This is a genomic window from Micrococcus sp. iso_239, from assembly GCF_056173395.1.
In genome coordinates this window covers 170,305-1,074,199 of sequence record NZ_CM149672.1, presented here as the reverse complement: position 1 = coordinate 1,074,199, position 903,895 = coordinate 170,305, and the positions used below count along the sequence as shown (strand labels likewise).

Genomic DNA, 903,895 nt, shown 5'->3' with positions numbered 1-903,895 from the left:
CACCAGGAACAGCACCGTGCCGCCCACCGGCACCATCCGCTCCACCAGCTTCAGCGACGTGAACGTCTTGCCCGTACCGCACGCCATGATCAGGCGGCCACGGTCCTTGGTCTCGAACCCGGCCACGACGTCGTCGATCGCCTCCCGCTGGTAGCGACGGGGCTCCTTGCGTGGGCGCTGAGTCAGCTCCTCCGGACGCTCGAACGTGAAGTCGGACCAGTCGATGGCCGAGTCCACCAGCGTCTGGATCCCCACCCTGGTGACGTCCTTGGACTGGCCCGCTCGCGCGGCTTCCGCCGACGAGGACCACTCGAGCGCCGTGTCAATCACCATGCCGTGGGCGAAGTCCACCTTGCCCAGCTCGGTGAAGAATGAGTCAATGCTGCCCTTCTGCAGCTTCTTCTCCGGATCGAAGAACTTCACCTGGACGCCGGTGAGTTCACCGGTGTAGCGATCCTTCGCGACGATGTCGATACCGTTGTCTGGCCTATTCGCCCGGCCGGGCCATTCGTTCCACAGCCACACTTCCGAGAACTGGTCCGCGAACTTCGGCTCCACCTCAAGGAAGCGCTTGGCCAGCCGCTCGAAGCGACGGCCCTGTTCCTGGCGGGAGAGCTCCGAGAGCCAGAGACGATCAAGCACCTCGTCGAAACCGACGCGGGACTCACTCCCAGGGTCCGCCTGGTCCATGGCGGAGGGGTCTGTCGAGGATGCGGCGTCCGGCGTCGAGATGGTCATGCGGACCATTGTGACCCGGGGCCGCCGGGGAGTGGAATGCGGCTCGCGGGGGTGCCTCACAGGGCGGCCGGCGTATCCGCGGCTCAGCGGCGCCAGCCCTCCGGCTGCGCGGCCAGGCCGACGATCATGTCCCACGGCAAGACGGCGCGGATCTTGCCGCACCGACGTCGGTGGTCAGACTCCGCTGCGGCCGCGGCGGCGGCTTCCCTCACGGTGGCCTCGTCTGCCCCGAGGGCCTCGGCGGTCCAGAGGATCGCCTCGCTGCACAGGAGCCGGTTGTACGCGCGCCGCGCGGAGGTGTTGGGCGTCCCACGGGTGTACGCGCCGGATCCGTTGGTCGACTGCGTGCTGAACCACCGGACCATGTGCTGCCGCTGCGACGAGTACCAGACGTTCCGTCGCTGCCCGTGACGATCCTCGTAGTCCTGCGCGATCGGCGTGCGCTCCGTGAGGGTGCCGAGAATGGTGGCGAAGGCTCGGGTCGTGAAGTCGCCGGGCGCGACGTCATCATCCGTTGCATGCTGTGCCCCGCGCTTCCGGCGGGCCCAGGACTGTGTTGGACTGCTCATGATCACCATTCTGGCCTGCACCGGACCCTGAGCGCCGAGCCTCCCGTCAGTTCGTGCGCTTGAGGCCGCGGCGCAGCCAGGGGTCGGCCCAGCGGGTGAGGGCGGGCAGCACGAGGTAGACCATGAACGGCATCACCAGCACGACGTTCGCGAGCACCCGCAGCGGCAGGGGCACGTCTGCCGGCAGGACGTGGGACAGCAGCCACTGGCCGAGCAGGCTCATAGGGAAGAACCCGGAGAAGATCACGATCATCTGCTTCCACCGGGGCGGGGTGACGGGGTCGGCGAGCTCCGCCGGGTCGAACCAGCCCTCGAGCCCGGTCCGCGCACTGACCTGCTCGGACACCACCTGGCCGGCCATCTGCGCCGCCCAGGCCGCCCGCTCAGGCGACTCCTCCCACGCGCGGCACGTGGCGTCGTCGGCGAACCGGTACACCATGTGCCACACGTGCGAGTCCCGCTCCAGGCGCACCAGCCCGGAGCCGAGGTAGCCGTCGAAGCCGAGCATGACGTCCTGCCCCGCGCGCACCCAGTCGCGGATCCGCGGAGCGGCCCCGGGCGCCATGTGCCGGGCGATCTGCTTGGTCACCGTGCTCATGCCAGGAGGATACGGGGCGGGGGCCGCCCAGGCCTGCCCGCCCTCCCCGACCAGGCGCGCCGCCCCACTTCGAGGCGGGAAATCGAGCGCACCCGCGCTCAGAAGCGCGGAATACGCGGGATTTCCCGCCTCGAAGGGTTGGCTGTCAGAGCATGCAGCTGACGCAGCCCTCGACCTCGGTGCCCTCCAGCGCGAGCTGGCGCAGGCGGATGTAGTAGATCGTCTTGATGCCCTTCGTCCACGCGTAGATCTGCGCGCGGTTCAGGTCACGGGTGGTGGCCGTGTCCTTGAAGAACAGCGTCAGGGACAGACCCTGGTCCACGTGCTGCGTCGCCGCGGCGTACGTGTCGATGATCTTCTCGTAGCCGATCTCGTACGCGTCCTCGTAGTACTCGAGGTTCTCGTTGGTGAGGTACGGCGCCGGGTAGTAGACGCGGCCGAGCTTGCCCTCCTTGCGGATCTCGATCTTCGAGGCCACCGGGTGGATCGAGGAGGTCGAGTTGTTGATGTAGGAGATCGAGCCCGTGGGCGGGACGGCCTGCAGGTTGCGGTTGAAGATGCCGTGCTCCATGACGGAGGCCTTCAGCTCACGCCAGTCGTCCTGCGTGGGCAGGGCGATGCCGGCCTCGGCGAACAGCTCGGCGACGCGCTCGGTGGCGGGCGCCCACTCCTGATCCGTGTACTTGTCGAAGAACTCTCCGGAGGCGTACTTCGAGTCCTCGAACCCGCCGAACCGCTGGCCGGTCTCGATGGCGATCCGGTTCGAGGCCCGCAGCGCGTGGAACAGCACCGCGTAGAAGTACATGTTCGTGAAGTCGATGCCCTCCTCCGAGCCGTAGTGGACGCGCTCGCGCGCCAGGTAGCCGTGGAGGTTCATCTGCCCCAGGCCGATGGCGTGGGAGGCGGCGTTGCCCTTGGCGATGGACGGCACCGACTGGATGTCGGACATGACCGACACGGCCGTCAGCGCACGGATCGCGGTCTCCACGGACCGGCCGAAGTCCGGCGAGTCCATGGTCTTGGCGATGTTCATCGAGCCGAGGTTGCAGGAGATGTCCTGGCCCACGTGGGCGTAGCTCAGGTCCTCGTTGTACTCGGAGGCCTCGGAGACCTGCAGGATCTCGGAGCACAGGTTGGACATGGTGATGCGGCCCTTGATCGGGTTCGCGGCGTTCACGGTGTCCTCGAACACGACGTACGGGTAGCCGGACTCGAACTGGATCTCGGCGATGGTCTGGAAGAACTCGCGCGCGTTGATCTTGGTCTTCTTGATCCGCGCGTCGTCGACCATCTCGTAGTACTTCTCGGTCACGGAGATCTCGGAGAACGGCACCCCGTAGACGCGCTCGACGTCGTACGGCGAGAACAGGTACATGTCCTCGTTCTTCTTCGCCAGCTGGAACGTGATGTCCGGGATCACGACGCCGAGGGAGAGGGTCTTGATGCGGATCTTCTCGTCCGCGTTCTCGCGCTTGGTGTCGAGGAAGCGGTGGATGTCCGGGTGGTGCGCGTTGAGGTACACCGCGCCGGCGCCCTGGCGCGCGCCGAGCTGGTTGGCGTAGGAGAAGGAGTCCTCGAGGAGCTTCATCACGGGGATGACGCCGGAGGACTGGTTCTCGATCTGCTTGATGGGCGCGCCGTGCTCGCGGATGTTGGTCAGCGAGAGGGCCACCCCGCCGCCGCGCTTGGACAGCTGCAGGGCGGAGTTGATGCCGCGGGCGATCGACTCCATGTTGTCCTCGATGCGCAGCAGGAAGCAGGAGACGAGCTCGCCGCGCTGCTTCTTGCCCGAGTTGAGGAACGTGGGGGTGGCTGGCTGGAAGCGGCCGGCGATCATCTCGTCCACCAGATGGGTGGCCAGCTCCTGGTCGCCCCGGGCCAGGTGGAGGGCGACGACGGCGACGCGGTCCTCGTAGCGCTCGAGGTAGCGCTTGCCGTCGAAGGTCTTCAGGGCGTACGAGGTGTAGAACTTGAACGCGCCGAGGAAGGTCGGGAAGCGGAACTTGGCCTTGTAGGCACGATCGAACAGGCCCCGGATGAACTCGAAGGGGTACTGCTCGAACGTCTCGGTCTCGTAGTAGTCGTTCTTCTGCAGGTAGTCGAGCTTCTCCTCCAGGTCGTGGAAGAACACCGTGTTGGTGTTGACGTGCTGCAGGAAGTACTGGCGCGCGGCCGCGTGGTCGGCCTCGAACTGGATGCGACCGTCGGCGCCGTAGAGGTTCAGCATGGCGTTGAGCTCGTGGTAGCCGAGGTTCTGCCACTCGGCGGGCATGTTCTTCGCCTGGCGGATGAGGTCCGCCTCGGTGGGTGCGGTGGTGGTCATGTCCACAGTCCTTCCAGGCCGCCGCGGACGCGTTCGACGTCGTCGGGCGTGCCCATCAGCTCGAATTTGTACATGAGGGGCACCTGGCACTTGCGGGAGATGATGTAGCCGGCCAGGCAGTAGCCCTCATGGAAGTTGGTGTTCCCGGACGCGATCACACCCCGAATCCAGTGACGGTTCTCCGGGACGTTGAGGAACTTGATCACCTGCTTCGGGACCGCGCCCGGCCCGCTGCCCCCGCCGTAGGTGGGGGTCATCAGGACGTACGGGGCGGTGGCCCCGAGGGTGGGCTCCCGGGTGATCAACGGCAGTCGAGCCACCCGGTCCTCGGGCAGCTCGAGCTTCTCGACGAAGCGGTGCGTGTAGTTGGAGGCGGAGGAGAAGTAGATCAGTCCCGCGTCGGTGGGGACGAGCCCCTGCGCCTCGGCCGAGCGGATGTGGCTCGGGTCCGCGGCGACGGTCATGTCGACTCCGGTCAGGCCACCGATGCCGCGGCGGACTCGGCGAGCTCGGCGATCTTGTCCGGGCGGAAGCCGGACCAGGAGTCGGTCTCGGTGACGACGACGGGGGCCTGCATGAAGCCGAGGGCACGGACGCGCTCGAGGGCGGCGGGGTCCTGGGACATGTCCACGACCTCGTAGGCGATGCCCTTCTTGTCCAGTGCACGGTAGGTGGCGTTGCACTGCACGCAGGCCGGCTTGGTGTACACGGTGACGGTCATGGCGATCCCTGTTCCTTCGTGGTCTCTGGTGGTCTGCGGGTGTCGGCGCGGCGCCCGCGAGGTGAATCACGGGGCGTGCCGAACATCTGCGTCGATACTACATCTAGTGATCACAGCCGGGAACCATCCCTACATGTAGTAGTCACACCGCTGTAGTTACGTATCCCCACCCTCTGCCCATCCTGTCCACACCCTGCTGTGCGAGACGATCCGCGCGGACATGCGGGACACGCCGGGACCGAGGTCGACTGTCCACAGCCGGTGGAGATCTCGGGGCCGGGTTCCCACAGCCGGAAAGTCGGGTTCGCCACGTCCGCGAGCGGCGTGTCCGGCCCCCGCGGACCACTACATGTAGGAGCCCGCCGCCGGCCGGCGTCGGAATACCCCGTGACCACCGGGGGTTGCCCCGGCATGAGCACCTCCCCCACCGTCACCCGCAATGACGCCGAGTCCCGCTACGAGCTCCACGACGGCGGCACACTGCTCGCCGTCCTCGACTTCCGGGACAACGGCGCGGCCGTCTCCCTGAACCGCGCGTTCACCATCCCGGTGCACCGCGGCCGGGGCCACGCCGCCGCGCTGACCGCGGGCGCCGTCGAGGACATCGCGACGAACGGCGGCCCCGCAGGGGGCCGCCGCATCGTGCCGATGTGCTGGTACGTCGCCCAGTGGTTCGACGAGCACCCGGAGAAGAGCGCGCTGCTCGCGCCCCACTGACCGGCGCGGTCAGGCCGCGACGCGGTGCCGGCGCACCACGGCCAGGACGCCCGCGGCCAGCACCGCGACGGCGACGGGCCACGCCGCCGGACCACGCCCGGTCTCGACCGTGTCCGGCACCGTGTGCTCGCCGTCGGCCGGATCCGCAGGGGTCTCGGGCTCCGCCGGCGAGGTGGGAGTGTCGGGATCGGCCGGCTGGCCCGGAGCGTCGTCGAACGGGCCGGCCACGGGGAAGGTCACGAACCCCGGGATCCGCCCGTTCTCCCAGTCGTAGAGGTCCACGCGGGGATCGCCGAACCGCACGGTCACCGTCCGCGTCGTCGTCACGCCGTCCCTCGTGGCCCGCAGGGTGACGGTGTCGGATCCGGTGAAGCCCTCGGGCGCCTGGTACACGTAGCCGCCCGGCCCGCCGGTCTCCTCCTCCGTCACCTCGACGACCCGACCCTCGGCCGGGCCCGCGACGAGCGTCAGCGGCGCCGCCTCATCGCCCGTGTACGAGGAGATGAACACGTGTCGCTCCCCCGGCGCCGCGAGCAGGGTGGTGTCCCAGGCGGTGGGGAGCATGTGGAAGCCGAGCTCATGACGCTGGTCGGCGCGCAGCGGCTCGCCCGGGTCAGCGTCGGTGAGGTCGGCGTCCGGACCGTAGGTGAGGGCGGCCACCTCGCCGCCCAGGACGTAGAGGGTGTAGACGACGGGACCGGTCCCCGACTCGCCCAGGCTCCGCCGGGCCGCGGCGACGTCGAAGTCACCGCGCTCCAACTCGTCGTCGTACGTGAACGGGACCTCGGTCTCGGCGCCGCGGGCCTCCCCCTCCAGCACCGGAGCCACCGTCAGGCGGACGTCGGACTCGTCCACCTCGAACTCGGTGCCGAAGGAGGCACCGGTCTCACCCTCCGCGCCGGCCACGAGGAAGGATCCGCCGGGCAGGCCGTGCTCGGCGGTCCATCCAGCGGGGTGGGCGGGTGAGGCGAGGGCAGGGGTCGCCCCCAGGCCGGTGAGAAGGACGCCGGCGCCCAGGGCGGCGGCAAGGCGGGTCGGTCGGGCGGTGCGCATCGTGCTCCTCCAGGGGTGCGGTGCTGCGACGGGCCGAAGGGTTCTCCGGCGCGGACGCCCGAGGTCGACCGGATGCCGCACTCGCCGCGTCGGCACGAATCTACGCCGCACGGACGTGAGGCGGGTCACCATCCGGTGACGAAGCGCTATCGACTCGGTCACGGCGACGCGCGATGCGGATCGGGCCGCCCGGCCGGCCGGTGTGTCAGCGGGATGCGCTGGGCGAGGGGCTTGCCCCGGAGGAGGGGCGCGGGGTGGCCTGCGCCGTGTCGGCCGGGCTGGGCGACGGGCTCGCCGATGCGGTGTCCCGCCCCCGCTGGTCCTCGGCGTCCCGGCCGGACGCGCTGGCGGAGCCCGACGCGCTGGAGGAACTGGGCGAGCTCGACGACGGCAGCACCGGCTTCTGGGTGGCGCGGAAGTTGCGCACCCGCTGCAGCGGCTCCGGGACGAAGTCCGAGGGGACGGAGCCGCCGTCGGCGCCGGTGCCCTCGATCTTGATGGGGCCGGTGAACCCGGACGGTTCCGCCGTGCGCGCCCCGCTCGACCCGATCACGCCCATCTCCGCGAGCGTCGCGGCCAAGCTCTCCAGCTCCTTGCGGTGGCCCTCGACCACGCTGGAGGCCAGCTCCTTCGCCGCGTCGTCCGAGCCGTCCTCCGCCTCCGTGGCGGAGATCGTCAGCGCGCCCTGATAGAGGCGGCGCATCTGGAGCAGGTAGATCCGTCCTGCCTCCTCCGGCTCGGCGGCGGCCAGCACGTTCTTCTCCCGGTCGGACAGGAGTCCGGCGCGCAGCTCGTCGCCCACGATCTCCGCCGGCTCCGCGTCCTCCGTGGACTCGGGCTGCGCAGACGGGGTCGCCTCGGCACCCGCACCGCGCACGTCATCCGAGGGGACGCCCCAGCCCTCGAGCATCGACTCGAGCCGGCCCGCCCGCTCCTCGTGCTCGGACTTCATCCGTTCGGCGGTGGCCCGGATCTCCTGGTCCACGCCGTCCTTGCCCAGCACCTGATCGGACTGCTGGATCGCGTCGCGGTGGTTGCGCAGCAGCAGACCCGCGAACTGGATGTCCGCCGCGAGCGGGTCGGCGGACGTCTGGCTGGGGCTGGCCAGCACGCCCTCCAGGTAGGTGTTCCCCGCCTCCGTGTCACCGGTCTGTCCGGGCTCCTCGACGACGCTGCAGCCGCCGGTGGCCAGGGTGATGCTCAGGAGCGCCCCTCCGACGGCCACGCTCCAGCGGCGGGGGTGCACGCGGGCGGGGGCGATGTCGGCTCGGCTCATGGGCGCAGGTCCTCTCGGCGGTCGTCACCCGGTCACGGGGTCAAGGGCGGTCCGACGCGGTCGGCCGCCCCGGCCTCCCCAGGGTACCCCTCCGGCCTCCCGGCCCCGGGGTCGCCGCGGCCTCAGGCGACGCGGGTGGCCTGCACCACCCAGTTGTTGAAGGCGTTCCCGGCCATCCCGGTGCCCGGCACGAGGTCGCACGTGATCAGCGTGACCTTCGCGTCGTCGCCCCCGGGCTCCCATGCCCAGCGGTGCGACGGATCCTGGGTGAGCGCCTCCTTCTCCACCGAGACCGCGTCCGCGTCCGCCTCGAAGGCGGCCTGCGTGCCGTCGTCGTATGTCACCACGACGACGGCACCCGCGCGCACGTCGCCCAGGTTCCAGAACACGTCCCGCACGCCGTGGTAGACGACGTGCCCGGCCAGGACCCCCGCGTACCGGGACCGCTCCCCCGGCGTGGTGCCCCACTGCGGCGGGCCGTACCAGCCGACCGTCTGTGGCTCCGGGTCCAGGTCGCCGCCCTCATCCAACTGCGTGAGGTCGATCCCCGCTCCGACGATCTGCTCGCCGTCCTGGTGGACGTCCACGTGCACGGGCGTCGCCGTGACCTCGTCCCACGGGGCGGCGGGGCCGGAGAGGTGGGCGGCCGCGGCGGGGGTCGGCTCCTCGGACGGTGCCGGCTCCTCGGTGGGGGTCGGCTCCTCGGACGGCGTGGGTGTGCCGGCGAGCTCCTGGGTCTCGACGGGAACCGCCGCCTCCCGCGTGGTTGCCGCAGAGGACGGGCTCACGGACGCCGTGGCGCTGAGGGTGGGGGCAGCGCTGATCGGCACGGCGCCGACCGCCAGCACCCCGCGCAGCGCGAGGAACACGAGGCTCAGGCACAGCAGCAACAGGACCACCCACAGGGCGCGTCGGACGGTGGTGTTCATCCGGGTTCTCCCCTCGTGTGCATCGACGCGGCCCGCCCGGGGCCGCGTCCGACGACGGCATGGTCTCACGCGCTCCGGCCTCAGCGCGGCGCGTCATCCCCGGGCTCGGCATAGCGGTCCCGGACGAAGGCCTGCAGCCGACGGGCGATCTTCTCCAGCGTCGCGGTGGCGAAGTGGTCCTCCCGCCACGCCGCGTGCAGTCGCACCGCGAGCGCCCGCCCCTGCGCGATGACCCGCACCGGCGTCAACCCGAAGGCCGGGTCCTCGGTGACGACGGCGACGCCCGCCCCCGTCGCGACCAGGGCCTGGGCCACCCGCCCGGAGTTCGCCTCGACGAGGGCCGGCGGCGTGAGGCCCGCCACGGCCACGGCGCCGTCGAGGACGCGCCGCGCCATGAAGGTGCGGGCGGGTGCGACGACCGGCTGGGCCACGAGGTCGTCGAGGGACACCCGCGTCCGGCCCGCCCAGGGGTGGCCCGGGGCGACGTACGCCCAGACCGGCAGGTCCATCAGCGGCAGCGACGCGACGGAGGGCGGCGGCACCGTCGGCATCACCACGAGGTCGTGCCGCGCGACGGCGTCGAGCAGCGAGTCGTCCAGCTGGGTCTCCGCGACGCGCGGGCGCGGGTCCTCCTCCCCGAAGGTGGCCACGAACGGCAGCACGACGTCGATGAGGGTGGTGCCCGGTGCGGCCACGGCCACGTCCGTGAGCCGACCGGAGGCGAGCGTGCGGGCCGCCTGCTCCGCCCGGCGATGGGCGACGAGGACCTCGCGCGCCACCGGGAGGAACGCCTCGCCGGCCGTCGTCAGCTCGAGCCGGCCGCCGACCCGGGCGAACAGTGGCAGGCGCAGCTCACGCTGAAGCCGCTGCAGCTGCCGACTGAGCGCGGACTGCACGAGATCCAGGCGGATCGCGGCCCCCGAGACCGTGCCGACCTCGGCCACCGTGACGAAGGCCCTGAGCAGTTTCTCCTCCATGCCGGATGAGCATAGCCGCCATGCCAGATCATCACTGGACGGCATGGACCCGACGCCCCACCATGGGAGGACGCGGCCCGACGCGTCGTCGTCGTGCCCACCCGTCGTCCCCGCTCCCCGTGAGCCGTTCCCAGGAGGCATCCCCATGACCGCCACCCCCGACCTCGAGCAGACCCGCCATCTGGTCACCGAGCTGCCCGGCCCTCGCTCCCGTGAGCTCGCCGAGCGCCAGAAGCGCGCCGTCCCGGCCGGAGTGGCCACCACGATGCCGGTGTACGCGGCCCGCGCCGCGGGCGGCATCCTCGAGGACGTGGACGGCAACCGCCTGATCGATCTGGCCTCCGGCATCGCCGTCACCTCCGTGGGCGCCTCCCACCCGCGCGTCGTGGCCGCCGTCCAGGAGCAGGTCGCGCAGTTCACCCACACCTCGTTCATGATCACGCCCTACGAGGGCTACGTGGCCGTGGCAGAGCAGCTGGACCGCACCTGCCCGATCCCCGGCGAGACCCGCACCGCCCTGTTCAACTCCGGCGCCGAGGCCGTGGAGAACGCCGTCAAGGTGGCCCGCGCCTACACCGGCAGGCAGGCCGTGGCCGCGTTCGACCACGCCTATCACGGCCGCACCACCCTGACGATGGCGCTGACCGCCAAGTCCATGCCCTACAAGCACAGCTTCGGACCGTTCGCCCCCGAGGTCTACCGCGTGCCCGGCTCCTACCCGCTGCGGGACGGCCTGTCCGGCGCCGAGGCCGCGCAGCGCGCCATCTCCGCGCTGGAGAAGCAGATCGGTGCCGACAACCTGGCCGCCGTGATCATGGAGCCGATCCAGGGCGAGGGCGGCTTCATCGTCCCGGCCGAGGGCTTCCTGCCGGCCGTGGTCGAGTGGTGCAAGGCCAACGACGTCCTGTTCATCGCGGACGAGGTCCAGTCCGGCATCGCCCGCACCGGCGCCTGGTTCGCCTCCGAGACCGAGGGCATCGAGCCGGACCTGATGGCGACCGCCAAGGGCATCGCCGGCGGCATGCCGCTCTCCGGCGTCACCGGCCGCGCCGAGGTGATGGACTCCGTGCACCCGGGCGGCCTCGGGGGCACCTACGGCGGCAACCCCGTCGCCACGGCGGCGGCGCTCGCCGTGTTCGAGGCCGTCGAGGAGGACGGTCTCCTGGAGAAGGCCCGCCGGATCGAGCAGGTCATCCGCGAGCACTTCGAGCAGAACGCCGACGACCGCATCGCCGAGGTCCGCGGCCGCGGCGCGATGATGGCGATCGAGTTCGTGGGCCCCGCCACCGGCGAGCCGGACGCGACGCTGACCGCCACCGTGGCCGCGGCCGTGCGCGCCACCGGCGTCATCCTGCTCACCTGCGGCACCTACGGCAACGTCGTACGCTTCCTGCCGCCGCTGACCATCGGTGAGGACCTCCTCAAGGAGGGCCTGAGCGAGGTCACGAAGGCGCTGCAGTCCGCCTGAGCGCCCGCCACCGGCGGACCGACGACGACGGCCCCGCATCCCTGCCCGGGATGCGGGGCCGTGCGCCTGTCGGCGGAGGACTCAGATGTCGTCCTCGTACGCGGGGCCGCCTTCGTTCTCCAGGACCTCGAGGCGCCGGGACTTCTCGGCGGTGAAGATCCGGCGGACCCCCGCGCCGCCGAACTCGTCCTCCGGGACCAGCCCGACGCCGTACTTGCGCAGGGCCTTCTCCAGACGCAGACGCTCGTCCACCCGCAGGTCGGCCAGCCCCTTCTCGAAGCGGCGCAGCTGCTCCTTCTCGAGGCCGGCCGCGGTGGCCAGGGTGCGGACACTGACCTGGGCGAGAGCGCGGCCGGCGCGCGCCACGTCAAAGGTCATCGGGGTGGGGTACATCAGGCATCTCGATTCTGCAGTTCTCGACGGGGATCCGGTCCATGATGGCCGCGCCCCGGTTGAAGGGGCAAGGGCGCGCCAGCCTAGAACCCGCTGTGCGACATGCGCGTCGCTGACCCATCGCTCCCGCCACGCCGGCGGGACGCGGACGGGCCCGCCTCCGGTCACCGGAGGCGGGCCCGTCGTCGTCGTGGGATGTCAGTCCTGGACGAAGTACATCTGCTTGTTGACGAACTCGTCCATGCCGAGCGGGCCGAGCTCGCGGCCGAAGCCGGAGCGTTTGACGCCGCCGAACGGGATCTCCGCCCCCTCGCCCGCCGGCGTGTTGACGTTGGCCATGCCGACCTCGAGCTGCCGGGCGATCCGCTCGGCCTGGGCCTCGTCCTGGGAGAACACGGCGCCGCCCAGGCCGTACTGGGAGTCGTTGGCGAGGGCGAGCGCCTCGTCCGCGGACTCCACCTTGTAGACGACGGCGACGGGGCCGAAGAGCTCCTCGCGGTAGGCGTCCATCTCGGAGGTGACGCCCGTGATCACGGCCGGGGCGAAGCGGGCGCCCGCCTCGTCCGTGACGGTCCCGCCGACGTGGACGGTCGCGCCCTGCTGACGGGCCCGCTCCACCTGCTCGGCCAGGCCCTCGGCGGCACCGCGCGAGGACAGCGGGGTGAACACCGTCGGGTCCTCGTCGGCGGCCTCCCCGGGCTTCATGGCGTCGGCCAGGGACACCAGCTCGGCCACGAAGGCGTCATGGATGTCCGCCGAGACGATCATGCGCTTGTTGGAGTTGCAGGCCTGGCCCATGTTGTACATGCGGGTCGCCCACGCGGTGCGGGCGGCCTCGGCCGGATCCTCGGCGTCGAGCACGATGTACGGGTCCGACCCGCCGAGCTCGAGGACGGCCTTCTTGAGGTGCTGGCCCGCGAGCGCGCCGATCACGGAGCCGGCCCGCTCGGAGCCGGTCAGGGAGACGCCGGCCACGCGCGGGTCGGCGATGAACTCGGCGATCTGGTCGTGCGTGGCGAACACGTTGGTGTACACGCCGGCCGGCACGCCGGCGTCGTCCATGATCTGCTGCACGGCCAGGGCCGAGCGCGGGCAGATCTCGGCGTGCTTGAGCACGATCGCGTTGCCGAGCATGAGGTTCGGCGCGGCGAAACGGGCGATCTGGTAGTACGGGAAGTTCCACGGCATGACGCCCAGCAGCACACCCAGGGGCAGGTGGCGGATCATGGCGCGGCCGCCCCCGTAGGTCTCGATGGGGCGGTCCGCGGCGAGGGTGGGGCCCTTGTCCGCGAAGTAGCCGAAGATGGCCGAGCTGAACTCCGCCTCCTCGACGCCCTCGGTCACGCGCTTGCCCATCTCGGTGGCGATGATCTGCGCGAGCTCGTCTTTGCGCTCCTCGAAGAGGTCCGCGACCTTCTGCACGATGGTGGCGCGTTCCTCGATGGGGCGGGCGGCCCATGCGCGCTGGGCGGTCTCGGCGGCGGCCAGCACCTGGTCGACCTCACCGTCGGCGAGGGCGGGGAAGGTCTCCACGACCTGGTCGGTGCTGGGGTCCTGCACGCGATAGCCGGTGGGGGTGCTCATGAGTGGGTCCTCTCGTTGGGGTCCCGGACCACGGCAGTGCCGTCGTCGTCCGGACGGATGATCGGGATGGGTCGGGTCGAGTCCGTCTGCGGCAGGGTCTCGCCACGGAAGTAGGCCGGGTGGCGCAGCCGCGTCCACATCATCAGTACCACGCCGATGGCCAGCACGCCCATGCCCAGGATGAACACGGTGCCGACACCGAACACGGAGGAGCCGGAGCCGTAGTCGGGGTCGGTGGAGTCCATCGCGGTCACGCAGAACATCACCAGCAGCACGAGGCCGCCGATCAGCGGGAACAGGAAGGTGGTGAGGGCGTTGCCCACCGAGGTGAACCACTCGCGGCGGAAGTACCAGACGCAGGCCAGGGCGGTGATGCCGTAGTAGAAGCAGATCATCAGGCCCAGAGCGGTGATGGTGTCCCACAGGGCGTTCTCGGAGAGCAGCCGCGTGACGACGTAGAAGAGGCCGGCGAAGCCCGCGCACACCCAGGTCGCGAAGGCCGGGCTGTTGAACCGGGGGCTCAGCTCGGCGAAGCGCGCGGGCACGGCCCGGTAGAAGCCCATCGCCAGCAGGGTGCGGGCCGGGGAGACCATGGTGGACTGCAGGGAGGCCAGGGAGCTGACGAGGATCGCGCTGGACATGATCACGGCAAAGGGGCCCAGGATCGGGCCGGCGAGGACCGCGAAGATCGACTCCTGGTTGTCCGGGTTGCCCGCGCCCAGGCCCTCGGAGCCGATGCCCGCCCAGGAGATCACGGCCAGGGCGGACAGGATGTAGACGGCGATGATGACGAACACGGTGACGGCGGCGGCCCGGCCGGGGGTGCGCTCGGGGTCCTTGGTCTCCTCGTTCATCGTGAGGGTCACGTCCCAGCCCCAGAACAGGAAGATGGACAGGGAGACGCCGGCCGCGACCACACTGAAGTCGCCCGCGGTGAACGGGTTGAACCAGTCCAGCTGCACCGGGGTGGGGTCGAAGCCCGCGCCACGGGAGGACTGCGTCAGGGCGGCGACCGCGAACGCACCGAGGGCCAGGATCTGGAAGGCCACCAGGATGTACTGCAGGTGCTTGGTGGTCTCCATGCCGCGGTGCGAGATCCATCCGGCCAGGGCCAGGTACACCAGGGTCAGGGGGATGTTGACCCACAGGTTGCCGGCCAGGTCCGCGATGGCCTGGCTCCCGGTGATCTGGGCGAGCAGCAGGAACGTGAAGTCGACGGCGACGGCCGCCAGGTTGGACAGCACGATCACGGAGGCGGCGATGAGCCCCCAGCCGCCCATCCACCCGACATACGGCCCGAAGGCGTGCGTGGCCCAGGTGAACGACGTGCCGGAGTCCGGCACCCGCGTGTTCAGCGCCCGGTAGCCGAGGGCCACCAGGAGCATCGGGATGAAGCCGAGCAGCAGGATCGCGGGCACGTGGGTGCCGACGGTGCTGATGGTCGGCCCGAGGCCCGAGGTCAACGTGTAGGCGGGGGCGACGACGGAGACGCCGATCACCACCGCCCCGAGCAGGCCGACCTTGCCGGCCTGGAGCCCCTTGTTGCTCACCCCGCCCGGGTTGAGCAGGTTGACCTGCTCGATGGCGGAGGTGGTCGGGTACACGTGCTCGTGTCCCTCATTGTCGACGACGCGGCGTCGTGGGGTGGATGCGCTCATGAGGATGTCCTTGTCCGTCGGGCCGGTCAGCCGGTGGGCTGCCCCGCGTCGGTGGCTTCCCGCTCGGCGATGGCCAGGGCGGCGGCCTCGCCCATGCGGATCGCGCCGTCCACGTGCTGGTAGCCCTCGGCTGCGATGTCCGAGCACGCGTAGTGGATGGGACCGGTCGGGCGGTTCTGGAGGTGGCCCCAGCGGGAGAGCCCGCCGAGGTCGTAGCTGGTGGCGTAGGCGCCTCGGGTCCACTCCTCGGCGGCCATGTCCGAGAGGAAGAACGCGATCGGCTCGAGGGTCCGGGGGCCGAGGTACTCGGCCATGGCGCCGAGGATCGCGGCCTTGCGCTCCTCCTCCGGCAGGGCCCACATCTGCTCCGCGTACACGTCGGACACGAAGCCGACGAGGGTGCCGTGCGGGTCCTCCTCGCCCGGGGCGCCACCGGCCAGGTTCTCGCCGCGGTTGGTGTTGTCATAGATCTCCTGGACGAGACGGCCCCCACCGAAGCACGTGCCGGACAGGCCCTCCTCGCGCCAGAACGGGGTCTCGTACACGGCGTGCACCTTGATGACCAGGCCCATGGAGATGTGCTGGTGCGCGATCTGCTGCTCGCGCGGCATCGGCGGCTCGAAGGAGATGCGGCTGTAGAGGTTCGGCGGGACGGCCAGGACCGCGTAGCGGGCGTGCACCTCGTAGTCGTCAGTGAGCGCCACGACGTCGCCGGCGGCGCCGTCGTGCGCCACGCCGTTGCGCACGTCTGCGGCCACACCGTTCTTCTCGTCCGCGGTGGACGGGTCCGGCTCGGCCCAGCGCAGGGTGCGCACCGGCTGGCCGAGGACGACGTCGTCGCCCAGCTCGGCGGCCATGGCCAGGGACACGGACTGCATGCCGCCCTCGACGCGCTTGTCCAGGATGAAGTCCTCGTCCACCAGGTTGCGGAACGACCCCGCCGAGGCGGACATGAGCAGCGCCTGGAGCAGGGAGAAGGTGTGGGAGGGCTTGGTCAGCATGCCGGAGGCGATGTAGATGGAGACGTTGTCGATGGCCTCCGGGTCGTCGGACTGCTGCTCCAGCCAGTGCCGGAAGGAGATCTTGTCCAGCTCGGCGGCCCGCGGGTGCTCCCACGGGGCGGCGGCGTCGATCTCGGCGGTCAGTTCGTCGATCTTGGCGATCAGGCGATCCATCTCCCGGTCCGTCTTCTCGGCCACCGGGAAGTCGAGGCCGTCGTAGACGTGGCGTTCTCCGCGCGGGTCCACGTAGACGTTGCGACCGTCGCGGAAGCGGGAGAACGTCGGCAGGCCGAGCTCCTCCACCAGGGAGATGAGGCGGGTCTGGTCCGGGGAGATCCACTGGCCGCCGATCTCGATGAAGTGGTCCTTGCCGTCGGCGCCCTCGACCAGGCCGTTCCAGGTGCGGCCGCCGACGCGCCGGCGAGCCTCCAGGACGGTGACGGACAGGCCCTGGGCCTTCGCGGTGCGGGCGGCCATGAGGCCGGCCGGGCCGGCGCCGATCACGACGACGTCGCTCGTCCGGCGCTCGCGGCCGGCGGTGGCGGGGGCGGTGGTCATGGGGTGCTCCTCTGGCGGGGACGGGGCATCGGGCGGGGCCCGGGTGAATGCCGTTCATTTAGAGTGTCGGCGCTCACTGTACGGGCCGCGCGCCGGGAAGGGAAGGCTGGTCCGTAGCCGGCCTGACACCTCCTGCCCGTCCGACGGGTCAGAATGGCCGGATGGACGAGACCACTGAACCGCCCCGGGCGCGCCGCCACCGCGGACGACCTCTCTCCCCCGCTCTGAGCCGCGAAGCGATCGCGGACGCGGCGCTCGCGGTCGCCCGCACCGAGGGATACGAAGGGCTCACCATGGCGGCGGTCGGCCGTCGCCTGGGCGTGGCGCCGAGCGCGCTCTACAACCACATCAGCGGCAAGCATGAGCTGCTCGTCCTGCTGCAGGACGCCGTGATGGGCGAGGTCTCGCTCGTCGAGCTGGAGGCCGCGATCCGGGGCGAGGTGCCCGTCGTCGCCGCCCTGCGGGCGTGGGCGCGCTCCTACCGCGACGTCTTCGCGGCCCATCCGCCGCTGATCCCGCTCATCGCGACCCTGCCGATCGAGGGAGCCCCGTCGACGCAGCGGGTCTACGAGACGGTGTGCGCGGTGCTGGCCCGGACCGGTCTGGCGCCGGAGCAGGTGCTGGCCCGGGTGATCGCGCTCGAGTCGTTCATCTACGGGTCTGCGTACGACGTCGACGCTCCGGCCGACATCTTCGAGGTGGCGGGGGCGCAGGAGCGCCTGCCCGCGCTTGGCGCGGCCGCCGAGGCCTTCCGGGCGGGCGGGGGCACGCGCGCGACGGGGGCGCGGAACCCCTATGCGGACGCACCCTTCGAGGAGGGACTGGACCTGCTGCTGGCGGGCCTCGGCGACTGACGCGCGGGCTGCCGGCCGCGTGTCATGCCGGCACGGACGCGCCGCCCCTGAGCGTAAGAGGGGCGGCGCGTCGAAGGATCTGTGCGCGGCGGGCTGTCAGTCGGTCAGGCCCAGACGACGGCGGGCCGCGACCTGCACTCCCGCGGCGGCGGCGCCGAGGCCGGCCAGCCACCAGCCGGTGGACTGCCCCGTCTCGACGGTGTCCGGGGTCGTGTGCTGCTCGTCGGCGTCGGCGTCGTCCTCCGGAGCCGGAGCGGGCTGTTCCTCCCCGTCCTCCGGAGCCGGAGCGGGCTGTTCCTCCCCGTCCTCCGGAGCCGGGGCGGCCTCGTCGGCCCGGAACGCGGCGAGCGCCGCGGCGGTGTCCGGGTCGGTCAGGTCGAGCGGCTTCCCGTTGAGGACGCCGTCCTCGGCATCGAGGAAGCCGTCGTACGCGGCGGGGATCTCCTCGCCGACGTGCACGGTGACGGTCTGGACATGGGCGACGTGCTCGCTGTGGAAGTCGACGGTGAAGGTGTCCGTGCCGACGAAGCCCTCGTCGGGGATGTACCAGGCACGGAGCTGGGAGTGCTCCGAGTCACGGAACGCGAAGACCTCACCGTGGGCCGGCTCGGCCACGACCGCCGCGTAGGTGTTCTCCATCGTCGGCGCGGCGACCAGGTGGACGATCTCGGCGCCCTCCACCCCGGGTGCCAGCTGCATGGCCGAGTCCCAGGCCAGGGGCCGGTCCCCGAGGTGGGCCATCTGCGGGCCGTCGACGGAGTGCACGGCCGCCCCCTGATCGTCGGCGAGGTCGGCGTCCGCCTGGAGCGTGATGCCCATGTTCAGCATCTGCCCGTCGGCCACGACGTCGTACCGCACCAGGCCTGCACCGGCCGCGCCGAGCGCGCGGCGGGTCTCGAGGACGTCCACCGCACCACCGTCGATGACGTCCAGGGCGGTGAACTCGACCTCCTGGCCGCCCTCCAGGCGGGTGCCGTCCTCGGCCACCGGGGTGAGCGTGAGCGTGAGGTCCTCCGGGTCGTAGCCGTCGTAGGTCTGGAAGAAGGCGGTGGTGACGTTCTCGTGGTCGACGGCCTGGAAGTAGCCGGCCTGGGGGCCGTGGGCGTCGTCCCAGGCGGCGGCGGGGCCGGCGAGGGCGACGGTGGTGATGAGGCCGGCGGCGGCGACGGCGGCGGGCAGGTGACGGAGGGAGGGACGACGGGTGCGGATGACGGACATGGCAGCTCCTCACTGAGTCGGCCGGACAGGGGTGGCGGTCCCCGCCTCTGCAGCGCCGGTGTTCCGGGCTCCACGGGTGGGGACGCCTCGAGTCTGTCCGCCGAGAGCCTGCCGTGAAAGGGCTGTGCGACGTCGATGCGTGATCGACGCTGGACCGCAACCCGGTCGTGACCGGCGGGTCTCGACGGCGAGCTGGCCGTTACGACGACGAAGGCCCGGTCCGTATGGACCGGGCCTTCTGCCTGGTGGAGGTAAGGGGATTCGAACCCCTGACCTTCTGCATGCCATGCAGACGCGCTACCAACTGCGCCATACCCCCAGGTGGGTGGTGACTCCGGTTCCGGTGGACCGGCCGGAGCACCTGAATAGAATATCCGGCCTGCAGGGACCGCGCAAACCGGCCGGGCGGCGTCGATGGACCGCCGCGGTCCCACGGCCTAGCGTGCAGGGGACGCTCCCATGCCCGCCGCCAGCCCAGGAGGTCCTGCATGTCCCCCACCGACGCACCGATCCGCACCGCGCTGATCGGCTACGGGTTCGCCGGGAAGACGTTCCACGTCCCCCTGCTCCACGCCACGGAGGGACTCGCTCTCACCCATGTCGTCTCGAGCCGCCCGGACGCGGTGCACGCGGACCTGCCGGACGTCGTCGTGGTGCCTGACGTGGACGCGCTCCTGGCGTGCCACGACGTGGACCTCGTGGTGATCGCCGCCCCGAACGACCAACACGCGCCGCTCGCGCGCACGGCCCTGAGGGCGGGTAGGCACGTGGTGGTGGACAAGCCGTTCACGCTGAGTCTCGCCGAGGCGCGGGAGCTGCGCGACCTCGCGGCCGAGACGGGGCGGGTGCTGCGGGTGTTCCAGAACCGCCGCTTCGACAGCGACTTCCTGGGCATCGCCGAGCTGGTCCGCTCCGGCCGGCTCGGGGACGTCGTCCACCTCGAGTCCCGGATCGACCGTTTCCGCCCGACCGTCCGGGACCGCTGGCGGGAAGCCGCGGTGCCCGGGGGCGGCATCTGGTTCGACCTCGGCCCGCACCTGGTCGACCAGGCGCTCCTGCTCTTCGGTGTCCCCGATCGCGTGGACGCCAACCTCGCGGTCCTGCGTCCGGGCGCCCCGGTCGAGGACTGGGCGCACTGCGTGCTGCAGTACCCGGGCCGGCGCGTCGTCCTGCAGGCGTCGATGCTCGTGGCCGGCGGCAGCCCGCGCTTCGCGGTCCACGGGACGCGCGGCTCCGCGGTGAAGGAACTGCCGGATCAGCAGGAGGCGCAGCTGCGCGCGGGTCTGCTCCCCGGCGCCGAGGGCTGGGGCGTCGACCCGGACCCGATCCTCCTGCACGACGTGGAGGGGAACATCGAGCGCGTCCCTGCGCCGACCGGAGCCCAGCAGCGGTCCTACACGGGCGTGCGCAACGCGATCCTGGGCCGCCCGGGCAGCGACGCCGCCACCCCCGACCAGGCCGTCGCCGTGATGGCGGTGCTCGAGGCCGCCGTCGCCTCGGCGCGGGAGGGCCGTGCGGTGGAACCCGCACTCACGGCGGTGGAGCGCGCCGCGTTCCCGGGCGTGTCCCCCGCACCGACCGCGGCGGAGCGACATCACCGCAGTGCAGAACCGCGGTGATGTCGCGGGGCGGCGGTCGCCTCCCGGCCCCGCACGGGAGCCCGACGACGACGAAGGCCCGGTCCGTACGGACCGGGCCTCCTGACTGGTGGAGGTAAGGGGATTCGAACCCCTGACCTTCTGCATGCCATGCAGACGCGCTACCAACTGCGCCATACCCCCAGATGTGTGCGTCACCCGCGATGTTCACGCGCCGTTTCCGGGCCGTTCGCCTCGCTGGCAACTCGACCAGCGTACACGGTCCCCGCGCGGGCGCCAAATCGGCGTCCGGGCCGAGGCGCGCTCAGATGCCGTAGCCCTCGAGGGTCCAGTCGCCCCAGCCCTCGGCCCCGGTGTCGGCAGTGAACGCGCCCTGCAACACGGCGGCGCGGGCGTTGCCGATCCGCGCCATCGCCGCGAAGGCCTCGCCCTCGTGACGCAGGAGCAACCCCGTGGCCGCGCGGATCAGCGCACCGTGGGCCACGGCGAGCAGAGTCTGGGCGCCACCGTCGCGCGGGGTGTCTCCCCAGTGCGGGGGCACGTGCCCGCGCAACGCACGCAGGGCCCGCTCGCCGCCCCCGCGCAGGGTCTCCCCGCCGACGGGACCGGCGTCGAGCACCGGCTCGGCCCGCCAGAGGCGGTGCTCGTCCGGCCAGCGTTCCGCGATGGCACTGAGCTCCAGGCCCTCCCACTGTCCCCCGGCCAGCTCCATCAGCTCCGGGTCGACGGCCACGGACGCCGCGCCCACCCGGGCCTGGAGGACGATCTCGGCCGTGCACCGCGCCCGGGCCAGCGGGGAGCACACGACCACGAGCTCCTCCGCGTCCTCGAGCAGATCGCCCACGGGCCCGCCGGCGGCGCGGCGCGCCTGACGCTCCCCCTCGGCGTTCAGCTCGATGTCCGTGTGCCCCTGGTAGCGGTCCAGGGCGTTCCAGTCGGTCTCGCCGTGACGCAGCAGGATCAGGCGCATCTCGCGGCCCCGCTCAGGAGGCGTGCGAGGCGGAGGCGCCGTCGTCCTGGGCGGCCGCGTCCGGGCGGGTGCTCTCCTCCGGCAGGCCGAGGTCGATCGCCGGGGTGTCCTTCCACAGGCGGTCCAGCGCGTAGAACTCGCGGTCCTCGCGATGCTGGACGTGCACCACGAAGTGCCCGTAGTCGAGCAGCACCCAGTGGCCGTCGGACCGGCCCTCGCGACGCAGCGGCTTGAGCTGCTCGTCCTTCAGCAGCGCCTCCTCGACGCCGTCGACGATCGCGTTGACCTGACGCTCCGAGGCGCCGGAGGCGATCAGGAAGGCGTCGGTCAGGCCGAGCCGCTCGGCGACGTCGAACGCGACGATGTGCGTGCCGAGCTTGTCCGCGGCGGCGGCCGCGGCGGTGGTGAGGGCGTCCAGGGTGGTCTGGGGAACGGTCACGAGGTCTCCTCTTCCGAGACGTAGAGGTGGTGCTTGGCGATGTATTGGACGACGCCGTCCGGGACGAGATACCAGACGGGCCGGCCCCGGCGGACGCGCTCCCGGCAGTCCGTGGAGGAGATCGCCATGGCGGGGATCTCCATCAGGGACACGTCATCCCCCAGGCCCATGTCCGAGAGGTCGTGGCCGGGACGGGTGACACCGACGAAGTGCGCCAGGCCCCAGAGCTCGTCCACGTCCTTCCACGTGAGGATCTGGCCCATGGCGTCCGCGCCGGTGATGAAGAACAGCTCGGCGTCCGGGTGCAGTCGGTGCAGGTCCCGCAGCGTGTCCACGGTGTAGGTGGCGCCGGGGCGGTCGATGTCCACGCGGGAGACGGTGAACCGGGGGTTGGAGGCGGTCGCCACCACGGTCATGAGGTAGCGGTCCTCGGCCGGGGAGACCTGCCGGTCCGACTTCTGCCACGGCTGGCCCGTGGGGACGAAGACGACCTCGTCCAGCTCGAACTCGGCGGCCACCTCTGAGGCGGCCACGAGGTGCCCGTGGTGGATCGGGTCGAAGGTGCCGCCCATGATGCCGAGGCGCGGACGGCGGGCGCGCCCGGCGGTGGGCGCGGTGACGGGGGTGCGGGAGGCGACGGTCATGCGCTCAGGAGACGAACGGACGGCCCGCCGCGTCGCCCCCGGCGGAGGAGGCGACGACGCGGCGGGCCGGTGAGACGTCAGTGACCGGAGGTGTGCGAGCCGCGGCCGGTGCCGTGGTGCTGGACCGCGGTGGTGGGCTCGGGCAGGCGCAGCGCACGGGAGCGCATGGACATGGTGGCGGCCAGGGCGACCATCAGCAGCGCGAAGACGAGCAGGCCGTACCAGATGGGGTCCATCGGCAGCTCGTTGACGACGTGGTGGCCCTCGGCGGCGGCCAGGATCAGGGAGGTGTTCAGCATGGATGCTCCTCGGTGCAGCGGGTCAGACGGCCGGGCCGGGGCCGGGCCGAAGGGGTCCTGGTGTCCATCGTAGCCCGGCTCAGCGGCGGATCTGCCCGTCGCCGCGCAGGATCCACTTGGTGGTCGTGAGCTCCTCCAGGCCCATGGGCCCGCGGGCGTGCATCTTCTGGGTGGAGATGCCCACTTCGGCGCCGAGGCCGAGCTCGCCGCCGTCGGTGAAGCGGGTGGACGCGTTCACGATGACGGCCGCGGCGTCCACCTCGGTGATGAACTGCTCGGCCGCGGCCAGGTCGTTCGTGACGATGGCCTCGGTGTGGCCCGTGGACCACCGGCCGATGTGCTCGATCGCCTGGTCGAGGGAGTCCACGACCCGCACGGCCATCTCCATGTCCAGGTACTCGGTGCCCCAGTCCTCCTCGGTGGCGTCCACGGCGTCCCGGGCGTGGTCGCCGCGGTCGGCGAGCGTGGGCAGCCAGGCCCGCGCGGCCTCGTCCACGTGCAGCAGCACGCCGGCACGGGTGAGGGCGCGCAGCACTTCTCGGCCCGTCTCCTCCGCGTCCCGGTGGAGCAGCAGGGTCTCGGCCGCATTGCACACGGAGGTGCGGTGGGTCTTCGAGTTGAGCGCGATGTCCACCGCCATCTGCTTGGGTGCGGAGGCGTCCACGTACAGATGCACGTTGCCCTCACCCGTCTCGATCACGGGCACCCGGGCCTCGCGGACCACGCGCTGGATCAGCTCACGGCCGCCGCGCGGGACGAGGACGTCCACCGCGCCACGGGCGGCCATCAGCGCGGCGACGCCGGGACGTCCGAGATCGTCGATGCCCTGGATGATGTTGGGGTCGAAGCCCTGGTCCACGAGCGCCTCGCGCAGCACCTGGATCAGGACCGTGTTGGTGGACTCCGCGGCCGAGCCGCCGCGCAGGATCACGCCGTTGCCCGACTTCAGGGCGATGCCGGCGATGTCCACCGTGACGTTCGGACGGGCCTCGTACACGGCGCCCACGACGCCCAGGGGCACCCGCACCTGGCTCATCCGCACGCCGTTGGGCAACGGACCGCCGCGGACCACGGTGCCCACGGGGTCCGGCAGTCCGGCCAGGGTCTCCAGGGCGAGGGCCAGCGCCTCGACGCGCGCCTCGTCCAGCTTGAGGCGGTCCAGCAGGGCCGCCGAGGTGCCGGCCTCGCGGCCGCGGCCGCGGTCCTCGCGGTTGGCCGTGATGATCGCGGCCGCGTTGGCGCGCAGGGCCTCGGCCATGTGGCGCAGGACGGCGTCCTTGCGGGCGCGGCCGGCGGTGGCCAGCTCGGGCACGGCCTGACGCGCCCACTCGGCCCGCTGGCGGACGGCCTCCTCGACCTCGGGCGTCGGCGCCTCGGCGTCCTGGCGGCCGGACTGATCCTGGGGTGCGGTGCTCTCGGTGGTCTGCATGCCGCCAGCCTATCGAGCGCCCCGGACGAGGCACGAGGCCCCGGTCCGTCGACTCGGCCGGAGCCCGTGCCGGTCAGCGCTGCGGCGGAGCCAGGCGCACCCAGTCGTCGGCGTGCACGACGACGCCGTCGTAGCCCGCGCCGAGGTCCTCGCGAAGGTCGGCGGTCGTCCGCCCGAGCATGGCGGGCAGCTGCGACGAGGAGTACTGCACGAGGCCGCGCGCCCGCACCCGGCCGTGCGCGTCCACGATCTCGACGACGTCGCCCGGCGTGAAGTCGCCCGTGCAGCCGGTGATGCCCGCGGCCAGCAGGGAGCGGCCGCGGTCGATCGCCCCGGCCACCGCGCCGTCGTCGATGACGAGCCGACCCCGGACCTCCGCCGTGAGGCCGAGCCACGCCGCGCGGGCGGACCGGCGGCGGCCGGTGGCGGAGAACCACGTGCCCACGTCCTCCCCCGCGAAGGCGGCGCCCGCATTGGCGGCCGAGGTCAGCAGGGTCGGGATGCCGGTGGTGGCCGCGATGCCGGCCGCGTCCACCTTGGTCACCATGCCGCCGGTGCCCACACCGGCAGAGCCGGGCACGCGCACGTCGACGCCGGACAGGTCGTCGTCGGAGGTCACCTCGGGGATGCGCCGCGCGTCCGGGTGGGAGGGATGGCCCGTGTAGAGGGCGTCCACGTCGGAGAGCAGGACCAGCAGGTCCGCCTTGCAAAGGTTGGCGGTGAGGGCCGCGAGGCGGTCGTTGTCACCGAAGCGGATCTCGCGCGTGGCCACGGCGTCGTTCTCGTTGACGATCGGCATCACGTCGAGCGTGAGCAGCCGCGCGAGGGCGCGGTGCGCGTTCGTGTACTGGGTGCGCCGCATGAGCTCCTCGGCGGTGAGGAGCACCTGCGCCACCTCCGTGTCGTGCCGGCCGAAGCTCGTGGTGTAGTGCGCCATGAGCTTGCTCTGGCCGACCGCCGCCGAGGCCTGCTGGGTGGCGGTGTCCTTGGGGCGGCGGCTCAGCCCGAGGTGCGGGAAGCCGGCCGCGATGGCACCGGAGGACACGAGCACCACCTGGGTGCCCTTCTGCCGCTCGGCGGCGAGGACGTCCACGAGCCGGTCGATGGCCGCCACGTCCAGGCCGTCCGGGGTGGTCAGCGAGGACGAGCCGATCTTCACGACAACGCGACGTGCGGCGCCCATCGTCTCCCGCGAGGTCACGGGGTTGGCCCGCGGGTCCTCGGAGCCGCGCGTGGCGGGGGTCGGATAGCGGGTGACGACGGTGCGCCGCACGGACATGGATCATCCCTCTCGATCGTCGGTGTCGGTCCACAGGCCGGAGCGTCGCTCGGCCTCCATCTCGGCCCGGGTCGCCGCACGGGCGGCCCGGCGGGCATCCTGCTCGGCGCGCTTCTCCGCGCGGGTCGCGCGGGTGCGCTCGTCGAGCCGCAGGTCGGTGCCACGGGGCCCGGCGAGCAGCTCGGCTCCCGCGGACAGCGTGGGCTCCCAGTCGAAGACCACGCCCGTGACGTCGTCGCCGATCACCACGGCGTCGCCCGGCCTCGCACCGGCCTTGAACAGGCCGTCCTCGACGCCGGCCCGCTGGAGCCGGTCCGCAAGGTAGCCGATCGCCTCGTCGTTCTGGAAGTCCGTCTGGGCCACCCACCGCTCGGGCTTCTCGCCGCGCACGCGGAACAGAGGCTCGAGGTTGCGCTCCTCGCGGCGGATCGTGAATTCGGCCCGCTCGCCGCGGCGGCGATGCCGGCGCGGCACCTCGACGGGCGCGGCCAGCACGGGCTCGACCACCCGGGAACGGGCCTCCGCCACGAGCTCGGCCATGGCGTACTTGAGGGCGTCCAGGCCCTCGCGGGCCAGCGCGGAGATGTCGAAGACCCGCAGGCCACGGCCCTCGAGCTCGTCGCGGACCATGTCCGCCATCGCGGCGCCGTCGGGCAGGTCGGTCTTGTTCAGGGCGATGAGGCGGGGCCGCTCGTTCAGCGGTACGACGCCCTCCCCGCCCTGGGAGAAGACGGGCTCCACCGCGTAGGCCTCGAGCTCGGCCTCGATGGCCTCGAAGTCGGCGATCGGGTCGCGGTCGGACTCGAGGCTGCCGCAGTCGAGGACGTGCACGAGCGCGGCGCAGCGCTCGACGTGGCGCAGGAACTCCAGGCCGAGGCCGCGGCCCTCCGAGGCACCGGGGATCAGGCCCGGGACGTCGGCCACGGTGAAGCGCACGTCGCCGGCCTGCACGACCCCGAGGTTGGGCACGAGCGTGGTGAACGGGTAGTCCGCGATCTTGGGACGGGCCGCAGACAGGGCAGCGATGAGGGAGGACTTGCCGGCCGAGGGGAAGCCCACGAGCGCGACGTCCGCCACGGTCTTGATCTCGAGCGTCAGGTCCCGGCTCTCCCCCGGCAGGCCGAGCAGCGCGAAGCCGGGCGCCTTGCGCTTCACGGAGGCCAGAGCCGCGTTGCCGAGGCCGCCCTGACCGCCGGCGGCGGCGACGTAGGTCGCGCCCTCCCCCACGAGATCGGCCACGATGTTGCCCTGCTCATCCTTGACCACCGTGCCGTCCGGCACGGGCAGCACGAGCGACTGGCCGTTCTTGCCCTCGCGGTGGTCGCCCATGCCCGGCTGGCCGTTCTCAGCGGACCGGTGCGGGGCGTGGTGGTAGTCCAGCAGCGTGGTGGTCTGCGAGTCCACCACGAGGGTGATGTCGCCGCCGTCGCCCCCGTCGCCGCCGTCGGGGCCACCCAGGGGCTTGAACTTCTCGCGATGCACGGAGACGCACCCGTGCCCGCCGTTGCCGGCGGTGAGGTGGAGGACCACGCGGTCCACGAAGGCTGCCATGGGAGTGCTCCTAGGGGCTGGAGGGATCGGACTCAGACGGCCCAGGGGCCGGAGACGCCGACGGCGGGGGCGGGTCCGGTGGATGCCGGGCCCGCCCCCGCCGGGGCGTCAGGGGGTGCGGGTGTCCTCGCCGGGCGAGGGTCCGCACGCAGACCGCACGAGTGTCAGATCACTCCGCGGCGGGGACGATGTCCACGACCTTGCGGCCGCGGCGCTGGCCGAAGGCCACGGAGCCCGCGGACAGCGCGAAGAGGGTGTCGTCCTTGCCGCGGCCGACGTTGCGGCCCGGGTGGAACTTGGTGCCACGCTGGCGGACGATGATCTCGCCGGCGTTGACGTCCTCGCCGCCGTAGCGCTTGACGCCGAGGTACTGCGGGTTCGAATCGCGGCCGTTCTTCGAGGAACTGCCGGCCTTCTTATGTGCCATTGCTGTTGCCTAACCTCTCGGATGCTCGGTTTCGCCGGTGCCGGTGACGGCTCAGGCGATCCCGGTGATCTTGACCGTGGACAGCTCAGAGCGGTGGCCCTGGCGCTTCTTGTAGCCGGTCTTGTTCTTGTACTTCATGATGACGACCTTCTTGCCACGGGAGTGGGAGACGACCTCGGCGGTCACCTTCACACCGGCGGCATCGGCGCCAGCCTTGACCTCGTCCCCGTCCACCAGCATCAGAGCGGGCAGCTCGACGGAGCCACCGGTCTCAGCGGGAACGCGGTCAAGGGTAACGAGGTCTCCGACGGAAACCTTCTCCTGGCGGCCGCCAGCGCGGACAATCGCGTACACCACTTGGGACTCACTTCTCTCGACGTTTCAACGGATCAGATCGGGTTCTGCTCGCCCGCACCTCGACCGCGGCTGCGTCCGGGTCCGGCGGTCCCTCACCGGGACATGCGGGAGCGTGCGGGCGGTGAACACCGATGGTCCAGCATACTCGCTGCCGGGCATCCGGACCAAACAGAGGCGTGTCGGCGCGTCGCCGCCGCCCGGGGCAGGCCCGGGGCGGCGGCACCGACGACGGTCAGCGGCCGCGACGGGCCAGGTCGGCGGCCTTCACTCCGACGCCGAGCATCACCGGGGCGGCACCCTGCGGCTCGGCGGGGGTGGACGCCTCGGCCACGGCCGCGGTGAAGCGGCCGCCCTGGGCGCCGCCGGGCGCGGCCTGGACCTGGACGTGGACGCCGTCGGACGACACGGCGCGACGCGAGCGCCGGCGCGGCGATCCGGGCACCGGGGCGGTCGGAGCCGCCTGGGCCTCGGTCGGGGCGTCCGCGGCGGACGCCTGGTCCGCGTCCGCCGTGGGCTCCGCCGTCGGCTCGGTCGCCGCAGGCTCCACCATCACGGCCTCCTCGACGGCGGCCGGGGCGGCGGGCTGCTCGTGGACCTCGGTGGCGTCCGTGGACTCCTCGGGCGAGGGCTCGGTGGCCTCCACCGGAGCCGCGTCCGTGCGGTCGGCCGTCCGCTCGGCGGACGCGTCCGCACCGGCGGCCGGACGGACGACGCCGTCGCTCGAGGCCCGGCGGGACCGGCGGCGCCGGGGCGCCGGGGCATCCTCGGCGGGCACGGGCGCCGGGGCATCCTCGGCAGGCACAGGCTCCGATGCGACCTCGGAGGACACGGCCACCGAGGAGTCGGCGTCCGCGGCCTCGTGCCGCGACGGCGTCGCGCGCTCCGCACCGTGGTCCTCGGCGTCGGCGTCGGCCTCGGTCGAGGCCGCCTCGCCGCCTCGGCGAGACCGCCCGCGGCCACCCCGGCGACGCCGGGACCGGCGGGGACGGTCGTCCTGCTCAGCCGCGTCTTCCGGGGACTCGGCCTCGGCGTCGGCCTCCGCCTCCGCGACGGCGGCCACGGCCTCCTCGGCCTGCACGACCGGGTCCTGGTGCTCGGGGGCCGCGGCGGCGGCCGGCTCGGCCGCCTCCTCCTCGGTCTGACGGGTCTGACCGGCGGACTCGGCGGGGCCGTCGTCGTGCGACCGCGCGGCATCCTCGGAGCCGGCATCCTCGGCGCCGGTGTCCCCCGACTCCTCAGCGCGGCCCCGGCTGCGCCGGCGGCCCCGACGGCGCCGGCGACGCGGCGTCTCCTCCTCGTCCGCCGCGGCCGGCTCCCCGGCCTCCGCGGGCCCGGTCGACGCGGCCTCGACGGCCTCGACCACTGAGTCCTCGGCGGCGTCCGCCGCCTGCTCGGCGGGGGCGGGCTCCTGCGCGGGGGTCTCGTCCTCGGCCACCTTGCCGGAGGCCTTCGCGATCGAGTGCAGGGCGACCCGGGCGGCCTCGGCCCGCTCACGGCGCTGCCGCTCGTCCTCGGAGTCGGCGTGCTCGGCGCCCGTCGTCGTGGCCGCGGCGGCGTGGGCGTGCTCGCCCTCGCCGTTGCCCCGGCGCCGGCGACGACGGCGGCCCTCCGCCTCGCCGCGCTGCTCACCGCCGGAGCGGCCCCGCTCGACGGGGGTGTCCTTGATGATGATGCCGCGGCCGGCGCAGTGCTCGCAGGTCTCCGAGAACACCTCCACGAGCCCGGTGCCCATGCGCTTGCGCGTCATCTGGACCAGGCCGAGCGAGGTCACCTCGGCGACCTGGTGCTTCGTGCGGTCCCGGCCCAGGCACTCCACGAGACGCCGCAGCACGAGGTCGCGGTTGGCCTCGAGCACCATGTCGATGAAGTCGATGACGATGATGCCGCCGATGTCCCGCAGGCGCAGCTGCCGGACGATCTCCTCGGCGGCCTCGAGGTTGTTCTTGGTGACGGTCTCCTCGAGGTTGCCGCCGGAGCCCGTGAACTTGCCGGTGTTCACGTCCACCACGGTCATGGCCTCGGTGCGGTCGATCACGAGCGAGCCGCCGGAGGGCAGGTACACCTTGCGCTCGAGCGCCTTGTGGAGCTGCTCGTCCACGCGGTGGGTGGCGTACAGGTCCTCGCCGTCGTGGTCCTCCGGCACCCAGTGGTGCAACCGGTCCAGCAGGTGCGGGGCCACGTAGGTCACGTAGGCCTCGATGTTGTCCCACGTGGCCTCGCCCTGCACGAGCATGGCGGAGAAGTCCTCGTTGAAGACGTCGCGGACCGTCTTGATGGTCAGGTCCGGCTCGGCGTAGAGCAGCTCGGGGGCGAGCACCTTGGTGCCGGACGCCTTCTCCTGGATGCCCTCCCACTGGGCGCGCAGACGGTTGATGTCGTTCTGCAGCTCCTGCTCGGAGGTGCCCTCGGCCGCGGTGCGCACGATCACGCCGGCGTCCTGCGGCAGGTGGTCCTTGAGGATCTTCTTCAGACGCGAGCGCTCCACGTCCGGCAGCTTGCGGGAGATGCCGGTCATCGAGCCTCCCGGCACGTACACGAGGTAGCGGCCGGGCAGGGAGACCTGGCTGGTCAGACGGGCGCCCTTGTGGCCCACCGGGTCCTTGGTGACCTGGACGAGCACGGTGTCGCCGGACTTGAGCGCGTTCTCGATCTTCCTCGGCTTGCCGTCCAGCTGGGCGGCGTCCCAGTTGACCTCGCCCGCGTAGAGCACGGCGTTGCGTCCGCGGCCGATGTCCACGAACGCGGCCTCCATGGACGGCAGCACGTTCTGGACCTTGCCCAGATACACGTTGCCGATCATCGAGTCCTGCGTGGTGTGCGAGACGAAGTGCTCGGCCAGCACGCCGTCCTCGAGCACGGCGATCTGGATGCGCTGGTCGCGCTGGCGCACCAGCATCTTGCGGTCCACGGCCTCGCGGCGGGCCAGGAACTCGGCCTCGGTGATCACGGTGCGGCGACGCCCGCCCGAGCGGGAGTCGCGGCGGCGCTGGCGCTTCGCCTCGAGCCGGGTGGAGCCCTTGACGCTCTGGACGGTGTCCGAGGCGGTGCCGACGGCCTGGCGCGGCGCGCGCACGCGGGTGACGGTGTGCTCGGGATCGCCGGCCTCGCCGCCGTCGAGCTCCATGTCCACCTCGCCGCGGCGGCGTCGGCGGCGCCGCCGGGAGACCACGGCGCCCTCGGCCCGGTCCTCGGACTCTCCGGCGTCCTCGTCCTCGGAGCGCTGCCGGGACGTGGTCTCGGTGCGCAGGACCTCGATCAGGTTCGCCGGCACGGCGAACGGGTCGGTCGGGTCGACCTGCAGCGTCGGCGCGCTCGGCTCCTCGGCCGGGTCCGCGGCGGCGGTGTCCGCCGCGGTCTGCGTCACGGCCTGCCCGGCCGTCTCCTCCGCGCGTTCGTCTGCGCGGGTCGTGTCCTCGTTGTTGGCCGCCATGGCAGCACCTCCCGCCGACCGACGACGCCACACTCGCCGCCGCCCGGCGTGTCCGCGTCCGCCGCCGGCCGCGTTGCCCCGGGCGCCGTGCGCCACGGGTGCGCCGGGAGGCGGACTCCGAGAAGTCATCGGGTGGACCGCGTCGACCGTCAGGGGCCGGCGCGGAACCGCTGCGCCCTCGAGATCGGGGCCTGGGCGTCACGTGCCGTCCGCCGGCCGGCGCACGGACGCACACGGGCGGGGCCCGGCGTCCACCTCCCGCACGATGCTCGACGCGGGGGCGCCTCGGCGGCGGCCCGACGTCGGGCGCGCAGCGGGCTGCCCCGCGGTGTGGCCACGGGACGGCCAGGGCCGATTGTCTCACATCCGCCCCGGGCGCGCGCCTAGAATCGTGTCCATGCCTGCGACCCCGCTGACGGACGACGTCCGCCTCTCCCCTGCCGACGACGTCCCCGCCGAGGAGGCCCGGCTCACCTGGTACGCCCGGCCCGCGGGCACGGCGGCGCTGCTCCTGATCACCTCGCTCGTGGCGCTGACGGCCACGATCATCATCATCGTCGAGCGCGCCCTCCTCACCGCTGACCCGACGCACCGCACGTCCTGCGACCTCAACCCGTGGGTGTCCTGCGGCCAGGTGATGCAGTCGTGGCAGGCCCACACCTTCGGCTTCCCGAACACGTACATCGGCGTGGTCGCGTTCTCCGTGCTCATCACCGTGGCGGTGTCCCTGCTCGCCGGCGCCCGCTTCGCCCGCTGGTACTGGCTGCTGATGAACGCGGGGATCCTGGCGGGCTTCGCATTCTGCGTGTGGCTCTGGTACTCGGCCGTCTACAGCATCGGCACGCTCTGCCTCTACTGCATGATCGTGTGGGCCATGGTCATCGCCCAGCTCGTGCTCGTGACGTCCCGGAACCTGCAGACCGGCACGCTGCCGGCCCCGGCCGGCCTCGTCCGACTCGCCCGGGAGCTGGCCTGGCCCGTGATCGTGCTCCTCTACGTCCTGGTGTTCGCCTCGATCCTGCTGGAACTGGGCCTCGGGGTCATCGGGATCGACTGAGCCCGCGCTCCCCCACCGGACGCGACGACGGCGGCCGGTCACCCCACCAGGGTGACCGGCCGCCGTCGTGCGGGCCCGGAACGGGCTCAGCCGAACCAGATCGCGAGCTCGCGCTCGGCCGAGAGGGTCGAGTCCGAACCGTGGACGAGGTTCTTCTGGACGGCCTCGCCCCAGTCCCGGCCCAGGTCGCCGCGGATGGTGCCCGGGGCGGCCACGGTGGGATCGGTCTTGCCGGCCAGCGAGCGGAAGCCCTCGATCACCGAATCGCCCGTGACGCGCGCGGCCACCACGGGGCCGGAGGCCATGAACGCGACCAGCGGCTCGAAGAACGGCTTGCCCTGGTGCTCCTCGTAGTGGCGCTCCAGCATGGCGCGGGTGGGCGTGAGCATCTTCAGATCGGCGATCACGTAGCCCTTGCGCTCGATGCGCGCGAGGATCTCGCCGACCAGGTTGCGGGCCACCCCGTCCGGCTTGATGAGGACGAGGGTCTCTTCGGTGTGGTGCGTCATGGGGTGTGCTCCTAGCGTCGTCGGACGGCCGCGAGCGCGGTCCGGTTCCCGCCCCACCCTAGTGGGGCCCGGGTCTCAGCGTCCGTGCTCGGCCTCCCAGGCGGCCTCGAGGCGGTCCCGGTGTGCGTTCTCGACGTCCATGGCACCGCCCTTGATCACGGCGTACGCCCACGTCAGCGCGAAGAGGGCCCCCACCACGAACATCGAGTACTCCCAGAAGCCGGAGGCCAGCAGGACGGCCTGGATCGCCCAGCCGATCGCGATGCCGACGGGCTTGCGCACCAGGGCGCAGGTCAGCACCGCGACGACGGCCAGCGCGGAGTAGCCCGCCACGAACCACCAGGCGCCCGGCTCGTCCCGGTGCATGCCGAACAGCATGAGCCCGAGGAAGAAGATGAGCACCGCCTCGAGCATGAGGATCGTGGAGGTGAACAGGGCGCGCACGGAGCGGCGGCGCCGACGAGTGCCGGGGCGCCACTGCCGCTGGGCTCGCGTCTCACGCGCGGGGCGCCAGGACTCGTCGCCGAAGCGCCCCTGCTCCGTGGCGCCTCCGGTCTCCGGCTGGTCGGGGGTCATCGGTCCTCCTCCGGCCGGCGGCGGGCGCCGGCGTCGTCGCGGTCCTCGAGCAGCTCGAGGATCTCCGGGTCCAGGTCGTCCTCGTCGGCGTCCGCCAGCCCGACGGCGTCGAGCAGGTCGGCGGGGTCGAGGCCGCGGGCGGCCACGGTGACGGGGCCGGCGTGGCGGGGCTCGCCCACGAGGGTGCGGACCTCCGCGGCCAGGGTGATCGAGCCGAGCACGAGCACGCCGCCGCCGGTGCCGGAGGCCAGTTCGTCCGCGCTCGTCTCCAGGGCCTCCGCGCGGCCGACCGCCCACTCCAGGGCGTCCGGCACGGACTCGGTGGCGTACACGTCATCCTCGGGCCAGCCGGCGTCGACGGCCATGCGGGCCAGCTCCCCGGCCGGGATGGCGCGGGCCGAGGAGGACTGCGTCACCGCGAGGTCCTCCACGTCGTCGCCGAACGCCCGGTAGAGCGCCGCGAGCATGCCCGGCGCGTCCTTCTCCTGGAGGATCCCGACGACCAGCGAGAGGCGGGTGAAGCCGAACGCCTCCTGCACCGCGCGGGCCGTGGCCCGCACGCCGTCCGGGTTGTGGGCGGCGTCCACGATGAGCGTGGGGGCGGTGCGCAGCACCTCGAGCCGGCCGGGCGAGGTGACCTGGGACAGCCCCTCGCGCAGCAGCTCCTCGTCCAGCGGCCGCTCGCCGCCGCCCAGGAACATCTCCAGGGCCGCCACGGCGACCGCGAGGTTCTGCGCCTGGTGCTCCCCGAGCAGCGGCAGGAACAGGTCCCGGTACTCGGCCGCGAGGCCACGCACGGACACCTGCTGGCCGCCCACGGCCAGGGAGCGCTCGAGCACGCCGAACTCGACGCCCTCGAAGCGGAACGGCACGTCGGCCGCCTGCGCCGCCTCGAGCAGCACCTGGGCGGCGTCGCGCTCCTGGGCGGCGGAGACGAGGGCGCCGCCGGGCTTGATGATGCCGGCCTTCTCCTCGGCGATCTCGGCCTCGGTCTCCCCCAGCAGGTCCGTGTGGTCCAGGGAGATGGGGGTGACCACGGAGACGACGGCGTCCGCGACGTTGGTCGCGTCCGTCACGCCCCCGAGGCCCACCTCGAGGACGACGACCTCCACGGGCTCGTCCGCGAACACCGCGAAGCCCAGCGTGGTGACCGCCTCGAAGTACGTCAGCGGGACCTCGCCCGCGGCCTCGAGCTCCGCGTCCACGGTCTGCACGATCGGGAGGATCTCCCCCCACACGCGCACGAAGGTCTCGTCGGCCACCGGGGCGCCGTCGATGCTGATCCGCTCCGTGACGCGCTGCAGGTGCGGCGAGGTGTAGCGCCCGGTGCGCAGCCCGTAGGCGCGCAGGACGGCCTCGACCATCCGCGCCGTGGACGTCTTGCCGTTGGTGCCGGTCAGGTGGATCACGGGGGCCGCGTGCTGCGGGTCGCCGAGCAGCGCGAGCACGCGCCGCATCGGCTCGAGCCGCGGCTGCATCGTGTTCTCCGGGGCGCGGGCGAGCAGGTCCCGGTAGACCTCCTCGACCGTGCCCGGGGCGTCCCCGCGCATCACGCGTCCGCCTTCGCGACGGTGACTGCCACGGTCTTCATGGCGTCGTCGGCCGGGTCCTTGCGCGGGTCGGCCGCACCGGAGTCCACGAGCTCCAGGTCCACCGTGAGGGTCTCCTCCGCGACGAGGCCGCGGTGGGCCTCGAGCGCCGCCACGACGGCGGTGGGGCCCTCGATCCGCGTGCGCACGCGGTCGGAGACGTCCAGGCCGGCGTCCTTGCGGGCCGCCTGGACGGCGCGGACCACGTCCCGGGCGGTGCCCTCGGCGGCCAGCTCCGCGGAGACCTCGGTGTCCAGCACGAGGAAGCCGGCGGTGCCGGGCAGCACGCCCACCGCGGTCCCCTCGGGGGCACCGGTGGAGACGGTGCGCAGCTCGTAGAGCGCGGGGGCCAGGGTCACGGTCTCGCCGTCGGCGAGCGTGACCGCCAGGCCCTCGGCCGTCTCCTCGTACGCGCCGGCGTCGACCGCCTGCTTCACGAGCGGCACCTGCCGGCCGAACGCCTTGCCGAGCTCGCGGAAGTTCAGCTTCAGCTCCGTGCCGATGCCGTAGCGGGCGATCGCCTCCTCCGAGAGCTCGGTGAGCTCGACGTCCTTGAGGTTCAGCTCGTCCGCCACGATGCGGGCGTAGGTGCCCTCGAGGCCCGCCGCGTCCGGGACGACGACGGACAGGCGGGGCAGGGGCAGGCGCACCCGGCGCCCGGCCCCCTTGCGCAGGGCCGAGCCGGCCGAGCTGATGCGGCGCACGGCATCCATGCGGGCCACGAGGGAGTCCGCCTCGGGCCCGTGGGGGAACAGGTCGGCGTCCGGGTAGTCGGTCAGGTGGACCGAGCGGCCGCCGGTGAGGCCGCGCCAGATCTCCTCGGCGATCAGCGGCATCAGTGGTGCGGCGGCCCGGGTGAAGGCCTCCAGGACGGTGTAGAGGACGTCGAAGGCGACGGTGTCCTCGTCGAAGAACCGCTCACGGGACCGGCGGATGTACCAGTTGGTCAGGGTGTCCATGAAGCCGCGCAGCGCGTCCGTGGCGTCCGAGACCTCGTAGGCGTCCAGGCCGGTCTTGACCTGCCGCAGCATGCGGCCCGTGGCGGCCAGGATGTACTGGTCCAGGGGGTCCTCGGCGGTGTGCCGCTCCTGCGCGCGGTACCCCTCGGGGCGGGCGCCGCCGTCGTGCGCGGTGTTCGCGTACAGGGTGAAGAAGTGGTAGGCGTTCCACGCCGGCAGCAGCACCTGGCGGACGCCCTCGCGGATGCCGTCCTCGGTGACGATCAGGTTGCCGCCGCGCAGGATGGGGCTGGCCATGAGGAACCAGCGCATGGCGTCCGCGCCGTCGCGGTCCAGGACCTCCGTGACGTCCGGGTAGTTGCGCAGCGACTTGGACATCTTCTGCCCGTCCGAGCCGAGCACGATGCCGTGCGCGATCACGTGGGAGAACGCCGGCCGGTCGAACAGGGCGGTCGCCAGGATGTGCATGGTGTAGAACCAGCCGCGCGTCTGGCCGATGTACTCCACGATGAAGTCCGCCGGGTTGTGCGTGGGGAACCAGTCCGCGCGTTCGAACGGGTAGTGCACCTGGGCGTACGGCATGGAGCCGGAGTCGAACCAGACGTCCAGCACGTCCTCGACGCGGCGCATGACCGCGCCGGCCGCGGCGGCCTCGGGGTCCGGGTGGGGGCGGGTGAGGTCGTCCACCCACGGGCGGTGCAGGTCCACCTCGCCCTGGGCGTTGCGCGGCAGGCGGCCGAAGGCCTCCTCGATCTCCGCGAGCGAGCCGTAGACCTCCTGGCGGGGGAAGTCGGGGTGGTCGGACTCCCACACCGGGATGGGCGAGCCCCAGTACCGGTTGCGGGAGATGGACCAGTCGCGCGCGTTGGCGACCCACGTGCCGAACTGCCCGTGCTTCACGTTGCCGGGGATCCAGGTGATCTCCTCGTTCAGCTCGAGCATGCGCTCCTTGATCTGGGTGACCTTGACGTACCAGGACGTCACCGCGCGGTAGATCAGGGGCGTGCGGCAGCGCCAGCAGTGCGGGTAGGAGTGCTCGTAGGAAGCTTCGCGGGCCACGCGGCCCAGGGCGCGCAGGGCGCGGATGATCGTGCGGTTGGCCTCGAAGACCTGGACGCCGGCGATCTCGCGCAGGTCGCCGCGCCCGACGTCCTCGCGGGCGAACAGCGGCAGGAACCGGGCTCCGGAGTCCACGGAGAGCAGCACGGGGATGCCGTTGGCCTCGCACACGCGCTGATCGTCCTCACCGTAGGCCGGCGCCTGGTGGACCACGCCGGTGCCGTCCTCGGTGGAGACGTAGTCGTCCACGAGGATGCGGTGGGCGCCCTCGACGCCGAGGTCACGGCCGTTGACGGTGAAGGTCTCCCCGCGGTGGGCGTCGAACACGTCCGTGAACAGCGGCGCGTAGGCCAGGCCGCCGAGGCGGGCGCCGGGGATCGTCTCGGTGACCGCGGCGCGGGCGGCGTCGGCGTCGGCGTAGCCGAGCTCCTTGGCGTGGGCGCCCACGAGGTCCACGGCCAGGAGGAAGCGGTCCCCGTCCGCGGTCGCGCCCTCGGGGCCGGCCGGCACCACGGCGTACTGGATCTGGGGGCCGACGGCGAGGGCCGCGTTGGTCGGCAGCGTCCAGGGCGTGGTGGTCCAGGCCAGGACGTGGACGCCGGCCAGGTGCGCGGCGAGCGCCGCGTCGGCGCCGCCGTCGGGCACGAGGGCGGGGTCCGCCGGGAGGCCGGTGATCGGGAACGTGACGGTGACCGAGGGGTCCTGGCGCATCTTGTAGACGTCGTCGTCCATGCGCAGCTCGTGGTTGGACAGCGGGGTCTCGTCGTTCCAGCAGTAGGGCAGGACGCGGAAGCCGCGGTAGGTCAGGCCCTTGCGGTGCAGCTCGGAGAAGGCCCAGATCACGGACTCCATGAAGTCCGGGGTGAGGGTCTTGTAGTCGTTCTCGAAGTCGACCCAGCGGGCCTGGCGGGTCACGTAGTCCTGCCACTGGTCCGTGTACTTCAGGACCGAGGAGCGGCAGGCGTCGTTGAACGTGTCGATGCCCATGGCCTCGATCTCGGACTTGTCCGTCATGCCCAGCTGCTTCATCGCCTCGAGCTCGGCGGGCAGGCCGTGGGTGTCCCAGCCGAAGCGGCGCTCCACGCGGCGGCCCTGCTGCGTCTGGTAGCGGGCCACGAGGTCCTTGACGTACCCGGTGAGCAGGTGGCCGTAGTGCGGCAGGCCGTTGGCGAAGGGCGGGCCGTCGTAGAAGACGAACTCGTTCTGCGAGCCGTCCTCGTTCCGGGTGGGACGCTGGTCGATCGAGGCCTGGAAGGTGCCGTCCTCGTCCCAGTACGCCAGGATGCGGCGCTCGATCTCCGGGAAGCGCGGGGAGGCGGGGGTGCGGCCGTCAGGGGCGGAGGAGGCGAGGGGGTACACGGGGGTCCTTTGCGTCCGGGGCGTCGGTTCCGTGCAAGGACGCCCGAGGGCCCGACCCTCCGGCCGGCCGCGGACGCGGTACCACCTTGCTTGCCGGCGTCGGGAGGTCCCCGGGGTGCTGGCCGCTTGATGACTGCTGTGACGGGCTTACCCGTCCGGTTCTACTGGGGCCGTGCGGCCCGTTCTTCCGGAGGCTCGCCGGTGATGGCCGGGTCGACGCCTGTGCCCGCCAGTGTAGTGGACGCTGCGCCGGCCCGTGGCCGCGGGGCCGGAGCGCGTCAGAGGGCGGTGCGCACGGCCGCCGACGCGTCGCCGTCGATCTCCACGTGGGCGGCGTCCCGGCCCGAGGCCCAGAGGAGGAGCTCCCCGACCTCGCCGGTCACCGTGACGGGCGCCCGCAGCGCCACGGCCCCACGGGTGACGGTGACCGGGGCGCGACCCGGGCCCTGGAGGACCACCGGCGCCGTGGACGTGCGCAGGAACAGCGGGGCCATGCGACGCAGCGAGCGGTAGAGGGCGTCCTCCTCGTCCGGGGAGAACGGGCGCGGGGCGGGCAGCGAGCCGCCGGTCGCGGACTCGCCGCGCCGGACGTCCTCGAGGTGGATGAAGTGCTCGGCCGCGTTCACGTGCCTGTCCGCCGCCCGCATGGGGTTCAGCGCCGACGGGCCCGCGGCCCACTCCCGCACGACCTCGGCGTAGTCGCGGCGCTTGGTGTCCGCGGTCAGGCGGTCGAGGTGGCGGGACAGCGGCGGGATGAACAGGGCGGCGAAGGCGTCGGGCCGGCTCTCCCGCAGCCAGAGGTGGGCGGCGAGGTCGCGGGTGCTCCAGCCGCCGCACAGGGTGGGCGCGTGGGGGCCCTTCTCGAGCAGGAGGTCAGCGAGACGGGCGCGTTCGGCTGCGGCGAAGGTGGTCATGGGCACCACGGTAGGGAGCGGGCCGCGGCGCGGGCGAGGGGTGGGCCGCGCCGCGGCCGCGAATCCGCCCGACGGGAGGACTCAGCCTCCGGCGCCGAGGAGGACGCTCTCCCGGGAGATGCGGGTCATCTCCTCCCGGTCCACGACCTTCACCCGCTCCCGCGCCACCGGCCCGGCCTGCGTGGCCTGCGCACCCAGGGACTTCTCGTGGTCATCCAGAGCATGCCAACCGGCCCACGTCGTGTACGGGACGCCGCGGGACTCGAGCAGCTCGATCACCGGCTCCTCCGAGGGCTCCTGAGCCCTCCACAACCCCGGCTCGTCCTCGATCAGATGCTTGATCGTCTCCAGAGAGTCACCCTTGGTGTGCCCGATCAACCCCACCGGGCCCCGCTTGATCCACCCCGAGGCATACAGACCCGGCACCGGGGCACCGTCCGCGTCCAGCACACGACCCTCCGCGTTCGGGATCACCCCGCGCACCTCATCGAACTCCACCCCCTCCACCGGGGACCCGAAATAGCCCACCGCCCGGTACACCGCCTGCACCGGGTAGTCCACGGTCTCCCCCGTCGGACGGACCCCACCGGAGCCGTCCAGCTCCATCCGGCGCATCCGCAGACCGTCCACCCGGCCGTCCCCGTCCTCGTCCAGGAACTCCTCCGGGGCCTGCAGGAAATGCAGGTGCAGCCGACGCGAGGCGCTCTGCTGACGGTCCTCCTGCTCCATGAGCCAGTTCGTCAACGTCCCCACCATCGTGCGGACCTGGTTGTTCTCCTCGATCGCCTTCTCCGAGGCCGCATCGAAGTCGAAGTCCTCCTCGTACAGCACGATGTCCACATCCCGGGAATGCGCCAGCTCCCGCAGCTCCAACGGGGTGAACTTCACCTGCGCCGGCCCGCGCCGGCCGAACACGTGCACGTCCGTGACCGGGGAGGCGGCCAGGTCCCGGTACACGTTGTCCGGGATCTCGGTGGGCAACAGGTCCTCGGCATGCTTGGACAGGATCCGGGCCACATCCAGGGCCACGTTCCCGTTGCCGATCACCGCCACCTGCGTGGCCTCCAACGGCCAGTGCCGCGACACATCCGGGTGCCCGTCGTACCAGGACGCGAAATCCGCGCCACCGAACGAGCCGGCCAACTCCACCCCCGGCACGTCCAGGGCCGCGTCCCGCACGGCACCGGTGGAGAACACGATCGCGTCGTAATGCCGACGCAGATCCGCCAGGCTCAGGTCCGTGCCGTAGTCCACGTTCCCCAGGAAACGGATGTCCCCGCGGTCCATGACCTTGTGCAGCGCGGTCACGATGCCCTTGATGCGCGGGTGGTCCGGGGCCACCCCGTAGCGGATCAGGCCGAACGGGGCCGGGTACCGGTCGAACAGGTCGATGCTGACACGGAAGTCCCGTTCCTCCTTGGTCAGGATGTCCGCCGTGTACACCCCGGCGGGTCCGGCACCGATGATGGCGATGCGCAACGGGCGGTCAGGCCTCGAGGACGAGGGGGTCGGGGTCATGCTCGTGCTCCTTCGGAGGTCGGGTTCAGGGTCGAGATCGGGGCAGGGATGCCGGCCGCCGGCGCGCCGGTGGCGTAAGAGCTCAGGCGCACGACGTCGCCCACGACGATCACGGCGGGGTTCTCCACACCGACGGCGGCCGCCTGCGCGGCGATGGTCTCCACCGTGCCCACGGTGACCCGCTGGTCCGGCATCCAGCCGCGCTCGATGATCGCCACGGGCGTCGCGCCGTCGAGGCCGCGCTCCGTCAGTCGGCGCGCGGTGTCCGCGAGCCGGCGCACGCCCATCAGCAGGACGAGCGTGTGGTCGGCCCGGGTGGGCACTTCGGCCAGCTCTTCGTGGCCGGTCACCAGCGTGAAGCCGGTGGCGACGCCGCGATGCGTGACCGGGATCCCCGCGGCGGCGGGCACCGAGACGGCGCTCGTGACACCGGGGACCACCTCGACGTCGACGCCGTGGGCGCGGCAGTGCGCCGCCTCCTCGCCGCCGCGGCCGAGCACGTACGGGTCGCCGCCCTTGAGCCGGACGACGAGGCGGCCGGCCCGGGCCTCCCGGACCAGGACGGCGTTGATCTCGTCCTGCGTGGCCAGGTGGTTCCCGGGGGCCTTGCCGACCTCGATCACGGGCACCGCCGGGTCCAGCTCGGCCAGGAGGGCGCGCGGGCCCAGCCGGTCGGCGACCACCACATCGGCCTCCGCGAGCAGCTGTCGGCCGCGCACGGTGATGAGCCCGGAGTCGCCGGGGCCGCCGCCGACGAGGGCCACGCGACCGGGCTCGGAGGACGCGCGCCGCCGGCGCAGCGGCAGCCGCCCCGTGGACAGGGCGAGGGCGATCGCGTCCTTCAGGGCGCGGGCGCGGCGAGGGTCTCCCCCGGCGTTGACGGCCACGGTCACGTCCCCGGCCCGGACGACGGCAGGCGTCCAGGCGGCGGAGGACTCGGCGTCGGAGGCGTCGACGCACCAGACGCGGCGGGCCTCGGCGTCGGAGGCCACGGCCCCGTCCACGGCCCGGTCGCCGGTGGCGGTCTGGGCGAACCAGACCCCGTCGAGGTCGGACGGGCGGTAGGGGCGGCGGTGCAGGGTGAGCAGGCCGGCCGCCGCGAGCCGCTCCACCTCCTCCCCCGGCTCCGGGGCCACCACGCTGACGAGCGCGCCGGCGTCGAGGAGGGCGCCCACGCGGCGCCCGGCCACCCGGCCGCCGCCCACGATCAGGACGGGACGGCCGAGCAGACGCAGGGAGGTGGGGTACAGATCGGACGCGGTCATCGCGTGCTCCCTTCCAGCAGCCCCCGGCGGCGCAGCATGCGCCGCTCGGCGGGGCCGAATGCGGTCAGTTCGACGAGGACGCCGACGGCCAGGATGGCCAGGACGGCGCAGAGGACGACGGCGAGGTCGGACTCGGCCCGTCCCTCGTGGAGCAGGGTCCCGAGTCCCACGCCCATGGGCCCGCCGACGGCGATGATCTCGGCGGCCATGAGGCCTCGCCACGCGAAGGCCCAGCCCTGGCGCAGGCCGGAGACGAAGGCGGGCAGGGCGGCCGGGAGGACCACCAGCAGGGCGGTCTCGAGACGCGAGGCGCCCAGCACCCGGGCCGCGCGACGCAGCTGCGGCGGCACCTGGTCCGTGCCGGTGGTGAGGCCGGCGACCACGGCGGGGACGGCGCCGGTGAGCATCACGAAGTACGCGGTGGCGTCGCTGAGGCCGAACCACAGCACCGCGAGCGGCACCCAGGCCACGTTGGGCAGCACCATCAGGGCCGTGAGCAGCGGGCCGAACGCCCGCCGCAGGACGCTGACCTGTCCGAGCAGCAGGCCCAGCCCGACGCCGACGACCACGGCGAGTGCGAAGCCGACGACGGCGCGGCCCACCGACGTCGCCACTGCCTGCTGGACGAGACCCTGGGCCCACAGCGTCCCGAAGGCCCCGAGGACGTCGCCGGGACCGGTGATCGGCTCGCCGCGCGCACCGGCCAGCCACGCGAAGGCCTGCCAGATCGCCACGAGCAGGACGACGGCGGCCACCGGGAGCAGGACCCGGCTCCAGTCCCACCCGGCCAGACCCGTCCGACGGGTCGAGTCGACGGCCTGGAGCGCGTCGAGGCCGCTGTCGAGCTCGCGCAGCTCGTCGTCGGTGGCGGCCCCCGGCGCGCGGCCGGGGGCGTCGAGGGTGGGGGTGTCAGTGCGCATGGCGACGGATCTCCTGACCGAGTCGGGCGGTGATGGCGGCCGTGAGGGCGGCCGCGGCGGGCGCGTCGTGGCGGGCGGCTGCGGGCACGTCCCATTCGGCGACGACGCGACCCGGACGTGAGGACAGCAGCAGCACCCGCTGGCCGAGGCGGACGGCCTCGGCCACGTTGTGGGTGACGAACACGACCGTCCGGCCGGTCTGCCGCCACACGCGCTCGAGCTCCCCATGCAGCAGGTCGCGGGTGATCGCGTCCAAGGCCGCGAACGGCTCGTCCATGAGCAGCAGGGGGCGGTCCTGGGCGAGGGCCCGGGCCAGGGCGACGCGCTGGCGCATGCCGCCGGAGAGCTGGTGGGGTCGCAGGTCGGCGGCGTCGTCCAGGTGGACGAGGCGCAGCAGCTCCCCGGCACGCTCCCGACGCTCCCCCGCGGCCACACCGGCGAAGCGGAGGGCGAGCTCGATGTTGCCGCGGGCGGTGAGCCACGGGAAGAGGGCGGCGTCCTGGAACATGAACGCGGCCCCCTCCCGGGGGGTCTTGACGACGCCCGCGGTGGGCGCCTCGAGCCGGGCGATGATGTTCAGCAGGGTGGACTTGCCGCATCCGGACGCGCCGAGCAGGCAGACGAACTCGCCCGGCTCGATCCGCACGGAGACGTCCTCCAGCACGGGCGTGGGCCCGCCGAAGCTCTTGCCCACGTCCTCCATCACCACTGTCATGACCGCTCCCGTCGCCCCGTCGTCATCCGGATCAGGCCTCGTCGCCGCCGCGCACCATGCCGGCGGCGAGCGTGGCCCCGTCCTGGGGGTCGATCACGAGGAACGCCCCGGTGCGCCGATGCACGGCGTAGGGCTCCACGGGCAGCGGCGCGGCCAGGTGCAGGCGCACCTGTCCGATGTCGTTGAGCCCGAGGGTCTCGGCCGGGTCGAGCCGCAGGGTGTCGAGGTCGAGCCGACCGGCCACCTCCTGGACGAGCGCCCGGACGACGGCGGTGCCGTGCTTGACGAGGACCTGCTGCCCGACGCGCAGCGGTGCGGCGGAGAGCCAACACAGCGCGGCGGCCACCTCCGTGGTGGGGCGCGGGGCGGTGTCCGCGGCGGCGATCGTGTCCCCGCGGGCCACGTCCACCTCGTCGGCCAGGCGCAGGACCACCGACTGTGGGGAGGAGGCCTCCTCAAGGGATTCCCCGGCGGCGTCCACGCCCACCACGGTCGTGGTGCGCGCCGGCTGCCCCGGGCTGAGGACGGCGACGGCGTCCCCGGGCCGGACGGTGCCCGCCACGACCTGCCCGGCGTAGCCGCGGTAGTCGCGGAACACCTCGGGGTCGAGGCCGGGGGCCAGGGCGCCCTGGGGGCGCACCACGAGCTGCACCGGGAAGCGGAAGGAGGCGGCGGCGTCGTCCTCGGCGTCCGCCCCGGGCAGGGACTCGAGCAGCTCCATGAGCGTGGGGCCGGTGTACCAGTCCGTCCGCTCGGAGCGGGTGACCACGTTGTCGCCCTGGAGGGCGGACACCGGGACGCTCACCGCGTCGGAGAGGCCGAGCTCCCGGGCCACGCGCCGGACGTCCTCGGCGATCGCGGTGAAGACCTCCTCGGAGTAGTCCACGAGATCGATCTTGTTGACGGCGACGATCACGTGCGGCACCCGCAGCAGGGCCACCACGCTGAGGTGGCGTCGGGTCTGCTCCACCACGCCCTTGCGGGCGTCCACGAGCAGCACGACGGCGTCGGCCGTCGAGGCGCCCGTGACGGTGTTGCGGGTGTACTGCACGTGCCCGGGGCAGTCGGCCAGCACGAAGGTGCGCCGGTCCGTGGCGAAGTACCGGTACGCGACGTCGATCGTGATCCCCTGCTCCCGCTCGGCGCGCAGGCCGTCGGTCAGCAGCGCCAGGTCCAGCCCGCCCTCGGCGCCGCCGAAGCCGCGCTCGGCGGAGGTGCGGGCCACGGCCTCGAGCTGGTCGGCCAGGACGGCCTTGGAGTCGTGCAGGAGGCGGCCCACGAGGGTGGACTTGCCGTCGTCGACCGAGCCGGCCGTGGCCAGGCGGAACAGGGTCCCGGCGGGGGCGTGCCGGTCCAGCAGTGCGGTGCTCATCAGAAGTACCCGTCCTTCTTGCGATCTTCCATGGCCGCCTCGGAGATGCGGTCGTCGGCGCGGGTGGCCCCGCGTTCGGTCAGGGTGGAGGCGGCGACCTCGAGCACGACGTCCTCGACGGTGGCGGCGTCCGAGAGGACGGCGCCGGTGCAGGACATGTCGCCCACCGTGCGGTAGCGCACCGTCCGCGTGGTGACCTCCTCGCCCTCGGTCGGGCGGGAGTGCTCCCCCACGGCGCGCCACATGCCGTCGCGGCGGAAGACCTCCCGCTCGTGCGCGTAGTAGATGGGGGGCAGCTCGATGCCCTCGCGGGCGATGTACCGCCACACGTCCAGTTCGGTCCAGTTGCTGATGGGGAACGCGCGGACGTGCTGGCCGGGGGTGTGACGGCCGTTGTAGAGGTTCCACAGCTCGGGGCGCTGGTTGCGCGGGTCCCACTGCCCGAACGCGTCGCGCAGGCTGATGATCCGCTCCTTGGACCGCGCCTTGTCCTCGTCACGGCGGCCTCCCCCGAAGACGGCGTCGAACCGGTTGGTCCGGATCGTGTCCAGCAGGGGGGTGGTCTGCAGGGTGTTGCGGGTGCCGTCGGCGCGCTCACGCAGCTCGCCGCGGTCGATGTACTCCTGCACGGAGCCCACCACGAGCCGCAGGCCGAGCCGCTCCACCGTGCGGTCGCGGAACTCGAGGACCTCGGGGAAGTTGTGGCCGGTGTCCACGTGGACCACCGGGAAGGGGATCCTGCCCGGCCAGAAGGCCTTCGCGGCCAGGTGGAGCATCACCACCGAGTCCTTGCCGCCCGAGAAGAGCATGGCGGGGCGCTCGAACTCGGCCACCACCTCGCGGATGATGTGGATCGCCTCGGCCTCCAGGGCGTCCTGGACGTCGGGCCCGGCGGGGCTCACGGTCCCCGGGTCGGGGGCATGGGTGAGGGTCATCGTGTCTCCTTGGTCTGTCTCGGGTGCGGCGCTCAGACGTGGATGCCGCACTCGGTCTTCGCGGTCCCGGCCCAGCGCCCGGCTCGGGGGTCCTCCCCGGGGGCGACGGGGCGGGTGCAGGGACGGCAGCCGATCGACGGGTAGCCGTTCTGCAGGAGCAGGTTCACGGGCACGTCGTGGTCCGTGGCGTAGCCGACCAGGTCGTCGAAGCTCCACGGGGCGACGGGGTTGACCTTGACCATGCCGTGGGCCTCGTCCCAGCCCACCAGCGGGGTGTTCGTGCGCGTCGGCGCCTCGTCCCGGCGGACGCCGGTGAACCACAGGTCGTATCCGGCCAGCGCCCGGTTGAGGGGCTCGACCTTGCGCATCGCGCAGCACAGCCCCGGGTCACGGGCGAACAGGTCCTTGCCGTGGCGCTCGTCCTGCTCGGCCACGGTCAGCTCCGGGAGCACGTCCACCACGGTGACGTCGAGGCGGCGGGCCACCTCGTCGCGCGTCGCGAGGGTCTCGGTGAAGTGATAGCCGGTCTCCAGGAAGAGGACGTCCACGCCGGGCATCCGCTGCGCCACCAGGTGCGGCAGGACGGCGTCGGCCATGGAGCAGGCGACGGCGGCCCGGCGGAGGTCCACATGGCGGGCGGCCCAGTCGACCACCGCCGCGGCGGGGGCGTCCCAGCCGAGCTCGGCGGCGCCGGACTCCGCGAGTGCCTGCAGGCGCTCGAGGTCCTCGGTCGGACGGGTGGGGGGAACGGTGCTCATCGGAGGGCCTCCTCGTCGACTCGGTGCGCCCACCGGGCGAAGGTCTCGCCCGGCTCGCGCTGCTCGTCGTACCGGCGGACGAGGCGCTCGACGTAGTCGACCAGCCCGTCCGCGCGGACCTTCAGGCCGCGGACGCTGCGTCCGAGGCCGGCCTCGGCGCGGTCCACGGAGGCCAGCCCGCCGCCCAGGTGCACCTGGAAGCCGGGCGTCTGGCCGCCGTCGTCGTCCGGGAGCAGCTGCCCCTTCAGACCGATGTCCGCGGTCTGGATGCGGGCGCAGGAGTTGGGGCAGCCGTTCACATGCAGGCTCAGCCGCTCGGGGAGGCGGTCGGCGAGGTCGGCCAGGCGCTCCTCCAGCTGGGCGATCGCGGCGGTGGCGGTGTCCTTCGTGTCCACGATGGCGAGCTTGCAGAACTCCAGGCCCGTGCAGGCGATGGTGGAGCGGCGGAACACGGACGGCTCCGGGTCCAGTCCCAGCTCCTTCAAACCGGCCACGACGGCGTCCACCCGGTCCCGCTCCACGTCCAGCACCACGATCTTCTGGTGGGGGGTGGTCCGCAGCCGCGTGGAGCCGTGGGCCTCGAGCAGGTCCGCGAGGGCGGTGAGGGTGGTGCCGCTGGAGCGGCCGACGACGGGGGCGGCACCGATGTAGAAGCGGCCGTCCTTCTGCTCGTGGACCCCCACGTGGTCGCCGGGGCGGGTGGGCGGGGCCGGGGCGGGGCCGTCGGGCAGGGCGTAGCCGAGGTACTCCTCCTCCAGCACGGTGCGGAACCTCGCCGGCCCCCAGTCCTCGAGCAGGTACTTCATGCGGGCCTTGTTGCGCAGGCGCCGGTAGCCGTAGTCGCGGAAGATGCTCACGACGGCGTGCCACACCTCGGGGGCGCGCTCGGCCGAGACGAACGCACCGATCCGGTCGGCCAGGCGGGCCTTCGTGGACAGGCCGCCACCGACCCACAGGTCGTAGCCGGGGCCCAGCTCGGGGTGCACCACGCCGATCAGGGAGATGTCGTTGATCTCGTGGACCACGTCCTGGGAGGGATGGCCGGTGATGGCGGTCTTGAACTTGCGGGGCAGGTTGGAGACCTCGAGGTCGCCGATCCAGCGGTCCGCGATCTCCCGGATCACGGGCGTGGGGTCGATGATCTCGTCCGCGGCGATCCCGGCCACCGGTGAGCCGAGGATCACGCGCGGCACGTCGCCGCAGGCCTCGGTGGTGGACAGGCCCACGGACTCCAGGCGCCGCCAGATCTCGGGGACGTCCTCGACGCGGATCCAGTGCAGCTGGACGTTCTGCCGGTCGGTGATGTCCGCGGTGTCACGGCCGAAGTCGGTGGAGATCCCGCCGATCACGCGCAGCTGCTCGGTGGTGAGGTCACCGCCGTCGATGCGCACGCGCAGCATGAAGTAGCGGTCCTCGAGTTCGTGGGGCTCCAGGGTGGCGGTCTTGCCGCCGTCGATCCCCTGCCGGCGCTGGGTGTACAGGCCCCACCAGCGGAAGCGGCCGTGCAGGTCGTCCGAGGGGATCGAGTCGAAGCCCTCGTGGGCGTAGACCTGCTCGATGCGCTCGCGGACGTTCAGGCCGTCGTCCTGCTGCTTGAACTCCTCGTTGTGGTTCAGGGGGGCGGTCCCGTCCACCTTCCACTGGCCGTGCGGCTTGGCGGAGGGACGGCGCGGAGTGCGCGCCGGCCTCGACGTCTCGTTCACCTGGGTCATGGCCGCCACGCTAGGAACCCGGCATGCCAGCCCCCAAGATCGTCGACGCGGTTCGTCACGTTCCCGGGGCCGGGCCGCGGTCGGTGCCCGGCCCGGCCCCGGTCGTGTGACGAACGGCTCAGCGGCCTCCGGCGGCTCCCCTCGGGGCCTCAGCGAGGGCGGACCGCAGCCGGTCCAGGGCGATCCGCGCCACCAGCGGATGCGGCAGCAGGGGGTCGGTGACCGCGTCCGCGCCGGCCTCGCCGAGTCGGTCGTGGAAGTACCCGGGGGCCAGCAGGTGGGCGGCCACCACGGCGCGACGGCCGGCGGCGCGCACCCGGGAGACGGCGTCGGGCACCCGGGGGGTGGCCGCCGCCCCGAACGCCGCGGTCACGGGCAGTCCCGTGGCCCGGGCCAGGGCCCCGGCCAGGGCGTGCACCTGGGCCTGGCCGTCCGCGGCGCGAGTGCCGGCCGCCGCCAGGATGATGTCCGATGTCGCGGCCTCACCGGCCGGCACCGCCTGGGCCACCCGTTCGGCCAGAACGGTCACCAGGCGCGGCTCGACGTCGTCCCCGACCCCGGCCAGCGGTGCGGCGGCGATCGTGTCGGGCCGGGCGGCCGCGGCGTGGTGGATGTCGTGGTGGACGTGATGGCCCAGGGACAGCAGCAGCGGCACGATCACGGCCGACTCCCCCGGGGGCAGGTCCGCCACGACCTCGTCAAGGGAGGGGCTCTGCACGTCCACGTAGGCCTCGTGGACCTGGGCGCCCGGCCCCTCGGCGTCCAGGAGGGCCGCCAGGTCGGCACGGAGGCCGTCGATCACGACGCGGCCGGCCGCGTCGTGCGTGCCGTGGGCGCAGGCGATCACGTGCAGCACGGGCGCGCTCATGCCGAGCCCACCGCGTCGGCCCACACGTTCTGCGGCCCGCCGCTCACCGGCGGATCACCTTGTGCTGGGCGGCCTGGGCGACCGGCCGCATCACGATCTGATCCAGGTTCACGTGGTGGGGCAGCTCGACGGCGTGGACGCACACCTCGGCGACGTCCTCGGCGGTGAGCGGCTTCTCCACGCCCGCATACACGGCGTCCGCGGCGGACTGGTCGCCGCCCAGGCGGTTGCGGGAGAACTCCTCGGTGTGGACCATGCCCGGGAGCACCTCGATCACCCGCACGTTGTGCTCGGCCTCCTCCAGGCGCAGCGCGCCGGTGAGCCCGTGCTGGCCCATCTTCGCGGCGTTGTAGCCGGCGCCGCCCTCGTAGGCGGTGACGGCGGCGGTCGAGGTCAGGTTGAGCACGGTGCCCTCGCCGTGGGCGCGGAGCATGGGCAGGAACGCCTGGCACATCGTCAGGGTGCCGAGCACGTTGACGCGGTACATCCACTCCCAGTCGGCGCGGTCGCCCACGCCCACCGCGTCCGTGCCGAGCGCGCCGCCGGCGATGTTGACGAGGGTGTCGGCGCCGCCGTCGGCCTCGACGCGCGAGGCCAGCGCGGCGACGGCGGCCTCGTCCGTGACGTCCAGGGCGGCGGGGACGACGTCGCCGCTCACGCCCTCGGCCCGGGCGTCGGCAGCGAGGGTCTCGAGGCGCTCGGCCCGGCGGCCGACGGCGTACACGCGCCAGCCGCGGCGGGCGAGCTCGAGGGCCGTGGCGCGGCCGATGCCGCTCGTGGCCCCCGTCACGACGGCGGCGCGGGCGGGGTTCTTCGCAGGTTCATGGGTGTGGCTCACGCCTCCGACCGTAGCCGAGCCGTGCCGTTCGGAGCACCGCCCGGATCACCTCCGCCAGGTCGAGCGGCTGAAAGGGCGGGACGTCCCGGGCGTCGTCGCAGGCCCGGCCCGCCGCCCCGGTCATGGGAGGATGGCGGGCATGGCTGAGAACACGCAGGGCACAGACACGCCCATCGACGCATCGACCCCGTCCACCCCCGCCGCCGGCGCCGTGGCCGTGCCGGACAAGCCGGCCCTCGAGGGCCTCGAGGAGAAGCTGACCGCCCGCTGGGCCGACGAGCGCACGTACGCGTTCGACACGCAGACCACCCGCGAGCAGGTCTACTCGATCGACACTCCCCCGCCGACCGCCTCCGGCTCCCTGCATGTGGGCCACGTCTTCTCCTACACGCAGACCGACGTGCTCGCCCGGTACCAGCGCATGAACGGCAAGAACGTGTTCTACCCGATGGGCTGGGACGACAACGGCCTGCCCACCGAGCGCCGTGTGCAGAACTACTACGGCGTCCGCTGCGACCCCGCCAAGCCGTACGTGGAGGGCTACCGCCCGCCGGAGAAGCCGGCGAAGAACCAGCGCGACTGGGACGTGATCTCCCGCAAGAACTTCATCGAGCTCTGCGAGGAGCTCGCCGTCGAGGACGAGAAGGTCTTCGAGGACCTCTTCACCCGCCTCGGCCTGTCCGTCGACTGGGACATGACCTACCGGACCATCGACGACGTCTCCCGCGCCGTCTCCCAGCGCGCCTTCCTGGCCGGCATCGCCTCGGGCGACGCCTACCTGGCCGAGGCCCCCACCATGTGGGACGTGACCTTCCGCACCGCCGTGGCCCAGGCCGAGCTCGAGGACCGCGAGGTCCCCGGCGCCTACCACCGCTACGCCTTCACCGCTGCGGACGGCGAGCAGGTCTTCATCGAGACCACCCGCCCCGAGCTGCTGGCCTCCTGCTCCGGCCTGGTCGCCCACCCGGACGACGAGCGCTACCAGCACCTGTTCGGCACGACCGTCACCTCCCCGCTGTACGGCGTGGAGGTCGAGGTCTTCCCGCACCCGCTGGCCAAGCCGGACAAGGGCTCCGGCATCGCCATGGTCTGCACCTTCGGCGACCTCAACGACGTCACCTGGTGGCGCGAGCTGCAGCTGCCGACCCGCACCCTGATCGGCCGTGACGGCCGCTTCGCCGCCGACACCCCCGAGTGGATCACCACGGACGCCGGCCGACAGGCCTATGCGGACACCGTGGCCGGCAAGACCGTGTTCTCCGCCAAGCAGGGTGTGGTGGACGCCCTCACCGCGGCCGGCCTGCTGGACGGAGAGCCGAAGAAGATCATGCACGCCGTGAACTTCTACGAGAAGGGCGACAAGCCGCTCGAGGTCGTCACCTCCCGCCAGTGGTACATCCGCAACGGCGGCCGCGACGCCGACCGCCGCGCGGAGCTGATCGAGCGCGGCCGCGAGCTCTCCTGGCACCCGGAGCACATGCGCCACCGCTACGAGAACTGGGTCGAGGGCCTCAACGGTGACTGGCTCGTCTCCCGCCAGCGCTTCTTCGGGGTGCCGATCCCGGTCTGGTACCCGCTGGACGCGGAGGGTGAGCCCGACTATGAGAACCCGATCCTCCCGGCCGACGAGCAGCTCCCCGTGGACCCGGCCGCCGAGGCCGCCCCGGGCTACTCCGAGGACCAGCGCGACGTCCCCGGCGGCTTCACCGGCGACCCGGACGTCCTGGACACCTGGGCCACCTCCTCGCTGACCCCGCAGATCGTGGGCCGCTGGTCCCGTGACGAGGCGTTCTTCAACAACGTCTTCCCGTTCGATCTGCGCCCGCAGGGCCACGACATCATCCGCACCTGGCTGTTCTCCACCGTGGTGCGCGCCCACGCCCTCAACGGCTCCGTGCCGTGGACGGACACCGCGCTCTCCGGCTGGATCCTCGACCCGGACCGCAAGAAGATGTCCAAGTCCAAGGGCAACGTGGTGGTCCCGACCGACATCCTGGACCAGTTCGGCTCGGACGCCGTCCGCTACTGGGCCGCCTCGGCCCGCCTCGGCGCGGACACCGCCTACGAGGTGGCGCAGATGAAGATCGGCCGCCGCCTGGCCATCAAGCTGCTCAACGCCGCCAAGTTCGTGCTGAACCTGGGCGCCACGCAGGACGCCGTCATCCGTACGGCCGACGACGCCGCGGCCGTCACCAACCCGCTGGACGCCTCCCTGCTGACGCGCCTCGCGGCCACCGTGGAGCAGGCGACCCGCGCGTTCGAGGCCTACGACTACGCACGTGCCCTCAACGTGACCGAGCAGTTCTTCTGGGCCTTCACGGACGACTACGTGGAGCTCGTGAAGGACCGTGCCTACGGTGGCCACGGCGAGGCCGAGCAGGCCTCGGTGGTGACCACGCTGGCCACCACCCTGGACGCCCTGCTGCGTCTGCTGGCCCCGTTCCAGCCGTTCGCCACCGAGGAGGTGTGGAGCTGGTGGCGCGCCGGCTCCGTGCACACCGCCGCGTGGCCGGGCGCCGCGGACGAGGTGGCGTCCCTGTCCTTCGCCGCCTCCGCCGGCGACGCCGAGGTCCTGCCCACCGTGGCGCAGGTCCTGGGCGGCATCCGCAAGGCGAAGTCCGAGGCCAAGGTGAAGCAGCGGACCGAGGTGCGCTCCGCCGTGGTGACCGGACCGGCCGACTGGCTCGAGAAGCTGCGCGGCGGCCTGGCGGACCTCAAGGCGGCCGGCAACATCGCGGACCTGTCCCTCACGCAGGGCGAGGCCGGCGAGTCCGCGCCCCTGACCGTCTCCGACGTGCAGCTCGCACCGGTCGACGACGACTGACCCGCGCCGCGCGTTCCCGGACGGTGTCTCGGGAGCGCACGCGGCACGACGACGGCCCCGTCGCCCATCACGGGCGGCGGGGCCGTCGTCGCGCCCGTGCTGCAAACCCGAGTCTGCCGTCAGCGTGGGATGTTCGTGGCCCGGATCCGGTAGGGCACAGCACGCGTCGGACAGTCCGCCGCCGGATCGGAGTTCGTCGGGAGGCGGCCCTCCCGGGGGTGTCGTGGTGCACCTCCCGGTCGTGCTCCTGCCGCATGTCGCAGTGCGGTCACCGCGGCGGGGGTGGACACTGAGAGGATGAGACCGACACCCGATCCCGCCCCGGCCGGCCGCCGCGCCTGCGACTCCTCCGCCCGGCGGATGTCCGCCGCCCTCGCCGCCATGGGCGTGCTCCACTTCGTCCGACCTGAGCCCTTCGACGGGCTGATCCCGCCGTTCCTGCCCGGCTCGGCCCGCGCGTGGACCCACGGCTCCGGCGTGGCCGAGCTGGCCGTGGCGGGTCTGCTGGCCGTCCCGCGCACCCGGCGCGCGGGCGGACGCGCCGCGCAGGCGCTCTTCCTCGGCGTGTGGCCCGGCAATGCGTGGATGGCCTGGCGGTGGCGACGCCGGCCCTGGCCGGCGCAACTGGTCTCCCTCGGGCGGCTGCCCCTGCAGGTCCCCCTGATCCGCGCGGCCGGCAGAGTGGCGCGCAGCTGACCCCCGCCGCCCCGCACCCCGACGACGCCGGCCCCACACCTTCGCGCTGAAGGTGTGGGGCCGGTCTCGTGCGAGCCGGGGGCTCAGTCGAACTGCGGATCCGTGGTGCGGGCCCGCTTGATCTCGTAGAAGTACGGGAAGTCGGCCAGGGCGACGGCGCCGTCGAAGATGCGGCCCGCCTCCTCGCCGCGCGGGATGCGGGTCATCACGGGACCGAAGAAGGCCGTGCCGTTGAACGCCACGACGGGCGTGCCGACGTCGTTGCCCACGAGGTCCTCCGCCTCCTTCTGGCTGGCGCGCAGCTGCTCGTCGGCCACGTCGGTGCGGGCGGCGTCCAGGATGTCCGCGTCGTGGCCCAGCTCCTCGAGGGCCTCGGCCACCACGGCCTCGTAGTCCGTGCGGCCCTGCTCGTGGATGCGGGTGCCGACCGCGGTGTACCACGGGCCGAGCGCCTCGGCACCGTGCCGCTCGCGCACCTGCACGGCGGCGCGGGCCGGCAGCCAGGCCTTCTCGAGGCGGGCCAGGTAGTCGGGGTCCAGGTCGCGGCCCTCGTTCAGGACGGCGAGCGACATGATCTTGAAGACCACCCGCACGTCGCGCACCTTCTGGACCTCCAGGATCCACCGGGAGGTGATCCAGGCGAACGGGCACGTGGCGTCGAAGTAGAAGTCGACGGTGGGCTGCTGCGTGGTGTCGGTCATGCTGTGCTCCTTGCGGTCAGGGAGCCGTCTCGGCTCCGGTCGGTCCTGCTGGGCGACGGCGGTCAGGCGCTCCGGCCGCGTCGACGTCGTTCCACCTCGGCCGGGATGAGCGTGGGCTCGGCCTCGCCGCGCACCACGTCCCCGGAGATGACGACCGTGCCCACATCCGAACGGGAGGGCAGCTCGAACATCACGGGCTTGAGGACGTTCTCCATGATGGAGCGCAGGCCGCGGGCGCCGGTGCCGCGGGCCTCGGCCTGGGCGACGACGGCGTCCAGGGCGTCCTGCTCGAACTCGAGCTCCACGCCGTCCATGAGGAACATCTTCTGGTACTGCTTGAGCAGGGCGTTCCTCGGTTCGGTCAGCACCCGCACGAGCTGTTCGTGCGTGAGGTCCTCGACAGTGGTGATCACGGGCAGGCGGCCGATGAACTCGGGGATGAGGCCGAACTTCAGCAGGTCCTCCGGCCGCACGTCCGCGTAGGTGACGTCCCCCGCGCCCAGGTGGTTCAGGGGCGCGCCGAACCCGATGCCCTTGCGTCCGGCACGGGAACCGATGATCTCGTCCAGGCCCGCGAACGCGCCCGCCACGATGAACAGCACGTTGGACGTGTCGATCTGCAGGAACTCCTGGTGGGGGTGCTTGCGCCCGCCCTGCGGCGGCACCGACGCCACCGTGCCCTCGAGGATCTTCAGCAGGGCCTGCTGCACCCCCTCGCCGGAGACGTCCCGGGTGATGGAGGGGTTCTCGGACTTCCGCGAGATCTTGTCGATCTCGTCGATGTAGATGATGCCCTGCTCGGCCTTCTTCACGTCGTAGTCCGCGGCCTGGATGAGCTTGAGGAGGATGTTCTCCACGTCCTCGCCCACATAGCCGGCCTCGGTGAGGCTGGTGGCGTCCGCGACCGCGAACGGGACGTTGAGCCGCCGGGCGAGGGTCTGCGCGAGATACGTCTTGCCGGAGCCGGTGGGGCCGACCATGAGGATGTTCGACTTGCCGACCTCGACGTCCGCGAGGTCGTCCCGCTCGGTGAGGCGGTCGGCCAGGTCACCGCCCCGCGCCTGCGGCCCACGCACGCGCTTGTAGTGGTTGTACACGGCGACGGCGAGGGAACGCTTGGCCGCCTCCTGACCGATCACGAAGCTCTCGAGGTGGTCGAAGATCTCCTGCGGGGTGGGCAGGACGGTCTCGTCCGCCTCCGCCGCCTCGCCGAGCTCCTCCTCGATGATCTCGTTGCACAGCTCGATGCACTCGTCGCAGATGTAGACACCCGGGCCGGCGATGAGCTTGCGCACCTGCTTCTGGCTCTTCCCGCAGAACGAGCATTTCAGCAGGTCAGCGCTCTCTCCGATACGCGCCATGGTGGTACTCCTCGAAGGCCGGGCGGAGACGTCCGCCCCGCGCGGGCGTCGTCGCTGTCAGATTCCGTCCAGCATACGGCCGTGGACGGACACGTTAAGGGACCGGGTCCCCGGTCGGCGCCGAGGGGCCCGGCCGCGCGGCCGGACCCCTCGGCGGGCGTCGTCGGTCAGGCAGACGGGCGGGTGATCTTGCGGGAGGCGAGGACCTCGTCCACGAGGCCGTACTCGAGGGCCTGCTCGGCCGAGAGGAACTTGTCCCGGTCGATGTCCTGCGAGACCTCCTCGGGCGTGCGGTTGGTGAGGGAGGCCAGCGTCTCCTCCATCCACACGCGCATCCGGTTGATCTCCTGGGCGTGGATCTGCAGGTCCGTGGCGGTGCCGCGGTCGCCCTGCATCGCCGGCTGGTGGATCAGCACGCGCGCGTTGGGCAGCGCCAGACGCTTGCCGGGGGCGCCCGCGGCCAGCAGCACGGCCGCGGCGGAGGCGGCCTGGCCCAGGCACACGGTCTGCACCTCGGGGCGGATGAACTGCATGGTGTCGTAGATCGCCGTCATGGCCGTGAACGAGCCGCCCGGCGAGTTGATGTACAGGGTGATGTCACGTTCGGAGTCCATCGCCTCGAGCACGAGCAGCTGGGCCATCACGTCGTCGGCCGACGCGTCGTCCACCTGCGCGCCGAGGAAGACGATGCGGTCCTCGAAGAGCTTGGCGTAGGGGTCCTGACGCTTGAAGCCGTAGGGGGTGCGCTCCTCGAACTGCGGGAGGATGTAGCGCGCGTCCGGCGTGGGCAGGGAGGGCATCCCGGTGGGGAGCCCGGCGGGGAACTGGGTCATTCTTGGTCTCCTGGAGAGGGTCGGGACGGTCCGGGCCGGGCTCAGCCCCGGACGCCGCCGCCGCCGGTCACGGACGCGGCACGGTCGGCGATGTGGTCGATGAAGCCGTACTCGAGGGCCTCCTGCGCGGTGAACCACTTGTCACGCGCGTTGTCCTCGAGGATGGTCTCCACGGACTGGCCGGTCTGCTCGGCGGTCAGCTCCGCCATCACCTGCTTCATGTGCAGGATCAGCTGGGCCTGGATGCGGATGTCCGACTCGGTGCCGCCGATGCCGCCGGAGGGCTGGTGCATCAGCACGCGGGCGTGGGGGGTGGCGTAGCGCTTGCCCTTGGTGCCGGAGGCGAGCAGGAACTGGCCCATGGACGCGGCGAGGCCGGTGGCCACCGTCACGACGTCGTTGGGGATGTACTGCATCGTGTCGTAGATCGCCATGCCCGCGGTGACGGAGCCGCCCGGGGAGTTGATGTACAGGTAGATGTCCTTCTCCGGGTCCTCGGCCGAGAGCAGGAGCAGCTGGGAGCAGATCGCGTTGGCGTTGTCGTCACGGACGTCCTCGCCCAGCCAGACGATGCGCGACTTCAGCAGCTGGGTGTAGAGGAAATCCTCGCGCTGCGCCGGGTCCACCGAACGCATGCTGGGGGTGATGTCGGTCATCACTTCCGCCTTCCTGTCGAGATGTCCACGGGCCTCCCGAACGGCGGCCGCTCGCGCGGACGGACGGGTCCCTGATCGAGTCCGACACTAGCCGGGCGTCCGGGCCAGCGCGCGGGACGCCGTCGGCGTTTCGCTGTTGGCGCAGGTTGTCGCGGACCCCGCCCGGGGCCGCCCACCGGGGCCCCGGGACGACGACGGCGCCCCCACCGGCGTGGGCGGGGGCGCCGTCGTCGTGGCTCGGCGGGGGTGCGTCCCCACCGGCCGGGATCAGGCCTGCTCGGCCGCCGCGGCGTCGTCGGCCTCGGCCTCGGCGTCGAGGGCCTCCTGGCCGCCCGGGGTCACGAACGCCGTCAGGTCGACGGCCTTGCCGTCGGTGTCGGTGACCTCGGCGTACTCGAGGACCTTGGCCAGGGCCTTGCGGCGGCGGACCTCGCCCATGATCATCGGGATCTGCCCGCCCTGGTCGAGCATCATGGCGAACTGGTTCGGGTCCATGCCGTACTCGGAGGAGGTGGCGATGATGTACTCGATCAGCTCACCCTGGTCGACCGTGACCTCCTCGGCCTCGGCGACCTCGTCCAGGATGACCTCGTTGGCGAACGCCTCGCGGGTGTTCTGCTCGAGCTCGGCACGGTGCTCGGCGGTGTCGTGGTCGTCGCCCGCGGTGTGGCCGCCGGCGGAGAAGTGCTGCTCGACCTGCTCGGCGATGACGCCGTCCGGCACCGGGACCTCGACGAGCTTGGCCAGCTCCTCGAGGACCTTGTCGCGGGCCTCGACGCCCTGGCGGTTCACGGCCTCCTCGGCGGCCTGCTTCTTCAGGTCCTCCTTGAGCTCGGCGATGGTGTCGAACTCGGAGGCCAGCTGGGCGAACTCGTCGTCGGCCTCGGGCAGCTCGCGCTCCTTGACGGCCGTCAGCTCCAGCTTGACCACGGCGGTCTCGCCGTCGTGCTCGCCGCCGTTGAGCGTGGTCTCGAAGGTGGCGTCCTCGCCGGCGGACAGGCCGTCGAGGGCCTCGTCGATGCCCTCGAGCATGGTGCCGGCGCCCACCTGGTAGGACAGGCCCTCGGCCTGGTCGACCTGCTCGCCGTCGACCGTGGCGGTCAGGTTCATCGTGACGAAGTCGTCCTGGGCGGCCGGGCGGTCCACATCCTTGAGGGAGCCGAAGCGCGAGCGCAGGGCGTCGAGGGCCTTCTGCTCGTCCTCCTCGGTGGCCTGGGCGGGCTCCACCGTCACCTTGAGGCCCTTGTAGTCGGGCAGCTCGATGGTCGGGCGCACGTCGAACTCGGCGGTGAAGGCCACCGGGCCCTCGGCGTTCTCCGCGTCCGGGGTGGCGGTCACGTCGACCTCGGGGCGGGAGATCGGCGTGACCTCGGCCTCGGCGATGGCGGCGGAGAACCAGGTGTTCAGGCCCTCGTTGACGGCCTGGTCCACGACGATCTCGCGGCCGAAGCGCTGCTCGATCAGGCGCGCCGGGATCTTGCCCTTGCGGAAGCCCGGGATCTGGACCTGGTTGGCGATGTCCTTGAACGCCTTGTCCAGGGCGGGCTTCACCTCCTCGAACGGCACCTCGACGGTCAGCTTGACGCGGGTCGGGCTGAGGTTCTCTGCGGTGGACTTGACCACGGATGACTCCTGTTGGTGGTGGTGGATGGTCTTGACGTCGAGTCGGGGTGACAGGATTTGAACCTGCGGCCTCACGCTCCCAAAGCGCGCGCTCTACCAAGCTGAGCTACACCCCGCCGTCGTCCCCGACGCCGGCGGGCTCACGCGGTGGAGGCTCGCCGGACACCCGAGGGACTGCCCGAGGGCAGACTGTGGAATCCTAGCGCGCCGTCTCGCGCCCCGCGAAAAGCCGCGACCGCCGGCCCGTGAAGCCGTCCATCGTGGCGTTGACCCCGAGGACGTCCATCGCGCGGTCGAAGACGGGCGCCGGCAGGGCGCGCAGGGGCGCGATCAGACCGACGGCGCGCGGCAGCAGCAGGCGGGTGCGGCCGGCCTCGACGGCGTCCAGCACCTCCTGCGCCACGTGGCGCGGATCCAGCACGGGCAGCAGCCAGGGCACCCGGCTGCGCACGCCCGCGAACATCCCGGTGTCGATGTAGAAGGGGCAGACGGCGAGGGAGGTGACGCGGCTGCCGTCCTTGCGCAGCTCCGCGGCGAGGGACTCGGCGAAGCCGACCGCGGCGTGCTTGGTGGCGGAATAGTCCGTCTGGCGCGCGACGCCGACCAACCCCGCGGCCGAGGCCACCGTGACCACGGCCCCGCGGTCCCGGGCCCGCATTCCGGGCAGGACCGCCCGGGTCAGCCAGTACGGCGCGAGTGCGTTCACCTCGAAGGTGCGGCGGATGCCCTCCTCCGTGGCGTCCTCGAGGCGCACGCCCGTCACGACGCCCGCGTTGTTCACGGCGACGTCCACCTCTCCGGCGCGGGCGGCGGCGGCCTCGACGGCGGCCGCGTCCGTCACGTCCACGCGCTCGGCCTGGGCGTCCGCGCCCTGAGACCGGATCTCGGCGGCGACGGCCTCAGCCCCCTGCAGGTCGAGGTCCCAGACGACGACGCGGCCCGCGCCGCGGCGGGCGGCCCCCAGGGCGATCAGTCGACCGATGCCGGACGCGCCGCCCGTCACGAGGACGGTGGCGCCGCGCAGGGACAGGGGACGACGGCCGGCGAGGGCGGACGCGGCCCTGCGGAGGGCGGGACGGGAGCCGTGCATCATGCCTCTTCCCCCACGGCCGACGCGGGCCCGCCGTGATACGGTGTCAGCCGCTGGTCCGCGCCGAGCGCGGCCCCGCGGGGATGTAGCTCAATGGTAGAGCCCCAGTCTTCCAAACTGGCTACGCGGGTTCGATTCCCGTCATCCCCTCCGGACCTCATGAGCCGGGTCATCGTGTGCACACGATGGCCCGGCTCATGGCTTTCTCGGGTGCGTCGTCGTCCGCGCCGGTGCCTTGACCGCTGTGCCCGGTCGGGCCTGCTACAGGCCCCTCAGCTCTGACAGGTGAGGCACCGGTAGAGCTTCCGGGCCGCCATCTCCTCCACCACGATCGTCTCGCGCCCGCACACGAGGCAGGCCAGGCCCTGCCGCTGGTACACGTAGTTCGCGTGCTCGGGCCAGGCCGATTCGGCAGGGATCCCCGGCCGGTGCTCGGGCCGCGTGGTGACGATCCGCCCGAGCCGCACGCCCTCCCGCATGAGCGCGGCGTTGTCCGCCCAGAGGAATGCCAGGTCCGACGCGGAGACCTCCCGGGCCGGCCGCCACGGGTCGATGCCGGCGCGGAACAGCGCCTCGGCCCGGAAGATGTTGCCGATCCCGCTGACGGCCGCCTGGTCCATCAGCACGACGCCGATCGGCCGCCGTGTCCGCCGGGCGAGGTCGTAGAACGGCGCGGGATCGTCGTCGCTCAGCGGATCCGGGCCCAGGCCGGCGACGACGTCGGCAGCCTCGGCCGGAGTGAGCGCGCGGCACCGGCTCGCGCCGATCAGGTCGGCCCAGCCGTGCTCGGCGCGCAGTCGCAGCCGGACCGTGGCGGCCGGCGGCGGGGGCTGGACCCAGCCGTTGGCGTCGCGAGCGGGCTCGGCGGCCGGGGCGCCGTCGTCGTGGACCTCCCGCTCGCCGATCCGGCGGGGTGCGCCGATCGAGGACGCGGCCGCGAAGTCCTGATCCCCGCCGAAGGTCCACGCCCCGTACATGCCCAGGTGGACGTGGAGCACGTGGCCGCCGGAGACGTCGGCGAAGAAGTGCTTGCCGTGGGCCCGGGCGCGCTTCAGGACCTGGCCGTCGAGCAGGGCGGCCCCCTCGGCGAAGCGGCCCTGCGGACTCGTGGCGCGGATCCGGCGGCCGCCGAAGACGTCGGTGAACTGGCGCGCGAGACGGTGGACGGAGTGGCCCTCAGGCACTCACATCAGCACCTCTCCGGTGGTCTCGTAGTGCGCGATCTTCCCGATGCGGCGCACGTGGCGCTCGTCCTGGGAGAACGGTTCGGCCAGGAACGCCTCGATGAGCTCGGTGGCCTCCTCGAGCGAGTGCTGTCGACCGCCGACGGCCACGACGTTCGCGTCGTTGTGCGCGCGGGCCAGCCGCGCCGTGTCCAGGTTCCAGGCCAGGGCGGCTCGGACGCCGGCCACCTTGTTGGCGGCGATCTGCTCGCCGTTGCCGGAGCCGCCCAGCACGATGCCGAGCGAGTCCAGTCCCTGCTCGCGGTCGGCGACGACGGCGCGGGCGGCGTTGATGCAGAAGCCCGGGTAGTCGTCCTGCGCGTCGTACTCGGTGGGTCCGTGGTCCACCATCTCGTAGCCAGCGGCGGTGAGGTGCTCCACCAGGTGGGCGGACAGCTCCATGCCGGCGTGGTCGGTGGCGATGTGGACGCGCATGCGCAGACTCCTCCAGAAGGACGACGGTCGGGTGGGGTCAGTCTACTGACGGCCCCACCCGACCCCCTGCCCCGGGGCGGGCCGGCTCAGATCAGCGCGACCGATCGCTCGGGCTCGCGCACCGGCATGGGCTCGGGCTCCCCACTCGCCGAGGAGAGGAAGCCCTCCCCGGTGAAGTGGCCGTTGCGGGCGCGGAAGTCGTAGGCGTAGTCGGGCCAGATCAGCGTCAACTTGCCCGAGCGGGGGTCGACGTACCAGGAGTGGCAGCCGCCGTCCACGAGCCACACCGAGGTGGCGGCCCGCTCCTGGAGACGGTCCACGTACTCCTCCTGGGCGAGTGTCTCGGGGACCATCGTCCTAATTCCCTCGTGCTCCACCCGGTCCAGGGCCTCCAAGATGTACGCGATCTGCGACTCGATGATGTAGACGATCGAGTTGTGCCCCAGCGAGGTGTTCGGCCCGTTGATGGCGAACAGATTCGGGAATCCCGCCACGGCCGTGGAGTCGAACGCCGCCATGCCGCTGCTCCAGTGATCGGCCAGGGAACGGCCCTCACCGTCGTGGACGCGCTCGGCGAACGGCGGCTGGGCCGCCTCGAAGCCGGTGCAGAGGACGACGACGTCGACCTCGTACCCGTGACCGCTCACGCCGAACAGCCGGCTCCCCTCGACGCGGTCCAGCGCGCTGTCCTCCAGGGTGACGTTGTCCCGGGCCATGGCCGGGTAGTAGTCGTTGGAGACGAGCACACGCTTGCAGCCCGGCAGGTACCGCGGCGTGAGGCGCTCGCGGAGCTCGGGGTCAGAGACCGCGGCGGCCAGGTGCCCGAGGGCCTGGGCCCGGACCTGGTCCAGTGCGGCCGGCACACCGCGGCGCTGGGCATAGTTCGACTCGGCGAACCAGAAGATGTCGTCGCGCTCGCGCTGCATGGTGTGCGGGGCGCGCTCGAACATGCGGCGCACGGCCGCGGAGTACGGCTTGACCACGCGCGGGGTGACCCACGCGGGGGTGCGCTGGAAGACGACGAGCTCGGCCGCCGTCGCCGCCAGCTCGGGGATGACCTGGATCGCGGAGGCGCCGGTGCCGACGACGGCGACACGCTTGCCCTTCAGGTCCACCGTGTGGTCCCAGCGGGCGGAATGGATGACCTCGCCCTCGAAGGCGTCGAGACCCGGGACGTCCGGCAGGCGGGGGTCGGCGAGGTGCCCGGTGCCCATGATGAGCCAGCGTCCCGTGTAGGTCCCGCGCGGCGTCCGCACCGTCCACCGCTCCGTCTCGGGGTCCCAGTGCGCTTCGAGCATGTCCGCCCCGAGACGCAGGTGCGGGGTGAGGCCCTCGTCCTCGGAGAAGCGCACGAGGTAGTCCTGGATCTCCGGACCCGGTGTGTAGAAGCCCGACCACTGCGGGTTCGGCGCGAAGGAGAAGCTGTAGAGGTGGCTCGGGACGTCGCACGCGGCACCCGGGTAGGTGTTGTCCCTCCAGGTCCCGCCGACCTGCTGGGCGCGGTCCAGGATGAGGAAGTCCTCGCGGCCGTGACGCCGCAGCTGGGCGCCCATGCCGAGGCCGGCGAATCCGGAGCCGATGATGAGGATCTCGGCGGACTCGTCGCGCGGTGCGGGGCGCACGTCGGTGGTGGTGGTCATGGCGGTGGTCATGGCTGGCCCCTCTCTCAGGCGTGGGTCTCGGGGATGATCGCGCCGGCCGGGTGGCGGTCGGGCTCGCGCAGGTACAGGTCGACGATCTGCATGAGTTCGGCCGGGCGCTCGAGGAAGAAGGCGTGGCCGCTCGTCATGGTCGTCAGCCGCGCGTCGTCGATGATGCCGAGCAGCTCGTACTGGTGATGGGGCGGGACCATGATGTCCTCGGCACAGGAGACGATCAGTGTCCGCGCGGTGACGGCGGAGAGACGGTCGGCGACGTCCACGCGGGCGTTCAGGTCCATCTGCCGGGCGGTGAACTCGTCCGCGGTCAGGGAGGCGAGCGCCCCGTCGAGCATGGCCGGGGTCAGGGAGCGCAGGGCCAGCGGGGACAGGCCGCAGAAGGCCGTGTAACGGGCCAGGGCATCAGGGCTCGTGGCGTACAGGTGCCGCCAGACCTCGTTGCGCAGGCGCTGGTGGACATCCGTCGTCGCCCAGCCGGCCACGAGCACGAGGTTCTCCACACGGCGACCGAGGTCGGCGGCCAGCTGCCCGGCCACGACGGCGCCGAGTGAGTAGCCCAGCAGGTCGAACGCGGCGTCGGGGCCGAGGAGCTCGTCGACGACAGCCCGCACCTGGCCGACCAGCAGGTCGACGGTCAGGTCTGCGGCGGGGTCGGCCGTCGGCGCCCAGTCCACGGCGATGACGCGCGTCCGCGTGGCCATCATCGGGAACAGGTGGCCGAAGTGCGAGGCGGTCGTCCCGCCCGTGCCGTGGACCAGCACGAGAGGCCGGTCGAGCTCCCCGGGTGTCACCGAGTCGTGGCAGGTGACGGAGGCACCGTCCACGCTGACGGTGCGCGTGACGGTCGATGCGGTCAGTGGCATGAGGCTCCTCCTGGAAACCGATATGTGGACTATGGGGCCCGACACCTGCGATGTGACGCGCCCTACATTTCCCAGCATGGCGCTATCAGGCCCAGCAATGCAAGCAGGGGGCTAGGTCGCTCAGTCCATCTAATGGAACTAGCTCTGACGCCGGAGCTGCGGCACGATGGACCGGTGACCCCTTTGCCCCCGCCCACCGGCGTCCTGCCCCGTGCCGCCCTCGTGATGCGTCTGCTGCACGAGGCCGGACCCGCCGGCCTGCGGCTGAGCCAGCTCGTCCAGCGGACGGGTCTGCCCCAGCCCACCGCCCATCGGCTGCTGGCCGACCTGGCGGAGCAGGGTGCTGTGACCCGGCGCGGGGCCGCCTATGCACTCGGTGATCGGTGGGGCCCGGTCGGGTTCGAACCGGTGACGCCGCGGTGCCTGATCGAACGCGAGGCCAGCCGGGCCGTGGTCCAGGCCGCCGCGGACGAGCTGGGGGACACGGTCTACCTGGCGGCACGGGCTGCGGGCGGAGTGGCCTACCTCCTGCGATGCGACGGCGACTCCCCCGTGCGCGTCTTCACCGTGGAGGTCGGCGAGGTCAAGCGGCTTGCCGCCGGGTACGCCGGCATCGCGCTCCTGGCCGCCCTGCCGCCCGAGCGCCGGCGAGCGGAGGTGGACGCGGTCGTCGCCCGGCCTCCCCGCCGCTGGAACCTGACGGATGACGGGGCCCTGCACGACCTGCTGAACACCCTGCTGCGTCAGATGGACGAGCAGGGGTGGTGCGGCGGTGTGCCGGTCGTGCCCGGGGTGGCCGGAGTCGCCTGTGGCGTTCCGGCGCGGACGGGAAGCATCCCCCAGGTGTCCCTCACGGCCTCGGCGGCCGAGCAGCGGATGCCACCGGCACGCGTGCCCGAGGTGGCTGAGGTGCTGCGTGCGGCGGCGACCCGACTGGCCGAGATCGGGGGCTGAGCACGCCGGCTGGCCCGCCCTTCCGCGGCCGTCCACGACGCCCGGGCCAGGTGGCACACTGGGGAGCACCGTGCCATGGCCCCCATCACAGGCGCCCGGCCGTGCCGCATCCACCCGACCCCAGGAGGAGTCCGACCGTGACCACCGCCGCCGCCATGAACATCACCCGTGAAGAGGCCGCCGCGCGCGCGGCCGCCCTCACCGTGGACGCGTACGAGGTGAGCCTGGACCTCACCCGCGGAGCGGAGCACTTCCGCACGGCCACCACCGTGACGTTCGCGGCCACGCAGGACGCGGTGGGCACCCACACGTGGATCGACTTCGTGGCGGAGCAGGCTCCCACGGTGACCCTCAACGGCGAGGCGCTGGACGTGGCGGACTTCGACGGCGCCCGACTGCGGATCGGCCCGCTGGCGGCGCAGAACACCCTCGTGGTCGACGGGCTCGGAGACTACAGCAACACCGGCGAGGGCCTGCACCGGTTCGTGGACCCCGTGGACCAGGAGGTCTACCTCTACACCCAGTTCGAGGTGCCGGACTCCCGCCGCATGTTCGCGGTGTTCGAGCAGCCCGACCTCAAGGCCGCCTTCCGCTTCACGGTGACCGCGCCGGCGCACTGGGCCGTGGTGTCCAACCAGCCGGAGGCCTCCCGCCGCACCCTCGGCGTCGTGGCGACCGAGGAGAACCCGCAGGGCGTGGATGCCGCGGTCTGGGAGTTCACCCCCACCCCGCGCATCTCCTCCTACATCACCGCGCTCGTCGCCGGCCCGTACGCCTCCGTGCACTCGGAGCTGACCAGCGCCGACGGCCGCACGATCCCCCTCGGCGTCTACTGCCGCGCGTCGCTGGTGGAGCACCTGGACGCGGAGAACGTCTTCGAGCTCACCCGCCAGGGCTTCGAGTTCTTCGAGGCCCAGTACGGCCACGCCTACCCGTTCGAGAAGTACGACCAGCTGTTCGTGCCCGAGTTCAACGCCGGCGCCATGGAGAACGCCGGCTGCGTGACCTTCCTCGAGTCGTACGTCTTCCGCGGGACCGTGCCGGAGGCGCTGATCGAGCGCCGCGCCATCACGATCCTCCACGAGCTCGCCCACATGTGGTTCGGCGACCTGGTCACCATGCGCTGGTGGAACGACCTGTGGCTCAACGAGTCCTTCGCCGAGTTCATGTCCACGCTCGCCGCCGCCGAGAACACGCAGTACACCGGCGCCTGGACCACCTTCTCCTCCATGGAGAAGAACTGGGCCTACCGTCAGGACCAGCTCTCCTCCACGCACCCCATCAAGGCCCGGATCCGCGACCTCGACGACGTGCTCGTCAACTTCGACGGCATCACCTACGCCAAGGGCGCCTCCGTGCTCCGCCAGCTCGTGGCCTGGGTGGGCCAGGAGAACTTCATGGCCGGCGTCCGCGCGTACATCGCCCAGCACGCGTGGGGCAACACCGAGCTGCCGGACCTCATGTCCGAGCTCGAGGCCGCGTCCGGCCGAGACCTGTCCGAGTGGACCCGCCTGTGGCTCGAGACCTCGGGCGTGAACACGCTGCGCACGGAGGTGGAGACGGATGAGGCCGGCACCATCACCGCGCTGCGCCTGCGCCAGAGCGCCCCGGACGGCTCGCCGTCGGCGCCCGGCGACGACGTGCTCCGCCCCCACCGCCTGGCCGTGGGCTTCTACGACGTGGACGAGGCCACGGGCCGCCTGACCCGCACCGAGCGCTTCGAGCTCGACGTGGCCGGGGAGGTGACCGAGGTCGCCGAGGCCGCCGGCCGCCGTCGTCCCGCCGTGATCCTGCCCAACGACGACGACCTGGCCTACGCCAAGCTGCGCCTCGACGACGCCTCGTGGGAGGCCGCGTCCACCCGTCTGAAGGATGTGGACGGCTCGCTGGCGCGCACGCTGCTGTGGGGGGCGGCCTGGGACACCGTGCGCGACGGCGAGGCCTCCGCCGCCTGGTTCGTCGACCTCGTCCTCGCCAACGTCGGCCACGAGCGGGACTCGTCCGTGGTGCAGACGCTGCTGCGCCAGCTCGCGACGGCGATCGGCCTGTACCTGCCCGAGGACCAGGCCGAGGCCGTGCGGGTCGCGGCGGCCGACCGTCTGTGGGGCCTCGTCGCGGAGGCCGAGGACGGCTCGGACAACCAGCTGCAGTTCGTCAAGGCGTTCGCCCTGCACGCGCGCACCACGGCGCAGCTGGACCGCCTGGCGGCCCTCGTGGACGGCACCCGCACCGTGCCCGGGCTGGACCTCACCACGGACCTGCGCTGGGAGCTGCTCACTGCGCTGGTGGCGGCCAGCCGTGCCGGGGAGGCCGAGATCGCCGAGGCCGAGCGCGCCGACGCGACCGCCACGGGCGCGCTCGCCGCGATCCAGGCCCGGGCCGCCGTGCCGACGGCCGAGGCCAAGCGCGCGGCCTGGGACCGAGTGATGGCCGGCGAGCTGTCCAACACGGAGCAGCGCCAGGCCCTGATCGGGTTCGCGCGGGTCCACGACGCCGCGCTGATCGCGCCCTTCGCGGACTCCTATTTCGAAGGCGTCGAGGCGATGTGGGACTCCCGTTCTCACGAGATGGCCGAGACCGCCGCGACGCTGGGCTACCCGACCGCCCAGGTCACCCGGGAGATCGCCGACCGCGCCACCGCCCTGTCCGAGCGGCTGGCCGGCACCCGCGCGGGGCTGTCCCGCGTCCTCGCCGAGGGCCGGGACGAGACCGTCCGCGCCCTGGCCGCGCGCGAGCACGCGACGGCGCACGTGCATCAGGTCCACGCCGGGGCCTGAGCCGGACGGCGGCGGCAGCCGCGGCTGACGCCTCTGCTGGCGCCTGCGGGGCGGTGCTGGTGGGCATTCCACGGAAGATGCCCTCCAGCACCGCCCCGGCCGCCGTCGAGGCGCGGGCTGGCTAGGCTGGAACCCATGAAGCACACCTTCTCCCTGCGCACCGAGTGGACGGGCGACCGCGGCTCGGGCACCTCCGGCGTCCGCGACTACGACCGCTCCGTGGTGATCCAGGACGCCGCCGTCGGCGAGATCCAGGCCTCGGCCGCCCGCCCCTTCCGCGGCGACGACTCGAAGTGGAACCCGGAGACCCTCCTGCTCGGCGCGCTCGCCGAGTGCCACGTGCTCTCGTACCTCCATGTCGCGGCGACCTCCGGGGTCGTGGTCACGGGGATGACGTGCGGGGTCGAGGGCGAGCTCGAGGTGGACGGCGACGGCGCCGGGCGGTTCATCGCGATCACGCTGCGGCCCGAGGTCACGCTGCAGGACGAGGCCGACCGGGAGCGGGCCGAGGCCCTCCACGCCGAGGCGCACCGGCTGTGCTTCATCGCGAACTCGCTCTCGGCCCCGGTCACCGTCGAGCCGGTCCGCCCCGAGGCCCTGCCCACCGGCACGCCGACGCTGCCGGACCACTCCGCGCGCCTGGGCGCCCCCCTGGCGGTGCTGCGGCCGCGCGTCGCCAAGGGCCCGTCCCGTGTGACGGGCCTGGCGGAGCGGCCCACCGAGGTCGAGCCGGTGATGCAGGAGGGCACGCCCGCCCCGGTGGAGCAGGTGCGCGCCCGCGACGCCGCGGCGGGCCCCGCCGGTGCGACCCCGGGGACCCCGGCCGCGCCCGGTCAGGCCACCAGCTTCTACGACGCCGTCGGCGGCCGCCCGACCTTCGACCGGCTGACCGCCGAGTTCTACGCCCGCGTGCGCGAAGACGAGATCCTCGCCCCGATGTATCCGCAGGACGACTTCGAGGGCGCCCAGCGCCGGCTGCTGATGTTCCTGGAGCAGTACTGGGGCGGACCGCGGACGTACTCCGAGGAGCGCGGCCACCCCCGCCTGCGCATGCGCCACGCCTCGTATCGGATCGACCCGGCCGCGCGCGACGCGTGGCTGCGGCACATGCGCGCCGCCGTGGACACGCTGGAGCTGTCACCGCTGCACGAGGCCGAACTCTGGGACTACCTGGAGCGGGCCGCCCACTCCCTGCAGAACTCGGCCTGACCGGCCCGCGGTCCGCGCCCCGACATGGGGCGCGGGCTCACACCGCCATGGCGGGGCGGCCCAGTACGAAGCCGCCGGGGGCGTCCAGGCGCGTCCATGGCCCCGCCGTGCTGAGCCGGGCGCGGCCGCCGGGCCGCAGGAAGCCCAGCGCGTGCGCGCCGAAGGCCATGCCGGCCGGGAACTGCAGAGCGTCGCCCCCGAGCAGGGGTCCCCACATCTGCGCCCGGATCTTGCGGACCAGCGCCTCCCCCGGGTTCTCGGGCAGGGCGTCCCGCACGGCGTCGGCGCCGCGCGTGGCCACTTCGGCCAGCTCCTCGTCGGCGACCTCGGCCACGGGCGTCCAGCCGCCGCGGGGCGGGGTCAGCGCGGTCCAGGTGACGTGCTCGCGGCCCGGCGGCACGGCGAACGCCAGGTCGACGGGGTCCTGGCCGCGCATCCGGGCGGTGCGCTCGGTGACGGAGCCCAGGGCGACGACGGCGTCCAGGTCCGCCACGCCGTCGGCGGTCGCCAGGGGCACGGTGCGCAGCCCCAGGACGACGGGCACCCCGTCTCCGAGCCCGGCCGGCTGCAGCACGGAGACCCACTGGGCGAGCATCGGGGTGCGGGAGCGCCCTGCCTCAGGCACGACGTGCAGGCGCATCCCCGTGTCGGCGACGCGACGGGCGCGGGTGGCCAGCTGCTCGAGGTCCCGCACAGCGCGGTCGTCGACGAAGCGGAGGACTGGTGCGGCGGCGGAGTGCTCGGTCATGCAAGCATTGTCCCAGGTCCGTCGCGTCCCGGGCCGCCCCGCCGTCGCGGGGTCCATCCACGTCGAAGGAGCCGTTCGTGCCGCAGCGCCATCCCCGTCCCCGCCCCAGTCGCGCACCGGGCCGTCCGGCCTCGGCCCCGAAGGACCCCACCGACGTGCTGCGCGGGATCCTGGAGCTGACGCCGGCCGCGCCGGACCCGGTGACGGGTCAGGTCCGCTTCACGGGCACGACTCCCCGGCAGACGCGCGGCCGGGTGTTCGGCGGCCAGGTGCTCGCCCAGTCGCTGGCGGCCGCCTCCCGCACGGTGCCGGGCGCCCGCCCCGCCCACTCGCTCCACGGCTACTTCATCCGCCCCGGGGACGCGCTGCAGCCCATCACGTTCACCGTCGAGACGCTGCGGGACGGCCGCTCCTTCTCCGTCCGCCGGGTGCTGGCCTCCCAGAACGAGAAGGCCATCCTCGCCCTGACCTGCTCCTTCCAGGAGCCCGCCGGCAGCGCGCTGGACCACCAGGTGGCCATGCCGGAGGGAGTGCCCCGGCCCGAGGACCTGCCCACGACGGCGGACGTGCTGGGCGGCATCAACCACCCCGTGGCCCAGGAGTGGGCGTGGGCCCGGCCGTTCGACATCCGTCACGTCACCCCGGCCCTCTACGTGGACCCGGCCCCGGAGACCGAGAACCGCAACATGGTGTGGATGAAGACGTTCACGCCGCTGGCCGACGACCCCGCGCTGCACCGGGCGGCGCTCACCTACGCCTCGGACTACACGCTTCTCGAGCCGATCCTGCGGCAGCACGGCGTCGCCTGGATCCAGCCCGGCATGTCCGTGGCGTCCCTGGACCACGCGATGTGGTTCCACCGGCCCGCCCGCGTCGACCAGTGGCTGCTCTACGTCCAGGACTCCCCCAGCGCCCAGGGCGCGCGCGGCCTCGGCACGGGCGCCGTGTTCACCGAGGACGGGACGCTCGTGGCCACGGTCGCCCAGGAGGGCATGATCCGCCTGCCCGAGGGGGCCGCCGCCCGGCGGGCGCGCGTGCGTGGCGCGGCCCAGCGCATGGCCCTGCGGACGGTGCTGCGCCGCAGCTGGCGGCGCTGACCCCGCCCCGGCGCGACGACGGCCCGTCGCGATCACGTGATCGCGGCGGGCCGTCGTCGGCGCGGCGCCCGGGGGCGCGTCGGCTCAGTCGCGCGTGAGCTTGCGGTGCGTCATCCGGTGCGGGCGGGCGGCCTCGGGGCCGAGCCGATCGACCTTGTTGGCCTCGTAGGACTCGAAGTTGCCCTCGTACCAGTACCAGTTGGCCGGGTCCTCCGCGGTGCCCTCGTAGGCCAGCATGTGGGTGGCCACGCGGTCCAGGAACCAGCGGTCGTGCGAGACGACGACGGCGCAGCCCGGGAACTCGAGCAGCGCGTTCTCGAGGGAGGTCAGGGTCTCCACGTCGAGGTCGTTGGTGGGCTCGTCGAGGAGCAGCAGGTTGCCGCCCTCCTTGAGGGTCAGGGCCAGGTTCAGGCGGTTGCGCTCACCGCCGGAGAGCACGCCGGCCTTCTTCTGCTGGTCCGGGCCCTTGAAGCCGAACGCGGACACGTAGGCGCGCGAGGGCATCTCGACGTTGCCGACCTTGATGTAGTCCAGGCCGTCCGAGACGACCTCCCACAGCGACTTCTCGGGGTCGATGTTGGAGCGGGACTGGTCCACGTACGAGATCTTCACGGTCTCGCCGATCTTCAGCTCGCCGCCGTCCAGGGGCTCGAGACCGACGATGGTCTTGAACAGGGTGGTCTTGCCGACGCCGTTCGGGCCGATCACGCCGACGATGCCGTTGCGGGGCAGGGAGAAGGACAGGCCGTCGATGAGGACGCGGTCCCCGAAGCCCTTCTTCAGGTCCTTGGCCTCGATCACGACGGTGCCCAGGCGCGGGCCCGGCGGGATCTGGATCTCCTCGAAGTCCAGCTTGCGGGTCTTCTCGGCCTCGGCCGCCATCTCCTCGTAGCGGGCCAGGCGGGCCTTGGACTTCGCCTGGCGGCCCTTCGTGTTGGAGCGGACCCAGTCGAGCTCATCGGCCAGGCGCTTGGCGAGCTTGGCGTCCTTCTTGCCCTGCACCTCGAGGCGGGCGCGCTTGGTCTCCAGGTAGGTGGAGTAGTTGCCCTCGTACGGGTAGAGGCGGCCGCGGTCGACCTCCGCGATCCACTCCGCGACGTGGTCGAGGAAGTACCGGTCGTGGGTGACGGCGATGACGGCGCCCGGGTAGGAGGCCAGGTGCTGCTCGAGCCACAGCACGGACTCGGCGTCCAGGTGGTTGGTGGGCTCGTCGAGCAGGAGGAGGTCCGGCTTCTCCAACAGCAGCTTGCACAGCGCGACGCGGCGCTTCTCGCCACCGGAGAGGTTTGTGACCGGCTCGTCCCCCGGGGGCGTGCGCAGGGCGTCCATCGCCTGCTCGAGCTGGGAGTCGATGTCCCACGCGTCCGCGGCGTCGATGGCGGACTGCAGTTCGCCCATCTCCTCCATGAGGGCGTCGAAGTCCGCGTCCGGGTTCGCCATCTCCTCGGAGATCTGGTTGTAGCGCTGGATCTTGCCGTAGATCTCGCCGACGCCCTCCTGGACGTTCTCGAGCACGGTCTTGGACTCGTCCAGCTTGGGCTCCTGCATCAGGATGCCCACCGAGTAGCCGGGAGAGAGCCGCGCCTCGCCGTTCGAGGGCTCGTCCAGCCCGGCCATGATCTTCAGGATCGTCGACTTGCCGGCGCCGTTGGGGCCGACCATGCCGATCTTCGCCCCGGGGTAGAACGACATGGTGACGTCGTCCAGGATCAGTTTGTCGCCCACCTTCTTGCGGGCCTTGACCATCGTGTAGATGAATTCCGCCATGCGGCCCAGGCTAGTCGGTGGCCGCGGGATTCCACTCATCGTGCCGATCCCGCGACCACCGAGCCCGCTCCCCCTCCGTGCCGCCCCGTGGTCAGGCGACGCCGGCCGCCGCCGGCTCGCGCTCGGGGGCGCCCGCGTCCGACTCGTCCGGGCCGGGCGAGGCCGGGGCGTCGCCACCCTGGAACCCGTCCGGCAGGCCCGCGCTGAACCCGTCGCCGACCGCGCCGGCCCGTCCGCCCGACGCGTCGTCGCGCGGGGCCGACTCGGGGCGCGGCACGGCCGCGCGCTGGCTGCGCTGGAACGCCGCCGAGCCGAAGCCCAGGTCCAGCCCGACGGCGTCCGCCACCACGTCCACGGACGTGCCGGAGCGATCGCCCGAGGACCAGTCGCGGACCCGGAGTCGACCGGTGACGATCACGGGGTTGCCCTTCTTCACGGACTGGGCGGTGTTCGAGCCGAGCTGGCCGAACGCCGAGATGCTGTACCAGTTGGTGTGGGCGTCCACCCACTCGGCGGTCTCGCGGTCGAAGCGCCGCTCGGTGGTGGCCAGGCGGAAGCCGGTCACGGCGGCCCCCGATGCGGTGTGGCGGGTGGCGGGGTCCGTGGCCACGAAGCCGCGCACGGTGATGAGGTCCTGCATGGTGTGCCTCCTGGGCTGGGCCCCGGTGGGCGCCGGGGCGGGTCGTCGGCGCATCGGCTGATCCGCCATGGCCAGACAACCCCACCGCGGGGCACCCCGGCAGGATCGGGGCCGGTCTGGGGACGCGCGGAGGTCCCCGGGCGACTGTGCAGGAGCCGACGGCGCCGCGGCCGGCGGCCGTTAGACTGACACGGCCCAGCCCCAGTAGCTCAGCTGGACAGAGCAGCGGCCTTCTAATCCGCCGGTCGGGGGTTCGAATCCCTCCTGGGGCACCCAGACCAGGGGCGGAGCCGTCCGAGCACGCCCGACGACCGCCCGAAGGAGACCGTCCTGGACCGTCTGCGCTCCTGGCTCCGCGCCCCGCGACCCGCCGTCCCCGAGGTCCGTGTGACCCGTCGCGAGGGCGTCCAGCTGGCCGCCCTGCTCGTCGCGGCCGCGGCCCTGTACGTGACGCACTCCTTCCTGCGGTACGCCACCTACGAGGCCAAGGGCTACGACCTGGGCATCTTCGACCAGGTGGTGCGGCAGTACGCGCTGTTCAACGCCCCCCTCAGCTCCGTCAAGGGCGTGGACTTCCACATCCTCGGCGATCACTTCCACCCGATCCTCGCGCTGCTGGCCCCCTTCTACTGGGTGTGGCCGGACCCCCGCATGCTCGGCGTGGTCATGGCGCTGGCCCTCGCCGCGTCCGCCGTGCCGGTGTACCTGTTCGCCCGTCGTCGCACGGGACACGGGGTGGCCCTGGCCGCCGTCGCCGCCCTGCTGCTCTCCTGGCCCTTCCAGGCGATGGTGAACTGGGACTTCCACGAGGTCACCCTCGGCGTGCCGATCCTCGCCTGGCTCGTGTGGGCCCTGGACGGGCAGCGGGCGTGGCTCGCCACCGGCCTGGCGGCGCTGCTGCTCACGGTCCGAGAGGACATGGGCGTGACCCTGCTGGCCGTGGCCCTGGTGATGGCGATCCGGCGCTTCTGGCCGCAGGCCGCGGTCACCGCCGTGCTGGGTGTGCTCGGCTACTGGTTCGCCACGTCCGTGGTGATCCCCCACTACTCCCCCACCGGGGCGTTCGGCTACTGGCAGTTCACCGCCCTGGGCCCGGACATGCGCAGTTCGGTCCTGTTCCTGCTGACCCAACCGTGGAACGCCGTCGCGGTGCTGTTCGACCACCCGCTGAAGGTGGCCCTCTGGCTCCTGCACTTCGTCCCGCTGCTGTTCCTGCCGGTCCTGAGCCCGCTCACGCTGATGGCCCTGCCGATCCTGCTCTCGCGGCTGTTCAACGACCGCCTCAACGTGTGGGCCCCCGTGTACCAGTACGACGCGATCCTCGCCCCGCTGCTGCTCATGGCCGCGCTCGAGGCGGCCCACCGGCTGGCCGGACGCCGGGACACGCTGCGCCGGCTGCCCGCCGTCCTCGTCTCCGCGGCACTGGCCGCCGGTCTGATCGGCACCGCGTTCTTCCCGCAGGTGTACCCGCTGCACCGCACGATCGCCGGCGACATGACGATGACGCAGCACGCCCGCGACCTCGACCACGCGGTCGGGCTGATCCCGGACGGGGTGTGCGTCGAGGCCGCCGACAACGCCGTGCCGCACCTGACGGCCCGCACCCACGTCGGGCTGCACGGGGACATCGGCGACGAGCTGGCCACGTGGATGATCGTGGACACCTCGGTGCCCGAGCTCGGCGGCTGGGACCCCCTCACCCCGGAGCAGGCGCTGGCCCGCGCCGAGCGGCTCGGCTTCGAGCGGGTCTGGTCCGCGGGCGACGTCGTCGTCCTGCACCACCCGGACCGCGCGGTCTCGCCCACCTGCACGACGTACCTCGAGCACCGCTGAGCGGAACCCCACGGCGCCGGCGGACCCGCTCCGCCGTCAGCGGCCCGCGGACTCGCCGAGTGGCTGCAGGCCGAGTCCGGCCGGGGGCAGGAGCAGTCGGTCACGGGCACCGGTGAAGACGCCGGCGTGCGGGTCCTCGGCCACCCCCGGGGCGATCTCGGGGGCCCCCTGGTCGAGTGCGGTGCGGCGCACCGGGTCGCGGACGGGGTCCAGGATGTCCTTGACCACCGTGGTCATGAGCCACACGAGGGCGACGATGTGCGCCACGATCCCCGAGGCATACCAGGCGGTGATCCACCAGGCGCCGCCGGCGAACGCCCCGTCGGAGGTGATGCGCGCCGACTCCATCCACACCCCGCCCCAGTGGTAGACCTCCACGGCCTGCCAGATCCAGAACGCGCGCCACCGCGGCGTCGCGAGGACCACGAGCGGGATCAGCCACATCACGAACTGCGGCGAGTACACCTTCCCCCACAGGATGAAGGACGCCACGATCAGGAAGCACAGCTGGGCCATGCGCGGACGGTGCCGCGCCGCGAGGGCGAGGTAGGCGATCCCCACGCAGCACACCAGGAACAGGCCGTTCTGAAGCGTCGTGAACGTCTCCCCGGACCATCCTGTCCAGGCCAGCGCCAGCCAGGTCGAGGAGAAGGAGACCGCGCGGTCCCCCGAGAACGTGTAGAAGCGCGACCACTGGTCGAACGCCGTCAGCATGAACGGGAGGTTCACCGCGAGCCAGGCCGCGGCCCCGGCCAGGGCCGCCTTCACGAACCCGGCCCAGCGGCCCGTGCGCAGCGCCAGCACGAAGATCGCGCCGAAGAAGAACAGCGGGTAGAGCTTCGTGGCGGTGCCGAGCCCGATGAGCAGGCCGGCGAGGGTCGGACGGCCCGCCGTCCACGCCCACAGGGCCAGGGCGGCCAGCATCACGGCCCACAGGTCCCAGTTGAGCATCGAGGTCAGGATGATCCCCGGGGCCAGGGCCACGAGCAGGGCGTCCCGGGAGCGACCGCGCGCGGTGTACGCGGTCGCGACGACCAGCACGATCCAGCACAGCACCACGCCGATCGCGTTCACGTCGAAGTAGGTCACGGTGCGCTCGTGCAGGTCGCCGGAGGCGGGCACGAGCCACATGGTCACACCCGCGACCACGGCCAGCAACGCCGGGTACTCCATCCACTGCTCGGGCGGCAGCGGCGTGTAGAAGGGGAAGTGGCCGTCCGAGAGGCCCCGCGTGGGGAACAGCTGGGCGAAGTCCGAATAGCACATGTGCGCGTGCACGCCGGGGGCCGCCCAGCCGTTCACGCGGCACCACTGCTTGGTCAGCACGCCGACGGCGGCGGCCACCACGGTCAGGCCGACGAGCAGGCCGACCCAGCGGCCGCTCGGACGGGACGGGGCGGGACTGCGGGGGTGGGAGGTCACGGTCTCTCCTGGGGGATGCGGGTGGACGAGGAGGCGGGGTGCGCGGCGGTCGACGGCGGCCCGTCGGGCGGCGCGTCCGGCGGCACGCCCGCCTCCGGAGGCGTCGGCGACGCCGCCGCGGCCCGCGGCTCGACCACCTCCAGGGGAGGACGCCGCCGCCCGGGGAACAGGGGCGCGGTGACGGGATCGCGGTGGATGATCCATCCGATCCCCGCGAGCATCAGGACCAGGGTGAACACGCGGACGGCCAGGACCGGCAGCCACTGCGCCACGGAGAGCTGGTCCACCACGCCGACGCCGGTGAGCAACAGGACCGCGAGCGCGGTGACCCACCCGAGCCAGCGGGGATGGTCGGCGCCCCACGGCAGCGGGCGGAGGGCGCACGCCAGCAGCGGCAGGACCCAGAGCAGGTACCACGGCTGGACGATCGGGGCGGTGGCGACGGCCACCACGAGCACGGCCGCCGCGCTGAACACCGGGTCCAGGGGCCGGCGGCGCAGGGCCAGCCAGGCCGTGAAGCCGAGGGCCGACACCGTCATCGCGGTGTAGAAGGCCGCGGCCACGTCGCGCGCCCCCAGGGGCGTCACGGCTTCGACGACCGCGCCGAGCAGCAGGCCGAGCAGGCCCACGGGGGCATACGGGAACGCCGCGTCCCCGCTCGTGAGCATGGCCGGGACCCAGCCGAACCAGAGGCCGGAGCCGGCGCCGAGGATCGTGAGGACGGCCAGGGAGATCACCGCCGTCGTGAACCACGGGCCGAGCCGGTCCCGCCGGCGCAGGCGCGGATCGGCCGCGCGGAACCGGGCCCAGCCGGTGGGCAGGAGCAGGGCCACGAAGGGCAGCACCAAAGCTGTCAGGGGCTTGATCGCAACGGACAGGGCGATCAGCACGATCCCCCACAGCGCATGCACGCGGCGGCGGGGCGGGCGGACCATGAGCAGGATGCCCGCGAGCATCAGCCCCGACATCAGCGCGTCGTTGTGGGCGCCGGCGATCATGTAGAGCAGGAACAGTGGGTTCGCCACGGCCACCCACGTGGCCCACACCCCGCATCGGCCCGCGACGGCGGCCAGCCGCGGCACCGCCCACAGGCACAGCGCCAGGCCCGCGAGCGCCAGGAGCCGGAACGCCGTGACGGAGAGCTCGATGTTGCCGCCCGTGGCCCGCCACGTCGTCTCGGCGAACAGCAGGAACAGCGGCCCGTAGGGGGACGGGGACTCGGCCCAGATGGAGTCCGCTCCCTGCATGAACCAGCCGGGCAGGGCGGACACGCCCTGGGAATACGGGTCGAGACCCGACGCGAGGAGCCGGCCCTGCTGGAGGTAGGAGAACACATCGCGGGAGAAGATCGGCAGCGCGAGCATCAGCGGGGCGGACCACCACCAGGCGGCCCGGGCCACCAGGCGGCCGTGCTCCTCCCAGCGGCCCCGCAGCGCGCGCCCCAGCTCGAGCCAGGATCGGACGAGGAGCAGCGAGCCGGCGGCCAGCAGCACGGTGCTGAGCAGCACGCCGGGAAGGTAGACCCGCAGCGGGTTGAGCAGGGTGGTGCCGGAGAACACCGAGTCGGGCGTCATCGGCAGCCACCCCACGCCCCAGGAGCCCACCGTGATGAGCACGGACGCCCACGTGCCCCGGCGGACGGCCGCCTCCGGCTCGGGCTGCGCCGTCACGCGGCTCGGACGGGGCCCTCGGGCGCCGGTCGTCGCGGAGGCGGCGGGCCTCACTCCGCCGGCTCCGCGGGTCGAGGGGCGCCACGGAGCCGGGCCAGGCCGGCGCGTACGGCGGGGCGCACGTGCCAGTGGTCCTTCACGAACCGGCTGGTGCGGCGGTCCACGACGAGGATCCACAGCAGACACACGGCGGAGACGATCAGGGACACGGCCTTGACCTGGTCCGCGATGTCCAGGAACTGCCAGGTGAAGAGCTGGTCCGCGGCGCCGAACGCCAGGAAGTAGCCGACCGTGAACACGACCCACTTGATCTGCCAGTTGTCCCGGATGCCGAGCACGGCGAAGAACGGCAGCAGCCACAGCAGGTACCAGGGCTGGATGATGGGCGAGAGGATCACCAGCGCGGTGAACGCCCAGGTCATGCGCGTCATCACGCGGTCCTGGCGGCCGAGGAACATCAGGGCCAGCACGATGAGCACCGAGAGCGCGCGTCCGGCGGTCTTGTACACGCCCTCGACGGCCTGCACGTCCGCCCCCTGTCCGAAGAGCTCGCTCGCCCCCACCGTGATGAGGGACAGCATGCCGATCGGCCCCCACGGCACGGTGCCCGTGCCCGTGCCGACCATGACGGCCACCCAGCCGAAGCCGAAGCCGTTGAGCACCCCCACCAGGGCCATGAGGCCGAAGGAGATCCCGGCGGTGAGGGCCCAGAAGGCGAACCGGCGCGGCCATCGGGCCGTCGGGCCGGCCCACAGCAGGCCGATGAACGGGAGCAGCACGAGCGTGATGGGCTTGATGCCCAGGGACAGGGTGACCAGCACGACGCCGGCCACCCCCCACGCGACGGACTGCCCGGGCCGCTGGGGGCGGAGCGGATGCCCGGCGCGCAGCGCGCACCACGTGCCGGCCAGGGCGAGGCCGACCATGAGGGCGTCGTTGTGCCCGGACGCGACGAAGCTGATGGTGAAGAGCGGGTTGGCGACGCTGATCCACTGCGCCCACGCACCGTTGACGCCCAGCCGGCGGGCCAGCAACGGCACGAAGACCATGATCAGCGCGACGCCGGCCACCGCCACCAGGCGGAACAGGAAGATCGCCAGGTCCGGGTTCATGTCCCCCGAGATCGCGACGACGGCCTGCTCGATCCAGAGGAAGATCGGACCGTACGGGGTCTCGGAGTCCGCCCAGGTGGCGTCCGCTCCGAGCTGGAACCAGTTGGACAGCGAGGAGATCGTGTCCACGTAGGGGTCCTGCCCCGCCTCCATGAGACGGCCCTGTCCCACGTAGGCGAAGATGTCCCGGCTGAAGATCGGCAGGGCCACGACCTGGGGCAGGCACCACAGGACGGTGGCGAGGTTGACCGTGCGCAGGGCGCCGCGACCGAAGGGGCGGATCGTCTGGCCCAGGCGCAGCCAGGCCCAGAACATCACCCAGCAGCCGAGGGTGAGGAGCGCTGTGCCGGCGAGCACGCCGGTCTCCTGGGTGCGCCACGGGATCAGCCACTGCCAGCGGTTGATCGGGGAGGCCGAGGCCAGCCAGCCGACGGAGTACGAGCCCACCACCAGGAGGAGGGAGCCGAGGGTCCCCACCAGGATGGGCCACCAGTCCGCGCCGGCGACCTGGGGGTCCGCGCGGAGGCCGCCGACGCCGACGTACTCCGGCCGGTGGGCCGTGGACCCGGACGGACGCGGGGTCGACACGCTCATGCGACGGGTCCTTCCGTGCGGTCCTGCGAGGGCGCGCGAGGGCGCGGCTCGCTCGAATCTACCATCGTGACACGCGAGTAGCCTGGGGGCATGAGCGAGACGAGCACCCCCGCGCCGGAGAGCGCCCCCCTGGTCTGGATCGACTGCGAGATGACCGGCCTGCACCCCCAGGTCGACGAGCTCGTCGAGGTGGCGGTGCTCATCACGGACGCCGAGCTGAACATCCTGGACGAGGGCATCGACCTGGTGATCCGTCCCTCCGCGGCGGCCCTCGAGCAGATGGACCCGTTCGTCCGGGACATGCACACCACCTCCGGCCTGCTGCCGGAGCTGGCGGAGGGCCTCGAGCTCGACGACGCCGCAGCGCGCGTCCTCGAGTACATCGCGGCCCGCGTGCCGGCCGGCAAGGGCCTGCTGGCCGGCAACACGGTGGGCCAGGACAAGCTGTTCCTCGCCCGCTACATGCCCGCCGTCGTCGACCATCTGCACTACCGGATCGTGGACGTGTCCACCGTGAAGGAGCTGGCCCGGCGCTGGTACCCGCGCGCCTACTACCAGGCCCCCGCCAAGACCGGGGGCCACCGCGCTCTCGGGGACATCAAGGACTCCATCACCGAGCTGCGCTACTACCGGGCCGCCGTCATGGCCCCCGCCCCCGGCCCCACCACGGAGGAGGCCCGCGCCATTGCGGAGGTGGTGTCCGGGGCGCAGGCCTGAGCCGGCACCCCGGCCTCGCCGCCCCGATTCGGCGCTGCGCGGGATCTCGTGTACTGTGGACCCCGCTGCGCCGCGCGGATCCGTCCGTGTGGAGCAGGCATGGTGGGCGTAGCTCAGTCGGCAGAGCGTCTGGTTGTGGTCCAGAAGGTCGCGGGTTCAATCCCCGTCGCTCACCCTACTCGAAGCCCCCGGAATCATGCAGATTCCGGGGGCTTTCTCGTTCCCTAAGCGTGTCCGTGGTTGCGTCCATGGTTGTGTTCGGCACCCCGCGGGGCCGGATCGGCCTCCGCGTGAGCGACGGGATCGAGGAGAGCGAGTCATGGCAACCATCAGCACGCGCACGTCGAAGAAGGGCGTGACCACCTTCCGGGTGGGTTACTACGAGGGCGGACGCTTCCGGCAGATGCCTGCCATGCTCTCCGAGACGGGGGCGCGCCGCATCAAGGCGATCATCGAGGACCCCGCCCAGGGCCCGGACGTCGCCCGCCGCCTGCTCGAGGCCCACGCCGACGGCGCCGAGGACGTGCCCACGCTCGCGCAATGCCTGGACCGCTACGTCGAGGCCCGCGCCGTGCGCTGCAGCGAGGGCACCCTGGCCGGCTACCGCCGCGAGGCCGCCCGCACCTTCCTCCCCCGCCTCGGGCAGCTGCCCGTCACCGCGATCGACCGGCCCGCCGTCCAGGACTGGATCCGCTGGCAGATGACCCAGCCCACCGCGCGCTCGCGGGCCGCGGCCGAGCGCGCCGCGGTGGACGCGATCGGCTGGCGGCCCGCCCCCGGCGCCTCACCCCCTAGCACAGCGAGAGGCCCCGTCCAGCTGACTACTGGCCGGGGCCTCTCTTGCGCTTCCCTTCGCGAGGTCCACGCTCCCCGAGGGGGGCGGTCACGTTAAGCGGCCGTCGCGGTCACGGTCCCGTGACGACGGCGTCGCACTCCACCGAGGGCAGGTCGCCGGCCTCGCTGGTCTCTCGGTCCAGGGGTGTGCGCGCGTTCAGCACGGTCAGGCTGCAGGCCACCCGGCCCTCGCCTAGAGCATCGTCGGCATACGCCGCCACCTGCACCCGGTCTCCCAGCTTTACCTGCGGCACGTCCAGGATCAGCCACTGGCCAGGCCCGGCATGGTTGGACGGGATCCGATCATTCGGCGGCGTGGTCATGGTGGCGAGCTCGCCGTTGACTGCAATGCTCGCGCGGACCCTGATCGACCGCGTCACGCTCGGGTCGTCGGGCACCCACTGCAGGAGTGCAGAGACTGACACGGGGCCCAGCGAACGCGTGGGCTCAGCGGCTTCCGCGGCGCGCGAGGTGGATGGGGCAGGGCTGGCCGAGGTGGCCGCTGCACTGGTCGTGGGGCCGGGGGTGGTGGGAACATCAGCTCCGCATCCCGTGAGCGCGAGGCCGAGTGCGACGCACAGGGCGGCCGCGCGGCTGCGGATGGAGGACATGGACGGCCCCTTCGTTAGGTGAGAGTGCTCACAGCGTAGATCAACCTTCGGAGGCCACCGGCGCCCGCATCGCGCGCTCGCGGGTCTGCCGAGCCTCCCGGGCTCGCCGCGTGATCACCGGGTAGGTGGCGATGGCCACCGGGTCCTCGGCCAGCACCGCCACGCGCATCGTCAGCGCCGTTCCCCGCAGCCCGAGCAGATGCTCAGCTGCCCGGTCACACGCGGCCTCGTGCCGCCACCGCGGCCCCCACAGCTGCAGCACCATGTGGTCACGCACGGACAGGTGGCCCGCGCTCGCGGGCGCCTGGGTGGTGGTGGTCATGTCGGGACGGTACGTCCGGGGACGGGCAGGCTAGACGGTCTCGCGGTGCTCGGGGATCTGGGCGGCGAGGTGCTCGCGCTCGGTCCGGGTGAGTCCGGCGAGTTGGTCGGTGAGCACGAGCAGGGTCCCCCACAGTTCGTCGGCGAGCTCGTCCAGGCTCATGGACCAGGGCAGGGCGTCGGCGAGCTGCTCGAGCGTGATGAGCTGCCGGGCCGCGGCTGCGCGCACCGCTTACTCGATGGTCGGAGGCTGGCAAGCGCGGTGGCCGTGCTCGAGGCGCACGAGCGCGTGGGTGAGCGCGCACCGCCGCTCGGCCTGCCTCATGCGTGGGTCGAGCCAGATTATCGTCGCACCATCGGTCGCGGCCGGCGCCGTCGGGTGCGGGCAGGCCCAGACCATGACGACGTGCGTCAGCGCGCAGCGCCCTCCAGGGGTGGAACATGCCGACATGGTCAACGTGGCGGCGGGCACGTTAGGTCACCGCCCGACAAAGCACCCGCCTGCCGTGTGCGACTATGGCAAGCATGCGTGAACAGGTGTGGATCATGGGCCATGGCTACGAGGGGCGCACGATCGACGAGTACATCGGCGACCTGTACGCCTGGCACGCCGACGTGGTCGTTGACGTCCGCCTCAACGCCATATCCCGCAAGAAGGGCTTCTCCAAGACCGCTCTGCGCGCCGCGCTCGCGGACGCTGGGATCCGCTACGAGCACCGCCCGGAGCTCGGAAATCCCAAGGACAACCGAGGCGGCTTCTGGGAGCCAGGGACTCCCGCCCACGGCGACGCACTGGTTCGATTCGAGGAGATGTTGCACGGAGCCGCTGCTGCAGAGGCGGTGCGCGACGTAGCGGAGATGGCACGTACGGAACGCGTCGTCCTGCTGTGCTTCGAGGCGTCCGAGCGGTGCTGCCACCGTCAGGTAGTCCTAGAGCGTGTGCGAAAGCTCACAGCGCGCCAACTGGTGACGTCCGTCTAACCGAGGGACCGATAGACGCCCAGAACGGTGAATCCGCGCGGCGCCTGGTGCTGATTGCCTACGAAAAAGAGCGGCCCGCGCGCCGAGTCCGCCATCTCGTCGAAGAATCGGGTCCTCAACGCCGCGGCGGCGACCGCATCTGAGTCGTTCGCGTGCCAGCGTCGCACCAGCTCCGCGGCCTCCCAGTCGATGAGGCTCTGCTTGTGCCCGGCGCAACCCGGCTCGTCACACACGTAGTGATAGTGGGCGGTGAAGCGCGGGGCTTGGAGGGGGGTTGGCTGCCCCGCCCTATCGTCGAAAAGATCGAGTTGGTTCGCGGCTCGGTCGATCTTCCGCTGCTGGTCCGCTGTCCATCCCGGGTGGGGCGTGACAACGAGATCATCTACGCGCCGGGGACGCACCACCGCGAGACTGGGGTAAGCCTGCTTGGCGCGAGCCGTGGCGAGGATCCGGCACATGGTCCACTGGTCGGTAAGGGGGCGCACGTACTCGTGCCGCGGCTTCCACGGGGGAAGATGGTCGACGACAACCAGAGACCCACGGTCGGGCCGATAGCTCTCGGAGCGGTAATCATCCGCCGCAGGGGTAACCCGGACGTCCACGACGTCGTACTTCTTGAAGCGTTCGAGCTCTGCCATCGACCGGAAGGGGATGGGGTAGAGCCGGATCCACTCCGGTCCTGAGCCCTCGCGCATGCGGATGCCAGCGACGCAAACCGTGTCCCCGTACTTCTCGGACGGCTGCGGCGCCGCCTTTACCGTGATGAGCACACGCGCAACCTCGGGCCGATGGCCGCGTTCCTTCTCATACAGAGCCCGCCCCTCCCCGGTAAGCGGGAGCACGTCGAATCCACTCACGCGCCCTCCCCGCCCATGTCCAGGTTCTCTTCCCCGACGTCGCCCCACTCCCGGGCCTGCCGGTCGCGGGCCGGCTCGAGGTCGGCGTGTGCTGCCAGATCGAAGTCGGCCGGCGCGCCGGCCGCGGCGGTCTTCTGTTCAGCGCCAGCGTCACCGCAGCGCGCTGCCCCGCGCTCGGCCGTGCCGCGCTCGCGGTCCTGGTGCTGGTCTGCGTGGACATGCTCATCATGGTGGTACGTCCTACGTCGGTCGAGCATGACCTGGAGGACTGCGGTGAGCAGCTCCTGGTCATACGTCGATAGGTCAGGGGATTCCTGAACGTCGTCGAGGACCGACGGGTGAAGAGCCGAGTCGAGCTCCACCCCCATGGACTCCAGCGCTGCGGTGGCCACGTGGGCCACGGGAACCTTCAGCACGAGCGCGAGCATCGTGATGTTCTCGCCCTTGATCGAGGTGACCGGGGTGGACTTGAGCCGCGCGAAGCTGGTGTGGCTCATGTCGTACCCTGCGCGGTCGGCGCGGGCGGCGAGGTCGCGGAGGGACCAGCCGTTCCGCTCCTGGGCTGAGGCGATCAGTCGGCCCAGCGAGTGCATGTCGTTCATGGCGACCAATCTGCGGTGCGATGCCAAAGGGAGCAACCGACCTCGGACACCCGCTGTTGCGTGGAAGTGGACACCGAAACGGTAGCAACAAAGGGGGTGTTGTGCCGCAGGGCGGCGCGGATACGGGGCGATCAGCGCGGACCCGGTGAGGAAGAGCCGCTTGCGACCCCATCGGTCCGCGAGGTTGCCGGTGGAGAGCAACAGGGCGGCCAGCAGCACGGCATAGAGGCTGTTCACCCACTGCGCGTCAGTGAGGTCCAAGTGCAGGTCGCCGATGATGGCGAGCGGGACCGCCCGAGGTCCCACGGCGGCCGGTCCCACGGCTCCAACTTCGCAGGGACGACGCCGCCGGGCCTCAACCGATCGACGGACTCCCGGTCCGCAGCCGGGCGTAGAGTCGGCCGGTGAGGGCGTCGACCCGACGCCGCACCCCCGCCGACGAGGAGGCCTCCCCGTGTCCGTCGTGAAGATCAACGCCATCAGCGTCCCCGAGGGCGCCGGCCCGGAGCTCGAGAAGCGGTTCGCCGCCCGCAAGCACGCGGTGGACCAGGAGCCGGGATTCGAGGGCTTCCAGCTGCTCCGGCCCACCGCGGGCGAGGACCGCTACTTCGTGGTCACGACGTGGGCGTCGGAGGAGGACTTCCGGCGCTGGCGGGACGGGCGCATGCCCGCCGCTCACGCCGCCGAGCAGGGCGGCCGCCCGGCGCCGGTCGCCACGGGCGCCGACCTGCTCGAATTCGAGGTCGTGGACCTGGGCTAATCGCGGCGCCGCAGCAGGCGCATCGCGTTCACGATGACCAGCAGCACGGACGCCTCGTGCACGAGCATGCCGACGGCCATCGTGACGCCGCCGGTGAAGACGCCGGCCAGCAGGGCCGCGACGGTGACGAGGGAGATCGCGATGTTCTGCCGCATCACCCGCACCGTGCGCCGGGCCAGATCGAGCGCCTGCGGCAGCCGCTCGAGCCGGTCGCCCATCAGGGCGATGTCCGCGGTCTCGATGGCCACGCCGGAGCCGGCCGCGCCCATGGCCACGCCGATGTCCGCCGTCGCCAAGGCCGGGGCGTCGTTGACACCGTCACCGACCATCGCGACGACGCGGCCCTCGGCCTGCAGGGCCTCGATCGCCTCGAGCTTGTCCTGGGGCAGCAGGCCCGCCCGCACGTGGTCGACGCCCACCTGCCGGGCCACGGCCTGCGCGACGCCGGGCTGGTCGCCGGTCAGCATCACGACCTCGCGGACGCCGATCCCGTGCAGCGCCCGGATCATGCCCGCGGCCTCGGGCCGGAGGGTGTCTGCGATGGCGAGGACGCCGAGCGGGATGCCGTCGACGACGACCGCCGCCGGGGTCCGGCCCGCCTCCGCGAGCTCGGCCGCGACGGTCTCGACCCGGTCGGTCGCGGCCGGATCCACGCCGCGCTCGCGCAGCATCGCCACGTTGCCCACGGCGACGACGCGGCCGTCCACCTCTCCGGTGAGCCCGCGGCCGAGGACGACGTCCACATCCGTGGCCAGCGGGCCGTCCAGCAGGCCGCGGTCCCGGCCCGCCGCGACGACCGGCGCGGCCAGCGGGTGGTCCGAGGCCGCCTCGAGCCGTGCGGCCCAGCGCAGCACCTCGTCCTCGGCCCCGGGCTCGAACGCGACGACGTCTGTCAGCTCGGGGGTGCCCGACGTGAGGGTGCCGGTCTTGTCGACGGCGACGGCGTCGACCTTCGCGGAGCGCTCAAGGAACTCCCCTCCCTTGATGAGCACGCCGTCCTTGGCGCCGCGGCCGATCCCTGCCACGATCGCGACCGGGATGGAGATCACGAGGGCGCCCGGGCAGCCGATGACCAGCAGGGTCAGGGCCAGGGGGACGTCCCGCGTGATCAGGCCTGTCGCGAAGGCCAGCACCATGATCGCCGGGGTGTACCAGCGGGAGAAGCGGTCCATGAACTGCTGGGTCCGCGCACGGGCCTCCTGCGCCGCCTCGACGCGGTGGATGATGCGCGCCAGCGTGGTGTCGGCGCCGACGCCCCGGGCCTGCACCTGCAGCAGGCCGGCCGTGGCGACGGTGCCCGCGTACATGGCGTCACCGTCGGTCTTCTCCGCCGGGATGGACTCGCCCGTGATGGATGCCTCGTCCACGGCGCCGACCCCGGTGAGCACCACGCCGTCCACCGGCACCCGAGCGCCGGCCTTGACGAGGACGGTCGCGCCGGGGGCCACCTCGTGGGCAGGCACGGTGCGCTGGGTCCCGTCTGCGTCCACGACGACGGCGGTCTCGGGCGCCGTGGAGACGAGGTCCGCGAGCGCCGAGCGAGTCTGAGACAGGGTCGCGTCCTCGAGGGCGTGGCCGAGGGCGAAGAGGAAGGTCACGGCGGCGGCCTCCCAGAAATTGCCGAGCAGTGACGCGCCGATCGCGGCGGTGGCGACGAGCAGGTCGATGCCGACGGTCTTCACCCGCAGGGCGGCGATCGCGTCGCGCGCGATCGGCAGGCCGGCCACGACGGCGGCGGCGAGCATCAGGCCCGCCGCCACGAGGTGTCCGGTCCCGTGGGCCAGCTGCTCGGGCGCCAGCACGAGCGAGACGGCGATCAGCAGGCCGGCCACCACGGGGCGCCGCCAGCGGCGGGACAACGTGAACCGGGCACGAGGGCGGCCCGGACGTGTGACGGCGGGGGTGGACATGGCGGACTCCGTTCGTCGGGGGAGGGCGGGGTCAGAAGGCCGACGGCCGGGCGGTGTAGCCGACCTTGGCGACGGCCTCGACGAGGTCCTGGGCAGTGGTGGTCTGCGGGTCGTGGTCGACCTCGATGCGCTGGGTCTCGAAGTGGACCTGCGCGCCGGTCACGCCGGGCAGGGCGTCGAGGGCCTTCTCGATCTTCCGGACGCACGAGGGGCAGCTGAAGCCCTCGGCGCGGAGCAGGGTGTGCGTGGTGGGGGTCATGGTCACTCCAGTCGGTCGTCACCGGCGCGGCCGCCGGTGAGGCTGAGCAGACGGGGCGGGCGCCCGGTCCGATCCCCGTCCTCCGGGGATGTCACTGACGCTACGAAGGGGACGGCGGGTACGCCTTGACCGCGGTCAAGCCGCCGTGTGGGAGGCTGATGGCGTGCGTATCGACCTGCCCCTCATCCCCGTGGATGAACCAGAGCCGTGCGCGGCCCGGGTCCCGCTGTTCACCGGGCTGGATCTGGAGCAGCTGCGCCGGGTCTCCGCCCTGGCGCGGCCGCTCGTGCTCGAGGCCGGCGATGCCCTGCACCTGGCCGGTGACCGCACGGACCGCCTGTGCGTCGTGCACAGCGGCCGCCTGGCGCTGACGCTCGGCTCAGCGACCGGCCGGGAACGCGTGGTGCGGATGGTCGAGCCGGGGGACTCCGTGGGCGAGCACGAGTTCCTCACGGGCGAGCCGGCCCGGCATGGGGCGCGCGCCGTGGCCGCGACCCGCCTGTGCACCTTCTCCCACGCCGAGGTCGCCCGACTCCTGGCCGAGCATCCGGGCATCGGGGGACGCGTGATGCGGACGCTGGCCGTCCGCCTGGCCGAGGCGGAACAACGGCTGGCCCGGGAGCATCAGCCTGTCACCGCACGGATCGCCGGACATCTGCTCGGCCTGCCGGCCCTCCGGGACGAGGCCGACCTCGTCGTGGTGCTGGCCGCGCCGAAGAAGGACGTCGCCTCGCTGCTGGGCACCACCCCCGAGGCGTTCAGCCGCGGGCTGCGCCGCCTCGCCGACGACGGGCTGATCGCCATGGCGGGCCCGCGGGTGGCGCTGCTGGACCCGGATGCGCTGGAGGCCCTCGCCGCGGAATGACGGCCGTCGTCGTGGTGTCCCCGGCGGTAGGCTGGGGACTCCCCCGTCCCCCCACCCACGCAGGCCCGCAGCCCGGGCCGGGAAGCGCAGTGCCATGGCCTCCATCCGTCCCATCACCGTCTACGGCGAGCCCGTGCTGCACCGGCGCGCGGCCGAGGTGGAGGTGATCGACGACGAGATCCGCGAGCTGATCGAGGACATGTACGTCACGCAGGACGCCGCGCACGGCGTGGGCCTGGCCGCCCCGCAGGTCGGGGTCGGGCTGCGGATCTTCACGTGGACGTTCCCGGACTCCGGCGACGCGCCGAACGTGGGCCACGTGATCAACCCGGTGCTGACGCACCTGGACAAGGCGCCGCGGGAGGAGCCTCACCCGGACGAGCACACCGAGGGCTGCCTCTCGGTGCCCGGGCTCGGCTTCCCCCTGCAGCGCCCGACCCGCGTGCGCCTGTCCGGCCAGCGCGTGGACGGCGAGATGTTCGAGTTCGAGGCCGAGGGCTGGTTCGCGCGCATCATGCAGCACGAGTACGACCACCTCAACGGCACCCTCTACGTGAACCGGCTCGAGGGCAAATGGCAGCGGCGCTGGAAGCGCGCGCAGCGGGCCGAGCGTCTGAACGTGCCCGGTGTGACGTGGCTGCCCGGCACGGACGAGGACCCCTTCGGCCACGACGCCGACGACCACGAAGACCACGAGCACGGCCCCGACGGCGACCACGGGGACGACGAGGCCTGAGCCTCGGCTCCACGTCCGACCCGGTCGGCACACGACGACGGCCCGTCCCCTCCGCGGGGACGGGCCATCGGTCATCGGCGGGTCAGGCCTGCGGGAAGGCGGGGACCTGCTGGCCCGCCATCTTCTCCACCACGCGGATCACCTGGTGCGAGTAGCCGTACTCGTTGTCGTACCAGACGTAGAGGATCGCGTTCTTGCCGTCGTTGTTCACGAGGGTCGCCAGGCCGTCCACGACGCCGGCGCGGTCCGAGCCGACGAAGTCGGTGGACACGACCTCCGGGGAGTCCACGTAGCCGACCTGGCCGCGCAGGGGGCCGGTGAGGGACTCCTGCTTCAGGCGGGCGTTCAGCTCCTCCACCGAGGTGGGCTTGGTCAGCTCGAGATTCAGGATGGCCATGGACACGTCCGGGGTGGGGACGCGGATGGCGTTGCCGGAGAGCTTGCCCTTGAGCTCGGGCAGGGCCTTGGCCACGGCCTTGGCGGCACCGGTCTCGGTGAGCACCATGTTCATGCCGGCGGCACGGCCACGACGGGCGCCCTTGTGGAAGTTGTCCACGAGGTTCTGGTCATTGGTGTAGGCGTGCACGGTCTCCACGTGGCCGTGGTCGATGCCGTAGTCGTCCTGGATGACCTTGAGCACCGGGGTGATGCCGTTGGTGGTGCAGGAGGCCGCCGAGACGATCGTGTCCTGGGGCGTGATGTCGTCCGAGTTCACGCCGAACACGATGTTCTTCATCTCGCCCTTGCCCGGGGCGGTCAGCAGGACCTTCGCGGCGCCCTTGGCCTGCAGGTGCTGGGACAGGCCCTCGTCGTCGCGCCAGCGACCGGTGTTGTCGACGACCAGCGCGTCCTTGATGCCGTAGGAGGTGTAGTCCACCGTGGTCGGATCGTTTGAGTAGATGACCTGGATCTCGGTGCCGTTGGCGGTGATCACGTCGCGGTCCTCGTCCACCACGATCGTCCCGTCGAACGGGCCGTGGATCGAGTCGCGGCGCAGCAGGGAGGCGCGCTTGATCAGGTCGTCCTCCGAGTTCTTGCGCACGACGACGGCACGCAGGCGCAGCTTGGAGCCACCGCCGGCGTGGTCGAGGAGGATGCGGGCCAGCAGGCGGCCGATGCGACCGAAGCCGTAGAGCACGACGTCCTGGGTCTCGCCCAGGCCCTCACCGGCCTTGCCCTTGACCTCGGCGAGCTCGGCGTCCAGGAAGGCCTGGACGTCCTGCCCCGAGGCCTTCTGCTTGGCGGCCAGCTCGGCCAGGTCGATGGTGGCGGCGCCCAGGTCCATCGCAGCCATGGCCTCGACCAGGGGGTAGGTGGACTCGACGCTCAGCGGGGCCTCCTGCACGCGGCGGGCGTAGCGGTGGGCCTTGATGATGTCGATCACGCCGCGGTTCACGAGGGAGCGCCCGTAGATCGAGGTGACCACGTTGTGCTCGCGGTACAGGGTGCCCAGCAGGGGGACCATCTTCTCCGCGAGCTTCTGCTGCGTGTTCCACTCAGGGGTCTGGGTCGAGGCGGTGTCTGCCACGGGAGTCCTTCCTTGAAACCTGGCGGGGCCGTCCTGGGCAGGCCCCATCCCCCGACCTCGTTGTCGGCGGGCGCCTCCATTCTAGGTGAGGACACGTCCGGAGCGGCCCCGCGGTCTCGGCGGGGCGTAGACTGGTGGGTCGGGACGGATCGGCGGACGGCCGCGTGCCCCTGCGGGGGTGCGAGGAAAGTCCGGGCACCGCAGAGCAGGATGGTGGACAACATCCACCCGGGGCGACCCGCGGGCCAGTGCCACAGAGAGAAGACCGCCTCCGCGCCGTGTGCGCGGCGGTAAGGGTGAAAGGGTGGTGTAAGAGACCACCAGCGGCCCCGGTGACGGGGCCGGCTCGGTAAACCCCATCCGGTGCAAGGCCGAACAGGACGCGTCACGAGGGCTGCTCGCCCCAGCGTCCGGGTTGGCCGCTCGAGCCCGTCAGCGATGGCGGGCCCAGATGGATGGCCGTCACCTCGCGCGGGGCAACGCGCGCGAGGCACAGAACCCGGCTTACAGCCGGTCCGTCCCACCTCACGGCCCCCGGCTGGGGTCAGAACCCCTCGTCGTCGAGGATCCGTTCGAACTCGAGCTCCACCACGTGCTCGCGCTCCCGCTTGTCCAGCAGGCGGTACCCGTACGACTCGCCGATCGAGACGACCTTCGCCAGGCTCGGGCGTCGCCGGTCCCGCGGCCATTCCAGCGTCACGCGGTCCTGCCCCGTGAAGGTGTGCTCCCGCAGGCGCTGCTCCAGAGCGGAGGCGTGCGTGCGCTCCCGCCCGCTGGAGCGGATCCCGAGCCACACGGCGGCCGCGATCACGAGCAGGACGAACGGGTACACCACACCGAACACGTTCATGGCGGTCATCGGGCGACTCCTGGGATGCGGGGCGGCTGTGCGGACCCCACCACTGTGCCAGGTCCGGACGACGACGTCGGCCCGGCCCGTCCGCGCGTCGGTCCGGGGGCGCCTGGCTAGGTGTTGTGGGTCATGAGGTTCTTGACATGGGTACCGGGCTGAGATGAGACGAGTGGGCCCCGCCCCGCAGGATGGAAGTTCCTCAACAACCCACCTGCCAGAAGAGACCCACTCATGACTCACGCTAACGCACCCCTGACCCCCACTGGCCGTCTCAGGATGGTCCACCGCCACCTGCACGACGGGATCCCGCAGGCACACGTGGCAGCCGAGTTCCGGGTGAGCCGGCCCACGGTGGCCACCTGGGTCGCCCGCTACCGCGCCCAGGGAGAAGCCGGCCTTCAGGACCTGCCCAGCCGGCCGCACCGTTCACCTGCCCAGCTCGATCCGGTCCTGGTCGCCCAGATCCACGCCCTGCGGCGGGAGCGCAAGTGGTCCGCACGGCGCATCCATCACCACCTCGTCTCCGAGGGCCACCGGGTGTGTCTTCGTACCGTGGGACGGTGGCTGCACCGGGCCGGGATCTCCCGCCTACGGGACCTGACCCCGGCCGGAGAAGACCTGCGCCAACGACCCCAGAAGATCACCGCGAGAGGGCCGGGGCACATGGTGCACCTGGACGTGAAGAAGATCGGGAAGATCCCTGACGGGGGCGGCTGGCGTGCTCACGGACGTGACAGTGAAGCAGGCCGTGCTTCCAAGCGTGGTGCAGGCCGGCGGGTCGGCTACACCTATCTGCACTCGGCGATCGACGGGTTCACCCGGCTGGCCTACACCGAAGCGTTGGAGGACGAGCGGGCGGCCACGACCGTGAGCTTCTACTGCCGGGCGCGGGCGTTCTTCGCCGCCCACGGCATCACCGTGGACCGGGTGATCACGGACAACGGAAACAACTACCGGGCCGTGGACTTCACCGGGAAGGTGGTCTCGCTCGGGGGCCGGCACCACCGGATCCGCCCCTACACCCCGCGCCATAACGGGAAGGTCGAACGGTACAACCGGCTGATGGTCGATGAGGTCCTCTACGCCCGCCCGTACTCCTCAGAGCAAGCTCGGCGTGAGGCCCTGCAGGTGTGGGTGAACCACTACAACTACCATCGGCCTCATACCTCCTGCGGAGACGCTCGGGACTGCCGCACGAATAGGTGACACCTGATCTGGCTTGCCCGCAGGGCGGCCTGGAAGGATGTTGCTGTGCCTGCTCCCTATCCCCAAGAGTTCCGTGACGACGTCGTGCGCGTGGCCCGCAGCCGCGAAGAGGGTGTGACGCTCGCGCAGATCGCCAAGGACTTTGGCATCCATGAGATGACCCTGTCGAAGTGGATGCGCCAGGCCGACGTCGAGGACGGCGCGAAGCCTGGGACAACCAAAGCCGAGTCGGCCGAGAACCGTGAGCTGAAGAAGCGGATCCGCCTGCTCGAGCAGGAGAACGAGGTCCTACGACGGGCGGCGGCCTACCTGTCCCAGGCGAACCTGCCGGGAAAAGGCTCTACCCGCTCGTGAAGGAGCTCGCCGCCGTCGGGATCCCCGTCGCGGTGACGTGCCGGGTGCTCAAGCTCTCCCGCCAGCCCTACTACCGCTGGCTGGCGGACCCTGTCACCGACGCCGAGCTGGCCGAGGCGTACCGGGCGAACGCGTTGTTCGACGCCCATCAGGACGATCCGGAGTTCGGCTACCGCTTCCTGGTCGATGAGGCCAAGGAAGCCGGCGAGGTGATGTGTGAGCGCAGCGCGTGGCGGATCTGCCGGGACAACGGCTGGTGGTCGGTGTTCGGGAAGAAGCGCGGCAAGAACGGGAAGAAGCCGGGTCCGCCGGTGCACGATGACCTGGTGGAGCGGGACTTCACTGCTGGCGGTTCAAACCAGCTGTGGTTGACCGACGTCACCGAGCACAGGACCGCCGAGGGCAAGCTCTACATGTGCGCGATCAAAGACGTCTTCTCCGGGCGGATCGTCGGCTACTCCATCGACTCGCGAATGAAAGCCCGGCTGGCCGTCCAGGCACTGCAGAACGCCGTTGCTCGGCGCGGGGATGTGGCCGGTTGCATCGTTCATTCGGACCGCGGGTCGCAATTTCGATCCCGGAAATTCGTCCATGCCCTCAACCGGCACGGCTTGGTCGGCTCGATGGGCAAAGTGGGTGCGGCCGGGGACAACGCCGCCATGGAGAGCTTCTTCGCCCTGCTGCAGAAGAACGTCCTCGACAGGCGGTCCTGGACGACCCGGGATGAGCTACGGATCGCGATCGTCACCTGGACCGAGCGCACCTATCACCGGCGCCGTCGACAAGCCCGTCTCGGGCGGTTGACCCCCATCGAGTACGAGACCATGATGAAGCCCGCCGTGACCCTCCCGGCATAAGACCCCACCTGTCACCTATCGGTGCGGCAGTCCCCTCCTCCGGCCTCACTGGCACCGACCCGAGTCAACAACGTCATGCCCTCCTACAGCTAGGCTGGCCCGGTGCTGATCCTGCTGCCGCCCTCCGAGGGCAAGACCGCGCCCCGCTCCGGGGCCCCGCTCGACCTCGATGCCCTCGCGTTGGCCGATGACGCCGCGGTGACGGGCGCCCGCGCGGACCTGCTCACGCGGCTCGCCGCGGTCTCGGCCGCCCCGGATGCCCTGGCGGCTCTCGGCGTCGGGGCGTCGCTCACCGGCGAGGTCGAGGCGAACACGCGCCTGGCCTCGGCCCCTGCCGCGCCCGGTCACCGGGTGTTCACGGGCGTGCTCTTCGATGCGCTCGACCACGTCTCCCTGTCCGCGGCGGCGAAGCGCCGCGCCCGCGCGTCCGTGCTGGTCTTCTCCGCGCTGTTCGGCGCCACCGCGCTGGCGGACCGGATCCCCGCCTTCCGGCTGCCCGTCGGCGCGAGGCTGCCGGGGCTGCCCGGGCTGGCCGCGCACTGGCGCCCCGTGATGACCCCCGCCCTCGACGCGCTCGCCGCGCGGGACGGCGGGCCCGTCGTCGACTGCCGCTCCGGCGGCTACGCGGCCCAGTGGCGGGCACCGGCGGAGCGGACCCTCGCGGTCGACGTGTTCCAGCTGCGCGATGGCGAGCGGACCGTCGTCTCGCACTTCGCCAAGCACACCCGCGGCCTCGTGGCCCGCGCGCTCCTGGAGGCGGGGGCGCGGGAGACCTCGACGCTGGACCGCGTGGCGGACGTGGTCGCACGGGCCGGGGACGGCCCCGGCTGGGAGGTCGAGCTGGCCCGGCCGTCCGCCGCGAAGCCCGGCACGCTGCGGGTGATCCTGCCCGAGGGGTGATCCCGGACGAGGCGCGCCCTGCCCGGACGCAGCCTCAGTCCTCGACGGCCACCAGCTCCACCTCGAAGCCGTCCGCGGTCTCGAGGTAGGCGGCGTAGTGGTCCGCTCCCCCGGCGTGCGGGTGGCGGTCCTCGAAGAGCAGGCGGAACCCCCGGCCGCGCGCGGCGGCGGTGAGCTCGTCCACGCGGGAGCGCGACCCGGCCCGGAAGGCCAGGTGGTTCAGGCCCGGGCGGGTGCGCTCGTGGGCGCCCGCGGCGACGTCGGGCCCGGCCTCGAGCACGAGGTATTCCCCCGCGCCCTGGTACGTCCGGCCCTCGGCCCACCCCTCGCCCGGCACGTAGCCGAGCTCGCCGAACAGCCAGCCGAGGCTGGCCTCGGCTGCCGCGAGGTCGGCGACCCAGATCTCCACGTGGTGCAGCCAACCCGTGGGCGCGGGCGCCGGGGTCGCATCCCCCGGCGACGCGACGGCCTCGGGCCCGTCCGCCTCCACGGCCCGGACGTCCGCGTCGGCCTCGAGGCCGGACTCGGCCACCGCCGACGCGGAGGTCGTGGACGCCTTCGCGGGAGCCGCAACGGGCACCTCTGAGGCGCCGGCGTCCCACTGCCCGCCCCGCGCGCCGGCGTCCATGGCCTCGTTGGAGAGGCGGTCGGCGTCCTTGTTCCGGTTGCGCGGGATCCACTCGTAGCTGACGCGCTCGGGGGGCAGCACGGACCGGGCCTCGGCCGCGAGGCGCCGCATGTCGTCGTGCTTGATCTTCCACCGCCCGGACATCTGCTCCACCACGAGCTTGGAGTCCATCAGCACGTGCACCCGGGCCTCCGGGTCGAGGTCCCGGGCCATCCGCAGCCCGGCCACGAGCCCGGAGTACTCGGCCACGTTGTTGGACGCCTTCCCCAGCGGGGCGGCGTCGGTCCGGAGGATCTCGCCTGTGGCCGGGTCGCGCACCAGGGCGCCGTAGCCGGCGACGCCGGGGTTGCCCCGCGACCCGCCGTCGGCCTCCACCTGCAGGACTCGTCCGCTCACCGTGCGCCTCCTCGTGTCCGTGGTCGCGCCGTCCGACGCGGCCCCCCCCACTCTACTGATCGCGCCGGGGGCGGGGCCCGGGGTCAGTCCCGGATGAGGATGGCGCCGGACTCGGGGCAGCGGGCGACGGCGGCCGGCGGGAGGGCCCGGATGCGCGCGACCTCCGCGGGCGACAGCTCCGTGCCCGCGGCCGCGGACCGGTTCCCGACGAGCCGGGCCGCGCCGATGCCGCCGTTGCGCTCCCGCGCCTGCTCGTACAGGGCCAGCAACGACGCGGGGAACTCCGCGGCCAACGCCGCCCGGCGCTGGGTGAGGTCCCGGCCACGCTGGGTCACGGCCTGCCCCTCGCGGCGCACCTCCGCCGCGCGGGCCTCGACCTCGGCCCGCGCCCGCTCCAGGGCGGCGTGGCCCTTCGCGAGCCGGGACTCGGCGGCGTCGGCGGCCTCCATGGCCTCGAGGGCCGCGGCCTCGTGGTCGTCGAGCAGTGCGGTGAGCGTGTCGTCCTCGTGCTGCATGGCCTGCAGCTCCTTGGGCCCGCCCTGGCCCGTTTCGAGCCGCTCCCGGGTCCGGTCCCGACGGGCGCGGGTGGCGGCGGCCTTCTCGGTGGCCTCGGCTCCCGCCCGGTCGGCGGTGCGGGCGGCGTCCTGCAGGCCGGGCAGCGCCTCCTCGAGTTCCAGCGCGCGGGCGCGCAGCCGGGCGTGCTCCGGGTCTGCCTTGAGCCGACGGACGGCGGCGCGGGCCTGGTCCAGGGCCGTGTCGAGCTCCTGGAGCTCCAGCAGCCGGGCCTGGACGGCCGGCGGTGCGGTGACCTCACTCATGCGTGACTCCCCTCGTCGGCCCGCTCTCCCCCGACCAGGAAGTCCCAGGGGTCGCTGCGGTGATCTGAGAACAGGGTGGTGACGCCCAGTCCCCGCTCCGCCAGGGCGGCCTCCAGGGCGCGGGCGCCGTGCTCGAGCCATAGGGACTCGCTCGCCCAGTGCGAGACGTCCACGAGCGCGGGACGTCCACCCCCCGGCGCGGCCGTCTCCCGGGCCTCCGAGGCCGGGTGGTGGCGCAGATCGGCGGTGACGTAGACGTCCGCGCCGGACGCGCGGACCGCGTCGAAGAGGCTGTCTCCGGCACCGCCGCACACGGCGACGCGGCGGATGCGCTGGGCGGGGTCGCCCGCCACGCGCACGCCGCCGGCCGTGGCGGGCAGCGCCGCGTGCACGGCCCGGGCGAAGGCGGCCAGGTCGGTCTCCTCGGGCAGGTCGCCCACCCGGCCGATGCCTTCGGCCCCGGTGCCGGCGGCGGAGGCCGTCAGGGGCGAGAGCGCTCCGGTGACGCCGACGGCACGGGCCAGCACGTCCGAGACGCCGTCCACGACGGCGTCGGCGTTGGTGTGCGCGGCGAGCAGGGCGATGCGGTGCTCGATCAGGGTGTGCAGCAGGCGGCCCTTGGCGGCGGCGGCGTGTCCGACGGCGGCGACGGACGAGGTCCCGCGCAGCAGGAGCGGGTGGTGGGTGACCACGAGGTCGGCCCCACGGGCGACGGCCTCGTCGGCCACGGCCTGCACGGGGTCCAGCGCCCACAGGACGGTCCGCACCGGCGCCTCCGGGCGCCCGGCCACCGGCCCGACGGCGTCCCACGGCTCCGCCAGCTCCCGCGGCCACAGCCCCTGGACGACCTCGAGGACCTGCCCGAGCGTCGGCGGGGCCAGGGCATGCTCCGGCGAGGTGGGGACGGCGGGACGGGACACGGTCATACCGGCCATGATGGCCCACCCGGCCCGGGCACGCACGACCCGGCGGCCCTGGGTGACGGCACGGGGCGGCGTCGTCGGGAATGAAAAGCGCGGGCCGCGTTGCTGTGCCTGCCATGACCGACTTCCCCCGTACCGAGCCCCTCGGCGCCTCCGGCGCGCCCGCCGACGTCCGCGAGCTGACGCTCGCCGGCGGCTGCTTCTGGTGCCTCGACGCCGTCTACCGTCGCGTGCGGGGCGTGCTCGCCGTCGAGTCCGGCTACACCGGAGGCGACGACCCCGCCCCGAGCTACGAGTCCGTGTGCACCGGGACCACCGGCCATGCCGAAGCGGTCCGTGTGCGCTTCGACGCCGCCGTCGTGCCGCCCGAGGTGATCATGGACCTGTTCTTCACCGGCCACGACCCCACGTCGTTGAACCGCCAGGGGGCCGACGTCGGCACCCAGTACCGCTCGGCCGTCTTCGCCCACGACGAGGCCGAGGCCCGGTTCTTCGCGGACGAGATCGCCCGGGCGCAGGCGAACTATGACAGCCCCATCGTCACACGCGTCGAGCCGGCGTCCGCGTGGCACCCGGCCGAGGACATTCACCAGGACTTCTATGCGCGGCGCCGTTCCAACGGATACTGCCGTGTGGTCATCGATCCGAAGCTCGCGAAGGTGCGCCGGAACTACTCCGCGTGGCTCGTGGACGCCTGAGCGGCGCCGCGGCTCGATAGCCTGACGCAGGAACACCCACTAGATCGCCCGCGCCCCGAGGCGCACCACCACCGGAGGTATCACCATGGCCCGCATCCTTGACGACATCACCCAGGCGGTCGGCAACACGCCCCTGGTCCGGCTGAACCGCCTCGCGCAGGACCTGCCCGGCGACGTCGCCGTGAAGGTTGAGTTCTACAACCCGGCCAACTCGGTGAAGGACCGCATCGGCACCGCCATCGTCGACGCCGCGGAGGCGGCCGGCGAGCTGACCCCCGGCGGCACCATCGTGGAGGGCACCTCCGGCAACACCGGCATCGCCCTGGCCATGGTCGGCGCGGCGCGCGGCTACCGCGTGATCCTGACCATGCCTGAGACCATGTCCACCGAGCGCCGCGTGATGCTCAAGGCGTTCGGCGCCGAGATCGTGCTGACCCCCGGTGCAGACGGCATGCGCGGCGCCCTCGAGCGCGCCCAGGAGATCGTCCGCAGCACCCCGAACTCCATCTGGGCCCAGCAGTTCGCGAACCAGGCCAACGTCCAGGCCCACTACAGGGGCACCGGCCCGGAGATCTGGGACGCGTCCGAGGGCGCCGTGGATGTGTTCATCGCCGGCGTCGGCACCGGCGGCACCATCACGGGCGCGGGCCGGTACCTGCGCGAGCAGAAGCCGGACGTGAAGCTCATCGCCGTCGAGCCGGCCGACTCCCCCATCCTCTCCGGTGGCCAGGCCGGCCCCCACAAGATCCAGGGCATCGGCGCGAACTTCGTGCCGGAGATCCTCGACACCGACCTCTACGACGAGGTCTACCCGGCCACCTTCGAGGAGTCCATCGAGACCGCCCGCCGGCTCGGGACCGAGGAGGGCATCCTCGGCGGCATCTCCACCGGCGCGATCATCTCGGCCGCCCTCAAGGAGGCCGCCAAGCCCGAGTCCGAGGGCAAGCTGATCGTCGCCGTCGTGTGTGACTTCGGCGAGCGCTACATCTCCACCGCCCTCTTCGAGGACATCCGCGGCTGACCGCCGCCCGCTCACCGACCGCACCGACCCGAAGGGGCCGCCCGTGGGACTGTTCTCCCGCATCAAGGAAGACATCGCGACCGTCCGCAGCCATGACCCGGCGGCGCGAGGTGACCTCGAGGTGGCCCTCGTCTACTCGGGTCTGCACGCCGTGTGGGCGCACCGCGTCGCGCACCGGATGTGGCGGCACGACCGGCTGAAGATGCCCGCCCGCGTGCTCTCGCAGGTCACGCGCGCGGCCACGGGCATCGAGATCCACCCCGGCGCCTCGATCGGTCGCCGGTTCTTCATCGACCACGGCATGGGCGTCGTGATCGGCGAGACCGCGGAGATCGGCGACGACGTGATGCTGTACCACGGGGTCACCCTCGGCGGCCGCTCCCTGGCCAAGGTGAAGCGGCACCCCACGCTGCGCGACGGCGTCGTGGTGGGGGCCGGCGCCAAGATCCTCGGACCCGTCGAGATCGGGGAGGGGACGGCGGTGGGCGCCAACGCCGTCGTCGTGAAGGACACCCCCGCCGACGCGATCGCCACCGGCGTGCCGGCCACCGTCCGCCCGCGCAAGGGCCCGGCCGAGGGCAAGCCGCTCGTGGACCCCGCGGAGTACGTGGACCCGGCCCTCTGGATCTGAGGGCCGGGCCCCCGCCGGGTCAGTCCTGCGTGGGGTCGCCCTCGGTCGGCTGCGGCATGACCACGGGCACGCCCTCGCCGTCGACCTCGGTGCGGTCACCGGACCACAGCGTGTGGAACGAGCCCTCGCGGTCGACGCGCAGGTAGGTGTGGGCGCCGAAGTAGTCGCGCTGGCCCTGCACGAGGGCGGCCGGCAGGCGGTCGGCCCGCAGGCCGTCGTAGTACGCCAGGGCCGAGGAGAACACCGGGACCGGCACGCCCGCGGCGACGGCGGTGCCCACCACGCGGCGCCAGGCCGGCAGGGCCTCAGCGATCGCCTGGGCGAACTCGGGGGCGAAGAGCAGGTTGAGCGGCTGGCCGGGGGCGCGGGTGCCCGGCGCCGGGTGGCGGGAGGTGTCGCGGCCGCCGAAGGCCTGCATGATCACGTCGAGCAGGTCGGCGCGGATGATGCAGCCGTCCCGCCACAGCGAGGCGATGGTCCCCAGGTCCAGCGACCAGCCGTACTCCTCGGCGGCGGCGGCGAGCATGTCCATGCCCTGCGCGTAGGCCACGAGCTTGGAGGCGAACAGCGCCTGGCGCACGTCCTCCACGAACGCGTCCGTGTCCTGCGGGGCGCGCTGCGCGTCCTCGTCGACGCCGGCCGCGAGGGTCTCACGGGCGGCCTCGCGCACCGCGCGCTGGGAGGACAGCGAGCGGGCGAAGACGGACTCGGCGATCGCGGCCACCGGGGAGCCGACGTCGAGACCCGAGATCGCGGTCCAGCGGCCGGTGCCCTTCTGCCCGGCCTCGTCCACGATCACGTCCACGAGCGGGCGGCCCGTGGCCGCGTCCACCTGGGCGAGCACCTCGGCCGTGATCTCGATGAGGTAGGAGGCCAGGTCGGTCTGGTTCCACGCCGTGAACACCTCGGCCTGCTCGGCGGGCTCGAGGCCGCCCACGCGGCGCAGCAGGTCGTAGGCCTCGCCGATGACCTGCATGTCCGCGTACTCGATGCCGTTGTGGACCATCTTCACGTAGTGGCCGGCGCCGTCCGTGCCGACCCAGGCGCAGCACGGCTCCCCCTCGAACTGCGCGGAGATCTTCTCGAGCATCGGGCCGAGGGCCTCGTAGGACTTCTCCGGACCGCCGGGCATGATCGCCGGGCCGTGCAGGGCACCCTCCTCGCCGCCGGAGACGCCGACGCCCACAAAGTGCAGGCCCTTCTCGGCGAGGGCCGCCTCGCGGCGGCGGGTGTCCTCGTAATGGGAGTTGCCGGCGTCGATGACGATGTCGCCCTCGTCCAGCAGGGGGACGAGCTGGTCGATGACGGCGTCCACGGGGGCGCCCGCCTTGACCATGATGAGCACCCGGCGCGGCACGGCGAGGGACTGCACGAGCTCGGCGAGCGTCTCCGTCGCCACGAACGCGCCCTCGTCGCCGTGCTCGGCCACGAGCTGGTCCGTGCGCGCCCGGCTGCGGTTGTGCAGGGCCACCGTGTAGCCGTGGCGGGCGAAGTTGCGGGCGAGGTTCGCGCCCATCACCGCCAGGCCCGTGACGCCGATGTCGGCGGCGCCGACGGGGACGGTGGTGGTCTGCTCGGTCATCGCGGGTGGCCTCCTGTGGCTCGGACGGTGGGACGGGGCCGTGCCGGACACGGACCCGCCCCCCAGCCTACGTCGACCGCGGTCAGTCCCCCACGGCGTCGCGGCCGCGGCGGACGATCAGCGGGTCCGGGGTGCCGACGACCTCGTGGTCCTTGCCCTCGTACTCGAACTGGGACAGGAAGTAGCGCATCGCGTTGAGGCGGGCCCGCTTCTTGTCGTTGGAGCGGATGGAGATCCACGGGGCGTGGTCCGTGTCCGTGTGGAGGAACATGGCCTCCTTGGCCTCCGTGTACGCCTCCCAGCGGTCCAGGGACTCGAGGTCCATGGGCGAGAGCTTCCACTGGCGGACCGGGTCGATCTGGCGGATCGCGAAGCGCGTGCGCTGCTCGGTCTGCGTGACGGAGAACCAGAACTTGGTGAGGTGGATGCCGTCGTCCACGAGCATCTTCTCGAACAGCGGCACCTGGTTCATGAAGCGGCGGTACTGCTCGTCCGTGGCGAAGCCCATGACCCGCTCGACGCCGGCGCGGTTGTACCACGAGCGGTCGAACAGCACGATCTCGCCCGCCGTGGGGAAGTGCTGGATGTAGCGCTGGAAGTACCACTGGCCGAGCTCGCGGTCCGAGGGCTTGTTGAGGGCCACGACGCGGGCGGTGCGGGGGTTCATGTGCTCGGTGAAGCGCTTGATGGTGCCGCCCTTGCCGGCGGCGTCGCGGCCCTCGAAGACGATGATGTGGCGCTGGCCGGTGTCCTCGCCCCAGTACTGCAGCTTGAGCAGTTCGATCTGCAGGCGGTACTTCTCCAGCTCGTACTCCTCGCGCGTCATGCGCGTCTCGTACGGGTAGTCCTCCTTCCACGTCTCCACGGCGCGGCCCTGCGGATCGATCAGGTCGGGATCGTTGGTGTGACCGTCCGAGACGGTGTAGCCGCCGTCGCGCAGCTTGTCGATGAACTCGCGGAGGTTCTCGCGGGGGGCGTCGGGCTGCAGCAGCTCCATGGACCGTCTCCTTCACTGGGTGCGTCACCGTGCCCGCCCGTCCCCTCCTCGGTACGACGGCGGCGGGCCGCGGCCTGTGCTCTGTCCATCATTATGGGCGGGCGGCGGACGAGGAAGCCGGGCCCGGCGGCGCAGCCGGGTGAACAGCAGGTGAACCCTGGGAGGCGAACGGTCGCGGCCCCGGGCCGGTGAGGACCGGCCGGCTCAGCCGCGCGGGCCGACGCCCAGCAGCTCGTCGATCGCCGCGACGGCGGCCCGCGCCGCGTCGACGTCGGCGAACTGGGCGACGGCGTCGTCGTACCGGCGGTGCCCGGGAAGCTTGAGGCCGACGGAGGCGCCGTCCGTGGCCGGGAGGATCCAGATCCGGCCGCGCGGCTCGACGTCGCGCTGCTCGGCCACGTCGGCCTCCTCGAACTCGCGGTCGTAGCCGGCCCACTCGACACCGGGCCGCGGGGTGTCGGAGCCGTCGAGGACGTCACGGCCGCCCATGCGCAGACAGGTGACGGACTGCAGGAGCGCGTCCAGGGTGCGGGCGGCGGCCTTGCCGGCCAGCTCGTCCTGGAAGAGGGCGAGGATGGACCACTGCCCGTCCTGGAGGAAGAGCATGGTCTGCTGCGCCTCTCCCCCGGTGATGACGGCGAGGTGACGGGCGGCGCCGTCGGGGCGTGCGGGCAGCTTCCAGAAGCCGAGGGGGGTCGCGGACATGCGCTCCACCCTAGTGCGCCCGGACGCTGACGATGCGCCGCCGCCCGGCCCCTGCCCCGCATCCCGGGTTGAGTTGTCGCGGGTGCGCGGGCCCGTCACCCGCGACAACTCAACCCGCGTTGCGGGAGGGTGGGCCGATGGGCCTGCTCCGCGACCTCCTCACCCGCCGCTCCGCCCGCGACCGCTCGTCCGACCCGACGGCGACGCTCGGCCGGCACCTCGACAACGCCGCGACGATCGTGGCCGCCGCACGCCGGGCGGACGTGCCCCTCCCGGTGGCGGCGGCCCTGGCCGAGCTCGAGTCCGGTGGCCGGAACGTCTTCGGCCACGACGCCGGCGGCGTGCACAGCGCCCCGCGCGGGACGGACGTCCCCGTGACCCGGGAGCGCTACGAGGAGCTCGTGGCCCGGGTGGCGCAGGGGGAGACGTCCAACGGCGTGGGGCCCGCGCAGATCACGTGGCCGCCGTACTTCGCGCAGGCAGCCGAGCGCGGGTTTCGTCTGTGGGAGCCGGAGGACAACCTGGCCTTCGGGTTGGAGATCCTGCGCGGGCACCTGCGCGGCGACCTCTCCGCGGAGGGGATCGCCCGGGCGGGGACGCTCTACAACGCCGGGACGCTCACCCACGGGGTCACCGCCTACGGCCGCCGCCTCGCCGCGGCGACCCGCGCGTGGGCCGAACGCCTGGGCGAACCCGCCCCGCCGCCGGTCAGGCCAGGTTGACCAACAGCACGTAGGCCAGCGTGCCGGCGGCGATCGAGACCAGGGTCCGCCGCCCGGCCAGCAGATGCACGACGACTGTCACCGCCGCCGCGATCAGCGCGTGGGCCACCCGCGCCCCGTCCACGGGCTCTCCGGGGGCCAGCGCCGCGGCGTCGAGCAGCATCACCAGGGCCAGGATGGTCAGCACGCCGGCGGGCATCCACACCGCCAGCCGCGCGGCGAGCACGGACTCCCGCAACGGCTGCAGCAGGGCGAACGGCAACGCGCGCAGGCAGAAGGTCACGAGGCCCGCGACGACGGCCGCGGCCACCAGGTACGCGGCGCCGGTCATCGGGGGTCCTCCCCGGCGCCGGGCTCGGCATCCGTGCCGGCCCGCTCCCCCGTCGCGGCGACGACGGGAACCGGTCCGGTGACGGGCACGGGCTCGGGCAGCGGCAGGGCGGTCCCGCGTGCGGCGAGCACGTGGAACGCGATCAGCACCGCGGCGTAGAAGGCGAAGGCGACGACGAGCACCTGCGCCGGCGCCAGCAGCAGGGCCACCCCGACGGCGACCGCGGCCGCCAGCACGAGGGGCAGCTGGGCCCGCGTGCGGGCGGCGTCCATGGCGAGCACGATGAAGAGGGCGACGAGCGCGAACTCCAGGCCCTCCACCGGTCCGGGCAGCAGCCAGGCCACGGCCACCCCGGCGAGGCCCCCGAGCACCCAGTACGCATGCAGCGCGACCTGCATGGCGACCAGTCGGGGGCCGGTCCAGCCGCGAGGCCGGGCGGCGGCGATGGCGTAGGCCTCGTCGATCAGGGCGCCCATCGAGTAGATCCGCGCGAAGCGCCCCCGGACCACGCGCAGCGGGAAGCTGAACGCATAGAACACGTGGCGGAAGTTCACCAGGAACACCGTCACGGCGATCGTGAGCAGCGGGGTGCCCGCCACCACCAGCGAGACGAGCAGCAGCTCGACGGACCCGGCGAACACGACCACGGAGAACAGGGGTGCGACCCACGCGGGCAGCCCGGCCTGGACCACGAGCATCCCGAAGGCCATGCCCAGCGGGAACAGGCCGAGGCCGGCGCCCAGCGTCACGGCGACGCCGGAGCGCACCTCGGCCCACCGCGAGGGCGGAACGGGGGCGCGCAAGGACTCTGGCGAGGAGCTCATGATGGTGAGCATGGTCTCACACGCGCTCGGCGGGCCAGCGACATGACGGGTCAGGTCGTCACGCCATGTCACGGCCCCGCGATCGGTGCACCCGGAGGGACTCGAACCCCCGACCCTCTCGGTGTAAACGAGATGCTCTGACCAACTGAGCTACAGGTGCCGGTGTCCGTCCAGGCTACCGGTCCGCGAGCAGGTCGCGCGTCGCCGTCTCGTGCTCGCCCCGGGTCCGTGGCTGCCCCGGGGCGGCGACCACGCGCGCGGCCTCGACCCCGTCCGCGTTGAGCAGCACGGAGACGCGGCGGGGCCGCCCGGTCTCCGCGTCGAAGACGTCGAGGGCACGGCAGGCCGCGCCGTGGGGCCAGAAATCGGAGAGCAGGGTGAGCGGCTCCGGCAGTGCCAGCTCCTCGCGGACGCGGCGCAGCACGGGGGCGGCGTCACAGGAGACCACGCGGACAGTCACCTCGTGGACCGCCACGTCCTCGGCGAGCGCCCCGATCCAGCCGAGCTCGTCCGTGCACACCGGCGTGAACGCCCCGGGCAGGAAGACGAGCCACGTGCCCCGCGGCCCGGCGGCGTCCTCGGGCCCGCGCGTCGGCGGCCACGGCCACGTCTGGCCGTGGTCGTCGCGCAGCGCGGGGACGTCGTCGGCGCCCCGCGTCCCGCCGGACGGAGCCTCAGCCACCGCGCTTCTGGACGAGCTTCTGAGCGGCCCAGTCCTCGGAGGCGCCGGCCCCGGTGGTGGCGTGCAGGCCCGCGGTGGAGGCGGCCTCGGCGACGTCCGCCGGGCTGACGTGGCCGGCGCGACCCTTGCGGGGGGTCATGATCCAGACGGGGCCGGCATCGAGGGAGCGCTGGGCGTCCACGAGGGCGTCCGCGAGATCCATAACGTCGCCGTCGTCCGCGCGCCACCAGAAGAGGACGGCGTCCGCCGGCTCCTGATCCTCCTCGGTCAGCAGCTCCTCGCCGAGCGCGTCCTCGAGCGCGTCACGGAAGGTGACGTCGACGTCGTCGTCGTACCCCCACTCCTGCACCAGGTCGCCCCTCGAGAGGGCGAGCTCCGCCAGCAGGGCGCTGTCCGTCGAGGTCGGCGTCGACCCAGCCTGCATAGTGTCCGGTCCTCCTTGATGGTGGCGGGCACTGCGGCCCGCGCCGTCGAGCGGGTGATGATGACCACCATACGCCGTGGACGCCGCCGTTCCGGGGCCTCCGGCCGGGCGGACGCGGCGGCTCCGGTCTACTCTGGGGAGGAACAGACGCACTCTCCGGGCGACGCGCCCGGCTCGGCGTCGCGGGCCCGGACCGGATCGTCTGCCCGCAGCCCACCGCGGAGCACCCCTCCGCACGAGAACCAGGAGGCACCGTGAGCGCAGCCGAAGAGAGCTCGCAGATCCGCAGCGGTCTGACCGACCAGCTCCCGGACAAGGATCCCCAGGAGACGTCGGAGTGGATCGAGTCCCTCGACGGACTCATCGAGGAGCGCGGCACGGAGCGGGCGCAGTACATCATGCGCTCCCTCATGCAGCGCGCGAGCGCCCAGTCCGTCGCCCTGCCCTACGTGACCACCACGGACTACGTGAACACGATCCCGGCGGACCAGGAGCCGGAGTACCCGGGCGACGAGGAGCTCGAGCGCCGCTACCGCAACTACCTGCGGTGGAACGCCATGGCCCTCGTGCAGCGCGCCCAGCGCGACGGCGTCGGCGTCGGCGGTCACATCTCCTCCTACGCGGGCCAGGCGACCCTCTACGAGGTGGGCCTGAACCACTTCTTCCGCGGTCAGGACCACCCGGGCGGCGGCGACCACATCTTCTTCCAGGGACACTCCTCGCCCGGCAACTACGCCCGCGCGTTCCTCGAGGGCCGCCTGACCGAGCAGGACCTCGACGGCTTCCGCCAGGAGAAGTCCCGCCAGGGCCACGCCCTGCCCTCCTACCCGCACCCGCGGATGATGCCGCACTTCTGGCAGTACCCCACCGTGTCCATGGGTCTGGGGCCGATGAACGCCATCTTCCAGGCGCAGACCAACCGGTACCTGCACAACAACGGCATCAAGGACACCTCCGACCAGCACGTGTGGGCCTTCCTCGGCGACGGCGAGATGGACGAACCGGAGTCGCGCGGCCAGCTGCACATCGCGGCCAACGACAAGCTCGACAACCTCACCTTCGTCATCAACTGCAACCTGCAGCGTCTCGACGGGCCGGTGCGCGGCAACGGCAAGATCGTCCAGGAGCTGGAGTCCTACTTCCGGGGCGCCGGCTGGAACGTCATCAAGGTCCTGTGGGGCCGCGAGTGGGATCCGCTGCTCGAGGCCGACGACGAGGGCGAGCTCGTGCGCATCATGAACGAGACGCTCGACGGCGACTACCAGACCTACAAGGCCGAGTCCGGCGGCTTCGTGCGCGACCACTTCTTCGGCCGGTCCTCCGTCACCAAGGAGATGGTGGCGGACATGACCGACGACGAGATCTGGGGCCTCAAGCGTGGCGGCCACGACTACAAGAAGGTGTACGCCGCCTACAAGGCCGCCATGGAGCACAAGGGCCAGCCCACCGTGATCCTGGCCCACACCATCAAGGGCTACGGCCTGGGCAAGTCCTTCGAGGGTCGCAACGCCACGCACCAGATGAAGAAGCTGACGGTGGACGACCTCAAGGTGTTCCGGGACCGCCACCGCATCCCGATCTCGGACGAGCAGATCGAGAAGGACCCGTACGACATCCCGTACTACCACCCGGGCGCCGACGCTCCGGAGATCACGTACATGATGGAGCGGCGCAAGGAGCTGGGCGGCTTCGTGCCGGAGCGGCGCAGCGACTACCACGCGATCCCGCTGCCTCCGGAGTCCGCGTACAAGCAGGCTCGCAAGGGATCGGGCAAGCAGCAGGCCGCCACGACCATGGCGTTCGTGCGCCTGCTCAAGGACCTGATGCGGGACAAGAACATGGGACCGCGCTTCGTGCCGATCATCCCGGACGAGGCCCGCACCTTCGGCATGGACTCGTTCTTCCCGACCGCGAAGATCTACAACCCCAAGGGCCAGAACTACCTGTCCGTGGACCGGGATCTGTTCCTGTCCTACAAGGAGTCCCCGCAGGGGAAGATCTACCACGTCGGCATCAACGAGGACGGCGCCACCGCGGCGTTCAACGCGATCGGCACGGCGTACTCCACGCACGGCGAGCCGATGATCCCGGTGTACATCTTCTACTCGATGTTCGGCTTCCAGCGGACCGCGGACAACATCTGGGCCGCAGGCGACCAGCTCGCGCGCGGCTTCATGATCGGCGCCACCGCCGGGCGCACCACCCTCGCCGGCGAGGGCACGCAGCACATGGACGGTCACTCCCCCGTCCTGGCGTCCACGAACCCGGCCGTGAAGCACTACGACCCGGCGTACTCGTACGAGATCGCCCACATCGTGCGCCAGGGCCTGGAGGACATGTACGGCGACCACGACCGCGGGGACGACGTCCGCAACGTCATCTACTACCTCACGGTGTACAACGAGCCGATCACCCACATCGAGGAGCCCGAGGGCCTCGACGTGGAGGGCCTGCTCAAGGGCATCTACCGTCTCTCCGAGGGCCAGGGCGACGGCCCGAAGGTCCAGCTCCTGGGCTCCGGCGTCTCCGTGCCGTGGGCGCTCGACGCCCAGCGGATCCTCTCCGAGGAGTGGGGCGTGAACGCCTCCGTGTGGTCGGTGACCTCCTACAACGAGCTGTACCGCGACGCCGTCGCGGCGGAGAAGGACGCCCTGAAGGACCCGTCCGCCACCCCGCGCGTGCCCTACGTGACGCAGGCGCTGCAGGGGGCCGAGGGCCCGATCGTGGCCACCTCGGACTACTCCACCTCGTGGACGAACCAGATCCGCCCGTTCGTGCCGAACCGCTTCTCGGCGCTCGGCGCCGACGAGTTCGGCTTCGCGGACACCCGCGCCGCCGCCCGTCGGTACTTCCTCATCGACACCCACTCGATGGTGGTCCGCGCGCTGCAGCTCCTCGAGGAGGAGGGCGAGGTCGAGCGGGGCACGGCCGCGAAGGCGCACGAGAAGTACCGCCTGGACGACGTCAACGCCGGCACCACCGGCATCGCGGGCGGCGACGCCTGACCCGCACGCCGCGGGGAGGCCGACGCCCTCCCGACCCGACGCCGGCCGCCCGCCTCCGCCACGGAGGCGGGCGGCCGGCGTCGTCGCTGTAGGAACCCCACAACACGCGCCTAGGATGGAGCGCATGCCCGAGCCCCGCCCCGCCGCCCCTCGCCCCGTGAGCACCGACGGGCTGGCCCGCCTCCGGAGCCACCTGGGGGCACTGAACACGGCGGTGCTGCAGCGGCTGGACGCCACCCTGCCCTGGTACCGCCGACTCACCCCGGACGAGCGCAGCGCCCTCGGGCTCGTGGCCCAGCGCGCCCTGCAGGGCTTCCTCACGTGGTTCGAGCGGCCCACCTCCACGGGCCACGTCCTGCAGGACGTCTTCGGGCCCGCGCCCACCGATCTCACCCGGGCGATCTCGCTGCAGCGGGCCCTCCAGCTCATCCGGACGATGGTGGACGTCGTCGAGACGCGGGTGCCGGAGCTGCTGGCCGAGCGCGACCAGGCGCCCGTCCGCGAACACATCCTCCACTACTCGCGCGAGGTCGCGTTCGCGCTCGCAGACGTGTACGCCCGGGCCGCGGAGATGCGCGGCGCGATGGACTCGCGGCTCGAGTCGGTCCTGCTGGACGCGGTGCTGCGCGGGCAGGACCCGGACGAGATCCGGCACCGGGCCACCGCGCTGGGCTGGCGTGGGGACCACGACGTGATGGTCATGGCGGGTCTCGCCCCGGGGCAGGACAAGCCCGCGTTCATCCCGGACCTGCGGCGGGCCGCGGCGAGGCTCGACTGCGACCTGCTCGTGGGCGTGCAGTCCGAACGGCTCGTCCTCGTGGTCGGCTCGGTGCGGGACGCGCGGGCGGTGGGCGAGGCGCTCGCGCCCTGGTTCGCGCCGGGACCGGTGATCGTGGGACCCGTCGTGGACTCGCTGGTCTCGGCGCACGTCTCGGCGCGGCACACCCTCGCCGGGCTCAGCGCCGCGGCCGCCCACCCCCGGGCGAGCCGGCCCACCCCGGCGGAGGACCTGCTGCCCGAGCGGGCGCTGCTGGGCGACCCCACGGCCCGGGAGGCCCTCGTGGACGGGGTGTTCACGCCCCTGGCCGACGCTGGCACCTCCCTGCTGGAGACCGTGGACGCGTACGGCGCGCTGGGCCACTCGCTCGAGGGTACGGCCCGCGAGCTGTTCGTCCACGCGAACACCGTGCGGTACCGCCTCAAGCGGGTGGCCGAGGTGACCGGCTGGGACCCGCTGGTCCCCCGCGACGCGTACGTCCTGCAGACCGCGATCACCCTGGGCCGGCTCGCGGGGGCGCGGCAGACGACCGGGGACGGGTCGGACTGAGCCGGGGCGGCGCACGCCCCCGCTTGTAGAAACCCTCCAAACCGACTCGCCGTGCTTCGTGGCGCGATCTGCCCGGATCGGAGGCCGATCCTGACACGATGGAGGAATGCTTGCCATCGTGTGCCCCGGACAGGGGTCCCAGACGCCCGGCTTCCTCGCCCCCTGGCTCGAGCTGGACGGGATCCGCGACCTGCTCGCATCCCTCTCCGACGCCGCGGGCGTGGACCTGATCCGCCACGGCACTGAGTCGGACGAGGAGACCATCAAGGACACCGCCGTCGCCCAGCCGCTGATCGTGGCGGCCGGCCTCGTGGCCGCCGCGGCCCTCGAGGCGGACGCCGCCGCACCGAAGTCGACCGTCGTGGCCGGCCACTCCGTGGGCGAGGTCACCGCGGCCGCCGTCACCGGCGTGCTGTCCCCCGCCGAGGCCCTCTCCCTGGTGCGCGTGCGCGCCACCGGCATGGCCCGGGCCGCCGCGGCCACGCCCACGGGCATGGCCGCCGTCGTGGGTGGGGACCAGGACGAGGTCCTCGCGGCCATCGACGCGGCGGGCCTGACGCCCGCCAATGTCAACGGCGCCGGCCAGATCGTCGCCGCCGGCACCGCGGAGGCCCTCGGCGCGCTCGCCGAGTCCGCCCCCGCCCGCGCCCGCGTGATCCCGCTCAAGGTGGCCGGCGCGTTCCACACGGAGCACATGCGCCCCGCCGTGGACGACCTCGCGGCCCACGTCGCCGACCTCTCCCCCTCGGACCCGCGCCTGCCCCTGCTGTCCAACCGGGACGGCGAGGCCGTCGAGTCCGGCACGGACGTGCTCGCCCGGATCGTGGACCAGGTCACCCGCCCGGTCCGCTGGGACCTGTGCATGGCGACCATGGCCACGCGGCAGGTCACGGGCGTCCTGGAGCTGCTGCCCGGTGGCACACTGACCGGACTGGCCAAGCGCGGTCTCAAGGGCACCGCGCAGCTCGCCGTGAAGACCCCCGAGGACCTGGACGCCGCGCGGGCGTTCCTGGCCGAGCACTCGGCCTGAATCCCGCGCACCGCCCGGCAGAGAGAGGCACCATGACCGTCACCCTGAAGCAGCACGAGCGCCCCGCGGCCAGCCGCATCGTGGCCGTGGGCGCCTACCGCCCGGCGAACCTGGTCCCCAACGAGGACCTCGTCGGCCCCATCGACTCGTCGGACGAGTGGATCCGCCAGCGCACCGGCATCGTCACGCGCCAGCGCGCCACGGCGGAGGAGACCGTGCCCGTCATGGCCGTGGGCGCCGCCCGGGAGGCCCTCGAGCGGGCCGGCCTGCAGGGCTCGGACCTGGACGCCATGATCGTCTCGACCGTCACCTTCCCGCACGCCACCCCCTCGGCCGCGGCCCTCGTGGCACACGAGATCGGGGCCACCCCGGCGCCCGCCTACGACGTCTCCGCCGCGTGCGCCGGCTACTGCTACGGCGTCGCGCAGGCCGACGCGCTCGTGCGCTCCGGCACCGCGCGGCACGTGCTCGTGGTCGGCGTCGAGCGCCTGTCCGACGTCGTGGATCCCACGGACCGCTCCATCTCCTTCCTCCTGGGCGACGGCGCGGGCGCCGTGATCGTGTCGGCCGCGGACGAGCCGGGCATCTCCCCCTCGGTGTGGGGTTCGGACGGGGAGCGCTGGTCCACGATCTCCATGACGCACTCGCAGCTGGAGCTGCGCGATGCCGTGGAGCACGCCCGCACCACGGGCGACGCCTCGGCGATCACCGGCGCGGAGGGGATGCTCTGGCCCACGCTGCGCCAGGACGGGCCCTCCGTCTTCCGCTGGGCCGTGTGGTCGATGGCGAAGGTGGCCCGCGAGGCCCTCGACGCCGCGGGCGTGGAGCCCGGGGACCTCGCCGCGTTCATCCCGCACCAGGCCAACATGCGGATCATCGACGAGTTCGCCAAGCAGCTGAAGCTGCCGGAGTCCGTCGTCGTGGCCCGGGACATCGCGGACGCCGGCAACACGTCGGCCGCGTCCATCCCGCTGGCCATGCACCGTCTGCTGGAGGAGAACCCCGAGCTCTCCGGCGGCCTGGCCCTGCAGATCGGCTTCGGCGCCGGGCTGGTCTACGGCGCCCAGGTGGTCCGCCTCCCCTGAGGCGGCGCCGTCTGATTCACTGTCCACGTACACCCCACACCCCTACCGAAGGAGACGCCCCATGGCTTCCAAGGAAGAGATCCTCGCCGGCCTCGCCGAGATCGTGAACGAGGAGACCGGCCTCGACACCGCCGAGGTGCAGCCGGAGAAGTCCTTCACGGACGATCTGGACATCGACTCGATCTCGATGATGACCATCGTGGTCAACGCCGAGGACAAGTTCGGCGTGAAGATCCCGGACGAGGAGGTCAAGAACCTCAAGACCGTCCAGGACGCCGTCGACTTCATCGACGGCGCCCAGGCCTGATCGGCCCACGACGGCGGCGGGCCCGGCCCGCCCCGTCCCCTCGGTGAGCGCCGGGGGCGCGTGAGCGCCCCCGGCCCCCGACACCCTCGACTTCCGGCACCCCGGCGAGCGCCGCGCATCGTGCCGACGACACCCCTCCGCCCGATCCCCACTCGAGACCCAGAGGCAGCAGACCCATGACCCGCACCGCAGTGATCACCGGCCTCGGCGCCACCACGCCCATCGGCGGCGACGTGCCCACCTTCTGGTCCCACGCCCTGCAGGGCGTCTCCGGTGCGCGCACCATGGAGCACGACTGGGTGGAGAAGTACGAGCTGCCCGTCACCTTCGCGGCCGAGCTGGCCGTGCCCACCTCAGAGGTCCTGTCCAAGGTGGAGCAGAAGCGCCAGGACCCGGCCACCCAGATGGCGACCGTCGCCGCGCGCGAGGCCTGGAAGGACGCCGGCCTCGAGGGCGCGGAGGTCGACGGGGACCGGCTCGCCGTGGCCTTCGGCACCGGCATCGGCGGCGTGTGGACCCTCCTGGACGGCTGGGACACCCTGCGCGAGCGCGGCCCGCGCCGCGTGCTGCCCATGACCGTCCCGATGCTCATGCCCAACGGCGCCGCCGGCGCGCTCTCCCTCGAGTTCGGCGCCCGCGCCGGCGCCCGCACCGTGGTGTCCGCGTGCGCCGCCGGCACCGAGGCGCTCGAGACCGCGCTGCTGCTCGTCCGCTCCGGCCAGGCCGACGTCGTGATCTGCGGCGCCGCCGAGGCCGCCGTGCACCCGCTGCCGATGGCCGCGTTCGCCGCGATGCAGGCGCTGTCCAAGCGCAACGACGACCCGCAGGCCGCGTCCCGCCCCTACGACGTGGACCGCGACGGCTTCGTCCTCGGTGAGGGCGCCGGCGTCATGGTGATCGAGTCGGAGGAGCACGCGAAGGCCCGCGGCGCGCGCGTGTACGCCGAGCTGGCCGGCGCGGGCGTCAGCTCCGACTCCCACCACATCACCGCGCCCGAGCCCGAGGGCCTGGGCGCGACCCGTGCGATGCGCGCCGCTCTGAGGTCGGCCGACATCGCCCCCGAGGACGTGTGCCACGTGAACGCCCACGCGACCTCCACGCCCAAGGGCGACGCCCCGGAGTACCTGGCCATGCGGGCCGTGTTCGGCGACCACCTGGACCAGGTGCAGGTCTCGGCCACGAAGTCCCAGACCGGCCACCTGCTGGGCGCCTCGGGCGCGATCGAGTCGATCCTGTCCGTGCTCGCCGTGCACCACGGCCAGGCGCCCGTGACCATCAACCTGGACCACCAGGACCCGGAGATCCCGCTGAACGTGGTCACCGGCTCCCCCGCTCGCCTGCCCGAGGGGCCGCGCGTGGCCGTGAAGAACTCGTTCGGGTTCGGCGGCCACAACGCGGTGGCCGTGTTCCGCAGCGTCTGAGCCGGAGCGCCGCCCGCGTCGGCCGGGCGAAGGCTCAGACGGCGCGGTGCAGCCAGCGCACGTTGGCGTGGGCGGCGGCCAGCCGGAACGGCTCGAGCTCATCGTCCCAGGCCTCGCCGAGCGCGAGGGAGAGTTCGTGCATCAGCACGCTGGGGTCGCCCGCGCCGGCCTCGTAGGCGTATCGGATGCGGTCCTCGGAGACCATGATGTTGCCGGAGACGTCCGTGGTGGCGTGGAAGATGCCGAGGTCCGGGGTGTGGGACCAGCGCGAGCCGTCGACCCCGGCGGACGGCTCCTCCGTGATCTCGAAGCGCAGGTGCGGCCAGCCACGCAGAGCGGAGGCCAGACGCGCGCCGGTGCCGGCGGGCGCCGTCCAGTGCACCTCGGCGCGGTGCTGGCCGGGCGCGACCGGCTGACCCTCCCACTCCACCGAGGTCGCGGGGCCGAGCACGGAGCTCAGCGCCCACTCGACGTGGGGGCAGAGGGCGGTGGGGGCGGAGAGGATGTGGACCACGCCGCGGGTATGGGTGCTGGTCATGGATGCCTCCGAGGGTGCGATGCGGTGCGTCTTCCCCTACGACCACGTCGCGGCTCCGGTGGATCCTGGGGCCATTGTGCACCAGGGATGCTGGGCCGGCAACGAGGCGGCGCGGCGCCCTGCGTGTCGCGGTGGCGCAGTGGAGGGGCCGGGGGCGCTCCGGGGAGGCGTCAGGCGCGTGGGTGGGCCTGCCGGTAGCCCTCGCGGAGGCGATCGATCGAGACGTGTGTGTAGACCTGCGTGGTGCGCAGGGACGCATGGCCCAGCAGCTCCTGCACGCTGCGCAGGTCGGCGCCGCCGTCGAGGAGGTGGGTCGCGGCCGTGTGGCGCAGCGCGTGCGGCCCGCGCGCCGCGGTGTCCCCCAGGCCCTCGAGTGCCCGGTCGACGACGGTGCGCGCTTGGCGCACCCCCAGCCGGCCGCCGCGCGCGCCGAGGAAGAGGGCGGGACCGGAGTCCGGACGGGCCAGGCGGGGACGACCGAGCCGCTGCCACGCTTGGAGGGCGCGGCCCGCGGGTGCGCCGTAGGGGACGGTGCGCTGCCGGTCTCCCTTGCCGGTCAGCCGGACGACGCCGCGGCCGGCCTCGAGGTCGTCCACGTCCAGGGCGGAGAGTTCGGCCACCCGGGCGCCGGTGGCGTAGAGCAGCTCGAGCAGGGCGGCGTCCCGCAGGGCCAGCGCGTGGGCGGCGGGGTCGTCCCCCGCGGCGGCGGCGTCCACCCGGTCCTGGGCCGCCGCGAGGAGCCGGGTCGCCTGCTGCTCCTGGAGCACGTGGGGCAGCGTCCCCTCGGGCCGGGGCGAGCGCAGCCGCAGGGCGGGGTCGTCCGAGCGCAGGCCCTCGCGGCGCAGCCAGGCCGTGAAGGTGCGGACGGCGGCCACCCGTCGGGCCAGGGTCGCGCGGGCGAGGCCGGCCCCGCTCATGGCCGCCAGCCAGCCACGCAGGTCCTCGATGTCCAGCTCGGCGAGGACGTCCGGTGCGCTGGGCACGTGGCGGGCGGGGGCGTCGTCGTCCGCGGCGGGCGACCCCGAGGTGCCCGCTGTGCCGGCGACGTGGTCGATGAGGGCGCGCAGATCGGCGAGGTACGCGCGCACGGTCTGGGGGCTGCGGTTTCGCTCGTGGCGCAGGTGCTCCTCGAACGCCTCGAGCCAGGCCGTGTCCCGGGGCGAGGGGGCGCGCGGGGCCGGGGCGGGACGGGCGGAGGACGACGGGGCCATCCCCCCACTCTGCCATCCGCGCCCCGGGCGACGGGGCCCGGGAGCACGCGACCGGTGGTCATCCCCGCCGCCATCGGTCCTCGACCCGTTCGGCCAGGCCCGCCCGCTGCAGCCGGGACAGACAGGCCAGGACGGTGGGCAGCGCGAGCCCGGCGCTGACGGTGATCCGGTCGGCGGGCACCGCCTGGCGCAGGGGCAGCGCCTCGTGGACGAGGGCCTCCTCCATCGTGAGCCCGTCGGTGGGCCTTGTGGCGGGCTCGGGAGCCGCCCGGGTGGAGGCCCGCCCGCCCGCGCCGCCGCTCCGGGCGGGCGCCTGACCGAGCAGGGCGAGGGCCTCCTGCTCGGTGGTCACGAGACGGGCGGGGCTCTCCTGCAGCAGACGGTGGCAGCCGGCGGAGCTGGGCGAGGTCACGGGGCCGGGGACGACGCCCACCTCGCGGCCGAGGCCGAACGCGTGGCCCGCCGTGTTCTGCGCTCCCGAACGCCAGCGCGCCTCGACCACCAGCACGGCCCCCGCGAGCGCGGCGATGACCCGGTTGCGCTGCAGGAACCGGTAGCGCGTGGGACTCGCACCGGGCGGCATCTCGGACACGAGCAGCCCGGCGGCCATCACCGCGCGAAGCAGGTCCTCGTGGCCGGCCGGGTAGAACCGGTCGAGGCCGCCGGCCAGCACCGCCACCGTGGGCGGGACGCCGTCGCGATCCGCCGCGTCTTCCGGTGCGGCGGGCGCCTGCAGCGCGGCCCGGTGGGCGGCGCCGTCGATGCCGTACGCACCGCCGGAGATCACGCACGCGCCCTGCTGGACGGCGTGGGCGGCGCAGCGGGCGGTCACGGTCCGTCCGTACGCGGTCGCCTCCCGGCTGCCGACGACGGCGAGCATCCGGTCCGCGGGAGGCAGCGTTCCGGAGCCGCGGAACCACAGGCCCAGGGGCGCCTCCTCGCCCAGGTCCGCCAGGGCGGCGGGCCAGGCGTCGTCCTCGGGGATCAGCAGGCCTCCCCCGAGCCGGTGCAGAGTCACGAGGTCACGCTCCGGCTCCAGCCGGGCGGCCCGGGGCGCCCAGCGGGCCAGCCCCGCGGCCCAGCGCCGGGGCAGCGTGTCGGGCGCGCCGGCGCGATCGGCGAGCAGATCGCGCTCGGCGGGCTGGATCGTCTCCCGGCCCGTGAGCAGGGCGAGCGCCCGCTCCGGCCCCAGCGCCGTGACGGTCTGCACCGCGAGCGCGTCCCCGGGCTCGACCAGCCGGGTCAGGGCGGCGCGGGCGAGCCGGGCGGCGTCCGGCCGGCGCGGCCCGGCGACGTGGTCTGCCGCCGGGGTGACGTAGGTGGTCATGCGTCCTCCTCGTTCTGGTGGCGCAGCGTGAGTGCCACGTCGGTGTCCTCGGGTGCGGGCCGTTCGGCGCCGCGCAGGTCTGCCAGGGTCCAGGCGAGGCGCAGGACGCGGGCGTGGCCGCGCGCGCTCAGCAGGCCCTGGTCGACGGCGTCGTCCGCGGGCCGGCGGGCCGCCCGGGGCACGGCGTACGGGCCGTGCCGCAGCACCCCGGCGGGGACGTGCGCGTTGCGGCGCAGCCCGGACGGGACGAGCCCGCGCTCGGCGGCGGCGGCCCAGCGCCGAGCCTGCCGGTCGGCGGCCGCGGCGACCCGGGCGGCCACCTGCGACGTGGTCTCGGAGGCGGGCGCCCCCGTGAGCTGCCGCGCGTCGACGGGCCGTACGGTGACCTGCAGGTCGACGCGATCCAGCAGCGGCCCGGAGAGCCGCTGGGCGTAGCGCCGGCGTTCGGGCACGCTGCACCGGCATTCGACGCCCGTGCCGCCGCCCTTGCCGCACGGGCAGGGGTTGGCGGCCAGCACCAGCTGGAACCGGGCCGGGTAGACGACGGCGCCGAGGGCCCGGTGCAGCAGCACCTCCCCGGACTCGAGGGGCTGGCGCAGCGCCTCGAGGGTGCGCCGTTCGAACTCGGGGGCCTCGTCCAGGAACAGCACGCCGCCGTGGGCGAGGGAGGCCGCTCCCGGCCGGGCGAGGCCGCTGCCGCCGCCCACGAGGGCCGAGCGGGACGCCGAGTGGTGGGGTGCCTCGAACGGCGGGGTCCGGTCGATGTCACCGTCGAACCCCTGGGCCGTCCCGCCCCTGCGCCGGACACGGGCGTCGCCGCCGCGGAGGGAGCGCAGGGCGGCGCACTCGAGCGCGGTGCGCCGGTCCAGGGGAGGCAGGATTCCGGGCAGGCGCTCGGCGAGCATGGTCTTGCCCGCCCCCGGGGCGCCCATGAGCAGCAGGTGGTGGGCGCCGGCGGCTGCGACCTCGAGCGCGAACCGGGCCTCGGCCTGTCCGGCGACCTCGGCGAGGTCGGGCACCGCACGGGCCGGCTCCGGTTCCGGGGCTGTCACCTGCCGTCGGGCCGGGCGGTGGGGCGGCTCTCCGTCCGGTTCCCCGCCGAAGGCGCGGATGACGTCGTGCAGATGGGCGAAGCCGCGGACCTCGGCGCCGGGGACCAGTCGGGCCTCGGCCTCCGCATCCTCGGCGACGACCACCTCGGAGCACCCCGCGTCGACGGCGGCCATCACCATCGCCACGGTCTCCGGCGAGCGGTGCAGGGCGCCGTCGAGGCCGAGCTCGGCCAGGAACACGGGCCCCTCGACGTTCCGCACCCGCCCGTCCGCGGCGTAGGCCGCCAGGACGATCGCCAGGTCGTGGCACGCACCCCGCTTGTGCACCCCCGCCGGCAGCAGGTTCACGGTCAGGTGCCGCCGGGTCAGGGGCAGTCCGGCGTTGCGCGCGGCGGAGCGGATGCGGTCCCGGCTCTCCTGCAGCGCCTGGTCCGGCAGGCCGAGGAGGGTGAACCCGGGCAGGGACTGGGCGATGTCCGCCTCGACGTGCACGACCTCCCCGCGCAGACCCGCCAGCGTGATGGAGCGGGTGCGTCCGATGCCGCTCACGGCCGCACGTCCTGCAGCAGGTCGAAGCGGATCCCTCCCGTGCGCGGCACCAGCACGGCGACGGCGTCGACGCGCCAGGGCGTGCCCCGGCGGTCCGCGGCGTGGGCCCGCACCCACGCCGCGGTGAGGCGGTGCAGCCGGGTGAGCTTGCGCCGGTCGATCGACTCGAACGGGTCGCCGAAGGCCAGGCCCGAGCGGGTCTTCACCTCGACGCCCACCCACCAGCCGGCGTGGTGGGCCACGATGTCCAGCTCTCCGGCCTCGCCCCGCCAGTTGCGGTCGGCGATCACGTAGCCGCGCTCGGCGAGCCAGCGCGCGGCGGCGTCCTCACCGAACCGGCCCAGCGCCGTGTGCGCGCGGCTGGCGCGCCTCTCTCCGGGCGGCTGCGCCCCGATCTGTTCCGCGGTCCCCGTCATCCCGACCACCTCCTGGGCACCAGGGTGGTCCCGGGCGAGGCCGCGGGGTGGGCGGCGGCGGGGATTGTGCGGGGCCGGACGCCTGTGCAGGAGTGGACGTCTGCGTCCCGTCCTCTGGACCGCTCAGGGGTGGGTCAGCTCGGCAGCTGGCCGTCCGGCGGGACCGTCAGGTCCTCGGTGGGCAGCTCCTCGATGTTCACGTCCTTGAAGGTCAGCACCTTCACGCGCTTGATGAACCGCTGCGTGCGGTACACGTCCCACACCCAGGCGTCCTCGAGCAGGATCTCGAAGAACACGTCCCCGTCCGCCTGGCGGGGCGTCAGCCGCACGTCGTTGGCGAGGTAGAAGCGCCGCTCGGTCTCCACGACGTAGCGGAACAGGCCCACCACGTCCCGGTATTCGCGGTAGAGCAGCAGCTCGGCCTCGGCCTCGAAGTCCTCGACGTCGTCTGCGCTCATGACATGCCTCCTCAGTGTTCGCCGCGCACCCGCGACAGTCCGGGCACGCACGGCCTCCATCCTCCCCCGTCCGGGGGTCGCACGTCGAACGGGCGGCCTCGCCCGGCCCCGGGGGCTCAGTCGAACAGCGTGGGCGGCGCCTGCGCGGGCGCGCCCGGCAGCCCGAGGTTCCAGCTGCGCCGGTGCTGCTCGCTCGCCCCGCGCTCGGCCAGGGCGGCCCGGTGCGCGGCTGAGCCGTACCCCTTGTTCCCGGCCCATCCGTACCCCGGGTGCGCCGCGTCGAGGGCGATCATGACGTCGTCGCGGGCCACCTTCGCGGCGATCGACGCGGCCGCCACCGTCGCGCACCGGTCCTCGGCCCGCACCAGCATCGTGGGCTCGGGCGGCAGCGGGCGCGGCGCGGGCGCGGGGCCGGCGTCGGGATCGGAGCGGCTCAGCCAGTCGTCCCGGCCGTCGAGCACGAGGGCGACCGGCTCCTGCCCCACCGCGGCGCACAGCGCCGCCCACGCCCGTCGCCCGGCGAGGCCGAGGGCCGCCGAGATCCCCAGCGCGTCGATCTCCGCGGGGCCGGCCTCGCCCAGCGCCACCCCGGCCGCCCAGTCCTCGATCTGCGGGACCAGGGCGCGCCGGCGTCGGTCCGTGAGCGCCTTGGAGTCGCGCACCGGAGGGATCTGCCCCGCGGCGGGCAGCCACGCGGCGCACACCCCGACGACGACGGGCCCGGCCAGCGCGCCCCGGCCCACCTCGTCCATGCCCGCCACCAGCACCCGGTCCGCTCCCCGCGCGGCGAGGGCCGGCGCGGCCAGCCCCGCCTCGACGTCCAGGCCGGCGCGCACCGTCGGCCGGCCACCGCCCCGGCGGGCGGTCACGTGCGAGCCTCCGGCGCGGGCGCGTCCGGCACGGTGGCGAACGCGTCGGGGTCGGTGCCGGCGCCGCCGATCCGGTCCAGCGGCCAGACCACGAACCGGGCGCGGCCCACCACGTCGTCGAGGGCCACGAACCCGCCCCCGGGCCCGGCGCGGTGCGCGCGGGAGTCCGCCGACGCCGAGCGATGGTCACCGAGCACCCACAGTCGCCCCGCAGGCACGGTCACCTCGAACGCCTCCTGCGCGGGCGTCTCCCCCGGCGCGAGGTACGGCTCCTCCACGGGCACCCCGTTCACGCGCAGCGTCTCCTCGCCGGGTGTCCAGGAGACGATGTCCCCCGGCAGCCCGACGGCCCGCTTGATCACGTGGCCGCCCCCGGGCAGCCAGCCCTTCGTGTCTTCGAACACCACCACGTCACCGCGGCGCACCGGGAACGGATCCGGGGTGAGCAGCGTGGCGACCACGCGGTCGCCGGCCCGCAGCCCGGGCTCCATGGACGAGGACGGGATGGCGTACATGCGCGCCAGGAAGGCCCACGCCAGCACGCAGGCGAGTACGGTCACGGCGGCCGCGATCAGCGCGGTGCGGCGCCCCGTCACGGCGTGTCCCCGGAGGGGGCGTCCATGGTCCCGCGGCGGGACAGGGGCCACACGATCTCCGCGGCCCGGCCCTCGACCCGCTCGAGCGGGATCAGCCCGCCGCCGGGGGCGCCCAGCAGTGCGCGGGAGTCCCGGGAGGCGGCGCGGTGGTCGCCCAGGACGACCATGCGCCCGTCGGGCACCTCGAAGGACCAGGTCCCCGCCGCGGCCGGCTCGTCTGCGGTCACGGGCCTGCCGAGATACGGCTCGTCCAGCGGCTCGCCGTTGCGCAGCAGCCGGCCGTCCGGGGCGCAGCACTCGAGGCGGTCCCCCGGCAGGGCCAGCACGCGCTTGACGAAGACGTCCTCGGCCGCGCCGACGCCCCACCACCGGGCGACGTCCTCGAGGCCGCGCTCGAGCGATCCGGCCGAACGGTACGGCGCCAGGCTGCCGGCGCCGTCGAACACCACCACGTCGCCGTGGTGCAGGCCCTGCCCGCCGGCCGCGGCGGCGTCCACCCGCACGCGGTCGCCGGGCTGCAGGGTCGGCTCCATCGACCCGGAGGGGATGAGGTAGACGGGGCCGGTGAGGGCTCGCAGCACCGCGGCCACCACGACGGCGGCCACCACGGTCAGGCCGAGCCACGCCCACCAGCGGCTCGTGCCGGAGGCGGGGGCCGCCGTCGGGCCCGAGGAGGAGCCGGCCCCGGACGCGACGGAGCCCCGTGACCGGCGGGGGTCACGGGGCTCCGAGGTGCGCATGGGTCGATCACCGGTCGGCGGGGCCGACCGGGATGATCACTTGGCGTCGGCGCGCTTCTCGCGGATGCGGGCGGCCTTGCCGTGGCGGTCGCGCATGTAGTACAGCTTCGCGCGGCGCACGTCGCCCTTGGTGACGACCTCGATCTTGTCGATGACCGGGGAGTGCACCGGGAACACGCGCTCCACGCCGATGCCGAAGGACACCTTGCGGACGCGGAAGGTCTCGCGCACGCCGTAGCCCTGACGGCCCATGACGTAGCCCTGGAACACCTGGACGCGGGCAGTCTTGCCCTCGATGATGTTCACGTGCACCTTGACGGTGTCGCCGGGGGCGAACTCCGGGATGTCGTCGCGCAGCGTCTTCTTGTCGAACGAGTCGAGAATGTGCATGTCGTCTCTCCTGGCGGATGCCACAGGTCAACCGCGTGGTATGCGGGCGCACGGCCCGTCCACGTCCGCATGACGAGGGGGCCGGGTCCCGAGCCGAGGGCCGGGCTCCGCACGTGGGGTGCGGTCCCGGGGTCCGATCCGTTGACGCGCGCCCCCTGTGGCAGGTCGGGCGTCCGGCGGACACGAGGATCCATTATGCCACAGCCGATGACGCCGCGACGCCCCTCCGGCCCGTCGGGCGCGGCGGGTCAGTCCTCGGAGTCGTACGCCGCCCACAGGTCCGGTCGCCGCTCGCGCGTGCGCTCCTCCTGCTGGGCCCGACGCCAGGCCGCGACCTTGCCGTGGTCGCCCGAGAGCAGCACGGGCGGCACCGCACGGCCCCGCCAGTCCGCGGGCTTGGTGTAGACCGGGTACTCCAGCAGGCCGTCCTCGTGGGACTCCTCGACGAGCGAGGCCGGGTTGCCCACGACGCCCGGCACGAGGCGGCCGACGGCCTCGATCATCGCCAGCGCCGCGACCTCGCCGCCGTTGAGCACGTAGTCGCCCAGCGAGACCAGCCGCACCTCGAAGAGCTCCTCGGCCCAGCCGAAGACGCGCTCGTCGATCCCCTCGTAGCGGCCGCACGCGATCGCCACGTGCTCCCGGCCCGCCAGTTCCCGGGCGAACCGCTGGGTGAAGCGCTCCCCCGAGGGCGTCGGCACGAGCAGCACGGGGCGGTCCCCCGGCTCCGCCGACGACGACTCGGCGGGGGCCGGTGACACGGGCCCCTGGGCCGCCACGTGCTCGAGCGCGAGCGCCCACGGCTCCGGTTTCATCACCATGCCGGCGCCGCCGCCGTAGGGCGTGTCGTCCACGGTGCGGTGCCGGTCGACGGTGAAGTCGCGCAGGTCGTGGACGTGCACGTCCACGAGGCCCTCGCGGCGGGCACGGCCCAGCAGCGAGACGTCGAGCACCGCGAGGTACTCGGGGAAGATCGTGACGACGTCGAAGCGCACCGCTCAGTCCTCCGCATCCGCATCGGCGGGCCCGTCTACGGCGCCCTCGTCCTCGCCGGTGGCGAGCTCGAGCAGCCCCGGCGGCGGGGTCAGCACGAGCACGCCGGCCTCGGAGTCGATCTCCGGGACGATCTCCTCGACGAAGGGCACCAGGGCCTCCTCCTCGACGCCGTCCAACGCGACGTGCAGCAGATCCTGGACCGCCCCGGTGGTCAGGGCCGTGACGACGCCGACGCGCTCGCCCTCGACCCGCACCTCGAGGTCCACGAGGTCCTCCTCGTACCACTCGTCGGACTCCTCGGGCACGGCCGGAACGGCGAACAGCTGGGCGCCGCGCAGGGTCTCGGCGACGTTGCGGTCCGGCGACTCCGCGAAGCCGACCACGAGGATCTGCTTGTTCCACCGGGCGCGGGTGACGGTGAGCTCCGCCGGCAGGCCCGGGGCGCCGTCGCGCACCACGAGTCGCTCGCCGGGGGCGAAGCGGGCGTCCGGGTCGTCGGTGAAGACCTGCACGGTCACCTCACCGCGGATGCCGTGCGGCTTGCCGATGCGGGCGACGCGGACGAGGTCGTCCTGGGCTGCGGGACTCATGGGCTCTCCTGGGTGGGACGGTCGGTGGCGGGAGGGGGCGGGGCCGCAGACGACGACGGCCCGCCGGCCCGGTGAGGGGCGGGCGGGCCGTGCGTCACGGGCCGTCAGGAGCGGCGGTCGGTCTCCACCACGTCCACGCGGACGGGGTGGCCGGCCAGGCCGTCCAGCACGGTGCGCAGCGCGGTGGCGGTGCGACCCTGGCGGCCGATCACGCGACCCAGGTCCTCGGGGGCCACGCGGACCTCCAGCATGTCGCCGCGCCGCTGGGAGCGGGCGTCCACGCGGACCGCCTCGGGCGTGTCCACGATGCCGCGCACCAGGTGCTCGAGGGCCTCGGTCAGCATGGTCACTCGGACTTCTCGGCGTCCTCGGCCGGAGCCTCAGCGGCCTCCTCGGCCGGAGCCTCGGCGGCCTGCTCGGACTCGGCCGGGGCCTCCTCCTGCTTCGGCTCCTCCGGCAGGATGACCGAGCCCTTCTCGGGGGCCACGAAGGCCTCCTTCTCGGACTTGGACTTCAGGGTGCCCTCGGCGCCCGACTCGCCCTTGAACTTCTGCCAGTCACCGGTGACCTTCAGCAGCGCGGCGACCTGCTCGGTCGGCTGGGCGCCGACGGAGAGCCAGTACTGGGCGCGCTCCGAGTCGATCTCGATGAACGAGGGCTCCTCGGTGGGGTGGTACTTGCCGATCTCCTCGATGGCACGGCCATCGCGGCGGGTGCGCGAGTCCATGACGACGACGCGGTAGAACGGGGCGCGGATCTTGCCGAACCGCTTCAGACGAATCTTGACAGCCACGAGTGTGGTTCTCCTTCAGTGGATCTGGGGGGCCGGGGCACGACGCCGCGTGGGGGCAGCGGGCGTCGACGACCTGGCACACGGAACGGAGCGCAGCGGAGGATAGAGGGTCGTCCGGGCTCACGCTCAGTACCGTGTCATTCTGCCAGATCGGGCGGGCCGGTGCACACCCGGCGCGCCGCGACCGGGCAGCGGGCGACTCAGCGGTCCTTGAGGTACTTCTCGAAGCCCGCCGGCAGGTTGAGGGTGGACGGGTCGAAGCCGTCCGTCCCCGCGCCGTCGCGGCCGAACACGGCCCCGGCCTGTGCCTGGGCGGCGCGGGCGCGCCGCTCCTCGATCGCCTTGCGCTCGGCCGCGGCCTTGGCGGGGTTGCCGGACTTCACGCGATCGCGCTTGGCGTTCTTGCCCTTGCCCTTCGCCTTGCGGGAGGCGCCGCCCGGCATACCGGGCATGCCGGGGATGCCACCGCCGGCGGCCATGCGCTTCATCATCTTCTGCGCCTCGGCGAAGCGCTCGAGCAGGCCGTTGACCTCGGACACGCTCACACCCGAGCCGCGGGCGATGCGGGCACGGCGCGAGCCGTTGATGATCTTGGGGGCCACGCGCTCGTGCGGGGTCATCGAGTGGATGATCGCCTCGACGCGGCCGATCGACGACTCGTCGAACTGCTCGAGCTGCTGCCGCATGCCCTGGGCGCCCGGCATCATCATGAGCATCTTCTTCAGCGAGCCCATCTTCTTGAGCTGCTGCATCTGGGTGAGGAAGTCGTCGAGGGTGAAGTCCTCCTGGTCCGCGAACTTGCGGGCCATCTTCTCGGCCTCGCTGCGGTCCCAGTTCTGCTCGGCCTGCTCGATCAGGGAGAGCACGTCGCCCATGTCGAGGATGCGCGAGGCCATGCGGTCCGGGTGGAAGACCTCGAAGTCCTTCAGGCCCTCGCCCGTGGAGGCGAACATGATCGGCTTGCCGGTCACGTGGCGGACGGACAGCGCGGCGCCGCCGCGCGCGTCGCCGTCGAGCTTGGTGAGCACGACGCCGGTGAAGCCGACGCCCTCGTTGAACGCCTGGGCCGTGGCCACGGCGTCCTGGCCGATCATCGCGTCGATGACGAAGAGCACCTCGTCCGGGTCCACGGCGGCGCGGATGTCCGCGGCCTGCTGCATGAGCTCGGCGTCCACACCGAGGCGGCCCGCGGTGTCGATGATGACCACGTCGTGGTACTTCGTGTTGGCCTCGGCGACGCCGTCGCGGGCCACCTGCACCGGGTCGCCGGTGGCGGCCTCGAACTCGGAGGAGACGCCGGGGTGCGGCGCGTAGACCGGGACGCCGGCGCGCTCGCCGCCGACCTGCAGCTGCTTCACGGCGTTCGGGCGCTGGAGGTCGCAGGCCACGAGCAGCGGGGTGTGGCCCTGGGACTTGAGCAGGTGGGCGAGCTTGCCGGCGAGGGTCGTCTTGCCGGCGCCCTGCAGGCCCACGAGCATGATGACGGTGGTGCCCGTCTTGGCGTGCTGGATGCGCCGGGTCTCGCCGCCGAGGATGCCCACGAGCTCCTCGTTGACGATCTTCACGACCTGCTGGCCCGGGTTCAGGGCCTGGGCGACCTCGGCGCTGAGGGCGCGCTCCTTGATCTGCGCGATGAACTGGCGGACCACGGGCACGGCGACGTCGGCGTCCAGGAGGGCGCGGCGGATCTCGCGTGCGGTGGCGTCGATGTCCGCCTCGCTCAGCCGCCCCTTGCCCTTGAGGCTGCGGAAGGTGGCTGTGAGGCGGTCGGACAGGGAGTTGAACACGGCGGGTGTGATCCTTCGAAGCGGGGTCGACTGATCCGGACGCGGTCGGTCGCGGGCGCCGCGGCATCCACTGCGGCGCCCGCCAAGCCTAGCAACCGACCGGCCTCACCCGTCCGCGGCGGCTCACCGCGCCTCCGCGGGGACGGGCACCCCGCCGAAGCCGACGTCGTAGGCCGACTCGTCGTGCAGGGTCAGATCGACGCCCCGCTCCTCGTCCTCCTTGCTCACCCGCAGGCCCATGGTCCCGCGCAGGACCAGGGCGATGACCGTGGTCACCACGGCGGTGAAGACCACGGCGACGAGCACGGCCACCGTCTGGGCCACCAGGAGACCGGCGTCTCCGCCGTAGAACAGGCCCGCCCGGCCCTCGTCCGGCAGGGCGAAGAAGCCGATCAGCACGGTGCCCAGGATGCCGGCGGTGAGGTGCACGCCGACGACGTCGAGCGAATCGTCGAAGCCGAGGCGGTACTTGAGGTTGACCGCGAGCGCGCTGGCCGCACCGGAGACCAGGCCGATCACCACGGCCCCCAGGGGGCTTACATAGGCGCACGCGGGCGTGATGGCGACCAGGCCCGAGACGATCCCGGAGGCGGTGCCGATCGAGGTCGGCCGACCGCGGCGCAGCCACTCCACGAACACCCAGCCGAGCATGCCGGCGGCGCCGGCGGCGAGGGTGTCCACCCAGATCAGTCCGAGCTCGTCGACACCGCCCGCAGCGCCCCCGTTGAACCCGAACCAGCCGAACCACAGCAGGGCCGCGCCGAGCATGGTGAACGGGACGTTGTGCGGCCGGTGGCCGGGGTCCACGCCGAAGCCGTGGCGCTTGCCCAGCATCAGCGCGAGCACGAGGGCGGCCACGCCGGCGCTGATGTGCACCACGAGCCCGCCGGCGAAGTCGAGGGCCTCCCCCAGGCGGGCGCCGATGGCGCCGTCCTCGGAGAGGAGCCCGCCGCCCCACACCATGTAGGCCAGCGGGGCGTAGACGACGGTGGTCCAGACGGGCACGAAGACGCACCACGTGACGAACTTGAAGCGGTCGGCCACCGCGCCGGAGATGAGGGCGACCGCGATGATCGCGAAGGTGGCGCCGTAGGCCGCCGCGACGAGCCCGCCCTCGGCCATCGTGCCGGTCAGCCCGAGGTCACCGGCGGGGCTCCCCACCACCCCGGCCCACCCGTCGCCGCCGGTCATCCCGTGGACCCACAGGACCCAGACGACGCCGACCAGGCCCATCGAGACGAAGGACATCATGATCATGTTGAGCGAGGACTTCGCGCGGGTCATGCCGCCGTAGAAGATGGCCAGTCCGGGTGTCATGAGCAGGACCATCGCCGCGCTCGTCACCATCCACACTGTCCCTGCGTCCAGGACGTTCGACTCCTCCATGGGGGTCTCCTTCGGTCCGGGCCGCGAGCCGGGGGCGAACGCCCGTCCCGCGGCGTCGCTGCCCGGCCCCGATCGGGGCCGATGCAAGGAAGATACCGGAGGCGTGGGCCGCGCCACACGTCGATGACGTCTCCGTGACTGAACAGGGCCCCTCCCGACGTCGTCGGGAGGGGCCCTGGACCGGGGTGCGGGACGTCAGTCGGCCAGCAGCGCGTCCACGAAGCCCTCGGCGGTGAACGGTGCGAGGTCGTCGGGGCCCTCGCCGAGGCCGATCAGCTTGACGGGCACGCCGAGCTGGCGCTGGATGGCGATCACGATGCCGCCCTTGGCGGTGCCGTCCAGCTTGGTCAGCACGATGCCGGTGACGTCCACGACCTCGGCGAACACCTTCGCCTGGGTCAGGCCGTTCTGGCCCGTGGTGGCGTCGAGGACGAGCAGGACCTCGTCCACCTCGGCCTGCTTCTCGATGACGCGCTTGATCTTGCCGAGCTCGTCCATGAGGTTGGCCTTGTTCTGCAGACGGCCCGCGGTGTCCACGAGCACGACGTCGACGCCCTCGGCGATGCCGTGCTCCACGGCCTCGAAGGCGACGGACGCCGGGTCGGCGCCCTCCTTCTCGGAGCGGACGGTCTCGACGCCCACGCGGGCACCCCACGTGGCGAGCTGCTCGGCGGCGGCGGCGCGGAAGGTGTCCGCGGCGCCGAGCACGACGGTGCGGTCCTCCGCCACGAGCACACGGGCCAGCTTGCCCACGGTGGTGGTCTTGCCGACGCCGTTGACGCCCACGACCATGGTCACGGCGGGGCGGTCGCCCCTGCGGGTCGCGGCGAGACGGCGATCCATCGAGGGGTCCACCATCGCCACGAGCTCCTCGCGCAGCAGGGTGCGCACCTGCTCGGGGTCACGCGTGCCCTCGACCGTGACGCGGGCCTTGAGGCGGTCGACGAGCTCCAGGGTGGGCTCGGTGCCGAGGTCCGCCATCAGCAGCGTCTCCTCGATCTCGTCCCACACGTCGTCGTCGATGCGGTCCTGGGACAGCAGCGCCAGCAGGCCCTTGCCGAAGACGTTGTTGGACTTGAGCAGGCGGGCCCGCAGGCGGGCCAGGCGCGAGCCGGCGGCCTCGGGCCGCTCGTACTCGGGCTTCGCCGGGGCGGGCTCCACCTCCTCGACGACGGCGGGCTCCGGCTCGGCGACGACGGCCGGCGCCTCGTCGACCTCGGGGCGCTCCAGGACGGCGGTGGACCCCGACGGGGCCGCGTGCCGCGGACTCGGGCGCGGGTCGTCCGCGTCCCGCACTCCCTGGTACGAGCCCTTCGGCGGGGCGGGGCGCCGATCCAGCAGGCCGACGAGCACGCCGCCCAGCAGCAGGGCGGCCACGACTGAGACTATGAGCACGATTTCCACGGGCCCAGTCTGTCACACGGGCCGTCGCCCGCCCCGGGCCGCACACCCGGCGCCGTGCGAAGATGGCGGTCATGCCGTCGTCGTCCGCCCGCTCCTCGCGGGTCCCCCTGCCCCGTGAGATCAAGGTCCTCGTCGCCGCCGCGTTCATCATCGCGATCGGCTTCGGCATCATCGCCCCGCTGCTGCCGCAGTACGCGGCGACGTTCGACGCGTCCGCCGTCGGGGTGGCCGCCGTCGTGTCCGCGTTCGGGCTGACCCGCCTCCTGTTCGCCCCGGTCTCCGGCAAGCTGACGAACCGGCTCGGCGAGACGCCCGTGTACATGACGGGCGTGCTGATCGTGGCCGCGTCCATGTTCCTGGTGGCCTTCGCGCAGACCTTCCCGCAGCTGCTCCTCTTCCGGGCGCTCGGCGGCGTCGGCTCCACCCTCTTCACCGTGTCCGCCATGGCGTTCCTGGCCCGCAAGTCCCCGCCCACGATGCGCGGCCGGATCTCGGGCGCCTACGCGTCCGCGTTCCTGATCGGCAACATCGTGGGTCCGATCGTGGGCTCCGCCCTGTCCGTGTTCGGGTACCGGGCCCCGTTCCTCATCTACGGCAGCTCCCTGGTGGTGGCGGCGGCCCTCGTGTTCTTCCTGCTCAAGGACACCCGGCTCGCGGACCGCGCCGTCCGCGACGTCCGCCCCGCCATGCCGGTCCGGGAGGCCCTGTCCAACCCGTCCTACCGGGCCGCGCTGGTCTCCTTCTTCGCCAACGGCTGGGCGACGTTCGGGGTGCGCAACTCGGTGATGCCCCTGTTCGCGGCCACCGCGTTCGCCGGCACGGGCCTGCTCGGCTGGCAGGTGGACGGGGCGATGATGGCGGGCCTGGCCCTGTCCGTGTTCGCGCTGGGCAACGTGGTGGCCGTGTCGTTCAGCTCCCGGCTCTCCGACGTGCACGGACGCAAGCCCCTGATCCTCACGGGTCTGCTCGTGATGGCCGTGACCACGGGCGCCATCGGCTGGGTCGGCACTCCGTCGCTGTTCCTGATCGCCTGCTTGGTCTCCGGCGCGGGCACGGGCATCCTGAACGCCCCGCAGCAGGCGGCGATCGCCGACGTCGTGGGCCAGGACCGGCGCTCCGGCTCGGTCATGTCCTCGGCTCAGATGTCCGCCGACCTGGGCGCCATCTCCGGCCCGCTGCTGGCCGGCCTCGTGGTGGACACCGCCGGCTACGGGTGGGCGTTCGTGCTCACCGGCGGCGTCATCCTGCTCGGCGCGCTCGCGTGGTGGCGCGCCCCGGAGACCAACCTGCCGATCGTGCCCGGCGGACCCCGCACCGGGTCCCTGCCGCTGGTCCGCCCGGAGGACGCCCGGGTGACCCCGCGCGAGGACGGGTGAAGTCGGAGGCACGCACGAGGCCGCCGTCCCCGCGGGGCGGCGGCCTCGTGGCCTCGACGGGGTGTCCCCGTCCGGGGGTGCGGTGCGGCTCAGGCGCCGTCGAAGGCCGGCAGCCGCTCGCCCACGCCGAGCAGCTCGGCGATCGCGGAGACGGTGCGCTCTGCCGCGCGGCCGTCGCCGTAGGGGTTCACCGCCTGGGACATCGCGCTGTACGCGGCCTCGTCCGTCAGCAGGCGGGTGACCTCGGTGACCACGACCTCCTCGTCCGTGCCGATCAGACGCACGGTGCCGGCGGTCACGGCCTCGGGACGCTCGGTGTTCTCGCGCATCACGAGGACGGGCTTGCCCAGCGACGGGGCCTCCTCCTGGACGCCGCCGGAGTCCGTCAGCACGACGGTGGCCACCGACAGCAGGTGGGTGAACTCGCCGTAGGCCAGGGGCTCGGTCACGAGCACGTTCTCGCGGCCCTCGATCTCCGGCAGGATCGCCTCGCGCACCACCGGGTTGCGATGCGCCGGCAGGACGAAGGTGACCTCCGGGTGGTCCGCGGCCAGGCGGGCCAGGGCGCGCCCGACGCCGCGCATCGCGTCGCCCTGGTTCTCGCGCCGGTGGGTGGTCACCAGGACGACGCGACGGCCGGACGCCTCCAGCCCGGCCAGACGCTCGTCCTCGAACGGCACCTGGTGGCTGACGGCCTCCAGCAGCGCGTCGATCACGGTGTTGCCCGTGACGTAGACGTCCTCCGGGGCCACGGCCTCACGCAGCAGGTTGTCCCGGCTCACGGTGGTCGGGGGCAGGTGCAGCGCCGAGATCTGGCTGGTGATCTTGCGGTTGGCCTCCTCCGGGAACGGGGAGAGGATGTCGAAGCTGCGCAGGCCCGCCTCGGCGTGGACCACGGGGATGCCGCGGTTGAAGGCGGCGACGGCGCCCGCCGTCGAGGTCGTGGTGTCGCCCTGGACGACGACGGCGTCCGGCCGCTCCTGCTCGAGGACGGCGTCGAGCCCGTCGAGGGTGCGGGCGAACACCCCGTTGAGGGTCTGGCGGGGCTGGATGATGTTCAGGTCGTGGTCCGGGACAATGCCGAACAGCTCATTGACCTGGTCCAGCATCTCGCGGTGCTGCCCCGTGACGGTCACCACGCACTCGAACCGCTCGTCAGCCTGCAGCGCCTTGACGATGGGGGCCACCTTGATGGCCTCCGGGCGGGTTCCGTAGATGGGCATGATTTTCTTCACGGTGTTCCTCGCTGCATCGACGACGGCTCAAAGGGGAGGAGATCAAGTCCAAGCGGCGGGACCTCCAGACGGCTTCACCATAGTCGAAGCCAACAATCCGACCCCCTCAGCAGCCGCGTTCCCGCGCCGCCGTCTCCTACACTAAGGAGGCGGTCGACGCGCCTCCCGCGCGCGGCATCGCCGTCGTGGGGCACCGTCAAGAGAAGTCCCGCATCGACGGCCGGTCCCCCACTCGGGTGGCCCACGCTCAGAAAGGCAGGCGCGAACCGATGACCACACGGCGACCAAGACGACCCTCCGAACCCGTCGCCAGCGCGTTCCGCGCCGCGGCCGTCCAGGCTTATGGTGACGCTTCGCACCTCTCACCTGTCACAGGTCGCCCTGCCCCTCGCCGCTATCTGGTGGAGCTCTGGCAACGCCGACACTTCATCTGGTGGCAGTCCCGAGGACGGCTCGTCACAGGAAACGACGACAGTCGTCTCGGGTCGGTATGGCTCATCCTTCGCCCAATGCTCGACGCGATCTTCTACTGGCTGATCTTCGGTTTGCTTTTGCGTTTCGACCACGGAATGGACAATTTCGTCGCCTTCGTCATCGTGGGTGTGTTCATGTTCCAGATGACCAGCGCCGCATTGACATCTGGCACGCGGACCATCGCGTCGAACCTGTCCTTGACCCGCGCCTTCCGGTTCCCACGCATGGCGCTGCCCTTGGCCGATCTCGTGTACGACGTGCTCCAGCGACTACCGGCGATCGCAGTGATGTTCATCCTCGTCATAGCGATCCCCCCGCATGAGACACCTGAGTGGTCCTGGCTGGTCTTCCCGGGTGTCCTGGGGCTGCACGTGATCCTAAACTTCGGCATCATGCTCCTGCTGGCGCGGCTCAGCACCCTCCTTCCGGATGTGAGCCGCATGGTGCCGTTCGTGTCCCGTCTCCTGATGTACGGCTCCGGAGTCATCTTCCCGATAACGCGTTTCACGGACAACCACCCCGCCCTCCATGCGATCATCCAACTCAACCCGTTGTATGTACTGATCACGATGTACCGTCAGGTCATCATCGAGGGGGTGACGCCGCCGGCGTCGAGCTGGGCGATGCTCGCCGCGTATGCAGTGTGCCTGACGATTGTCGGCGGCATTGTCTTCTGGCTCGGAGAGGAGTCGTACGGCCGTGACCAGTACCGCTAACCAGGACCATGCGCAGCCGCCGGAAGCGTTCGAGGGGGGGCACCTAGCTTCGTCTGGCGGCCTCAACCTGCTCGCTACGGACATCATCCTCGATTACCCCGTGAGGATCGCTCGGGACGAGAAATCTCGCGGGCTCTTTTCTCGGGGCGGTGAACTGGACGTCGTCCATGCTGTGAGGGGGGTGTCCTTGGCCGCACGGAAGGGCGAATTCATCGGACTCGTCGGACGCAATGGGTCCGGCAAGAGTGCCCTGCTCCGCGTCCTGGCAGGCGTTGAGGCGCCAACATCTGGGGAGGTCTTTGCCGCTTCTGCGCCCCAATTGATGGGTGTGGGGGCAGCGCTCATGCCCAACCTCACCGGTCTAGACAACATTCGTATCGGTCTACTCGCGATGGGCTTGACCCCAGCCGAGGTCCACGACCGAATCCCACAAGTCGCTGAGTTGGCCGACATCGGAAAATCCATTCGCATGCCCATGCGTACATACTCCTCCGGCATGCGGGCCCGCCTGCGCTTCGCGATCTCAGTAGCGTCGCAACCCGACATCATCATGATTGACGAAGCACTTGCGACCGGCGACGACGCTTTCCGGGAGCGGTCCAATCAAGCAATGCGAGACCTGATCGCCCGGTCTGGCACAGGCTTCCTCGTCAACCATTCCGCCGGAGTGATCCGAGAGATGTGCACCCGCGTCGTCTGGATGGATGAGGGCGCAATCATCGAAGACGGAGACACCCTCGATGTCATGCAGCATTACAGCTATTTCATGAGCGCCCTACGCAAGCACGGGGAAGAGAAAGCGCTCGAAGTCCGGGCACGGTACGAGACGACCGAGGCAGAACGCATCGTTGCTCTCAAGGGCACCACGGGTCATTAAAAGAAGGGGACCGTCTCACACGAGAGACGGTCCCCTTCTTTCTCCGGCGCTACGTCACCGCCGACCCTCTACCACGGCCAGGATCTGGGCACCGATCTCCTCGGGCGAGAAACGCTCCCGCATGAATGCTTGGGCCCGCTCAGACTCCTCGAGGAAGAGGGCCGGGTCTGAAGAGTACCTGCGGATCCGGTCGGCCGCGTCGCGGACGCCCTCGACGACCCATCGATCGTCGTAAACGGCCTCAGCCCCCGCCCACGGGAAGATCACCGGCACACAGCCCGCTGCACCACCTTCCGCGATCGCCTGATGCGTTCCTTCGTGGTCGCTCGTGGACAAGATGATGCCTGGCTTGGCGCGGTACCACTCCGCGATGTCATAGGAGTGTCCGCCGAACCGGACGGCTTCGCGGAGCACCGCAGACGATTCAATCCGCAAATACTGCGCCTCAAAATAACTCCGCTCAGCAGTTCGCTTCATGAGCCACGCGTACTCGTGGTACTCCTTACCCATGACGTCGAGACGGTAAGTCGGGTCGTGCGACGCCAGCAGTTCGGTCACGTCGAGCGCGAGGTCCAGACGCTTCGAATGTGGCACGGAGCCAACAAGACCGAGGGCATGCGGATCCGGTGCGTTCCGAGGCGCCGCAAATCGCTCGAAGTCGAAGGTGTTGCCGATGACCACGGACCGATCCACCGGCACTCCGAAGAGCAACTGCGCCCGCCGCATGCCGACGGGTGACACGAACACGAAGGTGTCCACGGCGGACAGGTCGGCGTCCTTGAGGTAGCGAGTGCGAAGTTCCTGGGCGTGGAGGCGCACCACAAGCCGCTGGTCGTCCTGCTTGTGGTGGCTGTACCACTTCACGTTCCCGAGCGCCCACTCACAGAAGATGACATCCGCTTCGGCGAGGAGTCGGAGGCTGCGTTCCTCGTCGTGGATATCGTGCCCGTCCCACTGGTCGACGATGACACGGTGACCCGCGGCTTCGAGCTGCGCCATGATCTGCGGCAGGAACTTCAGGTCATGGCCAGCGACGAGGACGTTGAGAGGCACCGTCTGAGTCTCCCCTACGGGTGGCCCCGCCTCTCCAGACGCAACGGGCGGAAGGGGGTCTGCCTCCTCGTGGACGACCGCGGTGTCGATCGGGACAGCCGTCGAGTCCGTGTAGGTCACCTTGCCGACGTGTTCGACGACGTGCTGCCAGGCAAAGACCTCGTCATCGGCTAGGGCAGGTCGCTCCCCGAGAACAGAGCCGGCGTAGACGTCGGCGTCCACCAGTACAGTGCCCTCATCGATGTCCGCCGTCAGGGCAGCGATTCGCACGTGTGCGTCGCCCGGCGACCATTCGACGGTGCGAGTGCCCACGGCCTTCCAAGGTCCGAAATGCAGAGCGAGCGAGAAGTCCTCCACGAGGTGCTCGTCCAGAACAGGGTCGCCCTCACGGTGGATGACGACGTTCCGGATGCCGGCCTCTTGCAGCTTTGCCACCCTCTCCGGAAGAGCGGCGAGGACGACGGGACTGGCGGCATCAACGCCCTCGGTTGTGTCGGTCACCAGGTACAAGGCAGGACGCATGGTCTGGGCCTCGAACAACGGTACGTCTGCGGCGGCGCACTCGACTGCGATCGGCGCGGCCTGCGGACTGCGGACTCGGAACCCAGCGACGCGCATCATGTACACCAAACGGTGAGCACACGTGTGCGTCTCGTAGACGTGGCGGAACGCCTCCCAAAGGCCGGCGTGCCGACGCTGCTCAGACGACTTCCAGCCCTCCAGATAGGCCGCAGCCTCATCGGGGGTGGTCACGGTCGGGACGGTGCCCGCCAACGTCTCGTCTACGCCACGGCCCGCAGAGCTGAGTACCGTCGACCCAGACGCGGTGATCTCCACGACCCGGCGAGAGAACATGCTCGGCGAGTCCACCACCGAATTGCCGTTCAGGTGGATCGGGTGGGCCTTATAGGCCTGGCACATCTCGGGATAGCTCAGGCTTCCTCGGGCGTACCGGCGGAAACGGTCCGGCAGGCGGTACGGCGAGTTGGGATCGTTGTGCACCCGCTCGTAGATCGCCAAGCCGTGTGGGGCAGACTCATAGAACAGGAAATCCAGCCCCTGTTTACGGGTCGCATACTTGTCCCCGTAGTAGGTCCCGCCATACGCGATAGCTTCGTCTTGTGCCCGGGTGCTGGGTAGCGGGTTGTGCAACAGAGGCTGCGCCGCGAACGGGGCCGAGGCGACGGTCGTGATCTGGTTGTCCGGAAGCGCGTTGTAATCAACAATGGTGCGCGCGTCCGTCGTGAACACGTAGTCGCACAGGGCTGCGGTGCGCTTGAACCGGTTGAAATGGACCGGATCCTCCTTGTTCCAGAACATCACGGGGATTCCGTGAAGCCTGCAATGCGCGATCAGCTCGACCACCGGCGCGTGAGTCTCGTCATCGTAATACCCAATGATCCCGGTCCAGGCGCTGTCGTTGCCTCGCCAAGCGGACTCAATGAACAGCGCATCCACGCGGTGGTCTTCGAAGGTCTCGCGCCAGTCCTCAGGCCGCACACGCAAGGCGGTCAACTCGGGGACGAAGGTGTCCGTCGTGAATTCGTCGCCGATGAAGGCGACTGTGTAATCGGTGAGCGGGCGTTCTGCGTCGTCCAGTGAGGCCCGGAACTCCTCGGCCAAGGCCATTAGTGAAGCGGCGATGCGCTCGCCCGTGACTGGCCAGCGCCGATTCTCCTTGACCCAGCGTCGAGCACGAACCCCCATGGCGCGAGCAGCATCTGGGGCGGCGAGAGTTTCGCGCAGACGCTCGACGAGGCTCGCCAGGTCGTCCTTCTGGAAACTGACCGCAGTGTCTCCATCAGGCCCGCAGAACACCTTGTGCGGCGAGACATCGGAGAGGACCACCGCCCCGCCGACCGCCATCGCCTCCAGCGGCTTCAATGGCGAAACGAGCTCGGTCACCGGCAAGGACTTCCGGGCCAGGGGGAACACATCGATGCTCGAGAGGTACGCTGGCATGTCTGCGTTCGGAACGTTCGTGACGAACCGCGTCTCAGGATCAAGACCGCGTGTGGCGATCCTCGCCTTCAACGTATCGAGATATGCGCCCCCGCCGATGATGAGGAAGTTGAACCGGACTCCCTCTGCCTTGAGTGTCGCGAGCGCGTCGGTGACGAGATCGAGGCCTTCGTAATCGGTGACGCTGCCCGCGAAACCCACGACCGGAGCCTCCGTATCGGTGAATCCCAGGCCGCGCAAGAGCGCGTGATCCTTGCCAAGAGGGGCGAACACCTCTGGGTCAACGCAGTTGGGCGCGACGGTGACCTTGTCCGCATCGATGCCGCGGGCAGCAAGGTCTTCACGCATCTCATCCGTGATGACGACCACTCGGTCGGCTTCGCGGGCGACGAGGTCTTCATAGCGGCGGTCAAGCCGATACTGGTCCGACTGCTCCCAGCCCGGCCGGACGGATGCCGCAGACACTTCCCAGAATCCGCGCATCTCATACACGAACGGCACCCCGAGCCGACGGGCTGCGATCAGGGCGGGCAGAGCGGACAGATAGTTCGAGGCGGCCAGGATGAACTCGGGCTTCTCGATCATGGCTTCGCGGACGTACGCATCGGCAGCCACCTGGAAGAAGACGTCGAGATCGCCCTCCCATGCAGGGAGACCAGGGTTGTGCACGTGGCGTACGCCGTCGATCTCCGACACATCACGACGCTGCTTGACAGGCACTCGCCGCCCGGGGACGACCGACTTCTTGTCCCAAGGCTTGCCTGGCAGGGGCGCTACGACCACGTCCAGCCCTTGGGCCACGAGCCCTGCGGCGACGCCCTTGGTCCGGGACGTGTAGCCATTGGTCACAGACACGGGTGACATGCCCACGGCGTAGAGCACCCGGCCTCGCACGGGGAGGTAATTGCAGGTGCGGTGACGTGCGGGAAGCGGGTAGTCCGCTTCAAGAAGGCGGTTGAGAGAGTCGACGCGACGAACGAAGTTCTCTTCAGAGTCGGTCAGGCCCGACTTTCCACGAAGCTGATCCAGCACCTCCCGCGCGCCACTGAGGTCCCCGCGTTCCTGGATGAGTTTGCGCGCCAGCGGCAGGCCCGCGGCGACGGTCCTCCGGCGGGCGAAAGCGGCCTGGAGCGAGTCGAGCGACTCTTGCGTCGATATTCGACGCCCCGTGGCGGGCCGCGTACCCCCGCGGCCCGCCACAGCGGAAGACCCCATGCGTGCAGCACGGGCGGTGCGGGTGATCCTTGCGTTGAGACGGCGGTGATACATGATCATTACGAACACCGCAGCGCACAACATCCAGAACAGCGCGACGATGAGGATCGCGTGGTCCACCAGGAAGGCGAGTACCGAACCCACGACAGCGAGCAGAATAAAAAGCCCCATGACGAGTTGCTGGCGTCGTGAGAAGCGAAGAAAGAGTTGGATCATGGGTGCGATTCCTCGGGTGCTGTAATCGGCGGGGCAGGTCTGGCGTCTCTGCGACGAGCAGTCAGGTGACGAGCCGGGGCGGGAAGTCGATGACGGACGTGACAATGTCATCGCGCGTATAACGTGCTACCCATCCGAGTTCCTTCTCAATGAGCGAGACGTTGGCTGTCAAGGCCCCCGGGTCACCCGGGCGGCGGGGCTGGATGTCGTAATCAAGATCCACGCCGGGGCGGCGGCGGAAGGCATCTACGACTTCGAGAACGCTGCTTCCGCTTCCGGTGCCCACGTTGTAGATCCGGGTCGCTGGGTCGGTGCTGCCCTGGACCGCCGGCAGGGCCGCCAGGTGCGCCTCGGCCAGGTCGACGACGTGGACGTAATCGCGTACACATGTGCCGTCGACGGTGGGGTAATCGTCGCCGAAGACCGAGAGACGCTGGCCGCGAGTGATGACATCACGGATCGCCGGCATGAGGTTCGTCGTCGTGGTATCGGCCAGAATGGCGTCTTCCGCGCCGGCGACATTGAAGTAGCGCAATGCCACCGCCCGGAGACCCCAGGCGCGGGAAGCGTTCGCGAGAGCTAGCTCACTCACGAGCTTGGACTGGCCGTACGGATTGATCGGCACCGTCGGGGTGTCCTCGAACACGATCGACGAGTCCGGCTCACCATAGACCGCTGCCGACGAGGAGAAGATCATCGACGCGGCTCCCGCAGCTCTCATGGCAGCCAGCACGTTTACAGTTGCACCGACGTTCGACCGAAAATAATCCTCCGGCTGCACGACGGAGTCCGCGACGACCTTCTTCGCGGCGAAGTGAACGACGACGTCAATCGACTCTTCTTTAAGGAGAGTGGTCAGCGCAGCTACGGCCGCGTCGCTCGCGAGGTCGATCGTGTACACGGGGACATCGGCCGGAACGCGCTGTCTGAGGCCTGTCGAGAAGTCGTCAACGACGACGATGTCGGCCCGGCCCTGTTGCCGTGCTACGGAGACGAAGTGAGACCCGATGTATCCGGCGCCGCCGGTCACGAGCAGGCGCATGTTGTCCTCCTTGGTCGTGGTACTGCCCGTCTGGGACATACGGGGCGGGGCAGCCGTCACCGACCGCCCCGCCACAGGTGCCGAGTTCGTGTCAGCGCCACTGGCCGCGCGTGTCGATGACCTTCTTGCCCTCGGTGGTGGCACCGAGGCTGGCGAACGCATCGTGGTCCACCAGTAGCAGGACGACGTCCGCCTCCCGAATGCCGTCCTCGGCCGGGACCAACTCCACGTTGTCACGGCCGGCCAGCGCAGCGGGCAGCTCCTCCACGTGCGGCTCCACGACGAGGATGCGCGAACCGGTGAACTGCTGCGCCACCTCGATCGCGATGTTCAGGGCAGGCGATTCACGCAGATCGTCGATGTTCGGCTTGAATGCCAGACCGAGGACGGCCACCACGGGGGCACGGCCGGTGGCCTGCTGCACGTCGAACGCGGCGGCCTTGGCCTGGTCCACGACCCACTTCGGCTTGCCGTCGTTGATCTCGCGGGCCGCACGGATGATGCGGGCCGTCTGCGGTGCGGCGTCGACGATGAACCACGGGTCCACAGCGATGCAGTGGCCGCCCACGCCGGGGCCCGGCTGGAGGATGTTGACACGGGGGTGGTGGTTGGCAAGCTCGATGAGCTCCCACACGTCGATCCCCAGGTCGGAGCAGATCAGGGACAGCTCGTTCGCGAAGGCGATGTTCACATCACGGAACGAATTCTCGACCAGCTTGGCCATCTCCGCGGTGACGCAGTCCGTCACGAGGATCTCCCCCTGACAGAACGCCTCATACAGCTGCTTGGCGCGCTGCGCGGCCTCCGGCGTGGACCCGCCCACGATGCGGTCGTTCGTGACGAGCTCGATCATGACCCGGCCGGGCAGCACCCGCTCCGGGCAGTGGGCGAAGTCCAGGGTGACGCCGTCCAGGTCCGGCCGTGCCTCGCGGATGACGGCGGCCATGTGCTCGGTGGCGCCGGGGGGCGAGGTGGACTCCAGGATCACGAGCTCGCCGCCGCGCAGCTGCGGGGCGAGACCGCGGGCCGCAGCCTCGATGTAGCCGAGGTCCGGCGAATGGCCGTCCTTGAAGGGCGTCGGGACCGCGACGATGTACGCGTCGGCCTGCGGCGTCTTCAGGGACGCGGACAGTCGACCGGCCTTGACGTTGCGCTCCACGAAGTCCGCCAGGTCCGGCTCCACGAAGGGCACGGTGCCTGCGTTGACCGCGTCCACGGTGCGCTGGCTGACGTCCACGCCGTGCACACGCACGCCGTTCTCGGCCAGGATGGCAGCTGTCGGCAGCCCGATGTAGCCCAGGCCGATCACGGCCACGTCCTTGATCTGCGTCGTCATCTAGAGGTCCTCGTTCGTCTAAGCGGTGGCAAGGGCAGAATCCGGCGCGGGCCGGACTCCCCGTGATGCTCTGTCGAGTATAAGGATTAGTTCAGGCAGACGGCGCCGTCACGCCCAGGCGCCGGTAGAGGGCGTCATAGCGCCGGGCGTTCGCCGCCCAGGTCCGATGCCCGAGCACCCACTCCCGCGCCCTGGCTCCAAGGCCGCGGGCCGCGGCGGGGTCGTCGAGTAGCGCCGCCAGGGCGGCGGCCCACGCCTCCGGTTCCTCGGCCGGCAGCACCCGTCCGGTCACGCCGTCCTCGACGATCTCGCTCAGCGCGGGCAGGTCCGAGACGAGGACGGGCCGGGACGTGGCCATGGCCTCCAGCGGCTTCATGGGCGTCACCGCCCGGGTCACGCCCGTGTCCTTGCGAGGCACGCAGAAGACGTCGAGGGCCTGGTGCCACACGGGAGCCAGGGAACGGTCCACCCGTCCCGGCGCGAGCAGCCGATCCTCGATCCCCAGGTCGGCCGCAAGCCGGCGCAGGGCCGGCAGGGCAACGCCGTCCCCCACCACGGCCAGCCGCAGGCGCGGCCTCTCGTCGACGAGCGCGGCGACGGCACGCACAAGGTCGTCGAGTCCCTCGTACGGCACCACGGAGGAGACGGTGCCGACGATCTCGTCGTCCATGGACAGCCCGAGACGGCGGCGAGCATCCTCGCGTGGGGCGGGCTCCTCCAGGAAGGCGCCCCCCACCCCGTTAGGGCTGAGCACGACGGCGTCCCGGTCCATGCCGGCCGCGGCGATGCGGCGGGCCATCTGCTCACCGAGCGTCACGACGCCGTCGGCAGAACGCACGGCGTCGTCCTCGCGGGCCGTGAACAGGGCGTAGCGGTCGGAGCGCAGCGCCTCGGGTCCGCGCGTCGAGGCCCAGGTGTCCGCCAGCTGCCCGCGCACCTCGTACACCCACGGGACGCCCACGGCCTCCGCGACCGCGCGGGTCACCACGGCGTTGACCCAGTGGGTGGTGGTGTGCAGGACCGCCGGGCGGCGCTCGAGGACCAGATCGAGGAGCATCCGCGCGTGCTGAGCCAGCCGTCCGTCGAATCCCCGGGCCAGGCTCGAGGGCAGGAGGCGGTGGTACACGATGCCGTCCACCATGTCGCGTCGGGCGGCGGTGAGCACGCCGGTCTGGACCGGCCAACCGAGCCGGGTGACGGCCTCTACGTGCCAGCCCTCGTCCCGCAGCGCGCACGCGAGGCTGTGGCTGCGTTGCGCGTATCCGGAACCGGTGTGGGGCAGGGAGTTGGTCAGGACGAACAGTGCCGAGCCCGGGCGGGGCCGATATCCAACGGCCCGGTCCCGGTCTGCCCGCGGCAACGGCAGGGCGCCCCCGCGCAGAGCACGCACCTCGGAGGCGAACCGGGCTCGCACGACACCGTCCCGGCCGGTGCCGCCGAGCAGGGAGATGGCCGCCTCGACGTCACCGCGGTGCCAGGCCACGCGGGCCCTTGCGGCGGCCAAGCCCGGCGTGTCGACGGGCACGGCGTCGAGGACGGCTTGGGCCCGGTCAGGCTCCTGCGCGGCCGTGAGCACGTCCGCCAGTCGCACCCGATCTGGCGCGCCGGCGGACGGCAGGACCGCCTCGACGTGCTCGAGGAGGTCCACGTGCCGGCCGGCGGCCGCGAGACCCACGGCGCCTAAGACCACGCCGGGGCGTGCGGGCAGGGACTCTGCCAGGCGCCCCAGGCCCACGCGTGCCGCGAGCGGCAGGCGACGGCTGATCTGCAGGCCCAGGACCGCCGGGTCGTCCCGCAGGTGGTCGACCACCGTCCGCAGGACGAGTGGCGCGTGGCCGAGTGCGCGGACGGAATCGAGGAGGATGGAGGTCATGCGTGTCTCCTGTAGTCGGGGACGAGCTGCCCCAGCAGCCGGACGTAACGCCGGGCGACGCTCGGCAGGTCCGCGTGCCGTCGGACCCACGGGCGGCCGCCCTCCCCCACGTCAGTGCGAGCCGGATCGTCGGCGAGCGCGGTCAGATGCGCGACGAGGTCAGCTACCCGTGGGCCGATGACGTCGGCTCCCCCGGCGTCCTCGAGGGTGCGGGCCGCCTCGCCGGTGACCATCCCGGTGACGTGCCGGCCGACGGCGAGCACCTCGTAGGTCTTCGACGGCACCGTGTGGCGGAAGCTGGGCCAGTCGGGCCGCAGCGCCACGACGAGTGTGTCCGCCCAGGCGTACTGGGCCGCCGCATCCTCGCCGTAGCAGGCAGGAAGGATCTCGGCCGGGGAGCCGAGCTCCGCGTTACGCGCCTCGAGCTCGCCGCGCCGAGTGCCGGCGCCGACGAGCCGGACCCGCACCCCTGGCCGGCTCTGGCGGAGTTCGGCCGCCGCCTCCACGAGCCGTTCGAGCCCCTGGCTCTCACCCATGTTGCCGAGGTAGAGGACGTGCAGGTCCCCGGGCTCGCGCCTCCGAGCAGGTGCCCACGCCAGGCCTGCGAGTTCGACGCCGTTGCACAAGGTCTCGGCACGCTCGACCCCCCGCCCGCGCAGCGTCTCCGCGAAGCCGTCCGTGACGGTCACCACGAGCCGGGCCGCGCGCTGGCCGCCGGTCACGACGCGCTCCATCGCGACGCCCAGCAGGCCCTGGTGGACCCCGGCCTCGTGGGCGAGATCCGGCCAGGCGTCGCGCATCTCCAGCACGAGCGGACGGCGCCAGAGGCGGGAGAGCACGACGCCGGGCACCACCACGGGCAGCGCGGGCACGGTGGCCACCACCACGTCCGGGCGTCGGGTGGCCATCCCACGGGGGATGGCGAGCAGCGCGTGCACCACCGCCTCGGCGAAGCGGCCGTTGCGGCCGGCCTCCCCCAGGGGCAGGCGAGGCGTGGGCAGGACACGTTCGCCGTCGGGCCCGGCGAAGGGGCGCACACCCCCGGGCGCGACGACGTCGACGTCCCAGCCCGCCGACCGCAGCGCCGCCACGACCGCGCCCCAGCGACGCGCGGGCGGGGTGCGCTCGGGCCGGTAGGAGTGGGAGACCAGCAGGAGGCGGGGGCGGCGCGGCTCAGTCGTCACAGGGGTCCTCCCCGAGGGCGGGTGCGGGCGTGGTGCCGGTCAGCAGGGTCAGCACGGGGGCGGGCCCGCCGGCGGCCTGGGCCTTCTTCTCCTTCTGGGGCTCGTGCTCGTCGACATAGCGCTGGACGTCGTCGTCGGCGAGGGCGGAGCGCAGGTCCGCCAGCTTGTCCTCGTCGAGCTCGACGATGGCGTCGCCGTTCGGCCCCTCCGCGAAGCCCTTGCGAGGCACCGTGAACATCTCGACGTCCTCGCCGCGGACGTCGCGCAGCTGCCACGCGAGCGAGGCGATCACGCCGGACGTGAGCCCCTCGTCCACACCGAGGTGGTCGGAGAACGTGGCGACGACCTCGGTGGTGCGGGCGGGATTGCCCAGGATCTGCGGGCTGAGGAAGCGGTCCATCGCCCCGGCCAGGTAACGCTGCTGGTTCTTCACGCGGGTGACGTCGCCGTCGTCGAAGGCGTGCCGTTCGCGCACGTAGCGCAGGGCGGCGGTGTCCTGCAGCAGGATGTGTCCGCGCGGGTAGTACGAGGGGTTGGCCTGACCGGAGGAGAAGGCCTGCGGGTTGCAGACCTCGACGCCGCCCAGCGCGTTCGTCACGCCCCGGAAGCCCTGGAAGTCGACCTCGAGGACGTGGTGGATCGGCACTCCCAGCAGCAGCTCCACCGTGTCCACGGCGAGCGCGTAGCCGCCCGTGTCGAAGGCCGAGTTGATCTTCGCCTCGCCGTGGCCGGGCACGGTGACCCACGAATCCCGCAGCACGGACATGACGTAGACCTGGCGTCGGTCCGCGGGGATGTGCACGAGCATCATGGTGTCCGAGCGCTGGCCCATGTCCTGCTCGCCCTCGCCCTCGCGGGAGTCGGAGCCCAGGACGAGCACGTTCAGCGGGCCGTCCCCGGCCGCCTGCTCGAGCGCCCCCACGTCCACCGTCTGCCGGTGGTCGTCGAAGGTGCGCCCGAGCGAGCTCGTGTACCAGGCGCCCAGGCCGAGCAGCGCCGCGAGCAGGACGGCGAGCAGGCCGACGACCCACGGCCAGCGTCGGCGGCGCCGCGCGACCGGCGGCGCGTCGTCGCGCGGAGACGCGGGGCGCGGCAGAGGCTCGGGCGTCCTGGACGCGGCCGGGGGATGGCTCACTCGGGTCTCCTGCTCGAGGTCGGGGGTCAGCCCAGTCTACGGACGCCTCATCAGGCGTCGGCCACCGCGGCCCGGCGACGGCGCGGCCTGGGCTGGCAGCGCGGGCACAGGTGGCTCGCACGGTTCATGAACGGCTCGCGCACGATGCGGGAGTCAATCCCCTCGGCGGCGCAGCGGCGACACGGCTGCCCGGTGCGCCCGTAGGCCGCCAGGGAGCGGGCGAAGTAGCCCGATCGCCCGTCCACGTTGACGTAGAGCGCGTCGAAGCTCGTGCCCCCCACCTCCAGGGCCCGGCGCATCACGTCCTGGACGGCCGCCAGGAGGCGCAGCGTGTCCGCCCGGCGCATGCGCTCGGTCGGGCGCTCGGGGTGCAGGCGGGCGCCCCAGAGGGCCTCGTCCGCGTAGATGTTGCCGATCCCGGAGACCAGCGACTGGTCCAGCAACGCGCGCTTGAGGGTGGAGCGGCGCCGTGCCAGGCGCGCGTGCACGGCCGCGGGGTCGAACAGCGGGTGCAGCGGGTCCAGGGCGATGTGGGCGGCCGTGGTGGGGATCCGCTCGCCGCCGGCGGCGTCGTCGGGCCGCAGCGCGTCGAGCCACCAGCCGCCGAAGATCCGCTGGTCCACGAACCGCAGCTCGCGGGCGGAGCCGTCCACGGCGGTGACGGGCAGGCGCAGGCGCAGGTGACGCTGGTCGGCGGCCCCCGGTTCGTCCACGAGGATCTGCCCGCTCATGCCCAGGTGCACTACGACCGCGTCGTCGCCCTCGGCCAGGGGCAGCCAGAGGAACTTGCCGCGGCGAGCCGGCTCGGCCAGCCGGGCGCCGCGCAGCCGCTCCCGGAGGGCGTCCGCACCGCCGGGGCTGCGACGCAGCGAGCGGGGGTCGAGGACCTCGAGCTCCGCGGCGACGGCGTCCGTGGCCCACCGGGCCAGGCCGCGCCGGACGACCTCGGCCTCGGGCAGCTCCGGCACGGGCTCAGCGCCCCGCGGCCGGCAGATCCGCCTCGAGGGCGGGCCAGGAGGCGGCCGCGGCGTCCCGCTCGGCCTGCTTCTTGGAGCTGGCGACGGCGGAGCCGTACTCGCGCTCGCCGACGACGAGGGTGGCCCGGTAGCGGGGGTCGTGCGCGGGGCCCTGACCCTCGATCGCGTAGCGGACGGCGCCGAGACCGTGCCGGCTGGCGGCCTCGGCCACGACCGTCTTCCAGTCGGTGCTCTCGCGCAGCAGGTCCGGCTCGTCCAGCAGCGGCACCACGTGGCGGTGCACGAGTGCGGCCGCGGCCACGGCACCGTGGTCCACGTAGACGGCGCCGATGAGCGCCTCGAGGGTGTCGGCGAGGATCGAGTCCTTGTCCGCCCCGCCGGTGCGGCGCTCCCCCGTGCCCAGGCGCACGAACGGGCCGATGCCGATCCGGCGCGCCACCTTCGCCAGGGCACGCGTGGACACGACGGCGGCCCGGCGGCGCGCGAGGTCGCCCTCGGCCAGGTCCGGGTACACCGTGAAGATGTGGTCGGTGACCACGTAGCCCAGCACCGAGTCCCCGAGGAACTCGAGGCGCTCGTTGGTGGGCAGCCCGCCCTGCTCGTAGGCGAACGAGCGGTGCGTCAGAGCGCGTTCGAGCGTCCCGGCGGTGATGTGCACGCCGAGACGCTCGAACAGCTCTTCTGGCTCGGGCGCGGGCTCAGGCCCGCGGCGAGCCGATGGGGACGCCATCTCAGGCGTCGGCGACCTTGCGGCCCTTGTACTCGAAGAACAGGGGGGTGCCGGCGGCGTCGGTCTTCAGCTCGGCCTGGTGGGGCAGGCGGTACGAGACGCGACCGTTCTCGACGGACTTCACCAGGGCGGGCGCGGTGGCCTTCCACTGCGACCGGCGGGCACGGGTGTTGGCACGGGACATCTTCCGCTTCGGGACTGCCACGACTATCTCTCTTCTGTCTCGGTGATGGAGGTCTCTGAGGTGCCCGCGAGGTGGGCCAGGGCGGCCCAGCGCGGGTCCACGCGCTCGTGGGCGTGCCCCTCGGGCGCGTCCTCGAGGCGGATGCCGCAGTCGGCGCACAGGCCCTCGCAGTCCGGCCGGCACAGCGGCTGGAACGGGAGGGCGATGACCACGGCGTCCCGGAACACGGGTTCCAGGTCCACGGTCTCGCGCACCACGAGCGGCTGCTCGCCGGCGTCGTCCTCGGACGTGCCGGTGAGGTACAGCTCCTGCAGGTCCACGGTGATCCCCTCGTGCAGCGGGCGCAGGCAACGGCCGCACTCGCCCTTCAGGGTCGCGTCCGCGGTGCCGGTGACGAGGACGCCCTCGTGCACCGACTCCAGACGCAGGTCCAGTTCGACGGGGTCCCCCTCGGGGATCCCCAGCAGCGGCGTGGAGACGCCCGCGGGGGCGGGCCACTCGGCCGTCAGCTCGCGCTGGACTCCGGCCCCGCGCGTCAGATCGCGCACGGGGATCACCCACGGCGAGTCGGCGCCGTGGTGCTGGATGCTGTCCATGGTCGCTCCTCTCGGCGGGTGGGACGGCGGGGGTACACGGCCCGTCCGCACGCCCTCTGCGGGGGTGCGATGCGGCCTGGACACGGGTCCAGCCACGACGGACCGACAGCCCATCCTACCGGGTGGGTCCGCCTCGGCCAAAGCCGGCGGCGTCCCGCGCGTCGCCGGCCCGGCTCAGAGCCCGGCGGTGAACTCCTGGAGCCAGGCGCGCAGGTCGGCCCCGAGGTCCTCGTGCCGCGTCCCGAACTCGATGACCGCCTGGAGGTAGCCGAGCTTGTCCCCCGTGTCGTAGCGGCGGCCGTCGAAGACGACGGCGTGCACGCCGCGACCCTCACCGTCCTCCGTGGCCAGCCTCTGCAACGCGTCGGTGAGCTGGATCTCCCCGCCGCGGCCGGGCGGGGTCTCGTCCAGCACGTCGAACACCTGCGGGGCCAGCACGTAGCGGCCGATGATCGCGAGGGTGGAGGGGGCGTCCTCGCGGGCCGGCTTCTCCACGAGGTCGGTGACGCGGACGACGTCGTCGCCCTCCCCCGGCACGGCCTCCACCGCGGCCACGCCGTAGGCCGAGACGGCCTCCTCCGGCACCTCCATGAGGGCGATCACGGAGCCGCCGAGGCGCTGCTGCACGTCGATCATGCGCTCGAGCAGCGCCTCGCCGTCGCCGATGATGTCATCGCCCAGCAGGACCGCGAACGGCTCCTCGCCGACGTGGCGGCGTGCGCAGTTCACCGCGTGGCCGAGCCCGAGGGCCTCGCCCTGACGGACGTAGTGGATGTCCCCCACCAGGTCCGACTCGTGGATCTGCGCGAGCCGCTTGGCGTCGCCCTTGTGCTCCAGCGCGGCCTCCAGCGCGGGATGGCGGTCGAAGTGGTCCTCGAGGGCCCGCTTGTTCCGGCCCGTGATCATCAGCACGTCCGCCAGGCCCGCACGCCGGGCCTCCGTCACCACGTACTCGATGGCCGGCCGGTCCACCACCGGCAGCATCTCCTTCGGCATGGCCTTGGTGGCCGGCAGGAAGCGGGTGCCCAGGCCGGCGGCCGGGATGACGGCCTTGCGGGTGCGGGGGCGGGAGGGGGGCGGGACGGTCATCGGCGGTTCTCCTGCGGTTGATGCGGTGGGACGAGCGGAGGGGTGGCCCGCGGGCGGGCCGGGTGGGGTCAGGCCCCGCCGTCGAGGCCGCGCAGGACCGCGGCCGGGACGAACTCGGCGACGTCGCCGCCGAGTCCATGGACCTCCTTGATGAGCGAGGAGGACACGTGGGTGTACCGGGCGTCGGCCGGGAGGTAGACCGTCTCGACCCCGGTGAGGTGGCGGTTCATCGCGGCCATCGGGGCCTCGAACTCGAGGTCGGCGCCGCCGCGCAGCCCCTTGACGATCGCGTCCGCGCCGATCTGCCGACAGAACTCGGCCAGCAGGCCCGGGCCCATGGGCCGGACCGCGACACCGGCGAGGGAGGACACCGTCGCCTCGATCATGGCGATGCGCTCGTCCACGCTGAAGCGGTACGTCTTGGCCGGGTTGGCGGACACGGCGACCACCACCTCCTCGAAGAGGTTCGCGGCTCGCGCGATCACCTCGACGTGCCCCATGTGGAGGGGATCGAACGAACCAGGGCAGACGGCACGACGCATGGGTGCCAGCCTAGCGGGGGCCGCACCGAGCGGCGACGGACGCCCGTCCGGTCCGGCTCCGGCGCGTCGCGGTCGTGACGGACGCGGCATGCGCCGCCGTGTGCGGTCCGCGGCGATGGGTACAGTGCGGCCATGGACGGAACCCAGCCCACCCCCGGATCGGCACGGCACGACGTCGACGTGGACGCGCCGTGGCGTCGCACGGCGGCGGCCGCGGGCCTGCTCGGTGACGTCGGCCCCGTGCCCACCGTGTTCGAGACGATGACGGGCCTCGCCGTCGAGCACGGGGCCGTGAACCTCGGCCAGGGCTTCCCCGACGCCGACGGCCCCGACGCGCTGCTGCGGCTGGCGGCCGACGCCGTGCTGGCGGGCCCCAACCAGTACGCCCCCGGCACGGGCGACCCCGCGCTGCGGCAGGCCGTCGCGGAGCACCGCCGGCGCCACTGGGGCGTGACGGAGGACCCCGCCACGCAGGTCATGATCACCACGGGTGCCACCGAGGGCATCGCCGCGGCGGTCCTGGCGTTCGTGCGCCCGGGCGACGAGGTCGTCACGGTCGAGCCGTTCTACGACTCGCACGCCGCCACGATCGCCCTGGCCGGCGCCCGGCACGTGAGCGTGCCGGTGGAGGCGCCGGACTTCCTTCCGGACCCGGCGCGGGTGGCCGCGGCGATGACCGACCGCACGCGCCTGCTCATCGTGAACACGCCGCACAACCCCACGGGTGCGGTCTATCCGCGGGAGCTGCTCGAGGAGCTCGTGGCCCTGTGCCGGTCCCGGGGCGTGCTGATCCTCTCGGACGAGGTCTACGACCACCTCGTCTACGAGGGCGAGCACGTCAGCCTGCGCTCGGTCGCGGGCGCCGAGGACATCGCCCTGACGGTCTCCAGCGCGGGCAAGGCGTTCGCCGTCACCGGGTGGAAGGTCGGCTGGCTGACCGGCCCGGCCGAGCTCGTCGGGGCCGCGCGCGCCGTCAAGCAGTTCCTCACCTACTCCTCCGGCCCCGCCTTCCAGCGCGCGCTGGGTGCCTACCTGCCCACCGACGACGCCGAGCGGCACCTCGCCGGCCAGCGCGAGCGGTACCGCGACGCCCGGGATCGGCTCGTGGCGGGCCTGCGCGAGGCGGGCCTGGACCCGGTCGTCCCGGCGGCGGGCTACTTCGTCGTCGTGGACCTCGCCCCGTGGGGTGTGACGGACGCGGCCGAGGCCGCGGTGCGGTGGACGCGTGAGGCCGGCGTCACGGGCATCCCCGTGGGCGCGCTCTGCCGCCCGGACGGGGGCCACCTGCGGTCCTGGCTGCGGCTGGCGTTCTGCAAGTCCCCCGATGCGATCGACGAGGCGATGCGCCGCCTGGCCGATGCGGCCCCACGGCTGCGCGCGCCCTGACCCCCGACGCTTTCGTTGACGAAACGGCGGTCCCCAGAGCATTTTCGTTCGGGAAACGGCGGTCCCCGGAGCACTTGCGTTCGGGAAACGGCGGCCGCCGTGCTCGCGGTTCGGTGCTGAGCACAGTCCGTTCCGCCCTCTCGTCGCCCCAATGAGAACGGGACGAGACGCCGCCGTTTCCCGAACGAAAACGGGCCGAGACGCCGCCGTTTCCCGAACGAAAGCGGGTGGGCGGGGTCAGCGCTCGTCCTGCCAGAGGTACAGGGCGGTCTCGCCGTAGACGCGCACCTCGACCTCCTCGAGGCCGCGCGGCCGGCGCGGCGCCGCGTCCCGGGCCGCCCGCTCGAGCACGAGCAGCCCGCCCGGGGCGAGCCGCTCGGCCGCCGCCTCCACCACGGCCTCGAGCGGGGGGCCGGCCACCGGGTACGGCGGGTCGGCCAGGATCAGGTCCACGGGCGCGGCCTCCGCCGCGAGCGCCTGCTCCACGCTCCCGGCGCGCACGCGCACGACGTCGGCCCCGCGCGCCCGGTTGACCAGCGCGGCGTTCGCGCGGCACGTGGTCACGGCCCTCCGGTCCCGCTCGACCAGCAGCACCGATGCCGCTCCGCGGCTGGCGGCCTCGCACCCCAGGGCGCCGGAGCCGGCGTAGAGGTCGAGCACGGCCGTCCCGTCCAGCCAGTCGCGGGCCTCGAGCCAGGAGAACAGGGCCTCCTTGGTGCGGTCCGTGGTGGGGCGCGTGCCGGTGCCGGGGACGGCGGTCAGGGGCCGCCCGGCGGCCGCGCCGGCGATGATGCGGGACATGGCTCAGCCCTTCTCGAGGTAGTCGGCGGCGGTGAGGTGCTCGGCCTCCCAGCGGGCCACCTCGGCGGCGAGCGCCGGGTGGGCGGAGAGCCCCGGGCCGGCCGCCATGACCTGCGCGACGGCGTCGGCGGCCACGGCGATCAGCGGGGCGTCGGCAATGACGTCCACATGGTGCAACCCCGAGGCCAGCCCGGACTGGGCGGCGCCGAGCACGTCGCCGACGCCGCGCTGGGCGAGGTCCTCCTGCGCGATGCGCATGCCGTCCTGCTCCTGGGCCAGGACCTCGAGCCGGCGCAGCGACGGGTGCCCGTCCGGCAGGCGCGTGGCCAGCAGGCAGACCGCCGCCCCGGGCCCGCGGCCCACGCGGCCGCGCAGCTGGTGCAGGGTGGACAGGCCGAAGTCGTCGGCGTCGAGGATCGCCATGACCGTCGCGTTGGGCACGTCCACGCCCACCTCCACGACGGTGGTCGCCACCAGCACGTCCGTCTCCCCGCGCGCGAAGGCCTGCATCGCCGCGTCCTGCTCGGCCTGGTCCATGCGCCCGTGCACGGCGTCGATCCGCAGCCCCGCCAGCGCCGGGAGACCCCGCAGCCGGGGTGTCATCTCCTCCACGTTGGCGTGACCCGGGTCGGCGTCGTCGGGGTCGATGCGCGGGCACACCACGAACGCCTGGTGGCCGGCCGCCACGTGCTCGGCGATCAGCTCCCACACCCGGCCGATCACGCGCGGGCCGTGGGCCATCCGCGCCACGTGCGTGGTGACCGGCTGACGCCCGGACGGCAGCCCCTCGAGCACCGAGAGGTCCAGGTCGCCGAACACCGTCATCGCCACGGAGCGCGGGATGGGCGTGGCGGACATGACGAGCAGGTGCGTGCCGGGGTTGGCCCGCCGCAGGGCCTCGCGCTGGTCCACGCCGAAGCGGTGCTGCTCGTCGACGACGGCCAGGGCCAGCTCGGCGAAGCCCACCTTCTCGGAGAGCAGGGCGTGCGTCCCCACGGCGATCCCGGCCTCGCCGGAGGCCAGGGCCAGCAGCGCCTCGCGGCGTGCGGCGGTCTTGAGCGAGCCGGTGACCAGCGCGACCCTCGTGGCCGGGCCGTCGCCGGCCCCGAGGGTGCCGGCCTCGGCGAGGGGGCCCATCAGGCGCAGCAGGGCGCGGTGGTGCTGCGCGGCGAGCACCTCGGTGGGCGCCACCAGGGCAGCCTGGCCGCCGGCGTCCACGACCTGCAGCATCGCCCGCAGGGCGACGAGCGTCTTGCCCGCGCCCACGTCCCCCTGCAGCAGCCGGCTCATCGGGGCGTCCCGGGCCAGCTCGGCGGACAGCTGCTCCCCCACCGCCACCTGGCCGGGCGTCAGCGCGAACGGCAGACGGGCGTCGAGGGCCTCGAGCAGGCCCCCGGGCCGCGGCGGGCGGGGCACGGCGGGCACCGCCCGCTCCCGGTCCCGGCGCCAGGCGAGCGCGGCCTGGACGAGCAGCGCCTCACGCAGGGCGAGCGCGGTCCGCGCCGGGCCGGTGGCGGCGACGTCGTGCGGGGCGTGCAGGTCCCGGTACGCCTGGGCGGTGCCCGGCAGCGGCGCGTCCAGGTCGAGCGCCGCGGCGGCCTCCGCGCGGATCCGCTCGGTGAGCAGCTCGGGGATCCGTCCCAGGTCGACCGTCTCGAGCACCCGGGCGACGGCGGAGCGGACCGTCCACGACGGCAGCTTCCCCGTGGCCCGGTAGAGCGGGACCGGTCGCACGTCCACCTCCCCCGGGGCGACGTCGTCGTCCAGAAGGGCGAAGTCCGGGTTGTTCAGCGTGATCCGGCCGCGGTACTCGGTGGTGCGGCCCTGGAACATGGCGGTCATCCCGGGGGCGAGGCGGCGGCGGGCGTCGTGGCCGTTGAAGAAGGCCATGGACAGGCTCGCCCCCGGCACGCCGGCCACGGACGGGTCCGCGACGGTGACGTCCACGATGAACCCGGGCCGGCTGTGCATGCGCCGTGTGGTCACCGACTCCACGACGGCGACGACGGTCACCTCGGCGTCGTAGGGCAACGCGGCGATGGGAGTGAGCTCGCCGCGCTCGATCCAGCGGCGCGGCACGTGGTCCAGCAGGTCCCCGACCGTGGTCAGCCCGAGCTCCTTCTCGAGGCGGGCGGGCAGCTTCCCGCCCAGCACCTCGGACAGGGGCAGGTCGGTGACGGGGGCCTCAGCGGCCATGGCACCCGTCCGGTGCGGCGTCTGCCTGCGACGGCTCGGCCAGGTCGGTGACGGCCAGGCCCTCGACGTCGCCGGCGGCCCGCAGGGGGCCGATCGCGTCCTCGGCGCGGGGCACGTGCACGTGGACCCGCCACGGCACCCGGCCGTGCGCGTCACGGGCGGTCCCGACGGGGGCCAGGATCACGGCGTCCCCCACCTCCGTCAGCCGTCGGCGCAGCTCGGCCGCGGCGAGCGGGGTGAGGGCCAGGGTGCCCATCACCTCGACGGCCCCCTCGGCCGACGCCTCCGCCGCGGCGGCGGGCTCGGCCTCCGCGGCGTGGGCGCCCTCGACGTAGCCGGGGAGGGCGGTGGCCAGCTCCTCGTCCACGGGCGTGCCCGTCACGACGGAGCGCAGCGCCTCGAACACCCAGAGCAGCCCGACGGCACCGGCGTCCACGACGTGCGCCCGGGTCAGCGGGGCGAGCAACGACTCGGTCTCCTCCACGGCCTGCACGCAGTCGGCCAGCATGACGGTCACGGCCGGGCCGAGGCGCACGGCCGGGTCCGCGTCCCCGGCCACCGCGGGCGTGTCGGGAGCCTGGGTGGACGAGCGCGCGAGGCTGCGGGCGGCCGCGGAGAGCACCGTGAGGATCGTCCCCTCGCGCGGATCCGACAGGGCCTGCCGGGCGGCCCGGTCGGCGGCTCCGAACGCCGCCGCCAGGGCGAACGCGTCGACACGCTCCCGGCCGCGCAGGGGCTCGGCCATCCCCGCCAGGCTGACCGCGAGCAGCATGCCCGAGTTGCCCCGGGCCGAGTCCAGCGCGGCCGCGCCCGCGTGCGCGAGCACGGCGCCGACGTCGTCCTGTGCGGGGCAGGCGTCGGCCGCGGTGCGGGCCGCCGTCAGCGTAGCGAGCATGTTCGTGCCCGTGTCCGCGTCCGGGACCGGGAAGAGGTTCAGGGCGTCGAGTCGCGGCGCGGCCCGGCCCACGAGCTCCTCCGCGAGCGCGAGCCAGTGCCGTACCAGTGACGGCCGGGACGGCGTGCTCACTGCGCGACGGCCTCCCCCAGGGTGCCGGTGCGGATGCCCTCGCCCAGGCGGGCGATCGCCGCCCAGTCCGGCCACACGACGTCCTCGCCGGTGTCCGTATAACCCACGCCCACGGACGGCACCGTGCTGGTCACGATCGGGGCGTCGCGCGCGTCGCGCAGGGACCACGCCAGGTTCGCGAGGGTGCCGGAGTCGAGGTCGTCGTCGAGGGTCAGGAAGGGGGCGAACTCCTCGACGGCGGCCTGCACGCGGCTCGGGTCCGAGAGGGTGTCGCGGGAGAGGAACGCGGCCACGATGGCCTTGACCAGGCGCTGCTGGTTCTCCACGCGGTCGAAGTCGCTGCGCGGCAGGTTGTACCGTTCCCGCGCGTAGGCCAGGGCCTTGTCCCCGTCCATCTGCACGGTGCCCGCGGGGAAGTCGATGCCGCCGGTCGAGACGAAGGCGGCAGGGTTGTCCACGCTGACGCCGCCCAGGGCGTCCACGAGGCCCTTGAAGCCGGCGAGGTCCACGGCGATCACGTGGTCCACGCGTGCCTGGAACATGTTCTCCGCGGTGGCCACCGTCAGCGGGATGCCGCCGTACTGGTAGGCGGCGTTGACCTTGTGGTCCCCGTGCCCCGGGATCGGCACCCACATGTCACGCATGATGGACATGACCTGGATCTCGCTGCGGTCCCCGGGCACGTGGACCCACATGAGGGTGTCCGATCGGCCGGCGGAGTCACGGCCCTCCGCGCCCGCGTCCTCGCCGACGAGCAGCACGTCGAGGGCCTGCTCGTCCGCCTTCTCGTCCGCGCCCGGGGCGACGGGGCCCCGGGCGCCCTCGGCGGCCTGTTCCGCGTCCATGCCGGGCGGCGGCGCGGTGGGCTGCTGGGCGGACGCCCCCGCGGCGCCCGGGCGGCCCGACTCGGCGGGGAACGCGCCGCCGTCGAAGCGCTGGGTGTCCTGGTCGATGGTCCGGGCGATCCCGCCGACGTACACCGCCGCCGCGATGCCCACGGCCAGCAGTGCCACGAGCACGACCGCCAGGGCGATCAGCCACGGGCGGCGACGACGGCGGCGCCGCCCGACGGCGACGTCCTCCTGCGGGGGGCGGGGGCGGGGGTCCGCGGTGCTGCTCACGTGGGCTCCTGAGGCGGGGAGGGGAACGGTCTCGCCCATGCTAGGGCACGGGCCCCCGCGGGTCCCGGCGCCGCGCGTATCCTGGGCGGATGGAATCCCGCCGTCTGCGTCGTCTCGTGCCCCTCCTGACCGCGATCGCCCTCGGCGCCACGGCCTGCACCGGACGGGTGGCCACGGTGGAGGCCGCGCCCCACGCCGCTGACCCGGCGTGTGCCCCGGCCATGGTGGCCATGCCCGACGCCCTGGGCGACCTCGACCTGCGCCCCACCGACAGCCAGGCGACGGCCGTGTGGGGTGACCCGGCCGCCGTCGTCCTGCGCTGCGGCGCCGAGGTCCCCGGCCCCACCACGGACCGCTGCATCTCCGTGGACGGGATCGACTGGGTCGTCCGGGACGAGGACGAGAACTGGCGGATCACCACCTACGGCCGTGACCCGGCCGTGGAGGTGCTGTTCGGCAAGGACCAGGCCAGCTCGGACACCGTGATGGTGGGCCTGTCCTCGGCGGTCGCGCAGATCGAGCCCAGCGGCGGCTGCGTCGGCGTGCAGGACGCCACACCCGTCGGCTGAGACCGACGCGGGCCGGCCGCGAGCCGCGTCAGTGCAGGCCGACGCCCCGCTCGAGGGCGAGGTCCAGCAGCTCCGAGATCAGATCGTCGTAGGACAGGCCCGTCCGCTCCCACATGGCCGGGTACATGCTGATGGGCGTGAAGCCCGGCATGGTGTTGATCTCGTTGACCACCCACCGCCCGTCCGGGGTGAAGAAGAAGTCGCAGCGGCCCAGGCCGGATCCGTCCACGGCCTCGAAGGCGCGGATCGCCAGGGCGCGCAGCCGCTCGATCTCCTCCTCCGGCAGCTCGGCCGGGCAGGACAGCTGGGTGGTGCCGGTGTCCTGGTACTTCGACTCGAAGTCGTAGAACTGCGTCTCGCCCTCGTCGTGGGCCACGACGATCTCCCCCGGCAGCGAGGCGCGCGGGGCGGCGGCGCCGTGCCCGTCGAGGACGGCGCACTCGATCTCGCGGCCGACGATGCCCGCCTCCACCACGACCTTGGGGTCGAAGCGCCGGGCCTCCTCGACGGCGGCGCGCAGACCCGCGGGCTCGGTGACGCGGGTGATGCCGAAGGACGAGCCGGCGCGGGCGGGCTTGACGAACAGCGGGTAGGCGAGCGCCCCGGCGCGGGCGAGGGCTGCCTCCGGATCGCGCGCCCAGTCGCGGGCGGTGATGGTCTCCCACGGGCCGACCTCGAGGCCGGCGGCCTGGAAGGCGACCTTCATGAAGTGCTTGTCCATGCCGACCGCGGAGGCGAGCACGCCGCAGCCCACGTAGGGCAGACCCAGCGACTCGAACATGCCCTGGAGAGTGCCGTCCTCACCCCAGGGGCCGTGCAGCAGCGGGAACACGACGTCCACCGGGCCCAGCGAGGAGCCGTCGGCCGCGGTCAGCTCGACGGTGCCGTCCGGCAGGGCGCGCAGGCTCACCGGGGCCTCGGGCTCCGGCACCTCCGGCAGGGCGTCGCCGTCCAGGCGGAACGAGGCCACGTCCAGCTCGTCGTGCGACCACAGGCCGGAGCGGGCCACACCCACCGGCACGACGTCCCAGCGCTGACGGTCGGCCGCGTGCAGCACGCCCGCCGCGGTCACGCAGCTGATGGGGTGCTCGCTCGAGCGCCCGCCGAAGAGCAGGAGCACGCGGGGACGCGCGTCGGCGGCGGCCTCCGGGGCGGGGGTGGCGGTCATGCGGTGCGTCCTTCCGACTTCAGGTCACGGGCGAGCAGCAGCTCGGCGAGGCGGTCCACGGCCACGTCCCCGGCGACCACCCGGTCCATCAGCTCGCTGATGGGCATCTCCACACCGTGGGCGCGGGCGGCGTGCACGATGGCGGAGACGGACTTGATGCCCTCGGCCGTCTGGCTCATGGCGGCCACCGCCTCCTCCGCGCTGAGGCCGGTGCCGATGTGGCGGCCGGCCGTGCGGTTGCGGGAGAGGGGCGAGGCGCACGTGGCCACGAGGTCGCCCAGGCCGGCGAGCCCGGCCATGGTGGCCGGGTCGCCGCCGAGCGCGACGGCCAGCCGGGTGGTCTCGGCCAGGCCCCGGGTGATGACGGAGGCCTTGGAGTTGTCCCCCAGCCCCTGCCCGTCGCAGATGCCCACGGCGAGCGCGATGACGTTCTTCACCACGCCGCCGATCTCCACGCCCACGACGTCCGTGTTCGTGTAAGGCCGGAAGGTCCGGCCGGCCGTGAGGGCGGCGATGCGCTCCGCCGTCGCGCGCGAGGCCGAGGCGACCACCGTGGCGGTGGGCTCGCCGCGCGCGATCTCGAGGGCGAGGTTGGGTCCGGAGACCACCGCGAACCGGTCCGGGCTGAGGCCCAGCTCCTCCGCGCAGACCTGCGACATCCGCGCGTCGGTGCCGCGCTCGAGGCCCTTGACGAGGGAGACCACGACGGCGTCCGGGGCCAGGTCGGCGCGCACGGTGCGCAGCGTCTCGCGCACGTGCTGCGCGGGCACGGCCACCACCACGACGCCGGCGCCCCGGACCGCCTCGGCGGCGTCGGTGACGGCGCGCACGCAGGTGGGCAGGGTGATGCCGGGCAGGTACTCGGGGTTCTCGTGTCGCTCGGTGATGGCCTCGGCGACCTCGGCCCGCCGGGACCACATCACGATCTCGGACGCGCGGGCGGACTCGGGGCTGGTGCTCAGGCCCAGGACGCGGGCGAAGGCCGACCCCCAGCTGCCGGCCCCGAGGACGGCGACGGTGCGCGGATCGCTCATGCCCCGGTCACCCGCGCTCCGGTCGTGGGATCCCAGCGGCCCTCCGGGGCCGGTTCTCCGCGCAGCTCGGCGACCAGGTCGGTGATCGCGGCCATCATGCGGCCGGTGCCCTCGCGCAGGGTCGCCGCCGTCACGGGGCGGTCCCGCAGGTCCGCGAGGTCGACGGGCGCGCCGACCCGGATCCGGGCGGTCTTGCGCGGGAGGACGCGGAGGGAGCGGCCGCCGTACGGCAGCAGCTTTTGGATGCCCCACTGACCGACGGGGATGAGCGGGGCGCCGGTCTGCAGGGCGAGGCGCACGGCCCCGTTGCGCCCGGCCATGGGCCAGCCGTCGGGATCGCGGGTGACGGTGCCCTCCGGGTAGACGATGATCGCCCGGCCCGTGGCGACGGCCTCGCGGGCGGCGGCGAGCGAGCGGCCGCCGTCGCGGGTGCGCTCGACCGGGATCATGCGGGTGGCCTCGAGGACCTGCTTGAGCACGGGCACCTTCCAGAGCTCGGCCTTGGCGAGGAAGGTCGGCAGCAGGCCCTGGTTGTAGACCATGTGGGCCACGGAGAGCGGGTCCACCTCCGAGATGTGGTTGACGGCGAGGATCGCGCCGGTCTCGGGCAGGTGCTCGGTCCCCTCCCACACCTGGCGGACGAGGGCCCGCATCGCCGGTCGCACGATCACCCCCGGGATCACGTAGGGGGCCCGCGCGGCACGCGTCGGACGACCCCCCGCGGCGGCAGGGCTCTGCGCGTCCACGCCGCTCACCGGTCGCGTTCGGTCAGCTCGACGTCGGCGCCGAGGCCCTCGAGCTTCGCCATGAAGTGCTCGTAGCCGCGGTTGATGATCTCCAGGCCCGTCGCCGTGGAGGTGCCCTCGGCGGTGAGGGCGGCGATCAGGTGGGAGAAGCCGCCGCGCAGGTCCGGGATGTCGAACTCGACGCCGTGCAGCGGCGTCGGGCCGGAGATCACGGCCGAGTGCAGGAAGTTGCGCTGGCCGAAGCGGCACGGCACGGAGCCGAGGCACTCGCGGTGCAGCTGGATGGAGGCGCCCATCCGCACGAGGGCGTCGGTGAAGCCGAAGCGGTTCTCGTACACGGTCTCGTGCACGATGGAGACCCCCTTGGCCTGGGTCAGCGCCACCACGAGGGGCTGCTGCCAGTCGGTCATGAAGCCGGGGTGCACGTCCGTCTCGAGCACGAGCGGGTTGAGATCGCCGCCGGCGTGCCAGAACCGGATGCCGTCGTCGACGACGTCGAACTCGCCGCCGATCTTGCGGTAGGTGTTCAGGAACGCCGTCAGGTCGCGCTGCTCGGCGCCGCGGACGTAGATGTCCCCGCGGGTGGCCAGGGCGGCGGAGGCCCACGAGGCGGACTCGTTGCGGTCGGGCAGCGCGATGTGGTTGTAGCCGCGCATCTCGCTCACGCCCTCGATGCGGATGGTGCGGTCCGTCTGCACGGTGATGATCGCGCCCATCTTCTGCAGGACGGCGATGAGGTCGTGGATCTCCGGCTCGACGGCGGCGCCCTTGAGCTCGGTGATGCCCTCGGCCTTCACGGCGGTCAGCAGCACCTGCTCGGTGGCGCCGACGGAGGGGTACGGCAGCTCGAGCTTGGCGCCGTGCAGGCCCTTGGGGGCGGAGATGGAGATGCCGCCCGGGCGCTTGTCCACGACGGCGCCGAAGTTGCGCAGCACGGCCAGGTGGTAGTCGATCGGGCGGTCGCCGATCTTGCAGCCGCCGAGGTCGGGGATGAAGGCCTCCCCGATCGCGTGCATGAGCGGGCCGCAGAAGAGGATCGGGATGCGCGAGTCGCCGGCGTGGGCGTCGATCTCGGCGGTCAGGGCCGACTTCACCCCGGCCGGGTCCATCGTGATCCGCCCGGTCTCCTTGTCCCACTCCACGGACACGCCGTGGATCTCGAGGAGGGAGCTGACGACGTCCACGTCCTTGATCTCGGGGATGTTCCGGAGCACGGACGGCGAGTTGCCGAGCAGGGCGGCCACCATGGCCTTGGGCACCAGGTTCTTGGCGCCGCGCACGGTCACCTCACCGGTCAGCGGCTTGCCGCCATGGATGGTCAAGAGCTTCGCCATGCGCGTCCTTCCTCAGCGCGGCCGCAGGGCCACGGTCTCGGCCACTCCGCCGGAGCGGGGAGGTCTCTGAACGGGACCGCCCGCCGTGTGCGGCGGGCGGTCCCGGAATCGCCTCCCAGCATAGGGCGTCGCCGGGCACGCGCGGCAATGGTGCGCCCCCGGCGGTGGCCGGTCAGCCGGCCGTGCGGGCCGGCAGGGTGGTGGGCTTGTACGCGGGGCGGTCCGCCTCGTAGGCGTCGATCTCGGCCTGGTGCCCCAGGGTGACGGCGATGTCGTCCAGGCCCTCGAGCAGCCGGTGACGGGTGTCGTCGTCGATCTGGAACGGGGCGGTCACATCCCCGCACTCGACGGTGCGTGTGACGAGGTCCACGGTGACCGGGGTCCCGGGACGGTTCTCCAGCTCCTTCCAGATGCGCTCGACGTCCTCCTGCTCCACCTGGGCCGCGACGAGCCCCTGCTTGGCGGAGTTGCCGCGGAAGATGTCCGCGAAGCGCGGGGAGATCACGGCGCGGAAGCCGTAGTCCTTGAGCGCCCACACGGCGTGTTCGCGCGAGGAGCCGGTGCCGAAGTCCGAGCCCGCCACGAGCACGGTGCCCCCGCTGAACGGCTCGGTGTTCAGGATGAAGTCGGGGTCCTGGCGCCAGCCGGCGAACAGGGCGTCCTCGAAGCCCGTGCGGGAGATCCGCTTGAGGTACACGGCCGGGATGATCTGGTCCGTGTCCACGTTCGAGGCGCGCAGCGGCACGCCGACGCCGGTGTGGGTGGTGAACTTCTCCATGGCTCAGGCCTCCTGGGGGGTGAGGGCGGGCAGGTCGGACGGGCTGGCGAGGCGGCCCAGCACGGCGGTGGCCGCGGCGACCACCGGGGACACCAGGTGGGTGCGCCCGCCCTTGCCCTGCCGGCCCTCGAAGTTGCGGTTCGAGGTGGACGCACAGCGCTCCCCCGGGGAGAGCTGGTCCGGGTTCATGCCCAGGCACATGGAGCAGCCGGCGAACCGCCACTCGGCCCCGAAGTCCTCGAACACCCTGTCCAGGCCCTCGTCCATGGCCTGCAGACGCACGCGCGCCGAGCCCGGCACGACCATGACGCGCAGCCCCTCGGCCTTGCGCCGGCCCCGGACGACCTCGGCGAACGCCCGCAGGTCCTCGATGCGGGAGTTGGTGCACGAGCCCATGAACACGGTGTCGACCTCGACCTGCTTCATCGGGGTCCCGGGGGCCAGGTCCATGTAGGACAGCGCCTTGCGGGCCGCCTCCTGGGCCACCGGGTCGGCGAAGTCCTCGGGCGCGGGGACGGTGTCGTTCAGGCTCACGCCCTGCCCCGGGTTGGTGCCCCACGTGACGAACGGCTCCAGCGTGTCCGCGTCGATGACCACCTCGGCGTCGAACTCCGCCCCCTCGTCCGTGGCGAGGGTGCGCCAGTGCTCGACGGCGGCGTCCCAGTCGGCGCCCTCGGGGGCATGGGGCCGTCCCTTCAGGTAGGCGAAGGTGGTCTCGTCCGGGGCGACCATGCCGGCGCGGGCGCCGGCCTCGATGGACATGTTGCAGATGGTCATCCGGCCCTCCATGGAGAGGTTCCGGATGGCCTCACCGCGGTACTCGAGCACGAAGCCCTGGCCCCCGCCCGTGCCGATCTTCGCGATGACCGCGAGGATGATGTCCTTGGCCGTCACACCCGGGCGCAGCGTGCCGTCCACGGTGACCGCCATGGTCTTGAAGGGCTTCAGCGGCAGGGTCTGGGTGGCCAGGACGTGCTCGACCTCGGACGTGCCGATGCCGAACGCCAGGGCGCCGAACGCACCGTGGGTGGAGGTGTGGGAGTCGCCGCAGACCACGGTGAGGCCGGGCTGGGTCAGGCCCAGCTGGGGGCCGACGACGTGGACGATGCCCTGCTCGGCGTCGCCCAACGGGTGCAGGCGCACACCGAACTCGGCGCAGTTGGCCCGCAGGGTCTCGATCTGGGTGCGCGAGGTGGGATCCGCGATCGGCTGGTCGATGTCCAGCGTCGGGGTGTTGTGGTCCTCCGTGGCGATGGTCAGGTCGGGCCGACGCACCGGACGCCCGGCCAGACGCAGCCCCTCGAAGGCCTGCGGGCTCGTCACCTCGTGCACGAGGTGCAGGTCGATGTAGAGCAGGTCGGGGGTGCGGGAGGCGCCCTCGCCCTCGCCACGCACCACCACGTGCTCGTCCCAGACCTTCTCGGCCAGCGTCCTGGGCCGCGTCGTCGCCGTCGTCATATGCCGCACCTTCCTGCTCACGCACCTGTCGGTCGTCGCCCGGCGCGGGGCGCCGGTGCTCACGGACCACTGTGGGGCGCGGCGCGGCCGTTCTCGACCACGCGGCGCGATATTCCATATCGTGAGATTTCGTCTCATATGCCGGACCCGGCGCTGGCCGGCGCGGTCACATGCGACGCACACCGACAGCCCCGGTCCGTCCGAGCAGTGAGACGACTACGATCACCCCATGACCACCGAGCCCGTGCGCCCGCCCACCGAGGACGACCTCATCGGCCCCTCGCTCCACCGGCATCCCAGCGGTGTCGGCGTGGTGGACAAGTCGGTGGCGATCCTTGACGCGCTCGAGTCCGGCCCGGCCACGCTCGCCCAGCTCGTCATCGCCACCGGGATCGCGCGGCCCACGCTGCACCGGCTCGCGGCCGCCCTCACGCACCACCGCATGGTGGGCAAGGACCTGCAGGGCCGCTACGTGCTGGGCACCCGCCTCGCCGAGCTCGCCTCCGCCGCCGGCGAGGACCGGCTCACCACGGCCTCCGGCCCGGTGCTGCTGTGGCTGCGCGACGCCACGGGCGAGAGCGCCCAGGTGTTCCGTCGGCAGGCGGACTCCCGCGTGTGCGTGGCCAGCGCGGAACGGCCCTGGGGCCTGCGCGACACCATCCCCGTGGGCGCTCGCATGTCCATGAAGGCCGGCTCCGCCGCGCAGGTGCTCCTGGCCTGGGAGGACCACGAGCGGCTCGTCGAGGGGCTGGCCGGCGCCGTGTTCACACCCACCGTCCTCGCGGCGGTGCGGCGGCGCGGCTGGGCCCAGTCCCTGGCCGAGCGCGAGCCCGGGGTCGCCTCGGTGTCGGCGCCGGTGCGCGGTCCCAGCGGCCGCGTCATCGCGGCGGTCTCGATCTCCGGCCCCCTCGAGCGGCTCTCCCGACAGCCGGGCCGGCTGCACGCGGACGCCGTCGTCTCCGCCGCGACGCGGCTCACCGAGCTCATCCGCGCCGGCGAGGCCTGAGGCCCGCCCGCGCCACCGACGGGACGCGCCGCCGAGACACCCCGTTCTTCCCGCGTTCACCCGCGGGGCCTAGCGTCAGCCAGGTCCCCGACCGCCGCCCCCGCACCACCGAGGAGTCCGCCGTGACCGAGACGACCGCGCCCGCCGCCCCCGCCGAGCAGGAGGCCGCGCCGCGGCTGTCCGTGATCGGCACGGGCTATCTGGGCGCCACGCACGCCGCGTGCATGGCCGAGCTGGGCTTCGAGGTCCTCGGCGTGGACGTGGACCCGGCCAAGATCGAGCGCCTGGCCCGCGGCGAGGTGCCCTTCCACGAACCCGGCCTGCCCGAGCTGCTGCGCACCCACGTCGCCTCCGGGCGGCTGCGCTTCACCACCGACGTCGCGGAGGCGGCCCGCTGGGCGGACGTCCACTTCATCGGCGTCGGCACCCCGCAGAAGGTGGGCGAGACCGCGGCGGACCTGAGCTATGTGGACGCCGCCGTCGCCTCCCTCGCCGCGGCGATCGACCGCGACGCGCTGATCGTCGGCAAGTCGACCGTGCCCGTGGGCACCGCGCGCCGCCTGGCCGAGCTCGTGCGCACCGTGCGCGCGGAGGCCGGGCTGCCGGGCGAGGTCGAGCTCGCCTGGAACCCCGAGTTCCTCCGGGAGGGCTTCGCCGTGAGGGACACGCTCACCCCGGACCGCCTCGTCATCGGCACGCACGGGCCCCGCGCCGAGGGCATCCTGCGCCGCGTCTACGCGCGGCAGCTCGCGGCCGACACCCCGTGGATCAGCACGGACCTCGAGACCGCCGAGCTGGTGAAGGTGGCCGCGAACGCCTTCCTGGCCACGAAGATCTCGTTCATCAACGCGTTCTCGGAGATCACCGAGAACGTGGGCGGGGACATCGGCACCCTCGCGGACGCGATCGGCCACGACGCGCGGATCGGACGCCGGTTCCTCAACGCGGGCGTGGGCTTCGGGGGCGGCTGCCTGCCCAAGGACATCCGCGCGCTCCAGGCCCGCGTCTCCGAGCTGGGCCTGGACCGGACCATGCGGTTCCTGGCGGAGGTGGACGACATCAACCTGCGCCGCCGTGACCGCGTGGTGGACCTGGCCGTGCAGGTGCTCTCCGCGGCTCGCGACGGCCGCATCCGCCGGGCCGAGGCCTCCGGGACCGCCCCCACCCCCGCGAGCGTGCAGGTGCTCAACGGCACACGGATCGCCGTGCTGGGCGTCACGTTCAAGCCGGACTCCGACGACGTCCGGGACTCCCCCGCCCTCGACGTCGCCAACCGTCTCTACACGGCCGGCGCCGACGTCCGCGTGTACGACCCGGAGGGCAACGCCAACGCGGCCGCCCGCTTCCCGCGGCTCGACTACGTGGACTCGCTCGAGGCGGCCGTGGACGGCGCCGAGCTGACCCTGCTGCTGACCGAGTGGCGCCAGTTCCGACAGATGGATCCGGCCGCCGTGGGCGCACGCGTGGCCTCCCGCCTGCTGATCGACGGGCGCAACGTCCTGGACGTCGCCGCGTGGCGCGAGCATGGGTGGGACGTCATCGGCCTCGGCCACCGCTTCGACCCGGAGCGACTCCTCCACTCGGCCTGACCCGCCCGCGGCTCCCGGCCGGAGTCGCTCAGCCGCCGAACGGATCCCAGCCGGACTCGGGCAGGGGCCGGTGCCCGGCCGGCGCCCGGGCCCCGGCCGGCACGAGCCGGCCGATCCGAGTGAACCCCCGGGGCAGCTCGGTCTCGGGCCACGCCAGCCCCAGGAGGCCGTAGTCCTCGCCCCCGCCGGTCACGAGCGCCTCCGGGCTGGTCCCGGCCAGGGTGGCCACGCGGCGCAGGGGTGCGGCGGCCTCCGCCAGCCAGGCCTCGTCCAGCCACGGTGCCGGCGCGGGACCGGTCCCGCCGGTGGCGGCCGCCATGCGGTGCGCGTCCTTGCCCAGGCCGTCGGAGACGTCCATGAGGGTGAGCAGGCCGGCCGCCACCGCGGCGGGCCCCAGGGCCAGCGGCGGGCGGGGTCGCAGCTGGGCGCGGACGGCGCGGGCGAGCTCCCGCGGTGACGGCCGGTCGGCGGCGGGGAGGGCGTCCGCCCGCCGCTCCAGCTCCGCGCGGTCGGTGAGCAGCACGGCGAGCCCGGCGGCGGCCCACCCCGGCCCCGGGGGCGCGGCGGCCCGGGGACCGTCCGGCACCGCCTGGGCATGGACGAGGTCGGCGCCCTCGGCGAGCACGCGGTCCCGGTCCGCCGCGGCCGGCGTGCGGCACAGCACTCCGCCGGGGTGCGGGTCCCCGAGCACCGTCACCGCGGCGTGGACCCGTCCGCCGGTGCCCAGGTCGCCCCCGGCCACCCGGCAGTCCGGCGCGCCGAGGTGACGCACCGCGCCCACGATGCCCGCGGCGAACGACCGAACCCAGGCGACCGGCGTCGTCGGCGGCAGGGTGAGGGCGGTGACGAGCGCGGAGGCGCTCCCGCCCATCGCGTTGACGTCCGAGAGGTTCTGGGCGACGGCCTTCCAGCCGGCGTCGTGGCCGCGGGTGCGGGGGCCGGCCGGCCAGCGGTGCAGGAAGTCCGTGCCCTCCCCCATCGCGTCCGTGGAGATGAGCGTCCCGCCGCGGGGCGCGGGCACGAGGGCGGCGTCGTCGCCCGGGGCGACGGTGCCGGCGGGCCAGTGGCCGTCCCGGACGGCGGGAGCGAGCCCGGTCAGGACGACCTCCAGCAGCTCGGCCTCCGTGAGGTCGCCGACGGTCGCCCCCGCCGCGGCCGCGGGGTCGCGCACCGTCATCGGCGGCCCCGCCGGACCGGGGCGCCGGAGGCCCGGGCGAGGGCGTCGCGGAAGGCGCGGAAGCGGTCCACCTCGGCGCGCACCGGGTCGACGACGAGCCGCCGGCCGACGTCGGTGGTCGCCTCCTCGAGGCGGCGGCGCGCGCGGCGTCCCCGCGCCGCGGCGGTCCACCGGGTCAGGGGGATCGCCAGCAGGGCCAGCAGCACGCCGAGCGCGAGGCCGCCGACGAGCAGCAGCGTCGGGAGGGGGAAGCCCTCGACCGTGGGCGCTGGCGGCAGGGGGAACTGCAGGTACCCGGCCAGGGCGAGGACGCCCAGCCAGCCGGCACCGACGACGGCGGTGAGGAGGGCGAGCCACTGCAGCACGTCGAGCACGGGGTGCCACCAGCTGCCCCGACCGGCCCCGAGGTCGGTGGCGGCGATCGCCCGGTCCACGGCGCCGGGGAGCTCCTCGGCGTGCTCCCGGCCCGCGCGGCGGATGGCGGCGGCCCACGGCTCGGAGGCTCCCGCGCCGGCCGCGGCGGCCAGCGTGCGGACCGCGCCGTCGACGACGGCCCGCTGGGTGCCCGAGCGCTCGGGCAGGGAGGTGCGGTGCAGCGCGGGGTCGCGGGCGACCTCGTCCCGGTCGCGGCGGGGGGCGGTGCGCTCGGGCATCAGGTGCAGGCGCCGCAGGGGGTCTGCGCGGAAGGAGTGCATCCAGCGCAGCACGGGCCAGCTGGTGCGCTTGGCCGAGCGCAGCCGGTACGAGCCCTCGACCGCCCGGACGACGGCCGGCACGCCGCCGGCCACGGCCAGCTCGCGCCCGAGCCGCTGCTCGTCCCCGGGCCCGACGCCGGCCGGCTCGCCCTCGCCCGAGGCGGCGGCGAGGTCCGCGGCACGGGCCGCGACGTCCGCACCCAGGCGTTCGGCGGCCGCGCCGCGCTGGGCGACGATCGCCGCGACCTGCCGGCCGACCTCCTCGAGGCCCTCCCCCGTGCGCGCGGACACGGGCAGCACCCGGACGTCGCCGAGGCCGTGGCCGGAGAGCATGCGGCGCAGCGAGGCCAGCACGACGTCCCGGTCCCGCACCGAGAGCCGGTCCACCTGGTTGAGCAGCACGAGGGTCACGGCCGCGTGCGAGCCCATGGTCGCCAGGAACTCGCGGTGCAGCACGGCGTCCGCGTACTTCTCCGGGTCCACGACCCACACCAGCACGTCCACGTGGCCGGCCAGCCGGGAGGTGATCTCGCGGTTGCCCCGCTCGACCGAGTCGATGTCCGGCAGGTCCAGCAGGACCAGGCCGGTGGCGTCGGCGCCGTCACGGCGGCCGAGGCCGAGGAAGCCGGGGCGGCCGTCGTCGAGCACGGGCGCCTCGTCCAGCAGGTGGCGGCGGCGCACGCCGAGCCAGTCGAGCAGGGCGGCCGCGCCGCCGCCCTCGCCGGTGCCGTCGCCGTGCTCCGCGTCCGGGTCCAGCCCCTGTCCCCGGCCCACGCCCCAGACCGCGGCGAGCGGCTCGGACGTGGTGGGCCGGGTGGCGGCCACGCGGGCCAGGTCGCGGCCGGTGAGCGCGTTGAACAGGGAGGACTTGCCGGAGCCCGTCGCCCCGAAGAACCCGACCACGGTGTGCTCCGCGGAGAGTGCCTGGCGCTCCCCGGCCGCGCGCACGACGGCGTCGGCCCCGGCCACGACGTCCTCGGGCAGGCGGCCCGCGGCCAACTCGGCGGCCTCGCCGAGTGCGTCCAGGCGGGGGGCCAGGGCGGGGGTGTCGCGGCGGCTCATCGGGGCTCCTCCCCCGCCTCGGCCGCGGACGGGGCGTGCTCGGGCCCGGTCGGGCCGTCGACGCCGGCGGCCACCCCGCGGCGCAGCACCGGCACGAGGGCGCGCAGCTCCTCGGTGGCCTGCGGCTCGCGCCCGAGGTGGAGCAGCGGCAGGAAGCGGTCCGCCAGCACGGTCTCGAGGAAGGCCCGCACACGGCGCTCGAGCAGCTCATCGGCCCGCCGGGCCATGCGGCGCACGGCGTCCTCGCCGAAGATCGACTCGAGCAGCTTCTGCCCGACGACGGCGGCGCCGCCGGCGATGCCGACCTCGATGCCCGCGAGTCCGCCGGTGGAGGCGAACGAGATCACCATGAGGGCCACGGCCGCGCCGTTCACGCCGGTGGCCGCCAGGCGGGCGCGCGTGCGCTTGCCCGCGCCCTCCTCCTGGACCAGTGCCAAGACGTCCGACTGCCAGTCCCGCACGACGTCGGCCGCCCGCGCCGACGCGTCCGGCGCCAGGGCGCCCAGGTCGCGCCCGGCCACGAGGGCCCGGCCCGCCGGCTCGGACGCCCAGCGCCGCTCGATCTGCTCGGCGGCCGCGGCGGCCGCCTCGACCATCACGGCGTGCAGGCCGGTCTCCAGTGCGGTCTCGACCTCCTCGGGCGCTGCCGGGCGCCCGCGCACCAGGGCGCCGAGGCGGTCCCGCAGCCGGCCGATCGTGGTCTCGACGCCGCGGAAGAACTCCCCCGTGCCGACGAAGTCCTGCCAGCGGGAGAGCACCTCGCCGCGCAGCAGCGTGCCGTCCGAGGTGGCCTCGCGGACCCGGCCGACGGCCTGGTCCGTGGAGTCCCCCACGATCCGGGCGAGCAGGTCCGCGGCGTGCCGCTGCTCCTCCTCGGCGCGGGCCAGGTCGGCGACGCGGGCGGCCAGCTGGCCCAGCACGCCGTCCACGGTCCGGCGGGCGACGGCGCCGCGCGCCTGGGCGTCGGCGGCGAGAGTCTCGAGCCAGGCGCGCAGGCCCGCGACGTGCTCCTGCGGGAGCAGGCCGCGCTCGTCGAAGCGGGTCTCGGGGATCACGTGGATCCGGGCGTCGGCGAGGCCGCGCTCGGTGAGCATGCGCCGCAGGTCCGGGGTGATGTCCTCCTCCGCGCCCTCGGGCACGCGGCCGAGCACGACGGCCACGGTGATGTCGCGGGCGGCGGCCTCGTCCAGCAGCTGCCAGGGCACGGCGTCGGCGTAGCGGTGCGCCGTCGTCGTGAAGATCCACAGGTCGGCGGCTTCGAGGAGCTGCCGGGCCAGCGCGCGGTTCTGGTCCGCCACGGAGTCGATGTCCGGGGCGTCCACGAGGGCGATGCCCGAGGGCAGTGCGGGCTCGGCCACGAGCGCGACCGTGTCCATCGCGGACTGGTCGGGTTCGACGGGGCCGGCGGCCGCGTCGCGGTGCACGCTGACGCGGGCGAGGTCGGGCAGCACCCGCGGGCCCGTGAACCAGTGGGCGTCGGCGGGGTTGTGCAGCAGCAGAGGTTGCCGCGTGGTGGGCCGCAGGGCGGAGGAGCGGGAGACCTCGTGGCCGACGAGCGCGTTCACCAGCGTGGACTTGCCCGCACCGGTGGAGCCGCCGACGACGGCCAGCAGCGGCGCGTCGAGCGACTCGAGGCGGGGCAGCACGTAGTCGTCGATCTGGTGCAGGGTGCGCTCGCGCTCGGCGCGGTCCTGCCCCGCGGTGGCGGTCTCGAAGGGCAGCTCGAGCGCGGCGAGGTGCTGGCGCACGCGGCGGACGGCCGTGTCGACACCGAGGTCTGGGACGTTCTGATCCGTGTGTGGCACGTGGGCCATCGTCTCACGGCGCGCGCCGACCGCCCATCCCGCCGGCCCGGCGGACGGAGACGACGGAAGCCCGGTCCGCAGGGACCGGGCTTCCTGTCACTCGGGTGACCCCAGCGGGATTTGAACCCGCGTTACCGCCGTGAGAGGGCGGCGTACTAGGCCGCTATACGATGGGGCCGAGCGCGCTGTCCGCGTGTGCGGAAGCGATGCCGTGGAGACCTTCTTCTGCGCCTGTGTCTCCTGTTCAGGCGACGGATGCGTTCATCCGCCCGTGCCGTTCCGGTCCGAGGACCGGGCGGCGACTGCGTGACCCCAGCGGGATTTGAACCCGCGTTACCGCCGTGAGAGGGCGGCGTACTAGGCCGCTATACGATGGGGCCGTGCGCCACGTCCGAGCGTCTCCGCCCGTGCGCGTTCACTGAGTCCGAAGACTCGCTGGGGTACCAGGACTCGAACCTAGAATGACGGTACCAGAAACCGTTGTGTTGCCAATTACACCATACCCCACTGTCGGTCAAGCACGCCTGGCCGATGTGCATCATATTCATGAGCCCGGTGTTCCCGGATCTCTCCGGCAACGAGAAAGAACTCTACACCCTCCGGGCGGCGCGTGCAAAATCGGCGGGTCAGGCCGCCAGCCAGGTCCGCAGCCCGCCGATCGCCCGCATCCGCCAGCACGCGTGCTCCTCGTCCCAGAGCGGCTCCGCCACCCCGCCGTGGGCGGGGGCGTCGGGGCTCATCCACACCGGAACGAGCCCCGCCGACCGGGCCCCCTCGACGTCGTGACGCAGACTGTCCCCCACCATGAGGGTGCGTCCCGGGTCCGTGCCCAGGCGGGAGCAGCCGGCCAGGAAGGGGGCCGGGTCCGGCTTCGGGGCCCCGGCCGTGTCCGAGCCGATCAGCACCTCGACCCACTCCAGGCCGAGGGCGTCGGCCTTGCCGCGCTGGTAGGTCTCCACGTTGTTCGTGACGATCCCCACGCCACGGCCTGTTCCCCGCACCTCGGCGAGCACGTCGGCGGTCGCGGGGAACAGCGCCCAGTGCCCGCGCACGACCTCTTCGTAGTCGGTGGTCCACAGGCCGTCGAGCGGAGTCGCCGCATCCTCGGGCACGCCGAGCGTGCGCAGGGCGTCGGCCACGCGGGCCAGCCGCTGCTCCTCGAACGTCAGCTCCCCGGACACGTAGCGCCCGTAGTGGCCGCCGGTGTCGGACGCGAAGGCCTCGGTGGCCTCGGCCAGCACCGCCGGGTCGACGTCGGCGGCCCCGGCCCACTGCCGGCGCACCGTCGCGTCGAACGCGGCGTGCTGGGCGGAGCGCAGATCCAGCAGCGTGTCGTCCAGGTCGAAGAGGACGGCGTCCCAGGCCGGCGGCGCGGGCGCGCCCGCGGACCCGCCGGCCGGCGTCGTGCTCACGCCCCGGCTCATGCGTCGGTGGGCTGGTCCTGGTCCAGGCCCTGCTCCGCGGCGAAGCGGTCCAGGCGCGCGAGCGCGGAGTCCCGGCCCAGGATCTCGAGCGACTCGAAGAGCGGCGGGGACACCTTGCGGCCGGTCACCGCGACGCGCACCGGGCCGAACGCCTGGCGCGGCTTGAGGCCCAGGCCGTCGATGAGGGCCGCCCGCAGCGCCGCCTCGATGCGCTCGGTGGTGAACTCGTCTTCGGGCAGGGCGGCGAGCGCCTCCCGGGCCGCGGCGACGGCGGCCCCCAGGTCCGCCGGCATGCCCTTGAGGGCGCCCTCGGCCGTCCGGACGTCCCGGTCCGCCGTGAAGAGGAAGGCGAGCATCTCGACGGCCTCGCCGAGCAGCTGCACGCGCTCCTGCACGAGCGGGGCCGCGGCGGTGAGGATCTGCATCTCCCGATCCGTGAGGTGCTCGCCCACGAGGCCGGCCGCGTGCAGGTAGGGCACGAGACGGTCGCGGAAGTCGGCCACGTCGAGCATGCGCACGTGCGTGCCGTTGATCGCGATCGCCTTCTTCTCGTCGAAGCGGGCGGGGTTGGCCAGCACCTTGTGCACGTCGAAGTGCTCCACGAACTGCTGCGGGGTGAAGATGTCCTCGTCCGCGGAGAGGGACCAGCCCAGCAGGCCGAGGTAGTTCAGCAGGCCCTCTGGGATGAAGCCGTTGTCCCGGTGCAGGAACAGGTTGGCCTGCGGGTCGCGCTTGGAGAGCTTCTTGTTGCCCTCGCCCATCACGTAGGGCAGGTGGCCGAACACCGGCATGTACCGGGCGACGCCGATCGCGTGCAGGGCGCGGTAGAGGGCGATCTGGCGCGGAGTGGAGGAGAGCAGGTCCTCGCCGCGCAGCACGTGGGTGATGCCCATGAGCGCGTCGTCCACCGGGTTCACGAGGGTGTACAGCGGCGAGCCGTCCGCGCGCACCACCACGAAGTCCGGCACGGAGCCGGCCTTGAAGGTGATCTCCCCGCGCACCAGGTCGGTGAAGGTGATGTCCTCGTCCGGCATGCGCAGCCGCCAGACCGGCGCGCGGCCCTCGGCCTCGAAGGCGGCGATCTGCTCGTCCGTGAGGTCGCGGTCGTGCCCGTCGTAGCCGAGCTTGGGGTCGCGGCCGGCGGCCCGGTGACGGGCCTCGGTCTCCTCGGGGCTCGAGTAGGACGGGTAGATGTATCCGCCGGCCTTGAGCTTCTCGATCACGTCCGCGTAGATCTGCCCGCGCTGGGACTGACGGTACGGCTCGTGCGGGCCGCCGACCTCGACGCCCTCGTCCCAGTCGATCCCGAGCCAGCGCATCGCCTCGAGCAGCTGCTGGTAGGACTCCTCCGAGTCGCGCTTGGCGTCCGTGTCCTCGATGCGGAACACGAGGGTGCCGCCGGTGTGCCGCGCCCAGCCCCAGTTGAACAGGACGGTGCGGATCAGCCCCACGTGGGGGGTGCCGGTGGGCGAGGGGGCGAAGCGCACGCGCACGGGGGTCTCGGCGTCCACCTGGGGGACGTCGGCGAAGGGGGCGGGGGCGTTCTCGGACACGGGAGCGGTGGCGTCAGTCATGATGTCCCGAGTCTACGCGGGGGCCCGGACGCCGTCGTCGGGCGCCCGCGTCAGCGGCGGAAGACGGTGGCGAGGACGCCGATGCCCTCGACCTCGGCCTCGACGCGCTGGCCCTCCTGGACCGTCCCGACCCCGCCCGGGGTTCCGGTCAGGATCACGTCGCCGGGCAGGAGGGTGAACATCTCCGAGGCCGCGGCCACGAGCTCGCGGACGCCGAAGACCATGTCCGTGGTCGTGCCGTCCTGGCGGGTCTCACCGTCGAGGCGGGACGTGATGCGCAGGCCGCCGGTCGGCTCCACGTCCAGCTCGGTCTCGATCCACGGACCCAGCGGGCAGGCGCCGTCGAAGCCCTTGGCGCGGGCCCACTGCAGGTCGGTGCGCTGGGCGTCGCGGGCGGTGAGGTCGTTGCCCACGGTGTAGCCGAACACGACGTCGTCCACGCGGCTCACCGGCACGTCCTTGCAGATGGTGCCGATCACGACGGCGAGCTCGGCCTCGTAGGAGACCTCCTCCGACCAGCTGGGCAGGGTGACCGGCTCGTTCGGACCCACCACGGAGGTGTTCGGCTTGAGGAAGAACTGCGGGGACGTGGGCACCTCGTTGCCGAGCTCCTTGGCGTGGTCCGCCCAGTTGCGGCCCACGCCCACGATCTTGGAGCGCGGGATGATCGGCGCGACCAGCCGCACGTCCTCGAGGCGGTGGGTCGTGCCGGTCGGCTGGATCCCATGGAAGAACGGGTCCCCCTGCAGGGCGGTGATGCTCAGCTCGGCGGGGTCGGCGTCGGCCGGGCCCTCCACGATGCCGTAGGTCGGTTCGGCCTGGTCCACGAAACGGGCGATGCGCATGGCCGCCAGCCTAGTGGGTGAGCAGCGGGCGCCGTCGCTGGACACCCCACCCGATGCCGACCCCGCTGACGCCGCGAGCCAGACGATTCGGCCGCGGCGGACGGCCCGGGGCGACCGATTCGTCTGGCTCGCGGGCGGATTCGTCTGGCTCAGCGGGGTGCGGCGCGGGGTGCCGGGCGGAGCGGGTCGAGACCGCTCAGCAGCAGCGGCTGCCGGGGTTCGCCTGCTGGCGGGCGTATTCGGCCCGCCAGAATTCCCGCTCGGTCATCGGTGCCCGCCCCGGGTGGTGGGCCCGGTGATGGGCCACGTAGGCGTCGTACTTCCCCTCACCGGAGAGCTGGCGGACCCACCAGCGCGCCCGGGCCCACACCCCGGGCCGTGACGGGCCGGCCGAGCCCTCCGCGGTGGAGGGCCCGGCCGGCGTCGCGCGCGGATCGGCCACGTCAGTGACCCCGCACCGGCTGCCGGTCCGCCGGCAGGGCGTCCCACTGCCGCTGCAGCTCCTTCTCCTCGGCCGTGGCGAACAGCCCGGCCGGGGCGAAGCGCTGCGAGGGCACGTACGGGTCCTGGTGGTCGATGACCTCGGTGCCGCGGAAGGCGCGCACCGTGGCGAGCACCGACGTCGTGATGACGATCAGCGCCAACACCAGGAAGACGACGGAGAGCGTGCCCTGGATGAAGGTGTTGCGGACCACGGCCTCCATGGCCGGCACGGACTTCGCGGCGCCGAAGCTCGTCTTCCCCGCCGCCAGCGCGTCCTGGAACGCGCGATGCTGCGCCCAGTAGCCCACCGCCGGGATGGAGGAGAAGATCTTCTGGAACGACGCCACGGTGGTGACCACGGTGATGAACGCCAGCGGCAGCGCCACGATCCACAGGCCCCGGAAGTCCCGGCGGCGCGCGACGATCGTCAGGACGACGGCGAGCGCGATCGCCGCGAGCAGCTGGTTGGCGATGCCGAACAGCGGGAACAGCGTGTTGATGCCGCCCAGCGGATCGGTGACGCCCATGATCAGCACGGCGCCCCAGGCGGCCACCATGATGGCCGTGCAGACCCACGCGCCCACGCGCCACGAGGTGTCCTTGAAGCGCGGGACCACGTTGCCCAGGGAGTCCTGCAGCATGAACCGGGCCACGCGGGTGCCGGCGTCCACGGCGGTGAGGATGAACAGCGCCTCGAACATGATGGCGAAGTGGTACCAGAAGCCCATGAGGGCCTCGCCGCCGATCAGCTGGCCCATGATGATCGAGAGCCCGACGGCGAGCGTCGGGGCGCCACCCGTGCGGGAGACGACCGTGTCCTCGCCCACGAGGTTCGCCAGCGCGGTGAGCTGCTCGGGCGTGACGTCCACGCCGGCCAGGCCCAGGCTCATCACCCAGGCGGCCGCCGTCTCGGGGGTGCCGCCGGTGAGCGCGGCGGGGGCGTTCATGGCGAAGTAGATGCCGCGGTCGATGGACACGGCCGCCACGAGCGCCATGACCGCCACGAAGGCCTCCATGAGCATGCCGCCGTAGCCGATGAAGCGGGTCTGGCGCTCCTTCTCCACCATCTTCGGGGTGGTGCCCGAGGCGATCAGCGCGTGGAAGCCGGACAGGGCGCCGCACGCGATGGTCACGAACAGGAACGGGAACAGGGAGCCCGGCCACACCGGACCGGTCTGGCCCGAGGCGAACTCGGAGATCGCCGGGGCGGTGATCTGCGGCTGCACGATCACGATGGCCACGGCGAGGCCGGCGATCACGCCGATCTTCATGAAGGTGGAGAGGTAGTCGCGGGGGGCGAGCAGCAGCCACACGGGCAGCACGGCGGCCACGAAGCCGTAGATGATGATGCCCCACGCGATGGTCACGCGGTCCAGGGTGAACAGGGCCACGCCCCAGTCGGTCTCGGCGACCCAGCCGCCGCCGATGATGGCGGCCATGAGCAGCACGAAGCCGATGATCGAGACCTCGGTGATCCGGCCCGGGCGCAGGTAGCGCAGGTACAGGCCCATGAAGATCGCGATCGGGATGGTCAGGGCCACGGAGAACACGCCCCACGGGGACTCGCCGAGGGCGTTGACCACCACGAGCGCGAGGATCGCGGTGATGATCACCATGATCAGCAGGGTGGCCACGATCGCGGCGGTGCCGCCGATGCGGCCGAGCTCGTCGCGGGCCATCTGGCCGAGCGAGCGGCCGCCGCGGCGCATGGAGAAGAACAGGACCAGGTAGTCCTGGACGGCGCCGGCGAGGATCACGCCGACGATGATCCAGATGGTGCCGGGCAGGTAGCCCATCTGCGCGGCGAGCACGGGGCCCACGAGCGGGCCGGCGCCGGCGATGGCGGCGAAGTGGTGGCCGTAGAGGACGCGGCGGTCGGTGGCCACGTAGTCGCGGCCGTCCGCCCGGTACTCGGCGGGGGTGGCGCGGGTGTCGTCCGGGCGGACGATCATGCGCTCCACGTACTTCGAGTAGAAGCGGTAGCCGATCGCGAAGGTGGCGACGGCGGCGAACACGAACCAGATCGCGTTGATGGACTCGCCGCGATGCAGGGCGAGCATGGTCCAGGCGACGCCGCCGACGAGGGCGACGACCACCCAGACGGCGATCTTCACGGGCGTCCAGCGGGGCCGGCCGGCGGCCTCGGTGGGCGGGAGGTCTTCCGGCGTCGTGGCCGGGCGTGGGGCGCCTTCGGCGGGCGCGGAGGAGCGGTGCGAGCTCACGGGGGTCTCCGTTCGTGGGGTGGGGTCAGACGAGGCGGTGCAGCCAGCCGTGGCGGTCCTCGACGCGCCCGGTCTGGATGCCCTCGAGCTCGGCGCGGATCTTCAGGGCCACGTCGGTCCCGCCGGCGGACTCGATCACGTCGTCGCCGTCGAGCAGGCGCCCGATCGGGGTGACGACGGCGGCGGTGCCGCACGCGAACACCTCGCGGATGGCGCCGGAGCGCACGCCCTCGGCCCACTCGGCCAGGGTGATGCGGCGCTCCTCCACGGTCAGGCCCATGTCCCGGCCCAGCTGCAGGATCGAGGAGCGGGTGACGCCCTCGAGGATCGTGCCGGTGAGCTCCGGGGTGACGAGGCGGCCGTCGTCGAACACGAAGAAGACGTTCATGCCGCCGAGCTCCTCGATGGAGTCGTCGTGGTACTGGTCCAGGAACACGACCTGGTCGGCGCCCTTGGAGGCGGCCTCGAGCTGCGGCAGCAGCGAGGCGGCGTAGTTGCCGCCGGTCTTCGCGGCGCCCATGCCGCCGCGGCCCGCGCGGGCGTACTCGCGGGAGACCCAGATGGTCACCGGCTTGAGCTCGCCGCCGAAGTAGTTGCCGGCCGGGGAGGCGATCACCATGTACCGCACCTCCTTGGCCGGGCGCACGCCCAGGAACGCCTCGGTGGCGAACATGAACGGGCGCAGGTACAGGGACTGCCCCTCGCCGGTGGGGACCCAGTCCCGGTCGGCCTCGAGCTGGGCCTTGAGGGAGCCGAGGAACATCTCCTCGGGCAGCTCGGGCAGCGCGAGGCGACGGGCGGAGCGGTTCAGGCGCGCGGCGTTGGCCTCGGGGCGGAACGTCCACACGGACCCGTCCTCGTGGCGGTAGGCCTTGAGGCCCTCGAAGATCTCCTGGCCGTAGTGCAGCACGGAGGCGGAGGGGTCCAGGGAGAGCGGGCCGTAGGGCTCCACGCGGGCGTCGTGCCAGGCGCCGCCGTCCTCGCTCCAGGTCCAGTCGATGGAGACCATGTGGTCCGTGAAGACGTTGCCGAAACCGGGGTCCTGGAGGATCTCGACGCGCTGCTGATCGGACATCGGGGACAGATGCGGTTGCCGCGTGAACACGGTCTCGGACACGGTGGGATCACTCCTCGTGACGGGTGACGGATGGGGACGGCTCCGGTGCCGGGCACGACGCGCGGGGGCCACGGCGCCGGGCGTGGCACACGCCACAGGCCGTCGCCCCATCCTAGACCCGGCGTCGACGCTCCGGGCCCGCGCGTCAGACCCGCGCGACGACGTCGGCGCCCACCTCGGCGGTGGTGCCCCGCGCGCCCTCCACCCGGTCCTTCAGGTGCGCCCACACGGCGGTGCGCACGCGCGCCGCCGCACCGGCCTCGCCCACGTGCTCGAGCAGCAGGGCGGCGGAGAGGATGGCGGCCACGGGGTCGGCGACCCCCTGGCCCGCGATGTCCGGAGCGGAGCCGTGGACCGGCTCGAACATCGACGGCGCCGTGCCCTCGACGTTGATGTTGCCGGAGGCGGCGAGCCCGATGCCGCCGGTCACGGCCGCGGCGAGGTCCGTGATGATGTCCCCGAACAGGTTGTCCGTCACGATCACGTCGAAGCGGGCCGGGTCCGTCGCCAGGAAGATCGTGGCGGCGTCGACGTGCATGTAGTCCCAGGTGACCGCGGGGAAGTCGGCCGCCACGGACTCCACGGTGCGGCGCCACAGGTGGCCGGCGTGGACCAGGACGTTGTGCTTGTGCACGAGCGTGAGGCGCTTGCGCTCGCCCGCGTCGGCGCGACGGAAGGCGTCCTCGACGACGCGGCGCACGCCGAACGCCGTGTTCACGGAGACCTCGGTGGCGATCTCGAGCGGGGTGTCCACGCGGATCGCGCCGCCGTTGCCCACGTACGGCCCCTCCGTGCCCTCGCGCACCACGGTGAAGTCGATCTCGCCGGGCGCGGCCAGGGGGCTGACGGCGCCGGGCAGCAGGGTGGCCGGGCGCAGGTTCACGCCGTGGTCCAGCGCGAAGCGCAGCTTGAGCAGCATGCCGCGCTCGATCAGCCCGGACGGGATGCGCTCGTCCCCGGGCGCGGCGCCGACGGCCCCGAACAGGATCGCGTCGTGGCGGCGCAGGGACTCGAGGACCTCGTCCGTGAGCGCCTCGCCGGTCTCGAGCCAGTGCTCCGCACCCAGCGGATACGGGGTGAGCCGGGCCTCCGGACGCCCCTCGGCACGCAACGCCGCCTGCAGGACGGCGGCGGCCTGGTCGGTGACCTCGGGGCCGATGCCGTCGCCGCCGATGACGGCGATGTCCAAGGGGTCTGCGGAGCTGCGTGTGGTCTCGGTCATGGCCCTCAGGCTACGCGGGGCACGCGTGAGGACCACATCGTGTGACACCCGGTCTCACCCTCCGGACGGGCTCAGTCCTCGGCGGGCTCCTCGTGGCGCGGGAAGACCGGCTGCGGGGCGGGCAGCGGCGTGCCGGGGACCAGGTCCTCGTGGAACGCGGCGAAGGACCGCGGGCCGGTGCCGGACGCGCCGGTGCGGCCGGCGTCGCCCTCGGCGGGGACGCCGAGCAGGTCCAGCAGCCGCGACGCCGAGTCGGGCATCACCGGCTGCGCGAGCAGGGCCACCCGGCGCACGGCCTGCAGCGTCACGTACAGCACCGTGCGCATGCGCGGCTCGTCCGTCTTGCGCAGCACCCACGGGGCCTGGTCCGCGAAGTAGGCGTTGACCTCGCCGAGCACGCGCCAGGTCTCCTCGAGCGCGTCGTGGAAGTCCTGCACCGCGTACGCGGACCGGGAGCGCTCCAGCAGGGCGTCGACCTGGGCCAGGACGGCGCGGTCCGCCTCGGTGAACTCGCCCGGCTCGGGCACGGCGGCGCCGCAGTTCTTGGCCACCATGGACAGCGAGCGCTGGGCGAGGTTGCCGAGGTTGTTGGCCAGGTCCGCGTTCTTGCGGCTCACCACGGCCTCGTGGCTGTAGGAGCCGTCCGCGCCGAACGGGAACTCGCGCAGCAGGAAGAAGCGGATGGCGTCCAGGCCGTACCGGGCCACCCATTCCCGCGGGTGCACCACGTTGCCCAGGGACTTGGACATCTTGGCCCCGTTGTTGTTCAGGAAGCCGTGGATCATGACGCGGCGCGGCAGCTCGAGGCCGGCCGACATGAGGAACGCGGGCCAGAAGATGCAGTGGAACCGGGAGATGTCCTTGCCGATCACGTGCAGGTCCGCGGGCCAGTAGCGCGCGAACGCCTCCGGGTCCTCCGCCGGCCAGCCCGCGCCGGTGAGGTAGTTCGTCAACGCGTCGACCCAGACGTAGGTGACGTGGTCGGCGCGCCGGTCGGCGTCGGCGGCGTCGGGGTCCGCGGGCGCCGGCAGGTCGATGCCCCACTGGAAGGAGGTCCGGGAGATGGACAGGTCCTCGAGCCCGGCCTCCACGAAGCGGATGACCTCGTTGAAGCGGTACCGGGGGGCGGCGAAGTCCGGGTGCTCGCGGTAGTGGTCCAGCAGCGGCTGCTGGTACTTGGACAGGCGGAAGAAATAGGACTCCTCCTCCGTCCACGTCACCTCGGTGCCGGTCTCGACGGCGCGGCGCACCCCGTCCTGACCCACCTCGGTCTCGTCCTCGCCGAAGTAGCGTTCGTCCCGCACGGAGTACCAGCCGGCGTAGGAGCCGAGGTAGATGTCCCCGTTGGCCTCCATCCGCCGCCAGATCTCGCGGACGGCCTCGGCGTGGTCCGTGTCCGTGGTGCGGATGAAGCGGTCGTAGGAGATGTCCAGGACGTCGTCGTCCATCTCCTTGAAGACGGCGGCGTTGCGCGTGGCCAGCTCGAGGGCGCTCACGCCCTGCTGCTGCGCCGTCTGCTCCATCTTCTGGCCGTGCTCGTCCGTGCCGGTCAGGAAGCGCACGTCCCGCCCGTCGAGCCGCTGGAAGCGGGCCATCGCGTCCGAGGCGATGTACTCGTAGGCGTGGCCGATGTGCGGCTCGCCGTTCGGGTAGGAGATGGCCGTGGTCAGGTAGTACGGGGCGCGGGCGTCAGTCACAGTCGTCGAGTCTAGCGGCGGGCCCGGGGCCCGCGCCGAGGACGACGTCGTCCGCGCCGACGTCCGGGACGCCGTCGGCGGTCACCTGCAGATGGCCCGGCGCAGGCCGCAGGTGGAGGTGGGCCCACGGGGCCACCACGAGCACGGACGCCCCGATCATCTCGGTCAGCTCCTCCGCGTGCGTCGCCACGTGGTAGGCCAGGGTGCTGCGCCCGATCCCGAAGACGAGCGGCACCGCCTCGAGGACGATCGCGCCGAAGAAGAACACCGCGCCGCCCGCCACCGTCAGCGCTCGGGTCCGGCGGGGCAGGGCGACGGTGCACAGCGCGAGCAGCCCGAGGACGACGATCGCGGCCGGCGCGCCGAGGATCAGCCACTGGAACGCGGGCAGCGGGTTCTCCCCCGCGAACGGCAGGACCTCCCACAGCTGGCCGGCCTGCTCGTGGAGCTGCGTCGATTCGTCCAGGCTCATGGTCGCCAGCAGGGCCGCGGGGGTCAACCACGCGAGCAGGCTCCGCCGCCGGTCCGCCCCCAGCGCGCGACGCACGAGACCCACCGTGGTGAAGCCCGCGGCCCCCAGCAGGAGCAGGCCCGAGCTCCACCACGCCGTGAGGTTGGCCTCGTGGTTCACGTCGAAGACCTCGCGCCACCACGGCACCTGCCGCGGGCCCAGCCCGAACACGAAGGGGAGGGCGAACGACCAGGTGGCGAGCAGGACGCTGACGCCGATCAGCCCGCCCGCCGCGCGCCGGGCCCAGCGGCCCTGCACGCCCGGAGGCGTGGCGGGGCGGGCCGCTGCGGCGCGCGCGGTCGGGGCGGGCCGCTGCGGCGCGCGCGGTCGGGGCGGGTGCGGGGCGGGGCTCGGCTGGACGCGACATGGACACCATCTCAACACAGGGCGACGCGCGCCGGCCCCGCGGTGCCCGCCGGGCGTGGACGGGTCAGACGGAGAGGTCCACCTCGGCCGCACGGGCCGCGCCGATGGCCGCGGCCAGCGTGGCCGCGGTGTCCCCGGAGAGGGCCCCGTCCAGGGTCAGCACGGCCAGGGCGGCGCCCTCGTCGTCGCGCGAGACGTCCATGCCGGCGATGTTCACGCCCTGCACCCCGAGGGCCTGGCCCAGGACGCCGATCACGCCCGGGCGGTCCTGATAGGCGAACACGAGCAGGTGGTCGGCCAGCGGCACCTCGAGCTCGTGCCGGTCCACGCCCACGAGCTTCTGCACCTGGCGCGGGCCGGTGAGCGTGCCGGTGACGGCCGTCTGGGAGCCCTGCGCGGTCGCGGCGCGCACCGTGACGGTGTTGCGGTAGGACTCGGACACCGCGGTGGTGGTGAGGCGGCACTCGACGCCGCGCTGCTCGGCCAGCACGGGGGCGTTCACGTAGGAGACCTGGTCCGAGACGATGTCCGTGAACACGCCCTTCAGGGCGGCCAGGCGCATCGCGGAGACGTCGTGCTCGGCGATCTCACCGGCGATCTCCACCTCGACGGCCGTGATGGACTGCTCGCCCACCAGCGCGGTGAGCACGCGGCCCAGCTTCTCGGCCAGCGGCAGGCCGGGGCGCACGTCCTCGTGGATCGCGCCGCCGGCCACGTTCACGGCGTCCGGCACGAGCTCGCCGGAGAGGGCCAGGCGCACGGAGCCGGCGACGGCGACGCCCGCCTTCTCCTGGGCCTCGGCGGTCGAGGCGCCCAGGTGGGGGGTGACCACGGCGGAGTCGTGGGCGAAGAACGCCAGGTCGGTGGCCGGCTCGGAGCTGAAGACGTCGATGCCGGCGCCCCCGATGGTCCCGGTCTCGAGCGCGCGGGCGAGGGCGTCCTCGTCCACGAGGCCGCCGCGGGCCACGTTCACGATGATCGCGGTGTCCTTCATGCGGGCGAACTGCTCATCGCCGATCATGCCGACCGTCTCGGGGGTCTTGGGCATGTGGATCGTGACCACGTCGGCGCGCTCGAGCAGCTCGTCCAGCTCCACGAGGCTCGCGCCGAGCTGCTGCGCCCGGGCGGTGGTCACGTAGGGGTCGTAGGCGAGGATCTCCATGCCGAACGCCTTCATGCGCTCGGCCACGAGCGCGCCGATGCGGCCCAGGCCGATCACGCCCAGCCGCTTGCCGTACAGCTCGACGCCCGTGTACTTCGACCGCTTCCACTCCCCCGCCTTCAGCGAGCCGTTGGCGGCCGCGATGTTGCGGGCGGCGGCCAGGATGTGGCCGCAGGTGAGCTCGGCGGCGGAGATGATGTTCGACGTCGGCGCGTTGACGACCATGACGCCGGCCTCGGTGGCGGCGGGCACGTCCACGTTGTCCAGTCCGACGCCGGCGCGCGCGATGACCTTCAGCTGCGGCGCGGCGGCGATCGCCTCGGCGTCCATCTGGGTGGCCGAGCGGATCAGCACCGCGTCGACGTCGCGCAGGTCCTCGAGGAGGCGGGCGCGGTCGGCGCCGTCCGTGCGGCGGATCTCGAAGTCGGGGCCGAGGGCCTCGACGGTGGCGGGCGAGAGTTCCTCGGCGATCAGGACGACGGGCTGGGCTGCGCTCACGGGTGCTCCTGGAGGTGTGGTGCGGTGGGATGGAAGGCGGGCCGGCCCGCGCTCCGGTCCGAGCCTAGACGCGTGACCGGGCCGTGGCCGGAATGCGACGCCGGCCCCGGAGCGCGATGCCCGGGGCCGGCGTCGGGGGCTCGGGCGGCTCAGCGGGCCGCCGTGCCCTCGGTGTAGTCGTCGTCCGCGTCCTTGAGCCAGGAGAACATCTGGCGCAGCTCGCGGCCGGTCTTCTCGATCGGGTGGGCCTCGCCCCGGGCGCGCAGCTCCTTGAACTCGGGCGCACCGGCCTTCTGGTCGTCCATGAAGCGCTTCGCGAAGGCGCCGGACTGGATGTCGGCGAGGACCGCCTTCATGTTCTCCTTCACGTCGGGGGTGATGACGCGGGGGCCGGAGACGTAGTCGCCGTACTCCGCGGTGTCGGAGATGGACCAGCGCTGCTTGGCGATGCCGCCCTCGACCATGAGGTCGACGATGAGCTTCAGCTCGTGCAGCACCTCGAAGTAGGCGATCTCGGGCTGGTAGCCGGCCTCGGTGAGGGTCTCGAAGCCGTACTGCACGAGCTGGGAGGCGCCGCCGCAGAGCACGGCCTGCTCGCCGAACAGGTCGGTCTCGGTCTCCTCGGTGAAGGTCGTCTCGATGACGCCGGCGCGGGTGCCGCCCACGGCCTTGGCGTAGGACAGGGCGAGGGCGTGGGCCTGGCCGGAGGCGTCCTTCTCGACGGCGATCAGCGCGGGCACGCCGCGGCCGGCCTCGAACTCGCGGCGCACCACGTGGCCCGGTCCCTTGGGGGCGACCAGGGCGACGTCGACGCCCTCGGGGGCCTGGATGTAGCCGAAGCGCACGTTGAAGCCGTGCGCGAAGAACAGGGCGTCGCCCTCCTGCAGGTTGCCGGCGATGTGCTGGTCGTACACGTCGGCCTGGACCTGGTCCGGGGTGAGGATCATGATCAGGTCGGCCTCGGCGGCGGCGGTGGCGACGTCGACGACGCGCAGGCCCTCGGCCTCGGCCTTGGCGCGGGACCTGGAGCCCTCGGCGAGGCCGATGCGCACGTCCACGCCGGAGTCGCGCAGCGACAGGGCGTGGGCGTGGCCCTGGGAGCCGTAGCCGATGACGGCCACGGTGCGGCCCTGGATGATCGACAGGTCGGCGTCGTCGTCGTAGAACTTCTTCACGGTCATGCTGTTCTCCTCACGGGATGGGTGGATCGGGACGGGTCAGCGGGCCAGGGCGCGGTCGGTCATGGACCGCGGCCCCCGGGCGAGGGCGAGGGTGCCCGAGCGGACGAGCTCACGCACGCCGTAGGGCTCCATCATCTCGAGGAAGGCCTCGAGCTTGTCACGGGTGCCGGTGGCCTCGAGGGTCAGGGACTCCGGGGCCACGTCGACGACGTGGGCGCGGAACAGGTCGGCCGCCTGGACGACCTGACCGCGGGTGGCGGCATCGGCGCGCACCTTGACGAGCAGGTGGTCGCGCTGAACGGAGGAGTCGGGCGTGAGCTCGACGACCTTGATCACGTTGATCAGCTTGTTCAGCTGCTTGGTGACCTGCTCGAGCAGGTCCGTGTCGGCGTCGACGACCACGGTGATCCGGGACAGGCCCTCGACCTCCGTGACGCCCACGGCCAGCGAGTGGATGTTGAACGCGCGCCGGGCGAAGAGGCCGGCCACGCGGGTCAGGGTGCCGGGCACGTCCTCGACGAGCACGGACAGGGTGTGGCGTTCCATCGGTTGCCCTCCTCAGTCTTCCTGGTCCCAGTCGGGCGTCATGCCCCGGGCCACCTGGATCGCGTCGTTGCTGACCCCCGCGGGGACCATCGGCCAGACCATGGCGTCACGGGAGACCACGAAGTCCACGATCACGGGGCGGTCGTCGATGGCGAGGGCCTGCCGGATGGTGTCGTCCAGGTCCTCCCGGCGGTCGCAGCGCAGGCCCGCGGCGCCGTAGGCGTCGGCGAGCTTGACGAAGTCCGGCACCCGGGCGGTGTCGTGGCCCGTGTTCAGGTCCGTGTTCGAGTAGCGCCCGTCGTAGAAGAGGGTCTGCCACTGACGCACCATGCCCAGCGAGGAGTTGTTGATCACCGCGATCTTGATGGGGATGCGGTTGATCACGCACGTGGCGAGCTCCTGGTTGGTCATCTGGAAGCAGCCGTCGCCGTCGATGGCCCAGACCACGCGGTCGGGCTCGCCCACCTGCGCCCCCATCGCGGCGGGGACGGCGAAGCCCATCGTCCCGAGGCCGGCCGAGTTGAGCCACTGGCGCGGGCGCTCGTAGGCGACGAACTGGCTGGCCCACATCTGGTGCTGGCCGACGCCGGCCACGTAGGTGGCCTCGGTGCCGGACAGGGCCGACAGACGCGAGATCACCTCCTGGGGCGCGAGGAGGCCGTCCTCGGTCTCGGTCCAGCCCATCGGGTAGGTCTCCTGCAGGCGCCGCAGCACCGCCCACCAGTCGGCGAGGTCGGGCAGCGCCTCGGTGTCCGTCGCGAGCTCGGCCACCAGGTCCGGGATGATCTCCTTGACGTGGCCGACGATCGGCACGTCCGCGGTGCGGTTCTTGGAGATCTCGGCCGGGTCGATGTCCGCGTGGATCACGCGGGCGCCGGGGGCGAACGAGGGCAGGTGACCGGTCACGCGGTCGTCGAAGCGGGCGCCGAGCGTGATCAGCAGGTCGGCCTGCTGGAGCGCGGCCACGGCGGGGACGCCGCCGTGCATGCCCGGCATGCCCAGGTGCTGGGGGTGCGAGTCGGGGAAGACGCCGCGGGCGGTGAGGGTGGTGACCATCGGGGCGCCCGTGAGCTCGGCGAGGGCGCGCAGCTCCTCATGGGCCTCGCCGCGGGCCACGCCGCCGCCCACGTACAGCACGGGGCGCCGGGCCTCGCGGACCAGCCGGGCGGCCTCGCGGATCTGCCGGGGGTGGCCGCGCAGGACGGGGCGGTAGCCGGGCAGGTCGATCCGGGGCGGCCACGCGAACTCGAACTCGCCCTGCTGGGCGTCCTTGGTGACGTCCACGAGCACGGGCCCGGGCCGGCCCGTGGCGGCGATGTGGAACGCCTCGGCGAGGGCCTGGGGGACGTCCTCGGGCCGGGTCACGAGCCGGGAGTGCTTGGTGATGGGCATCGTGATGCCCACGATGTCCGCCTCCTGGAAGGCGTCCGTGCCGATCGCGGCGGAGGAGACCTGGCCGGTGATGAACACGACCGCCTGGGAGTCCATGTGGGCGTCCGCGATGGCGGTCACCAGGTTGGTGGCGCCGGGACCGGAGGTGGCGATGGCCACGCCGACCTTGCCGGTGGCCAGGTGGTAGCCCTGCGCCGCGTGACCGGCACCCTGCTCGTGGCGCACCAGGATGTGGCGGATCCGATCGGAGTCCATGAGCGGGTCGTAGGTCGGCAGGATGGCGCCGCCGGGCAGCCCGAACACGTCCGTGACCCCCAGCTCCTCCAGGGAGCGGATGATGCCCTCGGAACCGGTCATCCGGGTCGGCTCGACGCGGGAGCCCTCGCCGGGCACCCGCGGCTCGACGATCTCGGGCCGAGGGGCCGGACGGCGCTCCTGGACCCGGGCCGTCTCCGTCGGGCGGGAGGCCGGCGTCGGGACCTGCGGGACCGCCGCGCGGGCGTCGCGGGGGGTCGTGCTCATGGGGTCACCTCACTGCGTTCGTCGCTGCGTGTCCGTCGCGGGGGCGTCGGACGGTCGTCGTTCGGATCCGTCGGGCGTCGGGGACCGTGGCCGCGTCGATGACGGATCGGGCCGGCGTGGCGGAGTCTGAGGTGGGGACACGGGCCGCCGGGTCCTTCGGGGTGGTCTCAGTATCGACAGCCGTGCGCCCCGTCCGCCATCGACCACCCGCCTGTCTCGCAATGTGAGATAAAGCGTCACATCGTGAGACGACCGGGCGGTCGGGGTCGAATCCCGGGCCTGAGCCCACCCTAGTCAGCCGCCGCGGTGGCGGCCGCCTTCACCCACGTTCCGTGACGGAGCACCCCGCGCACCTCGAGCTCCGGGCCGAGGACGACGGCGTCCGCTCGGCTCCCGACTCGGAGCCGGCCGACGTCGGGAAGCCCCAGGGCATCCGCGGGCGCGGCCGTCGCCGCCCGCAGCGCGGCGTCGAGGTCGACCCCGGCGGCGACGGCGGAGCGCACCGAGCCGGCGACCGTGGCCGTGGACCCGGCGATGGCCCCGGCTGCGCCATCCGCGCCGACCACCCGCGCGACGCCGTCGTGGACCCGGACCCGCAGCGGCCCGAGGGGGAACTCGCCGTCGCCGCAGCCGGCGGCGGCCATCGCGTCCGAGACGAGGATCCACCGCTCCCCGGCCTCCCGGGCGACCCGCCGCACCGTGGCCGGATGCAGGTGGACGCCGTCCACGATGGTCTCGATCCCCACGCGGGGGTCCTCCAGCAGGGCGACGGCGGGCCCGGGCTCGCGGTGGTGGGCGGGCCGGCACGCGTTGTGCAGGTGGGTGGCCATCCGCGCGCCCGCCTCGATCGCCGCGCGCGTGACCTCGTAGGACGCGTCGGTGTGGCCGATCGCGACGAGGACGCCCGCCTCCGCCAGCCGGCCCACCGCGTCGAGGGCGCCCGGCAGCTCGGGGGCCAGCGTCACCATCGCGAGGCTGCCCGCGCCGGCCTCGACGAGGCGCGCGACGTCGTCGGGGGCCGGGGCGCGCAGGGACGCGGCCCGGTGCGCGCCGCAGTGCAGGGGCGAGAGCCAGGGACCCTCGAGGTGCACGCCGGCCAGCACCCCCTCTGCGCGCAGGGGCGTCAGGGCCGTCAGCTGCGCCGCGAGCGCGTCGACCTCGTCCGTGACGAGGGAGGCCACGACCGTGGTCGTGCCCGCGCGGGCGTGGGCCGCGGCCGCCGCGCGTGCCGCGGCCGCGCCGGACTCGACGGCGTGTCCGCCGCCGCCGTGGCAGTGCACGTCCACGCAGCCGGGAGCGAGGAGGGCGTCGCCGAGGTCATGGACGGGGCCGTGGGTGCGCGGCGGGTCCCCGGTCCCGACGGCCACCACCCGGCCCTCGGCCAGGGCGATCCAGCCGGGGCCGCCGAGGCGCTCGCCGTCATGGACGCGGTCCGCGCGCAGCACCGACGGGGACGCGGCGGCCTGCGGCGCCTGCTCGGCGCGCGGCCGGTGAGGGACCGAGGCGGACACGGATGCACCTTCCGGGGTGGGCGGGTCGATGGACGAGGGGCGCTCAGAATCCCTGCCAGGACGGCTTGGCCTCCCACATGTGGCGGTACTCCCCCGCGAGCTCGAGTCGCCCGGCGGCGGCCTCGTCCACGAGGACGGTCACATGCGGGTGCAGCTGCAGGGCCGTGACCGGCCAGCGCGCGCTCACGGGGCCCTCCACGAGCTGCCGCACCGCCTCGGCCTTGCCCTCGCCCCGGGCCAGCAGGACCAGGTGTCGGGCGTCGAGGATCGTGCCCACGCCCTGGGTGAGGCAGTGGGTCGGGACCTGGTCGAGGTCGCCGTCGAAGAAGCGGGCGTTGTCCCGCCGGGTCTGCTCGGCGAGCACCTTGATGCGCGTGCGGGAGGCGAGGGAGGAGCCGGGCTCGTTGAACGCGATGTGCCCGTCCGTGCCCACGCCGAGCAGCTGCACGTCCACGCCGCCGGCCTCGCGCAGCGCCTCCTCGTAGGCGGCGCAGGCGCCCGGGACGTCCGCCGCCCCGCCGTCCGGACCGTGCACGGCCTCCGGGGCGATGTCCGTGCGCGCGACGAACTCCCGCTCGATCACGGTGCGGTAGGACTCGGGGTGTCCCGCGGGCAGGCCGACGTACTCGTCCAGCAGGAACGCGCGGCAGGAGCGCAGGGACAGCTCCCCGTCCCGGACCCGGCGGGCGAGCTCGTCGTAGACGGGCAGGGGCGAGGAGCCGGTGGCCAGCCCCAGGACGGCCTCGGGACGGGCCGCCACGTGGGCGGCCACCGCGTCCGCGCCGTGCCGGCCCAGGGCGGCGGCGTCGGGCAGGATGACGACCTCCATCAGCGCGCCTCCCGCCCGGGACGAGGCGCGGGTCCCCCGACCCGGGCGTCGGTCTCGTGCATGCTCATCCTCTGCTCGTCTCGGCGTGCGGGCCGACCGGGCCTCAGCCCAGGTAGGCGCCCTCGGCGGCGGAGTGCACCAGCTTGGCGTACTTGCCCAGCACGCCCGTGGTGAACTTCGGCTCCACCGGCTCCCAGGACTCGCGGCGGGCGGCGAGCTCGGCCTCGTCCACGAGCAGGTCCATGGTGCGTCCGGCGATGTCCACGCGGATGCGGTCGCCGTCCTGCACCAGGCCGATCGGCCCTCCCTCGGCGGCCTCGGGAGCGATGTGGCCGATGCACAGGCCGGTGGTGCCGCCGGAGAAGCGCCCGTCGGTGATCAGCAGGACGTCCTTGCCCAGGCCCGCGCCCTTGATGGCGCCGGTGATCGCGAGCATCTCGCGCATGCCCGGGCCGCCCTTCGGGCCCTCATAGCGGATGACCACGACGTCGCCGGCGGCGATGGTCCCGTCCTCGAGGGCGTCCATGGCGGCGCGCTCCCGGTCGAAGACGCGCGCGGTGCCCTCGAAGACGTCCGCATCGAAGCCGGCGGACTTCACGACGGCGCCCTCCGGGGCCAGCGAGCCGTGGAGGATCGCGATGCCGCCGTTGGGGTGCATCGCGTCGTCCATGGTGCGGATGACCTTGCCGTCCACCGGGTCCGGATCGAGCGCGGCCAGGTTCTCGGCGAGCGTCTTGCCGGTGACGGTGAGGGTGTCCCCGTGCAGCAGGCCCTCGTCCAGCAGGGCCTTCATGACCACCGGGACGCCGCCGATGCGGTCCACGTCCGTCATGACGTACTGGCCGAACGGCTTGAGGTCGGCGATGTGCGGAGTGCGGTCGGCGATGCGGTTGAAGTCGGACAGCTGCAGGTCCACGCCCGCCTCCCGGGCGATGGCGAGCAGGTGCAGCACGGCGTTGGTGGAGCCGCCGAACGCCATGGTCACGGCGATCGCGTTCTCGAACGCGGGCTTGGTCATGATGTCCCGGGCCGTGATGCCCTGGCGGAGCATGTTCACCACGGCCTCGCCGGAGCGGCGCGCGAAGGCGTCGCGGCGGCGGTCCGCGGAGGGGGCGGCGGCGGAACCGGGCAGGGACATGCCGAGGGCCTCACCGATGGAGGCCATGGTGTTGGCGGTGTACATGCCGCCGCAGGCGCCCTCGCCCGGGGCGATGGACTTCTCGATGCGGAGCAGGTCCTCCTCGGACATGAGACCGCGGGCGCAGGCGCCGACCGCCTCGAAGGCGTCGATGATGGTCACCTGCCTCTCGGTGCCGTCGGTCAGGCGGGCCACGCCCGGCATGATCGAGCCGGCGTAGACGAACACGGAGGCCAGGTCCAGGCGGGCGGCGGCCATGAGCATGCCCGGGAGCGACTTGTCGCAGCCGGCGAGCAGGACGGAGCCGTCCAGGCGCTCGGCCATCATCACGGTCTCCACCGAGTCGGCGATCACCTCGCGGGAGACGAGGGAGAAGTGCATGCCCTCGTGGCCCATGGAGATGCCGTCCGAGACGGAGACCGTGCCGAACTCCAGCGGATATCCGCCGGCGGCGTGGACGCCGTCCTTCGAGGCCTGGGCGAGGCGGTCCAGGGAGAGGTTGCAGGGGGTGATCTCGTTCCAGGACGAGGCGATGCCGATCTGCGGCTTGCCGAAGTCCTCGTCCCCCATGCCGACCGCGCGGAGCATGCCGCGGGCGGCGGTGCGCTCCATCCCGTCGGTGACGTCGCGCGAGCGCGGCTTGATGTCGGGAGCGGCGGACGGGGTGCTGGGAGTCGACGCGGCGGAGTCCATGCCGCGGAGTCTAGTGAGCACGGCGCCACCGGGCCGACGCGACGTCCCCGTGTGACGGGTGCCGCGGCATGACACGTGCGGACGGGTCCGCGTACGTTGGGGCCATGGACACGCCCACCCTGCACAGACGGCTGCGCCGCGTCTTCGATGCGCGCGTGTTCAACCACGGCGACTACAACGTCGTCTACGGCCAGCCCTCGGGCTCTTCCTTTCCCCTCGTGATCGGCTACCGCCACCAGCCGCTCGAGATGCTGCTGTGCCCGTTCGACCCCACCTCCACCCCGGACGACCACGACCGCCGCGCGCCGGGCGTGGCCGAGGACGATCCGCACGGCCCGGTGACCGAGGCCTCCGCGGACCGCGCCGACGTCGTCGAGGTGGGGCTGGCCAACGTGGCCACCGTGGCGGACACGGGCAGCGGCTATCAGGTGGAGACCGTCACGGGCTTCCGGACGTGGTTCGACGTCCCGGAGCACACGCGGGTGCCGGTGGGCGACCTCACGGAGGACGGCACCGCGGAGCTCGACCAGGCCGAGGACGCCACCGACTTCCACGCCTTCATGACCGCCTTCATGGACGAGCTGGACCGCCTCTACGCGACCCCGGAGACGGACGCGACGGACGTCACGCCCCCCGATTTGCACGGCGTCTGAAACCCCTGGTAGGGTTTCACCTCGTTGCACGGCGCACCGGAGAGATCCGAGAGGCGGTGCGGCATCTGCACCTCTAGCTCAACCGGTAGAGCATCTGACTCTTAATCAGCAGGTTCCGGGTTCGAGTCCCGGGGGGTGCACCCACCGGAGCGAAGGCCCCGTCTCCACGGAGACGGGGCCTTCGTCGTCCCCGCTCCCCGTCCGGGCCCACCGTAGGCTGGGGCCCATGACCGACACGACCCAGCACCGCCTCCAGCCCGGCGACACGGCGCCCGCGTTCACCCTCCAGGACCAGGAGGGCCGGCCCGTCTCGCTGCGCGACAGCGCGGGCAAGCACACGATCGTCTACTTCTACCCGGCCGCGTCCACGCCCGGCTGCACCACGCAGGCCTGCGACTTCCGGGACAGCCTCGCCTCCCTGACCGCGGCCGGCTACGTCGTCCTGGGGATCTCCCCCGACCCGATCGGCAGGATCATCCGGTTCGCCGAGCAGGAGGGCCTGACGTTCCCCCTGCTCTCGGACGAGGACCACGCGGTGGCCGAGGCCTACGGCGCCTGGGGTGAGAAGAAGAACTACGGGCGGACCTTCGAGGGTCTGATCCGCTCCACGATCGTCGTCGGCCCGGACGGGAAGGTCACCCACGCGCAGTACAACGTGAAGGCGACCGGCCACGTGGCCCGACTGCGCCGCACCCTCGGCCTCGACGAGGCCTGATCCGCGCCCGCCGCGCCCGGGCGCCGCACGGTAGGATCGGGGCTCGCCCCGCCCGCGCGGGGTGTGCGCGGGCGTGGCGGAACTGGTAGACGCGCTGGATTTAGGTTCCAGTGTCCTGGACGTGGGGGTTCGAGTCCCCCCGCCCGCACTCCCCGGACCCGCCCGACCCCGACGTCACCCGCCAGAGGAGGCCGCCATGCAGCCCACTCGCCGCGCCTTCCTCGGCGGGGGCCTGGGCCTGCTCGGCCTGGGCGTGGCCGGCTGCGCGACGTCGCCCGCGGCGCCGTCCTCCGCCGCCCCGAGCTCCTCGGGCCCGGGCCGGCTGCTCGTGGTCGGCGCCCCGGCGCGGGCGCTGACGCGGGACCCGGCCCGCGCGCTGGACGTCGAGTCCTTCCGTCTGGTCCGCCAGGTCTTCGAGACGCTGCTCGGCGTGGACGCGGACACCGGCGCCCCCACGCCCCGCCTCGCCGAGCGGCATGAGGAGTCCGACGGCGGCCGCCTCCACACGTTCCACCTGGTCTCCGGGGTGGTGTTCGACGACGGCGAGCCGTGCGACGCCGCCGCCGTGGTCGCGAACATCGAGCGGTGGGCCGCCGCCCCCGCGCCCGTGGACGGGACCGTCGCCCCGCCCTCCTCGTTCGTCTCGGCCTTCGGCGGATACGCCGGCGACGCGGACTCCGCCTTCGCCGGCGTCGAGGCCCACGGCGAGCTCGAGGTGCGGCTGCGCCTGCACTCCCCCCGCCGTCACCTCGCGGCCGCCCTGGCCTCGCCGGCCTTCGCGATCTCCTCGCCGGCCTCGTGGGACCGCACGGTCGACGTGGACGGCTCCGAGGTCACCACCCCCGCCGGCACCGGCCCCTACCGCTGGGCCGACGCCGCGGAGACCGCCGAGCTCACGCGCGCCCACCCGGGCGCCTCGGGCGCGACGATCCTGGTCCCCAGCGCCGGCCACCGCGGCTCCGATCCGGCGGCGTACCCGGTGGCCGTGCAGGCGTGGGGTCGGGCCTCCGTGCGCCTGCGGGAGCTGCGGCGCGGCACGGCGGACGTGATCGACGTCGTCGCCCCCGGCCAGCTGCGCCCCCTCGTCGAGGCCGGCACCCAGGTGCTGCCCCGGGACCCCCTGGGCGTGCTCTACGTGGGCATGAACCTGGACCACCCGAGCGTGCGCTCGCAGTACCTGCGCCAGGCGATCGCGTACGCGGTGGACCGCCCGCGCATCGCCGGCAGCGACGTCTTCCTCGAGGGCACCCGCCTGGCCCACGACCTCGTCCCCCCCTCCCTCGGCGTCGGCGACGAGGAGGCGCGGCGCTACGACGTCAACCCGGGCCGGGCCCGCGAGTTCCTCGGCCTGGCGGGATACGACGGGGAGCCGTTGGAGTTCCTCTACCCGGCCGGCACGGCCCGCCCCTCCCTGCCCGAGCCGGAGCGGGTCTACGCGATGGTCGCCCACGACCTCGGCGCGGTGGGGATGCACATCGTGCCCGTGCCCGTGCCGGAGGACCAGGACTACCTGCACGCCGTCGTCTCCCGGCCCACCCGAGCCCTGCACCTGATGGGCCGCACCGGCGACTACCGCGACCCGCACGCGTTCCTCGAGCCCTTCGCGCGCTCGGGCCGCGCCGAGACCGGCTACCGCAACCCGCGCGTCGTCGAGGACGTGGACGCGGCGGCGGCCGAGAACGACGACGACGCGCGCCGCGGCCTGTTCCGCCGTGTCGTCCGGGCCATGGCCCTCGACCTGCCGGCGCTGCCGCTGGTCTACCCGATCTCCGCCCTGGCCACCGGCCCGCGCGTGGCCTCCTACCCGACGTCGCCGCAGCTGGACGAGCCCTTCTCGCGCGTCAGGCTGACCGAAGGCTGAACCCACCGGTAGTACAGTGGGAGATCACGGCGCTCGGCCCGACCGCCTCTGCTCGGCCCGGTTCCACTGCGCCCACCCGCCGTCGTTCTGCTTCAGGAGTTGACCGTGCCCACCACCTCGTCCACCGCCACCCACGACGTCGTCCTGATCGGCGGCGGCATCATGAGCGCCACCCTGGGCGTGCTGCTGCAGAAGCTCGAGCCCACCTGGTCCATCGCCCTGTACGAGAGCCTCGACCAGGCCGGCCTGGAGTCCTCCGACCCGTGGAACAACGCGGGCACCGGCCACGCCGCCCTCTGCGAGCTGAACTACTCGCCCATGGACAAGAACGGCCGGGTGGACGTCACCAAGGCGCTGGGCATCAACGAGCAGTTCTGGACCACCCGCCAGTTCTGGTCCTCCCTGGTGGCGGACGGCACGCTCAAGGACCCCAAGTCCTTCATCAACCCGCTGCCGCACATGTCCTTCGTGTGGGGTGACGACCACGCGGACTACCTCCGCGCCCGCTACGAGGCCATGTCCGCCCAGCCGCTGTTCGCCGGCATGGAGCACAGCGAGGACCCGGAGCAGATCCGCGCCTGGGCCCCGCTGCTGATCGAGGGCCGTGAGCCGGGCCAGCGCCTGGCGGCGTCCCGCAACACCGGCGGCACCGACGTGGACTTCGGCTCCCTCACCCGCCAGCTCATCACGGCCATGGCCGGCGCCGGCGCCGAGGTGCGCTTCGGTCACAAGGTCACCGGCCTCACCCGCGGCACGGACGGCCGCTGGGAGGTCAAGGTCAAGAACAAGGCCGCCGGCTCCGAGCTCGTGGACCGCGCCCGCTTCGTCTTCGTCGGTGCCGGCGGCGGCGCCCTGCCCCTGCTGCAGAAGTCCGGCATCCCCGAGGCCAAGGGCTTCGGCGGCTTCCCCGTCTCCGGCCAGTTCCTGCGCTGCACGGACGAGTCCGTGGTCAACCAGCACATGGCCAAGGTGTACGGCCAGGCCGCCGTCGGCGCCCCGCCGATGTCCGTGCCCCACCTGGACACCCGCTTCGTGAACGGCAAGCGGTCCCTGCTGTTCGGCCCCTACGCCGGGTTCTCCACGAACTTCCTCAAGACCGGTTCCTACCTGGACCTGCCGCTGTCCGTGCGCCCGCACAACCTCAGCACGATGCTGGACGTGGCCAAGGACAACATGGACCTGACCAAGTACCTCGTGACCGAGGTGCTGAAGTCCCGGGACAAGAAGATCGACGCGCTGCACGAGTTCTACCCGGAGGCCGACGGCGGCGAGTGGGAGCTGATCACCGCGGGCCAGCGCGTGCAGGTGATGAAGCGCAAGGGCCGCTTCGGCGGCGTCCTGCAGTTCGGCACCGAGGTCGTCACGCACGCGGACGGCTCGCTCGGCGGCCTGCTCGGCGCCTCCCCGGGCGCCTCCACCGCGGCCCCCATCATGGTGAAGCTGCTCGAGCGCTGCTTCCCCGCGAAGATGGCCGGCTGGGACGGCACGCTCAAGGAGCTCATCCCGTCCCTGGGCCACACGCTCAACGACGACCCGGCGCTGCTGGACGAGGTCCGCACCGTCACCGACGCCGCACTGAAGCTGGCCTGACGCCGCGATGGGAGCGCTCGCACGGTTCTCACTCGGCCGGCGGGCGCTCGTGGCGCTCGTCACCGTGTTCATCGCGGTGTTCGGCGTCCTCTCCGCCGGGCAGCTCAAGCGGGAGCTGATCCCCCCGCTCGAGCTGCCCGTCATCTCCGTGTCGACGCTCTACCCGGGGGCGTCCCCCGAGGTCGTGGACGCGCAGGTGGGAGAGCCCCTCGAGACGGCCCTGCAGGCCGTGGAGGGGCTCGAATCCTCGCGGTCCACGTCGCAGTCCGGCTTCAACGCGGTCCAGCTGGAGTTCGCCTACGGCACAGACCTGAACCGGGCCCGGTCCCAGGTGGACCGGGTGGTCGCCAACCTCGGGCCGCAGCTGCCGGAGGAGGCGGAGACCTCGTCCTTCGCGGGCTCCGTCTCCGACTTCCCGGTGGTCTTCCTCGCCCTGTCCGGGGACGAGGACCTCAACACCCTGCGCCGCCGCGCCGAGGACGTCCTGGCCCCGCGGCTGCAGAAGATCGACGGCGTCCGCGGCGCCGACGTGCTCGGCGGCACGGACGAGAACGTCTCCGTGGTCCCGGACCCGGCCGCGCTCGCCGCCGCCGGGCTGACCACCTCCGACATCACCGACGCGCTCGAGGAGAACGCCGGCCTCTTCCCCGTCGGCCAGGTCACCGAGGGCGCGACCACCTATCCCGTCCAGGCGGGCGCCGCCGTCGAGGACCTCGAGGGCCTGCGCGGGATCGTCGTCGCTCCCTCCGGCGACGGCGAACCGCGCACCCTGGACGAGGTCGCCGACGTCACCCTCGTGGCCGCGGCCCCCACCTCCCTGACCCGCACCGACGGGGTGCCGACGCTGTCCGTCTCCGTGACCGCGACCCCGGACGCCGACCTCGTGGCGGTCTCTCAGGCCGTGCGCGACGCCCTGCCGGAGCTGGCGTCCCTGGTGGGCGGCGGCGCGGACCTGACCGTGGTGTTCGACCAGGCCCCGTTCATCCAGCAGTCCATCGACACGCTGTTCCAGGAGGGCCTGCTGGGCCTGGCGTTCGCCGTGCTGGTGATCGCCGTGTTCCTGCTCTCGGTGCGCTCCACCCTCGTCACCGCCGTGTCCATTCCGCTGTCCCTGCTGGCCGCCCTCATCGGGGTGGCGGCCTTCGGCTACTCCCTCAACACGCTGACGCTCGGGGCGCTGACGATCTCGATCGGCCGGGTCGTGGACGACGCGATCGTGGTGGTGGAGAACATCCGCCGGCACCTCGGCCTGGGCGCCGACCGGCGCTCCGCGATCCTGGACGGCACGCGCGAGGTCGCCACCGCGATCACCGCCTCCACCCTGGTCTCCGTGGCCGTGTTCCTGCCCATCGCCTTCGTGGGCGGCCTGGCCGGCGAGCTGTTCCGGCCCTTCGCCGTGACCGCCACGGTCGCCCTGCTGGCCTCCCTCGTCGTCGCCCTGACGATCGTGCCGGTGCTGTGCTGGTGGTTCCTGCGCGCCCCGCGGCGCGGGGCCGAGACCACGGCCGCGCCCGCCGTCCCCGGCGACCGGCCCGTGGCGGCCGGCGGATGGCTCACCCGGGCCTACCGCCCGGTGCTGCGCTGGACGCAGCGGCACACCGTGGTCACCCTCGCTGCCGCCCTGGCGCTGCTGGCCGGCACGGCCGCGCTGGTCCCGCTGATCCCCACGAACCTCCTGGGCGACTCGGGACAGAACTCGTTCGTCGTCACGGCGGAGCAGGAGCCGGGGACGTCGCTGGAGACCACGGCCGCCGCCGCCGAGCGCATCGAGCGGGTGCTGCTGGACACCGACGGCGTCGAGACGGTCCAGTGGACGGCCGGCACCGCCGCCGGTCCGATGGGGGCCTTCGGCGGCTCCTCGGCGGACCGGGCGCGGTTCACGGTGGTGACCGACCCGGATGCGGACCAGGTGGCCCTTCAGGACGGGGTGCGCGCCGAGCTCACCGGTCTCGACGGCGTGGGCGACGTGTCCGTCTCCACGCAGCAGGGGCCGAGCGGCGGCCAGGACATCGAGGTGTCCGTCTCCGCCCCCGACCCGCAGGCCCTCACCGCGGCCGCCGATCAGGTCGCCGAGGCGCTGCGGCCCGTCGAGGGTGCCCGCGAGGTGACGACGCCGGCCTCGGACCTGCGCCCGACGTTCCAGGTGGACGTGGACACCGTCGCCGCCGCCCGGCTCGGCCTGACCGAGGAGGCGGTGGCCGGCCAGGCCGCCGCCGCCCTGCAGGCCGTGCCCGTGGGCGACGTCCGCTTCGGGTTCGAGAGCTTCGCGGTGCAGCTGGGTGACCCGGAGCCGGTCGAGTCCCTCGACGCCCTGCGCCAGGTGCCCGTGGAGACGGCCGAGGGGCCCGTGCCGCTGGGGGACCTCGCCGAGGTCTCGCGAGTGCCGGTGCCCGCCCGGGTGACGTCCTCGAACGGCGAGCGGACCGCCGTCGTCACGGTGACCCCGGACGACGAGGACCTCGGGGCCGTCTCGCGCCGGGTCACGCAGGCCGTGGCGGAGCTGGACCTGCCCGAGGGCGTCACCGCGGCCGTGGGCGGCGCGGCGGAGCAGCAGGCGCAGACGTTCCGGGACCTCGGACTGGCGCTGCTGGCCGCCGTGGCGACCGTGTACGTCGTGATGGTGGCGACGTTCAACTCGCTGCGCCAGCCGCTCGTGCTGCTCGTGTCGATCCCCTTCGCCGCCACGGGCGTGTTCCTGGCGCTGCTGGCCACCGGCACGCCGCTGGGACTGTCCACGATGATCGGGCTGCTCATGCTGGTGGGCATCGTGGTGACGAACGCGATCGTGCTGATCGACCTGATCAACCAGTACCGCCGCGACCGCGGCATGACCCTGGACGAGGCGATCGAGGTGGGCGCGCTCAACCGCGTGCGCCCGGTGGTGATGACGGCCCTGGCCACCGTCCTGGCCATGACCCCGATGGCCCTGGGCATCACGGGGCACGCGGGGTTCATCTCCCAGCCCCTCGCGGTGGCCGTGGTGGGCGGCCTGGTGTCCTCCACCCTGCTCACGCTCGTGCTCGTGCCCGTGCTGTACCGGCTCACCGAGGTCCGCGGGGAGCGCCGCCTGCAGGAGGAGCGCCGTGTCGCGGCCGAGCGGGAGGCGCAGCGCGTCGCGGCCGAGCGCGCGGCCGAGCAGGCGCGCCGGGCTGAGGAGCGTTGGGCGGCCCCGTCCGAGCTCGACGCCGGACGCCTCGGCCGACTCCGGCAGCGCCTCCGCCGGCGGTGGCACCGGGCCTGACCTCACGCGTGACGCGGGCCGGGGCGGCGGGGCGCACCCCCGCCGCTCAGGCGCCGTCGTGCACCGCGAGGCTCGAGCCGCGCCGGTCCTTGCGCACCTCGAGGCGCACACCGATCTCCTGCCTCATCCGTTCGACGTGGGAGACGAGGCCCACGGTCCGGCCACCGGTCCGCAGGGTGTCCACGACATCCAGGACGTCGTCGAGGGTGTCCGCGTCGAGCGAGCCGAAGCCCTCGTCCACGAAGAGCGTGTCCAGTTCGATGCCGCCGGCTTCGGCCTGCACGGTGTCCGCGAGCCCCAGGGCGAGGGCGAGGGAGGCCATGAAGGTCTCGCCGCCCGAGAGCGTGGCCGGGTGGCGCGTCTCGTCCACGTAGTGGTCCCGGATGACGAGTTCGAGGCCCTTGTTCCCGCGCCCGCCCACGGCGTCCGAGTACTCGATCGAATACCGCTGGTCCGTCATGGCGAGCAGACGCTCGGTGGCCGCGGCGGCGACCTCCTCGAGCCGCCCGGCGAGGACGTAGCTCGTCAGCGGCATCTTGAGCAGGTTCTCCCCGCCGCCGCGGACGAGGTCGAGCAGCCCCCGCACCCGCGTGTGCTCGGCGATGAGCCCGGCAGACCGCTCCAGGACCTCGGTCAGGGCAGCTGACTGTCGGCGCACCGTGGCGACCAGTGAATCGAGTCGACCGACCGCCGTCGCCCGGGACGAGCTCGCGGCCTCGGCCGCGGCGAGCGCCTCGGCGGCGGCGCGGGTCTGCTCCTCGGTCGGCGGCTCGACGCCGGCCTCGGCGAGGGCGCGGCCCCGGCGGACGGGCTCGCTCGCCTCGAGCTCGGCGAGGCGGGCCCGTTCGGCATCCCACTCCTGCACGGCGGCCGTGCGGGCGGCGGCGTCCGTCTCCTCGAGGCGGGCCGCGCGCGCCGCGTCGACGTCGTCGAAGTGCTGTTCGGCCAGCGTGGCGGCGAGCGCCTGGCCGGTCTCGTCGGCGACCGCCCGGGCGCGCGCGTCCTCGTCCTGCGCCGCAGCGAGGGCGGCCAGGACCCGGCGTGCGGCGGTGACCTGGTCGCCGCGGGCGTCGAGGCTCTCGGCGTCGCCGCGGGCGGCCTCGACGGCGTCCCGCAGCTCGCTCAGTCGGGCGGCGCGGTGGGCGGCGGCCTCGGCGAGCCGGCCGTCCTCGGCCGCGAGCGCGGCGGCGGTCTCGTCGGCCCCGGCGTGCTCCTTCTCGGCGGCGGTCAGCCGGCGGCGGTCCGCGGCGAGGTCCTTCGCCGCCTGGTCCAGCGCGGCCCGTTCGGCCTCGGCGCGCTCGAGCGCCTCTCGCGCGGCCTCGGGTGCGAGCCCGGCGGCGGCCTCGCGCGCCGTGCGGAGGGTCTGCTCGGCGGCGCGCAGGGTGGTCTCGGCGTCGGTCACGGCCCGGTCGGCCGCGGTGCGGGCCTGCTCGGCGTCCCGCACGTCCGCCTCGGTCACCGTGGTGTCCGCGGTGGCGGCCGGGGCCGGGTGCTCGGGCGAGCCGCACACGGCGCACGGCTCGCCGGGCACGAGCCGCTCCGCCAGTTCGGAGGCGGCCTGCTCGTACCGGGCACGCAGCAGACCGACGTGTCGTTCGGCGGCCTCACTCCGCCGCTCCTGTGCCTCTCGGTGGGCCCGGGCCGCGGTCTCGACCTCGACGGCGCGGGCGGCCGCGGCCTCGGCGGCCGTGCGGCGCGCGGCGGCCTCGGACACGGCGCGGTCCACGGCCTCCCGGACACCGAGACGCTCGGTGCCGCGTTCGACGGCCGAGCGGAGTGCCGCGACGGCCGCCTCACGCTCGGGGCGGGACTCGACCAGGGCGGCACGGTCGCGGTCGATCTCGGCCCGCCGCTCCGCCGCGGCGGCCGCCTCCTGCTCCAGCTCGCGCATCCGGTCACGGTCCCGAACCGCGCGCGCCACCGCCTCCGCGGCGCGCTCGGCCTCCCCCAGCGCCTGGCGGGAGGCGGGCGTGTCGGCGGCCCCGTCCGCCCGGGCGGCGGCGAGCCACGCCGCCGCGGTCGGCTCGTCCTCGACGTGCGCCAGGGCCTGCGTCACCGCCTCCGACGCGGTGCCGGCGGCGTCCGCCGCCGCGGTGGCCCGCTGCGCGGCGGTGAGCACCCGCCCGGCGCGCTCATGGGCGTCGACGGCGCGGCGCCGCGCGGCGGCGGTCTCAGCCTCGGCGTCGTGGTCGCGTCGACGGCGCCCCCACGCCTCGGCCGCGGCCAGGTCCCGCCCGCGGGTCTCCAGCTCACGCGCCGTCACCCGAGCCTGCTGCTCGGCGGCGCGGGCCGTGGCGAGGCCGGCCCGTGCGTCCTCGTGCGCGCGACCCGCGCGCTCAGCGGCGAGGGCGAGCAGCCGCTCGTCCGTGTCCGGTGACGGCTCCGGCGCATGCCAGTCCGGGCCGAGCGCCTCGTGGAGCGCCTCGGCCAGCTGCGCCCGCGCAGTCCGGGCCACGTCCGCGTCCACGGCCACCGCGGTGTCCAGCCGGGCCGTCTCGCCGCGCAGGTGCTCCTCGACGCCGTCGAAGCGCTGCGTGCCGAAGAGCCGCCGCAGCAGGACGCGGCGCTCATCCGACTTCGCGGTGAGGAACTGGGCGAACTGCCCCTGGGGCAGCAGGACCACCTGCATGAACTGCTCGGCGTCCAGGTGCAGGACGGCCGCGATCTGCTGGCCGACCTCGTCCGCCCGGGTGAGCGGCGCCGTCCATTCCCCGGCCACGCGTTCCCGCAGGGAGACCGTGGCCGGCGTGGTGACGGTGGCGCCTCCCGCCGCGCTGCGTCGTCGGCGGGGCCGCTCGTGCTTGGGCGAGCGGACCACCTCGAAGCGCCGGCCCTGCACGGTGAACTCGACCTGCACCTCGGGGATCACCGCGCCGGGCTCGCGCAGCGTGGTCACGAGCGACTCGGCCGACCGTCCGCCCGGCACGGTCCCGTAGAGGGCGAAGCACAGCGCGGCCAGCACCGTGGACTTGCCCGCGCCGGTGGGCCCGTCCAGCAGGAACAGGCCGGACGCGTTGAGCCGGTCGAAGTCGACGTCCTGCGCCTGGGCGTAGGGCCCGAGCCCCTCCAGGCGCATCCGGTGGATCCTCATGCGCGCACCTCCGCCGCGCGGGCGGCCTCGAGGGCCTCCCGCAGCAGGTCCCGCTCGGCCTCGCTGGCCGGCCGCTGCCGGACGTGGTCCACGAAACCGACCGCGAGCGCGTGGTCCGAGGGCGCCTGCCGCAGGACCTGGGCGTAGGTCCGCTCCCGGGCCCGCCTCCCGCCGGCCGGTTCGTGGCGGAAGACGAGCACGAAGGGGAACCGCGTCTTGAGACGCTCCAGGGCCCGCTCGGGGCGGTCGCCGTCGGTGACGGTGACCTGCACCCAGCACTGCTCCGCCCACGCGAACTCCGGGGACTCCAGCAGGTCCTCGATCCGCCCGGACAGCACCGCCAGGCGCCGCCCGGCGCCCCAGTCCACGGCCTCGACGTCGGTGACGGCCCCGCCCGTGACGTGGACGAGCCAGCCGCCCTTGCGGTGGCCCGCCTCGGCGAAGGAGTACGGCAGCGGAGAGCCGGAGTACCGCACGTGCTCGGCCAGCCGCTGCCGGCCGTGCAGGTGGCCCAGGGCCGCGTAGTCGAGCCCGTCGAACACGGAGACCGGCACCTGCCCCAGCGTGCCCACCAGCATCTCGGGCGGGGCGTCCGGCTCGACGTGCTCCCCCTCGCCGATGTCCCGTTCGGACTCGGAGCCGTGGCCCCCGGCCGCGAACAGGTGGGCCAGCACGACGCCGGCCACCGGCTCCGGCGCCTCGGCGCGGCGGGCGGCCAGATCGGCGTGGACACGGCGGACCGCCTCCGTCAGCACGGCCGTGTGGTGGGGCGCCACGCCCCAGGCAGGTCCCTGGTGACGCGGTTCGAGGTAGGGGATGCCGTAGACGGCCACGGTCTGGCCTGCGCCGCCGTCGATCCCGGGCTCGGTGAGCAGCACCGGGCGGTCCAGGTCCGCGGCGTCCGCGCGCACGTGCACGCCCGCGGCCGCCAGGAGTCCGCCGCCGAAGCCGAGGCGCACCGCCGAGTCGTGGTTGCCGCTCGTGAGCACCACCTGGGCGCCGGCCGCGTGCAGCCGGGAGAGCGTCCGGTCCAGCAGCCGGACGGCGTCCGCCGGCGGCAGCGCGCGGTCGTACACGTCCCCGGCCAGCAGGACGGCGTCCACGCCGCGCTCCGTCACGGTCGCGACCAGGGCGTCCAGGACCTCCTCCTGGGCCTCGAGCAGCCCGGTGCCGTGGAACGACCGGCCCAGATGCCAGTCCGAGGTGTGCAGCAGGATCATGCGGCCCACTCTAGGGAGGGTGCGGACGGGATAAGCACGACGCCGCACGGCTCATACGATGGCGGCATGTCCGCCACCGCGCCCGAGCCCCCCGCCTCCTCGTCCACGCCCCTGCCCGGCCCCGAGCACGCCGACCGGGTCCTGGCCCTCCTCGCGGCCGGCGCCGCCGGGGACGCGCTGGGCGGCGTCGTCGAGTTCACCCCCGCGTCGGGGATCGCGGCCGTGCACGGCCCCGCCGGCGTCACCGACGCCGCGGACCTGCTCGCCCAGGAGGGCGCCCACGCCCTGCCGATCACCGACGACACGCAGCTGACGCTGTACGTGCTCGACGGCCTGCTCGAGTGGATCGAGTGGCAGAACGACGGCGTCCCGGCCGATCCCGCCGCGTGCGTGTGGCTCGCGTGCCTGCGCTGGTTCGCCACGCAGGACGGCGCGCTGCCCGAGGGCGCTCCCCCGGCCCCGCCCCGCTGGATCGACGCGCACGCGGAGCTGAAGGTGCGCCGCGCGCCGGGCACCGCGTGCCTGAGCGGGCTCGCCGAACCGGGGATGGGCCTGCCGGGCGACCCGCACAACCCGGGCTCGAAGGGCTGCGGGACGGTCATGCGCTCGGCCCCGTACGGGATGGTGCCGGGGCTCGAGGACCCGCACGTCGTGTCCCTCGCCCGCCAGGGGGCCGTCCTCACGCACGGCCACCCCACCGCGTGGGTCGCGGCAGCCGCGTATGCCCTCGTCATCGCTGCTCTGCTGCGCGGCCTGGACCTGGCCGCCGCGGTCGCGCACGCCCGCGCGTGGCTCGACAGCCTGGGCGAGGAGGCCGAGGAGACCCGCGTCGCCGTCGCCGCGGCGATCGACCTGGCCGGCACCGTCGACGCCGACCCCGGCGCCCCCGGCGCCCTCCCCACCGCGCTCGGCGAGGGCTGGGTCGCGGAGGAGGCCCTGGCCATCGCACTGTATGCCGCGCTCACCGCGCAGGCGGCGCACCCGGCCGATCCGGCGGCGGCGCTCGCCCTGGCGCTGCGGATCGGCGTGAACCACGACGGCGACTCCGACTCCACGGCCTCGCTGGCCGGGCAGGTGCTCGGCGCCGCGCACGGCACCGCCGTGTTCGGCGCGCACGACCCCGAGGACCGCGCCGCGGCCGAGGCCTCTGTCCCGGGGTGGATTGCCGAGCGCGAGGTCGTCCTGGAGGCCGCCCGGCGCTGGAGCGCCGCGACCACCTGAGCGGTTCAGCGCGCGGCGTCCGGCCAGTTCCCGTCGAGCATCTGCAGGAACTCCCCCTCGGAGACCAGGGCGATGGCCTGCCCACGGTCCCGCCGGCGCAGGGCGTCCCGCGTCTTGCGGTGCGCCAGCGCCGTGGTCACGGCCTGCGGCGCCCCGTCCTCGGCGCGCGGGCGGTGCAGGTCCGCGGCCTCGAAGCCGTCCCCGACGACGAGCATCGTGGTGGCCGCGCCCACCCGGTTCGCGGTCTGCGCGCCGTGCGAGGCCGCGCGCGTCTTGGCACTCTGACGTGACATGCCGATGCCGCCCGTGAACACCACGGTCTGGCCGAACAGGGGGTGGCCCGGGTCGGCGGTCGGGTTCGGGAGCGGATTGACGCCCTCGTCCGGCCAGCGCATGAAGTCGGGCATGGCGCGTTCGTCCCGCAGCGGGACCCGCGCGTCGAAGACGCCCTCGGTGCGCCGGGCCTGGCGAGTGGCCTTCGACTCGGCGCCCGATCCCGCCGCCCGGGGGGCGAGGACGCTGACGCTCAGCCCCTGGGCCCGCATCAGGCGGTCGACGCCGCGGCCGGCCGGCGCGTCGGTCAGACCCGGCAGAACGTCCGCGTCGGCCGGCGGCGCTCCCAGCACGCGCCGGCCGATGTCCACGAGGATGGCCGCGCAGGCCTCGGCGTCGGCCAGTGCGTCGTGGTGGCGTCCCGGGGTGAAGCCGGCCTCGCGCGCCGCGGAGGGCAGGGCGTACGAGGGCAGGTCGTAGACGCGGCGCGCCAGCACCAGGGTGCACACGAACTCCAGGCCCGGCACGTCCCGGCCGGAGACCTCGAGGCCGGACTCGATGACGCCGACGTCGAAGCCCGCGTTGTGCGCCGCGAGCACGTCCGTCCCCACGAAGTCCGCGAGCTCGTCGTACACCTGCGCGAACCGGGGGGCGTCCAGGACGCGGTCCTCGGTGATGCCGTGGATGCGCACGTTGCGGGGATCGAACCGGTCGAAGCCGACGGGCGGACGGATCAGCCACTCGGCACGGTCCACCATGACCCCGTCCCGCACCCGGACGGCGCCCACGGCGCACGGGGAGCCGCGGAAGCCGTTGGCGGTCTCGAAGTCGATCGCGGTGAAGTCCAGCCCCGGCACGGGGACGCGCCCGCCGCTCACGGGCGCGCGTCGAGCGCGTCCACCAGGTAGGGCAGCAGGGCGCGGAAGGCGTGCCCCCGGTGGCTGATCGCGTTCTTGTCCTCGGGGCTCAGCTGCGCGGTGGACACGTCCCGGCCCTCGGGCCGCAGGATCGGGTCGTAGCCGAAGCCGCCGTCCCCCACGGGCTCGCACAGCAGCGTGCCGGGCAGGCGGCCGTGCTCGACGTGCTCGACGTGGATGGCCCGGGCGCCCGCGGCGTCCGGGCCGCTGGGGACCGCGAGCGCGGCGGCGCACACGAACTGGGCACCCCGATGCTCGTCCGGCACGTCGGCCAGCTGGGCCAGCAGCAGCTCGAGGTTGGCACGGTCGTCCCCGTGGCGCCCGGCCCAGCGGGCCGAGAAGATCCCGGGGGCGCCGTGCAGCACGTCCACGGCCAGACCGGAGTCGTCCGCGACGGCGATCAGCCCGGTGTGCGCGGCCACGGCGCGGGCCTTCTTCAGCGCGTTCTGGGCGAACGTGACGCCGTCCTCGACGACGTCCGGGGCGCCCACGGCGCCCGCGTCCACCACCGCGGCCTCCACGTCGAGGCCGGGCACGGCGCCGGCGAGCAGCTGCCGCAGCTCGCGCACCTTGCCCGCGTTGTGCGTGGCGAGCACGATGCGGGCGCCCTCCGGCAGGCCCGCCGACGAGGAGGCGGGCGCGCTCACGCCCGGTCCTCCGTGGCGGCGGCCAGGGTCTCGGCCTGGATGCGGGCCAGCTCACCCGTGCCGATCAGGGCCAGGTCCAGCAGGGTGTCCAGCTCGGCGCGGGTGAACGGCGCGCCCTCGGCGGTGCCCTGCACCTCCACGAACTCCCCGGCCCCGGTGACGACCACGTTCATGTCCGTCTCCGCCTTCACGTCCTCCACGTACGGCAGGTCGAGGACGGGCACCCCGTCCACGATGCCCACGGACACCGCGGCGACGGAGTCCTTGAGGACGGCGGCGCCCTTGGCGAGGATCCCCTCGCGCCGCGCCCAGGCCACCGCCTCGGCGAGGGCGACGTAGGCGCCCGTGATGGCGGCGGTGCGGGTGCCGCCGTCGGCGTCGAGGACGTCGCAGTCCAGGACGATGGTGTTCTCCCCCAGGGCGGACAGGTCGATGACGGCGCGCAGGGACCGGCCGATCAGGCGGGAGATCTCGTGGGTGCGCCCGCCGATCCGGCCCTTGACGGACTCGCGCTGGCTGCGCTCGTTGGTGGCCCGCGGGAGCATCGCGTACTCGGCGGTGACCCAGCCGGTCCCCTCGCCCTTGAGCCAGCGCGGCACGCCCTCGGTGAAGGAGGCGGTGCACAGCACGCGGGTGTTCCCGAACTCGATCAGGGCCGAGCCCTCCGCCTGCCGGGACCAGCCCCGGGTGATGGTGATGGGGCGCAGCTCGTCGACGGCGCGGCCGTCCGGGCGGGGGGCGGTGGGGGCGGGAGAGCTCATGGCCTCCAGTCTAGGCACGCCCTCAGACGCCGTAGCTCAGCCCCGAGACGGCGACGGCCAGCGGGCCGTCGTACACCGCGCGGGCCTCCTGGACGGCGCGCTGCGGATCGTTCCACACCGGCAGGTGTGTGAGCAGCAGCTTCCGGGCCCCGGCCTGCGCCGCCGTCTCGCCGGCCCGTCGGCCGGTCAGGTGGACGCCGTCGATGCCGTCGTCCCGGCCCTCGTGGAAGGCGGCCTCGCACAGGAACACGTCCGCGTCCCGCGCGGCCTCGACGAGCCCCTCACACGCGTCGGTGTCCCCGGAGTAGGTGAGCACGCGGGTGGTGACGTCGCCGTCGTCGTCGACGCGGTCCACCTCGACCCGGATCGCGTAGGCCTCGTCGATGGGATGGCGCACGGGGACCGGGGTGAACCGGAACGGACCGAGCCGCTCGGTGCGGCCGGCGGCCCAGCACCGGAACTCGAAGTCCTGGTGCATCCCCGGCTCGGGGTCCATCCCGTACGCCTCGGCGATGCGGTCGGCGGTGCCGGCGGGTCCGTAGACGGGCAGCCGGCCGCGGTCCCAGCCGGCCGGGTTCCAGCGGATGGCCACGTGCATCCCGCACAGGTCCATGAAGTGGTCCGGGTGCAGGTGGGAGAGCAGGATGCCGTCCAGGTCCTCGAGCTCGACGTAGCGCTGCAGCACGCCGAGGGCGCCGTTGCCGAGGTCCAGCAGGATCCGCCATGTGCGCGGGGTGACGCCGTCCTCGGCCACGCCCTCGGCGGTGAGGAGGTAGCACGAGGCGGGTGAGCCCGGGCCGGGGAAGGACCCGGAGGCCCCGATGATGGTCAGCTTCACGTCACACCCTCCTGCTCGGCGCCCAGCCGCACGAAGGCCGTCGAGCGCGTCGGGACCGGCGCGGCCGCGGGGCGGGGCGCGCCGATCGTCTCCAGGCGGCGCACGGACTCGACCTCGGGTCCGAGGAAGCGGCGCGCGAGGGCCTGGAAGTGGTCGGGGTCGCCGGTGGCGGCGAAGCGGTGGCGGGTGGCCTGGCCGGAGCCCGCGGCCGAGTGGGGGTGCTCGAGGCCGAGGCGGACCAGTTCCCGGTAGAGGTCCTTGGCGGTCTCCTCCGCGGAGGAGACGAGCGTGACGTCCTCCCCCATCACGAGCGAGAGGGCGCCGGTCAGCAGCGGGTAGTGGGTGCATCCCAGCACGAGGGTGTCCACGCCCGCCGCGCGCAGCGGGGCCGTGTACTCCCGGGCGGTCTCCAGCAGTTCGGGGCCGGTGGTGATGCCGGCCTCCACGAACTCCACGAACCGCGGGCACGCGACCGAGGTGATCTCGAGGTGCGGGGCGGCCGAGAACGAGTCCTCGTAGGCGCGGGACCCGACGGTCGCCTCGGTGCCGATCACGCCGATTCGGCCCGTGCGGGTGGCGGCCACGGCGCGGCGCACGGCGGGCTGGATCACCTCGATCACGGGGATGCCGTGGCCTCCCGTGTAGCGCTCGCGGGCGTCGCGCAGCACGGCGGCCGACGCGGAGTTGCACGCGATCACGAGCGCCTTGACGCCGCGCGCGACGAGCTCGTCCATGATCGCCAGGGCGAGGGCCCGTACCTCGGCGATGGGCCGCGGGCCGTACGGCGAGTGCTCCGTGTCGCCCACGTAGAGGATGGACTCGTGGGGCAGCTGGTCCATGATCGCCCGGGCCACGGTCAGCCCGCCCACGCCCGAGTCGAACACGCCGATCGGCGCGGCGGCGTCCACGGCGGCGCGCTGGCCGCTCACTGCTCGTCCTCCGCGTCCCCGGCGCCCGGCGCGGACTCGTCCGCGCCCTCGGGCAGCTCGCTGAGCATCTCCGTCATGAGCGTCTCCAGCAGCCACGAGGTGAAGTTGTAGAGCAGGGCCATGGTGGACTCGACGTCCTCCGCGCTGCGCCAGTCGTCCACGGCGTGCACGCGGGCGGCGTCCTCCTCGGTCTCGACGCCCAGGCGGGCGGCCAGGACGAGGCGCACGTCGTTGAGCGCGCGGCCGAAGGCCGGCGCCTGGTCGTGCGGCACCTCCACGCGCGTCGAGCGCAGCAGCTCGAGGGCCAGGCGCGCGTCCGCGAGCTTCCCCTCCGACAGGGCGTCCTCGGTCAGGGCCCGGTGGGCGCCCTGTTCGGCGGCGCCGGCCTGGGGCATCGCATCCGGCAGGAGGCGTGCGACGGCCGGGTCGGTGGGGGCCGAGCGCTGCGGCTCCGGGTCCTGGCTCAGGTGCAGGCCGGAGACCAGCCCCCAGAACGCGGCGTCGGACGCGTCCAGCCCGGCCACGGGGCCCGCGTCCTGCGCGGCGGACACGGACGGCGGCGCCGCCGGGGGATCTTCGGGCGTGTCGACGCCGTCCTCGGCGGCCGGGGCCTCGGCGGGGTCCGCCTCGGCGGGGCGCACGTCCGCGCGTCGGCCCTCGAGCAGGGCGACGACGTCCCTGACCAGCCCGCGCAGCAGGCGCACCTCCGGCAGCTCCAGCTGCGCCGTGTACCCCCGCCGCGTCCAGCGGAACCGTTCTGCCATGCCCCTCCTCAGTCCTCCGCCTGCTCCAGCGTGGCCCACAGACCGTAGCCGTGCATCGCGCCCACGTGCAGCTCGGCCTTCTCCTTGGTGCCCGTCGCCACCACGGACCGGCCCCGCTCGTGGACCTCGAGCATGAGCCGCTGCGCCTTGGCGGCGGAGTAGCCGAAGTGGGTGCGGAACACGTAGGCGACGTAGCTCATCAGGTTCACCGGGTCGTTCCACACCACGACGTTCCACGGCCGGTCCCGGGCTGTGTCCTCGTGAGGCCGCTCCAGCAGGGCGGTGTCGGTGGCGCCGGCGGGGACGGACTCACCCGGCGCCGGACGCACGGCGCGCGGCGCGGACGGATCGTGGCGGGTCAGCACGGACATGCGCCCCAGTGTACGAGGCGGGCGGGCCAGGACCGGCCCCGCCACGGTCCACTAGGGTGGGCGCGTGAGCCAGAACCCCGTGCCCAGCGCCCCGCGGACCGCCGACGACTGGCAGATCCCCACGGCGCTGATGACCGACCACTACGAGCTGACCATGCTCCAGGCCGCGCTGAAGGCCGGCACCGCGCACCGCCGCTCCCGCTTCGAGCTGTTCACCCGACGCCTGCCCAGCGGCCGCCGCTACGGCGTGGTGGCCGGCGTGGGCCGCGCGCTGGAGGGCCTGTCCCGCTTCCGGTTCGACACGCCCGAGCTCGACTTCCTCGCGGACACCACCGCCCTCGACGACGCCACGCTGGCCTGGCTCGCCGACTACGAGTTCAGGGGTGACATCGTGGGCTACGCCGAGGGCGAGGCCTACTTCCCGCACTCCCCCCTCCTGCAGGTGGAGTCGACGTTCGCCGAGGCGTGCATCCTGGAGACCTACCTGCTCTCCATCTACAACTACGACTCCGCCGTGGCCTCCGCAGCCTCCCGCATGACGGCCGTCGCGGACGGCCGCCCGTGCGCCGAGATGGGCTCGCGCCGCACGCACGAGGAGTCCGCCGTGGCCGCCGCCCGCGCCGCGGCCATCGCGGGCTTCACCGCCACCTCGAACCTCGAGGCGGGCCGCCGGTACGGCATCCCGACCGTCGGCACCGCCGCCCACTCCTTCACCCTGCTGCACGATTCGGAGCGCGCCGCCTTCGAGGCCCAGGTCGCCGCGCTCGGGGCGGACACCACCCTCCTCGTGGACACGTATGACGTGGAGCAGGGCGTGCGCACCGCGGTCGAGGTGGCCGGCCCGGCCCTGCGGAACGTCCGGGTCGACTCCGGCGACCTCGTGATCCAGGCCCACCGCGTGCGCGAGCTGCTCGACGAGCTGGGCAACACCGAGACCGGGATCATGGTCACCTCGGACCTGGACGAGTACGCGATCGCCGCCCTGCGCTCCGCCCCCGTCAGCTCGTACGGCGTGGGCACGCGCCTGGTCACCGGGTCCGGCGCGCCCACCGCCTCCATGGTCTACAAGCTCGTGGCCCGCCAGGACGACGACGGCACGTGGGTGGACGTGGCCAAGGCCAGTTCCGGCAAGGCCAGCCGGGGCGGCCGCAAGGAGGCCGCGCGCCGCCGCGACCCGCGGGGCCGGGCCACCGCCGAGGTGATCGGCGTCAACCGCAGCGCCGCGCCCGACGCCGACGACCGTCCCCTGCTGCACCGTTTCGTGCACGCCGGCGAGCTGGCCGAGGGCTGGACCGGCCCCGAGGCCGTCACCCGCGCCGCCGAGCGGCACGCCGCCTCCCTGCGCGAGCTGCCCGCCTCGGTGGGCCGCCTGCAGCCGGGCGACCCCGCCATCCCGACCATCTTCCTGGAGGACTGACCCATGGAGAACCTGAACCGCGCCCTGGTGATCGTGGACGTGCAGAACGACTTCTGCGAGGGCGGCGCCCTCGGCGTGGCCGGCGGCGCCGCCGTCGCGGCCGGGGTCAGCGAGCACCTGGCCGAGCACGCGGACGCCTACGCGGCCGTGGCCGCCACGCGCGACTGGCACGTCGACCCGGGCACGCACTTCGCCGCGGCCACCGGCGCCGAGCCGGATTTCCGCACCACCTGGCCGGTGCACTGTGTGGCCGGCACCGCCGGCGCCGAGCTGCATCCCGACCTGGACGCCGAGCACCTCGACGCCGAGTTCCTCAAGGGCCTGCACACGGACGCCTACTCCGGCTTCGACGGCGCCCTCGGCGAGCCCGACGCCGTCCCGACCGGGGCCGCGGGCGAGCGCCCCTCCGGGACCGTCGGCCCGTACGGGGCCACCGCCGTGGCCGCGGCCGCCGTCGAGTCCGGCGCCCCCGGCCTCGACGAGTGGCTCCGCGAGCAGGGCGTGGACGCGATCACCGTGGTGGGCATCGCCACGGACCACTGCGTGCGCGCCACCGTGCTCGACGCCCTCGACGCCGGCTACGAGGTCACCGTGCTGACCGACCTGGTGGCCGGCGTCGACGAGGCGGCCGCCCAGGCCGCGCTCCACGAGATGGAGGCCGCCGGGGCCATCCTGGCGACCTCGTGAGCGGGTTCGGCCCCGGCGGGCGTGCCGGAGCCGGTGCCCGACGCAGACGAGGAGAGCAGCCATGACCGACTCCCCCATCGCCGCAGACCGGGACGGCATCCGCTACCTCTCCGGAGCGATCCCGGCCGCCGACGACGTCCGCGCCCTCTACGACGCCGTGGGCTGGTCCGCCTCCACGGCGGACATGGCACGCTCATGGGCGGGCTGCAGGGTTCGGCCACCGTGGTGACCGCCTTCGACGGCGGCCGACTGGTCGGCCTGGCCCGCGTGGTCTCCGACGGACACACCATCGCCTACCTGCAGGACATCCTCGTGGATCCGGGGCACCAGCGCCGCGGCATCGCCTCCGAGCTGCTGCGCCACGTCTTCGCCGGTACGGCCATGTCCGTCAGCACGTGCTGCTCACGGACACCGAGGAGCGCCAGCGCGCCTTCTACGAGACCCATGGCTTCCGCGAGTCCCGTGACGTGGAGGGCGACGAGCTGCGGGCCTTCGTGCGCGTCCAGTCCCGGGACGGCTGAACCCGGCGCTCAGGTCGGCACGGCCCGCGGGCGCCCCCGCGCTCCCGGCGGACCTCAGGTCCGGCCGACGAACCACCCGCGCAGGGTGCTCAGCCGTTTCTCCAGCTGCTCGCGGGAGGCCTGGGCCACGGCGGGGCCGCCGGAGATCTCCCGCAGGCGGTTGTGGATCACCCCGTGCGGCTGGCCGGAACGGGCCGCCCAGGCGGACACCGTCTTGGACAGCTCGGAGCGCAGCTCCTTCATCCGCCGGTGGTCCACGACGTCGGCGGGCTCGGCCGCCTGCGCACGCGGCCGGCGCTGGATCTGCTCGGCCTGCCGCTGCCGCAGCAGGGCGGAGACCTGCTCGGCGTCCAGCAGGCCCGGGATGCCGAGGAAGTCCTGCTCCTCCTCCGAGCCGACGGCGCCGCCGAGGCCGAACTCGCCGCCGTCGAAGAGCACCTTGTCGAAGCTCGCCCGGGACTCGAGGGCCTCGAACTTCTCCCGCGTCAGCGCGTCCGAGCCGCTCTCGGCCCGGTTGGCCTCCGCGATGAGGTCCTCCTCGGGGGCGTCCTCGAGGTCCTCGACCTCGACGGCGCCCTCCTTGCGGTCCAGCGCGTGGTCCCGCTCGAGCTCCATCTCGTTTGCCAGCAGCATGAGCGCGGGCACGGACGGCAGGAACACCGAGGCGGTCTCCCCACGCCGGCGGGAGCGCACGAAGCGGCCCACGGCCTGGGCGAAGAACAGGGGCGTGGACGTGGACGTGGCGTACACGCCCACGCACAGGCGGGGCACGTCCACGCCCTCGGACACCATGCGCACCGCCACCATCCACCGCTCGTCCGACGCGGCGAACTCCTCGATGCGATCCGAGGCGCCCTTGTCGTCCGAGAGGATCACGGCCGGCCGCTGGCCGGTCAGCGCCTCGAGCTGCGCGGCGTACGCGCGCGCGTCCTGGTGGTCCGAGGCGATCACGAGGCCGCCGGCGTCGGGCACGTTGCGGCGCACCTCGCTGAGCCGCTGGTCGGCCGCGCGCAGCACGGACGGGATCCACTCGCCCGCCGGGTCCAGCGCGGTGCGCCAGGCGGAGGCGGTGATGTCCTTCGTGGCGGCCTCGCCGAGCTGAGCCTCCATGACCTCGCCGGTGGAGGTCTTCCAGCGCATCTGCCCGGAGTAGGCCATGAAGATCACCGGGCGCACCACGTGGTCCCGCAGCGCCGGGCCGTAGCCGTACGTGTAGTCCGCCTTCGACCGCTCGATGCCGTCCGCACCGAGTTCGTAGCGGACGAAGGGGATGGAGGCGGTGTCCGAGCGGAACGGGGTGCCGGTCAGGGACAGACGCCGCGTGGCCGGCTCGAACGCCTCACGGATGCCCTCGCCCCAGCTCAGTGCGTCGCCACCGTGGTGGATCTCGTCCAGGATCACCAGCGTCTTGGCGGCCTCGGTGCGGTTGCGGTGCAGGACGGGCTTGTTCGCCACCTGGGCGTACGTCAGCGCCACCCCGCGGTACTCGGCGCCGTGCCGCCCGTCGGCGTTCTTGAAGTTCGGGTCGATGGCGATGCCGACGCGCGCGGCGTTGTCCGCCCACTGGCGCTTGAGGTGGTCCGTGGGCGCGACGACGGTCAGCCGTTGCACGACGCCGGAGTCCAGGAGGATCTTGGCCACGCGCAGCGCGAACGTCGTCTTGCCCGCGCCGGGGGTCGCGACCGCCAGGAAGTCCTGCGGGGCGGTCTGGAGGTAGCGCTCCAGCGCCTCCTGCTGCCACTGGCGCAGCTTGGGGGCCGTCCCCCACGCCGCGCGCTCGGGCATGGCGGGGGGAAGGTCCTCGCCGATGTGGAACAGGTCGTGCTGGACGCTGCCGTCCGGGGTGCCGCTCGTCAGGGAGCGGCCGTCAGCCACGGCCGCGGCCTCCGAACCAGCCACCGCGCTTGCCGCCGCCGTCGCCGTCGCCGCCGTCCTGCGGCTCGCGCAGGCCCTCGTAGATCTCCTTGCACGTGGGGCACACGGGGAACTTGTTCGGGTCCCGGCCCGGCACCCACACCTTGCCGCACAGGGCGATCACGGGGGCGCCGGTGACGGCGGACTCCGTGATCTTCTCCTTGCGGACGTAGTGGGCGAAGCGCTCGTGGTCGCCGGGCTCGATCTCCTGGCGCAGCTCCTCGCGCTCGAGGACGGGCGTGCCGCCGCCGGCGGGCGCGAAGGGGTCGTTCAGGTCGGGTTCGCCGGTCACACTCATGCGGGCCAGTCTAGCCGCGCCCCTCAGAAGGCGGCCACGGCCTGGTAGGTCTCGGCCTGCGCGCGGTCGTACCAACGCGCCCCCAGGCGCACGCCCAGCCACAGCGCGACGGCGCCCCACGCGAGCCCGAGGGCCACCGTCACCCAGCCCCACACGGCGTCCCCGGTGACGAGCCGGACGACGAAGGGCACCAGGAACGGCACCGCGAGCGCCAAGCTGACCAGCATCGCGGCGCCCTGGACGAGCATCGTGCGCATGGCCGCGCCCTGCGGCGTCGCGAACGGGCTGTCCCCTGGCTTCGGGACCGGGTAGACGAAGCGGGCGGAGACGAACGCGGACAGCCCGGCGGTCGTCCCGAACAGGCCGAGGGCCAGGCCCAGCATCGGCGCCAGCAGGGACCAGTCACCCGCCGCCGCCACCGTCGCCGTCGTCACGAGCAGGATCATCGGCACGCCCCAGCCCGCCAGGCCCAGGACCCGGCCCCAGCGGTCGTCCACGCCCCGCACGCCCGAGACGACGTGCAGGTGGAACGCCGTGTGGTCGTAGGCGATGTCCGCGGAGATCGAGTAGGCCAGGGACCAGGCGGTGATCGGCCCGAGGACCAGCAGCAGGCCCAGTCCGGGACCCCCCTCCCCGGCCATGCCCCCGGTGAACCACAGCAGGACGGCCATGAGCGGGATGATGATGAGCCCGGCCGCGTACCGCGGGTCGGCCAGCCAGTAGCGCTGGGCGCGGGCCGCGATCGCGGTGCGCGGGCCCGTGGCCGGTCGGCCCAGCCAGCGCAGCGGCGTCGGGTCCGCTCCCGCGGCGACGCGGCGGGACCGACCGCCGCCCACGGCCACCGGCTCCACGGTGCGGCGCACGGCCAGGTGCCACAGGGCCAGGGCGGCCAGGCACCAGGCGGCCGCCACCGCGAGGTGGAGCGCGACGGCGGCGCCGCGGCCCTCGGCGACCGCCCACGCCGCGGCGGGGCCCGCCCCGAACGGGGTCCACGCCGCGCCGCGGGCGATCTGGGGCGCGATCGCCAGGAAGTCCTCGAACGACGCGATGGCCCGCGAGAGGGCGAGGCCGCCGAGCATGAGCGGGATGAACAGCAGGACGGAGACGACGTCCCGCACCCGACGCCGGCTCGCGTAGGCGGCCAGGAGGCCGGCGAGACCGGAGCCGATCGCCACGGCGGTCACCGCGGTGAGCGCGCCCCCGACCAGGCCCACCGCCAGCGCGGCCGGCCGGTCCCACCAGCTGGCCCCCAGGCCCACCAGCACGGCCAGCGTGGCGAGCCCGACCGGCGTCGTGAAGGCGCTCAGGACCAGCCCGGCGATGAGGGTGCGGGCCGGGACGGGGAAGAGCACGAAGCTGTGCGGGTCGAGCGTGGCGTCGACGCCCGTGACGAACGGCGGGATGACGAGCCAGGCGAGCACCACGACGGCGGCGGCCAGCACGGTCGTGGCGCCGCGGGCCTCGTCCGGCAGGGCGGGCAGGCCCGTGACGAGCAGCGTCACCGCCACGGCGGCCATGCCGAGCACGTACAGCGCGCCGAGCACGCTCATCACCAGGGTGAACGGGGACCGGCGCCACTGGTTCAGGGTCAGCGTCCAGCGCAGTCGGACGAGCGTCAGAGCCATGCCAGCCCCTCCGAGCCGTGGCGGCCGCCGACGAGGTCCACGAAGCGGTCCTCGAGGTCGCGCCCGTCCCGGACCTCCTCGAGCGTGCCGGCGGCCCGCAGCGTCCCGGCCGCGATCACGGCGACGTGGGTGCACATGCGCTGGACGAGGTCCATCACGTGGCTCGAGACGATCACGGTGCCGCCCCGCTCCACGTACGAGTGCAGGATGTCCCGGATGTTCGCGGCGGAGACCGGGTCCACGGCCTCGAACGGCTCGTCCAGGACGAGCAGGTCCGGGGCGTGGACCATGGCGGCCGCCAGGGACACCTTCTTGGTCATGCCGGCGGAGTAGTCGGCGACGAGCTTGCGGCCGGCGTCCTCCAGGTCCATCACCCGCAGCAGGTCCGCGGTCCGCTCGGCCACGGTGTCCGCGTCGAGCCCGTGCAGCAGCCCGGCGTAGGTCACGAGCTGCGCGCCCGTGAGTCGGTCGAAGGTCCGCACGCCGTCGGCGAGCACACCGACCCGTCGCTTGGCCTCGAGGGGCTGCTCCCACACGTCGACGCCGTGGATCCAGGCGCGGCCGTGGTCCGGGCGCAGCAGCCCGGTGGCCATCGACAGGGCGGTGGTCTTGCCCGCCCCGTTGGGCCCGACCACCCCGAAGAACGATCCGGCCGGGACGTCCAGGTCCAGCGCGTCGAGCGCCAGCTTGTCCCCGAACCGCTGGGTCAGCCCGCGCGTGACGAGGGCCAGGTCCGGGTCGGGGGCGTCCACCGCGCGCCGACGGGCGGCGGCCGCCAGGTGGGTGGGGGCAGGCTCGGACGCATGCGGAGACATGCCTGGGACGTTACCCACCGTCAGGCGGACACGGCGTCCTCCTCAGGGATGAACTGAGGGTCCCTCAGAACAGCGCTGCGGCCAGCCGGCGCCGCGAGGCCTGCACGCGGGGGTCGTCCGTGCCGACCACGGTGTAGAGGTCCACGAGGTGGGCGCGCGCCGTCTCCCGGTCGTCGCCGGGGTGGAGGGCGATGAACCGCACGAGTCGGGCGAAGGCGTCCTCCACGTGGCCACCGAGCACGTCCAGGTCGGCGACGGCGAGCTGGGCGGCGACGTCGTCCGGGCCGTCCGCGGCGGCCGCGCGCACCGCCGCAGCGTCGGCGTCACGGGTGCGCAGCATGAGGCGGGCCGCGGACAGGCCCTGCTGGGCCACGGCGTCCGCGGGGCTGTCGGCCAGCGCCGCCTCCCACGCCGAGACGGCCCCGGGCAGGTCGTCGGCGGCGAGGGCCTCATGGGCGGCCCGGTGCAGCGGCGGCACGGGCGGGGCGTCCGCGGCCGCGGCGCCGGCGTCCTGGCGCGCCGGGGCGACCGCGGGCACGGTGCCGGCGACGCCGTTCTGACGGGCCACCTCGAGGATCTCCCCCATGAGCTGGCGCAGCGTCTCCTCCGGCACCTCCTGATTGACCAGCGGCACCGGCTGCCCCGCCACCACGGCCATGACCGCGGGGCCGGCCCCCAGGCCCAGCGCCTGCAGCACGGCGGGCTCCTTCGCCACGTCCAGACGCGCGAGCACGAGCCGTCCCGCCTGGGCGTCGACCGCGTCCGCGAACTGCCGGTAGAGCGCCTCGCTCGCCGCGTCCCCGGGCACGTGCAGGTGCAGCAGCACCGGCACCTGGGCGGAGAGCTGGACCAGCTGCTGCAGCAGACCCTGGTCGGCGTCCGCGATCACCCACGAGCCGCCGCCGGCGCCGGCGTCGGCCCCCGGCGCGGTGCGCCCGGCCGGGGCCGGGGTGCCGAGCGAGGACAGGTCGACGGCGCCGCGCAGGTGGGACGGGGCGTCGGAGGGGGGCTGGGCGGTCACGTCGGTCACGATCCTTCCGGTCCGGGTCCGCCCCGTCACCGGGGCGAGGGGCGTTGTCACTTGGCCCCACGGTAGCCTCCCCGGCGCGGCGCGGTCAGGCCGGGGCCCTGACGTACGCTGAGCGCGTGGAGGAGAAGGAGACCGCATCCGGCCCGGACGCCGCCGGCGTCGCCGACGTCCGCGCCCCGGCCGAGCCCGAGGGCACCGAGCAGCCGCCCGTGGCCGGCGTCCCCGTGGAGCCGGTCGGGGTGGCCGCCGCGCCGCCGTCGCACGGGCCGACGCCCGCCGGGCGTCGTCGACTGCCCCGCCTGGGCTCCGTCCTGCGGCGGCGCCGACCCTTCCTCGAGGAGGACCGGGTGGACCCCGAGTCGGTCCCCGCCGACGGCGCCGAGGATCCGGCGGTCGCGGCCGTGGCTGTCGAGTCCCCCGTGCTGACCGGCTTCCTGCTCGCGGTCGGCGTGGCCCTGGCCATCGGCGTCGTCTCGGTGCTGCGCACGAACGGGCAGCTGATCGTGTGGATCGCCGCGGCCCTGTTCATCGCCCTGGGCCTGGATCCGCTGGTGCGCCGGGTCGAGTCCTGGGGCGCGCCCCGCTGGGTCGGCGTGCTCACGGCCGCACTCGGCCTGGCCGCCGTGGCCGGGGCGTTCGTCGCCCTCCTGGTCCCCACGGTGATCGAGCAGTCCACGCAGCTGGTCCAGGACCTGCCGGCCATCATCGACGGGGTGATGGGGGCCGAGTGGTTCGTGCAGCTCGACGAGGAGTTCCACCTCCAGGAGGCCGTTCGCGCCCAGACCGAGCGCCTCGCCGCCGACGGCGTCGCCGTCACCGACCTGTTCGGCGGGCTCCTCGGCTTCGGCCAGACCGTGCTGAACGCCGTCTTCTCGGTGCTCGTGGTGGTCGTGCTGACGCTGTACTTCCTCTCCTCCCTGCCGCACATGAAGTACTGGGCCTACCGGCTCGCACCGCGTTCGCGCCGGCCCCGGATCGAGGCGCTGTCCGAGCAGATCACCTCCTCGGTCGGCCACTACGTGATGGGCCAGTCCTTCGTGGCCGCCCTCAACGGCGCGGTGGCGTTCACGGCGCTGGCCATCGCCGGCGCCCCCTTCGCCGTCCTGCTCGCCGCGATCGCCGCCTTCATGGCGTTCATCCCGCTGGTGGGCGCCGCGATCGGCGGCACGCTGCTGACCCTCGTGAGCCTGCTGACCTCATGGCAGACCGCCGCCGTGTTCGCGGCCATCTACTTCGTCTATCTGCAGATCGAGGCCTACGTCATCTCGCCGCGCGTCATGGCGCGCGCGGTGTCCGTGTCGGCGGCCGTGGCCGTGATCGCGGTGATCGCCGGAGGCGCGCTGCTCGGCGTCCTCGGCGCCCTCATGGCGATCCCGCTCGCCGCCGCGCTGCTGCTGCTGGTCCGCGAGGTCTTCATCCCCCGCCAGGACGCCCGGTAGGCCCACGACGGCGGCGCGGCCCGGACCGCCGCGGTCAGCGGCCCGGTCGGGTGCGCCAGCACACCGGGTGCCAGTGCCGCCGGTCCGCCCCCGCGTCCTCGTCCCCCATGATCCAGTCCGCGCGCCAGGCCACGAGGTGCGCCTGGCCCTGCCGGATCACCCGGCCGCAGCCGGGGCACGTGTAGTCCTTCACCGCGCGCCACGCGGGGATCTGCCGGACGTGCCATCCGCCGTCGGACCCGGACTGGCGCGAGTAGCCCGCGTCCAGGCCGAGGAGCTCCTCGAGCGGGTCGGCGCGCCCCGGCGACGGCCGGGACCGCCGGGAGGCGCCGGAGGCCCCGCGATCGCTCCGCCGAGGCGCGGACGAGCGGCGGGGGCGGTTCGAACGGGGCATGCCCCCATGCTGGCACACGAGCGGGTGGGCGCGGTCCGCCTAGGATGGACCGGTGCGACTCGTCATTGCCCGCTGCTCCGTGACCTATGAGGGCCGCCTGAACGCCCACCTGCCCACCGCCACCCGCCTGCTCATGGTGAAGGCGGACGGCTCGGTGCTGGTGCACTCCGACGGCGGTTCCTACAAGCCCCTCAACTGGATGTCGCCGCCCGCGACCCTGCACGTGGAGGAGCCCTCCCCCGATCAGGCCGACCAGGGGGTGACGCAGGTCTGGCGCGTGCAGGCCAAGAAGTCCGACGACCGGCTCGTCGTGCTCATCGAGGAGGTCCTGGCGGACGACTCCCACGAGCTCGGCGTGGACCCCGGCCTCGTCAAGGACGGCGTGGAGGCGGATCTGCAGCGTCTGCTGGCCGAGCAGATCAGCCTGCTCGGCGACGGCCACACCCTCGTGCGCCGCGAGTACATGACGGCGATCGGCCCCGTGGACATCCTGGCCCGCGACGCCGACGGCGGCACCGTGGCGGTCGAGCTCAAGCGCCGCGGGGACATCGACGGGGTCGAGCAGCTCACCCGCTACCTCGAGCTGATGAACCGGGACCCGCTCCTGGCGCCCGTGCGCGGCGTGTTCGCGGCCCAGCAGATCAAGCCCCAGGCCCGCACCCTCGCCGAGGACCGCGGCATCCGCTGCGTCACCCTCGACTACGACGCGATGCGCGGCGTGGACGACGCCGAGTCCCGCCTGTTCTGAGGCGCCGGGCGGGCTCAGCGACGCCAGAAGGACGACGCCGCGGACGGCCCCGCCTCGCTCCAGGCGCGCAGGGCGCCGGCGTCGTCGGGGTCGACGACGACGCGCACCGGACGTGCGCCGGCGCTCAGCTCCAGGATGGCCCGGCCGGCCTCGTCCGCCGGGAGGCGGTCGATCTGCAGGCGGCTCCGGTCCGCGCTCCAGCGCTCTCGCGAGAGGCGCCAGCCCCCGGTGAGGCGCAGGCGGGACTCGTCGTAGACGCCGATCACGCGCTCACGCCCCGGGCCCTCCCGCTCCAGGACCGCCGGGAAGGCGGCCGTGACACGGGCGAGGGCCCGGCGCCGCATCACCAGGGCGAGTGCCGACAGCACGATGACTGCCACCACGGTCGCCGAGGCGATGAGCACCGGGCCCTCCACCGTCAGGTCCTGCCGCGCCGCGTCAGGCCGCCGCGGCGTCGCCCAGCCGGGCGGACGTCGCGGCGATCACGACACGGTCGTGGTCCACGGAGAAGAAGCCGCCGCGGGCCTGCGCGGTGACGGTGCCGCCGTCCGTGGTCCGCACCACGACCTCGCCGTCGCCGAGGACGGCCAGCATCGGGGTGTGGCCCGGGAGGATGCCGATCTCACCGTTGACGGTGCGCGCCGACACGGCCGACGCGGCGCCCGACCAGATGGACCGCTCCTCGGAGACGATCTCGACGTTGAGCTCAGCCATGATCGATCAGCCCTCGGCCTGGATCTTGGCCCACTCGCGCTCGACGTCGTCCAGGCCGCCCACGTTGTAGAAGGCCTGCTCCGCGACGTGGTCCAGGTCGCCGTCGGCGATGGCCTTGAAGCCCTCGACGGTGTCCTTGACCGGCACGGTGGAGCCCTCGACGCCGGTGAACTGCTTGGCGGTGTAGGTGTTCTGCGAGAGGAACTGCTCGATCTTGCGGGCGCGGCCCACGGTGATCTTGTCCTCCTCGGAGAGCTCGTCCACACCGAGGATCGCGATGATGTCCTGCAGCTCCTTGTTCTTCTGCAGGATCTGCTTCACGCGGATGGCCACGTCGTAGTGGTCCTGGCCCACGTACTGCGGGTCGAGGATGCGCGAGGTCGAGGCCAGCGGGTCCACGGCCGGGTACAGGCCACGGGACGCGAGGTCACGGGTCAGGTTGGTGGTCGCGTCCAGGTGCGCGAACACGTTGGCCGGGGCCGGGTCGGTGTAGTCGTCCGCGGGGACGTACACGGCCTGCATCGAGGTGATGGAGTGGCCGCGGGTCGAGGTGATGCGCTCCTGGAGCACGCCCATCTCGTCCGCCAGGTTCGGCTGGTAGCCCACGGCGGAGGGCATGCGGCCCAGCAGCGTGGAGACCTCGGAGCCGGCCTGCGAGAAGCGGAAGATGTTGTCGATGAACAGCAGCACGTCCTGGTTCTGCACATCGCGGAAGTACTCCGCCATGGTCAGCGCGGACAGGGCCACGCGCAGACGCGTGCCCGGCGGCTCGTCCATCTGGCCGAACACGAGGGCGGTGTCTTTGAGGACGTCCGCCTCCTCCATCTCGACCCAGAGGTCGTTGCCCTCACGGGTGCGCTCGCCGACGCCGGCGAACACGGAGGTGCCGCCGAAGTTGCGGGCCACACGGGTGATCATCTCCTGGATGAGCACGGTCTTGCCCACGCCGGCGCCGCCGAACAGGCCGATCTTGCCGCCCTTGATGTAGGGGGTCAGCAGGTCGATGACCTTGATGCCGGTCTCCAGCATCTCGGTGGAGCCCTCGAGGGACGCGAAGTTCGGGGCCGGGCGGTGGATCGGCCAGCGGTCCTCGGCCTGCAGCTGCGAGGCGGGCATGTCCAGGGTCTCGCCGAGCACGTTGAAGATGTGGCCCTTGACGGCGTCACCGACCGGCACCGAGATGGGGGCGCCGGTGTCCACGACGTCGGTGCCGCGCACCAGGCCGTCGGTGGACTGCAGGGAGATGGCGCGGACCATGTTGTCGCCGAGGTGCTGGGCGACCTCGAAGGTGACCGTGCGGCGCTGGCCGTTGAGGTCGATCTCGGTGGTCAGCGCGTTGTAGATCTCCGGCATCGCGTTGGCCGGGAACTCGGCGTCGATCACGGGGCCGATGACGCGGGACACGCGTCCGGTGGCACCGCCGGTGGGGGTCCCGGTGCCCTGGTCAGTGATGGTGGCAGTCATCTCTCTCACTTCTATCGTGTGTGGATGGCGAGTCTGGTGAGTCCCGAACGGGCTCAGGAGTTGTTGAGCGCGTCCGCGCCCGCGATGAGCTCGGTGAGCTCCTGGGTGATCTCGGCCTGACGGGCGTTGTTCATCAGGAGGGTGTAGTCCTTGATGAGGCTCGTGGCGTTGTCGCCCGCCGACTTCATGGCGCGCTGACGGTTGGCGAGCTCCGAGGCCGCCGACTGCAGCATCGCGTTGAAGATGCGCGACTCGATGTACTTGGGCAGCAGCGCGTCGAGGACCTCCTCCGCGTCCGGCTCGTACTCGTAGAGCGGCAGCACGTCCTCGGCGGTGGCGGCCTCCTCCTCGACGACCTCGAGGGGCAGCAGGCGCACCACGTGGGGGTTCTGCTTCACGAGCGAGACGAACTCGGTGAACACGACGTGGATCTCGTCCACGCCGCCGTCCGCCGTGTCCGTGAGGAACGCGTCCACGAGCACCTCGCCGATCTCGGCGGCGCGCTCGGCGACGGGGGCGTCCGTCTGACCGGTCCACAGCTTCTTGTAGCCGCGGCCGCGGAAGTCGAAGTACGTCTGCGCCTTGCGGCCGACGACGTACACGTCCACGTCCTTGCCCTCCTCGCCGAGGCGGGTGAGGAGCTGCTCGGCCTTGCGCAGCACGTTCGCGGAGTACGCGCCGGCGAGGCCGCGGTCCGAGGACATGATGAGCACGGCCGCCCGGGTCGGGTTCTCGGGCTCCGTGGTGAGGACATGATCGATGTCGTGCTGGCTCGACACGGCCGAGACGGCGCGGGTGATCGCGTTCGCGTAGGGCAGCGACGCGCTGACGCGCTCACGTGCCTTGGTGATGCGAGACGTGGCGATCAGCTCCATCGCCTTGAAGATCTTCTTCATCGACGACGTCGACGCGATCTTCTGACGGTAGACCCGGATCTGGGCTCCCATGGTGGTCCTTTCCCTGGCGGGAGGGCGGCCCGGCGTCGTCCCCGTGGGGTCCGACGCCGGACCGCTCCCTCACCGACCGGCGGTCAGCGCTTCTGCTTGGTGATCTGCTCCTGCGCGACCTGGTCCTGCTCGATCGCGCGGTGCTCCTCGTGGCCGGCCTGCACGCCGCCGTCCTCGGAGGACTGGAAGCCCTTGGAGAACTCGGCGACGGCCGACTCGAGCGCGGACACGGTGCCGTCCTCGAGCTTGCCGGTGGAGGCGATGTCGGTCAGGACGGAGGTGTGGCGACGCAGGTGGTCGATGAACTCGCGCTCGAAGCGCAGCACGTCCTGCACCGGCACCTCGTCGAGGTGGCCCTTGGAGCCGGCCCAGATGGACACGACCTGCTCCTCGACCGGGTAGGGCGAGTACTGCGGCTGCTTGAGCAGCTCCATGAGGCGCTCACCGCGGGCGAGCTGGCGGCGGGTGGCCGGGTCCAGGTCGGAGGCGAACATGGAGAACGCCTGCTGGTCGCGGTACTGCGCCAGGTCCAGCTTCAGCGTGCCGGAGACCTTCTTCATGGCCTTGACCTGGGCGGCGCCGCCCACGCGGGACACCGAGATGCCCACGTCCACGGCGGGACGCTGGTTGGCGTTGAACAGGTCCGACTGCAGGAAGATCTGGCCGTCGGTGATGGAGATGACGTTGGTCGGGATGTAGGCCGACACGTCGTTCGCCTTGGTCTCGATGATCGGCAGGCCGGTCATCGAGCCCGCGCCCATCTCGTCCGAGAGCTTGGCGCAGCGCTCGAGGAGCCGGGAGTGCAGGTAGAAGACGTCACCCGGGTAGGCCTCGCGGCCCGGCGGGCGGCGCAGCAGCAGGGAGACGGCGCGGTAGGCCTCGGCCTGCTTCGACAGGTCGTCGAAGATGATCAGCACGTGCTTGCCGCCGTACATCCAGTGCTGGCCGATGGCCGAGCCGGCGTAGGGGGCGAGGTACTTGAAGCCGGCCGGGTCGGACGCCGGGGAGGCCACGATGGTGGTGTACTCCAGAGCGCCGTGCTCCTCCAGCGTGGCGCGGACGCCGGCGATGGTGGAGGCCTTCTGGCCCACGGCCACGTAGACGCAGCGGACCTGCTTCTCGACGTCGCCCGACTCCCAGTTGGCCTTCTGGTTGAGGATCGTGTCGACGGCGATCGCGGTCTTGCCGGTCTGGCGGTCACCGATGATCAGCTGACGCTGGCCACGGCCGATCGGGATCATGGCGTCGATGGCCTTCATGCCGGTCTGCAGCGGCTCGTGGACCGACTTGCGCTCGGTCACGGTCGGCGCCTGCAGCTCGAGGGCACGGCGGCCCTCGGCCTCGATCGGGCCCAGGTCGTCGATGGGCTGGCCCAGCGGGTCCACCACACGGCCCAGGAAGGCGTCGCCCACCGGGACGGAGAGGATCTCGCCGGTGCGCTGCACCTCCATGCCCTCGCGGATCTCCTGGAACTCGCCGAGGACGACGACACCGATCTCGCGGGTGTCGAGGTTCTGGGCCAGGCCCTGGATGCCGTTCTCGAAGCGCAGCAGCTCGTTCGCCATGACGGAGGGCAGACCCTCCACACGAGCGATGCCGTCCGCCGCGGAGATGACACGGCCGACCTCGGTGCGATCGGTGCCCGACGGTTCGTACGATGCCGCGAAATCGTTCAAGGCATTGCGGACATCGTCAGCGTTGATGGTCAATTCGGCCATCTGCAGTCCCTGCTCTCTGTGCTTGGTGATCATCGACGTGACGATGATGCTTACGTTCGTGGGTGTTCCGGATGCGGGCGGGAGCCGGCGTCAGCCGGCCATCCGCCGCTGGAGGTCGTGGAGGCGCGAGGCCATGGACCCGTCGACGACGTCGTCGCCGACCTGGACGCGGATGCCGCCCACCACGTGGGGGTCCACCGTCACGTCCATGACGAGATCGCGGCCGAAGGCGCGGCGCAGGCCCAGGGCCAGCCGCTCCTGCTGCTCGGCCTCGAGCGGCCGGGCCACGGTCACCTCGGCGATCCACTGGCGCTGCCGCTCGGCGACGACGTCCGCGGCCTTGCGGACCGCGGCCGACGGCTTCAGGCCGCGCGGGGCCGAGACGGCGCGCTCGACCAGCAGTCGGCCGGCCGGGCTGGCCGACTCGCCCAGGAGACGACCGGCCAGAGCGGCCCGTGCCTCGAGGGGTGCGTGCTGATCGGTGAGCGCCCGCTGCACCTCGTGCGAGTCCTCCACCGTGCGGTTGAAGGCCAGCAGCTCGCCCGAGAGGGCGGCCAGGCCCGCGTGTCCGCCGCGTGCGGCCTCCGCGGCGGCCGCGTGCGCGGCCACCGTCTCGAGGGCGTCCCCGAGATCGCGCTCCGCCGACCAGCGGCGGCCGGCCAGGTCCTTGAGGACCTGCAGTGCACCGGGGGTCACCCGGGCGCCGAACAGCGAGTCGACGAGGCCGTGACGGCGCTCGGTGGTCCAGGCGGGGTCGGTCAGGGCGCGGCGCAGGGCGCCGTGCTCGTCCACCACGTCCAGCGCGCCGAACAGCTCGCGTGCCAGGGCCACGCCGCCCTCGTCCAGCACCGGACCGACGGCCTCCAGGGAGGCGGCCAGGGAGTCCCTCGATGCGCCCGTCATCATTCGGCGACACCTGCGCTCTGGTGACGGTCCAGGTCAGCCAGGAAGCGGTCGACCACGCGCTGCGAGCGGGCGTCGTCCTCGAGGGACTCGCCCACGATCTTGCCGGCCAGGGTCGTGGCCAGCGAGCCGACCTCGCCCTTGAGCTGCGCGGCGGCCTGCTGACGCTCGGCGGCGATCTGCGCCTGCGCCTGCTCGGAGATGCGCGTCGCCTCGGCGGTCGCGCGCTCGCGCGCCTCGGCCACGATCTCGGCGGCCTCGGTGCGGGCATCCTCGCGGATGCGGTTCGCCTCGGTGCGGGCGTCCGCCAGCTGCGACTCGTAGTCCGCCATCATCGCGTTCGCCTCGGCCTGGGCCTTCTCAGCCTTGGCCAGACCGCCTTCGATCGCCTCGACACGGTCCTGGTAGGACTTCTCGAGGGTCGGGACGATGAACTTGATGACGATGAACATGAGCAGGGCGAAGCCCACCACGACGACGAGGATCTCCCACGGGTTGGGGATCAGGGGGTTGGCCCCCTCAGCCGCCGCGAGGATCAGTCCGTTGCTGATCATGTTTCAACCATCCTTCGGTCAAGAGTCCTGTGGAGAGGGAGCACCGACGGTCTCACCGTGCGGGCGCTCCGTGGACGCGGCGCGTCAGGCGCCGATGACGAAGGCGAAGACGAGGCCCAGGATGGCGAGGGCCTCGGCGAGCGCGAAGCCCAGGAGGGCGATCGGCTGCAGGATGCGCTGGGCCTCCGGCTGACGGGCGACGCCGTTGATGTAGGCGGCGAAGATCAGGCCCACGCCGATGGCGGAGCCGATGGCGGCGAGGCCGTAGCCGATCATGTTGAGCGAACCGTGCAGTTCCATGGTGTTCCTTTCACGAGGCCGAGGTGTCCGGCCGGGTTGTGGAGGGTCGGCCTCCCGGGTGGTCCTCCTGCGGAGGGCCGGGAAGACTGGTGGCGGGTTCTCCCGCCGTACCGCAGCCGCCTGGGTCGTGCCCGAGGCGGCCCCGGAAGATCAGTGGTCGTTCGCGTCGATCGCGCCCTGGATGTAGATCGCGGTCAGCAGCGTGAAGACGAAGGCCTGCAGGTACATGATCAGCAGCTCGAGGAAGTACAGGGCCACCGAGCCGAGGATGACCAGGATGCCGGTGCCCTGCAGGGCCAGGCTGCCGGTCTGCGTGATCAGGTAGGCGGCGCCGGCGCCGGCGAGCATCACGATCATGTGGCCGGAGAGCATGGTGGCCATCAGACGCAGGGAGTGGGTCAGCGGGCGCACGATGAAGTTGGAGATGATCTCCAGCGGCACGAGCAGCGGCAGGATCCAGCCGGGCACACCCGAGGGCACGACGGCCAGCTTCAGGTAGCGCACGCCGTGGCGCTTGATGCCGACGCCGATCCAGATCGCGTAGACGATGAGGGCCAGGCCGTAGGCGGCGCCCGCGTGGGAGAAGGTCGGCAGCTGCAGCACCGGGATGGCGCCGAACAGGTTGTTCAGCAGCACGAAGAAGAAGATGGAGAAGAGCAGCGGGACCCACTGCTTGAAGTTCTTCTCGCCCAGGATGTCCTTCGCGATGTCGTTCCGGACGAAGGAGTAGCCGGACTCGGCGAGCCACTGGGCCTTGCCGGGCACGAGCCGGGGACGGCGCATGGCCCACGCGAAGAAGGCGGTGATGAGCACCACGGAGAGCAGGACGAGCAGCATCTGCTTGCCGAAGCCGGTGCCGTACTCCGCACCCCAGGGGAAGATCTCCGGGAGGTGACCATCAGAGATGGTGGGGGGCACGAATGATGCGTTGGCCAGCACGAGGGTCAGCACGCGGTTCCTCTCCGAAGTGATGCAGTCGACGGGACCGCAGCCTCGTCCCCGGACCACAGGCGGGCGCCGCGACATTGCGGGGGTACCGGTGCGATGCGAGACACGGATGGCGGCAGGTGGGCGCCGTCGAAGTGTTCGCCGCCAACGATACCAAACGGTGACCCGTGCTCCGTACCGCAGACGGGGCCCACGACATGGCCCCCGGCTCGGTGTCTTCGCCCCTCGGGCGGGTCAGTCGGCGTAGATCCCGCGGCGGGTCCGCGCGAAGACGAGGACCTCCGCGGCCTGCCAGACGAGGATCGTCACGAGGGCGGCGATCGCCGCCGCGTCCGCCCGGACCCAGCCGGGGCGGGGCAGGACCCCCAGCAGCACCGCGAACACCGCGATCTTGAGCACGAACAGCCCCACGCTGACCGGCAGCGCCGCCTCGCGCGCCCGGTCCCACACGAGTGCCGTCGTCGCCCCGGTGAGCGCCGAGAGCGCAAGCACCGCGCCGCCGCCCAGCAGGGCGCTCCCGGCCGCCTCCCCGCCGGCGGAGAGCAGCCACGCGGCGCACGTGATCGCCAGGGCAGCCCCCGCCGCGGCCAGGGACCACCCGAGGATCCCCCACCAGCCACGGCGGTTCTCCCAGCGGCGCCGGCGTCGGCGACCTCCCGCCCCGGTCACGCGTCCCCCCGCTCGTCCGGGTGGGCCGCGGCGTCGTTCCGGACCGCGCGACGGCGCTCCACGATCGGATGCAGGGTGAGGTAGCCGGCTCCGGCCAGGGCCACGGCGAGCACGGGCAGGACGATCATGGGGTCCACGAAGTTCAGGGACACCGCACCCCATGCCACGAGGAACGCCCAGAGCCAGAGCAGCGCGACGGCCTGCGCCTGGGTGTAGCCGCCGTCCACGAGCTTGTGGTGCAGGTGCCCGCGGTCCGCCGAGAAGGGGCTGGTGCCCTTGGCCGTCCGTCGCAGCACGGCCAGGGCGAGGTCCGCGAGCGGCAGGGCGAGGACGGCGACGGGCAGCAGGATCGGCATGTAGGCGGGGACGTTGCGGAAGCGCATCCCGTCCAGGGCGTTGACGTCGGCGGTCACGGCGACCGCGGCCGCGGCCATCAGCAGGCCGATGAGCATGGCCCCCACCTCGCCCATGAAGATGCGGGCCGGGGCCAGGTTCCACGGCAGGAAGCCCACGCACGCGCCGACGAGCAGGGCCATGAGCAGGGTGGCGAGGTTGGCGTAGTCGAACTGGTTGATGGTCCGCGTCAGCAGATACGAGTAGACGAAGAAGGCCGAGCCGCCGATCAGCGCGACGCCCGCCGCCAGGCCGTCCAGGCCGTCCACGAAGTTGATCGCGTTCATCGTCAGCACCACGGCGAACACCGTGAGGATGACCTGCGTGGTCTCGTTCCCCACCGGGATCCAGCCCACCGGCATCGCCTCGATGCGGATCCCGCCCAGGGCCACCGCGAGTCCGGCCAGCACCTGGCCGGCCATCTTCACCCACCAGCGCAGGTCCCACATGTCGTCGGCGATGCCCACGACGAGCACGACGGCGACGGCGACCAGGAGCCCGCGCATCGCGGCGTCGTCCGCGTAGATCCCCTGGAGGAACGGCACGATGCCCCCGACGGCGAATCCCACCAGCACGGCCGCGGCCATGGCCACGCCGCCCAGCTTCGGCACGGGGTGCCGGTGCACGTCCCGCTGGCGCAGCGGGGTGAACACGCGCGCGCGCAGCCCCAGCCGGCGCATGAGGGGCGTCAGGGCCCCGCAGGCGACGGCCGTGACCATGACCAGGACGAGATACGCGCGCATGGGGGCCGGTCAGGCCTCCCGGTCGGCGGGACGCGCCGCGGCGGCGTCGTCGGCGGCCGCGATCCGCTCGGCGGCGACCGGCGGCTCCTCGCCCTCGGCGAGCAGGTCCGGCACCACCGCGCGCAGCTCCTCCAGGGGCACGGAGCCCTGCCGGGCCACGCGGAACGGGGTGACGGTGCAGTCCACGATCGTCGAGGGATCCCGGCTCTCGCGGGGGCCGGCGTCGAGGTAGAGGGCCACGGACTCCCCCAGCATCGAGCGGGCGGCGTCGGCGGTGGTGGCGGCGTCCATGCCGGTGCGGTTCGCGCTGGAGACGGCCATGGGGCCGACGGCGTAGAGCAGCTCGCGGGCCACCGCGTCGTCGGGCACGCGCAGGGCGACGGTGCCGCGGGTCTCGCCGAGGTCCCAGGTCAGCGTGGGCTGGGACTTGAGGATGAGCGTGAGCGCGCCGGGCCAGAAGCGCTCGGCGAGGGCCTCGGCCTCCTCCGGCACGTCGTACGCGAGGCCCGCCATGACGCGGCGGTCCGCGATGAGCACGGGCGGCGGCATGGTGCGGCCACGGCCCTTGGCAGCCAGCAGCACGGCCACGGCCAGGGGGGAGAACGCGTCCGCCCCGATGCCGTAGACGGTGTCCGTGGGCAGGACCACGCAGCCGCGGTCCGCGAGGACCTCGCGGGCGCGGGCCACGGCATCCTCGAGGGCGGCCGGATCCGAGACGTCGATGAAGTCACTCACGTGGGTCATTCTTCCACCTCCGCGCCCGCCGCGGCTTCGCAGGACCGGCGCGCCGTCAGGAACCGGTCCCGTCCGGTGAGGTCCTGGTGGACTCGGACGCCCGTGAACCGGGGGTCCGCACCGAGGGCGGCCAGGAGGGCCGGGCCCTGCGTCTCGTGGTGCTCCATGGCGAACAGGCCGCCCGGGGCGAGCAGGCCCGCCGCCCGGTGCGCGATGGCCCGCGGGATCCGCAGCCCGGGCGCGTCCCCGCCGTAGAGCGCCCGCGCCGGGTCCAGTCGCGCCTCCGGTTGGACGGGCACCTCGGCCTCGGGCACGTAGGGCGGGTTGCTCACGACGACGTCCACGCGGCCCTCGAGGTCGGGGCACGCGACAAGGGCATCACCTTGTCGCAGGTCGACCCCGCGCGGGGCGAGGTTCCGCCGGGCCCAGTCGGCCGCCGCCGGGTCGAGCTCGACGGCGGTGACGGCGAGCGCGCGGCCCCGCGCCTCGCCCCACGCCGCGACGGCCGCAGCGATCGCGCCGGAGCCGGTGCACAGGTCCACCACGACGCCCGCCGCCGGCCGCGCGGCCAGGTCGGCCACGACGGTCTCCACGAGCAGCTCGGTCTCCGGCCGCGGGATGAAGACGCCCGGGCCGACCGCCAGGTCGAGCCCGTGGAAGTGCGCGACGCCGGTCAGGTGCTGGACGGGCTCGCGGGCGGCGCGGCGTCCGACGAGCGCCTCGAACGCCGCCGCCTGCGCGGGCTCGGCCACGGCACCGGCGAACACCCGGGCCAGCAGCGCGCCGCGGTCGAGGCCGAGCACGTGGGCCAGCAGCAGCTCGGCGTCCACGCGCGGCGAGTCGATGCCCACCGCGGTCAGGCGGGCGGCGGCGTCGCGCAGCAGCGCGGACCAGGCCGGTGCGCTCACGCGTCCCCGCCCAGCGCGGCGAGCCGCCGCTCCTCGTCGAGGGCGAGGCAGGAGGCGATCACGGCCTCGAGGTCGCCGTCGAGGACCGCGTCGAGGTTGTGCGCCTTGTAGCCGGTGCGGTGGTCCGCGATCCGGTTCTCCGGGAAGTTGTAGGTGCGGATGCGTTCCGAGCGGTCCATGGTGCGCACCTGCGCGGCGCGCGCCGCGGAGTCCTCGGCGTCCTGCTCCGCCCGCTGCCGCTCGAGCAGCCGCGACCGCAGCACGCGCAGCGCGGCCTCGCGGTTCTGGATCTGGGACTTCTCGTTCTGCATGGAGACGACGATCCCCGTGGGCAGGTGCGTCAGGCGCACCGCGGAGTCGGTCGTGTTGACGGACTGGCCGCCCGGCCCGGAGGAGCGGAAGACGTCCACCTTGAGGTCGTTCGGATCGAGGTGGACCTCGTCCGGGGCGTCCACCTCGGGCAGCACGAGCACGCCGGCGGCGGAGGTGTGGATGCGGCCCTGGGACTCGGTGACGGGCACGCGCTGCACGCGGTGCACGCCGCCCTCGAACTTGAGCCGGGCGTAGACGCCGTCGGCCGGGTCGGCCGCGCTCCCCCGCACCGCCACGTGGACGTCCTTGTAGCCGCCCAGGTCGGAGTGCGTGGCGGAGAGGACCTCCGTCTTCCAGCCCCGGGACTCGGCGTAGCGCAGGTACATGCGCAGCAGGTCGCCGGCGAACAGGGCCGCCTCCTCGCCGCCCTCGCCGCCCTTGATCTCGAGGATCACGTCGCGCGCGTCGTCGGGGTCGCGCGGGATCAGCAGCCGGCGCAGCCGTTCGGCGGCCTCCGCCTCGGCCGCCTCCAGACCGGGCACCTCGGCCGCGAAGGCCGCCGCGTCGTCGTCGCCGGCCGCGGCCAGCTCCCGCGCGTCGGCCAGCTCCTCCGCGGCCGCCGACCAGGCGCGGTGGGCCGTCACCACGGCGCCGAGCTCGGCGAACCGCCGGTTCAGCCGCCGGGCGAGTGCCGGGTCCTGGTGCACCGCCGGGTCGGACAGGCGCGCCGTCAGCTCGCGATGCTCCGCCAGGAGCCGATCCACGGCCTCGCGCCGCTGGTCCGAATCGAACACGTGCGTGCCTCTCCTCCTCCGGCCTCAACGGGCCGGGCTGTCCGACGCGGACGGCCCCGCCCCGTCCGGCGGAGACGAGCTCCCCCGGGCGGGACGGGGCCGTGCGACGGGACGGTCAGTCGTCGCCCTTGGACCCCAGCGTGGTCTTGGAGACCAGCATGAGGAACTCGGCGTTGGACGCGGTGTCCTTGATCTTGTTGGTGAGCAGGTCGAGGGCCTGCTGCTGCTCGAGGCCGGAGAGCACCCGGCGCAGCTTCCACATGATCTTGACCTCCTCCTGCGAGAGCAGGGCCTCCTCGCGGCGGGTGCCGGACGCGTTGACGTCCACCGCCGGGAAGATGCGGCGCTCCGCGAGGTGGCGGGACAGGCGCAGCTCCATGTTGCCGGTGCCCTTGAACTCCTCGAAGATCACCTCGTCCATGCGCGAGCCGGTCTCGACCAGCGCGGTGGCCAGGATGGTCAGCGAGCCGCCGTTCTCGATGTTGCGGGCGGCGCCGAAGAACTTCTTCGGCGGGTACAGCGCCGAGGAGTCCACACCGCCGGAGAGGATGCGGCCCGAGGCCGGGGCGGCCAGGTTGTAGGCGCGGCCCAGGCGGGTCATGGAGTCGAGCAGCACGACGACGTCGCGGCCCATCTCCACGAGGCGCTTGGCGCGCTCGATGGCCAGCTCGGCGAGAGTGGTGTGGTCGTCCGCCGGGCGGTCGAACGTGGAGGCGATGACCTCGCCGTCCACCGACCGCTGCATGTCGGTGACCTCCTCGGGGCGCTCGTCGACGAGCACCATCATGAGGTGGACCTCGGGGTTGTTCGTCTTGATCGCGTTGGCGATCGACTGCAGGATCATCGTCTTGCCGGCCTTGGGCGGGGAGACGATGAGGCCGCGCTGGCCCTTGCCGATGGGGCTGACCAGATCGATCACGCGGGGGCCGATCAGCTTGGGATCGGTCTCCAGGCGCAGGCGCTCCTGCGGGTACAGGGGCACGAGCTTGCCGAACTCCACGCGCTGCGGGTGCTCGACGGCGGGCTGACCGTTGACCGAGGAGATCTTCACCAGGGCGTTGAACTTCTGGCGGTTGGAGCCGCCACCGTGGTGCTGCTGCTTCTCGCCGTCGCGCGGGGCGCGGATCGCGCCGACGACGGCGTCGCCCTTGCGCAGACCGTACTTCTTCACCATGGCCAGGGAGACGTAGACGTCGTTCGGGCCCGGCAGGTAGCCGGAGGTGCGGACGAACGCGTAGTTGTCCAGCACGTCGAGGATGCCGGCCACGGGCTGCAGGACGTCGTCCTCGGTCAGCTCGGTCTCGTCGACCTCGGGGCCGCCGCGGCCACGGCGGTTGCGGCCGCGCTCGTTGCGGTTGCGGCGGTTGCGACGGTTGCGGCCGCCCTCGTCGTCGCGGTCGTCGCGGCGGCTGCGGTCCCCGCGTCCGCCGTCGCCCCGGCCGCCGTCCTCGGACTTGTCGCCGCGCTGCTCGCGGGAGCCGTCACGGCCGTTCTCGCGGTCGCGGCCGTTGTCGCGGTCGCGGCCGTTGTCGCGGTCCCGCCCGTTGCGGCCGTTGCGGCCGCGGCCGTTCTCGCGCCCGTTGTCATCACGGTCCTCCCGGTCGCCGCGGCGGTCCGCGTCGGCGCCGTCCTCGCCCTGGGCGCCGTCGGAGCGACGGTCCTGACCCTGCTGGGCGTCGTCGTCGCCGGCGCGGCGGCGGCCGCGGGAACGGCGCTCGGACTGCGGGCGGTCCTCGCCCTCGTCGCGGGTCTCGGACCCCCCGGACCGATCCTGGTCCGAGGCGGTCTCCCGGGGGCCCTGCTCGGTCTGGGCCTCGCGGGCCTCGGCCTGGGGCTGCCCGTCCTGGGCGACGGCGGCCGGAGCGGAGGTGTCGGCGTCGGCGCGGCGCGAGCGGCGGCGGGCCGGGCGCTCGGCGGCCGGGGCGGCGTCCTGAGAGGACGCGGCCGCCGGGACGGCCTCGGCGGCGGGGGCCGCGGGGGCCTGGGCCGCGCGCTCGGCGGCGTCGCGGTCCGCCACGGAGCCGCCGCGCTGGTGGTCGGAGATCGCGGTCACCAGGTCGGCCTTGCGCATGCGCGAGCCGCCGGCGATGCCGAGCTGGGAGGCCAGGGCCTGGAGCTGGGCGAGCTTGAGCGAGGCCAGGCCACCGCCGTTCGTCGGCGTGGTCTGTTCCGTGGATTCGGTCACGAAGGTTCCTTCTCCCTCGAATGCGGCCCGGCGGCGCGTGGCGCGTCGGGCTGCGGTGTGCATCCGGTCGGGCCGCGCAGCGGCGCCCCAGAAAACCGGGTTTCATGGTGTGAACTCAGCAGTGGCGCCTCCCCTGATCGTGCGCAGTCGCTGCGTGACGGGGCGGAGGCGTCCGGACTCGACCGAGCCGGAGCGGATCCCGCACGCCGGCCGTGCGCAGCACGGGATGGATCGCGGCGGGGTTCCGGCCGACGGCGCACGGTGCGTCCGGCCGTCACAGGCCCGGGCACCGGAGACCCGGGCCGCGCGAGGCGGTGGGGTCAGCCGTGGTGGAGTGATTCCACCCTAACACCGTCCACGGCCACGCACGGCACCAGCACGCGCCAGGCGGCCGCCCCGTCCGCCGTCAGAGCACGCGCCGCCTCCGCGGCGTGCTCGGCCGCCTGGACGCCGTCGCACAGCGCGAGCACCGTGGGACCCGCGCCGGAGACGACGGCGGCGTGGCCGCGCTCGCGCAGCCCCGCGACCAGTGCGGCGCTGGCCGGCATGGCCACGGCGCGCGGCTCCTGGTGCAGCCAGTCCCGCGTGGCGGCCGGCAGCAGCGCGGGGTCCTCCGCCAGCGCGTGGACGAGCAGCGCGGCACGGCCGGCCTGGGCCGCCGCCACGGCGTGGGGCACCTCGGCGGGCAGCACGCCCCGGGCGACGTGGGTGGACAGCTCGGTGTCCGGGATCGCGACCACCGGCACCACGCGCTCGTGCAGCCGCAGCCGCGCCGTGGCCGGGCCGGGGACGTCGTCACGGGTCCAGGAGACGGTGGCCCCGCCCACGAGCGCGGGGGCGACGTTGTCCGGGTGCCCCTCGAAGCGGGTGGCCGCCTCGAGCAGGTCCGCGGGCGCCCGGCGCAGCGCGGCCGGCAGCAGGGCCTCGGCCGCGGCGTAGGCCGCGACGACGGCGGCCGCGGACGAGCCGAGCCCGCGGGCGTGCGGGATCCGGTTCACGGCGCGCAGGTGCAGCCCCGGCGCGGTGAACCCGCGGTCCCGCAGGTGCTCGTGCGCCAGGCGCAGGATCAGGTGCGCGCCGTCCCGCGGCAGGGTGGCCTCCCCCTCCCCCACGACCTCCGCGACGTCGGGGCCCGCCACGACCGTGAGCGTCACCTCGTCGCGCAGCTCCAGGGCCAGGCCCATCGAGTCGAAGCCGGGGCCGAGGTTGGCGGAGGTGGCGGGGACGGAGACGGACGCGGCGGTCCCGGGCGCCAGCGGCTGCGGTGCGGCCATGGCTCAGCTCAGGCCGAGGGCCTGGGCGACGGTGACCACGTCGAACGGCACCGAGCGCGGGGTCACGTCGGCGCCGTCGGCGCCGCGCAGGGCCCACTGCGGGTCCTTGAGGCCGTGGCCGGTGACGGTGATGACCCAGCTCTTGCCGGCCGGCACGTTCCCGGCGGCGTGGTGCTTGAGCAGCCCGGCGACGCCGGCGGCGGAGGCGGGCTCGACGAACACGCCCTCCTTCGCGGAGAGCCAGCGGTGGGCCTCGAGGATCTCCTCGTCCGTGACGGAGTCGATCATGCCGCCGGACTCGTCGCGGGCGGCCTCGGCCTGCTCCCACGAGGCCGGGTTGCCGATCCGGATGGCGGTGGCGATCGTGTCCGGGTCGGTCACGGGGTGGCCCTGGACGATCGGGGCGGCGCCTGCGGCCTGGAAGCCCCACATCACGGGGGTCTTCGTGGCCACCGCGGGCAGCTCGGCGTCCGAGGCGCCCTCGTGCGGGTTCACGTAGGGGGCGGCGTACTCGCGGTAGCCCTTCCAGTACGCGGTGATGTTGCCCGCGTTGCCCACGGGCAGCAGGTGGTAGTCCGGGGCGTCGCCGAGGGTGTCCACGACCTCGAACGCACCGGTCTTCTGCCCCTCGATGCGGGCCGGGTTGACGGAGTTCACGAGGAACACGGGGTAGTTCTCGGCCAGCTTGCGGGCCACCTCGAGGCAGTCGTCGAAGTTGCCCTGCACCTGGAGGATCTCCGCGCCGTGGGCCACGGCCTGGGACATCTTGCCCATCGAGATCTTCCCCTCGGGCACGAGCACGGCGCACGTGATCCCGGCCTGCGCGGCGTAGGCCGCCGCCGAGGCGGAGGTGTTGCCGGTGGACGCGCAGACGACGGCCTTCGCGCCGTCCGCGACGGCGGCGGTGATCGCCATGGTCATGCCGCGGTCCTTGAAGGAGCCGGTCGGGTTCATGCCCTCGAACTTCACGTGCACGGTGCCCTGCACCAGCTCGGAGAGGTGGGGGGCGTGGATGAGCGGGGTGCCGCCCTCGCCGAGGGTGATCACGCGCGTGTCCTCGGTGACGGGCAGGCGGTCGGCGTACTCGCGGACGACGCCGCGCCACTGGTGGGCCATGGGTCAGTTCCCTTCGACTCGGAGGACGGACGCGACCTCGTGGACGACGTCCAGGGCGGCGAGCGCCCCGACGGTGGCGTCGAGGTCGCGCTGCCGCGCACGGTGGGTGATCAGCCGCAGGGACGCGCCGGGGGCGTCCTCGCGCTCAGATGGGACCTGACGCAGCGTCTCGATGGAGACGCCGTGCTCCTCGAACACCCCGGCGACGCGGCGCAGCACACCGGGCTGGTCCGCCGCGCGCAGCACGACCATGAAGGAGGTGTGGGCCTCGGCCGGGTCCAGGGCGGGCAGGGCGGTGACGGGGGTGCGCAGGCGCGCCGGGCCGCCGCGCACGATGCGCTGGGCGATCGAGACGACGTCGCCCATCACCGCGGAGGCGGTGGGGGCGCCGCCGGCGCCGGGACCGTAGAACATGAGCTCGCCGGCGTTGTCGGCCTCCACGAAGACGGCGTTGAACGCCCCGCGCACGGAGGCCAGCGGGTGCTCCCGCGGCAGCAGGGTGGGGTGCACGCGCAGGACCGCGCCCTCGGCGCCGTCGGCGGCGCGGCCGCGCTCGGCGATCGCCAGCAGCTTGATGACGTAGCCCGCCTCCGCGGCGGCGGCGTTGTCCTCGGCCGTGATCGCGGTGATGCCCGCGACGGCCACCTGGTCCAGTGTGTACGGCGCCCCGAACGCGATGGTCGCCAGGATCGCGGCCTTCGCGGCGGCGTCGTGGCCCTCGACGTCGGCGGTCGGGTCGGCCTCGGCGTAGCCGAGCCGCTGGGCCTCGGCGAGGGCGTCGTCGAAGTCCGCCCCCTCGGAGTCCATCCGGTCGAGGATGAAGTTGGTGGTGCCGTTGGCGATGCCCATCACGCGGGTGACGCGGTCGCCGCCCAGGGAGTCGCGCAGCGGGCGCAGGATCGGGATGGCGCCGGCGACGGCGGCCTCGAAGCTGAGCTGCGCGCCGGTGGCGGCGGCCGCGGCGTACAGCTCCTCGCCGTGCTGGGCCAGCAGCGCCTTGTTGCCCGTCACCACGGACGTGCCGGCGGCCAGGGCGCGCAGGATCAGGGTGCGGGCCGGCTCGATGCCGCCCATCAGCTCGATGACGACGTCCGCGCCGTCCACGAGCGCCTCGGCGTCGGTCGTGTAGAGCGCCGGGTCCGCTTGCCAGTCGCGCGTCGCGCCCGTGTCCCGCACCGCGATGCCCGTGAGCTCGAGGTCGGCGCCCACGCGGTCCCGCAGGATGTCGGCGTCCTCGGTGAGGATCCGGGCGGTCTGGGACCCCACGGTCCCGCCGCCCAGCAGGGCGACCTTGAGTGCGGTGGGGGCGTCGGTGTGCTGGGGCATGGTCCTCCGTGATCCAGGGTGGGTCGGGCCCGCGCGACCGCGCGGCCCGGCTGGCCTCGAATCTAGCGCGGCGCCCCGGCCCGTCCCACCGCGCGACACTCGGTGTCCGCAGAGCGGGACGGACCCACCCGGGCTCGAGGCCGGCGGCCGGGTGCGCCGCGCCCGCGTCCTCAGCGGGCGAGGCGCGGATCGGCCTCGCGGGCGAACAGGTCCTCCTGCGTCTCGCGACGGATGATCACCCGCGCCTGCCCGCCGGAGACCGCGACGACGGCCGGGCGGGCCAGCGCGTTGTAGTTCGAGGACATCACGTGCGTGTACGCGCCCGTGGCCGGCACGGCCAGCAGGTCGCCGCGGCCCAGGTCGGCCGGCAGGTACACGTCGCGGACGAGGATGTCGCCGGACTCGCAGTGCTTGCCCACCACGCGGGAGAGCACCGGCTCGGCCTCCGAGGTGCGGCGCGCGGAGACGGCGGTGTAGTCGGCGTCGTAGAGGACGGGACGCGGGTTGTCGGACATGCCGCCGTCCACGGCGACGTAGCGGCGGGCCGCGGTGCCGCCGTCGGGGGCGTCCGCGTCCACGGTCTTGGTCACCCCGACCGTGTAGAGGGTCAGGCCCGCGGGGCCTGAGATGGCCCGCCCCGGCTCGAGCGAGACCCGCGGGCACCTCAGGCCGAGGCGCTCGACGGTCTTCTGGACGTCGTCGGCGAGGGCGTCGGCGATCTCCGCGGCCGGGCGCGGCTCGTCCACGGCCGTGTAGGCGATGCCGTGGCCGCCACCGAGGTCGAGCTCGGCCAGCTCCACCCCGTGCTCGGCCTTGACCTCGGCGAGGAACTCGAGCACGCGTCCGGCCGCCAGCCCGAAGCCCTCGGCCTCGAAGATCTGGGACCCGATGTGGCAGTGCACGCCCAGCAGGTCGATCGACTCGGCCGCCAGGGCCGCGGCCACGGCGACGGCGGCCGGCGAGCGGCCGGCCACGTTGCCGTCCCGGTCGCTGGACGCCGGGGCCAGGGAGAGGCCGAACTTCTGGTCCTCGTGCGCGGTGGCGATGAAGTCGTGGGTGTGCGCGTGCACGCCCGGGGTCAGCCGGAGCATCACGGGGGCGCGGCGGCCGGCCTCGGCCGCGAGCGCGGCCAGGTGGGTGAGCTCGTCGAGCGAGTCCACGATGATCCGGCCCACGCCCGCCTCGAGGGCGGTGCGCAGCTCGGCGTCCGACTTGTTGTTGCCGTGCAGGCCGATGTGGGCCGGGTCGACGCCGGCGGCCAGCGCGATCGCCAGCTCGCCGCCGGAGGCGGTGTCCACGCGCAGGCCCTCCTCGGCCGCCCAGCGGGCGGTGGAGAGGGTGAGCATGGACTTGCCGGCGTAGTAGACGTCCGCTCCCCCGCACAGGTCGGCGAACGCGGCGTCGAAGCCCTCGCGGAACGCGCGGGCGCGGGCGCGGAAGTCGTCCTCGTCCACCACGAGCAGCGGCGTGCCGAACTCCGCGGCGAGCGCGCTCGCGCGCAGGCCCTGGACGGTGAGCTCGCCGTCGGCGGCGCGGTCCACGCCGGCGGCCCACAGGCCGGGCACGAGCGCGTCCGGGTCCCCCGGCGCGGGGAGCCAGGCGGGGGCGAGCGGGGAGGCGGGGGCGGGCTGCGGCGTCGTCATCCGGGCGCTCACATCTTCTCCGGGGCGGTCACGCCGAGCAGGCCGAGGCCGTTGGCCAGCACCTGGGCGGTGGCGTCGTTGAGCCACAGGCGGGTGCGGTTGAGGGTCTCGACGGGACGCGGCGTCCCGTCGTCGGTGGGCATGGGCACGATGCGGCAGGCGGCGTACCACGAGTGGTAGGCCCCGGCGATCACCTCGAGGTGTCGGGCCACGCGGTGGGGCTCGCGCAGGCGCGCCGCCGCGCCGACGACGGCCGGGAACTCCGCCAGCTGGGCCAGCAGCTCCGACTCGGTGGCGTGGGTGAGCAGGGCGGCGTCGAACTCGGAGCGGTCCACGCCGTGGGCCTGCGCGGTGCGCGCCGCGCCGGAGGCGCGGGCGTGGGCGTACTGCACGTAGTAGACGGGGTTGTCGTTCGTGGTGGAGCGCAGCAGCTCGGGGTCGATCGTCAGGGGCGAGTCCGCGGGGTAGCGGGCCAGGTCGTAGCGCAGGGCGTCGCGGCCGAGCCACTCCACGAGGTCCTTGAGCTCGATGATGTTGCCGGCGCGCTTGGAGAGCTTCGCGCCGTTGACCGAGATGAGCTGGCCGATGAGGATCTCGATGTTCGTCGCCGGGTCGTCGCCGGCGGCGGCGGCGATCGCCTTGAGGCGGTTCACGTAGCCGTGGTGGTCGGCGCCGAGCAGGTACACCTTCTCCTCGAAGCCGCGGTCGCGCTTGTGGAGGTAGTACGCGGCGTCGGCGGCGAAGTAGGTGGGCTCGCCGTTGGCGCGGATGAGCACGCGGTCCTTGTCGTCGCCGAAGTCCGTGGTCTTGAGCCACACCGCGCCCTCGCGGTCCTCGACGTGGCCCTGCGCGCGCAGCCGCTGCACGGCCTGCTCGATCGCGCCGGAGTCGTGGAGCGTCTGCTCCGAGGTGAACACGTCGAAGTGCACGTCGAAGGCGGCGAGCGTGTTTTTAATGTCCTGCATCTGGAGCCGGTACGCGGCCTCGCGGACCACCGGGCGGGCGGCCTCGTCCGTCAGCTCGCGCACGTCCGGGTGCTCGAGGGCGACGGCGTCGGCCAGCTCCTGCACGTACGCGCCCGGGTAGCCGCCCGCGGGGACGTCGCGGCCGTGCAGGCGGGCGAGGACCGAGTCGGCGAACACGTTCATCTGGTTGCCGGCGTCGTTGACGTAGTACTCGGCGGTGACGTCCGCGCCGGAGGCGCGCAGGAGGCGGGCGATCGCGTCGCCCAGCGCGGCCCAGCGGGTGTGTCCGATGTGCAGCGGGCCGGTGGGGTTGGCGGAGACGAACTCCATGTTCACGGTGTGCCCGGCCAGGGCGTCGTTGCGGCCGTACTCCGGGCCGGCCTCGACGATCTCGCGGGCCAGGGCGCCGGCCGAGGCCGCGTCCAGGGTGACGTTGAGAAAGCCGGGGCCGGCGACGTCGACGGCGGCGATGCCCGGCTTGTCGGTCAGGCGCTCGGCTACGAGCCCGGCGAGGTCGCGCGGGGCCATCCCGGCCTTCTTGCCCAGCTGGAGGGCGACGTTGGTGGCCCAGTCGCCGTGCTCGCGGCTGCGGGGTCGCTCCACCTTCACGCGCGCGGGGGTGATCTCCTCCCGCAGCGCGGCGGGGAGGTCACCGGCATCGACGGCGTCGGTGAGGACAGCGGACAGCAGGGCGGAGAGGTCTTCGGGCTTCACCCGCGCAAGTCTACGGAAGGGCCGCCGCGCCCGTGCGCGTGCGAACGAACCCTGCGAGATGGCCCCTCCGGCCCGCGGTGGGGGCCATCTCGCAGGGTTCGTCGGGGTGGGGGGGTCAGGCGGGCCAGGCGGCGAGGCCGCCGGCGAGGGACAGGACGCGCCCGCCGGCGCTCGGGTCGGCCCCGACGACGGCGTCCCGCGCCCGGGCCGAGCGGGCTCCGGCGGCGCAGTAGACCACCAGGACGCGGTCCTGCCCGGGCGCGTGGGCCGCCGGCTCCGCGAGGACGGCCTCGAGCGGGACGTGTCGATTGGCCACCGCCGCGGGGGCCTCGACGCGGCGCAGGCGGCGCTCCCAGTCCTCGCGGACGTCGAGCAGGGTGAGGGACGCGGCCCGGGCGGGGTCGGCGAGCAGGGCGGCCAGCGCGGCGGGGGCGATCTCCCCGCCCGCGGCGCCGCACGCCTCCGCCGAGCCGGGGGCGCCGGCGTCGTCCGGGCGGGGGGCCTGGTCCGCGTGGGCGGACAGGTCCGTCACGGGGGTCCGCTCGGGGTCGGGCACGAGCCGCAGCTCACGGAAGCGCATCGTCAGGGCGTCCACGGAGAGCAGCCGCCCGACCAGGGGCTCGCCCACCCCGGAGAGCAGCTTGATCGCCTCGGCCGCCATGAGGGAGCCGATGATCCCGGGCAGCACCCCGAGCACCCCGGCCTGCGCGCACGAGGGCACCTCGCCGGGTTCGGGACGCTCCGGGAACACGTCCCGGTACAGCGGCCCGCCCGGGGCGAACACGCTCACCTGCCCCGCGAACCGCAGGATCGCGCCCCACACCACGGGCACGCCGGCGATCTCGCACGCGTCGGCCACGAGGTAGCGGGTCGCGTAGTTGTCCGTGCCGTCGAGCACGAGGTCCACGGCGCCGACCCGCTCGAGCGCGTTGGCCGCGGTCAGGCGTTCGCGGTGCTCGACCACGCGCACCTCGGGGTGCAGGCCGCGCATCGTCGCGGCGGCGGAGGCGGTCTTGGGGCGGCCGAGGTCCGCCTCGGCGTGGATCACCTGGCGGTGCAGGTTGGAACGGTCCACCACGTCGTCGTCGATCACGTGGACCTCCCCCACGCCCGCGGCGGCGAGGTAGGTCAGCACGGGCGCCCCGAGGCCGCCGGCGCCGACCACGAGGACGCGGGAGCGCAGCAGCGCCAGCTGGGCCTCTGGGCCGAAGCCGTCCAGGCTCAGGTGGCGGGCGAAGCGCTCCAGCTGGGTGTCGGACAGCGCGGTGAGGTCGCGGGGCTCGCGGGCGGCGGGGTCCAGGGCGGCGGTCACCGCTCGTCCTCCTCGGCCGTGACCCGCCCGGCCATCGGCGAGGAGGCCAGGGCGTGCTCGCGGCGCGGGATGCGCCCGGCACGGCGGGCGTGGAAGCCCGCCTCGAGCGCGAGCCGGCACGCGTGGGCCATGCGGGCGGGCTCGGCGGCGCGCGTGATCGCCGAGGCGGCGAGCACGGCGTCGCAGCCGGCCTCCATCGCCAGGGCGACGTCCGAGGCGGTGCCCACGCCGGCGTCGAGCACGATCGGCACGGAGGCGCGGGAGACGATCAGCTCCAGGTGTGCGCGGTTGAGGATGCCCAGCCCCGAGCCGATCGGCGAGCCCAGCGGCATGACGGCGGCGGCGCCGGCCTGCTCGAGGCGCAGCGCCATGGCGGGGTCGTCCGAGGTGTAGGCCAGGACGGTGAAGCCGTCGGCGGCGAGCCGCTCGGTGGCCTCGAGGGTCTCGACGACGTCGGGCAGCAGGGTGCGCTCATCGGCGATGACCTCGACCTTCACGAGGTCGGTCTCGAGCGCCTCCCGGCCGAGCCGGGCGGTGAGCACGGCGTCCCGGGCGGTGTAGCAGCCGGCGGTGTTGGGCAGCACGTCGATGCCGAGGCGGTCCAGCAGCGCGACCAGGCCGTCACGGGTGTCCGCGGACCAGCGGCGCAGCGCCACGGTGGTGAGCGTGGTGCCGGAGGCGACGAGGGCGCCCTCGAGGGCGGTCAGGTCGGTGATGCCGCCCGTGCCCATGATGAGCCGGGAGGCCAGGTCGTAGCCGCCGATCCGCAGCGGCGGGATCGCGGGGGCGGCGGGCGGGGTGCGGTGCTCGGCCATCGCTCAGCCCCCCTGCACCGCGGTGACGACGTCGACCTCGTCCCCGGCGGCCAGCTCCCGGGTGGCCCAGGCCGACCGGGGCACGACCTCGCCGCCGACCGCCACGGCCACGCCGAGCCGCCGCCCATCCGCGGCGGCGCCGTCCTCGCCGATCGCGCGCCCGGTGACGTGCGCGACGACGTCGCGGACGGTGGCCACGGCCAGCTCGGCGGGCTCTCCGTTGAGGGTCAGGGTGAGGGTGCTCATGCGATCTCCTTCAGGCGGGCGTGCAGCAGCTCGAGGATCCGCCCGGCCGCCCAGGGGGCGAGCAGGATCCCGTGACGGTGGAAGCCGGTGGCGACGACGGCGCCCGGGGCCTCGGGCACGGTAAGCACGCGCGGGGCGTCGTCGGGGGTGCCGGGGCGGGCGGCGGTGGTGATCTCGACCAGCTCGCACTCGCGGACGGCGGGCAGGATCGCGGCGGCGTCGGCGAGCAGGTCCAGCACGGCCCCGGCGGAGGTGCCGGCCAGGCCGTCCTCGCGGGCCGAGGCGCCGACCACGAGGGTGCCGTCCGCGCGGGGCACGAGGTAGACCTGGCGCCCGTGGACGAGGCCGCGGACGGTGCGGGTGATCAGGTGCGACTCCCCCGGCAGCAGCTGCTCGGGGCGCACCCGCAGACGCAGCACGTCGCCGTGGACGGGGCGCAGCGGGACCTCGACGGCGGTGGCCGCGCCGCCGATCCCGCGGTGGCCCAGGCCCGCGGCGAGGACCGCGCCGTTGGCGGTGAGGACGCCCCCGTTGGCCAGCGTGAGGCGCACCCCCTCGCCCTCCGGGCCGGCGGCGGTGACGCGTCCGGCCACGAACCGGGCGGCGGGTCCGGCGCCGACCGGGAGCGGGCCGCCGTCGGGTCCGGTCTCGGCGCGCAGGGCGGCGACGCAGGCGGCGGCGAGCCGTCGCGGGTCCACCTGATGGTCGTCCGGGGCGTCGAAGCCGGCGGCCAGGCCCGGGGCCAGGGCGGGCTCGGCGCGGCGCAGCGCGCGGACGGAGACGGGCTCGACCCGGCGACCGAGGATCGAGGCGTGCTCGAGCACGTGGTCCCAGGCGCGGGCGTCCGAGGGGTCCGCGGCCACGATCCAGGCGCCCTGTGCGAGGAAGCCCGTCTCCACATCGGTGAAGGCGGCGAGCAGGTCCACGAGGGCCGGGTAGGCCTCCCAGCCGGCCTGCAGCAGCGGGGCGAGGTCGTCCTGGCTGAACTGGGTCTCGGCGAGCGGCGCGAGCATCCCCGCCGCGGCGTGGGTGGCCCCGGCCACGGCGTGTGGGCGCCCGGCGGCGTCCAGCTCGGGGGCGATCAGGGTGACGGCGTGGCCTGCGGCGCGCAGACGCACGGCGGCGGTGAGGCCGATGATCCCGGCACCGACGACGGCCACGTGCACGGACCGGTCCTCCTCACGGCGGCATGACCCGCATCGAGTGGTGATGGTCGGCCGCGCCGGCGCGGTGCGCCCCTGCGGCCCTCTCAGCCCGGCGTGTGCGGCCCGGGCTCCCATGGAACAGCGGCCAGTCTGCCACAGTGGGCGCATGCACTCCCCCGATCCGCTCCTGATGACCGCGGCCGGCCGCGACGACGGCGACACCGGCCCCGGCGCGCGCCGCCGCGCCCGCCTCGCCGTCTCCCGGCTGTACGTCTGCACCGACCTGCAGCGGTTCCTGCGCCCGGACGACACGCTCGACACGGCCGCGTTCGCTCACTTCTGCGCGGCGGCGTTCCGCGGCGGAGTGGACCTGATCCAGGTGCGGGACAAGGCCGTGGACGTGGCGGTCGAGCTGGCCGCGTTCGCCGTGCTCGTCCCGCTGGCCCGGGAGCACGGGGCGCTCTCGGCCGCCAACGACCGCGCCGACGTCGCCGCCCTGGCCGGGGTGGACGTGTTCCACACGGGCCAGACCGACCTGACCACCGCGCAGTGCCGCGCCCTGCTGGGCCCGGACGTGGTGCTCGGCCGCTCGTGCCACACCGGGGCGCAGGTGCGCACCGCCCGCGCGGAGGACGGCCTGGACTACTTCTGCACGGGGCCGGTGTGGGCGACGCCCACGAAGCCGGGCCGGGCCGCCGTCGGACTGGAACTGCCGACCCTCGCCGCACGCCTGGACGCGGAGGACCCGGCGGGGGCGCGGCCGTGGTTCGCCATCGGCGGCGTCGACGCGGACCGGCTGCCCGAGGTCCGCGCGGCCGGGGCGGAACGGATCGTGGTGGTCCGCGCCGTGACGCAGGCCGAGGACCCCGAGGCCGCGGCCCGGACCCTGCGCGCGGGCCTGCCCGGCTGACGCGCCCCGCGGGGAGGTCACGGACGGGCCGTCCTGATGGTGTAGAGTCGACGAGTCCGCAACGCGCTCGACGCGTCGCGACCCCCGCCTCCGTAGCTCAGGGGATAGAGCGTCTGCCTCCGGAGCAGAAGGCCGCAGGTTCGAATCCTGCCGGGGGCACGAGCGAACAGAGCCGGACCCCCGTGGCGACACGGTGGTCCGGCTCTTCTGCGTTCTGCGGACCCGGACGCTCGAGCGGAGCGGGAGGTCCGGGTCACCGGCATTCGAGGCGGGAAATCGACCTCATAGGACGTCCCGAGGTGCGTATTCGCCGGATTTCCCGCCTCGAACGTGTCGAAGCCCGGAGGTCCCGCCCTCAGCCCCGCTGCGCATGACCGTGGTCGACGGGCCCGTGCCACGTCGGCCGCGAGGCGTCCCCGACCGCGAGCGCCTCCCCCGCCCGCATCGCGTCGGCCAGCCACGGCTTGGCCCGCTCGAGTGCGTCGTCCCAGCTCAGGCCCGCCCCGGCCAGCGTGGCCAGGGCCGAGGAGAGGGTGCAGCCGGTGCCGTGCGAGGCGCGGGTCGTCACGCGCGGGCCGCGCACCTCGTGCACGGCCCCGCCCACGCGCACGACGGCGTCCGGCACCTCCGCCGCTGCGGCCTCGGGCGCCTCGGTCTCGTCCAGGTGCCCGCCCTTGAGCAGCACCGTCACCCCGTGCTCGGCGGCCAGGCCCCGCGCCGCGTCGAGGGCGGCGTCCCAGTCCGTCGCGTCCCGCCCGGTCAGCCGGGCCAGCTCGGGCAGGTTGGGTGTCACCAGGTGCGCCACCCGCAGCAGCCGGGCCCACGCGGCGCGCCCGTCGTCGTCGCCGACCGCGGTGAGGGCGTCCCCGCTCGAGGCCACCATGACCGGGTCCAGCACGACGACGGCGGGCCGGGTCTCCTCGAGCCAGCCGGCGACGGCCCGCATGAGCTCCACCGTGCCGAGCATGCCGATCTTCACGGCGTCCACGGCGATGTCGGCGGCGACCGAGTCGAGCTGGGCGCGCACCACGTCCACCGGCAGCGGGTGGACGGCCTGCACGCCCTGCGTGTTCTGGGCGGTGATCGCGGTGATCGCGGTCATCCCGTAGCCGCCCCACGCGGCGATGGTCTTCAGGTCGGCCTGGACACCGGCGCCGCCGCCGGAGTCGGAGCCGGCGATGCTGAGCACACGGGGGACGGCGGAGGTCATGCGGGGGCTCCTTCGGGTCGGGGCGGATCGGCCGCCCGGGCCGGGCCGATCCCGCCCATGAGAATGTAGTCGCATGTCCCACGTCACAGAGAGCTCTCCCGCGCACCCCGGCCGAGCCGAGGAGTCGGCGCCGCTGCGGCCGACCTCCCCGCTCGGGATCGCCGCCACGTTCATCGGCACCACCATCGGCGCCGGGTACGCCTCGGGCAACGAGATCCTGCAGTACTTCGTGAGCTTCGGCCTCTGGGGCGGCACGGGGGCGCTCGTGATCGCCGGCGCGCTGTTCTTCCTGCTCGCGGTGATCGTGCTGCGGCTGGCGCAGAAGCTGCGGACCACGGACATCCACCGGATCGTGAACCCCACGACGTCGCGCGTGCCCACCTGGTTCGCGGACCTGTCCATCACCACGTCCCTGCTGGGGACGCTGGTGATCATGCTGGCCGGGGCCGGGGCGGCGGTGCACACCGCGTTCGGGCTGCCCTCGCTCGTGGGCTCGCTGGTGATGGCCACCGTCTGCGTGGTCTCGGTGCTGGCCGGCATCACGGGCCTCGTGCGCGTCCAGGCCGTGGTGGTCCCCCTGATCATCGTGGTCGCCGTCGGCGTCGCGGTGTGGGGGTTGGCGAACCCGGGGGCCGCGGTGGACGACGTCGCCGCGCTCGTGACCTCGTCCCCGCTGATCAACCAGTGGTGGCTCTCGGGCGTGCTGTACGTGGCCTTCAACATCCAGCTGGCCTACGCGGTGCTCGCCCCGATCGGCGAGGAGAGCTCCTCGTCGGGCCGCTCCCTCGTCGCCGGGGCCGGGCTCGGGGCCCTGGGCCTCGTGGTGATGGCCGGCGCGGTGATGGCCGCGATGACCGCCCACGCCCAGCTGATCGGCCGCGCCGAGCTGCCCATGGTCGAGCTGGCCGCGATGATCGGCGGCTGGGCCGCCCTGCTGTACACGGTCGTCCTGCTGCTGGCGCAGTTCACGACGGCGGTCTCGTGCCTGTACGGCGGGGTGGAGCGCATCGCCCTGCTGTCCTCGATGCGCCGCGTGCCGGGCTGGGTCATCGCCGTCGTCACGGCCCTGGCCGCCACCCTGCTCTCGAGCGTCGGCTTCTCCGACCTCGTGGGCACCGTCTACCCCGTCCTCGGCTACGCCGGCCTCGTCATCATCGTGATGCTGGTCGTGACGTGGATCGTCGAGCGCTCCACGGTACGCCGCCGGGCGGCCCGCGCGGCGCGCGCCTGAGCGCCCGGCCGCATGGCCGGACGGCGGACGGTGAGGCGCCGCGGGGGACGTGCTAGGGTCGCTCGCATCCCACGGGAGCCCCACGGCACGGGGCTGAGACCGGGCTGACGCCGCCCGGAGACCGTCTGAACCTGTCCGGGTCATTCCGGCGAAGGAAGAAGGAGCAGCGGCCATGTCCGTTTCCGAGCGCACCCCCCTGCCCGCAGCCGAGTCGACGGCCGAGGTCGTCGCCGAGGAGAACTACCCCACGCACCGTCTGGGATGGCTCGAGGACGCCGAGCACGGCATCCGCGTGCCCGTCACCGAGGTCCACCAGGACGACTCCCCCGACGGCACGCCCAACGCGCCCCTGACCGTCTACCGCACCATGGGCCCGGGCTCCGTGCCCGAGCGCGGCCTGCCGGCCCAGCGCGCCGAGTGGATCCGCGCCCGCGGCGACGTCGAGGAGTACGAGGGCCGCGAGCGCGACCTGCTCGACGACGGCCGCTCGGCCGTGCGCCGCGGCGCCGCCTCACAGGAGTGGGCCGGCGAGCGCCGCCCCCCGCTGCGCGCCAAGGAGGGCGCGCGCGTCACCCAGATGCACTACGCCCGGCGCGGCGAGATCACCCCGGAGATGCGCTACGTCGCCCTGCGCGAGGGCGTGGACGTGGAGCTGGTGCGCTCCGAGGTCGCGGCCGGCCGCGCCATCATCCCGGCGAACGTGAACCACCCCGAGTCGGAGCCGATGATCATCGGCAAGGCGTTCGCCGTGAAGGTCAACGCGAACATCGGCAACTCGGCGGTGACGTCGTCGATCGCCGAGGAGGTCTCGAAGCTGCAGTGGGCCACCCGCTGGGGCGCGGACACCGTGATGGACCTGTCCACGGGCGACGACATCCACACCACCCGCGAGTGGATCCTGCGCAACTCCCCCGTGCCGATCGGCACCGTGCCGATCTACCAGGCCCTCGAGAAGGTCGGCGGCGACCACCAGGCCCTGACCTGGGAGATCTTCCGCGACACCGTGATCGAGCAGTGCGAGCAGGGCGTGGACTACATGACCGTGCACGCCGGCGTGCTGCTGCGCCACGTGCCGCTGTCCGCGGACCGCGTGACCGGCATCGTCTCCCGCGGCGGCTCGATCATGGCCGGCTGGTGCCTGGGCCACCACAAGGAGAACTTCCTCTACGAGAACTACGACGAGCTCTGCGAGATCTTCGCGCGCTACGACGTCGCGTTCTCCCTGGGCGACGGCCTGCGGCCGGGCTCCGTGGCCGACGCCAACGACGCCGCCCAGTTCGCCGAGCTCGACACGCTGGCCGAGCTGACGGAGCGGGCGTGGGCGTACGACGTCCAGGTCATGGTGGAGGGCCCCGGCCATATCCCGCTGCACCTGGTGCGGGAGAACGTGGAGCGCCAGCAGGAGCTGTGCAAGGGCGCCCCGTTCTACACGCTCGGCCCCCTCGTCACGGACATCGCCCCGGCGTACGACCACATCACCTCGGCCATCGGCGCCACCGAGATCGCCCGCTACGGCACCGCGATGCTCTGCTACGTCACGCCCAAGGAGCACCTGGGCCTGCCGAACCGGGACGACGTGAAGACGGGTGTGATCACCTACAAGATCGCCGCGCACGCCGCCGACGTCGCCAAGGGCCACCCCGGCGCCCGCGACCGCGACGACGCCCTGTCCAAGGCGCGCTTCGAGTTCCGCTGGCGCGACCAGTTCGGCCTCGGCCTGGACCCGCAGCTCGCCGAGGAGTACCACGACGAGACGCTGCCGGCCGAGCCCGCCAAGACCGCCCACTTCTGCTCGATGTGCGGGCCGAAGTTCTGCTCCATGCGCATCAGCCAGGACATCCGCAGCGAATTCGGCGGCGCGTCCGAGCAGGCGCGGATCGCCGAGGCCGGCATGGCCGCCAAGTCCGCGGAGTTCCGGGCCGCCGGCGGGTCCGTGTACCTGCCCGAGCCGAGTCTGCGCCGGCCCGAGGGGGACGCGGTGCTCGCGAGGGACTGAGCGGCCCGTGCCGCGGCGCGGGGGCCAGGGTGCCGGCCTTGAGCACCTCCCCCGCGCGCGGCGCGAGCCTGCCCTCGCCGGTCGGCCTGCCCTGGGCGCGCTCCCGGCTGGCGTGGCCCCGACCGCGGTCGCCCCCAGCATCTCCCCCCCTCGCCGCACGTGCCGCTGCGGGCCGGGCGGCTCGAGTGACGAGGTCCGGCCGCGCCTCCTGCACAGGTGTCCGCAGACGGCGTTGCGTCCCCGGGCGTCGCGTTCCGGCTCCGGATGTCCGGGGCCGCTCTTAGGCTCGGGTGCATGAGCGCGCACCACGCCGACGACGGCCTCCCCGCCCCCGTCTCCACCCTCGCCGAGGATCCACCGGCCGACGGGCGACAGGCGCCGCCGAGTGGCGTCGTCGTGGGTGAGGACGGGCGGGCCCGCCCGCCGTGGGCGGCACGGGATCCGCTGCTGCGGGAGTACTACGACACGGAGTGGGGCCTGCCCGTCACGGACGAGCGGGGCCTGTTCGAGCGCCTCGTGCTCGAGGCGTTCCAGTCGGGCCTGAGCTGGCGGACCGTCCTGGCCAAGCGGCCGCGGTTCCGGGAGGTGTTCGCGGGCTTCGACCCGGACGCCGTCGCGGCGTTCGGGGACGCGGAGGTCGAGGCACTGCTGGCGGACCCCGGCATCATCCGGAACCGGCGCAAGATCGAGGCCGCGGTCGCGAACGCACAAGCCGTCGTCGGGATGCGCGGCGAGCGGTTCGCCCCGCTGCACCCGGGCTCCCCCGGCGCGGGCCCCGCCTGGCACGGCGACGGCGACCGTCCCGCCACCGGCCTGCCGGGGCTGGTCTGGGCTCACCAGCCTGCCGCGACCCCACGGCCGGAGACGGTGGCGCAGGTCCCCTCGACCTCGGACGAGTCGCGCGCGCTCGCGAGGGCGCTGAAGGCGCATGGCTGCCGATTCGTGGGGCCGACCACTTGCTTCGCCCTGCTGGAGGCCGCCGGGATCGTGGACACCCACCTTCTCGGCTCGTGGCGAAGAGGGGCGTCCGGGATCTGGGAGTGAGCGGGGGCCTCCGGCAGGATGGGGAACTCAACGCAGGACGTCCACACGAAAGGGTGACGACTGATGACCACCACCTCCGCCTCTCAGGGCTACCGCACAATCAACCCGGCCACCGGGGAGCTGCTGAAGTCCTTCGACAACGCCACGGATCAGCAGATCGCCGACGCCCTCGACGCCTCGCAGGCCGCCTACGAGCAGTGGTCCCGGAAGTCGGTGGCCGAGCGCGCCGCCGTCGTGAAGCGGATCTCCGAGCTGCTGGCCGAGCGGTCCAAGGACATCGCCGCGGTGATCACCACGGAGATGGGCAAGTCCCTCGGCGCGGCGGTCGGCGAGGTGCGCTACAGCGCCCAGATCTTCGGGTACTACGCGGACGAGGCCGAGGAGCTGCTCGCGGACCAGCCGATCAAGCAGTTCTCCGGGCAGGAGGCGTTCGTCCAGCGGCTGCCGATCGGCCCGCTGCTGGGGATCATGCCGTGGAACTTCCCGGTGTACCAGGTGGCCCGTTTCGTGGCGCCGAACCTCATGCTCGGCAACACCATCCTGCTCAAGCACGCCGAGATCAACCCCCAGGTGGCGCAGCTGCTGGAAGAGCTCTTCACCGAGGCCGGACTGCCGGAGGGCGTGTACCAGAACGTGTTCGCCACCCACGACCAGATCTCCACGATCATCGCCGATCCGCGCGTGCAGGGCGTGTCCCTCACCGGTTCGGAGCGGGCCGGCGCCGCCGTCGCCGAGCAGGCCGGCCGGCACCTCAAGAAGGTCGTCCTCGAGCTCGGCGGCTCCGATCCGTACATCGTGCTCTCCGCGCCGGACGCCCGCGCCGCCGCCCGCGACGCACTGGCCACCCGGATGGGCAACTGGGGCCAGGCCTGCAACTCGAACAAGCGCATGATCGTCATGGAGGACCTCTACGACGACTTCGTGGACGAGCTGGTCCAGCGCTCCTCGGCGATGAAGCCCGGTGACCCGACCTCGCGTGACGCCGACGTCTACGGCCCGCTGTCCTCCGAGTCCGCGGCCGACGGGCTCGCCGAGCAGATCGCCGCGGCCAAGGAGGCCGGCGCCACCGTCCACGTGGGCGGCGAGCGCGTCTCCGGCCCCGAGGGCGAGGGCTTCTACGTCTCCCCGGCCGTGATCACGGACGTGGACCAGGAGAACCCCGCCTACACGCAGGAGCTGTTCGGCATGGCCGCCGTGGTGTACAAGGTGTCCTCGGCCGAGGAGGCCGTGGCCCTGGCCAACGACTCCCAGTACGGTCTCGGCGGCGCCGTCTTCTCCACGGACCTGGACGAGGCCAAGCGCGTGGCCGACCAGCTCGAGGTGGGCATGGCGAACGTGAACCTCGCCTCCGCCGCCGGCGCGAACCTGCCCTTCGGCGGCGTGAAGCGCTCGGGCTTCGGCCGCGAGCTCGGCCCCATGGCCGTGGACGAGTTCGCCAACAAGCGCCTGTACGCGGTGCAGGGCCCGCTGGAGGGCTGACCCGGGGCCGGGTCGGCCCGGCGGGTCTCCCGCTCCGGCCGGCCCGTCGGCCCCTCAGCCGCGCAGCGGGACGGTCGCCAGCACCTCGTGCAGCGGCCCGCCGGACCGGCCCTCGCCGAGCCGGGACGCCACGACCTCGACCTCGTCGGCGGTCCACTCCGGCCCGCGGTACACGGCGAGCGCGCGCACGGCCTCGGCCAGCAGGACGGTGGCCGGCGCCGGCGGACGGGGCTCGCCCCGCCTCCGACCCCGAGGTCGGAGCGCGGCCCCCGAGACCGGCGCCACGGTGAGGTGGGCGCGCCGGCGGTCCCGGCCGTCGTCGTCGGCGAGCCAGGGCTCCGCCAGGAGCGCGCCGAGCTCCCGGACCTGCCCACCCACCCCCACCCAGAGCGTGCGGTGCGAGAACTCCCCCGCTCCGGCCAGGTGCAGGTCCAGCGGGCCATGTCCCGCCGCGATGCGGCCGGCGACGGCGACGACGTCGTCCACGGCGCCGGCGGGCACCTCCGGGTGGAACGCCAGCGTCAGGTGCCGCTGCTCCGGCTCGGTCCAGCACAGCGCGCGTCCGGCCCGGTCCCGGACGCCGTCGAGGGCCGGCTCGAGGTGGTCGAGCGCGGCCCTCGGCGGACGGATCGCGAGGAAGAGCCTCACGCCTGCGCGCGCGGATCCGCGGCGGCTGCGGTCGAGCCCCCGGCGGCGTCGCGCGTCATGGCGGCCGGGGCCACGTCCGGGTCCGGCTCGCGGCCGGCCACGATGTCGATCGCGCCGGTGAACTCGGCGTCGATCCGCCGCTGCACCCGGCGCGAGCGCTGGGTCACGAGGGACACCACCACACCCACCACGAAGGCGGCGACGAAGCCCGGCAGCAGCTCGTACAGGCCGAACCACTCCCACGTCTCGGCACTGGCCTCGGACCACACCCAGGCGACGGCGGCGCCGGTGACCATGGCGGCCATCGCCCCCCACGAGGTGAACCGCGGCCAGTACAGGGCGAGCAGGATCACAGGGCCGAAGGCGGCGCCGAAGCCGGCCCACGCGAAGGAGACGAGCTCGAGCACGGAGGAGTCCGGGTCGAGGGCGAGCAGCCCCGCCACGAGCGCCACCACCAGCACGCCGATGCGGCCGAGCCACAGGGTGAACGTCGGGGAACCGGTGCGCCCGCGCAGCATGTAGAGGTCCTCCACCAGGGCGGAGGAGCACACGATCAGCTGCGAGGAGAGCGTGGACATGATCGCGGCGAGGACGGCGGCCAGCACCAGGCCGGCCACGAACGGGTGGAACATGATCGAGGCCAGCACCAGGAACACGGTCTCCGGGTCCTCGAGCGTGGTGCCGGGGTTGGCCTGGAAGTAGGCGATGCCCACGAGGGCCACCATCACGGCACCGAACACGGACAGCGCCATCCAGCCGATGCCGACGCGCCGGGCGACGGCCGCGTCGTGCGGGGTGCGCAGAGCCATGAAGCGGACGATGATGTGCGGCTGGCCGAAGTAGCCCAGGCCCCAGGCGAGGGAGGACAGGACGCCGATCAGCGTTGCGTTCTCGAACATCGAGAAGTGGTTCACTCCGCCGCCGGCGGCGTCGGCGGCGCGGATGCCCTCGACGACGGCGTCCCAGCCGCCCATGGTCAGGATCACGACGATGGGGACGGCCAGCAGGGAGAGGAACATGAGGATGCCCTGGGCCACGTCCGTCAGCGAGGCGCCGAGGAAGCCGCCGAACAGGGTGTAGAGCACCGTGATGCCCGCGACCACGAGCATGCCGGTGAGGTAGTTGATGCTGATGCCCTGGGCGTAGAAGGAGTCGGGGCCGAAGGTGGACTCGACGAACTTGCCGCCGGCCACCATGCCCGAGGACACGTAGAAGGTGAAGAACACGAGGATGATCAGGCCGGCCACGATCCGCAGGATGTGCGTGCGGTCCTTGAATCGGTTCTCGAGGAAGGACGGGATCGTGATCGAGTTCCCGGCCACCTCGGTGTAGGAGCGCAGGCGGGGGGCGACCACGCGCCAGTTCACCCACGCGCCCACGGTCAGGCCGACCGCCATCCAGCCCTCGACCAGGCCCGCGGCGTAGATCGCGCCGGGCAGGCCCATCAGGAGCCAGCCGGACATGTCGGACGCACCCGCGGAGAGCGCCGCGACGGACGGCTTCATGTCGCGTCCTGCGAGCATGTAGTCGTCGAGGTCGGTGTTCTTGCGGGAGGCGTACAGGCCGATCGCGATCATCGCGAGGAAATAGAGGCCGATCGCCGCCAACAGGAAGACGGTGTTCGTGTCCATGGGCTCCAGAGAATCACATCCGGACTCTCAGCCCCAGTCCCAGGTCCGTCCCGGATTCGCCCCGTCCGGGTCGGCCCGGGCCCCCGCGCGCCTAGGATGGAGGCCGTCATGACGCAGACTCCCCCGCCCTCCACGCCCGCCGCGCAGCCGTCGGCGACGCCCCACGACGCCGTCGCGATCACGTTCCCCGAACACCTGCCGGTGGCGGAGCGCCGTGAGGAGATCATGGCCGCGATCCGCGACCACCAGGTGGTGATCGTCGCGGGCGAGACCGGCTCGGGCAAGACCACGCAGCTGCCGAAGATGTGCCTGGCCCTCGGGCTCGGGGAGGCCGGCTCGATCGGCCACACCCAGCCCCGGCGCATCGCCGCCCGCTCGGTGGCCGAGCGCATCGCGCAGGAGCTGGGCGAGGAGATCGGGCAGACGGTCGGCTACCAGGTCCGCTTCACGACGCAGACCTCGAAGGCCACCCGGGTCAAGGTCATGACGGACGGCATCCTGCTGGCCGAGATCCCCCACGACCCGCAGCTGCGCCGCTACTCCGTGATCATCGTGGACGAGGCCCACGAGCGCAGCCTCAACATCGACTTCCTCCTGGGCTACCTGCGCAACCTGCTGCCCCAGCGCCCGGACCTGAAGGTGATCATCACCTCGGCCACCATCGACCCGGAGCGCTTCGCCCGGCACTTCGGCCGGCCGCTGGCCGCGGGCGAGGACCATGCGGACGCGGTGGAGGCCGACGACGGCGGCCGCGTGGTCCCGGCGCCGATCATCGAGGTCTCGGGGCGCACCTACCCCGTCGAGATCCGCTACCGGCCGCTGACCGACGAGCCCTCCCCCGACGACCCCGAGGACGATGCGGACGACGCCGCCGAGACCCGCGACCCCCTCGACGCGATCGGCGACGCCGTCCTCGAGCTGGCCGCCGAGCCGCCGGGTGACATCCTCGTGTTCCTGCCGGGCGAGCGGGAGATCCGCGAGGCCGCGGACCACCTGACCGGCGTCGTCGCCGGCACCACGCGCCTGGCCGGCACGGAGATCCTGCCGCTGTTCGGCCGCCTGTCCATGGCGGAGCAGCACCGCGTGTTCGGCCGCGCCGGGGCCGGGGTGCGCCGGCGGATCGTGCTGGCCACGAACGTCGCCGAGACCTCCCTGACCGTGCCGGGCATCAAGTACGTGATCGACACGGGCACCGCGCGCATCTCGCGGTACTCGCACCGCACCAAGGTGCAGCGCCTGCCGATCGAGCGTGTCTCCCAGGCCAGCGCGAACCAGCGCGCGGGCCGGTCCGGCCGCACCTCGGACGGCATCGCGATCCGCCTGTACTCGGAGGAGGACTACCTCTCCCGCCCCGAGTTCACGGACCCGGAGATCCTGCGCACCTCCCTGGCCTCGGTGATCCTGCAGATGCTGTCCCTCGGTGTGGCCCGCACCCCGGGCGACGTCAAGGAGTTCCCCTTCGTCCAGCCCCCGGACGGCCGACAGGTCACCGACGGCGCCACCACGCTCACCGAGCTCGGCGCGCTCGAGGCCGGCGGCGCCCGCGCCGGCACCATCACCCGGGTCGGACGCCGCCTGGCCCGTCTGCCCGTTGACCCGCGGCTGGGCCGCATGATCCTCGAGGCCGGTGAACGCGGCTGCGTCCGGGAGGTCATGGTGATCGCCGCGGCCCTGACCATCCAGGACCCCCGCGAGCGCCCCACGGAGCAGCGCGAGGCCGCGGACGAGCTGCACCGCCGGTTCGCGGACGAGAACTCGGACTTCTCCGCGATCCTGAACCTCTGGGCCTACCTGCACGAGCGGCAGAAGGAGCTCTCCGGCTCCCAGTTCCGGAAGCTGTGCCGCCGTGAGCACATCAACTGGCTGCGCGTGCAGGAGTGGCAGGACCTGGTGCGCCAGCTGCGCCAGCTCGCCAAGGACGTGGGCCTCACCGTCGAGGCCGGACCCGTGGACCCGGTGGGCCGGCACGAGGCGGTGCACAAGTCCCTGCTCACCGGCCTGCTCGCGCAGATCGGCGCCTACGACGAGCGCCGTCGCGAGTACGCGGGCGCCCGCGGCACCCGCTTCGCCGTGTTCCCCGGCTCCGCCCTGTTCAAGAAGCGCCACCCGTTCGTCATGGCCGCCGAGCTCGTGGAGACCTCACGGCTGTGGGCGCGCACGGTGGCCCGGATCGAGCCGGAGTGGGCCGAGGAGGTCGCCGGCCACCTCGTCAAGCGGGCCTACAACGAGCCGCACTGGTCGCGGCGGGCGGGCTCCGTCGTCGCGCGCGAGAAGGTGACGCTGTTCGGCGTCACCCTGATCCCGGACCGCTCGGTCCGGTACGGCCGCATCGACCCGGAGCTCTCCCGCGAGCTGTTCATCCGGCACGCCCTCGTGGAGGGCGACTGGCGCACGCGCCACCGGTTCTTCGCCCGCAACCGCGCCGCGCTCGAGGAGGTCGACGCCCTCGAGACGCGCCTGCGCCGCCGCGACCTGCGGATCGGGGACGAGGACCTGTTCGCCTTCTACGACGCGCGGATCCCGGGAAACGTCGTCTCCGAGCGGCACTTCGACGCGTGGTGGAAGAAGGCGCGCCAGGATCAGCCGGACCTGCTGGACCTCGACGTCGCCGCCCTGCTCACCGCCGACGCCGAGGACCTGGACACCGACGCGTTCCCCACCACGTTCACGTATCCGATGCCCGGCGGCGACGTGGAGCTCGACCTCGAGTACACGTACGACCCGACCGGCGCGGCCGGCACCGACGGCGTGACCGTGGCCGTGCCGATCCTGCTGCTCAACCAGGTCTCCCCCGGCCCCTTCGCGTGGCTGGTCCCCGGCCTGCGGGTCGAGCTCGTCACCGCCCTCATCAAGGCGTTGCCCAAGGCCGTGCGCAAGAACCTCGTGCCCGCCCCGGACGTGGCCCAGCAGCTCGTCGCGGACCTCGAGGCCCACGCCGACCCGCTGCGGGACGAGCTGCCGGACGCGCTGTCCGCGGCCGTGCGCCGGGTGCGCGGCGTGGTGGTGGAGCCCGGACTGTGGGCCCCGGACGCGGTGCCCCTGCACCTGCGGATGGACTACCGCGTCGTGGACGCCCGCGGCGCCGTGATGGGCGCCGGCCAGGACCTGCCCGCGCTGCAGGCCCGGCTCGCGCAGGCCAACCGCTCCGCGATCGCCGCCCGGCTCGCCGGCACCGACGACCCCGCCTCGGCCCGGCCGGGGCCGCGCGGCACGGGCCGCGGCGGCCGGGCCCAGGCCGACGGGCGGGCCGGGGCCGAGGGACGCCGTCGCCCGGAGGGCCCCGGGCGGTCCGGCGCGACGCCGGCCTTCGAGGAGCGGCACGGGCTGACCTCATGGAGCATCGGCACGGTGCCGAAGACCGTCTCCACCGCGGCCGGGGCGCGCGGCCCCGCCATCACGGGCTACCCGAGCCTGGTGCCCGAGACCACGCCCGACGGCGGCCCCGCGGCCGGCCTGACCGTGGCCCGGTCCGCGGAGGACCAGGCGGCCTGGCACCGGGCCGGGGTGATCCGGCTGCTGCTGGCCACCCTGCCCAGCCCCCAGCGCTACGTGCTGGACCACCTGGACAACAGGGAGAAGCTCACCTTCACCCAGAATCCGCACGGCTCGGTGGACTCCCTCGTCGCGGACTGCACGCAGGCCGCCGTCGACCGTCTCGTCGGGGACGAGCTGCCGTTCGACGAGGCCGCGTTCCGCGCCCTGTTCGACCGGGTGCGGGCCGACCTGATCGACACGGTCTTCGCCGTCACGTCCCTGGTGGAGCAGGTGCTCTCCCGGGCCGCGCAGGTGCGACGCCGGCTCAAGGGCTCGGTCTCGCTCGCCCTCGCGCCGGCGCTGTCGGACGTGAAGGCACACCTCGAGCAGCTCGTGTTCCCCGGCTTCGTGGCCACCACGGGCTGGGAGCGGCTGCAGCACCTGCCGCGCTACCTGCAGGGCATGCTGACGCGCCTGGACCGGTTGGACGCCGGCGGCCACCTGCAGCGCGACGGGCAGCACATGGCGGTGGTGCAGGGGCTCGAGGACGAGTTCGACGCCGCCGTCGCGGCCCACCGCGCCCGGTTCGCGGGCACGCCCGTGCCCGCGGAGCTGGAGCGGGTGCGCTGGCTCATCGAGGAGCTGCGCGTCTCGTTCTTCGCCCAGGAGCTGGGCACGGCGGTCTCGGTCTCCGAGAAGCGGGTGCGTCAGGCGCTCGCCCGGGCCACGCGCGCCTGAGTCGGGCCCGGGCGGCGCGGGCCGTCAGTCCTGCGGGACGACCTCGCCGTGGCCCAGGTCCCGCAGGGCCGCGCGGAGGCGGGCGGCGGCGTCGTCCAGGTCCGCCGGATCGGGGGCGTTGTCCACGCGAGCCAGGTCGAAGTCGGCGAGCGAGGTGGAGGGCCACACATGCACGTGCAGGTGCGGGATCTCATAGCCGGCGATCATGAGCCCGGCCCGGCGGGCGGAGAACGCCGCCACCTGCGCCTTGCCGATCTGCTGGGCGACCGTCGTCAGGTGCGTGACCAGCGCCGGGTCGACCTCCACCCATTCGTCCACCTCCTCACGGGGCACCACGAGCGTGTGCCCCGGCTGGAGCGGCGCGGCGGACAGGAACGCGACGCACGTCGGGTCCTGCCACACGAAGCGGGCGGGCAGCTCGCCGGCGATGATCCTGCTGAAGACGGTGGCCATGGGGGGTCCTCCTGGGGGTCGGCGGGGCGGGGCCCCGGGGCTCGTCAGTCCCGGCCGGACGCGCCGTAGGGCTCGGGGCCGACCGCGACGGCGTTGGACGGGTCCTGGACCCATGCTGACCACGAACCCGGGTAGAGCGCCACTCCGGGTCGCCCCGCGACGGCCAGGGTGAGCACGGCGTGCGCCGCGGTGATGCCCGAGCCGCAGTACACGGCCACGGGAGTGGCGTCGTCCACGCCGACGGCGTCGAACCGCTCCGCCAGCTCTGCGGCGGGCCGCAGGCGGCCGTCCTCGGCGATGCTCTCCGCCGTGGGCACGTTCCGCGCCCCGGGGATGTGCCCGGCCACGGGGTCGAAGGGCTCGACCTCCCCGCGGTAGCGTTCGGCCGCCCGCGCGTCGAGGAGCAGACCGCCGGAGGCCATCGCCTCGGCGCCGGCCGTGTCCACGACGGGCATGCGGCCCCACGACGGCCGGGCGGTGCCGGGCACCGGGATGACCTCACCGGGCTGCAGGGGCAGGCCCGCGGCGCGCCACGCCTCGAGGCCGCCGTCCAGGAGCACGGAGTCCCGCAGCCCCGCGTGGCGCAGCAGCCACCAGGCGCGCGCGGCGGACAGGCCGTGGTCGTCGTCGTAGACCACGATGGTGTCCCCCTCGTCGATCCCCCACATCCGCACGGTCTCCGCGAACTGGCGCGCGTCCGGCAGGGGGTGGCGCCCCGCCGCCGGACCGGCGTGGCCGGCGAGCTGGCTGGGCAGGGAGACGTAGACGGCGCCGGGCAGATGGCCCTGGAGATAGGCGGCGTGGTCCGGCCCGCCCCCCGTGGCCCGGAACCGGACGTCGAGCAGGATCACCCGGTTCGGGCGGCATCGGCCCGGCTGGGCGTAGGCCGGGCCCCCGGGCACCGGCGGCAGGTCCTCGACGGGGGCCAGGCCGAGCCAGCCGGCCAGCACGTCCACCGTCACCAGGGTGGGCGGCTCGGCGGCCTCAGGGTCGACGCCGTCGATGTCCGCGTCCGGGTCGCCGCCGGCGTCATGGGACGAGGACGGGGCCGCCGTGGGCGCCGGGACCACGCGGCCCTGCCCCTCGTCGACGACGATCAGCGGGTCGGGTCGATCGGGGGCGGCGCCGTCGCGGTCCGGGACAGGGGATGGGTCCGGGCTCTCGCTGTGCACCCGGACACCCTACTCCACGCCCCATTCGGCGCCGCTGATAACCTGGAGGATGGCCCGCGCGGACCTGTTCCGGACCGCGCGGAGGAGGCGGCAGCCGCCGCAGAAGGAGTCGTGAGCACCGTGAGCGCCCCCCAGCCCAGCCCCCGGGCCGCCCGTCCCCGGGCGACCCGGCAGAAGGCCGCCGTCGACCGAGCCCTGGACCGCATCCCGGACTTCGTGAGCGCGCAGGAGCTCCATGCCCGCCTCCAGGACCAGGGCGAACGCGTCTCGCTGGCCACCGTGTACCGGACCCTGCAGCAGCAGCTCGACGACGGCCTCGTGGACATGCTCCGCCGCGACGACGGCGAGACCGTGTACCGCCGGTGCGAGGACGAGGGCCACCATCACCACCTGGTGTGCCGGATCTGCTGGACCACCGTCGAGGTCACCGCCCCCCACGTCGAGGCGTGGGCCACCGCCGTCGCCGCGGAGCACGGCTTCACGGACGCGGACCACACGGTGGAGATCACCGGCGTCTGTGCCCGCTGCCGGGCCGAGGGGCGCACCCGCGCGGCCTGACCCCGGGGCCGGGCCCCGGTCAGTGGCGGATGCCGCCCGCGGGGTCGTCCAGGAAGTCCGCCGGGTCCTCGACTGCCTTGGAGGGCCCGTGCAGGGCGCCCCGGCCGTAGGCGATGTCCAGGTTCTCGACCGTGAGCACGTTCCGCGGCGGGCCGGAGGCCACGACACGCCCGCCCATCAGGACCACATGGTCCGCCTCCGCAGCCTCGTCGAGATCGTGGGTCGTGTAGACCACGGACACCCCGCGCGTCGGCTCCTCGTGGAGGAGGTCGTCGATCGTGCGGGCGGAGACGATGTCGAGGCCCGTCATCGGCTCGTCGAGCAGCAGCACGTCGTGGTCCTGGGCGAGGCCCTGGGCCACGTAGGCGCGCTGGCGCTGGCCGCCGGAGAGCTGGTCGAGGTGCCGCCGCGCCAGGTCCGCGACCTGCATGCGCTCCATGGCGGCCCGCACGATGTCCCGGTCCTGCTTCCGGAACGGGCGGAACCACCCGAGCGTGGGGTACCGGCCCATCCCGACGACGTCGCGCACCGTCACCGGCACTCCCTGGGGCACGCCGATGGACTGCATCACGAAGGAGGTGCGCTGCGAGCGCCGCCGCGGGTTCTCGCCGAGCACCTCCAGCGCACCGGAGGCCGGGTCGCTCAGGCCCGCCAGGGCGGTCAGCAGCGTGGACTTGCCGGAGCCGTTGGGCCCGATCACCGCGATCAGCCGCCGGGCCGGCAGGGTGAAGTCGGAGGGCCGGACGGCCACGTGCGAGCCGTGGCGCAGTTCGAGCGCCCGGGCGACCGCGAGGGGAGGCGTGGCCGCCGCGGCGCCCGCGGGGAAGGACGCGTTCATCGGGCGACCTCCGCTCCGGGCAGGGCCACGACCGGCGTCTCCTGCTCACGCTGCGCGCGCGAGCGCACGTGCCGGCCCAGGAGCGCCAGCACGGCGGCGCGGACGGCGAGCACCACGAAGAACAGCAGGATCGGCATGAGCGCCATGGTGGCCGAACCCGCCGTGCCCAGCCGGTAGCTGAGGGTGAGCCCGGTGACGACGCACGCCGCGCCGATCACGACGGAGACGAGCATCATCTGGGGGACGCTGCGCGTCAGCAGCGCCGCCGTCGCGGGCGGTCCCACGAGGAGACCGAACACGAGCACCGTGCCCACCGCCTGGAACGAACCGATCACGGCCGCGCCGATCATCACCAGCAGCAGCGTGTGCGTCAGCCCCGGTCGCATGCCCAGCGAGCGCGCCTTGACCTCGGAGAAGCTCAGCGCCAGCAGGGGCCGGTAGAGCAGCAGGGCCAGGGCGATCACCACGACGGCGATGACCGCCTGGGTCACGATGCCGTCCACGCTGACACCCAGCACATCGCCGAACAGGATCGACGTGAGCGAACCCGTGTAGGAGTCCGACTTGGAGATGATCACCACGCCCAGGGCCATCATCCCCACGAAGAGCAGGCCGATGGCCGTGTCCTCCTTGAGGGTGGTGGCCCGGTGCACCAGTGAGATGCCCGCCATCATGACGACGGCGGCCACCGCCGCACCGAGGTGGGGGCTGCCGCCGGTGACGACCGCCAGGGCGATGCCCGGCAGGACACCGTGCACGAACGCGTCCCCGAAGAAGCTCATCCCGCGCAGCACCAGCCACGTGCCCACGACCGAGCACATCACCACCGCGATGAGTCCGCCGACGAGGGCGCGCTGTTGGAAGCCCATCTGGAAGGGTTCGAGCAGCCAGTCCATCCTCAGCCCTCCAGCGCGTCGGCGAGGGTGCGGGCGTTGGCGAGCATGGCCTCGGCGTAGTCCGCCTCCGGGGTGTCCTTCGGGCCGACGCCGCTCTCGTAGACCTCGATGACCGGCAGGTTGCCGGCCTCCTCGGCCACGGTGTCCACGAGGCTGTTGCGCGCGCCCACGGACGTGATCACGGCGTCCGCGCCGCCGTCACGGATGGACCGGGCGAGCTCGGCGATCTCCTGAGAGGAGGGCTCGCCGTCGGTGGAGCCGCCCGGGACGACGACGCCGGACACGGTGAAGTCGTAGGCGTCGCTGAAGTAGCCGTAGGCGTCGTGGTCCGTGACCAGCGTGCGGCGGTCCTCCGGGACCCCGGCGAGGATCTCCCGGACCTGCGTGTCCGTCTGCTCGAGTTCCCCGCGGACGGTCGCGCCGCACTCGGCGAACCTCTCGTCACCCCGCTCCTGGGCGAGCGTGTCGCCCATCAGCTCGGCGGCCCTCGCCATGCGGGCGACGTCCATCCAGACGTGCGGATCCTCGGACCCGTGGTCGTGGCCCTCGTGGCCCGCCCCCTCCTCGGCGTGGTCATGGCCGCCGAAGGGCAGCGGATCCAGCTGGGGCGCCACCTCGACGACGGTCGCGCCGTCCGCCTCCGCGTTCGCGAGGGCGGACTCCATGCCGCCCTCGAGGCCGAGGCCGTTGGAGAACACGAGGCCGGAGGAGACCATGTCCTTCACCTGCGCGGACGAGGCGGAGAAGTCGTGCGGGTCGTCGCCGGGGCCCATCACCGTGGCGCTGCGGGCGTCGGCGCACGCGACCACGCGGTCGAGCACGGAGCCGAGCTGCGTCGTCGTGGCGACGGCCACGGGCGCGCCCGCGGCCGAGCCAGACCCGGCGGCAGCAGCCTGCGCACCCGAGGAGTCGCCGCTGGTCCCGCCACACGCGGCCAGGCTCAGGGTGAGCGCGGCGAGGGCCCCGGTCAGGGCGGGCAGACGACGGCGGCGGAGCATGGGGCGACCTCGTTCGTGTCGGGGACGGTGCATGAAATCGGTTCTCAACAGTAGCACCGCGCCACCCGCGACGCTCACGCGGGCCGGAACCGACGTGGCGACTGCGTCACGTCGTTGATCTCCCCGACGAGCTCCTCGAGCACGTCCTCGAGGAAGAGGATCCCCGCGGTCTCACCCTCGGGCGTGATCACCCGGGCCAGGTGGGAGCCCGTGCGCTGCATGAGCGCCAGGGCGTCCTCGACCTCGTCCTCGAGCCGCACGTTGGCCAGCGACCGCACGCGCGTGAGCGGGATCGGCTCGTCGTACCCCGACGGCCCCACGGTGAGGACGTCCTTCAGGTGCAGGTAGCCGGTGTAACCGCCATCGGGGTCCTCGACCACGAACCGGGAGAAGCCCACGCGGCCCACGGTCCACTCGAAGTCGTGCGGCGTGATCCCCTCGGGGACGGTGACGACCCGTTCACGCGGCACCATCACGTCCCCGGCCCGGCGGTCCGAGAACTCGAGGGCCGAGTGCAGCACGCCGGACTCGTCCTCCAGGGTGCCCGAGCGGGTGGACTCGGCCACGATCGACTGCACCTCCTCGAGCGTGTAGGAGGAGGCCACCTCGTCCTTCGGCTCGATGCGCAGGGCGCGCAGCACGAGGTTGGCCGTCCAGTTCAGCGCGGCCACGACCGGATGCAGCAGCTTCGAGAGCCACACGAGCGGCGGGGCCAGCAGCATCACGGCGCGGTCCGCGAACGAGACGGCGGCGTTCTTGGGCACCATCTCGCCCAGGGTCACGTGCAGGAAGGTGACCACCAGCAGCGCGAGCACGAAGGCGGTGACGTCCGCCGCCGCGGCCGGCACCCCGAGGGCGGCCATCGGGACGACGAGCAGGTGGTGCAGCGCCGGCTCGGACACGTTGAGGATGAGCAGGGAGCACACCGTGATGCCGAGCTGGCAGACGGCCAGCATCTGGGAGACGTGCTCCATCGCGTAGAGCGCCACCTGGGCCTGGCGGGAGCCGGCCTCGGCCCTCGGCTCGATCTGCGCCCGACGGGCGCCCATGACGGCGAACTCGCCCGCCACGAAGAAGGCGTTGGCGGCCAACAGGACCACCAGCCACAGCAGTCCGACGACGTCCCCGTTCATGCGCGCGTCTCCTCGTCCTCAGCGGCCGGGTCGAAGCGCACGCGCTCGATGCGGCGGCCGTCCATCCGCTCGACCGTCAGGGTGCCGCCGTCCACGTCCACCACGTCCCCGACCTCCGCCAGGCGCCCCAGTCGGGCCAGGATGTACCCGCCGACGGTCTCGTAGGCCCCGTCCTCCGGCACCACGAGGGCCGGGATCTGGGTCCGCACCTCGTCGGGCCGCAGCTCCGCCGGGAAGTACCAGCGGCCGGAGGCCGTCTGGAGGACCCCCGGGGTGACGCGGTCGTGCTCGTCCGCGACCTCGCCGACGATCTCCTCCACCACGTCCTCGAGCGTGACCACCCCTGCGGTGCCCCCGTACTCGTCCACGACGACGGCCATCTGCAGGTTCGCGTCGCGCAGCTCGGCCAGCAGCTGGTCCAGGTGCACGGTCTCCGGCACGCGGATGACCTCCGTCATCAGTGCACCGGCCTCGAGGTCGGCGCGGCGCTCCCGCGGCACGGCCACGACCTTCTTCACGTGCACCACGCCGCGGATGTCGTCCGAGGAGTCGCCGATCACGGGGAACCGCGAGTAGCCGGTGCTGCGGGCCAGGTCCAGGACCTCGGGCAGAGCCTGGTCCTCCCTCACCGTCTCCACGCGGATGCGCGGGGTCATCACGTCCGCGGCGGTGCGGTCCGCGAAGCGCAGCGTCCGGTCCAGGAACGTGGCGGTCTGCGCGTCGAGCGTGCCCAGCTGGGCCGAGCGGCGGACCAGCGAGGAGAGCTCCTCGGGGCTGCGGGCGCCGGAGATCTCCTCCTTGGCCTCGATGCCCACGCGGGCCAGCACGCCGTTGGAGAACCCGTTCAGGACCAGGATCGCCGGCTTGAACACGGTGCTGAACACGAGCTGGGGCCGGGCGAGTGCGCGGCCGATCGCCATGGGCTCGGCGATGGACATGTTCTTGGGGATCAGCTCGCCGAGGAGCATCGAGAGCAGGGTCGCCACGACCATCGCGACGACGAGCGAGACGGTGCCCACCACGCCGGCCGGCAGCCCCACCTGGAGCAGCAGCGGGTCGATGAGCCGGCTGATCGCCGGGTCCATCACGTAGCCGGTGAGCAGTGTGGTCAGAGTGATGCCCAGCTGGCACGCGGAGAGCTGGGTCGAGAGTGACTTGAGACAGCGCAGCAGGGGCTCGGCGCCGCGGTCACCCGCGTCCACCATGCGCTGCACGGTGGGCACGTCGATCGCGATCATGGCGAACTCGACGGCCACGAAGAACCCGGTGCCCACGATCAGGGCCAGGCCGAGGATCAGCAGGAGCCACTCCACCCGACCTCACCCCCTCGACGGCGGGCCGGGCGGCGGTGCGGGGCACCGGGACTGGAAGGCTCCGATCCGGCCGCGTCCGCGTGGGCGGACGAGCGGTCTGGCACACAGGTGTCAGGGTGATCCATAGTCCGCCCAGTATAGGGGCGTCAGGCCCCGGCGGAACGAGCAGGGGCATGCGGCCGCCTCACCACGACGAGGCGACCGGCCGGCCCTCCTCGTAGCCCGCCGCGGACTGCAGGCCGACGACGGCGCGCTCACGGAACTCCGCCAGGTCGTGGGCGCCGGCGTAGGTCAGCGACGAGCGCACACCGGACGTGATGGTGTCCAGCAGGTCCTCCACCGAGGGGCGGCGCGGGTCCACGTACATGCGCGAGGAGGAGATGCCCTCCTCGAACATCGCCTTGCGGGCCTTGGTGAAGGCGTCCTCGTGGCGGGTGCGGTGCTGGACCGCGCGGGCCGAGGCCATGCCGAAGCTCTCCTTGTACCGCCGACCGTCCGGACCGTGCACGAGGTCGCCCGGAGACTCGAGCGTCCCCGCGAACCACGAGCCGATCATCACCGAGCTGGCTCCGGCGGCCAGCGCGAGCGCCACGTCCCGCGGGTGCTTCACCCCGCCGTCCGCCCACACGCGTGCCCCGAGCTCGCGGGCCGCGGCGGCGCACTCCAGGACCGCCGAGAACTGGGGCCGGCCCACCGCGGTCTGCATGCGCGTGGTGCACATCGCGCCCGGTCCCACGCCCACCTTGACGATGTCCGCGCCGGCCGCGACCAGGTCCCGGACGCCGTCGCCGGAGACGACGTTGCCGGCCACCACGGGCACGCCGGGGTCGAGGGCCCGCACGGCGGCGAGCGCGTCCAGCATGGTCCGCTGATGACCGTGCGCGGTGTCCACGACGAGCACGTCGACGCCGGCCTCGACCAGGGCGGTGGCCTTCTCCCCCACCGCCCCGTTGATGCCGACGGCGGCGCCGACCCGGAGCCGTCCGCCGTCGTCGAGACCGGGCGTGAACAAGGACGAGCGCAGCAGGCCCGCCGCGGTGACGACCCCGCGCAGCACGGGGGCGGCGGTGCCCACTGCCGGGTCCACGACGGGGGCCATCTCCTGGTGCGCGGCGTGCAGGCGCTCGAAGGCCGCCCGCAGCGCGTCCTTGTCCGGGGCGCCGTCCGTGCCGCCGAGCTCGGCGAGCGTGAGGGTCACCACCGGAGGGTGCATGACGGAGGCGGCCGAGGTGAAGCGGTCCACGTCCTCGCAGTCCTGGGGGCGGACCACGCCGAGCAGCCCGCCGTGCGCGTCCACCACGCAGACGGCCCCGTGGTTGCGGCGGTCCACGAGGTGGAGCAGGTCCAGCACCGTGTCCTGCGGGCCGACGGTCAGGGCGGTGTCCGCCACGGGGTGGGCCGCCTTCACCCGACGCACGACGTCCCGGATCACGTCCGCCGGGATGTCCTGCGGCAGGATCCCGAGACCGCCGCGCCGGGCCATGGTCTCGACCATCCGGCGCCCGGTGACGGCGGTCATGTTGGCGGAGACCAGGGGGATGGTGGCGCCCGTGCCGTCATCCGGGGCGATGTCCACGTCCATGCGACTGGCGACGTCCGAGTGTGAGGGCACGAGGAAGACGTCGTTGTACGTCAGGTCGACGGCCGGGTCGGTGAGGAAGCGCATGGCGTCAGTCTCCCAGACGAGGCGGACGCCGTGAGGCCCCCGCGCGTCCGCCGGGAGCGGAGTCGAGCCGAGGCCGCGGCATTCCGACCGGGGGCGTCGAAGAACTATGATGTCTCGAGGCGTTCCCGGCCCCACGCGCGCCGCGCGGGTGGCCCGGCGCAGCACATCGCATCCCAAGGCTCAGGAAGAGGCGTTACACAGTGCCAGAACTCACGTCGGACCGGCTCGCACAGGAGTTCCCGGGGAACGAACGGCTGGTGGCCGAGATCTACCGGAAGTACCGCGAGGACTCCGGTTCCGTGGACCGGCAGTGGGCACAGATCTTCGCCCGTCTCGAGGCCAGCGCCCCCGCCGCCGAGGCCGAGCCGAAGGCCGCCGCCAAGACCGAGCCGAAGACCGCCGCCAAGGCCGAGCCGAAGGCCACCGCCAAGGTGACCGAGCCGAAGGCGGCGACCGCCCCGGCCCGGGGTGCGCAGCCCAAGGAGACCTCGGTCAGCACCGGCCCCAAGCCCAAGAAGACCCCGGCGGCCCAGGCCGTGCCCTCCGAGCCCGCCGACACCGCCACCACCACCGCGGACGAGAAGCAGGAGAAGGCCACCGTCCTCAAAGGCATGGCCAAGGCCGTGGCCACGAACATGGACGCCTCCCTATCCGTGCCCACCGCCACCACCGTGCGCGACCTGCCGGCCAAGGTGCTGATCGACAACCGCGTGGTCATCAACAGCCACCTGGCCCGCACCCGCGGCGGCAAGGTCTCCTTCACCCACCTCATCGGCTACGCCGTGGTCCGCGCGCTCGCGGCCATGCCCTCGATGAACGTGACCTACGAGGAGCGCGACGGCAAGCCCACCATGGTGGAGCCGGCCCACGTGAACTTCGGCCTGGCCATCGACCTGCCCCGCCCGGACGGCACCCGCGCGCTCGTGGTCCCGAACGTGAAGGCCGCCGAGACCCTCGACTTCCGCGGCTTCTGGAAGGCGTACGACGACCTCGTCCAGCGCGCCCGCAAGAACAAGCTGACGATGGACGACTACGCCGGCACCACGGTCTCCCTGACCAACCCGGGCGGCATCGGCACCGTGCACTCGGTGCCCCGCCTGTCCCAGGGCCAGGCCGCCATCATCGGCGTCGGCGCGCTGACCTATCCGGCCGCCTTCCAGGGCGCCGCCGAGTCCACGCTGCACGACCTGGCGATCTCCAAGACGATCACCCTCACCTCCACGTACGACCACCGCGTGATCCAGGGCGCCGGCTCGGGCGAGTTCCTGAAGATCGTGCACGGCCTCCTGCTGGGCGAGGACGGCTTCTACGACGAGGTCTTCCACTCCCTGCGCATCCCCTACGAGCCCGTCCGCTGGGCCCAGGACGTGCAGGTGAACCCGGAGGAGCAGGTCGGCAAGGTCGCCCGCATCCAGCAGCTCATCCACGCCTACCGGGACCGCGGCCACCTGCTGGCCAACGTGGACCCGCTCGAGTACTCGATGGCCTACCACCCGGACCTCGACATCCGCGAGCACGGGCTCACCCTGTGGGACCTGGACCGCGAGTGGCCCACCGGCGGCTTCGGCGGGGCGAGCAGCCTGACCCTGCGCAAGATCCTCGGCGTGCTGCGTGACGCGTACTGCCGCGCCATCGGCGTCGAGTACATGCACATCCAGGACCCGGCCGAGCGCGCCTGGTTGCAGGAGAAGCTCGAGCAGCCGTACGCCAAGCCCACCCGCGAGGAGCAGCTGCGCATCCTGGGCCGCCTCAACGCCGCGGAGGCGTTCGAGACGTTCCTGCAGACCAAGTACATCGGCCAGAAGCGCTTCTCCCTGGAGGGCGGCGAGTCCCTCATCCCGCTGCTGGACGGCATCCTCGGCGACGCCGCCGACGCCGGACTGGACGAGGTCGCCATCGGCATGGCGCACCGCGGTCGCCTGAACGTGCTCACCAACATCGCCGGCAAGACCTACAGCCAGGTCTTCCGCGAGTTCGAGGGGGCCACCCCGGGCGGCGCCTCGGGCTCGGGCGACGTGAAGTACCACATGGGCACCGAGGGCACCTTCGTGTCCGACGCCGGCAACAGCACCCGCGTGTATCTCGCCGCGAACCCCTCGCATCTGGAGGCTGTGGACCCGGTCCTCGAGGGCGTCGTGCGCGCCAAGCAGGACCGCCTCGATCTGGGTGGCCAGCGCCCGGACTCCTTCTCCGTGCTGCCGATCCTCGTGCACGGCGACGCGGCCTTCGCGGGCCAGGGCGTCGTGACCGAGGTCCTGCAGCTCTCGCAGCTGCCCGGCTACCGCACCGGCGGCACGATCCACGTGGTCGTGAACAACCAGGTGGGCTTCACCACGCCGCCGACCCAGGCGCGCTCCGCGGTGTACTCCACCGACGTGGCCAAGACCATCCAGGCCCCGATCTTCCACGTCAACGGCGACGAGCCGGAGTCCGTGGTGCACGTGGCCCAGCTCGCCTTCGAGTACCGCCAGCGGTTCAACAAGGACGTCGTCATCGACCTCGTCTGCTACCGCCGCCGCGGCCACAACGAGGGCGACGACCCGTCGATGACGCAGCCGCGCATGTACAACCTCATCGAGCAGAAGCGCTCCACCCGCAAGCTGTACGTCGAGTCCCTCGTGGGCCGCGGCGACATCACGCAGGAGGAGGCGGACAGCGCCCTGAAGGACTACCAGCAGCAGCTGGAGCGGGTCTTCGCGGAGACCCACGAGGACGCGCCCGCCTCCGGCGGGGAGGGCCTCCGCCCGGCCGAGGACCGGGACGCGGCCCCGGAGGCGCCGGCGTCCACGGCCATCTCGGCCGAGACGCTGCGGGCCATCGGGCAGGCGCACATCGACGTGCCCGAGGGCTTTACGGTCCACCCCAAGCTCGCGGCCCTGCTCGAGCGCCGCGCCAAGATGGCCGTCGACGGCGGCATCGACTGGGGCTTCGCCGAGCTGGCGGCCTTCGGCTCGCTGCTCATGGAGGGCGTGCCGGTCCGCCTGGCGGGCCAGGACTCCCAGCGCGGCACCTTCACGCAGCGCCACTCGGTGTTCCACGACCGGATCACCGGCGACACGTGGGCGCCGCTGAGGCACCTCTCCGAGGACCAGGCGAAGTTCTGGGTCTACAACTCGCTGCTGTCCGAGTACGCCGCCCTCGGCTTCGAGTACGGCTACTCCGTGGAGCGCTCCGACGCCCTCGTGCTGTGGGAGGCCCAGTTCGGCGACTTCGTGAACGGCGCGCAGACGATCATCGACGAGTTCATCTCCTCGGCCGATCAGAAGTGGTCGCAGACCTCGTCCGTGGTCCTGCTCCTCCCCCACGGCTACGAGGGACAGGGGCCGGACCACTCCTCCGCCCGCATCGAGCGCTTCCTGCAGATGTGCGCCGAGGACAACATGCGCGTGGTCAACCCCTCCACGGGCGCGAACCACTTCCACCTGCTGCGCGAGCACGCCTACGCCCGCCCGCGTCGGCCCCTCATCGTGTTCACCCCGAAGCAGCTGCTGCGCCTCAAGGCCGCCGCGAACTCGGTGGAGGACTTCACCGAGGGCGGCTTCCAGCCGGTCATCCCGGACGCCGGGGTGGACGCCAAGGACGTCACGCGCGTGGTGCTGGTCTCCGGCCGGCTGTACTACGACCTGCTCGCCCGCCGCGAGAAGTCCGGTGACACGTCCACCGCGATCGTGCGGGTGGAGCAGCTCTACCCGCTGCCGCTCGACGAGATCCGCAAGGCGCTCCGCGCCTACCCGGTCGCCGACGTCACCTGGGTGCAGGACGAGCCCGCGAACCAGGGCCCGTGGCCGTTCATGGCACTGAACCTCGTGCCGCAGCTCGACGGCCCCGTGACCCTCGTGTCCCGCCCGGCCTCGGCCGCGACCTCCGCGGGCACCAAGGGCCGCCACGACCAGGAGCTCAGCACGCTGCTGGACGCCGCCTTCGGCCGCTGACCCGGACCGACCCTGCGCCGCCGCCGCACCCTCCGGTGCGGCGGCGGCGCCGGATCGGCCGACGAAAGGACACACTGTGCACAACCGCCGGATCCGGATCGCCGCCGTCGGCGACCAGCTGCTGGCCGGTGCGGGCGACGGCCGCGCCATCGGCTGGTGGGGCCGCGTGCTCGCCCGCACCCAGGCCCCCGACGTGGAGCTGGAGAACTACGTGCTGGCCGTGCCGCACGAGACCACCGAGGACCTCAACGAGCGCTGGTGGGGCGAGGCCTCGCGGCGCTTCTCCGAGGAGACGGAGAACCGCCTCGTCGTGGCCCTGTCCGACGCGGACCTGGACCTGGAGGCCACCTCGACCGCCCGCTCGCGGCTGAACCTGGCCAACGTCCTGGACACCGCCTCGCAGCGGAACATCCCGGTGCTCGTGGTGGGCCCCACGCCCACCCTGGACGAGCAGCGCAACGCCCGGCTCGCCGAGCTCAACGCCGCCTACCTGGATGTGGCCGACCGGCGCAACCACGTGTACGTGGACACGTTCACCCCGCTGGTGGGACACGAGCAGTGGCGCGCGGACCTCGCCTCCGGCCAGGGCCGGCCGGGCCAGGCGGGCCACGGGCTCATCGCGTGGCTCGTGCTGCACCGGGGCTGGTACCAGTGGCTCGGTCTGCCTGAGCCCACGGCCTGATGTGACAGAATGGACCACCGACCGACTCGTTGAAGGGAGACGTCATGAGCAAGCGTGCACGCAAGCGTCGCGACCGCCGCAAGAACGGCGCCAACCACGGCAAGCGTCCCAACGCCTGATCCGCTGATCGGCGTCGCGGACCGGCCGGGTGCCACCCGGCGACCGCAGACCACGAAGGGCCGTCCCCTCAGGGGACGGCCCTTCGTCATCGTCGGGGCGCCCGATCGGGTGCCCACGGGTCCGCATGTCGCGGTGTCAGCCCCAGGTGACGGTCGTCATCGGGGTCTGGGTGATGCGGGTCATGATGGTGGCCCGCAGCTGCGCGGGCGCCTTCTCCTGGCAGCACCGACGCACCGCCGAGCGGATGAGCTCCTCGAGCTCCTTCTGGTGTCGGCAGTCCGGACAGTCCGCCACGTGGGCGCGCACCTGCTCGATGTCCTCGGGCGTCAGGGCGCCGTCCAGGTACTGGTACAGCCGCTCCAGGGAGGCGTCCTGGGCGTCGCGGCACTCATGGCCGTGCTGGTCCACAGTCATCGCGTGGCCTCCTTCGTGCTCGTCTCGGTCTGCTTCGTTCCGCCGCGCCCGGTCTTCTTCTTCGGCTGGGCCTTGATGCCGCGCGCCGCCGCGTAGTCCGCGAGGCGCTCGCGCAGTTGCTTGCGGCCCCGGTGCAGCCGCGACATGACGGTGCCGATCGGCACGTCGAGGATCTCGGCGATCTCCTTGTATGCGAAGCCCTCCACGTCCGCGAAGTACACGGCGAGCCGGAACTCCTCCGGGATCGCCTGCAGGGCGTCCTTCACCTGGGAGTCGGGGAGCCGGTCGAGGGCCTCCGTCTCGGCTGAGCGCAGGCCACCGGAGGTGTGCTCGGCGGCCCGGGCCATCTGCCAGTCCTCCACCTCAGGGTTGTCCGCCTCGAGGGGCTGGCGCTGCCGCTTGCGGTAGAGGTTGATGTACGTGTTCGTGAGGATCCGGTAGAGCCAGGCCTTGAGATTGGTGCCGGGCCGGTACTGGTGGAACGAAGAGTAGGCCTTCGTGTACGCCTCCTGGACCAGGTCCTCGGCGTCCTGCGGGTTGCGCGTCATACGCAGCGCAGCGGAGTACAACTGGTCCACGAACTCGAGGGCGTCGCGCTCGAACCGGGCACGGCGCTGCTGTTCGGACTCGGCGGCGACGTCGATGTCGGCGCGGTCGTGCTCGGGGGCGTCCTCGGGCCGGGCGAATTCCGGCCGGCTGTTGTCAGTGCTCATCGCGGGCCAGTCTACGGTCCGGGAGGCATGCGTCAGCAGGGCGGCGCTCATGCGGGGCTCCTCTCCGGCTGCGGCCCTCGGCAAGCGGGACCGGTCCGCCGACACGGGTACGGGGTCGTCCAAGTGGAGCGCCAGCAGCGTTCCAGGTATTCCCCCGAGACAGGCCGACCCCGGCCGACAGACGCCGGATAGGCTGGTCCGGTGACCCGCCCCACGCGTGCCGCCACGCACTCCCCCGCCCCCCGTCCCGACGCCGCCGAGACCTGGCCCGCGCCCATGGCGCGCGGCCCGGTGCGCGGAGACGTGCGGCTGCCGGGATCGAAGTCGCTGACGAACCGGCACCTCGTGCTCGCCGCCCTCGCCGACGGCCCGTGCATCCTGCACGGCGTCCTCGAGTCGCGGGACACGGCGCTGATGCGCACGGCGCTCACCGCGCTCGGGGCCCGGTTCGAGCCCCTGTCCGACGGTGGACTGCGCGTGCATCCGATGCCGGTCGGCGAGCCGCTGGCCGGGGATGTCACCGTGGACTGCGGACTGGCGGGGACGGTCATGCGCTTCGTCCCGTTCGTCGCCGCGCTCCGGCCCGGCCGGGTCCGCTTCGACGGCGACGCCGGCGCGCGCCTGCGCCCGATGGCCCCGGTCCTGGACGCGCTGCGCCAGCTCGGGGTGGCCGTCGTCGAGGAGGGTGAGCCCGGTCGCCTGCCCTTCACGACGACGACCCGCGCGGACGCGGCCACGGTGGCCCCCGACGGCGACGTGCCGGAGGTCGCGGTCGACGCCGCCGGCTCCTCCCAGTTCCTGTCCGCCGCGCTGCTGGCGGCCGCGGGGATGCCGCGCGGTCTCCGGCTACGGCACACCGGGGAGGCCGTGCCGAGTCCGGAGCACGTCGCGATGACCGTCGGGGTGCTGCGCGCGCTCGAGGTGGACGTCGCCGAGACGGGTCCCGGGGCGTGGACCGTGGCCCCGGGGCGCATCCCGGCACACGAGGCGACCGTCGAGCCGGACCTGTCCAACGCGGGGCCTTTCCTGGCCGCCGCCGTGGCCACGGGCGGCTCCGTGACGGTGCCGGACTGGCCGACCCGCACGACGCAGATCGGCGACCGCTGGCGGCGGATCCTGCCGCAGTTCGGGGCGAGCGTGGCCCTCACGGTCGACCGCACGGACCGCTCCCGCGGCCGCCTCACGGTGACCGGGGCGGTCCACGACGACGGCGCGCCCCGCATCACCGGCGCCGGTGAGATCGCGGACACGGCCGAGCTCGCCCCCACCGCGGCCGCGCTCGCCCTGCTGGCCTCCGGGCCCACCCGCCTGACGGGGATCGGCCATCTGCGGGGCCATGAGACGGACCGGCTCGCCGCGCTCACCGCCGAGGCCGCCCGCCTGGGGATCACCGTGGACGAGGACGAGACGTCGCTCGGCTTCCCGGGCACGGACGCGTCCGGACCGCTGTCGCCCGCCGCCCTCGAGACCTACCACGACCACCGGATGGCGACCTTCGCCGCCGTCGTCGGCCTGCGCGTGCCGGGGACCGGCATCGTGGACGTGGCGACCACCGCGAAGACGATGCCGGACTTCCCCGCACTGTGGACCGCGCTCGTGGCACCCGGCGACGCGGCCGAGGAGGCCCGCTGATGGCCCGGCGCCTCGATCCCTCGGCATGGGACGAGTCCGATGTCCGGGTGCGCCCGTCCAAGCGCGGCACCCGCCCGCGCACCAAGGAGCGGCCCAAGCACGAGGACGCCGAGATCGGCATGGTGACCACGGTGGACCGGGGCCGGTACGCCGTGGTGCTGCCCGATCGCCTGGACGAGCGGATCACGGCGATGCGCGCCCGCGAGCTGCGCCGCACGCCGATCGCCACGGGCGACCGGGTGGCCGTCGTCGGGGACCTCTCCGGGGACGAGGGCACGCTCGCGCGCATCGTCCGTGTCGAGGAGCGCAGCACGGTCCTGCGCCGGTCGGCGGACGACTCGGACGAGGTCGAGCGGGTGGTGGTGGCCAACGCCGACCTGCTGGTGATCATGGTGGCCGCGGCCAATCCGGAGCCCCGGACCGGCTTCATCGACCGCGCCCTCGTCGCCTGCTACGACGCCGGCATCCACCCGGTGCTCCTCATCACGAAGACCGACCTGCGTGATCCGGCCGCGCTGGTGGCGCACTACGAGGCGTTGGACCTGGAGGTGATGACCTCCGGTGCGGCGACCTTCGAGGCCGAGACCGGGGACACCGCCCTGGACGCCTCGCTCGTGGCCCGGGTGGCCGAGCGGCTGATCGGACACACCAGCGCGTTCGTGGGGCCCTCCGGCGTCGGCAAGTCCACGCTGCTGAACGCGCTCACCGGCGCGGAACGGGCCACCGGCCACGTCAACGCCGTCACCGGCCGGGGCCGGCACACCTCCTCGTCCGCGCTCGCACTGCCGCTGACGGGCGACGACGGCGCCCCCCTGCCGGACACCTGGGTGGTGGACACCCCCGGCATCCGGTCCTTCGGGCTGGGCTGGGTCGAGCCGGACCGCGTGGTGGAGGCGTTCGACGACCTCGCCGGCGGACTGGCGGACTGCCCGCGCGGCTGCACCCACACCGCCGACTCCCCCGGCTGCGGCCTGGACGCATGGGTGGCCGCGGGCCACGCCGGCCCCTCGGGAGCGGCACGCCTGGCCTCGCTGCGCCGTCTGCTCGGCAACCGCCTGGCCCCCTCGGGGGCGGAGGACGCGGCGTCGTCCGAGGACTGAGGCGGCCCGCGCGGTATAGCGTGGGCGGCATGGAGCGACCTGAGAACTCTGCGACCCGCGGCCGCGACCTCACGGAGGACCTGCGGCTGGCCCACATGCTGGCGGACAACGTGGACTCGATCACGATGTCCCGGTTCAAGGCCCAGGACCTCGAGGTCAGCACCAAGCCGGATCTCACCCCTGTCACGGATGCGGACCGCGCCGCGGAGGAGTCCATCCGCTCCACCCTGTCCCGTGCCCGGGCGCGCGACGGCATCGTGGGTGAGGAGTTCGGCGGATCTCTGAGCCGCTCCGGCCGGCAGTGGGTGGTCGACCCCATCGACGGCACCAAGAACTTCGTGCGCGGCGTGCCCGTGTGGGCCACCCTCATCGCGCTGCTGATCGACGGCGAGCCCGTCGTCGGCGTCGTCTCCGCCCCCGCCCTGCACCGGCGCTGGTGGGCCGCGGCCGGCCAGGGCGCCTTCGCGGGCACCTCGCTCACGCGTGCTCAGCGGATCACCGTGTCCGGCGTGGATCGGGTCGAGGACGCGTCGCTGTCCTTCTCCTCGATCGAGGGCTGGCGCGAACGCGGCTCGATCCGCGCGTTCCTGCAGCTCACCTCGGACGTGTGGCGCGTGCGCGGCTTCGGCGACTTCTGGTCCTACATGCTCGTCGCCGAGGGCGCCGTGGACATCGCGGCCGAGCCCGAGCTCGAGCTGCATGACATGGCCGCTCTGGTGCCGATCGTGCGCGAGGCCGGCGGCCGCTTCACCTCGCTGGACGGCGAGGACGGCCCGTTCGGCGGGCACGCGCTGGCCACGAACGGCCTGCTCCACGACGACGTCCTCGCCCGCCTCCGCGCGGGTGACGAGACCGAGGGCGGCGCCTGATAGCAGTGCGGGGGGAGACGACGGCCGACCGGAGGGGCGGGCGCGGGACAGATCGCCGGCCCGGCACTGCGGGTGCGGTGGCCCTCGGCGGTGCCGCGGGCGTGCTGTGCGGTGCGGGGGTGATGAACGCGGTGACCGCGCTGGCCGGGGCGCCCAACTTCCGCGGCACGTCCGGCGCCGCGTTCGGGGCGGTCGACGTGCTGGTCCAGGCCCTGCCGCTGTTCGTGGTGAACGTGCTCGGCTCGTTCCTGCTCGGCCTGCTGTGGGCGGCCTCGCGACGCCGCGGGCCGGACTGGCGTCCACGCCTGGTGGCGGGGCTGGGAACCGGCTTCCTCGGTGCGTTCACCACCATCTCCAGCGCCGTCGCCCTGGTGCTGTGGCCGGTGCGGCTGGGCGCCGCGGCGTCCGGGGCGGGTGGCGTCCTCGCCGCGGCGGTAGCGGTGCTGCTGGTGCTCGCGCTGATGGCTGCACTCTCGACGGCGGCGGCCGTGCTCGGCCTGCGCGCCGGTGGCGCCCCGGGGTCGCGCGCGGTCGGGACGGATCGTTCGGCGGAGGACGCATGAGCGGCGCGGGATACGAGGTCTTCGCTCTCCTCCAGGTGGCCCTCCTGGCCTGCCTCGCGGCGGGCGGGGCGCTCGGCGCCCTGGTGCGCCGGCGCCTGACCGACCGGCTCGGCCCCCGGGGTCTGCTCACCGCCAACACGACGGCGGCCCTGCTCCTCGGCGTCACCGTCGGCCTGGCCGTGCCGGAGCTGGTGTACGCCTCCGAGAGCTGGGGCGACGGGCAGGGGCTCGTGCTCGTCGCGGCGGTGTCCGCCGTGGTGTCCGGGTTCTGCCTCGCCCTGGGGACGTGGTCCACCGTGGCCGCTGAGGCGGCTGACGCCGCGCTCGCCCGTCGATGGGGCACAGCCGCCCGCCTGTGGACCGCGCATCTGGGGCTGGGGCTGGTGGCCGTCGTCGTCGGCTGGGGCGCCGGCCTGGGCCTGCACGCCGTCCTGGCCGGCTGAGGGGCGGGCCGCCGCACACCGGCATGGACACGACGAAGGCCCCGGAATCGGGGTGATTCCGGGGCCTTCCCGTGGTGGTGAGTGGAGCCGGCGGGAATTGAACCCGCGTCCGATGAGGTGTTGCCAGGTCTTCTCCGGGCGCAGTCTGCTGTGGGTGTTGCTCGGTCCTGGCCGTCCCGCAGACGGGCGGCCAACCCGGACCCAGCCGGATTGATGTCGGCGTCACGACCCCCGGCGAGGGTGACGCCCAGTGGCTATCTAGCTGACGCCACGATCCGAGGCGACAGCGACCTCGGGGTGACGGACTCGATCACTGATCAGGCAGCGAGAGCGAAGTCAGTGCGCTTGGATTCGGCACTTATTGGTTTGCAGAGAGCGTTTGACGAGATGACTCTGCATCCTCGGCCCGCTTCTCCCGACGCGACACACACCGTCGAAACCGATCGGCCCCATGGGGGCGACTCCTCTATGAGGTTGTCAATCACCACTGCAGGCGGAGGGCGCGGAGCCCGCCGGTCCTGAAACCGGCCCTGCGAGAGATACAACGTAGCACGCCCCCGAGGCATTCCCAAGGGGTCCACCGCGCTCAGGCCACGCCGGCGCGCCGGTTGCGCATCCGCATGGCCCGCTGGGCCTCGCGGTTGTCCTGCTGCTCGCGCAGCTTGTGCCGCTTGTCGTATTCGCGGTTGCCGCGCGCGACGCCGATCTCCACCTTCACGCGCCCGTTCAGGAAGTACAGGGACAGCGGCACGATGGTCAGGCCCGGATCCTGGATCTGGCGGGAGATCTTCGTCAGCTCGGCGCGGTGCAGCAGCAGCTTGCGGCGGCGGCGGGCGGCGTGGTTGGTCCACGAGCCGTTGAGGTACTCCGGGATGTAGACCTGCTCGAGCCACAGCTCGTCCCGGTAGAAGACCGCGAAGCCGTCCACGAGCGAGGCCTTGCCCTCGCGCAGCGACTTCACCTCGGTGCCGGTGAGCACCATGCCGGCCTCGTACGTGTCGAGGATGGTGTAGTCGTGGCGCGCCTTCTTGTTGTTGGCGATCACCTGGCGCTCGCCGGGGGCCGGCTGCTTGGCGGCCTTGCCCTTGCTGTTCTTGCCCATGGCCTCACGTCCTTCCAGCGTCCACGGCGACGGCCGCGCCCCGATCAGGGCGCGGCCGTCCAGTCTATCCCGTGCCGGCCCGATGCCCGCCGAGGCGGTGCGCCGGGGCCGCGGGGCGGCGTCGTCGGCTCAGTCCAGCGGCGCGCCGGTGAGCGCGCGGACCTGCTCCTCGGTGACGCCGGGCGCGGTCTCCACGAGCGCCAGGCGGGGCTGTTCCGGGGTGCCAACGACGTCGATCACGGCCAGGTCCGTGATGATGCGGTCGACGATGGCGCGGCCGGCCAGGGGCAGGGTGCACTGGTCGACGATCTTGGGGGTCCCGTCCTTGGACACGTGGTCCATCATGACGATCACGCGGCCGGCGCCGTGGACGAGGTCCATCGCACCGCCCATGCCCTTGACCATCTTGCCGGGCACCATCCAGTTGGCCAGGTCGCCCGCGGCGGAGACCTCCATGCCGCCCAGGACGGCGACGTCGATCTTGCCGCCGCGGATCATGCCGAAGCTCAGCGCGGAGTCGAAGAAGGACGCCCCCGGGTTCACGGTGACGGTCTCCTTGCCCGCGTTGATCAGGTCCGGGTCCACGGCGTCCTCCGTGGGGTACGGGCCCGTGCCGAGGATGCCGTTCTCGGACTGCAGCACCACGGACCGCCCGGCGGGGATGTGGTTGGGGATCAGCGTGGGCATGCCGATGCCGAGGTTGACGTAGGCGCCGTCCGGCAGCTCCTGCGCGGCGCGGGCCGCCATCTGGTCACGACTCAGGCCCTGGGGACGCTCAGTGGTCTGCTCGCTCATGCCTGCTCCTCCCCCGATGCGCGCACGGTGCGCTTCTCGATCCGCTTCTCGATGTCCGTGCCGACCTCCACGATCCGGTGCACGAAGACACCGGGCAGGTGCACGTCATCCGGGTCGATCTCGCCGGGCTCGACGAGCTCCTCCACCTGCGCGATGCACACGCGGCCGGCCATGGCCGCGGGCGGGCCGAACTGGCGGGTGGCCTTGCGGAACACGAGGTTGCCGTGGCGGTCGCCCTTCCACGCGTGCACGAGGGAGAAGTCGGTGACGATGGAGCGTTCGAGCACATAGGTCTCGGGCTCGTCCGGGGTCTGGCTGAGGTAGCCCTCGCCGAGCACGAACGTGTCCGTGGGCTTGGCCTGCGAGGACTTCACCACGGTGCCGTCCGCGTCGTAGCGCATGGGCAGGCCGCCTTCGGCCACCTGGGTGCCGACGCCGGAGCGGGTGTAGAACGCCGGGATGCCGGCGCCGCCGGCGCGGAGCTTCTCCGCGAGGGTGCCCTGCGGGACGAGCTCCACCTCGAGCTCGCCCTTGAGGTACTGGCGGGCGAACTCCTTGTTCTCCCCCACATAGGAGGAGGTCATCTTCCGCAGCCGGCGCGCGCCGAGCAGGATGCCCAGGCCCCAGCCGTCCACGCCGCAGTTGTTGGAGACGACGGACAGGTCCGTGGCGCCCTGCTCGAGCAGGGCCTCGATGAGCTGCACGGGGTTGCCGGAGAGCCCGAAGCCGCCGACGGCCAGGGACGCGCCGTCCGGCACGTCCGCCACCGCCTCGGCGGGCGTGGCCACGGTCTTGTCGAGAGCCATGTCCGGGGTCCTTTCTGTCAGGGGCGGTCTGTCAGCGGAAGAGGATCAGGGCCTCGCCCTGGCCGCCGCCGCCGCAGAGCGAGACGGCCGCGCGGCCGCCGTCGCGCCGGTCGAGCTCGAGGGCGGCGTGCAGGGCCAGCCGGGCGCCGGAGGCGCCGATCGGGTGGCCCAGGGCGATGGCGCCGCCGTGGATGTTGGTCTTCTCGTGCGGGTAGCCGAGGTCGCGCAGGGACTGCACGGCCACCGCGCCGAACGCCTCGTTGATCTCGATGAAGTCAAGGTCGGCCACGTCCCAGCCCTGCTTCCGCACCGCCGCGGCGATCGCGTCCGAAGGCTGCGAGTGCAGCTGCGAGCTGTCCGGGCCGGCGGTCTGGCCGGGTGCGCCCACCGTGGCGAGGATCGTCAGGCCCTTCTCCTCGGCGAAGGCCCGCGAGGTCACCACGAGGGCGGCGGCGCCGTCGGACAGGGGCGAGGAGTTGCCGGCCGTGATGGTGCCGTCCTTCGCGAACGCCGGGCGCAGGGCGCCCAGCGACTCGGCGGTCGTGTCCGGGCGGACCCCTTCGTCCTGGGAGACGACCAGCGGGTCGCCCTTGCGCTGCGGGATCTCCACCGGGGCGATCTCGCCCTCGAAGACGCCCTCGGACTGGGCCCGGGCGGCCCGCTGGTGCGAGGCCGCGGCGACCTCGTCCTGCTCGGCGCGGGCGATGTTCCGCTCGCCGTTGCCGGACTCGGTCAGCTCGCCCATGGCCTCGTGGCTCAGGGAGTCGGTGAGGCCGTCCCACGCGACGGCGTCGAGCATGGTGGCCGGGCCGTACTTGAAGCCCTTGCGCGCGCCGGGCAGCAGGTGCGGGGCGTTGGTCATGGACTCCTGACCGCCGGCCACCACCACGTCCGCCTCGCCGAGGCGGATGAGACGGGCGGCGTCGATCACGGCGGTGAGGCCGGACAGGCACACCTTGTTGATCGTCATGGCCGGGACGTTCCACGGGATGCCCGCGGCGAGCGCGGACTGGCGGGCCGGGTTCTGGCCCGCGCCGGCCTGCACGACCTGGCCCATGTAGACCATGTCCACGTCCTCGGGGGCCACGCCGGCGCGCTCGAGCGCGTGCGTGATCGCGTGGGCGCCCAGGTCCACGGCGCGCAGGTCGGCCTGCTGCGAGAGCAGCCGGGTGAAGGGCGTGCGGGCACCGCCCACGATCACGGCATCGGTGGGCTGAGGCTGGGGCAGCTCGGCGGTCATGCGGTCCTCCTGGGACGTTCAACTCGGTTCATCACGATTCACTCAAATGCAGTCTATGACCCCGGTCACAGGCGCGCCAGGGAGCGACGCGTCTGTGACGGCGCGCCGCGGCACAGGGACCACGACGGCCCGCACCCGCGGCGCGCGGGTGCGGGCCGTCGTCGGGACGTCCGGGGATCGGGCCGGAGCCTCAGAGGCCCTGGCCGGTGGGCGAGACGAGGATCTTCACGGCCGTCTCGTTGTGGTGGATGAGGGTCTCGAAGCCCTGGTCGACCAGGTCGTCGAGGCCGATCTTGCCGGTGATGAACGGCGCGAGGTCCACGGCGCCGTCCTCGACCATGCGGATGGTGTCCGCGTGGTCGTTCGCGTACGCGATGGTGCCGCGCAGGTCGATCTCCTTCATCACCAGCTTGTGCAGGGCCACGGCGGGCTCGTGGCCCCAGATGGACTCGTTGACGATCACCCCGCCGGGACGCACCGCGTCCAGCAGCATGTCCAGCACCACGTCCACCGAGGTGCACTCGAAGCCCACGTCCGCGCCCTGGCCGTCGTGCAGCTCGCGGATCTTCGCGGGCACGTCCACCTCGCGGGGGTCGAATGCCTCGTCTACCACGCCGGCCTCGAGCACCTTCTGGCGGCGCAGCTCCGAGAGCTCGGAGACGTACACCGTCAGGCCCTTGCCCTTGAGCACGGCCGCCGTGAGCGCGCCGATGGGGCCGGCGCCACCGATCACGGCCACGCCCGACGTCGGAGAGCCGGCCCGCACCCACGCGTGGTGGGCCACGGAGAGCGGCTCGATGAGCGCGGCCTGGTCGAGAGGCACGGAGTCGGCCACGGGGTGGACCCAGCGGCGCCGCACCGCGATCTGCTCGGCCAGGCCGCCGCCGTCGCCGCCCAGGCCGATGAAGTTCATGTCCGGCGCGAGGTTGTAGTCCGGTCGGTCCTGGTCCTCCTCGCGCACGATGTACGGCTCCACGACGACCTTCTGGCCGACCTCGAGGTCCGTGACGCCCTCGCCCAGGGCGGCGACGGTGCCGGACATCTCGTGGCCGAGCGTGACGGGGGCGGCGTCACCGGAGATCGGGTGCGGGTGCCCGGCCGGCGGGATGAAGATCGGGCCCTCGAGGTACTCGTGCAGGTCCGTGCCGCAGATGCCGCACCACGCGACGTCCACGAGGACCTGCCCCGGGCCGGCCGTGGGCGAGTCGATCTCCTCGATGCGGATGTCCTTCTTGCCGTGCCAACGGGCGGCGCGCATGGTCATGCTGGTCGACCTCCTGGGTGGGAATGGAGTCTGGTGCCGGACCGGCGCGCGGGGGCGCCTGCCCGGTGCTTCGAGCATCCCACCGGGCCGGTCTCCCGGGCCAGGCCCGAGGCCCCTGCGGGGGCTTGAACGGCGACGCCGGCCCGCGCCTCGCTGCGGAGGTGCGGGCCGGCGTCGTGGTGGCCTGGGCGGCGGGGCCGCGCCGTGGGGCTCAGTCCTCCTGGGCGGCCTTGACCTGCTCGGCGCGCCAGCGGATCCCGGCGTCCACGAAATCGTCGATGTGGCCGTCGAACACGGAGGAGGGGTTGCCCTCCTCGTGGCCCGTGCGCAGGTCCTTGACCATCTGGTACGGGTTCAGCACGTAGGACCGCATCTGGTCGCCCCAGGACGCCTTGACGTCACCGGCCATCTCCTTCTTCTTCGCGTCCTCCTCGGCCTTGCGCAGCAGCAGCAGGCGGGACTGGAGCACACGCAGGGCGGCGGCACGGTTCTGGATCTGCGACTTCTCGTTCTGCATGGACACGACGATGCCGGTGGGCAGGTGCGTCATGCGGACGGCGGAGTCCGTGGTGTTCACGGACTGGCCGCCGGGGCCCGAGGAGCGGAACACGTCCACCTTGATCTCGGACTCGGGGATCTCGATGGAGTCGTCCGACTCGATCAGCGGCACCACCTCGACCGCCGCGAAGGACGTCTGGCGGCGGCCCTGGTTGTCGAAGGGGCTGATGCGCACGAGGCGGTGCGTGCCGGCCTCCACGGAGAGGGTGCCGAACGCGTAGGGCGCGTTGACCTCGAAGGTGACGGACTTCAGGCCGGCCTCCTCCGCGTAGGAGGTGTCCATGACCTTGGTGGACCAGCCGCGCTGCTCGGCCCAGCGCAGGTACATGCGCATGAGGGTCTCGGCGAAGTCGGCCGCGTCCACGCCGCCGGCGCCCGCGCGGATGGTCACGACGGCGTCGCGCTGGTCGTACTCGCCGCTGAGCAGCGTGACGACCTCGAGTTCCTCCAGGGCCTTGCGGATGGAGGTCAGCTCCTGGTTCGCGTCGTCGAGGAGGGAGGGCTCGTCCTCCTCCGCGGCGAGCTCGACCATGGTCTCCAGGTCCTCGATGCGGCTCTCCAGGGAGGTGATGCGCTTGAGGTCCGTCTGACGGTGGGAGAGCTTGGAGGTGACCTTCTGGGCCTCCTCCGGGTCGTCCCAGAGGTCCGGTGCGGAGGCCTGCTGCTCCAGTTCGGCGATGTCCGCCTTGATGCGGTCGAGGTCCGAGACCTGCTCGATGGAGGCCAGGGTGTGGCGCAGGGAGTCGATCTCCGCGGAGAAGTCAGTGTCAGCCATGATTCGGCCAGCCTACCGCGTGGGGTGGACGCCGGTCGTGTGCCAGCGGCGGATCGCCGCCGCGACGGCCTCGGGCTCCGTGACGTGCGGCCAGTGGCCCGGGCCGACGTCGACGACGGTGGCGTGCTGAGTGACCGCGTCCAGGTCCCGTTGGTGGACGTCCCGGGTGCTGCGCACGTACAGCGTCGGGACGGTGATGCCGGCCCAGAGGGCACGGGTGTCCGCGGCGAGGACGGCGGCCCAGAGCTCGCGCATCGGATGGTCCGGCGTGGCGTCCAGGTCGGCCAGCATCCGCTCGTGCCACGGCTCCGGGACGAGGAGGTCCCGCGCGAGCGAGGCGCGGAGCACGCTCCGCCAGTCCGAGCGGGCGGCGAGGCGGGCCTTGTCCGCCCGGGCGGCCAGGGCGGTGTCCGTCACCGGGACGTTCGAGTCGATGACCACGAGGGCGCGGGGTCGCACCAGCCCGTCGGCGACGGCGCGCAGCGCGATGACCCCGCCCGTGCTGTGGCCGATCAGCAGCCCCGGCACGGGGCCGGCCTGCGCCGCCCAGGTGCGGGCAGCGTCGAGGACGGGGTCCGCATCGATCGCCGGCCGTGCGGCCCGGGGGCGGCCCTGACCGCCGGCGTCCGTGCCCGGGTGGCCGGGCAGGGCGGGCGAGGCGGCGAGGTCGGCCGCGGCGCCGAGTGCGGCGGCGAGAGGCTCGAAGTGGGCGGGTCGGCCACCGATGCCGTGGAGGAAGCGGTTCACCGGGCCAGGCTAGTGCGACTGCTGCCCGTCGCCTCGAGGGGGACCGACAGGGGCAGTGTCCCCGCGAACGGGCCGGTCATGGCGAACAGATCGGCCCGGGCGTCGAGGGTGACGACGACGGTGCTGCCGTCCTCGGCCACGCGGGCGGTCATCCCGCCGAGCCCGGGCACGGCCTCCTGAGCACCGACGGCCGCGAGGTGTGCGCTGGCGGAGGCGGCGACGTCGTCGTCGGAGAGCACGACGCCCGGGTCCTCCCCCAGCCGGAAGCCGAGCTCCTCTGCCCCGGCGATGGCCGCCGAGTCCGCGAGCGACTGAAGGCGGCGGTGCTGCAACTGCACGGTGGTGACCGCGAGCATGACCAGCATGAGGGCCACGAGCACGGCGCACAGGCCGACGGTGAGGACGGTGGTCTGCCCGTCGTCGTGACCCAGGCGAGCGGTGAGGCGGCGGCGCATCAGAACCTCGGCACCGTCTGCCGGGCGTCGGAACCCACCGTCACGGGGGTCAGCGACCACGCTGCCGGCGTGAGGGGGACGGTCACCGCCACGTCCACCCGCACGGCGACGACCTCCCCCGGTTCGAGCGTGCCACAGCCGCCCTGGTCGCAGCCGACGGTCAGGTCGTACTGGCCGGCGCCCACGCCGTAGTCGGCGAGCGTGAGCTCGACGGTGGCGTGGGCGGCGCCTGCGCTGGGGTGATCGGCCTCGGCGACCACGGCCTTGACGGCCTGGTCAGCGGCAGCGACCGAGGCGAACGCCGCGGCCTGGACCTGGGAGACGTAGATCATCAGGTACACCACGGGGATCAGCAGGACGAGGGTGAGGCCCAGGAATTCGACCGTGGCCGCTCCCCGCTCGTCGCGGACGTCATTGACGGAACGCATGACCGCTCACCTCCACGGGGATCGGGCCCGGCAGGAACCCCAGGCCGGGCAGCGAGCTCGAGACCGTGACGCGCAGGACCGGGACCCCGTCCTGGCTGGTGAGCTCCGCGGCGACGTCGGCCCCGGACTGGCCGGGCACGCCGGAGGAGAGCAGCTCTCGAGCCCGCTGGACGCCGTCCTCGGGACTCCGGTCCGCGAGCGCCCCGTACCGGGCGCCGGCGGAGGCGGCGTCGATCATCACGTTGCGCGTGTGGATCACGACGCCGGCCTGGAGCAGCGCCGCGAAGAGCAGGACGACCAGGGTCATCACCATGGTGGACTCGGCCACCGCGGCGCCCCGGTCGTCCCGCCAGCGGACGCCCATGTGGACGCCACGGGGCACCGGCACGGCGTGGACAGCACCCCGGGGCATGCTCAGCCGCCCTGGGACACCTGGGAGATGGCCTGGTTGAACAGTCCCTGGAGCGCCGGCAGGGCGAGGGCCAGCAGGCCGGCCACGAGCACGGCGGACATGAGGGTGATCATCACCCAGCCGGGGACGTCGCCGCGCTCGTCGCGGACGTCGTCGTGGATGAGGGCGCGCAGGGCGGCCAGGACGGTGATGGCGTGGTGGTGGAGCATGGTCCCCTCCTCGGGTGGCCGGCCGCCCGTGCGGCCGGAGTGGATGGTGATCGTGGGTGGATGGATGGACTATTCAGTTGTGGGTCTTCAGAACCCCAGGCGCATCAGGGAGATGCCGGGGAAGACGGCGAAGATCACCGTGAGCGGGAGGATGCCGAACACGAGGGGGACCATCATCTGGATCTCCTTCCGGCCGGCGGCCTCCATGAGCTCGCGGCGACCCATCTCACGCACGTCCTGGGCCTGCGCGCGCAGGACGTCGGCGAGGGGCGTGCCGCGGTCGAGCGCGATGAGCACGCCCCCGATGAACCGTTCGACGGGGGCCAGCTGCACGCGCCGTCCCATGGCCTTGAGCGCCGCGGACAGCGACGCCCCGGCACGCATGTCGGCGAGCGTGGTGCGGAACTCGCCGGCCAGCTCCCCGCGCGCCGTCCCCGCGATGCGTTCGAGCGCTCCGGCGGCGCTCTCCCCCGCGCCCACCGAGAGCGCGAACAGCTCGGCCACGGACGGGAACTCGGAGAGGATGGCCTCGCGCCGCCGTCGCACCCGCAGGGAGAGCAGCTGCTCCCGGAGCAGGAACCCGGCCATGCCGCCGGCGATCACGAGGGCGACCCCCGTGATCACCGGCACGCGGCCCGTGACGGTGAGGCTGAGCGCGAGGACGGCCGCCACGGCGGCCCCCGCGGCCGCGCTCAGGACCTGCTGGGCACGGAAGTCCGTCGACGTGACCGCGAGCCCCGCGGCGGCCAGTTTGCGGTCGAGCGCCGCCCCGCCCGGGGAGATGCGCTGGACCCAGCCGACTCCGGCCTGCACCACGGGATCGAGGATGCGTCCCCACGTTCCCCAGGGCGAGGCGCCCGCACGTTCCTCCTCGAGGAGGCGGGAGGCCGGGATGTGGTGGCGCAGCTGCGGTTCGACCCGTTGCTCGAGGCTGGGGCGCCAGCCCACCGGCTGGGTGACCAGGATGAGGAGCAGTCCCGCCCCGAGGGTGAGGCCCAGGAGCGCAGCCCAGATCAGCGCGGACGTCATGCGAACACCCGCTTCTCCCGGGGCAGCGCGCCGATGCGGAGCATGACGCGGTAGCAGACGACGGAGGCCACCATGCCGGCGAGGAGCACGGCCCCGCCGGCGGCGGACCGATAGGCCGCGACCGCGGCGGGCTGGGTCCCCAGCAGCAGGAGCACGAGCCACGGGGCGCACACCGCCAACCGGGCCGCGTTCACGGTCCACGACTGCCGGGCCTCGAGCTCGGCGCGGATGCGGGCGTCCTGCCGGAGGAACTCGGAGAGGGTCTGCAGCAGACGGCCGATGTCGGCGCCGCCGACCTCGCGGGTCAGGCGCAGCGAGACCACCAGGCGGTCCGCGACGGGGTCGGCCATCCGGGCCTTGAGCCGGTCCAGTGCGTCCACGAAGCGGGCTCCGGCCCGGTAGTCCCGGGCGAACTGCTGGAACGGCTCGCGCAGCCCCTCCGGCCCGGTCTCCCCGAGCTGGATGAGCGCCTCCGGGAGAGTCAGGCCCGCGCGGATGGCCGACCGGGCGTGGTCGATCGCGTCCGGCCACAGCTCGCGCAGTGCCGTGGACCGCCGGCGGGCCTGCCAGGACAGCAGCAGCCAGGGCACGGCCGCGCCGAAGACGGCGAAGCACGCGGCGATGGTCCACGTACTGGTCAGCGACAGGACGAGCAGCCCGACCACGAGACCGCCGACGGCCATGGCGGACACGACGCCGGCCGGGCTGAGACGCTGGATGCCGGACTGGGCGATCAGCACACGCAGGCGCGAGTCGGGGCGGGCGGCCCCGGGTTTCTCCGTGGGAGGGGACCAGAGGGACCACCACAGCAGGAACAGGCCGCAGCCGAGCGCGAGCCCCAGCAGCGCGGCCATCAGCGCAGCCCCACCAGCTCGTGGACGTCCACGCCGCGACGGGCGAGCGCCTCGAACTCCAGGTTCGCACCCTCGTTGAGGCGCAGGTCGCCCTCGGCGTCACGCTGGAAGAGCGCCGACGTCTCGATGACCCCGCCCTCCACCCGTGAGCCGACGGTGAGGATCTCCCGCACCCGCCGGCGGCCCTGACGGTCGCGCTCGCAGTGCACGACGACGTCGATGCACGTGGCGACCGTCGGGACGACGAAGTCCCGGGAGATGTTCTCCCCGGCCAGCAGCGGCAGCGTGCAGAGCTTCGTGAGCGCGTCCGCGGCCGAGTTCGCGTGGATCGTGCACATGCCGGCCAGGCCGGAGTTCAGAGCGACGAGCATGTCCAGCGCCTCGGCCTCGCGCACCTCGCCGACGATCAGGCGGTCCGGGCGCATCCGCAGCGCCTCCTTGACGAGGCGACGCAGCGGGATCTCGCCGTGGCCCTCCAGGTTCGGCTGGCGGCACTGCAGCCCGACGACGTCGCGCACCGGGATCTGCAGCTCGAAGATCTCCTCCACGGTGATCACCCGCTCCCGCGGGCCGATGGCCGAAGCCAGGCAGTTGAGCAGGGTGGTCTTGCCCGCCTGGGTGGCCCCGCTGACGAGGATGTTCATGCCCGCGTCCACGGCCGCGTCCAGGAAGCGGGCCGCCGTCGGAGTGAGGGAACCGCCCCGGACGAGGTCGTCCAGCCGGCGCGCCCGGGCGATGAACTTCCGGATGTTCACGGCCCAGTGCCGCCGCGTGATGTCGGGGATGGCCACGTGCAGGCGCGAACCGTCTGGCAGGGCCGCGTCGACGAACGGCATCGACAGGTCCAGCCGCCGGCCCGAGGACTTCAACATGACTTCGACGAGGTCCTGCACCTCCTCCTCGGTCAGGACGATGCCCGTCAGCTCGGAGCGGCCGGACCGCGCGCAGTAGACGGCGTCCGGCGCGTTCAGCCAGATCTCCTCCACGGAGGGATCGTCCATGAGCCGCTGGAGCGGCCCGAGGCCCGCGATGCGGTCGAACAGGTCCTGCCGCGCCGCCACGGGATCCTCCAGGTCCGGCAGCGAGCTGACCATCGCGCGGGACTCGTAGTCCGCGGCCGCGTCCTGGATGAGCGTCAGGACCCGGGCGTGCTCACGCTGCGGGTCGATGCCCTGCCGCCGGACGATCTCCCGGATCTCGTCCTCGAGAATGCGCACCGCATCCATGTGTCCCTCCTGTGCCCGATTCGGCGCCATCCCCAGCGCCGCACATGTCTCGATCAGGAAGATACCCCGTTCCGTCGATGCGTGTGGTCCAGGACACCATGACTGTGGACAACGTGGCGGCGGTCCCGTTCGACGGGGAGTTGTCCACAGGCCGCCCGAACCGCCATCAGGCCGTGGCAGGGTCGTCCCCAGGCGGCCGGACGGGCCGGTCGCCGGTCTCAGGAGGGAGGGGCGGGGATGGCCTGGAGCGTGCGGATCCTGGGCGGGGCCGCTCCCGAGACATGGCGGGTGGAGCACTTCCCCGCCGACGCGGACGAGCAGGACCGGGCGGTGCGGGAACGTTTTCCCGCCCGGTCGCTGCACCGGTGCGCTGCCGGGCCGCGCAGCGTGACGTACGCGGAACGGGTCGGGAGTGCACCGGCCCGGGGGCCGGAGCTCGCGGTGGTCACCGAGCACGGACCCGACGCCGGCCGCCTCGTCCCTCTGGGGGAGGGCGGGTTGAGCACGGGACGCGGTGGGGCGCGGCTGCTGCTGGACGACCCCTCTGCCCCGTCGCGGCCGATGCGTCTGCGGCTCGCGCCCACCGGGCTGCACGTCCACGACGGTCCTCGGGACACCGGACGCCTGTGGGACGGCCGCAGCCCGCTCCCTGTGGGCCGGACCGCCCTGGGCCTGGTCCGCGGGCCCGGGGCCGCCCTGCCGCGGCCGGTCACGCCGGAGCCGCCCGCCGTCGACCTCGGATCCCCACCGGCCCGGCAGTCCGTCGTGATCCCGCTGGTGGCGGCCCTGGGCCCGCTGGTGCTCGGGGTCGCCCTGGTCCTGATGATGGGCAACCCGGTGTTCCTGCTGTTCGGTGTGCTGTCCGTGACGGTGGCGCTGGTCATGCTGGCGATGCAGCGCCGTACCCGGCTGCGGCATGCGCGGCTGCTCGCCGCCCGCGCGGACGCGCTCGTGCGCCGGCGGGCTCAGGCGGCACTGAGCCCCGGTGCGGTGGCCCGCGCCGTCCGCTCCGGCGCGACGGACCGCTTCGGGCTGACGTCGGGGGCCGACGAGGCCGTGGCGGTCTCGTGGGGTTCCGGCGTCGGGGCGCTGTCCCTGTCGCGGGACGACCCGGACGAGGCATGGGTGGAGGCCGTCACGTCGCGGCGCACCGTGATGACGACGTCACCGCCGGAGTCGCGCGTCGTCGTGCTCGGGCCGCCGCGCGATGTGGCCGGGGCCTGCCGGTGGGCGGTGTTCCAGCTCCTGCGGCACGCGGTGGCCGCCGACGGCGCGTTCGTGGTGGAGGCCGGTGGAGTCCGCCGCACCTGGTGGTCGGGCGGGTCCGGCCCGCGGCTGCTGGTGTCGGCTCCTGAGGACGCGGCACTGGATCCGGCGTGGCGAGCGTGGCGGGCCGCCATCGGCGGCGACGCGGGGACGACGCCCACGGCCCGGGCGGATCTGCCCTGGACGCGGTACGACTTCACCGGGCCGTCGCCTGCGCCGGGGGACGCCGTCGTCGACCTGCGCGGGCGCACCGTCGTGGTCCCGGCCGAACAACAGCGCTTCGAGGACGTGACCGCCGACGGCCTCGCCGACGGCACCCTGGTCGCCTGGCTGACCGAGCTGGCCGACGACGTCGTGGACCTCGGCCTGCTGCCCGCCGACGACGGCGACGGCACGCTCACACCACCGGGGCAGGTGGGCGCCCGCGATGCCGTCGACGGGCTCACCGTGACCCTCGCCCGTAGCGGCGACGAGACGGGCGTCGTCGAGATGGACCTGGCCGCCGACGGGCCGCACCTGCTCATCGCGGGCACCACGGGATCCGGGAAGTCGGATCTCCTGCTGTCCCTCCTGCTGGGGGCCGCGGCGCACCACCCGCCGGCCGAGGTCGCGTTCCTGCTGCTGGACTTCAAGGGCGGTGCGTCGTTCGGTCCGCTGGGCGCGCTCCCCCACACGATGAGCCTGGAGACCAACCACGTGGGAACGGCCTCGTTGCGGGCGCTGAGCGCCATCCGGGCGGAGCTGCATCGCCGCGAGGCCCTCTTCGCGGAGGCCGGGGTCAGCGACTATCCCGGCTTCCGCCGCCGCCATCCGGACGCGGCGCTGCCTCGGCTCGTCGTGGCGATCGACGAACTGCGCGTGCTCGTGGACGACCACCCGGACGCAGCCGCCGTCCTGCAGCGTCTGGCCGCCACGGGCCGTTCCCTCGGCTTCCACCTCATCCTGGCCACGCAGCGGGCCACGGGTGCGGTGGGCTCGGACCTGCGCTCGAACCTGGGCAGCACGATCGCCCTGCGCACCGCGACGGAGCAGGAGTCGTGGGACCTCGTGGGCACGGCCGCCGCGGCCCGGCTCGACCCGCGTCGCCCCGGCTCCGCGATCCTCTCGACGGCGGGGCGCCCGACGGTCTCGTTCCGCGCATCCCAGTGGACGGTCGACGGCGGCACGCCCGTGTGGCGGCGGCTGGGCGAGGCCGCGGCCGCCCCGGCCGTCGCCCCCTGGGAGGCCGTCGTCTCGGTCCTGGTGGAGAACTACGCGGCGGGTGACTGGCCCACACCCCCGCCCGTGGTCACCCCCGCCCTGCCGGAGCGCTGGGTGCCGGACCGCGCTCGCCGGGCCGAGGCCACGGCCCTGGCCCTGCTCGACGACGCGGCCCACGGCCGGCACCGTCCCTGGCGGTGGCCGACCGGCGCGGAGGGACGCACGGCATGGATCGTCGAGGCCGCGGGCGGTCGCGCGGAGACGCTGGCCGCCGTCGTCGAGGTGGCGCTGCGCAGCGGCCGGCCGGTGGCCGTGCTGGACGGCACCGGGGAGGCCGCGACGGCCGCGCGGTCCGGGACGCCGGTGCTGACCCCGGACGCCGAGGGGGCCGGTGAGGCCGTCCTGGCCCGCCTGCGCGAGCTCGCGGCCGCGGGCGGCACGGCGGTGATCACGGGCTGGAACGCGTGGTCCGGCCTGCGCGTCGGGGACACCTACCGCACGGTCGAGGAGGACGTGCACGACTGGCTCGGCCGTCCGGCGGCCGCCGGGCTGCGGTTGGCGGTGTTCGGCGGCCGAGAGCTGGCGACGGGCCGGCTGCTGCTGCACCTGCCCCACCGCTTCTTCGTGCCGGCCGGGACGAACGCCGAGCACCGGCTCATCTGGCCCCGGCTGACCGAGGTCGAGCCCCTGCCGGGGCGGGCCGTGCACATCAGTCCCGCCGTCCCCGAACCCGGCATGCCCTGCCAGCTCGCGTCTCCCGCCCCGGCGTGACCGCACTGACGGCGATTCCCGTGTGACCGCAGCGGAACGGTGGACTCAGCTCCGACGTCCACCCGGCGAGACGTTCTCCCGTCCTCCGTCGAACGTGGATGCCGTGGTCGAGGTCGCCAGGAGCAGTCGGACAGGGCGCCCCTTCGTCGCCGTACGTCCGAAGCGGCCGCGGCATCGTCCGGCGAAGACGTCCCGAAGGTCGCAGGACGGATGAGGCCAGGAGGCCGCTGGCCGCTCCTGCCTCGAGCAGCCCCGTGACCGATCGCACGAGTGCCTCGGCACTCATGCAGAAGATTCCTCGCCGCTCGCTCGCGCAGTCTCCGACCGCGCGACGTGAAGACTGAGACGGTGCTGTCCTGGGGCCGCCGAGACGAGAACCCAGGGCACCAGTCGGGGAAGCACTGCGCTTGCCCTCCACGCAATGAGCGCCAACTCACCCGTGGCGACAGACGCGAGCCACCTCACGTCTTCGCCCCCGCTCACACACCCCCACGATGGGGCAGCCGCTCACCGCGGTCTACGCTCTGACCCATGGCGCAGATCATCCTCTTCCACCACGCCCTCGGTCTCACGGACGGCGTGCGCGCGCTCGCCGACCAGATCGCCGCCGGCGGTCACACGGTCCACACCCCTGACCTCTACGACGGCCGCACCTTCGCCACCGTGGACGAGGGTGTCGCCCACGCCCAACAGATCGGCTTCGAGGAGATCGGCCGGCGCGGCATGCGGGCGTGTGCCCAGCACCAGGAGGCCTCCGTCGTCGCGGGCATCAGCATGGGTGTGATGCCCGCCTGGCGTGCCGCCCAGGTGGTCCCCGGCTTCCGCGCGTGCATCGCCATGGCCGGCGCCGAGGCCCTCGACGCCTACGCCCCGCTCTGGCAGCCCCACACCGCCCTGCAGATCCACCTCGGCACCCGCGACCCCTGGGCCCTCGAGGGCGACCTCGAGACCGCCCGCTCCTACGCGGCCACCGCCGAGCACCCGGACCGCCCCGCCGACCTCTTCGAGTACGACACGGAGCGGCACCTGTTCATGGACTCCTCCACCGCGGACTTCGACGCGGACCTCACCGCCGTGCTGGTCCGCCGCATCCACGAGCTCCTGGCCTGATGCGCGGAGCAGGCCCAGCTCAGGCGGAGCGCCGCCCGCGCGCCACCGTCGCCAGGGCGGCCAGCAGCACGAGCACGAAGCCCGCGGCCGCCGCGAACACGTAGCCCGCGGACGGGGCCATGCCGTCGATGAACACGCCGGCCAGCGGGGCGCCCATGGCGGCGCCGGCGGTCATGGCCGAGCCGTAGAAGCCCATCGCCTCGCCACGCCGCTCCTCCACCACGAGGTGCGAGAGCCGGGACGAGGCCGAGGCCAGGGTCGGCGCCGTCAGCAGGCCCGAGGGGATCGAGGCCAGCGCGAGCGCCCACACCCCGTCCACGAGCGCGAGCGGCACCGTCGCCACGGCGAACAGCGCCATCAGCAGGTACGGGTGCACCTGGCGGCCCCAGGCCCCGTAGAACAGCCCGCCCACGGCGGAGGCGCCGCACCAGAACGCGTACACCAGACCCACCGACGCCGCGGCGCCCTGCGACTCCAGCTCGGCCACCATCGAGACCTCGGTGCCGACCATGACGATCCCGGCCGCCATCGACACCACGAGCACGCCGAGCACCTCCGACCCAACCCAGGAGAAGTGGCTCCGCCGCCACTGCCGCAGCCGCTCGGCCCGGGCCCGGCGCGGCGCCGTCGTCGGCCCGGAGCCGTCCGCGGCGATGACGGGCAGCGACCCGGTGACGAGGGGGATGGCCTCCGTAATGGCCGGCAGCGCGCCGGTGGCCAGGCTGGGGGCGGCCATCTCCACGTGCATGGGCGCGGCGGTCACCGCCTGGGCGATCGCCTCCTGACGGTCCTGCTCCTCGGTGTAGGGATCCTCGGTCGCCGGTCCGACGACGGCCAGCTGACTCGACCGTGTCGGCGGGTTGAACCACATCAGCAGGATGCCGCCCAGCGCGCTGGAGAGGCCGACGATGGTCAGGCCGAGGGCACTCGACCACGTGGCCGCGACGACGGCGCCCAGCGCCGGGCCCATCATGAAGATCGTCTCCGTGACGATGGAGTCCAGGGCAAACGCCGTCTGCCGGTCCTTGCCGTGGGTGAGCACGCCGAGTCCCTGCCGGACGACGGAGAAGATCGGCAGTGAGAACACGCCGCCCAGGAACACGGCCAGGAGCATCGGCCAGAACGGCAGCCACGGGACGATCGGCCAGATCACCGCCTCCGCGATCACGGAAGGCAACAGTGCACGGCGCAGCCCCTTCGCGTCCACCACGCGGCCCCGCCACGGCGAGCCCACCGCGATGCCCAGCGTCATCGCCGCCCCGGCCAGGCCGGCCTGGCCGTAGCCCAGGCCCAGCGTGAGAGCCACGTGGAGGGTGAGGATCACCCCGGCCGCGGTGTGCGGGAAGCGGGCGATGAACCCCACCGCCAGCAGATGGCGGATCCGAGGGTCCTGCAACAGCCGTCCGTACGCTCCGAAGTCCACCGTCGAATCCTACGGGAGGGGTCAAGGCACGCCCCGGAGGCGCCGTCGAGACGGCCGCGCGCTCGGCGGACTCAGCCGTTGCTGCGCCGTTCCTTGGCCCGGATCAGGTCGAGGGCGATGGCCGTGCCGAGCACGGCGCAGCGCACCACGGGCGGCATGCCGGGGTCCAGGCGCATCTCGTACCGCGAGCGCCCGGCCAGGGCGTTCATGACGCCTCCGAACCGCGCGGTCACGCGGGCGATCGGCTGCTGGCCCACGGTCATGGCGTAGTCGTGGTCCCACAGGTCGCCGGTCACCGCGAAGCACGTGCCGTCCACGACCTCGACGTTCACGGACGTCCGCAGGAACGCGAACTGGCGGACGAGGTGGGCCAGGGGCAGCCCGTCGGCGTCCAGGATCGCGAAGCGGTCGCGGCCGAACGTGGCCGGGTCGGCGAGGCGGAAGAGCACGCGGCCGTCGTCACCGTCGACCACGTCGAAGCTGCGGTTCCCCATCAGCATTCGGCCCAGGCCCCCGCCCGTAGTGACCACCGAGACGACGGTGCGCCCGTCCGGGTCCGTCACCTGGATGTCGTTGGACAGGAAGCTCGTCACCTGCTGCAGGATGAGGACGTCCGTGTGGGCGAGGCGACCGGCGTCGAAGGCGGGGCTCATGGGACCAGTCTGCCGTGTCGGGCCCTGCGGAATATTCAGGACGGGGCGGCTCGTTGTGCGGTATAGTTCATTTTTGAAGAACACGGCGACGGCGCGGCCGGCACCGTGAGACCCGCCCCCGGGCACACTGAGGAGCACACCATGCAGTTCGGCGTCTTCACGATCGGCGACATCACCGCCGATCCGACGAACGGGACCGCCCCCACCGAGCATCAGCGGATCAAGGACACCGTCAAGATCGCCCGCCACGCCGAGCAGGCGGGCTTCGAGGTGTTCGCGACCGGCCAGCACCACAACCCGCCCTTCGTGGCCCCGGGCAACCCGCCCACGCTGCTGGCCTACCTGGCCGCGCAGACCGAGACCCTCCAGCTCTCCACGGCGACGACCCTGATCACCACCATGGACCCGGTGCGTCTGGCCGAGGACTACGCGTACCTGCAGCACCTCGCCGACGGTCGCGTGGACCTGACGATGGGCCGCGGCAACACCGGCCCCGTGTACCCGTGGTTCGGCAAGGACATCCGCCAGGGCATCCAACTCGCCGTGGAGAACTACAACCTCCTCTACCGCCTGTGGCATGAGGAGACCGTGGACTGGAGCGGCAACCACCGCACCCCGCTGCAGGACTTCACCCTCACCCCGCAGCCCCTGGACGGCGTCGCCCCCTTCGTGTGGCACGGCTCCATCCGCTCCCCCGAGATCGCCGAGCAGGCCGCCTACTACGGCGACGGCTACTTCCACAACAACATCTTCTGGAACAAGGAGCACGTCATCCAGATGGTGCGCCTGTACCGCCAGCGCTACGAGTACTACGGCCACGGCAAGGCCCATCAGGCGTACGTGGCCCTGGGCGGCCAGGCCTACATGGCGAAGAACTCGCAGGACGCCGTGGCGGAGTTCCGCCCCTACTTCGACAACGCGCCGGTCTACGGCCACGGCCCGTCCCTCGAGGACTTCTCGAGGATGACGCCCCTGACGGTCGGCTCGCCGCAGCAGGTCATCGAGCGCACGCTCACGTTCCGCGACTGGGTGGGCGACTACCAGCGTCAGATGTTCCTCATCGACCACGCCGGCCTGCCCACGGACACCGTCCTGCGGCAGATCGACCTCTTCGGCGAGGAGGTCCTGCCCGTGCTGCGCAAGGAGTTCGACGCTCTGAAGCCGGACGACGTCCCGGCGGCCCCGACCCACGAGTTCCTCGTGGCACGCGCCCGCCGCGGCGAGGCTCCCGTGCCCGGCGGCAAGGAGGGATCGCAGGCCCAGCTCGACCGCGCGGCGGCCGCCGAGCAGCGCGCCACCGCCGATGCCGCGAAGGGCGGTGCCGCGCAGTGACCACCCCCGGCGCCCCCGATGCCTCCGCCCCGTTCACGCCGCAGGCCCGGCACCTCGCCGTGGTCTCCGGCGGGTCCGGGGACCCGTCCCAGACCCGCATGCTCGCCGAACGCATGGCGGAGTCCGCCTCGGCGGCGCTCTCCGAGCACGGCGTGGTCCCGCAGATCCACCTGATCACGCTGCGGGAGCTCGCCGTGGACATCGCGCAGGCCCTGGTGACCTTCGCCATCTCCCCGGCCCTGCGCGCCGCCCTGGACGAGGTCGCCCAGGCCGACGCCGTCATCGCGGTCTCGCCCACGTACAAGGCCTCCTACTCGGGCCTGTTCAAGTCCTTCTGGGACCTCGCGGAGCCCACGTCCGTCGTCGGGGTGCCCGTGCTCCTCGGCGCCACCGGCGGCACCGCCCGCCACTCGCTCATGATCGACACCGCCATGCGGCCGCTGTTCGCCTACCTCAAGGCCCGCATCGTGCCGACCGCGGTCTTCGCGGCCTCGGACGACTGGGGCGAGGCGGCCGGCGTGCAGGCCTCGATGCGGACCGACCCGCTGCAGTCCCGCATCCGGGCCGCCGGACGCGACCTGGCCGAGATCACCCTGAGCCGCCCCCCGCGGGCACGCGCCGCCGCGCCCGCGGACATCGACCTGGAGGTGACCCCCTTTGAGCAGCTCCTCAACCCCGGCCCCTGAGCCCGCCGCGCAGGACGCGGCGCCGGCGGAGCCCGACGGCGGCTGGTTCGGCTCCGCATCGGAGGCGCACCGCCCGGTGGACCCGCCCAAGCGCGCCTGGCGCGCCTACTTCGAGGCCACCCAGATGCTCACGGAGGTGGTGGAGCGCCGCCTGAAGCAGGACTGCGGCATGTCGCTGGCCGACTACAACCTGCTGCTGCTCCTCTACGAGTCCCCCGAGGGCCGGCTCCGGCTGGGAGAGCTGGCGTCCCGGATGGTCTTCTCCCCGTCGCGCATCACCTACCAGGTGAAGACGCTCGTGGCCCGCGGCCTGATCGACCGCCGCCCGGTGGCCTGTGACCGGCGGGGCTTCGAGGCCGTCCTCACCGACGAGGGCCGGTCCGCCTTCCGGCGCGCCGCGATCGAGCACGCCCGGCAGGTGGACGAGCTCTTCCTCGGCGACCTGGCGCCGGGCGAGGCGGAGTCCCTCACCCGGATCTTCTCCCGCCTGGGGCGGCGGCTCGAGGGGCTGTGCTGACCACGTCCCCACCTGGCCGGGGTCGCCCCGGCCCCGGGACATGACGAGGCCCGGTGATCCGTGCGGGATCACCGGGCCCCGTCGTGTCGTTCGGGGCGGAATCGATCAGCCGACCAGCTGACCGCCCAGGGTCACGGTGGCGTCCGTGGCGGCACCGGCCGCGTCGACCACGGTCACCACCACGGAGCCGCCCGCGGGCACCTCGGCCGGCACGGGCAGCCAGGCGCGGTACTCGCCGGTGAGGTCCAGGCCGTCCTGGCCGAGGACCGTGCCGTCGGCGTCGTAGGCCGTGACGGTGACGGAGGCGAAGCCGCCCTGATCCGTCTGCGCGACCACCTGGGTGCCGTAGGCGACACCCTCGGCGGGCGCGGCCACGACGTCGGTCACGCCCGGCGCAGCGGCCTCGGCGACCGGGGCCTCAGCAGCGGGGGCCGCCTCGGCGGCCTCCTCCTCCGCGGCGGCCTCGGCGCGGGCCTTGAGCTCGGCCGCGATGGCCTCCTCCTCAGCCGGCGTGAACTCGGTCAGCTCGGACTCGTCCACGGCGGGCTCGCCGCCGGTGGGCAGGTCCTCGTCGGCCACGGGGCCCGCGACGTCGGCGATCGCCGGGGCGGTCTCGGCGGCCGGAGCGGTCTCCGCGGCCGCGGCGGTCTCGGCGGCGGGCGCCGCGGAGGCGTCCAGCGCGTCGAGGGACTCGACCGGGACCATGATCGAGGACATCGCCTGGGCGTCGCAGCCCACCACGTTGCCCTCGGCGTCGAAGGTCACCGGGGCGATGCCCGAGATGACCCCGACCACCCGCTGCTGGGCGTCATAGACGGCCCCGCCCGAGTCGCCGGCGTAGGTCGAGGCGGTGTCGAGGGCAACCTGATCCGCGTACGCGTCGTCGCAGACCGTGGCGGCCTCGAAGGTCTGCGTGTGGGACACGGTGTTCGGCGCGCCCAGCGGCACGGACGAGCCGTGGGTGTAGACGGTCTCGCCCACACCGATGGACGAGGCCGGCCGCGTGGACCAGTCGCCCACGACGTCGACGTCGTCGGCCAGGGCCACGCGGACCGCGTCCACGCCCGAATCGCCGGGCAGTGCCGAGACGGTGCCGATCGCGGTGCCGTCGACGTCGCGGACGGTCGAGCCGATCTGCCATTGGCCCGCACCACAGTGGGCCGCGGTGTAGGCGGTGGCGTCGTCGACGATGGTCAGACTGCACGCCCCGGCCGGCGCGGTGATCGCCGAGCCCTGGGTGAGCGTGGTCTGCGCGAGGGCGGGGCCGGCACCGGCCACCACCACCGCGCCCAGCGCCGCGGTGGCGACGCCGGTCAAGGTTCTGGTTCTCATGGGTACTCCTCGGAGGATGGGAGGCATGGGGCCGGCGCGCGGCGCACGGCCTCCAGGATGGGGTGGGGCCACCACGGGCCCTCCCCTCCCCCTCAACGGTACCGGACAGGCCGGGCGACCGATCAGGGTCGGCGGACCGTGATCTCCACGGAGTCGGCCCGCTCGGCCAGCAGCGGCAGGTCTGCCAGGAGGGTCTTGAGCGTGGCCGTCATCAGGCGCACCCCGGCCGCGTCGGCGTCCCGGGTGGGCATCGCGACGATCTGCAGCTCGGGCCCGGCCCCGCCTCCGTTCATCACCGCGCCGGAGCCCGTGTGCGTGGCCACCCCCGACCCGGGTGCGAGGCCCAGGTTGAGCAGGTTCGGGACCAGGTCGGCGACCTCGGCGATCTCGTCCGCGATCTCCTGGTCCCGATAGGCGGGGGTCCACTCCCTCTGCTGGGCGAGCGACCACACGGCCGGGCGTCGCACCACGTACGTGTGCTCGGCGCCGGCGTCGATGACGACGAGCTCACAGCCCTCGTCCACGGCGGACAGGCAGGCACGCGGCAGCCACACGGCCACGGGTCGGGCGACCGGGTTCCACGCCGTCAGCGCGGGCACGTTCGTGAACACCGGCAGCGCCTGCCGGCCGTCCGGCGCGCGCATGGTCACGAGGGCCACGTCCGCGGCCTTGTCCCCGTGCGCCGCGACGTCGTGCTCGTGACCGGTGTGGTCGGCGTGGTCGTGGACGTCGTCCTCGTCCCCGGCGAGGGTGGGCACGACGGCGGCGAACACGCGGATGCGCGCGAGCACCTCCGTCACCTCCCGCTCACCGGCGGAGCCGTCCGTCAGGGCCGACATGACGGCGGTCCACTCGGCCGGGCTGGTGCCGTCGTCCTCGTCGAACACGTGCAACGGGTTCGCGGAGCCGTCCACGCCGGGGCCGGAGAGGTCACGGCCCTGCCACGGGACGCCCGCGGTGTCCGCGGTGTTCTCGCCCGCGGTCTTCTCCCGCATGCGGTCGAGTGCGGCCCGGATGTGCCCCGGCAGCTCCCGGGCCGCCGGATGCGGCACCGCGACCGTCTCGTCGATCGGACCGAGCCCGTCGTCGCGGGCCAGGCCGCCGTCGTCGTGCGAGCCCGTCACGGGGCGACCGGGCCGGGCTGCTCGGAGCGCGCCTGCTCCACCGTGGCGCCGCCGGCGACGGCCAGCGCCTGCTCCAGGCTGAAGCGGCCGGCGTACAGCGCCTTGCCCATGATCGCGCCCTCGACGCCCTGGCCGGTCATGGCCGCGAGCGCGGCAACGTCCTCGAGGGAGGAGATGCCGCCCGAGGCGACGACCGGCTTCGCGGTCTTCGCGCAGACCTGGGCGAGCAGCTCCGTGTTCGGCCCCTTGAGCGTGCCGTCCTTCGTGACGTCGGTGACCACGTAGCGGGCGCAGCCGGCATCCTCGAGGCGGGCGAGCACCTCCCAGAGGTCGCCGCCCTCCTTGGTCCAGCCGCGGGCGGCGAGCGTGGTGCCGCGCACGTCGAGGCCCACGGCCACCCGGTCGCCGAAGCGCTCGATGACGCGCGCGGTCCAGTCCGGGTCCTCGAGGGCGGCGGTGCCCAGGTTCACGCGCGCCGCACCCATCTCGAGGGCGTTCTCGAGCGAGGCGTCGTCGCGGATGCCGCCGGACAGCTCGATCTTCACGCCGATCTCCTCCACCACACGGCGCATGACCTCGCGGTTGTCACCGCGACCGAAGGCCGCGTCCAGGTCCACGAGGTGGATCCACTCCGCGCCGGCGCGCTGCCAGTCCAGGGCGGCGGTGACCGGGTCGCCGTACGAGGTGGCGCTGCCGGCCTCGCCCTGGACGAGGCGGACGGCCTGGCCGTCCTGGACGTCGACGGCGGGCAGCAGCTCGAGGGCGGGGGCGTTCGGGGTCATGGGGTTCCTCTCGGGTGGGGCGGCCGGCGCGGTCAGGCGCCGACGGTCAGGAAGGAGGCGGCGATGGCCATGCCGGCCAGCACGAGGACGATCACGATGGCCCACAGCGGCGCCTTCTGCGTGCGCATGGACCAGGCGGCGCCGAGCAGCAGCCCGCCGAGGGCGAGGTAGAGGACGGACCAGTAGGGCATCAGAGGGTCTCCAGCCAGTTGCGCAGCAGCTGCAGCCCGGCGTCCCCGGACTTCTCGGGGTGGAACTGCGTGGCCGACAGGGGGCCGTTCTCCACGGCGGCGATGAAGTCCGCGCCGTGGTGCGCCCAGGTGACCTGGGGCGGACGCATGGCGGAGATCGTCTGGTCGAACTCCCATTCGAGCACGCCGTAGGAGTGGACGAAGTAGAACCGCTCGTCCTCGATGCCCGCGAAGAGGGCGCTGCCCTCGGGCGGCCGGACGGTGTTCCAGCCCATGTGGGGCAGGACCTCGGCGGGCAGCTCGGCGACGACACCCGGCCACTCCCCCATGCCTGCGGTGCGCTCGCCGTGCTCGACGCCGGCGTCGAAGAGGATCTGGTGGCCCACGCAGATGCCGAGGACGGGTCGGCCCCCGGCCACGCGGCGGCCGATCCAGCGGGTGCCGCCGACCTCGGTCAGTGCCCGCATCACGGACGCGTACGCCCCGACGCCGGGCACGAGCAGCCCGTCGGCCTCCTGCACGGCCTGCGGATCGCGCGTGAGCTCGACCTCCGCGCCGGCCCGCTCCACGGCACGCAGCGCCGAGTGCACGTTGCCCGAGCCGTAGTCCAGGACGGCGACGCGCGGCCGCACGCCGGGGACGGTGGTGGGGCGGGCCATCAGAGGGCGCCCTTGGTGGAGGGCACGCCGGTCATGCGGGGGTCGTCCTCGACGGCGGCGCGCAGGGCGCGGGCGAAGGCCTTGAACTGCGCCTCGACGATGTGGTGCGGATCCCGGCCTCGCACGACGTCCATGTGGAGGCAGATCGCCGCGTGGTACGTGATCGACTCGAACACATGGCGGGTCATGGAACCGGTGAAGTGCCCGCCGATGAGGTGGTACTGCTGGCCCTCGGGCTCGCCCTCGTGCACGAGGTACGGCCGGCCGGAGACGTCGACGACGGCGCGCGCCAGCGCCTCGTCCAGCGGCACGGACGCCTCGCCGAAGCGGCGGATGCCGGACTTGTCCCCGAGCGCGGTCTTGAGCACCTCGCCCAGGGTGATGGCGACGTCCTCGACCGTGTGGTGCACGTCGATGTGCGTGTCCCCGGTGGCACGGACCGTCAGGTCGATCTGGGAGTGCCGGGACAGCGCGGTGAGCATGTGGTCGTAGAACGGCACGGTGGTGGAGATCTCAGCGCGGCCGGTGCCGTCCAGATCCATCTCGACGTACACGTCCGACTCGCTCGTGGTGCGCGTCATGCGCGCACGGCGTCCGGAGATCAACTCGGCTGCCACGGGTCCTCCTCGGGCTGGGTCCGCACCGGTCCGGGACGGGTGCGGGGGGATGCGGGTGCGCGCGGCCGGTGCCGGCGGGCCGGGGCGCCGCGCGCGCTGTCCCTATCCTAGGGAGCCGGGCGGACGCCGAGACTCCGGTGACGCCTCAGGACCGGTCCCCGGTCTCGCCGAGGACCTCCGCGAGAGCGGTGAGGAACGCCGTCGTCTCCGCCTCGGTGCCGGCGGTGACGCGCAGGTGGTGCGGGATGCCGACGTCCCGCACGAGGACGCCGCGGTCGAGCAGGCGGCGCCACACGTCGGACGCGTCCTCGAGGTGACCGAAGAAGACGAAGTTCGAGTCGGACACCGAGGGCCTCAGTCCCAGGCCGCGCAGGGTGGAGACGATGCGGTCGCGCTGGGCCTTGATGTCCTCCACGGTGCGCAGCAGCGCGTCCACGTGATCGAGGGCGGCCTCCGCCGTGGCCTGCGTGACCGCGGAGAGGTGGTACGGCAGGCGCACCAGGCGCAGGGCGTCGGCGACGGCGGGGTCCGCGGCCAGGTAGCCCAGGCGCGCGCCGGCCAGGGCGAACGCCTTGGACATGGTGCGCGTGACGATCAGCCGCTCACGGCCGGGCAGGAGGGTGAGGGCGGAGCGGGTGCCGGCGAGGGCGAACTCCGCGTAGGCCTCGTCCACGACGACCATGGCGCCGGGCCCGCCGGCGGCCTCGTTCTGCGCCTGCGCGGCGTACACGGCCTCGATGGTCGCCAGGTCCAGGGCGGTGCCCGTCGGGTTGTTGGGCGAGGCCAGGAAGACGACGTGCGGACGGTGCTCCCGCACCATGGCCGCCGCGTGCTCGGCGCTGAGGGTGTGGTCTTCGGCACGGCCGCCGTCCACGAACACGGTGTCCGTGCCGCCGGCCAGCAGCGGGTACATGGAGTACGAGGGCAGGAAGCTCAGCAGTGTCCGCCCGGGGCCGCCGAAGGCCTGGAGGATCTGCTGCAGGATCTCGTTGGAGCCGTTTCCGGCCCACACGTGGTCCGCCGTGAGGCCGTGGCCGAGGTAGCCGGCGAGCGCACGTCGCAGCCCCGTGAACTCGCGGTCCGGGTAGCGGTTCAGCCCCCCGGCGACGGCCGCGACCCGCTCGGCGATGGCGGTGGCGACCTCCTCCGGCACCGGATGCGTGTTCTCGTTGGTGTTGAGCATGTACGGCACGTCCAGCTGGGGGGCGCCGTAGGGGCTCAGGCCGCGGAGGTTCTCACGCAGGGGCAGAGAGCTGAGGTCGGTCATGGCCGCCAGTCTAGGAAGCGTGGAGGGCGAGGCCCGCCGTGCGTCACCGCGTGGCCGGGACGAACAGCTCCTCGCCCGGCGCGGGGGCCCGGCCCTCGAGCCCGTTGAGCTCGTCGATCGTGGCGATCACCTCGTAGACGTCCGCCTCCGGAGCCACCGTGGTGGCGATGGTCCACAGGCTGTCCCCGGGCATGACCGTGACGGACTGGGTGGCGGGCCCCGCGGTGTCCGCGGACACCGCGGCGGGCGACAGCAGCACACCCAGGAAGAAGGCGGCCGCCAGCGTGGCGGCCACGGCCGCGGCGATCACGGGGATCCCCCGCAGCACGAGGCGGCCGCGGCGGGTCAGACGGATGGTGGCCGGACGCGGCCGCGCCGTCGCGGGCGAGCCGGCGAACTGGGCGGTGGTGAGCGTCATGGTGTCCTCCTCCGGGGCGGATGCCCTCCAGGTGATCGAACATGTGTTCGAATCCGTTCGAATGCCTTTCTAGCACAGGTGTTCGAGACATGCCACGACGAGATCGAACATATCTTTGAAGGAGAGGCGGCTCTCCTCTAGGCTCGAGGCCATGCACGGACGCCCCGGAACGCCCCGGGACCGCCAAGACACAGGCAACCAGCGGGGGCGGACACGGTAAGCGTCCGGACGGCAGCCGGACGCCGGAACACGAGTCCGGCCACCATCACCCCGGGAGAACGGACGGCAGCCATGAGCACCACCGACGATCAGCCGGCGGCGCGCGCGCCGCTCACCGACCGCCAGCGGCGGATCGTGCAGACCATCCGGGACGCGATCGCCGACCACGGCTACCCGCCCTCCATGCGCGAGATCGGCGACGCCGCGGGCCTGGCCTCGCTCTCCTCCGTCACGCACCAGCTGGGCCGTCTCGAGCGGCACGGCTACATCCGGCGCGACCCCGGACGCCCGCGTGCCCTCGAGGTGCTGCTCGACGTGGACGGCACCCCGCTGGGCGAGGCCGCCTCCCCCACCGCTGCGCCGTCGTCGCGGGTCTCCGCGATCCCCGCGTGGCACACCGGCGCAGACGAGGCGGACAGCGTGCCGGTCCCCTGGGTCGGCCGCATCGCGGCGGGCGGCCCGGTCCTGGCTGAGCAGCAGGTCGAGGACGTCATGGCGATCCCGCGACGCCTCACGGGCGAGGGCGAGCTGTTCATGCTGCGCGTCACGGGCGACTCGATGGTGGACGCCGCGATCTGCGACGGCGACTGGGTGGTGGTGCGCCGGCAGGACACGGCGGAGAATGGCGACATCGTCGCGGCCCTCCTCGACGACGAGGCCACCGTGAAGACCTTCCGCCGCCGCGACGGGCACACCTGGCTCCTCCCCCAGAACACGGCCTACGAGCCCATCCTCGGCGATCACGCCACCGTGATGGGGCGGGTCGTCACGGTCCTGCGTTCGCTCTGACCCGCTCCCTCCGGCCGGGCCGACGGCCCGAGGCCGAGCGAGGTCAATCGCCCGAGGCGAGCCGTGCCAGCACCCCGCGGACGACGTCGCGGTCCGTGGTGCGCCAGAAGTCCGGCAGGGCGCTCGTGATGTAGCCGCCGTACCGCTCGGTGGCCAGGCGGGGGTCCAGCACGGCCACCACGCCGCGGTCCGTCACGGAGCGCACGAGGCGCCCGGCGCCCTGGGCCATGCGCACGGCCGCATGCGTGGCGGAGATCCGCATGAACCCGTTGCCGCCGTGCCGGGCGACGTCCCGGGTGCGGGCCTGGGAGAGCGGGTCGTCCGGCCGCGGGAACGGGATGCGGTCGATCACCACGAGCCGCAGCGAGTTCCCCGGCACGTCCACGCCCTGCCACAGGCTCATGGTCCCGAACAGGGACGTGTCCGGCTCCTCGGAGAACTGGCGCACGAGGGCGGAGAGGGTCGCGTCCCCCTGGCACAGGATCGTGGTCTTCGGCCCGAGCCGACGGCGCATCTCGGCGGCGGCGTCCTCGGCCGCCCGGCGCGAGGAGAACAGGCCGAGGGCCCCGCCCCGCGACGCCCTCAGGAGCGCCTCGAGCTCATCCAGGGACTCCGGCGAGGCCGTCCTGCCGGGCCGGGGCAGGTGCCGGGCCACGTAGAGCACCCCCTGACGCGGGTAGTCGAAGGGGCTGCCGACGTCGAGGGCCTCGAACTTCGGGGCGTCCGGACCGGCCAGGCCCACGTCGCCGGCCACCGAGTCGAACCGGCGCTCCCCCGAGCCCACGGTGAGCGTGGCGGAGGTGAGCACCGTCGTCGCCTTGCCGAACAGGCCCTCCCGCAGCTTGCCGGCCACCGAGAGCGGGGCCACGTAGAGCTGGGGCGGGTCGGTCTCGTCCCCCGGCTGCCAGCCCACGCCGGGCTCGAAGTGGCCGGGGCGGGTGGCCCACAGCACCTCGGGGAAGTCGGCCTCGGGCCGGGCGGCGAGCATGCGCTCCACCACCTCGAGGACCTCGAGGATCCGCGAGCGCGCCATCTGCCGTCCGCCGTCGGCGTCGGCCTCCTTGTCCTTGTCCTGGCCGAGGTCGGACAGGCACTGGCGCGCGGCCGTGAGGACGCCGGTGAGGGCCTGCTCCTGCACCTCGTCCGGGCCGGCGGCGATCAGGCCGGACGGGGTGTCCGTGAACGCGCGGTCCAGGGCCGCCCCGGCTTCGATCAGGTCCTCCACGGCCACGGTGGTGTGACGGCGCAGCGAGGTGGCGGCGCCGTGCACGATCGACCCAGACAGCTGCCCGGTGACCGCACCGGTCACCCGGTCCTGCAGCTCGTGGGCCTCGTCCACGACGACGGCCGAGTACGCCGGCAGCACCGCGAGCCCCTCGAAGGCGCTGATGGCGAGCATCGCGTGGTTGGTGACCACGACGTCCGCGTCCGCCGCGTCCGCGCGGGCCCGCTCGGAGAAGCACTCCTCGGCCTGGGGGCAGCGGGACGCGCCGAGGCAGTCGACTGCGGAGACGGAGACCTGCCGCCACGCGCGGTCGGTGACGGGGACCTCGAGGTCGTCGCGGTCACCGGTCTCGGTCTGGTCCGCCCACGCCCGCAGGTACATCACCTCCTTGCCCAACAGGGAGGAGGGCCCGGCGGCGCCGTCCGTGGCGGAGCCGATCATCCCGCCGTCGTCGGCGACCGTGAAGAGGGCCTCCTCGCCCTCGTCCCCGGGGTAGCCGCCGTCCACCTTGTGCCGGCACAGGTAGTTGGAGCGGCCCTTGACCAGGGCGACGACGGGCTCGCGAGGCAGCTCGTCCTTGAGCGCCTCGACCAGCCGGGGGGCGTCCCGCTTCATGATCTGGGCCTGCAGCGCGAGCGTGGCCGTGGCGACGACGACGGGGTCCTCCTGCGTCATCGCGTGCTGGATCGCGGGGATCAGGTAGGCCAGGGACTTGCCGGTGCCGGTGCCGGCCTGCACGAGCAGGTGGCGGCGCGACTCGAGGGCGCGCGCCACCTGCAGCACCATCTCCCGCTGTCCCGCGCGGTGCTGGCCGCCGGTGGCCTGGACCGCGGCATCCAGCAGGCGCAGCGCCTCGCGCTCGTGCTCCGTGCGCGGCTGCGCGCCGCCCGCCCCGGCCTCCTGCTCCTCCTCGCTCACGACGCGTCCGCCTCCACGACGAACTCGGCGAAGTCCGGCGCGATGTCCTCACGGACCAGCACGGACAGGCGGGTGCCGCCCTCCTCGTAACCCTCGGCCAGGATCTCCGCGTCCGCCGAGTGGAGGCGGGAGACCAGCTCACCCCGGGTGAACGGGATCAGCAGTTCGAGCCGCACGTCCGGCCGCGGGATGGTGGCCGCGATGGCGCGCTCGAGCTCGTCGATGCCCTCGCCGGTGCGCGCGGAGACCACCACGGCGTGGGGCTCCTTGGACCGGATCCGGGCGACGACGGCCGGGTCCGCGGCGTCCGCCTTGTTCAGCACGATGATCTCGGGGATCCGGTGCGCGTCCACCTCCGCGAACACGGAGCGCACCGCGGCGATCTGGCCCTCGGGATCCGGGTGCGAGCCGTCCACGACGTGCAGGATGACGTCCGCGTCCGCGACCTCCTCGAGGGTGGAGCGGAACGCCTCGACCAGCTGCGTGGGCAGGTTCCGCACGAAGCCGACCGTGTCCGAGAGGGTGTAGCCGATGCCGTCCGGCGTCATGGCCTTGCGCACGGTGGGGTCCAGCGTGGCGAACAGGGCGTTCTCCACGAGCACCCCGGCGTGGGTGAGGCGGTTGAGCAGGGACGACTTCCCGGCGTTGGTGTACCCGGCGATCGCCACGGACGGCACCCGGTTGCGACGACGGTTGGCGCGCTTGGCCTCCCGGGCCGGCTTCATCCCGGCGATGTCCCGGCGCAGCTTCGCCATGCGGGTGCGGATGCGGCGGCGGTCCAGCTCGATCTTGGTCTCACCGGGTCCACGGGAGCCGATGCCCTCGCCGGCGGCGGCACGGCCGCCGGCCTGCCGGGACATGGACTCGCCCCAGCCGCGCAGGCGCGGCAGCAGGTACTCGAGCTGCGCGAGCTCGACCTGGGCGCGGCCCTCACGCGAGCTCGCGTGCTGGGCGAAGATGTCCAGGATCAGCGCGGTCCGGTCGATCACCTTCACCCGCACCACGTCCTCCAGCGCGCGACGCTGAGACGGGGCGAGCTCGGAGTCCACCACCACGGTGTCCGCACCGGAGAGCGCCACGATCTCGGCGAGCTCCTGCGCCTTGCCCTTGCCGAGGAACGTGGCCGGGTCCGGGGTGGCGCGGCGCTGGATGACGCCGTCGAGCACCTCCGAGCCCGCGGTCTCGGCGAGCGCGGCGAGCTCCCGCAGGGAGTTCTCCGCATCCTCCGCGGAGCCCTCGGTCCAGACGCCCGCCAGCACCACGCGCTCCAGGCGCAGCTGGCGGTACTCGACCTCGGTCATGTCCTCGAGCTCGGTGGACAGACCCTGCACGCGCTTGAGGGAGTGGCGCGCGGCGAGCTCGTCCTGGTCACCGTCGGCGTCCGTGTGCCCGTCCTCGCCCTCGTCCAGGGCGAGTGCACGGCCCGCGAGCGCGCCGGAGCGGTCCGGGGTGCCGGCGTCGGGGGCGTCCTCGTGGTCCGCGACCACACTGTCCGCGGAGCCGCGCCCGGTCGCCTCGCGCTCGGAGGCGCGGCGAGCGTCATCGGCGGCCAGGATGCGGTCGATCACGGCCTGGATCTCGTCCTCGGAGCCGTGGGCGCCCTGGGGGCCGGGGGTGTGCTGGTTCTTCTCAGTCATGGTCTCCTCTGGGCCGCCGCGGTCGGGCGACCCGATCGTCTCAGGGTAGAGGGGTCGGCGGACGCGTTAGGCGGCTGTCCGCAGGGGGCGGACGTGGCGGGTGACGCGCACGGCCGGTTAGGCGGAGGTCGGCGCCGCGCTGCGACGATCTCGCGGCGGCTCCGTCGGCATGGGGAAGGTGAGCACGCGGCACCGCAGCCACGAGGTCTCGTCGGCGGGCGTGCAGGGACGGACCACATCGTTCATGGTGGGATCTCCATCAGGTGCCGGGGCGCGCTCGACGGCCTCATCCGAGGCGGGCGCGCGAGGGGGCGGGGGCGGGCAGTGACGCGGGGGCGTCAGCGCAGGAAGATCCACATGGGCGTCGAGTGTACCGGGCGGCGCGTGTGGGCGACAGGGGCCCCGGCGCCCGGTCCGCTGACGACGCGCACGTATCCTGCGGGCATGACCGCGTCCCCCTCCCCCGCCCCGCCGCGGCCCGGCCGGACGGGCCGGGCGACCGTCGTCGTGATCGGCGCGGGCCAGGCGGGGCTGTCCGCCGCCTACCACCTGCGCCGCCGCGGTTTCGTGGGGCTGGGTCCGAACGACGACGGCGCCGCCGGCGTCCCCGACGACGCCCCCGGCACGTTCGTGGTGCTCGACGCGGAGACCGCCCCGGGCGGCGCGTGGCAGCACCGCTGGGACTCGCTCACGATGGCCACCGTCAACCACATCCACGAGCTGCCCGGCGACCCGGTGCCGCCGGCCGACCCGGCCGCGCACGCCAACACCCTGCTGCCGGCCTACTTCGCCGATTACGAGGCACGGTTCGCCCTGCCGATCCGGCGGCCCGTGCGTGTGAGGCGCGTCGAGCGGATCGGCGAGCCGGGACGTGCGCGCGGGTTCTTCGTCCGCACGGACGGGGCGCCGGGCACGTGGCGGGCGGACTTCGTGGTCAACGCGACCGGCACCTGGACGTCCCCACGGTGGCCCTCGGTGCCCGGGATGCGCTCGTTCCGCGGCCGGCAGCTGCACACCCGTGACTACGTGTCCAAGGACGAGTTCGCCGGGCAGCGGGTGGTGATCGTGGGCATGGGCGTCTCGGCGACGCAGCTGCTGGCCGAGATCTCCACGGTCGCGGACACCCTGTGGGTGACCCGCCGCGAGCCGCAGTGGCAGGACTCGGCCGCGCCCGGCGCCCTGGCCGAGTCGGTGCGCGGGGTGGACGAACGGACCCGTGCGGGCCTGCCGCCGGGCTCCGTGGTCGGGGCGACCGGGATGCACCGCTCGTCCTGGGTACGCGAGGCCGAGACGCGAGGCGTGCTGGTGCGCCACCCCATGTTCATGGCCGTCGAGCCGGACGGGGTGCGGATGCCCGACGGCTCGTTCGAACCGGCGGACGTGATCCTCTGGGCCACCGGCTTCCGGCCGGCGATCCGGCACCTCGCTCCGCTGCGGCTGCGCACGCCCGCCGGCGGCATCCGCGTGGCGGGCGGGCGCGCCCTGGACGAGCCGCGCCTGTTCCTCCTCGGCTACGGGCCCTCCCAGTCCACGGTCGGGGCCAACCGCGCCGGGCGCGACGCCGTGCGCGCGATCCTCGCGGACCTGGCCGGGCCGGCGTCGGGCTGAGGGCCGCGACGACCTGCTGGCTACCATGGTCGCCGTGAGCTCCGCATCCCACTACTTCGACGCCGACCCCTCCGCGCCCGAGCGGCGCCGCACCCTGCGGACCCGCCTGGCCGGCCGCGACGTCGAGGTCCAGACGGCCAACGGGATCTTCTCCCCGGACGGTCTGGACAAGGGCACCGCGGCCCTGTTCTCGGCCGTGCCCGCGCCGCCGGCGACGGGCCGGTTCCTCGACGTCGGCGCGGGCTGGGGACCGATCGCCCTCACGCTGGCGCTGCGGTCGCCCGAGGCGGAGGTGACCGCCGTCGAGGTCAACGACCGCTCCCTGCAGCTGACCCGCGACAACGCCGCGGCACTGGGCCTCGACAACGTCGTGGCACTGCGGCCGGAGGACGTCCCCGAGGACGCGGAGTTCGACCTCATCTGGTCCAACCCGCCCATCCGGATCGGCAAGCCGGCACTGCACGCCCTGCTGGAGCGGTGGCTGCCACGCCTGGCCCCCGGCGGCGAGGCCTGGCTGGTGGTGCAGAAGAACCTCGGGGCGGACTCGCTGCTGCCGTGGATCGGCCGGATGCTCGAGGAGCGCGCGCCCGGCCGGTTCACCGCGGAGCGGGCGGACAGCGTCAAGGGCTTCCGGATCCTGCGGGTGGTGCGGGCGCGCTGAGGCGCCGTTTCCCGAACGACAGCGGTTCGTGGCCCGCCGTTTCCCGAACGACAGCGGTCAGGCGGTGAGTTCGCCGTCGAAGACCAGCTCGGCCGGGCCGGAGAGGACCACGTGCTCGGTCCCCTCCGGACCCGGCACGACATCCACGGCCAGCACGCCACCGGGCACCTCGACGAGCCACGAGTCCGAGCCCTGGTCGCCCGACCACGCGCGCATCGCCACAGCCGCCGCGCACGCGCCCGTCCCACAGGACTGGGTCTCGCCCACCCCGCGCTCGTGCACGCGCATCCGCACGCGCCCGACGCCCTCGCGCACGAGCGGCTCGTGCGCGGCCACGAACTCGACGTTCGTGCCGTGCGGCGGGGCGGGGTCCACCTCGGGGGCGCGGCCCAGGTCCAGGCCCTGCAGGTCGGCGAAGGAGGCCAGCGGGACCACGGTGTGGGGGTTGCCCATCGAGATGCTCAGCGCCGGACGCGGATCGGTGAGGCCGTGGGCGAGGACCATCGAGTCCGACGCCGCCTCCTCCGCCAGCTCGGGGTCGAGGTACGACCAGGGGCCCATGTCGATCGCGTAGCCGTGCTCGAGCCGGGTCACGGCCTTCACACCGGCGCGCGTGCCGATGGTGATCGCCCGGCCGGGGGCCAGGTCCACGAGGCCCTTCTCGACCAGGAAGTGCACGAAGACGCGCACCCCGTTGCCGCACATCTCGGCGATCGAGCCGTCGCCGTTGCGGTAGTCCATGAACCACTCGGCCTCGGGGTGCTCGGCGAGCAGCGCCTCACCCTCCGGCAGACGCGCGGACCGCACGGCGCGGATGACGCCGTCGGCGCCGATCCCCCGGTGCCGGTCAGCCAGCCGTGCGACGCGCTGGGCGTCGAGCTGCGTGTTGCCGTCCGGGTCGGCGATCAGCACGAAGTCGTTGCCCGTGCCATGGCCCTTCGTGAACGGCACGCGTGGCGCGCTCGCGTGGAGGGGGTCCTGGGCGGCGGGCGCCGCGGGCTGCTCGGTCATGGGCCCAGTCTAGGTGGCGTCCCCGGCGACGACGGCGAGCGCCTCCGCCACGATGTCCTCGCCCTGCGCGTCGAGCCAGACGACGCGTGGGTCGGCCCGGAACCAGGTCTCCTGGCGTCGGGCGAACCGGCGCGTGGCCACGACGGTCTGCTCGGCCGCCTCCGCCTCGGTGAGCTCGCCGTCGAGGACGGCGAGCATCTGGGCGTAGCCGATCGCGCGGGACGCGGTCGGCCCCTGCCGCAGCCCCTCCGACCCGGGGACGTCGAGGCGGCGGACCTCGTCCAGCAGGCCCCCGGCCAGCATGCGCTCCACCCGGGCCGCGATCCGCTGGTGCAGCTCGGCCCGGTCCAGGCGCAGGCCGAGCTGCACCACGGGGGCGACCTCCGGGGCGTACGTGCGCTCCGGCATGAACGCGGAGAACGGACGGCCCGTCAGCCGGCACACCTCCAGCGCGCGCACGATGCGGCGGGCGTCCTGCAGCCGCTCCGCCGAGACCGGGTCCAGGGCGGCCAGCTCGGCCCTCAGCCCGGCCAGGCCCTCCCGCTGCGCGCGCGCCTCCAGCTCGGTCCGCAGCGCCGGGTCCGTGGGCGGGAAGTCGAGCACGTCCAGCGCCGCCCGCACGTACAGCCCGGAGCCGCCCACGAGGATCGGGGTCCGACCCCGCGCGCGGATCTGGTCGAACAGGTCGCGGGCCGCGGACTGGAAGGCCGCCACCGAGGCCTCCTGGCCGACGTCGAGCACGTCCAGCAGATGGTGCGGGACGCCCTCGCGTTCAGCCGGGGTGACCTTCGCCGTGCCCACGTCCATCCCCCGGTAGAACTGCAGGGCGTCCCCGTTGACCACCTCGCCGTCCAGCGCGTGCGCCAGGGCGACGGCGAGGGCGGACTTGCCCGTCGCCGTCGCCCCGACGACGGCGACGACGGGCGGCCGGGCCGCGGCGGCGGGCATCAGGACCGCGGGCGCAGGGTCGGCATGCCGAGGCTCGTGGCACCGGAGCCGCCCGCCGTGCCGGGGGCCGGCGCGCCGCACGATTCGGCCTGGGCGCGGTCCCACGCATCGCCGGCGCGGGAGCGGCGCAGGACGTAGTCCTGTGCGGTCGGGTCGGCGACGGCGAAGAACGGGTGGGCCTCGGTGACCGTCACGGTGACGAAGTCGCCGGGGCGGGGGGTCTCGGCGCCGGCGGGCACGGAGAAGTGCACGAGCCGGTTGTCGGGTGCGCGCCCGGACAGGCGGCCGCGCTCGGCGGCCTTGGAGCCGGAGTCGGCGGTGACGAGCAGCTCCTGGCGGGTGCCGACGAGCGTGGCCATCTCCTCGGCCGAGATCCGGTCCTGCAGGGCCACGAGGCGCTCGAAGCGCTCCTGGACGACGGCCTTGGGCACCTGGTGGTCCATCTCCCCGGCGGGGGTCCCGGGGCGGATGGAGTACTGGAAGGTGAACGCGGAGGAGAAGCGGGAGGCCTCGACCACGCGCATCGTCTCGGCGAAGTCCTCCTCGGTCTCCCCGGGGAAGCCGACGATGATGTCCGTGGTGATGGCGGCGTGCGGGATGCGCTCGCGCACCTTCTCCAGGATCCGCAGGAACTTCGCGGACCGGTAGGAGCGGCGCATGTCCTTGAGCACCTTGTCCGAGCCCGACTGCAGGGGCATGTGCAGCTGCGGCATGACGTTGGGGGTCTCGGCCATCGCGTCGATGACGTCGTCCGTGAACGCGGCCGGGTGGGGGCTGGTGAAGCGGACGCGTTCGAGTCCCTCGATCTCCCCGCACGCGCGCAGCAGCTTGGCGAACGCGCCGCGGTCGCCGAACTCGACGCCGTAGGTGTTCACGTTCTGGCCCAGCAGCGTGACCTCGACGGCGCCGGCATCGACGAGCGCCTGCACCTCGGCGAGGATCTCCCCGGGGCGGCGGTCCTTCTCCTTGCCGCGCAGCGACGGGACGATGCAGAACGTGCACGTGTTGTTGCAGCCCACGGAGATGGACACCCAGCCGGAGTGCGTGGAGTCCCGCTTGGTGGGCAGGGTGGAGGGGAACACCTCGAGCGACTCGAGGATCTCGATCTCGGCCTCGGCGTTGTGGCGGGAGCGCTCCAGCAGCACGGGCAGGGAGCCGATGTTGTGGGTGCCGAAGACGACGTCCACCCACGGGGCCCTGCGCTGGATGGCGGCCTGGTCCTTCTGGGCGAGGCACCCGCCGACGGCGATCTGCATGCCCGGGTGCGCGTCCTTCACCGCACGCAGGTTGCCGAGGTTGCCGTACAGGCGGTTGTCCGCGTTCTCGCGGACCGCGCACGTGTTGAAGACCACGAGGTCGGCCTGGGCGTCCTCGGCGACCGGGGCGTAGCCGGTGGACTCGAGCAGGCCGGAGATGCGCTCGGAGTCGTGCACGTTCATCTGGCAGCCGAAGGTGCGGACCTCATAGGTCAGGCCCTCGTGCGGGCGCGCGGCGGCGCCGTCCTGCGCGAGCGGGGTGGTGCGGGGGGTGGGGTCCGTCAGAGTCACCGCACCATTCTAGGAACTCCGGGCGCGGCCCGGGTCCGCTCACTCCTCGTGCTCGGCGAGGACCTCCTTCACGACGGCGAACGCGAGGCCGCCGCCGTAGCCCTTGCGTCCCAGCATGCCGACGAGGCGGCGGGTCACCTTGTCCCGCTCGGCCCGGGCCTCCGGCGAGGCACCGCCGGGGACGGTGCGGCCCCGCAGCCGTCGGCGCACGAGGTCGAGGGCGGCGGCCCGTTCGTCCTCGCCGTCGATGGCCTCGAGCGCCTCGGCGGCGATCTCCCGGTCCACGCCCTTCTGCTGGAGCTCGTGCCCGAGGGCACGGCGCGCCAGGCCCTTGCTTCGGTGACGGCTGCGGACCCAGACCTCGGCGAAGGCGGCGTCGTCCACGAGGCGCACCTCCTCGAAGCGGTCGAGGACGCGCTCGATCAGCTCGGGCTCGGCCTGGCGCTCGGCGAGCTTGCGTTCGAGCTGGCCGCGGGAGCGGGGGCCCAGGGCGAGCTGGCGCAGGACGACCTCGCGTGCGGCCTCCTCGCGCTCACGCGGTGCGGTGGGCAGGGGCGCCGGGCCGGGGCGACGTCGGGGGCGGTCGGTCTCGACGGCGGGGCGGGGATCCACGGCCGGGCGTCCCTCGTCGCGAGGACGGCCACGCCGCGGGGGCGTGGTGGCCCGCTTCCGGCCCCGGCGCTCGATGTCCGCCCGGGTGTCCTCGCGCCCGGACCAGGGCAGCGCACGGGGCCCGGCGCCGGGCGCGGGACTGGGCAGGTCGCTCGCGCGAGTCAGCAGGGCCCCGAGATCCGGTGCCGCGCCGGGGGCGGGGTCCGGGACGTCCCCCGCGGGGGTTCCGGCGTCGCGCGCGGGCACGGCGTCCCGCGCGGCGTCCGCGTCGGACGACGTCGGCTCCGGTGCGCCGGCCAGGTCGAGCCACATCCGGCCCACGTCCGAGTCCCGGGCGTCGTCGAACGCGGACGCACCGGAGGCGGAGCCGCTCCGGCCGGTCGTCTCCGACCGGTGGGCGGCCCCGCCTCCGACGTTCCTGCGCGATCGGGTCATCCGGCCGCGGTGTCCCCCGGAACCGCGGTCAGGGCCGGGGCCTCGTCGTCCTCGGCCTCCGGGGCCACGCCGATGCCGAGCTTCGTGAGGATGCGCTCCTCGATCTCGTTGGCGAGGTCCGGGTTGTCCCGGAGGAAGCGACGGGCGTTCTCCTTGCCCTGCCCGAGCTGGTCCCCGTCATAGGTGAACCACGCGCCGGACTTCTTGACGATGCCCTCCTCGACACCCATGTCGATCAGGCCGCCCTCGCGGGAGATGCCGACCCCGTAGAGGATGTCGAACTCGGCCTGCTTGAAGGGCGGGGCCATCTTGTTCTTGACGATCTTCACGCGGGTGCGGTTGCCGACGGGGTTGCCGGCCTCCTTGAGGGTCTCGATGCGGCGGACGTCGATGCGCACGGACGCATAGAACTTGAGCGCCTTGCCGCCCGTGGTGGTCTCCGGGGAGCCGAAGAACACGCCGATCTTCTCGCGCAGCTGGTTGATGAAGATGGCCGTGGTCTTGGTCTGGTGCAGGCGGCCGGTCACCTTGCGCAGCGCCTGGGACATGAGGCGGGCCTGCAGGCCGACGTGGGAGTCGCCCATCTCGCCCTCGATCTCGGCGCGCGGGGTCAGCGCGGCCACGGAGTCGATGACGACGATGTCCAGGGTGCCCGAGGAGACGAGCATGTCCATGATCTCCAGGGCCTGCTCGCCGGTGTCCGGCTGGCTGACCAGCAGGGCGTCCGTGTCCACCCCGAGCTGGCGGGCGTAGACCGGGTCCAGGGCGTGCTCCGCGTCGATGAAGGCCGCGATGCCGCCGTTGCGCTGCGCGTTGGCCACCGCGTGCAGGGCCAGGGTGGTCTTGCCCGAGGACTCCGGGCCGTAGATCTCCACCACGCGGCCGCGCGGCAGGCCGCCGATGCCCAGGGCCACGTCCATGGCCACCGAGCCCGTGGGGATGACCTCGACGGGTGCCTGGGTCTGGTCCCCCAGCCGCATGACGGAACCCTTGCCGAACTGCTTGTCGATCTGGGCGAGAGCGGCCTCGAGGGCCTTCTCGCGATCCGTCACCTTGCTCATCCTTCACCCCTAGCTCTGGTGGTGCTGCCGCGGACGCTGGAGCGCCCGCCTCGGTCATGTCCGTGAATCTACGGGGGGCGGCGGACACGATAAGCGTGGCCGGCCCCGCCTGTGCACGAGATCACCCCGTCGCACTGCTGTGCAGGACTCTACCGCATTCTTCGAACACGTGTTCGAACAGGGGCAGTGCCCCGCCAGCGCGTCGCGGCGTCAGCGTTTCGGCGGCACGTCCCGACCGAGACGCCGCTCCTGGGGGATCTCATGCAGGTCGCAGACCGCCAGCCAGACCCGCCGCGGGTCCACGCCGGCGGCGAGCGCCGCCGTCGCGGTGGTGTCCAGGCCGGGCAGGTGCAGGGAGTCGGCCACGAGGCCGGCCCGGGCGGGGCCGAACTCCTCGTCCATCAGCCGGCGGAACTCGCTCTCGCGCACGGGCGGTCCTCTCTGTGGTCGGTCGCGGGGTCAGGGACGGGGACGCAGACGGCGCGGGCGCCCCGAGACGGGGCGCCCGCGCCGTGGGTGTGGCGGGGTCAGCGGCCGGCCAGCGAGCCCAGGCTGGGGTCCGTGAGGTCGTCCGGCAGGGTGTCCGGGACGACCATGCCCTCCTGCTCCACGAGCCGGTCCGAGACCTCCCGCAGCAGGTAGGACAGCGGGATGTCCAGCGCCTGGCAGATCGAGGCCAGCAGCTCGGAGGAGGCCTCCTTCTGGCCGCGCTCCACCTCCGACAGGTAGCCGAGCGAGACACGGGCGTCGTGCGAGACCTCGCGCAGGGTGCGGCCCTGGAGCTGCCGGACGTCGCGCAGGACGTCGCCGATCTCGTGGCGGAGGAGGGGCATGCTGCGCTCCTTGATGTCGGGGGCGGCCGCGCGGGGACGGGGCTGGTCATCGACCCAGCGCGTGATTCCGTGGGAATGGACGGGATGTCGCATCATGTCTATCGCCTGCTCCTGGACTTTTCCTGAAGGGCGCCGGGCCGCGGGCCTGATCCCGCCGGGGCACTCTTCTTGACTCGTTACATTCAACGTCGGGCGGGGTCGCGTTCATTCCCGAGACATGGTCTCCTCCGCCGTCGGGCCCTCGGCGGCCCCGTCGCCCTCGTGCCGCTCCGAGCGCCGATGTCGTTCCCGCAGGGAGTACGTGGCGTTCCGGATGCGGTCGGAGTCGTCCAGGCTCGAGCCGACGGCCCCGGCCATCGTGCCCATCGACGCCGCGAGCCACACGAGCCGCACGTAGTCGCGCACGCCGCCGGGCTGGTCGAGCTCCTCCTCCAGATACTCCACGGGGATGATCATGAGCGCGACCAGCAGCAGCGTGACGAAGAGCAGCACGTAGACGACGGTGCAGGCCAGACCGACGGTGAGCACGGTGGAGAGGTTGTCCAGCCGCGAGCTGTGCCGGTGGGTCGCACCGTGCGTCCACAGGCCGTTCGTGGTGACCAGCCACGCCACCAGCAGCACCACGGACAGCACGCTGACCGCCGCGAGCCGCACCGGGGACATCACGCTGGAGAGCACCCAGATGGAGCCGAAGAACACGCCGTAGGCACCGGCCGCGCTGGCCGAGGCGATCGTGAACGTCATGTCCCGCGGCATGAGCAGCGGCCGGTTGGCCATCACCATCCCGGCCAGCAGACGCAGCGTGCCCGTCCAGCCCTTCACGTACACCGTGGACGTGCGCCGGGACCCGCCGCCCATCCGGGTGGTCGTGGTCACGTCCGCGTCGACGTCGACCAGGGGGGCGATGCCCCGCAGTGCGGCCGTGTCGGGCTCGGGGGGCTCGTCCGTCGGGGACGGGCCGTCGTCCTCCTCCACCTCGCCGGACTCGTCGGAGGACTGCACGTCCAGCTCCCCGTCCGGCGGGTCCACGTGGGGGGCGGTGTCGATGTGCTCGACGATCCGCAGCACCGTCTCCCGCAGCCGGCGGGCCGGGGTGATGACCCCCAGCGCCGGGACGCACACGACGCCGACCCGCAGCTGCGGCACGACGTCCGCCACCACGCCGCGCCGGTCGTCGAACCGGGGCAGGTCGACGACGGCGACCACCGTGTCCCATCCCTGCCCGTCTGCGAGGGAGCGGACCGGCTCCTCCAGGACCATGCCCCCGGTCGCACCGACCGGCAGCGACTCCTGCCGCGTCTCGACCCGCCAGCCGCCGGGCTGCGGCAGGCGTTCGTCGAGCCGGTCCTCGACGTCCCCGGCGATGCGGCGCACGAGAGCCCACGGGGTGCCCGGGTCGGCCACGAGGCCGATGACGCGGGGGCCCGGGGCGTCGTCGCCGTCCTGCGGTGCATGCTCGGGCGGGGTGGGAGGCGATGCGGTCTCCATCGCGCCGAACCTACGCGGCGGGGCGGGCCGGCACCAGGGACGGGGCGCCGAGGCGGGTCGGTCGGCGCCCCCATGCAGCCTCAGTGGCCGGGGCCGGCGAGCAGGTGCGTCAGGGCCTGCAGCGCCGCGGCGACGGTGGCCTCCCGGATCGCGGCCCGGTCGCCGTCGAGCCGGAGGAGGATCGCGGTGGCCGCGCCGTCGCGCTCGCCGCCGAGCACGTCCAACGCGTTCGCGTCCGCGTCGGGCACGGCCAGGCCGAGCCACACGGTGCCCACCGGCCGGCCCTGGTGGGGCTCGGGCCCGGCGACGCCCGTGGTGGCCACGCCGACGTCGGCGCCCAGGGCCGCCCGGGCGCCGAGGGCCATCCGTCGGGCCACGTCCGCGTCCACCGCCCCGACCCGCGTGAGCAGGTCCTCGGGCACACCCAGCAGGCCGGTCTTCACGGCGTTCTGGTAGGCCACCACGCCACCGTGCAGCACGGCCGACGCCCCGGGGACGTCGGCCAGGCGCGCGGCCAGCAGGCCGGCGGTGAGGGACTCCCCCGTCGCCACCGTGCGGCCCGCGTGCGCGAGCGCGTGCACCACGTCCTGGGCGCCTGCCATGGTCATCGCCTCAGGCCCCCCGCTGGGCGGCGAGGGCGTCCCGCCGCAGGACCCACGCGTCCTTGACGTACTCCAGGCCGGTCAGCACCGTCAGCACGGTGGCGGCCCCGATGACCACCCAGCCGGCCCACGGCCACCAGCCGCCCACGACCGGGGCCAAGGGCAGGAGCAGCAGGCCGATGCCCACGGTCTGCAGCACGGTCTTGAGCTTGCCGCCGCGGCCGGCCGGCATCACGCCGTAGCGGATCACCACGAAGCGCATCAGGGTGATGCCCCATTCGCGCACCAGGATCACGATGGTCACCCACCACCACAGCTCCCCCAGCAGGGAGAACAGCACGAGGGCCGTGCCCGTGAGCAGCTTGTCCGCGATGGGGTCCGCGATCTTGCCGAAGTCGGTGATCAACCCGCGGGCGCGGGCGATGTCCCCGTCGAGCTTGTCGGTGTACATGGCCGCCGCGAACAGCGCCAGCGCGAGCCACCGGGCGACGAGCGAGTCACCGCCCCACGGCCCGCCGACCCACAGCGCCCAGGCGAAGAAGGGCACCATCAGGATGCGCACCGAGGTCAGGATGTTCGGCAGGTTCCAGGCGGACACGCGCTGCGCCCCGCCCGCCGCGCTCATCTGCCCGTCAGCTGCCACGCGTCCTCCGATCCCTCGTCGTCGTCCTCGTCGTTCCAGTCCACGGCGGCCGGGCGCGAGTCCAGGTCCTCCTGCACCAGGTCGCGCGGAGCGGCCGACGCCGAGGCGTCGCCGTCGCCGGTTCCGGCCGAGGCGTCGCCGTCGCCGGAGGTGGCCGAGGGCGGGGTGTCTCCGGAGATGGTGGCGAGCACGTCCGCGAGGTCGTCGGGCTTGACCAGCACGTCGCGGGCCTTGGAGCCCTCGGAGGGGCCCACGACGCCGCGGGACTCCATGAGGTCCATGAGGCGGCCGGCCTTCGCGAAGCCCACCCGCAGCTTGCGCTGCAGCATGGACGTGGAGCCGAACTGCGTGGTGACCACGAGTTCGACGGCCTGCAGGAGCAGGTCCAGGTCGTCGCCGATGTCCTCGTCGATGACCTTCTCGGTCTTCTCGGGGATCACGTCCGCGCGGTACTGGACCTGCATCTGCGACTTCACGTGCTCCACGACGGCGTGGATCTCGGACTCGTTGACCCACGCCCCCTGCACGCGCATGGGCTTGGACTTGCCCATCGGCAGGAACAGGGCGTCGCCCTGGCCGAGCAGCTTCTCCGCGCCGGGCTGGTCCAGGACCACGCGCGAGTCCGTGACCGACGACGTCGCGAACGCCATGCGCGAGGGCACGTTGGCCTTGATCAGGCCCGTGACCACGTCCACGGACGGCCGCTGCGTGGCGAGCACGAGGTGGATGCCGGCCGCACGGGCCAGCTGGGTGATGCGCACGATCGCGTCCTCGACGTCGCGCGGGGCGACCATCATCAGGTCCGCGAGCTCATCCACGATGACCAGCAGGTACGGGTACGGGCGCAGCACGCGCTTGGAGTCCGGCGGCAGCTTCACCTGGCCGGCCCGGACGGCCTTGTTGAAGTCGTCCACGTGCTTGTAGCCGAACGCCGCGAGGTCGTCGTAGCGGGTGTCCATCTCCTTGACGACCCACTGCAGCGCCTCGGCCGCCTTCTTCGGGCTCGTGATGATCGGGGTGACCAGGTGGGGCACGCCCTCGTACGCGGTGAGCTCGACGCGCTTGGGGTCCACCATCACCATGCGCACCTCGTCCGGGGTGGAGCGCATGAGGATCGAGGTGATCATCGAATTCACGAACGAGGACTTGCCGGCGCCGGTGGCGCCCGCCACGAGCATGTGGGGCATCTTCGCGAGGTTGGCCACCACGTAGCCGCCCTCCACGTCCTTGCCGACGCCCATCACCATCGGGTGGTCGGTGCGCTGGGCGGCCTGCGAGCGCAGGACGTCGCCGAGGGCCACGACCTCCTTGTCCGTGTTGGGGATCTCGATGCCGATCGCGCGCTTGCCCGGGATGGGGCTGAGGATCCGCACGTCCGAGGAGGCCACCGCGTACGCGATGTTCTTCTCCAGCGCCGTCACCTTCTCCACCTTGGTGCCGGGGGCGACCTCGACCTCGTAGCGCGTCACCGTCGGCCCGCGGGAGAACCCGGTGACCTGGGCGTCCACCTTGAACTCGGTGAACGTGGTGGTCAGCGCGGCGACGACCCGGTCGTTGGCCTCGGAGCGCTCCTTCGGCTGGGGCCCGGCCGGGAGCAGGGCCGACTGCGGCAGCGTGTAGGACACGTCCCCGCCCAGCTCGGACTGGGTGCCGCGGGCCGGCTCGGCGGTCACCGGCGGCACCGGCGCGGGGGTGCTGGCGGGCACGGCGGAGGACGACGACGGCGCGGCGGCCCCGGAGCCCTGACCCGGGGCGTCGTCCAGGGCGAACGGGGTGTCCTCCCCCGCGTCCCCCTCCTGGCGCGCGGCGGCCGGGGCGGCGGACTCGCGCTGGGCGCGGGCATGCTCGCGGACCTGCTCGAGGGCACGGTCCGCGGCCGTGGGCCGGCGCACTCCGGCGGGCGGCTGCGGCTCGGCGTCCGCGTCCTCGGGCGCGTCGTCCTCGTCCACCCACGGGTCGAAGTCGTCCGAGGCGTCCCGGCCCGCGTCCCGCGCGTCCGCGGCGGCCTGCTCGGCGTCGAACACGCCCTGCTCCCCGCGAGCGGCTCGCCGGGGGGCGGGCCGGGGCAGGACCTGGGTGGTCTCCGCCTCGGGGGCGGCGTGGGAGCCGGCCTCGGCCTCGTGGATCACCGGGGAGTCGTAGGCGGTGCTGGCGGTGTGCTCCGGGGCGGCGTCGGCGGCCTGCTCCTCGCGTGCCCGGCGCCCGCCGAACAGGCGCGCGAACAGGCCGGGGCGGGAGGCCCCGGCGGCGTGGGCGCCGGCGGCCGGGCCGTCCAGGTAGGACTGGTCGTGGTCCGGGTGGGTGCGCCCGGTCTCCGCATCCACGGAGAGCGGGGTGGCGAGGTCCTCGGCCTCGCGGCGCTCCTCCCGGGCCCGGCGCCGCTCGGCACGGCGGGCGGCCCGCTGCTCGGAGGCACCCTCGGGGTCCTGGCCCGTGAGCCAGTCGTAGCCGCCCGCGATCCGCTGCGGGATCGAGCCGACGGGCGTCGCGGTGAGCACGAGCACCGAGAAGAAAGCCAGCAGGATCATGAGGACCCAGACGGGCACGGGTGTCAGCAGGGAGGCCAACGGCGCCGTCGCGAGGTAGCCGACCATGCCCCCGGCGCCGAGCATGTCCTCGAAGGCGTCGGCGGCCGAGGGCACGCCGCCCACGAGGTGGGCGATGCCGGAGCCCGCGACGGTGGCCATGAGCAGGCCGATGATGATGCGTCCGTTGGCGCGATGGTCCGTGGCGTGGCGGAAGCAGCGCACGGCCACGACGAGCAGGGCGATCGGCACCAGGAGGGCGAACCACCCGACGGTGCCGCCCACCACCCCGTGCACCACGCGGCCGACGGCGGTGCCGCGCAGGCCCCACCACTCCACGGCCGCGATCAGCGCGGCGAGCAGCAGCAGGACCAGGCCGGTGCCGTCACGGCGTTCCTCGCGGTCGATGCGCACGTCCGGGCCGAGCTTGCGGAAGCCCGCGCCGACCGGTGTGGCCAACCCCATCCACAGGGTGTGCAGGGCGCGCAGGGGCGCGGCGGGCCGGTCGGCCTCGGGGACGGTCGCGGTCGACCCCTTCCGTCCGGAGCCTCGGCGTCCGGCGGAGCCGGAGCGGGACGTGGCGGAGGAGGAGGACGACGAACGCGTGGGGGAAGTACGGGTCGCCATGCCCACCAAACTACCGCGAACCGCGGACACGGCAGGCATGGCGACCCGGAGGGGTCAGGCCTCCAGGACCACCGGGATGATCATCGGGCGCCGGCGCAGCTTGCGGTTGACCCACGTGCCGACGGTCCGGCGGACCACCTGCTGGAGCTGGTGGGCGGTGTGGTCCTTGCTGGACTGCACGGCCTCCTCGAGCGCCCGGACGATCTTCGGCTTGATCTCCTCGAACACCTTCTCGTCCTCGGCGACGCCGCGGGCGTGGACGTCCGGACCGGACACGATCGTGCCCGTCTGCCGGTTGACCACGGTGATGATCGAGATGAAGCCCTCCTCGCCCAGGACACGGCGGTCCTTGAGGTCCGAGTCGGAGATCTCACCCACGGAGGAGCCGTCCACGTACACGTAGCCGCACTCCACCTCGCCGACGACCTTCACGAGGCCGTCGGTCATGTCCACCACGGTGCCGTTGCCGGCCAGGATGACGTTCTCGGCCGGCACGCCGGTCTTCTCCGCGATCCGGCCGTTGGCGATCAGGTGGCGGGTCTCGCCGTGCACCGGCATCACGAACTCGGGCTCGACGATGTTGTAGCAGTACAGCAGCTCGCCCTCGGAGGCGTGGCCGGAGACGTGCACCTTGGCCATGCCCTTGTGCACCACGGTCGCGCCGAGCTTCATGAGCCCGTTGATCACGCGGAACACGGAGTTCTCGTTGCCCGGGATCAGGGAGGAGGCCAGCACGACGAGGTCGCCCTCCTCCAGCTGCACCTGGTGGTCCCCGTTGGCCATGCGGGACAGGGCCGCCATCGGCTCGCCCTGGGAGCCGGTGACCATGAGCACGATCTCGTCGTCTCGGTACTTGTCCACCTTGCGGATGTCCACGAGGATCCCGTTCGGCACGTTGAGGTAGCCGAGCTTCGCCGCGATGGTCATGTTGCGGATCATGGAGCGCCCGCCGAAGGCCACCTTGCGACCGTGCTTGTGGGCGGCGTCGAGGACCTGCTGGACGCGGTGCACGTGGGAGGAGAACGAGGCCACCACGATGCGGCGCTTCGCCGTGGCGAAGTAGCGCTCGAGGGTGGGGCCGATCTCCGCCTCCGTGGTGGTGAACCCCGGGACCTCGGCGTTCGTGGAGTCGGTCATGAACAGGTCCACGCCCTCCTCGCCGAGACGGGCGAAGGCGCGCAGGTCCGTGATGCGGCCGTCGAGCGGCAGCTGGTCCATCTTGAAGTCGCCGGTGTGCAGGATGGTGCCGGCGTCCGTGTGGATGGCGACGGCGAGCGCGTCCGGGATCGAGTGGTTCACGGCCACGAACTCGCACTCGAACGGGCCGAACTCGACGATGTCGTCTTCCTTGACCACGCGGGTGCGCGGCTTGATCCGGTGCTCCTCGAGCTTGGCCTCGATCAGGGCGAGGGTCAGCTTGGAGCCGATCACGGGGATGTCGTCGCGCAGGCGCAGCAGGTACGGCACGGCGCCGATGTGGTCCTCGTGGCCGTGGGTCAGGACGATGCCGACGACGTCGTCCACGCGGTCCCGGATGTAGTCGAAGTCCGGCAGGATCAGGTCGACGCCGGGCTGGTGCTCCTCGGGGAAGAGGACGCCGCAGTCGACGATGAGGATCTTGCCGTCGATCTCGAAGGTGACCATGTTGCGGCCGACCTCCTCGAGGCCGCCCAGCTGGACGATGCGGCAGGTGCCCCGCTTGAGCTTGGGCGGGGTGGACAGGCGGGTGCCTGCGGTCATGGAACGGGTCCCTTCTAGAAGGTGATGCCGGCCTCCGCGAGGTCGGCTCGGATGACGGAGAGCTCGTCCGGCGTGGCCTGGACGAGGGGCAGCCGCACGGCTGCGGACGGGATGACGCCCTGGGCGGCGAGGACGGCCTTCGCGGCCACCGCGCCCTGGACGTGGGTCATGATGCCGCGCTGGACGGGGTCCAGCGCGAAGTGGTGATCACGGGCACCGGCCAGGTCGCCGGCGTGGACGGCGTCCACGAGCTGGCGGTACAGCTCGGGGGCCGCGTGCGCGGCCACCGAGACGACCCCGACGGCGCCGAGCGCCATGAGCGGCAGGGTCGCACCGTCGTCGCCGGAGTAGAGGTCGAGGTCTGTGTGCGCCAGGACGGTGGTGGTGGACTGCAGGTCCCCCTTCGCGTCCTTGAGCGCACGGATGTTGGGGTGCTGCGCGAGCGCGATGATCGTCTCGGGCTCGATCGGCATCACGGAGCGGCCCGGGATGTCGTAGAGCATGATCGGCAGGTCCACGCCGTCGGCCACGGCCTCGAAGTGCGCGCGGATGCCGGCCTGGTTGGGCTTGTTGTAGTACGGGGTGACGAGCAGCAGCCCGTCCACGCCCGTCTCGGCCGCGCGGCGGGACAGCTCGAGGGTGTGCGCCGTGTCGTTGGTGCCGGTGCCGGCCACGACCCTGGCGCGGTCCCCCACGGCCTCGACGACGGTGCGGAACATCGCCACGTTCTCGTCGTCCGTGAGCGTGGAGGTCTCGCCGGTGGTGCCGGTGACCACGAGGCCGTCGGCCCCGCGGTCCACCAGGTGCTCGGCCAGCGCGGCGGCCACCTCGAGGTCCACGGCGCCCTCGTCCGTCATGGGGGTGACCATGGCGGGCACGACCGTGCCGAAGAGCAGCTCGGAGGGGATGACGGCGGGACGGACGGCACTCATGGGCCCCACCCTACCTGCGAGACTGGGGGCCCGCGCCGTCCGTGGCCCCTCCGCGACGCGCGGCGACCCGAGAGGAGCCCGCCCTGCGTCCCGCCCCGCCCCCCGCCGCCGTCCGCCCGGACCGGCCCGCACGTCGCCGGCTGCCCGGCGTCGACGCGGCCCGCGGGATCGCCCTGCTCGGCATGATCACCGTCCACGTCGTCGACCCGGCGACGGCGGACGGGGCGCCGCACCCGGCGTTCCTGTGGTTCGCCGGACGCGCCTCGGTGCTGTTCGTCCTGCTGGCCGGCGTCGGGCTGGCCCTGTCCACGGGGGGCGCGACGCCGGCCACGGGGGTCCGGCGCGCGGCGCTGCGCCGCCGGATCGCCCGACGCGCGGGCCTGCTGTTCGTACTCGGGCTCGCGTGCGGGACGCTCGGCGTCCCCGTGGCCGTCATCCTGTGCCACTACGCCCTGCTCTTCCTGCTCGCGCTGCCCCTGCTGGGCCTGCGCGCCCGCGCCCTGGGCCTGATCGCGGGGGCGTGGCTCGTGCTCGGGCCGGTGCTGGTGTTCGCGGTGGTCGCGGCCGCGCAGGCCGCCGTGGGGCGCCAGGAGTTCTTCCTGGGCGGGCGGCTCTGGCTCTCCCCCGGCCCCGCGGACCTGCTGCGTCCCGGGCTGCTGCTGGCCGATCTGACGCTCACGGGCTACTACCCCGTCCTGTCCTGGGGCGCGTTCCTCGTGCTGGGGCTGGCCCTGGGGCGGCTGCCGCTGGACCGGCCCCGCGTGGCCGCCGGGATCCTCGGCGGCGGGGCCGCGGCGTGGGCGGCGGCCGGCGTCGTCGGTGCGGCGGTGCTGCGGGCTCCGGGCACGGTCGGGCGGGTCGCCGCGGCGATCGGCACGGACCCGGCCGAGACGGCGCTCACGCTGCGCACGGGCGAGCCGCGGCTCGCGCTGCTGATCCCGGATCCGCTGTGGCTCGCCCTGCCGACCCCGCACTCCGGGTCCGTGGTGGCCGCCGTGCTCGCGGCGGGCTGGGCCTGCGCCGTGCTGGGCGCCTGCCTGCTGGCCCGGCCGCTGGTCGGGCACGCCGCGCTGCGCCCGCTCGTGGGTGCGGGGCGCATCCCGCTCACGCTCTACGTGGGGCACCTCGTGGTGCTCGCGCTCGTGGACGCGACCGGACTCGATCCGGCCGACGGGGCGCTGCTCACCGCCCTCGTCGTGCTGAGCCTCGCGGCCGGGCTGGCCGCCGAGCTCAGCGGCCGACGGGGTCCGCTCGAAGCCGTGATGGCCCGGCTCTCCCGGACGGGTGGGGAACGGGCCGTCGGAGGGCGCTGAGCGACGCGTGGGCCGCGTCAGCCGGCGCGGTGCAGGCGGACGGCCTCCCGGGCCGCCTCGCGGGCGCGGCGGCGGTCGCCCGAGGCGTCGTAGGCCAGGGCGAGGCGGTAGCGGGCGCGCCAGTCGCGCGGTGCGGCCTCGGCCTCCACGCGGTACAGCTCGAACTGGGCGTCGGCGGCCTCCCGGTCGATCCGGCCGCCGGGCGAGCGCGGCAGGTCGTCCTCCGGCAGCCCGCCCTCGGCCTCGAGCTGGTCGGCCAGGCGTTCGGTCTGGCGCCCGAACCACACCTCGCGGGCCAGGACGGCCACGGTCACCAGCACCACGAGGATGACGCCCGCGCCGATCGCCTTGGCCAGTGGCTGCGGGGCGCGCACCAGCGCGACGGACGCGTTGAGGGCGAACCCGGCGAACAGCAGCACGAGCAGGCACACGAAGCCGACCCACACCTTGCTCATCACGGTCGAGCGGCGGGCACGGACGGCGGGCGCGGGCGGGCCCACGGCGCCGTCGTCGGGGGTGCGGGAGGGCTCAGCCAAGGTCCAGGTATCCGTCCAGTCCATAGGTCAGACCCGGGCGGGAGGCCACGGTCCGCAGGCCGAGGACGACGCCGGGCATGTAGGCCCCGCGGTCGAACGCGTCGTGCCGGACCACGAGCTGCTCGCCCGGCCCGCCCAGCAGCACCTCCTGGTGCGCCTCCAGGCCGCGCAGGCGCACCGCGTGCACGTGCACGCCGTGGACGACGGCGCCGCGCGCGCCGTCCGGGTCGTGCTCGGTGGCGTCCGGGGAGACGGGCACGCCGGCCGCGTCCCGGGCCGCGCCGATGAGCTCGGCGGTCCGCACGGCCGTGCCCGACGGGGCATCCACCTTGTCCGGGTGGTGCAGCTCGACGAGCTCGACGGACTCGAAGTACCGCGCCGCCTGCGCGGCGAACGCCGAGGCCAGCACCGAGCCGACCGAGAAGTTCGGGGCGATCAGCACGCCCACCCCCGGGTGCTCAGCCAGCTGCGCCTCGAGGCGCTCGCGGCGCTCGGGCACCCAGCCCGACGTGCCGACGACCGTGTGCAGCCCGTGCTCCACGGCGAAGGCCACGTTCTCGGGCGAGGCGTCCGGGACCGTGAGGTCCAGGACGTGGGTGGCGCCGGCGTCGAGCACCGCGTCCAGGCGGTCCTGCGAGCCGAGCTCGGCCACGAGCTCCAGCCCCTCGGCCGCTCGCACCGCGGGCACCGCGTGGCGGCCCATGCGGCCACGGGCGCCCAGGATCGCGACGCGCGGGACGTCGTCGGGAGCGGACACGGCGGAGGGGGTGCGGGTCTCGGTCATGGCCTCCAGCCTACGCGGCCCGCCCCGGCGGCCGTGGCCGAGGTCAGGCCGGGGCGACGACGACGCGCGCCCGGTCCCCCGCGGCCAGGCGCGCGGCCACGGCCCGGACCTGGCCGGCGTCGACCTCGCGGACCCGGGCGAGGGAGGCCGCCAGGTCCACGTACTCCCCCGTGACCAGCTCGGCCCGTCCCAGCCGGGACATGCGGGCGCCCGTGGACTCCATGCCCAGCACGGTGCCGCCGCAGATCTGCCCGTGGGCGCGCGCGAGCTCCTCCCCGGTGACGTCGGCCTCGGCCATCCGGTCCAGCTCGGCCTCCATCAGCGCGGCCACCTCGTCCACCCGGTCCGGCTGGCAGCCCGCGTACAGGCCCCAGTAGCCGGCGTCGGAGTACCCGGCGGAGAACGAGTAGGTGTTGTAGGCCAGGCCGCGGCGCTCGCGGATCTCCTGGAACAGCCGCGAGGACATGCCCCCGCCCAGGACGGACTGCATGACGCCCAGGGCGAAGCGGTCCGGGTCCGTGGTGGACAGCGAGCGGCCGCCGACGAGGACGTTGGCCTGCTCGACCGCCTTGGTGACGGTGTGCGTGCCGGTCCGCACCCGCGAGGCCGCGGCCCCGGCGGTGTCCACGGCACGACGCGGGGCGGGCAGGGCCCCCTGGGTGAGCTCCCAGCCCGAGGCGCGCAGGGCGGCGAGGACGAGGCGGCAGACCTCGTCGTGGTCGAGGTGGCCGGCGGCGGTGACGACGAGCTCGTCCGGGCGGTACCAGTGCGTGTAGTGCCCCACCACATGGTCGCGGGTGACGGCCCGGATCGTCTCGGGCGTGCCGCCGATCGGCCGGCCGAGGGGGTGGCCGTCCAGCATGACCTCGGCGAGCTTCTCGTGGGCCACGTCCACGGGGTCGTCCGCGTCCATGGCGAGCTCCTCGAGGATCACGCCGCGCTCGGTCTCGAGCTCGTCCGGGTCGATCAGGGAGGAGGTGAGCATGTCCGTGAGGACCTCCACGGCCATCGGCAGGTCCTCGTCCAGCACGCGGGCGTGGTAGACGGTGGACTCCTTGGCCGTGCCGGCGTTGGACTCCCCGCCCACGCGGTCGAAGGCGGCCGCGATGTCCATCGCGGTGCGCGTGGGAGTGCCCTTGAAGAGCAGGTGCTCGAGGAAGTGCGTGGCGCCGTAGCCCTCGGGCGACTCGTCACGGGACCCGACGGCCACCCAGTAGCCGATGGTCACCGAGCGCTGGTCCGGCATGGCCTCGGTGAGCACGCGGACGCCGCCGGGCAGCACGGAGCGGCGCACCACGGAACCGTTGCCCTCGTCCGCCAGCACGCCGTCGAAGTCCAGGGGGATCTCACGGTGAACACTCATGACGGCCATTCTCGCCCATGCGCGACGACGGCGCCGCACCACTCGCGGGGAGGGTGCGGCGCCGTCGTGGTCACCGGGCCGGGCGGGGCGGATCAGGCCTCGATCTGCGAGGACTCGATCGCGTCCGCGGTCTCGGCCAGGGCGTCGGACTCCGCCACCACCGGGGAGAGGGACAGCTTGCCGCGGTCGTCGATCTTGGTGATCTCGACCTGGACCTTCTGGCCCACGCCGAGCACGTCCTCGACGTCGTCCACGCGCTTGCCCTCGTTGAGCTTGCGCAGCTCGGAGATGTGCAACAGGCCGTCCTTGCCCGGGGTGAGCGAGACGAACCCGCCGAACGTGGTCAGCTTCACCACGGTGCCGAGGTAGCGCTCACCGACCTCGGGGACCTGCGGGTTGGCGATCGCGTTCACCGCGGAGCGCGCGGCCTCGGCCGAGGCGCCGTCGGTGGCGCCGATCAGCACGGTGCCGTCGTCCTCGATGGTGATGTCCGCGCCCGTGTCGTCCTGGATCTGGTTGATCATGGCGCCCTTGGGGCCGATGACCGCGCCGATCTTGTCCACCGGGATGCGCACGGAGATGATCCGCGGGGCGGTGGGGGCCATCTCGTCCGGGGCGTCGATGGCGGCGTTCAGCACGGACAGGATGTGCAGGCGCGCCTCGCGGGCCTGCGTCAGGGCGGCGGCCAGCACGGAGGCCGGGATGCCGTCCAGCTTGGTGTCCAGCTGGATCGCGGTGACGAACTCCGCGGTGCCGGCCACCTTGAAGTCCATGTCGCCGAACGCGTCCTCGGCGCCGAGGATGTCGGTCAGGGCCGCGTACTGGGTCTGGCCGTCCACCTCGGCGGAGACCAGGCCCATGGCGATGCCGGCCACGGGCGCACGCAGCGGCACGCCCGCGTTCAGCAGGGACAGGGTGGAGGCGCAGACGGAGCCCATCGACGTCGAGCCGTTGGAGCCGAGGGCCTCGGAGACCTGGCGGATCGCGTAGGGGAACTCCTCGCGGGCCGGCAGCACGGGCACGAGGGCGCGCTCGGCGAGGGCGCCGTGGCCGATCTCGCGGCGCTTCGGGGAGCCCACGCGGCCGGTCTCGCCGGTGGAGTACGGCGGGAAGTTGTAGTGGTGCATGTACCGCTTGGCCGTCTCCGGCGCCAACGAGTCGATCTGCTGCTCCATCTTGAGCATGTTCAGCGTGGTGACGCCCATGATCTGGGTCTCGCCGCGCTCGAAGATGGCGGAGCCGTGCACGCGGGGCAGGACCTCCACCTCCGCGGTCAGCTTGCGGATGTCCGTCAGGCCGCGGCCGTCGATGCGCACCTGGTCGGTGAGGATGCGGCGGCGCACGATCTGCTTGGTGAGGGAGCCGTAGGCCTTGGCGATCTCGCCCTTGCGCTCGGCGAAGTCCTTGCCCTCGCCGGCGAGCTCCTCGAGCACCTCGAGCAGGTAGGCGTCCGAGGCCGACTCGCGCTCCTGCTTGTCGCCGATGGAGAAGATCTCGGTCAGGCGGTCCGTGGCGAGCTTCTCGACGGCGGCGTAGGCGTCGTCCTGGTAGTCCTGGAACACGGGGACGTCCACCGGGTCCTTGCCGGCGCGCTTGACCAGGTCGGCCTGGGCCTCGCACAGGGCGCGGATGAAGGGCTTGGCGGCCTCGAGTCCCTCGGCCACGATCTCCTCGGTGGGCGCCTGCGCGCCGCGCTCCTTGACCAGGGTCCAGGAGTCCGGGGTCGCCTCGGCCTCGACCATCATGATGGCGACGTCGTCGCCCACCACACGGCCGGCCACGGCCATGTTGAACACGGCGCCCTCGAGCTGGGAGTGCTTCGGGAACGCGACCCACTGGCGCGTGCCGGAGCCGTCGTCCATGAGGGCCATGCGCACGCCGCCGATGGGACCGGAGAACGGCAGGCCGGACAGCTGCGTGGACAGGGAGGCGGCGTTGATGGCCACCGTGTCGTAGATCTCGTCCGGGGCGATCGAGGTGACGGTCACGACGACCTGGACCTCGTTGCGGATGCCCTTGACGAACGCCGGGCGCAGCGGGCGGTCGATCAGGCGGCAGGTGAGGATCGCGTCCGTGGACGGGCGGCCCTCGCGGCGGAAGAACGAGCCGGGGATGCGGCCCGCGGCGTACATGCGCTCCTCGACGTCCACGGTCAGCGGGAAGAAGTCGAAGCCCTCGCGGGGCGACTTGCCGACGGTGGTGGCGGACAGCATCGACGTCTCCTCGTCGATGTAGACCATGGCGGCGCCGGCGGCCTGCTGGGCGAGGCGCCCGGTCTCGAAGCGGACGGTGCGCTTGCCGTACGAGCCGTTGTCGATGACGGCCTCGGCGAAGGTGATCTCAGGACCCTCCATGAGGGCCTCCTTTCAGGTGGACGGCGCCGCAGGCGTCCCTGTCCCCCTGGTCTTCGATCGAGGCCCTCGGCATCCCGCCGTGCGGCGGGGTCCGGGAGCCACTGTCGAGGACCGCGAGCGATGGGCGCGGAGCCGTCGGGTGTGTCGATGATGCGGGGATGCGCGCCATGGCGCGCCGGAGTGCCGCAGGCTGCGGCGATCTCTCCCCCGGGACACACTACGTGCGTCCGGGGGCAGACGAAAGGCGGCGCCGGCGCTCGCGGGTCTCCCGCGGGCTCCGGCGCCGCCTCCTCAGGTCACTTGCGCAGGCCGAGGCGCTCGATCAGCGCGCGGTAGCGCTCGATGTCGACCTTCTGCAGGTAGCCGAGCATGCGACGACGGCGACCGACCAGGGCCATCAGGCCGCGACGGGTGTGGTGGTCGTGCTTGTGCTCCTTGAGGTGCTCGGTCAGGTCCTTGATGCGGCGGGACAGGACCGCGATCTGCACCTCGGGGGAACCGGTGTCGCCCTCGTGGGTGGCGTACTCCTTGATGATCTGCTGCTTGACAGCGGGATCCAGGGCCATGGTGGGCCTCCTTCACTTCGGTACCGCGAACACGGGCCGCGCCCCGCCGGGGCGGACGACGCGGGGCCCACCCCACCGCGGACTGCAGGGAGGCCGAGGGTCGAGTCTACCGCATCGCCTACCCTGGCCCGGTGAGCACCCCACCGGTCCCCCACTCCCCGGCCCCGTCGTCGTTCCCCCTCCGGCCGCCCGCGCCGCCCCTGGATCTGCCGCTGATCGGCCACGGCTACCCCGCGCTGCTGCGCACGCCGCGGGCCCGATGGTGGAACCCGCTCGCGTCCTTCGGCCTCGTGCTGGCCGGCCTGGTGGGCCTCCTCGTGCTCGGGGGCGTGCTGGGCGCTCTCGCCCTGATCGCCACGTCCGGGCCCGCGCTGCTCGGCGCGGCCGACCCGACGGACGTGACCGACCTCGACCTGTACTCCGCGCCCATGGTGCTGCTGAACAACCTCCTGCTCGCCGCGCTGATCGGGGTCGCGCTGCTGGCCGTGGCGCTGGGCCACCCCGTCGCCGCCCGCTTCGTCCACTCGGTCGAGGGCCGCGTGCGCTGGCGCTGGCTGGCGCGCTGCGTCGTCGTGCTGACGCCGCTGTTCCTCGCCTACGTGCTGGGCGCGTGGGCCCTCGACGGCGCCCCCACGGCCCCGCGCGCGCAGGACTGGGTCTGGCTGCTCGTCATGGCGTTCGTGCTCACCCCGTTCCAGGCCGCGGGCGAGGAGTACCTGTTCCGCGGGTGGCTGCTGCTGGCCGTCGGCACGTGGATCCGCCGGCCGGTCGTGGCCGCCGCGGTCACCGCGGTGCTCTCGGCGGCGACCTTCTCGCTCGCCCACGGCTCGCTCGACCCGTGGATCCTGCTGGACCTCGCCGCGTTCGCCGTCGCCGCCGTCCTGCTCACGTGGCGCACGGGCGGGCTCGAGGCCGCCGTCGCCCTCCACGTGGTCAACAACGTGGTGATCATCGCCGTCGGCACGCTCGTGGGCACCGTCGAGGACAGCTACGTGGGCGCGGAGACCGCCGGCTCCCCGGCGGCCACGCTGCTCTCGGTGGCGGTGGTCGCGGTGGCCACGGCGCTGCTGCTCTGGCAGGCGCGGCGGGCCGGGATCGCCCGGACGGTCCCGGTCACCGTGGGCGCCCGCCCCTGACCGGCGCCGCCCACCAGGCCACCGTCACGTAGGGCACCTGCAGGACCGCGTCCGCCGCATGGCCCAGGTGCTCGTGCAGGTACCAGTCGAGGTTGGCCGTCATCCGGGACCGGATCCGCTCGTCCGCGCGCAGCCAGTACGAGCGCGAGGCCATGAGCCCGTGCAGCCCCGCCGCGGTCATGGGCTGCGTCCACGCCCAGCGCGCGTGCTCCTCCGCCCCGAACGGGGCGGCGAACCGGCGCTGCTCCGGCCGGGCGGCGTGCACGTCCCCGGCGTGCATGATCCGGGTGAGACGGTGCACCCACGGCACCGCCGTGTCGAGCTGGTTCCACACCGCGGCCAGGCGCCCGCCCGGGCGCAGCACCCGTGCGGCCTCCGCGCTCGCCGCGGCCGGGTCCATCCAGTGCCATGCCTGGGCCGCCACCACGACGTCGGCGCTCGCCGCCGGCAGGCCCGTGGCCTCGCCCGTGCCCGGCACGGCGCGCACCCGCCCGCCCGTGCCGGCCGCGACCTCGCGTTCCAGGACGGCGCGCATCGACGCCGACGGCTCGAGGGCCGTCACCGTCCGCACCCGGTCCGCCGGGCGGGCCGCGAGCAGCCGGGTGAACAGTCCCGTCCCGGCCCCGAGCTCCACCACGTCCGCGCCGTCGGCGGTGCCCGCCAGGACGCGGTCCACCGCGGCGGCCGGGTAGGAGGGGCGGACGGCGTCGTAGTGCTCCCCGCCGGTCTCGAAGGGGTTGGGCCCGGCCCGACGGGCCCGGGCCGGGCGCCCCGGCAGGTTCGGCACAGCGGGGGGAGCGCCCGGCTCCGGGGCGCTCACCGGTCGGAGGGGGTCGTGGCCAGGATCGCCCGGGCCTCGTCCACGTCCTGCGTGATCTGCGCCACGAGCTTCTCGACGCCCTCGTAGGCGACCATCCCGCGCAGCCGGGCCACGAACTCCACCTCGATGTGCTGGCCGTACAGGTCGAAGTCCTCCACCCGCTCGTCGTGGCGGTCGATCACGTGTGCCTCCACCACGCGGGAGACGTCCTCGAACGTGGGGTTCGAGCCGATGGAGATCGCGGCCGGCCACACCCCGCCGTGCGCGTCGTGCACCCAGCCGGCGTAGACGCCGTCGGCCGGGATCATGCCCTGCACATCCGTCTCGAGGTTCGCCGTGGGGAAGCCGAGCTCGCGGCCGCGCGCGAACCCGTGCACCACCTCGCCGGCGAGCACGTGGTGCCGGCCGAGCACGGCCGCGGCCTGGGCGACGTCGCCCGCGGCCAGGGCCTCCCGCACCCAGGTCGAGGAGCAGCGGCGCTCCGGCTCGGCCCCGTGTTCGGCGGGGAACTCCTCGACGGCCTCGACCTCGAAGCCGTAGCGGGCCCCCAGGCGCACCATCTCCGCGACGTCGCCGGTGTTGCCCCGGCCGAAGCGCACGTCGTGCCCCACGACCACGACGGCGGCGTGCAGCCCGTGCACGAGCATGCCGCGGACGAACTCCTCCGGGGACTGGTCCGCGAACTCGAGGGTGTAGCGCTGCAGGAGCACCGCGTCCAGACCCGCCTCGTCCAGGAGGACGACCCGCTGCTCGGGGCTGATGATGTCCACGTGGGGCACCTCGGGATGGTGCACGGCGCGCGGGTGCGGGGTGAAGGTCACGGCCACGGCCAGGGCGTCGCGGGCCCGCGCCAGCTCGACGACCCGGCGCAGCACCTCCCGGTGGCCGCGGTGCACGCCGTCGAAGTTGCCCAGGGTGACCACGGTGCGCGGCAGGTCCGTGGGGACCTCGTCCAGGCTGTTCCAGACCCGCATCAGAGCGCCCCCGCCTCGGCCGGGCGGGCGGGGCGGTGCGTCAGCAGCCAGATCAGGCCGACCACCGGCAGCACGAGCGGCACGTAGCCGTAGCCCGCGCCGAACCGGGACCACACGGTGTCGTGGGCGAACATCCCCGGATCCAGGACGGTCCACAGGCCCACGCCCACCACGCCGGCCAGCTCCACGAGCACGGCGCCCAGCGCCACGGCCCAGGCGCGCGCGCCGGAGCGGGCGAGCGCGAACGTCGCCACGATGTACACGACCGCCGCGACCGCGGAGAGCGTGTACGCCACGGGGGCGGCGTCGAACTGCGTGAGGATCTGGAAGAGGCTGCGCGCGCTCGCCGAGAGGGCGAACACCGCGTAGACCATGACGATGATCCGGCCGAGACCCTGGTTGCGCGCGGGGGCGCCGTCGCTGGGTGCCATGTCCATCCTCCTCACCACTGCCCGAACCAGATGACCTGCATGCGGTGCAGCATCACGGCGATCGTGGGCCCGACCACGGCCAGCACGAGGTTGGACCACCGGGTCTTGTCCGTGACGGCCCAGCCCACGGCGATCACCGGCACGATCAGGGCGGTGAGGATGTAGCCCCAGAACTCCCAGCCGGGGCCGTTCAGGGTGTCCCCGCCGAGCTGGCGGACGGCGGCGGCCGCCGCATAGACGAGCGTGAACAGCTCGACGGCGGCCACCGAGAGGATCGAGGCGTCCGCGGGGTGGCGGCGGATCGCCGTCATCACCACGCAGACGACGAACGAGACGGCACCGATCACCAGTCCCGTCCAGAACCAGGCGTCGAGGATCATGCGGTCCTTCCCTGTCCCGGCCCCTCGGCCGGGGCGAACACGAGCTGGGGCTTGGCGACGTCGGCGCCGCGGCGGCGCACGTCGGAGACGAGGGCGATGACGCGGCCGTCCGGCGCGCGCCCGGCGACGAGCGTCTCACCCGTGCCGGTGGGCGCCACGACCCGCCCGAAGGCGAGCTCGTGGGCCTCGTGCTCCGTCAGCTCGCGCACCGGGAAGAGCCCGGCGGCGGCCTCGGAGAGCTCGGTCATCGCGAACCGCTCCGCGAGGGCCTCGAGCGAGAGCGCGTCGGCCACGTCGAACGGGCCGACGGCGGTGCGGCGCAGCGCCGTGAGGTGCCCGCCGGTCTCGAGGGCCTCGCCCAGGTCGCGGGCGAGCGCCCGGATGTAGGTCCCGGACGAGCAGCGCACGGTGACGTCGAGGTCGACCAGCCGGCCGCCGTCGAGCCGGCGCAGCTCGTGCACCGTGAACTCGTGCACGGTGACGGGGCGGGCGTCGAGGGTGACGTCCTCTCCCGCGCGGACGCGATCGTAGGCGCGCCGGCCCGCCACCTTGACGGCGGAGACGGCCGAGGGCGCCTGCAGGATCTCGCCCGTGAGGGCGGCGACCTGCTCGGCCACGCGCTCGGGCGTGACGGCGTTGGCCAGCCGGGTCTGCACGACCTCGCCCTCCGCGTCGTCCGTGACGGTCGACTGCCCGAGCCGGATCGTGGCCGTGTACGTCTTGTCCGTGCCCGTGATGGCGGTCAGCAGGCGCGTGGCCTTGTTGACGCCGACCACGAGCAGGCCCGTGGCCATGGGGTCCAGGGTGCCGGCGTGGCCCACCTTGCGGGTGCCCGCCAGCCGGCGGACCCGCCCGACGACGTCGTGCGAGGTCCACCCCTGCGGCTTGTCCACGAGGACGACCCCCGACGCCTCCGTTCCCGGCGCGTCGGGGGCCTGTCCCCCGGTGCTGCGTGCGCTCACCGTGCCGCGGGCCTCAGGCGCGCGGGGCGTCGTCGGCGTCGGCGTCCGGCTCCGCGGTGCGGTACGGGTCCGCGTCACCGGCGTACGACGCGCCCTCGCGCGCCTTCGCCAGCTCGGCGTCCCGCTCCTTGGCCGCGCGGAGGACGTCCTCCAGGTGTGCGGCCGCCTCGGGGACGGTGTCCGCCACGAACTCGAGGGTGGGCACCAGGCGGATGGTGAGCCCGCGGCCCACCTCGCGGCGCAGGATGCCGCGGTTGTCCTGGATGCCCTCGTGGGCGGCGGCCACCGTGGCCTCGTCGCCCAGGACGGTGTAGTAGACGGTGGCGTGCTGCAGGTCGTTGGTCACGCGGACCTCCGTCACGGTGACGGGCTCCACGCGATCGTCCTTGACGCCGCGGCGCAGCGCCTCGGCCACGAGGACCTTGATGCGCTGGGCCAGGCGGCCGGCGCGTGCCGGATCGGCCATGGTGCGGTTCCTTCCGGTGGTGATGGTTCAGAGGGTGGGACGCGGAAGGCGGGGGCCCGTGCGGGCCCCCGCCCCGGCCGTCAGACGCGCGGCTTCTCCTGCATCTCGAAGGTCTCGATCACGTCGCCCTCCTTGATGTCGTTGAAGCTGCCCAGGCCGATGCCGCACTCGTAGCCCTCGCGGACCTCCGTGGCGTCGTCTTTGAAGCGGCGCAGCGACTCGATCTTGAGGTGATCGGAGACCACCACGCCGTCGCGCACCAGGCGGGCCTGGGCGTTGCGGCGGATGAGGCCCGAGCGCACGAGCGAACCGGCGATGTTGCCCCACTTGGAGGAGCGGAACACCTCGCGGACCTCGGCCGAGCCGAGCTCGACCTCCTCGTACTCCGGCTTCAGCATGCCCTTGAGCGCGTTCTCGATGTCGTCGATCGCGTCGTAGATCACGCTGTAGAAGCGCATGTCCACGCCCTCGCGGTCGGCCAGGTCGGCGACCCGCTCGGCGGGGCGCACGTTGAAGCCGATGATGATGGCGTTGTCCACGGTCGCCAGGTTCACGTCATTCTGCGTGATGGCGCCGACGCCGCGGTGGATGACGCGCAGCTGCACCTCGTCCTCGCCGACCTCGATCTTGAGCAGCGAGTCCTCGAGCGCCTCGACGGCACCGGACGCGTCGCCCTTGATGATGAGGTTGAGCGTGTCCAGCTTGCCCTCGGCCACGGCCTGGTCGAAGTCCTCCAGGGTGATGCGCTTGCGGCGCTTGGCCAGCTGGGCGTTGCGGTCCGCGGCCTCGCGCTTCTCCGCGATCTGGCGGGCGGTGCGCTCGTCGTCGGTGACGAGGAACGAGTCGCCGGCACGCGGCACCGTGGACAGGCCGAGCACCTGGACGGGACGCGACGGATCGGCCGCCTCCACGGCGTTGCCGTTCTCGTCGAACATGGCGCGCACACGGCCGTGGGCGGAGCCCACCACCATGGTGTCGCCCACGCGCAGCGTGCCGGTCTGCACCAGCACGGTGACGACGGCGCCGCGGCCCTTGTCGAGGTTGGCCTCGATGGCCACGCCGCGGGCGGCCTTGTGCGGGTTCGCCGTGAGCTCGAGGGCGGCGTCCGCGGTGAGCAGGATCGCCTCGAGCAGCTGGTCGATGTTGATGTTGTTGCGCGCGGAGACGTCCACGAACATCGTGTCGCCGCCGTACTCCTCGGGCACGAGGCCGTACTCGGTGAGCTGACCGCGGATCTTGTCCGGGGCGGCGGTGTCCTTGTCGATCTTGTTGACCGCCACCACGATCGGCACGCCGGCCGACTGGGCGTGGTTGAGCGCCTCGACGGTCTGCGGCATGACGCCGTCGTCGGCCGCCACCACCAGCACGGCGATGTCGGTGACCTTCGCACCGCGGGCACGCATGGCGGTGAACGCCTCGTGACCCGGGGTGTCGATGAAGGTGAGGCGACGCTGCTCGCCCTCGTGCTCCACGGGCACCTGGTAGGCGCCGATGTGCTGCGTGATGCCGCCGGCCTCGCCCTCGATGACGTTCGAGGAGCGGATGGCGTCCAGCAGACGCGTCTTGCCGTGGTCCACGTGGCCCATGACGGTGACGACCGCGGGGCGCGGCTCGAGGTCGGCCTCGTCCTCGTTGGCCGCCTCGGCCTCGAGGTCGATGTCGAAGGCCTCCAGCAGCTCCTTGTCCTCGTCCTCCGGGGACACGATCTGGACCTTGTAGCCCAGCTCGTCGCCGAGCAGCTGGAAGGTCTCCTCGTCGAGGGACTGGTTGGCCGAGGCCATCTCGCCGAGGGTGAAGAGCACCTTCACCAGGTCGGCGACGTCGGCGCGGATCTTCTCGGCGAAGTCGGCCAGGGACGCGCCGCGGCGCAGGCGCAGAACGGTGGTGCCGTCACCCTTGGGGACCTTGACGCCGCCGATCTCACGCGTGTGCTGCTGCTCGAACTCCTGGCGCTTCGCGCGCTTCGACTTGCGTCCCTTGCGCGGGCCGCCGCCGCGCCCGAAGGCGCCCTGGGCGTTGCCGCGACCGCCACGGCCGCCCGGGCCGCCGGGACGACCCGGGCCGCCACCGGGGCCGCCGCCCGGACGGCCACGGCCGCGGGCCGGCTGCGGGGCCGGGGTGATCTGCTTGGGCATCATGCCCGGGTTCGGACGCGGCCCACCGGGGCGGGGACCGCCGGCGCCCGCGGCCGGGCGCGGACCGCCCGGACGGGGACCGCCGGCACCGGCCGGCGGACGGGGGCCGCCCGGACGAGGCGCGCGGTCCTCACGACCGGAGCGCATGCCCTGCGAGGGGGCGAACGGGTTGTTGCCCGGACGCGGAGCACCGCCACGGCCGCCCGGGCGGGCGCCCGGGCGAGGCCCGGCGGAGCCGCCCTTGGGGCTGAACGGGTTGTTGCCGGGACGCGGGGCGCCCGGCTTGGGCGCGGAGGCACCCGGCTTGGGCGCGGCGGCGCCCGGCTTCGGCGCGGCCGACCCCGGCGTGGCCGGCGGCTGCGGGGCCTTCGGCTCGGCCGGGGCGGCCGGCGTCGGTGCGGCGGGGCCGGGGGTCGGGGCGGCGCCCGGCTTGGGCGCGGCGGTGCGGCCCGCGGCGGGACCGGGCGCCGGGGCGCCGACATTCGACGTGGGGGCCGCGGCGCGCGGCGACGGGGCGGCCGCCGGCTTCGGCGCGGCGGAACGGCCCGGGGCGGCGGGCGTGGAACCGGGCTTGGCGGCGGACTTGCCGGCACCCGGGTAGGCGTTGCGCAGCTTCTTGACCACCGGGGGCTCGATGGTGGACGAAGCCGAGCTGACGAACTCGCCGAGGTCCTTGAGCGTGCTCAAGGCCTCCTTCGAGGTGATGCCGAGCTCCTTGGCGAGCTCATGGACGCGGACCTTGGCCACGGTTCTCCTGTTCTGGCCCCACGGGCCGGAACGGAGCCGCTCGGGCTGTCCGTCTCAGCGCGTCCTGGGACCGTTGACGTTGCTCCAGGCCGTCGCGCGCGCCACCAGGGCACGCGCACCACGGCCTGCCTGATAGCAGGGGGTGAAGTTCATCGCTGGGCACTCATGCTTCAGTGCTCATCGGGTACGCATCAGATCTCTGACCCGCCTTCATCTGTCGGTCTGTCAGCCGGTGCCTCCGCGGTGCGGCCCAGCGCGTCGGCGTCGACGGCGGACCGGAAGGCCCGCCCGAACGCGCGGCGGCGCAGGGCGAGGAGGAGGCAGTCCTCGCCGGGATGCAGCCACGCACCCCGGCCGGGACGGCGTCGTTCCGGGTCCCAGACGACGGATGGGGGTTCCGTCGAGGAGTCCAGGGCGACGCGCACCAGCTCTTGCTGGTCCGCCCTCGATCGGCATCCGATGCAGGTGCGCACGACCGTCCGAGACGTCATGCGTTCACCCCTCACGGGCGTCGGATCGAGAAAGGACCTCATCCATCCTAGCGCGTCCGGGCCCGGATCTGTTCCCGGGGACGGTCAGCGGCCCGGGGCGGAGGTGGTGACCCCGTCGCCGACGATGTCGATCCGCCAGCCCGTGAGCTTGGCCGCGAGGCGGGCGTTCTGGCCCTCCTTGCCGATGGCCAGGGACAGCTGGTACTCCGGCACCACGGCGCGGGCCGAGTGCTGGTCCGCGTCGAGGATCTCCACCGAGACGGTCGTGGCGGGCGAGAGGGCGTTGGCGATCATCGCGGCGGGGTCGTCCACGTGGTCGACGATGTCGATCTTCTCGTCGTTGAGCTCCGTCATGACGGCGCGCACGCGGCTGCCCATCTCCCCGATGGAGGCGCCCTTGGCGTTCACCCCGGGGCGGGTGGCGCGCACGGCCATCTTGGTGCGGTGGCCGGCCTCGCGGGCCAGCGCCGTGATCTCGACCGAGCCGTCCGCGATCTCTGGGACCTCGAGCTCGAAGAGCTTGCGCACGAGGCCGGGGTGCGAGCGGGACACCGTGACGGACGGGCCCTTGGCGCCGCGCGTCGCGGAGACCACGTAGGCGCGGATCCGGCGGCCGTGGGCGTAGTCCTCGCCGGGCACCTGCTCGGGCGGCGGGAGGACGGCCTCGAGGGTGCCGAGGTTCACCTGGACCATGTGGCGGTTCAGGCCCTGCTGGATGACGCCGGAGACGAGCTCGCCCTCCTTGTCCTTGAACTCGCCGAGGACCTTGTCGTCGTCCTCCTCGCGCATGCGCTGGATCATCACCTGGCGCGCCGTGGAGGCGGCCACCCGGCCGAAGCCGTTCGGGGTGTCGTCGAACTCGCCGATGGGCGTGTCGTCCTCGTCCAGCTCCGTGGCCCACACGGTGACGTGGCCGGTCGCGCGGTCGATCTCCACGCGGGCGCGCTTCAGGGCCCCCGGGGTGCGGTGGTACGCCATGAGCAGGGCCTGCTCGATGGTGGGGATGAGGCGGTCCATCGGGATCTCCCGCTCCGCCTCCAGCATGCGCAGCGCGCTCATGTCGATGTCCAACTCATGCCTCCGTGTGCTCGGCCGTGTCCTCGCCCGCGGCGGCGTCGGCGTCGCCGGCCTGCTGAGCGGGGCTCCACTCTACCTGCACGATCGCCGGACCGAGGCGGTCGAGGGCGACCCGCTCGGCGGGCAGCTCCTTGGCCTTCATGCCCTTCTTCGCGGGCGGGCGCACCACGGCCAGCTCGACGTCGTCGTCCGTCACGTCCTTCAGGCGGGCGGTCACGGGCGCGGCGCCGTCGACCGAGACCTCGACGAGACGGCCGACGTTGCGGGCGAAGTGGCGGGGCTCGGTGAGCGGGCGGTCCACGCCCGCGGTGGTGACCTCCAGCAGGTACTCCCCCGCACCGACGCCGGGCACGTGGTCGCCCAGGGCGTCGAGGGCGGCGGAGACCCGGCCGGAGAGGCGGGCGACGTCGTCCAGGCTCAGGCCCTGGGTGCCCGAGGCGCGGTCGAGGACCACCTCGACGGTGCGGTGCTCGGCGGTGCCCGTGGCGCGCACCTGCTCCACCACCACGTCGTCGGCCGCCAGGGCCTCCTCGACGCGGGTGCGCAGCTCGGCGAGGTCGTCGCGGCGGTCGGTGCTGTCCATGGGGTGCCTCACTCGTCGGGTCGGGGCCGCCGCGCCACGCGGGCGGGGGCCGGGGTCGGGATCCGGGGCCGAGCCTACCGGCGGCCCACGGCGGGGCCGAGTGCTCCCGACCGGGTCGGACGGGGCGGGCTCAGCGCAGCAGCGGGGCGAGGGTGTCCGCGCCGACCTTGACGATGAGCGCGGCCACCACCATGAGGTACACCACGCGGATGAAGCCGGTGCCGCGGGCGATCGCCATGCGGGCCCCCACGTAGCCGCCCACGAGGTTGGCCGCGCCGAGCAGCAGCCCCAGGCCCAGCACCGCGTGCCCCGAGGGCACGAAGTACGAGAGCGCGCCGAGGTTGGTCGCGAGGTTGACCACCTTCGCCTGTGCCGAGGCGTGCAGGAAGTCGAACTTGAGCAGCAGCACCAGCCCCAGGATGAGGAACGTGCCCGTGCCGGGGCCGAGGACGCCGTCGTAGAAGCCCACCGCCGCGCCGAGCGCCACGGCCCGGGCCAGCGCGGTGCTCCGCCGCGGTCCCACGCCGGCGACCTGTCCGAGGCCCGGGCGCACGGCCGTGAACACGGCGACGGCGATCAGCGCCACCAGGATCACGGGCCGGATCACGCCGGCCGGCAGATGCGCGGCGACCACGGCCCCGCCCAGGGCCGCCGCGAAGGCGACGGCGGCCATCGGCAGTGCGGTGGACAGGTCCTGCCGCAGGCGCCGCCGGTAGGTGAGCGCCGACGTCGCCGTGCCGAACACCGAGCCGAGCTTGTTGGTGGCCAACGCCTGGATCGGGCTCAGCCCGGGCACGAGCAGCAGGGCCGGCAGCTGCAGGAGCCCGCCCCCGCCCACGACGGCGTCGATCCAGCCCGCCGCGAAGCCCGCGGCGAGCACGAGGACGAGCAGTCCGGCGGTCAGCTCGACGGCGCCGAACCACTCAGCGCCCGTGGCGCACCTCCGCGAGCACCGCCGCGACGGCCCCGTCCACGGGCACGGGGCGCGCCTCACCGGTGGCCCGGTCCTTGAGCTCGAGCTCACCGTCGGCCAGGCCGCGGCCGATCACCACGGTGGTGGGCACGCCGATGAGCTCGGCGTCCTTGAACTTCACGCCGGGGCTGACCTTCGGACGGTCGTCCACGAGCACGGTCAGGCCCTCGGCCTCGAGGCCCGCGGCGAGGGTCTCGGCGGCGGCGAGGCCGTCCTCGCCCTTCGTGGCGACGACGACGTGCACGTCCGCCGGGGCCACCGCGCGCGGCCACGCCAGGCCCTTGTCGTCGTGGTAGCGCTCGGCGATCGCGGCGACGGCGCGCGTGATGCCGATGCCGTAGGAGCCCATGGTCACCACGACCTGCTTGCCGTGGACGTCGAGGACCTTCAGGTCGAGGGCCTCGGCGTACTTGCGGCCGAGCTGGAAGATGTGGCCCATCTCCATGCCGCGGCGGGTGTGCAGCGGGCCGGAGCCGTCGGGGGCCTGGTCGCCCTCGCGCACCGCGGTGGCCTCGAGCACGCCGTCCCACATGAAGTCGCGGCCGGCCACGAGGCCGAACACGTGGCGCTGGTCCGCGTTCGCGCCGGTGATCCACGCGGTGCCGGGGGCGATGCGCGGGTCCACGAAGAAGGGCAGGCCCGAGACGGAGCCCTCCGCGCCGAGCACCGGGGTGCCCTCGACCGCATCGGCCGCCGCGGGGCCGATGTAGCCCTTGACCAGGGCGGGGTGCGCGGCCAGGTCCGCGGCGGTCGCGGCCTCGAGCGTGGGCTCGCCGACCACGCCGAGCGCCGGGCCCACGGAGGCCTCGAGACGCTTGAGGTCCACCTCACGGTCGCCGGGCACGCCCACGACGAACGGGCGACGCTCACCGCCGTCCACCACCGCGGTGACCACGACGCACTTGAGCGTGTCCGCGGCGGTCCACGGCTCGCCGTCGCGCGGGGCCAGCCGGTTGGCGACGTCCACGAGCGCGGCGATGGTGGTGGAGACCGGGGTGTCCTTGACCTCGGCGGCGGGCAGGGCCGCCATGGCCGCCTCGTCCAGCGGGGCGGGGGCCACTGTGGTGACGGCCTCGACGTTGGCGCGGTAGCCGCCGTCGGACTCGACGAAGGTGTCCTCGCCCACCTCGGTGGGGTGCAGGAACTCCTCGGAGCGGGAGCCGCCCATCGCACCGGAGGTGGCCCGCACCGGCACGACCTCGAGGCCGAGACGGTCGAAGATCCGCAGGTAGGCGGCCCGATGGGCCTCGTACGCGGCGTCCAGGCCGGCGTCGTCCACCGTGAAGGAGTAGGAGTCCTTCATGATGAACTCGCGCCCGCGCAGCAGGCCGGCGCGCGGGCGGGCCTCGTCCCGGTACTTGGTCTGGATCTGGTACAGGTACGCGGGCAGGTCCTTGTACGAGGAGTACAGGTCCTTCACCAGGAGCGTGAACATCTCCTCGTGCGTGGGGGCCAGGAGGTAGTCGTTGCCCCGGCGGTCCTGCAGGCGGAACAGCCCGTCGCCGTACTCCTCCCAGCGGCCCGTGGCCTCGTAGGGCTCCCGCGGCAGCAGCGCCGGGAAGTGCACCTCCTGGGCGCCGATCGCGTCCATCTCCTCGCGCACGATCCGCTCCACCTTGGCCAGCACCTTCAGGCCCAGCGGCAGCCACGAGTAGATGCCCGGGGCCGCGCGACGGATGTAGCCGGCACGGACGAGGAGCCTGTGGCTCGCCACCTCGGCCTCCGCCGGGTCGTCGCGCAGGGTGCGCAGGAACAGGGTGGACATGCGCAGGGGCATGACGGGGCCTCCTCGGACGGGCTCGCGCGGTCGGGGGCGGCGCGCGGGACGGGACGACGCCGGCACGGGGGTGCCCGGCGTCCTGACCGCCGATCCTATCGCCCGCGCAGGGTCCGCCGGGTCAGTACAGGACGGTCGCGAACGTGCCGCGCCGCTCGAACCCCACGCGTTCATAGGTGCGCAGCGCGGGGGTGTTGTACGCATTGACGTAGAGGCTCACCACGGGCGCCTGGAGGCGCACGTAGCCCACGACGGCGGCCATCGCCGACGCCGCCAGCCCTCGGCCCCGCGCGGCGGGGGCCATCCACACGCCCTGGATCTGGGCGCACCGGGAGGAGAGCAGCCCGATGTCCGCCTTGAAGCGCAGCGGGCCGCCCGCGTCGCGCGGGCCCGGGTCGATGAAGACGCGCCCGGCCTGGATCAGCCGCTCGACGCGGTCCCGGTACTGGGCCGCGCCGCCGGCGAACGGGGAGAAGCCGAGCTCCTCCTCGAACATCGCCGCGCTGGCCGGCAGGACGCGCGCGAAGTCGCGTGGCTGCGCCTGCACCACGGACGGGTTCGGGTCGATCCCCCCGGCCGTGCCCAGCACGAGCAGCGGCTGGTCGGGGCGCACGGACCGGGACCGGTGGCCCGCGGCGGCGAGGGCCTGACCGGCGGCCAGCACGGGACCGGCCGGGCCGTAGATCGACCCGTACCGGCGGCGCAGCGCGGCGGCCGCCGCGCCGAGCGCCTCCGCGTCGCCCGGCGCCCATCCCGCGTCCGGGGCCTCGGACGCGGCGACCGGCACCACGTTCGAGCCGATCCAGACGGCCGCGCGCAGCCTCCCGGCGCCCGGGGCGTCGTCGTCGATCCCGAGGAACAGGGTGCCCGCCGCTCCCCCGCGCGGGCCGGCCAGGCGGCCCGCCTCCAGCAGGGAGTCCACGAACACGTTGGACACGGGGGCGCGGGCGGACAGGGCCGCGAGCGCGGCAGTGTCCGCGTCGGTCAGCAGGCGGACGCGGTCTCCCGTGGCGGCCCGGACCTCCCGGTCAGTGGACGGAGACCACCGGGGCACCGGCGGCAGCCTGGTCACCGCCGTCCTCCCCCAGGTCCATCTCACCGGCGATCCGGTTGGCCTCCTCGATGAGGGTCTCCACGATCTGATCCTCGGGCACGGTGCGGATGACCTCGCCCTTGACGAAGATCTGGCCCTTGCCGTTGCCGGAGGCGACGCCGAGGTCGGCCTCGCGGGCCTCGCCCGGCCCGTTGACGACGCAGCCCATGACGGCCACCCGCAGCGGGACCTCGAGGTCCTGGAGGCCCTCGGTGACCTGCTCGGCCAGCGTGTACACGTCCACCTGGGCGCGGCCGCACGAGGGGCAGGAGACGATCTCGAGCTTGCGCTCACGCAGATTCAGGGACTGCAGGATCTGCAGGCCCACCTTGACCTCCTCGACCGGCGGCGCGGAGAGGGAGACGCGGATGGTGTCACCGATGCCCTGGCCGAGCAGGTAGCCGAAGGCGGTGGCGGACTTGATGGTGCCCTGGAAGGCCGGGCCGGCCTCGGTGACGCCGAGGTGCAGCGGCCAGTCACCCTGCTCGGCGAGCAGCTCGTAGGCGCGGGCCATGATCACCGGGTCGTTGTGCTTGACGGAGATCTTGAAGTCCTTGAAGCCGTGCTCCTCGAAGAGGGAGGCCTCCCAGACGGCGGACTCGACGAGGGCCTCCGGGGTGGCCTTGCCGTACTTCTGCAGCAGGCGCGGGTCCAGGGAGCCGGCGTTGACGCCGATGCGGAGGGAGGTGCCGTGGTCCGAGGCGGCCTGCGCGATCTCCTTGACCTTGTCGTCGAACTTCTTGATGTTGCCCGGGTTCACGCGCACGGCGCCGCAGCCGGCCTCGATCGCCGCGAACACGTACTTCGGCTGGAAGTGGATGTCCGCGATCACGGGGATGGTGGACTGCTGGGCGATGACCTTGAGGGCCTCGGCGTCCTTGTCCGTGGGGCAGGCCACGCGGACGATGTCGCAGCCGGCGGCCGTGAGCTCGGCGATCTGCTGCAGGGTCGCGCCGATGTCGTGCGTCTTGGTGGTGGTCATCGACTGCACCGAGACGGGGTGCTGCGAGCCGACGCCCACCGAGCCCACCTGGATCTGCCGGGTGGTGCGGCGCGGGGCCAGCACGGGCGGCGGGGCGGACGGCATTCCAAGGCTGACGGGCACGGGGGCGCTCCTCATGGGTTCTCGGGGTCGACGGCGCGGGGCCGCCGGGTTCTCCGGTCCATCCTAGGCGCGCGGGCGCCCCGGGGCGCGGGGCGACCGCCCACGGCGAACGGCCCGGACTCAGAACAGCCGGACGGGCTCCACGATGTCCGCCACGATCAGGATGACGCCCATGAGGAGCATCGCCGCGCCCACCGCGTAGGTCAGCGGCAGCATGCGGGCCAGGTCGAACGGCCCCGGGTCGGGGCGACCCGTGATCCGGGCCCAGCCGCGGCGCACCGCCTCCCACAGGGCGCCGGCCACGTGGCCGCCGTCGAGCGGGAGCAGCGGGATGAGGTTGAACACCATGAGCGCCACGTTCACGCCCGCCAGCAGGGACAGCAGCAGGGCGGCCTTGTCCGTCAGCGTGGCCTGCTCGAGCGCCGCCGCCTCCCCGGCGATCCGGCCGACCCCCACCACGGACATCGGTCCGTCCGGGTCGCGCTCGGCCGGGGTCACCACGGCGACGGCGGTGTCCCACAGCCGCTGCGGCAGCACGAGGACGACGTCGACGACGCCCCGCACCTGCTGGGCGACGAGCGGGCCGGCGTCGAGCGGGGTGCCGCGAACCGTCTCGAGCTGCGCGCCCATGCCGATGAACCCGACCTCGTGGGTCGCGACGGTCCCGTCCGGGGCCCGCTCGGGCCGCCCCAGCGCGTCCGTCACGGGCCGTTCCGTCAGGCGCGGGGTCAGGGTGGCGCTCATCCGCTCGCCGTCGCGCTCCCATTCGATCCGGGTGGGCTGTCCGGCGCGGTCCCGGATCGCGGCGGAGAGGGCGTCCCAGTCGGAGACCGGCCGCCCGTCGAAGGCGAGCACGGTGTCCCCGGGGCGCAGTCCCGCCTCGTGGGCGGGCCCGGCGGGATCGCCCGGGCGGCAGTCCTCGGTCCCGCCCGAGGCGGCGCGAGCCTGCTGCTCCTGCGTCGTGACCACGCACCGGTAGACCTCGGCGACGGTGGTGCTCGGCTGCGAGGTGCCCACCGTCGTGACCAGCAGGGCGGTGACGCCCAGCGCGATGAGCAGGTTCATGAACGGCCCGCCGAGCATGATCACCACGCGCTTCCACACCGGCAGGGCGAGGAAGCGGCGGTGCTCGTCGCCGGGGCGGACCTCTTCGGCGGCCTGGGCTCGCGCGTCGTCGGCCATGCGGCCCAGCTGCTGGACGAAGCCCGTGGACGCCGTGCGGGGCGTCTGCCCGGGCCGCGGCGGGGGCAGCATCCCGATCATCGCGACGTAGCCGCCCAGCGGGACGGCCTTGAACCCGTACTCCGTCTCGCCGCGGCGCCACGAGACGAGCGTCGGGCCGAAGCCGATCATGTACTGCGTGACGCGCACGCCGAAGAGCTTGGCCGGGACGAGGTGGCCGACCTCGTGCAGGGCGATCGAGACCGCCAAGCCCAGTGCGACCGCGAGGACGCCCGCGACGTACCAGAGGATCTCCACGACGGTCACCAGCGGGCCCGCGCCGCACGGCGCGCCCAGGCCTCGGCGGCGAGCACGGCGTCCACGGTGAGCGCGGCGGGCGCGGGGTCGTGGCCGGCCGCGGCGAGCACGTGCTCGGGGGCGTAGTCGGCGACGACGGCGCGGACCGTGTCCACGATCCCGTCGAAGGGCAGGGCGCCGGCGTGGAAGGCGTCCACCGCCTCCTCGTTGGCGGCGTTGAACACGGCCATGTGGGTGGGCGAGGCGGCCGCCGCCTCCTTCGCGGCCCGCACGGCGGGGAAGGCCTCCTCGTCGAGGGGCTCGAAGGTCCAGGTGGCCGCCCGCGTCCAGTCGCAGGCCGGGGCCGCGCCCGGGACCCGGCGCGGCCAGCACAGCCCCAGGGCGATGGGCAGACGCATGTCCGGCGGGGAGGCCTGGGCGAGCGTGGACCCGTCGACGAACTCGACCATCGAATGGACCACGGACTGCGGGTGGACCACGACGTCGATCCGGTCCAGGGGCACGTCGAACAGCAGGTGGGCCTCGATCACCTCGAGGGCCTTGTTCACGAGGGAGGCGGAGTTGGTGGTGACGACGCGGCCCATGTCCCACGTGGGGTGGGCGAGGGCCTGGGCGGGCGTGACGGCGTGCAGGGCGGCGCGGTCCAGGCCGCGGAACGGCCCGCCCGAGGCCGTGAGCACGAGGCGGCGGACCTCGTTCGCCGTCCCGCCGCGCAGCGCCTGCGCGAGCGCGGAGTGCTCGGAGTCCACCGGCACGAGCTGGCCCGGCGCCGCGGCCGCCTTCACGAGGGCCCCGCCGACGATGAGCGACTCCTTGTTGGCCAGGGCCAGGCGGTGGCCGGCGTGCAGCGCGGCGAGGGTGGGCCGCAGGCCGATCGAGCCCGTGATCCCGTTGAGCACGGTGTCGGCGCCGGGCCACGCCGCGATCTGCTCGGCGGCGCGTGGCCCGGTGAACAGCACGGGTCGGGGGGCCGGGCGCCCGAGGCGGGCGGCGGCGTCGGCGAGGGCGGCGCGCAGCTCCTCCTCCCCCGCCGCGGCGGAGCCCACCGCCTCGACCGCGAAGCGCACGGCCTGCTCGGCCAGCAGGGTCGTGTTCGCCCCGCCCGCGAGCGCGACGGCCCGGAGCCGGGCGGGGTCGTGGGCGATCACGTCGAGGCCCTGGGTGCCGATCGAGCCCGTGGAGCCGATCAGGGCGACGGCGCGCGGGGCGCCGTCGTCGTCCGCCGGGGCGGGGGCGGGCAGCGTGTAGTCGGTGAGGGATCCGTGCGTCACCCCGCCATGATGCCAGCCGGGCCTGGACACGGACGGGGGGCCGACCGGACGGACGCCGCACCGCGACGTCCCGCCCCGCCGACCCCCGTGGGACCGGGTCAGCCGCGGATCAGTGCTGCACCGGCTTCTCGGCGCCGATGCCGGTGAGGGAGCGGACCTCCATCTCGGCCTGCTTGTCGGGGTCCTCGGCGCGCGACGAGGTCACCGAGCCGAGCCAGCCGAGGAAGAAGGCCAGCGGGATGGAGACGATGCCCGGGTTCTTCAGCGGGAACACCGCGAAGTCCGCGCCCGGGATCATCGAGGTCGGCGTCCCGGACATCACCGGGGACAGGACGATCAGGATGATCGCGGAGAGCAGTCCGCCGTACATCGACCACACCGCGCCGCGGGTGGTGAAGCGCCGCCAGAACAGGGAGTAGAGGATGGTCGGCAGGTTCGCCGAGGCCGCCACCGCGAAGGCGAGCGCCACGAGGAACGCCACGTTCTGGCCCTGGGCGGCGATGCCGCCGACGATCGCCAGGACGCCGATCACCACCACGGTGATCTTGCCGATCCGCACCTCCTCCTGCGGGGTGAGCGGGTGCTTGGCGATCACGGAGCCGTACACGTCGTGGGCGAAGGACGCCGCCGCCGTGATGGCCAGGCCCGCGACCACCGCGAGGATGGTGGCGAACGCGACCGCCGAGATCAGGCCCAGCAGGATGGAGCCGCCGAGCTCGAACGCCAGCAGCGGGGCCGCGGAGTTCTGCCCGCCGGGCGCGGCCAGGATGCGCTCGGGGCCGATCAGCGCGCCGGCGCCGTAGCCCAGCACGAGGGTGAACAGGTAGAACGCGCCGATGAGGACGATGGCCCACACCACGGACTTGCGCGCCTCCTTGGCGGTGGGCACCGTGTAGAACCGCATGAGCACGTGCGGCAGGCCCGCGGTGCCGAGCACGAGCGCGATGCCCAGGGACACGAAGTCGAGGCGGGTCAGCGCGCTGGCGCCGTACTGCAGGCCCGGCTCGAGGATCGCCTCGCCCTTCGGGTTCATCTCGACGGCGGCCCCCAGCATGGCGTTGAAGTCGAAGCCGAACAGGGCCAGCGACCACACGGTCATGATCCCCGCGCCGGCGATCAGCAGGATCGCCTTGATGATCTGCACGTAGGTGGTGCCCTTCATGCCGCCGATCAGCACGTAGACGATCATCAGCACGCCCACGATCACGATCACGAGGGCCTGGCCGGCCCGGTCGTTGATGTTCAGCAGCAGGGCCACGAGGCCGCCGGCGCCGGCCATCTGGGCCAGGAGGTAGAAGAGGCAGACGGCCATGGTGCCGAAGGCGGCGGCGATGCGCACGGGCTTCTGGCGCAGCCGGAAGGAGAGCACGTCCGCCATGGTGAACTTGCCGGTGTTGCGCAGCAGCTCGGCCACGAGCAGCAGGGCGACGAGCCACGCCACGAGGAAGCCGATGGAGTAGAGGAAGCCGTCGTAGCCGTAGAGGGCGATCGCGCCCACGATGCCCAGGAACGAGGCCGCGGAGAGGTAGTCGCCCGCGATGGCCGTGCCGTTCTGGGTGCCGGAGAAGCCGCGGCCGCCGGCGTAGTAGTCGGCCGAGGACGCGTTCGTCTTGGACGCGCGGATCACGATCACGAGGGTGACCACCACGAAGGCGACGAAGATGCCGATGTTCACGGCGGGGTTGCCGACCGTCTGCGGGGCGGCCTGGAGCAGGGGGGTGAGCGCGCTCATCGCGTGGCCTCCGGGTTCTCGTGGGCGCCGGCGGCCTCGCGCTCGAGGCGCTCACGCAGCGCGGTGGCGCGGGGGTCCAGGGTCCGGTTGGAGAAACGGACGTAGGCGAAGGTGATCAGGAACGTGGTGACGAACTGGAGCAGGCCGAGGATCAGGCCGAGGGTGATGTTGCCGCCGAGGCGGATCGCCATGAACTCGGGGAAGAACGCGCCGACGATCACGAACACCAGGTACCAGACGAAGAACGCCACGGTCATGGGGAAGGCGAAGGATCGGTGGGTGCGCCGGAGCTCGATGAACTCCTCGGACTGCTGAGCGGCGCGGAACTGCGCGGCCGTGGGGACCGGCGCCGTGGGCTCGCTGGATGACATGGGCCCTCCGGGTACGTAGGACGGATCAGTGTGAGACAGATCACTGTGATGACACGCACACTCTGTCGGCCCCAGGGGTGCGTCGTCAAGCGCGCCCCTGGACCGTGCGCCCATGTGACAGCCCCGGTGCGCAGCCGTGCGGACAGGGTCGCGCCCCGACGGCACGGGGCCGCCGGGGCGTGGAGCCGCCCAGGAGCCGGTCAGGCGCTGCCCGGCCGGGGCGCGTCCGCGCGGCCCAGGAGCGCGCGAGCCTGGGCGAGGACCACCTCGTCGACCATCGCCCCGTCCAGTTCGAAGGCCCCGTGCCGCCCCTCGGCCGCGGCGAGGACGCGCCGGGCGCGCTCGACGGCCTCCGGGGCGGGCGTGTAGGCGGAGCGCACGACGGGCACCTGGCGCGGGTGCAGGCACACGGTCGCGGTGCAGCCCAGGGCGACGGCGTCCTCGGCCTCGGCGGCCAGCCCGGCCTCGTCGCCGAGGTCCAGATGGACGGCGTCCCACGCGGCCACCCCGTGCGCGGCCGCCGCCAGCAGCACCGTCGCGCGGGCGTGCTGGACCACGGAGCGGTAGGCGCCCCCGGGGGTGCGGGAGGAGCTGCCGCCCATCGACGCCACGAGGTCCTCGGCGCCCCACATCAGCGCACCCACGTGCGGGTGGGCGGCCAGTTCGGCGGCGGCGAGGATCCCGGCCGCGGTCTCGCACAGGGCGACGACGCGGGTCTGCGGTCCGAGGGCGGCGACGACCCCGTCCACCTGCGCGGCGGACTCGGCCTTGGCGAGCATGAGCGTGCGCCAGCCCGTCCCGGCGAGCATGGCCAGGTCGGCGTCGTGGTCCGCGGTGCCCGCGGGGTTCACGCGGACCACCACGCGGTCCTCGTCCAGCGGGCCGCCGTCGACCCCGCCCGTCGCCCGCCCCGCCCAGGCCGCCGCGACGGCGTTCCGCGCGGCGGGCCGGGCGTCCGGGGTGACGGCGTCCTCGAGGTCGAGGATCACCGCGTCCGCGCGCTCGAGCGCCGTGGCGTACCGCTCGGGGCGGTCCGCCGGGGTGAACATGACGGCCGGTCCGAGGGTCAGCGCGCTCATGCCCGCTCCCCCGTGCCTGCGGCGTCGGCGGCCTTCGCCTTGGCCTCCGCGTGCGCCTGCGCGGTCCACATCAGACAGGTGCGCTGGGCGCGGACGACGACGTCGCCGTGCTGGTTCTCCCCCGTCATCGCGAACGTGACGATCCGCTGCCCCGGCCGCGAGGAGGACTCGCGGATTGCGGTGACCTCGGAGCGCCCGTAGAGCGTGTCCCCGTGGAAGACCGGCTTCGGGAACGCGATCTCCCCCAGGCCGAGCTGGGCCACGAGCGTGCCCTGTGTGGTCTGCCCGACGGCGAGGCCCACCAGGGTGGACAGCGTCAGCATCGAGTTGACCAGCGGTCGGCCGAACGGCTGGTCCGCCGCGTACGCGTGGTCCAGGTGCAGGGCCTGCGGGTTCATGGTGAGGGTGGTGAACAGGACGTTGTCCGCCTCGGTGAGCGTGCGGCCGGGCCGGTGCAGGTAGACCTGACCGACCGCCAGCTCGTCCGCGTAGCGGCCCCGCTGCTCGATCTCGACGCGCTCCGTCACGTCAGAGGCCCAGCTCGCGGGCGATCAGCATGAGCTGCACCTCGGTGGTGCCCTCGCCGACCTCGAGGATCTTGGAGTCGCGGTAGTGACGGGCCACGAGGGTCTCGTTCATGAAGCCGTAGCCGCCGAACACCTGGGTGGCGTCCCGGGCGTTGTCCATGGCGGCCTCGCCGGCGATCAGCTTGGCCATGGCGGCCTCGGTCTTGAACGGCTTGCCGGCCAGCATCTTCTGGGCGGCCTCGTAGTAGGCCAGGCGGGCGGCGTGCGCGCGGGCCTGCATGCGGGCGATCTTGAAGGACACGGCCTGGAACTGCCCGATCTTCTGGCCGAACGAGGTCCGCTGCTTGGCGTAGGCGACCGACTCGTCCACGCAGCCCTGGGCCGCGCCGGTGGCCAGGGCCGCGATGGCGATACGGCCCTCGTCGAGGATCTCGAGGAAGTGGGCGAAGCCGCGGCCGCGGGCGCCCAGCAGGTTCTCCTCCGGCACGCGCACGTCCGAGAAGTGCAGGGCGTGGGTGTCCGAGGAGTTCCAGCCGACCTTGTCGTAGGCCTTGGCCACGGAGAAGCCCTCGGTGCCGGCGGGCACGAGGATCGTGGAGATCTCCTTGGCGGGGCGGCCGTCGTGGCCGGTCCTGCCCTCCACGGTGCCGGTCACGGCGGTGACGGTGACGAGCGAGGTGATGTCCGTGCCGGAGTTGGTGATGAACTCCTTGGCGCCGTTGATGCGCCACTGGCCGTCCTCGAGCGCGGCGGTGGTCTGGGTGCCGCCGGCGTCGGAGCCCGCGCCCGGCTCGGTGAGGCCGAAGCCGGCCAGGTGCGTGCCGGCCACGAGGTCCGGCAGCCAGCGCTGCTTCTGCTCCTCGGTGCCGAACTTCAGCAGCGGCATGGCGCCCAGGGAGACGCCGGCCTCGAGGGTGATGGCCACGGACTGGTTGACGCGGCCGAGCTGCTCGAGGGCCAGGGCCAGGGCGAAGTAGTCGCCGCCCATGCCGCCGTACTCCTCGGGGAACGGGAGGCCGAACAGGCCCATCTCGCCCATCTGGGCCACGATCTCGTACGGGAACTCGTGCTGGGCGTCCAGCTCGGCGGAGACCGGGGCCACGACCTCGTCGGCGAACTCGCGGACGGTGTCGGAGAGGACCTGGTAGTCCTCCTCGAGGGCGGGCAGGGTGCGGTGCTTGGTGCTCATGGTCCTCTCCTGTTCTCAGGTGTTCTCTGCGGGTGCTGCGTGCTCGGTGGGCTCGACGACGGCGATCAACGCCTGCGCGGCCACGGCGTCGCCCTCGGCGACGTGGACGGTCACGACGCCGGCGACGGCGGCCGTGACGGGGTGCTCCATCTTCATGGCCTCGACCACCGCCAGCTCCTGGCCCGCGGCCACGGTGTCCCCGGTGGCCACGGACACGGCGACGACGGTGCCCGGCATGGGCGTGCGGGCCTCGGGGGACGCTGCGCCGGCCGGGGCACGACGCGCGGCCGCGGCCGCGCGGGCGGCCTCGACCACCTCGGCCCGGGTGAGGCGGCGGACCTGCCACGCGGCGCCGTCGCGGTGCAGCCACGCTGAGCGCGGGTCCCGCGGGTCACCGGCCAGGAGGTTGACGCCCGCCAGGCCTCCGGCGTCCTCGTCCACCTCGGCGTCGGCGGCGGGGGCGGTGAGGATGCGGTCCTCGTCCCCGACCCGGACGCGCATCCCGGGCTGCGGGGCGCCCGCGCCGCGCCAGCCGTCCGCCCGGGCCCACGCGGTGCCGGCCGCGCGGTGCTCGGCGGCGGCCGCGTCCTCGGACACGTCGGCCAGGGCCTCGGCCGCGAGCGCGGCGAGGTCCTCGGGCAGCGCGGGGGCGGTCCACGCCTCGAGGCCGTCGATCAGCTCGGTGGTGAGCCGGCCGGTCCGCACGTCCTCGCGGGCCGCGAGCTCGCGCAGCCAGCCCAGGTTGGAGCGGACGCCGAACAGCACGGTGTCCGCGAGCGCGGCGTCGAGCCGGTCCAGGGCCTCGGCGCGGTCGGCGCCACGGGCGATGAGCTTGGCGATCATCGGGTCGTAGAAGCCGGTGATCTCGGGCTGTGCGCCGTCGACGTCCACGGGGTCCACGGCGCCGGCGGCGGGGCCAGTCTGCGGTCCGGAGCCGAACGCGCGCTCCTCGGCCGGCCGGGAGGGCAGCAGGAGCGTGTCGACGCGGACGCCCTCGCCGGCGGGCTCGCGCCAGCGCAGCACCGGCCCGGTGGAGGGCAGGAAGCCGTTCGCGGGGTCCTCCGCGTAGACGCGGGCCTCGACGGCGGCGCCGTCGAGGGTCACGTCCTCCTGGGCGAAGCCGAGCGGCCCCCCCGCGGCGATGCGCAGCTGCAGCTCCACGAAGTCCAGGCGCTGTCCGCGCACCCGGACGACCTCCTCGGAGACCGGGTGCTCCACCTGCAGGCGGGTGTTCATCTCCATGAAGAAGAACTCGTCCGGGTTCTCGTCCGAGACGAGGAACTCGACGGTGCCGGCACCGCGGTAGCCCACGGACACGGCCGCGTCCACGGCGGCCCGGCCCAGGCGCTCGCGGAGCTCGGCCCCGTGCGCCAGCCCGGTCAGCAGGGGCGCGGGGGCCTCCTCGATCACCTTCTGGTGGCGGCGCTGCAGGGAGCACTCGCGCTCACCCAGGTGCACGGTGGCGCCGTGGGCGTCCGCGAACACCTGCACCTCGACGTGCCGGGGCGCGGTGATGAGCCGCTCGAGCAGCAGCGTGTCGTCGCCGAACGCCGAGCGCGCCGTGCGCCGGGCCGAGGCGAGGGCGCCGGGCAGCTCCTCGGCGGCGCGCACGGCCACCATGCCCTTGCCGCCGCCGCCCGCGGAGGGCTTGATCAGCAGCGGGAAGCCGACGCGCTCGGCCTCGGCCGTGATCTGCTCGTCGGTGAGCGTGGGGTCCTGGATGCCGGGGACCACCGGCACGTCGTACGCGGCCACGGTCTCCTTCGCGCGGATCTTGTCCGCCATCGCGTCGAGCGAGGCCACGGGCGGGCCCACGAACACGATGCCGGCCGCCTCCAGCGCGCGGGCGAAGTCGGCGTTCTCGGACAGGAAGCCGTAGCCGGGGTGCACGGCCTGGGCGCCGGTGCGGCGCGCGGCGTCGACGACGGCGTCGATGTCCAGGTACGACTCGCGGGCCGGAGCCGGGCCGAGGCGGACCGCCGTGTCCGCCTCGCGGACGTGCCGCGCGTCGGCGTCGGCGTCGGAGTGCACGGCCACCGAGCGGATGCCGAGGCGGCGCAGGGTGCGGATGACGCGCACGGCGATCTCGCCGCGGTTGGCCACCAGCACGGTGTCGAACAGGGGCGTCCCCTGGGCGTGGTTCTCGGTCACTGGTGGCTCACATGCGGAACAGGCCGAACCGGGAGTCCGGCAGCGGGGAACGGGAGATGACGTCGAGGGCCAGGGAGAGCACCCGGCGGGTCTGGCCGGGGGTGATCACCCCGTCGTCCCAGAGGCGGGCGGTGGAGTACAGGGGGCTGCCCTGGTCCTCGTACTGCCGACGGACCGGCGCCTGGAAGGCCTCGACCTCCTCGGAGGACATCGGCTCCTCCCCCGCGGCGGCCCGCTGGTCCTGCTTGATCTGCGTGAGCACGGAGGAGGCCTGCGGGCCGCCCATCACGGAGATGCGCGCGTTCGGCCACATCCACAGGAAGCGGGGTGAGTAGGCGCGGCCGCACATCGCGTAGTTGCCGGCGCCGAACGAGCCGCCGATCACCACGGTCAGCTTGGGCACGCGGGCGGTCGCGACGGCGGTGACCATCTTGGCGCCGTCGCGCGCGATGCCGCCGGCCTCCGCGTCCCGACCCACCATGAAGCCGGAGATGTTCTGCAGGAACAGCAGCGGGATGCCGCGCTGGTCGCACAGTTCGATGAAGTGCGCGCCCTTGCGGGCGGAGTCTCCGAACAGGATGCCGTTGTTGGCGAGGACGCCCACGGGGTGGCCGTCGATCCGCGCGAACGCGGTGACCAGGGTGGTGCCGTAGAGGGGCTTGAACTCGTGGACGGAGCCGCCGTCCACGAGGCGGTCGATCACCTCGCGCACGTCGTAGGGGGTGTTCACGTCCACGGGCACGACGCTGGTCAGCTCGGCCGGGTCCTTGGCGGGCTCCGCGGCGGGGGCGACCTCCCAGGCCGGCGCCTCGGCCGGGGGCAGGGTGGCCACGATGTCCCGGAGGATCTGCATGGCGTGCAGGTCGTCGTCCGCCAGGTGGTCCGCGACGCCGGAGCGCTCGGCGTGCAGCCGGCCGCCGCCGAGGTCCTCGGGCGAGACGTCCTCCCCGATCGCGGCCTTCACGAGCGGGGGGCCGCCGAGGAAGATGGTGCCCTGCTCGCGCACGATCACGGTCTCGTCCGACATGGCCGGCACGTACGCGCCGCCCGCCGTGGAGGAGCCGCACACCGCGGCCAGCTGCGGGATGCGCTGCGAGGAGAGCAGCGCCTGGTTCCGGAAGATGCGGCCGAAGTGCTCGCGGTCCGGGAAGACCTCGTCCTGGCGGGGCAGGAACGCGCCGCCGGAGTCCACGAGGTAGATGCACGGCAGGCGGTTCTCCAGGGCGATCTCCTGGGCCCGCAGGTGCTTCTTCACCGTCATGGGGTAGTAGGTGCCGCCCTTCACGGTGGCGTCGTTGCCGACCACCATCACGAGGCGGCCGTGGACCAGGCCGATGCCCGCCACGACGCCGGCGGCGGGGCTGTCCCCGTCGTACAGGCCGTGCGCGGCCAGCGCGCCGACCTCGAGGAAGGGCGAGCCCTCGTCGAGCAGCGCGTCGATGCGGTCCCGCACCAGCAGCTTGCCGCGGCCGGTGTGGCGCTCGCGCGAGCGCTCGGGCCCGCCGAGCGACGTGCGGGCGACGAGGTCGGCGAGCTCCTGCTCGAGCCGAGCGTGGCCGGCCGCGTTGCGCTCGGCCACGGTGGGCGCGGACTGCGCGGCCGGGGCCGGGGTGCTGGCGGTCATGAGACCCCCTTCAGTGAATGACGACTAACTGAACCGAGCCTCAGTGTAGTGACGATCGTCACTGACGTCGACCGGGCGCCCGGCGCGCCTCGTCTCGTCCTACAGTGGAACCCATGCCCGCCGCCGATCCCGCGTCCCCCGCCGCCCCGGCGACCCCGCCGACCGCCCGGGAGGCCGCCAAGGCCCGACGCCGGGTGGACCTGCTCGCGGCCGCGGCGCGACTGTTCGCGGCCCGGGGCTTCGACGCGGTCCGCCTCGAGGACATCGGCGCCGCGGTCGGGATCAGCGGCCCCGCCATCTACCGCCACTTCGCCGGCAAGGCCGCCGTGCTCACGGCGATCCTCGACACGGCCTCGCAGGACCTGCTCGACGGCGGGCTGGCCGCCGAGGCGCAGCACGCGCCGGGGGCGGAGACCCTGCGGGCCCTCATCGGCTTCCAGGCGGACTTCGCCCTCGCCCAGCGCGACGTGATCCGTGTGCAGGACCGCGACATGTCCGCCCTGCCCGACGGCGCGCGCACGGCCATCACGCGCACCCAGCGCGCCTACATCGACGTGTGGGCGCGCCAGCTGCAGGTCGTCCACCCCCACGAGGACCAGGCCACCGCCGTGTTCCGCGCCCAGGCCGTGCTGGGCCTGCTCAACTCCACCCCCCGCTCGGTGCGGCGCACCGCGGCCGACCGCGCGGCCCGCCGTGCGACCCTCGTGGCCATGGCCTGGGCCGCGGCCACGGCCCCCGGACCGCTGTCCGGCGAGGACTGAGCGGACGGCACCGGCCCGGCGGGCCGACGTCGTGCCCGGTGGTACGGTGGCCGGTACCCGCGACGGCGGACGCCGTCGAACCCCGCCCCGAGAGGTCCACCGCCGTGCTTCTTCGTGACGTCCGACCCGAGGATCTGGACGAGTTCTTCCTCCACCAGCAGGACGAGCAGGCCAACCTGATGTCCGCCTTCGCCCCCCGCAACCCCCGGGACCGCGGTGTCTTCGACTACCACTGGGCCCACCTGCTCGGGGACGAGGACACCGTCGTGCGGACCATCGAGCACGAGGGCCGCGCCGTGGGTGCGCTCGTGTGCATCCAGCAGGACGGCGTGGGCGAGCTGTCCTTCTGGACCGCGCAGGACTACTGGGGCCTGGGGCTGACGACCGCGGCCGTGGACCGGTTCCTGGAGGAGCACACCGCCCGCCCGCTGCGGGCGCACGTGCCCGAGGACAATGTGGGCTCCGTGAAGGTGCTCTCCCGCCGCGGCTTCGAGACCGTCGGCGAGGAGAAGGTCTTCTCCAACGCCCGTGCCGAGGTCATCACCGAGCTCGTGATGGAGCTGCCCGCCGCCGACTGAGCGCGCCCCGCGGCCCCCGCCGTGCCGGCGGCCGCACCGGTCTGCCACGACGACGGCCCCGCCTCCCGGTGCCCGGGTGGCGGGGCCGCGGCGCGTCCGGGGCGCTCAGACCATGGTCAGGGTCAGACCCGGGCGGCGCAGGATCGCGCCGACGTCCGCGAGGAAGCGCGAGCCCTGCTCGCCGTCCACGAAGCGGTGGTCGAACGAGAGGGACAGCGTCATGACGTCCCGCAGGGCGATCTCGCCGCGGTGCTCCCACGGCATCCTCCGGACCTGGCCGATCGCGATGATCGCCCCCTCGCCCGGGTTGATGATCGGGGTGCCCGCGTCCACGCCGAACACCCCGACGTTCGTGAGCGTGAAGGTGCCGCCGGCCAGGTCCGCCGGGGACAGCCGCCCCTCGCGGGCGAGGCCCGTGAGATCGCGGATGGCGTCGGCCAGCTCCCTCAGGCTCATCGCCTGGGCGTCCTTGACGTTCGGCACCATCAGCCCGCGGGGGGTGGCGGCGGCGAAGCCGAGGTTCACGAAGTTCTGCTGGACGATCGTCCCGGCGGCCTCGTCCCACCGGGCGTTGACGTCCGGGGTGCGCTCCATCGCCACGAGGCACGCCTTGGCGGCGAGCGTCATGGGCGTGAGCTTGACGTCCCGGAACTCGCGGGAGGCCTTGAGCTCGGCGAGCAGCTCCATGGTCTCGGTGACGTCCACCTGCAGGAACTCGGTCACGTGCGGGGCGGTGAACGCGGACTGCACCATGGCCGCCGCGGTCGCCTTGCGCACGCCCTTGACCGGCACGGCCTCGGTGCGCGGGCGGCCACCCAGGGTGCGGACGCCCCCGGTCGAGCCCGACTCGGCGCCGGACTGCGGCGGCGCCGCCGCGGCCGCGGGCTGCCCGCCCCCGGCCAGGAACGCCTCGACGTCCGCGCGGGTGATGACCCCGCCCACACCCGTGCCGGTGACCTGCTCCAGATCCACGCCCGCGCGGCGCGCGTACAGGCGCACGGGCGGAGTGCACCGGGGTCGCTCGCCCGGGGCCGGCTCGTGGGCCGCGTCCGCGCGGTCCGGCTCGGCGGCCTCGGGCTGCGGGCGCCCGGCGCCGGCGGGGGCCGCCTCCGACGTGGACGGCGCCTGTCCGCGGGCGGGCTCACCCACCGGGGCGGCCGACGTCGCCGGTGCCGCTGAGCCGCGCCGCGCACGGCGGCCGGGCTTGCCGGTGTCCGGCGCGGCGCCGTAGCCGACGAGGGTGGGCACGCGGCCGTCACCCTCGGCGGGCCCGCCGACGTCGGGCTCGGCGCCCTCGAGGGTGAAGGTCACCAGGGGCGCACCGACCTCGAGGGTCTCACCCTCGGCGCCGTGCAGGGCCGCGACGACGCCCGCGAACGGGCTCGAGACCTCGACCACGGCCTTGGCCGTCTCGACGTCGGCGAGCACCTGGTTCACGCTCACCGCGTCGCCCTCGGCCACGCGCCACGTCACGATCTCGGACTCGGTCAGGCCCTCGCCGAGGTCGGGCAGGCGGAAGGTCTTCTGGCTCATCGGGTCTCCTCCCCGGCGTTCTGGGCCGCGAGGAACTGCTCGGCGGTCTCGGGGGCGGCGAACGCGTCCACGGAGTCCAGCGAATTCGGTCGGCCCAGAGCACGGTCCAGGCCGTCGAGGATGCGGTCGAGGTCCGGCAGGTGCAGGTGCTCGAGCTTGGACGGCGGGTAGGGCACGTCCATGCCGGTGACGCGCACCGGCGGGGCCTCGAGCCAGTGGAACGCGCGCTCGGCCACCGTGGCCACGAGCTCGGCGCCGAGGCCGCCGGTGCGGGAGGCCTCGTGCGCCACGACGAGCCGGCCGGTGCGCCGCACCGAGGACTCGACGAGGCCGGTGTCCAGCGGGGACAGGCTGCGCAGGTCGACCACCTCGACCTCGACGCCCTCCTCGGCCGCCACCTCGGCGGCCTGCAGGGCGGTCTTCACGAGCGGGCCGTAGGCCACGAGCGTGGCGTCACGGCCCTCGCGCAGGATGCGGGCCGGGCTCATCGGCGGGATCGCGACGTCCAGGTCCACGTCGCCCTTGTCGTGGTAGCGACGCTTGGGCTCGAGGTAGACCACCGGGTCCTCCGAGGCGATCGCGGCGCGGATGAGGTCGTACCCCTCCTGTGGGGAGGACGGGGAGACCACGCGCAGGCCCGCGGTGTGCAGGAAGTAGGCCTCGGGCGACTCGGAGTGGTGCTCCGGGGAGCCGATGCCGCCGCCGAAGGGGATGCGGATGGTGACCGGCATCGGCACGGCGCCGCGGGTGCGGGCACGCAGCTTGGCCAGGTTCGCCACGATCTGGTCGAACGCCGGGTACACGAAGCCGTCGAACTGGATCTCGACGACGGGCCGGTAGCCGCGCATCGCCAGGCCGATGGCCGTGCCCACGATGCCGGACTCGGCCAGCGGGGTGTCGAGCACCCGGTCCTCGCCGAACTCGGCCTGCAGGCCGTCGGTGATGCGGAACACGCCGCCGAGGGCGCCGATGTCCTCGCCCATGAGCAGGACCTTGGGGTCGTCGGCCAGGGCACGGTGCAGGCCGCGGTTGATCGCACGGCCGAAGGTCATGCGCTCGCTCACGCGCCCGCCTCCTCGTCGTCGAACTGCTGCAGGTAGAGGGCGTGCTCGCGGCGCTGCCGCTCGAGCTCCTGGTGGGGCTCAGCGTAGATCTCGTCGAAGAGCCTGTCCGCGCCGTCCTCCTCGAGCGCCTCGAGGGCGCGGCGGACCTCGGCCGCCAGCTCGTCGGCCTCGGCCTGGGCCTGTGCGAGCACGGCGTCCACGTCCACATCGAGGGTGCGCAGGTGCGCCTCCACGCGGGTCAACGGGTCACGGGCCTTCCAGGCCTCGAGCTCGGCGTCGTCCCGGTAGCGGGTGGGGTCGTCCGCGGTGGTGTGCGGGCCCATGCGGTAGGTGACGGCCTCGATGAAGGTGGGACCGCCCCCGTCGGCCGCGCGCTCGACGGCGGCGCGGGTCGCGGCGAGCACGGCCAGGACGTCGTTGCCGTCCACGCGCATCGACGGGATGCCGAAGCCCCACGGGCGGTCCGCGATGCTGCGGCGGGTCTGCAGGCGCACGGGCTCGGAGATGGCCCAGTGGTTGTTCTGGCAGAAGAACACCACGGGCGACTGGTACGAGGCGCTGAAGACCATGGCCTCGTTGACGTCTCCCTGGCTCGTGGCGCCGTCGCCGAAGTAGACGATCGTGGCGACGTCCGCCTGGTCCCGCTGGACGCCCATCGCATAGCCGACGGCGTGCAGGGCCTGCGCGCCGATGATGATCTGCTGGGTGGCCACCCGCGTCTCGTTCGGGTCCCAGCTCGAGAACGTGGAGCCGCGCCACACCCGCAGCAGGTCCAGCGCGGGGACGCCGCGCAGCAGGGCCACGCCGTTCTCGCGGTAGGACGGGAAGACGAAGTCGTCCGGGCGCAGCGCGACGGCGGAGCCCACCTGGGCGGCCTCCTGGCCCAGCAGCGGCGGCCACAGGGCCAGCTCGCCCTGACGCTGCAGGTGCGTGGCCTCGACGTCGAGGCGACGGACCACGGCCATCTGGCGGTACAGCGCGGCGAGGGCGTCGGCGTCGACGTCCTCGATCCACGGGTCGAGCTCCGGCTGCGGACGGCGGCGGCCCTCCGCGTCGAGCACCTGGAGCATCACGGCCTCGGCCGGGCCCGCCGGGGGCGGAGAGCCGGCGGACTGTCCGCCGGTGGGACGGGTGTGGTCCACGAGGGTCACTGCACTGCCTTCCGATCGACGCCCACGGTGCGGGGCGAGGGAGTTGTACGCATGCGCGAGCAGGGGTGGAGCGCGCGGCGTCTCGGTGGTGTGATTGTAATCACTCCAGTGTGATCTGCGCCACTCTCCCGGGCCGCCGCGCGAGGGCAGGGTGTCAGGCGCGGCGCAGCAGCACGTCGACGGCGGCGTCGAGGTAGGCGTCGACCTGGCCCTCCTCGTAGCCGGCGGCACCCTCCGCCTCGCCGAACGACGCGCGGCGCACGTCGTCCGCGGTCAGCCCGCCCTCGGCGTCGGGATCCGTCGAGCCCTCCGCGCCGGCCAGGGTGACGCGCAGGCGGTCCACGAGCGCGTCCACCTGGTCCACGTCGTAGCTCACAGCGTCCGCGCGGGAGGGGCGGCGGAAGCGCTCCGCCGGGGCCCGATCGGCGCGGGCCACGAGTTCGGCCACGCGCTCCTCGAGGTCCGCGGCCCAGTCCTCGTCCCCGCGCTCGGCGACGAAGGCCTGACGCTCGGCGGCGGCCAGCTCCTCCTCCAGACGGTCCAGCTCGTCGTCCACCTCGTCGGTGGCGTAGCCGCCGTTGACGGTCGCGAAGCGGGCCTGGCGCACCTCCTCCGCCGTCAGCGGGGCACCGCCGTCGCGCGCCTCACGGGCACGCGCCATGAAGGCGTCCACGTGGGTGGTCTCGTAGCCGATCTCGTCCTGCTCGACGAGCTCGAAGACCGGCTCGGTGTCCGGGGTGGTGCGGGGGGTCATGGGCGTCTCCTGCGGTGCGGGTCCCGGCCGTGCCGGGTCGAGGGGTGGATCAGGTCAGGGGCAGCGCCAGCACGGTGTAGGCCACCGGCGCGGCGAACACGAGGGAGTCCAGGCGGTCCATCACGCCGCCGTGGCCGGGCAGGGCGGAGGACATGTCCTTGATGCCGAGCTCACGCTTGACCATGGACTCAGAGAAGTCCCCCGAGGTGGCGGCGGCGACGGTGGTCACGCCGAGGACGGCGCCGACCCACCACGGCTGGCCGACCAGCAGGGGGACGGCGACGACGCCCACCAGCACCGAGCCCGCCAGGGAGCCGGCCAGGCCCTCCCAGGACTTCTTGGGGCTGATGCGCGGGGCGATCGGGGTGCGGCCGAAGCGGTAGCCCACGATGTAGCCGAACGTGTCGTTGGAGACCACCATCAGCAGCAGGACCGCCACCATGCGGTGCCCCAGCGGCTCGTCCAGGAGCGCCGCGGCGAAGGAGAGCAGGAACGGCGCCCACAGCACGATGAACACGCCCGCGAGCATGAACTGGCCCGCCGGACGCCGCCGCGTCAGCGCCGTCCACACGGCCACCAGCGCCAGGCATGCCACCAGGGCGATGAACAGCGCGGGCACCCCCCACCGCCACGCGGTGAGCGGCAGGACCGCCGCGGCCACCCAGAGCGGGGGCCGCGGCACGTCCAGGCCGATGCCGCGCACCACCGTCGCGATCTCGGACACCGCGCCGACCAGCAGGGCGACCACGAGGAGGACCAGCAGCCAGTCGAGCCAGAAGAGGCCGACCAGGGCCGTCGCCAGCAGCCCCACCCCCACGAGGACGGCGGACTTGAGGTCGCGGCCGCCGCGCGGAGGTGCGGGCGAGGTGGACACGGCGGAGGTCATGGGGAGGTCATGGGGCGAGCGCGGACGGCGGGAGGCTCAGACCTCCAGCAGCTCCTGCTCCTTGTTCTTGGCCATCTCGTCGATGAGCTCGACGTGGCGTTTGGTGAGCGCGTCCAGCTCCTTCTCGCCGCGGGCGCCCTCGTCCTCGCCGACCTCGCCGTCCTTGACGGCCTTGTCCATGGCCTCCTTGGCCTTGCGGCGGGCATTGCGCACGGAGATCTTGTGCTCCTCCGCCTTGGACTTGACCAGCTTCACGTACTCCTTGCGGCGCTCCTCGGTCAGCTCCGGCATCACGATGCGGATGACCTTGCCGTCGTTGGACGGGTTCGCGCCGACCTCGGACTCGGACAGCGCCTTCTCGATGTTGCGCAGGGCCGACTGGTCGAACGGGGTGATGAGCAGCGTGCGGGCGTCCGTGGTGGTGAAGGACGCCAGCTGCTGCAGCGGGGTGAACGAGCCGTAGTAGTCGACCATCACCTTGGAGTAGAGGCCCGGGTTGGCGCGGCCGGTGCGCACGGAGGCGAAGTCCTCACGCGTGGCCTCGATGGTGCGGTCCATCTGCTCTTCGGCGGACTGCAGGGTCTCCTGGATCACGGTGTCTCCTCGGTGTGGTGGAACAGGTCTGCCGCCATCCTACGCGGCGCGCCTCAGACGGTGACGGTGGTGCCGATCGGCTCGCCGAGCAGGGCGCGGGTCACGTTGCCCGGGCCCTCCATGCCGAACACGCGCATGTCCAGGTCGTTGTCCTTGCACATGGTCATGGCGGTCAGGTCCATCACGCGGATGTTCCGCAGCAGCGCCTCGTCGTAGGTCAGGTGCGTGAGACGCTCGGCGGTGGGGTCCTTCTTGGGGTCCGCGGTGTAGACGCCGTCCACGCCGGACTTGGCCATCAGGACCTCGTCCGCCCCGACCTCGAGGGCACGCTGGGCCGCCACGGTGTCCGTGGAGAAGTAGGGCAGGCCGGTGCCTGCGCCGAAGATCACGACGCGGCCCTTCTGCATGTGGCGGATGGCGCGCAGCGGGATGTAGGACTCCGCCACCTGCTCCATGTGGATGGCGGACTGCACGCGCGTGGTGACCCCGGCCTGGATGAGGAAGTCCTGCAGGGCCAGGCAGTTCATCACGGTGCCGAGCATGCCCATGTAGTCGGCCCGACGGCGGTCCATCCCGTTCTCGGACAGCTCGGCGCCACGGAAGAAGTTGCCGCCGCCGACGACGATCGCGATCTCCACCTGGTCCGCCGCGGCGGCGATCTGCTCGGCGATGCCGCGGACGGTCTCCGGGTCCACGCCGATCTTGCCGCCGCCGAACACCTCGCCCGAGAGCTTGAGGAGCACGCGACGGCGGCCGGTGTCGTCCGAGGTCTGCGGGGCGTGGGCGGTGGTCGGGTCCTCGGGGGCGCGGTTCGTCTCCATGGGAAGCATCTCCTGGTCGGTGGGGGGTCGGGCCGGGGACGGCCGTCCCGGGGGCGGACACGCGGACGGGGTGGCCGCCCGGTCGGGGCGGCCACCCCGTCATGCGATGGTCGTCGGCGCCATCCGGCGCCGGAGTGGACCTCGGGTCGCTCCCGATCCTACGCCCCCGCGGGGCGTGGACCGGGAGCGGCCGGTCCGGGTGCGGCGGTCAGTTGCCGACGCGGAAGCGGGCGAACCCGGTGACGTTGGTGCCGGCGTCGGAGGCGACCTTGCCGACGGTCTGCTTCGGGTCCTTCGCGAACGGCTGGTCCACGAGCACGATCTCCTTGAAGAAGCCGGTCAGGCGGCCCTCCACGATCTTCGGCAGGGCCTGCTCCGGCTTGCCCTCGGCACGGGCGGTCTCATCGGCGATGCGACGCTCGTTCTCGACGGTCTCGGCCGGCACGTCCTCACGGGTGAGGTACGTGGGCGAATAGGCCGCGGTGTGCACGGCGATGTCGTGCGCGGCGGTCTTGGCGTCGGCGGAGTCGGCGTCCACGGCGAGGAGCACGCCCACCTGGGCCGGCAGGTCCTTGGAGGTCTTGTGCAGGTAGGCGTCCACGAAGGCGCCCTCCACGCGGGCCAGGCGGCGCACGGCCACCTTCTCGCCCAGCAGGGCGCCCTCCTCGGTCACGTAGTCGCCCAGGGTGCGGCCCTCGTAGTCGGAGGCCAGCAGGCCGTCGACGTCGGTGGCGCCGGAGGCGACGGCGGCGCGCAGCACCACGTCGCCCAGGGCGATGAACTTGTCGGCCTTGGCCACGAAGTCGGTCTCGCAGTTGAGCTCGATCATGACGCCGACGCCGTTCTCGACGGTCGCGGCCACGAGGCCCTCGGCGGCGGAGCGGCCCTCGCGCTTGGTGGCGCCCTTGAGGCCCTTCACGCGGATGATCTCGATGGCCTTCTCGGCGTCGCCGTCGGCCTCGTCCAGAGCCTTCTTCACGTCCATCATGCCGGCGCCGGTGCGCTCGCGCAGGGCCTTGATGTCAGCAGCGGTGTAGTTCGCCATGCTCGTTCGGTCCTTCCCGTGGTGTGGGTTGTGCGGGATGTTCGGGGTCTGATCCGGTCCGTCGGCCCGGCCGGGTGGGGCCGGGCCGACGGGCCGGCCGGGATCACTCGCCCTGCGGGGCGGCCTCGGCGGCGGGGGCCTCGGCCTGCTCGGCCGGCGCCTCGGCGGCGGGGGCCTCGGCCTGCTCGGCCGGCGCCTCGGCGGCGGGGGCCTCGGCCTGCTCAGCCTGCTCGGCCTGCTGGGCGTTGTGCTGCTCGAGCAGCTCGCGCTCCCACTCGGCCATCGGCTCGGCGGCCGCCTGGCCGGACTTGCCGCCCTGACGGGCGATCAGGCCCTCGGCGACGGCGTCCGCGACCACGCGGGTCAGCAGGTTCACGGAGCGGATGGCGTCGTCGTTGCCCGGGATCGGGTAGGCGACCTCGTCCGGATCGCAGTTGGTGTCCAGGATGGCGACGACCGGGATGCCGAGCTTCTGGGCCTCGTCGACGGCCAGGTGCTCCTTCTTGGTGTCCACGACCCACACGGCGGAGGGGGTCTTGGCCATGTTGCGGATGCCGCCGAGGTTGGCCTGCAGCTTCTCGAGCTCACGGTTGAGCAGCAGCAGCTCCTTCTTGGTGAACTGCGAGCCGGCCACGTCCTCGAAGTCGATCTCCTCGAGCTCCTTCATGCGCTGCACGCGCTTGGAGACGGTGGAGAAGTTGGTCAGCATGCCGCCGAGCCAGCGGTGGTTCACGTAGGGCATGCCCACGCGACCGGCCTGCTCCGCGATGGCCTCCTGGGCCTGCTTCTTGGTGCCGACGAACAGGATGGTGCCGCCGTGGGCGACGGTCTCCTTGACGAACTCGTAGGCGCGGTCGATGTAGGACAGCGACTGCTGGAGGTCGATGATGTAGATGCCGTTGCGCTCGGTGAAGATGAAGCGCTTCATCTTGGGGTTCCAGCGGCGGGTCTGGTGGCCGAAGTGGACACCGGAGTCGAGGAGCTGGCGCATGGTCACGACGGGCATGACGTTCCCTTCTGTGGCAGCCGTGGCACCCCGCGCTTCACGCGCGGGCGGTCTGCCGGTCGATTTCTTGACGGTTGGCGGCCGGCCCGGTCGGGCGGCCCCTGGCACCACGACGGCGGGCTGCCGGGCCCCACGAGCACCCGCGCCGACGTCCTCTCCAGGAGGACGGCGGGGACGGGACCGAGCGTGGGGGCTGGGCCGCTGAAGCGACCCACCGCGATGCGCGGAGTCGGCGTCCGGGGCACAGCACAGGGCCGGCCACAGGACACCGCTGAGGTGAATCCTACCCCAGGTGGGCGCCCGCTCCCATCGCCGACTCCTGCACAGGGGCCGGTGCGGCGGGCGCTCTCCACGATGGGACTGCGGGCCTGCCACGCGGCCGCCCGGAACGCCAGGCTGACGCCATGACCCCTCGCACGCTCCTCCCCCGTCCGCTCCCGCGTCCGCGCATCGCGGGGTGCGTCGCGGCAGCCCTGCTCGCCTGGCTCGTCCTCGCCCTGGGGATGGGCGACCTCGGCCCCGTGTCCCGGGCCACGCCCGCACCGTCCACGCGTGACGCGCTGCTCCTCGTCGCGGCGTCCCCGGCAGGTCCGGGCGCGACGGCCGCGCCGGTCGCGTGGCACCCGCCCGTCGCCGGCGCCGCCCCGGATGACGTGCTCCGCGCGTTCGTCGCACCCGAGCGACCGTGGAGTCGGGGGCACCGGGGCGTGGACCTCGCCGTGCAGACCGGGGCTCCGATCCAGGCGCCGGCGGCGGGCCGGGTCGTGTTCGCCGGGGTCGTGGTCGACCGCCCCGTGCTGACCCTGGAGCACGAGGACGGGACCCGCAGCTCGCTCGAGCCAGTGGAGGCGGATGTCGCCGTGGGGGCCGTCGTCGCCGCGGGCGACCCGGTGGGGCGACTGGCCGGGGCGCCACCGCACTGCACGCGCGCGTGCGTGCACTGGGGCGTGCGGGAGCCCGACGGCTGGCGTGTGGGGGAGGCGGCCTTCGACCGCTACCTCGACCCGCTGGTGCTCATCGGGTGGAGCGGCCCGTCCGTGCTCTGGCCGCACGCCGCGCCACACCCAGCGCGGCCGTGAGGTCCAGGAGCCGGCGGGCGGACTCGTCCCAGCTGAACCGGGCCGCCTGGGCGACGCTCGCCCGGGAGGCCACGGCGAACTCGGCGGGATCCTCGAGCTCCCGCACGCGGGCGGCGAGCGCGGCCGCCCGGTCCCCCTCGAGCGGGACACCCCGGAAGGACGGGGTGCCCGCGCCGGCGATCTCGCGGAAGATCGGCAGGTCCGAGCACACCACCGGCGTGCCATGGGCCATCGCCTCGGCCACGGGCAGGCCGAAGCCCTCGGCGCGGGAGAGGGTGACGGCCGCGGTGGCCCGGCGGAGCAGGCGCACGTACTCGGCCTCGTCGGTGCCGTCGTGGAACACCACGTCTGCGCCGTCGGCCCCTGCGACGGCGCGACGCTCGGCCAACCGGTCCTCGAGCTGCCCGCGGCGCTCCGGGCTGATGCGGGAGAGCAGGTGCAGCGTGTAGCCCGGCAGCAGCGGCGCGGCGGCCACGAGGGACTCGACGTCCTTGTAGTCCATGAACGAGCCCATGTAGAGCAGCGTGCGCTCCGGGGTCTCGTCCGGGTCCCGCGGCTCCGGGACCGCCTGCGCCGCGTTCGCGACGACGTGGACCGGACGCCGGGTGAGGCGGTGCCGGGCGATGAGCTCCGCCGTCGTCCGGGAGACCGTGGCGACCGCGTCCGCGCGGTCGAGCAGGAGCCGCTGCGGGATCTTGGTCAGGTGATAGGCCCGCCAGAGCCAGCGGATCGGCTCGGACAGGTTCCGCGGCGGGGTGCGGTGCTCGTAGTAGATGAGGTCGTGGAGCGTGAGGATCAGGGCGTAGTCCCGCCCCCACGACCCCATGGTCTGCATGGGCGAGAAGACGACGTCCGGTCGCAGACGCGCGACCTGACGGGCCACGAACGGCTCGCGTGGGGAGGTGGGGCCGGAGACGAGGTGCCACGGCACGCCGTCCGGGAGCAGGGCCAGCTGTCGTTCGTCCGAGATCAGCATCGCGACCTCGACGTCAGCCCCCGCCGGGCCCGGTGCGGCGGCCCGGCGGGCGACCGCCTCGAGGAGGCTCGCGCCGTAGCGGGAGATGCCGTCGTGGAAGTCGGTGCGGGTGTAGCGGGCGTCCATCAGCAGGCGCAGGGGGCGGGAGGGGCTCACCCGGACCACGCTAGCGCCGCGCCGGAGCGGGGCGGGGACAGCCGCGCGCGGAGGGTGTCGAGCGGGGGGTGTCGAGCACCGAGCGGCCACCTGGACGACATCCGAATTTCTGATTGCGTTTCGATAACGATCGTGTATCTTGATCACGGATCGGTTACGACCGGTCCGCCACACCGGGGCTTCCTCCGCATCCGCGCGTACCCGGTCATCCGCACTGCTCGTCAACTCGCACCCGCGGTCCGGCCTCGTTCCGGGCACCGCCCCGAGGCACCACCCTCACGGGCCGCAGGTCCTGTCCGGGAAGAAGATCTGATGTCTGTGACCTCCCCGCACGCCGCCGCGCGTCGCGCCCCCCGCACCGCCGCCGCCTCCGTGGCGCTCGCCCTGGGCGCCGCCGCCCTGACCGGCGTCGGCACCGTGTCCGTCGCCGAGACCGCCCAGGCCGCCGAGACCACCTACACCGTCCGCTCCGGCGACGGCTGGTGGATCATCGCCCAGCGCACCGGCGTCTCCATGTCCACGCTGCAGTCGCTCAACGGCATGACCGCCGCGACCGTGCTGCACCCCGGCATGGTCCTCAAGACCTCCGGCACCGCCACCCCGGCCCCGGCCCCGGCGCCGTCCACCTCGGGCTCGACCTACACCGTGCTGGCCGGCGACGGCTGGTGGATCATCTCCTACCGCACGGGCGTGTCCGCCTCGGTCCTACAGTCCATCAACGGCATGACCTCCTCGACCATGCTCCACCCGGGAATGGTCCTGAAGACCACCTCGGTCTCCACCTCCAGCGCCCCTGCCCCTGCGCCGGCGCCCGCGTCCAAGCAGGCTGCCGTCGACTACGTGCGCTCCGCCGTCCGGAACCCGTCCTCCTATTACGTGTGGGGCGGCAACGGCCCCTCCGGCTTCGACTGCTCCGGCCTCACCCAGCAGGCCATGGCCCGGGCCGGCATCTCCATCCCGCGCCGCGCCGGCGACCAGTACCTCGCCGCGAAGTCCTACGTGCCGATCTCCCAGGCCCAGCCCGGCGACCTCGTGTTCTATGCGAACCAGTCCACCGGCCGCATCTACCACACGGCCATGTACATGGGCGGCGGCCAGCTCGCCCACGCCCTCAACGAGGACGCGGGCCTAGTGTTCACCTCCACGACGATCATGAAGTCCGACATGCTCGCGGTGGCCGCCCGCTACTGAGCACCGGCACGACGACGGCCCCCGGCCCGCGCCATACCGCGCGGCCGGGGGCCGTTTTCTGTAGGGCGTGCGGGACTTGAACCCGCGACCCAGGGATTATGAGTCCCCTGCTCTGACCGACTGAGCTAACGCCCCTCCCCCGCGGCATCGCGCGGGACCCGCCCATCCTACCGACGGGTCTCAGAGCATCGCGCGGACCTCGGCGGCCGTCGCGCCGCGGTAGAGGCGCTCGAAGATGTCCACCGTCTTCTGGGCGGAATGATGCAGGGCCTTCGCGTGGGACGCCTCGCCCATGGCGGCGCGGTCCGCGTCCGAGAGGTCGAGGATCCGGGCGATCCGATCGGCCAGGGCCACGTGGTCCCCGGGCGGGAAGAGGTGGCCGTTGACGCCCTCGTCCACGAGGTGGGGCAACGCGAGGGCGTCCGCGAGGACCACCGGGGTGGACGCGCTGAGCGCCTCGAGGGTCACGAGGGACTGCAGCTCCGCCGTGCCCGGCTGGCAGAACACGTCGGCGCGCAGGTAGGCCGCCCGCAGCTCCTCCTCGGAGACGTGGCCGCGCAGCAGGACGCGGTCGGCCACCCCCTCCTCGTCCACCGTGGCACGGATGCGGTCGCGCTGCTCGCCGTCGCCGACGATCTCGGCGTGCACGTCCAGGTCGGGGCGGGTGCGGGCCAGGTGCGCGATCGCACGGATCAGCACCTCCACGTTCTTCTCCACGGCCAGCCGCCCCACGAAGAGCACGACCGGATGGCCGGGATGGTCCACCCTCTCCCCCGGCTGCAGCTCGTAGGCGCTCGCGTCGATGCCGTTGGAGACCGGGAGAACGTTGTCCAGGCCAGCGTGCTCGGCCATGGCCTGCGCGGCGAGGGCCGTGGGGGTGGTGACCACCGCGCCCTTGCCCATGAGTCGACCCATGTCCTTCCACGACACCCGGGAGACGATGTCCAGGAACCACTGCGGGAACGGCAGGAACGGCTCGAGGTTCTCCGGCATGAAGTGGTTCGTGGAGACGATCCGGATGCGGCGCCGCTCGGCCTCGTTGATGGCGGCCTCGCCGATCATGTAGTGGCACTGGGCGTGCACGACGTCCGGCTGGACCTCGCGGTAGATGCGGCGGAAGGAGATCTTGGCATGCCGCGGGAGCACCACACGGTAGTACTCGTGCGTCGGCGCCGGCAGGGAGCGCAGCAGGTGCACGGTGGCCTCCGGCCGGTGCTCCACGGTGTCCGGGCCGGCGTCACTGCGCGGCATCACGACGTGGACCTCGTGGCCGCGCGCGTGCAGCGCCGTGGCGAGGCGGTGGCCGAAGGTGGCGGCCCCGTTGACGTGCGGCGGATAGGTGTCTGCGGCGATCAGCACCTTCAGGGGGCGGTCGGCGGCGATCCCGGGACGGTCGGACACGGCGGTCCCTCTCTGTGGTGGCGATGGCACGACGGCGCCCGGCCCGTGCCGTGAGGATCGGCCGCGGGCACGGCGCGCGTCCCACGGTAGCAACCGTCGGCGCCGGCACGAGGATGCGCGAGGGGGTCAGCCCCGGCGGGACGGGTGCTCGCGCGGGTCCTGACCGTCCGCCCGCAGGCCGCGGGCCTTGCCCACCGCGCGCACGAGGTAGTCCCCCGCGGCGAGGATGTGCAGCAGGCAACCGGCGCCGACCAGAGCCAGGGCCACGCCGCTCCACGGGCCGCCGTCGACCCCCGGCACACGGGCGAGCAGCAGCAGGGGCGTGCCCACCAGCAGCAGCGCGGTGCGCACCTTGCCCAGGACCGTGACCGGCAGATCCGGGCTGCCGCCGAACAGCCACAGGCACACGGCGGCGAGCACGAGGTCCGGGATCGCGATGGCCAGGGCGAGCCAGAGCGGGGCGATACCGGTGGCCACGAACGTCACGGCCACCACCAGCAGGGAGAGGCGGTCCGCCACCGGGTCGAGCCACCGCCCGACCGTGGAGATCATGTCGAACCGGCGCGCCACGTAGCCGTCCACCCAGTCCGTGCCGGAGAGCACCGCCAGGATCACGAACGCGTCCAGGTGCCGGCCGTCGACGGTGAGCCACACGAACACCGGGACCAGGGCGAAGCGGGCCAGGGTGATGAGGTTCGGCACGGTCAGCCAGGTGTCGCGGACGCGGTACTCGTGGCCCTCGCGCAGGCCGACGTCGATCACACGCATGGGTCGCTCCTCCAGGGTCCGCGGGCGGACGCCCCCGCCGGGCGCCCCACACGCCCAGCCTACCGACGCCGTCGCCCCTCCCCGCAGACGACGAGGCCCCGATCCGTGGGGATCGGGGCCTCAGGGGCCGGGGAGGGCGGGCACCCCCCCCCCGGGTCAGCGGCGGCGCAGGCGGCCGGCGAGCGCCACGAACGCGGCGGAGGAGGCGCCGAGCAGCGCGAGCGGCTGCCAGTTGTCCTTCACGTAGTCCTCGGCCTCGGCGGTCCGCTCCCCCGCGCGGGCGGCACCGGTGAACGGCGCGGTCTGCTCGGTGGCGTGTGCGGTCTCGGGGGTGACGCCGCGACCCTTGCGCTGCGCGGCGAAGGCCGCGAGCTGGCCCTTCACGCTGGTCTTCTCGTCCAGGCCGGAGCGGATGTCGCCCAGGTGGCGGCGGCGCAGGTCGGCACGGCGACGGATCTCCGCCTCGCTGGCGTCGGCGCGGTCCGGATGGGGAGCGGCCTCGCCGTTCTTGCGGGCCTTCTTGTTCTCCTCCTTCTCCACCTTCTTCCGCTCGGCCTCGCGGGCGGCCTCGACACGCTTGGCCTCGGCGCGCTCCGCCTTGAGGCGGTCGTACTCGGCCGGATCGAAGGCGTTGCCCTCCTTGAGGTAGCCGAGGTCGTACTCGAGGTTGCGCACGATCTCCTGCGGCACGAGCGGCATGGCGCCCTTGACCATCATGAGGCCGACGCCGGCGAAGATCAGGCCGAGCACGAGGAACGCCAGCGCCACCATCAGCGCCGGGAACCAGAAGGTCGGGTCGGCGAAGGCGCCGATCAGGGTCACCACGAGGGCGACCACCATGAGTGCGAGGAAGAACAGGCCCACCACCGCGATGCCGGCGCCGATGCCGGCCTTCTTGCCCTTCGCGGCCACGTGCCTCTTGGCGAGCTCGAGCTCGTCCTTCATCTGCAGGGGCAACAGGCGCACGACGGCGCCGAGCAGGTCGGTCAGCGAGCTCGCGCGGGTCTGCGGGGTCACCGGGACGGCGGTCCGCGGCGCGCGGACCTTCGACGCATCGGCGGGGGGAGCCTGGTGGGACATGGTGCATGCCTTCCGTGGAGTGCCTGGACAGATGCGCCCGGGCGGCGCGGCGGTCGCCGGGCATTCTCGAGCAAAGCTATCACCGGCCCGCCCCCAGGGGGACGGGCCGGGTGCGCGCGATGGCGGCTGGATCAGAAGTCGATGACCGCCGGGTCGGGGCCGAGACGGCCGTCCTCGCGGTCCAGCGCGTCGATCCGGGCGACGTCGTCGTCGGTCAGCTCCACCCCCGCGGCCTCGAGGTTCGAGACGATGCGCTCGGGCGTCACGGACTTGGGGATGACCACGAAGCCGTGGGCGAGGTGCCACGCGATGACCACCTGGGCCGGCGTCGCGCCGCGGGCCTCGGCGATCTCCGTGACCACGGGGTCGGCGAGGAGGTCGCCGCCCTGACCGAGCGGGGACCAGGACTCGTGGACGATGCCGTGGCGGCCCTCGACCTCGCGCAGCTCGCGCTGCTGCCAGTACGGGTGGGTCTCGACCTGGTGGATCACGGGCACCACGCCGGTGGCCTCGATGATCTCCTCGAGCTGGGCGGCCGGGAAGTTGGAGACGCCGATCGAGCGCACCTTGCCCTGCTTCTGCGCCTCGATCAGGGCCTTCCAGGTGTCCAGGTACTTCCCCTGCGCCGGCTTGGCCCAGTGGATGAGGTAGAGGTCGACGTAGTCGGTGCCGAGCTTGTCGAGCGAGACGTCGAGGGCGGCGAGCGCCTCCTCGTAGCCCTGGTCCGAGTTCCACACCTTGGTGGTGAGGAACAGCTCCTCGCGGGCGACGCCGGACGCGGCGATGCCGCGGCCCACGCCCTCCTCGTTCCCGTAGATCGCGGCGGTGTCGATGTGGCGGTAGCCGGCGCGGATCGCCTGCTCGACGACGTCGGCCGCGACGTCGTCCTCGACCTGCCACACGCCGAGCCCGAGCTGCGGGATCTGCTGGCCGTCGTGGAAGGGGACGGTGGGAACGTCGGTCATGAGGGAGCTCCTGGAGGGTCGGGGTCGGGCGGATGCCTCGGGTGCAACCGCACGCGGACGGGGGGCATTCCCGACGGCGGTCACCGGGCCGGGGAACCGCCGTCGAGCGTGCGCTCCCCCGCGACGACGGCGCCCACCGCGCGGGCGAAGGCCGCGAACACCTCCGCGGGGTCGTTGGCCGTGACGAGCCGGGCGTTGGGGCGCCTGCCCCAGATGTCCCGCGTGTCGTGGACGGTGGTGCCGCGCAACAGCTCCGAGTCCGCCTCGACGTCGACGACGGTGGCCCGCGTGGCGATGCGGGCCTGGCCCGCGGCCACCTGGGCGGCGAAGAGGTCGTGCAGGTGGGCGATGTAGCCCTGGTCGTAGTCGTGGTGGAACTCGAAGTAGAAGCGCAGCGCGTCGGCGAGCACGTCCAGGACGGGGCGGCCGGTCGCGGCGGCCGGCCCGGCGACCCGCGGTCGGTCCGCGGACCAGCCGACGGGGCGGGCCCCGGCGTCGGCCAGGAGGCCGTCCAGCAGGGCCGGCGTGTACTCGATCCGCTCCGTGGTCTCGAGCGCGCACACCACCGGCAGGCGATCCTCGGGCAGGCCCTCGACGGCCGCGAACACCTCCTTCGCGGCGTCCGGGTCCACCCAGGTGTTCCACTCGGCGGTGGGCGTGGTGTTGCCCGGATGATAGAAGGAGCCGCCCATGATCACGATGCCGCGGGCGAGGAACGGCAGGCGCGGCTCGACGCGCAGCGCGAGGGCCAGGTTCGTCAGCGGCGCGGTGCAGAGGATCGTCGTCTCCCCGGGGTGGGCCCGCAGCTCGTCCAGCCACACCTCCACGGCGGGCCGGGGCGAGAGCCACTCAGGGCGCCGATCGATCCGGGCATGGCCGAGACCGCCGTCGCCGTGGGTCTCCGGGGTGGTGACCGCGGGCCGGCGCAACGGGGTCTCGGCACCGACGGCCACCTCGACGTCGGCCCGACCGGCCAGGTCCAGCACCGCAGCCGTGTTCAGGGCGCAGTCCCGGGCGGTCGCGTTGCCTCCCGTGGTCGTGACGGCTGCGAGCTCGGGGCCGACACCCAGGCGGTGGGCGCCGACGAGGTGGAGCAGGGCGCAGGCATCGTCGATGCCGGTGTCGACGTCGGCGAGGAGGCGGGCGGTCACGGGGTGGGCGTGCCGCCGTTGGCGTTGAGGGTCTCGCCGTTGACGTAGCTGGACTCGCCCGAGGCAAGGAACACGTAGGCGGGCGCCATCTCCACGGGCTGGCCGGCGCGGCCGATGGGGGTGCTGTGGCCGAACTCGGGCAGCTTCTCCTCGGGCTCACCGTAGGACACGTGCTGCACCGTCCAGATGGGCCCGGGCGCCACCGCGTTGACACGGATGCCCTTCGGGCCGAGCTGCTCGGCCAGGCCCTTGGTGAAGTTGTTGATGGCGCCCTTGGTGGCCGCGTAGTCGAGGAGCCTCGGGTTGGGGTTGTAGGCCTGCACCGAGGTGGTGTTCACGATCGTGCTGCCCGGGCCCATGTGCTTCAGCGCGGCGCGGCTGAGCGTGAACATGGACATGATGTTGATCTGGAACGTCTCGTGGACCTGCTCGTCCGTGAGATCGGCCAGGTCATCGGAGATGAACTGCTTGCCCGCGTTGTTCACGAGGATGTCCAGGCCACCGAGGCGCTGCGCGGCCTCGTCCACGAGGGAGGCGCGGTAGTCGGCGTCCATCAGGTCGCCCGGCAACGCGACGGCGGTGCGCCCGGCCGCCTCGATCGCCGCCAGGACGCGGTCGGCGTCGGGCTGCTCCTGAGGCAGGTAGGCGATGGCGACGTCCGCGCCCTCACGGGCGTAGGCGATGGCGACCGCGGCACCGATGCCGGAGTCGCCGCCGGTGATCAGGGCCTTGCGGCCGGTCAGCCGACCCATCCCCCGGTACGAGTCCAGACCGATGTCCGGGACGGGATCCGTCTTCACGTCCAGGCCCGGCTCGGGCTGGCGCTGCTTGTCGACGCGGAGCTTCGGGTGGCGGGTGCGCGGGTCGTCGTGGGCCAGTTGGGAGTCCTGCACGGGGATCGCGGGGGCGTCGTCCTTCTTCTCTGGAGTGGTCATGGGCCCGATGCTACGCGGCGCGCGCCAGAGGGTGACAAGGGACGGAGCGCGGCGTCGTCGGCGGGGTGGCCCACGCGACGACGGCGCGGCGGCTAGGCATCAGCGCGGGGTCAGCGGGGCCCGCTGAGGCCGCGCAGGGCGCCACGGTGCTGGAGCACGTGCAGGTCCCAGCGCGAGCTGAGCCCCTCGAACAACCCGATGCCACGCCGGGAGTTACCTTGCTCGTCCAGGCGCGGCGACCACGCGGCGAGGCCCAGGGCCCCGGGCACGGCACCGAGCAGCGCGCCCGAGACGCCGGACTTCGCGGGCACGCCGACCTCAGCCACCCACTGGCCGCTGGCGTCGTACATGCCGCAGGTGAGCATCACGGACATCGTCTGCTGCGCCACCCACTCGTCCAGCACCCGCTCCCCCGTCACGGGGTTCTTGCCGCCAGCGGCGAGGGTGGCGCCCATGACGGCCAGCTGGGGTGCGGTGACCAGGACCGAGCACTGCGCGAGGTACCCGGCCACGGCCTCGCGGGCCGAGATGGGCAGCCGGCCGGCGTCGGCGAGCAGGTGGGCCAGGCCCAGGTTGCGGTCGGCGCGGGTGCGTTCGGCGTCGAGGACGTCCTCGCAGACCTCCAGCTCGACGCCGGCCAGCGCGCTGTAGCGGCGCAGCAGCAGGGCCGTCCGCTCGTCCTCGTCCCCGGCGGGCAGGAGGGAGTGGACCAGGATGGCGCCGGCGTTGATCAGCGGGTTGCACGGCCGGCCGTCGTCGTGCAGGGACAGGTGGTTGAACGACTCACCGGAGGGCTCGACGCCCACGTCCTCCAGCACGTGGTCCAGGCCGATCTCCTGCAGCACCACCGCGTAGGTGAGGGCCTTGGAGACCGACTGCAGCGCGAAGGCGTGCTCGGTCTCCCCGGCGGCGGCCTGGTGGCCGTCCACCGTGCACACCGCCACGGCGAGGCCGTCCACATGCTGGCCGGCGACGTCCTCGAGGTAGTCGGAGGGCTCGCCGCGGCGGTCCGACTCCACCTCGCCGAGCATCGCGCGCAGGTCGTCGTCGAATCGCGTCGTGTCCATTCCTGTCACAGTAGTGGACGGGCGCCCGGGTCGCGGGCGGGCACCGGGCCGGTCACGGTGTGTACTGGACCGGGCGTTCGGGCCCAGCGGCAGGCCCAGCCACCTCCAGCCGATGACCATGCCGGTGCACGCGGGCAGGAAGGCGATCGAGGACGGGAGCATCGTGGCGATCAGGGAGCCGATGCCCATCTTCCGGTCGTACCTCTGAGCCACCGCGATGATCAGCGGGACGCTACGCGGGCGACGGAGGGTGAAGGCAAGACCCGGGAACCCGGGCCGGGGCTATCGTCGGGGGATGGACGTGCGGATCGGGACCTCCGGCTGGACCTACAGGCACTGGCGCGGGACCTTCTACCCGCAGGGGCTGCGGATCGCCGACCAGCTCGACCACTACACGGAGCGCTTCCGGACGGTCGAGCTCAACGGCTCCCACTACCGCTGGCCGGCGGACAGCACCGTCGAGGCATGGCGCGAGCGCCTGCCCGCCGGCTTCGAGATGGCCGTCAAGGCCTCCCGCTACCTCACCCACTACCGCAAGCTCAACGAGCCGCAGGACTGGGTGGAGCGCATCGTGCACACCCTGGACCTGCTCGGTGACCACGCCGGGCCGCTGCTGCTGCAGCTGCCGGTCAACCTGCACCGCGACGACGACCGACTCGCCGGGTTCCTCGGCCTGCTGCCCGAGCGGGTGCGCGTGGCGGTGGAGGTCCAGCACGAGTCCTGGCTGGACGAGGACGTGTTCGACCTCCTCGACCGGCACGGGGCGGGGTTCGTGGTCTCGGTGATCGCCGGGCGGGAGCCGGTGCTGCGCGCGACCGGCCGCCTCGCCTACGTGCGCTTCCACAACGCGGACCCGGACTGGCGCTACGGCGGATCGTTCTCCGACGCCGAGCTCTCCCCCTGGGTGAAGCGGCTGCGGGAGCTGACCGGCGCGGACGCGGCGGGCGCGCGCCCCGCCTACGTCTACTTCAACAACGACAACCACGGCCACGCCGCGTTCAACGCGCTGACGCTGCGCAGGATGGCGGAGACCGAAGCCTGACACGTGCCGAGCGCGTGCCTAGCGTGAGGAGGAAGCGGCGGCCGAGCGCCGCCGTCGTCCCCCGAGAGCACAGGAAGGCAGACGCACATGACCCTCATGCAGATCCCCACGGACCACGGCACGATCGGACTGAACGTGGAGGAGGCCGGCCACGGGCGTCCCGTGGTCCTCATCCACGGCTGGCCGCTGACCCTCGACTCGTGGAAGGACCAGGTCGCAGCCCTGTCCCCGCACTACCGCGTGATCACCTATGACCGGCGGGGCTTCGGTGCCTCGGAGAAGCCCGCCGGCGGGTACGACTACGACACGATGACCGCCGACCTGCACGGTCTGCTCACCGAGCTCGACCTGCGTGACGTGACGCTCGTGGGCTTCTCGATGGGCGGTGGCGAGGTGGCGCGCTACATGTCCCGGTTCGGCGCGGACCGGATCCACTCGGTGGTGTTCGCCGGCGCGGTGCCCCCGTACCTGCTGAAGACCGACGACAACCCCGACGGCCCGCTGACCGAGAAGCAGGCCGCCGAGATGCGCGCGGGTCTCGAGAAGGACCGCGAGTCGTTCTTCGACGACTTCACGACGACGTTCTTCTCCACCCCCAAGCTGGCCGGCCTGACCAGCAGCCTCAAGGTCACCGAGGAGCAGCGCCAGGAGGCCATCCGGATGGCGCTGCAGTCCGACCAGACGGCGGCGCTGGCCTGCATGGACGCGTTCGGGGCCACCGACTTCCGCCGCGACCTGCCGGCAGTGACCGTGCCGGCCCTGGTCCTGCACGGCGACGCCGACCAGATCGTGCCGTTCAAGGGCTCCGGCAAGCGGACGCACAAGGCGATCGACGGCAGCCGCGTCGAACTCGTCAAGGATGCCCCGCACGGCTTCAGCATCAGCCACTCCGAGGAGTTCAACCGGATCCTGCTGGAATTCCTGGCGGAGTGAGGGGGCAGGTAGGCCCACCAGAGTGCTGAACGCGACACGGCGCTCGTGGGGGTGGTGCATGCCATCCACCACGGCGCCGACGCTGACCTGTCAGGCTCGATCCGACGCCGTGATCACCCGGAGCGCGGGATCAGGCCGACCGGCCGGCAGAACCGCGCGTCAGGACGTCGAGTACGAAGCCGATCGGCCCATGACGGGTGCGCGCGTCCTGAAATAGGCCAGATCGGAACTGCGAGCCCCGGTCCTCGTGCACCAGGCACCCAGCCACCACGGCTGCACCGCCGCGGCCTGCGACGGCCTTGTTCGCGCAGAGACAGAGCTTCTCCTCAGCCGTGAAGTGCTTCCTGATGTCGGTCAGTCAGAGCCTGCGCGGCGCTTCTGGAGCGGGCTGGCGCACAGACCGAGGTGCTGTCGATCCATGACGGCGAGATTCAGGCGCGTGAGAAGGGTCTGCCATGAGTTTGCTTGACACGAGTTATCAGGCGGCGGCAGCCGCCTGGACTGATTGAACCATCTCGAACTCGACAGGGGTGAGCTTCCCGAGACGGGCCTGCCTACGACGGCGGTGATAGGTCCGCTCGATCCAGCTCACGATCGCGAGCCGGAGCTGGTCGAAGGACTGCCAGCGACGCCGGTTCAGCACGTTCTTCTGCAACAGCGCGAAGAAGGATTCCATTGCCGCGTTGTCCCCAGCAGCACCGACCCTGCCCATCGACCCGACCAGGCCGTTGACCCGGAGCGTCTCCACGAACCGCCTGGCTCGAAATTGGGCGGGTTCAACCGGTCGTTGCAACACCGTGCGTTGAGAGCGAGCGTAGCTGCTCGGCGAAGACCTCCGCGGGAGTCTTCCAGTCCAGGACCTTCCTGGGCCTGTTGTTCAGCGTGTACGCGACTGCTGCGAGGTCCTCGGCCGACCATCTCGACAGGTCCGTGCCCTTGGGGAAGTACTGCCGCAGCACCCCGTTCGTGTTCTCGTTCGTCGGCCGCTGCCACGGCGAGTGGGGGTCAGCGAAGAACACTCTCGTGCCCGTGGCCATCGTGAACTGGACATGCCCGGCCAGCTCCTTGCCCCGATCCCACGTCAAGCTCTGACGCAGCTGCTCCGGCACCGTCGTCATCGCCTTAGTCAGGGCCGCGGTCATCGCCTCGGCCCCGTACCCGCCCAGCGACGGCCCGTTCTTCACCGGCGGCTGCTCACCCCATCCCTGCAGGCGGGGAAGGTGGACCAGAAGCGTGGCCCGGCTCTTCCGCTCGGCCAGAGTCCCGATCGCTGAACGCTCGGTCCCGATAATCAGGTCCCCTTCCCAGTGCCCGGGCACAGCACGATCAGCGGCCTCAGGTGGGCGCTTGCTGAACACCACGTCCTCGGTGACGTGGCCCTGGGGCTTGTTCCGGGTACGTGCCCGCGGCTCGCGCAGAGCCCGTCCGGTGCGTAGGCACCCGACGAGTTCGCGTTTGAGTGCGCCCCGTCCCTCGACGAACAGGGACTGATAGATCGCCTCGTGAGAGATCCGCATGGACACATCATCCGGGAACTCCAGGCGCAGCCGGTGGCTGATCTGCTCAGGGCTCCACGCCGTGGATCACCGCCGGTCCGCCCGGCGCGGTTTCATCTTCCGCCCCTTGAAACCGGGCCCGACCGGTCCCGGCACGGCCACGCCATCGGGGCCCAGGACCACCCCGTTCAGGCGTGCCTGGACGTAGTCGTGCAGTCGCTGGTTCGTGGCCAGCTTCGCCGGCTTGGGCCGCCTGGCAGCTTCCTGGGCCTTCCACTGCGCCACCGTGGCCCGGTACTCCTGCTTCCCGGAACGAGTGGCGCAGTTACGGCGCAGCTCACGGCTGATCGTGCCGGGATCACGTCCCAGCGTGCGTGCGATCTGACGGACCCCCTGGCCCTGTGTAAGCGGCCATGAAAAGCTGCCCATAGGTGGCCAGGGAATGACCCGCTGACGGCCATGAGGACTGCCCAGTGATGGCCACGGGAACTGCCCGGTGCTGGCCATCTGGTTTGCCCGCGTTGCTCGTTGCCCGCCGCGTCGTGAGCCGGCGGGGGCCTCCTCCCCGGGTTGGATATCGGTGTCGAATCGAATCCAGCGAGGAAGAGGCCCTGAATGAAGGATGCCGCAGAAACCATGAAAATACTCAGTGCCTATGACCTGACCAAGTCATTGCGGGGCGCCGCCGAGCTGGCCGGTTGCTCCCATCACACCGTGGCCCGGCTGGTGCGGGCCCGCGACGCCGGCCAGACCCCTGGATCCGGAGCCAGCCGCCCGAAGGTCACCGATGTCTGGCTGCCCAAGATCGAGGAATGGGTCGAGGCCTCCACGGGCAGGATCCGCGCCGATGTCGTGCACGCCAAGCTCACCGCAATGGGCTACACCGGCTCTGAGCGCTCCACCCGGCGGGCGGTGGCCGAGGTGAAGGCCGCCTGGCGGGCCGGGAAGCGCCGGGTGCACCGGCCCTGGATCACCGAGCCGGGCGCATGGCTGCAGTACGACTTCGGCGATGGGCCGGCGATCGACGGGGCCAAGACGGTGCTGTTCGTGGCCTGGCTGGCCTGGTCCCGCTACCGGATCGTCATCGCCCTGCGTGATAGGACGGCTCCGAGTGTGTTCGCCGCCCTGGACCGGTGCTTCCGGCTGATCGGGGGCGCGCCGACCTATGTGCTGACGGATAACGAGAAGACAGTGACGGTCTCTCATGTGGCCGGGGTGCCGGTGCGTAACCAGGCCACCGTGGCGTTCGCTCGGCATTACGGCGTGGAGGTGCTGACCTGCCAGCCAGCGGATCCGGCCGCCAAGGGCGGGGTGGAGAACGCGGTGAAGCTGGCCAAGGCCGACCTGGTCCCGAAGGACACCAACCTGCGGGACCAGTACGCCTCGTTCGCTGAGCTCGAGGCCGCCTGCGCGGGGTTCATGGCCATGGTGAACTCCCGGGAGCACCGGGTGACCCGGCGCCGCCCGGACCACATGCTCGCCGAGGAGACCAGCGCGTTGCATCGGATCCCCGCCACGGCGCACACCGTGGCCTACGGGGTGGGACGGAAGGTGCCGGAGAACACGCCGATGGTCTCCTTCGAAAACGCCCAGTACTCGGTGCCCGCGCACCTGCTCGGGGCCGAGGTGTTCGTGCGCCATCACGGCACCGGACCGGACTCGATGGTGGTGATCATGCACGCCGGTGCGCAGGGGCCGGTGGAGGTCGCCCGGCACCGGGTGGCCCGGCCCGGGTCCCCGGCCATCGACGACGCGCACTTCCCCGGCCACGAGACGGACAAGGTGCCCGGGGACTACACCCCGGTGCCCCGTTCGGCGGCGGAGGCCGAGTTCCTGGCCATCGGGGCCGGAGCGAGGACCTGGCTGGTGGAGGCCGCCGCGGCCGGCACCAGCCGGATCGGTCAGAAGATGGCCGAGGCCGTCACCCTGGCCAAGCTCGCCGGCACCGACCAGGTCGACCGCGCCCTCGGGGTGGCCGCGGTGCACCAGCGCTTCGCCCACGGCGACCTGGCCTCCCTGCTCACCGCCGCCGGCCACCGCACCGGGATGCACACCGCCACCGAGGAACGGTCCCTGACCCAGGGCACCGCCGGCTGGGCCGGCCTCGGTACCTCCAACACCGAGGGGGCAGCCCGGTGAGCATCCACACCCCGAACACCGCCGCACCGGCGCTGCCGGCCGATTTGGAGGCGCTGTTGCGGCAGCTGAAGATGCCCCACGCCCGCGGTATCGCCGCCGAGGTACTGGCCACCGCCCGGGCCCAACGCTGGGAGCCGGCCGAGGTCCTCAAGGCCCTGCTGGTCGAGGAGACCACCGGTCGGGCCCGATCCATGCTCGCCGCCCGGCGCAAGGCCGCCGGGTTCCCCACCGGCAAGACCTTCACGACCTGGGATCCGGGCGCCTCCTCGATCCCGGCCCCGACCCAGCAGTCCCTGCGCACCCTGGAATGGCTCTCGCGCAGAGAGAACCTCGTGGTCTGCGGGCCCTCCGGCACCGGCAAGACCTTCTTCCTCGAGGCCCTGGGCCAGCAGGCCGTGGAGGAGGGCAAGCGGGTGGCCTGGTTCACCCTGGAGGACCTCGGGGCGATGATCCGGGCCCACCGGCCCGATGACACCATCACCAAAGCCGTCGCCCGAATCCTGCGCGCCGACCTGATCGTCATCGACGACATCGGCCTGCTGCCGGTCGCCGACGATGCCGCCGAGGGCCTCTACCGCATCGTGGACGCCGCCTACGAGAAACGCTCCGTAGCGATCAGCTCGAACCTGCACCCGGCCGGCTTCGACGAGCTGATGCCCAAGACCCTGGCCACCGCCACCGTGGACCGGCTCCTGCACCACGCCCACGTGTGCCAGACCACCGGAGACTCCGTACGGATGACCCAGGCAATGGCCGGGAAGGGAGTCATGCCACTGAACTGATCCCATCACGGTGGCCAGCACCACCACCCAAACGGGCAAACCAGCTGGCCACCAGTGGGCAGTTCTGATGGCCACCAGCGGGAAGAAACACTGGCCGCCTATGGGCAGAACTCAATGGCCCTTGACAAGGGCTGAAGCGTGCAACTGACATGGAAGGTCCTGTTCGTCCGTAGTGGTTTACCATTGATACCTGGTAGGCGAAAGACACTTCAAGGAGACCTGGTTACATGGGCGATACCGCCGTGCGCGAGGACGAGCTGCGTATCGCAGCGCCGCACCGCGAGTTGCTCGACCAGGTGCTCGATAAGTGGTCGCTCAGCGTCCTCAACGAATTGTGCGAACGGCCGTCTCGATTCAACGCTTTACGACGTGCCATACCCGGCGTGACGCAGAAATCCCTCACGGCGACGTTGCGAAGGCTGGAGCGGAACGGTGTCGTGCAACGTCGGGTCATCAGCACACGTCCGGTGTCCGTCGAGTACCGGATCACGACGCTGGGCAAGACGTTACGGGCGCCAGTTGACGCGCTCATCGCCTGGGCGGATGAGCAACTGCCGGCCATCGAACGAGCACGCATAGCCTTCGACGAAGACGAGCAGTAGACGTCAGAACACCTCTCCCATCGAGGCTCGGCAGTAATCCGACTCAGCGATCTGCCGGATCGTCCGGTTCTGCGCCGTCCCTGTCTCTCATCCCGGCGTCAACCATGCCCATCGTCGCATCGAACTGCGTCATGACCAGCGCCGCGGTGCTCGCGAAACTGCATGCGAGAAGGATGAGCAGTGAGGGCACGAAGTCATCCGGTGCGGGCACCCAGCCGCCCAGTGTCCACGGCAGGACCATGGCGATGACGATGCCGAAGCTCGAGGCCCATTCGTTCACTACGAGAGAGCGAGAGGAGCCGGCCCCGCCTCTCGCGAGGATGCGCCGCCCCGTTTCGACGGTCATCGCGACCAAGAGGATGCCGAGGGCGATGAAGCTCAGCGCGCCCCAGAGAGCATCAAGTGACGCGAGCGCGAGCGGGACGAGCAGAGGGATGGAGTACGCCGTGAACACCCAGCGAATCGATGAGCGAAAGTACCGGTCCGCGGCCTCCGATGCCGCCAGCCGACGATGCATCTCCGAGTCGATGTAGAAGAACACGCCCACGATGAACGTGCCGAGCATCGTGCCCGATACTCCGGCCAGCCCCAAGAGGAAGTCGTTATCCGCGTTCGGCATCATCTGCGTCCCTCTTTCCCACGAATCGAGCAGCCCATGCTGTGGCAGGTTTTCGAGTCACGTCGGCGAGAGCTCCTTGCTGCACGATGCGCCCTGCATCGAGGACGACGATCTCGTCGGCAAGCGCATCGACGTCTTCGCGGTCATGAGTGACGAGGATCGTCGGTCCGCCGAACTCACGCAGATGCACGCCGAGGTCGGCACGCACCTCGTCGCGGAACTCCACGTCCAGAGCCGCGAGCGGTTCGTCGAGGAGCAGTGCTTTCGGTTCGGATGCGAGGGCACGAGCCAGCGCTACGCGCTGTGCCTGCCCGCCGGAGAGTGCGCCCGGGTATCTCTCCGCCAGGTCGATCAAGCCGAAGCGGGACAGCCAACGATCTGCGCTGCGCCGGGCCGCGGGCCACCTGCTGCCGCGGGCTCTGGCGGAGAAGGCGACGTTCTCGCGCACCGTCAGGTGCGGGAAGAGGAGCAGGTCTTGGAACATGACGCCGATTCCACGCTGCGCGGCGGGAAGGGATGCCAGGTCCCTGTCTCCGAGCCGCACTGCCCCGTCCACCTCCGTGAAACCCGCGATCGCTGCGAGGATGCTGGTTTTTCCGGCCCCGTTCGGACCGACAACCGCGAGTACACGGCCGGGCTCTGCTCTGAGTTCGATGATCACGTCGAAAGCGGGGCGTCGAATACGTGCGGAGATCGTCAGCTGTGCAGTCATACGGTTCCTGGCAGCCATCGGTCGCGGAGCGCGAGGAGAACGCTCAGCGATACGGCAAGCAGCACGAGGGCGAGTGCGATCGCGGTGTCGGGGTCGGAGTTCATCGCGAGATAGGAAGCAATCGGGAGTGTGCGCGTCACACCCGGGAAGGAGCCCGCGAACGTGATGGTCGCGCCGAACTCGCCAAGCGCGCGGGCGAAGCAGAGCACGGCACCGGCCGCGATCCCGGGTGCCGTCAGCGGTACGGTCACGAGACGAAAGATCTGCCACGGGCTGGCACCCAGCGAAGCAGCCGCAGTCTCGCTGCGACGGTCTGCCGATCGCAGCGCGCCTTCGACGGCGAAAACGAGGAAGGGCATAGCCACGAACGTCTGCGCGAGCACGACGGCGCCGGTGGTGAAAGGGATGGTGACGCCAACCTGCGTGAGCCATTGCCCGAGGAGTCCGCGCCGACCCAGCAGGAGAAGCAAAGCGATGCCGCCGACGACGGGAGGCAGCACCAGCGGGACGGTGATCGCCGCACGCAAGAGGCGCCGCGGCAACACCCGCCAGCGAACGGAACGGCTCAGCAGCACCGCCAGCGGGATACCGAGGACGAGGCTGAGGCCGGTCGACAACGTCGCCGTGAGCAACGACAGCCCCAGAGCCTGCAGAACCTCCTGTCGGACGAACAGCCCGGCGAGATCACCCCAGGGTGCGCGCAGGATCAGTCCGAGCAGCGGCAGAACGAGCAGCGCGAGACCGACTACGCCGAGAGCGAGGACGACCGGCTGCAGCCGTTCACGGGGCCGCGAAGCCGGCATCCTCGAAGACCTGACGTGCCTCATCCGAGCGGAGGAAGTCGATGAATGCCTGCGCGGCGTCCGGGTTCGTCGCCTCGGCGAGAAGGGTGAGCGGGTACTTGTTGATCACCTGCTGCGCCTCGGGCACGTCGATGCCCTCTACGGCACTTCCTGCTGCGACGACGTCGGTCACGTAGACCAGCGCGGCGTCGACCTCACCGAGAGAGACTTTCGTCAGAGCGGCGCGGACATCCTCCTCGAGAGTGTCCGGTTGGGCCTGGACTCCGGATAGGTCGAGCAGCGACTGCGCTGCAGACCCGCACGGCACTGCGGTATCGCACAATGCGATCGTCAGTTCGGGCCGGGCGAAGTCGGCGAGACCGGTGATCCCGGCGGGATTTCCCACGGGAACCGCGATCTGCAGTGTGTTGGTGACCAGCACTCCCGGGTCGACCGCCAAGCCAGCATCAACGACGGACTGCATCGTCGCCTCATTCGCCGAGAAGAACACGTCAGTCGGAGCACCAGAGATGATCTGCTCGGCAAGCGCCGACGACCCGCCGTAGCTAGCGGCGATGTCGACATCCGCGTTCGCATCCTCGAATCTCTCCGCGAGGACGTCCATCACGTCGGTCAAGGACGCGGCGGCCAACACCGTCACCGTTCCGGAGATCATGTCATCATCGCCCGCTCCGGCATCGGACTCATCGTCTATTGCGCCGGGCGATGAGCAGCCGGCGAGCAGAAGGATGGCGGCGAACGCGGCAAGAAGAGAAGGGGCGCGCAAGACAGGAACTCCTCTGGGAATCGGCTGGTCAGGCGAACGAAGTCCGCGACCTGTCTCAACCCTCCCGCAGCCGAGCTCGTGGGAATGGTCTGCGACTGCGGGAGTTTGTCTGCTCCCTGCTGTCTCGACGCTCCCGGCCTCGTCTGCTGGGGCCGGCTCCCTAGCCTGAGGACATGCCAGTCGATCCGCTCTCGCCGATCTTTCAGAGGCAGCGCGTCCTCGCGGAGTTCGGTGTGCCCGCTCAGGAGCGCCTGGCGAGAGCGCATGTGCTCGTGATAGGCGCGGGCGGCTTGGCGAGCACCCTATTGCCGGTCCTTGCTGCTGCCGGCGTCGGCACGCTCACGATCGTCGATGACGACACTGTTGCCGAATCCAATCTGCACCGGCAGACGATGCACACGCCGGGTGACGTCGGCCGCGGCAAAGCTGCCTCGGCCGCCACGAGGCTCGCGGCGCTTGCTCCTGATGCTGAGGTGCGCGCCGTTGATAGGCGTTTCGACGCTGTGACAGCTGAGGATCTGCTGCACGGTGTGGATGTCCTCGTCGATGCCAGCGACAATCCCGCGACGGTGCTGCTGGCAGACCGTGTTGCCGCTGAATGCGGCATCCCGCTGGTGTGGGGATCGGCGCTGGGATACGCCGGTCAGGCCGGAGTGGCGTGGGATGCCAGGGGCACCGATTACCGCGACTTGTTCCCGCACGGCTCCGATTCCGATGCGGACACCTGCGACGTGATCGGCGTGCTGCCGAGCGTCTGCGCCGTCATCGGGGCCTTCATGGCGACCGAGGCGCTCAAGCTGCTCACCGGCATCGGAGACCCGTTGATCGGTCGGGTCGCTGCGTACGACGCCCGCACCGGTCGCACCCGCGAGATCGTCTACCGGCGTGACGAATCCACGCGCGCCGCAGTGCAGACCGCGACGCCCGCTCCGCAGCCCTCGGATCAGAATGATGTCTCCCCCGAAGAACTGCGCGACCTGCTCATGACGTCCGAACCGCCGCTGCTCGTCGATGTGCGAGAACCGTGGGAAGCCGAGATCACGTCGATCCCGGGGAGCGTGCTGATCCCCCTGGGCGAGCTTGCCAGTCGGACTCGAGAACTCGGCACCGGTAATCCGGTGGTGCTGTACTGTCACCGCGGCGGACGCTCGCGTCAGGCGCTCGATCTGCTTCTCCAACTCGGATTCTCTGATGTGCGGCATCTCACCGGAGGAGTCGACGCCTGGGCAGTCCGCGTCGATCCCACGGCGAGCAGGTATTGACATGCTCCGCACACCGGTCGCCGCACACACAGCCCGAGTCCGCGCGCTCCTGAGCGCCGTGAGTCAGCGCACCGTCGAGCAGGTCGCCCTGACTCGTGCACTGGATCGGGTGCTCGCCCACCCCGTACGGACTCCGATAGCTCTGCCCCCGTTCCGGAACTCACAGATGGACGGCTTCGCCGTCCGTGTGACCGACCTTGCGCGGACACCACGCAGTCTGCCGCTGCGGGGTGAGATCCCCGCCGCCCCCGGAACACCTGCGCCGCTTGACCCCGGCCATGCCGTCCGGGTCATGACCGGTGCGCCGATCCCGGACGATGCCGACGCGGTCGTCCCTGTCGAACATGCCACCGTCCACGACGCGACAGTGACGTTCACGCGGAAACCGGACGCCGGAGAGTTCGTACGAGAAGCCGGCTCTGACCTCGCCGCCGGTGATCCTCTACTGCCTTCCGGCCTCCGGCTCGCTCCCCGCCACCTCGCGGCACTCGCAGCCGCCGGACTGGACTCCATCCCCGTTCGCTCGCAAGTTCGTGTCGCGGTGATCTCGACAGGAAGCGAACTGGCCACCCCCGGTGAACCTCTGGCTCCCGGCCAGATCTACGACGCCAACGGCCCCGCGCTCGCCGCAGCGGTGCGGTCCGCCGGTGCCTTCCTGGCCGATGAGCATCGTGTCGTCGACGACACGGCCGCCTTCGCGCGCGCCCTGGACGCCTCGTACGCGGCGGGAGCCGAGATCGTGCTCACCAGCGGAGGCATCTCGGCAGGCAGCTACGAAGTTGTGAGGGAGTTCCTGGAGCCCCTCGGGGCACACATCGATACCCTCGCAATGCAGCCCGGAGGCCCGCAGGCCACCGCCCTCTACAAAGACGTTCCCGTGGTGTGCTTCCCCGGCAACCCCGTGTCCGCGCAGCTGTCATTCATGCTCTTCATCGAGCCGATCCTCCGCGAGACAGCAGGCTTGCCTGCACGCCGACCCGAGCCACGGACCCTGGCCGAACCTCTCACCTCTGTCACCGGCAAACGGCAGTTCCGCCGCGGCGTGGCGTTGCCTGAAGGCCGGGTCGCACCGCTGGGCGGAGCCTCCTCGCACCTTGTCGCCGCCATGGCGGCATCCGACGTGCTCATCGATGTCCCGATCGATGCCGTCACCCTCGACATCGGGACACGCGTGGAGACCTGGAATCTATGAACGAACTGCCGCACCTCGACGATCAAGGCCGGTCGCGGATGATCGACATCGGCGGGAAGGCGATCACTCGTCGCACGGCGATCGCGACCGGCCGTCTCGACACGACACCGGCAGTGCTGGAGCTGCTCGCCACCAACCAACTAAGCAAAGCAGACGCGCTCCCGACAGCGCGGATCGCGGGCATCCAGGGCGCCAAACGCACCAGCGAGCTCGTGCCCCTCGCGCACACGCTGCCCCTGGAGTCCGTCACCGTCGATTTCGAGCTCAGCACCTCATCGGTGCAGATTCGGGCCGCGGTCGCAGCTACGGCGAAGACCGGCGCCGAGATGGAAGCCCTCACCGCTGTCGCCGTCGCCGGTCTCGCCCTGCACGACATGATCAAATCCGTCGATCCGGCCGCAGTACTCGGAGACATCCGCCTCATCGAGAAGACCGGGGGCAAGCGCGGGCATTGGGTTGCAGACGCACCTGAGCCCACAGAGCGCGGACACGCGGTCGTGATCGTCTCGTCCACGAGCACCGCGGCCGGATCGCGCGATGACCTCACCGGGCCGGCGATCTCAGGTTGGCTTCGCGACCGCGGGTATGAGGCAGACGAACCCGTGGTCGTCGCTGACGCGGATATCCATCGGGCGCTCGCGGATGCTCTCACCCGCGAACCGGCATTGATCATCACGACCGGCGGCACCGGTGTGCATCCCGAGGACCGCACGCCCGAGGCAACGAGCGCGGTGATCCAGAGAGCACTTCCCGGCGTCGCCGAGGCCATTCGGGCAGCGGGCCGTACGACGACTCCGACAGCCTCGCTCAGCAGAGCGCTTGCGGGGATCGCCGGACGCACAATCGTCATCAATCTGCCCGGATCGCCACGCGGCGTACAAGACGGCCTCCTCGCGCTGGAACCGCTCCTGCCGCACCTGCACGACCAGCTGGCCGGTGGCGGACATGCCTGAGCCGATCGGTTCCGTCACCACCGCACCACTGGACAAGACGTGGCTGGAGACACGGATACGCAGCAGGAAGAACGGGGCGGTGGTCACCTTCGAAGGCATCGTGCGCGACCATGACCACGGAGAGGATGTCGGGTCTCTCGACTACGAGGCGCACCCCGACGCAGAACGAGTCCTCATCGACGTGTGCGCGAGGATCGCGCAAGCCACGAACTGCGATGTCGTCGCCGCTCACCGCATCGGGCACCTCGAGATCGGCGACGTCGCACTGGTCGCGGTCGTCGCCGCTCCACACCGGGCGGAGGCCTTCGCCGCGTGCGGGAAGCTCGTCGACGCGATCAAGGCAGAGGTTCCGATCTGGAAGCACCAGCACTTCACCGACGGCAGATCGGAGTGGGTGGGGTTGTAGATACGCAAGAAGCACTCAAGCGCGAAACGCTGAAGACGCAATCACCGACGAAAAGAGGCCGCCAGATGACCGGCATTGAGATTGAACCAGACAGCTTCCATGGCAACGGACTGGCCCCGTCAGGAGTCGTCCGCTGATGTCATTGCTGCGTGGCGGTGATGCGTTCCCCCCTCTTGAACTGGTCGAGGTGGGAGGACCACGCCGAACGATCCCTGCCGAATTCGCCGGGCAGTACAGCGTGGTCCTCTTCTCACGCGGGGCAAGCTGCAGGTCCTGCGTAGAGCAGCTGCGTGCGTTCCAGCGCGGCCTACGGCGCCTGTCCGCCGTGGATATCGCCGTCGTCGCGCTGACTGCGGACGAGGAGCCAATGATCACGGAGCTCGTGTCGCGCTATGGCCTGACCTTTCCGATCGGACACAGCACCGATGTGGGGCAGATCGCCGCCACGACCGGAGCGTTCGTCACCATGGACCCGCCCCAGCTGCAGACAACCGGATTCGTGCTGGATCCCGACGGGAAGGTCGTGATCAGCGTGTACTCCTGTGGAACGTTAGGACAGCTCCTTCCCGACGACGTCCTCGAACTCGTCCGGGAGTTGCCCCAGCATGCGGATGCGACTCGGCAAGAGGCGGAGAGATGAAACCGATCGATGGCGTCTCGAGAGCGCGAACGCAACCCACAGCGAGCGCCGACGGCAAGGATGAGCGTGGCCAGAACGGCATTCCAGAGCGCCCCCTCTTGACCATTCCACGGCAGGAGTGACGATGGCCACGTCTCCCAACGCCTCAGGTGCCGCTGGTACCGCCGTCTGGGAGGAGCTCGCTCAGGAGGTGCTTCACAGAAACCCACGCGGCCGAATACTCGTCGCCATCGACGGCGTGGACGCTGCAGCCCGCACGCACTTCGCCAACACGCTAGCGGCAGCGCTGCGCGCAGTGGGACGTAACGCGACTCGTCTCACCGCAGCACCGTTCACGGACGACGATACGGTCCGAACCATGCTGCGCATGTTCCGCCTCAACGGACCTGAGAGCGGGTTCACTGACGCGTCTGAGCACACGGTGCTGATTGTCGACGGCTGGTCGCTGCTGCGCTCCAGTCTGCGTTCGGCGTGGCACTTCACCGTCTTCCTCGACGGCGGCGGGCCGGCCCATCCAGACACCCGTGAACGGCATCTGCGCTACATGCGCGAGGACACTCCACGCGAAGCGTCCGATGCCGTGTACGACGTGAGCGACGGTATGCATCCCCAGCGCTTGTACTTCGACTCCTGCTGACGCGAGGATCGGGGCAATACGGCACGATCGTCTCACGCAGAAAGATGACGGCGCACGAGACGAACGCGGTCCTCGATACGCGGAAGCCTCGCTATGGATCGAGTCTCAACCGTCCACCGTATCGCTCAGCCGCCGGAGAACGGGGGCAGCACGTCCACCTGCGCGGAGACCGGTCGCGCGGGATCGCGTGAGGCGATGCCGTCGACGAGGAATGTCCCCTTTGCGACGACCGCTTCGAGTGCCGGGTGAGCTGTGAGGAGCGCGTCCTTCGCCTCTCCGAGGGACCTCGCCTCGACGTGTTCTTCTTCGCAGCCGGCCGCTTCAGCGGCGGCTGCGAAGTATCGGACGAGTATGCACGGCATCGTCAGCCTCCGATCGCTCCCATAGAACGGGCCGGTCGACGGAAGCTCTTCTCATCCATCCCGTGCCCAGCCTGTTTATCCCACATCGTCGCCCGCCACGCGTCGGCGATGGCGGCATCGTCTGCTCCACTGCGCAGCATCGTGCGCAGGTCCGTCTCGTCGTCACCGAATAGACATGAACGTACCGAGCCTTCGGCTGTCAGCCGTGTACGGTCGCACGCTTCGCAGAAGCTGCGCGTCACGGATCCGATGATGCCGACGGTCGCCGGGCCACCCTCGACGAGCCACTCCTCTGCAGGAGCGGACGGGTCTTCACGGCCGGCCGGGGTCAGTCGATAACGGCGTCCGAGCACGGAGAGAAGCTCTTCGGCGGAGACGAGGTGGTCTCTGCGCCAGGTCTGATCAGCATCCAGCGGCATCTGTTCGATGAACCGCAACCGCACACCGTTGGCAAGCGCCCACGCCAGCAGGTCGGGAGCATCCGCGAGGGTCTCGCGCAGCGCCACCGCGTTGATCTTGATCGGGCTGAGCCCTGCGTGCTGTGCCGACTCGATCCCCCTGAGCACGGCTGGCAGGCGATCGCGTCGGGTGACGGCGGCGAAATGCTCGCGGTCGATCGTGTCCAGCGACACGTTGATCCGCGTCAGTCCGGCCTCCACAAGCTGCGGCGCCTTGCGATCGAGGCCGATCCCATTGGTCGTCATCGACACGGGCACGCCCGGCACGACTGTGGTCGTCCGGCGCACGATCTCGACCAGATCCGGTCGCGTAAGCGGCTCGCCGCCGGTGAAACGCACCTCGCGTACTCCGAGATCGTGGACGGCTATTGTGACCAGGCGCGCGATCTCTTCCGGAGTCAGCAACTCCCCGCGAGGGACTACGGGCAGGCCTTCCGCCGGCATGCAGTATGTGCAACGCAGTGAGCAGGCGCTGGTGATCGATACACGCAGGTCTCGCGCGATGCGCCCGAACCTGTCTACGAGAAGAGGTGTCTCGGGTCGGCCGATCGTTGAGCGCGCGCGATTGCGAACGGTCGGCATGCCGAGCGCAACAGGGCACATGGTCACAGACTTCTTCTCGATGTTTGCGGGAACCGAGGCCGCCTAGTGGGGCGTCCTGTTCCACAGTGTGGTCGGCGCAATCGCCTGTTTTCACCCCTGGGCTCATCACCTGCAGTCATGGGCAAGTTCCGCGCAGGACTAGGCGATCAGCGAGAGAGCTCCCGCAATATCGTCGGTTGTGTACAGCCAGACGACACGGAAGGGGCGATGTATGTCGTTCACTACTCGCGGATTCGCGGGACGTCGGCGTGGTCCCGATGATCAGCTCCCTCCGGGACAGACGCTGTTCGAGAACTGGCCGGTGCTCACTGCCGGTCCCACGCCCTATGTCGATACCGAGACGTGGGATTTCGCGATCCTCGATGAAACCGGTACCGAGCATCACTGGAACTGGGAGCAGTTTCTGGCGCTCGGTGCCGAGGACATCACGGTCGACATCCACTGCGTCACGCACTGGTCCAAGCTCGACATGGCCTGGCGCGGGGTGAGCCTGGACAAGCTGTTCGAGAACGTCGAGACGTCCCATGATTACGTCATGGCGCACTCCTACGGCGGGTACACCACGAATGTGCCGCTCGAGGATCTCCTGGACGGCAAAGCCTGGATCGCGACCGAGGCCGAAGGCGCTCCCCTCGACGCGGAGCACGGCGGGCCGGCACGTCTTCTCATCCCGCATCTGTACTTCTGGAAGAGCGCGAAATGGGTCCGTGCGCTGACGATGATGCCGACGAACGACCCTGGGTTCTGGGAGCAGAGCGGCTATCACATCTACGGTGATCCGTGGAAGGAAGAACGCTACTGGTGATGGAGCAGACCCGGCTCGCTCCGCCTCGCCCCCGCGTGAGGCCGGCGTGGTTCGTCGCCACGGTTTCAGAGGTCCGCCCGGAGACGCCGACCGCGGTGCGGCTGGTGCTCGATGTTCCGGGCTGGCCAGGGAGCGAGGCGGGAAGTCATCTCGATCTACGCCTGACCGCTCCGGACGGCTACCAAGCGACGCGGTCGTACTCGATCGCATCCTCAGAGCCGGGCGGAACGATCGTCCTCGCGGTCGATGAGCTGCCCGATGGCGAGGTGTCACCGTTCCTCGTCCGCGAACTGCGCGCCGGTGATCAGATCGAGGTCCACGGACCGCTGGGATCGTTCTTCCTCTGGCGCCCGGGACAGAGCCAGCGCCCCGTGCAGCTCATCGCCGGCGGGTCAGGCGTCGTTCCCCTCTACGCGATGGCAGCCTCCCATGCGGCCGCGTCCGATCCCGTTCCGTTCCGGCTGCTGTACTCGGTGCGTACGCCCGAAGACATCTATTTCCACCATGAGCTCCTCGAACTGTCGGACGGGTCGTTCGCCATGGACCTCGTGTATACGCGACGAGCGCCAGCCGGATGGCAGGAGCCCGTCGGACGGCTCACAGAGTCGACTGTCGCCGCGCGGACGCTCCCCCCGGAAGACCGTCCGCGCATTTTCGTGTGCGGTTCGACAGGCTTCGTCGAAGCCGTCGCGCCGTGGCTCGTGAAGCTCGGTCATGCGCCGCAAGACATCCTCACCGAACGATTCGGAGGCCTATGATGACCAGCCATCTTGACGGCAACATCCTCTCCGGGACTCTCGCCGAGTTCCTCGTTCCAGACGCAACGATGATCGAGGGACGCTGCGGAGGTTGCGGGCATATCGCGCCCCTTGGCGAATCAGTCGTGTATCCGGACGCTCCGGGGCTGGTCGTACGCTGCAACACGTGCAGCCATGTGCTGGCGACGATCATCGACGCCGGTGAACGACTCTTCCTCAGCTTTGCGGGGCTGACCGCGTTCGCGATGAAGAGGGATCAGGTTGAGGAGCCGGTCTCTGTCGCGTAGGCCCTGAGCTGTGCGATAGCCATGTCGAGAGCAGCACGCATCGGATAGATGTCTCGGCTCGCCTTCGCCAGAAGATAGCCTCCCTGGAGTGCCGACAGCAGCCCACTGGCAAGCGCTCGCGAGTCCGCATCGCTGCGCAACACGCCGCGTGTCTTCAGCCTCTCCACGGCATCGATCAGCATCTCCAGCCACTCATCGAAGTGGGCAGCGATCGCGCGGCGGGCATCCTCGTTGTGGTCTGCGATCTCGTTCGCCAGAGACCCGAGCGGGCACCCGTATGCGCCGTTGCGTAGCGCGTTCCGTTCGACGAGCTCGTCCCGCCACAGCTCGAACCCGCGCAGGGACTCCACTCGTCGAAGGCGTCGGCGCTGCTGCGTCAGGACGTCCTCTGCCCGGGTCTCGATGACTTCCTTCACGAGTGCGTCCTTGTCGGCGAAGTGCTGATAAACCTGAGACTTCGATGTCGCACTGGCGGCTCGGACGTCGGCGAGGGTCGTCGCGGCGACACCTCGCTCATACATCAGCTGGTTCGCTGCGTCGACGATACGTGCCCTCGTTGCCGCCCCTTTCGGCGTCAACCGGCGTGCACTCGTTCCGTCGGCAGTCACGCCTCCAGGGTAGTCTCCCCCGTCCGCAGGGATCGAAGTCGTCCGTCACGCGATGCCAGCCCGGCCGGTCCAGTCAAGCCCCGCGGAGCGGGAGGCTCGCATCGCATGCCCTCATAATAATGGACCTTTGAGTCCTTCTCCAAGTCGACCCGGATCATGTGAAGCAATCCGCGCCGCCTGCGTTTTCATGCTTCTAGAACCTCTCCTCGTTCGACACTCGGTTCGCGCTTTGGTCTGGCGAGTCCTTTTCTGTCGTCGTAGGCTGGTGGTCATGATGTGCGGGAAGCCACGCGGTTCACGGATCTTCCGTGTGCGCGAGAACGTCCGAGCCAAGGGCTCGATGCCGGCGCCCGCGCGCGCCCGTCCGCGAGAACGTTGCGTGCTCCGCAGGAGAGGGGCGTTCGGTGGACCTGCCTGTCAAGCTCGGTGACGCACAAGAGTTTCTGATGCTCGTTCCTTCCCCTCTTGCGGAGCGGGTGGCTGAGGACGAGCGTCTGGTCGTGGCGGCCTATCGGTTTCGTCGGGGCCTGGGCATCCGGGCCCGCCGGGCGCTGGCTTCACGGATCGAGCATGAGGTGACCGCCGCGCTGCACATCGTTCGGCCTGGAACGGTGGTGGTGGCCTTCGACGGTGCCGGCACGATGTCTCGGGCCCGTGTACACAGGTTGGCGAGCGGTGTGGTCGGTGAGGTGAGCAGGAGCGCCACCAATCTCGTCGGCGTGGACACGACTGTGATTGGAGTCGTGGTGATGTCGCCGGCCGAGCGAGATCTCGCCGCCGCGTGCGTGCGGCATGTCGCAGCGCAGCCACCGCACCGGGGCGACGGGCTCGTCTTTCACGCCAGCGATCTCCGCCGGGCAAACATCTACGAACTGATCGAGGAAGCAGTCCTGTGATGTCGGTCAGCTCTCCGCGTGGTCACGGCGAAGACTACCTGTTAGTCATCTACCAGCGTCGGAATGCCTCGGTCCTGTCGCTGCAGGGGCGGGACACCGAGCTGACTCCGGGGAGCATCGTCGTTGTCCCCCGCTCAACGGTGGGGAGTGCAATGCCCGCCGAGGACGCCGATCGCATGATCGTCGAGCTGCCGTTGGGTGTGGTGGGGTTGACGGCGGATCAGATCGGCGAGGTCTCTGGGGTGGATCTGCGTGAGCGGACCTCGCTGGCGGCGCTGCTGCAGTCCGTGCTCGGGGGCGTGATGGACTCCGAGCTCAGCCTGCGCGACGAGGTGGACGTGTTCGCGCCTGTCGCCGACCTGCTGAAAGTGACCCTGCTCAGCGCCCTCACTCCCGACCGCGCCACGACCCGGTATCCGCTGGCCGAGCAGATCGTCACCTACGTGCTCGACAACCTCACCGACCCTGGTCTCGGGGCCGCCCGGATCGCGAAGGACCTGCACGTGTCCGAGCGTCTGCTCTACGCAGAGATGTCCCGCGCCGACATCCGGCTCGCGCAACTGATCCAGTCCCAGCGCCTGCGCCGCGTCCGCGACGCCCTGACCGCACCGGCCACCATCGATGTCCCCATCGGCGTCCTCGCCCAGCAACACGGGTTCGTCTCAGCCAGCCACTTCAGCCGCATCTTCCGCGAAGAATTCGGCACCACACCCCGCCAATGGCGCAACAACACCACACCGCCAGGAGTGTGAGGTCACCGCTCGTGCGCCAGGTCGCCGCTGCGGGCTTCCCGCGCGATCAGGTCACGGGACGCGGCGTCGTCGGCACGGACCCGATGGGCGGTCTCGAGCACATCGTCGATGTCGCTGTCGGGAATGACGACGGCTCCCGATGAGTCGCAGAAGATGTACTGGCCCGGATAGATGCCCACTCCGTCGATGACGACGGGGATGTTCGCCTGAAACGGCGTGACGACAGCTCCACCCCAGGCGACGGCCTCTCCCGAGCACCAGGCTGCGAAAGGTTCCTCGGCCAGCTCGTCGAAGTCGCGAAGGCGGCCGTCGGTCAGGACGCCGGCGAGGCCGACGTTGGTCGCACGGGAGAGCTTCGTCCCACCGGCGAGAGACGTCGAGCTGTGGCCGTTGCTGGCCATCACGAGGACCGTGTTGGCGGGATCGGCCGGTGATCCGTCGACGGCCTGGTGGAACAGCCGTCCGAACGTGTATTGCTCCGGGTCGAGTACGGCATGGCACGTTGGGAAGAAGGAGATCGTCGCGACCCGACCGAACAGGGTGCGTTCGGGTGTCGGACTGACCAGCCCGGTGACATGGGCACGGTGACGATGCTTCCGGCCGAGCGCGTCGGTCAGATCGGCACACGTCAGGCCTGCGGCTGATGCTGCGCGACGCCGCTCCACCGTGTTGTCTTCATCGTTGTTCACGGTCACTCCGCATCATTTCTCAGTCACTGATGACGCGAGGGCGTGCCACCGGCTCAGCGGTGGCACGCCCCCACGAGTACATGGTCAGACGGAAGCCTCCGTCGTCTCGATGCGGCGGGGCAGGACCCAGCCGGCGCGAGGGTAGTGGCAGTTGTAGCCGTTCGGATACCGCTGCAGGTAGTCCTGGTGCTCAGGCTCGGCCTCCCAGAACGGGCCGGCGGGCTCGATCGTGGTGACGGCCGAGCCTGGCCACAGGCCGGAGGCGTCGACGTCGGCGATCGTCTCCTTGGCGATCTGCTCCTGCTCGGGGGTGAGCGGGAAGATCGTCGAGCGGTAGCTCGTGCCGATGTCGTTGCCCTGACGGTTCAGGGTCGACGGGTCGTGGATCTGGAAGAAGAACGCCAGGATGTCCCGGTACGTCGTCTTCGACGGATCGAAGACGATCTCCACAGCCTCGGCGTGGCCGGGGTGGTTGCGGTAGGTGGCGTGATCGTTCTGTCCGCCGGTGTATCCGGCACGGGTGCTGATCACGCCCGGCTGCTTGCGGATGAGCTCGTCGACGCCCCAGAAGCAGCCGCCGGCGAGGACGGCCGTCTCGGTGCCTGGTGTGCGGGTGACCTCTCCGGTGTCGTGAATTCCACTGGTCATGATGCGTGCTCCTTCGTGGTCGTGGTGGTGGTCTCGAACAGTGAGCGGAACTCGCCATACCCCTCGGCCTCCAGGTCGGAGACGGGGATGAACCGCAGCGCGGCGGAGTTCATGCAGTAGCGCAGGCCGCCAGCGTTCGCGGGGCCGTCGTCGAAGACGTGTCCGAGGTGGCTGTCCGCCCCGGTGGAGCGGACCTCGGTGCGGGGCATCCAGAGGGATCGGTCCGTCTTCGTGTGGACGGCGTCCGCGACGACCGGCTTGGTGAAGCTGGGCCATCCGGTTCCACTGTCGTACTTGTCGGTGGATGAGAACAGGGGCTGCCCGGAAACGACGTCCACGTACAGGCCGTCCTCGTGGTTGTCCCAGTACTCGTTGCGGAAAGCCGGCTCGGTGCCGTCCTTCTGGGTGACGCGGTACTGCTGGTCGTTGAGGCGGCTCAGGGCCTCAGAAGTCTTGCTGTAGTCGTGCGACACGATTTCCTCCTTGTCCGGCGCCGCTGGCTGCGGCGTCACTGTTGATAACGCCGGGGTGACGCGGTTTGGTCCCGCTAATCTGGGAATAGGCTGTGACTTGAAGAACCCTCCTGTTGCTATTTCGGATCATGCGCTATTTGCTTCACCGAAGACCCATGTCGTGCTCGACTGACTGTCGCTGAGCACGATGCCGGCGGCGTCGAGTTCGTCACGGATACGGTCTGCCGTGCGGAAGTCCCCGACCGTGCGGGCCTGGGCTCGCTGGTCGAGCGCCTGGGCGATCAGAATCTCCAACGCCCGCTCGACGCGCAGGGGTCCAGCGGTTGATTTGCCCCACGGCATCTCGTGCGGATTGATGCCGAGGACGCCCGTCATGGCGAGCACGGCGTCCCGTGCGTCGGCACCGGCCCGCGCGTCGTGCTGGGTGAGGGCGGTATTGCCGCGCCTGACCTCGTCGTGGAGGACGGCGAGGGCCATGGGGATGTTGAGGTCGTCATCCAAGGCGTTTCTGAATGCGACCGGCAGCTTGCTCGCATCCGCCGTCTGCCTCGAGTCGTTCGCGCTCCGGGCGATGAAGTCTTCGATTCTGCGCATCGCCGCCGCGGCGGATCGCAGGGCGGATTCGGTCAGCTCCAGGTTCGACCGGTAATGGGCCGATCCGAGGTAGTAGCGCAGGTCGATAGGACGTATCCCCTGCAGAAGATCGTCGACGGGTGTCGCGTTGCCGAGGGACTTGCTGATCTTGTCGCCGCCGGACGTGACCCAGCCATTGTGCATCCAGTAGCGCGCGAATCCGTATCCGGCGGCACGGGACTGCGCCTGCTCATTCTCATGATGAGGAAAACGCAGGTCGAGCCCTCCACCGTGGATGTCGAAGCTCTCTCCCAGGTAGCGGAGGATCATCGTCGAGCAGCTCAGATGCCATCCCGGGCGTCCCGGCCCGTAAGGCGAATCCCATGCCGCGCCCGCGGCACTCGCCTCTCCTACCGCCACATCTGAGGGAACGGATTTCCAGAGCGCGAAGTCGCGAGGGTCGCGTTTCCCCGTCGCCTGATCGGCATGTTCGTCTCCGGGGAGAGTGCCGGTCTCCTGTGAGGTCAGAGAACCGTAGCCAGGCCATGATGAGACGTCGAAGTAGACGTCTCTCTCATCGTCTCCCGCTCGGTACGCGTGGCCTCGTTTGATCAGCCGGTCGATGAACGCAAGCATCTCGGCGGTATGCCCCGTCGCGCGCGGCTCGATCGTCGGCGGCAAGATACCGATCATGCGATAGGCGTCGGCGAACGCCCTCTCCTGGCGAGCAGCCCACGCCCACCATGGAACGCCCGCCGTGTTGCTCGCAGCAAGAATCTTGTCGTCCAGGTCGGTGATGTTTCGGACCAGGGTCACGTCGAGCTCGTGGCCGATCTGGAGCCATCGTCGCAACTGGTCGAAGACCACTGCCGAGCGGAGATGGCCGACGTGTGGCGGAGCCTGAACGGTCGGACCGCACAGATAGATGCCGACGCGACCCGGTCGCAGGGGCGCGAACGTGCACAACGATGATGTTCCGCTGTCGAAGAGCCGTAACGTCATCGATCAGCTCATCTCACGGGTGCGCTGCTCTCGGAGCGCACGGAGGTGGACCGCGGCCCAGGAGCGGAAGGGGCGCCAGCGTTCTGCGACCTCCTCAAGCAGCGATTCGGGCCCGTACTGGTAGGAGATCTCGGCGTAAAGGCGGCGTTCCGCGCGCGGAAGGACGTCCTGGGCGTTGGCGCCGCGGATAAGGACGAGGTCCGCGGCGAACGGTCCGATGCCTGTCACCGTGAGGAGCTCGCGGCGAGCAGATTCTTCGGGCGTAGTTCGGAGCCGGGGACCGTTGAGCAGTCCGGTGAGCGCAGCCTCGGCGACAGCCCGGAGATAGTCTGGCTTCCGACCGGGTAGGTCCAGTTCTCCGGCGTCGATGGCGCGGATGAGCGCATCGGGCGCGGGAAAGGCCCCGTCGTCCCCGTGCGCGACGATAAGGTCGCGGCGGACTCGGGCAGCAACCGGGACGCGAGTGCGCTGCGACAAGACGCACCAGGCTGCGGCTTCGTAGGGCGAATGGAAGCCGCACGGGCGATATCCGGGGAGAGCCCTTTGGGCGGTGGCGATGATCGGGTCGCGATCGCCGACAGCCGCCCAGGCCCGCGCGTCCACATCAAGAGAGAGGAAGCGGCACACCTGCTCAGCTGCTGCGGCCAGATCGCCAGTGCCGGACAGGCTGATCTGGGCGCTCTCCCCGCGCTGGGTGACGCGGGCGGACACGGGCGTCCAGTCATGCTCGCTCATAAAGCGCGCAGAGAGGACGTCCGGGTCGCCGCCGGCCGCGATCGCGGTAGGGGTGAATTCTTCCCAGAACCGCTTGCTGGTGCGCAAGGACCACGGCCCGAGGACCTGGACCGAGAGGGTGTGCTGCGCCATGGTGGCATTAGGCGCGGGCGTGAATGGTGACGACGTAGCCGTCGGGGTCACGGAATGAGAACTGCAGTCCGAACGGCCCCTCGAACGGTTCCTGCGCGATCGCCACTCCCGCGTCGACCAGGCGTGCATGCACGCCTTCCGCGTCGTCGTTGTGGAACCAGACTCCGGCGCCGGCGCCGAGCTGAGGCATCGCGTCGAGATCCACACCGGGGAACGGGTCGCGGACGGCGAACGCGGCTCCTCCTGCGGAGAAGACGGTCGCCGCGGGGTTCGAGTCTGGGAGGCGTGTGAGTCCGACGAGCTCCTCGTAGAACTTCGCGGAGACGGCGCGGTCCCGCACCTGGAAAGAGACGAAGTCCGGGCCGGTGGTTGTTGCTGCCATGAGCAGGCTCCTGTTCTGTTCAATATCGCCAGTGTCAATATCCTGACACTCGTTGGAGTGTGTGTCAAACTATTGACATGGATGCATTGGACCGGAGCCCGGAGTCGCTGGGGGTGCTGATCAAGGAGACGCAGTCGCTCCTGAACCAGCGAATGGACGATCGGCTTCGCCCGCTGGCGCTGAGTGTGCCGCAGTACGCGTGCTTGACCGCCTTGCAGGACACGCCAGGCATCACGAGCTCCGAACTCGCCCGGCGCGCGTTCGTGTCTCGCCAGTCGATGAACGTGCTGCTTCAGGGGCTGGAGAAGCGGGGACTGGTCACCCGCTCGAGTGATCCTGGGCCCAGGCGGGAACGGAGCGTGGTGCTGAACGATGCCGCAGAACTCCTCCTCGAACGCGCACATGAGGAAGTCTCCTCGGTCGTTCATCGCATGACCGTGGAGGTTGAGCCGGTGGAGCGCGTCCGTCTTTACGAGCTTCTGGCTCGTTGCCGCGACGCCCTGCTCATTCCTTGACGGCATTGTCAGGCCCGGGGAGCTGATACCGGCCGATGGCGCTGTAGGACCCGCGGCGGAAGCGGAGACCAGCGATCCGCCCGTCTTCGACGAGCCAGCGCAGTTCATAGCACGCGCGGTAGTCCGGCGGCCAGAAGGAACAGAACTGCCCCTCTGCATCCACATACCACTCCCCCAACGTGGGTCTTCCGTTCTCGACGTACACGGTCTTGCCGTCCTCGGCGAATGCCTGCGTTGCCCCGTCCTCGTACAGGATCGATGCGGCCGTCAGCGCGCGAGGGATATCCGGTGCTCGAACTTCCTCCGCGTCGATGACGGTGAGGTCAGATAGCGGCTCGTTCATCAGTACGTCTCCTCTGGCCTGATCTGCTGCGGGCGGTCCAGTCGGCTCTCGTCCTGGGTCTCATCGGGGCGAGGTGTGGTGTTGTTGCGCCATTGGCGGGGTGTGGTGCCGAATTCTTCGCGGAAGATGCGGCTGAAGTGGCTGGCTGAGACGAACCCGTGTTGCTGGGCGAGGACGCCGATGGGGACATCGATGGTGGCCGGTGCGGTCAGGGCGTCGCGGACGCGGCGCAGGCGCTGGGACTGGATCAGTTGCGCGAGCCGGATGTCGGCGCGGGACATCTCTGCGTAGAGCAGACGCTCGGACACGTGCAGGTCCTTCGCGATCCGGGCGGCCCCGAGACCAGGGTCGGTGAGGTTGTCGAGCACGTAGGTGACGATCTGCTCGGCCAGCGGATACCGGGTCGTGGCGCGGTCGGGAGTGAGGGCGCTGAGCAGGGTCACTTTCAGCAGGTCGGCGACAGGCGCGAACACGTCCACCTCGTCGCGCAGGCTGAGCTCGGAGTCCATCACGCCCCCGAGCACGGACTGCAGCAGCGCCGCCAGCGAGGTCCGCTCACGCAGATCCACCCCAGAGACCTCGCCGATCTGATCCGCCGTCAACCCCACCACACCCAACGGCAGTCGGAAGAAGTCCCCGATGACCCCCTCGTCGAAAGCGTGGACGTAGGGGCTCGTGCTCGGGTAAACGACGATGCTGCCTGGAGTCATCACGGTCTGGTCATCCCCACGGCGCAGCATCGACCGGTTGCCGCGCTGGAAGACCACGAACAATGACTCGTCGTTGTCCGCTGTGATCATCCGCTGGGGGCGCATAGCGAGGGCAGCCAGCGAGGGCACCGTCTGGACGGACAGGGCTCTCAGCTGCCCAATGTCTTGGTAAGACACGCTCACGCGAGCCTCGCGGCCTTGCGGGTCGAGAGTCAGGTCTGTCTGGACGAGGTTCTCGCAGAGCATCGTCCGGATCGTCTCCACGCGGTCACGTGGATCAATGCTGCGCGAGTCCCATGTCTGCTGCATCATTACAGCCTCCGCCGGTCTTCCGGGCTTCCCCGGTCTGATTCCAGACTATTGCCGGTCATAGTCGCCCTCGTCGATGACGACATGGATAGCCGCCTCCTCGGCGGAGGCGGCACCATTGTCGATGCCGATGTCGGATGCCCAGAAGTCGGAGGACGGGTCAGGGTTGCCGGGTTCGGTCCAGATCAGCCGCCCAGCGCGTACCGATCCGACCTGGTCGTCAAGGATCTCGCCGTCCGTGCCGATGATGTCGCCGATCCCGTCGCCCATCGGCTCTTCAGGTTCGTACTCCGGCACCTCACGCGCCAAGCGAGCCGCCAGCGGTTCTCGGGTGCGTGCTTCGCGCGCCGTGAATCCCCACGACAGTTCGGATGACCGCCGCTCCGGCGGAGAGTATCCCGGGCCGTCGTCGTCGGAGTCTTCGCCGAGAAGATCCGAGTCGAGGCTCTCATCCGGCGGAAGCAGATCGAACTCGATCTCCTGCCCGCTGACCGATCCGTCAGTCATGATGGGTTCCCTTTCTTTCCCCCGACGCCTGGGCTCTCAGTCTCACGAGCAGGCTCTTCGTCACCGGGCAATACGACTGGCACCGCGCCCTGCGCGAGCTTCAGCCTCGTCCACACGTTCATGTTGATGACGACGGCTGCGATCTCGGCGATCTCACGCTCATCGAAAAACACCGTCAGCCCTTGATGCATCTCATCGAAGTGCTCGTGCTCGTAACGTGTCAGCGCTTCGCAGTACGCGAGTGCGAGTGCTTCGGAACCGGAGAACATCGTGCTCTGCCGCCAGCTCGCCAGGTGCGCGACCATCGCCGCGCCGATGCCGACTTCCACGGCGATACGCGTGTGCAGGATCAGGCAGTAGGAGCACGGATTGATCTGCGCAACCCGCAATCGGAGAAGGGCGGCTAGGCGATCACCGATCGACAGCTTCGCGGTGTACCCGAACCCCGTGGCCATCTGCTTCGCAAGCTCATGGAAGTCAGAGAGATCCGGATCAAAGCGCACATTCTCGAAATCGATCTGCTCTGATATCACGATCTCTCCTCACCGTAGGGCACGGTTCGCTGGCTTGCCGGAGTTCCGGCGCCTCCTCTGACGGTAGGTCCGCTTCTCTGCCCCGTGTGGCCTGCTCCTGCAGAGAGCTGTCTTCTCCCTGCAACCGCCGGTCCCGCTTCCGAACGCCGCAGGTCGCGGACATTACGCTGCACAGCCAGGCCACCTGGACAGCACTCCGCTCCGTATCGTGACCCGAAGGGGCGTGTTGCCCGCCGCGAAGAGAGAGAAGACGATGCCGACCTCGAGAGTGATCCTCGCCAGCGGCTGCTTCTGGGGAGCCCAGGAACTCTTCCGCTCGCTCCCGGGCGTGGTGAGCACCCGTGTCGGATACTCCGGCGACGACGACACGCCCAACGCGACCTACCGTAATCACGGGGATCACGCCGAAGCGCTCGAAGTGATCTATGACCCCTCGATCATCCGATTCCAGATACTGCTGGAGTTCTTCTTTCAGATTCACGACCCCACGACTCGGAACCGCCAGGGAAACGACATCGGGCGCAGTTACCGATCAGCGATCTTCACGACGACCGAGGGACAGATGAAAGTCGCCTTCCACGTGATCGAAGCGATCAACGCTTCGGGCCGCTGGCCAGGAGAAGTCGTGACCGAGGTCGGCGAAGCCGGCCCTTTCTGGGAGGCCGAACCCGAGCACCAGGACTACCTGCAGAAGCACCCCAATGGGTACTCGTGCCATTTCATCCGGCCCGACTGGGTACTACCGGGCCGCTGACCGAGATCTCGCGATAGGAGAGACATGAAACATCCCGACGGAATGATCGGCTTGACCGCGACCGACGCCGACACCGACCTCCCGGCTGTCTCCTCGGACGCAGCGGAAGACTTCGTCATCACGGAGAACGTCGAGTCAGAGCTGTACGAAGCGACCGTGGACGGCAAGCTCGCTGCAGGCCTGCTCTACAGCAGAACCGGCGACCGGGTGCTCCTCCTCGCAACCTCGGTGTTCCCGGAGTTCCGTGGAAAGGGAGTCGCTGCGCGGCTCCTCGGGGGCGTCCTGGACAGTCTCCGCAAGGACAACATGACCGCGACGGTCTCATGTCCCTTCGCCGCCGCGTACATCCGCGCTCATCCGGAGTATGCCGACATCGTCGACGCGCGATTCCCCGGCAACCCCCACGGACACCACCACTGAGCATCATGAGTACAAGAGGAGAACTCGCATGGCAACCGTCGAACTGACCGAAGACAACTTCGAGGTCACGATCAATCAGAACGACATCGTCCTCGTCGACTTCTGGGCGGACTGGTGCGCACCATGCCACCAGTTTGCGCCGGTCTTCGAGAAGTCATCGTTAGACAATCCGGACGTCGTCCACGCGAAGCTCGACACGGAGTCGGAGCAGCGCATCACCGCGGCCGCCCAGATCACCGCGATTCCGACTCTGCTCGCCTTCCGTGAGGGGTTACTCGTCTTCAGCCAGGCGGGGGCCCTACCGCCCACTGCCTTGGCTGAAGTCGTAGAGAACGTCAGAGGACTCGATATGGACGAGGTCAGAAAGGGCCTCGACTCCGATGGTGACTCGTCCAAGGACGATCGCTGATGTCCACCTTGCATGAACCGCGCCCATACATGGACAAGGCCGTCCCTGAAGCATGGGAAGCCGCTTCTACGTTCGCGACCGCTGTGTCTGAGGCCGCGTCGCAACGTGGGCTCACTCCCGCGGAGAGCGAGTTGGTCAAGGTTCGGGCGTCACAGCTGAACGGATGCGTCTTCTGCCTTGATCTGCATTCACGGCAGGCGAGGCGCGCAGGAGTCAATCAGCAAGTACTCGACGTCTTGCCCGCCTGGCGCGAGTCGACTCTGTTCAGCGATCGAGAGCGAGCCTTGCTCGCGATCGCTGAAGCAGCCACCCGACTCCCGCTCGACGCCGCCGTGAATGCCGAGCTCGCGCAGGCCCGAAACACCCTCGCCGAGGAGGAGTTCGCGGCCGCGGAGTGGGTCGCCGCAGCCATCAATATGTTCAATCGGGTCTCCATCCTCAGCGAACACCGCGTGCGGCCACGCGACTCGGAGGGCAAGCTGAGCTGACAGCGTGCCATGCGCAGCGTGGCCGCTACGCCAGAGGACGCGTTCGAGGCCGCACATGACTTGCCACCCGCTGCGCCCCTCAGGTTCACGCGCCCCTACGCAGCGGTTCGGGCACCAGGCGATATCGCGGCCATAGAGATGGTGCGCACGGTTCCATCAAGCCGTACCGTATTTCGGCACGCGAAGATACTCAACGTCGTCGAAGGCTCTTGCGCCCTCGAGACTGCTGAGAGCGTGCACGTCCTGCGTCCTGGCATGTCTCTTGCCCTCGGCACCGGCAAATGGTGCCGCGTGCGCCCATCACCGTCCGTACGCATCTGGGCCATCTACGCCGACGAACGGTTCTGGCGCACCCAGATGGCATGGTTCCTTCCCGACGCAGAGCGAGTGGTCGCAGGAATGCACCCCCTCGAGTGGGACGGCCGCGCGATCGTCCTTGCACCGGGTATCGCTGCCCTGCGGCAGGTCGAGCCGCTATGGCGACAGATGAGCATCCTGCGTAGCGGGACCCATTCGCCCGAAGTCGTCGCGACTCACACTCTCGAGCTTCTCGCACGATGGATGAGGCTGATACTGCCAACTTTCCTTGATGAAGCATCGGACACCCCCACAACACCGTGGACGCCCATCAATGGACGACTGACCGACACCGGATCTATCGGCTACATCGGTCGAGCAATCCAGTTGCTTCGCGGGCGGATCGCAGAGCCGTGGACCGTTGGAGCACTCTCACGAGAACTCTCACTTTCACGAACCCACCTGACCCGCATGTTCGTACAGCACGCCGGCGCCGCCCCAATGCGCCTACTCACTGAACTCCGGCTCACCGAGTTCGCGCGGCTCATCGAAGAAACAGACATCTCCGTGATGCGTGCCGCGAGCGAAGTCGGGTGGAGCGACCCGCGCGTCGCATCCCACTGGTTCCACCGTCGCTACGGCATCACGCCGACACAATACCGACGCACACCACACACGGTTCCTGATCATCGACAAGGCAAGGCTGTCGCTGTCAATGACTCAGCTCTGTGAGGCGATGGCATCGTCCCAACAAACTTGCCCATCAGGTTCGCAGAGAATGCGACGGTCACCTCGGCTTCCCTTACCGCTACTCGCCGCATGAACCGTGACTCTCGACGAATGACCCAAGTTCGTCACGTGCATCTCGACGGATACGCCGCAGGTCAGTAGACCGGACCAGACATGTCGGGTTCGCTGTGGAGCCTGATGGTCGGCACTCCGTCTGCTATCCGTCCTCGCTCCGTTAATCCTCCCGACGCAGCTCATGGCCGCAAGGCGTTCCGCGTCTTGCGGGAGTCCCTGGGAAGGAGTAGCGCATGGCTATAGAGGGGATACGAGGCGAAGCTCGCGAGGCCTGCAACAGGTTCGCGAAGGTCATGACCAACTTATGCCCCCGGCGGTCGGCCGATGCTGCGGGCCGCGAGTTCGCTGCGGCATGTCCACTGGCAGAGGTGGTGTTGGTCGAGCGTGAGCGAAGAGCAACGCTCATGCCAGACGCGCCGCCCGAGTGCACAGGATCGGTTCCTGACCGCGCCGAGGGTTTGGGGTCGGGTCAAGTCCCTGGAAGTGGTGTAGCCGTCTTCGAGGTTGTAGGGGGCTTGTACCTGTCAGGTCTGCAGGGTCGGCATCACCTCCGTGCTCATCACGGTCTCTTGCTCCGTGGTCAGGGGCTCACGGCACCGGGCGAGCAGTTCCAGGCCGAGATACCGGCGGCCTTCGGCCAACTCATCGGTCTGCTCGGCCAACACAGCCCCGACCAGACGCACCACGGCATCCCGGTTCGGGAAGATCCCCACGAGTCCGTGCGGCGCCGGATCTCCCGGTTCAGCCGCTCGGCAGGGTTGTTCGACCAGATCTGGGACCACACGTCCCTCGGGAACGAGGTGAACGCGAGGATGTCCTCTCGTGCTGCATCGAGGTGCCCAGCCACCGCGGGCAACCTGTCCTGCACGTAGTCCAACAGGCGCTCGAACTGGGCCTGCACGGCCGGCCCGTCGGGCTGGTCGTACACGCTGTGCAGCATGGCCTTCACCGCCGGCCACATGCTCTTCGGGGTCACGGCCATCAGATTCGCCGCGTAATGGGTGCGGCAGCGTTGCCACACGGCCCCGGGCAGGTTCGCCGCCACGGCTTCCACGAGGCCGCGATGGGAGTCCGAGGTCACCAGTGCCACCCCGGCCAGCCCCCGGGCCACCAGGTCCGCGAAGAACTCGTTCCACGCCGCACCCGTCTCCGTGGTGGCCACCCTCAGCCCGAGGACTTCGCGGCGCCCGTCGGCGTTGACCCCGGTGGCGACCATGGCCACCGCGTTGATCACCCGCCCGCCCTCTCTGACTTTCATGGTCAGGGCGTCGGCGGCGAGGAACACGAACGGGCCGGCCTCGCCCAGCGGCCGGTGACGGAAAGCCTCGATGTGCTCGTCCAACTCCTGTGCCATCCGGCTGACCTGGGACTTCGAGAGCGAGTCGATGCCCAGCTGCCGTACGAGCTTGTCCATGCGCCGGGTCGAGACCCCGGCCAGGTAGCAGTCCGCGACCACGGTGATCAGTGCGGACTCGGCCCGTTTGCGGCGCTCGAGCAGCCATTCGGGGAAGTACTTGCCGGCCCGGAGTTTGGGGATGGCCACATCGATCGTGCCGGCGCGGGTGTCCAGGGGTCGGTGGCGGTAGCCGTTGCGCTGCGCTGTCCGGTGTTCGGAGGGCTTGCCGTACTCGGCCCCGCAGACCGCGTCAGCGTCGGCGGAGAGCAGTGCGTTGATCACGGTCTGCAGCAGGTGGCGCAGCAGGTCTGGGGAGGCCTCCCCGAGAGCTTCGCGCAGCAGGCGTTCAGGGTCGACAATGTGTGGAGCGGTCATCGTGGTGATGTCCTTTCGAGAGTGCTGTGGAAGGTTCACTCGAAGGCTCCCACGGTGACCGCGTCCGTCTCGAGGATGGTCGTGGCTACCGGGGAGGGTTACACCACTATCCGTGACTCAACTCGCCAGCGAGCGACGCCCGCTTCTGCACGTGGGTGAGCAGGTCCTCCCAGACGCCGTCGCTCGCCCACCGGCGGAAGTTCTTGTAGATCGTGTTCCAGCTCCCGAACCGATCGGGGAGGTCTCGCCACGCCGATCCCGTGCGGAACCGCCACGCGGTCGCCTCGACCACTGTGCGCCGATCCACCGGAGGACGGCCCCGTGTCCTCACCGGCGGGAACACGTCCCGGATCAGCTCCCAGACCTCGTCCGTGATGACATCTCGCGACACGACTCAAGAATCACCCGAAGGCCCCGAACCAGCATTTAGCAACACGGCCTAAGCCGCGTCGGACGTGGTGAGGGGGCCGCCGGCGGCCGTGTGGGATGGTGGCCCGGGCCCGGGGCTCAGCCGTGCGGGGTGCCCAGTGCTTTCTCGTCATAGGCCTGACGAGCTTCAAGGACGTCATCGAAGTGCTCGGCCGCCCAATCGACCAGCGCCCCAAGTGGATGCTCCAAGGTCGAGCCGAGTGGCGTGAGGCCGTAGTCGACGTGGCGGGGCACTGTGCCGTGATCGATCCGCTCGACGATCCCGTCGCGCTCCAGGTCGCGGAGAGTGTCCACCAGAACCTTCTTGCTGATGCCGTCGACGGCCGCCTGGAGCTCGCCGAAGCGCAGACGCCGATGCTGGAGCGCGATGACGATCAATGCGGTCCACTTGTTGGCGATCCGCGCGAGAGAGGTGCGCGACGGGCAGGTCGCGAGCAGGGGATTCCATGAACGTTCGGTGACCATCAGGTGAACTCCTTCCGTGGTTACGTTGAAGTGACCACAACAGCATCGGCCACCCTCAGAGGGCGGCGATCCTGCTGCGGATCGAACGAAGGAGAACTGACCATGACTGCCACACCCCCCGTTGAGACCGTCGAAACCTACTTCACCCATCTGGCCCAGGGCAACGTCGAGCAGGCCATGGCCGTGCTCGACCCGGACGTCGCGTGGCACCAGCCTGGCGACAACCGCTTCTCGGGCGTGCACCGCGGCCCGGATGCCATCCGTGCCCTGATCGGCGGCATGATGGAGGCCACCGGCGGGACATTCGCGGTGGCCCCGACCGGCCCCCTCATGGCGAACGAGGACGTGGTGGCCGCCCCGGTGCGCTTCACGGGTCACCGAGATGGGCGAGAGCTGGACCAGCCCGGGGTGGATCTTCTCACTGTCCGGGACGGCCGGATCGTCGAGGTCCGGCTCTTCTCCTCAGACGGCCCCGCCGAGGACCAGTTCTGGGGGAAGGCGTAAGACGACGGCCAGGTTGCTCAGCAACCTGGCCGTCGTCGTTGCGGCATGTGCGCGACATACCGATCAGCGACCATCAGGAAGGTTGACATGAACTCCAAGCAGTACGCCCCAGAGCATCGTGAATGTTGCGCCCCGGGTTCGGTGCAGGCTCTGATTCCAGGAAGGATGAGGGGCTATGGCAGCACCGAGGAAGTACAGCGAGGAGTTGCGGGAGCGGGCCACCCGGATGGCGCTGGAGGCGATCGCTGACCCGGCCACGAAGCATGGGGCGATACGGCGGATCGCGGCCCAGCTCGATGTCCATCCCGAGGCGCTGCGCACCTGGGTGCGCACCGCAGAGGTCGATGCCGGCAAGCGCCCGGGAGTACCTACCGATGTGAATGAGCGCCTGGCGCAACTGGAGCGGGAGAACCGTGAGTTGCGCCGCGCCAATGAAATACTCCGCACCTCAGCTGCTTTTTTCGCCGCAGCGGAGCTCGACCGCAAGATCAAGTAGCCACTCACGACCAAGCCTCGAAGCGTGAGGTGCCGGTGGCGGTGGTCATCGACTACATCGATCACTTCCGCGACCGTGTCGTTGAGGGCAAGAAGCTCGGAGTCGAGCCGATCTGCCGGGTATTGAACCAGGCCGGTGTTCAGATCGCTCCGAGGACCTATTACGCCGCCAAAAATGGCTCTTCACGAACGAGGGTGTAGTCGGTTGAGCGCGTCGGTGGCCGGGTAGGGGTCGAGGTCTCCCGGATGATGGAAGTTCTTCACGCTCGCCATCCCGAAAGACCTCGACGTGCTCCACCCTACTTTCGCGACCCCTGACCTGACCACGTTCTGCCGCCTTGACGAGCTCGGCCTCGTCGCCGTCGGCCAGCTGATCGAGCCGGATCGGGCCACGATCGAATGCCGCGTCGTCGAGGACGACCCGTGGTGTCGGAAGTGCGGTGTCGAGGGCGTGCCGCGGGACACGGTCACGCGTCGACTGGCGCACGAGCCGTTCGGGCACCGGCCGACGACCCTGCTGGTGCGGGTGCGCCGGTACCGGTGCGGACACTGCCGGCGCACGTGGCGGCAGGACATGACGCGGGCAGCGGCGCCGCGTGCGAAGATCTCCCGCGGCGGCCTGGAGTGGGCGCTGCGGGGCATCGTCATCGACCACCTCACCGTCACCCGCGTCGCCGCAGGTCTCGGGGTGTCCTGGAGTGCCGCGAACGCCGCCGTCCTCGCGGAAGGCAAGCGGCGCCTGATCGACGACCCCGCCCGGTTCGACGGGGTCACCACGATCGGTGTCGACGAGCACGTCTGGCGACACACGAGGCTGGGCGACAAGTACGTCACCGTGATCATCGACCTCACCCCCGCGAGGAACAAGACCGGGCCGGCGAGGCTGCTGGACATGGTCGAGGGCCGCTCCAAGGCGGTGTTCAAGCAGTGGCTCGCCGCCCGCCCTGCGGACTGGGCGAAGCGGATCGAGGTGGTCGCGATGGACGGCTTCGCCGGGTTCAAGACCGCTGCCGCCGAGGAACTCCCCGACGCCGTCCCCGTCATGGACCCGTTCCACGTGGTCCGCCTCGCCGGCGACGCGCTGGATGTCTGCCGGCGTCGGGTCCAGCAAGACACCACCGGTCACCGCGGGCTCAAGGGCGACCCGCTCTACAAAGCCCGCCGCACCCTGCACACCGGGGCGAGCCTGCTCACCGACCGGCAGCGGGCACGCCTGGACGCAGTGTTCGCGAGCGAGGAGCACATCGAGGTCGAGGCGACCTGGGGCATCTACCAGCGCATCGTCGCGGCCTACCGGGAGCCCGACAAGAAGAAAGCGAAGGCGATGATGCAGGAGGTGATCGCTACGATCAGCAGCGGCGTTCCCGCGGCGCTCGTCGAGGTCCGCAAGCTCGGCCGGACCATGAAGCAGCGGGCGGGCGACATCCTCGCGTTCTTCGACCGCCCCGGCACCAGCAACGGCCCGACCGAGGCCATCAACGGGCGGCTCGAACACCTCCGCGGCTCCGCCCTCGGCTTCCGCAACCTCACCCACTACATCGCTCGGTCACTGCTCGAAGCCGGAGGGTTCAGACCCGCGCTACACCCTCGTTCGTGAAGAGCCGGTTTGAAGATCAACTTCGCGCGCGGTGCTGCTGCCCCTGGCCCGATCGCTTGCGCCAGTTGGGGGCCCGGCGGACTCGCCGCGATTCGCCTGCAAGGGTAGACGTACCCAGTAGGCGTTCATAGACTGACGGCACCAGCCCTTGATGAGGCGGCCCAGTCAAGAGAATGCAATCAGAGTGGAGTGACTATGAGCACCGTCGTCGAACATGTCCTGGCAGCCCCATCCCGGTACGTCCAAGGCCGGAACGTCATTCAGAAGCTGGGAAGCCATCTGAAGCCCTTGGGGTCCACACCTTTGTTGGTAGCCGACGATGTGGTCTGGGAGATCGTGGAGGACTCCTTGACTAAGGGCTTTGAAGAAGCTGACCTTCCTGTGACCCGTGTCGGCTTCGGCAAATTCGCTACGGCCGAGGCCGTGGACTCCCTCGTAGAGACTCTTCGTAACGGGGATCACGATGTCATCGTCGGCATCGGCGGCGGTTCCGCCATCGATGCGGCCAAAGCCGCAGGCCACCTCGCCGGCATCAGCTGGGCCAGTGTCCCCACGGCGGCATCCTCGGACGCGCCCACCTCAGCGCTCGCGGTGATCTACACAGATGAAGGTGAGTTCGTGGAATACCGGTTCTTTCCCAAGAATCCGGACCTGGTGCTCATTGATACTGTCCTGGTGGCCAATGCCCCGGAGCGGTTCCTGGTCGGGGGCATTGGAGATGCGCTGGCCACCTGGGTGGAAGCACGCGCCGTCGCTAAGACCAGGGCACAAACCATGGTGGGCGATGCCCCAACCCATACCGGCACCGCTCTTGCGGAACTGTCGTGGAAGATTCTGTGGGAGAACGCCCTGGACGCCCTGGATGCTGTGCGCTCCAGAACGGTCACTCCCGCCTTAGAAGCCGTGGTGGAGGCAAACACGCTGCTCTCCGGTCTCGGCTTCGAATCCGGGGGGCTGGCCGCGGCCCACGCCATTCATAACGGCATGACAGCTGCCCCACAGACCCATGGCCTGACCCACGGTGAAAAGGTCAATATCGGCACACTGACCCAGCTCATCATGGAGGGTGCGCCATCGGCGGAGATCGAAGACTTCATAGTCTTCAGCACCAAGGTTGGACTCCCGAACAGCCTCGCCGAAATTGGCCTGGCTCCAGAGGATCGGAAGGAGATTCGCGCTATCGCCGAAGCTGCCACGGTCGAAGGCGAGACCATCCACAATATGCCCTTCACGGTGACCCCGGAACTGGTTGCCGAGGCTATGACCGTGGCTGAGACCCTCTCCCGCCGCATCCGCGCAGAGCACGGCCTGCCCGAACCACAGCTGTATCAAGCCGAGCACTAAGAAGTGGGCTGCTGAGGCCCTCGCGCCGGTGCAGCAATTACGACGGCGGCGTCGTCGTCGCCTGATGCTGGAGTGAGCTGAGGGCGGCGACGACTACCGGGCTGCTGGCTTGCGAGGTCCGCACATGAGCCACAATTCTCCGCACCGGTGTCGGATCGCTCAGCTGCCGCACCACTAGGGCGTGTTGCTAAAGTAGGGTAGTCAGCCAGTGCAGTGTCGCTGGGAGGCTGAGCCCGGCGTGATAGTTCCGGGCGTACTTGTCCGAACGCATCGCGATCCCTCGCCACTGTTTGAGCCGGTTGAAGCACCGCTCCACGACATTGCGTCCCCGGTAGCGCTGGCGCTGGTCTTCACCGAAGTCGATCGGCCGGCCCGGGCGTCTGCGCCGGTGCGTGATCTGATCGGCCCGCTCGGGGATCGTGGCCGCGATGCCATGCCGGCGCAGCCAGGCCCGGTTCGCCTTCGAGGGGTAGCCCTTGTCTGCAATCAGGCGGTCAGGCCGCATCCGGGGCCGCCCACGGGCCCCGGCAACGCTGATCTGCTCCAGCGTGGTGGCCAGCATCGAGGTGTGAAGCCACCTGCCCGCCGGTCACCACGAACGCCAGCACCCTGCCCTTGCCATCACAGACCAGATGATTCTTCGTCGTCAGACCGCCACGGGAGCATCCGATGGCATGGTCAGCCGGCTCGTCCGCTGATTTCTTGTAGTTCATCCAGGCCCCCTGTGGGGCGGGGCAGGGTCGCCCCGTGCTGGTGGACGCGCACGATCGTGGAATCGATCGAGGCCACCCAATCCAGCTCGCCAGCCTGCTGTGCCATGGACTGGGTCTTCTCCAGCACCCGCTCCCACACGCCCTGGGCGGCCCACCGGTTGAAGTTCTTGTAGATCGTGTTCCAGTTCCCGAACCGCTCGGGCAGATCCCGCCACGGCGCCCCGGTGCGGAAGCGCCACGCGGTGGCCTCGACCACCGCGCGCCGATCCACCGGCGGCCGACCGGTGGACTTCGCTTCCGGGAACAGTGGGCCGATCACGGCCCAGACCTCGTCCGAGATGACATCACGCGACATGACCCCAGACTCGCGCATCCACGTCCCCGAACCCTTTAGCAACACGCCCTAGAGGTGACCTACCGACCTACCTCGACCGGCTCCGAGCAGTAGAACAGCGCCACGGCCGCCACTAGGGCATGTCTGACAATCGTTTTGACCATGCGAGCACAGCATTCAGGACCACAGCGGCCCTGTAGATGATCGCGTACTTGTCATACCGCGTCGCCAGACCCCGCCACTGCTTCAGGTGAGCGTACTGACGCTCGATGACGTTGCGGCCCTTGTAGGCGTCCGCGTCGAGGCCAATGGGGCGCCCGCCGCGGGCACCGCGCCGTCTGCGGTGGCCCTGCTGGTCGGCCGGTTCAGGGATGACCGCTTTGATCCCACGGGCACGTAGGTGGGTGCGGATCGCCCGGGAGGAGTACGCCTTATCGCCCAGCACCGCCGCAGGGCGGGTCCGGGGCCGCCCTACTGGCCGGGTCACGCGCAGCTGCTCCAGAAGAGGAAGCAGCATCGGGGAGTCCCCTGCCTGGCCGGGGGTGATCAGGCTGACCAGCGGCAGCCCGGTCCCATCGACGAGCTGATGGATCTTCGTGCTCAGCCCGCCACGGGAGCGCCCGATGCCGTGATCGGCCGGCTCCTCACGCGGATTCTTGTAGTTCGACCCATCCCCCTGTGAGGCGGGTGATGTTCGTCGCGTGCTGATGCGCGCGGGCGATCGTGGAGTCCACCGAGACCGACCAATCGATCAGGCCTTCGGCGTCAGCGGCGGCGGTCAGCGTGGCCAGCACCGTGTCCCAGGTGCCCTCTTCGGCCAAGCGCCGATGCCAGGTCCACACGGTCTGCCAGGGCCCGTAGACCTCGGGCAGATCCCTCCAGGTCAAGCCCCTCGTGATGGTGTAGCGGTCTGATCCTTCATGGGGGTCAGGCGCTGAGGCCGAGGGTGAGTTCGGTGTCGGGGTCCACCTCGTCTCCGGTGTTGGTCACGGTGGTGAGCCTGCAGCGGGCCAGGACTTCGAGACCGAGGTAGCGTCGACCCTCGGCCCATTCATCGGTCTGCTCGGCCAGCACCGCACCCACGAGCCTGACGATGGCCGCCCGGTTGGGGAAGATGCCCACCGCGTCGGTGCGACGGCGGATCTCCCGGTTGAGCCGCTCGGCCGGGTTGTTCGACCAGACCTGCGTCCAGACGTCCTTCGGGAACGTGGTGAAGGCCAGGATGTCCGCCCGGGCGGCGTCGAGGTGTTCAGCCACGGTGGGCAGCTTCTCGCTCACGTAGTCCAGGAGCCGGTCGAACTGCGCGTGCACGCTGGCCGCATCGGGCTGGTCATAGACCGAGTGCAGCATGGCTTTCACGGCCGGCCACATGTTCTTCGGGGTGATGCCCATCAGGTTCGCCGCGTAATGGGTGCGGCAGCGCTGCCACGTCGCTCCGGGCAGGTTCGCCGCGATGGCGTCCTTGAGTCCGGTGTGGGCGTCAGAAGTGACCAACCGGACCCCGGCCAGGCCGCGGGCGACCAGGTCGGCGAAGAACTCGTTCCACGCCGCCCCGGTCTCCGAGGTGGCGACCCGCAGGCCCAGGACCTCGCGGTGGCCGTCAGCGTTGACCCCGGTGGCCAGCAGCACCACGGCGTTGACCACGCGCCCGCCCTCGCGGACCTTCATGCTCAGCGCATCGGCGGCCACGAACGTGAACGGGCCGGCCACCCCGAGCGGGCGGTGGCGGAAGGCCTCGACCTGCTCGTCGAGCTCGGTGGCCATCCGGGAGACTTGGGACTTGGACAGGGCGTTGACGCCCAGAGTCTTGACCAGCTTGTCCATCCGTCGGGTCGAGACCCCGGCGAGGTAGCAGTCAGCGACCACGGTGATCAGCGCCGACTCCGCTCTCTTCCTGCGTTCAAGTAGCCAGTCCGGGAAGTACGTGCCCGATCTGAGCTTGGGGATGGCCACGTCCAGGGTGCCGACCCGGGTGTCCAGGTCCCGGTGGCGGTACCCGTTCCGCTGAGCAGTGCGCGAGGAGCTGGGCTTGCCCCATTCGGCACCGACCACCGCGTCGGCATCCGCGGACAGCAAGGTGTTGATCATGGTCTGCAGCAGATGGCGCATCATGTCCGGGGACGCTTCAGACAGGGCTTCTCCGAGCAGGCCGGCAGGGTCGAGAATATGAGGAGCGGTCATCGTGATGACTCCATTCGAGGATTCTGTGGAAGGTTGACTCGACGGATCACACGGTGGCCGCGTCCACGTCTGAGACGACACGCCCGACCACCGGGCGCTACACCACTATGCGGGACTCAACTTTGGGGTCGCGTTCACACACCTATTGGTCACCTCGTCCTAAGGAGTTGACCTCATGAGAGAACCTTCATCTGAACCACTTCCGGACTTCACCACCGGCGAAGGGCTCCGTGTCCTGCTGGAGCAGCTCACCGCCGAGCATCTCTGGCGCACACACCCCGCCGCCCGCGCGTTGATGCAGTATGCGCAGGAGAAGTACCTTCCGCTCGCACGGTCCTGGCACCGCGACCCCGCCGATGCCGCGTACGAGTGTAAGCGGCCATGAAAAGCTGCCCATAGGTGGCTGTAAGCGGCCATGAAAAGCTGCCCATAGGTGGCCAGGGAATGACCCGCTGACGGCCATGAGGACTGCCCAGTGATGGCCACGGGAACTGCCCGGTGCTGGCCATCTGGTTTGCCCGCGTTGCTCGTTGCCCGCCGCGTCGTGAGCCGGCGGGGGCCTCCTCCCCGGGTTGGATATCGGTGTCGAATCGAATCCAGCGAGGAAGAGGCCCTGAATGAAGGATGCCGCAGAAACCATGAAAATACTCAGTGCCTATGACCTGACCAAGTCATTGCGGGGCGCCGCCGAGCTGGCCGGTTGCTCCCATCACACCGTGGCCCGGCTGGTGCGGGCCCGCGACGCCGGCCAGACCCCTGGATCCGGAGCCAGCCGCCCGAAGGTCACCGATGTCTGGCTGCCCAAGATCGAGGAATGGGTCGAGGCCTCCACGGGCAGGATCCGCGCCGATGTCGTGCACGCCAAGCTCACCGCAATGGGCTACACCGGCTCTGAGCGCTCCACCCGGCGGGCGGTGGCCGAGGTGAAGGCCGCCTGGCGGGCCGGGAAGCGCCGGGTGCACCGGCCCTGGATCACCGAGCCGGGCGCATGGCTGCAGTACGACTTCGGCGATGGGCCGGCGATCGACGGGGCCAAGACGGTGCTGTTCGTGGCCTGGCTGGCCTGGTCCCGCTACCGGATCGTCATCGCCCTGCGTGATAGGACGGCTCCGAGTGTGTTCGCCGCCCTGGACCGGTGCTTCCGGCTGATCGGGGGCGCGCCGACCTATGTGCTGACGGATAACGAGAAGACAGTGACGGTCTCTCATGTGGCCGGGGTGCCGGTGCGTAACCAGGCCACCGTGGCGTTCGCTCGGCATTACGGCGTGGAGGTGCTGACCTGCCAGCCAGCGGATCCGGCCGCCAAGGGCGGGGTGGAGAACGCGGTGAAGCTGGCCAAGGCCGACCTGGTCCCGAAGGACACCAACCTGCGGGACCAGTACGCCTCGTTCGCTGAGCTCGAGGCCGCCTGCGCGGGGTTCATGGCCATGGTGAACTCCCGGGAGCACCGGGTGACCCGGCGCCGCCCGGACCACATGCTCGCCGAGGAGACCAGCGCGTTGCATCGGATCCCCGCCACGGCGCACACCGTGGCCTACGGGGTGGGACGGAAGGTGCCGGAGAACACGCCGATGGTCTCCTTCGAAAACGCCCAGTACTCGGTGCCCGCGCACCTGCTCGGGGCCGAGGTGTTCGTGCGCCATCACGGCACCGGACCGGACTCGATGGTGGTGATCATGCACGCCGGTGCGCAGGGGCCGGTGGAGGTCGCCCGGCACCGGGTGGCCCGGCCCGGGTCCCCGGCCATCGACGACGCGCACTTCCCCGGCCACGAGACGGACAAGGTGCCCGGGGACTACACCCCGGTGCCCCGTTCGGCGGCGGAGGCCGAGTTCCTGGCCATCGGGGCCGGAGCGAGGACCTGGCTGGTGGAGGCCGCCGCGGCCGGCACCAGCCGGATCGGTCAGAAGATGGCCGAGGCCGTCACCCTGGCCAAGCTCGCCGGCACCGACCAGGTCGACCGCGCCCTCGGGGTGGCCGCGGTGCACCAGCGCTTCGCCCACGGCGACCTGGCCTCCCTGCTCACCGCCGCCGGCCACCGCACCGGGATGCACACCGCCACCGAGGAACGGTCCCTGACCCAGGGCACCGCCGGCTGGGCCGGCCTCGGTACCTCCAACACCGAGGGGGCAGCCCGGTGAGCATCCACACCCCGAACACCGCCGCACCGGCGCTGCCGGCCGATTTGGAGGCGCTGTTGCGGCAGCTGAAGATGCCCCACGCCCGCGGTATCGCCGCCGAGGTACTGGCCACCGCCCGGGCCCAACGCTGGGAGCCGGCCGAGGTCCTCAAGGCCCTGCTGGTCGAGGAGACCACCGGTCGGGCCCGATCCATGCTCGCCGCCCGGCGCAAGGCCGCCGGGTTCCCCACCGGCAAGACCTTCACGACCTGGGATCCGGGCGCCTCCTCGATCCCGGCCCCGACCCAGCAGTCCCTGCGCACCCTGGAATGGCTCTCGCGCAGAGAGAACCTCGTGGTCTGCGGGCCCTCCGGCACCGGCAAGACCTTCTTCCTCGAGGCCCTGGGCCAGCAGGCCGTGGAGGAGGGCAAGCGGGTGGCCTGGTTCACCCTGGAGGACCTCGGGGCGATGATCCGGGCCCACCGGCCCGATGACACCATCACCAAAGCCGTCGCCCGAATCCTGCGCGCCGACCTGATCGTCATCGACGACATCGGCCTGCTGCCGGTCGCCGACGATGCCGCCGAGGGCCTCTACCGCATCGTGGACGCCGCCTACGAGAAACGCTCCGTAGCGATCAGCTCGAACCTGCACCCGGCCGGCTTCGACGAGCTGATGCCCAAGACCCTGGCCACCGCCACCGTGGACCGGCTCCTGCACCACGCCCACGTGTGCCAGACCACCGGAGACTCCGTACGGATGACCCAGGCAATGGCCGGGAAGGGAGTCATGCCACTGAACTGATCCCATCACGGTGGCCAGCACCACCACCCAAACGGGCAAACCAGCTGGCCACCAGTGGGCAGTTCTGATGGCCACCAGCGGGAAGAAACACTGGCCGCCTATGGGCAGAACTCAATGGCCCTTGACATCCCGGGGAGGGCTGAGCACGAAGATCCATCAGCTCGTCGATGGGACCGGGCTGCCGCTGGTCAGCCTGATCACCCCCGGCCAAGCCGGGGACTCCCCGATGCTGCTGCCGCTGCTGGGGCGGCTGCGCGTGGCACGGCCGGTAGGGCGGCCCCGGACCCGCCCCGAGGCGGTGCTGGGCGACAAGGCGTACTCCTCCCGGGCGATCCGCACCCACCTGCGTGCCCGCCGGATCAAAGCCGTGATCCCCGAGCCGGCGGATCAGCAGGGCCACCGCAGGCGCCGCGGCTCGGCCGGTGGCCGTCCCGTGGGCCTGGACTCGCAGGCTTACAAGGGCCGGAACGTGATCGAGCGCCAGTACGCGCACCTGAAGCAATGGCGGGGCCTGGCGACCCGGTACGACAAGTACGCGATCGTCTACCGGGCCGCCGTGGTGTTGAACGCTGTGCTCGCGTGGTCCAAACGATTGTCAGACATGCCCTAGCTCTCGTTCCGTCTTCGGGAGAGGCTGGCGAGGTACTCGTTGTAAGAGTCGAGTTCGGCGTCCTCGGCTTTCTGTCGCTGTCTCGAGGTGCGCACGTCGCGGGCTCGCCAGCGGGACAGGCAGACGATGAGCACTACGAACATCGGCAGCTCCGCGTAGGTCCATACCAGCGTGCCGGCGATCGCCTGGTCGATGACGGGGTCATGGCTGCCTGTGGGGGTGGCGTATGCGCTGAACAGCGGTGTGGCGGTACGGAGCAGGATCAGGCCGAAAATGGCGTGGATCTGGATCTCGACGGCGATATCGACGAATCGTGCGGCGAAGGAGGGTTGGCGCGGTAGCGGATCGGAGGACCATAGCGGTGTTGCCGAGACGATGCCGAGGACGAGGATGACGAAGAGCAAGGCGTCCTGGCCGAAGGGGATGCGCATGATGACGCTGATCGCGTCGGTCAGGTAGAGGACCGGGTACAGCAGTATCGCAATGACGATGGCGACCACAGGGTGCAGTGCGGCGCTCCAGAATCGTGAGCGCAGTCCCCCGTGCGCGGCACGGAGCACGAGACGCCCGAGGCCGGTGTGCGGTGTGCTGCGCAGGAGCAGCAGCCCGGGTGACCCTGCGATGAGGAGCGGCGGAACGACGGTCAGCAGGGTGATCTGCTGGAACACCAGCGCTGTGATGGATTCCGTCGCGAGACGGTTCACACCGAACATCGTGATAGCGAAGATCAGGGCGCACCCGATCAGGAACGATGCTGTGCGGGCGATCGCCCAACGGCGCCTGTTTCGCCACATCCAGATCGCTCCTCGCAGATACAGTGCCGCGAACAGCAGAGCGGCGATGCCGACGGGTGAGCCGGTGAGGGGTTCGAACGTGACCCACTGGTCGATCGGCGGCACAGCGAATTTCCCTTCATCGAGGCGATCAAACGTCGGCGACTTCGGCCGCGGTGGTGGTGCCGGAGCGGGGTCAGGTGAGGCCGGAGTAGGAGTGGGGCCTTGGCCCTTGATCGTGGACACGGTGTCGGTTCGGTTATGCCGCTTCCGCAAGCGGCACCGGCTCCCAGGGCAACCAGGTACAAGGGAATCTGCCACCGCTCCAGCCAGCCGATCATGTACTTCCTTTCCGGGCGAGGACCTTGCCTCCATCCTCACGGAGCTGCCCGGTTGTCGCGACGTGGCGGTAGAGGGCCTGTTGGACAAGGAACCTACTGCCTGCCCTTCTCGGTTTCCCAACCTGTGTCCGGCTTTGCCGACAGCTCGGCTCCTCACGCCTCAGGTAGTGCCCGAGCGCCAGCCCTGCTTGGCGGGCGCCGATCACTAGCACGTCGGTCTTGGCCATGGTGTGGTTTCTCCTCGTTGCGGGCGCGTGGGCGGGCCGTAGTGCGGCTGGTGTGTCAGTAACCGGTGAGGGCCGGGAAGAAGGTCCAGAACACCGAGGCGGCCACGGCCACATAGGCGATGGCCACCAGGGTTCCGGCCCAGCCGGCGGAGAACCGCACCACCGCGGCGTGCGCGGGGATCACGCCGTGGGCGAGGTTGCGCACGGTGAGCAGGATGAACAGCGGGATCATCGCCGCCCACACGATCATGCAGTACAGGCACAGGATGTGGATCTCGAACAACGCCTGGGACCACAGCCAGATGGTGAACACCGTGCCGGCGGTGACCCCGGCCTGCAGGCCGGCCCAGTACCAGCGCCCGGGGCTCGCCCCGGAGAGGGTCACCATGGCGGTGGTGATGACCACGGCGAACGCCACGATGCCGATCAACGGGTTGGGGAAGCCGAACAGCTCGGACTGCCAGGTCCCCATCACCTTCCCGCAAGACACCCAGGGGTTGATGTCACAGCTGGTGATGTACCCGGCATCCTCGTACAGCTCCAGGCGTTCGAGCACCAGGATCGCCGAGGCCACCCAGCCGACCACCCCGGTGATCAACAGCACCAGGCCGAACGGACGGTGCCGGGCGACAGTCGGTATCCCCGCTACGTCGGAGGCCTGCCCGGTACCGGCAGGGCGGTCGGTGGTGGTCGTGGGGATCGTCACGGGTGAATTGGTGTCGGTGTCGGGGACACTCATGGGCCCGGTCAGTCCGTCGTGGCGGCGGCGTCGACCTCGGCGCGGAACTGCTCGAGGGTGTTCAGAGTGAGCATCTGTCCGTCCAGGAAGAAGGTCGGGGTGCCCTGCACGCCCAGCGCGGTCCCGTCGGCCACGTCGGCCTCGATGCGGTCGCGGGTGGCCGGGTCAGCCACCGCGGCATCGTAGGCGGCCATGTCCAGGCCGAGATCCTCGGCGTAACCGCGGAACACCGGGCTCCGGTCCTCAGTGGTATGGCTCCACTGCTCCTGGGTGTCGAACATCTGCTGATACATCGCCTCGTACTGTCCCTGCTGGCCGGCGGCTTCCACGGCTACGGCGGCGGTCATCGAGTTGGGATGTCCGGGCAGCGGGAAGTAGCGGTGCACAAAGGTCACCGTGTCGGCGTACTCGGCGCGCAGTTCTTCCACGACCGGGTAGGCGGCCTTGCAGCCCTCGCACTCGAAGTCCAGGAACTCCACCAGCACGGCCTGCTCGTTCGGGGCCTTGGACAGTACCCGGCTGTCTGGGCGCATCACCGGCGTGGCCTCCGAGGGGGCGCTCTGCCCGGTCCCGGAGGAGGCAGTTTGCCCGGAGCCCTGGGGGGCGGCGTCGCGGGGGCCGCTGGCGGCCACCACTCCGACGATCAGCCCGGCCAGCACCACAGCGGCCAGTACGACCCAGACGATGGTCTTGGCCTTGCGGGATGTGGTGCCCGGTGTTGACGGATCAGAGGGGGTCGGATTGCGGGTCGGTGTGCTCACGAAGGGATCCGTTTCGGTCGGTGGCGACGGCACCCTGCCGTCGGGGTGGGAATGAGCTGGGGCTGGGATGCAGGGGTGGGTCAGGGGTGGAGGGTCTCAGTGTGGGGGTGGGTGGCCGGTTCGATTTGGAAGGTGGAGTGTTCGATGGGTACTTGGAAATCCTGGGCCACGCACCGTTGCAGGTCGGTCAGCACAGTGCCCAGGTGCGCGGCGGTCAGGCAGCCGTTGTGCACGGTGACGTGCGCGGAGAGCACGGGGGTGTCGGAGTCGATGCGTGAAGCGTGCAGGTCATGGACCTCCAGCACGTGCGGCAGCTCCGATAGCCGGATGCGGACCGCCTCCAGGTCCAAGCCCTTGGGGGTGGTCTCCATGAGTACGTCGATGGTGTCGCGAAGCAGGATCAGGGCTCTGGGCACGATCAGTGCGGCGATCAACAGGGACACCACCGCATCGGCGCGATTCCAGCCGGTGGTGGCGATCACGATCGCCGAAACGATCACTGCGACCGATCCCAGGGCGTCGTTGAGTACCTCCAGGAACGCGGCCTTCATGTTCAGGTTCTCACCTCGGGAAGAGGCCAGGATCGCCAGACCGATGAGGTTGCCAGCCAAACCGATCACCCCGAACCAGAGCATCGCGGTGGATTCGACCTCGGGGGGTTCGATGAGCCGGCGTACGCCCTCCACGGCTACGAAGCCGCCCACGGCCAGCAGCACCGCGGCCTGCGCGGCCGCGGCGATGATCTCGGCGCGCTTGTACCCCCAGGTGCGCTTGTCCGTGGCCGGGCGCAGCGCCAGGGTCGCGGCGGTCAGGGCGATCAGCAACCCGGCTGAGTCAGTAAACATGTGCCCGGCGTCGGCCAGCAGGGCCAGACTGCCCGAAGCCAGCGCGCCGATGACCTCGGCGACCATGATCGTCGCGGTGATGGAGAAGACCACGGCCAGCCGGCCCCGCCGGCCCGCCGCCGGAAGAGCATGGGAATGATCGTGTCCGCTCATACCGGGGTCTCTTCCACTCGATGAATCATCAGCTTAACGTCACCATCCTGTCCGGCGATACTGAAGGCACGCTCAATGCGCACAGCAGGCGCAATCCGCCCCGCAGCCATCGCCGTCCTTCTCGTTCTGGTCCCCGGCGATCAGCGCGGAGGCGGGGGTGCAGCAGGCATCCCCGCGCCAGGCCTCCACCCCTTCCTTGAGGGCGACGGCGGCGATCACCAGGGCCGCGACTGGGTCGGCCCAGGTCCAGCCCAGGGTGCTGTTGAGGACCAGGCCCACCAGCAGGACCGCCGAGAGGTAGGTGCAGATCAGGGTCTGTTTGGAGTCGGCCACCGCGGAGGCGGACCCGAGTTCGCGGCCAGTGCGCCGCTCGAACCAGGACAGGAACGGCATGATGGCCAAGCTCACGGCGGCCAGCACGATCCCCACCGTGGAATGCTCCGGTTGCCCGGCCCCGAACAGGGTGCGCACGGCGTCGACGGTGATGAAGGCGGCCAAGCCGAAGAAGGAGAAGGCGATCAGGCGCAGCGCCACCTTCTCCCGGCGGTGCGGGTCCGGGGTGGCGAACTGCCAGGCCACCGCGGCGGCGGAGAGGACCTCCACGATGGAGTCCAAGCCGAAGCCGATCAACGCGGAGGACGAGGCCACGGTGCCGGCGGCCAGGGCGATGGCCGCCTCGATCACGTTGTAGGTGATGGTTCCGGCCACGATCCAGCGGATCCGGCGGTGCAGGACCGCACGGCGGTCGTCCGTGAGGGGCTTGGAGCTCAGCGTGAGGGTGCTCATGCGCAGGTGCATCCCGCAGCGGAGCAGCAATCCGGGTCGATGGTCAGCGTCAACTCCAGCAGCTCCCCAAGGGTCTGGCCCAGCCGGGGGTCGGCCAGGGCGTACCAGACGTTGCGGCCCTCGGCGGTAGTGGTCACCAGCCCGCAGCCGCGCAGGCAGGCCAACTGGTTGGACATCACCTGCTTGGACACCCCCAGCTCCCCGGCCAGCGCCGACGGGCGGGCCGGCCCATCACGCAGGGCCAGCAGGATCCGGGTCCGGGTGTCATCAGAGAGGGCATGGCCCAGTCGGGACAACGCCGAGACATGAGTGAGGGTCGTGGTGCTCATGCCTAGAACGGTACAGCATAACGTGTACCCTTGTCGGGGTGCCGCCCGGCAAGCGGCCGGCACCATGGCCCGATCCCAGGAGGTCCGCGCAACTAGGGCGTGTCTGAGAATAGATGCACGAGTCAGCTGAGACCCTGGGGACATGTCCCGGTTCCAGATGCTCTCTGACACCCAATGGGAGTTGATCGCCCCGATGCTCCCGACCCGGACCGGCCGCGCCGGCAGGCCGTTCGCCGACGCCCGCACCATGGTGGAGGCGATCATCTACCGGTACCGGTGCGGAATCGCTTGGAGGGATCTGCCCGAGGTCTACGGGCCCTGGCAGACCGTGTGGACCTGGCATCGGCGCTTGGCCGAAAAAGGCACCTGGGACACGGTGCTGGCCACGCTGACCGCCGCCGCTGACGCCGAAGGCCTGATCGATTGGTCGGTCTCGGTGGACTCCACGATCGCCCGCGCCCACCAGCACGCGACGAACATCACCCGCCACACAGGGGGATGGATCGAACTACAAGAATCCGCGTGAGGAGCCGGCCGATCACGGCATCGGGCGCTCCCGTGGCGGGCTGAGCACGAAGATCCATCAGCTCGTCGATGGGACCGGGCTGCCGCTGGTCAGCCTGATCACCCCCGGCCAGGCAGGGGACTCCCCGATGCTGCTTCCTCTTTTGGAGCAGCTGCGCGTGACCCGGCCAGTAGGGCAGCCCCGGACCCGCCCCGAGGCCGTGCTGGGCGACAAGGCGTACTCCTCCCGGGCGATCCGCACCCACCTACGCGCCCGTGGGATCAAAGCGGTCATCCCCGAACCAGCCGACCAGCAGGGCCACCGCAGACGGCGCGGTGCCCGCGGCGGGCGCCCCATTGGCCTCGACGCGGCCGCCTACAAGGGCCGCAATGTCATCGAGCGCCAGTACGCGCACCTGAAGCAGTGGCGGGGTCTGGCGACCCGGTATGACAAGTACGCGATCGTCTACAGGGCCGCTGTGGTCCTGAATGCTGTGCTCGCGTGGTCGAAGGCATTGTCAGACACGCCCTAGCAGCAGCGCTCGGCGTCTCACAGAGCGGCATCTCACACCGGCTTCGCGCGCGGGTGGCCTTTACGTTGGAGGAGCTGGCCACCATCGCGGGGTGGCTCGACATCACGCTCGCTGAACTGTTCGGCCCGGTCGTCCTCCAGGCACGAAGAAGCCCCCGCACCGACATGGTCGGTGCAGGGGCCTCAGGATCGCTCCCCCGGTTGGATTCGAACCAACAACCCTTCGATTAACAGTCGAATGCTCTGCCGTTGAGCTACGGGGGAATGTGCCGCGAACCGCCGGAGCCGTTCGGACAACGGATGGAACTCTACCAGAGCCCCCGCCCGCGTGCCACCCGGCCGCGGGGCGCCGTCGTCGCCCTGCCCGCCCCCGGGGACCGGGCCCTTGCCAGGCACGGTTCCGGCGGGCCTACGGTGCGAGGACATCCCCAGAATCATCAGGAACGGACCCGAAGGAGAGACGTGTCCATGACCATCACGACCCTCACGCGTAAGACCGCCCTGACCGGCACGGGCATGCTCGCCGCCCTCGCCCTCGCGGCCTGCGGCACCACGGCCGACAACGGCGACGACGGCTCCGCCTCGCCGGGGGTCGACGCCTCCTCGGCGGTGGCGAGCACCCCCACCACGGACGACGCGTCGGCCTCGGCGTCGTCGTCGGCCTCGTCGACGTCGGCGTCGTCGACGGCCGCCGCGGCCAGCAGCGGCTCGGGCACCGGCCAGGCCGACGACCCCGCCTACGCGGTGATCGACGCGGTCCTGGAGAAGCACGGCGACGGCATCATCGTCGAGGTGGACGCCAACGATGACGACACGACCTGGGAGGTCGACGTCGTGGTGGGCGAGGAGGTGAAGGAGCTGGACGTCACCGCCGACGGCGACATCACCGAGACCGACCGCGAGTCGGATCTCGAGGACGTCCAGAAGGCGAAGGACGCCGAGGTCACCGCCCAGCAGGCACTCGACACCGCCCGGGAGGGCCGTGACGGGGTGACCCTGGACGAGATGGACCTGGAGGACGACAACGGCACCCTCCAGTGGGAGGTCGGGTTCGATCGCGAGGACGGCTCCGACGGCCCCGAGGTCGAGATCGACGCCACGTCCGGCGAGGTGCTCACGGTCGACGAGCGCTGACGCCGCGCGGCCGACGGGCCGCCGTTTCCCGAACGAAAACGCGCCTGGAGCCGCCGTTTCCCGAACGAAAACGGGTGGGGGTCAGTCGTCGGCTCGGAGGGCCCGGCGGCGCGCCTCCAGTTCCATGAGCTCGCTGTTGAGGCGGGTGAACTCGGCGGGGTCGCCCTCGGGGCCGAGCCGCTGCAGGCGCCCGAGCAGCTCCTCCTTGCGGTGCACGATCTGCAGGGCGAACAGGCGGTTCATGATGTCCCGGCAGTACCGGTCCACATCCTCGGGAGTGCGGGCGGGCAGGTCGCGGACGGCCAGCTCGGAGACGACGCCGGCCACCTCCTGGGGCACGGCGTCCCGCACGGCGTCCACCCAGCGCTGCGGCGTCGCCCCCGCCGACCCGGCCATCTTCACGCCCTGGTGGACGGCGGCGTACTGCGGGACCGTGAAGCGGGCGGCGTACAGCGCGGTCCACTGCTCTGCGGAGAGCAGGGTCGGATGCTGCAGCACCACCTCGAGGGACTCCCGCTCCCGACGGGCGACGGGGTCGCGCGGATCCACCGGCACCACGATCCGCGGCGCCGGGGCGGCGGCCTCCCCGTGGCGGCCCGTGGGCCCGATCGCCTGCCCGTCGTCCGCCGGGGCCGGCCGTGCCTCGGGCTCGGGCCCCCGCCGCGGCGCGCGCCCGGCCGCGGCCACGGCGCGGTGCACGGCGTTCGGGTCCAGGCCGAGCCAGCCGGCCAGCTCCCGCTCGTAGCCGGGACGCAGGACGGCGTCCTTGATGCCCGCCACGATCGGCGCGGCGTGGCGCAGGGCGCCGGCGCGGCCCTCGACGGTGTTCAGGTCGTAGTCCTTCAGCCCCGCCCGGATCGCGAATTCGAAGAGCGGCCGCCGCGAGGCGATGAGCGCGCGCACGGCCTCGTCGCCCTTCTGCATGCGCAGGTCGCACGGGTCCATGCCGCTGGGCTCCACGGCCACGAACGTCTTGGCGAGGAAGCGGTGGTCCTCGTCGAACGCCTTGAGGGCGGCCTTCTGCCCGGCCTCGTCGCCGTCGAAGGTGAAGATCACCTCGCCGCCCGTGCCGTCGTCGGAGATCAGGCGGCGGGCCACCTTGATGTGGTCCGCGCCGAACGCGGTGCCGCACGTGGCCACCGCCGTCCCGACGCCGGCCAGGTGGGCCGCCATCACGTCCGTGTAGCCCTCGACGAGCACCAGCTGACGCTCCTTGGCGATGGTCCGCTTGGCCAGGTCGATCCCGTAGAGCACCTGCGACTTCTTGTAGAGCGGCGTCTCGGGGGTGTTGAGGTACTTGGGCCCGGGGTCGTCGTCGTATAGCTTGCGCGCGCCGAAGCCGATGGTCGCGCCGGTCATGTCCCGGATGGGCCAGAGCAGACGGCCGCGGAACCGGTCGTACAGGCCGCGCTGTCCCTCGGACACCAGCCCGGAGGCGCGCAGCTCCTCGTCCCGGAACCCCTTCTGCCGGAGGTGGTCCAGCAGATGCGACCACCCCTGCGGGGCATATCCGAGGCCGAACTGCGCCGCGTGCTCCTGTGTGAATCCCCGCTGGGTGAGGAAGTCGCGGGCGGCCTGCGCCTCGGGCGAGCCGAGGGCACGACGGAAGAACTCGTCCGCCACCTTGTTCGCCTCGAACAGACGACGACGGCGCCCCGTCTCCGCCTTGTCCGGGCCGGTGCCGCCGTCCTCGTAGTGCAGCTCCACCCCCACGCGGGACGCCAGTCGCTCCACGGTCTCCGTGAAGGTGGTGTGCTCGAGTTCCATCAGGAAGCTGATGACGTCCCCGTGCGCGCCGCAGCCAAAGCAGTGGTAGGTGCCCACGCCGGGGCGCACGTGGAACGACGGCGTCCGCTCGTCGTGGAACGGGCACAGCCCCTTGAATGAGCCCACGCCCGCCGAGCGCAGGGTGACGAACTCCTCCACGACGGCCTTCAGATCCGTGCGCTCGCGGACGAGGTCGATGTCCTTGCGCACGATCAGTCCAGCCATGCGGACCATTCTAGGGACGGGGCGGGGCGGTCAGCCCCGAGCGGAACCGGCCTCCGTGGACGCGCCGGACTCCCGCGCACCCTGTGCAGGAGTCGAGTGCCCGGACCCCGGGCGCGCGTCGGCGGTCTCCGCCGGTCGGCCGGTCACCGGGTCGATCACGGGCAGCGCGCCGGTGGCCGCCTCGACCAGCGGATGGAACAGCGCGGCCGAAGCCAGGCCGCCGTGACGGCGGCGCGCCGAGGACACGAACGAGAGGCTCATGTCGCCCACCATAGCGACCCGGGACCGTGATTCCGGTCACGGTAAGGCAACATTCTGGGCGGTCAGGTCACGGTTCGACGCGCGCCCGCCCCCGCGGACTGCCCGTGCAGCGGCAGCAGCCGGGGCACCAGCCGGACGAGGCTCACCATCGCCCCGAGCTCCACGAGCGTCTGCGTCACCACCACGAGCGGGGCCGGGTCCAGGCTCGCCGGCAGGGCCAAGGCCAGTGGGAGCACCACCAGGGAGTTCCGCGTCGCGCCCGAGAACACGAGCGCCCGCCCGGCGGGCACGTCGAGGCGCGCCCACCGCGCAGCCACCACGCCGAGGGCCACCATCACGGCGGCGAACGCCGCGAACAGGGGCACGACGACGGCCAGCGCGGGCAGCCGCTCCCCCACCCCGCGGATCTGTGAGGCGACCACCGTGAACAGCGTGACGACCATGAGCGGGACCATCGCCGCCGTGAACCCGCGCACCACCCCGGCCGCCGCGCACCGCACCCCACCGCGGCCGCGCGCCGCACCCCACTGGAGCAGCGCCGCGAGCGCGAGCGGCACCAGAATCAGCATGACCAGAGCACGGACGAAGGGCCCGACGTCGACCGCGGCCACCGCCGCCCCGCCCGCGAGTGCGGTGAACGCGATGACGTAGTCCACGCACGGGGCCAGCAGCACGAGGAGCACGCCCACGAGCAGCGCGTCGTCGTGGGCCACGAACCGGCTCAGCCCGAACACCACCGCCGGCACCACCACGAAGTTCAGGACCAGCAGTGCCCCGAGGAACCTGCCGTCCCGCAGCCCCGCGCCCAGCGCGGCGAACGGCACCGCCAGGAACGTCGCCAGCAGGAGCAGCGCGAGGACCGGCTCGACGAGCACCGCCCACGCGTCGGCCCCGGGCACGGCCCACCCGACGACGGCGCCCGCGGCGATCCCGGCGGGGTCTGGCCCCTACGCTGGGGGCCATGCCCACCGCCCCCGCACCGCCCGAGGCCGCCGCCACCCCGTTGCATGTGGCCGTGCGCACGCTCGACGCCGCGGCGCTCGCGGCGGCCGGGCACACGGCGGCGACCGCCGTGGCCGCGGTCTATGCGCACGCCGTCGTGCGCGGGGCCGCGTCGTTCTGGCTGGACTCCGCTCTGCCGGACCCGGCCGAGGCGCGCTGGTCCGTGGCGGGCGACGGGCTGGACGTGCTCGGCGAGGAGCAGGGTCGCGTGCCCTCCCCTGGCCCGCGCCTGGTCCGGCACGACGACCCCGCCGATCCGGACCGCGCGTGGGCGGACCTCGGGGCCGCGGCCGCGCCCCGGTCGGTGGTCGGCGGCGAGGGCCTGCCCCTGCGCGGCGGCCTGGTCGGCTGGCTCGGCTACGAGCTCGGCCTGGCGGATCTGGGGGTGACACCGCCCTCACGCCGACCCGAGGACCCCGCAGCCCTGCCCGCGCAGTTCTGGGTGCGCCCCTCCCGCTACGCCGTGGCCGACCACGCGGCCGGGGTGCTGCACTGCTGCGTCGTCTCCCTCGATCCGACCGCCGCCGAGGCCGGGGCCGACCGCTGGGCGGCGGACGTGCGCCGCGCCCTCGCCGCGGCCCGCCGCGATCTCGAGACGGCGGCGGGCGACGCCGTCGTGCCGCCCCCGGAGGACGCCGGCCCGGGGCCGCGGGCCGACGAGGAGGCGCCGGGCACGTGGCGCGAGGACCGGGCGGCGTACGCCGAGCAGATCGCCCGTTGCCGCGCCGCGCTGCATGCCGGCGACTCCTACGAGCTGTGCCTGACCACCCGCTTCGACGCCGATCCCGGGCTGCGCGTGGACCCGCTGGTCCTCTTCCACGAGCTCGCCGCGCACCAGCCGGCCCCGTATGCGGCGCTGCTGGAGCACGGCACGGGCGCCCGCCGGTGGGCCGTGGTCTCTGCCTCACCGGAGCGGTTCCTCGCCGGGCGCGAGGGCCGGTACAGCACCAAGCCGATCAAGGGCACGGCCGCCCGCCTGCCGGACCCGGTCGCGGACGCCGCGGCCGCCCGCGCGCTCGCCGACGACCCCAAGACGCGCGCCGAGAACCTCATGATCGTGGACCTGCTGCGCAACGACCTCTCGCGGGTGTGCGAGCCCGGCTCTGTCGAAGTCCCCTCCCTCATGGCGGTCGAGAGCTACGCGACCGTCCACCAGCTCGTCTCCACGGTCACGGGCACGGCACGGGCCGGCGTCGCACCCGTGGACGTGGTCCGCTCCCTCTTCCCCGGCGGCTCGATGACCGGCGCGCCGAAGCGCCGCAGCGTCGAGCTGCTGGCCGCGTGGGAGGCCTCCCCACGGGGGGTCTACTCCGGAGCGCTGGGGATGCTGGGCGCGGACGGGACGACGTCGTTGTCCGTCGTGATCCGCACGGCGGTGCTCGCCGGGGGCCGGTGGTCGGTGGGGGCCGGCGGGGCGATCGTCGCGGACTCGGACCCGGCCGCCGAGCACGACGAGGTCCTCCTCAAGGCCCGCGGCCTGCGCCGGGCCCTCGCCCGCGCCGCCGGAACGGGCGTGCCGACGACGGCGCCCGACGTCGCCTGACCCCACACCGTGGTCCGGGGGCGATATTCGGCGGTATTCCGACGGAATAACGCCGCAAACCGCCCCCGGACGAGGGGGGCGCCCACCCGTGCCGCCTGCCTAGGCTGGGGACATGGCCGATCCGCACCCCGTCCTCGCCGCCTCCGCCCCCGTCCTCGCCGCCTCCGCTCCCGTCCTCGCCGCCTCCGCTCCCGACCTCGACCCTGGCGCGCTGGACGCCGTCCGCGCGCTCGTGGCCGCCGCCGAGCGTCCCGTGGTGCTCTCCGGGGCGGGGATGAGCGCCGAGTCCGGCATCCCCACGTTCCGTGACGCCCAGACCGGCCTGTGGGAGCGCTTCTCCGCGGAACAGCTCGCCACGGAGGAGGCGTTCCTCGCCGATCCCGCGCTCGTGTGGTCCTGGTACCGGTGGCGTGCCCGGATGGTGCGGGCCCGCCGACCGAATCCGGGGCACGACGCCGTCGCCGCCTGGCAGCGCCGCACACCCGACCTGGAGGTGGTCACCCAGAACGTGGACGACCTGCACGAGCGGGCCGGCGCCCGCGTGCTCGCGCACCTGCACGGCTCGCTGTTCGAACACCGCTGCGCCGAGTGCGGGGCCCCGGCGGACGTGGACCCGGGCGCGCCCTCGGACGTGGACGCGGCCGGCTCGGAGGCGGACCTGGAGGCGATGCTGCGTGAGGCGCCGCCGGCGTGCCCGGCGTGCGGGACGGGACGGATCCGGCCGGGCGTGGTGTGGTTCGGCGAGATGCTGCCGCAGGAGCCGTGGGAGCGCGCCTACGAGGCGCTGGAGCGCTGCGACCTGGCCCTCGTCGTCCGCACCTCGGGCCTGATCCAGCCGGCCGCGTCCCTGCCGTTCGTGGCGCTGGGAGCCGGGGTCGCCGTCGTCGAGGTGAACCCCGTGAAGACCGAGCTGAGCGGCGCGGTGACGCACGCGCTGCGCGGCTCGGCCGGGGCGGTGCTGCCCGCGCTCGTCGCCGGCGTCTGGCCCGGGCCGTCGGGGGCCTTGTCGACTGCGAGGCACGTCACATGGTGACGCAATAGACAACACACGCATGACTTAATAGGCTCCCCTTGCCGGCCCGCCAGGAACCCCTGGCCCGCGGCGCCGCCCCCGCCACTCCTCCCGAATCGAGATTGCCATGCCCCAGTCCCGCGCCCTCTCGCGTGGTGTCCGCCTCTCGGCCGTGTCCGCCACGCTGCTGCTCGCCCTGACCGCCTGCGCCGGCGGCACCGGCGGCTCCGGCTCGGACTCCGCGTCCGGCGCGGCGTCCGGCTCCGCCTCCGCCGCCGAGTCGGACAAGAAGGTCACCCTGTACTCGGGCCGCAGCGAGGACCTCGTCCAGCCGATCCTGGACGAGTTCACCGACGAGACCGGCATCGAGGTGGAGGTCCGCTACGACAAGACCCCCGCCATGGCCGCGCAGCTGATCGAGGAGGGCGAGGGCTCCCCCGCCGACGTGTTCCTCTCCCAGGATGCGGGCGCGCTCGGCGCCGTCGCCAAGGAGGGCCTGTTCACGCCCCTCGCCCAGGAGACCCTGGACCGCGTGCCCGAGACCTACCGGGACGACGAGGGCGACTGGGTCGGCCTGACCGGCCGCGTCCGCGTGCTGGCCTACAACGAGGAGAAGGTCCCCGAGGCCGACCTCCCGACGTCGGTCGACGAGCTGACCGATCCGAAGTGGAAGGGCCGCGTCGGCGTCGCCCCCACCAACGCGTCCTTCCAGACGTTCGTCACCGCCCTTCGCCTGCAGAAGGGCGAGGACGAGGCCCGGACCTGGCTCGAGGACTTCGCCGCCAACGACCCGCAGCGCCGCGAGAAGAACGGCGAGATCCTCGCCGACGTGGACGCCGGCACCCTGGACACCGGCCTGGTCAACCACTACTACCTGTTCGAGCTGGCCCGGGAGAAGGGCGTCGCCCCGGAGGAGCTGGGCGCGTCCCTGCACTTCTTCCCCGACGGCGACCTCGGCTCGCTGGTGAACGTGTCCGGCATGGGCCTGGTGGGCGAGCAGGAGGACGGCGACGCCGCCGCCCTCGTGGAGTACCTTCTCTCCGAGGACGGTCAGTCGTACTTCGCCGAGGAGACCGGCGAGTACCCGCTCGTGGAGGGCGTGGAGCAGCCGGCCGGCTTCCCGGAGCTCTCCGAGGTCAAGGCCCCCGACGTGGACCTCAACGACCTGGACGACCTCCAGACCACCATCCAGATGATCCAGGAGGCGGGCCTGCTCTGACCCCCCGAGCACCGGAGCCGGCCGTCCGCCGCACGCGCGGACGGCGCGCTCCCGCGGCGCTGACCGCCGCGGCCCTCGTGGCCGCGGCGGTCGCGCTCGTCCCCATCGGCTACCTGTTCCTGCGCACCGCCCAGGGCGGGTTCGGCCCCTGGCTGGACGCCGTCGTGAGCCCGCGCGTGGGCGCCCTGGCCGCCACCTCGCTCGCGCTCACCGCCGTGGTGACCGCGCTGTGCCTGGTGATCGGCGTGGGCGCCGCCTGGCTCGTCACCCGCACCGACACGCCCGGCCGCGGCCTGCTGGCCGTCCTGCTGGCGCTGCCGCTGGCCGTGCCCTCCTACGTGGCGGCGTTCACGTGGGTGTCCGTCTCGGACCTGCTGCCCGGCGTGGAGGCGGGGCGCTTCGAGGGGTTCTGGGCCGCGGTGACGGTGATGACCCTCTACACGTACCCGTACGTATACCTGCCGGTGGCGGCCGCGCTCTCCCGCATCGACCCCGGCCAGGAGGACGTGGCCCGCTCGCTCGGCCGCGGCCCCGCCGCCACGCTGTTCACCGTCACGCTCGCCCAAGTGCGCCCGGCGATCGCCGGCGGCGCCCTGCTGGTGGCCCTCTACGTGCTCTCCGACTTCGGCGCCGTGGCCATCCTGCGCTTGGACACCTTCACCCGGGCGATCTTCACGGCGCTCGAGGTGGGCTTCAACCGGCAGCTCGCCCTCACCCTGGCCACCGTGCTCGTGCTGCTGACGGTGCTGGTGCTCTGGGGCGAGTCCCGCACCCGCCGGGCCGACGACGGCGTCCGCTCCGGTCGCACGGTCCGCCGGGTCAGCGTGCACCGGCTGGGCCGGTCCCGCTGGGTCGGCACCGGGCTCCTCGCCGTGGTCACGGGCGCCGCGCTGGGCGTGCCCGCGGTGAGCCTGGTCCGCTGGATGGGCGAGGGCACGTCCCTGTCCGCCGTCCGGGACCGCTGGCTCGACGCCGTCTCCGGCTCCGTGGTCCTGGCGGGCGCGGGCGCGGCGCTCACCCTCGCCCTCGCCCTGCCGATCGGCATCCTCGCCGCCCGCCACCCGGGGCGCGTCTCCCGGATCGCCGAGCGCGCCGCGTTCCTCGCGCACGGGCTGCCCGGCGTCGTCGTGGGGCTCTCCCTCGTGTTCCTCGGGGTCTCCCTGGTCCCGGCGCTCTACCAGACCACGTGGATGGTGGCCTTCGCCTACGCCACCCTGTTCCTGCCGCTGGCGGTCACGTCGGTGGCCGGGGCCGTCGCCCAGTCCTCCCCTGCCCTCGAGGAGGCGGCCCGGTCCCTGGGCTCCTCGGGCGCCGAGGTGCTGCGCCGCGTGACCCTGCCGCTGGCGCTGCCGGGGGTGGGCGCCGGCGTCGCGCTGGTGGCCCTCACCGCCATGAAGGAGCTGCCCGCCACGCTGCTGCTGCGGCCCACCGGCATGGACACGCTCGCCACCCGCCTGTGGAACGCCACCAGCGTGGGCCGGTACGCCGAGGCCGCCCCCTACGCGCTCACCCTCGTGCTGCTCGCCGCGGTGCCCACGTGGGTGGTGGTCCACCGCACGGGGATCGTCGCGGCCGTGCGCGGCCGCTCGAGCGCCCCGTCGACCCCGAACGAGGTGTCAGAATGACCGCCATGCCCTCCCCCGCCGCCTCGACCCGCGCGTCCCGCCCGGCCGGTCCCCGGCCCGGCGTCGGCCACGCCGTGTCCGTGGCCGACCTCGGCGCCTCCTACGGGGAGGGGCCCGTCCTGGAGGGCGTGCAGTTCGACCTGGAGCCGGGCGAGCTGCTCGCCGTGCTCGGCCCCTCCGGCTGCGGGAAGACCACGCTGCTGCGCTGCCTGGCCGGCTTCGAGCGCATCGAGTCCGGCCGCATCAGCCTTGCCGGCTCCGTGGTGGCCCTGCCCCGCGTGCACGTGCCCGCCCACCGCCGGCACGTGGCCGTGGTGCCCCAGGACGGCGCCCTGTTCCCGCACCTGAGCGTGGCGGAGAACGTGGGCTTCGGGCTGCGCCGCCGCCGGCCCGGGCGGATGGCCCGCATCCAGGAGTGCCTCGAGCTCGTGGACCTCGCCGGCCACGGCGAGCGCATGCCGCACGAGCTCTCCGGCGGCCAGCAGCAGCGCGTGGCCCTGGCCCGGGCGATGGCCCCGCGCCCGCCGCTGATCCTGCTGGACGAGCCCTTCGGCGCCCTCGACGCCTCCCTGCGCAGCGGCCTGCGCCGGGACGTGCGCCAGGCGCTGAAGGAGGACGGCGCCACGGCCGTGCTCGTCACCCACGACCAGTCCGAGGCCCTGTCCATGGCCGACCGCGCGGCCGTGATGCGGGCCGGGCGCCTGCGCCAGCTGGGCACGCCGGACGAGGTGTACGCGCACCCGGCCGACGCCTGGGTCGCCGCGTTCGTCGGGGAGGCCTCCCTGCTGCCGCTGCTGGACGTGACCGGGCCGGAGCGCGACGGCGGCCGGCGGATCGGGCGCACCGCCCTCGGCCCGGTGCCCCTGCACGGGGCGCGTGCGGCCACGGCTGTGCCCGGGGACCTCGTGGTGGTCCGCCCCGAGCACGTGCGCGGCACCCTCGACCCGACCGTTGACGTGGACGGGGTCGAGGCCGCGCGCGTCTGGACGCCCGCCACCGTGGTGGACGTGGACTACCGCGGCCACGACTCGGTGGCCACGGTCCAGCTGGCCGACGGCACCCGGGCCCAGGCCCGCGTGGAGGGGGCGCTGCCCCCGCTCGACGCCGCCTGCGGGGTCCGGCTCGCGGGCCCGTGCGCCGTCGTCGCCCCGGGCGAGTGACCGGCCCGGGGCGGCCCCTCAGAGCCAGACGCGACGGAACTCCGCGCCCTGCACCAGGGTGTGATGCCACTCGACGGCGGTCGAATCGGTGAGCGAGGCGATCTGGTCGATCACCACGCGCCGCCGGGCGGCGTCGTCGGGGGCCTGCGCCCAGTCGAACGCGAACATCGGCTCGAGGTACCGGTCCCCCGTGGCCTCCAGCAGCGCCACGAGCTCCGCGAGCACCTCGCGCTGCCGCGCGTAGAGCGGCTGGCGCTGCTCGGCGGTCATCACGTAGGCCGCCGCGATGCCCTTCATCACGGCGATCTCGGTCTCCGTCTCCTCGGGCACCACGACGTCGGCCCCGTGGCGGGTGAGCGGCTCGTTGCCGAACACCTGGCGCGTGGCGTCGAAGGCGGCGCTGCAGAACCGGCCGATCAGCTGGCTCGTCATGTCCTTCATCGCCGCGAGCGCCCGCCGGGAGCCGTCCATCTCGGAGACCCACACGTTGGTGGCCTCGAGGCGGGCCAGGGCCGCGTCGACCTCGGCCGGGTCCGTGTGCGGCAGGTACCACTGGCGGGTGGTCTCCACGACGCGCTCCCGGTGCTCCGGGATGGCCAGCCACTTGAGCTGGAACACGGCGTTGACCACGCCGTCCTCGACGTCGTGCACGGAGTAGGAGATGTCGTCCGCGAGGTCCATGACCTGCGCCTCCATGGACGTGCGCGTGCCGGGCACCCCGGCGCGGAACCAGCGGAACACGGGCAGGTCGTCCTCGTAGACGCCGAACTTGCGCGAACGCGTGCCGTCGGGGCGCAGCGGGGCGTCCTCACGGGTCCATGGGTACTTGCATGCGGCGTCGAGGGCGGCGCGCGTGAGGTTCAGGCCCGCGGAGGAGCCGTCCGCGAAGAGCTTCTTCTGTTCGAGGCGGGCCAGCAGGCGCAGGGTCTGGGCGTTGCCCTCGAAGCCGCCGACGTCCTCGCTGAGCGCGTCGAGCGCCTTCTCCCCGTTGTGCCCGAAGGGCGGGTGGCCGAGGTCGTGGGACAGGCAGGCGGTGTCCACGAGGTCGGGGTCGCAGCCCAGCGACCGGCCGAGCTCACGCCCCACCTGCGCCACCTCGAGCGAGTGGGTCAGGCGGGTGCGGGCGAAGTCGTCCGCGTCCGGGGCGACCACCTGGGTCTTGGCCCCCAGCCGGCGCAGGCCCGCGGAGTGCAGCACGCGGGCACGGTCCCGCTCGAAGTCCGAACGGTAGGAGGACTTGGGCGGCTCGGGCAGCCACCGCTCCCGGTCCCACGGCGTGTAGCCGGGGGTCTGCACGGCGCGGCCGGCATACGGGGGCCGGCCTTCCGGGCCGAACAGCACCGGCTGGTGGGCGGCGCCGGTCCAGTGCGACGACGGCGCGGCGGGCGTTCCGGCGGCGGGCACCGGCGTCGTGGGCTCAGCCACCGGAGACGTCCAGCTCGGCGGCCTGGATCATGGCCTGCTGCTCGGCGTTGAGCTCGCGGGAGTCCAGCCAGCCGTCCGGCAGGTGCGGGCGCTTGGGGGCGCCGGCCCGGCCGCGGGGGCCCTCGGCGGCCTCGCCCGGGTAGGGCTGGTCGCGGTCCACGCGGGTGAGGATCTCGCGCATCGTGGCCAGGTCCGGGACGGTGGACAGCGCGGTGCGGATCTCCGAGCCCACGGGGTAGCCCTTGAAGTACCAGGCCACGTGCTTGCGGATGTCCCGCAGCGCCTTCGTCTCGTCGCCGCCGAAGGTGTCCACGAGCAGCTCGGCGTGGCGGTACAGCGTGTCCGCGACCATGCCCAGGGTCGGCTGGAACCGGTCCTGGCGGCCCTCGAAGGCGGCCTGCAGGTCCCCGAACAGCCAGGGCCTTCCCTGGCAGCCGCGGCCGATCACGACACCGTCCACGCCGGTCTGCTCGACCATCGCGATGGCGTCCTCCGCGGACCAGATGTCGCCGTTGCCGAGCACGGGGATGTCCGGCAGGGCCTCGCGCAGCCGGGCGATGTCGTCCCACACGGCGGTGCCCGAGTAGAACTGGCGGGTGGTGCGGCCGTGGAGGGCGACGGCGGCGACGCCGAGGTCGCGGGCCGTGCGGCCGGCGTCGAGGAAGGTCAGGTGGTCCTCGTCGATGCCGCGGCGCATCTTCACGGTCACCGGGATGTCCTTCTTGGCCGCCTCGGTCACGGCCGCCTTGACGATCGAGGCGAACAGCTCCGACTTCCACGGCAGGGCGGAGCCGCCGCCGCGGCGGGTCACCTTGGGCACGGGGCAGCCGAAGTTCATGTCGATGTGGTCGCAGCGGTCCTCCTCGACCAGCATCCGCACCGCGGCGCCGGTGGTGACCGGATCCACCGAGTAGAGCTGGACGGAGCGGGGCACCTCGTCCGGGTCGTGCTGGATGATCCGCATCGACTCGGGCTTCCGCTCGACCAGCGCGCGGGCCGTGACCATCTCGTTGACGTAGAGGCCGCCACCGTACTCGCGGCACAGGCGGCGGAACGCCGTGTTGGTGATGCCGGCCATCGGGGCGAGCACCACGGGGACGTCGATGGTCAGCGGCCCCAGCCGCAGCGGGGGCAGGGCCAGGCGGTCCGTCGTCGGGGCGGGGTGGCGGGCCTCGTGGAGCTGATCGTCGTCGGCGATGCGCCGACCCGCGCCGGCGGACTTGGCGTAGTGCGCGACGTCGTCGGCGTCGGTCACCGCCGCGGCGGGGAGGGTGTGGGAAGAAGTCATGTCGGACCCCATTCTTCCATTCCGCCCGGCACCCGCGTCACCGTGCCCCACGACGAGGCCCGCTGGGAGGCGATCACCGAGGCACCCCGCCGGGACGGGCAGACCATCCTCCCGGCGGGTCAGGCCTCCGACGCCGGCGCCGCGTCCTCGCCGTCGAGCACCGCCAGCAGGTCCGCACCGGCGAACATCTGAGCGGTCTGGCGCGCCGAGGGGGTGCCCGCGTCCGGGTCCGCCCCGGCAGCCAGCAGATGCCGCATCGAGGCGACATCCCGCTTGAACGTGGCGCAGGTCAGGGCGCGCTGGCCGCGATCGTTGGCGTGCTCGATCTCGGCGCCGGCCTCGATCAGCATCGCCACCGTGTCCGGGTGCTGGTGATAGGCGGCGAGCGTGAGGAAGGAGTCGCCCGCGTGGTTGCGCAGGCGCGTGCTCACCCCGGCGTCCAGGTATGCCTTCAGCTGGGCCGTGTCCCCGTCCCGCGCCATGTCGAAGAGCCGGTTCGCCAGCTCGATGTCCTTCTCGCTCCACTGCTCACTCATGCCCGCCAGTATGGCGGACGCCGCGACGATCGACCGCTCCGCAGCGACATCTCCGCGGGTCTGCCCGCAGGTGATGTCGCCGGCCGGCGGTCAGACGAGCACCGGGAACAGCCCCGCCCGCCCCGCGGTTGCACCCGGCATGACCCGCAAGCACCTCGGCTTCCTCAACTTCGGCCACTGGATCCACCGTCCCGGCGCCGAACCGGACGCGCGGCAGGCCCTCGACGACGTCGTCGCCATGGCCGTGGCCGCCGAGGACGCCGGACTCGACGGCGCCTGGCTCCGCGTCCACCACTTCCAGCGGATGTTCTCCTCGCCGTTCCCGATCCTCGCCGCGATGGCCGCCCGCACCGAGCGGATCAGCCTCGGCACCGGCGTGATCGACCTGCGGTATGAGAACCCCCTGTACATGGCCGAGGCCGCGGCCACCACGGACCTCATCTCCGGCGGCCGGCTCGAGCTCGGCGTCTCCCGCGGCTCCCCCGAGGCCGCCCTCGACGGCCAGGCGCAGTTCGGCTACGCCCTCGACGAGGGGCAGACCTGGGCCGACGTGACCCGCGAGCGCGGACGCCGGTTCCTCTCGGCCGTGCGCGGTGAGGGCATCGCGACGCCGGACCTCACCTCCGGCTGGGCGCACAGCTCGCAGCCGCTGCGGATCGAGCCGCACTCCCCCGGGCTCGCGGACCGCATCTGGTGGGGGTCCGGCTCCGTGGGCTCGGTGGCCGGCGCCGCCACGGACGGCTACAACATGCTCTCCTCCACCCTGCTCCTGCAGGACGACGGCCGCCCCTTCCACGTCCAGCAGGCCGACCAGATCGCGCGCTACCGGGAGGCCTTCGCCGCGGCCGGCCACGCCGGTCCGGGCCGCACGGCGGTCACGCGCTCCGCGTTCGTCATCCAGGACCGGGAGGACGAGCTGTACTTCGGCCGGGAGCGGGCCTCGCGCGACTCCTCCGGCATGCTCGAGGGCGGCGCCGCCCGCTCCGGCCCGACCTATGCCGGGTCCGCCGAGGAGGTCGCGGAGAAGCTCGCCGCCGACGACGCCGTCGCCGCCGCCGACTGGGTCCTGTTCGCCAACCCCAACCAGCTCGGGGTCGAGTACAACGCGAAGATCTTCGCCGGCTGTGCGGAGGTCTGGCGCCTGCTCGGCTGGGATGCATGAGCGAGGCCCCGCCTCACCTCCCGGCCGCCGACGACGGCGTCGCCCGAGCCCGTCGCGCGCGCTGGGCCGTCACCGCCGCCTTCGCGACGAACGGCGCCCTGCTCGGCGCGCTCATCCCGCACTACCCGGAGGCCAAGGCCGCGTTCGGCCTGGACCCGGCCGCGTTCGGCCTGCTCGTCATCGCGCTCGCCGTGGGCGGCACGCTCGCCGGGCCCCTGCCCGCGCCGATCCTGCGCCGGTTCGGCGCCCGCCGCGTCATGCTCGCCGGCAGCGTGGCCATCGCCCTGCTCACGACGGCGGCCGGTCTCGTCCTCGACGTCGCCGGGGCGGGCGCGGGGGCCGGGCACGGTGCGGGCACGGCCGCGGCCTGGCTGCTGTGGGTCTTCGCGGGCCTCGTCCTGGCATCGGGCGTGCTCGACGCCGTCGTAGACACCGCCCAGAACGCGCAGGGCCTGCAGGTGCAGACCCGGCTGGCCCGGCCCGTGCTCACGACCATGCACGCCGGCTGGAGCCTCGGGGCGGCCGCCGGTGCCGGGCTCGGCGCCGCGGTCATCACCGTGGGCGGCCCCGCGGCCCTGCACCTGGGGCTCAACGGCGGCGCGTGCGTCGCGGTGCTGCTGGGGGTCCGGCGCCTGTTCCTGGCGGAGGCGCCCACGGACTCGGCGTCCGCCCGCGGCGCCGCGGAGAAGTCACCCGCGCCGTCGGAGACGTCCGCACCGCCCGCCCCGGCCACCCGAGCCCTCCCCCGCCGCGCCGCCGTGGCCGCGCTCCTCCCCGCCGTGGTGATCGCGATGGCCGGCTTCGGCGTGGAGGAGTTCGGCAACGCGTGGGCCACCCTGTTCCTGATCACCGAGCGCGGCCTGGACCCGGCCGCGGCGGTGCTCGGCGCGTCGACGCTGCTGGGTGCGCAGTTCGTCGGACGCCTCGCGGGCGACCGCACCCTCGCCGCCCTGGGACGACGCGGGGCGCTGACGGCGGGGCTGGGCGCCGTCGTCGTGGGGCTGGGGCTGGCCCTGGCGCCGCTGCCGGGGCCGGCGGCCGTGCCTGCCGCGTTCGCGGGGCTGATGCTGGCGGGGCTGGGCTGCGCCGTGGTGGTGCCCGTGGCCTATGCGCTCGGCGACGAGGCGCCCGGGCTCCGGCCGCAGACCGGGCTGGCGGTGACGAGCTGGTGCATGCGGCTGGCCGGGGTTGGGCTCAGCCCGGCGGTCGGGGCACTGGCCGGCGCCGTCGGTCTGGCACCGGCGCTGACGGTGTTCCTAGGCCTGGCCGCCGTCGGGGCGGTGCTCGCCGCCCGGCTGCCCGCCGCCCCGTAGGAACCGCTCAGTCGTCGTCGACCTCGCCGGCGAGGGCCTGGGCCGCCAGGTGCTCCTCGGTCGCGGCCTCCCAGATCTCCTTGGCGGCGGAGCCGTTGAGCAGCACGAGCAGCACGCCCACGATGATGTCCGCCCAGCCCGACGCCGTCAGCACCGTGATCCCGGACAGGGCGATCAGCACGGCGCCGGCCACGAGGTCGTTGCGCGCCGCGAGCCACGCCGCCCGGGTGAGGGAGCCGCCCGCGGTGCGGACGCGGGCCAGCAGGGCCACGCACACGAGGTTCACGAGGATCGAGCCGACGGCCACCCCCAGCAGCACGCCCGCGGCCGGCGGGTCGGGGTCCCCGACCTTCGTGGCCGCCATGACGAGCGCCGCCACGGCCGGGAGCACGATGATCCCGGCCATGACCTTGCCGATGACCGCCTGCCGGGCCGCCGTCCACCCCAGCGCCACGAAGATCAGCAGGTTGACGGCGAAGTCCTCGAAGAAGTCGACGGAGTCCGCCACGAGGGCCACCGAGCCGATCCCCAGGGCCAGGATGATCTCGACCACCAGGTAGGCGCCGTTGAGCAGGGCCACCGCGAGGACGGTGCCCCGCAGGGCGCGGGTGCGCCGGCGGTCTGCTTCGGGCACCTCATTCACGCGCCCGTCGCGTCGTCCACGAACACGTACGTGTCCACCAGGGTCCGCGCGGCGTTGCCGCCGATGAGCCCGTCCACGATCCGTTCGAGCGGGGCCATGGCCTCGTCCACCTCGATCTGCACGGGGTACTGGGCCACGAGCAGGGCGAGCAGGTCGGCCACGGCCTGCAGCGCGTCCTTCTCCCCCAGCTCCGGGTCCCAGCCCACGAGCACGTCGGCCGGCGCGTCCTGGCGCTCCGGCGTGTAGGACACCGCGAACGCGCGGATGCGCCCGCCCTCGGCCTTCGGCGCGTCGCGGAGCACGACGGCGCCCGCGGCCCCGGTGGCCGGGCCCAGCAGCAGCTGCTGGGCGGCCCCGACGCTCAGGGTCGACGGGTCCCAGGCGTGCACGGCGTCATAGAACGCGGCGACCGCCTGCGTCAGCTCGACGGAGCCGGTCGAGGCCTCCTCGAGGACCACGCCGTCCGGGTGCTCCTCCCCGCGCACGTCCGGCAGGCCGATGGCGCCCGGGGCGATCGCGACGCGGCGGGAGCGCTGCACGGGGGTGAAGCCCTCGGCCACGAGGAACGCCTCGGTGCCGGCGGCCAGCGCGGCGGTCTGGGACCGCACGGCCTCCGTGTCCACGGGCGGGCGGCCCGTCGCACCGTCGGCCTCGGTCTGCGGGTCGGCGCCGGCCACGCCGGGCACCAGGGCGTCCTTGGCGAACCGAGCCTTCAGAGCCGTCGTCGGGATGGCGCCGGCGGCGTGCGCCTCCGCGGCGAGCCCCCGCAGGGCCGCCACGAGCGCCCGGCCGATGCCCCGGCGCCGCTCGGCAGCCGCGGTCTCGACGTACAGCCACAGCCGCCGCGGGTGCACGGACGAGGCATAGACGACGCCGGCCGCCACCGGCACGCCGGCGGCCTCGGCCACGAGCGCGCGGCGCCAGGGCCGTTCCGCGTCCTCGGCGAGCATCGCCCGGTCCTGGTGCTGCTGCGCGTTGGCCGGGTCGCCCCACACCTCGAGCAGGGCCAGGTCGTCCCCGGGTCGCCAGGGACGCAGCACGACCTCCCCGCCGGCGACCGCGGCGGAGTCGAACAACACGCCGTCGTCGTCGTGCCCCGCGGCCCCGGCCGCTCCCGTCACGTCCCCGCTCACTTGACCAGGCGCTCCAGCAGGTAGGACTTCACCTGGGACAGCGCCACGCGCTCCTGGGCCATGGTGTCCCGCTCGCGGATGGTCACGGCCTGGTCCTCGAGGGTGTCGAAGTCCACGGTGATGCAGAACGGGGTGCCGATCTCGTCCTGGCGGCGGTAGCGACGGCCGATCGCGCCGGAGTCGTCCGTCTCGATGTTCCACAGGCCGCGCAGCTCCGCGGCGAGGGACTGGGTGGCCGGCTGCAGCTCGGGCTTCTTGGACAGCGGGAGCACGGCGGCCTTGACCGGGGCCAGGCGCGGGTCCAGCTTGAGCACGGTGCGCACGTCCACCCCGCCCTTGGCGTTCGGGGCCTCGTCCTCGGCATAGGCGTCCACGAGGAACGCCATCATGGCGCGGGTCAGGCCGAAGGACGGCTCGATCACGTACGGGGTGTAGTGCTCGTTGTTGGCCTGGTCGAAGTACTGCATCTTGGTGCCCGAGTGCTCGGTGTGCCGGCCCAGGTCGTAGTCGGTGCGGTTCGCGATGCCCATCAGCTCGCCCCAGCCGTCGCCGCCGGTGAAGCCGAAGTCGTACTCGAGGTCGATCGTGGCGTCCGAGTAGTGCGCCCGCTCGTCCGCGGGGACGTCGAACTTGCGCAGGTGCGCGGGGTCGATGCCGAGGTCGATGAACCAGTCCCAGCAGTCCTCGACCCAGCGGTCGAAGTGCTGGCCCGCCTCGGCCGGCGGCACGAAGTACTCGATCTCCATCTGCTCGAACTCACGGGTGCGGAAGATGAAGTTGCCCGGGGTGATCTCGTTGCGGAACGCCTTGCCGATCTGGCCGATGCCGAACGGCGGCTTCTTCCGGGCCGCGCCCAGCACGTTGAGGAAGTTCACGAAGATGCCCTGCGCCGTCTCCGGGCGCATGTAGTGCAGGCCCTCCTCGTTGTCCACGGGGCCGAGGTAGGTCTTGACCAGGCCCGAGAACAGCTGCGGCTCGGTCCAGGCGCCCTGGGTGCCGCAGTCCGGGCACACGATCTCGGCCATGCCCTCGGCCGGCCGGCCCTTCTTGGCCTCGAACGCCTCGAGCAGGTGGTCCTGGCGGTGGCGCCTGTGGCACTGGGTGCACTCCACGAGCGGGTCGGTGAAGGTCTCGACGTGGCCGGAGGCCTCCCACACCGCGCGCGGCAGGATGATGGAGGAGTCCAGGCCCACCATGTCCTCACGGGAGCGCACGAAGGTCTTCCACCACTCGGCCTTGATGTTCTCCTTCAGCTCCACACCCAGGGGCCCGTAGTCCCACGCGGAGCGCGAACCGCCGTAGATCTCACCGGCCTGGAACACGAAGCCTCGGCGCTTGGCCAGGTTGATGACGTTGTCCAGCGGGGACTTGGCAGCCATGGGGGCATCACTTCCGTACTCATCGGCGGGGCGGGAGGGGATCACGACGACGACGGCACCCGGCCGCCTTCGACGCGGCGGGCCCGTTCCGGCGCGGCGCGCCGGTCGATCCCGTCCAGCCTACCGGCCATGATGGACACCATGACCGAGACGAACGCACCCGACGCCCAGCCCCTGCCCATCCGTGACGAGTCCATCCGCCTCGGCCAGGCGCTCAAGCTCGCCTCCCTCGTGGAGGACGGGGCCATGGCCCGCGACGCCGTCACCGACGGGCTCGTCACCGTCAACGGCGCGGTGGAGACGCGCCGCGGCGCCCAGCTGCACGACGGGGACGTCGTCGAGTTCGCCGGCGAGGCGTTCGTCGTCCAGGCCGGGCAGGCCTGGGCCGACGCCCCGTCGGGCGGCCGCGGCGCCGTCGTCGAGCAGGTCCGGCGCGTCAGCCGCGGGGCGGCACCATGTGGGCGAGGTACTCCTTCACGTGGCCCAGCTCCTGCTCGTTGATCGCGTGGCCGAGCCCGGCGTAGACGATCTTCATGAGGTCCACGTGGGCGTTCAGCCAGGCATGGGTCTCCTCGACCCGGGGCTCGGAGATGATCGGGTCCTCCTGGCCGCGGCCCCAGAAGACCTTCGGTCGGACGCGGGCGACGTCGTCGTCGCGGGTGAACAGCTCGCGCAGCCGCGGCTCGGTGAGCTCCGGGTCCACCACGAAGCCGGACAGCGCCACGGTGCACGCGTAGGCCTCCGGGTCCAGGCGCAGCAGCGACGTGGCCATCGCCATGCCCTGCGAGAAGCCGAGCAGGGAGACGGTGCGGAAGTCCCCGCGCACCGCCTGCACCCAGGCGTGCAGGGCCTCGACGGCCTCGCGGACCGGCTCGGCGGTGGAGCCCAGCTCGCCCGTGACGGGGTCCTGGGAGAGCGGGAACCAGGCGTGGGAGCCCGGCTGCAGGGGCAGGGGCGCGCGGACGGCGGCCACCGTGACGTGCTCGGGCAGGTGCGGGACGAGGCCGAACAGGTCGTCCTCGTTCGCGCCGTAGCCGTGCAGGACGATCAGCAGGTCCTCGGTGCGCTCGCCCTCGGGGCGGGACCAGCGGACGACGGGCTCGACGGCGGGGGTGGGGTTCGCGTTCACGTCCGCCAGCCTAGCGAGCGGCACGGTCGGCCCCTCCCGGAGGTTGACCCCTCCCGCGCGACGTGGGCAGAATCCTACCCGTGGGTAACCCATCCTCCTCCCAGCCTCCGCACGCCTCCGACGCGACCCCGGTCGACGACCCCGCCGCCCATCCGTGGCGCCGCTACGTCGCCATCGGGGACTCGTTCTCCGAGGGCATCGGCGACCCGGACCCGGACCGTCCCGGCTACCACCGCGGCTGGGCCGACCGCCTGGCCGAGGAGCTCTCCCGCCTGACGCCGCCCGGCGAGGACCTGGCCTACGCCAACCTGGCGGTCCGCGGGAAGCTGCTGGACCAGATCGCCGAGGACCAGGTGGAGCCGGCGCTCGCCCTGCGGCCGGACCTCATCAGCGTCTGCGCGGGCGGCAACGACATCCTGCGCGGCGCGGACCCGGACGAGATCGCGGTCCGGTTGGACGCCGTCGTCGAGCGTCTGGCCTCCGACGGCGCCACCGTGCTGCTGTTCAACGCGACCGACGTGAAGGGCACGCCCGTCATCGGCCGCATCCGCGGCACCGTGGCGATCTACAACGAGAACGTGCGCACCATCGCGCTGCGGCACGACGCGCTGGTGCCGGACATGTGGTCGCTCAAGGACCTCGCCCGGCGGGAGATGTGGGCCGAGGACCGCCTGCACTTCTCTGCGCTCGGCCACCACACGATCGCCGCGATGGTGCTGGACACCCTCGGCGTGGAGCACGGCCTCGAGCACCTGCGCCTCTCCCCGCCGGCGCCGCGCACGTGGCGCGCGGCCCGCGCGTCGGACGCCGCATGGGTGCGCACGCATCTGGCGCCGTGGGTGGTCCGCCGCCTCCGCGGCGTCTCCTCCGGCGACGGCGTCACGGCCAAGCGCCCCGTCCCCGAGCCGCTCTTCGGCGCGCCGATGCCGCAGGGCTCGGACCACACCGAGCCGCTGGACATCGTCGAGCCCTGAGCCCGGCCGGCGGGGACCGGTGGCCGTTTCCCGAACGACAGTGCCGCGACACGCCGCCGTTTCCCGAACGAAAGTTCAGAGGGCGAGGGTGCGCTTGAGCGTGTCGGCCACCTGGCCGTATTCGGTGAGGAAGCCGTCGTGGCCGATGGGCGAGGCGATCGTGTGCACCGGCGGCCGCGCGGGCAGCGCCGCCGCGAGCGCCTCGGACTCGGCCGGCAGGTAGAGCCGGTCCGAGTCGACGGCGGCCACGAACGCCCGGCCCCGGTAGTCCGCGAGCGCCGCCGCCACGCCGCCGCGCCCCCGCCCGACGTCGTGGCCCATGAGGGCCTCGGTGACCACGAGGTAGGAGTTCGCGTCGAACCGGTCGGTGAGCTTGGCCGCCTGGTGGTCCAGGTAGGACTCCACGGCGTAGCGCCCGCGCCCGCCCGGCACCCCGACGACGGCGCCGAACGGGTCCTCGACGCCCTGCGGTTCCCGGCCGAACCGCTGGCCGAGCTCGCCCGCCGTGCGGTAGGTGGTGTGGGCGATGCGCCGGGCGATGCCCAGGCCGGCCACGGGGCCGGGGCCGGGGTAGTAGTCGCCGCCCTGGAAGTCCGGGTCGAGGCGGATGGCCGCGGTCTGCGCCTGCCCCCACGCGATCTGGTCGGCGGAGGAGGCCGCGGTGGCGGCCAGCACGCCCACCCCGGCGACGCGCGCGGGGTGGGTCGCGGCCCACTCGAGGGCGCGAGCCCCGCCCATCGATCCGCCGATCACGGCACGCCAGGCGCCGATCCCGAGGTGGTCGGCCAGGCGCCGCTCGGCCTCGACCGCGTCCCGCAGCGTGAGGAACGGGAACCGGGAGCCCCAGGGCCGCCCGTCGGGCGCGGGCGTCGAGGGCCCGGTGGAGCCGTGGCAGCCGCCGATCATGGCGGGGGCGACCACGAACCACCGGTCCGTGTCCACGGCGCGGCCCGGGCCGACGAGGGCGTCCCACCAGCCCGGCGTCGGGTCCTCCTCGTGCGCGGCCACGTGCGCGTCGCCGGTGAGGGCGTGCAGCACGAGCACGGCGTTGGAGCCGTCGGCGGCGAGGGTGCCCCAGGTCTCGTAGGTCAGCTCGACGTCGGGCAGCAGCCCGCCGGTCTCGGTGTGCAGCTCGCCGACCCGCAGGCGGTGGCGGCCGCCGCGGGGCAGCGCGGTGCGCGACGGACGCGTGGCGACGGCGGTCATGCCCGCTCCCCCGCGTCGTCGTCGCCGCGGCGGGCGGCGGCCGCGAAGCCGCGTTCGAGGTCGGCGAGGATGTCCTCGATGTCCTCCACGCCGAGCGAGAGCCGCACCAGGCCGGGGGTGACGCCGGCGGCGCGCTGCTCGTCGTCGGTGAGCTGGGAGTGGGTGGTGGAGGCCGGGTGCACCACGAGCGAGCGGACGTCGCCGATGTTGGCCACGTGGTGGTGCAGGGTGAGCCCGTCCACGAACGCGGCCCCGGCCTCGCGGCCGCCCGCGATCTCGAAGGAGACGAACGCGCCCGCGCCCTTCGGCAGGTAGCGCTGGGCCCGCTCGTGCCACGGGCTGGACTCCAGGCCGGCGTAGACCACGTGCTCGGCGTCGTCGCGACCCTCCAGCCAGCGCGCCACCGCGGCCGCGTTGGCCACCTGCCGCTCCATGCGCAGGGACAGGGTCTCCAGGCCGAGGTTCACCAGGAACGCGTTGAACGGGGAGATGGCCGAGCCGTAGTCGCGCAGCAGCTGCACGCGCGCCTTGAGGATGAAGGCCAGGTTGGCGCCGAGCGGCGAGCCCACCCCGAGGTCCCGCGCGTAGACGAGGCCGTGGTAGGACTCGTCCGGCTCGTTGAAGCCGGGGTACCGCTCGGCGTGCTGCGCGTAGTCGAACGTGCCGGCGTCGACGATCACGCCCGCGATGGCCGCGGCGTGCCCGCCGAGGTACTTCGTGGCGGAGTGGGTGACGACGTCGGCGCCGTGCTCGATGGGCCGCAGCAGGTACGGGGTGGCCAGCGTGTTGTCCACGATCAGCGGCACGCCGGCCTCGTGGGCGGCGTCGGCGACGGCGCGCACGTCCAGGACGTCCCCGCGCGGGTTGCCGAGGGTCTCGCCGAAGAACGCCGTGGTGTTCGGCCGGACGGCGGCGCGCCAGGACTCGAGGTCGTCCGGGTCGGTCACGAACGTCGTCTCGACGCCGACCTTGGCGAGGGTGTGCTTGAACAGGTTCTGCGTGCCGCCGTAGAGGCTGGCCGAGGCGACCACGTGGTCGCCGGCGCCGGCGAGGTTGAGGATCGCGAACGTCGTCGCCGCCTGACCGGAGGCCAGCAGCAGCGCGCCCACACCGCCCTCGAGCGCGGCGATCTTCTCCTCCACCGGGCCCTGCGTCGGGTTGCCGATGCGGGTGTAGAGCGGGTCGAGGTCCTTGAGCGCGAACCGGTCCGCGGCCACCTGGGCGGACGGGAAGTCGTACGAGGTGGTCTGGAAGATCGGCAGGGCGGTCGCACCGAAGGCGTGCTGGCCGACGGCGACGCCTGCGTGGACCTGCGCGGTGGAGAAGCCCCAGGCGTCGGGGGTCGGGGTGGTCTGGTCGGTCATGGCGGACCCTCCTGAGGGGTTCAGGGGCCGGACCCGGCCGCCCCGCCCGCCGGCCGACGTGCCGATCCGGGAACCGGCGTCGTCGAGGTGCCGGAGATGACCCGGCGCCGTCGAGAGGGGCCGTGGGATCGGCCCGCGCTTGCCGGCGTCCGTTGTGGGGCCGGCCTGGTCGTCACCCGGGGCACCCCACCGCGGAAGGAGGGTTGCCGGTCAGCATGCCGGGGCCTGTTGCTGACTCTCGTGACCGTGCCTCCGAGTGTAGCCCGCCGCCCCGCCACAATTTCGTCACGCGTGTCACCCGCGGATACGCTCTCCGCACGGGGCGCCCGACCCGTCAAGGGCTCGACGCCCCGCGACTCGCACCAGGTCAACCCCCGGGGCAGCCCGGGAACGGAGAGGAACAGCGCAGTGCACACCTGTCGCATGGACCACGTGTCCTACGCCGCCGGCCCCGAGGGCCTGGACGCCACGGTCGCCCGCATCGCCGAGACGCTGGGCATCGAGCGGATCAAGGGCGGTGTCCACCCCCGCTTCGGCACGCAGAACGCCCTGTTCCCCATGGCGGGCAGGCAGTATCTGGAGGTCGTCGAGGCCCTGGACCACCCGGCCTCCCTCAGCGCGCCGTTCGGCCAGCTCGTGCGCGCCCGCACCGAGCAGGGCGGCGGCTGGATGAGCTGGGCGGTGGCCACCACGGACATCGGCCGGTTCGAGCGCCGCCTCGGCCGTGAGGCCGTCCCCGGCAACCGTCGCTTCCCGGACGGCCGGGAGCTGTCCTGGCGGCAGATCGGCGTCAAGGGAACCCTCGCGGACCCGCAGCTGCCGTTCATCCTGCGCTGGGCCGACGGTCAGGAGGACATGCACCCCTCGCAGGCGGCCGAGCCGCAGGCCACCATCGAGCGCCTGAACATCGCCGGCTCCCCCGAGCGCCTCGCCGAGTGGCTCGGCGACGACGAGGACGGCCAGGTCCAGGACGTGAACATCGAGTACGTCGCGCCCTCCGGCACCCCGGGCATCGTCTCGGTCACCTTCCGCACCCCGAAGGGCGAGGTCACGCTCTGAGCGCGGGGGCGGGGCCGCTCAGCCGAGCAGCCCCGCCCGCGCCAGCAGCGGGTAGCCGACGAACCCGACGGCGTCCAGCAGCGTGTGCGCGATGACCAGCGGCATCACCCGGCGCACCCGCAGGAACACGAGCGCGAACACCACACCCATCAGGGCGTTGCCCACGCCCGGCCCGATCCCCTGGTACAGGTGGTACGCCCCGCGCAGCAGCGCGAGGGCGAGCACGACGACGGCCACGCGGGTCGGCAGGAACAGCCCCTCGGCGCTCGCCCACGACGACGGCACGGCCGGCGCCGGATCGCGTGCCAGGCCCGCGGCGCGCAGCCGCTGCAGATACCCGAGGCGGTCGACGAGCCAGGCGCCCACGATGACCTCCTCCAGCAGTCCGTGCCGCAGCGCGGAGAGCAGCAGGACCGGCACCTGGTACCAGCTCTCCCCGAGCGCCGAGCCGACGATCGCCGTCGTGATCCCCAGGGCCCGGCCGGCGGCGTAGACGCCGAGCGTGCCCAGCCCGATGGCCGCGAACAGGCCCAGGCCCCAGGCCAAGTCGCGGCCGGGGCGGCGCAGGTCGAGGCCGAGCACCCGGAACGGGTTCCGGCCGCGCAGGTGCATCAGGTGCAGCACGAGGGCCACCGGCACGAGCGCGAACCCGATGCCGAGCAGCTGATAGGTCAGGTCGAAGGCCCAGCGGTCGGCCAGGGCCGGGTTGAGGACGGTGGTCTGCTCGCCGAGCGGGGCCTGGGTGGCCTTGTCGATGAGCTGGACGATCGCATAGACCGCCGACTTCCCCAGGGAGAGGCCGAGGACGATCGCGATCTCCCACCGCACCGTGCGCGCGGACGGGGCGGGCAGCGCGGGGGCGGGTCGGACGGCCGGGCCGGCCGGGGTGCGGGACGTGCGCGGGGTGGCGGGCATGCCCCCCAGTATCCGCCCGCCCCTCTCCCCCCGGGCGCTTTCGAACGTGAGGGAGGGCCTGTCTCCCGTTCGAAAGTCCCCATTCCCCCGATGTCACGTTCGAAAGTCCGGGAGGGCGGAGGGAGGGTTAGCGTGGTCGTGTGGTCTCCCCGCCTGCCCCCAGCGAGCTCGAGCTGGTCCACCGCGCCCTGCAGCACCTCCGCCCCGGCCTCGACCCCGCCCTCGCCCGCCGGCTCCGCACAGCCGACTGGGCCGCGGCGTCCGTGGAGGAGGGCGGGCAGTTCCACCGCGTGCTGGTGCTCGAGGACGTCGGCGTCCTCCGGATGACGCGGGCCCACGAGGTCGGCGCCGCCCCCGCCGCGCGGTGGGCGCCCGAGCGGGACCCCGCGGCGCACCTGCCCCGGCGCCTGGCCCTCCTCGACGGGCTCGCCTCGGCCCTGGCCGAGCGCGACGTGCCGTGGGCCGTCCCGGTCGCCCTCTCGGACCCCGTCCCCGCGGGCCCGGGCGCCGCGGTGCTGCAGCGCTTCCTCCCGGGCGGGCCGCACCCGCCGCACGAGGGCGATCCGGCCGTGCTGCGCGGCGTCCTCGACGACCTCGCCGCCGTGGACGTCACCGACCCGCGGATCGCCCCGCACCTCGGCCGCCCGTTCGCGTTCCGCGGCCCGTGGACGCCGGAGCGCGCCCGGCACGTCGCGGCGCTGCCGGGGGCGGTCGCCGCGCGCCTGGGCGCGTGGGAGGGGCACGACGTCGACGCGCGGCTGGGCGCCGAGGCGTGGCCGGACGCGGTGGCTGCCCTCGCGGACGCGGTGACGACGTGGACCGCCGCGCCGCCCGTGCCGCCGTCGCTCGTGCACGGCGACCTGGCCGGGCACAACATGCGCTGGCGCGCCGTGCCCGAGGACGAGGACCCGCGCGCCCCGCTGCGCTGGGCGCTGGCCGGGGTGCTGGACTGGGACCTCGCGTGCGCGTGGGACCCGGCCCTCAACGTCGCCTACCTGGCGCTGTGGCACGGCGAGGAGAAGGTGCCCGACCTGGCCCGGGACGCGGCCGAGGCGCGCCGAGCCCGCGTGTGGCTCGGGGCGATGGCCCTGGAGACGCTCGACGACGCGGCGGCCCGGGACGTGATCGTCGGCGGGTTGGCCGCAGGGTCCTGGCGGCGCCTGCTGCGCAAGACCCTGCCCCGCGTGGCGCGGGCCCTCACCGCCCTGGACGGCTGAGGGCCCGCGCGGTCGTCAGGACACGCCCAGGCGCTCCAGGACGATCTCGCGGACGCGGCCGGCGTCGGCCTGCCCGCGGGTGGCCTTCATGACCGGGCCGATCAGGGCGCCGACGGCGGCCATCTTGCCGCCCTTGATCTTCTCGGCCACGTCCGGGTTGGCGGCGATCGCGGCGTCGACGGCCTCGGTGAGCGCGCCGTCGTCGGACACCACGGCCAGGCCCTTCGCCGAGACGACCTCCTTGGGGGCGCCCTCGCCGTCGGCCACCAGACCGAGCACCTGCTTGGCGATCTTGTCGTTGATCGTCTTCGCGGCGATCAGCTCCTCGATCTCCACCACGTGCGCCGGGGTGATCCCCAGCTCGGCGACGGCGACCTCACGGGCGTTCGCCAGGCGGGCGATCTCGCCCATCCACCACTTGCGGGCGGCCGCCGCGGAGGCGCCGGCCTCCACGGTCGCGACGATCTCGTCCAGGACGCCGGCGTTGACGACGTCGCGGAACTCCTCGTCCGAGAAGCCCCACTCGGCCTTGAGCCGCTTGTTCCGCACGGCCGGCAGCTCGGGCATGGCCGCGCGCACGCGCTCGACCCACGCGGCGTCCACGTGCACGGGCACGAGGTCCGGCTCGGGGAAGTACCGGTAGTCGTCCGCGTCCGACTTCGGGCGGCCCGAGGTGGTGCTGCGGGTGTCCTCGTGCCAGTGGCGGGTCTCCTGCGTCACGGTGCCGCCCGCGGCGAGCACCGCGGCCTGGCGCTGGATCTCGTGGGTGACCGCGTGCTGCACGGCGCGCGTGGAGTTCACGTTCTTCGTCTCGGTGCGGGTGCCGAACTCGGTGGCGCCCTTGGGCATCAGCGAGACGTTCGCGTCGCAGCGGACGTTGCCGCGCTCCATCCGCGCGTCGGAGATGTCGATGGCCTGCACGATGTCCCGGATCGCGGTGACGTAGGCGCGGGCCAGCTCGGGGGCCCGCGCACCGGCGCCGACGATCGGCTTGGTGACGATCTCGATGAGCGGCACGCCCGCACGGTTGTAGTCGACGAGGGACGCGGAGGCGCCCTGGATCCGCCCGGAGCCGCCCACGTGGGTGAGCTTGCCGGCGTCGTCCTCGAGGTGCGCGCGCTCGATCTCCACGCGGAAGACCTCACCGTCCTCCAACTCGACGTCCAGGTGGCCGTCGAAGACGATCGGCTCGTCGTACTGGGAGGTCTGGAAGTTCTTCGGCGTGTCCGGGTAGAAGTAGTTCTTCCGCGCGAACCGGCAGGTCTCGGCGACCTGCGCGTCCAGGGCCACGCCCAGGCGGATCGCGTACTCCACGACCTTGCGGTTGAGCACCGGCAGGGTGCCCGGCAGGCCGAGGTCGAGCGGGGTCACGTTCGTGTTCGGCTCGTCGCCGAACGCGTTGGGCGCCGAGGAGAAGATCTTCGTGGCGGTGTTCAGCTCCACGTGCACCTCGAAGCCCAGCACGGGGTCGAAGCGCTCCATCGCCTCCGCGAAGTCCATGGTCTGCTCTGCGTGGCTCATGCCCGGCCTCCTGCCGTGGTCGCGGTGGTGGCGCGCTGCGCGCCCTTCTCCAGCTCGGGGGCCTCGGCCCACACCGGCCCGCCCCGGCGCTGGGCCACGAGGCGTTCGAGCGCGGCGCCGGCCTCGTACAGGCGCGCGTCCTCGCGCGCCGGTGCCATCAGCTGCAGGCCGTAGGGCAGCCCGTCGACGACGCCACCCGGCACGGACATGCCCGGGATGCCGGCGAGGTTGGCCGGGATGGTGGCCAGGTCGTTGACGTACATGGTCATCGGGTCGTCCGTCTTGGCGCCCAGCTCGAACGCCGGGGTCGGCGCGGTGGGCGTGAGGATGACGTCCACCTGCTCGAAGGCGCGGGCGAAGTCCTCCTGCACGAGCGTGCGGACCTTCTGCGCGGAGCCGTAGTAGGCGTCGTAGTAGCCGGCGGACAGCGCGTAGGTGCCCAGGATGATGCGGCGCTTGACCTCGGCGCCGAAGCCGGCGGCGCGGGTGGCGCCCATGACCTGCTCGATCGTGCCGCCGCCGTCGGGCACCACGCGGTGGCCGTAGCGGACGCCGTCGAAGCGGGCCAGGTTGGAGGAGGCCTCCGAGGGCATGATCAGGTAGTACGCGCCGAGGGCGGCGTCGAAGCTCGGGCAGGAGACCTCCACGATCTCCGCGCCGGCCTCCCGCAGGGCCGCGACGTGCTCGTCGAAGCCGGCTCGGATGCCCGGGTGGAACGCCTCCGCCGGCAGGTCCGTCACGACGCCGACGCGCAGCCCCGCCAGGTCGCGGCCGCGGGCAGCGGCGGTCAGGTCCGCCGGCGCGTCGGCCAGGGACGTGGAGTCCTGCGGGTCGGGGCCGCCGATGACCTGCTGCAGCGCCGCGGCGTCGGCCACGGTGCGGGCGGCGGGGCCGATCTGGTCCAGTGAGGAGGCCATCGCGATCAGGCCGTAGCGGGAGACGGCGCCGTAGGTGGGCTTCACGCCGACCGTGCCGGTGAACGCGGCGGGCTCACGGACGGAGCCGCCCGTGTCCGAGCCGAGGGCGAAGGGGGCCAGGAAGGCGGCGACGGCGGCCGCCGACCCGCCGCCCGAGCCGCCGGGCACGCGGTCCCCGTCCCACGGGTTGCGGGTGATGCCGAACGCGGAGTGCTCGGTGGAGCCGCCCATCGCGAACTCGTCGAGGTTGGTCTTGCCGAGGATCGGCAGGCGGGCCTCGCGGAGGCGGGCCACCACCGTGGCGTCGTACGGGCTGAGCCAGCCCTCGAGCATGCGGGAGGCGGCCGTGGTCGGCTGCCCGCGGGTGACGATGTTGTCCTTCACGGCCACGGGCACGCCGGCCAGCGGGTGCAGGGCGTCGGCCTCGGGGCCGCCGGCGGCGCGGATCGCGTCCACCTCGGCGGCGACGGCGAGGGCCTCGTCCGTGTTCACGTGGAGGTAGGCGCGCACGCCGCGGTCGCCGTCGGCGTCGGCGCGCACGTCGCCGTCGTGGGCCGCGATGCGGTCCAGGTGGGCCTGGACGAGCTCCACGGAGGTGGTGGTGCCGGCGCGCAGGCGCTCGGCCATCTGCAGCGCGGTGAGCCGGACGAGCTCGTCGGCGCCGAGGGTCGCGTTCACGTCGAACGTCTCGGTCATGGGGGTGATCACTCTCCGTCCAGGATGGCGGGGACCTTGAACTGGCCGTCCTCGGAGTCCGGCGCCTGGTCGAGGGCCTCCTCCTGCGTGAGCATGCCGGCCGGTACGTCCTCGCGGAACACGTTCTCCAACGCGATGGGGTGGGACGTCGGCGTCACGTCGTCGCCCGCGGCGGCCTGGACCGCGGAGACGTGCTCCAGGATCTTCTCCAGGTCGCCGGACATCGTGTCCAGCTCCTCGTCGGTCATCCGGATGTGGGCCAGGCGAGCCAGATGCTCCACCTGATCCCGGGTGATCTCAGGCATGGATCTCCTCGTGTGACGGGTCGGGGCGGGGTGGACGACGCCGGCGCGGCGGCGGCCACATCGGGGTCGAGTCTAGTGCCGGGGCCTGCCCGGCCGCCGCCACCGCTTCGAGGCGGGAGATCCACCCCACCGCGGCGCTCCGGGCCCGCATGACAGGGATTTCCCGCCCCGAATGGGGTCCCGGTGCCGATGTCCCGCCCGGGGTCAGTCCAGCGCGAGCCGGTAGACGAGGAACGGGCCGGTCTCGTCGGCCGGGTCGAGGTCCGGCACCACGTCCGCGAGGAGCCAGTCCCGCTCCGGGACGCGCACGAAGCCGGCGCGCTCGTACATCCGGTGGGCGTCGGTCATGGAGGGCATGGTGGTCAGCACGACGGCGTCCACGCCCTTCTCGGCGCGGGCCCGCGCCACGATCTCGGCCAGCAGGGCGCCGCCCACCCCGCGGCGGTGGAACCGCGGGTGCACGGCGAGCATGCGGAACTCGTACTCCCCGTCGCCGGAGGTCTCGGCCAGGGGCGAGCCGGGCGGGGTGAGCACCACGGACCCGGCCACCTCGCCGTCGACCTCGGCCACGAGCACCTCCGCGCGGCCGGCCCGGTCGGCCACGTCCATGAGGGTCTTCACGTAGGCGTCGTCGGGGGCGATGTGGCCGCCGTCGACATAGGACGCCAGGGTGAGCTCGGCGACCGCCTCGTGGTCCTCGGGGCGCAGCGGGCGGACGAGGGCGCTCATGCGTCGCCTCCGGCGTGCTGGCGCAGCGTGTCCTTCAGGCGGGCGCGGGTCGCGTCCGTGGCCACGACGTAGTCGCGCCGGCGCAGCCAGGCGGTGGGCACGGCCTGGTGGGGGTGGCCGTCGCGCGCCTCGTGCAGCCCCGCGAGGAACGTCGCGGCCGCCGGCTCCTGCCAGATGTTCACCCAGTAGGCGCGCTCCCGCTCCTGCGCCGTCAGTTCCTTGACCAGCCGCCTCGTGAACGAACAGCCCGGCCGCCAGAACACGACGACGCCGCCGCGCTCGACGTGCGCCTGCGCGCCGGCGAACGGCCGCGAGCGGACCCGGACCGCCCACCGGTACGTGACCGCGTAGCCGGCCAGGACGAGCCCGGCCACGATCATCCCGACCTGCTGCAGGCGCGTCCCCGCGATCATGAACGTCAGTCCGCCGGCCACGAACAGGACCGGGTAGAACCACGGGTCTCCGACGATCCGTCTCATGCCCTCTCCCCCGTCACGGCGGCCAGGGCGGACCCGTCCACGTCGCCGGCCACCATCCAGTCAGGATGTGCCGTGCCGTCCGCCGAGGCGGGCCGCGTCACCGCGACGCCGGCCTCCTCCGCCACCAACGCGCCGGCGGCCCAGTCGTACTCCTGCGTGCCGAACTCGGCGTACGCGTCCAGGGTGCCGTCGGCGACCATGCACAGATCCAGCGCCGCCGAGCCGATCCGCCGCACGTCCCCGAACGCGGGCAGCAGGGCCGCGAGCGCGCGCACCTGCAGGGCCCGGCGGGCGGGGTCGTAGCCGAAGCCGGTGGCGAGCAGTCGCCCCGAGCGTCCGGGCAGGGGACCGGTGAGCCGCACGGGGGCGGCATCGCGGTCGGGCAGGTCCACGCCCGCCGTCGTCGCGTCCGCGGTGCTGAAGGCGCCCCGGCCCGCGCTCGCGTACCAGGTGCGCCCCAGCGCGGGCGCCGCCACGACGCCGGCCAGCCAGCGTTCGGTGCCCTCGGCCACCCCCAGCAGGTCGGCGGTCTCGGCGTCCACCGGGCCGGTGACGGCCACCGAGGTGCAGAACTGCGGAAGCCCGCGCACGAAGTTCGTGGTGCCATCCAGCGGGTCGATGGACCAGCGGTACCCGGACGGCTCGGCCGGACGGGTGGCGCCGTACTCCTCGCCGGTGATCTCGTCCGAGGGGCGGTAGCCGGCGACGACCTCCCGGACGGCCTGCTCGGCGCGGCGGTCGTAGTCGGTGACCCAGTCGGAGCCGGAGGACTTCGTCTGCGCGCCGATCTCCTCGATGCCCAGCGGGACGGCCGGGTGGTGACCGGTCCAGCGCCGGGCCAGGACGTCCGCGCCGGCGCGCGCGGCGGCCTTGGCGACCACGAGCAGGCCCGGGACCGTGGTGCGCGCGCTCATGCCGAGGCCTCCCCCTCTGCGGCGCCGTCGGGGGCGTCGTCCGTGTCCGCCGGGCGCACCGCGTCCGGGCCACCGGCCAGCAGCGCCGTGAACCCGGCCTCGTCCAGCACGGGCACGCCGAGGGACTGCGCCTTGTCCAGCTTGGAGCCGGCGGCCTCGCCGGCCACCAGGAAGTCGGTCTTCTTGGACACGGACCCGGAGGCCTTGCCGCCGCGCACGAGGATCGCCTCCTTCGCGGAGTCGCGGGAGAAGCCCTCGAGCGAGCCGGTGACCACCACGGTCAGGCCCTCGAGCGTGCGCGGGGTCGACTCGTCCTGCTCGTCCTCCATGACCACGCCCGCCGCGGCCCAGCGGTCCACGATCTCCCGGTGCCAGTCCTCGGCGAACCACTCGATGAGCGCGTCCGCGATGATCGGACCGACGCCGTCGATCTCGGCCAACCGGTCCCGGTCGCCGGCCTCGGCCGCCGCGCGCAGCGCCGCCATCGAGCCGAACGCCGTGGCCAGCGAGCGGGCCGCCGTCGGGCCCACGTGCCGGATGGACAGCGCCACGAGGGTGCGCCACAGCGGCTGGGACTTGGCCTTCTCGAGCTCGTCGAACAGGCGGAGCGTGTTGGCCGTGGGCGCGGACGGCTTCTTCGCGGTGGCGGCGGTGAAGAAGTACGGCTTGAGCGTGAACACGCCCGAGGGCACCATGCGGCAGTCCACCTTCGTACGGCCCTCGCGCCACACGCGGACCTCGCCGAGGGAGCGCTGCAGGTCCGTCAGCCCGTCCTCGCCGCGGGGGCCCGTGATCTCCTCCGGCGTGCCGGAGGCGAGGTCGAAGATCTGCGCCTCCGCCGTGATGGGGCCGGGACCCTCGGGGCGCACCTGCCCCTCGTGCTCGGCCGGGTCCTCGCCGGGGCCCTGGACGAGCCAGCGGGCGGCCTCCTCGCCGAGCGCCTCCACGTCGAAGGCGCCGCGGCTGGCCAGGTGCTCGACGCGGCCGGCCAGCTGGGCCGGGCAGGAGCGGGCGTTGGGGCAGCGCAGGTCCACGTCCCCCTCCTTGGCCGGGGCCAGCGGCGTGCCGCACGAGGGGCAGTGCGCGGGCATGACGAACTCGCGCAGCTCCCGGCCCGCCTCGATCGCCTTCTCGCGCAGCGGCAGCACGGGGCCCACGACCTCGGGGATCACGTCCCCGGCCTTGCGCACCACCACGGTGTCCCCGATCAGCACGCCCTTGGCCTTGACCACGTCCTGGTTGTGCAGGGTGGCCAGGGAGACGGTGGACCCGGCCACGGTGACCGGCTCCATCACCGCGAACGGGGTCACCCGCCCGGTGCGGCCCACCGAGACCGCGATGTCCCGCAGCAGCGTGTGCACCTCCTCCGGCGGGTACTTGTACGCCGCGGCCCAGCGGGGCACGCGGGAGGTGTGGCCGAGGTAGCGCTGGTCCGCGAACGCGTCCGCCTTCAGCACGATGCCGTCGATCTCGTGGATCAGCTCGTGCCGGCGCCGGCCGTACTCCTCGATCACCGCGACGACGGCGGCCAACGCCTCCTCGTCCGCACCCTCCACCACGCGGGTGTAGGGGCTCACGGGCAGGCCCCAGCCCGCGAGCGCGTCGTACACCTCGTGCTGGGACTCCAGCCCGAACGCCTCGACCGAGCCGATGCCGTGCACGAACATGGCCAGCGGGCGCTGCGCGGTGACCGCCGGGTCCTTCTGACGCAGGGCGCCGGCGGCGGCGTTGCGCGGGTTCGCGAACGGCGTCTGGCCCTCCTCCGCACGGCGCGCGTTGAGCTCGGCGAAGGCGGCGGAGGACATGAACACCTCGCCGCGCACCTCGAACTCGGCGGGCCAGCCCTCGCCGGAGAGCTCGTGCGGGATGTCCCCGATGGTGCGCACGTTGGCGGTGACGTCCTCGCCCGTGACGCCGTCGCCGCGGGTGGCGGCCTGCACGAGCCGCCCGTCCCGGTAGCGCAGGGCGACGGCGAGCCCGTCGATCTTCACCTCCACGAGCCAGCGGGGCGCCACGCCCGGTCGCACCTGCGTCAGGGCCTGCGCCGCGCGGCGGAACCAGACCTCGAGCTCCTCGACGGAGAACAGGTCCTCGAGCGAGTACATGCGGGCCCCGTGCCGGACGGGGGCGAACGCCTCCGAGACCTCGCCGCCGACCTCCTGGGTGGGCGAGTCGTTGGCCACGAGCTCGGGGTGCAGGGCCTCGAGGTCCTCGAGGCGGCGGTACAGCGCGTCGTACTCGGCGTCCGAGATCTCCGGGGCGTCCCGCTGGTAGTAGGCGGTCCGGGCGGCGCGGACCCGCTCCACGAGGTCCTCGTACTCCTCCCGCAGGTCCGCGGCGGGGATGTCCTGCGGATCGGGCTGGGCGGCGGATTCCTTGGGGGTGCTCACCCGGCCCAGCGTAGTCGGCGTCCCGGACGGCGCACCCGGGTCAGGGGATGCGCACGAGCACCGCCGTGATGTTGTCCCGGCCGCCGCGCCACAGGGCGGCGCCGATGAGCTTCTCGAGGGCGTCCTCGAGGGTGTCGGCGTCGTCGATCAGCGCGCGGATCTCCTCGTCCAGCAGCTCGCCGGTCAGGCCGTCGCTGCACAGCAGGACGAGGTCCCCGGAGGCGAGGGGGACCTCGGCCATGTCCACCGTGAGCGCCTCGCGCGAGCCGAGCGCGCGGGTGATGACGTTGCGGCGCGGGTGGACGCGGGCTTCGGCGGGGGTGAGCTCCCCCGCGTCGACGAGCATCTGCACCGCCGAGTGGTCCACCGTGAGCTGCTGGAGCACCGGCGAGCCGACGGGCCGCAGGTACACCCGGGAGTCGCCGACGTTCGCCACGGCCCAGCGGCCGCGCTCCGTGTCCAGGCAGGCCAGGACGGTCAGGGTGGTGCCGGAGCGCCCCAGCCCGGCCTCGACGACGGCGGCGTCCGCCTCGTGGATCAGGTGGCCGAGCTCCTGGGGCGTGTGGGCCGTGCCCGGGGCGAGCACCTCGGGGGCGCGGCGGCGCAGGGTCTCGATCGCGGCGGCCGAGGCCACCTCGCCGGCCTCGTGCCCGCCCATGCCGTCGGCCACGGCGGCGAGCACCAGCGGCTCCCCGACGAGGGTCCACGCGTCCTCGTTCAGGTCGCGGACGGCGCCCACGTGGGTGGCGCCCGCGGCCTGGGGCCGCGGCGCGGACGGGGTCTCGGGGCGGGGGTCCACGGGGTCCTCGATCAGTCGGCGAGCAGGGTCTGGGCCGACCCGTCCAAGAGCAGGGAGGGGCGGACCTCTCCGAACCCGCGGACGATCCTGGGCGGCTGCGGGACGAGCACGAAGCGCTCGTCCCGGGACAGGGCCGCAGCGGTCATGGCGTCCACGAGCACGGTACCCGGATCGGCCAGGGACGTCAGCCGCGCGGCGAGGTTCACGGTGGGCCCGTAGATGTCCCCCATGCGGGAGAGCACCCGTCCCCATGTCAGGGCGACGCGCGCCGAGGGCAGCTCCTCGTCCGCGGCGATGGTCTCGGCCAGGGAGAGCGCGATCGCGGCGCCGGCCTCGGGGGTCTCGGCGTTGAACATGACCTCGTCGCCGATGGTCTTCACGAGCCAGCCGCCGCCGGCCGAGATGGTCTCCGCGGCGAGGGACTCGAAGCGCAGCACCATGCGGGCCAGCGTCCGGTCGTCCATGGTCCGGGAGAGCGTCGTGTAGGAGACCATGTCCGCGAAGCCGACGGCGCGGGCCAGCGGCAGCGGCGCATCCGACTCGGAGCCGTCGCGGCCCTGGGCGCTGGCCGCCAGCCCGGCCTCCACGCGCACGGTCAGGCGCTGGACGGCGCGGTTGAGCTGGCGCCGATAGACGATCCGCATGGCCTTCTCGAGCGGTCCGACCATGTCCGGGAGCATGTCGACGACGGCCCGCCGTGCCTCCGGGTCCGTCAGGCCCTCGGAGGCGATCTTGTCCTCCACGAGCGCCTCGATCTGCCACACCACCATGCGGTCCGTCATCTGCCCGATCGAGCGGGCCAGCGAGATGGCGGTGTCCTCGTTCAGCGTCCCCGAGCGTACGAGCGTGAGCACGGACTCGAACGCCTCGATGTCCGCCTCGGTGAAGGCCTTGTGCCCCTCCGGCGACGTCGGATAGCCCAGCGCACGCCAGATCTTCCGGGCGGAGGCCATCGAGACGCCGAGGCGCTGCGCCACCTCCCGTGAGGTGTAGGCGCGCGGGCCCACCACCAGGCCGGCGTCGAGCGTGCGCATCGCGCTCGTCCAGCCGGCGGGCTGGGCGGAGCGCTCCTCGACGTCGCGGGCGGTCTCGTCCTCAGCCGACGGGACGATCGGCAGCGGTGCGGTGTCCGGTGTCTCCGGACGGCTCATCGGAGGTCTCCTGTCGGGACGGGGGCGGGCCAGGTTGGGGTGCGGGCCTGGCGGGTGAGGTGGGCCAGGGCCTCCTCGAACCGCGCGGCCTCGGGGACGTCGCGCAGCCGCCAGTGGACCTGGCGGGCGGGCTCCTGGAAGAGGATGTGCAGGTCTCCGGCACCCGAGCCGCGGCGGCGCCGCTGCACGTCGGCGATGGACACGAGCGGCATGGCGGCACCGGAGTCGCCGACGCCGGCGCCCTGGAGGATGCGGCGGTCGGTGAGCACGGTGCGCCGGAAGACCCAGCGCCACAGCGGGCGGACGGTGCCGGGGAGCAGGACGAGCGCCGCGACCACCCACGCGGCCGCCTCGAGCACGGCGCGGTTCGCGGCGACGATCCCGGGCAGGTCGGGGCGTGCGAGCACGCCGACGGCCAGGCCGAGCAGGAACGCGACGGCCACGAGGACCGCGGCCGGGCGCAGCAGCGCGCGCGGGTGGGTGCGGGTGCGGACCATCACCTGCTCACCGGGCTCGAGTCGCACGGCGGTCACCTCCTGACCGGGACGGGTGTGTCATGCGCCGCGATGGACGTCTCCGCGCAGGTGGGCCACGTCCCCCGCACTGACCTCGGTCTCGATTGTGCCACGATCCGGTGTGACGTGCCTCACGCGCAGGGTGCCACCGGGGCCGAGGCCCACGGCCGTGCCCTCCAGCACGCCGCCGCCGGGCAGCTCGGCGCGCACCGCGCGGCCCAGCGTGGAGAGCCGGTCCGCCACGGCCGCCACGGCCGGGTGACGCCCGTCGACGGCCGTCGTCTGCCCCGCCACGCCCGCCGCGAAGCGGTCCACGGCCGCCACGACGGCGTCGCGCAGCTCGACCGCGAGGTCCCGGGGGGCGGGCACGGCGTCCGCGCCGATCCACTCCGCCAGGTCCGTGGCGGTGTCCACCGGGGCGGCCCCGCGGTGGTCCAGGTTCACGCCCATCCCGACGACGACGCCGGGCCCCTTGCCGTCCGAGGACAGCGCCACCGTGGCCAGCACGCCGCACAGCTTGCGCCCGTCGGTGGCGAGCACGTCGTTCGGCCACTTCACGTGCGTCGGGACGCCCCGGGCCGCGAGGCGCTCGGCGACCGTGGCGGAGGCGACGAGCGAGAGCCAGCTCAGATGGGCCGGAGAGACCGGCACCCCGCCGGACTCGGGACGCAGGTACACGGACAGGGCGAGCGCCGCCCCCGGCGCGGCGCTCCACACCCGGGAGTGCCGTCCCCGGCCGGCCCGCTGGTCCGCGGTGGCCACGGCCGCACCGTGCCGGTGTCCCTCGCGGTCCAGCCGTGCGAGGAGCTCATCCTGCGTGGAGCCGGCGGAGTCCAGCCAGGTCAGATCCGGTGTGGGGGCGTCGTCGGGGTGCATGCCCCTAGATATACACGGCGTTCCCGGGGGCGGGCTGGGCGGGCCGATCCGCTCCCGGGGCGCGCGGAGGGGCGGCCCGGGCCGACGTCCCCGCCGTTTGTGGGCTTCCTCCAACCGAGGGCGTCCGCGGCGGCCCGTACACTGGCCGACTGAGCCTCCGCATCTGGCGGACCACCACAAGGAGGACGTGTGACCGATCCCGATCTGACCACCACGGCCGGCCGGCTGGCCGACCTGCATCGGCGGCTCGAGGCGACGGCCGCGCCCGGCGGCCCGGACGCCGTCGAGCGCCAGCACGCTCGCGGCAAGCACACCGCGCGCGAGCGGATCGACCTCCTCCTGGACGAGGGCTCCTTCGTGGAGCTGGACGCGCTGGCCGTGCACCGCACCACCGCGTTCGGCATGGACGCCAAGCACCCGGCCGGCGACGGCCTGGTGTCCGGCTTCGGCACCGTGGACGGGCGCCAGGTGGCCGTCTACTCCCAGGACTTCACGGTGTTCGGCGGCTCGCTGTCCGAGCGCAACGGGCAGAAGATCGTGAAGGTCCAGGAGTTCGCCGCGCGCAACGGCTGCCCCGTGATCGGCATCCTCGACGGCGGTGGCGCGCGCATCCAGGAGGGCGTGGCCTCCCTCGCTCAGTTCGCGGACATCTTCCGGAACAACGTCCTGGCCTCGGGCATGATCCCGCAGATCTCGCTGATCATGGGCCCCTCCGCCGGCGGCGCGGCCTATTCGCCGGCGCTGACGGACGTCGTGGTGATGGTGGACCAGACCTCGCACATGTTCATCACCGGCCCGGACGTGATCAAGACCGTCACGGGCGAGGACGTGGACATGGAGACCCTCGGCGGCGCCCGCTCGCACAACGCCACCTCCGGCACGGCCCACTACATGGCCTCCTCGGAGGAGGACGCGATCGCGTATGTGCAGGACCTGCTGGAGTTCCTGCCCTCGAACAACCTGGCCGAGGCCCCCGCGTTCGAGCCGGCCTCCCTCGAGCTCACGGCGGAGGACGAGGCGCTGGACGAGATCGTCCCGGACTCCGCCCACCAGCCCTACGACATGCTCGAGGTCATCGCCTCGATCGTGGATGAGGGCCACCTGCTGCAGCTGCAGGAGATGTACGCGCCCAACGTGATCACCGGCCTGGCCCGCCTGGACGGCATGAGCGTGGGCGTCGTCGCGAACCAGCCGCTGCAGTTCGCCGGCACCCTGGACATCGCCGCCTCGGAGAAGGCCGCGCGGTTCGTGCGCTTCTGCGACGCGTTCAACATCCCGATCATCACCCTCGTGGACGTGCCCGGGTTCCTGCCCGGCACGGACCAGGAGTTCAACGGCATCATCCGCCGCGGCGCCAAGCTGATCTACGCCTACGCCGAGGCCACCGTGCCGAAGCTGACCGTGATCACGCGCAAGGCCTTCGGCGGCGCATACATCGTGATGGGCTCCAAGAAGCTCGGCGCGGACCTGAACCTGGCCTGGCCGAGCGCGCAGATCGGCGTGATGGGCGCCCAGGGCGCCGTGAACATCCTGTACCGGCGCGACCTGAAGGCGACGGCGGAGGCGGGCGGCGACGTCGATGCGCGCCGGGCCGAGATCGTGGCCGACTACGAGGCCGAGCTGCTCAACCCGTACCAGGCCGCCGAGCTGGGCTACGTGGACGCCGTGGTGCCCCCGCACGCCACCCGCGGCCAGCTCATCCGCGCCCTGCGCGCCACCCTGCACAAGCGCGAGGCCCGCCCCGCCAAGAAGCACGGGAACATGCCGCTGTGAGCGCCCCGCTGGGTCCGGGCGCCCCGGACGAGAACGACGAGTCGACGCAGGCCACGCCGGCGTCGGCCGACCCGCTGCAGCTCAGCGGCCCGGAGTTGGAGCCGGAGGAGATGGCGGCGCTGGCCGCCGTCCTCGAGGCGGCCGCCGCGGCCCGGGCCGAAGCCGCCCGGCTCGCCGCCGCGGCCGCCGACCCCCGTCCCCTGGACCGCACGCTCCGCCGTCGCGGCGACCTGGGCCTGTGGGCCCGGCCCGGCCGCGGCCAGTGGCGTCACGGCGCGGGCCCGCAGTGAGCCGGGAGGCGGGCGCCAGCGCCTAGAGTGCCGGTATGACCCAGCACACCTCCGAGGCCGCCGCCGACGGCGCCCGCACCCCGTCCGCCATCGACGCGCTCGCCGAGCGCTACGTGACCGACCTCCTCGCCCTGCATCCGGACACCGCCACCGAGCTCGGCTTCCCCGGCCGGGAGACCGAGTACACGGACTTCTCCCCCGCCGGCGCCCGCGCCGACGACGAGCTCAACGCCCGCCTGCTCGAGGACTTGGCCGCGCTCGAGCCGCAGGACGAGACGGACCGCGTCACGAAGGCGGCCATGCAGGAGCGCATCGGCCTCGAGCGGGAGATCCACGCGACCGGCCGCACCGAGCTGAACAACATCGCCTCCCCCGCCCAGGGCATCCGCGCGGTCTTCGATCTCATGCCCACGGACACCGCGGAGCAGTGGGGCCACATCGCCGGCCGCCTCGAGAACCTGCCGGCCGCCCTGCGCGGCTACACGGAGTCCCTGCTCGCCTCCCGCGACGCCGGCCACGTGGCTGCGGTGCGCCAGGTGGACATCGTGGTGGAGCAGGCCCGCGCCCACGGCGCCGCGGGCGGGTTCTTCCCGGGCCTGGTCGAGCGGGCCGAGGCAGCCGACGTCGTGGACGACGCCCTGGCCGCCCGCATCCGCTCCGGCGCGGACGCCGCCGCGCAGGCCTACCGCGACTTCGCGGACACGCTCGAGGCCGAGCTGCGCCCGCACGCCCCGGAGGCGGACGGCGTCGGGATCGAGTACTACCGGCTGGCCTCCCGCGTCTTCCTCGGCGCCGAGATCGACCTCGAGGAGACCTACCGCTGGGGCCAGGAGGAGCTGGCCCGCATCATCGCCGCGCAGCAGGCGGACGCCGAACGCATCCGGCCGGGCGCCACGATCGAGGAGGCGCGCGCGATCCTGGACGCGGACCCGGAGCGCACCCTGAAGGGCACCGAGGCCCTGCGCACGTGGATGCAGCGGCTCTCCGACGACGCGGTCGAGGCCATGAAGGAGCACTTCGAGATCCCGGCCCCGATGGACCGGCTCGAGTGCATGATCGCCCCCACCCAGGAGGGCGGCATCTACTACACCGGCCCCTCGGACGACTTCTCCCGGCCCGGCCGCATGTGGTGGTCCGTGCCCCCGGGCGAGGACGAGTTCACCACGTGGGCGGAGACCACCACGGTCTACCACGAGGGCGTGCCGGGCCATCACCTGCAGATCGCCACCGCCATGATGAACCGGGAGAACCTCAACCTGTGGCGCCGCAGCTTCTGCTGGACGTCCGGCCACGGCGAGGGCTGGGCGCTGTACGCGGAGAAGCTCATGGAGGAGCTCGGCTTCCTCGACGACCCGGGCGACCACCTCGGCATGCTGGACATGCAGCGCATGCGCGCGGCCCGCGTGGTGTTCGACATCGGCTACCACTGCGGCTTCGACGCCCCCGAGTCCGAGGGTGGCGGCGCGTGGACCCCGGAGAAGGGCTACGCGTTCCTGACCAAGCACCTGAGGATCTCCGAGGGCCAGCGCCGCTTCGAGTTCACGCGCTACCTCGGCTGGCCGGGGCAGGCGCCGGCGTACAAGGTGGGTCAGCGCATCTGGGAGCAGATCCGCGCCGAGCACGAGCAGGCCGAGGGCGCCGACTTCGACCTCAAGGCCTTCCACACGCGGGCCCTGCGCCTGGGCGGCATGGGCCTGGACACCCTGCGGGAGGCACTCGCGTGATCCCGCACGACGACGGCGCGGCCGGCCCCGGCACGGGCCTGCGGCTGGTGCTCGGCTCGGCCTCCCCCGGCCGGGCGGAGGTCCTGACCCGGGCGCGGGTGCCGTTCCGCGTCGTCGTCTCGGGGGTGGACGAGGCGGCCGTGGGCGCGGCGGCGGGCGACCCGTCGCCGACGGAGCTGGCGGGCCTGCTGGCGGAGGCCAAGGGCCGCGACGTGGCCGCCCGTGTGGCGGCCGCCGGCGTCGAGGCGCCCACGCTCGTGCTCGGCTGCGACTCCGTGTTCGAGTTCGAGGGCCGCGCCCACGGCAAGCCCTACGAGCCCGAGGTCGCCGTCGAACGCTGGCGCGCCCAGGCCGGCCGGGAGGGTGTGCTGCACTCGGGCCACTGGCTGGGCCTGGTGCTGCTGGAGCCCGGGGTCGGGTCCGGGATGGCCGCGGAGGCGGGCGTGGTGTCCGCCGTCGTGCGCTTCGGCGCCGTCACCGAGGCCGAGATCCAGGCCTACGTGGCCACGGGCGAGCCGCTGCACTGCGCGGGCGCGTTCACGGTGGACGGCGCTGGCGCGGCCCTCGTGGACGGCGTGGACGGGGACCCCAACGCGGTGATCGGGCTGTCCGTGGCGTGGCTGCGGCGGGCCACGGCGGCCCTGGGCCAGGACTTCACCCGGTTGTGGGAACCCTCCAACGCGCAGCGCTGATCCGGCGCGACAGGGCCGCGTGCCTCGGAGGGTTCCGCCACAACGAGTAGGGTGCTGGTCAGAGTCGGCGCTGTCCCGCGCCCTTCGCCCCACCGGGTGAGGGGCGCGACCCCGGACGTGACGCCCGCACCCCCAGCCGTGATCGTCCGAGGAGTCCATCGCCCATGAGCATCGCCGACGCACCGCAGGCCTCGGTCGTCCCGCCCGTCGACCCCGCGGCGGAGCGCCGGTTCTCCCGGGTGCTGATCGCCAACCGCGGCGAGATCGCCGTGCGCATCATCCGGGCCTGCCAGGACGAGGGGCTGACCTCCGTGGCCGTCTACGCCGAGCCGGACCGGGACGCCCTGCACGTGACGCTCGCGGACGAGGCCGTGGCCCTCGGCGGGGAGACCGCCGCCGACTCCTATCTGGTGATCGGCAAGATCCTCGACGCCGCCGAGCGCGCGGGCGCGGACGCCGTGCACCCCGGCTACGGCTTCCTCTCCGAGAACGCGGACTTCGCGCGCGCCGTGGCCGATGCCGGCCTCGTGTGGATCGGCCCGCCCGCCGAGGCGATCGACCGGCTGGGCGACAAGGTCTCGGCCCGCCAGCTGGCCACCAAGGTCGGCGCCCCGCTGGCGCCGGGCACCACCTCCCCCGTGACCGGCACGGAGGAGGTCGTCGCGTTCGCGGACGAGTTCGGCCTGCCGGTGGCCATCAAGGCGGCCTACGGCGGCGGCGGCCGCGGCATCAAGGTGGCCCGCACGCGCGAGGAGATCCCCGAGTTCTACGAGTCCGCGGTCCGTGAGGCCGTGGCCGCGTTCGGCCGGGGCGAGTGCTTCGTGGAGCGGTTCCTGGACAAGCCGCGCCACGTGGAGACGCAGTGCCTGGCGGACGTGCACGGCGACGTCGTCGTGATCTCCACCCGCGACTGCTCGCTGCAGCGCCGCAACCAGAAGCTCGTGGAGGAGGCCCCGGCGCCATTCCTCACGGACGAGCAGAACGCCCGCCTCGTGGAGTCCTCCAAGGCGATCCTGCAGGAGGCCGGCTACGTCGGCGCGGGCACGTGCGAGTTCCTCGTGGGCCAGGACGGCACCATCTCCTTCCTCGAGGTGAACACGCGCCTGCAGGTGGAGCACCCGGTCTCCGAGGAGATCACCGGCATCGACCTCGTGCGCGAGCAGTTCCGCCTGGCCCGCGGTGAGGCCCTCGGCTACACGGACCCGCAGCCCCGCGGCCACTCGATCGAGTTCCGTCTCAACGGCGAGGACCCGGGCCGCAACTTCCTGCCCGCCCCCGGCAGGCTCACCACGTTCCGCATGCCCAGCGGCCCGGGCGTGCGCGTGGACTCCGGCGTGGTGGAGGGCGAGGCCGTCTCCGGGGCCTTCGACTCCATGGTCGCCAAGCTGATCGTCACCGGCGCGGACCGCCGCCAGGCCCTGCAGCGCGCCGCCCGCGCCCTGCGCGAGGCCGAGATCGTCGGCATGCCCTCGGTGCTGCCCTTCCACCGCGCCGTGGTGCGCGACCCCGCCTTCGCCCCCGAGATCGCCGGCTCGGAGGAGCCGTTCTCGGTGCACACCCGGTGGATCGAGACGGAGTTCGCGAACCGCATCGAGCCGAGCGCCCTCACCCCGGCCGAGCCGGCCCCCCGCGAGGCGCGCCACACCGTGACCGTGGAGGTCAACGGCAAGCGCGTGGACGTCACCCTGCCCACGTGGGGCGAGGCCCTGCACACGATCTCCGGCGCCGCCCAGCGGGCCGGTGCGGGACGACGCCGGCCCCGCGGCAAGCGCGGCGCACCGGTGGCCGCGGCCGTCAGCACGGACGCGCTGACCGCCCCGATGCAGGGCACCGTGGTGAAGGTCGCCGCCGAGAACGGCCAGACCGTGGCCGAGGGCGACCTGATCGTGGTCGTGGAGGCGATGAAGATGGAGCAGCCGCTCACGGCCCACCGCGCGGGCGTCGTCAGCGGGCTCGAGGTCGAGCCGGGCCAGACGGTCACGGCCGGCACGGTGATCGCCACCATCGCCGACGCGGAGTGAGCCGCCGGCGACGACGGCGGGGAGCGCCGGCGTCGTCGACTGGTTCCACATGGTGGACGTCGGGGACATGACTCTCGCAGATCGGCGCGACGAGGCTTAGCCTGACACGCATCTTCGTCTCACATCGTGGTCGCTCGCGACCCCCTGTGCCCGTCATACCAGGGAGACACCATGTCCCACTCCACCCCGCCCGCGAACCCGGGCGCCCCCACCGATCTCACGTCGGACGCGGTCGCCACCGCGGAGGAGGTGCCCCGCTCGCGGGTCATCATCGCCTCCCTCGTGGGCACCTCGATCGAGTTCTACGACTTCTACATCTACGCCACGGCCGCCGTCTCGGTCTTCCCGCTGATCTTCTTCGCGGGCGGCGACGACAACACGGCCCTGCTGGCCTCCATGGCCACCTTCGGCGCGGCGTTCGTCGCCCGGCCGCTGGGCGCCGTCGTCTTCGGCCACCTGGGCGATCGCGTGGGCCGCAAGACCACGCTCATCGGCTCGCTGCTGACCATGGGCATCGCGACGTTCCTCATCGGCCTGCTGCCCACGTACTTCCAGATCGGCCTGTGGGCGCCGGCCATGCTGACGCTGCTGCGCTTCTTCCAGGGCCTGGGGCTCGGCGGCGAGTGGTCCGGCGCCGCCCTGCTGGCCACCGAGTACGCCAAGGACGGCAAGCGCGCTCAGGCGGCCATGTGGCCGCAGCTCGGCGCGCCGATCGGCTTCCTGCTGGCCAACGGCCTGTTCCTCGCGCTCGTGCTCGGCTTCGGCCACGACTCCACGAACCCGGTGCTCGACGGCCCGTTCCTCACGTGGGTGTGGCGCGTGCCGTTCCTGCTCTCGATCGTGATGGTGGCCGTGGGCCTCTACGTCCGCGTCAAGCTCGAGGAGACCCCGGTCTTCCAGCGCGCCCTCGACCGCGACCAGCGCGTCAAGGCGCCGCTGGGCGAGGTGTTCCGCCGCAACTGGTGGGAGCTGATCCTGGGCACCTTCGTCATGTACGCCACCTACGTGCTCTTCTACCTGATGACCACGTGGATCCTCTCCTACGCGATCGGCAAGCCGGCCAACGGCTTCCTGGGTGTCCCCTACGCCGAGTTCCTCGTGCTGCAGCTGGTCGGCATCCTGTTCTTCGCGGCGTTCGTGCCGGTCTCCGGCCTGCTGGCGGACCGCTTCGGCCGCCGCCCCACCCTGATCGTGATCTCGGTGCTCATGGTGCTGTTCGGCCTCTCATTCGGCCTGTGGCTCGCGCCGGAGAACATGGGTGTGGGCGCGGAGCTGAACGTGCCGCTGATGCTGACGTTCCTGGCCACCGGCATGACGCTCATGGGTCTGACCTTCGGGCCCATGTCCGCAGTGCTGCCTGAGCTGTTCCCCACGAACACGCGCTACACCGGCTCCGGCATCGCCTACAACGTGTCCTCGATCCTCGGCGCGGCGCTGACCCCCTTCATCGCGGCCTGGCTCGTGCAGAAGTTCGACGTCTCCTACGTCGGCTACTACCTGGCCGCCGCCTCGGCGATCACCGTCATCGCGCTGGTGCTCTCCCCCGAGACCCGCCACACGGACCTCGACACCGTCACCTCGGCCCGGGAGCGCCGCGCCGCGCGCTGACCCCGCCCGGTTCCCCGCCCGGGGCCCCCGCCCGCACTGTCGAACGTGACATCGGGGGAATGGACGCTTTCGGTCGTGAGATAGGGCCTATCTCACGACCGAAAGTCGTCTCTGGGTCAGATGCGCACGTGCAGGCGGCGGGCCGCCTCCGCGATCGACCCGGACATGGACGGGTACACGGTGAAGGTGTCCGCGAGGTCGTCCACGTGCAGCTTGTGCGTGACCGCGAGCGCGAGCGCGTAGATCAGCTCGGAGGCGCGCGGCGAGACCACCACGCCGCCGATCACGGTGCCGGAGCCCTGACGGGCGAAGATCTTCACGAACCCCTCCTCAGCGCCGGACATCTTGGCGCGAGGGTTGGTGTGGAAGTCCAGGCGCAGCACGTCCGCCTGGTACTGGCCGGAGTCCACCTGCGCCTGCGTGACGCCCACGGTGGCGATCTCCGGCGAGGTGAAGATGTTCGAGGCCAGCAGGTGCGGGCGCAGCGGCTTGAGGGCGTCGCCGAGCAGGTGGGCGACGGCGATGCGCCCCTGCATGGCCGCCACCGAGGCGAGGGCGAGCTTGCCCGTGCAGTCGCCCGCCGCGTAGATGCTCGGCACGGACGTGCGGGAGACGCCGTCCACGATCACGTGGCCGGAGTCGGCCAGCTTCACGCCCACGTCGTCGAGGCCGAGGCCCGCCGTGTTCGGCACGCCGCCGACGGCGACGAGGGCGTGGGAGCCCTCGATCGACGGGGTGTCCTCGGCGCCCTCGCCGGAGAGGTGCACGCGCACGCCGGTCTCGGTCCGCTCGACGGCCTCGGCGCGGGAGCGGGCGATCACCCGGAGGCCGTTGTCCTCGAAGACCTTCTCGAGCAGCTCGGCGGCGTCGGCGTCCTCCCCGGGGAGCACGCGGTCACGCGAGGAGACGAGGGTGACCTTGGCGCCGAGGCGGTTGTAGGCCGAGGCGAACTCGGCGCCGGTGACGCCGGAGCCCACGACGATCAGGTGCTCGGGAAGCTCCTTGAGGTTGTAGACCTGCTTCCAGTTGAAGATCCGCTCGCCGTCCGGGACGGCGGTGGGCAGCTCGCGGGGGCTCGCGCCGACGGCCACGAGGATCGCGTCCGAGGTGATGATCTCGGGCTCGGCGCCGGCGTCGGCGTCGTCGAGGGCGCGGACGGACACCTCGTGGGGGCCGACGACGCGGCCCACGCCGTCGATCACCCGGACGCCGACCCGCTCGAGGCCCGCGCGGATGTCCGAGGACTGCTCGTGGGCCAGGTTCAGGATGCGGCGGCCGACCTGGCCCATGTCCGCGTGGACCTCGGCCCCGCCGAGATCGACGCCCAGGTCCACGGAGGCGCCCACGCGGCGCATCGAGTCGGCGGCGGCGATCAGCGTCTTGGAGGGGACCACGTCCGTGAGGACGGCCGCGCCGCCCAACCCCTGGCGCTCGACCAGGGTCACGCGGGCGCCCAGCTTCGCGGCCACCATGGCGGCCTCGTAGCCGCCGGGGCCGCCGCCGATGATGGTCAGGGACGGGATGAAGGTGCTGTTTTCCTCGGTCACGGGCTCCATTGTGTCCGCCGCGGACGGGAAAGTCCTAGCCCGCGCTCACGGGACACCGCCTAGACTCCACGACGTGACCGACCAGACCAGCATCCCCTCCCCCGACTCCCCCTTGACCGGCGACCATCCGGGCTTCGCCGAGGCCCGCGCGGCCGCCGACACCATCGCCCGGGCGACGGGCGTGGCGGAGCACCGCGTCGCCGTCGTCCTCGGCTCCGGCTGGGGCGAGGCCGCCGGCCTGATCGGCGACGAGGTCGCCGCCGTGCCGCTGGCCGAGGTGCCCGGCTTCCACGCCCCGAAGGTGCCCGGCCACAACGCGGTGATCCGCTCGGTCCGGCTGCCGGACGGCACGCACGCCCTCGTCTTCGGCTCGCGCACGCACTTCTACGAGTCCCGCGACGCCCAGGCCGTGGCGCACACCGTCCGCACCGCCGCCGCCGCTGGGGCGCGCACCGTGGTGCTGACCAACGGCTGCGGCGGCCTGGACCCGGAGATCGCCCCGGGCACCCCCGTCCTGATCGCGGACCACATCAACCTCACCGGCGCCACCCCGCTCGTCGGCGCCACGTTCGTGGACCTGACCGACCTCTACTCCCCGCGGCTGCGCGCGATCGCCCGTGAGGTGGACCCGTCCCTGCGCGAGGGCGTGTACGTCCAGTTCGCCGGCCCGCAGTACGAGACCCCCGCCGAGGTGCGGATGGCGCGCACCCTCGGCGGCGACCTCGTCGGCATGTCCACGGCGCTGGACGCGATCGCGGCCCGTCACGCCGGGCTGGAGGTGTTCGGCATCTCGCTGGTGACCAACCTCGGCGCCGGCATCTCGGAGACGCCGCTGTCCCACGCCGAGGTCGTCGAGGCCGGTCAGGCCGCCGGCCCGCGCATCGCGCGTCTGCTCGCGGACATCGTGGGGCGGCTCTGATGCCCGCGCATCCCCCGCACGACGACGTCGCCGCGCTCCCGGAGGACGTCCTCGCCCGGGCTGAGCGGTGGGCGGCGGAGGACCCTGACCCCGCGCACCGGGACACCCTGCGCGCCGAGCTCGACGCGGCCGCCGGCGTCGGCCCGGAGGCCGCGGCCGCCCGGGCGGTGCTCGCCGCGCGCTTCGCCGGGCCGCTCGCCTTCGGCACCGCCGGCCTGCGCGCCCAGGAGGGCCCGGGCGAGTCCCGCATGAACCGGCTCGTGGTGCGCCGCACCGCGGCGGGTCTGGCCGCCCACCTGTGGGACGGCGTCGGACGGGACGCAGCCCCGCCGCTGGCCGTCGTCGGGTACGACGCGCGGCGCGGTTCGGCCGCCTTCGCCGCGGACACGGCCGCCGTCCTGACGGCCGCGGGCGTGCAGACCGTCCTGCTGCCAGAGGCGCTGCCGACGCCGGTCCTCGCCTTCGCGGTGCGCCATCTCAGCGCGGACGCGGGCGTGATGGTCACCGCCAGCCACAACCCGCCCGCGGACAACGGCTACAAGGTCTACCTCGGCGGGCGGCTCACGGACGAGGCGGGTCGCGGGGCGCAGATCGTCTCCCCCGCGGACGCGGAGATCGCCGCCCGCATCGACCACGCGGCGTGGACCGCGGACATCCCGCTCGCCGACGACGGCTGGACCGTGGCCGGGCCGGACCTGCTGGAGGCCTACCGCGCGGCGGCCCTCGGCGTGCTCGACGACGACCGGCACGGCCACCGCGACCTGCGCGTGGTCTACACGCCCCTGCACGGGGTGGGCGGCGCCGTGGTCCCGGGCCTGCTCGAGGACGCCGGCTTCGGCCCCGTCCACGTGGTGGCCGAGCAGGCCGCCCCGGACCCGGCCTTCCCCACGGTCGCGTTCCCCAACCCGGAGGAGCCGGGGGCGATGGACCTCGCCCTCGCCCTGGCCGCCGAGGTGGACGCGGACCTGGTGATCGCCAACGACCCCGACGCCGACCGCCTGGCCCTGGCCGCGCCCGTCACCGACGCGCACGGCGTCCGCACGTGGCGGATGCTCTCGGGCGACGCCGTCGGGACGCTGCTGGGCGCGCACGCGATGCCGGCCCTGCACGCGGCCGGCCGCAGCGCCGCGAACTCCGTGGTCTCCTCCCCGCAGCTGGCCGCCCTGGCGGAGGCGAACGGGGTGAGGCACCACGTCACGCTGACCGGCTTCAAGTGGATCTCCCGCGCCCCGGACCTCGGCTTCGGCTACGAGGAGGCCCTCGGCTACTGCGTGGACCCGGACATGGTGCGGGACAAGGACGGCATCACGGCCGCCCTCATGGCCGCGGAGCTGGCCGCCGCCCTCACGGCGCAGGGACGCGGCCTGATGGACGCCCTGGCCGACGTCGACGCGGTCACCGGCGCCATGCCCAGCGCCCAGGTCTCGGTCCGCGTGGCGGACCTGTCCCTGATCGCCCGCACCATGACGGCCCTGCGTCAGCAGGCGCCGGCCACGCTCGCGGGCGAGCCGGTCACCGTGCGCCGGGACCTGGCCGCCGGCGGGGACGGGCTGCCGCCCACGGACGCGCTGCTGTTCGCCACCGACTCCGGCACCCGCGTCCTCGTGCGCCCCTCCGGCACCGAGCCCAAGCTCAAGTGCTACCTCGGCACCCGGGACGCCGACCCGGCCGCGGCCGCCGAGCGGCTCGAGGCGCTGCGGGCCGAGGTGACGGCCCTCGTGGGCGGCTGAGCCTCGGTAGGCTGGTGGGCATGACCGTCTCCCTCACCACCGCCGAGCTGGCGAAGTACATCGACGCGACCGCCCTGAAGGCCGACACCTCGGAGGCGGACGTGCGCCGCCTCGTGGCCGAGTCCCGCGAGGCCGGGGTCAAGAGCGTCTGCATCAACCCCGTGTGGGTGCCGCTGGTGGCCGCCGAGCTCGCGGACTCGGACGTGCTGACCTGCACCGTGATCGGCTTCCCCCTCGGCGCCAACACCTCGGAGGTCAAGGCCTTCGAGGCCCGGCAGGCGATCGACGCCGGCGCGGACGAGGTGGACATGGTCCTCGACATCGCCGCGGCCCGCGCCGGGGACCGCGCCCGGCTCGTCGCGGACGTCCGCGCCGTGGCCGAGGCCGCCCACGCGGACGGCCCCGCGGGCGATGGCGGGGCGTTGCTCAAGGTGATCGTGGAGACCGCCCTCCTGGACGACGACGCGATCGTCCTGGCCTGCGAGGCCGCGGTCGAGGCCGGGGCGGACTTCGTGAAGACCTCCACGGGCTTCTTCACCGCGGGCGCCACCGTCGAGCACGTCGCGCTGATGCGCCGCACCGTGGGCGAGGACATCGGAGTGAAGGCCTCCGGCGGGGTGCGCACCCGCGAGGACGCCCTGGCGATGATCGAGGCCGGCGCCACCCGGATCGGGGCCAGTTCCGCGCTTGCTATCCTGGGATCCGACTGACTCGCATCACTTCGGCCGGGCGTCCGCCCCGGCCGGGACCGCACCGAAGGAGCATCACGTGATCCGCAACGGCAAGGCCATCGACCACTCCAACGTGGGCGGCGTCTGGGGTTCCCTGATCGCCTTCATCGTCGCCTTCGGCGCGTTCCTCGGCTGCCTCTACGCCATGGGCTTCTGGTCGCTCGAGTCGGTCTGGATCCCCGGCCTGATCGCGCTGGCCCTGGCCACTGTGGCCTTCATGATCCCCAAGGCGTTCCTGGGCCGCAGCGACACCGTGGACACCACCGCCATCCACACCCGTCCCGTCGTCGAGCACGCCGCCTCCGGCGCCCACGCCGTCGAGACCGGCGCCGCGCACCGCTGAGCCGTCCCGGAGCCGAGGATCGCTGACACCGGTCGTCCGGCCGCCGCGCGCCGAAGGGCGTCCACCCGCAACACGGGGGTGGACGCCCTTCGGCTTGTCTCGATCGCGGCGGTGGTGCTGGGTCACGCGTACCTGACGGACCTCACCTTCAGCCGGTACCTGGAGATCTGGCGGATGCCGCTGTTCTTCTTCCTCACCGGCTACTTCTGGACGCGCGGCCGTCCCTGGGCCACGGACGTGCGGGGCCGCTTCCGGAGCCTGATGGTGCCGTACCTGGTGTGGGCGGCGCTCATGTCCGTGGCCGCGTTCGCGTGGTTCGCCGACGACCCCGACCTCCTGCGGCGCCTGATGCTCACCGGCTGGTATGGGGGCGCGGACCAAGAGCCCCCGTGGTGGGCGTTCTGGTTCATCTCCGTCCTGTTCTTCACCACGGTGCTGCGCCGATTCCTCGAGCGCTTCCCGTCCGCCGTCGCCTGGGCCGTGGGCCTGGCCGGGCTCGCGTGGGCCCACCTCGTGCCGGACTCCGCGATCGCCCGCACGCCACTGGGCGTCGGGCTGGCCCTGCCCTGCCTGCTGTTCGTCCTCAGCGGCGAGACGTTCCGCCGCCGCGTCCAGCCGCACGTGCGGCGCCACCGGACGCTCATCGGCGTCGGCCTGGTGCTGCTCGGGCTGGTCGCGGTCCGGCTGGGCCTGGAGCCGCCCAACATCAAGTTCGGCGGCTTCGGCACGCCGGTGCTCACCCCCGCCGTGGGCGTCCTGATGTCCGCGGGGATGGTGCTCGTGTTCGGTTCCACGGTGGAGGGGCTGCTGCGCTCCTTCGCCCGACGCACCGGGACGGGGCAGGCCCTGCGCCGCGCCATCACCGCCCTGGTCCGGACGGGCACGGTGGTGGTGCTGCTGCACGGCTGGGTGCTGATGTGGGTCACGCGCCACGGCGTGGAGGACAACGCCGCCAAGTTCGCCCTCGCGCTCGCCCTCAGCTGGCTGGCAGGCCTCGCCCTGCTCGCCACCCCCCTGTCCAAGCCGTTCACGGGGGCGCGCCGCCGCTGGCACCCGGTGCACCGCCTGCGACACGTGGAGCCCCCGCACCCCGTCACGTCCGCGCTGCCGCGCGTCCCGACCGCCTCGGAGAGGACACACCCATGAGCAGGGATCATCGCCCCCCGATCCGCAATCCGTTCCTGCCGCCGACGCCGGAGGAGCCCGAGGTGCCGACCCGCGACGGCGGCCACCCGGCGGGTGACGGCGGTGACGCCGGCGCCCCGGCGGCCGCCACGGCGCGGGAGGATCGCCTCGCCGAGTTCCGGCTCGGCCCGGCGTTCCTCCCCCACCCGGCCGACCCCGCCGCGCCGCGGCAGCATGCGACGCCGGCCGAGCGCGCGGTGGCTCCCGCGACCGCCGCGGCCGCTGAGCCGGCCTCGCCCGCCTCACCGGCCGACCGTGTCCCCGGCCCCCTGCCGAGCGCCCGCGTCCTCGTCGTGTGCACGGGCAACATCTGCCGCTCCGCCTACGTGGAGTACGCGCTGCAGGCGCAGCTCAACGCCCTGCTCGGTGACCGGGGCCGCGCGGTGGTCACGAGCGCGGGCACGGAACCGAACCAGGCGCTGACCGTCCCCGGCCCGCTGCTCGACCTCGCGCCGAGCCGCCGAGTCCGCGCCGCGTTGACGCAGCATCGACCGCAGCAGCTGACCGGGCGTTCGCTGGCGGACCAGGACCTCGTCCTGACCGCGACGGACGACCACCTGGACGAGGTGCTGCGTGAGGACCCCGCGGCGGTGCGCCGGACCTTCACGATCCTCGGCATGGGCACCCTCCTGCGCGACCACGGCGAGGAGCTCGCCGCGGCGGTCCCTCCGGGCGCGGGCGTCACCGCGCTCGTCACGGCGCTGGCGGAGCTGCGCTCCCGCCTGATCGCCCAGGGGGAGCGACCGGACGCGGATCTGCCGGACCCGTTCCGCGGCCCCGCCGAGGGCTACGCCGCCATGGCGCAGACCGCGCAGCCGATCGTCGAGCTGCTGGCGTGGGAGATCGCCCGGGCCCTCGACGGGGACCTCGTGGAGGAGGAGCCGACGGGCGCCTGACCGGCCGGCGTCAGAGATCGGGGACGGCGTGCCCGCCGGAGGACGGGGCGTGCTGCCCCCGGCGCGCCGCGGCCAGCACCCGACGGCGGCGCCGCTCGAGCACCTCGCTCTCGAGCGGGGCGTCCCGCTCGTCGAGCCAGAGGGTCACGCCGGCGGCGACGACGAGCATGCTCGGGATCGTGATGAACACCTCGCCCAGCTGCGTCGCGGAGACGAACACGACGACGGCCGCCGCCTCCACCGCCACGCGTGAGGGGGTGCGCAGCCGGGCGCTGAACAGGCGCAGCCCGAAGAACGCGTACGCGCCGAGGACGGCGAGGAGGAGCACGACGCCGCCCTCGGTGTAGAGGCCCGCGTAGGAGTTGTGGTAGTGCCACGTGGCACCGCCGAAGTCCACGTACGCCGTGGTGAGGCCCCGGCCGTACCACGGCGTCTCCGCGACGCGCACGGCCGTCTCGGCCTGGATGTTCGAGCGCAGCCAGTCCGTGCCGGTGCGGTCCGCGAAGAAGGCGATGCGGGCCAGGTTCTCCTCGGCGAACGCGACCGCCCAGGCGAGGACCGCCAGCAGGACCAGGCGCAGACCCGCCCCCATCCGCGGCGTCAGCCAGAGCCACAGGACGGCGCAGGCAAAGCCCGCCATGGAGGTGCGGGAGCCCGTGAGGACGACGCACACCGCCGCGGCGACGAGCAGGATCAGCTTCCACCGCCGCGTCCGCACGAGGGCGAGCGCCAGGACCGGCATGGCCGCGTAGTAGAGGCCCGCCACGTTCTTGTCCGCGAGGACGCCGGTCAGGAAACTGCCGTAGGGCGCGGGCACGAGGCCGGCGTAGAAGAGGGGCACGTTCAGGGCCATGGCGGCGCCGAGTCCGACGGCGAGCGAGCGCAGGCTGAGCCGGCCGCCGGCGATGCAGCCGACGAGCCCGACGAGGGCCGCCATCCGCACCCACCGGCGCAGCCACTCCAGGTCCGGGATGCCCTGGGACACGGAGACGACCGCGAGGAACAGCAGTACGGCGGCGGCGAGCACGGCGGTCAACCCGAGGGCGGAGACATCACGGCGGGACCGTCGGCACAGCGCAAGGCCCAGCAGGAGGAGCATGCCCGCCTCGTTCAGCGGGAGCGCCACGGGGCCGAGGGGGAGGCTGAACGCCTCCATGGCCAGCAGGGCGCCGAGCAGCAGCTCGGGAATGCGCAGGGGCTCACGCGGGGCAGCGGCGTCCTGGCCGGCCGACCACACGGACGTGCCGCGGGCGGCGGCGCGGGCGTGCTTCTCGCGCTCCGCCCGCAGGGCCACGTAGCGAGGATCGGAGGATCGCGACCCCCGCGCGTCGTACCCCACCGTCATGACCGCCCCTCCGTCGTCATCCCGGGGCACGTCTCCGCCCCACGCCCAGCGTAGACGAGTGCGAAGGAATGGGCTGTCCCCCTTGTTAGAGTGACCTGAGTCGCTGCCCTTCGATCCTGGGACACCATGAACATCATCGATTTCCTCCGTGTGCTGCGCGCGAACCGCCTGGTGATCCTGGGATGCGCCGCGCTGGGCCTGGCGATGGGCCTTGTCTACTCGCTGCTGCAGCCCACGCTGTACACCGCCACCTCGTCCGCGTTCGTCACGGTGGAGGGGGAGGCGAGCATCTCCGGCACGGAGACCGCCCAGACCCGCGCCCAGTCCTACATCCCGTTGATCAACAGCCGCACGGTCCGCGAGCGGATCGCGTCCGAGGGCTTGGACACCGCCGGCGCGACCATGAGCGCCGCCCTGGTGCCGAACTCGAACCTCATCACGGTGTCCGCCGTGGCCCCCGACGCGCAGCAGGCCGCCGACCTCGCCAACGGGGCGCTCGTGGCGACCGCCGACGTGGCGAACGAGCTCGATCCGACGTCCAACGTCAAGGTCACGGCCATGGAGGACGCCCTCGCGCCGGCCGCGCCCTCGAGCCCGGACCGCGTCCGCCACCTGCTGTACGGCCTGGGCGCAGGCCTCGTCCTCGGCCTGATCGTCGCGCTCCTGCGGCGGCTGCTGGACGTCAACGTGCGGACGACGACGGACGCCCAGGTGGCGGGCGGGGCGGGCCTGCTCGGCGCCATCCCCCTGGACCCCAGCATGAAGGCGGAACGCACGGCGCCGATGGCGCCCCTCTCCCCCCGCGCGTCGGAGGCGGTGCGTCAGCTGCGGACCAACCTGCGGTTCGCTGCGGTGGACGATCCGCCCCGCACCATCGCGTTCACCAGCTCCAACCCCGGCGAGGGCAAGTCGACGGTGATCGGCAACCTGGCCCTGACCGTGGCGGCCGCCGGCCAGCCGGTGATCCTCATCGACGCCGATCTGCGGCGCCCCCGTCAGGCCCTGCAGTTCGGCGTCGACGGCCGCGTGGGCCTGTCCGAGGTCCTCAACGGGGACGTCGCCCTCCAGGACGTGCTGATCCCCGTGGGCGAGGACGGGCTGCTCCTCCTGCCTGCCGGCCGCACTCCCCCGAACCCGTCCGAACAGCTCGGCTCCGAGCGGATGAAGGACCTGCTACCGCCCTCGCCGAGACGCACATGGTGCTCGTGGACGCCCCGCCCGTGCTGCCCGTCACGGACTCCACCCTGCTCGCCACGGCGGTGGACGGCACCGTCCTGGTGATCCGCCACGGCAAGACCCGCAAGGAGCACCTCGAGGTGGCCCGGGACATGCTCGCGGGCGTCAACGCCCGGGTGCTCGGCGTCGTGCTCAACGGCACCCCGGCCTCCGGTGTGGGCTCGGACTACTACGGCGGGGGCTGCGGCGCGGACGGCGGCAGCTACGACGTCTACTACCAGGCGCCCCGGGACGCCGCCGACGCCGCGGCCGGGACCGCGAGCGACACGTCGGGACGCTGACCGCGCCCGGCTGCAGGGCCAGGTCGCCGCACCGACGGCACGGGCCCGGGGATGCAGAAGGGCCCCGCCTCCGGGGAGGCGGGGCCCTTCGATGTGGTGCTCAGACGATCAGCACTTCTTCACCGAGGGCGGGGTGGTCTGGAAGCAGTTGCCGAAATCGACGACGCCGCCGTTGCACAGATCCGCGCCCTCAGGAGCGCCCGTCGGCAGGGCCAGCTCCAGCTTGCCATAGACGCAGCCGGTCTCCTTGCCCGAGTTGCCGGTCTCGTTCAGCACGTAGTGGTAGGTCTTGGACTCGCCCGGCTGGAGGCGCAGCTCGGCGTCCCCGTCGGCCAGTCGCGTGCCTCCCTCGCACGGGGGGGCGGTGTAGAGACGCGCGTCTTTGCCGCTCCGGGTGGCCTGGCCGTCGAACGCCACGGTCCACTCGCCCGGGCTGACGTACACGGGGGTGGGGGACGTGTTGGTGACGGTGATGGTGAAGCCGTAGCCCTGCTTGATGCCATCGCGGTGGCCACCGCCCTGGTACTTCACGGCGGCGCCCGAGGTCACGTTGACACAGGCGGTCGGGGAAGCGGCGGCGAACGGGGCGGCGGCGACGGCGGCGACCGCCGGAACCGACCAAGCGATGCCGGCGGTCACCTTGCGACGGGAGAGGGTGGAGGTGTTCTTCTGCATGGGCTTCACTCGTTTCGCGTTGAGGTGTGGCTTTCGCGCCCGAACGGGGTCAGGGGTCACGCGAGCGGACAAGAGCCCCCGCGACACCCTTCATGAGAATCGGCTGTGGAGGTCTCAAAGACAGTGTAGACGGTTCGCCCAGCTCGTCGCCAGCCTCCCTGTGCACCCGTGTGGAGGAGGGGCCCTCCTTTCGGTCGACTAAGCTCGCGGCCATGGGCGAACGAGCGACGGGACCGCGACCGGCCGCCCCGCCGTCCCTGGATTTCGAGGTCCGCGTCCGCCTCGCCCACGCCCGCATCGCGCACCTGCTGGACCGAGCCGGCATCCGCGCCCTGCACCTCAAGGGCTACGCCACCGAGCCCGGCGTCTACCCCGATCACCGCCGCAGTTCGGACGTGGACCTCCTCGTCCACCCCTCAGACGCCGCCGCGGTCGCGCTCCTGGCCTCGCACGGCTGGGCCCCCGTGGCCGACTTCTCCGAGGGCTCGATCTTCGAGCACGCCGCCACCCTGTGGCACGACCACCTGGGCTACGTGGACGTGCACCGTCTGTTCCCCGGTCTCGGCACGGACGCGGCCCGCACCTTCGACGCCCTGTGGGCGGAGCGCGTCATCCATGTGATCGCCGGCCGACCGGTCCCCGTGCCCGGCCCGGTGCACCAGCGGCTCGTGGTGATCGTCCACGCCGCGCGGGACTCGCACCGGGGCGCCCTCGACGTCCGCCACATCAGAGACACGTCCAGCCCGGCCGAGTGGGACGCGCTGCGGCAGGAGGCGCGCCGGCTGCACGCCACGGCGGCCTGGCACGTGGCCACCGGCGAGGAGGCGGACGGCATGGACGCACACGACCTCGCCCTGTTCGAAGCCCTGCAGGCCGACGAGAGCGGCCTGGACCTGTTCCGCACCCGGTGGCGCACGGCCCGCTCCGCGCGGGAGCGCGCCCGCCTCGTGCTGCACACGCTGCCCGTGAACCGCCCCCATCTGCAGATGCGCCTGGGCCGGCCGGTCACCCGCGCGGACCTGTGGCGCGAGCAGGGCGCCCGGCTCGGCGCGCTCGCCGGCTGGGCCTGGACGAAGGCGGTGCGCCGTGACCGTTGAGACCACCGAGGGCTGGGCCCTCGCCCCCGACATCGCGTGGGCCCGCACCGCCGGCGGCCAGACCGCCGTCATGACGCTCGAGGCCGGTCAGCCGCTGCTGTTGAGCGCCTCGGGAGACGTGATCTGGGACGTCCTCGTGGGCGGCCGCACCCCGGCGGACGACCTGGTCGCGGATCCGCCGGCGCCGCTGTCGACGACGGACGTCACGGTCCAGGTGGCGGAGGCGTTCGGCCTCGACCCCGCCGACGTCGCGGCCGACGTCCACGCCTTCCTCGAGATGCTCGAGGCGCACGGCGTCCTCGTCCGCGTGCGGACGGCCTGACCCGGCTCAGCCCTCCGGCGCGAAGATCGCGTCGACCACCTGCTGCGCCCACTCGAGCAGCGGGACGTCCACGAGGTCCTGACCCATGACCGGCTTGGTCTTGGGCCGCGGGATGAGGACGCCGTTCAGGGCCGGCTTGACCTGGGCGCCCTTGTACATGCGGGTCAGGCGCATCTGACGGGACTCCGGCAGGTCCGCGACGGGGCCGAACTTCACGTTCTGCCCCAGCAGCATGACCTCGGTGACGCCCGCGGCCCGCGCCCGGTTGCGGAACCGGGCGACGGCGACGAGCGCCTCCACCGGCTCCGGCAGCGGGCCGTACCGGTCCTTGAGCTCCTCCACCACGGCGTCCACGGCGGCGTCGTCCGCGGCCTGGGCGAGGTTGCGGTACATCTCGAGGCGCAGCCGCTCCCCCGGCACGTAGTCGTGCGGCAGATGGGCGTTGACCGGCAGCTCCACCTTCACCTCGGCGGGCGCGGTGTCCTCCTCGCCCTTGAAGTCGGCCACGGCCTCGCCCACCATCCGCAGGTAGAGGTCGAAGCCCACGCCGGCGATGTGGCCGGACTGCTCCCCGCCCAGCAGGTTGCCGGCGCCGCGGATCTCGAGGTCCTTCATGGCCAGCTGCATGCCCGCGCCGAGCTCGTTGTGGGTGGCCACGGCCTTGAGCCGTTCGAGGGCCACCTCGCCCAGGGGCTTCTGCGGGTCGTACAGGAAGTACGCGTACGCCCGCTCGCGGCCACGGCCCACGCGGCCGCGCAGCTGGTGCAGCTGCGAGAGGCCGTAGCGGTGAGCGTCCTCCACGATCAGGGTGTTGGCGTTGGCGATGTCCAGGCCGGTCTCGATGATCGTGGTGGAGACGAGCACGTCGAACTTCCGCTCCCAGAAGTCCACCATGATCTGCTCGAGCCGGGCCTCGCTCATCTTGCCGTGGGCGACGGCGATCCGCGCCTCCGGCACGAGCTCGGCGATGCGCTTGGCCACCTTGTCGATGGTGGTGACGCGGTTGTGCACGTAGAACACCTGGCCCTCGCGCATCAGCTCGCGGCGGATGGCCGCGGTGACCTGCTGGTCCGAGTACGGGCCCACCGAGGTGAGCACGGGGTGGCGCTCCTCCGGGGCGGTGGCCAGGGTGGAGGTCTCGCGGATGCCGGTGAGGGACATCTCGAGGGTGCGCGGGATGGGCGTGGCGGACATGGCGAGCACGTCCACGTTGGTGCGCATCTTCTTCAGCGCCTCCTTGTGCTCGACGCCGAAGCGCTGCTCCTCGTCCACGATCACCAGGCCCAGGTCCTTGAACTGCACCTGGTCGGAGAGCAGCCGGTGGGTGCCGATCACCACGTCCACCTCACCGTGCGCGAGCCCCTCGACGACCTCCTTGGACTCCTTGGCGGTCTGGAACCGGGAGAGCGCGGCCACCTTGACGGGGAAGCCGGCGAACCGGTCGGAGAACGTCTGGTGGTGCTGACGGGCGAGCAGCGTCGTCGGGACGAGCACGGCCACCTGCTTGCCGTCCTGCACCGCCTTGAACGCGGCGCGCACGGCCACCTCGGTCTTGCCGAAGCCGACGTCGCCGGAGACGAGCCGGTCCATGGGGACGGCCGCCTCCATGTCCTTCTTGACGTCCTCGATGGTGGTCAGCTGGTCCGGCGTCTCGATGAACGGGAACGCCTCCTCCAGCTCGCCCTGCCACGGGGTGTCCGGGGCGAACGCGTGGCCGCGCGAGGCCATGCGGGCCGAGTACAGGCGGATGAGCTCGCCGGCGATCTCGCGGGTGGCGCGCTTGGCCTTGGACTTGGTCTGCGCCCAGTCCGAGCCGCCCATCTTGGACAGCGACGGCGTCTCCCCGCCCACGTAGGAGGAGATCAGGTCGAGCTGGTCGGTGGGCACGAACAGCCGGTCGCCGGGGGCACCGCGCTTCGAGGGCGCGTACTCGAGCACGAGGTACTCGCGGTAGGACTCCTCGGCGCCGGGGGCGGTGCGCGGACCGCCGGTGACCTTGCGGCGCTGCAGCTCCACGAAGCGGGCGATGCCGTGCTGGGAGTGCACCACGTGGTCGCCGGGCTGCAGGGTCAGCGGGTCGACGGCGTTGCGCCGCTTCCGGGCCAGCCGCGCCCCGGGGGCGCGCGTGCCCGCGGTGCGGTGCCGGCCGAAGAGGTCGTGCTCCGTGATCAGGGCGATCTGCGCGTCCGGGATCGTGAAGCCGGAGCCGACGGGCGCCGTCGCGATGGAGACCCGCCCCGGGGCGAGGTCGGCGGGCAGGGGCCCGTCCACCACGGAGGCCGTGAGGCCGGCCTCCGCGTTGAGCTCGGCGAGACGGCGGGCGGAGCCGGGGCCGTCGGTGAGGACCACGGCATGCCACCCCTCCGCGAGCCGGACACGGGTGTGCGCGACCATGGCCTCGATGTCGCCCGAGAAGGTCTGCGGGACGCCGAGGGTGGCGCGCAGGGTGGCGGCGTCGGGCAGCAGCTCATCGTCCGAGACCAGCGCGGTGACGGACCAGAACCCCTGGTCCTGCTCGAGCGCGGCCGCGCGGAGTTCGGCCACCGTGAGGAAGCCGCCCGCGGCGGACTGGTCCGCCCCGGCCACGTCCACCGGGGCGACCGCGCCCTGCGCGGCGCCGGCCCACGCGGCCTGGAGGAACTCCTCGTTGGTGGCCAGCAGGTCGTCGGCGCGGCCGCGCAGGCGCTCGGGCTCCACGAGGACGGTGAGCGAGCCGGTGGGCAGCATGCGGGGCAGCGACGTCATGGCCTCGGCCAGCAGCGGGGAGAGGGACTCCATGCCCTCCACGGCCACGCCCTCGGCGATCCGGTCCAGCATGTCCGCGGCGGCGGGCATGGCCGGGATCAGCTCCTTCGCGCGCCGGCGCACGTGGTCCGTGATCAGCAGCTCGCGGCACGGGGGCGCGTACAGCTCGGAGGGGTGGCCCGAGCCGTCCTCCGTGGTGTCCTCGAGGGATCGCTGGTCCGCCACGGAGAACCAGCGCATCTGTTCCACCTCGTCGCCGAAGAACTCGATGCGCACGGGGTAGTCCTCGGTGGGCGGGAACACGTCGATCAGCCCGCCGCGCACGGCGAACTCGCCGCGCCGGCTGACCATGTCCACGCGCGAGTAGGCGGCGTCGGCGAGCGCGGCCACCACGCCGTCGAAGTCCCGCTCCTCCCCCGTCCGCAGGGTCACCGGGCTCAGCTCGCCGAGCCCGGCCACGAGGGGCTGCAGCACGGCGCGCACGGGGGTGACGACGATGCGCAGCGGGCCCTCCGCGTGCTCCTCGGGGTGGGCGAGGCGGCGCAGCACGGCCAGGCGCGCGCCCACGGTGTCCGAGCGCGGGGACAGTCGCTCGTGGGGCAGCGTCTCCCAGGACGGAAACAGCGCGGCGGCACCGGCGGGGGCCCAGGCGGCCAGGTCGGTCACGAGGTCCTCGGCCTCGCGGGTGGTCGCGGTGACCACGAGGACGGCGGCGCGCTCGCCGTGGCCCTCGGCCAGCGCCTCGGCCAGGACGGTCAATAGGGGCGCGCGGGCTCCGTCGGGCAGGCCGATCTCCAGTTCGACGCCCCGGGACTCGAGCGGCCGGGCGGCGGAGGCGGCGGCCGCCTCGAGCGCGCGTTCGGCGCGCAGGCGCGGCAGCAGCGGGGCGAGGACGGGGGTGGTCTCGGGGGCGCTCATGCGCGGACCTCCGGGGTGGCGGTGGAGCCGTCCGTGGCGGCGGGCAGTTCGGTGGTCATGATCTCCCGGATCTCTTCGAGGAAGGCGAGGACGTCGTCGGCGCCGCCCACCGGGCCGCCGGCGGTCAGCCGGTCCGTGCCGAGCAGCACCGCGGTGGGGAACGAGTGCAGGCCGAGGGCCTGCGAGGCGGCGCCGGCCGGGTCGGCCAGCACGAGCGACGCGTCGACGGCGCCGCTGTGGATCGCCCCCTCGGCGCCGGGGGCGCGCTGGGGCATGAGGACCCGCAGCCGGACCGGCCCGAGCGCGTCCGTGAACTCGTCCAGCCGCTCGATCACCCGCGCGCAGGAGCCGCACCCCGTGGAAAGGCGCAGGGCCACCACGGCCCCGTCCGCGACCAGCCGGTGCAGACCGGTGTACTCGCCGTCCGCGACCACGACGGCGTCCGGGAACGGGCGGCGTTCGGGCTCGGCCTCGCCCACGGGGTCGACGGCGGCCGGGGCCTCCGCGATGGGCATCGCCGGGGCCGCGTCGGGTGCGGCCGGGACGGACTCGCGCCCGGCCAGGAACGCGGCGGTCGCGAGCAGCACGGACACGAACAGGGCCCAGGCCCACGCGCCGGCGCCGAAGGCGGTGAGCGGCTGCCAGGCCAGGCCCGCGCCGTGCACCGCCAGCGAGACGATCCCCTCGGCCAGGGCCAGGACGGCGAGGGCCAGGAAGACGACGTTGCGGACCACGGTGGTGCGGGAGATCGGGGCGGCCGAGGCCTCGCCGAAGCAGCCGCACGAGACGCCGTCGTCCTGGGCCCGGACCACGAGCGCGAGGAAGGCGGCGAAGAGGGCCACGGCCACCAGGCCGACGACCGGACGCAGCAGGGTGAAGGGCTGCAGGAGGGCGGCGGCGAGCAGCAGCTCGAGCCAGGGGAACGCGCGCGCCAGGGCGGGGGCCGCGAACGGACGGGGCACCCTGAGTCGGGTGAACGTGGCCTGCACGTCCTCGCCGGAACGGAGCTTCGCCGTCCCGCTCAGGAGCATGATGAGGGCCACGGCCCAGAGTGCCGACATGGCGGACACACCTTCCAGGGGGTTCACGAGGGGTCGCGCGGCCGGTCCCGGCGCCGTGCACGGGACCCGGGTCGCGGAGGCCAGCATATAAGGTGAGGGTTGGACGCCCATCGCCGTCGGCGAACCGGTGCCGGCCCTCTCACGGCCCGCCGGGCGCGGCCCGACTTGACCCCGAGGAGACACCGTGGCCTTTTCCGCTCAGCAGCCCATCCCGCACCCGCCGTCGGCCGTGGCAGCCGCCCTGGCGTCCGAGGACTTCCACCGTTCCGTGGTCGAGTCCTTCGGCGGATCCCTGGTCTCGTTCTCCGTGGAGGGCTCCCCGGAGGGCCCGATGACCGTCACCGCCGTGCGCTCCCTGCCCGCGGACCGCATCCCGGACCGTGTCCCGGACATGGCCCGCAAGCTCATCGGCTCCGCCCTCCAGGTGGAGCAGGTGGAGCGGTGGGACGCGCCCGCCGCGGACGGCTCCCGCACCGGCACCACCACCATCACCGTGCCCTCCGCCAAGGCGACGGCGGACGGCGCCCTTCGCCTGACCGCCGCCGGCGAGGGTTCCCAGTTCTCCGTGGACGGCACCCTCGTCTGCCGGATCCCGCTGGTGGGCTCGAAGCTCGCGGCGAAGGCCGAGCCGATGGTCGGCAAGGTCGTCAATCGTCAGGCCCGGGCGCTGTCCTCGTGGCTCGAGCGTGACGGCGGAGCCGCGCGCAGTTGATCTCGTTCGCCCGTCGCCCGGCGCTGTCGAGCTCGGCTCCGCCTGCCCGGCGGGGGCGCCGGGCCCTTCCCTCGCCGGACGCCGTGCTCATCGTGTGCACCGGCAACGTGTGCCGCTCGGCCTATGCGAGCCGGGCCCTGCAGGGCCGGCTGGCGGTCCTGGCCCCCGGCCGGGTGGAGGTCGGCAGCGCCGGCTCCCAGCCGAACCAGGCACTGACGGTGCCGCCGCCGCTCGTGCGGCTCGGCGCCGAGGCCGGCGTCACCGGGCTGGAAGGCCACCGTCCCGCCGCGTTGCAACCGTTCATGGTGGCGGAGGCAGATCTCGTGTTGGCCGCGGCTCAGGAGCACATGCGCTTCGCACTCCAAGAAGTGCCGCAGGCCGTCGCGCGGGTGTTCACCGTGCTGGAGCTCGCGGCGCTGGTCCGCGCGATGGACCAGCGGGACGGGCGGGACTGGATCCCCGCCGGTCGCGGGGTGCGTGCGTTCGCGGCGGAGGCGGCCCGCCACCGGGCCCTCGCGCGGTCGACCGCCCAGCCCCTCGACGTCGTGGACCCGTTCCGCGGGCCGGTGGAGGGGTACGCGGAGATGATCCAGATCATGGATCCCGCACTGGAGACCATCGCGGATGCCCTGGCCCGTGCCGTGACCCCGACCCCCTGAGCGTGGGGCTGCACCCCCGTCGAGGACGTCCGCCCGGGGCGGGAGGCTCAGTGGAACGCCTGCTGGGCGGGCGCGAGCCCGTCCGTGACGATCTTCTCGACGGCGTCCGCCGCGCGGTCCACGTGCAGGGGCAGGACGTCCTGCTCGGGCTTGGTGAAGGGGCGCAGCACGAAGTCGGCCACGTCCATGCGGCCCGGGGGTCGGCCGATGCCGACGCGCACGCGGGCGTAGTCCTTGGTGCCGAGCGAGGCGGTGATGGACTTCAGGCCGTTGTGGCCGCCCTCTCCCCCGCCGCGCTTGAGGCGCAGGGTGTCGAACGGGATGTCCAGCTCGTCATGGACCACCACGAGGTCCTCGGGGCCGATCCCGTAGAAGGACGCCAGCGCGGAGACGGGGCGTCCGGAGACGTTCATGTAGCCGATGGACTTCGCGAGCACGACGCGCGGTCCCCCGATGCCGAGGCGACCCGTGGCCACCACGGCGCCGGCCCGGTGGCGGGTGAACCCGACCCCCATGCGGGAGGCGAGCTCATCCGCCACCATCTGGCCGACGTTGTGACGGGTGCGCTCGTACTCGGGCCCGGGGTTGCCGAGCCCGACGATGAGCGTGGTCCCCGTCGTCATGGCGTGATCAGTCCTCGGAGCCCTCGGACTCGCCCTCGGCGGACTCGGCGGCCTGCTCCTCCTGCACGGACTCGTCGCCGAGGTCCTGCTCGACGACCTCCGAGACGGTGGCGATGACGATGTCGTCCTCGAGCTGCAGGGTGGTGCCGGCGGGGACCTGCACGTCCGGGGCGTACACGTGGTCGCCGGCCTCGCGGCCCTCGACGGAGATGGTGACGGCCTCGGGCAGGTCGGTGGCGTCGGCCTCGACCGGCACGGTGACGTAGTCCAGCACGTAGTCGTTGCCGGGGGCGACCTCGCCCTCGACATGCACGGTGACCTCGACGATGACCTTCTCGCCGCGGCGGACCTCGATGAGGTCCAGGTGCTCCACGGTGTCCTTGATGGCGTGGCGCTGGATGTCCTTGGGCAGGACCAGGTGCTCCTCGCCGGCCTCGTTCACGACGGTGAGCAGGGCGTTGGGGTTGCGGACGGCCAGGGTGGTCTCCTGGGCCGGCAGCAGCAGGTGCACGGGATCCTGGCCGTGGCCGTAGACGACGGCGGGGATCAGGCCGGCACGGCGGGCCTGGCGGGCGGCACCCTTGCCGAAGTCGGTGCGGCGGGTGACCTTGATCTTGAGCTGGTCAGACATGATGCGTCCTCCTGTGGGGGTCTCGGCCGCGCAGCCGGGGGCGGCGCGGGATGCGGCCAGGAGGGGGCTTCAGTGCCGCAGCGGGTCAGCATGCTGACGCGCGGCGGCGGCCTCGTCGATCACGGAGCGCGCGCTCCCTCGCCTGGGCAACCTGGACAGGATAGCACCGGTGATGCTCGTCGCGCTCAGCGGCCCGCTCGTCGGGACCGCTCCACGATGCGGTCCAGCTTGCGGCGGTGAGCCCGTTCACCCGCGGACGCGCCGTGGGATTCGTCGTCCTCCTGGGCGCTCAGCAGCAGGCCGCAGCCGAGGACGACGGCGCCGAAGATCGTGATGAACACCTCACCCAGCTGGAGGGAGGTCACCAGGATGATGAGCGCGGCGGCCTCGACAGCCACGCGGGACGGCGATCGGTGCGTCCGGGCGAAGGGCCGCAGGCACAGCCACAGGTAGGCGCCCACCACCACGATCAGGAACGGCCAGCCGCCCTCCACCAGCAGCCCCAGATAGGAGTTGTGGAAGAACATGGTCACGTTGTCCAGATCGACGACGGCGGTGGAGAGCCCCTGGCCGAAGAACGAGGTGTCGGCCACCTTCTCCGCGGACGCCTGCTGGATCTCGGCCCGGAACCAGTCCGTGCCGGTGCGGTCTCCGAAGATGCCGAGGTCGGCCAGGTTCTCCTCGGCCCAGCTGACGAACCAGCCCATGACGACGGCGAGTGCGATACGGAGGACCCGCCCCAGGTAGGGGCTCACGAGGATCCACACGACGGCGCAGAGCAGGCCGGCCATCGAGGTCCGCGAGCCGGTGAGGAACGTCAGGGCGGAGCCGGCGCCCAGCACGAGGAGCTTGGGGCCCATGCGCTGCATGGTGGCCACGAGCAGCACGGGCAGGAGCGCATAGAAGAGGCCGGAGACGTTCTTGTCCCCCAGGAACCCGGTGAGGTAGCCGCCGTAGGTGTCCGGGGCCAGGCCCGCGTAGAAGAGGGGCACGTTGATCAGTGCTCCGGCCGTCATCCCGTAGAGGACGCCCTTGATGTCGATCCTCTCGCTGGCGATGGCGTAGATCAGCAGGATCAGGAGCGTGATCCTCGTGGCGCGACGCGTGGGGTCGAGGTCGTTGTGCACGGTCACCGCGACGAGATACGCCACCAGGGCCAGTGCGACGAGGGCCAGCACGCCGTAGTGGGAGAGGTCCCGGCGGGGCTGCCGGAATGAGGCGAGGAGCAGCAGAAGGATGGCGGAGAACTCCGCGAACGGGATCGGCAGGCCGGGAGCGGTGAACGCATCCATCACCAGGCCGATGGCCAGCACGGCCTCGAACAGCCGCGGTGAGGCCGGCGTGACCAAGGGGTTCCACGGAGAGCGGGTCCACGCGGCCTGACCGTCCGGGACGAGGCCGAGTGAGGCGTGACGCCTGGCAGGCCGGGCCTCGGGTGGCACCACGGCCCTCACAGCGCGGGCAGCCGTCCGGTCACGGGGCGTGCTCGAGCGCATGGTGCGGAACCTTTCATGGACGCCGGGCGATACTCGGCTCAGCGTAGCGCGGTGGCGTGCCTCGTCCTCGGGCCCGGCAGACCGCACGAGGGGTCTTGGTACCGTGGACCGCGCGTGCCTCGCCCACGACGGCCCGCGCATTCCCGTCCATGACCCCCGAGGTGCTCCGTGACGATCGTCGACTTCTTCCGCCTGCTGCGCGCCAACCTCCTGCTGCTCCTGGCAGCAGCCCTCGTGGGGGGTCTGCTGGGCTGGGGCTACTCCGCGCTGCAGCCCCGGATCTACGCATCCGAATCTCAGGGGTTCCTCGCCGCCCGGGCTGCAGATCAGAGCCTCATCACCAGCAACCTGCCCGCCGAGAGCCGGGCTCAGGCCTACGTCGCCCTGATCAACAGCGAGGCCGTGCGTGAACGCGTGGCCCAGGACACGGGGCAGGACGGCGACGGTTCGCTCTCCGCGGTGCTCGTCCCCGAGTCCAGCATGATCAAGGTGACCGCCACCTCGACGGATCCCGAGACCGCCGCGCAGCTCGCGAACAGTGCTCTGCAGGCGACGGCGGACGTGGCGGCGGACGTGGACAAGAACAGCCCGTTGGAGGTCGTGCCGCTGTCCGACGCCCGCGTGCCCTCTGCCCCCGTGAGCCCTGACACCCGGCGCAACGTCCTCTTGGGCGTCGTGGCCGGACTGAGTGCGGGACTCGCCATCGCCGTGCTCCGTCGTCTCCTGGACGTGAAGGTGCGCAGCCGCGCCGACGTGAAGGAGATCACCGGCGCCGGCGTGATCGGCGCCGTTCCAGAGAACGCGTCCCTGACTCGCACGGGCGAGGAGGCCGTGGACCTCGATCCCCGGGCCGGCGAGGCCATCCGGGCGCTGCGCACCAACCTCAAGTTCGTCTCCGTCGACGAGCCGCCCCGCGTCGTCTCGTTCACGAGCGCGGACCCCTCCGAGGGCAAGTCGACCGTCGCCTCGAATCTGGCCCGCGCCCTGGCCCTGGCAGGCGAACGGGTGCTCGTGGTGGACGCCGACCTGCGGCGCCCCCGGCAGCACGAGCTCTTCCAGGTGGCGGGCGACGTGGGCCTGTCCGAGGTGCTGGCCGGTGAGGTGCAGCCGGACGACGCCCTCGCGGCCACCGGAATCCCGAACCTCACGCTGCTCCCCGCCGGCCGGACGCCCCCGAACCCGTCGGAGCTGCTGGGCTCGAAGCGCATGCGGGCCCTGCTGGAGCTGGCGTCGGAGGACTTCTTCGTCATCGTCGACTCCCCTCCCCTGCTGCCCGTCACGGACGGTTCCCTTCTGGCCACGGCCGTGGACGGGACTGTGCTCGTGGTGCGTCAGGGGCGGACCCGCAAGGACCACCTGGAGGCGGCTGTGGAGAATCTCGCCGCGGTGGACGCGCATCTGCTGGGCGTCGTCATGAACGGCGTCGCGCGCTCCCAGCGCGGCGGCGGCTACTCCTACGGCTACGGGTACGAGAGCACGTACCACAAGTCCCACGAGAAGTACCTCTCGAGCGTCGGTTCGTCCGCGAAGAAGGGGCGGCGTTCACGCCGCAAGGCCCGCACGCGCAGCTGATCGCCCCCACGCACGAAGCCCCCGCCGAAGCCGGCGGGGGCTTCGTCGTGCGAGACGGGGTCAGCGCCTCAGGTACGTGCGCAGGCGTTCGCGCTGGTCCGGGGCGGTGTAACCGACGGCGGCCAGGGGCCCGAGGTCGAGGGCGCTGTTCGTCGGCCGCGGGGCCACGCCCTCCTTGCCGGCCAGGTACGCGGCGGTGGTCGTGGCGGAGACGCGCGCGGCGTCGTGGCCGGTGTCCTCGAAGACCCACCGGGCGACGTCGTGCCAGGTGACCACGTCACCGCTGTTGGTCATGTGGAACGTGCCCGTGGGAGTGTCCGTGGTGACCAGGTGCAGCAGGGCGTCGGCGAGGTCGTCGGCGAAGGTGAGACGGCCGTGCTGGTCGGCGACGACGGCCGGGTCGATCCCGCGCTCGGCGAGGGAGGCCATGGTGGCCACGAAGTTCTTCCCCTCCCCGATCACCCAGGAGGTGCGGACGATCCAGTGCCGCGGTACGGTGCGCACCGCGGCCTCGCCGGCGGCCTTCGACTGGCCGTAGACGCCCAGCGGCGCGAGCGGGTGGTCCACCGGGTGCTCCTGCCCCACGGGGAGGGCACCGTCGAACACGTAGTCGGTGGACACGTGGGCCAGGGGGACGCCGGCCTCGGTGCAGCGGCGGGCCAGCTCGGCGACGGCGGTCGCGTTGACGGCCCAGGCCTGGGCCCGGCCCTCGGGCGTCTCGGCGGCGTCCACCGCGGTCATGGCGGACGCGTTGACCACGGCGCGCAGGCCGCGGAAGTGCTCCCTCGGCCAGGACGCCGGATCGGTCATGTCCCATGTGTCCCGGCCGTGGGCCTCCACCGGGATCCCCGCGGCCTCGGCGCGGGCCACGAGGGCGCGGCCGAGCTGGCCGCCGGCGCCGAGCACGAGGATCGGGGCGGGCGGCATGGGGGTGACGTCCGCGAGCAACGGGTGGGCGCGGTCCTTGTCCGAGAGCTCGGCGTCCTCGAGCGGGATGGGCCAAGCGATGGCCGCCGTCGGGTCCGCGAGGTTGAGGAACGTGTACTGGCCCTGCGCGTCGGCGGACCAGTGGTCGTTCACCAGGTAGGTGTAGGCGGTGTCCGGCTCGAGCGTCTGGTAGGAGTTGCCCACCCCGCGCGGCACGAAGACGGCCTTCTCCGGGCCGAGCTCCACGGTGGCGACGGCGCCGAAGGACGGCCCCTCGCGCAGGTCCACCCAGGCGCCGAAGATCCGGCCGTGGGCGACGGCCACGTACTTGTCCCAGGGTTCGGCGTGGATGCCGCGGGTGGTGCCGACGGCGTCGTTGAAGGAGATGTTGTTCTGCACCGGGGCGAGCGAGGCCAGGCGGGGGTGCTCGGCGGCGAGGGCGCGGATCTTCTCCCGCTGCCAGTTCTCCTTGAACCAGCCGCGGTTGTCCCCGTGGACGTCGAGGTCGAGGACGAGCAGGCCGGGGATGGCGGTCTCGGTGATGCGCATCAGCGGTGCCCCCTCACTGGCCCTGGGCGCGGTACTTCGCCTCGACGGCGGCCTTGGCCGGGCGCCACCAGGCCTCGTTCTCGCGGTACCAGCGGACCGTGTCCGCCAGACCGGCGCGGATGTCCGTGAACTGCGGCTCCCAGCCGAGCTCGGTGCGCAGCGCGGTGTTGTCGATCGCGTAGCGCAGGTCGTGGCCGGGGCGGTCGGCGACGAGGTCGTAGTCGTCCGCGGGGCGGTCGAAGAGCTCGAGGAGGATCTCCACGATCTCCCTGTTGTTCCTCTCGCCGTCCGAGCCGATCAGGTACGTGCGGCCGATCTCGCCGCGTTCGAGGATGCGCAGCACGGCCGAGGAGTGGTCCTCCGTGTGGATCCAGTCCCGGACGTTGACGCCCTGGCCGTAGAGGCGGGGGCGGACGCCGTCGATCAGGTTGGTGATCTGGCGCGGGATGAACTTCTCGATGTGCTGGTACGGGCCGTAGTTGTTGGAGCAGTTGCTCAGCGTGGCCTGCACGCCGAAGGAGCGGACCCACGCGCGCACCAGGTGGTCCGAGCCGGCCTTCGAGGCCGAGTACGGGCTGGAGGGGTTGTATGGGGTGGTCTCGATGAACTTCGCCGGATCGTCCAGCTCGAGGTCGCCGTAGACCTCGTCCGTGGACACGTGGTGGAAGCGCTTGCCGTGCTTGCGGACCGCCTCCAGGAGGACGAAGGTTCCGACGATGTTCGTCTGGATGAACGGCGAGGGATCGTTCAGCGAACTGTCGTTGTGGGACTCCGCCGCGTAGTGCACGACGGCGTCCGACTCGGCGACCAGGCGGTCCACCAGGGCCGCGTCGCAGATGTCCCCGACCTCGAGAGTGACGCGGTCCTCCGGCAGGCCGGCGAGGTTCTCCCGGTTGCCGGCGTAGGTCAGCTTGTCCAGGACGACGACGTCGTGCCCAGTCTCGCGGATGACGTGGTGGACGAAGTTCGAGCCGATGAACCCGGCGCCGCCGGTGACGAGGATGCGCATGATGACAGGATACTGAGTGGTCCGTTCAGTATCGTGTCCAGGGCGACCTGCGGCGGGCAATCGGCTCGCTTAAGCCCCGACCCATGCGCCTTCGCATCCTCCTCGCCAACGGCGGCATGGCCTACCCCGGCGGTACCCAAGCCTGGATCCGCCAGATGCACCGCCCCCCTCTCACGAGACCACGAGGTACACCTCTACTCGGGCAACGGCATAGAAAACGCGATAGCGCCGTTTGACGCCGGCGCCAGGTACGACATTGGGCTGATCAACCACTGGACGAGCATGCAGGCTCTGCGGCACGCACGGATCGAAGAGCGGATCTTCACGAGCCACGGCGTCATCCCTGACGAGGAGATCCCCGTTCTCGGTGCAGATGCCTACGTCTCTGTCTCTGGGACGGCACTGCCCGAACTGTCGCGCCGTGTCGCATTCGTGTCCAATCGCCAGGGGACAGCGCGGGGAGATCATCGAAGCAGCGTGCACGCTGGCAGGGTTGGGACTCCGCGTCGTCGGCAATAAGACTGCAGTGGCCGATCCCCAGCAGGTATACCAATGGGCAGACTTCGTCGTGGGCATCGCGCGGGTCACCGTGGAGGCGCTGGCGGGGGACGCAATGTGCTCTGCTTTGACTATAAGGGCTTCCGTGGAATGGCGATTGAAGAGAATCTCTCCTAACTGCGGAGGCCCAACTTCGGAGGACATGTGGCCGGCACGTGGCCGACACCGCAGCACGTGGCCAGGGTTCTTCGGACTGAATATGACCCTGCCAGGAACCTCCGGGCCGCAATGAGGGAAGAGCATTCGGCGGACCACCTCGCGCAGAGGTACGTTTGCCTGGCCGAAGCCATCTTGAAAAGTTGCGTCGCAGCAGCCATCCGCAAGGGCCATCGACAGCTAGGTGTAGGAGGGCATGACGTTGTTGACTCGGGCCGGTGCCAACGAGGTCGGCGGGGCGTCCCCGCAGGAGGTATGAGGCCGATGGTAGTTGTAGTGGTTCACCCACACCGCCAGGGCCTCACGCCGAGCCTGCTCTGAGGTGTAGGGGCGGGCGTAGAGGACCTCATCGACCATCAGCCGGTTGTACCTCTCCACCTTCCCGTTATGGCGCGGGGTGTAGGGCCGGATCCGGTGATGCCGGCCCCCGAGCGAGACCACCTTCGCGGTGAAGTCCGCAGCCCGATAGTTGTTCCCGTTGTCCGTGATCACCCGGTCCACGGTGATGCCGTGGGCGGCGAAGAACGCCCGCGCCCGGCAGTAGAAGCTCACGGTCGTGGCCGCCCGCTCGTCCTCCAACGCTTCGGTGTAGGCCAGCCGGGTGAACCCGTCGATCGCCGAGTGCAGGTAGGTGTAGCCGACCCGCCGGCCTGCACCACGCTTGGAAGCACGGCCTGCTTCACTGTCACGTCCGTGAGCACGCCAGCCGCCCCCGTCTGGGATCTTCCCGATCTTCTTCACGTCCAGGTGCACCATGTGCCCCGGCCCTCTCGCGGTGATCTTCTGGGGTCGTTGGCGCAGGTCTTCTCCGGCCGGGGTCAGGTCCCGTAGGCGGGAGATCCCGGCCCGGTGCAGCCACCGTCCCACGGTACGAAGACACACCCGGTGGCCCTCGGAGACGAGGTGGTGATGGATGCGCCGTGCGGACCACTTGCGCTCCCGCCGCAGGGCGTGGATCTGGGCGACCAGGACCGGATCGAGCTGGGCAGGTGAACGGTGCGGCCGGCTGGGCAGGTCCTGAAGGCCGGCTTCTCCCTGGGCGCGGTAGCGGGCGACCCAGGTGGCCACCGTGGGCCGGCTCACCCGGAACTCGGCTGCCACGTGTGCCTGCGGGATCCCGTCGTGCAGGTGGCGGTGGACCATCCTGAGTCGGCCGGTGGGGGTCAGGGGTGCGTTAGCGTGAGTCATGAGTGGGTCTCTTCTGGCAGGTGGGTTGTTGAGGAACTTCCATCCTGCGGGGCGGGGCCCACTCGTCTCATCTCAGCCCGGTACCCATGTCAAGAACCTCATGACCCACAACAGCTAGGTTGCCCGAAGGTTTTTCGTCTGATGGGCTGTCTTGGATGAACGCGCCTGTGCACGGGTAGACATGCCAGCCGCCGACGCGGGTTTCGCAGGTCACTTGGACGCCGGCTCGATAGCATTCGGACTGTGAACATGCTCCGGCACGCAAAGTCCTCCGTCTTGCGCCTGGTCCGTCACGGACGCCCCGTCGCGTGGGTGCCCGACTGGATGAACCTCGGCAACCTGCTGTACATGGGCAAGTGGGCCTACGACGATCGCGACGCTGGGCGTCGGGTGCTCCTGCATCCAAAGCATGAGAAGACGGTCGGGCTGTTCCCGGACCTTCGCGAGGGATTGTTCATCACCCCCGAGGAGGTGCGGTTCACGGATCAGCGGGTCATGCCGTGGTCCGGCCAGCAGGACGCGCCCCGCAATGAGTTCACCGATCCCGAGCCAGACGCGCAGTTCATCGAAGATCTACTGCTCCATGGAAGCCCGCTCACCGAAGACGTCCCCGGCATCGATGACTCGATAGTTGTGAACGTCCGTCGGGGTGACTACTACTCGGTTCCCGAATACAACGCTGAGTACGGGATGAATCAGAGGGAGTACGTCCGGGCCGCTGTCGCGGCGTCTGTTGCCGATGGTGGCCGTCCCGATCGGATCATCGTCATCTCGGACGGCATGACATGGTGCCGCGAACACCTTTCTGGCGTCCTTGACCCGATCGCCACGACGCTCTACCAGGACGGCGACGTCGCTCACGATCTTCGACATCTGATCCACGCGCGCCGATTGGTCCTGCCGAATTCGACTTTTTCCTATTGGGGCGGATACATCGGCGACGTCGCCCACCCTGGTCGGGAGGTGACCGCGCCCTGGTTCTTCTCGCGCGCTCAGGACGGAGGCATGGCCACCCAGCTCCGCCACCACTGGCGTCGGATCGATGACATACCTGGCGGGTGGGGCCCCACCGGTCCGTGACCCCGGATGCAGGCACGTGGCCTCCCCCGCCCACCCCGGCGTGTGCCTAGGCGGCGGCGCCCGCGCCGGGACGCGCCCATCCCCGCCGTCGTATGGCCGCGTCGACCTGACACCACATCTCGTCGTAGGTGAACCGCTCGGAGACGAGCGCTGCGGCGTTGCGGCCCAGCTGACGGCGTCTGACCGGATCCGCATCCAGTGTGGTCAGCGCATCACGCCAGCCTTCGACGTCGCCGGGCTGGACGAACACTGCTGTCTCGTCCGTGAAGTACTCCCGCATGGCCGGGGTGTCGGTGAGGACGAGACAGGCCCCGGTTCCTGCAGCCTCAAGCGCCACGGTCTGACCGGTGGGATAGGCCTGGACGTGAGTCGGGATCGTCACTACCGAGGCCGTCGCCATCAGTTGCCGATATTCCGCGAACGGCACCCTTCCGTGGAACTTCACCTCGGGCGGCAGCGTCTCGCGCTGGACGTGCCCTCCGCCGGTGTACAGGTCCAAAGACAACCCCGAGCCGTTCATCGCGGCGATCAAGGTGCCGAAGTCCCTCCCGCGGTCGGCCCCCACGGAGACGATCCCGTACCTACGAGCATCATTGGACACCGGGAACTGTCCAGGGTCGTAGCCGAAGGTGACGGCCTCGATTCGCGCCGCATCGAACCCCGCCTCCACCAGGATCTCCACCTGGTTCCGTGACAGGACGAGAATCAGATCCACCCCGCTGTAAGAAGTGACCACGGCTGTTCGCTGCGCAGGGGACATCCGTTGGAGCTCATCTGCCAGCCAGCACGCGATCATGACGAGTGGCCTTCCGGCGTAGGGCATCATCCCTCGACGCTTAGCCCAGGAGGCGGAGAGCGCCTCTTTTTCCAGGAAGGCGAGCACCAGGTCCGAGCGCCATGCTTTGCGGACAGACCGGAGAGTCTTGTCCATCGGCCGACCGGAGCGGTGCTCCACGACATCGCGGAGCTTCCGGTGAACACGCGTCCGTGCCGGCTCGACTTCCATGAGGTCGTAGCCGAACTGGCTGAGCCGATCAATCCCGTAAGGGCCGTCCGCTGCCCGACCGGAGGTGAGGACCAGGCAACGGGTGTACACGGGCGCCTCCCGAATGGCATCGCGGATGGAGAACGATTCCTCGACGCTCCCCCGCATGGGAGCATCCGCGAGGAACTCGCTTCAGCGTACCCGGCCCTGTCCAACCTAGGATGGACCCTACGCCGACCACCTGACCGAGGAGTTGACTCACTCGTGGCCCTCCATGTCGGGCTCTACAGTCCCTGGAGTACCGACGACCCCCGGGCATGGTCCGGTGTCGTGGCACCCATGGCAGCCGCGCTCCGTGAGCGATTCGGCGTGACCGTGTTCCCTCCGGTCGCTCAGCCGGATGCAACCGGCGAGCGGCTCCGCACCCGCCTCCGCGGCATGAGGGGACGGCGCAGTCTCCCCACCCACACCATGGCGACCGCTCGGCTTCGCAGCGTAGCTCTGGCAGATCAGATCCGCGCGCACACGAGAGAGCCCCTGGATGCTCTGGTGGCCATCGCATCATCGACCGATGTGCTCTCACTCCCCCACGATCTGCCCCTCGTCCAGGTCACCGACGCCACCTTCCCCGCCATCTGCGGGTTCTACCCGATCGCGACCGCCCTCGGCCGTCGCAACGAGCGGGAGGGGCTGCGCGTCGAACAGGCCGGGGCCGCCGTGACGGATCACTTCCTAGTCGCGTCTGACTGGGCTGCCCGCAGTCTGATCGGGGACGCAGGCGTCTCACCCAGTCGGGTGACCGTCGCCCCCTTCGGCCCCGCCACCCCCACGTCGAATGCACCCCGCCCACGGACGCCGGGTTCCCCATTGCGAGTCCTGGCTGTCATCGCTGATTGGGAGCGCAAGCGTGGAGACGACGTCGTCCTCGCCGTGGAGCAGGCTCGGCAGAGCCGGGAGATCGGACTGACCATCGTCGGCCGTACCCCGGGAGGCCTCCCCCCGTGGGTGGACACGCCAGGCGTGGTGGACCGGTCGGTCCTCGCCGAGCTTTACAGGGAGCACGATGTCCTCCTTGACCTCGCCCTGGCCAACGCGGCCGGCGTGGTCATGACCAACGCACTGGTCTCGGGGCTGCCCGTCATCGCCACGCGCGTAGGGGGCGTGGAGACCATCGTCCAGGAAGGACTCACCGGATGGCTCGTCGCCCCGGGCGAGGCCGTCGACCAGACCGCACGTCTGCTCGGGGAGCTCTCGGAGGCAACCGTGGCGCGCGCCGCCGAGGCGGCAACCCGAGACGGCCGGTCGCGGCTGAACTGGCAGGCATGGGCAAACACAGCGGAACAGGCGGTCCATTCCGCCCTTGAAGCGCGCAGAAGTCCTGGGCCCTCCGCCTCGACCATGCGAAAAGCCGTCATGCTCACACCCGTTCTTCCTTCGTCGACCCGCCAGGAGTCAGCGGGCGAGCACCTGGTGCACGCCATTGCCGAGGTGATAGGCGAGAGCGCCGAGCTGACGATGGTCACGACCGATGGCCCGGCCAACCGTCGCGCTCTCACCCGCGGAGTCCCCTTCTCCCATCGGATCCTCTCCCCTGCCGCAGACCGCCGCGGCCGCCTAGAACGCCTGCTCGCAGTGTCCCCGTCACTGAGCCGCGTCGCCCTCTCCCGGGTTCGAGACCTGGTGGCAGAGGCCGATGTCATCGACCTGCAGTGGGAGGAGACCGCCATCCTGCTGGGAGCCATTCGCCGCATCAATCCCAACGCGCGCGTCGTCGTGACACTGCACGACGTCCTCTCCCAACGGTTCGGACGGCAGCGAAAGCTCCAGACGAGCATCCCACGCCGAGCAGCCTGGGCGGTCCGGCGTGCCGCCGCCCTCCACCTAGAGGGCCGGATCGCTCGACAGGCCGACGATGTCGTGGTCCTCAGCCAGAAGGACGCCGATCTGCTGCCCCGCCGGGGCACGCACGCACGGGTGCATGTGGTGCCCCCAGCGATCTCCGGCCACGTGCGCACTGAAGCCCCCTCCTCTACGAACCCCCTGCTCCTCTTCGTGGGCTACATGGCCCGTTGGGAGAACGAGGACGCGATGCACTGGTTCGTCACCGAGATCCTCCCCGAAGTGCGCAAAGCGCACCCGAACGCGCGGGTCGCCGTCGCGGGCGACGGGCTCCGCGACCACGTCGTGGCAGAACTCGAAGCCAACGCCGTCGAGGTTCTGGGCTTCGTGGACGACCTCGAGCCTCTGTATGCAGAAGCCGCCGTGGTGGTGGTCCCCCTCCGCTACGGCGCCGGCGTGAAATTCAAGGTGGTGGAGGCACTCATCCGCGGCGTTCCCACGGTGACGACCACCGTGGGAAACGAGGGCATCCGCCCCGCCGACGCGGCGTTCGTGGCCGATGACCCCCGGGCCTTCGCGGCGTCCGTCAACCGGGTGCTCCGGGATCCTGACGCCGCCAATAACCATGCGCGCCGGACAGCCCATACCGTGGCCGAGGAATACGGAGAACAGCGCTTCCGCGCCCGCCTCCAGGAGGTCTACGGATGAGCAAAGCTGTCAGTGTGGTCATCCCCTGCCACAATGCCGCCGCCACCGTCGGCTGCCAGATCTCTGCTGTACTGACCCAGCTGCGGCCGAACGATGAGCTAGTCCTAGTGGACAACCGCTCCACCGACGCCACGCGGGCTGTGCTCGACGTTGCGGCCGCCCGGGACGAGCGCGTGCGCGTCGTCTCCGCAGAGGAACGGGCCGGGGCGAACCACGCCCGCAACGCGGGGGCCACCACCGCGCGCCACGACGTGATCCTCTTCTGCGACTCCAACGACGAGGTCCACCCGGGCTGGGTCGACGCACTGCGCGCGGCCCTGGCCAGCGGCGGCGTGGCCGGTGGCGCAGCGACCCCGGTCGACGCGACAGGCCGCCGCCTCGGGCCGGACCTGGGTCTGCACGAGATTTTTGGCGGGCCGGCATACCCGCTGGGCGCGTCAATGGGCCTGCATCGTGACGTCCTGCGGGCGGTCGGCGGATTCGACGAGTCCTTCGCAGGCGGGCACGATGAAACTGACCTGGCCTGGCGTGCCGACACGGCTGGCTGGCCAACCGTGTTCGTGCCGTCAGCCCGCATCGATTACGTCCAGCGACCCGACGCGCGCACCGCCGTCCGGCAGCGGCGCTCCTACGCCCGCACTGCGATCCAGCTATGGACGCGCCACCCAGAGACGGTCGACCCCCGCGGGGTGAGTCTGCGCGGGGCCGTGCGAAACCTCGTGCGCAACGTGCCCTCGGGGCTGCGCGTTATGCTCGGGACGGCCAACACGGAGCAGGCCGCGGGCTGGGGCTGGAACGTCGGGCTGCTCGAAGGGCACCTGCGCTATCGAGTGGCCGGGCGACCTCCAGAACCGCGAGTGCCCACATTCGCTCGGTGAGCAGATAGGGAGCTGTCGGCTCGCCGGGCCGATGCCCGTGGCGTTAAGCCCTGGGGGTCGCGCCCGGGGGTAGCGGCTGCCCATTCCACCACGCCCCGCCGGTGTCACGAGGAGCGTCCCAATAAGGTATCTTGATACGTGTGACGTCACAGGTGGCATTTATCATCCCCACATTCAACGACGATCCTATCCATCTGCGGGAGGCTGTTGAGTCGGCGCTCCGACAGGAGCATGTCAGTGTTGAGGTGGTGGTAGTGAATGACGGTTCCACGCGAGCGGAAACACTGAGGGAGCTCAACGAGCTTCCGAGGTCGGTGAAAAAAATCGATCAGCCCAATCAAGGACCGTCGGCGGCCCGAAATACCGGAATTCGCGCGATCTCTTGCCAATATGTGGTACCTCTCGACGGAGACGACCGCGTGAGTCCGGACTTTGCCGCACGCGGCGTCGAAACGCTGGAGGCTGACGCAGACTGTAGATTCGCGTACGGGAAAGTCGCGCTCTTCGGCGCAGAGACTGGAGCGAAGATCCCTCCGGCCTCGGTTGGCCTGGCAGACCTGGCGGGCGGCAATCGTATTGCCGCAACTGCTGTATTCCGGCGCGAAGACTGGCGGGCCGTGGCCGGCTACGACGTGGAACTCCGACGCGGGTTCGAGGACTACGAGTATTGGATACGACTCCTAACGCGGCTGGGCGGCCACGGCACCCGCATCGAGGCGACTCTTGAATATCGCCAGCGGTCTGAATCGCGCCGCCGGGCCGACCTGTCGATGGGCATGGCTATTACCCGCGAGCGGATTTTGATCAACAACGCAGCTCATCTAGACATCCTGCTTCGGGCCACGTGGAACCGGCTTGACGAATCATCCGCCGAGACTCAGATGGCGTGGAATGATCCCCTCCAGATCCGGCGCTACCTCCGACCACTGAAGGCACTGCTCGCCCCGTTTCCACGCTAGTGCCCACGGCCGCGCCACATGCCCATCGAATCCTCGACAGGGCTCGGTTCTCCCCCCCCCGGGGGCGCCGGTAGAGTGTCAAGCATGAAGGGCATCATCCTCGCTGGCGGCACCGGCTCCCGGCTGCACCCCATCACCCATGGCATCTCGAAGCAGCTCGTGCCCGTCTACGACAAGCCGATGATCTACTACCCGCTGTCCACGCTCATCCTGGCGGGGATCAGCGACATCCTGGTCATCACCACCCCGCACGACGCGCAGCAGTTCCAGCGCCTCCTGGGCGACGGCTCCCAGTTCGGGATCTCGCTCAGCTACGTTCAGCAGCCCTTCCCCGACGGCCTGGCACAGGCGTTCATCCTCGGGGAGGACCACATCGGCGACGAGCATGTCGCGCTCGTCCTGGGGGACAACATCTTCTACGGCCCCGGCATGGGCCAGCAGCTGCGCCGCCACACACAGGTCGACGGAGCCACCGTGTTCGGCTACTGGGTGGCGGACCCCAGCGCCTACGGCGTGGTGGAGTTCGACGACGCCGGCAAGGCCATCTCACTGGAGGAGAAGCCTGAGGAGCCCAAGAGCAACTATGCGGTGCCCGGCCTGTACTTCTACGACAACGACGTCGTCGAGATTGCGAAGAGCCTCAAGCCGTCGGCACGCGGCGAGCTGGAGATCACCGACGTGAACCGCACCTACCTGGAACGCGGCAGCCTCAACGTGGAGGTCCTTCCCCGGGGCACCGCATGGCTGGACACCGGCACGTTCCACGACCTGAACGACGCGTCCAACTTCATCCGCACCATCGAGTCACGGCAGGGCCTCAAGGTCGGCGCGCCCGAGGAGGTCGCCTGGCGCCAGGGACTGCTCACGGACGACGAGCTGCGCGAGCGCGCCGAGCCCCTCGTGAAGTCCGGGTATGGCCGGTACCTGCTCGACCTGCTCGATACCGGTCGCTGAGGCCGCGAACGGACCGGCATGGATCTCGGATACCTGTCCCCGTCGTCGCTGTGGAGCACCCCGGACGGCCTCGCCATGGACGCCCGCGCGTGGGAGTCCGTCGAGGAGATGGCCCGCTCCCACGAGGGCCGCTTCATCGTGGCTTCGCCCGGCTTCACCCGGGCGCCCGCGACCCCGGTGGGCTGCGTCGCGCTCGACATCGTGTCGCCGGCATTCGACGTCGTCGCCGTGGAGCCGACCGCCGAAGGAGTCGACTCCCTGGACCTGGACGCGATCCTGGCGCTCCATTCGCGTTCTACCGCAGGCCTCGCACGAGCGCGGACGCCGGTCGTCCTCACCTCCGAGGTCACCTACGGCATCCGCCTGGGCATCCACCGCGCGTCCCTGTCCGGGCTGCCCCTCGCGCGGGCCGCGGCAGGACTCCTGCGCCAGGAGGCAGGCCTGCTCCGTCAGGTCCTGTGGGCGGCCTCCCTGCAGGCCAACGGGCCGGCGGCCGCCCGCGCGTACGGGCGGCTGACCGAGGACGCGTTGGCGTTCCATGACTCACGCATCCGGCACGCCGAAGTCGAGGCCGCCGCGACGACTCCGGGGTGGGAGGGCGGACCGCTCCGCATCGGGTTCTCCGGCCGCCTCGACCCGATCAAGGGACCCGGGTTCGCGATCGCCCTCGCGAAGCGGGCGAAGGAGGACGGCCTGCCCGTGGAGCTCCATGTCTTCGGCGCCGGCCCCCTAGAGGCCGAGCTGCGTTCGAGCGCCGGATCGAACGTCGTCTCCCGGGGATTCGCGGACTTCCATGAGCAGTGGGTGCCCGCGGTGCGCGAGGAGGTGGACGTGATGGTCCTCCCGCACGTCCAGGGGGATCCGTCCTGCACCTACTTCGAGGCCCTCGGATGCGGGACCCCGATCCTCGCCTTCGCCAATCAGACCTCGACGTACATCGCCGAGGAGCGCGGGGCGGGATGGGTGGTGCCCCAGCGGGATGTGGAGGCGATGCTGCAGGTCCTGCGCGAGATCCTCCGTGATCCCAGGAAGCTCCACGACGCCCGGGCGGCCGGCATCGCGCTGATGCGCACCCACCACTTCGAGGCGACCACGCGGTCCCGGCTGAGACACCTCGCGCAGCACGCGGCGTGACCCTCCGGATCCGTTCCCGGGACCGCCGCCGAGCACGAGTGGCCGGGGTGTCGGGAATTCCTCACAACGACCCGACGGCGTCGCTGATCTGCCGGGCGAACTCGGCCTCCGAGAACCGCGCCGCATGGCTCCGTAACGCGTCCCGGCCCCAGTCCCGCCCCAGCGCCCGCTCGATCCCGTCGGCCACCGCATCCACCGTCGGTTCCTCCACGAATACCCCGTTGACGCCTTCCACGATGGTGTCCAGGTAACCGCCGGCCCGCAGTGCCACGGTGGGCACGCCCCACGCGCTCGCCTCGAGCGGCGTTATGCCGAAGTCCTCGTGGCTCGCGGCGATCAGTGCCGTCGCGTGCACGTACGCCCAGCGCAGCTGCGCGTCGGTGAGGTCCTGGCCGAACACCACGTCCTCCCCCGCCATCGCCCGCAGCCGGGCCTCCTCCGGGCCCTTGCCGATCACCACGAGCGGCCGCCCCGCGCGGGCCGCGGCCTCGATCGCCACGTCCACGTGCTTGTACGGCATGAGCCGCGCGACCGACAGCAGGAAGCCGTCCTCCGCCAGCCGCTCGGCTCCGGGGATCGGCTCCTGCGGGCCATCCGTGCTCACGGAGTGCGGCGGGAACACGAGGTCCACGCCGTCGAGCCCGTAGACGTCTTCGATCCGCTCCTTCACCACCGTGGAGTTGGCCACATAGCGCGTTCGACGCCGGACGGACGCGCGGTCCCACCTGCGCAGGCCCGGACGCAGCACGCGGGCGACCCGGCCCTTGATGCTGTCCCGACCGTCCTCACCCAGGTAGTCGTCCAGCAGATACACCCAGCGCGCCGGGGTGTGGCAGTAGACGAGCGTGGCGCCGTCGTAGCGGAATCCATGCGCCCAGCCGGACGTCGAGATGACGGCGATCGGCTCCTTGACGTGCATCAGCGAGGAGGCCAAGGGCAGCAGCGGCAGTGCCCGCCGCGGGTCCTTCCGCAGCAGCCCCACCCGGTTCAGGGGCGAGGCGATGATGTGCGCGTCCTTGAACTCGGGGAACGTGCCCTCGGGGTCGTAGAACGTCGTGTAGATCGGCGCATCCGGCCACAGCCGATGCAGGGCGAGCACCACCCGTTCCGCCCCGCCCTTCTGGGTGAGGTAGTCGTGGGCGATGGCGATCGTTGCGGGAGTCTGTTCCGACATCGTGTCCCCTCAGATGGCCCGCTGCGCGCGGTGGGGACGGGCCCGTCCGGCCTCGGCGGCGCCCTCCACCTGGAGGGCGATGAGTCGACGGGCGAGCCCCCGGGGCAGGTGGTCCGCGACGGCGTCGATCAACGCACTGGAGCGCGTGAGCGTGGCTTCGGTGGTGCCCCACGCCACCAGGCGTACGGCAGCACCCCACACGCCTCGCGGAGCACCGATGGTGCCGAGCGGTGCCGCCCCGTGCTTGCCCACGAACAGGTTCCGCGCGGCCGTTCCGTGCAGGGCCCGCACCGCCTTCGAGTGCGTGGTCACGGCGGCAGCGTGGTGCCGCGTCTCCAGCTCGGGGCGGATCACCACGGGATAGCCTGCCGCGTGAAGCCGGTAGCCGTAGTCGATGTCCTCCCACCCGTACTGTCGGTAGTCCGGGTCGTAACCGCCGATCTGCTCGTGCAGGGCACGGGGAACGGACACGTTGCCCGCCCAGTGCCGCCACTGCCGATCCGCTGGCAGCGCATACGCGTGCTCACGGTGCAGGATGTCCTGGGCGTCACCGTAGGCGCGCTGATACGGGGTGGGCTCCAGGACGTTCACGTAGAGTCCGATCGCTCCGCCAGGCCCGCCCGAGTGCGCGGCCACGTGGTCCCGGATGTAGTGGGGTCCGGGCTCCAGATCGTCGTCCGCGCGGATGAGGATGCGGCCGGACGTCGCGTCGGCACCGGCGTTGAGTGCGGCGACCCGTCCGCGGTTCTCGCCGAAGACGGTCCAGCTCAGGTCCAGGCCCGGATACTCCGCGGCCAACTGGGCGAGCACCGCTTCCGACCCGTCCACATCCCCGTCCACGACCACGTGGACCTCGAACGGCGGGGCGTCCTCCTGCGCGGCGAGCGCGCCGATCAGGCGCGGCAGCCGCTGGGCGCCGCCCCGGCTGGGGACGATCACGCTGGCCTCGGGAGTCAGGGGCGTCTCGGTCATGAGTCCTCCGCGGGAGTCATAGGGACAGGTCATCCAGGAGCTCGGCGACGACGGCGCGGCCGGCATCGGGTGAGAACAGCGACGCCCAGCGGCGCCGCTGGGAGTGGGCCACCGCGCCCAGATCGACCGCGCGCACGGCCCGCAGGCAGTCCGCGAGCGCGGCCGCGTCCCGCTGCGGAAAAACGAGGGGGTGAGCGCTGCCGACCACCTCGGGAACGGCCCCCGCATCGGAGGCCACCACCGGAACGCCCGCGGCCATCGCCTCGGCCGTCACCAGACCGAAGACCTCGGCCCACTGCGACGGCACGGCCAGCACGTCCACGGAGGCCAGGAACTCAGCGGTGTCCTGCCAGCCGAGCACCTGAACGTCCTCACCCGCTGCCTTCAGGGCGGTGGCGAGCCGCTCGGCCTCGTCCTCCGCCACGAACCGGCTCTCCCCCGCGACGCGGAACACGAAAGCACCCGGGTCGGTCTTCCGCAGCAGCGCGGCGGCCTCCAGCAGGGTGACGATGCCCTTGTCCTCGGACAGCCGTCCGAGGAATCCCACGGTCACCGACTCATCAGCACCGCGGGCCGGGCGTCTCTGCGGCGTCGTCGGGGCCGGAACCCAGTTGTAGAGCACGCGCGCCCCGCGGATGCGGTCCGCCGCGAACCGGGACGGCGCGAGGACCGCGAGCGCGCCGGGACGCGCCAGAGCGGAGAACACCCGCAGAACCGGCTTCTCGGGCACCTGATGCAGGTGCACGATCCGGCGCGGCCGGCCGGCCAGCGCCGTGGCGGGCAGCAGCCCGTTGCACCAGACGACGTCGTCCTTGCCTCGGCCACGGTCCCAGGCCCGGAGAGCGCGCAGGTACCCCAGGCGTCCGGACCCACTCACGCGGACCACGTCGAAGCCGTCCGCGGCGAGGCGATCGGCGGTCTCGGCCGGGTGCGCCGGGGCCACGATGCCCACGTCCCGACCGAGCTCGCGCAGGGCCGTGGCGAGGTGGTGCAGCATCACCTCGCCGCCGCCCACCTCACCCTGGTTCGCCAGGATCCAGATGCGTCCGGTCATCCCGAGGTCTTCCCCACCCGGCACCCGAGCACCTCGAGGGTCGCCTCGGCGGTCGCCCGGGCCATCGTCTCCACGTCGCCCACGCGCACCTCGCCCGGGCCCTCGGCCGCGGCACGCACGACGGCGTCGGCGATGGCCGCCGGAGTGGTCTCGTGGACCAGGCGCTCGGGCGGCAGGATCTCCCCGTTGCCGCCCACGTCCGTGGCGACGGCGGGCAGGCCGGCGGCCGCGGCGTCGAGCAGGGTGTAGCTGAGGTTCTCCCACGCGGAGAGCTGCACCAGCACGTCGTGCTCGGCCATGGTGCCCCACGGCTCCACGAAGCCGGGCAGGTGGACCGCATCCGCGACGCCGAGGTCCTCGGCCTGAGCGCGCAGCTGCCCCTCCAGGGGACCCGAGCCGGCCAGCGTCACCCGCGTCCCGGGGTCGCGCTCCAGCAGGGCGGGCAGCGCCGCCACCAACCGGTCGAGGTTCTTCTCGGGCGCCAGCCGGGACAGGGAGAGGATCCGCAGCCCCTCCCCCGGTGCGCGCCGCTGCCCCGCGGCCGCGGCCCGCACCGCGGACACGTCCACCCCGTTGCGCACCACGGTGAGGGGCCCCCCCGTGCCCCACTTGCGCCGGAGCACGTCCGCGGTGGACTGCGCCACCGCGATCACGAGGTCCGTGCCGCGCAGCCGGGCGCGGTGCGCGGCGTTCTTCACCCGGGCCGCGGCAGCCCGGTTGTACAACCCGTCGTCCGGGGCGATCCCGTGCTCGGTGCTGAGCAGCGCCGGCGCACCGGCCCGCCGCAGGGCCCGCCCCGTGCCCAGCGCCGTGAAGGCCGCGAGGTCGGCGTAGGCCAGGTGCGTGTGGACCGCGGCCGGACGCAGGGTGCGCACCGCCGTCCGGAGCGTCCGCACCGAGGCGGCCAGGCCGGCGTCGGGACCGACGTCCCCGGTGAACACCGCCGCGCCCTGCTCGCGCAGGCGCTCGGCGAGCGGCCCCTCGGGGCAGAGCACCGCCAGACGCAGGCCAGGCAGGCCCACGCGCGCGACGTCGAGGACGTGCCGGGCCACGCCGCCGAGGTCGGCGACCGGCACCACCCAGAGCGTCAGCGGGGCCGGAGTGGTCGTCGCGGCCTCGGGGATCACAGCCACTGCTCCAGGCGGTCCAGGGCCGTCCAGAAGCCCTCGCCGTTGTTGATGTGGCCCTGCCAGATCTCCGGGATGAAGCTCACCCCGGGGGCCAGGCGGTCCAGCTGCTCGCACAGCACGGGCCAGTCCACGTCGCCCTCGCCGATCTGCGGTCCCTCCCCGTCCACACCGGTGGCGTCCACGAGGTGCAGGTGGATGGTGTGCGGGGCCAGCTTCTCCACCATCTCCGAGAAGGGGATCCCGAGGAACGTGGCCGAGAGCTTGGAGTGGGAGATGTCCAGGCACAGGGGCACCCCCGTGGCCTCCACGAACGCCACGGTGTCGTCCGGGTCCATGAAGAGGTTGTGGTACTGCTGACCGCCCATCAGCCACGGGAACGGCGGCAGCGTCTGCGCGGCGATCCGGATGCCGGAGGTGTCCAGACGCTGCACGGCCTCGGCGATGCGCTCGTACTTCGGCAGCCGCTCCTCCGGGCGGATGTGCCGGTCCAGGGTGAACCCGCCCATGGTGATGACCATGATGGGAGACTCCTCGTTCGGGAACCAGCGCTTCAGGTCCCGGGTGATGTCGATCGTGCGCTGCACCTCGGCGATCGAGCGCTCCCACACGGCGTCGTCGTCGCTGGCCAAGTCCACGAGGAAGTCGCCGGAGAAGATGTCCGGCAGGTGGGTGGTGAAGCCCATCGGCATGGGCTCGCGGAACACCGAGTCGATGTCGATCTCAAGGTCCTTGTAGGAGAAGTGGAACTCCAGGAAGTCCGGGGTGCAGTCCTTCGTCAGCGCCTCGACGTCGTGGTAGCGCACCGGCAGGCCCCAGGGGCGCCGGAACTCGAACTGGCGCCCGGTGGGCACCGTGTCCGTGAGGTCTCCGGCGAAGAAGAAGTCGCCCTCGGCCATCTCGCGGTGCAGCGTGCGGCCGACCAGGCGCGGCAGCTCGTTGGGCTGCAGGCCGCGGCCGGGGGACTTCACGGTCACGTCGTCGGCGGTGATCGTGGCGCCGGCCTGCAGCGGGCGGGCCGCCACCAGGGACTTGGCCAGGTTGATGCGGTTCATCGCCTCGCCCGTGGAGACCACGCGCTCGGTCCCGACGCCGATCGACTCCTCGATGTCCCGGGTCTGCCGGACCATCTGCGCGAACTCCTCCGGCAGCAGGGAGACCTTGTGGTCGTTGCCCTCGAGCCCGCGGTCCACGGTGAAGTGCTTCTCGATGATCGCGGCGCCCCGGGCCACCGCGGCCAGGGCCACGTGGAAGCCGCGCTCGTGGCCCGAGTAGCCCACCGGCGTCTGCGCGATCTCCGCGAGCCGGTCCAGGTAGGCCAGGTTCACGTCCTTGTAGGGGGCGGGGTAGGTGGACTGGGCGTGCAGCATCGCGAAGGGGACGCCGAAGGAACGCACCAGGGCCGCCGACTCGCGGATCTCCTCCTCCCGGGACATGCCGGTGGAGAGCACCATCGGCAGGCCGGAGGCGGCCGCGTCCCGCAGCAGACCGTGGTTCGTCAGGTCCGCCGAGGCGATCTTCACGCCGTCCACCGGGTACTCGCGCAGCACCCGCATGGACGGGGCGTCCCACGGGGTGCACATCAGGGCGACGCCGGCGTCCCGGACGTGGTCGAACACCCGCACCATGTCCGCGGCGGAGAGCGAGAACTTGGCCAGCTCGTCCAGGGTGCGCTGCGCCCCCAGGTCCTCACCGGCGGTGGCCGCGCCGGACTGCCGGTACAGGGCGTCCATGTCCCGCAGCTGGAACTTCACGGCGTCCGCGCCCGCCTCGACGGCCAGGTCCACGAGACGGCGGGCCAGGTCCACATCGCCCTGGTGGTTGTTGCCGATCTCGGCGATCAGGAACGCCGGGTGGCCCTCCCCGATCCGGTGCCCGCCGATCCGCAGCTCCGCCTCCCGGTTGATCGCCAGGGCCGTCAGGCGGCCGCGCTCGTCCAGCAGCGGCAGGTGCATCGCCCCGGCGGGCAGGGCCTCGCGCATCTCGGCCGGGGACGCGCCCAGGGGCGCCGTCGCCGGGTCGCGATGGGCGACGTCGGCCGCGGCCACGTCCAGCGACGCCTCCGGATGCGCCACGAGCCAGCGGCGCACGTCCCCGTCCGTCAGGGAGCCGACGAGGAAGCCCTGGGAGTCCACCACGAACACGGTGCGCTCGCGGTTGTCGGTCATCTTCTGCAGGGCGGCCAGGAGCGAGTCCTCGGGGAAGACGAGATAGGGGGTGAGCCTGCGTTCGATGATCACTGCGTGCCTCCGAGGGTGCGGTTCGGGCCGGTGGTGGGGGTCTCGGCGGTGCGCGGGGCACCGAGGTCGGGGTGGCGCTGGAGCACCTTCTGGACCGCCAGGTACTGGTCCATCTGCTGCTCGGCCAGGGCGAAGTCCAGCTCGGTGTCGATGTCCACGCCCTCGAGGTCGTCGAGCTCCAGCAGGCCGATCCGGCCGCCGAGCCGGTTGTGCAGCCGGTCGTAGACCCAGGGGCGCGTCACGTAGAGGGACCCGTTCTCGCGGAACCGCAGGTCGGTGCGCGACATGTCCTGCCGGCGCTTGCGCGCCGTGACGTCGAAGTCCGGGATCGGCTCCCCGTCGGGGTCCTCGGCGTGGCGCCACAGGAACGGGGACACCGGGACGACGCCGACCAGCGAGTCCACCCCCGTGTCCCGGAACTGCCGCACGGCGCGGTCCAGGGTGCCGGGCAGGCGCAGCGGGCTGGTGGCCTGGAGCAGCATCACGCCCTCGGGTTCGACGCCGGCCGCGCGCTCGGCCGCGAGCACGTGCTCGATCACGGGCTCGGTGGGGGTCGAGTCCTGCGCCAGGTGGGCCGGGCGCAGGCCCGGGACGTCCGCGCCGTAGCGGAGGGCGACCTCGGCGATCTCGGCCGAGTCCGTAGAGACCACCACGTGCAGGTCCTCCTCCGTTTCGAGTGCGGCCTGGATGGTCCAGGCCACGAGCGGATGGCCGCCCAGGAGGCGGATGTTCTTGCCGGGCAGCCCCCGGGACCCGCCGCGCACGGGGATGACGCACAGGATGCTCACGCGGTCTCCTTCCAGACGTGTTCGGCGATCGCGGCCGCGGGGTCCGCGGTCGGCGAGGCCAGGGGTGGGGTGGGCTCCGGGACGCGCCCGGGCCGCCACCGGGTCATGGCGTAACGCCGCCAGAACCCCTCGAGCCAGGCGGGCGGGTCCGGGTGGACGGCCCACGCGGGTCTGCCGGCCTGCGCGGCCTCGAGGATCCCGGTGGAGAAGACGGCGGCCACGGGCCCGCGCGTGGCGACGAGGGGCGCCCCGGCGTCGTCGATCCGCACACCGGCTCTGCGCCAGGCCGCGTGCTGGCCGCGGGAGAGGCGGTCCCGCTCGGCCGGGTGGGGGCGGTAGGCGGCGCCGGTGGCCCGCACGTACTGTTCGGCGGCTGCGGCGAAGTCCCGGCGGGGCAGCTCGGCGCCGTGCAGCTGACCGAGGAACACCCCGGGGCCGTCGTCCCCGGCACCCGAGAGCGCGGGCGCGGTCCGGCGGGCCTGCTCCAGCAGCGCCGAGCCCACCGGGACGGCCTCCACATCGGCGCGGCCCTGGGTCCACCAGTCCGCGTCCGCGCTCGTGAAGGCGTACAGGGTGGCGTCCTGCGGGACGGGCGGCGTGGACACGGCCAGCAGCCCGTGCTGGACGACGCCGATCCGCACCCCCCGCTGCCGGGCCCAGCGCACGGCGGCGCGGCCCGAGGGCAGGTACTCCCCCGCCACCAGGACGCGGCGGAGCCCGGACAGGCGATCCGTCACGACGTCGGCGGTGGCGGCGTGCTCCCGGTGGCCCGCGGCCCCGGGCAGGGCGGGTGCGTCACCGGCGGGCAGCACCCAGCCGACCCCGGCGGCTGCCTCCGGCCGCACCGTGGCCAGGGCGGCCACGGGCGAGGCCAGCGCGGCCAGCTGCGTGGGGCCGAAGGACTCCAGGGCGACGAGGGTGTGCACGTCCCCCGCCGGCAGGAGCAGGCGCGGGACGTCGTCGCCGGTGGACCGGCGGCGTGTCAGGGCGCCGGCCACGCCGCGCACGGTCGAGCGCGCGGTGTCCGCAGCCCGCCGGGTCAGCGGCCACTGGGCGCGCTGCCACGCGTGCCAGCGCGGCAGGTCCTCGGAGCGCCAGAAGAGGGGCGCGTCGGTCATGCCCACCACCCCTGGGCCATGGCCGCCCGGTGCGCGAATGTGTGCTCCGCGTGCGACCGGCGGCGGCCGGCCTCCCGGATGCGCGCCCCCCAGGCGGGATCCGCGACGACCCGGCGGCCCAGCTCGATGAGGTGGTCCGCGTCCTCGAAGACGAGCACCTCCTCGCCCGGGACGTAAAACTCGGCCACGTCGGCCCGATCGACGAGCTGAAGACCGCCCATGCCGGGCACCTCGAAGGTCCGCATCGCGTGGCCGGCCTGCAGGCCGTGGATGTTGATGGCGCCCGCGGCGGCCGCCTGCACGGCGTACGCCTCCTCGAGGGGGATGTCCCGTTCGGCCGGCAGGTCCGGCCGGGTCAGCTCCCACGTGCGCAGGCGGTCCACCGGGTGGTGGCTCCACTGACGCCCGTAGGCGCGCACCGGCACCCCGGCCGCGGCCAGGCGCGAGAGCAGCTCCACGCGGTTCGGGTAGCGCGAGCCCACGAAGACCAGCTCGTCGCGCCGCGGCACCTCCGGCAGCGCCATCGCCGGGTCGAAGCCGTTGGGCATGTAGTGCGCGTCCACGCCCTCGCCGGCCAGCAGCTCGGCCTCGGAGCGGGCGTAGCTGAGCACCGGCCCGACGGAGCGCAGGAACTCCATCGAGTAGTCGTGTCGTGCGAGGTCGTCGTACAGCCAGAGCATGCGGGGCAGGCCCGCCTCGAGGATCTCGGACCAGAAGTCCTCACCCAGCGAGTCGCCCTTGATCACGAGCACGCGGTCCGGTCGGGCCTCGCGCAGCGCGGCCACGGCCCGCCCCGTGTCCCAGGCGACCCGCGCGGCCGTGCGGTCCACGCCCGCCTTCTGCGGCAGCTCGAGCAGCCCCTTGTTCCGCAGCTTCATGCCGAGCGTGGCGTAGGCGTCGTAGCAGTGCACCGTGACGTCGAAACCCTGGGCCGCCCACGCCGCCGCGATGGACCGGTGATAGCCGTGGAACGCCGGCGAGACGAGGAACAGCCGTTCCGGTGAGCGACCGCCCCGCGCGTCGGGCGGGGCCGGCACGGTGTAGCCGGTGGCGCTCATCGGCGCTGCCCCTTCCAGACCAGCGCGTGCTCGTCCCGGAGCACGGCGCGGGCGTCCACGTCCACACCCCGGGCCTGCCGGAGCGCGTTCACGGCGAAGTTCGCCCCGGTGGCCGCGGTGAGCGCGGCCTTGAGGACCCGGGGGCGACCGAACTTCCGGGCGTAGCGGTACCGGGAGTCCACCAGCCAGCCACGCCGGCGCAGCGGGTCCGAGGAGCCGTGCAGCCCGTGCGGCACACGGACGGCCGGGACCACGATCGACGGCACGCCGCGCTCGCGCAGGCGGCGCTGCAGGTCGACCTCCTCGGAATTCATGAAGTACTCCTCGTCGAACCCGCCGACGGCGCGGACCTGGGCCATCGGCAGGAGCAGCACGGCGCCCATCACCCAGTCGACCGCCACGGGCGAGGCGGACCGGGCCGCCGCGACGTCGTGCCCCACGGCCTCGTGGAGCACGTCCAGGTGACGGAAGCGGGCCAGCGGAGTCAGCCACTCCACGGTCTGGTGCAGGACCGTGGGGAAGTGCCGCCCGGACCACTGCGGCGTGCCGTCCTCGTTGACGACCTGCGGGCTGACCACGGCCGGCTGATACGGGGCGGCCGCCACCACCAGCGCGTCGATCTGCGCCCCCGTGATCTCGGCGTCCGAGTTGAGGACCAGGGCCAGCTCGGTGGTGACCGCGGCCAGGCCGGTGTTCACGTTCGCCCCGAAGCCGCCGTTGCGCTCGCGGCGCACCACGGTCAGACGCGGATCGTGCGCCTCGGGGTACGGGGTGGGCGAGGCGTCGTCCGAGACCACGACGGCGGCCAGCGCGTCTCCGGGATCGCTCAGCAGGCGGTCGACGAGGGCGAGGGTGGGGGCCGCATCGCCGTAGTGCGGGATCACCACGGTCACGGCCGCCGTGGTCGACTGCGCTGCCATGCGGGCTCCTCCCTCAGCTCGGATGAAGAGCGCGCCCAGCGCCCGAGAACCTGTGTCGAGTATAGGGAGGCTCTGGCGAAGACCCGTGCCAGCCGGTGGGGCGGCGCCATGGCCGCCCGCACGGCTCTCAGTACACTGACCGGACGGCCACGGGATGGAAGGGGTGAGCCATGCCCGGCACCCAGGGGGAGGACGAAGCCATGAGCGAGACCACCGCGTTGCGCATCGGCACCGGTCTCGATGCCGTGACGGTGAGCGGCCTCACAGGAGACGAGCGCGCGGAGGTCATCGCGTCCTGGGCCCGGTGCGGTGTGGAGGCCGTGGAGACGCCGGCCCGCGCGGATGCGCACCGCGGCGCCGACACCGCGCGTCCGTGGCTCCAGTGGCACGAGGACCTGGTGTTCCTGGCGACCTCACGGGCGATCGAGTCCGCCCGCGGCACCCACCTGCTGTTCCATGCCGCGTGCCTCGCCGCACCGGACACCGGGGCGGCGATCGTCCTGGTGGCGGCGTCCGGGACGGGCAAGACGACGGCCACGCGCCGGCTGGGGCCCCATTTCGCCTACCTCACCGACGAGACGGCGATCATCGCCCCCGACGGCCTGGCCGTCACCCCGTACCCCAAGCCGCTGTCCCTGCTGGGGTCACGGGGGGTGCGCCCGAAGACCCAGCGAGGCCCGGACGACCTGGGTCTCGGTCCGACCCTCCCCGACGCCCGGCTGGCCCGGATCGCCGTGCTGGACCGCGTGCGGGATCCGGCAGGCCCGGTGACGCCGCGGGCGGAGGCCATAGAACTCGTGGCCGCGCTCGAGGCGCTCGTCCCCCAGACCTCCTCCCTCTCCCTGCTCCCCCGCGGTCTCGTGACGCTCTGCCGCGTCCTCGACGCGGTCGGCGGCGCCCAACGCCTGGTCTACGCCGAAGCGGAGGACCTGCGGGATGTCGTCGACGGCCTCCTGGCGGCCCCGCCCACGCCCGTCACCCCCGCCTGGGGGGCGCTCACCGAGGAAGAGCTGCGGGCCTCGGTCGGTGCGGCGGTCCCGGGCGCGGTGTCCCGCTGCGCCGTCGACGACGGCATCCTGACCGACAGCGGCCGCCTGGTCCTGCTCGCCTCGGACCGCCTGGTCGTGCTCGAAGGTCTGGGCCCGTCCGTCTGGCTCATGCTGGACGAGCCGCGGACGGCCGCCGACGTGGTGGCCTGCCTCCGCACCGAAGGACCCGTGCCCGAGGACGCCGAGGCCCGGGTGCACGAGGCGATGGACGCCCTGGTCACCGCGGAACTGGCCAGGACCGGCTGAACCGGCACGGGCCGCCGTCGCCCAGGAGGCCCCGCGCCTCAGGAGATCAGTGCCCGCCCCAGTGCGTGGGCGGCCACACCGTCACGAAGACCTCGCCCACGATGTCCTCGCGGGTGACGAAGCGCGCGCAGTCCCCGGCCTGGTCGGCGGGGATGCCGCGGCACGCGATCACGGAGTCGGCCGAGTTCGAGCGGTGGTCGCCGAGCACGAGCATCGAGTCCTCCGGCACGGTGACCGGGCCGAAGCAGCGCGCGGAGATCACCTCGGACTCGCAGTCCAGCTCGTCCCGGATGAACGGCAGATCGTTGTGGATGTACGGCTCGTCCAGGGGCTCCCCGTCCACCGTCACCGCGCCCTCGGCGGTGCAGCACTCCACGGTCTGCCCCGCGGTGCCGACCACGCGCTTGACCAGGGCCTGTTCGTGCGAGCGGCCGATGCCGGTGAGGTCGCCGAACGTGCGGACGGCGTTCTCCACGGCCCCCTCCGGTGGCATGGGGTGCGCCCAGTCCTCGTTGGCCGTGAAGACCACCACGTCCTGGGACTCCGCCATCCCGTCCGGGTAGGCGGTGCGGTTGACCAGCATGCGGTCCCCCACCTCGAGGGTGTTCTCCATCGAGCCGGACGGCACCGAGTACACCTTCACCCACAGGGCCTGCACCACGGCGACGACCGCGAGGGCCACCACCACGTTCAGCAGCAGGGAGGCCCAGAACGGCAGGCGCGGACGGTGAGGCTGCGGCGCGGCCACCGCGCCGCCGTCTTCCCCGTGGGCCGGCTCGACGCGCTCGGCCATGGTCAGGCGACGCCGTCGAAGAGGCTGGTGACCGAGCCGTCCTCGAAGACCTCGCGGATCGCGCGGGCGATCAGCGGGGCGATCGAGAGCACGGTGAGGGTCTCGAAGCGCTTCTCCTCCGGGATGGGCAGGGTGTTGGTCACCACGACCTCACGGGCGCCGCACTCGCCGAGACGCTGGGCGGCCGGGTCCGAGAACACCGGGTGCGTGGCGGCGATGATGACGTCCTTGGCGCCGGCGTCCTTGAGGATCTGCACGGCGCCGGCGATGGTGCCGCCGGTGTCGATCATGTCGTCGATCAGCACGCAGACGCGGCCCTCGACGTCCCCGACCACGGTCTTGGACTCGGCCTTGTTCGGAACGGTGAGGTCCCGGCTCTTGTGCACGAAGCCCAGCGGCACGCCGCCCAGGCGGTCCGCCCACTGCTCCGCGACGCGCACGCGACCGGTGTCCGGGGAGACCACCGTGACCTCCTCGCCCTCCACGCTGGAGCGGATGTGGTCCGCCAGCAGCGGGATGGCGAACAGGTGGTCCACCGGGCCGTCGAAGAAGCCCTGGATCTGGGCGGTGTGCAGGTCCACGCTCATCACGCGGGAGGCGCCGGCGGTCTTGTACAGGTCCGCCACGAGGCGGGCCGAGATCGGCTCGCGGCCGCGGCCCTTCTTGTCCTGGCGGGCGTACGGGTAGAACGGCGAGACCACTGTGATGCGGCGGGCGGAGGCGCGCTTCATGGAGTCCACCATGATCAGCTGCTCCATGAGGTGGTTGTTCAGCGGCGCCGGGTGCGACTGGATGATGAACACGTCCTTGCCGCGCACCGACTCGCCCGAGCGCACGTAGATCTCGCCGTTGGCGAAGTCGTAGGCGCTCATGGGGAGCAGCTCGGTGCCCAGCTCCTCGGCGATCTCCTGCGCGAGCTCGGGGTGGGCGCGGCCCGTGGCCAGCACCAGTCGCTTGTCCTCGCTGCGGCTCAGCTCCGTCATGACGTCCTCATCATCCTTCGTGGTTGCACGTTCCATGCCCGGCGGCGGCGCGCGGCCGACGTCCAGCGGGCCGCCTGAGGGGCCCGGTCCTCGCACCCATCCTAGGGCGCGCGGGGTCAGCCCTGAGCGCCGGAGCCCTCGGCGCCGGCGGCCCGCGCGATCCTTGTGATCAACGACTCCAGCCAATCCGCCGCGTCGGACACGCGCGGCTGCAGGAGCCTGGCCTGTCCCTCCGCACCCACTCGTGTCTCCTCCAGCGCATCCAGGTACCCCTGCTCGAGAGTCCGGACGTGAGCGACCGGAGGCGGCCACTCATGCGGTGTGTGTCCTGCCGCAGTCCGGCCGGGTGACCGAAACATGAAAGTACGGCTGACGAGATCTGCGAGCAACGGGATGTCGACACCACCCTCGGCCTCCGCCCCATGCCAGAGCAACTGGATGTCCACGAGATCGTGGCCTCGCGTCTGATGTGGATCCGTGACGGCATGGATCTTCTGTGCGAGCTGCTGCTCGACAGCCATCACGGCCACAGACCGCGGTGTTCCACATCCCAACGCGGTGACCGCCTCCGCGACCTGGGGTGCCACGACCTCGACTGGCTGCGCCAGCGTGCTGCCCTCGAATTCGTCGCGCCCGATCTCGATCGGGACCGACACCCAACTTGTCCTCGCGGAGAGAAAATGCAGGGTCACCTTCGCTCGTGACAGGACGTAGGGATCGGGCACTCCGAGAGGCTCCGCAGGATCGTCCTCATGCACCGTGCCGAAGAAGGCCACCCGGGTCGCAGCCGGGTCGGCCTTGAGTTCTCTCTTGCTCCCGGGCGCGGCCCCCCATCCCCGGTCGACGAACCCGGTCAAGTCCTTCAGCGCCTGCTGGGGATCGCGAGCCAGTAGATCGAGATCCCGGGTCGCCCGCGTCCCGGTGGCTCCATGTCGGAGTCGAACGCCATTTCCACCCTTGACTACGACGCCTTCCGGCAACATCTGCGCCACGATCACTGCTCCCAGCAACCGGCGCGCCCGGTCCACCGGAACGCCCATCGCGTCAGCGATCGCCTCCAGTCGACGGTTGAGTTGGCCTTCGCTCCTGGGCGCACCTCGAGCTCCCAGATCGCCCAGGCCCACGACCACGTCATCGACCGCCACGATGTCCACCGTTCTGCCGCGCCTCCAGGTCCTTCTTCAAGCTCCTCGCCTCGCCCACCGTGAGCAGCCCGCGCGCGCGGGCCTCCTCGATCGCAGCGGCGACGCGCTCGAGAGGGATGCGGTCGAGTGCCTCACGAAGGGCTTGGTTGATCGTGAGGCCTCGCACGCCGCCGTGAAAGGTGAGGTCCTCGTCGCCCGGCGGGGGACGGCGTCGTGTCACTCGTACATGCGCGCGCGGCGAGCCGCGGTACCGCCTCGTCACGCCCACCCGTACGACGGAGGGATCGACCAGGGCGAGGTCGTACAGTGACAGCACTGCGTCCCAGTCCAGGAATGCATCTTCACCGCCCGTGGCCACGGCCTCCGCCGCGTCCGTGAACCGGTCGCGGGGAACCTGGCGATGGAGGTACACCCCGTGGGCCAGCCTCCGCAGAACGCCGCGCTGGGCGAGCTTGCGGACCTCGACGGCGGGCACGCCCGCCTCCTCCGCTTCCGTAGTGGTGATGACCCCGTGGTTCCCCGCAGCCACGTCCCACAGATCGTCACGATACGTCACGGGATCACCACCTCATCTCTGGTGTCACAACCGTACCGGAATCGGTACGGTTGTGACACGCCGACCTCTTGTCGGGCGCGCGGGGTCAGCCCTGAGCGCCGGAGCCCTCCGCGCCGGCGGCCCGCGCGGCCTGCGCCGACGTGCTGCCGGGGCGCTTGGCGGGCACCCAGCCCTCGATGGTGCGCTGCGTCACGGCGTTCAGCGCCAGGGCGCCGGCCGGGACGTCGTCGCGGACCACCGCGCCGGCACCGGTGTAGGCGCCGTCGCCCACCGAGACCGGGGCCGTGAACACCGTGTTCGAGCCGGTGCGCACGTGGGCCCCGATCACGGTGCGGTGCTTGGCGACGCCGTCGTAGTTGGCGGTGATGTTGCCGCAGCCGATGTTGGTGTACTCGCCGATCTCGGCGTCCCCGGCGTAGCCCAGGTGGGAGAGCTTGGCGCCGCGGCCCACGGTCACGTTCTTGGTCTCGTAGAACGCGCCGATCTTGCCGTCCTCCCCCAGCACCGTGCCCGGGCGCAGGTAGGTGAACGGGCCGACGGTCGCGCCCGCGCCGATCACGGCCTCCGTGGCGTCGGTGCGCTTCACCACGGCGCCCTCCCCCACCTGCGTGTCCGTGAGGGTGGAGTCCGGGCCGACGACGGCGCCCGTGGCCACCGACGTCGTGCCATGCAGCTGGGTGCCGGGCTTGAGCGTGACGTCCGAGGCGAGGGAGACGGTGACGTCCACCCACGTGGAGGACGGGTCGACGACCGTGACGCCCTCCTTCATCCAGCCGCGCAGCACGCGGTCGTTGAGCTGGCGGCCCAGGTCGGAGAGCTGACGGCGGTCATTGGCGCCCTCGACCTCCCACACGTCGTCCGTGCCCACGGAGGCGACGCGGCCGCCCTCGGCGCGGGCCATGCCGAGCACGTCCGTGAGGTACTTCTCACCCTGCACGTTGTCCGTGGAGATCTCCGGCAGGGTGCGGCGCAGCAGGGCAGCGTCGAAGGCGTAGATGCCGGAGTTGACCTCGCGGATCGCCACGAAGGAGTCGTCCCCCGTGGACTCGGCGTGGGCGAGGGCGTCCTTGTGCTCCATGATCCGCTCCACGAGGCCCTCGGCGTCGCGGACGATGCGGCCGTAGCCCGTGGCGTCCTCGAGGGTGGCGGTGAGCACGGTGACGGCGTTGCCGTCCGCTTCGTGGTCCGCGACGAGCCGGGCGAGGGTCTCCGGGGTCAGCAGCGGGACGTCGCCGTAGGTCACCACGACGGTGCCCTCGAGGTCCGCGGGCAGGGCGGCCAGGCCCAGCTCGACGGCGCGACCGGTGCCCGGCACGTCGTCCTGGTCGGCGATCGCCAGCGCGTCGATGCCCAGCTGGGCCGCCACCGTCTCGATGTGCTCGGCCACGCGAGCCCGCTCGTGCCGGACCACGGCCACGAGGTGCTCCGGCGCGAGCGACCAGGCCGCCGCGAGCGCGTGGCCCACGAGGGAGCGCCCCCCGATCGCATGCATGATCTTCGGCGTCGTCGACTTCATGCGGGTGCCCTGGCCCGCGGCCAGGACGATCACGGCGGAGGGACGGGCGGACGGCTGGGACATGGGGGCTCCTGCACCGGTGGGGGTCAGCGGACGGGGGTTCCGCCCCTAGGATTCGAACCTAGACCGCACGGCTCCAAAGGCCGGCGTGCTGCCATTACACCAGGGCGGAGCGCCGGACCCCAGGGGGCGGCGACGACGGCCCATTCTTCCACACAGGTCGCGCGGATCCGGGGTCAATAGGCGCCGTCGGCGGCGACCACGGCCTTGACGGTCCGCCCCAGGATCACGAGGTCGCCCAGGATGGACCAGTTCTCCACGTAGTAGAGGTCCAGGCGGACCGCCTCCTCCCACGGGAGGTCGGACCGGCCGGAGACCTGCCACAGCCCCGTGATGCCGGGCTGCACCAGGAAGCGGCGGTGCACGTACTGCTCGTAGGCCTCGACCTCGTGCGGCAGGTGGGGCCGCGGGCCCACGAGGGACATGTCCCCCCGCAGCACGTTCACGAGCTGGGGCAGCTCGTCGATGCTGGTGCGGCGGATGAGCTTGCCGACCCGGGTGATGCGCGGGTCGTCCTTCATCTTGAACAGGACCTCCGCATCCCCGCCGTCCGAGACGAGCCGCTGCCGGATCTCCTCGGCATCCACCACCATGGAACGGAACTTGAGCATGGTGAACGGCCTGCCGCCGAGACCGATGCGCTCCTGCCGGAACAGCACCGGCCCGCCGTCCGTGGCCTTGACCGCGATCGCAACGGCGATCAACAGCGGCGAGATGGCGATCAGGCCCAGACCCGACGCGACGACGTCGAACGCCCGCTTGGCGAACGCCTTGCCCTCGGAGAGGCGCGGGGTGGAGAGGTGGATGAGCGGCAGACCCGCGAGGGGCTGCGTGTGGAGGCGGGGTCCGGCGACGTCCACGAGGGCGGGTGCCATGATCAGGGAGACGCCGCGCTCCTGCAGCTCCCAGCCCAGCCGGCGGACGTCCGAGGGGACGAACGAGTGGCCCGAGGTGATCACCACGGCTTCGACGTCGCGCTCCTCCACGTGGGCGACCACGTCCTCCACGGTGTCCAGGTCCGTGGAGACCGGTATCGGGAGGTAGTCCTCCTGCCGGGTCTTGTATCCGGGGAGGGCCGCGGCCACGGGGGCGTAGCCGGCGCCGGCCTCGGAGTCGAGGGCCTCGAAGATGTGCCGGACGGCCTTCGGGCCGCCGACGAGCAGGAGCCGCCGCCGGAACCTGCCGCGGTGTCGCTGCCGCGCCACCCACCCGCGCACGAGGAACCGGCCCAGCAGGAGCAGGAGCACGCCCAGCGGCAGAGCCAGGCCCACGTAGCCGCGCGCCACTTCGAGACCTGCCGCATAGGCGAGGATCGCGACGGTGCCGAAGAGGTACAGGGTGCCCTGCAGGACCCGCTTGTACTCCTCGGTGCCCACCCCCAAGATCCGGATGTCCCGGGAGCCCTGGATGGTCAGCGCGAGCACCCAGGCCGCGCTCAGCGCGAGGCTGATGACGCTGTAGTCGATGACTTCGGCGCCGGGGAGGGTGGTGCGCCGCGGTCCGCCGAAGCGGAGCTGGGCCGAGACGAAGGTGGCGAGCAGGACCGCGACGACGTCCACGATGAAGACGAGCAGCGGAAGGCCCTGCTCCCAGGGCCGACCCAGGACACGGCCGCGGGCGGTCGAGCCCATGCGGAGCGTGGTCGACTCATCACCGGGACTCGCGATCACGCTCTGCTCCTCCGTCCTGACGCGGGGGATGGTCCACGTCGTGGGGGTCGGGCATGGTGCTGTGCCCCGGCCCCCGATTGTAGGCCGGAAACAGCCTTCAGCTGTGCCACCTGCCACACCCTCCTGTGCGCGCCCGCCGATCAGTCCCCTTCGGCGAGTTCAGCGGCCTGCAGCCACTCCTCCTCCAGGACGTCCAGCTGCGCGTCCAGGTCCTTCAGGTCGGCGGAGGCCGCGGTGAGGGCGTCGAAGTCCTGGGCCTGCCCCAGCTCGGCCATCCGCGCCTCGAGGCCGGACCTGCGGTCCCGTAGCCGGGTCATCTGCTTCTCGAGCCGGGCCATCTCCTTGCGGGCCAGCCGACGCTCCGCCTCGGTGGGTCCGGTGTCCTCCTCCGGCCCGCCCATGCCCGCGCACGTCCCGACGACGTCGTTGCGGCCCCGTACCGGGCCGGCTCCCCGGGCCGGGCCGCCGGCCTCGTCCATCGCGGCGCGCAGCTCGAGGTATTGGTCCACCCCGCCCGGCAGGCCGCGGACCTTGCCGTCCCCGAGCAGGGCGACCTGGTGGTCGGTGACACGCTCGAGCAGGTACCGGTCATGGGAGACCACCACGAGGGTCCCCGGCCACCCGTCCAGCACGTCCTCGACGGCGGCCAGGGTGTCCGTGTCCAGGTCGTTGGTCGGCTCGTCGAGCATGAGGACGTTGGGCTCGCCCACGAGCAGGCGCAGCAGCTGCAGGCGCCGGCGCTCGCCGCCCGAGAGCTCGGAGACCTGAGTCCACTGCCGGGAGGTGCCGAAGCCGAGCATCTCGAGCAGCTGGCCGGAGGACATCTCGCGGTCGCCGACCTGGAAGGACGAGCCTTCGCGGGCCATGACTTCGGCGACGCGCAGGTGGGCGACGTCGTCGAGCTCCTTCACGTCCTGGGTGAGGGTGGCCGAGACCACCGTCTTGCCGCGCTTCAGCCGCCCCGAGTCCGGAGCGATGCGGCCGTCGAGCAGGCGCAGCAGGGTCGACTTGCCCGCACCGTTGACGCCGACCACGCCGAGCCGCTCGCCGGGCGCCAGGCGCAGGGTGACGTCGTCGAGGATCGGCTTCTCCCCCAGCGTCAGGCTCACGTGCTCGAGGTCGAGGACGTCCTTGCCGAGCCGGGCCGTGGCCATCTTCGCCAGGGACACCGAGTCACGCGGGGCGGGGACGTCCTCGATGATGGCGTTGGCCGCCTCGATGCGGAACTTCGGCTTGGACGTGCGCGCCGGGGCGCCACGGCGCAGCCAGGCGAGCTCCTTCTTCACGAGCTGTTGACGCTTCTGCTCCGTCACCGCCGCCTGCCGGGAGCGCTCCGCGCGCGCGAGCACCCACGCCGCGTAGCCGCCGTCGAACGGGTCCACCGTGGCGTCGTGCACCTCCCACGTGCGCGTGCAGACCTCGTCGAGGAACCACCGGTCGTGGGTGACCACCACGAGGCCGCCGTCGGTGGGGCGCCAGCGCTGCTTCAGGTGGCGGGCGAGCCACGCGACGCCCTCGACGTCCAGGTGGTTGGTGGGCTCGTCGAGGAAGAGGACGTCGTCGTCCCCGGCGAGCAGACGGGCCAGGGCGACGCGCCGGCGCTGGCCGCCGGAGAGGCCCCGCACGGACTGCTCGAGGTCGAAGCCGTCGAGGAGACCACCCAGGACGTCCCGGACCTTGGGGTCCGAGGCCCACACGTGGTCGTCCACGTCCCCGACCACGGCCTGACGCACGGTGTGCTCCGGGTCGAGCCGGTCCTGCTGGTCCAGCACGCCCACGCGGACGCCGCCGCGGCGGGTGACGCGGCCCGTGTCGGGTTCCTGGAGGCCGGCGAGGATGCGCATGAGGGTGGACTTGCCGTCGCCGTTGCGGCCCACGAGTCCGATCCGGTCCCCCTCATCCACGCCGAGGGAGAGGCCCTCGAGGACGGTGCGGGTTCCGAAGGCGATGCCGATGTTCTCGGCGCCGAGCAGGTGGGCCATGGAGGAGGTGGTCCTTTCCGGACGGAGGAGGGGTGGTCGGGTGCGGCGGGGTGCGCCGCCGGGTGTCACAGCACGTGGGCGCCGGGCACGGGGCCGTGGACGGGGAGGGCGCGCACGCCCGTGCGCTCCTCGATGGCCGAGGCCAGCCGCAGCGCGGAGGCCTCGTCCTGCGCCACGAAGAGCAGGGTGGGGCCGGAGCCGGAGACCATGCCGCGCAGCGCGCCTTCGTCCATACCGAGGTCGAGGACGTCCGAGAGCTCGGGGAACAGGACGACGGCCGGGGTCTGCAGGTCGTTGTCCATGGCGGTGGCGAGTTCGAGCGGATCGGCCGCGGTGAGGGCCCGCAGGACGGCCTCGTTCACGTCCGGGCGCGGCGGCCCGTCGGGCAGGTGGCCCTCCCGGCGCAGCTCGTCCAGGGTCTGGAACACCACGGGGGTGGACAGCCCGGCGTCCGCCGGGACGAGGACGAGGTGCACCGGGGTGCGGGCCGCGACGGGGGTCAGCTCCGCCCCGGTCCCGAGCCCGACGGCGGCGCCGCCCAGCACGCTGAAGGGCACGTCCGCGCCCAGCGGGGCGGCCAGCTCGGCGAGCTCGGCACGGGCGTGTCCGGTCTCCCACAGGGCGCTGCACGCGAGCAGCGCGGCGGCCGCGTCGGCGGAGCCGCCGCCCATGCCGCCCGCGACCGGGACCTGCTTGGCGACCTCGAGGTGGACGCCGTGGGTGTCAGGATCGAGCCCGAGGGTGCGCCGCAGGTGCGCGGCGGCGCGGTGCGCGAGGTTGCGCTCGTCCCAGGGCACGTCCTGGGTGTCCACCAGACTGATGTGGCGGCCCGACGGGCCGACGGTGATCCTCCCGTCCGTGCGCGCGATCGCCGTGACGGTCTCCCGCAGGCTGACGGCCAGGTACACGGTGGCCACGGGGTGGTAGCCGTCCGCGCCGGGGGGTCCCACCCGCAGGGACAGGTTCACCTTGCCGGGGGCGCTGACCGTGACGTGCCGGGCCGTGGGGTCGAGGCCGAGGTCCTCCGTCGTCATGCAACCACCTCCTCCGCCGCACGCCGCGGGCCGTGCTCGGCGATCCGCGCGAAGGCCGCGATGTCCAGGGCCTCGCCGCGGGCGCGTGGGTCCACGCCGGCGGCCACCAGGGCGTCCTCCGCCGCCTGCGGCGACCCCGCCCAGGAGGCGAGCGCGGCGCGCAGGGTCTTGCGGCGCTGGGCGAAGGCGGCGTCCACCACGGCGAAGACCTCCCGGCGGGACGCGCCGCCCTCCGGCGGCTCGCGCCGGGTGAAGGCGACCAGCCCGGAGTGGATGCGCGGAGCCGGCCAGAACACCTGGGTGCCGATGGTGCCCGCCTTGCGCACGTCCGCGTACCACGCCGCCTTGGCGGACGGCACGCCGTAGACCTTGGAGCCGGGCCCGGCCGCGAGACGGTCCGCGACCTCCTCCTGCACCATCACCAGGCCGTGCCGCAGCCCCGGCAGGACCGCGAGCGCGTGCAGCAGCACGGGCACGGCCACGTTGTAGGGCAGGTTCGCCACGAGCGCGGTGGGACCGCCGGCGGCGGCAGCGGGCCGGACCTCAGCCAGTGCCTGCTCGCTCAGCGTCATGGCGTCCGCGTGCAGCACGGCGAGGGCGTCCTCGGCCCCGGGGCGGAACTCGGCGGCGGTGCGCGGCAGGCGGGCGGCGGTGACCGGGTCGATCTCGACGGCGGTGACGGCGGCGGCCGCGTCCAGCAGGCCGAGGGTGAGCGAGCCCAGACCGGGGCCGATCTCGAGCACGTGCTCGTCCGCGGTCACGTCCGCGGCCTGCACGATGCGCCGGATCGTGTTCGGGTCGATCACGAAGTTCTGGCCCCACTGCTTGGTGGGACGCAGGTCCAGCTCGGCGGCGATGCGCCGCACGTCCGCGGCGCTCAGCAGCGGGGCGGGGGCGGGGTGCGGGGAGGGCTGGACCATGCCCGCGAGTCTATCGGGGCGCCGGACAGGGTAACCGGGGCGCAGCGGCGCGGGCTCCGCTCAGGTGGAGAGGTCACCGAGCCGGACGAGCTCGCGGAACTCGGGGCTCGTCTCCTGCAGCCCGGCGAACGTGCCCTGGCCGATGATCCGCCCCTGGTCCATCAGCACGATCTGATCGCAGCGCTTGACCGTGGAGAGACGGTGGGCGACCACGATGACCGTGATCCGGCCGCGCAGCGACTCGATCACCTCGGTGACCCGGCGTTCCGTGAGGTTGTCGAGAGCCGACGTCGCCTCGTCGAGCACGAGGAGGCGGGGGCGCCGGAAGAGCGCGCGCGCGATGCCCAGGCGCTGGCGCTGGCCGCCGGAGACGCCCACGGCCCCTTCGCCGATCACGGTGTCCAGGCCGTCGGGGAGCTCGTCCAGCCACTGGCCCAGCTGGGCTTCGCGCAGCACGCGCTCCACCTCGGCCCGGTCCGCCGTCTGGGCGGCCTCGACGTCCAGGAGCACGTTGTGCAGCACCGTCCCGTTGACCACGGTGACGGACTGCGGGACGAACGCCACGTTGTCCCACCACCCCCGCGGGTTGGCCTCGAGCTCCACCCCGTCCACGTGGACCCCACCGCGCTGGGCGTGGTGGAAGCCGATGACCAGGTCCACCAGGGTGGTCTTGCCGGCACCGCTGCCGCCCACGAAGGCGTACGAGGACCCGAAGGGGATGCGCAGGTCGATGTCGCGCAGGACCGGCTCGGTCTTGCCGGGGTAGGTGAAGGACGCGTCCCGCACCTCGATGGACTCCTCGAACGTGACGCGCTCGTAGGGCCGGTCCGCCGCGTGCAGGACCGGCTGCGCGGCGGCGAGCTCCGCCGTCGTGCGCTCGAAGGCCGGCCAGGACGTGCGGATCTCGTTGGTGGTGGCCATGAGCGCGGCCATGGACGGCAGCACGCGGAAGCCGGCCATCGCGAGCAGGGCGAGCGAGCCGAACGCCTCCCCGCCGCGGCCCTGGATGAAGGCCACGGCCACGAGCGCCGCGATGGCGGCCACGAAGGCGACCTCGAGCACGTAGCGCGGCATCATCGTGAGGATCATCTTGAGCCGCGTGGCTTCGGCGCTCTCCATGCGGGCCGCGCGGTACTCCTCCATGAAGGCCGAGTCGTTGCCGCGGATCTTCACGTCCTTGTAGTTCTCCAGGCCCTGCAGCGCCGCCGTGTTGGCCCGCTCCCCCGCGGTCACCAGGGTCCAGCCCAAGCGGGAGGCCGGGCGGCGGATCACGGTCTTGATCACCCAGGCGACGGCGAGGAAGTACAGGGCCATCCCGAGCCCCGTCAGCGGCATGGCGACGCCCACCACGACCGCCACCGCGACGAGCGTCACGGCCTCCGTGAGGAACGTGACGGACGCGTTCACCACGCCCGTGTACGCCATGCTGGAGGTGCCGGTGACGTTGTTGACCAGGGTGCCCACAGTGCGCGTCAGGTGCAGGCCGTAGTCGGCCCGCAGGTAGTAGCGCAGCAGCGTGGCGGACGTGCGGATGAGGTTCTGGTTGGTGAACCCCATGGTCCACCAGCGGAACGCGAGCACCAGGATCGCCTTGAGCAGGAAGGCCAGCACGATCACGACGGCGAAGGCCACCGTCTGCTCCGGCACCGTCACGGCCCCGAACCGGGCCAGCAGCCCCTCGAGCACCGGGGAGCCCAGCTCCCCCGAGGTCAGCAGGCTGACCAGCGGGAGGATCGAGGCGAGCGCCACCATCTCGAGGCCGGCCACGAGGAGGGACCCGAGGACCACGAACACGAGGCGGATCCGCATGGGGCGGTCCACCAGGTACTGCGTTCCCTCGGGCAGCCGGGCTTTGAGGAGTCGGGTCAGCACGTCGCTCATCCTAGGGGCCGGGGCTGGATCGGCTTAGAACGAGCCGTACACCCGGGCGGTGTTCTCGCTCACCGCGCGGGCGAGGGCGTCCACGTCGTCGCCGCGCGTCTCCGCCATGCCCCGCAGGGTCAGCGGGATCAGGTAGGGCGCGTTGGGGCGACCCCGATGCGGATGCGGCGTGAGGAAGGGCGCGTCCGTCTCCACGAGCAGCAGCTCGGCCGGGGCGATCCGCAGCGCCTCGCGCAGCTCGTCGTTGGCCTTGAAGGTGACGGGACCGGCGAAGGACATGTGCCAGCCGTGCTCGGCGCACGTGCGGGCCAGATCGGGCCCGCCGGAGAAGCAGTGGAACACCACGTGCGGGGGCAGCCCGCCGTCGGCCGCCTCCTCGAGCAGGATCCGGACGACGTCGTCGTGCGCGTCCCGGTCGTGGATCTGCAGGGCCGTGCCGAGTTCGCGGGCGAGTCGGATGTGCCGGCGGAAGGACTCCTGCTGCGCGGCGTGGCCGGTCTCGTCCTGCGTCCGGAAGTAGTCGAGGCCCGTCTCGCCGACGGCGCGCACGCGGGGGTGGCGGGCGAGCTCCGCGATCTGCGCGAACGCCTCCTCGAACTCGCCGCGCTCGGCCAGGCGGGCCGCGTCGTTGGGGTGCAGCGCCACGGCGCCGAGCAGGCGGGGCTCGGCCTCGATCGCCGCGATCGTGAACCGGGCCGAGGCGACGTCGCAGCCCACCTGGACCGCGCCGGTCACGCCCACGGCCTCCGCCGCGTCCATCGCCTGGTGGACGTCCACCCGGACCAGGCCGTCGCGGAAGTCGAGGTGCGTGTGGTTGTCCACGACGGGCACCGGCAGCGGCTCCGGTGCGGGCGGGTACTCGAGACGACGCTTGCGGCCCGACTTCTCCTCGCGGGCGTCCCGGCGCGGGCCGCCGTCGTCGTCCGGCTGCTGGGCGGGGGCGCGGTAGGCGAGCGGGGTCTCGGATGCGTGGGCCATGCACCCCACTCTAGGGAGCCGAGCCCGGGGCCCCCGACACGCCTCGGGGGCGGTATCGGGTGGTATCCACGTCGGATACCACCCGATACCGCCCCCGGAGGACACGGCGCGGCGAAGAGGTCAGGCCTTCGCGGCCGCCCACGGGTCGGCGATGCCGATGTACTGCACCGAGGTGTACTCCTCGATGCCCTCGGCGCCGCCCTCGCGGCCCAGGCCCGACTGCTTCACGCCGCCGAACGGCGCGGCCGGGTTGGAGATGACGCCCACGTTATAGCCCATGAGGCCGAACTCGATGCTCTCGGCCACGCGGTACATCCGGGCCTGATCCTTCGTGAACACGTAGGAGGCGAGGCCGTACTCGGTGTCGTTGGCCATCTCGATGGCCTCCTCCTCGGAGGAGAAGGTCACGATCGGGGCCACCGGGCCGAAGATCTCCTGCTGGAGGATCGGGTTGCCCCTCTCCACCTTGATCGCGGTCGGCGCGTAGAAGTAGCCGTCGCCCTCGATCTTGTGGCCGCCGGTGAGCACCTCGCCGCCGGCCGCCACGGCGTCCTGGACGAGCTGGTCGATGTCGTCGCGCGCGCCCTCGTCCACGATCGGGCCGAGGGTGGACTCCGGGTCGGTGCCGCGCAGGGGCTTGAGCGCCTCGAGCTTGGCCACGAACTTCTGCGTGAACTCCTCGGCCACGTCCTCGTGCACGAGGAAGCGGTTGGCGGCGGTGCAGGCCTCGCCCATGTTGCGCATCTTCGCGGCGAAGGCGCCCTCGACGGCGGCGTCCAGGTCCGCGTCCTCGAAGACGATGAGCGGGGCGTTGCCGCCGAGCTCCATCGAGGTGCGCAGCACGTTGTCCGCCGCGTCCTTCATGAGGCGCACACCGACCGGGGTGGAACCGGTGAAGGACACCTTGCGCAGCCGCCGGTCCTGCAGGATCGGAGCGGAGATCGACGAGGCCGAGGAGCCCGCGACGACGTTGAGCACGCCCTTGGGCAGGCCTGCCTCCTGCATGACCTGCGCGAACAGCTGGGTGGTCAGCGGGGTCAGCTTGGCCGCCTTGAGGACCATGGTGCAGCCGGCGGCGACGGCGGGGCCCACCTTGCGGGTGGCCATGGCCAGCGGGAAGTTCCACGGGGTGATCAGCAGGCACGGGCCCACCGGGCGATGGTGCACCTGCATGCGCAGGGTCCCCTCGGGCACGGTGAGGGTGCGGCCGTAGTGGCGGCCGGCCTCCTCGGAGAACCAGCGCAGGAAGCCGTTGCCGTACGTGACCTCGCCGCGGGCCTCGGCGAGCGGCTTGCCCATCTCGAGGGTCATCAGCAGTGCGAAGTCCTCGGCGCGCTCGTTGATCAGGTCGTAGGCGCGGCGCAGGATGTCGGCGCGCTCCTTGGCCGGGGTGCGGGCCCAGTCGGCCTGCGCGGCGCAGGCGGCGTCGAAGGCGGCCATGGCGTCGTCGGAGTTCGCGTCCTGCAGGCTCGCGATGACCTTGCCGGTGGCCGGGTCCTTCACGTCGAAGGTCTTGCCGGAGGAGGCATCGCGCCACTCGCCGTCGATCAGCAGGCCGGTGGGGACGGACTCCAGCAGCGCCTTCTCGCGCTCAGCGGTCACGGTCATGATGCACCTCTTTCGGGGTCGGTGGTCGGAGGCGGCACGCCCCGCGTCCCTCAGGGGAACGGGTGGACGGCCACGGGTATTCCGACGCCGTCCGGCGGCGGTCGGCAGCGGCTCCACGGCTGATCCTAGCCAGGCCCCGGGGCCGCGCCATCGCGCATGAGCATCTGTGTAGCCGGGGACGTGTCAGCCCCGGGCCGCGAGCACCGCCTGGTAGAGCTCCCGGCTCCGCATCCCATGGGCTCCGGCCACCGCGGCCACGGCCTCCTTCAGCCGGGTGCCGGACTCCACGAGCACCGCCACCTCGGCGTCGGTGTGGAGACGCTGAGGATCTGGTGCAACCAGCACGGGCCACCAGGGCCCTCCGGGATCGCCATCGAGGTCGCGATCCTGGACTGGGTCACCGGGTGCAACACCCGACGAGTCCATCGAGCCCTCGGCTCGTGGCGGCTCCAGCAGGTGGGAGCAACGCCCATGAATGCAGCGAGGGGTGGCTGCAGAAGGCTGCAGCCACCCCTCGCTGACACGTGGGTTGAGAGAGACTCGAGTCAGTTCGTCGTCTTGGGGCCGATGATCTCGAGGCGATCGTCAGACCAGGTGACGTTCGTCCCCGCCCCCTTCTCGAACGCGACGCGCTGCGTGCCGATATACGCGGTGAGGTGGACCTGGTTGAGCATGGACGCCACGTCCTTGGCCCAGAAGTAGGGATTGAATGACGGCTGTGCGTAGTAATAGCAGCCGGTAATGGGTGCTGAATACGTCAGGGTGATGGAGGACCCGTCCGAGGCCAGCTTGGTGACTTCCCAGTATGCGGGGTTGGTGCCGGTCACGAAGCGGTCTCCGACCTTCAACGTGTAGAAGGTCTTGCTGTCGCCCACGCTGCCGTTCGTGTAGGTGTTGTAGGGGGTGCCGGCCTTCTGAGCGTTCAGGACCTTGCGGAAGTCGACGATGCCCGCAGGAGCCGTGTAGACGATCGAGATCTTCTTGTTCTGGACGGATTGGCAGGCCGTGGCATCGGGGATACCCACACCCGGTGTGGCGTTCAGATAGAGCGCGGTCGTACCGTTTTGCGGCTGGACGTAGTTCGTCATGAGCGGGTTCGCGTACAGAGTTGCGCCGGCAACCACGCCAACGTTCGATACAGCAAAGGCCGGGGCTGCGGCGGTGGCAGCGATCGCAGGGACGGACCAGGTGACACCCTTGGTTACTTGCCGACGCGAGATCACTCGAGTTTCGTTGACCATGCCAATGCCTTTCGTGGCGCTTCTGATGACCTGGGGCACCTCCACAGGCATGAGGCACCCTGTCATAGTAGCGGTCCTGCCACAACCGACGAGTCGTGGAAGCTGTAATTATTCACGCTTGAGAGACCCGTTGTGAATCGACCGTTCACGCGGTAGGCGGCTGCTGGCTGTGCAGCCGGGGACGTGTCAGCCCCGGGCCGCGAGCACCGCCTGGTAGAGCTCCCGGCTCCGCATCCCGTGGGCTCCGGCCACCGCGGCCACGGCCTCCTTGAGCCGGGTGCCGGACTCCACCAGCACCGCCACCTCGGCGACGGCGTCCGCCTCGGACGTCTCGCCCTCGGCGCCGGGTGCGGGCGGCCCGATCACCAGCACGATCTCCCCGCGGATCCCCTCCCCCGCGTGCCGCTCCGCAGCCCAGGCATGCACCTCGGCCGCGGTGCCGCGCACCACCTCCTCGTGCAGCTTGGTGAGCTCGCGGGCCACGCACACCGGCCGTTCCGCACCGAGGACCTCCACGACGACGGCCAGCGCGTCCGCCAGACGCTGCGGCGACTCGAAGGCGACCACGGTGCGGGCCTCGGTCAGCAGGGAGGTGAGCCATCGCCGTCGTTCCCCGTCCTTGCGGGGGACGAAGCCGTCGAAGGCGAACCGGTCCGTCGGCAGGCCGGAGAGGGCGAGCGCGGTGGTCACGGCGGAGGGGCCGGGCGCGCAGGTCACGGGCAGCCCCGCGGACACCGCGGCCGCCACGAGCCGGTGCCCCGGGTCCGAGACCGTGGGCATGCCCGCGTCCGAGACCACCGCCACCGTGGCACCGCTCCGCACCTGGTCCAGCAGCCCCTGGGTGGAGGCCGCCTCGTTGTGCTCGTGATGGGCCACCACCCTGCCCGCCGGGGTGACGCCCAGTCCGGCGCACAGGCGCCGCGCGGTCCGGGTGTCCTCGGCGGCGATCACGTCCGCCTCCGCCAGCAGCTCACGCAGGCGCGCGGACGCGTCCCCGAGGTTGCCGATGGGGGTGGCGGCCAGGACGATGCGGCCGGTCGGGGACGGCAGATCAGTCGGTCTCGGGGTCATATGTCAAGATCGTAGAGGCACCGCCCCGAGCCCGCCCGGGCCCACGCCTCTCCGGAAGGTCAGGACCATGCCCGTCGAGCCCCGCATCTGCATCACGTCCGGTGGCGATGAGATTCGCCTGCGCTCCTACGTCAACCACGCGATCTACGCTCGAGAGCACGGGTTGGACTACCGGCTTGAGACGGGCATCGACCCGCATATCGTCACCAAGTTCGACTACAAGGTCGCCATCCTCCGCCGGCTGCTCCCGTGTTATGACTGGCTCGTGTGGATGGACGACGATGCCTTCTTCACCGACTTCGAGGCGGACAACCTCCGACGCCTGATCTCCGAGGCCGAACGTGACGACATCAGCCTGGTCATCGCCGAAGGGCCCACAGAGCCGAACGGGTTCTGGTCACGCATCAACACCGGGGTCATGCTGCTCCGGAACGACGAGACGGCGCGCACGATCGTGGAGTCGACCTCGACAGCGGACCTGGCCACGGTCCGGGCCTGGTGGGACGACGATCGCGACGGTCTCTTCACCCACGGCGACCAGGACCAGATGTGGTGGGCCATCCAGACGGGCGGGCACGCCGAGCGCGTCCGGATCGTCGGCCACCGAGAGCTGAACTCGCGCGGGCACTACTACGAGGACTCCCTGACGGACGCGTTCGTCATGCACTTCACGGGTCATCCGGACAAGGAACTCGGCATCGCCCGCTTCGCCGACCGCTTCGACATCGGACAGGAGATCGTCCCTGAACCGCTCCTGGACAAGTATCACGTCAGAGTGCGCAGCCCCCTGAGGGGCGCCCGCCGTGCCTGGCGGGAACGCTCGGTGGACACGCTGGCAGCGGTCAAGTACCGGCTCCGCCCCCACAAGGACCGGATCCGGCGCGTCGCAGGATTCCTCCCGCCCGCCGTCCGCCGCCGGTGGCCGCTCGGCCACGTCTGAGAGCAGACCGCACGTCGAGGAGGCCTGCTCCACCCGTCCCCCTAGCATGGAGCCCGTGCCCGCCACCGCCCTCGCCTCCCGCCCCGCCGCCGTCGCGGTCGACGACGGCCCCTTCGGCGTCGCCGCCCTGCGCGCCCGCCTCGGGGTGAGTGCGGCACCCCTGACGCGGTGGCACTGGATCCTGCCGCTGCTGGTCACGATGATCGCCGGCGTCCTGCGGTTCACGAACCTGGCCCACCCGGACCAGCTGATCTTCGACGAGACCTACTACCCCAAGGACGCCTACTCCCTCCTGGAGTCCGGCTACGAGCGGCGGTGGGACGAGGACGTCAACGACGCGTTCGCGCGCGGCGAGGCGGAGCCGCTCGAGGGGGCCGCCTATGTGGTGCACCCGCCGCTGGGCAAGTGGCTGATCGGCCTGGGCATGCTCGCGTTCGGCCCGGACAACGGGGTGGGCTGGCGGTTCAGCGCCGCGGTGGCCGGCACGCTGTCCGTCCTGCTGGTCGCCCTCGCCACGCAGCACCTGCTGCGCTCGGTGTCCCTGGGCGCGGTCGCCGGGCTGCTGCTGGCCGTGGAGGGCCACCACCTGGTGATGTCCCGCATCGGGCTGCTGGACATCTTCCTCTCGTTCTTCGTGCTCGCGGCCTTCGCCGCGCTGCTGGCCGACCGCGTCCACGGGCGGCGGCTGCTCGCGGCGCGGCTCGCCCACGACGTCGCCCGGTTAGGACGCGACGCCCTGGCCAGCGGGCCGTGGCTCGGCTGGCGCCCGTGGCGACTGCTGGCGGGCGTGCTGCTGGGCGCCGGCTGCGCCGTGAAGCTCTCCGGGCTGGCGTTCATGGCGGCCTTCGGCCTGCTCACGGTCCTGTGGGACATGTCCGCGCGCCGGACCGCCGGGGTGCGGCATTGGGCGTGGGCCGGCGTCGAGAAGGACGGCCTGTACGCGTTCGTGGCCGTGGTGGGCGGCGGCCTGGTCGCCTACCTGGCCTCGTGGACCGGCTGGTTCGTCACGGAGGGCGGCTACTACCGGGACTGGCACCGGGACAACCCGCCGGAGGGCCTGCTCGCCGGGCTGGTCCCCGGTCCGCTGCGCTCCCTGTGGCACTACCACGTGGAGTCCACGACCTTCCACCAGGGCCTCACCAGCCCCCACGACTACGCCGCCAACCCGTGGACCTGGCCGTTCATGGGCCGGCCCGTGAGCTACTACTACGAGGGTGCAGAGCCCGGCGAGGGGATCTGCCCGGCGGACGCCGCGGGCGCGTGCTCGTCGGCCATCACGGACATCGCCAACCCGTTCGTGTGGTGGACGGGCCTGGCCGCCGTCCTCGTGTGCGTGTGGCTGCTGGTGCGCCACCGGGACTGGCGGGCCGGCGCCCTGCTCGGCGCCTACGCGGCCGGGCAGCTGGTGTGGTTCCTGTGGCCCGAGCGGACCATGTTCTTCTTCTACACGATCGCCTATGAGCCCTTCCTCGTGATGATGATCGCCCTGGCGCTCTCGCTGCTGCTGCGGCCGGGCCGCCGGCCCGGGCCCCGCTGGGGCTCGGCTCTGGTGCTGGCGTACGTGACGATCGCCGTCGCCGTGTCCCTGTTCTTCCTGCCCGTCTGGATCGGCGACGTCATCCCGTACGACCAGTGGCGCTGGCGGATGTGGTTCAGCAGCTGGATCTGACGGCCACGTCCCGGGCGCGGGCGTGCCCGACCGCGCGCCGCACGCCCGGAAATGGATACCCTCGGACCGTGCAGAACCAGAGCCCCGTCCATGAGTCCGCCACCGAGCTCGTCGGCATGCCGCCGGCGGACTCCAACATCACGGACCTGATCGTCGCCTCCTGTGCCGACCGGCCGGACGCCCCCGTGTACGCCCTGCGCAACGGCGCGGGCGGCTGGGTGGACGTCCACTTCACCGCGTTCCTGACCCAGGTGCGCGCCGTGGCGGCCGGCCTCATCGCCCGCGGCGTCCAGCCCGGGGACCGGGTGGGCCTGTTCTCCCCCACCTCCTACGCGTGGGCCGTCCTCGACCAGGCCGTGTGGTTCGCCGGCGCCGTCTCCGTGCCGATCTACGAGACCTCCTCGGCCCACCAGGTGGAGCACATCGTCACGGACTCGGGCCTGCGGGTGGTCGCCGTCGGCAGCGAAGAGCTCGGCGAGCGCGTCGCCGAGGCCGCCGGGCACGCGGGCGTGGACGTGGCGACGTTCCCGCTGACGGACGCCGGACTGGCGGAGCTGGCCGAGGCCGGCGCGTTCGTGTCGGACGACGCCGTCGAGCACGCCCGCTCCCTGGCGACCCTCGCCAGCCCCGCCTCGATCGTCTACACCTCCGGCACCACCGGCCGCCCGAAGGGCGCCGTGATCACGCACGGCAACTTCGTGGGCGCGGCCATCAACGTGCTGCACTTCGCGCGCGAGGTGGTCCAGTGGTCCCCGGAGACGACGACGTCGCGCACCCTGCTCTTCCTCCCGCTGGCCCACGTGCTCGCCCACGCCGTCCAGGTCATCTGCCTGTACGCCCGCATCCAGGTGGCCCACTCCGGTTCCCCGGCCACGCTGCTCGGCGACCTCGCCTCCTTCCACCCCACGTGGCTGCTGGCCGTGCCGCGCGTGTTCGAGAAGGTCGAGGCCGGCATCGAGGCCAAGGCCCAGAAGGGCGGCACCGGGCCGATCTACGCGGCCGCCAAGCGCACCGCCATCGAGTGGTCCACGGCCGTGGACGAAGCCGAGTTCGGGGACGGCCCCGGGCCTTCGGCCCTGCTGCGCGCCCGGCGCGCGCTGTTCGACCGGCTGGTCTACCGCAAGATCCGGGAGGCCCTCGGCGGCGAGGTGATCTCGTGCGTGTCCGGCGCGTCCGCCCTCTCCCCGGAGCTGGTGCACTTCTTCCGCGGCGCCGGCATCCCGATCGTGGAGGGCTACGGCCTCACGGAGACCACCGCGCCGGCCACCGTGAACATCCCCGGCGCGCACCGCGTGGGCACCGTGGGCCTGCCCGTGGCCGGGGTGACGGTGAAGATCGCCGAGGACGGCGAGATCCTCATCCGCGGCCCCGTGGTGTTCGACGGCTACCACGGCATGCCGAAGGCGTCGGCGGAGGCGATGGAGGACGACTTCTTCCGCACCGGGGACATCGGTGCGCTGGACGAGCACGGCTTCCTGCGGATCACCGGCCGCAAGAAGGACGTGATCATCACCGCCGGCGGCAAGAACGTGTACCCCACGCCCATGGAGGAGGCGCTGCGCCAGCACCGGCTCATCGAGCACGTCGTGGTGGTCGGCGAGAACCGCCCGTTCGTGGGTGCCCTCATCACCCTGGACACCGAGGCCTTCACCCAGTGGGCCCTGGACCGCGAGCTCAGCCTCACTCCGGCCGAGGCCGCGACGGACCCCACCGTGCTGGCCTCGATCCAGGAGGCGGTGGACCAGGTCAACGCGGGCGTCTCCCGTGCCGAGTCCATCCGCCGATTCCGGATCCTGGACCACCCGTTCACCGAGGACTCCGGGCACGTCACCCAGTCCCAGAAGCTCAAGCGGGCCCAGGTGATCGAGGACCACGCCGAGGACGTCGAGGCCCTCTACCGCCGCTGACCCCGCGCCCCCCGGACGACGACGGGCCGGGAGGACGCCTCGTCCTCCCGGCCCGTTCCCGTCCGGCGGCGGTCAGCGCACCACGGCGTCGTCCTCCCGGGCCCACCGCAGGCGGGTGCGCAGCAGCTGCTCGCGGCGGTCCGCGCTCAGCTCACGACGGCGGCGCGTGGGCCACGTGAGCACGAGCGTCACGAGGGACGCCAGCAGGGTCACCAGCCCGACCACCACGGCCGCGTCCACCCAGAACTGCTCGGGGTAGAGGCGGATGAGGGCGTCCCGCACGGAGAACGTCCACGTGCCGTCCGCGAAGAACAGCGAGTGGAACCCGGCGAAGAACGTCTCCCAGCCCAGCACCGCCAGGACCGCCAGCGCGATCACCGCGAGCGGCAGCCACACGGCGCCGGCGAACAGGGCGCGGCGCACCCCGCCGGGGCTGGTGCGCAGCAGGGACGCGATGAGCAGGGCGCACACCACCACGAGCACCACGAGCGCCGCGGCGGCGATCCACAGCACGGTCTTCACATCCGTCATGTGGTCGACCTCGACCTCGGTGAACAGCGGCGCGCCCTGGTGCGTGAGGCTGCTGAGGTACCGCGGGCCGGCCAGGTTGGTCACGTAGTCCAGCCCGGCGGAGCCGTAGTGCATGCGGTCGGCGAGGGTGAAGCCGAACCGGTCCGCGGGGAACCCGGGCCGGTGGTACTCCAGCCACAGGAACACCGGGCTCGCCACGAGGCGGACGGCCGCCAGCAGCAGGGCGAGCGGGGCGAGGATCGCCAGCAGCACCTGCGCCAGGCGCGGGCCCGCCTTGGGCAGGCGCGCGCGCTCCTCCGGCGTGGGCCCCTGCAGGGCCGCCGCCTGCGCCACGGGGGCGGCGGTGCCGTCCTCGGGGTAGCGGTCGACCGGGGCGGCTGTGCTCGACCCCGCCGGGCGGGCCCCGACGGCGGCGCTCAGCGGGCCGAGCTCGTCGGCGCCGGGCAACGGCCGCCGGTCGCCCTCGGGCACGGCCCGGGAGGCGACGATGTCGCGGTCGGCGTCCGCGACCGGGCGGCCGGCGTCGCGTCGGTCCGCGGCCGCCGCGTCCCCGCCGCGCAGCGCGGCGAGGTCCTCGGGGCTGAGCGCCGAGGTGTGCTGGGCGCCGCCGTCGTCGTCCCGGCCCATGGCGGGCAGCGCCTGGGTGCGGTTCGGGTCGTCGGCGGCGTCGTCCTCGACGAACGCGCCGTAGTCCAGTCCGGAATCGAAGTCCTCCGCCCCGGCGCGCTCGTCGCGCCCGCGGCCGGCCTGATGGGAAGCCATGCTCGTGCCTCTCTCGAGTGGGTCCGTCCGCCCGCGGGCGCCGGGGATCAGTAGCGGTAGTGGTCGGCCTTGTAGGGGCCGGCCACATCCACGCCGAGGTACTCGGCCTGGGCCTTGGTCAGCTCGGTCAGCCCGACGCCGAGGGCGTCCAGGTGCAGGCGGGCGACCTTCTCGTCCAGCACCTTGGGCAGCGTGTAGACGCGCTTCTCGTAGTGCTCGCCGGTCAGGGCGCCGGTGCCCGTGGAGCCGCCGAAGAGCTCGATCTGCGCCATCACCTGGTTGGTGAAGGACGCGCTCATCACGAACGAGGGGTGGCCGGTGGCGTTGCCGAGGTTCAGCAGGCGGCCCTCGGAGAGCACGATGATGCTGCGCTCGGCCTCCGTGCCGCCGTCCAGGGTCCACTCGTGGACCTGCGGCTTGATCTCCGTCTTCACGACGCCGGGGATGCGGGCCAGGCCGGCCATGTCGATCTCGTTGTCGAAGTGGCCGACGTTGCCCACGATGGCCTTGTCCTTCATGGCGGCCATGTGCTCGGCCATGATGATGTCCTTGCCGCCGGTGGTGGTGACGAAGATGTCGCCCTCGCCCACCACGTCCTCGAGGCGGGCCACCTGGTAGCCGTCCATTGCGGCCTGCATCGCGCAGATCGGGTCGATCTCCGTGACGATCACGCGGGCACCCTGGCCGCGCAGGGCCTCGGCGGCGCCCTTGCCGACGTCGCCGTAGCCGCAGACCACAGCCACCTTGCCGCCGATCAGCACGTCCGTGGCGCGCATGATGCCGTCCGGCAGGGAGTGGCGGATGCCGTACTTGTTGTCGAACTTGGACTTGGTCACGGCGTCGTTCACGTTGATCGCCGGGAAGAGCAGGCGGCCCTCCTGCGCCAGCTGGTAGAGGCGCAGCACGCCCGTGGTGGTCTCCTCGGAGACGCCGCGCAGGGTGCCGGCGGTGCGGGTCCAGTGCTGCGGGTCGCGGGCCAGCGAGCGGCGCAGCGTCTCGAGGATGATCCGGTACTCCTCGGGATCGTCCTCGGTGGCGCTGGGCACGGCGCCCGCGGCCTCGAACTCGACGCCCTTGTGCACCAGCAGGGTGGCGTCGCCGCCGTCGTCCAGGATCATGTTGGGGCCGCGCTCCGGATCCTCGTCCGCGCCCGGCCAGGTGAGGATCTGCGAGGCGGTCCACCAGTAGTCCTCGAGGGACTCGTTCTTCCAGGCGAACACCGGCACGCCCTGCGGGTCCTCGGGGGTTCCCGAGCCCACGACGACGGCGGCGGCGGCCTCGTCCTGCGTGGAGAAGATGTTGCAGGAGGCCCACCGGACCTCGGCGCCGAGGGCGATGAGGGTCTCGATGAGCACGGCGGTCTGCACGGTCATGTGCAGGGAGCCGGCGATGCGGGCGCCCTTGAGCGGCTGGGCCTCCCCGTACTCCTCGCGCAGGGACATCAGCCCCGGCATCTCGTGCTCGGCCAGGCGGATCTGGTGGCGGCCCGCCTCGGCCAGGGACAGGTCCCGGACCGTGAAGTCGAACGAGGCACCGGGCACGGTGGTGCGGTTGGCGAAGGCCGGGTCGACGTCGGGGGTGCGGAACTCTGCGGAGGTCTCAGTCATGCCCTCCAGCCTAGCGAGGCCCCGGACGGCACGACACGTGCCGCGTCAGTCCCCGTCACGCACCACGCGCAGCCCGGGGCGGGCCGGCGGGACGGCCATGGGCCGGGTGGGGACCGTGCGCACGCCGCCGTCCGCGTCGACGGCCTCGTAGTGCTCGGGCAGCTCCAGCCGCAGCACCTCCCAGCCGCGCGGGGCCGTGGTGCGCCGAGCGTGCTCGCCGCAGAGGTCGTACGTGTGCGGCTCCGCCCGGCGCGACAGGGGCCCGATGACCACCTGCGAGTCCGCGTAGTTGTACGTCAGCGTGGCCAGGGCAGGGCTCTGGCATCCGGTCTTGCTGCAGCGTCGCATGGGTCCCACGCCCGCCACCCTACTCGGCGGACGGCCCGGAGCGGTGGCCTACCATGGCGCGCATGACCGCGTCCGCCTCCTCCGATCCCCTCGACCCCCTGCCGTTCCGGGCGGGCGACGCCGCGGGGGCCGAGCCGGGCGTCGAGGGCGGCCCGGCCGAGGCCGGCGTCTCCTCCCCCGCGGGGCGCGGCGGTCGGGACCGCCGTGGCCGAGGGCTGCGGCATCCGCGCCCGTTCGGTGCACGCTCGGAGCGGGGCCGGGGCGAGGCGCTGCTGGCCGCCGTCGAGAAGGCGGTGGACCGGCTGGGCTCCCTGGACGCGCCCGGGCTGCGGCACGTGACCGCGCGGGTGGAGCGCATCCCGGACCGGCTCGACGAGCGGCTGCGCGAGCTGCACGCCGGCCGGGAACGGGATGAGGAGGCGCTGTTCGCGCGGGCCGAGCGGCAGGGCCGGGACGGGGTGCTGATCACCCTGTTCGAGCGGCCGCTGCGGGACGCGGCCGACCCGGCCGACCTCGAGGGGGCCGTCTACGGGGTGGCGCTGAGCCGTTGCGCCGACGCGCTGGGCGTGGACCCGCAGGTGCTCGACCCCAGCTGGGGCCGCGGCTGAGCCCGGGCCGGGCGGTCCGCACCGGGCACCGCGCCCGGTGGACGGGCGCCGCGCGTCAGGCGCGGGCGCGGCGCAGGCGGCGACGCTCGCGCTCGGAGAGCCCGCCCCAGATGCCGAAGCGCTCGTCGTTCGCCATGGCGTACTCCAGGCACGCGTCCTTGACGGTGCAGGCCTCGCACACACGCTTGGCGTCCCGCGTGGAGCCGCCCTTCTCCGGGAAGAACGCCTCGGGGTCCGTCTGCGCGCACAGGGCGTCCGCCTGCCAGGCCAGCTCGCCCTCGACGGGCTCGGTGGTCACGCCCGGGATGGCGGCCCAGTCGGCGGAGACGGGCACGGCCTCGACCGGACGCTCGTCACCGGGGAAGAGGGCGGTGACGGTGGCGGCCGGGGTGCCGGTCTCGCCGTCGAGGTCGTGGGCGGTGAGGAAGGCGGTCGCCTGATCCTCGAGGCTCGCGCCGGCGACGCCGGCCTGCGGGTCGGCGGGGTCGAGGAACCAGTCGCTGGGGACGCTCCGCGGACGAGGCGCCGGCGCGGGATCGGCGTGGTGCGCGTCCTCGACTCGCTGGGTCTGCTCCATGTGTGACGCCTCTTCCCGGGATCGACGTGGCGGCTGTGGGCCGGGTGACCATGCGGTCCGCGCGGGTGCCGGGCAAGCCGGCGGGCCCCTCCTGGCGGGACCGTTGGCCCGGGTTCATTACATCGGTGTGATTCGTGCCGAGTCAAACCGAGCGGGTGCCACACTGGGCCCATGGTCTCCCTCTCCGCACCCCGGTCCACCGGCCCCCTCGTGCTCCGCCTCGCCTCCTCCCCGCGGCCCGCGCTCGTCCAGGAGCCGGGGGCCCCGGACGAGCCCGGCGCGGTGGACCAGCGCATCGAGCTCTCGGGCCGCGTGACCGTGAACTGGGCCGCCAAGTTCGCGGGTCTGCTCGGCGACGAGGGCGTGGGGGCGGGCGACGCCGTCGCCCTGGACCTGCCCGTCCACTGGCTCTCCCACGCCCTCGCCCTCGGCGTGCTCTGCACCGAGGCCGAGCCCGCCCTCGAGGGCGACTCCCCCGCCGCCGTCCTCACGGACCGGCCCGAGGCGTGGCCGGACCCGTCCGTGACCGTCTTCGCCGTGGCCCTGCCGCGCGGCCTCGAGCCCGAGTTCGACGGCCCGGCCGCCGACCCGGCCGTCGTGGACGTGGCCGCCGAGATCCGCGCCCAGCCGGATGCCCTGCCCGGCCCCGTGGATCACGTGCGGCCCGCGTCGATCCCGGCCGGGGCCGACGTCGCCCCGGACGACGACGGCCCGCGCCCCCGCCTGACGTGGGCGGGAGTGCGGGCCGCGCTGGAGGCGTGGGACGCGGGCCGGGCGGTGACCGTGCGCCCCTGACGGGGCGGCGGGGTCAGGCCGGGACGCTCAGAACCCCAGCGTCGGGGGCGCGGTGCCGGCCGTGCGGAGGCAGCTGGTCCTCGCGCAGCACGGGCATCTGGCCGGTGATGATCGCGAGGTCGCTGGCGAAGCCGGGCTCCACGTCCAGCTTCTCCTTGAACACCCAGAACCGGTAGGCGAAGTAGCGGAACACGGTGCCGAAGAACAGGCCGATCACGTTGCCGGCGATGAACAGGCCGGTCGGGTCGGTCACGCCCAGCAGGTACTGCGCGATCGCCACGCAGCCGGCCTGGATGCCCAGCCCGATCGCGTTCATGATCAGGAACATCACGAGCTCGCGCGTCTTGTTCGAGGAGCGCTTGTCCCGGAACGTCCAGTAACGGTTGGCGACCCAGCTGAACAGGGTGGCGACGACGCCGCCCACGATCTTGGCCTTGACGTTGGACCCCTCGAGCGGGCCGGTCATCATCCACCAGAAGACGAGCGAGTCCACCACGAACGCGGCCGCACCGACGGTGCCGAACTTGGCCACCTCCCGCCACAGCAGGGAGGCCATCCCGGTCAGGCGGCCCCAGAGATCGGACAGCATGGGCGTGGACTCCTCGGTTCGGGACGGGGGTGTGCACGCGGGCCGGACCCGCGCAGGGCTGGGGAACACTGTAGCCGCGCCCCCGGCGCGCGACCTCCTCGGATCCGGCGTCGGCCGCCCCTCCGTGACGGAGTTCTCAGCCGGTCCGACTACCCTGTGCGGGTGACTTCCCCTCGACTCGGTGTGATCGGTGGCGGGCAGCTGGCCCGCATGATGGCGGGCGCGGCCGCGGAGCTCGGCGTGCCCTTCCGCGTGCTCGCGGAGGCCCCGGACGCGTCAGCGGCCCAGGTCGCCCCCCACGTGGTCGGCGACCACGCGGACCTGGCGGACCTGCGCGCGTTCGCGGCCACGGTGGACGTGGTCACCTTCGACCACGAGCACGTGCCCACCGAGCACCTGCGGGCCCTGCAGGAGGCCGGCGTCGCCGTGCGCCCCGGCCCCGAGGCGCTGCAGCACGCCCAGGACAAGCTGGTCATGCGCGCCGCCGTCGAGCGGCTGGGCCTGCCGAACCCGGCGTGGGCGCCGGTCGACGACCTCGAGGCCGTCCTCGCCTTCGGCGACGAGCACGGCTGGCCCATGATCCTCAAGACCGCCCGCGGCGGCTACGACGGCAAGGGCGTGCTCAAGCTCGACGACGCCGACGACGCCCGCACCTCCGCCGCGGACGGCACCCTGGCCGCGTGGCTCGGCGCCGGCATCGCCCCGCTGCTGGCCGAGGCCCTCGTCCCCTTCTCCCGTGAGCTCTCCGCGCAGGTGGCGCGCACCCCCTCCGGTGAGGTGGCCGTCTACCCCGTCGTCGACTCGGTCCAGGTGGCCGGCGTGTGCGACCTCGTGGTCGCCCCGGCCCAGGACCTCGACCCGGCCGTCGCCGCGGCCGCGACCGCCGCGGCCGTCCGCCTCGCCGAGGAGCTGGACGTCACCGGCATGCTCGCGGTCGAGCTGTTCGAGACGCCGGGGGTCGGCCCGGGCTTCCAGGTGAACGAGCTGGCCATGCGCCCCCACAACTCCGGCCACTGGTCCATGGACGGCGCCGTCACCGGCCAGTTCGAGCAGCACGTCCGCGCCGTGCTCGACCTGCCGCTGGGCGAGACGGCCCCCCGCGGGGCCGGCGTCGTGATGAAGAACGTCCTCGGCGGCGCCCGCGAGGACCTGCACGCCGGCAGCGTCGCGGCCCTCGCCGCCCACCCGCAGGCCAAGGTCCACCTCTACGGCAAGGACGTGCGCCCGGGCCGCAAGGTCGGTCACGTCAACGTCGTCGCGGACCACGGCCTCAGCCTCGAGGAGGCCGTGCGGACCGCCGAGTCCGCCGCCGCACTCCTGCGCGACGACGCCCCCACCACCGGCACCGAGACGGAGGCCCGCCCATGACCGCCACGCCCCAGACCCCCGCCCAGCCCCTCCAGGACGACGCCCCGGTCGTCTCCGTCGTGATGGGCTCCGACTCCGACTGGCCCGTGATGAGCGCGGCCGCCGAGGCCCTGCGCGAGCTCGACGTGCCCGTCGAGGTCGGCGTGGTCTCCGCGCACCGCATGCCCCACGAGATGGTGGAGTTCGGCGCCCGCGCGCACGAGCGCGGCATCCGCGTGATCGTGGCCGGCGCGGGCGGCGCGGCCCACCTGCCCGGGATGCTCGCCGCCGTCACCCCCCTGCCCGTGATCGGCGTACCCGTGAAGCTCAAGAGCCTGGACGGGATGGACTCCCTGCTCTCGATCGTCCAGATGCCCGCCGGCGTGCCGGTGGCCACCGTCTCCATCGACGGCGCCCGCAACGCCGGCCTGCTGGCCGCCCGCATCCTCGCCTCGGCCGACACCGCGGAGGGCGACCGCCTGCGCGCCGCCCTCGCCGAGCACGCCGACGAGCTCAACGCCCAGGCCCGGGCCAAGGGGGCCCGCCTGCGCGAGCGGATGGCCGCCGACCGCTGATGTCACCCGCCACCGGATCCGTGCCCGCCGGTCACGCGCAGCCCGACCCGCTCCGAGATCCACGCGTCGCCTCCCCCACCGAGCGCACCCGCCGGGCGCTGATCCTCACCGCCCTGACCCTGCTGGTCCCCGGCGGCGCCCAGCTCGTCGCCGGCAGCCGCCGGCTCGGCCGCGTGGCGCTGCGGGTCACCGTCACCGTGTGGGCCGTGCTGATCCTCGGGCTGCTGTGGTGGCTGGTCTCCCGCGCGAGCCTGATCTCGCTCATGGCCCGGGACGGCGTGCTGCTCGGGCTGGCGGTGGTCCTGGCGGCGCTGGCGGTGGGCTGGGCGGTGCTGTGGGTGGACACGTTCCGGCTGATCCGGCCGCACCTGCTCGCCCCCGGCGCGCGGAAGATCACGGCGGCGGTCACCGCGCTCGCGCTCGTGCTCACCAGCGGCGCCCTGCTCTACGGCGGCTGGGCGGCGAACACGAGCCGCGGGGCGCTCGGCGAGGTCTTCCAGGAGGGGCCGGCCGTCCCGGAGGCCGAGGGCCGCTACAACATCCTGGTCCTGGGCGCGGACGCCGGCGAGGGCCGCCAGGGGCTGCGCCCGGACTCCATGCACGTGGTCTCCGTGGACGCCCGCACCGGCGCCATCGTGATGTTCTCCCTGCCCCGCAATCTCCAGGACGCGCCGTTCGTCGAGGGCTCCCCGCTGTGGGACGTGTACCCCAACGGCTTCGACTGCGGCGACGAGTGCATCCTCAACGCCCTCTACACGGACGTGGAGGAGCATCACGCAGACCTCTACCCGGACGCCGAACACCCCGGCGCCGAGGCCATGAAGGACGCCGCCGGCGGCATCCTCGGCCTGGACGTCTCCGGCTACGCCCTCATGGACATGGGCGGCTTCGCCCAGCTGATCGACGCCATGGGCGGGGTGGACGTCGTCAGCGGCGGCTACGTGGTGCACCGCGGCGTCCGGCCCGACGGCGCCTGGGGCAACATCTGGTGGGAGCCGGGCACCCACCACTTCAACGGCGACGACGCGCTCGCCTTCGCCCGCTCCCGGCACTGGTCCACCGACTACGCCCGCATCCGCCGGCAGCAGTGCATGCAGGCGGCGATGCTGGAGCAGTTCAGCCCCGCCACCGTGCTCACCCGCTTCGAGGGGATCCTCGCGGCGGGCGAGCAGATCGTGACCACCGACCTGCCGCAGTCCCAGCTCGGCACGTTCGCGGACCTCGCCGAGCGCTCGCGCGGCCAGAAGATGCGGCGGCTGACCATCGGCCCGCCCGACTTCGGCGACACGGGCACCCACTTCACCACCTACCCCGACTACGACCTCGTCCACCGCCGCGTGGACGAGATGCTGGCCGATGAGTCCGCAACCGCCGGATCGGAGCCGACCGGGGTCTCGGCGACGCCGCTGCTCACCGTGCTGGCCGTCGTCGCGCAGGAGACGCAGACCCCCGACGTCGACGAGGACGACCCGGCCACGTGGCCGGCCCCGCCGACCCGCTCCGACGGCGAGCCCTTCACCGCCGAGGACCTGATGACGGCCGAGGACCTGGGCCAGGAGGACGTGCTGAACCACGCGTCCTCGACCAACGGGCTGTGCATCCCCGCCCCGTGAGGCGCGGCGCGCGGGCCGACGGGCTGACCTAGGCTGGGCGCATGCACGTCCTGAAGCCCGTGATCCGTGACTACGCCTGGGGCTCCCCCACGCTCCTCGCCGACCTGCAGGGACGCGAGCCCACCGGCCGCCCCGAGGCCGAGCTGTGGCTGGGCGACCATTCGGGCGCCCCGTGCGTCGCCGTCGTGGCGGACGGCGCCCACGTCGGCCTGGACGAGGTGGTGGCCGGGGACCCCGAGCGCTGTCTCGGGCCCGCCGCACCGGAGGGCCGTCTGCCCTTCCTCATGAAGCTGCTCGCCGCGGGCGCCCCGCTGTCCATCCAGGCGCACCCCACCCTGGAGCAGGCCCGCGCGGGCCACGCCGCGGAGGAGGCGGCCGGCGTGCCGGCCGACGCCCCGGAGCGCAACTACAAGGATGCGAACCACAAGCCGGAGATGCTGCTCGCCCTGACCCCCTTCGCGGCGATGTGCGGCTTCCGCTCCCCCGAGGTCTCCTCGGACAGCTTCGAGGCCCTGGCCCGCGCCCTCACGGAGCGGGCGGACGGGGACACGTCCGCCGTCGCCGTCGCCGCCGCCCGGATCAGCCAGACCCTCGCCGCCGGGGACCTCGAGGACGCGTTCACCTCGATCCTCGACCCGGACTCCGTGTGGGGCTCCCCCGGCGCCGTCGCGCAGGTCGTGGACGTGCTGCGGGCCGCGCCGGACCTGGCCGAGCGCGACCCCTCGCTGGCCACGGCCCTCGAGGTCGCCCACCACCACCCGGACGACCCCGGCGTGGTGGTGGCCATCCTGCTCAACCGCGTGGACCTGGCCCCGGGTCAGGCCATCCATCTGCCCGCCGGCAACGTGCACGCGTACCTGCACGGGCTGGGCGTGGAGGTCATGGCCGCCTCGGACAACGTGCTGCGCGGCGGGCTCACCCCGAAGCACATGGACGTGCCCGAGCTGCGCCGCGTGGTCACCTTCGAGGCGCTGCCGGTGCCCTCCACCGAGCCCGAGCGCGTGGCCGACTCCGTGGTGGCCTTCCGCCCGCCGTTCGAGGAGTTCGAGCTGCTCCAGGCCACGCTCGAGGACGACGCCGTCCACGGGCTCGACGTGCACGGGCCCGGGATCGCGGTGGTCACCCGCGGCACGGCGAGCCTGGCCCTGGCAGGCCAGGAGATCGAGCTGGGCCCGGGCGAGGCCGTGTTCCTGCCCGCAGCGGAGACGGCGTCCGGCCCGCTGGCCGTCCGCGCCGCGGCCGGCGCCCCGGCGACGGTGCACGTGGCCGGCCTGCCGCGGGGCTGAGCCCGGCAGACCGGCCCGCGGGCTCAGCGGGCGTCGCGGTCCCCCAGCCACTTGGACCACTTCTTCACGTCGTGCTCGGCGTCCACGGTGCGGACCGTGCCGGACGACGAGCGCATCACGATGGACTGCGTGTGCACGCGGCCGTCGGCGAAGCGCACACCGCGCAGCAGGTCGCCGTCGGTGATGCCGGTGGCCGCGAAGTAGCAGTGGTCGGAGGTGACCAGCTCGTTCGTGGTCAGCACCGCGTCGAGGTCGAGGCCGGCGTCGAGGGCCTTCTGCTTCTCGGCGTCGTCGGTGGGGGCCAGGCGACCCTGGATGATGCCGCCGGTGGCCTTGATCGCGCACGCGGTGACGATGCCCTCGGGGGTGCCGCCGATGCCCATCATCATGTCCACGCCGGTGCCCGGGCGGGCGGCAGCGATGGCGCCGGCGACGTCGCCGTCCAGGATGAACTTCACCCGGGCGCCGGCCTGGCGGATCTCCTTGACCAGGCCCTCGTGGCGGGGGCGGTCCAGCACGCACACGGTCACCTGGGAGACGGGCTTGTCCAGGGCCTTGGCCACGAGGTTCACGTTCTGCTTCACCGGCAGGCGCATGTCCACGAAGTCGGCGGCCTCGGGGCCCACCACGAGCTTGTCCATGTAGAACACGGCCGACGGGTCGAACATGGTGCCGCGCTCGGCCACCGCGAAGACGGAGAGCGCGTTGTTGTAGCCCATGGCGGTCAGGCGGGTGCCGTCGATCGGGTCCACGGCCACGTCCACGGCGGCGCCGGAGCCGTCGCCGACCTGCTCGCCGTTGAACAGCATGGGGGCCTCGTCCTTCTCGCCCTCGCCGATCACCACGGTGCCGTCCATGGCCACGGTGTCCATGAACGCGCGCATCGCGTCCACCGCGGCGCCGTCCGCCTTGTTCTTGTCCCCGTAGCCCACCCAGGGGCTCGCGGCGATGGCCGCCGCCTCGGTCACCCGCACCAACTCCATGGCCAGGTTGCGGTCCGGGACGTGATTCTCGTAGCCGGTCTTCTCCGAGGACGCGCTGGTCATCGCTGCTCCGATCCTTGCTCGCGGCGCTCCGTCCGCACGGGACGGGGCGTGAGGGCGGCTCTGCCCCGGTCCTCATCCTACGGGGGCGGCCTCCCGTGGGTGGCACAATGCTGACCGTGAGCTCCGCCGACCCCCACGCCCCCGCCCCCCGTCCCGTCCTGACCGCCACGCAGGCGCAGCGGGCCCGGCAGCCGTGGATGGCCATGGTGCTCTCCCTGGCGGCTCTGCTGGCGATCGTGGCCGTGGTCCTCCTGCTCAACCCGGAGCCGCCGCAGCGGCCCCGTGAGGACCGCGTCGACGTCGCCGCCGAGGCCGCCACGATCCCCCACGACGACGGCGACCTGCCGGCCCTGGCGCCCGAGGTACCGGAGTCCTGGTACGCCAACTACGCCCGCCTGCAGAAGCTGGACGGCGTCTCCACGTGGGACGTCGGCTGGGTGGTCACGGACACGGTGTTCGCGGGCCTGCAGCAGGCCGAGGACGTCGACCCCACCTGGGTGAGCCTGCGGGTGGACCAGGTCCCGACGTCGGAGACGATCGAGATCGACGGGATCGCGTGGGACCTCCACGCCGATCCGAAGAAGCCGGAGCGACGGCTCGTGGCGGAGGTGGACGGCAGCACCGTGGTGCTGACCACCACCGGCGACCAGGCCGTCCTCGAAGACCTGGCGCACGGCGTCGCGAAGGAGACCCGATGACCCCCCACACCCGCCCCGAGACGACGCCGGCCCCCGACGTCGTCGTCCCCACCTCCGACCTGACCCCCGCCGAGGCGTGGGAGGTCCTCGCCGAGGGCAACCGCCGCTTCGTGGCGGGCGAGCCGAGCCACCCGAACCAGAACGCCGAGCGGCGCAGCGACCTGACCGCCGGTCAGGCCCCGGTCGCCGTGATCTTCGGCTGCGCCGACTCGCGCCTGGCGGCCGAGATCATCTTCGACCTCGGCCTCGGCGACGTGTTCGTGGTGCGCACGGCCGGCCACGTGATCGACGACGCCGTGCTGGGCTCCATCGAGTACGGCGTGGACGTGCTGGAGATCCCGCTCGTCATCGTCCTGGGCCACAACTCGTGCGGCGCCGTCACGGCGACGGTCGAGTCCTACATCTCCGGCACCATGCCGCGCGGCTTCGTGCGCCCCCTCGTGGAGCGCATCATCCCGTCCGTGCTGGCCGGGCGTCGCCGCGGGCTGGAGGAGGTCGACGAGTTCGTGGCCGAGCACGTGGACCAGACCTGCGACCACCTCCTGGAGACCTCGCAGTCCGTCCGCGCGGCCGTCGAGTCCGGGCGCACCGCCGTCGTCGGGCTCACCTACTCGCTGTCCGAGGGCACCGCGCGACCGGGCCGCGTGCACGGCGACCTGGCGGTCTGACGACGTCGGGCGTCCGGTGCGGCACCGGGCGCCCACGCCGTCCTAGGATGTGACCATGACCGCAGAGAACACCGATCAGCAGTTCCGCATCGAGCACGACACCATGGGCGAGGTGAAGGTGCCGGTGAACGCGCTCTACCGTGCACAGACCCAGCGCGCCGTGGAGAACTTCCCGATCTCCGGCAAGGGCCTCGAGCCCGCCCACATCCACGCCCTCGCGCAGGTCAAGAAGGCCGCGGCCAAGGCGAACGCCGAGCTGGGCATCATCTCGCAGGAGCGCGCGGACGCCATCGTCGCCGCCGCGGACCAGGTCATCGCCGGCGACCACGACGACCAGTACCCGATCGACGTGTTCCAGACCGGCTCCGGCACCTCCTCCAACATGAACACCAACGAGGTGCTCGCCACCCTCGCCACCCGCGCACTGAAGGAGGCCGGCTCCGAGGACGAGGTGCACCCCAACGACCACGTCAACGCCTCCCAGTCCTCGAACGACGTGTTCCCGACCTCCGTGCACGTGGCCGTCACCGCCGCCCTCGTGAACGACCTCGTCCCGGCGCTGGACCACCTGGCCGTCTCCCTCGAGAAGAAGGCGGAGGCCTTCGCCGGCGTCGTGAAGTCCGGCCGCACCCACCTCATGGACGCCACTCCGGTGACCCTGGGCCAGGAGTTCGGCGGCTACGCCGCGCAGGTCCGCTACGGCATCGAGCGCATCCAGTCCGCGCTGCCGCGCGTGGCCGAGGTCCCGCTCGGCGGCACCGCCGTGGGCACCGGCATCAACACCCCGAAGGGCTTCTCCGCCCGCGTGATCGAGCTGCTCGCCGAGGAGACCGGTCTGCCGCTGACCGAGGCCCGCAACCACTTCGAGGCCCAGGCCAACCGTGACGGCCTCGTGGAGGCCTCCGGCCAGCTGCGGAACATCGCGTTCTCGCTCATGAAGATCAACAACGACCTGCGCTGGATGGGCTCCGGCCCGAACACCGGCCTCGGCGAGATCGCCATCCCGGACCTGCAGCCGGGCTCCTCGATCATGCCGGGCAAGGTCAACCCCGTGATCTGCGAGGCCGCGATCATGGTGTGCGCCCAGGTGATCGGCAACGACACCACCGTCGCCCTGTCCTCCACCAACGGCGCGTTCGAGCTCAACGTGGGCATCCCCGTGATGGCCGCCAACCTGCTCGAGTCCATCCGCCTGCTGGCCAACACGACGCGCGTCATGGCGGACAAGATGATCGACGGCATCGAGGCCAACGAGGAGCGCTGCGCCTTCCTCGCCGGCGCCTCGCCGTCCATCGTGACCCCGCTGAACAAGGTGATCGGCTACGAGGCCGCCGCCAAGATCGCCAAGCACGCCGTCGCGAACAAGATGACCGTGCGCGAGGCCGTCGTGGACCTCGGCTACGTCGAGCGCGGCGAGATCACCGAGGAGCAGCTGGACAAGGCCCTGGACACCATGTCCATGACCCACCCGGAGTGATCCGGCGGATTCGGTGAGCGGCGCGACGCCGCCTCCCGGGCCACGACGCCGAGCGGCCGTCCTCCCGTGCGGAGGGCGGCCGCTCGTCGTTCACGCCAGCACCAGCACTCCGGCGGCCGCCGCCACCATCGCCGGCCCGAACGGCAGCGCCGTTCGCCCCGTCGCCCGGCCCGCGAGGACCAGCAGCCCCGCCACGACGCCGCCGAGCAGGATCGCGCCCACCCCGGCGGCGAGCACCGCCGTCGGACCGAGCACCCCCGTGTACACGCCCAGCCCGCCGGCGAGCTTCACGTCCCCCATCCCGAGGCCGCCGCGGCTGAGCACGTGCAGCGCGAGCATCGCCACGGTGTAGCCGAGACCGCCCAGCAGGCTGCAGAGGGCCAGGTCACCCCGGCCCGCCAGCAGCGCTCCCCCGGTCATCATCGCCAACCCGCCCAGCGCCAGCCGCAGCGTCCATCGGTTCGGCAGCCGATGTTCGCGCAGGTCCGTGCGCACGAGCACGCCCGAGCACACCGCGAACCACACCAGTCCCAGGGACCACAGCACCGCCGTCGCCGGCGCGCCGTGCGTCCACGCCCATCCCACCCCGCTCATGCGCCCAGCCTAGGCCGGGCGGCGCACCCGCCGGGCCGTCGTCCACAGGCGATCAGGCCACCTCGCGTTCACGGTCCGGCCACCCCGTGTTCTGCCCACAGCGCAACCGGAGCCGCCCATTGCGACGAGCCCTCGCGTGGGTCTACTGTGAAGTCACGAGCTTCCGGCCGTCTGATGGACGTACGGGGCTCACACAGACCCCATGGCCTCAATCCCGTTTCAAAGGGGCCATGGTGGCGGGCTTCCTCGGCCCCCCATCCCCCCTCCGCGGGGCCGAGCACCCCCGCCGGGGGCCGCTGCTTCGGCAGCGGCCCCTTTTTCATGCCCGGCTCAGGCTCGGCCCTCCTCCAGCAGGTCCGTGACCAGCGCGGCGATCGGCGAGCGCTCGGAACGGGTCAGCGTCACGTGTCCGAACAGCGGGTGGCCCTTGAGGCGCTCCACCACGGCCGCGATGCCGTCGTGCCGGCCCACGCGCAGGTTGTCCCGCTGGGCGACGTCGTGGGTCAGCACCACCTTCGAGTTGCGGCCCATCCGGCTCAGCACCGTGAGCAGCACGTTCCGCTCGAGCGACTGCGCCTCGTCCACGATCACCCACGCATCGTGCAGCGAGCGGCCGCGGATGTGCGTCAGCGGCAGGATCTCCAGCATCCCGCGGTCCACCACCTCGTCCACCACGGACGGGGAGACGAGCGCGCCCAGGGTGTCGAACACGGCCTGCGCCCACGGGCCCATCTTGTCGCCCTCGGAGCCGGGCAGGTAGCCCAGGTCCTGGCCGCCGACGGCGTACAGCGGGCGGAACACGACCACCCTGCGGTGCTCGCGGCGCTCCATCACGGCGTCGAGGCCCGCGCACAGCGCCAGCGCGGACTTGCCGGTGCCCGCGCGGCCGCCGAGGGAGACGATGCCCACGCTCGGATCCGTCAGCAGCTCGATGGCCAGCCGCTGCTCGGCGGAACGGCCGTGCAGGCCGAACACGTCGCGGTCCCCGCGCACCAGGCAGGCTCGGCCGCCCTCGCCGACCCGGGCCAGGGCGGAGCCCCGGGGCGCGGTGAGCACCAGCCCCGTGTTGACCGGCAGGCGGTCCGCCTCGGCCGGGGCCTCCTCCGGCCCGGTCTCGACGCCCGTGCCGGTCAGGGTCCCCAGCGGGACGCCGGCCAGGTCGACCTCGCCGTCGTCGTAGAGGGCGTCCAGCCGCTCCTGCGCCACGCTGAGGGAGACGGTGCCGCGCCAGCCCGAGTCACGCACGAGCTCGTGGCGGTACTCGTCCGCGGCGAGGCCCATGGCCGCCGCCTTCACGCGCATCGGCAGGTCCTTGGACACGACCGTGACCGTGGCGCCCTCGTCCGCGAGCGCCTTCGCGACGGCGAGGATGCGGGAGTCGTTGTCCGTGCCGCGGATGCCCAGGGGCAGCACGTCCACGGACACGTGGTTCAGTTCGATCCGCAGCGTGCCGCCCTCGGGGGTGATCGGCACGGGCTGGTCCAGCGCGCCGTGGCGGCCGCGCAGGTCGTCGAGCAGGCGCAGGGCCGTGCGCGCGTCGTAGCCGAGGTCGGGGTCGGCGCGCTTGGCCTCAAGCTCCGAGACCACCACGAGCGGCAGGACCACCTCGTGCTCGGCGAAGTGCAGCAGGGCGCGCGGGTCCGAGAGCAGCACGGACGTGTCCACCACGTAGGTCCGCAGGCCGGTCGCCTCCGCCGCCCCCGCCTCGGCACGCGCCTGGCCCGGCCGGCTCGACGGCTCCTGCCGGGTCTGCGCGTGCTCCACGAGCTCTGCCACCATGTCTGCCTCCTGTGCCGGTGAACCGTGCGGGCGGGGGTCCGCCCACGGGCCACGCTAGGAAGCGGCGTCGTCCGCCGGGGCCCGGCACGGTGAACCCGGGATGAAGTCGCGGTGACGGTCCGTCCGGGCCCCGCCACGGCCCCGGCGTCCCGCGCTCCCTACACTGGAGACGCGCCGCCGACGTCCCGACGGCCGCCCGCTCCCCGTCCACAGGAGGGCCCTTGAGCATGCACCGCCCGTCCCCCGGCCTGCCCGATCTGCCGGGCGGCCCGGCCCCCGCCCCGACCCTGGCCGAGCGCGCCGGCGGCCGCCTGCTGGGCGCCGTCGCGCCCACCGCCGTGCTGATCGCGGCCATGTGGGTCGCGCAGTTCGTGCTGATCTTCCTCGGCCGGGTGATCATCCCCGGCGTGGGCCTGATCCCGCGACGCCTCGACGGCCTCGACGGGGTCCTGTTCTCCCCCGTGCTGCATGCCGGCTGGGCCCACCTGATCGGCAACACGACGGCGCTGCTCGTCCTCGGTCCGCTGGCCGCCCTGGTCTCGCGCCGGCCGGTGGCCCTGCTCGTCTGCGCCTGGCTGGGCTCGGGCCTGCTGACCTGGGTGATCGGCACCCCGGGCGTGCACATCGGCGCCTCCGGGATCGTGTACGCGCTGATCGCGTTCCTGATCGTCTACGGGGTCGCGGTGCGGCGGATCGGGGCGGTCGTCGTCTCCGTGCTCGTTGCCCTCACGCACCTGGGCTCGAGCCTGATCGGCCTGCTGCCGGCACCCGGCATCTCGTGGACCGGCCACCTGGCCGGGGCCGTCGTCGGGGTGCTGCTGGGCCTGTGGTGGGGCCGCGCCGACCGTCAGGTGCCGAACCGGCGCTGACGGCTGCCGTAGTCGCGCAGGGCACGCAGGAAGTCGACCTTGCGGAACGCGGGCCACATGGCCTCGCAGAAGTAGAACTCCGAGTACGCGGACTGCCAGAGCAGGAACCCGGAGAGCCGCTGCTCCCCGGACGTGCGGATGACCAGGTCCGGGTCCGGCTGGCCGCGCGTGTAGAGCCGGTCCGCGATCTGCTCGACGGTGACGGACTCGGCCACCTCCGCCGCGCTGTGGCCCAGGGCGTGCTCGTCCCGCAGCAGCTCGCGCACGGCGTCGAGGATCTCCTGGCGGCCCCCGTAGCCCACGGCCACGTTCACGTGCACGCCGTCGTGGCCCTTGGTCTGCTCGGCGACCTCGGCGAGCCGTCGCGCCATGGGCTCGGGGAGCAGGTCCACCGCGCCGACCGGCTGCACGCACACGGGGGCGCGGCCCTCGGCCGGCTGGGCGAGGCGCTCCGCCGTCGTCTGGATGATCTCCAGGAGCGGGGCGAGCTCCTCCGCCGGACGCCGCAGGTTCTCGGTGGAGAGCATGTAGAGCGTGACCACGGGGATGCCGGCCTCGTCGCACCAGCCGATGAAGTCGAGGATGCGCTCAGCTCCGGCCTGGTGGCCCTGCTGCGTGGACGCCCCGAACGCGCGGGCCCAGCGACGGTTGCCGTCCACCAGCACGCCGATGTGCCGGGGCAGGCGCTCCGGGTCCAGGCCGCGCGTCAGCCGCCGCTCGTACAGGCGGTAGAAGGCCTCGGGTCGACCCACGGCGCGCTCCCCTCTCGGACGGTCCTGCGAGCCTCCAGGATACGCGCGCGGCACACAGCGACCATCCCGTGCCCCGGCCCCGGGCCGACCGACGACAATGGAGGCATGGACCCTGTGACACCCCTCCGCGAGACCGACGCCGCCCGTCGCCTGCGCTGGCGCATCGAGCGCATCCGCGACCCCGACCATCCGCTGTACAAGCCCCGACTGCGCGGCTGGATCCACGCGGTCATGGCGCCGCTGACGCTCGCGGCCGGCATCGTGCTCATCGTGCTCGCGCCGACCGCGACGCTGCGGTGGGCCAGCGCGGTCTACGCCGTGACGGGCCTGCTGCTGTTCGGGGTCTCGGCGACGTACCACCTGGTGCAGTGGAACGAGGTGGTCTCCCGTGTCCTCAAGCGGTTGGACCACACGAACATCATGTTGGTCATCGCCGGCACCTACACGCCGCTCTCCCTGGCCCTGCTGGCTCCGGACCGGGCGCGCGTGCTGCTCACCCTGGTGTGGGTGGGGGCCGTGGCCGGCGTCGCGTTCCGGGTGCTGTGGACGGACGCGCCGCGCTGGCTCTACACGCCGGTGTACGTGGCCCTCGGGCTGGCGGCGCTGCTCTACCTGGGCGACTTCTTCGCCGCGGATGCGGCGGCGGGGTGGCTGATCGTGGCCGGCGGCGTCGCGTACATCACGGGCGCGGTCTGCTACGCGCTGCAGGCCCCCACGATCCACCGCGAGTGGTTCGGCTTCCACGAGCTGTTCCACGCCTTCACGGTGGCCGGCTTCGTGTGCCACGCCGTCGCCATCTACCGGGCGGTGCTCGTCGTCGCCTGAGCGTGTCGGGGACGGGAGTCTGCGCCCCGCCGGGCAGCGCCGAGGCCCGCAGACGCGCCGCTACGTCCATGCCGTAGCGGCGCGTCTGCGGGCCTCAAGGGTTCGGGCGTGGAGTCTCCGGCGTCGAGTCTCGGGCGTGCACGGGCCCGACGACGGTCAGTCGCGTCCGGTGTCCGGGGCCTGGGGCTCCGGGGCCGGCTCCTGGAGGTACCCGGGGTACTTCTCCTGCAGGCGGCGCAGCCGGTCCTCGGAGTCCGCGTCCAGGTGCTCGCCGCCCGCGCGGACCTCGTCCGGCAGGTGCTGCTGATGGCGCTCCACGAGCATGGCCTCGGCCTCCGGGGAACGCTGCTGGACGCGGCGCACCGAGCGGACCATGACGCGGAGGACGATGATCGCCATGACCACCATGAGCGCGGTGAACAGGAACCCTTCGATGCCGGGGGTGACCTCCGCCTCCTCGAGCCCGGGGCGCAGCGTCGGCTCCGGGACGGCGGGCACCGGCGCGGGGCTCGCGGCCGCGAGCGCGGTGAGGACGAGGGGAAGGCCAGACAGGGGTGTCACGCCGCCCCACTCTACCGGCCCCGGCCGCACGGCCCGAGCCGGGTCGGCTCAGCGCAGGCCGGCGAAGAGGTCGTGCTCCGGCAGCTCGGAGGGCACGCGCGAGTCGATCAGCGCGAAGTCCTCCCACGGCCAGGCGCGCCGCTGCAGGTCGTGGGGCGCGTCGAAGAACATGCCGTCGGGGTCGATCTGGGTGCGATGCGCCCGCAGGGCGGCGTCGCGCTCGTCGAGGAAGCCGGTGACGTCCACCTGCGTGGTGACGTCGTGGTCCGCGGTGACCCACGGCGGGATGACCTCCGGGTCGGGCACGTCCTCCCCGGCTTCGCGGCGGCGCAGCACCTCGCGCATCGCGTCCATCGCGTCGAACATCATCAGGCGTCGGGCGAACGGCACGTCCTCGCCGTCGGCCTCGGCCACCGCGGCCATCGTGCGGAACTTCCGCGGGTTGAAGCCGCAGTCGTAGTAGACCTTCGATACCTCCCAGGCGGGCCCGGCCTCGGGGTACTCGTCGGCGAGGCCCGCGGCCCGGTACGCCTCCATCGTCACGGCGTGGGCCTGCAGGTGGTCCGGGTGGGGGTAGCCGCCGACCTCGTCGTAGGAGATGAGCACGTGCGGGCGGAACCGGCGCACGAGCGAGATCAGCGGGGCCGCCGCATCCCGGAGCGGGACCTCGGCGAAGCAGTTCGCCGGGAGGGCCGGCAGCGGATCCCCCTCGGGCAGGCCCGAGTCGAGGAAGCCGAGCCAGGCGTGCCGGATGCCGAGGATGCGCGCGGCCTCCGCCATCTCCTCGCGGCGCACGGCCGCGATGTCCCGGTCCGCCCGGGTGGTGTCCCCGAACGACGGGTTGAGCAGGGTGCCGGCCTCGCCGCCGGTGCACGTGACGACCATGACCTCGGCCCCGGCCGCCGCGTAGGCGGCCATGGTGCCGGCCCCCTTCGAGGACTCGTCGTCCGGGTGGGCGTGCACCGCCATGAGACGCAGCCCGGTGGAGGGCGGCAGGGCGGTGCCTGCGGCCGGCTGGGCCTGGGGGGTCTGATCGGTCACGTGGATCGCACACTCCTGTCCGGATGGCGGGGCCGCCGCGGGGGCGGCGGCGTGAGGGGTCCAGGCCGACGTCGTCATCGGCCTCCGGCGGCGGGCAGCGGCTAGGGTGGAGGGGATGTCTCACCACGCCCCCGCGGTCCGCGCGCAGGACCCCACATTAGCCAACCGGTACGGCACGAACCACACGCGTCCGGGCCGTCGTCGGCTGTGGGCGGGCCTCGGCGGGCTCGGGCTGGTCGTGGCCGTGCTGCTGTCCGTGTGGATCGGCCTGAACATGTCCGTGGGCGCCATCGAGTACAAGGACGTCGGCTTCACCATCGAGGACGACGGCCACGCGACCGTCACCTTCCAGGCCTCCGTCCCGGAGGGCGTGCAGGCCGAGTGCGATGTGCTCGTCACCGACTCCCACGCCGCCCCCGTCGGCTTCCGCACCGTCCGCCTGGAGACCCTGCCGGCCGACCGGCGGGACTCCCCCTCGGACGCGCAGCAGCGCTACACCGTGGACGTGCGCACCGTGGTGCGGGGCGACTCCGGCATCGTCGAGACCTGCCGCAAGGTCTGAGCCCTCCCGGAGTGCTCCGCCCTCGGCGAAGCGGCCGCCGTTGGTGTGACGCACGCCGCCCGGATAGACTCGTCGGAGCATTCCCGCCCCGCCGGTGAGTCAGGCAGGCGTCGCACGGAGCCCTCGGGTCACGCGCGTCCTCCTGATCGGCGGGGTCTTTCGCATGCGGGCGCGTCCGCCGGACGCGGATCGCGCGCCAGACCCGGTGCGCCGCGCCCCGGACTCCGCATCACCCGAGACAGAAAGGCGGAACAGAGCATGACCACCAGCCAGTCCGACGCCCCGTGGCTGACCCAGGAGGCGTACGATCGCCTCTCCAAGGAGCTCGAGTACATCTCCGGTCCCGGCCGTCAGGAGATCATCGAGCGCATCGAGGCCGCCCGCGACGAGGGCGACCTCAAGGAGAACGGCGGCTACCACGCCGCCCGCGAGGAGCAGTCGAAGAACGAGGGCCGCATCGCCGAGCTGAAGCACCTGCTCGAGACCGCCCGCGTGGGCGAGGCCGCCGAGAACGACGGCGCCGTGCACCCGGGCACCGTGGTGACCGCCGTCGTCGCCGGCGACGAGATGACCTTCCTCTTCGGCAACCGCGAGATCGCCGCGGACGACGAGTCGCTCGAGGTCTACTCCGAGCGCTCCCCGCTCGGTGAGGCCATCAACGGCGCCAAGAAGGGCGACAAGGTCTCCTACACCGCCCCGAACGGCAAGGACATCAAGGTCGAGGTCAAGGACGTCCAGCCCTACTCCGGCTGACCCTGCCCGGCTCCGACGGCGGCCGCGGTCCCCCCGAGGGGACCGCGGCCGCCGTCCGTCCCGGACCCCACCGCGCCCCCGTTGCTACTCTGGCCCCATGCTGACCGTCGAGAAGGCACACCTGCTGCTCACCCGCGAGGACGGGTGCTCCGAGAGCCCCTCCCACCACCGCGTTGCCCTCGCGGCCGCCGCGCTGGCCGACCACCGGTCCGCCGGGATCGTGACCCTCGAGGACGTCCCCGTGGACCGGGCCCGCGTGCTCGTGACCGCGGCCGGCACCACCGGCGACCCCGTCCTGGACTCCTCCCTCGGACAGGTCGACGCCCTGGCCGGCCGACCGCTCGTGGCCACTGTGGCGGCCGGCAAGCCGGACCTGCGCAAGGCCGTCGTCGCCCATCTGACCGAGACCGGCCGCCTCACCGAGCGCAAGGCCTTCCTGGCCACCCGGCACGTCCCCCGCGGCACCGAGCGCGCCGAGCTGCTCGCGCACCTGACCGCCGTCGTCCTGGACGAGGCAGAGCCCTCCGACGAGGACGTGCTCCTGCTCGGCGTGCTGCAGCACCTCAACCTGGCCCGGCGCCTGCTGCCGGGCGCCCACGAGCGCTATGACCGTCGCGAGATGGTCCGTCGCATCGAGACGCTGACGCGCGAGGACCTCCTGGTCCAGGCCGTGCGCCGCGCGGTGGGCGGGACCTGCGGCACCATCACCGCGGCCGCCGCCGGCTCCGTGGCCTGAGCCGGCCCGGTCAGGGCAGCGGGGCCGGGCTGTAGCCGGCCCCGCGCAGCGCCTCCAGGACCTGGGCGGAGTGCTCGGCGCCGCGGGTCTCCATGTCGATCGTGATGTGCACGCCGCCCATGGACAGCTCCGGGCCGACGCGGGTGTGGTCCACGCGCACCACGTTGGCGTCCGTGTCCGCGATGATCCGTGAGATCGTGGCCAGCTCACCCGGGCGGTCCCGCAGCGGGATGCGCACGGTCATGTAGCGCCCCGCGGCCGACAATCCGGCCTGGATGGACTTCAGCATGAGCATCGGATCGATGTTCCCGCCGGAGAGGATCACGGCGGTGGTGCCGAGCTCGAAGCCCAGGTCCGCCGTGCGGCCCGCCAGCAGGGCGGCCACCCCGACGGCGCCCGCCGGCTCCACCACGAGCTTGGAGCGCTCGAGGAGGTGGACGAGGGCCGCGGCGATCTCGTCGTCCGTGACGGTCACGACGGCGTCCACCAGCTCGGCGGCGATCCGCAGCGGCAGGGCCCCGGGCTTGCCGACGGCGATGCCGTCCGCGATGGTGGACACGCTCTCCAGCACCTGGACGCGGCCCTCCTCGAGGGAGCCGGGGAACGCGGCGGCGGTGGCAGCCTGCACGCCGATGACGCGCACCGTGCGCCCACGACGCCGGGCGGCCTCCTTGAGGGCCACGGCCGTGCCGGCGATGAGTCCCCCGCCGCCGATGCCCATGATCACGGTGTCCACGTCCGGCAGCACGTCGAGGATCTCGAGGCCGACGGTGCCCTGGCCCGCGATCACGGCCGGGTCGTCGAACGGCGGGATGAACACGGCACCGGTCTCCGTGGCCCACCGCTGCGCCTCGGCGAGGGACTCGTCCACGGTGGAGCCGTGCAGGACGACCTCGGCGCCGTGGTCCCGGGTGGCCTGCAGCTTGGGCAGGGCGACGCCGTGCGGCATGAAGATGCGGGCGCGGATGCCGAGCTTGGCGGCCGCGAGGGCGACGCCCTGGGCGTGGTTGCCGGCCGAGGCGGCCACGACGCCGCGGCCGCGCTCCTCCTCGCTCAGCTGCGCCATCCGCACGTAGGCGCCGCGGACCTTGAACGAGCCGGCCCGCTGCAGGTTCTCGCACTTCAGGTGTACGTCCGTGCCCGCGGCCCGGGAGAGCGCCCGGGAGTGCTGCAGCGGGGAGAGCTCGGCGATCCCGCGCAGCGTCTCGCGCGCCCGCTCGATCTCCTCGAGGGTGACGGGCAGCGCCGCCGGGGCCGGCGGGCCGCCGGCGGGCCGCACCCACCGGGGCGACGGCGTCGGGACGGTCCGGTCCGGGGTGTCCGTGGCCTGCGTCGCGCCCATCAGGCGTCGTCCCCGTGCCGGGTGCCCGCGTCGGCCTCGGAGGCGAGGGCGGCGTCGTCGTGCGCCGAGGGGCGGTACCGGTGGGAGCCGGCCGTCTCGTCCTCCGCGCCGCCCGGTTCGAGGGCGTGGTCCGTCCGCTCCGTGAGCTCCTCGGGCACGTCCGCGGTGAGGGCGCGGACGAAGCTGTTCACGAAGGCCAGCACCGGCACGGCGAACACGGCGCCCGCCAGCCCGAAGACGGTGGACCCGGCGGCGACGGCCAGGAACACGGCCAGCGGGTGCAGCGCGACGGCCTTGCCCATCACGAGCGGCTGCAGGACGTTCGACTCGATCTGCTGCACGAGCAGCACCACGCCCAGCATGAGCAGCGCATTGACCAGGCCGTTGGAAATCAACGCCAGGAGCACCGCCATCGCGCCGGTCAGGGTGGCGCCGATCATCGGGATGAACGAGGCCAGGAAGACGAGCACGGCCAGCGGGATGGCCAGCGGCACGCCCAGGATCAGGGCACCGATGCCGATGCCGACGGCGTCGATGAACGCCACGAAGATCTGGACCCGCACGTAGGAGCCGAGCGACTGCCAGCCCGAGCGGCCCGCGCGGCCCACGGTGGCACGGTGCGCCTTCGGCACGAAGATCAGGAGGAAGCGCCAGATGCGGTCGCCGTCGTAGAGGAAGAAGATCAGGGAGAACAGGGCGATGAACAGGCCCGCACCGATGTTGACGGCCGTGGAGCCGAACGAGACGGCGCTGTTCATGAGCGTGGCGGAGTTGTCCCGCAGCGTCTGCCACAGGCCCTCCAGCCCGCCACCGGACCGGGGGATCTCCACGCCCACGCCGGCCAGCCAGGCGATCGCGCCGTCGACGGCCTGGCCCAGCTGGTCGCCCAGCTGGGCGAAGCCCTGCACGATCTGCTGACCGGCGAGCCCCATGAGGCCCACCACGACGACGATCAGCAGCAGCACGCACAGCAGGGCGGCCGCGACGCCCGGCACCCGGATGCGCCGCATCGCCTGGTACACCGGGGCCAGCAGGGTGGCCAGCAGCGCGGCCACCAGGATGGGGATCAGCACGAGGCTCACGAAGCTGAGCAGGTACACCACGACGCCGACGCCGATGACGACGGCCACCAGCCGCCAGGACCAGGCTGCGGCCACCGTCAGCCCATAGGGCACGTCCTTGTTGATCTTGGTCTGGGCCGCCAGGGTCGAGCTCACGCGCGATCCTCCTCGTGTGGGTGGTCGGGGACATGGGGGGTCAGACCCCACTGGACGCTCCAGCGGGCGTGCGGGGCGAGCCGGTGCAGGCCCTCCCCCGAGTTCAGGGCGTCCGCGGGAGCGGTGAGCGGCTCCACCGCTAGTGCCGTGTCACGGCCGGGCAGCCGGTCCGTGACGAAGACGTGGGTGTAGGCGAACGCGTGGTCGGTCCACAGGGTCACGGCGCGGCCGTCCGCGGCGAGCAGGGTCTGGCGGTGCCGGCCGTCGGCGTCCGGGGTCAGGCCGGTGAGGCACACGTCCAGGGCGGCCTCGCCCACGGCCCGGCCGCGGCGGAAGTCCAGGTCGGTGCCGTCCACCGGCAGGGTCTCCACGGGGATGAGGTCCTCCCCCGTGCGGATCCAGGCGTCCGCGGGCACGCGCAGGCTCAGCTCCGCCGTCGGGACGTCCCCGATCCGCAGGAACGGGTGGGCGCCGACCGCCACGGGCACGGTGGCGTCCGTGTGGTTCTGCACCTCGGCGGTGACGGTGAGGCCGCCGTCCGCCTCGAGCTCGTACGTGACGCGGTGGGTGAGCCGGAACGGCCAGCCGTGCTGGGGGTGGATCTCACCGCGCAGGGTCACCGCGTGGGCGGAGAACGTCTCGGTGACGAAGTGGGTGTTGCGCAGCAGGCCGTGGCTGGCGTGGCCGCGCGCGGGTTCGGTGACGTCCAGGCGCTGCTCGACGCCGTCCAGGATCCAGCGGGCGCCGGCGACGCGGTTCGGCCAGGGGCTCATCTGGATGCCGTTGGCGGCGGGCGGGACCACGTCCGGGCCGTACGGCTCGGTGAGGTCCACGCCGGACACGCGGTACCTGCGCAGGGCACCGGCCAGGCCGACGACGACGGCCTCCGCGGACCCGCGGTGCAGGCGGTGCTGGGTGCCGGTGGCGTCCGGGGCCCCGAAGGCGGGCAGGTCGCTGGTCTCGGTCACGGGACCTCCTGGGTGACGGCGAGGGACCCCCTCAATCTACGCCCTCGCGGACGCAGACCGCCCCGGCCCTGTGCAGGACCGGGGCGGCGGTGCGGGTCTCCGTGCGGGGACGGGGCGCCGGTCAGTCGTTGCCGCGCAGGATGGCGACGATGCGCAGGATCTCGATGTACAGCCAGATCAGGGTCACGGTCAGGCCGAAGGCCACGGACCAGGAGTACTTCTGCGGGGCGCCGTTCTTCACGCCCACGGCGGCCATCTCGAAGTCCATCGTCAGCGAGTACGCGGCGAGCAGCACGGCGATCGCGCCGATGATCAGGCCCAGGCCGCCCTCACGCATGTTGCCGATGCCGGTCCAGGTGAGGACCAGGTTGACGAGCATGAAGACGAGGTAGCCGATCATGGCGCCCATGACGATCTTCGTCATGCGCGGGGTCGGGCGGAACTTGCCCGAGGTGTAGAGCGCCAGCATCACCGCGAACACGGAGAAGGTGCCGAGCACGGCCTGCACCACGATGCCCGGGTAGGCGCCCTCGAAGAACGCCGAGATGCCGCCCAGGAACAGGCCCTGCGCCACGGCGTAGGCCATGATCAGCACGGGCGAGGGCTCGCGCTTGAACGCGTTGACCAGGCCCAGCACGAGGCCGGCGATCGCGCCGATGATCATCAGGCCCGGCGAGAACCAGCCCACGGCGCCCGCCACCACGACGAGCACGAGCATCAGGCCGGTCTTGCCGACGACGTCGTTGAAGGTCATCCGGCCGGTCTGCTCCGGGCCGGCGGAGGGCGCGCGGAAGGCGTCCTCCATGGACTGCTGGTGCGCGTACTGCTGGGCCGCCTGGCCGGCGCCGAACGCCTGGGCCTGGCCGTACGGGCTCTGCTGCTGGCCGTACGGGGACTGCGCGGACTGCTGCCCGCCCTGGTACCAACCGGGCTGCGCCTGTCCGCCGCCCTGCATCTGCTGCTGGAAGTTCTGAGAGTTCATGACCGGATTCGCCACGGCTCACTCCTTCGGGTCGAGTCGGCCCGGTCGCACGCCGCCGCAGTGAGCCGCGTTCGTGCCCCGGGGTTCAGCACGATCCTATCGGGAGGTCTGTGTCCGCGCGCGGGGTCGGAGCGTGGATCCGCGCCGGTTCACCGGCTGTTCACGGTGGGCGCAGAAGCGAGGCGCGCGGGGAGACGCGTGGTGCCCCCGGCGGGACTCGAACCCGCAACACGCCGATTTTAAGTCGGCCGCCTCTGCCAGTTGGGCCACGGGGGCGTGGCGGGCCCGTGGACGCGGGCCCGGGTGCGGACGACGCCGGCCCCGCCCGATGCGCTCGGACGGGGCCGGCGGCCCGCTGGCTGCGGGATCAGCCCTTCGAGGACTCGAGGGCCCGCTGCCGCTCGAAGCGGCCGGGCTCGAGCTCGACGCCCGCGGCGCGGCGGAACGGGTTGAACGGGGTGTCCAGGCCCGCCACCGAGGTGGAGTCACGGCCGAACAGGGTCTCGGCGACCCAGCCGGACAGGATGCGGAACTTCCGCTCCAGGGTGGGCATCGCGTAGCCGTGGTAGCCGCGGTGGGCCAGGAACGCCGGGATGCCGGCGATCTTGGTGCCCAGCGGGTTGCCCACGCCGCGGCCGAAGCCCAGCCCCGCCACGGTGCCCAGGGACTTGTGCACGTACTCCTGCACCTCGCCCTCGCCGTGGCGCACGGCCATGTAGTTGGCGGCCAGACGCTTGGCCTGACGGATGGCGTGCTGGGCGTTCGGGACGCAGAAGCCGCCCGGGCCGGCCCCGGTCAGGTCCGGCACGGCGGAGACGTCGCCGCAGGCCCACGCACCCTCGAGCGCGCCGGCCTCGCCGTCCTTGATCTGCAGGGTGGGGGTGGCCTCCACGCGGCCGCGGTCGTCCACCGGGAAGTCGGTGCTCTTGACCACGGAGTTGGCCACCACGCCGGCGCACCACACGAGGGTGTCCGCCGCGAAGGTCTCCGCCTCCTCCTTGGAGGGCATGGCCACGAGCTTCATGACGCCGTCCGTGGCGTCGCCCAGCGAGGTGTTGAGCAGGACCTCGATGCCGCGGTCCTTCAGGTGCTCCACCACGCCCTGGGCCTGCTCCTCGGAGACCTCGGGCATGATGCGGCCCATGGCCTCGACGAGGACGATCCGGATCTCCGACTGGGAGAGGCGCTCGTTGCGCTCCACGGCGTTGCGGATGAGGTTCTCCATCTCCGCGATGGCCTCGATCCCGGCGAAGCCGCCGCCCACCACCACGAAGGTCAGGGCACGCTTGCGCTCCTCGGCGTCCGTCATCAGGGAACCGGCGTCCAGGCGCTCCAGGATCTGGTTGCGCAGCTGGACGGCCTCCTCGACCGAGCGCAGACCGATGCCCTGCTCGCCCAGACCCGGGATCGGGAACACGCGGGTCACGGCGCCCGCGGTCATCACGATGTCCTGGTACGGGATCTCGAACTCGTCGCCGCCCTCGCCGCGCACCACGGCGGTGCGGCCGGCGTGGTCCACGGACACGACGGCGCCGCGGACGACCTCGGCGTCCTTGAGGTGCGTCTGCAGGTCCACGTTCACGTGGCGGCCCTCGATGTGGCCGCCCACGACCTCGGGCAGGAACGGGTAGTACGTCATGTACGGGCGGGGGTCGACGACGGTCACGACGCCGCCGCGCTCGGCGACCTTCTTCTGCAGCTCGCGGGCGACATGGAACCCGGCGTAGCCGCCGCCGACGATCAGCAGGCGCGGCTTGGGAGACAGTTCAGGGGTGAGAGACATACCGCCAGTCTACGCACGCACGGGCCCGGCCCCTCCACTCTCCGCCGTCGTGGTCAGGACCGCAGCGAGAGCACGATCCCGTCCAGGATGTCGTGCTCGCTCGCCCAGGCCTCGGTGACGCCCGCGACCTCGGCCACCCGCTCCAGGACGGTGCTCCACAGCAGCGCGCCCGCGCCGATCACGTCCACCCGTCCCGGGTGCATGAACCCCCGCTCGGCGCGTTCGGCCCGGGTCGCCGCCACGAGGCCCTCCGCCGCCGCGCGGAACTCGGCGATCGGCAGGCGCGCACCGTGGATGGCCTCGGGCTCGTACGTGCTGAGCCCGAGGGCCTCGGCGGTCACGGTGGTCACCGAGCCGGCCACGCCGACCACGCGCGCCACGCGTTCCAGCGGCAGGCGGGCGGCGGCGTCGTCGAGGAGACGGAGCGCGTCTGCGCGGGCCGCGGTGACCTCATCCGACGTCGGGGGGTCGGAGCGCAGATGACGCTCGGTGAACCGCACGCAGCCCATGTCCAGGCTGACCGCGCCCACGACCTCGCCCGCGGGCGTGCCGACGACCAGCTCGGTGGAGCCGCCGCCGAGGTCCACGACGAGCACGAGGTCCTCCGGGCCCAGGTCCGCGGTCTCGACGGCGGAGACGGCGCCCGCGAAGGACAGGCCGGCCTCCTCGGCGCCCGAGACGACCTCCGGCTCGACGCCGAGCCGCTCCCGGACGCCGTCGACGAACGCGGCCCGGTTGGAGACGTCCCGGCTGGCGGAGGTGGCCACGAACCGGACCCGGCCGGCGTGGTGGCGCTGGACCAGGCGGGCGTACTCGTCGACCGCCGCGAAGGTGCGCTCCAGCGCGGCGTCGGAGAACGCGCCGGTGGCGTCCACGCCCTCGCCCAGGCGCACCACGCGCATCTCGCGCACGACGTCGGCCAGCGGCGCCGCCGGGTCGGCCCCGGCGCCGGTGGTCTCGTCCGTCCCGGCCGGCCGGGAGATCAGCAGGCGGATGGAGTTCGTGCCGCAGTCCACGCCGGCCACCGTCACCTCCTTCAGCGCGGCGACGCGCTCGAGGTGCTTCACGTGCCGGGAGAGGTCCTTCGTGGGCACCGCCGCGGCCTCGTCCCACGCGCCCTCGCACGCGCAGACCTCGGGCGTCCACCACGGGGCCACCAGGGCGATCGCCTCGTCCCCGAGCGGGTTCACCCCCGGCCCGGCCGCGAGCGCGTGGCCCACGAGGGCGTGCAGGCACTTCACGCGCTCGGGCATGCCGCCGGCCGAGACCCCGGCGATCTCCGGGACGGGCCCCGTGCCGGCCTCGGCCCCGACCCGGTCCCGCTCGGCGATGTAGGCCTCGTGCGCCGCGCGGTGCGCGGCCGCGAGCGCGGGGTCCTGGGCGAGGCGGTCGTTCATGCGCGCCATCTCCCCGTCCGCCTCCACGCGCGAGACCGCCGCCGTCAGCACGGGGTGGGTCAGGTAGAAGGTCGTGGGGAACGGGATGCCGTTGGAGAGCCGCGGCGCGGTGGTGGCCACGAGGGGGTTGCCGCACACGCAGCGGGCGCCGATCTCCACGACGTCCCGGACCGGGCGGCCGAGCTGGCGGGACAGGGTGTCCAGGTCCTGCTCGGTGACGGTGCGGTCCTGGGCGGGGCGGGGGCTGACGGTCATGGTGTCCTCGGGGGTGCGGGGGTGGTGCGGGCGGGGGCGGGACGCGGGGTTCACTCGAGCCCGGCGCGGACGGCCGAGTCCCACAGGCCCTCGGCCCACGGCAGGCGGGTGTTGACGACCTCGTCCGCGCCGGCGGCGGGCGTGTCCTCGGCCTCGGTGTCGGTCTCGGTCTCGGTCTCGGTCTCGGTCTCGGAGGGTCGTCCCGTCACGGAGTACAGGGTCTCCCCCGGCATGACCAGCTCGAGACGCTCACGCGCCTGCTGGGTCACGTAGGCGGGATCGTCCCACAGCTGGATCCGCCGTTCGTAGTCCTCGCGCTGGGCCTGCATGGCGGCGATCTCCTCGCGCGCGGCCGAGATCTCCAGCTGCTGGTTCAGGAACGCGCGCAGCGTGGGCGCCACCAGGACGGCGGCCACCAGCAGCACGGCGACGACGATGAGCGAGCGGCCCGTGATCTGCCGGGCCGGCACCGGCTCCGGTAGCGGGGCCCGACGGCGGGCGGCCGTGGCGGCGGCGGATGCGGCGCGGCGGGGGGCGGGCCGGGGCCGACGCCCGGCCGGGCGGGCCGGTGCCGTCCGGCGCGGGGGTGCCGACGGGGATGCGGGGGCGGCGGTGTCCTCGGCGGGGGCCGTGTCGGCCCGGTCCACGTCGGGGTGACCGGCCTGGCGGCGCTCCTGGATGCTCTGCAGGTCGATGACCTCGGCGTCCGTCGCCGCGGGCGCCGGCGTGGGGGCCGCAGGGGCCGCGGGGGTCGGCGTGGGCGTGTCCGCCTTCGGGGAGGCCGTCGTCGGGGCCGCCGGGGCCGCGACGGCGGTCCGGCGCGGGGCGCCCGTCGTCGGGTCGACACGGGGCACGCGGGGGCGGCGCGGACTCATCGCGGACTCCTTCGGACGCGTGGCGGGGACCCTCCCAGCCTACTGCCCGCCCCTGGCAGGATCCTGGTCGCGCCGGGACGGGCGCGGGCCCGCCCGGAGGGATCCGGGCGGGCCCGCGCGTCGTCGTCGGGGACGGTCAGCCGCGGAAGCGCGGGAAGGCGGAGCGGCCCGCGTAGACGGCGGCGTCGTCCAGGTCCTCCTCGATGCGCAGCAGCTGGTTGTACTTGGCCACGCGGTCCGAGCGGGCCGGGGCGCCGGTCTTGATCTGGCCGGCGTTGGTGGCCACCGCGAGGTCCGCGATGAACGTGTCTTCGGTCTCGCCCGAGCGGTGCGAGATCATGCAGTGGAACATGTGGCGCTGGGCCAGGGCGATCGCGTCGAAGGTCTCGGTCAGGGAGCCGATCTGGTTGACCTTCACGAGCAGGGCGTTGCCGGCCTTCTCGTCGATGCCGCGCTGCAGCCGCTCCACGTTGGTGACGAACAGGTCGTCGCCCACCAGCTGGACGCGATCGCCCAGCTGCGCCGTCAGGTGCTGCCAGCCCTCCCAGTCGTCCTCGTCGAGCGGGTCCTCGATGGAGACGATCGGGTAGTTGTCCACCAGCTCGGTGTAGTAGGCGGCCATCTCCTCGGCGGAGCGCTGCTGGCCCTCGAAGGTGTAGGAGCCCTTGTCGAAGAACTCGGAGGAGGCGACGTCCAGCGCCAGCGCGATGTCCTCGCCCAGGCGGTAGCCGGCCTTCGTCACGGCCTCGGCGATGAGGTCCAGGGCGGCCCGGTTGGACTCCAGGGACGGGGCGAACCCGCCCTCGTCGCCCAGGCCGGTGGACAGGCCCTTCTCCTGCAGCACGGTCTTCAGGGCGTGGTAGACCTCGGTGCCCCAGCGCAGGGCCTCGCGGAAGGACGGGGCGCCGATCGGGGCGATCATGAACTCCTGGATGTCCACGTTGGAGTCCGCGTGGGCGCCACCGTTGAGGATGTTCATCATCGGCACGGGCAGCACGTGGGCGTTCGGGCCGCCCAGGTACTTGTAGAGCATGAGGTCGGAGGCCTGCGCGGCGGCCGCGGCGACGGCCATGGACACGCCCAGGATCGCGTTCGCGCCCAGATTGCCCTTGTTGGGGGTGCCGTCCAGGTCCCGCATCGCGCGGTCCACGGCGCGCTGGTCCGCGGCGAACTCGCCCTCGAGCTCCTCCGCGATGCCCTCGACGGCGGCGACGGCGTCCAGCACGCCCTTGCCGCCGTAGCGCTTCTTGTCCCCGTCACGGCGCTCGACCGCCTCGAACTCGCCGGTGGACGCGCCCGAGGGCACGGCCGCGCGGCCCAGGGAGCCGTCGGTCAGCAGCACCTCCACCTCGACGGTGGGGTTGCCGCGCGAGTCGAGGATCTCGCGAGCGTGGATGGCGTCGATCAGGGCCATGGACGGGTCTCCTTCAATCGAAGTCGGAAGTCGTGCCCGCGGCGTGGACACGGCCTCAGCCTAGCGGGGACCTCCGGTTCCAGGCGGCCGCGCGCCGGCGACAAGACCGCCGTTCCCCCCGGCTGCGATGTCGCTGGGGCGCGGTCGGGGCTGCGGCCGGGCCGGCGCGGCGTCGCGTCAGCCGGACGGACGCAGCGCCGACCAGTCCCCCGCACGCACTCGCGCCACCGTGGTGCGCAGGGCCCGTTCGGGGTCCAGCCCCGCCGCCCGGGCCCGGAACACCAGCGCGAACAGCTCCGCCCCGAGCGCGGTCTCGTCCGGCCACACCGCCACCGGACGCTCCCCCGCCTCCGCGGCCGGCACCGGGACGTGCGCCGCGAGCGGGTCCGGCTCCTGCCGGGCCGCGCGGTCGACCACCTTCGCGGCGGCGGCCAGCGCCGGCAGCCGGGCCGGGATGTCGCCGACGTCGAGGCCCGGGCCGGTGCCGCCGTCGCCGTGGGCCGGGGCGGCGGACGAGAGCCCCGCGGCGGCCCGCTCCTGCGCCTTGACCCGCTCCCAGGCCAGCTCGACGGCCTCGGGCGTGACGGCGGCGAGCTCCTCGGCCGGGCGCAGGCCGCCCTCGGGGGTGAGCACGAGCGGGTTGCGCCGGATCATCTTGGCGGTGAGGGCGTCGGCGGCGTCGTCCAGGCGGAACCCGGCCGTCTCCGCCGGGGCGCCCGGCGCCCGGGAGACGGCGGCGTGCAGGACCACCTGGAACAGGACGTCCCCGAGCTCGGCGGCCAGGGCGGGGTACGCGCCGTCGGCCCGACGCGCGGGCACGTCGGCCCATGCGGCGGCGTCGCGGGACTCGATCTCCGCCACCGCCTCGTACGCCTCCTCCACGAGGTACTCGGCGAGGTCGGCGTGGGTGAGCGCGGCCGTCCAGGGGCAGTGGTCGCGCAGGGCCTCGACCACCGCCACCAGACGGTCCACACTCGCGCTCACGGGCGGGTCAGTCGTCCTCGTCCGCGTCGTCCAGCTCTTCGAGGACCGGGCCGACGGCGTCGCCGGAGATGACCTCGCCCCAGCCGGCCACGAGGATCTCGGCGAGGTCCTCGCGCTCGTCCACGGACAGGAAGGCGGCCTCGGCAGCGTTGAGCTGCAGGTCCAGCAGCTCGGAGAGCGAGTAGCCGAAGGTCTCGGCGAGCAGGTAGAGCTCGTCGGTCAGGGACACGTCCGAGACGAGCCGGTTGTCCGTGTTCACGGTGACGCGGAAGCCGAGCTGCACGAGCAGGTCGATGGGATGGCCCGCGATGCCCGCCGCGGCGTCCACCGCGCCGGTCTGCAGGTTCGAGGACGGGCAGACCTCCAGGGCGATCTGCCGGTCCCGCACCCACGCGGCGGTCTCGCCCAGGTCCACGAGGCCGGTCAGCTCGTCCAGCTGCTCGCCGTCCTCGTCCACGCCGCCGTACTCCACCGAGATGTCCTCCGCCAGGCGCACGCCGTGGCCCAGACGCAGGGCGCGGCCGTCCACGAGGGCCGAGCGGACGGAGTCCAAGCCGTCGCCCTCGCCCGCGTGCACGGTGACGGGCAGGTGGTGGGCGGCCAGCCACGTGAAGGTGTCGGCGAAGCGGGAGGGCGGGAACCCGGCCTCGGCGCCCGCGATGTCGAAGCCCACGACGCCGGCCTCGCGGTGGCGCACGGCCAGCTCGGCGATCTCCTGGGCCCGGTCGGCGTGCCGCATCGCGGTGACCAGCTGGCCCACGCGGATCACGTGGCCCGCGGCGTCGGCGGCCTCGACCGCCTCGTCCAGGCCGGCCTGCACGGCCTCGACCGCCTCGTCCAGGCTCAGCCCGCCGGCCAGGTGCTGCTCGGGGGCCCAGCGGATCTCGCCGTAGACGACGCCGTCGGCGACCAGGTCCTCGACGAACTCGCGGGCCACGCGGCGCAGCTGCTCGCGGGTCTGCATCACGGCGGTGGTCAGGGCGAAGACCTGCAGGTACTTCTTGAGGGACTCGCCGTTGGCGTGCTCGGCGATCCACTCGGCCAGGCCCTCGACGGTGTCCGCGGGGACGTCGACGCCGGCCTCGCGGGCCAGGTCGAGGACGGTGCCCACGCGCAGGCCGCCGTCGAGGTGGTCGTGGAGGGAGACCTTGGGCAGGACGGCCAGGTCGACCTCGAGCGGGGAGGGGGATGCGGTGTCCGGAAGCTGCGTCGTCGTCACGGGCGTCACTCTACGGCAGGGCGCTCAGCGCAGGGCCTCCTGCTCGGCCAGGGTGAGGCCCTTCACCCCGGTGCCCAGCCGGCGGCGCAGCAGGGCCTTGAGCAGGCGGTCCAGCAGCAGGCCCACGAGCGCGGCACCCGTCACGGAGACGGCGATCTGCAGCACCGGGTTCTCCAGCCAGCCCGCGGTCAGGCGCGCGATCATGATCGAGTACGCGGCCCAGCTGGCCGTGGAGACCAGGTCCAGCGCCACGAACCGCACCGGCGGATAGCGGGTGGCGCCGGCGGTGAAGTTGAGGGCCACGCGGCCGCCGGGGATGAACCGAGCGGTGAACAGCAGCAGCGCGCCGTGGCTGTGCAGGTGGTGACGGGCGACCTCGACCGTGGCCCGCACCCGCCGCAGCCGCATCCACCGGAACCGCTCCACGCCCACGGCACGGCCGATCGCGTACGCGGCCACGTCCCCCAGGAACGCGCCCGCGAAGCCGACCCCCCACAGCGCCCACAGGGAGAACGGATGCCCGTCGCGGACGATCGCGCCGAGGGCCACCAGCACCGACTCCGACGGGAAGACCGGCACGATGCCGTCGAGCAGGCACAGCAGCAGCGTCAGCGGCAGAACCCACCACTGCGCGGAGGCGTGGAGGATCGCCCCCTCGAGCCACGCGAGCATCCGGTCAGCCGATCCGGTCCAGGATCACGGAGCGCTCGCGCAAGGCCCGGGCGGCGTCGTCGTCGAGCTCGCCGACCGCCCAGCCGCCGGCGAGCGCGGCCTTCGCCCGCTCGAAGCGCTCCGGCGTGTCCGTGTGCAGGGTCAGCACCTTCTGGCCCCGGGCCACGCGCTCGCCGGGGCGCACGTGCACCTCGACGCCGGCCGCGGCCTGGACGGCCTGGCCCTGTCGCTCCCGCCCGGCGCCGAGGCGCCACGCGGCCAGGCCCACGGCCATCGCGTCCAGCTCGGTGAGGACGCCGTCCGTCTCCGCGACGACGTCCTCGGTGTGGGCCGCCGTCGGGAGGTCCGCGCGCGGGTCGCCACCCTGGGCCTCGATCATCCGGTTCCACACGTCCATCGCCCGGCCGTTGGCCAGGTGCTCGGCCGGGTCCACGTCCGTGACCCCGGCGCCGGCGAGCATCGCGGCGGCGAGCGCCACGGTGAGCTCCACGACGTCGGCCGGGCCGCCGCCGGCGAGCACCTCCACCGACTCGCGGACCTCGAGGGCGTTGCCGGCCGTCCGGCCCAGGGGCACGGACATGTCCGTGAGCAGCGCCGAGGTGTCCACCCCGGCGTCCCGGCCGAGGTCCACCATGGTCCGGGCCAGCTCGCGGGCGGACGCCTCGTCCTTCATGAAGGCGCCCGAGCCGCACTTGACGTCCAGCACGAGGGCGCCGGTGCCCTCGGCGATCTTCTTGGACATGATCGAGGAGGCGATCAGCGGGATGGCCTCCACCGTGCCGGTGACGTCGCGCAGGGCGTACAGGCGCTTGTCCGCCGGGGCCAGGCCCGAGCCGGCGGCGCAGATCACGGCGCCCACCTCGGAGAGCTGGCGCAGCATCGCCTCGTTGCTGAGGTCGGCCCGCCACCCGGGGATCGCCTCGAGCTTGTCCAGGGTGCCGCCGGTGTGCCCGAGGCCGCGGCCGGACAGCTGCGGCACCGCCACCCCGAAGGAGGCCACGAGCGGGGCCAGCGGCAGGGTGATCTTGTCCCCCACGCCGCCGGTGGAGTGCTTGTCCGCGGTGGCCAGGGGGCGGCCGTCCGGGGTGGTGAGCCCGCCGAAGTCCATGCGCTCGCCCGAGGCGATCATCGCGTCCGTCCAGCGGGCGATCTCGGCGCGGTCCATGCCGTTGAGCAGGATCGCCATGGCCAGGGCGGACATCTGCTCGTCCGCCACCACGCCGCGGGTGTACGCGTCCACCACCCAGTCGATCTGCTCGGGGGACAGCGTCCCCCGGTCCCGCTTGGTGCGGATCACCTCGACGGCGTCGAAGGGCTCGGCCTGCGGCTGCGCGGTCATGGGGTTCTCCTCGGAGGACGGCTGCGACGGTCAGCCTCCGACTCTAGCGAGCGGGCCCGGGAGCGCGCCGCAGGTCAGGGACGGTCCGCCCGCTCCAGGTCGGCCGGGCCGAAGGCGTCCGGCAGCACCGCGTCGATCCCCCGCTCCCCCGCCGGGGTGAGCAGCACGAGCCCGGGGGCGCGGAACTCGTACAGCAGCTGGCGGCACCGCCCGCAGGGCATGGTGAGCACGCCCTCGCCGTCCACGCACACGAACGCGGCCAGTCGGCCGCCCCCGCCCATGCGCAGGTCGGCCAGCAGCGCGCACTCGGCGCACAGGGTCAGCCCGTAGGACGCGTTCTCGATGTTGCAGCCCGAGACGAGGCGGCCGTCGTCGGTGAGCGCGGCGGCGCCCACCCGGAACCCCGAGTAGGGCACGTAGGCGTGCTCCGTGGCGGCCAGGGCCGCGGCCCGCAGCCGGTCCCAGTCCACGCGCGGCGCCGTCGTCGTGTGCTGCCCGTCCGCCACGGCTACTCCTTCACGTACGGCACGCCCGAGGCGGCCGGGCCGCGCGAGCGACCCACGAGGCCGGCCACGGCGAACACCGTGACGAGGTACGGGAGCATCGCCATGAACTGGCTCGGCACCGGGGTGCCGAGGATCGCCAGGACGTACTGCATGTTGGTGGCGAAGCCGAACAGCAGCGCCGCGAAGAACGCGCCGATCGGGTTCCAGCGGCCGAAGATCACGGCCGCGAGCGCGATGAAGCCCTGGCCCGCCGTCATCTCCTTGGTGAAGGACGACGCGGAGACGAGCGTGAAGAACGCCCCACCCATGCCGGCCACCGCACCGCCCAGCAGGACGGCGGCGTACCGCGTGCGGTTCACGTCGATGCCCACGGTGTCCGCGGCCTTGGGATGCTCGCCCACGGCGCGCACGCGCAGGCCCCAGCGGGTGCGGAACAGGGCGAACCACAGCGCGATCACGAGCAGGTACATCGCGTAGCCCAGGATCGTCTGGTCGAACAGGATGGGCCCGAGCACGGGGATGTCCGCCAGGCCCGGGATCCGCAGGTTCGGGAAGTGCGGCGGCGCGTTGAGCTCGGTGTCCCCGCCCGTGAGGACGGTGGAGTACAGGAAGCTCGTCAGGCCGGCCACGAGCACGTTGAGCACGACGCCGACGATCACCTGGTTGACCAGGTACTTGATCGAGAACACGGCGAGCAGCCAGGACACGAGGACGCCGGCCACGATCGCGGCGGCCAGGCCCGCCCAGGGCGAGCCGGTGGCGGTGCCGACGACGGCGGCCGTGAACGCGCCCGCCAGCAGCTGACCCTCGATCGCGATGTTCACCACGCCCGAGCGCTCGGCCAGGATGCCGGCCATCGAGCCGAAGATCAGCGGGACGGCCAGCGCGAACGAGCCGGCGATCAGGCCGGTGAGGAACACGGTGGTGTTGTCCGCCGAGCCGATCACCCAGATGAGGAACGCGGCCACGAAGGCGACGGCGAACAGGGCCGCGGCCCAGCCGGGGGTGCGCCCCGAGCGCAGGGTCGCCAGCCAGGCCACCGCGGTCAGCAGCGCCATGAGCCCGACGAGCAGCCAGCCCCCCAGCACGGGGTCGGCGGTCAGGTCCGGGAGCACGACGGCGTCGGACGCGTTCGAGAGTCGGAAGGTCGCCGCCGCCTCGGGGGCGCCGAGGGCGAAGACGGCCAGGGCCAGCAGGGTCAGGATCGTCAGGGCGATCGGGGTGGTCCAGTGCCGGACCACGACCCGGGCGGGCTCGGCGGCCTCGGGGCGGACGACGTCGGCGTGGGGCCGGGCGGCGGTCGCGCTCATCGGGCGTCCCCCTTCTGCTCGTGCGGGCGGTGGGTCGGGGCCGTGTCCGTGGGTGCAGTGGTCGGAGCCTGCGGGTCCGCGACGGCGGCGGCCGCGGCCTCCTGGACGCCCGTGGACGGGGCGGCGGCGTGGCCGCCGGCGCCGGTCAGCGCGGCGCCGGCCACGGCGGGCTGGGTCACGGGGTCGGCCGCGCGGCGGGCGCGCGCGGCGCCCGGGGCGGGCAGCCGGAAGATGGCGCGCACCAGCGGCGGGGCCGCGATGAGCAGCACGATCACGGACTGCACCACGAGGACGATGTCGACCGGCACCCCGGTCTCGGTCTGCATGGTCACGCCGCCGGCGCGCAGGGCGCCGAAGAGCAGGCCCGCGAACAGCACGCCCACCGGGTGGGACCGGCCGAGCAGCGCCACCGTGATCGCGTCGAAGCCGAAGGACCCGGCCACGGAGGTGTTCAGCGTGCTCTCCGTGCCGGCCACGTGGGTGGCGCCGGCCAGGCCGGCGAGGCCGCCGGAGATCGCCATGGCGGCCAGGTAGGAGCCCTTGACGGAGATGCCGGCCGTGCGGGCGGCGTCCGGGTTGGCGCCCACGGCCCGCAGGCGGAAGCCGAGGGTGGAGCGCTGCATCAGCCACCACGTGAAGAGCACGGCCAGCAGCGCGACGAAGAAGCCCCAGTGCAGCCGGAAGTCGGTCCCCAGCAGCCGCGGGAACATGGCGGAGCGGTCCAGCGGCGCGGACACCGGGTTCGTGGTGCCGGGCGCCCGCAGGACGGGGGTGTTCAACAGGTAGGCGAGCAGGTTCACCGCCACGTAGTTGAGCATGATCGTGAGGATCACCTCGTGCGCGCCCGTCCAGGCCTTGAGCACGCCGACGACGGAGCCCCACAGCACGCCGCCGAGCACGCCCATCACGACGACGAGCAGCAGGTGCACGCCGGCCGGCAGGTGCAGGTGCACGCCGAACCACGCGGCGAACATGGCGCCGAAGATGAACTGACCCTGGCCGCCGATGTTGAACAGGCCCGCCCGGAAGGCGATGGCGATGCCCAGCGAGATGATGATCAGCGGGGTCGCCACGGTGAGGGTCTCGGTGAGCGGGTAGAGCATGCCCGTCGCGTCCGAGGCCCGGTAGTTGAAGACGGCGCCGCGGAACAGGGCCGCGAAGGCTCCGGCGAACGCGGCCCAGGCGGCGGAGAGCAGGTCGCCCGGGCGGGCGAAGAAGTAGCCGGCGGCGTCGCGGACGTCCTCGTCCACGGCGATGATCAGCAGGCCGGAGATCAGCAGGGACAGCAGGATCGCCAGGGCGGTGACCGTGCCGTTGCCCGAGAGGATCCGGCGCAGGGCGGAGTCGGCGGGGGCGGGCCGGGCGGCCGCGTCGGACGCGGGGGCCGGGCGCTGCGGGGCGGCGGTGCTCACGGGCGCTCTCCTTCCGTGGTGGGGTGGGCGGCGGGCGCCTCACCGGCGGTGCCGGGCGTGCCCGCGGCGACGTCTGCGCCGGAGGCGAGGGCCGCGTCGTCGGGGGTCTGGCCGGCCATCATGAGGCCGAGCGTCTCGCGCGAGGTGTCCCCCGGCACGATGCCGACGATCCGCCCGTGGTACATCACGGCGATCCGGTCCGCCAGCTCGAGGACCTCGTCCAGCTCGGTGGAGACGATCAGCACGGGGGTGCCGGCGTCGCGCTCGGCGATGATCCGGTCGTGCAGGAACTCGATCGAGCCGACGTCCACGCCGCGCGTGGGCTGCGAGGCGATGAACAGGCGCAGCCCGTCCACGAGTTCGCGGGCCATGACGACCTTCTGCTGGTTGCCTCCCGAGAGGGAGGAGACCGGCAGGTCCACGCCCTGGGTGCGGACGTCGAACTCGGCCACGCGGCGCTCGGCGAGCGCCCGCACCGCGGCGGGGCGCATCTGCACGGCGTTGCCGGCCGGGGCGACGTCGTACCGGTTGAGCACCATGTTCTCCGCCACGGAGAACGGGCCGACGAGCCCGTCCGTGGAGCGGTCCTCGGGCACGAAGCCGACGCCGGCGCGGATGATCTGGCGGGTGGACCGGCCGATCAGCTCCCGACCGTCCAGGGTGACGGAGCCGGTGGCCTTGACCAGGCCCATGATCGCCTCGGTCAGCTCGGTCTGCCCGTTGCCCTGCACACCGGCCACGGCGAGGACCTCGCCCTGGCGGACGGCGAAGGACACGGCGTCCAGCAGCACCTGGCCCGTGGGCGAGACGACGGAGAGGTCCTCGACGCGGAACGTCTCCTCCCCCAGGGTCGGGGCCGTCTTGCGCCGCTCGAGGACGACGTTCCGGCCCACCATGAGGGCGGCCAGCTCGGCGGCCTCGGCGGAGGGCTCCGCCGTGCCGACCACGCGGCCGCGGCGCAGCACGGTGATGTCGTCCGAGACGGCCTTGACCTCGCGCAGCTTGTGGGAGATGAACACGATCGCCGTGCCGTCCGCCCGCAGCTGCCGGATGATGCCGAGCAGCTCGTCGGTCTCCTGGGGGGTGAGCACGGCGGTCGGCTCGTCCAGGATGAGGATGCGCGCGTCGCGGACGAGGGCCTTGATGATCTCGACGCGCTGCTGCACGCCCACGGGCAGGTCCTCGACGACGGCGTCCGGGTCCACGTCGAAGCCGTACTGCGCGGAGATCTCCCGGATCCGCCGGCGGGTGGCCTCGAGGTCGAGCACGCCCAGGGCGCGGGTGTGCTCGTCGCCGAGGGCCACGTTCTCGGCCACCGTGAAGACGGGCACGAGCATGAAGTGCTGGTGCACCATGCCGATGCCCGCGCGCATGGCCTCGCCGGGGCCGGAGAACCGGACGGGCTCGCCGTCGAGCAGGATCTCCCCCTCGGTGGGCTCGTAGAGCCCGAAGAGGACGTTCATCAGGGTGGACTTGCCGGCGCCGTTCTCGCCGAGGAGGGTGTGCACCCGCCCCGACTCCACGGTCAGGTTCACGTCCTCGTTCGCGGCGAACGAGCCGAAGCGCTTGGTGATCCCGCGCAGTTCGAGCCTCATCGAGGGCCTTCCGTCTGGTCGATGCTCGTGGTGCCGCGCTCGGCGGCGGGGGCGGGCCGGGCGCCCGCGCGCCGCGGGGCCGGTCCGGAGGGGTCCGGGCCGGCCCTGCGGCGGTGGCGAGGCGGGTCAGGCCTCCGGGGAGTACTCCGAGCCGACCTTCAGCTCGCCCGAGACGATCTTGGCCTCGAGATCCTTGAGCTCGTCCTTGAGCTCCTGCGGCACCGTGTCCTCGAAGTCGTGGAACGGGGCCAGCTCGACGCCCTTGTTCTCCAACGTGCCCACGTAGGGCTCGGCCGAGAACTCGTCCTTCAGGTCCGCGGCGATCACGTCGGCGACGGACTGGCCCATGTTCTTCTTCACCGAGGTGAGGATCAGGTTGCCGTCCTTGGTGGACTCGTAGCCGTCCGAGTCCGGCCAGATGACCTTGACGTCCTTGCCGCCCTGGTTCGCCTCGCGGACGGCGTCCAGGGTGCCCAGGCCCACGGGGCCGGCCACCGGCATCACGATGTCGGCGCCCTCGTTGATGAAGTTGGCGGTGTTCGTCTTGCCGTTGGCCACGTTCTTGAAGTCGCCCGTGAAGGAGCCGGTCTTCGCGTCCTTGTCCCAGCCCAGGACCTTGACGTCCTTGTCCTTGACCTCGTTGTAGTGCTCCACGCCGCGGGCGAAGCCGTCCATGAAGATGGTGACGGTGGGGATCTCCATGCCGCCATAGGTGGCCACGGTGCCGGTCTCGGTGGTGCCCGCCGCCAGGTAGCCGGCCAGGAACGCCGCCTGCGCCGTGTCGTAGGTGAGCTTCTGGACGTTGTCGGAGAAGCCCTCCGCGGTGACGTCCACGCCGAAGAAGTGGGTGTCCGAGTGCTGCGCGGCGATCGGCTTCATGGCGTCGCCGAGGAGGAAGCCCACGCCGATGACGGCGTCGCAGTCGGCGTTGACCATGGCGGTCACGTTCGGGGTGAACTCGCTGGGCTCGTTCGACTCGGCCTCGCTGGTGGTGATGCCGTAGGCCTTCTCGGCGGCCTTGAGGCCCTCGTAGGAGGACTGGTTGAAGGAGCGGTCGTCGAAGCCGCCCTCGTCCGAGACGATGCAGGCCTTGTAGTCCTTGTTGTCCGAGCCGACGCCGTCCACGGTGGCGATGGCCTCGCTCTCGGCGGCGCCGGAGCCCGAGGCCTCGGACTGCTCCGGCGGGGCGCCGCACGCGGTCAGCAGCAGGCCGGAGACGCCGAGCGCGGCGGCGGGGAGCAGGAGACGACGGCGGCGCGCGGCCGACGGGGTGGCGATGCCCATGGGGTCCTCATTTCGGAAGGCACGGTGCGAGGCCCGCGGCCGGTGGCCGCGGAAAGACGGGGCCCGTGCGGGTGGCCCCGTCCGGATGAGCGCGAGTCTACCGAACGGTGGGCCCGTCCCCTCCGGCGGGGGCGGGCGGTGGGGTCAGTGGTGGTCCTCGCCCGTGAGCACCTGCAGCGCGGCGGCGGTGAAGACCCGCATGCCCACGCCGATGGCCCGCTCGTCCGGCGCGTAGTCCCCGCGGTGCAGATCGTAGATGGGGCCACCCGGGGACCGGGTGCCGAGGCGCAGCATGGAGCCGGGCACCTTCTGGGTCATCCAGGCGAAGTCCTCGCCGCCCATCGACTGCGGGGTCAGGACGATCGCCCGCGAGCCGAGCTCCCGCCGCGCCGCGGTCTCGATCAGCGCCGTCTCGCCCTCGGTGTTGTGCACCGGCGGGACGCCGCGCACGTGCTCGAGCTGCACGTGCACGCCGTACGGCGCGGCCACCTGTCGGACCACCTCGTCGAGCAGCGCGCCGGCCTCCTCCCACACGTCCGCGTCGAGGCAGCGCATGGTCCCGGCCAGGTAGCCGGTGTTGTCGATCGCGTTGGGCGCGCTGCCGGCGGCGATCTGCCCCCACACCACGGAGACGGCCGAGCGCACGTCGATCCGCCGGGAGAGCACGGCGGGCACGTTCACGGCGATCTGGGACAGGGCGAAGACCATGTCCTCGGTGAGGTGGGGCCGCGAGGTGTGCCCCCCGCGTCCGGTGAGGGTGATCCGGATCGTGTCCGCCGCCGAGGTGATGGCGCCGATGCGGGTGCCGATCGAGCCGACGTCGACCTGGGGGTCGCAGTGCGCCGCCAGGATGCGGGGAACGTCGTCGAGGATCCCCTGCCGCAGCACGGCCAGGGAGCCGCCGGGCAGCCGCTCCTCCGCGGGCTGGAAGATGACGCGGACCGTGCCGTGGACCCGCTCGCCGACCGCGCGCAGGTCGGGGTCGGCGGTGGCCCCGCGGAGGATGCGGCCGAGGGCGACGGCCACACCCGCCATCACGGCGGTGTGCATGTCGTGGCCGCACGCGTGCGCGACGCCGTCATTGACGGACACGTAGGGCAGGCCGGTCTCCTCCTCGACCGGCAGCGCGTCGATGTCCGCGCGCAGGGCCAGCACCACCGGCCCCTCCCCGACGTCCACGTAGGCGCCCGTGGACTCCATCCGCACGGGCGAGAGCCCGTAGCCGGAGAGCAGCTCCACGATGCGGTCGGTGGTGCGGTACTCCTCATAGGAGAGCTCGGGATGCCGGTGCAGGTCCCGGCGGAAGGACACGATCTCGTCCTCGAGCTCGGCCACCACGGGGCCCACCGAGGGGACGGAGGTCGGACGGGGCCCGGTCAGCACGGAGTCGGAGGTGGTCATGGCCCAGCACCCTACTCCGGGGGTGCCGGTCGATGCGGGCCGGACCCGGCCCAGGGCGCGGTCAGAGGACCTCGTCCACACCCTCCGCCTTGAGCGCCTCGACGGCCTTCTTGACCTCCTGGGCGTGCTCCGTGGTGGTGACCAGCAGCGCGTCCTCGGTGTCCACCACGACGACGTCCTCGATGCCGATCAGCGCGATGACGCGCTTCGTGTCCGTCACCACGACGCCGGACGCGTCGTCCGAGTACACGCGCGGGGTGTCGCCGATCACCGTGATGCCGGAGGCGTCCTTGACCGGGTTCAGGCGGGCGATCGCCGCGAAGTCCCCCACGTCGTCCCACGTGAAGGAGCCGGGGATCACGGCCACGTCGCCGACGGCGGCGGCGGGCTCGGCCACGGCGTAGTCGATGGCGGTCTTCGTCAGCTCGGGCCACACCCGGGCCATGACCTCGTCCCGCTCCGGCGTCTCCCACGCGCGGGCGATCTCCATCAGGCCGGCGTGCAGCGCGGGCTCGTTCTCCTCGAGGTGGGCCAGCATGAGGCCCACGGGCGCCACGAACATGCCCGCGTTCCAGAGGTAGCGGCCGGACTTCACGTACTGCTGGGCGACCTTCAGGTCCGGCTTCTCCACGAACGCGGCGACGTCGTGCGCGTCCGGGGCGCCGGCCACGCGGAGACGGCGGCCCCGGCGGATGTAGCCGAAGCCCGTGGCCGCGTGCGTGGGCTCGATGCCGATGGTCACGATCCGGCCCGTGGCCGCCGTCTCGACGGCCTGCCGCACCGCGTCCTGGAAGACCTCCACCGGGGAGATCACCTGATCCGCCGCGAACGAGCCCATGATCGTGTCCGGGTCGCGCAGGGAGAGGATCGTCGCGGCCAGGCCGATGGCGGCCGCGGAGTCCTTGGGCGAGGGCTCGAGCACCAGATCCGTCTCCGCCAGGGCCGGCAGCTGCATGCACACCGCCTCCCGGTGGGCCTCCCCGGTCACCACGAGCATGCCCGCGGCCAGGGGCGCCAGACGGTCCCACGTGGCACGGATCAGGGTCTGGCCCGAGCCGGTGAGGTCGTGGAGGAACTTCGGCGCGGCGGCCCGCGAGAGGGGCCACAGGCGGGTGCCCACGCCCCCGGCGGGGATCACGGCGTGGAAGCGGGACAGGGCCGTGCCCGGCGCGGCCTCGCGCGGGGCATCGGTCAGGTTCGGATCGGTGCTCACCGGGCCAGACTACGGAACCGTCCGGACGGGGGACCACTCGACGCGTCCCAGGCGGGGCACAGCCCAGACCGAACAGGACGGCGGCGGGGCGCCGCACGCGTCACAGTGGTCGCCCGGGTCCCGATCGGGCACGGAGGCGCGGGAAGGGTCTACCCTAGGTGGAGGAATCCACTCGCACACGCCCCTGCCCGTCGTCGTCCCACGGCGGAGGACCGGGATCGTGCATTCCCCCTGGAGGTATCAACCGTGTCTAGCGCCACTGCGCAGGCCCCGGCCAAGAACGGCCGCGGAACCCTGTACCGGGGCCACGGCGGCATGTGGTCCTGGGTGGGCCACCGCGTCACCGGCGTCGTCATCTTCTTCTACCTGCTCGTCCACGTGCTGGACACGGCCCTGGTCCGGGTCTCCCCCGAGGCCTACAACGCCGTGATCGGCTCGTACAAGACGTGGTACTTCGCGCTCGGCGAGGCCGGCCTCGTCGCGGCGATCATCTTCCACGCCCTGAACGGCCTGCGCATCATCCTGGTCGACTTCTGGAAGGGCGGCACCCAGCACCACAAGACCCTGCTGTGGATCGTGCTGGGGCTGTGGGTCGTCCTGACCCTGGGCTTCGCCATCCGTCACTTCAGCCTCGCACTCGGAGGTCACTGAGCCATGAGCACCACCGCTGAGACCACCATCGCGGCGCCCCGCAGCCGCCGTCTGGACCCCAAGTACACGCGCGACGGCGGCGGCCGCGGCAACTTCGAGATGCTCGCCTGGCTGTTCATGCGCATCTCGGGCGTCTTCCTCGTCGTGCTGATCGCCGTGCACCTGACCACCAACCTGCTGGTGGGCGACGGCATCCACGCCATCGACTTCGGCTTCGTGGCCGGCAAGTGGGCGCACCCGCTGTGGCAGTTCTGGGACCTGGCCCTCCTGTGGCTGGCCATGCTGCACGGCGCCAACGGCGTGCGCACGATCATCAACGACTACACCCGTTGCGGCAGCGCCCGCTTCTGGCTGACGATGATCCTGTACATCGCCACGGCCGTGATCATCATCCTCGGCACCCTGGTGATCTTCACCTTCGATCCCTGCATGGTGGACGCCTCCGGCGCCCTGCTCGAGGGCTCCCCGGCCTTCTGCGGCTGACCTCGGAAACGCTCACCCTGCGGTGCGGCCGGCCCGAGCGGCCGCCGCGTCACAGACACCCAGAAAGAGAGACCTGAATGCAGGTGCACAAGTACGACGTGGTGATCGTCGGCGCCGGCGGCGCGGGCATGCGCGCGGCCATCGAGGCCGGTCAGCGCGCGCACACCGCCGTCCTCACCAAGATCTACCCCACGCGTTCCCACACCGGCGCGGCCCAGGGCGGCATGTGCGCGGCCCTCGCCAACGTCGAGGAGGACAACTGGGAGTGGCACACGTTCGACACCGTCAAGGGCGGCGACTACCTCGTGGACCAGGACGCCGCGGAGGTCATGGCCAAGGAGGCCATCGACGCGGTGCTGGACCTCGAGAAGATGGGCCTGCCCTTCAACCGCACCCCCGAGGGCAAGATCGACCAGCGCCGCTTCGGCGGCCACACCCGTGACCACGGCAAGGCGCCCGTGCGCCGCGCCTGCTACGCCGCGGACCGCACCGGCCACATGATCCTCCAGACGCTGTACCAGAACTGCGTCAAGCACAACGTGGAGTTCTTCAACGAGTTCTACGTGCTCGACCTGCTGCTGGTGGAGGAGGACGCCGTGCGCGAGGACGGCACCGCCTACAAGCAGAAGCGCACCGCCGGCGTCGTCTCCTACGAGCTGGCCACCGGCGAGATCCACGTCTTCCAGGCCAAGTCGGTCATCTTCGCCACCGGCGGCGCCGGCAAGGTGTACAAGACCACCTCGAACGCCCACACGCTCACCGGAGACGGCATGGCCATCGCCTACCGCGCGGGCCTGCCGCTGGAGGACATGGAGTTCGTGCAGTTCCACCCGACCGGCCTGGCCGGCCTGGGCATCCTGCTCTCCGAGGCCGCGCGCGGCGAGGGCGGCATCCTCCGCAACGCGGACGGCGAGCGCTTCATGGAGCGCTACGCCCCCACCATCAAGGACCTCGCCCCGCGCGACATCGTGGCCCGGTCCATGGCCGAGGAGGTCCGTCAGGGCCGCGGCGCCGGCCCCAACAAGGACTACGTGCTGCTCGACCTGACGCACCTGGAGCCCTCGCACATCGACGAGAAGCTCCCGGACATCACCGAGTTCGCCCGCACCTACCTGGGTGTCGAGCCCTACACGGAGCCGGTGCCGGTGTTCCCCACCTGCCACTACTTCATGGGCGGCATCCCCACGAATATCCAGGCCGAGGTCCTCCAGGACAACGACACCGTCGTGCCGGGCCTGTACGCCGCCGGCGAGGTGGCCTGCGTGTCCGTGCACGGGTCCAACCGCCTGGGCACCAACTCGCTGCTGGACATCAACGTGTTCGGCCGCCGCGCCGGCATCTACGCCGCCGAGTACGCCGTGCAGGCGGACTGGGTGGAGCTGCCCGAGGGCGGCGAGCTGCCGACCGTGGAGCACATCGAGAACCTGCGCTCCGCCACCGGGTCCGAGCGCGTCGCGGACATCCGCGCCGAGCTCCAGGAGTCCATGGACGCGGACATGCAGGTCTTCCGCGACGAGGACTCGATCCGCCGCGCACTGGCCAAGATCGAGGAGCTGCGCGGCCGCTACGAGAACGTGTCCGTCCAGGACAAGGGCCACCGCTTCAACCTCGACCTGCTCGAGGGCATGGAGCTGGGCTACCTCCTGGACATCGCCGAGGCCATGACCCTCGCGGCCCTGGGCCGCAAGGAGTCCCGCGGCGGGCACTACCGCGAGGACTACCCCGACCGCGACGACGAGAACTTCATGGCGCACACCATGATCTACCGTGACGAGACCGCGGAGATGGAGGGCGTCAAGGGCATCCGCTTCGAGACCAAGCCCGTCGTCGTGACCCGTTACCAGCCGATGGAGCGTAAGTACTGATGAGCCACTCAGCAACCGAGACCGAGGCCCCCGTGGCCCAGGCGCAGACCCAGTCCGCCGGTGGCGGCGCAGGCGAGGTCGAGAGCTTCGACATCGTGCTCAAGGTCCGCCGCTACCTCCCGGAGTCCTCCGAGGAGTCCTACTGGGACGAGTGGCGCCTGACCATGTACGGCACCGACCGCGTGCTGGACGCCCTGCACAAGGTCAAGTGGGACCACGACGGCACCCTGTCGTTCCGCCGCTCCTGCGCCCACGGCGTGTGCGGCTCCGACGCCATGCGCATCAACGGCCGCAACCGCCTGGCCTGCAAGACGCTCCTGAAGGACCTCGACCTGTCCAAGCCCATCCTGGTGGAGCCCATCAAGGGCCTGCCGGTGGAGAAGGACCTGATCGTGGACATGGACCCGTTCTTCCAGTCCTACCGCGAGATCATGCCGTTCCTGGTCGCCGAGGGCCACGCGCCCACCAAGGAGCGCTACCAGTCCCAGGCCGACCGGGCGATCTACGACGACACCACGAAGTGCATCCTGTGCGCCGCGTGCACCTCGTCCTGCCCGGTGTTCTGGACGGACGGCCAGTACTTCGGCCCGGCCGCCATCGTCAACGCGCACCGGTTCATCTTCGACTCGCGTGACGAGGCCGGCGACATGCGCCTGGAGATCCTGAACGACAAGGAGGGCGTGTGGCGTTGCCGCACGACCTTCAACTGCACCGACGCGTGCCCCCGCGGCATCCAGGTGACCAAGGCGATCTCCGAGGTGAAGCGGGCCATCCTGGCCCGCCAGTTCTGATCCCCCGCACCACGACGGCGGCCCGTCTCCTCGCTCGAGGAGGCGGGCCGCCGTCGTCGTGGAGGGGTGCCCCTCCCGCCGAGGCCCGCAGACGCGCCGTCACCGGCCCGGTGTAGCGGCGTGTCTGCGGGCCTCGGCGTGGGGACGGGGGCGGGACCGGAGGCGGAGGCGGTCCGAGCTCAGACGTCGAAGGCGTCGCGCGTCTCCCGCCGGTGCGCCACACGCAGCCACACCGCGCTGGACACGAGCATCCCGACGACGGCACCCAGCACGACCGGCCCCCCTCCCCCGTCCTGCACCATCCGTCCACCGTCGACCATCCAGAAGGCCGCCGTGAGCATCCCCAGCACCACGAGCACGCTCCCCACGGGGCGCACGGCCCGGATGCGGCGGGTGATGCCGGCCAGGAGCACCAGGGTCAGGACGACCACCGCCGCGGCGGCCACCGGCCACGCCCCCGCCGGGGTGAGGAACGCGGCGACGTCGGCGTCGGTGACCTCGCTCGCGCCCCAGGAGCGCGCCTCCAGCACGGCGCGGGCGTAGCCGGGCGTCGACTGCAGCGCGAGCACGCCCCCCACGCCGGCCGCGCTCAGTGCGCCCGTGACGGCCGTGACGGTCTGGAACAGGCGCAGGGGACGCAGCGACGCGAGATCGGGGGCGGGGTCCGTGGTCTCGTGGGGATCGTCGTCGAGGGGGTGCATGCCCCCATCATGCCCGGCGGCGCAGGAAGGTCGTTGCGAGGCCCGGGTTGAAGGCGCACACGAGCCAGGCCGCGTTCACGAGCGCGAACAGCCCGCCCAGGACCAGGGGCAGCACCACGTCCCCGGCGGGGAAGACGAACAGGCGGATGGCCCCCAGCAGCGTCACGAAGATGGCGATCGAGGCGAACAGGGCACCCATGATGCGCGCCGTGTTGCTGTGCCGGGTCAGGCCGACGAGGACGATCGCGTAGACCGACAGACCCAGCAGGGTCGCGAACCAGACGCTGCCGGTGAGGGCGCCCTCGATCGCCTCGGCGGTCATCGCGGGCGACTGCGCGCTGCCCTCGGGCAGCGAGTCCGCGATGTCCTGGGCCGCGCCCGGGAGGAGGTTGCGCAGGATCGACGCGGCGTAGAGGACCGCGGACGCCACCGTCAGTCCGAGCAGCGCCCGGAACACGCCGGGGGTGCGGGCATCGGGGCGGATCAGCGGGCGGGCGTCCGGGCCGGAGTGCCCGGCGATGCGCCGCCGCGCCTCATCCGGGCCCACCACGGGCCGCCCGCCGCCGTCCAGGTCGTCGGGGTGGGGGGACACGGGATGCGGGGGTCGATGATCGGAGGCCATGTCGTCATGGTCTCCGCTGGCCGACGCCGGGGCGAGGGCTGGCGACCCCGGACTCGCCGCCGGCGAACGGCGTCGGGATCAGGCGCGGCGGCCCTGACGGGTGTAGGCCGCGACCTGCGGGTTGAAGGCCTTGACCAGCCACAGGATGTTCACGATCACCAGCGCCAGGCTCAGCACGGAGGCCAGGACGCCGCCGATGCCGGGGAAGGTCACGAAGGAGAAGATGCCGCCGACGGCACTGAGGGTGCCCAGGATCGCCACGACGATGCCGAGGATGCGGGCCCAGTTCTTGGCCCCGCGGAGGTTGAAGTACACCAGGGCGTACAGGGCCACACCGATGAGCAGGACGATGATCGTTCCCACCGTCACGGAGGCGCCCACGACGGGCGCGATCTCCTCCACCTGCTCGGGGGTGAGGCCGCTCTGGCGCAGGGAGTCCCGCATGCTCTCGATGCTCTCCCCGCCGCCGAACAGGCCCGGCAGGGCGGACAGCACGTACAGCGCGAGCGACGTGAGCGTCAGCGTCAGGAGGGCGGGGAACGCGGCCGGCTCCGGGACGACGCCGTACGGGCTGCCCGGCTGGGCGCCGTAGCCCGGGGCCGCGTAGGGCTGCGTGCCGTAGCGGGAGCCCGCGGCGGGCTGGCCGTATGCGGGGTTCTGGCCCGGGTACGGGCCGGGGCCGCCCGCGGCGGGCTGCTCCGGGTTCGGGTCCGGGTTCGGTCGATCGGTGGTCATGGTGAGCTCCTCGGTGTCGTGGGTGACGGTGATGGTGATGACGGGCGCGGCGGCAGGATCACTCGTGTCGCAGTGCCTCGATGGGATCCTTCCGGGCCGCACGCAGGGCGGGCAAGGTGCCGGCGATGAACGCGATGGCCACGATCAGCAGCAGGATCAGCAGCAGGGCGAGGGGGTTGACCGCGAACAGGACCAGGCCGGTGACGCCGCTGAGGGGGCCGGTGGTCAGCACCTGGTTCGCGATGAGTCCGACGGCGACGCCCAGGCCGATGCCGATCAGCGAGCCGAGCAGGCCGATCACGACGGCCTCCATGGTGAACAGGCCGAAGATCTTCCCGCCGGTCATGCCGAGGGCCTTCATGAGGCCGATCTCCCGGGTGCGCTCCTGCACCGCCATGAGCAGGGTGTTGATGATGCCGAAGCTGGCGGCGAGCAGCGCGATGAGCGCGAAGCCGGTGAGCACCCACGTGACGGCGTCGATGATGCCGCGGATCACGCCGAGCTGCTCCTCGAGGGTCTGCGCCAGCAGGCCCTGGTCGGCCAGCGCCTGCTTCACGGCGTCCTCGTTCGCCTCCGGGTCCTCCACGATCGCCGTGGCCTGGAAGTAGGTGTTCCGCTGCGACTCCGGCAGGCCCTCCGTCGTGATGTCGTAGATCTCCTGCTCGAGCGACTCCGACGGCGTCGGGGCGGTGCCCGCACCGGACGCGGCCGCCTTCGTCACACCGACCACGGTGGCCGTCACGGACTTGTGCTCCTGCAGCGGGGTCGCCGCCACGACGGTCAGCTCCGTGCCGACCAGGTCCTCGGCGTCGCCGGCGCCCAGGTCCTCCACCCACGACTCGGGCATGACGATCTCCGCGGCGCCGGCCTCGGGGGCACGGCCGGCCGAGAAGGTGAGCATGTCGATCTCGCCGGAGCTGCCCATGAAGCCGGTCTGCCACTTGCGGTCGTCCGGGCCCTGGATGTACTCCGGCTCGGCCACCCGATAGGTCTTCACCTCGGTGACGTGCTCGGTGTCCTCGATCGCGGCGAGGTCCTCCTGCGTGAGCAGCGGCATGCCGAACATCTCGCCGCCGGCGGCGTCCTGCTCCGTGTACTCCTGGGGCGAACCGCTCGCCGCACCGGCCGAGGACATGTCCTGCTGCTTCATCACGGTCAGCTCGCCGGGCTTGCCGAAGCCCTCGACCACGTTGTCCACGTACTTGTTGATGCCCGCGCCGAGCCCCGTGGTGAGGGTCAGCGTGAATGCGCCGATCACGATCGCGACGACGGTGAGGAAGGTGCGCAGCTTGGAGCGCATCGTGTTGGCGAGCGCCGTGCCCGCGACGTCGGTGGCCTTCATGCCCGCGCTCCGTCCCGCTCGGTGCCGACGCGCTCGTCGGCGATGACCACGCCGTCCTGCAGCTCGACGCGACGGTCACACTTCGCGGCCAGGTCGTCGTCGTGCGTGACCACCACGAGGGTGATGCCCTCGTCGCGGTGCAGGCCGAAGAGGATGTCCTCCACGGCCGCCGAGGTGGCGGAGTCCAGGTTGCCCGTGGGCTCGTCCGCGAACAGCACCGTCGGGTTGTTCACGAGCGCACGGGCGATGCACACGCGCTGCTTCTGGCCGCCGGAGAGGTCCGTGGCCTTGTTCTTCGCCTTGTCCGCGAGCTCGAGCCGCTCGAGCACCGCCATGCCGCGGCGGGTGCGCTGGGCCCGGCCCACGCCGGCGATCTTCAGCGGCAGCACGGTGTTCTCCAGGACCGTCTGGTTCGGGTTCAGGAAGAACTGCTGGAACACGAAGCCGAACCGCTCGTTGCGCAGCTGGGAGATCTCCGCGGCCTTGAGCTGGGAGACGGGACGGCCGTCCATCGCGACGACGCCGGCGGAGGGCTGGTCCAGCAGCGCCAGCAGGTGCATCAGGGTGGACTTGCCGGAGCCGGACTTGCCGACGACGGCCAGGGACTCGCCGCGCTGGATCTGCAGGGTGATGCCCTTCAGCGCGTCGAAGCGGGACGCCCCGCGACCGTAGACCTTGACGAGGTTCTCCGTCTCCAGGACGGGTTCGGCGCCGGGCGGGACCTCGGCGACGGCGGGGATGGGGACAGCGGTGGACATGGCTCCGGCACTCCTCTGTCGGTGGGGCTCGCCCCCGCTGCGGCAGGAGCGGAGGCAGTGCCTCCATCCTGACAGCCGCGCACGCGCCGCCGCCTCCACCTCGAGTCGGAGAACACGACGGCCCGCGTCCCCCGCAGGTCGGGGGCGCGGGCCATCGTCGGGAGGCCGCGGGGCCGGTGCGGCCCGGCTCAGCGCAGCGGCGGCAGGAAGCCGACCTTGGCGTAGACGTCCTCGAGCACGGGCGTGGCCACGGCGCGGGCCTTCTCGGCTCCGGAGGCGAGGATGCGGTCCAGCTCAGCGGGGTCGGCGAGCAGCTCGAGGGCGCGCTCGCGCACGGGGGCCAGGCGCTCGACGACAGCGTCCGCCACCGCGACCTTGAGGTGCCCGTACATCTTGCCGACGAACTCCTCCTCGAGCTGCGGGATCGGCGTGCCGGACACCGCGGCGAGGATGGTCAGCAGGTTGGAGACGCCGGGCTTGGCCTCGCGGTCGAAGCGCACCTCGGTGCCGTCGTCGGTGACCGCGGACTTGATCTTCTTGGCGGTCTTCTTCGGCTCCTCGAGGATGTTGATGAGCCCGTTCGGGGACGCCGCGGACTTGGACATCTTCGACGTGGGGTCCTGCAGGTCGTAGATGCGCGCGCCGGTCTCCGGGTAGAAGCCGGTGGGCACCACGAACGTCTCGCCGTAGCGGTGGTTGAAGCGCTGGGCGAGGTCGCGGGTGAGCTCCACGTGCTGGCGCTGGTCGTCGCCCACGGGCACGCCGTGCGGCTGGTAGAGCAGGATGTCCGCGGCCATGAGCATGGGGTACGCGAGCAGGCCGACGCCGGCCGCGTCCGCGCCCTGCTTGGCGGACTTGTCCTTGAACTGGGTCATGCGCATGGCCTCGCCCATGCCGGTCATGCAGGTCAGCACCCACGCCAGCTGCGCGTGCTCGGGGACCTGGGACTGGACGAACAGCGTGGAGCGCTCGGGGTCGATGCCGCCGGCGATGAACTGCGCGGCGGCCACCCGCGTGCGCTCCGCGAGCGCGGCCGGGTCCTGCGGCACGGTGATGGCGTGCAGGTCGGGGATGAAGAAGAACGCCTCGAAGTCGGCCTGGGTGCGCTCCCAGTTCACGAGGGCGCCGAGGTAGTTGCCCAGGTGGAGGGAGTCCGCCGATGGCTGCATGCCGGAGAGCACGCGATGCCGGGCGGACGCGCCGGGCAGGTGGGCGGTGGCGGCGGCGTCCTGGGCCAGGACGTCCTGGACGGAGTTCTTCTTCATGGTCATCTCAGCCTCGGGTCTCTCCTGCACGGTCAGAACTGGTAGTCGACCACGAGGGGGGCGTGGTCGGAGAAGCGGGTGCCCCAGCTCGGGGCGCGGTCCACGACGGCGGCCGTCGCCCGCTCGGCCAGGCCCGCGGTCGCCATGTGGTAGTCGATGCGCCACCCGGCGTCGTTGTCGAAGGCCTTGCCGCGCATGGACCACCACGTGTACGGGCCCGGCACCGGCCCGGCGAGGGCGCGGTGCACGTCCGTGAAGCCGAGCTCGCCGAAGAACCGGTCGAAGTAGGCGCGCTCCTCGGGCAGGAAGCCGGCCTTCTTCACGTTGCCCTTCCAGTTCTTGATGTCCAGCTCGGTGTGGCCCACGTTGAGGTCGCCCGTGACGAGGGCGTGCCCCTCCCCCGCGGCCAGCTCGGAGAGGCGGCGGACCATCTCGTCGAGGAACCGGTACTTGTCCTCCTGCTTCGGGGTGTCGACCTCGCCCGAGTGCACGTACGCGGAGACCACGGTCAGCGGCGAGCCGTCCGGCAGGCGCAGGTCGGCCTCGATCCAGCGGCCGGCGTCGTCGAAGTACCCGTCGGCGTCGGCGATGCCCGTGCGGACCTCGCCGAGCGGGAACCGCGAGGCGATCGCGACGCCGGCCCGCCCCTTGGCGGCGGCCACGGCGTCCGCCAGGTGCACCTCGTCCCAGTCCTCGCCCACGATCTCGCGGACCAGCTGCGCCGTGACGTCCGCGGGGGCGCGCACCTCCTGGAGGGTGAGCACGTCCACGCCGCGGCCGGCGAACCACTCCCGCATGCCCTTGCGGTGCGAGGCGCGGATGCCGTTGACGTTCACGGTGGCCACGCGCACGGCGCCGTCGGCCTTGGGCGCCCCGGCGTGGGCGTGCACCACGGGCTCGCCCTCGGCGGGCTCGGGGTACTTCCCGGTGACGGGGTCCTTCTCGGGCAGCGCCGTCATCAGCCGATCACCGTCCCGCTCACCGGGCCCTCGGCGCCGCCGGTCCGGGACTCCTTGATCATGTCGCGGGCGTTGGAGGCCGTGATGTCGATGGTCTCCAGGGCGCGGTCCACCATCTCGCGGTCCATGCCCTCGCCTGCGGCGAGCTGCTCGCGCACCACGCGCACCTGCACCTGGGCGATCTTGAACGAGTGGTCCAGCTTGGTGTCCCGCAGGGGGTCCGCGGCCGGTGCCGGCGGGGCCACCGCGGGGGCGGCGGCGTCGGTGTCCCGGCCGCGCAGGGCGGCGACGTCGGCGCGGGCGTTCTGCATGGCGGTGTCCACCTTGCGGCCCGCGGCCTGGACGCCGCGGCGCATCTGCAGGTACACGACCACCGCGAACACGAGCCAGCCGGCGGCGACGGCGACCACGAGCCACCCGATCACGTCGTTCTGGTTCGCGGCGAAGATGATCGCCACGATCAGGATGACGATCATCGCAACGAAGCCGAGCGATCCCACGCGCAGGCCGGCGCGGGGGCCGCGGCGCGCGCCGTCGGGACCGGGGGTCAGGGACTGGGACATGGGTGCTCCTCCGGAGGGGCTCGTGGGGTCTGCCCTCCATCATCCCGCATCGTGGGGTGCGCTCCGAATCGGGCGGCCCGCATCGGCGCCTATCCTGAGGCGATGACCCCCCGGCCCCCACACCCCGCCGACCCCGTGTCCGGGGCCTTCACCCCTGACCAGCACCGCATCCTCATCGCACTGCTCATGCCGCTCTTCCTCGCGCTGATGAGCGTGTCCGTGGTGAACGTGGCGCTGCCGGCCATCGAGTCGGGCCTGGACGCCACGAGCGCGGATCTGCAGTGGGTGCTGGCGGGGTACACGCTGACGTTCGGCACCGTGCTCGTGGCCGCGGGCCGCGCCGGCGACCTGTGGGGGCGCAAGAACCTGTTCCTGGCGGGCATCACGCTGTACATGCTCGGCTCCCTGCTCTCCGGCCTGGCCGGGGACACCCTGCTGCTCAACGCGGGACGCCTGCTCACGGGCCTGGGCGCGGGCGTGTTCAACCCCCAGGTCATCGGGTTCATCCAGTCGAACTTCCACGGCCGCGCCCGCGGGCGGGCCTACGGGCTCTTCGGCACCGTGGTGGGCCTCGGCGTGGCCGTGGGGCCCCTGCTCGGCGGGCTGTTCCTCGGCGCGTTCGGCCCCGAGTGGGGCTGGCGCTCCACGTTCCTCATGAACGTACCCGTGGGCCTGGCCGCCGTCGCGATGGGTGCCCTCTGGCTGCCGCCGCCCACCCGCGTGCACGGCCTGCCCGCCGCCCCCGGCCCGCGCGGGATCGCCGCACTGGACCCGGTGGGCGCCCTGCTGCTCGGCGCCGGCGGGGTGAGCCTCATGGTGCCGTTCATCGTCCCGGGCAGCGCCTGGCTGCTGGTGCTCGCCGCCGCGCTCGTGACGGCGTGGTGGCTGTGGGAGAAGCGCGTGAAGGCCCGGGCGTCGGCCACCGGCGTGCAGCCCATGGTGGACCCGGCCCTGTTCCGGCGGCCGTCCTTCACGATCGGCGCGCTCGAGTCCACCATCTACCTGGCCACCATGCCGGCGGTGTTCGCGATCGTGGCGATCTTCCTGCAGCGCGGCATGGGGTTCACGCCGCTCGAGGCCGGCCTCGTGGGCCTGCCCGGCGCCGTCGTCGTGGCCTCCCTGTCCCCGTGGGTGGGCTCGATGGTGCAGCGGCGCGGGCCCGTGCTCGTGCTGCTCGGCGCCCTCGTGGGCCTCGTGTCGCTGGGGGTGCTCGCGCTCGCGTTCGAGCGCAGCGCGGCCGGCGCGTGGTCGCCGTGGATCGTGGGGGTGGGGCTGATCGTGCAGTCGGCCTCGCAGGCCCTGCTGCTCACCAGCACGCAGGTGCTGATGATGGACGACGTCGCCGGCCACGAGGCGGGGGCGGCCGGCGGCGTCGCCCAGACGGCGCAGCGTCTCGGCACCGCCCTGGGCCTGTCCGTGGTGACGGGCGCGTTCTTCGCGGCCCTGGCCGGCGCCGCAGCCGAGAGCGCCGGTCCGCCGTCGGCCGCGGCGTACGCGCACGCGGCCTCGACCGCCATGGGCATGGTGGCCGTGTGCTGGGCGCTCACCGCCGCGGTCGCGGCCCTGGACGTGGTCCGGCGGCGCCGCGCCGCGCGCGCGGCCTGACCGGCCCGCGGGGGCCTCAGCGCAGGAACAGCGCGCCGAGCCGGCGGGCGGCGAGCCACACCCCGACGCCGGCCATCACCACGAAGTAGAGGACGTGGCCGGCGGTCGCCCAGCTCAGCACGCCCACCGCGAGGGCGCGCATCATCTCCACGGCGTGCCACAGCGGGAACACGCGGATCACCCACTGGATCGGCTCCGGGTAGACCGCGAGCGGGAAGAACGTGGCCGAGAACAGGAACATGGGCATCAGCACGATCTGGACCCAGTCCATGTGCTGGAACGTCTTCATCCAGCTCGTCACCGCCATGCCGAGGGAGGCGAAGCCCAGCGCCACGAGCAGGGCGCCGGGGATCATGAGCAGCGCCGTCCACGAGGTGACGAGCCCGGCCACGGTCATGACGATCAGGAAGCCGACCGCGTAGATCAGCCCGCGCAGCAGCGCCATCGCGATCTCCCCGAGCGCCACGTCCAGCGGGCCCAGCCGCGTGGAGAGCATGGTCTGGTACGTCTTCGCGTAGCGCAGCTTGAAGAACACGTTCCACGTGGAGTCGTAGATGGCGCCGTTCATCGCCGAGACCGCCAGCAGTGCGGGGGCGAGGTACATGCCGTACGGGACGGGGGTGCCGTCCGGGCCGGCCACGTCGCCGACCAGCGCACCGAGACCCAGTCCCAGGGAGGCCAGGTAGAGCACGGGCTCGAAGAACCCGGAGAAGAACACCACCCAGTTGTTGGACTTCAGGGAGAGGAACGCCCGCTCCATCACCGCGCGCACGTTGCCCGAGTACGCGCCGGCCAGCGGCCCGCGGCGCACGGGGATCTCGGGCATGGGCGGCACGGCGACGGCGTGTTCCCGCACCACCGACGACGACGGCGCGGCCGGGTCCGCCTGCGCGGCGGCGGGTGCGACGTCGGCGCGGGCGGCCCCGGTGCGCGCGGCACGGCTGCCCAGGCGCGGGGCACGGCGGCCCAGGCGCGGGGCACGGTCCCGACGGGCGGCCGTGACGGCGCCGCGGTCCGGGGTGCCTCGGACCCAGCCGAGGCGGCGCGTGTAGATCCGCACCGCGAGCCAGGCCCCGCCGAGCGCGAGAGCCAGCAGGAACGCCACGTGCACCACGGTGAGCCAGGCCGGCTCGACCATCCGGTAGGAGAGCACGCGGCCGAGCTGGGCGGCGTGCCACTGCGGGGAGAGCCAGCCGATCCAGCGCAGCCACACCGGCAGCGCCTCGAGCGGGTAGAAGGTGGCGGAGAACAGGAACAGGGGCATGACCACGAGCCGCTGCAGGGTGGCGAACTGGCCCTTGTCCTCCTTCAGGGAGGCCGCGAACGCCATGATCGGCGCGCCGACGGCGAGTCCGCCGAGCGTGGCGGTGAGGACCTGCACCCACGCCCACGGGCTGGAGACCACGCCGAACGCCAGCATCACCAGCAGGAACACGGCAGCCTGGAACACGAACCGCAGGCTCACGGCCGCGAGGTGGCCCAGGGCGATCTGCGCCGGAGACAGCGGAGTGGCCTGCGCCGCGTAGTACGTGCGCTGCCACTGGAACCCGCCCATCACCGGGTAGGAGAACTCGACGGACGCGGTCATCAGCGCGCCCGAGGCCAGCAGCGCCGGGGCGATGAACGCGACGTAGGAGACCCCGCCCAGGGCGTCCTGCGGCATCCCCCCGCCCATGAGCTGGGCCAGGCCCAGGCCCATGGCCAGCAGGTAGAGCACGGGCTCGCCGAGCGCCCCGACGAGCAGCACCGCGCCGTAGCGACGCATGTTCCGCAGCTGGTGCTCGGCGTAGAGCAGGACGCCGCGGCGCCTCACACGCTCCACGGACGCCGCCGCGGTGACCGGCGGGCGCAGCGGCTCGGCGGGCGAGGCGGGGCCGGGGGTCGTCGTCGTGGTGGGGGACGGCACGGGTCAGTCCACCAGGGTGCGGCCGGTGAGGATGAGGAACACGTCCTCGAGGCTCGCGCGGCGGGTCAGCGTGGTGGCGGGGGCGGGCAGGGCGCCCTCGTCGACGAGGCGCTGCACGACGTCGTGCAGGTCGTCCGCGCGTCGGGCGTAGACGAGGACGCGGTCCGGGAGGACCTCGACGCGGTGCACGACGCCGTCACCCGCGTGGGCCTGGACGGTGCGGGCCGCGGCCTCGTTGCGGTCCGCGCCGAAGCGCGCCTCGAGGACCTCGCGGGAGGCGTGCTCGCGGATGAGCTCGGCGGGGGTGCCGGCGGCCATGATCTCGCCGCCGTCGACCACGACGAGCCGGTCGCACAGCTGCTCCGCCTCGTCCATGTGATGCGTGGTCAGCAGCAGCGTGGTGCCGCGTTCCTTGAGCCGGTAGAGGCGGTCCCACAGGATGTGGCGGGCCTGCGGGTCCAGGCCCGTGGTGGGCTCGTCGAGGAGGAAGAGGGCCGGCTCGTTGACCAGGGCGCGGGCGATCACGAGCCGGCGCTTCATGCCGCCGGAGAGGTCGGTGACCTTGGCGTCCGCCTTCTCGGTGAGCTGGGCGAAGGCCAGCAGCTCCTCGGCCTTGGGCCGCAGGTACGAGTAGGGCAGGCCGAAGTAGCGGCCGTAGATCAGGATGTTCTCCCGGGCGGTGAGCTCCTCGTCCAGGTTGTCCTGCTGCGGCACCACGCCCAGGCGCGCACGGACGGCCGGCCCGTCCTCCTCCGGGTCGATGCCCAGGATGGTCAGCTCGCCCGCGGTGCGCTGCGAGGTGCCCGCGAGCATGCGCATGGTGGTGGACTTGCCCGCGCCGTTGGGGCCGAGCAGGCCGAAGCACTCGCCGGGACGCACGTCCAGGTCGATGCCCTTCACGGCGTGGAACTCGCCGTACTGCTTGCGCAGCCCACGGGCACGGATGACGGAGGCGGGGGCCGCGTGCAGAGTGGTGTGACTCACAAGGCGACAGCATAGGCGCACCACCCGCCCGGACGCGCGCCGCCCCCTCGGCGACGAACCCTGCGATATGGCCCCCATCCGGGGTGGATGGGGGCCATATCGCAGGGTTGGTCGCGGGAGTGGGAGAGGTCAGGCTCCGGCCCGCTCCCCGGCCCAGTCCTCGCCGTCGGCGGCACGCTCGGCGGCCTCGACGACGTTCGCCAGCAGCATGACGCGGGTCATCGGCCCGACGCCGCCCGGGTTCGGCGCCATCCAGGCCGCCTTCTCCTTCACGGCCGGGTCCACGTCGCCCAGGACGCGCGACGTCCCGTCCTCCCCGGTCACGCGGGAGACGCCCACGTCCAGGACGATCACGCCCTCCTTGACCTGCTCCGGCTTCACCATGTGGGCGGAGCCGGCGGCGGCGATCACGACGTCGGCGCTCGCCAGCAGCTCGTCGAGGTTCGTGGTGCCGGTGTGGGCCAGGGTCACGGTGGCGTTGACCTCGCGGCGGGTGAACACGAGGCCGGCGGGCCGGCCGATGGTCACGCCGCGGCCGATCACGAGCACGTGCTTGCCGGCCAGCCCCACACCGTGGTGGCGCAGCAGCTCGACGCAGCCGGCCGGGGTGCACGGCAGCGGCGAGTCCAGCTCGCCGCCGACCGAGGCCACGAGCCGCCCCAGGTTCATGGGGTGCAGGCCGTCCGCGTCCTTGTCCGGGTCGATGGCCTCGAGCACCTTCTGGGTGTCCACGTGCTTCGGCAGCGGCAGCTGGACGATGTAGCCCGTGCAGGCCGGGTCCTCGTTCAGCTCGCGCACGACGTCGAGGATCTGCTCCTCCGTCGCGTCCGCGGGCAGCTCACGCTGGATGGACTCGATGCCCACCTCGGCGCAGTCGCGGTGCTTGCCCGCCACATACTTCTGCGAGCCGGCGTCCTCACCCACGAGCAGGGTGCCGAGGCCGGGGGTGTGCCCGCGCTCGGCGAGGGCGGCCACGCGGCCGCGCAGCTCCTCCTTGATCGCGGCGGCGGTGGCCTTGCCGTCCAGGACCTTCGCGGTCATCGGCGGCTCACCAGCCCTCGAGGCCGTCGTACAGCGGGAAGTCCTCGGTGAGCTTCACGACGCGGGCGCGCAGCGCCTCCACGTCCGGGCTCGGCTTCAGCGCCTCGGCGATGACGTCGGACACCTCGCGGAACTCGGCCTCGCCGAAGCCGCGGGAGGCCAGCGCGGGGGTGCCGATGCGCAGGCCGGAGGTGGTCATCGGCGGACGCGGGTCCCACGGCACCGAGTTGCGGTTCACGGTGATGCCGACCTCGTGCAGGATGTCCTCGCCCTGCCTGCCGTCCAGCTGAGACTCGCGCAGGTCCACCAGGACCAGGTGCACGTCCGTGCCGCCGGTGAGCACCGAGATGCCGTGCTCGGCCATGTCCGGGGCGGTCAGGCGCTCGGCCAGGATCTGCGCGCCGGCCAGGGTGCGCTCCTGCTTCTCCTTGAAGTCCGCGGAGCCGGCGATCTTGAAGGCCACGGCCTTGCCCGCGATCGCGTGCATCAGCGGGCCGCCCTGCTGGCCCGGGAACACGGCGGAGTCGATCTTCTTCTTCAGCTCCTCGGTGGAGAGGATGAAGCCCGAACGGGGGCCGGCGAGGGTCTTGTGCACGGTGGAGGAGACGACGTCGGCGTGCGGCACCGGGTTCGGGTGCAGGCCGGCGGCCACGAGGCCGGCGAAGTGGGCCATGTCCACCCAGAGCCGGGCGCCGACCTCGTCCGCGATCGAGCGGAAGGCGGCGAAGTCGAGCTGACGGGGGTAGGCGGACCAGCCGGCCACGATCACCTTCGGCCGGGCCTCGAGGGCCTTCTCGCGCACCTTGTCCATGTCGATGCGGTGGGTGTCCGGCTCCACCTCGTACGCGGCGATGCTGTAGTTCTTGCCGGAGAAGTTCAGCTTCATGCCGTGCGTCAGGTGGCCGCCGTGCGCCAGGGACAGGCCCATCATCGTGTCCCCGTGGTCCAGCAGCGAGGTCATCACGGCCACGTTGGCCTGAGCGCCGGCGTGCGGCTGGACGTTGGCGTGCTCGGCGCCGAACAGGTCCTTGGCGCGCTGGATGGCCAGGTTCTCGGCCACGTCCACGAATTCGCAGCCGCCGTAGTAGCGGCGGCCCGGGTAGCCCTCCGCGTACTTGTTGGTCAGCACCGAGCCCTGCGTCTCGAGGATGGCGCGCGGCACGAAGTTCTCCGAGGCGATCATCTCGAGCGTGCCCCGCTGGCGGCCGAGCTCGTCCGCGAGCGCCGCGGCGATCTCCGGGTCCACCTCGGCGAGGGGCTGGGTGTTGATGTCGGGCGTCTGCGTCACGGGGGTTCCCTTCGAACGGGGGTCTGTGCGGCCGGAAGGCTCCGGTGCCCTCCATCCTAGTGACTGGGCGCCGTCGTCGGTCCTGCGCGACGGCGGCCCGCGGCCCCGGCGACCGACCCCGGCACCCGGTTCTTTTGACTGATTCAGAAATATGCCAAGATCGGGGATGACGCCGCCCACCGCGCCGATCGGTGCGCGGCCGACGTCGATCGACGAAGGAGAGTTCCATGACGGAGTACCAGAAGAAGACCCCGCACGCGACCGGTTCCACCCGCCAGAACGGCGCCCCGGCCATCAGCGACCGCCAGTCCCTGACCGTGGGCAGCGAGGGGCCCATCGTCCTGCACGACACCCACCTGCTGGAGACCCACCAGCACTTCAACCGCATGAACATCCCGGAGCGCCGCCCGCACGCCAAGGGCTCCGGCGCCTTCGGCGAGTTCGAGGTGACCGAGGACGTGTCGAAGTACACCAAGGCCCTCGTGTTCCAGCCGGGCACGAAGACCGAGACCCTCCTGCGCTTCTCCACCGTGGCCGGCGAGCTCGGCTCCCCGGACACCTGGCGCGACGTGCGCGGCTTCGCACTGCGCTTCTACACCGAGGAGGGCAACTACGACATCGTCGGCAACAACACCCCGATCTTCTTCCTGCGCGACCCGATGAAGTTCACCCACTTCATCCGCTCGCAGAAGCGCCTGCCGGACTCCGGCCTGCGCGATGCCACCATGCAGTGGGACTTCTGGACCAACAACCCCGAGTCGGCGCACCAGGTGACCTACCTGATGGGCCCGCGCGGCCTGCCCCGCACCTGGCGTGAGATGAACGGCTACGGCTCCCACACCTACCTGTGGGTCAACGCCCAGGGCGAGAAGCACTGGGTGAAGTACCACTTCATCTCCCAGCAGGGCGTGCACAACCTCTCGAACGACGAGGCCACCAAGATCGCCGGCGAGAACGCCGACTTCCACCGCCAGGACCTGTTCGAGTCCATCGCCAAGGGCGACCACCCCAAGTGGGACCTCTACATCCAGGCGATCCCCTACGAGGAGGGCAAGACCTACCGGTTCAACCCCTTCGACCTGACGAAGACGATCTCCAAGAAGGACTACCCGCGCATCAAGGTCGGCACGCTGACCCTGAACCGCAACCCGGAGAACCACTTCGCGCAGATCGAGTCCGCCGCGTTCAGCCCGAGCAACACCGTGCCGGGCATCGGCCTCTCCCCGGACCGCATGCTCCTGGGCCGCGCCTTCGCGTACCACGACGCGCAGCTGTACCGCGTGGGCGCCCACGTGAACCAGCTGCCGGTGAACCGTCCCAAGAACGCGGTGCACAACTACGCCTTCGAGGGCCAGATGTGGTACGACCACACCGGCGACCGCTCCACCTACGTGCCGAACTCCAACGGCGACTCCTGGTCGGACGAGACCGGCCCGGTGGACGACGGCTGGGAGGCCGACGGCACCCTGACCCGTGAGGCCCAGGCGCTGCGCGCGGACGACGACGACTTCGGCCAGGCCGGCACCCTCGTCCGCGAGGTCTTCTCGGACCAGGAGCGTGACGACTTCGTGGAGACCGTGTCCGGCGCGCTGAAGGGTGTCCGCCAGGACGTCCAGGCCCGCGCCTTCGAGTACTGGAAGAACGTGGACGCCACGATCGGCCAGCGCATCGAGGACGAGGTCAAGCGCCACGAGGGCGACGGCATCCCCGGCGTCGAGGCCGGCGGCGAGGCCCGCATCTGACGGCCCCCTCCCCCGGCGGGCGCCCGCGCGCCCTCCGCTGAACGCACGGCGGCCGCTCCCTCACACGAGGGGGCGGCCGCCGTCGTCGTGGGGCGAATGCCTTGGTCAGCGCTTGCCCCAGCGGCGCTCCTGCGCCTGGGACAGCTTGTCCTTGACCACCTTCACGACCTTGTCCTTGGCGGGCACGGCCACGTTGTCCCGCAGCGGGACGGCGACCTTGTCACGCACGGTCTCGAACGCGGAGGCCGCCACGGCGCCGGCCTGGGCCAGCTTCGACTCACCCTCGGCGTCCGAGGCTCGGGTCTCGTCGCGGTCCGCCCGCAGGTCCGGGAGGGCGGCGCCCTCGGTGTCGTCCTCGGCGGGCTCCTCATCCGTGGGGGCGGAGGAGGTGGAGGTGTCTGGGGCCACGGTCGTGGGCGTCGACGACGTCGGCGCGGCGGTCCCGGCAGTCCCGGCGGCTGCCGCCGACTGGGCGGCGCGGGCCTCGCGGCGGGTCGCCGGAGTGGCGTCCTCCGCACGGCCGGACGAGGCCGCGGTCGGATCCAGCTCCGGGGCGCCGCCCAGGGGCGTGGCCGGCGTGGTGCCGGCGTGGGTCTCCGGGGCCTCGGCCCGGCGGGTGGCCGGGGCGGCCTCGAGCGGCGGGCGCTCAGCCGCGGGCTCGACCGCCGCCGGCTGCGCGACGTCCGCGCCGTGGTCATCGGTGCGCGCCGGCTCGCGGTCCGCCTCCGCCACGCGACCGGGCACCCCGGGCGTGCCGTCGATGCGCAGGGACCCGGCGGCCGAGCGCTCCGTCCCGTCGACGCCGGTCTGCTGGGCCTGGTCCGACTCGGTGGCCACGACGGTGACCGAGCCGTGCGCGGTGGTGGCGACCGTGTGCGTCTCGAGGTGCTCGCCCTGCGGGACGGGGATCCCGTCCGTGGCGAACTCCTTGGTGGGGGTGTGCTCGGCGGCGACCTCGTCGGCGGGGACGGTCCCGTGCACGTGCTCGGGGGCCGGGGTGAGGTGGCTCCTCTGCTGCGGAGCCTCGGCCACCGGTGCCGCCGGGGCGGGGGTCTCGGTCACCGGGGACGGGGAGGCCGGGGTCGCCGGGACGTCCGCCGCGGGCGTCTGCTCGTCCAGGGTGACGCCGGAGCCGCCGGCCACACCGGCCGCGCCCAGGCCCACGGTGTCCGCCTCGCGCACCGTGCTCGGCACCGCCGGAGCGGGGCGCAGAGTGCCCCGGGTGGCCGGAGCCGCGGCGTCGCGGCGGTGGGTCTGAGCGGTGGCCTCGGTGCTCGGGGCGTCCTGCTGGTCCACGGTCACCCCGGCACCGCCGGCCACGCCGGCGCCGGACTCGTCGGTCTCGCGGTCCGCCGCGGCGGTGTCGAACGCAGCCAGACCCCCGGCGGGCCTCACGGCCGGCGCCGGGCGCGCGTCCTTCTCGGCCGCCACCTCGTCCAGGCGGGAGAGGCGGGTCGGGGCCGCGGGGGCGGCCGCCTGCTCACCCGCGGTGTCCGCGCTGACGCCCCGGCGCTCGAGCCGGGTCTCGGCGGCCTCGGCCTCGGCCTCACGACGACGGCGGGAGGCGATCACCGAGACGATGATCAGGATCAGCAGCACGACGATGATCGCCGCGATGATCCAGTAGAGGGTGGACTGTGGCATGGGGGTGCTCCTCGGTCGTCTGGGGCGACCGGCCGGGCCGGGCGCCGCGTCGTGCCTCCCCCGCCGCCGCGCGGCGGGGAACCTGGTCTTGAGGATGACACGGGGCCCGGCTCCCCGACCAGGGATCAGCCCCGTCATCCCGCGGTTCCGCGCGGCCGGCACCGCCTACCATCGACGCCATGGACACGGCAGCCCTCTCCCCCAGCCCCTCCCCCGCCTCCGGCGCGGAGCACGCCCGCGTGCTCACGCTGGCCTGCACGAACCGCAAGGGCATCGTGCACGCCGTGACGGGCGCCCTGCTGGGCGTGGAGGCGGACATCACCGAGTCGCAGCAGTACGACTCCCCGGACACCGGCGACTTCTTCATGCGCGTGGAGTTCGTGACCCCGGCCACGCGGGAGGACATCGAGCAGGCGCTCGCGCCGGTGCGCGAGGAGTTCGGCATGCGCATGGGCCTGTGGGACGCGGCGCAGCGCATGCGCACCCTCGTGATGTGCTCCAAGGACGGGCACACCCTCAACGACCTGCTCTTCCAGCAGCGCGCCGGCACCCTGCCCATCGAGATCCCCGTGGTGGTCTCGAACCACCTGGACCTGCAGCCGCTCGCCTCCTTCTACGGCGTGCCCTTCATCCACGTGCCCGTCTCGAAGGACCCCTCGAGCCGGGACTCCAAGGAGGCCGCGGAGGACCGGCTGCGCGACCTGATCGCCCAGTTCGACATCGAGCTGGTGGTCCTGGCCCGCTACATGCAGATCCTCTCGGACGAGCTGTGCCGGGACCTGGCCGGGATGGCCATCAACATCCACCACTCGTTCCTGCCCTCCTTCAAGGGCGCCCGCCCCTACCACCAGGCGCACGAACGCGGCGTGAAGCTCATCGGCGCCACCGCCCACTACGTGACCGCCGACCTGGACGAGGGCCCGATCATCGCGCAGTCCGTGCAGCCGGTGACCCACGCCCAGACCGCCGCCGACTTCGTGGCCCGCGGCCGCGACGTCGAGGGCTCCACGCTCGCGCAGGCCGTGCGCTGGCACGCCCAGCACCGCGTCCTCGCGGACGGCCGGCGGACCGTCGTCTTCAGCTGAGCCCGGGACGACGGCGCCACGCGGCGCCGTCGTCCTGCCCGCCTAGGTGTAGGAGGGCATGACGTTGTTGACTCGGGCCGGTGCCAACGAGGCCGGAGGGGCGTCCCCGCAGGAGGTATGAGGCCGATGGTAGTTGTAGTGGTTCACCCACACGGCCAGCGCCTCACGCCGAGCTTGCTCTGAGGTATACGGGCGGGCGTAGAGGACCTCATCGACCATCAGCCGGTTGTACCGCTCGACCTTCCCGTTATGGCGCGGGGTGTAGGGTCGGATCCGGTGATGCCGGCCCCCGAGCGAGACCACCTTGGCGGTGAAGTCCACGGCCCGGTAGTTGTTCCCGTTGTCCGTGACCACCCGGTCCACGGTGATGCCGTGGGCGGCGAAGAACGCGCGGGCCCGGCAGAAGAACCCGATCGTGGTCACCGCCTTCTCATCCTCCAACGCCTCGGTGTACGCCAGGCGGGTGTACCCGTCGATCGCCGAGTGCAGGTAGGTGTACCCGACCCGCCGGCCGGCACCACGCTTGGAAGCACGGCCTGCTTCACTTTCACGTCCGTGAGCACGCCAGCCGCCCCCGTCAGGGATCTTCCCGATCTTCTTCACGTCCAGGTGCACCATGTGCCCCGGGCCGCGGGCGGTGATCTTCTGGGGTCGTTGGCGCAGGTCCTCACCCGTGGGCGCGAGGTCTGGCAACCGGGAGATGCCCAGTCGGTGCAGCCACCTGCCCACAGTGCGCAGGCACAGCTGGTGGCCTTCAGAGACGAGGTGGTGATGGATGCGGCGGGCTGACCACTTCTCCCTGCGACGCAGGGTCTGGATCTGGGCCACCACCTCGGGGTCGAGCTGGGCAGGTGAACGGCGCGGACGGCTGGGCCGGTCGAGCAGCCCGGCCTCGCCCTCGGCGCGGTAGCGGGCCACCCAGGTGGCCACCGTGGGCCGGCTCACCCGGAACTCGGCGGCCACGTGTGCCTGCGGGATCCCGTCGTGCAGGTGGCGGTGGACCATCCTGAGACGGCCGGTGGGAGTCAGGGGTGCGTTAGCGTGAGTCATGAGTGGGTCTCTTCTGGCAGGTGGGTTGTTGAGGAACTTCCATCCTGCGGGAGAGGCCCACTCGTCTCATCTCAGCCCGGTACGGATGTCAAGAACCTCATGACCCACAACACCTAGGCTGGTGGCATGGCCCACATCATCACCGTCGCGGGTGCCACCCCGCGCATCCACGAGTCCGTCTTCCTCGCCCCGACCGCCGCGATCACCGGCGACGTCGAGATGGCCGAGCGCTCCTCGGCCTTCTACGGCGTCTCCGCCCGCGGTGACTCCGCCCCCATCCGCGTCGGGGCGGGCACCAACCTGCAGGACAACGTGGTGCTGCACGCGGACGAGGGCTTCCCGTGCACCCTGGGCGCCGGTGTCTCCGTGGGCCACTCCGCCGTGGTGCACGGGGCCACCGTGGAGGACGACTGCCTGATCGGCATGTCCGCCACGGTGATGAACGGCGCGGTGATCGGGGCCGGTTCGCTCGTGGCCGCCGGGGCCCTGGTGCTCGAGGGGACGCAGGTCCCGGCCGGCTCTCTCGTGGCGGGCGTCCCCGCGAAGGTCCGCCGCCCCCTCACGGACGAGGAGCGGGAGGGCCTCAAGAAGAACGCGGCCACCTACCTGCGGCTGTCCGCCGCGCACCGGGACGCCGTCGCCGGCTGAACCGGGCCCGGAGGATGTGGGACGGTGGGCACCATGCCCACCTCTTCCGCTCTCCCCCGCACCCGACCCGACGACGTCCCCGAGCGCCTGCTCGTCCTCCCCGCGGCGCAGGACGTCGCCGGCACCCCCTACGCCCACGCCCGTCGGCTGGCCGAGCAGGCCGTGGCCGACGTCGGCGGCGCCGCCGTGGCCGAGGGCGACACCTCTGCCACGGCCCTGCTGATGGTCCGCCCGATCCCGGTCGATGCGCTCGCCGCGGCCCTGACCGCCCACCCCCACGTGAGCTGGGTGCAGCTCCCGTTCGCCGGGATCGAGCCGTTCGTCCCCCTCGTGCGCAGCCGCCCGGACATCGTGTGGACGTCCGCCAAGGGCACATACGCGCCGCCGGTGGCCGAACACGCGCTGCTGCTCACCCTGGCCCTGCTGCGGGACCTGCCCGCGCGCGTCCGCGCCACCACATGGGGTCCCTCCTCCGGGCGCACCCTGAACGGCCTGAATGCCGTGGTCGTGGGCGGCGGCGGAATCGCACAGGAGTACATCCGCCTGCTCAAGACCTGGGACGTGCACGTCACCGCGGTCCGCCGACGCGCGGGCGACGTGCCCGGCGCGGACCGCACCGTCACGACCGACCGCCTCGACGAGGTCCTGCCCGGCGCGCAGGTCGTGATGATCGCCGCGGCGGCCACCGAGGAGACCCGCGGCATGTTCGACGCCGACCGCCTCGCCCTCCTGGACGAGGACGCCGTGCTCGTGAACGTCGCCCGCGGGGCGCTGGTGGACACGGACGCCGTCGTCCAGACCCTCGCGGCGGGCCGGCTGCACGGCTACGGCACGGACGTCACCGACCCCGAGCCCCTCCCGGACGGCCACCCGCTCTGGACCGAGGAGCGCGCCCTCATCACGCCGCACACGGCGGACACCCCGGAGATGTGCGTCCCGCTGCTCCACGCGCGGGTCGAGCGGAACCTGCGGGCCCGCGCGGCCGGGACGGAGCTGGAGGGCCTGGTGGACGCCGAGGGCGGATACTGACCCGCCCCCGGCGTCCCGCGGCGCCGGCTCAGCGGCGCGGCGCGTCCGCCTCGTGCTCGGCGGCGTCACGCTCGGCCGCCATCTCGATCTGGCGGCGGCGCTCCTCGCCGGCCCGGCGGGTCAGCTCGGCGCCGACCTCCGGGTCGCGGGTGAGGTTCTCACCGGTCGTCGGGTCGAACAGGTGCACCCGCGTGGTGTCCACCCACAGGCGGGTCGGCGTGCCCGGCCGGGCGCGGGACTCGCCGGAGAGGGTGGCCACGACGACGGGGCGCAGCTCATCCGCATCCAGGTCCTTGGCCAGCGCGGAGAGCATCTCGGCCACGGCCGGGTCCGGCTCGAACTCGATGTAGCCGTACTGCTCGTGGCCCAGCCACTCCAGGTGCGTGAGCGTCGCGTCGAAGGTGGAGCCCCGGTCGCGGCGGCTGTCCTCCACCAGCTCGGCGTCCTCGAAGAACTCCGGCCGCAGGCCGAGGAACACGATGTCCCGCCCCTCGGCGGCGCGGGCCTTCTCGGGCGGCACCGGGATGTCACCGATCGGCGAGGACAGCACGTGGCCGCCCTCCTTCTGCTTCAGCGAGGCGGGCAGGAAGTTCATCGACGGCGAGCCGATGAAGCCGGCCACGAACAGGTTGAGCGGCTGCTCGTAGAGCTCGCGCGGGCTGGCCACCTGCTGCAGCTCGCCCTTCTTGAGCACGGCCACCCGGTCGCCCAGGGTCATGGCCTCGGTCTGGTCGTGCGTCACGTAGACGGAGGTCGTGGCCAGGCGGCGCTGCAGCTGCGAGATCTCCGCGCGCATCTGCCCGCGCAGCTTGGCGTCCAGGTTGGACAGCGGCTCGTCGAAGAGGAACGCGTCCGCCTCGCGCACGATCGCCCGGCCCATGGCCACACGCTGACGCTGGCCGCCGGAGAGGTTGCCGGGCTTGCGCTCGAGGTGGTCCTCGAGCTCGAGCACGCGGGCGGCGTCGCGCACCTTGCGGTCGATCTCCTCCTCGGAGGGCTTGTTGTCCTTGATCAGCCGCAGCGGGAAGGCGATGTTCTCGTACACCGTCAGGTGCGGGTACAGCGCGTAGTTCTGGAACACCATCGCGAGGTTGCGGTCCTTGGGGGCCGCCTCGTTCACGCGGCGGCCGTCGATCAGCATCTCGCCGTCGGTGATGTCCTCGAGGCCCACGATCATGCGCAGCAGCGTGGACTTGCCGGAGCCGGAGGGGCCCACGAGGATGACGAACTCGCCGTCCTCGATCTCCAGGTTCACGTCCTTGATGGCGTGGAAGCCGTCGTCGTAGGTCTTGTCGATGTGGTTCAGGGTGATGGAGGCCATCGGGGGGTCCTTTCAGGAGGTCTCGTGTGCGGGCCTCAGCCCTTCACCGCGCCGTTGGTCAGGCCGGCCACGATCTGACGCTGGAACGCCAGCACCAGGATCACGATCGGGATGGTCACGATGATCGCGGCCGCCGAGATGGCCCCGGTCGGCGACTCGAACTGCGAGGCGCCGGTGAAGAAGGCCAGGGCGGCGGGCACGGTGCGCGCGGTCTCGGTGGAGGTCAGGGAGATGCCGAACACGAAGTCGTTCCAGGCGATGAAGAAGGCGATGATCGCCGTCGTGAAGACGCCGGGGGCGGCCAGCGGGACGATCACCTTGCGGAACGCCTCGAGCGGGGTGGCGCCGTCCACCTGCGCGGCCTGGTCGAGCTCCCACGGGATCTGGCGGAAGAACGCGGCCAGGGTCCAGATGGAGATCGGCAGGGTCAGGGACAGGTAGGGGATGATCAGGCCGACCCACGTGTCGTACAGCCCGAGGGTGCGCCACATGTTGAACAGCGGCGTCACCAGGGAGATGACGGGGAACATCGAGACCATCAGGGACACCGTGAGCACGATCCGCTTGCCCGGGAAGTCCAGGCGGGCGATCGCGTAGGCGCACAGCGTGGCCAGGATGACGGCGATGATCGTGGCGATCACGGTGATGCCGATCGAGTTGCGCAGCGCCGTGAGGAACAGCTCGCGCGAGCCGCCCACGAAGATCTCCTCGTAGTTCACCGTGGACCACTGGGTGGGCAGCAGCTTGCCGTTGGCGAGGTCGGCGGGCGTCTTGAAGCTGGTCGCGAAGATCGAGAACAGCGGGAAGAGGCACCACACGCCGATCACGACGGTGAGGATCCACCACAGTGCGGTGGCCTTCCCGGTGCCGCGACGGTGGGGCGCGCGGCCCTCAGGCGCGCGGCCCTCGGGGGCGGGAGCGGATGCGGCGGTGCTCACTTGGAACCTCCTCGGTCGGCCAGGTCCACCTTGAAGCCCTTGACGGCGATGACCGCCATGAGGGCCACGCACAGGAACAGGATCACGGAGACCGCCGAACCCATGCCGATCTCGAGCCGGCCGATGGACGTGCGGTAGGCCAGCAGCGAGAGGACCTCGGTGCCGTAGGCGCCGTTGGTCATGATGTAGATGGAGTCAAAGATGCGGAACGCGTCCATCGCGCGGAACAGGACGGCCACCATGATCGAGGCCTTCATGTTCGGCAGGATGACCAGCTTCATCCGCTGCCACCACGAGGCGCCGTCGACGGAGGCGGCCTCGGTGAGGTCGCCCGGCACCTGGGCCAGGCCGGCCAGCAGGAGCAGGGAGATGAACGGGGTGGTCTTCCAGATCTCGGAGAGCATGATCACGAACAGCGCGGTGCTGCCCTGCGCGAACCAGTTCAGGTCCGCGTCGACGCCCGGCAGCCACTCGAACCAGGCGTTGATGTAGCCCGAGTCGATCGAGAACATGTAGAACCACGCGAACGCGGAGACCACGGTGATGATGCCGTACGGCACCAGGATGATCGTGCGGATCAGGCCGCGGGTCTGCTTGATGGCGTGGTGCATGGCCAGGGCCAGCAGGAAGCCGAGGATGAGCTCGACCACCACGGTCACCACGGTGATCAGCAGGGTCACCCCGAGGCCCTTCCAGAACACGGGGTCCGTAAGGATCACGCCGTAGTTGCCCAGGCCCACGAACTCGCGGTCGCCCGGCGCGGTGAGCCGGTACTTGAACAGCGAGTCGTAGAGGGCCTGCAGGATCGGGTACAGGACCACGAACAGCATCACGAAGAACGCGGGGCCGGCCAGGAGCCAGCCGAGACGCGCCTCGGACTTCGCGCGCTGGGACTTCACCCGGCGGGGGCGACGACCCTCGGCGGCGCGCGGGGTGGATGCGGCGGGTGCGGTGTCGACGTGGCTCACAGCAGACGCTCCCCTCTCAGGACTTCCTGGATGAAGTCGTCGGTCTCGGCCGGGGTGGACTCGGAGACGCCCGACGGCGGCGCGTAGCGCTGCTGGATCGCGGTGGAGACCTCGTTGTAGTACGGGGTCTGCGGCCGCGGGGCGCCGAGTTCGAGGGACTCCCGGATGGTGTCCGCCATGGGGTACTTCTCGGCGACCTCGGGGGCGTCGTAGGCCGCCGGGTCGGCGGGCGGGTTGCCGTTCTCGACGAAGTACTGGCTCTGGTGCTCGGTGGTGGTGATGCAGGAGATCGCGTCCCAGGCGAGGTCCTGGTGCTCGGACTTCGCGCCCACCCCCAGGTTGATGCCGCCCACGGGCGGCGCGGCGTCCTTGCCCTCGACGGTGCGGGGGTAGACGGCCCAGCCGATGTCCTCGGGCAGGTCCTCCGGCAGCGAGCCCTCCTCCACGGAGCCGAGGGTGGCCGGCCAGACGAACGGCCAGTTGACCATGAACGAGCCGTTCTTGCCCTGGAAGAGCAGCATGGAGGCGTTCTCGTCCTGCGTCGGCAGGCCGGCGCTGCCGAGACCCTCCTTGCCGATCGTGGAGATGATCCGGGCGGCCGTGCGGCCGGCCTCGGAGTCGAGGTTCGTGGTGACCTCGTCCGTGGGCGCCTCGGCGTTGGGGACGATCTGCTCCCCGCCGCCCTCGATGAGCGCGTTGAGCCACACGGTCATGGACTCCGCACGGGCGCCCTGGACGGCCAGGTCCTTGTCCTGGCTGCGGGCGGCCTCGATCAGCTGGTCCCACGTGACGGGCTGGGACATGTCCAGCCCCGCGGCCTCGGCGACCGACTTGCGGTACCAGAGCAGCTGCGTGTTGGCCCAGAACGGGACCGTGACGAGCTCGTCCTTCCAGCTGGCGGCCGCGAGCGCGCCCTCCAGGGCGTTGTCCTTCGCGTACGCCTGCATCTCCTCCGGCACGGGGGCCAGGAAGCCGGGCTCGGCGAGCTCGGGGACGAACGGCGGGTCGAGGGACATGATGTCCATCGACGTGTCGCCCGCGGCGAGGCGGCGGGTCAGCTGCTCGCGCTGGGAGGCGGCGTCCGTCGGAAGCATGGACGTCTCGACTCTGTACCGGCCGTTCGCGGCGTCGGTGCACTGGGCGGCGATCTTCGCCTGCCCGCCGTCGTCGGGGTTGGTGTACCAGGTCAGGGTGGGCGTCTGCTCGGCCGGGGCACACCCGGCCAGGATCAGCGCGCCCGCGGCGACGGCGCCGGCCAGCGTGGCCCGGCGCCGTTGACGTGCCCGCGTGTCGTGTCTCACAAGTGGAACCTCAATCGATGCGAGTCGGATGTGACGGCCATCATCACGCATCACAGCGATTCCTGCACGTTTCGCGGACCCCTTTCTCAGCGGGCGTGGCGGCTCGTCCGGGCGGTCGGCTCCGCGGCGGCGGGATCCTCGGGCCAGGGGTGCTTGGGGTACCGCCCGCGGTTCTCGGCGCGGACCTGCGCGTAGGGGCCGGCCCAGAAGGACGGCAGGTCGGCGGTCACGGCGAGCGGGCGACCTGCCGGGGAGAGCAGGTGCAGGACCACCGGCTCACGACCGTCCGCGACAGCGGGGGTGACACGCGCCCCGAAGAACTCCTGCAGCTTGGCGGCGACCACGGGCGGGGTGTCCTCGTGGACGGCCGGATAGTCCACGACGACGGCGCGCCCGCTCGGCACGGGCAGGCGCTCGGGGGCGAGCTCGTCCAGCCGCCCCGCCTCCGGCCACGGCAGGGCACCGCGCAGCAGCGCCTCGGCGTCCAGGCGTGCGAGGGGCCGCCCCGCGGCCAGGTCGGCCGCGAGCCCGTCGACCAGGGCGTCCAGGCCGGGCAGCGCCGCATCCGAGAGGTCCGGCCACGGGGCGCCGAGGACGCGGTGGAGCAGGTGCACCCGGCGACGCAGGCGTTCGGTCCGGCCGCTCGGGTCGAACCGGTCGAGGCCGTCGGCGCTGAGTGCCGCGCGCACGGCCTGCGCGGCGGCGTCGGGGGCGACGGGGGCCGGCGTCTGGGCCAGCACGAGCGCGCCCAGCCGGTCCACGCGGCGGCCGGTGAGCCGGTCCCCGCGCCAGTCGGCGGTGTCCTCGATGCGCCGCAGGCCCGCGCCGGCGAGCTCGGCGAGCGGCCGGTCGATCGGCGCGGCCGCGCGGATCGTGGCACCCGTGCCGGCCGCGTCCCCGGCCACGCGGGCGACCTCGGCCACGGCCAGCCACTCCTGCCCCGCCAGGCCGCCGCCGGCGGCGTCGCGGGGCAGGGCCGCGCGGGTGCCGGAGGCGAGCAGGTACGCGCCCGCCTCCCCCGCGCGTCGGGCGATCCACGCGGGGAAGGCCAGGGCGGCCACGAGGCCGGCGGGGTGCCGCCGCGCGGCCGTCGCCTCGGGCCCGGGTTCGTCCGGCGCCCGCGTCTCCGGGGCGTGGTGCGCGTGCCGACGGGCGAGTCGTTCCAGTCGATCTGCCTCCCGGCGCCAGCGCCCGGCCTCCGGGTGCCGGCCGTCCCGCACGGCCGCGACCAGCGCCTCGAGGTCGGCCCCGGGGGCGCGCAGGTCCAGGACGAGGGCCGCCGTCGCCTCGGCCGCGGGGCGGGGCCCCGTCCACGGTGCCGCGCGCAGGAGGGCGTGGCCGAGCGGCGGGTCCAGGGGCAGCTCGGCCAGGACGGCGCCGTGCGGGGTGATGCGCCCGTCCGCGTCCACCGCGCCCAGGGAGGCGAGCGTGCGCTCGGCGGCGGCCATCGCGTCGGCCGGCGGGTCCTCGGGCAGGGTCAGCCCGCGGCCGCCCGGGGCGCCCCACGCCGCGAACGCCAGGGCCACCGGCGCGAGGTCGACGACGGCGAGGGCCGGCGTCGGGGCTGCGGGCGCGGTGCCCAGGGCCGCGGCGGTGTGACAGCGGACCACGGTGCCGGGGCCGAGGCGGGCGGCGCGGCCCGCCCGCTGGCCGGCGGCCGCGCGCGAGGCCTGGACGGTGACGAGCCCGGCCATGCCGCGCCCCCGGTCCCGGCGCGGCTCGCGGGCCAGGCCCGAGTCGATGACGAGGCGCACCCCCGGCACGGTCAGCGAGGACTCGGCGACCGCCGTCGCGACGACGACGCGCGGCACGGCGGGGTCGGCGCGGCCGGCGAGCGCGGCGTCCTGGTCGGCGGGTTCCTGGCGGCCGTGCAGGACGCGGACCTCGGTGTCCGGGGCGAGCGCGGCGACGCGCCCCGCGACGGCCTCCACCTCGGCCACGCCGGGCAGGAAGACGAGGGCGTCCACGGTCGGGTCGGCATCGAGCGCCTCGGCGTGGGCGCGCGCGGCCGTGGCCGCGACGTGGTCGAGGAAGGCCCGGTCCACGCGGCCCTCGGCGGTGAGGCGGTGGCCGCGGAAGGGGGCGTGCTCCTCGCGCAGCGGGTGCAGCACGGCCGGGGTGAAGACCACGGGCAGGGGCGCGTCCTCCCCCATGCCGCGGGCCCAGCGGGCGGCCAGGGCCGCCGCGTCCACGGTGGCGGACATGGCCACGAGCGCGAGTTCGGGACGCAGCTGCCGCAGGTCGGCGAGGAGGGCGGAGAGCACGTCCGTGTCCAGGTCCCGCTCGTGGACCTCGTCCAGGACCACTGCATCCACGCCGTCGAGCCCGGGGTCGGCCAGGAGGCGGCGCAGCAGCAGGCCCGGGGTCACGAACTCGACGGCCGAGGCCCCGCCGCCGGCCGCATCACCCCGCACGGCGTACCCGACGGCGGCGTCCGCGAGCCGAGCCTGCGCGTCGGGGTCGGCGCCGGGCTGCGCGTCGGCCGCGGCCGTCAGGACCGCCGTGCGCAGCCGCCGCCACGCCGCGCGCACCGCGACCCGCCGCGGCTGCGTGACCAGGACGCGCCCACCGCCGTGGTCCGCGAGCCGGACCGCGAGCGCGGGCGGGACCACGGTGGTCTTGCCCGTGCCCGGGGGCGCCTCGACGACGGCCGCCCCGCGCGCGTCCAGCGCCGATCCGAGGTCGGGCAGGGCGGCGGCGAACGTCAGGCCGGCGCTGAGGCGGCCGAGGGCGGCGGAGAGGGCGGAGGGGACGGTGACGGGATCGACGGGGGTGGGCATCGGGACCCATTGTGCCCGCCTCCGCCACGCTGTCCCGGGGCCGTCCCACTGACTAGGCTGTGACCCATGACCACACCCGTCCAGGAGCACCTCGATCGCCTCACGTCGGCCCACGCGGGCGAGGGGGAGGTCCCGGACGGGCTGGGCGTCGCGATGCTCCTGGTGGACGGGCACCGCTACGTCTCCGGATCCATGACGCCCGTGCCGCTCGCCACGCTCGCCTCTCCCCTGTTCCACGCGCAGGCCCTCGAGGACCTCGGCGCGGTGCGGGTGGGCGAGCGCGTGGGAGCCGCCCCCGTGCGCGACCTGGACCATCGGGTCGAGGTGGACGCCGTCACGGGCCTGCCGCACAACCCGCTGCAGAACGCGGGCGCGGTGGCCACGGCCTCCCTGGTGAAAGGCCGCGGTGGCCGCGACCGCACCGCACGCATGATGCAGCTGCTCTCCGCCCTGTTCGACCGCGAGGTCACCGTCACGGAGTCGGCCGCGCGCGCCGAGAACCGCGCCCAGCACCACACCCGGTCCGCTGCCTGGCTGATGAAGTCCCTCGACACCCTGGACGCCGACCCCGAGACGCTGCTCGAGGACATCGCCACGGTGCGTGCCGCCGCCGTGACCGTGGAGGACCTCGCCCTGCTCGCCGGCACCCTCGCGCACGGCGGTGTCCACCCCGTCACCGGGGACCGTGTGCTGAGCGAGGAGACGGTCCGCGGTGTGCTCTCCGTGATGGACTCCTGCGGCATGGACACCCGGGACTCCCGGTGGGCGTACGACGTCGGCCAGCCCGGCTGGGCGTCCACGCGCGGCGGCACGGTGCTCGTGGTGGTGCCGGGCCACCTCGGTCTGGCGCTGCAGTCGGACACGACAGACGAGAACGGGCTCGGCGCCGCGGCGATGGCCGCCCTGCGGACCATCGTCGAGGACTTCGAGCTGCACCCGTCGGTGGTCACCGGTTCCCCGCGCGCGGCCCTGCGCACCCACTACCGGATCGATCAGGCGCCCTCGGGCACGGTGCGCAGCGCCGTCGTCCTCGAGGCGCTGGGGCGGTTCGCGGACACCGTGCACGTGATGGAGCTGGGCGGTCACCTCGGCTTCAGCCAGGTGGACGCGATCGCCCGCGTCAGCCGCGGTCTGCCGGAGGTCCTCGAGACGCTCGTGGTGGACATGCGCTCGGTCAGCTCCGTCTCCCGTCCGGCCCGGCTGCTGGTGGCCCAGTGGTTCGCCCGCGCGCTGGGCAACGGGCTCGACGTCGTCGTCGTGGACCGGGACGCCGCGGAGATGAAGGAGCTGATGGCGGCCGTCGAGGAGTCCGTGGAGGTGGATCTGCCCGAGCCGCTGCAGGATGAGGCCGAGGGGGTGGACCCCGCCGCCGAGGGCGCGCAGTTCGTGTTCTTCGACTCCCGCTCGCGGGCCGCCCAGTGGGCCGAGCAGCGGCTGCTCTCCCGGCACGCCCCCCACCTGCTGCCGCGGGACGCCCAGGAGGCGGCCGTAGCACCCCTGCTGCAGCACCTCTCCGCGGACGACGCGCGTCTGCTCGAGTCCATGATGGACGAGCGGGTCTACTCGGACGGCCAGATCATCCGCCGCGCCGGCCAGCCGTTCGGCGGCATCTACGTGATCGTCTCCGGCACCGTGGAGCTCTCGGGTCAGGGCACGGGCAGCCGCCGCGTGCGCCGCACCCTGCTCACCCCGGGGATGACGTTCGGCGAGATGGCCCTGGGCCAGCCCGGCCGCCAGCCCTCCACCGTCCGCGCGCGCGGGCCGGTCACGGCGCGAGTCCTCACCGCCCAGGTGATGGTCGCGCTCCAGGAGGGCTTCCCCCAGCTGGCCCTGGCCCTGTGGGAGGCGCTGGCCCGCGACGCGTTCACCGCGCTGGGCCAGCTCATCCGGGAGACCGGCGCGCTGCAGGACTGACGACCCGCGGGGGCAGCGTCCCCGTGGGACGCTGCCCCCACCCCCGTCACCGCCCGAGGACGTGGCGCAACGCGCCCTCCAGTTCGGGGTCGCGCATCTCGTAGCCGGAGGAGACCAGCCGGTCCGCCACGACCTTCTGGTCCGCCGCGACGGTCTCCACCCGGCCCTCCTCGCCCAGCAGCAGGCGCGGCCCGGCCTCGGGCACCGGGATGAGAGCGGGCCGGCGCAGCACCCGCCCGAGCACGGTGGCGAACTCCTTCGCCGTGACCGGCTCGGGCGCCACCGCGTTGACCGGGCCGGTGACGCCGTCGTCGAGCACCGCGTGGGCGAAGGCCCCCGCGATGTCATCCGCGCCGATCCAGCTCAGCCACGGGCTGCCGTCGTGGCTCTCCCCGCCTGAGGTCGCGACCGGGCCGCCGACACCCGCGAGGAACAGCGGCAGCACCTGCTGCAGCATGCCCCCGGCCGGGCTCAGCACCACGCCGGTCCGCAGCATCGCGACCCGGATCCCGGCTCCCTCGGCGCGCTGGGCCTCCGCCTCCCAGTCCGCGACGACCTCGGCGAGGAAGTCGTCCCCGGGCTCCAGATCCTCGACGAGGCCGCTGCCGAACGGGCCCGTGCCCGCGTCCGCCCCGTAGTACCCGATCGCCGAGCCGTTCACGAGTGCCCGCACCCGCGCGTCGTCCCCCTCCCGCTCGGCGATCCGGGCGAGCGCGTCCACGAGGGTGCGCGTGCCGCGGACGCGCGAGTCGTGCACGGCCTCCTTGTGCGCGTCCGAGAACCGGCCGGCGATGGGCTCGCCCGCCAGGTTCACGACGACGTCGGCCTCCGCCAGGGCGTCTTCATCCACGGTCTCCCGGCCGGGGTCCCACAGCGCCGCGTCCAGCGCGTCGGCCTTCTTCGGGCTCCGCACGAGCCGGATGACGCGGTGGCCGCCGGTGGTGAGCAGGGCACAGAGCTGCCGGCCGATCAGTCCGCCGGCCCCCGTCACAGCGACCGTGCGGGCCGGCCCGCCGACGAGGGGGCCGGGGTGGGCGGCGTGGAAGTCCAGGTCGTCGGCCATCACGCGGGCGCGGTAGGCGAACTGGCGGCCCAGCTCCGCCTCGAAGGCCTCATGGGTGCGGCGCGAGGCCGCGGTGCCCAGAGCGGGCACGCGGGACATCAGGGACTCCCCCGGCAGGGCGTACTCGATGTGGTCCGTCACGACCGTGCCGCGCCGGCCGTCCGCCGTGTCCGCCTCACCGGGCGCGGCGTCATCGAGCAGGTGGGTGTGCCGCCAGGAGGCGAGGGGACCGGAGACCATCTCGTCCCGGAACATGCGGCCCTCCTCGTAGGCCGTGTGGCGGGCCCGCCACGGCACCGCGGGTGCCGCCCCACCGGGCAGGCGGGAGGCGACGGCGTCCGGCAGCAGGCCCGTGAGCATCCCGTGGGCCGCGCCGGCGAACAGGCCGGCCGCCCCCGGGGCCTGGATGCGCAGCCGCGACTCGGAGCCCACGCGGAGGCCGTCCGTGGGTCCCTGGACCACCTCGCCGGCGAAGGGCGGGGTGAGCCGCTCCAGCGCGCCGGGGTTCTCCAGCCAGCGGAAGACGACCTCACGCGGGTGGCGCAGGAGGGTGCGGTGCTCGAAGACGGTGATCTCGGTCATGGACGCCAGCCTGACACAGGGAGCGGACGGGCGAACACCTGTCCGGGCCGGGCCGTGCAGGACAATGAGGGGATGGACCTGCTTCCCGAGCTGCGCTGGACCGCCGCCGCCCTGCCCGCCACCGAGCTCACCCTCGTGGCCGTCTTCTCCCCCGAGGACCAGACGGTGCGCGCCTCCGGCGTGGCCGTGCCGGAGGACTCGGAGCCCCCCGCCGCCGCGATCGGGCGCCTCCTCGAGACGCTCATGGACCGGCTCGTGGCCCTGGACCCGGAGACCGCCGACCGCGAGATGAACCCGCGCCCCGTGGAACCGCGTCCGGGTGCGTCCCAGCCCGTCGCCGACGCCCTGGCCGCCTACGCCGCGGGGGACGTGGCCGCGCTCGACGCCCTCGACGTCACCCAGCCGGGCACCGCGTTCCGGCAGCGGGCGTGGCGGGAGCTGCGCGGCATCGCCCCCGGCTCCCCCGCCACCTACGGCGGCCTGGCCGAACGGTGCGGGGCCCCGCGGGCCGTGCGCGCCGCCGGCGGGGCGTGCGCCGCCAACCTGGCGGCCGTCGTCGTGCCCTGCCACCGCGTGGTGCGCGCCGACGGCGCCGCGGGCCACTACCTCTACGGCACCGCCGCGAAGCAGGCCCTGCTGGCCCACGAGGCGGCGCGCGCGGGCTGACCGGCCCCTCCCCACGGCAACGTCGGTTGAGTTGTCACGGGTCCCGGGCACGCACACCCGTGACAACTCAACCCGCGTTGCGGACACGAGAAGGGGCCGGGCCGCGCGCTCCACGCACGCGGCCCGGCCCCCGACGCTCAGTCGCTCAGACGGAGAGCTTGTCCACGATCGCGTTGAGCGTCGCGGACGGACGCATCACCGAGGTGACCTTCTCCATCTCCGGCGCGTAGTAGCCGCCCAGGTCCACCGGGGAGCCCTGCACGCCGTTGAGCTCGGCCAGGATGGTCTCCTCCTGGGCCTCCAGCTCCTCGGCGATCGGCTTCGCCGCGGCCGCCAGCTCGGCGTCCTCGGTCTGCTTCGCCAGCTCGCGGGCCCAGTACAGCGCCAGGTAGAAGTGGCTGCCGCGGTTGTCCAGCTCGCCGACCTTGCGCTTCGGGGACTTGCCCTCGATCAGCAGGGTGCCGGTGGCGGCGTCCAGGGTGTCCGCGAGCACCTGCGCGCGGTGGTTCTCGTTCGCGACCGCCTCGTGTTCGAAGGACACGGCCAGCGCGAGGAACTCACCGAGGGAGTCCCAGCGCAGGTGGTTCTCCTCCAGCAGCTGCTGCACGTGCTTCGGGGCGGAGCCGCCCGCGCCGGTCTCGAACAGGCCGCCGCCGTTGAGCAGCGGGACGATCGAGAGCATCTTCGCGGACGTGCCCAGCTCGAGGATCGGGAACAGATCCGTGTTGTAGTCACGCAGCACGTTGCCGGTCACGGAGATGGTGTCCTCGCCGCGGCGGATGCGCTCCACCGAGAGCTTGGTGGCCTCCACCGGGGAGAGGATGCGCAGATCCAGGCCCTCGGTGTCGTGCTCCTTGAGGTACTCCTCGACCTTCTTGATGAGCTCGCGGTCGTGGGCGCGGGTCTCGTCCAGCCAGAACACGGCCGGGGTCTGGGACGCGCGGGCGCGGGTCACGGCCAGCTTCACCCAGTCGCGCACCGGGACGTCCTTGGTCTGGCAGGCGCGCCAGATGTCGCCGGCCTCGACCTCGTGGGAGAGCAGGGTCTCCCCGGCGGAGTTCTTCACGGCCACGGTGCCCGCGGCGTCCATGATGAACGTCTTGTCGTGCGAGCCGTACTCCTCGGCCTTCTGCGCCATGAGGCCCACGTTCGGGACGGTGCCCATGGTGGTGGGGTCGTAGGCGCCGTTGGCCTTGCAGTCGTCGATCACGGCCTGGTAGACGCCGGCGTAGGAGGAGTCCGGGATGACGGCCAGGGTGTCCTGGGTCTGGTCGTCCTTGTTCCACATGCGGCCGGAGGTGCGGATCATGGCGGGCATGGAGGCGTCCACGATCACGTCGGAGGGCACGTGGAGGTTGGTGATGCCCTTGGCGGAGTTCACCATGGCCACGTCCGGGCCGTTCTCGTAGGCGGCGGCGATGGCGGCGCGCACACCCTCGGCGGTCTCGGCGTCGAGCTTGTCCAAGCCGCCCTCGATCGCGGCGAGGCCGTTGTTCGCGGACAGGCCGGCGGCGGCCAGCTGCTCGCCGTACTTCTCGAACAGCTCGGAGAAGTAGGCCTTCACGACGTGGCCGAAGATCACCGGGTCGGAGACCTTCATCATGGTGGCCTTCAGGTGCGCGGAGAAGAGGATGCCCTCCTCCTTGGCGCGCTTGACCTGCTCGGCGAGGAACGCGTCCAGGGCCTTGGCGGACATGAACGTGCCGTCCACGACCTCGCCCTTGAGGACCTTCAGGCCCTCCTTGAGCACGGTGGTCTTCCCGTCCTCACCGGTGAACTCGATCGTCAGCACGTCGGCGGCCGGCAGGGTCACGGACTGCTCGTTGGCGCGGAAGTCGTCCGCGCCCATGGTGGCGACGGCGGTCTTGGAGTCCGGGGTCCACTCGCCCATCGAGTGGGGAAAGCGCTTGGCGTACGCCTTCACGGCCTTCGGGGCGCGGCGGTCCGAGTTGCCCTCGCGCAGCACCGGGTTCACGGCGGAGCCCTTGACCGAGTCGTAGCGCGCCTTCGCGTCCTTCTCCTCGTCGGTCTTCGGCTCGTCCGGGTACTCCGGCAGCGCGTAGCCGTCCGCCTGCAGCTCCTTGATCGCGGCGCGCAGCTGCGGCACGGAGGCGGAGATGTTCGGCAGCTTGATGACGTTCGCCTCGGGGGACTTCACGAACTCGCCGAGCTCGGCGAGGGCGTCCGCGGTGCGCTGGTCCTCGGGCAGGACGTCCTTGAACGCGGCGAGGATGCGGCCGGCCAGCGAGATGTCACGGGTCTCCAGCTCCACGCCGGCGGTGCCCGCGTAGGCACGCACGATCGGCAGCAGCGACGCGGTGGCCAGCATGGGGGCCTCGTCCGTGAGCGTGTAGATGATCTTCGACATGCGGATGATCTCTCCTTCTGGCCGCACTCGAGACGCGGCCCTCGTCGGCAGGGAACGGGTGACTCCCCGCCAATCTACCCGGCGCCTCGGACGCGCCACACCGTGTGTGGCTCGGCGTCAGCGTCCCCGGCCGTCGCCGGTGCCCTCGCCGGGCCGGGCGGGGTCGCCCGGGTACCAGGGGGGCGTCGGGTCGGCGGGGGCGCCCCCCGACGACGGCGGCACGGCCGGTCCGGCGGGCCCGCCCCGGAACGCCTCGCCGAGGCGGGCAGGGCGGCGTGGACCGTGGCCGGCTCAGATGCCGAGCACGGCCTGGGCGATGAAGAAGTAGACGACCAGGCCGAGGGCGTCCACGAGCGTCGAGATGAACGGGTTCGAGAACACGGCGGGGTCGGCGCCGATCGTGCGGGCCGCCAACGGCATGAGACCGCCGACGGTGGCGGCGAAGGCACACACGGTGAACAGCGTCGCCCCGATCACGAGACCGACGGGCCACGAGAACACGAACCCGGCGAGCACGAGGCCCAGCAGGCCGATGCACCCGCCCAGGGCCATGCCGACGCGCAGCTCGCGGAACATCACGCGCGGCGCGTCGCGGGGCCGGACGTCGTCGAGGGCGAGCGCCCGGGTGACCGTGGTGGCCGCCTGGTTGCCCGTGTTGCCGCCGGTGCCGATGATCAGCGGGATGAACAGGGAGAGGACGACCATCTCCTCGAGCGTGTCCTCGAAGACGCCGAGCACCTGCACGGTGAGGGTGGCGCCGATCGCGAGCACGAGCAGCCACGTGATGCGCGAGCGCATCAGCGCCAGGACGGAGGTCGCCAGGTAGGGACGACCCAGCGGCTCCACGCCGCCGGCGCGGGCGGAGTCCTCGGTCGACCCCTCGTCGAGGACCTCGAGGGCGTCGGCCACCGTGAACACCCCGATCAGGCGACCCTCCGAGTCCGTCACCGGCACGGTCCACAGACGGCGGTCCGCGCAGAGCCGGGCCACCTCCTCGGCGTCCTCGGTGGCGACGGCGGACACCGGTTCCCGCATGATCTCCGAGACTCGCGCATCGAGCGGCTGTGTGACCAGCACGGAGACGTCGACGACGCCCGTCAGACGCGCCTGGGGACTGACCACCGGCACGGAGACGATGGCGGCCTGCTCCTGCCCCCCGTGCTCCCGGAGGTTCTCGAGCGCGGTGGACACGGTCCAGTCCTCGCGCAGGCGCACGGGCGCCATGCGCAGCCGCCGTCCCACCGAGTCCGCCGGGTAGCCCAGGAGCCGGCCGGCCTTGCCGCTCGCCTCCGCGTCGAGCCCGGCGAGCATCTTGCGGGCCACGGTGGCCGGCATCTCGTCGAGCAGCCGGGCCTGGCCCGAGACCCGCAGCTCGGCGAAGAGGTCCTGGACCTGACCGTCCTGGAGCTTGCGCACCAGGTCGGACTGCTGGCCCGTCTCCATCGCCGCGAAGACGTGGACCGCCGTCGTCTTGTCCAGGAGGCGGAACAGCATCGGGGCCATGCGCGGCTCGGAGCGGTCCAGGAGGTCGAGCGCGTCGCCCGGGGACAGCGCGCGCAGCAGCTCGACCGCGCTGTCGAGGTCGTCCCTGCGCAGGTGCTCACGGATGCGGTCCTCGACGCTCTCGACCTCGCGGCGGGTCATCGCCTCGTCACCTCCTGGGGGTCGCGGGGCCCGGTCCGGGCCCCCGTCCGGCAGCGGCGCGCCGCGCTCAGCCGTGGAAGAAGTGGCGCGCCCCGGTCAGGTACAGGCTTACGCCGGCGGCCTCGGCCGCGGCCACGACCTCCTCGTCCCGGACGGAGCCGCCCGGCTGGACGACGGCCTTCACGCCGGCGTCGATGAGGATCTGCAGCCCGTCCGCGAACGGGAAGAACGCGTCCGAGGCGGCCACGGACCCGCGGGCCCGCTCGGGGGCGCCCTCCCCGGAGACGTTCTCCGCGCCGCCGGCGCTGCTCACGTCCTGCCCGCCGGTCTGCGCGGCGCCCAGGGTGTTGGCGCGCTCGACGGCCAGGCGGCAGGAGTCGAGGCGGTTGACCTGGCCCATGCCCACGCCGACCGTGGCGCCGTCGTGGGCCAGCAGCACGGCGTTGGACTTGGCCGCGCGCACGGCGCGCCACGCGAAGGCCAGGTCGGCCAGGACGGCCTCGTTGGCGGCCGGGCCGGCGGCGAGGGTCCAGGTGGCCGGGTCGTCGCCGTCCGCGTCCACCGCGTCCGCGATCTGCAGCAGCATGCCGCCCGAGACCTGCTTGGCCTCCACCGCATCCCGCAGGAAGCCCTCGGGCAGGCTCAGCAGACGCAGGTTCTTCTTGGCGGAGAGGATCTCCAGGGCCTCGGGCTCGAACGCCGGGGCCACGACGACCTCCGTGAACACGTCCTTCACCTGGGCGGCCATGGCGGCGGTGACCGGGCGGTTGGCCGCGATCACGCCGCCGAACGCGGAGACCGGGTCGCACGCGTGGGCCTTGGCGTGCGCCTGCGCGATGTCCGTGCCCTCATCCGTGACGGCCAGGCCGCACGGGTTGGCGTGCTTGACGATCGCCACGGCCGGGACCGGGTGGTCGAAGGCGGCGCGCACCGCGGCGTCGGCGTCCACGTAGTTGTTGTAGCTCATCGGCTTGCCGTGCAGCAGCTCGGCCTGCGCGATGCCGGGGGCCGCCGAGGAGTCCAGGTACAGCGCCGCGGGCTGGTGCGGGTTCTCGCCGTAGCGCAGGATCTGCGCGCGCTCGAGGGAGAAGCCGGCGTAGGGCGGGAACACGGGGATCTCGTCCGCGTCCGTGTCCTCGCCGAAGTGGGCGGCGGTCCAGGCGGCCACGGCGTTGTCGTACCCGGCGGTGTGGGCGAAGGCCAGGGCGGCCAGGCGCCGGCGGGCGCGCAGGTCGAAGCCGCCGGACTGCGCGGCCTGGACCACCTCGCCGTAGCGGGCCGGGTCCACCACGATCGCCACGGACGCGTGGTTCTTCGCGGCCGCGCGCACCATGGACGGCCCGCCGATGTCGATCTGCTCGACGACGGCGTCCTCCGCGGCGCCCGAGTTCACGGTGTCCACGAACGGGTAGAGGTTCACGACGACGAGGTCGAACGGCTCCACCTCGAGCTCGCGCAGCTGGGTCACGTGGTCCTCGCGACGACGGTCGGCCAGGATGCCCGCGTGCACGCGCGGGTGCAGCGTCTTCACGCGGCCGTCCAGGCACTCCTGGAACCCGGTGACCTCGGCGACCTCGGTGACGGGCACACCGGCGGCGGCGATGCGCTGGGCGGTGGAGCCGGTCGAGACGATCTGCACGCCCGCGGCGTGGAGCCCTGTGGCGAGCTCCTCGAGGCCGGTCTTGTCGTACACGGAGATCAGGGCCCGCTTCAGGGGCACCGTGTCCAGGACGGTGGTGGTGGTGGGCTGGGCAGAGGTCACGAGGGGGCGCTCCTTCGAGGGGGTCCGGGTGCGTCCCCCAGCATAGGCCGGGCCGCATAATGGCCCAGGCGTCCGCGTGACGGACCGCCCCCACTCCACCCGACGAACGGGAGCCGACCATGTCCTCCGCCACCCCGCCCCGCCCCAGCGCCGACGGCGCGCACCCCGGGCCCGCGCCCGACGTCGTCGCCCCCGACGCCGCCCTGCCCACCGGTGAGGCGGTCGTCCAGGAGCTGCCGTGGCGCTGGTCCGTCCAGGGCCGCATCTTCCTGATCGGCGGCCTGGGCTTCATGTTCGACGCGTGGGACGTCACGCTCAACGGCGTGATGATCCCGCTGCTGCGCGAGGAGTGGGCCCTGGACAAGGCCGACGCCGCGTGGATCGGCACCGCCAACCTCATCGGCATGGCCGTGGGCGCGTTCCTGTGGGGCACCATCGCGGACCGCATCGGCCGCAAGGCGGCGTTCGCGTGGACGCTCGCGATCTTCTCCGTGTTCACGATCGCGGGCGCGCTGACGGACTCCCTGCTGTGGTTCGCGCTGTTCCGGTTCGTGGCCGGCATGGGCCTGGGCGGCACGATCCCCGTGGACTACGCGCTCGTGGGCGAGTTCACCCCGCGCCGGCTGCGCGGCCGCGTCCTGGCCGCGATGGACGGCTGGTGGCCCGTCGGCGCCGCGCTGTGCGGCCTCGTCTCCGCCTGGCTCGTGGGCACGTGGGGCGACTGGCGCCTGCCCCTGCTGGCCATGGTCCTGCCGGCCCTGCTCGTGTTCGTCGTGCGCCTAGGCATCCCCGAGTCCCCGCTGTTCCTGATGAGCCGGGGCCGCGAGGCACAGGCCCGCGCCGTCATCGACCGCATGGTGGCGGCCACCGGCGCACCCCGCCGGCCCTACACGATGCCCCCGGCCGAGCCGGCCCGCTCCGGCGGCGTCGGCGCACAGCTCGCCGCGGTCTGGCGGTTCTCCCCGCGCATCACCGCGGTCGCCTGGGCCCTGTTCGTGGCCATCATGCTCGTCTACTACATCGCGCTGCAGTGGCTGCCGACGTTCCTCATCGACGCCGGCTACGCGGAGGGCCGCGCCTTCATCATGACCTCCGGCATGGCCGCGGCCGGCCTGCTCGGCGTGGTCGTGGCCACCGTGCTGATCGAGGTCACCGGCCGCCGCTGGCTGCTGGCCGTCAGCGCCGTCGTCGCGAGCGCCCTGACCGTCTGGCTGGCGAGCGTGCTGGACGTGCCCGCCGCGGTGCTGCCGCTCGTGCTGACGTTCGGCTTCGTGGTGCAGGTCGCGATCCCGGTGCTCTACACGTACGTCTCCGAGCTGTACCCGACGACGCTGCGCGCCTCCGGCTTCGGCTGGGCGTCGGCGGCCTCGCGGGTGGGCGCGGGCCTGGGCCCGCTGCTCTTCGTGGGCACGCTGGTCCCCGCCCTCGGGCTGCCGGCGGCGTTCGCCGTCACCGGCGGGCTCGTGGTCCTGGCCTGCGCGGCGATGCTGGCGCTGGCCCCGGAGACCCGCGGCCGCACCCTCGAGGTCAGCGCCGACTGAGCTCGCCGAGCACGCGCAGCAGCAGGGCCCGCTCCTGGACCTTGATGCGCTCGTGCAGCTCGGCCTCGGTGTCCGTGTCCAGCACGGGCACCGCGGCCTGCGCGAGGATCGGGCCGGTGTCCACGCCCGCGTCCACCACGTGCACGGTGCAGCCGGTGACCTTCACCCCGTGCGCCAGCGCGTCCCGGACGCCGTGGGCCCCCGGGAAGGAGGGCAGCAGGGCCGGGTGGGTGTTGAGGATGCGGCCCTCGAACCGCTCGAGCAGCGGGGCGCCCAGGATCCGCATGAACCCGGAGCACACCACCCAGTCCGGCGCGTAGGCGACGACGGCGTCCGCGAGCGCCTCGTCCCACGCGCGCCGGTCCGCGTGGTCCTTCGGGGACACCACGAACGTCTCGATCCCGTGGGCGCGGGCACGCTCCAGGCCGCCGGCGTCGGCGACGTCGGCGCCCACCGCGGCGATCTCCACGTCCAGGGCGCCGGAGGCCACGGCGTCGAGGACGGCCTGCAGGTTGGTGCCGGAACCGGAGACGAGGGCAACGATGCGCATGCGCCCATCGTAGGGTGAGGGGGTGTCCGCCCCCGTTCCCTCCTCCCCGCCCCGCCCGCCGCAGGGCGCCCCGGACCCCGGCCGCGTCCGCACCGGCCGTGCCCTGCTGTGGCAGTCCGTGGCGCTGCTGGGGATGGTGCTCTCCTTCTCCCTCGTGCTGCCGTGGAAGCTGATCGCCCTCGCGCTGGGGCTGGTCGCCCTCGTGCTCGGCGTGCGCGTGTGGGTCACGAGCCGCGGCGCCGACCGCTCGGGACTGCCCCGCGCGGTGGCGTCCGCCGGCATGGCGATGGCGCTGGTGGGCATGACGACGGCGGCGCTGCCGCTACTCGCGTGGGACGCGACGGTCCAGCTCGAGCAGTGCGGCGCCTCCGCGCTCACCGTGCGGGCGCAGCAGGCGTGCGCGGACGAGTTCACCCGTCAGGTGGAGGAGCGCACGGGGGTGCCCCAGCTGCGGCCCTGAGCCGCGGGCGTCAGTCCCGCGCCCGGCGCGGGGACGGCCGGTCGCGCAGGCCCGAGGCGCGGTCGCCGGACCGCGGCACCGTCGTCGTCCCGTCCCGGTGCCCGGCCACGGCCAGGGCGGTGAGGTAGCCGGCCGCGCAGCCCAGCGCGACCCACCCGGCGACGGCGGCGGACACCGCCCAGACGTGGGAGCCGAGGTCCGTCAGCGCGCCGAGCCCGAGCGTCCCGGAGGTGAGGGCCAGCGGCACGAGCAGCAGCAGCCCCGTGAGCAGTCCGGTGAGCACGGCCAGGGCCAGCGTGGACAGTGTCAAGGACACCGCGCGGCTGCCGTGACGGGTGTGCAGCCAGTCGTCGAGGTGGTTCTCCCCCTCCCGCAGCAGCCACACGCCGGCCACGGCGCCGGCGCCGATCGGCACGGCCAGCAGGAGCAGCTGCCACGGCGACCACGTCCCGGGCAGCGCACCCAGCACCGGGAGGGCAGGCGCGGTGGCCGGCGTGGCGCCGAACACGGAGTAGAGGCTGTCCGCGCCCACGGAGAACCCCGGGCCCGCCGTCCACGCGATCGACCACGCGGTGAACGTGGGCAGCCAGCCGATCTGCAGCAGCGCCACCAGCAGGCCGCCCAGCGGGCCGCCCCCGATCGCCTGGGCCACGGTGACGACGGCGGCCCACTCGACGGCCAGCCGCCCCGCCACGAGCAGCGCGTTCAGGCCCGTCAGGGCGAGCACGGCGACGGCCGCGGCGCGCACCACGGACCACGCGTACGAGCCGGCCCAGCGTTCGTACTGCGAGCGCCGCGAGATCCGCTCCGTGAGGTCCAGGCCGATCAGGTGCGCCCAGGTGCCGGCCTCGCGCCGCGCCCCCGCGAGGGCGGCGACGCCGAAGAGCAGGGCGGGCAGCAGCGCCGCCGGGGCGGGGTGGGCCGTCAGCTCGTCCGTGCCGGGCAGGAACGCCACGGCCAGCCCCACCAGGGCGTAGGCCCCCACCGCGCCCACGAAGGCCTGCCACGCCTGGTCCCGGTAGGACGCGCGGGCCAGGCGCCGGCCGGCCCGCCAGGACAGCGCGAGCGGGACCAGGGTCAGGCCCCACGGCACGAGCCACGCCGTGCCGGTGATGAGGTGATCCGGCGCGGTGGGCATGGCCGTGGCCACGGTGACGGGCACCGCGTGCAGGGCCAGCCACAGGACGCCGCCCACCTGGACGGCGCCCTCGATGGTCGGCCGCTCGAACCCGCCCGTGGCCCACACCGCGAGGGTGGGGACCATGACCGCCAGCAGGCTGATCATCGCCGTGACGAGCGCCTCGACCACCCCCTGCAGCCACAGCGGCAGGGGGACGGGGCGCAACAGACGGGGCGCAGCGGGGCGGGAACTCACCCGTCCATGGTGCCACCCGACTCCAGGCGGCGCCTGGACGGGGGCGGGCCGCGCGGGCCGGTGCGACGACCGTCACGCGCCCCGAGAGTTCACCGCGGGGTCACCGGGCCGTCGTCGGCGGGTGTCCCGGCCGTGGTCCGGGGTCCTTAGCGTCGGCCACGTGCGTGTCGTCGTGGTCGCCGAATCGTTCCTGCCCCATATGAACGGGGTCACCAACTCCATCCTCCAGGTGCTGCGGCACCTGCGGGAACGGGGCGACGAGGCGATGGTGGTCGCCCCGGCCGCCTCGTGGTCCGCCGGGTGGACCCAACGCGCGGGCGCCGGTGAGGCCCCCCGCGAGGTCGAGGGCTTCCCCGTGCGCACCCTGCCCTCCGTGCCCCTGACCGGGTACACCTCCGTGCGGGTGGCCGCCGGCACGGTGGGCCGGCTGCGCGGCATGCTCGCCGACTTCGCCCCGGACGTGGTGCACATCGCCTCCCCCTTCGTGCTGGGCTGGCGCGCGGTGCAGGCGGCCGAGGAGCTCGGCATCCCCTCCGTGGCCGTCTACCAGACCGAGGTCCCCGGCTACGCGGCCCGGTACGGCGCCCCGTGGCTGGAGGACGTCCTGTGGAGCCACGTGGCGCGCCTGCACAACATGGCCACGCTGACGCTCGCGCCGTCGTCGTTCACCGTCCGGCAGCTGCACCGCCAGGGGGTGCGACGCGTGCACCTGTGGGGCCGCGGCGTCGACTCCCGCCGATTCCATCCCGCCAAGCGGGACGAGGCGCTGCGCGCCGAGCTCGCCCCGAACGGCGAGAAGCTCGTGGGCTTCGTGGGGCGGCTGGCGCACGAGAAGCAGGTCGGGGACCTGCGGGTGCTCTCGGACCTGCCGGGCACCCGCCTCGTGGTCATCGGCTCCGGGCCGCTGCGCGAACAGCTCGAGCGGGAGCTGCCCGGCGCGCACTTCGCCGGCTTCCAGGGGGGCGAGGACCTCGCGCGCCACGTGGCCAGCCTGGACCTGTTCGTGCACCCCGGCGAGTCCGACACCTTCGGCCAGACGCTGCAGGAGGCGATGGCCTCGGGCGTGCCCGTCGTCGCCGTCGGCCGCGGCGGCCCCCTCGACATCGTGGACGCCTCCCGCACCGGCTGGCTCTACCCGCCCGGCGAGCTGGACGAGCTGCGCCGCCACGTCGCGGACCTCGTGTACGACGACGTCAAGCGGGCCGCGTTCGCCGACGCGGCGTGGGCGTCGGTGCAGGGCCGGACCTGGCCGGTGCTGTGCGAGCAGCTCGTGGGCTACTACGAGAAGGCGATCGCGGTGCAGGAGCGCCGCCGCGTGGAGCTGGCCCGCCGGCTGCTGACGGCGCCGTCGCTGCTGGCCGCGCGCGTGTTCGGCTGAACCCCGGGACGGACACCGGGCGGGCGCCGGGCGGCCCGGGTCTCGCGTCCGGAGTCGTGGCTAGGGTGGCGGGCATGGACGCCACCCCGCACCCCCGCCCCTCCGAGCCCGGCCCCCTGCCCGATCCCGCCGCGCCCCGCCGCCTCGCCGGCAAGGACGTGCACCCCGTCGGCCTCGGATGCATGAACATCGTGCACGGCTACTCCGGATTCCTCGACGACGACGCCGCCGTCGACCTGCTCACCCGCGTGCTGGACGACGGCACCGACCACCTGGACACCGCCACCCTCTACGGCGGCGGCCGCAGCGAGGAGCTCGTGGGGCGCACGCTCGCCCGGGCGGGGTCGGACGTCCGCGAGCGCGTGCTGCTCGCCTCCAAGGGCGGGCTCGTGCGGGACGGGCAGCGGCGGATCGACGGCCGCCCGGAGACACTGCGCGCGCACGTGGACGCCTCACTGCGCCGGCTCGGCCAGGACCGGATCGACCTGTACTACCTGCACCGGCTGGACCCGGAGGTCCCCGTCGAGGAGTCCGTGGGGGCGCTCGCAGAGGCCGTCACGGAGGGCAAGATCGGGGCGATCGGCCTGTCCGAGGTCTCGGCCGTCACCCTGACCCGGGCCGTGGCCGTCCACCCGATCGCGGCCGTGCAGTCCGAGTACTCCCTCGCCACCCGCAACCCCGAAGGGGGCGTGCTCGAGGCGTGCCGCCGCCACGGGACCGCCTTCGTGGCCTTCTCCCCCGTCAGCCGCGGCCTCCTCACGGACGCGCCGCCGCGGCTGGACCGGCTGGACGCGGGAGATCTGCGGCACCGGCTGCCCCGCTTCGCCGAGGGCCACTACGAGGCCAACCTGTCGCTGCGCGAGGCGCTCTCGGCCGAGGCCGTCCGGCTCGGGACGAGCACGGCGGGGCTCGCCGTCGCCTGGGTCCTGGCCCAGGGCGAGGACGTCCTGGCGATCCCGGGCACCACCTCGTGGGAGCACTGGCTCGAGAACCGGGGCGCGCACGCGGTGCGGCTGACCCCGGCCGACGTCGCCCGGCTGGACGACCTCGTCAATGACGCGACCGTGGCGGGCCCGCGCTACAGCGAGAGCCAGCAGGCCAGCATCGACACCGAGGCGGCGCCGCCGCGCTGAGCCGAACGCGGGGCCCGGGGTGGCCCGCGTCTCATTTCGGTAACAGAGCGCGCTCCCTGTCAGGATGGGCGTCAGGCACCGCGGCCTCCTCCGACCGCGGCGCGCCACGGGGGGCACCGCGGGGCGTCTCTACCCCGACGTCCGAGGAGGACACCATGAATGAGTCTCTGGAGACCCTGCGCGACGAAGTGTTCGCGCGCAACCCCGGCGAGGCCGAGTTCCACCAGGCGGTGTCCGAGGTGTTCGAGGCGCTGGGACCGGTGATGCAGCGCCACCCCCAGTACGTCGAGGCCGGGGTCATGCACCGCCTCTGCGAGCCGGAGCGCCAGATCATCTTCCGCGTCCCGTGGATCGACGACGCCGGCGTCGTGCAGGTCAACCGCGGGTTCCGCGTGGAGTTCAACTCGGCGCTCGGCCCGTACAAGGGCGGGCTGCGTTTCCACCCCTCCGTGTACCTCGGGATCGTCAAGTTCCTGGGCTTCGAGCAGATCTTCAAGAACTCGCTCACCGGCATGCCGATCGGCGGCGGCAAGGGCGGCTCGGACTTCGACCCCGCCGGCAAGTCCGACCGCGAGATCATGCGGTTCTGCCAGTCCTTCATGACGGAGCTGCATCGCCACATCGGTGAGCACACGGACGTGCCGGCCGGTGACATCGGCGTGGGCGCCCGCGAGATCGGCTACATGTTCGGCCAGTACAAGCGACTGACCAACCGCTTCGAGGCCGGCGCCCTCACCGGCAAGGGCCTGACGTGGGGCGGCTCGCTGGTCCGCACTGAGGCCACCGGCTACGGCGCCGTGATGTTCGTCGACTCCATGCTGCGCACGCGCGGCGAATCCATGGACGGTCAGCAGGTGCTGATCTCCGGCTCCGGCAACGTGGCCATCTACGCCGCGGAGAAGGCCGCCGCGCTCGGGGCCACCGTGCTCACCGCGTCCGACTCCTCGGGCTACATCGTGGACCCGGACGGCCTCGACCTGGACCTGCTCAAGCAGATCAAGGAGGTCGAGCGTGCCCGCATCTCCGAGTACGCCGAGCGCCGCGGCGGGCGGTCCCGCTACGTGACCGGCGGCAGCGTCTGGGACGTCGAGGGCACCGTGGCCCTGCCGTGTGCCACCCAGAACGAGCTCGACGAGTCCGCCGCGCGGACCCTGCTGAAGAACGGGGTGAAGGCCGTGGCCGAGGGCGCGAACATGCCCTGCACCGAGGCGGCCGCCCACCTGTTCGTCGACTCCGGGACGCTGTTCGGCCCGGGCAAGGCCGCCAACGCGGGCGGCGTGGCGACGTCGGCGCTGGAGATGCAGCAGAACGCCTCGCGGGACTCGTGGAGCTTCGACTACACCCACGACCGGCTCGAGCAGATCATGCGCGACATCCACGACCGCTGCGTGGAGACCGCCGAGGAGTACGGCACGCCCGGCAACTACGTGGCGGGGGCGAACATCGCCGGGTTCATCAAGGTCGCCGACGCGATGATCGCCCAGGGCGTGGTCTGAGGCCCGGCCCTGTCCCTTCCGTGATCCTCCGCCGCCCTGCGACATCACCGCCGTTCTGACGCGCGGTGATGTCGCAGGGCGGCGGTCGCTCAAGGGCGCCCGGCTCCTGCACAGGCCCCCCGACGTCGGGTGCCCTCCACCGCCGGCGCGGCCGACCCGTCGCGCCCCCGACGGGCCCACGAGACTGGGCCGCATGACCCTGCTCTCCGACCACTCGCGTGCGCTGCTCCCGGGACGCGGGCCCCTGCTCAGCGCGGCGGACCCTCACGACGGGGCGGCGCGGCGCCGTCTCGAACGCGCCTGGACCCGCGGGGTCCTCGTGCGGCTCTGCCCGCGCGTCTACATCAGCGTCAGCGACTGGGCCGCGCTGCGTCCGTGGGACAGGGCGGTCGTGTCCGCCGTCGCCCTCTCGATCGCCCGCCCCGCGACGGTGTTCACGGGCCTGACCGCGGCCCGGTTGCACGGTCTGGGGCCGGCCGTCGAGCCGCCCGTGCTCGAGCTGCGCGCCCCCTCGCCCGGGCATCACGGCGCCGGTCCGCTGACCCGCCGTCCCTTCGCCCCCTCCGTGGTGGCCCACGATCGCCGGCTTCCCGTCCCGCCGCGCCGCCGACCCCGGTGGGGGCTGCCGGAGGCGGCCCCCGCCGCGCCTCAGCCGGTCGAGGCCGTCCTGTCGGACGGGCAGAGCCTGGGGACCGTCCTGGCGGATCCGCTGCCCACGGTGCTGCTGGTGCTGGGGGCGGCCACCCCGTTCCGCGACGCCGTGGCCCCGCTGGACGCGCTCGTCCGAGCCCGGCCCGAGGAGGCCGCACGCTGGGCGAGGCAGGCGGAGAGCCGACTCAAATCCGCGGCCGCCCTCCGCCGATTCGAGCGGGCCTGGCACTTCGCGGACGCGCGGGCGGAATCCGCCGGCGAGTCCTACAGCCGGGCCAGCATCCACGAGCTCGGCTTCGTCCCGCCCACGGCGCTGCAGCATCGCCACCGGGATGCGAACGGACGCGAGGTGGCCCGCACGGACTTCTGGTGGGAGCAGGTGCGGGTGTACGGGGAGTTCGACGGGCTGGGCAAGTACGACCTGTCGTTCTTCGACGGTGACGACACGGCCCGCCGCGCCAGCATCCGCCGGGAGAAGGAACGGGAGGTGGCCCTGCAGCTGGTCACCCGGGCGGGCGCGCATTGGACGTGGGGAGACCTCCTGCGGCCGGACCGGCTGGCGCGGATCCTCACCGCCGCGGGCGTCCCCCGCTCGGTCTGATCCACGGCCGTCCCACGGGCCCGGTCCCGACCTCCGCGAGCCCGAGCGTTCGACCTCCGCTCTGCGACATCACAGCCGTGCTGCACGGCGGTGATGTCGCTGGGCGGCTGCCAGGCGGTCAGCAGCCCACCTCGGCCCACCTCAGCCGGCCAGGGCCGCCCGCTGCTCGGGGCTGATGCGCACGGGGCGGCCCGTCTGCCCGTCGACGAACACCATGACGGACGTCGCGGTGGCGCAGAGGGTGTCGTCGACGCCGTCGTGCAGGGCGTAGCCCACGTGCACCGAGGCGGCCTTCACGGCGTCCACGCTCACCACCACGCGCAGTGGCACGGGGCGGTAGGGCATCTGGGCCCGGTACTTCACGGTGTGCTCGGAGATGAACGTCCGCACACCGGGGGCCACCCCCTCGAGCAGGTCGATCGGCGGGGCCTGCCCGCCACCGGCGCCGGTGTTCGCGGGCACGCCGAAGGCCGCCACGCGGGCCTCCTCCAGCAGCTGCACCACGGCGATGTTGTTCACGTGGCCGTAGGCGTCCATGTCCGCCCAGCGCAGCGGGATGCGGACCTCGACGGAGCGCGAGGCGGTCATCGGGCGGCCTCCTCGTCCGCGGACCGGCCGTCGCGCTGCGCCGCGGCGTCGAGGGTCGCCGGCGCCTCGTCGTCGCCGAGGATGTCCTCGCGCCAGGCCTCGGGCTGCACGTCCACGAACTCGACGGGCAGGATGCCCAGGTCCTCGAGCTGATTGGACAGCGTGGCCCCGTCCGGGCCGTAGCACCACGGGATGCCCGGGGTGGAATGGCGGGTGTCCTCCGCCCGACCGCCCGCGAGCAGCGCCTGCGAGGGGGTCAGCTGCCGGATGACGATCGCCTTGACCCGGTCGGGGTGGCGCTGCGCGAACTCGGCGTAGATCTCGGGGTCGTGCTGGCCGTCGTCGCCCACCAGGATCCACTGGATGTCCGGGAACTGCTCGGCGAGGCGCTCGAGCTGGACCCTCTTGTGCTCCTGACCGGAACGGAACCAGCGGTCCCTCGTGGGCCCCCAGCTGGTCAGCAGCAGAGCGCCGAGCGGGTAGAGGTTGCGGCCCAGGAAGCGGGTGAGGGTCTGCGCCACGTTCCACGCGCCCGTGGACAGGTACAGCACGGGGGCCTTCGGCTCGAGCTCGGCGATCCGGCGCAGCAGCACGGCGATCCCCGGAGTGGGCGTGCGGGCGTGCTCGTCGATCACGAACGAGTTCCAGGCCGCCAGCAGGGGGCGGGGCAGCGAGGTGACCACCACGGTGTCGTCGATGTCCGAGACCAGGCCGATCCGCGCGCCCGGCTCGCAGATGTACAGGTCCATGACGGCGTGCTCCTCTTGGCCGCCGACGTGGAGGGTGGCGGTCTGCCAGCCGGGCTCCAGCTCGACGTCCAGCACGACGTCGACGACGCCCATCCGGTCCGTGCGCACCGTGGTGCGCAGGTCCCCCACCTGCACCTCCACCTCGGCGTAGGCCATGGGCGGGGCCACGAAGTTGCGCCAGCCGCGCACGCCGTCCGCCACCACCTTCGACAGCCGACGGCCGTTCATGAACTCCTCGTCGGAGGCGATCACCACACGGGAGAGGATCCGCACCCAGCTGGTGCTGCCGTAGCCCGTGAACGCCATGACCGTCGGCACGTTGCCGGCACGCAGCGCGCGGGCGCGGTGCCAACGGTTCCACCCCTCCTGCAGGTGCGTGGCGACGTTCTCCACGGGAGTGGGGTCACCGGAAGGGGCCAGGCGGCCGCGCCGGGGCGCGGGCGTGGGGGCGTCGGAGGCTGCGGGCATGCGCCCAGTATTCCGCACCGTGCGCTCTCAGCGGATCTCGGGGACCAGCGCGGTCAGGCGGTCCAGCATGCGGCCGACCTTGCCGTTCTCGATCGCGGCGGCCACGTGCCCGTCCGCGAACCGCTCGCCGCGCACCAGGTAGGTGAACAGCGTGCCGAGGTCGGCCAGGGACGCCTCGGCGATGCCGGCCTCGCTCACCCGGTCCACGTTCCGCAGGTAGTCGACGTCGATGCCCGCCAGCTCCTGCGCGGCCACGAGGCCGGGGAACACGCGGTCGTCGTAGTCCGGGTAGACGCCGCCGAGGGTGCCGGGCGCGGGGGCGCCGTAGGAGGCGATCGGCCGGGCCTCGGTGCCGTAGCCGGCGGCGAGCAGCTCGCGCAGCGCACGCACGGCGGCCACGCGCTGGGGCGTGGGGGTCTGCGGGCCGGTGAGGGTGGCGTCGTCGTCGGGGGTCGGGAGGGGGTGCTCGGTCATGGCGGCTCCTCTGCTCGGGGGGGGGTCGGCCCCATTGTCTCGCGTGCGGTCCGACGTGTCCGGGCCCCCGCCTAGGCTCGGGGCATGAGCCCCGCCCTGCCCCGCCCCGCCGAGCTGCGCGCGATCGCCCTCGACGCCGCCCGCGCGGTCGTCGGCGACCTCGCCGCCGCCTTCCGCTCCCCCACCGCCATCGGGCCCGAGGCCAAGACCACGCACCACGACCTCGTCACCGTGCACGACCGACACACCGAGGCCCGGCTCGTCGCCGCGCTCACGACGGCGGTCCCCGGCTCCGGCGTGCTCGGCGAGGAGCTCGGGGCGCAGGCCGGCACCGGTGAGGCCGCCCGGCTGACCTGGATCGTCGACCCCATCGACGGCACCTCCAACTTCACACACGGCTTCGCGATGTTCTCGGTGTCCCTGGCCGCCGAGGTCGACGGCGAGGTGGTGGCCGGCGTCGTGCTGGACCCCGTGGGCCGGCTGGCGTTCTCCGCCGACGCGGACGGCGCCTACCTCACCCGCGGCGACGGGCCGGAGCGCCCGCTGGCCGAGGTCGGCCGGCCGGCGCCGGCCGGCGGCGAGCGCGCCCAGAACCTCGTGACCTCCTATCCGGCGGGCGAGGCGCTCGCGCGCGAGGGCGAGGACGCGCTGCGCCGCTTCGGGCGGCTCGTGACCGCCCACGCGACCGTGCGCCGCACCGTCTCCGGCGCCCTCGAGCTCGCCCACACGGCGGCGGGCTGGGCCGACGCCGCGCTGTACGTGGACACCAAGCCCTGGGACGTCGCGGCGGGGCAGCTGATCCTGCGCCGCGCCGGGGGCAGGTGGCTCACGCCGGACCCGGCCGCGCCGTCGTCGGGCCGGCTCGTCGACGACGGCCCGCGCGCCCACACGTGCCCGTTCGCGCTCGCCGTCGCCCCGGGCCGCGAGGCGCCGACGACGGCGGCGGTGCTGGGTGACATCGTCGCCTCGCGGGCGACCGACCATGTATAGAGTGGATGTGAGCCCGATCTCAGCGCCGCGCCCGACGGCGCCCGTCCCGGCATGCCAGGAGGCCCCGATGACCCAGCAGCACCATGACACCGACGACGCCCCGTCGATGCAGCGCCCCGATCCGGTCGCGGAGCCCGGGGACCACCTGATGTTCGAGCACCCGGACGGCGAGGCCGTCCTGGTGCTGGACGAGGACCAGGTCTGGCGACTGCTGGGCCGCGTGGGCCACGCGCGCCTCGGGCTGGCCGTGGACGGGCGGCCGGACATCGTGCCGGTGAACGTGCGGGCCCACGACGGCGCCATCTACTTCCGCACCGCGCCCGGCTCGAAGCTCGCCGAGCTCACGGTGAACCCGCACGTCGTGGTGCAGGCCGACGGGATCCTGGCCGACCAGGCCTGGTCCGTGCTCGTCCACGGCACCGCGCGCCGCCTGGACACGGAGGCGGAGATCGCGGAGGCCGAGTCCCTCGGCATCGAGCCGTGGGTGCCGACGCTGAAGGACTTCTACGTCCGCGTGGACGTCCAGCGCGTGTCCGGCCGCCACTTCGTGTTCGGCCCGCACCCCGAGCGCAACGAGTCCCAGACCGACTGAGCCGCCGGCAGGACGCGTGGGCTGGGCCGGACGGCTCAGCCCACGTCCGCCGGACTTAAGGACGCGCCGGGGGCTGGCCGCCCTCGCCGCCCGCCGGGGGCTGGCCACCGCCGGGCCCGCCCATCCCGCCCTGCTCCTGCTCAGTGGTGGTGTCGATCGGGACGTCGATGGTGATGGCGAAGCCCTTCTCCACGGAGCCCGTGATCTGCGGCAGCTGCGTCTCGTAGCCGTCCGAGAGGACGTTGTCCGTCTCGAGGCTGACGTCGGCGAAGTTCTCCGTGGACCCGTCGTAGGCCGAGGTGGCGTAGACCTGCGCGGACTGCTCCTCGGGCATGGCGATCTGGGAGGTGAGGACGTTGTTCGTCGCGTCCGTGATGGACGCCTTGTCCGGGAACACCTCGAAGTGCAGGTGGGGCCACCGGCCGTCGTAGCAGCCGGGCCACACCGTGGTGAAGGTGACCGTGCCGTCGTCGCCCACCACCTGGACGCCGCGCAGGTAGGTCTCCTCCGTGATGCCGTCCGAGTACATCGAGTAGCGGCCCTGCGCGTCGGCGTGCCAGAGGTACACGGCGGCGCCGGTCATCGCGGCGTCGCCGTTGGCCATGTCGATCACGTTCATCGTCACCGTCAGCGGGACGCCCTCGGCGGCGGTGCCCGTGTCGATGCTCGTGGTCAGGTCGGAACGTTCGATGCCGGACGCGTCGAGCACGTCCGGGCCGTTGGAGCCGTCGCCCGGGTACGGGCCTGCGGTCTCGGTGACCATCTCGGTCAGGGTGGCGGACGGCGAGGCGCTCGCCGCCGACGAGGAGGAGGCCGCGGGTGACGAGGAGCCGGCGCTCGCCGACGTCGAGCCGGAGGAGGACGAGGCGCCCTCCTGGACACCGCACGCGGCGAGGACGAGGGCTCCCGCCCCCGCGCCGAAGATGCCCAGCGCGTTGCGGCGGGAGACGAGAGTGCCGACGTCGAAGGCGGCGCCCTGGTCCTCGACGTCCTCGGCGGGGCGATGGAAGGCCCGGCCCTCGAAGGTGGGCGTGACGGCGGGGGCCTCGTCTCCCTCGGTGACCTGGGGGAAGGGACGGCGGGAGCGGGTCGGGAGCCCGGGGGCCATGGAGTTCCTCTCGTGGGGCGCCCGCCGGGTGGCGGGCCGCGTCGAGAGGCCAGCATGACAACGGATGCCGGACGTTTTCGTGAGATCGGCGGGATGGTTCCAGGACATCTCCTGGGCGGTTTCTGACACGGGAGGGACCGCCGGCGCCTCGGTCGACGTCTCAACTACCTGCCGGTCCAGCTCCGTTGCTGAAACATGCACCTGGAAAGGTGGCGCACACTCTCAGGGTCGAGTCAGCGATTCCGGCGCCGGGCCGCGTCAGACCTCCGGAGCCTCCCCCAGGTGGCTCGGCGCCCACATCGCCAGGCGGGTCTGCACCACGACGACGTTCGGCCCGTCCGCCTGGAACGCGCGCTCGAGCGCGCCGCGCACGTCCTCCACTCCCACCGTCTCGGCGGGCACGCCGAAGGAGGCGGCGAGGGCCTGGAAGTCCGGCCGGTCGAGCTCGGTGGCCGTGGCCTTGCCGAACGCGCCCTCCATGTACTCGCGCAGGATGCCGTACCCGCCGTCGTCGATGATCAGCCACGTCACCGCCGCACCGTGCTGCCGGGCGGCCGCGAGCTCGGCGAGGGAGTACATCGCCGAGCCGTCGCCGGCGACGGCGAGCACGCGCCCGTCGATCCCGGCGCGGCCCTGGTGGGCCAGGCCCACCGCGCCGCCGAACGCGGCCGGGAACCCGTAGCCGAGCCCCCCGGCACCCTGCGCCGAGTGGAACTCGCCGTCCTGCGCGTCCCAGCAGTTCCACGCCCAGTAGGCGGCGATGGTCATGTCCCAGTACGTCTGCATGGTCGACGGGACGGCGGCGCGGATGTCCGCCAGGAGCCGGCGCTCCACGCCGAGGTCCTGGGCGTCGAGCCGGGCGCCGATGCGCGCGTTGACGTCGGCGACCACCTCGGCCGGGGTGCGGCCGTGCCAGACGGCGGCGTCCTGCGCCACCGAGCCCGACTCGCGCAGCGCCGCGGCGAGGGCCTCGAGCGCCTGGCCGGCGTCGGCGCGCACACCCAGCGTGGGGTGGTTGGTCTCCAGCACGCGCGGCTCCGCGTCCACCTGGATGAGGCGGCCGCGCGGCTCGAGAGTGAAGTAGTTCGAGGTGACCTCGCCGAGCGAGGAGCCCACGACGAGCAGCACCTCCGCGTCCTCGAGCAGGTCCGTGACGAGGCGGTCCTCCACCCAGCCGCCGAGGCTGAGCGGGTGCTCCCACGGGAAGGCGGTGTTGCCGCCCGGCGAGCAGACCACGGGTGCCTGGAGCAGCTCCGCGACCTCCCGCAGGCTCGCCATCGCGGCCCGGCCGGAGCGGCGCACGCCGCCGCCGGCCACGATCGCCACCCGCCCGGCCCCGCGCAGCCAGCGCACGGACTCGGCCACGAGCTCGGCGCGCGGCGGGTGGTCGTAGGGCACGGCCAGGGCGTCCTCGACCGGGGGCACCATGACCTCGCCGAGCAGCACGTCCTGCGGGATCTCGACCCACACCGGCCCCTGCGGCACGGTGACGGCCTCGGCCCACGCGTCCTGGATGGCGGACGGGATGCCCGAGGCGTGGTGGACCGTGAACTGGGCCTTGGTGACGTTGCGGGCCGAGGCCTTCTGGTCGTCCAGCTGGTGCAGCATGCCCTTGCGCCGGGCGCCGAGCCCGGACAGCGGGATCTGCGAGGCGATCACGAGCATCGGCACACCCGTGGCGTACGCCTCCTGCAGGCCGGCCAGCGAGGTGAGCGCGCCCGGGCCGGTGGACAGGAACAGGACGCCGACCTCGCCGGTGGCGCGGGCGTACCCGTCCGCGGCGAAGGCGGCGTTGTTCTCCACGCGGTTCGAGACGAACTCCAGCGGGGAGCGGGACAGGGCGTCGAAGAGGCCGAGGGCGTGCTGGCCCGGGATGCCGAAGACCGTCCGTGCACCCAGGGCGTGGAGCGTCTCGACGGCGAGGTCGCCGCCGTTGCGCCGCGGGGCCGCCGTCGTCGTCTGCTCGTCGGTCATCGGCCCGGCTCCTCACCGGCGGCCGCGCGGGTGGCGCGGCGGTCGGCCATCAGGGAGATGAGGTCGTAGGCCACATGGGAGGCGGCGACGCCGGTCAGCTCGGCGTGGTCGTAGGCCGGGGCCACCTCCACCAGGTCTGCGCCCACGATGTCGAGCCCGCGCAGCCCACGCAGGATCTCGAGCAGCTCGCGGCTCGTGATGCCGCCGGCCTCGGGGGTGCCGGTGCCCGGCGCGTGCGCGGGGTCGAGGACGTCGATGTCCACCGAGATGTAGAGCGGCCGACCCCCGATACGCTGGCGCAGCTGGTCCACGATCTCGTCCACGCCCTGACGGAACACGTCCGAGGAGGTGACGATGCCGAAGCCCATGCGGTGGTCGTCGTCGAGGTCCTTCTTGCCGTAGAGCGGACCGCGCGTGCCCACATGCGAGATGGCCTCGGTGTCCAGGATCCCCTCCTCCACGGCGCGGCGGAACGGCGTGCCGTGGGTGTACTCGGCGCCGAAGTAGGTGTCCCACGTGTCCAGGTGGGCGTCGAAGTGCAGCAGGGCCACGGGCTCGCCGGCGCGGGCGGAGGCGGCGCGCAACAGCGGCAGCGCGATGGTGTGGTCGCCGCCGATGGTCATGAGCGAGGAGCCGTCCTCGGTGAGGTCCATCGCGTCCTGCTGGATCGCCTCGATGGCCTCGCCGATGTCGAACGGGTTCACCGCCATGTCCCCGGCGTCCACCACCTGGGCCTGCGCGAAGGGCGAGGTGTCCGTGGCGGGGTTGTACGGGCGCAGCAGTCGCGAGGACTGCCGCACGTGGCCGGACCCGAAGCGTGCACCGGGGCGGTAGGAGACGCCGGCGTCGAACGGCACGCCGACCACCTTGATCTCCGGGGCGACGCCGGCCGCGGCCGCCTCGTCCAGGCGCGGCAGCAGGGCGTAGGTGGGGGCGCCGCCGTAGCGGGGCACGAGGGCGGAATTCACGGGGCCGAGGCGGCCGTTGTCCTCGACGCGGGGGATCTCGAGCATCTGGATGTCCTCTCTGGGCTGTTCGATTCGGTCTGGTCGGTCTGGTCTGGTCTGTCCGGTGCGGGCATGCCGCACGGTTCACGCGTGGCCCACGAGGGTCCACAGCACGACGGCGGGGTGGCCGTCCGGATTGGCCCACGAGTGGGGCTCGCGGCCGGGGAAGGTGACGGTGTCCCCCTCCTCCAACAGGTGCACGGCCTCGGTGGTCCGCAGCTCGAGGCGGCCGGTGACCACGTGCACCGCCTCCACGCGGCAGTCCACGGTGTACAGCTCCGCCTCCCCGCGGCCGCGCGGCGCGATGTCAGCGCGCAGGATCTGCAGGTCGCGACTGCCGCGCGGGGTGATCAGGCGCTCGCGGATGCCCTCGCCGCCGAGGTTGACCGCGGGGGCGTCGGCGAGGCGCACGACCGTCACCTCGGGCGCGTCCAGGACGTCGCCCGGGCTCGCGCCGAGCACCTGGCACAGGGTCACGAGCGTGCTCACGGACGGGCTCGTCAGGTCCCGCTCGAGGCGGGAGAGGAAGCCCTTGCTGACGCCGGCCGCCTCGGCCAGCTGGGCCACGGTGAGCCGCCGCGCCTCGCGCAGCGCGCGCAGCCGGCGGCCGATCAGCGCCTGGCCCGGGGTGGTCTCGAGCGGGAGGGCCTTCATCGCGTTCCTCCCGACGTCGGCCAGGCGAGGACGCGGGCCGGGGAGCCGTCGCCGCCGGCCAGGGGCAGCGGATGCACCTCGAGCCGGAGGCGGGCGGACCAGTCGGCGCGCGGCGCCGCCCCTGCGGGGCGGAGCGCGTCCAGCCCCACGAGGTTCTCGACGATGATCCCGTCGCCGCCGAGGAAGGCCGCGTGGGCAGGAAGGTCGGGCTCACCGGCGAGCCCGGTGGGATCGGGACTGAGCATGTCCACCCCCAACAGACGGATGCCACGATCCCACAGCATGGCCGCGGCCTCTCCTGTGAGGAAGGGATGACGCGCGCGGAGGAGGCCGTCGCGCCAGTGTCGATCCCAGCCCGTGGCCAGCAGGAGTCGGGCGGGCGTCTGCGCATCCGTGCCGGGCAGGAGGGGGGCCAGGCGCGCGGCGGAGATCGGCTCCCCGGGGGCGAGCCCGGCCAGACCGAGGACGAGGGTGTCCCCGCACAGCTCGTCCCAGGTCAGCCCCTCGACGGTGCGGCCGCCCGGCACGGTGTGGCACGGGGCGTCCACGTGGGTGCCGGCATGCGAGCCGATCTCGAGGGCCATGACCGCGACCCCGTCCTGGGCGACGGTGAGGGCGGGACGGATACGCACACCTGGATCGCCCGGGTACACGGGCATGCGGTCCTCCAGGGGGCGCGAGAGGAGCAGGGGGGCAACGGAGTCAGACGCCACGGCGTCCCTCGATCGACGCGCCGGCCTCCGGGCGGGCCTCCGGCCGATGACGCGGCCAGGCGAGCAGGGCGTAGAGCAGGGCGCTCAGGAGGAACACCGGGACGGTGACACCGACGGGACTGGGCCACACGTCCGTGAGCAGCCACGACGTCGCGGCACCGACGACCCACACGGCCACTGCTCGCCCGTGGACACCCCCGCGGAACCAGGCGCGCGGGCCACGGGCCACGAGCACGTCCAGGGTGGTGCGGCGGCCCTGGAGCACGTAGTCCACGAGGATCACGGCGAACACCGGCACGAAGAAGGCGCCGATCAGCGCAAGGAAATCTGTGAAGCGGGTGAGCAGGTCGAACCACATCGCACCGATGACGCTCACCGCGCCGAGCACCAGGGCGACAGGCACGAACGGAAGGGGCCGGCTCAGCGAGGCGTGGGTAACCGACGTCGCCATCCCGTAGACCACCATCGTGTTCGTGGCCATGACCGAGAGGAACATCACCACGGCCAGCGGCCAGCCGAAGGCCGCGACGAGGGTCGCCGGGTCGAAGGGGGTGGCCGCGGCGTCGCCCAGGAGCACGTGTGCGAAGGCCGTGAGGCCCAGGCTCATCGCGATGACGGTGGACAGGGTGTAGCCGATGCCAGAGCCCAGCGCGGCCGCTCGCGGGGTGCTCGCGTTCCGGGTGATGTCGGCGGAGAGGACGGTCCACGAGATGGCCGTGGCGAAGACGAGATCGAAGGCGAGGGCGGGAGTCAGCTCGACTGCGGGGTCCACCGGGATCGACGCCAGCTCGGCCGGGCCGTGGGCACGGAAGGCGGTGACGAAGATCCCGCCCATCACGGCGAGCATCACGAGGGCGAGCCAGGGTTCGATCCGCGCGATGCCCTCGTGCCCGAGGATCGCCAGGGCCACGACGACGAGCTGGCACAGGACCGCGAAGAGCATCGGCGAGGAGAATCCGGTGGCCGCGGACACCAGGGCGTCCACCGCGAGGCCGGCCAGCATGGCCTGCACCCAGGACCACCCCATCAGGACCACCACGTTGAACGTCACCGGCAACAGAGATCCGCGGTGGCCGAAGGCCGCACGGGTCAGCGCCATGGTGGGCAGACCGGTGCGGGCGCCGATGACCCCGACCCCCACCAGGACGAGGGCGCCGAGGACGGTGCCGAGCACGATGCTTGTCAAGGCGGTGGCATAGGAGACCCCGGGCTGGAAGAGGGTCCCCGTCAGAAGCGTGGTGACCACGAGGTTGGCGGCCAGCCAGATCAGGAGCATGCGGAGCGTGCTCACGGTGCCGCGGGGCGGTGTCTGGACGACATGCTCGGACACACGCGCTCCTCTCGTTCGACCCGGAGCCTGCGCCCCGTCGCCCTGGACGACATGTTGCCTGCGATGCAACATGTGTTTACCGTAGACCCAGATCGTGTGATCGGCAACACGCCGATCTCTCCTGTCCCGCCCGCGGCGCCCCCGCATCCCGGCGCCCTGGATCCCCTCGCCCCAAGGACCACCCGTGACCCTCAACCTGACCATCGTCGCCGTCTACCTGGTCGGCATGCTCGCCTTCGGCTGGTGGGGCAAGACCCGCGCCGCCAGCTCGGAGGACTACCTCGTGGCGGGCCGCCGCCTCGGGCCGGTGCTGTTCACCGGCACCATGGCCGCCGTCGTGCTCGGCGGCGCCGCCACCGTGGGCGGCGTCGGCCTGGGGTACGAGTTCGGGCTCTCCGGCGCGTGGCTCGTGGCCGCCATCGGCGTCGGCGTGCTCATCCTGTCGGTGGCGTTCGCCCCGATCCTGGCCCGCCTGAAGATCTACACCGTCTCGCAGATGCTGCGCCTGCGGTACGGCCGCGGCGGGGCCTCCCACGCCTCCTCCTTCGTGATGCTCGCCTACACGCTCATGCTCGCCGCCACCTCCACGGGCGCCTACGCGTCGATCTTCGTGGTGCTCTTCGGCTGGGACCGCTGGCTGTCCGTCCTGGTGGGCGGCGGCATCGTGCTGGCCTACTCCGTGCTCGGCGGCATGTGGTCCATCACCCTGGCCGACATGGCCCAGTTCCTCATCATGACCATCGGCCTGTTCGCCCTCATGCTCCCCCTCTCCCTGGCCAACGCCGGCGGCTGGAGCGCCATGCAGCAGCGCCTGGGCGCCGAGTTCTTCAGCTGGGACGGGATCGGCGTGCAGTCGATCGTCACCTACTTCGTGATCTACACCCTCGGCCTGCTGATCGGCCAGGACGTCTGGCAGCGCGTCTTCACGGCCCGCTCCCCGCGCGTGGCTCAGATCGGCGGCGCCACGGCGGGGCTGTACTGCATCGCCTACGGCGTCGCCGGCGCCGTGATCGGCATGGCCGCCCGCACGGTGACCGCGGACATCGCCACCACGGACGACGTGTTCGCGTGGGTCGCCCAGAACCTGCTGCCCGTCGGCGTGGGCGGCGTGGCCCTGGCGGCCGCCGTCGCGGCCATGATGTCCACCGCATCAGGGGCGATCATCGCGGCCTCGACCGTGATGCGCACCGACATCCTCCCCATCCTCCGCGGCGAGGCCGCCGCCGCCGAGGACGGCGCCACCACCGAGGACGCGGCCACGGAGACCGCGGCGGAGCTCGCCTCGAACCGCGGCTGGGTGCTGCTGCTCGGCGCCGTCGTGCTGGGGCTGGCGATCGTCGTCCCGGACGTGGTGGCGGCCCTGACCATCGCGTACGACATCCTCGTGGGCGGCCTGTTCGTCGCGATCGTCGGCGGCCTCGTGTGGAAGCGCGGCACCGGCACGGCGGCGCTGTGGTCCATGGTGGTCGGGACGGTGGGCACCCTCGGCACCATGGGCTGGCTCGAGCTGAACGCCGCCGAGCCCTTCGAGGGCGTCTTCGCGAACGAGCCGATCTACGTCGGCCTGGCCGCCTCCGCCGTCGTGTACGTCCTCCTCAGCCTGATGACCCGGCCCACCGACCCCGCGGTCCTCGAGGCCTGGCGGGTGCGCTCCCGCCACGGCGTCGACGCCGCGGTCTGAGAGTGCCTCTGGCCGACGACCCCGGGGCCTGTGATCCTCCGACGCCCGCACGATGGCCGAGGCCAGGTGACGGGTGCTGCGGGCGGCGGCGCGCGACCCTTCCCCGAGCTCCCCGCCGACCCCTACTGTGTCCGTACAACCCGGGACCGGGACTCCCCCTCGGGTTCGTCCCGTCTCCCGCCCTGCCAGGGCCTCGATAGAGACAGAAAGGCAGCAGTTCCCATGACCACCAAGAACCGCGCCGTGGCATTCCACGGCATCAAGGACGTGCGCGTCGACGAGCTGGACTTCCCCAAGCTGGAGATGCCCGACGGCTCCGCCGCCCCGCACGGCGTCATCCTCAAGATCGTCGCGACCAACATCTGCGGCAGCGACCTGCACATCTACCGCGGGTCCTTCCCCGCGCCCGAGGGCATGGTGCTGGGTCACGAGATGACCGGCCAGGTGCTGGAGATCGGCAGCGACGTCCAGTTCCTGAAGGAGGGTGACCTCGTCTCCGTGCCGTTCAACGTGGCCTGCGGCCGCTGCCGCAACTGCCGCGCCGGCCGGACCGAGATCTGTGAGACCGCCAACCCGGAGCAGGCCTGCGCCGCCTACGGCTTCAATCTGGGCGGCTTCCAGGGCGGGCAGGCCGAGTACCTGTTCGTGCCGTACGCGGACTTCCAGCTGCTGCGCTTCCCGGACCAGGAGCAGGCGATGGAGAAGATCCTGGATCTGACCGTGCTCTCGGACATCCTCCCGACGGCGTTCCACGGCCTCATGGAGGCCGGCGCCAAGCCCGGCTCCACCGTCTACATCGCCGGTGCCGGCCCCGTGGGCCGGTGCGCCGCGGCCGCCGCTCGGCTGCTGGGCGCCTCGTGCATCATCGTGGGCGATCAAGACGCCTCGCGGCTGGAACTGGTGCGCAAGCACGGCTGCGAGACCATCGACCTCTCCACCACGGAGAACCTGCAGGACGCCGTGAACGACATCCTCGGCGAGCCGATGGTGGACTGCGCGGTGGACTGCGTCGGCTCCGAGGCCCACGGCCTGGGCTCCGCGTCCGATGAGATGCAGCCGATCGCCGCCGTGAACCAGGTCCTGGACATCACCCGTCCGGGCGGCGCCACGGGCATCATCGGCATCTACGGGCCGAACCCGATCGCGGAGACGAAGGCCGAGCAGGAGGGCACCTTCCCGGTGGACTTCGGCAAGGCCTGGATCAAGTCGCCCCACATCATCGGCGGCCAGGCGCCCATCATGCGCTACAACCGCCAGCTGATGATGTCGATCCTGTGGGACCGGATGCCGTACCTGACGGAGATGGTCAACCCGCGCGTGATCACCCTGGACGAGGCACCCCAGGCCTATGCGGAGTTCGACCAGGGGTCCCTGGAGAAGTTCGTCATCGACCCCCACGGCATGATCGCCCGCTGAGCGGTCCGCCCCCGGAGGCACGACGGCGCCCCTCACCTGCCCGCGCAGGTGAGGGGCGCCGTCGTCGTCCGCGGATCATGCCGCGTGCAGCAGCGTGGCGGTGATCCCGAGGCCCGCCAAGCCCACCACCAGCGCGACCATGCAGGCCACCGACGCCAGGGCCGGCCGGGCCTGCTCCCGCGCGATTCCGTCCGCGTGCGCCACGTAGCGCCGGCGCTGCGTGGCCAGCACCGCCGCCCCGCCGACGGCCGCCACCACCGCAGGCCCGAACGCCCACGCGCCGACGGCCGGCCACCACCTCAGGAACGTGAGGCTGAGGACGCTCAGCGCCAGGACCGTGCGGCCCCAGCTCATCACGGTGCGCTCGGGCTGCAGCCCCGGGTCGTGATGCAGGCGCATCGTCTCAGCCCCGCGGCAGGACGACGGCGGCCAGCAGCACCACGACGGCCAGCACGACGCCCCCCGCCAGGACCGGGACGATCAGCGGCAGCGGCAGCGGACGGCCGCGGCGCATCGCCCGCTCCACCCGGAGCCAGCGCGCACCCGCGCCCAGGGCGAGCAGCGCCGCCAGGACGAGCAGCACCGTGCTCAGCACCACCCGGACCGGCGGCGCGAAGAGGGCGCCGGTGAACGCCTCCACCGCGACCCCGCCGGCCAGCAGCGCCAGCGCCGTCCGGACCCAGGCCAGGAACGTGCGCTCGTTGGCGAGCGTGAACCGGGGGTCCGGCTCCTCCCCGCCCGCCAGGAGGCGGTGCTGCCAGGCCGGCCGGCCGCCGTCGTGGGCGGCGGCCTCGGGGCCGTCGGGGGTCTCTGCTGCGTCCATGCGGCCATGGTAGCGACGGCGTAGACTGGCCGGTCGGGCGCGCCCGGCCGCCGCGGTCCGCGACGGCGCCGCCCGTCTCCGCCCGCCCATCCGATGGAGCCCCATGAGCCCCGCCCACACCGCCACGCCTGCGGCACGTCCCGCGCCGACCCGCGAACAGGTCCGACGCTGGCGCCGCTACCTCGCCGACGAGATCGCCGAGGGCCAGATCTACCGCGACATCGCCGCTCGCAAGGACGGCGTGGAGCGCGACATCCTGCTCGGCCTCGCCGAGGCCGAGCGCCGCCACGAACAGCACTGGCGGGCCCTCCTGGGCGAGCACGCCGAGAACCCGCCGCGCCCCTCCCTGCACCGCATCCTGCTGCGCTGGCTCGCGCGGATCTTCGGCTCCGTGTTCGTGCTGGCCCTGGCCCAGCGCGCCGAGTCGGACACTCCCTACGCGGAGGACCAGGACGCCCCCGAGGGCATGGTGGCGGACGAGGCCATCCACGAGGAGGTCGTGCGCGGCCTCGCCGCCCGGGGTCGCGAGCAGCTGGCCGGCAACTTCCGCGCCGCCGTCTTCGGCATGAACGACGGGCTGGTCTCCAACCTGGCGCTCGTGATGGGCATCGGCGCGACGGGCGTGGCGCCGTCCGTGGTGCTGTTCACCGGCGTGGCCGGCCTGCTGGCGGGCGCGCTGTCCATGGCGGCCGGCGAGTACGTCTCGGTGCGGTCCCAGCGGGAGCTGCTCGAGGCCTCCTCCCCCACCCAGATCACCCTCGAGGCGGCCCAGCACCTGGACCTGGACCACAACGAGCTCAAGCTCGTCTACCTGGCCCGCGGCATGACGCCCGAGGATGCCGAGCACCGCGCGCTCGAGCGCCTCGGCTATCTCACGTGCGACTGCAACCCGCAGTTCTCCGCCCGTCCCGACGGCTCCCAGGGGCCGGTGGACCACTCGGACTCCTTCGCGGAGATCGGCTCGGCGTGGAGCGCCTCCCTGTCCAGCTTCGCGTTCTTCGCCTCCGGCGCACTCATCCCGATCCTGCCGTACATCTTCGGCATGTCCGGGCTGTGGGCCCTGGGCCTGGCGGCGGCGATGGTGGGCGCGGCCCTGCTCTTCACCGGCGGTGTGGTCGGGCTGTTGTCCGGCTCCTCACCGCTGGCTCGGGGCCTGCGCCAGCTCGCGATCGGCTTCGGCGCCGCTGCCGTGACGTACGTGCTCGGCCTGCTCTTCGGCGCGAACGTGGGCTGACGGGCGCCCACCGCCTGCTCCGCCCCGCACAGCACACGGCCCCTGCCCCTCAGGACGAGGGACAGGGGCCGTGGTGCATCCGCCTGCCGGTGCGGAGCGCCGGCATCGGCGCCCCCCACCGCGGGATCAGGCCTGGGCCTGCAGGATCTCCCGCATGAGCTGGGCGGTCTCGGACGGGGTCTTGCCGACCTTCACGCCCGCGGCCTCGAGGGCCTCCTTCTTGGCCTGCGCGGTGCCGGCGGAGCCGGAGACGATGGCGCCGGCGTGGCCCATGGTCTTGCCCTCCGGGGCGGTGAAGCCGGCCACGTAGCCGACGACCGGCTTGGTGACGTTGGCCTTGATGAACTCGGCCGCACGCTCCTCGGCGTCGCCGCCGATCTCGCCGATCATCACGATGGCCTGGGTGTCCGGGTCGGCCTCGAACGCCTCGAGGGCGTCGATGTGGGTGGTGCCGATGATCGGGTCGCCGCCGATGCCGATGGCGGTGGAGAAGCCGAAGTCACGCAGCTCGTACATCATCTGGTAGGTCAGCGTGCCGGACTTGGACACGAGGCCGATGGGGCCGGAGCCGGTGATGGTGGCCGGGGTGATGCCCGCCAGGGCCTCGCCCGGGGTGATGACGCCGGGGCAGTTCGGGCCGATGATGCGGGTCTTCGGCTTGCCGTCCTCGCCGGTCTTGGACTGGGACAGGGCGAAGAACTCGGCGGTGTCCTGCACCGGGATGCCCTCGGTGATGACCACGAGCAGCGGGATCTCGGCCTCGATGGCCTCGATGGCGGCGTCCTTGGCGAAGGCCGGCGGCACGAAGGCCACGGACACGTCCGCACCGGTCTTCTCCATGGCCTCCTTGACGGTGCCGAAGACGGGCAGCTCGACGGCGTTGCCGTCCTTGTCCTCGTGGGACACGGTGGTGCCGGCCTTGCGGGCGTTCACGCCGCCCACGATGTTCGTGCCGGCCTTGAGCATGAGGCGGGTGTGCTTGGTGCCCTCACCGCCGGTGATGCCCTGGACGATGACCTTGGAGTCCTTGTTCAGGTAGATCGACATAGCTGTTTCCTCAGTCTTTCCGAACGGTCAGTTCGCGGAGTGGGCGAGCTCGGCGGCCTTGTCGGCGCCCTCGTCCATGGTGGCGGCCAGGGTGACGAGCGGGTGGTTCGCCTCCTGCAGGATGCGGCGGCCCTCCTCCACGGCGTTGCCGTCCAGGCGCACGACCAGCGGCTTGGTGGCGGTGTCACCCAGGATCTCGAGGGCCTTGACGATGCCGTTCGCGACCTGGTCGCACGCGGTGATGCCGCCGAAGACGTTCACGAACACGGACTTGACCTGCTCGTCGCCCAGGATGACGTCGAGGCCGTTGGCCATGACCTCGGCGTTGGCGCCGCCGCCGATGTCCAGGAAGTTGGCCGGCTTCACGCCGCCGTGCTGCTCGCCGGCGTACGCGACGACGTCGAGGGTGGACATCACGAGGCCGGCGCCGTTGCCGATCACGCCGACCTGGCCGTCCAGCTTCACGTAGTTGAGGCCGTTGGCCTTGGCCTTGGCCTCCAGCGGGTCCTCGGTGCGCTCGTCGACGAGGGCGGCGTGGCCCTCGTGGCGGAACGCCGCGTTGTCGTCGAGGGAGACCTTGCCGTCCAGGGCGAGGATCGTGCCGTCGCCGGTCTTCACCAGCGGGTTCACCTCGACGAGGGTGGCGTCCTCCTTCTCGAAGACCTCCCAGAGCTTCTGGATGACCTCGGCGACGTCGGCGCGCAGCTCCTCGGGGAAGCCCGCCTCGGTGACGATCTTCTGGGCGGTCTCGGCGTCGATGCCGGTCAGCGGGGAGACGGGCACCTTGGCGAGGGCCTCGGGGCGCTCCTCGGCGAGCTGCTCGATCTCCATGCCGCCCTCGACCGAGCACATGGCCAGGTAGGTGCGGTTGGCGCGGTCCAGCAGCACGGAGAAGTAGTACTCCTCGGCGATGTCGGCGCCCTGGGCGATCATGACCTGGTGCACGGTGTGGCCCTTGATGTCCATCCCCAGGATGGCCTTGGCGTGCTCGTAGGCCTCGTCGGCCGTCTTGGCGACCTTCACGCCGCCGGCCTTGCCGCGGCCGCCGACCTTCACCTGCGCCTTGACGACGGTGACGCCGCCGATCTTCTCCGCGGCCGCCTTGGCCTCGTCCGGGGTCTGCGCAACGATGCCGGCCAGCACGGGGACGCCGTGCGCCTCGAACAGATCGCGCGCCTGGTACTCATACAGGTCCACGGTGGTGTGTCCTTCTTGGTCGAAGACAGGGTCTGCCGGCCTCGCCCGCGGGCGCGGCCGACGTCGACGCCCCCTCCGTGGCCGGGCCGGGCGCGGGGGCACGGCGGGGCGGCGGACGGCGGCGTTCCACGGCTCACTGTAGTCCACGCCCCGGGGCGACCGGGGGGTCGGCGGGCCGGTCCCGTCAGCCCTCGACCTTCGTCAGCGGGGCGTAGCGCAGCAGCAGCCGCTTCTGCGCCCCGGTGGCGTCGAAGGTGACGGTCGCGACGGTCTTGTCCCCCGCGCCCGCGACGGCGTCCACACGCCCCTCGCCGAACGTGGCGTGGGAGACGCGGTCGCCCGGGCTGAGCGCCACGATCTCCTTCTGCGGCTGCACCCGGCTCGGCGCCTTCCCGCGCACCACGCCGGAGGGCACCGTGAGGTCCGCCGGCTCGTCCCCGCGGGTGAGGCGCTGGGGTCGCGCGCCGTCGTCGTCCCGGGACCGCCAGGCCGGCCGGCCGCCCCCGAACCGCCCCGCGTAGCGCGAGGTGCCGGCGCCGGTCAGGCTCAACGAGCCGGCCGAGCGGGTGGTGCCCTCCCGCTCCCAGTCGATGAGCGTCTCCGGGATCTCCCCGAGGAACTGGCTGGGCGGGTTGAACTGGTGCTGGCCCCACAGCGAGCGTGCCTCGGCGCGCGTCAGGAACAGGCGACGGCGGGCGCGCGTCAGGCCCACGTAGGCCAGACGGCGCTCCTCCGCGAGCTCCTTCTCGTCCGTCATCGAGCGGGCGTGCGGGAACACCCCGTGCTCCATGCCCGTCAGGAACACCACGGGGAACTCGAGGCCCTTGGCGGTGTGCAACGTCATGAGCGTGACCTGGCCCTGCTGCTCGGCGAGCGCCTCGCCCTCCACGTCCGGGGCCGTGGGCAGCTGGTCTGCGTCCGCCACGAGCGCCACCTGCTCGAGGAAGTCGGACAGGGTGCCGTCCGGGTGCGTCGTCTCGAAGGAGCGGACGACGGCGACGAGCTCGCCGAGGTTGTCCGCGCGGGACTCGTCCTGCAGGTCCTCGGACTCGCGGAGGGCGGCCAGCATCCCGGACTGCTCGAGGACGGCCTCCAGGACGGTGGCCGGGCCGGCGGACTCGGCGACCTGGCCGAGGTCGTCCATCATCTGCACGAAGCCGCGGACGGCCTTGAGCGAGCGCGCGGCCATGCCGGGGGCGTTCTCGGCGTCGCGCAGGGCCGCGGAGAACGTGGAGCGGTTGTGCTCGGCCCAGGCGGCGATGGCGCCCTCGGCCCGGTCCCCGATGCCCCGCTTGGGCTCGTTGAGGATGCGGCGCACGTTGACGTCGTCGTCGGGGTTGACGATCACCCGCAGGTAGGCGAGCGCGTCCTTGATCTCCTTGCGGTCGTAGAAGCGCGTGCCGCCGATGACCCGGTACGGGATGCCGCGCGTCACCAGCCGCTCCTCGAGTGCACGGGACTGCGCGTTGGTCCGGTAGAACACGGCGACGTCGGCCGGGCGGATCCCGTCCTCGTCCTGCAGCCGGTCGATGGTGGTGGCGATCCACTCCGCCTCGGCGGACTCGTTCTCCGCGGCGTAGCCGACGATCGCGGGGCCCTCCCCCTCGGCCGTCCACAGGCGCTTGGGACGGCGGTCCGGGTTGCGCTCGATCACCGCGTTGGCGGCGTCCAGGATGGTCTGCGTGGAGCGGTAGTTCTGCTCGAGCTTGATGGTGACGGCGTCCGTGAAGTCCTGCTCGAACTCGACGATGTTGCGGATGTCCGCGCCGCGGAACGCGTAGATGGACTGGTCCGAGTCGCCGACGACGGTCAGCTCGCCGCCGGGGGTCTCCACGCCCTCGGGGTCGCCCGCCGGGCCGGCGAGGAGCCGGATCAGGCGGTACTGGGCGTGGTTGGTGTCCTGGTACTCGTCCACGAGGACGTGGCGGAACCGGCGGCGGTAGTTGTCCAGCACGCGCGGGAACGCCTCGAACATGTGGACCGTCATGCCGATCAGGTCGTCGAAGTCCAGGGCGTTGGCCTGGCGCAGGCGGGCCGTGTAGTCCCAGTAGACGGCGGCGACGGCGCGGCCCCACGGGTCCCCCTCGGCCACGGTGGCGGCGTAGTCGTCCGCCTCCACGAGCTCGTTCTTCAGGGAGCTGATGCGGTTCAGCAGGGCCTTGGGCGCGAAGCGCTTCGGGTCCAGCTCGTGCTGCTTGGCGACGGTGGTGACCAGGCGCAGGCTGTCCGCCGAGTCGTAGATGGTGAACGTGGACTTCAGCCCGATGTTGGCGGCCTCGTTGCGCAGCAGCCGCACGGCGGAGGAATGGAACGTGGAGATCCACATCCGCTGGGCGGTGGGACCGATCAGCCCGGCCACGCGCTCGCGCATCTCCGCGGCGGCCTTGTTCGTGAAGGTGATGGCGAGGATCTCGTGCGGCCGCGCCCGGCCGGTGGCGAGCAGCCACGCGATGCGGTGGGTCAGCACCCGGGTCTTGCCCGAGCCGGCGCCCGCCACGATCAGCAGCGGCGCCCCCGTGTGGGTCACCGCGGCGGCCTGCTGCGGGTTGAGCCCCGCCACGAGCGACTCGGGAGTGTGCGCCGGAGCGGCCGGGCGGGCGTCCTCGCCCCAGGCCTCGGGGTCCGCGGCCGCGCGCGTGACGGCCGGGGGCACGAGCCCGGGCAGGGCGGTCTCCGGGTCCGCGGGGCGGCGGGTCCGGTCGAGGTTCAGGGGCGTGCGTCCGAGCGCGGAGAAGAGGTCAGCCATGGTGCCCCGAGTCTAGGCGGGGCACCGGACAGCACAGGGCGGGGCCGGGGGACGGAGCGCGAGCCCGACGACGTCGCGGACCCGCGGGCGCCGCGCCGTCGTCTACCCTCACTGTGTGTCCGCCTCCACCATGCCCAGCACCTCACCCTCAGCCCGGAGCGCTGTCTCCGGCTCCCGCGTTCCGGGGGCCGCCGGACGGGAGCACGGGATCGACCAGATCCGCGGTATGGCGGTCTTGCTCGTGGTCATCGCCCATGTGCGCAGCATCCCGATCGGTGTGGGCGTGGACGTGAACTCGGAGCTCCTCGTCATGTTCACGAAGGAGTTCCACACCTTCCGGATGCCCGTGCTGCTCGTGCTCTCCGGTCTCCTGTTGGGCCGTTCTCTTCACAAGCCGCTGTCCACGTACTACCGGGGGAAGGCGGAGAAGATCCTCTGGCCGTTCCTCGTGTGGGCGGCGATCACGGCGTTCGCGCAGGCGGCGCCGGAGCGGCTCCTGGTCACCCCCGGCCGGTATCTGCTCGGCGGCCCGTGGCACCTCTGGTTCCTGTGGGTGCTGCTCGCCTGCTACCTCGTGGGCCCGGTGGTGCGCTGGGTCCCTGCGTGGCTGCTGGTGCCCGCCATGCTGGCCGGCGCGCTCGCGCTGGGCAAGGACGGCCCGGAGTGGCTGCTGGACCCCCTGTTCTGGGGCGCGTTCTTCTTCCTGGGCGCAGCGCTCGGCTCTCGACTCGACTCCGTCCGCCGGCTGCCCTGGCCCGTCGTCGTGGCCGCCGCCGTGTGGGCCTTGGCCGCCGTCACGCTCCACTCGACCTCCGCCGAGTTCCTCTACATCTCACCCGCCCGGCCGATCGTGGCGTTCCTGGGGCCGCTCGGGGCCGTCGTCGTCGTCCTCTGGGCGAGCGGGCGGCTCCCCCGGTTCCCGCTGTTCGAGTTCGTGGGGCGGCGGTCGATGGTGATGTACGTGGCCCATGTGCCCGTGATCATGGTGATCTCCTTGGTCCTGGGAGACTGGGCTGTCGGACACCGTTGGCACTTCTACGCGCTCACGGGTTTGGCGGCCGTCTGCGTCCCCCTGCTGCTGGCCGTCGCCTATCGTCCACTGCGCTGGCTGTTCGAGGCACCCACCTCGGGCCTCGGATCACGCTGCGCACCCTGACCTTCCATCCCGCCATCCCAGGAGTCCGCCGTGGCTAAGAAGTCCCAGAAGCACCGTCGTCCTCAACAGGCGCGCACTGGCTCGCACGCCGGGGTGCCCGCCGCCAGCCACCCGGTCGAGCGCGCCGGACCCGAGCACGCCACCCTGCTCGACGTCTCGCCGCGCGCGGACCTCGCCGCGGCCGCTGAGCGCGAGGGCAGCCCGGCGATCCCGGTGAGCGCGCTGATCGTGACCACCCTGCTCGTGGGCGCCTACTACCACCTGCTGGTGCTGCAGCAGATGACCCAGCTCAGCGGCGGACTGGCGATGCCGGACTCCCTGCTGTTCTACGGGCAGGACCACATCCGCGCGCTCTCCGCGGTCATGGACGAGGACGCCCGCGGCCAGCTGAACTGGGTGCACAAGACGGCCGGCGTGATCTTCCCGATCGCCGTGGCGCTGACGGTCACCGCCGTCGGCGCATGGCGCCTGCGTCCCGTCGGCGCCAAGTGGGCCGTCTTCGGGCTGGGCGTGCTGTTCGCGGTCGTGGACATCTGCGAGAACATCGCGATCGAGCAGGCCATCGCCGCCGGCGGCCCGGGCACCGGCCTGGCCGCCGCCCTGACGCTGACCCGCTGGGTCCTGCTGGCGCTGCTCGCGCTGGCGGTGGCCGTGATGCTGTGGGCCGGGCGGCGCCGTCGTCGTGGTCCCGCCGCGCGGGGGGCCTGAGGGGCTAGACTCGCTCACCGGACCGACGCACGGTCCGCGCCCCAGTAGCTCAGTTGGATAGAGCGACCCTCTCCTAAAGGGTAGGCCGTCGGTTCGATTCCGGCCTGGGGCACCTGGGCGGCCGGTCCGGTCGCCGCCTCATTCCGCGTCGGCGAACTGCGTGGTGTAGAGCTCCGCATACCGCCCGCCCGCCGCGAGCAGCGCGGCGTGCGTGCCGCGCTCCACGATCCGCCCGGCCTCGACCACGAGGATCTCGTCCGCACTGCGCACGGTGGAGAGCCGGTGCGCGATCACGATCGCGGTCCGCCCGGCCAGCGCCTCCCCCAGCGCCTCCTGGATGGCGCGCTCGTTGGTGGAGTCCAGCGCCGCCGTCGCCTCGTCCAGCACCACGACGCGCGGGGCCGCCAGCAGCAGCCGCGCGATCGTCATGCGCTGCCGCTCACCGCCGGAGAGGCGGTAGCCGCGCTCGCCGACCACGGTGTCCAGCCCGTCCGGCAGCGCCTCGACGACGGAGCGCAGGCGCGCCCGCTCGACGGCGTCCCACAGCTCCTCGTCCGTCGCGTCGGGGCGGGCCAGCGTCAGGTTGGCGCGCACGGTCTCGTGGAACAGGTGCCCGTCCTGGGTCACCATGCCCACGGCCCGCTGCAGGTCCGCGAACGCGAGGTCCCGCACGTCCACGCCGCCGATCTCGACGGTGCCGGAGGTGACGTCGTGCAGGCGGGTGACGAGCGAGGCGATGGTGGACTTGCCCGCACCCGAGGAGCCCACGAGGGCCACCGTGGCCCCGGCCGGCACGGTCACGTCGATCCCGTGCAGCACCTCCTCGCCGCCGCGCGTGTCCAGCACGGCGACCTCCTCGAGGGAGGCCAGGGACACCTGCTCCGCGGTGGGGTAGGCGAAGCGCACGTCCCGCAGCCGCACGGACAGGGGCCCCTCCGGCAGGGCCGCGGGCCGCGCGGGCTCCGTGATGAGCGGCTCCAGGTCCAGGACCTCGAACACGCGCTCGAAGCTCACGAGCGCGCTCATGATCTCCACGCGGGCGTTCGCCAGCGCGGTCAGGGGCGCGTAGAGGCGGGTCAGCAGCAGGGCGAGGGTGACGACGTCGCCGGCGTCGAGGGTGCCCGCGATCGCCTGGAGCCCGCCCACGCCGTACACGGCCGCGAGCGCGAGCGCGGAGACCAGGGTGAGCAGCGTGGTGAAGACGGCCTGGCGCACGGAGATGTCCACGCCGGTGGCGCGCACGCGGTCCGCGCGGCGGGCGAACTCGGCGGACTCGGCGGCGGGGCGGCCGAAGAGCTTGATGAGTGTGGCGCCGGGAGCGGAGAACCGCTCGGTCATCTGGTCGCCCATGGCCGCGTTGTGCCCGGCCCGCTCGCGGGACAGGCCCGCCAGCTTCGAGCCGACCGCCCGGGCCGGCACCAGGAACAGCGGCAGCATCACGAGGGACAGGACGGTGACCTGCCAGCTGGTGGCCACCATCACGCCCAGGGTCAGCGCCACGGACACCACGTTCGCGACGACGCCGGAGAGCGTCCGCGAGATCGCCGACTGCGCCCCGATCACGTCGTTGTTCAGGCGCGAGACGAGCGCGCCGGTGCGGGTGCGCTGGAAGAACGCCACCGGCATGCGCTGCACGTGGTCGAACACGGCGGTGCGCAGGTCGTAGATGACGCGTTCCCCCAGCCCGGAGGAGAGCCATTTGGTGAACACGGACAGCGCCGCGTCGAGCACGGCCACGAGGGCGATCAGCAGGGCCAGCCGCACCACGAGCCCGCGGTCCGCGCCGCCGGTGATCGCGTTGACGACGTCGCCGGCCAGCACGGGCGAGGCCACGCCGAGCACCGCGCCCACGATGGACGCCGCGACGAACACGATCAGTCGGGTGCGGTACCGGCCCGCGAACGCGATGGTCCGGCGCACCGTGCCGCGGGCGAGGCTCTGCTGGGCGTCGGACTGTCCGCGGGTCATCCGCATCATGGACATCCGTGCCGCCGACTCCATGCTCATGGGCCCCTCCGCTCTCTCGACCGTTCGAGAGTCTAGGAACCGGCGGGCACGGGCGGGCGCGATTCCGCTTCCGGCGTCAGGCCGCCAGGCGCAGGTAGTCCCGCCACGCTTCGGCGGGCCGCTCCAGCTCGCGGATCCGCCACTGGGCCCCGCGCGGGCGCACCGGCTCCACCCGCAGCCGCCAGCCCAGGGCCTCGAGCGAGCGGTCCGCCTTCGCCCCGTTGCAGCGCAGGCAGCAGGCCACGAGGTTCTCCCACGAGTTCTCGCCGCCCCGCGAGCGCGGCCGCACGTGGTCCACGGTGGTGGCGTGGGCGCCGCAGTAGGCGCAGCGGTGTCCGTCCCGGCGCAGCACGCCCTTGCGGGAGACCGGGGCCGCGTCCGTGTGGGGCACCCGGATGTACTGGTGCAGCAGGATCACGAGGGGCCGGCCCCACGCGCGGGTGGGGCTGCGCATCGGGTCACCGGCGTCCTCGAGCACGCTCGCCTTGCCGGTGGCCACGAGCAGCAGCGCCCGGCGGTCGGAGACGACCGAGAGGGGTTCGTAGCCGGCGTTGAGGACGAGTGTGCGCATCGGGGGCCTCGGAAGCGTGGGGACACAGGGGCGTCGTGTCCCCACGCTAGACGCGGGTGCATCGGCGCGCCGCGTGTCGCCTGCGGCGGCGGAAGAGGTTCACCGGCCCGTCACCGGGCCATCACGCCCCCGTCACGCACGACGACGGCGCGCCGCGCCTCAGCCGTCGAGACGCTCGACCCACACGTGCGCGGCCGTGGCCTCGGCCAGCTCGAGGGCCCCGCCGTCCGCGGCCGCGCCGTCCTCCGCCTCGCCCTCGACCCGGATGTACCCGGCGTCGCGGGCGGCCTCGGCACGCACCACACGGCCGGGGGTCACGCCGGCGCCGGCCAGCTGGGCCAGCAGCTCGGGGTCGGTCTGCACGCCCTCGGCCAGCCCGCGGACGCGGAACCGGCCGGCGGTGGCGGCCTCCTCGGAGAGCCGGGCGCCCGCCAGGCCCATGTCGCGGCTCCAGTCCTCGGCGGAGGCCTGCTCGGGCCGGGGCGGGATCGGGGTGCCGTAGGGGGTCTCGGTGGGGTTCTCCAGGAGCGTGAGCAGGCGGCGCTCCACCTGGTCGCTCATCACGTGCTCCCAGCGGCAGGCCTCCTCGTGGACGAGCTCCCACTCGAGGCCGATCACGTCCGCGAGCAGGCGCTCGGCCAGGCGGTGCTTGCGCAGCACGGACACGGCCCGCTCGCGGCCCGCCACGGTCAGCTCCAGCCGACGGTCCGCGCCCACGTGCACCAGCCCGTCCCGCTCCATGCGGGCCACGGTCTGGGAGACGGTGGGGCCGGAGTGCTCCAGACGCTCGACGATGCGGGCGCGCAGCGGGGGGATGCCCTCCTCCTCGAGCTCGAGGATCGTGCGCAGGTACATCTCGGTGGTGTCGATCAGATCCGTCATGGCACGTCCTCTTCCCTCGGGCTCTTCGTCCCGGACATCCTAGCGAGGCGTGAGTCACGTGGACGGCCGGTGGTCCCGGGCGCGGGAGAATGGGCGCGACCCGCGACCCCGAAGCGTCAGGAGCACGCATGACCTCCCCCGCCGAGATCACCATCCCCCAGGACCTGCTGCCGGCCGACGGCCGCTTCGGCGCCGGCCCCTCCAAGGTCCGCCCCGAGCAGCTGAGCGCGCTCCAGGACGCAGCCGGGCTGCTCGGCACGTCGCACCGTCAGAAGCCGGTCAAGGACCTGGTGGCGAGCGTCCGGTCGGGCGTCGCCGAGCTGTTCTCGGCGCCGGAGGGCTACGAGGTGATCCTCGGCGTCGGCGGCTCCACCGCGTTCTGGGACGCGGCCGCCTTCAGCCTGGTCCGCGAGCGCGCCCAGCATCTGAGCTTCGGCGAGTTCGGCTCGAAGTTCGCCAAGGCCACCGACCAGGCGCCGTTCCTGGCCCCGTCGGACATCCGCACCTCCGAGCCGGGCACCCGCCCCGAGCCGGAGGCCGTGGCCGGGGTCGACGTGTACGCGTGGCCGCACAACGAGACCTCGACCGGCGTGATGGCGCCCGTCGTCCGCCCCGCGGGCATCGACGAGGACGCCCTGGTCGTCGTCGACGCCACCTCGGCCGCGGGCGGCCTGCCGGTGGACGTGTCCGAGGCGGACGTGTACTACTTCGCGCCGCAGAAGAACTTCGCGTCCGACGGCGGTCTGTGGCTCGCGCTGTTCTCCCCGCGGGCCCTGGCGCGGGTCGCGGAGATCAAGGAGTCCGGCCGGTGGATCCCGGCGTTCCTGGACCTGGCCACGGCCGTGGAGAACTCCCTCAAGGACCAGACCTACAACACGCCCGCGCTGGCCACGCTCGTCATGCTGGACGCGCAGCTGCGCTGGATGAACGGTCAGGGCGGGCTGGACGCGATGACCGCCCGCACCGCCGACTCCTCCTCGCGCGTGTACGCGTGGGCCGAGGCGTCGTCCTTCGCCACGCCCTTTGTGGCCCGGTCCGAGGACCGCTCCGCCGTGGTCTGCACCGTCGACTTCTCCGACGACGTCGACGCGGCGGCGGTCGCCCAGGCCCTGCGCGCGAACGGCGTGGTGGACGTGGAGCCCTATCGCAAGCTCGGCCGGAACCAGCTGCGGATCGCGACCTTCGCCGCGATCGAGCCCGAGGACGTCGCGGCACTGCTGCGCTGCATCGACCACGTGGTCGAGCGCCTGGCCTGAGCCGTCCCCGGACGGGGACACGGGCCCGCGGGGGACTCCACCGCGGGCCCGTTGCGTGTCCGCCCCGGCGGGTCAGCCGGGGCGCGCCGTCTCAGCCGCGGTCGTCCGGCGCGGTCTCAGGCGCCGGGGCGCCGGGCACACGGCCCTCGGCCACGGCCTTGAGCCGCTCGCGCTCCTCCTCGTTCACGCGCTCGGCGTACGGCACCCACGGGGGCGCCACGAGCGCACCCTCCCCCGCCATGAGGCCGGTCTCGCACACGGTGACCTGCTTGGCGCGTGGGGCCCGGGCGATCGTCACGTACCAGAGCCAGCCCGCGTAGCCGGGCATGCGGCACGCGAAGCGGTGCGTCAGGAGCCGGTCGTCGTCCACGAGCACGTCCACGTGCTCCCCCACCTCGTCCGGGGCGGCCAGCCCGGCCAGCCCCGCGCGGGCGGCGTCCACGGCGGCGGCGAGCAGCTCGTCGCGGCGCGGGGCCCGGCGACGCGCGGGCGGCACGGCCGCCCTCTCCTCCGCGGGCGCGGGCTCGGCGTCGGGGCTCCGGTGGTCGACGCGCGGGGCGTCGTCGTGGGTGGTCATGGCTCAGGCCTCCAGATCGTCGGCGACACGGCGCAGCACCTGCGCCATCTTCTGCGCCTGGGCGCGCTGGGGGTAGCGGCCGCGGCGCAGGCCGTTGGAGGTCTGGTCCAGCCACGTGATGAGGTCCTCCATGAGGACGGCCATCTCGGTGGCGCCGGGTCGGTGGTTGCGGACCACCGAGGGTGCGGCGTCGAGCACGCGCAGCGAGAGCGCCTGCTTGCCGCGGCGGCCCTCGGCCACGCCGAACTCCACGCGGGTGCCTCCGCGCAGCTCGGTCACCCCGGCCGGCAGGGCCGAGGCGGGCACGTGGACCTCCTCGCCCTCGTCCGTCTGGGCGAACCCGAAGCCCTTGGTCGAGTCGTAGAACTTGATGCGCCCGGTGGGCATGTGCGTCACCTGCTCCTCGTCATGTGGGTCCACCGCGTCGGGCCGGCGCCGCAGGGGCGGCCGTGCTCTCGTCTCGGGTCGGCGGGGTCCGGCACCGGCGTGGCGGTGCGCCGCGGCATCGGTGGGACCAGCCTGGCCGTGCGCCCGGAGGGGACGGCGGAGGACGTGGTCGTCAATGACCTCCCAGGATAGCCCGACTAGAGTGGCGGGCATGCCTCGGACCTCCACCCTCCCCGCCTCCGCGCCCGCCGCCGACCCCGCCGATCACCGGGGCGGTCGTGGCGTCGTCCTGGTGCTGGGCGTGGCCGTGACGGCGGTGTCCGCTCTGGCCCTGGTGGCCCTGCTGGTCGCGTACTTCCTGGCGTGGCCGGCGTCCCCGGCGCTGTTCGCGCTCGCGCTGTTCGGCCTGCCCGTCGGCTTCGGCCTGATGCTGCTGCACGTGGTGCTGGGCGCCGTCCGGCGCTCGCGCCCCTGAGCCGTCGGGCCAACGACGCCCCGTGACATCCAGCGCGCCTTCAGGATGCTCCCAGGTCGGGGCGGTTGACTGGCCCCATGCAGCCTCAGAACCCCGAAGCACGCCTCCTGGTGGTGGACGACGAGCCCAACATCCGCGAGCTGCTCTCCACATCCCTGCGCTACGCCGGCTTCGAGGTCACGGCCGCGGCCAACGGCCGGGAGGCCCTGGACGCCGCCGAGGAGTTCCAGCCGGACCTGGCCGTGCTGGACGTGATGCTCCCGGACATGGACGGCTTCACCGTGACCCGCCGCCTGCGCTCCGCCGGCCGTCACTTCCCCGTCGTGTTCCTCACCGCGCGGGACGGCACCGAGGACAAGATCACCGGCCTGACGGTCGGCGGCGACGACTACGTGACCAAGCCGTTCTCCCTCGACGAGGTGGTCGCCCGCATCCGCGCCGTGCTGCGCCGCACCGCCTCCCTCGACGACGACGCGGCGGTGCTGCGCGTGGACGATCTCGAGCTCGACGACGACGCGCACGAGGTCCGCCGCGGCGGCGAGGTCGTGGAGCTCTCCCCCACCGAGTTCAAGCTGCTGCGCTACCTCATGATGAACCCGAACCGGGTGCTCTCGAAGGCCCAGATCCTGGACCACGTGTGGGAGTACGACTTCAACGGGGACGCCTCGATCGTCGAGTCCTACATCTCCTACCTGCGCCGCAAGATCGACGTCGGCGGCCGCGAGAAGATGATCCACACCAAGCGCGGCGTCGGCTACATGCTCCGCACCGCGGACAAGCGCTGACGTGCGTGCGCGGCTCGACGCCGCGGCGGCCCGCGTCCGCCATCCGCGCGCCTGGCTGAGGGGCGCGTGGCAGGGGCAGTCCCTGCGCACCAAGCTGGTCGTGATGATCGCGGCGCTCATGCTGGCCCTGGTCGCCGTGACCGCCGTGGCGACCGCGGTGCTGTTCCGCCAGGAGGCGGTGCGCCAGCTGGACGAGGACATGGCCGCCAACCGGGACACCGTCTCGATGTACCTGGCCAACGTCGCCCAGACCGGCGAGTACTACATGCCGCAGCTGCCCATCCTGCGCTTCTACGGCGTCGTGTGGGACAACGAGGGCGCGCGGGTCGTCCAGACCCCGGTGATGCCGGGTGCGGACGAGCCGGCCCTCCCGGACATCACCCCGGCCGAGGCCCTGGAGCGCGGCTCCGCCTCCTTCGAGGTGCCCGGCACACAGCCGGACTCGAGCGGCTGGCGCGTGCAGCTGTACGGGCTCAGCAGCGGCGACGGCACCATGGCCGTGGCCCTTCCCCTGCAGAGCGTGACCTCCTCCGTCGAGCGCGTCACCTCGATCGTCGTGACCATCGGCCTGCTCGCGACGGCGGGCACCGTGATCGTGGCCAACCTGGCGGTCCAGCGCGCGTTCCGCACCCTGAACCGCGTGGAGCGCACCGCCGCCAAGATCGCCGCCGGCGACCTGAGCCAGCGCGTGGAGAGCGCGGCGCCCGACACCGAGGTGGGCCGGCTCTCCCGCTCCCTCAATGCCATGCTCGCGCACATCGAGTCCGCGTTCCGGGACAAGGAGATCTCCGAGGACAAGATGCGCCGCTTCGTGCAGGACGCCTCCCACGAGCTGCGCACCCCCCTGGTCACCATCCGCGGATTCTCCGAGCTGTACCGGCACGGCGGGCTGCGCGAGGAGGAGGACGTCGCCGCCGCCATGCAGCGCATCGAGTCCGAGGCCACCCGCATGACCCGCCTCGTGGAGGACCTGCTCACCCTGGCCCGCCTCGACGAGCAGCGCCCCCTCGAGCACGCCCCGGTGGACCTGCTCATCCTCGCGATGGACTCCATGATGGACGCCTCCGTGAACGCCCCGGACCGCAAGGTCACCCTCGTGGGCCCCGACGGCGACCGGGCGGCCCCGGCGCCCATCCTCGGCGACGAGAACCGGATGCGCCAGGTGGTGGTGAACCTCATGGCCAACGCCCTGCGCTACACCCCCGCCGGCACCCCCATCGAGATCGCGGTCGGCACCGTCGACCACCTCGGCGGCCAGGCCGGGGCGGACGGCGCGGGCCGCAGCTCCGTGATCGAGATCCGTGACCACGGGCCGGGCGTGTCCGAGGAGGACCGCGCCCGCATCTTCGAGCGGTTCTACCGCGCGGACACCTCCCGGCACCGCGAGACGGGCGGCACGGGGCTCGGCCTGGCCATCGTCGCGGCGATCGTGGCCCAGCACGGCGGCTCCGTCCGGCTGCTGGAGACCGAGGGCGGCGGCGCCACCTTCTCCGTCCACCTGCCGTGGGCACCGTTCGAGGACGAGGCGGACGAGGACGTCGAGGACGAGCGCCTGCCCGCACGGGACACCGACGACGACGCGGCCGGTCCGCCCACCGGCCCCCTCGCCCTGGCCGCGCCGTCGGGCGCCGGCGCCAGCGCCGCGGACGCCGCCCGGAGCAGCCGCCTGCTGCGTGCGGCGGAGCGGTTCCGTCGCGCCTCGGCCGAGCGCCGCCGTCGGGCGTCTGCTCCTGCACAGGCGCCTCAGGCCGACCCCCCGTCCCCAGGCGAGGACGACCCGGCGGCGGAGCGGGACGCCCGTCCCTAGCGTGGTGCCCGGCGGCACCCGCCGCCCATCAGCACTCGTCAGAGGGGACAGTCACATGAGCATCGTGCAGATCGACGTCGAGGACCTGCGGGCCAAGAGCGGGGCGGTGGAGGGCTCCATCGGACGCCTCCAGGCGGAGGTGAGCACCATGGAGGCCAACCTGCGCCAGCTGCAGGACACCTGGCGCGGCCAGGCGGCCGCGAACTTCCAGGGCGTGCTCACCGAGTGGCGCGCCACCCAGCAGCGCGTGGAGGAGTCCCTGGCGGGCATCCGCCGCGCGATGGACGCCGCCGCCACCCAGTACCAGGACGCGGAGACCGCCAACGCCGCGATGTTCCGGTTCTGAGCGCCCGGAACGGACCGGGGCGCGGCCGGCCGGCCGCGCCCCGGTCCGTGCTTCCTAGAGTGGAGGCATGACCGTCCTGATCGACCCGCCCGCGTGGCCCGCCCACGGCACCGTGTTCTCCCACCTCGTCTCCGACGCCTCCCTCGAGGAGCTCCACGCGTTCGCGCGGGCAGCAGGGCTCTCGGAGCGGGTCTTCGACCGGGACCACTACGACGTGCCCGCGCACCGACGTGCCGAGCTCGTGGCCCGCGGGGCGGTGCCCGTCACCGGACGGGAGCTGGTGCGTCGGCTCGCCGCCTCGGGGCTGCGCGTGCCCGCCCGGAGCCGCGCCGAGAAGCGGGACGTCGTCCTCGCCCGGCGCTGGGCGCGGCTGTTCGAGGGCACGGCGGCGAGCCCGGATGCGGTGACGACGGCGGGACGCGACCTGCTGGCCCGCTGGGCGGAGCCGCATCGGCACTACCACGACCCGGCCCACCTGCTCGCGGTGCTCGAGTCCGTGGACCTGCTCGAGCGGGCGGGGGCGGAGACCGGGCCGGATCCGCGTGCGGTCCGCCTGGCCGCGTGGTTCCACGACGCCGTCTACGCCGGGGACCCCACCGCGCCCGCCGGCCAGGACGAGGCGGACTCGGCCGCCCTGGCCCGGGACGTGCTCACCGACCCGCGGCTGGCGGTGCCGGCCGACGTCGTCGACGAGGTGGCGCGCCTCGTGTTGCTCACCGCCGCCCACGACCCCGCCCCGCACGACGCGGCCGGGGCGGTGCTCTCGGACGCGGACCTCGAGGTCCTCGGCCGCTCCCCCGAGGCCTACGCCCGCTACGTGGCCGCGGTCCGGCAGGACTACGCGCACGTGTCCGACGCGGACTGGGCCCGCGGTCGCGGCGCGGTGCTGGACGCCCTGCTGGACGCCGAGCGGCTGTATCGGACCGCGCCCGGCCGAACGCGCTGGGAGGCCGCCGCCCGCCGCAACCTGGCGGCGGAACGAGCCGCGCTGTCGGCCTGAGCGGGGCGCCCCGGTGCCGGCCCCGGACGCGGCGAGGCCCGCCTCCCCGGACGGGGAGACGGGCCTCGCAGGCTGGGCGCCCGAACGGGCCGGGCCGGCTCAGCGGCTGATCACATCATGCCGCCCATGCCGCCCATCGGGTCCATGCCCTCGGCGCCGGCGGCGGCCTTCTCGGGCTTGTCCGCGACGACGGCCTCGGTGGTCAGGAACAGGCCCGCGATGGACGCGGCGTTCTGCAGGGCCGAGCGGGTCACCTTCACCGGGTCGTTGATGCCGGCGGCCAGCAGGTCCTCGTACTCGCCGGTGGCGGCGTTCAGGCCGTGACCGTCGTCGAGGGTCTTGACCTTGTCCGCCACGACGCCGGGCTCCAGGCCCGCGTTGAAGGCGATCTGCTTCAGCGGGGCCTCGATGGCGACCTTCACGATGTTCGCGCCGGTGGCCTCGTCGCCCTCGAGCTGCAGGCCGCCGAACGCCTTGGCGCCGGCCTGGATCAGGGCCACGCCGCCGCCGGCGACGATGCCCTCCTCCACCGCGGCCTTGGCGTTGCGCACGGCGTCCTCGATGCGGTGCTTACGCTCCTTGAGCTCCACCTCGGTGGCCGCGCCGGCCTTGATGACGGCCACGCCGCCGGCCAGCTTGGCGAGGCGCTCCTGCAGCTTCTCGCGATCGTAGTCCGAGTCGGTGTTCTCGATCTCGGAGCGGATCTGGGCCACGCGGCCGGCGATCTGCTCGGCGTCGCCGCCACCCTCCACGATGGTGGTCTCGTCCTTGGTGATGACCACCTTGCGGGCGGAGCCCAGCAGGTCGAGGGTGGCGTTCTCCAGGGACAGGCCCACCTCGGAGGAGATGACCTGGCCGCCGGTGAGGATGGCGATGTCGGCGAGCATGGCCTTGCGGCGGTCACCGAAGCCCGGGGCCTTCACGGCCACGGACTTGAAGGTGCCGCGGATCTTGTTGACCACGAGGGTGGCCAGGGCCTCGCCCTCGACGTCCTCGGCGATGATCAGCAGCGGCTTGCCCGACTGCATGACCTTCTCGAGGATCGCCACCATGTCCTTCACGGAGGAGATCTTCGAGTTGACGATGAGGATGTAGGGATCCTCGAGGACGGCCTCCTGGCGGTCCGCGTCGGTCACGAAGTAACCGGAGATGTAGCCCTTGTCGAAGCGCATGCCCTCGGTGAGCTCGAGCTCGAGGCCGAAGGTGTTGGACTCCTCGACGGTGATGACGCCCTCCTTGCCGACCTTGTCCAGGGCCTCGGCGATGAGGGAGCCGATCTGCTTGTCCGCGGCGGAGATCGAGGCGGTGGCCGCGATCTGGTCCTTGGTCTCGATCTCGCGGGAGGCGGAGAGCAGCTCAGAGGTGACGGCCTCCACGGCCTTCTCGATGCCGCGCTTCAGGGACAGCGGGTCGGCGCCCGCGGCCACGTTGCGCAGGCCCTCGCGGACCAGCGCCTGGGCCAGCACGGTGGCGGTGGTGGTGCCGTCGCCGGCGACGTCGTCGGTCTTCTTGGCGACCTCCTTGACGAGCTCCGCGCCGATCTTCTCGTACGGGTCCTCGAGCTCGATCTCCTTGGCGATGGAGACGCCGTCGTTGGTGATGGTGGGGGCGCCCCACTTCTTCTCCAGCACCACGTTGCGGCCGCGGGGGCCGAGGGTCACCTTCACGGCGTCGGCCAGGGTGTTCAGGCCCTTCTCCAGGCCGCGGCGGGCCTCTTCGTCGAATGCGATGGTCTTGGCCATGTGCAGGTCCTTTCTGGACGTCGGCTTCCTACTTCTGGTGGCTGACCCGCGCCGATGCCCGCGACGGACGGCCCCTGGGGGCCTCACCGGTGGACAGGTCCTCCTCCACGGCGCCGGACCGACCGGGGTACGGCTGGCAGTCGCGCCTTCGGAGTGCTAACCCCATTATGAGCACTCGCACCGGGAGAGTGCAAAGGGTCCGCAGTGCGGGGCCCGCCCTTCCGCGGACGGCGGACGGCCCCCGGCAGAACGCCTCGGAAGGCGCCCCGCCGGGGGCCGGAAAGGGTGCGCGGCCGGCACGGCCGCACGACGGGCGGATCAGCTGGTGACGACCACCGCGATACCGTTCACCTGCAGGTTCGGGGTCTGCATGACCGGGAAGCCGAGCTCCTTGCCGACCGCCTCGGCGGCGGCCTTGTTGGCCGAGCCGTTGTACAGGACGGTGGAGGACTGGATGCCGTAGCCGCTCCAGTTCTTCGCGTCCACCGAGGTGTAGCCGGCGCCCGTGAGCCGCTGCGCGTAGGAGGCGGCGAGGCCCTGGGTGCGGGTCGCGTTGTACACGGTGACGTGGGTGCCGCGCACGGCCGCGGACTGCGCGGCTGCACGAGAGCTCGACGCGGCCGCAGACTGCGCGGCCGCACGAGAGCTCGACGCGGCCGCGGACTGCGAGCGCGAGGCCTCCGCCGCGGCGGCCGAACGGGACGCGGCGGCGCGCGAGGACTCCGCCGCCTGGACGGCCGCCGCCGACCGGGACGCCTCTGCGGACTGCGCGGCGGCCTCGGAACGCGAGGCCTCCGCCGCCTGTGCCTCGGCGGCGGCACGGGACGCCTCGGCGGACTGCGCGGCGGCTTCGGAACGCGAGGCCTCCGCCGCCTGTGCCTCCGCGGCGGCCCGGGACGACGCGGCAGCCTGGGACGACTCGGCGGCCTCGGCGGCAGCCGCCTCCTGCGCCGCCCGCGAGGACTCGGCCGCGGCCGCGGAACGGGACGCCTCCACCGCGTCCTCGGACGGGGTGGCGGACTCGGTCGCGGACGCAGTCGACGCCGACGCGGAGGACGCCGAGGAGGACACGGACGACGCCGACGTCGACGGCGCGGCAGCCGGGGCCGTCGTCGAGCTCTCGGCGGCGACGGGCTCGGAGCGGTCGCCGGTGAGCCACGGCAGGACGACGCCCACGAACAGGCCGGCGAGCAGGACGAGGCCGGCCACCCAGAGCAGCGGGCTCAGGCGGCGACCCCCGCCCGTGGCGGTCGCGCCGGCGACGGCGAAGGACTCGCGGTGCGCGCCGCGCTGGTCCGTGTACTCGGGGACCTCGTCGAAGCGGTCGGGCTGGTAGGCCATGGGTCAGTTCTCCTGGCGGGAAGCGGGCGTGGACGGCGCCGGATCCGCGGGCCCCCTCCGGGCCCGGCTGCGGGTGCCGCGCTTGCGCAGCAGCCGCGTGACCAGCAGGGGTCGGTAGGCCAGGGCGGCCTCACGGTCCAGCAATCCGTTCAACACCTGATAATAGGCGGTCGGAGACAGCCCCAGACGCTCACGGACGGCGTGGTCCTTGGCCCCGCCGTACCGCCAGGTGGCGGCCTCCAGGTCCAGGACCGCACGCTCCAGGTCCGTCAGCTCGTCCCGCCGCGCCCGCGCGCGGGCACCCTCGTCCGGGGCCGGATCGGGCGAGACGGGCGTGGGGTGGGACATGGCGGCCACTGTACCCACCCGGTCTACCCTCGGGGCATGGAGTTCATCGCGCCCCTGGATCCGGGCTGGGAGGCGGCCCTCGCCCCGCAGGCCGCCGCGTTCGAGCAGGTCGGCGAGCGGCTGCGGGCCCGCCGGGCGGGCGGAGAGCAGGTGCTGCCCGCACCGGAGCACATCCTGCGGGCGTTCCGCCAGTCGTTCGCGGACGTCCGCGTCCTCGTGCTGGGCCAGGACCCCTACCCGACGCCGGGCCATCCGATCGGCCTGAGCTTCGCGGTGGACCGCCACGTGAGGCCGCTGCCCCGCTCCCTGGCCAACATCCACCGGGAGCTGCACGACGACCTCGGCATCACCCCGCCCGCCCACGGCGACCTCTCCGCGTGGACGGACCAGGGCGTGCTGCTGCTGAACCGCGCCCTCAGCGTGCGGGCCGGCGCACCCGGCAGCCACCGCGGCCTCGGCTGGGAGCAGATCACGGAGGCCGCGGTGCGAGCTCTCTGCGCGCGCGGCACCCCGCTCGTGGGGCTGCTGTGGGGAGCCGACGCGCGGCGCATGGCGCCGCTGCTGACGGCGGCGGGGGCCGGCGTCGTGGAGTCCCCGCATCCCTCTCCCCTGAGCGCCCACCGCGGGTTCTTCGGCTCCCGGCCCTTCAGCCGGGTGAACCGGCTCCTCGAGGCGGCCGGCGCGGCCCCGGTGGACTGGCGCCTGCCCGACTGAGCCGGGCCGCCGGTCAGCCGCGCTGGTGCATCACGAGTTCGGTGGGCAGCAGCGTGCCCATCCGGTCGGTGATCGGCTTGGCCAGGGTGTTGCCGAAGGCGACGCCGGCCGCGATCGCCACGACGATGACCGCGGCGTTGAACAGTCCCTCGACGCCCAGCAGCGTGGCCCCGGTCTCCACGGTGAACCCGTAGACGGACCGGAACATGGTGAGGCCGGGAAGCAGGAACAGCATGGACGGCAGGACGATCACGAGCGCCGGGGCCGCGAGCCGCTGGGCCACCAGGCGGCCGAGGAACCCGACCGCCGCCGCGGCGACCGCGGGCACCAGCCGGTCGCTGACCCCGACCTGCTGCGCGGCCAGGTACGCGCCGAAGCCGGCCCCGGACACGAGACCGCAGGCCAGGATCTGCGGCCACCGCGACTGCTCCACCACCGCGTCCGCCATGCCCGCGGCCACCACGAGGCCCAGCAGCAGCAGCGGCGGATAGCTCAGCGTCCCCGCCTCGGCCAGGTCCAGCTGTTCGAATCCCACGAGATCCCCGATGCCCACGGCGATCATGATCCCGGCCATCACGCCGGCGAACACGAGCAGCGCGGAGAGGAAGCGGCCCGCCGCGGTCACCGGGAAGCCGTGGATGGCGTCCTGCACCGCGGTGACGAACCTCGCCGTGGGCAGGAGCATCATGATGCCGCCGGCGATCACCAGCGCCGGGTTGACCGGCAGGTCGAGGGCGTGGGCCATCAGCGCGATCACCGTGGCCGTGATCGCCCCGAACATGGTGGAGAAGATCTCCGGGAAGCGCGCCTTGTCCGCCTGGATCTTGAGCCAGAAGACCAGCCAGGTGGAGACCATGCCCAGGGCCGCACCCGTCCAGGTCCCCCCGATGAACGGCACGAAGCAGGCCACGAACACGCCGGAGAAGAGGACCTCGAAGACGGCGGGGAACGGCTTGGGCTGATGCCGGATCTCCACGAGCCGGCGCTGGGCCTCGGCCCGGTCCACCTCGCCCGCGGCGATCTCCTCGACCAGCCGGTGGACGGCCACGAGCCCCTCGAAGTTCACCGAGGACGAGCGGACCACCCGCTGGAGGGTGAACGGTGCCTCGCCGCGTGAGGAGTCGGGCGCGTAGTTCAGGGAGATGGACTGGTTGGTCAGGTCCACCTCGGTCTCGAGGATCCCGTAGGCCTGTGTGGCCACGATGATCGAGGTCTCCACGTCCAGCGAGGCCGCGCCGAAGCTGAACATGGTCTCACCCAGCTTGAGGGCGAAGTCCAGGGTGGTGCGGGCCTCGAGGGCCTGCGCCTCCGCGCGGCGCTGCTGCAGCGTGGAGCGCATGCGGCGCCCGTACGGCGAGGAGTGCAGGCGGTCGGCCAGCACGAGCGCCTGCGTCGGCAGGTTCTCGACGAAGACCTCGCGGGAGCGCCGGCCGCGCCGACGCCCGCGCTTCTCGGGCGGGCCCACGGGGACCACCGGGTCCGGGACGGTGATGTCCGGCGCGGGGATCACGTCCGGGGCGGGCAGGGCGCCGTCGGCCTCCGCGGGGGCCAGGACGGAGGTGGGCACCTGCTCGGACAGCGGCGGCTCGGTCAGGGGCGCGTCCGCGGCCGGCTCCGGCAGCGTCTCCGCGTCCGGCTCGGCCGATTCCTCCGGCTCCGGCTCCGGCGCCGGCGCCGGGGCCGGATCGGCGGCGGCGGGGCGGACCACGGGCGGCAGCGGCTCCGTCGGCTCGACGGCGACCGCGGCCGGGTGGGCCGACTCCGCCGGGTCGAGGTCGAGCAGGCCGGGGTCCTCCGGGTCGAGCGCGAGGTCGCCGACAGCGGCGGCGTCCTCGGCACCGGCCGGGCGCAGCACGGGGATGAGCGTGGGGACGGCCGGGGGCTCCGCGATGAGGGGGTCGAACCGCGCCGGCTCCTGGGTGCCCTCCTGCTCCATGCGGCTCACCCTCTCCTTCCGTGTGCGGGCGCTGGACGCGCCACGGCGGTGGGCCGAGCCCCGCCGACGCGTCCATCCAACCACGCCGGCACCTCCCCCGCCGGGGCCGTCGGCACCGCGGCCCGGGGACGCGAAAGGGCCCTCCCGGAGGAGGGCCCTGCTGCGGTGGATCTTACTGGACTCGAACCAGCGACCTCTCGCGTGTGAAGCGAACGCTCTAACCAACTGAGCTAAAGATCCAGGCGTCGCCCCATGGGGGTGACAACTCGAAAAACGATACCTCAGGCGGCGCCGCCTGTCCACCCGGGCGACGGCCACCCCGCGCACGGCGGAGCGGCCATCGAGAGCCGACGAGCACGTCAGGCGTCGGTCAGCGTGGCGCCGGGCTCGAAACCGCCCTGGGCGACCAACGAGGTCCCGGCGCCCGGGCGGGCTCCGGTCAGGAGCTGCCACCGAGGGAGGAGACCGCCCTGGCGGCGTCCGCCAGGCCGGCGCCGCAGCCCGCGGAGCAGGTCACCGGCATGGAGCGGGCCGTGGACCTGAGGGTGGACTCGACCTGGGCCGGGGTGAGGCTCGGCCGCTCGGCCAGCAGCAGGGCGGCCAGGCCCGCGACGTGCGGGGTGGCCATCGAGGTGCCGTTGTAGGCGGCGTGGCCGGCCGTCGTCGGGGTGGTGGCGCCGTTGTTCACGGTCGAGATGATGTTCGCGCCCGGGGCGGTCACGTCCACGGCGGAGCCGTAGTTCGAGAACGAGGCGCGGGCGCCCTGCGAGGTGGAGGCGGCCACCACGATGGTGTTCCGGCAGTTGGCCGGGCGCACGTTGGCGGCGGGCTGGTTCTCGTTGCCCGCCGCCACGACGACGGGCACGCCGCGGGAGACGGCCGCGTTGATCGCGTTCTGGTAGGTGGTGCCGCACGTGCCGGAGCCGCCGAGGGACATGTTGATGACGTCCGCCGGGTTCGGGTTGGCCGGCACGCCCGCCACGGTGCCGCCGGCGGCCCACACGACCGCGTCGGCGATGTCGGACAGCGAACCGCCGCACTTGCCGAGCACGCGGATGGGCTGGATCTTCGCGTTCGGGGCCACGCCGACGACACCCTGGGAGTCGGCCACGGCCGCGACGGTGCCCGCCACGTGGGTGCCGTGCCACGAGGAGTCGGAGGCACCGGCGGTGCCGCACTCGCCAGCGGCGTACCAGTCGCCCTCGTCGCGCGGGTTGGAGTCGCGGCCCCCGCCGTCGCGCGCCGCCCTGCCGTCGGAGATGAAGTCGTAGCCGGGCACGACGTTGCGGTCGAGGTCCGGGTGGGAGGTGATGCCGGTGTCGATGACGGCCACGGTCGCACCGGAGCCCGTCGTGCGGTCCCACGCCCCGGGGACCCGCATGCCGTGGGTGCCGGTGAAGCCCCACTGCTGCGAGTAGAGGGCGTCCACGGGGCTCAGGCCGGTGGCGGTGAGGATGGCGTCCGGCTCCACGGCCTCGACCGCCCCGGAGGCCTTCAGGTCGGCCATGAACTTCGCGGACTCGGCCTGATCCAGCTTGCGGTCCGCCTTGACCACGCGGGAGCCGAGCGCGGTCTCACGCAGCTCCTTCACGGAGACGCCGGCCTCCTTCGCGGCCTTGCCCCAGGCGTTGGCTCGGCCCTTCGCGTGGGCGGTGGCGGCGGTCTCCTTGTAGGTGACGATGAAGGAGTCGTAGCCGTCGGCGTTCGGGTCCTCGACCTGCGCCGCCGCCAGGGGCGAGGCGGCGGTCGGGGTGGCTGCCGGTGCGGCGGGGGCGTCGCCGGAGGGGGCCGCGAGCGCGGGGGACGAGGTCAGGGTCCCGCCGGCGAGGACGGCGCCGGCCACGAGGGCGCCGATGCGGCGGCGGGTGCTGCGGAGTGGGGAGGACTGCACGGGATCTCCTCGGAGTTCTGGGCCACCGGACGCGGGTGCCCGAGGGGCTCGGGCCGGGGTGACTGGGATCACGGTAAGGTCACGATTCCGTCACGACGAGGCCCAGGGTCGAAGTCTGGCGGATGGTCGAGGCATCTCTGGCGGATCCGCCAGCCAAGCCCGGCGGATGGCCACGGGCGCGCACAGCGGCGCCCCAGCGTCGGCCCGCGCCGGACACGACGACGGCGCCGCGCCCTCCCGGCGGAGGTGCGCGGCGCCGTCGGGCCCGCGGTGGGGTGGAGCCCCCTGCCGGATTCGAACCGGCGACCTGCTGTTTACAAGGCAGCTGCTCTGGCCAGCTGAGCTAAGGAGGCCTGCGGCCGGCGCCCGGGGCGCCGCGGCCGGCCCTTTCAGCGTACAAGGCCCGGGCGGACGGCGCGGGGCGCCCCCTGCGTGGGGACGCCCCGCGGACCTCGGCGACGGGTCAGCCGGGTCAGCCGGCGATCTTGGCGCCCGCCCAATCGGCGAAGGTCTTGTCCTCGCCGTCGAGGGCCCAGTTCTTCCCGTCCACGAACACGGTGGGAGTGCCGGCCACACCGGCGACGCGCGCCTGGCGGGTGGTGTGCTCGACCGCGGAGCGGAACGTGCCGTCCTCGACGCAGGAGGCGATGTCCGCGCCGTGCTCCTGCGCGAGCTGCGTGAGCGCCGCGTTGTCCAGGCCCTTGCCCTGGTGCTCGTCGTAGGCGGCGAACAGGGCGGACACGAAGCCGTTGTAGGCCTCGGGCTTCTGGTCCGCCACGCAGTACGCGGCGTTGGCGGCGCGGGCCGAGTAGTTCTGGTTGTTCGGGGCGCTCAGGTAGTCCACCATCCGGTACTCGACCGTGACCTGGCCCTGCTCGAGCCACTGCTCGATCTGGTCCCCGTTGGTGGACTCGAAGTCCGCGCAGTGCACGCAGTTGAAGTCCGCGTAGAGCACGATCCGCGTCGGCTCACCGTCACCACGGGCCTCGGTGTTCGGCAGGGTCTCGGGCTGAGAGCTCGCGGCCTGCTTCGGCACCTCGATCTTCGAGGGGTCGACCTCGCGTTCTCCCGCGCCCTCCGCCAGGTCCGTGGCCGAGGTCAACTCGATGCCGCCCTGCTCGTTCGCCACGGCGGGGATGGGGCCGGCGGCCGCGGCGTCGTCGCCGTTGCGGTTGAGCACGAACGCGACGACGAGGCCGATCACGAGCACCACCGCGAGGACCGAGCCCCAGATGACGCCGGTGCGGCGGCGACTGTCCTTCCTGCGCTGCTCCTCCTGGATCTGGCGGGCACGCGCACGAGCGTCCGTCGCCGAGGTGTGCGAGCCTGACGTGTTCCGGGCCAAGGGTCCTCCTCGTGGGGCAGTCGGTCCGGGTCGAGCACCGGAGCCGGCGGGCAGCGGGCGCGCCGCGCCAGGCGAGCATAGCGGCCCTGTCTGAAAGGATCGTGACCATGGACACCGCCGAGACCCCCTCCCCCGTCGATCGACTGACCATCACGGGCGCCCCGTCGGGGGACGCGACCGAGGACCCGGCGACGTCTCTGCTCGCCCTGCCCTGGGCGCTCCCCCTCGAGACGTGGCCGCGTGAGGTGCTGGCGGCCCTGCCGCGGGGCATCTCCCGTCACGTGGTGCGCTTCGCCCGGGTGGGCGGGGGCATCGTGGCGGTGAAGGAGACCACCGAAGAACTCGCGTTCCGCGAGTACCGGCTGCTGCGCCGGCTCGAGCGGAGCCCGGCGCCGTCGGTGGTGCCGGTGGCCGTGGTCACCGGACGCACGGAGGACGACGGCACGCCCCTGCCCGCCGCCCTCGTGACCCGGCACCTGCGCTTCTCCCTGCCGTACCGCGCCGTGTTCTCGGAGCGCCTCGAGCGCCGCACCCTCGTGCGGCTCATGGACGCGCTGGCGACCCTGCTCGTGGAGCTGCACCTCGAGGGGTTCTTCTGGGGTGACGTCTCCCTGTCCAACGTCCTGTTCCGGCGCGACGCGGGCGGGTTCGCCGCCCACCTGGTGGACGCCGAGACCGGCGAGCTCCGGCAGCGGCTGTCCACCGGCCAGCGCGAACACGACCTGGACGTGGCCGCCGTGAACGTGGGCGGCGAGCTGCTGGACCTGCAGGCCAGCGGGCTGCTGGACCCGGAGGTGGACCCCGTCACCACGCCGGACCTGCTCGTGGCCTCCTACCGACGGCTGTGGGACGAGCTGACCGGGCCCCTGCTGTTCCCCCGCACCGAGCCGTGGCGCCTGGACCGCCGCGTCCGCCGCCTGCAGGAGCTCGGCTTCGAGCTGGCCGAGTACTCACTGCGCGCCGCCGACGCCCCCGGGATGATGATCGCCCGACCCGTCGAGATCCACGCGGGCTACCACCGCCGTCGGCTGACCCGCCTCACGGGACTCGAAGTCCAGGAGAACCAGGCCCGGCGGCTGCTCGTCGACATCGAGGCCGCCCGCCGGGAGTGGGACCCGTACATGGACATCGAGGCTGCGGCGCACCGCTGGGTGGTGGAGGTGTTCGACCCCGTGGTCCGCTCGGTGCCCCTCGAGCTGCGGGCCAAGCTCGAGCCCGCCGAGGTGATGCACCAGCTCCTCGAGCACCGCTGGTACCTCTCCGAGGCCCGCGGCCAGGCCGTGCCCCTGCAGGAGGCGGTGGACTCCTACGTGGACACGGTGCTGCGGACCCGCCGCGACGAGGACGCGGTGGCGCTGCACCCCACGACCACCATGCTGCGCGCCGTCCCACCCGCGGACGCGGACTGACGCCGGCCGCGGCTCAGCGGCGCAGGAGCAGGAAGCCGGGGGCCGGGACCGCCGCCGGCACCGCGCCGGGGCCGAGGGGGCCGTCGTCGCCGTGGCCGGCGAGGAGCTCGGCCCGCGTCAGGTCCGCGGGCACGGGCAGCGGCTCCGCGCCGAGGGCGACGAGCAGGATGACGTCGGCGTCCTCGCCGGCGCGGGTGAGACGCACGTGGCGCCGGGCCGCGTCCACCTCGGCCCGGACGCGGTCGCGGCGGGGGTCGGTGAGCTGAGGCAGCGTGCGGCGCAGGCCGATCAGGGTGCGGTAGGCGGCGAGCACGCGCGCTCCCCGACCGTGGCCGTCCCCGCCGCCCGCGGCCTCCGCCCAGTCCAGCACGGCTGCCTCCCGCGTGGCGGGGTCCTGCGGGTCGGGGACGTCGGCCGGGTCCCAGCCGTGGGCGGCGAACTCGCGGCGACGTCCCTGCCGGACGGCGTCCCCGAGCTCGGGCTCGCGGAACGAGGTGAAGAACGGCCACGGCGTCGAGGCCGCGAACTCCTCCCCCATGAAGAGCATCGGCACGTGCGGGCCGGTCAGCAGAAGGGCGGCCTCGGCCGCGAGCGCGCCCTCGGACAGGGCGGCCGCGGTGCGGTCGCCGCCGGCACGGTTGCCCACCTGGTCGTGGTTCTGGATGCTGGCCACCCACGCGTGGTTGGGGACAGCCTCCGGCACGGGGCGCCCGTGGTCACGGCCGCGGAAGGTGGAGCGGGTGCCGTCGTGGAAGTAGGTGCGCTCCATGACCTTGGCCACCGCCTCCAGCGGGGCGAAGTCCGCGTAGTAGCCGTGGGTCTCCCCCGTCGCGGCCACGTGCAGGGCGTGGTGGACGTCGTCGTTCCAGGCCGCGGCGAGGCCGAGCCCGCCGGCGTGGCGGGGCAGCACCAGACGCGGGTCGTTGAGGTCGGACTCGGCCAGGAGGGGCACGGGTCGGCCGGCACGGGCCGCGATCCCGTCCGCGAGCGCGGCCATCTCCTCGAGCAGGTGCACGGCGCGGGCGTCCCGCAGGGCGTGCACCGCGTCCAGGCGCAGCCCGTCCACGCGCATCTCCTCGAGCCAGAAGCGGACGTTGTCCAGGACGAGCCGGCGCACCTCGTCCGAGTCGGCGCCGTCCAGGTTCAGGCCGTCGCCCCAGCCGGTGCCGCCCTGACCCAGATACGGCCCGAACACCTGCAGGTAGTTGCCGGAGGGGCCCAGGTGGTTGTGCACGACGTCCTGGACCACGCCGAGGCCGGCGGCGTGGGCGGCGGCCACGAAGCGGCGGTAGGCGGCGGGGCCGCCGTAGGACTCGTCGACGGCGAACCACGCCACCCCGTCGTAGCCCCAGTTCCGCGGCCCGGAGAAGGAGTTCACCGGCAGCAGCTCGACGTGGGTGACCCCGAGGTCCGTCAGGTGCGGCAGGCGGGCGATGGCGGCGTCGAGGGTCCCCTCGGCCGTGAAGGTCCCCACGTGCAGCTCGTAGAGGACGGCGCCGCGCAGGCCGCCGCCCTGGGGCGCGGCCGGATCGGACTCCACCCCGGGCGGCCCAGCCCAGCCCTCGTCCGGCCACGCGAAGACGCGGCCGGCGACGTCGCGGCGGGAGGGCCCGTGGACCGTGTCGGGCTGGCGGCGGGAGCGGGGGTCCGGCACGGGGTCCGCCCCGTCCACGCGGTAGCCGTAGCCGGGGTCGGCCGGCGGCTGGGCGGCGTCGAGGCCAAGGGCGGCCAGCGGGTCCTCCGTGGGCGTCCACCAGCCTCCGGCGGCGGGGGCCATGGCCACGACGGCGGCGACGGGCCAGCGGTCCTCGGCGTCGTGCAGGGCGCCGGGCTCGGTGTCGACGAGGACGAGGTCGACGCTCTCGGCGTGCGGCGCCCAGACGGCGTAGGGGATGGCGCGCGCGGCGTCGACGGCGGCCCGCTCGGCCGCGGCGGGGTCCACGGGGTCGGAGCCGATCGGGTGCAGGCCCGGGGCGGGGGCGTCGGCCGGACGGGGCTCGGTCACGGGGCGGTCCTCTCTCGGCGGTCGGACGGGGCGTGCGCCGGGACGAGCAGCGCGACGGGCAGGGTGCTGAGCAGTTCGTCGAGGCGCACGGCGCCGCGCGCGTCCGGGTGGACGGGGTGGCCGGTGACGGCGTCCTCCCACCGCCCAGCCGGCACGGTCACGACGGTCTGGCCCCAGCCACCCGCGGCCGCGAGGCGGACGGGCCAGCGCGTGGCCACGGCGAGCGCCCCGCCCCGGTCGAACGCGATCGCGTGTTCGGCGGCGGGGCCGGAGACGTCGAGCGGGCGGTGGCCGGTGAACAGCTCGGGCCGGTCGCGGCGGGCGCGCAGCACGCCGGCCACGACGGCCAGCTTGGCGGCGGCGGGGTCGTCGAGGCCGGGCGTGTGGCCGGCGTCGAGGCGGTCCAGCAGGTCGGCCCGGGCCGCGAAGTCCACGGGGCGGCGGTTGTCCGGGTCCACGAGGGTGGGGAAGGGCACCTCCGTGCCCTGGTAGACGTCGGGGACGCCGGGGGCGGCGAGCTGGACGAGCTTGTGGCCGAGCTGGACCACCAGGCCGGGCTCGGCGATGCGGTCCGCGACGGCCTGGAGCACGCCCCGGGCAGGCCCCTCGGGGGAGGTGACGGCGGCGGCGAGTGCGGCGAGCCGGGCCTCGAACTCGGGGTCCTGGTCCGTCCAGGTGGTGGCCAGGGCCGCCTCGCGGGAGGCCTTCTGCAGGAAGCCGAGGATCCGCTCCTCCTCCGGCGTGGTGCCGTCCGTGGGCCAGACCCCCACGATGGACTCCCAGAGCAGCCGCTCCGCGTCGGGGTGGCCGAGCGGGTGGAGGCGCCTCAGCTCCGCGAGCTCGGCGGCCCAGCGGTCGGGCTCCTCGGCGAGCACGGCGATGCGGGCGCGCACGTCCTCGCCGCGCTTGGTGTCGTGGGTGCTCAGGGTGGTCATGGCCGTCGGCCAGGCGGCCTGGCGCGCCTGCTGGGCGGCGTGGAAGTCGGCCAGGGACAGGGCGACGTGGGAGGGGTCTCCGCCGACCTCGTTCAGATTGGCCCACCGGGTGTACCGGTAGAAGGACCGGTCCTCGACGCCCTTGGCCATCACCATGCCGGAGGTCTGCTGGAACCGGCGGGCCACGGGCGAGTCCGGGTCGGTCAGCTCGGGCCGCAGGTCGCCGAGCACGTCGGCGAGGGCCGGCTCCGCCGCGGCCGCGTCCGCCAGCGCGCCCTCGAGCACGGCCAGGCCCACGGGCAGGTAGGTGCGGTACACGGGCAGCCGGGCCAGCACAGCGGCGAACGCGGCGGCCACGTCCTCGTCCGGGTGGGCACCGAGGGCGTGCACGGCGCGGACCTCCCGGACCAGCCGGGCGGTCTCGGCCGCGAGGGGGCCGGTGGCCACGTCGTGCTTGGCCCGCACCACGGCCTCGTCCCACTCCCGACGACGGCGCGCGTCCTCGGCCGCATCGCCGGCGGCCTCGGGGTGCATGAAGACGCGTTCGACCTCGCCGAGCGCGTCGTAGCCGGTGGTCCCGTCCACGGGCCAGTCCGCGGGCAGCGCCTCACCGGGCTCGAGGATCTTCTCCACCACGAGGTAACCCTCCGGCAGGACGTGGGAGCGCAGGCGCCGCGCGTAGCCGGCCGGGTCCGCCAGGCCGTCCGGGTGGTCCACGCGCAGCCCGTCCACGAGCCCTTCGCGGACCCAGCGGGCGGGTTCGGCATGGACGGCGTCGAAGACCTCGGGCTCGTCCACCCGGACGCCCGCGAGCGTGGTGACGGTGAAGAACCGGCGGTAGTTCAGCTCGGCGTCGCCGCGGCGCCAGCCGACCAGCCGGTAGTGCTGACGGTCGTGCACGGCGCGGGCCAGGCGGGACCGCTCCGGGGTCGGCTCCTTCGCCGGGTCCGCCTCCGCGAAGACCTCCGCGGCGCGCAGCCCGGTCTCCGCCTCGGCCGCCTCGAGCGATCCGGGGGCGAGGGGGTAGACGTTGTCCCAGTAGCGCAGACGGCCGCCCTCGGTGTCGACGACGAGACGGTCCAGCTCCGCGTCCGCGTCCCCGTCAGGACCGTCCCCCAGCACGGGGATGAGCAGAGACCCGCCGCCGGCCGCCCAGTCCACGTCGAACCACGCCGCATGCGCCGCCTCGGGACCGTGGGTGAGCACGTCCCACCACGCCGGATTGGCCCGGGGCGTGGCCACGCCCACGTGGTTCGGCACGATGTCCACAAGCACGCCCATGCCCGCCTCGTGCGCGGCGTGCGCGACCGCATCCAGCCCCTCGGCCCCGCCGCGGGCGGCGTCCAGCCGCGTGGGGTCCACGACGTCGTACCCGTGGTCGGAGCCGGGCTCGGCCTCGAGCAGCGGCGAGAGGTAGAGCCAGTCCACGCCCAGGCGCCGCAGATAGGGCACGAGCCCGGCCACGGACTCCAGCGGCAGATCCGGGCTGACCTGGAGCCGGTAGGTGGACGCGGGGGCGGAACGGACGGTCGAGGTGCTCACGCGGCGACGCTAACAGAGGCCCCCGACGCGGCATCAGGCCCGACGGACGGCGGCGGACGCGGTCACGGGGCCGGACGCAGCGGCAGGTCCTCGTACTTCTCCGGCGGGTTGTGGAAGATGTCCTCGCCGACGAAGGGCTCGCCCGAGGGGTCGACCAGGACCATCTCGTCCCGCAGGACGGTCCCGTCCGGCTGGGTGAGGTCGATGATGAACCCCGTGCCGGACTGGCGGATGCGCTCGATCGAGGTGTAGCCGTACTTGGCCGTCAGGTTCTGACGCAGCGTGTCCAGCCCCGCCAGGTGCGTCCCCACACCCACGCTGGCCAGCACGGCCGCGACCGCCAGCATCACGGCCCCCACCCGGCGCTGCAGCCGGGTGTTGTCCAGGACGTCCACCTCGGTGTTGCGTCCGTGCTCGTCAGCGTGCCGCCGGTGCCGGCGCTCGCGCCAGATCCCGGCGGCCAGCAGGATGCCGCCGACGACGAGCGCGAGGGCGGCCGCCCAGTAGGCGAGCCAGGGGGTGAAGAGGTTGACGGGCGCGAAGGTCATGCCCCCAGTGTGACATCCCTCACGTCCGCGGGCCGCTCAGGGCAGGCCGGCACCGCGCACCGCGGTCCACAGGCGGTGCCACTGCGCGGAGTCCATCGCCTCGGCCGCGGCGGCCGCCTCGGCGCACGCGGCGACGCGCTCCGGGTCCTGGGTGCCGATCACGGGCCGCACGCCCCACGGCAGGCGCAGCAGCCAGGCGAGCACCACGGCCTCCCGGCTGACGCCCAGCTCCGCTGCGACCTCGCCGACGACGCCGGCCGCGCCGTCGTCGCCGGAGCTGAACCGACCCTGCCCCAGCGGACCCCAGGCCTGCAGCTCGATCCCCTCCGCGGCGCACACCGGGCCGAGGCGCCCGGCGTCGGCGTCCGCGGGGGCGTCCGGGTGGTTGGCGAGCACGACCGACTCCACGAGGGTGCGGTGGTGCAGGCCGAGCTCGACCTGGACGCACGCCAGCCCGGTCCCGTCCGCCGCCTGGCTCTCGAGCTCGCGCTGGAACTCGAGGACGCGGCCCACGCCGAGGTTGGAGACGCCCAGCTTGCCGACCAGGCCCGCCTCCCGCGCGTCGAGGAAGGCGCGCACGGTGTCGGCCACGGGCGTGAGGACGTCGGGCCGGTGGATGATCAGGGTGTCCACGCGCTGCTCGCCGAGGCGGGACAGCGAGCCCTCCAGCGAGGCGCGCACGTGCTCGGGCGAGGAGTCGTAGCGGGTCAGACGCCGCCCGGCCGGGTCCGTCTCGTGCAGGACGATCCCGCACTTGGTCTGCACCTTCAGGGCGGAGCGCTCCTCGTAGGGCAGCTCGTGCAGCAGCCGGCCGACGGTCTCCTCGGAGCGGCCGGCCCCGTAGATGTCCGCGGTGTCCAGCAGGTCGACGCCGGCCTCGATCCCGGCGCGCAGGGCGCGGCGGGCACGCTCCACGGCCGCCTCGGCCTGCGCTGCGCCCGCGGGCCCCTCCGGCCCCGCCCCCGGATCGGCGTCCGGGGGCGGCGGGGGAACGGACCCCCAGGCCATGGTCCCGAGGACGATCGGGGTGGCCGGGGTCGGGTCGAGGTCGAGCGGCGGATGCGTGGAGGCTGTGCTCATGGCCTCACCGTCTCACGTCCGCCCGCCCCGGGTCCGGACCCGCCGCCCTGTGATGGGATGGGTCCATGAAGCTCGCCACGTTCCGCCAGCCCGACTCCGACGCCGCCTACCCCGGCGCCACGTTCGCCGCGGTCATCACCTCCGTGCACCCCGAGGACCCCGAGGTCGCCGTGCGCGCCGTCGCCCTGCCGGACTGTCGCGACGTCGGCGAGTACCTCACCGCCACGCCGGAGGAGCAGCGGGAGATGGTGGAGGGTGCCCTCCGCGCGGCGCAGGCCGACCGGTCCCTCCTGCTGGACACCTCCGGCCTCGTCTACGACACGCTCGTGCCCTTCCCCACCAAGGTGTTCTGCGTGGGCCTGAACTACACGAACCACATCGACGAGACGGGCCTGGATCGCCCCGAGCATCCGACGCTGTTCGCGAAGTTCCCGCAGTCCCTCACGGGTGCGCTGGACCCGATCGAGGTCCCCGAGGAGGACCACCGGGTCGACTACGAGGGCGAGCTGTGCATCGTGGTCGGGGAGCCGGGCCGACGCATCGCCGTCGAGGACGCCCCGGAGCACATCGCGGGCTACGCGGTGGCCAACGACATCTCCATGCGCGGCTTCCAGGGCCGCACCTCCGAGTGGCTGCAGGGCAAGGTGTGGGAGGCCTCGACGCCCGTGGGTCCGTGGCTGGTCACCCCGGAAGAGTTCCCGGCGGACGCGCGCGTCCTCACGCACGTCAACGGTGAGCTGCGTCAGGAGGACAGGGTCGCCGACGTCGTCTTCTCCCCCGCCGAGCTGGTCTCCTACGCCTCGCAGCTGATCACCCTGAACCCGGGTGACCTGATCCTGACCGGCACGCCCGCAGGGGTCGCCCTGGCCCGCCGGGACGCCGAGGGCCGCCGCCCGTGGCTGCGTCCCGACGACGTCGTCGAGGTGGAGATCACCGGGCTGGGACGCCAGCGCAATGAGCTCGTCTGAGGCGGCGCCGGCGGACGCCCTGCCCCGCGTCGTCGGCATCCTCGGTGCGGGGCGGGCGGGCACCGCGCTGGCACGTGCGATCGCGCGCATCCCCCGCCTCTCCCCGGGCACGGCCGCCCCGCGGGTGATGGTCGCGGGCACGCGGCGCCCCGCGGCGGTCCAGCGCCACCTGACGATCTACGCGCCCAAGGCCGTCGCCGTGTCGGCCGAGGACCTGGCGGCGGAGGCGGAGCTCGTCGTCGTGGCCGTGCCGCGCGAGGCGCTGGACGACGTCGACCCACTCGCCCTCGCCGGGCCGGCCACGCGCGCCGTGGTGGACCTGACCAACACGTGGGGGGACGAGCCGGTCCCGGCGTGGCTCGACGACGACGGCGCGCCCGGCTCCGTCCGGATCGCCGCGCGCTGGGCCGCCGCGGGGCTGTGCGTGCCCGTCGTGCGCGCGTTCTCGGAGATCTCGCACCACGACCTGGAGGATGCCGGGCGTGCCACGGCCCCGCGCCGCGCCCTCGCGGTGGGCACCGAGCGGACTGACGCGGCGCCCGAGCCGGCCGCGGTCGCCGCCGCGCGCGACACGGTGGTCGCCCTCGTCACCGCGATGGGCTTCGACGCGGTCCCCTACACGGGCCTCGACCGGGCCGGGGTCCTCGAGCCGGGGGCGGCGGGGTTCGGCACCGCGCACGACGCCGGCCGGCTCGCCGCGCTGCTCGCCGACGCGCCCACCGGCTGAGGCGCCACCCGCCCGGCGGTACCTAGGCTGGGCGGGACCGCCGACCCGTCCAGGAGGCCCCGTGACCCGTCCGCCGCACCGCATCGCCCGCCGCACGCTCACCGCGGTCGCCCTGTCCGCCGCCGCCCTCACCGGACCGGCGGCGTCCGCCACCGTCGTCGCCCTGCCGGTCACGGCGGGGGTGACGGGCGCCGTCGTCGCCGCCGCGCCGCAGGCCCACGCCGTGGCCTGGGACCAGGTGGAGCTCGTGGATGACGCGGGCGTGATCGACCCCGCCCAGCTGCGCCGAGACCTGGCGGGGATCGAGTTCCGGGAGCCGACCCGCGTCGCCGTGGTCACCGAGCGCGGCCCGGACCTGTCCGCGCTGGACGACGACCGCGCGTCTCAGGCGTTCAACGGGCGGGTGCTCGAGCGGGCTCGCGCCGAGTACCCGGACTGGATCAGCGCGGACGGCCAGAAATGGGCCGACGACCTCGTGATCGTGGCGCTCGACCCGGACAACCGGTTGATCGGGGTGTACGTGGGCCAGGACCGGATGCTCAGCACGGACCGGCTGCGGGAGGTGCGCGAGGCCGGACACGAGGCGGCCCGTGCGGCCCGGTGGACGGACACGGTCGTGGATGTGACGGACGCCGCCGCCGAGCTGATCGGGCGCCCCTGGTGGCAGGCTCCCGAACTGTGGTTCGGCGCGGGGATCGTCGGTGTGGCGGGCGGCGGCGCCGCGGCCGCGGCACTCGCGAGCCGACGGCGTCGCCGCCGCCGGACGGCCGACCTGCTGGCCGAGGCCCGCACCCACCTGACCTCCGTCACCCTGGAGATGGACGCCACCGAGGTGAACGCGTCCACGGTGCCCGAGGACTCGCCCCACGCGGCCGCGCTGATGGAGCGCTTCCGCAACTTCCGGCGCCAGACGCTCGACGCGTCGGCGGAGCTGGACCGCCTCGAGGCCCTGCCGGAGCGCAGCCTGCATCGCACGGAGCATGCCCGGGCCGCGGAGGACGTCCGGGACCGCGCCCGTGAGCTCGACCGCCTCGACGACGCCGTGGCCGCGGCGAACACCTTCCTCAACCGCCACCCGGGGTGGCCGGCGGCGTGGGACCAGCAGACCGCCCCGCTGCGGGCCGACCTGGACGCCGTCGGCACGCTGGCCTCCTCCGTCGGCTCCGCCGGACCCGTCCGGTCCGCGGTCGCCGCGCTGGAGTCCTTCCGCACCGAGGCCCAGGACCGGCTCGAGGCGCTGGGTGCGGACCTGCAGGACGAGCGCCTGACCCCGGCCGCGGCGTTGGACGAGCTGGACGCGCTGCGGCGTCGCCTGACCGGGCTCGTCTCCGCCCTCGCCGACGCCGAGGTGGCGGCCTTCGGCAAGGACGAGGCCGAGCGTGAGCTGCTGCGCGACGAGCTGCGCTCGCACCGTGGCCCGGCCCGGTCCGGGCGCGGCTCGATCCTGGACTCCGCGCTGCCGGCGGATGCCTACTGGACGGTGGTGGCCTTCACCACGGGCCACCAGGCCGGCGAGCGGTCCGTCCAGGACCACCGCCAGGCGCAGTCCAGCTCCTCCGGGACCGGCTACGGATCCTCGGGCGGCTCGTTCTCCGGGGCGGGCTCGTCCGGCCGATTCTGAGCCGGTCGGGGCCGGATCTGAGCCGGAAGCCCGTCCGGGCCGGGCACCCGGTCCCTGGCCCACCGCCCCGTTCTGCGAGACATTGAAGGACCATGACCGCCGCTGACACCCCCGCACCCCGCCAGGACCCCCTCGCGTTCTTCCTCGACAAGGCCGTGCCCGAGGCGTGGCACGCGGTCGGACCGCTGGCCTCGGCCGCGCGCGGTGCCGCCGAGCAGGCCGGGCTGGACCGGCAGCTCGTGGAGCTTGTGAACCTCCGGGTCTCCCAGCTCAACGGCTGCGTGTTCTGCCTGGACCGGCACACCCGCCAGGGCGCCGACGCCGGTCTGAGCGTGCAGCGCCTGGGGCTGCTGCCGGCGTGGCGTGAGGCCGAGGCCGTGTACTCGGAGCAGGAGCGCGCCGCACTCGAGCTCGCCGAGGCGGTCACGGACCTCCCCGAGCAGGAGCAGCTGAACTACGTGCAGGCCTCCACGGCCGCCGCGCTCACGGACGCCCAGTCCGCGGCCGTGCAGTGGGTCGCGATGGTGATGAACCTGACGAACCGCATCTCGATCCTGTCTCACCACCCCGTGCGGCGCCGGGACGGCTGACCCCTTCCCCGTCGCCGGCCCGGCGGCGGGGTCCACCCAGGAACGAGAGGACCGACCATGACCGAGCAGACCCCCAGCCTGGAGCACCCGCAGGTCCGCAAGAACGGGGAGAGGTACGAGATCGTCGTCGATGACGCGGGCACGGTGGCCGGCTTCACGACGGCGATCGACGACGACACCGCCGACGGCCCGGCCCAGCGGATCTTCCCGCACACCAAGGTCGACCACGAGTACGAGGGCCGGGGCCTGGCCTCGACCCTCGTGCGCGAGGCGCTGAAGGACACCGTGGCCGCGGGCCGCCGGGTCGTCCCCGTCTGCCCGTACGTGAAGGACTGGGTGGACGAACACGACGACGTGGCCGGCGAAGTGGACCCGGCGCGCCCCGAGCATCTCCGGTTCCTGGAGTCCCGCCAGGACTGACGCACCGCACCCGGTGAGCACCCGGAGACGAGAAGAGCCCCCGCCGATCCGGCGGGGGCTCTTTCTGGTCGGGGTGACAGGATTTGAACCTGCGGCCTCGTCGTCCCGAACGACGCGCGCTACCAAGCTGCGCCACACCCCGTTGGAGGTCTCAGACCTGAATCCAACAGAGAGCGACTATACCAGCCACACCGGGTGCCGCCAAACCGAGATGCGGGGCAGAATCTCACGCGTGAGACCTCTGCGCACCCCGCGAATCCGAGAGAGGCCGGCATGAGCTGGTGGCCGTTCCCGCGTTCCTCCGCGAGCCCCTCCCCCGACGACGACGGCGCCCCGGCCGCCGCCGAGCTCGAGGAGGCCGTGGCCGCCCTGCGACAGCTGTTGCGCGCGGAGCGGCACCGACTGCGCCCGGACAGCTGGGCCCTCGCGTGGGAGATGGTCGAGCACGCCGCCGAGTACGCGCCAGCCTGGACTCGCCTGCAGCGCACACGGCCCGTGGAGACCCAGGAGCTCGTGATCGCCCTCACCGGGCGCTTGGAGCCGCTGCTGCGCGACTTCCTCGCACTCCCCGACTCGGAGAAGCCGGCCCATGCCGACGCCGTGCACGCGCGCCTTCGGGAGCAGGGCACGGAGCACGGCCGGCTGCGCCGCCGACTCACCCGCGCGCTCACGGCACGACTGCGGGCCGGCGAGGAGCTCTGAGCGCCGCGGGGGGGGGGAGGCACCCCGGAACGCAGAAAGCCCCGTGCAGATCGCACGGGGCCGCCCGGTGAATCCTCCCGGGAATGCGGGAAGGGCCTCGCACACAACGGTGCGAGGCCCTCCCTCAAAGAATGTCCGGCGGCGACCTACTCTCCCACAACCTCCCGGCTGCAGTACCATCGGCGCTGTGGGCCTTAGCTTCCGGGTTCGGAATGGAACCGGGCGTTTCCCCCACGCTATGACCGCCGTAACCCTAACCCCACACCACCACCCTCAACACGGGCAACAGCAGGGAAACCTACGGGTCACACAACAGTGACACTATTCAACTCAAAACACCTCAACCACCCACCAACAAGCAGACAGCCGGTTGCAATCAGACAACCGCACAGTGGACGCGAACACCAACCCATCACCTTGAAGCAAGCAATAGGATAAGAGTGTGTGTAAGTCATCGGCCTATTAGTACTGGTCAGCTTCACGAGTCTTCAGTCCTCGCTTCCACATCCAGCCTATCAACCCAGTGTTCTAGCTGGGGGCCTCACACCCTCAAAGGGGCAAGGAAATCTCATCTCGAAGCCGGCTTCCCGCTTAGATGCTTTCAGCGGTTATCCATCCCGAACGTAGCTAATCAGCCATGCACCTGGCGGTACAACTGACATACCAGAGGTTCGTCCGTCCCGGTCCTCTCGTACTAAGGACAGACCTTCTCAAATTTCCAACGCGCGCAGAGGATAGGGACCGAACTGTCTCACGACGTTCTGAACCCAGCTCGCGTACCGCTTTAATGGGCGAACAGCCCAACCCTTGGGACCTACTCCAGCCCCAGGATGCGACGAGCCGACATCGAGGTGCCAAACCATGCCGTCGATATGGACTCTTGGGCAAGATCAGCCTGTTATCCCCGAGGTACCTTTTATCCGTTGAGCGACGGCCGTTCCACAACGAGCCGCCGGATCACTAGTCCCGACTTTCGTCCCTGCTCGAGCTGCCACTCTCACAGTCAAGCTCCCTTGTGCACTTGCACTCGACACCTGATTGCCAACCAGGCTGAGGGAACCTTTGGGCGCCTCCGTTACATTTTGGGAGGCAACCGCCCCAGTTAAACTACCCATCAGGCACTGTCCCTGACCCGGATCACGGGCCGAAGTTAGATATCCAGAGTGACCAGAGTGGTATTTCAACGGCGACTCCACGAACACTGGCGTGCCCGCTTCACAGTCTCCCACCTATCCTACACAAGTCACACCGAATACCAATACCAAACTATAGTAAAGGTCACGGGGTCTTTCCGTCCTTCTGCGCGTAACGAGCATCTTTACTCGTAATGCAATTTCGCCGAGTTCATGGTTGAGACAGCGGGGAAGTCGTTACTCCATTCGTGCAGGTCGGAACTTACCCGACAAGGAATTTCGCTACCTTAGGATGGTTATAGTTACCACCGCCGTTTACTGGGGCTTAAGTTCTCCGCTTCGCCGAAGCTAACAGGTCCCCTTAACCTTCCAGCACCGGGCAGGAGTCAGTCCATATACATCGTCTTACGACTTCGCATGGACCTGTGTTTTTGATAAACAGTCGCTTCCCCCTGGTCTCTGCGGCCCCGATCCCCTCACACCAGCACGTGGTGCTCAAGGTTGGGGCCCCCCTTCTCCCGAAGTTACGGGGGCATTTTGCCGAGTTCCTTAACCATGATTCTCTCGATCGCCTTAGTATTCTCTACCTGACCACCTGTGTCGGTTTAGGGTACGGGCAGTTTGAACCTCGCGCCGATGCTTTTCTAGGCAGCATAGGATCACCGGATCACCCACCACGTGGGCGCCCATCAGGTCTCAGGCATACAGCCGGCGGATTTACCTACCGGCAGCCCTACACCCTTAGACCAGGTCATTTCCATTGCCCGGCCCGGCTACCTTCCTGCGTCACACCCGTTAATGCGCTTGCCTCCCCGGTTCAGGTCCCGCGCTCCCCACCACCGACCCCGTCAAAGACGGGGTTCGGGATGGTTCGGGCGGTTAGTATCACCGGCTCAACATGGACGGTTCTTCACTGGTACGGGAATATCAACCCGTTGTCCATCGACTACGCCTGTCGGCCTCGCCTTAGGTCCCGACTTACCCAGGGCAGATTAGCTTGACCCTGGAACCCTTAGTCATCCGGCGGACGGGTTTCTCACCCGTCTTTCGCTACTCATGCCTGCATTCTCACTCGTCCACAATCCACCAGAAGTTACCCGCTGGCTTCACCTCGTGAACGACGCTCCCCTACCCATCCAGCAAAACTGAATGCCACGGTTTCGGCGGTGTACTTGAGCCCCGCTACATTGTCGGCGCGGAATCACTTGACCAGTGAGCTATTACGCACTCTTTCAAGGGTGGCTGCTTCTAAGCCAACCTCCTGGTTGTCTCAGCAACTCCACATCCTTTCCCACTTAGCACACGCTTAGGGGCCTTAACCGGTGGTCTGGGCTGTTTCCCTCTCGACTATGAAGCTTATCCCCCACAGTCTCACTGCCACGCTCTCACTTCCCGGCATTCGGAGTTTGGCTGAAGTCAGTAACCTTGTAGGGCCCATCGTCCATCCAGTAGCTCTACCTCCGGGAAGAAACACGTGACGCTGCACCTAAATGCATTTCGGGGAGAACCAGCTATCACGGAGTTTGATTGGCCTTTCACCCCTACCCACAGCTCATCCCCTCCATTTTCAACTGAAGTGGGTTCGGTCCTCCACGCGCTCTTACACGCGCTTCAACCTGGCCATGGGTAGATCACTCCGCTTCGGGTCTAGGACACGCGACTCAATCGCCCTATTCAGACTCGCTTTCGCTACGGCTTCCCCACACGGGTTAACCTCGCCACGTATCACTAACTCGCAGGCTCATTCTTCAAAAGGCACGCTGTCACCCCACAAGGAGGCTCCAACGGTTTGTAGGCACATGGTTTCAGGTACTATTTCACTCCCCTCCCGGGGTACTTTTCACCATTCCCTCACGGTACTGATCCGCTATCGGTCAACAGGTAGTATTCAGGCTTACCAGGTGGTCCTGGCAGATTCACACGGGATTCCTCGGGCCCCGTGCTACTCGGGCAACCCCCCAACAGCGGCGGAACACATTTCGACTACGGGACTCTCACCCTCTACGGTCCAGCATCCACACTGGTTCGTCTATATGCCCGCACCTCACTGCGCCATGCCGGCAGACATGACAAGGAGGGGCCCACAACACCGCACATGCAACCCCTGCCGGGTATCACACACATACGGTTTAGCCCCATCCGCGTTCGCTCGCCACTACTAACGGAATCACTTTTGTTTTCTCTTCCTGTGGGTACTGAGATGTTTCACTTCCCCACGTTCCCTCCACCCGGTCTATGTGTTCAACCGGGGGTCACACGACACGTCGTGCGGGGTTTCCCCATTCGGAAATCCTGGTCTCAACGTCCGGTTATCGACTCCACCAGGCTTATCGCAGATTCCCACGTCCTTCTTCGGCTCCTGTTGCCAAGGCATCCACCATGCGCCCTTGGAAACTTTCACACACAATGAAAGTCCTCAAATGAGCAATATCTAACTAAGATGTCATTCTCGGCATCACCACACCTCACACACCACCCCAGGGGGAACAGTGCGATCAACGATGCAGCAACAAAAAATAAGATGCTCGCGTCCACTATGCAGTTCTCAAACAACAACCCACACCCCATCCACCAACCCACAAGGCCAGCTTCACAAGATACGGAGACCAGAAACAACAACCCAACCCTCACAGATCAGGGTGCCTGCTGTTCCAGGACCCAACAGTGTGCCAACACCAGCTCGCAGCCACCAACACCACCCATTCCAACCACACCCTCACAGGCATGACGTACTCGAGCACTGCCGGCACCACCACTGGCACCATTCATTGATGTTCCACCCATGAGCAACCCGCCATCACACACGCGGTGATGCAACGGGCACTGATGCTCCTTAGAAAGGAGGTGATCCAGCCGCACCTTCCGGTACGGCTACCTTGTTACGACTTAGTCCCAATCGCTGGTCCCACCTTCGACGGCTCCCCCCACAAGGGTTAGGCCACCGGCTTCGGGTGTTACCAACTTTCGTGACTTGACGGGCGGTGTGTACAAGGCCCGGGAACGTATTCACCGCAGCGTTGCTGATCTGCGATTACTAGCGACTCCGACTTCATGGGGTCGAGTTGCAGACCCCAATCCGAACTGAGACCGGCTTTTTGGGATTAGCTCCACCTCACAGTATCGCAACCCATTGTACCGGCCATTGTAGCATGCGTGAAGCCCAAGACATAAGGGGCATGATGATTTGACGTCGTCCTCACCTTCCTCCGAGTTGACCCCGGCAGTCTCCCATGAGTCCCCACCACGACGTGCTGGCAACATGGAACGAGGGTTGCGCTCGTTGCGGGACTTAACCCAACATCTCACGACACGAGCTGACGACAACCATGCACCACCTGTGAACCCGCCCCAAAGGGGAAACCGTATCTCTACGGCGATCGAGAACATGTCAAGCCTTGGTAAGGTTCTTCGCGTTGCATCGAATTAATCCGCATGCTCCGCCGCTTGTGCGGGCCCCCGTCAATTCCTTTGAGTTTTAGCCTTGCGGCCGTACTCCCCAGGCGGGGCACTTAATGCGTTAGCTGCGGCGCGGAAACCGTGGAATGGTCCCCACACCTAGTGCCCAACGTTTACGGCATGGACTACCAGGGTATCTAATCCTGTTCGCTCCCCATGCTTTCGCTCCTCAGCGTCAGTTACAGCCCAGAGACCTGCCTTCGCCATCGGTGTTCCTCCTGATATCTGCGCATTCCACCGCTACACCAGGAATTCCAGTCTCCCCTACTGCACTCTAGTCTGCCCGTACCCACCGCAGATCCGGGGTTAAGCCCCGGACTTTCACGACAGACGCGACAAACCGCCTACGAGCTCTTTACGCCCAATAATTCCGGATAACGCTCGCACCCTACGTATTACCGCGGCTGCTGGCACGTAGTTAGCCGGTGCTTCTTCTGCAGGTACCGTCACTTTCGCTTCTTCCCTACTGAAAGAGGTTTACAACCCGAAGGCCGTCATCCCTCACGCGGCGTCGCTGCATCAGGCTTGCGCCCATTGTGCAATATTCCCCACTGCTGCCTCCCGTAGGAGTCTGGGCCGTGTCTCAGTCCCAGTGTGGCCGGTCACCCTCTCAGGCCGGCTACCCGTCGTCGCCTTGGTGAGCCATTACCTCACCAACAAGCTGATAGGCCGCGAGTCCATCCAAAACCGATAAATCTTTCCAACACCCACCATGCGGTGGACGCTCCTATCCGGTATTAGACCCAGTTTCCCAGGCTTATCCCAGAGTTAAGGGCAGGTTACTCACGTGTTACTCACCCGTTCGCCACTAATCCACCCAGCAAGCTGGGCTTCATCGTTCGACTTGCATGTGTTAAGCACGCCGCCAGCGTTCATCCTGAGCCAGGATCAAACTCTCCGTAAAAAAATTACAGAACAACACCGTGGCAGCCGGAAATAACCACCACGACATCCATTCAATACCTGGCAGACCATCACCACACCACGGGGGTGGCAGGCGATGATCAACCAATATGTGTTAAAACAATTGGCATCAACAAACTTGGCACACTATTGAGTTCTCAAACAACAGGCGCTTCCAGCTTCAGCGACCCGCTCCGCGGGCCGTTTCGCTCTGGAGCAACTTCTCCATCCTAGACCATCCGTTTCGACCGTGTCAACTCCGTGTCCGAAGCATTCACCGTCCGTTCACATGGCCGGGCTAGAAAACCTTACCACGTGATCCGACCATGTCAACTCCGCTCAACGCGGTGTCAGACACTCACCGGACCATCCACGTGGAAGGCCTTGAAAAGCTTACCACATGATTCCCGGCTGTCAAACCAGATCATCTTCTTCAGGAATCCCGACCCGCATCACTGCCGGCCGCGCACCCGGTGAGCACCACCCGCCCTGGACCTGCCATTCTCGGCATGAATCCGCGGATTCTGTGTTCTTCACCCCGCCTCCCGGTCACCCGGTCGGCGTCTTGAGCACGAGATGGAACTCTACACACGAATCCCACCGAACACAAAATCAGGGGCGGCACCCGGCGTGCGGTCAAGGGTGGGCGGCCGGTTTCCGCCTGTTCTCGCGGATTCCTTCGGCCTGGCCCGCCCCGTTCGACGCTCCAGCGCCGTCACCCCCGGCCGTGACGTGCACCACTCCTCAGGGCGTGGCCGTCGTGTCCAGGGTCGGCTGGAGCCACAGGGTGGTCAGCGCCGGCACGTTCACCGTGACGCGGGCCGGCTGGCCCTGCCACTGGCCCTCGTGTGCCGCGATCACCTCGGACTGGCCGGTCTGCTCCCGCCAGCCGTCACCGTGGAAGTCGGTCGCATCGGTGTCCAGCACCACCGTCCACTCCCCCGCGGACGGCACCCCCACGCGCAGCCCCTGACGCGGCGACCCCGAGAGGTTGGTGATGCACAGCAGCGGGGCGCCGCCCGGTTCAGCGGCCGGGACCGCGGCGCCGTCGTCGTCGATCCGTGTCTCCGGCACCACCTGCGCCGCGGGCATGCGGAGGAACACGAGCGTGTTGCCGTCGGCGTCGCCGCCGTCCACCCACGAGAATCCCTCCGGGCTGTGGTCCAGCGACCACAGCGCCGGCTTGCTGCGGTAGAGCGCGTTGAGCTCCCGGATCGTCAGCTGGACCCCGCGGTGCGCCTCATCCCACGAGACGGGCCAGTCCAGGCCCTCGCCCTCGGACCACTCGCTCGGCTGCGCGTACTCCCCGCCCATGAACAGCAGCTGCTTGCCGGGGTGCGCCCACATGTACCCGTAGTAGGCGCGCAGGGTCGCCAGCTGCTGCCGTCGGTCGCCCGGGATGCGGCCCAGCAGGGAGCCCTTGCCGTGGACGACCTCATCGTGGGACAGCGGCAGCACGTAGTTCTCCGAGTAGGCGTACACCATGGAGAACGTCCACTGCTCGTGGTGCCACCGGCGGTTGACCGGGTCCTGGGACAGGTAGGCCAGGGTGTCGTGCATCCAGCCCATGTTCCACTTCTTGCCGAAGCCGAGACCGCCCGCGTCCACGGGAGCGCTCACCCCGGAGAAGGCCGTGGACTCCTCCGCGATCATGTGGACGCCGGGGTGCAGGCGGTACACGGTCGCGTTGACCTCGCGCAGGAAGTCGATGGCCTCGAGGTTGTGGTTGCCGCCGTGCACGTTGGGCTCCCACTGCCCGTCCTCGCGCGAGTAGTCCAGGTAGAGCATCGAGGCGACGGCGTCCACGCGCAGCCCGTCGATGTGGAACTCGCCGAGCCAGTAGAGCGCGTTGGCCACGAGGAAGTTGCGGACCTCGGTGCGGCCGAAGTCGAACACGAGGGTGCCCCAGTCGGGATGTTCGCCCCGCCGCGGGTCCGGGTGCTCGTACAGGGCGGTCCCGTCGAAGCGCGCGAGCGCCCACTCGTCCTTCGGGAAGTGCGCCGGCACCCAGTCCACGATGACGCCGATCCCCGCCCGGTGGAGCGCGTCCACCAGGTGCTTGAACTCGTCCGGGGAGCCGAACCGGGAGGTGGGGGCGTAGTAGCCGGTCACCTGGTAGCCCCAGGACCCGCCGAACGGATGCTCCGCGACCGGCAGGAACTCCACGTGCGTGAACCCGAGCCACTGCACGTACTCCACGAGCTGCTCGGCCAGCTCGCGGTAGTCCAGCCCGGGCCGCCACGAGCCCAGGTGCACCTCGTAGATGCTCAGCGGGCGCTCGTGCGGGTCCGTGAGACGGCGGCGCTCCATCCAGGTGCGGTCCCCGAAGGCGTAGTCGGACTCGAGCACACGCGAGGCCGTGGCCGGCGGGACCTCCGTCCAGCGGGCCATCGGGTCCGCCTTCTGCCGCCAGAGCCCGTCCCGGCCGAGGATCTCGAACTTGTAGCGGTCGCCGTGACCGACGCCAGGCACCAGCAGCTCCCACACGCCGGAGGAGCCGAGGGACCGCATGGCATGGGTCCGGCCGTCCCAGCCGTTGTGGTCGCCCACCACGCGCACGGCCCGCGCGTTCGGCGCCCAGACCGCGAAGGCCGTGCCGACGGCCTCGCCCGCGGAGGTGCGGACCACGCGGGCGCCCAGCACCTCCCACAGCCGTTCGTGCCGGCCCTCCCCGATCAGGTGCAGGTCCAGCTCGCCGAGCGTGGGCAGGTGCCGGTACGCGTCGTCCTGCTCCTGGACGGGGCCGGTCGTGCCGTCCTCGGTCTCGTACGCCACCTCGACGCGGTAGTCGCCCGCGGCAGCCCCGGCCACGCGGGGCGTCGGGGCCACGCCCGCGAACACGCCGTCGTGCTCGTGCGTCAGCTCCACCCGCTGCCCGTCGCCGGCGCGGACCACCGTGACCGTGCGCGCCAGCGGGCGCAGCACGCGGTAGGTGACCGCCGCGCCGTCGGGATGCGGGTGGGCGCCCAGCACGGTGTGCGGATCGTGGTGCCGGCCCTGCGCGACGGCGGCCAGCACCTCCGGGTCCACGGCGAGCGGGGCGACGGCGGGACGGGGGGCGGCGGACGGGGTCATGGCGATTCCTGTTCTGGGGACGGCGGGCGTCGGGAGCGGCTCAGCCGTTCCGGACGACCCGCAGGACATGGGCGGGCTCGACGTGGGGGTCCAGGCGGACGTACGGGGTGCGGCCCCACCGCCAGCGCTGGCCGGTGAGCAGGTCCTCCACCTCGACGGCCCCGGACGCGTCGCGGTCCTCGGGGCGCAGACGCAGCGCCTCGAGGTCCAGGTCCAGGGTCGCCTCGACGACGTCGTGCGGGTTCGTGGTGACGACGACGATCAGGGTGTCCTCCGCGGGACCGGCGTCGGTGACCGCCTCGGCGTCCCGGTGCGCACCCTCGGGCCGGGCCGAGCGCGTCTTCGAGAACACGAGCAGGTCAGGGTGCGTCGAGGCGTGCAGGGTCAGGTTCTGCAGGTCGCCCAGCGCCGGGTGCGCCGCGCGGATCTCATTGAGCCGGGTGAGGTACGGGGCGAGCGAGGCACCCGCGGCCTCCGCGCCCTCCCAGTCCCGGGGGCGGTACTCGTACTTCTCGTTGTCGATGTACTCCTCCGCGCCCGGCCGGGCCACGTGCTCGAACAGCTCGAACCCGGCGTAGACGCCCCACAGCGGGCTGGCCGTGGCGGCGACGACGGCGCGGATCCGGAACGCGCCCGGGCCGCCGTGCTGCAGGTACTCCGTGAGGATGTCCGGCGTGTTGACGAAGAGGTTGGGGCGATAGAACGCCGGCGTCTCGTGCGAGATCTCCTGGAGGTACTCCGCAAGCTCCTCGGCCGTGTTCCGCCAGGTGAAGTACCCGTAGGACTGCTGGAACCCGACCTTGCCCAGGGCGTGCATCATCGCGGGACGGGTGAAGGCCTCGGCGAGGAACACGACGCGCGGCTCCTCGGCGCGGACCTTCGCGATCAGCCACTCCCAGAACCACAGGGGCTTGGTGTGGGGGTTGTCCACGCGGAAGATGTGCACGCCGCGGGCCACCCAGCCCCGCACCACGTCCAGCACCGCCTGGGCGAGGCCGCCCGGGTCGTTGTCGAAGTTCAGCGGGTAGATGTCCTGGTACTTCTTCGGCGGGTTCTCCGCGTACGCGATGGTGCCGTCCACGCGGGTGGTGAACCACTCCGGGTGCGCGGCGACCCACGGGTGGTCCGGGGAGCACTGCAGGGCCAGGTCCAGGGCCACTTCGAGGCCCTCGTCCGCGGCCGCGGCCACGAACGCCTCGAAGTCCTCGACGGTGCCCAGGTCCGGGTGCACGGCGTCGTGCCCGCCCTCGGGCCCGCCGATCGCCCACGGCGAGCCCGGGTCCTGCGGCCCGGCCGTCAGCGTGTTGTTCGGACCCTTGCGGTGCGTGGTGCCGATCGGGTGGATCGGCGGCAGGTAGGCCACCTGGAAGCCCATCCGGGCGACCGCCGGGAGCCGGTCGGCCGCCGTCGCGAAGGTGCCGGAGGACCACGTGCCGGAGGCCTCGTCGAAGCGGGCGCCCTCGGAGCGGGGGAAGAACTCGTACCAGGCGCCGCGGCCGGCGAGCTCACGCTGCACGTCCAGCGGGTAGAGCTCGGAGCTCGTGAGGTGCTCCCGCACGGGGCGGGCGTGGAGGACGGCGGACACCTCCGCCGACTCGGCGGAGGCCAGGCGCTGGGCCGGGATGAGCGACTCGTCCTCGAGGCCGCGAACGACCTCCTCGAACACGGCGCGGTCCTCGGCCGAGCGCTCCGCGTCCTCGGCGGCCCGGCGGAACAGGGCGGCGCCCTCGGCGAGCATCAGCTCCACGTCGACGCCGGCGGCGATCTTGACGGTGGCCGCGTGCTTCCACGTGCCCACCGGATCGTCCCAGCCCTCGACCACGAACTGGTGCAGGCCCGGCTCGGCGGGCCGCAGCGTGGCCACGACCTCGTCCAGGCCGGGCCGGCCCGGACGCATCTGCACGCGCTGCACCTCGGCGCCGGCCGGGTCGAGCAGGCGGACGGTGGCGCGCACGGAGTCGTGGCCCTCGCGGAACACGGTCGCGCGGACGGGGATGTCCTCGCCGACCACGGCCTTCGCCGGGAACCGGCCGTCCAGCACCACGGGCTGCACGTCCGTCACCGGGATACGCCCCGTGACGGTCTGGAGGCGGACATCGGCTGCGGTGGCGCTCTGGGTGTCGGGCTTCACGGTGCTCACGCCACGACGCTACCCCGCGGCCGCGCCGGTGAGAACGGCCGGCCCGCCCGCCCGCCGTGGGGGGCGGAGGGGCGGGCCGGGGACGGGGCGCCGGACGGGACGCTCAGGACAGCATGGTCTTGTCGTCCACGACGGCGCCCTTGATCTTGCCGAACTCGGCCAGCAGGTCCGCCGGGGTGCGCCCGGCCTTCTCCTGCTCGTCCAGCTCGAGGATGATCCGGCCGTCGTGCATCATGATCAGCCGGTTGCCGACCTCGAGGGCCTGGGACATGTTGTGCGTGACCATCAGCGTGGTGAGCCGGTGCTCGGCCACCACCTGCCGGGTCAGGCGGGTCACCAGCTCCGCCCGGGACGGGTCCAGGGCGGCGGTGTGCTCGTCCAGCAGCAGGATCTTCGGTCCGGAGAACGTGGCCATGAGCAGGCTGAGCGCCTGACGCTGGCCACCGGAGAGCAGCCCGACCTTGGCGGTGAGGCGGTTCTCCAGGCCGAGTTCGAGCTTCGTGAGCTCGTCGCGGAACATCGCGCGCCGGGCGCGGGAGACGCCCCGCGAGAGCCCGCGGGCGTGCCCGCGTCGCCAGGCCAGGGCCATGTTCTCCTCGATCGTGAGATTCGGGGCCGTGCCCGCCGTCGGGTCCTGGAACACCCGGCCGATCGAGGCCGCGCGGCGGTGGTCCGGCATGCGGGTGACGTCCTTGCCGCCCACGGCCACGGTGCCGGTGTCCGGGAGCAGCTTGCCGGCGATCGTGTTCAGGATCGTGGACTTGCCGGCGCCGTTGGAGCCGATCACGGTGACGAAGTCGCCCTCGGCCAGGTGCAGGTCGATGCCCTGCAGGGCGCGCCGCTCGTTGACGGTGTTCGGGAAGAAGGTCTTGGAGACCTGTGAGATCTCAAGCACGGGGGGCCTCCTCGGAGACGGATGCGGCGGGGGTGGCGCCGCCCGGCTCGCCAGTCAGGGGCATGCCGGCGGTGGCCGGAGCGGCGGCGGCCGGCGCCGGGGTCGCGGCCGTGCCCCGCGTGCGCAGGCTCAGGCGCCTGGCGAAGCCGAAGCGCGGCAGCAGCAGGGCCACGACGACGAGGGCCGCGGAGATCAGCTTCATGTCGTTCGGGCTCAGGCCCGCGTTGAGGGCGAACTGGATGATCAGGCGGTAGAGCACGGCGCCGACGATCACGGCGAGCGTCGCCCAGAAGACCGTGCGCTGGCCGAACACGGCCTGGCCCACGATCACGGACGCCAGGCCCACGAGGATGAGGCCGATGCCCATGGAGATGTCCGCGAAGCCCTGGTACATGGCCAGCAGGGAGCCGCCGAGGGCCACGAGGCCGTTGGAGATCATGAGGCCGAGGATCTTCATCCGGTCCGTGGAGACGCCGTACGAGCGGATCATCTCCTCGTTGTCACCGGTCGCCTGCAGGGCGAGGCCCAGGTCCGTGTGCAGGAACCAGTCGAGGATCAGCTTCACCACGAACACGCCGAGGAAGAGCACGAGGATCGAGCCCCAGTTCCGGGCCAGGCCCAGGTCGTCGAGCCACGTGAACAGGGTGTCCTGGCCGAGCAAGGGGATGTTGGCCTTGCCCATGATCCGCAGGTTGATCGAGTAGAGCGCGATCATCGTGAGGATGCCGGCGAGCAGGCCGTCGATCCGGCCCTTGGTGTGCAGCAGGCCGGTGACGAGGCCCGCGAGCGCGCCCGCCACGAAGGCGGCGAGCATGGCCAGGGGCACCGGCGTGCCGCCCGTGATGAGCACGGCGGCCGTGGCGGCGCCGGTGGTGAACGAGCCGTCCACCGTGAGGTCGGGGAAGTCGAGGATGCGGAAGGTCAGGTACACGCCGAGCGCGACGACGGCGTAGATCAGACCCAGTTCCACTGCGGTCAGCATGGGGTGGGTGCCTTTCGGGCGGGGCGAGGGGGACGGACGACGGCGGGACGGGGTGGGCCGGCCGCCGACGTGCTCCGCGGCGGCTCGGACCCCGTGGTCCGGGCCGCCGCGGAGGCGGGCAGGCGCGGGATCAGCCCTCGACGAGCTGGTCGGCCCTGTCCTTGAGCTTGGCGGGGATCTCGACGCCGTAGGCCTCGGCGGCCTGCGGGTTCAGCACGAGCTGCAGGTTGGCCGGGTCGGCGTAGCCCACGGGCAGCTCGGCCGGCTTCGCGCCGTCCTTGAGGATCTTCACAGCCATCTCGCCGGCCTGCTTGCCGTGCGCCGTGTAGTCGATGCCGTACGTGCCCAGGGCGCCGCGCTCGACGGAGTCGATGTCCGCCGAGATGACGGGGATGCGCTGCTCCTTGCCGTAGCCGACCACGGTCTCCAACGCCGAGACGACGGCGTTGTCCGTGGGCACGTAGATGCCGTCCACGCCGGACAGGGACTGCACGCCCTGCTGGACCTCGGACGAGTTGGTGATGGTGGCCTCCTTGACCTCGAGGCCCAGCTCCTTGCCGGCCTCCTTGGCCTGGTCCACCTGGACCTTGGAGTTGGCCTCGCCGGAGTTGTAGACGATGCCGACGGTCGTGGCGTCCGGCTTCACGTCCTTGAGCAGCTGCAGCTGCTCCTTGACCGGGTTGCGGTCCGAGACGCCGGTGACGTTGCCGCCCGGGGCCTCGTCCGAGGCCACGAGCTCAGCGCCCTTCGGGTCGGTGACCGCCATGAACACGACCGGCTTGTCCTTCACGGCCGAGACGGTGCCCTGTGCGGCGGGGGTCGCGATCGCGGCCACGAGGTCCACGTCCCCGTCGTTGGCGAAGGTGGAGGCGATCGAGGTGACGGTGGCCTGCTCGCCCTGGGCGTTCTGCTCCTCGAACGTCACGTCCAGGCCGGCGTCCTTGAACGCCTCCTTGAAGCCCTCGGCCGCGCCGTCGAGCGCCGGGTGGGAGACGAGCTGGTTGATGCCCACGGTGTAGGAGCCGTCGCCGCCGGCGGCGGAGGACGAGCCGGAGCCGCCGGAGCCGGAGTCACCGCACGCCGTGAGCCCGAGGGCGGCGACGGCGAGGGCGGCGGTGAGGGAGAGGGAGCGGTGCTTCATGAGACGGACCTCGTTCTGATGGTGCGGTGCGGGATGCGCTCGCCGACGGGGGCCCGTCGGACACAGTGCAGACACTGTGCGCGGTGACACGCATCACAGGCAAGACGTGCGCGTATCCACGCGACATCCTGCCATGTGATCGACGTCACTGTAGACACTCTGCCCGCGTCGGCGCCGTGTGCGACACCCGCGTCCCCGCCTGGCCGTCATCCCGGGCGGGGGCGCCGTGGAGGTCAGCGCCCGCCGGCGCGCTGCACCGAGATCTCGTACAGGGAGATGCCCACCGCCATCGAGGCGTTGAGGGACTCCATCGTCGAGTCGATCGGGATGGACACGATCTGCTGGCAGTGCTCCCGCACCATGCGGGACAGACCCTTGCCCTCGGCCCCCACCACGAGCACGAGCGGCTCCGTGGCCAGGGCGAGCCCGGGCAGCGAGACGTCCCCGCCGCCGTCGAGGCCCAGCACGAAGTAGCCGGCCTTGTGCAGGTCGACGAGGGTGGTGTTCAGGTTGCCGGCCTGGGCCACGGGCACCCGCGCGGCCGCGCCGGCCGAGGTGCGCCAGGCGGTGGCGGTCACGCCGACGGAGCGGCGCTCGGGCACGATCACGCCGTCCGCGTCGAACGCGGAGCCGGCCCGGATGATGGCGCCGAGGTTGCGGGGGTCGGTGATGCCGTCGAGCGCGATCAGCAGCGGCGGGGTCCGCAGGTGCCCCTTCTCGTGCTTCGCGAGCGCGTCGAGGGCCAGGGCCGTGGCGTCCGCGTACTCATAGGGCGGGATCTGCAGCACGATGCCCTGGTGCACGGCCTCGCCGGAGAGGCGGTCCAGCTCCGGCTTGGTGTTCTCCAGGACCGGCACGCCCTGCTCGAGGCAGAGGCGCAGGGCCTCCTTGACGCGGTCGTCCATCTCGATGCGCACGGCCACGTGCAGCGCCTTGGCCGGGATGCCCGCGCGCAGCGCCTCGAGCACGGGATTGCGACCGGAGACCGTCTCATCCGTGAGCTTCACGCGGCCGCGGACCTGGTCCTTCACGGGACCGCGCTTGGCGGCCGAGCGCTCGGCCAGCTGCTTGGCGCGGTGCGCCTTGTGGTAGACCCGGTCCTCGGCCTTGGGGGTGGGTCCGCGGCCCTCGAGCGCCTTGCGACCGTGGCCGCCGGTGCCCTTCATGGGGCCCTTCTTGCCCTTGGGCTTGCGGGATCCGCCGGAGCGGGGTGCGGTGGACATGGCGGGACTCCTGCGGGCCGGGGACGGGGGCGGCGGCACGCGGGGCGCCGCCGGATCGCCCTCCAGTCTAGGTGTCAGTCCGCCAGGCGCCATGTGGCGCCGTCGGCGCCGTCCTCCACCACGACGCCGGCCGCGGCCAACGCGTCGCGGATGCGGTCCGCGGTGGCCCAGTCCTTGTCCGCGCGGGCCTGCGCCCGCGCCTCGATCTGCGACCGGACGAGCGAGTCGAGGGCGTCCGACACCGGGCCGGCCGCGGCGTCGTCGCCCTCGGGCACGTCGTCCAGGCCCAGCACCGCGGTCATGGCCTCCACCTCGGCCAGGCGGGCGGCCGCGGCGTCGAGGTCCTGCCCGGCCAGCGCCGAGTTGCCGGCGCGCACGGCCTCGTGCAGGGCCGCGAGCGCCTGGGGCACGTTGAGGTCGTCCTCCATGGCGGCGCGGAAGGCGGCGGGCACGCGGTCCGCGAGCGCCCCGTCGGGGGCGGGCGGGACGGCACCCGCGGCCCGGGCGCGGGCCGTGAAGCCCTCGATGCGCTCGACGGCGGCCTCGGCCTCGTCGAGGGCGCCGGGCCGGTAGTCGAGCTGGGAGCGGTAGTGGGCCTGCCCCAGGAAGTAGCGCACCGCCGTCGGGCGGGCCATGCCGAGCATCTCCTCGGGGGAGATCGTGTTGCCCACGGACTTGGACATCTTCTCGCCGCCGTAGGTGACGAGCCCGTTGTGCAGCCAGAAGCGGGCGAAGCCGTCACCGGCGGCCGCCGACTGGGCCAGCTCGTTCTCGTGGTGCGGGAACCGCAGGTCCAGGCCGCCGCCGTGGATGTCGAACTCGGCGCCGAGGTACTTCGTGGACATGGCCGAGCACTCCAGGTGCCATCCGGGGCGGCCGGCGCCCCAGGGCGACTCCCACACGGCGGTGGCGGGCTCGCCGGGCTTGGCGCCCTTCCACAGGGCGAAGTCGCGGGGGTCGCGCTTGCCGCGCGGGTCGGCGTCGGGGGCGTCCTGCATGTCCTCGACGCGCTGGCGGGTGAGCTCGCCGTAGCGCTCCCAGGACCGGACGTCGAAGTAGACGTCGCCCGAGCCGTCCTGCGCGGGGTAGGCGTGGCCGCGCTCCATCAGGCGCTCGATGAGCGCGAACATCTCGGGCACGTGGCCGGTGGCGCGCGGCTCATAGGTGGGACGGCGGACGCCGAGGGCGAGGTAGGCGGCGTCGAACGCCTTCTCGAACCGGTAGGCCAGGGCCCACCACGGCTCGCGGGCCGGGTAGAGGTCCGAGGCCTCGAAGCCGGCCTCGTGGGAGGCGGCCGAGCGGTCGAGGATCTTGTCGTCGATGTCCGTCACGTTCCGCACCGAGGTGACGCGCAGCCCGGTGGCCTCGAGCCAGCGGATGAGGATGTCGAACACGATCGCGCTGCGCACGTGGCCCACGTGCGGCATGCCCTGCACCGTGGCCCCGCAGTAGTACACCGACGCCTCGCCGGGCACGAGGGGCTCGAAGTCCCGGATCTGCGCGGTGCGGGTGTCGTAGAAGCGCTGGGCCATGGGGGCGCGGTCCTTCCGGAGGGGCGGGGTCCTGACGGGGCTCTGCCAGCCTAGTCGGTGCGCCGACGCGGGCTCAGGCCGCGGGGACGACGAGCGCGGTCGCGATCCCCACCAGCCCCTCCCTGCGCCCGATGAAGCCCAGCCGGTCCGTCGTGGCGGCGGAGACGGACACGGGGGCCCCGCCGAGGGCGGCGGACAGGGCGGCCTCCATCTCCGCGCGGCGCGTGCCCACCTTGGGCCGGGGTGCGACCACCTGGACCGCCACGTTCCCGACGGCGACGCCCGCCTCCGTCAGCAGGCGCAGCACCTCGCGGAGCATGTCCGCGCCGGAGGCGTCCGCCATCTCGGGCCGGTCGACGCCGAACACGGCCCCGAGATCGCCGAGGCCGGCGGCGGAGAGCAGGGCGTTGCACGCCGCGTGGGCGGCCACGTCCCCGTCCGAGGTCGCGGCCACCCCCCGCTCGCCGGGCCAGTGGATGCCGCCGAGCCACAGGGGCCGGGGGGCATCCTCGGGTGCCCACGCGTGCACGTCGGTGCCGATCCCCACGCGCGGCAGGGGGGCGGCCGCGACGGCGGGGCGGGTGGGCTGGCGCATGGAGGCCCCCTGGGGGGCGCGGCGGGCGAGCTCGAGGCGGGCGAGGTCGAGGTCGGCGGGGGCGGTGACCTTGAACGCGGCCGGGTCGCCGGGCACCACCACGACCTCGTGCCCCGCGGCCTCCATGACCATCGCATCGTCGGTGAGCGCCGCGGCGTCGAGCGTGGGGTCCGTGCGCACGGCCTCGTGGGCCGCCAGCAGGGTGTCCAGGTCGAAGCCCTGCGGCGTCTGGATCGCGCGCAGTCCGGCGCGGGCCGGCGTGGCCGCGACGACGTCGACGCCGCCCCGTCCGGGGGTGACCTGCTTGACGGTGTCCGTCAGCGGCAGGCCCGGGACCGCGGCGACCGCGCCGGTCCCGAGCGCCGCCGTCACGGCCCCGAACACGCTCGGCGGGGTCAGCGCGCGGGCCGCGTCGTGGACGAGGACACAGCGGGGCGCCCCCGCCGGGGCGAGGTCGGCCAGAGCGCCGGAGGCCGCGGCGAGTCCGGCGCGGACCGAGTCCGCGCGCTCGGCGCCGCCGGGCACGCAGTGCACGGGCACGTCCAGGCGCGGGCCGGCGTCGACCTCGGCGGCCACGCGGCCGGCATCGGCCTCCACCGGCGGGGTGAGCACCACGACGGCGTCCAGGGCGAGCCCGGCGGCGCGCGCGGCGGCGACGGACTCCAGGCAGTGGCGCAGGAGGGTGCGGCCGTCCGCGAGGGGGGCGAGGGCCTTGGGCAGCCCGGCGCCGAGGCGGGTGCCGGCGCCGGCGGCAGCGATCACGAGGGCGGTGGGCATGGCCTCATCCTAGGGAGCGCGCCGGTGCCCGTGGCCCGGGACCCCCTCCGGCGGCGCCGGACGGGCCGGGGACGAGACAGGGGAGGGGCCCGCGTCGTGGACGCGGACCCCTCCCCTGCCGTGTGCTGCCCGTCAGCCCTCGAGCACCTTGTCCAGGCGACCCTCGGCCTCCTCCTCGGTGACCTTCTTGGCCAGCGCCAGCTCGGACACGAGCACCTGGCGAGCCTTCGCGAGCATGCGCTTCTCACCGGCGGACAGGCCGCGGTCCTGGTCGCGGCGCCACAGGTCGCGGACGACCTCGGCCACCTTGTTGACGTCGCCACTGGCGAGCTTCTCCAGGTTCGCCTTGTAACGGCGGGACCAGTTGGTCGGCTCCTCCACGTGCTCGGCGCGCAGGACCTCCATGACGTGCTCGAGCCCCTCCGCATCCACGACGTCACGCACGCCGACGAGGTCGACGTTCTCCGCAGGGACCTCGATGGTCAGGTCTCCCTGCGCCACCTTGAGCTTGAGGTACATCTTCTCCTCCCCCTTGATGGTGCGCATCTTGATCTCCTCGATCCGCGCAGCACCGTGATGGGGGTAGACGACGGTCTCTCCGACCTCAAAAACCATGTTGTTGTGCCCCTTTCAGTCGTCTCATTCTATCATGCGGCCTCGTCATGCCGCGCGCGCCGTCACATCTTCGGCCTCCGGATGTGATAGTGGACGACCCGGCGCCACGGGCCGGCCGGCGTCCCGGGATGCGGTAGCCTGACCTGGCAGGACCCCTGCCTCGGGGCTCCTGAGCACGTCATCGCACCTGAGGAGACCTCTGTGAAGAACGCATCCCGGCCCGCCCGGCGCCACCTCGCCGCAGGTGCGCTGGCCGCGGTCGCCCTGCTGGGCGCCACCGGCTGCTCCGCCGTGAGCCCGATCGCCACCGCCATCCAGTACTCCCCCTCGGACGGCATCAACGGCCAGGAGCAGGACTTCCTGAGCTACCGCAACCTCGCCCTCGTCGGCGACGGCGAGTCGGGCCCCGCCCGCCTGATCGGCACCGTGGAGAACACCTCCGGCCAGGATCAGACCTACACCTTCCAGGCCGAGGGCGGCGGCTCCGCGACCCTGAAGGTCCCCGCCGGCGAGAGCCGCAAGCTCGAGGACGAGGCGAACACAACCGTCCTGGAGCGCGAGGGCGTGTGGGTCGGCGAGAACCTGCCCGTGACCGTCTCCGGCAACGGCGGCACCGCCGACCTGGCCGTCCCGCTGCTGAGCGCCACCCAGGAGCAGTACCGTGACCTGCTCCCCGAGGGAGTCGAGCCCTCGGAGGAGGATCTCGTCGGGCACCTCCACGAGGAGACCCACCACTACGGCGAGGAGCACTGACCTCCGCCGGGCCTGCGCCCGGCACGCCACGGCCCCGGCCCCACCGCGAGGTGGAGCCGGGGCCGTCGTCGTCCCGGGTGCAGCGCGCCGGTCAGGCCTCGAACTTGTAGCCCAGGCCGCGCACCGTGACGAGGTAGCGGGGGCTCGAGGGATCGGGCTCGATCTTGGAGCGCAGGCGCTTCACGTGCACGTCGAGGGTCTTGGTGTCCCCCACGTAGTCGGAGCCCCACACGCGGTCGATCAGCTGGCCGCGGGTGAGCACGCGCCCGGCGTTGCGCAGCAGCATCTCCAGCAGCTCGAACTCCTTGAGCGGCAGGGACACCTGCTCGCCGTCCACGGAGACGACGTGCCGCTCGACGTCCATGCGCACGGGGCCGGCGCTGATGGTCGCCGACATCGGCTCCTCCTGGTCCCCCTGACGGCGCAGCACGGCGCGGACGCGGGCCACCAGCTCACGCGAGGAGTACGGCTTGGTCACGTAGTCGTCCGCCCCGAGCTCGAGGCCGACGACCTTGTCGATCTCCGAGTCCTTCGCGGTCAGCATGATCACGGGGACGTTGGAGCGCTGGCGCACCTGACGACACACCTCGGTGCCGGACATCCCCGGGAGCATCAGGTCCAGGAGGATCAGGTCCGCGCTGTCGCGCTCGAAGACGCTCAGCGCCTCGTTGCCGTCGGCGGCGACGGTGACCTCGAACCCCTCCTTCTCCAGGAGGTAGGACAGGGGGTCGCTGAACGACTCCTCGTCCTCCACGATCAGAATGCGGCTCATGCGCTCGTCTCCTTCCGGGTCGGGGGTGCGGCCGAGGCGGTCACCCGGTGACCGCGCCGCTCGGTGACGTGGGCGGCACCCGGCGCGCCGTCGACGGCGACACCGTCCCCCCACTCGGGCAGGCGGATGGTGAAGGTCGACCCGCGGCCCGGCTGGGACCAGAGGGTGACCTCCCCTCCGTGGTTGATGACGACGTGCTTGACGATGCTCAGCCCCAGGCCCGTGCCGCCCGTCTGACGCGACCGCGCCGCGTCCACGCGGTAGAAGCGTTCGAAGACCCGCTCCTGCTCCTCCGGGCTGATGCCGATGCCCTGGTCCGTGACGGTGACCTGGGCGAGCCCGTCCACGGAGCTCAGGCCGATGCCCACCGTGGTGCCCTCCGGGGAGTAGCGCACCGCGTTGTCCACCAGGTTGCGCACCGCGGTCATCAGCTGGTCCTGGTCCCCGTGCACCACCGCGTCCACGCGGCCGCCCACGCGCAGCGCGATGCCGCGGTCCTCGGCGGTCAGGCGCAGGCGGTCCACGGCGTCGGCGACGACGGCGTTGAGGTCCACGGGCCCCCCGTCCTGGACCACGTCCTTGGCCTGCAGCCGGGAGAACTCGATGATGTCCTGCACGAGGGCCGAGAGCCGGCGGGACTCGACGCCCAGGCGTGCGGCGAAGCGACGCACCGCCTCCTCGTCCTCCGCGGCGTCGCCGATGGCCTCGGAGAGCAGGGAGATGGCGCCCACCGGCGTCTTGAGCTCGTGCGAGACGTTGACGACGAAGTCGTGGCGCATGGCCTCGGTGCGGGTCACGTCCGTGCGGTCGTCGGCGAGGATCAGGATGTACTCCTCGTCCAGCGGGGCCACGCGCAGCTCGACGACGAGGCTCGACTGCCCGAGGGGTCCTCGGGGCAGCTCCATGCGGCGCTCGACGATGACGCCGTCGGCCCGCACGGTCCGCGTGAGCTCCCGCAGCTGGTCCTGGACGAGCGAGTGCCCTCGCACGAGGCCCAGGGCGTAGGCCGCGGGGTTCGCGCGCACCACGCCGTCGACGTCGTCCACCACCGCGTACGCGCGGCCGACCACGGAGAGGACCTCGGCGGCGCCCGGGGCGAGGGTGGGTTCGCCGACCGTCAGGTCCACCGTCCGCGAGCGCTCGGACGCCCGGAAGGCCAGCATGGAGGCCACTCCGGTGAACAGTCCGACCGCTCCGCACAGCAGGCCGATGATGACGGGATCCACGGCACCAGACTAGCCTCTGGCGGCCCGGAGACGGGCTGCCCAGGCACCGCCAGACGCCGGACGATCGGCGTTCATGGGCCGTTCATCTTGCCCTGCCAGGGTGGACCGTTGCCCCGGGGAGTCGGGGTCGGCGGCGCACGGGCGTCGCCGGGGAGAGGAGACCATGCGCGAGCTCTACCGGGCCGACCTCGAGCGGCTGGGCCGCGACCTGAGCGAGATCGCCCGCCTCGTGCACCGCGCCATGATGGACGCGCAGGCCGCCCTCGAGGCGGCCGACGTGCACGGCGCCGAACGGGTCATCTCGGAGGACGCGCGGATCGACCAGCTGCAGGAGTCCCTCGACGAGCAGGCCGTGCGCATCCTGGCGCTGCAGGCGCCCGTGGCCACGGACCTGCGCACCGTCGTCGCCACGCTGCGGATGAGCTCCTCGCTCGAGCGCATGGGCGACCTCGCCCGCCACGTGGCCCAGCTGACCCGGCTGCGCTACCCCGAGCACGTCATCCCGGAACAGGTCCGGACCGTGATCACCGCGATGTGCGACGCCGCCGTGGAGGTGGCCGAGGAGGTCGTCCTGCTGCTCGAGCCCCAGGACCTGGCGCACGGGGACCGGATCGACGCCCTCAACGAGGACGTCAACGCGCTGCACCTGTCCGTCTTCCGCGCGATCGCCGCCCCGGACTGGAGCGCGACGCCGGCCACCACCACGGACGTCACGCTGGCCTCGCGCTACCTCGAGCGGTTCACGGACCACGGCCTGTCCGTGGCCGCCAAGGTGCGCTACCTCGTCACGGGCGAGTGGGCGACCCACCGCCCGGACGCCACCGGCTCCTGACCGTCCCCGACGCCACGGGCCGGGCCCCCGGCGGGGTCCCGGCCCGTCGTCGTCGGACGCGTCAGTGCGCGGAGCCCTGGGCGGCCACGGCGGCGGCGCCGGCGGCGGCGGCCTCCGGGTCGAGGTAGCGGCCGTTCGCGGTGATCGGCTTGAAGTTCTGGTCCAGCTCGTAGACCAGCGGGATGCCCGTCGGGATGTTCAGGCCCGCGATGTCCTCGTCCGAGATGCCGTCCAGGTGCTTGACCAGGGCGCGCAGCGAGTTGCCGTGCGCGGCGATCAGCACGGTCTTGCCGGCCTTGAGGTCGGGCAGGATCTGCTCCTCCCAGTAGGGCAGCAGGCGGTCGATGACCTGCTTGAGGGCCTCGGTGCGGGGGGCGTCCTTGCCCAGGTCCGCGTAGCGCTCGTCGCCGATCTGGGAGAACTCGGAGTCGTCGTCCAGGGCGGGCGGCGGGGTGTCGAAGGACCGGCGCCAGACCATGAACTGCTCCTCGCCGAACTCCTCCTTCACCTGGGCCTTGTCCTTGCCCTGCAGGGCGCCGTAGTGGCGCTCGTTCAGGCGCCAGCTGCGCTTGACCGGGATCCACTGGCGGTCCGCGGCCTCGAGGGCCAGGTTGGCCGTGGTGATGGCGCGCTTGAGCAGGGACGTGTGGACCACGTCCGGGCGGATGCCCTCCGCCTCCAGCAGCTCACCGCCGCGGGCGGCCTCGGCGCGCCCCTTCTCGGTCAGCGGGACGTCCACCCAGCCGGTGAACAGGTTCTTCTCGTTCCATTCGCTCTGACCGTGCCGCAGCAGGACCAGCGTGTACGTGGTGTTCGCCATGTCACCATCCTAGGCGGACCCGTCCCGCCGCTCCCCTACGCTGGAGCCCATGGTGGAGAAGGCCCGGCGGCTGCGCGCGCGCACGACGCCCGGCCCAGTCCCGGCACGGGGCCCGCAGGGCCACATCACCCGCGGCACGACGGCGGCGCAGCGGATGCGCCGGGTGGACCGCTGGCTCACGGACGTGCACGGCCCCCTGCTGCGGCGCACTCCCCGCCCGCTGGCCGTGGACCTGGGCTTCGGCGCGGAGCCGGTGACCGCCGTCGAGATGGCCCAGCGGCTGCGCGTGCAGAACCCGGCCCTCGAGCTGGTGGGCCTCGAGATCGACCCCGCTCGGGTGGCCCGGGCCCGGGAGCGGGCCGGCGACCTGCCGGGGGTCACCTGGGCGGTCGGCGGCTTCGAGCTGCCCGTGCCGCGGCCGCCCACCGTGGTGCGCGCGTTCAACGTGCTGCGCCAGTACCGGGAGGAGGACGTGCCCGCGATCTGGTCCCTGCTGTGCGCGGGGCTCGCCGACGACGGCGTCCTCGTGGAGGGCACCTGCTCCGAGGACGGCCGGCGGGCGGCCTGGGTGGACCTGCGTCGGGACGGGCCCGCGAGCCTGACCGTGGCCCTCCGGCTGGGGTCCTTCGCCCGCCCCTCGGACGTGGCGGCGCGCCTGCCGAAGGTCCTCATCCACCGGCACGTACCCGGCGAGCCCGTCCATCGGCTCCTGGCGGAGGCCGACGCCGCGTGGGCCGCGCACGCCCCGCTCGCGGCCTACGGGACGCGGCAGCGGTGGCTGGCGACGGTCGGCACGCTCCGCGCGGCGGGCTGGCCCGTGCTGGGCGGCCCGCACCAGTGGCGGCGCGGGGAGCTGAGCGTGCGCTGGGCGGCGGTGGCGCCGTCGTCATGAGGGCGGCGCCGACGGCGCGGGACCCTCAGCGGCGCAGGGCCGGGCCCATGTCCTGGCGGGGGCCGGCGAGGTAGACGCACGCCACGCACGCGGCCACGAGGCCGAACATGCCCATCCCGCCGCCGGCGAGCACGCCGAGGAGCCCGACGACGGCGGCGACGCCGGTGAGGATCAGCCAGAAGCTCCTGTCCCGGCCCCCGATGCGGGCGAAGTCGTCGGGGCGGCGCCGGACGACGTCCACCAGCGCCCAGACCTCGAGCCCGAGCGCGGCGATCGCCAGGACGCGGAACAGCCAGTGGTCGACGAGCAGGGCGAAGTGCATGGGGGCGCTCATGCCGGTCAGTCTAGGCGGTCGGCCCGGACGGGTTCCCTCCCCGTCCGGGGCGGCGTCTAGGCTCGAGGCGTGAGCACCCAGACCGAGCATCGCGGCCTGTTCGTCGCCGTCGAGGGACCGGACGGATCCGGCAAGTCCACCCAGGCCCGCGCCCTGACCGAGGCCCTGCGCGCCGCGGGCCACGAGGTGGTGCTCACGCGCGAGCCCGGCGGCTCGGACCTGGGCGAGACGCTGCGGGAGCTGCTGCTGGACCCCGGGCACGCCCCCGTGGACCCCCGCACCGAGGCGCTGCTGTTCGCCGCGGCCCGGTCCGCCCACGCCGTCCGCACGCTGCGCCCCGCGCTGGCCCGGGGCGCCGTCGTCGTCACGGACCGGTATGTGGACTCGTCCGTGGCCTACCAGGGCGCGGCGCGCGGGCTGGGCGAGGCGCGGATCGCCGCCCTGAACGAGTGGGCCACGGACGGCCTCGTCCCCGATCTGACGGTGCTGATCGACGTGGACGCGGCCACCGCCGCGGACCGGCGTGACCGGCGCGCGGCGGAGGGCGAGGGCACCCCCGACCGCATGGAGCGGGAGACGGCGGACCGGCACGAGGCCCTGCGCGCCGCCTTCCTCGCGCGCGCGGCGGCCGCGCCCGAGCGGTACCTCGTGCTCGACGGCGCGCTGCCGCCGCAGGAGCTCACCGCCCGCGCGCTGGCCCGCGTCACCGCCCAGGCGGCCGACCGATGACGGCCCCCGCCCCCGCCGTGTTCGCGGACCTCGCGGGCCAGGAGGCCGCGGTGGCCCAGCTGCGCCGCGCCGCGGCCGAGGACCGTCCCACCCACGCCTGGATGTTCACGGGCCCGCCCGGCTCCGGCCGGTCGACGGCGGCGCGTGCGTTCGCCGCGGCCCTGCAGTGCGAGGTCGCGGACCCGGCGGCGCGCGGCTGCGGCGAGTGCCACGCGTGCCGCACCGTCCTCGGCGGCACCCACCCGGACGTGACCGTGCTGGCCACCGAGGCGGTGAGCTATCGGATCGAGGACGTCCGCGCCCTCGTGGAGGCCGGCCAGTCCACCCCCGCCACCGGGCGCTGGCGGATCTTCCTCATGGAGGACGCGGACCGCATGACGGAGCGCGCCACGAACGTGCTGCTCAAGGCCATCGAGGAGCCGCCGGCCCGCACGATCTGGATGCTGTGCGCCCCGTCCCCCGCGGACGTGCTCCCCACCGTCCGCTCCCGCTGCCGGCTGATCACGCTGAGCATCCCCGCCGTGGAGCAGGTGGCGGAGCTGCTGCACCGCCGCGACGGGCTGGACCGCGAGACGGCGCTCACCACCGCCCGGATCTCCCAGTCGCACGTGGGCATGGCCCGCCGCCTCGCGCGGGACCCGGAGGCCCTCGAACGCCGCGAGCGCATCCTCTCCCTGCCGCTCCAGGCCACCGCCGTCTCCGACGCGATGGCCCTGGCCGCCACGTTGGCCGAGGTGTCCAAGGCCGAGGCCGAGTCCGCCGCCGAAGCCCGGGACGCCGAGGAGCTCGAGGCACTGCGCCGCTCCCTGGGCCTCGAGCCCGGCGAGCCCGTCCCGCCCAAGCTCCGCCACCACGTCAAACGGCTCGAGGAGGACCAGACCCGCCGGCGGCGCCGCGCCGTCCGAGACTCGCTGGACCGGGCCATGATCGACGTCATGGGCCTGTTCCGGGACGTGCTGCGCGTGCAGCTGGGGGCCGACGGCGAGCTCATCAACGAGCACCGTCGGGACGAGATCGAGGCGTACGCCCGCGGCACCGCCGGCGACTCGGCCGAGGTGCTCGCCCGGATCGACGCCGTCACCACGGCCCGCGAGCGCATCGCCGCCAACGTGCCGGAGCAGCTGGCCCTCGAAGCCATGATGCTGGCCCTGCTGCCCCGCCGGGTGCGCACCCCGCGACGTCGCTGAGCGGCCGCGCCGGGTGGACCGGCGCCGGCTCAGCGGGTGCGGACCACCAGGTCCGGCACGTCGGCCAGGCCCGGCACCACCCGGTCCGAGCCCGCCGCCAGCAGGACGTGGTCCGCGTCGCGACCCGTGCGCACGCCGACCACGAGTCCGGCCCCGGCGCGGCGCCCGGCCGTCATGTCCTCCGCGGTGTCCCCGACCACGAGGACGCTGCGGACGTCCTCCAGGTCGAGACCGAGCAGGGCGGTGAGGATCATGTCCGGGTAGGGGACGCCGCGGCCGGCGTCGTCCGGGGAGAGGCTGAGATCCGCCAGGCCCATCCACCCCAGCGACTCGAGGATCATGTTCTGGGTGTGGCGGGCGTAGCCGGTGCACAGGCACACGTGGAGGCCGAGGGCGCGCAGGCGGATGAGCGCCTCCTCCGCGCCCGGCACGGCCCGGACGCCGTGCTCAGCCAGCAGCGCGTCGAAGGTCGCCTCGAACGTGCGGGTCGCCGCCGCGGCCACCGCCCGGTCGGCGAACACGCGGGGGAAAACGGCCGTGCGCGAGGTGGGCCGGAGCGCGCGGAACCGCCGCGCGGCGTCGTCGTGCTCCGGCGTGCCCGCCGGGACGCCGTGCTGGTCCAACGAGCGGGCGAACGCCGTGTCCTGGAGCCCGTGCTCCACGATGGACGTGCCGGACATGTCCACCACGGCCAGGCGGAGGGGCACGGCCGACGAAGCCGCGGCGGGGGGTGCCGGGGTGCGAGGGGCGTGGGGCAGGCTCATGCGTCTCCCGTCGACGGTGTGTGCCCACCAGGGAACCGTCCTCGTCTGGCCACGGCATGGCCTGGGGGTGAACGCCCGCGGAAGGGGCGGGCCACACTCGGTGGCCCGCGCACCCGGCCGCGCGGTGGAATCGGGGCCGCGAAACCGGTATGCTCGTCAGCCGTGGCCGTTCACGGTCGCGTGCCTCCTTAGCTCAGCTGGCCAGAGCAGCTCCCTCGTAAAGAGCAGGTCGCCGGTTCGAATCCGGCAGGGGGCTCCCCCGGACCCCGCCGCGTGACCACGCGGCGGGGTCCTCTCGTCTCCGGGCCGGCCCTCCGGGGCGCGCCGCCGTCAGAGCCCGGCTCCCAGCTCCTCCGCCCGGTCCAGGTGGCCGAGGGTGCGTTCGGCGTGCCGGCCGACCGACTCCGCCGAGCCCTGGCCGAGCCGGTACAGGGCGAGGGCCTGGGCGGTGGCGGCCAGCTCGTGTGCGGCGCGGGAGAGCTCACGGTGGACGTCGGCGGCCTCGGCCGGGATGTGCTCGCCGTCGCCCTCGTGGTCCCGGTGCAGGCGGACGCACAGGGCACGGACCGCGGGGAGCCGTTCCGTGAGGACGTTGCCGGCGTGGACCACGCCGTTGCGCTCCTCGGGGCTCAGCACGTCCGTGCCCCGCTGGCCCTCCAGCACCTGCCAGTAGCGGTCCAGGGCCCGGCCGAGTCGGTCGTGGGCACGGCGCCACAGCCCCGTGCCGAGCTCGCGGTCGTCGGCACGCTCCTGACGGAAGCGTGCGAAGGGCCCCCTCATGCGCGGTCGCCGGACGGCCGGCGCGCGTCGGCGGGGTCGGTGACGAGCACGACCTTGCCCGTGCGGGTGGCGGAGTCGAACCAGTCGAACGCCTCGGCGGCCTCGGCGAGCGGGAAGCACGCCCCGACGCTCGCGTCGATGCGGCCCGCCGCCACCAGGGGCCACACGGCACGTTCGGCCGCGGCCACGATCCCGGCCTTGTCCACGACCGAGCGGGAGCGGAGCGTCGCCCCCGTGAGCCAGCCGCGCTTGACCACCAGCTTCATGATGTTGAAGTCCTCCGGGACGGCGCCGCCCTGGACCGCGAGCGTCACGATGCGTCCCTCGGGGGCGAGCGCGGACACGTTGGGTGCCAGGTACGGGGCGCCGACGACGTCGAGGATGACGTCCGCGCCGTGGCCGTCCGTGACCTCCTTGACCCACGGGGCGAAGGCACCGGACTCGGCGGCGCGGTGGTCGAACATGTGCTCGGCGCCCAGCCCACGGCCGAGCGCCACCTTCTCCGGGCCGCCGGCGGTGCCCAGCACCCGGGCGCCGACCGCGGCGAGGAACTGGACGGCGAAGGAGCCGATGCCGCCGGTGGCGCCGTGCACGAGCACCCGGTCCCCGGCCTGCACGCCCGCCCGGCCCACGAGCGTCGAGTGCACCGTGCAGGCGACCTCCGGCAGGGCCGCCGCCTCGACGAGGCCGACGCCGTCGGGGACGGCCATGAGCTGGCCCGCCGGCACGGCGACGTACTCGGCGAAGCCGCCGCCGGCCAGGAGCGCGCACACCCGGTCACCGACGGCGAACCGCCCCTCACCCGGCATCCCGGCCTCGGGTCCCAGCGCCGCCACGGTGCCGGAGACCTCGAGTCCGGGGATCTCGGAGGCGCCGCGCGGCGGCGGATAGCGGCCCTCGCGCTGCGCGATGTCCGCGCGGTTGAGACCCGCGGCGGCCACGTGCACCAGCACCTCGCCCGGGCCGGGGTCCGGCACGGGCTCGTGGCCCACGCGGACGACGCCGTTGTCGCCGGCGCCGGTGAATCGCACGGCGCGCATCTGTGCGGGGACGTCCATGGGGGTCTCCTCCTCTGGTCGGGGGTCGAGGGTCGAGGGTCCATCCTCGCGCGCGGGGGCCGGACTCGCCACCGGTCGCCCGCCGGGCCACGGGCTAGAGTGGGTCCTCGACGCGGCGGCCCACGCCGTCGCGGTCAGGCCCGGGATGGTTGTCCGAGCGGCCGAAGGAGCCGGTCTTGAAAACCGGTGCGCGGTGACCCCGCGCCGAGGGTTCGAATCCCTCACCATCCGCGTGCACACGACGAGAGGCGGCGGGCCGGACGGCCCGCCGCCTCTCGTTCACCTGGGGGCCACCTGGATGTGGTGGACTCGGCGCGTCACCCCGCCGTCCACCGGCGGCGCACCTCTGTCATCACGCATCCCGGGGAGAGCCATGCCCAGCCTGTTCCGCCGCCGTGCCGTCACCACGGCCGCCTGCACCGTCCTCGTCCTCGCGCCCGCGAGTGCGGCGCCCGCCCTGGCCGTCGAGACGGCCGCCGCGGACGAGACCACCATCTCGATCCTGTCCTTCAACGACTTCCACGGCGCGCTGTCCGGGGACTACATCGGCACGCAGTTCGCGGACACCGTGGAGGACTACCGCACCGCGTTCGAGGCCGAGCACGGCGCCGGCTCCACGCTGCTGACCAGCGCCGGCGACCTGATCGGCGGCTCGAAGTCCGTGTCCAACGTGCAGCAGGACAACCCGACGATCGACGTGATGAACGCGCTCGGCCTGGCCTCGCTGACCGCCGGCAACCACGAGTTCGACAAGGGCCTGGACGACCTGCAGGGCCGCGTGGAGTCCCGGGCCCAGTTCCCGGTGCTCTCCGCCAACCTGGTGGACCCGACGAGCAAGGAGCCCGTCCTCACCTCGCACGCCGTCTTCGACGTCGACGGCGTGCGCGTCGCCGTCATCGGTGCCTCCCCCAACGAGCTGTACGCGACCACCACCGGCGCGGGTCTGAAGGGCAACGAGGTCCTCGACGAGGTCGCCGCCGTGAACGCGGTCGCCGACGAGCTGGCGGCCCAGGACGCCGCCGACGTGATCGTGGCCTCGTACCACGACGGCGCCGCCGGCGCGGGCGAACTGGCCGCCGAGCGCGCGGCCCGGGCCGAGTTCGACCGCATCGTCGGCGAGACCTCCTCCGCCGTGGACCTCATATTCAACGCCCACACCCACCAGCTCTACCAGTACGACACCACGGCCGGCGGCGCCCACCGCCCCGTGATCCAGGCGGGCGCCTCCGGCAGCCACCTGGCCGCCGTCGAGCTGACCGTGGGCGCCGACGGCGAGGTCACCGGGCTCACCCCGCGCCTGCTGACCCGGTCCACGCAGGCCCCCGCCGAGGCCGCCGCGGAATCCCCCGTCACCGCCCAGGTGTACGCGATCGAGCAGGAGGCCGTCGCGGTCTTCGAAGACCTGCAGGGCGAGGTCGTGGCCGACCTGTCCGCCTCCATCACCACCGACTACCAGAAGCTGATCGACGCCGGCGGCTCCTGGAAGGCCGGCGGCACGCGCGCCGCCGAGACCACCCTGGGCACCTGGGTGGGCGACGCCGTCAAACACGCCGCCGAGCAGGCGAACCCCGAGGTGGACCTCGGCGTGACCAACCCCGGCGGCCTGCGCTCCGAGCTGCTGACGGACCGCTTCACCGACGGCGGCGCGTTCCCGGCCAAGCCGGCCGACCTCGTCGGTCGCCTCACCCTGGGCGAGCTGCTCGACATGGCGCCGTTCGGCAACACCATCACCTACTTCGACATCCCGGGCTCCTCCATCAAGCTGGCCCTCGAGGAGAACTGGCGGAACGACGTGCGCAAGTTCACCCTCGGCTGGTCCGAGGAGCTGACCTGGACCTACGACGAGTCCCGCCCGCAGGGGGACAAGGTGACCGGCGTGTGGATCGACGGCGAGCCGCTCCAGGCGGACCGCATGTACACGGTGGCCAGCCAGTCGTTCCTGGCCGACGACACCTGGACGACGCTCGGGGACCCGACCAAGGCCCCCGACGGCTACACCGCCTTCGCGACCGGCCGCCAGAACTTCGTGAACATGGGCCTGCTGGACTCCCAGGCGATCACGGACTACGCCCGCGCCCAGGACGCGGCCCACGGCGCCGTCGCCCCGGACTTCGGCAAGAACGGCGTGCCGGTCACCGACGCCCCCGCCTCGGTCGAGGCCGGGCAGGCCGTCGGCCTGACCCTCGGGGACCTCGTGGTGGACTCCGACGGCGCCCCCGCGCCGACCGCGGTCGACGTCGCCTTCCGCACGGCCGACGGCGTCGAGACCGCCCTGGGCACCGTGGCCGTCCCCGCGGGTTCCGAGACCGTCACGCTCTCCGGGATCACCGCCCCCGCCGCCGCGGGCACGGGCGAGCTCGTGATGACCGTGCGCTACGCCGACGGCAACACGACCGTGGTGCGCCATGCCCTCGAGGTCACCGCGACCCCGACCCCCACCGAACCGGAGCAGCCCGCCCCGACCCACCCGGGCAAGGGTCATGGCAAGGGCCATGACAAGGGCGCCGACCACCCGGGCAAGGGTCGCGTGAAGGGCGAGGACCACCCGGGCAAGGGCCGCGGCGTGCAGCGCGGCGCCGCCACGCACCCCGTCTTCTCCGCCCAGGCCTGGCTGACCGCCGCGGGCCTGCCGCGCTGACCCATCGAGAGAGATCGAGACGAGGACGACATGACCCCCCTGCCCCGCTTCGCCGCGCGCACCGCGGTGACCACCGCCGCCCTGGCCCTGCTCGCCCCCGCCGTGGCCCTGCCCTCCCAGGCCAGCCCGGCCGGCGACTCCCTCGTCATCAACGAGGCGTACACCAACGGCGGCTCCGCGAACGCCGTGTACACCCACAAGTTCGTGGAGCTCTACAACCCCACTGACCAGCCGATCAACCTCGACGGCTGGTCCCTGCAGTACCGCTCCGCCGCCGGCACGGCCGCGACCCAGGGCACGGTCGCGCTGTCCGGCACGGTGCCCGCGAAGGGCCACTTCCTGGTCTCCGGCGGCTCCAACGGCACCGCGGGCGTCGCCCTGCCGCAGGCGGACCTCGTGGCCGGCGGGGCGTTCAACCCCGCGGGCACCAAGGGCACGATCGTGCTCGCACGCCAGGCGGGCACCGTGACGGACCTGCCGGTCGGCTCCGTGGTGACCGGCCAGGTGCCGGGCGTCGCGGACGTGCTCGGCTACGGCGCCACGAACACCTTCGAAACGGCGGCCGCCGGCGCCCCCTCGGCCAACTCGGACCCGAAGTCCCTCACCCGCACGAACGGCGTGGACACGGACGACAACAGCGCCGACTTCACCGTCACCGACCAGGTCACCCCGACCAACGCCGCCGCCACCGGCGGCGAGCCGACCCCGGAGCCCGAGCCGCAGCCGACCCCGGCCGAGCGGATCACCATCGCCCAGCTCCAGGGCACCGGCACGGCCACCCCGTACGCCGGGCGCCAGGTGACCACCACCGGCGTCGTCACCGCCGTGTACTCCACGGGCGGCTACGACGGCTACTACATCCAGACCGCCGGTACCGGCGGCGACACCCCCGACGCCACCCCGGGCGCCTCCGACGGCGTGTTCGTGTACTCGCCGGACACGGTCGGCTCCGTGACGCTCGGCGACCACGTCCAGGTCACGGGCGAAGCGGCCGAGCACTACGGCCTCACGCAGATCAAGGTCGCCGCCGGCGGCGTGCTGCCGGTCGCCGAGCCCGGCGCCGTGGCCCCCACGCCGGTGGAGTTCCCGCTGGAGGAGGCCGACCGTGAGGCGCTCGAGGGCATGGTCCTCGCCCCGCAGGGCGACTGGACGGTCACGGACAACTACTCCCTCAACCAGTACGGCTCCCTCGGCATCGTCCCCGGCACCACGCCGCTGGACAACCCGACGTCGGTGGCCCGGCCCGGCGCCGAGGCCCAGGCCGTCGCGGCCGCCAACGCCCAGCAGCTGATCGTGCTCGACGACGGGGCCACCACGAACTTCATGCGCTCACCGGGCAACCAGAACCCGCTGCCGTACCTGGACGCGGACCAGCCGGTGCGCGTGGGCGCGGGCCTGGAGTTCACCACCGGAGTCATCCTCGACTGGCGCTTCGACGCGTGGTCCTTCCAGCCGCTGGGCCACCTCACCGACGCCACGGCGGCCGCCGTCCAGCCCGTGACGATCGAGGACACCCGCCCGGCCGAGGCCGCCCCCGAGGCGGTCGGCGGCAACGTCACCGTCGGCAGCTTCAACGTGCTCAACTACTTCACGACCCTGGGTCAGGACGTGGCCGGCTGCAGCGCCTACCGCGACCACGCCGGCACCCCCGTCACCACGAACGGCTGCCTGCCGCGCGGCGCCTACACCTCCGAGGCGTTCGCCCGCCAGCAGGAGAAGATCGCGGCCGCGATCAACGGCCTCGGCACCTCGGTGGTCGCGCTCGAGGAGATCGAGAACTCCGAGAAGTTCGGCCTCGACCGGGACCACGCGCTGGCCCACCTCGTGGAGGCCCTCAACGCGCAGGCCGGCGAGCAGCGCTGGGCCTACGTGGCCTCCCCGGCCACCCGTCCCGCGCTCGCGGACGAGGACGTCATCCGCTCCGCGTTCATCTACCAGCCGGCCGAGGTCACCCCGGTGGGCGAGTCGGTGATCCTCGACGACCAGACGAACTTCGACAACGCCCGCGAGCCGATGGCCCAGCTGTTCCGCGCCGCCGACGGCACGTCCGAGGGGGCGGCCGGCACCGACTTCGTGGCGATCACCAACCACTTCAAGTCCAAGGGCGGCTCGGGTGCGACCGGGGGCAACGTGGACGCGGGCGATGGCCAGGGCGCATACAACGCGGACCGCGTGGGCCAGGCCGAGGCCCTCGTGGCCTTCGCCGAGCGCATGAAGGCCGAGACCGGCACCGACCGCGTCCTGCTCATGGGTGACTTCAACGCGTACGAGAAGGAGGACCCGATCCGCGTGCTCGAGGCGGCCGGGTACGTCTCGCAGGGCGCGCTCACGGGCGAGTACTCGTACGCGTTCGGCGGCGCCGTCGGCAGCCTGGACGGGATCTACGCCTCGCCGTCGGCGGCGGCGGCGATCACCGGCCAGGACATCTGGATGATCAACGCGAACGAATCCGTGGCACTGGAGTACTCGCGCCACAACTACGTGGCCGAGGACCTGTACTCCGCGGACCAGTGGCGGTCCTCGGACCACAACCCGATCCTGGTGGGCCTCCAGCTCGACGCGCCCGTGACCGAGCCGACCCCGGAGCCGGAGCCCTCCCCGGGCGAGACCTGCGACGGTGTGACCGATCCGCGCGGCGTGCCGGGCAAGCCCGCGAACTCCGTGCGCGAGTGGCTGCGCTGCGTCGGCGCGACCCCGGGTCACGGCGGCGACCACCCGGGCAAGGGCCACGGCCCGGAGCACCCGGGCAAGGGCCGCGGGCCGGTCCGTCCCTGACGGGACGCGGGGCGCCACACCCGGCATGACGACGGCGGGGCCGTCCGGGAGCCACCCGGGCGGCCCCGCCGTCGTCGTGGGGGCTCAGCCGGCGAGCACGGCCGCCGCGGCGGCGTCGGCGTCGGCGAGGAAGAGGGCACGTCCGGTCGGATCGGCCCCGGCCTCGGCCGCGATCGCGGTGCCCCACTGCACGCCCGAGAGCTGCAGGCCCAGCACGAACACGTCCGCGTGGACCGTGCCGTCCGCGGCCCGCAGCCGGTACGGGCGGGCCGTGACGTCGAAGCCGGTGGCGGGCACGCGCACACCCTCCTCGTCCTCCCACGTCCCGGCCGCGGCGACGCCGTCCGCCAGCATCTGACGGACCAGCGGGGAGGCGGCGGCCTGCACGCGGTTGGGCGGCATCATCGCCTCCACCAGCCAGGCCCCCTCGACGACGGCGGGCCCCAGCGAGTCCTGCGCTCCCACCTGGGGGCTGTGGGCGGTGAACCCGTGGTCCTCGGCCTCGACCACGGGCGCGGGGCCGGCCCAGGTGAGCAGGCCGGCCCGGTGCACCGCCAGCATCTGCTCGACGCGCCACAGGGGCGGGCCGGAGGCGAGGCCCTCGACCAGCGGCTCGAACCAGCCCTGGACGTCCCGGATGCGGGAGGCCTCGGCGATCCGACCCTCGGCGATCCACGCCTTGATCCGCAGTCGGCCGGCATGGAGCGCGCCGACGGCCATCATGAACGGGGACTCCTCCCCGAGGGCGGCCTCCACGCAGGCCTGCTCCATGAGGTCCGCGACGGCCCGCTGATAGTCCTCATGGGAGGCGAACACGGCGTCCTCGAACGGGGATCCATAGGCCAGGATGTCCAGGAAGCGGCGGCCGGGGGCGTACCGCTGGAGGAGCTCCTCGGCGTGCGCGGAGGTCACGGGGGCGCCGCGGCCGGCCTCCTCGAGCTGGCCGACGAGCTCCCCGAGGAACCGGCGCGCCTCGACGGGGCCGCCGAGGATCTCGGGCTGGGCCCGGACGAGCGTGGCGTAGTAGTGCCGGACCACGTCGCGGTGCAGCAGCGGCCAGAGGTGCTCGGCGAGGTCCAGGGCCCCGTGCCGGGCGGCGAGGGCGTCCACGGCGGCGTCGGAGAGGTAGCTGAGGGTGACGCCGCGGGGCACGAAGGCGTCCACCTCAGCCTTGGGCAGGTACGGGATGCCGCGGCGGGACATCAGGTGCAGGCGCGGCTCGTCCCCCGACGGCTCGTACCGCAGGGCCCGGCCGGGTCCGTCGCCGGTGCGGCGGTACACCCCGCCCCGGCCCTGGGTGAGCTGGGCCAGCAGGTCGAACGCGTTCAGGCCCATGCCCCGCACGAGGACGTCCGCCCCGGCCTCCACGGTCTCCCAGTCCACGTCCGAGGGGATCTGCGGGCCCTGGTAGTGCAGCTCGTCCCTGCCCCGCGCGGCGGCGGCCATCCGGTTCTGGCCGGGGCTGAGCTCCGCCGGCTGATGGCCCAGGCAGAGCACGACGGCGTCCGCGTCGAGCGCGGAGACCGCACCGTCGGCGTCCCGCAGCTCCAGGCGGGCGCCGCCGTCGGGCCGGGGGTGCAGGGCGGTGGCCTCCGCGCGGTGCTCGACGACCTCGACGACCTCGGGGCGGGCGCGCAGCCCCGCGACGACGTCCTTGTACAGGTGCCGGAGGTAGCGCCCGTAGACCGCTCGGGCCGGGTACTGGTGGCGGCGCACGCCGAGGCTGGCCTCCGGGTGCACGCGACGCCACTGGTCGAAGGTCTGCGCGGCGGTGGAGGGGCGCAGACCGGGGTTGTCGGCGGCGCACGCGGTCGGGAAGAACGCGGGGGTGTTCATGAGGTACAGCTCGGACTGGTCCGTGCGCCACACCCGCCCTGGCCCGGGCGGATAGGGGTCCACGACGTCGATGCGCAGCCGCCGGGGGTGTGCGTCCGGGGCCGCGCCCTCGAGTCGGGCGAGGATCCGCTCCAGCAGCATGACGCCGCGGGGGCCGGCTCCCACCACTGCGAGGCGGCGCTCGGCCACCAGGGGCTCGGACATGGGGCCTCCACTCTCCTCGGGATCGTTTTCACGCCTGCGGCGCGCGTATTCCACACAATATCGGTGGCCGTCAAGGGTCGCGGACCGCATGCGCCACACTCCCACCGATCCCCCAGGATCCACAGCAGGCCCGGACGAAGAATCCGCGGAATCATGCGGATCACACCGAGATTCTGGGAGAAGTCTGGGAATTGGGAATCTGGGGGGCCGATGGTTGACGCCACTCGGGCCCATGGGGAATTGTGAATGAGCGTAAGGCAACAAAACACCAATTCAGAAGGAGAATTCCTCATGGACCGCAACGCTCTCGACCAGCTGCAGAACTCCACCGTCTTCGCCACCGACGGCGACAAGATCGGCTCCGTCGGTCAGGTCTACCTCGACGACGTCACCAACGAGCCCACCTTCGTCACGGTGAAGACCGGCCTGTTCGGCGCCCGCGAGACCTTCGTGCCGCTGCAGCAGGCCCAGACCACCGCCGACGGCATCACGGTGCCCTTCGAGAAGTCCTTCGTGAAGGACGCCCCGAACGTGGACGCGGACGGCTCGCTGACCCCCGAGGAGGAGCAGCGCATCTACGAGTACTACTCCATGGAGTACTCCGCCGCGGATCACGACGGCGACGTGCGTCGTGACGACGTGCGCACCGACGCCGGCGCCGCCGGCGTGGCCGGCACCGCGGGTGTGGCCGGCGTGGCCGACCGCCGCGACGAGGCCGTCGTGGACGGCGACCGCCGCGACGTGGCCGATCGTGACCGCCGCGAGGTGACCGACGCCGACTCCGTCGTCGTCAAGGACGAGCACCTGAACGTCGGCACCGAGCGCCGCGCCTCCGGCCGCGTCCGTCTGCGCAAGCAGGCCTACACCACCACCGAGACCGTCGAGGTGCCCGTCACCCGCGAGGAGGTCGTGGTGGAGCGCGAGTCCGTCGACCCGAACTCCGCCGAGGCCCGCACCGCCGGCCGCGACGGCGACGTCGAGGTCACCACCTACGAGGAGACCCCGGTCGTCAACAAGACCGTGGACGCCGAGAAGGTCTCCCTGGGCAAGCGCCAGGTGCAGGGCACCGAGACGGTGACCGAGGAGGTCCGCCACGAGGACGTCAAGGTCGACGGCGACGCCACCGATCGCGACCTCGACGGCCGCAACGACCGCAAGGATCGCATCTGATCTGAACGGACGCGTCGGCCTCAGGCCGGACGGCTGACAGATCACGCGGGGCCCCGGATCCATGGATCCGGGGCCCCGCTCGTGCGCGATGGTGATCCGTCCGTGAGCACGCCGCTCCTTTGCCCTGCCCTGGCCTGGCGCGCTAAACTGAACCGGTCTGACCGCGCGTCGCCCCGTGCGAGGCGCGCCGGATGGAGGAGACGTGCCAGAGCGGCCGAATGGACTTCACTGCTAATGAAGGGCTCGACGAAAGTTGGGCCGGGGGTTCAAATCCCCCCGTCTCCGCGAGAGAGGGCCGGAATCCACGCGATTCCGGCCCTCTTCGCGTCTGCGCGCGGCGACCTGACATGCCGACCGGCCGGTGACTAGCCCTCCCCGCGGCGCTCCCGCATGCGGCGCAGCAGCTCGTACGCCTCCGGGACGGAGAGCTCCGAGTGGCTGGACAGCTGGACGGCGGCGGACTCGAGGTTGCCGTCCCGCACCATGGCGGAGAGCTGGTCGCGCAGCCACGGCGGCAGGTCCTGCGAGGAGAGGCGGACGGAGTCCGTCCCCCGCATCACCTCGACCTCGAAGGGGAGCTCCTCCTCGGCGGGGGCGGCGGTCCACTCGGCCGGGACGGTCAGGGTGGTCAGCTCATCGGCGGGCGTCGCCGTCGGACGCGGCGCAGCTGAGTCGTGGTCGGCGTCCTGCCGGGCGTCGTCCTCGGCCACGGCGTCAGAGGTCTCGCGATCGGGCGTCTGGGCGTCCGGCTCCCCCCGCCCGCTCGAATCCTGTCCGGGCCGCTTCGGCCCGGGGGTCTCGGCCGGGGCCGCATCGTCCCGGTGGGGCTCCCCATGGTCGTCGGGAACGGGCCCCGCGACTCCGGCGGACGTGGCGTCCGGTTCCTGCACCGGCTCGGAGTAGACCTGCGGATGCACGGCGAGGGACTGCACGTCCATGACGGCGTCCTTCAGGCCGCGTCCCGTGTGGGCGCGGTAGTCGCGCACGGCCTCCATCACACGGCTCTGGGCGATGTGCCCGTACACGCGCCGATGGGCGTCCTCGTCCAGCAGCCCCGCCGCCAGACGCGCCCGCTCCGGTCCGATGTCCAGCCCGCGACCGGACGGCGTGCGCTGATCCGCCGCCTGACGCGCTCGACCAGCCGACATCCACCGGGCGGCGGCGAACGCGAGGGCGCCGATGACGACCACCGCGAGGACAGGGACGAGATATTCCATGCCTCCAGTCTAGGTGTGGCCCGCGAGGGCCATGCCGGCAGCCGCGGCGCCACATCACAACCTGGTCACAGTTCTGCCAGGGCTCCAGAGCCACCGGGGGGCCTCCCCTACGGTGGAACGTGGAGTCTTCCGTGTCTGGTCACGGCGGCCATGGAGGAGACACTCCGCCCGCCACTCGACCGAGCCAGGAGACCGCATGTCCTTCCCCCGCCCGTCCGCCCGCTCCCATGAGGGCGTGCCGATGCGGGCCTTCACGGCGGAGGAACGCCCGCCGCAGTTCGTCCTCTTCTCCTTCGACGGCGGCCGTCAGGACGCGCGCTGGAAGACCTTCCTGGACGCGGCCGCGGACTCCGACGCGAAGTTCACGGTGTTCCAGTCCGCGATCAACCTCATCGAGACCGCCAATCGGGAGAACTACACGGCGCCCGGCAACGAGCCCGGCTACGTGGGCACGGAGTTCGGCGGCGACGAGGCCGAGGTGGCGCAGCGCATCGAGAACATCAACACGGCCCACGCCGCCGGCCACGAGATCGGCACCCACTACGCGGGCCACCTGTGCGCGCCCACGAGGTACGGCGCAGACCAGTGGTCCACGGCCGAATGGGAGCAGGAGTACGGCTCGTTCACGGACATCCTCTCCGACCCCGGCGCCTACAACCCGGGCAGCTCCCTGCCGGCGCTGGAGGTCACCCCCGACGACGTCAAGGGCGGACGCCTGCCCTGCCTCGACGGGGAGTGGGACCAGCTCGTCCCGATGTGGAAGGACAACGGACTCGAGTACGACACGTCGCGTGCCGCGGCCGCCTCCGGCGTCGCCTGGCCCTACCAGGAGGACGGGATCTGGGAGTTCGAGATGCCGATGACCTGGTCCCCCGTGCTCGCCGAGAAGGACGCGGCCAGCCCGTTCGTGATGGCGATGGACTACAACTTCTGGATCTCCGGCAACGGCGGCAAGGACATCCCGGAGGACGTCTCCCGACTCACCGACTTCCAGTACCGCACCTACCGCTACATGTACGACTCGGCGTTCGCGGGCAACCGCGCCCCGCTGGTCTTCGGCAACCACTTCAACGACTGGGGTCTCAACGCGTTCAACCCGGCTGTGGAGAAGGTCATGCGGGAGGTCTGCGTCGAGGAGGACACCTACTGCGTGACCTACCAGCAGATGATCGCGTGGCTCGAGCTGCAGGACCCGGAGGTCCTCGCCGCCTGGCGCGACCAGGCCCGGTCCGCCACCGGCACGGATGCCGAGGCCCTCAGCTGGTGACCCGCGGGTCGACCCGCTCACACCCGCCCCCACGACGGCCCCGGCTCAGCGCGCCGGGGCCGTCCCGCGTCCGCGCAGCACGACGACGGCGCTCGCCAGGGCGGTCAGCACCAGGGCCAGGACCATCAGCACCGTCCCCGGCCACCCATGGGACTCGTGGAACACGCCGCCCAGCCAGCCGAAGAGGCTCGAGCCGGCGTAGTACGCGAAGTTGTACAGGGAGGTCGACTGGGCGCGGCCCGTGGGGGCGGCCGTCCCGGACCACGCGGAGGCCACGGCGTGGGCGGCGAAGAACGCGCCCGTCACGAGCACGAGGGCGGGCACCAGCACCGCCGGATGCGGGACCGACGTGAGGGCGACGCCCGCCGCCATGGCCGCCGTCGCGCCGGCCAGGACGGGCAGCCGGCCCACCCGCGCGGCCAGCCGACCCGCGCGCGGCGACGACCACGTGCCCGCGAGATAGGCGAGGAAGACGAGGCCGGCCGCCGTCGGCGTCCAGGAGAACGGCGGGTCGAGCAGGCGGTATCCCACGAAGTTGTACAGCGCCACGAACCCACCCATCAGCAGCGCCCCCTGCAGGTAGACGACGACGAGCTCCGGCGAGCTCAGGTGACCGCGCACGATGCGCACGAGCGCCGCCGCGGAGGTGGGCGACGGCGTGAAACGTCGGGCACGCGGGGTGATCGCCAGGAAGCCGACCGTGCACAGCACACCGACCACGGTGACGGCCAGCATGCCGCCGCGCCACGAGGACGCCTCCGCGACGGGCAGGGCGAGGAGCCGGCCGGAGAGACCGCCGAGGGTGGTGCCGGCGATGTAGGTGCCGGCGGCCGCCGCGACCGCGTGCGGGACCACCTCCTCCGCCAGCAGCGCCACGGCGAGTCCCGCGACGCCCCCGTGCGCCATGCCCTCGAGCAGGCGCAGGCCGAGCATGGCCTCGAACGTGGGCGCGAGGACGCCCGCGAGCGCGCACGCACTGGCGGAGACCATCGAGACCACCATGGCGCGTCGGCGGCCCCACCGGTCCCCGGCCACGGACCACGGCACCACCGACACGGCGAGGCCGAGTGTGCTGGCGGAGACGAGCAGGGCGGCACGGTCCGCGGGGACGCCCAGGTCGTCGCTGACCAGCGGCAGCAGGCCCTGCGGGGAGTAGAGCTGGGCGAACGTGGCCACCCCCGCCAGGAACAGCCCGATCAGCAGCCTGCGGTACGCGGGCACCCCGGGAGCGGCCGGCGCGGTTCCCGACGGCGGGACGGCCGGGGGCCCCGCGCTCGGGGGCGGAGTGGTCGGGGGCACGCCATCACTGTATCCAGGCTGTCCACTACGATCGGTCGAGTGACTACCTCGACCCCCTCCCTCGACCTGCACGATTCCTTCAAGGCGTACGACGTCCGCGGCATCGTGGGCGAGTCCATCACGGCGGAGAGCGTCCGCGCGGTGGGCGCGGCCTTCGTGGACGTGCTGGGCCTGGCCGGTCAGACCGTGCTGGTCGGCGGGGACATGCGCCCCTCCTCGCCCGCGTTCATGACGGCCTTCGCCGAGGGTGCCACGCGCCGCGGCGCCGACGTCGTCACCCTGGGGCTGATCTCCACGGACATGCTCTACTACGCGGCGGGTGTGAAGCAGGCCGCGGGCGTGGTGTTCACCGCCTCGCACAACCCGGCCGAGTACAACGGCATGAAGATGGCCCAGGCCGGCGCCGTGCCGGTCTCCTCGGACACCGGGCTGTTCGAGATCCGCGACGCGGCCCAGGCCTACCTCGACGCCGGTGAGATCCCCGCTGCCGAGACCGCCGGCACCGTGACGGAGGAGGACATCCTCCCCGGTTACGCCGCATACCTGCGCTCGCTCGTGGACCTGACGGGGGTGCGCCGCCTGAAGGTCGTGGTGGACGCGGGCAACGGCATGGCGGGCAAGACCACCCCGGCTGTCCTCGGCGACGCCGAGCTGGCCGCCCTGCCGCTGGAGATCGAGCCGCTCTACTTCGAGCTGGACGGCACCTTCCCGAACCACCCGGCCAACCCGCTGGAGCCGGAGAACCTGCGGGACCTGCAGGCCGCCGTCGTGGAGCACGGCGCGGACATCGGCCTGGCCTTCGACGGCGACGCCGACCGCTGCTTCGTGATCGACGAGCAGGGCGCCCCGGTCTCCCCCTCCGCGATCACCGCCCTGGTGGCCCGCCGCGAGATCGCCCGCGCGAAGGCCGACGGCGAGCAGACCCCCGTGGTCATCCACAACCTGATCACCTCCCGCGCCGTCCCCGAGCTCGTGGCGGCCGACGGGGGCCGGGCCGTGGAGACTCGCGTGGGCCACTCCTTCATCAAGGCGGTCATGGCCGCCGAGTCCGCCGTGTTCGGGGGCGAACACTCCGCGCACTACTACTTCCGCGACTTCTTCAACGCGGACACCGGCATGCTCGCGGCCATGCACGTGCTGGCGGCCCTGGGCGGCCAGGAGCAGCCGCTGTCCGAGCTGGCCGAGGAGTACGAGCCGTACGTGGCCTCCGGAGAGATCAACTCGCAGGTCGCGGACAAGGACGCCGCCGTGGCCGCGGTGGTGGCGCAGTTCGCCCCCGCCGTGGGTGAGGGCGTCGGCGAAGGCCAGGCCGTGCACGAGGACTTCGCCGGGGTGGCCACCACGGTGACCCGCATGGACGGCACCACGATCGCCGCCCAGGACGGCACGTGGTGGTTCAACCTCCGCCCGTCCAACACGGAGCCGTTCCTGCGCTACAACGGCGAGGCCCGCACGGCCGCCACCATGGAGGCGCTCCGCGACGCCGTGCTGGCGATCGTCCGCGCGGAGCGCTGACCTCGGCGGCTCATCCGGCCTGGGCCAGGACGAGCGGCAGCACCCCCTGCGCGCCGGCCTCGCGCAGCACCCGCGCGGCCTCGGCGAGCGACCACCGCGAGTCGACGAGGTCGTCGACCAGCAGCACGGGGCCGTGGCGGCCGGCGTCCGGGGCGGTGCGCAGCATCTGCGCCATCGCCTCGGGGACGGCGAACCGGCCGTACACGGACCCGAGCCGGTAGGCGCTGTTGCCGCCCGGCCCGGCCGTGGGGCCGCCGCGCGCGTGCTCGAGCGAGCCGAGGAACGGCAGCCGGCCGATCCGGGCGATCCCCTCGGCGAACGACCCCACCAGCTGCGGGCGGGTGCGCGAGGGCATCGCGACGACGGCGATCGGCCGCGTTCGCCACCCCCAGCCGGCCAGGACGTCGACGGCGCCCCGCAGGACCTCCTCCGGCACCGGGGCGTCCTCCCGGTCCAGCAGGTCCCGCAGGACGGTGCCCCACCCGAGGTCCGTCAGGCGGGCGAGCGCGCGACCCTCCTCGGCCTGTGACTCGGGCGCGATGCGCCCCTTCACGGGCACGCCCAGCCGGTCCATGCCCGAGGGCCACATGCGACGGGGCTCGATCGGCACACCGGTGCGGCGCAGGGCGGCCTCCGCGCGCTCCCGCGCCGCCCCGTCCGATCCCGTCGGGTACCAGGGGCCGGCACAGACGTCGCAGCGGCCGCACGGCGCGGCGGTGGGGTCGTCCAGGGTGCGGGCCAGGAACTCCATGCGGCACCGGTCCGTGGTCTGGTAGTCGAGCATGAGCCGCTCCTCGGCCCGGCGCGCCTCGGCCACGCGGGCGTACCGCTCGGCGTCGTACGTCCACTCCCGCCCGGTGGCGCGCCAGCCGCCGCCCACCCGCTCGACCGCCCCGTCCACGGCGAGGACCTTGAGCAGCAGCTCCAGGGAGGTGCGCTTGATCCGCACGGCCGGCTCGAGCGCCGCCACGGAGAGGGCCCCGCCGTGGTCCGCGAGCGCCCCCAGCACGGCGCGCGCCTGTTCCTCGTCCGGCATGGAGGCGGTGGCGAAGTACTCCCAGATGCGACGGTCCTCGGGCCCGGGCAGCAGGAGCACGTCCGCGTGGTCCGTCCCGCGGCCGGCGCGGCCGACCTGCTGGTAGTACGCCACGGGCGAGCCCGGCGCACCGAAGTGCACCACGAACGTCAGGTCCGGCTTGTCGAAGCCCATGCCGAGCGCCGAGGTGGCCACGACGGCCTTCACCCGGTTGGCCTTGAGGTCCTCCTCGATCTCGGCGCGCCGCTCCGGGTCCGTGCGGCCCGTGTAGGCGACCACCTCGTGCCCCGCCTCGCGCAGGGCGCGCGCCGTGTCCTCGGCGGCGGAGACCGTGAGGGCGTAGACGATCCCGGAGCCCGGCAGGTCCGCGAGGTGGTCGAGGAGCCAGGCCAGGCGCGCGGCCGGGCTGGGCATGCGCAGCACGCCCAGGCGCAGCGAGGCGCGGGCCAGGGGGCCGCGGAGCACGAACACGTCCTGCTCGGAGGCGACGCCGAGCTGCTCCACCACATCCGCCACCACCCGGGCGTTGGCCGTGGCGGTGGTGGCCAGCACGGGCACCGCGCGCCTCCCCTCGGCGGGAAGCAGCCCGATCAGGTCCCGGATGCGGCGGTAGTCCGGCCGGAAGTCGTGGCCCCAGTCGGAGATGCAGTGGGCCTCGTCCACCACGAGCAGACCCATGCGCGCCACGAGGCCCGGCAGCTGCTCGTCCCGGAACCGGGGGTTCGTGAGGCGCTCGGGCGAGATCAGCAGCACGTCCACCTCGTCCGCCGCCAGCCGGGCCCGGACCTCGTCCCACTCCGTGGCGTTCGCCGAGCTCACGGACACCGCGCGCACGCCCGCCCGGGCGGCGGCCGCGACCTGGTCCCGCATGAGCGCGAGCAGCGGGGAGACGATCAGCGTGGGCCCCGCGTCGCGGGCACGCAGCAGGAGGGAGGCCACGAAGTACACGGCGGACTTGCCCCAGCCGGTGCGCTGCACCACCAGGGCGCGGCGGCGGTGGGCCACGAGCGCCTCGATCGCCTCGAACTGCCCGTCCTTGAATCGCGCGTCCGGCCGGTCCACGAGCCGACGCAGGACGGCCAGGGCCTCCTCGTGCAGCGCGGCGTCGCCCCCCGGCGCGGAGGTCTCGGGGAGGCGGGGGCCGGCGTCGGGGTGCGAGGTGGCGTCCATGGCGTCAGTATGCCAACCGGCCCGGACACCGCAGGCGCGGCGGCGCCGTGCACCGGTGGGATGATGGCGGGATGAAGCTGAGCGCCTACACCGACGTCTGCCTGCGTGTACTGATGACGCTCGCGGCCGCCGAGGGCGAACGGCTCACCAGCCAGCAGATCGCGGACGAGATCCACGTGCCGTACAACCACGTCATCAAGGCCGTGGCCGAGCTGCGCCGCCGCGGGACCATCGAGGTGCTGCGCGGTCGGCACGGCGGGGCCATGATCGCCGCGGCCGGTCTGGACCAGCGTGTGGGCGAGCTCGTGCGCTCGCTGAGCAGCCGCGACGAGGTGATCGACTGCGCCGGGCGCGACTCCGGGGTGGCGTGCCCCTACGCCGGCGACTGCCGCCTGCGCGGCGCCCTGCACCGCGCGCGCGAGGCCTTCCTCGCCGAGCTCGACACCCTGCGGATCCGGGATCTGGTGAGCGCCGGGCCTGTCGGCGGACCCGTGCTGCTGGGCCTGCCGGAGATCCCCGTGACGCACTGAGGGAACGGGCCGGGGGGCGAGTTCCCGACGGCGACGGCCGGGTGTAATCTGGCAAAACCAGCGCAAGATTCGCCACCGAGGAGACGGAGACCCCCATGCTGTCCGAGAAGTCCCGCCCCGTCATCGAGGCCACCGCCGCCGCCGTCGCCGAGCACATGCCGGAGATCACGCCGAAGTTCTACGCCCACATGTTCGAGGCCCATCCGGAGCTGCTGGACGGGCTGTTCTCCCGCGCCAACCAGCGCAACGGCGAGCAGGCCCAGGCCCTGGCCGGCTCGATCGTGCGCTTCGCGGTGCACCTGCTCGAGAACCCAGGCACCCTGCCCGAGGCCGTGCTCGCGCGGATCGCGCACAAGCACACCGCCCTCGGCATCACCGAGGACCAGTATCAGATCGTCTACGAGAACCTCTTCTGGGCCATCGCCGACGTCCTCGGCGACGCCGTGACCCCCGAGGTCGCCGAGGCCTGGACCGAGGTGTACTGGCTCATGGCCGACGCCCTGATCAAGCTCGAGAAGGGCCTCTACGCCAAGCAGGCCAACGACAAGATGTGGCTCGACTGGAAGGTCGTCTCCAAGGAGCCCACCGGCAACGCCGCCGTGACCTTCCGCTTCGAGCCGGCCGACGACACCCCGCAGACCCCCGGCGAGGCCGGCGGCTTCGTCTCGGTGCGCGTCAAGGTGGCCGACGGCCTGCGCCAGGCCCGGCAGTACTCGCTCTCGGACCACGCCGCCTCCACCACCGAACGTGTCATCACCGTGAAGCTGGACGAGGGCGGCGAGGTCTCGCCCATGCTCATCCAGAACGTGGAGGTCGGCGACGTCATCGAGCTGTCCAACCCCTACGGCGACATCACCCTCGAGGACGAGGACTCCACCGCTCCCCTGGTCCTGGCGACCGCCGGCATCGGCATCACCCCGGCCGCCGCGATCTTGGACGCGCTCGCCCAGCAGGGCTCGGACCGCCAGGTCCTCTTCTTCCACGGCGACGCGTCCTGGGAGGCGGTGGCCCTGCGCGAACAGGTGACGGAGTCCCTGGCGGCGTTGCCGCACGGCGACGCCCGCCTCTTCCTCGGGGTGCGGCCGGAGCAGGACCCCGAGGGCGTCACGACCGTCGAGGGTGTGATGCACTTCGACGACGTCGAACTGCCCCGCGACGGGCACTACATCCTGTGCGGCCCGCTCGCGTTCATGCAGTCCACCCGCTCGAAGCTGATCGACGCCGGCGTGCCCGCGACGTCCATCCGCTACGAGATCTTCGGCCCGGACCTCTGGCTCGCCGCCTGATCCGGCCCCGGAACGCGGAACGGCCCGCACCCCTCACGGGGTGCGGGCCGTTCCGCGTGCGGCGGGGCTCAGGCCTGCGCGAAGCGCTGCTTCTGCGCCTCGAAGCGGTCGCGGATGGCCTGCGGCAGGGACTCGCCGAACCGGCCGAGCCACTCCTCGATGAGCTCGTTCTCCTCGGCCCATTCCGCGGCGTCGACCTTGAGGGCGTCCTCGAGGTCCTCGGCCGACACCTCGATGCCGGACAGGTCGAGCGAGCCCGCGGCCGGCACGAGGCCGATCGGGGTCTCCTCGGCCTCGGCCTTGCCCTCGAGGCGCTCCACGACCCACTTCAGGACGCGGGAGTTCTCGCCGAAGCCGGGCCAGGCGAAGCCGCCGTCGCGGTTGCGGCGGAACCAGTTGACCAGGTAGATGCGCGGCAGCTTCTCCGGGTCGGCCTTGCCGGACTCCCTGACCCAGTGGGCCAGGTAGTCACCGGCGTCGTAGCCGAGGAACGGCAGCATGGCCATCGGGTCGCGGCGCACGACGCCCACGGCACCGGCGGCGGCCGCGGTGGTCTCCGAGGAGAGGGTGGCGCCCTTGAGGATGCCGTCCTCCCAGTCGAAGGCCTCGGTCACCAGCGGCACGGTGGTCTTGCGGCGGCCGCCGAACAGGATGGCGTCCAGCTTCACGCCCCGCGGGTCGCGGTACTCGTCGGCCAGCATGTCCGTCTGCTCGATGGGCGTGCAGAACCGGGAGTTCGGGTGGGCGGCCGGGGTGCCGGACTCGGGCGTCCAGTCGTTGCCGCGCCAGTCGGTGAGGTGCTCGGGGACCTCGTCCGTCATGCCCTCCCACCACACGCCGCCGTCGTCGGTGAGGGCGACGTTGGTGAAGATGGAGTTGCCCTTGGAGATCGCGCGCATGGCGTTCGGGTTGGTGGACCAGCCGGTGCCGGGGGCGACGCCGAAGTAGCCGGTCTCCGGGTTGATCACGCGGAACTCGCCGTCCTTGCCGGCGCGGATCCAGGTGATGTCGTCGCCCAGGGTCTCGGCCTTCCAGCCCTCGATCGTGGGGTCGATGAGGGCGAGGTTGGTCTTGCCGCAGGCCGAGGGGAAGGCGCCGGTGATGTGGTAGGACCGGCCCTCGGGGTTGGTCAGCTTGAGGATCAGCATGTGCTCGGCGAGCCAGGCCTCGTCCCGGGCCATCACGGAGGCGATGCGCAGCGCGTAGCACTTCTTGCCGAGCAGGGCGTTGCCGCCGTAGCCGGAGCCGAAGGACCAGATGGAGCGCTCCTCGGGGAAGTGCACGATCCACTTGGTCTCGTTGCACGGCCACGGCACGTCCTGCTCGCCCGGCTCCAGCGGGGCGCCCACGGAGTGCACGGCCGGCACGTAGAAGGCCTGCTCGCGGGACATCTTGTCCAGCACGTCCTGGCCGATGCGGGCCATGATGCGCATCGACAGGACCACGTAGGCGGAGTCGGTGATCTCCACGCCGTACTTCGGGTCCTCGGCGTCGAGGTGGCCCATCACGAACGGGATCACGTACATGGTGCGGCCGCGCATGGCGCCGGTGAACGCGTCGTCGAGGATCCCGTGCATCTTCGCCGGGTCCATCCAGTTGTTGGTGAAGCCGGCGTCCTCCTCCTTCTCGGAGCAGATGAAGGTGCGGTCCTCCACACGGGCGACGTCGGCGGGATCGGAGAACGCGGCGAAGGAGTGGGGGAACTTGTCCTCGGCCAGGCGGGTCAGGGTGCCCGCCGCCACGAGCTCGTCCGCGAGACGGTCGCGCTCCTCCTCGGAGCCGTCGACCCACTGGACGGAGTCCGGCTGCGTCAGCTCTGCGATCTGAGCGACCCACTCGCGCAGCTGGGCGTAGTCCGTGGGCGCGTCCGCCAGGGCGCGATCCGCGAACGAGGTGGTGGCGTTGTCAGCCATGGTGGAGAGTCCTCCCATTGGGGTCCGGGGCCGTTCCGTCCCGTCCACTCCGATGCGTGCACCGCCGAAGCGCGCACCACATCGTTGTGGCCGCACGGTCCTGCCATGGTACCCGAGCCCGGCTATCATGGCCGCGCCCCCGCCACACCCCCGACTCAGACCACCGCAGACCGTCGATTTGCACTTCGCCGGAGAGGTCCTGTAGTGTTCTACGAGTTCGAGCCGCTCCGGCGGATCGGATGATGCGCCCATAGCTCAGCTGGATAGAGCGTCTGTCTACGGAACAGAAGGTCAGGGGTTCGAATCCCTTTGGGCGCACGATCGGAAGGCCCCGCTCCTGCTGGAGCGGGGCCTTCGTCATGTCGGCGCGCCTCTGCCACGCGCGCCGCCGCGGAGGTCAGCGCCCCGGAACCACGAAGTGCGTCAGGGCGGCGTCGCGGCCGTCGAGCTCGGCCCACGGCTTCTCCACCCGGAACACCTGCATCCCGAGCGTCGGGTAGTGCTCGCTCATGCGCAGCGCCGCGTCCTGGTCCGAGTCCAGGCTCATCAGCCGCATGCCCAGCTCCTGCACCCACGGCATGTGGCCCACCACCAGCAGCCGTCGCGTGGTCTCCTCCGTCTCGTTGACGACGGCCAGGGCCCGCGCCGCGTCGGCGCCGTAGAGCCGCGGGTCCAGGTAGGGCGTGGGTGCCAGCTCGCCCAGGCGCTCGCACACCCACACGCACGTCTGACGGGTGCGCAGCGCATCGGAGCACACGACGGCGTCCGGGACGAGGTCGTGCTCGCGGAGCCAGTCGCCGGCGGCGGGCGCCTGGGCGTGGCCTCGCTCGGCGAGCGGGCGGGCATGGTCGTCGGCCGCGTCGGGCCAGCCGGCCTTGGCGTGCCGGAGGACGATCAGGGTCTTCGCGTCGGCGGTGCTCATGCGGCCAGGCTACGGCGACGGCCCCCGCTCGGGTGAGCGGGGGCCGTCGTCGGACACGGGCGGGCGCGGGTCAGATGCTGTACTCCGGCGCCGCCCACACGACCACCTCGGGGTGGCGGTAGAAGCGGTAGCCCTGGCCGCGCACGGTGCGCACGGTGTTCGCGAGGCGGCCGAGCTTGGCGCGCAGGCGGCGGATGTGCACGTCGATGGTGCGCTCGTTGGGCACCTCGTCGGCGTTGCGCCACAGGGCGTCGAGCAGCTCCTCGCGGCCGACGGTGCGCTCGCCGTTCTCCACGAGGTAGTTCAGGAGCTCGAACTCCTTGAAGGTGAGGTTCAGCGACTCACCGTCCAGCTGCACCTCGCGCCGGGACAGGTCGATCAGCACACCGGGCTGGCGCGTGGACACGGGGGCCGGCGCCTGCGCCAGGTCGGGACGGGTGCCGCCCTGCACGGTCGGGTCGCCGAGCACCTGGCGCACGACCTCGATGTCGCGGCCCTCCGCGCCGGCGGGGGCCAGGGCGACGGCGGCGTGCGACTCCGCCCCGGGGACGAGGGACTCCACGTAGTGGCGCAGCTCATTGGCCAGCCGCGTGAGGGAGGTGCCGGCGGCCGAGGCGGCCAGCTCGTCCATGCCCACGTAGATGACGAACCCACGGGCCTCGTTCTCCCGGGCCACCGCCTGGGGACCCGGGATGCCGTTCGGCGCCAGGACCGGCGTCGGCGCCGTCTGGGAGTCGGGGGCGTCGGTGCCACCGGCCAGGCGCAGGCCTGCGCGGGCCTGGCCTCGGCGGGACATGCCGTCGGCCCGGCGCTGCGCGTTGCGGACGGAGATGTGCACGTATCCGGCGGACTGACCCATGGCCACCACTCCTCTTTCGGCTCATGGCCCCTCCACCGCTCGGTCGGTGCGGCGGACGAGGCGTCACATGACAAGAATGTGACTTCACCGAGGGGACTGGCAAGTAACGTTCGCACTTTTGTCTCATTATTTGAGAAGAAGAGTCCTGAATGTGCTCAACATCACTATTCGCGGATCGGAATAGCGTCGCGAGGACGGTCGGCTCGCCCGCGTGACTCTTTCATTGTTCAACACGGCAGGACGCGCCACAGGACGAGTGATTATGCGGAATATTTATGCAGGCGACTTCCAGGCATTCCATATGACGCGATGATGACGGGTCACAGCGGGCCATGACGTCCACTAAATGGACGACACATTCGCGGCTCCGCTTGACGTCCCCGCCGGAGACGCTCCCGTGAGACGACCACGGTCCCCGCCCGGTGGGGGCGGGGACCGTGGTCGTCTCGCGGCGGACGCGGAGGTCCGATCAGGTCATTCCGCCAGGCCGTAGAGCCGGTCGCCGGCGTCACCGAGGCCGGGGACGATGTAGGACCGCTCGTCCAGGCGCTCGTCGACGGCGGCCAGGTACAGGTCCACCTCGACGTCGCCCAGCGAGGCCTCCAACCGCTCGATGCCCTCGGGCGCTCCGAGCAGGCAGAGGCAGGTGACCCGCGCCGCGCCGCGCTGGTAGAGGAAGCGGATGGCCTCGATCAGCGTGCCTCCCGTGGCCAGCATGGGGTCCAGGACGAACACGTGACGCCCGGACAGGTCGGCCGGCAGCCGCTCCGCGTAGGTGACGATGTCCAGCGTCTCCTCGTTGCGGGCCATGCCGAGGAACCCGACCTCGGCGGACGGCGCCATCTTGGTCATCCCCTCCAGCATCCCGAGTCCCGCGCGCAGGATCGGCACGACCAGCGGACGCGGGCGGGCCAGGCGGAAGCCGGTGGTCGCGGTCACCGGGGTCTCGATCCGCACCTCCTCCATGGCCACGTCGCGCGTCGCCTCGTAGGCGAGCAGCATCACGAGCTCCTCCGTGAGCTGCCGGAAGATCATGGACGGGGTCTTCTTGTCCCGCAGGACGCTGAGCTTGTGGGCCACGAGCGGGTGGTCGACGATGTGGACGCGCATGGCGCCCACGGTACCGCCCACGCGTGCCCCTCCGCCCGTCCCCGTGCCCGCGGGGGCGCCGACACCGCCGCTAGGCTGGCCGCGTGTCCGCCCCCGTCCCCTCCCCCGCGCCCACGGCCGAGCAGGAGCACGTGTGGATGGGCCTGGCCCTCCGGGCCGCCCGCGCGGCCGGAGCGGCCGGCGACGTGCCGATCGGTGCCGCCCTCGTGGCCGGCGACGGGACCGTCCTGGCCGTCGTCGGGAACGAGCGCGAGCAGCACCACGACCCCACCGCCCACGCCGAGGTCCTCGCTCTGCGCCGCGGGGCGGAGCTGCGGGCCGCCGCCGGGGCGGGCGACGGCTGGCGCCTGACGGACTGCACCCTCGTGGTGACCCTCGAGCCCTGCCCCATGTGCGCCGGTGCGCTGCTGCTGGCCCGCATCCCGCGCGTCGTATTCGGGGCGTGGGACCCGAAGGCGGGCGCGTGCGGCTCGGTGCTGGACGTGGTCCGCGACCCCCGCTTCAACCACCAGGTGCAGGTCCGCGCCGGCGTCCGTTCCGAGGAGAGCGCGGCGCTGCTGCGGGGGTTCTTCGCCGCCCAGCGCGACTGAACGCGCCCGTGCCCGACGACGGCGGGCGGCCGGTTTGGGCGCGCCGCCACGGCTCGGGTAGGGTGTTCTGGTCTGGTGACGTGTCCGAGCGGCCGAAGGTGCAGCACTCGAAATGCTGTGTACGGTAACCCCGTACCGTGGGTTCAAATCCCACCGTCACCGCCAGATGTGAAGCCCGGGAGCCCTGCGCTCCCGGGCTTTCGCCATGCCGGGGCGGGTCCGGCCGCCGCCTCAGCGCGGCAGGACGGCGTCCAGGAACGAGGCCACCGCGGACCACGAGATGGAGGCGTGCACGGCGCTGGCCGGCACACCGTTGCGGAGCACCTCCGCGCTGCGGGTCTTCGCGGTCATCATGCCCAGGTCGTGGCCACCCTCGGCCACCGAGTAGAACGCGGTGCGCAGTCCGGCGGCCTCGGCGGCCCGGTACAGCTCGAGGCTCTGCCCCCACGGCACCGTGACGTCCTTGCGCCCGTGGACGACCAGCAGGGGCGGCGAGTCCGGGCGCAGGTGCGCGATCGGGGAGGCCAGCCGGGTCAGGCCGCCCGAGGCCAGGACCGGCACCCCCAGCATGTCCGACTTGGTGCTGCGGTCGTCGAGGTGGCAGTGCTTCAGCCGGTTCGCGCGGTTGTAGTCCGCGCACGCGCCCGGGAGCATCTGGCGGTTCATCGTCAGGAAGTCCGTGGGGCCGAAGAAGTCCACGATCGCGTGGACGCGGTCCTCCTCCGGGATCGCGTGGCCGCCGTCGGGCACCTCCCGGCCGGGCAGCGGCACCTGCTCGCGGTCCAGGTCCTGTCCGCCCGTGAGGCCGGCCATGAGGGCGTTCCAGCCGCCCGACGACGAGCCGGCCACGGCCACCCGCCCCGCGTCCAGCTGCAGGCCCGGGGCGTTGCGCCGCACCCAGCGGACCGCCGCCGTCGCGTCCTCCACCTGGGCGGGGAACGTGCCCTGTTTGGAGCTGCGCACCGAGAACGCGGCGACGGCGTAGCCGTGCGGGACCAGGCCGCGGGCGACGTCGACACCGTCGCTGTAGCCGCGATCGCTGCGCCAGCCGGAGCCCGCGTTCCACACGAGGACCGGGAACGGGCCCTGGCCCGGCGGCCGGTACACGTCGATGCGTCCGGCGCGCCCGGGCAGGGCCGCGTACGTGTGCCCGGTGGAGCTGCGCATGTCGTACAGGGCCGGCGCGTTGGCGCCCAGCGGCCCGGTGGTCGCGCCGGCCAGGTCGGTGACGACGGCCACCCCACCCACCGCGAGGGCGCCGACCCCGAGGCCGAGCGCGGCGCGGCGGGACACCCGCGGGGACCGTGCCGTCGACGTCATGGGCCCCTTCCCGTGCGGAGCCAGGCACCCCGCCCCGGCGAGCGTAACCGAGCGGCGGGGGCCAACCCCCGTACCGTGTCCGCGGCCGGTGCGATCATGGGGCCATGTCTGTTCGGGTGCTGGCCATCGGCAAGAAGCATGAGGCGTGGGTCGTCGACGGGATCGACCGCTACGAGCGGCGCCTCAAGAGGCCCTACGACCTCTCGTGGCGTCTGCTGCCGCACTCCGCGCGGCAGGAGGAGGCGGCGCGCACGGAGGAGTCGGACCGGATCCTGGGCGCGGTCGGCGCGGACGAGCACCTGATCCTGCTGGACGAGCGGGGGACGGCGTTCGACTCGCCGGGTCTGGCGCGGCACCTGCAGAGCCGGTTCGACGTCGGCGCCCCGGTGACGATGGTGATCGGAGGCGCGTACGGGGTGGACGCCCGGGTCCACGCCCGCGCGGACCGCGTCTGGTCCCTGTCCCCGCTCGTCTTCCCGCACCAGCTCGTGCGGCTGATCCTGGCGGAGCAGGTCTACCGAGCCCAGGAGATCTCCGCCGGCCGACCGTACCACCACGCATGAGCGGGCCCGCGGAGACCGCAGCGGGCACGGCCACGCCCGCGGCCGACGTCGTCCTGGGCCGGTTCACCGAGCCCACGCGCGCCTGGTTCACGGGCGCGTTCGAGGCCCCGACGCCGGCCCAGCTCGGCGCGTGGGACGCGATCTCCTCGGGGCGGCACGCGCTGGTGATCGCGCCGACCGGCTCGGGCAAGACCCTCTCCTCCTTCCTCTGGGCGCTCGACTCGTTCGTGCGCGAGCCCGCCACCGAGGGGACGGCGGCCACCCGCGTCCTCTACGTCTCGCCGCTGAAGGCGCTCGGCGTGGATGTGGAGCGGAACCTGCGGGCCCCGCTGGTGGGCATCACGCAGACCGCCGCGCACCAGGGCAGGCCCGTGCCGCGCGTGCGGGTGGGTGTGCGCTCCGGGGACACCCCGGCGGCCGAGCGGCGGCGCCTGCAGCAGGATCCGCCGGACATCCTCATCACCACGCCCGAGTCGCTGTACCTCATGCTCACCTCGCAGGCCCGCGCGGCGCTGACCGGGGTCCGCACGGTGATCGTGGACGAGGTGCACGCCGTGGCCGGGACCAAGCGCGGCGCCCACCTGGCCGTCTCCCTCGAGCGCCTGGACGCCCTGCTGGACGCGCCCGTGCAGCGGATCGGCCTGTCCGCCACGGTCGAGCCGGCCGCCGAGGTGGCCCGGTTCCTCGGCGGCACCCAGCCGGTGACGGTGGTGCGGCCCGCCTCGGCCAAGCGCTGGGACCTGACGGTCACGGTGCCGGTGCCGGACCTGACGGACCTCTCCTCCCCCGCCGCAGCCCACGACCTGGGGCCCGGCTCCTCGACGGGCGGGCTCGGCGACGAGGGCGCGGTGACGGGCGGGTCCATCTGGCCGCACGTCGAGGAGCGGATCGTGGACCTGGTGGCCGAGCGGCGCTCCACACTCGTGTTCGCCAACTCCCGGCGCCTGGCCGAGCGCCTCACCGGCCGCCTCAACGAGATCTGGGAGGCCCGCGCCGAGGCGGCCGCCGCGGCCGAGCACCCGGACGCCGTCCCCGGCTTCCGCACGCCGGACCCGACCGGCTTCCACGGCCCCGCCCAGGTGGCCGGGCAGACCGGCACCGGATCGGGCACCGTCTCCGACTTCGCCCGCGCCCACCACGGCTCCGTGTCCAAGGAGCAGCGCGCCATCGTCGAGGAGGCGCTGAAGACCGGCCAGATCCGCTGCGTCGTGGCCACGAGCTCGCTCGAGCTGGGCATCGACATGGGCGCGGTGGACCAGGTGATCCAGGTGGAGTCGCCGCCCTCGGTGGCCTCCGGTCTGCAGCGCGTGGGCCGCGCCGGCCACCAGGTGGGTGAGGTCTCCCGCGGCGTGTTCTTCCCCAAGCACCGGGGCGACCTCGTGGACACCGCCGTCGTGGCCGAGCGCATGACGGCCGGGCGCATCGAGTCGCTGCGGATCCCCGCCAACCCGCTGGACATCCTCGCCCAGCACACCGTGGCCGCCGTCGCCGTCGCGGACCTGGACGCACAGGGGTGGTTCGACCTCGTGCGCCGGTCCGCGCCGTTCGCCACGCTGCCGTTCTCCGCCTACGAGTCCGTGCTCGACCTGCTGGCCGGCCGCTACCCCTCGGACGAGTTCGCCGAGCTGCGCCCGCGCATCCTGTGGGACCGGGAGAACGGCACGCTCGCCGCCCGCCCCGGCGCCCAGCGCCTGGCGGTCACCTCGGGCGGCACCATCCCGGACCGCGGCCTGTTCGGGGTGTTCCTGGCCTCCGACGGCGGCGCGGACGGCACCCCCGGCGGCGCGGCGGCCGGGGACACGGCCGAGTCGGCGGGCACCGCGTCCGCGGGCTCGGCCCGCTCCGGCGGGCGCCGGGTCGGCGAGCTCGACGAGGAGATGGTCTACGAGTCCCGCGTGGGGGACGTCATCCTGCTGGGCGCCACGAGCTGGCGCATCGTGGACATCACCGCGGACCGCGTCCTGGTGCTGCCCGCCTACGGGCAGCCCGGCAAGCTCCCGTTCTGGCGGGGCGACGCCGCGGGCCGGCCGGCGGAGCTGGGCGACGCCGTCGGGCGCTTCCGCCGCGAGCTGGACGCGGACCCCGAGGCCGGCCGCACCCGCCTGGCCGCCGCAGGCCTGGACCCGTGGGCGCAGGACAACCTCCTGGCCTACCTGAAGGACCAGCGCGAGGCCACCGGGGTGCTGCCCACCGAGCAGACGCTCGTGGTGGAGCGGTTCACGGACGAGCTCGGCGACTGGCGCGTGGTGCTGCACTCCCCCTACGGCATGGCGGTGCACGCCCCGTGGGCGCTCGCGGTGGGGGCGCGGCTGGCGCAGCGGTACGGGCTGGAGACCGGCTCGGGCGCGGCGATGGCGGCCGACGACGGGATCGTGCTGCGCATCCCCCTGATGGACGCGGAGCCGCCGGGCGCGGAGCTGTTCGAGTTCACGGCCGAGGAGCTGGACGAGATCGTCACGGCGGAGGTCGGCGGGTCCGCGCTGTTCGCCGCCCGGTTCCGGGAGAACGCGGCCCGGTCCCTGCTGCTGCCGCGCCGTGACCCCGGGCGGCGGACCCCCCTGTGGCAGCAGCGGCAGCGGTCCGCGCAGCTGCTGGACGTGGCACGGAAGCACCCGCGGTTCCCCGTGATCCTGGAGACCGTGCGCGAGGTGCTCCAGGACGTCTACGACCTCTCGGCGCTCAAGGAGCTCGCGGGGCGGGTGTCCTCACGGGCCGTCCGGCTCGTGGAGGTCACGACGACGGCACCCTCGCCGTTCAGCCAGTCCATCCTGTTCGGCTACATCGCCCAGTTCATCTACGAGGGCGACTCCCCGCTGGCCGAGCGCCGCGCCGCCGCGCTCTCCCTCGACCCCGCGCTGCTGTCCGAGCTGCTGGGCACGGAGGAGCTGCGCGAGCTGCTCGACGCCGAGGTCATCGCGGAGGTCGAGGCCCAGCTGCAGCGGCTCGCGCCCGACCGGCGCGCCCGCGGGGTCGAGGGCGTGGCGGACCTGCTGCGCCTGCTGGGACCGCTGTCCGTCGCCGAGGCCGCGCGGCGCACACGGGCCGAGGGGGAGGCGGAGGAGGCCGCGGACGAGGACGCCGTCGCCGGGATGCTGGCGGAGCTCGAGCGCGCCGGCCGCGCGTTCCGCCTGCGCCAGGACGGGGTCGAGCGGTTCGCCGCCGTCGAGGACGCCGCCCGCCTGCGGGACGCGCTCGGCACGCCGATCCCGCACGGAGTGCCCACCGCATTCCTCGACCCGGTCGACGACCCGCTCGGGGACCTCGTGGGCCGCTACGCCCGCACCCACGGCCCCTTCACCGCCGCCGAGGCGGGGGCTGCGCTGGGGCTGGGGGGCGCCGTCGTGCTCTCGGTGCTGCAGCGCCTGGCCACCGAGCGCCGCGTGAGCACGGGCGCGTTCCGGCCGGAGGGCACCCCCGGAGCCACCGGCCTGGACGCCGAGTGGTGCGACGCCGAGGTGCTGCGGCGGATCCGCATGCGCTCCCTCGCCGCGCTGCGCGCCGAGGTCGAGCCGGTGGACCAGGCCGCCTACGCCCGGTTCCTCGCCGACTGGCAGCACCTGCGGCCGCGGACGGGGCGCGACGGGGCCTGGCGGCCGCCGGCCACGCTCGAGGGCGTGGACGGGGTGGCCACCGTCCTGGACCAGCTGGCCGGCACGCCCCTGCCCGCGAGCGCGTGGGAGTCCCTCGTGCTGCCCGCCCGCGTGCGGGACTACGCCCCCGCCCTGCTCGACGAGCTGCTGGCCACGGGCGAGTACGTGTGGTCGGGCGTCGGGGAGGCCGCCGGCAACGACGGTTGGGTGGCCCTGCACCCCGCCGACGCCGTGGACCTCACGCTGCGCCTGCCCGAGCCCGCCGAGGAGACGCCCGCCGACGCCGCCCTGCGCGCGGCCGTGCTCGAGGTGCTCGCCGGCGGCGGGGCCTGGTTCTTCCCCCAGCTCGTGGAGCGGGTGCGGGCGGCGCAGGCGGCGGCCGGCGACGGCGGCACGGGGACTGCGGGCGGGGCGGGCGGGCCCGACCCGCACCGCGACCCGGCCGACCTGGCCCGCGGCCCCGCGGTGCTGGCCGCGCTGTGGGGCCTGGTGTGGGACGGCCGGGTCGGCAACGACACGTTCGCCCCCGTCCGCGGCCTGCTCTCGCTCGGCAAGACCGCGCACCGCACCGGCCGGCAGACGCCGCGGGCCCGCACCGCGCGGACGGGCGGGGCCGCGGGGGCGGCGGCCGGGCGCGGGCTCGGCGGGCGGCTGGCCGGGGTGCGCGGGCGTGGCCGGTACGCGGGGCTCGCCTCGCCCGAGGGCGGCGCCCGGGGCTCGGCCGGCCTCACGGCGGGGACCGTCGGGCTCTCGGCCGCCGAACAGGCCCGCTCGGCCGGCCGCTGGTCCCTGCTGCCCGCCGCCGAGCAGGACCCCACGATCCGCGCCCACGCCACCGCCGAGCTGCTGCTGGACCGGTACGGCGTGATCACGCGCGGCTCCGTGGTGGCCGAGGAGGTCCCCGGCGGCTTCGCGGGGCAGTACCGGCTGCTCACCCGGATGGAGGACGCGGGCCAGGTGCGCCGCGGCCACTTCGTCGACGGGCTGGGCGGCGCGCAGTTCTCCACCGGCGCCGTCGTGGACCGGCTGCGCGGGTTCCAGCGGGACGAGGAGGACGCCGCCGTCGACGCCGCCCCGCTCGCGCTCGCCCTGGCCGCGACGGATCCGGCGAATCCCTACGGCGCCGCGCTGGACTGGCCGTCCGTGCCGGCCGGGCCGGACGGCGTCGTGCCCACGGGCCATCGCCCGGGCCGGAAGGCGGGCGCCGTCGTCGTGCTGATCGCGGGGCGGCTGGCGCTCTACATGGAGCGCGGCGGGCGCACGCTGCTCGCGTTCACGGAGGATCCGGGCGAGCTGCGGGCCGCGGCGGAGGCGCTCGTGTGGGCGCTGCGGACCGGCCGCACCGAGCGGTTGAGCCTGGAGAAGGTCAACGGCGGGCCCGTGCTCGGCACGCCGCTGGCCGAGGCGCTGCTGGCCGCGGGGTTCTACTCGAGCCCGTCGGGGATCCGGTTCCGGAACTGAGAGCTCGACGCCGTCCGTCCGTCCGCAACGCGGGTTGAGTTGTCGCGGGTCCCGCCGTCGGACACCCGCGACAACTCAACCCGCATTGCCCGGGCGGCCCTGTCGCGGAGGCGGGGCCCGGGGGTAGGTTCGGCCCATGAGCATCGACGCCGCCCCGCCCGAGGACGTGGGCACCGCCCCCACGGGCACGTCCCCCGCCCCCGAGGCCCTGGAGGACTCCCTGCCGCATCCCTCAGACCCCTCCGTCACCCCGTTCCTCATGTTCGAGGGTGACGCCGGTGCGGCCATGGACGCCTACCTCACCGCGTTCGTGGAGCACCTGCCGGTCACCGAGGTCCGCCGGGACCTCTTCGACGACTCCTCCCCGCGCGGCGCCGCATGGGCGGGCAAGGTCCTGCACGGCGAGCTCGAGATTGCCGGCCAGCGGCTGCGCTTCTTCGACTCCTTCACCCCGCACGGGTTCACATTCACCCCGGCCATCAGCCTGTTCGTCGAGCTGCCGGACGCCACCGCGGTGGACGCGGTCCACGATGCGCTCCTCGCCGGCGGTGGCCGTGACTACATGCCGCCCGACGACGACGGCTTCTCCCGCCGCTTCGCGTGGGTCGGGGACCGCTTCGGCGTGACCTGGCAGCTCAACGCGGCCTGAGCCGGTGACGGCCCGTGCCTGAAGGCGACTCCCTCGTCCGCGTCGCGCACCGGCTCCGCCTCGTGCTCGAGGGCCGGGTCCTGACGCACGCGGATCTGCGCGTGCCCCGCCACGCCACCGCGGACCTGACCGGCTGGACGGTGGCCGAGGTCCTGCCGCGCGCCAAGTACCTGCTGATGCGGCTGACCCCGCCCGCGGCCCGCCCCGGGGCCCGGCCGCTCACGCTCATCTCGCACCTGAAGATGGAGGGGCGCTGGCTCGTCTCGGCCGTCGACGCGCGGTGGGGCGCCCCCGCCTGGCAGGTGCGGGCGGTGCTGGAGACGGCGGAGCACCGCGTGCTCGGCGCCCAGCTGGGCCTGCTCACCCTCGTGCCCACCGCCGACGAGGCCACCGTCCTCGGCCACCTCGGCCCCGACCTGCTGGACCCGGCCTGGGACACGCCCGACGACGGCGCCGCGCTGCTCGCCGAGGGCGTGCGGCGGCTCACGGCCCGGCCCGAGCGGCCGGTCGGCCTGGCCCTGCTCGACCAGCGGCTCGTCTCCGGGATCGGCAACATCTACCGCTGCGAGACCCTCCTGCTGGCCGGCATCGACCCGCACCGGCCGATCGGCGAGGTCGAGGACGTCGCCGGACTCGTGCTGCTCGCCCGGGACCTGCTGCGCGCCAACGTCCCGCCCGCCGCCCCCGCCGCGGGCGCCCGGCGCCGGACCACGGGCGTGCGTCCGAACCCGGCGCGACCCTTCGGGGTCGAGGTGCTGGTCCCGGCCGGTCCGTCACCCGGCACGGCACCCGGCCGGACGCCCGGCGCGCGCGGCGGCGGGGCGCCGTCGTACTGGGTCTACGGGCACGACCGCGCCCCGTGCCTGCGCTGCCGCGGCCCGGTCCGCCAGGAGGACTACGGCTCCCCCGAGGACGACGCGCGGCGGCTGTGGTGGTGCCCGCACTGCCAGCGCTGAGCCGGACGCACCCGAACGGTGGCCACGTGTCGTCCCCGCTCCCTACGCTGAACCCGCCCCCGACCCGAGGAGAAGTCATGGCCGACCCGTTCCCCACGGACCCGGAGGGTGCCGTCGTCGCGCTCGTGCTGGCCGGCGGCACCGGCGGCCGCCTCATGCCGCTCACCGCGGCCCGCGCCAAGCCGATGGTGCCGCTGGCGGGCCAGTACCGGCTGATCGACGTCGTCCTGTCCAACCTGGCCCACTCGCGCCTGCGGGACGTGTGGGTCGTGGAGCAGTACCGCCCCTTCACGCTCAACCAGCACCTGGCCGGCGGCCGGCCGTGGGATCTCGACGGCACCCGCCACGGCCTGCGGCTCCTGCCTCCCGCGCAGGGCCGCGCCGAGGAGGGCTTCGCCCGCGGCAACGGCCACGCGATCGCCCAGCAGCTGCCGCTGCTGGAGCAGTTCGGCGCCGAGACCGTCGTCGTGCTCTCCGCGGACCACCTGTACCAGCTGGACCTGCGCCCCGTGCTGGCCGAGCACGCCCGCTCCGGCGCCGAGCTCACCGTGGTCACCACCGAGACGGACGAGGACCCCTCGCGCTTCGGCGTCGTGCAGGTGGACGACGACGGCGCCGTGACCGACTACGCCTACAAGCCGGAGGACCCGGCGGGCACGCTCGTGGCCACCGAGGTGTTCGTGTTCGACGTCGCCGCGCTCTCCGAGGTGGTCGGCGACCTCGTGGCGGGCGAGGACGAGGCGGCCACCAAGGACGAGGGCGAGACCGATGAGGACGGCGACCCCGTGGGCTCCTCCCTCGGCGACTACGGGGAGAGCATCATCCCGGCGTTCGTGGCGCGGGGGCGCGTGCGGGAGCACCGCCTCGTCGGGTACTGGCGGGACATCGGCACCCTGGACGCGTACGTCCGCGCCCACCGGGAGATCCTCGACGGCACCGGCCTGGACGTCGCTGCCGAAGGCTGGCCGCTGCTGACCAATCCGCACGCCGCTCCGCCGGCCTGGGTCGCCCCCGAGGCGACCGTCACCGGCTCCCTGCTCAGCCCCGGCTGCCGGATCGCGGGCGAGGTGACCGACTCGGTCGTGGGCCCCAGCGTGGTGGTCGAGGCCGGCGCCGTGGTGCGCGGGAGCATCCTGCTGGGCGAGTGCACGGTGCCCTCGGGCGCGGTGCTGGACACGGTGATCGCCGACGTCGGCGCCGCCATCCCGGCCGAGGGCGCCACGGGGCGCGCGGAGCCGGCCGACGAGGTCGTGGTCCTCGAGCCGGGCGAGCGCGGGCCCGCCTCCTCGGACGAGACCACCGGTTCGGGCGCCCCCGTCAGGGACTGATCGGCCGCGCCCTCCGGACCGGCCCGCCGGCCCGGTCTGCGGCGAGCACGGCCAGCTCCAGCATCAGGCGTCCCCGCGGGTCCTGCAGGCTGCACCCCGTCAGCTCCACCAGGCGCTTGGTGCGGTAGATGACGGTGTTGCGGTGGCAGATCAGGTCCTCCGCGGCGAGGGTCGCGGAGCCCGAGCGGCGCAGCAGCGCCCGCAGGGTCTCCATCAGAGTGGCGCGCTGGTCCGCGGGCAGCGCCCGGAGCGGTCCCAGCACCTCCTCCACCAGCAGCGCGGCGACCTCCGGGCTGGACTCCAGCAGCACCTCCGGCAGCCGATGGGAGGCCCAGGCGAGCCGCCGCTCGCCCGGCGGGAGCGTGTGCGCCGCCCGCGTCGCCAGCCGGAACGCCGCCGCCGTCTCGGGGATCCCCTGCCGGGCCCAGGCCACTCCCACCTGGCCCTCGACCAGCGGGCCCAGCGCCTCCGTGAGCCATTCCTCGTCCGTCGAGGGAGGCTCGACGACACCGTAGAGCGCCCCCTCGCGCACAGCCCAGCGGGACGTCGCCCCGAGTCGCCCCATGCGGTCCTCGGGGTGATGGAGCACGTCGCTCCCCGGGTCCTCGGCGAGGGCGACGACGCAGGCGAGGGGGGCGGTCGCCCGGACGCCCAGGATCTCCTCGGCCTGCTCCGCGTAGACGGGGTCCGCGCCCTTCCCCTCCAGCAGCCCGGCCAGGCAGTCCTCCTGACGGCGCAGGTCGCGCAGGGTGAGGCGCGCGGTCTCCCGCCGGTAGGCGGCGCTGAGGACCTCGCCCGTGACGCTCAGGTCCTCCCACAGCCGGCGCCCCGCCTCGAGGAGCTCCTCGGTCGTGATGTCGAGCCTGCCCTCGCGGACCCGCCGTCCCAGCTCCTCCCAGAGCAGCCGGTTGCCCGAGGTGTAGGTGGAGATCACGGTCTCCAGGGGCACCCCCTGGCGGGCGCGCTCGACGCCGGTGGCCCGCCACGTGTCGACCAGGCGCCCTCCCGCGCCCTCCCCGGAGGGCACGCCGGCCAGGCCCCGCAGGCCCCGACGGACGTGCTCCCGCGTGCTACGACGCAGCCTGGCCCGCAGCTCCGGCGTGGACCACGCCCCGCCCTGGTCGCCGCCCAGCGTGGCGGCGGCGATCTCGTCGGCGATCCGGTCGGCGTCCTCCAGCAGCGCCGACCAGGCCTCCCGCAGACGGCGCTCCGCGTCCCCGGACTCCTCGGGGACCCCTGCCTCCTGCACCATGCCGTCCTCCTCGCCGCCCCCGCCGGCGGCGTCCGGCCGGGCGGGACTCGTGTCCTGGCTGCACAACCGACTCTGTGCTCCGTGCCCATAGTGCCACTGTGGCGCCGGTCATACGGTGGGCGGAGACCTCGTCCGCACCCGGACCCATCCCACCCGAGCCCCCCCAGAGGAGCCGACATGAGCGAGACCCGCTCGGGCGTCCTGCCCGACCACGACATCTACCTCCTCGACGACGAGCTGACGGAGGAGCAGCGCGAGGTGCGCGACCGCGTCCGCGCGTTCGTCGACGCCGAGCTCATGCCCGTCATCAACGACTACTGGGAGCGCGCCGAGTTCCCGTTCGAGCTCGTGCCCAAGCTGGCGGAGCTGAACGTGGCGGGCACCGTCATCGAGGGGTACGGCTGCCCCGGCATGAGCCGCATGGCCGGAGCCCTGGTGTCGATGGAGCTGGCCCGCGGGGACGGATCCTTCAACACCTTCTTCGGGGTGCACTCCGGGCTGGCGATGGGCTCGATCAACGCTTTCGGCTCGGACGAGCAGAAGGAGCGCTGGCTGCCCCGGATGGCCCGGATGGAGATGATCGGCGCCTTCGCGCTCACCGAGCCCGACCACGGGTCCGACTCGGTGGCCCTCGAGACCACCGCCCGCCGAGAGGGCGACACCTGGGTGCTCGACGGCGCGAAGCGCTGGATCGGCAACGCCTCCTACGCCCACGTCATCGTCATCTACGCCCGCGACGTGGCCGACGGCCAGGTGAAGGCGTTCGTGCTGGAGCGGGAGCCGGACACGGAGTTCCCCGCCGGCTTCGAGCCGACCGTGATCACCGGCAAGATCGGCAAGCGCGCGATCCTCCAGCCGGACATCGTGATCTCCGGCCTGCGCATCCCCGAGGCGGACCGGCTCCCCGGTTGCTCCTCCTTCAAGGACGTCAACCGCGTCCTGAGCACGACCCGCGGCGGCGTGGCCGTCGAGACGCTCGGCCACGCCGTCGCCGCGTACGAGGCCGCCGTCGCCTACGCCGGGCAGCGCGTCCAGTTCGGCAAGCCGATCGCCGGCCACCAGCTGGTCCAGGGGCAGCTGGCCACCATGCTGGCCGACGTCACCAACATCAAGCTCACGTGCTTCCGCCTCCTGGAGCTGCAGGACCAGGGTCGCCTGACCGGCCCGATGGCCTCGCTCGCGAAGATGTCGGCCGCGCGCCAGGCCCGCCGGGTGACCTCCATGGCCCGGGACATCCTGGGAGGGAACGGGCTGCTGCTGGAGAACCACGTCGCCCGCCATCTGACGGACATGGAGGTCGTCTACACTTACGAGGGCACCGACTCCATGCAGTCGCTGATCGTCGGCCGCGCCATCACCGGCGTGTCGGCCTTCGCCTGAGACCTCCCCGCCCTCTCCCCGCCCCCCTTCCCGAAGGAGCACCACCATGCCTGAAGCCGTCATCGTCTCCGCCGTCCGCTCCCCCATCGGCCGCGCCCGCAAGGGGTCCCTCCGCGACCTGCGCGCCGACGACATGGCCGCCCAGATGGTCACCGCCGCCCTGGACCGGGTCCCCGAGCTGGACCGCGCCGAGGTCGAGGACCTCATCCTGGGCTGCGGCGCCCCCGGCGGGGAGCAGGGCGGCAACCTCGGCCGCGTGGTCGCGGTCTTGGCCGGCCTGCCCTCCGTGCCCGGCACCACCATCACCCGCTTCTGCTCATCCAGCCTGCAGTCCACCCGCATGGCGTTCCACGCCATCCGCGCCGGGGAGGGGGACGTGTTCGTCTCCGCCGGCGTCGAGTCGGCCAGCCGGCTGGACCGCGGCGCCTCCGACGAGGACACCCGCAACCCGGCGTTCCGCTCCGCGTGGGAGCGCTCGGCCCGCCGGGCCGAGGGCGACGCCCCCGTGTGGACGGACCCCGCCGAGGAGGGCGAGCTGCCGGACGTCTACATCGCCATGGGCCAGACGGCTGAGAACGTGGCGCAGCTGCGTGGCGTCTCCCGCCAGGCCCAGGACGAGTACGCCGTGCGCTCCCAGCAGCTCACGGAGAAGTCCCAGGCCTCCGGCTTCTGGGACCGGGAGATCTCCCCGCTCGTCCTGCCCGACGGCATCCGGGTCACCCGGGACGACAGCCCGCGCGCGGGCACCACGCTCGAGGCCGTTTCCCAGCTGAACCCCGTCTTCCGGCCCGACGGCACCGTCACCGCCGGCAACGCCTGCCCCCTCAACGACGGCGCCGCGGCGCTCGTCGTCATGAGCGACACTCGCGCCGCCGAGCTGGGGCTGACCCCGCTCGCCCGGATCGTGTCCACGGGCCTCTCCGCCCTCTCTCCCGAGATCATGGGCCTGGGCCCCGTGGAGGCGTCCCGGCAGGCGCTGGCGCGGGCCGGGATGAGCATCGACGACGTCGACCTCGTGGAGATCAACGAGGCGTTCGCGGCGCAGGTGCTCCCCTCCGCCGAGGACCTGGGGATCCCCCTGGACAAGCTCAACGTCAACGGCGGGGCAATCGCGCTGGGCCATCCCTGGGGTATGACCGGAGCCCGGATCACCGCCACCCTGCTGAACTCGCTGCGCGAGCACGACAAGCACATCGGCCTCGAGACCATGTGCGTCGGCGGCGGCCAGGGCATGGCGATGGTCATCGAGCGCCTGTCCTGAGTCCTTCCCGCCCCGTCCGCACCCGCACCCGCACCGACCCTCCCGGAGGAACCCCATGACCGAGCCCCGCATCGCCGTCGTCACCGGAGCCGCGCGCGGCATCGGCGCCGCCCTGGCCCGACGCATGGCGGAGGACGGCTTCGCCGTCGCCGCCGTCGACCTCTCGGCCGAGGCGTGCGCCGACGTCGTCGGGCAGATCGAGGAGGCCGGCGGGACGGCCCGCGCCTTCGCCGCCGACGTCGCCCGGGAGGAGTCGGTCGCCCAGGTGATGGACGCCGTCGTCGCCGAGCTGGGTGCGCCCGCCGTGCTGATCAACAACGCGGGCGTGCTCCGGGACAACCTGCTGTTCAAGATGAGCGCCCAGGACTGGGACACGGTGATGGACGTGCACCTGCGCGGGCACTTCCTCATGACCCGCGCCGCCCAGCGCCATATGACGGAGCAGGGGTGGGGGCGGATCGTGAACATCTCCTCCACGTCCGCGCTGGGCAACCGGGGGCAGGCGAACTACGCCGCGGCCAAGGCCGGGATCCAGGGCTTCACCAAGTCCGTCGCTATCGAGCTGGGCCGCTTCGGGATCACGGTGAACGCCATCGCGCCGGGCCTGATCGAGACGGACATGACCCGGGCCACCGCCGAGCGGATCGGCGTCCCCTACGAGACGTACGTGGCCAAGGCGGCGGAGCAGATCCCCGTCGCCCGCACCGGCACCCCCGAGGACATCGCCGCCGCGGCCTCCTTCTTCGCCCGCCAGGAGGCCTCCTTCATCTCGGGCCAGGTCCTCTACGTGGCCGGCGGACCCAAGGCCTGAGCCCCCCACGAGGAGAACGCCATGCAGACCTTCGACGGACTGGACGAGTTCGAGCGGGCCGTGGGCACCCACCTGGGCCACAGCCGCTGGCGCACCGTCACCCAGGAGCAGGTGGACCTGTTCGCGGACACGACCGACGACCACCAGTGGATCCACGTGGACCCCGAGCGGGCGGCCCGGGGACCCTTCGGCTCGACGGTCGCCCACGGCTTCCTCACCCTCGCGCTGCTGCCCTCGATGGTGCGGGAGATCTACCGGGTGGAGGGGATGGCCATGGTCGTCAACTACGGATCGGACCGGGTCCGCTTCCCCCATCCGACCCCCGTCGGCGCGCGCATCCGCGCCGGCGCCGAGCTCACCCGCCTGGACCGCGGCCCCCAGGGGGCGCTGGCCATGGTGACCACCACCGTGGAGATCGAGGGAGTGGCGAAGCCGGCCTGCGTGTCGGACTCGCTCTTCCTCCTCCGCCCGGGAAAGGACGCGTCATGACGTTCAACATCTCCGTGCTCCTGCGCGAGAGCGCCGCCGAGCACCCGGACCGCCCCTGCGTGATCCTGGGCGACCGTGCCTGGATCTACGCGGAGGTGGACGCCGCCGCCGACCTGGTGGCCGCGAACCTCAGCGGGCTGGGCCTGGCCCCGGGCACCTCGGTGGCGGTGCAGCTCCCGGACATCCCGCAGTTCCTGTTCGCCTACTTCGGCCTCGTCCGTGCCGGCTTCGTCATGGTCCCCCTCAACCCCCTGCTGACGCCGCGCGAGATCGCCCATCACCTGTCCGACTCGGACACGGCCGTGCTCATCACCGTGGATACGGCGGCCGAGGCGGCGGTCAAGGGCGCGGCCCAGGCGGGCGGGTCCGACGGCGGTCCGACGGTGTACGTGGTCTCCACGGGCGCCGGGGAGCGGCCCGCGGGGACCCGGGACTTCGCGGAGCTGCTGGCCCCCGGCCCCTCGGTGGACATGGCCCCCACCCAGGCCGACGACACCGCGGTGATCATCTACACGAGCGGCACGACCGGCCCCCCCCAAAGGCGCCGAGCTCACCCACTTCGGCATCTACATGAACACGACGGTCTCCGGCGCGCGCATCCCGATCCGGCCCGACGACGTGGTCCTGGCCGTGCTGCCCTTCTTCCACGTGTACGGGCTCACGAGCGTGCTGAACATCTGCGTCCGCCACGCCTGCACCATGGTCCTGCTCCCCCGCTTCGACGCCGCCGCCGCGCTCGACCTGGTGGAGCGCCACGGGATCACCCGCATCTCCGCCGTGCCGACCATGCTGATCGGCATGGTGGAGGACCCCGACACCGGGCGGGACCTCTCGTCCGTGAGCCAGGTGGTCTCCGGAGGCTCGGCCCTGCCCCAGGAGGTGCTGCGGCGCTTCGAGGCGAAGTTCCCGCGGGCGACCATCCTGGAGGGGTACGGCCTCTCCGAGTCGACCAGCTCGGTGGCGGTGAACGTCTCCCGGGAGGAGCGCCGCGTCATGTCCATCGGCAAGCCGCTGTGGGGCACCGAGTGCCGCGTGGTGGACGCGGAGGGACACCTGCTCGGCCCCGGGGAGGACCAGGTGGGGGAGCTGCTCTTCCGCGGCCCCACCATCATGAAGGGCTACTACCGCAACCCCGAGGCCACGGCGGCCACCCTCGTGGACGGGTGGCTGCGCACCGGGGACATGGGGTACCGGGACGAGGACGGGTTCATCTACGTGGTGGACCGCAAGAAGGAGCTCATCCTCCGCGGCGGGTACAACGTGTACCCCCGCGAGGTGGAGGAGGTCATCGCCACGCACCCGGCGGTCTCCGAGGTGGCCGTGGTGGGGCGTCCGCACCCCTCCCTCGGCAGCGAGGTGGTGGCGGTCGTGAGCACCCGGCCGGGCATGAGCGTGACCCCGGCGGGGGTCATCGAGCACGCCAAGGTCTCCCTGGCGGCGTACAAGTACCCGCGCGAGGTGGTCGTGGTGGACAGCCTCCCCAAGACCGCCACCGGCAAGATCCGCAAGCGGGACCTGGCGACCACGCTGGCCGAGCCGGCCTCCCCCGAGTCGCACTCCGCGACGCCGTAGCCGCCCGCGACGACGGCCGCGCTTCCCTGTCCTCCCCTCCTGGGAGAATCGGGAACGTGGCCGTCCCCTCCCCCCTTCCCCTGCGTAACGGCGTCAACGCGACCCGCCTGCGCCTGCCCGCCTCCGGACCCTGGGCGTCCGTCCAGGAGTACGTCCTGGACCGCTTCGGCCACGTGGACCCGGACGGCATCCGGCGGCGCTTCGCCTCCGGGCAGGTCGTGGCCGCGGACGGCGCCCCCATCCCGGCGGACACGCCGCTCGGCGTGCACGACGACCTCTGGTACTACCGGGACGTCCCCGACGAGGCCCCGCTGCCCGTGACGCACACGCTCCTGCACCGCGACGAGCACCTCGTGGTCATCCACAAGCCGCACTTCCTGCCCACCACCCCGGGCGGCCGCTTCGTCCAGGAGACCGCGCTGGTGCGGCTGCGCAACGAGCTCGGCCTCGATGACCTCGTGCCCCTGCACCGGCTCGACCGGGCGACGGCCGGCGTCGTGATGTTCTCCGCGAACCCGGCCACCCGCGGCGCCTACCACCTGCTCTTCGAGCGGCGGGCCGTGGCCAAGACCTACGAGGCCGTGGTGCTCCTGCCGGAGGCCCCCGACGACGGCGCCCGTCGCCCCGGCGCCCCGGCGGACCCCGTCCTGGGGCGGTTCCCGCTGACCGTGCGCAGCCGGATCCGAAAGGACAAGGGGATCCTGCGCTCCGTGGTGGAGGAGATCCCGCCGGCCGCCTCGGGACGCCGGGCGGGCGCGCCGGTGCGGACCCGGCGGTCGAACCGGCCCCACGCCGGGGCGAACGCCGAGTCCCGGGTGGAGCTGCTGGGCGTCGGCGTCTCCGCCGGGACGCTGGCGGGGCGGCGCGTGGCGCACCTGCGGCTCACCCCGCGCACGGGGCGCACCCACCAGCTGCGCATCCACCTGGCCGCCCTGGGCCTGGGCATCGCGTTCGACCCGTTCTACCCGGACCTGCTCGACCTCGCCCCGGACGACGTCACACGGCCCCTGCAGCTGCTCTCCCGGTCGCTGCGCTTCACGGACCCGGTGACGGGCGAGGAGCGGGAGTTCACCTCCCCCGCCGAGCTGCAGGAGCGACCGCGGTGACAGGCGGGGACCCGGCCGCCCTGATGGACGCGCTCGGAGCGTGGTTCCACCCGCTCACCGCGCTCCTCGTGGCCCTGGACGCCCCGATCCCGCCCGTCCCGTCGGAGGTGGTGGTCATCGGCTCGGGGGCGCTCGCGGCCGAGGGCCGGGTCTCCCCCGTGGCCGCGGTGCTGGCGGCGTGGCTGGGCTGCTGGGCCGGGGACGTCGGCCTCTACGCGCTGTTCCGCCACGGCCTCGCCGACCGCCTGGACCGCTGGGCGTGGTGGCGGCGGATCCACCGGGGGATCCGGAGCCTGCTGGTGCGGGTGGGCCCGGCGGGCAGCCTGGCGGGGCTGTCCGTGCTGCGGTTCGTCTCGGGCGGGCGGACGGCGTCGATGGCGGCGGCCGGGATCGGCGGGATCCGCTGGCCCGTGTTCCTGTGGCTGTCCGGGGCAGGCTCGCTCGCGTGGTCCGGGTCCATGGTGGGGCTCGGCTGGATCACCGGCCGGGCCACCGGCCTGCCGTGGTGGGCGTCCGCGGTGGTCGGCATGGTGTTCGGTACCCTTGCAGGGTTGATGATCGCGGGGATCATGGCCCACCGTCGCCGGGGCCGGAAGGGGTGAGCATGCAGGACGCGTCCTCCGAGTCCCGCGCCGCCCTCGAGCGCCTCCGGGGCGCCTCGGCGCCCCGTCCCGACGACGACGCGACGCGTGCCCCCGCCGCGCGCCCCCGCCGCGCCCTGGCCGCGCCCGGGGAGATCTCCCGCCGCGATCTGCGCCGTCACGAGCGCGCCCTGCGCTCGGGCCGACCCGAGACCGCCGCCGAGCGCCGCGTGCGCGAGGACCGCCGCGCGGACGTGCACCGCGCCATGGACCGCCTGCGCACTCCGGGCGCTCCCGCCGAACAGCGCCCACGCCGGGACCTCAGCGAGATCCTGGACCGCCTCGGCAGCCCGGACCTCGCCCGTTTCGCCGATCCGCTCGTCGGCACGGTCGAGCGCATCCTCCCCGCCCCGGGGCGGGACCCGGAGAAGGCCGCGGAGGCCGCACGTCGCCGCGCTGCAGCCGAGGAGCGCCTGCGAGCCGGCCGGGAGCGCGCCGCCGAGGCCGCCCGTCGCCGGGCCGCCGAGCACGAGCGGCTCGTCGCCGAGGCCGCCGCCGCGGCCCAGGCCCGCGATGCCGCCCAGGCTCGCGACGCCGCCGCCCTCCAGGCCCGCCTCGACGAGGAGGCCCGCCGGGCCCAGGCCGCGCGGGTGGCCCGCCGCCGCCGCGAGGAGGAGAAGCAGCGCCGTCGGCGTGAAGCCGAGCGGCGCCGTCGGGTGGCGGCCGAGGAGAAGGCACGTGCCGCCGCCGAGGCGGAGGCCCGCCGCCGGGAGCGGGAGGAACGGCGCCGCCGGGAGGCGGAGGTCGCCGCCGAGCGCGCCCGCGTGCAGGCGGAGCGGCGGGCCCGCGAGGAGGCCGCGCTCGCGGAACGGGAGCGGCTCCGGCTCGAGGCGGAGGCGGAGGCGGAGCGCCGTCGGCAGGCGGCCGAGGCCGAACGCCGTCGCCTCGAGGCCGAACGCGTCGAGGCCGAGCGGCGCCGTCGGGCCGAGGAGGCCGAGCGGCGCCGTCGCGAGGCGGAGGAGGCCGCCCGCCTCGAGGCCGAGCGACGTCGTCGCCAGGCCGCACGCGTCCGCGCGTACACCGTGCTGCACGCCGAACGCGCCCTCGCCCAGGCCCGGCTCCTCGAGGACCGCGCCCGGGAGGCCGAGCGCCGTGCGGCGGAGGACGCCGCCCGCCGCCGTCGCGAGCACGAGGAGCGGGAGTCCCGCGCGCTGGCCCGGGCCGCGCGCGAGCTCGAGGGCCCCGAGGTCTTCCCGGCCGCCGCCGACCGGCCGCTGCTGTCCGACCCGGAGGAGCGGCTCACCGATGAGGAGCTCTTCGCCCGGGCCCGGGTGGCCCTGCCCGAGTGGCGGCGGCGGCAGCGGCTCTCCACGAAGGCGCAGGCCGTCCGGGCCGAGGCCACCGCCCACTCCTCGGCGGGGCCGGTCACGGGCGCCCTGCCCCTGATCCCCGGCTACACCCCCGCGCCGCCCGAGGAGCCGGCCGGCTCACCGACCGCTGCGGACCGACGCGGCCAGGCGCTGCTGACCGTCGTGTGGGCGCTGTTCGTGCTCTCCGGCGCGTGGGGCCTCGGTCTGGCCGGCCGCGTCCCGGGGCTCGGCGCCCTCGATGCCGGCGCGTACCCGCTCACCGCCGACGGCCGACACGGCCCCGGCGCGAGCGTGTTCGGGCTGTCCCCGCTGCACCCGGCGATCTGGCCGGTGCTGTGGCTGCTGACCGGCATGTACGTGCTCCGGCAGTGGGGGCGGGGCCAGGGGGCGTCCCCGCGGCACCGCCGCATCCGAGGGGCGGTCGCGGGGACCCTGCTGGCACTGGCGCTGTGGTTCCCCCTGGCCGTCCTGGCCCCCGGGGGCCTCGACGTCGTCCCGTGGCTGCTCGCCCTGGTCCTCATGCTCCGTGTGGTCCGGCGGCTCGGCGCACGCCCGGCGGCCCGCCGCCTCGCACGGGTGGCCGAGGACGGCGCGCTCGGCGTGCTGCTGGGCACCCTCCTCGCCGGCGCACCCACCGCGGTGGGCGCCGCCCTCCACGCCTGGGGCGTGCACGTCGACTGGTTCCCGACCGAGCTGCTCGCCCTGCTGGTGCTGATGGCCCTGCTGCTGGCGGCCCTGCGCCTCGTGCTCGGGGGGCGCGGCCGCATGGGTGTGGCCCTGGGCATGGCCTGGACCCTGCTCTGCCTCGCCCTGCCCCGCCTGCTGCCCAGCCCGCTCGGGGCGCAGCAGAGCGCATGGGTGGGTCTCGCGGCCGCCTTCGGGGCGCTCCTGCTGGTCACGGCCGCGGCCGTGCGCCGCTCCTGGGCCCGCCAGATCGAGCGCGACGCCGCCCGCCGGCCGCACCCGGCCGGCGCCTGAGCCCGGCCCCGTTCAGCGCCCGGGCCCAGCGGGCACCGGGACCCACCGACCGCCGTCGCGCCGGAGCACGTCCAGCCGGCCCGTCACGGCGACGCCGGACACCGCCTCCGCCATCCGCCGCGCCACCTCGGCGGCCTCGGCGTCCTCGCCGGCCCGGTGCGAGCCGGGCACCGTGAAGCGCAGCACGATCCGCGGGACGCGCGCGACGACCTCGATGTCCTTGGCCGCGAGCACGTGCGTGGCCTGGACGGCGGCCTCGGCCAGGTCCATGACCTCTTCGGGCCGGTGGCCGGGCAGGAGGTCGCCGATCTGCAGGCGGGCGCGGTAGGAGGGCATGGGCCCAGGGTAGGGGTGGACGCAGCAGCGGTGACGACTTCTCTCGTCGCACGGGCCGGCCCGCCCTTCCGCCCGCGGCGGACGCGAGCCCTCCCGTGTCCGGACCCGCTCGTAGGGTGGGGTGCATGACTCAGACCGCCACCCCGCAGACCGACGCCCCCGCCGTGCCCGCGATCTTCGAACCGATTGAGATCAACGGCGTGCGCGTGCGCAACCGCCTGATCCTGCCGCCGATGTGCCAGTACTCGTGCGAGGCGCGCGACGGCGTCCCCCACGGCTGGCACTTCCAGCACCTGGGCGCCCGCGCGGCCGGCGGCTTCGGGATCGTGGTGGCCGAGGCCACCGCCGTCACCCCCGAGGGACGCATCTCCGCGTGGGACACCGGCCTGTGGAACGACGAGCAGCGGGACGCGTGGGCGCCGATCGCCGAGTTCATCGCCTCCCAGGGCGCCCTGCCCGCCATCCAGCTCGGTCACGCCGGCGCCAAGGCCTCGACCGTCCCCATGCACCCGGGCGCGCTCGCCGGGCAGCCGATCCTCGAGGGCCCCGACTCCTGGGAGACCCTCTCCCCCTCCGGCGTGGCCACCAACTCCATGGAGATCCGCACCCACGCGATGCGGGTGGACGAGATCCGGGAGACCGTCCAGGCCTTCGCCGACGCCGCCGAGCGCGCCGACCGTGCCGGCTTCGGCGCCGTGCAGCTGCACGCCGCCCACGGCTACCTCATCCACCAGTTCCTCTCGCCGCTGACCAACACCCGGACCGACGAGTACGGCGGGGACTTCGAGGGCCGCACCCGCTTCCTCAAGGAGGTCGTGGCGGCCGTGCGCGAGGTGTGGCCCGCGGACAAGGTCCTCGGCATCCGCATCTCCGGCTCGGACTGGGTCGAGGGCGGCTGGAGCATCGAGGAGACCGTCCGCCTGGCGCAGGAGCTGCAGGGGCAGGTGCACTGGTTCGACCTGTCCTCCGCGGGCATCGGGGACACCTACGAGGGCCCTCAGGGCCCGGGCTATCAGGTGCCGCTGGCCACCGCCGTGAAGGAGGGCACCGAGGGGATCGTGGTGTCCGCCGTCGGCTCGCTGACCGGCGCCGAGGAGGTCGCGGCCGTGGTGGACGAGGACCGCGCCGACGCCGTCTGCGTGGGCCGCGCCGCCCTGGCGAACCCGAACTGGCCGACCGCGGCCGCCCTCGCGCTCGACGTCCCCTCGGAGCAGGTGCCGATGGCCCGGCAGTACTTCCGAGCCAAGTGGTGAGCGGAACACGCGGGACCCGGTGTGCCCCCGGCGCGGAACTCCGGTAGAACAGAACCATGAGCGTGCGCACCCCCGACCCGAATCCGGGCTGGCTGTCCGACGAGGACCTCTACGAGGCCCGGCGCCGGCTGCCCATGGTGTATGTGGAGGCCATCCCGGTGCGGCTGGACTCCCTCGGCTACGTCACCGAGATCGGCCTGCTCTACGTGGCGGACGAGACCGGCACGTTCCAGCGGACGTTCGTCTCCGGACGCGTCCAGTACCGGGAGACCATCCGCGCCGCGCTGATGCGCCACCTGGAGAAGGACCTCGGCCCGCTCGCGTTCCCGCAGCTGCCGCCATCGGTGGTCCCCTGCACCGTCGCCGAGTACTTCCCGGCGCCGTCCGAGACCGGGCTGACGGACGACCGCCAGCACGCCGTGGCCCTGGTGTACGTGGTGCCGGTGACGGGTGAGTGCCAGCCGCGCCAGAACGCGCTCGAGCTGACCTGGCTCACCCCCGAGGAGGCCCTCGGCGAGGACATCCAGGCCGAGTTCATCGGTGGCCGCGGGGACCTGGTGCGCCAGGCCCTCGCCCACGTGGGATGGGGGCGCTGAGCATGGCACCGGTCGTCGGCGGCTACCTCCGCCATCTGAAGTCCCAGGACGTGCAGCCCGGGGACAGCTTCCTGACCCGCCGCGGCGAGCCCGCCCCGCCCGTGGCCTCGACCCGGGTGATGCGGGACGACTTCGGCACCCCCGCGCTCGTGATCGCCACCCTCGAGGGCGGCCGGGAGGTCAAGATCGCCCACGGCTCCGTGATCCGGGTCCGCACGGACCGCCCGGAGGAGCGCAGGGCCGTCCCGGACACCACCTTCTCCCCCGTGGACGCGGGGTCCCCCGAGGAGCGGATCGTCGCCGTCGGCAAGCGCCACCTCGACGACACCGAGCTGACCGCCACCGCGGCCCGGCTCTCCCACGGGTTGAACCTGCGCTCCGGCTCCCAGCTGGAGGACGTGTTCGGCATGGCCGAGCGGCTCTACCTGCTGCACGAGGACACCGAGGGCACGCTCGCCACCCTGGGCCTGCTGACGAACCTGCCGTGGGACGGGGCCGTGGGGCGGTGGAAGTCCATCCAGGCCGCGCTGTCCCTGGCGTCGCTGATCCTGCGCGAGGAGGGCGAGCACATCGCCGCCGCCAACCTCGGTCGGCGCCTGCTCGAGGCGGACGAGGTCCCCTCCGAGCCGGGCCGGGCGTCCCGCGTGCTCGAAGTGCGCCAGCGTCAGCTCAACGAGCCGCCGCTCTACGACCGGGAGATCTCCCGCGCCCTGCAGGCCCGCGACGCCGAGGCCGAGTATCAGTGGCGCCGGGCCCGGTTCGGCCAGCTGCTCTACCTGCGTGCCCGCGGCGGCTCGGAGACGCTCACGGACGCCGACCTGGATTCCCGGATCGCCCGGGAGCTCGGCGCGCTGCGCACCCTCGCCGACGAGCTCGAGGCGAAGGCAGCCACGCGCCGGTGAGGCCCAGCCGCGGGACGGGCGTCGAGAGCCGGCCCCGTCCCCGGTGACACGCCCTCCGGGGTCCGGCTCGTGTGGCGCACCTCACTCTCCAGCCCCTGCCGGGGTTATGCTCCCGGCATGACCGGCTCCGCACCCGCCCAGCTCCGCCCCCTCCGCGCCACGGACGCGCCCGCCGTCCTGGCGGCCTTCCACGCGGGCACCGTCGGCATGGCCGATCCCGCAGAGGTCACCGACGACGCCTCCGCCCGCGCCTACGTCGACGGACTGGTCCAGGCGGAGGGGACGGACGCCGTCGCCGTGGTGGAGCGCGGGACGGACACGCTGATCGGCCTGGTCGCCGTCGTGCGCGACGAGGCGCACGGCACCGGCGCGCTCACCGCCTGGCTGCATCAGGGCTGGCGCGGGGACGCGATCATGTCGCGGGCGGCGACCACCGTGGCGGACGCCGAACTGGCCGAGGGCGGGCTCGAACGGATCGAACTGGCCCACCGGGCGGACAGCCCGACGGCGGGGGCCGTCGCCCGGGCCGCTGGGCTCCGTCACGAAGGCACGCAGCGCGGCCGCCTCCGCACGGGCGGGCGGCGGCTCGACGTGCACCTCTACGGCCGGCTGGCCGCGGACCCGCTGCCCGAGGAACGCGTCCGTCCCCTGCCGTGGGCCTCCGACGCCCGCCCCTGGGCCGACCGCTGACCGCGACCCGCCCCCGACGACGCCCCGCGACGCCGTCACGCCCTCCCGGCCCGATGCCCCGCTAGTTGTTGTGGGTCATGAGGTTCTTGCCACGGGGTACGGGCTGAGATGAGACGAGTGGGCCTCTCCCGCAGGATGGAAGTTCCTCAACAACCCACCTGCCCGAAAAGACCCACTCATGACTCACGCTAACGCACCCCTGACCCCGACCGGCCGTCTCAGGATGGTCCACCGCCACCTGCACGACGGGATCCCGCAGGCGCACGTGGCCGCCGAGTTCCGGGTGAGCCGGCCCACGGTGGCCACCTGGGTGGCCCGCTACCGCGCCGAGGGAGAAGCCGGCCTTCAGGACCTGCCCAGCCGGCCGCACCGTTCACCTGCCCAGCTCGATCCGGTCCTGGTCGCCCAGATCCACGCCCTGCGGCGGGAGCGCAAGTGGTCCGCACGGCGCATCCATCACCACCTCGTCTCCGAGGGCCACCGGGTGTGTCTTCGTACCGTGGGACGGTGGCTGCACCGACTCGGGATCTCCCGCCTACGGGACCTGACCCCGGCCGGAGAAGACCTGCGCCAACGACCACAGAAGATCACCGCGAGAGGGCCGGGGCACATGGTGCACCTGGACGTGAAGAAAATCGGGCGCATCCCTGAAGGGGGAGGCTGGCGCGCCCACGGAAGAGACAGTGAGGCAGGGCGTGCTTCCAAGCGGGGGTCTGGCCAGCGGGTCGGCTACACCTACCTGCACTCGGCGATCGACGGGTACACCCGCCTGGCGTACACCGAGGCGTTGGAGGACGAGAAGGCGGTGACCACGATCGGGTTCTTCTGCCGGGCGAGGGCGTTCTTCGCCGCCCACGGCATCACCGTGGACCGGGTGATCACGGACAACGGCAACAACTACCGGGCCGTGGACTTCACCCGGAAGGTGGTCTCGCTCGGGGGCCGGCATCACCGGATCCGCCCCTACACCCCGCGTCACAACGGGAAGGTCGAACGTTACAACCGGCTGATGGTCGATGAGGTCCTCTACGCCCGCCCCTACACCTCAGAGCGGGCTCGGCGTGAGGCCCTTCAGGTGTGGGTGAATCACTACAACTACCATCGGCCGCATACCTCCTGCGGAGATGCTCCACCGGCCTCGTTGGCCCCGGTGCGTGTCAACAACGTCATGCCCTCCTACAGCTAGTCTGCCGAGATGACCACCCCGACCGGCGCCATCCCGAGCCCGCATCCGCGGCCGTTCCTCCTCGTCCAGACGCGCCCCGAAGACGACGCCGCGGCCGCCGAGGTCGAGGCCGTCCAGCGACTGGGCGGCTATCCGGAGGGCCGGCTGCGGGTGCTGCGCCTGGACCGCGTCGTGCAGCGCCCGGACGTGGCCACGCACGGCCTGGACTGGGAGGCGGAGCTCGCGGACGTCGCCGCCGTGATCCTGCCCGGCAGCCCGTTCACGGGCTCCGATCCCGAGGAGACCAAGTCCCCCGTGCAGCGCGCCGTGGAGGCGGAGCTGGGCCGGATGCTCGACGTCGTCCGGCGCCGCGACCTGCCGTTCCTCGGCTGCTGCTACGGCGTCGGCACGCTGGGCCGGCACGCCGGCGGCGTCGTGGACAACGCGTACGGCGAATCGGCCGCGCCCGTCGAGGTCACGCTCACCGACGAGGGTGTCGCGGATCCGGTGCTGGCCGGGGTGCCGCGCACGTTCGCGGCGTACGTGGGCCACAAGGAGGCGATGAGCGCGCTGCCGCCCGGCGCGGTGCTGCTCGCCGCGGGCGCCGACTGTCCCGTGCAGATGTTCCGGCTCGGCACCCGCCAGTACGCCACCCAGTTCCACCCGGAGCTGGACCAGGCCGGTATCCTCGAGCGCCTTGAGATCTACCGCGAGCACGGGTACTTCGCCCCGGGCGAGTACGAGCCCACGGTGGCGGGGCTGGCCGCCGTCGACCCCGAGCACCCCCGCCGGATCCTGGCGAACTTCCGCACGCTGTTCGGCTGAGCCGCCCGGCCCACCCCGTAGCGTGGCTGCATGGACACGCACCGCGCCACCGCTTCCCTGCCCTGGATCGACGGCCCCGCCGTGCGCGCCGCCCTGAGCCCGCGCGCCGCCGTCGACGCGCTGGAGGCGGCCCTCGCCGCCGGCCTGGACCCGGAGGCCGACGCCCCCCGCACCCGCGTGGCCACCGCCGCCGGGCAGCTGCTGCAGATGCCCTCGACGCGCGGGACCGAGGTCGGCACCAAGCTGCTCACCCTCACGCCGGACAACCCGGAGCGCGGACTGCCCGTCATCCAGGGCGTCTACGTGCTGTTCGGCGCCCCGGGCACCCCCGGCCAGGCACCGCGGGCCGTGCTGGACGGCGTCGAGCTGACGGGCCTGCGCACCTCCGCGGTGTCCGCGCTCGGGGTGCGGCTGCTCGCGGACGCCTCGCCCCGGCACCTGGTCGTGGTCGGCACGGGCGTGCAGGCGTGGGAGCACGCGCTCACCTTCCAGGACGTGTTCGGGCTGGAACGGGTGTCCGTGGTGGGCCGCGACGCCGACCGGGCCGCCGCCCTGGCCGCGCGCATCGAAGCGGAGCTGGGCGTGACCGCGAGCGCCGCGGGCCCGGAGGCCGTGGCGGAGGCGGACGTCGTGGTGACGTGCACGGCCGCGACGGCCCCGCTGTTCGACGGGACGCTCGTGCCGGAGCACGCGACGGTCGTGGCGATGGGCTCGCACACCACGGACGCCCGCGAGACCGACGACGCCCTGGCCCGCCGCGCGACCGTGGCGGTGGAGTCGCGGGACTCGGCCGCCCGCGAGGCCGGGGACGTGACCCTCGCGATCGACTCCGGCGCGCTGGCCGGGATCGAGGACACGGTGACGCTGGCCGAGCTCGTGGCCGGGACCGCGCGTCGTCGGGAGGGCGCGCCCGCCCTGTTCGTCACCACCGGCATGCCCTGGCAGGACCTGGTGGTGGCGAGCGCGGTGGCGCGGGAGGTGCTGGGCTGAGCCGGGGCGGCCGGGTCCAGCTGGCGGACCGAGGGCGTGTCCCGGCGACTGACGGCGAGGAGGACGAGGGCGCCGGCGAGCCCGACCAGATTTCTCGCCACGAGCGGGGCGCGGCCGGCCTCCGCGGTGTCGGCCCAGTCGAGCACGCCCCGTCTGGATAGAGTGACTCGCGCCACCCTCTTCACTGCAAGGCAGGACACATGATCGACGCACCCCTCGCCCAGCTCGCTGAGACGTACGCCCGTGACGTGCGGCTCGCCTCCACGAGCGGGGTCTCCGCCGAGCCGGAGGCGCAGCTGACGGTCCCGGTCTCCGAGTTCCTGCGCGCGTTCTCCTCCGTCACCGGGATTGGGGACCTCAGCCTGCTGCGAGAGGCCCAGCTCGACGGCGTGCGCCCGGACTTCGCCGCCCTGATCGACGGTCGCCCCTGCGGATGGGTGGAACTCAAGGCACCCGGCCACACGGTCATCGGAGAGAAGTGGCGCGGCCGGGAGAAGGGCCAGTGGGACCTGCTCTCCCAGCTGGACGCGCTGCTCGTCTCGAACGGAGACGAGATCGCCCTCTATGTCTCCGGCTCCCTTGTGGACACCGCGTTCCTGCCCGTCGACGGCGTCGCAGGCTGGGACGCGGACCGCCTGCGCACCGTCCTGGAACAGTTCACCCTGGCCCAGCCCCGGCCGATCACCCGAGTGAGCCAGCTCGCGGACCGCCTGGCCCCGCTGGCCCGCTTCCTTCGAGAGCGCCTCCAGGAAGGCCTGTCCAACAACTACCGCTCGGTGCGGGAGGCGAAGGCGGCCTGGGACCACACGGTGCACCACACGACCACGGACGCCCAGTTCGCCGGCGACGTCGCCCAGGTGGTGGCCTACTCCATGGCCATCGCCGGTCTCTCCGGCCAAGCGGACCGGAACGCCGACGGCGTGGTGACGCTCGAGGAGGCCAAGCACGCCCTGGAGACGGCCCACCGCAACGTGCTGGCGGCGTCCCTCGGACCGATCATCGGCATCCCGGCGCTCATGGAGTACATCGCCCCGGAGGTCGGGGCCATCATGCGGCTGGTGTCCAGCATGGACGTGGCCGCCATCGAGCGCTCCACGGACTCCCGTGGTGAGCCGTGGCTGTGGTTCTACGAGGACTTCCTCCAGCGCTACGACCCGGCCGCCCGTAACCGGGCGGGTGTCTACTACACGCCGATCAGTGTGGTGCAGTGCCAGGTGCGCGTGGTGGACGCGCTGCTGCGGGAACGTTTCGGTCAGACCCTGGGCTTCGGTGCCCCCTCGGTGGTGACGCTGGACCCCGCGACGGGCTCCGGCACCTACCCGCTGGCGGTCATCGACCGCGCGGAGGCAGCAGCCCGGGAGGAACGCGGCCCGGCGGGGGTGGCCCAGGTGGCCAAGAACCTCACGAAGAACCTGCTGGCCTTCGAGCTGCTGCCCGGCCCATACTCGGTGGCGCACCTGCGCATCGGCCAGCGGCTCGCTGAGGCGCAGGGTCACGCCTTCCAGGCGGAGGAGATCGGCGTGTACCTGACGGACACCCTGGAGGACCCCTCGGCGGGCATGGCGGCGGGGTTATTCGGCGACGCGCGGGTCCTCGCCGAGGCCGCCGAGGCGGCCCGCCGGATCAAGCGGGACCAGCGCATCACCGTGGCCATCGGCAACCCGCCCTATGACCGGGTGACCTCCGGCACCGGCGGCTGGGTGGAGCACGGGGACGGCGAGGACGCGCTGTTCGACGACGTGATCGGCCCCGCCCAGGAGCAGGGAGTGATCTTCTCCGCCCAGGCCTCGCTGTACAACCTGTACGTGTATTTCTGGCGGTGGGCCATCTGGAAGGCGTTCCAGCAGGACCCCGGGGACCAGGCGATCATCTCCTTCATCACGGCGTCCTCGTGGTTGACCGGCCCGGCCTTTGTGGGTCTGCGCGATCTGGCCCGTCGGACGGCCAGTGAGATCTGGGTGATGGACCTGGGCGGCGAGGGCCGCGGGGCCCGCCAGGAGGAGAACGTCTTCGACATCCAGACCCCGGTGGCGATCGTGACCTTGGTGCGCACCGGCAAGGCCGCCCGGGAAGCGTCCGTGTACTACCGGCGCTTCCGGGGCACGCGCGCGGAGAAGTTCGCGGCCCTGGACGCGGTGGCCCGGTTGGATCCCAGCGACACCCTGTGGGAGCGCCTGCCCGGTGGGGCGGGCGACCCCTTGGCACCGGCCAGCGGCGGGGAGGACTGGGCGGCCATGCCCGCCCTGGCGGACCTCTTCCCCTGGCAGCAGCCCGGGATCAAGTACAACCGTGCCTGGCCGGTGGCCCCGGATCAGGACACTTTGCAACGGCGGTGGCGAGAGCTGTTGGCCGACCCGTCCGCGGACGCCCGCGCGGAGAAGTATGTGACGGGCAACTTTGGGCGCACCATCCACACCGCCGTGAGCGGCCTGACGCCACTGGCGGCGCTGCCCGCCGACGCTGAGCACCGGCCGATCGTCCGCGTGGCCTGGCGCTCCTTTGACCGCCAGTGGACCTTCGACGATCCTCGATTGATCAACCTGGAACGCCCCGCTTTGTGGAAGGCGCTCTCGGACCGCCAGCTGTTCTTTGTCTCCCCCAAGACGGCCCGCATCAGCGGTGGCCCCGCCGTGACCGTGGCGACGGCGGTGCCGGATCTGCACTATTACAACAACCGTGGCGGCAAGGACGTCATCCCGCTCTACCGGGATGCTGAGGCCACTCAGCCCAACGTCACCGGCGAGCTGCTCCCATTGCTGGGGGAGCGCTACGGCCGGGAGGTCACGCCGGAAGACCTGGCCGCCTACGTCATGGGCATCGCCGGCCATGACGCCTACGTCCAGCGGTTCGACGAAGCCCTGGAGGGCAGCCCCGTCCGCGTGCCGCTGACGGTCGACCCGGCCCTGTTCGCCCGTGCCGTGAAGCTGGGTGAACGTCTGCTGTGGCTGCAGACCTACGGGGAGCGGTTCACCGGTGCAGATCGCCCCGCCGGCCGCGTACCCCGCATTCCTGGCCTGGGTTGGGAAGCCCCCGTGACGGCCTTGCCTGCCTCCCCGCGGGCCGTGTCCTACGACCCTGCAACCCAGCGGCTAAAGGTGGGGGACGGCGTCGTCACCGGCGTGAGTCCGGAGGTCAGGGCCTTCGCCGTGTCCGGCATGAACATCCTGGACAAGTGGCTCGGCGCCAGGACGGCCACCGGCATCGGCCGCGCCGCCGGCAAGGCAGCCACCCCGCTGGACCGTATCCGCCCCATCGAGTGGGCAGACGAGTGGAACGACGAACTCCTGGACCTGCTGCGTGTGCTCACCGAGACGGTCTCCCTGGGCACGGACCAGGCGGCGCTCCTGGACGAGATCCTGGCCGGCGACCTGATCCCGGCGAGCGAGCTCCCCGAACCGACCCCGGCCGAACGGAAGGTTCCCAAGACGATCAAGCGGGACTTCTCCACTGCGCAGGAGGAGATGTTCTGATGGACGCTGCGAACGTCATCGCCCTCGTGGTCTCCGTGTTGGCGCTCCTGGCCGCGGCATGGTCCGCCGTGGAGTCGTGGCGGTTGCGCCAGATCGAGAAGGGCCGCGACGAGCGGCAGGACCTGCGCGAAAAGCAGGAACAGGCACGCCAGGTCGCCGCGTGGATGTGCGTCGCCGCCCGGATCAATGACGAGTTCGGCGCCCCACCCACGCGGCGCTGGTTCCTCGCCGTGGAGAACTCCTCCCAGGTCCCGGTCTACGGGGCACGGGCCACGGTGGCGTCGAAGTATCCCGTTCCCGATCTCACCGCCGCCATGCTGCCTCCAGGACGCACCTACTTCGAACTGAGCAAGAACGAGTGGGGCTACGGCGTCCAGGCGGATGAACTGGACGTGGTCCCCCGGCCGCTGACCAACGCCGAACGGTTCCGGGTGACCGCCTTCACCTTCACCGACGCCGCTGGCGACCGCTGGTCCCGCGACCACCAGGGTCGGCTCTCAGCGACAAGTGGGAAAGAGTCTGAAGCGACTGATTGAGGGACAGGCAGGCAAGGGACCTGGACCAGCTCCATGCACAGCTCCGAGCCGACCACCCGCAGGCGGTGCCGGAGCAGCTCGAGTTCCATGGCCTGCGGTGTTTAACGGCAAGGACGACTGGACTGCCGCCCCCGTCGGCGTCCGCGCATGGGCCAGCCAACGCGCCGTCGAACTCATCGCCGCGCACACCCCGTGGTTCGGCTTCCAGGGTGTCGACGTCGACAGGCTGCGTCAGCGGCCTGGATGGGAAGACGCCAAACCGCACATCGTGGTGTCCGCTCAGCTCTTGAACCGCGTGCACCGGAGGACGTCCCTGCGTGCGGACGGCCTCCTGGTGATCGCCGATGACCACCACCTCCGCGATGACAGCCGTCTGACCTACCGACGCATGCGAGCCGCCTCGGTCCAGGGCCTCTCCGACGGAGCACTCGACCACCTGTTGGACACGATGTACTTCGGCCCTTCGAACCAGAGCCGCCTGCTGCAGGCCGTGGACGTCCTGACGTACTTCGAGCAGCGCCGCCGCCATGTCACTGAGCGCCACCGCGATGCCGTTCGCCGAATGAACGCCATCGGCCGATCGCTGAACAAGATCCGTCAGCACTCTTACGTCTGGACCCCTTGAACGCAGACACACGAAACCCCCGCTCGAAGGCGGGGGTCCGGTTGGACGGAAGACGCCGAAGCGCGTCCCGTGATGTCCAGTGTACTCGCCTCTGAGGACTCCCGACAGGGACATCCCGTTCGGGACCACGCCGCTCCACCCCGCCTCCCCGCTTGGACGCCCCCACTACCCTGGATCCCATGCCCGACACCCCGCAGCCCCCCGCCGTTCCCGCGCACCCGGACCACTTCGGCTTCGAGGTGACCCACCGCCTGGAGACCCCCGGGCACGACGGCGCCCCGCTGGGCCGCACGGGCGTCATCACCACGCCGCACGGGCGGATCCAGACCCCGGCGTTCATCCCGGTGGCCACGCAGGCCACGGTCAAGGCGGTGCTGCCGGAGTCGATGAAGGACCTCGGCGCGCAGGCGCTGCTGGCCAACGCGTATCACCTGTACCTGCAGCCCGGCGACGACCTCCTGGACGAGGCCGGCGGCCTCGGCGCGTTCATGAACTGGCCCGGGCCGACCTTCACGGACTCGGGCGGCTTCCAGGTGATGAGCCTCGGCTCGGGCTTCAAGAAGGTCATCGACATGAAGGGCCCCGGCGCGCCCGAGGGGCAGGGCGCCGACGACGCCGTCGCCCCCGGCAAGGAGCGCCTGGCCAACGTCGACGACGACGGCGTCTGGTTCAAGTCCCACCTCACCGGGGACCGGCACCGGTTCACCCCCGAGGTGTCCGTGGGCATCCAGCACAACCTCGGCGCGGACATCATGTTCGCCTTCGACGAGCTGACCACCCTGCACAACTCCCGCGGCTACCAGGAGGAGGCGCTCGAGCGCACCCGCCGCTGGGCCCAGCGCTGCCTCGACGAGCACGCCCGCCTCACCGGGGTCCGCGCGGCGCGGCCGTACCAGGCGCTGTTCGGCGTGATCCAGGGGGCCCAGTACGAGGACCTGCGCCGCAAGGCCTGCCGCGACCTCGCGGGGATGCGGGCCGAGTTCCCGGCCGCGGGGGAGCTCGACGGCGTGACCTCCGGCTTCGACGGCTATGGCGTCGGCGGGGCCCTGGAGAAGGAGAACCTCGGGACCATCGTGGGCTGGTGCGCGCAGGAGCTGCCCGAGGACAAGCCGCGCCACCTGCTGGGCATCTCCGAACCCGATGACCTGTTCACCGCCGTCGAGAACGGCGCCGACACCTTCGACTGCGTCTCCCCCACCCGTGTGGCCCGCACCGGCGCGTTCTACACCCGCGACGGGCGCTACAACCTGCCCGGGGCGAAGTACCGCCGAGACTTCGGCCCGCTGGACCCCGAGTGCGACTGCTACACGTGCGCCCACTACTCCCGCGCGTACCTGCGGCACCTGTTCAAGGCGAAGGAGATGGTGGCGCACACGCTCCTGTCCATCCACAACGAGCGGTTCACGGTCTCGCTCGTGGACCGGATCCGCGCGGCCATGCAGGATGGCACGCTCGCGGAGCTCAAGGGCGAGACCCTCGGCCGGTACTACGCCCCGAAGGGCTGAGGGGCGCTGGGTGCGCCGGCACGCTGCGGGGGGGAGCCAGCACGCTGCGACGGGCGCGAGCCAGACGTTTCTGCTGTTCTGAGGGGGCTGTCTCGACCGATTCGTCTGGCTCAGCGCCGCTCGGACGCGTGGGGGACGTGAGCCAGACGATTCAGCGGCTCCTGCACAGGGCCGCCGACCCGGCTCGCCCTCCACGGCCCTCGCGGTCGCGGCGCCGGGGCCGCCCATGGAAGGAGAAGGTGGCGGCATGGTCGCCCCTCCTCCGCACGACGACGCCACCCTCAGCCCCGTCTTCCCGGTCGCCGCGGGGCTGCAGGCCGGCCTGACGGCCTCGCAGCTGCGCGGCCCCCGGTTCGACGCCCCGCACCACGGGCTGCGGCACACCGCCGGGGGTCAGCCCTCACTGGCCGACGTCGTCCGCGCCCTCCAGCGGACGAACCCCGGCACCGCGGCCACCCACGCCACCGCCGCTCGCCTCTGGGGGATGTGGCTGCCGCGGCAGTGGGAGCGCGGCCCCATCCATCTGGCGCGCACGCGGGCCGAGGGCGGGGCGCCGCGCCGCAGCGGCGTCGTCGGGCATGAGCTGCACCCGCAGGACCCCGTGCTGGTGCGCTCGGGGGTGCGGATCACGACGCCGGCCGCCACCTGGGCGGCGCTGGCGCAGCTGGGTCTGCCATTGGCCGACGTCGTCGCCGCCGGGGACAGCCTGCTGCAACGGGCTGACGGTCCGGCGGGCCGGTGTCGTCCCGGCGAGCATCCGCGGTGCACCGTGCGTGATCTGGAGGCGGAGGTGCTGCGGGTGCGCGGGAGGCGAGGGACGCGGACCCTGCGAGCGGCCCTGCCGCTGCTCAGGGACGGCGCGGATTCGAGACCGGAGACGCTCCTCCGACTGGCGCTGACCGACGCGGGTGTGCCGGAGCCGGAGGTGAATCCGCTGCTTCTGCTGAGTGACGGGTCCGCCGTCCGGCCGGACCTGGTGTGGCGGGAGGCCCGCGTCTGCGTGCAGTACGAGGGCGATCATCACCGGACGGACCCGCAGCAGTGGCGCCGTGACATCGAGCGCGACCGCCGGATGCAGGCCGAGGGGTGGATCGTGCTGCGCGTGACCGCCAGCGTCTTCACCCAGCGGGGCCTCAACGCCCTGCTGCGCGACCTCGCCGCCCACCTGCGGCTCCCTCTGCCTGCGTGAGCCAGACGAATCGGCCGCCGAGCCAGACGAATCGGCGGCAGGGGGGCGTGCGTACCAGCAGAAATCTCTGGCTCACGCCGCCGCCCCCGCTCGCGTCATCTCACACGAACGCGCCGACCCCCGTGATCTCGCGGCCGATGATCAGCCCCTGCACGGTCTCGGTGCCCTCGTAGGTGTGGATCGCCTCGATGTCCGCGAAGTGGCGGGCCACCTCGTTCTGGATGAGGATGCCGTTGCCACCGAGCAGGTCGCGCGCGTTCGCGGCGATGGACCGCGCGGCGCGCGTCGCCGAGTACTTGGCCATGGACGCCATCGGCCCGGTGAGCCGCCCCTCGTCCTCGAGCCGGGTCGCACGCAGCACGAGCAGCTGCACCTGGGTGAGCTGAGAGAGCATCTCGGCCAGGCGGGTCTGCACGCTCTGGGCCGCCGCCAGCGGCCGGCCGAACTGGACGCGCTGCCCCGCGTAGTGCACCGCCGCCTCGTAGCAGCCCACGGCCTTCCCGAGGGCGGACCACGCGACGCCCACGCGCGTGGCGAAGAGGACGCGGGAGGTGTCCTTGAAGGAGCGGGCCTCGGGCAGGACGTCGGCGTCGGGCACGAACACGCCGTCGAGGGTGATGTGGGCCTGGTCGATGGCCCGCAGCGCGACCTTGCCCTTGATGACCTCGGCCGTGTAGCCCTCGGACTCCTGGCGCACGATGAACCCGCGGACCTTCTCGTCCTCGGCGCTGCGCGCCCACACCACGGTCACCCCGCCGGCGGCCCCGTTGCCGATCCACTTCTTGTGCCCGTGCAGCCGCCAGCCGCCGTCGACGCGCTCGGCGCGGGTCTCCAGCGAGACCGAGTCGGAGCCGTGGGTCGGCTCCGTGAGCGCGAAGGCGCCGTAGAGCTCGCCGCGCGCCATGGCCGGCAGGTGCTCGGCACGCTGCTCCTCGCTGCCGCACAGCTGGATCGAGCGCATGGCCAGACCGCCCTGCACGCCCGTCATCGTGGCGATCGAGCCGTCCAGGCGCGAGAGCTCCATCATGGCCAGGCCCGCTGCAACGCGGGAGACGTCGGGCAGCCCGTCCACGGGGACGCCGTCGCGCAGCAGGTCGGCCTGGCCCAGGCGGGCCACGAGGTCGAGCGGGTACTCGTGACGGTCCCACGCCTCCCGGATCCGGGGCAGCACGTCCGGCTCGAGGGCGAAGGCGCGGGCCCGACGCCACACGTCCTTCTCGGCGTCGGACACGTCCGTGAGTGCGAGGTAGAAGTCGGTGTCCAGCGGCGTGGCGACGTCGTACTCGGGCTCGACGGTGGGCAGGGTCTCGGTCATGGTGGCCTCCCGGGCGGGGTCGGAGAGATGGGTGTGTCCGTCATCACCCTACACCGACTGACACGCCATCTCACAGAATCAGACGCAGTCTCACCTCCTCTCCGCGCCCGTGGCACCATGGCCCGCATGACGACGCCCGCCGAGGACACCCTCACCGCCCTGATCCACCTGCTGGACCGCGAGGGCTACGACGCCGTCACGGCCGACCAGCTCGCCCGCCAGGCCGGCATGAGCCGGGCCAGCTTCTTCCGCCACCTCGGCGGGAAGGAGGAGGTGGTCTTCGCCGACCACGCGGCGCTGCTCGCCCGCCTGGACGACTTCCTGCGCGGCACCTCCCTCGGCGTGCGGGAGGCCCTGGAGGAGGCGGTCCTCCAGGTCTTCCGGCATCACACCGCCGATCCGGACCGGGCCCGGGCGCGCTCCCGCCTGCTGCGCGGCTCCCAGTCGCTGCGCACGCGCGAGCTGCTCACCTCGCACCGCTACACGGAGCTGTTCTCCGGCTGGCTCGCCACGGCCCTGCCGGACACGCCCGTGCGCGGCGGGGTCGCCGTCGGGCTGGCGGCGGCCGTGGTGGCCGTCCACAACCGCGCCCTGCGGGCGTGGCTCCACGCCCCGGCCGACGACGCCGAGGCCGGCCTGCGCGCGGACCTCGCGGAGGTCATCGCGCGGCTCACGGCCGAGCCGGCCGAGGCCGAGCGGACGCTCGCCGCCGTGCGCCGACTCCTGGACTGAGACCGGGCTCTCAGCGGCCGGCGACCTGCGCGTTCTCCGCCCCGAACGCGGGCGGGTAGCGGAACTCGCCGGCCGGCACCTCGGCCCCGTCCTGGAGCGTGAGGACCTGCAGCGCCTCGGGCTGCCGGGCGAAGGCCGCGTGCACGCCGTGCTCGGAGGCCCGGTGGAAGCCGAACTTCGCGTAGTACTCGGGCCAGCCGTAGACCACCACGACCTCCTCGCCGTCGGCCTGCGCCTTCTGCAGCAGGGCGTTGACGAGCGCGGTGCCGGCGCCCTCGCCCTGATGCTCGGGCAGGACGCCGTGCGGGGCGAGGGCGAGCACCTGGGCGTCGTCGATGTGGGCCCGGACCAGGGTGCCGTAGCCCATCGGGTCCGACTGCAGGTCCGTGCCGGGGATCGCGGCGGTCATGGCCACGAGGGAGTACTGGGGCAGCCAGCCCTCCGCGCCGCCGGCGAGCTCCTCGACGAGGTCGGCCTCGGCCGTGGACGCGAAGGCGAGTTCGGCGATCTGGCGGACGGCGCGGCGGTCCGCCGGATCGTCGTGATCGGCCTCGCGGGTGGACCAGCGGTGACCGAGATCCTGGCCGGCAGGGACGTGGGCGGCGCGGTGGCCGGGGGTCTGGGTGCTGTTCTGCTCGGCGCTCATGCGCTCACCGTAGCCAGGGTGTGACCCCGGATACAGGGACGGCGCCCTGCGTCACGCTCGTGACGCGGGCGCCGTCGCCTCCTCTGGCCGGGGGCGGGCTCAGTCGATCTGCAGCTCGCCCATCGGGCCGAAGCCCTCCGCACCGACCTGCTCGGAGATGATCTGGGGCGTGCTCGCCAGCAGCGGGCGCATCGCGTCCAGGCCCTCCTGGAAGTGCGGGGACGCGACGTGGGCCTGCGCTCCCTCGTCCGTGAACCCCTCGAGCAGGAAGTACTCGTTCGGGCCGCCCTCCACCGGGCGGTACCACTCGAAGAACAGGTTGCCGGGCTCGGAGCGCACGTCCGCGGTGTACTTCGCGACGGCGTCCATCCACTCGTCGGCACGCTCGGGCTGGACGGTGAACTTCAGGTTGATGAGGATCATGCCGTCCATTCTGGTCCACCCGGCACGGCCGCGGCACGGCCTCGCGTCCGCCGCGCGCGGAACCGCCGGGCCAGCAGCCACAGGCCCACGACGACGGCGACCACCAGCACGGCGACCAGCACCGGCAGGAACAGCGCGGCCGCGACGAGGCCGGCCGCCGAGACGTCCTCGGCCGCCGAGAGCACGGGCGCGGCGGCCCCCACCGTGACCGTGTCGGCTCCCACGACCGTCTGGACGACGTCGTTGACCGCGTCCACCCCGGGGATCTTGTCCGCGACGAGCTCGAGCGCGAGCAGGGCGCCGAGGATCCAGAGGGAGGCGTCGGCGGCGAGCCACGTCCACCCCGCGGGCAGGTCGACGAGCCCCGTGAACCGGTCCAGCAGACCCAGGGCGAGCAGGGGGATGTAGGCGTTGAGCCCGGCCGAGGTGGCCAGGCCCGTGCCGGTGAGGAACTCGAGCACGTCCGTCCCCGTCCTTCGCGGGTCGCTCGGGGCGCCCGGGCGGACGCTCCGGGTCCGAGGACCCTCGTTCCCCGGTGAACACCGCCGGCCGTCGGGCGCTTCCCGTCCGGGGTCGGTCCTACCATGGGCGCATGCCCCAGACCGCTCACTCCCCCCAGCACTCCGCCTCCGCCCCCGCGCTCGCCCTGACCATCGCCGGGTCCGAGGCCACCGGCGGCGCCGGCGCCCAGGCCGACCTCAAGACGTTCCAGGAACTCGGCGTCTTCGGCATCGTGGCGCTGACCTGCATCGTCTCCTTCGACCCGGAGGACGACTGGAACCACCGCTTCTTCCCCGTGCCCACCGAGATCCTCCAGCAGCAGCTCGACGCCATCCAGGGCGACTACCCGGAGCGGCTGCGCACCGTGAAGCTGGGCATGCAGGGCTCCCCGGAGGTCATCCGCACCTCGGCCGCGGCCCTGCGCCGCGCCGAGTGGGACCACGTGGTCCTGGACCCCGTGCTCATCTGCAAGGGCCAGGAGCCGGGCCACGCCCTGGACACGGACCAGGCGCTCAAGGCCGAGCTGCTGCCGCTGGCCACCTTCACCACCCCGAACCACTTCGAGACGGAGCAGCTCTCCGGCATGACCGTGCGCTCGGTCGAGGACCTGACGGCGGCCGCTCGGCGCATCCACGAGATCTCCGGCGCGGCCGTCCTGGCCAAGGGCGGGATGCACCTGCCCGGCCCGGACGCCGTGGACGTGTTCGTGGACGGGGACACCGTGGAGGTGCTCTCCGCCCCGAAGATCGGCCAGTCCGGCGTCTCTGGTGCGGGCTGCTCGCTCGCCGCCGCCGTCACCGCCGAGTTGGCCAAGGGTGCCACCACGCTCGAGGCCGCGCGCCGCGCCAAGGAGTTCGTGCGAGCCGGCATCGCGCAGGCGGTGGAGGGCCGCACGCCGTTCGCCGCCCTGTGGCAGGGCGGCCTGCGCTCCGCTTGAGCGCGCACGTGGGCCGCTGACTCGTCCTGAGCCGGGCGGTGCGCCACACTGGGGGCATGAAGCTCCCCTCCCCCGCCCCTTCCGCCCCCGGCGAGGTCCACCACTCGGCGTCGTCCGTTCCCGTCGACGGCGTCGAGGCCGTCTTCCCCGCGCTGCGCCAGCGCGCCCTCGCCCCGGGCGGCCGGCTCTACGGGCTGGCGGCGGCGGCCGCGGTCGGCGGGCTCACCCTGCTGGATCCGCACGCCCGCCGAGGGCGCGAGCGTCGGGCCCTCGCAGAGCTCGAGGCCGCCGTCAGCGGCACGGTCCTCGCGGCCGAGACCGCCAACGCCCTCCACACCGCCGCGATCGCCGACGGCGAGGTGGCCCCCTCCCCCGCCGCGCGTGCCCTGCGCGGGCTCGGCGGGCTGGCCGTCGGCGGCGCGGTCGCGGCGGTCACGCTGCGTGCCACCGGCCTGAACGACCGGATCGACGGTGCCCTGGTGCGCGGGCTCCAGCGGGTCGGCGTCCCCGCCCCGCGCGTCGCGCTGGCCGCAGCGGCCTCCCTGGCGATGCTGCTGGCCAACGAGGACGCCCGCCGGACCCGCCGCGACGCCGTCGAACTCGCCGTCACCGGACCCGCCGGCCTGGACGAGGACCCGGTCGACGAGGTCGAGCCGGAGGCCACCGCCGAGCTGCCGGTCGAGGTGCGCGTGCTGCTCGAGACCCTGCTCGACCCGGCGCTGGCCGAGGGCCGGGACCTGCCCGGGGCTGAGGCGCTGCGCTCCCAGCTGCCGCACGCGCGCACCGTCGCATCGGTGGCCGAGGCCATCCGTGAAGCCGGCGAGGTCCCGGACTGGGTGCCGCTCGTCGTCCAGACCGACGACGACGTCCGGCGCGCGGTGCCGAACGACTGCGTCTGGCCCGTCCGCGGCCGCTTCGCCTCCGGATCCGCCGGAGGACACGAGCTCGAGCTGCGCCTGCAGGTGATCGACGGGGAGATCGGCGCCCTGACGGTGACCCTGCCCGCGGACGCCGAGGCGGACAGCGACGCCTGGGACGCGTTCCAGGAGATCGAGTCCTTCCCCGGCGTCGAGGACCTGGCCTTCCACGTGGACGGCGACCGGCGCGCCTGACCGGGAACTCTCCCGGGGCCCGTCCAGCCCGGCCCACTACAGTGGGGACCCGCCCGACGTCGTCGATCCCCCTCCCGGAGAGTTCCCGCCATGACCACCCCCGCCCCGGTCGCGTCCGCCGCCCGTGCCCGTCGCCGCGCGGCCCGTTCCGGCCCCCGCCCGCAGCTGCGCATGGGACTGAACGGGTTCCTCGTGGCCTGGCTGCTGCCCAACCTCGTGATGGCCGCCGTGGTGGCGATCCTGGCCGTGGTCCCGGGCCTGCAGGCCTTCGGCAGCCTGACACCGCTGCTGACGGTGGTCGGGGTCGCCGGGCTGGTGGTGGGGCTGCCGCTGTGCCTGCTCGTGAACTGGGCGTTCCGGCACGTGCTCAACCAGTGGGTCCACGTGCTGGCGTACGCGCTGATCGGCATGCTCTACGGCCTGGTGGTGCTCACGCAGGGCGCGGCGGGCATCCTGCCGATGCTCATCCCGGTGATCGGCTTCCCGGCCGCCGTGCTCATGGCCCTGGGCCGGACGGCGGCCCGTCCCCTCGTCCGCACGGTCACCCCGGAGCCGTCGCCCGCCGAGCCGGCCTGAGCACGCCCGACAACGAGAAAGGACGATGGCCGGATGGCCATCGTCCTTCTCGGAACCGCGTCCGGGGCCCGCATCCCCTCAGGCATGTATCCCGGCTCGTGATTCGCACTGTGCACCGTCTCAATGGGGCATGACCCACTCTAGGAGGGACGACGGCGCCCCCGACAGTGGCGGAAGGTGCAGACTTTCGGGCCCTGATGTGATGCAGGTCACATGGGTCTGGTCCGCCGCTGCGACGGCGTCGGCCTCGTCAGACGGACCTGGGGAGCACCGCGCGCACCCGCCACCCCCAGCCCCCCGGCCCGGCCTCGATCGTGCCGCCGAAGGTGGCCACGCGATCCCGCATGGAGTTCAGGCCCACACCGGAGGAGTTCCACTGCGGCGGGCCGGACCGCTCGGTGACGGTGTTCTCCACCTCGAGCACCACGTCCGGCCCCGCGTCGCGGAGTTCGATGCACACGCGCGCGCCCTCGCCGGCGTGCTTGGCGACGTTCGTGGTGGCCTCCTGGAGCACCCGGTGCAGGGTGGAGCGCACGGAGATCGGCATCGCGTTCTGGTCGCAGCGGACGTCCGTCTCCACCGTCATTCCGAGACTGCGCAGCTCCTCGGCCAGTTGGGCCACGGGCAGCACCGGATCCGCGGACGTCGCCCCGTCCGCGCCCCCCGCGGCGCCCGGCTCACCGCTCGGGTCCACGATCCCGTCCTCCTGGAGGATGGAGAGCATGCGCCGCAGGTCCCGCAGCGCGTCCTTCGCGGAGTCCCCCACCACGTCCAGCACGCCCTGAGCCGCCTCCGGGGCGCCGAGGTAGCGTGCCGTCCGAGCCTGCATCGAGATGATCGTGAGGTTGTGCGCGACCACGTCGTGCAGGTCGCGGGCCAGGGAGCGACGCTCGGCCTCGGCGGCCAGCCGGGCCCGCTCCTCCGCCTCGAACACCCGGCGGCGATCCCGCTCCCGCCGGGCCAAGCTCTCGCGGATGAAGAGCCCGCCGCCGAGGCCCATGGACATGAGCAGCAGGATGAACCACGTCGCGTTCGACTGACCCACCGCGAACGGCTGGGCGACGCCCCAGGTCAGTGCCAGGACGGCGGCCGTGACGACGAACCCCCAGGAACGGGCGGTCGCCGCGACGGCCCCGAGGACCACGGGCGCGACGACGGCGAAGAGCACCTCGGAACCGCCGACGACGGTCGCGACGGCCCCGGGCAGGAGCAGGGCGAAGCCCACCGTGCTGCGCCACCACTGGGCGAGGAAGGCGCTGGTCGCCGACGCGATGGCGATCCCGTCCAGGACCGGGATGGCGCCGTGGCCCGGGCCGAACAGACCGATGTCGGACGCGGTCGAGGCGAGCAGGAACGCCGACCCGAAGGCGAGATAGACGCGGCTCAGCGGCGCCGCGGCCCAGAACGCGCGCCACCGCAGGCTGCGCGCCTGACGCCACGCCGAAGAGCGGCGCGCCCGGGAGGGCGCGCCGCTCCGGACGGAGGGGGTCGATGGGCTCGAATCAGGCATCGGGGGCGGACCGCCCCGGGGTCAGTCGCACCAGATGCCGAAGTGGCGGCACGTCCACTCCGCAGTGCCTTTGCCGAGGCCCAGGGTCGTGACGACGTCGTCCTCGGCCGAGGCCGCCGAGGCGGCGGCGGCCGGAGCGCCGACGAGGGTGGAGGCGAGCAGGAGAGCGGAAGCGAGGAGAGCGCGAGTCTTCATGGCCCCAGTATGTATGACGCCCGTCACAAATGGTGCACGCCGCGCACAGGCCGCGCCGCGGCATGGCGCAGATGACGGCCGGCGGGCACCCCGGCCTCGCCCCGACGCCGACAAGGTGGCATGCGCCACAGCACCGGTTACGCTGACGTGCGTGTCCGAAGAGCTGCGCATCCTGATCGCCGACGACCAGCCGCTCATGAGCGGCGCGCTCCGCGTGCTCGTCGACTCTGCCCCCGGCATGACCTGCGTGGGTGTGGTCGCCAACGGCGTCGAAGCCGTGGAGGCGTGCGCCGCCATCGAGCCGGACGTGGTCCTGATGGACATGCAGATGCCCCTGATGGACGGGGTGGAGGCCACACGCCGGATCAAGGACACCCACCCCGCGATCCGGGTCCTGGCGATCACCACGTTCACGTCCGAGGACTACCTCGTGCCGGCCCTGCGCGCCGGAGCGGGCGGCTACCTCCTCAAGGACGCGGAGCCGCCGGCCATCCTGGGCGCCATTCAGGCCGTCCATCGCGGCGAGTCCGTGCTCTCCCCCGCCGTGGCGACCAAGCTGCTCGCCTCGATCGAGCGGGACCGGCCGACGGTGGGCCCCACCTCGGTGCAGCCCGGCAGCCCCGACGGCTCCGACCTCACCGAGCGGGAGCTGGGCGTGCTGCGGCTGCTGGCCAGGGGTCAGTCGAACCCGGAGATCGCCGCGAACCTCTTCGTCTCCGAGTCCACGGTCAAGGCCAACCTCACGCGGATCATGGCCAAGCTGGAGGTCCGCGACCGCGTCCAGCTGATCATCCGGGCGGCCCAGCTCGGGCTCGTCACCCTCGCCCTGGACTGAGCGCGGCGGGGTCAGCCGCGGGCCGCGATCTCGTTGCGCCGCGTGTTGAGGTCCTTCAGGACTTGCATCCCGTGCTCCACCACCGGGTCCGCCTCGGCCAGGAGCGACTCCTTGGCCGGCCCGTAGGCGAGGTCGGCGAACGTGCCGTTCTCCGGGTCGAGGGCCCGGATCTCCTGCTGCACCAGGCGCACCTGGTCCAGGCCGGCCGCGTACTCCACCGCTCGCTCGTCGATCTTCGTCAGGGACGCCTCCGCGTCCTCCGGGATCTGCTCCAGGGCGAACTGGGCCTCGTAGAGCCGGTTCTGGTACGTGCAGGGCTCCTCGATGTCGTAGAGCCCCACGCCGCGACCCACGGCCTCCTGATTGGCCTGGGCGATCTCCTCCGCCAGGCGCTTGCCGACGGCGACCTCCGTGGGGGCGGCCATGCCGGCCTCCGCCATGGCCACGTTGACGGTGCCGCCGCCGATCGAGATGACCGCGCTCTCCATCCCCTCGGGCGCGCCCTCGTCCGAGGTGGTCATGCTCGCGGTCGCCCCCTGCGGGAGCCGATCACGCAGCCAGGAGTAGGACTCCTCCCCCATGCAGAGGTTGGGGCCGACCTTGAGGCCCTCCGGGTTGCGGCCCGCGCTCGTGACGCCGGCGAGGACCACGGTCCGCTCGGTGCCGCCTTGGTTCACCACCACGGTGTTGCCGTCCAGCACGGTGACGATGTCCACGCGGGCGGCGTCGGCGGCCACGCCGCGGAGGACGGTGACGATGCCCAGCAGGAGCAGGACGGCGGCGACGGCGAGGAAGACCAGCAGCCCCTTCAGGGGGACCCGGGCACGGGCGGCGACGTGAGTCATGCGGACTTCCTGCAGGTGGACGGCGGGACGGGGGGCCGCGACGACGGCCCGGAGCCCGAGTCTAGCGAAGGGCCCCGGGACCGCCGAGCGGCGGGCCGAGGGACGGCTGCGTCGGGCTCAGCGCTCCCGGCGGTAGAACGGCGTGGCCACCACGGTGAACGGCTCGCCGCGGCCGCGCAGGTCCACCTGCAGGGACGTGCCCTCGGCGGCCACGTCGCGGCGGACACGGGCCAGGGCGATGGGGTGTCCGAGGGTCGGGCTGGGGGCGCCCGAGGTCACCTCGCCCACCCGCTCGCCGGACTCGTCCAGCACGGCGTAACCGTGCCGGGCGGCACGCCGACCCGCGCCCTGCAGCCCCACGAGGACCTCCTCGACGTCGTCCCTGCCGACCAGCGCGGATCGTCCGACGAAGTCGGCCTCCTTGCTCGCGGGCACCGCGAAGCCGACGCCAGAGGCGTGCGGCTGGTGCCCGGTGTCCAGCTCGTTGCCGTAGAGCGGCATGCCCGCCTCGAGGCGCAGCGAGTCCCGCGAGGCGAGCCCGCACAGCGTCAGCTCCACGCCCGCCTCGTCCGCGGCCGAGAGCATCGTGTTCCACACGGCGGAGCCGCGGTCGCCGGCCTCGGCGGTGGAGGCGGCGGGCAGGAACAGCTCGAAGCCGTCCTCACCGGTGTAGCCGGTGCGGGCGACGACGGCGATGACGTCACCGGCGTCCGTGGGCACGGTCAGGGTCAGGTGGCCGTAGTACTTCAGCTCGGCCAGCTGCGCCGCGGCCTCCGGCATGGCCCGGGCGAGGATCCTCTCGGCCTGCGGGCCCTGCACGGCCACGAGGGCGGTGGTCGAGGACTCGTCCTCGACGACGGCGTCCCAGCCCGACGCCCGCTGGTTCAGGGCGGTGTGGACCGCGGCGATGTTGCCGGCGTTGGGCACCACCAGGTAGTCGGGCTCGGAGCCGGCCTCGCCGTCGTCCATCCGGTAGACGATCGTGTCGTCGAGGATGGTGCCGGCGTCCGTCAGGCACAGGGCGTACTTGGCGCGGCCGGGCTTCAACGTGGAGAGCACGCTCGAGAGGGCGTGGTCCAGCATGGCCCCGGCCTCCGGGCCGGTGACCCGGATCTCGCCCATGTGGGAGAGGTCGAACAGGCCTGCGGAGGTGCGGACGGCCTTGTGCTCGGCCAGCTCGGAGCCGTACTTCAGGGGCATGTTCCAGCCGCCGAAGTCCGTGAACGTGGCGCCCGCGGCCTCGTGGACCGGGTGCAGCGGGGAGTTGCGCGTCGAATCGCTCATGGGGGTGATCCTCTCAGTCCTCGTCGGCGGTGTCGGCCACGGCGCCCTCGAACGCCTCGGGCGGCGGGCACGAGCACACGAGGTTGCGATCGCCGTAGGCGCCGTCGATGCGGCCCACCGGCGGCAGGTACTTGTCCAGACGCAGGCTCGGCACCGGCGTGCCCGCCTGGGCGCGCGAGTAGGGGCGATCCCACTCGTCGGCCATCAGGACGTTGAGGGTGTGCGGGGCGCGACGCAGGACGGAGTCCGCCACGGTCTCCGGGGTGACGGCGGTGATCTCGGCGTGGATGGCCTCCATGGCCTCGATGAACCGCTCGATCTCCTCGAGGTCCTCGGACTCGGTGGGCTCCACCATGAGCGTGCCGGCCACGGGGAACGCCAGGGTCGGGGCGTGGAACCCGTAGTCGATGAGGCGCTTGCAGACGTCCTCGGCGGTCACGCCCGTGCGGGCCGTGAGCTCGCGCAGGTCGAGGATGCACTCGTGCGCCACGAGGCCGTCGTTGCCCGTGTACAGCGTCGGGTAGAGGGGCGCGAGGCGGTGGGAGATGTAGTTGGCGCCCAGCAGCGCGTGCGCGGTGGCGGAGCGCAGACCCTCGGCGCCCATCAGGTGGATGTAGGCCCAGGAGATGGGCAGCACGCCGGCCGAGCCGTGCGGGGCCGCGGTCATCAGGGCCTCGCGGGAGGGCAGGTACGGCACCAGGTGCTCGCCCACCGCCACGGGGCCCACGCCCGGGCCCCCGCCGCCGTGCGGGATGCAGAACGTCTTGTGCAGGTTCAGGTGGGAGACGTCTCCGCCGAACTCGCCCGGCTGGGCCAGGCCCACGAGCGCGTTGAGGTTGGCGCCGTCGATGTACACCTGGCCGCCCGCGGCGTGCACCGTGGCGCAGACCTCCTTGACGTCGGCGTCGTAGACGCCGTGCGTGGAGGGGTAGGTGATCATGATGGCCGCGATGCGGCCCTCGTTCGCCGCGATCTTGGCGTCCAGGTCGGCGGCGTCGATCGTGCCGTCGTCGGCGGTGGCGACGACGACGACCTTCAGCCCCGCCAGCACGGCCGAGGCCGCGTTGGTGCCGTGGGCGGAGGCCGGGATCAGGCAGATGTCCCGCTCACCCTCACCGCGGGCCAGGTGGTACTGGCGGATGGCCCACAGGCCCGCGAACTCGCCCTGCGAGCCGGCGTTCGGGGCCACCGAGACGCCCGCGTAGCCGGTGATCTCGGCGAGCTTGGCCTCGAGGTCCTCGATCAGGAACCGCCAGCCCTCGGTCTGGTGGTCGGGCGCGAACGGGTGGATGGAGCAGAACTCGGGCCAGGAGATGGCCTCCATCTCCGCGGTGGCGTTGAGCTTCATGGTGCACGAGCCCAGCGGGATCATGGTCCGGTCCAGCGCCAGGTCGTAGCCGGAGAGGCGGCGCAGGTAGCGCAGCATCTTCGTCTCCGAGTGGTGGGTGTTGAACACCGGGTGCGTCATGAACGCGGAGGAGCGGCGTAGCGCCTCCGGCACGGCCGGGGTGGCCACGGCGCCCTCGTGCGCGGAGGCCGGCAGGGAGCCCGCGTCCAGGCCGAACGCCGTCAGGACGGCCACGAGGTCGGCGTCGACGGTGGTCTCATCGGCCGCGATCCGCAGGGTGTCCGCGTCCACCAGGCGCAGGTTCACGCCGTTCTCCTCGGCGGCCTTCAGGACCTGCTCAGCCCGGCCGGGCACGCGGACGGTGATCGTGTCGAAGAAGTGCTCCTCGGCGACCTCGACGCCGCCGGCCCGCAGCGCCTCCGCCAGGCGGACGGCCTGGGCGTGGGCGTGGCGCGCGATGCGGGCGATGCCCTGGGGGCCGTGGTAGACGGCGTACATCGAGGCGACGATCGCGAGCAGCGCCTGGGCGGTGCAGATGTTGGAGGTGGCCTTCTCGCGCCGGATGTGCTGTTCGCGCGTCTGGAGGGCGAGGCGGTAGGCGGGCTTGCCGGCGTCGTCGTGGGAGACGCCCACGAGGCGGCCCGGCATGCTGCGCTGCAGGCCCTCCTTCACGGCCATGTAGGCGGCGTGGGGGCCGCCGAAGAACAGGGGCACGCCGAAGCGCTGCGTGGAGCCGACGGCGATGTCCGCGCCCTGCTCCCCGGGCGGGGTGATCAGGGCGAGGGAGAGGATGTCCGCCGCGACGGTCACGAGGGCGCCGGCCTCCTTGGCCTGCGCGATGACGGCGGCGTGGTCGTGGATGCGGCCGGAGTCGCCGGGCTGCTGCAGCACGACGCCGCACAGGCCCTTCTCCTCGACCTCGGCGCGGACGTCCTCCGGGATGCCTGCGGAGAGGTCGGCCACGCGCACGTCGATGCCCACGGCCTCGGCGCGCAGGCGCACCACGGAGAGATTCTGCGGGAAGAGATCCGCGTCGAGGAGGGTGACGCCGTCGGTCCTGCGGCGGTTGGCGCGGTGCATGAGGAGCACGGCCTCGGCGGCGGCGGAGGCCTCGTCCAGCAGGGAGGCGTTGGCGATGTCCAGGCCGGTGAGGTCCTGGACCATCGTCTGGTAGTTCAGGAGGGCCTCGAGGCGGCCCTGGGAGATCTCCGGCTGGTACGGCGTGTAGGCCGTGTACCAGGCCGGGTTCTCCAGCACCTTGCGGAGGATGACACCCGGGGTGACGGTGTCCGAGAAGCCCTGCCCGATCATCTGGGTCTTCATGACGTTGCGGCCGGCGATCTCGCGCAGCTGCTCCAGGACCGCGGACTCGGTCAGCGGGGCGGGCAGCACGAGGGGCTTCGGCTGGCGGATGCCGGCGGGGACGGCGGTGTCCACGAGGGCCTCGAGCGAGTCGTAGCCCAGGGTCTGCAGCATGTGCTCGACGTCCGCGGGGCGCGGGCCGATGTGGCGGGCCACGAAGGGGGCCGAGGCGGTGTCCTTGGGCTCGACGCGCTCGTGGGGCAGCGCGGTCGTGCTCTCGGTGGTCTGGGGGCTGGTCACGGGGTACCTCCGGGGGATCCTGCCGTGGTCACGGCGTGGGTCTGCTCCTCCCCGCTCTGTCATGGACCTGAGAGTTTCCGACGCCCGGGTGGGCGGCTTGCACCGTCGGTGGTCTCGGTCCGGACGCGGGCGCGGCGGAGTGAGACGCTTTCCAGAGCGCCTGACCCCACGCGGTACGGATGCCTGAGAGATTCCCGGGGAGGGTTTGCTCCTTCGGCGGCCTGCTCACGCGGCCGGCCGGGGCAGGACGCGCGCCGACGCTCTCCCGCGCGGGGCATGCGGCGTGCCGTCAGTATCCCACACGTGTAGGCCGCATCACAGGGCGCCCGGGAGGGGCCGGACGGGGCGTGTCGAAGGCTTTCGTTGATGAAACGGGCGCCCGGGAGGGGTTGAGTCGCCCCACGCGCCCGTGCCTACTGTGGCGAGGACGGGCGGGCGTGTTCCTCCGCCCCGGAGCCGACCGAGGGAGCGATCCACCCATGTACACCCGCAGCCGGAACGACGTCGAGAAGGTCGAGTGGGGCGGAGGCACCTCCGAACGCCTCATCACCGCGAAGGACGAGATGGGTTTCGCCGTCGCCCACACGATCGTGCGCGCCGGATCGTCCTCGAAGCTCCAGTACCGCAACCACCAGGAGGCCTGTTACTGCATCGCGGGCAACGGCTCCGTGGTGGAGCCGGACGGCACCGTCCACGAGATCACGCCGGGTGTCATCTACGTCCTGCCGGACCACGAGCCGCACGACCTGCGCGGCGGCACCGAGGACATGCACCTGATCTCGGTGTTCAACCCCGCCATCACCGGCGACGAGAAGCACACCCTGTCGGAGGACGGCTACTCCAGCTACTGAGCCCGGGCACGGTGAGGGAGGCGTCGACGACGGCGCCTCCCGCGTCGGCGCCGACGGCAGCGTCCGGTCGTAGGGTGGCGGGGTGCTCAACCTGTGCGCCCCCGAGCGCACCGTGCGCCGCAACACCCACCTGGCGCTGATGCTGACCGCGATCGCGGGGATCCTCAACTCCGTGGGCTTCGTCGCCGTGGCCACGTACACGTCCCACATGACGGGGATCGTGGCGTCCATGGCGGACGCGGCGGTCCTCCACGCCCCGGGTCTGGTCGGCACGGGCCTGCTCGCGCTGGCCATGTTCATCCTGGGCGCGGTCGTCTGCGCGCTGGTGTTCAACTGGGGCCGGGTCAACGGCCTCCGGTCGCGGTACGCCAACATCCTCCTGCTCGAGGGCGTCGGCATGCTGGTGTTCGGCCTGCTCGCCGAGCACGTCCGCGATGCGCACCGGCCGCTCGTCGTGGTGGCCGTGCTGTGCTTCACCATGGGCCTGCAGAACGCCTTGATCACCCGCATCGGGGCGTGGCCGATCCGCACCACGCACGTGACGGGCATGGTCACGGACATCGGCGTCGAGCTCGGCAAGATCCTGTACCGCAACGCGCCCGCGGCCGTGGCCCCCGTCGTCGGGGAGCCGCGGCGCGTGGGACTGCTGGCGCTGCTCGTGGCCCTGTTCTTCCTGGGCGGGGTGGCGGGCGCGGCCGGCTACCTCTGGCTGGACTTCGAGGTGGTCATCCCGGTGGCCGGCGTGCTGCTGCTCATCGCCCACCGCCCGCTGGTCCAAGACCTGCAGGACGCGTGGCTCACACGAAGGCCGAGACGCCGGTGAGGGCCCGCCCCACGATCAGGGTGTTCATGCCGTAGGAGCCCTCGTAGGAGTAGATGGCCTCCACGTCCCCCATGATCTTGGCGATCTCGTGCTCCGTGAGCAGGCCGTTGCCGCCGAGGGCGTCGCGGGCGAGCGCCGCCGAGGACCGGGCCAGCCGGGTCGAGGTGGCCTTGGCCATCGCCGCGTGCATCATCTCCATCCGCCCCTCCTGCCGCAGGGCGTCCACCTGGAGCATCATCCCGGCGGAGGCGGCCAGGTTGCCGGCGACCTCGGCGATCTGGGCCTGGATCAGCTGGAACGCGGCCAGTGGGCGGCCGAACTGCTCCCGCCGCAGCGCGTAGGAGCGCAGCACGTCCAGCACGCCCATCTGCGCGCCGACGCCCTGCCAGCCGACCCACATGCGCGAGTCGCGCAGCAGGGTGCGGGTGGCGGCGAAGGTGGTGGCGCCGGGCAGGATCGCGTCCGCGGGCAGGCGCACGTCCAGGGTGATGTCCGCATTCTGCATGATCCGCAGGCCCATCTTCCCGCTGATCTTGGTGGCCTCGTAGCCGGGGGTGTCGGTGGGCACCACGAAGCCCTTGATCTCGCCGTCGGCGGTGTCGCGCGCCCAGACGAGCGCGACGTCGGCGATCGTGCCGGCCCCGATCCAGCGCTTGGCGCCGCGGATGACCCACTCATCGCCGTCGCGGGTGGCGGTGGTGGCGAGGCCGCCGGCGATGTCCGAGCCGTGGTCCGGCTCGGTGAGGCAGAACGCGCCCAGGGCGTCGAAGGATTCGAGGCGCCCCTGCCACGTGGCCTTCTGCCGCTCCGAGCCCAGGCCGGTGATCATGCCGAGGTTGAGCTCGTTGTGGATGCCCACGAGGGCGGACAGGGACAGGTCCACGCGGGCGATCTCCGCGTGCACGAGCTGCTGGAACAGCGAGGACGAGCCGTCCAGGACGAGGCGCCCCAGACCCAGCTCGGCCAGGCCCGGCAGCAGGTCGAACGCGAACTCCTCGGCGTCCCAGTACCGGGTCAGGTGCGGCCGCACGCGGGTCTGCAGGTGGTCCTCGATCGCGTCGAGCCGGGCACGCTCGGCCGGCTCGAGGCGGTCCCGCAGGCGCAGCAGGTCCACGTGGGGCAGGCCGGGGGTGACGGCGGGCGCGCCGGAGGCGGGGACGGGGCGGTCGGCGATGGCGGTCATGGCTCTCCTTCGGGGGCGGTCCGACGACGGCGGGCGGTTTCACCGCGAATCCGACTGTAGGACTTCCAACTATCCAGGTCTGCCAGTAGTGTTCCAGATCACAGGCCCCCGGCCAAGGATCCGTTCAGCAGCCATCCCGAGGAGGGACCCATGACCGTCCAGGACCCCACCGCCGTCGCCGCCCCGTCACCGACGGAGGTGTTCCGCGCGGCCCGCGACCTGCTGGTCGAGTGCCAGACCGACTATGAGCGCGCCCGCGCCGAGTTCGAGTGGCCCCGCTTCGAGCACTTCAACTTCGGCTTCGACTGGTTCGACCGCCTGGCCCAGGACCCGGCCCGCGCGGACGTGCCGGCGCTGATCATCGCCGAGGACGACGGGCGCAGCACCGAACGCACCTTCGCCGAGCTCTCCGCGGCCTCCAGCCGGGTGGCGAACTGGCTCTCCGCGCAGGGCCTGCGCCGCGGCGACCGCCTCATCCTGATGCTGAACAACCAGGTGGAGCTGTGGGAGTTCATGCTCGCCTGCATCAAGCTGCGGGTGGTCATGGTGCCCACCACCACGCAGATGACCTCCGGGGACCTCGAGGACCGCGTGACGCGCGCCGGCGCCGCGTGGGCCGTGGCCGGCGCCGAGGACCTGGCCAAGTTCGCCGGCGTCGGCGAGGGCCTGCACCTGGTGCACGTGCCGGGCGTCTTCGCGGAGGGCCCGGCGCGCCGCGCCCCGGAGGTCGCCGGCCACACCGTGCTCTCCTACGACGACGCCGCCGACGCCGCCACCGAGCTGGCCCCGGCCGAGCCGACCCCCGCGGACGAGACGCTGCTCTTCTACTTCACCTCGGGCACCACCTCGAAGCCGAAGCTCGTGGAGCACACCCACACCTCGTACCCGGTCGGCCACCTCACGACGCTCTACTGGATCGGTCTGGAGCCGGGCGACGTGCACCTCAACGTGGCCTCCCCGGGCTGGGCCAAGCACGCGTGGTCCAACTTCTTCGCCCCGTGGATCGCGGAGGCCACGATCTTCGTGCACAACGCCCGCAAGTTCGACCCCGCGGCCCTGATGGCCAACATGGAGCGCTACGGCGTCACGAGCTTCTGCGCCCCGCCCACCGTGTGGCGCATGCTCATCAAGGCGGACCTGGCGCAGCTGACGACCCCGCCGACCAAGACCATCTCCGCGGGCGAGCCGCTCAACGCCGAGGTGATCGACCAGGTGCACAAGGCGTGGGGAACCACGATCCGCGACGGCTTCGGGATGACCGAGACCACCCTGCAGATCGCCAACACCCCGGGCCAGAAGGTCGTCATCGGCTCGATGGGCCGCCCGCTGCCCGGCATGGACGTCACCCTGCTCGACCCGCTCACGGGCCAGGAGGCCGAGGAGGGCGAGATCTGCCTGCGCCTGGACCCGCGTCCGGTGGGCCTGCTGAAGTCCTACTACGGCAACCAGGAGAAGACGGACGAGGTGTTCCGCGACGGCGTGTTCCACACCGGTGACATCGCCCGCCGCGACGAGAACGGCGTGCTGACCTATGTGGGCCGCGCGGACGACGTCTTCAAGTCCTCGGACTACAAGGTGTCCCCGTTCGAGCTGGAGTCGGTGCTGGTCAAGCACCCGGCCGTGATGGAGGGCGCGATCGTCCCCACCCCGGACGAGCTGCGACTGGCCGTGCCGAAGGCCTTCGTCACCCTCGCCCCGGGCCATGAGCCCACCGCGGAGACCGCCCGGGCGATCCTGCAGTTCACGCTCACCCAGCTGCCCCCGTACAAGCGCATCCGCCGCATCGAGTTCCTCGAGCTGCCGAAGACCATCTCGGGCAAGATCCGCCGCGTGGAGCTGCGCAAGGCCGAGGTCGAGCGCGCCCAGACGGGCGCCGCCCCGGACGGCTACGGCACCGAGTTCCGGGAGGAGGACCTGGACCTGCAGCGCTGACCGGCCGTTCCCCGCCACCGCCCCGTCCGTGTCCGGCGGTGGCGGGGGACCCCCGGTGCGCCGCTAGTCTGGAGCGCCATGAAGAAGCCACCCCTCGCCCAGGACCCCATCCGGGAGGCCGCCCGGAACTGGGAGCGTCACGGATGGGGTGACGTCGCCCGCCCGATGGCCGCCATCACCTCGATCATGCGGGCCCAGCAGATCCTGCTGGGTCGGGCGCAGGCCGCGCTCAAGCCCTACGGGCTCACCTTCGCGCGGTACGAGCTGCTGGCGCTGCTGAACTTCTCGCGCGAGAAGCGGATGCGGATGTCCAAGGCGTCCGCGCTCCTGCAGGTCCACCCCACCTCGGTGACCAATGCGGTGGACCGGCTCGAGGCCGCCGGGCTGGTGGAGCGCACCCCCCACGAGTCGGACCGCCGCGCGCTCGTGCTCGCCCTCACGGACGAGGGCCGGCGCGTCGCCGTCGCCGCCACGGAGACGCTCAACGCCGAGGTCTTCGGCCGCTCCGGCTTCGATCCGGCGGACGTGGACACCCTCATCGACGTCCTCGGCCGGTTCCGCGCCGAGGCCGGCGACTTCCAGGTCGACGGCCTCGACGCCTGAGCGCCCCGACGGCGGAGCACACCTCCTCCTGACGCTCTCCGCGGCCGCGCGGCTCAGCGGGGCTCGAGGCGCACGGCGCCGTCGAGCCGGATGACCTCGCCGTTGAGGAACGGATTGGACACGATCTGCTCGACGAGCAGCGCGTAGTCCTCGGGCCGGCCGAGGCGGGCCGGATGCGGGGTCTTGGTGGACAGCGCCTCGCGGGCGGCCTCGGGCAGGCCGGCCATCATGGGCGTCTCCATGAGGCCGGGGGCGATCGTGACCACGCGGATCTGCGAGGAGGCGAGCTCGCGGGCCGCGGGCAGGGTCAGCGCGACCACGGCGCCCTTGGAGGCGGAGTACGCGATCTGGCCGATCTGCCCGTCGTAGGCCGCCACGGACGCGGTGTTCACGATGACGCCGCGGTCCTCGCCGAGCGGCTCCTGCGTCCTCATCGCGGCGGCGGCCTGGGCCATCATCGCCACGGTGCCGACCGTGTTGATCGCCAGGACCCGGCTCAGCACCTCGGTGGACAGCGGCCCGTCGCGACCCACGAGCTTGCCCGGCGTCGCCACGCCGGCGCAGTTGACCAGCACCCGCAGCGGCCCGGCCTCCAGCGCGGCGGCCACGGCCTCCCGGGCGGTGTCCTCGGCGGTGACGTCGCCCGTCACGAAGCGCGTGCGGGGGCCGAGGGCGGCCACGGCGTCGGCACGGACGGTCTCGCCCTCGCGGTCCGGCAGGTCGACCACCACGACGGCGGCGCCCGCGTCCGCCAGGCGGCGGGCGGTGGCATGGCCGAGGCCCGAGGCCCCGCCGGTGACGATCGCGCTCTGGTTCGACAGGTCCATGGACGGACCCTCCCTTCCTCCTCGGGATACCCCCCGAGTTCGATAGTTGCATGTCCTACGTTCTCATCCTAGATTAGCGGAAGAGTAACCCAGATCACACGCACAGCCGGGCCCGTCACGCCCGCCGTGGGCGGCGCCGCCCGGCGTCCGCCTTCCGCCTGGACCCGCGAGGAGCCCCCATGTCCGAGAAGACCGCGCCCACCGAGACCGCCCCCGTGATCCCCCACTTCGTGCACGGCGAGCGGCGCGAAGGCGCCTCCGGCCGGCACGGCGACGTCTACCACCCGGCCACGGGCGGCGTGGCGGGGCGCGTGCCGCTGGCCTCCGCCGAGGAGATCGACGCCGCCCTGGCCTCCGCCGAGGAGGGCTTCGCCGCGTGGTCGACGCTGAATCCGCAGCGCCGCGGCCGCATCCTGCTGCGCTGGGTCGACCTGATCAACGAGAACATGGACGAGCTGGCCACCGTGCTCGCCCAGGAGCACGGCAAGACCGTCCCGGACGCCAAGGGCGACATCCAGCGCGGCATCGAGGTCGTGGAGTTCGCCGCGGGCGCCCCGCACCTGCTCAAGGGTGAGTTCACCGCCGACGCGGGCACCGGCATCGACGTGCACTCCATCCGCCAGCCGCTCGGCGTGGCCGTGGGCATCACGCCCTTCAACTTCCCGGCGATGATCCCGCTGTGGAAGGCCGGCATCGCCCTGGCGGCGGGCAACGCCTTCGTCCTCAAGCCCTCCGAGCGCGACCCCTCCGTGCCGGTGCGCCTGGCCGAGCTGGCCCTCGAGGCCGGCATGCCCGCCGGCGCCCTCAACGTGGTGCACGGCGACAAGGCCGCCGTGGACGCGCTCATCGAGGACCCGCGCGTCAAGGCCGTCGGCTTCGTCGGCTCCACCCCGATCGCGCAGTCCATCTACGCGCACGCCGGCCGCATGGGCAAGCGCGCGCAGTGCTTCGGCGGGGCCAAGAACCACGCCGTGATCATGCCGGACGCGGACCTCGAGATGACCGCCGACGCCCTGGTCGGCGCCGCCTTCGGCTCCGCCGGCGAGCGCTGCATGGCGATCTCCGTGGCCGTCCCGGTCGGCGAGGAGACCGCCGACCGCCTGATCGCGCTGCTCCGCGAGCGCGTGAAGGACCTCAGGGTCGGCCCGTCGCTCGAGGCGTCCTCGGACTTCGGCCCCGTCGTCTCGAAGGACGCGAAGGAGCGCATCGAGGGCTACATCGCGGCCGGCGTCGAGGCGGGCGCCGAACTGGTCGAGGACGGCCGGGGCGTCGTCGTCGAGGGCCACGAGGACGGCTTCTACGTGGGCGCCACCCTGTTCGACCGCGTCACCCCGGAGATGAGCATCTACCGCGAGGAGATCTTCGGCCCGGTGCTCTCCGTGGTCCGCGCGAAGGACTACGAGGAGGCGCTCACGCTCGTGAACGAGCACGAGTTCGGCAACGGCGTGGCCATCTTCACCCGCGACGGCGACGCCGCCCGCGACTTCTCCACCCGCGTGGACACCGGCATGGTCGGCGTGAACGTGCCGATCCCCGTGCCGATCGCCTACTACACCTTCGGCGGCTGGAAGGCCTCCGGCTTCGGCGACCTGAACCAGCACGGCACGGACGGGCTGAAGTTCTACACCAAGACGAAGACCGTCACCACGCGCTGGCCCTCCGGCGTGCGCGAGGGCGCCAGCTTCGTGATGCCGGCCGGCTCCTGACCGCCCGCAGCCCGTCCCGACCAGGAGGACCCCATGACCACCGTTCTGTTCCTCGGCCTCGGCCACATGGGCGGCCCCATGGCCGCCAACCTCGCCGCCGCGGGCCACCGCGTGCTCGGCTTCGACCTCGTCCCCGAGGCCCTCGAGAAGGCCCGTGCGGCCGGCGTCGAGACCGTCACGGACACGGCCGCGGCGGCCGCGGAGGCCGACGTCGTGCTGACCATGCTCCCCCACGGACGCCTGGTGCTGGACGTCTACCGGGGTGAGGACGGCGACGGCGGCCTGCTCGCCGCCGCCCGCCCCGGCACCGTGTTCCTGGACTGCTCGACCATCGACGTCGCCGAGGCCCGCGAGGCGGCCGCGGCGGCGGAGGCGGCGGGCATGCGGGCGGCCAACGCGCCGGTCTCGGGCGGCCAGGTGGGCGCCGAGGCCGGCACCCTCGCCTTCATGGTGGGCGCCTCGGACGAGGTGTACGCCGAGGTGCTGCCGCTGCTCGAGGTCATGGGCGCGCGGATCGTGCACTGTGGGGCCGCCGGCCTGGGCCAGGCCGCGAAGATCTGCAACAACATGGTGCTGGGGGTCACGCAGATCGCCGTCGCCGAGGCCTTCGTCCTGGGTGAGCGCCTGGGCCTGCAGCACCAGGCCCTGTACGACGTGATGAGCAAGGCCTCCGGGCAGTGCTGGTCCCTGACCACCAACTGCCCGGTGCCCGGCCCCGTCCCCGGCTCCCCCGCGAACCGGGACTTCCAGCCCGGCTTCGCCGGCGCCCTGATGGCCAAGGACCTCGGGCTCGCGCTCGCGGCCCTGGACGAGCAGGGCGTGGCGGCCGACCTGGGGCGCCTCGCGCAGGCCAAATACGCCGAGTACGCCGCCGGAGAAGGCGCCGCCCGCGACTTTTCCGGCATCATCGAGGACATCCGAGCATCACACACGGACAGGAGCGAGGCATGAGCGAGCAGACCACCCCGGACGGCGCCGAGTCGCCGATCATCGTGGAGCGGCAGGGCCGGGTCGGCCATATCCGCCTGAACCGGCCGAAGGCCCTGAATGCGCTGAACGAGGCGACGATGCGTGCCGTCGTCGCGGCGGTGCAGGAGCTGGACACCGACCCGGAGATCGGGGCGATCCTGCTCTCCGGCTCCCCCAAGGCGTTCGCCGCCGGCGCGGACATCAAGGAGATGGCCACCAAGGAGTTCTCCGAGATGTACGCGGCCGACTGGTTCGCCGGCTGGGACGGGCTCACCCGTGCCCGCACCCCCATCGTGGCGTGCGTGACCGGCTACGCCCTCGGCGGCGGCTGCGAGCTGGCCATGATGGCCGATGTGCTCGTGGCCGGCGAGGGCGCGAAGTTCGGCCAGCCCGAGATCAACCTCGGCGTCATCCCCGGCATGGGCGGCTCCCAGCGCCTGACCCGCGCCGTGGGCAAGGCGAAGGCCATGGACATGATCCTCACCGGCCGCATGATCGGGGCCGAGGAGGCCGAGCGCATCGGGCTCGTCTCCCGCGTGGTGGCCGACGAGAAGGCCCTCGAGGAGGCGCTGGAGGTGGCCGCGACCATCGCGTCCAAGTCCAAGCCGGCCTCCTGGATGGCCAAGGAGGCCGTCAACGCCGCGTTCGAGACCACGCTCGCCCAGGGCATCGCCTTCGAGCGCCGCGTGTTCCACGCCGCGTTCGCCACGGCGGACCAGAAGGAGGGCATGGACGCGTTCACGGCCAAGCGCGAGGCGGGGTGGCAGCACCGATGAGCGGCGCGCAGACCACGGCGACGACGGCCCCCACGGCCGCACGGGACGGGGCGGCGGACGAGGTGCTCCTCGAGGTCCGCGACGGCCTCGGCCGCATCACGCTGAACCGTCCGCGCGCCCTGAACGCGCTGACGCAGGACATGGTCCGGGCGATCGACGCGGCCCTGACCGACTGGGCCGCGGACCCCGCCGTGCGCGGCGTGCTGATCCGCGGCGCCGGGGAGAAGGGACTGTGCGCCGGCGGTGACGTCGTCTCCCTGCGCTCCTCGCTCCTGGCCGGGCGGTTCGCGGAGGCCGAGGAGTTCTTCCGCGACGAGTACGCGATGAACGAGCGCATCGCCACCTACCCCAAGCCGTACGTGGCCTTCATGGACGGCATCGTCCTGGGCGGCGGCATGGGCGTGTCCGCGCACGGCTCGCACCGCGTGGCCACCGAGCGGACGCGCGCCGGCATGCCCGAGACGGCGATCGGGTTCACCCCCGACGTCGGCGGCTCCTTCCACCTCGCCCGCGCGCCCTTCCAGGCGGGCCGGCACCTGGCCGCGACCTCGGCGCACGCCTCCGGGTCCGACGCGGTGGCCCTGGGCCTGGCGGACGTCTTCGTGGAGTCCGCCCGGCTGGACGAGCTCGAGCAGGCCCTCGCCGCGGCGCTCGGCGCCCTCGGCTCGGCCGCGGACGCGGGCGCGCGCGACGACGCCGCCTTCGCCGCCGCCGACGAGGTGCTGGCCCGGTTCGCGGTGGCCGAGGACGCACGGCCCGCGTCCGCGCTGGTGGCCGGCCGGGAGTGGATCGAGGACGCCTACGGCCGGGAGTCGGCCGCCGAGGTCCTCGCCGCCCTGGACGAGCGCGCCGCCGCGGGCGGGGAGCATGCCGAGGCCGCGGGGCAGGCCGCCGAGGCCATCCGCACCAAGTCCCCGACCGCCGTCGCCGTGGCCCACGAGGCCCAGCGCCGGCTGGCCGCACGCGGGGCGGACCTGACCGTGGCCGACGCGCTGCGTCAGGAGTTCACGATCGGCACCCACCTGATGCGCGAGCCGGACATGGCCGAGGGCATCCGTGCGCTGCTCGTGGACAAGGACAAGGATCCGGCGTGGAGTCCGGCCCGGCTCGAGGACGTCTCGGCCGAGGACGTGGCTGGGCACTTCGAGCCCGTGACCGGGGTGGACCCGCTGCAGCTCGGCTGAGCCCGCCCCGACGGACGGCGCCCCGTGGTCACGAGTGGTGACCGCGGGGCGCCGTGCTGTGTGGGGCGACCGGGCGGGGCCCCCGACGTCAGCCGATCAGGCCGCGGCCCACGATCATGCGCATGATCTCGTTGGAGCCCTCGAGGATCCGGTGCACGCGCAGGTCCCGGACGAGCTTCTCCACGCCGTACTCGTGCAGGTAGCCGTAGCCGCCGTGCAGCTGCAGGGCGGTGTCGGCGGCCTCGTAGCCGTGTTCGGTGGCCACGAGCTTGGCCATGGCGCACAGGCGCACGGTGTCCGGGTCGTTGCGGTCCAGGGCGTCCGCGGCGCGCATGAGCATGGTGTGTGCGGTCTCGAGCTTCACGGCCATCTCCGCCAGCTCGAAGACGAGGGCCTGCTTGGTGGTGAGCGGCTCGCCGAATGCGCTGCGCTCCTTGAGGTAGCGGGTGGCCTTGTCCAGGGCGGCCAGGCCGCCGCCGATCGAGCAGGCGCCGATGTTCAGGCGGCCGCCGTTGAGGCCCTTCATGGCGATGCGGAAGCCGTCGCCCTCCTCGCCGAGGCGGTCGGCCACGGGCACGCGGACGTCCTCGAAGATCACCTGGCGCGTGGGCTGGGTGTGCCAGCCCATCTTCTTCTCGTTGGGGCCGAAGGACAGGCCGGGGGTGTCCTTGTGGACCACGACGGCGGAGATCCCCCGGGCGCCCGTGTCCGCGGTGCGGCACATGACCACGTAGTAGCCGGAGGAGCCGGCGCCGGAGATGAACTGCTTGACGCCGTTGAGGACGTAGTGGTCGCCGTCGCGGACGGCGCGGGTCTTCAGCGCGGCCGCGTCCGAGCCGGCGCCGGGTTCGGTGAGGCAGTAGCTGGCCAGGTGCTCCATGCCCACGAGGTCGGGGATCCAGCGGGCGCGCTGCTCGTCGCTGCCGAAGGAGTCGATCATCCAGGCGACCATGTTGTGGATGGAGATGTAGGCGGCGAAGGCCGGGTCCGCCTTGGCGAGCTCCTCGAAGATCAGGATCGCGTCCGTGCGCGCCAGGCCGGTGCCGCCGTGCTCCTCCCCCACGTAGATGCCGCCCAGGCCGAGCTCGCCCGCCTCGGCGAGGACGTCCACCGGGAAGTGCTTCTCGGCGTCCCAGTCGAGGGCGTGCGGGGCGACGCGCTGCTCGGCGAAGTCGCGGACGGCGTCGACCAGGGCCTTCTGGTCGTCGGTGATGGGGAACATGGGTTCGTCCTCCTGGGGCTCGGGCCGGCCGCGCGGGCGGTCCACGACGGGGTGGTGCGGGGGTGACACCGCGGGCGGCGACAGGGTGTGACTGTCGTCACCACGATAATAGGACATCCAATGATTAGCCGTGTCGCCGCCGGGCCGTGGGCTAGCGTGCTCCCCGTGCAGACCACCACCAGCCCCACCGCGGACTCGCCCACCGGCCCCCGCTCCCACCCCTCCGGCCGCACGGAACAGCTGTTCGGCATCCGCCGCCATGCGCTGATGACCGAGCGGAACGGCGCCCTCAACCCGGCCGCGTTCGAGGTCGGCCCGTGGTGCCTCGACCTGGACGGCCGGCCCACCGGCGCGGCGGCCACCGTGATCATGGACAACGCCACGGCGGTGGCCGTGCACCACGCGGCCCGGGACATCGAGACCGTGGTCACCACCGAGCTGCAGGTCAACGTGCTCGGCCCGCTGCCCGCCTTCGACGCGGCGGCGGTCACAGCCGGGGACGAGGACGGCCCGCTGCTGGAGTGCTGGACCCGCCCGCTGGCCTGGGATGCCGGCGGCGGCGTGGCCCGCGCGTGGCTCGAGGACGCGGACGGGCGTCGCGTCGTCGAGGCGACCGGCTGGTTCCAGTCGGTGCCGGCCGGAGCGCCGGAGCGGATGGCCGAGTTCGTCGCGGCCGGACGGCTGCCCCGCGGGGCCGAGACCCGCGTGCCCATGCCGGGGCTGCTGGCCGCCCGCCCCGAGTCGCTGCCGGCGGCCGATCCGGACGTGCGCCCCGCCGTCGCTGCCGCGGCGAGCGCGGGCGCCCGCTTCGCCCCGAAGCCGGAGCTGGCCAACCCGTCGGGCGCGGTCCACGGCGGGGCCATGACGCTGCGGGCGGTCATCGCCGCGCAGGCGGCCATGCCGGACCGCGTGCGCTACGACGTCCAGGCCGTGCACGTGGTGTTCGTGCGCCCGGGGCATGGCGAGATGGTCGCCCTCACACGGGTGCGACACGCCGGCCGGTCCCTGCGCCTCGTGGAGGTGGACCTCGTGCCGGTCGGCGCCGACGGCGTCCCCGTGGCCGACAAGCCGATGGTCCAGGTGCAGGTCACCTTCCGCGCTGCCCGGAGCTGACGCCCCGCCCGCCCGAGCACCCGAGCGCTTTCGAACGTGAGAAAGGGCCTATCTCACGTTCGAAAGCGCTCATTCCCCCGACATCACGTTCGAAAGTCCCGGGAGGAGGAGGGGCCGTCGTCGTGCGGCCGGCTCAGCGGCCCACGGTGCCGAACCGGGAGGCCACGGGGGCCGTGAAGGCGGGCTTCAGGAAGAACCACGCGGCGGCGGTGACCGCCACGCTCACGAGGAACACCACGAGGCCCCACGCGTCGGTGGCCCCGCCGCGCGAGGTGTACATGTGGTTCAGGTTCGTCAGCAGGCCCGTGAAGGCCACGAGGAACACGTGCACCACGATGAACGCCACGAAGAAGACCATCACCGGGAAGTGCACCTTGCGGGCCACTTCCATGGGGAACGCCTTGTTCAGTCCCTTGGCCTCCGTGGGGAACCACGAGGACATGCGCCAGCCCGTGAGGGCGGCGAGCGGGGCGGCCACGAACACCACCAGCGCGTAGGAGAGCATCTGCAGCGCGTTGTAGTGCACCCAGCCGTTCTCCGTGGGCCAGTCCAGGGACAGGTACTGGATGCCGGCGGACAGGGCGTGCTGGAACACGTGCGGGTCCGTGGGCACGATCCGCGCCCAGTGGCCGGTGACGATCAGCAGCACCACGAAGATCACGCCGTTGAGCAGCCACAGCGCGTCGAGGGCCTGGTGCGTCCAGATGGTGAGCGAGAACTTCTTCGGGGTGTTGCCCCGCGCGGAGAACAGGCCGTCCTTCGTCGGAGTGAAGTTGGCCGGAGGCCGCGTCTCGTGACGGATCTGCAGGCCCGTCCGGATGATCAGCACCATCAGGAACATGTTCAGGAAGTGCTGCCAGCCCATCCACCAGGGCATCCCCTCGGGGGTGCCCTCGGGCAGGACCGGGTGCCCGTCGTAGGTCGCGATGAAGTCCGCCACCGGGTCGAGGCTCCGCAGCCAGCGTCCGGCCAGCACTGCGAGCAGCGCCAGCACGACGACGCCGGCCACCGCCGGCAGCGCCTTGCGCAGGCGGGACGGGGCGGCGGATTCGGCGGCGTCCGTCTCCGCGGCCCGAGCGGGCGTGCCGGTGGCGGCCCCGGGGACGGCCCGGGGCGGCTGCGCGGTGGAGGCCGGCGGGGCCGAACGGGTGTCCGGCGCGGTGGGAGCCGGCTCCGCAGCCGGCGCCGCGGCCACGGGGGCGGCGACGGCCGGTTCCGCATCGGCCGGCTCCGCGGCGGCGGGCTCGGCGGTGGCCGGCTCGGCGACGACCTCCTGCGCCACCATCTCCGGCGCGGTGGGGCCGCCCACGGCGGCGAGCTCGGTGAACCACTCCCCCTCCCGGGCGAACGGCACGTACCCGGCCATGCGTCGCCGCTTCGCGAGCGGCACGAGGTCGGACTCCACGGGAGCGCCCACCCCGGCCGCGGCCGGCGCACCGGTCGCGGAGGCGACGACGGCCGCCACGTCCGGCACGACGGGCTCGGTCTCCGCGGGTGCGGGGGCCCGCGTCGGGGACGCCGAGGCGGCGATCGGCTCGGGCGCGACGGACCGCGCCGGGGCGGCGGCCGGGATCGATCCCGCGGCCGGGGCGGGGGCGCCGCCGAGCCACTCGGCCTCGCGGGCGAACGGGACGTACCCGGCCATGCGGCGTCGCGCGGACAGGGGCGTGAGGCCCGACGTCGGCGCGGTCGGCGCCACCGGGACGGCGGCCGCGGCCGAGGCGGGGGCCGCCGTCGTGGTGTCCTGCGCCGGGGCGGGGGCGGGCTCGGTCTCGGCCGGGGCGCCCTTCAGGGGGACGTAGCCGGCCATTCGCTGCTTGGGCATGCTTCTCCTCGTCCGAGGGGCGCGGTCCGCAGCGGACCGCGCCCGCACCGGTTCAGCCGCGGCGGGTGCGCAGCTGCTCGATGACCTGCGGGACCACCTGGAAGATGTCCCCGACCACGCCGAAGTCGGCGTGCTCGAAGATCTCGGCGTCCTCGTTCTTGTCGATCGCCACGATGGTCTTGGCGGTCTTCATGCCGGCCAGGTGCTGGATGGCGCCGGAGATGCCGAGGGCGATGTACAGGTTCGGGGACACGATCACGCCGGTCTGGCCCACCTGGCGCTCGGCCGCGGTGTAGCCGGAGTCGACGGCGGCACGCGAGGCGCCCACGGCGGCGCCGAGCTCGTCGGCGAGCTGCTCGACGATCGCGAAGCCCTCCTCGGAGCCCACGCCGCGTCCGCCGGCGACGACGGTCTTGGCGCCGCGCAACGGCGGACGGGCGGAGTTCTGCGTGCGGGCGTTCACCTCGAGCACCCGGGCGCCGGCGGTCACCGGGCCCAGCTCGGCGGCGGCCAGCTCCACGACCTCGGGCGCCTCGACGGCCGGGGCCCGGTCCGCGACGGCGCCGGGGCGCATGGTGATGATCCGGGGGCCGCCCTCGCCGGTGGACTCGCTGAGGTAGTCGCCGCCGAACACGGAGTGGCGGGCGATGACCTCGTCGTCGGCCCAGCGCAGCCCCACGGCATCCGCGCAGACGGGGCCGCGGGCGCGGACGGACAGGCGGCCGGCCACCGCGCGGGACTCAGGACTGCCGGAGAGCAGCACGGCCACGGGCGCGGTGCGGGCGGCCGCGGCGGCGAGGGCCTGCACGGCGGCGTCGCCGAGGGTGGTGGCGGCGTCGTCGGCCACGAGGACGTGGACGCGCGTGGCGCCGTACTCCCCCAGCCGGGCGACGGCGGCGTCCCTGCCCTCCGCATCGGTCACGAGGACGGCCTCGGGCACGCCCACGGTGGCGGCCGCGCCGAGCAGCTCGGCCACGACCGGGCGGAGCGCGCCGTCCGCGCCGATCTCGGCGTGCACCAGCACGGTCTGACCGCTGTTCGCGGCGTCGGTCTGCGTCGTCATCTCGGTCTCCTCCACGTTCGCGCTCACACGAGCCCCCGACCCGCGAGGAACTCCACCAGCCGCTCGGCGGCGGTGCCGTCGTCGGTGATCTTCTCGCCCGCGGCGCGCTCGGGACGCGTGTCCGCCGAGACCATCACGGAGCGGTAGGCGGCCTCGGCCGGGCCCGCGGCGATGCCGAGGTCGGCCAGGGACAGCACGGTGAGCGGCTTCTTCTTGGCCGCCATGATGTTCTTGAAGTTCGGGAACCGCGGCTCGGCGGTCTTCTCCGTCAGGCTCGCCACGGCGGGCAGGGCGACGGCGGCGCGCACATCCGCGTCCGAGGTCGCCACGGTGCCGGTCAGCTCGCCGTCGGTCAGCTCGGGGGCCTCGGCGTGCGGCAGGTAGGGCCGGTCCAGGAGCTCGGCGACCATGGCCGGCACCACGCCGGTGCCGCCGTCCGTGGACACCGTGCCGGCGAGCACGAGGTCGGCGCCCTCCTTCTCGACGGCCGCGGCGATCACACGGGCCGTCTCCACGGCGTCCGAGCCGACGAGCGCGTCGTCGGTGATCTGCACGGCGGAGTCTGCGCCCATGGCCAGCATCTTGCGCAGGGTCTTCGAGGAGTCCTCGGGGCCCACGGTCAGGGCCACGACCTCGACGTCCGCGCCGGCGTCCCGCCAGCCCAGGGCGACTTCCATGACCCGCTCGCTGATCTCGTCCGGCACGGGCTCGGCCGCGCCATCGCGCACCACCCAGCCGGTCTCCAGGCTCAGCTCACGCTCCTGCCACGTGTCCGGCACCTGCTTGGCCAGCACCAGGATCTTCACGGCCTCTCCTCCTCGGCTCACGGTCTCGCCCCGGGGCCTCCGCCCCGAGCACGGTGACTTACGCTACAGACTACGGGTCCGCGCACGTCCGGGCCGCATGACCCGCGCGCGGGAGCGGCCGGGCCGCCGTCGTCGTCGGCCCGTGGGTCCGGACCATGATCCCCCGAACCGAGGAGGCACCGTGAGCCCCGCCGCCCCGTCCGCCGAGCCGCCGGTCGCCGAGCCGCCGGTCGCCGAGGACCGGCCCCGGGTCCCGGCGGTGCCCGCCTCCTCCCTCGTGCTGGTCCGACCCGGGGCCGACGGCGAGACCTCGGTGTTCACGGTCCGCCGCGCCGGGACCATGGCCTTCAGCGCCCACGCCACGGCCTTCCCCGGCGGCCGCGTGGACCCCGCGGACGACCTGCCGGACCGGCTGTGGGAGGGCACGGATCTGGCCGACTGGGGCCGGCGCCTGGGGCTGCCGCACGAGCCCGCGGACGCCCACGGCACCCTCGCGGAACTCGACCCCGCCGACGGCGCCGGCCGCGTGCTGGCCGCCGCCGTCCGCGAGACGTTCGAGGAGACCGGAGTGCTCCTGGCCCGGGACGCCGCCACCGGCACCCCCGTGGACCCGGCCCGGGTGGCCGCGTTCCCCGACGAGCTGCGCGACGCCGTCGAGCGCCACGAGGTGGACTTCGGGGAGCTGCTCGACCGCGAGGGGCTGCGCCCCGACGCCCGCGCGCTCGTGCCGTGGTCCCGGTGGATCACCCCCCACGGGGGCCCGCGCCGCTACGACACGTTCTTCTTCGCCGTCCACCTGCCACAGGGCCAGTCCCCCGAGCGGATGTCCTCCGAGGCGGCCAGCCACGGCTGGGCGTCCCCCGCCGAGCTGCTGCGCCGCTTCCGGGCCGGCGAGGTCAACCTGATGGCCCCCACATGGTGGCAGCTGCGCACCCTGGTCGACGCCGGCGAGGACATCCACGCGGGCCGCTCCCGGTTCGAGCCCCTCGAGGGGGTCATGCTCGTGGCCGGGCAGGGGCCCGTGTTCCCCCACGCGGACGAGTATCTGCGTGACCTGACGGCGTTCCGCGCGGCCGCGCAGGTGGAGGAGTCCAAGGACAACATCCTCTGAGCGCTCCCGGCTCCGGACCGTGCGGCGGGCGACGGGCCGGAGAGCACCGCGGACCACGAGCCGCGACCCCATGGCCTGCCGGGCCCCGTGCCCCTAGTCTGGTCTGCACCGGATCACCCGGCTCCGCGCGTCCGGCCCCCACCCCCGGCCACCGCGCGTCCCGCTCGCACCCTAGGAGCACTGCATGGCGCTCAGCGTCCTCGACCTGTTCTCGATCGGCATCGGCCCGTCCTCGTCCCACACCGTGGGGCCCATGCGCGCTGCCCGCCGCTTCACGGACAGCATGGGCCAGCACGGCGTCCTCGAGCGCACGGCCCGCGTGCACGCCGAGCTGTTCGGCTCGCTGGCGGCCACCGGCGTGGGCCACGGCTCGGACACCGCGGTGCTGCTCGGCCTGGCCGGCCAGGACCCCGAGACCATCGACCCGGACGCCTGCACCGGGCTCGTGGAGGAGATCGTCACGGGCGGTCGGCTGCCCCTGGACGGGCGCCACGAGATCGCCTTCGACCGGCAGGCGGACCTGACGCTGCACATGCGCGAGTCCCTGCCCGGGCATCCGAACGGCATGCGCCTGACCGCCTACGACGACGCCGGCGAACAGCTTCACACCCGCGACTACTACTCCGTGGGCGGCGGCTTCGTGGTCACCTCGGACGAGCTCGAGGCCGAGTTGGACGCCACCAAGGACGTCAACCGCACCGACGACGGCGACACCGGCGAACCGTACCCCTTCTCCACGGGCGCCGAGCTCGCCGCCCGCTGTCACGAGGCGGGCCTGAGCATCGCGGAGCTCATGCTCGCCAACGAGGCCACCCGCCACGACCTCGACGAGCTGCGCACCCAGCTGCTGGCCATCTGGGCCGTCATGGAGGAATGCGTCCACAACGGCGTGTCCCGCACCGAGCCGATCCTGCCCGGCGGACTGAAGGTCCGCCGTCGGGCCCCCGCGCTGCGGGAGCACCTGCTCCAGACCACCGACCGCACCGACCCCATGTGGGCCATGGAGTGGGTCAACCTCTTCGCGCTCGCGGTGAACGAGGAGAACGCCTCGGGCGGGCGCATCGTCACCGCGCCCACGAACGGCGCCGCGGGCATCATCCCGGCCGTCATGCTCTACTACATGCGCTTCGTGCTCCCCGAGGGCGCCACGCAGCAGGAGCGGGACGACAAGGTGGTCGAGTTCCTGCTCACCGCGGCGGCGATCGGCATCCTGTACAAGCGCAACGCCTCCATCTCCGGCGCCGAGGTCGGCTGCCAGGGCGAGGTCGGCTCGGCCTGCTCCATGGCGGCGGGCGCCCTGTGCGCCGTGCTCGGCGGCACCGTGGACCAAGTGGAGAACGCGGCCGAGATCGGGATCGAGCACAACCTCGGGCTGACGTGCGACCCCGTGGGCGGCCTCGTCCAGGTGCCGTGCATCGAACGCAACGCGATCGCGTCGGTGAAGGCCATCAACGCGGCCCGGCTGGCGCTGCTGGGGGACGGCTCGCACCGGGTGACCCTGGACCAGGCCATCACGACCATGCGCGACACCGGCGCGGACATGAAGTCCAAGTACAAGGAGACCTCGCGCGGCGGCCTGGCCGTGAACGTCATCGAGTGCTGATCGCCCGGGTCCGCGGCCCAGCGCCGCTCCGGTCGGGACGGACGGGGCACCCGTCCGCTACCGTGGGGCCCGACCCGCACCCTGCCCCCGAGCGCGAGAGGACCGACGTGGCCATTCATCCTGTGGACGCGACCCTGGAGGCCGCGAAGATCGATCCCGACCAGCGTGCCGAGAGGCTCAAGGGGGTGAAGCTCGACGGCGCCGGCTGGAAGTACGCGCTCACACGCGCGCTCAAGGAGTTCGGCAACGACGGCGGCACCGACCTGGCCGCGAAGCTCACCTACTACCTGGTGCTCTCGCTGGCTCCTTCCCTGCTGGCCGTGTTCTCCATCCTGTCCCTCGTGCTCGCCTCCAACCGCGGGGCCATCGACGATCTGCTGGGGGAGCTGACCGGCCTGGTCCCGAGCGACTACCAGCCGCTCGTCACGAACCTGGTGACCACCATGAGCGACTCGGCCGGCTCAGGCGGCGGGATCATCGCCCTCATCATCGGCATCGCGACCGCCCTGTGGTCCGCCTCCGCGTACGTGAAGGCGTTCAACCGCTCGGCCAACACGGTGTACGGCTACGAGGAGGGCCGCGGCCTGGTGAAGCTGACGCTGACCAACCTGCTCACCACGCTCATCCTGATCGTGGGCATCGTGGTCGTGCTGCTCTCGCTGGCGCTGAACCGCTCGCTCGTGGACGGCTTCCTCCAGCCGATCGCCGGCCCGCTCGGCATGACCGGCGTGGTGAACTTCCTGTCGGACACGTTCCTGCCGGTGTGGGCGTGGGTGAAGTGGCCCGTCGTCGTCCTGATCCTGCTGGTGCTGATCGCGACCCTGTACTACACCACCCCGAACGTCCAGAAGCCGCGCTTCCACCTCTTCGGCCCCGGCAACATCGTGGCGCTGGTGGGCATGGTGCTGGCCGCGGTGGCCCTGTCCGTGTACTTCACGCAGTTCGCCGGCTACTCGGCGTACGGCGCGATCGGCACGATCATGGCGCTGCTGTTCGCCCTGTGGATCTTCAACATCGTGCTGCTGCTCGGCCTGGAGGTCGACGCCGAGGTGGAGCGTGCCCGCCAGCTCGAGGCCGGCCTGCCCGCCGAGGCTCGGGTGCAGCTGCCCCCGAAGGACGTGGCCGGGGTGGAGAAGCGCGCCGAGAAGCAGACGGCCGTGGAGGAGCGCGGCTACGAGCTGCGGGCGGTCCACGAGGGCCGCTGACCGCACCCGATGCGGCGCCCTCAGCGCCGGGCCGCCCGGTAGCCGTCCGCCTGGGCCGCGGCGGCGGAGGCGTAGCAGTGGCGCGCGTTGGTCTTGCCGTAGTGCTGCTGACCGGGCATGTGGTAGATGCCCGAGTTGTCGTTGGCCTTGACCGGGTGGGAGTCCGGGCACACGGAGTCGGCTCCGCGCACCGGCCCCGCGTCGCCGGCCGCGGGGGCCGCCTCCGGGGCGGGGGCCGGGGCCGCCTCCGGGATGGGCTCGGCCGCGGTGCCGCACTCCCCGGAGAACCTGCCGACGCCGTTCGCCCGGGCCTGCTCCCACGCCGCCTCGACCTCGGGCAGGAAACGGTCGTTGCCGTCGAAGACCGCCGGCTCGCCATAGCCCAGGCGGGCCATCTCGGCGTTGACCAGGACGCCGTCGGCGTACACGCCGGCGAGGAGGCGGTCATAGCGGTCGTAGAGCCGGCGGTCGTACCGCAGCACCACCGTGTCGCCGGGGCTGATCATCGACTTCAGCGCCGCCGTCGCCTCCGGGCCCATGCACTCGACCGGCTTCGAGGGGTGACGGGTCTCGGGGGTGTCGATGTTGAGCAGGCGCACCCGCGTGGACACCTCGCCGAGGGTCACGCGGAGCGTGTCGCCGTCCGAGATCGACTCGACCGTGACCACGTCTCCCTCGACGTCGGCCGGGGCGGCGGGCGCCGCCGGCTCGGCACTGCGGGAGCCTTCAGCAGTACGCGACTCCTCCGCGGCACGTGCGGCACGCGACTCGGCGGCCCCGCTCGAGGACGACGCTGCGGCGCGCGAGCTCTGCGCGGCGGAGGATGAGGCGGCCAGCGACGACGCAGCGGCGCGACTCGTCGCGGCCGCGTCGACGGACGGGGTGGGCGTCGTCGGCATCGTGCTGACCGACGCGGAGGTGTCGGCGGCGCTCTCCGGGGTGACGCCGTCGTCGGTGGCGGTGCAGCCGGTGAGCAGGAGCAGAGACAGTGCGGCCGCGGGGAGCGCCGCGCGCAGACGGGCAAGGGGCACGAGGATCCTGGAGGGGAAGGGACGGGGACATGACGAAGGCCCCGCCGTGAGGCGGGGCCTTCGGATCACCACATCATCGCATGTGGGAGGCACAGGGGTTGCTGCACGTCACAACAGCCTCGTCCCCCGTTCCGTCAACGACGACGGGGGTCAGCGGCGGCCGTCGATGGGGTCGCCGCCGCCGTCGAGGGCGTCGAGGACGAGGTCGCGGGCCTCGCCCGTCGCGGACCGGCGGGAGAGCAGCAGCGCGGCCAGCCAGCACAGCAGGACGATCGCCGCGCCGCCCCACGCCAGGAGGGCGAGGCTGCCCGAGAGCAGCCCCGTGCCGTCCGCGCGGCCGACGCCGATCCACACCAGACCCCACGCGAGCGCGAACGCCGGAGCCGGGCGGCCGCCGTTGTACACGGCCGTGAACGCACCGATCAGCACGGCCACCACGAGCATCACCTTCGCCCAGAGGGACGACTGCCCCGGATCGCCGACGACGCCGGTCGAGGCCAGCCACGCGGCCAGGTTCGCCACGGCGGCGATCGAGACCCAGCCCAGATGCAGGCCCTGCACCCCGTCCAGGAGGATCCGCTCACCCCAGCTGTGCGCGCGGACGGATTCGAGGAGCACCAGGATCCACGCCAGGCACGCCAGCAGCAGCGCGATCACCACGACGCTCAGCCCCAGCAGCCCGGCCTGCACCGTCCAGATCCACGCGGCGTTGAGCAGCACCGAGACCAGGATCCACGGTCGCAGGCGGTCGTGACGGGCGGACTGGGCCGAGGCGAGGAACTGCCACACGGCGTACGCCAGCAGCCCCGCGTAGATCACGGACCAGATGCCGAACGCGGGGGTCGCCGGGGACACCCAGGTGGCGTCCGGGCCGAGCCAGCCGCCCGCGGCCTCGGCCACGGGGGTCAGGCCGCCGACGACGCCGGAGCCCAGGAACGCGGCCACGACCGCGAGGATCACGACCACGAGCATGGCCACCCGGCCGCCCGTCGAGGACAGCCCCGTCCCCGAGCTGGGGACGCGCGCCGCGGCGTCGGGGCCGAAGGGGCTGCGGGACGGGCCGAGGTCGGTGGCGGTGCTCATGGGTGCTCCCGTGGGGTGATCGTCGGGGGTGTGCCCCGGGCGGGGCGGGTCTCAGGGTCAGCGTAGCCGCCGGGCCCATCGCGGGCACGGGCCACCGCGGCCTAGGGTGGGGGCATGCGCACTTCCTCCCCGATAGGACTCCTGCTGGACGTGGACGCCCCCGTGGCCTCCACCGAGACCCGGACCGTGCCGGAGGGGATCATCGACGTGCTCGTCCGCCTCGCGAGGCGCGGGGTGCCGGTCGGCTTCAACACGGGCCGCTCCACGGACTTCCTCCTGCACAACCTGATCGCCCCGCTGCGCGACGCGGGCCTCCCGGACGACGCTCCCTTCCACGCGATCTGCGAGAAGGGCGCCGTGTGGTTCCCGTTCTCCGCGGTGCCCTCCGGGGACCTGCCCGACGTCACCGTGGACGGCACCGCCCCGGACTGGCTCCGCACCGACCCGGACATGGCCATCGACGCGGACACCCGTGATGCAATCTGGGCCCTCAACGATGAGCGCGCCGGGGACCTGCAGTTCACGGACCACACCAAGCTGGCCATGGTCTCCCTCGAGAAGACAGTGGGCGCGGACCAGACGGAGTACGAGCGGGTGCGCGACGACGTCGCCGCGCGCGTCGAGGATCTGCTCGCCGAGCGCGGACTCGCCGAGGAGGTGCGCGTGGCCCCCTCGGTGATCTCGGTGGACGTCGAGCACCGCTCCTCCGGCAAGGACCTGGGCGTCGAGCGCTGCTTCGACCTGCTGGCGGAGGCGGGCACCCCGGTGCCCGAACGCTGGCTCACCGCGGGCGACTCGCGCAGCGACTACGCCATGGCCGACCGGCTGCACGAGCGCGGACTCGCCGTGGAGCACATGGACGTGCGGCCCGCCGACGGCGTCCCCGAGAAGCCCTACGGCGTGGTGACGGCGGCGATCCTCGCCGAACGCGGCATCGGCGACGCCGACGACGTCCACGAGCGGGCGGGCGAGTCCCTGCTGCGCTGGGTGGAGCGCGACCTGTTGCGCTGACCAGGCCGGACGCCCCCTCTGCGGGCGGCCGACCCTCCCCGGGCCTGGACCTCGACCCCTAGCGTGGAAGGGAATGCCGCGCCCCTGCCGAACCGGCCCGGGCGCCTCCCGACCAGAGAGAGGTTCCACCGTGGCCACCGTCGCCCAGAACATCGTCGAGACCCTCCACGCCTCGGGCGTGCGCCGCATGTACGGCGTGCCCGGGGACTCCCTCAACGGGCTGACCGAGGCCCTGCGCTCCCACGGCGGCATCCAGTGGGTGCACACCCGGCACGAGGAGACCGCGGCCTTCGCCGCCTCCGCCGAGTCCCAGCTCACGGACGAGCTCGCGGTCTGCGTGGGCTCGTGCGGTCCGGGCAACCTCCACCTGATCAACGGCCTGTTCGACGCGCAGCGCTCGCGCACTCCGGTGCTCGCGATCGCCGCGCACATCCCCTCGGAGGAGATCGGCTCGGGCTACTTCCAGGAGACCCACCCGCAGGACCTGTTCCGCGAGTGCTCCGTCTACGTGGAGCACGTCTCCTCGGCGGACCAGATGCCCCGCATGCTGCGCACCGCGATGCGGGCCGCCGTCGAGCAGCGGGGCGTGGCCGTGCTCGTGATCCCGGGCGACGTGGCCCTCACCGAGCTCTCCGCGAAGCCCGAGGTGATCCGTCACACGCCGTCCCGCGTCATCCCGGCGGACTCCGTGCTGCGCGAGGCCGCCGAGGCCCTGGACTCGTCCAAGCGGATCACCATCCTGGCCGGCGCGGGTGCGGCCGGCGCCCACGACGAGGTCGTGGCCCTGGCGGAGCGCCTGCAGGCCCCGATCGTCCACGCGCTGCGCGGCAAGGACCGGATCGAGTACGACAACCCGTATGACGTCGGCTTGACCGGCCTGCTCGGCTTCGCCTCCGGCTACCACGCGCTCAAGGAGGCCGAGACGCTGCTGATCCTCGGCTCCTCCCTGCCGTACCGGCAGTTCTACCCCGAGGACGCCACGGTCATCCAGGTGGACGTGCGCGGCGAGCAGATCGGCCGACGGGTGGCCGTGGACGTGCCGCTCGTGGGCGGCGTGAAGGAGACGGCCCAGGCCCTGCTGCCGCTGCTGCGCGGGAACTCGTCGTCGGCGTTCCTGGACAAGGCGCTCAAGCACTACGCCAAGACCCGCAAGGACCTCGACCAGCTGGCCTCCCCGGGACGCGGACGCGTGCATCCGCAGTACGTGGCCCGCCTCCTCGACGAGCTGGCCGACGACGACGTGGTGTTCCTGCCCGACGTCGGCTCCCCCGTGATCTGGGCTTCCCGGTACCTGACGATGAACGGGCGCCGCCGGATCATCGGCTCCCTGTCCCACGGCTCCATGGCCAACGCGGTCACCCAGGCGGTCGGCGCCCAGGCGGTCGACCCCACCCGCCAGGTGGTGGCGATGGCCGGCGACGGCGGGCTGGCCATGATGCTCGGCGAGCTGATGTCGTTCGTGCAGAACGGCCTGCCCGTGAAGACGCTCGTGTTCGACAACGACTCGCTGAACTTCGTGGAGCTCGAGATGATGGCCGCCGGGTTCGTCCCCTACGGGACGAGCCTGGAGAACCCGGACTTCGCGGCGATCGCGGAGGCGATCGGCATCAAGGGCTTCCGCGCGGACCACACGACGGACCTGCCCGCGGTGATGCGCGAGTTCCTCGCCCACGACGGGCCGGCGCTGCTGGTGGTCAAGACCGAGCGTCAGGAGCTGACGATCCCGCCGAGCATCGAGTTCGAGCAAGCCAAGGGCTTCGCGCTCTACGCCATGCGCACCGTCCTGGACGGCAAGGGCACCAAGCTGCTCGACCTCGCGAAGGCGAACCTGCGCCAGCTCTTCTGACCTGCCGCGCACGACGACGGCCCGGACGCTGGCGGCGTCCGGGCCGTCGTCGTGGTGGGGCGGGGAGAGCCCAGCCCCGCCGGTAGGTCAGGCGCGGTGGGCGCCGCCCTCGGCGACGATCGGGTGCTCGGCCGTGCCGGCGACGCCCTGGGTGATCAGGCCGTCGGCGCGGTGCTCCCAGAAGTCCGCGTTGCGGATGCCGAGCGGGCGCGGGTCGAACTGCGGGTCGAGACCCTGGCGCTTCTGTGCGCGGTAGTCCTTGAGGGCCTTGAGGGCCGGGCCCTGCAGCACGAGGATGCCGAGGATGTTCAGCCAGGCCATGGAGCCCACGCCGATGTCGCCGAGGCCCCAGGCCGCACCCGTGGTGGCGACGGCGCCGTAGGCCACGGACACGAGGATCAGGGCCTGCAGGAAGCGCAGCACGACGCGGCGGACCATGCCGTTGCGCAGGTTGCGCGTGAGGAACACGAGGTTGACCTCGGCCATGTAGTAGTACGCCACGATCGTGGTGAAGGCGAAGAACGCGAGCGCCACGGCCACGAACGTGGGGCCGAAGCCGGTGAACATGGCGTCGAAGCCGGTCTGGACGAAGGCCGGGCCCTCGGAGGCCGTCGGGGCGACGATGCCCTCGAACAGCAGGCCGGAGCCGGACTCGTCCGAGTACACCCGGTAGGCGCCCGTGGAGATGATGATGAACGCGGTGGCCGAGCAGACGAAGAGCGTGTCGATGTAGACGGCGAATGCCTGCACGAAGCCCTGCTTGGCCGGGTGTGAGACCTCGGCGGCCGCGGCGGCGTGCGGGCCCGTGCCCTGACCGGCCTCGTTGGAGTAGATGCCGCGCTTCACGCCCCACTGGATGGCGAGACCGAGGATCGCGCCGAACACGGCGTGCACGCCGAACGCGCTGGCGAAGATGGAGCCGAAGACCTCGGGGATCTGGTCGAAGTTCAGGAACAGCACGATCAGCGCGAGGATGATGTACAGCGCGGCCATCACGGGCACCACGTAGACGGCGAACGTCGCGATGCGCTTCACGCCGCCCAGGACGATGAAGGCCAGCAGGATGACCATGGCCAGGGCCACGACCCAGGCGGGCACGGCCCACGCCTCGCCCACGGCCGCGGCCACGCCGTTGGCCTGCACGCCCGGCAGGAAGTAGCTGGTGGCGAAGACGGTGACGACGGCGAACAGGATGGCGTACACCTTGAACGCGGGGGCGGCGGCCGTGTGCTTGTAGGCCTTCTCGAAGTAGTACGCCGGGCCGCCGCGGTACTCGCCGGTGTCCGGGTCGCGCTCCTTGTAGATCTGGCCGAGCGTGGACTCGATGAAGGACGTGGCGGCACCGAGCAGGGCCATGACCCACATCCAGAACACGGCGCCGGGGCCGCCGAACGCGATGGCCGTGGCGACGCCGCCGATGTTGCCCATGCCGACGCGGCCGGCGAGCGACATCATGAGGGACTGGAGGGACGAGGTGCCGTCCGCGGAGTCCTGGCCCTCGCGGAGCTGCTTCACCATGTCCGGGATGTTCACGAACTGCAGGAACATGGTCCGGATGGTGAAGTAGAGGCCGACGATCAGGCAGAGCCAGATCAGGGCCGGGGACCAGATGACGTCGTTCACGGCGGTGATGAGATCTGCGAAGGACATGGGGTCTCCAGATCGGGTGGGGATGGCCGGTGCGGTGCGAGCTCCGAGCGGCGGCCGCCGGCGGTCCCGGACGGCTGGGGAGAAGGATACGCGCAAATGTGACCCGCGTCTCGCATCCAGCGCGGCAGATGAGGAGTCCGGGCGCCCCCTCCCCGGTCGACAGCGGTCCCGGACATGCGAAAAGCCCCGGAACCACTGGGGTCCCGGGGCTTGTCCGCGGAGGATGGGGGATTTGAACCCCCGAGGGCTGTTAACCCAACACGCGTTCCAGGCGTGCGCCATAGGCCGCTAGGCGAATCCTCCTTGGTGCGCCCTCATGCGGCGGACCGCGCGAGGGCAGGCTCCATCATAACCAGATCGTCCTGGGCCGCGCCAATCCCCCGCGGGAGGCGAGGGCCCGGTCCGGGTCTCACCGTGGCCCGAATCGCCCCGCCCACCGCCACCCTGGTAGAGTCGTGGGCGGCCCCTCACGTGGTGTCATCTCGCTGAACTCCCCCAGGACCGGAAGGTAGCAAGGGTAGGTGGGCTCTGGCAGGTGCGTGAGGGGTCTTCACTTTCCCCAGGAGATCCCATGCCCGCCGGACGCTACGCCCCCTCCCCCACGGGAGCCCTGCACCTGGGCAACCTGCGCACTGCGCTCGTCGCGTGGCTCGCCGCGCGCGCCACGGACCGCGCCTTCCTGCTGCGGGTCGAGGACCTGGACCGCGTCCGCTCCGGGGCCGAGGCCGGGCAGCGGGCGGACCTGGCCGCCGTCGGGCTGGACTGGGACGCCGAGCCGGTGCGCCAGTCCGAGCGCACCGCCCTGTACGACGCCGCCGTGGCCGCCCTGCGCGCCGCGCACGGCACGGACGCGGTCTACGAGTGCTTCTGCTCCCGCAAGGACATCGCCGAGGCGACGTCGGCCCCGCACCCGAGGCCCGACGACGGTGCCCCCGCCTCCGGCGGCACCGTGCCGCTGCGTCCGCCCGGCTTCTATCCGGGCACCTGCCGCGGCCTGACCGAGGCCGAGCGGGCCGAGCGACGGCGGGTGCGCCCCGCCGCCCTGCGGATCGATGCGGCGAAGGTCGCGGGTCTGCCGGCGGGCGAGATCCCGCGCGCCACCGCCGTGGACGTGCTGCACGGCGAGGTCACGGGCCTGGTCGACGACCTGGTGCTGCGCCGGAACGACGGGGCGTACGCGTACAACCTGGCCGTCGTCGTGGACGACCTGGCGCAGGGCGTGGACCAGGTGGTCCGCGGCGACGACCTGCTCGACTCGGCCCCGCGCCAGCGCTGGCTGGCCGAGGCGCTGTGCGCCGCGCGCGGGGAGCCAACGCCTGCGGTGGAGTACCTGCACGTGCCGCTCGTGCTGAACACGGAGGGGCGGCGGCTGGCCAAGCGGGACGGCGCCGTGACCCTCAAGGACCTCGCCGCGCAGGACCCGGCGTGGACCCCCGAGCGGGTGCGGGACCGGCTGCTGGAGTCCCTCGGCCTGCCCGCGGGACCGCTGGCGGCCGCCGTGCCCGCGTTCGACCCGGCCGCCCTGCCGCGTGTTCCGTGGGTGTTCACCGGGCTCTGAGCGGGCCGGCGCCCTGGTCCGCCGCAGGCCCGGCCCCGGTCAGAGGACCTGGGCGGCCTGGTCGAAGTCGAGGCGGCCCTGGCGGGGCTGCTGCGCCTTCTCGTCGTCTGCGGCGGCGTGGCCCACGTTGATCACCAGGAGGGACTTCCAGGCACGGTCCGCATGGAACTCGGCGTCCACGGCGGCGGCGTCGAACCCGGCCATGGGGCCGACCTCGAGCCCGTGCGCGCGCAGGGCCACGAGCAGGTAGCCCACCTGGATGAGCGCGTTCGTGCGGCCCATCCCCTCGCGCATGCCCGGCTTGCCCTCGGCATCCTCCTCGAAGCCCTCCCGGAACGGGGCGAGGTGGCCCATGTGGCGGTGCCAGTCGAGGTCGTAGGAGGCGATCAGCGTGAGCGGGGCGCGCTCCGTCTTCTCCCGGTTGAACTCGATCATCAGCGGAGCCAGGCGGGCGCGGGCCTCGGGGCTGTCCACGACGTCGAGCCGCAGCGGCTGGTTGTTCATGGCGGTCGGCGCCCAGCGGAGGTCCGCGTAGGCCCGCTCGATCAGCGCGAGGTCGACGGGCTCGTCCGAGAAGAGCTGCGTCGTGTGGCGGTCCGCGAAGAGGCGGTCGATCTCGGCCTGACTCAGCGGTCCCGCGTCCGGGGCCGGCTGCGTGGGGTGGATCGTGTCCTCGGCGTCGGTGTGCATGTGCGTGGTGGTCATGGGCCAGGGAACGGGCCGGTGGGTGGGCGCATTCCCCGGCTCCCTTAGCCCGTCCGCCCGCCGGATAGGCTTTCGAGGGTGAGCACCGCCCTGTACCGCCGCTACCGCCCGGACCGTTTCGAGGACGTGATCGGGCAGGACCATGTCACGGTCCCGCTGCGCACCGCACTGGCGAAGGACCGCGTGAACCACGCCTACCTCTTCTCCGGCCCGCGCGGCTGCGGCAAGACCACGTCCGCCCGCATCCTCGCGCGCTGCCTGAACTGCGCCCAAGGCCCCACGCCCACGCCGTGCGGCGAGTGCGACTCGTGCCGGGACCTGGCCACCGGCGGGCCGGGCTCGCTGGACGTGCTGGAGATCGACGCGGCCTCGCACGGCGGTGTGGAGGACGCCCGCGGCCTGCGCGAGCGGGCCACGTTCGCCCCGGTCCGGGACCGCTACAAGATCCTCATCATCGACGAGGCGCACATGGTCACCGCGGCGGGCTTCAACGCGCTGCTTAAGATCGTGGAGGAGCCGCCGGAGCACCTGAAGTTCATCTTCGCCACCACGGAGCCGGAGAAGGTCATCGGGACCATCCGCTCCCGCACCCACCACTACCCGTTCCGGCTCGTGCCGCCGGAGCCGCTCATCGCCTACCTCGAGCAGCTGTGCGCGGAGGAGGGCGTGTCCGTGGAGAAGGGCGTGCTGCCGCTCGTGGTGCGCGCCGGCACGGGCTCGGTGCGTGACACGCTCTCCGTGCTGGACCAGCTGATCGCGGGTGCCCAGGAGGGCCAGGTCTCCTACGAGCTCGCGGTGAGCCTGCTCGGCTTCACCCCGGAAGCCCTGCTGGACGACGTGATCGACGCCGTCGCCGCGGACGACACCCCCACCGTATTCCGCGTGGTGGACCGCGTGGTGCAGTCCGGCCAGGACCCGCGCCGCTTCGTCGAGGACCTGCTGGACCGCTTCCGCGACCTCGTGATCGCCCGTGCCCTGCCGGAGGAGGCCGGGGCGATCCTGCACGGCATGCCGGAGGACCAGGTGCGGCGTCTGTCGGCGCAGGCCGCGCAGCTCTCCCGCGCGGAGCTCTCCCGCCTCGCGGACGTCACCAACCTCGCGCTGACGGACATGGTGGGGGCCACCAGTCCCCGCCTGCACCTCGAGCTGCTCATGGCGCGCCTGCTGCTGCCTGCCTCGGACGAGACGCACCGCGGCCTGGCCGCCCGCCTCGAGGCCCTCGAACGGCGCCTGGAGCTCGGTGGCGCCGCGCCCGTCGAGGAGGGCGCCCCGGAGGGCACGACGACGCCGGCCCGGTCCGGCACGCCCGCCGCGGACGGCGGCGGATCGGCCGAGAACGCGGAGGGCTCCGGCACTCTGACCGGTGCCGCGCTCGCCCGGGCCGCCATGCGGCGGCCGGAGGAGCCCGCGCCGACCGCGTCCACCGCCCCGCCGGAGCGCTGGACGCCGCCTGCCCCGCAGTCCGCGGCAGAGGCGCCGGAGGGGGACGCCGCCGCCGGGGCCACGGGGTCCGAGCGTCCGCAGCAGGCGCCGCAGCCCGGGCGGCCCGAACCGGCTGAGGTCGGGGCCCGTTCCGGGGACACGCGCCGCCCGGAGGCCGGGAGCCGCGCCGAGCCTGAGGGCCGGCCCGAGCCCGAGGGCCGGTCCCAGGCCCAGGAGCGCACCGGTGCCGCGCCGGCCCCCGCCCACGGGCCGGAGGAGACGGCCGCGCCGTCGAGCCCCACGCCCGCCCCGGCGGCGAGCCAGGTGGAGATGATCCGCCGGGCCTGGCCGGACATCCTCACGGCCCTCGAGGACGCCTCACGCCTGGTGTGGATGCTGGTGAAGGACAACGCGAGCGTCGCGGGCTACGACGGCTCGTTGCTGACGATCGGCTTCCAGCAGGACGGGCCCCGCCAGTCGCTGCTCGGCCGGGGCGGTGACCGCGTGCTCGGCGAGGCCGTCCACCAGGTGCTCGGCATCCGCCCGCGGCTCGATCTGATCCTCGGTGGGGACGCGCCGACCGGGGACGCCCGCGCACAGTCCGGCGCTCGCCCGGCCGGCCCGGCGCGGACGGATCGGCCTGAGCGTCCGGCCCCGCAGCAGGGCCGGCCCGACCGACCGACGGCGCAGCCGAACCGGCCCGCTCCGGCACCGGGGCAGGCCCCACGCGAGCCGGAGTCCTCCCGCCCCACCCCGCCGCGCTCCGCCGCACCCTCCACCGCGGAGGACGATCCGGCGCCGCCGGCCGCTCCGCCCCGGGCCACGCAGCAGCGTCAGACGCCGGAGCCGTCCCCCGCCTGGACGCCCGCGGCTCCCGCCACCTCCTGGGGGCCGGCGCCGACGTCGTCGACGACGCCCGCCCCCGCCCCGCCGGCGGACGGCTGGGGCGGCCCGGACGAGGAGCCGCCCGCCTGGGACGACGCTCCCCCGCCCGAGGAGGACCCGTGGGACTCGCTGCCCGCGTTCGACCCGGACGCGGAGCAGGACGACTCGGACGGCCCCGAGGGCTGGACCCCGCCGGCCCGCGACGCCGAGGAGCGGCCGGTCGGCGCCGCCGGCTGGGACGGCCCCGTGCCGTCGGTCGAGGACTGGGGGGCGCCGCCGCAGCCCGCACCGGCCCCCGGCGGCGCCGCGCCGGAGGCCGGCCAGGGCCCCCCGGCCCGGCCTGACGCCCCGACCCCCGGCGAGAGCGAGCCGAGCGCCGAGGAGGTCCGTCGGGCCTACGACCCGGGGCCGCTGGTCCGCGAGGAGGAGCACTCGATCCCCGTGTTCGCCCGTCCGGAGGCGGAGCTGCGCGCGGAGTTCGCGAAGCGCTTCGGCGCGACCCGTCCCGCCGGCTTCGACGACGGCGCGGGCGCGGCCGCGGACGGTGACTCCGCCCGGCCTGCCACGCCGTCGCCCGCCCCGGACGACGACGCAGCGGCCACGGAGCGACGCGATCTCCACCCGGCCGCCTCGGGCGCCGGCCCGTCCTCGGACGAGGAGCGGCGCCCCACGGGCGCGCCCACGGCCGACGCGACCCCTGACCCGGGCGTGCCCGCCGACGACGCGGACGCCGCGCCGCGCGCGGCGGCCGGCCCGACCGGTTCGGACTTCCCGGGTTCGGGCCATCCGGCGAGCATGTACCCGCGGCTCATGGAGCGGCTGCGGGCCGGTGGGCCCCTCGAGCCTCCGGTAAACGCGGGCTCGAGCGGCGGCGGCGGGACGGGCGGCGGCCCCGGCGCTCCCGGTGGCCCCGACCCGGACGCCTCGCCGGGCTCCCCCGCCGGGGGCCGGCCGAGCGCGGCCTCGCTCGGGGCGCGCCCCGCCGACGTCGAGCCCGCCGGGGGAGCCTCGGCGCTGCCGTCGTTGGACGCGCGGGCCGCGGCCATCCGCGCCGCCCGCGAGGCCGCCCAGGGCCGCGGCCCGACCCGGCCCGCCGACACCGGCCCCGCCGCCCCGGCGACGTCCGGGGTGGGGTGGGAGGACGAGGTCGCCAGCGACGACGACGTCCCGCTCGAGGACTCGGGCCTCGTGGGCCGGGCCGTCGTCGAACGGGTGCTCGGCGGCCGCCTGCTCGAGGAACGCCCCAACGACGCCTGAGGCGAACGCGCCCGTACGCCGTCCGGGGCCGCGGGCATGATGGACGCGGCGCCGGACCACGGCGCCGCGTCGGGGCGCACGCCCCACGAGACGCACCATCGGACGAGGGAGACGGATGTACCAGGGCGCGGTGCAGGACCTGATCGACGAGCTCGGCCGCCTGCCGGGCATCGGGCCGAAGTCCGCCCAGCGCATCGCCTTCCACATGCTGGAGGCGGACCGGGAGGACATGCTGCGGCTCGCGGACGCCATCCGCACGGTCAAGGACAGGGTGCGGCTGTGCTCGGTCTGCTTCAACGTCTCCGAGGACGAGGTGTGCTCGCTCTGCCGGGATGGACGCCGGGACCGCTCCCAGATCTGCGTCGTCGAGGAGTCGCAGGACGTCATGGCCATGGAGCGCACCCGCGCCTTCCAGGGCCGCTACCACGTGCTCGGCGGGGCCATCAACCCGATCGCCGGCATCGGCCCCGAGCAGCTGCACGTCCGCGAGCTGCTCACCCGGCTGCAGGACGAGGCCGTGCAGGAGGTCATCCTCGCCACGGATCCCAACCTCGAGGGCGAGGCCACGGCCACCTACCTCGGCCGGCTCCTCGGCGCCACGGGCATCCGCGTCACGCGTCTGGCCTCCGGTCTGCCCGTCGGCGGGGATCTCGAGTACGCGGACGAGGTCACCCTCGGCCGCGCCTTCGAGGGCCGCCGCCTGATCAGCGGCTGACACGGGCCGGCGTCGAGCAGGCCCCGCCCGACGCCGGCCCGGCTCAGGCCACGCGCGTGCCGGCGGGCAGCCGCCCGGCCGGGGTGTCCAGGCGACGGTGGCCCCACCAGCCCAGCCCGGCCACCAGCACACCCTGCATCGCCAGGCCGAGCGGCCACACCGGCCAGGTGCCCTGCCGGTCCGGCACGCCGCTCTGGTCGAGACCGCGCAGCTCGCCGTCGAGGCACTCGACGTCCCGGACGGGGTCACGCTGGGTCCAGCGCAGGCCCACGGACAGCAGGTTGAGCGGCCCGGGCTCCGCCCAGGTCCCGTCCTCGACGAGCCCGCCCTCCCAGGGGGACGCATCCGCGAGGACGGCGTAGGGGTTCGCCGCGAGCAGCCATCCGCTGCGCCGCGGGTCGGGGATCGTCCGGGTGGTCACCGGGCCGACGCACCGGTCGGCGATCCCGTCGTACAGCTCCGGGTGCGCCGCCTCCCACTCGGCCCAGGCCTGCTCCGCCTCCTCCGGGGTCATCTTCTCGAGCTCCGCCTCGGTGAACGGCTCCGCCGTCATGGAGCCGTACTCGGCGTCGTTGGCCCGCACCTCGGTCTGCAGGAACTGCAGGGACAGCCCGAAGGCCACCAGGGTGCCGATCGTCAGCGCCGCCACGATCAGGTACGTCACCACGACGGCGAACAGCGTGCGCCCGGCGATCGCCGAGACGGCCACGCCGATCCCCGCGATCATGCCGAACTCCACGAGGATCATCACGAGCCCCACCAGCACGGCCCACGGGGACACGCGGCCCACCACGGCCGCGACCGCGAGCCACGGCAGCGCGGCCGCGAGGAACGCGGCGGAGGCGATCCACGCGGCCAGCCACTTGCCCGCCATCAGGTGCCCGGTCCGCAGCAGGGTGACCTGGGTGATGGCCAGGGTGCCGCCGGCACGGTCGCCCGAGATCGCGTTGGCCGCCAGGGCGGGCGAGACCAGCAGCGAGAGGGTGAGGACGAAGAGCAGGACGCCGTCGAAGAGCGTCCGCCCCAGGGCGCGCATCTGCTGCTCCGCCAGCTCCGGCTCCAGGCCGGACGCCTCCATCTCCGCCACGCCCAGGCCGCGCAGCCCGAGGGCGCCGAGGGTCACCGCCCCCACCACCACGAAGAAGACGCCCAACAGCACGTACCAGCCGCGCGAGCGCAGCCGCTGACGCAGTTCCATGCCCACCACGGTGGCCACGGCCTGGGCCGCGCCGAGGCGTCCCCCCGGCTGCGGCTGCGGCGGGCGGCGGTCGTGGATCGAGGTCGCGACGGCGGTGCTCACGGCCGGTCTCCTTCGGTGCGGGGGCCCTCCAGATGGAGGCCCAGGTAGGCGTTCTCGAGGCGGGAGCCCTCCGGGGCGAAGTGGCTGACGAGCACACCCTCGCGCACGAGGTCCGCGAGCAGCGCGGCCGCGGCGGCCTCACCCCGCAGCTGCACCACGACGCCGTCCCGGCGCTGGCCCGCGCCGGCGCCGGTGGCCGCGGTGACGGCGAGGCCGCGGGTCTCGAGGGCGCGGACGAGGGTGTCCCGGGCCGTCGGGTCGGGTCCGGCGATCCGGTAGGGGCGGGCGAGGTCGTCGGTGGCGCGGAACTCCTGGGTGGCCACCGTGGCGCCCTCATGGAGGAACACGGCGCGGTCGGACATCTCCTCGAGCTCGGCGAGCACGTGGGAGGAGACGAGCACGGCGGTGCCGGCTGCGGCCATGGCGCGCAGGTCGTCCCGCAGCCGGATGCGGGCGGCCGGGTCGAGGCCGTTGGCGGGTTCGTCCAGGAGCAGGACGGAGGGCCGGTGCACGGTGGCCCGAGCCAGGGACAGGCGCTGCTGCTGGCCGCGGGAGAGCACGCGGGCGGGCCGGTGGGCGAACTCCGTGAGCTCGACCCACGCGAGCTGCTCGTCCGCGCGCGCTGACGCCTCCGCCTTCCCCATGCCGTAGAGCCGGCCCAGGCTGGCGAGGATGTCGTGGCAGGTCAGCTCCTCCCACACGCCCAGGGTGTCGGGCATCCAGCCGAGCCGCCGCCGGGCCTCGACGGGCTCGCGCACCGCGTCCACCCCGGCCACGGACACGGCGCCGGCGTCCGGGCGCAGCAGGGTGGCCAAGATGAGCAGGAGCGTGGTCTTGCCCGAGCCGTTCGGGCCGACGAGGGCCGTCACGGAGCCGGCGGGCACGGTGAGGGAGACGTCCCGCACCGCATGGACGGCGCCGAACGAGCGGGCGAGGCCGTGGGCCACGATCCCGTCGTGGGCGGCCGCCCCCAGGACGGGTGCGGCGGGCGGGGGTGCTGGAGCGGTCATGGCCCCATCCTTGCCGGGCCGTGCACGGACGCGGATCCACCCGGGGGATGATCCCGGCGCCGATCCGAGCCCGACCGGGGTCGCAGGCGGGGTCGCAGGCGGGGCCGCGGGCGCCGTCGTCCCGGCCTGCGGCGGGCGCCGGGTCCAGCATCCGGAACAGGGGTTCACCTGGCGGACCCGCGCGGGTGCGCGCCCCTAGACTTGGCCCGAACCGACCCTCGACCCTGTCCGGAGCGACCCATGAGTCTCATCGTCCAGAAGTTCGGCGGCTCCTCCGTGGCCGACGCCGCCGGCATCCAGCGCGTGGCCCGCCGCATCGCGGACACGGTACGGGCCGGGAACCGCGTGTGCGTCGTGGTCTCGGCCATGGGCGACACCACGGACGAGCTGCTCGACCTCGCCGCCGAGCTCACGCAGGACGCGCCCGCGCGCGAGATGGACATCCTGCTCTCGGCCGGCGAGCGCATCTCCATGTCCCTGCTGGCGATGGCGATCCACGCCGAGGGCGTCGAGGCCCGCTCCTACACCGGCTCCCAGGCCGGCATGCTGACGGACACCTCGTACGGCCGGGCCCGGATCGTCAAGGTCAACCCCCACCGCGTGCAGGAGGCCCTCGACGCCGGCCGCGTGGCCATCGTGGCCGGGTTCCAGGGCATGAGCCCCGAGTCCAAGGACATCACCACCATGGGCCGCGGCGGCTCGGACACCACCGCCGTCGCCCTCGCCGCCGCGCTCGGCGCGGACGTGTGCGAGATCTACACGGACGTGGACGGCGTCTACTCGGCGGACCCGCGCGTCGTACCGACCGCCCGCAAGCTCACCGAGCTCTCCTCCGAGGAGACCCTCGAGATGGCGGCCTCCGGATCCAAGGTGCTGCACCTGCGCTCCGTGGAGTACGCGCGCCGCTTCGGCGTGCCGCTGCACGTGCGCTCCTCCTTCTCCGACCATGAGGGCACCTGGATCATGCCCGACCCGAACGACACCATCACCCTTCAGGAAGGCGCTCCCATGGAACAGCCCATCGTCTCCGGCGTCGCCCACGACCGCTCCGAGGGCAAGGTCACGATCGTCGGCGTCCCCGACGTGCCCGGCAAGGCCGCCGAGATCTTCCGCGTGATCGCCGTGTCCAACGTGAACATCGACATGATCGTGCAGAACATCTCCCGCGAGGGCTCGGGTCGCACGGACATCTCCTTCACCCTGCCGATCGTGGAGGGCAAGGACGCCATGGCCGCCCTGCGCGCCGCCCAGGACCGGATCGGCTTCCAGGACATCGTCTCGGACCCGGAGATCGGCAAGCTCTCGCTGATCGGCGCGGGCATGCGCTCCAACCCGGGCGTCTCCGCCACCTTCTTCAAGGCCCTCGCCGACGCCGGCGTGAACGTGGACCTCATCTCCACCTCGGAGATCCGCATCTCCGTGGTCACCGCCGAGAGCAAGCTCGACGACGCCGTCCGCGCCGTGCACGCCGCCTTCGGCCTCGACGCCGAGGAGGAGGCCACGGTCTACGGCGGCACCGGCCGCTGACGCCGCACCCGCCGCTGCCCCACCCACCAACGACGCCGGCCCCGCACCTTCAGCGTGAAGGTGCGGGGCCGGCGTCGTGCGGGCGGTTCCTCCCGTTCCGTCAGCGAGGACGGAGGGGGTCGGCGGTCACGGGACCTGGACGGTCACGTTGGTCGTGATGCCCGCGTCCCAGGTGACGAGGCCCTTCCAGGTGCCCGAGGTCAGGCCGGACCAGGAGAGGGTCGCCTCGGTGGCCTTGCCCGAGGTCACGGGCACCGGGTTCGGGGAGACCGTGAGGTTGCCCGCGTCCTCGCGCAGCTTGAGCGTCTCGAGGGTGCCGGTGTCCTTGCCGCCGTTGGCCGCGTACAGGTGGCCGACCACGGTGTAGGCGCCCGGGGCGGGGTCGGCGATCGTCAGCGTCTCGGACTCGTCCGCGGTCGCCCGGGAGAGCTGCTTGCCCTCGGGGGTGATCACGTACAGGTCCCAGTCGGCGCCGGCGGCGCCCGCGTTGATCGAGGCCACCAGGGACTGGGTGCCCTCCTCCACGGTCACCGTGGACACGGCCAGTGCGCTGGACTCGAGCGAGTTGCTCGCGGTGGCGGCGGCCACGGTGGAGTCCACCTTGCCCAGGCCCAGGACCTGCGGGGTCAGCTCACCGGTCACGCCGGGGGTGATCTCCACGTCGGCGGAGCCGGTGGCGCCGGAGCCCTCGACGGCGGAGGTGACGGTCGCGGACTTCGCCTTCACGGTGACCGGGGAGGTCACCTCCGGGACGGCCTTGCCCTTGGCGGTGGTCCAGGACATGGAGCCGTGGGTCCAGGTGTTCACGGCGGCGTCGGTGCGGGTGACGGTCAGCTCGACGTCGGCGGACTGGCCGGCCTTCAGGTCCAGCACGGCCGGGGAGGCGGTCACCTCGAAGCCGGGCACGTTCGCAGAGAACCGCCAGCGGCCGTTCTCCAGGGCGGTCACGGTGCGGGTCACGGTGGCCGAGCCGACGACGTCGGGGATCGCCAGGGACGGGACGTTCACGTCACGGCCGGCGATGTCGCCGCGCAGCAGCGCGTCCCACTGCTCCTTGCCGGAGTCGTAGACCAGGCCCGGACGGGCGGCGGCGGCCGGATCGGCGGAGCCGGCACCCGTGGCGAAGTTGTCCGTGTTCACGGTGCCGTCGGCGTTGTACACGTCGCCGGCGGTGGTCATGAGGGCGGACTTCACGGCCATCGGGGACCAGGCCGGGTACTTGCCGATCAGCAGCGTGGCCATGCCGGCCAGGTTCGGCGAGGCCATGGACGTGCCGGACATCAGGCCGAACGTGTTGCCGTGGTAGTCGGGGTCCAGCGGGGAGACGCCGGCGATCACGTTCACACCGGGGGCGGCGAGGTCGGGCTTCAGGAGCTCCTGGTTCACGGCGTTGGCCGGCCCGCGGGAGGAGAAGCCGGCGATCTGGGGCAGCGGGTCCTCCGGCAGGCCGGTGGTGTCGCCCGGGACGATCGTGGCGGTGAGGTCGGAGGACTTCACCTTCTCGATCACGCCGTTGTCGTTCATGTGCACGGTCGGCACCGCGTGGATGTCCGCGTCCAGCGAGCCGGACGGGGTGTTCACGAGGATCATGCCGACGCCGCCGGCCTCCTCCACCACCTGCGACTTCTCGGTGCGGGCGTTCCCGCCGCGCTCGCAGAGCACGATCTTGCCGGCGGCCTCCTCGGTGAGCCCGCCGGGCAGGCAGAGACGCGCGGCCTCGGCGTCGCCGGCGGCGACCTCGGACGCATGGATGACCTCGGCCGAGCCCACGCCGGTGCGGGCCGAGGAGGCACCGCGGAGCTGCGTGCCGTCGGAGAACTGCACGGTGGCGGTGAGCTCGTTGGAGAACGTCTCCGCGGCCACGGTGGTCAGCCACGGGGAGCCGTGGTTCACGGTGTTCGGGCCGGGGCCGGAGTTGCCGCCGGAGGCGGCCACGAAGATGCCGGCCTCGGCGGCGGACTTGAAGGCCATGGCCACCGGGTCCACGATCGAGGTGTTGGAGCCGGAGATCGAGTAGTTCAGCACGTCCACGTTGTTCTCGATGGCCTGCTCGACGGCGGCCACGGAGGCGGAGGTGTAGCAGCCGCCGGTGTCCGGGTCGGTGTCCTCCCAGCAGATCTTGTAGGAGATCAGGTTCGCGGCGGGGGCCACGCCCGCGCCCTCGCCGAAGGAGTCGCCGTCGATGGTCTGCTCCACCCCGGTGTTGCCGAGGATGGTGGTGGCCACGTGGGTGCCGTGGGAGAACACGCCGAGCGGGGAGATGCGCTCCTCCGGGGCCCGCTCGTCCACCGGGACGAAGCGCTCGAAGTCGTCGGAGAAGGCGTAGGCGCCGATCAGCTTGGAGTCGCACGACGAGGCCGGGAAGTCCGGGCCGGTCTCGCACTCGGCCGTGGCGGTGGTGCCGTCCGCCTTGAGCACGGCGATCTGGCCGTCCGCGGTGCGGTACGGCACGCCGACCTTGGCCTTGCCCTTGAGCGGCTGGACGGGCTGGCCGTCGATGAACGGGTTGTCCGGGTGGATGCCGGAGTCGATGACGCCGACCACCACGCCCTTGCCCGCGTTCTCGGCCTTGCCGTACACGGACTTCCAGGTGCCCTTCTTGCCGGGCAGGCCGAGGAACTCGGTGGAGCTGTAGTCCGGGGCCACCTGCTCGTCCGGTGCGACGCCGAGCACGGCCGGGTCCTTCGCGATCGCCTGGGCCTCCTCGGCGGTCAGCTCGGCGACGAACGCGTTCACGGCCCGCTGGAAGGAGATCTCGGCCTTGGCGCCGTGGGCCTTCGCGACCTTCGCCTGCTGGCGCTGGAGCTTGGCCTCGTAGTTCTTCACGCGCGGGTGCGAGGGGTCGAACTTCGCCTTCGGGGCCGCGCCCGGAACGGCGCCGGCCTCGGGGGCGGTCACCGACGGCTGGTCCTTCAGGACCACGAAGTAGCGGCCGTCCTCGAACTGCTGCTGGACCTGCACCTCGCCCTGCGGGCTGGAGACGGTGCTGCCGTCGGGCAGTTCGACGGCGGTGGCCGACACCGCGAGCGCGGGAGCGGCCACGAGGCTCGCGCCGGCGACGGCCGCGGCCAGGGCCCGGCGGCGCCGGGCAGGGGTGGGGTTCTGAGGCATTGCCTCCGCCTTTCTCATCAAGGTCCGCCCAGCTCTCGCCCGTGGCACGCCGGCGGGGATGGCGCCGGGGGACGGGGAGATCGACACCCATGTGATGAGCGCCACAGCGAGACACATGCAATCTACCGTCCGGTAGGGCGTTTGACCAGATCTTTGTCAGGCAACGTCCAGGACCGTCGAATAGGGGCCGCCGGGGCGCGCTCCCCGCGTCGGCATCACGTGGGCCCGCTCGCTCCCGAGGGGCGCCACGGGGGAGGATGGTGGGGCCATGCCCGAGCCACGCACCGCCTCCGCGTCCCCGCCGACCGCCGTCGTCGCCCTGCCCGCCGACGTGTGGCGGGCCCACGCGCGGGCGCACCGCGAGCGCATCGCCCGACGCACGGACCCGCTGGTGGCCCTGCGGATGCGCGGTGAGAAGCACCCGGTGCAGGACTTCCTCTTCGGCTACTACACGCACTCCCCCGCCGCGCTGCAGCGCTGGCACCCCGGGCCGGGGGTCCTCCTCGCGGACGACGACGGCGCCGCGGCCCGCGCCGAGGCGGCCGAGCTGGGCACGACCCCACGGGGCGAGTGGAAGCACTACCGGCGCGTCGAGGCCGGTGAGGTGGCGGGCGCCGTCGTCGACGGCCGCCCGGTGGGCGGCTGGCTGGTGGACGTGGCGGCGGTGCTGGCCGACCGCGCGTCGGGGGTGGCGTTCACGCGGGACCTGCTCGCGCGCACGGCGGAGCGGACGCCGCGCCTGGGCTGCTTCGGGCTGCACGAGTGGGCGATGGCATACCGCTCGGACGTGCACGGGGTGCGGCACTCCCAGCTGCCGCTGCGGCTCGGGGCCGAGGGGACGGACGCGGTGGTGGAGGGCTCGCGGATCCGGTGCACGCACTTCGACGCGTTCCGGTTCTTCGCGCCCGAGGCCCGCGACCGCAACGAGGGCGACGACGGCGTCCTGCCCACGCGCGCCGGGATGCGGGAGATGGAGCAGCCCGGCTGCCTGCACGCGGGGATGGACCTGTACAAGTGGGCGTACAAGCTGGTGCCGGTGGTCGACTCGGACCTGCTCGCGGACTGCTTCGACCTCGCGTGGGACATCCGCAGGCTGGACATGGAGGCCTCGCCGTACGACCTGACCGGGGTGGACGACCTCTCCGACGGGCGCGGCGGCTACGCGGCCGTGCGGATCGAGGAGCCGGCCGGGCGTGCCGAGTACGCGCGGCGACAGCGCGAGTTCGCCGCGCGGGGCCAGGCGCTGCGGGTGCGGCTGCTGGCGGTGCTGGACGCAGCCGCGGGGGCGGCCCCCGGGACCGGGCCGGCCGCCGAGTGGACTTCCAGCGCACGTCCATGATTAGGATGGCCGCTCTACAGGCTGTGAGGCGCATCACTCGCGTCATCCGGTGACCGCCCCGGCCCTCTCCGCACCGAACGACTCGAGGACCTGACGTGACCAGAACCGTTCCAGCTCGCCGCCGCACCACGCTCGCCGCCGCCGTCGCGGCCGTCTCGCTCGCCGTCACGGCCGCCGCCCCCGCGCTCTCCGCGCCCGGCAACGGCAACGGCAACGGCAACGGGTCCGCATCGCAGGGTCAGGCCCGCTCCAACGACCTCTCCGCCACGCGGGGCAACAAGGTCAACGACGCCGCCGCGCTCGCGCCGCACCTCGTGGGCCAGACGCTGGACTGGGAGGCCTGCGACTTCGGCAGCGAGAGCCTCAACGCCCGGTTCAGCGCGATCCCCGGCACCGCGTGCGCCGACGTCACGGTGCCCCGCGACTGGAAGAACCCCGAGGACGGCCACACCATCACCCTGCGCGTGGCCAAGACCGAGACCTCGAAGGGCAACCCGGAGCGCCAGGGCATCGCGCTGGTCAACCCCGGCGGCCCGGGCGGCTCCGGCCTGCCCTGGGGGCCCGCCATGGCCGAGCGCGCCCCGGAGCTCGCCGAGCAGTACGACTTCATCGGCTTCGACCCCCGCGGCGTGGGCCAGTCCACCGCCCTGGAGTGCACCTACACGCCGAACCCCGAGCACGACGTGTGGCAGGACACGAAGGCCCAGGTCGACGCGTGCCTCGAGAACGAGCTCACCCCGTACATCACCACCGAGCAGACCGTGTACGACATGGACTTCATCCGCGCCGTCCTGGGCGAGGAGAAGACCTCCTACATCGGCTACTCGTACGGCACCTGGCTGGGCAGCTGGTACCAGCGCGTCTTCCCCCAGCACACGCACCGGTTCCTGCTGGACTCCGCCGTGGACATCTCCCGCGACGGGCTCCAGACCACCTGGGACCTGCAGCCGCGCTCCCGCGACCGCCAGTTCCAGGACGCGATGCTCCCCTACGTGGCCCGGCACGACGAGATCTTCGACCTCGGGGACGACCCGATGCAGATCCGGGAGCGCTGGGAGGACGTGGGCGGCACCCGCACCCAGCTCGGCATGATCGTCGCCGGCTCGTTCCTGCTGCCGGCCCTGTACGACACGTCCCAGTACCTCGACGCCGGGTCCGTCATCGCCGCCTACATCCGCATCATGGAGTCCGAGGCCGCGGCCACGGACCCCGCGGGGCAGCGCACCCAGATCGAGCGCATCCTGGCCGAGGCCCGTGCGTCGCTGCCGGCCGAGGAGCGCGACTCCTTCGACCGCTTCGCCGCCCGCGGCCTGGAGACCGTGGGCGAGCGCGAGCAGTTCGTCGCCGCCACCCAGGCCGGTGACGCCGTCACCTTCGAGGGCGCGTTCTCGGCGATCCGCTGCCAGGACGGCCAGTGGAACACCTCGCAGGGATACTGGACCTCGTGGGTGGACGACCTCGGCCGCAAGGCCCCGTGGATCGGTGTGCTGATGGGCCCGTCGGAGTGCATGTACTGGCCCGCCCAGACCTCCATGCCCGCCCAGCCCGGTGGCAAGGGCGCCCCGAACACCGTGATCGTGCAGTCCGAGCTGGACGCGGCGACCCCGTACGAGGGCGGCCACCGCGCCGCCGGCGTGCTGCGCAACACGTCCCTGATCTCCGTGGACAACGAGGGCACCCACGGCCTGTTCCCGTACCGCACCGAGTGCGTGGACGCGCCCATCCGTGACTACTTCCTGACCGGCGCCCAGCCGGCCGAGAAGTCGCTGTGCGACGCCGTCCCGCTGCCGCTCGAGACCCAGCCGGTCCAGGTGGCCGGGACCCCGACGCACAAGGGCGACATCAAGATCTCGATGCGCACCGACGCCGTGCGCGAGGCCAACCGGATCACCCACGACGCGATTGAGCGTCAGCTGATCGACTCCCGCGCGGTGACCCCGGACGTCGAGGCCTTCCTGGAGGACTGACGGCCCGGGCACCCCGGCACCCGGCTCGCCCCCGACGGCCCGGCGACTCCCCCGCGGAGACGCCGGGCCGTCGTCACGCCCCGGGGCGGCCCTGCAACGCTGGTTGAGTTATCGCGGGTGCCCCCGCCCCACACCCCCGACAACTCAACCCGCGATGGGCAGCCGGAGGGGTGGCGTCGACGCCGAGGCCGATAGCCTCGCGCCATGATCCTGCACATCACCCTCCCGGAGGACTGGGCCGCCGCGCGTCGCACCGGCCGCTACACGGCGTCGACGCGCGGCGCCTCGATCGACGACGTCGGCTTCCTCCACGCCTCCGACGACGCCGCCCAGGTGGGAATGGTCGGCGCGGCGATCTACCCAGACCGGCCCGACGCGTTCGTCGTCGGCCTGGACGAGGACGAACTGGCGGGGGCCGGCCTGCGGGTGCGGCGCGAGCCGGGAGACCCCTCCGATCCCCACTCGGCCGAGTTCCCGCACATCTATCCGGACGAGGCCGTCTCCGGGCACATCCCGTGCTCGATGCTCACCCCCGTGACCGACCCACGGGCGGACGCCCGCGTGCACCGCGAAGACTCGGCCGAGGCCGCCGCGCTGCTCGACGCCGGGTGGAGCGTGCGCTCCCGCTCCTGGGGCGCGCGCCTCCACCTCGACGACGACGCCGACCTGGCGCCCTACCGTGGCCACGTCGCGGCGGCCGAAGCTCGGGGAATCGAGGTGCGGAGACTGACCGCCGTCGACCTGCCTGCCCTGCGCGCCCTCGACGAGGAAGCGGCTCCCCGATTCCCGCGCACCGACGGCTCCCGTCACGAGCCGCTGCCGGACGACCTCGAGGCCCGACTGTCCACCCCAGAGGGGCTCGCCGTGGGGGCCTTCGAGGGAGGCGTGCTCATCGGATTCACCCTGACGTTCCGCTCCCCTGACCGGTGGGAGGTCGACCGCACCGCGGTCGCGTCCGAGCACGAGAACCGTGGCGTGGCGAAGGCCGTCAAGGCGGCGACTGTCCTGGCGACCCATGCCCGCGGTGGGCGCGAGTGGGGCACCGGCGGTGCCGAAGTCAACGCGGCGTCCCTGCGGATGAACGCAGCCCTCGGATTCCGTCTCGAACCGGCCTGGCTCGGGCTGACCCCGCCCATCACGTGGGAGGAGTTCGCGCGGGCCCCGGCGTCAAGTTCCCTTGACGACAAGGTCACTTGACTGTCAAGCTTGCTTCACAACGTCCGGTCGGACGGCCCCCCAGGGCCTCCGAGGCGGGCCGGGCCACCGGCCCAGGCATCGACCACAGGAGGGCCCCATGACCGCGAACCACTCCCACCACACCGCCGCCGCAGCGGACAGGCAGGGCGCGGCGGCGGAGCACGCCGGCACCGCCACCACCGATCCGCGCCGGGACACCCGCTCCCGCTGGGGCTGCTCCTCCCGTCTCGGCGGCGGCACCGGACGACTGATGGGCGTGAGCCTGGCCGTCGGCGCCGTGGGTGCCGCCCTGTTCGTCCTCATGGGCTGCGCCGCCGCGATCCGGTACCAGATCCAGAAGCGCCGGGGCTGAGCCGTGGAGAACACCATCCCCGACGAGCGTGCCCGCCTCGGCTGGTCGCAGCAGCGGCTCGCCGACGAGCTCGGCGTCTCCCGGCAGACCGTCATCTCTCTCGAGAAGGGCCGCTACGACCCCTCGCTCCCGCTCGCCTTCCGCCTCGCGGCCGTGTTCGGGCGGCGGATCGAGGACCTGTTCACCCCGGACGGCAACGCGGGTTGAGTTGTCGCGGGTCCAGGCGCCCAGCACCCGTGACAAGTCAACCCGCGTTGAGCCCGGGGCGGCGTGGGGCATGAGAGGCTGGGGCCATGGATCGAGAGCTGCGCACCCCTCCGGAGCTGGAGGGCGTGGACTGGCACGACGACGCCCCGCGTCGCCCCCGCCCGATCGTCACCCTGGTGGCGTGGATCGCCATCCTGGGCCTGGTCCTCAGCGTGGGCGCCGGGATCTTCTCCGCCTTCTGACGCGGCACCGCCGGCCGCCGTCCGACGCGCCGCTCCGGCCTCAGCGCACGTCGCCGTCCACGTAGCGCCAGATCCCGTCCTCACGGCGGAACCGGCTGACCTCATGGAGTCGGAACCGCCCCTCGGCCCCCGTGCCGACGGCCACGAACTCCACGGTCCCGGCGTCCTGGAACGGCCCGCCGTCCCGCACGTCCAGCACCGCCAGGCGGGTGAACCGCGGCGCCTGTTCCCCCTCGGTCGGCAGCAGCTCGGCCGCGGTGGGCCGGTGCTCGGGAACCCAGGTCGCGGCGAGATAGTCGGCCATCGCCCGCGCCTCTGCCGGCCCGGCCTCGCCCAGCCGCGCGAACGCCGTGTACCGGGAGCGCATGAGCGCCTCGGCGGTGGGCGCGGTCAGGGCGCCGTCCCGGGCGAAACGCGCGTGCAGGCGACCGCAGCACGCCGCGAGCCCGGCTCCGGACCCGCAGGGGCAGGGCTCGGGGCGGGTCACCGGCGCGGGCGTCCGGTCGCGCGACGCCGGGCGGAGCGGGCCTTGATGCGGCGCACTCCCGTCAGCACGACGCCGGCCGCCGCGGCGAGCAGCGCGGGGCCGAGCGGGCTGATCGGCCGGCGTCGGCCGAGCGGGGACATACGGGTCTGCTGAGGTCTCATGCCGCCAGGCTACGCCGGGCCGGCTGCCGCGTGCCGCCCCCATCACACCCACGATCCCGCGTCCGGGCGGCCGAGTAGACTGGGCGGGCAAGCACGCGGAGCGCCCAGGGCCGGGCGTGAGACGGCATCTACACCGTCCTGCTCCGCGGCATCGTCCCGCACCCAGGAGCGTGTTCATGCCCATCATCGTCGTCGACGTCATGCCCAAGCCCGAGATCCTCGATCCGCAGGGCAAGGCGATCAACGGGGCCCTGCCCCGCCTCGGCTTCACCGAGTTCAGCCAGGTCCGCCAGGGCAAGCGCTTCGAGCTCACCGTGGAGGGCAAGGTCACCGACGAGATCCTCGCTCAGGCCCGCACGGCCGCCGAGGAGATGCTGTCCAACCCCGTCATCGAGGACGTCGTGAACGTGGCCGTCCTGGACGAGGCCGAGGGCGCCCGATGACCGAGCTCCCCCTCATCGGCGACTACTCGACGCCGACGACGCCGCTCAGCGGCGCGCGCATCGGCGTCATCACCTTCCCCGGCACCCTGGACGACGTGGACGCGCTGCGCGCCGTCCGCCTCGCCGGCGCCGAGCCCGTCTCCCTGTGGCACGCCGACGCGGACCCGCAGCGGACGCTCGCCGGCGTGGACGCCGTCGTGATCCCGGGCGGCTTCTCCTACGGCGACTACCTGCGCGCCGGCGCGATCGCGCGCTTCGCCCCCATGATGGACGCGGTGGCGACGGCGGCCGGCGGCCCCGAGGGCGAGGCGGACGGCCTGCCGGTGCTCGGCATCTGCAACGGCTTCCAGATCCTCACCGAGTCACACCTGCTGCCGGGCTCGATGATCAAGAACGACCACCTGCACTTCATCTGCCGCGACCAGGAGCTGGTCGTGGAGAGCACGGACACCGTGTGGACCCGCGACTTCGAGCAGGGCCAGACCATCACCGTGCCCCTGAAGAACCAGGACGGCCAGTACGTGGCGGACGAGACGACCCTCGACGCCCTCGAGGCCGAGGGCCGCGTGGTGTTCCGCTATCAGGGCTGGAACCCGAACGGCTCGCGCCGGGACATCGCGGGCATCGCGAACCCGGCCGGCAACGTCGTCGGTCTGATGCCGCACCCGGAGCACGCCGTGGAGACGGGCTTCGGCCCGGACACCGCCGCCGGCCCCCGCTCCGGCGTGGACGGCCTCGGCTTCTTCACCTCCGTCCTGACCACCCTCGCCAGCCGTGGAGGCCATGCATGAGCCAGCAGTTCAACATCGAGACGGTCGCGGACGCCCAGGCGACGCCGGACGTCGAGCAGCCCTGGGCCGAGCTGGGCCTGAAGGAGAACGAGTACGCCGAGATCAAGAAGATCCTCGGCCGCCGCCCCACCGCGGCCGAGCTGGCCATGTACTCGGTCATGTGGTCCGAGCACTGCTCGTACAAGTCCTCTAAGGTGCACCTGCGCCAGTTCGGCGAGAAGCTCACCGACGAGATGAAGCAGCACATGATGGTGGGCATCGGCGAGAACGCCGGCGTGACCGACCTCGGTGACGGCTGGGCCGTGACGTTCAAGGTCGAGTCCCACAACTCGCCCTCCTACGTGGAGCCCTACCAGGGCGCGGCCACGGGCATCGGCGGCATCGTGCGCGACATCATCTCCATGGGTGCCCGCCCGGTGGCCGTGATGGACCCGCTGCGCTTCGGCGCGATCGACCACCCGGACACCGCCCGCGTGTTCCACGGCGTGGTGGCCGGCATCGGCGGCTACGGCAACTCCCTGGGCCTGCCGAACATCGGCGGCGAGACCCGCTTCGACCCGATCTACCAGGGCAACCCGCTCGTCAACGCCCTCGCCGTGGGCGTGCTCAAGCACGAGGACCTGCGTCTGGCCAACGCCTCCGGCGTGGGCAACAAGGTAGTTCTGTTCGGCGCCCGCACCGGCGGTGACGGGATCGGCGGCGCCTCCGTGCTGGCCTCCGAGTCCTTCGACGGCGACGGCAAGCCCGCCAAGCGCCCCTCGGTGCAGGTCGGCGACCCCTTCTCCGAGAAGGTGCTCATCGAGTGCTGCCTCGAGCTGTTCCGCGACTCCCTCGTCGAGGGCATCCAGGACCTCGGCGCCGCCGGCATCTCCTGCGCCACCTCCGAGCTCGCCTCCAACGGCGAGGGCGGCATGCGCGTGGAGCTGACCGACGTGCTGCTGCGCGACTCCACGCTGACCCCGGGCGAGATCCTCATGTCCGAGTCGCAGGAGCGCATGATGGCCGTGGTGACGCCGGAGAACGTCGCCGCGTTCGAGGCCGTCATGGCAAAGTGGGACGTCGAGTACTCCTGGCTGGGCGAGGTCACCGGCGACGGCCGCCTGATCATCACCTGGGACGGCGAGGTCATCGTCGACGTGGACCCGCGCACCGTGGCCCACGACGGCCCGGTCTACGAGCGCCCGTACGCGCGTCCGGCCTGGCAGGACGAGCTCCAGGCGGACACGTTCCGCTCCTCCGAGGCCGGTCAGGACCTGCCCGCCACGGGCGAGGAGCTGCGCGCCGCCGTCGTGGAGCTGATGAGCTCCCCGAACCTGGCGGACACCTCTTGGATCACCCGCCAGTACGACCGCTACGTCCGCGGCAACACCGCCCTGGCGGCCCCGGACGACGCGGGTGTGGTGCGCGTGGACGAGGAGACCGGCATGGGCGTGGCCCTGGCCACGGACTGCAACGACCGGTTCACCTACCTGGACCCGTACACGGGCGCGCAGGCCTCCCTGGCCGAGGCGTACCGCAACGTCACCACCGCCGGGGCCGTGCCCCTGGCCGTCTCCGACTGCCTGAACTTCGGCTCCCCCGAGGACCCGGACGTGATGTGGCAGTTCGCGGAGGCCGTGCGCGGCCTGGCGGACGGCTGCCAGACCCTCGGCATCCCGGTGACCGGCGGCAACGTGTCCCTGTACAACCAGACGGGCAGCACCCCGATCCACCCCACCCCCACGGTGGCGGTGCTCGGCCAGCTCGACGACGTCCTGCGCCGCACCCCGTCCGGCTTCGCCCCGGACGCGGACGGCCAGGCGATCTACCTGCTGGGCGAGACCGCGGACGAGCTGGACGGCTCCGAGTTCGCGCGCCTGCGCGGCCACCTCGGCGGCCTGCCCCCGAAGGTCGACCTGAAGAAGGAGCGCCTGCTCGGCGAGCTGCTGGTCAACATGTCCCGGGACGGCATGATCGACGCCGCCCACGACGTCTCCGGCGGCGGCCTCGCGGCCACCCTGTCCGAGATGGTGCTGCGCTTCGGCGTGGGCGCCCGCGTGGTGCTGGACGAGGTGCTGCGCCGCGCCGGCGTGGACCTGTTCACCGCACTGTTCTCCGAGACGCAGGCGCGCGCCGTCGTGGCCGTGCCCCGCACCGAGGAGGTCCGGTTCACGGACATGACCACGGCCCGCGGCTACGCGGCCGTGCGCATCGGCGTGGTGGACGCCGACTCCGCGGCCCTCGAGGTCCAGGACGCCTTCACCCTGCCGATCGCGGAGCTGCGCGAGGCCTGGGAGGCCACCCTGCCGAAGCACTTCGGCTGACCCCGTGGGCCCACGGGCCCCGGCACGACGACGGCCGCTCACCTCCGGGGTGGGCGGCCGTCGTCGTGGGGCGGGACGGCGGGGACGAACGCCGCCGACCCTCGCACGGCCGTGCGCCTCAACCGTTGACGCGGCGGGCTCCGGTGACCAGAGTGATCCCAGGACAGCGCGCCAGCGCGCCGCCCGGCCCGTCCAAGAGGGTCGGCGCGGTCCCGACACACGAAGGAGACCACCCATGCGCCTCATCACCCTGGGCCTCGGCGCCGCACTCGGCTACCTGCTCGGCTCCGCCGAGGGCCGCAAGAACCTCGAGAAGATGACCCAGAACGCCCAGAAGCTCTGGAACGACCCCAAGACCCAGGAGAAGGTCGGCCAGGTCCAGGAGACCGCCCAGCAGAAGTTCGCTGAGGTGAAGCAGTCCGATCCGGTGCAGAAGGCCACGACGAAGGTGGAGGATGCCATGCAGGGCAACGACAAGAAGGACGACGCCCGCGAAGATCGCGTGACCGAGTCCAACAACGACAACGTCACCTCGGCGGCCCGCCACGGTGCCGAGCCGGACACCATCTCGGACCCGTCCACCCCGCTGGGTGACGAGGGTCCGCTGACGCGCTGACCCGCGCAGACACGGCGGCCCGCCTCCCCGAGGGGAGGCGGGCCGCCGTCGTCGTGGGCCGGATCAGCCGTCCTGCTTCAGGACCTCGTCGGCCGGCGGGGCCTGCACCGGATCCACCCCGCCCATCTCGGAGAGGGTCACCACGGCCTTCGTGCCGGCGGACTCGGTCTCCACGGTGAGCAGGCGGCCGTCCTCCTTGGACACCGTGAAAGCGGTCAGCTCCACGCCCTCCTGCGGGCCCGAGACGGGCTCGTCCAGCACGTAGCGGATCGCATCCTGACCGCTGCGGCGGATGCCGTCCGCGTCCGCCTCGACGTCGTCCAGGCCGCCCGACTCCGGCAGGGAGCCCAGGAGCGAGCTCACCATCGCGCCCATGCCGGTGGCGCTGGGATCGCTCTCGTACGGGGTGGCGGTCCAGCGCTCCACATAGGCGGGGCGGTCCTCACCGCTCGCGCCGGCGCGCTCCACCGTGAACCGGGAGTACGCGGTGCCGTCCACGATCCGGGACTCGTCCCGGGTGATCAGACCGTCGTCCTGGTACACGGACACGTACCGCATGGACGAGCCGTCCACGGGACCGGAGATGTCCACCGAGTCCGGGACCGCGCGCCCGTTGCTCGGGGCCTCGGACCGCAGCTCGGTGACCATGCGGACGGAGTCGGCCTCCTCGAGCTGGGTGCGGGCGCGGTCCCAGGCGCCGGGGGCGTCGTCGCCCGAGGCGCAGCCGGTCAGCAGCAGGGCGGCCGCCCCGACGGCGGCAAGGGAGAGGCCGCGGCGGGTGCGGCGGGTCTGGGTCTGGCGCTGCCTCACTCGGCCACCTCCTCCGGCGCCTCGGCCGGCTCGATCTGGTTCCAGTCGCTCAGGGCGTACTGCTGGGTGGCCCGGCCGTCGTCGACGGTGAGCGCGACCAGCTCGCCGTCGTCGTCCACCGTGAAGGAGTGCACCCGGGTGGCGTCGCCCTCGGCCATCGCCGCGTCGGCGACCTCCTCGGGCACGGCATAGCGGTAGGCCGTGCCGCCGTCCCAGTCGACCTCCTCGGCGCGCACCTCGGCGCCATCGAGGGCGTCCGCCGCGGGGAAGCCCACCTGGTCGAGGAGGGACTTCAGGGGCGGCTCCTGCCCCTCACCGGCCGAGACACGGCGCCACTGCGGGTCGGCGTACATCAGCTGGACGTCGTCCGGGACGTCGGACCCGTCCACCTCGACCCGCACGAACACGTCCTCGCCGACCTGGCGGGACTCCATGGTGATGTGCGAGTCCCGGCCGACCTGCATGACGCCCTTCGACTCGGCGTCACCGCCGTCGAGCCGACCGGCGATGTCCCAGCGGACCGACTGCGGGCCCTGACGGCCCGTGGTGTAGGCGGTCTCGAGTCGGACGGTCTCGGCCTCGTCCACCTGGGTGCGGGCCTGATGCCAGGCCTCCCCCACCGACTGCGGCTCGGATCCGCACCCGGCCAAGGCCAGGGCGCCCACGACGCCGAGCCCGGCCGCGCGGACGGCACGTCTGCGCTGCATGTTCTCCTCCTGGGGCTGCTGCCGGCCGAGGCAGGGCGCCGCGGCCACTGGCGTCACCCTACCGGCGGCGCAGGGCGAAGGATGCGCCGTGGTGGTTCTGCGGCAGGTGGTCGCCGCGGCCGAAGAGCTTGTGGCGCAGCGTGCCGTCCGTGTACGCGGTCTTGTAGCGGCCAGCCTTCTGCAGCTCCGGCACCACGAACTCCACGACATCCTCGAAGGTGCCCGGGGTGATGTGGTAGGCGAGGTTGAAGCCGTCCACGTCGGTCTCGTCGGCCCACTCGACGAGCTGGCGGGCCGCGGACTCGCCGCCGCCCACGATCACGGGGCCGAAGCCGCCGATGCCCACCCACTCGGCGAGCTTGCGCACGGTCCACTCCTCGTCCGTCCCGGAGGCCTTCTGGAAGGTCTCCACGGTGGACTGGATCGCGTTCGACTTCACGTCCCCGATCGGCTCGTCCAGGTCGTACTGGGACAGGTCGATACCCATCCAGCCCGACATCAGCACGAGGCCGCCCAGCGGGTCCACGTACTGCGCCAGGTCGTCGTACTTGGCCCGCGCGTCCTCGTCGGTGGCCCCGGTGACGATCGTCTGCATCGCGAAGATCTTCACGTCGTACGGGTCACGGCCGGCGTCCACCAGGGCCTGGCGGATCTTCTTCACGGTGGCGGCCGCCAGCTCCTTCGTGGGGGAGTTGATGAACACGGCCTCGGCGTGCTTGCCGGCGAAGGCGCGGCCGCGCGTCGAGGCGCCGGCCTGGTAGATCACGGGGGTGCGCTGCACGGACGGCTCGGTGACGGCGTGGCCGGGCACGGTGAAGTACCGGCCCTCGTGGGCGATGTCGTGGACCTTGGCCGGGTCCGCGAACACGCCGGACTCCTTGTCGTAGACGACGGCGTCGTCCTCCCACGAGCCCTCGAGGAGCTTGTAGACGACGTCGAGGTACTCGTCGGCGTGCTCGTAGCGCTCGTCGTGCTCCATCTGGTCGTCCTGGCCCATGTTCTGGGCGGCGGAGGGCAGGTAACCGGTGACCACGTTCCAGCCCACGCGGCCGCCCGTGAGGTGGTCGAGCGTGGCGAGGCGGCGGGCGAACGGGTAGGGGTGCTCGTAGGCGGTGCCCGCGGTGACGCCGAAGCCGAGGTGCTCGGTGACCGCGGCCATCGCGGAGACGAGCAGGAACGGGTCGTTCACGGGGGTCTGCGCGCCGGTCCTGATGGCGGCCTCGGAGGTGCCGCCGTACACGGAGTACGGGCCGAGGACGTCGGCGATGAACAGGCCGTCGAACAGGCCCTTCTCCAGCGTCTGCGCCAGGTGCGTCCAGTAGCCCAGGGTGTTGTAGTCGCGGGCGTGGTCGTCGGGGTGACGCCAGAGACCCGGGGACTGGTGGGCGACGCAGTTCATGTCGAATGCGTTGAAGAGGATCTCGCGGTGCTCGTCCGGGCGGGTGGGTGCTCCGGCCCCGGCGTTCTCGGCGGTGCTCATGGGTCTCCTTTCCAGGGCCGCCCGGTCGCAGGGGCGCGGCCGGGCGGGCGACGGTTCCGCACCATGCAACGCTGACGCGGCCGGCGGTGGAAGCCGGCCCGGCCCAGGGGTTCATGACGGCCCCGCCGGGCCCGGCCACGCGTCCGGCGCCCGGTTCGTGACATGCCCCGACCGTGACGGAGGACACGTCGGCGGGTGGCGGCCCTGCGGCAGCCCAGTGGCACCCCAGCGCTGAGCCAGAGAAATCTGCTGCCTCCACCCTGCAGAGACGACCGAAACGTCTGGCTCGGCGCTGGGCTCGGGCCGTGACGGCCGGCCGGGCCAGGACCGGCGGCGCCCCCGGTGTGACGCCCGTGTGACCCTCCGGCGCCGGCGGCCGGGCGACCGCGCGGCCGACCGGGCCCGCGGTGGTCTACTGGCATCCGTATCCGTCCGACACCGACGACGAAGCGACGATGGGAGCCCTCCATGAGCGTGCACGCGCCTTCCCGTGCCACCGCCTCCACCCCGGTCCGGGACGAGGACCGCCACAGCCTCGACGTCGTCTTCCGCGGCGTCGGGCGCACGTTCCCCACCGCGGACGGACCACGCGTCGTCCTGCGCGACGTGGACCTGACCGTGGCGCCCGGCGAGGTGCTCGCCGTGATCGGCGCCTCCGGCTGCGGCAAGTCCACGCTGCTGCGCGCCGTGGCCGGCCTGGACCCGGACTTCGACGGAGAGCTGCTGATCGACGGCTCGCCCGTGCGACCCTACGACGAGCGCACCGCCGTCGGCTTCCAGGAGCCGCGCCTGCTGCCCTGGCGCACCCTGCGCCGCAACGTGGAACTCGGCCTGCCCCGGGAGCTGGACCGCGCCGCGGGCCGGGACCGCGTGCAGGAGCTGCTCGAGCTCGTGGGCCTCGCGCCCTTCGCGGAGCACCGCCCCCGGGAGGTCTCCGGCGGCATGGCCCAGCGGGCCTCGCTCGCCCGCGCCCTGGCGCGCCGCCCCGGCGTGCTGCTGCTCGACGAGCCCTTCGGCGCCCTCGACGCCCTGACGCGCCTGAAGATGCAGGACCTGCTGCTGGACGTGCACGCCGCCACCGGCACCACCGTCCTGCTCATCACCCATGACGTGGAGGAGGCCCTGCAGCTCGCCGACCGCGTGCTGCTGCTCGCCCGTGACGTCCCCGCGCCCGACGGCGGGGCCCGCCCCGGAGCGACCGTGGGGCGGATCGTGGACGTGCCGGGGGCCCGTCCCCGCGACCGCGCGGACGCCCGCCTGGCCCGGCTGCGCGCCGAGCTCCTCGAGGGCCTCGGCGTCGAGAGCCACGCCCGATGAGCGGCGCCGGCTCCGCACGCCTGACCCGTCGCACGGCGCTCGGCCTGCTGGCCGCGTCCCTGCCCCTGGGCCTGAGCGGATGCGTCCTGCAGGGTGAGGCGACGACCGGGCCGGTGAACGGTCCGGACACGCTGAGCATCGACTACGCCACCTACAACCCGCTCTCCCTCGTGATCCGCCACCAGGGATGGCTGGAGGAGACGCTCGCGCCCCGCGGCGTCCGGGTGAACTGGGTGTTCTCCGCCGGCTCCAACAAGGCCAACGAGCTCCTGCGCTCGAACTCCGTGGACATCGGGTCGACGGCCGGCTCGGCCGCGCTGCTGAACCGGGCCAACGGAGCGCCCACGCGCATCGTGGGCGTCGCCTCGCGGCCGGAGTGGTCCGCGCTCATGGTCCCGCCCGGCTCGGACATCACGGACGTCGCCCAGCTCGCGGGCCGCACGGTGGCCGCCACGCGCGGGACGGACCCGTACTTCTTCGCCGTGCAGGCGCTCGAGGCCGCCGGGGTGGACCCGGCCGACGTCGAGATCCAGAACCTGCAGCACGCCGACGGCCGCGCCGCCCTCGCCGGCGGATCGGTGGCCGCGTGGTCCGGGCTCGACCCGATCATGGCCAAGGCCGAGGCCGAGGGCGCCCGCTTCCTGTACCGGGACCTCGCCCTGAACACGTTCTCCGTCCTCAACGCCACGGAGTCCTTCCTCGAGGCGGACCCGGAGACGGCCCAGACCGTCCTGGACACGTACGAACGCGCCCGCGCCTGGGCGCTCGAGCACCCGGACGAGACCGTCGGGATCCTGGCCGAGGCCGCGAAGATCTCTCCCGACGTCGCCCGCACCGTGATCCTCGAACGCACCAACGCGGACGTCAGCCCCGTGCCGGGCCAGGAGCTGCTCGACGCCCTGACGGGGGTCGGACGGATCCTGGTCGGCACCGGGTCCGTCGACTACCAGCACCAGGTGGACGCCGCGCTGGCGAGCATCCTGGACACCCGTTTCGCCGAGGAGGCCATCCGATGAGCGCCGCCCTGACCACCCCCGCCGCGACGACGGGCCCCGAGGCGCGCGAGCGGTCGGGTCACGACGACGGCGACACAGGGGCGCGCCGACGGCAGCGGCCCCGGGTGCTGGACCGGCCCGGCGCCCGGGCGGTGGTGGGGCTGGCCGCGCCCGCTGTCCTCCTGGTGCTGTGGTGGGCGGTGACGGCCGCCGGGCTGCTCTCCGCGGTGCAGCTGCCCTCCCCCGGCGCGGTGCTGAGCGCCGGCGTCAACCTGCTGGAGCGGGGCGACCTGTGGCTGCACGTGGGGATCTCCACCCAGCGCGTGCTGCTGGGCTTCCTGCTCGGCGCCGCACTCGGGCTGGCCGTGGGGTCCGCGCTCGGGCTGTCCCGGTGGGCGGACGCGCTGTTCGCCCCGCTGATCGGGGCGCTGCGCGCGGTGCCCTCGCTGGCCTGGGTGCCGCTGCTGATCCTGTGGATGCAGATCGGCGAGGAGTCCAAGGTCACCCTCATCGCGATCGGCGCGTTCTTCCCGGTGTTCACCACCGTCTACGCCGCCCTGCGCCATGTGGACCCGCACCTGGTGGAGGCCGGTCGGGCCTTCGGCTACCACGGGCTGTCCCTGCTGCGGACGGTGCAGCTGCCCGCCGTGGTGCCGGCCGTGTTCTCCGGCCTGCGGCTGGCCCTGGCCCAGGCCTGGCTGTTCCTGGTGGCCGCGGAGCTGATCGCCTCCTCGATGGGCCTGGGCTTCCTGCTCACCGACTCGCAGAACAACGGACGCACGGACCGCCTGATCCTGGCGATCATCCTGCTCGCCGTGCTCGGCAAGCTCACCGACTGGCTGCTCGGCCTGCTGGAGCGCCGGGCCCTGCGCCGCTGGGCCTGAGCCCGGCACGTCCGGCCGCCCGGTCGTCGGGTCAGTCCCCCTCGGGGACCTCGCCGGCCGACGTGTAGGCGGTCGGCGGGGTGCCGTTCACGAGCCAGTCGCCGGCCATGCGCACCTTGAACGCCGCCGGGTCGTGGGTGGCGAGGGTGCGGGCGTTGCGCCAGTGCCGGTCGAGCCGCAGCGTGGCCGACGTCGCCGACGCGCCGAGCGTGTCGAAGATGCGGGTGCACACCTCGAGGACGGCCTCCGGCACCACGGCCTGGGCCCGGTACGCGGCCGCCATCGCCTCGGCGGACGCCGCCACGACGTCGGCCTCCGCCGGGCCGGCCCCGTCGGCGCCGTCCTGCCCCTCGTCGAGCAGCCGCCCGATCTCGCGCACCATCAGCTCGGCCGCGGCCTGCCGCCCGGCCAACTGCCCCATGATCTCGAGGAGCTGGGGGTCATCCTTGGGCAGCGCGGCCGTGCCGGTGTTGAAGGTGCGGCGCCGCTGCCGCAGCAGCTGCGTGCCCTCCGTGAGCGCCGCCCGGCCTATCCCGGCCTGCAGCGCCAGCAGGGTCGCCTCCATGAGCACGGGCACCGGCCCGTCCTGCCGCGGCACCTCGAGCAGCTCCTCGGCCGCGGCGTCGTCGAGCACCACGGACCCGGTGGCGGTCAGGCGCTGGCCGAAGCCGTCCCAGTCGTCCTTGATGCCCACGCGCGGCTGACGCACGCGCACGACGGCGACGGCCCGGTCCGGCTCGCGGACCGCGCCCCCGGCCCGCTTCGAGTTCCGGCGCGAGACGAGGTCCGCCCCCTCGATGCCCACGGTCGCGGCGGTCCACGTGGCGAACGCCGAGCCGGTCGCGTAGTACTTCTGCCCCCGCACGACCCAGGTGCCGCCCTCGTCCCGGCTGGCCAGGGTGGCGGCACGGCCCGGTGCGGCCCCGCCGGCGCGTTCGGCCAGGGCGGAGCCGGCCCAGTCCCCGTCGACGATGTGCCGCAGCCACCGCTCCCGGCGGGCGGGCGCCTGGTCCATGGCCGTGGCGATGAACACGAGGTGGGAGCGCCAGACGTGCGCGGTGTTCACGTCCCGGGCGGCCAGGTCCATGAGCAGGCGCAGCACGGTCTCGCTGCCGCCGCCCTCGCCGCCCGCGTCCACGGGGACGCCGACCTTGCCGAACCCGGCGGCCTGCAGCTCCCCGAGCGCGGCGAACGGCAGGTGCCGGCCCGCCTCGCGGGCCCGCTCGCCGTGGGCGACGGAGTCGAAGGCGTCGGCGTACCGGGCGGCGAGGGTGGCGTAGGTGGTCATGGACCTACTCTGACACGTGCGGGCGGCCCGGCGGCCGGGGCGCCCCGGCCGTGGGACGGGGTCCACACCGGCCGCCGTCGCCGTGGCCCGCGCCAGGCGCCCGCGGGGGTCCGGCGGGCCGAGCATGACCGCCGGTGACGACGGCGGGCGCGGCGCCGTCGTCGGCGTCCCTACCCTGGTCGGACCCGCCGACCAGGAGGAACCGCCGCCCATGACGCCCACCGAGGACCCCGCCCGCCCCGACCCGGCCGAGGAGGGCGCCTCCGGGGCCGTCCGCGGACCGAACGACGGCGTGCCCGCCGCGGCCCTCGCGACGCTGCCCGGCCCCCTCCCGCAGGCGCTCGTCGACGCCGCCGACCCGGACGTCCACCCCGGCCGCCCGGCGGACCGGCTGCACGGCGGGCGCGGCGACGGCCGCCCGGTGGCCGAGTCGGACCGGCTCGCGTTCTGGGAGGCGGCCGGCCGACGTCTGAGCTGGGAGCGGCCCTTCACCCGGACGCGCTCCCTCACCGCCCCGGACCCGGCCGCCGAGCGCGGCCCGGAGATCCGCTGGTACGAGGACGGCACCCTGAACGTGGCCGTGAACTGCGTGGACCGGCACGTGGCGGCGGGGCGCGGGGAGAAGGTCGCCCTGTACTTCGAGGGCGAGCCCGGCGACCGCCGCGCCGTCACCTACGCGCAGCTGCAGCGCGAGGTCGCCCAGGCCGCGAACGCCCTCGAGGAGCTGGGCATCGAGGCGGGCGACCGCGTCGTCGTGTACCTGCCCGTGCTCGTGGAGACGATCGTCATCACGCTGGCGTGCGCGCGGATCGGCGCCGTGCACTCGCTCGTGTTCGGCGGGTTCTCGGCGGAGGCGCTGCGGTTCCGCGTCGAGGACACGGGCGCCAAGCTGCTCGTCACCACCGACGGCCAGTTCCGCCGCGGCGTCGCCGTCCCCGTGAAGGCCAACGCGGACGAGGCCGTGTCCGGGGACAACGCGATCGAGCACGTCCTCGTCCTGGACCGCACGGGCCACCGGGACATCCCGTGGACCGAGGGCCGGGACCTGTGGTGGCACGACGTCGTGGACCGCCAGCCGGACACCCACACCCCGCGCGCCTTCGACGCGGAGCACCCGCTGTTCATCATGTACACCTCCGGCACCACGGGACAGCCCAAGGGGCTCGTGCACACCTCCGGCGGGTACCTCGCCGCGGCCTCGTGGACGCACGACTTCCTGTTCTCCCACCCGGACCCGGCACGGCGCGACGACGACGTCCACTGGTGCACCGCGGACCTGGCCTGGGTCACCGCGCACACCTACGAGATCTACGGTCCGCTCTCGAACGGGGTGACGCAGGTGATCTACGAGGGCGTGCCGAACGCCCCGCACCCGGGCCGGCACTTCGAGGTGATCGAGCGCTACCGGGTGACGAGCTACTACACGGCGCCCACCCTGATCCGCTCGCTCAAGGGCTGGCATCCGGACGGGATCCCGGCGCACGCGGACGGCGGCCCGGACCTGTCCTCGATCCGCCTGATCGGGACCGTGGGCGAGTCCGTGAACCCGGAGGCCTGGACGTGGGCCCGCACCCAGATCGGCCGGGACACCCCGGACCTGCCGATGGTGGACACGTGGTGGCAGTCCGAGACCGGCGCCACCGTGCTCTCCCCCCGTCCCACGGACACGGCCTTCAAGCCGGGCTGCGGCTCCCGGCCCCTGCCGGGGGTGGACGTGGCCGTGGTCGACGACGACGGCGCCCCCACGCCCGAGGGCCTGCAGGGCCGGATCGTGGTCACCCGCACCTCGCCGTCGATGGCGCGGACCGTGTGGCGGAACCCGGCCCGCTACTTCCACTCGTACTGGGAGGACTACGCGGACCAGGGCGAGGCGGGCTGGTTCCTCGCCGGCGACGGCGCCAAGCGGGACGAGGACGGCGACGTCTGGATCCTCGGGCGCGTGGACGACGTCATCAACATCTCCGGGCACCGGCTGAGCACCATCGAGATCGAGTCCGCCCTCGTGGCGCACCCGGAGGTGATCGAGGCGGGGGTGTGCCCCGTGCCGCACGAGACCACCGGGCACGCGGCCGTCGCCTTCGTGGTGGCGCACGAGAGCTGGCTGGCCGGCGACGACGGCCCCGGCGCCTCCGCCGCCGACCGCGCCGAGGAGCTGCGTCGGCACGTGGGGCGGGTGATCGGGCCGGTGGCCAAGCCCGCCGAGGTGGTCTTCGTCCCCGACGTGCCCAAGACCCGTTCGGGCAAGATCATGCGGCGGCTGCTGACGCAGCTGCACCAGGGCACCGCGCTCGGAGACACCACGAGCCTGCAGAACGAGCCGTGCGTCGGGCAGATCGCCGAGGTGCTCCGGGCCGGCCGCCGCGCTCAGGACGCCGACACCGGCGCCGTCCGCAACGCCAGCTCGGCCAGCACCTGAGCGGCCCGCGGCACCACGGCGTCGTCGAACACGGCCTGCGGGGAGTGGTTGACCGGGGCCTCGTCCGGGGCCACGCCCTCCGGGACCGCCCCGAGCAGGACGTAGGCGCCGGGCACCCGCTGGAGGACCTCGGAGAAGTCCTCGCTGCCGGGCTCGGGCTCGGGCAGCTCCCGGTAGGCGTCGGCCCCGTAGAGGTCCTCCACGGTCCGGCGGACGAAGGCCACCGCGTCCGCGTCGTTGGCCGTCACCGGGAACGCGCAGTCCGTCCGGACCTGTGCGCTCATGCCGTGCGCCGCGGCGATCCCGTGCACCATGCGCTCCACGGCCGCGCGCAGCCGGGCGCGGGCGTCCGCGGAGAAGGTCCGCAGGGTGAGGGCGAGGGTGGCGCTGTCCGGGATGACGTTGGCCGCCGTGCCCGCGCTCAGGTGCCCGACGGTCGCGACCACCGGGTCGAAGGCGTCGAACTGCCGGGTGACCACGGACTGCAGCGCCAGCACCATCTCGGCGGCCACGGGCACCGGATCCTGAGCCAGGTGCGGCACCGAGCCGTGCCCGCCTCGACCGTGCACCGTCACCACCAGGTCGTCGCAGCCGGCCTGGATCGCCCCCGGGCGGCTGAGCAGGACGCCGCGCGGGTACGTGCCCGAGGAGACATGGATCGCGTAGGCGGCGTCCACCGGTCGCCCGGCCGCCTCCAGCAGCCCCTCCTGGATCATGTGCAGGGCGCCGCCGCCGGTCTCCTCCCCGGGCTGGAACATGGCCACCACGTCGGCGGTGAGCTCCCCGCGACGGCGCACCAGCCACGCCAGCGCGCCGTAGAGGCCGGCGGTGTGCAGGTCGTGGCCGCAGGCGTGCATGGTGCCCGGCACGGAGGGGGCGTACTCCAGCCCGGTCTCCTCCGTGACGGGCAGGGCGTCCATGTCCCCCCGCAGCAGCACGACCGGCCGCCGGGCCCCCTCCGGCAGCGGGGCCCCGCCGCGCAGCACCACGACGACGGAGCTCAGCGCCCGGCCCACGCTCGTCTCCAGCGCGGGGCGGCCGGTGGCGGCATCCTCCCCCGCCTCGGCGCGCAGGGCCTCGAGCCGCTCGAGGACGGCGGCCTGGGTGCGGGGCAGGTGCAGGTCCAGCTCCGGATGCCCGTGGAGGCGGCGGCGGAAGGCGATCGCCTCGCGGGCGATGTCCTCCGGCAGGTCCGGGGCGAGGGCGTTCGCGGGCGGGGTGGGGGCGGTGCGGTCCATCAGGACATCATGCCGTGGCGGCCCGCCGGCCCACCCGGATCGCGCAGCGGGTCAGCCGGCCAGCTCCTGCAGCTCGGCCAGGTCGAAGACGTCCTCCTTGGCGGGGGCCTCGGGCGCCTCGACCGCGTTCCACTCGGTGAAGGTGGCGTTCGCGTCCACGTCCTCGTCCTCCGAGTTCACGTCCTCGAGACGGTAGAGGGTCGTGCTCTCCGGGTCGATCAGCATCGTCCGGCCGAACTCGTGGTGCTCCTCGGGCAGCGCGTACTTGAGGTACGTCCTGCCCTCGAGCTCCACCTCCTCGGCCTTCAGGTCCTTGCCGTCGAAGGCGTCCGCGGCGGGCATGTCCTCCTCGAGGTCGGACATGATCTCCTGGAGTGAGATGTCCATCTGCGCGGCCTGATCGGCGCTCGTCTTGATCCAGCGGTCGCCCACGAGGGTGGAGAACATGCCCATCTCCTGGGGCAGGTCGTCACCGTCGGCCTTGAGCTTGAAGAACACGTCGGCGTCCCGGCGCAGGACCTCGATGTCCATGGTGGCCGCCCCCATGTCCATGTTCATGGTGCCCTTGAGGTGGGAGTCGTCGGTGGCGCCGGCGAGGTCCACGTTCAGGGACTGGCTGGCGTCCGTGCCCAGGGAGGCGGAGGGCGCCGCCGAGGCCGACGCGTCGTCCTTCTCCTCCTCCTTGTCGGCGGCGGTGCCCTCCACCCTCAGGCGCAGGCTCTCGGCGTCCACGACCTTCTGGCGGATCTCGGGCCAGCTCTCGTCCAGCGTCGGGTCGGAGGCGCAGCCGGTGAGCAGCAGACCGGAGGCGGCGAGCATGCCGACGGCGAGGCGTGCGGGCGTCTTCATGGGGACTCCTTCACAGAGGTGCGGACGTGCCGGCGGCCGGGCACCGCCGGACGATGACCCCTCGACCGTCTCACGTCACCCCTGGCCCGTCAGGCCCTGAGGGGCGGCGAAGCTGCTGCTGTGCCGAACCTGTGCGGGTCAGCCGCCGGTGGCGCCGTCCTCGAAGATCTGCCCCACCGGGGTCTGCTTCTCCGCCTGGAACACATCCTCGGCACGGCCGTAGGCCCAGTACGCGCTCACCGACAGCTGTCGCCGGTCCACGCCGCGCACGTCCGTGAGGTACGCCCGGACGCGCTTGACCTGCTCCCGCTCGCCGTGCACGAACGCGTGCACCCGTCCGTCCCGCCACGCCGCGCCCTCGACGGCGGCGGCGAACCTCGTCGTCTCCGGGGTGAAGGGGCCGCCGCGGTGCAGCCAGCGCACCTCGACGCCGGCCGGCGCGGTCAGGGGCACCTCGTCCCCGGCGTCGGTCACCTCGATCAGCGCGACGCCGGCCGCCGCGGCGTCCGTGGCGGCGAGGTCCTCGAGGGCGGCGGCGATCGCCGGCAGCGCGGCCTCGTCGCCGGCGAGCAGGTGCCAGTCGGCGGTGGGGTCGGGCCGGTAGGCGCCGCCGGGACCCAGGAACGCGACCTGCTGCCCCACCGGCTCGGACGCCGCCCACGCCCCGGCCAGGCCACCGTCGTGCCCGGGGGCGGCGCCGCCGTCGGACGCACCGTGGACCACGAAGTCGACATCCATGGTGCGGGCGGCCGCGTCCATGTGGCGCACCGTGTAGGTGCGGCGGACCGGCAGCTGCTCCGGGGCGAGGCGCTCGCGGAGGGCGTCCAGGTCGTACGGGGGCTCGAGGCCGAGCGCGGGGTCGGCGAAGAGCAGCTTCACGTACTGGTCCGTGGCGCCCTTCTCCGCCCAGCGGGCATGGACGGCGTCGAACTGCTCACCGCCGAGGGTCAGGCGCACGAGGTGCGGGGTGAGCCGGCGGGCGGCCACCACGGTGAGGACGGTCTGGGGCCGGGCCATGCGGGCCTCCTGGGGTCGGGGCGGGGTCTGCGCGGGTACGCGTCCCCCACTCTCCCACGACGAGACGGATTAGCGCACGTCAGCGTGACGTTTTCCCGTGGCGTCGGGGTCAGCGGAACCGGGCCCCCCGGTGGTCCTCCGGCAGCAGCGGTCCCCCGCCGGCCACGTTCTCGCGCAGGGTCCGCCCCGCCTCGGGCTCACGCAGCAGGCCGCGCCGCCGCAGCTCGGGGCTCACGAGCCGGGCGAACCGCTCGAGGTCCGTCGGGCGCACGGCCGCCGAGATGTTGAAGCCGTCCACGCCCGTCTCGCGGTGCCAGCGCTCGAGCTCATCGGCCACGGTGGCCGGGGACCCCACGATCACCGGCCCCCGCCCGCCCACGCTCACGAACTCCGCCACCTCGCGCACCGTCCAGCGACGGTCCGGCGACTGGGTGGTGAACGCGGCCAGCGCCGTCCGCGAGGCCTCGCTCTCCACGTGCTCCAGCTCGGCGTCCGGGTCCAGGCCGGACAGGTCCACCCCCGTCCAGCCGCCGAACAGCGCGAGCGCGGACTCCACGTCCACGTGTTCGTGGTACTCGGCCAGCCGCGCCTGCGCCTCCTCGTCCGTGTCCGCGACGACGACGGTCACCATCGCCAGCACGCGGATCGCGTCCTCGGGGCGGCCGGCCTCCCGCAGGCCCTCGCGGGTCTGCTCGACGAACCGCCGCACGTGCGCCGTCGTCGGGCCGATGTAGAAGACCGCCTCCGCGTGCTCGAGCGCGAACCGTCGCCCCCGCGAGGACGCGCCGGCCTGGAACAGGAACGGGGTGCCCTGCGGCCCGGGGTGCGCGAGCGCGACGCCGGGCAGGCGCACGTGCGGGCCCTCCACGCCGATCGGGTGCACCTTCGCCGGGTCCGCGAACACCCCGGACTCGCGGTCCGCCACGACGGCGTCCCGCTCCACGGACCCCTCGAACTGGCGGTACATGGCGTCGAGGTAGGCGTCGGCGCGGTCGTAGCGCTCGTCGTGGCCCGGCTGCCGGTCCAGGCCGAGGTTGCGTGCGGCCGAGTCCTGGTAGCCGGTCACCACGTTCCATGCGATGCGCCCCTCCGTGAAGTGGTCCAGCGAGGTCAGCGTGCGCGCCAGCAGGTAGGGCTGCTCGTAGGTGACGGACGCGGTGACGCCGAAGCCCACCCGCTCGGTGACGGCGGCCATCGCCGAGACCACCGTGAACGGGTCCAGCAGCGGCCACTGCACGCCGCCGCGCACCGTGGCGTCCACGCCGCTGCCGTGCACGTCGTACAGCCCGAGGATGTCCGCGAGGAACACGGCGGTGAACCCGCCCTCCTCCACGGTGCGGGCCAGGTCCGTCCAGAAGGACAGCCGGTCGAACTCGTGGGCGCGGGACTCGGGGTGCCGCCACAGCCCGGGCGACTGGTGCACGGGCGTCACCATGTCGAACGCGCTGAGGATGAACGGGGCGGGGGTCGCGGTCATCGGGTCTCCAGGGTCACGGGGGCACGGTCGGGGCGGGCGGTCACCGCGGCGGCACCGGGGGCGGCATCGACGGCCGGCCCGTCCGCCTGTGCGGCCAGGATGGCGGCGTCGTCGGCCACGAGGTCCGTCTCGGGGCGGGCCACGGGGTCACGGGCGAAGCGCGAGGCGATCAGCGAGAGCGTGGCCAGCAGCGTCAGGTACGCGGCGATCAGCCACGGCGTGTGGCCGCCGACCTCGTACAGCAGCGCCGCGATGAACGGGGCGAACCCGCCGCCCACCACCGTGCCGAGCTGATAGCCCAGGTTCACGCCCGAGTACCGCACGCGCACCGGGAACTGCTCGGCGAACCACGCGGCCTGCGGACCGTAGACGCTGTCGTGGGCCACGTTGATCACCAGCACCACGACGAGCGGCAGCACCGCCAGCGCGCCGGCATCCACGACGGCGAACAGCACCCAGCCCGCCACCGCCGTGAGCGCGTACCCGACCCGGGACACCCGGGCACGGCCCACCCGGTCCGAGACCGCGCCCCAGAAGGGGGTGCTCACCAGCCCGATGGCCGAGGCGACCATGATGGCGGAGACGAGGACGCCGTCGTCGGCGCCGCGGAGCACGAGGTAGCTGACCAGGTACGCGGTGACGAGGTAGTAGAGGCCGTTCTGGCCGAGACGCAGGCCGGCGGTCACGAGCACGGGGCGGGCGTGATGGCGCAGCAGCTCGACGACGGGCGCGCGGCTGACGGTCCCGGCGTCCCGGTGCACGCGGAACTCGGCCGAGTCCTCGACGCCGAGGCGGATGGCCAGGCCCACCACCACGAGCAGACCCGAGGCGAGGAACGGCAGGCGCCAGCCGAACGCGGCGAACTGCTCGTCGGTGGTGGCCAGCTTGACCAGGGAGAACGCGCCGGTGGCCAGGAGCATGCCGGCCGAGGAGCCGACCTGCGTGAACGAGCCGAACAGGCCGCGCCGGTCCGCGGGGGCGTGCTCCACGGACATCAGGGCGGCGCCGCCCCACTCCATGCCGGCGGAGAGGCCCTGCAGGCAGCGCAGCAGCACGAGCCCGGCCACCGCCCACCAGCCCGCCTGGGCGAACGTGGGCAGGACGCCGATGAGCATCGAGGCGCCGCCCATCAGCAGCAGCGAGATGACCAGCAGGGCCTTGCGGCCCACGCGGTCCCCGAAGTGGCCGGCCACGATCCCGCCCAGCGGGCGCAGCACGACGCCGACGGCGAGCGTGGCGAACGAGGCGAGGGTCGCCCCGAACGCGGTCTGGCCGGGGAAGAACTGCACGTTGAACACGAGCGCGGCGGCCAGGCCGTAGAGGTAGAAGTCGTACCACTCGATGGTGGTGCCGATGAACGAGCCGAGCACGGCCCGGCGACGGTGGGTGCGCAGGGTGCTCATCGGGCGGCCTCCCCGGAGGCGGGGGCGTCGGCGCCGAGGGGCGCGGAGGCGGCCGGGGCGTCGCCGATCGCGTTGAGGCCCTCGGGCACGGTGCCGTTGATCCAGAAGTCGCCGATCGCCCGGGCGCGGAACGCGATGGGATTGTGCGTGGCCACCGTCTGCGCGTTGCGCCAGTGCCGGTCCAGGCCCTTGGCGGTGCTCGTGGCGGAGGCCCCACCGGTGAGGAACAGCTCCTGGGCGGCGCCGAGGGCCAGCTCCGGGACGGTCACCTGGGCGTGCTCCACCGCCAGCTCGGCCCACGTGAAGGAGGCGGGCACCTCCTCGGGGGCGCCGGAGCCGGTGCGGCCGGCCTCGTGGTCCGCGAGCGCCGCATCCAGGGCGTCCGCCGCCGAGAGCACCGCGGCCTCGGCCGTGAACGCCTTGGCCGCGATCCGCCCGACGGCCTCCTGGATCAGCGGGTCCTCCCGGAACGGCAGGCCCAGGCCCGTGTTGAAGGTGCGCACGCGGACGGCCACGGCGTCGGCGGCGTCCCGACGGGCCGCCCGGGCGATCCCGGCGAGGACGGCGAGCAGGATGAGCTGGAACCACGCCGCCTCGTAGACCGCCTCGGCGCTGCCGGGTGCCCGGTCGAGCACGTCCTGCGGCGGCACGGCGACGCCGTCGAACACCGCGGTGCCGGTGCCGGTCAGGCGCTGGCCGAAGCCGTCCCAGTCGTCGTCCAGACGCACACCCGGGGCCTCCACCGGCACGACGGCGAAGCGCCGGCCCGGGGCCGGTCGCCCGTCCGCGTCGGTCTGGGCGGCGGAGACGCGCGTGTGCGAGGAGAAGATCGAGCCGGTCGCGTAGAACTTGGTGCCAGTCAGGGTCCACGGGCCGTCGCCCGCGGGTGCCGGGGTGAGGACCGTGTTGAGCGTGCCCAGCGCGTTGCCGCCCTTCTCGGTGGATGCGTTGCCGACCGTGGCGCCGGCCAGGATCCGGGCATGCCAGCGCTCGCGGACGGCCTCGGGCTGGAAGCGGAGGGAGTCGAGGAATCCCAGGTGCGAGCGGTAGAGGTGCGCGACGTTCGCGTCCGCCTCCGCCAGGTCGATCAGCAGGGCCACGGCGGTCCGCACGTCCACACCGGGCCCACCGGCCTCCGCGGGGACCCGCAGCGTGGCGAAGCCGGCCTCGTTGAGGGCACGGACCTCCTCGAACGGGAGGATCCGGCGGCGGTCGCGCTCGCGGGAGCCTTCGGCGATCCGCGCGAACACCGGGGCGAAGTGGCGGCGCAGGCCGGCCAGGTCGCGGGGCAGGTCTGCGGGGCGCTCGAGCGGCGGGACGGCGCCGAGCGGGACGGGCGTGGCGGCGGGCGGCGCGGACGCGTCCGTCGGGTCGGTGAGCGGCATGTCGATCTCCTCGGTCCGGAGGCGGGCGGCCCGCCGGGCGCGGTGCCGCGGGTCGTGGGGGTCGCTGGGTCGTATGGAGGCCCACGCTAGGAACGGTTCCGGGGCGGTGTGCCGGCGGCCGTCACATTCGGCGGGCCGGTCGCGGGGAGGGCTCCGGCCGGGGCCGGGGTGACGCGGCGCGGCCCTAGGCTGAGCCCGTGCGTCTCGTCCTGCTCGTCCTGCTCTCGCTGCTGAGTCAGCAGCTCGGCGCGTCCGTGGCGGGCCTGCTGTTCGACGACGTCGGCGCGTCCGCCATGGTCGCCCTGCGCGTGGTGTTCTCCGCGGCCGTGCTGCTGCTCGTCACCCGGCCGAGCCGCGCCGCCCTCGCCGGCCTGGGTCCCCGGGGGTGGGCCGCCGTCGTCGGGCTGGGTGCGGCCATGACCGGCATGAACCTGGCCATCTACGAGGCGTTCGCGCGGATCCCGCAGGGCGTGGCCGTGACGTTCGAGGTGCTCGGGCCGCTGGCGCTGTCCGTGGCGGCGCGGCCGTCATGGCGGTCGGCGGCGTGGGCGGCCCTCGCGCTCGTCGGGATCGGGGTGCTCGGCCGGGAGGGGTTCAGCGCGGACGGCGGGATCGGCGGCGCGGGGCTGGACCCGGTGGGGGTGGCGCTCGCGCTGGCCGCGGCGGCGTGCTGGGCGGCGTACATCCTGCTCTCCCGGCGTGCGGGGACCCATCTGCCGGGGGTGCAGGGGCTGGCCCTGGCGACGGCGGCCGGGTCCCTCGTGGCGCTGCCGGTCGGCGTCGCGACGGCGGGTACGGCCCTGCTCTCTCCCGTGGTGCTGGGCGTGGGACTGGCCGTGGCGCTGCTGTCCACGGCGGTGCCGTACGGGATCGACCTGCAGGTGCTGCGCCACATGCCGACCGCACTGTTCTCCCTGCTGACGTGCCTCTCGCCGATCGCGGCGGCGCTGACCGCGTGGGCCGTGCGCGGGCAGGAGCTCACCCCGCTGGACCTGGCGGGGATGCTGCTGGTGATCGCGGCGTGCGCGGCCGCCGTCTGGACGGGCCGGTCACCCGGTGTGGCGGGCGGGGGCCGAAGTTAGCCTGGGTCGATGACCCACCCGCCCCATCCCGTCCCCGCCGACGTCCCCGCCGCCGAGCGCGCCGCCCTGCGCCGTGGCCGGCTGCGTCCGTGGCTGCCGTTCCTGCTCGCGGCCGCGCTGTGCCTGGCGCTGCTGGGGTGGGCCCTCGTCGCCCTGCCGGGCCTGCCGGAGCGCGTGCCCACGCACTGGGGCGTCGACGGGCGACCGGATGCGTGGGAGGACGCCTCGTTCGGCACGGTGGCGACGGGGCCGCTGATCGGCCTCGGCATGACGGGGTTCCTGGCCCTGGTCTCCGCGATGGTCACTGCCCTGGTTCCCATGGATCCGGGGCTGTCCCCGTGGCGGCGCGTGCGCCAGCCGGGGGTGCACCGCGGGGTCCAGGCGTGCCTCGGGTGGTCGTGCGTGCTCATCGTGCTGGTGCTGGCCCCGACGACGGCCGAGGTGCTCGCCGCCGGGGCGTGGACGATGGCCTGGTGGCTCCTGCCCCTCACGCTGACCGTGCTCATGGTGGGCATCTTCCCGGCGATGCGGGCCGGCACCCGGCGGTGGACGCGCTGGGCGGACCGCGTCGCCGCGGACCTCGGGCACCGGCCCACGGCCGCGGAGCTCGCCGAGGACGAGGTGTGGACGCCCCTGGGGCTCAAGCGCGACCCCGAGGACCCGGCCGTCTTCCCCGCCAAACGCCCCGGCTACGGCGTGGGCGTGACGGTCAACCTCGCCACCCCGGCGGGCCGGTGGCTGGTGCGCGGATTCGTGGCGGTGTTCATCGTCGGCCTGCCGCTGGCGCTCTGGCTCGGCGCGTTCGCGGCGCGGTGAGGCGGACCGTGCCCGACGACGTCGCCGTCCGCCTGCTCCTGATCGCCGACACCCACATCCCGCGGCGCGCCCGCGCCCTGCCTGCGCAGGTGCGGGCCGAGGTGGCGCGGGCCGACGTCGTGCTCCACGCCGGCGACTGGGTGACCGAGGACGTGCTCGACGACCTCGACGCACGGGCCGCCCGGCTGGTGGGCGTGTGGGGCAACAACGACGGGCCGGGGCTGCGGGCGCGGCTGCCCGAGGTGGCGCGCGTGGAGATCGGCGGGGTGCGGATCGCGATGGTCCACGAGACGGGCCCGGCGGCCGGCCGCGAGCGCCGCATGGCCGCGGCGTTCCCGGACGCGGACGTGCTGGTGTTCGGGCACAGCCACATCCCGTGGGACACCGTGGCCGGGCCGGAGACCGCGAACCCGGGCCTGCGGCTGCTCAACCCCGGCTCCTGCACGGACCGGCGGCGGCAGCCGGTGTGCACGCTGATGCGCGCGGTGGCGCGGGACGGACGGCTCGAGGACGTGGAGCTGGTGCCGGTCGACCGCACGCCGTGACCGACGGGCCGGCCGCTCCCCGCAACGCGGGTTGAGTTATCACCGGTCCAGGCGGCGCGCACCCGTGATAACTCAACCCGCGTCGCGCCGGGGCCGCCGTGTCCGGCGGGTCGGCCGCTCCTGCACAGCCACCACGACGACGGCGGCCCTCCCCAGGGCGCGTCGGTCCGGTCCGTCGCAGGGCCCGGGGGCGGCAGGCTCACCCCATGACCGCGCGCACGCCCCTGCCGTCCACCCTCGCCGCGGGCGCCTTCACGACGGCCGAGCTGCACGCCGCCGGCCTGCCGTGGCGCCGCACCCTCGCGGCAGACCTCGCCCGGATCTGCCGCGGCGTGCACACCGCGGGCATCCCCGACCCGTGCGCCCCGGACGGCGCGGCCGCGCTGGTCCGCCTCACGGGCGGGGTGGTCTCCCACGTCTCTGCCGCCCTCTGGCACGGACTGCCGCTGCCGCCCCGCCTCACGCGGCCAGCCGGACTGCACCTGACCTTCGACCGGTCCGCGCGCACGCACCGGACCGACCTGGGCGGCGTCGTCAGCCACCGGGTGCGACTGCCCTCCGACCACGTGCTCGAGCTTCCCGACGGCCAGCGCGTCACGACGGCGGCGCGCACCTGGTTCGACCTCGCCGGGATGCTCCGCCCCCACGAGGTGGACTGGCTCATCGCGGCCGGCGACCACCTGGTGTGTCCGCCGTGGACGCCGACGGGCCGGGCGCACCCCGTGGCCACCGTGCCCGGGCTGTCGGAGGTGCTCGCCCGCTGCCGTGGCCGGCCGGGTGTCCGTCTCGCACGTGCCGCGCTGGCCGAGGTGCGCGTCGGGGCCGACTCCCCGCCCGAGACCTTCCTCCGGCTCGCGCTGATCCGGGCCGGGCTGCCGGAGCCGGAGCTGCAGGTCGCCGTCGACCCGGCCGACCCGGCCTCGCCCGTCGTGGACCTCGGGTACCGGGGGGCGCGCCTGGCCCTCCAGTACGACGGCGCCGGCCACCGCACGGCTCAGCAGCAGGCGAGGGACGCCCGTCGGGACGCGTACTGCCTCGAGCGGGAATGGACGACCCTGCGCTGCACCTGGGAGGACCAGCGCGCTGGGTTCGGGCGGATCGTGGGGCTGGTCCGGCGTCGGCTCGCCCGCACGCGCTGATCCGCCCCCGCCCGTCCCGACGCGGGTTGAGTTGTCACGGGTCCAGACCAACGCGGGTTGAGTTGTCACGGGTCCAGGCCCGCGTAACCGGTGATAACTCAACCCGCGTTGCACGCCACCGGCCGGCCCCGCGTGACGCTCTGCGACGCGCCCACCCTGCACTCGGCGCGCCTCGCCCGGGACAATGGGTCGGACTGTCCCGAAGCCTCCATCGAAAGGACCCCCGTGGCTGACCACGAGTTCGGCTTCCGCACCCAGGCGTTGCACGCGGGCGCCGTCCCGGACGCCGTCCACGGCTCCCGTGCGGTGCCGATCCACCAGACCAGCTCCTTCGTGTTCGAGTCCGCCGAGGACGCCGCCAACCTCTTCGCGTTGCAGAAGTACGGCAACATCTACTCGCGGATCGGCAACCCCACGGTCGCGGCGTTCGAGGAGCGCATCGCCACGCTCGAGGGCGGCATCGGCGCCGTCGCGACGGCGTCCGGCATGGCCGCCGAGTTCATCACCTTCGCGGCCCTCGCCGGGGCCGGGGACCACATCGTGGCCTCCTCGAAGCTGTACGGCGGCACGATCACCCAGCTCGACGTCTCCCTGCGCCGCTTCGGCGTGGAGACCACCTTCGTGGACTCCACCGAGGCCGCGGACTTCGAGGCCGCGATCCAGGACAACACCAAGGCCGTGTACACGGAGATCGTCGCCAACCCCTCCGGCGACGTCGTGGACCTGCCGGGTCTGGCCGACGTCGCCCACCGGCACGGCATCCCGCTCGTGGTGGACGCCACGCTCACCCCGCCCTACCTGATCCGGCCGATCGAGCACGGTGCGGACATCGTGATCCACTCGGCCACCAAGTTCCTGGGCGGGCACGGCACCACTCTGGGCGGCGTCGTGGTGGAGTCCGGCCGCTTCCCGTGGGACAACGGCAAGTTCCCGTCCATGACCGAGCCCGTGCCCTCGTACGGCGGCGTGTCCTGGTGGGGCAACTTCGGCGAGTACGGGTTCCTCACCAAGCTGCGTTCCGAGCAGCTGCGTGACTTCGGCCCGTCCTTGGCCCCGCAGTCGGCGTTCCAGCTGATGATCGGCGTCGAGACGCTGGCCCCGCGCATGGATGCCCACCTCGCCAACGCCCGCGCCGTCGCCACCTGGCTGGACGAGGACCCGCGCGTCTCCTGGGTGCGCTACGCCGGCCTGCCCGACCACCCGCACCACGCCCGCGCGCAGCAGCTGCTGCCCCGGGGTGTCGGCTCGGTGTTCAGCTTCGGTGTGGTCGGCGGCCGCGAGACCGGCGCCGCGTTCATCTCCGCCCTGCAGCTGGCCAGCCACCTGGCGAACATCGGCGACGCGAAGACGCTCGTGTTGCACCCGGCCTCCACCACGCACCAGCAGCTCACCGCCGAGCAGCTCGTGGCCGCGGGCATCCCGGCGGACCTGATCCGCATCTCGGTGGGCATCGAGGACCTCGAGGACATCCTCTGGGACCTGGACCAGGCCCTGACCGAGGCCACCGGCCGCACCCGTGACGGCGCCGTCGTCCCCGCAGAGCAGGAGGCCTGAGCCATGAGCACCACCCACCCCGAGCGCACCTGGACCGGCCCCGGCGCCCCCGAGCGCCTGGCGATCCTGCGGCGCACCCGGTCGATCGCGATCGTCGGCGCCTCGGACAAGCCGGCCCGCGCGTCGTACTTCGTGGCCACGTACCTGCTGAGCTCGACCACGTACCACGTCTACTTCGTGAATCCCGTGCTCGCCGCGGCCGGCAAGGAGATCCTCGGCCACCGCGTGTATGCCTCGCTGGACGACCTGCCCGTCATCCCGGACCTCGTGGAGGTGTTCCGCAAGTCCTCCGACGCCCCCGAGGTGGTGGCGGACGCCGCCCGCGTGGGCGCCCGGACCGTGTGGCTGCAGCTGGGCATCTGGAACGAGGACGCCGCGCGTCAGGCCGGGGCCGCGGGCCTGGAGATCGTGATGGACCGCTGTGTGAAGATCGAGCACGCCCGCTTCCATGGCGGGCTCAACCTCGCCGGCTTCGTCACCGGCGTGATCAGCTCGCGGCGCCAGGAACTGGACCGCTAGGCGGACGACGCCCCGTGTCGGGCGTCGTCCGGCCCGCGTTGCGCACCCGCCGTCGATGGCGTGGGATGGTCCCATGACCTCCGAGCTCCCCTCCTCGTCCCTCTCCTCCGCCTGGACCGGCCGCACCGACGGCGACGCCCCCGAGCACCTACGCTGGCACCAGGTCGTCCGCCCCGCCGACGGCCGCGGCGAGCCCACGACGCCGCAGCGCCACCCCGGTGCCGGTGCTCCGACGTCGGGCGCGCGGTCCACGGCGCTCATCGGCTTCGCCTCGGACGAGGGCGTGCGCCGGAACCACGGCCGCGTGGGCGCCGAGGACGGCCCGGAGGCGCTGCGCGGCGCGCTCGCCTCGCTCGCGTATCTCGAGGGCACGGGCGCGCTCGTGGACGCGGGCGACGTGTCCGTGGACCGCGGAGACGACGACGCCCCGGGCGAGCTCGAGGCGGGCCAGGCCGAGCTGGGCACGGTGGTCAGCGGGCTGCTGAACGCCCACGACCTGGCCGTGGTGCTCGGCGGCGGACACGAGACCGCCTACGCATCGATCACGGGCCTGACCGGCTCCACGCGCGTGGGCGCGGGCACCCGCGTGGGCATCCTCAACCTGGACGCGCACTTCGACCTGCGCGAGGCGCCGCGGCCCAGCTCCGGCACCCCGTTCCTGCAGGCGCTGCGGGACGCCGAGGGGGCGGAGCATCAGCTCTCCTACGCGGTGGTGGGCATCAGCGAGGCAAACAACACCCGGGCCCTGTTCGACACCGCGCGCGAACGCGGGGTCACGTGGGTGACCGACGAGCAGGCCCAGACCGCCGACGTCACCGGCGTGCGCCGCTGGGTGCGCTCGTTCATCAACGCCGTGGACGTGCTCTACCTGACGATCGACCTGGATGTGCTGCCGGCCGCCGTCGCCCCGGGGGTGAGCGCACCGGCCGGCTTCGGCGTGCCGTACGAGGTGATCCACGCGTGCGCGCTGGAGGCCACCCAGTCCGGGAAGCTGGCCCTGGCCGACGTCGTGGAGCTCAACCCCGCCCTGGACGTGGACGGCCGCACGGCGAAGGCCGCGGCCCGGCTGATCCACACGATCGTCAGCCGTCACCGGACGGACGCGTCGCTGCTGGCCTGAGGCGGGCGGGGGTCCGTTCAGGCGCGGGGGCCGCGCGCGTCAGTGCCCCGCTGCCCACGGGGCTGGGGGCTCGGCGCTGCCGTGGGCCGCGCGTCGGGCGGCGTAGTCCAGCGCCGAGCGTGCCAGGAAGTCGTGCAGGGCCAGCACCCCGGCCCGGGCTCCTGCCGCGTCCCTCCGGGTCACCGCCTCCAGCGCCGGGACGTAGAACGCCCGGCCGCGTTCGACCTCGTCGGGCAGGCCCTTCGTGGTGGCGAGCCAGAACCGCCGGGAGAGCCCCTGGAGCGGGACCAGGGAGTTGGCGAGATAGCGGTTGTTCGCGATCGTGCGCAGGAGTTCGTGCGAGCGCCCGACGGCGGCGACGTACGCCGGCAGGTCCTCCACCGTGCGCAGGTGCCGCACGTGGGCCGCGACGGCGGCCAGCTGCTCCTCGTCCGCCCGCGCGCAGGCCAGTCCCACGGCCAGGGCCTCGAGCGACCGCCGCACCTCCAGCCTCTCCAGCTGGTCGTCCACGGAGATCGGGGGCACCTGCAGTCCCCGTCCCCCACCGGCCAGGAGCCAGTGGTCTCGGATGAGGCGCTGCACGGCCTCGCGCAGGGGTGTGCGCCCCGTCTCGGCGGCGTCGATGAGGTCCGCCTCGCTGAGGATGGCGCCCGGTGGCAGCTCCCCGGTCTCGATCTTCTGCGTCAGGCGGGCGTAGGCCTCCTCCGACTTGTTCATGGGCCCAGCGTAGGCAGTCATCTGCCCCCAATCCGTTTGATATATCCGGGATATGCGGCGTAGCGTGACCCACATCCTGTTACCGGCGTCACATGGAGGACTCATGAAGTACCGCCCGCAGCACGAGGCCAACCCCCTGCCCTTCTCCCCCTTCAAGAGCTCCACCGTGCCGCGGCCCATCGGCTGGCTGTCCTCCGTGAGCACGGACGGCCGGGAGAACATCGCCCCCTACAGCCAGTGGCAGAACCTCACCTTCGACCCGCCCATGGTGATGTTCTCCGCGAACCAGTACCCGGACGGACGCCGCAAGGACACCGTCCTCAACGCGGAGCAGACCGGCTGGTTCGTGTGGAACATGGCCACCTACGACCTGCGCGAGGCCGTCAACGTCTCCGCCATGGCCCTGGAGCCGGGCGAGAGCGAGTGGGACCGCATCGCCGAGCACGGCGTCACCAAGGTCTACGCGGACAACCACCCCATCCCGATGGTCGCCGAGTCCCCCGTGCGCTTCGAGTGCCGCTACCACTCGACGCACCGCATCAAGGGCGACTCGAACGTCGGCACCATCGACGTGGTCTTCGCCCACGTGGACACCATCCACATCGACGACAACGTCATCACCGCCGACGGCCGCCTCGACATCCCGCGCATCCAGCCGATCGCCCGCCTGGGCTACTTCGACTACACCGTGGTGCGGGAGACCTTCGAGATGCGGGTGCCCGGCGCCGACGGCGATGCCCAGGCCGGCCTCGAGGGACGGGCATGAGCACCGCGGCCACCGGCGCGGCCCGGCCCGCTCCCGTGCCCGGGGCCTGCCCCCGGAGCCTGAAGGACATGCTGGCCGTGAACTTCGGCAACGCGCTGGAGTGGTACGACTGGAACGTCTACACGATCTTCGCCCCGGTCTTCGCGGCGCAGATCTTCCACGCGGACAACCCCACCTCCGAGCTGCTCGCCACCCTGGCCGTCTTCGCGGTGGGCTTCGTCGCCCGCCCCATCGGCGGCTACGTGTTCGGCGCCTACGCGGACCGGGTGGGCCGCAAGCGCAGCCTCTTCGCGGCGATGATGATCACCGCGCTCGGCAGCCTGATCATCGCCTTCACCCCCACCTACGGCACGGTGGGCGTCCTCGCCTCGGTGATCCTCGTCGTCGCCCGCCTGCTGCAGGGCCTGGCGCACGGCGGCGAGATGGGCACCTCCGTGACCTACCTCGTGGAGCGGGCGCCGCAGGGCCGGCGCGGGCTGTTCGGGGCGACGTCGTGGGTGTCCGTGGTGGTGGGCACGATCCTGGCGACGCTCGTGGGCCTGGCCATCAACACGCTGCTCTCCCACGAGCAGGTGGCGTCCTGGGGCTGGCGCGTGGCGTTCGGCATCGGCGGCGTCCTCGGCCTCTACGCGCTGTATCTGCGACGGAGCCTGACGGAGTCGGAGCACTTCACGGCGGCGCAGCAGGTGGTGCCCACCGCCGACGACGCCCCGCGCCGGGAGCCGGGCGCGGTGTGGCGCGGCCTGCTGACGATCTTCCTGGTCTCCGCGGGCGGCTCCCTGATGTTCTACACGTGGCTGATCTACCTGCCCACGCACGCGCAGGTGGCCCATCAGATGGACAAGTCCACCACCCTCTCGGCCTCGCTCCTGGCCCAGGTGATCTTCCTGGCCGCCATCCTCGGGGCGGGCCTGCTGGGCGACCGGATCGGCCGCCGCCCGCTGGTCATCGCCTTCGGCCTGCTCTTCGTGGTGCTGCCGTTCCCGCTGTTCGGCATGCTGGACGGCACCTTCGCCTCGTTCCTGCTCGTGCAGACCATCGCCCTGCTGGCCGTGGCGCTGCTGTTCGGCGTCAACGGCGCCGTCTGGTCCGAGGTGCTGCCCACGGCGGTGCGCGCCAAGGGCGTGGCCACCATGCTCTCGCTGGCCACCGCGATCTTCGGCGGCACGGCGCCGTACCTGATCACGTGGCTGACGGCGCAGGGGTGGGCCAGCGCGTTCCCGATCTACCTCATGGTGGTCGGCGGCCTCACCGGCCTGACCGGCCTGTTCATGAAGGAGACGAAGGACGTGGACCTGGCGGCCTGAGCCGGGGCGACCGGGCCCGCAGGCCGCCCCCTCCGCACACAGAGTGGTCACGACACGCCGTCTCGTGCAGACGCACGCGGCGTGTCGTGACCACTCTGTGGCCTCTGACCGCTCTGCGGCGTCAGTGCCCCTCGGCCTCGGCGCCCTCGGACTCCTTGGCCAGGTCCTGCGGCTCGGCATCGGCGGACACGCCCGCGAGCGCCTCCGCCACGGCGGCCAGCACGGACCCGTCGCGCAGGGCCTGCTCGGCGGCGGCCAGCTGCGGGGCCATGTACTGGTCCGGGCCGGGGCCGGGGACGCCGGCCTCGCGGATCACGCGGACGGCGGCACCGGTCGCGGCGGAGGGCTGCAGCGGGGCGCGCAGCTCGATCGCGCGGGCGGCGGCCACGAGCTCGACGGCGAGCACGCGGCGGAAGTTCTCCACGGCCGAGCGCAGCTTGCGGGCGGCGTGCCAGCCCATGGAGACGTGGTCCTCCTGCATCGCGGAGGACGGGATCGAGTCCACGGACGCGGGCACGGCCAGACGCTTCATGTCCGAGACGAGCCCGGCCTGCGTGTACTGGGCGATCATCATGCCGGAGTCCACGCCCGGGTCGTCCACGAGGAACGCGGGCAGCCCGTGTGAGCGGGCCGGGTCCAGCATGCGGTCGGTGCGGCGCTCGGACATGCTGGCGACGTCGGCCACCGGGATGGCCAGGAAGTCCAGCACGTACGCCACGGGCGCCCCGTGGAAGTTGCCGTTCGAGCTCACCCGGCCGTCGTCGAGCACCACCGGGTTGTCCACGGTGGCGGCGAGCTCGCGCTCGGCCACGGTGCGCACGTACGCGAGGGTGTCGCGCAGGCCGCCGGCCACCTGCGGGGCGCAGCGCAGCGAGTAGGCGTCCTGCACGCGGGAGTCGCCCTCCTTGTGGCTGGCCACGATCGGCGAGCCCGCCAGGATCTTCAGCATCCGGTCGGCGGAGGTCGCCTGGCCCGGGTGGGGGCGCAGCGGCAGGTGCAGCTCCGGCACGAACACGCGGTCGGTGCCGAGCAGCGCCTCCACGGACATCGCGGCGGTGAGGTCCACGGTGTCGGCGAGCTCCTCGAGGTCGGCCAGCGCCATGATCAGCATGCCGAGCATGCCCTCGGTGCCGTTGACGAGGGCCAGGCCCTCCTTCTCCCGCAGCTCGACCGGCTCGATCCCGGCCTCGGCGAGCGCCTCGCGGGCCGGACGCAGCGCACCGTCCGCCCCGACGACGTCGCCCTCGCCCATCAGCGCCAGGGCCACGTGGGAGAGCGGGGCGAGGTCGCCCGAGCAGCCCAGCGAGCCGAACTCGCGCACGGCGGGGGTGATGCCCGCGTTGAGCATGGCCACGAAGGTCTCGACCACCACGGGGCGCACGCCCGTGCGGCCGGAGGCCAGCGTGGTGGCGCGCAGGAACATCAGCGCGCGGACGACCTCGCGCTCCACCACGGGGCCCATGCCGGCGGCGTGGGAGCGGATCAGGGACTTCTGCAGCTGCGCGCGGGACTCGAGCGGGATGTGCTTGTCCGCGAGCGCGCCGAAGCCGGTGGAGACGCCGTAGGTGGGGGTCTCGGCCTCGGCCAGCGCCTCGACGTGGCGGCGGACCGCGCCGACGGTCTCGAGCACGTCGTCGGCGAGCACCACGCGGGCGTCGTGGCGGGCCACGGCGACGACGTCGTCCAGGGTGGCCCCGGACGTGCCGAGCGTGACGGTGGCGGGAGGGGTGGTCATGGTGATGCGTTCTCCTTGCTGTCGGTCGATCAGACGGCCCGGCGGCCCGCGCGCCAGACCGCATGGGTCAGCGGCATGCCGGGGCGGTAGGCCAGGTGGATGGCGGCGGGGGCGTCGAGCACGTGCAGGTCGGCGCGCTTGCCGACCTCGAGGCTGCCGACGCGGTCCTGCGCCCGCAGGCCGATGGCCCCGCCGAGGGTGGCGGCGCGCACGGCCTCGGCGAGGGTCAGGTGCATCTGCAGCACGGCGGTGCCCACGTTGAAGTTCATGGACGTGGTGTAGCTGGTGCCCGGGTTGCAGTTCGAGGCCAGGGAGACCTCGATGCCGGCGTCGAGCAGGCGACGCGCGGGCGCCAGCGGGGCGCGGGTGGACAGGTCGCACGCCGGCAGGCAGCCGGCCACGGTGCCGGGCGTGCCGGTGGCCGAGGCGCGGTCCCAGCCGGTCCAGGTGCCGGCCAGGGCCTCGACGTCCGCGTCGGAGAGGTGGTTGACGTGGTCCACGGAGGCGGCGCCGAACTCCACGGCCACGCCCACGCCCGGGCCCTGCTCGATCTGGTTGCCGTGCAGGCGCACGCCCAGTCCCGCCGCCACGCCCGCGGCGAGCACGCGGCGGGTCTGCTCGGCGTCGAAGGCGCCGGTGTCGCAGAACACGTCCACCCAACCCGCGTGCTCCCGCACGGCCTCGAGCATCGGCCCGACGACGTCGTCGAGGTAGTCCTCCGCGTCCCGGCCCGGGGGCACGAGGTGGGCGCCGAGGAAGGTCACCTCGTCCACGAGGCCCTCCTCGCGCAGCCCGGCCAGCAGGCGCGCGTGGCGGGCCTCCTCCTCCACGGTGAGCCCGTAGCCGGTCTTGGTCTCGAGGTAGGTGGTGCCGCCGGCCACCGCGTCGGCCACCCGGCCGCGGACCAGCTCGGCCAGGCGGTCGTCCGAGGCGGCACGGGTGGCGGAGGTGGTCACACCGATGCCGCCGGCCGCGTAGGACTCCCCGGCCATGCGGGCCTCGAACTCGGCGGAGCGGTCCCCGTCGAACACGAGATGCGTGTGGGAGTCCACCCAGCCGGGCAGCACGGCGCGGCCCCCCACGGACACCCGGTCGTCCGCGTCCGGGGCGTCCGCGGCGGCGCCGATCCAGGCGATGCGCTCGTCCTCGACGACGACGGCCGCGTCCGTGAGCACCCGCCTTTCGGGGTCGACGGTGGTCAGCTCGGCGATGTCGGTGATGAGCGTGGAGCGCATGGGGGCCTCTCTCTGCGGGACGGACGGGGGGTGGGGCGGTGGGGTGGGCCTCAGGTGAGCGCCGCGACCAGATGGGCGACCGGCGTGGCGAGCAGGATGGTGAGGGCCACACGCTCGGCCCAGATCACCACGAGCTTCCACAGCGGGATGGGGATGTCCGTGGCCAGGATGGCAGGCACCACCGCGGAGAAGAAGATGATCGCGGAGACGCAGACGACGCCGATCACGAAGCGGGCGACGAGGTCCTCGTGACCGGCCGCCATCGTGGCCGGGATGAACATCTCGGCGATCGAGGTGGCGGAGGCCGAGGCCAGCAGGCCGGGATCGGAGTAGCCCAGCGCCCAGAACAGCGGGTAGAAGATCACGCCGATCCACTCGAACACGGGCGTGTAGGTGGCCAGGACCAGGGCGATCAGGCCCACGGACATGATGGAGGGCAGGATCTGGAGCACCATCACGAGGCCGTCCCGGAAGTTGACCCAGATGTTCTTCGGCAGGGACGGGGCCTCGGCGAGGGTCTGTTCGGCGGCGCGACGGGCCACCCGGAAGCGGTCCCGGGTGACGGCCAGCTCGGGCGAGTGCACCGCGCCGGGGTACACCTCGTCCGGGATGCGGCTCAGCGGCGGGATGCGCACGGTGATGGCCGTGACCGCGAACGTCACCAGGAGGGTGCCGAAGAAGTACCAGAGCCAGATGTCCATCAGGCCCAGCGTCTTGGCCACGATCACCATGAAGGTCGCGGACACCGTGGAGAAGCCGGCGGCGATGATCGCCGCCTCGCGGGCCGTATAACGGCCGCTGGTGTACATGCGGTTGGTGAGCAACAGGCCCAGGGCGTAGGAGCCCACGAAGGAGGCCACGGCGTCGACGGCGGCGCGGCCGGGCACCCGCCAGATCGGCCGCATGGCCGGGCGCAGGTAGACGCCCACGAACTCCATGAGGCCGTAGCCGATCACGAGGGCCAGGAAGACGCCGCCGATGGGCACGATCAGGCCCACGGGCACCACGAGCTTGTCCATCAGGAACGGACCGATGCTCTTGTCCAGGATCCAGCTCGGGCCCACGCCGAACACGACCATCGCCGAGGCGACCAGGCCGAGCACGGCGAGGAACGCGAACACCGCCCGCGTGGTGCTGGTCCGCCAGCGACCCGAGGCGAACGGGTACACGGCGCCGGCGGCGATGATGGCCAGGCCCACCCAGCGGTCGGCCGGGCCGAGCAGCCCGCGCACCCAGGTCACCAGGTGGTCCAGCGGGATGGAGCTCGCCCCGTTGATCGTGACGGGCACGAAGAACATGACGATGCCGATCGCCGAGTAGACGATCATGCGCCAGCGCGCCGGCGGGCGGGGCGCGTCGGCCTCGATCGCGGCCATCGCGGTGGTGTCGGTGTGCAGCTCGTGGTCTGCGGGGCGGGACGAGTCCATCGTGGTGTCCTTTCGATCGCGAGCCGGACGGGCGGACGCCCGTCCGGCTCGCGGCGGTGAAGTCGTCGGACGGCGACGGCGCGGCGGCACCGTCGTCGTCCGACGACGTGACCGGGGTCAGTCCCGGATCGTGGCCTCCATGGGCACACGGACGCCGCGCTCCTTCGCCACCTCGGCGGCGCGGGAGTAGCCGGCGTCGACGTGGCGGATGACGCCCATGCCCGGGTCGTTGGTGAGCAGCGCCTCGAGCTTGGCCGCGGCCAGCTCGGTGCCGTCGGCCACGCCCACCTGGCCGGCGTGGATGGACCGGCCGATGCCGACGCCGCCGCCGTGGTGGATCGACACCCAGGTGGCACCCGAGGAGGTGGCGGTCAGCGCGTTGAGCAGCGGCCAGTCGGCGATCGCGTCGGAGCCGTCCAGCATGGACTCGGTCTCGCGGTACGGGGAGGCCACGGAGCCGGAGTCGAGGTGGTCGCGGCCGATCACGATCGGCGCCTTGACCTTGCCTTCGGCCACGAGCTGGTTGAAGAGCAGGCCGGCCTTGTGGCGCTCGCCGTAGCCCAGCCAGCAGATGCGGGCCGGCAGGCCCTCGAACTCCACGAACTCGGCGGCGCCGTCGAGCCAGCGGTGCAGGTGCTCGTTCTCGGGGAACAGCTCCTTCAGGGCCTCGTCGGTCACGCGGATGTCCTCCGGGTCGCCGGAGAGCGCGGCCCAGCGGAACGGGCCGAGGCCCTCGCAGAACAGCGGGCGGATGTAGGCCGGGACGAAGCCCGGGAACTCGAACGCGCGGGAGTAGCCGGCCTTGCGGGCCTCGTCGCGGATGGAGTTGCCGTAGTCGAACACCTCGGCGCCGATGTCCTGGAAGCCGACCATGGCCTCGACCTGGCGGGCCATGGACTCCTGGGCCTTCTTGGTGAAGGTGTCCGGGTCGGCCTCGGCCTCGGCGTGCCAGTCCTTCTCGTCGATCTCGATCGGCAGGTAGGACAGCGGGTCGTGCGCGGAGGTCTGGTCGGTGACGATGTCGATCTCGACGGTGCCGGCCTTCTGGCGCTCGAGCAGCTCGGGGAACACCTCGGCGGCGTTGCCCACGAGGCCCACGGAGACGGCCTCGCCGTCGCGCTTGGCCTGCATGACGCGCTCGACGGCCTTGTCGATGTCCGTCTCCACCTCGTCCAGGTAGCGCTTGCCCATGCGGCGGCGCAGGCGGTCCTCCGAGACGTCCACGATCAGGCAGACGCCGCCGTTGAGGGTGACGGCCAGGGGCTGGGCGCCGCCCATGCCGCCGCAGCCGCCGGTGAGGGTCAGGGTGCCCTTGAGGGAGCCGTCGTAGCGCTTGCGGCCGATCGCGGCGAAGGTCTCGTAGGTGCCCTGCAGGATGCCCTGGGTGGCGATGTAGATCCACGAGCCGGCGGTCATCTGGCCGTACATCGTCAGGCCCTCGGCCTCGAGCTCGCGGAAGGTCTTCCAGTCGGCCCAGTCGCCCACCAGGTTGGAGTTGGCGATCAGCACGCGCGGGGCCCACTTGTTGGTGCGGAACACGCCCACCGGCTTGCCGGACTGCACCAGGAGGGTCTCGTCCTCCTCGAGGTCCTTGAGGGTGGCGACGATGGCGTCGTAGGCCTCCCAGGAGCGGGCCGCACGGCCGGTGCCGCCGTAGACGACGAGGTCCTCGGGACGCTCGGCGACCTCGGGGTCCAGGTTGTTCATGAGCATCCGCAGCGGGGCCTCGGTCTGCCAGGACTTGGCGGAGAGCTCGGTGCCGCGCGGGGCGCGGATGGTGCGGGACGGGTCGTGCTGGGTGAAGCCCACGGCCATGGCAGTTCCTCTCGACGGGGTGCGTGCGCCGCCGGGACGGGTGGCCCCGGTGATTTCACGGCTCGGCATGCACTTTCCGAACATTGAAACAGTGACTCGGCTCACGCGCAAGCCCGATCCGCGCGTCCCGCACCCGTTACGCTCCCTCTCATGACCACCACCCCCACCGCCTCGACGCGCACCGTGGACCGGGCCCTGGACCTGCTCGCCGCCGTCACCGAGCAGCCCCGGCTGAGCCTGACCGAGGCCGCCCGCGCCACGGAGCTGCCGGCGTCCACGGCGCTGCGCCTGCTGCGCAGCCTCGAGGGATCCGGCTTCGTTGCCCGCGACGACGACGGCGCCTACCGCCCCGGCGTGCGCCTCATCCAGCTCGGGGCGCGGGCCTTCTCCCGGGACTCGCTCGTGCAGCTGGCCCGCGGGCCGATGGACCACGTCGTGGCCGCCACGGGCGAATCCGTCTACCTCTCGGTGACGACCCCTCCGGACTCCGCCGTCTACCTGGCGATCGTGGAGGGCACGCACTCGGTCCGCCACACGAACTGGGTCGGACGCACCGTCCCCCTGGCGGGCACGGCCGTGGGCGACGCCCTGCGCGGCAGCGTGGCCGCGGGGGACTACACGCTGCGCACCCGTTCCGTGGAGAAGGACGTCACCTCGCTGTCCGCCCCCATCAGCGTGGCGGGCACGGTGGTCGGTGCGCTCAGCACACTCGTGCCGGCCTACCGCTGCACGGACGAGCTGGCGGACCGGTGCGGGGCGGCCCTCGTCGCCGCCACCGACGAGCTGGCGCACCTGCTCGGGGCGGCGGACACTCCCAGGGAAAGCCCAGCCGACTCCCCTGGAAAGCCCAAGGCGAGTTCGTAGGCTGAAGCCACCTCATCGAAGGTGCGAGTGATGACGGAGAAGGCCCCGGGCCCGGCGAGAGCCGGAACCGGGGCCTTTCTCTGTGCCCGGCGCCCGAGGCGCCGGGTCCGGGATCAGCGGCGGGAGGAGACGACGCCCGCCCAGAGGCCGCCGAGCAGGCCGGCCACCGGCAGCATCCAGAACAGGTGCACGCCCGACCCGTAGAGGACGGTGTTGGAGAACACCGCGAACAGGCCCACGGCACCGAGGAAGCCGCCGACCACGCCGCCGACCACGTAGCGCACGACGGAGCGGGCGGCCCCGCCCATCAGCAGCACGACCAGGTAGCCGGCCGCGCCCGCCAGGGCGCCGCCCACCAGGCCGAACATGAACGACTGCACCAGCACGACCCAGCCGCGGCCGGTCTCGCCCAGCGCCACGGAGCCGTTCGGATCACCCAGGCCGCCGGTGAGCACGCGCACGACGTCGCCGATGATCACGACGAGCACCGAGAGGAGGATGACGCGGTTGGTGAAGCCCCAGCCGTCCACCGGGCGCAGCGGCTCGAGCACCTCCTCCTCCACCACGGCGTGGCGCACGGGGCGGGCCGGGGCGGTGTGGGCGTTCGCGGTGTGGGGCTGGACGGCGTGGCTGCCGTCGGCGTTGATGGTCATCTCTGATCTCCCGTCCCGCCCCGGGCGGGGCGCGTTCCGGGCGCCAGGGCGCCCGTCTGGTTGCACGTCTGACGTGATTTTAGGCTTTTCCCAGCCCGAGGGGGTAATGGTGACCCGTCCGCCGGGCGGGGGCGGCTCAGAGGACGTCGGTGCGGCGGTTGGCGAGCGAGGGGAGGAACTCCCGGACCTCGTCGATCCGCTCGCGGGTGACCTCCGCGGTCACCACGGCCTCCCGCTCGTCGGCGAGCTCGGCGACGGGCAGCGCCAGCGGGTCCACGATCATCGAGTGGCCCACGGTGCCGTCCGAGCACGTGTCCGCCGCGGCCACCCACACCGTGTTCTCCACCGCACGGGCCTTGAGCAGGGTGCGCCAGTGCTCCACCTTGTGCTCGCCGGAGAACCACGCCGCGGGGATCACGAGCACGTCCGCCCCCTCCACCGCGAGACGCCGGGACAGCTCGGGGAAGCGCAGGTCGTAGCAGGTGAGCAGGCCCAGGCGGAGCCCGCCGAGCTCGATCGCCGCGACGCCGCCGTCGCCGGGGGTGATCCGGTCCGACTCGCGATGCGCGAACGCGTCGTAGAGGTGGAGCTTGCGGTACGCACCCAGCCGGGCGCCGTCCGCGCCCACCGCCAGCAGCGTGTTGTAGGGACGCCGGTCCGGTCCCGGCTCGTAGCCGCCCGCGACGACGGCGATCCCGTGCTCCCGCGCCAGCGCGGCCAGGCCCGCGGCGAACGGCTCCCAGGCCGCGGCGACGGCGTCGGGGAACTCCTCCCCCACCTCGCGGGCCCCGAGCATGGCCTCCTCGGGCAGCACCAGGAGGTCCGCCCCCTCGCCCGCGGCGCGGGCGGCGAGGCGGGCCATCACGGCCAGGTTCTCCTCGACGTCGCCCACGGGCCCGAACTGTCCGACGCTGATCCTCATGCCCCCAGGGTAGCCAGGCCCCTGCCGGTGGCCGTCAGCCCTGGTCAGCGCCGGGGCCAGCCGCCACGCTGGAAGCCGGGCACGACGTCGGCCCGCATCGGCCGCCGTCGTCCTCCGCCCCGGATCCGCGCGGCACCGCGCGGCACGTCGACACCACAGGAGCAGACGCGATGACCACCCAGCAGCCCGACATCCCCGGCACGCCGGGGCCGATCACCCCCGACCTCGAGGAGCACACCGCCCTCACCCACCCGGACCAGCCCGTGGCCGCGCCGGCCCCGGACCAGCGCGGTCCGGCACAGGTCTCCCCCACCGGCCAGGACACCGGCGCCGACCCCGCGACCGCCGCGCAGGGCTGCCCGTACCTGACCACCGCGCACGGCGTCCGCCTGCAGGACTCGGACCACTCGCTCAAGGCCGGCCGCCGCGGCCCCACCCTGCTGCAGGACCACCACCTGCGGGAGAAGCTCAGCCACTTCGACCACGAGCGCATCCCCGAGCGCGTGGTCCACGCCCGCGGCGCCGGCGCCCACGGCGTGTTCCGCGGCTACGGCACCGCCGCGAAGATCAGCCGGGCCGGGCTGTTCGCCAAGGACAAGGAGACGGAGGTGTTCGTCCGCTTCTCCACCGTGGCCGGCTCCCGCGGCTCCATGGACCTGGCCCGCGACACCCGCGGCTTCGCCACCAAGTTCTACACGGACGAGGGCACGTGGGACCTGGTGGGCAACAACATCCCCGTGTTCTTCGTGCAGGACGCCATCAAGTTCCCGGACGTGGTGCACTCGGTGAAGCCGCACCCGGACCGCGAGATCCCGCAGGCGCAGTCCGCGCACGACACGTTCTGGGACTTCGTGTCCCTGCACACCGAGGCCCAGCACCACACCCTGTGGAACATGTCCGACCGCGGCATCCCGCGCTCCTACCGCATGATGGAGGGCTTCGGCGTCCACACCTACCGCCTGATCGCGGCGGACGGCTCCACCGTGCTGGTCAAGTTCCACTGGAAGCCGATGCTCGGCGTGCACTCCGTGACCTGGGAGGAGGCGCTGCTCACCAACGGCATGGACCCGGACTTCCACCGGCGTGACCTCGCCGACGCGATCGAGGCCGGCGCCTTCCCCGAGTGGGAGCTCGGCGTGCAGGTGTTCGAGGACAACGAGGAGCAGATGTTCGAGGGCATCGACCTGCTCGACCCCACGAAGCTGGTCCCGGAGGAGCTCGCCCCCGTGCAACCCCTCGGCCGCATGACGCTGAACGCCAACCCTTCCAACTACTTCGCGGAGACGGAGCAGGTGGCCTTCAACCCGGCCAACCTCGTGCCCGGCATCGACGTCACCAACGACCCGCTCCTGCAGGGCCGCCTCTTCTCCTACCTGGACACGCAGCTCACCCGCCTCGGCGGGCCGAACTGGACCCAGCTGCCCATCAACCGCCCGCACGCCCCGGTCAACGACATGCTGCGTGACGGCTTCCACCAGAGCGCCGTGCATCGCGGCGTGGCGCCGTACCGGCCCAACTCGCTCGACGGCGGCCTGCCGTACGAGACCCCCGCGGACGACCACGCGTTCATCGAGCACCCGGAGCCGCTGCCGGCGTCGGTGAAGGAGCGCGCGCACGCCGCCTCCTTCGACGACCACTTCTCGCAGGCGCGCCTGTTCTTCCTCTCCCTCTCCGAGGTGGAGCGCGAGCACGTGGCGCAGGCGTACACGTTCGAGCTGGGCAAGTGCTACGAGCAGACCATCCGCGAGCGCCAGCTGGCCCACCTCGCCGCGATCGACACGCGACTGGCCCAGCAGGTCGCGGACGGCCTGGGCATCCCCGTTCCCGCGCCGACCGAGACCCCGGCCGACGTGCAGCCCTCCCCCGTGCTGTCCCAGATCGGCGGGGCGTGGCCGCTCGACGGCCGTCAGGTCGGCGTCGTGGTGGGCGAGTCCGTGGACGAGAAGGAGCTGGACGCCCTCGTGCAGGGCATCCACGGTGCGGGCATGGTCCCGCTGGTCATCGCGCCGAAGGGCGGCCCCGTGGCCGGGGAGATCGTGGCCCAGCGGACCTACCTGACCGCCGCGTCCATCGAGCTGGATGCCGTGGTCGTGGCCTCGCCGGCGGCCCCCGCCGCTGACGCCGCCCCCAGCCTGGACCAGAAGGCCGGCGCCGCCGACTCCGAGGCGGTGGACCCGCGCGTCGTCAAGGTGCTGCAGGAGATGTGGCGCCACTCCAAGGCGATCCTCGCCCTCGAGCCGGCGGAGGCCGTCCTCGCGGCCGCCCAGGTGTCCGGCAAGGGCGTCGAGTCCGCGGCGGACGGCGCCTCCGCCGTCAGCCGGCTGACGGATCTGCTGCCCGCGCACCGCGTGTGGGAGCGCTTCCCGACCACGGGCCGCCTGGCCGACTGACCCGGCGAACCCCCGGGCGCTTTCGAACGTGAGATAGGCCCTATCTCACGTTCGAAAGCGCCCATTCGCCCTCTTTCACGTTCGAAAGTGCAGGCGGGGGAGGGGCGGTGGGCCGGGTCAGTCCTGGATGAGGTCCCGGACCTGGACCACCTGGTCGCGGCCCGGGCCCACACCGATCGCGGAGATCCGGCACCCGGAGAGCTTCTCGAGGGCCTCTACGTAGCGCTGGGCGTTCAGCGGCAGGTCCGTGAACGCGCGGGCGCCCGAGATGTCCTCGGTCCACCCGTCGAAGAGCTCGTAGACCGGCTTCGCGTGATGGAACTCGGTCTGAGTCATGGGCATGCGGTCGTGGCGCACGCCGTCCACCTCGTAGGCCACGCACACCGGGATCTTCTCGATGCCGGTGAGCACGTCCAGCTTGGTGAGGAAGTAGTCCGTGAAGCCGTTGATCCGCGCGGCGTAGTGCGCCATGACGGCGTCGTACCAGCCGGTGCGCCGCGGGCGGCCGGTGTTCACGCCGAACTCGCCGCCGGTGGTGCGCAGCTGCTCGCCCATCTCGTCGAAGAGCTCCGTGGGGAACGGGCCGGCGCCGACGCGCGTGGTGTAGGCCTTCACGATGCCGATGGTCCGGGAGAAGCGGGTGGGGCCGATGCCCGCGCCCACGGCCGCGCCGCCGGCGGTCGGGTTGGACGAGGTCACGAACGGGTAGGTGCCGTGGTCCACGTCCAGGTAGGTGGCCTGGCCGCCCTCCATGAGCACCACCTTGCCCTCGTCCAGGGCGTCGTTGAGCAGGTTCACGGAGTCCACGACCATGGGGCGCAGGCGGTCCGCGTAGCCCAGGAAGTACTCGGCGATCTCGTCCACGGTCACGGCGCGGCGGTTGTAGAGCTTCACCAGCAGCTCGTTCTTCTGCCGCAGGGCGCCCTCGATCTTCTGGCGCAGGATCGACTCGTCGAAGATGTCCTGCACGCGGATGCCCAGGCGGGCCACCTTGTCCATGTAGGTGGGGCCGATGCCGCGGCCGGTGGTGCCGATCGCGCGCTTGCCCAGGAACCGCTCGGTCACCTTGTCCATGGTCTGGTGGTACGGCGCCACGAGGTGGGCGTTGGCGGAGATCTTCAGGTGCTCGCACGAGTGGCCGCGGGACTCGAGCCCGTCGATCTCCTCGAACAGCGCCTCCAGGTTCACCACCACGCCGTTGCCGATCACCGGCACCGCGTTGGGCGAGAGGATGCCGGCGGGCAGCAGCTTGAGCTCGAACTTCTCCCCGTTGACGACGACGGTGTGCCCGGCGTTGTTGCCGCCGTTCGGCTTGACGACGTAGTCCACTCGCCCGCCCAGCAGGTCGGTGGCCTTGCCCTTGCCCTCGTCGCCCCACTGGGCTCCGACGATCGCGATCGCTGGCATCTGCATCTCTCCTCAGGGCCGCGGGTCGTCCCGGACCGGCCCGTACATGGAAAACGCCCCCTTGCGGTGCGCACGGAGGCCGTACCCCCGAATCCTACCAGCGTGACGGATGCCACCCCCTGGCTACGCTGGCGCCATGAGCACCGCAGCGCCCGGCACCCAGCACTCGGACTTCGCCTCCCCGACCCCCACCCGCAAGGGCCCGAGCGTGGGCACGTGGCGCCCCTGGGCCGTGCTGCCGTGGGCGCTGGCCCTCCTCGCGCTGCCCTTGATCGCGCTCGCCCTGCGCTCCAACTTCGGCGCGAACGGCTGGATGACGGTCATCTACATGGTCTTCGGCGCCCTGCCCCACGAACTCGCCCTCGTGCTCATGGTGGGGAGCCTGTTCCTCCTGCCCCGCGTGAACCCGCAGGATGAGCAGCGGGGCGGCATCCGGCTGGGGCGCCTGCTGCACACGCTGTTGGGCATCTCCTGGGGGTCCTTCGCGCTGGCCGCGATCATCTTCCCCGACGGCGGCGACCACCCGGACTCCGGCGCCACGACCCCGGTGCTCATGGACCTGCTCGGCAAGAGCACCGCGATGGACGTCGGCCTCGTGGGCGGCCTCGCCCTCGTGGCCGTCAGCGCCCTCACCGGTCTCGCGGTGATCGTGGTGTGCGTGGTGCGGCGGATCCGCGCCGTTCGCTGAGCACGCTCCCGACGACGGCGGTCAACGCACCGACATGACGCGCGGCGGGGTGCCCCGCGGCACCGTCTCCAGCACCGCCCCGTGGGCGCCGGCCAGGCGGGCCAGGAACACGAGGTTGGCCCGCTCGACGGGGTCTGGGTCCGCGGCCACGCCGCTGACGAGGATCCGCTCCGGCGCCACGCCACGGGCGGCGGCGTGCTCCACCGTGAGGCGCGCGTGGTTCTGCGTGCCCAGCCCGGGGCGCGCCACGACCGTCAACCCCGCGTCGAGCCCGGCCGCCCGCAGCGCGCGCACGGCGTCCACAGGCCCCTCGTCGGCCTCGGTCCACGCCACGGTGATCCCGCCGGCGCCCTCGATGAGCAGGTGGTCGACGCCCGCGGCGAGGCCACGCCACCGGCCCAGCTGCTCACCCAGAGGCGGCAGAGGGGGCGTCCCCTCCCCCGCGTGGGCGACCGCGTCCACGGGGGCCATCGCGGGGCCGACCCGCGCCCCCTCGGACACGGTCAGGCGGGCCGGAGCGGCGGCGTCGAGCGCGCCGGATGCGGCGGCCGCGGCCACCAGGTCCCGGACGGTCTCGACGTCGCCGGCCTCCCCCGGTGCGACGCCCGTCTGCACCGGCTTGTCCACGTGCACGCGGAGCCCGGCCACCAGGGCACGGGCCGCGAGCGCGGCGGTGCCCCACGTCTTGCCGACGTCCGTGTCCGTGCCGGTCACGACCTCGATGCGCATGTGTCCACTCCACTCTGCTCGATTCGGATGTCCTCGCCGCCGTGCCACGGTCCGGGCGTCACGAGCACGTGCTGCGGCGCCTGGAAGGAGAGCAGGCGCAGCCACGTCGCCGGCGGCCCGGTGAGCCGGGCGTCCGGCAGCAGGCGGGCGACCTCGCGGACCACGAGGGCGGTCTCGAGCTCCGCGAGCCCGGCCCCGAGGCAGCGATGCAGGCCGAAGCCGAAGGCGAGCCGGGCGTCGTCGTGCTGTTCGCCGCTGAGGTGCAGCAGGAGCTCGTCGCCGGCGCGGACCTCGTGCTCGCCGACGCGGACGTCCGCCGTGGCGAGGCGCCGCCAGGTGGGCACCGAGGAGCTCGTCCGGAGGCACTCGGCCACGAGCTCGGCCGCGGCCGCCTCCGCCGCATCGGCTCCGGCGCCCCCGTCCGCCCCGGCGCCGAGCGCGGCCCAGCGGGCGGGGTCGGCCAGGGCGCGGGTGAGCGCGGTGGAGATGAGCAGCCGGGTGGTCTCCTGCCCGGCGATCACCAGGAAGTAGCCGAGGGAGACGATCCGCTCGTCGTCGACGCCGGCCTCGTGCAGCGCCGCGAACAGGTTGCCGGGCTGTGCGTCGTCCCCGCGCGCCTCGACGACGGCCCCGCGCAGCCACCGGTGGAAGTCGGCGGCGGAGCGGGCGAGCCGCAGCTGGCGGTCCTCGTCCGGCCAGCCCCAGAACAGTTCGAGGGAGTCGGCGCTCCAGCGGTGCAGCTGCGCCTCGGGCGGGTTGGGCACGCCGGTCAGGGCGGACATCACGCGCGCCGGGACCGCTGCCGCCACGGTGGTCGCCAGGTCCACGGCCCCGCCTGCGCGGCCGGTGTCTGCGAGGGCGGCCGTGAGGGCCGTCCGGGTGGTCGCGAGGATCCGGCCGCGGGCTTCGCGCACCTTCGCCGGGGAGAAGAACGGCGCCACGACGCGACGCACCGCCCGGTGCTCCTCCCCGCCGGCGGAGGCGAGCACGGGCGGCAGCCGGAAGCGGGCGGCGGCGAGGATGCGGCGGGCCGGGCCGCTCAGCGGGACGACCGCCGTGAGGGCGTTGTCCGAGGCGAACGTCCCGGGGTCGGTGAGCACGCGCCGCAGGTCGGCGGGATCGGAGATCCGCAGGTGGTCGCCGCGCACGGCCTCCGGCCGCGGGTCGCCGTGGGCGAACGGGCAGCCCGTGGACGCGCCCCACGCCCGGGCGGCCACGCTCGCCACCGCCTCCAGCGCCGCCCGCAGCCGGGGCTCGGGGACGGCGGTGGTCACGCTCACGCGGAGGCGGGCGATGCCGTCGGGCACGCTGGGCGGGCGGAAGCATCCCACGAGGACGCCGTGCGCGCGCAGCTCCGCGGCCGCGGCGACGGCCTGCTCCGGTCCGGGCATGCGGATCGAGTGGACGGCGCCCGCCCCGACCTCCACGTGCCCGGCCAGCTCGGTCCGGCGGGTGAAGACGTCCACGGCCGTCTCCCGGGCCCGCGCGAGCCGTGCCGCGGGCTCCCCCGTGGCGGCGATCCGGCAGGCGGCCGCCGCGGAGGCGGCGAGCACGGGGGCCAGGGCCGTGTCGAAGACGAAGGTGCGGGCGGTGTTGAGCACGTGGTCGCGCCAGGACCGCGCGGCGGGCCCGCCGAACAGGGCCAGACCGCCCTGGCCGCCGAGGGCCTTCGAGCAGGTGGCGGTGACCACGACGGGCGCCTGCCCCGCCCACAGTCCCAGGGCGCCCGTGCGGCTGCCGCCGGGGACCACGCCGAGCGAGTGGGCCTCGTCCACCACGAGCAGGGCGCCGTGTTCGGCGGCCAGGGCGGCCAGGGCAGGCAGGTCGGCCTCGTCCCCCAGCACGGAGTACAGGGACTCGACCACCAGCACGATCCGTCGCGCCCGCCCTTCGGCGCGCAGCCGGCCGAGGGCGGCCCGGAAGGCGGGCACGCTGTTGTGCTCCACCGTGGTGACCGACGCGCCCGGCAGGGGGGCGAACGCCCCTGAGCGGGCGGTGGCGGCGAGGGCGGTGCCGTCGCGCAGGCTCGCGTGGGCGTGCTCGTCCAGGAGGAAGGCAGTGCCCGGCCCGGCCAGGGCGCCGAGGACGCCGAGGTTCGCGGTGTAGCCGGAGGAGAAGGCGAGGGCGGCATCCGCGCCGGCCAGCGCGGCGGCGGCGGACTCGAGGTCGGCGTGCGCGGGATGCGTCCCCGTGACGACGCGGGAGGCCCGCGCCCCGACCGGTCCCTCGGTGGCGACGCGCGCGGCGGCGGCCCGCACGTCCGGGTGGGCGGCCAGGCCCAGGTAGTCGTTGGCGGCCAGGTCCACGACGTCCGACGACGGCGCGCCCGGCTCCGGCGGTTCGGCGCGGCGCTCCAGGCCGCGGCGCGCGCGGACGGCGGCCCGGGAGCCCAGCCACGAGGACCAGGGGTCGGCGGGCGTGCTCGTGGCCGCGCCGGCCTCGGCGGTGCTCATGCGCAGACCTCCTCGACGGCCCCGGTGACGGCCGCGCAGATCGTGGCGACGTCGTCGTCGGTGCTCACGTAGGGCGGCATCACGTACACCAGCCGCCGGAAGGGGCGCACCCACGCACCGCGGGCGACGGCGGCCCGAGTGACGGGCTCGACGTCCACGGTCCGGTCCAGCTCCACGACGCCGACCGCACCCAGGACCCGTACGTCGGTGACCGCGGGCAGGTCGGCGGCCGCCGCCAGCCCGGCGCGCAGCCCGGCCTCGACGCGGGGCACCTGGGCGGCCCAGCCGTCGCGCGGGTCGGTGAGCAGGTCGAGGGACGCGGAGGCGACCGCGCACATCAGCGGGTTGCCCATGAACGTGGGCCCGTGCAGGAGAGCCCCGGGCATGCCCCGTTCCCGCCGGGAGACCGTCTCGGCGACCTCGGCGGTGCACAGCATGGCCGCGCCCGTCATGGTGCCGCCGGTGAGCGCCTTGCCGAGGCACAGCACGTCCGGGGCGACGCCGGCCCCTTCGCACGCGAGCCAGCGGCCGGTGCGGCCGAAGCCAGTGGCGATCTCGTCGGCGATGAGCAGGAGCCCGTGCTCGTCGCACAGCTCGCGCAGCACGGTGAGGCAGCGCGGGTCGTAGACGCGCATGCCCCCCGCCCCCTGGAGCACGGGTTCAAGGATCACGCCGGCGATCTCGTCCGCATGCGCGGCGGTGAAGGCGCGGGCCTCGTCCTCCCACGCGGCGAGGGCGGCGTCGTCGGCCTCCCAGTGGCCGGCCGGAGCGGCGTCGGGTGCCGTGGGTGCCGCGGCGAAGCCCTCGGGCACCCAGCGTGCCGCCGGCGGGCGGGGCAGGAACAGATGCCGAGCCACGAGCGAGGTGAAGGCCGCGTGCATGCCGTCCACGGGATCGCACACGCCCATGGGCGCGGCGGTGTCCCCGTGGTAGCCGCCGCGGACCGTGAGGAATCGGCGGCGGCTGGGCCGGCCGCGCGTCGCCTGGTACTGGAGGGCGAGCTTGAGCGCGACCTCCACCGAGACCGAGCCGGAGTCGGCGAGGAACACGTGCTCGAGCGCGGCGGGGGTGTGCGCGACGAGCCGTTCCGCCAGGTCGACGGCGGGCGCGTGCGTGAGCCCGCCGAACATGACGTGCGGGAAGGCCGCGGCCTGCCGGGTCAGGGCCTCGACGAGCGCGGGGTGCCCGTGCCCGTGCACCACGGACCACCAGGACGCCATCGCGTCGATGGCGCGGTGACGCTCCCCGCCCGGCCCCTCGAGGTCGAGGTGGACGCCCCGGGCACCGCGCACGGCGTAGAGCTGGCGGGCGCCGGCGGCCCCGTAGGGGTGCCAGAGGTGGGCGGCGTCGCGGTCGAGGAGGCCGGCTTCAGCGGGGGCGGTCACGGCGCGTTCAGGCGTTGGCGGGCTCGGCCGTGCCCGCGCCCCGGCGGCGCAGCTCGGGCTTCACGGTGCCCTCGGCGCCCGTGTCGGGTCGGGCGTCCTCCGCGGCCCCGGCCTCCGAGGCGACGGCCGCACCGGAGCCGCACGAGCCGGCGCCGTCCGTGCCGGCGCAGCAGCCGCCGGCCGGGGCGCCGTCGTCGGCCGTGGCCCGCCGCGCACGCTCCTCGGCGCCGAGCACGGTGAAGCCGGCGTCGGCGATCATCTGCAGATCCGCCTCGGCGTCCTGGCCCTCGGAGGTGAGGTAGTCGCCGAGGAAGATCGAGTTGGCCACCTGCAGGCCGACCGGCTGCAGGGAACGCAGGTGCATCTCGCGGCCGCCGGCGATGCGCAGCTCCTTGTCCGGGCAGGCCAGGCGGACCATGGCGAGGATCCGGAGGCACTCGAGCGGGGTGAGCTGCTGGTGGCCCTGCAGCGGGGTGCCGTCGAAGGGCATGAGGAAGTTGACGGGGATGGAGTCGGAGTCCAGGTCGCGGAGCGCGAGGACGGCCTCGACGAGCTGCTCGTGCGTCTCCCCCATGCCCGCGATCAGGCCGCTGCAGGAGGACAGGCCGGCGGCGCCGGCCCGCTGCACGGTGTCCACGCGCTGCTCGTAGGTGTGGGAGGTGCAGATGGACTCGTAGTGGGACTCGGCCGTGTTGAGGTTGTGGTTGTAGGCGTCGACGCCGGCGTCCTTGAGCTTCTCGGCCTGACCGTCCTTGAGGAAGCCGAGGCACGCGCACACCTCGACGTCCGGGTGCTGGGCCTTGAGGTCGCCGACCATGCCGGCCACGCGGTCGACGTCGCGGTCCGTGGGACCGGTGCCGGAGGCCACCATGCACACGCGCGAGGCGCCGCCGGCGATGCCCAGGCCCGCCTGGCGGACGGCCTCCTCCGGCTTGAGCCACGTGTAGCGCAGGATCTCGGCCTCGGTGCCGAGACGCTGGGAGCAGTAGGTGCAGTTCTCCGGGCAGAGGCCGGTCTTGAGGCTGACCAGGTAGTTGACCTTGACCGTGCGGCCGAAGTGCTTCTCGCGCAGGCGCGAGGCCGCCGCGACGATGCGGAACGTGTCCGCGTCCGGGGCGTCCAGCACAGCGACGGCCTCTTCAGCGGTGAGGCGGTGGCCCGCCTCGACGCGGTCCACGAGGGCCTCGGGGTCGAGGGCGGCGGGGCGGGGGTCGACGGCGGCGGCGTCCTGGGTGGCGGTCATGCGGGCCTCTTCGGTGGGCGGGGCTCGGCCCCGGGCGGGTCTGACCCGAGGGACTCTAACAGTGTTCATTGAACAGTGTTCAGGAGCGGGGGCCATGACCCCGACGTCAGCGCCTGCGCCGGTCCAGAGGGACCGGCTCGGGCCGGGGCTGCTCCTCGAGCGTCGTCGTCGCCGCGAGGATGCCGTGGGCGGCGGCAGCGAGCACCGCGCCGAGCAGACCGGCCACGACCGCCCGGACGCCGGCGTCGTCGATCGCGTTCAGCACCAGCCCCGGAATGACCGCGGCCCCCATCAGCAGCATCACCCACGCGGTGGAGCCGGCTCCGGCGTCAAACACGTTGCGGCGAGCCTGCTCCGCCTCGACCCGGTGATGCACCCCTCGCAAGGCGAGCATCGCCCCGAGGGCCGTGACGGCCACCAGCGTCAAACCCCACCCCAGTCCCAGATCCTGCCGCAGCCCCGCGAACACACCAGCCGAACCCACCAGGGCAGGTGCCACACCGATGCGCCACCGCCACTCACGCTCATTCCCCACCCGGCTCACAGCCCCCTGCTGGCACACGGCCCTCGGCGGTGGAGCGGCAGATCATGCGGTCGTGGCCGCCGGGATCACTCCTGCGTAAGGGGCGAATGGAACTCCGAGGCGAGCATCGCGTAGGTGGCACCATCCACCCAGCCGCGCGTGAGATGCAGAGACTCCTCCTTGAACGTGCCCTCGTGACGCATCCCCACCTTCTCCATGATGCGCAGACTCGGAGCGTTGTCCGCGAAGGCATGAGCCTCCACGCGTCGCACACCCAGATCGTCGAACGCGAAGCCCAGCAGGGCTCGCGCAAGCTCGGTGCCATAGCCCTGCCCGGCCTGGCGCGGATCGATCGTCCAGCCGATCTCGGCCTGGGCGTCCCGGCCTTCCTCCCGCGGGCCGCCCTGACTCCACGCGTCCCGCACCGCGACCTTCCCGACACCGACAATGACGTCTCCGGCCCGCACGGTGAGGCGGTCCCCCGCCCCGAGGTAGGACTCGCGCAGCGCGTTCTCACTCTCCGGGCGGCCGGAGGTCCACGACCACACCTGCTCGAGACGGCAGAAGCTCCACACGGCGGGCGCATCGAGACCCCGGAACGGAGTGAGGGTCAGCCGGCGGGTCCGCAGCGGGAAGCAGACGCCTCGACTCGCGGCGAGCTCCAGGAGAGGGGTGGCCATGACAGACAGGGTACGAACAAGAGTCCTCGAGTCAGCCCCCGGACAGACCAGTGCCCACACCCTGCGTCGATGCCAGGTCCACGCGGTCTGCCAGGGCCCGTTGACCTCGGGCAGATCCCGCCACGGAGTCCCGCACCTGCACCGGCAGATGATCGCTTCGACCATCGTGCGGACATCCGAGAAGGGTCGACCCTGCCGGCCCGTGCGGTCTGGAGCAGCGGGGCGATCAGCTCCGATCGGGCGTCGGAGACGACGTGCAACCGGGACATGGCTCCCCGGATCTCAGCGGGTCCCTGGAGCCATTCTCAGACACGCCCTAGGCCATCTCCAGCGCCGAGGCCCGCCTCACAACAGAGGAGGTCCTCGCTGCTCACTCCGGCCGGGCCGGCCGACGTCGTCGTGGGCTGGGGTGACGGCCTGTCCGGACTGCTGGCGTTCATCACGCAGATGGCGCTCGTGCTCATGCTCGGCCACATCCTGGCGAACACCGGCCCGGTGCGCCGCCTGCTCGCCCGGCTGGCCAGCATTCCCCGCACGCCCCTGGCCGCCTACATCTTCGTGTTCGTGGTGGCGGCGGCGGCCTCCCTCATCACGTGGGGCCTGGGCCTGGTGGTCGGTGCGCTGCTGGCCAAGGAGGTCGCGGCGCAGGCTCGTGAGCGCGGGCTGGTCCTGCACTTCCCGATGCTGGTGGCCGCCGGGTTCTCCGGGTTCGTGGTGTGGCACATGGGGTACTCGGGCTCCGGCCCGCTGACGGCCGCCACCCCCGGTTCATTCCTCACGGAGAGCCTGGGCGGCCGGACGGTCCCGGTCTCGGAGACCACCTTCTCCTGGTGGAACATCACCGCCGCCGTGGTGACCGTGCTCGTCGTGGCCCTGGCCCTGTTCCTCGTCGCCCCGCGCGCCGGGGACCGGATCGTGGAGCTGGAGATCGACGCGCGGGACCAGGACGCGGTGTCCGCACCGGAGATCGAGACGCCGGCGGACCGTCTCGACGCCTCCCGTGTCCCCACGCTCCTCGTCGGCGCCATGCTCGTGATCTATCTGGTGATGCACTTCGTCGGCGGCGGCACCCTCACCCTGGACATCGTCAACTGGTCCTTCCTCGCGCTGATCCTGCTGCTGGTGCGCAGCCCGCACGAGCTGATCGGCCTCACCCAGTCGGCCGCGTCCAACGTGGGCGAGATCCTGCTGCAGTTCCCCCTCTACGCGGGCATCCTCGGCATGATGACGACCACCGGCCTGGTGGCGGTGCTCTCGGACGCCTTCGTGGCGATCTCGAACCCGGTGACGTTCGGCCTGCTGGCGTTCCTGGCCGCGGGCCTCGTGAACTTCTTCGTCCCCTCCGGCGGCGGACAGTTCGCCGTGCAGGGCCCGATCATGCTCCAGGCCGGCGACGCGCTCGGCGTGGACCCGGCCATCACCATCATGGCCGTCTCCTACGGCGACCAGTGGACCAACATGATCCAGCCGTTCTGGGCGATCCCCCTTCTGGCGATCGCCGGCCTGAAGATGCGCGACATCCTGGGGTACACCACGGTCGTGCTGCTCGCGTCGGGGCTCGTCTTCGGCGGCACACTCCTGCTCGTCTCGCTCTGAGCCGGCCGGCCGATGCGGGCCGGGTCCGGACAGACGAAGGACCCCGGGATCACCGGGGCCCTTCGCCTGTCATCACTCGCACCTTCATCACTCGCACCTCGATGAAGTGGTTCCACCGTACGAACCGAGCATGGGCGCAGCCGTCACGCAGCCTGGCAGTTGCCTGGCAATGGCCGCCTCAGCCCAGGGCACCGCCGGACTCGGCCAGGTAGCACGTGCCGCACAGAGACTCGTAAGTCACCTGAACACCGTCGATCGCCACCTGGTCCCCCTCGAACACGAAGTGCTCGGCGCCCGTGGCCGGGTCCACGACCTTGCGCGTGTTGAACACCGCCTTCCGGCCGCACCGGCAGATGGTCTTCAACTCTTCGAGGGAGTGCGCCAGTTCCAGCAGCCGCGCGGAGCCCGGGAAGGAGCGGGTGCGGAAGTCGGTGCGCAGTCCGTAGGCGATCACGGGGACGCCGTCGAGCACGGCGATGCGCAGCAGGTCGTCCACCTGCGCCGGCTCGAGGAACTGTGCCTCGTCCACGAGCAGACACGCCACGGGCGGGGCCTCCACGTGCCCCACGAGGGCGTCCGGGTCGTCACCGGTGGCGTGCCGGCGGAACAGCTCCCGCACGTCCGCGCCCGCCGGGACGAGGAAGTCCACGGCGCGGGTCACACCGAGGCGGGAGACGACGTCGCCCTCCCCCTTCACGTCCACCTCCGGCTTGGCCAGCAGCACCCGCTGGCCGCGCTCCTCGTAGTTGAAGGCGGCCTGCAGCAGGCCCGTGGACTTGCCGGAGTTCATGGCCCCGTAGCGGAAGTAGAGCTTGGCCACGGCTCCGCTCAGCCCTGGGCGCGGCCCTGGTCGGCCTCGATCTGCTCTGCGGCCGTGGGGTCCGAGTCCCGCAGGAAGGTGCGGATGCGCTCGACCTCCTCGGACTCCCCGATCCCGGCGGCCGCGCGGCCCAGCGCGTACAGGGCGC

804 protein-coding genes, 27 tRNA genes, 3 rRNA genes, 3 other RNA genes, 13 pseudogenes and 2 riboswitches (2 of these 852 running past the window's edge) are annotated in these 903,895 nt (G+C 73.0%); of the genes and pseudogenes, 308 read left to right on the top strand and 542 right to left on the bottom strand.

Going from position 1 to position 903,895, the window contains the following annotated elements; all coding sequences use genetic code 11:
* The 6 genes from AC0VX2_RS05040 to nrdH form a co-directional block, all read right to left on the bottom strand.
* Positions 1–738: the 5' portion of a DEAD/DEAH box helicase gene (locus AC0VX2_RS05040; protein WP_240756357.1), read on the bottom strand. Its footprint begins 4,134 nt before the window's first position; 738 of the gene's 4,872 nt are visible here — the first part of the coding sequence; it begins with the start codon at positions 736–738; its stop codon lies beyond the left edge, outside the window.
* 83 nt (positions 739–821) lie between these two features.
* On the bottom strand, positions 822–1,307 hold the full coding sequence (locus AC0VX2_RS05035) for a hypothetical protein (protein WP_136939770.1): 486 nt from the start codon (positions 1,305–1,307) through the stop codon (positions 822–824).
* A 46-nt stretch (positions 1,308–1,353) separates the two neighbouring features.
* On the bottom strand, positions 1,354–1,905 hold the full coding sequence (locus AC0VX2_RS05030; RefSeq protein ID WP_136939771.1) for an antibiotic biosynthesis monooxygenase: 552 nt from the start codon (positions 1,903–1,905) through the stop codon (positions 1,354–1,356).
* A 145-nt stretch (positions 1,906–2,050) separates the two neighbouring features.
* The gene (gene nrdE, locus AC0VX2_RS05025; RefSeq protein WP_180537555.1) at positions 2,051–4,177 is read right to left on the bottom strand and encodes a class 1b ribonucleoside-diphosphate reductase subunit alpha; all 2,127 of its coding nucleotides are present in this window, start codon (positions 4,175–4,177) and stop codon (positions 2,051–2,053) included.
* A 47-nt stretch (positions 4,178–4,224) separates the two neighbouring features.
* Entirely contained in the window at positions 4,225–4,692 is a 468-nt protein-coding gene (gene nrdI / locus AC0VX2_RS05020; protein WP_004167610.1) for a class Ib ribonucleoside-diphosphate reductase assembly flavoprotein NrdI, read from the bottom strand.
* A gap of 11 nt (positions 4,693–4,703) precedes the next feature.
* Complete coding sequence (gene nrdH / locus AC0VX2_RS05015; RefSeq protein WP_036313172.1) at positions 4,704–4,949, bottom strand: glutaredoxin-like protein NrdH; 246 nt, start codon at positions 4,947–4,949, stop codon at positions 4,704–4,706.
* Between the two features lie 411 nt (positions 4,950–5,360).
* On the opposite strand from nrdH, the gene AC0VX2_RS05010 reads away from it, so the two are divergent.
* The gene (locus tag AC0VX2_RS05010) at positions 5,361–5,666 is read left to right on the top strand and encodes a GNAT family N-acetyltransferase (protein ID WP_095354181.1); all 306 of its coding nucleotides are present in this window, start codon (positions 5,361–5,363) and stop codon (positions 5,664–5,666) included.
* 9 nt (positions 5,667–5,675) lie between these two features.
* Here the strand turns inward: AC0VX2_RS05010 and AC0VX2_RS05005 are convergent, their stop codons facing one another.
* The 4 genes from AC0VX2_RS05005 to AC0VX2_RS04990 all read right to left on the bottom strand — a co-directional run bounded on the left by AC0VX2_RS05005 (position 5,676) and on the right by AC0VX2_RS04990 (position 9,901).
* Positions 5,676–6,719, bottom strand: coding sequence for a hypothetical protein (locus AC0VX2_RS05005; protein WP_144819748.1), 1,044 nt, complete (start codon positions 6,717–6,719; stop codon positions 5,676–5,678).
* A gap of 205 nt (positions 6,720–6,924) precedes the next feature.
* A complete protein-coding gene (locus AC0VX2_RS05000; protein ID WP_144819747.1) occupies positions 6,925–7,995 on the bottom strand; it encodes a DUF305 domain-containing protein in 1,071 nt (356 codons plus the stop codon).
* 122 nt (positions 7,996–8,117) lie between these two features.
* Positions 8,118–8,924 (bottom strand): class F sortase, encoded by an 807-nt coding sequence (locus AC0VX2_RS04995; RefSeq protein WP_144819746.1) that lies wholly within the window; start codon positions 8,922–8,924, stop codon positions 8,118–8,120.
* An 80-nt stretch (positions 8,925–9,004) separates the two neighbouring features.
* A complete protein-coding gene (locus AC0VX2_RS04990; RefSeq protein WP_144819745.1) occupies positions 9,005–9,901 on the bottom strand; it encodes a LysR family transcriptional regulator in 897 nt (298 codons plus the stop codon).
* Between the two features lie 145 nt (positions 9,902–10,046).
* On the opposite strand from AC0VX2_RS04990, the gene gabT reads away from it, so the two are divergent.
* Complete coding sequence (gene gabT, locus AC0VX2_RS04985) at positions 10,047–11,369, top strand: 4-aminobutyrate--2-oxoglutarate transaminase (protein ID WP_396728934.1); 1,323 nt, start codon at positions 10,047–10,049, stop codon at positions 11,367–11,369.
* A gap of 81 nt (positions 11,370–11,450) precedes the next feature.
* Here gabT and AC0VX2_RS04980 read toward each other — a convergent pair whose 3' ends face one another.
* The 4 genes from AC0VX2_RS04980 to AC0VX2_RS04965 form a co-directional block, all read right to left on the bottom strand.
* The gene (locus AC0VX2_RS04980) at positions 11,451–11,747 is read right to left on the bottom strand and encodes a hypothetical protein (RefSeq protein ID WP_250203155.1); all 297 of its coding nucleotides are present in this window, start codon (positions 11,745–11,747) and stop codon (positions 11,451–11,453) included.
* Between the two features lie 213 nt (positions 11,748–11,960).
* Positions 11,961–13,346: an NAD-dependent succinate-semialdehyde dehydrogenase gene (locus AC0VX2_RS04975; protein WP_100057718.1), complete on the bottom strand. Its 1,386-nt coding sequence runs from the start codon at positions 13,344–13,346 to the stop codon at positions 11,961–11,963.
* Positions 13,343–15,004 (bottom strand): APC family permease, encoded by a 1,662-nt coding sequence (locus AC0VX2_RS04970; protein ID WP_036316957.1) that lies wholly within the window; start codon positions 15,002–15,004, stop codon positions 13,343–13,345. Before AC0VX2_RS04970 ends, AC0VX2_RS04975 begins: the two co-directional genes overlap by 4 nt.
* A gap of 26 nt (positions 15,005–15,030) precedes the next feature.
* Entirely contained in the window at positions 15,031–16,563 is a 1,533-nt protein-coding gene (locus AC0VX2_RS04965) for a flavin monoamine oxidase family protein (protein ID WP_036316954.1), read from the bottom strand.
* Between the two features lie 161 nt (positions 16,564–16,724).
* Between AC0VX2_RS04965 and AC0VX2_RS04960 the strand changes: the two genes are divergently transcribed.
* A complete protein-coding gene (locus tag AC0VX2_RS04960; RefSeq protein WP_036316951.1) occupies positions 16,725–17,417 on the top strand; it encodes a TetR/AcrR family transcriptional regulator in 693 nt (230 codons plus the stop codon).
* A gap of 96 nt (positions 17,418–17,513) precedes the next feature.
* Here the strand turns inward: AC0VX2_RS04960 and AC0VX2_RS04955 are convergent, their stop codons facing one another.
* Together AC0VX2_RS04955 and AC0VX2_RS04950 are read right to left on the bottom strand one after the other, a co-directional pair.
* Positions 17,514–18,635: a hypothetical protein gene (locus AC0VX2_RS04955; protein WP_036316949.1), complete on the bottom strand. Its 1,122-nt coding sequence runs from the start codon at positions 18,633–18,635 to the stop codon at positions 17,514–17,516.
* Between the two features lie 243 nt (positions 18,636–18,878).
* Positions 18,879–18,954 (bottom strand) — tRNA-Ala (locus AC0VX2_RS04950).
* A 169-nt stretch (positions 18,955–19,123) separates the two neighbouring features.
* Here AC0VX2_RS04950 and AC0VX2_RS04945 point away from each other — a divergent pair.
* Complete coding sequence (locus AC0VX2_RS04945; RefSeq protein ID WP_475432746.1) at positions 19,124–20,254, top strand: oxidoreductase; 1,131 nt, start codon at positions 19,124–19,126, stop codon at positions 20,252–20,254.
* An 86-nt stretch (positions 20,255–20,340) separates the two neighbouring features.
* On the opposite strand, the gene AC0VX2_RS04940 is transcribed toward AC0VX2_RS04945, so the two are convergent.
* The 11 genes from AC0VX2_RS04940 to AC0VX2_RS04890 form a co-directional block, all read right to left on the bottom strand.
* Positions 20,341–20,416, bottom strand: a tRNA-Ala gene (locus AC0VX2_RS04940).
* Between the two features lie 121 nt (positions 20,417–20,537).
* Positions 20,538–21,203 carry a histidine phosphatase family protein gene (locus AC0VX2_RS04935; protein WP_101965493.1) on the bottom strand — a complete coding sequence of 222 codons (666 nt, stop codon included), beginning with the start codon at positions 21,201–21,203 and terminating at the stop codon, positions 20,538–20,540.
* 13 nt (positions 21,204–21,216) lie between these two features.
* Positions 21,217–21,642, bottom strand: coding sequence for a ribosome silencing factor (gene rsfS, locus AC0VX2_RS04930; protein WP_002853902.1), 426 nt, complete (start codon positions 21,640–21,642; stop codon positions 21,217–21,219).
* The gene (gene nadD / locus AC0VX2_RS04925) at positions 21,639–22,286 is read right to left on the bottom strand and encodes a nicotinate-nucleotide adenylyltransferase (protein WP_010078832.1); all 648 of its coding nucleotides are present in this window, start codon (positions 22,284–22,286) and stop codon (positions 21,639–21,641) included. The genes rsfS and nadD overlap by 4 nt, the downstream gene beginning before the upstream one ends.
* A gap of 77 nt (positions 22,287–22,363) precedes the next feature.
* Positions 22,364–22,585 (bottom strand): hypothetical protein, encoded by a 222-nt coding sequence (locus AC0VX2_RS04920; protein ID WP_098092945.1) that lies wholly within the window; start codon positions 22,583–22,585, stop codon positions 22,364–22,366.
* Between the two features lie 79 nt (positions 22,586–22,664).
* On the bottom strand, positions 22,665–24,014 hold the full coding sequence (locus AC0VX2_RS04915; protein ID WP_101965494.1) for a glutamate-5-semialdehyde dehydrogenase: 1,350 nt from the start codon (positions 24,012–24,014) through the stop codon (positions 22,665–22,667).
* 73 nt (positions 24,015–24,087) lie between these two features.
* Complete coding sequence (gene proB, locus AC0VX2_RS04910; RefSeq protein WP_101965495.1) at positions 24,088–25,293, bottom strand: glutamate 5-kinase; 1,206 nt, start codon at positions 25,291–25,293, stop codon at positions 24,088–24,090.
* 3 nt (positions 25,294–25,296) lie between these two features.
* On the bottom strand, positions 25,297–26,844 hold the full coding sequence (obgE, locus tag AC0VX2_RS04905) for a GTPase ObgE (protein WP_101965496.1): 1,548 nt from the start codon (positions 26,842–26,844) through the stop codon (positions 25,297–25,299).
* Positions 26,845–27,013: 169 nt separating this feature from the next.
* Positions 27,014–27,271, bottom strand: coding sequence for a 50S ribosomal protein L27 (gene rpmA / locus AC0VX2_RS04900; protein WP_002853915.1), 258 nt, complete (start codon positions 27,269–27,271; stop codon positions 27,014–27,016).
* Between the two features lie 51 nt (positions 27,272–27,322).
* Complete coding sequence (gene rplU, locus AC0VX2_RS04895; RefSeq protein WP_002853919.1) at positions 27,323–27,628, bottom strand: 50S ribosomal protein L21; 306 nt, start codon at positions 27,626–27,628, stop codon at positions 27,323–27,325.
* Positions 27,629–27,860: 232 nt separating this feature from the next.
* Positions 27,861–31,187, bottom strand: a complete 3,327-nt coding sequence (locus tag AC0VX2_RS04890; RefSeq protein ID WP_101965497.1) for an Rne/Rng family ribonuclease — start codon at positions 31,185–31,187, stop codon at positions 27,861–27,863.
* A 268-nt stretch (positions 31,188–31,455) separates the two neighbouring features.
* Here AC0VX2_RS04890 and AC0VX2_RS04885 point away from each other — a divergent pair, with 268 nt between their 5' ends.
* Positions 31,456–32,115 carry a vitamin K epoxide reductase family protein gene (locus AC0VX2_RS04885; RefSeq protein WP_002853923.1) on the top strand — a complete coding sequence of 220 codons (660 nt, stop codon included), beginning with the start codon at positions 31,456–31,458 and terminating at the stop codon, positions 32,113–32,115.
* Positions 32,116–32,201: 86 nt separating this feature from the next.
* On the opposite strand, the gene ndk is transcribed toward AC0VX2_RS04885, so the two are convergent.
* The 15 genes from ndk to AC0VX2_RS04810 form a co-directional block, all read right to left on the bottom strand.
* The gene (gene ndk, locus AC0VX2_RS04880; RefSeq protein ID WP_012750845.1) at positions 32,202–32,624 is read right to left on the bottom strand and encodes a nucleoside-diphosphate kinase; all 423 of its coding nucleotides are present in this window, start codon (positions 32,622–32,624) and stop codon (positions 32,202–32,204) included.
* A 75-nt stretch (positions 32,625–32,699) separates the two neighbouring features.
* Entirely contained in the window at positions 32,700–33,200 is a 501-nt protein-coding gene (locus tag AC0VX2_RS04875; protein WP_036316917.1) for a DUF4233 domain-containing protein, read from the bottom strand.
* Entirely contained in the window at positions 33,197–34,750 is a 1,554-nt protein-coding gene (locus AC0VX2_RS04870; protein ID WP_475432739.1) for a bifunctional folylpolyglutamate synthase/dihydrofolate synthase, read from the bottom strand. The genes AC0VX2_RS04875 and AC0VX2_RS04870 overlap by 4 nt, the downstream gene beginning before the upstream one ends.
* Positions 34,750–38,166, bottom strand: coding sequence for an isoleucine--tRNA ligase (gene ileS, locus AC0VX2_RS04865; RefSeq protein ID WP_475432736.1), 3,417 nt, complete (start codon positions 38,164–38,166; stop codon positions 34,750–34,752). Before ileS ends, AC0VX2_RS04870 begins: the two co-directional genes overlap by 1 nt.
* A gap of 278 nt (positions 38,167–38,444) precedes the next feature.
* Positions 38,445–39,080 carry a TIGR03085 family metal-binding protein gene (locus AC0VX2_RS04860; protein WP_475432734.1) on the bottom strand — a complete coding sequence of 212 codons (636 nt, stop codon included), beginning with the start codon at positions 39,078–39,080 and terminating at the stop codon, positions 38,445–38,447.
* An 81-nt stretch (positions 39,081–39,161) separates the two neighbouring features.
* Positions 39,162–40,598 carry an FAD-dependent oxidoreductase gene (locus tag AC0VX2_RS04855; RefSeq protein WP_475432732.1) on the bottom strand — a complete coding sequence of 479 codons (1,437 nt, stop codon included), beginning with the start codon at positions 40,596–40,598 and terminating at the stop codon, positions 39,162–39,164.
* On the bottom strand, positions 40,595–41,863 hold the full coding sequence (gene cobA / locus AC0VX2_RS04850) for a uroporphyrinogen-III C-methyltransferase (RefSeq protein ID WP_221844972.1): 1,269 nt from the start codon (positions 41,861–41,863) through the stop codon (positions 40,595–40,597). Before cobA ends, AC0VX2_RS04855 begins: the two co-directional genes overlap by 4 nt.
* Entirely contained in the window at positions 41,860–42,783 is a 924-nt protein-coding gene (locus AC0VX2_RS04845; RefSeq protein ID WP_101965502.1) for an ABC transporter permease, read from the bottom strand. Before AC0VX2_RS04845 ends, cobA begins: the two co-directional genes overlap by 4 nt.
* Entirely contained in the window at positions 42,773–43,498 is a 726-nt protein-coding gene (locus tag AC0VX2_RS04840) for an ABC transporter ATP-binding protein (RefSeq protein ID WP_010078844.1), read from the bottom strand. Before AC0VX2_RS04840 ends, AC0VX2_RS04845 begins: the two co-directional genes overlap by 11 nt.
* 31 nt (positions 43,499–43,529) lie before the next feature.
* On the bottom strand, positions 43,530–44,870 hold the full coding sequence (locus tag AC0VX2_RS04835) for a sulfate adenylyltransferase subunit 1 (RefSeq protein WP_101965503.1): 1,341 nt from the start codon (positions 44,868–44,870) through the stop codon (positions 43,530–43,532).
* The gene (gene cysD, locus AC0VX2_RS04830) at positions 44,870–45,805 is read right to left on the bottom strand and encodes a sulfate adenylyltransferase subunit CysD (RefSeq protein ID WP_070709669.1); all 936 of its coding nucleotides are present in this window, start codon (positions 45,803–45,805) and stop codon (positions 44,870–44,872) included. Before cysD ends, AC0VX2_RS04835 begins: the two co-directional genes overlap by 1 nt.
* Before the next feature lie 32 nt (positions 45,806–45,837).
* Positions 45,838–46,563: a phosphoadenylyl-sulfate reductase gene (locus AC0VX2_RS04825; protein WP_041104785.1), complete on the bottom strand. Its 726-nt coding sequence runs from the start codon at positions 46,561–46,563 to the stop codon at positions 45,838–45,840.
* On the bottom strand, positions 46,560–48,275 hold the full coding sequence (locus AC0VX2_RS04820) for a nitrite/sulfite reductase (RefSeq protein WP_070709672.1): 1,716 nt from the start codon (positions 48,273–48,275) through the stop codon (positions 46,560–46,562). Before AC0VX2_RS04820 ends, AC0VX2_RS04825 begins: the two co-directional genes overlap by 4 nt.
* Positions 48,276–48,393: 118 nt before the next feature.
* Positions 48,394–49,143 carry a sirohydrochlorin chelatase gene (locus AC0VX2_RS04815; RefSeq protein WP_036338855.1) on the bottom strand — a complete coding sequence of 250 codons (750 nt, stop codon included), beginning with the start codon at positions 49,141–49,143 and terminating at the stop codon, positions 48,394–48,396.
* 43 nt (positions 49,144–49,186) lie between these two features.
* The gene (locus tag AC0VX2_RS04810; RefSeq protein WP_044659094.1) at positions 49,187–49,981 is read right to left on the bottom strand and encodes an SDR family oxidoreductase; all 795 of its coding nucleotides are present in this window, start codon (positions 49,979–49,981) and stop codon (positions 49,187–49,189) included.
* A 139-nt stretch (positions 49,982–50,120) separates the two neighbouring features.
* On the opposite strand from AC0VX2_RS04810, the gene valS reads away from it, so the two are divergent.
* Together valS and AC0VX2_RS04800 are read left to right on the top strand one after the other, a co-directional pair.
* Positions 50,121–52,805 (top strand): valine--tRNA ligase, encoded by a 2,685-nt coding sequence (gene valS / locus AC0VX2_RS04805; protein ID WP_049146115.1) that lies wholly within the window; start codon positions 50,121–50,123, stop codon positions 52,803–52,805.
* Positions 52,806–53,165: 360 nt separating this feature from the next.
* Positions 53,166–53,501, top strand: a complete 336-nt coding sequence (locus AC0VX2_RS04800) for a DoxX family protein (protein WP_036316984.1) — start codon at positions 53,166–53,168, stop codon at positions 53,499–53,501.
* An 83-nt stretch (positions 53,502–53,584) separates the two neighbouring features.
* Here AC0VX2_RS04800 and AC0VX2_RS04795 read toward each other — a convergent pair whose 3' ends face one another.
* From AC0VX2_RS04795 to AC0VX2_RS04765, 7 genes are all read right to left on the bottom strand, one after another.
* Positions 53,585–54,202, bottom strand: a complete 618-nt coding sequence (locus tag AC0VX2_RS04795) for a mycothiol-dependent nitroreductase Rv2466c family protein (RefSeq protein WP_036316880.1) — start codon at positions 54,200–54,202, stop codon at positions 53,585–53,587.
* A gap of 62 nt (positions 54,203–54,264) precedes the next feature.
* Positions 54,265–55,563: an ATP-dependent Clp protease ATP-binding subunit ClpX gene (clpX, locus tag AC0VX2_RS04790; protein ID WP_036316877.1), complete on the bottom strand. Its 1,299-nt coding sequence runs from the start codon at positions 55,561–55,563 to the stop codon at positions 54,265–54,267.
* Between the two features lie 167 nt (positions 55,564–55,730).
* Positions 55,731–56,396, bottom strand: coding sequence for an ATP-dependent Clp protease proteolytic subunit (locus AC0VX2_RS04785; RefSeq protein ID WP_041104792.1), 666 nt, complete (start codon positions 56,394–56,396; stop codon positions 55,731–55,733).
* A 41-nt stretch (positions 56,397–56,437) separates the two neighbouring features.
* Positions 56,438–57,052, bottom strand: coding sequence for a ClpP family protease (locus AC0VX2_RS04780; protein ID WP_169577765.1), 615 nt, complete (start codon positions 57,050–57,052; stop codon positions 56,438–56,440).
* Positions 57,053–57,319: 267 nt separating this feature from the next.
* A complete protein-coding gene (gene tig / locus AC0VX2_RS04775; RefSeq protein WP_101965505.1) occupies positions 57,320–58,675 on the bottom strand; it encodes a trigger factor in 1,356 nt (451 codons plus the stop codon).
* A gap of 42 nt (positions 58,676–58,717) precedes the next feature.
* Positions 58,718–58,791 (bottom strand) — tRNA-Pro (locus tag AC0VX2_RS04770).
* An 83-nt stretch (positions 58,792–58,874) separates the two neighbouring features.
* The gene (locus tag AC0VX2_RS04765) at positions 58,875–59,768 is read right to left on the bottom strand and encodes an SDR family oxidoreductase (protein ID WP_036316872.1); all 894 of its coding nucleotides are present in this window, start codon (positions 59,766–59,768) and stop codon (positions 58,875–58,877) included.
* A gap of 76 nt (positions 59,769–59,844) precedes the next feature.
* On the opposite strand from AC0VX2_RS04765, the gene AC0VX2_RS04760 reads away from it, so the two are divergent.
* Positions 59,845–59,915: transfer RNA gene (locus AC0VX2_RS04760), tRNA-Gly, on the top strand.
* Positions 59,916–60,037: 122 nt separating this feature from the next.
* Here the strand turns inward: AC0VX2_RS04760 and AC0VX2_RS04755 are convergent.
* The 4 genes from AC0VX2_RS04755 to AC0VX2_RS04740 form a co-directional block, all read right to left on the bottom strand.
* Entirely contained in the window at positions 60,038–60,949 is a 912-nt protein-coding gene (locus AC0VX2_RS04755) for an Fpg/Nei family DNA glycosylase (RefSeq protein ID WP_475432725.1), read from the bottom strand.
* Positions 60,950–61,423 (bottom strand): ribose-5-phosphate isomerase, encoded by a 474-nt coding sequence (locus AC0VX2_RS04750; protein WP_044659097.1) that lies wholly within the window; start codon positions 61,421–61,423, stop codon positions 60,950–60,952.
* Between the two features lie 86 nt (positions 61,424–61,509).
* On the bottom strand, positions 61,510–63,075 hold the full coding sequence (locus AC0VX2_RS04745; protein WP_049146108.1) for a flavin-containing monooxygenase: 1,566 nt from the start codon (positions 63,073–63,075) through the stop codon (positions 61,510–61,512).
* 14 nt (positions 63,076–63,089) lie between these two features.
* Complete coding sequence (locus AC0VX2_RS04740; RefSeq protein ID WP_049146105.1) at positions 63,090–63,944, bottom strand: alpha/beta fold hydrolase; 855 nt, start codon at positions 63,942–63,944, stop codon at positions 63,090–63,092.
* Between the two features lie 174 nt (positions 63,945–64,118).
* On the opposite strand from AC0VX2_RS04740, the gene AC0VX2_RS04735 reads away from it, so the two are divergent.
* The 4 genes and pseudogenes from AC0VX2_RS04735 (at position 64,119) to AC0VX2_RS04720 (ending at position 68,884) form a co-directional block, all read left to right on the top strand.
* Positions 64,119–64,898: an IclR family transcriptional regulator gene (locus tag AC0VX2_RS04735; protein WP_169577766.1), complete on the top strand. Its 780-nt coding sequence runs from the start codon at positions 64,119–64,121 to the stop codon at positions 64,896–64,898.
* Between the two features lie 155 nt (positions 64,899–65,053).
* Positions 65,054–67,675, top strand: a complete 2,622-nt coding sequence (pepN, locus tag AC0VX2_RS04730) for an aminopeptidase N (protein ID WP_254184110.1) — start codon at positions 65,054–65,056, stop codon at positions 67,673–67,675.
* Between the two features lie 135 nt (positions 67,676–67,810).
* Positions 67,811–68,242 (top strand): annotated as a pseudogene (locus AC0VX2_RS04725) (OsmC family protein); the annotation flags it as partial.
* Positions 68,243–68,410: 168 nt separating this feature from the next.
* Positions 68,411–68,884, top strand: a complete 474-nt coding sequence (locus AC0VX2_RS04720) for a globin (RefSeq protein WP_158184944.1) — start codon at positions 68,411–68,413, stop codon at positions 68,882–68,884.
* A gap of 37 nt (positions 68,885–68,921) precedes the next feature.
* On the opposite strand, the gene AC0VX2_RS04715 is transcribed toward AC0VX2_RS04720, so the two are convergent.
* On the bottom strand, positions 68,922–69,632 hold the full coding sequence (locus AC0VX2_RS04715; protein WP_044659098.1) for a DUF8185 domain-containing protein: 711 nt from the start codon (positions 69,630–69,632) through the stop codon (positions 68,922–68,924).
* Positions 69,633–69,709: 77 nt separating this feature from the next.
* Here AC0VX2_RS04715 and AC0VX2_RS04710 point away from each other — a divergent pair, with 77 nt between their 5' ends.
* The gene (locus tag AC0VX2_RS04710) at positions 69,710–70,729 is read left to right on the top strand and encodes an acyl-CoA thioesterase (RefSeq protein WP_036316850.1); all 1,020 of its coding nucleotides are present in this window, start codon (positions 69,710–69,712) and stop codon (positions 70,727–70,729) included.
* An 84-nt stretch (positions 70,730–70,813) separates the two neighbouring features.
* On the opposite strand, the gene ettA is transcribed toward AC0VX2_RS04710, so the two are convergent.
* The gene (ettA, locus tag AC0VX2_RS04705; RefSeq protein WP_060974242.1) at positions 70,814–72,496 is read right to left on the bottom strand and encodes an energy-dependent translational throttle protein EttA; all 1,683 of its coding nucleotides are present in this window, start codon (positions 72,494–72,496) and stop codon (positions 70,814–70,816) included.
* 91 nt (positions 72,497–72,587) lie between these two features.
* Positions 72,588–73,136: a single-stranded DNA-binding protein gene (locus AC0VX2_RS04700; RefSeq protein ID WP_036316845.1), complete on the bottom strand. Its 549-nt coding sequence runs from the start codon at positions 73,134–73,136 to the stop codon at positions 72,588–72,590.
* Between the two features lie 198 nt (positions 73,137–73,334).
* On the opposite strand from AC0VX2_RS04700, the gene AC0VX2_RS04695 reads away from it, so the two are divergent.
* Positions 73,335–73,408 (top strand) — tRNA-Arg (locus tag AC0VX2_RS04695).
* Positions 73,409–73,523: 115 nt separating this feature from the next.
* Positions 73,524–74,969 carry a DUF2079 domain-containing protein gene (locus AC0VX2_RS04690; protein WP_129866859.1) on the top strand — a complete coding sequence of 482 codons (1,446 nt, stop codon included), beginning with the start codon at positions 73,524–73,526 and terminating at the stop codon, positions 74,967–74,969.
* A gap of 36 nt (positions 74,970–75,005) precedes the next feature.
* Here the strand turns inward: AC0VX2_RS04690 and AC0VX2_RS04685 are convergent, their stop codons facing one another.
* Genes AC0VX2_RS04685 through mptB (AC0VX2_RS04675) form a run of 3 tightly spaced genes read right to left on the bottom strand, consistent with a single transcriptional unit; the run spans position 75,006 to position 79,767 of the window.
* The gene (locus tag AC0VX2_RS04685) at positions 75,006–76,391 is read right to left on the bottom strand and encodes a glycosyltransferase family 87 protein (RefSeq protein ID WP_036316843.1); all 1,386 of its coding nucleotides are present in this window, start codon (positions 76,389–76,391) and stop codon (positions 75,006–75,008) included.
* A complete protein-coding gene (mptB, locus tag AC0VX2_RS04680) occupies positions 76,388–78,061 on the bottom strand; it encodes a polyprenol phosphomannose-dependent alpha 1,6 mannosyltransferase MptB (protein WP_230297487.1) in 1,674 nt (557 codons plus the stop codon). The genes AC0VX2_RS04685 and mptB (AC0VX2_RS04680) overlap by 4 nt, the downstream gene beginning before the upstream one ends.
* Before the next feature lie 50 nt (positions 78,062–78,111).
* Positions 78,112–79,767, bottom strand: coding sequence for a polyprenol phosphomannose-dependent alpha 1,6 mannosyltransferase MptB (gene mptB / locus AC0VX2_RS04675; protein WP_061867779.1), 1,656 nt, complete (start codon positions 79,765–79,767; stop codon positions 78,112–78,114).
* Positions 79,768–79,857: 90 nt separating this feature from the next.
* Here mptB (AC0VX2_RS04675) and orn point away from each other — a divergent pair, with 90 nt between their 5' ends.
* From orn to AC0VX2_RS04660, 3 genes are all read left to right on the top strand, one after another.
* Positions 79,858–80,484 (top strand): oligoribonuclease, encoded by a 627-nt coding sequence (gene orn / locus AC0VX2_RS04670; RefSeq protein WP_002857127.1) that lies wholly within the window; start codon positions 79,858–79,860, stop codon positions 80,482–80,484.
* Between the two features lie 102 nt (positions 80,485–80,586).
* Positions 80,587–80,659, top strand: a tRNA-His gene (locus tag AC0VX2_RS04665).
* 144 nt (positions 80,660–80,803) lie between these two features.
* Positions 80,804–81,376, top strand: coding sequence for a tyrosine-type recombinase/integrase (locus AC0VX2_RS04660; protein ID WP_052833431.1), 573 nt, complete (start codon positions 80,804–80,806; stop codon positions 81,374–81,376).
* 13 nt (positions 81,377–81,389) lie between these two features.
* Here AC0VX2_RS04660 and AC0VX2_RS04655 read toward each other — a convergent pair whose 3' ends face one another.
* From AC0VX2_RS04655 to AC0VX2_RS04645, 3 genes are read right to left on the bottom strand one after another with little or no spacing between them, the layout of a single operon-like run.
* Positions 81,390–81,929, bottom strand: coding sequence for a hypothetical protein (locus AC0VX2_RS04655; RefSeq protein ID WP_044659102.1), 540 nt, complete (start codon positions 81,927–81,929; stop codon positions 81,390–81,392).
* Positions 81,930–81,969: 40 nt separating this feature from the next.
* The gene (locus AC0VX2_RS04650; protein WP_044659103.1) at positions 81,970–82,251 is read right to left on the bottom strand and encodes a DUF3263 domain-containing protein; all 282 of its coding nucleotides are present in this window, start codon (positions 82,249–82,251) and stop codon (positions 81,970–81,972) included.
* Positions 82,252–82,281: 30 nt separating this feature from the next.
* Complete coding sequence (locus AC0VX2_RS04645; RefSeq protein ID WP_235281257.1) at positions 82,282–82,479, bottom strand: hypothetical protein; 198 nt, start codon at positions 82,477–82,479, stop codon at positions 82,282–82,284.
* Between the two features lie 296 nt (positions 82,480–82,775).
* Between AC0VX2_RS04645 and AC0VX2_RS04640 the strand changes: the two genes are divergently transcribed.
* On the top strand, positions 82,776–83,231 hold the full coding sequence (locus tag AC0VX2_RS04640; protein ID WP_044659104.1) for a DUF488 domain-containing protein: 456 nt from the start codon (positions 82,776–82,778) through the stop codon (positions 83,229–83,231).
* Here AC0VX2_RS04640 and AC0VX2_RS04635 read toward each other — a convergent pair.
* On the bottom strand, positions 83,228–84,088 hold the full coding sequence (locus tag AC0VX2_RS04635) for a hypothetical protein (RefSeq protein ID WP_082067583.1): 861 nt from the start codon (positions 84,086–84,088) through the stop codon (positions 83,228–83,230). The two genes, AC0VX2_RS04640 and AC0VX2_RS04635, sit on opposite strands and share 4 nt — an antisense overlap.
* Positions 84,085–85,011 carry a hypothetical protein gene (locus tag AC0VX2_RS04630; RefSeq protein WP_260497065.1) on the bottom strand — a complete coding sequence of 309 codons (927 nt, stop codon included), beginning with the start codon at positions 85,009–85,011 and terminating at the stop codon, positions 84,085–84,087. Before AC0VX2_RS04630 ends, AC0VX2_RS04635 begins: the two co-directional genes overlap by 4 nt.
* A 133-nt stretch (positions 85,012–85,144) precedes the next feature.
* Between AC0VX2_RS04630 and AC0VX2_RS04625 the strand changes: the two genes are divergently transcribed.
* Positions 85,145–85,450 (top strand): antibiotic biosynthesis monooxygenase family protein, encoded by a 306-nt coding sequence (locus AC0VX2_RS04625; protein ID WP_044659105.1) that lies wholly within the window; start codon positions 85,145–85,147, stop codon positions 85,448–85,450.
* Here AC0VX2_RS04625 and AC0VX2_RS04620 read toward each other — a convergent pair.
* Together AC0VX2_RS04620 and AC0VX2_RS04615 are read right to left on the bottom strand one after the other, a co-directional pair.
* Positions 85,447–87,360, bottom strand: coding sequence for a heavy metal translocating P-type ATPase (locus AC0VX2_RS04620; protein WP_044659106.1), 1,914 nt, complete (start codon positions 87,358–87,360; stop codon positions 85,447–85,449). The two genes, AC0VX2_RS04625 and AC0VX2_RS04620, sit on opposite strands and share 4 nt — an antisense overlap.
* 31 nt (positions 87,361–87,391) lie before the next feature.
* A complete protein-coding gene (locus tag AC0VX2_RS04615; protein ID WP_036381311.1) occupies positions 87,392–87,619 on the bottom strand; it encodes a heavy-metal-associated domain-containing protein in 228 nt (75 codons plus the stop codon).
* A 163-nt stretch (positions 87,620–87,782) separates the two neighbouring features.
* Between AC0VX2_RS04615 and AC0VX2_RS04610 the strand changes: the two genes are divergently transcribed.
* Together AC0VX2_RS04610 and def are read left to right on the top strand one after the other, a co-directional pair.
* Positions 87,783–88,484, top strand: coding sequence for a Crp/Fnr family transcriptional regulator (locus tag AC0VX2_RS04610; protein WP_251393382.1), 702 nt, complete (start codon positions 87,783–87,785; stop codon positions 88,482–88,484).
* 94 nt (positions 88,485–88,578) lie between these two features.
* Positions 88,579–89,220 (top strand): peptide deformylase, encoded by a 642-nt coding sequence (gene def, locus AC0VX2_RS04605; RefSeq protein ID WP_044659107.1) that lies wholly within the window; start codon positions 88,579–88,581, stop codon positions 89,218–89,220.
* A gap of 82 nt (positions 89,221–89,302) precedes the next feature.
* On the opposite strand, the gene AC0VX2_RS04600 is transcribed toward def, so the two are convergent.
* A complete protein-coding gene (locus AC0VX2_RS04600; protein WP_044659108.1) occupies positions 89,303–90,748 on the bottom strand; it encodes a glyceraldehyde-3-phosphate dehydrogenase in 1,446 nt (481 codons plus the stop codon).
* 144 nt (positions 90,749–90,892) lie between these two features.
* Here AC0VX2_RS04600 and rnpB point away from each other — a divergent pair.
* Positions 90,893–91,271: RNase P RNA component class A (rnpB, locus tag AC0VX2_RS04595), an RNA gene on the top strand.
* 21 nt (positions 91,272–91,292) lie between these two features.
* Here the strand turns inward: rnpB and AC0VX2_RS04590 are convergent.
* Positions 91,293–91,607 carry a hypothetical protein gene (locus AC0VX2_RS04590; RefSeq protein ID WP_012750836.1) on the bottom strand — a complete coding sequence of 105 codons (315 nt, stop codon included), beginning with the start codon at positions 91,605–91,607 and terminating at the stop codon, positions 91,293–91,295.
* 225 nt (positions 91,608–91,832) lie between these two features.
* Here AC0VX2_RS04590 and AC0VX2_RS04585 point away from each other — a divergent pair, with 225 nt between their 5' ends.
* The 3 genes from AC0VX2_RS04585 to AC0VX2_RS04575 all read left to right on the top strand — a co-directional run bounded on the left by AC0VX2_RS04585 (position 91,833) and on the right by AC0VX2_RS04575 (position 94,918).
* Positions 91,833–92,807 carry an IS481 family transposase gene (locus tag AC0VX2_RS04585; RefSeq protein WP_251393381.1) on the top strand — a complete coding sequence of 325 codons (975 nt, stop codon included), beginning with the start codon at positions 91,833–91,835 and terminating at the stop codon, positions 92,805–92,807.
* A 45-nt stretch (positions 92,808–92,852) separates the two neighbouring features.
* Positions 92,853–94,018, top strand: a protein-coding gene (locus AC0VX2_RS04580; RefSeq protein ID WP_113914520.1) for an IS3 family transposase whose coding sequence is annotated in 2 segments (ribosomal slippage) — positions 92,853–93,137 and positions 93,140–94,018 — 1,164 coding nt in all. Because the reading frame shifts where the segments join, the coding sequence is not laid out codon by codon here.
* Positions 94,019–94,120: 102 nt separating this feature from the next.
* A complete protein-coding gene (locus AC0VX2_RS04575; protein ID WP_044659121.1) occupies positions 94,121–94,918 on the top strand; it encodes a YaaA family protein in 798 nt (265 codons plus the stop codon).
* A 34-nt stretch (positions 94,919–94,952) separates the two neighbouring features.
* Here AC0VX2_RS04575 and AC0VX2_RS04570 read toward each other — a convergent pair whose 3' ends face one another.
* From AC0VX2_RS04570 to AC0VX2_RS04560, 3 genes are all read right to left on the bottom strand, one after another.
* Entirely contained in the window at positions 94,953–95,942 is a 990-nt protein-coding gene (locus AC0VX2_RS04570; protein ID WP_475432714.1) for a reverse transcriptase-like protein, read from the bottom strand.
* An 83-nt stretch (positions 95,943–96,025) separates the two neighbouring features.
* Positions 96,026–96,760 (bottom strand): zinc ribbon domain-containing protein, encoded by a 735-nt coding sequence (locus tag AC0VX2_RS04565; RefSeq protein WP_044659123.1) that lies wholly within the window; start codon positions 96,758–96,760, stop codon positions 96,026–96,028.
* Positions 96,757–97,686, bottom strand: a complete 930-nt coding sequence (locus tag AC0VX2_RS04560; RefSeq protein ID WP_251393380.1) for a Nif3-like dinuclear metal center hexameric protein — start codon at positions 97,684–97,686, stop codon at positions 96,757–96,759. The genes AC0VX2_RS04565 and AC0VX2_RS04560 overlap by 4 nt, the downstream gene beginning before the upstream one ends.
* 113 nt (positions 97,687–97,799) lie before the next feature.
* Between AC0VX2_RS04560 and msrA (AC0VX2_RS04555) the strand changes: the two genes are divergently transcribed.
* The 3 genes from msrA (AC0VX2_RS04555) to epsC all read left to right on the top strand — a co-directional run bounded on the left by msrA (AC0VX2_RS04555) (position 97,800) and on the right by epsC (position 100,033).
* Complete coding sequence (msrA, locus tag AC0VX2_RS04555; protein WP_044659125.1) at positions 97,800–98,381, top strand: peptide-methionine (S)-S-oxide reductase MsrA; 582 nt, start codon at positions 97,800–97,802, stop codon at positions 98,379–98,381.
* Positions 98,382–98,466: 85 nt separating this feature from the next.
* Positions 98,467–99,402: a cysteine synthase A gene (gene cysK / locus AC0VX2_RS04550; protein WP_251393379.1), complete on the top strand. Its 936-nt coding sequence runs from the start codon at positions 98,467–98,469 to the stop codon at positions 99,400–99,402.
* A gap of 43 nt (positions 99,403–99,445) precedes the next feature.
* Complete coding sequence (gene epsC, locus AC0VX2_RS04545; protein WP_020624780.1) at positions 99,446–100,033, top strand: serine O-acetyltransferase EpsC; 588 nt, start codon at positions 99,446–99,448, stop codon at positions 100,031–100,033.
* Between the two features lie 19 nt (positions 100,034–100,052).
* Here the strand turns inward: epsC and gndA are convergent, their stop codons facing one another.
* From gndA to AC0VX2_RS04530, 3 genes are all read right to left on the bottom strand, one after another.
* Positions 100,053–101,615, bottom strand: coding sequence for an NADP-dependent phosphogluconate dehydrogenase (gene gndA, locus AC0VX2_RS04540; protein ID WP_145950770.1), 1,563 nt, complete (start codon positions 101,613–101,615; stop codon positions 100,053–100,055).
* A gap of 82 nt (positions 101,616–101,697) precedes the next feature.
* Entirely contained in the window at positions 101,698–102,612 is a 915-nt protein-coding gene (gene ppk2 / locus AC0VX2_RS04535; RefSeq protein WP_036340172.1) for a polyphosphate kinase 2, read from the bottom strand.
* Positions 102,613–102,816: 204 nt separating this feature from the next.
* Entirely contained in the window at positions 102,817–103,317 is a 501-nt protein-coding gene (locus AC0VX2_RS04530; protein WP_144820211.1) for a hypothetical protein, read from the bottom strand.
* 137 nt (positions 103,318–103,454) lie between these two features.
* On the opposite strand from AC0VX2_RS04530, the gene AC0VX2_RS04525 reads away from it, so the two are divergent.
* Entirely contained in the window at positions 103,455–104,039 is a 585-nt protein-coding gene (locus AC0VX2_RS04525; protein ID WP_144820212.1) for a hypothetical protein, read from the top strand.
* On the opposite strand, the gene AC0VX2_RS04520 is transcribed toward AC0VX2_RS04525, so the two are convergent.
* The 5 genes from AC0VX2_RS04520 to AC0VX2_RS04500 all read right to left on the bottom strand — a co-directional run bounded on the left by AC0VX2_RS04520 (position 104,026) and on the right by AC0VX2_RS04500 (position 106,300).
* Positions 104,026–104,370 carry an AzlD domain-containing protein gene (locus AC0VX2_RS04520; protein WP_070709804.1) on the bottom strand — a complete coding sequence of 115 codons (345 nt, stop codon included), beginning with the start codon at positions 104,368–104,370 and terminating at the stop codon, positions 104,026–104,028. The two genes, AC0VX2_RS04525 and AC0VX2_RS04520, sit on opposite strands and share 14 nt — an antisense overlap.
* Positions 104,367–105,194, bottom strand: coding sequence for an AzlC family ABC transporter permease (locus tag AC0VX2_RS04515; protein ID WP_251393378.1), 828 nt, complete (start codon positions 105,192–105,194; stop codon positions 104,367–104,369). Before AC0VX2_RS04515 ends, AC0VX2_RS04520 begins: the two co-directional genes overlap by 4 nt.
* 86 nt (positions 105,195–105,280) lie before the next feature.
* Positions 105,281–105,354 (bottom strand) — tRNA-Val (locus tag AC0VX2_RS04510).
* Between the two features lie 15 nt (positions 105,355–105,369).
* Positions 105,370–105,876: a redoxin domain-containing protein gene (locus AC0VX2_RS04505; RefSeq protein WP_251393377.1), complete on the bottom strand. Its 507-nt coding sequence runs from the start codon at positions 105,874–105,876 to the stop codon at positions 105,370–105,372.
* Positions 105,869–106,300, bottom strand: a complete 432-nt coding sequence (locus AC0VX2_RS04500) for a DUF3052 domain-containing protein (protein ID WP_044659132.1) — start codon at positions 106,298–106,300, stop codon at positions 105,869–105,871. Before AC0VX2_RS04500 ends, AC0VX2_RS04505 begins: the two co-directional genes overlap by 8 nt.
* 254 nt (positions 106,301–106,554) lie before the next feature.
* Here AC0VX2_RS04500 and aceE point away from each other — a divergent pair, with 254 nt between their 5' ends.
* From aceE to fabF, 6 genes are all read left to right on the top strand, one after another.
* On the top strand, positions 106,555–109,305 hold the full coding sequence (gene aceE / locus AC0VX2_RS04495) for a pyruvate dehydrogenase (acetyl-transferring), homodimeric type (RefSeq protein WP_129866831.1): 2,751 nt from the start codon (positions 106,555–106,557) through the stop codon (positions 109,303–109,305).
* Positions 109,306–109,429: 124 nt separating this feature from the next.
* The gene (locus tag AC0VX2_RS04490) at positions 109,430–110,632 is read left to right on the top strand and encodes a PucR family transcriptional regulator (protein WP_041103117.1); all 1,203 of its coding nucleotides are present in this window, start codon (positions 109,430–109,432) and stop codon (positions 110,630–110,632) included.
* Between the two features lie 106 nt (positions 110,633–110,738).
* Positions 110,739–111,662 carry an ACP S-malonyltransferase gene (locus tag AC0VX2_RS04485; RefSeq protein ID WP_129866830.1) on the top strand — a complete coding sequence of 308 codons (924 nt, stop codon included), beginning with the start codon at positions 110,739–110,741 and terminating at the stop codon, positions 111,660–111,662.
* A 32-nt stretch (positions 111,663–111,694) separates the two neighbouring features.
* Entirely contained in the window at positions 111,695–112,747 is a 1,053-nt protein-coding gene (locus AC0VX2_RS04480) for a beta-ketoacyl-ACP synthase III (protein ID WP_129866829.1), read from the top strand.
* Between the two features lie 61 nt (positions 112,748–112,808).
* Positions 112,809–113,054, top strand: coding sequence for an acyl carrier protein (locus AC0VX2_RS04475; protein WP_010078906.1), 246 nt, complete (start codon positions 112,809–112,811; stop codon positions 113,052–113,054).
* Between the two features lie 176 nt (positions 113,055–113,230).
* Positions 113,231–114,475 (top strand): beta-ketoacyl-ACP synthase II, encoded by a 1,245-nt coding sequence (gene fabF, locus AC0VX2_RS04470; protein ID WP_095353759.1) that lies wholly within the window; start codon positions 113,231–113,233, stop codon positions 114,473–114,475.
* A 34-nt stretch (positions 114,476–114,509) separates the two neighbouring features.
* On the opposite strand, the gene AC0VX2_RS04465 is transcribed toward fabF, so the two are convergent.
* The 17 genes from AC0VX2_RS04465 to ftsY form a co-directional block, all read right to left on the bottom strand.
* Entirely contained in the window at positions 114,510–115,013 is a 504-nt protein-coding gene (locus AC0VX2_RS04465; RefSeq protein WP_036340144.1) for a DUF3145 domain-containing protein, read from the bottom strand.
* A gap of 170 nt (positions 115,014–115,183) precedes the next feature.
* Positions 115,184–116,224: a tyrosine recombinase XerC gene (locus tag AC0VX2_RS04460; protein ID WP_122054236.1), complete on the bottom strand. Its 1,041-nt coding sequence runs from the start codon at positions 116,222–116,224 to the stop codon at positions 115,184–115,186.
* Between the two features lie 58 nt (positions 116,225–116,282).
* Positions 116,283–117,551: a DNA-processing protein DprA gene (locus tag AC0VX2_RS04455; protein WP_260490892.1), complete on the bottom strand. Its 1,269-nt coding sequence runs from the start codon at positions 117,549–117,551 to the stop codon at positions 116,283–116,285.
* On the bottom strand, positions 117,548–119,152 hold the full coding sequence (locus tag AC0VX2_RS04450; RefSeq protein ID WP_036312821.1) for a YifB family Mg chelatase-like AAA ATPase: 1,605 nt from the start codon (positions 119,150–119,152) through the stop codon (positions 117,548–117,550). Before AC0VX2_RS04450 ends, AC0VX2_RS04455 begins: the two co-directional genes overlap by 4 nt.
* Positions 119,149–119,568 (bottom strand): YraN family protein, encoded by a 420-nt coding sequence (locus tag AC0VX2_RS04445; protein WP_036312824.1) that lies wholly within the window; start codon positions 119,566–119,568, stop codon positions 119,149–119,151. Before AC0VX2_RS04445 ends, AC0VX2_RS04450 begins: the two co-directional genes overlap by 4 nt.
* A 134-nt stretch (positions 119,569–119,702) precedes the next feature.
* Entirely contained in the window at positions 119,703–120,026 is a 324-nt protein-coding gene (locus AC0VX2_RS04440; RefSeq protein WP_002853817.1) for a DUF2469 domain-containing protein, read from the bottom strand.
* A 116-nt stretch (positions 120,027–120,142) separates the two neighbouring features.
* Positions 120,143–120,895, bottom strand: coding sequence for a ribonuclease HII (locus AC0VX2_RS04435; protein ID WP_036312829.1), 753 nt, complete (start codon positions 120,893–120,895; stop codon positions 120,143–120,145).
* The gene (gene lepB / locus AC0VX2_RS04430) at positions 120,892–121,491 is read right to left on the bottom strand and encodes a signal peptidase I (RefSeq protein ID WP_036312832.1); all 600 of its coding nucleotides are present in this window, start codon (positions 121,489–121,491) and stop codon (positions 120,892–120,894) included. The genes AC0VX2_RS04435 and lepB (AC0VX2_RS04430) overlap by 4 nt, the downstream gene beginning before the upstream one ends.
* On the bottom strand, positions 121,488–122,231 hold the full coding sequence (gene lepB, locus AC0VX2_RS04425; protein WP_036312835.1) for a signal peptidase I: 744 nt from the start codon (positions 122,229–122,231) through the stop codon (positions 121,488–121,490). The genes lepB (AC0VX2_RS04430) and lepB (AC0VX2_RS04425) overlap by 4 nt, the downstream gene beginning before the upstream one ends.
* Positions 122,232–122,267: 36 nt before the next feature.
* A complete protein-coding gene (gene rplS, locus AC0VX2_RS04420; protein WP_002853821.1) occupies positions 122,268–122,621 on the bottom strand; it encodes a 50S ribosomal protein L19 in 354 nt (117 codons plus the stop codon).
* Between the two features lie 248 nt (positions 122,622–122,869).
* Positions 122,870–123,616: a tRNA (guanosine(37)-N1)-methyltransferase TrmD gene (gene trmD, locus AC0VX2_RS04415; RefSeq protein ID WP_036312840.1), complete on the bottom strand. Its 747-nt coding sequence runs from the start codon at positions 123,614–123,616 to the stop codon at positions 122,870–122,872.
* A 3-nt stretch (positions 123,617–123,619) separates the two neighbouring features.
* Positions 123,620–124,207, bottom strand: a complete 588-nt coding sequence (rimM, locus tag AC0VX2_RS04410) for a ribosome maturation factor RimM (protein ID WP_036312846.1) — start codon at positions 124,205–124,207, stop codon at positions 123,620–123,622.
* Positions 124,208–124,311: 104 nt separating this feature from the next.
* Positions 124,312–124,551: an RNA-binding protein gene (locus AC0VX2_RS04405; protein ID WP_029248213.1), complete on the bottom strand. Its 240-nt coding sequence runs from the start codon at positions 124,549–124,551 to the stop codon at positions 124,312–124,314.
* Between the two features lie 2 nt (positions 124,552–124,553).
* Positions 124,554–125,000, bottom strand: a complete 447-nt coding sequence (rpsP, locus tag AC0VX2_RS04400) for a 30S ribosomal protein S16 (RefSeq protein ID WP_020628324.1) — start codon at positions 124,998–125,000, stop codon at positions 124,554–124,556.
* Between the two features lie 200 nt (positions 125,001–125,200).
* Positions 125,201–126,787 carry a signal recognition particle protein gene (ffh, locus tag AC0VX2_RS04395; RefSeq protein ID WP_145015486.1) on the bottom strand — a complete coding sequence of 529 codons (1,587 nt, stop codon included), beginning with the start codon at positions 126,785–126,787 and terminating at the stop codon, positions 125,201–125,203.
* Positions 126,788–126,910: 123 nt separating this feature from the next.
* Positions 126,911–128,173, bottom strand: a complete 1,263-nt coding sequence (locus AC0VX2_RS04390; protein ID WP_069941901.1) for an ammonium transporter — start codon at positions 128,171–128,173, stop codon at positions 126,911–126,913.
* A gap of 195 nt (positions 128,174–128,368) precedes the next feature.
* Positions 128,369–129,577, bottom strand: a complete 1,209-nt coding sequence (gene ftsY, locus AC0VX2_RS04385; protein ID WP_200869971.1) for a signal recognition particle-docking protein FtsY — start codon at positions 129,575–129,577, stop codon at positions 128,369–128,371.
* Between the two features lie 71 nt (positions 129,578–129,648).
* Here ftsY and AC0VX2_RS04380 point away from each other — a divergent pair, with 71 nt between their 5' ends.
* Positions 129,649–130,953 carry an MFS transporter gene (locus tag AC0VX2_RS04380; protein ID WP_069941898.1) on the top strand — a complete coding sequence of 435 codons (1,305 nt, stop codon included), beginning with the start codon at positions 129,649–129,651 and terminating at the stop codon, positions 130,951–130,953.
* An 89-nt stretch (positions 130,954–131,042) separates the two neighbouring features.
* On the opposite strand, the gene wecB is transcribed toward AC0VX2_RS04380, so the two are convergent.
* The gene (gene wecB / locus AC0VX2_RS04375; RefSeq protein WP_475432698.1) at positions 131,043–132,188 is read right to left on the bottom strand and encodes a non-hydrolyzing UDP-N-acetylglucosamine 2-epimerase; all 1,146 of its coding nucleotides are present in this window, start codon (positions 132,186–132,188) and stop codon (positions 131,043–131,045) included.
* 269 nt (positions 132,189–132,457) lie between these two features.
* Here wecB and AC0VX2_RS04370 point away from each other — a divergent pair, with 269 nt between their 5' ends.
* Positions 132,458–133,378 (top strand): ABC transporter permease, encoded by a 921-nt coding sequence (locus AC0VX2_RS04370; protein WP_044659147.1) that lies wholly within the window; start codon positions 132,458–132,460, stop codon positions 133,376–133,378.
* Complete coding sequence (locus tag AC0VX2_RS04365) at positions 133,362–134,255, top strand: ABC transporter ATP-binding protein (protein ID WP_052520025.1); 894 nt, start codon at positions 133,362–133,364, stop codon at positions 134,253–134,255. Before AC0VX2_RS04370 ends, AC0VX2_RS04365 begins: the two co-directional genes overlap by 17 nt.
* A gap of 54 nt (positions 134,256–134,309) precedes the next feature.
* Here AC0VX2_RS04365 and AC0VX2_RS04360 read toward each other — a convergent pair whose 3' ends face one another.
* The 12 genes from AC0VX2_RS04360 to coaD all read right to left on the bottom strand — a co-directional run bounded on the left by AC0VX2_RS04360 (position 134,310) and on the right by coaD (position 149,389).
* Positions 134,310–138,701 carry a glycosyltransferase gene (locus AC0VX2_RS04360; protein WP_475432696.1) on the bottom strand — a complete coding sequence of 1,464 codons (4,392 nt, stop codon included), beginning with the start codon at positions 138,699–138,701 and terminating at the stop codon, positions 134,310–134,312.
* Between the two features lie 61 nt (positions 138,702–138,762).
* Positions 138,763–139,743 carry a UDP-glucose 4-epimerase GalE gene (galE, locus tag AC0VX2_RS04355; RefSeq protein ID WP_041103153.1) on the bottom strand — a complete coding sequence of 327 codons (981 nt, stop codon included), beginning with the start codon at positions 139,741–139,743 and terminating at the stop codon, positions 138,763–138,765.
* Between the two features lie 91 nt (positions 139,744–139,834).
* Positions 139,835–141,079, bottom strand: coding sequence for a UDP-N-acetyl-D-mannosamine dehydrogenase (gene wecC / locus AC0VX2_RS04350; protein ID WP_061867852.1), 1,245 nt, complete (start codon positions 141,077–141,079; stop codon positions 139,835–139,837).
* Positions 141,080–141,170: 91 nt separating this feature from the next.
* Positions 141,171–142,952 (bottom strand): glycosyltransferase, encoded by a 1,782-nt coding sequence (locus tag AC0VX2_RS04345; RefSeq protein WP_049146026.1) that lies wholly within the window; start codon positions 142,950–142,952, stop codon positions 141,171–141,173.
* Positions 142,949–144,136, bottom strand: a complete 1,188-nt coding sequence (locus tag AC0VX2_RS04340; RefSeq protein WP_363735011.1) for a glycosyltransferase family 4 protein — start codon at positions 144,134–144,136, stop codon at positions 142,949–142,951. Before AC0VX2_RS04340 ends, AC0VX2_RS04345 begins: the two co-directional genes overlap by 4 nt.
* Entirely contained in the window at positions 144,126–145,271 is a 1,146-nt protein-coding gene (locus AC0VX2_RS04335; protein WP_475432694.1) for an LCP family protein, read from the bottom strand. Before AC0VX2_RS04335 ends, AC0VX2_RS04340 begins: the two co-directional genes overlap by 11 nt.
* Positions 145,272–145,321: 50 nt before the next feature.
* Positions 145,322–146,239 carry a bifunctional DNA-formamidopyrimidine glycosylase/DNA-(apurinic or apyrimidinic site) lyase gene (mutM, locus tag AC0VX2_RS04330; protein ID WP_454179644.1) on the bottom strand — a complete coding sequence of 306 codons (918 nt, stop codon included), beginning with the start codon at positions 146,237–146,239 and terminating at the stop codon, positions 145,322–145,324.
* A 4-nt stretch (positions 146,240–146,243) separates the two neighbouring features.
* Positions 146,244–146,906: a ribonuclease III gene (gene rnc / locus AC0VX2_RS04325; protein ID WP_012750822.1), complete on the bottom strand. Its 663-nt coding sequence runs from the start codon at positions 146,904–146,906 to the stop codon at positions 146,244–146,246.
* Positions 146,907–146,979: 73 nt separating this feature from the next.
* Positions 146,980–147,183, bottom strand: a complete 204-nt coding sequence (rpmF, locus tag AC0VX2_RS04320) for a 50S ribosomal protein L32 (protein ID WP_002856390.1) — start codon at positions 147,181–147,183, stop codon at positions 146,980–146,982.
* Between the two features lie 2 nt (positions 147,184–147,185).
* Entirely contained in the window at positions 147,186–147,758 is a 573-nt protein-coding gene (locus AC0VX2_RS04315) for a YceD family protein (RefSeq protein ID WP_002856392.1), read from the bottom strand.
* A 174-nt stretch (positions 147,759–147,932) separates the two neighbouring features.
* Positions 147,933–148,847, bottom strand: coding sequence for a UTP--glucose-1-phosphate uridylyltransferase GalU (gene galU, locus AC0VX2_RS04310; protein WP_102708329.1), 915 nt, complete (start codon positions 148,845–148,847; stop codon positions 147,933–147,935).
* A gap of 68 nt (positions 148,848–148,915) precedes the next feature.
* On the bottom strand, positions 148,916–149,389 hold the full coding sequence (coaD, locus tag AC0VX2_RS04305; protein ID WP_060974363.1) for a pantetheine-phosphate adenylyltransferase: 474 nt from the start codon (positions 149,387–149,389) through the stop codon (positions 148,916–148,918).
* A gap of 132 nt (positions 149,390–149,521) precedes the next feature.
* Here coaD and AC0VX2_RS04300 point away from each other — a divergent pair, with 132 nt between their 5' ends.
* Positions 149,522–150,775 (top strand): aminotransferase class I/II-fold pyridoxal phosphate-dependent enzyme, encoded by a 1,254-nt coding sequence (locus AC0VX2_RS04300; RefSeq protein ID WP_102708330.1) that lies wholly within the window; start codon positions 149,522–149,524, stop codon positions 150,773–150,775.
* Between the two features lie 237 nt (positions 150,776–151,012).
* Here the strand turns inward: AC0VX2_RS04300 and rsmD are convergent, their stop codons facing one another.
* The 4 genes from rsmD to AC0VX2_RS04280 are packed head-to-tail and all read right to left on the bottom strand — an operon-like array spanning position 151,013 to position 155,920.
* Positions 151,013–151,576 (bottom strand): 16S rRNA (guanine(966)-N(2))-methyltransferase RsmD, encoded by a 564-nt coding sequence (gene rsmD / locus AC0VX2_RS04295; protein ID WP_101965541.1) that lies wholly within the window; start codon positions 151,574–151,576, stop codon positions 151,013–151,015.
* A gap of 3 nt (positions 151,577–151,579) precedes the next feature.
* Positions 151,580–153,772 carry an ATP-dependent DNA helicase RecG gene (locus AC0VX2_RS04290; protein WP_036312904.1) on the bottom strand — a complete coding sequence of 731 codons (2,193 nt, stop codon included), beginning with the start codon at positions 153,770–153,772 and terminating at the stop codon, positions 151,580–151,582.
* Positions 153,762–154,799, bottom strand: a complete 1,038-nt coding sequence (locus AC0VX2_RS04285) for a DAK2 domain-containing protein (protein ID WP_475432689.1) — start codon at positions 154,797–154,799, stop codon at positions 153,762–153,764. The genes AC0VX2_RS04290 and AC0VX2_RS04285 overlap by 11 nt, the downstream gene beginning before the upstream one ends.
* Complete coding sequence (locus AC0VX2_RS04280) at positions 154,796–155,920, bottom strand: LCP family protein (protein ID WP_221846450.1); 1,125 nt, start codon at positions 155,918–155,920, stop codon at positions 154,796–154,798. Before AC0VX2_RS04280 ends, AC0VX2_RS04285 begins: the two co-directional genes overlap by 4 nt.
* 89 nt (positions 155,921–156,009) lie before the next feature.
* On the opposite strand from AC0VX2_RS04280, the gene AC0VX2_RS04275 reads away from it, so the two are divergent.
* Complete coding sequence (locus AC0VX2_RS04275; protein WP_036382062.1) at positions 156,010–156,489, top strand: DUF3515 family protein; 480 nt, start codon at positions 156,010–156,012, stop codon at positions 156,487–156,489.
* Positions 156,490–156,517: 28 nt separating this feature from the next.
* Here AC0VX2_RS04275 and AC0VX2_RS04270 read toward each other — a convergent pair whose 3' ends face one another.
* From AC0VX2_RS04270 to leuC, 6 genes are all read right to left on the bottom strand, one after another.
* Positions 156,518–157,657 carry a D-alanine--D-alanine ligase family protein gene (locus tag AC0VX2_RS04270; RefSeq protein ID WP_036382065.1) on the bottom strand — a complete coding sequence of 380 codons (1,140 nt, stop codon included), beginning with the start codon at positions 157,655–157,657 and terminating at the stop codon, positions 156,518–156,520.
* On the bottom strand, positions 157,654–158,691 hold the full coding sequence (locus tag AC0VX2_RS04265) for an NAD(P)H-dependent glycerol-3-phosphate dehydrogenase (protein ID WP_036382068.1): 1,038 nt from the start codon (positions 158,689–158,691) through the stop codon (positions 157,654–157,656). Before AC0VX2_RS04265 ends, AC0VX2_RS04270 begins: the two co-directional genes overlap by 4 nt.
* Positions 158,688–159,437, bottom strand: coding sequence for a lysophospholipid acyltransferase family protein (locus AC0VX2_RS04260; protein WP_251393369.1), 750 nt, complete (start codon positions 159,435–159,437; stop codon positions 158,688–158,690). Before AC0VX2_RS04260 ends, AC0VX2_RS04265 begins: the two co-directional genes overlap by 4 nt.
* A gap of 5 nt (positions 159,438–159,442) precedes the next feature.
* Positions 159,443–160,771, bottom strand: a complete 1,329-nt coding sequence (gene murA, locus AC0VX2_RS04255; protein WP_002856412.1) for a UDP-N-acetylglucosamine 1-carboxyvinyltransferase — start codon at positions 160,769–160,771, stop codon at positions 159,443–159,445.
* 172 nt (positions 160,772–160,943) lie between these two features.
* The gene (gene leuD / locus AC0VX2_RS04250) at positions 160,944–161,549 is read right to left on the bottom strand and encodes a 3-isopropylmalate dehydratase small subunit (protein WP_036338085.1); all 606 of its coding nucleotides are present in this window, start codon (positions 161,547–161,549) and stop codon (positions 160,944–160,946) included.
* A 3-nt stretch (positions 161,550–161,552) separates the two neighbouring features.
* Positions 161,553–163,007 carry a 3-isopropylmalate dehydratase large subunit gene (leuC, locus tag AC0VX2_RS04245; protein ID WP_060973445.1) on the bottom strand — a complete coding sequence of 485 codons (1,455 nt, stop codon included), beginning with the start codon at positions 163,005–163,007 and terminating at the stop codon, positions 161,553–161,555.
* A 229-nt stretch (positions 163,008–163,236) separates the two neighbouring features.
* Here leuC and AC0VX2_RS04240 point away from each other — a divergent pair, with 229 nt between their 5' ends.
* Together AC0VX2_RS04240 and AC0VX2_RS04235 are read left to right on the top strand one after the other, a co-directional pair.
* Positions 163,237–164,013 (top strand): IclR family transcriptional regulator, encoded by a 777-nt coding sequence (locus tag AC0VX2_RS04240; RefSeq protein ID WP_078026043.1) that lies wholly within the window; start codon positions 163,237–163,239, stop codon positions 164,011–164,013.
* Positions 164,014–164,135: 122 nt separating this feature from the next.
* Entirely contained in the window at positions 164,136–165,602 is a 1,467-nt protein-coding gene (locus tag AC0VX2_RS04235; RefSeq protein ID WP_060973444.1) for a UDP-glucose dehydrogenase family protein, read from the top strand.
* 28 nt (positions 165,603–165,630) lie between these two features.
* Here AC0VX2_RS04235 and AC0VX2_RS04230 read toward each other — a convergent pair whose 3' ends face one another.
* From AC0VX2_RS04230 to ilvD, 22 genes are all read right to left on the bottom strand, one after another.
* Positions 165,631–166,779, bottom strand: coding sequence for a thiamine-phosphate kinase (locus AC0VX2_RS04230; protein ID WP_144820198.1), 1,149 nt, complete (start codon positions 166,777–166,779; stop codon positions 165,631–165,633).
* Complete coding sequence (locus AC0VX2_RS04225) at positions 166,776–168,536, bottom strand: GTPase (protein WP_144820199.1); 1,761 nt, start codon at positions 168,534–168,536, stop codon at positions 166,776–166,778. The genes AC0VX2_RS04230 and AC0VX2_RS04225 overlap by 4 nt, the downstream gene beginning before the upstream one ends.
* Positions 168,533–170,341, bottom strand: a complete 1,809-nt coding sequence (locus AC0VX2_RS04220; RefSeq protein WP_095347304.1) for a dynamin family protein — start codon at positions 170,339–170,341, stop codon at positions 168,533–168,535. Before AC0VX2_RS04220 ends, AC0VX2_RS04225 begins: the two co-directional genes overlap by 4 nt.
* A gap of 105 nt (positions 170,342–170,446) precedes the next feature.
* A tRNA-Glu gene (locus AC0VX2_RS04215) sits at positions 170,447–170,519 on the bottom strand.
* 129 nt (positions 170,520–170,648) lie between these two features.
* Positions 170,649–170,721, bottom strand: a tRNA-Glu gene (locus tag AC0VX2_RS04210).
* Positions 170,722–170,776: 55 nt separating this feature from the next.
* Positions 170,777–170,848 (bottom strand) — tRNA-Gln (locus tag AC0VX2_RS04205).
* Between the two features lie 119 nt (positions 170,849–170,967).
* Positions 170,968–171,753 (bottom strand): HAD family hydrolase, encoded by a 786-nt coding sequence (locus AC0VX2_RS04200; RefSeq protein ID WP_095347305.1) that lies wholly within the window; start codon positions 171,751–171,753, stop codon positions 170,968–170,970.
* An 8-nt stretch (positions 171,754–171,761) separates the two neighbouring features.
* Positions 171,762–173,339: a glutamate--tRNA ligase gene (gltX, locus tag AC0VX2_RS04195; RefSeq protein WP_144820200.1), complete on the bottom strand. Its 1,578-nt coding sequence runs from the start codon at positions 173,337–173,339 to the stop codon at positions 171,762–171,764.
* 50 nt (positions 173,340–173,389) lie between these two features.
* The gene (locus AC0VX2_RS04190; RefSeq protein ID WP_095347307.1) at positions 173,390–174,184 is read right to left on the bottom strand and encodes a fumarylacetoacetate hydrolase family protein; all 795 of its coding nucleotides are present in this window, start codon (positions 174,182–174,184) and stop codon (positions 173,390–173,392) included.
* A 196-nt stretch (positions 174,185–174,380) separates the two neighbouring features.
* Positions 174,381–174,626: a YbdD/YjiX family protein gene (locus tag AC0VX2_RS04185; RefSeq protein ID WP_080772545.1), complete on the bottom strand. Its 246-nt coding sequence runs from the start codon at positions 174,624–174,626 to the stop codon at positions 174,381–174,383.
* Position 174,627: 1 nt separating this feature from the next.
* On the bottom strand, positions 174,628–176,889 hold the full coding sequence (locus AC0VX2_RS04180; RefSeq protein ID WP_095347308.1) for a carbon starvation CstA family protein: 2,262 nt from the start codon (positions 176,887–176,889) through the stop codon (positions 174,628–174,630).
* Positions 176,890–176,914: 25 nt separating this feature from the next.
* Complete coding sequence (locus AC0VX2_RS04175; protein WP_170747937.1) at positions 176,915–178,006, bottom strand: branched-chain amino acid aminotransferase; 1,092 nt, start codon at positions 178,004–178,006, stop codon at positions 176,915–176,917.
* 145 nt (positions 178,007–178,151) lie between these two features.
* The gene (locus AC0VX2_RS04170; protein WP_221846353.1) at positions 178,152–179,228 is read right to left on the bottom strand and encodes a 3-isopropylmalate dehydrogenase; all 1,077 of its coding nucleotides are present in this window, start codon (positions 179,226–179,228) and stop codon (positions 178,152–178,154) included.
* A 71-nt stretch (positions 179,229–179,299) separates the two neighbouring features.
* The gene (gene metG / locus AC0VX2_RS04165; protein ID WP_036382100.1) at positions 179,300–180,925 is read right to left on the bottom strand and encodes a methionine--tRNA ligase; all 1,626 of its coding nucleotides are present in this window, start codon (positions 180,923–180,925) and stop codon (positions 179,300–179,302) included.
* Positions 180,918–181,694 carry a hypothetical protein gene (locus AC0VX2_RS04160; protein ID WP_101965549.1) on the bottom strand — a complete coding sequence of 259 codons (777 nt, stop codon included), beginning with the start codon at positions 181,692–181,694 and terminating at the stop codon, positions 180,918–180,920. Before AC0VX2_RS04160 ends, metG begins: the two co-directional genes overlap by 8 nt.
* 172 nt (positions 181,695–181,866) lie before the next feature.
* The gene (gene serA / locus AC0VX2_RS04155; RefSeq protein ID WP_069941570.1) at positions 181,867–183,462 is read right to left on the bottom strand and encodes a phosphoglycerate dehydrogenase; all 1,596 of its coding nucleotides are present in this window, start codon (positions 183,460–183,462) and stop codon (positions 181,867–181,869) included.
* Between the two features lie 149 nt (positions 183,463–183,611).
* Positions 183,612–184,643: a ketol-acid reductoisomerase gene (ilvC, locus tag AC0VX2_RS04150; RefSeq protein ID WP_069941569.1), complete on the bottom strand. Its 1,032-nt coding sequence runs from the start codon at positions 184,641–184,643 to the stop codon at positions 183,612–183,614.
* Positions 184,644–184,679: 36 nt separating this feature from the next.
* On the bottom strand, positions 184,680–185,189 hold the full coding sequence (gene ilvN / locus AC0VX2_RS04145) for an acetolactate synthase small subunit (protein WP_002854209.1): 510 nt from the start codon (positions 185,187–185,189) through the stop codon (positions 184,680–184,682).
* Positions 185,190–185,201: 12 nt separating this feature from the next.
* The gene (locus tag AC0VX2_RS04140; protein WP_070709030.1) at positions 185,202–187,103 is read right to left on the bottom strand and encodes an acetolactate synthase large subunit; all 1,902 of its coding nucleotides are present in this window, start codon (positions 187,101–187,103) and stop codon (positions 185,202–185,204) included.
* 290 nt (positions 187,104–187,393) lie between these two features.
* Positions 187,394–188,614: an N-acetylglucosamine-6-phosphate deacetylase gene (locus AC0VX2_RS04135; RefSeq protein WP_102708337.1), complete on the bottom strand. Its 1,221-nt coding sequence runs from the start codon at positions 188,612–188,614 to the stop codon at positions 187,394–187,396.
* 43 nt (positions 188,615–188,657) lie between these two features.
* Positions 188,658–189,443 carry a glucosamine-6-phosphate deaminase gene (gene nagB / locus AC0VX2_RS04130; RefSeq protein ID WP_098093123.1) on the bottom strand — a complete coding sequence of 262 codons (786 nt, stop codon included), beginning with the start codon at positions 189,441–189,443 and terminating at the stop codon, positions 188,658–188,660.
* A gap of 103 nt (positions 189,444–189,546) precedes the next feature.
* Positions 189,547–191,274 (bottom strand): dihydroxy-acid dehydratase, encoded by a 1,728-nt coding sequence (ilvD, locus tag AC0VX2_RS04125; RefSeq protein ID WP_049145205.1) that lies wholly within the window; start codon positions 191,272–191,274, stop codon positions 189,547–189,549.
* A gap of 104 nt (positions 191,275–191,378) precedes the next feature.
* Here ilvD and AC0VX2_RS04120 point away from each other — a divergent pair, with 104 nt between their 5' ends.
* The 7 genes from AC0VX2_RS04120 (at position 191,379) to AC0VX2_RS04090 (ending at position 199,334) form a co-directional block, all read left to right on the top strand.
* On the top strand, positions 191,379–191,927 hold the full coding sequence (locus AC0VX2_RS04120; RefSeq protein WP_070709704.1) for a hypothetical protein: 549 nt from the start codon (positions 191,379–191,381) through the stop codon (positions 191,925–191,927).
* Between the two features lie 67 nt (positions 191,928–191,994).
* Positions 191,995–192,067, top strand: a tRNA-Lys gene (locus AC0VX2_RS04115).
* Positions 192,068–192,153: 86 nt separating this feature from the next.
* A complete protein-coding gene (gene bcp, locus AC0VX2_RS04110; RefSeq protein ID WP_036382122.1) occupies positions 192,154–192,642 on the top strand; it encodes a thioredoxin-dependent thiol peroxidase in 489 nt (162 codons plus the stop codon).
* A 67-nt stretch (positions 192,643–192,709) separates the two neighbouring features.
* A tRNA-Leu gene (locus AC0VX2_RS04105) sits at positions 192,710–192,790 on the top strand.
* 48 nt (positions 192,791–192,838) lie between these two features.
* Entirely contained in the window at positions 192,839–194,503 is a 1,665-nt protein-coding gene (locus tag AC0VX2_RS04100; protein WP_102708338.1) for an ABC transporter substrate-binding protein, read from the top strand.
* Between the two features lie 105 nt (positions 194,504–194,608).
* A complete protein-coding gene (locus tag AC0VX2_RS04095) occupies positions 194,609–196,093 on the top strand; it encodes a malate:quinone oxidoreductase (protein ID WP_070708809.1) in 1,485 nt (494 codons plus the stop codon).
* Between the two features lie 7 nt (positions 196,094–196,100).
* Positions 196,101–199,334 (top strand): efflux RND transporter permease subunit, encoded by a 3,234-nt coding sequence (locus tag AC0VX2_RS04090; protein WP_251393367.1) that lies wholly within the window; start codon positions 196,101–196,103, stop codon positions 199,332–199,334.
* 46 nt (positions 199,335–199,380) lie between these two features.
* Here AC0VX2_RS04090 and AC0VX2_RS04085 read toward each other — a convergent pair whose 3' ends face one another.
* Both AC0VX2_RS04085 and AC0VX2_RS04080 read right to left on the bottom strand, forming a co-directional pair.
* Positions 199,381–202,425 carry an AAA family ATPase gene (locus tag AC0VX2_RS04085; RefSeq protein WP_242934229.1) on the bottom strand — a complete coding sequence of 1,015 codons (3,045 nt, stop codon included), beginning with the start codon at positions 202,423–202,425 and terminating at the stop codon, positions 199,381–199,383.
* Positions 202,422–203,645, bottom strand: a complete 1,224-nt coding sequence (locus AC0VX2_RS04080; RefSeq protein WP_127435541.1) for an exonuclease SbcCD subunit D — start codon at positions 203,643–203,645, stop codon at positions 202,422–202,424. The genes AC0VX2_RS04085 and AC0VX2_RS04080 overlap by 4 nt, the downstream gene beginning before the upstream one ends.
* Positions 203,646–203,711: 66 nt before the next feature.
* Here AC0VX2_RS04080 and AC0VX2_RS04075 point away from each other — a divergent pair, with 66 nt between their 5' ends.
* Positions 203,712–204,866, top strand: coding sequence for an ADP-ribosylglycohydrolase family protein (locus AC0VX2_RS04075; RefSeq protein ID WP_136939814.1), 1,155 nt, complete (start codon positions 203,712–203,714; stop codon positions 204,864–204,866).
* Positions 204,867–204,871: 5 nt separating this feature from the next.
* Here the strand turns inward: AC0VX2_RS04075 and AC0VX2_RS04070 are convergent, their stop codons facing one another.
* From AC0VX2_RS04070 to clpS, 7 genes are read right to left on the bottom strand one after another with little or no spacing between them, the layout of a single operon-like run.
* Positions 204,872–206,017 carry a 3'-5' exonuclease gene (locus AC0VX2_RS04070; protein ID WP_127446019.1) on the bottom strand — a complete coding sequence of 382 codons (1,146 nt, stop codon included), beginning with the start codon at positions 206,015–206,017 and terminating at the stop codon, positions 204,872–204,874.
* Entirely contained in the window at positions 206,014–206,703 is a 690-nt protein-coding gene (locus AC0VX2_RS04065) for a non-canonical purine NTP pyrophosphatase (protein WP_136939815.1), read from the bottom strand. The genes AC0VX2_RS04070 and AC0VX2_RS04065 overlap by 4 nt, the downstream gene beginning before the upstream one ends.
* Entirely contained in the window at positions 206,700–207,464 is a 765-nt protein-coding gene (gene rph, locus AC0VX2_RS04060; RefSeq protein WP_036382145.1) for a ribonuclease PH, read from the bottom strand. Before rph ends, AC0VX2_RS04065 begins: the two co-directional genes overlap by 4 nt.
* Positions 207,465–207,486: 22 nt before the next feature.
* Positions 207,487–208,302: an MBL fold metallo-hydrolase gene (locus tag AC0VX2_RS04055; RefSeq protein ID WP_069941944.1), complete on the bottom strand. Its 816-nt coding sequence runs from the start codon at positions 208,300–208,302 to the stop codon at positions 207,487–207,489.
* A complete protein-coding gene (gene murI / locus AC0VX2_RS04050) occupies positions 208,299–209,231 on the bottom strand; it encodes a glutamate racemase (protein ID WP_049145229.1) in 933 nt (310 codons plus the stop codon). Before murI ends, AC0VX2_RS04055 begins: the two co-directional genes overlap by 4 nt.
* Positions 209,228–209,995 carry a DUF2017 family protein gene (locus AC0VX2_RS04045; RefSeq protein WP_069941945.1) on the bottom strand — a complete coding sequence of 256 codons (768 nt, stop codon included), beginning with the start codon at positions 209,993–209,995 and terminating at the stop codon, positions 209,228–209,230. Before AC0VX2_RS04045 ends, murI begins: the two co-directional genes overlap by 4 nt.
* A gap of 8 nt (positions 209,996–210,003) precedes the next feature.
* On the bottom strand, positions 210,004–210,366 hold the full coding sequence (clpS, locus tag AC0VX2_RS04040) for an ATP-dependent Clp protease adapter ClpS (protein ID WP_002857236.1): 363 nt from the start codon (positions 210,364–210,366) through the stop codon (positions 210,004–210,006).
* 64 nt (positions 210,367–210,430) lie between these two features.
* Here clpS and AC0VX2_RS04035 point away from each other — a divergent pair, with 64 nt between their 5' ends.
* From AC0VX2_RS04035 to AC0VX2_RS04015, 5 genes and pseudogenes are all read left to right on the top strand, one after another.
* The gene (locus tag AC0VX2_RS04035) at positions 210,431–211,783 is read left to right on the top strand and encodes a nicotinate phosphoribosyltransferase (protein WP_136939816.1); all 1,353 of its coding nucleotides are present in this window, start codon (positions 210,431–210,433) and stop codon (positions 211,781–211,783) included.
* A gap of 3 nt (positions 211,784–211,786) precedes the next feature.
* Positions 211,787–212,470, top strand: coding sequence for an isochorismatase family protein (locus AC0VX2_RS04030; protein ID WP_049145233.1), 684 nt, complete (start codon positions 211,787–211,789; stop codon positions 212,468–212,470).
* A gap of 61 nt (positions 212,471–212,531) precedes the next feature.
* On the top strand, positions 212,532–212,699 hold the full coding sequence (locus AC0VX2_RS04025; RefSeq protein WP_377635800.1) for a hypothetical protein: 168 nt from the start codon (positions 212,532–212,534) through the stop codon (positions 212,697–212,699).
* A pseudogene (locus tag AC0VX2_RS04020) lies at positions 212,666–212,782 on the top strand (GNAT family N-acetyltransferase); the annotation flags it as partial. The gene AC0VX2_RS04025 and the pseudogene AC0VX2_RS04020, both read left to right, overlap by 34 nt.
* 83 nt (positions 212,783–212,865) lie before the next feature.
* Positions 212,866–212,991 (top strand): hypothetical protein, encoded by a 126-nt coding sequence (locus AC0VX2_RS04015; RefSeq protein WP_370450160.1) that lies wholly within the window; start codon positions 212,866–212,868, stop codon positions 212,989–212,991.
* Between the two features lie 54 nt (positions 212,992–213,045).
* On the opposite strand, the gene AC0VX2_RS04010 is transcribed toward AC0VX2_RS04015, so the two are convergent.
* From AC0VX2_RS04010 to AC0VX2_RS03990, 5 genes are all read right to left on the bottom strand, one after another.
* A complete protein-coding gene (locus AC0VX2_RS04010) occupies positions 213,046–214,866 on the bottom strand; it encodes a DEAD/DEAH box helicase (protein ID WP_144819976.1) in 1,821 nt (606 codons plus the stop codon).
* The gene (locus tag AC0VX2_RS04005) at positions 214,859–215,203 is read right to left on the bottom strand and encodes a DUF3039 domain-containing protein (protein WP_144819975.1); all 345 of its coding nucleotides are present in this window, start codon (positions 215,201–215,203) and stop codon (positions 214,859–214,861) included. The genes AC0VX2_RS04010 and AC0VX2_RS04005 overlap by 8 nt, the downstream gene beginning before the upstream one ends.
* Positions 215,204–215,226: 23 nt before the next feature.
* Entirely contained in the window at positions 215,227–216,828 is a 1,602-nt protein-coding gene (locus tag AC0VX2_RS04000; RefSeq protein ID WP_144819974.1) for a Tat (twin-arginine translocation) pathway signal sequence, read from the bottom strand.
* Positions 216,819–217,643, bottom strand: a complete 825-nt coding sequence (locus AC0VX2_RS03995) for an ABC transporter ATP-binding protein (protein WP_069941876.1) — start codon at positions 217,641–217,643, stop codon at positions 216,819–216,821. Before AC0VX2_RS03995 ends, AC0VX2_RS04000 begins: the two co-directional genes overlap by 10 nt.
* Positions 217,644–217,707: 64 nt before the next feature.
* Positions 217,708–218,664 (bottom strand): co-chaperone YbbN, encoded by a 957-nt coding sequence (locus AC0VX2_RS03990; protein WP_256093464.1) that lies wholly within the window; start codon positions 218,662–218,664, stop codon positions 217,708–217,710.
* Positions 218,665–218,789: 125 nt separating this feature from the next.
* Between AC0VX2_RS03990 and AC0VX2_RS03985 the strand changes: the two genes are divergently transcribed.
* Complete coding sequence (locus AC0VX2_RS03985; protein ID WP_356972561.1) at positions 218,790–220,112, top strand: AI-2E family transporter; 1,323 nt, start codon at positions 218,790–218,792, stop codon at positions 220,110–220,112.
* Positions 220,113–220,146: 34 nt separating this feature from the next.
* On the opposite strand, the gene AC0VX2_RS03980 is transcribed toward AC0VX2_RS03985, so the two are convergent.
* Positions 220,147–220,506 carry a hypothetical protein gene (locus AC0VX2_RS03980; protein ID WP_356972559.1) on the bottom strand — a complete coding sequence of 120 codons (360 nt, stop codon included), beginning with the start codon at positions 220,504–220,506 and terminating at the stop codon, positions 220,147–220,149.
* Positions 220,507–220,558: 52 nt separating this feature from the next.
* Between AC0VX2_RS03980 and nucS the strand changes: the two genes are divergently transcribed.
* Entirely contained in the window at positions 220,559–221,254 is a 696-nt protein-coding gene (gene nucS / locus AC0VX2_RS03975; protein ID WP_061867881.1) for an endonuclease NucS, read from the top strand.
* A gap of 14 nt (positions 221,255–221,268) precedes the next feature.
* Here the strand turns inward: nucS and AC0VX2_RS03970 are convergent, their stop codons facing one another.
* The 24 genes from AC0VX2_RS03970 to AC0VX2_RS03855 form a co-directional block, all read right to left on the bottom strand.
* Positions 221,269–221,658 (bottom strand): DUF2550 family protein, encoded by a 390-nt coding sequence (locus AC0VX2_RS03970; RefSeq protein WP_256093463.1) that lies wholly within the window; start codon positions 221,656–221,658, stop codon positions 221,269–221,271.
* Between the two features lie 34 nt (positions 221,659–221,692).
* Positions 221,693–221,968 (bottom strand): F0F1 ATP synthase subunit epsilon, encoded by a 276-nt coding sequence (locus AC0VX2_RS03965; RefSeq protein WP_036313044.1) that lies wholly within the window; start codon positions 221,966–221,968, stop codon positions 221,693–221,695.
* Positions 221,969–221,974: 6 nt separating this feature from the next.
* A complete protein-coding gene (atpD, locus tag AC0VX2_RS03960) occupies positions 221,975–223,432 on the bottom strand; it encodes a F0F1 ATP synthase subunit beta (protein ID WP_036313047.1) in 1,458 nt (485 codons plus the stop codon).
* Positions 223,433–223,485: 53 nt separating this feature from the next.
* On the bottom strand, positions 223,486–224,379 hold the full coding sequence (locus tag AC0VX2_RS03955; protein ID WP_041103232.1) for a F0F1 ATP synthase subunit gamma: 894 nt from the start codon (positions 224,377–224,379) through the stop codon (positions 223,486–223,488).
* An 83-nt stretch (positions 224,380–224,462) separates the two neighbouring features.
* The gene (atpA, locus tag AC0VX2_RS03950) at positions 224,463–226,097 is read right to left on the bottom strand and encodes a F0F1 ATP synthase subunit alpha (protein WP_036334989.1); all 1,635 of its coding nucleotides are present in this window, start codon (positions 226,095–226,097) and stop codon (positions 224,463–224,465) included.
* Positions 226,098–226,187: 90 nt separating this feature from the next.
* Positions 226,188–227,003 carry a F0F1 ATP synthase subunit delta gene (locus AC0VX2_RS03945; RefSeq protein WP_052833434.1) on the bottom strand — a complete coding sequence of 272 codons (816 nt, stop codon included), beginning with the start codon at positions 227,001–227,003 and terminating at the stop codon, positions 226,188–226,190.
* Positions 227,000–227,554, bottom strand: coding sequence for a F0F1 ATP synthase subunit B (locus AC0VX2_RS03940; protein ID WP_002857262.1), 555 nt, complete (start codon positions 227,552–227,554; stop codon positions 227,000–227,002). Before AC0VX2_RS03940 ends, AC0VX2_RS03945 begins: the two co-directional genes overlap by 4 nt.
* An 84-nt stretch (positions 227,555–227,638) precedes the next feature.
* Positions 227,639–227,854 carry an ATP synthase subunit C gene (locus AC0VX2_RS03935; RefSeq protein WP_002857264.1) on the bottom strand — a complete coding sequence of 72 codons (216 nt, stop codon included), beginning with the start codon at positions 227,852–227,854 and terminating at the stop codon, positions 227,639–227,641.
* A 150-nt stretch (positions 227,855–228,004) separates the two neighbouring features.
* Positions 228,005–228,805 (bottom strand): F0F1 ATP synthase subunit A, encoded by an 801-nt coding sequence (atpB, locus tag AC0VX2_RS03930; RefSeq protein ID WP_036382182.1) that lies wholly within the window; start codon positions 228,803–228,805, stop codon positions 228,005–228,007.
* 231 nt (positions 228,806–229,036) lie between these two features.
* A complete protein-coding gene (locus AC0VX2_RS03925; RefSeq protein WP_036341344.1) occupies positions 229,037–229,471 on the bottom strand; it encodes a hypothetical protein in 435 nt (144 codons plus the stop codon).
* Positions 229,468–230,607, bottom strand: a complete 1,140-nt coding sequence (locus tag AC0VX2_RS03920; protein WP_069941872.1) for an MraY family glycosyltransferase — start codon at positions 230,605–230,607, stop codon at positions 229,468–229,470. The genes AC0VX2_RS03925 and AC0VX2_RS03920 overlap by 4 nt, the downstream gene beginning before the upstream one ends.
* A gap of 9 nt (positions 230,608–230,616) precedes the next feature.
* Positions 230,617–231,351 (bottom strand): L-threonylcarbamoyladenylate synthase, encoded by a 735-nt coding sequence (locus tag AC0VX2_RS03915; protein WP_069941871.1) that lies wholly within the window; start codon positions 231,349–231,351, stop codon positions 230,617–230,619.
* The gene (prmC, locus tag AC0VX2_RS03910; RefSeq protein WP_069941870.1) at positions 231,348–232,250 is read right to left on the bottom strand and encodes a peptide chain release factor N(5)-glutamine methyltransferase; all 903 of its coding nucleotides are present in this window, start codon (positions 232,248–232,250) and stop codon (positions 231,348–231,350) included. The genes AC0VX2_RS03915 and prmC overlap by 4 nt, the downstream gene beginning before the upstream one ends.
* Positions 232,247–233,356: a peptide chain release factor 1 gene (prfA, locus tag AC0VX2_RS03905; protein ID WP_044659208.1), complete on the bottom strand. Its 1,110-nt coding sequence runs from the start codon at positions 233,354–233,356 to the stop codon at positions 232,247–232,249. Before prfA ends, prmC begins: the two co-directional genes overlap by 4 nt.
* Before the next feature lie 115 nt (positions 233,357–233,471).
* Positions 233,472–235,541 (bottom strand): transcription termination factor Rho, encoded by a 2,070-nt coding sequence (rho, locus tag AC0VX2_RS03900; protein WP_144819456.1) that lies wholly within the window; start codon positions 235,539–235,541, stop codon positions 233,472–233,474.
* Between the two features lie 320 nt (positions 235,542–235,861).
* The gene (thrB, locus tag AC0VX2_RS03895; protein ID WP_044659212.1) at positions 235,862–236,815 is read right to left on the bottom strand and encodes a homoserine kinase; all 954 of its coding nucleotides are present in this window, start codon (positions 236,813–236,815) and stop codon (positions 235,862–235,864) included.
* 3 nt (positions 236,816–236,818) lie between these two features.
* Positions 236,819–237,931 carry a threonine synthase gene (gene thrC / locus AC0VX2_RS03890; RefSeq protein ID WP_036313078.1) on the bottom strand — a complete coding sequence of 371 codons (1,113 nt, stop codon included), beginning with the start codon at positions 237,929–237,931 and terminating at the stop codon, positions 236,819–236,821.
* 3 nt (positions 237,932–237,934) lie between these two features.
* A complete protein-coding gene (locus tag AC0VX2_RS03885) occupies positions 237,935–239,257 on the bottom strand; it encodes a homoserine dehydrogenase (RefSeq protein WP_049147165.1) in 1,323 nt (440 codons plus the stop codon).
* Between the two features lie 170 nt (positions 239,258–239,427).
* A complete protein-coding gene (gene lysA / locus AC0VX2_RS03880; protein WP_144826040.1) occupies positions 239,428–240,900 on the bottom strand; it encodes a diaminopimelate decarboxylase in 1,473 nt (490 codons plus the stop codon).
* 8 nt (positions 240,901–240,908) lie between these two features.
* On the bottom strand, positions 240,909–242,579 hold the full coding sequence (gene argS, locus AC0VX2_RS03875; protein ID WP_069942038.1) for an arginine--tRNA ligase: 1,671 nt from the start codon (positions 242,577–242,579) through the stop codon (positions 240,909–240,911).
* Between the two features lie 115 nt (positions 242,580–242,694).
* A complete protein-coding gene (moeB, locus tag AC0VX2_RS03870) occupies positions 242,695–243,891 on the bottom strand; it encodes a molybdopterin-synthase adenylyltransferase MoeB (RefSeq protein WP_475432662.1) in 1,197 nt (398 codons plus the stop codon).
* Positions 243,888–244,706: a thiazole synthase gene (locus AC0VX2_RS03865; RefSeq protein ID WP_036316581.1), complete on the bottom strand. Its 819-nt coding sequence runs from the start codon at positions 244,704–244,706 to the stop codon at positions 243,888–243,890. The genes moeB and AC0VX2_RS03865 overlap by 4 nt, the downstream gene beginning before the upstream one ends.
* Before the next feature lie 3 nt (positions 244,707–244,709).
* A complete protein-coding gene (thiS, locus tag AC0VX2_RS03860; protein ID WP_078026018.1) occupies positions 244,710–244,952 on the bottom strand; it encodes a sulfur carrier protein ThiS in 243 nt (80 codons plus the stop codon).
* Positions 244,949–246,118: an FAD-dependent oxidoreductase gene (locus AC0VX2_RS03855; RefSeq protein ID WP_475432660.1), complete on the bottom strand. Its 1,170-nt coding sequence runs from the start codon at positions 246,116–246,118 to the stop codon at positions 244,949–244,951. Before AC0VX2_RS03855 ends, thiS begins: the two co-directional genes overlap by 4 nt.
* Before the next feature lie 145 nt (positions 246,119–246,263).
* Between AC0VX2_RS03855 and thiE the strand changes: the two genes are divergently transcribed.
* Positions 246,264–247,007, top strand: coding sequence for a thiamine phosphate synthase (thiE, locus tag AC0VX2_RS03850; protein ID WP_144819453.1), 744 nt, complete (start codon positions 246,264–246,266; stop codon positions 247,005–247,007).
* Between the two features lie 86 nt (positions 247,008–247,093).
* Positions 247,094–247,166, top strand: a tRNA-Arg gene (locus AC0VX2_RS03845).
* A 196-nt stretch (positions 247,167–247,362) separates the two neighbouring features.
* Here the strand turns inward: AC0VX2_RS03845 and thiD are convergent.
* Positions 247,363–248,217, bottom strand: coding sequence for a bifunctional hydroxymethylpyrimidine kinase/phosphomethylpyrimidine kinase (gene thiD / locus AC0VX2_RS03840; RefSeq protein WP_044659216.1), 855 nt, complete (start codon positions 248,215–248,217; stop codon positions 247,363–247,365).
* A gap of 73 nt (positions 248,218–248,290) precedes the next feature.
* On the opposite strand from thiD, the gene AC0VX2_RS03835 reads away from it, so the two are divergent.
* From AC0VX2_RS03835 to AC0VX2_RS03820, 4 genes are all read left to right on the top strand, one after another.
* Positions 248,291–249,448, top strand: coding sequence for a YkvI family membrane protein (locus AC0VX2_RS03835; protein WP_044659217.1), 1,158 nt, complete (start codon positions 248,291–248,293; stop codon positions 249,446–249,448).
* A 172-nt stretch (positions 249,449–249,620) separates the two neighbouring features.
* Entirely contained in the window at positions 249,621–251,444 is a 1,824-nt protein-coding gene (gene thiC, locus AC0VX2_RS03830; protein ID WP_078026017.1) for a phosphomethylpyrimidine synthase ThiC, read from the top strand.
* A gap of 294 nt (positions 251,445–251,738) precedes the next feature.
* On the top strand, positions 251,739–252,488 hold the full coding sequence (locus AC0VX2_RS03825; RefSeq protein WP_063190326.1) for a DNA-3-methyladenine glycosylase I: 750 nt from the start codon (positions 251,739–251,741) through the stop codon (positions 252,486–252,488).
* A gap of 63 nt (positions 252,489–252,551) precedes the next feature.
* A complete protein-coding gene (locus AC0VX2_RS03820) occupies positions 252,552–253,967 on the top strand; it encodes an NAD-dependent succinate-semialdehyde dehydrogenase (RefSeq protein WP_063190325.1) in 1,416 nt (471 codons plus the stop codon).
* Positions 253,968–254,021: 54 nt separating this feature from the next.
* On the opposite strand, the gene AC0VX2_RS03815 is transcribed toward AC0VX2_RS03820, so the two are convergent.
* Complete coding sequence (locus tag AC0VX2_RS03815; RefSeq protein WP_049147185.1) at positions 254,022–254,615, bottom strand: 2'-5' RNA ligase family protein; 594 nt, start codon at positions 254,613–254,615, stop codon at positions 254,022–254,024.
* Positions 254,612–256,246: a sodium/proline symporter PutP gene (gene putP / locus AC0VX2_RS03810; protein WP_069941953.1), complete on the bottom strand. Its 1,635-nt coding sequence runs from the start codon at positions 256,244–256,246 to the stop codon at positions 254,612–254,614. Before putP ends, AC0VX2_RS03815 begins: the two co-directional genes overlap by 4 nt.
* A gap of 108 nt (positions 256,247–256,354) precedes the next feature.
* Here putP and hrpA point away from each other — a divergent pair, with 108 nt between their 5' ends.
* Entirely contained in the window at positions 256,355–260,458 is a 4,104-nt protein-coding gene (gene hrpA, locus AC0VX2_RS03805; RefSeq protein WP_170720971.1) for an ATP-dependent RNA helicase HrpA, read from the top strand.
* 24 nt (positions 260,459–260,482) lie between these two features.
* On the opposite strand, the gene AC0VX2_RS03800 is transcribed toward hrpA, so the two are convergent.
* On the bottom strand, positions 260,483–260,911 hold the full coding sequence (locus AC0VX2_RS03800) for an HIT family protein (RefSeq protein ID WP_044659226.1): 429 nt from the start codon (positions 260,909–260,911) through the stop codon (positions 260,483–260,485).
* A gap of 44 nt (positions 260,912–260,955) precedes the next feature.
* The gene (locus AC0VX2_RS03795; protein WP_044659227.1) at positions 260,956–262,083 is read right to left on the bottom strand and encodes a sulfurtransferase; all 1,128 of its coding nucleotides are present in this window, start codon (positions 262,081–262,083) and stop codon (positions 260,956–260,958) included.
* A gap of 111 nt (positions 262,084–262,194) precedes the next feature.
* Between AC0VX2_RS03795 and AC0VX2_RS03790 the strand changes: the two genes are divergently transcribed.
* Complete coding sequence (locus tag AC0VX2_RS03790; protein WP_036337773.1) at positions 262,195–262,641, top strand: Fur family transcriptional regulator; 447 nt, start codon at positions 262,195–262,197, stop codon at positions 262,639–262,641.
* A 19-nt stretch (positions 262,642–262,660) separates the two neighbouring features.
* Here AC0VX2_RS03790 and AC0VX2_RS03785 read toward each other — a convergent pair whose 3' ends face one another.
* The 6 genes from AC0VX2_RS03785 to guaB1 all read right to left on the bottom strand — a co-directional run bounded on the left by AC0VX2_RS03785 (position 262,661) and on the right by guaB1 (position 269,485).
* Positions 262,661–263,479: a metal ABC transporter ATP-binding protein gene (locus AC0VX2_RS03785; protein WP_044659228.1), complete on the bottom strand. Its 819-nt coding sequence runs from the start codon at positions 263,477–263,479 to the stop codon at positions 262,661–262,663.
* Positions 263,476–264,375: a metal ABC transporter permease gene (locus AC0VX2_RS03780; RefSeq protein ID WP_036337769.1), complete on the bottom strand. Its 900-nt coding sequence runs from the start codon at positions 264,373–264,375 to the stop codon at positions 263,476–263,478. Before AC0VX2_RS03780 ends, AC0VX2_RS03785 begins: the two co-directional genes overlap by 4 nt.
* A gap of 2 nt (positions 264,376–264,377) precedes the next feature.
* Positions 264,378–265,373 carry a metal ABC transporter substrate-binding protein gene (locus AC0VX2_RS03775; RefSeq protein WP_095346575.1) on the bottom strand — a complete coding sequence of 332 codons (996 nt, stop codon included), beginning with the start codon at positions 265,371–265,373 and terminating at the stop codon, positions 264,378–264,380.
* A gap of 74 nt (positions 265,374–265,447) precedes the next feature.
* Positions 265,448–266,506 carry a hemolysin family protein gene (locus tag AC0VX2_RS03770; RefSeq protein ID WP_036337765.1) on the bottom strand — a complete coding sequence of 353 codons (1,059 nt, stop codon included), beginning with the start codon at positions 266,504–266,506 and terminating at the stop codon, positions 265,448–265,450.
* Positions 266,503–267,819, bottom strand: a complete 1,317-nt coding sequence (locus tag AC0VX2_RS03765; protein WP_041104315.1) for a hemolysin family protein — start codon at positions 267,817–267,819, stop codon at positions 266,503–266,505. The genes AC0VX2_RS03770 and AC0VX2_RS03765 overlap by 4 nt, the downstream gene beginning before the upstream one ends.
* A 184-nt stretch (positions 267,820–268,003) precedes the next feature.
* Positions 268,004–269,485: a GMP reductase gene (gene guaB1 / locus AC0VX2_RS03760; RefSeq protein WP_396729045.1), complete on the bottom strand. Its 1,482-nt coding sequence runs from the start codon at positions 269,483–269,485 to the stop codon at positions 268,004–268,006.
* Positions 269,486–269,685: 200 nt separating this feature from the next.
* On the opposite strand from guaB1, the gene AC0VX2_RS03755 reads away from it, so the two are divergent.
* The 3 genes from AC0VX2_RS03755 (at position 269,686) to AC0VX2_RS03745 (ending at position 274,218) form a co-directional block, all read left to right on the top strand.
* Positions 269,686–273,417 carry a multifunctional oxoglutarate decarboxylase/oxoglutarate dehydrogenase thiamine pyrophosphate-binding subunit/dihydrolipoyllysine-residue succinyltransferase subunit gene (locus AC0VX2_RS03755; protein WP_129867137.1) on the top strand — a complete coding sequence of 1,244 codons (3,732 nt, stop codon included), beginning with the start codon at positions 269,686–269,688 and terminating at the stop codon, positions 273,415–273,417.
* 76 nt (positions 273,418–273,493) lie between these two features.
* Positions 273,494–274,099 (top strand): GDSL-type esterase/lipase family protein, encoded by a 606-nt coding sequence (locus AC0VX2_RS03750; RefSeq protein ID WP_129867136.1) that lies wholly within the window; start codon positions 273,494–273,496, stop codon positions 274,097–274,099.
* A 44-nt stretch (positions 274,100–274,143) separates the two neighbouring features.
* On the top strand, positions 274,144–274,218 hold the full coding sequence (locus AC0VX2_RS03745; RefSeq protein WP_370426847.1) for a 50S ribosomal protein bL37: 75 nt from the start codon (positions 274,144–274,146) through the stop codon (positions 274,216–274,218).
* Between the two features lie 136 nt (positions 274,219–274,354).
* Here the strand turns inward: AC0VX2_RS03745 and rsrA are convergent, their stop codons facing one another.
* Both rsrA and AC0VX2_RS03735 read right to left on the bottom strand, forming a co-directional pair.
* Positions 274,355–274,633 carry a mycothiol system anti-sigma-R factor gene (gene rsrA, locus AC0VX2_RS03740; protein WP_036313960.1) on the bottom strand — a complete coding sequence of 93 codons (279 nt, stop codon included), beginning with the start codon at positions 274,631–274,633 and terminating at the stop codon, positions 274,355–274,357.
* Positions 274,630–275,346, bottom strand: coding sequence for a sigma-70 family RNA polymerase sigma factor (locus AC0VX2_RS03735; RefSeq protein WP_036314006.1), 717 nt, complete (start codon positions 275,344–275,346; stop codon positions 274,630–274,632). The genes rsrA and AC0VX2_RS03735 overlap by 4 nt, the downstream gene beginning before the upstream one ends.
* 201 nt (positions 275,347–275,547) lie before the next feature.
* Between AC0VX2_RS03735 and aroA the strand changes: the two genes are divergently transcribed.
* The 5 genes from aroA to AC0VX2_RS03710 all read left to right on the top strand — a co-directional run bounded on the left by aroA (position 275,548) and on the right by AC0VX2_RS03710 (position 279,953).
* On the top strand, positions 275,548–276,978 hold the full coding sequence (gene aroA / locus AC0VX2_RS03730; protein WP_144819963.1) for a 3-phosphoshikimate 1-carboxyvinyltransferase: 1,431 nt from the start codon (positions 275,548–275,550) through the stop codon (positions 276,976–276,978).
* Positions 276,978–278,078, top strand: a complete 1,101-nt coding sequence (rsgA, locus tag AC0VX2_RS03725; RefSeq protein ID WP_061867905.1) for a ribosome small subunit-dependent GTPase A — start codon at positions 276,978–276,980, stop codon at positions 278,076–278,078. Before aroA ends, rsgA begins: the two co-directional genes overlap by 1 nt.
* 29 nt (positions 278,079–278,107) lie before the next feature.
* Positions 278,108–278,947 carry a histidinol-phosphatase gene (gene hisN, locus AC0VX2_RS03720; protein WP_129867238.1) on the top strand — a complete coding sequence of 280 codons (840 nt, stop codon included), beginning with the start codon at positions 278,108–278,110 and terminating at the stop codon, positions 278,945–278,947.
* 77 nt (positions 278,948–279,024) lie between these two features.
* On the top strand, positions 279,025–279,510 hold the full coding sequence (locus AC0VX2_RS03715) for a fluoride efflux transporter FluC (RefSeq protein WP_129867239.1): 486 nt from the start codon (positions 279,025–279,027) through the stop codon (positions 279,508–279,510).
* Positions 279,507–279,953 (top strand): CrcB family protein, encoded by a 447-nt coding sequence (locus tag AC0VX2_RS03710; RefSeq protein ID WP_041104299.1) that lies wholly within the window; start codon positions 279,507–279,509, stop codon positions 279,951–279,953. The genes AC0VX2_RS03715 and AC0VX2_RS03710 overlap by 4 nt, the downstream gene beginning before the upstream one ends.
* A 79-nt stretch (positions 279,954–280,032) precedes the next feature.
* Here AC0VX2_RS03710 and ssrA read toward each other — a convergent pair.
* From ssrA to AC0VX2_RS03635, 15 genes are all read right to left on the bottom strand, one after another.
* Positions 280,033–280,404: a transfer-messenger RNA gene (gene ssrA, locus AC0VX2_RS03705) on the bottom strand.
* A gap of 135 nt (positions 280,405–280,539) precedes the next feature.
* A complete protein-coding gene (gene smpB / locus AC0VX2_RS03700; protein WP_044659238.1) occupies positions 280,540–281,055 on the bottom strand; it encodes an SsrA-binding protein SmpB in 516 nt (171 codons plus the stop codon).
* A gap of 129 nt (positions 281,056–281,184) precedes the next feature.
* On the bottom strand, positions 281,185–281,850 hold the full coding sequence (locus AC0VX2_RS03695; protein WP_396729053.1) for a CoA transferase subunit B: 666 nt from the start codon (positions 281,848–281,850) through the stop codon (positions 281,185–281,187).
* Positions 281,847–282,656 carry a CoA transferase subunit A gene (locus AC0VX2_RS03690; protein ID WP_129866798.1) on the bottom strand — a complete coding sequence of 270 codons (810 nt, stop codon included), beginning with the start codon at positions 282,654–282,656 and terminating at the stop codon, positions 281,847–281,849. Before AC0VX2_RS03690 ends, AC0VX2_RS03695 begins: the two co-directional genes overlap by 4 nt.
* Positions 282,657–282,687: 31 nt before the next feature.
* Positions 282,688–283,896: an acetyl-CoA C-acetyltransferase gene (locus AC0VX2_RS03685; protein WP_323662593.1), complete on the bottom strand. Its 1,209-nt coding sequence runs from the start codon at positions 283,894–283,896 to the stop codon at positions 282,688–282,690.
* Positions 283,897–284,086: 190 nt separating this feature from the next.
* A complete protein-coding gene (locus AC0VX2_RS03680; protein ID WP_029248220.1) occupies positions 284,087–285,154 on the bottom strand; it encodes a 2,3-butanediol dehydrogenase in 1,068 nt (355 codons plus the stop codon).
* A 217-nt stretch (positions 285,155–285,371) separates the two neighbouring features.
* Positions 285,372–286,493, bottom strand: a complete 1,122-nt coding sequence (prfB, locus tag AC0VX2_RS03675) for a peptide chain release factor 2 (protein WP_049147200.1) — start codon at positions 286,491–286,493, stop codon at positions 285,372–285,374.
* A 12-nt stretch (positions 286,494–286,505) separates the two neighbouring features.
* Entirely contained in the window at positions 286,506–287,240 is a 735-nt protein-coding gene (locus tag AC0VX2_RS03670; RefSeq protein WP_020628136.1) for an alpha/beta fold hydrolase, read from the bottom strand.
* The gene (locus AC0VX2_RS03665; RefSeq protein ID WP_020628137.1) at positions 287,237–287,695 is read right to left on the bottom strand and encodes a Tad domain-containing protein; all 459 of its coding nucleotides are present in this window, start codon (positions 287,693–287,695) and stop codon (positions 287,237–287,239) included. The genes AC0VX2_RS03670 and AC0VX2_RS03665 overlap by 4 nt, the downstream gene beginning before the upstream one ends.
* Positions 287,695–288,123, bottom strand: coding sequence for a hypothetical protein (locus tag AC0VX2_RS03660; RefSeq protein WP_020628138.1), 429 nt, complete (start codon positions 288,121–288,123; stop codon positions 287,695–287,697). The genes AC0VX2_RS03665 and AC0VX2_RS03660 overlap by 1 nt, the downstream gene beginning before the upstream one ends.
* Positions 288,107–288,535, bottom strand: coding sequence for a TadE/TadG family type IV pilus assembly protein (locus tag AC0VX2_RS03655; RefSeq protein ID WP_225348400.1), 429 nt, complete (start codon positions 288,533–288,535; stop codon positions 288,107–288,109). The genes AC0VX2_RS03660 and AC0VX2_RS03655 overlap by 17 nt, the downstream gene beginning before the upstream one ends.
* A gap of 2 nt (positions 288,536–288,537) precedes the next feature.
* On the bottom strand, positions 288,538–288,744 hold the full coding sequence (locus tag AC0VX2_RS03650; protein ID WP_010079078.1) for a hypothetical protein: 207 nt from the start codon (positions 288,742–288,744) through the stop codon (positions 288,538–288,540).
* Between the two features lie 87 nt (positions 288,745–288,831).
* Entirely contained in the window at positions 288,832–289,773 is a 942-nt protein-coding gene (locus tag AC0VX2_RS03645) for a type II secretion system F family protein (protein WP_010079079.1), read from the bottom strand.
* A complete protein-coding gene (locus tag AC0VX2_RS03640; protein ID WP_010079080.1) occupies positions 289,770–290,627 on the bottom strand; it encodes a type II secretion system F family protein in 858 nt (285 codons plus the stop codon). Before AC0VX2_RS03640 ends, AC0VX2_RS03645 begins: the two co-directional genes overlap by 4 nt.
* A complete protein-coding gene (locus tag AC0VX2_RS03635; protein ID WP_010079081.1) occupies positions 290,627–291,853 on the bottom strand; it encodes a TadA family conjugal transfer-associated ATPase in 1,227 nt (408 codons plus the stop codon). The genes AC0VX2_RS03640 and AC0VX2_RS03635 overlap by 1 nt, the downstream gene beginning before the upstream one ends.
* Before the next feature lie 237 nt (positions 291,854–292,090).
* Between AC0VX2_RS03635 and AC0VX2_RS03630 the strand changes: the two genes are divergently transcribed.
* Both AC0VX2_RS03630 and AC0VX2_RS03625 read left to right on the top strand, forming a co-directional pair.
* A complete protein-coding gene (locus AC0VX2_RS03630) occupies positions 292,091–295,090 on the top strand; it encodes an FtsK/SpoIIIE domain-containing protein (protein ID WP_020628140.1) in 3,000 nt (999 codons plus the stop codon).
* A gap of 531 nt (positions 295,091–295,621) precedes the next feature.
* Positions 295,622–296,200, top strand: coding sequence for a dienelactone hydrolase family protein (locus AC0VX2_RS03625; protein WP_020628141.1), 579 nt, complete (start codon positions 295,622–295,624; stop codon positions 296,198–296,200).
* 19 nt (positions 296,201–296,219) lie between these two features.
* On the opposite strand, the gene AC0VX2_RS03620 is transcribed toward AC0VX2_RS03625, so the two are convergent.
* Together AC0VX2_RS03620 and AC0VX2_RS03615 are read right to left on the bottom strand one after the other, a co-directional pair.
* Positions 296,220–297,623, bottom strand: a complete 1,404-nt coding sequence (locus AC0VX2_RS03620; RefSeq protein WP_020628142.1) for an MFS transporter — start codon at positions 297,621–297,623, stop codon at positions 296,220–296,222.
* Between the two features lie 71 nt (positions 297,624–297,694).
* Positions 297,695–298,276: an LURP-one-related/scramblase family protein gene (locus tag AC0VX2_RS03615; protein WP_336638645.1), complete on the bottom strand. Its 582-nt coding sequence runs from the start codon at positions 298,274–298,276 to the stop codon at positions 297,695–297,697.
* A gap of 141 nt (positions 298,277–298,417) precedes the next feature.
* Here AC0VX2_RS03615 and AC0VX2_RS03610 point away from each other — a divergent pair, with 141 nt between their 5' ends.
* The 3 genes from AC0VX2_RS03610 to AC0VX2_RS03600 are packed head-to-tail and all read left to right on the top strand — an operon-like array spanning position 298,418 to position 300,811.
* The gene (locus AC0VX2_RS03610; RefSeq protein WP_036313995.1) at positions 298,418–299,608 is read left to right on the top strand and encodes an LLM class flavin-dependent oxidoreductase; all 1,191 of its coding nucleotides are present in this window, start codon (positions 298,418–298,420) and stop codon (positions 299,606–299,608) included.
* The gene (locus AC0VX2_RS03605) at positions 299,605–300,294 is read left to right on the top strand and encodes an FMN reductase (RefSeq protein ID WP_020628145.1); all 690 of its coding nucleotides are present in this window, start codon (positions 299,605–299,607) and stop codon (positions 300,292–300,294) included. Before AC0VX2_RS03610 ends, AC0VX2_RS03605 begins: the two co-directional genes overlap by 4 nt.
* Positions 300,266–300,811 carry a MarR family winged helix-turn-helix transcriptional regulator gene (locus tag AC0VX2_RS03600; protein ID WP_020628146.1) on the top strand — a complete coding sequence of 182 codons (546 nt, stop codon included), beginning with the start codon at positions 300,266–300,268 and terminating at the stop codon, positions 300,809–300,811. Before AC0VX2_RS03605 ends, AC0VX2_RS03600 begins: the two co-directional genes overlap by 29 nt.
* Before the next feature lie 105 nt (positions 300,812–300,916).
* Here AC0VX2_RS03600 and AC0VX2_RS03595 read toward each other — a convergent pair whose 3' ends face one another.
* The 8 genes from AC0VX2_RS03595 to AC0VX2_RS03560 form a co-directional block, all read right to left on the bottom strand.
* Entirely contained in the window at positions 300,917–302,143 is a 1,227-nt protein-coding gene (locus AC0VX2_RS03595) for a trypsin-like serine protease (protein ID WP_223247523.1), read from the bottom strand.
* A 122-nt stretch (positions 302,144–302,265) separates the two neighbouring features.
* The gene (locus tag AC0VX2_RS03590) at positions 302,266–303,267 is read right to left on the bottom strand and encodes an SseB family protein (RefSeq protein WP_078025993.1); all 1,002 of its coding nucleotides are present in this window, start codon (positions 303,265–303,267) and stop codon (positions 302,266–302,268) included.
* On the bottom strand, positions 303,264–304,049 hold the full coding sequence (gene priA, locus AC0VX2_RS03585; protein WP_020628149.1) for a bifunctional 1-(5-phosphoribosyl)-5-((5-phosphoribosylamino)methylideneamino)imidazole-4-carboxamide isomerase/phosphoribosylanthranilate isomerase PriA: 786 nt from the start codon (positions 304,047–304,049) through the stop codon (positions 303,264–303,266). Before priA ends, AC0VX2_RS03590 begins: the two co-directional genes overlap by 4 nt.
* Before the next feature lie 32 nt (positions 304,050–304,081).
* A complete protein-coding gene (locus AC0VX2_RS03580) occupies positions 304,082–304,240 on the bottom strand; it encodes a hypothetical protein (protein ID WP_004167696.1) in 159 nt (52 codons plus the stop codon).
* Complete coding sequence (gene hisH / locus AC0VX2_RS03575; protein WP_004167703.1) at positions 304,240–304,899, bottom strand: imidazole glycerol phosphate synthase subunit HisH; 660 nt, start codon at positions 304,897–304,899, stop codon at positions 304,240–304,242. Before hisH ends, AC0VX2_RS03580 begins: the two co-directional genes overlap by 1 nt.
* Complete coding sequence (hisB, locus tag AC0VX2_RS03570; RefSeq protein WP_152743305.1) at positions 304,899–305,480, bottom strand: imidazoleglycerol-phosphate dehydratase HisB; 582 nt, start codon at positions 305,478–305,480, stop codon at positions 304,899–304,901. The genes hisH and hisB overlap by 1 nt, the downstream gene beginning before the upstream one ends.
* A gap of 181 nt (positions 305,481–305,661) precedes the next feature.
* Complete coding sequence (locus tag AC0VX2_RS03565) at positions 305,662–306,783, bottom strand: histidinol-phosphate transaminase (RefSeq protein ID WP_020628150.1); 1,122 nt, start codon at positions 306,781–306,783, stop codon at positions 305,662–305,664.
* Positions 306,784–306,826: 43 nt separating this feature from the next.
* Positions 306,827–307,201, bottom strand: coding sequence for a LysM peptidoglycan-binding domain-containing protein (locus AC0VX2_RS03560; RefSeq protein ID WP_020628151.1), 375 nt, complete (start codon positions 307,199–307,201; stop codon positions 306,827–306,829).
* 291 nt (positions 307,202–307,492) lie between these two features.
* Between AC0VX2_RS03560 and lexA the strand changes: the two genes are divergently transcribed.
* Positions 307,493–308,209 (top strand): transcriptional repressor LexA, encoded by a 717-nt coding sequence (gene lexA, locus AC0VX2_RS03555; RefSeq protein WP_020628152.1) that lies wholly within the window; start codon positions 307,493–307,495, stop codon positions 308,207–308,209.
* A gap of 43 nt (positions 308,210–308,252) precedes the next feature.
* On the opposite strand, the gene AC0VX2_RS03550 is transcribed toward lexA, so the two are convergent.
* Positions 308,253–310,352, bottom strand: a complete 2,100-nt coding sequence (locus AC0VX2_RS03550; RefSeq protein WP_036314002.1) for an ATP-dependent DNA helicase — start codon at positions 310,350–310,352, stop codon at positions 308,253–308,255.
* Complete coding sequence (hflX, locus tag AC0VX2_RS03545; RefSeq protein WP_036314004.1) at positions 310,349–311,989, bottom strand: GTPase HflX; 1,641 nt, start codon at positions 311,987–311,989, stop codon at positions 310,349–310,351. The genes AC0VX2_RS03550 and hflX overlap by 4 nt, the downstream gene beginning before the upstream one ends.
* Before the next feature lie 444 nt (positions 311,990–312,433).
* Between hflX and AC0VX2_RS03540 the strand changes: the two genes are divergently transcribed.
* Together AC0VX2_RS03540 and AC0VX2_RS03535 are read left to right on the top strand one after the other, a co-directional pair.
* On the top strand, positions 312,434–313,597 hold the full coding sequence (locus tag AC0VX2_RS03540; RefSeq protein WP_036315046.1) for an NAD(P)-binding domain-containing protein: 1,164 nt from the start codon (positions 312,434–312,436) through the stop codon (positions 313,595–313,597).
* A 25-nt stretch (positions 313,598–313,622) separates the two neighbouring features.
* Entirely contained in the window at positions 313,623–314,258 is a 636-nt protein-coding gene (locus AC0VX2_RS03535) for a class I SAM-dependent methyltransferase (RefSeq protein ID WP_036315043.1), read from the top strand.
* A gap of 57 nt (positions 314,259–314,315) precedes the next feature.
* On the opposite strand, the gene dapF is transcribed toward AC0VX2_RS03535, so the two are convergent.
* The 13 genes from dapF to dapA all read right to left on the bottom strand — a co-directional run bounded on the left by dapF (position 314,316) and on the right by dapA (position 329,262).
* Complete coding sequence (gene dapF / locus AC0VX2_RS03530) at positions 314,316–315,269, bottom strand: diaminopimelate epimerase (protein WP_095695526.1); 954 nt, start codon at positions 315,267–315,269, stop codon at positions 314,316–314,318.
* Between the two features lie 9 nt (positions 315,270–315,278).
* Positions 315,279–316,217, bottom strand: a complete 939-nt coding sequence (gene miaA / locus AC0VX2_RS03525) for a tRNA (adenosine(37)-N6)-dimethylallyltransferase MiaA (RefSeq protein WP_144819446.1) — start codon at positions 316,215–316,217, stop codon at positions 315,279–315,281.
* A complete protein-coding gene (gene miaB / locus AC0VX2_RS03520; RefSeq protein ID WP_020628159.1) occupies positions 316,217–317,764 on the bottom strand; it encodes a tRNA (N6-isopentenyl adenosine(37)-C2)-methylthiotransferase MiaB in 1,548 nt (515 codons plus the stop codon). The genes miaA and miaB overlap by 1 nt, the downstream gene beginning before the upstream one ends.
* A 39-nt stretch (positions 317,765–317,803) precedes the next feature.
* Positions 317,804–318,811, bottom strand: a complete 1,008-nt coding sequence (locus AC0VX2_RS03515) for a regulatory protein RecX (RefSeq protein ID WP_102708366.1) — start codon at positions 318,809–318,811, stop codon at positions 317,804–317,806.
* Positions 318,808–319,872 carry a recombinase RecA gene (gene recA / locus AC0VX2_RS03510; protein ID WP_070708704.1) on the bottom strand — a complete coding sequence of 355 codons (1,065 nt, stop codon included), beginning with the start codon at positions 319,870–319,872 and terminating at the stop codon, positions 318,808–318,810. The genes AC0VX2_RS03515 and recA overlap by 4 nt, the downstream gene beginning before the upstream one ends.
* 210 nt (positions 319,873–320,082) lie before the next feature.
* Complete coding sequence (locus tag AC0VX2_RS03505; protein WP_002856506.1) at positions 320,083–320,301, bottom strand: DUF3046 domain-containing protein; 219 nt, start codon at positions 320,299–320,301, stop codon at positions 320,083–320,085.
* Positions 320,302–320,399: 98 nt separating this feature from the next.
* Positions 320,400–320,801, bottom strand: a complete 402-nt coding sequence (locus AC0VX2_RS03500; RefSeq protein ID WP_036315027.1) for a helix-turn-helix domain-containing protein — start codon at positions 320,799–320,801, stop codon at positions 320,400–320,402.
* Between the two features lie 108 nt (positions 320,802–320,909).
* Positions 320,910–322,193 (bottom strand): hypothetical protein, encoded by a 1,284-nt coding sequence (locus AC0VX2_RS03495; RefSeq protein ID WP_102708367.1) that lies wholly within the window; start codon positions 322,191–322,193, stop codon positions 320,910–320,912.
* A gap of 80 nt (positions 322,194–322,273) precedes the next feature.
* Entirely contained in the window at positions 322,274–322,795 is a 522-nt protein-coding gene (locus AC0VX2_RS03490) for a CinA family protein (protein WP_169577768.1), read from the bottom strand.
* Between the two features lie 10 nt (positions 322,796–322,805).
* A complete protein-coding gene (locus tag AC0VX2_RS03485) occupies positions 322,806–323,420 on the bottom strand; it encodes a CDP-alcohol phosphatidyltransferase family protein (protein ID WP_044658592.1) in 615 nt (204 codons plus the stop codon).
* Positions 323,417–326,590: an FtsK/SpoIIIE family DNA translocase gene (locus AC0VX2_RS03480; RefSeq protein ID WP_136939828.1), complete on the bottom strand. Its 3,174-nt coding sequence runs from the start codon at positions 326,588–326,590 to the stop codon at positions 323,417–323,419. The genes AC0VX2_RS03485 and AC0VX2_RS03480 overlap by 4 nt, the downstream gene beginning before the upstream one ends.
* Positions 326,591–326,644: 54 nt before the next feature.
* Positions 326,645–328,330 carry a ribonuclease J gene (locus AC0VX2_RS03475; RefSeq protein WP_002856517.1) on the bottom strand — a complete coding sequence of 562 codons (1,686 nt, stop codon included), beginning with the start codon at positions 328,328–328,330 and terminating at the stop codon, positions 326,645–326,647.
* A 14-nt stretch (positions 328,331–328,344) separates the two neighbouring features.
* Positions 328,345–329,262, bottom strand: a complete 918-nt coding sequence (dapA, locus tag AC0VX2_RS03470; RefSeq protein ID WP_134376963.1) for a 4-hydroxy-tetrahydrodipicolinate synthase — start codon at positions 329,260–329,262, stop codon at positions 328,345–328,347.
* A 41-nt stretch (positions 329,263–329,303) separates the two neighbouring features.
* Here dapA and AC0VX2_RS03465 point away from each other — a divergent pair, with 41 nt between their 5' ends.
* Positions 329,304–330,575 (top strand): heparan-alpha-glucosaminide N-acetyltransferase domain-containing protein, encoded by a 1,272-nt coding sequence (locus AC0VX2_RS03465; protein ID WP_251393366.1) that lies wholly within the window; start codon positions 329,304–329,306, stop codon positions 330,573–330,575.
* A 17-nt stretch (positions 330,576–330,592) separates the two neighbouring features.
* Here AC0VX2_RS03465 and AC0VX2_RS03460 read toward each other — a convergent pair whose 3' ends face one another.
* The 5 genes from AC0VX2_RS03460 to rpsO all read right to left on the bottom strand — a co-directional run bounded on the left by AC0VX2_RS03460 (position 330,593) and on the right by rpsO (position 336,178).
* Entirely contained in the window at positions 330,593–331,111 is a 519-nt protein-coding gene (locus AC0VX2_RS03460) for a hypothetical protein (RefSeq protein ID WP_044658599.1), read from the bottom strand.
* On the bottom strand, positions 331,104–331,895 hold the full coding sequence (gene dapB / locus AC0VX2_RS03455) for a 4-hydroxy-tetrahydrodipicolinate reductase (protein WP_002855289.1): 792 nt from the start codon (positions 331,893–331,895) through the stop codon (positions 331,104–331,106). Before dapB ends, AC0VX2_RS03460 begins: the two co-directional genes overlap by 8 nt.
* A gap of 43 nt (positions 331,896–331,938) precedes the next feature.
* Entirely contained in the window at positions 331,939–333,267 is a 1,329-nt protein-coding gene (locus AC0VX2_RS03450; protein ID WP_036315003.1) for a M16 family metallopeptidase, read from the bottom strand.
* Positions 333,268–333,350: 83 nt separating this feature from the next.
* The gene (locus AC0VX2_RS03445) at positions 333,351–335,612 is read right to left on the bottom strand and encodes a polyribonucleotide nucleotidyltransferase (RefSeq protein ID WP_036315001.1); all 2,262 of its coding nucleotides are present in this window, start codon (positions 335,610–335,612) and stop codon (positions 333,351–333,353) included.
* Positions 335,613–335,908: 296 nt separating this feature from the next.
* Complete coding sequence (gene rpsO, locus AC0VX2_RS03440) at positions 335,909–336,178, bottom strand: 30S ribosomal protein S15 (RefSeq protein ID WP_017488396.1); 270 nt, start codon at positions 336,176–336,178, stop codon at positions 335,909–335,911.
* 131 nt (positions 336,179–336,309) lie between these two features.
* Here rpsO and AC0VX2_RS03435 point away from each other — a divergent pair, with 131 nt between their 5' ends.
* The gene (locus AC0VX2_RS03435; protein WP_044658601.1) at positions 336,310–337,314 is read left to right on the top strand and encodes a CPBP family intramembrane glutamic endopeptidase; all 1,005 of its coding nucleotides are present in this window, start codon (positions 336,310–336,312) and stop codon (positions 337,312–337,314) included.
* On the opposite strand, the gene AC0VX2_RS03430 is transcribed toward AC0VX2_RS03435, so the two are convergent.
* The 23 genes from AC0VX2_RS03430 to AC0VX2_RS03320 form a co-directional block, all read right to left on the bottom strand.
* Positions 337,292–338,134, bottom strand: a complete 843-nt coding sequence (locus AC0VX2_RS03430) for a class I SAM-dependent methyltransferase (protein WP_044658602.1) — start codon at positions 338,132–338,134, stop codon at positions 337,292–337,294. The genes AC0VX2_RS03435 and AC0VX2_RS03430 overlap by 23 nt on opposite strands.
* Positions 338,131–339,108, bottom strand: a complete 978-nt coding sequence (locus AC0VX2_RS03425) for a bifunctional riboflavin kinase/FAD synthetase (RefSeq protein WP_041104239.1) — start codon at positions 339,106–339,108, stop codon at positions 338,131–338,133. Before AC0VX2_RS03425 ends, AC0VX2_RS03430 begins: the two co-directional genes overlap by 4 nt.
* On the bottom strand, positions 339,108–339,539 hold the full coding sequence (locus AC0VX2_RS03420; RefSeq protein WP_036314984.1) for a hypothetical protein: 432 nt from the start codon (positions 339,537–339,539) through the stop codon (positions 339,108–339,110). The genes AC0VX2_RS03425 and AC0VX2_RS03420 overlap by 1 nt, the downstream gene beginning before the upstream one ends.
* A gap of 11 nt (positions 339,540–339,550) precedes the next feature.
* The gene (locus AC0VX2_RS03415; protein WP_002855305.1) at positions 339,551–339,919 is read right to left on the bottom strand and encodes a hypothetical protein; all 369 of its coding nucleotides are present in this window, start codon (positions 339,917–339,919) and stop codon (positions 339,551–339,553) included.
* Entirely contained in the window at positions 339,916–340,881 is a 966-nt protein-coding gene (gene truB / locus AC0VX2_RS03410) for a tRNA pseudouridine(55) synthase TruB (protein ID WP_078026112.1), read from the bottom strand. The genes AC0VX2_RS03415 and truB overlap by 4 nt, the downstream gene beginning before the upstream one ends.
* A gap of 13 nt (positions 340,882–340,894) precedes the next feature.
* Positions 340,895–341,347 (bottom strand): 30S ribosome-binding factor RbfA, encoded by a 453-nt coding sequence (gene rbfA, locus AC0VX2_RS03405; protein WP_036314977.1) that lies wholly within the window; start codon positions 341,345–341,347, stop codon positions 340,895–340,897.
* 80 nt (positions 341,348–341,427) lie between these two features.
* Positions 341,428–344,229, bottom strand: a complete 2,802-nt coding sequence (gene infB / locus AC0VX2_RS03400; RefSeq protein WP_138976789.1) for a translation initiation factor IF-2 — start codon at positions 344,227–344,229, stop codon at positions 341,428–341,430.
* 191 nt (positions 344,230–344,420) lie between these two features.
* The gene (locus AC0VX2_RS03395) at positions 344,421–344,720 is read right to left on the bottom strand and encodes a YlxR family protein (RefSeq protein WP_223247521.1); all 300 of its coding nucleotides are present in this window, start codon (positions 344,718–344,720) and stop codon (positions 344,421–344,423) included.
* An 84-nt stretch (positions 344,721–344,804) separates the two neighbouring features.
* Positions 344,805–345,791: a transcription termination factor NusA gene (gene nusA / locus AC0VX2_RS03390; RefSeq protein ID WP_036314069.1), complete on the bottom strand. Its 987-nt coding sequence runs from the start codon at positions 345,789–345,791 to the stop codon at positions 344,805–344,807.
* A gap of 1 nt (position 345,792) precedes the next feature.
* Positions 345,793–346,380: a ribosome maturation factor RimP gene (locus AC0VX2_RS03385; protein WP_036314068.1), complete on the bottom strand. Its 588-nt coding sequence runs from the start codon at positions 346,378–346,380 to the stop codon at positions 345,793–345,795.
* A gap of 130 nt (positions 346,381–346,510) precedes the next feature.
* Positions 346,511–347,260 carry a sulfite exporter TauE/SafE family protein gene (locus AC0VX2_RS03380; protein WP_180971860.1) on the bottom strand — a complete coding sequence of 250 codons (750 nt, stop codon included), beginning with the start codon at positions 347,258–347,260 and terminating at the stop codon, positions 346,511–346,513.
* Positions 347,261–347,303: 43 nt separating this feature from the next.
* Positions 347,304–349,130 carry a proline--tRNA ligase gene (locus tag AC0VX2_RS03375; protein WP_102708373.1) on the bottom strand — a complete coding sequence of 609 codons (1,827 nt, stop codon included), beginning with the start codon at positions 349,128–349,130 and terminating at the stop codon, positions 347,304–347,306.
* 121 nt (positions 349,131–349,251) lie between these two features.
* A complete protein-coding gene (locus tag AC0VX2_RS03370) occupies positions 349,252–350,184 on the bottom strand; it encodes a GNAT family N-acetyltransferase (protein ID WP_102708382.1) in 933 nt (310 codons plus the stop codon).
* Positions 350,159–351,343: a flavodoxin-dependent (E)-4-hydroxy-3-methylbut-2-enyl-diphosphate synthase gene (gene ispG, locus AC0VX2_RS03365; RefSeq protein ID WP_061866731.1), complete on the bottom strand. Its 1,185-nt coding sequence runs from the start codon at positions 351,341–351,343 to the stop codon at positions 350,159–350,161. Before ispG ends, AC0VX2_RS03370 begins: the two co-directional genes overlap by 26 nt.
* 105 nt (positions 351,344–351,448) lie before the next feature.
* On the bottom strand, positions 351,449–352,816 hold the full coding sequence (locus AC0VX2_RS03360; RefSeq protein ID WP_073116932.1) for a M50 family metallopeptidase: 1,368 nt from the start codon (positions 352,814–352,816) through the stop codon (positions 351,449–351,451).
* Positions 352,813–354,048: a 1-deoxy-D-xylulose-5-phosphate reductoisomerase gene (dxr, locus tag AC0VX2_RS03355; RefSeq protein ID WP_180971861.1), complete on the bottom strand. Its 1,236-nt coding sequence runs from the start codon at positions 354,046–354,048 to the stop codon at positions 352,813–352,815. The genes AC0VX2_RS03360 and dxr overlap by 4 nt, the downstream gene beginning before the upstream one ends.
* A 139-nt stretch (positions 354,049–354,187) precedes the next feature.
* A complete protein-coding gene (locus AC0VX2_RS03350; protein ID WP_036382593.1) occupies positions 354,188–355,810 on the bottom strand; it encodes a solute symporter family protein in 1,623 nt (540 codons plus the stop codon).
* A complete protein-coding gene (locus AC0VX2_RS03345) occupies positions 355,807–356,181 on the bottom strand; it encodes a DUF485 domain-containing protein (protein WP_041104222.1) in 375 nt (124 codons plus the stop codon). Before AC0VX2_RS03345 ends, AC0VX2_RS03350 begins: the two co-directional genes overlap by 4 nt.
* A gap of 200 nt (positions 356,182–356,381) precedes the next feature.
* The gene (locus AC0VX2_RS03340; protein ID WP_102708375.1) at positions 356,382–357,260 is read right to left on the bottom strand and encodes an HpcH/HpaI aldolase/citrate lyase family protein; all 879 of its coding nucleotides are present in this window, start codon (positions 357,258–357,260) and stop codon (positions 356,382–356,384) included.
* On the bottom strand, positions 357,257–357,787 hold the full coding sequence (locus AC0VX2_RS03335; protein ID WP_041104218.1) for a MaoC family dehydratase: 531 nt from the start codon (positions 357,785–357,787) through the stop codon (positions 357,257–357,259). The genes AC0VX2_RS03340 and AC0VX2_RS03335 overlap by 4 nt, the downstream gene beginning before the upstream one ends.
* A gap of 1 nt (position 357,788) precedes the next feature.
* Entirely contained in the window at positions 357,789–358,976 is a 1,188-nt protein-coding gene (locus AC0VX2_RS03330; protein ID WP_041104216.1) for an acyl-CoA dehydrogenase family protein, read from the bottom strand.
* Between the two features lie 15 nt (positions 358,977–358,991).
* Positions 358,992–361,127: an acetyl/propionyl/methylcrotonyl-CoA carboxylase subunit alpha gene (locus AC0VX2_RS03325; protein ID WP_102708376.1), complete on the bottom strand. Its 2,136-nt coding sequence runs from the start codon at positions 361,125–361,127 to the stop codon at positions 358,992–358,994.
* A 7-nt stretch (positions 361,128–361,134) separates the two neighbouring features.
* Positions 361,135–362,751, bottom strand: a complete 1,617-nt coding sequence (locus AC0VX2_RS03320; protein WP_036338399.1) for a carboxyl transferase domain-containing protein — start codon at positions 362,749–362,751, stop codon at positions 361,135–361,137.
* Between the two features lie 113 nt (positions 362,752–362,864).
* On the opposite strand from AC0VX2_RS03320, the gene AC0VX2_RS03315 reads away from it, so the two are divergent.
* Entirely contained in the window at positions 362,865–363,512 is a 648-nt protein-coding gene (locus AC0VX2_RS03315; RefSeq protein WP_044660003.1) for a TetR/AcrR family transcriptional regulator, read from the top strand.
* A 104-nt stretch (positions 363,513–363,616) separates the two neighbouring features.
* The gene (locus tag AC0VX2_RS03310; protein WP_044660004.1) at positions 363,617–364,090 is read left to right on the top strand and encodes a GNAT family N-acetyltransferase; all 474 of its coding nucleotides are present in this window, start codon (positions 363,617–363,619) and stop codon (positions 364,088–364,090) included.
* A gap of 105 nt (positions 364,091–364,195) precedes the next feature.
* Here AC0VX2_RS03310 and AC0VX2_RS03305 read toward each other — a convergent pair whose 3' ends face one another.
* The 9 genes from AC0VX2_RS03305 to rpsB all read right to left on the bottom strand — a co-directional run bounded on the left by AC0VX2_RS03305 (position 364,196) and on the right by rpsB (position 372,944).
* On the bottom strand, positions 364,196–365,623 hold the full coding sequence (locus AC0VX2_RS03305) for a dihydrolipoamide acetyltransferase family protein (protein ID WP_101965597.1): 1,428 nt from the start codon (positions 365,621–365,623) through the stop codon (positions 364,196–364,198).
* Positions 365,620–366,675, bottom strand: a complete 1,056-nt coding sequence (locus AC0VX2_RS03300) for an alpha-ketoacid dehydrogenase subunit beta (RefSeq protein ID WP_044659478.1) — start codon at positions 366,673–366,675, stop codon at positions 365,620–365,622. The genes AC0VX2_RS03305 and AC0VX2_RS03300 overlap by 4 nt, the downstream gene beginning before the upstream one ends.
* An 8-nt stretch (positions 366,676–366,683) precedes the next feature.
* Positions 366,684–367,838, bottom strand: a complete 1,155-nt coding sequence (gene pdhA, locus AC0VX2_RS03295; protein WP_041105099.1) for a pyruvate dehydrogenase (acetyl-transferring) E1 component subunit alpha — start codon at positions 367,836–367,838, stop codon at positions 366,684–366,686.
* 154 nt (positions 367,839–367,992) lie between these two features.
* The gene (locus AC0VX2_RS03290; RefSeq protein ID WP_041105097.1) at positions 367,993–368,592 is read right to left on the bottom strand and encodes a DivIVA domain-containing protein; all 600 of its coding nucleotides are present in this window, start codon (positions 368,590–368,592) and stop codon (positions 367,993–367,995) included.
* 49 nt (positions 368,593–368,641) lie between these two features.
* Positions 368,642–369,478: a phosphatidate cytidylyltransferase gene (locus AC0VX2_RS03285; protein ID WP_100058556.1), complete on the bottom strand. Its 837-nt coding sequence runs from the start codon at positions 369,476–369,478 to the stop codon at positions 368,642–368,644.
* Between the two features lie 36 nt (positions 369,479–369,514).
* Entirely contained in the window at positions 369,515–370,072 is a 558-nt protein-coding gene (gene frr / locus AC0VX2_RS03280; RefSeq protein WP_036314042.1) for a ribosome recycling factor, read from the bottom strand.
* A 53-nt stretch (positions 370,073–370,125) separates the two neighbouring features.
* Complete coding sequence (gene pyrH / locus AC0VX2_RS03275) at positions 370,126–370,893, bottom strand: UMP kinase (RefSeq protein WP_002857706.1); 768 nt, start codon at positions 370,891–370,893, stop codon at positions 370,126–370,128.
* A gap of 208 nt (positions 370,894–371,101) precedes the next feature.
* Entirely contained in the window at positions 371,102–371,938 is an 837-nt protein-coding gene (gene tsf / locus AC0VX2_RS03270; protein WP_010079157.1) for a translation elongation factor Ts, read from the bottom strand.
* Between the two features lie 103 nt (positions 371,939–372,041).
* Entirely contained in the window at positions 372,042–372,944 is a 903-nt protein-coding gene (rpsB, locus tag AC0VX2_RS03265) for a 30S ribosomal protein S2 (RefSeq protein WP_036382563.1), read from the bottom strand.
* Positions 372,945–373,348: 404 nt separating this feature from the next.
* Between rpsB and AC0VX2_RS03260 the strand changes: the two genes are divergently transcribed.
* The gene (locus AC0VX2_RS03260; RefSeq protein ID WP_041105090.1) at positions 373,349–374,023 is read left to right on the top strand and encodes a M23 family metallopeptidase; all 675 of its coding nucleotides are present in this window, start codon (positions 373,349–373,351) and stop codon (positions 374,021–374,023) included.
* Here AC0VX2_RS03260 and AC0VX2_RS03255 read toward each other — a convergent pair.
* Positions 373,959–375,155 carry a glycosyltransferase gene (locus AC0VX2_RS03255; RefSeq protein WP_070708481.1) on the bottom strand — a complete coding sequence of 399 codons (1,197 nt, stop codon included), beginning with the start codon at positions 375,153–375,155 and terminating at the stop codon, positions 373,959–373,961. The genes AC0VX2_RS03260 and AC0VX2_RS03255 overlap by 65 nt on opposite strands.
* Before the next feature lie 312 nt (positions 375,156–375,467).
* On the opposite strand from AC0VX2_RS03255, the gene AC0VX2_RS03250 reads away from it, so the two are divergent.
* Positions 375,468–376,346: a C40 family peptidase gene (locus tag AC0VX2_RS03250; RefSeq protein WP_041105089.1), complete on the top strand. Its 879-nt coding sequence runs from the start codon at positions 375,468–375,470 to the stop codon at positions 376,344–376,346.
* A gap of 61 nt (positions 376,347–376,407) precedes the next feature.
* Here AC0VX2_RS03250 and AC0VX2_RS03245 read toward each other — a convergent pair.
* The 8 genes from AC0VX2_RS03245 to glsA all read right to left on the bottom strand — a co-directional run bounded on the left by AC0VX2_RS03245 (position 376,408) and on the right by glsA (position 383,932).
* Positions 376,408–376,481: transfer RNA gene (locus AC0VX2_RS03245), tRNA-Ile, on the bottom strand.
* A 45-nt stretch (positions 376,482–376,526) separates the two neighbouring features.
* Positions 376,527–377,747 carry a glycosyltransferase gene (locus tag AC0VX2_RS03240; protein ID WP_020624489.1) on the bottom strand — a complete coding sequence of 407 codons (1,221 nt, stop codon included), beginning with the start codon at positions 377,745–377,747 and terminating at the stop codon, positions 376,527–376,529.
* 126 nt (positions 377,748–377,873) lie between these two features.
* Entirely contained in the window at positions 377,874–378,515 is a 642-nt protein-coding gene (locus tag AC0VX2_RS03235; protein ID WP_020624488.1) for a CDP-alcohol phosphatidyltransferase family protein, read from the bottom strand.
* Between the two features lie 156 nt (positions 378,516–378,671).
* Positions 378,672–379,595 carry a phage holin family protein gene (locus AC0VX2_RS03230; RefSeq protein WP_078026177.1) on the bottom strand — a complete coding sequence of 308 codons (924 nt, stop codon included), beginning with the start codon at positions 379,593–379,595 and terminating at the stop codon, positions 378,672–378,674.
* A gap of 131 nt (positions 379,596–379,726) precedes the next feature.
* Positions 379,727–380,560 (bottom strand): aldo/keto reductase, encoded by an 834-nt coding sequence (locus AC0VX2_RS03225; protein ID WP_044659469.1) that lies wholly within the window; start codon positions 380,558–380,560, stop codon positions 379,727–379,729.
* An 80-nt stretch (positions 380,561–380,640) separates the two neighbouring features.
* A complete protein-coding gene (locus AC0VX2_RS03220; RefSeq protein WP_144819956.1) occupies positions 380,641–381,711 on the bottom strand; it encodes a nucleoside hydrolase in 1,071 nt (356 codons plus the stop codon).
* A complete protein-coding gene (locus tag AC0VX2_RS03215; protein ID WP_144819955.1) occupies positions 381,708–382,646 on the bottom strand; it encodes an SDR family oxidoreductase in 939 nt (312 codons plus the stop codon). The genes AC0VX2_RS03220 and AC0VX2_RS03215 overlap by 4 nt, the downstream gene beginning before the upstream one ends.
* A gap of 110 nt (positions 382,647–382,756) precedes the next feature.
* Positions 382,757–383,932 (bottom strand): glutaminase A, encoded by a 1,176-nt coding sequence (gene glsA / locus AC0VX2_RS03210; protein WP_257746616.1) that lies wholly within the window; start codon positions 383,930–383,932, stop codon positions 382,757–382,759.
* 76 nt (positions 383,933–384,008) lie between these two features.
* On the opposite strand from glsA, the gene AC0VX2_RS03205 reads away from it, so the two are divergent.
* Positions 384,009–384,755 carry a DUF72 domain-containing protein gene (locus tag AC0VX2_RS03205; RefSeq protein WP_170721237.1) on the top strand — a complete coding sequence of 249 codons (747 nt, stop codon included), beginning with the start codon at positions 384,009–384,011 and terminating at the stop codon, positions 384,753–384,755.
* A gap of 87 nt (positions 384,756–384,842) precedes the next feature.
* On the top strand, positions 384,843–385,688 hold the full coding sequence (locus AC0VX2_RS03200; RefSeq protein WP_010079170.1) for an alpha/beta fold hydrolase: 846 nt from the start codon (positions 384,843–384,845) through the stop codon (positions 385,686–385,688).
* 478 nt (positions 385,689–386,166) lie between these two features.
* Here AC0VX2_RS03200 and AC0VX2_RS03195 read toward each other — a convergent pair.
* Both AC0VX2_RS03195 and AC0VX2_RS03190 read right to left on the bottom strand, forming a co-directional pair.
* A pseudogene (locus AC0VX2_RS03195) lies at positions 386,167–386,460 on the bottom strand (integrase core domain-containing protein); the annotation flags it as partial.
* A 4-nt stretch (positions 386,461–386,464) separates the two neighbouring features.
* Positions 386,465–387,808: pseudogene (locus tag AC0VX2_RS03190) on the bottom strand (IS30 family transposase).
* Between AC0VX2_RS03190 and AC0VX2_RS03185 the strand changes: the two are divergent.
* The 3 genes from AC0VX2_RS03185 (at position 387,800) to AC0VX2_RS03175 (ending at position 390,707) form a co-directional block, all read left to right on the top strand.
* Complete coding sequence (locus AC0VX2_RS03185; RefSeq protein WP_031943827.1) at positions 387,800–389,323, top strand: IS21-like element ISMlu14 family transposase; 1,524 nt, start codon at positions 387,800–387,802, stop codon at positions 389,321–389,323. The pseudogene AC0VX2_RS03190 and the gene AC0VX2_RS03185 sit on opposite strands and share 9 nt — an antisense overlap.
* Positions 389,320–390,105 carry an IS21-like element helper ATPase IstB gene (gene istB, locus AC0VX2_RS03180; RefSeq protein ID WP_010078636.1) on the top strand — a complete coding sequence of 262 codons (786 nt, stop codon included), beginning with the start codon at positions 389,320–389,322 and terminating at the stop codon, positions 390,103–390,105. Before AC0VX2_RS03185 ends, istB (AC0VX2_RS03180) begins: the two co-directional genes overlap by 4 nt.
* Positions 390,106–390,332: 227 nt before the next feature.
* A complete protein-coding gene (locus tag AC0VX2_RS03175) occupies positions 390,333–390,707 on the top strand; it encodes a winged helix-turn-helix transcriptional regulator (protein WP_074040869.1) in 375 nt (124 codons plus the stop codon).
* A 43-nt stretch (positions 390,708–390,750) separates the two neighbouring features.
* Here the strand turns inward: AC0VX2_RS03175 and AC0VX2_RS03170 are convergent, their stop codons facing one another.
* The 4 genes from AC0VX2_RS03170 to modA are packed head-to-tail and all read right to left on the bottom strand — an operon-like array spanning position 390,751 to position 393,607.
* Positions 390,751–391,329, bottom strand: coding sequence for a hypothetical protein (locus tag AC0VX2_RS03170; protein ID WP_221844560.1), 579 nt, complete (start codon positions 391,327–391,329; stop codon positions 390,751–390,753).
* Entirely contained in the window at positions 391,310–392,038 is a 729-nt protein-coding gene (locus AC0VX2_RS03165; protein ID WP_160126272.1) for an ABC transporter ATP-binding protein, read from the bottom strand. Before AC0VX2_RS03165 ends, AC0VX2_RS03170 begins: the two co-directional genes overlap by 20 nt.
* Complete coding sequence (locus AC0VX2_RS03160; RefSeq protein ID WP_200829310.1) at positions 392,035–392,841, bottom strand: ABC transporter permease; 807 nt, start codon at positions 392,839–392,841, stop codon at positions 392,035–392,037. Before AC0VX2_RS03160 ends, AC0VX2_RS03165 begins: the two co-directional genes overlap by 4 nt.
* Positions 392,819–393,607 (bottom strand): molybdate ABC transporter substrate-binding protein, encoded by a 789-nt coding sequence (gene modA, locus AC0VX2_RS03155; RefSeq protein ID WP_074040873.1) that lies wholly within the window; start codon positions 393,605–393,607, stop codon positions 392,819–392,821. The genes AC0VX2_RS03160 and modA overlap by 23 nt, the downstream gene beginning before the upstream one ends.
* A gap of 173 nt (positions 393,608–393,780) precedes the next feature.
* On the opposite strand from modA, the gene AC0VX2_RS03150 reads away from it, so the two are divergent.
* The 6 genes from AC0VX2_RS03150 (at position 393,781) to AC0VX2_RS03125 (ending at position 398,697) form a co-directional block, all read left to right on the top strand.
* Positions 393,781–394,869 carry a ThiF family adenylyltransferase gene (locus tag AC0VX2_RS03150; RefSeq protein ID WP_074040874.1) on the top strand — a complete coding sequence of 363 codons (1,089 nt, stop codon included), beginning with the start codon at positions 393,781–393,783 and terminating at the stop codon, positions 394,867–394,869.
* A gap of 1 nt (position 394,870) precedes the next feature.
* The gene (locus AC0VX2_RS03145) at positions 394,871–396,061 is read left to right on the top strand and encodes a molybdopterin molybdotransferase MoeA (protein WP_074040875.1); all 1,191 of its coding nucleotides are present in this window, start codon (positions 394,871–394,873) and stop codon (positions 396,059–396,061) included.
* Positions 396,058–397,014 carry a bifunctional molybdenum cofactor biosynthesis protein MoaC/MoaB gene (gene moaCB / locus AC0VX2_RS03140; protein WP_074040876.1) on the top strand — a complete coding sequence of 319 codons (957 nt, stop codon included), beginning with the start codon at positions 396,058–396,060 and terminating at the stop codon, positions 397,012–397,014. Before AC0VX2_RS03145 ends, moaCB begins: the two co-directional genes overlap by 4 nt.
* A complete protein-coding gene (locus AC0VX2_RS03135) occupies positions 397,007–397,420 on the top strand; it encodes a molybdenum cofactor biosynthesis protein MoaE (protein ID WP_074040893.1) in 414 nt (137 codons plus the stop codon). The genes moaCB and AC0VX2_RS03135 overlap by 8 nt, the downstream gene beginning before the upstream one ends.
* A 136-nt stretch (positions 397,421–397,556) precedes the next feature.
* Complete coding sequence (locus tag AC0VX2_RS03130; RefSeq protein ID WP_074040877.1) at positions 397,557–398,060, top strand: peroxiredoxin family protein; 504 nt, start codon at positions 397,557–397,559, stop codon at positions 398,058–398,060.
* 358 nt (positions 398,061–398,418) lie between these two features.
* Positions 398,419–398,697, top strand: coding sequence for a nucleoside/nucleotide kinase family protein (locus AC0VX2_RS03125; RefSeq protein ID WP_144879737.1), 279 nt, complete (start codon positions 398,419–398,421; stop codon positions 398,695–398,697).
* A 125-nt stretch (positions 398,698–398,822) separates the two neighbouring features.
* On the opposite strand, the gene AC0VX2_RS03120 is transcribed toward AC0VX2_RS03125, so the two are convergent.
* Both AC0VX2_RS03120 and moaA read right to left on the bottom strand, forming a co-directional pair.
* Positions 398,823–399,059: a ubiquitin family protein gene (locus AC0VX2_RS03120; RefSeq protein WP_074040879.1), complete on the bottom strand. Its 237-nt coding sequence runs from the start codon at positions 399,057–399,059 to the stop codon at positions 398,823–398,825.
* Positions 399,060–399,061: 2 nt separating this feature from the next.
* Complete coding sequence (gene moaA, locus AC0VX2_RS03115) at positions 399,062–400,120, bottom strand: GTP 3',8-cyclase MoaA (RefSeq protein WP_074040880.1); 1,059 nt, start codon at positions 400,118–400,120, stop codon at positions 399,062–399,064.
* Positions 400,121–400,331: 211 nt separating this feature from the next.
* On the opposite strand from moaA, the gene AC0VX2_RS03110 reads away from it, so the two are divergent.
* Genes AC0VX2_RS03110 through AC0VX2_RS03100 form a run of 3 tightly spaced genes read left to right on the top strand, consistent with a single transcriptional unit; the run spans position 400,332 to position 401,970 of the window.
* The gene (locus tag AC0VX2_RS03110) at positions 400,332–400,925 is read left to right on the top strand and encodes a molybdopterin-dependent oxidoreductase (protein ID WP_046454460.1); all 594 of its coding nucleotides are present in this window, start codon (positions 400,332–400,334) and stop codon (positions 400,923–400,925) included.
* Positions 400,925–401,683, top strand: coding sequence for an FAD-binding oxidoreductase (locus AC0VX2_RS03105; protein ID WP_074040881.1), 759 nt, complete (start codon positions 400,925–400,927; stop codon positions 401,681–401,683). The genes AC0VX2_RS03110 and AC0VX2_RS03105 overlap by 1 nt, the downstream gene beginning before the upstream one ends.
* Complete coding sequence (locus AC0VX2_RS03100; protein ID WP_239279598.1) at positions 401,680–401,970, top strand: DUF6510 family protein; 291 nt, start codon at positions 401,680–401,682, stop codon at positions 401,968–401,970. The genes AC0VX2_RS03105 and AC0VX2_RS03100 overlap by 4 nt, the downstream gene beginning before the upstream one ends.
* Here AC0VX2_RS03100 and AC0VX2_RS03095 read toward each other — a convergent pair.
* Entirely contained in the window at positions 401,940–402,578 is a 639-nt protein-coding gene (locus AC0VX2_RS03095; RefSeq protein ID WP_221844558.1) for a TetR/AcrR family transcriptional regulator, read from the bottom strand. The two genes, AC0VX2_RS03100 and AC0VX2_RS03095, sit on opposite strands and share 31 nt — an antisense overlap.
* A 404-nt stretch (positions 402,579–402,982) precedes the next feature.
* Here AC0VX2_RS03095 and AC0VX2_RS03090 point away from each other — a divergent pair, with 404 nt between their 5' ends.
* Both AC0VX2_RS03090 and AC0VX2_RS03085 read left to right on the top strand, forming a co-directional pair.
* The gene (locus AC0VX2_RS03090; RefSeq protein ID WP_074040882.1) at positions 402,983–403,474 is read left to right on the top strand and encodes a hypothetical protein; all 492 of its coding nucleotides are present in this window, start codon (positions 402,983–402,985) and stop codon (positions 403,472–403,474) included.
* On the top strand, positions 403,360–404,226 hold the full coding sequence (locus tag AC0VX2_RS03085; RefSeq protein WP_475160103.1) for an AraC family transcriptional regulator: 867 nt from the start codon (positions 403,360–403,362) through the stop codon (positions 404,224–404,226). The genes AC0VX2_RS03090 and AC0VX2_RS03085 overlap by 115 nt, the downstream gene beginning before the upstream one ends.
* A gap of 2 nt (positions 404,227–404,228) precedes the next feature.
* Here the strand turns inward: AC0VX2_RS03085 and AC0VX2_RS03080 are convergent, their stop codons facing one another.
* From AC0VX2_RS03080 to AC0VX2_RS03055, 6 genes are all read right to left on the bottom strand, one after another.
* A complete protein-coding gene (locus tag AC0VX2_RS03080; RefSeq protein WP_239279595.1) occupies positions 404,229–404,921 on the bottom strand; it encodes an RraA family protein in 693 nt (230 codons plus the stop codon).
* A 78-nt stretch (positions 404,922–404,999) separates the two neighbouring features.
* A complete protein-coding gene (gene msrA / locus AC0VX2_RS03075; protein WP_074041308.1) occupies positions 405,000–405,563 on the bottom strand; it encodes a peptide-methionine (S)-S-oxide reductase MsrA in 564 nt (187 codons plus the stop codon).
* Positions 405,560–406,036 (bottom strand): peptide-methionine (R)-S-oxide reductase MsrB, encoded by a 477-nt coding sequence (gene msrB / locus AC0VX2_RS03070; RefSeq protein WP_020625393.1) that lies wholly within the window; start codon positions 406,034–406,036, stop codon positions 405,560–405,562. The genes msrA (AC0VX2_RS03075) and msrB overlap by 4 nt, the downstream gene beginning before the upstream one ends.
* A 126-nt stretch (positions 406,037–406,162) precedes the next feature.
* A complete protein-coding gene (gene cysS / locus AC0VX2_RS03065; protein WP_396730027.1) occupies positions 406,163–407,611 on the bottom strand; it encodes a cysteine--tRNA ligase in 1,449 nt (482 codons plus the stop codon).
* Between the two features lie 3 nt (positions 407,612–407,614).
* Positions 407,615–408,478, bottom strand: a complete 864-nt coding sequence (locus tag AC0VX2_RS03060; RefSeq protein ID WP_074041311.1) for a DNA-3-methyladenine glycosylase family protein — start codon at positions 408,476–408,478, stop codon at positions 407,615–407,617.
* A 7-nt stretch (positions 408,479–408,485) separates the two neighbouring features.
* Positions 408,486–408,860 carry a VOC family protein gene (locus AC0VX2_RS03055; RefSeq protein WP_074041313.1) on the bottom strand — a complete coding sequence of 125 codons (375 nt, stop codon included), beginning with the start codon at positions 408,858–408,860 and terminating at the stop codon, positions 408,486–408,488.
* Positions 408,861–408,937: 77 nt separating this feature from the next.
* Here AC0VX2_RS03055 and AC0VX2_RS03050 point away from each other — a divergent pair, with 77 nt between their 5' ends.
* Positions 408,938–409,375: a MarR family winged helix-turn-helix transcriptional regulator gene (locus tag AC0VX2_RS03050; RefSeq protein WP_074041316.1), complete on the top strand. Its 438-nt coding sequence runs from the start codon at positions 408,938–408,940 to the stop codon at positions 409,373–409,375.
* Here the strand turns inward: AC0VX2_RS03050 and AC0VX2_RS03045 are convergent.
* The 4 genes from AC0VX2_RS03045 to AC0VX2_RS03030 all read right to left on the bottom strand — a co-directional run bounded on the left by AC0VX2_RS03045 (position 409,365) and on the right by AC0VX2_RS03030 (position 411,777).
* On the bottom strand, positions 409,365–409,718 hold the full coding sequence (locus tag AC0VX2_RS03045; protein WP_074041318.1) for a hypothetical protein: 354 nt from the start codon (positions 409,716–409,718) through the stop codon (positions 409,365–409,367). The genes AC0VX2_RS03050 and AC0VX2_RS03045 overlap by 11 nt on opposite strands.
* Positions 409,718–410,611, bottom strand: a complete 894-nt coding sequence (locus AC0VX2_RS03040; RefSeq protein ID WP_475432632.1) for a helix-turn-helix domain-containing protein — start codon at positions 410,609–410,611, stop codon at positions 409,718–409,720. The genes AC0VX2_RS03045 and AC0VX2_RS03040 overlap by 1 nt, the downstream gene beginning before the upstream one ends.
* A gap of 174 nt (positions 410,612–410,785) precedes the next feature.
* Positions 410,786–411,244 carry a DUF5709 domain-containing protein gene (locus AC0VX2_RS03035; RefSeq protein WP_074041172.1) on the bottom strand — a complete coding sequence of 153 codons (459 nt, stop codon included), beginning with the start codon at positions 411,242–411,244 and terminating at the stop codon, positions 410,786–410,788.
* Complete coding sequence (locus AC0VX2_RS03030) at positions 411,241–411,777, bottom strand: carboxymuconolactone decarboxylase family protein (RefSeq protein ID WP_235006254.1); 537 nt, start codon at positions 411,775–411,777, stop codon at positions 411,241–411,243. Before AC0VX2_RS03030 ends, AC0VX2_RS03035 begins: the two co-directional genes overlap by 4 nt.
* A 253-nt stretch (positions 411,778–412,030) precedes the next feature.
* Between AC0VX2_RS03030 and msrA (AC0VX2_RS03025) the strand changes: the two genes are divergently transcribed.
* The 5 genes from msrA (AC0VX2_RS03025) (at position 412,031) to AC0VX2_RS03005 (ending at position 414,877) form a co-directional block, all read left to right on the top strand.
* The gene (msrA, locus tag AC0VX2_RS03025) at positions 412,031–412,531 is read left to right on the top strand and encodes a peptide-methionine (S)-S-oxide reductase MsrA (RefSeq protein WP_119217791.1); all 501 of its coding nucleotides are present in this window, start codon (positions 412,031–412,033) and stop codon (positions 412,529–412,531) included.
* A 24-nt stretch (positions 412,532–412,555) separates the two neighbouring features.
* Positions 412,556–412,951, top strand: coding sequence for a GNAT family N-acetyltransferase (locus AC0VX2_RS03020; RefSeq protein ID WP_119217790.1), 396 nt, complete (start codon positions 412,556–412,558; stop codon positions 412,949–412,951).
* Between the two features lie 28 nt (positions 412,952–412,979).
* On the top strand, positions 412,980–413,360 hold the full coding sequence (locus tag AC0VX2_RS03015) for a thioredoxin family protein (RefSeq protein ID WP_119217789.1): 381 nt from the start codon (positions 412,980–412,982) through the stop codon (positions 413,358–413,360).
* Positions 413,360–413,848, top strand: coding sequence for a carboxymuconolactone decarboxylase family protein (locus AC0VX2_RS03010; RefSeq protein ID WP_074041171.1), 489 nt, complete (start codon positions 413,360–413,362; stop codon positions 413,846–413,848). The genes AC0VX2_RS03015 and AC0VX2_RS03010 overlap by 1 nt, the downstream gene beginning before the upstream one ends.
* A gap of 255 nt (positions 413,849–414,103) precedes the next feature.
* Positions 414,104–414,877 (top strand): AraC family transcriptional regulator, encoded by a 774-nt coding sequence (locus AC0VX2_RS03005; protein ID WP_160126273.1) that lies wholly within the window; start codon positions 414,104–414,106, stop codon positions 414,875–414,877.
* 596 nt (positions 414,878–415,473) lie between these two features.
* Here AC0VX2_RS03005 and AC0VX2_RS03000 read toward each other — a convergent pair.
* The 3 genes and pseudogenes from AC0VX2_RS03000 to AC0VX2_RS02990 form a co-directional block, all read right to left on the bottom strand.
* Positions 415,474–416,720 (bottom strand): annotated as a pseudogene (locus AC0VX2_RS03000) (IS256 family transposase).
* Between the two features lie 106 nt (positions 416,721–416,826).
* Positions 416,827–417,111 carry a transposase gene (locus tag AC0VX2_RS02995; RefSeq protein WP_221845052.1) on the bottom strand — a complete coding sequence of 95 codons (285 nt, stop codon included), beginning with the start codon at positions 417,109–417,111 and terminating at the stop codon, positions 416,827–416,829.
* 116 nt (positions 417,112–417,227) lie between these two features.
* Entirely contained in the window at positions 417,228–417,614 is a 387-nt protein-coding gene (locus AC0VX2_RS02990; RefSeq protein ID WP_221845053.1) for a winged helix-turn-helix transcriptional regulator, read from the bottom strand.
* A 102-nt stretch (positions 417,615–417,716) separates the two neighbouring features.
* Here AC0VX2_RS02990 and AC0VX2_RS02985 point away from each other — a divergent pair, with 102 nt between their 5' ends.
* From AC0VX2_RS02985 to AC0VX2_RS02970, 4 genes are all read left to right on the top strand, one after another.
* On the top strand, positions 417,717–418,118 hold the full coding sequence (locus tag AC0VX2_RS02985) for a nuclear transport factor 2 family protein (protein ID WP_221845054.1): 402 nt from the start codon (positions 417,717–417,719) through the stop codon (positions 418,116–418,118).
* A gap of 175 nt (positions 418,119–418,293) precedes the next feature.
* Complete coding sequence (locus AC0VX2_RS02980; protein WP_221845055.1) at positions 418,294–418,614, top strand: transposase; 321 nt, start codon at positions 418,294–418,296, stop codon at positions 418,612–418,614.
* A gap of 288 nt (positions 418,615–418,902) precedes the next feature.
* Positions 418,903–420,210: an ISL3 family transposase gene (locus AC0VX2_RS02975; protein ID WP_012750681.1), complete on the top strand. Its 1,308-nt coding sequence runs from the start codon at positions 418,903–418,905 to the stop codon at positions 420,208–420,210.
* Between the two features lie 195 nt (positions 420,211–420,405).
* Positions 420,406–421,554: a glycerol dehydrogenase gene (locus AC0VX2_RS02970; RefSeq protein WP_221845056.1), complete on the top strand. Its 1,149-nt coding sequence runs from the start codon at positions 420,406–420,408 to the stop codon at positions 421,552–421,554.
* A 187-nt stretch (positions 421,555–421,741) separates the two neighbouring features.
* Here AC0VX2_RS02970 and AC0VX2_RS02965 read toward each other — a convergent pair.
* The 3 genes and pseudogenes from AC0VX2_RS02965 to AC0VX2_RS02955 form a co-directional block, all read right to left on the bottom strand.
* Positions 421,742–422,640 (bottom strand): annotated as a pseudogene (locus AC0VX2_RS02965) (IS5 family transposase).
* 94 nt (positions 422,641–422,734) lie between these two features.
* A pseudogene (locus AC0VX2_RS02960) lies at positions 422,735–423,491 on the bottom strand (IS5 family transposase); the annotation flags it as partial.
* A 37-nt stretch (positions 423,492–423,528) separates the two neighbouring features.
* Complete coding sequence (locus tag AC0VX2_RS02955; protein ID WP_095694973.1) at positions 423,529–424,782, bottom strand: IS256 family transposase; 1,254 nt, start codon at positions 424,780–424,782, stop codon at positions 423,529–423,531.
* 617 nt (positions 424,783–425,399) lie between these two features.
* Between AC0VX2_RS02955 and AC0VX2_RS02950 the strand changes: the two genes are divergently transcribed.
* From AC0VX2_RS02950 to AC0VX2_RS02940, 3 genes and pseudogenes are all read left to right on the top strand, one after another.
* Positions 425,400–426,923 carry an IS21-like element ISMlu14 family transposase gene (locus AC0VX2_RS02950; RefSeq protein ID WP_031943827.1) on the top strand — a complete coding sequence of 508 codons (1,524 nt, stop codon included), beginning with the start codon at positions 425,400–425,402 and terminating at the stop codon, positions 426,921–426,923.
* Positions 426,920–427,705 carry an IS21-like element helper ATPase IstB gene (istB, locus tag AC0VX2_RS02945; RefSeq protein WP_010078636.1) on the top strand — a complete coding sequence of 262 codons (786 nt, stop codon included), beginning with the start codon at positions 426,920–426,922 and terminating at the stop codon, positions 427,703–427,705. Before AC0VX2_RS02950 ends, istB (AC0VX2_RS02945) begins: the two co-directional genes overlap by 4 nt.
* Positions 427,706–427,832: 127 nt before the next feature.
* Positions 427,833–428,315 (top strand): annotated as a pseudogene (locus tag AC0VX2_RS02940) (IS5 family transposase); the annotation flags it as partial.
* On the opposite strand, the gene AC0VX2_RS02935 reads toward AC0VX2_RS02940, so the two are convergent.
* The 6 genes from AC0VX2_RS02935 to AC0VX2_RS02910 all read right to left on the bottom strand — a co-directional run bounded on the left by AC0VX2_RS02935 (position 428,312) and on the right by AC0VX2_RS02910 (position 433,269).
* Positions 428,312–429,214, bottom strand: coding sequence for a cytochrome c oxidase assembly protein (locus AC0VX2_RS02935; protein ID WP_036317477.1), 903 nt, complete (start codon positions 429,212–429,214; stop codon positions 428,312–428,314). The pseudogene AC0VX2_RS02940 and the gene AC0VX2_RS02935 overlap by 4 nt on opposite strands.
* Before the next feature lie 497 nt (positions 429,215–429,711).
* Positions 429,712–430,362 carry a vitamin K epoxide reductase family protein gene (locus AC0VX2_RS02930; protein ID WP_020624358.1) on the bottom strand — a complete coding sequence of 217 codons (651 nt, stop codon included), beginning with the start codon at positions 430,360–430,362 and terminating at the stop codon, positions 429,712–429,714.
* A 41-nt stretch (positions 430,363–430,403) separates the two neighbouring features.
* Complete coding sequence (locus AC0VX2_RS02925; protein ID WP_036317487.1) at positions 430,404–431,156, bottom strand: DsbA family protein; 753 nt, start codon at positions 431,154–431,156, stop codon at positions 430,404–430,406.
* 80 nt (positions 431,157–431,236) lie between these two features.
* Positions 431,237–432,154: a cation diffusion facilitator family transporter gene (locus AC0VX2_RS02920; protein WP_041102741.1), complete on the bottom strand. Its 918-nt coding sequence runs from the start codon at positions 432,152–432,154 to the stop codon at positions 431,237–431,239.
* Positions 432,155–432,226: 72 nt separating this feature from the next.
* Positions 432,227–432,940, bottom strand: a complete 714-nt coding sequence (locus tag AC0VX2_RS02915) for a cation diffusion facilitator family transporter (RefSeq protein WP_036317504.1) — start codon at positions 432,938–432,940, stop codon at positions 432,227–432,229.
* Positions 432,937–433,269, bottom strand: coding sequence for an ArsR/SmtB family transcription factor (locus AC0VX2_RS02910; protein ID WP_020628509.1), 333 nt, complete (start codon positions 433,267–433,269; stop codon positions 432,937–432,939). The genes AC0VX2_RS02915 and AC0VX2_RS02910 overlap by 4 nt, the downstream gene beginning before the upstream one ends.
* Before the next feature lie 142 nt (positions 433,270–433,411).
* Here AC0VX2_RS02910 and AC0VX2_RS02905 point away from each other — a divergent pair.
* A protein-coding gene (locus tag AC0VX2_RS02905) for an IS5 family transposase (RefSeq protein ID WP_102708157.1) occupies positions 433,412–434,306 on the top strand; the annotation gives its coding sequence in 2 pieces (ribosomal slippage) (positions 433,412–433,768 and positions 433,770–434,306; 894 coding nt in all).
* A 191-nt stretch (positions 434,307–434,497) separates the two neighbouring features.
* On the opposite strand, the gene AC0VX2_RS02900 is transcribed toward AC0VX2_RS02905, so the two are convergent.
* Positions 434,498–434,569 (bottom strand) — tRNA-Asn (locus AC0VX2_RS02900).
* 204 nt (positions 434,570–434,773) lie between these two features.
* Here AC0VX2_RS02900 and AC0VX2_RS02895 point away from each other — a divergent pair.
* Positions 434,774–435,439, top strand: a complete 666-nt coding sequence (locus tag AC0VX2_RS02895; RefSeq protein WP_396729243.1) for a PepSY domain-containing protein — start codon at positions 434,774–434,776, stop codon at positions 435,437–435,439.
* Between the two features lie 81 nt (positions 435,440–435,520).
* On the opposite strand, the gene dnaG is transcribed toward AC0VX2_RS02895, so the two are convergent.
* The 3 genes from dnaG to AC0VX2_RS02880 form a co-directional block, all read right to left on the bottom strand.
* The gene (gene dnaG, locus AC0VX2_RS02890; RefSeq protein WP_396729246.1) at positions 435,521–437,431 is read right to left on the bottom strand and encodes a DNA primase; all 1,911 of its coding nucleotides are present in this window, start codon (positions 437,429–437,431) and stop codon (positions 435,521–435,523) included.
* A 30-nt stretch (positions 437,432–437,461) separates the two neighbouring features.
* Complete coding sequence (locus tag AC0VX2_RS02885; protein ID WP_206452255.1) at positions 437,462–437,692, bottom strand: hypothetical protein; 231 nt, start codon at positions 437,690–437,692, stop codon at positions 437,462–437,464.
* Positions 437,693–437,754: 62 nt separating this feature from the next.
* Complete coding sequence (locus AC0VX2_RS02880) at positions 437,755–438,621, bottom strand: bile acid:sodium symporter (RefSeq protein ID WP_206452268.1); 867 nt, start codon at positions 438,619–438,621, stop codon at positions 437,755–437,757.
* Positions 438,622–438,653: 32 nt separating this feature from the next.
* Here AC0VX2_RS02880 and AC0VX2_RS02875 point away from each other — a divergent pair, with 32 nt between their 5' ends.
* The 5 genes from AC0VX2_RS02875 to AC0VX2_RS02855 all read left to right on the top strand — a co-directional run bounded on the left by AC0VX2_RS02875 (position 438,654) and on the right by AC0VX2_RS02855 (position 445,253).
* Complete coding sequence (locus AC0VX2_RS02875; protein ID WP_396729249.1) at positions 438,654–440,237, top strand: anthranilate synthase component I family protein; 1,584 nt, start codon at positions 438,654–438,656, stop codon at positions 440,235–440,237.
* A gap of 112 nt (positions 440,238–440,349) precedes the next feature.
* The gene (locus AC0VX2_RS02870; RefSeq protein WP_101965809.1) at positions 440,350–441,270 is read left to right on the top strand and encodes an SIR2 family NAD-dependent protein deacylase; all 921 of its coding nucleotides are present in this window, start codon (positions 440,350–440,352) and stop codon (positions 441,268–441,270) included.
* Between the two features lie 106 nt (positions 441,271–441,376).
* Positions 441,377–442,468, top strand: a complete 1,092-nt coding sequence (locus AC0VX2_RS02865) for an iron ABC transporter substrate-binding protein (protein WP_036317448.1) — start codon at positions 441,377–441,379, stop codon at positions 442,466–442,468.
* A gap of 77 nt (positions 442,469–442,545) precedes the next feature.
* Positions 442,546–444,093, top strand: coding sequence for an ABC transporter permease (locus AC0VX2_RS02860; protein WP_010079202.1), 1,548 nt, complete (start codon positions 442,546–442,548; stop codon positions 444,091–444,093).
* A 5-nt stretch (positions 444,094–444,098) separates the two neighbouring features.
* Positions 444,099–445,253: an ABC transporter ATP-binding protein gene (locus AC0VX2_RS02855; protein WP_197458565.1), complete on the top strand. Its 1,155-nt coding sequence runs from the start codon at positions 444,099–444,101 to the stop codon at positions 445,251–445,253.
* 18 nt (positions 445,254–445,271) lie between these two features.
* Here AC0VX2_RS02855 and AC0VX2_RS02850 read toward each other — a convergent pair whose 3' ends face one another.
* The 3 genes from AC0VX2_RS02850 to AC0VX2_RS02840 all read right to left on the bottom strand — a co-directional run bounded on the left by AC0VX2_RS02850 (position 445,272) and on the right by AC0VX2_RS02840 (position 448,502).
* The gene (locus AC0VX2_RS02850; RefSeq protein WP_396729254.1) at positions 445,272–446,678 is read right to left on the bottom strand and encodes a deoxyguanosinetriphosphate triphosphohydrolase; all 1,407 of its coding nucleotides are present in this window, start codon (positions 446,676–446,678) and stop codon (positions 445,272–445,274) included.
* On the bottom strand, positions 446,671–447,966 hold the full coding sequence (gene dusB / locus AC0VX2_RS02845; RefSeq protein ID WP_396729257.1) for a tRNA dihydrouridine synthase DusB: 1,296 nt from the start codon (positions 447,964–447,966) through the stop codon (positions 446,671–446,673). The genes AC0VX2_RS02850 and dusB overlap by 8 nt, the downstream gene beginning before the upstream one ends.
* 119 nt (positions 447,967–448,085) lie before the next feature.
* Positions 448,086–448,502 carry an ankyrin repeat domain-containing protein gene (locus AC0VX2_RS02840; RefSeq protein WP_095353462.1) on the bottom strand — a complete coding sequence of 139 codons (417 nt, stop codon included), beginning with the start codon at positions 448,500–448,502 and terminating at the stop codon, positions 448,086–448,088.
* 139 nt (positions 448,503–448,641) lie between these two features.
* Between AC0VX2_RS02840 and AC0VX2_RS02835 the strand changes: the two genes are divergently transcribed.
* Together AC0VX2_RS02835 and AC0VX2_RS02830 are read left to right on the top strand one after the other, a co-directional pair.
* Positions 448,642–449,664, top strand: coding sequence for an LLM class flavin-dependent oxidoreductase (locus tag AC0VX2_RS02835; protein ID WP_101965807.1), 1,023 nt, complete (start codon positions 448,642–448,644; stop codon positions 449,662–449,664).
* Positions 449,661–450,977 carry an MFS transporter gene (locus AC0VX2_RS02830; protein WP_101965806.1) on the top strand — a complete coding sequence of 439 codons (1,317 nt, stop codon included), beginning with the start codon at positions 449,661–449,663 and terminating at the stop codon, positions 450,975–450,977. Before AC0VX2_RS02835 ends, AC0VX2_RS02830 begins: the two co-directional genes overlap by 4 nt.
* 7 nt (positions 450,978–450,984) lie before the next feature.
* Here the strand turns inward: AC0VX2_RS02830 and AC0VX2_RS02825 are convergent, their stop codons facing one another.
* From AC0VX2_RS02825 to AC0VX2_RS02815, 3 genes are read right to left on the bottom strand one after another with little or no spacing between them, the layout of a single operon-like run.
* Positions 450,985–451,611, bottom strand: a complete 627-nt coding sequence (locus AC0VX2_RS02825) for a cation efflux transmembrane domain-containing protein (protein WP_257963000.1) — start codon at positions 451,609–451,611, stop codon at positions 450,985–450,987.
* A gap of 5 nt (positions 451,612–451,616) precedes the next feature.
* The gene (locus tag AC0VX2_RS02820) at positions 451,617–452,753 is read right to left on the bottom strand and encodes a GNAT family N-acetyltransferase (protein WP_101965804.1); all 1,137 of its coding nucleotides are present in this window, start codon (positions 452,751–452,753) and stop codon (positions 451,617–451,619) included.
* Positions 452,750–454,132: a glycine--tRNA ligase gene (locus AC0VX2_RS02815; protein WP_044659691.1), complete on the bottom strand. Its 1,383-nt coding sequence runs from the start codon at positions 454,130–454,132 to the stop codon at positions 452,750–452,752. The genes AC0VX2_RS02820 and AC0VX2_RS02815 overlap by 4 nt, the downstream gene beginning before the upstream one ends.
* Before the next feature lie 141 nt (positions 454,133–454,273).
* Between AC0VX2_RS02815 and AC0VX2_RS02810 the strand changes: the two are divergent.
* A pseudogene (locus AC0VX2_RS02810) lies at positions 454,274–454,513 on the top strand (RNA-binding S4 domain-containing protein); the annotation flags it as partial.
* 55 nt (positions 454,514–454,568) lie between these two features.
* Here AC0VX2_RS02810 and AC0VX2_RS02805 read toward each other — a convergent pair.
* The gene (locus AC0VX2_RS02805; RefSeq protein WP_036340883.1) at positions 454,569–455,261 is read right to left on the bottom strand and encodes an alpha/beta hydrolase; all 693 of its coding nucleotides are present in this window, start codon (positions 455,259–455,261) and stop codon (positions 454,569–454,571) included.
* An 80-nt stretch (positions 455,262–455,341) separates the two neighbouring features.
* Between AC0VX2_RS02805 and AC0VX2_RS02800 the strand changes: the two genes are divergently transcribed.
* Positions 455,342–456,235, top strand: coding sequence for an SGNH/GDSL hydrolase family protein (locus tag AC0VX2_RS02800; RefSeq protein ID WP_041103533.1), 894 nt, complete (start codon positions 455,342–455,344; stop codon positions 456,233–456,235).
* A 75-nt stretch (positions 456,236–456,310) separates the two neighbouring features.
* Here the strand turns inward: AC0VX2_RS02800 and metX are convergent, their stop codons facing one another.
* The gene (gene metX, locus AC0VX2_RS02795; protein ID WP_044659693.1) at positions 456,311–457,441 is read right to left on the bottom strand and encodes a homoserine O-acetyltransferase MetX; all 1,131 of its coding nucleotides are present in this window, start codon (positions 457,439–457,441) and stop codon (positions 456,311–456,313) included.
* Entirely contained in the window at positions 457,438–458,805 is a 1,368-nt protein-coding gene (locus AC0VX2_RS02790) for an O-acetylhomoserine aminocarboxypropyltransferase/cysteine synthase family protein (RefSeq protein WP_044659694.1), read from the bottom strand. Before AC0VX2_RS02790 ends, metX begins: the two co-directional genes overlap by 4 nt.
* 130 nt (positions 458,806–458,935) lie before the next feature.
* A riboswitch (SAM riboswitch) is annotated at positions 458,936–459,051 on the bottom strand.
* A gap of 177 nt (positions 459,052–459,228) precedes the next feature.
* On the opposite strand from AC0VX2_RS02790, the gene AC0VX2_RS02785 reads away from it, so the two are divergent.
* Complete coding sequence (locus AC0VX2_RS02785) at positions 459,229–459,864, top strand: VOC family protein (protein WP_078025700.1); 636 nt, start codon at positions 459,229–459,231, stop codon at positions 459,862–459,864.
* A gap of 18 nt (positions 459,865–459,882) precedes the next feature.
* Here AC0VX2_RS02785 and AC0VX2_RS02780 read toward each other — a convergent pair whose 3' ends face one another.
* Complete coding sequence (locus tag AC0VX2_RS02780; protein ID WP_136940097.1) at positions 459,883–460,779, bottom strand: CPBP family intramembrane glutamic endopeptidase; 897 nt, start codon at positions 460,777–460,779, stop codon at positions 459,883–459,885.
* 140 nt (positions 460,780–460,919) lie between these two features.
* Between AC0VX2_RS02780 and AC0VX2_RS02775 the strand changes: the two genes are divergently transcribed.
* Complete coding sequence (locus tag AC0VX2_RS02775) at positions 460,920–461,996, top strand: phosphotransferase (RefSeq protein ID WP_101965799.1); 1,077 nt, start codon at positions 460,920–460,922, stop codon at positions 461,994–461,996.
* Between the two features lie 15 nt (positions 461,997–462,011).
* Here AC0VX2_RS02775 and gatB read toward each other — a convergent pair whose 3' ends face one another.
* The 11 genes from gatB to AC0VX2_RS02720 form a co-directional block, all read right to left on the bottom strand.
* A complete protein-coding gene (gene gatB / locus AC0VX2_RS02770; RefSeq protein WP_101965798.1) occupies positions 462,012–463,517 on the bottom strand; it encodes an Asp-tRNA(Asn)/Glu-tRNA(Gln) amidotransferase subunit GatB in 1,506 nt (501 codons plus the stop codon).
* On the bottom strand, positions 463,514–465,130 hold the full coding sequence (gene gatA / locus AC0VX2_RS02765; RefSeq protein WP_186303264.1) for an Asp-tRNA(Asn)/Glu-tRNA(Gln) amidotransferase subunit GatA: 1,617 nt from the start codon (positions 465,128–465,130) through the stop codon (positions 463,514–463,516). The genes gatB and gatA overlap by 4 nt, the downstream gene beginning before the upstream one ends.
* 8 nt (positions 465,131–465,138) lie before the next feature.
* Complete coding sequence (gatC, locus tag AC0VX2_RS02760; protein WP_002854348.1) at positions 465,139–465,435, bottom strand: Asp-tRNA(Asn)/Glu-tRNA(Gln) amidotransferase subunit GatC; 297 nt, start codon at positions 465,433–465,435, stop codon at positions 465,139–465,141.
* A 204-nt stretch (positions 465,436–465,639) separates the two neighbouring features.
* Positions 465,640–466,164, bottom strand: a complete 525-nt coding sequence (locus AC0VX2_RS02755; protein ID WP_095347191.1) for a GNAT family N-acetyltransferase — start codon at positions 466,162–466,164, stop codon at positions 465,640–465,642.
* Positions 466,161–466,643, bottom strand: coding sequence for a hypothetical protein (locus tag AC0VX2_RS02750; protein ID WP_095695461.1), 483 nt, complete (start codon positions 466,641–466,643; stop codon positions 466,161–466,163). The genes AC0VX2_RS02755 and AC0VX2_RS02750 overlap by 4 nt, the downstream gene beginning before the upstream one ends.
* Positions 466,640–467,557 carry an inositol monophosphatase family protein gene (locus AC0VX2_RS02745; protein ID WP_020625516.1) on the bottom strand — a complete coding sequence of 306 codons (918 nt, stop codon included), beginning with the start codon at positions 467,555–467,557 and terminating at the stop codon, positions 466,640–466,642. The genes AC0VX2_RS02750 and AC0VX2_RS02745 overlap by 4 nt, the downstream gene beginning before the upstream one ends.
* A complete protein-coding gene (gene ligA / locus AC0VX2_RS02740) occupies positions 467,554–469,947 on the bottom strand; it encodes an NAD-dependent DNA ligase LigA (protein ID WP_251393465.1) in 2,394 nt (797 codons plus the stop codon). The genes AC0VX2_RS02745 and ligA overlap by 4 nt, the downstream gene beginning before the upstream one ends.
* A 40-nt stretch (positions 469,948–469,987) precedes the next feature.
* On the bottom strand, positions 469,988–470,746 hold the full coding sequence (locus AC0VX2_RS02735) for a PP2C family protein-serine/threonine phosphatase (protein WP_144819580.1): 759 nt from the start codon (positions 470,744–470,746) through the stop codon (positions 469,988–469,990).
* A gap of 11 nt (positions 470,747–470,757) precedes the next feature.
* Entirely contained in the window at positions 470,758–471,897 is a 1,140-nt protein-coding gene (locus AC0VX2_RS02730) for an adenylate/guanylate cyclase domain-containing protein (protein ID WP_041103544.1), read from the bottom strand.
* Complete coding sequence (locus AC0VX2_RS02725; RefSeq protein ID WP_144819581.1) at positions 471,894–472,421, bottom strand: PH domain-containing protein; 528 nt, start codon at positions 472,419–472,421, stop codon at positions 471,894–471,896. Before AC0VX2_RS02725 ends, AC0VX2_RS02730 begins: the two co-directional genes overlap by 4 nt.
* A 30-nt stretch (positions 472,422–472,451) precedes the next feature.
* The gene (locus tag AC0VX2_RS02720) at positions 472,452–473,288 is read right to left on the bottom strand and encodes a biotin--[acetyl-CoA-carboxylase] ligase (RefSeq protein WP_069941775.1); all 837 of its coding nucleotides are present in this window, start codon (positions 473,286–473,288) and stop codon (positions 472,452–472,454) included.
* Between the two features lie 189 nt (positions 473,289–473,477).
* On the opposite strand from AC0VX2_RS02720, the gene AC0VX2_RS02715 reads away from it, so the two are divergent.
* The 6 genes from AC0VX2_RS02715 to AC0VX2_RS02690 all read left to right on the top strand — a co-directional run bounded on the left by AC0VX2_RS02715 (position 473,478) and on the right by AC0VX2_RS02690 (position 481,396).
* A complete protein-coding gene (locus tag AC0VX2_RS02715) occupies positions 473,478–475,061 on the top strand; it encodes an acyl-CoA carboxylase subunit beta (RefSeq protein ID WP_069941774.1) in 1,584 nt (527 codons plus the stop codon).
* Positions 475,058–475,351, top strand: a complete 294-nt coding sequence (locus AC0VX2_RS02710; RefSeq protein WP_475432625.1) for a hypothetical protein — start codon at positions 475,058–475,060, stop codon at positions 475,349–475,351. Before AC0VX2_RS02715 ends, AC0VX2_RS02710 begins: the two co-directional genes overlap by 4 nt.
* Before the next feature lie 35 nt (positions 475,352–475,386).
* Entirely contained in the window at positions 475,387–477,075 is a 1,689-nt protein-coding gene (locus tag AC0VX2_RS02705) for a DUF885 domain-containing protein (RefSeq protein WP_123243884.1), read from the top strand.
* A complete protein-coding gene (locus tag AC0VX2_RS02700) occupies positions 477,072–477,767 on the top strand; it encodes a Maf family protein (RefSeq protein WP_475432624.1) in 696 nt (231 codons plus the stop codon). The genes AC0VX2_RS02705 and AC0VX2_RS02700 overlap by 4 nt, the downstream gene beginning before the upstream one ends.
* Before the next feature lie 164 nt (positions 477,768–477,931).
* Positions 477,932–479,788 (top strand): acetyl/propionyl/methylcrotonyl-CoA carboxylase subunit alpha, encoded by a 1,857-nt coding sequence (locus AC0VX2_RS02695; RefSeq protein ID WP_063188783.1) that lies wholly within the window; start codon positions 477,932–477,934, stop codon positions 479,786–479,788.
* A 171-nt stretch (positions 479,789–479,959) separates the two neighbouring features.
* Positions 479,960–481,396 (top strand): MFS transporter, encoded by a 1,437-nt coding sequence (locus AC0VX2_RS02690; RefSeq protein ID WP_369998724.1) that lies wholly within the window; start codon positions 479,960–479,962, stop codon positions 481,394–481,396.
* 116 nt (positions 481,397–481,512) lie between these two features.
* On the opposite strand, the gene AC0VX2_RS02685 is transcribed toward AC0VX2_RS02690, so the two are convergent.
* Entirely contained in the window at positions 481,513–482,943 is a 1,431-nt protein-coding gene (locus AC0VX2_RS02685) for an NAD(P)H-quinone dehydrogenase (RefSeq protein WP_141843179.1), read from the bottom strand.
* A gap of 73 nt (positions 482,944–483,016) precedes the next feature.
* Here AC0VX2_RS02685 and AC0VX2_RS02680 point away from each other — a divergent pair, with 73 nt between their 5' ends.
* The 6 genes from AC0VX2_RS02680 (at position 483,017) to AC0VX2_RS02655 (ending at position 488,747) form a co-directional block, all read left to right on the top strand.
* A complete protein-coding gene (locus AC0VX2_RS02680; RefSeq protein ID WP_044659714.1) occupies positions 483,017–483,862 on the top strand; it encodes a purine-nucleoside phosphorylase in 846 nt (281 codons plus the stop codon).
* Positions 483,862–485,592: a phospho-sugar mutase gene (locus tag AC0VX2_RS02675; RefSeq protein ID WP_475432623.1), complete on the top strand. Its 1,731-nt coding sequence runs from the start codon at positions 483,862–483,864 to the stop codon at positions 485,590–485,592. The genes AC0VX2_RS02680 and AC0VX2_RS02675 overlap by 1 nt, the downstream gene beginning before the upstream one ends.
* Positions 485,593–485,612: 20 nt before the next feature.
* Positions 485,613–486,302 (top strand): deoxyribose-phosphate aldolase, encoded by a 690-nt coding sequence (gene deoC / locus AC0VX2_RS02670; RefSeq protein WP_221844911.1) that lies wholly within the window; start codon positions 485,613–485,615, stop codon positions 486,300–486,302.
* A 58-nt stretch (positions 486,303–486,360) separates the two neighbouring features.
* Positions 486,361–486,666, top strand: a complete 306-nt coding sequence (locus AC0VX2_RS02665) for a hypothetical protein (protein ID WP_036317357.1) — start codon at positions 486,361–486,363, stop codon at positions 486,664–486,666.
* A 78-nt stretch (positions 486,667–486,744) separates the two neighbouring features.
* Positions 486,745–487,812: an acyltransferase family protein gene (locus AC0VX2_RS02660; protein ID WP_355504649.1), complete on the top strand. Its 1,068-nt coding sequence runs from the start codon at positions 486,745–486,747 to the stop codon at positions 487,810–487,812.
* Positions 487,809–488,747 (top strand): arsenate-mycothiol transferase ArsC, encoded by a 939-nt coding sequence (locus AC0VX2_RS02655; protein ID WP_144919176.1) that lies wholly within the window; start codon positions 487,809–487,811, stop codon positions 488,745–488,747. Before AC0VX2_RS02660 ends, AC0VX2_RS02655 begins: the two co-directional genes overlap by 4 nt.
* A gap of 10 nt (positions 488,748–488,757) precedes the next feature.
* On the opposite strand, the gene AC0VX2_RS02650 is transcribed toward AC0VX2_RS02655, so the two are convergent.
* Positions 488,758–490,092 (bottom strand): O-antigen ligase family protein, encoded by a 1,335-nt coding sequence (locus AC0VX2_RS02650; protein ID WP_155933523.1) that lies wholly within the window; start codon positions 490,090–490,092, stop codon positions 488,758–488,760.
* A 126-nt stretch (positions 490,093–490,218) separates the two neighbouring features.
* On the opposite strand from AC0VX2_RS02650, the gene AC0VX2_RS02645 reads away from it, so the two are divergent.
* Together AC0VX2_RS02645 and AC0VX2_RS02640 are read left to right on the top strand one after the other, a co-directional pair.
* Entirely contained in the window at positions 490,219–491,373 is a 1,155-nt protein-coding gene (locus AC0VX2_RS02645; RefSeq protein ID WP_355504652.1) for a YveK family protein, read from the top strand.
* Complete coding sequence (locus AC0VX2_RS02640) at positions 491,298–491,609, top strand: hypothetical protein (RefSeq protein ID WP_475432622.1); 312 nt, start codon at positions 491,298–491,300, stop codon at positions 491,607–491,609. The genes AC0VX2_RS02645 and AC0VX2_RS02640 overlap by 76 nt, the downstream gene beginning before the upstream one ends.
* Before the next feature lie 108 nt (positions 491,610–491,717).
* On the opposite strand, the gene AC0VX2_RS02635 is transcribed toward AC0VX2_RS02640, so the two are convergent.
* Positions 491,718–492,284, bottom strand: a complete 567-nt coding sequence (locus AC0VX2_RS02635; protein WP_355634210.1) for a hypothetical protein — start codon at positions 492,282–492,284, stop codon at positions 491,718–491,720.
* A 212-nt stretch (positions 492,285–492,496) separates the two neighbouring features.
* Between AC0VX2_RS02635 and AC0VX2_RS02630 the strand changes: the two genes are divergently transcribed.
* Together AC0VX2_RS02630 and AC0VX2_RS02625 are read left to right on the top strand one after the other, a co-directional pair.
* Positions 492,497–493,381 (top strand): nucleotidyltransferase family protein, encoded by an 885-nt coding sequence (locus AC0VX2_RS02630; protein WP_355504660.1) that lies wholly within the window; start codon positions 492,497–492,499, stop codon positions 493,379–493,381.
* Positions 493,371–493,703 carry a PqqD family protein gene (locus tag AC0VX2_RS02625; protein WP_141843162.1) on the top strand — a complete coding sequence of 111 codons (333 nt, stop codon included), beginning with the start codon at positions 493,371–493,373 and terminating at the stop codon, positions 493,701–493,703. Before AC0VX2_RS02630 ends, AC0VX2_RS02625 begins: the two co-directional genes overlap by 11 nt.
* Positions 493,704–493,709: 6 nt before the next feature.
* Here AC0VX2_RS02625 and mfd read toward each other — a convergent pair whose 3' ends face one another.
* Positions 493,710–497,366: a transcription-repair coupling factor gene (mfd, locus tag AC0VX2_RS02620; protein ID WP_475432621.1), complete on the bottom strand. Its 3,657-nt coding sequence runs from the start codon at positions 497,364–497,366 to the stop codon at positions 493,710–493,712.
* Positions 497,363–498,427, bottom strand: a complete 1,065-nt coding sequence (locus AC0VX2_RS02615; protein WP_101965781.1) for a MauE/DoxX family redox-associated membrane protein — start codon at positions 498,425–498,427, stop codon at positions 497,363–497,365. The genes mfd and AC0VX2_RS02615 overlap by 4 nt, the downstream gene beginning before the upstream one ends.
* Before the next feature lie 184 nt (positions 498,428–498,611).
* Here AC0VX2_RS02615 and AC0VX2_RS02610 point away from each other — a divergent pair, with 184 nt between their 5' ends.
* Complete coding sequence (locus AC0VX2_RS02610) at positions 498,612–499,139, top strand: DUF2505 domain-containing protein (protein WP_119217477.1); 528 nt, start codon at positions 498,612–498,614, stop codon at positions 499,137–499,139.
* Between the two features lie 83 nt (positions 499,140–499,222).
* Entirely contained in the window at positions 499,223–499,798 is a 576-nt protein-coding gene (locus AC0VX2_RS02605) for an arsenate-mycothiol transferase ArsC (RefSeq protein ID WP_119217478.1), read from the top strand.
* A gap of 47 nt (positions 499,799–499,845) precedes the next feature.
* Here the strand turns inward: AC0VX2_RS02605 and pth are convergent, their stop codons facing one another.
* The 3 genes from pth to AC0VX2_RS02590 all read right to left on the bottom strand — a co-directional run bounded on the left by pth (position 499,846) and on the right by AC0VX2_RS02590 (position 502,401).
* Complete coding sequence (pth, locus tag AC0VX2_RS02600) at positions 499,846–500,421, bottom strand: aminoacyl-tRNA hydrolase (protein WP_400395219.1); 576 nt, start codon at positions 500,419–500,421, stop codon at positions 499,846–499,848.
* Between the two features lie 7 nt (positions 500,422–500,428).
* Positions 500,429–501,052, bottom strand: a complete 624-nt coding sequence (locus tag AC0VX2_RS02595) for a 50S ribosomal protein L25/general stress protein Ctc (RefSeq protein WP_044659564.1) — start codon at positions 501,050–501,052, stop codon at positions 500,429–500,431.
* 185 nt (positions 501,053–501,237) lie between these two features.
* Positions 501,238–502,401 (bottom strand): O-antigen ligase family protein, encoded by a 1,164-nt coding sequence (locus AC0VX2_RS02590; protein ID WP_020626569.1) that lies wholly within the window; start codon positions 502,399–502,401, stop codon positions 501,238–501,240.
* Positions 502,402–502,716: 315 nt separating this feature from the next.
* Between AC0VX2_RS02590 and AC0VX2_RS02585 the strand changes: the two genes are divergently transcribed.
* On the top strand, positions 502,717–504,120 hold the full coding sequence (locus tag AC0VX2_RS02585) for a tyrosine-protein kinase domain-containing protein (RefSeq protein WP_400395222.1): 1,404 nt from the start codon (positions 502,717–502,719) through the stop codon (positions 504,118–504,120).
* 60 nt (positions 504,121–504,180) lie between these two features.
* Here AC0VX2_RS02585 and AC0VX2_RS02580 read toward each other — a convergent pair whose 3' ends face one another.
* From AC0VX2_RS02580 to AC0VX2_RS02570, 3 genes are all read right to left on the bottom strand, one after another.
* Complete coding sequence (locus AC0VX2_RS02580; RefSeq protein ID WP_400395225.1) at positions 504,181–505,596, bottom strand: sugar nucleotide-binding protein; 1,416 nt, start codon at positions 505,594–505,596, stop codon at positions 504,181–504,183.
* Between the two features lie 13 nt (positions 505,597–505,609).
* Positions 505,610–506,605 carry a dTDP-glucose 4,6-dehydratase gene (gene rfbB, locus AC0VX2_RS02575; RefSeq protein ID WP_400395228.1) on the bottom strand — a complete coding sequence of 332 codons (996 nt, stop codon included), beginning with the start codon at positions 506,603–506,605 and terminating at the stop codon, positions 505,610–505,612.
* Positions 506,606–507,499: 894 nt separating this feature from the next.
* Positions 507,500–508,507: an IS481 family transposase gene (locus AC0VX2_RS02570; RefSeq protein WP_475432620.1), complete on the bottom strand. Its 1,008-nt coding sequence runs from the start codon at positions 508,505–508,507 to the stop codon at positions 507,500–507,502.
* Between the two features lie 249 nt (positions 508,508–508,756).
* On the opposite strand from AC0VX2_RS02570, the gene AC0VX2_RS02565 reads away from it, so the two are divergent.
* A complete protein-coding gene (locus AC0VX2_RS02565) occupies positions 508,757–509,587 on the top strand; it encodes an alpha-1,2-fucosyltransferase (protein WP_239286754.1) in 831 nt (276 codons plus the stop codon).
* A gap of 46 nt (positions 509,588–509,633) precedes the next feature.
* On the opposite strand, the gene AC0VX2_RS02560 is transcribed toward AC0VX2_RS02565, so the two are convergent.
* Positions 509,634–510,740, bottom strand: coding sequence for a glycosyltransferase family 4 protein (locus tag AC0VX2_RS02560; protein WP_336637539.1), 1,107 nt, complete (start codon positions 510,738–510,740; stop codon positions 509,634–509,636).
* A 381-nt stretch (positions 510,741–511,121) separates the two neighbouring features.
* On the opposite strand from AC0VX2_RS02560, the gene AC0VX2_RS02555 reads away from it, so the two are divergent.
* From AC0VX2_RS02555 to AC0VX2_RS02535, 5 genes are all read left to right on the top strand, one after another.
* Positions 511,122–513,119: a glycosyltransferase gene (locus AC0VX2_RS02555; protein ID WP_475432619.1), complete on the top strand. Its 1,998-nt coding sequence runs from the start codon at positions 511,122–511,124 to the stop codon at positions 513,117–513,119.
* Positions 513,116–513,997 carry a glycosyltransferase family 2 protein gene (locus AC0VX2_RS02550; protein ID WP_475432618.1) on the top strand — a complete coding sequence of 294 codons (882 nt, stop codon included), beginning with the start codon at positions 513,116–513,118 and terminating at the stop codon, positions 513,995–513,997. Before AC0VX2_RS02555 ends, AC0VX2_RS02550 begins: the two co-directional genes overlap by 4 nt.
* Positions 513,998–514,149: 152 nt before the next feature.
* Positions 514,150–514,956, top strand: coding sequence for a glycosyltransferase family A protein (locus AC0VX2_RS02545; protein ID WP_400395516.1), 807 nt, complete (start codon positions 514,150–514,152; stop codon positions 514,954–514,956).
* Positions 514,957–515,040: 84 nt separating this feature from the next.
* A complete protein-coding gene (gene rfbA / locus AC0VX2_RS02540; protein WP_336637535.1) occupies positions 515,041–515,910 on the top strand; it encodes a glucose-1-phosphate thymidylyltransferase RfbA in 870 nt (289 codons plus the stop codon).
* A gap of 18 nt (positions 515,911–515,928) precedes the next feature.
* Positions 515,929–517,044: a glycosyltransferase family 4 protein gene (locus AC0VX2_RS02535; RefSeq protein WP_400395521.1), complete on the top strand. Its 1,116-nt coding sequence runs from the start codon at positions 515,929–515,931 to the stop codon at positions 517,042–517,044.
* A gap of 61 nt (positions 517,045–517,105) precedes the next feature.
* Here the strand turns inward: AC0VX2_RS02535 and AC0VX2_RS02530 are convergent, their stop codons facing one another.
* From AC0VX2_RS02530 to AC0VX2_RS02490, 9 genes are read right to left on the bottom strand one after another with little or no spacing between them, the layout of a single operon-like run.
* Positions 517,106–518,218, bottom strand: coding sequence for a glycosyltransferase (locus tag AC0VX2_RS02530; protein ID WP_400395524.1), 1,113 nt, complete (start codon positions 518,216–518,218; stop codon positions 517,106–517,108).
* A 9-nt stretch (positions 518,219–518,227) separates the two neighbouring features.
* Positions 518,228–519,190 (bottom strand): glycosyltransferase family 2 protein, encoded by a 963-nt coding sequence (locus tag AC0VX2_RS02525; RefSeq protein WP_400395527.1) that lies wholly within the window; start codon positions 519,188–519,190, stop codon positions 518,228–518,230.
* A 16-nt stretch (positions 519,191–519,206) separates the two neighbouring features.
* Entirely contained in the window at positions 519,207–520,244 is a 1,038-nt protein-coding gene (locus tag AC0VX2_RS02520; protein WP_400395529.1) for a glycosyltransferase family 4 protein, read from the bottom strand.
* Positions 520,241–521,377: a glycosyltransferase gene (locus AC0VX2_RS02515; RefSeq protein WP_400395532.1), complete on the bottom strand. Its 1,137-nt coding sequence runs from the start codon at positions 521,375–521,377 to the stop codon at positions 520,241–520,243. The genes AC0VX2_RS02520 and AC0VX2_RS02515 overlap by 4 nt, the downstream gene beginning before the upstream one ends.
* Positions 521,368–523,611, bottom strand: coding sequence for an N-acetylneuraminate synthase family protein (locus tag AC0VX2_RS02510; protein ID WP_400395535.1), 2,244 nt, complete (start codon positions 523,609–523,611; stop codon positions 521,368–521,370). Before AC0VX2_RS02510 ends, AC0VX2_RS02515 begins: the two co-directional genes overlap by 10 nt.
* Positions 523,608–524,399, bottom strand: a complete 792-nt coding sequence (locus AC0VX2_RS02505; RefSeq protein WP_400395538.1) for an acylneuraminate cytidylyltransferase family protein — start codon at positions 524,397–524,399, stop codon at positions 523,608–523,610. The genes AC0VX2_RS02510 and AC0VX2_RS02505 overlap by 4 nt, the downstream gene beginning before the upstream one ends.
* The gene (locus AC0VX2_RS02500) at positions 524,396–525,517 is read right to left on the bottom strand and encodes an RNA-binding protein (RefSeq protein ID WP_400395541.1); all 1,122 of its coding nucleotides are present in this window, start codon (positions 525,515–525,517) and stop codon (positions 524,396–524,398) included. The genes AC0VX2_RS02505 and AC0VX2_RS02500 overlap by 4 nt, the downstream gene beginning before the upstream one ends.
* On the bottom strand, positions 525,514–526,575 hold the full coding sequence (locus AC0VX2_RS02495; protein ID WP_400395544.1) for a CgeB family protein: 1,062 nt from the start codon (positions 526,573–526,575) through the stop codon (positions 525,514–525,516). The genes AC0VX2_RS02500 and AC0VX2_RS02495 overlap by 4 nt, the downstream gene beginning before the upstream one ends.
* The gene (locus AC0VX2_RS02490; protein ID WP_400395547.1) at positions 526,572–527,495 is read right to left on the bottom strand and encodes a glycosyltransferase family 2 protein; all 924 of its coding nucleotides are present in this window, start codon (positions 527,493–527,495) and stop codon (positions 526,572–526,574) included. The genes AC0VX2_RS02495 and AC0VX2_RS02490 overlap by 4 nt, the downstream gene beginning before the upstream one ends.
* Before the next feature lie 200 nt (positions 527,496–527,695).
* On the opposite strand from AC0VX2_RS02490, the gene AC0VX2_RS02485 reads away from it, so the two are divergent.
* Positions 527,696–528,790 (top strand): PqqD family protein, encoded by a 1,095-nt coding sequence (locus tag AC0VX2_RS02485; protein WP_475432617.1) that lies wholly within the window; start codon positions 527,696–527,698, stop codon positions 528,788–528,790.
* A 46-nt stretch (positions 528,791–528,836) separates the two neighbouring features.
* On the opposite strand, the gene lepB (AC0VX2_RS02480) is transcribed toward AC0VX2_RS02485, so the two are convergent.
* From lepB (AC0VX2_RS02480) to rsmI, 16 genes are all read right to left on the bottom strand, one after another.
* Positions 528,837–529,583 (bottom strand): signal peptidase I, encoded by a 747-nt coding sequence (gene lepB / locus AC0VX2_RS02480; protein WP_400395556.1) that lies wholly within the window; start codon positions 529,581–529,583, stop codon positions 528,837–528,839.
* 2 nt (positions 529,584–529,585) lie between these two features.
* A complete protein-coding gene (locus AC0VX2_RS02475) occupies positions 529,586–530,566 on the bottom strand; it encodes a ribose-phosphate diphosphokinase (protein ID WP_036340441.1) in 981 nt (326 codons plus the stop codon).
* A gap of 116 nt (positions 530,567–530,682) precedes the next feature.
* A complete protein-coding gene (locus tag AC0VX2_RS02470; RefSeq protein ID WP_225348330.1) occupies positions 530,683–531,711 on the bottom strand; it encodes a nucleotidyl transferase AbiEii/AbiGii toxin family protein in 1,029 nt (342 codons plus the stop codon).
* A complete protein-coding gene (locus AC0VX2_RS02465; RefSeq protein ID WP_020627445.1) occupies positions 531,698–532,267 on the bottom strand; it encodes a type IV toxin-antitoxin system AbiEi family antitoxin domain-containing protein in 570 nt (189 codons plus the stop codon). Before AC0VX2_RS02465 ends, AC0VX2_RS02470 begins: the two co-directional genes overlap by 14 nt.
* An 85-nt stretch (positions 532,268–532,352) precedes the next feature.
* On the bottom strand, positions 532,353–533,846 hold the full coding sequence (glmU, locus tag AC0VX2_RS02460) for a bifunctional UDP-N-acetylglucosamine diphosphorylase/glucosamine-1-phosphate N-acetyltransferase GlmU (RefSeq protein WP_400395559.1): 1,494 nt from the start codon (positions 533,844–533,846) through the stop codon (positions 532,353–532,355).
* Positions 533,847–533,883: 37 nt separating this feature from the next.
* Positions 533,884–533,955: transfer RNA gene (locus tag AC0VX2_RS02455), tRNA-Gln, on the bottom strand.
* A 64-nt stretch (positions 533,956–534,019) separates the two neighbouring features.
* A complete protein-coding gene (locus AC0VX2_RS02450; RefSeq protein ID WP_400395562.1) occupies positions 534,020–535,513 on the bottom strand; it encodes a sugar transferase in 1,494 nt (497 codons plus the stop codon).
* Positions 535,514–535,653: 140 nt separating this feature from the next.
* Complete coding sequence (locus AC0VX2_RS02445; RefSeq protein ID WP_144862288.1) at positions 535,654–537,495, bottom strand: ABC-F family ATP-binding cassette domain-containing protein; 1,842 nt, start codon at positions 537,493–537,495, stop codon at positions 535,654–535,656.
* Positions 537,496–537,560: 65 nt separating this feature from the next.
* Positions 537,561–538,529: a 4-(cytidine 5'-diphospho)-2-C-methyl-D-erythritol kinase gene (locus AC0VX2_RS02440; RefSeq protein ID WP_400395565.1), complete on the bottom strand. Its 969-nt coding sequence runs from the start codon at positions 538,527–538,529 to the stop codon at positions 537,561–537,563.
* Complete coding sequence (gene rsmA, locus AC0VX2_RS02435) at positions 538,526–539,449, bottom strand: 16S rRNA (adenine(1518)-N(6)/adenine(1519)-N(6))-dimethyltransferase RsmA (protein WP_036338878.1); 924 nt, start codon at positions 539,447–539,449, stop codon at positions 538,526–538,528. Before rsmA ends, AC0VX2_RS02440 begins: the two co-directional genes overlap by 4 nt.
* A 60-nt stretch (positions 539,450–539,509) precedes the next feature.
* Positions 539,510–541,330: an ABC transporter ATP-binding protein gene (locus tag AC0VX2_RS02430; protein WP_475432616.1), complete on the bottom strand. Its 1,821-nt coding sequence runs from the start codon at positions 541,328–541,330 to the stop codon at positions 539,510–539,512.
* Between the two features lie 24 nt (positions 541,331–541,354).
* Positions 541,355–542,308 (bottom strand): TatD family hydrolase, encoded by a 954-nt coding sequence (locus AC0VX2_RS02425; RefSeq protein WP_036338885.1) that lies wholly within the window; start codon positions 542,306–542,308, stop codon positions 541,355–541,357.
* A 120-nt stretch (positions 542,309–542,428) separates the two neighbouring features.
* Positions 542,429–543,916, bottom strand: coding sequence for an NAD-dependent succinate-semialdehyde dehydrogenase (locus AC0VX2_RS02420; RefSeq protein ID WP_036338888.1), 1,488 nt, complete (start codon positions 543,914–543,916; stop codon positions 542,429–542,431).
* Between the two features lie 183 nt (positions 543,917–544,099).
* The gene (locus AC0VX2_RS02415; RefSeq protein WP_377636765.1) at positions 544,100–544,261 is read right to left on the bottom strand and encodes a hypothetical protein; all 162 of its coding nucleotides are present in this window, start codon (positions 544,259–544,261) and stop codon (positions 544,100–544,102) included.
* Between the two features lie 200 nt (positions 544,262–544,461).
* On the bottom strand, positions 544,462–545,208 hold the full coding sequence (locus AC0VX2_RS02410; RefSeq protein WP_152634148.1) for a hypothetical protein: 747 nt from the start codon (positions 545,206–545,208) through the stop codon (positions 544,462–544,464).
* A 135-nt stretch (positions 545,209–545,343) separates the two neighbouring features.
* Positions 545,344–546,228: a 16S rRNA (cytidine(1402)-2'-O)-methyltransferase gene (rsmI, locus tag AC0VX2_RS02405; RefSeq protein ID WP_036316360.1), complete on the bottom strand. Its 885-nt coding sequence runs from the start codon at positions 546,226–546,228 to the stop codon at positions 545,344–545,346.
* A gap of 67 nt (positions 546,229–546,295) precedes the next feature.
* Between rsmI and AC0VX2_RS02400 the strand changes: the two genes are divergently transcribed.
* The 3 genes from AC0VX2_RS02400 to AC0VX2_RS02390 all read left to right on the top strand — a co-directional run bounded on the left by AC0VX2_RS02400 (position 546,296) and on the right by AC0VX2_RS02390 (position 550,744).
* Positions 546,296–547,168, top strand: coding sequence for a glycosyltransferase family protein (locus AC0VX2_RS02400; RefSeq protein ID WP_336574945.1), 873 nt, complete (start codon positions 546,296–546,298; stop codon positions 547,166–547,168).
* Between the two features lie 55 nt (positions 547,169–547,223).
* Positions 547,224–548,837 (top strand): dolichyl-phosphate-mannose--protein mannosyltransferase, encoded by a 1,614-nt coding sequence (locus tag AC0VX2_RS02395; protein WP_475432615.1) that lies wholly within the window; start codon positions 547,224–547,226, stop codon positions 548,835–548,837.
* A gap of 68 nt (positions 548,838–548,905) precedes the next feature.
* Positions 548,906–550,744, top strand: a complete 1,839-nt coding sequence (locus AC0VX2_RS02390) for an AMP-dependent synthetase/ligase (RefSeq protein ID WP_354403734.1) — start codon at positions 548,906–548,908, stop codon at positions 550,742–550,744.
* Positions 550,745–550,816: 72 nt separating this feature from the next.
* On the opposite strand, the gene AC0VX2_RS02385 is transcribed toward AC0VX2_RS02390, so the two are convergent.
* Genes AC0VX2_RS02385 through AC0VX2_RS02375 form a run of 3 tightly spaced genes read right to left on the bottom strand, consistent with a single transcriptional unit; the run spans position 550,817 to position 553,992 of the window.
* Complete coding sequence (locus AC0VX2_RS02385; protein WP_336574948.1) at positions 550,817–552,037, bottom strand: TIGR01906 family membrane protein; 1,221 nt, start codon at positions 552,035–552,037, stop codon at positions 550,817–550,819.
* Positions 552,038–552,084: 47 nt separating this feature from the next.
* Complete coding sequence (gene ahcY / locus AC0VX2_RS02380; protein ID WP_260856931.1) at positions 552,085–553,644, bottom strand: adenosylhomocysteinase; 1,560 nt, start codon at positions 553,642–553,644, stop codon at positions 552,085–552,087.
* Positions 553,645–553,689: 45 nt separating this feature from the next.
* Entirely contained in the window at positions 553,690–553,992 is a 303-nt protein-coding gene (locus tag AC0VX2_RS02375; RefSeq protein ID WP_020628239.1) for a DUF3499 family protein, read from the bottom strand.
* Between the two features lie 62 nt (positions 553,993–554,054).
* Here AC0VX2_RS02375 and AC0VX2_RS02370 point away from each other — a divergent pair, with 62 nt between their 5' ends.
* Positions 554,055–554,600: a hypothetical protein gene (locus AC0VX2_RS02370; RefSeq protein ID WP_233569950.1), complete on the top strand. Its 546-nt coding sequence runs from the start codon at positions 554,055–554,057 to the stop codon at positions 554,598–554,600.
* 55 nt (positions 554,601–554,655) lie between these two features.
* Here the strand turns inward: AC0VX2_RS02370 and AC0VX2_RS02365 are convergent, their stop codons facing one another.
* Positions 554,656–555,177: a WhiB family transcriptional regulator gene (locus AC0VX2_RS02365; protein WP_061866907.1), complete on the bottom strand. Its 522-nt coding sequence runs from the start codon at positions 555,175–555,177 to the stop codon at positions 554,656–554,658.
* Between the two features lie 171 nt (positions 555,178–555,348).
* On the opposite strand from AC0VX2_RS02365, the gene AC0VX2_RS02360 reads away from it, so the two are divergent.
* On the top strand, positions 555,349–555,972 hold the full coding sequence (locus AC0VX2_RS02360) for a hypothetical protein (RefSeq protein ID WP_101965745.1): 624 nt from the start codon (positions 555,349–555,351) through the stop codon (positions 555,970–555,972).
* Between the two features lie 13 nt (positions 555,973–555,985).
* Here the strand turns inward: AC0VX2_RS02360 and AC0VX2_RS02355 are convergent, their stop codons facing one another.
* Positions 555,986–556,561: a GtrA family protein gene (locus AC0VX2_RS02355; RefSeq protein WP_475432614.1), complete on the bottom strand. Its 576-nt coding sequence runs from the start codon at positions 556,559–556,561 to the stop codon at positions 555,986–555,988.
* Between the two features lie 162 nt (positions 556,562–556,723).
* On the opposite strand from AC0VX2_RS02355, the gene AC0VX2_RS02350 reads away from it, so the two are divergent.
* From AC0VX2_RS02350 to manA, 4 genes are read left to right on the top strand one after another with little or no spacing between them, the layout of a single operon-like run.
* Complete coding sequence (locus AC0VX2_RS02350; protein ID WP_144820049.1) at positions 556,724–557,929, top strand: 5-(carboxyamino)imidazole ribonucleotide synthase; 1,206 nt, start codon at positions 556,724–556,726, stop codon at positions 557,927–557,929.
* Positions 557,926–558,483 carry a 5-(carboxyamino)imidazole ribonucleotide mutase gene (gene purE, locus AC0VX2_RS02345; RefSeq protein WP_002854497.1) on the top strand — a complete coding sequence of 186 codons (558 nt, stop codon included), beginning with the start codon at positions 557,926–557,928 and terminating at the stop codon, positions 558,481–558,483. The genes AC0VX2_RS02350 and purE overlap by 4 nt, the downstream gene beginning before the upstream one ends.
* The gene (locus tag AC0VX2_RS02340) at positions 558,483–560,096 is read left to right on the top strand and encodes an LCP family protein (RefSeq protein ID WP_144862095.1); all 1,614 of its coding nucleotides are present in this window, start codon (positions 558,483–558,485) and stop codon (positions 560,094–560,096) included. The genes purE and AC0VX2_RS02340 overlap by 1 nt, the downstream gene beginning before the upstream one ends.
* A gap of 41 nt (positions 560,097–560,137) precedes the next feature.
* Complete coding sequence (manA, locus tag AC0VX2_RS02335) at positions 560,138–561,382, top strand: mannose-6-phosphate isomerase, class I (protein ID WP_371469955.1); 1,245 nt, start codon at positions 560,138–560,140, stop codon at positions 561,380–561,382.
* Positions 561,383–561,405: 23 nt separating this feature from the next.
* On the opposite strand, the gene glpX is transcribed toward manA, so the two are convergent.
* Positions 561,406–562,428 (bottom strand): class II fructose-bisphosphatase, encoded by a 1,023-nt coding sequence (gene glpX, locus AC0VX2_RS02330; RefSeq protein WP_010079310.1) that lies wholly within the window; start codon positions 562,426–562,428, stop codon positions 561,406–561,408.
* A 107-nt stretch (positions 562,429–562,535) separates the two neighbouring features.
* Between glpX and AC0VX2_RS02325 the strand changes: the two genes are divergently transcribed.
* Genes AC0VX2_RS02325 through AC0VX2_RS02315 form a run of 3 tightly spaced genes read left to right on the top strand, consistent with a single transcriptional unit; the run spans position 562,536 to position 565,271 of the window.
* Positions 562,536–563,126, top strand: a complete 591-nt coding sequence (locus AC0VX2_RS02325; protein ID WP_002854501.1) for a DUF4245 domain-containing protein — start codon at positions 562,536–562,538, stop codon at positions 563,124–563,126.
* Positions 563,123–563,794, top strand: coding sequence for a carbonic anhydrase (locus AC0VX2_RS02320; protein ID WP_002854504.1), 672 nt, complete (start codon positions 563,123–563,125; stop codon positions 563,792–563,794). The genes AC0VX2_RS02325 and AC0VX2_RS02320 overlap by 4 nt, the downstream gene beginning before the upstream one ends.
* Before the next feature lie 55 nt (positions 563,795–563,849).
* Entirely contained in the window at positions 563,850–565,271 is a 1,422-nt protein-coding gene (locus AC0VX2_RS02315) for a class II fumarate hydratase (RefSeq protein WP_044659622.1), read from the top strand.
* A 90-nt stretch (positions 565,272–565,361) separates the two neighbouring features.
* Here AC0VX2_RS02315 and AC0VX2_RS02310 read toward each other — a convergent pair whose 3' ends face one another.
* Together AC0VX2_RS02310 and AC0VX2_RS02305 are read right to left on the bottom strand one after the other, a co-directional pair.
* The gene (locus tag AC0VX2_RS02310) at positions 565,362–565,865 is read right to left on the bottom strand and encodes a prepilin peptidase (RefSeq protein ID WP_041105007.1); all 504 of its coding nucleotides are present in this window, start codon (positions 565,863–565,865) and stop codon (positions 565,362–565,364) included.
* 330 nt (positions 565,866–566,195) lie between these two features.
* Positions 566,196–567,644: a PhoH family protein gene (locus AC0VX2_RS02305; RefSeq protein WP_207476758.1), complete on the bottom strand. Its 1,449-nt coding sequence runs from the start codon at positions 567,642–567,644 to the stop codon at positions 566,196–566,198.
* A 227-nt stretch (positions 567,645–567,871) separates the two neighbouring features.
* Between AC0VX2_RS02305 and AC0VX2_RS02300 the strand changes: the two genes are divergently transcribed.
* Complete coding sequence (locus AC0VX2_RS02300; RefSeq protein ID WP_227717990.1) at positions 567,872–568,513, top strand: rhomboid family intramembrane serine protease; 642 nt, start codon at positions 567,872–567,874, stop codon at positions 568,511–568,513.
* Here the strand turns inward: AC0VX2_RS02300 and AC0VX2_RS02295 are convergent.
* A complete protein-coding gene (locus AC0VX2_RS02295; RefSeq protein WP_041105013.1) occupies positions 568,492–569,265 on the bottom strand; it encodes an isoprenyl transferase in 774 nt (257 codons plus the stop codon). The two genes, AC0VX2_RS02300 and AC0VX2_RS02295, sit on opposite strands and share 22 nt — an antisense overlap.
* 105 nt (positions 569,266–569,370) lie before the next feature.
* Here AC0VX2_RS02295 and trhA point away from each other — a divergent pair, with 105 nt between their 5' ends.
* Complete coding sequence (gene trhA, locus AC0VX2_RS02290) at positions 569,371–570,090, top strand: PAQR family membrane homeostasis protein TrhA (protein ID WP_119217514.1); 720 nt, start codon at positions 569,371–569,373, stop codon at positions 570,088–570,090.
* 156 nt (positions 570,091–570,246) lie between these two features.
* Here trhA and AC0VX2_RS02285 read toward each other — a convergent pair whose 3' ends face one another.
* A complete protein-coding gene (locus AC0VX2_RS02285) occupies positions 570,247–570,651 on the bottom strand; it encodes a hypothetical protein (protein ID WP_036384966.1) in 405 nt (134 codons plus the stop codon).
* A gap of 48 nt (positions 570,652–570,699) precedes the next feature.
* Positions 570,700–571,692: a mycothiol conjugate amidase Mca gene (gene mca, locus AC0VX2_RS02280; RefSeq protein ID WP_081097734.1), complete on the bottom strand. Its 993-nt coding sequence runs from the start codon at positions 571,690–571,692 to the stop codon at positions 570,700–570,702.
* A 115-nt stretch (positions 571,693–571,807) separates the two neighbouring features.
* Between mca and AC0VX2_RS02275 the strand changes: the two genes are divergently transcribed.
* The 3 genes from AC0VX2_RS02275 to AC0VX2_RS02265 all read left to right on the top strand — a co-directional run bounded on the left by AC0VX2_RS02275 (position 571,808) and on the right by AC0VX2_RS02265 (position 573,743).
* Positions 571,808–572,254: a DUF4307 domain-containing protein gene (locus tag AC0VX2_RS02275; RefSeq protein ID WP_036316331.1), complete on the top strand. Its 447-nt coding sequence runs from the start codon at positions 571,808–571,810 to the stop codon at positions 572,252–572,254.
* A 258-nt stretch (positions 572,255–572,512) separates the two neighbouring features.
* On the top strand, positions 572,513–573,007 hold the full coding sequence (greA, locus tag AC0VX2_RS02270; RefSeq protein WP_060973861.1) for a transcription elongation factor GreA: 495 nt from the start codon (positions 572,513–572,515) through the stop codon (positions 573,005–573,007).
* Positions 573,008–573,104: 97 nt separating this feature from the next.
* Positions 573,105–573,743, top strand: a complete 639-nt coding sequence (locus AC0VX2_RS02265; protein WP_036316333.1) for a GPP34 family phosphoprotein — start codon at positions 573,105–573,107, stop codon at positions 573,741–573,743.
* A 10-nt stretch (positions 573,744–573,753) separates the two neighbouring features.
* Here AC0VX2_RS02265 and ilvA read toward each other — a convergent pair whose 3' ends face one another.
* From ilvA to AC0VX2_RS02165, 20 genes are all read right to left on the bottom strand, one after another.
* Positions 573,754–575,085, bottom strand: coding sequence for a threonine ammonia-lyase (gene ilvA / locus AC0VX2_RS02260; protein ID WP_060973860.1), 1,332 nt, complete (start codon positions 575,083–575,085; stop codon positions 573,754–573,756).
* Positions 575,085–576,302, bottom strand: coding sequence for an AI-2E family transporter (locus tag AC0VX2_RS02255; RefSeq protein WP_129867125.1), 1,218 nt, complete (start codon positions 576,300–576,302; stop codon positions 575,085–575,087). The genes ilvA and AC0VX2_RS02255 overlap by 1 nt, the downstream gene beginning before the upstream one ends.
* A complete protein-coding gene (locus AC0VX2_RS02250) occupies positions 576,299–577,270 on the bottom strand; it encodes an aldose 1-epimerase family protein (protein ID WP_060973858.1) in 972 nt (323 codons plus the stop codon). Before AC0VX2_RS02250 ends, AC0VX2_RS02255 begins: the two co-directional genes overlap by 4 nt.
* 121 nt (positions 577,271–577,391) lie before the next feature.
* Complete coding sequence (locus AC0VX2_RS02245) at positions 577,392–578,267, bottom strand: Bax inhibitor-1/YccA family protein (protein WP_036384970.1); 876 nt, start codon at positions 578,265–578,267, stop codon at positions 577,392–577,394.
* A gap of 184 nt (positions 578,268–578,451) precedes the next feature.
* A tRNA-Leu gene (locus tag AC0VX2_RS02240) sits at positions 578,452–578,528 on the bottom strand.
* 91 nt (positions 578,529–578,619) lie between these two features.
* Positions 578,620–580,035: an NAD(P)/FAD-dependent oxidoreductase gene (locus AC0VX2_RS02235; protein ID WP_036316342.1), complete on the bottom strand. Its 1,416-nt coding sequence runs from the start codon at positions 580,033–580,035 to the stop codon at positions 578,620–578,622.
* Positions 580,036–580,088: 53 nt separating this feature from the next.
* Positions 580,089–581,687, bottom strand: coding sequence for a DUF501 domain-containing protein (locus AC0VX2_RS02230; RefSeq protein WP_144868923.1), 1,599 nt, complete (start codon positions 581,685–581,687; stop codon positions 580,089–580,091).
* 50 nt (positions 581,688–581,737) lie between these two features.
* Positions 581,738–582,562, bottom strand: a complete 825-nt coding sequence (locus tag AC0VX2_RS02225; protein WP_101965734.1) for an FtsB family cell division protein — start codon at positions 582,560–582,562, stop codon at positions 581,738–581,740.
* A gap of 136 nt (positions 582,563–582,698) precedes the next feature.
* Positions 582,699–583,976 (bottom strand): phosphopyruvate hydratase, encoded by a 1,278-nt coding sequence (gene eno / locus AC0VX2_RS02220; RefSeq protein WP_101965733.1) that lies wholly within the window; start codon positions 583,974–583,976, stop codon positions 582,699–582,701.
* Positions 583,977–584,153: 177 nt separating this feature from the next.
* Complete coding sequence (locus tag AC0VX2_RS02215; RefSeq protein ID WP_073115971.1) at positions 584,154–584,960, bottom strand: MazG nucleotide pyrophosphohydrolase domain-containing protein; 807 nt, start codon at positions 584,958–584,960, stop codon at positions 584,154–584,156.
* Positions 584,961–584,967: 7 nt separating this feature from the next.
* The gene (locus tag AC0VX2_RS02210; RefSeq protein ID WP_475432613.1) at positions 584,968–586,179 is read right to left on the bottom strand and encodes an adenosine deaminase; all 1,212 of its coding nucleotides are present in this window, start codon (positions 586,177–586,179) and stop codon (positions 584,968–584,970) included.
* Between the two features lie 24 nt (positions 586,180–586,203).
* On the bottom strand, positions 586,204–586,851 hold the full coding sequence (locus AC0VX2_RS02205; protein ID WP_036317819.1) for a DedA family protein: 648 nt from the start codon (positions 586,849–586,851) through the stop codon (positions 586,204–586,206).
* 4 nt (positions 586,852–586,855) lie between these two features.
* Positions 586,856–588,190 carry a thymidine phosphorylase gene (locus AC0VX2_RS02200; protein ID WP_036317816.1) on the bottom strand — a complete coding sequence of 445 codons (1,335 nt, stop codon included), beginning with the start codon at positions 588,188–588,190 and terminating at the stop codon, positions 586,856–586,858.
* A 74-nt stretch (positions 588,191–588,264) separates the two neighbouring features.
* Positions 588,265–588,696: a cytidine deaminase gene (locus AC0VX2_RS02195; RefSeq protein ID WP_010079337.1), complete on the bottom strand. Its 432-nt coding sequence runs from the start codon at positions 588,694–588,696 to the stop codon at positions 588,265–588,267.
* Between the two features lie 2 nt (positions 588,697–588,698).
* Positions 588,699–590,006: an ABC transporter permease gene (locus AC0VX2_RS02190; protein WP_036317814.1), complete on the bottom strand. Its 1,308-nt coding sequence runs from the start codon at positions 590,004–590,006 to the stop codon at positions 588,699–588,701.
* Positions 590,003–591,418 carry an ABC transporter permease gene (locus AC0VX2_RS02185; protein WP_144820054.1) on the bottom strand — a complete coding sequence of 472 codons (1,416 nt, stop codon included), beginning with the start codon at positions 591,416–591,418 and terminating at the stop codon, positions 590,003–590,005. Before AC0VX2_RS02185 ends, AC0VX2_RS02190 begins: the two co-directional genes overlap by 4 nt.
* Entirely contained in the window at positions 591,415–593,013 is a 1,599-nt protein-coding gene (locus tag AC0VX2_RS02180; protein ID WP_036313325.1) for an ABC transporter ATP-binding protein, read from the bottom strand. The genes AC0VX2_RS02185 and AC0VX2_RS02180 overlap by 4 nt, the downstream gene beginning before the upstream one ends.
* A 126-nt stretch (positions 593,014–593,139) precedes the next feature.
* Entirely contained in the window at positions 593,140–594,297 is a 1,158-nt protein-coding gene (locus tag AC0VX2_RS02175; RefSeq protein ID WP_036313327.1) for a BMP family lipoprotein, read from the bottom strand.
* A 144-nt stretch (positions 594,298–594,441) separates the two neighbouring features.
* Positions 594,442–595,698 (bottom strand): amidohydrolase, encoded by a 1,257-nt coding sequence (locus AC0VX2_RS02170; protein WP_036314553.1) that lies wholly within the window; start codon positions 595,696–595,698, stop codon positions 594,442–594,444.
* A 61-nt stretch (positions 595,699–595,759) separates the two neighbouring features.
* Positions 595,760–596,911 carry a mannose-1-phosphate guanylyltransferase gene (locus AC0VX2_RS02165; protein WP_020626185.1) on the bottom strand — a complete coding sequence of 384 codons (1,152 nt, stop codon included), beginning with the start codon at positions 596,909–596,911 and terminating at the stop codon, positions 595,760–595,762.
* A 246-nt stretch (positions 596,912–597,157) separates the two neighbouring features.
* On the opposite strand from AC0VX2_RS02165, the gene sdhC reads away from it, so the two are divergent.
* The 4 genes from sdhC (at position 597,158) to AC0VX2_RS02145 (ending at position 600,701) form a co-directional block, all read left to right on the top strand.
* Complete coding sequence (sdhC, locus tag AC0VX2_RS02160) at positions 597,158–597,562, top strand: succinate dehydrogenase, cytochrome b556 subunit (protein WP_078025777.1); 405 nt, start codon at positions 597,158–597,160, stop codon at positions 597,560–597,562.
* Positions 597,563–597,565: 3 nt separating this feature from the next.
* Positions 597,566–598,045: a succinate dehydrogenase hydrophobic membrane anchor subunit gene (locus tag AC0VX2_RS02155; protein ID WP_475432612.1), complete on the top strand. Its 480-nt coding sequence runs from the start codon at positions 597,566–597,568 to the stop codon at positions 598,043–598,045.
* Between the two features lie 77 nt (positions 598,046–598,122).
* Complete coding sequence (sdhA, locus tag AC0VX2_RS02150; protein ID WP_002856580.1) at positions 598,123–599,910, top strand: succinate dehydrogenase flavoprotein subunit; 1,788 nt, start codon at positions 598,123–598,125, stop codon at positions 599,908–599,910.
* Positions 599,910–600,701, top strand: a complete 792-nt coding sequence (locus AC0VX2_RS02145) for a succinate dehydrogenase iron-sulfur subunit (protein ID WP_010079347.1) — start codon at positions 599,910–599,912, stop codon at positions 600,699–600,701. The genes sdhA and AC0VX2_RS02145 overlap by 1 nt, the downstream gene beginning before the upstream one ends.
* A 179-nt stretch (positions 600,702–600,880) precedes the next feature.
* Here the strand turns inward: AC0VX2_RS02145 and AC0VX2_RS02140 are convergent, their stop codons facing one another.
* From AC0VX2_RS02140 to AC0VX2_RS02105, 8 genes are all read right to left on the bottom strand, one after another.
* Positions 600,881–601,402, bottom strand: a complete 522-nt coding sequence (locus AC0VX2_RS02140) for a hypothetical protein (protein ID WP_044659647.1) — start codon at positions 601,400–601,402, stop codon at positions 600,881–600,883.
* Positions 601,403–601,409: 7 nt separating this feature from the next.
* Complete coding sequence (locus AC0VX2_RS02135) at positions 601,410–602,024, bottom strand: hypothetical protein (RefSeq protein WP_169577783.1); 615 nt, start codon at positions 602,022–602,024, stop codon at positions 601,410–601,412.
* 78 nt (positions 602,025–602,102) lie between these two features.
* Positions 602,103–602,759, bottom strand: a complete 657-nt coding sequence (locus AC0VX2_RS02130) for an hnRNP-L/PTB family RNA-binding protein (RefSeq protein ID WP_080981684.1) — start codon at positions 602,757–602,759, stop codon at positions 602,103–602,105.
* Positions 602,760–602,817: 58 nt separating this feature from the next.
* Complete coding sequence (locus AC0VX2_RS02125) at positions 602,818–604,101, bottom strand: ABC transporter permease (RefSeq protein WP_044659648.1); 1,284 nt, start codon at positions 604,099–604,101, stop codon at positions 602,818–602,820.
* On the bottom strand, positions 604,098–604,859 hold the full coding sequence (locus AC0VX2_RS02120; RefSeq protein ID WP_049145557.1) for an ABC transporter ATP-binding protein: 762 nt from the start codon (positions 604,857–604,859) through the stop codon (positions 604,098–604,100). The genes AC0VX2_RS02125 and AC0VX2_RS02120 overlap by 4 nt, the downstream gene beginning before the upstream one ends.
* A 188-nt stretch (positions 604,860–605,047) precedes the next feature.
* On the bottom strand, positions 605,048–606,130 hold the full coding sequence (gene trpS, locus AC0VX2_RS02115; protein WP_049145560.1) for a tryptophan--tRNA ligase: 1,083 nt from the start codon (positions 606,128–606,130) through the stop codon (positions 605,048–605,050).
* Between the two features lie 26 nt (positions 606,131–606,156).
* Positions 606,157–607,083, bottom strand: a complete 927-nt coding sequence (locus tag AC0VX2_RS02110) for an exodeoxyribonuclease III (protein WP_020624731.1) — start codon at positions 607,081–607,083, stop codon at positions 606,157–606,159.
* Positions 607,083–607,646, bottom strand: coding sequence for a hypothetical protein (locus AC0VX2_RS02105; RefSeq protein ID WP_020624732.1), 564 nt, complete (start codon positions 607,644–607,646; stop codon positions 607,083–607,085). The genes AC0VX2_RS02110 and AC0VX2_RS02105 overlap by 1 nt, the downstream gene beginning before the upstream one ends.
* Before the next feature lie 102 nt (positions 607,647–607,748).
* On the opposite strand from AC0VX2_RS02105, the gene AC0VX2_RS02100 reads away from it, so the two are divergent.
* Positions 607,749–609,251: an MFS transporter gene (locus AC0VX2_RS02100; protein ID WP_251393445.1), complete on the top strand. Its 1,503-nt coding sequence runs from the start codon at positions 607,749–607,751 to the stop codon at positions 609,249–609,251.
* Between the two features lie 16 nt (positions 609,252–609,267).
* On the opposite strand, the gene AC0VX2_RS02095 is transcribed toward AC0VX2_RS02100, so the two are convergent.
* The 4 genes from AC0VX2_RS02095 to glyA all read right to left on the bottom strand — a co-directional run bounded on the left by AC0VX2_RS02095 (position 609,268) and on the right by glyA (position 614,470).
* Positions 609,268–611,157: an ABC transporter permease gene (locus AC0VX2_RS02095; protein WP_102708605.1), complete on the bottom strand. Its 1,890-nt coding sequence runs from the start codon at positions 611,155–611,157 to the stop codon at positions 609,268–609,270.
* Between the two features lie 3 nt (positions 611,158–611,160).
* Positions 611,161–612,141 carry an ABC transporter ATP-binding protein gene (locus tag AC0VX2_RS02090; protein WP_070709516.1) on the bottom strand — a complete coding sequence of 327 codons (981 nt, stop codon included), beginning with the start codon at positions 612,139–612,141 and terminating at the stop codon, positions 611,161–611,163.
* 129 nt (positions 612,142–612,270) lie between these two features.
* Positions 612,271–613,182: a bifunctional methylenetetrahydrofolate dehydrogenase/methenyltetrahydrofolate cyclohydrolase gene (locus tag AC0VX2_RS02085; protein ID WP_036338210.1), complete on the bottom strand. Its 912-nt coding sequence runs from the start codon at positions 613,180–613,182 to the stop codon at positions 612,271–612,273.
* 7 nt (positions 613,183–613,189) lie between these two features.
* Positions 613,190–614,470, bottom strand: coding sequence for a serine hydroxymethyltransferase (gene glyA, locus AC0VX2_RS02080; protein WP_010079361.1), 1,281 nt, complete (start codon positions 614,468–614,470; stop codon positions 613,190–613,192).
* A gap of 227 nt (positions 614,471–614,697) precedes the next feature.
* Between glyA and AC0VX2_RS02075 the strand changes: the two genes are divergently transcribed.
* A complete protein-coding gene (locus AC0VX2_RS02075; RefSeq protein WP_036314582.1) occupies positions 614,698–616,212 on the top strand; it encodes a catalase in 1,515 nt (504 codons plus the stop codon).
* Positions 616,213–616,317: 105 nt separating this feature from the next.
* On the opposite strand, the gene AC0VX2_RS02070 is transcribed toward AC0VX2_RS02075, so the two are convergent.
* Positions 616,318–617,856 (bottom strand): hypothetical protein, encoded by a 1,539-nt coding sequence (locus AC0VX2_RS02070; protein WP_101965723.1) that lies wholly within the window; start codon positions 617,854–617,856, stop codon positions 616,318–616,320.
* A gap of 179 nt (positions 617,857–618,035) precedes the next feature.
* Between AC0VX2_RS02070 and purU the strand changes: the two genes are divergently transcribed.
* Positions 618,036–618,941 (top strand): formyltetrahydrofolate deformylase, encoded by a 906-nt coding sequence (purU, locus tag AC0VX2_RS02065; RefSeq protein WP_036314586.1) that lies wholly within the window; start codon positions 618,036–618,038, stop codon positions 618,939–618,941.
* A 42-nt stretch (positions 618,942–618,983) separates the two neighbouring features.
* On the opposite strand, the gene AC0VX2_RS02060 is transcribed toward purU, so the two are convergent.
* Positions 618,984–619,991: an IS481 family transposase gene (locus tag AC0VX2_RS02060; protein ID WP_036314588.1), complete on the bottom strand. Its 1,008-nt coding sequence runs from the start codon at positions 619,989–619,991 to the stop codon at positions 618,984–618,986.
* Positions 619,992–620,117: 126 nt separating this feature from the next.
* On the opposite strand from AC0VX2_RS02060, the gene AC0VX2_RS02055 reads away from it, so the two are divergent.
* Entirely contained in the window at positions 620,118–620,639 is a 522-nt protein-coding gene (locus AC0VX2_RS02055; protein ID WP_036314590.1) for a gamma carbonic anhydrase family protein, read from the top strand.
* A 33-nt stretch (positions 620,640–620,672) separates the two neighbouring features.
* A complete protein-coding gene (locus tag AC0VX2_RS02050) occupies positions 620,673–621,668 on the top strand; it encodes a D-isomer specific 2-hydroxyacid dehydrogenase family protein (RefSeq protein WP_223247506.1) in 996 nt (331 codons plus the stop codon).
* Between the two features lie 28 nt (positions 621,669–621,696).
* Here AC0VX2_RS02050 and AC0VX2_RS02045 read toward each other — a convergent pair whose 3' ends face one another.
* The 5 genes from AC0VX2_RS02045 to AC0VX2_RS02025 all read right to left on the bottom strand — a co-directional run bounded on the left by AC0VX2_RS02045 (position 621,697) and on the right by AC0VX2_RS02025 (position 628,976).
* Complete coding sequence (locus tag AC0VX2_RS02045) at positions 621,697–622,989, bottom strand: ABC transporter ATP-binding protein (RefSeq protein ID WP_041102958.1); 1,293 nt, start codon at positions 622,987–622,989, stop codon at positions 621,697–621,699.
* A gap of 35 nt (positions 622,990–623,024) precedes the next feature.
* A complete protein-coding gene (locus AC0VX2_RS02040; protein ID WP_080695955.1) occupies positions 623,025–623,927 on the bottom strand; it encodes a carbohydrate ABC transporter permease in 903 nt (300 codons plus the stop codon).
* On the bottom strand, positions 623,924–624,895 hold the full coding sequence (locus AC0VX2_RS02035; protein WP_041102962.1) for a carbohydrate ABC transporter permease: 972 nt from the start codon (positions 624,893–624,895) through the stop codon (positions 623,924–623,926). Before AC0VX2_RS02035 ends, AC0VX2_RS02040 begins: the two co-directional genes overlap by 4 nt.
* Positions 624,892–626,196 (bottom strand): extracellular solute-binding protein, encoded by a 1,305-nt coding sequence (locus AC0VX2_RS02030; protein WP_060974376.1) that lies wholly within the window; start codon positions 626,194–626,196, stop codon positions 624,892–624,894. The genes AC0VX2_RS02035 and AC0VX2_RS02030 overlap by 4 nt, the downstream gene beginning before the upstream one ends.
* Positions 626,197–626,282: 86 nt before the next feature.
* A complete protein-coding gene (locus tag AC0VX2_RS02025) occupies positions 626,283–628,976 on the bottom strand; it encodes an ATP-dependent helicase C-terminal domain-containing protein (protein WP_475432611.1) in 2,694 nt (897 codons plus the stop codon).
* Positions 628,977–629,042: 66 nt separating this feature from the next.
* On the opposite strand from AC0VX2_RS02025, the gene AC0VX2_RS02020 reads away from it, so the two are divergent.
* A complete protein-coding gene (locus AC0VX2_RS02020) occupies positions 629,043–630,890 on the top strand; it encodes a glutaminase (protein WP_060974374.1) in 1,848 nt (615 codons plus the stop codon).
* Positions 630,891–630,936: 46 nt separating this feature from the next.
* Here the strand turns inward: AC0VX2_RS02020 and AC0VX2_RS02015 are convergent, their stop codons facing one another.
* Positions 630,937–632,535: a TIGR01777 family oxidoreductase gene (locus AC0VX2_RS02015; protein ID WP_221845184.1), complete on the bottom strand. Its 1,599-nt coding sequence runs from the start codon at positions 632,533–632,535 to the stop codon at positions 630,937–630,939.
* A 72-nt stretch (positions 632,536–632,607) separates the two neighbouring features.
* On the opposite strand from AC0VX2_RS02015, the gene AC0VX2_RS02010 reads away from it, so the two are divergent.
* The gene (locus AC0VX2_RS02010; RefSeq protein WP_095353386.1) at positions 632,608–633,201 is read left to right on the top strand and encodes a methylated-DNA--[protein]-cysteine S-methyltransferase; all 594 of its coding nucleotides are present in this window, start codon (positions 632,608–632,610) and stop codon (positions 633,199–633,201) included.
* Between the two features lie 145 nt (positions 633,202–633,346).
* Here the strand turns inward: AC0VX2_RS02010 and AC0VX2_RS02005 are convergent, their stop codons facing one another.
* The 3 genes from AC0VX2_RS02005 to purH form a co-directional block, all read right to left on the bottom strand.
* Positions 633,347–635,569, bottom strand: a complete 2,223-nt coding sequence (locus AC0VX2_RS02005; protein ID WP_412943356.1) for an NADP-dependent isocitrate dehydrogenase — start codon at positions 635,567–635,569, stop codon at positions 633,347–633,349.
* 291 nt (positions 635,570–635,860) lie between these two features.
* Complete coding sequence (gene mgtE / locus AC0VX2_RS02000; RefSeq protein WP_061866951.1) at positions 635,861–637,213, bottom strand: magnesium transporter; 1,353 nt, start codon at positions 637,211–637,213, stop codon at positions 635,861–635,863.
* A gap of 67 nt (positions 637,214–637,280) precedes the next feature.
* Positions 637,281–638,975 carry a bifunctional phosphoribosylaminoimidazolecarboxamide formyltransferase/IMP cyclohydrolase gene (purH, locus tag AC0VX2_RS01995; RefSeq protein ID WP_475432610.1) on the bottom strand — a complete coding sequence of 565 codons (1,695 nt, stop codon included), beginning with the start codon at positions 638,973–638,975 and terminating at the stop codon, positions 637,281–637,283.
* A gap of 119 nt (positions 638,976–639,094) precedes the next feature.
* Between purH and AC0VX2_RS01990 the strand changes: the two genes are divergently transcribed.
* Positions 639,095–640,516 (top strand): MFS transporter, encoded by a 1,422-nt coding sequence (locus AC0VX2_RS01990; RefSeq protein ID WP_020621610.1) that lies wholly within the window; start codon positions 639,095–639,097, stop codon positions 640,514–640,516.
* On the opposite strand, the gene purN is transcribed toward AC0VX2_RS01990, so the two are convergent.
* Positions 640,503–641,066, bottom strand: coding sequence for a phosphoribosylglycinamide formyltransferase (gene purN, locus AC0VX2_RS01985; protein WP_020621609.1), 564 nt, complete (start codon positions 641,064–641,066; stop codon positions 640,503–640,505). The two genes, AC0VX2_RS01990 and purN, sit on opposite strands and share 14 nt — an antisense overlap.
* A 22-nt stretch (positions 641,067–641,088) precedes the next feature.
* Between purN and AC0VX2_RS01980 the strand changes: the two genes are divergently transcribed.
* Positions 641,089–641,526 (top strand): hypothetical protein, encoded by a 438-nt coding sequence (locus AC0VX2_RS01980; protein WP_020621608.1) that lies wholly within the window; start codon positions 641,089–641,091, stop codon positions 641,524–641,526.
* A 10-nt stretch (positions 641,527–641,536) separates the two neighbouring features.
* Here AC0VX2_RS01980 and AC0VX2_RS01975 read toward each other — a convergent pair whose 3' ends face one another.
* On the bottom strand, positions 641,537–642,901 hold the full coding sequence (locus AC0VX2_RS01975; RefSeq protein ID WP_240739752.1) for a cell division protein PerM: 1,365 nt from the start codon (positions 642,899–642,901) through the stop codon (positions 641,537–641,539).
* A gap of 160 nt (positions 642,902–643,061) precedes the next feature.
* Between AC0VX2_RS01975 and AC0VX2_RS01970 the strand changes: the two genes are divergently transcribed.
* The 4 genes from AC0VX2_RS01970 to AC0VX2_RS01955 all read left to right on the top strand — a co-directional run bounded on the left by AC0VX2_RS01970 (position 643,062) and on the right by AC0VX2_RS01955 (position 648,160).
* Positions 643,062–644,279 carry a glycosyltransferase family 4 protein gene (locus AC0VX2_RS01970; RefSeq protein WP_061866968.1) on the top strand — a complete coding sequence of 406 codons (1,218 nt, stop codon included), beginning with the start codon at positions 643,062–643,064 and terminating at the stop codon, positions 644,277–644,279.
* Positions 644,280–644,353: 74 nt separating this feature from the next.
* Positions 644,354–645,412, top strand: coding sequence for an aldo/keto reductase (locus AC0VX2_RS01965; RefSeq protein ID WP_144862142.1), 1,059 nt, complete (start codon positions 644,354–644,356; stop codon positions 645,410–645,412).
* A gap of 155 nt (positions 645,413–645,567) precedes the next feature.
* The gene (gene gdhA / locus AC0VX2_RS01960) at positions 645,568–646,908 is read left to right on the top strand and encodes an NADP-specific glutamate dehydrogenase (protein WP_036382024.1); all 1,341 of its coding nucleotides are present in this window, start codon (positions 645,568–645,570) and stop codon (positions 646,906–646,908) included.
* 193 nt (positions 646,909–647,101) lie between these two features.
* Positions 647,102–648,160: a hypothetical protein gene (locus AC0VX2_RS01955; protein WP_020621603.1), complete on the top strand. Its 1,059-nt coding sequence runs from the start codon at positions 647,102–647,104 to the stop codon at positions 648,158–648,160.
* A gap of 141 nt (positions 648,161–648,301) precedes the next feature.
* Here AC0VX2_RS01955 and AC0VX2_RS01950 read toward each other — a convergent pair whose 3' ends face one another.
* The 3 genes from AC0VX2_RS01950 to AC0VX2_RS01940 are packed head-to-tail and all read right to left on the bottom strand — an operon-like array spanning position 648,302 to position 650,439.
* Positions 648,302–648,748: an acyl-CoA thioesterase gene (locus tag AC0VX2_RS01950; RefSeq protein ID WP_002853740.1), complete on the bottom strand. Its 447-nt coding sequence runs from the start codon at positions 648,746–648,748 to the stop codon at positions 648,302–648,304.
* Complete coding sequence (locus AC0VX2_RS01945; RefSeq protein WP_043275839.1) at positions 648,745–649,965, bottom strand: App1 family protein; 1,221 nt, start codon at positions 649,963–649,965, stop codon at positions 648,745–648,747. The genes AC0VX2_RS01950 and AC0VX2_RS01945 overlap by 4 nt, the downstream gene beginning before the upstream one ends.
* A gap of 27 nt (positions 649,966–649,992) precedes the next feature.
* Entirely contained in the window at positions 649,993–650,439 is a 447-nt protein-coding gene (locus tag AC0VX2_RS01940) for a DUF6508 domain-containing protein (RefSeq protein WP_020621601.1), read from the bottom strand.
* A gap of 84 nt (positions 650,440–650,523) precedes the next feature.
* On the opposite strand from AC0VX2_RS01940, the gene AC0VX2_RS01935 reads away from it, so the two are divergent.
* Together AC0VX2_RS01935 and AC0VX2_RS01930 are read left to right on the top strand one after the other, a co-directional pair.
* Entirely contained in the window at positions 650,524–651,429 is a 906-nt protein-coding gene (locus AC0VX2_RS01935) for an inositol monophosphatase family protein (protein ID WP_020621600.1), read from the top strand.
* A gap of 67 nt (positions 651,430–651,496) precedes the next feature.
* Positions 651,497–652,021 carry a pyridoxamine 5'-phosphate oxidase family protein gene (locus AC0VX2_RS01930; protein WP_080981685.1) on the top strand — a complete coding sequence of 175 codons (525 nt, stop codon included), beginning with the start codon at positions 651,497–651,499 and terminating at the stop codon, positions 652,019–652,021.
* Positions 652,022–652,076: 55 nt separating this feature from the next.
* Here AC0VX2_RS01930 and AC0VX2_RS01925 read toward each other — a convergent pair whose 3' ends face one another.
* The 6 genes from AC0VX2_RS01925 to AC0VX2_RS01900 form a co-directional block, all read right to left on the bottom strand.
* Entirely contained in the window at positions 652,077–653,129 is a 1,053-nt protein-coding gene (locus tag AC0VX2_RS01925) for a dioxygenase family protein (RefSeq protein WP_101965716.1), read from the bottom strand.
* A gap of 258 nt (positions 653,130–653,387) precedes the next feature.
* Positions 653,388–655,103 (bottom strand): thiamine pyrophosphate-binding protein, encoded by a 1,716-nt coding sequence (locus AC0VX2_RS01920; protein WP_101965715.1) that lies wholly within the window; start codon positions 655,101–655,103, stop codon positions 653,388–653,390.
* The gene (gene speB, locus AC0VX2_RS01915) at positions 655,100–656,116 is read right to left on the bottom strand and encodes an agmatinase (RefSeq protein ID WP_101965714.1); all 1,017 of its coding nucleotides are present in this window, start codon (positions 656,114–656,116) and stop codon (positions 655,100–655,102) included. Before speB ends, AC0VX2_RS01920 begins: the two co-directional genes overlap by 4 nt.
* Positions 656,117–656,194: 78 nt before the next feature.
* Positions 656,195–656,764 (bottom strand): XRE family transcriptional regulator, encoded by a 570-nt coding sequence (locus AC0VX2_RS01910; RefSeq protein WP_101965713.1) that lies wholly within the window; start codon positions 656,762–656,764, stop codon positions 656,195–656,197.
* Positions 656,761–657,477 carry a cyclase family protein gene (locus AC0VX2_RS01905; protein WP_020626407.1) on the bottom strand — a complete coding sequence of 239 codons (717 nt, stop codon included), beginning with the start codon at positions 657,475–657,477 and terminating at the stop codon, positions 656,761–656,763. Before AC0VX2_RS01905 ends, AC0VX2_RS01910 begins: the two co-directional genes overlap by 4 nt.
* Positions 657,467–658,807: a purine-cytosine permease family protein gene (locus AC0VX2_RS01900; RefSeq protein WP_060973602.1), complete on the bottom strand. Its 1,341-nt coding sequence runs from the start codon at positions 658,805–658,807 to the stop codon at positions 657,467–657,469. Before AC0VX2_RS01900 ends, AC0VX2_RS01905 begins: the two co-directional genes overlap by 11 nt.
* Before the next feature lie 184 nt (positions 658,808–658,991).
* Here AC0VX2_RS01900 and AC0VX2_RS01895 point away from each other — a divergent pair, with 184 nt between their 5' ends.
* Positions 658,992–660,488, top strand: a complete 1,497-nt coding sequence (locus AC0VX2_RS01895; RefSeq protein ID WP_101965712.1) for a sodium:solute symporter family transporter — start codon at positions 658,992–658,994, stop codon at positions 660,486–660,488.
* A gap of 222 nt (positions 660,489–660,710) precedes the next feature.
* On the top strand, positions 660,711–661,904 hold the full coding sequence (locus AC0VX2_RS01890; RefSeq protein WP_101965711.1) for an alcohol dehydrogenase catalytic domain-containing protein: 1,194 nt from the start codon (positions 660,711–660,713) through the stop codon (positions 661,902–661,904).
* Positions 661,905–661,979: 75 nt separating this feature from the next.
* Here the strand turns inward: AC0VX2_RS01890 and AC0VX2_RS01885 are convergent, their stop codons facing one another.
* Entirely contained in the window at positions 661,980–662,303 is a 324-nt protein-coding gene (locus AC0VX2_RS01885; RefSeq protein ID WP_355504822.1) for a DUF202 domain-containing protein, read from the bottom strand.
* A 4-nt stretch (positions 662,304–662,307) separates the two neighbouring features.
* Positions 662,308–662,727 (bottom strand): YidH family protein, encoded by a 420-nt coding sequence (locus AC0VX2_RS01880; RefSeq protein ID WP_020626412.1) that lies wholly within the window; start codon positions 662,725–662,727, stop codon positions 662,308–662,310.
* 103 nt (positions 662,728–662,830) lie between these two features.
* On the opposite strand from AC0VX2_RS01880, the gene AC0VX2_RS01875 reads away from it, so the two are divergent.
* Positions 662,831–663,961 carry a VIT1/CCC1 transporter family protein gene (locus AC0VX2_RS01875; RefSeq protein ID WP_475432609.1) on the top strand — a complete coding sequence of 377 codons (1,131 nt, stop codon included), beginning with the start codon at positions 662,831–662,833 and terminating at the stop codon, positions 663,959–663,961.
* A 126-nt stretch (positions 663,962–664,087) separates the two neighbouring features.
* Here AC0VX2_RS01875 and sucD read toward each other — a convergent pair whose 3' ends face one another.
* The 3 genes from sucD to pcrA all read right to left on the bottom strand — a co-directional run bounded on the left by sucD (position 664,088) and on the right by pcrA (position 668,951).
* Entirely contained in the window at positions 664,088–665,008 is a 921-nt protein-coding gene (gene sucD, locus AC0VX2_RS01870) for a succinate--CoA ligase subunit alpha (protein ID WP_044659020.1), read from the bottom strand.
* A gap of 27 nt (positions 665,009–665,035) precedes the next feature.
* Positions 665,036–666,205, bottom strand: a complete 1,170-nt coding sequence (gene sucC / locus AC0VX2_RS01865; protein WP_101965708.1) for an ADP-forming succinate--CoA ligase subunit beta — start codon at positions 666,203–666,205, stop codon at positions 665,036–665,038.
* A gap of 184 nt (positions 666,206–666,389) precedes the next feature.
* A complete protein-coding gene (pcrA, locus tag AC0VX2_RS01860) occupies positions 666,390–668,951 on the bottom strand; it encodes a DNA helicase PcrA (protein WP_251393457.1) in 2,562 nt (853 codons plus the stop codon).
* Between the two features lie 115 nt (positions 668,952–669,066).
* Here pcrA and AC0VX2_RS01855 point away from each other — a divergent pair, with 115 nt between their 5' ends.
* The 3 genes from AC0VX2_RS01855 (at position 669,067) to AC0VX2_RS01845 (ending at position 670,927) form a co-directional block, all read left to right on the top strand.
* Positions 669,067–670,107 carry an acyltransferase family protein gene (locus AC0VX2_RS01855; protein ID WP_083908104.1) on the top strand — a complete coding sequence of 347 codons (1,041 nt, stop codon included), beginning with the start codon at positions 669,067–669,069 and terminating at the stop codon, positions 670,105–670,107.
* Between the two features lie 30 nt (positions 670,108–670,137).
* Positions 670,138–670,815 (top strand): hypothetical protein, encoded by a 678-nt coding sequence (locus tag AC0VX2_RS01850; RefSeq protein ID WP_043282793.1) that lies wholly within the window; start codon positions 670,138–670,140, stop codon positions 670,813–670,815.
* Positions 670,816–670,853: 38 nt separating this feature from the next.
* A tRNA-Arg gene (locus AC0VX2_RS01845) sits at positions 670,854–670,927 on the top strand.
* Positions 670,928–670,953: 26 nt separating this feature from the next.
* Here the strand turns inward: AC0VX2_RS01845 and AC0VX2_RS01840 are convergent.
* The 3 genes from AC0VX2_RS01840 to AC0VX2_RS01830 all read right to left on the bottom strand — a co-directional run bounded on the left by AC0VX2_RS01840 (position 670,954) and on the right by AC0VX2_RS01830 (position 674,275).
* Positions 670,954–672,822, bottom strand: coding sequence for an ABC transporter ATP-binding protein (locus tag AC0VX2_RS01840; RefSeq protein WP_475432608.1), 1,869 nt, complete (start codon positions 672,820–672,822; stop codon positions 670,954–670,956).
* A gap of 76 nt (positions 672,823–672,898) precedes the next feature.
* Positions 672,899–673,393: an HNH endonuclease gene (locus tag AC0VX2_RS01835; RefSeq protein ID WP_020628346.1), complete on the bottom strand. Its 495-nt coding sequence runs from the start codon at positions 673,391–673,393 to the stop codon at positions 672,899–672,901.
* Between the two features lie 159 nt (positions 673,394–673,552).
* Complete coding sequence (locus tag AC0VX2_RS01830) at positions 673,553–674,275, bottom strand: metal-dependent transcriptional regulator (protein WP_020628347.1); 723 nt, start codon at positions 674,273–674,275, stop codon at positions 673,553–673,555.
* 128 nt (positions 674,276–674,403) lie between these two features.
* On the opposite strand from AC0VX2_RS01830, the gene serC reads away from it, so the two are divergent.
* Complete coding sequence (gene serC / locus AC0VX2_RS01825) at positions 674,404–675,531, top strand: phosphoserine transaminase (protein WP_044659024.1); 1,128 nt, start codon at positions 674,404–674,406, stop codon at positions 675,529–675,531.
* A gap of 91 nt (positions 675,532–675,622) precedes the next feature.
* Here serC and AC0VX2_RS01820 read toward each other — a convergent pair whose 3' ends face one another.
* Together AC0VX2_RS01820 and AC0VX2_RS01815 are read right to left on the bottom strand one after the other, a co-directional pair.
* Entirely contained in the window at positions 675,623–676,108 is a 486-nt protein-coding gene (locus tag AC0VX2_RS01820; protein ID WP_041103071.1) for a DUF3027 domain-containing protein, read from the bottom strand.
* Between the two features lie 3 nt (positions 676,109–676,111).
* Positions 676,112–676,495: a cold-shock protein gene (locus AC0VX2_RS01815; RefSeq protein WP_020628350.1), complete on the bottom strand. Its 384-nt coding sequence runs from the start codon at positions 676,493–676,495 to the stop codon at positions 676,112–676,114.
* 211 nt (positions 676,496–676,706) lie between these two features.
* On the opposite strand from AC0VX2_RS01815, the gene AC0VX2_RS01810 reads away from it, so the two are divergent.
* The 5 genes from AC0VX2_RS01810 to AC0VX2_RS01790 all read left to right on the top strand — a co-directional run bounded on the left by AC0VX2_RS01810 (position 676,707) and on the right by AC0VX2_RS01790 (position 680,908).
* Entirely contained in the window at positions 676,707–676,970 is a 264-nt protein-coding gene (locus tag AC0VX2_RS01810; RefSeq protein WP_041103073.1) for a hypothetical protein, read from the top strand.
* Positions 676,971–677,047: 77 nt separating this feature from the next.
* The gene (locus AC0VX2_RS01805; protein WP_113913968.1) at positions 677,048–677,755 is read left to right on the top strand and encodes a response regulator transcription factor; all 708 of its coding nucleotides are present in this window, start codon (positions 677,048–677,050) and stop codon (positions 677,753–677,755) included.
* 1 nt (position 677,756) lies between these two features.
* A complete protein-coding gene (locus tag AC0VX2_RS01800) occupies positions 677,757–679,562 on the top strand; it encodes a sensor histidine kinase (protein ID WP_078025816.1) in 1,806 nt (601 codons plus the stop codon).
* 55 nt (positions 679,563–679,617) lie between these two features.
* Entirely contained in the window at positions 679,618–679,908 is a 291-nt protein-coding gene (locus AC0VX2_RS01795) for a WXG100 family type VII secretion target (protein WP_010079419.1), read from the top strand.
* A gap of 67 nt (positions 679,909–679,975) precedes the next feature.
* A complete protein-coding gene (locus AC0VX2_RS01790) occupies positions 679,976–680,908 on the top strand; it encodes a DUF4031 domain-containing protein (RefSeq protein WP_119217529.1) in 933 nt (310 codons plus the stop codon).
* A 110-nt stretch (positions 680,909–681,018) separates the two neighbouring features.
* Here the strand turns inward: AC0VX2_RS01790 and groL are convergent, their stop codons facing one another.
* From groL to AC0VX2_RS01775, 3 genes are all read right to left on the bottom strand, one after another.
* On the bottom strand, positions 681,019–682,650 hold the full coding sequence (gene groL / locus AC0VX2_RS01785; protein ID WP_078025818.1) for a chaperonin GroEL: 1,632 nt from the start codon (positions 682,648–682,650) through the stop codon (positions 681,019–681,021).
* 318 nt (positions 682,651–682,968) lie between these two features.
* The gene (locus AC0VX2_RS01780; RefSeq protein WP_078025819.1) at positions 682,969–683,991 is read right to left on the bottom strand and encodes a LytR C-terminal domain-containing protein; all 1,023 of its coding nucleotides are present in this window, start codon (positions 683,989–683,991) and stop codon (positions 682,969–682,971) included.
* A 3-nt stretch (positions 683,992–683,994) separates the two neighbouring features.
* Positions 683,995–684,339 (bottom strand): DUF3263 domain-containing protein, encoded by a 345-nt coding sequence (locus AC0VX2_RS01775; RefSeq protein WP_205805498.1) that lies wholly within the window; start codon positions 684,337–684,339, stop codon positions 683,995–683,997.
* A 36-nt stretch (positions 684,340–684,375) separates the two neighbouring features.
* Between AC0VX2_RS01775 and AC0VX2_RS01770 the strand changes: the two genes are divergently transcribed.
* Complete coding sequence (locus AC0VX2_RS01770; RefSeq protein ID WP_078025820.1) at positions 684,376–685,053, top strand: uracil-DNA glycosylase; 678 nt, start codon at positions 684,376–684,378, stop codon at positions 685,051–685,053.
* A gap of 13 nt (positions 685,054–685,066) precedes the next feature.
* On the opposite strand, the gene AC0VX2_RS01765 is transcribed toward AC0VX2_RS01770, so the two are convergent.
* From AC0VX2_RS01765 to AC0VX2_RS01745, 5 genes are all read right to left on the bottom strand, one after another.
* A complete protein-coding gene (locus AC0VX2_RS01765) occupies positions 685,067–686,989 on the bottom strand; it encodes a threonine/serine exporter family protein (protein WP_078025821.1) in 1,923 nt (640 codons plus the stop codon).
* A gap of 166 nt (positions 686,990–687,155) precedes the next feature.
* Positions 687,156–687,229: transfer RNA gene (locus AC0VX2_RS01760), tRNA-Val, on the bottom strand.
* A gap of 199 nt (positions 687,230–687,428) precedes the next feature.
* Positions 687,429–688,880 carry a S8 family peptidase gene (locus tag AC0VX2_RS01755; RefSeq protein WP_262391091.1) on the bottom strand — a complete coding sequence of 484 codons (1,452 nt, stop codon included), beginning with the start codon at positions 688,878–688,880 and terminating at the stop codon, positions 687,429–687,431.
* Between the two features lie 276 nt (positions 688,881–689,156).
* Positions 689,157–689,233 (bottom strand) — tRNA-Thr (locus AC0VX2_RS01750).
* 119 nt (positions 689,234–689,352) lie between these two features.
* Positions 689,353–690,225, bottom strand: a complete 873-nt coding sequence (locus AC0VX2_RS01745) for a thioredoxin domain-containing protein (RefSeq protein WP_113913963.1) — start codon at positions 690,223–690,225, stop codon at positions 689,353–689,355.
* Positions 690,226–690,332: 107 nt separating this feature from the next.
* Between AC0VX2_RS01745 and AC0VX2_RS01740 the strand changes: the two genes are divergently transcribed.
* Complete coding sequence (locus AC0VX2_RS01740; protein WP_113913962.1) at positions 690,333–691,634, top strand: DUF4032 domain-containing protein; 1,302 nt, start codon at positions 690,333–690,335, stop codon at positions 691,632–691,634.
* A gap of 13 nt (positions 691,635–691,647) precedes the next feature.
* Here AC0VX2_RS01740 and treZ read toward each other — a convergent pair whose 3' ends face one another.
* The 4 genes from treZ to AC0VX2_RS01720 all read right to left on the bottom strand — a co-directional run bounded on the left by treZ (position 691,648) and on the right by AC0VX2_RS01720 (position 697,744).
* On the bottom strand, positions 691,648–693,639 hold the full coding sequence (gene treZ / locus AC0VX2_RS01735; RefSeq protein ID WP_475432607.1) for a malto-oligosyltrehalose trehalohydrolase: 1,992 nt from the start codon (positions 693,637–693,639) through the stop codon (positions 691,648–691,650).
* Positions 693,636–696,116 (bottom strand): malto-oligosyltrehalose synthase, encoded by a 2,481-nt coding sequence (gene treY / locus AC0VX2_RS01730; protein ID WP_357012147.1) that lies wholly within the window; start codon positions 696,114–696,116, stop codon positions 693,636–693,638. The genes treZ and treY overlap by 4 nt, the downstream gene beginning before the upstream one ends.
* A 62-nt stretch (positions 696,117–696,178) precedes the next feature.
* Positions 696,179–696,664, bottom strand: coding sequence for a hypothetical protein (locus AC0VX2_RS01725; RefSeq protein WP_063190217.1), 486 nt, complete (start codon positions 696,662–696,664; stop codon positions 696,179–696,181).
* A 36-nt stretch (positions 696,665–696,700) separates the two neighbouring features.
* Positions 696,701–697,744, bottom strand: coding sequence for an aldo/keto reductase (locus AC0VX2_RS01720; RefSeq protein ID WP_161787994.1), 1,044 nt, complete (start codon positions 697,742–697,744; stop codon positions 696,701–696,703).
* 65 nt (positions 697,745–697,809) lie between these two features.
* On the opposite strand from AC0VX2_RS01720, the gene AC0VX2_RS01715 reads away from it, so the two are divergent.
* From AC0VX2_RS01715 to AC0VX2_RS01695, 5 genes are all read left to right on the top strand, one after another.
* On the top strand, positions 697,810–698,712 hold the full coding sequence (locus AC0VX2_RS01715; protein ID WP_020625724.1) for a fumarylacetoacetate hydrolase family protein: 903 nt from the start codon (positions 697,810–697,812) through the stop codon (positions 698,710–698,712).
* On the top strand, positions 698,699–699,439 hold the full coding sequence (locus tag AC0VX2_RS01710) for an NADPH-dependent F420 reductase (RefSeq protein ID WP_020625723.1): 741 nt from the start codon (positions 698,699–698,701) through the stop codon (positions 699,437–699,439). Before AC0VX2_RS01715 ends, AC0VX2_RS01710 begins: the two co-directional genes overlap by 14 nt.
* Positions 699,440–699,500: 61 nt before the next feature.
* Positions 699,501–701,060: a DUF5129 domain-containing protein gene (locus AC0VX2_RS01705; protein WP_020625722.1), complete on the top strand. Its 1,560-nt coding sequence runs from the start codon at positions 699,501–699,503 to the stop codon at positions 701,058–701,060.
* Between the two features lie 92 nt (positions 701,061–701,152).
* A complete protein-coding gene (locus AC0VX2_RS01700; RefSeq protein ID WP_020625721.1) occupies positions 701,153–701,650 on the top strand; it encodes a carboxymuconolactone decarboxylase family protein in 498 nt (165 codons plus the stop codon).
* 57 nt (positions 701,651–701,707) lie between these two features.
* Entirely contained in the window at positions 701,708–702,070 is a 363-nt protein-coding gene (locus AC0VX2_RS01695; protein ID WP_020625720.1) for a GNAT family N-acetyltransferase, read from the top strand.
* A gap of 65 nt (positions 702,071–702,135) precedes the next feature.
* Here the strand turns inward: AC0VX2_RS01695 and AC0VX2_RS01690 are convergent.
* Positions 702,136–702,212: transfer RNA gene (locus AC0VX2_RS01690), tRNA-Pro, on the bottom strand.
* A 131-nt stretch (positions 702,213–702,343) separates the two neighbouring features.
* Between AC0VX2_RS01690 and AC0VX2_RS01685 the strand changes: the two genes are divergently transcribed.
* Positions 702,344–702,772, top strand: a complete 429-nt coding sequence (locus tag AC0VX2_RS01685) for a hypothetical protein (protein WP_119217533.1) — start codon at positions 702,344–702,346, stop codon at positions 702,770–702,772.
* Between the two features lie 133 nt (positions 702,773–702,905).
* Here the strand turns inward: AC0VX2_RS01685 and rrf are convergent.
* The 12 genes from rrf to AC0VX2_RS01625 form a co-directional block, all read right to left on the bottom strand.
* Positions 702,906–703,022, bottom strand: a 5S ribosomal RNA gene (rrf, locus tag AC0VX2_RS01680).
* 192 nt (positions 703,023–703,214) lie between these two features.
* Positions 703,215–706,306 (bottom strand): 23S ribosomal RNA (locus AC0VX2_RS01675).
* Between the two features lie 436 nt (positions 706,307–706,742).
* Positions 706,743–708,265: ribosomal RNA gene (locus AC0VX2_RS01670) — 16S ribosomal RNA — on the bottom strand.
* The 16S, 23S and 5S rRNA genes sit together here, the layout of an rRNA operon.
* Positions 708,266–709,008: 743 nt before the next feature.
* Positions 709,009–711,339 carry a 1,4-alpha-glucan branching protein GlgB gene (gene glgB, locus AC0VX2_RS01665; RefSeq protein ID WP_136940052.1) on the bottom strand — a complete coding sequence of 777 codons (2,331 nt, stop codon included), beginning with the start codon at positions 711,337–711,339 and terminating at the stop codon, positions 709,009–709,011.
* 40 nt (positions 711,340–711,379) lie between these two features.
* Positions 711,380–713,479 carry an alpha-1,4-glucan--maltose-1-phosphate maltosyltransferase gene (locus tag AC0VX2_RS01660; RefSeq protein WP_101966082.1) on the bottom strand — a complete coding sequence of 700 codons (2,100 nt, stop codon included), beginning with the start codon at positions 713,477–713,479 and terminating at the stop codon, positions 711,380–711,382.
* A 103-nt stretch (positions 713,480–713,582) separates the two neighbouring features.
* Complete coding sequence (locus AC0VX2_RS01655) at positions 713,583–714,374, bottom strand: ABC transporter ATP-binding protein (RefSeq protein ID WP_036382449.1); 792 nt, start codon at positions 714,372–714,374, stop codon at positions 713,583–713,585.
* Complete coding sequence (locus tag AC0VX2_RS01650) at positions 714,367–715,356, bottom strand: ABC transporter permease (protein ID WP_101966083.1); 990 nt, start codon at positions 715,354–715,356, stop codon at positions 714,367–714,369. The genes AC0VX2_RS01655 and AC0VX2_RS01650 overlap by 8 nt, the downstream gene beginning before the upstream one ends.
* A gap of 130 nt (positions 715,357–715,486) precedes the next feature.
* Positions 715,487–716,497, bottom strand: coding sequence for an ABC transporter substrate-binding protein (locus tag AC0VX2_RS01645; protein WP_101966084.1), 1,011 nt, complete (start codon positions 716,495–716,497; stop codon positions 715,487–715,489).
* Between the two features lie 233 nt (positions 716,498–716,730).
* Positions 716,731–717,720: a 23S rRNA (guanosine(2251)-2'-O)-methyltransferase RlmB gene (gene rlmB, locus AC0VX2_RS01640; protein WP_036382443.1), complete on the bottom strand. Its 990-nt coding sequence runs from the start codon at positions 717,718–717,720 to the stop codon at positions 716,731–716,733.
* A 74-nt stretch (positions 717,721–717,794) separates the two neighbouring features.
* Positions 717,795–719,252 carry a cysteine--tRNA ligase gene (cysS, locus tag AC0VX2_RS01635; RefSeq protein ID WP_060973913.1) on the bottom strand — a complete coding sequence of 486 codons (1,458 nt, stop codon included), beginning with the start codon at positions 719,250–719,252 and terminating at the stop codon, positions 717,795–717,797.
* Positions 719,253–719,325: 73 nt separating this feature from the next.
* Positions 719,326–720,624, bottom strand: a complete 1,299-nt coding sequence (gene ispF / locus AC0VX2_RS01630) for a 2-C-methyl-D-erythritol 2,4-cyclodiphosphate synthase (protein WP_101966085.1) — start codon at positions 720,622–720,624, stop codon at positions 719,326–719,328.
* 132 nt (positions 720,625–720,756) lie between these two features.
* Positions 720,757–721,239, bottom strand: a complete 483-nt coding sequence (locus AC0VX2_RS01625) for a CarD family transcriptional regulator (protein WP_036384689.1) — start codon at positions 721,237–721,239, stop codon at positions 720,757–720,759.
* A gap of 201 nt (positions 721,240–721,440) precedes the next feature.
* On the opposite strand from AC0VX2_RS01625, the gene AC0VX2_RS01620 reads away from it, so the two are divergent.
* Positions 721,441–721,992 (top strand): hypothetical protein, encoded by a 552-nt coding sequence (locus tag AC0VX2_RS01620; protein ID WP_036384688.1) that lies wholly within the window; start codon positions 721,441–721,443, stop codon positions 721,990–721,992.
* Positions 721,993–722,083: 91 nt separating this feature from the next.
* Here the strand turns inward: AC0VX2_RS01620 and AC0VX2_RS01615 are convergent, their stop codons facing one another.
* Complete coding sequence (locus tag AC0VX2_RS01615) at positions 722,084–722,764, bottom strand: response regulator transcription factor (protein ID WP_041104721.1); 681 nt, start codon at positions 722,762–722,764, stop codon at positions 722,084–722,086.
* A complete protein-coding gene (locus AC0VX2_RS01610) occupies positions 722,761–723,990 on the bottom strand; it encodes a sensor histidine kinase (RefSeq protein ID WP_036384686.1) in 1,230 nt (409 codons plus the stop codon). Before AC0VX2_RS01610 ends, AC0VX2_RS01615 begins: the two co-directional genes overlap by 4 nt.
* A 163-nt stretch (positions 723,991–724,153) precedes the next feature.
* Here AC0VX2_RS01610 and phoU point away from each other — a divergent pair, with 163 nt between their 5' ends.
* Positions 724,154–724,822: a phosphate signaling complex protein PhoU gene (gene phoU / locus AC0VX2_RS01605; RefSeq protein ID WP_101966086.1), complete on the top strand. Its 669-nt coding sequence runs from the start codon at positions 724,154–724,156 to the stop codon at positions 724,820–724,822.
* A 61-nt stretch (positions 724,823–724,883) separates the two neighbouring features.
* Here phoU and AC0VX2_RS01600 read toward each other — a convergent pair whose 3' ends face one another.
* Positions 724,884–725,642, bottom strand: coding sequence for a phosphoglyceromutase (locus tag AC0VX2_RS01600; protein WP_063189350.1), 759 nt, complete (start codon positions 725,640–725,642; stop codon positions 724,884–724,886).
* Positions 725,643–725,691: 49 nt separating this feature from the next.
* Between AC0VX2_RS01600 and AC0VX2_RS01595 the strand changes: the two genes are divergently transcribed.
* Entirely contained in the window at positions 725,692–726,534 is an 843-nt protein-coding gene (locus AC0VX2_RS01595) for an SAM-dependent methyltransferase (RefSeq protein ID WP_101966087.1), read from the top strand.
* A gap of 25 nt (positions 726,535–726,559) precedes the next feature.
* Here the strand turns inward: AC0VX2_RS01595 and AC0VX2_RS01590 are convergent, their stop codons facing one another.
* Positions 726,560–726,856, bottom strand: a complete 297-nt coding sequence (locus AC0VX2_RS01590) for a DUF2516 family protein (protein ID WP_036384680.1) — start codon at positions 726,854–726,856, stop codon at positions 726,560–726,562.
* Between the two features lie 81 nt (positions 726,857–726,937).
* Between AC0VX2_RS01590 and tmk the strand changes: the two genes are divergently transcribed.
* Together tmk and AC0VX2_RS01580 are read left to right on the top strand one after the other, a co-directional pair.
* Positions 726,938–727,597 (top strand): dTMP kinase, encoded by a 660-nt coding sequence (gene tmk / locus AC0VX2_RS01585; RefSeq protein WP_036316043.1) that lies wholly within the window; start codon positions 726,938–726,940, stop codon positions 727,595–727,597.
* Positions 727,594–728,784 carry a DNA polymerase III subunit delta' gene (locus AC0VX2_RS01580; RefSeq protein WP_036316045.1) on the top strand — a complete coding sequence of 397 codons (1,191 nt, stop codon included), beginning with the start codon at positions 727,594–727,596 and terminating at the stop codon, positions 728,782–728,784. The genes tmk and AC0VX2_RS01580 overlap by 4 nt, the downstream gene beginning before the upstream one ends.
* 29 nt (positions 728,785–728,813) lie before the next feature.
* Here AC0VX2_RS01580 and AC0VX2_RS01575 read toward each other — a convergent pair whose 3' ends face one another.
* A complete protein-coding gene (locus AC0VX2_RS01575) occupies positions 728,814–729,548 on the bottom strand; it encodes an HAD family hydrolase (protein WP_036316046.1) in 735 nt (244 codons plus the stop codon).
* 182 nt (positions 729,549–729,730) lie between these two features.
* Here AC0VX2_RS01575 and AC0VX2_RS01570 point away from each other — a divergent pair.
* A tRNA-Thr gene (locus AC0VX2_RS01570) sits at positions 729,731–729,804 on the top strand.
* A gap of 74 nt (positions 729,805–729,878) precedes the next feature.
* On the opposite strand, the gene AC0VX2_RS01565 is transcribed toward AC0VX2_RS01570, so the two are convergent.
* Together AC0VX2_RS01565 and AC0VX2_RS01560 are read right to left on the bottom strand one after the other, a co-directional pair.
* Positions 729,879–730,328 (bottom strand): hypothetical protein, encoded by a 450-nt coding sequence (locus tag AC0VX2_RS01565; protein WP_002858061.1) that lies wholly within the window; start codon positions 730,326–730,328, stop codon positions 729,879–729,881.
* A complete protein-coding gene (locus AC0VX2_RS01560; protein ID WP_145015994.1) occupies positions 730,325–731,386 on the bottom strand; it encodes an NAD(P)H-quinone oxidoreductase in 1,062 nt (353 codons plus the stop codon). The genes AC0VX2_RS01565 and AC0VX2_RS01560 overlap by 4 nt, the downstream gene beginning before the upstream one ends.
* A 143-nt stretch (positions 731,387–731,529) precedes the next feature.
* Here AC0VX2_RS01560 and AC0VX2_RS01555 point away from each other — a divergent pair.
* The 3 genes from AC0VX2_RS01555 to AC0VX2_RS01545 all read left to right on the top strand — a co-directional run bounded on the left by AC0VX2_RS01555 (position 731,530) and on the right by AC0VX2_RS01545 (position 736,799).
* A tRNA-Ser gene (locus tag AC0VX2_RS01555) sits at positions 731,530–731,617 on the top strand.
* A 142-nt stretch (positions 731,618–731,759) separates the two neighbouring features.
* On the top strand, positions 731,760–734,024 hold the full coding sequence (locus AC0VX2_RS01550; RefSeq protein WP_144786604.1) for a bifunctional metallophosphatase/5'-nucleotidase: 2,265 nt from the start codon (positions 731,760–731,762) through the stop codon (positions 734,022–734,024).
* Positions 734,025–734,054: 30 nt separating this feature from the next.
* Positions 734,055–736,799: an ExeM/NucH family extracellular endonuclease gene (locus tag AC0VX2_RS01545; protein WP_186302034.1), complete on the top strand. Its 2,745-nt coding sequence runs from the start codon at positions 734,055–734,057 to the stop codon at positions 736,797–736,799.
* An 84-nt stretch (positions 736,800–736,883) separates the two neighbouring features.
* Here the strand turns inward: AC0VX2_RS01545 and AC0VX2_RS01540 are convergent, their stop codons facing one another.
* Positions 736,884–738,839 carry an FAD/NAD(P)-binding protein gene (locus tag AC0VX2_RS01540; protein ID WP_145015996.1) on the bottom strand — a complete coding sequence of 652 codons (1,956 nt, stop codon included), beginning with the start codon at positions 738,837–738,839 and terminating at the stop codon, positions 736,884–736,886.
* Between the two features lie 291 nt (positions 738,840–739,130).
* Here AC0VX2_RS01540 and AC0VX2_RS01535 point away from each other — a divergent pair, with 291 nt between their 5' ends.
* Positions 739,131–740,009: a PRC and DUF2382 domain-containing protein gene (locus tag AC0VX2_RS01535; RefSeq protein ID WP_251393402.1), complete on the top strand. Its 879-nt coding sequence runs from the start codon at positions 739,131–739,133 to the stop codon at positions 740,007–740,009.
* 196 nt (positions 740,010–740,205) lie between these two features.
* Positions 740,206–740,294, top strand: a tRNA-Ser gene (locus AC0VX2_RS01530).
* Between the two features lie 80 nt (positions 740,295–740,374).
* Here the strand turns inward: AC0VX2_RS01530 and AC0VX2_RS01525 are convergent.
* Positions 740,375–741,226, bottom strand: coding sequence for a hypothetical protein (locus AC0VX2_RS01525; protein ID WP_336646939.1), 852 nt, complete (start codon positions 741,224–741,226; stop codon positions 740,375–740,377).
* A 196-nt stretch (positions 741,227–741,422) separates the two neighbouring features.
* Here AC0VX2_RS01525 and AC0VX2_RS01520 point away from each other — a divergent pair, with 196 nt between their 5' ends.
* Positions 741,423–742,493, top strand: coding sequence for a polysaccharide deacetylase family protein (locus AC0VX2_RS01520; RefSeq protein ID WP_336646940.1), 1,071 nt, complete (start codon positions 741,423–741,425; stop codon positions 742,491–742,493).
* A gap of 45 nt (positions 742,494–742,538) precedes the next feature.
* Here the strand turns inward: AC0VX2_RS01520 and AC0VX2_RS01515 are convergent, their stop codons facing one another.
* Complete coding sequence (locus tag AC0VX2_RS01515; protein WP_387028526.1) at positions 742,539–743,690, bottom strand: MFS transporter; 1,152 nt, start codon at positions 743,688–743,690, stop codon at positions 742,539–742,541.
* A 141-nt stretch (positions 743,691–743,831) separates the two neighbouring features.
* On the opposite strand from AC0VX2_RS01515, the gene AC0VX2_RS01510 reads away from it, so the two are divergent.
* Positions 743,832–745,307, top strand: coding sequence for a phosphomannomutase/phosphoglucomutase (locus AC0VX2_RS01510; protein WP_336630268.1), 1,476 nt, complete (start codon positions 743,832–743,834; stop codon positions 745,305–745,307).
* 10 nt (positions 745,308–745,317) lie between these two features.
* On the opposite strand, the gene AC0VX2_RS01505 is transcribed toward AC0VX2_RS01510, so the two are convergent.
* Positions 745,318–747,513 (bottom strand): RecQ family ATP-dependent DNA helicase, encoded by a 2,196-nt coding sequence (locus AC0VX2_RS01505; RefSeq protein WP_363734934.1) that lies wholly within the window; start codon positions 747,511–747,513, stop codon positions 745,318–745,320.
* Between the two features lie 71 nt (positions 747,514–747,584).
* On the opposite strand from AC0VX2_RS01505, the gene AC0VX2_RS01500 reads away from it, so the two are divergent.
* Together AC0VX2_RS01500 and AC0VX2_RS01495 are read left to right on the top strand one after the other, a co-directional pair.
* Positions 747,585–748,043: an RrF2 family transcriptional regulator gene (locus AC0VX2_RS01500; protein WP_363734936.1), complete on the top strand. Its 459-nt coding sequence runs from the start codon at positions 747,585–747,587 to the stop codon at positions 748,041–748,043.
* Between the two features lie 95 nt (positions 748,044–748,138).
* Complete coding sequence (locus AC0VX2_RS01495) at positions 748,139–749,329, top strand: globin domain-containing protein (RefSeq protein ID WP_036316063.1); 1,191 nt, start codon at positions 748,139–748,141, stop codon at positions 749,327–749,329.
* Between the two features lie 68 nt (positions 749,330–749,397).
* On the opposite strand, the gene AC0VX2_RS01490 is transcribed toward AC0VX2_RS01495, so the two are convergent.
* The gene (locus AC0VX2_RS01490; RefSeq protein ID WP_363734938.1) at positions 749,398–751,242 is read right to left on the bottom strand and encodes a phosphoenolpyruvate carboxykinase (GTP); all 1,845 of its coding nucleotides are present in this window, start codon (positions 751,240–751,242) and stop codon (positions 749,398–749,400) included.
* Between the two features lie 244 nt (positions 751,243–751,486).
* Here AC0VX2_RS01490 and AC0VX2_RS01485 point away from each other — a divergent pair.
* Positions 751,487–751,560 (top strand) — tRNA-Arg (locus AC0VX2_RS01485).
* A 79-nt stretch (positions 751,561–751,639) separates the two neighbouring features.
* Here AC0VX2_RS01485 and AC0VX2_RS01480 read toward each other — a convergent pair.
* From AC0VX2_RS01480 to upp, 3 genes are all read right to left on the bottom strand, one after another.
* Positions 751,640–752,164, bottom strand: coding sequence for a SixA phosphatase family protein (locus AC0VX2_RS01480; RefSeq protein WP_002854135.1), 525 nt, complete (start codon positions 752,162–752,164; stop codon positions 751,640–751,642).
* 70 nt (positions 752,165–752,234) lie between these two features.
* Positions 752,235–753,023, bottom strand: coding sequence for a winged helix-turn-helix domain-containing protein (locus tag AC0VX2_RS01475; protein WP_036316068.1), 789 nt, complete (start codon positions 753,021–753,023; stop codon positions 752,235–752,237).
* 474 nt (positions 753,024–753,497) lie between these two features.
* Positions 753,498–754,133, bottom strand: a complete 636-nt coding sequence (gene upp / locus AC0VX2_RS01470) for a uracil phosphoribosyltransferase (RefSeq protein WP_069941749.1) — start codon at positions 754,131–754,133, stop codon at positions 753,498–753,500.
* Between the two features lie 83 nt (positions 754,134–754,216).
* On the opposite strand from upp, the gene AC0VX2_RS01465 reads away from it, so the two are divergent.
* Positions 754,217–754,723 (top strand): nucleoside deaminase, encoded by a 507-nt coding sequence (locus AC0VX2_RS01465; protein ID WP_044659043.1) that lies wholly within the window; start codon positions 754,217–754,219, stop codon positions 754,721–754,723.
* 74 nt (positions 754,724–754,797) lie between these two features.
* Positions 754,798–754,888 (top strand) — tRNA-Ser (locus tag AC0VX2_RS01460).
* Between the two features lie 66 nt (positions 754,889–754,954).
* On the opposite strand, the gene AC0VX2_RS01455 is transcribed toward AC0VX2_RS01460, so the two are convergent.
* Positions 754,955–756,043, bottom strand: a complete 1,089-nt coding sequence (locus AC0VX2_RS01455) for an alpha/beta hydrolase (RefSeq protein WP_363734941.1) — start codon at positions 756,041–756,043, stop codon at positions 754,955–754,957.
* Positions 756,044–756,147: 104 nt separating this feature from the next.
* Between AC0VX2_RS01455 and AC0VX2_RS01450 the strand changes: the two genes are divergently transcribed.
* The 5 genes from AC0VX2_RS01450 to AC0VX2_RS01430 all read left to right on the top strand — a co-directional run bounded on the left by AC0VX2_RS01450 (position 756,148) and on the right by AC0VX2_RS01430 (position 764,590).
* The gene (locus AC0VX2_RS01450; protein ID WP_169577790.1) at positions 756,148–756,606 is read left to right on the top strand and encodes a 23S rRNA (pseudouridine(1915)-N(3))-methyltransferase RlmH; all 459 of its coding nucleotides are present in this window, start codon (positions 756,148–756,150) and stop codon (positions 756,604–756,606) included.
* A complete protein-coding gene (locus AC0VX2_RS01445; RefSeq protein WP_101966091.1) occupies positions 756,603–761,657 on the top strand; it encodes an ATP-dependent helicase in 5,055 nt (1,684 codons plus the stop codon). The genes AC0VX2_RS01450 and AC0VX2_RS01445 overlap by 4 nt, the downstream gene beginning before the upstream one ends.
* A 136-nt stretch (positions 761,658–761,793) precedes the next feature.
* Entirely contained in the window at positions 761,794–762,306 is a 513-nt protein-coding gene (locus tag AC0VX2_RS01440) for a VOC family protein (protein ID WP_020627985.1), read from the top strand.
* A 14-nt stretch (positions 762,307–762,320) separates the two neighbouring features.
* A complete protein-coding gene (locus AC0VX2_RS01435; RefSeq protein WP_020627986.1) occupies positions 762,321–763,262 on the top strand; it encodes a DNA-formamidopyrimidine glycosylase family protein in 942 nt (313 codons plus the stop codon).
* 77 nt (positions 763,263–763,339) lie between these two features.
* Positions 763,340–764,590 carry a glucose-1-phosphate adenylyltransferase family protein gene (locus AC0VX2_RS01430; protein ID WP_020627987.1) on the top strand — a complete coding sequence of 417 codons (1,251 nt, stop codon included), beginning with the start codon at positions 763,340–763,342 and terminating at the stop codon, positions 764,588–764,590.
* Here the strand turns inward: AC0VX2_RS01430 and AC0VX2_RS01425 are convergent.
* The gene (locus AC0VX2_RS01425) at positions 764,580–765,842 is read right to left on the bottom strand and encodes a PucR family transcriptional regulator (protein ID WP_020627988.1); all 1,263 of its coding nucleotides are present in this window, start codon (positions 765,840–765,842) and stop codon (positions 764,580–764,582) included. The genes AC0VX2_RS01430 and AC0VX2_RS01425 overlap by 11 nt on opposite strands.
* Positions 765,843–766,019: 177 nt before the next feature.
* Here AC0VX2_RS01425 and AC0VX2_RS01420 point away from each other — a divergent pair, with 177 nt between their 5' ends.
* From AC0VX2_RS01420 to AC0VX2_RS01375, 10 genes and pseudogenes are all read left to right on the top strand, one after another.
* Positions 766,020–767,222, top strand: a complete 1,203-nt coding sequence (locus AC0VX2_RS01420) for an acyl-CoA dehydrogenase family protein (protein ID WP_036316076.1) — start codon at positions 766,020–766,022, stop codon at positions 767,220–767,222.
* 46 nt (positions 767,223–767,268) lie between these two features.
* Complete coding sequence (locus tag AC0VX2_RS01415) at positions 767,269–768,483, top strand: acetyl-CoA C-acetyltransferase (protein ID WP_020625412.1); 1,215 nt, start codon at positions 767,269–767,271, stop codon at positions 768,481–768,483.
* Between the two features lie 55 nt (positions 768,484–768,538).
* Complete coding sequence (fabG, locus tag AC0VX2_RS01410; protein ID WP_020625413.1) at positions 768,539–769,294, top strand: 3-oxoacyl-ACP reductase FabG; 756 nt, start codon at positions 768,539–768,541, stop codon at positions 769,292–769,294.
* Between the two features lie 21 nt (positions 769,295–769,315).
* Positions 769,316–769,783, top strand: coding sequence for a MaoC family dehydratase (locus tag AC0VX2_RS01405; protein WP_020625414.1), 468 nt, complete (start codon positions 769,316–769,318; stop codon positions 769,781–769,783).
* Positions 769,780–770,259: pseudogene (locus AC0VX2_RS01400) on the top strand (AMP-binding protein); the annotation flags it as partial. The gene AC0VX2_RS01405 and the pseudogene AC0VX2_RS01400, both read left to right, overlap by 4 nt.
* A gap of 73 nt (positions 770,260–770,332) precedes the next feature.
* Positions 770,333–770,896: pseudogene (locus AC0VX2_RS01395) on the top strand (AMP-binding protein); the annotation flags it as partial.
* Complete coding sequence (locus tag AC0VX2_RS01390; protein ID WP_406924915.1) at positions 770,894–771,355, top strand: AMP-binding enzyme; 462 nt, start codon at positions 770,894–770,896, stop codon at positions 771,353–771,355. The pseudogene AC0VX2_RS01395 and the gene AC0VX2_RS01390, both read left to right, overlap by 3 nt.
* A gap of 56 nt (positions 771,356–771,411) precedes the next feature.
* Positions 771,412–772,461: a pseudouridine synthase gene (locus AC0VX2_RS01385; protein ID WP_129867180.1), complete on the top strand. Its 1,050-nt coding sequence runs from the start codon at positions 771,412–771,414 to the stop codon at positions 772,459–772,461.
* Positions 772,458–773,063, top strand: coding sequence for a DedA family protein (locus AC0VX2_RS01380; protein WP_060775810.1), 606 nt, complete (start codon positions 772,458–772,460; stop codon positions 773,061–773,063). The genes AC0VX2_RS01385 and AC0VX2_RS01380 overlap by 4 nt, the downstream gene beginning before the upstream one ends.
* A gap of 2 nt (positions 773,064–773,065) precedes the next feature.
* Positions 773,066–775,390, top strand: coding sequence for a hypothetical protein (locus tag AC0VX2_RS01375; RefSeq protein WP_129867181.1), 2,325 nt, complete (start codon positions 773,066–773,068; stop codon positions 775,388–775,390).
* Positions 775,391–775,402: 12 nt separating this feature from the next.
* Here the strand turns inward: AC0VX2_RS01375 and AC0VX2_RS01370 are convergent, their stop codons facing one another.
* Positions 775,403–775,726: a hypothetical protein gene (locus AC0VX2_RS01370; protein ID WP_101966093.1), complete on the bottom strand. Its 324-nt coding sequence runs from the start codon at positions 775,724–775,726 to the stop codon at positions 775,403–775,405.
* Positions 775,727–775,851: 125 nt separating this feature from the next.
* Here AC0VX2_RS01370 and AC0VX2_RS01365 point away from each other — a divergent pair, with 125 nt between their 5' ends.
* The 12 genes from AC0VX2_RS01365 to AC0VX2_RS01310 all read left to right on the top strand — a co-directional run bounded on the left by AC0VX2_RS01365 (position 775,852) and on the right by AC0VX2_RS01310 (position 789,472).
* Positions 775,852–776,979, top strand: a complete 1,128-nt coding sequence (locus tag AC0VX2_RS01365) for an NADH:flavin oxidoreductase/NADH oxidase (protein WP_073117197.1) — start codon at positions 775,852–775,854, stop codon at positions 776,977–776,979.
* A gap of 56 nt (positions 776,980–777,035) precedes the next feature.
* Positions 777,036–777,575, top strand: coding sequence for an NUDIX hydrolase family protein (locus AC0VX2_RS01360; RefSeq protein ID WP_036316089.1), 540 nt, complete (start codon positions 777,036–777,038; stop codon positions 777,573–777,575).
* 2 nt (positions 777,576–777,577) lie between these two features.
* A complete protein-coding gene (locus AC0VX2_RS01355; RefSeq protein ID WP_230297492.1) occupies positions 777,578–778,477 on the top strand; it encodes a DUF6707 family protein in 900 nt (299 codons plus the stop codon).
* Between the two features lie 117 nt (positions 778,478–778,594).
* Complete coding sequence (locus tag AC0VX2_RS01350) at positions 778,595–779,167, top strand: GNAT family N-acetyltransferase (RefSeq protein WP_063189932.1); 573 nt, start codon at positions 778,595–778,597, stop codon at positions 779,165–779,167.
* A 178-nt stretch (positions 779,168–779,345) separates the two neighbouring features.
* Entirely contained in the window at positions 779,346–780,353 is a 1,008-nt protein-coding gene (locus AC0VX2_RS01345; RefSeq protein ID WP_475432606.1) for an IS481 family transposase, read from the top strand.
* Between the two features lie 9 nt (positions 780,354–780,362).
* The gene (locus AC0VX2_RS01340; RefSeq protein ID WP_063189935.1) at positions 780,363–781,157 is read left to right on the top strand and encodes a glutamine amidotransferase; all 795 of its coding nucleotides are present in this window, start codon (positions 780,363–780,365) and stop codon (positions 781,155–781,157) included.
* A gap of 30 nt (positions 781,158–781,187) precedes the next feature.
* A complete protein-coding gene (locus AC0VX2_RS01335) occupies positions 781,188–782,147 on the top strand; it encodes an ornithine cyclodeaminase family protein (protein ID WP_129867090.1) in 960 nt (319 codons plus the stop codon).
* Positions 782,148–782,347: 200 nt separating this feature from the next.
* Positions 782,348–785,617 (top strand): type ISP restriction/modification enzyme, encoded by a 3,270-nt coding sequence (locus AC0VX2_RS01330; protein WP_396729192.1) that lies wholly within the window; start codon positions 782,348–782,350, stop codon positions 785,615–785,617.
* On the top strand, positions 785,617–786,153 hold the full coding sequence (locus AC0VX2_RS01325) for a hypothetical protein (RefSeq protein WP_036316098.1): 537 nt from the start codon (positions 785,617–785,619) through the stop codon (positions 786,151–786,153). Before AC0VX2_RS01330 ends, AC0VX2_RS01325 begins: the two co-directional genes overlap by 1 nt.
* 97 nt (positions 786,154–786,250) lie before the next feature.
* Positions 786,251–786,778: a DUF3800 domain-containing protein gene (locus tag AC0VX2_RS01320; RefSeq protein WP_012750724.1), complete on the top strand. Its 528-nt coding sequence runs from the start codon at positions 786,251–786,253 to the stop codon at positions 786,776–786,778.
* A gap of 179 nt (positions 786,779–786,957) precedes the next feature.
* Positions 786,958–788,283 carry a tRNA guanosine(34) transglycosylase Tgt gene (gene tgt, locus AC0VX2_RS01315; protein WP_161788132.1) on the top strand — a complete coding sequence of 442 codons (1,326 nt, stop codon included), beginning with the start codon at positions 786,958–786,960 and terminating at the stop codon, positions 788,281–788,283.
* 247 nt (positions 788,284–788,530) lie between these two features.
* Positions 788,531–789,472, top strand: coding sequence for an endonuclease domain-containing protein (locus tag AC0VX2_RS01310; protein ID WP_161788131.1), 942 nt, complete (start codon positions 788,531–788,533; stop codon positions 789,470–789,472).
* A 100-nt stretch (positions 789,473–789,572) separates the two neighbouring features.
* Here AC0VX2_RS01310 and AC0VX2_RS01305 read toward each other — a convergent pair whose 3' ends face one another.
* Positions 789,573–790,787, bottom strand: coding sequence for an acyl-CoA dehydrogenase family protein (locus AC0VX2_RS01305; protein WP_393444659.1), 1,215 nt, complete (start codon positions 790,785–790,787; stop codon positions 789,573–789,575).
* Positions 790,788–790,913: 126 nt separating this feature from the next.
* Between AC0VX2_RS01305 and AC0VX2_RS01300 the strand changes: the two genes are divergently transcribed.
* Entirely contained in the window at positions 790,914–791,519 is a 606-nt protein-coding gene (locus tag AC0VX2_RS01300) for a TetR/AcrR family transcriptional regulator (protein WP_095347338.1), read from the top strand.
* 10 nt (positions 791,520–791,529) lie between these two features.
* Here AC0VX2_RS01300 and AC0VX2_RS01295 read toward each other — a convergent pair whose 3' ends face one another.
* From AC0VX2_RS01295 to AC0VX2_RS01285, 3 genes are all read right to left on the bottom strand, one after another.
* The gene (locus AC0VX2_RS01295; RefSeq protein WP_102708201.1) at positions 791,530–792,165 is read right to left on the bottom strand and encodes a GNAT family N-acetyltransferase; all 636 of its coding nucleotides are present in this window, start codon (positions 792,163–792,165) and stop codon (positions 791,530–791,532) included.
* Positions 792,166–792,264: 99 nt separating this feature from the next.
* Positions 792,265–792,588 carry a putative quinol monooxygenase gene (locus AC0VX2_RS01290; RefSeq protein ID WP_010079505.1) on the bottom strand — a complete coding sequence of 108 codons (324 nt, stop codon included), beginning with the start codon at positions 792,586–792,588 and terminating at the stop codon, positions 792,265–792,267.
* On the bottom strand, positions 792,585–793,049 hold the full coding sequence (locus AC0VX2_RS01285) for a DUF4126 domain-containing protein (protein WP_102708202.1): 465 nt from the start codon (positions 793,047–793,049) through the stop codon (positions 792,585–792,587). Before AC0VX2_RS01285 ends, AC0VX2_RS01290 begins: the two co-directional genes overlap by 4 nt.
* A gap of 131 nt (positions 793,050–793,180) precedes the next feature.
* Here AC0VX2_RS01285 and AC0VX2_RS01280 point away from each other — a divergent pair, with 131 nt between their 5' ends.
* The 3 genes from AC0VX2_RS01280 (at position 793,181) to AC0VX2_RS01270 (ending at position 795,714) form a co-directional block, all read left to right on the top strand.
* Positions 793,181–794,026 (top strand): hydroxymethylpyrimidine/phosphomethylpyrimidine kinase, encoded by an 846-nt coding sequence (locus tag AC0VX2_RS01280; protein WP_020624820.1) that lies wholly within the window; start codon positions 793,181–793,183, stop codon positions 794,024–794,026.
* A 56-nt stretch (positions 794,027–794,082) separates the two neighbouring features.
* Entirely contained in the window at positions 794,083–795,138 is a 1,056-nt protein-coding gene (locus AC0VX2_RS01275; RefSeq protein WP_020624819.1) for a hypothetical protein, read from the top strand.
* A 90-nt stretch (positions 795,139–795,228) separates the two neighbouring features.
* Positions 795,229–795,714: a hypothetical protein gene (locus AC0VX2_RS01270; protein ID WP_020624818.1), complete on the top strand. Its 486-nt coding sequence runs from the start codon at positions 795,229–795,231 to the stop codon at positions 795,712–795,714.
* Between the two features lie 250 nt (positions 795,715–795,964).
* Here AC0VX2_RS01270 and AC0VX2_RS01265 read toward each other — a convergent pair whose 3' ends face one another.
* Together AC0VX2_RS01265 and AC0VX2_RS01260 are read right to left on the bottom strand one after the other, a co-directional pair.
* The gene (locus AC0VX2_RS01265) at positions 795,965–797,224 is read right to left on the bottom strand and encodes a sensor histidine kinase (RefSeq protein WP_095347327.1); all 1,260 of its coding nucleotides are present in this window, start codon (positions 797,222–797,224) and stop codon (positions 795,965–795,967) included.
* A gap of 21 nt (positions 797,225–797,245) precedes the next feature.
* Positions 797,246–797,419 (bottom strand): hypothetical protein, encoded by a 174-nt coding sequence (locus AC0VX2_RS01260; protein WP_002856694.1) that lies wholly within the window; start codon positions 797,417–797,419, stop codon positions 797,246–797,248.
* A gap of 151 nt (positions 797,420–797,570) precedes the next feature.
* Between AC0VX2_RS01260 and AC0VX2_RS01255 the strand changes: the two genes are divergently transcribed.
* Positions 797,571–798,254, top strand: coding sequence for a response regulator (locus AC0VX2_RS01255; protein WP_002856693.1), 684 nt, complete (start codon positions 797,571–797,573; stop codon positions 798,252–798,254).
* A gap of 11 nt (positions 798,255–798,265) precedes the next feature.
* On the opposite strand, the gene AC0VX2_RS01250 is transcribed toward AC0VX2_RS01255, so the two are convergent.
* The 3 genes from AC0VX2_RS01250 to gcvP form a co-directional block, all read right to left on the bottom strand.
* Complete coding sequence (locus AC0VX2_RS01250; protein WP_020624816.1) at positions 798,266–799,099, bottom strand: thermonuclease family protein; 834 nt, start codon at positions 799,097–799,099, stop codon at positions 798,266–798,268.
* Between the two features lie 117 nt (positions 799,100–799,216).
* Positions 799,217–800,383, bottom strand: a complete 1,167-nt coding sequence (gene gcvT / locus AC0VX2_RS01245; RefSeq protein ID WP_044659070.1) for a glycine cleavage system aminomethyltransferase GcvT — start codon at positions 800,381–800,383, stop codon at positions 799,217–799,219.
* A gap of 13 nt (positions 800,384–800,396) precedes the next feature.
* A complete protein-coding gene (gene gcvP, locus AC0VX2_RS01240; protein ID WP_101965619.1) occupies positions 800,397–803,333 on the bottom strand; it encodes an aminomethyl-transferring glycine dehydrogenase in 2,937 nt (978 codons plus the stop codon).
* 161 nt (positions 803,334–803,494) lie between these two features.
* Positions 803,495–803,611: riboswitch (glycine riboswitch) on the bottom strand.
* 201 nt (positions 803,612–803,812) lie between these two features.
* Here gcvP and AC0VX2_RS01235 point away from each other — a divergent pair.
* The gene (locus AC0VX2_RS01235; RefSeq protein ID WP_020624813.1) at positions 803,813–804,184 is read left to right on the top strand and encodes an ectoine synthase; all 372 of its coding nucleotides are present in this window, start codon (positions 803,813–803,815) and stop codon (positions 804,182–804,184) included.
* An 82-nt stretch (positions 804,185–804,266) separates the two neighbouring features.
* Positions 804,267–805,007 (top strand): YoaK family protein, encoded by a 741-nt coding sequence (locus AC0VX2_RS01230; RefSeq protein WP_101965620.1) that lies wholly within the window; start codon positions 804,267–804,269, stop codon positions 805,005–805,007.
* Here AC0VX2_RS01230 and AC0VX2_RS01225 read toward each other — a convergent pair.
* Positions 804,982–806,190 carry an acyl-CoA dehydrogenase family protein gene (locus AC0VX2_RS01225; RefSeq protein WP_101965621.1) on the bottom strand — a complete coding sequence of 403 codons (1,209 nt, stop codon included), beginning with the start codon at positions 806,188–806,190 and terminating at the stop codon, positions 804,982–804,984. The genes AC0VX2_RS01230 and AC0VX2_RS01225 overlap by 26 nt on opposite strands.
* Positions 806,191–806,340: 150 nt before the next feature.
* Here AC0VX2_RS01225 and AC0VX2_RS01220 point away from each other — a divergent pair, with 150 nt between their 5' ends.
* Entirely contained in the window at positions 806,341–808,122 is a 1,782-nt protein-coding gene (locus AC0VX2_RS01220) for an AMP-binding protein (protein WP_101965622.1), read from the top strand.
* A 78-nt stretch (positions 808,123–808,200) separates the two neighbouring features.
* Entirely contained in the window at positions 808,201–808,725 is a 525-nt protein-coding gene (locus tag AC0VX2_RS01215) for a MarR family winged helix-turn-helix transcriptional regulator (RefSeq protein ID WP_020624809.1), read from the top strand.
* A 53-nt stretch (positions 808,726–808,778) separates the two neighbouring features.
* Here AC0VX2_RS01215 and AC0VX2_RS01210 read toward each other — a convergent pair whose 3' ends face one another.
* Positions 808,779–809,552, bottom strand: coding sequence for an SDR family NAD(P)-dependent oxidoreductase (locus AC0VX2_RS01210; protein ID WP_020624808.1), 774 nt, complete (start codon positions 809,550–809,552; stop codon positions 808,779–808,781).
* 179 nt (positions 809,553–809,731) lie between these two features.
* Between AC0VX2_RS01210 and AC0VX2_RS01205 the strand changes: the two genes are divergently transcribed.
* Genes AC0VX2_RS01205 through AC0VX2_RS01190 form a run of 4 tightly spaced genes read left to right on the top strand, consistent with a single transcriptional unit; the run spans position 809,732 to position 814,187 of the window.
* The gene (locus AC0VX2_RS01205) at positions 809,732–811,258 is read left to right on the top strand and encodes a CoA-acylating methylmalonate-semialdehyde dehydrogenase (RefSeq protein WP_060974191.1); all 1,527 of its coding nucleotides are present in this window, start codon (positions 809,732–809,734) and stop codon (positions 811,256–811,258) included.
* A gap of 33 nt (positions 811,259–811,291) precedes the next feature.
* Positions 811,292–812,209 carry a 3-hydroxyisobutyrate dehydrogenase gene (gene mmsB / locus AC0VX2_RS01200; protein ID WP_475432605.1) on the top strand — a complete coding sequence of 306 codons (918 nt, stop codon included), beginning with the start codon at positions 811,292–811,294 and terminating at the stop codon, positions 812,207–812,209.
* Positions 812,206–813,003: an enoyl-CoA hydratase gene (locus AC0VX2_RS01195; protein ID WP_078025387.1), complete on the top strand. Its 798-nt coding sequence runs from the start codon at positions 812,206–812,208 to the stop codon at positions 813,001–813,003. The genes mmsB and AC0VX2_RS01195 overlap by 4 nt, the downstream gene beginning before the upstream one ends.
* Entirely contained in the window at positions 813,000–814,187 is a 1,188-nt protein-coding gene (locus AC0VX2_RS01190) for an enoyl-CoA hydratase/isomerase family protein (protein ID WP_113914141.1), read from the top strand. The genes AC0VX2_RS01195 and AC0VX2_RS01190 overlap by 4 nt, the downstream gene beginning before the upstream one ends.
* A gap of 88 nt (positions 814,188–814,275) precedes the next feature.
* On the opposite strand, the gene AC0VX2_RS01185 is transcribed toward AC0VX2_RS01190, so the two are convergent.
* Complete coding sequence (locus AC0VX2_RS01185; protein WP_073116134.1) at positions 814,276–815,409, bottom strand: acyl-CoA dehydrogenase family protein; 1,134 nt, start codon at positions 815,407–815,409, stop codon at positions 814,276–814,278.
* A 165-nt stretch (positions 815,410–815,574) separates the two neighbouring features.
* Between AC0VX2_RS01185 and AC0VX2_RS01180 the strand changes: the two genes are divergently transcribed.
* The gene (locus AC0VX2_RS01180; RefSeq protein ID WP_073116407.1) at positions 815,575–816,522 is read left to right on the top strand and encodes a PaaI family thioesterase; all 948 of its coding nucleotides are present in this window, start codon (positions 815,575–815,577) and stop codon (positions 816,520–816,522) included.
* Between the two features lie 133 nt (positions 816,523–816,655).
* Here AC0VX2_RS01180 and AC0VX2_RS01175 read toward each other — a convergent pair whose 3' ends face one another.
* From AC0VX2_RS01175 to AC0VX2_RS01165, 3 genes are read right to left on the bottom strand one after another with little or no spacing between them, the layout of a single operon-like run.
* Complete coding sequence (locus AC0VX2_RS01175) at positions 816,656–818,347, bottom strand: cytochrome b/b6 domain-containing protein (protein WP_240756390.1); 1,692 nt, start codon at positions 818,345–818,347, stop codon at positions 816,656–816,658.
* Between the two features lie 52 nt (positions 818,348–818,399).
* Entirely contained in the window at positions 818,400–819,437 is a 1,038-nt protein-coding gene (locus AC0VX2_RS01170; RefSeq protein ID WP_036315473.1) for an electron transfer flavoprotein subunit alpha/FixB family protein, read from the bottom strand.
* Positions 819,434–820,216, bottom strand: a complete 783-nt coding sequence (locus AC0VX2_RS01165) for an electron transfer flavoprotein subunit beta/FixA family protein (RefSeq protein ID WP_044658703.1) — start codon at positions 820,214–820,216, stop codon at positions 819,434–819,436. Before AC0VX2_RS01165 ends, AC0VX2_RS01170 begins: the two co-directional genes overlap by 4 nt.
* Before the next feature lie 181 nt (positions 820,217–820,397).
* Here AC0VX2_RS01165 and AC0VX2_RS01160 point away from each other — a divergent pair, with 181 nt between their 5' ends.
* From AC0VX2_RS01160 to AC0VX2_RS01150, 3 genes are all read left to right on the top strand, one after another.
* Positions 820,398–821,327: an NUDIX hydrolase gene (locus AC0VX2_RS01160; protein ID WP_129867034.1), complete on the top strand. Its 930-nt coding sequence runs from the start codon at positions 820,398–820,400 to the stop codon at positions 821,325–821,327.
* A 184-nt stretch (positions 821,328–821,511) separates the two neighbouring features.
* Complete coding sequence (locus AC0VX2_RS01155) at positions 821,512–822,930, top strand: L-serine ammonia-lyase (protein ID WP_036384036.1); 1,419 nt, start codon at positions 821,512–821,514, stop codon at positions 822,928–822,930.
* Between the two features lie 107 nt (positions 822,931–823,037).
* The gene (locus AC0VX2_RS01150; RefSeq protein WP_231866277.1) at positions 823,038–824,135 is read left to right on the top strand and encodes a YihY/virulence factor BrkB family protein; all 1,098 of its coding nucleotides are present in this window, start codon (positions 823,038–823,040) and stop codon (positions 824,133–824,135) included.
* Between the two features lie 20 nt (positions 824,136–824,155).
* Here the strand turns inward: AC0VX2_RS01150 and AC0VX2_RS01145 are convergent, their stop codons facing one another.
* Together AC0VX2_RS01145 and AC0VX2_RS01140 are read right to left on the bottom strand one after the other, a co-directional pair.
* On the bottom strand, positions 824,156–825,166 hold the full coding sequence (locus tag AC0VX2_RS01145; RefSeq protein ID WP_475432604.1) for a thermonuclease family protein: 1,011 nt from the start codon (positions 825,164–825,166) through the stop codon (positions 824,156–824,158).
* A gap of 150 nt (positions 825,167–825,316) precedes the next feature.
* Entirely contained in the window at positions 825,317–826,249 is a 933-nt protein-coding gene (locus AC0VX2_RS01140) for a TspO/MBR family protein (protein ID WP_060974368.1), read from the bottom strand.
* Between the two features lie 114 nt (positions 826,250–826,363).
* On the opposite strand from AC0VX2_RS01140, the gene AC0VX2_RS01135 reads away from it, so the two are divergent.
* Both AC0VX2_RS01135 and poxB read left to right on the top strand, forming a co-directional pair.
* The gene (locus AC0VX2_RS01135) at positions 826,364–827,260 is read left to right on the top strand and encodes an HAD family hydrolase (RefSeq protein ID WP_101965625.1); all 897 of its coding nucleotides are present in this window, start codon (positions 826,364–826,366) and stop codon (positions 827,258–827,260) included.
* Positions 827,261–827,390: 130 nt separating this feature from the next.
* Positions 827,391–829,106, top strand: coding sequence for a ubiquinone-dependent pyruvate dehydrogenase (poxB, locus tag AC0VX2_RS01130; RefSeq protein WP_078025394.1), 1,716 nt, complete (start codon positions 827,391–827,393; stop codon positions 829,104–829,106).
* 87 nt (positions 829,107–829,193) lie between these two features.
* Here the strand turns inward: poxB and AC0VX2_RS01125 are convergent, their stop codons facing one another.
* Both AC0VX2_RS01125 and AC0VX2_RS01120 read right to left on the bottom strand, forming a co-directional pair.
* Positions 829,194–830,756, bottom strand: coding sequence for an alanine/glycine:cation symporter family protein (locus tag AC0VX2_RS01125; RefSeq protein WP_122054942.1), 1,563 nt, complete (start codon positions 830,754–830,756; stop codon positions 829,194–829,196).
* Between the two features lie 217 nt (positions 830,757–830,973).
* Positions 830,974–831,059 (bottom strand) — tRNA-Ser (locus AC0VX2_RS01120).
* A 155-nt stretch (positions 831,060–831,214) separates the two neighbouring features.
* On the opposite strand from AC0VX2_RS01120, the gene ffs reads away from it, so the two are divergent.
* Both ffs and gluQRS read left to right on the top strand, forming a co-directional pair.
* Positions 831,215–831,311: signal recognition particle sRNA small type (ffs, locus tag AC0VX2_RS01115), an RNA gene on the top strand.
* Positions 831,312–831,327: 16 nt separating this feature from the next.
* The gene (gene gluQRS / locus AC0VX2_RS01110) at positions 831,328–832,314 is read left to right on the top strand and encodes a tRNA glutamyl-Q(34) synthetase GluQRS (RefSeq protein ID WP_475432603.1); all 987 of its coding nucleotides are present in this window, start codon (positions 831,328–831,330) and stop codon (positions 832,312–832,314) included.
* Between the two features lie 39 nt (positions 832,315–832,353).
* Here gluQRS and AC0VX2_RS01105 read toward each other — a convergent pair whose 3' ends face one another.
* A complete protein-coding gene (locus AC0VX2_RS01105) occupies positions 832,354–833,019 on the bottom strand; it encodes a malonic semialdehyde reductase (protein WP_049146682.1) in 666 nt (221 codons plus the stop codon).
* A 78-nt stretch (positions 833,020–833,097) separates the two neighbouring features.
* Between AC0VX2_RS01105 and AC0VX2_RS01100 the strand changes: the two genes are divergently transcribed.
* Both AC0VX2_RS01100 and recR read left to right on the top strand, forming a co-directional pair.
* Positions 833,098–836,583 (top strand): DNA polymerase III subunit gamma and tau, encoded by a 3,486-nt coding sequence (locus AC0VX2_RS01100; RefSeq protein WP_475432602.1) that lies wholly within the window; start codon positions 833,098–833,100, stop codon positions 836,581–836,583.
* Positions 836,584–836,698: 115 nt separating this feature from the next.
* Positions 836,699–837,298 carry a recombination mediator RecR gene (recR, locus tag AC0VX2_RS01095; protein WP_377651778.1) on the top strand — a complete coding sequence of 200 codons (600 nt, stop codon included), beginning with the start codon at positions 836,699–836,701 and terminating at the stop codon, positions 837,296–837,298.
* A gap of 43 nt (positions 837,299–837,341) precedes the next feature.
* Here recR and AC0VX2_RS01090 read toward each other — a convergent pair whose 3' ends face one another.
* Both AC0VX2_RS01090 and AC0VX2_RS01085 read right to left on the bottom strand, forming a co-directional pair.
* Positions 837,342–838,598, bottom strand: a complete 1,257-nt coding sequence (locus tag AC0VX2_RS01090; protein WP_475432601.1) for an ABC transporter permease — start codon at positions 838,596–838,598, stop codon at positions 837,342–837,344.
* Positions 838,595–839,608: an ABC transporter ATP-binding protein gene (locus AC0VX2_RS01085; protein WP_063190140.1), complete on the bottom strand. Its 1,014-nt coding sequence runs from the start codon at positions 839,606–839,608 to the stop codon at positions 838,595–838,597. Before AC0VX2_RS01085 ends, AC0VX2_RS01090 begins: the two co-directional genes overlap by 4 nt.
* A 240-nt stretch (positions 839,609–839,848) precedes the next feature.
* On the opposite strand from AC0VX2_RS01085, the gene AC0VX2_RS01080 reads away from it, so the two are divergent.
* Positions 839,849–841,135, top strand: a complete 1,287-nt coding sequence (locus AC0VX2_RS01080) for an aspartate kinase (protein ID WP_078025400.1) — start codon at positions 839,849–839,851, stop codon at positions 841,133–841,135.
* A gap of 126 nt (positions 841,136–841,261) precedes the next feature.
* Here the strand turns inward: AC0VX2_RS01080 and AC0VX2_RS01075 are convergent, their stop codons facing one another.
* Entirely contained in the window at positions 841,262–844,246 is a 2,985-nt protein-coding gene (locus AC0VX2_RS01075; protein ID WP_475432600.1) for a S8 family serine peptidase, read from the bottom strand.
* A gap of 268 nt (positions 844,247–844,514) precedes the next feature.
* On the opposite strand from AC0VX2_RS01075, the gene AC0VX2_RS01070 reads away from it, so the two are divergent.
* The 6 genes from AC0VX2_RS01070 to AC0VX2_RS01045 all read left to right on the top strand — a co-directional run bounded on the left by AC0VX2_RS01070 (position 844,515) and on the right by AC0VX2_RS01045 (position 849,550).
* A complete protein-coding gene (locus AC0VX2_RS01070; RefSeq protein WP_101965631.1) occupies positions 844,515–845,585 on the top strand; it encodes a 3-methyladenine DNA glycosylase in 1,071 nt (356 codons plus the stop codon).
* A 95-nt stretch (positions 845,586–845,680) separates the two neighbouring features.
* Positions 845,681–847,552: an alpha/beta hydrolase gene (locus AC0VX2_RS01065; protein WP_144819931.1), complete on the top strand. Its 1,872-nt coding sequence runs from the start codon at positions 845,681–845,683 to the stop codon at positions 847,550–847,552.
* A 204-nt stretch (positions 847,553–847,756) separates the two neighbouring features.
* The gene (locus tag AC0VX2_RS01060; RefSeq protein ID WP_070709045.1) at positions 847,757–848,749 is read left to right on the top strand and encodes a GNAT family N-acetyltransferase; all 993 of its coding nucleotides are present in this window, start codon (positions 847,757–847,759) and stop codon (positions 848,747–848,749) included.
* A gap of 97 nt (positions 848,750–848,846) precedes the next feature.
* On the top strand, positions 848,847–849,101 hold the full coding sequence (locus AC0VX2_RS01055) for a hypothetical protein (RefSeq protein WP_246830348.1): 255 nt from the start codon (positions 848,847–848,849) through the stop codon (positions 849,099–849,101).
* Positions 849,102–849,104: 3 nt separating this feature from the next.
* The gene (locus AC0VX2_RS01050; protein WP_002856639.1) at positions 849,105–849,308 is read left to right on the top strand and encodes a helix-turn-helix transcriptional regulator; all 204 of its coding nucleotides are present in this window, start codon (positions 849,105–849,107) and stop codon (positions 849,306–849,308) included.
* Positions 849,309–849,394: 86 nt separating this feature from the next.
* Complete coding sequence (locus AC0VX2_RS01045; protein WP_010079551.1) at positions 849,395–849,550, top strand: hypothetical protein; 156 nt, start codon at positions 849,395–849,397, stop codon at positions 849,548–849,550.
* Positions 849,551–849,590: 40 nt separating this feature from the next.
* On the opposite strand, the gene AC0VX2_RS01040 is transcribed toward AC0VX2_RS01045, so the two are convergent.
* Both AC0VX2_RS01040 and AC0VX2_RS01035 read right to left on the bottom strand, forming a co-directional pair.
* The gene (locus AC0VX2_RS01040) at positions 849,591–850,037 is read right to left on the bottom strand and encodes a YchJ family protein (RefSeq protein ID WP_069941506.1); all 447 of its coding nucleotides are present in this window, start codon (positions 850,035–850,037) and stop codon (positions 849,591–849,593) included.
* Positions 850,034–850,198: a hypothetical protein gene (locus AC0VX2_RS01035; RefSeq protein ID WP_158530781.1), complete on the bottom strand. Its 165-nt coding sequence runs from the start codon at positions 850,196–850,198 to the stop codon at positions 850,034–850,036. Before AC0VX2_RS01035 ends, AC0VX2_RS01040 begins: the two co-directional genes overlap by 4 nt.
* A gap of 176 nt (positions 850,199–850,374) precedes the next feature.
* On the opposite strand from AC0VX2_RS01035, the gene purS reads away from it, so the two are divergent.
* From purS to AC0VX2_RS01015, 4 genes are all read left to right on the top strand, one after another.
* The gene (purS, locus tag AC0VX2_RS01030) at positions 850,375–850,641 is read left to right on the top strand and encodes a phosphoribosylformylglycinamidine synthase subunit PurS (protein WP_069941507.1); all 267 of its coding nucleotides are present in this window, start codon (positions 850,375–850,377) and stop codon (positions 850,639–850,641) included.
* Positions 850,638–851,432, top strand: coding sequence for a phosphoribosylformylglycinamidine synthase subunit PurQ (gene purQ / locus AC0VX2_RS01025; RefSeq protein ID WP_069941508.1), 795 nt, complete (start codon positions 850,638–850,640; stop codon positions 851,430–851,432). The genes purS and purQ overlap by 4 nt, the downstream gene beginning before the upstream one ends.
* Positions 851,429–853,735: a phosphoribosylformylglycinamidine synthase subunit PurL gene (purL, locus tag AC0VX2_RS01020; protein ID WP_101965634.1), complete on the top strand. Its 2,307-nt coding sequence runs from the start codon at positions 851,429–851,431 to the stop codon at positions 853,733–853,735. Before purQ ends, purL begins: the two co-directional genes overlap by 4 nt.
* A 235-nt stretch (positions 853,736–853,970) precedes the next feature.
* Positions 853,971–854,351, top strand: a complete 381-nt coding sequence (locus AC0VX2_RS01015) for a YtxH domain-containing protein (protein ID WP_101965635.1) — start codon at positions 853,971–853,973, stop codon at positions 854,349–854,351.
* Between the two features lie 63 nt (positions 854,352–854,414).
* Here AC0VX2_RS01015 and AC0VX2_RS01010 read toward each other — a convergent pair whose 3' ends face one another.
* The 3 genes from AC0VX2_RS01010 to AC0VX2_RS01000 are packed head-to-tail and all read right to left on the bottom strand — an operon-like array spanning position 854,415 to position 857,348.
* A complete protein-coding gene (locus AC0VX2_RS01010; RefSeq protein ID WP_101965636.1) occupies positions 854,415–855,161 on the bottom strand; it encodes a hypothetical protein in 747 nt (248 codons plus the stop codon).
* Positions 855,158–855,868, bottom strand: coding sequence for a Tat (twin-arginine translocation) pathway signal sequence (locus AC0VX2_RS01005; RefSeq protein WP_223247498.1), 711 nt, complete (start codon positions 855,866–855,868; stop codon positions 855,158–855,160). The genes AC0VX2_RS01010 and AC0VX2_RS01005 overlap by 4 nt, the downstream gene beginning before the upstream one ends.
* Before the next feature lie 58 nt (positions 855,869–855,926).
* Entirely contained in the window at positions 855,927–857,348 is a 1,422-nt protein-coding gene (locus tag AC0VX2_RS01000; RefSeq protein WP_073116168.1) for an LLM class flavin-dependent oxidoreductase, read from the bottom strand.
* 468 nt (positions 857,349–857,816) lie between these two features.
* Here AC0VX2_RS01000 and AC0VX2_RS00995 point away from each other — a divergent pair, with 468 nt between their 5' ends.
* The 3 genes from AC0VX2_RS00995 to AC0VX2_RS00985 are packed head-to-tail and all read left to right on the top strand — an operon-like array spanning position 857,817 to position 860,544.
* Positions 857,817–858,665 carry an ABC transporter ATP-binding protein gene (locus AC0VX2_RS00995; RefSeq protein WP_020621435.1) on the top strand — a complete coding sequence of 283 codons (849 nt, stop codon included), beginning with the start codon at positions 857,817–857,819 and terminating at the stop codon, positions 858,663–858,665.
* Positions 858,662–859,681, top strand: coding sequence for an aliphatic sulfonate ABC transporter substrate-binding protein (locus AC0VX2_RS00990; protein ID WP_020621434.1), 1,020 nt, complete (start codon positions 858,662–858,664; stop codon positions 859,679–859,681). The genes AC0VX2_RS00995 and AC0VX2_RS00990 overlap by 4 nt, the downstream gene beginning before the upstream one ends.
* Positions 859,678–860,544: an ABC transporter permease gene (locus tag AC0VX2_RS00985; RefSeq protein WP_044658679.1), complete on the top strand. Its 867-nt coding sequence runs from the start codon at positions 859,678–859,680 to the stop codon at positions 860,542–860,544. The genes AC0VX2_RS00990 and AC0VX2_RS00985 overlap by 4 nt, the downstream gene beginning before the upstream one ends.
* Positions 860,545–860,575: 31 nt before the next feature.
* Here AC0VX2_RS00985 and AC0VX2_RS00980 read toward each other — a convergent pair whose 3' ends face one another.
* On the bottom strand, positions 860,576–861,832 hold the full coding sequence (locus tag AC0VX2_RS00980) for an acyl-CoA dehydrogenase family protein (RefSeq protein ID WP_101965637.1): 1,257 nt from the start codon (positions 861,830–861,832) through the stop codon (positions 860,576–860,578).
* Between the two features lie 211 nt (positions 861,833–862,043).
* Here AC0VX2_RS00980 and acs point away from each other — a divergent pair, with 211 nt between their 5' ends.
* The gene (gene acs / locus AC0VX2_RS00975; protein ID WP_043275654.1) at positions 862,044–864,248 is read left to right on the top strand and encodes an acetate--CoA ligase; all 2,205 of its coding nucleotides are present in this window, start codon (positions 862,044–862,046) and stop codon (positions 864,246–864,248) included.
* Here the strand turns inward: acs and AC0VX2_RS00970 are convergent.
* The 6 genes from AC0VX2_RS00970 to AC0VX2_RS00945 all read right to left on the bottom strand — a co-directional run bounded on the left by AC0VX2_RS00970 (position 864,197) and on the right by AC0VX2_RS00945 (position 871,617).
* A complete protein-coding gene (locus AC0VX2_RS00970; RefSeq protein ID WP_020621430.1) occupies positions 864,197–865,486 on the bottom strand; it encodes a M20 metallopeptidase family protein in 1,290 nt (429 codons plus the stop codon). The two genes, acs and AC0VX2_RS00970, sit on opposite strands and share 52 nt — an antisense overlap.
* Before the next feature lie 51 nt (positions 865,487–865,537).
* Positions 865,538–866,335, bottom strand: a complete 798-nt coding sequence (locus AC0VX2_RS00965) for a hypothetical protein (RefSeq protein ID WP_020621429.1) — start codon at positions 866,333–866,335, stop codon at positions 865,538–865,540.
* 138 nt (positions 866,336–866,473) lie between these two features.
* Positions 866,474–867,352, bottom strand: a complete 879-nt coding sequence (locus AC0VX2_RS00960; protein WP_020621428.1) for a siderophore-interacting protein — start codon at positions 867,350–867,352, stop codon at positions 866,474–866,476.
* Positions 867,353–867,461: 109 nt separating this feature from the next.
* Positions 867,462–868,829, bottom strand: a complete 1,368-nt coding sequence (locus tag AC0VX2_RS00955) for an LLM class flavin-dependent oxidoreductase (RefSeq protein ID WP_020621427.1) — start codon at positions 868,827–868,829, stop codon at positions 867,462–867,464.
* The gene (locus tag AC0VX2_RS00950; protein WP_070709836.1) at positions 868,826–870,232 is read right to left on the bottom strand and encodes an MFS transporter; all 1,407 of its coding nucleotides are present in this window, start codon (positions 870,230–870,232) and stop codon (positions 868,826–868,828) included. The genes AC0VX2_RS00955 and AC0VX2_RS00950 overlap by 4 nt, the downstream gene beginning before the upstream one ends.
* Positions 870,229–871,617 (bottom strand): acyl-CoA dehydrogenase family protein, encoded by a 1,389-nt coding sequence (locus AC0VX2_RS00945; RefSeq protein ID WP_020624946.1) that lies wholly within the window; start codon positions 871,615–871,617, stop codon positions 870,229–870,231. The genes AC0VX2_RS00950 and AC0VX2_RS00945 overlap by 4 nt, the downstream gene beginning before the upstream one ends.
* Positions 871,618–871,814: 197 nt before the next feature.
* Here AC0VX2_RS00945 and AC0VX2_RS00940 point away from each other — a divergent pair, with 197 nt between their 5' ends.
* The 7 genes from AC0VX2_RS00940 to hutG all read left to right on the top strand — a co-directional run bounded on the left by AC0VX2_RS00940 (position 871,815) and on the right by hutG (position 878,392).
* Complete coding sequence (locus AC0VX2_RS00940; protein WP_063189894.1) at positions 871,815–872,699, top strand: EamA family transporter; 885 nt, start codon at positions 871,815–871,817, stop codon at positions 872,697–872,699.
* A 9-nt stretch (positions 872,700–872,708) separates the two neighbouring features.
* Entirely contained in the window at positions 872,709–873,515 is an 807-nt protein-coding gene (locus AC0VX2_RS00935; RefSeq protein ID WP_063189893.1) for a DUF1648 domain-containing protein, read from the top strand.
* Between the two features lie 8 nt (positions 873,516–873,523).
* Entirely contained in the window at positions 873,524–874,060 is a 537-nt protein-coding gene (locus AC0VX2_RS00930) for a metallophosphoesterase family protein (RefSeq protein WP_251393393.1), read from the top strand.
* A gap of 206 nt (positions 874,061–874,266) precedes the next feature.
* Positions 874,267–875,199: a hypothetical protein gene (locus tag AC0VX2_RS00925; RefSeq protein WP_020624950.1), complete on the top strand. Its 933-nt coding sequence runs from the start codon at positions 874,267–874,269 to the stop codon at positions 875,197–875,199.
* A 225-nt stretch (positions 875,200–875,424) separates the two neighbouring features.
* The gene (locus AC0VX2_RS00920; protein ID WP_020625719.1) at positions 875,425–876,753 is read left to right on the top strand and encodes an O-acetylhomoserine aminocarboxypropyltransferase/cysteine synthase family protein; all 1,329 of its coding nucleotides are present in this window, start codon (positions 875,425–875,427) and stop codon (positions 876,751–876,753) included.
* A gap of 3 nt (positions 876,754–876,756) precedes the next feature.
* A complete protein-coding gene (locus AC0VX2_RS00915; RefSeq protein ID WP_020625718.1) occupies positions 876,757–877,272 on the top strand; it encodes a CoA-binding protein in 516 nt (171 codons plus the stop codon).
* A 73-nt stretch (positions 877,273–877,345) separates the two neighbouring features.
* Positions 877,346–878,392 carry a formimidoylglutamase gene (gene hutG / locus AC0VX2_RS00910; protein ID WP_020625717.1) on the top strand — a complete coding sequence of 349 codons (1,047 nt, stop codon included), beginning with the start codon at positions 877,346–877,348 and terminating at the stop codon, positions 878,390–878,392.
* Positions 878,393–878,431: 39 nt separating this feature from the next.
* Here hutG and AC0VX2_RS00905 read toward each other — a convergent pair whose 3' ends face one another.
* Complete coding sequence (locus tag AC0VX2_RS00905; RefSeq protein WP_475432599.1) at positions 878,432–879,109, bottom strand: GntR family transcriptional regulator; 678 nt, start codon at positions 879,107–879,109, stop codon at positions 878,432–878,434.
* A gap of 103 nt (positions 879,110–879,212) precedes the next feature.
* On the opposite strand from AC0VX2_RS00905, the gene AC0VX2_RS00900 reads away from it, so the two are divergent.
* A complete protein-coding gene (locus tag AC0VX2_RS00900; RefSeq protein ID WP_251393392.1) occupies positions 879,213–879,875 on the top strand; it encodes a flavin reductase family protein in 663 nt (220 codons plus the stop codon).
* Complete coding sequence (locus AC0VX2_RS00895; protein WP_060973915.1) at positions 879,872–881,182, top strand: MFS transporter; 1,311 nt, start codon at positions 879,872–879,874, stop codon at positions 881,180–881,182. Before AC0VX2_RS00900 ends, AC0VX2_RS00895 begins: the two co-directional genes overlap by 4 nt.
* 121 nt (positions 881,183–881,303) lie before the next feature.
* On the opposite strand, the gene hutH is transcribed toward AC0VX2_RS00895, so the two are convergent.
* From hutH to hutU, 4 genes are all read right to left on the bottom strand, one after another.
* The gene (hutH, locus tag AC0VX2_RS00890; RefSeq protein WP_020624959.1) at positions 881,304–882,917 is read right to left on the bottom strand and encodes a histidine ammonia-lyase; all 1,614 of its coding nucleotides are present in this window, start codon (positions 882,915–882,917) and stop codon (positions 881,304–881,306) included.
* A gap of 29 nt (positions 882,918–882,946) precedes the next feature.
* Positions 882,947–884,152: an imidazolonepropionase gene (hutI, locus tag AC0VX2_RS00885; protein ID WP_020624960.1), complete on the bottom strand. Its 1,206-nt coding sequence runs from the start codon at positions 884,150–884,152 to the stop codon at positions 882,947–882,949.
* Positions 884,153–884,202: 50 nt separating this feature from the next.
* The gene (locus tag AC0VX2_RS00880) at positions 884,203–885,579 is read right to left on the bottom strand and encodes a YjiH family protein (RefSeq protein ID WP_020624961.1); all 1,377 of its coding nucleotides are present in this window, start codon (positions 885,577–885,579) and stop codon (positions 884,203–884,205) included.
* 117 nt (positions 885,580–885,696) lie between these two features.
* Positions 885,697–887,394, bottom strand: coding sequence for a urocanate hydratase (hutU, locus tag AC0VX2_RS00875; RefSeq protein WP_020624962.1), 1,698 nt, complete (start codon positions 887,392–887,394; stop codon positions 885,697–885,699).
* Between the two features lie 150 nt (positions 887,395–887,544).
* Between hutU and AC0VX2_RS00870 the strand changes: the two genes are divergently transcribed.
* Positions 887,545–888,258 (top strand): IclR family transcriptional regulator, encoded by a 714-nt coding sequence (locus tag AC0VX2_RS00870; RefSeq protein ID WP_020624963.1) that lies wholly within the window; start codon positions 887,545–887,547, stop codon positions 888,256–888,258.
* A gap of 113 nt (positions 888,259–888,371) precedes the next feature.
* Here the strand turns inward: AC0VX2_RS00870 and AC0VX2_RS00865 are convergent, their stop codons facing one another.
* Both AC0VX2_RS00865 and AC0VX2_RS00860 read right to left on the bottom strand, forming a co-directional pair.
* On the bottom strand, positions 888,372–888,911 hold the full coding sequence (locus tag AC0VX2_RS00865; RefSeq protein WP_020624964.1) for a hypothetical protein: 540 nt from the start codon (positions 888,909–888,911) through the stop codon (positions 888,372–888,374).
* Between the two features lie 136 nt (positions 888,912–889,047).
* Positions 889,048–889,833, bottom strand: coding sequence for a carbon-nitrogen hydrolase family protein (locus AC0VX2_RS00860; protein WP_043279483.1), 786 nt, complete (start codon positions 889,831–889,833; stop codon positions 889,048–889,050).
* A gap of 170 nt (positions 889,834–890,003) precedes the next feature.
* On the opposite strand from AC0VX2_RS00860, the gene AC0VX2_RS00855 reads away from it, so the two are divergent.
* A complete protein-coding gene (locus AC0VX2_RS00855) occupies positions 890,004–892,223 on the top strand; it encodes a catalase (protein WP_396729228.1) in 2,220 nt (739 codons plus the stop codon).
* A 117-nt stretch (positions 892,224–892,340) separates the two neighbouring features.
* Here the strand turns inward: AC0VX2_RS00855 and AC0VX2_RS00850 are convergent, their stop codons facing one another.
* A complete protein-coding gene (locus tag AC0VX2_RS00850) occupies positions 892,341–893,630 on the bottom strand; it encodes an adenylosuccinate synthase (RefSeq protein ID WP_098094805.1) in 1,290 nt (429 codons plus the stop codon).
* A gap of 136 nt (positions 893,631–893,766) precedes the next feature.
* On the opposite strand from AC0VX2_RS00850, the gene AC0VX2_RS00845 reads away from it, so the two are divergent.
* Positions 893,767–894,318 (top strand): hypothetical protein, encoded by a 552-nt coding sequence (locus AC0VX2_RS00845; RefSeq protein WP_122054886.1) that lies wholly within the window; start codon positions 893,767–893,769, stop codon positions 894,316–894,318.
* 21 nt (positions 894,319–894,339) lie between these two features.
* On the opposite strand, the gene bioD is transcribed toward AC0VX2_RS00845, so the two are convergent.
* The 7 genes and pseudogenes from bioD to AC0VX2_RS00810 all read right to left on the bottom strand — a co-directional run.
* Positions 894,340–895,047 (bottom strand): ATP-dependent dethiobiotin synthetase BioD, encoded by a 708-nt coding sequence (bioD, locus tag AC0VX2_RS00840; protein WP_020624969.1) that lies wholly within the window; start codon positions 895,045–895,047, stop codon positions 894,340–894,342.
* Complete coding sequence (locus tag AC0VX2_RS00835; RefSeq protein ID WP_223247495.1) at positions 895,029–897,500, bottom strand: aminotransferase class I/II-fold pyridoxal phosphate-dependent enzyme; 2,472 nt, start codon at positions 897,498–897,500, stop codon at positions 895,029–895,031. The genes bioD and AC0VX2_RS00835 overlap by 19 nt, the downstream gene beginning before the upstream one ends.
* The gene (bioA, locus tag AC0VX2_RS00830) at positions 897,497–898,885 is read right to left on the bottom strand and encodes an adenosylmethionine--8-amino-7-oxononanoate transaminase (RefSeq protein ID WP_122054884.1); all 1,389 of its coding nucleotides are present in this window, start codon (positions 898,883–898,885) and stop codon (positions 897,497–897,499) included. Before bioA ends, AC0VX2_RS00835 begins: the two co-directional genes overlap by 4 nt.
* Before the next feature lie 7 nt (positions 898,886–898,892).
* Complete coding sequence (gene bioB / locus AC0VX2_RS00825; RefSeq protein WP_144819926.1) at positions 898,893–900,128, bottom strand: biotin synthase BioB; 1,236 nt, start codon at positions 900,126–900,128, stop codon at positions 898,893–898,895.
* A 106-nt stretch (positions 900,129–900,234) separates the two neighbouring features.
* Positions 900,235–900,627, bottom strand: a complete 393-nt coding sequence (locus AC0VX2_RS00820) for a hypothetical protein (protein ID WP_122055055.1) — start codon at positions 900,625–900,627, stop codon at positions 900,235–900,237.
* A 110-nt stretch (positions 900,628–900,737) separates the two neighbouring features.
* Complete coding sequence (locus tag AC0VX2_RS00815; RefSeq protein WP_223247570.1) at positions 900,738–901,331, bottom strand: GNAT family N-acetyltransferase; 594 nt, start codon at positions 901,329–901,331, stop codon at positions 900,738–900,740.
* 63 nt (positions 901,332–901,394) lie between these two features.
* A pseudogene (locus tag AC0VX2_RS00810) lies at positions 901,395–901,600 on the bottom strand (transposase); the annotation flags it as partial.
* Between the two features lie 97 nt (positions 901,601–901,697).
* On the opposite strand from AC0VX2_RS00810, the pseudogene AC0VX2_RS00805 reads away from it, so the two are divergent.
* Positions 901,698–902,927 (top strand): annotated as a pseudogene (locus AC0VX2_RS00805) (short-chain fatty acid transporter); the annotation flags it as partial.
* A gap of 178 nt (positions 902,928–903,105) precedes the next feature.
* Here AC0VX2_RS00805 and AC0VX2_RS00800 read toward each other — a convergent pair.
* A complete protein-coding gene (locus tag AC0VX2_RS00800) occupies positions 903,106–903,747 on the bottom strand; it encodes a thymidine kinase (RefSeq protein ID WP_010079593.1) in 642 nt (213 codons plus the stop codon).
* Positions 903,748–903,755: 8 nt separating this feature from the next.
* On the bottom strand, positions 903,756–903,895 hold the end of the coding sequence (locus tag AC0VX2_RS00795; protein WP_129867025.1) for a DUF3151 domain-containing protein. 304 nt of this gene lie beyond the right edge of the window; only the last 140 of its 444 coding nucleotides appear in the window; the start codon falls outside the window, past its right edge; its stop codon occupies positions 903,756–903,758.

Bases quoted from the DNA above. Each gene is read 5' to 3' on its own strand.
- AC0VX2_RS05035 (WP_136939770.1), bottom strand. From the start codon at position 1,307: ATGAGCAGTCCAACACAGTCCTGGGCCCGCCGGAAGCGCGGGGCACAG.
- AC0VX2_RS05030 (WP_136939771.1), bottom strand. From the start codon at position 1,905: ATGAGCACGGTGACCAAGCAGATCGCCCGGCACATGGCGCCCGGGGCC.
- nrdE (WP_180537555.1), bottom strand. From the start codon at position 4,177: ATGCCCGCCGAGTGGCAGAACCTCGGCTACCACGAGCTCAACGCCATG.
- nrdI (WP_004167610.1), bottom strand. From the start codon at position 4,692: ATGACCGTCGCCGCGGACCCGAGCCACATCCGCTCGGCCGAGGCGCAG.
- nrdH (WP_036313172.1), bottom strand. From the start codon at position 4,949: ATGACCGTCACCGTGTACACCAAGCCGGCCTGCGTGCAGTGCAACGCC.
- AC0VX2_RS05010 (WP_095354181.1), top strand. From the start codon at position 5,361: ATGAGCACCTCCCCCACCGTCACCCGCAATGACGCCGAGTCCCGCTAC.
- AC0VX2_RS05005 (WP_144819748.1), bottom strand. From the start codon at position 6,719: ATGCGCACCGCCCGACCGACCCGCCTTGCCGCCGCCCTGGGCGCCGGC.
- AC0VX2_RS05000 (WP_144819747.1), bottom strand. From the start codon at position 7,995: ATGAGCCGAGCCGACATCGCCCCCGCCCGCGTGCACCCCCGCCGCTGG.
- AC0VX2_RS04995 (WP_144819746.1), bottom strand. From the start codon at position 8,924: ATGAACACCACCGTCCGACGCGCCCTGTGGGTGGTCCTGTTGCTGCTG.
- AC0VX2_RS04990 (WP_144819745.1), bottom strand. From the start codon at position 9,901: ATGGAGGAGAAACTGCTCAGGGCCTTCGTCACGGTGGCCGAGGTCGGC.
- gabT (WP_396728934.1), top strand. From the start codon at position 10,047: ATGACCGCCACCCCCGACCTCGAGCAGACCCGCCATCTGGTCACCGAG.
- AC0VX2_RS04980 (WP_250203155.1), bottom strand. From the start codon at position 11,747: ATGACCTTTGACGTGGCGCGCGCCGGCCGCGCTCTCGCCCAGGTCAGT.
- AC0VX2_RS04975 (WP_100057718.1), bottom strand. From the start codon at position 13,346: ATGAGCACCCCCACCGGCTATCGCGTGCAGGACCCCAGCACCGACCAG.
- AC0VX2_RS04970 (WP_036316957.1), bottom strand. From the start codon at position 15,004: ATGAGCGCATCCACCCCACGACGCCGCGTCGTCGACAATGAGGGACAC.
- AC0VX2_RS04965 (WP_036316954.1), bottom strand. From the start codon at position 16,563: ATGACCACCGCCCCCGCCACCGCCGGCCGCGAGCGCCGGACGAGCGAC.
- AC0VX2_RS04960 (WP_036316951.1), top strand. From the start codon at position 16,725: ATGGACGAGACCACTGAACCGCCCCGGGCGCGCCGCCACCGCGGACGA.
- AC0VX2_RS04955 (WP_036316949.1), bottom strand. From the start codon at position 18,635: ATGTCCGTCATCCGCACCCGTCGTCCCTCCCTCCGTCACCTGCCCGCC.
- AC0VX2_RS04945 (WP_475432746.1), top strand. From the start codon at position 19,124: ATGTCCCCCACCGACGCACCGATCCGCACCGCGCTGATCGGCTACGGG.
- AC0VX2_RS04935 (WP_101965493.1), bottom strand. From the start codon at position 21,203: ATGCGCCTGATCCTGCTGCGTCACGGCGAGACCGACTGGAACGCCCTG.
- nadD (WP_010078832.1), bottom strand. From the start codon at position 22,286: ATGACCGTCGCCTCCCGCACCCCCGTCACCGCGCCCACCGCCGGGCGC.
- AC0VX2_RS04920 (WP_098092945.1), bottom strand. From the start codon at position 22,585: ATGCTGAACACCTCCCTGATCCTGGCCGCCGCCGAGGGCCACCACGTC.
- AC0VX2_RS04915 (WP_101965494.1), bottom strand. From the start codon at position 24,014: ATGCAGACCACCGAGAGCACCGCACCCCAGGATCAGTCCGGCCGCCAG.
- proB (WP_101965495.1), bottom strand. From the start codon at position 25,293: ATGTCCGTGCGGCGCACCGTCGTCACCCGCTATCCGACCCCCGCCACG.
- obgE (WP_101965496.1), bottom strand. From the start codon at position 26,844: ATGGCAGCCTTCGTGGACCGCGTGGTCCTCCACCTCACCGCCGGCAAC.
- rpmA (WP_002853915.1), bottom strand. From the start codon at position 27,271: ATGGCACATAAGAAGGCCGGCAGTTCCTCGAAGAACGGCCGCGATTCG.
- AC0VX2_RS04890 (WP_101965497.1), bottom strand. From the start codon at position 31,187: ATGACTTCTCGGAGTCCGCCTCCCGGCGCACCCGTGGCGCACGGCGCC.
- AC0VX2_RS04885 (WP_002853923.1), top strand. From the start codon at position 31,456: ATGCCTGCGACCCCGCTGACGGACGACGTCCGCCTCTCCCCTGCCGAC.
- ndk (WP_012750845.1), bottom strand. From the start codon at position 32,624: ATGACGCACCACACCGAAGAGACCCTCGTCCTCATCAAGCCGGACGGG.
- AC0VX2_RS04875 (WP_036316917.1), bottom strand. From the start codon at position 33,200: ATGACCCCCGACCAGCCGGAGACCGGAGGCGCCACGGAGCAGGGGCGC.
- AC0VX2_RS04870 (WP_475432739.1), bottom strand. From the start codon at position 34,750: ATGCGCGGGGACGCCCCGGGCACGGTCGAGGAGGTCTACCGGGACCTG.
- AC0VX2_RS04860 (WP_475432734.1), bottom strand. From the start codon at position 39,080: ATGACCACCTTCGCCGCAGCCGAACGCGCCCGTCTCGCTGACCTCCTG.
- AC0VX2_RS04855 (WP_475432732.1), bottom strand. From the start codon at position 40,598: ATGACCCCGACCCCCTCGTCCTCGAGGCCTGACCGCCCGTTGCGCATC.
- cobA (WP_221844972.1), bottom strand. From the start codon at position 41,863: ATGACCGCGTCCGATCTGTACCCCACCTCCCTGCGTCTGCTCGGCCGT.
- AC0VX2_RS04845 (WP_101965502.1), bottom strand. From the start codon at position 42,783: ATGCGCACTGACACCCCCACCCTCGACGCCCCCGGCCGCGCGCCGGGG.
- AC0VX2_RS04840 (WP_010078844.1), bottom strand. From the start codon at position 43,498: ATGACAGTGGTGATGGAGGACGTGGGCAAGAGCTTCGGCGGGCCCACG.
- AC0VX2_RS04835 (WP_101965503.1), bottom strand. From the start codon at position 44,870: ATGAGCACCGCACTGCTGGACCGGCACGCCCCCGCCGGGACCCTGTTC.
- cysD (WP_070709669.1), bottom strand. From the start codon at position 45,805: ATGACCCTCACCCATGCCCCCGACCCGGGGACCGTGAGCCCCGCCGGG.
- AC0VX2_RS04825 (WP_041104785.1), bottom strand. From the start codon at position 46,563: ATGAGCACCGTTCCCCCCACCCGTCCGACCGAGGACCTCGAGCGCCTG.
- AC0VX2_RS04820 (WP_070709672.1), bottom strand. From the start codon at position 48,275: ATGACCCAGGTGAACGAGACGTCGAGGCCGGCGCGCACTCCGCGCCGT.
- AC0VX2_RS04815 (WP_036338855.1), bottom strand. From the start codon at position 49,143: ATGAGCGCGCCCGTGCTGCACGTGATCGCCTGCGCCCACGGCACGCAC.
- valS (WP_049146115.1), top strand. From the start codon at position 50,121: ATGGCTGAGAACACGCAGGGCACAGACACGCCCATCGACGCATCGACC.
- AC0VX2_RS04800 (WP_036316984.1), top strand. From the start codon at position 53,166: ATGTCCGCCGCCCTCGCCGCCATGGGCGTGCTCCACTTCGTCCGACCT.
- AC0VX2_RS04795 (WP_036316880.1), bottom strand. From the start codon at position 54,202: ATGACCGACACCACGCAGCAGCCCACCGTCGACTTCTACTTCGACGCC.
- clpX (WP_036316877.1), bottom strand. From the start codon at position 55,563: ATGGCGCGTATCGGAGAGAGCGCTGACCTGCTGAAATGCTCGTTCTGC.
- AC0VX2_RS04785 (WP_041104792.1), bottom strand. From the start codon at position 56,396: ATGACCCAGTTCCCCGCCGGGCTCCCCACCGGGATGCCCTCCCTGCCC.
- AC0VX2_RS04780 (WP_169577765.1), bottom strand. From the start codon at position 57,052: ATGACCGACATCACCCCCAGCATGCGTTCGGTGGACCCGGCGCAGCGC.
- AC0VX2_RS04765 (WP_036316872.1), bottom strand. From the start codon at position 59,768: ATGATGCACGGCTCCCGTCCCGCCCTCCGCAGGGCCGCGTCCGCCCTC.
- AC0VX2_RS04750 (WP_044659097.1), bottom strand. From the start codon at position 61,423: ATGCGCGTCCACATCGCCACCGACCACGCCGGCATGGAGCTGTCCGCC.
- AC0VX2_RS04745 (WP_049146108.1), bottom strand. From the start codon at position 63,075: ATGACCACCGCCATGACCACCACCACCGACGTGCGCCCCGCACCGCGC.
- AC0VX2_RS04740 (WP_049146105.1), bottom strand. From the start codon at position 63,944: ATGCCACTGACCGCATCGACCGTCACGCGCACCGTCAGCGTGGACGGT.
- pepN (WP_254184110.1), top strand. From the start codon at position 65,054: ATGAACATCACCCGTGAAGAGGCCGCCGCGCGCGCGGCCGCCCTCACC.
- AC0VX2_RS04720 (WP_158184944.1), top strand. From the start codon at position 68,411: ATGCAGGAGGGCACGCCCGCCCCGGTGGAGCAGGTGCGCGCCCGCGAC.
- AC0VX2_RS04715 (WP_044659098.1), bottom strand. From the start codon at position 69,632: ATGACCGAGCACTCCGCCGCCGCACCAGTCCTCCGCTTCGTCGACGAC.
- ettA (WP_060974242.1), bottom strand. From the start codon at position 72,496: ATGGCGGAATTCATCTACACGATGGTCAAGGCCCGCAAGAAGGTGGGC.
- AC0VX2_RS04700 (WP_036316845.1), bottom strand. From the start codon at position 73,136: ATGCAGGACCTCATCACCGTGCGCGGCTTCGTGGCCACGGACCCCGCC.
- mptB (WP_061867779.1), bottom strand. From the start codon at position 79,767: ATGAGCGTGTCGACCCCGCGTCCGTCCGGGTCCACGGCCCACCGGCCG.
- orn (WP_002857127.1), top strand. From the start codon at position 79,858: ATGAGCGAGACGAGCACCCCCGCGCCGGAGAGCGCCCCCCTGGTCTGG.
- AC0VX2_RS04660 (WP_052833431.1), top strand. From the start codon at position 80,804: ATGGCAACCATCAGCACGCGCACGTCGAAGAAGGGCGTGACCACCTTC.
- AC0VX2_RS04655 (WP_044659102.1), bottom strand. From the start codon at position 81,929: ATGTCCTCCATCCGCAGCCGCGCGGCCGCCCTGTGCGTCGCACTCGGC.
- AC0VX2_RS04650 (WP_044659103.1), bottom strand. From the start codon at position 82,251: ATGACCACCACCACCCAGGCGCCCGCGAGCGCGGGCCACCTGTCCGTG.
- AC0VX2_RS04640 (WP_044659104.1), top strand. From the start codon at position 82,776: ATGCGTGAACAGGTGTGGATCATGGGCCATGGCTACGAGGGGCGCACG.
- AC0VX2_RS04620 (WP_044659106.1), bottom strand. From the start codon at position 87,360: ATGTCCACCCCCGCCGTCACACGTCCGGGCCGCCCTCGTGCCCGGTTC.
- AC0VX2_RS04615 (WP_036381311.1), bottom strand. From the start codon at position 87,619: ATGACCCCCACCACGCACACCCTGCTCCGCGCCGAGGGCTTCAGCTGC.
- def (WP_044659107.1), top strand. From the start codon at position 88,579: ATGGCCTCCATCCGTCCCATCACCGTCTACGGCGAGCCCGTGCTGCAC.
- AC0VX2_RS04590 (WP_012750836.1), bottom strand. From the start codon at position 91,607: ATGACCGCCATGAACGTGTTCGGTGTGGTGTACCCGTTCGTCCTGCTC.
- AC0VX2_RS04585 (WP_251393381.1), top strand. From the start codon at position 91,833: ATGACTCACGCTAACGCACCCCTGACCCCCACTGGCCGTCTCAGGATG.
- AC0VX2_RS04565 (WP_044659123.1), bottom strand. From the start codon at position 96,760: ATGAGTGAGGTCACCGCACCGCCGGCCGTCCAGGCCCGGCTGCTGGAG.
- AC0VX2_RS04560 (WP_251393380.1), bottom strand. From the start codon at position 97,686: ATGACCGTGTCCCGTCCCGCCGTCCCCACCTCGCCGGAGCATGCCCTG.
- msrA (WP_044659125.1), top strand. From the start codon at position 97,800: ATGACCGACTTCCCCCGTACCGAGCCCCTCGGCGCCTCCGGCGCGCCC.
- cysK (WP_251393379.1), top strand. From the start codon at position 98,467: ATGGCCCGCATCCTTGACGACATCACCCAGGCGGTCGGCAACACGCCC.
- gndA (WP_145950770.1), bottom strand. From the start codon at position 101,615: ATGACCGAGCAGACCACCACCGTCCCCGTCGGCGCCGCCGACATCGGC.
- ppk2 (WP_036340172.1), bottom strand. From the start codon at position 102,612: ATGGAGCTGCTGCAGCCCGACGCCCCCCGCGAGAACCTCCGCGAGTTC.
- AC0VX2_RS04530 (WP_144820211.1), bottom strand. From the start codon at position 103,317: ATGTCCGCGACCCCCCTCGGCTTCTGGAAGCTGCCCGCACGCCCCGAC.
- AC0VX2_RS04525 (WP_144820212.1), top strand. From the start codon at position 103,455: ATGGGCCTGCTCCGCGACCTCCTCACCCGCCGCTCCGCCCGCGACCGC.
- AC0VX2_RS04520 (WP_070709804.1), bottom strand. From the start codon at position 104,370: ATGACCGGCGCCGCGTACCTGGTGGCCGCGGCCGTCGTCGCGGGCCTC.
- AC0VX2_RS04515 (WP_251393378.1), bottom strand. From the start codon at position 105,194: ATGAGCTCCTCGCCAGAGTCCTTGCGCGCCCCCGTTCCGCCCTCGCGG.
- AC0VX2_RS04500 (WP_044659132.1), bottom strand. From the start codon at position 106,300: ATGCAGGCTGGGTCGACGCCGACCTCGACGGACAGCGCCCTGCTGGCG.
- AC0VX2_RS04490 (WP_041103117.1), top strand. From the start codon at position 109,430: ATGCCCGAGCCCCGCCCCGCCGCCCCTCGCCCCGTGAGCACCGACGGG.
- AC0VX2_RS04485 (WP_129866830.1), top strand. From the start codon at position 110,739: ATGCTTGCCATCGTGTGCCCCGGACAGGGGTCCCAGACGCCCGGCTTC.
- AC0VX2_RS04480 (WP_129866829.1), top strand. From the start codon at position 111,695: ATGACCGTCACCCTGAAGCAGCACGAGCGCCCCGCGGCCAGCCGCATC.
- AC0VX2_RS04475 (WP_010078906.1), top strand. From the start codon at position 112,809: ATGGCTTCCAAGGAAGAGATCCTCGCCGGCCTCGCCGAGATCGTGAAC.
- fabF (WP_095353759.1), top strand. From the start codon at position 113,231: ATGACCCGCACCGCAGTGATCACCGGCCTCGGCGCCACCACGCCCATC.
- AC0VX2_RS04465 (WP_036340144.1), bottom strand. From the start codon at position 115,013: ATGACCAGCACCCATACCCGCGGCGTGGTCCACATCCTCTCCGCCCCC.
- AC0VX2_RS04460 (WP_122054236.1), bottom strand. From the start codon at position 116,224: ATGGCCCCGTCGTCCTCCGCCCGTCCCGCCCCGGCCCCGCGCGCCCCC.
- AC0VX2_RS04455 (WP_260490892.1), bottom strand. From the start codon at position 117,551: ATGACCACCTACGTCACCCCGGCGGCAGACCACGTCGCCGGGCCGCGC.
- AC0VX2_RS04445 (WP_036312824.1), bottom strand. From the start codon at position 119,568: ATGACGGGGACCGCGGAACAGATCGGGGCGCAGCCGCCCGGAGAGAGG.
- AC0VX2_RS04440 (WP_002853817.1), bottom strand. From the start codon at position 120,026: ATGAGCGCAGACGACGTCGAGGACTTCGAGGCCGAGGCCGAGCTGCTG.
- lepB (WP_036312835.1), bottom strand. From the start codon at position 122,231: ATGCGCACCTCGGAGCCCCGTGACCCCCGCCGGTCACGGGGCTCCGTC.
- rplS (WP_002853821.1), bottom strand. From the start codon at position 122,621: ATGCACATTCTCGACTCGTTCGACAAGAAGACGCTGCGCGACGACATC.
- rimM (WP_036312846.1), bottom strand. From the start codon at position 124,207: ATGAGTCCCGCAGCCCAGGACGACCTCGTCCGCGTCGCCCGCATCGGC.
- AC0VX2_RS04405 (WP_029248213.1), bottom strand. From the start codon at position 124,551: ATGCTGACCGAGGCCCTCGAGCACCTGGTGCGCGGCATCGTGGACACG.
- AC0VX2_RS04390 (WP_069941901.1), bottom strand. From the start codon at position 128,173: ATGGAGGAGTCGAACGTCCTGGACGCAGGGACAGTGTGGATGGTGACG.
- AC0VX2_RS04380 (WP_069941898.1), top strand. From the start codon at position 129,649: ATGCCGTCGTCGTCCGCCCGCTCCTCGCGGGTCCCCCTGCCCCGTGAG.
- AC0VX2_RS04370 (WP_044659147.1), top strand. From the start codon at position 132,458: ATGACCACACGGCGACCAAGACGACCCTCCGAACCCGTCGCCAGCGCG.
- AC0VX2_RS04360 (WP_475432696.1), bottom strand. From the start codon at position 138,701: ATGATCCAACTCTTTCTTCGCTTCTCACGACGCCAGCAACTCGTCATG.
- galE (WP_041103153.1), bottom strand. From the start codon at position 139,743: ATGCGCCTGCTCGTGACCGGCGGCGCCGGATACATCGGGTCTCACTTC.
- wecC (WP_061867852.1), bottom strand. From the start codon at position 141,079: ATGACGACGCAGATCAAGGACGTGGCCGTGATCGGCCTGGGCTACATC.
- AC0VX2_RS04345 (WP_049146026.1), bottom strand. From the start codon at position 142,952: ATGACCTCCATCCTCCTCGATTCCGTCCGCGCACTCGGCCACGCGCCA.
- AC0VX2_RS04315 (WP_002856392.1), bottom strand. From the start codon at position 147,758: ATGGACAGCATCCAGCACCACGGCGCCGACTCGCCGTGGGTGATCCCC.
- galU (WP_102708329.1), bottom strand. From the start codon at position 148,847: ATGACCGTCCCGCCCCCCTCCCGCCCCCGCACCCGCAAGGCCGTCATC.
- coaD (WP_060974363.1), bottom strand. From the start codon at position 149,389: ATGCGTCGTGCCGTCTGCCCTGGTTCGTTCGATCCCCTCCACATGGGG.
- AC0VX2_RS04300 (WP_102708330.1), top strand. From the start codon at position 149,522: ATGGACGGAACCCAGCCCACCCCCGGATCGGCACGGCACGACGTCGAC.
- rsmD (WP_101965541.1), bottom strand. From the start codon at position 151,576: ATGTCCCGCATCATCGCCGGCGCGGCCGCCGGGCGGCCCCTGACCGCC.
- AC0VX2_RS04290 (WP_036312904.1), bottom strand. From the start codon at position 153,772: ATGGCCGCTGAGGCCCCCGTCACCGACCTGCCCCTGTCCGAGGTGCTG.
- AC0VX2_RS04275 (WP_036382062.1), top strand. From the start codon at position 156,010: ATGGAATCCCGCCGTCTGCGTCGTCTCGTGCCCCTCCTGACCGCGATC.
- AC0VX2_RS04270 (WP_036382065.1), bottom strand. From the start codon at position 157,657: ATGACCGCCACCCCCGCCCCGGAGGCCGCCGCCGACGCGCGTCCCCGC.
- AC0VX2_RS04265 (WP_036382068.1), bottom strand. From the start codon at position 158,691: ATGAGCGATCCGCGCACCGTCGCCGTCCTCGGGGCCGGCAGCTGGGGG.
- murA (WP_002856412.1), bottom strand. From the start codon at position 160,771: ATGGCGAAGCTCTTGACCATCCATGGCGGCAAGCCGCTGACCGGTGAG.
- leuD (WP_036338085.1), bottom strand. From the start codon at position 161,549: ATGGAGAAGTTCACCACCCACACCGGCGTCGGCGTGCCGCTGCGCGCC.
- leuC (WP_060973445.1), bottom strand. From the start codon at position 163,007: ATGACGACGGCGACGACGCGGCCCAGGACGCTGGCCGAGAAGGTCTGG.
- AC0VX2_RS04240 (WP_078026043.1), top strand. From the start codon at position 163,237: ATGACCACCGAGCCCGTGCGCCCGCCCACCGAGGACGACCTCATCGGC.
- AC0VX2_RS04230 (WP_144820198.1), bottom strand. From the start codon at position 166,779: ATGACGGTGCGCGACCCCGCGGCCGCGGCGGGGGCGACCGTCGGCGAC.
- AC0VX2_RS04225 (WP_144820199.1), bottom strand. From the start codon at position 168,536: ATGAGCCGCCGCGACACCCCCGCCCTGGCCCCCCGCCTGGACGCACTC.
- gltX (WP_144820200.1), bottom strand. From the start codon at position 173,339: ATGACTGACGCCACCGCTCCCGTGTCCGAGAACGCCCCCGCCCCCTTC.
- AC0VX2_RS04190 (WP_095347307.1), bottom strand. From the start codon at position 174,184: ATGCGCATCGCCCGTTTCGTGGACCAGGCCGAACCGACCTACGGCATC.
- AC0VX2_RS04170 (WP_221846353.1), bottom strand. From the start codon at position 179,228: ATGACCGAGACCACACGCAGCTCCGCAGACCCCTTGGACATCGCCGTC.
- ilvC (WP_069941569.1), bottom strand. From the start codon at position 184,643: ATGACCGTGAAGAAGTTCTACGACGACGACGCCGACCTGTCGATCATC.
- ilvN (WP_002854209.1), bottom strand. From the start codon at position 185,189: ATGGAACGCCACACCCTGTCCGTGCTCGTCGAGGACGTGCCCGGCACC.
- AC0VX2_RS04140 (WP_070709030.1), bottom strand. From the start codon at position 187,103: ATGAGCACGACCCCCCGCGACGCCCGCGCGGCGGTCCCGCAGGTCCCG.
- nagB (WP_098093123.1), bottom strand. From the start codon at position 189,443: ATGGAGGTCGTCATCCTGCCCGACGCCGCCGCCCTGGGCCGGCACGGC.
- ilvD (WP_049145205.1), bottom strand. From the start codon at position 191,274: ATGGACTCCGCCGCGTCGACTCCCAGCACCCCGTCCGCCGCTCCCGAC.
- AC0VX2_RS04120 (WP_070709704.1), top strand. From the start codon at position 191,379: ATGGACACGCCCACCCTGCACAGACGGCTGCGCCGCGTCTTCGATGCG.
- bcp (WP_036382122.1), top strand. From the start codon at position 192,154: ATGACCGACACGACCCAGCACCGCCTCCAGCCCGGCGACACGGCGCCC.
- AC0VX2_RS04100 (WP_102708338.1), top strand. From the start codon at position 192,839: ATGCAGCCCACTCGCCGCGCCTTCCTCGGCGGGGGCCTGGGCCTGCTC.
- AC0VX2_RS04090 (WP_251393367.1), top strand. From the start codon at position 196,101: ATGGGAGCGCTCGCACGGTTCTCACTCGGCCGGCGGGCGCTCGTGGCG.
- AC0VX2_RS04085 (WP_242934229.1), bottom strand. From the start codon at position 202,425: ATGAGGATCCACCGGATGCGCCTGGAGGGGCTCGGGCCCTACGCCCAG.
- AC0VX2_RS04080 (WP_127435541.1), bottom strand. From the start codon at position 203,645: ATGATCCTGCTGCACACCTCGGACTGGCATCTGGGCCGGTCGTTCCAC.
- AC0VX2_RS04075 (WP_136939814.1), top strand. From the start codon at position 203,712: ATGTCCGCCACCGCGCCCGAGCCCCCCGCCTCCTCGTCCACGCCCCTG.
- rph (WP_036382145.1), bottom strand. From the start codon at position 207,464: ATGAGCTCTCCCGCCCCCACCGCCCCCCGCCCGGACGGCCGCGCCGTC.
- AC0VX2_RS04045 (WP_069941945.1), bottom strand. From the start codon at position 209,995: ATGGCAGAACGGTTCCGCTGGACGCGGCGGGGGTACACGGCGCAGCTG.
- clpS (WP_002857236.1), bottom strand. From the start codon at position 210,366: ATGTCCGTGCTGACCCGCCACGATCCGTCCGCGCCGCGCGCCGTGCGT.
- AC0VX2_RS04030 (WP_049145233.1), top strand. From the start codon at position 211,787: ATGGAGAACCTGAACCGCGCCCTGGTGATCGTGGACGTGCAGAACGAC.
- AC0VX2_RS04025 (WP_377635800.1), top strand. From the start codon at position 212,532: ATGACCGACTCCCCCATCGCCGCAGACCGGGACGGCATCCGCTACCTC.
- AC0VX2_RS04005 (WP_144819975.1), bottom strand. From the start codon at position 215,203: ATGAGTGTGACCGGCGAACCCGACCTGAACGACCCCTTCGCGCCCGCC.
- AC0VX2_RS04000 (WP_144819974.1), bottom strand. From the start codon at position 216,828: ATGGCTCTGACGCTCGTCCGACTGCGCTGGACGCTGACCCTGAACCAG.
- AC0VX2_RS03995 (WP_069941876.1), bottom strand. From the start codon at position 217,643: ATGTCTCCGCATGCGTCCGAGCCTGCCCCCACCCACCTGGCGGCCGCC.
- AC0VX2_RS03980 (WP_356972559.1), bottom strand. From the start codon at position 220,506: ATGCCCCGTTCGAACCGCCCCCGCCGCTCGTCCGCGCCTCGGCGGAGC.
- AC0VX2_RS03965 (WP_036313044.1), bottom strand. From the start codon at position 221,968: ATGGCTGAGCTCAACGTCGAGATCGTCTCCGAGGAGCGGTCCATCTGG.
- atpD (WP_036313047.1), bottom strand. From the start codon at position 223,432: ATGACTGCCACCATCACTGACCAGGGCACCGGGACCCCCACCGGCGGT.
- AC0VX2_RS03955 (WP_041103232.1), bottom strand. From the start codon at position 224,379: ATGGGAGCCCAGATCCGGGTCTACCGTCAGAAGATCGCGTCGACGTCG.
- atpA (WP_036334989.1), bottom strand. From the start codon at position 226,097: ATGGCCGAATTGACCATCAACGCTGACGATGTCCGCAATGCCTTGAAC.
- AC0VX2_RS03945 (WP_052833434.1), bottom strand. From the start codon at position 227,003: ATGATGACGGGCGCATCGAGGGACTCCCTGGCCGCCTCCCTGGAGGCC.
- AC0VX2_RS03940 (WP_002857262.1), bottom strand. From the start codon at position 227,554: ATGATCAGCAACGGACTGATCCTCGCGGCGGCTGAGGGGGCCAACCCC.
- AC0VX2_RS03935 (WP_002857264.1), bottom strand. From the start codon at position 227,854: ATGGAACTGCACGGTTCGCTCAACATGATCGGCTACGGCCTCGCCGCC.
- AC0VX2_RS03920 (WP_069941872.1), bottom strand. From the start codon at position 230,607: ATGCGCGCGTATCTCGTCCTGGTCATGGTCACGGCCGTCGCCTGCGGG.
- AC0VX2_RS03915 (WP_069941871.1), bottom strand. From the start codon at position 231,351: ATGACCCACGTGAGTGACTTCATCGACGTCTCGGATCCGGCCGCCCTC.
- thrB (WP_044659212.1), bottom strand. From the start codon at position 236,815: ATGGCCGCACCGCAGCCGCTGGCGCCCGGGACCGCCGCGTCCGTCTCC.
- thrC (WP_036313078.1), bottom strand. From the start codon at position 237,931: ATGGCCCACCAGTGGCGCGGCGTCGTCCGCGAGTACGCCGACCGCCTG.
- AC0VX2_RS03885 (WP_049147165.1), bottom strand. From the start codon at position 239,257: ATGCCCCAGCACACCGACGCCCCCACCGCACTCAAGGTCGCCCTGCTG.
- lysA (WP_144826040.1), bottom strand. From the start codon at position 240,900: ATGACGACGCCGCAGCCCGCCCCCGCCTCCCCGCTCGCCCCCGCCTGG.
- AC0VX2_RS03865 (WP_036316581.1), bottom strand. From the start codon at position 244,706: ATGGCCGAGCACCGCACCCCGCCCGCCGCCCCCGCGATCCCGCCGCTG.
- thiS (WP_078026018.1), bottom strand. From the start codon at position 244,952: ATGAGCACCCTCACCCTGACCCTCAACGGAGAGCCCGCCGAGCTGGCC.
- thiE (WP_144819453.1), top strand. From the start codon at position 246,264: ATGCACTCCCCCGATCCGCTCCTGATGACCGCGGCCGGCCGCGACGAC.
- thiD (WP_044659216.1), bottom strand. From the start codon at position 248,217: ATGACCTCCGCCGTCCCCCGTGTGCTCAGCATCGCCGGCTCCGACTCC.
- AC0VX2_RS03835 (WP_044659217.1), top strand. From the start codon at position 248,291: ATGTCCCACGTCACAGAGAGCTCTCCCGCGCACCCCGGCCGAGCCGAG.
- thiC (WP_078026017.1), top strand. From the start codon at position 249,621: ATGTCCGTTTCCGAGCGCACCCCCCTGCCCGCAGCCGAGTCGACGGCC.
- AC0VX2_RS03825 (WP_063190326.1), top strand. From the start codon at position 251,739: ATGAGCGCGCACCACGCCGACGACGGCCTCCCCGCCCCCGTCTCCACC.
- AC0VX2_RS03820 (WP_063190325.1), top strand. From the start codon at position 252,552: ATGACCACCACCTCCGCCTCTCAGGGCTACCGCACAATCAACCCGGCC.
- putP (WP_069941953.1), bottom strand. From the start codon at position 256,246: ATGGACACGAACACCGTCTTCCTGTTGGCGGCGATCGGCCTCTATTTC.
- hrpA (WP_170720971.1), top strand. From the start codon at position 256,355: ATGACGCAGACTCCCCCGCCCTCCACGCCCGCCGCGCAGCCGTCGGCG.
- AC0VX2_RS03800 (WP_044659226.1), bottom strand. From the start codon at position 260,911: ATGGCCACCGTCTTCAGCAGGATCATCGCCGGCGAGCTGCCCGCCCGC.
- AC0VX2_RS03785 (WP_044659228.1), bottom strand. From the start codon at position 263,479: ATGAACGCGTCCTTCCCCGCGGGCGCCGCGGCGGCCACGCCTCCCCTC.
- AC0VX2_RS03780 (WP_036337769.1), bottom strand. From the start codon at position 264,375: ATGGACTGGCTGCTCGAACCCTTCCAGATGGGCTTCCAACAGCGCGCC.
- AC0VX2_RS03775 (WP_095346575.1), bottom strand. From the start codon at position 265,373: ATGCTCCGCCGCCGTCGTCTGCCCGCCCTGACCGGGGCCCTCGCCGCG.
- AC0VX2_RS03770 (WP_036337765.1), bottom strand. From the start codon at position 266,506: ATGAACGGGGACGTCGTCGGACTGCTGTGGCTGGTGGTCCTGTTGGCC.
- guaB1 (WP_396729045.1), bottom strand. From the start codon at position 269,485: ATGCGCTTCCTCACCGACCCGGCCGTCGACCTGACGTACAACGACGTC.
- rsrA (WP_036313960.1), bottom strand. From the start codon at position 274,633: ATGACTGTGGACCAGCACGGCCATGAGTGCCGCGACGCCCAGGACGCC.
- AC0VX2_RS03735 (WP_036314006.1), bottom strand. From the start codon at position 275,346: ATGAGCACTGACAACAGCCGGCCGGAATTCGCCCGGCCCGAGGACGCC.
- rsgA (WP_061867905.1), top strand. From the start codon at position 276,978: ATGGCCCGGCGCCTCGATCCCTCGGCATGGGACGAGTCCGATGTCCGG.
- hisN (WP_129867238.1), top strand. From the start codon at position 278,108: ATGGAGCGACCTGAGAACTCTGCGACCCGCGGCCGCGACCTCACGGAG.
- AC0VX2_RS03710 (WP_041104299.1), top strand. From the start codon at position 279,507: ATGAGCGGCGCGGGATACGAGGTCTTCGCTCTCCTCCAGGTGGCCCTC.
- smpB (WP_044659238.1), bottom strand. From the start codon at position 281,055: ATGGGCAAGAACAGCAAGGGCAAGGCCGCCAAGCAGCCGGCCCCCGGC.
- AC0VX2_RS03695 (WP_396729053.1), bottom strand. From the start codon at position 281,850: ATGAGCGAGCAGACCACTGAGCGTCCCCAGGGCCTGAGTCGTGACCAG.
- AC0VX2_RS03690 (WP_129866798.1), bottom strand. From the start codon at position 282,656: ATGGCTCTCGACAAGACCGTGGCCACGCCCGCCGAGGCGGTGGCGGAC.
- AC0VX2_RS03685 (WP_323662593.1), bottom strand. From the start codon at position 283,896: ATGACCGCCGAGCTGCCCCAGCCTCAGCCCACCGATGCCGTGATCGTG.
- AC0VX2_RS03680 (WP_029248220.1), bottom strand. From the start codon at position 285,154: ATGCGCGCCGCCCGTTGGCACGGCAAGAAGGACATCCGCATCGAGGAG.
- prfB (WP_049147200.1), bottom strand. From the start codon at position 286,493: ATGGCTGACACTGACTTCTCCGCGGAGATCGACTCCCTGCGCCACACC.
- AC0VX2_RS03665 (WP_020628137.1), bottom strand. From the start codon at position 287,695: ATGCGCCGCCGCCTCACCGCTCGCCTGGGTCACGACGACGGGCAGACC.
- AC0VX2_RS03660 (WP_020628138.1), bottom strand. From the start codon at position 288,123: ATGCGTTCCGTCAATGACGTCCGCGACGAGCGGGGAGCGGCCACGGTC.
- AC0VX2_RS03655 (WP_225348400.1), bottom strand. From the start codon at position 288,535: ATGCCCCGGGGTGCTGTCCACGCCGTGCCGGTGCCCCGTGGCGTCCAC.
- AC0VX2_RS03650 (WP_010079078.1), bottom strand. From the start codon at position 288,744: ATGCTCCACCACCACGCCATCACCGTCCTGGCCGCCCTGCGCGCCCTC.
- AC0VX2_RS03645 (WP_010079079.1), bottom strand. From the start codon at position 289,773: ATGACGTCCGCGCTGATCTGGGCTGCGCTCCTGGGCCTCACCCTCGGG.
- AC0VX2_RS03640 (WP_010079080.1), bottom strand. From the start codon at position 290,627: ATGGCCGCGCTGCTGGGGCTCGCGCTCGGCTGCGGCCTGTTCCTGCTG.
- AC0VX2_RS03635 (WP_010079081.1), bottom strand. From the start codon at position 291,853: ATGGATGCGGTGCGCATTCTCGAGGACGAGATCCGGGAGATCGTCCGG.
- AC0VX2_RS03630 (WP_020628140.1), top strand. From the start codon at position 292,091: ATGGCCTGGAGCGTGCGGATCCTGGGCGGGGCCGCTCCCGAGACATGG.
- AC0VX2_RS03625 (WP_020628141.1), top strand. From the start codon at position 295,622: ATGGCGCAGATCATCCTCTTCCACCACGCCCTCGGTCTCACGGACGGC.
- AC0VX2_RS03615 (WP_336638645.1), bottom strand. From the start codon at position 298,276: ATGAGCCCCGCCTTCGACGCCGGTCGCCTCGCCCACACGGACGTCCTC.
- AC0VX2_RS03610 (WP_036313995.1), top strand. From the start codon at position 298,418: ATGCAGTTCGGCGTCTTCACGATCGGCGACATCACCGCCGATCCGACG.
- AC0VX2_RS03595 (WP_223247523.1), bottom strand. From the start codon at position 302,143: ATGAGAACCAGAACCTTGACCGGCGTCGCCACCGCGGCGCTGGGCGCG.
- priA (WP_020628149.1), bottom strand. From the start codon at position 304,049: ATGACCCCGAACGCCCCCGCCCTCGAGCTGCTGCCCGCCGTCGACGTC.
- AC0VX2_RS03580 (WP_004167696.1), bottom strand. From the start codon at position 304,240: ATGCCCTACTGGTCCGTCCTCTACCTCGCCCTCGGCGGGCTGCTGCTC.
- hisH (WP_004167703.1), bottom strand. From the start codon at position 304,899: ATGGCCCGCCCCACCACCGTCCCCGGCGTGCGGCCGCGCGTCGCCGTC.
- hisB (WP_152743305.1), bottom strand. From the start codon at position 305,480: ATGACGCGCACCACGAGCGAGTCGGACGTGTACGTCGAGATGGATCTG.
- AC0VX2_RS03565 (WP_020628150.1), bottom strand. From the start codon at position 306,783: ATGACCGACCTCAGCTCTCTGCCCCTGCGTGAGAACCTCCGCGGCCTG.
- AC0VX2_RS03560 (WP_020628151.1), bottom strand. From the start codon at position 307,201: ATGACGCTCACCACCGCCCAGTTCGCCGGCTCGCCCGCGACGGCGCGG.
- lexA (WP_020628152.1), top strand. From the start codon at position 307,493: ATGAGCACCACCGACGATCAGCCGGCGGCGCGCGCGCCGCTCACCGAC.
- hflX (WP_036314004.1), bottom strand. From the start codon at position 311,989: ATGACTGAGAAGAACCAGCACACCCCCGGCCCCCAGGGCGCCCACGGC.
- AC0VX2_RS03540 (WP_036315046.1), top strand. From the start codon at position 312,434: ATGACCGCGTCCCCCTCCCCCGCCCCGCCGCGGCCCGGCCGGACGGGC.
- AC0VX2_RS03535 (WP_036315043.1), top strand. From the start codon at position 313,623: ATGGTCGCCGTGAGCTCCGCATCCCACTACTTCGACGCCGACCCCTCC.
- dapF (WP_095695526.1), bottom strand. From the start codon at position 315,269: ATGACCGAGCAGCCCGCGGCGCCCGCCGCCCAGGACCCCCTCCACGCG.
- miaA (WP_144819446.1), bottom strand. From the start codon at position 316,217: ATGCCCGCCGCCGCGGCCCGGCCGCCCGTCGTCGCCGTCGTCGGGGCG.
- AC0VX2_RS03515 (WP_102708366.1), bottom strand. From the start codon at position 318,811: ATGACCCGATCGCGCAGGAACGTCGGAGGCGGGGCCGCCCACCGGTCG.
- recA (WP_070708704.1), bottom strand. From the start codon at position 319,872: ATGAGCAAGGTGACGGATCGCGAGAAGGCCCTCGAGGCCGCTCTCGCC.
- AC0VX2_RS03500 (WP_036315027.1), bottom strand. From the start codon at position 320,801: ATGATGCGACATCCCGTCCATTCCCACGGAATCACGCGCTGGGTCGAT.
- AC0VX2_RS03495 (WP_102708367.1), bottom strand. From the start codon at position 322,193: ATGGAGACCGCATCGCCTCCCACCCCGCCCGAGCATGCACCGCAGGAC.
- AC0VX2_RS03490 (WP_169577768.1), bottom strand. From the start codon at position 322,795: ATGGCAGGCGCCCAGGACGTGGTGCACGCGCTCGCGCACGCGGGCCGC.
- AC0VX2_RS03485 (WP_044658592.1), bottom strand. From the start codon at position 323,420: ATGAGCGCGGCGGGCGGGGCGCAGCGCGTGTCCGCCTGGAACCTGCCG.
- AC0VX2_RS03480 (WP_136939828.1), bottom strand. From the start codon at position 326,590: ATGGCGACCCGTACTTCCCCCACGCGTTCGTCGTCCTCCTCCTCCGCC.
- AC0VX2_RS03475 (WP_002856517.1), bottom strand. From the start codon at position 328,330: ATGACCGCAGGCACCCGCCTGTCCACCCCGCCCAAGCTCAAGCGGGGC.
- dapA (WP_134376963.1), bottom strand. From the start codon at position 329,262: ATGAGTGCCGTCCGTCCCGCCGTCATCCCCTCCGAGCTGCTCTTCGGC.
- dapB (WP_002855289.1), bottom strand. From the start codon at position 331,895: ATGACCGAGACCCGCACCCCCTCCGCCGTGTCCGCTCCCGACGACGTC.
- AC0VX2_RS03450 (WP_036315003.1), bottom strand. From the start codon at position 333,267: ATGGCCGTCATGAGTGTTCACCGTGAGATCCCCCTGGACTTCGACGGC.
- AC0VX2_RS03445 (WP_036315001.1), bottom strand. From the start codon at position 335,612: ATGGAGGGTCCTGAGATCACCTTCGCCGAGGCCGTCATCGACAACGGC.
- rpsO (WP_017488396.1), bottom strand. From the start codon at position 336,178: ATGGCCCTGGATCCCGCTGTCAAGCAGCAGATCATCAAGGAGTACGCC.
- AC0VX2_RS03425 (WP_041104239.1), bottom strand. From the start codon at position 339,108: ATGCGGGTCTGGAACAGCCTGGACGAGGTCCCCACGGACCTGCCGCGC.
- AC0VX2_RS03420 (WP_036314984.1), bottom strand. From the start codon at position 339,539: ATGGCACCCAGCGACGGCGCCCCCGCGCGCAACCAGGGTCTCGGCCGG.
- AC0VX2_RS03415 (WP_002855305.1), bottom strand. From the start codon at position 339,919: ATGATCCTCGACGCCTGGTTCTGGACGGGACTGGTGATCGGTGCCGTC.
- rbfA (WP_036314977.1), bottom strand. From the start codon at position 341,347: ATGGCCGATCCGGCACGCGCCGGCCGCCTGGCCCAGCGCATCAAGGTC.
- AC0VX2_RS03395 (WP_223247521.1), bottom strand. From the start codon at position 344,720: ATGACGTCTCGGACGGTCGTGCGCACCTGCATCGGATGCCGATCGAGG.
- AC0VX2_RS03385 (WP_036314068.1), bottom strand. From the start codon at position 346,380: ATGGACAGCACCGACCGCCGCGACGACCTCGCCGAGCTGCGCACCCGC.
- AC0VX2_RS03375 (WP_102708373.1), bottom strand. From the start codon at position 349,130: ATGCCCCTGCGCATGTCCACCCTGTTCCTGCGCACCCTGCGCGACGAC.
- ispG (WP_061866731.1), bottom strand. From the start codon at position 351,343: ATGAGGAGCGCCCCCGTGCCCGTCAGCCTTGGAATGCCGTCCGCCCCG.
- AC0VX2_RS03350 (WP_036382593.1), bottom strand. From the start codon at position 355,810: ATGAGCGCGCTCACCCCCCTGCTCCAGGCCGCCCCGCAGACGGTCGGC.
- AC0VX2_RS03345 (WP_041104222.1), bottom strand. From the start codon at position 356,181: ATGTCATCCAGCGAGCCCACGGCGCCGGTCCCCACGGCCGCGCAGTTC.
- AC0VX2_RS03340 (WP_102708375.1), bottom strand. From the start codon at position 357,260: ATGAGCGCGCTGACCCTCGGACCGGCCGTCATGTTCACCCCGGCGGAC.
- AC0VX2_RS03330 (WP_041104216.1), bottom strand. From the start codon at position 358,976: ATGAGCACCAAGCACCGCACCCTGCCCGCCCTCGAGGAGGACTACCAG.
- AC0VX2_RS03320 (WP_036338399.1), bottom strand. From the start codon at position 362,751: ATGACCGCCAGCACCCCGGCCCCGGCCGCGCAGTCCGCGCCCACCGTG.
- AC0VX2_RS03315 (WP_044660003.1), top strand. From the start codon at position 362,865: ATGCCCGCCGCCGATCCCGCGTCCCCCGCCGCCCCGGCGACCCCGCCG.
- AC0VX2_RS03305 (WP_101965597.1), bottom strand. From the start codon at position 365,623: ATGAGCCAGAAGACCTTCCGCCTGCCCGACCTCGGCGAGGGCCTGACC.
- AC0VX2_RS03300 (WP_044659478.1), bottom strand. From the start codon at position 366,675: ATGACCTTCGGCCGTGCGATCAACCGCGGCCTGCACCGTGCCCTGGCC.
- AC0VX2_RS03290 (WP_041105097.1), bottom strand. From the start codon at position 368,592: ATGACCCCCCGCACCACCCCGGACACCGAGCCGGTCTTCGAGCTCGTC.
- AC0VX2_RS03285 (WP_100058556.1), bottom strand. From the start codon at position 369,478: ATGACCTCCGCCGTGTCCACCTCGCCCGCACCTCCGCGCGGCGGCCGC.
- pyrH (WP_002857706.1), bottom strand. From the start codon at position 370,893: ATGGAGACGAACCGCGCCCCCGAGGACCCGACCACCGCCCACGCCCCG.
- tsf (WP_010079157.1), bottom strand. From the start codon at position 371,938: ATGGCGAACTACACCGCTGCTGACATCAAGGCCCTGCGCGAGCGCACC.
- rpsB (WP_036382563.1), bottom strand. From the start codon at position 372,944: ATGCCCGTCGTGACCATGCGCCAGCTCCTCGACTCCGGTGTCCACTTC.
- AC0VX2_RS03260 (WP_041105090.1), top strand. From the start codon at position 373,349: ATGACCCCTCGCACGCTCCTCCCCCGTCCGCTCCCGCGTCCGCGCATC.
- AC0VX2_RS03250 (WP_041105089.1), top strand. From the start codon at position 375,468: ATGTCTGTGACCTCCCCGCACGCCGCCGCGCGTCGCGCCCCCCGCACC.
- AC0VX2_RS03235 (WP_020624488.1), bottom strand. From the start codon at position 378,515: ATGCGTGTGATCGACGTCGGCCTGCGCGAGGGCCACGAGTACCGCGTC.
- AC0VX2_RS03230 (WP_078026177.1), bottom strand. From the start codon at position 379,595: ATGTCCCACCAGGCTCCCCCCGCCGATGCGTCGAAGGTCCGCGCGCCG.
- AC0VX2_RS03225 (WP_044659469.1), bottom strand. From the start codon at position 380,560: ATGACCGACGTTCCCACCGTCCCCTTCCACGACGGCCAGCAGATCCCG.
- AC0VX2_RS03215 (WP_144819955.1), bottom strand. From the start codon at position 382,646: ATGACCACTCCAGAGAAGAAGGACGACGCCCCCGCGATCCCCGTGCAG.
- AC0VX2_RS03205 (WP_170721237.1), top strand. From the start codon at position 384,009: ATGGACGTGCGGATCGGGACCTCCGGCTGGACCTACAGGCACTGGCGC.
- AC0VX2_RS03200 (WP_010079170.1), top strand. From the start codon at position 384,843: ATGACCCTCATGCAGATCCCCACGGACCACGGCACGATCGGACTGAAC.
- AC0VX2_RS03185 (WP_031943827.1), top strand. From the start codon at position 387,800: ATGAAGGATGCCGCAGAAACCATGAAAATACTCAGTGCCTATGACCTG.
- AC0VX2_RS03175 (WP_074040869.1), top strand. From the start codon at position 390,333: ATGGGCGATACCGCCGTGCGCGAGGACGAGCTGCGTATCGCAGCGCCG.
- AC0VX2_RS03170 (WP_221844560.1), bottom strand. From the start codon at position 391,329: ATGATGCCGAACGCGGATAACGACTTCCTCTTGGGGCTGGCCGGAGTA.
- AC0VX2_RS03165 (WP_160126272.1), bottom strand. From the start codon at position 392,038: ATGACTGCACAGCTGACGATCTCCGCACGTATTCGACGCCCCGCTTTC.
- AC0VX2_RS03160 (WP_200829310.1), bottom strand. From the start codon at position 392,841: ATGCCGGCTTCGCGGCCCCGTGAACGGCTGCAGCCGGTCGTCCTCGCT.
- AC0VX2_RS03150 (WP_074040874.1), top strand. From the start codon at position 393,781: ATGCCAGTCGATCCGCTCTCGCCGATCTTTCAGAGGCAGCGCGTCCTC.
- AC0VX2_RS03145 (WP_074040875.1), top strand. From the start codon at position 394,871: ATGCTCCGCACACCGGTCGCCGCACACACAGCCCGAGTCCGCGCGCTC.
- moaCB (WP_074040876.1), top strand. From the start codon at position 396,058: ATGAACGAACTGCCGCACCTCGACGATCAAGGCCGGTCGCGGATGATC.
- AC0VX2_RS03135 (WP_074040893.1), top strand. From the start codon at position 397,007: ATGCCTGAGCCGATCGGTTCCGTCACCACCGCACCACTGGACAAGACG.
- AC0VX2_RS03130 (WP_074040877.1), top strand. From the start codon at position 397,557: ATGTCATTGCTGCGTGGCGGTGATGCGTTCCCCCCTCTTGAACTGGTC.
- AC0VX2_RS03125 (WP_144879737.1), top strand. From the start codon at position 398,419: ATGCTGCGCATGTTCCGCCTCAACGGACCTGAGAGCGGGTTCACTGAC.
- AC0VX2_RS03120 (WP_074040879.1), bottom strand. From the start codon at position 399,059: ATGCCGTGCATACTCGTCCGATACTTCGCAGCCGCCGCTGAAGCGGCC.
- moaA (WP_074040880.1), bottom strand. From the start codon at position 400,120: ATGTGCCCTGTTGCGCTCGGCATGCCGACCGTTCGCAATCGCGCGCGC.
- AC0VX2_RS03110 (WP_046454460.1), top strand. From the start codon at position 400,332: ATGTCGTTCACTACTCGCGGATTCGCGGGACGTCGGCGTGGTCCCGAT.
- AC0VX2_RS03105 (WP_074040881.1), top strand. From the start codon at position 400,925: ATGGAGCAGACCCGGCTCGCTCCGCCTCGCCCCCGCGTGAGGCCGGCG.
- AC0VX2_RS03100 (WP_239279598.1), top strand. From the start codon at position 401,680: ATGATGACCAGCCATCTTGACGGCAACATCCTCTCCGGGACTCTCGCC.
- msrA (WP_074041308.1), bottom strand. From the start codon at position 405,563: ATGACCAGTGGAATTCACGACACCGGAGAGGTCACCCGCACACCAGGC.
- cysS (WP_396730027.1), bottom strand. From the start codon at position 407,611: ATGACGTTACGGCTCTTCGACAGCGGAACATCATCGTTGTGCACGTTC.
- AC0VX2_RS03060 (WP_074041311.1), bottom strand. From the start codon at position 408,478: ATGGCGCAGCACACCCTCTCGGTCCAGGTCCTCGGGCCGTGGTCCTTG.
- AC0VX2_RS03055 (WP_074041313.1), bottom strand. From the start codon at position 408,860: ATGGCAGCAACAACCACCGGCCCGGACTTCGTCTCTTTCCAGGTGCGG.
- AC0VX2_RS03050 (WP_074041316.1), top strand. From the start codon at position 408,938: ATGGATGCATTGGACCGGAGCCCGGAGTCGCTGGGGGTGCTGATCAAG.
- AC0VX2_RS03045 (WP_074041318.1), bottom strand. From the start codon at position 409,718: ATGAACGAGCCGCTATCTGACCTCACCGTCATCGACGCGGAGGAAGTT.
- AC0VX2_RS03035 (WP_074041172.1), bottom strand. From the start codon at position 411,244: ATGACTGACGGATCGGTCAGCGGGCAGGAGATCGAGTTCGATCTGCTT.
- msrA (WP_119217791.1), top strand. From the start codon at position 412,031: ATGCCGACCTCGAGAGTGATCCTCGCCAGCGGCTGCTTCTGGGGAGCC.
- AC0VX2_RS03020 (WP_119217790.1), top strand. From the start codon at position 412,556: ATGAAACATCCCGACGGAATGATCGGCTTGACCGCGACCGACGCCGAC.
- AC0VX2_RS03015 (WP_119217789.1), top strand. From the start codon at position 412,980: ATGGCAACCGTCGAACTGACCGAAGACAACTTCGAGGTCACGATCAAT.
- AC0VX2_RS03010 (WP_074041171.1), top strand. From the start codon at position 413,360: ATGTCCACCTTGCATGAACCGCGCCCATACATGGACAAGGCCGTCCCT.
- AC0VX2_RS03005 (WP_160126273.1), top strand. From the start codon at position 414,104: ATGTCTCTTGCCCTCGGCACCGGCAAATGGTGCCGCGTGCGCCCATCA.
- AC0VX2_RS02990 (WP_221845053.1), bottom strand. From the start codon at position 417,614: ATGGTCACCGAACGTTCATGGAATCCCCTGCTCGCGACCTGCCCGTCG.
- AC0VX2_RS02985 (WP_221845054.1), top strand. From the start codon at position 417,717: ATGACTGCCACACCCCCCGTTGAGACCGTCGAAACCTACTTCACCCAT.
- AC0VX2_RS02980 (WP_221845055.1), top strand. From the start codon at position 418,294: ATGGCAGCACCGAGGAAGTACAGCGAGGAGTTGCGGGAGCGGGCCACC.
- AC0VX2_RS02970 (WP_221845056.1), top strand. From the start codon at position 420,406: ATGAGCACCGTCGTCGAACATGTCCTGGCAGCCCCATCCCGGTACGTC.
- AC0VX2_RS02955 (WP_095694973.1), bottom strand. From the start codon at position 424,782: ATGACCGCTCCTCATATTCTCGACCCTGCCGGCCTGCTCGGAGAAGCC.
- AC0VX2_RS02950 (WP_031943827.1), top strand. From the start codon at position 425,400: ATGAAGGATGCCGCAGAAACCATGAAAATACTCAGTGCCTATGACCTG.
- AC0VX2_RS02920 (WP_041102741.1), bottom strand. From the start codon at position 432,154: ATGAGCGGACACGATCATTCCCATGCTCTTCCGGCGGCGGGCCGGCGG.
- AC0VX2_RS02915 (WP_036317504.1), bottom strand. From the start codon at position 432,940: ATGAGCACCCTCACGCTGAGCTCCAAGCCCCTCACGGACGACCGCCGT.
- AC0VX2_RS02910 (WP_020628509.1), bottom strand. From the start codon at position 433,269: ATGAGCACCACGACCCTCACTCATGTCTCGGCGTTGTCCCGACTGGGC.
- AC0VX2_RS02895 (WP_396729243.1), top strand. From the start codon at position 434,774: ATGACCATCACGACCCTCACGCGTAAGACCGCCCTGACCGGCACGGGC.
- dnaG (WP_396729246.1), bottom strand. From the start codon at position 437,431: ATGGCTGGACTGATCGTGCGCAAGGACATCGACCTCGTCCGCGAGCGC.
- AC0VX2_RS02885 (WP_206452255.1), bottom strand. From the start codon at position 437,692: ATGAGCCTCTCGTTCGTGTCCTCGGCGCGCCGCCGTCACGGCGGCCTG.
- AC0VX2_RS02875 (WP_396729249.1), top strand. From the start codon at position 438,654: ATGCCCACCGCCCCCGCACCGCCCGAGGCCGCCGCCACCCCGTTGCAT.
- AC0VX2_RS02870 (WP_101965809.1), top strand. From the start codon at position 440,350: ATGGCCGATCCGCACCCCGTCCTCGCCGCCTCCGCCCCCGTCCTCGCC.
- AC0VX2_RS02865 (WP_036317448.1), top strand. From the start codon at position 441,377: ATGCCCCAGTCCCGCGCCCTCTCGCGTGGTGTCCGCCTCTCGGCCGTG.
- AC0VX2_RS02855 (WP_197458565.1), top strand. From the start codon at position 444,099: ATGCCCTCCCCCGCCGCCTCGACCCGCGCGTCCCGCCCGGCCGGTCCC.
- dusB (WP_396729257.1), bottom strand. From the start codon at position 447,966: ATGACTTCTTCCCACACCCTCCCCGCCGCGGCGGTGACCGACGCCGAC.
- AC0VX2_RS02840 (WP_095353462.1), bottom strand. From the start codon at position 448,502: ATGAGTGAGCAGTGGAGCGAGAAGGACATCGAGCTGGCGAACCGGCTC.
- AC0VX2_RS02835 (WP_101965807.1), top strand. From the start codon at position 448,642: ATGACCCGCAAGCACCTCGGCTTCCTCAACTTCGGCCACTGGATCCAC.
- AC0VX2_RS02830 (WP_101965806.1), top strand. From the start codon at position 449,661: ATGAGCGAGGCCCCGCCTCACCTCCCGGCCGCCGACGACGGCGTCGCC.
- AC0VX2_RS02815 (WP_044659691.1), bottom strand. From the start codon at position 454,132: ATGGCTGCCAAGTCCCCGCTGGACAACGTCATCAACCTGGCCAAGCGC.
- metX (WP_044659693.1), bottom strand. From the start codon at position 457,441: ATGACCGCCGTCGCCACGCGTCCGTCGCGCACCGCGCTGCCCCGCGGC.
- AC0VX2_RS02790 (WP_044659694.1), bottom strand. From the start codon at position 458,805: ATGACCGACCAGACCACCCCGACCCCCGACGCCTGGGGCTTCTCCACC.
- AC0VX2_RS02785 (WP_078025700.1), top strand. From the start codon at position 459,229: ATGGACCACGTGTCCTACGCCGCCGGCCCCGAGGGCCTGGACGCCACG.
- AC0VX2_RS02780 (WP_136940097.1), bottom strand. From the start codon at position 460,779: ATGCCCGCCACCCCGCGCACGTCCCGCACCCCGGCCGGCCCGGCCGTC.
- gatB (WP_101965798.1), bottom strand. From the start codon at position 463,517: ATGAGCCACGCAGAGCAGACCATGGACTTCGCGGAGGCGATGGAGCGC.
- gatA (WP_186303264.1), bottom strand. From the start codon at position 465,130: ATGACCGAGACGTTCGACGTGAACGCGACCCTCGGCGCCGACGAGCTC.
- gatC (WP_002854348.1), bottom strand. From the start codon at position 465,435: ATGCCTGAGATCACCCGGGATCAGGTGGAGCATCTGGCTCGCCTGGCC.
- AC0VX2_RS02755 (WP_095347191.1), bottom strand. From the start codon at position 466,164: ATGAGCGCCCTCGTCCGCCCGCTGCGCCCCGAGGACCACGAGGCGGTC.
- AC0VX2_RS02750 (WP_095695461.1), bottom strand. From the start codon at position 466,643: ATGAGACGGATCGTCGGAGACCCGTGGTTCTACCCGGTCCTGTTCGTG.
- AC0VX2_RS02745 (WP_020625516.1), bottom strand. From the start codon at position 467,557: ATGAGCGCGCGCACCACGGTCCCGGGCCTGCTCGTGGTCGCCAAGGCC.
- AC0VX2_RS02730 (WP_041103544.1), bottom strand. From the start codon at position 471,897: ATGAGCCGTCCGGAGACACCGGACACCGCACCGCTGCCGATCGTCCCG.
- AC0VX2_RS02720 (WP_069941775.1), bottom strand. From the start codon at position 473,288: ATGCACCCCGACGACGCCCCCACACCGGATCTGACCTGGCTGGACTCC.
- AC0VX2_RS02705 (WP_123243884.1), top strand. From the start codon at position 475,387: ATGACCCAGCACACCTCCGAGGCCGCCGCCGACGGCGCCCGCACCCCG.
- AC0VX2_RS02695 (WP_063188783.1), top strand. From the start codon at position 477,932: ATGAGCATCGCCGACGCACCGCAGGCCTCGGTCGTCCCGCCCGTCGAC.
- AC0VX2_RS02690 (WP_369998724.1), top strand. From the start codon at position 479,960: ATGTCCCACTCCACCCCGCCCGCGAACCCGGGCGCCCCCACCGATCTC.
- AC0VX2_RS02675 (WP_475432623.1), top strand. From the start codon at position 483,862: ATGCCCGCGCATCCCCCGCACGACGACGTCGCCGCGCTCCCGGAGGAC.
- deoC (WP_221844911.1), top strand. From the start codon at position 485,613: ATGACCGTCTCCCTCACCACCGCCGAGCTGGCGAAGTACATCGACGCG.
- AC0VX2_RS02655 (WP_144919176.1), top strand. From the start codon at position 487,809: ATGAGCAGGGATCATCGCCCCCCGATCCGCAATCCGTTCCTGCCGCCG.
- AC0VX2_RS02650 (WP_155933523.1), bottom strand. From the start codon at position 490,092: ATGACGGTGGGGTACGACGCGCGGGGGTCGCGATCCTCCGATCCTCGC.
- AC0VX2_RS02645 (WP_355504652.1), top strand. From the start codon at position 490,219: ATGAACATCATCGATTTCCTCCGTGTGCTGCGCGCGAACCGCCTGGTG.
- AC0VX2_RS02635 (WP_355634210.1), bottom strand. From the start codon at position 492,284: ATGCAGAAGAACACCTCCACCCTCTCCCGTCGCAAGGTGACCGCCGGC.
- AC0VX2_RS02630 (WP_355504660.1), top strand. From the start codon at position 492,497: ATGGGCGAACGAGCGACGGGACCGCGACCGGCCGCCCCGCCGTCCCTG.
- mfd (WP_475432621.1), bottom strand. From the start codon at position 497,366: ATGAGCGCCCCCGAGACCACCCCCGTCCTCGCCCCGCTGCTGCCGCGC.
- AC0VX2_RS02615 (WP_101965781.1), bottom strand. From the start codon at position 498,427: ATGTCGGCACTCTGGGCCGTGGCCCTCATCATGCTCCTGAGCGGGACG.
- pth (WP_400395219.1), bottom strand. From the start codon at position 500,421: ATGACGACGGGGACCACGCTCATCGTCGGGCTCGGCAACCCCGGGCCC.
- AC0VX2_RS02595 (WP_044659564.1), bottom strand. From the start codon at position 501,052: ATGTCTGACCAGCTCAAGATCAAGGTCACCCGCCGCACCGACTTCGGC.
- AC0VX2_RS02580 (WP_400395225.1), bottom strand. From the start codon at position 505,596: ATGCGCATCACCGAGACCGCCATCCCCGGCCTGCTCGTCCTCGACCTC.
- rfbB (WP_400395228.1), bottom strand. From the start codon at position 506,605: ATGCGCATCCTCGTCACCGGCGGCGCCGGGTTCATCGGCTCGAACTTC.
- AC0VX2_RS02570 (WP_475432620.1), bottom strand. From the start codon at position 508,507: ATGACTCACGCTAACGCACCCCTGACCCCCACCGGCCGACTCAGGATG.
- AC0VX2_RS02565 (WP_239286754.1), top strand. From the start codon at position 508,757: ATGCTCCGGCACGCAAAGTCCTCCGTCTTGCGCCTGGTCCGTCACGGA.
- AC0VX2_RS02560 (WP_336637539.1), bottom strand. From the start codon at position 510,740: ATGCGGGGGAGCGTCGAGGAATCGTTCTCCATCCGCGATGCCATTCGG.
- AC0VX2_RS02550 (WP_475432618.1), top strand. From the start codon at position 513,116: ATGAGCAAAGCTGTCAGTGTGGTCATCCCCTGCCACAATGCCGCCGCC.
- rfbA (WP_336637535.1), top strand. From the start codon at position 515,041: ATGAAGGGCATCATCCTCGCTGGCGGCACCGGCTCCCGGCTGCACCCC.
- AC0VX2_RS02535 (WP_400395521.1), top strand. From the start codon at position 515,929: ATGGATCTCGGATACCTGTCCCCGTCGTCGCTGTGGAGCACCCCGGAC.
- AC0VX2_RS02530 (WP_400395524.1), bottom strand. From the start codon at position 518,218: ATGTCGGAACAGACTCCCGCAACGATCGCCATCGCCCACGACTACCTC.
- AC0VX2_RS02525 (WP_400395527.1), bottom strand. From the start codon at position 519,190: ATGACCGAGACGCCCCTGACTCCCGAGGCCAGCGTGATCGTCCCCAGC.
- AC0VX2_RS02520 (WP_400395529.1), bottom strand. From the start codon at position 520,244: ATGACCGGACGCATCTGGATCCTGGCGAACCAGGGTGAGGTGGGCGGC.
- AC0VX2_RS02500 (WP_400395541.1), bottom strand. From the start codon at position 525,517: ATGACCGACGCGCCCCTCTTCTGGCGCTCCGAGGACCTGCCGCGCTGG.
- AC0VX2_RS02495 (WP_400395544.1), bottom strand. From the start codon at position 526,575: ATGAGCGCCACCGGCTACACCGTGCCGGCCCCGCCCGACGCGCGGGGC.
- AC0VX2_RS02490 (WP_400395547.1), bottom strand. From the start codon at position 527,495: ATGGCAGCGCAGTCGACCACGGCGGCCGTGACCGTGGTGATCCCGCAC.
- AC0VX2_RS02485 (WP_475432617.1), top strand. From the start codon at position 527,696: ATGAGCGAGACCACCGCGTTGCGCATCGGCACCGGTCTCGATGCCGTG.
- lepB (WP_400395556.1), bottom strand. From the start codon at position 529,583: ATGGCCGAGCGCGTCGAGCCGGCCCACGGGGAAGACGGCGGCGCGGTG.
- AC0VX2_RS02475 (WP_036340441.1), bottom strand. From the start codon at position 530,566: ATGACGGAGCTGAGCCGCAGCGAGGACAAGCGACTGGTGCTGGCCACG.
- glmU (WP_400395559.1), bottom strand. From the start codon at position 533,846: ATGTCCCAGCCGTCCGCCCGTCCCTCCGCCGTGATCGTCCTGGCCGCG.
- AC0VX2_RS02445 (WP_144862288.1), bottom strand. From the start codon at position 537,495: ATGGCCCACCTGCTCGGCGCCGAGAACATCGGCATCGCCTTCGGAACC.
- AC0VX2_RS02440 (WP_400395565.1), bottom strand. From the start codon at position 538,529: ATGACGACGGAGGACCTCGGCCTCGACCCCACGGCCCGGCACGTCACG.
- rsmA (WP_036338878.1), bottom strand. From the start codon at position 539,449: ATGGTCCAGCCCTCCCCGCACCCCGCCCCCGCCCCGCTGCTGAGCGCC.
- AC0VX2_RS02430 (WP_475432616.1), bottom strand. From the start codon at position 541,330: ATGAGCGACGTGCTGACCCGACTCCTCAAAGCCCGGCTGCCCGAGGGA.
- AC0VX2_RS02425 (WP_036338885.1), bottom strand. From the start codon at position 542,308: ATGGCCCACGCATCCGAGACCCCGCTCGCCTACCGCGCCCCCGCCCAG.
- AC0VX2_RS02420 (WP_036338888.1), bottom strand. From the start codon at position 543,916: ATGACCGTGACCGCTGAGCGCGAGAAGGCGCTGCTGGAGTCCGTCCCC.
- AC0VX2_RS02410 (WP_152634148.1), bottom strand. From the start codon at position 545,208: ATGCCTGTGGAGGTGCCCCAGGTCATCAGAAGCGCCACGAAAGGCATT.
- rsmI (WP_036316360.1), bottom strand. From the start codon at position 546,228: ATGACCCCGAGACCGACTGATCTGCCGTCCCCGACCGGCCGCATCGTC.
- AC0VX2_RS02400 (WP_336574945.1), top strand. From the start codon at position 546,296: ATGCCCGTCGAGCCCCGCATCTGCATCACGTCCGGTGGCGATGAGATT.
- AC0VX2_RS02385 (WP_336574948.1), bottom strand. From the start codon at position 552,037: ATGGCTTCCCATCAGGCCGGCCGCGGGCGCGACGAGCGCGCCGGGGCG.
- ahcY (WP_260856931.1), bottom strand. From the start codon at position 553,644: ATGACTGAGACCTCCGCAGAGTTCCGCACCCCCGACGTCGACCCGGCC.
- AC0VX2_RS02375 (WP_020628239.1), bottom strand. From the start codon at position 553,992: ATGCGACGCTGCAGCAAGACCGGATGCCAGAGCCCTGCCCTGGCCACG.
- AC0VX2_RS02370 (WP_233569950.1), top strand. From the start codon at position 554,055: ATGACCGCGTCCGCCTCCTCCGATCCCCTCGACCCCCTGCCGTTCCGG.
- AC0VX2_RS02365 (WP_061866907.1), bottom strand. From the start codon at position 555,177: ATGGAGCAGACCCAGCGAGTCGAGGACGCGCACCACGCCGATCCCGCG.
- AC0VX2_RS02360 (WP_101965745.1), top strand. From the start codon at position 555,349: ATGGTCTCCCTCTCCGCACCCCGGTCCACCGGCCCCCTCGTGCTCCGC.
- AC0VX2_RS02355 (WP_475432614.1), bottom strand. From the start codon at position 556,561: ATGCTGTCCGATCTCTGGGGCCGCCTGACCGGGATGGCCTCCCTGCTG.
- purE (WP_002854497.1), top strand. From the start codon at position 557,926: ATGACCGCCACGCCCCAGACCCCCGCCCAGCCCCTCCAGGACGACGCC.
- AC0VX2_RS02340 (WP_144862095.1), top strand. From the start codon at position 558,483: ATGTCACCCGCCACCGGATCCGTGCCCGCCGGTCACGCGCAGCCCGAC.
- manA (WP_371469955.1), top strand. From the start codon at position 560,138: ATGCACGTCCTGAAGCCCGTGATCCGTGACTACGCCTGGGGCTCCCCC.
- glpX (WP_010079310.1), bottom strand. From the start codon at position 562,428: ATGACCAGCGCGTCCTCGGAGAAGACCGGCTACGAGAATCACGTCCCG.
- AC0VX2_RS02325 (WP_002854501.1), top strand. From the start codon at position 562,536: ATGCTGACCGTGAGCTCCGCCGACCCCCACGCCCCCGCCCCCCGTCCC.
- AC0VX2_RS02320 (WP_002854504.1), top strand. From the start codon at position 563,123: ATGACCCCCCACACCCGCCCCGAGACGACGCCGGCCCCCGACGTCGTC.
- AC0VX2_RS02315 (WP_044659622.1), top strand. From the start codon at position 563,850: ATGACCGCAGAGAACACCGATCAGCAGTTCCGCATCGAGCACGACACC.
- AC0VX2_RS02310 (WP_041105007.1), bottom strand. From the start codon at position 565,865: ATGAGCGGGGTGGGATGGGCGTGGACGCACGGCGCGCCGGCGACGGCG.
- AC0VX2_RS02305 (WP_207476758.1), bottom strand. From the start codon at position 567,644: ATGGTGGCAGAGCTCGTGGAGCACGCGCAGACCCGGCAGGAGCCGTCG.
- AC0VX2_RS02300 (WP_227717990.1), top strand. From the start codon at position 567,872: ATGCACCGCCCGTCCCCCGGCCTGCCCGATCTGCCGGGCGGCCCGGCC.
- trhA (WP_119217514.1), top strand. From the start codon at position 569,371: ATGGACCCTGTGACACCCCTCCGCGAGACCGACGCCGCCCGTCGCCTG.
- AC0VX2_RS02275 (WP_036316331.1), top strand. From the start codon at position 571,808: ATGTCTCACCACGCCCCCGCGGTCCGCGCGCAGGACCCCACATTAGCC.
- greA (WP_060973861.1), top strand. From the start codon at position 572,513: ATGACCACCAGCCAGTCCGACGCCCCGTGGCTGACCCAGGAGGCGTAC.
- AC0VX2_RS02265 (WP_036316333.1), top strand. From the start codon at position 573,105: ATGCTGACCGTCGAGAAGGCACACCTGCTGCTCACCCGCGAGGACGGG.
- ilvA (WP_060973860.1), bottom strand. From the start codon at position 575,085: ATGGGCGCGACGCAGGCCACGGACACCCCGGACCGGACCGTCCCGACG.
- AC0VX2_RS02235 (WP_036316342.1), bottom strand. From the start codon at position 580,035: ATGTCTCTCACCCCTGAACTGTCTCCCAAGCCGCGCCTGCTGATCGTC.
- AC0VX2_RS02230 (WP_144868923.1), bottom strand. From the start codon at position 581,687: ATGACCGTCAGCCCCCGCCCCGCCCAGGACCGCACCGTCACCGAGCAG.
- AC0VX2_RS02225 (WP_101965734.1), bottom strand. From the start codon at position 582,562: ATGAGTCCGCGCCGCCCCCGCGTGCCCCGTGTCGACCCGACGACGGGC.
- eno (WP_101965733.1), bottom strand. From the start codon at position 583,976: ATGGCCCTGATCGACGCCATCCACGCTCGCGAGATCCTCGACTCGCGC.
- AC0VX2_RS02205 (WP_036317819.1), bottom strand. From the start codon at position 586,851: ATGCTCGCGTGGCTCGAGGGGGCGATCCTCCACGCCTCCGCGCAGTGG.
- AC0VX2_RS02200 (WP_036317816.1), bottom strand. From the start codon at position 588,190: ATGACCGCGCAGCCGCAGGCCGAGCCCTTCGACGCCGTCGAGGTGATC.
- AC0VX2_RS02190 (WP_036317814.1), bottom strand. From the start codon at position 590,006: ATGAGCGCGACCGCCGCCCGGCCCCACGCCGACGTCGTCCGCCCCGAG.
- AC0VX2_RS02180 (WP_036313325.1), bottom strand. From the start codon at position 593,013: ATGAGGCTCGAACTGCGCGGGATCACCAAGCGCTTCGGCTCGTTCGCC.
- AC0VX2_RS02175 (WP_036313327.1), bottom strand. From the start codon at position 594,297: ATGGGCATCGCCACCCCGTCGGCCGCGCGCCGCCGTCGTCTCCTGCTC.
- AC0VX2_RS02170 (WP_036314553.1), bottom strand. From the start codon at position 595,698: ATGACCACCTCCGACTCCGTGCTGACCGGGCCCCGTCCGACCTCCGTC.
- AC0VX2_RS02155 (WP_475432612.1), top strand. From the start codon at position 597,566: ATGAGCACCACCGCTGAGACCACCATCGCGGCGCCCCGCAGCCGCCGT.
- sdhA (WP_002856580.1), top strand. From the start codon at position 598,123: ATGCAGGTGCACAAGTACGACGTGGTGATCGTCGGCGCCGGCGGCGCG.
- AC0VX2_RS02145 (WP_010079347.1), top strand. From the start codon at position 599,910: ATGAGCCACTCAGCAACCGAGACCGAGGCCCCCGTGGCCCAGGCGCAG.
- AC0VX2_RS02140 (WP_044659647.1), bottom strand. From the start codon at position 601,402: ATGCACCCCCTCGACGACGATCCCCACGAGACCACGGACCCCGCCCCC.
- AC0VX2_RS02135 (WP_169577783.1), bottom strand. From the start codon at position 602,024: ATGGCCTCCGATCATCGACCCCCGCATCCCGTGTCCCCCCACCCCGAC.
- AC0VX2_RS02130 (WP_080981684.1), bottom strand. From the start codon at position 602,759: ATGACCACCGATCGACCGAACCCGGACCCGAACCCGGAGCAGCCCGCC.
- AC0VX2_RS02125 (WP_044659648.1), bottom strand. From the start codon at position 604,101: ATGAAGGCCACCGACGTCGCGGGCACGGCGCTCGCCAACACGATGCGC.
- AC0VX2_RS02120 (WP_049145557.1), bottom strand. From the start codon at position 604,859: ATGTCCACCGCTGTCCCCATCCCCGCCGTCGCCGAGGTCCCGCCCGGC.
- trpS (WP_049145560.1), bottom strand. From the start codon at position 606,130: ATGACCATGAAGAAGAACTCCGTCCAGGACGTCCTGGCCCAGGACGCC.
- AC0VX2_RS02110 (WP_020624731.1), bottom strand. From the start codon at position 607,083: ATGACGGCGCTGCCCGAGAAGGACCCCGTCACCGGGAAGTACCCCGAG.
- AC0VX2_RS02105 (WP_020624732.1), bottom strand. From the start codon at position 607,646: ATGTCCCAGTCCCTGACCCCCGGTCCCGACGGCGCGCGCCGCGGCCCC.
- AC0VX2_RS02100 (WP_251393445.1), top strand. From the start codon at position 607,749: ATGACCCCCCGGCCCCCACACCCCGCCGACCCCGTGTCCGGGGCCTTC.
- AC0VX2_RS02085 (WP_036338210.1), bottom strand. From the start codon at position 613,182: ATGACCGCGAAGGTCCTGGACGGCAAGGCCACCGCCGCCGCGATCAAG.
- AC0VX2_RS02075 (WP_036314582.1), top strand. From the start codon at position 614,698: ATGACGGAGTACCAGAAGAAGACCCCGCACGCGACCGGTTCCACCCGC.
- AC0VX2_RS02070 (WP_101965723.1), bottom strand. From the start codon at position 617,856: ATGCCACAGTCCACCCTCTACTGGATCATCGCGGCGATCATCGTCGTG.
- purU (WP_036314586.1), top strand. From the start codon at position 618,036: ATGGACACGGCAGCCCTCTCCCCCAGCCCCTCCCCCGCCTCCGGCGCG.
- AC0VX2_RS02060 (WP_036314588.1), bottom strand. From the start codon at position 619,991: ATGACTCACGCTAACGCACCCCTGACTCCCACCGGCCGTCTCAGGATG.
- AC0VX2_RS02055 (WP_036314590.1), top strand. From the start codon at position 620,118: ATGGCCCACATCATCACCGTCGCGGGTGCCACCCCGCGCATCCACGAG.
- AC0VX2_RS02050 (WP_223247506.1), top strand. From the start codon at position 620,673: ATGCCCACCTCTTCCGCTCTCCCCCGCACCCGACCCGACGACGTCCCC.
- AC0VX2_RS02045 (WP_041102958.1), bottom strand. From the start codon at position 622,989: ATGGCCTCCATCACCCTGAACCACATCGACAAGACCTACGACGACGGC.
- AC0VX2_RS02025 (WP_475432611.1), bottom strand. From the start codon at position 628,976: ATGCCCACCCCCGTCGATCCCGTCACCGTCCCCTCCGCCCTCTCCGCC.
- AC0VX2_RS02020 (WP_060974374.1), top strand. From the start codon at position 629,043: ATGACCACACCCGTCCAGGAGCACCTCGATCGCCTCACGTCGGCCCAC.
- AC0VX2_RS02015 (WP_221845184.1), bottom strand. From the start codon at position 632,535: ATGACCGAGATCACCGTCTTCGAGCACCGCACCCTCCTGCGCCACCCG.
- AC0VX2_RS02010 (WP_095353386.1), top strand. From the start codon at position 632,608: ATGGACCTGCTTCCCGAGCTGCGCTGGACCGCCGCCGCCCTGCCCGCC.
- AC0VX2_RS02005 (WP_412943356.1), bottom strand. From the start codon at position 635,569: ATGTCGAAGATCATCTACACGCTCACGGACGAGGCCCCCATGCTGGCC.
- mgtE (WP_061866951.1), bottom strand. From the start codon at position 637,213: ATGACCCGCCGCGAGGTCGAGAGCGTCGAGGACCGCATCCGTGAGCAC.
- AC0VX2_RS01990 (WP_020621610.1), top strand. From the start codon at position 639,095: ATGTCCTCCGCCACCCCGCCCCGCCCCAGCGCCGACGGCGCGCACCCC.
- purN (WP_020621609.1), bottom strand. From the start codon at position 641,066: ATGCGCATCGTTGCCCTCGTCTCCGGTTCCGGCACCAACCTGCAGGCC.
- AC0VX2_RS01965 (WP_144862142.1), top strand. From the start codon at position 644,354: ATGGACGCCACCCCGCACCCCCGCCCCTCCGAGCCCGGCCCCCTGCCC.
- gdhA (WP_036382024.1), top strand. From the start codon at position 645,568: ATGAATGAGTCTCTGGAGACCCTGCGCGACGAAGTGTTCGCGCGCAAC.
- AC0VX2_RS01955 (WP_020621603.1), top strand. From the start codon at position 647,102: ATGACCCTGCTCTCCGACCACTCGCGTGCGCTGCTCCCGGGACGCGGG.
- AC0VX2_RS01950 (WP_002853740.1), bottom strand. From the start codon at position 648,748: ATGACCGCCTCGCGCTCCGTCGAGGTCCGCATCCCGCTGCGCTGGGCG.
- AC0VX2_RS01945 (WP_043275839.1), bottom strand. From the start codon at position 649,965: ATGCCCGCAGCCTCCGACGCCCCCACGCCCGCGCCCCGGCGCGGCCGC.
- AC0VX2_RS01940 (WP_020621601.1), bottom strand. From the start codon at position 650,439: ATGACCGAGCACCCCCTCCCGACCCCCGACGACGACGCCACCCTCACC.
- AC0VX2_RS01935 (WP_020621600.1), top strand. From the start codon at position 650,524: ATGAGCCCCGCCCTGCCCCGCCCCGCCGAGCTGCGCGCGATCGCCCTC.
- AC0VX2_RS01930 (WP_080981685.1), top strand. From the start codon at position 651,497: ATGACCCAGCAGCACCATGACACCGACGACGCCCCGTCGATGCAGCGC.
- AC0VX2_RS01925 (WP_101965716.1), bottom strand. From the start codon at position 653,129: ATGGCCCCCGGGCTCCCGACCCGCTCCCGCCGTCCCTTCCCCCAGGTC.
- AC0VX2_RS01920 (WP_101965715.1), bottom strand. From the start codon at position 655,103: ATGACCGACGAGCAGACGACGACGGCGGCCCCGCGGCGCAACGGCGGC.
- speB (WP_101965714.1), bottom strand. From the start codon at position 656,116: ATGCTCGAGATCCCCCGCGTCGAGGACAACGGCCGCCTCGGCCCCGTG.
- AC0VX2_RS01910 (WP_101965713.1), bottom strand. From the start codon at position 656,764: ATGAAGGCCCTCCCGCTCGAGACCACCCCGGGCCAGGCGCTGATCGGC.
- AC0VX2_RS01890 (WP_101965711.1), top strand. From the start codon at position 660,711: ATGACCACCAAGAACCGCGCCGTGGCATTCCACGGCATCAAGGACGTG.
- AC0VX2_RS01885 (WP_355504822.1), bottom strand. From the start codon at position 662,303: ATGCGCCTGCATCACGACCCGGGGCTGCAGCCCGAGCGCACCGTGATG.
- AC0VX2_RS01880 (WP_020626412.1), bottom strand. From the start codon at position 662,727: ATGGACGCAGCAGAGACCCCCGACGGCCCCGAGGCCGCCGCCCACGAC.
- AC0VX2_RS01875 (WP_475432609.1), top strand. From the start codon at position 662,831: ATGAGCCCCGCCCACACCGCCACGCCTGCGGCACGTCCCGCGCCGACC.
- sucD (WP_044659020.1), bottom strand. From the start codon at position 665,008: ATGTCGATCTACCTGAACAAGGACTCCAAGGTCATCGTCCAGGGCATC.
- pcrA (WP_251393457.1), bottom strand. From the start codon at position 668,951: ATGGCTGACCTCTTCTCCGCGCTCGGACGCACGCCCCTGAACCTCGAC.
- AC0VX2_RS01840 (WP_475432608.1), bottom strand. From the start codon at position 672,822: ATGAGCATGGAGTCGGCGGCACGGATGTCCATGATGCGGATGACCCGC.
- AC0VX2_RS01835 (WP_020628346.1), bottom strand. From the start codon at position 673,393: ATGCGCACACTCGTCCTCAACGCCGGCTACGAACCCCTCTCGGTCGTC.
- AC0VX2_RS01830 (WP_020628347.1), bottom strand. From the start codon at position 674,275: ATGACGGATCTGATCGACACCACCGAGATGTACCTGCGCACGATCCTC.
- serC (WP_044659024.1), top strand. From the start codon at position 674,404: ATGACCTCCCCCGCCGAGATCACCATCCCCCAGGACCTGCTGCCGGCC.
- AC0VX2_RS01820 (WP_041103071.1), bottom strand. From the start codon at position 676,108: ATGACCACCCACGACGACGCCCCGCGCGTCGACCACCGGAGCCCCGAC.
- AC0VX2_RS01815 (WP_020628350.1), bottom strand. From the start codon at position 676,495: ATGCCCACCGGGCGCATCAAGTTCTACGACTCGACCAAGGGCTTCGGG.
- AC0VX2_RS01810 (WP_041103073.1), top strand. From the start codon at position 676,707: ATGCCTCGGACCTCCACCCTCCCCGCCTCCGCGCCCGCCGCCGACCCC.
- AC0VX2_RS01805 (WP_113913968.1), top strand. From the start codon at position 677,048: ATGCAGCCTCAGAACCCCGAAGCACGCCTCCTGGTGGTGGACGACGAG.
- AC0VX2_RS01795 (WP_010079419.1), top strand. From the start codon at position 679,618: ATGAGCATCGTGCAGATCGACGTCGAGGACCTGCGGGCCAAGAGCGGG.
- AC0VX2_RS01790 (WP_119217529.1), top strand. From the start codon at position 679,976: ATGACCGTCCTGATCGACCCGCCCGCGTGGCCCGCCCACGGCACCGTG.
- groL (WP_078025818.1), bottom strand. From the start codon at position 682,650: ATGGCCAAGACCATCGCATTCGACGAAGAGGCCCGCCGCGGCCTGGAG.
- AC0VX2_RS01780 (WP_078025819.1), bottom strand. From the start codon at position 683,991: ATGGCCTACCAGCCCGACCGCTTCGACGAGGTCCCCGAGTACACGGAC.
- AC0VX2_RS01775 (WP_205805498.1), bottom strand. From the start codon at position 684,339: ATGTCCCACCCCACGCCCGTCTCGCCCGATCCGGCCCCGGACGAGGGT.
- AC0VX2_RS01770 (WP_078025820.1), top strand. From the start codon at position 684,376: ATGGAGTTCATCGCGCCCCTGGATCCGGGCTGGGAGGCGGCCCTCGCC.
- AC0VX2_RS01765 (WP_078025821.1), bottom strand. From the start codon at position 686,989: ATGGAGCAGGAGGGCACCCAGGAGCCGGCGCGGTTCGACCCCCTCATC.
- AC0VX2_RS01740 (WP_113913962.1), top strand. From the start codon at position 690,333: ATGGACACCGCCGAGACCCCCTCCCCCGTCGATCGACTGACCATCACG.
- AC0VX2_RS01725 (WP_063190217.1), bottom strand. From the start codon at position 696,664: ATGACCTTCGCGCCCGTCAACCTCTTCACCCCCTGGCTCGCCTACTGG.
- AC0VX2_RS01720 (WP_161787994.1), bottom strand. From the start codon at position 697,744: ATGAGCACAGCCTCCACGCATCCGCCGCTCGACCTCGACCCGACCCCG.
- AC0VX2_RS01715 (WP_020625724.1), top strand. From the start codon at position 697,810: ATGAAGCTCGCCACGTTCCGCCAGCCCGACTCCGACGCCGCCTACCCC.
- AC0VX2_RS01710 (WP_020625723.1), top strand. From the start codon at position 698,699: ATGAGCTCGTCTGAGGCGGCGCCGGCGGACGCCCTGCCCCGCGTCGTC.
- AC0VX2_RS01700 (WP_020625721.1), top strand. From the start codon at position 701,153: ATGACCGCCGCTGACACCCCCGCACCCCGCCAGGACCCCCTCGCGTTC.
- AC0VX2_RS01695 (WP_020625720.1), top strand. From the start codon at position 701,708: ATGACCGAGCAGACCCCCAGCCTGGAGCACCCGCAGGTCCGCAAGAAC.
- AC0VX2_RS01685 (WP_119217533.1), top strand. From the start codon at position 702,344: ATGAGCTGGTGGCCGTTCCCGCGTTCCTCCGCGAGCCCCTCCCCCGAC.
- glgB (WP_136940052.1), bottom strand. From the start codon at position 711,339: ATGACCCCGTCCGCCGCCCCCCGTCCCGCCGTCGCCCCGCTCGCCGTG.
- AC0VX2_RS01650 (WP_101966083.1), bottom strand. From the start codon at position 715,356: ATGCTGACCGCAGTGGAACTGGGTCTGATCTACGCCGTCGTCGCGCTC.
- AC0VX2_RS01645 (WP_101966084.1), bottom strand. From the start codon at position 716,497: ATGAAGCACCGCTCCCTCTCCCTCACCGCCGCCCTCGCCGTCGCCGCC.
- rlmB (WP_036382443.1), bottom strand. From the start codon at position 717,720: ATGTCCACCGCACCCCGCTCCGGCGGATCCCGCAAGCCCAAGGGCAAG.
- cysS (WP_060973913.1), bottom strand. From the start codon at position 719,252: ATGGCCCAGCGCTTCTACGACACCCGCACCGCGCAGATCCGGGACTTC.
- ispF (WP_101966085.1), bottom strand. From the start codon at position 720,624: ATGCCCACCGCCCTCGTGATCGCTGCCGCCGGCGCCGGCACCCGCCTC.
- AC0VX2_RS01625 (WP_036384689.1), bottom strand. From the start codon at position 721,239: ATGGTTTTTGAGGTCGGAGAGACCGTCGTCTACCCCCATCACGGTGCT.
- AC0VX2_RS01615 (WP_041104721.1), bottom strand. From the start codon at position 722,764: ATGAGCCGCATTCTGATCGTGGAGGACGAGGAGTCGTTCAGCGACCCC.
- phoU (WP_101966086.1), top strand. From the start codon at position 724,154: ATGCGCGAGCTCTACCGGGCCGACCTCGAGCGGCTGGGCCGCGACCTG.
- AC0VX2_RS01600 (WP_063189350.1), bottom strand. From the start codon at position 725,642: ATGGCGAACACCACGTACACGCTGGTCCTGCTGCGGCACGGTCAGAGC.
- AC0VX2_RS01595 (WP_101966087.1), top strand. From the start codon at position 725,692: ATGGTGGAGAAGGCCCGGCGGCTGCGCGCGCGCACGACGCCCGGCCCA.
- AC0VX2_RS01590 (WP_036384680.1), bottom strand. From the start codon at position 726,856: ATGCACTTCGCCCTGCTCGTCGACCACTGGCTGTTCCGCGTCCTGGCG.
- AC0VX2_RS01580 (WP_036316045.1), top strand. From the start codon at position 727,594: ATGACGGCCCCCGCCCCCGCCGTGTTCGCGGACCTCGCGGGCCAGGAG.
- AC0VX2_RS01575 (WP_036316046.1), bottom strand. From the start codon at position 729,548: ATGAGCCTGCCCCACGCCCCTCGCACCCCGGCACCCCCCGCCGCGGCT.
- AC0VX2_RS01565 (WP_002858061.1), bottom strand. From the start codon at position 730,328: ATGAGGGGGCCCTTCGCACGCTTCCGTCAGGAGCGTGCCGACGACCGC.
- AC0VX2_RS01560 (WP_145015994.1), bottom strand. From the start codon at position 731,386: ATGGACGTCCCCGCACAGATGCGCGCCGTGCGATTCACCGGCGCCGGC.
- AC0VX2_RS01550 (WP_144786604.1), top strand. From the start codon at position 731,760: ATGCCCAGCCTGTTCCGCCGCCGTGCCGTCACCACGGCCGCCTGCACC.
- AC0VX2_RS01545 (WP_186302034.1), top strand. From the start codon at position 734,055: ATGACCCCCCTGCCCCGCTTCGCCGCGCGCACCGCGGTGACCACCGCC.
- AC0VX2_RS01540 (WP_145015996.1), bottom strand. From the start codon at position 738,839: ATGTCCGAGCCCCTGGTGGCCGAGCGCCGCCTCGCAGTGGTGGGAGCC.
- AC0VX2_RS01535 (WP_251393402.1), top strand. From the start codon at position 739,131: ATGGACCGCAACGCTCTCGACCAGCTGCAGAACTCCACCGTCTTCGCC.
- AC0VX2_RS01525 (WP_336646939.1), bottom strand. From the start codon at position 741,226: ATGGAATATCTCGTCCCTGTCCTCGCGGTGGTCGTCATCGGCGCCCTC.
- AC0VX2_RS01520 (WP_336646940.1), top strand. From the start codon at position 741,423: ATGTCCTTCCCCCGCCCGTCCGCCCGCTCCCATGAGGGCGTGCCGATG.
- AC0VX2_RS01505 (WP_363734934.1), bottom strand. From the start codon at position 747,513: ATGGACGCCACCTCGCACCCCGACGCCGGCCCCCGCCTCCCCGAGACC.
- AC0VX2_RS01500 (WP_363734936.1), top strand. From the start codon at position 747,585: ATGAAGCTGAGCGCCTACACCGACGTCTGCCTGCGTGTACTGATGACG.
- AC0VX2_RS01495 (WP_036316063.1), top strand. From the start codon at position 748,139: ATGCTGTCCGAGAAGTCCCGCCCCGTCATCGAGGCCACCGCCGCCGCC.
- AC0VX2_RS01490 (WP_363734938.1), bottom strand. From the start codon at position 751,242: ATGGCTGACAACGCCACCACCTCGTTCGCGGATCGCGCCCTGGCGGAC.
- AC0VX2_RS01480 (WP_002854135.1), bottom strand. From the start codon at position 752,164: ATGAGCACCGCCGACGCGAAGACCCTGATCGTCCTCCGGCACGCCAAG.
- AC0VX2_RS01475 (WP_036316068.1), bottom strand. From the start codon at position 753,023: ATGGGTCAGTCCGCCGGATACGTGCACATCTCCGTCCGCAACGCGCAG.
- upp (WP_069941749.1), bottom strand. From the start codon at position 754,133: ATGCGCGTCCACATCGTCGACCACCCGCTCGTGGCCCACAAGCTCAGC.
- AC0VX2_RS01455 (WP_363734941.1), bottom strand. From the start codon at position 756,043: ATGACGTCGACGGCACGGTCCCCGCGGGTGTCCCGCCGCGCCGCGCTC.
- AC0VX2_RS01450 (WP_169577790.1), top strand. From the start codon at position 756,148: ATGTCTGTTCGGGTGCTGGCCATCGGCAAGAAGCATGAGGCGTGGGTC.
- AC0VX2_RS01445 (WP_101966091.1), top strand. From the start codon at position 756,603: ATGAGCGGGCCCGCGGAGACCGCAGCGGGCACGGCCACGCCCGCGGCC.
- AC0VX2_RS01440 (WP_020627985.1), top strand. From the start codon at position 761,794: ATGAGCATCGACGCCGCCCCGCCCGAGGACGTGGGCACCGCCCCCACG.
- AC0VX2_RS01430 (WP_020627987.1), top strand. From the start codon at position 763,340: ATGGCCGACCCGTTCCCCACGGACCCGGAGGGTGCCGTCGTCGCGCTC.
- AC0VX2_RS01425 (WP_020627988.1), bottom strand. From the start codon at position 765,842: ATGGTGCAGGAGGCAGGGGTCCCCGAGGAGTCCGGGGACGCGGAGCGC.
- AC0VX2_RS01420 (WP_036316076.1), top strand. From the start codon at position 766,020: ATGAGCGAGACCCGCTCGGGCGTCCTGCCCGACCACGACATCTACCTC.
- AC0VX2_RS01415 (WP_020625412.1), top strand. From the start codon at position 767,269: ATGCCTGAAGCCGTCATCGTCTCCGCCGTCCGCTCCCCCATCGGCCGC.
- fabG (WP_020625413.1), top strand. From the start codon at position 768,539: ATGACCGAGCCCCGCATCGCCGTCGTCACCGGAGCCGCGCGCGGCATC.
- AC0VX2_RS01405 (WP_020625414.1), top strand. From the start codon at position 769,316: ATGCAGACCTTCGACGGACTGGACGAGTTCGAGCGGGCCGTGGGCACC.
- AC0VX2_RS01390 (WP_406924915.1), top strand. From the start codon at position 770,894: ATGAAGGGCTACTACCGCAACCCCGAGGCCACGGCGGCCACCCTCGTG.
- AC0VX2_RS01375 (WP_129867181.1), top strand. From the start codon at position 773,066: ATGCAGGACGCGTCCTCCGAGTCCCGCGCCGCCCTCGAGCGCCTCCGG.
- AC0VX2_RS01370 (WP_101966093.1), bottom strand. From the start codon at position 775,726: ATGCCCTCCTACCGCGCCCGCCTGCAGATCGGCGACCTCCTGCCCGGC.
- AC0VX2_RS01365 (WP_073117197.1), top strand. From the start codon at position 775,852: ATGACTCAGACCGCCACCCCGCAGACCGACGCCCCCGCCGTGCCCGCG.
- AC0VX2_RS01360 (WP_036316089.1), top strand. From the start codon at position 777,036: ATGAGCGTGCGCACCCCCGACCCGAATCCGGGCTGGCTGTCCGACGAG.
- AC0VX2_RS01355 (WP_230297492.1), top strand. From the start codon at position 777,578: ATGGCACCGGTCGTCGGCGGCTACCTCCGCCATCTGAAGTCCCAGGAC.
- AC0VX2_RS01350 (WP_063189932.1), top strand. From the start codon at position 778,595: ATGACCGGCTCCGCACCCGCCCAGCTCCGCCCCCTCCGCGCCACGGAC.
- AC0VX2_RS01345 (WP_475432606.1), top strand. From the start codon at position 779,346: ATGACTCACGCTAACGCACCCCTGACCCCGACCGGCCGTCTCAGGATG.
- AC0VX2_RS01340 (WP_063189935.1), top strand. From the start codon at position 780,363: ATGACCACCCCGACCGGCGCCATCCCGAGCCCGCATCCGCGGCCGTTC.
- AC0VX2_RS01335 (WP_129867090.1), top strand. From the start codon at position 781,188: ATGGACACGCACCGCGCCACCGCTTCCCTGCCCTGGATCGACGGCCCC.
- AC0VX2_RS01330 (WP_396729192.1), top strand. From the start codon at position 782,348: ATGATCGACGCACCCCTCGCCCAGCTCGCTGAGACGTACGCCCGTGAC.
- AC0VX2_RS01325 (WP_036316098.1), top strand. From the start codon at position 785,617: ATGGACGCTGCGAACGTCATCGCCCTCGTGGTCTCCGTGTTGGCGCTC.
- tgt (WP_161788132.1), top strand. From the start codon at position 786,958: ATGCCCGACACCCCGCAGCCCCCCGCCGTTCCCGCGCACCCGGACCAC.
- AC0VX2_RS01310 (WP_161788131.1), top strand. From the start codon at position 788,531: ATGGTCGCCCCTCCTCCGCACGACGACGCCACCCTCAGCCCCGTCTTC.
- AC0VX2_RS01305 (WP_393444659.1), bottom strand. From the start codon at position 790,787: ATGACCGAGACCCTGCCCACCGTCGAGCCCGAGTACGACGTCGCCACG.
- AC0VX2_RS01300 (WP_095347338.1), top strand. From the start codon at position 790,914: ATGACGACGCCCGCCGAGGACACCCTCACCGCCCTGATCCACCTGCTG.
- AC0VX2_RS01295 (WP_102708201.1), bottom strand. From the start codon at position 792,165: ATGAGCGCCGAGCAGAACAGCACCCAGACCCCCGGCCACCGCGCCGCC.
- AC0VX2_RS01290 (WP_010079505.1), bottom strand. From the start codon at position 792,588: ATGATCCTCATCAACCTGAAGTTCACCGTCCAGCCCGAGCGTGCCGAC.
- AC0VX2_RS01280 (WP_020624820.1), top strand. From the start codon at position 793,181: ATGCCCCAGACCGCTCACTCCCCCCAGCACTCCGCCTCCGCCCCCGCG.
- AC0VX2_RS01275 (WP_020624819.1), top strand. From the start codon at position 794,083: ATGAAGCTCCCCTCCCCCGCCCCTTCCGCCCCCGGCGAGGTCCACCAC.
- AC0VX2_RS01270 (WP_020624818.1), top strand. From the start codon at position 795,229: ATGACCACCCCCGCCCCGGTCGCGTCCGCCGCCCGTGCCCGTCGCCGC.
- AC0VX2_RS01265 (WP_095347327.1), bottom strand. From the start codon at position 797,224: ATGCCTGATTCGAGCCCATCGACCCCCTCCGTCCGGAGCGGCGCGCCC.
- AC0VX2_RS01260 (WP_002856694.1), bottom strand. From the start codon at position 797,419: ATGAAGACTCGCGCTCTCCTCGCTTCCGCTCTCCTGCTCGCCTCCACC.
- AC0VX2_RS01250 (WP_020624816.1), bottom strand. From the start codon at position 799,099: ATGACTCACGTCGCCGCCCGTGCCCGGGTCCCCCTGAAGGGGCTGCTG.
- gcvT (WP_044659070.1), bottom strand. From the start codon at position 800,383: ATGAGCGATTCGACGCGCAACTCCCCGCTGCACCCGGTCCACGAGGCC.
- AC0VX2_RS01235 (WP_020624813.1), top strand. From the start codon at position 803,813: ATGTACACCCGCAGCCGGAACGACGTCGAGAAGGTCGAGTGGGGCGGA.
- AC0VX2_RS01225 (WP_101965621.1), bottom strand. From the start codon at position 806,190: ATGACCGCCATCGCCGACCGCCCCGTCCCCGCCTCCGGCGCGCCCGCC.
- AC0VX2_RS01220 (WP_101965622.1), top strand. From the start codon at position 806,341: ATGACCGTCCAGGACCCCACCGCCGTCGCCGCCCCGTCACCGACGGAG.
- AC0VX2_RS01215 (WP_020624809.1), top strand. From the start codon at position 808,201: ATGAAGAAGCCACCCCTCGCCCAGGACCCCATCCGGGAGGCCGCCCGG.
- AC0VX2_RS01210 (WP_020624808.1), bottom strand. From the start codon at position 809,552: ATGGACCTGTCGAACCAGAGCGCGATCGTCACCGGCGGGGCCTCGGGC.
- AC0VX2_RS01205 (WP_060974191.1), top strand. From the start codon at position 809,732: ATGTCCGAGAAGACCGCGCCCACCGAGACCGCCCCCGTGATCCCCCAC.
- mmsB (WP_475432605.1), top strand. From the start codon at position 811,292: ATGACCACCGTTCTGTTCCTCGGCCTCGGCCACATGGGCGGCCCCATG.
- AC0VX2_RS01195 (WP_078025387.1), top strand. From the start codon at position 812,206: ATGAGCGAGCAGACCACCCCGGACGGCGCCGAGTCGCCGATCATCGTG.
- AC0VX2_RS01190 (WP_113914141.1), top strand. From the start codon at position 813,000: ATGAGCGGCGCGCAGACCACGGCGACGACGGCCCCCACGGCCGCACGG.
- AC0VX2_RS01185 (WP_073116134.1), bottom strand. From the start codon at position 815,409: ATGTTCCCCATCACCGACGACCAGAAGGCCCTGGTCGACGCCGTCCGC.
- AC0VX2_RS01175 (WP_240756390.1), bottom strand. From the start codon at position 818,347: ATGCCCAAGCAGCGAATGGCCGGCTACGTCCCCCTGAAGGGCGCCCCG.
- AC0VX2_RS01155 (WP_036384036.1), top strand. From the start codon at position 821,512: ATGGCGCTCAGCGTCCTCGACCTGTTCTCGATCGGCATCGGCCCGTCC.
- AC0VX2_RS01140 (WP_060974368.1), bottom strand. From the start codon at position 826,249: ATGAGCACCGCCACCGACCTCGGCCCGTCCCGCAGCCCCTTCGGCCCC.
- AC0VX2_RS01135 (WP_101965625.1), top strand. From the start codon at position 826,364: ATGCGCACTTCCTCCCCGATAGGACTCCTGCTGGACGTGGACGCCCCC.
- AC0VX2_RS01125 (WP_122054942.1), bottom strand. From the start codon at position 830,756: ATGTCCTTCGCAGATCTCATCACCGCCGTGAACGACGTCATCTGGTCC.
- gluQRS (WP_475432603.1), top strand. From the start codon at position 831,328: ATGCCCGCCGGACGCTACGCCCCCTCCCCCACGGGAGCCCTGCACCTG.
- AC0VX2_RS01105 (WP_049146682.1), bottom strand. From the start codon at position 833,019: ATGACCACCACGCACATGCACACCGACGCCGAGGACACGATCCACCCC.
- recR (WP_377651778.1), top strand. From the start codon at position 836,699: ATGTACCAGGGCGCGGTGCAGGACCTGATCGACGAGCTCGGCCGCCTG.
- AC0VX2_RS01085 (WP_063190140.1), bottom strand. From the start codon at position 839,608: ATGACCGCTCCAGCACCCCCGCCCGCCGCACCCGTCCTGGGGGCGGCC.
- AC0VX2_RS01080 (WP_078025400.1), top strand. From the start codon at position 839,849: ATGAGTCTCATCGTCCAGAAGTTCGGCGGCTCCTCCGTGGCCGACGCC.
- AC0VX2_RS01075 (WP_475432600.1), bottom strand. From the start codon at position 844,246: ATGCCTCAGAACCCCACCCCTGCCCGGCGCCGCCGGGCCCTGGCCGCG.
- AC0VX2_RS01070 (WP_101965631.1), top strand. From the start codon at position 844,515: ATGCCCGAGCCACGCACCGCCTCCGCGTCCCCGCCGACCGCCGTCGTC.
- AC0VX2_RS01060 (WP_070709045.1), top strand. From the start codon at position 847,757: ATGATCCTGCACATCACCCTCCCGGAGGACTGGGCCGCCGCGCGTCGC.
- AC0VX2_RS01055 (WP_246830348.1), top strand. From the start codon at position 848,847: ATGACCGCGAACCACTCCCACCACACCGCCGCCGCAGCGGACAGGCAG.
- AC0VX2_RS01045 (WP_010079551.1), top strand. From the start codon at position 849,395: ATGGATCGAGAGCTGCGCACCCCTCCGGAGCTGGAGGGCGTGGACTGG.
- AC0VX2_RS01035 (WP_158530781.1), bottom strand. From the start codon at position 850,198: ATGAGACCTCAGCAGACCCGTATGTCCCCGCTCGGCCGACGCCGGCCG.
- purS (WP_069941507.1), top strand. From the start codon at position 850,375: ATGCCCATCATCGTCGTCGACGTCATGCCCAAGCCCGAGATCCTCGAT.
- purQ (WP_069941508.1), top strand. From the start codon at position 850,638: ATGACCGAGCTCCCCCTCATCGGCGACTACTCGACGCCGACGACGCCG.
- purL (WP_101965634.1), top strand. From the start codon at position 851,429: ATGAGCCAGCAGTTCAACATCGAGACGGTCGCGGACGCCCAGGCGACG.
- AC0VX2_RS01015 (WP_101965635.1), top strand. From the start codon at position 853,971: ATGCGCCTCATCACCCTGGGCCTCGGCGCCGCACTCGGCTACCTGCTC.
- AC0VX2_RS01005 (WP_223247498.1), bottom strand. From the start codon at position 855,868: ATGCAGCGCAGACGTGCCGTCCGCGCGGCCGGGCTCGGCGTCGTGGGC.
- AC0VX2_RS01000 (WP_073116168.1), bottom strand. From the start codon at position 857,348: ATGAGCACCGCCGAGAACGCCGGGGCCGGAGCACCCACCCGCCCGGAC.
- AC0VX2_RS00995 (WP_020621435.1), top strand. From the start codon at position 857,817: ATGAGCGTGCACGCGCCTTCCCGTGCCACCGCCTCCACCCCGGTCCGG.
- AC0VX2_RS00990 (WP_020621434.1), top strand. From the start codon at position 858,662: ATGAGCGGCGCCGGCTCCGCACGCCTGACCCGTCGCACGGCGCTCGGC.
- AC0VX2_RS00985 (WP_044658679.1), top strand. From the start codon at position 859,678: ATGAGCGCCGCCCTGACCACCCCCGCCGCGACGACGGGCCCCGAGGCG.
- AC0VX2_RS00980 (WP_101965637.1), bottom strand. From the start codon at position 861,832: ATGACCACCTACGCCACCCTCGCCGCCCGGTACGCCGACGCCTTCGAC.
- acs (WP_043275654.1), top strand. From the start codon at position 862,044: ATGACGCCCACCGAGGACCCCGCCCGCCCCGACCCGGCCGAGGAGGGC.
- AC0VX2_RS00970 (WP_020621430.1), bottom strand. From the start codon at position 865,486: ATGGACCGCACCGCCCCCACCCCGCCCGCGAACGCCCTCGCCCCGGAC.
- AC0VX2_RS00965 (WP_020621429.1), bottom strand. From the start codon at position 866,335: ATGAAGACGCCCGCACGCCTCGCCGTCGGCATGCTCGCCGCCTCCGGT.
- AC0VX2_RS00960 (WP_020621428.1), bottom strand. From the start codon at position 867,352: ATGGCCCGGCCCCAGACCGTCCTCACCGTGGTGGCCGCCCGCCGGCTC.
- AC0VX2_RS00955 (WP_020621427.1), bottom strand. From the start codon at position 868,829: ATGACCGCGACCCCCGCCCCGTTCATCCTCAGCGCGTTCGACATGGTG.
- AC0VX2_RS00950 (WP_070709836.1), bottom strand. From the start codon at position 870,232: ATGAGCACCCTGCGCACCCACCGTCGCCGGGCCGTGCTCGGCTCGTTC.
- AC0VX2_RS00945 (WP_020624946.1), bottom strand. From the start codon at position 871,617: ATGCCGCTCACCGACCCGACGGACGCGTCCGCGCCGCCCGCCGCCACG.
- AC0VX2_RS00935 (WP_063189893.1), top strand. From the start codon at position 872,709: ATGACCCACCCGCCCCATCCCGTCCCCGCCGACGTCCCCGCCGCCGAG.
- AC0VX2_RS00925 (WP_020624950.1), top strand. From the start codon at position 874,267: ATGACCGCGCGCACGCCCCTGCCGTCCACCCTCGCCGCGGGCGCCTTC.
- AC0VX2_RS00915 (WP_020625718.1), top strand. From the start codon at position 876,757: ATGAGCACCACCCACCCCGAGCGCACCTGGACCGGCCCCGGCGCCCCC.
- hutG (WP_020625717.1), top strand. From the start codon at position 877,346: ATGACCTCCGAGCTCCCCTCCTCGTCCCTCTCCTCCGCCTGGACCGGC.
- AC0VX2_RS00905 (WP_475432599.1), bottom strand. From the start codon at position 879,109: ATGAACAAGTCGGAGGAGGCCTACGCCCGCCTGACGCAGAAGATCGAG.
- AC0VX2_RS00900 (WP_251393392.1), top strand. From the start codon at position 879,213: ATGAAGTACCGCCCGCAGCACGAGGCCAACCCCCTGCCCTTCTCCCCC.
- AC0VX2_RS00895 (WP_060973915.1), top strand. From the start codon at position 879,872: ATGAGCACCGCGGCCACCGGCGCGGCCCGGCCCGCTCCCGTGCCCGGG.
- hutH (WP_020624959.1), bottom strand. From the start codon at position 882,917: ATGACCACCCCTCCCGCCACCGTCACGCTCGGCACGTCCGGGGCCACC.
- hutI (WP_020624960.1), bottom strand. From the start codon at position 884,152: ATGCGCTCCACGCTCATCACCGACATCGCCGAGCTGACCACCGTCGAC.
- AC0VX2_RS00880 (WP_020624961.1), bottom strand. From the start codon at position 885,579: ATGGACTCGTCCCGCCCCGCAGACCACGAGCTGCACACCGACACCACC.
- hutU (WP_020624962.1), bottom strand. From the start codon at position 887,394: ATGGCCGTGGGCTTCACCCAGCACGACCCGTCCCGCACCATCCGCGCC.
- AC0VX2_RS00870 (WP_020624963.1), top strand. From the start codon at position 887,545: ATGACCACCACCCCCACCGCCTCGACGCGCACCGTGGACCGGGCCCTG.
- AC0VX2_RS00865 (WP_020624964.1), bottom strand. From the start codon at position 888,911: ATGACCATCAACGCCGACGGCAGCCACGCCGTCCAGCCCCACACCGCG.
- AC0VX2_RS00860 (WP_043279483.1), bottom strand. From the start codon at position 889,833: ATGAGGATCAGCGTCGGACAGTTCGGGCCCGTGGGCGACGTCGAGGAG.
- AC0VX2_RS00855 (WP_396729228.1), top strand. From the start codon at position 890,004: ATGACCACCCAGCAGCCCGACATCCCCGGCACGCCGGGGCCGATCACC.
- AC0VX2_RS00850 (WP_098094805.1), bottom strand. From the start codon at position 893,630: ATGCCAGCGATCGCGATCGTCGGAGCCCAGTGGGGCGACGAGGGCAAG.
- AC0VX2_RS00845 (WP_122054886.1), top strand. From the start codon at position 893,767: ATGAGCACCGCAGCGCCCGGCACCCAGCACTCGGACTTCGCCTCCCCG.
- bioD (WP_020624969.1), bottom strand. From the start codon at position 895,047: ATGCGCATCGAGGTCGTGACCGGCACGGACACGGACGTCGGCAAGACG.
- AC0VX2_RS00835 (WP_223247495.1), bottom strand. From the start codon at position 897,500: ATGAGCACCGCCGAGGCCGGCGCGGCCACGAGCACGCCCGCCGACCCC.
- bioB (WP_144819926.1), bottom strand. From the start codon at position 900,128: ATGACCGCCACCCAGGACGCCGCCGCCGTCGACCCCCGCCCCGCCGCC.
- AC0VX2_RS00815 (WP_223247570.1), bottom strand. From the start codon at position 901,331: ATGGCCACCCCTCTCCTGGAGCTCGCCGCGAGTCGAGGCGTCTGCTTC.